The 905,663-nt window shown below is 65.3% G+C and carries 836 protein-coding genes, 8 tRNA genes and 5 pseudogenes (2 of these 849 running past the window's edge); 382 read left to right on the top strand and 467 right to left on the bottom strand.

What is annotated here, in order from left to right; genetic code table 11:
* The 10 genes from ACZK29_RS10215 to ACZK29_RS10260 all read right to left on the bottom strand — a co-directional run.
* A protein-coding gene (locus ACZK29_RS10215) for a GAD-like domain-containing protein (RefSeq protein ID WP_478447006.1) crosses the window boundary here: on the bottom strand, window positions 1-254 show its 5' portion. The gene continues 922 nt to the left of window position 1, outside the view; only the first 254 of its 1,176 coding nucleotides appear in the window; its start codon is at window positions 252-254; its stop codon lies off the left edge, out of view.
* An 86-nt stretch (window positions 255-340) separates the two neighbouring features.
* Window positions 341-886 carry an Imm26 family immunity protein gene (locus ACZK29_RS10220; RefSeq protein WP_164146402.1) on the bottom strand — a complete coding sequence of 182 codons (546 nt, stop codon included), beginning with the start codon at window positions 884-886 and terminating at the stop codon, window positions 341-343.
* 143 nt (window positions 887-1,029) lie between these two features.
* Window positions 1,030-1,536: a hypothetical protein gene (locus ACZK29_RS10225; RefSeq protein WP_164146403.1), complete on the bottom strand. Its 507-nt coding sequence runs from the start codon at window positions 1,534-1,536 to the stop codon at window positions 1,030-1,032.
* A 107-nt stretch (window positions 1,537-1,643) separates the two neighbouring features.
* Window positions 1,644-2,108 (bottom strand): hypothetical protein, encoded by a 465-nt coding sequence (locus ACZK29_RS10230; protein WP_164146404.1) that lies wholly within the window; start codon window positions 2,106-2,108, stop codon window positions 1,644-1,646.
* A 134-nt stretch (window positions 2,109-2,242) separates the two neighbouring features.
* Window positions 2,243-2,458: a hypothetical protein gene (locus ACZK29_RS10235; protein ID WP_005409586.1), complete on the bottom strand. Its 216-nt coding sequence runs from the start codon at window positions 2,456-2,458 to the stop codon at window positions 2,243-2,245.
* A 98-nt stretch (window positions 2,459-2,556) separates the two neighbouring features.
* Window positions 2,557-3,747, bottom strand: coding sequence for a methyl-accepting chemotaxis protein (locus ACZK29_RS10240; protein WP_478447007.1), 1,191 nt, complete (start codon window positions 3,745-3,747; stop codon window positions 2,557-2,559).
* A gap of 163 nt (window positions 3,748-3,910) precedes the next feature.
* On the bottom strand, window positions 3,911-4,525 hold the full coding sequence (gene hflD, locus ACZK29_RS10245; protein WP_111202652.1) for a high frequency lysogenization protein HflD: 615 nt from the start codon (window positions 4,523-4,525) through the stop codon (window positions 3,911-3,913).
* Window positions 4,522-5,664, bottom strand: coding sequence for a tRNA 2-thiouridine(34) synthase MnmA (gene mnmA / locus ACZK29_RS10250; RefSeq protein WP_111202651.1), 1,143 nt, complete (start codon window positions 5,662-5,664; stop codon window positions 4,522-4,524). The genes hflD and mnmA overlap by 4 nt, the downstream gene beginning before the upstream one ends.
* Entirely contained in the window at window positions 5,661-6,122 is a 462-nt protein-coding gene (locus tag ACZK29_RS10255; protein WP_111202650.1) for an NUDIX hydrolase, read from the bottom strand. Before ACZK29_RS10255 ends, mnmA begins: the two co-directional genes overlap by 4 nt.
* Before the next feature lies 1 nt (window position 6,123).
* The gene (locus ACZK29_RS10260; protein WP_111202649.1) at window positions 6,124-6,594 is read right to left on the bottom strand and encodes a hypothetical protein; all 471 of its coding nucleotides are present in this window, start codon (window positions 6,592-6,594) and stop codon (window positions 6,124-6,126) included.
* 112 nt (window positions 6,595-6,706) lie between these two features.
* Between ACZK29_RS10260 and clpS the strand changes: the two genes are divergently transcribed.
* Complete coding sequence (clpS, locus tag ACZK29_RS10265) at window positions 6,707-7,033, top strand: ATP-dependent Clp protease adapter ClpS (protein ID WP_005409592.1); 327 nt, start codon at window positions 6,707-6,709, stop codon at window positions 7,031-7,033.
* Window positions 7,034-7,167: 134 nt separating this feature from the next.
* On the opposite strand, the gene ACZK29_RS10270 is transcribed toward clpS, so the two are convergent.
* Window positions 7,168-7,980: an APH(6) family putative aminoglycoside O-phosphotransferase gene (locus ACZK29_RS10270; protein WP_164146406.1), complete on the bottom strand. Its 813-nt coding sequence runs from the start codon at window positions 7,978-7,980 to the stop codon at window positions 7,168-7,170.
* A 138-nt stretch (window positions 7,981-8,118) separates the two neighbouring features.
* Between ACZK29_RS10270 and clpA the strand changes: the two genes are divergently transcribed.
* On the top strand, window positions 8,119-10,404 hold the full coding sequence (gene clpA / locus ACZK29_RS10275; protein ID WP_111202647.1) for an ATP-dependent Clp protease ATP-binding subunit ClpA: 2,286 nt from the start codon (window positions 8,119-8,121) through the stop codon (window positions 10,402-10,404).
* Window positions 10,405-10,478: 74 nt separating this feature from the next.
* Here the strand turns inward: clpA and ACZK29_RS10280 are convergent, their stop codons facing one another.
* From ACZK29_RS10280 to aat, 3 genes are all read right to left on the bottom strand, one after another.
* Window positions 10,479-10,862, bottom strand: a complete 384-nt coding sequence (locus ACZK29_RS10280; protein WP_049432224.1) for a hypothetical protein — start codon at window positions 10,860-10,862, stop codon at window positions 10,479-10,481.
* A 201-nt stretch (window positions 10,863-11,063) separates the two neighbouring features.
* Window positions 11,064-11,282 carry a translation initiation factor IF-1 gene (infA, locus tag ACZK29_RS10285; protein ID WP_005409596.1) on the bottom strand — a complete coding sequence of 73 codons (219 nt, stop codon included), beginning with the start codon at window positions 11,280-11,282 and terminating at the stop codon, window positions 11,064-11,066.
* An 86-nt stretch (window positions 11,283-11,368) separates the two neighbouring features.
* The gene (aat, locus tag ACZK29_RS10290; RefSeq protein WP_164146444.1) at window positions 11,369-12,109 is read right to left on the bottom strand and encodes a leucyl/phenylalanyl-tRNA--protein transferase; all 741 of its coding nucleotides are present in this window, start codon (window positions 12,107-12,109) and stop codon (window positions 11,369-11,371) included.
* Window positions 12,110-12,180: 71 nt separating this feature from the next.
* Here aat and ACZK29_RS10295 point away from each other — a divergent pair, with 71 nt between their 5' ends.
* Entirely contained in the window at window positions 12,181-13,449 is a 1,269-nt protein-coding gene (locus ACZK29_RS10295) for a hypothetical protein (RefSeq protein WP_164146407.1), read from the top strand.
* 124 nt (window positions 13,450-13,573) lie between these two features.
* Here the strand turns inward: ACZK29_RS10295 and ACZK29_RS10300 are convergent, their stop codons facing one another.
* Complete coding sequence (locus tag ACZK29_RS10300) at window positions 13,574-14,698, bottom strand: GNAT family N-acetyltransferase (protein ID WP_111202644.1); 1,125 nt, start codon at window positions 14,696-14,698, stop codon at window positions 13,574-13,576.
* A 177-nt stretch (window positions 14,699-14,875) separates the two neighbouring features.
* Between ACZK29_RS10300 and ACZK29_RS10305 the strand changes: the two genes are divergently transcribed.
* Window positions 14,876-16,384 carry an N-acetylmuramoyl-L-alanine amidase family protein gene (locus ACZK29_RS10305; RefSeq protein WP_239503925.1) on the top strand — a complete coding sequence of 503 codons (1,509 nt, stop codon included), beginning with the start codon at window positions 14,876-14,878 and terminating at the stop codon, window positions 16,382-16,384.
* An 80-nt stretch (window positions 16,385-16,464) separates the two neighbouring features.
* On the opposite strand, the gene trxB is transcribed toward ACZK29_RS10305, so the two are convergent.
* Window positions 16,465-17,436, bottom strand: a complete 972-nt coding sequence (trxB, locus tag ACZK29_RS10310) for a thioredoxin-disulfide reductase (protein ID WP_106548561.1) — start codon at window positions 17,434-17,436, stop codon at window positions 16,465-16,467.
* A 233-nt stretch (window positions 17,437-17,669) separates the two neighbouring features.
* Between trxB and ACZK29_RS10315 the strand changes: the two genes are divergently transcribed.
* From ACZK29_RS10315 to ACZK29_RS10335, 5 genes are all read left to right on the top strand, one after another.
* Complete coding sequence (locus tag ACZK29_RS10315; RefSeq protein WP_478447009.1) at window positions 17,670-20,030, top strand: DNA translocase FtsK; 2,361 nt, start codon at window positions 17,670-17,672, stop codon at window positions 20,028-20,030.
* A gap of 39 nt (window positions 20,031-20,069) precedes the next feature.
* Window positions 20,070-22,013, top strand: a complete 1,944-nt coding sequence (locus ACZK29_RS10320) for a DUF3857 domain-containing protein (protein ID WP_111202642.1) — start codon at window positions 20,070-20,072, stop codon at window positions 22,011-22,013.
* A 111-nt stretch (window positions 22,014-22,124) separates the two neighbouring features.
* A complete protein-coding gene (lolA, locus tag ACZK29_RS10325) occupies window positions 22,125-22,763 on the top strand; it encodes an outer membrane lipoprotein periplasmic chaperone LolA (protein ID WP_106548558.1) in 639 nt (212 codons plus the stop codon).
* Window positions 22,764-22,977: 214 nt separating this feature from the next.
* Entirely contained in the window at window positions 22,978-24,255 is a 1,278-nt protein-coding gene (locus tag ACZK29_RS10330; RefSeq protein WP_227199431.1) for a replication-associated recombination protein A, read from the top strand.
* Window positions 24,256-24,443: 188 nt separating this feature from the next.
* A complete protein-coding gene (locus ACZK29_RS10335) occupies window positions 24,444-24,833 on the top strand; it encodes a DUF805 domain-containing protein (RefSeq protein WP_111202641.1) in 390 nt (129 codons plus the stop codon).
* Window positions 24,834-24,906: 73 nt separating this feature from the next.
* On the opposite strand, the gene ACZK29_RS10340 is transcribed toward ACZK29_RS10335, so the two are convergent.
* On the bottom strand, window positions 24,907-25,281 hold the full coding sequence (locus tag ACZK29_RS10340; RefSeq protein WP_111202640.1) for a hypothetical protein: 375 nt from the start codon (window positions 25,279-25,281) through the stop codon (window positions 24,907-24,909).
* A gap of 280 nt (window positions 25,282-25,561) precedes the next feature.
* Between ACZK29_RS10340 and ACZK29_RS10345 the strand changes: the two genes are divergently transcribed.
* The 9 genes from ACZK29_RS10345 to ACZK29_RS10385 all read left to right on the top strand — a co-directional run bounded on the left by ACZK29_RS10345 (window position 25,562) and on the right by ACZK29_RS10385 (window position 35,695).
* On the top strand, window positions 25,562-26,590 hold the full coding sequence (locus ACZK29_RS10345) for an alpha/beta hydrolase (RefSeq protein WP_111202639.1): 1,029 nt from the start codon (window positions 25,562-25,564) through the stop codon (window positions 26,588-26,590).
* A 122-nt stretch (window positions 26,591-26,712) separates the two neighbouring features.
* Window positions 26,713-28,089 carry a YncE family protein gene (locus ACZK29_RS10350; RefSeq protein WP_111202638.1) on the top strand — a complete coding sequence of 459 codons (1,377 nt, stop codon included), beginning with the start codon at window positions 26,713-26,715 and terminating at the stop codon, window positions 28,087-28,089.
* A 51-nt stretch (window positions 28,090-28,140) separates the two neighbouring features.
* Window positions 28,141-29,187, top strand: a complete 1,047-nt coding sequence (locus ACZK29_RS10355) for a heme/hemin ABC transporter substrate-binding protein (RefSeq protein WP_111202637.1) — start codon at window positions 28,141-28,143, stop codon at window positions 29,185-29,187.
* A complete protein-coding gene (locus tag ACZK29_RS10360) occupies window positions 29,184-30,227 on the top strand; it encodes a FecCD family ABC transporter permease (RefSeq protein WP_111202636.1) in 1,044 nt (347 codons plus the stop codon). The genes ACZK29_RS10355 and ACZK29_RS10360 overlap by 4 nt, the downstream gene beginning before the upstream one ends.
* Window positions 30,224-30,985: a heme ABC transporter ATP-binding protein gene (locus ACZK29_RS10365; RefSeq protein ID WP_111202635.1), complete on the top strand. Its 762-nt coding sequence runs from the start codon at window positions 30,224-30,226 to the stop codon at window positions 30,983-30,985. The genes ACZK29_RS10360 and ACZK29_RS10365 overlap by 4 nt, the downstream gene beginning before the upstream one ends.
* Before the next feature lie 62 nt (window positions 30,986-31,047).
* Window positions 31,048-31,797 carry a hypothetical protein gene (locus ACZK29_RS10370; RefSeq protein WP_164146408.1) on the top strand — a complete coding sequence of 250 codons (750 nt, stop codon included), beginning with the start codon at window positions 31,048-31,050 and terminating at the stop codon, window positions 31,795-31,797.
* Between the two features lie 466 nt (window positions 31,798-32,263).
* A complete protein-coding gene (gene fusA, locus ACZK29_RS10375; RefSeq protein WP_111202633.1) occupies window positions 32,264-34,300 on the top strand; it encodes an elongation factor G in 2,037 nt (678 codons plus the stop codon).
* Window positions 34,301-34,556: 256 nt separating this feature from the next.
* Entirely contained in the window at window positions 34,557-34,829 is a 273-nt protein-coding gene (locus tag ACZK29_RS10380) for a hypothetical protein (protein ID WP_005409616.1), read from the top strand.
* A gap of 110 nt (window positions 34,830-34,939) precedes the next feature.
* A complete protein-coding gene (locus tag ACZK29_RS10385) occupies window positions 34,940-35,695 on the top strand; it encodes a SapC family protein (protein ID WP_012480151.1) in 756 nt (251 codons plus the stop codon).
* On the opposite strand, the gene ACZK29_RS10390 is transcribed toward ACZK29_RS10385, so the two are convergent.
* The 12 genes from ACZK29_RS10390 to ACZK29_RS10445 all read right to left on the bottom strand — a co-directional run bounded on the left by ACZK29_RS10390 (window position 35,696) and on the right by ACZK29_RS10445 (window position 47,529).
* Entirely contained in the window at window positions 35,696-38,002 is a 2,307-nt protein-coding gene (locus ACZK29_RS10390) for an ATP-binding protein (protein WP_478448872.1), read from the bottom strand.
* 2 nt (window positions 38,003-38,004) lie between these two features.
* Entirely contained in the window at window positions 38,005-38,877 is an 873-nt protein-coding gene (locus ACZK29_RS10395) for a response regulator transcription factor (protein ID WP_478447010.1), read from the bottom strand.
* Window positions 38,878-38,892: 15 nt separating this feature from the next.
* Window positions 38,893-39,399, bottom strand: a complete 507-nt coding sequence (locus ACZK29_RS10400) for a GNAT family N-acetyltransferase (RefSeq protein WP_478447011.1) — start codon at window positions 39,397-39,399, stop codon at window positions 38,893-38,895.
* Window positions 39,400-39,495: 96 nt separating this feature from the next.
* Window positions 39,496-40,029 carry a lipocalin family protein gene (locus tag ACZK29_RS10405; RefSeq protein ID WP_478447012.1) on the bottom strand — a complete coding sequence of 178 codons (534 nt, stop codon included), beginning with the start codon at window positions 40,027-40,029 and terminating at the stop codon, window positions 39,496-39,498.
* A gap of 8 nt (window positions 40,030-40,037) precedes the next feature.
* The gene (locus tag ACZK29_RS10410) at window positions 40,038-41,111 is read right to left on the bottom strand and encodes an SAM-dependent methyltransferase (RefSeq protein ID WP_478447013.1); all 1,074 of its coding nucleotides are present in this window, start codon (window positions 41,109-41,111) and stop codon (window positions 40,038-40,040) included.
* Window positions 41,108-41,893: a DUF1295 domain-containing protein gene (locus tag ACZK29_RS10415; protein ID WP_478447014.1), complete on the bottom strand. Its 786-nt coding sequence runs from the start codon at window positions 41,891-41,893 to the stop codon at window positions 41,108-41,110. The genes ACZK29_RS10410 and ACZK29_RS10415 overlap by 4 nt, the downstream gene beginning before the upstream one ends.
* Window positions 41,890-42,429 (bottom strand): DUF2878 domain-containing protein, encoded by a 540-nt coding sequence (locus ACZK29_RS10420; RefSeq protein ID WP_164146412.1) that lies wholly within the window; start codon window positions 42,427-42,429, stop codon window positions 41,890-41,892. Before ACZK29_RS10420 ends, ACZK29_RS10415 begins: the two co-directional genes overlap by 4 nt.
* Before the next feature lies 1 nt (window position 42,430).
* Window positions 42,431-43,690, bottom strand: coding sequence for an SAM-dependent methyltransferase (locus tag ACZK29_RS10425; protein ID WP_111202628.1), 1,260 nt, complete (start codon window positions 43,688-43,690; stop codon window positions 42,431-42,433).
* Complete coding sequence (locus ACZK29_RS10430; protein ID WP_111202627.1) at window positions 43,687-44,454, bottom strand: DUF1365 domain-containing protein; 768 nt, start codon at window positions 44,452-44,454, stop codon at window positions 43,687-43,689. The genes ACZK29_RS10425 and ACZK29_RS10430 overlap by 4 nt, the downstream gene beginning before the upstream one ends.
* On the bottom strand, window positions 44,451-45,728 hold the full coding sequence (locus ACZK29_RS10435) for an NAD(P)/FAD-dependent oxidoreductase (RefSeq protein ID WP_478447015.1): 1,278 nt from the start codon (window positions 45,726-45,728) through the stop codon (window positions 44,451-44,453). Before ACZK29_RS10435 ends, ACZK29_RS10430 begins: the two co-directional genes overlap by 4 nt.
* 1 nt (window position 45,729) lies before the next feature.
* Complete coding sequence (locus ACZK29_RS10440) at window positions 45,730-46,749, bottom strand: acyl-CoA desaturase (RefSeq protein ID WP_478447080.1); 1,020 nt, start codon at window positions 46,747-46,749, stop codon at window positions 45,730-45,732.
* A gap of 12 nt (window positions 46,750-46,761) precedes the next feature.
* Complete coding sequence (locus tag ACZK29_RS10445) at window positions 46,762-47,529, bottom strand: hypothetical protein (protein WP_111202666.1); 768 nt, start codon at window positions 47,527-47,529, stop codon at window positions 46,762-46,764.
* 132 nt (window positions 47,530-47,661) lie between these two features.
* On the opposite strand from ACZK29_RS10445, the gene ACZK29_RS10450 reads away from it, so the two are divergent.
* Genes ACZK29_RS10450 through ACZK29_RS10460 form a run of 3 tightly spaced genes read left to right on the top strand, consistent with a single transcriptional unit; the run spans window position 47,662 to window position 49,660 of the window.
* Window positions 47,662-48,285, top strand: coding sequence for a sigma-70 family RNA polymerase sigma factor (locus tag ACZK29_RS10450; protein ID WP_099497862.1), 624 nt, complete (start codon window positions 47,662-47,664; stop codon window positions 48,283-48,285).
* Window positions 48,282-48,956: a ChrR family anti-sigma-E factor gene (locus tag ACZK29_RS10455; RefSeq protein ID WP_478447016.1), complete on the top strand. Its 675-nt coding sequence runs from the start codon at window positions 48,282-48,284 to the stop codon at window positions 48,954-48,956. Before ACZK29_RS10450 ends, ACZK29_RS10455 begins: the two co-directional genes overlap by 4 nt.
* A gap of 11 nt (window positions 48,957-48,967) precedes the next feature.
* The gene (locus tag ACZK29_RS10460) at window positions 48,968-49,660 is read left to right on the top strand and encodes a Rossmann-fold NAD(P)-binding domain-containing protein (RefSeq protein ID WP_099484195.1); all 693 of its coding nucleotides are present in this window, start codon (window positions 48,968-48,970) and stop codon (window positions 49,658-49,660) included.
* A gap of 2 nt (window positions 49,661-49,662) precedes the next feature.
* Here the strand turns inward: ACZK29_RS10460 and ACZK29_RS10465 are convergent, their stop codons facing one another.
* The 4 genes from ACZK29_RS10465 to ACZK29_RS10480 all read right to left on the bottom strand — a co-directional run bounded on the left by ACZK29_RS10465 (window position 49,663) and on the right by ACZK29_RS10480 (window position 55,456).
* Entirely contained in the window at window positions 49,663-52,062 is a 2,400-nt protein-coding gene (locus ACZK29_RS10465) for a response regulator (protein ID WP_478447017.1), read from the bottom strand.
* A complete protein-coding gene (locus ACZK29_RS10470) occupies window positions 52,055-52,522 on the bottom strand; it encodes a response regulator (RefSeq protein WP_111202624.1) in 468 nt (155 codons plus the stop codon). Before ACZK29_RS10470 ends, ACZK29_RS10465 begins: the two co-directional genes overlap by 8 nt.
* Window positions 52,519-54,756 carry an ATP-binding protein gene (locus ACZK29_RS10475; RefSeq protein WP_111202623.1) on the bottom strand — a complete coding sequence of 746 codons (2,238 nt, stop codon included), beginning with the start codon at window positions 54,754-54,756 and terminating at the stop codon, window positions 52,519-52,521. Before ACZK29_RS10475 ends, ACZK29_RS10470 begins: the two co-directional genes overlap by 4 nt.
* 118 nt (window positions 54,757-54,874) lie before the next feature.
* A complete protein-coding gene (locus ACZK29_RS10480) occupies window positions 54,875-55,456 on the bottom strand; it encodes a biliverdin-producing heme oxygenase (RefSeq protein ID WP_459047718.1) in 582 nt (193 codons plus the stop codon).
* A 127-nt stretch (window positions 55,457-55,583) separates the two neighbouring features.
* Here ACZK29_RS10480 and ACZK29_RS10485 point away from each other — a divergent pair, with 127 nt between their 5' ends.
* On the top strand, window positions 55,584-55,877 hold the full coding sequence (locus ACZK29_RS10485; protein WP_111202622.1) for a hypothetical protein: 294 nt from the start codon (window positions 55,584-55,586) through the stop codon (window positions 55,875-55,877).
* Window positions 55,878-55,893: 16 nt separating this feature from the next.
* On the opposite strand, the gene ACZK29_RS10490 is transcribed toward ACZK29_RS10485, so the two are convergent.
* Both ACZK29_RS10490 and ACZK29_RS10495 read right to left on the bottom strand, forming a co-directional pair.
* Window positions 55,894-56,379 (bottom strand): TspO/MBR family protein, encoded by a 486-nt coding sequence (locus tag ACZK29_RS10490; protein WP_111202664.1) that lies wholly within the window; start codon window positions 56,377-56,379, stop codon window positions 55,894-55,896.
* 72 nt (window positions 56,380-56,451) lie between these two features.
* Window positions 56,452-58,635, bottom strand: a complete 2,184-nt coding sequence (locus tag ACZK29_RS10495) for an AsmA family protein (RefSeq protein ID WP_478447018.1) — start codon at window positions 58,633-58,635, stop codon at window positions 56,452-56,454.
* A gap of 600 nt (window positions 58,636-59,235) precedes the next feature.
* On the opposite strand from ACZK29_RS10495, the gene ACZK29_RS10500 reads away from it, so the two are divergent.
* Both ACZK29_RS10500 and ACZK29_RS10505 read left to right on the top strand, forming a co-directional pair.
* Window positions 59,236-61,380, top strand: a complete 2,145-nt coding sequence (locus tag ACZK29_RS10500) for a serine/threonine-protein kinase (protein WP_099561318.1) — start codon at window positions 59,236-59,238, stop codon at window positions 61,378-61,380.
* Window positions 61,377-61,937: a hypothetical protein gene (locus tag ACZK29_RS10505; RefSeq protein ID WP_049429278.1), complete on the top strand. Its 561-nt coding sequence runs from the start codon at window positions 61,377-61,379 to the stop codon at window positions 61,935-61,937. Before ACZK29_RS10500 ends, ACZK29_RS10505 begins: the two co-directional genes overlap by 4 nt.
* A gap of 17 nt (window positions 61,938-61,954) precedes the next feature.
* Here ACZK29_RS10505 and ACZK29_RS10510 read toward each other — a convergent pair whose 3' ends face one another.
* The 3 genes from ACZK29_RS10510 to ACZK29_RS10520 form a co-directional block, all read right to left on the bottom strand.
* Window positions 61,955-62,539 carry a phage tail protein gene (locus ACZK29_RS10510; protein WP_459047720.1) on the bottom strand — a complete coding sequence of 195 codons (585 nt, stop codon included), beginning with the start codon at window positions 62,537-62,539 and terminating at the stop codon, window positions 61,955-61,957.
* Window positions 62,536-65,451 carry a hypothetical protein gene (locus ACZK29_RS10515; RefSeq protein ID WP_478447019.1) on the bottom strand — a complete coding sequence of 972 codons (2,916 nt, stop codon included), beginning with the start codon at window positions 65,449-65,451 and terminating at the stop codon, window positions 62,536-62,538. Before ACZK29_RS10515 ends, ACZK29_RS10510 begins: the two co-directional genes overlap by 4 nt.
* Before the next feature lie 336 nt (window positions 65,452-65,787).
* On the bottom strand, window positions 65,788-66,396 hold the full coding sequence (locus ACZK29_RS10520) for a hypothetical protein (RefSeq protein WP_049429274.1): 609 nt from the start codon (window positions 66,394-66,396) through the stop codon (window positions 65,788-65,790).
* Between the two features lie 280 nt (window positions 66,397-66,676).
* On the opposite strand from ACZK29_RS10520, the gene ACZK29_RS10525 reads away from it, so the two are divergent.
* The 4 genes from ACZK29_RS10525 (at window position 66,677) to ACZK29_RS10540 (ending at window position 70,654) form a co-directional block, all read left to right on the top strand.
* Window positions 66,677-68,206, top strand: a complete 1,530-nt coding sequence (locus tag ACZK29_RS10525; protein ID WP_478447020.1) for a sigma 54-interacting transcriptional regulator — start codon at window positions 66,677-66,679, stop codon at window positions 68,204-68,206.
* A gap of 118 nt (window positions 68,207-68,324) precedes the next feature.
* Window positions 68,325-69,392, top strand: a complete 1,068-nt coding sequence (locus ACZK29_RS10530; RefSeq protein ID WP_478447021.1) for a ComEC/Rec2 family competence protein — start codon at window positions 68,325-68,327, stop codon at window positions 69,390-69,392.
* A 532-nt stretch (window positions 69,393-69,924) separates the two neighbouring features.
* The gene (locus tag ACZK29_RS10535; RefSeq protein ID WP_324615445.1) at window positions 69,925-70,074 is read left to right on the top strand and encodes a hypothetical protein; all 150 of its coding nucleotides are present in this window, start codon (window positions 69,925-69,927) and stop codon (window positions 70,072-70,074) included.
* A gap of 253 nt (window positions 70,075-70,327) precedes the next feature.
* Complete coding sequence (locus ACZK29_RS10540; protein ID WP_323162603.1) at window positions 70,328-70,654, top strand: HNH endonuclease; 327 nt, start codon at window positions 70,328-70,330, stop codon at window positions 70,652-70,654.
* On the opposite strand, the gene ACZK29_RS10545 is transcribed toward ACZK29_RS10540, so the two are convergent.
* A complete protein-coding gene (locus ACZK29_RS10545) occupies window positions 70,651-71,427 on the bottom strand; it encodes a hypothetical protein (protein ID WP_032966761.1) in 777 nt (258 codons plus the stop codon). The genes ACZK29_RS10540 and ACZK29_RS10545 overlap by 4 nt on opposite strands.
* A gap of 538 nt (window positions 71,428-71,965) precedes the next feature.
* Here ACZK29_RS10545 and ACZK29_RS10550 point away from each other — a divergent pair.
* Complete coding sequence (locus ACZK29_RS10550; RefSeq protein WP_141653545.1) at window positions 71,966-72,415, top strand: hypothetical protein; 450 nt, start codon at window positions 71,966-71,968, stop codon at window positions 72,413-72,415.
* Window positions 72,416-73,311: 896 nt separating this feature from the next.
* Here the strand turns inward: ACZK29_RS10550 and ACZK29_RS10555 are convergent.
* Window positions 73,312-73,926 (bottom strand): hypothetical protein, encoded by a 615-nt coding sequence (locus ACZK29_RS10555; RefSeq protein WP_033835133.1) that lies wholly within the window; start codon window positions 73,924-73,926, stop codon window positions 73,312-73,314.
* Between the two features lie 61 nt (window positions 73,927-73,987).
* Between ACZK29_RS10555 and ACZK29_RS10560 the strand changes: the two genes are divergently transcribed.
* From ACZK29_RS10560 to ACZK29_RS10570, 3 genes are all read left to right on the top strand, one after another.
* The gene (locus ACZK29_RS10560; protein WP_049401600.1) at window positions 73,988-74,248 is read left to right on the top strand and encodes a hypothetical protein; all 261 of its coding nucleotides are present in this window, start codon (window positions 73,988-73,990) and stop codon (window positions 74,246-74,248) included.
* A gap of 436 nt (window positions 74,249-74,684) precedes the next feature.
* Complete coding sequence (locus tag ACZK29_RS10565; protein ID WP_395760189.1) at window positions 74,685-75,212, top strand: DUF6988 family protein; 528 nt, start codon at window positions 74,685-74,687, stop codon at window positions 75,210-75,212.
* A 242-nt stretch (window positions 75,213-75,454) separates the two neighbouring features.
* Window positions 75,455-76,129: a helix-turn-helix domain-containing protein gene (locus tag ACZK29_RS10570; RefSeq protein WP_277779079.1), complete on the top strand. Its 675-nt coding sequence runs from the start codon at window positions 75,455-75,457 to the stop codon at window positions 76,127-76,129.
* A 314-nt stretch (window positions 76,130-76,443) separates the two neighbouring features.
* On the opposite strand, the gene ACZK29_RS10575 is transcribed toward ACZK29_RS10570, so the two are convergent.
* The 5 genes from ACZK29_RS10575 to ACZK29_RS10595 all read right to left on the bottom strand — a co-directional run bounded on the left by ACZK29_RS10575 (window position 76,444) and on the right by ACZK29_RS10595 (window position 80,734).
* Window positions 76,444-77,073 (bottom strand): cyclin-dependent kinase inhibitor 3 family protein, encoded by a 630-nt coding sequence (locus tag ACZK29_RS10575; RefSeq protein WP_306341171.1) that lies wholly within the window; start codon window positions 77,071-77,073, stop codon window positions 76,444-76,446.
* 1,098 nt (window positions 77,074-78,171) lie between these two features.
* A complete protein-coding gene (locus ACZK29_RS10580) occupies window positions 78,172-78,603 on the bottom strand; it encodes an NIF family HAD-type phosphatase (RefSeq protein ID WP_031269101.1) in 432 nt (143 codons plus the stop codon).
* Window positions 78,604-78,691: 88 nt separating this feature from the next.
* Window positions 78,692-79,321, bottom strand: coding sequence for a hypothetical protein (locus ACZK29_RS10585; RefSeq protein WP_136191796.1), 630 nt, complete (start codon window positions 79,319-79,321; stop codon window positions 78,692-78,694).
* A gap of 175 nt (window positions 79,322-79,496) precedes the next feature.
* Window positions 79,497-80,438 carry an SseB family protein gene (locus ACZK29_RS10590; protein ID WP_049401588.1) on the bottom strand — a complete coding sequence of 314 codons (942 nt, stop codon included), beginning with the start codon at window positions 80,436-80,438 and terminating at the stop codon, window positions 79,497-79,499.
* Window positions 80,439-80,440: 2 nt separating this feature from the next.
* On the bottom strand, window positions 80,441-80,734 hold the full coding sequence (locus ACZK29_RS10595) for a BPSL0761 family protein (RefSeq protein WP_223224794.1): 294 nt from the start codon (window positions 80,732-80,734) through the stop codon (window positions 80,441-80,443).
* Window positions 80,735-81,049: 315 nt separating this feature from the next.
* Here ACZK29_RS10595 and ACZK29_RS10600 point away from each other — a divergent pair, with 315 nt between their 5' ends.
* The 5 genes from ACZK29_RS10600 to ACZK29_RS10620 all read left to right on the top strand — a co-directional run bounded on the left by ACZK29_RS10600 (window position 81,050) and on the right by ACZK29_RS10620 (window position 87,851).
* A complete protein-coding gene (locus ACZK29_RS10600) occupies window positions 81,050-81,292 on the top strand; it encodes a heavy-metal-associated domain-containing protein (RefSeq protein ID WP_224482004.1) in 243 nt (80 codons plus the stop codon).
* A 137-nt stretch (window positions 81,293-81,429) separates the two neighbouring features.
* Window positions 81,430-81,825, top strand: a complete 396-nt coding sequence (locus tag ACZK29_RS10605; RefSeq protein ID WP_005413404.1) for a hypothetical protein — start codon at window positions 81,430-81,432, stop codon at window positions 81,823-81,825.
* Window positions 81,826-81,898: 73 nt separating this feature from the next.
* On the top strand, window positions 81,899-83,203 hold the full coding sequence (locus tag ACZK29_RS10610; protein ID WP_170935783.1) for a TolC family protein: 1,305 nt from the start codon (window positions 81,899-81,901) through the stop codon (window positions 83,201-83,203).
* The gene (locus ACZK29_RS10615; protein ID WP_478447022.1) at window positions 83,200-84,714 is read left to right on the top strand and encodes an efflux RND transporter periplasmic adaptor subunit; all 1,515 of its coding nucleotides are present in this window, start codon (window positions 83,200-83,202) and stop codon (window positions 84,712-84,714) included. Before ACZK29_RS10610 ends, ACZK29_RS10615 begins: the two co-directional genes overlap by 4 nt.
* On the top strand, window positions 84,711-87,851 hold the full coding sequence (locus ACZK29_RS10620; protein ID WP_005413407.1) for an efflux RND transporter permease subunit: 3,141 nt from the start codon (window positions 84,711-84,713) through the stop codon (window positions 87,849-87,851). Before ACZK29_RS10615 ends, ACZK29_RS10620 begins: the two co-directional genes overlap by 4 nt.
* A 104-nt stretch (window positions 87,852-87,955) precedes the next feature.
* Here ACZK29_RS10620 and ACZK29_RS10625 read toward each other — a convergent pair whose 3' ends face one another.
* A complete protein-coding gene (locus tag ACZK29_RS10625) occupies window positions 87,956-88,786 on the bottom strand; it encodes a DUF4198 domain-containing protein (RefSeq protein ID WP_049452571.1) in 831 nt (276 codons plus the stop codon).
* Between the two features lie 26 nt (window positions 88,787-88,812).
* Window positions 88,813-89,115 carry a TonB-dependent receptor gene (locus tag ACZK29_RS10630; protein ID WP_223224793.1) on the bottom strand — a complete coding sequence of 101 codons (303 nt, stop codon included), beginning with the start codon at window positions 89,113-89,115 and terminating at the stop codon, window positions 88,813-88,815.
* 73 nt (window positions 89,116-89,188) lie between these two features.
* Between ACZK29_RS10630 and ACZK29_RS10635 the strand changes: the two genes are divergently transcribed.
* Window positions 89,189-89,377 carry an arginase family protein gene (locus ACZK29_RS10635; RefSeq protein ID WP_187756563.1) on the top strand — a complete coding sequence of 63 codons (189 nt, stop codon included), beginning with the start codon at window positions 89,189-89,191 and terminating at the stop codon, window positions 89,375-89,377.
* A 29-nt stretch (window positions 89,378-89,406) separates the two neighbouring features.
* On the opposite strand, the gene ACZK29_RS10640 is transcribed toward ACZK29_RS10635, so the two are convergent.
* The 13 genes from ACZK29_RS10640 to ACZK29_RS10700 form a co-directional block, all read right to left on the bottom strand.
* Window positions 89,407-89,958, bottom strand: a complete 552-nt coding sequence (locus ACZK29_RS10640; RefSeq protein WP_031269107.1) for a DUF305 domain-containing protein — start codon at window positions 89,956-89,958, stop codon at window positions 89,407-89,409.
* Window positions 89,959-90,032: 74 nt separating this feature from the next.
* Window positions 90,033-90,308, bottom strand: a complete 276-nt coding sequence (locus tag ACZK29_RS10645; RefSeq protein WP_311184594.1) for an EF-hand domain-containing protein — start codon at window positions 90,306-90,308, stop codon at window positions 90,033-90,035.
* 28 nt (window positions 90,309-90,336) lie between these two features.
* A complete protein-coding gene (locus ACZK29_RS10650) occupies window positions 90,337-92,472 on the bottom strand; it encodes a copper-transporting P-type ATPase (protein WP_024957401.1) in 2,136 nt (711 codons plus the stop codon).
* Between the two features lie 246 nt (window positions 92,473-92,718).
* On the bottom strand, window positions 92,719-93,648 hold the full coding sequence (gene copD / locus ACZK29_RS10655) for a copper homeostasis membrane protein CopD (RefSeq protein ID WP_017354978.1): 930 nt from the start codon (window positions 93,646-93,648) through the stop codon (window positions 92,719-92,721).
* Window positions 93,649-93,658: 10 nt separating this feature from the next.
* Window positions 93,659-94,042 carry a copper homeostasis periplasmic binding protein CopC gene (gene copC / locus ACZK29_RS10660; RefSeq protein WP_005413416.1) on the bottom strand — a complete coding sequence of 128 codons (384 nt, stop codon included), beginning with the start codon at window positions 94,040-94,042 and terminating at the stop codon, window positions 93,659-93,661.
* Window positions 94,043-94,220: 178 nt separating this feature from the next.
* Window positions 94,221-94,571 (bottom strand): four-helix bundle copper-binding protein, encoded by a 351-nt coding sequence (locus ACZK29_RS10665; protein WP_012480213.1) that lies wholly within the window; start codon window positions 94,569-94,571, stop codon window positions 94,221-94,223.
* Window positions 94,572-94,641: 70 nt separating this feature from the next.
* A complete protein-coding gene (locus ACZK29_RS10670; protein WP_012480214.1) occupies window positions 94,642-95,166 on the bottom strand; it encodes a DUF411 domain-containing protein in 525 nt (174 codons plus the stop codon).
* Window positions 95,167-95,180: 14 nt separating this feature from the next.
* Window positions 95,181-95,690 carry a nuclear transport factor 2 family protein gene (locus ACZK29_RS10675; RefSeq protein WP_031269112.1) on the bottom strand — a complete coding sequence of 170 codons (510 nt, stop codon included), beginning with the start codon at window positions 95,688-95,690 and terminating at the stop codon, window positions 95,181-95,183.
* Window positions 95,691-95,709: 19 nt separating this feature from the next.
* Window positions 95,710-96,480: a c-type cytochrome gene (locus ACZK29_RS10680; RefSeq protein WP_005413420.1), complete on the bottom strand. Its 771-nt coding sequence runs from the start codon at window positions 96,478-96,480 to the stop codon at window positions 95,710-95,712.
* Between the two features lie 12 nt (window positions 96,481-96,492).
* Window positions 96,493-97,761 carry a copper-binding protein CopB gene (locus tag ACZK29_RS10685; RefSeq protein WP_005413421.1) on the bottom strand — a complete coding sequence of 423 codons (1,269 nt, stop codon included), beginning with the start codon at window positions 97,759-97,761 and terminating at the stop codon, window positions 96,493-96,495.
* Window positions 97,758-99,626, bottom strand: a complete 1,869-nt coding sequence (locus ACZK29_RS10690; RefSeq protein WP_478447023.1) for a copper resistance system multicopper oxidase — start codon at window positions 99,624-99,626, stop codon at window positions 97,758-97,760. The genes ACZK29_RS10685 and ACZK29_RS10690 overlap by 4 nt, the downstream gene beginning before the upstream one ends.
* A gap of 113 nt (window positions 99,627-99,739) precedes the next feature.
* Window positions 99,740-100,159, bottom strand: coding sequence for a transcriptional regulator CopL (gene copL / locus ACZK29_RS10695; protein ID WP_012480218.1), 420 nt, complete (start codon window positions 100,157-100,159; stop codon window positions 99,740-99,742).
* A 174-nt stretch (window positions 100,160-100,333) separates the two neighbouring features.
* Window positions 100,334-100,684, bottom strand: a complete 351-nt coding sequence (locus ACZK29_RS10700) for a helix-turn-helix domain-containing protein (protein ID WP_043033515.1) — start codon at window positions 100,682-100,684, stop codon at window positions 100,334-100,336.
* Between the two features lie 127 nt (window positions 100,685-100,811).
* Between ACZK29_RS10700 and ACZK29_RS10705 the strand changes: the two genes are divergently transcribed.
* Window positions 100,812-101,570: a hypothetical protein gene (locus ACZK29_RS10705; RefSeq protein ID WP_223224790.1), complete on the top strand. Its 759-nt coding sequence runs from the start codon at window positions 100,812-100,814 to the stop codon at window positions 101,568-101,570.
* A 20-nt stretch (window positions 101,571-101,590) separates the two neighbouring features.
* On the opposite strand, the gene ACZK29_RS10710 is transcribed toward ACZK29_RS10705, so the two are convergent.
* Window positions 101,591-102,643, bottom strand: a complete 1,053-nt coding sequence (locus ACZK29_RS10710) for a DNA-binding protein (protein ID WP_478447024.1) — start codon at window positions 102,641-102,643, stop codon at window positions 101,591-101,593.
* A gap of 274 nt (window positions 102,644-102,917) precedes the next feature.
* Between ACZK29_RS10710 and ACZK29_RS10715 the strand changes: the two genes are divergently transcribed.
* Window positions 102,918-104,498 carry an ATP-dependent nuclease gene (locus ACZK29_RS10715; protein ID WP_021201904.1) on the top strand — a complete coding sequence of 527 codons (1,581 nt, stop codon included), beginning with the start codon at window positions 102,918-102,920 and terminating at the stop codon, window positions 104,496-104,498.
* Window positions 104,476-105,573 (top strand): UvrD-helicase domain-containing protein, encoded by a 1,098-nt coding sequence (locus tag ACZK29_RS10720; protein WP_012480224.1) that lies wholly within the window; start codon window positions 104,476-104,478, stop codon window positions 105,571-105,573. The genes ACZK29_RS10715 and ACZK29_RS10720 overlap by 23 nt, the downstream gene beginning before the upstream one ends.
* A 15-nt stretch (window positions 105,574-105,588) precedes the next feature.
* Here ACZK29_RS10720 and ACZK29_RS10725 read toward each other — a convergent pair whose 3' ends face one another.
* The 7 genes from ACZK29_RS10725 to ACZK29_RS10755 are packed head-to-tail and all read right to left on the bottom strand — an operon-like array spanning window position 105,589 to window position 114,294.
* Window positions 105,589-105,864, bottom strand: a complete 276-nt coding sequence (locus ACZK29_RS10725) for a hypothetical protein (protein WP_019184735.1) — start codon at window positions 105,862-105,864, stop codon at window positions 105,589-105,591.
* Window positions 105,861-109,052 (bottom strand): efflux RND transporter permease subunit, encoded by a 3,192-nt coding sequence (locus ACZK29_RS10730; protein ID WP_021201905.1) that lies wholly within the window; start codon window positions 109,050-109,052, stop codon window positions 105,861-105,863. The genes ACZK29_RS10725 and ACZK29_RS10730 overlap by 4 nt, the downstream gene beginning before the upstream one ends.
* Window positions 109,053-109,060: 8 nt before the next feature.
* Window positions 109,061-110,011: an efflux RND transporter periplasmic adaptor subunit gene (locus ACZK29_RS10735; protein ID WP_021201906.1), complete on the bottom strand. Its 951-nt coding sequence runs from the start codon at window positions 110,009-110,011 to the stop codon at window positions 109,061-109,063.
* Complete coding sequence (locus ACZK29_RS10740; RefSeq protein WP_478447025.1) at window positions 110,008-111,285, bottom strand: TolC family protein; 1,278 nt, start codon at window positions 111,283-111,285, stop codon at window positions 110,008-110,010. The genes ACZK29_RS10735 and ACZK29_RS10740 overlap by 4 nt, the downstream gene beginning before the upstream one ends.
* 55 nt (window positions 111,286-111,340) lie before the next feature.
* Complete coding sequence (locus ACZK29_RS10745) at window positions 111,341-111,697, bottom strand: hypothetical protein (RefSeq protein ID WP_012480228.1); 357 nt, start codon at window positions 111,695-111,697, stop codon at window positions 111,341-111,343.
* Window positions 111,694-112,311: a cation efflux transmembrane domain-containing protein gene (locus ACZK29_RS10750; RefSeq protein ID WP_478447026.1), complete on the bottom strand. Its 618-nt coding sequence runs from the start codon at window positions 112,309-112,311 to the stop codon at window positions 111,694-111,696. Before ACZK29_RS10750 ends, ACZK29_RS10745 begins: the two co-directional genes overlap by 4 nt.
* A 24-nt stretch (window positions 112,312-112,335) precedes the next feature.
* Window positions 112,336-114,294: an FTR1 family protein gene (locus ACZK29_RS10755; protein WP_478447027.1), complete on the bottom strand. Its 1,959-nt coding sequence runs from the start codon at window positions 114,292-114,294 to the stop codon at window positions 112,336-112,338.
* A gap of 90 nt (window positions 114,295-114,384) precedes the next feature.
* On the opposite strand from ACZK29_RS10755, the gene ACZK29_RS10760 reads away from it, so the two are divergent.
* The 3 genes and pseudogenes from ACZK29_RS10760 (at window position 114,385) to ACZK29_RS10770 (ending at window position 119,083) form a co-directional block, all read left to right on the top strand.
* Window positions 114,385-114,798 carry a MerR family transcriptional regulator gene (locus ACZK29_RS10760; protein ID WP_012480230.1) on the top strand — a complete coding sequence of 138 codons (414 nt, stop codon included), beginning with the start codon at window positions 114,385-114,387 and terminating at the stop codon, window positions 114,796-114,798.
* Window positions 114,795-116,066 (top strand): site-specific integrase, encoded by a 1,272-nt coding sequence (locus ACZK29_RS10765; protein WP_005413373.1) that lies wholly within the window; start codon window positions 114,795-114,797, stop codon window positions 116,064-116,066. Before ACZK29_RS10760 ends, ACZK29_RS10765 begins: the two co-directional genes overlap by 4 nt.
* Before the next feature lie 24 nt (window positions 116,067-116,090).
* Window positions 116,091-119,083 (top strand): annotated as a pseudogene (locus ACZK29_RS10770) (Tn3 family transposase).
* Window positions 119,084-119,178: 95 nt separating this feature from the next.
* Here ACZK29_RS10770 and ACZK29_RS10775 read toward each other — a convergent pair.
* From ACZK29_RS10775 to ACZK29_RS10785, 3 genes are all read right to left on the bottom strand, one after another.
* A complete protein-coding gene (locus ACZK29_RS10775; RefSeq protein ID WP_478447028.1) occupies window positions 119,179-119,562 on the bottom strand; it encodes a hypothetical protein in 384 nt (127 codons plus the stop codon).
* A 234-nt stretch (window positions 119,563-119,796) separates the two neighbouring features.
* On the bottom strand, window positions 119,797-120,402 hold the full coding sequence (locus tag ACZK29_RS10780) for a hypothetical protein (RefSeq protein WP_478447029.1): 606 nt from the start codon (window positions 120,400-120,402) through the stop codon (window positions 119,797-119,799).
* A gap of 149 nt (window positions 120,403-120,551) precedes the next feature.
* Window positions 120,552-121,526 carry a DNA-binding protein gene (locus ACZK29_RS10785; RefSeq protein WP_049402764.1) on the bottom strand — a complete coding sequence of 325 codons (975 nt, stop codon included), beginning with the start codon at window positions 121,524-121,526 and terminating at the stop codon, window positions 120,552-120,554.
* A 104-nt stretch (window positions 121,527-121,630) separates the two neighbouring features.
* Here ACZK29_RS10785 and ACZK29_RS10790 point away from each other — a divergent pair, with 104 nt between their 5' ends.
* Complete coding sequence (locus ACZK29_RS10790) at window positions 121,631-122,707, top strand: site-specific integrase (protein WP_049453654.1); 1,077 nt, start codon at window positions 121,631-121,633, stop codon at window positions 122,705-122,707.
* Window positions 122,708-122,808: 101 nt separating this feature from the next.
* Window positions 122,809-123,042, top strand: a complete 234-nt coding sequence (locus tag ACZK29_RS10795) for an AAA family ATPase (protein ID WP_478447030.1) — start codon at window positions 122,809-122,811, stop codon at window positions 123,040-123,042.
* A 145-nt stretch (window positions 123,043-123,187) separates the two neighbouring features.
* Here ACZK29_RS10795 and ACZK29_RS10800 read toward each other — a convergent pair whose 3' ends face one another.
* A complete protein-coding gene (locus ACZK29_RS10800) occupies window positions 123,188-123,412 on the bottom strand; it encodes a helix-turn-helix domain-containing protein (protein WP_478447031.1) in 225 nt (74 codons plus the stop codon).
* Between the two features lie 566 nt (window positions 123,413-123,978).
* Here ACZK29_RS10800 and ACZK29_RS10805 point away from each other — a divergent pair.
* The 5 genes from ACZK29_RS10805 (at window position 123,979) to ACZK29_RS10825 (ending at window position 130,503) form a co-directional block, all read left to right on the top strand.
* Window positions 123,979-125,070, top strand: a complete 1,092-nt coding sequence (locus ACZK29_RS10805; RefSeq protein WP_478447032.1) for a PA0069 family radical SAM protein — start codon at window positions 123,979-123,981, stop codon at window positions 125,068-125,070.
* Between the two features lie 716 nt (window positions 125,071-125,786).
* Window positions 125,787-126,989 (top strand): SAVED domain-containing protein, encoded by a 1,203-nt coding sequence (locus ACZK29_RS10810; RefSeq protein WP_478447033.1) that lies wholly within the window; start codon window positions 125,787-125,789, stop codon window positions 126,987-126,989.
* On the top strand, window positions 126,986-128,245 hold the full coding sequence (locus tag ACZK29_RS10815; RefSeq protein ID WP_478447034.1) for a nucleotidyltransferase domain-containing protein: 1,260 nt from the start codon (window positions 126,986-126,988) through the stop codon (window positions 128,243-128,245). The genes ACZK29_RS10810 and ACZK29_RS10815 overlap by 4 nt, the downstream gene beginning before the upstream one ends.
* A gap of 241 nt (window positions 128,246-128,486) precedes the next feature.
* Entirely contained in the window at window positions 128,487-130,001 is a 1,515-nt protein-coding gene (locus ACZK29_RS10820) for a ThiF family adenylyltransferase (RefSeq protein ID WP_478447035.1), read from the top strand.
* A gap of 76 nt (window positions 130,002-130,077) precedes the next feature.
* The gene (locus ACZK29_RS10825; protein ID WP_478448867.1) at window positions 130,078-130,503 is read left to right on the top strand and encodes a Mov34/MPN/PAD-1 family protein; all 426 of its coding nucleotides are present in this window, start codon (window positions 130,078-130,080) and stop codon (window positions 130,501-130,503) included.
* Here the strand turns inward: ACZK29_RS10825 and ACZK29_RS10830 are convergent.
* Window positions 130,483-131,034, bottom strand: a complete 552-nt coding sequence (locus tag ACZK29_RS10830) for a 3'-5' exonuclease (RefSeq protein WP_478447037.1) — start codon at window positions 131,032-131,034, stop codon at window positions 130,483-130,485. The two genes, ACZK29_RS10825 and ACZK29_RS10830, sit on opposite strands and share 21 nt — an antisense overlap.
* A 294-nt stretch (window positions 131,035-131,328) precedes the next feature.
* Here ACZK29_RS10830 and ACZK29_RS10835 point away from each other — a divergent pair.
* A pseudogene (locus tag ACZK29_RS10835) lies at window positions 131,329-131,577 on the top strand (transposase); the annotation flags it as partial.
* 3 nt (window positions 131,578-131,580) lie between these two features.
* Here the strand turns inward: ACZK29_RS10835 and ACZK29_RS10840 are convergent.
* Window positions 131,581-132,783 (bottom strand): ISL3 family transposase, encoded by a 1,203-nt coding sequence (locus ACZK29_RS10840; RefSeq protein ID WP_478447081.1) that lies wholly within the window; start codon window positions 132,781-132,783, stop codon window positions 131,581-131,583.
* Between the two features lie 102 nt (window positions 132,784-132,885).
* Here ACZK29_RS10840 and ACZK29_RS10845 point away from each other — a divergent pair.
* Both ACZK29_RS10845 and ACZK29_RS10850 read left to right on the top strand, forming a co-directional pair.
* Window positions 132,886-133,789, top strand: a pseudogene (locus ACZK29_RS10845) (IS3-like element ISStma9 family transposase); the annotation flags it as partial.
* 557 nt (window positions 133,790-134,346) lie between these two features.
* Window positions 134,347-134,802: a hypothetical protein gene (locus tag ACZK29_RS10850; RefSeq protein ID WP_032966131.1), complete on the top strand. Its 456-nt coding sequence runs from the start codon at window positions 134,347-134,349 to the stop codon at window positions 134,800-134,802.
* A gap of 495 nt (window positions 134,803-135,297) precedes the next feature.
* Here the strand turns inward: ACZK29_RS10850 and ACZK29_RS10855 are convergent, their stop codons facing one another.
* The 9 genes from ACZK29_RS10855 to ACZK29_RS10895 all read right to left on the bottom strand — a co-directional run bounded on the left by ACZK29_RS10855 (window position 135,298) and on the right by ACZK29_RS10895 (window position 146,210).
* Window positions 135,298-136,458: an IS30 family transposase gene (locus tag ACZK29_RS10855; RefSeq protein ID WP_279747852.1), complete on the bottom strand. Its 1,161-nt coding sequence runs from the start codon at window positions 136,456-136,458 to the stop codon at window positions 135,298-135,300.
* A 497-nt stretch (window positions 136,459-136,955) separates the two neighbouring features.
* Entirely contained in the window at window positions 136,956-138,290 is a 1,335-nt protein-coding gene (locus tag ACZK29_RS10860) for an MFS transporter (protein ID WP_390328774.1), read from the bottom strand.
* A 164-nt stretch (window positions 138,291-138,454) separates the two neighbouring features.
* Window positions 138,455-138,694: a hypothetical protein gene (locus ACZK29_RS10865; protein ID WP_478447038.1), complete on the bottom strand. Its 240-nt coding sequence runs from the start codon at window positions 138,692-138,694 to the stop codon at window positions 138,455-138,457.
* Window positions 138,695-138,734: 40 nt separating this feature from the next.
* Window positions 138,735-139,373, bottom strand: coding sequence for a hypothetical protein (locus ACZK29_RS10870; RefSeq protein ID WP_390328771.1), 639 nt, complete (start codon window positions 139,371-139,373; stop codon window positions 138,735-138,737).
* Window positions 139,374-139,392: 19 nt separating this feature from the next.
* Window positions 139,393-140,124, bottom strand: coding sequence for a HupE/UreJ family protein (locus tag ACZK29_RS10875; RefSeq protein ID WP_005411761.1), 732 nt, complete (start codon window positions 140,122-140,124; stop codon window positions 139,393-139,395).
* On the bottom strand, window positions 140,121-143,258 hold the full coding sequence (locus ACZK29_RS10880; RefSeq protein WP_005411762.1) for an efflux RND transporter permease subunit: 3,138 nt from the start codon (window positions 143,256-143,258) through the stop codon (window positions 140,121-140,123). Before ACZK29_RS10880 ends, ACZK29_RS10875 begins: the two co-directional genes overlap by 4 nt.
* 9 nt (window positions 143,259-143,267) lie before the next feature.
* On the bottom strand, window positions 143,268-144,503 hold the full coding sequence (locus ACZK29_RS10885; RefSeq protein WP_478447039.1) for an efflux RND transporter periplasmic adaptor subunit: 1,236 nt from the start codon (window positions 144,501-144,503) through the stop codon (window positions 143,268-143,270).
* The gene (locus ACZK29_RS10890) at window positions 144,500-145,750 is read right to left on the bottom strand and encodes a TolC family protein (RefSeq protein ID WP_478447040.1); all 1,251 of its coding nucleotides are present in this window, start codon (window positions 145,748-145,750) and stop codon (window positions 144,500-144,502) included. The genes ACZK29_RS10885 and ACZK29_RS10890 overlap by 4 nt, the downstream gene beginning before the upstream one ends.
* A 91-nt stretch (window positions 145,751-145,841) precedes the next feature.
* Window positions 145,842-146,210 carry a hypothetical protein gene (locus ACZK29_RS10895; protein ID WP_390328763.1) on the bottom strand — a complete coding sequence of 123 codons (369 nt, stop codon included), beginning with the start codon at window positions 146,208-146,210 and terminating at the stop codon, window positions 145,842-145,844.
* 602 nt (window positions 146,211-146,812) lie between these two features.
* Between ACZK29_RS10895 and ACZK29_RS10900 the strand changes: the two genes are divergently transcribed.
* Window positions 146,813-147,289, top strand: a complete 477-nt coding sequence (locus ACZK29_RS10900; protein ID WP_478447082.1) for a cyclin-dependent kinase inhibitor 3 family protein — start codon at window positions 146,813-146,815, stop codon at window positions 147,287-147,289.
* 288 nt (window positions 147,290-147,577) lie between these two features.
* Window positions 147,578-149,155, top strand: coding sequence for an ATP-dependent nuclease (locus tag ACZK29_RS10905; RefSeq protein WP_478447041.1), 1,578 nt, complete (start codon window positions 147,578-147,580; stop codon window positions 149,153-149,155).
* A 168-nt stretch (window positions 149,156-149,323) separates the two neighbouring features.
* Here the strand turns inward: ACZK29_RS10905 and ACZK29_RS10910 are convergent, their stop codons facing one another.
* On the bottom strand, window positions 149,324-150,025 hold the full coding sequence (locus ACZK29_RS10910) for an adenylate/guanylate cyclase domain-containing protein (protein WP_024956864.1): 702 nt from the start codon (window positions 150,023-150,025) through the stop codon (window positions 149,324-149,326).
* 2 nt (window positions 150,026-150,027) lie between these two features.
* Window positions 150,028-150,948 (bottom strand): TIR domain-containing protein, encoded by a 921-nt coding sequence (locus ACZK29_RS10915; RefSeq protein ID WP_095052052.1) that lies wholly within the window; start codon window positions 150,946-150,948, stop codon window positions 150,028-150,030.
* Between the two features lie 133 nt (window positions 150,949-151,081).
* Here ACZK29_RS10915 and ACZK29_RS10920 point away from each other — a divergent pair, with 133 nt between their 5' ends.
* The 9 genes from ACZK29_RS10920 to ACZK29_RS10960 all read left to right on the top strand — a co-directional run bounded on the left by ACZK29_RS10920 (window position 151,082) and on the right by ACZK29_RS10960 (window position 161,534).
* Window positions 151,082-152,614: an adenylate/guanylate cyclase domain-containing protein gene (locus ACZK29_RS10920; protein ID WP_111205582.1), complete on the top strand. Its 1,533-nt coding sequence runs from the start codon at window positions 151,082-151,084 to the stop codon at window positions 152,612-152,614.
* A gap of 92 nt (window positions 152,615-152,706) precedes the next feature.
* Complete coding sequence (locus tag ACZK29_RS10925) at window positions 152,707-153,489, top strand: E2 domain-containing protein (protein ID WP_369332838.1); 783 nt, start codon at window positions 152,707-152,709, stop codon at window positions 153,487-153,489.
* Window positions 153,434-153,958, top strand: coding sequence for a Pycsar system effector family protein (locus ACZK29_RS10930; RefSeq protein WP_474752781.1), 525 nt, complete (start codon window positions 153,434-153,436; stop codon window positions 153,956-153,958). Before ACZK29_RS10925 ends, ACZK29_RS10930 begins: the two co-directional genes overlap by 56 nt.
* A 916-nt stretch (window positions 153,959-154,874) precedes the next feature.
* A complete protein-coding gene (locus ACZK29_RS10935) occupies window positions 154,875-155,114 on the top strand; it encodes a hypothetical protein (RefSeq protein WP_126412177.1) in 240 nt (79 codons plus the stop codon).
* A 720-nt stretch (window positions 155,115-155,834) separates the two neighbouring features.
* Window positions 155,835-156,158, top strand: coding sequence for a hypothetical protein (locus ACZK29_RS10940; RefSeq protein WP_024956858.1), 324 nt, complete (start codon window positions 155,835-155,837; stop codon window positions 156,156-156,158).
* A gap of 375 nt (window positions 156,159-156,533) precedes the next feature.
* Window positions 156,534-157,250, top strand: a complete 717-nt coding sequence (locus ACZK29_RS10945; RefSeq protein ID WP_049401583.1) for a hypothetical protein — start codon at window positions 156,534-156,536, stop codon at window positions 157,248-157,250.
* Window positions 157,243-159,093, top strand: coding sequence for a hypothetical protein (locus ACZK29_RS10950; protein WP_024956856.1), 1,851 nt, complete (start codon window positions 157,243-157,245; stop codon window positions 159,091-159,093). The genes ACZK29_RS10945 and ACZK29_RS10950 overlap by 8 nt, the downstream gene beginning before the upstream one ends.
* Before the next feature lie 22 nt (window positions 159,094-159,115).
* Window positions 159,116-160,162 carry an ATP-binding protein gene (locus ACZK29_RS10955; RefSeq protein WP_164972404.1) on the top strand — a complete coding sequence of 349 codons (1,047 nt, stop codon included), beginning with the start codon at window positions 159,116-159,118 and terminating at the stop codon, window positions 160,160-160,162.
* A 679-nt stretch (window positions 160,163-160,841) separates the two neighbouring features.
* Window positions 160,842-161,534 carry a hypothetical protein gene (locus tag ACZK29_RS10960; RefSeq protein ID WP_024956854.1) on the top strand — a complete coding sequence of 231 codons (693 nt, stop codon included), beginning with the start codon at window positions 160,842-160,844 and terminating at the stop codon, window positions 161,532-161,534.
* A 594-nt stretch (window positions 161,535-162,128) separates the two neighbouring features.
* On the opposite strand, the gene ACZK29_RS10965 is transcribed toward ACZK29_RS10960, so the two are convergent.
* Entirely contained in the window at window positions 162,129-163,046 is a 918-nt protein-coding gene (locus tag ACZK29_RS10965; protein ID WP_478447042.1) for a DNA-binding protein, read from the bottom strand.
* 103 nt (window positions 163,047-163,149) lie between these two features.
* Between ACZK29_RS10965 and ACZK29_RS10970 the strand changes: the two genes are divergently transcribed.
* From ACZK29_RS10970 to ACZK29_RS10985, 4 genes are all read left to right on the top strand, one after another.
* Window positions 163,150-164,229 (top strand): site-specific integrase, encoded by a 1,080-nt coding sequence (locus ACZK29_RS10970; protein WP_478447043.1) that lies wholly within the window; start codon window positions 163,150-163,152, stop codon window positions 164,227-164,229.
* A 150-nt stretch (window positions 164,230-164,379) separates the two neighbouring features.
* Window positions 164,380-168,465 (top strand): HigA family addiction module antitoxin, encoded by a 4,086-nt coding sequence (locus ACZK29_RS10975; RefSeq protein WP_478447044.1) that lies wholly within the window; start codon window positions 164,380-164,382, stop codon window positions 168,463-168,465.
* Between the two features lie 71 nt (window positions 168,466-168,536).
* On the top strand, window positions 168,537-170,267 hold the full coding sequence (locus tag ACZK29_RS10980) for an ATP-dependent nuclease (RefSeq protein ID WP_478447045.1): 1,731 nt from the start codon (window positions 168,537-168,539) through the stop codon (window positions 170,265-170,267).
* Window positions 170,260-171,681, top strand: a complete 1,422-nt coding sequence (locus tag ACZK29_RS10985) for a UvrD-helicase domain-containing protein (RefSeq protein WP_478447046.1) — start codon at window positions 170,260-170,262, stop codon at window positions 171,679-171,681. The genes ACZK29_RS10980 and ACZK29_RS10985 overlap by 8 nt, the downstream gene beginning before the upstream one ends.
* A gap of 343 nt (window positions 171,682-172,024) precedes the next feature.
* Here ACZK29_RS10985 and ACZK29_RS10990 read toward each other — a convergent pair whose 3' ends face one another.
* Window positions 172,025-175,165: a CHAT domain-containing tetratricopeptide repeat protein gene (locus tag ACZK29_RS10990; RefSeq protein ID WP_478447047.1), complete on the bottom strand. Its 3,141-nt coding sequence runs from the start codon at window positions 175,163-175,165 to the stop codon at window positions 172,025-172,027.
* 317 nt (window positions 175,166-175,482) lie between these two features.
* Between ACZK29_RS10990 and ACZK29_RS10995 the strand changes: the two genes are divergently transcribed.
* The 3 genes from ACZK29_RS10995 to ACZK29_RS11005 all read left to right on the top strand — a co-directional run bounded on the left by ACZK29_RS10995 (window position 175,483) and on the right by ACZK29_RS11005 (window position 177,522).
* Window positions 175,483-176,238, top strand: a complete 756-nt coding sequence (locus ACZK29_RS10995; protein WP_106548505.1) for a tetratricopeptide repeat protein — start codon at window positions 175,483-175,485, stop codon at window positions 176,236-176,238.
* 456 nt (window positions 176,239-176,694) lie between these two features.
* Window positions 176,695-177,051, top strand: a complete 357-nt coding sequence (locus ACZK29_RS11000) for a hypothetical protein (RefSeq protein ID WP_478447048.1) — start codon at window positions 176,695-176,697, stop codon at window positions 177,049-177,051.
* The gene (locus tag ACZK29_RS11005) at window positions 177,052-177,522 is read left to right on the top strand and encodes a hypothetical protein (RefSeq protein ID WP_478447049.1); all 471 of its coding nucleotides are present in this window, start codon (window positions 177,052-177,054) and stop codon (window positions 177,520-177,522) included. It abuts the gene before it with no gap.
* A 17-nt stretch (window positions 177,523-177,539) separates the two neighbouring features.
* Here ACZK29_RS11005 and ACZK29_RS11010 read toward each other — a convergent pair whose 3' ends face one another.
* The 3 genes from ACZK29_RS11010 to ACZK29_RS11020 all read right to left on the bottom strand — a co-directional run bounded on the left by ACZK29_RS11010 (window position 177,540) and on the right by ACZK29_RS11020 (window position 179,192).
* Window positions 177,540-177,755 (bottom strand): hypothetical protein, encoded by a 216-nt coding sequence (locus ACZK29_RS11010; protein ID WP_478447050.1) that lies wholly within the window; start codon window positions 177,753-177,755, stop codon window positions 177,540-177,542.
* Between the two features lie 328 nt (window positions 177,756-178,083).
* Window positions 178,084-178,560 (bottom strand): nuclear transport factor 2 family protein, encoded by a 477-nt coding sequence (locus ACZK29_RS11015; RefSeq protein WP_478447051.1) that lies wholly within the window; start codon window positions 178,558-178,560, stop codon window positions 178,084-178,086.
* 62 nt (window positions 178,561-178,622) lie between these two features.
* Window positions 178,623-179,192, bottom strand: a complete 570-nt coding sequence (locus tag ACZK29_RS11020) for a TetR/AcrR family transcriptional regulator (protein ID WP_478447052.1) — start codon at window positions 179,190-179,192, stop codon at window positions 178,623-178,625.
* 168 nt (window positions 179,193-179,360) lie between these two features.
* Here ACZK29_RS11020 and ACZK29_RS11025 point away from each other — a divergent pair, with 168 nt between their 5' ends.
* Entirely contained in the window at window positions 179,361-180,314 is a 954-nt protein-coding gene (locus ACZK29_RS11025) for an alpha/beta fold hydrolase (RefSeq protein WP_478447053.1), read from the top strand.
* A 239-nt stretch (window positions 180,315-180,553) separates the two neighbouring features.
* Window positions 180,554-180,838: a hypothetical protein gene (locus tag ACZK29_RS11030; protein WP_478447054.1), complete on the top strand. Its 285-nt coding sequence runs from the start codon at window positions 180,554-180,556 to the stop codon at window positions 180,836-180,838.
* A gap of 13 nt (window positions 180,839-180,851) precedes the next feature.
* Here ACZK29_RS11030 and ACZK29_RS11035 read toward each other — a convergent pair whose 3' ends face one another.
* Together ACZK29_RS11035 and ACZK29_RS11040 are read right to left on the bottom strand one after the other, a co-directional pair.
* Window positions 180,852-181,151 (bottom strand): hypothetical protein, encoded by a 300-nt coding sequence (locus tag ACZK29_RS11035; RefSeq protein ID WP_478447055.1) that lies wholly within the window; start codon window positions 181,149-181,151, stop codon window positions 180,852-180,854.
* A 590-nt stretch (window positions 181,152-181,741) separates the two neighbouring features.
* Entirely contained in the window at window positions 181,742-181,957 is a 216-nt protein-coding gene (locus ACZK29_RS11040; protein ID WP_478447056.1) for a hypothetical protein, read from the bottom strand.
* A 96-nt stretch (window positions 181,958-182,053) separates the two neighbouring features.
* Here ACZK29_RS11040 and ACZK29_RS11045 point away from each other — a divergent pair, with 96 nt between their 5' ends.
* Window positions 182,054-182,392 carry a hypothetical protein gene (locus ACZK29_RS11045; RefSeq protein ID WP_478448635.1) on the top strand — a complete coding sequence of 113 codons (339 nt, stop codon included), beginning with the start codon at window positions 182,054-182,056 and terminating at the stop codon, window positions 182,390-182,392.
* Here the strand turns inward: ACZK29_RS11045 and ACZK29_RS11050 are convergent.
* Together ACZK29_RS11050 and ACZK29_RS11055 are read right to left on the bottom strand one after the other, a co-directional pair.
* On the bottom strand, window positions 182,389-182,709 hold the full coding sequence (locus tag ACZK29_RS11050; protein ID WP_258179404.1) for a hypothetical protein: 321 nt from the start codon (window positions 182,707-182,709) through the stop codon (window positions 182,389-182,391). The genes ACZK29_RS11045 and ACZK29_RS11050 overlap by 4 nt on opposite strands.
* Window positions 182,710-182,839: 130 nt before the next feature.
* Window positions 182,840-183,193, bottom strand: a complete 354-nt coding sequence (locus ACZK29_RS11055) for a hypothetical protein (protein WP_286075890.1) — start codon at window positions 183,191-183,193, stop codon at window positions 182,840-182,842.
* A gap of 203 nt (window positions 183,194-183,396) precedes the next feature.
* Between ACZK29_RS11055 and ACZK29_RS11060 the strand changes: the two genes are divergently transcribed.
* Window positions 183,397-183,792, top strand: a complete 396-nt coding sequence (locus ACZK29_RS11060) for a response regulator (RefSeq protein WP_111112693.1) — start codon at window positions 183,397-183,399, stop codon at window positions 183,790-183,792.
* A 97-nt stretch (window positions 183,793-183,889) separates the two neighbouring features.
* Here ACZK29_RS11060 and ACZK29_RS11065 read toward each other — a convergent pair whose 3' ends face one another.
* The 4 genes from ACZK29_RS11065 to ACZK29_RS11080 form a co-directional block, all read right to left on the bottom strand.
* Window positions 183,890-184,339 (bottom strand): GNAT family N-acetyltransferase, encoded by a 450-nt coding sequence (locus ACZK29_RS11065; protein WP_258392071.1) that lies wholly within the window; start codon window positions 184,337-184,339, stop codon window positions 183,890-183,892.
* Window positions 184,340-184,443: 104 nt separating this feature from the next.
* Window positions 184,444-184,845, bottom strand: coding sequence for a Rap1a/Tai family immunity protein (locus ACZK29_RS11070; protein WP_478447058.1), 402 nt, complete (start codon window positions 184,843-184,845; stop codon window positions 184,444-184,446).
* 46 nt (window positions 184,846-184,891) lie between these two features.
* Window positions 184,892-185,512: a hypothetical protein gene (locus ACZK29_RS11075; protein WP_258392069.1), complete on the bottom strand. Its 621-nt coding sequence runs from the start codon at window positions 185,510-185,512 to the stop codon at window positions 184,892-184,894.
* A 107-nt stretch (window positions 185,513-185,619) separates the two neighbouring features.
* A complete protein-coding gene (locus tag ACZK29_RS11080; RefSeq protein ID WP_478447059.1) occupies window positions 185,620-186,603 on the bottom strand; it encodes a LacI family DNA-binding transcriptional regulator in 984 nt (327 codons plus the stop codon).
* A gap of 156 nt (window positions 186,604-186,759) precedes the next feature.
* On the opposite strand from ACZK29_RS11080, the gene ptsP reads away from it, so the two are divergent.
* The 4 genes from ptsP (at window position 186,760) to ACZK29_RS11100 (ending at window position 193,349) form a co-directional block, all read left to right on the top strand.
* Window positions 186,760-189,270, top strand: coding sequence for a phosphoenolpyruvate--protein phosphotransferase (gene ptsP / locus ACZK29_RS11085; RefSeq protein ID WP_478447060.1), 2,511 nt, complete (start codon window positions 186,760-186,762; stop codon window positions 189,268-189,270).
* Entirely contained in the window at window positions 189,267-190,223 is a 957-nt protein-coding gene (locus ACZK29_RS11090) for a 1-phosphofructokinase family hexose kinase (protein WP_478445979.1), read from the top strand. The genes ptsP and ACZK29_RS11090 overlap by 4 nt, the downstream gene beginning before the upstream one ends.
* An 87-nt stretch (window positions 190,224-190,310) precedes the next feature.
* Window positions 190,311-192,014: a PTS fructose transporter subunit IIC gene (locus ACZK29_RS11095; RefSeq protein WP_478445980.1), complete on the top strand. Its 1,704-nt coding sequence runs from the start codon at window positions 190,311-190,313 to the stop codon at window positions 192,012-192,014.
* A gap of 81 nt (window positions 192,015-192,095) precedes the next feature.
* Entirely contained in the window at window positions 192,096-193,349 is a 1,254-nt protein-coding gene (locus ACZK29_RS11100; RefSeq protein ID WP_478445981.1) for a carbohydrate porin, read from the top strand.
* A gap of 42 nt (window positions 193,350-193,391) precedes the next feature.
* Here the strand turns inward: ACZK29_RS11100 and ACZK29_RS11105 are convergent, their stop codons facing one another.
* Window positions 193,392-194,321 (bottom strand): aromatic alcohol reductase, encoded by a 930-nt coding sequence (locus ACZK29_RS11105; protein WP_286073597.1) that lies wholly within the window; start codon window positions 194,319-194,321, stop codon window positions 193,392-193,394.
* A 95-nt stretch (window positions 194,322-194,416) separates the two neighbouring features.
* Between ACZK29_RS11105 and ACZK29_RS11110 the strand changes: the two genes are divergently transcribed.
* Both ACZK29_RS11110 and ACZK29_RS11115 read left to right on the top strand, forming a co-directional pair.
* Window positions 194,417-194,830 (top strand): winged helix-turn-helix transcriptional regulator, encoded by a 414-nt coding sequence (locus ACZK29_RS11110; protein ID WP_286073598.1) that lies wholly within the window; start codon window positions 194,417-194,419, stop codon window positions 194,828-194,830.
* 49 nt (window positions 194,831-194,879) lie between these two features.
* A complete protein-coding gene (locus ACZK29_RS11115; RefSeq protein WP_478445982.1) occupies window positions 194,880-195,479 on the top strand; it encodes a fasciclin domain-containing protein in 600 nt (199 codons plus the stop codon).
* Window positions 195,480-195,553: 74 nt separating this feature from the next.
* Here ACZK29_RS11115 and ACZK29_RS11120 read toward each other — a convergent pair whose 3' ends face one another.
* Entirely contained in the window at window positions 195,554-196,753 is a 1,200-nt protein-coding gene (locus ACZK29_RS11120) for a serine hydrolase domain-containing protein (RefSeq protein WP_478445983.1), read from the bottom strand.
* 147 nt (window positions 196,754-196,900) lie between these two features.
* Between ACZK29_RS11120 and ACZK29_RS11125 the strand changes: the two genes are divergently transcribed.
* The 3 genes from ACZK29_RS11125 to ACZK29_RS11135 all read left to right on the top strand — a co-directional run bounded on the left by ACZK29_RS11125 (window position 196,901) and on the right by ACZK29_RS11135 (window position 201,413).
* Window positions 196,901-197,026 carry a hypothetical protein gene (locus ACZK29_RS11125; protein ID WP_459041776.1) on the top strand — a complete coding sequence of 42 codons (126 nt, stop codon included), beginning with the start codon at window positions 196,901-196,903 and terminating at the stop codon, window positions 197,024-197,026.
* A gap of 145 nt (window positions 197,027-197,171) precedes the next feature.
* Entirely contained in the window at window positions 197,172-199,838 is a 2,667-nt protein-coding gene (locus ACZK29_RS11130) for a TonB-dependent receptor (protein ID WP_478445984.1), read from the top strand.
* Between the two features lie 114 nt (window positions 199,839-199,952).
* Window positions 199,953-201,413: an MFS transporter gene (locus tag ACZK29_RS11135; protein WP_478445985.1), complete on the top strand. Its 1,461-nt coding sequence runs from the start codon at window positions 199,953-199,955 to the stop codon at window positions 201,411-201,413.
* 62 nt (window positions 201,414-201,475) lie between these two features.
* Here ACZK29_RS11135 and ACZK29_RS11140 read toward each other — a convergent pair whose 3' ends face one another.
* A complete protein-coding gene (locus ACZK29_RS11140) occupies window positions 201,476-202,522 on the bottom strand; it encodes a LacI family DNA-binding transcriptional regulator (protein ID WP_478445986.1) in 1,047 nt (348 codons plus the stop codon).
* Window positions 202,523-202,738: 216 nt separating this feature from the next.
* Between ACZK29_RS11140 and ACZK29_RS11145 the strand changes: the two genes are divergently transcribed.
* Window positions 202,739-205,315 carry a glycoside hydrolase family 3 protein gene (locus ACZK29_RS11145; RefSeq protein ID WP_478445987.1) on the top strand — a complete coding sequence of 859 codons (2,577 nt, stop codon included), beginning with the start codon at window positions 202,739-202,741 and terminating at the stop codon, window positions 205,313-205,315.
* Between the two features lie 191 nt (window positions 205,316-205,506).
* Complete coding sequence (locus ACZK29_RS11150) at window positions 205,507-206,754, top strand: arsenic transporter (RefSeq protein ID WP_478445988.1); 1,248 nt, start codon at window positions 205,507-205,509, stop codon at window positions 206,752-206,754.
* A 25-nt stretch (window positions 206,755-206,779) separates the two neighbouring features.
* Here the strand turns inward: ACZK29_RS11150 and ACZK29_RS11155 are convergent, their stop codons facing one another.
* From ACZK29_RS11155 to ACZK29_RS11175, 5 genes are all read right to left on the bottom strand, one after another.
* Window positions 206,780-208,219 carry an OprO/OprP family phosphate-selective porin gene (locus ACZK29_RS11155; RefSeq protein WP_478445989.1) on the bottom strand — a complete coding sequence of 480 codons (1,440 nt, stop codon included), beginning with the start codon at window positions 208,217-208,219 and terminating at the stop codon, window positions 206,780-206,782.
* 134 nt (window positions 208,220-208,353) lie between these two features.
* The gene (locus ACZK29_RS11160; RefSeq protein ID WP_005409726.1) at window positions 208,354-209,130 is read right to left on the bottom strand and encodes an ABC transporter permease; all 777 of its coding nucleotides are present in this window, start codon (window positions 209,128-209,130) and stop codon (window positions 208,354-208,356) included.
* On the bottom strand, window positions 209,114-209,947 hold the full coding sequence (locus tag ACZK29_RS11165; RefSeq protein WP_057504056.1) for an ABC transporter ATP-binding protein: 834 nt from the start codon (window positions 209,945-209,947) through the stop codon (window positions 209,114-209,116). The genes ACZK29_RS11160 and ACZK29_RS11165 overlap by 17 nt, the downstream gene beginning before the upstream one ends.
* A gap of 14 nt (window positions 209,948-209,961) precedes the next feature.
* Complete coding sequence (locus ACZK29_RS11170) at window positions 209,962-211,020, bottom strand: ABC transporter substrate-binding protein (RefSeq protein WP_197643296.1); 1,059 nt, start codon at window positions 211,018-211,020, stop codon at window positions 209,962-209,964.
* Window positions 211,021-211,096: 76 nt separating this feature from the next.
* Window positions 211,097-212,218, bottom strand: a complete 1,122-nt coding sequence (locus ACZK29_RS11175) for a 4-oxalomesaconate tautomerase (RefSeq protein ID WP_478447083.1) — start codon at window positions 212,216-212,218, stop codon at window positions 211,097-211,099.
* Between the two features lie 109 nt (window positions 212,219-212,327).
* On the opposite strand from ACZK29_RS11175, the gene ACZK29_RS11180 reads away from it, so the two are divergent.
* Window positions 212,328-213,230 carry a LysR family transcriptional regulator gene (locus ACZK29_RS11180; protein ID WP_111111694.1) on the top strand — a complete coding sequence of 301 codons (903 nt, stop codon included), beginning with the start codon at window positions 212,328-212,330 and terminating at the stop codon, window positions 213,228-213,230.
* A gap of 65 nt (window positions 213,231-213,295) precedes the next feature.
* Here the strand turns inward: ACZK29_RS11180 and ACZK29_RS11185 are convergent, their stop codons facing one another.
* From ACZK29_RS11185 to ACZK29_RS11195, 3 genes are all read right to left on the bottom strand, one after another.
* Complete coding sequence (locus ACZK29_RS11185) at window positions 213,296-215,944, bottom strand: excinuclease ABC subunit UvrA (protein ID WP_478445990.1); 2,649 nt, start codon at window positions 215,942-215,944, stop codon at window positions 213,296-213,298.
* Between the two features lie 131 nt (window positions 215,945-216,075).
* On the bottom strand, window positions 216,076-216,594 hold the full coding sequence (locus ACZK29_RS11190; RefSeq protein ID WP_164146308.1) for a hypothetical protein: 519 nt from the start codon (window positions 216,592-216,594) through the stop codon (window positions 216,076-216,078).
* Between the two features lie 45 nt (window positions 216,595-216,639).
* Window positions 216,640-217,071 carry a BLUF domain-containing protein gene (locus ACZK29_RS11195; RefSeq protein ID WP_164146309.1) on the bottom strand — a complete coding sequence of 144 codons (432 nt, stop codon included), beginning with the start codon at window positions 217,069-217,071 and terminating at the stop codon, window positions 216,640-216,642.
* A gap of 515 nt (window positions 217,072-217,586) precedes the next feature.
* On the opposite strand from ACZK29_RS11195, the gene ACZK29_RS11200 reads away from it, so the two are divergent.
* Window positions 217,587-217,838 (top strand): hypothetical protein, encoded by a 252-nt coding sequence (locus ACZK29_RS11200; protein WP_049430784.1) that lies wholly within the window; start codon window positions 217,587-217,589, stop codon window positions 217,836-217,838.
* 56 nt (window positions 217,839-217,894) lie between these two features.
* On the opposite strand, the gene ACZK29_RS11205 is transcribed toward ACZK29_RS11200, so the two are convergent.
* Window positions 217,895-218,764, bottom strand: coding sequence for a methylenetetrahydrofolate reductase (locus ACZK29_RS11205; RefSeq protein WP_478445991.1), 870 nt, complete (start codon window positions 218,762-218,764; stop codon window positions 217,895-217,897).
* Window positions 218,764-219,678 (bottom strand): LysR family transcriptional regulator, encoded by a 915-nt coding sequence (locus ACZK29_RS11210; RefSeq protein ID WP_111113799.1) that lies wholly within the window; start codon window positions 219,676-219,678, stop codon window positions 218,764-218,766. The genes ACZK29_RS11205 and ACZK29_RS11210 overlap by 1 nt, the downstream gene beginning before the upstream one ends.
* 75 nt (window positions 219,679-219,753) lie before the next feature.
* Between ACZK29_RS11210 and msuE the strand changes: the two genes are divergently transcribed.
* Genes msuE through ACZK29_RS11225 form a run of 3 tightly spaced genes read left to right on the top strand, consistent with a single transcriptional unit; the run spans window position 219,754 to window position 222,449 of the window.
* Entirely contained in the window at window positions 219,754-220,341 is a 588-nt protein-coding gene (gene msuE, locus ACZK29_RS11215; protein ID WP_478445992.1) for an FMN reductase, read from the top strand.
* A 56-nt stretch (window positions 220,342-220,397) separates the two neighbouring features.
* On the top strand, window positions 220,398-221,375 hold the full coding sequence (locus ACZK29_RS11220) for a DUF1852 domain-containing protein (protein ID WP_478445993.1): 978 nt from the start codon (window positions 220,398-220,400) through the stop codon (window positions 221,373-221,375).
* Window positions 221,376-221,414: 39 nt separating this feature from the next.
* Window positions 221,415-222,449, top strand: coding sequence for a methionine synthase (locus tag ACZK29_RS11225; RefSeq protein WP_106548479.1), 1,035 nt, complete (start codon window positions 221,415-221,417; stop codon window positions 222,447-222,449).
* A 109-nt stretch (window positions 222,450-222,558) separates the two neighbouring features.
* On the opposite strand, the gene ACZK29_RS11230 is transcribed toward ACZK29_RS11225, so the two are convergent.
* Both ACZK29_RS11230 and ACZK29_RS11235 read right to left on the bottom strand, forming a co-directional pair.
* Window positions 222,559-223,587 (bottom strand): tetratricopeptide repeat protein, encoded by a 1,029-nt coding sequence (locus ACZK29_RS11230; RefSeq protein ID WP_111113802.1) that lies wholly within the window; start codon window positions 223,585-223,587, stop codon window positions 222,559-222,561.
* A 167-nt stretch (window positions 223,588-223,754) separates the two neighbouring features.
* On the bottom strand, window positions 223,755-224,264 hold the full coding sequence (locus tag ACZK29_RS11235; RefSeq protein ID WP_459047741.1) for a hypothetical protein: 510 nt from the start codon (window positions 224,262-224,264) through the stop codon (window positions 223,755-223,757).
* A gap of 66 nt (window positions 224,265-224,330) precedes the next feature.
* Here ACZK29_RS11235 and ACZK29_RS11240 point away from each other — a divergent pair, with 66 nt between their 5' ends.
* Entirely contained in the window at window positions 224,331-225,134 is an 804-nt protein-coding gene (locus tag ACZK29_RS11240; protein ID WP_478445994.1) for an endonuclease, read from the top strand.
* 87 nt (window positions 225,135-225,221) lie between these two features.
* Here the strand turns inward: ACZK29_RS11240 and ACZK29_RS11245 are convergent, their stop codons facing one another.
* From ACZK29_RS11245 to ACZK29_RS11275, 7 genes are all read right to left on the bottom strand, one after another.
* Window positions 225,222-227,087 carry a PepSY-associated TM helix domain-containing protein gene (locus ACZK29_RS11245; protein WP_478445995.1) on the bottom strand — a complete coding sequence of 622 codons (1,866 nt, stop codon included), beginning with the start codon at window positions 227,085-227,087 and terminating at the stop codon, window positions 225,222-225,224.
* A 70-nt stretch (window positions 227,088-227,157) separates the two neighbouring features.
* Complete coding sequence (locus tag ACZK29_RS11250) at window positions 227,158-229,614, bottom strand: TonB-dependent siderophore receptor (RefSeq protein WP_478445996.1); 2,457 nt, start codon at window positions 229,612-229,614, stop codon at window positions 227,158-227,160.
* A 108-nt stretch (window positions 229,615-229,722) separates the two neighbouring features.
* Window positions 229,723-230,760 carry a FecR family protein gene (locus ACZK29_RS11255; protein ID WP_478445997.1) on the bottom strand — a complete coding sequence of 346 codons (1,038 nt, stop codon included), beginning with the start codon at window positions 230,758-230,760 and terminating at the stop codon, window positions 229,723-229,725.
* Window positions 230,757-231,422 carry an RNA polymerase sigma factor gene (locus tag ACZK29_RS11260; protein WP_478445998.1) on the bottom strand — a complete coding sequence of 222 codons (666 nt, stop codon included), beginning with the start codon at window positions 231,420-231,422 and terminating at the stop codon, window positions 230,757-230,759. Before ACZK29_RS11260 ends, ACZK29_RS11255 begins: the two co-directional genes overlap by 4 nt.
* A 270-nt stretch (window positions 231,423-231,692) precedes the next feature.
* On the bottom strand, window positions 231,693-232,520 hold the full coding sequence (locus ACZK29_RS11265) for a S1 family peptidase (RefSeq protein ID WP_478445999.1): 828 nt from the start codon (window positions 232,518-232,520) through the stop codon (window positions 231,693-231,695).
* The gene (locus ACZK29_RS11270) at window positions 232,517-233,680 is read right to left on the bottom strand and encodes a serine hydrolase domain-containing protein (protein WP_239503916.1); all 1,164 of its coding nucleotides are present in this window, start codon (window positions 233,678-233,680) and stop codon (window positions 232,517-232,519) included. The genes ACZK29_RS11265 and ACZK29_RS11270 overlap by 4 nt, the downstream gene beginning before the upstream one ends.
* A 75-nt stretch (window positions 233,681-233,755) precedes the next feature.
* A complete protein-coding gene (locus ACZK29_RS11275; RefSeq protein ID WP_478446000.1) occupies window positions 233,756-235,585 on the bottom strand; it encodes an ABC transporter ATP-binding protein in 1,830 nt (609 codons plus the stop codon).
* Here ACZK29_RS11275 and ACZK29_RS11280 point away from each other — a divergent pair.
* The 4 genes from ACZK29_RS11280 to ACZK29_RS11295 are packed head-to-tail and all read left to right on the top strand — an operon-like array spanning window position 235,569 to window position 241,508.
* Window positions 235,569-237,959 carry a TonB-dependent receptor plug domain-containing protein gene (locus ACZK29_RS11280; protein ID WP_478446001.1) on the top strand — a complete coding sequence of 797 codons (2,391 nt, stop codon included), beginning with the start codon at window positions 235,569-235,571 and terminating at the stop codon, window positions 237,957-237,959. The genes ACZK29_RS11275 and ACZK29_RS11280 overlap by 17 nt on opposite strands.
* A gap of 7 nt (window positions 237,960-237,966) precedes the next feature.
* Complete coding sequence (locus tag ACZK29_RS11285) at window positions 237,967-239,430, top strand: DUF3526 domain-containing protein (protein ID WP_478446002.1); 1,464 nt, start codon at window positions 237,967-237,969, stop codon at window positions 239,428-239,430.
* Window positions 239,427-240,785, top strand: coding sequence for an ABC transporter permease subunit (locus ACZK29_RS11290; protein ID WP_164146320.1), 1,359 nt, complete (start codon window positions 239,427-239,429; stop codon window positions 240,783-240,785). Before ACZK29_RS11285 ends, ACZK29_RS11290 begins: the two co-directional genes overlap by 4 nt.
* Window positions 240,786-240,821: 36 nt before the next feature.
* Window positions 240,822-241,508, top strand: a complete 687-nt coding sequence (locus tag ACZK29_RS11295; protein WP_258392027.1) for an ABC transporter ATP-binding protein — start codon at window positions 240,822-240,824, stop codon at window positions 241,506-241,508.
* Here the strand turns inward: ACZK29_RS11295 and ACZK29_RS11300 are convergent.
* The 3 genes from ACZK29_RS11300 to ACZK29_RS11310 all read right to left on the bottom strand — a co-directional run bounded on the left by ACZK29_RS11300 (window position 241,505) and on the right by ACZK29_RS11310 (window position 244,299).
* Window positions 241,505-243,346: an asparagine synthase-related protein gene (locus ACZK29_RS11300; protein WP_478446003.1), complete on the bottom strand. Its 1,842-nt coding sequence runs from the start codon at window positions 243,344-243,346 to the stop codon at window positions 241,505-241,507. The genes ACZK29_RS11295 and ACZK29_RS11300 overlap by 4 nt on opposite strands.
* Before the next feature lie 13 nt (window positions 243,347-243,359).
* Window positions 243,360-244,061 carry a lasso peptide biosynthesis B2 protein gene (locus ACZK29_RS11305; protein ID WP_478446004.1) on the bottom strand — a complete coding sequence of 234 codons (702 nt, stop codon included), beginning with the start codon at window positions 244,059-244,061 and terminating at the stop codon, window positions 243,360-243,362.
* Window positions 244,062-244,137: 76 nt separating this feature from the next.
* Window positions 244,138-244,299: a hypothetical protein gene (locus ACZK29_RS11310; RefSeq protein ID WP_164146301.1), complete on the bottom strand. Its 162-nt coding sequence runs from the start codon at window positions 244,297-244,299 to the stop codon at window positions 244,138-244,140.
* 191 nt (window positions 244,300-244,490) lie between these two features.
* On the opposite strand from ACZK29_RS11310, the gene ACZK29_RS11315 reads away from it, so the two are divergent.
* The 3 genes from ACZK29_RS11315 (at window position 244,491) to ACZK29_RS11325 (ending at window position 246,614) form a co-directional block, all read left to right on the top strand.
* A complete protein-coding gene (locus ACZK29_RS11315; RefSeq protein ID WP_478446005.1) occupies window positions 244,491-245,417 on the top strand; it encodes a ParB N-terminal domain-containing protein in 927 nt (308 codons plus the stop codon).
* Between the two features lie 135 nt (window positions 245,418-245,552).
* The gene (locus ACZK29_RS11320) at window positions 245,553-245,675 is read left to right on the top strand and encodes a hypothetical protein (RefSeq protein ID WP_258392026.1); all 123 of its coding nucleotides are present in this window, start codon (window positions 245,553-245,555) and stop codon (window positions 245,673-245,675) included.
* 45 nt (window positions 245,676-245,720) lie between these two features.
* The gene (locus ACZK29_RS11325) at window positions 245,721-246,614 is read left to right on the top strand and encodes an AraC family transcriptional regulator (RefSeq protein ID WP_239503919.1); all 894 of its coding nucleotides are present in this window, start codon (window positions 245,721-245,723) and stop codon (window positions 246,612-246,614) included.
* Here ACZK29_RS11325 and ACZK29_RS11330 read toward each other — a convergent pair.
* Window positions 246,595-247,599, bottom strand: coding sequence for an extracellular catalytic domain type 1 short-chain-length polyhydroxyalkanoate depolymerase (locus ACZK29_RS11330; protein ID WP_164146324.1), 1,005 nt, complete (start codon window positions 247,597-247,599; stop codon window positions 246,595-246,597). The two genes, ACZK29_RS11325 and ACZK29_RS11330, sit on opposite strands and share 20 nt — an antisense overlap.
* Before the next feature lie 221 nt (window positions 247,600-247,820).
* Between ACZK29_RS11330 and ACZK29_RS11335 the strand changes: the two genes are divergently transcribed.
* From ACZK29_RS11335 to ACZK29_RS11350, 4 genes are read left to right on the top strand one after another with little or no spacing between them, the layout of a single operon-like run.
* Window positions 247,821-249,995, top strand: coding sequence for a TonB-dependent receptor (locus ACZK29_RS11335; RefSeq protein ID WP_478447084.1), 2,175 nt, complete (start codon window positions 247,821-247,823; stop codon window positions 249,993-249,995).
* A gap of 32 nt (window positions 249,996-250,027) precedes the next feature.
* Window positions 250,028-250,906 carry an alpha/beta fold hydrolase gene (locus tag ACZK29_RS11340; protein ID WP_478446006.1) on the top strand — a complete coding sequence of 293 codons (879 nt, stop codon included), beginning with the start codon at window positions 250,028-250,030 and terminating at the stop codon, window positions 250,904-250,906.
* Complete coding sequence (locus ACZK29_RS11345) at window positions 250,903-251,388, top strand: MaoC/PaaZ C-terminal domain-containing protein (RefSeq protein WP_111203232.1); 486 nt, start codon at window positions 250,903-250,905, stop codon at window positions 251,386-251,388. Before ACZK29_RS11340 ends, ACZK29_RS11345 begins: the two co-directional genes overlap by 4 nt.
* A gap of 35 nt (window positions 251,389-251,423) precedes the next feature.
* A complete protein-coding gene (locus tag ACZK29_RS11350; RefSeq protein ID WP_478446007.1) occupies window positions 251,424-254,756 on the top strand; it encodes a hybrid sensor histidine kinase/response regulator in 3,333 nt (1,110 codons plus the stop codon).
* Between the two features lie 4 nt (window positions 254,757-254,760).
* Here ACZK29_RS11350 and ACZK29_RS11355 read toward each other — a convergent pair whose 3' ends face one another.
* Complete coding sequence (locus tag ACZK29_RS11355; RefSeq protein ID WP_478446008.1) at window positions 254,761-255,435, bottom strand: response regulator transcription factor; 675 nt, start codon at window positions 255,433-255,435, stop codon at window positions 254,761-254,763.
* A 129-nt stretch (window positions 255,436-255,564) separates the two neighbouring features.
* Between ACZK29_RS11355 and ACZK29_RS11360 the strand changes: the two genes are divergently transcribed.
* Entirely contained in the window at window positions 255,565-257,211 is a 1,647-nt protein-coding gene (locus ACZK29_RS11360) for a fatty acid--CoA ligase (RefSeq protein WP_478446009.1), read from the top strand.
* 26 nt (window positions 257,212-257,237) lie between these two features.
* Here ACZK29_RS11360 and ACZK29_RS11365 read toward each other — a convergent pair whose 3' ends face one another.
* The 4 genes from ACZK29_RS11365 to ACZK29_RS11380 form a co-directional block, all read right to left on the bottom strand.
* Complete coding sequence (locus ACZK29_RS11365; RefSeq protein ID WP_459047761.1) at window positions 257,238-257,837, bottom strand: NADPH-dependent FMN reductase; 600 nt, start codon at window positions 257,835-257,837, stop codon at window positions 257,238-257,240.
* A gap of 216 nt (window positions 257,838-258,053) precedes the next feature.
* The gene (locus tag ACZK29_RS11370) at window positions 258,054-259,820 is read right to left on the bottom strand and encodes a wall associated protein (protein ID WP_111203227.1); all 1,767 of its coding nucleotides are present in this window, start codon (window positions 259,818-259,820) and stop codon (window positions 258,054-258,056) included.
* A 116-nt stretch (window positions 259,821-259,936) separates the two neighbouring features.
* Window positions 259,937-260,680, bottom strand: a complete 744-nt coding sequence (locus ACZK29_RS11375; protein WP_111203226.1) for a FadR/GntR family transcriptional regulator — start codon at window positions 260,678-260,680, stop codon at window positions 259,937-259,939.
* A gap of 102 nt (window positions 260,681-260,782) precedes the next feature.
* Window positions 260,783-263,674, bottom strand: a complete 2,892-nt coding sequence (locus ACZK29_RS11380; protein WP_478446010.1) for a TonB-dependent receptor — start codon at window positions 263,672-263,674, stop codon at window positions 260,783-260,785.
* A gap of 241 nt (window positions 263,675-263,915) precedes the next feature.
* Here ACZK29_RS11380 and ACZK29_RS11385 point away from each other — a divergent pair, with 241 nt between their 5' ends.
* From ACZK29_RS11385 to ACZK29_RS11410, 6 genes are read left to right on the top strand one after another with little or no spacing between them, the layout of a single operon-like run.
* A complete protein-coding gene (locus ACZK29_RS11385; RefSeq protein ID WP_478446011.1) occupies window positions 263,916-265,355 on the top strand; it encodes a polysaccharide lyase 6 family protein in 1,440 nt (479 codons plus the stop codon).
* Window positions 265,352-267,580, top strand: a complete 2,229-nt coding sequence (locus ACZK29_RS11390) for an oligoalginate lyase (protein WP_478446012.1) — start codon at window positions 265,352-265,354, stop codon at window positions 267,578-267,580. Before ACZK29_RS11385 ends, ACZK29_RS11390 begins: the two co-directional genes overlap by 4 nt.
* Window positions 267,577-268,881, top strand: a complete 1,305-nt coding sequence (locus ACZK29_RS11395; RefSeq protein WP_478446013.1) for an MFS transporter — start codon at window positions 267,577-267,579, stop codon at window positions 268,879-268,881. The genes ACZK29_RS11390 and ACZK29_RS11395 overlap by 4 nt, the downstream gene beginning before the upstream one ends.
* A 60-nt stretch (window positions 268,882-268,941) precedes the next feature.
* Window positions 268,942-269,694, top strand: coding sequence for an SDR family NAD(P)-dependent oxidoreductase (locus tag ACZK29_RS11400; RefSeq protein WP_478446014.1), 753 nt, complete (start codon window positions 268,942-268,944; stop codon window positions 269,692-269,694).
* Between the two features lie 14 nt (window positions 269,695-269,708).
* Window positions 269,709-270,896 (top strand): GDSL-type esterase/lipase family protein, encoded by a 1,188-nt coding sequence (locus ACZK29_RS11405; protein WP_478446015.1) that lies wholly within the window; start codon window positions 269,709-269,711, stop codon window positions 270,894-270,896.
* A 10-nt stretch (window positions 270,897-270,906) separates the two neighbouring features.
* On the top strand, window positions 270,907-271,926 hold the full coding sequence (locus ACZK29_RS11410) for a sugar kinase (RefSeq protein ID WP_111203219.1): 1,020 nt from the start codon (window positions 270,907-270,909) through the stop codon (window positions 271,924-271,926).
* A 24-nt stretch (window positions 271,927-271,950) separates the two neighbouring features.
* On the opposite strand, the gene ACZK29_RS11415 is transcribed toward ACZK29_RS11410, so the two are convergent.
* On the bottom strand, window positions 271,951-272,808 hold the full coding sequence (locus tag ACZK29_RS11415; RefSeq protein WP_181502559.1) for a retropepsin-like aspartic protease: 858 nt from the start codon (window positions 272,806-272,808) through the stop codon (window positions 271,951-271,953).
* 159 nt (window positions 272,809-272,967) lie between these two features.
* On the bottom strand, window positions 272,968-274,410 hold the full coding sequence (locus ACZK29_RS11420; RefSeq protein ID WP_428999890.1) for a hypothetical protein: 1,443 nt from the start codon (window positions 274,408-274,410) through the stop codon (window positions 272,968-272,970).
* 203 nt (window positions 274,411-274,613) lie between these two features.
* Here ACZK29_RS11420 and ACZK29_RS11425 point away from each other — a divergent pair, with 203 nt between their 5' ends.
* The gene (locus ACZK29_RS11425; protein ID WP_111203216.1) at window positions 274,614-274,796 is read left to right on the top strand and encodes a hypothetical protein; all 183 of its coding nucleotides are present in this window, start codon (window positions 274,614-274,616) and stop codon (window positions 274,794-274,796) included.
* 58 nt (window positions 274,797-274,854) lie between these two features.
* Here the strand turns inward: ACZK29_RS11425 and ACZK29_RS11430 are convergent, their stop codons facing one another.
* Window positions 274,855-276,429 carry a S15 peptidase family protein gene (locus ACZK29_RS11430; protein WP_111203215.1) on the bottom strand — a complete coding sequence of 525 codons (1,575 nt, stop codon included), beginning with the start codon at window positions 276,427-276,429 and terminating at the stop codon, window positions 274,855-274,857.
* Between the two features lie 798 nt (window positions 276,430-277,227).
* On the opposite strand from ACZK29_RS11430, the gene ACZK29_RS11435 reads away from it, so the two are divergent.
* Together ACZK29_RS11435 and ACZK29_RS11440 are read left to right on the top strand one after the other, a co-directional pair.
* A complete protein-coding gene (locus tag ACZK29_RS11435) occupies window positions 277,228-277,968 on the top strand; it encodes a DNA/RNA non-specific endonuclease (RefSeq protein ID WP_111203214.1) in 741 nt (246 codons plus the stop codon).
* Between the two features lie 104 nt (window positions 277,969-278,072).
* Window positions 278,073-278,768, top strand: coding sequence for an HAD family hydrolase (locus ACZK29_RS11440; RefSeq protein ID WP_478446016.1), 696 nt, complete (start codon window positions 278,073-278,075; stop codon window positions 278,766-278,768).
* Between the two features lie 6 nt (window positions 278,769-278,774).
* Here ACZK29_RS11440 and ACZK29_RS11445 read toward each other — a convergent pair whose 3' ends face one another.
* From ACZK29_RS11445 to ACZK29_RS11460, 4 genes are read right to left on the bottom strand one after another with little or no spacing between them, the layout of a single operon-like run.
* Window positions 278,775-279,005 carry a hypothetical protein gene (locus ACZK29_RS11445; RefSeq protein ID WP_111203212.1) on the bottom strand — a complete coding sequence of 77 codons (231 nt, stop codon included), beginning with the start codon at window positions 279,003-279,005 and terminating at the stop codon, window positions 278,775-278,777.
* Window positions 279,002-279,427 carry a VOC family protein gene (locus ACZK29_RS11450; RefSeq protein WP_088479268.1) on the bottom strand — a complete coding sequence of 142 codons (426 nt, stop codon included), beginning with the start codon at window positions 279,425-279,427 and terminating at the stop codon, window positions 279,002-279,004. The genes ACZK29_RS11445 and ACZK29_RS11450 overlap by 4 nt, the downstream gene beginning before the upstream one ends.
* 10 nt (window positions 279,428-279,437) lie before the next feature.
* Window positions 279,438-279,899, bottom strand: a complete 462-nt coding sequence (locus tag ACZK29_RS11455; RefSeq protein ID WP_164146332.1) for a helix-turn-helix domain-containing protein — start codon at window positions 279,897-279,899, stop codon at window positions 279,438-279,440.
* On the bottom strand, window positions 279,896-280,822 hold the full coding sequence (locus ACZK29_RS11460; RefSeq protein WP_459047770.1) for a LysR substrate-binding domain-containing protein: 927 nt from the start codon (window positions 280,820-280,822) through the stop codon (window positions 279,896-279,898). Before ACZK29_RS11460 ends, ACZK29_RS11455 begins: the two co-directional genes overlap by 4 nt.
* 91 nt (window positions 280,823-280,913) lie before the next feature.
* Between ACZK29_RS11460 and ACZK29_RS11465 the strand changes: the two genes are divergently transcribed.
* The 4 genes from ACZK29_RS11465 to ACZK29_RS11480 all read left to right on the top strand — a co-directional run bounded on the left by ACZK29_RS11465 (window position 280,914) and on the right by ACZK29_RS11480 (window position 283,738).
* Entirely contained in the window at window positions 280,914-281,954 is a 1,041-nt protein-coding gene (locus ACZK29_RS11465; protein WP_111203209.1) for a hypothetical protein, read from the top strand.
* Window positions 281,951-282,832, top strand: coding sequence for a TolB family protein (locus ACZK29_RS11470; protein WP_111203208.1), 882 nt, complete (start codon window positions 281,951-281,953; stop codon window positions 282,830-282,832). The genes ACZK29_RS11465 and ACZK29_RS11470 overlap by 4 nt, the downstream gene beginning before the upstream one ends.
* 68 nt (window positions 282,833-282,900) lie before the next feature.
* Window positions 282,901-283,437: a GFA family protein gene (locus ACZK29_RS11475; protein WP_111203207.1), complete on the top strand. Its 537-nt coding sequence runs from the start codon at window positions 282,901-282,903 to the stop codon at window positions 283,435-283,437.
* On the top strand, window positions 283,430-283,738 hold the full coding sequence (locus ACZK29_RS11480; RefSeq protein ID WP_111203206.1) for a DUF6958 family protein: 309 nt from the start codon (window positions 283,430-283,432) through the stop codon (window positions 283,736-283,738). The genes ACZK29_RS11475 and ACZK29_RS11480 overlap by 8 nt, the downstream gene beginning before the upstream one ends.
* Here ACZK29_RS11480 and ACZK29_RS11485 read toward each other — a convergent pair whose 3' ends face one another.
* Window positions 283,739-285,094 carry a sigma-54 dependent transcriptional regulator gene (locus ACZK29_RS11485; protein WP_459047773.1) on the bottom strand — a complete coding sequence of 452 codons (1,356 nt, stop codon included), beginning with the start codon at window positions 285,092-285,094 and terminating at the stop codon, window positions 283,739-283,741.
* A 396-nt stretch (window positions 285,095-285,490) separates the two neighbouring features.
* Here ACZK29_RS11485 and ACZK29_RS11490 point away from each other — a divergent pair, with 396 nt between their 5' ends.
* The 16 genes from ACZK29_RS11490 to ACZK29_RS11565 all read left to right on the top strand — a co-directional run bounded on the left by ACZK29_RS11490 (window position 285,491) and on the right by ACZK29_RS11565 (window position 300,534).
* The gene (locus tag ACZK29_RS11490; RefSeq protein ID WP_478446017.1) at window positions 285,491-286,021 is read left to right on the top strand and encodes a hypothetical protein; all 531 of its coding nucleotides are present in this window, start codon (window positions 285,491-285,493) and stop codon (window positions 286,019-286,021) included.
* Window positions 286,022-286,044: 23 nt separating this feature from the next.
* Entirely contained in the window at window positions 286,045-286,635 is a 591-nt protein-coding gene (locus ACZK29_RS11495; protein ID WP_111113842.1) for a hypothetical protein, read from the top strand.
* Between the two features lie 43 nt (window positions 286,636-286,678).
* Window positions 286,679-287,995: an adhesin gene (locus tag ACZK29_RS11500; protein WP_106548441.1), complete on the top strand. Its 1,317-nt coding sequence runs from the start codon at window positions 286,679-286,681 to the stop codon at window positions 287,993-287,995.
* A 99-nt stretch (window positions 287,996-288,094) separates the two neighbouring features.
* Complete coding sequence (locus ACZK29_RS11505) at window positions 288,095-288,799, top strand: C39 family peptidase (protein WP_111113836.1); 705 nt, start codon at window positions 288,095-288,097, stop codon at window positions 288,797-288,799.
* Between the two features lie 13 nt (window positions 288,800-288,812).
* Entirely contained in the window at window positions 288,813-289,562 is a 750-nt protein-coding gene (locus ACZK29_RS11510; protein WP_111203203.1) for a hypothetical protein, read from the top strand.
* A gap of 47 nt (window positions 289,563-289,609) precedes the next feature.
* Complete coding sequence (locus tag ACZK29_RS11515; protein ID WP_106548438.1) at window positions 289,610-290,935, top strand: transporter; 1,326 nt, start codon at window positions 289,610-289,612, stop codon at window positions 290,933-290,935.
* A 93-nt stretch (window positions 290,936-291,028) separates the two neighbouring features.
* Entirely contained in the window at window positions 291,029-291,871 is an 843-nt protein-coding gene (locus ACZK29_RS11520; protein WP_478446018.1) for an NAD(P)-dependent oxidoreductase, read from the top strand.
* Between the two features lie 101 nt (window positions 291,872-291,972).
* The gene (locus ACZK29_RS11525; RefSeq protein ID WP_478446019.1) at window positions 291,973-293,112 is read left to right on the top strand and encodes an SPFH domain-containing protein; all 1,140 of its coding nucleotides are present in this window, start codon (window positions 291,973-291,975) and stop codon (window positions 293,110-293,112) included.
* Between the two features lie 21 nt (window positions 293,113-293,133).
* Window positions 293,134-294,486, top strand: coding sequence for a hypothetical protein (locus tag ACZK29_RS11530; protein WP_106548428.1), 1,353 nt, complete (start codon window positions 293,134-293,136; stop codon window positions 294,484-294,486).
* The gene (locus ACZK29_RS11535) at window positions 294,483-294,740 is read left to right on the top strand and encodes a hypothetical protein (RefSeq protein WP_111203199.1); all 258 of its coding nucleotides are present in this window, start codon (window positions 294,483-294,485) and stop codon (window positions 294,738-294,740) included. The genes ACZK29_RS11530 and ACZK29_RS11535 overlap by 4 nt, the downstream gene beginning before the upstream one ends.
* Window positions 294,741-294,950: 210 nt before the next feature.
* Complete coding sequence (locus ACZK29_RS11540) at window positions 294,951-295,535, top strand: AprI/Inh family metalloprotease inhibitor (RefSeq protein ID WP_478446020.1); 585 nt, start codon at window positions 294,951-294,953, stop codon at window positions 295,533-295,535.
* Between the two features lie 69 nt (window positions 295,536-295,604).
* On the top strand, window positions 295,605-296,564 hold the full coding sequence (locus ACZK29_RS11545) for a cation diffusion facilitator family transporter (RefSeq protein WP_478446021.1): 960 nt from the start codon (window positions 295,605-295,607) through the stop codon (window positions 296,562-296,564).
* Window positions 296,565-296,636: 72 nt separating this feature from the next.
* Complete coding sequence (locus tag ACZK29_RS11550; protein ID WP_459047781.1) at window positions 296,637-297,272, top strand: DNA-3-methyladenine glycosylase; 636 nt, start codon at window positions 296,637-296,639, stop codon at window positions 297,270-297,272.
* On the top strand, window positions 297,272-297,466 hold the full coding sequence (locus ACZK29_RS11555; RefSeq protein WP_111203196.1) for a hypothetical protein: 195 nt from the start codon (window positions 297,272-297,274) through the stop codon (window positions 297,464-297,466). Before ACZK29_RS11550 ends, ACZK29_RS11555 begins: the two co-directional genes overlap by 1 nt.
* 120 nt (window positions 297,467-297,586) lie before the next feature.
* A complete protein-coding gene (locus tag ACZK29_RS11560) occupies window positions 297,587-299,296 on the top strand; it encodes a sensor domain-containing diguanylate cyclase (protein ID WP_111203195.1) in 1,710 nt (569 codons plus the stop codon).
* Window positions 299,297-299,373: 77 nt separating this feature from the next.
* On the top strand, window positions 299,374-300,534 hold the full coding sequence (locus tag ACZK29_RS11565; protein WP_478446022.1) for a M23 family metallopeptidase: 1,161 nt from the start codon (window positions 299,374-299,376) through the stop codon (window positions 300,532-300,534).
* 139 nt (window positions 300,535-300,673) lie between these two features.
* Here ACZK29_RS11565 and ACZK29_RS11570 read toward each other — a convergent pair whose 3' ends face one another.
* Together ACZK29_RS11570 and ACZK29_RS11575 are read right to left on the bottom strand one after the other, a co-directional pair.
* Complete coding sequence (locus ACZK29_RS11570; protein ID WP_478446023.1) at window positions 300,674-302,617, bottom strand: MacB family efflux pump subunit; 1,944 nt, start codon at window positions 302,615-302,617, stop codon at window positions 300,674-300,676.
* A 2-nt stretch (window positions 302,618-302,619) separates the two neighbouring features.
* The gene (locus tag ACZK29_RS11575) at window positions 302,620-303,801 is read right to left on the bottom strand and encodes an efflux RND transporter periplasmic adaptor subunit (protein WP_478446024.1); all 1,182 of its coding nucleotides are present in this window, start codon (window positions 303,799-303,801) and stop codon (window positions 302,620-302,622) included.
* Window positions 303,802-304,037: 236 nt separating this feature from the next.
* On the opposite strand from ACZK29_RS11575, the gene ACZK29_RS11580 reads away from it, so the two are divergent.
* The 4 genes from ACZK29_RS11580 (at window position 304,038) to ACZK29_RS11595 (ending at window position 307,536) form a co-directional block, all read left to right on the top strand.
* The gene (locus ACZK29_RS11580; RefSeq protein ID WP_478446025.1) at window positions 304,038-304,604 is read left to right on the top strand and encodes a hypothetical protein; all 567 of its coding nucleotides are present in this window, start codon (window positions 304,038-304,040) and stop codon (window positions 304,602-304,604) included.
* 53 nt (window positions 304,605-304,657) lie between these two features.
* A complete protein-coding gene (locus ACZK29_RS11585; protein ID WP_478447086.1) occupies window positions 304,658-305,374 on the top strand; it encodes a response regulator in 717 nt (238 codons plus the stop codon).
* A gap of 3 nt (window positions 305,375-305,377) precedes the next feature.
* On the top strand, window positions 305,378-306,454 hold the full coding sequence (locus ACZK29_RS11590; protein WP_164146342.1) for an ATP-binding protein: 1,077 nt from the start codon (window positions 305,378-305,380) through the stop codon (window positions 306,452-306,454).
* 155 nt (window positions 306,455-306,609) lie between these two features.
* Entirely contained in the window at window positions 306,610-307,536 is a 927-nt protein-coding gene (locus ACZK29_RS11595; protein WP_164146343.1) for an ABC transporter six-transmembrane domain-containing protein, read from the top strand.
* Window positions 307,537-307,663: 127 nt separating this feature from the next.
* On the opposite strand, the gene ACZK29_RS11600 is transcribed toward ACZK29_RS11595, so the two are convergent.
* Window positions 307,664-308,776 carry a DNA glycosylase AlkZ-like family protein gene (locus tag ACZK29_RS11600; protein WP_478446026.1) on the bottom strand — a complete coding sequence of 371 codons (1,113 nt, stop codon included), beginning with the start codon at window positions 308,774-308,776 and terminating at the stop codon, window positions 307,664-307,666.
* A gap of 53 nt (window positions 308,777-308,829) precedes the next feature.
* Window positions 308,830-309,414 carry a TetR/AcrR family transcriptional regulator gene (locus ACZK29_RS11605; protein WP_164146345.1) on the bottom strand — a complete coding sequence of 195 codons (585 nt, stop codon included), beginning with the start codon at window positions 309,412-309,414 and terminating at the stop codon, window positions 308,830-308,832.
* Window positions 309,415-309,653: 239 nt separating this feature from the next.
* On the opposite strand from ACZK29_RS11605, the gene ACZK29_RS11610 reads away from it, so the two are divergent.
* Window positions 309,654-311,849: a TonB-dependent receptor gene (locus ACZK29_RS11610; RefSeq protein WP_478446027.1), complete on the top strand. Its 2,196-nt coding sequence runs from the start codon at window positions 309,654-309,656 to the stop codon at window positions 311,847-311,849.
* A 156-nt stretch (window positions 311,850-312,005) separates the two neighbouring features.
* Here the strand turns inward: ACZK29_RS11610 and ACZK29_RS11615 are convergent, their stop codons facing one another.
* Entirely contained in the window at window positions 312,006-312,671 is a 666-nt protein-coding gene (locus ACZK29_RS11615; protein ID WP_164146347.1) for a TraX family protein, read from the bottom strand.
* A 114-nt stretch (window positions 312,672-312,785) separates the two neighbouring features.
* Here ACZK29_RS11615 and pip point away from each other — a divergent pair, with 114 nt between their 5' ends.
* The 7 genes from pip (at window position 312,786) to ACZK29_RS11650 (ending at window position 320,721) form a co-directional block, all read left to right on the top strand.
* Complete coding sequence (gene pip / locus ACZK29_RS11620; RefSeq protein ID WP_164146348.1) at window positions 312,786-313,733, top strand: prolyl aminopeptidase; 948 nt, start codon at window positions 312,786-312,788, stop codon at window positions 313,731-313,733.
* 531 nt (window positions 313,734-314,264) lie between these two features.
* Window positions 314,265-314,564: an EF-hand domain-containing protein gene (locus ACZK29_RS11625; protein WP_111203160.1), complete on the top strand. Its 300-nt coding sequence runs from the start codon at window positions 314,265-314,267 to the stop codon at window positions 314,562-314,564.
* Window positions 314,565-314,850: 286 nt separating this feature from the next.
* Window positions 314,851-315,150 (top strand): hypothetical protein, encoded by a 300-nt coding sequence (locus ACZK29_RS11630; protein WP_478446028.1) that lies wholly within the window; start codon window positions 314,851-314,853, stop codon window positions 315,148-315,150.
* A 63-nt stretch (window positions 315,151-315,213) separates the two neighbouring features.
* Window positions 315,214-317,973, top strand: coding sequence for a magnesium-translocating P-type ATPase (mgtA, locus tag ACZK29_RS11635; protein WP_478446029.1), 2,760 nt, complete (start codon window positions 315,214-315,216; stop codon window positions 317,971-317,973).
* Window positions 317,974-318,004: 31 nt separating this feature from the next.
* Window positions 318,005-318,742 (top strand): MgtC/SapB family protein, encoded by a 738-nt coding sequence (locus tag ACZK29_RS11640; RefSeq protein ID WP_478446030.1) that lies wholly within the window; start codon window positions 318,005-318,007, stop codon window positions 318,740-318,742.
* Between the two features lie 289 nt (window positions 318,743-319,031).
* Window positions 319,032-320,087: a sensor histidine kinase gene (locus ACZK29_RS11645; RefSeq protein WP_478446031.1), complete on the top strand. Its 1,056-nt coding sequence runs from the start codon at window positions 319,032-319,034 to the stop codon at window positions 320,085-320,087.
* Window positions 320,080-320,721 carry a response regulator transcription factor gene (locus ACZK29_RS11650; protein WP_111203152.1) on the top strand — a complete coding sequence of 214 codons (642 nt, stop codon included), beginning with the start codon at window positions 320,080-320,082 and terminating at the stop codon, window positions 320,719-320,721. Before ACZK29_RS11645 ends, ACZK29_RS11650 begins: the two co-directional genes overlap by 8 nt.
* A 13-nt stretch (window positions 320,722-320,734) precedes the next feature.
* Here ACZK29_RS11650 and ACZK29_RS11655 read toward each other — a convergent pair whose 3' ends face one another.
* The 4 genes from ACZK29_RS11655 to ACZK29_RS11670 form a co-directional block, all read right to left on the bottom strand.
* The gene (locus ACZK29_RS11655; protein WP_111203150.1) at window positions 320,735-321,127 is read right to left on the bottom strand and encodes a DUF3224 domain-containing protein; all 393 of its coding nucleotides are present in this window, start codon (window positions 321,125-321,127) and stop codon (window positions 320,735-320,737) included.
* A 33-nt stretch (window positions 321,128-321,160) separates the two neighbouring features.
* Complete coding sequence (locus tag ACZK29_RS11660) at window positions 321,161-321,595, bottom strand: EamA family transporter (protein ID WP_478446032.1); 435 nt, start codon at window positions 321,593-321,595, stop codon at window positions 321,161-321,163.
* Window positions 321,596-321,682: 87 nt separating this feature from the next.
* A complete protein-coding gene (locus tag ACZK29_RS11665; protein WP_459047793.1) occupies window positions 321,683-322,855 on the bottom strand; it encodes a low temperature requirement protein A in 1,173 nt (390 codons plus the stop codon).
* A 9-nt stretch (window positions 322,856-322,864) separates the two neighbouring features.
* Window positions 322,865-323,131 (bottom strand): hypothetical protein, encoded by a 267-nt coding sequence (locus tag ACZK29_RS11670; RefSeq protein WP_111203146.1) that lies wholly within the window; start codon window positions 323,129-323,131, stop codon window positions 322,865-322,867.
* A gap of 202 nt (window positions 323,132-323,333) precedes the next feature.
* On the opposite strand from ACZK29_RS11670, the gene ACZK29_RS11675 reads away from it, so the two are divergent.
* The 4 genes from ACZK29_RS11675 (at window position 323,334) to blaL1 (ending at window position 328,169) form a co-directional block, all read left to right on the top strand.
* Window positions 323,334-323,858 (top strand): RNA polymerase sigma factor, encoded by a 525-nt coding sequence (locus ACZK29_RS11675; protein WP_111203144.1) that lies wholly within the window; start codon window positions 323,334-323,336, stop codon window positions 323,856-323,858.
* Window positions 323,855-324,706, top strand: a complete 852-nt coding sequence (locus tag ACZK29_RS11680; RefSeq protein WP_478446033.1) for a FecR family protein — start codon at window positions 323,855-323,857, stop codon at window positions 324,704-324,706. The genes ACZK29_RS11675 and ACZK29_RS11680 overlap by 4 nt, the downstream gene beginning before the upstream one ends.
* Window positions 324,707-324,776: 70 nt before the next feature.
* On the top strand, window positions 324,777-327,200 hold the full coding sequence (locus tag ACZK29_RS11685; protein ID WP_478446034.1) for a TonB-dependent receptor: 2,424 nt from the start codon (window positions 324,777-324,779) through the stop codon (window positions 327,198-327,200).
* Between the two features lie 96 nt (window positions 327,201-327,296).
* Entirely contained in the window at window positions 327,297-328,169 is an 873-nt protein-coding gene (blaL1, locus tag ACZK29_RS11690) for a L1 family subclass B3 metallo-beta-lactamase (RefSeq protein WP_111203637.1), read from the top strand.
* Window positions 328,170-328,287: 118 nt separating this feature from the next.
* Here the strand turns inward: blaL1 and ACZK29_RS11695 are convergent, their stop codons facing one another.
* Window positions 328,288-328,824: a DUF411 domain-containing protein gene (locus ACZK29_RS11695; RefSeq protein ID WP_164146359.1), complete on the bottom strand. Its 537-nt coding sequence runs from the start codon at window positions 328,822-328,824 to the stop codon at window positions 328,288-328,290.
* Between the two features lie 481 nt (window positions 328,825-329,305).
* Window positions 329,306-331,591 (bottom strand): FdhF/YdeP family oxidoreductase, encoded by a 2,286-nt coding sequence (locus ACZK29_RS11700; protein ID WP_478446035.1) that lies wholly within the window; start codon window positions 331,589-331,591, stop codon window positions 329,306-329,308.
* A gap of 244 nt (window positions 331,592-331,835) precedes the next feature.
* Between ACZK29_RS11700 and fdhD the strand changes: the two genes are divergently transcribed.
* Window positions 331,836-332,675, top strand: a complete 840-nt coding sequence (fdhD, locus tag ACZK29_RS11705; protein ID WP_478446036.1) for a formate dehydrogenase accessory sulfurtransferase FdhD — start codon at window positions 331,836-331,838, stop codon at window positions 332,673-332,675.
* Between the two features lie 172 nt (window positions 332,676-332,847).
* Here fdhD and ACZK29_RS11710 read toward each other — a convergent pair whose 3' ends face one another.
* Complete coding sequence (locus ACZK29_RS11710) at window positions 332,848-333,384, bottom strand: carboxymuconolactone decarboxylase family protein (RefSeq protein WP_459047798.1); 537 nt, start codon at window positions 333,382-333,384, stop codon at window positions 332,848-332,850.
* A gap of 106 nt (window positions 333,385-333,490) precedes the next feature.
* Between ACZK29_RS11710 and ACZK29_RS11715 the strand changes: the two genes are divergently transcribed.
* Entirely contained in the window at window positions 333,491-334,372 is an 882-nt protein-coding gene (locus ACZK29_RS11715) for an AraC family transcriptional regulator (protein ID WP_164146363.1), read from the top strand.
* A gap of 93 nt (window positions 334,373-334,465) precedes the next feature.
* Here the strand turns inward: ACZK29_RS11715 and ACZK29_RS11720 are convergent, their stop codons facing one another.
* From ACZK29_RS11720 to ACZK29_RS11755, 8 genes are all read right to left on the bottom strand, one after another.
* Window positions 334,466-335,026 (bottom strand): TetR/AcrR family transcriptional regulator, encoded by a 561-nt coding sequence (locus ACZK29_RS11720; RefSeq protein WP_111203631.1) that lies wholly within the window; start codon window positions 335,024-335,026, stop codon window positions 334,466-334,468.
* Between the two features lie 4 nt (window positions 335,027-335,030).
* A complete protein-coding gene (locus ACZK29_RS11725; protein ID WP_111203630.1) occupies window positions 335,031-336,563 on the bottom strand; it encodes an MFS transporter in 1,533 nt (510 codons plus the stop codon).
* Window positions 336,564-336,747: 184 nt separating this feature from the next.
* Complete coding sequence (locus ACZK29_RS11730; protein ID WP_478446037.1) at window positions 336,748-337,494, bottom strand: hypothetical protein; 747 nt, start codon at window positions 337,492-337,494, stop codon at window positions 336,748-336,750.
* Window positions 337,494-338,114: a DUF3299 domain-containing protein gene (locus ACZK29_RS11735; RefSeq protein ID WP_459046843.1), complete on the bottom strand. Its 621-nt coding sequence runs from the start codon at window positions 338,112-338,114 to the stop codon at window positions 337,494-337,496. The genes ACZK29_RS11730 and ACZK29_RS11735 overlap by 1 nt, the downstream gene beginning before the upstream one ends.
* A complete protein-coding gene (locus ACZK29_RS11740) occupies window positions 338,104-338,655 on the bottom strand; it encodes a DUF3299 domain-containing protein (RefSeq protein ID WP_111203627.1) in 552 nt (183 codons plus the stop codon). Before ACZK29_RS11740 ends, ACZK29_RS11735 begins: the two co-directional genes overlap by 11 nt.
* A 2-nt stretch (window positions 338,656-338,657) precedes the next feature.
* Window positions 338,658-339,911 carry an ABC transporter permease gene (locus ACZK29_RS11745; protein WP_111203626.1) on the bottom strand — a complete coding sequence of 418 codons (1,254 nt, stop codon included), beginning with the start codon at window positions 339,909-339,911 and terminating at the stop codon, window positions 338,658-338,660.
* Window positions 339,904-340,599, bottom strand: coding sequence for an ATP-binding cassette domain-containing protein (locus tag ACZK29_RS11750; protein WP_459046845.1), 696 nt, complete (start codon window positions 340,597-340,599; stop codon window positions 339,904-339,906). The genes ACZK29_RS11745 and ACZK29_RS11750 overlap by 8 nt, the downstream gene beginning before the upstream one ends.
* A complete protein-coding gene (locus ACZK29_RS11755) occupies window positions 340,596-341,129 on the bottom strand; it encodes a ZrgA family zinc uptake protein (RefSeq protein WP_111203624.1) in 534 nt (177 codons plus the stop codon). Before ACZK29_RS11755 ends, ACZK29_RS11750 begins: the two co-directional genes overlap by 4 nt.
* A gap of 32 nt (window positions 341,130-341,161) precedes the next feature.
* On the opposite strand from ACZK29_RS11755, the gene ACZK29_RS11760 reads away from it, so the two are divergent.
* Entirely contained in the window at window positions 341,162-341,635 is a 474-nt protein-coding gene (locus tag ACZK29_RS11760; RefSeq protein ID WP_459046846.1) for a MerC domain-containing protein, read from the top strand.
* Window positions 341,636-341,732: 97 nt separating this feature from the next.
* Here ACZK29_RS11760 and ACZK29_RS11765 read toward each other — a convergent pair whose 3' ends face one another.
* On the bottom strand, window positions 341,733-342,635 hold the full coding sequence (locus tag ACZK29_RS11765) for a LysR substrate-binding domain-containing protein (protein WP_478446038.1): 903 nt from the start codon (window positions 342,633-342,635) through the stop codon (window positions 341,733-341,735).
* A 118-nt stretch (window positions 342,636-342,753) separates the two neighbouring features.
* Here ACZK29_RS11765 and dkgB point away from each other — a divergent pair, with 118 nt between their 5' ends.
* From dkgB to ACZK29_RS11805, 8 genes are all read left to right on the top strand, one after another.
* Window positions 342,754-343,557 carry a 2,5-didehydrogluconate reductase DkgB gene (gene dkgB / locus ACZK29_RS11770; protein WP_164146371.1) on the top strand — a complete coding sequence of 268 codons (804 nt, stop codon included), beginning with the start codon at window positions 342,754-342,756 and terminating at the stop codon, window positions 343,555-343,557.
* A gap of 11 nt (window positions 343,558-343,568) precedes the next feature.
* Complete coding sequence (locus tag ACZK29_RS11775; protein ID WP_459046849.1) at window positions 343,569-344,516, top strand: TIGR03571 family LLM class oxidoreductase; 948 nt, start codon at window positions 343,569-343,571, stop codon at window positions 344,514-344,516.
* Between the two features lie 19 nt (window positions 344,517-344,535).
* A complete protein-coding gene (locus ACZK29_RS11780) occupies window positions 344,536-345,474 on the top strand; it encodes a cyclase family protein (protein ID WP_478446039.1) in 939 nt (312 codons plus the stop codon).
* Entirely contained in the window at window positions 345,471-345,794 is a 324-nt protein-coding gene (locus tag ACZK29_RS11785; protein WP_478446040.1) for a MoaF-related domain-containing protein, read from the top strand. Before ACZK29_RS11780 ends, ACZK29_RS11785 begins: the two co-directional genes overlap by 4 nt.
* A 113-nt stretch (window positions 345,795-345,907) precedes the next feature.
* A complete protein-coding gene (gene copC, locus ACZK29_RS11790) occupies window positions 345,908-346,285 on the top strand; it encodes a copper homeostasis periplasmic binding protein CopC (protein ID WP_478446041.1) in 378 nt (125 codons plus the stop codon).
* A 10-nt stretch (window positions 346,286-346,295) separates the two neighbouring features.
* Entirely contained in the window at window positions 346,296-347,180 is an 885-nt protein-coding gene (gene copD / locus ACZK29_RS11795; protein ID WP_478446042.1) for a copper homeostasis membrane protein CopD, read from the top strand.
* Window positions 347,181-347,225: 45 nt separating this feature from the next.
* The gene (locus ACZK29_RS11800) at window positions 347,226-347,924 is read left to right on the top strand and encodes a heavy metal response regulator transcription factor (protein WP_111203615.1); all 699 of its coding nucleotides are present in this window, start codon (window positions 347,226-347,228) and stop codon (window positions 347,922-347,924) included.
* Window positions 347,921-349,288 (top strand): heavy metal sensor histidine kinase, encoded by a 1,368-nt coding sequence (locus ACZK29_RS11805; protein WP_459046853.1) that lies wholly within the window; start codon window positions 347,921-347,923, stop codon window positions 349,286-349,288. Before ACZK29_RS11800 ends, ACZK29_RS11805 begins: the two co-directional genes overlap by 4 nt.
* Window positions 349,289-349,385: 97 nt before the next feature.
* Here ACZK29_RS11805 and ACZK29_RS11810 read toward each other — a convergent pair whose 3' ends face one another.
* Window positions 349,386-350,318 carry a LysR family transcriptional regulator gene (locus tag ACZK29_RS11810; protein WP_164146376.1) on the bottom strand — a complete coding sequence of 311 codons (933 nt, stop codon included), beginning with the start codon at window positions 350,316-350,318 and terminating at the stop codon, window positions 349,386-349,388.
* A gap of 106 nt (window positions 350,319-350,424) precedes the next feature.
* Here ACZK29_RS11810 and ACZK29_RS11815 point away from each other — a divergent pair, with 106 nt between their 5' ends.
* Entirely contained in the window at window positions 350,425-351,168 is a 744-nt protein-coding gene (locus tag ACZK29_RS11815; RefSeq protein WP_459046855.1) for an SDR family oxidoreductase, read from the top strand.
* 287 nt (window positions 351,169-351,455) lie between these two features.
* Entirely contained in the window at window positions 351,456-351,770 is a 315-nt protein-coding gene (locus ACZK29_RS11820; RefSeq protein WP_164146377.1) for a hypothetical protein, read from the top strand.
* A gap of 91 nt (window positions 351,771-351,861) precedes the next feature.
* On the opposite strand, the gene ACZK29_RS11825 is transcribed toward ACZK29_RS11820, so the two are convergent.
* Genes ACZK29_RS11825 through ACZK29_RS11835 form a run of 3 tightly spaced genes read right to left on the bottom strand, consistent with a single transcriptional unit; the run spans window position 351,862 to window position 357,349 of the window.
* Window positions 351,862-354,939, bottom strand: a complete 3,078-nt coding sequence (locus ACZK29_RS11825; protein WP_111203610.1) for an efflux RND transporter permease subunit — start codon at window positions 354,937-354,939, stop codon at window positions 351,862-351,864.
* Window positions 354,936-356,105 carry an efflux RND transporter periplasmic adaptor subunit gene (locus ACZK29_RS11830; RefSeq protein WP_478446043.1) on the bottom strand — a complete coding sequence of 390 codons (1,170 nt, stop codon included), beginning with the start codon at window positions 356,103-356,105 and terminating at the stop codon, window positions 354,936-354,938. Before ACZK29_RS11830 ends, ACZK29_RS11825 begins: the two co-directional genes overlap by 4 nt.
* On the bottom strand, window positions 356,102-357,349 hold the full coding sequence (locus ACZK29_RS11835) for a TolC family protein (protein ID WP_478446044.1): 1,248 nt from the start codon (window positions 357,347-357,349) through the stop codon (window positions 356,102-356,104). Before ACZK29_RS11835 ends, ACZK29_RS11830 begins: the two co-directional genes overlap by 4 nt.
* A 62-nt stretch (window positions 357,350-357,411) precedes the next feature.
* Here ACZK29_RS11835 and ACZK29_RS11840 point away from each other — a divergent pair, with 62 nt between their 5' ends.
* Window positions 357,412-358,086 carry a response regulator gene (locus ACZK29_RS11840; protein WP_111203607.1) on the top strand — a complete coding sequence of 225 codons (675 nt, stop codon included), beginning with the start codon at window positions 357,412-357,414 and terminating at the stop codon, window positions 358,084-358,086.
* On the top strand, window positions 358,079-359,452 hold the full coding sequence (locus ACZK29_RS11845) for a sensor histidine kinase (protein ID WP_478446045.1): 1,374 nt from the start codon (window positions 358,079-358,081) through the stop codon (window positions 359,450-359,452). Before ACZK29_RS11840 ends, ACZK29_RS11845 begins: the two co-directional genes overlap by 8 nt.
* Window positions 359,453-359,595: 143 nt before the next feature.
* Here the strand turns inward: ACZK29_RS11845 and ACZK29_RS11850 are convergent, their stop codons facing one another.
* The 3 genes from ACZK29_RS11850 to ACZK29_RS11860 form a co-directional block, all read right to left on the bottom strand.
* Window positions 359,596-361,947: a GH92 family glycosyl hydrolase gene (locus ACZK29_RS11850; RefSeq protein WP_111203605.1), complete on the bottom strand. Its 2,352-nt coding sequence runs from the start codon at window positions 361,945-361,947 to the stop codon at window positions 359,596-359,598.
* 96 nt (window positions 361,948-362,043) lie between these two features.
* Window positions 362,044-362,367, bottom strand: a complete 324-nt coding sequence (locus ACZK29_RS11855; RefSeq protein WP_049469714.1) for a thioredoxin family protein — start codon at window positions 362,365-362,367, stop codon at window positions 362,044-362,046.
* A 5-nt stretch (window positions 362,368-362,372) separates the two neighbouring features.
* Window positions 362,373-362,789 carry a host attachment family protein gene (locus tag ACZK29_RS11860; protein ID WP_005409854.1) on the bottom strand — a complete coding sequence of 139 codons (417 nt, stop codon included), beginning with the start codon at window positions 362,787-362,789 and terminating at the stop codon, window positions 362,373-362,375.
* Between the two features lie 480 nt (window positions 362,790-363,269).
* On the opposite strand from ACZK29_RS11860, the gene proP reads away from it, so the two are divergent.
* Entirely contained in the window at window positions 363,270-364,757 is a 1,488-nt protein-coding gene (proP, locus tag ACZK29_RS11865) for a glycine betaine/L-proline transporter ProP (RefSeq protein WP_111203604.1), read from the top strand.
* Window positions 364,758-364,841: 84 nt separating this feature from the next.
* Here the strand turns inward: proP and ACZK29_RS11870 are convergent, their stop codons facing one another.
* The 12 genes from ACZK29_RS11870 to ACZK29_RS11925 all read right to left on the bottom strand — a co-directional run bounded on the left by ACZK29_RS11870 (window position 364,842) and on the right by ACZK29_RS11925 (window position 377,858).
* Window positions 364,842-365,456 carry a hypothetical protein gene (locus tag ACZK29_RS11870; RefSeq protein ID WP_111203603.1) on the bottom strand — a complete coding sequence of 205 codons (615 nt, stop codon included), beginning with the start codon at window positions 365,454-365,456 and terminating at the stop codon, window positions 364,842-364,844.
* Between the two features lie 105 nt (window positions 365,457-365,561).
* Window positions 365,562-366,188: an ATPase gene (locus ACZK29_RS11875; protein ID WP_024956515.1), complete on the bottom strand. Its 627-nt coding sequence runs from the start codon at window positions 366,186-366,188 to the stop codon at window positions 365,562-365,564.
* Between the two features lie 3 nt (window positions 366,189-366,191).
* On the bottom strand, window positions 366,192-366,533 hold the full coding sequence (locus ACZK29_RS11880; RefSeq protein ID WP_478446046.1) for a type II toxin-antitoxin system prevent-host-death family antitoxin: 342 nt from the start codon (window positions 366,531-366,533) through the stop codon (window positions 366,192-366,194).
* A gap of 70 nt (window positions 366,534-366,603) precedes the next feature.
* Window positions 366,604-368,199 (bottom strand): sensor histidine kinase, encoded by a 1,596-nt coding sequence (locus tag ACZK29_RS11885; RefSeq protein ID WP_111203602.1) that lies wholly within the window; start codon window positions 368,197-368,199, stop codon window positions 366,604-366,606.
* Window positions 368,200-368,208: 9 nt separating this feature from the next.
* Complete coding sequence (locus ACZK29_RS11890; protein ID WP_478447087.1) at window positions 368,209-368,613, bottom strand: response regulator; 405 nt, start codon at window positions 368,611-368,613, stop codon at window positions 368,209-368,211.
* A gap of 136 nt (window positions 368,614-368,749) precedes the next feature.
* Window positions 368,750-370,204: a surface lipoprotein assembly modifier gene (locus ACZK29_RS11895; RefSeq protein WP_478446047.1), complete on the bottom strand. Its 1,455-nt coding sequence runs from the start codon at window positions 370,202-370,204 to the stop codon at window positions 368,750-368,752.
* A gap of 90 nt (window positions 370,205-370,294) precedes the next feature.
* Complete coding sequence (locus ACZK29_RS11900) at window positions 370,295-371,059, bottom strand: Slam-dependent surface lipoprotein (RefSeq protein WP_478446048.1); 765 nt, start codon at window positions 371,057-371,059, stop codon at window positions 370,295-370,297.
* A gap of 59 nt (window positions 371,060-371,118) precedes the next feature.
* Window positions 371,119-371,874: a Slam-dependent surface lipoprotein gene (locus tag ACZK29_RS11905; protein WP_134958196.1), complete on the bottom strand. Its 756-nt coding sequence runs from the start codon at window positions 371,872-371,874 to the stop codon at window positions 371,119-371,121.
* A 27-nt stretch (window positions 371,875-371,901) separates the two neighbouring features.
* Window positions 371,902-375,021: a TonB-dependent receptor gene (locus ACZK29_RS11910; RefSeq protein WP_459046864.1), complete on the bottom strand. Its 3,120-nt coding sequence runs from the start codon at window positions 375,019-375,021 to the stop codon at window positions 371,902-371,904.
* 182 nt (window positions 375,022-375,203) lie between these two features.
* Window positions 375,204-376,160, bottom strand: coding sequence for a FecR family protein (locus tag ACZK29_RS11915; protein WP_459046865.1), 957 nt, complete (start codon window positions 376,158-376,160; stop codon window positions 375,204-375,206).
* Between the two features lie 82 nt (window positions 376,161-376,242).
* Window positions 376,243-376,746, bottom strand: coding sequence for an RNA polymerase sigma factor (locus ACZK29_RS11920; RefSeq protein WP_111203595.1), 504 nt, complete (start codon window positions 376,744-376,746; stop codon window positions 376,243-376,245).
* Between the two features lie 185 nt (window positions 376,747-376,931).
* Entirely contained in the window at window positions 376,932-377,858 is a 927-nt protein-coding gene (locus ACZK29_RS11925) for a LysR family transcriptional regulator (protein WP_478446049.1), read from the bottom strand.
* A gap of 150 nt (window positions 377,859-378,008) precedes the next feature.
* Between ACZK29_RS11925 and ACZK29_RS11930 the strand changes: the two genes are divergently transcribed.
* The 4 genes from ACZK29_RS11930 (at window position 378,009) to ACZK29_RS11945 (ending at window position 380,805) form a co-directional block, all read left to right on the top strand.
* Window positions 378,009-378,875, top strand: coding sequence for a pirin family protein (locus ACZK29_RS11930; protein WP_478446050.1), 867 nt, complete (start codon window positions 378,009-378,011; stop codon window positions 378,873-378,875).
* 72 nt (window positions 378,876-378,947) lie between these two features.
* A complete protein-coding gene (locus ACZK29_RS11935) occupies window positions 378,948-379,628 on the top strand; it encodes a hydrolase (RefSeq protein WP_459046868.1) in 681 nt (226 codons plus the stop codon).
* A 52-nt stretch (window positions 379,629-379,680) separates the two neighbouring features.
* Window positions 379,681-380,322, top strand: coding sequence for a hydrolase (locus ACZK29_RS11940; protein ID WP_478446051.1), 642 nt, complete (start codon window positions 379,681-379,683; stop codon window positions 380,320-380,322).
* Between the two features lie 84 nt (window positions 380,323-380,406).
* Complete coding sequence (locus ACZK29_RS11945; RefSeq protein ID WP_478447088.1) at window positions 380,407-380,805, top strand: OsmC family protein; 399 nt, start codon at window positions 380,407-380,409, stop codon at window positions 380,803-380,805.
* 110 nt (window positions 380,806-380,915) lie between these two features.
* Here ACZK29_RS11945 and ACZK29_RS11950 read toward each other — a convergent pair whose 3' ends face one another.
* The 6 genes from ACZK29_RS11950 to ACZK29_RS11975 all read right to left on the bottom strand — a co-directional run bounded on the left by ACZK29_RS11950 (window position 380,916) and on the right by ACZK29_RS11975 (window position 387,696).
* Entirely contained in the window at window positions 380,916-381,245 is a 330-nt protein-coding gene (locus tag ACZK29_RS11950) for a hypothetical protein (protein WP_049409507.1), read from the bottom strand.
* A gap of 97 nt (window positions 381,246-381,342) precedes the next feature.
* The gene (locus tag ACZK29_RS11955; protein ID WP_099523609.1) at window positions 381,343-383,088 is read right to left on the bottom strand and encodes a putative porin; all 1,746 of its coding nucleotides are present in this window, start codon (window positions 383,086-383,088) and stop codon (window positions 381,343-381,345) included.
* 42 nt (window positions 383,089-383,130) lie between these two features.
* Window positions 383,131-383,793, bottom strand: coding sequence for a TonB family protein (locus ACZK29_RS11960; RefSeq protein ID WP_478446052.1), 663 nt, complete (start codon window positions 383,791-383,793; stop codon window positions 383,131-383,133).
* A 39-nt stretch (window positions 383,794-383,832) separates the two neighbouring features.
* On the bottom strand, window positions 383,833-384,246 hold the full coding sequence (locus ACZK29_RS11965) for an ExbD/TolR family protein (protein ID WP_005409874.1): 414 nt from the start codon (window positions 384,244-384,246) through the stop codon (window positions 383,833-383,835).
* A 10-nt stretch (window positions 384,247-384,256) separates the two neighbouring features.
* A complete protein-coding gene (locus ACZK29_RS11970) occupies window positions 384,257-386,041 on the bottom strand; it encodes a DUF2341 domain-containing protein (protein ID WP_478446053.1) in 1,785 nt (594 codons plus the stop codon).
* Window positions 386,042-386,079: 38 nt separating this feature from the next.
* Complete coding sequence (locus ACZK29_RS11975) at window positions 386,080-387,696, bottom strand: ShlB/FhaC/HecB family hemolysin secretion/activation protein (protein WP_111203587.1); 1,617 nt, start codon at window positions 387,694-387,696, stop codon at window positions 386,080-386,082.
* A gap of 201 nt (window positions 387,697-387,897) precedes the next feature.
* On the opposite strand from ACZK29_RS11975, the gene ACZK29_RS11980 reads away from it, so the two are divergent.
* Window positions 387,898-388,233 (top strand): hypothetical protein, encoded by a 336-nt coding sequence (locus tag ACZK29_RS11980; protein ID WP_478446054.1) that lies wholly within the window; start codon window positions 387,898-387,900, stop codon window positions 388,231-388,233.
* A gap of 90 nt (window positions 388,234-388,323) precedes the next feature.
* On the opposite strand, the gene ACZK29_RS11985 is transcribed toward ACZK29_RS11980, so the two are convergent.
* The gene (locus ACZK29_RS11985; protein WP_111203640.1) at window positions 388,324-388,773 is read right to left on the bottom strand and encodes a general secretion pathway protein; all 450 of its coding nucleotides are present in this window, start codon (window positions 388,771-388,773) and stop codon (window positions 388,324-388,326) included.
* 115 nt (window positions 388,774-388,888) lie between these two features.
* Here ACZK29_RS11985 and gspH point away from each other — a divergent pair, with 115 nt between their 5' ends.
* The 3 genes from gspH to ACZK29_RS12000 are packed head-to-tail and all read left to right on the top strand — an operon-like array spanning window position 388,889 to window position 390,305.
* Window positions 388,889-389,335 carry a type II secretion system minor pseudopilin GspH gene (gene gspH / locus ACZK29_RS11990; protein ID WP_478446055.1) on the top strand — a complete coding sequence of 149 codons (447 nt, stop codon included), beginning with the start codon at window positions 388,889-388,891 and terminating at the stop codon, window positions 389,333-389,335.
* The gene (gene gspI, locus ACZK29_RS11995) at window positions 389,332-389,694 is read left to right on the top strand and encodes a type II secretion system minor pseudopilin GspI (RefSeq protein WP_111203584.1); all 363 of its coding nucleotides are present in this window, start codon (window positions 389,332-389,334) and stop codon (window positions 389,692-389,694) included. Before gspH ends, gspI begins: the two co-directional genes overlap by 4 nt.
* The gene (locus ACZK29_RS12000; RefSeq protein ID WP_111203583.1) at window positions 389,691-390,305 is read left to right on the top strand and encodes a prepilin-type N-terminal cleavage/methylation domain-containing protein; all 615 of its coding nucleotides are present in this window, start codon (window positions 389,691-389,693) and stop codon (window positions 390,303-390,305) included. The genes gspI and ACZK29_RS12000 overlap by 4 nt, the downstream gene beginning before the upstream one ends.
* A gap of 408 nt (window positions 390,306-390,713) precedes the next feature.
* Here ACZK29_RS12000 and ACZK29_RS12005 read toward each other — a convergent pair whose 3' ends face one another.
* From ACZK29_RS12005 to ACZK29_RS12075, 15 genes are all read right to left on the bottom strand, one after another.
* Window positions 390,714-403,100, bottom strand: coding sequence for a filamentous haemagglutinin family protein (locus ACZK29_RS12005; protein ID WP_478446056.1), 12,387 nt, complete (start codon window positions 403,098-403,100; stop codon window positions 390,714-390,716).
* Window positions 403,101-403,506: 406 nt separating this feature from the next.
* On the bottom strand, window positions 403,507-404,691 hold the full coding sequence (locus tag ACZK29_RS12010) for a substrate-binding domain-containing protein (RefSeq protein WP_111203581.1): 1,185 nt from the start codon (window positions 404,689-404,691) through the stop codon (window positions 403,507-403,509).
* A 521-nt stretch (window positions 404,692-405,212) separates the two neighbouring features.
* Window positions 405,213-406,412, bottom strand: a complete 1,200-nt coding sequence (gene gspF, locus ACZK29_RS12015) for a type II secretion system inner membrane protein GspF (RefSeq protein WP_478446057.1) — start codon at window positions 406,410-406,412, stop codon at window positions 405,213-405,215.
* Window positions 406,413-406,419: 7 nt separating this feature from the next.
* Window positions 406,420-407,853, bottom strand: a complete 1,434-nt coding sequence (gene gspE / locus ACZK29_RS12020; protein ID WP_111203784.1) for a type II secretion system ATPase GspE — start codon at window positions 407,851-407,853, stop codon at window positions 406,420-406,422.
* Complete coding sequence (gspD, locus tag ACZK29_RS12025) at window positions 407,850-410,231, bottom strand: type II secretion system secretin GspD (RefSeq protein ID WP_478446058.1); 2,382 nt, start codon at window positions 410,229-410,231, stop codon at window positions 407,850-407,852. The genes gspE and gspD overlap by 4 nt, the downstream gene beginning before the upstream one ends.
* Window positions 410,228-410,752 carry a type II secretion system protein GspM gene (gene gspM, locus ACZK29_RS12030; protein ID WP_164146781.1) on the bottom strand — a complete coding sequence of 175 codons (525 nt, stop codon included), beginning with the start codon at window positions 410,750-410,752 and terminating at the stop codon, window positions 410,228-410,230. The genes gspD and gspM overlap by 4 nt, the downstream gene beginning before the upstream one ends.
* On the bottom strand, window positions 410,749-411,912 hold the full coding sequence (gene gspL, locus ACZK29_RS12035) for a type II secretion system protein GspL (RefSeq protein WP_164146780.1): 1,164 nt from the start codon (window positions 411,910-411,912) through the stop codon (window positions 410,749-410,751). Before gspL ends, gspM begins: the two co-directional genes overlap by 4 nt.
* Window positions 411,909-412,814, bottom strand: coding sequence for a type II secretion system minor pseudopilin GspK (gene gspK / locus ACZK29_RS12040; RefSeq protein ID WP_478446059.1), 906 nt, complete (start codon window positions 412,812-412,814; stop codon window positions 411,909-411,911). The genes gspL and gspK overlap by 4 nt, the downstream gene beginning before the upstream one ends.
* A gap of 9 nt (window positions 412,815-412,823) precedes the next feature.
* On the bottom strand, window positions 412,824-413,261 hold the full coding sequence (gene gspG, locus ACZK29_RS12045) for a type II secretion system major pseudopilin GspG (RefSeq protein ID WP_111203788.1): 438 nt from the start codon (window positions 413,259-413,261) through the stop codon (window positions 412,824-412,826).
* Window positions 413,262-413,318: 57 nt separating this feature from the next.
* Window positions 413,319-413,876, bottom strand: coding sequence for a hypothetical protein (locus tag ACZK29_RS12050; protein WP_478446060.1), 558 nt, complete (start codon window positions 413,874-413,876; stop codon window positions 413,319-413,321).
* A gap of 144 nt (window positions 413,877-414,020) precedes the next feature.
* Complete coding sequence (locus ACZK29_RS12055; RefSeq protein WP_111203790.1) at window positions 414,021-414,572, bottom strand: hypothetical protein; 552 nt, start codon at window positions 414,570-414,572, stop codon at window positions 414,021-414,023.
* A gap of 58 nt (window positions 414,573-414,630) precedes the next feature.
* A complete protein-coding gene (locus ACZK29_RS12060; RefSeq protein ID WP_478446061.1) occupies window positions 414,631-415,611 on the bottom strand; it encodes a FecR family protein in 981 nt (326 codons plus the stop codon).
* A 69-nt stretch (window positions 415,612-415,680) separates the two neighbouring features.
* Complete coding sequence (locus tag ACZK29_RS12065) at window positions 415,681-416,211, bottom strand: RNA polymerase sigma factor (RefSeq protein WP_111111120.1); 531 nt, start codon at window positions 416,209-416,211, stop codon at window positions 415,681-415,683.
* Window positions 416,212-416,227: 16 nt separating this feature from the next.
* A complete protein-coding gene (locus ACZK29_RS12070) occupies window positions 416,228-416,908 on the bottom strand; it encodes an STN domain-containing protein (protein WP_478446062.1) in 681 nt (226 codons plus the stop codon).
* Window positions 416,909-417,386: 478 nt separating this feature from the next.
* Window positions 417,387-417,851, bottom strand: a complete 465-nt coding sequence (locus tag ACZK29_RS12075) for an Lrp/AsnC family transcriptional regulator (protein WP_111203793.1) — start codon at window positions 417,849-417,851, stop codon at window positions 417,387-417,389.
* A gap of 127 nt (window positions 417,852-417,978) precedes the next feature.
* On the opposite strand from ACZK29_RS12075, the gene ACZK29_RS12080 reads away from it, so the two are divergent.
* From ACZK29_RS12080 to ACZK29_RS12095, 4 genes are all read left to right on the top strand, one after another.
* A complete protein-coding gene (locus ACZK29_RS12080) occupies window positions 417,979-418,710 on the top strand; it encodes an AzlC family ABC transporter permease (protein WP_164146773.1) in 732 nt (243 codons plus the stop codon).
* Window positions 418,707-419,021, top strand: coding sequence for an AzlD family protein (locus ACZK29_RS12085; protein WP_005409898.1), 315 nt, complete (start codon window positions 418,707-418,709; stop codon window positions 419,019-419,021). Before ACZK29_RS12080 ends, ACZK29_RS12085 begins: the two co-directional genes overlap by 4 nt.
* Window positions 419,022-419,248: 227 nt before the next feature.
* Window positions 419,249-419,677 (top strand): PAS domain-containing protein, encoded by a 429-nt coding sequence (locus tag ACZK29_RS12090; RefSeq protein ID WP_005409905.1) that lies wholly within the window; start codon window positions 419,249-419,251, stop codon window positions 419,675-419,677.
* Window positions 419,674-421,203: a diflavin oxidoreductase gene (locus ACZK29_RS12095; RefSeq protein ID WP_478446063.1), complete on the top strand. Its 1,530-nt coding sequence runs from the start codon at window positions 419,674-419,676 to the stop codon at window positions 421,201-421,203. Before ACZK29_RS12090 ends, ACZK29_RS12095 begins: the two co-directional genes overlap by 4 nt.
* 109 nt (window positions 421,204-421,312) lie before the next feature.
* Here ACZK29_RS12095 and ACZK29_RS12100 read toward each other — a convergent pair whose 3' ends face one another.
* From ACZK29_RS12100 to moaA, 11 genes are all read right to left on the bottom strand, one after another.
* Complete coding sequence (locus tag ACZK29_RS12100; protein ID WP_111203795.1) at window positions 421,313-421,981, bottom strand: ATP-binding cassette domain-containing protein; 669 nt, start codon at window positions 421,979-421,981, stop codon at window positions 421,313-421,315.
* A complete protein-coding gene (gene modB, locus ACZK29_RS12105) occupies window positions 421,971-422,654 on the bottom strand; it encodes a molybdate ABC transporter permease subunit (RefSeq protein ID WP_019659885.1) in 684 nt (227 codons plus the stop codon). Before modB ends, ACZK29_RS12100 begins: the two co-directional genes overlap by 11 nt.
* Before the next feature lie 3 nt (window positions 422,655-422,657).
* Complete coding sequence (gene modA / locus ACZK29_RS12110) at window positions 422,658-423,401, bottom strand: molybdate ABC transporter substrate-binding protein (RefSeq protein WP_111203796.1); 744 nt, start codon at window positions 423,399-423,401, stop codon at window positions 422,658-422,660.
* A 22-nt stretch (window positions 423,402-423,423) separates the two neighbouring features.
* On the bottom strand, window positions 423,424-424,200 hold the full coding sequence (locus ACZK29_RS12115) for a helix-turn-helix domain-containing protein (RefSeq protein ID WP_111203797.1): 777 nt from the start codon (window positions 424,198-424,200) through the stop codon (window positions 423,424-423,426).
* 66 nt (window positions 424,201-424,266) lie between these two features.
* On the bottom strand, window positions 424,267-424,632 hold the full coding sequence (locus tag ACZK29_RS12120) for a hypothetical protein (protein WP_459046888.1): 366 nt from the start codon (window positions 424,630-424,632) through the stop codon (window positions 424,267-424,269).
* On the bottom strand, window positions 424,629-425,177 hold the full coding sequence (mobA, locus tag ACZK29_RS12125; protein WP_478446064.1) for a molybdenum cofactor guanylyltransferase: 549 nt from the start codon (window positions 425,175-425,177) through the stop codon (window positions 424,629-424,631). The genes ACZK29_RS12120 and mobA overlap by 4 nt, the downstream gene beginning before the upstream one ends.
* Before the next feature lie 81 nt (window positions 425,178-425,258).
* Entirely contained in the window at window positions 425,259-425,747 is a 489-nt protein-coding gene (locus ACZK29_RS12130; protein ID WP_164146767.1) for a molybdenum cofactor biosynthesis protein MoaE, read from the bottom strand.
* 3 nt (window positions 425,748-425,750) lie between these two features.
* The gene (locus ACZK29_RS12135) at window positions 425,751-426,011 is read right to left on the bottom strand and encodes a MoaD/ThiS family protein (protein ID WP_478446065.1); all 261 of its coding nucleotides are present in this window, start codon (window positions 426,009-426,011) and stop codon (window positions 425,751-425,753) included.
* Entirely contained in the window at window positions 426,011-427,264 is a 1,254-nt protein-coding gene (locus ACZK29_RS12140) for a molybdopterin molybdotransferase MoeA (protein ID WP_478446066.1), read from the bottom strand. The genes ACZK29_RS12135 and ACZK29_RS12140 overlap by 1 nt, the downstream gene beginning before the upstream one ends.
* Window positions 427,264-428,259, bottom strand: coding sequence for a bifunctional molybdenum cofactor biosynthesis protein MoaC/MoaB (gene moaCB / locus ACZK29_RS12145; RefSeq protein ID WP_478446067.1), 996 nt, complete (start codon window positions 428,257-428,259; stop codon window positions 427,264-427,266). The genes ACZK29_RS12140 and moaCB overlap by 1 nt, the downstream gene beginning before the upstream one ends.
* Window positions 428,260-428,267: 8 nt before the next feature.
* On the bottom strand, window positions 428,268-429,248 hold the full coding sequence (gene moaA, locus ACZK29_RS12150; protein WP_478446068.1) for a GTP 3',8-cyclase MoaA: 981 nt from the start codon (window positions 429,246-429,248) through the stop codon (window positions 428,268-428,270).
* Window positions 429,249-429,408: 160 nt separating this feature from the next.
* On the opposite strand from moaA, the pseudogene ACZK29_RS12155 reads away from it, so the two are divergent.
* A pseudogene (locus ACZK29_RS12155) lies at window positions 429,409-429,690 on the top strand (hypothetical protein); the annotation flags it as partial.
* Between the two features lie 45 nt (window positions 429,691-429,735).
* Here the strand turns inward: ACZK29_RS12155 and ACZK29_RS12160 are convergent.
* Window positions 429,736-430,071, bottom strand: a complete 336-nt coding sequence (locus tag ACZK29_RS12160; protein WP_478446069.1) for a DUF6984 family protein — start codon at window positions 430,069-430,071, stop codon at window positions 429,736-429,738.
* Between the two features lie 10 nt (window positions 430,072-430,081).
* Entirely contained in the window at window positions 430,082-430,471 is a 390-nt protein-coding gene (locus ACZK29_RS12165; protein WP_478446070.1) for a hypothetical protein, read from the bottom strand.
* A 1,124-nt stretch (window positions 430,472-431,595) separates the two neighbouring features.
* On the opposite strand from ACZK29_RS12165, the gene ACZK29_RS12170 reads away from it, so the two are divergent.
* Complete coding sequence (locus ACZK29_RS12170; protein WP_478446071.1) at window positions 431,596-432,417, top strand: alpha/beta fold hydrolase; 822 nt, start codon at window positions 431,596-431,598, stop codon at window positions 432,415-432,417.
* Window positions 432,418-432,452: 35 nt separating this feature from the next.
* Here the strand turns inward: ACZK29_RS12170 and ACZK29_RS12175 are convergent, their stop codons facing one another.
* A complete protein-coding gene (locus ACZK29_RS12175) occupies window positions 432,453-433,247 on the bottom strand; it encodes an AraC family transcriptional regulator (RefSeq protein WP_021204230.1) in 795 nt (264 codons plus the stop codon).
* A 166-nt stretch (window positions 433,248-433,413) separates the two neighbouring features.
* Between ACZK29_RS12175 and ACZK29_RS12180 the strand changes: the two genes are divergently transcribed.
* The 5 genes from ACZK29_RS12180 (at window position 433,414) to ACZK29_RS12200 (ending at window position 438,305) form a co-directional block, all read left to right on the top strand.
* Window positions 433,414-435,288 (top strand): FUSC family protein, encoded by a 1,875-nt coding sequence (locus ACZK29_RS12180; protein ID WP_478446072.1) that lies wholly within the window; start codon window positions 433,414-433,416, stop codon window positions 435,286-435,288.
* A gap of 4 nt (window positions 435,289-435,292) precedes the next feature.
* A complete protein-coding gene (locus ACZK29_RS12185) occupies window positions 435,293-435,502 on the top strand; it encodes a DUF1656 domain-containing protein (RefSeq protein WP_019337823.1) in 210 nt (69 codons plus the stop codon).
* A gap of 1 nt (window position 435,503) precedes the next feature.
* Entirely contained in the window at window positions 435,504-436,388 is an 885-nt protein-coding gene (locus ACZK29_RS12190) for an HlyD family secretion protein (RefSeq protein ID WP_478446073.1), read from the top strand.
* Window positions 436,385-437,821 (top strand): efflux transporter outer membrane subunit, encoded by a 1,437-nt coding sequence (locus tag ACZK29_RS12195; protein WP_478446074.1) that lies wholly within the window; start codon window positions 436,385-436,387, stop codon window positions 437,819-437,821. The genes ACZK29_RS12190 and ACZK29_RS12195 overlap by 4 nt, the downstream gene beginning before the upstream one ends.
* A 133-nt stretch (window positions 437,822-437,954) precedes the next feature.
* Complete coding sequence (locus ACZK29_RS12200; protein ID WP_478446075.1) at window positions 437,955-438,305, top strand: RcnB family protein; 351 nt, start codon at window positions 437,955-437,957, stop codon at window positions 438,303-438,305.
* A gap of 49 nt (window positions 438,306-438,354) precedes the next feature.
* On the opposite strand, the gene ACZK29_RS12205 is transcribed toward ACZK29_RS12200, so the two are convergent.
* Both ACZK29_RS12205 and ACZK29_RS12210 read right to left on the bottom strand, forming a co-directional pair.
* Window positions 438,355-438,669 (bottom strand): hypothetical protein, encoded by a 315-nt coding sequence (locus tag ACZK29_RS12205; RefSeq protein ID WP_478446076.1) that lies wholly within the window; start codon window positions 438,667-438,669, stop codon window positions 438,355-438,357.
* A gap of 17 nt (window positions 438,670-438,686) precedes the next feature.
* A complete protein-coding gene (locus tag ACZK29_RS12210) occupies window positions 438,687-439,010 on the bottom strand; it encodes a hypothetical protein (protein ID WP_478446077.1) in 324 nt (107 codons plus the stop codon).
* Window positions 439,011-439,188: 178 nt separating this feature from the next.
* Here ACZK29_RS12210 and ACZK29_RS12215 point away from each other — a divergent pair, with 178 nt between their 5' ends.
* The 7 genes from ACZK29_RS12215 to eptA all read left to right on the top strand — a co-directional run bounded on the left by ACZK29_RS12215 (window position 439,189) and on the right by eptA (window position 445,181).
* Window positions 439,189-439,770: a hypothetical protein gene (locus ACZK29_RS12215; protein ID WP_478446078.1), complete on the top strand. Its 582-nt coding sequence runs from the start codon at window positions 439,189-439,191 to the stop codon at window positions 439,768-439,770.
* Between the two features lie 32 nt (window positions 439,771-439,802).
* Window positions 439,803-440,255, top strand: a complete 453-nt coding sequence (locus tag ACZK29_RS12220) for a YbbD-related protein (RefSeq protein WP_478446079.1) — start codon at window positions 439,803-439,805, stop codon at window positions 440,253-440,255.
* Between the two features lie 35 nt (window positions 440,256-440,290).
* Entirely contained in the window at window positions 440,291-440,821 is a 531-nt protein-coding gene (locus ACZK29_RS12225) for a Cif family virulence factor (RefSeq protein ID WP_459046898.1), read from the top strand.
* A gap of 125 nt (window positions 440,822-440,946) precedes the next feature.
* Window positions 440,947-441,621 (top strand): response regulator transcription factor, encoded by a 675-nt coding sequence (locus tag ACZK29_RS12230; protein WP_111203819.1) that lies wholly within the window; start codon window positions 440,947-440,949, stop codon window positions 441,619-441,621.
* Window positions 441,618-442,850: an ATP-binding protein gene (locus tag ACZK29_RS12235; protein WP_459046899.1), complete on the top strand. Its 1,233-nt coding sequence runs from the start codon at window positions 441,618-441,620 to the stop codon at window positions 442,848-442,850. The genes ACZK29_RS12230 and ACZK29_RS12235 overlap by 4 nt, the downstream gene beginning before the upstream one ends.
* A gap of 59 nt (window positions 442,851-442,909) precedes the next feature.
* Window positions 442,910-443,296, top strand: a complete 387-nt coding sequence (locus tag ACZK29_RS12240; protein ID WP_111111375.1) for a diacylglycerol kinase — start codon at window positions 442,910-442,912, stop codon at window positions 443,294-443,296.
* Between the two features lie 73 nt (window positions 443,297-443,369).
* Window positions 443,370-445,181, top strand: coding sequence for a phosphoethanolamine transferase EptA (gene eptA / locus ACZK29_RS12245; RefSeq protein ID WP_478446080.1), 1,812 nt, complete (start codon window positions 443,370-443,372; stop codon window positions 445,179-445,181).
* Here eptA and ACZK29_RS12250 read toward each other — a convergent pair.
* On the bottom strand, window positions 445,085-446,008 hold the full coding sequence (locus ACZK29_RS12250) for a M14 family metallopeptidase (protein WP_111203822.1): 924 nt from the start codon (window positions 446,006-446,008) through the stop codon (window positions 445,085-445,087). The two genes, eptA and ACZK29_RS12250, sit on opposite strands and share 97 nt — an antisense overlap.
* Before the next feature lie 145 nt (window positions 446,009-446,153).
* Here ACZK29_RS12250 and ACZK29_RS12255 point away from each other — a divergent pair, with 145 nt between their 5' ends.
* From ACZK29_RS12255 to ACZK29_RS12280, 6 genes are all read left to right on the top strand, one after another.
* The gene (locus ACZK29_RS12255) at window positions 446,154-446,807 is read left to right on the top strand and encodes a DUF3348 family protein (RefSeq protein ID WP_111203823.1); all 654 of its coding nucleotides are present in this window, start codon (window positions 446,154-446,156) and stop codon (window positions 446,805-446,807) included.
* A gap of 10 nt (window positions 446,808-446,817) precedes the next feature.
* Entirely contained in the window at window positions 446,818-449,082 is a 2,265-nt protein-coding gene (locus ACZK29_RS12260) for a DUF802 domain-containing protein (RefSeq protein WP_111203824.1), read from the top strand.
* Window positions 449,079-449,717 (top strand): OmpA family protein, encoded by a 639-nt coding sequence (locus ACZK29_RS12265; RefSeq protein WP_478446081.1) that lies wholly within the window; start codon window positions 449,079-449,081, stop codon window positions 449,715-449,717. Before ACZK29_RS12260 ends, ACZK29_RS12265 begins: the two co-directional genes overlap by 4 nt.
* Window positions 449,641-450,090 carry a DUF2894 domain-containing protein gene (locus ACZK29_RS12270; protein WP_343126075.1) on the top strand — a complete coding sequence of 150 codons (450 nt, stop codon included), beginning with the start codon at window positions 449,641-449,643 and terminating at the stop codon, window positions 450,088-450,090. Before ACZK29_RS12265 ends, ACZK29_RS12270 begins: the two co-directional genes overlap by 77 nt.
* Before the next feature lie 210 nt (window positions 450,091-450,300).
* Window positions 450,301-452,619, top strand: a complete 2,319-nt coding sequence (locus ACZK29_RS12275; RefSeq protein ID WP_478446082.1) for a TonB-dependent receptor — start codon at window positions 450,301-450,303, stop codon at window positions 452,617-452,619.
* 21 nt (window positions 452,620-452,640) lie between these two features.
* Window positions 452,641-454,101 (top strand): esterase-like activity of phytase family protein, encoded by a 1,461-nt coding sequence (locus ACZK29_RS12280; RefSeq protein WP_478446083.1) that lies wholly within the window; start codon window positions 452,641-452,643, stop codon window positions 454,099-454,101.
* 77 nt (window positions 454,102-454,178) lie between these two features.
* Here ACZK29_RS12280 and ACZK29_RS12285 read toward each other — a convergent pair whose 3' ends face one another.
* From ACZK29_RS12285 to ACZK29_RS12330, 10 genes are all read right to left on the bottom strand, one after another.
* Window positions 454,179-454,625 (bottom strand): REP-associated tyrosine transposase, encoded by a 447-nt coding sequence (locus ACZK29_RS12285; RefSeq protein ID WP_478446084.1) that lies wholly within the window; start codon window positions 454,623-454,625, stop codon window positions 454,179-454,181.
* A 169-nt stretch (window positions 454,626-454,794) separates the two neighbouring features.
* The gene (locus tag ACZK29_RS12290) at window positions 454,795-455,553 is read right to left on the bottom strand and encodes a 2,3-dihydro-2,3-dihydroxybenzoate dehydrogenase (RefSeq protein WP_478446085.1); all 759 of its coding nucleotides are present in this window, start codon (window positions 455,551-455,553) and stop codon (window positions 454,795-454,797) included.
* Window positions 455,544-459,434: an amino acid adenylation domain-containing protein gene (locus ACZK29_RS12295; RefSeq protein ID WP_478446086.1), complete on the bottom strand. Its 3,891-nt coding sequence runs from the start codon at window positions 459,432-459,434 to the stop codon at window positions 455,544-455,546. The genes ACZK29_RS12290 and ACZK29_RS12295 overlap by 10 nt, the downstream gene beginning before the upstream one ends.
* Window positions 459,431-459,688, bottom strand: a complete 258-nt coding sequence (locus ACZK29_RS12300; RefSeq protein ID WP_164146751.1) for a phosphopantetheine-binding protein — start codon at window positions 459,686-459,688, stop codon at window positions 459,431-459,433. The genes ACZK29_RS12295 and ACZK29_RS12300 overlap by 4 nt, the downstream gene beginning before the upstream one ends.
* A complete protein-coding gene (locus ACZK29_RS12305) occupies window positions 459,688-460,320 on the bottom strand; it encodes an isochorismatase family protein (RefSeq protein ID WP_478446087.1) in 633 nt (210 codons plus the stop codon). Before ACZK29_RS12305 ends, ACZK29_RS12300 begins: the two co-directional genes overlap by 1 nt.
* Window positions 460,320-461,972: a (2,3-dihydroxybenzoyl)adenylate synthase gene (locus ACZK29_RS12310; RefSeq protein WP_478446088.1), complete on the bottom strand. Its 1,653-nt coding sequence runs from the start codon at window positions 461,970-461,972 to the stop codon at window positions 460,320-460,322. The genes ACZK29_RS12305 and ACZK29_RS12310 overlap by 1 nt, the downstream gene beginning before the upstream one ends.
* The gene (locus tag ACZK29_RS12315; protein WP_111203834.1) at window positions 461,969-463,162 is read right to left on the bottom strand and encodes an isochorismate synthase; all 1,194 of its coding nucleotides are present in this window, start codon (window positions 463,160-463,162) and stop codon (window positions 461,969-461,971) included. The genes ACZK29_RS12310 and ACZK29_RS12315 overlap by 4 nt, the downstream gene beginning before the upstream one ends.
* On the bottom strand, window positions 463,159-464,355 hold the full coding sequence (locus ACZK29_RS12320; RefSeq protein WP_478446089.1) for an MFS transporter: 1,197 nt from the start codon (window positions 464,353-464,355) through the stop codon (window positions 463,159-463,161). The genes ACZK29_RS12315 and ACZK29_RS12320 overlap by 4 nt, the downstream gene beginning before the upstream one ends.
* Before the next feature lie 153 nt (window positions 464,356-464,508).
* Complete coding sequence (locus ACZK29_RS12325) at window positions 464,509-464,820, bottom strand: DUF3817 domain-containing protein (RefSeq protein ID WP_032129991.1); 312 nt, start codon at window positions 464,818-464,820, stop codon at window positions 464,509-464,511.
* A gap of 125 nt (window positions 464,821-464,945) precedes the next feature.
* Complete coding sequence (locus ACZK29_RS12330) at window positions 464,946-465,881, bottom strand: TIGR03571 family LLM class oxidoreductase (protein ID WP_478446090.1); 936 nt, start codon at window positions 465,879-465,881, stop codon at window positions 464,946-464,948.
* A gap of 66 nt (window positions 465,882-465,947) precedes the next feature.
* On the opposite strand from ACZK29_RS12330, the gene ACZK29_RS12335 reads away from it, so the two are divergent.
* The 5 genes from ACZK29_RS12335 to ACZK29_RS12355 all read left to right on the top strand — a co-directional run bounded on the left by ACZK29_RS12335 (window position 465,948) and on the right by ACZK29_RS12355 (window position 469,865).
* The gene (locus tag ACZK29_RS12335) at window positions 465,948-466,397 is read left to right on the top strand and encodes a GNAT family N-acetyltransferase (protein ID WP_111203838.1); all 450 of its coding nucleotides are present in this window, start codon (window positions 465,948-465,950) and stop codon (window positions 466,395-466,397) included.
* A gap of 119 nt (window positions 466,398-466,516) precedes the next feature.
* Window positions 466,517-468,037 carry a thioredoxin family protein gene (locus tag ACZK29_RS12340; protein ID WP_111203839.1) on the top strand — a complete coding sequence of 507 codons (1,521 nt, stop codon included), beginning with the start codon at window positions 466,517-466,519 and terminating at the stop codon, window positions 468,035-468,037.
* Window positions 468,038-468,328: 291 nt separating this feature from the next.
* Entirely contained in the window at window positions 468,329-468,958 is a 630-nt protein-coding gene (locus ACZK29_RS12345; RefSeq protein ID WP_478446091.1) for a superoxide dismutase, read from the top strand.
* Window positions 468,955-469,530 carry a flavin reductase family protein gene (locus ACZK29_RS12350; protein ID WP_121503492.1) on the top strand — a complete coding sequence of 192 codons (576 nt, stop codon included), beginning with the start codon at window positions 468,955-468,957 and terminating at the stop codon, window positions 469,528-469,530. The genes ACZK29_RS12345 and ACZK29_RS12350 overlap by 4 nt, the downstream gene beginning before the upstream one ends.
* Entirely contained in the window at window positions 469,530-469,865 is a 336-nt protein-coding gene (locus ACZK29_RS12355) for a tetratricopeptide repeat protein (RefSeq protein WP_008267331.1), read from the top strand. Before ACZK29_RS12350 ends, ACZK29_RS12355 begins: the two co-directional genes overlap by 1 nt.
* Before the next feature lie 5 nt (window positions 469,866-469,870).
* Here ACZK29_RS12355 and ACZK29_RS12360 read toward each other — a convergent pair whose 3' ends face one another.
* Together ACZK29_RS12360 and ACZK29_RS12365 are read right to left on the bottom strand one after the other, a co-directional pair.
* Window positions 469,871-471,019 carry a fatty acid desaturase family protein gene (locus tag ACZK29_RS12360; protein ID WP_099553346.1) on the bottom strand — a complete coding sequence of 383 codons (1,149 nt, stop codon included), beginning with the start codon at window positions 471,017-471,019 and terminating at the stop codon, window positions 469,871-469,873.
* Window positions 471,020-471,030: 11 nt separating this feature from the next.
* The gene (locus ACZK29_RS12365) at window positions 471,031-472,101 is read right to left on the bottom strand and encodes a ferredoxin reductase (protein ID WP_478446092.1); all 1,071 of its coding nucleotides are present in this window, start codon (window positions 472,099-472,101) and stop codon (window positions 471,031-471,033) included.
* Window positions 472,102-472,193: 92 nt separating this feature from the next.
* Here ACZK29_RS12365 and fabR point away from each other — a divergent pair, with 92 nt between their 5' ends.
* From fabR to ACZK29_RS12390, 5 genes are all read left to right on the top strand, one after another.
* Window positions 472,194-472,850, top strand: a complete 657-nt coding sequence (fabR, locus tag ACZK29_RS12370) for an HTH-type transcriptional repressor FabR (RefSeq protein WP_005409961.1) — start codon at window positions 472,194-472,196, stop codon at window positions 472,848-472,850.
* A gap of 1,154 nt (window positions 472,851-474,004) precedes the next feature.
* Complete coding sequence (locus ACZK29_RS12375) at window positions 474,005-475,624, top strand: autotransporter family protein (protein WP_478446093.1); 1,620 nt, start codon at window positions 474,005-474,007, stop codon at window positions 475,622-475,624.
* A 193-nt stretch (window positions 475,625-475,817) separates the two neighbouring features.
* Window positions 475,818-478,187 carry an autotransporter family protein gene (locus tag ACZK29_RS12380; RefSeq protein ID WP_478446094.1) on the top strand — a complete coding sequence of 790 codons (2,370 nt, stop codon included), beginning with the start codon at window positions 475,818-475,820 and terminating at the stop codon, window positions 478,185-478,187.
* Window positions 478,188-478,447: 260 nt separating this feature from the next.
* Window positions 478,448-480,607 carry a TonB-dependent receptor plug domain-containing protein gene (locus ACZK29_RS12385; RefSeq protein WP_111203845.1) on the top strand — a complete coding sequence of 720 codons (2,160 nt, stop codon included), beginning with the start codon at window positions 478,448-478,450 and terminating at the stop codon, window positions 480,605-480,607.
* Window positions 480,597-481,145, top strand: a complete 549-nt coding sequence (locus ACZK29_RS12390) for a thioredoxin-like domain-containing protein (RefSeq protein WP_478446095.1) — start codon at window positions 480,597-480,599, stop codon at window positions 481,143-481,145. The genes ACZK29_RS12385 and ACZK29_RS12390 overlap by 11 nt, the downstream gene beginning before the upstream one ends.
* Window positions 481,146-481,259: 114 nt before the next feature.
* Here the strand turns inward: ACZK29_RS12390 and mntR are convergent, their stop codons facing one another.
* Window positions 481,260-481,730, bottom strand: a complete 471-nt coding sequence (gene mntR / locus ACZK29_RS12395; protein ID WP_014647435.1) for a manganese-binding transcriptional regulator MntR — start codon at window positions 481,728-481,730, stop codon at window positions 481,260-481,262.
* Window positions 481,731-481,847: 117 nt separating this feature from the next.
* Here mntR and ACZK29_RS12400 point away from each other — a divergent pair, with 117 nt between their 5' ends.
* On the top strand, window positions 481,848-483,179 hold the full coding sequence (locus ACZK29_RS12400) for an Nramp family divalent metal transporter (RefSeq protein ID WP_111203847.1): 1,332 nt from the start codon (window positions 481,848-481,850) through the stop codon (window positions 483,177-483,179).
* 189 nt (window positions 483,180-483,368) lie between these two features.
* Here ACZK29_RS12400 and ACZK29_RS12405 read toward each other — a convergent pair whose 3' ends face one another.
* The 4 genes from ACZK29_RS12405 to ACZK29_RS12420 form a co-directional block, all read right to left on the bottom strand.
* Window positions 483,369-483,695, bottom strand: a complete 327-nt coding sequence (locus tag ACZK29_RS12405) for a thioredoxin family protein (RefSeq protein WP_478446096.1) — start codon at window positions 483,693-483,695, stop codon at window positions 483,369-483,371.
* Window positions 483,667-484,149, bottom strand: a complete 483-nt coding sequence (locus tag ACZK29_RS12410) for a flavodoxin (protein ID WP_111203849.1) — start codon at window positions 484,147-484,149, stop codon at window positions 483,667-483,669. Before ACZK29_RS12410 ends, ACZK29_RS12405 begins: the two co-directional genes overlap by 29 nt.
* 10 nt (window positions 484,150-484,159) lie before the next feature.
* Window positions 484,160-485,200 (bottom strand): ribonucleotide-diphosphate reductase subunit beta, encoded by a 1,041-nt coding sequence (locus ACZK29_RS12415; RefSeq protein ID WP_049428423.1) that lies wholly within the window; start codon window positions 485,198-485,200, stop codon window positions 484,160-484,162.
* Between the two features lie 110 nt (window positions 485,201-485,310).
* Window positions 485,311-487,674: a ribonucleoside-diphosphate reductase subunit alpha gene (locus tag ACZK29_RS12420; RefSeq protein WP_478446097.1), complete on the bottom strand. Its 2,364-nt coding sequence runs from the start codon at window positions 487,672-487,674 to the stop codon at window positions 485,311-485,313.
* 432 nt (window positions 487,675-488,106) lie between these two features.
* Here ACZK29_RS12420 and ACZK29_RS12425 point away from each other — a divergent pair, with 432 nt between their 5' ends.
* Window positions 488,107-489,084, top strand: coding sequence for a zinc-binding dehydrogenase (locus tag ACZK29_RS12425; RefSeq protein WP_478446098.1), 978 nt, complete (start codon window positions 488,107-488,109; stop codon window positions 489,082-489,084).
* A gap of 320 nt (window positions 489,085-489,404) precedes the next feature.
* Window positions 489,405-492,032, top strand: coding sequence for a TonB-dependent receptor (locus ACZK29_RS12430; protein ID WP_478446099.1), 2,628 nt, complete (start codon window positions 489,405-489,407; stop codon window positions 492,030-492,032).
* A gap of 98 nt (window positions 492,033-492,130) precedes the next feature.
* Here the strand turns inward: ACZK29_RS12430 and betT are convergent, their stop codons facing one another.
* Together betT and ACZK29_RS12440 are read right to left on the bottom strand one after the other, a co-directional pair.
* Complete coding sequence (gene betT / locus ACZK29_RS12435; protein WP_197632245.1) at window positions 492,131-494,110, bottom strand: choline BCCT transporter BetT; 1,980 nt, start codon at window positions 494,108-494,110, stop codon at window positions 492,131-492,133.
* Between the two features lie 146 nt (window positions 494,111-494,256).
* Window positions 494,257-494,637 (bottom strand): VOC family protein, encoded by a 381-nt coding sequence (locus tag ACZK29_RS12440; protein WP_197632244.1) that lies wholly within the window; start codon window positions 494,635-494,637, stop codon window positions 494,257-494,259.
* Between the two features lie 150 nt (window positions 494,638-494,787).
* Here ACZK29_RS12440 and ACZK29_RS12445 point away from each other — a divergent pair, with 150 nt between their 5' ends.
* From ACZK29_RS12445 to ACZK29_RS12455, 3 genes are all read left to right on the top strand, one after another.
* Window positions 494,788-495,306, top strand: coding sequence for a sigma-70 family RNA polymerase sigma factor (locus tag ACZK29_RS12445; RefSeq protein WP_459046923.1), 519 nt, complete (start codon window positions 494,788-494,790; stop codon window positions 495,304-495,306).
* Entirely contained in the window at window positions 495,303-496,247 is a 945-nt protein-coding gene (locus tag ACZK29_RS12450; protein WP_478446100.1) for a FecR family protein, read from the top strand. The genes ACZK29_RS12445 and ACZK29_RS12450 overlap by 4 nt, the downstream gene beginning before the upstream one ends.
* A 69-nt stretch (window positions 496,248-496,316) precedes the next feature.
* Window positions 496,317-499,265 carry a TonB-dependent receptor domain-containing protein gene (locus tag ACZK29_RS12455; protein ID WP_478446101.1) on the top strand — a complete coding sequence of 983 codons (2,949 nt, stop codon included), beginning with the start codon at window positions 496,317-496,319 and terminating at the stop codon, window positions 499,263-499,265.
* A 127-nt stretch (window positions 499,266-499,392) separates the two neighbouring features.
* On the opposite strand, the gene ACZK29_RS12460 is transcribed toward ACZK29_RS12455, so the two are convergent.
* On the bottom strand, window positions 499,393-499,716 hold the full coding sequence (locus ACZK29_RS12460; protein WP_053494475.1) for a DMT family transporter: 324 nt from the start codon (window positions 499,714-499,716) through the stop codon (window positions 499,393-499,395).
* Complete coding sequence (locus tag ACZK29_RS12465; RefSeq protein WP_019659945.1) at window positions 499,716-500,069, bottom strand: SMR family transporter; 354 nt, start codon at window positions 500,067-500,069, stop codon at window positions 499,716-499,718. The genes ACZK29_RS12460 and ACZK29_RS12465 overlap by 1 nt, the downstream gene beginning before the upstream one ends.
* Window positions 500,070-500,229: 160 nt before the next feature.
* On the opposite strand from ACZK29_RS12465, the gene ACZK29_RS12470 reads away from it, so the two are divergent.
* Window positions 500,230-501,081, top strand: coding sequence for a LysR family transcriptional regulator (locus ACZK29_RS12470; RefSeq protein WP_459046926.1), 852 nt, complete (start codon window positions 500,230-500,232; stop codon window positions 501,079-501,081).
* Between the two features lie 102 nt (window positions 501,082-501,183).
* On the opposite strand, the gene ACZK29_RS12475 is transcribed toward ACZK29_RS12470, so the two are convergent.
* A complete protein-coding gene (locus ACZK29_RS12475) occupies window positions 501,184-502,104 on the bottom strand; it encodes a M14 family metallopeptidase (RefSeq protein ID WP_111203856.1) in 921 nt (306 codons plus the stop codon).
* Window positions 502,105-502,235: 131 nt separating this feature from the next.
* Between ACZK29_RS12475 and ACZK29_RS12480 the strand changes: the two genes are divergently transcribed.
* The 3 genes from ACZK29_RS12480 to ACZK29_RS12490 all read left to right on the top strand — a co-directional run bounded on the left by ACZK29_RS12480 (window position 502,236) and on the right by ACZK29_RS12490 (window position 506,971).
* Window positions 502,236-504,317: a TonB-dependent receptor family protein gene (locus ACZK29_RS12480; RefSeq protein ID WP_478446102.1), complete on the top strand. Its 2,082-nt coding sequence runs from the start codon at window positions 502,236-502,238 to the stop codon at window positions 504,315-504,317.
* Between the two features lie 62 nt (window positions 504,318-504,379).
* The gene (locus ACZK29_RS12485; protein WP_478446103.1) at window positions 504,380-506,152 is read left to right on the top strand and encodes a chloride channel protein; all 1,773 of its coding nucleotides are present in this window, start codon (window positions 504,380-504,382) and stop codon (window positions 506,150-506,152) included.
* A 102-nt stretch (window positions 506,153-506,254) separates the two neighbouring features.
* Window positions 506,255-506,971: an MgtC/SapB family protein gene (locus ACZK29_RS12490; RefSeq protein ID WP_049427162.1), complete on the top strand. Its 717-nt coding sequence runs from the start codon at window positions 506,255-506,257 to the stop codon at window positions 506,969-506,971.
* A gap of 73 nt (window positions 506,972-507,044) precedes the next feature.
* Here the strand turns inward: ACZK29_RS12490 and ACZK29_RS12495 are convergent, their stop codons facing one another.
* Window positions 507,045-507,449: a MerR family transcriptional regulator gene (locus tag ACZK29_RS12495; protein ID WP_164146790.1), complete on the bottom strand. Its 405-nt coding sequence runs from the start codon at window positions 507,447-507,449 to the stop codon at window positions 507,045-507,047.
* A gap of 63 nt (window positions 507,450-507,512) precedes the next feature.
* On the opposite strand from ACZK29_RS12495, the gene ACZK29_RS12500 reads away from it, so the two are divergent.
* On the top strand, window positions 507,513-508,340 hold the full coding sequence (locus ACZK29_RS12500; RefSeq protein WP_478448644.1) for a class I SAM-dependent methyltransferase: 828 nt from the start codon (window positions 507,513-507,515) through the stop codon (window positions 508,338-508,340).
* Between the two features lie 85 nt (window positions 508,341-508,425).
* Here the strand turns inward: ACZK29_RS12500 and ACZK29_RS12505 are convergent, their stop codons facing one another.
* The 4 genes from ACZK29_RS12505 to ACZK29_RS12520 form a co-directional block, all read right to left on the bottom strand.
* A complete protein-coding gene (locus tag ACZK29_RS12505) occupies window positions 508,426-508,716 on the bottom strand; it encodes a DUF6959 family protein (RefSeq protein WP_014037513.1) in 291 nt (96 codons plus the stop codon).
* 123 nt (window positions 508,717-508,839) lie between these two features.
* Window positions 508,840-509,682, bottom strand: a complete 843-nt coding sequence (locus tag ACZK29_RS12510; protein ID WP_164146792.1) for an OmpA family protein — start codon at window positions 509,680-509,682, stop codon at window positions 508,840-508,842.
* A 61-nt stretch (window positions 509,683-509,743) separates the two neighbouring features.
* Window positions 509,744-515,605 (bottom strand): ESPR-type extended signal peptide-containing protein, encoded by a 5,862-nt coding sequence (locus tag ACZK29_RS12515; RefSeq protein ID WP_478446104.1) that lies wholly within the window; start codon window positions 515,603-515,605, stop codon window positions 509,744-509,746.
* A gap of 235 nt (window positions 515,606-515,840) precedes the next feature.
* Window positions 515,841-516,821, bottom strand: coding sequence for an AraC family transcriptional regulator (locus ACZK29_RS12520; protein WP_164146808.1), 981 nt, complete (start codon window positions 516,819-516,821; stop codon window positions 515,841-515,843).
* Between the two features lie 693 nt (window positions 516,822-517,514).
* Here ACZK29_RS12520 and ACZK29_RS12525 point away from each other — a divergent pair.
* The 13 genes from ACZK29_RS12525 (at window position 517,515) to ACZK29_RS12585 (ending at window position 530,123) form a co-directional block, all read left to right on the top strand.
* Entirely contained in the window at window positions 517,515-517,718 is a 204-nt protein-coding gene (locus ACZK29_RS12525) for a Flp family type IVb pilin (protein WP_099553287.1), read from the top strand.
* Between the two features lie 89 nt (window positions 517,719-517,807).
* Complete coding sequence (locus tag ACZK29_RS12530; RefSeq protein ID WP_478446105.1) at window positions 517,808-518,353, top strand: A24 family peptidase; 546 nt, start codon at window positions 517,808-517,810, stop codon at window positions 518,351-518,353.
* The gene (locus ACZK29_RS12535) at window positions 518,350-518,826 is read left to right on the top strand and encodes a TadE/TadG family type IV pilus assembly protein (RefSeq protein ID WP_005413739.1); all 477 of its coding nucleotides are present in this window, start codon (window positions 518,350-518,352) and stop codon (window positions 518,824-518,826) included. The genes ACZK29_RS12530 and ACZK29_RS12535 overlap by 4 nt, the downstream gene beginning before the upstream one ends.
* A gap of 23 nt (window positions 518,827-518,849) precedes the next feature.
* Window positions 518,850-519,887, top strand: coding sequence for a Flp pilus assembly protein CpaB (cpaB, locus tag ACZK29_RS12540; RefSeq protein ID WP_099484277.1), 1,038 nt, complete (start codon window positions 518,850-518,852; stop codon window positions 519,885-519,887).
* Between the two features lie 18 nt (window positions 519,888-519,905).
* A complete protein-coding gene (locus ACZK29_RS12545; protein ID WP_478446106.1) occupies window positions 519,906-521,261 on the top strand; it encodes a type II and III secretion system protein family protein in 1,356 nt (451 codons plus the stop codon).
* Window positions 521,262-521,289: 28 nt separating this feature from the next.
* Window positions 521,290-522,546 (top strand): CpaE/TadZ family protein, encoded by a 1,257-nt coding sequence (locus ACZK29_RS12550; RefSeq protein ID WP_099484279.1) that lies wholly within the window; start codon window positions 521,290-521,292, stop codon window positions 522,544-522,546.
* Window positions 522,531-523,880, top strand: a complete 1,350-nt coding sequence (locus tag ACZK29_RS12555) for a TadA family conjugal transfer-associated ATPase (RefSeq protein WP_049426686.1) — start codon at window positions 522,531-522,533, stop codon at window positions 523,878-523,880. Before ACZK29_RS12550 ends, ACZK29_RS12555 begins: the two co-directional genes overlap by 16 nt.
* 2 nt (window positions 523,881-523,882) lie before the next feature.
* Entirely contained in the window at window positions 523,883-524,839 is a 957-nt protein-coding gene (locus tag ACZK29_RS12560) for a type II secretion system F family protein (RefSeq protein ID WP_111203862.1), read from the top strand.
* A 28-nt stretch (window positions 524,840-524,867) separates the two neighbouring features.
* The gene (locus tag ACZK29_RS12565; protein WP_106549493.1) at window positions 524,868-525,803 is read left to right on the top strand and encodes a type II secretion system F family protein; all 936 of its coding nucleotides are present in this window, start codon (window positions 524,868-524,870) and stop codon (window positions 525,801-525,803) included.
* Window positions 525,803-526,693: a tetratricopeptide repeat protein gene (locus ACZK29_RS12570; protein ID WP_111203863.1), complete on the top strand. Its 891-nt coding sequence runs from the start codon at window positions 525,803-525,805 to the stop codon at window positions 526,691-526,693. The genes ACZK29_RS12565 and ACZK29_RS12570 overlap by 1 nt, the downstream gene beginning before the upstream one ends.
* The gene (locus ACZK29_RS12575; RefSeq protein ID WP_111203864.1) at window positions 526,690-527,148 is read left to right on the top strand and encodes a DUF3613 domain-containing protein; all 459 of its coding nucleotides are present in this window, start codon (window positions 526,690-526,692) and stop codon (window positions 527,146-527,148) included. Before ACZK29_RS12570 ends, ACZK29_RS12575 begins: the two co-directional genes overlap by 4 nt.
* An 8-nt stretch (window positions 527,149-527,156) precedes the next feature.
* Window positions 527,157-529,310 (top strand): TadG family pilus assembly protein, encoded by a 2,154-nt coding sequence (locus ACZK29_RS12580; RefSeq protein ID WP_459046935.1) that lies wholly within the window; start codon window positions 527,157-527,159, stop codon window positions 529,308-529,310.
* 99 nt (window positions 529,311-529,409) lie between these two features.
* Window positions 529,410-530,123, top strand: coding sequence for a DUF2968 domain-containing protein (locus ACZK29_RS12585; protein ID WP_478446107.1), 714 nt, complete (start codon window positions 529,410-529,412; stop codon window positions 530,121-530,123).
* A gap of 75 nt (window positions 530,124-530,198) precedes the next feature.
* On the opposite strand, the gene ACZK29_RS12590 is transcribed toward ACZK29_RS12585, so the two are convergent.
* Window positions 530,199-530,594, bottom strand: coding sequence for a hypothetical protein (locus ACZK29_RS12590; protein ID WP_478446108.1), 396 nt, complete (start codon window positions 530,592-530,594; stop codon window positions 530,199-530,201).
* A gap of 186 nt (window positions 530,595-530,780) precedes the next feature.
* On the opposite strand from ACZK29_RS12590, the gene ACZK29_RS12595 reads away from it, so the two are divergent.
* Window positions 530,781-531,605 carry an alpha/beta fold hydrolase gene (locus ACZK29_RS12595; RefSeq protein ID WP_459046937.1) on the top strand — a complete coding sequence of 275 codons (825 nt, stop codon included), beginning with the start codon at window positions 530,781-530,783 and terminating at the stop codon, window positions 531,603-531,605.
* A 123-nt stretch (window positions 531,606-531,728) separates the two neighbouring features.
* Here ACZK29_RS12595 and ACZK29_RS12600 read toward each other — a convergent pair whose 3' ends face one another.
* The 7 genes from ACZK29_RS12600 to ACZK29_RS12630 all read right to left on the bottom strand — a co-directional run bounded on the left by ACZK29_RS12600 (window position 531,729) and on the right by ACZK29_RS12630 (window position 538,508).
* Entirely contained in the window at window positions 531,729-533,378 is a 1,650-nt protein-coding gene (locus ACZK29_RS12600; RefSeq protein WP_478446109.1) for an MFS transporter, read from the bottom strand.
* Window positions 533,372-534,655 (bottom strand): alginate export family protein, encoded by a 1,284-nt coding sequence (locus tag ACZK29_RS12605; protein WP_478446110.1) that lies wholly within the window; start codon window positions 534,653-534,655, stop codon window positions 533,372-533,374. The genes ACZK29_RS12600 and ACZK29_RS12605 overlap by 7 nt, the downstream gene beginning before the upstream one ends.
* Entirely contained in the window at window positions 534,634-536,481 is a 1,848-nt protein-coding gene (locus ACZK29_RS12610; protein WP_478447089.1) for an amidohydrolase, read from the bottom strand. The genes ACZK29_RS12605 and ACZK29_RS12610 overlap by 22 nt, the downstream gene beginning before the upstream one ends.
* Before the next feature lie 119 nt (window positions 536,482-536,600).
* Window positions 536,601-537,026: a DoxX family protein gene (locus ACZK29_RS12615; protein ID WP_111203870.1), complete on the bottom strand. Its 426-nt coding sequence runs from the start codon at window positions 537,024-537,026 to the stop codon at window positions 536,601-536,603.
* A 2-nt stretch (window positions 537,027-537,028) separates the two neighbouring features.
* Window positions 537,029-537,685: a hydrolase gene (locus ACZK29_RS12620; protein ID WP_478446111.1), complete on the bottom strand. Its 657-nt coding sequence runs from the start codon at window positions 537,683-537,685 to the stop codon at window positions 537,029-537,031.
* On the bottom strand, window positions 537,682-538,125 hold the full coding sequence (locus ACZK29_RS12625; RefSeq protein WP_111203872.1) for a helix-turn-helix transcriptional regulator: 444 nt from the start codon (window positions 538,123-538,125) through the stop codon (window positions 537,682-537,684). Before ACZK29_RS12625 ends, ACZK29_RS12620 begins: the two co-directional genes overlap by 4 nt.
* Window positions 538,126-538,175: 50 nt before the next feature.
* Entirely contained in the window at window positions 538,176-538,508 is a 333-nt protein-coding gene (locus ACZK29_RS12630) for a hypothetical protein (protein ID WP_164146799.1), read from the bottom strand.
* A 96-nt stretch (window positions 538,509-538,604) separates the two neighbouring features.
* Between ACZK29_RS12630 and ACZK29_RS12635 the strand changes: the two genes are divergently transcribed.
* Both ACZK29_RS12635 and ACZK29_RS12640 read left to right on the top strand, forming a co-directional pair.
* Window positions 538,605-541,634, top strand: coding sequence for a sensor histidine kinase (locus tag ACZK29_RS12635; protein WP_478446112.1), 3,030 nt, complete (start codon window positions 538,605-538,607; stop codon window positions 541,632-541,634).
* A complete protein-coding gene (locus ACZK29_RS12640) occupies window positions 541,627-542,280 on the top strand; it encodes a response regulator (protein WP_111203875.1) in 654 nt (217 codons plus the stop codon). The genes ACZK29_RS12635 and ACZK29_RS12640 overlap by 8 nt, the downstream gene beginning before the upstream one ends.
* Window positions 542,281-542,674: 394 nt before the next feature.
* Here the strand turns inward: ACZK29_RS12640 and ACZK29_RS12645 are convergent, their stop codons facing one another.
* Window positions 542,675-543,865 carry an MFS transporter gene (locus tag ACZK29_RS12645; protein WP_111203876.1) on the bottom strand — a complete coding sequence of 397 codons (1,191 nt, stop codon included), beginning with the start codon at window positions 543,863-543,865 and terminating at the stop codon, window positions 542,675-542,677.
* Window positions 543,866-543,958: 93 nt separating this feature from the next.
* Between ACZK29_RS12645 and ACZK29_RS12650 the strand changes: the two genes are divergently transcribed.
* Window positions 543,959-544,888 (top strand): LysR family transcriptional regulator, encoded by a 930-nt coding sequence (locus ACZK29_RS12650; RefSeq protein WP_478446113.1) that lies wholly within the window; start codon window positions 543,959-543,961, stop codon window positions 544,886-544,888.
* Between the two features lie 89 nt (window positions 544,889-544,977).
* Here the strand turns inward: ACZK29_RS12650 and ACZK29_RS12655 are convergent, their stop codons facing one another.
* Window positions 544,978-546,435: an amidohydrolase family protein gene (locus tag ACZK29_RS12655; protein ID WP_478446114.1), complete on the bottom strand. Its 1,458-nt coding sequence runs from the start codon at window positions 546,433-546,435 to the stop codon at window positions 544,978-544,980.
* Window positions 546,436-546,486: 51 nt separating this feature from the next.
* Entirely contained in the window at window positions 546,487-547,188 is a 702-nt protein-coding gene (locus ACZK29_RS12660) for an ankyrin repeat domain-containing protein (protein ID WP_459046941.1), read from the bottom strand.
* Window positions 547,189-547,310: 122 nt separating this feature from the next.
* On the opposite strand from ACZK29_RS12660, the gene ACZK29_RS12665 reads away from it, so the two are divergent.
* Both ACZK29_RS12665 and ACZK29_RS12670 read left to right on the top strand, forming a co-directional pair.
* Window positions 547,311-548,192 carry a LysR substrate-binding domain-containing protein gene (locus ACZK29_RS12665; RefSeq protein WP_111203880.1) on the top strand — a complete coding sequence of 294 codons (882 nt, stop codon included), beginning with the start codon at window positions 547,311-547,313 and terminating at the stop codon, window positions 548,190-548,192.
* A 176-nt stretch (window positions 548,193-548,368) separates the two neighbouring features.
* Window positions 548,369-548,806 (top strand): DUF3806 domain-containing protein, encoded by a 438-nt coding sequence (locus ACZK29_RS12670; RefSeq protein WP_478446115.1) that lies wholly within the window; start codon window positions 548,369-548,371, stop codon window positions 548,804-548,806.
* A 74-nt stretch (window positions 548,807-548,880) separates the two neighbouring features.
* Here ACZK29_RS12670 and ACZK29_RS12675 read toward each other — a convergent pair whose 3' ends face one another.
* Window positions 548,881-550,041: an amidohydrolase family protein gene (locus tag ACZK29_RS12675; protein WP_478446116.1), complete on the bottom strand. Its 1,161-nt coding sequence runs from the start codon at window positions 550,039-550,041 to the stop codon at window positions 548,881-548,883.
* Between the two features lie 183 nt (window positions 550,042-550,224).
* Here ACZK29_RS12675 and ACZK29_RS12680 point away from each other — a divergent pair, with 183 nt between their 5' ends.
* Window positions 550,225-550,866: a hypothetical protein gene (locus tag ACZK29_RS12680; protein ID WP_478446117.1), complete on the top strand. Its 642-nt coding sequence runs from the start codon at window positions 550,225-550,227 to the stop codon at window positions 550,864-550,866.
* An 80-nt stretch (window positions 550,867-550,946) separates the two neighbouring features.
* Here ACZK29_RS12680 and ACZK29_RS12685 read toward each other — a convergent pair whose 3' ends face one another.
* Window positions 550,947-553,673: a TonB-dependent receptor domain-containing protein gene (locus ACZK29_RS12685; RefSeq protein ID WP_459046944.1), complete on the bottom strand. Its 2,727-nt coding sequence runs from the start codon at window positions 553,671-553,673 to the stop codon at window positions 550,947-550,949.
* A gap of 217 nt (window positions 553,674-553,890) precedes the next feature.
* Here ACZK29_RS12685 and ACZK29_RS12690 point away from each other — a divergent pair, with 217 nt between their 5' ends.
* A complete protein-coding gene (locus ACZK29_RS12690) occupies window positions 553,891-554,490 on the top strand; it encodes a GNAT family N-acetyltransferase (protein WP_164146807.1) in 600 nt (199 codons plus the stop codon).
* Here the strand turns inward: ACZK29_RS12690 and ACZK29_RS12695 are convergent.
* Both ACZK29_RS12695 and ACZK29_RS12700 read right to left on the bottom strand, forming a co-directional pair.
* A complete protein-coding gene (locus tag ACZK29_RS12695) occupies window positions 554,487-555,260 on the bottom strand; it encodes a CDP-diacylglycerol diphosphatase (RefSeq protein ID WP_478446118.1) in 774 nt (257 codons plus the stop codon). The genes ACZK29_RS12690 and ACZK29_RS12695 overlap by 4 nt on opposite strands.
* Before the next feature lie 68 nt (window positions 555,261-555,328).
* Window positions 555,329-555,985, bottom strand: coding sequence for a decarboxylase (locus tag ACZK29_RS12700; RefSeq protein ID WP_111203887.1), 657 nt, complete (start codon window positions 555,983-555,985; stop codon window positions 555,329-555,331).
* Between the two features lie 170 nt (window positions 555,986-556,155).
* Between ACZK29_RS12700 and ACZK29_RS12705 the strand changes: the two genes are divergently transcribed.
* Window positions 556,156-556,452 (top strand): hypothetical protein, encoded by a 297-nt coding sequence (locus tag ACZK29_RS12705; RefSeq protein WP_111203888.1) that lies wholly within the window; start codon window positions 556,156-556,158, stop codon window positions 556,450-556,452.
* A gap of 129 nt (window positions 556,453-556,581) precedes the next feature.
* Here ACZK29_RS12705 and ACZK29_RS12710 read toward each other — a convergent pair whose 3' ends face one another.
* From ACZK29_RS12710 to ACZK29_RS12745, 8 genes are all read right to left on the bottom strand, one after another.
* Window positions 556,582-557,466, bottom strand: coding sequence for a hypothetical protein (locus ACZK29_RS12710; protein WP_478448646.1), 885 nt, complete (start codon window positions 557,464-557,466; stop codon window positions 556,582-556,584).
* A gap of 110 nt (window positions 557,467-557,576) precedes the next feature.
* A complete protein-coding gene (gene dld, locus ACZK29_RS12715) occupies window positions 557,577-559,277 on the bottom strand; it encodes a D-lactate dehydrogenase (protein WP_478446119.1) in 1,701 nt (566 codons plus the stop codon).
* On the bottom strand, window positions 559,274-560,413 hold the full coding sequence (gene lldD, locus ACZK29_RS12720; RefSeq protein WP_478446120.1) for an FMN-dependent L-lactate dehydrogenase LldD: 1,140 nt from the start codon (window positions 560,411-560,413) through the stop codon (window positions 559,274-559,276). Before lldD ends, dld begins: the two co-directional genes overlap by 4 nt.
* Before the next feature lie 4 nt (window positions 560,414-560,417).
* A complete protein-coding gene (gene lldR, locus ACZK29_RS12725; protein WP_111111910.1) occupies window positions 560,418-561,182 on the bottom strand; it encodes a transcriptional regulator LldR in 765 nt (254 codons plus the stop codon).
* Window positions 561,183-561,235: 53 nt separating this feature from the next.
* On the bottom strand, window positions 561,236-562,894 hold the full coding sequence (lldP, locus tag ACZK29_RS12730) for an L-lactate permease (RefSeq protein WP_478446121.1): 1,659 nt from the start codon (window positions 562,892-562,894) through the stop codon (window positions 561,236-561,238).
* 231 nt (window positions 562,895-563,125) lie between these two features.
* Window positions 563,126-563,578, bottom strand: a complete 453-nt coding sequence (locus tag ACZK29_RS12735) for an MgtC/SapB family protein (protein ID WP_478446122.1) — start codon at window positions 563,576-563,578, stop codon at window positions 563,126-563,128.
* A gap of 126 nt (window positions 563,579-563,704) precedes the next feature.
* The gene (locus ACZK29_RS12740; RefSeq protein WP_478446123.1) at window positions 563,705-564,463 is read right to left on the bottom strand and encodes an SDR family NAD(P)-dependent oxidoreductase; all 759 of its coding nucleotides are present in this window, start codon (window positions 564,461-564,463) and stop codon (window positions 563,705-563,707) included.
* 128 nt (window positions 564,464-564,591) lie between these two features.
* Window positions 564,592-564,864, bottom strand: a complete 273-nt coding sequence (locus ACZK29_RS12745) for a hypothetical protein (protein ID WP_459046948.1) — start codon at window positions 564,862-564,864, stop codon at window positions 564,592-564,594.
* Between the two features lie 45 nt (window positions 564,865-564,909).
* Here ACZK29_RS12745 and ACZK29_RS12750 point away from each other — a divergent pair, with 45 nt between their 5' ends.
* Window positions 564,910-565,863: a helix-turn-helix transcriptional regulator gene (locus ACZK29_RS12750; protein WP_478446124.1), complete on the top strand. Its 954-nt coding sequence runs from the start codon at window positions 564,910-564,912 to the stop codon at window positions 565,861-565,863.
* Window positions 565,864-566,087: 224 nt separating this feature from the next.
* Here the strand turns inward: ACZK29_RS12750 and ACZK29_RS12755 are convergent, their stop codons facing one another.
* The 3 genes from ACZK29_RS12755 to ACZK29_RS12765 form a co-directional block, all read right to left on the bottom strand.
* Window positions 566,088-567,998: a CocE/NonD family hydrolase gene (locus tag ACZK29_RS12755; RefSeq protein ID WP_478446125.1), complete on the bottom strand. Its 1,911-nt coding sequence runs from the start codon at window positions 567,996-567,998 to the stop codon at window positions 566,088-566,090.
* 221 nt (window positions 567,999-568,219) lie between these two features.
* A complete protein-coding gene (locus ACZK29_RS12760; protein ID WP_459046950.1) occupies window positions 568,220-568,606 on the bottom strand; it encodes a DUF4440 domain-containing protein in 387 nt (128 codons plus the stop codon).
* Window positions 568,606-569,964 (bottom strand): MFS transporter, encoded by a 1,359-nt coding sequence (locus ACZK29_RS12765; RefSeq protein ID WP_478446126.1) that lies wholly within the window; start codon window positions 569,962-569,964, stop codon window positions 568,606-568,608. Before ACZK29_RS12765 ends, ACZK29_RS12760 begins: the two co-directional genes overlap by 1 nt.
* A 105-nt stretch (window positions 569,965-570,069) precedes the next feature.
* On the opposite strand from ACZK29_RS12765, the gene ACZK29_RS12770 reads away from it, so the two are divergent.
* Window positions 570,070-570,975, top strand: coding sequence for a LysR family transcriptional regulator (locus ACZK29_RS12770; RefSeq protein ID WP_478446127.1), 906 nt, complete (start codon window positions 570,070-570,072; stop codon window positions 570,973-570,975).
* A gap of 86 nt (window positions 570,976-571,061) precedes the next feature.
* Here ACZK29_RS12770 and ACZK29_RS12775 read toward each other — a convergent pair whose 3' ends face one another.
* Window positions 571,062-573,857 carry a beta-glucosidase gene (locus ACZK29_RS12775; protein ID WP_478446128.1) on the bottom strand — a complete coding sequence of 932 codons (2,796 nt, stop codon included), beginning with the start codon at window positions 573,855-573,857 and terminating at the stop codon, window positions 571,062-571,064.
* A gap of 337 nt (window positions 573,858-574,194) precedes the next feature.
* Here ACZK29_RS12775 and ACZK29_RS12780 point away from each other — a divergent pair, with 337 nt between their 5' ends.
* Both ACZK29_RS12780 and ACZK29_RS12785 read left to right on the top strand, forming a co-directional pair.
* Window positions 574,195-574,629, top strand: a complete 435-nt coding sequence (locus ACZK29_RS12780) for a VOC family protein (protein ID WP_049429041.1) — start codon at window positions 574,195-574,197, stop codon at window positions 574,627-574,629.
* 302 nt (window positions 574,630-574,931) lie between these two features.
* Window positions 574,932-575,636, top strand: coding sequence for an AraC family transcriptional regulator (locus ACZK29_RS12785; protein WP_111111902.1), 705 nt, complete (start codon window positions 574,932-574,934; stop codon window positions 575,634-575,636).
* A 9-nt stretch (window positions 575,637-575,645) separates the two neighbouring features.
* On the opposite strand, the gene ACZK29_RS12790 is transcribed toward ACZK29_RS12785, so the two are convergent.
* Entirely contained in the window at window positions 575,646-576,536 is an 891-nt protein-coding gene (locus ACZK29_RS12790; RefSeq protein ID WP_459046954.1) for a sterol desaturase family protein, read from the bottom strand.
* A 129-nt stretch (window positions 576,537-576,665) separates the two neighbouring features.
* Here ACZK29_RS12790 and ACZK29_RS12795 point away from each other — a divergent pair, with 129 nt between their 5' ends.
* The 7 genes from ACZK29_RS12795 to ACZK29_RS12825 all read left to right on the top strand — a co-directional run bounded on the left by ACZK29_RS12795 (window position 576,666) and on the right by ACZK29_RS12825 (window position 585,430).
* Window positions 576,666-577,616, top strand: coding sequence for a LysR family transcriptional regulator (locus ACZK29_RS12795; RefSeq protein WP_459046955.1), 951 nt, complete (start codon window positions 576,666-576,668; stop codon window positions 577,614-577,616).
* Window positions 577,617-577,708: 92 nt separating this feature from the next.
* On the top strand, window positions 577,709-578,359 hold the full coding sequence (locus ACZK29_RS12800) for a DsbA family oxidoreductase (protein WP_478446129.1): 651 nt from the start codon (window positions 577,709-577,711) through the stop codon (window positions 578,357-578,359).
* Window positions 578,360-578,394: 35 nt separating this feature from the next.
* Window positions 578,395-579,402 carry a cyclase family protein gene (locus ACZK29_RS12805; protein WP_478446130.1) on the top strand — a complete coding sequence of 336 codons (1,008 nt, stop codon included), beginning with the start codon at window positions 578,395-578,397 and terminating at the stop codon, window positions 579,400-579,402.
* Window positions 579,403-579,691: 289 nt separating this feature from the next.
* Window positions 579,692-580,306: a translesion DNA synthesis-associated protein ImuA gene (gene imuA, locus ACZK29_RS12810; RefSeq protein ID WP_478446131.1), complete on the top strand. Its 615-nt coding sequence runs from the start codon at window positions 579,692-579,694 to the stop codon at window positions 580,304-580,306.
* A gap of 9 nt (window positions 580,307-580,315) precedes the next feature.
* The gene (locus ACZK29_RS12815) at window positions 580,316-581,725 is read left to right on the top strand and encodes a Y-family DNA polymerase (protein WP_478446132.1); all 1,410 of its coding nucleotides are present in this window, start codon (window positions 580,316-580,318) and stop codon (window positions 581,723-581,725) included.
* 6 nt (window positions 581,726-581,731) lie between these two features.
* On the top strand, window positions 581,732-584,842 hold the full coding sequence (locus ACZK29_RS12820) for an error-prone DNA polymerase (RefSeq protein WP_111203899.1): 3,111 nt from the start codon (window positions 581,732-581,734) through the stop codon (window positions 584,840-584,842).
* Window positions 584,843-584,923: 81 nt separating this feature from the next.
* The gene (locus ACZK29_RS12825; RefSeq protein WP_111203900.1) at window positions 584,924-585,430 is read left to right on the top strand and encodes a hypothetical protein; all 507 of its coding nucleotides are present in this window, start codon (window positions 584,924-584,926) and stop codon (window positions 585,428-585,430) included.
* Between the two features lie 102 nt (window positions 585,431-585,532).
* On the opposite strand, the gene ptsJ is transcribed toward ACZK29_RS12825, so the two are convergent.
* On the bottom strand, window positions 585,533-586,819 hold the full coding sequence (ptsJ, locus tag ACZK29_RS12830) for a MocR-like B6 salvage transcription factor PtsJ (RefSeq protein ID WP_478446133.1): 1,287 nt from the start codon (window positions 586,817-586,819) through the stop codon (window positions 585,533-585,535).
* Between the two features lie 76 nt (window positions 586,820-586,895).
* Here ptsJ and ACZK29_RS12835 point away from each other — a divergent pair, with 76 nt between their 5' ends.
* From ACZK29_RS12835 to ACZK29_RS12875, 9 genes are all read left to right on the top strand, one after another.
* The gene (locus tag ACZK29_RS12835; protein ID WP_478446134.1) at window positions 586,896-587,669 is read left to right on the top strand and encodes a YggS family pyridoxal phosphate-dependent enzyme; all 774 of its coding nucleotides are present in this window, start codon (window positions 586,896-586,898) and stop codon (window positions 587,667-587,669) included.
* Window positions 587,666-588,367 carry a glutamine amidotransferase gene (locus tag ACZK29_RS12840; RefSeq protein ID WP_111203903.1) on the top strand — a complete coding sequence of 234 codons (702 nt, stop codon included), beginning with the start codon at window positions 587,666-587,668 and terminating at the stop codon, window positions 588,365-588,367. The genes ACZK29_RS12835 and ACZK29_RS12840 overlap by 4 nt, the downstream gene beginning before the upstream one ends.
* Window positions 588,364-588,588, top strand: a complete 225-nt coding sequence (locus tag ACZK29_RS12845; RefSeq protein WP_005410058.1) for a hypothetical protein — start codon at window positions 588,364-588,366, stop codon at window positions 588,586-588,588. Before ACZK29_RS12840 ends, ACZK29_RS12845 begins: the two co-directional genes overlap by 4 nt.
* 70 nt (window positions 588,589-588,658) lie before the next feature.
* Window positions 588,659-589,165, top strand: a complete 507-nt coding sequence (locus ACZK29_RS12850; protein ID WP_111203904.1) for a hypothetical protein — start codon at window positions 588,659-588,661, stop codon at window positions 589,163-589,165.
* 122 nt (window positions 589,166-589,287) lie between these two features.
* Window positions 589,288-589,797: an RNA polymerase sigma factor gene (locus ACZK29_RS12855; RefSeq protein WP_111203905.1), complete on the top strand. Its 510-nt coding sequence runs from the start codon at window positions 589,288-589,290 to the stop codon at window positions 589,795-589,797.
* A complete protein-coding gene (locus ACZK29_RS12860; RefSeq protein ID WP_478446135.1) occupies window positions 589,794-590,720 on the top strand; it encodes a FecR family protein in 927 nt (308 codons plus the stop codon). Before ACZK29_RS12855 ends, ACZK29_RS12860 begins: the two co-directional genes overlap by 4 nt.
* Before the next feature lie 64 nt (window positions 590,721-590,784).
* A complete protein-coding gene (locus ACZK29_RS12865; protein WP_111203907.1) occupies window positions 590,785-593,256 on the top strand; it encodes a TonB-dependent receptor in 2,472 nt (823 codons plus the stop codon).
* The gene (locus tag ACZK29_RS12870) at window positions 593,243-594,043 is read left to right on the top strand and encodes a ChaN family lipoprotein (protein ID WP_111203908.1); all 801 of its coding nucleotides are present in this window, start codon (window positions 593,243-593,245) and stop codon (window positions 594,041-594,043) included. Before ACZK29_RS12865 ends, ACZK29_RS12870 begins: the two co-directional genes overlap by 14 nt.
* Window positions 594,036-594,749 (top strand): energy transducer TonB family protein, encoded by a 714-nt coding sequence (locus ACZK29_RS12875; protein ID WP_111203909.1) that lies wholly within the window; start codon window positions 594,036-594,038, stop codon window positions 594,747-594,749. Before ACZK29_RS12870 ends, ACZK29_RS12875 begins: the two co-directional genes overlap by 8 nt.
* Here ACZK29_RS12875 and ACZK29_RS12880 read toward each other — a convergent pair.
* From ACZK29_RS12880 to ACZK29_RS12915, 8 genes are all read right to left on the bottom strand, one after another.
* A complete protein-coding gene (locus ACZK29_RS12880; RefSeq protein WP_111203910.1) occupies window positions 594,746-595,180 on the bottom strand; it encodes a RidA family protein in 435 nt (144 codons plus the stop codon). The genes ACZK29_RS12875 and ACZK29_RS12880 overlap by 4 nt on opposite strands.
* 184 nt (window positions 595,181-595,364) lie before the next feature.
* Window positions 595,365-596,267: a cation diffusion facilitator family transporter gene (locus ACZK29_RS12885; protein WP_111203911.1), complete on the bottom strand. Its 903-nt coding sequence runs from the start codon at window positions 596,265-596,267 to the stop codon at window positions 595,365-595,367.
* A gap of 28 nt (window positions 596,268-596,295) precedes the next feature.
* A complete protein-coding gene (locus tag ACZK29_RS12890; RefSeq protein ID WP_111203912.1) occupies window positions 596,296-598,584 on the bottom strand; it encodes an Orn/Lys/Arg family decarboxylase in 2,289 nt (762 codons plus the stop codon).
* Between the two features lie 20 nt (window positions 598,585-598,604).
* Window positions 598,605-599,957: an arginine/agmatine antiporter gene (gene adiC, locus ACZK29_RS12895; protein WP_049430545.1), complete on the bottom strand. Its 1,353-nt coding sequence runs from the start codon at window positions 599,955-599,957 to the stop codon at window positions 598,605-598,607.
* Window positions 599,958-600,033: 76 nt separating this feature from the next.
* Window positions 600,034-601,476 (bottom strand): DcaP family trimeric outer membrane transporter, encoded by a 1,443-nt coding sequence (locus ACZK29_RS12900; RefSeq protein ID WP_111203913.1) that lies wholly within the window; start codon window positions 601,474-601,476, stop codon window positions 600,034-600,036.
* A gap of 512 nt (window positions 601,477-601,988) precedes the next feature.
* The gene (gene dsbG / locus ACZK29_RS12905; protein WP_111203914.1) at window positions 601,989-602,831 is read right to left on the bottom strand and encodes a thiol:disulfide interchange protein DsbG; all 843 of its coding nucleotides are present in this window, start codon (window positions 602,829-602,831) and stop codon (window positions 601,989-601,991) included.
* Window positions 602,832-602,861: 30 nt separating this feature from the next.
* Entirely contained in the window at window positions 602,862-603,665 is an 804-nt protein-coding gene (locus ACZK29_RS12910) for a TlpA disulfide reductase family protein (protein WP_111203915.1), read from the bottom strand.
* Between the two features lie 81 nt (window positions 603,666-603,746).
* A complete protein-coding gene (locus ACZK29_RS12915; protein ID WP_111203916.1) occupies window positions 603,747-604,814 on the bottom strand; it encodes a GlxA family transcriptional regulator in 1,068 nt (355 codons plus the stop codon).
* 187 nt (window positions 604,815-605,001) lie between these two features.
* Here ACZK29_RS12915 and ACZK29_RS12920 point away from each other — a divergent pair, with 187 nt between their 5' ends.
* From ACZK29_RS12920 to ACZK29_RS12950, 7 genes are all read left to right on the top strand, one after another.
* The gene (locus ACZK29_RS12920) at window positions 605,002-605,400 is read left to right on the top strand and encodes a heavy metal-responsive transcriptional regulator (protein ID WP_099553175.1); all 399 of its coding nucleotides are present in this window, start codon (window positions 605,002-605,004) and stop codon (window positions 605,398-605,400) included.
* A gap of 103 nt (window positions 605,401-605,503) precedes the next feature.
* Window positions 605,504-605,579 (top strand) — tRNA-Ala (locus tag ACZK29_RS12925).
* Window positions 605,580-605,633: 54 nt separating this feature from the next.
* A tRNA-Glu gene (locus tag ACZK29_RS12930) sits at window positions 605,634-605,709 on the top strand.
* Between the two features lie 183 nt (window positions 605,710-605,892).
* Window positions 605,893-605,968: transfer RNA gene (locus tag ACZK29_RS12935), tRNA-Ala, on the top strand.
* A 49-nt stretch (window positions 605,969-606,017) separates the two neighbouring features.
* Window positions 606,018-606,093, top strand: a tRNA-Glu gene (locus tag ACZK29_RS12940).
* Window positions 606,094-606,138: 45 nt separating this feature from the next.
* Window positions 606,139-606,214, top strand: a tRNA-Ala gene (locus tag ACZK29_RS12945).
* A gap of 47 nt (window positions 606,215-606,261) precedes the next feature.
* Window positions 606,262-606,337, top strand: a tRNA-Glu gene (locus ACZK29_RS12950).
* A 140-nt stretch (window positions 606,338-606,477) separates the two neighbouring features.
* On the opposite strand, the gene ACZK29_RS12955 is transcribed toward ACZK29_RS12950, so the two are convergent.
* Window positions 606,478-606,894: a GNAT family N-acetyltransferase gene (locus ACZK29_RS12955; protein WP_111203917.1), complete on the bottom strand. Its 417-nt coding sequence runs from the start codon at window positions 606,892-606,894 to the stop codon at window positions 606,478-606,480.
* A gap of 77 nt (window positions 606,895-606,971) precedes the next feature.
* Between ACZK29_RS12955 and ACZK29_RS12960 the strand changes: the two genes are divergently transcribed.
* Window positions 606,972-607,928 (top strand): SOS response-associated peptidase family protein, encoded by a 957-nt coding sequence (locus ACZK29_RS12960; protein ID WP_111203918.1) that lies wholly within the window; start codon window positions 606,972-606,974, stop codon window positions 607,926-607,928.
* Between the two features lie 10 nt (window positions 607,929-607,938).
* On the opposite strand, the gene ACZK29_RS12965 is transcribed toward ACZK29_RS12960, so the two are convergent.
* Window positions 607,939-608,319 (bottom strand): response regulator, encoded by a 381-nt coding sequence (locus ACZK29_RS12965; RefSeq protein WP_111203919.1) that lies wholly within the window; start codon window positions 608,317-608,319, stop codon window positions 607,939-607,941.
* 131 nt (window positions 608,320-608,450) lie between these two features.
* Here ACZK29_RS12965 and ACZK29_RS12970 point away from each other — a divergent pair.
* Both ACZK29_RS12970 and ACZK29_RS12975 read left to right on the top strand, forming a co-directional pair.
* A tRNA-Leu gene (locus ACZK29_RS12970) sits at window positions 608,451-608,536 on the top strand.
* Between the two features lie 200 nt (window positions 608,537-608,736).
* Window positions 608,737-610,176, top strand: coding sequence for a GGDEF domain-containing protein (locus ACZK29_RS12975; protein ID WP_111203920.1), 1,440 nt, complete (start codon window positions 608,737-608,739; stop codon window positions 610,174-610,176).
* On the opposite strand, the gene ACZK29_RS12980 is transcribed toward ACZK29_RS12975, so the two are convergent.
* Both ACZK29_RS12980 and ACZK29_RS12985 read right to left on the bottom strand, forming a co-directional pair.
* On the bottom strand, window positions 610,173-611,999 hold the full coding sequence (locus tag ACZK29_RS12980; RefSeq protein ID WP_111203921.1) for a methyl-accepting chemotaxis protein: 1,827 nt from the start codon (window positions 611,997-611,999) through the stop codon (window positions 610,173-610,175). The two genes, ACZK29_RS12975 and ACZK29_RS12980, sit on opposite strands and share 4 nt — an antisense overlap.
* Window positions 612,000-612,254: 255 nt before the next feature.
* A complete protein-coding gene (locus ACZK29_RS12985) occupies window positions 612,255-612,800 on the bottom strand; it encodes a GNAT family N-acetyltransferase (RefSeq protein WP_181502590.1) in 546 nt (181 codons plus the stop codon).
* 152 nt (window positions 612,801-612,952) lie between these two features.
* Between ACZK29_RS12985 and ACZK29_RS12990 the strand changes: the two genes are divergently transcribed.
* Both ACZK29_RS12990 and ACZK29_RS12995 read left to right on the top strand, forming a co-directional pair.
* Window positions 612,953-614,041: a DUF5694 domain-containing protein gene (locus ACZK29_RS12990; RefSeq protein ID WP_111203923.1), complete on the top strand. Its 1,089-nt coding sequence runs from the start codon at window positions 612,953-612,955 to the stop codon at window positions 614,039-614,041.
* A 61-nt stretch (window positions 614,042-614,102) separates the two neighbouring features.
* On the top strand, window positions 614,103-614,393 hold the full coding sequence (locus tag ACZK29_RS12995; protein ID WP_005410081.1) for a putative quinol monooxygenase: 291 nt from the start codon (window positions 614,103-614,105) through the stop codon (window positions 614,391-614,393).
* Here ACZK29_RS12995 and ACZK29_RS13000 read toward each other — a convergent pair.
* The 10 genes from ACZK29_RS13000 to ACZK29_RS13045 form a co-directional block, all read right to left on the bottom strand.
* On the bottom strand, window positions 614,335-614,637 hold the full coding sequence (locus tag ACZK29_RS13000; protein ID WP_106550459.1) for a hypothetical protein: 303 nt from the start codon (window positions 614,635-614,637) through the stop codon (window positions 614,335-614,337). The two genes, ACZK29_RS12995 and ACZK29_RS13000, sit on opposite strands and share 59 nt — an antisense overlap.
* A gap of 62 nt (window positions 614,638-614,699) precedes the next feature.
* Window positions 614,700-616,889, bottom strand: a complete 2,190-nt coding sequence (locus ACZK29_RS13005; RefSeq protein WP_111203924.1) for a PAS domain S-box protein — start codon at window positions 616,887-616,889, stop codon at window positions 614,700-614,702.
* Window positions 616,890-617,097: 208 nt separating this feature from the next.
* Window positions 617,098-619,485, bottom strand: a complete 2,388-nt coding sequence (locus tag ACZK29_RS13010) for a Tex family protein (protein WP_478446136.1) — start codon at window positions 619,483-619,485, stop codon at window positions 617,098-617,100.
* Window positions 619,486-619,692: 207 nt separating this feature from the next.
* Complete coding sequence (locus ACZK29_RS13015; RefSeq protein ID WP_005410085.1) at window positions 619,693-619,908, bottom strand: hypothetical protein; 216 nt, start codon at window positions 619,906-619,908, stop codon at window positions 619,693-619,695.
* 834 nt (window positions 619,909-620,742) lie between these two features.
* Window positions 620,743-621,195, bottom strand: a complete 453-nt coding sequence (locus tag ACZK29_RS13020; RefSeq protein ID WP_111203502.1) for a hypothetical protein — start codon at window positions 621,193-621,195, stop codon at window positions 620,743-620,745.
* On the bottom strand, window positions 621,192-621,395 hold the full coding sequence (locus ACZK29_RS13025) for a PspC domain-containing protein (RefSeq protein ID WP_106551363.1): 204 nt from the start codon (window positions 621,393-621,395) through the stop codon (window positions 621,192-621,194). Before ACZK29_RS13025 ends, ACZK29_RS13020 begins: the two co-directional genes overlap by 4 nt.
* A gap of 67 nt (window positions 621,396-621,462) precedes the next feature.
* Window positions 621,463-621,837, bottom strand: a complete 375-nt coding sequence (locus ACZK29_RS13030) for a YfeK family protein (protein ID WP_414487314.1) — start codon at window positions 621,835-621,837, stop codon at window positions 621,463-621,465.
* A 51-nt stretch (window positions 621,838-621,888) separates the two neighbouring features.
* A complete protein-coding gene (phaC, locus tag ACZK29_RS13035) occupies window positions 621,889-622,956 on the bottom strand; it encodes a class III poly(R)-hydroxyalkanoic acid synthase subunit PhaC (RefSeq protein ID WP_111203504.1) in 1,068 nt (355 codons plus the stop codon).
* Window positions 622,953-624,029 (bottom strand): class III poly(R)-hydroxyalkanoic acid synthase subunit PhaE, encoded by a 1,077-nt coding sequence (phaE, locus tag ACZK29_RS13040; RefSeq protein ID WP_414487316.1) that lies wholly within the window; start codon window positions 624,027-624,029, stop codon window positions 622,953-622,955. Before phaE ends, phaC begins: the two co-directional genes overlap by 4 nt.
* Before the next feature lie 22 nt (window positions 624,030-624,051).
* Window positions 624,052-624,666: a CDP-alcohol phosphatidyltransferase family protein gene (locus ACZK29_RS13045; protein WP_049429661.1), complete on the bottom strand. Its 615-nt coding sequence runs from the start codon at window positions 624,664-624,666 to the stop codon at window positions 624,052-624,054.
* A gap of 350 nt (window positions 624,667-625,016) precedes the next feature.
* On the opposite strand from ACZK29_RS13045, the gene ACZK29_RS13050 reads away from it, so the two are divergent.
* Window positions 625,017-625,661: a class I SAM-dependent methyltransferase gene (locus ACZK29_RS13050; RefSeq protein WP_239503974.1), complete on the top strand. Its 645-nt coding sequence runs from the start codon at window positions 625,017-625,019 to the stop codon at window positions 625,659-625,661.
* A gap of 135 nt (window positions 625,662-625,796) precedes the next feature.
* Here ACZK29_RS13050 and ACZK29_RS13055 read toward each other — a convergent pair whose 3' ends face one another.
* The 5 genes from ACZK29_RS13055 to ppsR all read right to left on the bottom strand — a co-directional run bounded on the left by ACZK29_RS13055 (window position 625,797) and on the right by ppsR (window position 630,122).
* Window positions 625,797-627,161 (bottom strand): MATE family efflux transporter, encoded by a 1,365-nt coding sequence (locus ACZK29_RS13055; RefSeq protein ID WP_111203507.1) that lies wholly within the window; start codon window positions 627,159-627,161, stop codon window positions 625,797-625,799.
* A 133-nt stretch (window positions 627,162-627,294) separates the two neighbouring features.
* Window positions 627,295-627,921: a DUF2239 family protein gene (locus tag ACZK29_RS13060; RefSeq protein ID WP_111203572.1), complete on the bottom strand. Its 627-nt coding sequence runs from the start codon at window positions 627,919-627,921 to the stop codon at window positions 627,295-627,297.
* Between the two features lie 143 nt (window positions 627,922-628,064).
* A complete protein-coding gene (locus ACZK29_RS13065) occupies window positions 628,065-628,553 on the bottom strand; it encodes an NUDIX hydrolase (RefSeq protein WP_111203508.1) in 489 nt (162 codons plus the stop codon).
* A 42-nt stretch (window positions 628,554-628,595) separates the two neighbouring features.
* Window positions 628,596-629,105, bottom strand: coding sequence for a DUF1249 domain-containing protein (locus ACZK29_RS13070; RefSeq protein WP_005410096.1), 510 nt, complete (start codon window positions 629,103-629,105; stop codon window positions 628,596-628,598).
* Window positions 629,106-629,300: 195 nt separating this feature from the next.
* Window positions 629,301-630,122 (bottom strand): posphoenolpyruvate synthetase regulatory kinase/phosphorylase PpsR, encoded by an 822-nt coding sequence (gene ppsR / locus ACZK29_RS13075; RefSeq protein ID WP_006452040.1) that lies wholly within the window; start codon window positions 630,120-630,122, stop codon window positions 629,301-629,303.
* Between the two features lie 144 nt (window positions 630,123-630,266).
* On the opposite strand from ppsR, the gene ppsA reads away from it, so the two are divergent.
* Together ppsA and ACZK29_RS13085 are read left to right on the top strand one after the other, a co-directional pair.
* Window positions 630,267-632,645, top strand: coding sequence for a phosphoenolpyruvate synthase (gene ppsA / locus ACZK29_RS13080; RefSeq protein WP_478446137.1), 2,379 nt, complete (start codon window positions 630,267-630,269; stop codon window positions 632,643-632,645).
* A gap of 150 nt (window positions 632,646-632,795) precedes the next feature.
* A complete protein-coding gene (locus ACZK29_RS13085; protein WP_478446138.1) occupies window positions 632,796-633,692 on the top strand; it encodes a mechanosensitive ion channel family protein in 897 nt (298 codons plus the stop codon).
* A gap of 146 nt (window positions 633,693-633,838) precedes the next feature.
* On the opposite strand, the gene ACZK29_RS13090 is transcribed toward ACZK29_RS13085, so the two are convergent.
* The 5 genes from ACZK29_RS13090 to ACZK29_RS13110 form a co-directional block, all read right to left on the bottom strand.
* A complete protein-coding gene (locus ACZK29_RS13090) occupies window positions 633,839-634,954 on the bottom strand; it encodes an alkene reductase (protein WP_478446139.1) in 1,116 nt (371 codons plus the stop codon).
* A gap of 139 nt (window positions 634,955-635,093) precedes the next feature.
* A complete protein-coding gene (locus ACZK29_RS13095) occupies window positions 635,094-635,969 on the bottom strand; it encodes an EcsC family protein (protein ID WP_459046978.1) in 876 nt (291 codons plus the stop codon).
* A 159-nt stretch (window positions 635,970-636,128) separates the two neighbouring features.
* The gene (orn, locus tag ACZK29_RS13100) at window positions 636,129-636,701 is read right to left on the bottom strand and encodes an oligoribonuclease (RefSeq protein ID WP_005413827.1); all 573 of its coding nucleotides are present in this window, start codon (window positions 636,699-636,701) and stop codon (window positions 636,129-636,131) included.
* 75 nt (window positions 636,702-636,776) lie between these two features.
* The gene (gene tadA, locus ACZK29_RS13105; protein WP_478446140.1) at window positions 636,777-637,301 is read right to left on the bottom strand and encodes a tRNA adenosine(34) deaminase TadA; all 525 of its coding nucleotides are present in this window, start codon (window positions 637,299-637,301) and stop codon (window positions 636,777-636,779) included.
* Window positions 637,302-637,376: 75 nt separating this feature from the next.
* On the bottom strand, window positions 637,377-637,736 hold the full coding sequence (locus ACZK29_RS13110; protein WP_459046979.1) for a winged helix-turn-helix transcriptional regulator: 360 nt from the start codon (window positions 637,734-637,736) through the stop codon (window positions 637,377-637,379).
* A gap of 78 nt (window positions 637,737-637,814) precedes the next feature.
* Here ACZK29_RS13110 and ACZK29_RS13115 point away from each other — a divergent pair, with 78 nt between their 5' ends.
* From ACZK29_RS13115 to ACZK29_RS13125, 3 genes are read left to right on the top strand one after another with little or no spacing between them, the layout of a single operon-like run.
* Window positions 637,815-638,645, top strand: a complete 831-nt coding sequence (locus tag ACZK29_RS13115) for an NAD(P)H-dependent oxidoreductase (protein ID WP_459046980.1) — start codon at window positions 637,815-637,817, stop codon at window positions 638,643-638,645.
* Window positions 638,646-638,649: 4 nt separating this feature from the next.
* Window positions 638,650-639,087: an acetyltransferase gene (locus tag ACZK29_RS13120; RefSeq protein WP_478446141.1), complete on the top strand. Its 438-nt coding sequence runs from the start codon at window positions 638,650-638,652 to the stop codon at window positions 639,085-639,087.
* A gap of 58 nt (window positions 639,088-639,145) precedes the next feature.
* On the top strand, window positions 639,146-639,352 hold the full coding sequence (locus tag ACZK29_RS13125; protein WP_106549104.1) for a hypothetical protein: 207 nt from the start codon (window positions 639,146-639,148) through the stop codon (window positions 639,350-639,352).
* Between the two features lie 21 nt (window positions 639,353-639,373).
* Here the strand turns inward: ACZK29_RS13125 and ACZK29_RS13130 are convergent, their stop codons facing one another.
* Window positions 639,374-639,880, bottom strand: a complete 507-nt coding sequence (locus ACZK29_RS13130; protein ID WP_111113709.1) for a GNAT family N-acetyltransferase — start codon at window positions 639,878-639,880, stop codon at window positions 639,374-639,376.
* A gap of 259 nt (window positions 639,881-640,139) precedes the next feature.
* Between ACZK29_RS13130 and ACZK29_RS13135 the strand changes: the two genes are divergently transcribed.
* From ACZK29_RS13135 to ACZK29_RS13145, 3 genes are read left to right on the top strand one after another with little or no spacing between them, the layout of a single operon-like run.
* Entirely contained in the window at window positions 640,140-640,811 is a 672-nt protein-coding gene (locus ACZK29_RS13135; RefSeq protein WP_459046984.1) for a hypothetical protein, read from the top strand.
* Between the two features lie 43 nt (window positions 640,812-640,854).
* On the top strand, window positions 640,855-641,508 hold the full coding sequence (locus ACZK29_RS13140; protein WP_111203513.1) for a hypothetical protein: 654 nt from the start codon (window positions 640,855-640,857) through the stop codon (window positions 641,506-641,508).
* Window positions 641,505-642,833: an XVIPCD domain-containing protein gene (locus tag ACZK29_RS13145; protein WP_111203514.1), complete on the top strand. Its 1,329-nt coding sequence runs from the start codon at window positions 641,505-641,507 to the stop codon at window positions 642,831-642,833. Before ACZK29_RS13140 ends, ACZK29_RS13145 begins: the two co-directional genes overlap by 4 nt.
* Window positions 642,834-642,882: 49 nt before the next feature.
* Here ACZK29_RS13145 and ACZK29_RS13150 read toward each other — a convergent pair whose 3' ends face one another.
* From ACZK29_RS13150 to ACZK29_RS13240, 19 genes are all read right to left on the bottom strand, one after another.
* Window positions 642,883-643,770, bottom strand: coding sequence for a hypothetical protein (locus ACZK29_RS13150; protein WP_111203574.1), 888 nt, complete (start codon window positions 643,768-643,770; stop codon window positions 642,883-642,885).
* Window positions 643,771-644,181: 411 nt separating this feature from the next.
* A complete protein-coding gene (locus ACZK29_RS13155) occupies window positions 644,182-645,183 on the bottom strand; it encodes an XVIPCD domain-containing protein (RefSeq protein WP_459046986.1) in 1,002 nt (333 codons plus the stop codon).
* A 57-nt stretch (window positions 645,184-645,240) separates the two neighbouring features.
* Window positions 645,241-645,777 (bottom strand): hypothetical protein, encoded by a 537-nt coding sequence (locus ACZK29_RS13160; protein ID WP_478447090.1) that lies wholly within the window; start codon window positions 645,775-645,777, stop codon window positions 645,241-645,243.
* 320 nt (window positions 645,778-646,097) lie between these two features.
* A complete protein-coding gene (locus ACZK29_RS13165; protein WP_254919432.1) occupies window positions 646,098-646,649 on the bottom strand; it encodes a DUF4189 domain-containing protein in 552 nt (183 codons plus the stop codon).
* Between the two features lie 150 nt (window positions 646,650-646,799).
* Complete coding sequence (locus ACZK29_RS13170; protein WP_111203517.1) at window positions 646,800-647,342, bottom strand: DUF4189 domain-containing protein; 543 nt, start codon at window positions 647,340-647,342, stop codon at window positions 646,800-646,802.
* Between the two features lie 32 nt (window positions 647,343-647,374).
* Window positions 647,375-647,893 carry a DUF4189 domain-containing protein gene (locus ACZK29_RS13175; RefSeq protein WP_111189448.1) on the bottom strand — a complete coding sequence of 173 codons (519 nt, stop codon included), beginning with the start codon at window positions 647,891-647,893 and terminating at the stop codon, window positions 647,375-647,377.
* 11 nt (window positions 647,894-647,904) lie between these two features.
* Window positions 647,905-649,062: a TrbL/VirB6 family protein gene (locus tag ACZK29_RS13180; protein ID WP_012480636.1), complete on the bottom strand. Its 1,158-nt coding sequence runs from the start codon at window positions 649,060-649,062 to the stop codon at window positions 647,905-647,907.
* A gap of 74 nt (window positions 649,063-649,136) precedes the next feature.
* Window positions 649,137-649,964, bottom strand: a complete 828-nt coding sequence (locus ACZK29_RS13185) for a hypothetical protein (RefSeq protein ID WP_111203518.1) — start codon at window positions 649,962-649,964, stop codon at window positions 649,137-649,139.
* Window positions 649,965-649,988: 24 nt separating this feature from the next.
* The gene (locus ACZK29_RS13190) at window positions 649,989-652,436 is read right to left on the bottom strand and encodes a VirB4 family type IV secretion/conjugal transfer ATPase (protein ID WP_049430640.1); all 2,448 of its coding nucleotides are present in this window, start codon (window positions 652,434-652,436) and stop codon (window positions 649,989-649,991) included.
* Window positions 652,437-652,520: 84 nt separating this feature from the next.
* Window positions 652,521-652,829 (bottom strand): VirB3 family type IV secretion system protein, encoded by a 309-nt coding sequence (locus tag ACZK29_RS13195; RefSeq protein WP_012480639.1) that lies wholly within the window; start codon window positions 652,827-652,829, stop codon window positions 652,521-652,523.
* A complete protein-coding gene (locus tag ACZK29_RS13200; RefSeq protein WP_033833163.1) occupies window positions 652,822-653,244 on the bottom strand; it encodes a TrbC/VirB2 family protein in 423 nt (140 codons plus the stop codon). The genes ACZK29_RS13195 and ACZK29_RS13200 overlap by 8 nt, the downstream gene beginning before the upstream one ends.
* Before the next feature lie 73 nt (window positions 653,245-653,317).
* On the bottom strand, window positions 653,318-654,271 hold the full coding sequence (locus tag ACZK29_RS13205) for a lytic transglycosylase domain-containing protein (RefSeq protein ID WP_478446144.1): 954 nt from the start codon (window positions 654,269-654,271) through the stop codon (window positions 653,318-653,320).
* Between the two features lie 3 nt (window positions 654,272-654,274).
* Window positions 654,275-655,318 (bottom strand): P-type DNA transfer ATPase VirB11, encoded by a 1,044-nt coding sequence (gene virB11, locus ACZK29_RS13210; RefSeq protein WP_033833165.1) that lies wholly within the window; start codon window positions 655,316-655,318, stop codon window positions 654,275-654,277.
* 14 nt (window positions 655,319-655,332) lie between these two features.
* Entirely contained in the window at window positions 655,333-656,586 is a 1,254-nt protein-coding gene (locus ACZK29_RS13215) for a TrbI/VirB10 family protein (RefSeq protein WP_478446145.1), read from the bottom strand.
* Window positions 656,583-657,362 (bottom strand): TrbG/VirB9 family P-type conjugative transfer protein, encoded by a 780-nt coding sequence (locus ACZK29_RS13220; protein ID WP_049402208.1) that lies wholly within the window; start codon window positions 657,360-657,362, stop codon window positions 656,583-656,585. Before ACZK29_RS13220 ends, ACZK29_RS13215 begins: the two co-directional genes overlap by 4 nt.
* Window positions 657,359-658,408 (bottom strand): VirB8 family type IV secretion system protein, encoded by a 1,050-nt coding sequence (locus tag ACZK29_RS13225; protein ID WP_111203520.1) that lies wholly within the window; start codon window positions 658,406-658,408, stop codon window positions 657,359-657,361. Before ACZK29_RS13225 ends, ACZK29_RS13220 begins: the two co-directional genes overlap by 4 nt.
* An 89-nt stretch (window positions 658,409-658,497) precedes the next feature.
* Entirely contained in the window at window positions 658,498-658,944 is a 447-nt protein-coding gene (locus tag ACZK29_RS13230; protein ID WP_012480646.1) for a hypothetical protein, read from the bottom strand.
* 424 nt (window positions 658,945-659,368) lie between these two features.
* Window positions 659,369-661,048: a type IV secretory system conjugative DNA transfer family protein gene (locus ACZK29_RS13235; protein ID WP_111203521.1), complete on the bottom strand. Its 1,680-nt coding sequence runs from the start codon at window positions 661,046-661,048 to the stop codon at window positions 659,369-659,371.
* 36 nt (window positions 661,049-661,084) lie between these two features.
* Window positions 661,085-661,342: a hypothetical protein gene (locus ACZK29_RS13240; protein WP_099550990.1), complete on the bottom strand. Its 258-nt coding sequence runs from the start codon at window positions 661,340-661,342 to the stop codon at window positions 661,085-661,087.
* Between the two features lie 236 nt (window positions 661,343-661,578).
* On the opposite strand from ACZK29_RS13240, the gene ACZK29_RS13245 reads away from it, so the two are divergent.
* On the top strand, window positions 661,579-662,787 hold the full coding sequence (locus tag ACZK29_RS13245) for an MFS transporter (RefSeq protein ID WP_478446146.1): 1,209 nt from the start codon (window positions 661,579-661,581) through the stop codon (window positions 662,785-662,787).
* A 16-nt stretch (window positions 662,788-662,803) separates the two neighbouring features.
* Here the strand turns inward: ACZK29_RS13245 and ACZK29_RS13250 are convergent, their stop codons facing one another.
* Window positions 662,804-663,283 carry a MerR family transcriptional regulator gene (locus tag ACZK29_RS13250; RefSeq protein ID WP_478446147.1) on the bottom strand — a complete coding sequence of 160 codons (480 nt, stop codon included), beginning with the start codon at window positions 663,281-663,283 and terminating at the stop codon, window positions 662,804-662,806.
* 89 nt (window positions 663,284-663,372) lie between these two features.
* On the opposite strand from ACZK29_RS13250, the gene ACZK29_RS13255 reads away from it, so the two are divergent.
* From ACZK29_RS13255 to ACZK29_RS13280, 6 genes are all read left to right on the top strand, one after another.
* Window positions 663,373-664,611, top strand: a complete 1,239-nt coding sequence (locus ACZK29_RS13255) for an NADH:flavin oxidoreductase/NADH oxidase family protein (protein ID WP_478446148.1) — start codon at window positions 663,373-663,375, stop codon at window positions 664,609-664,611.
* A gap of 94 nt (window positions 664,612-664,705) precedes the next feature.
* Complete coding sequence (locus ACZK29_RS13260; RefSeq protein ID WP_111203525.1) at window positions 664,706-665,182, top strand: hypothetical protein; 477 nt, start codon at window positions 664,706-664,708, stop codon at window positions 665,180-665,182.
* 103 nt (window positions 665,183-665,285) lie between these two features.
* Window positions 665,286-665,552, top strand: coding sequence for a hypothetical protein (locus ACZK29_RS13265; RefSeq protein WP_111203526.1), 267 nt, complete (start codon window positions 665,286-665,288; stop codon window positions 665,550-665,552).
* 125 nt (window positions 665,553-665,677) lie between these two features.
* Window positions 665,678-665,923 carry a hypothetical protein gene (locus ACZK29_RS13270; protein WP_111203527.1) on the top strand — a complete coding sequence of 82 codons (246 nt, stop codon included), beginning with the start codon at window positions 665,678-665,680 and terminating at the stop codon, window positions 665,921-665,923.
* A 97-nt stretch (window positions 665,924-666,020) separates the two neighbouring features.
* Window positions 666,021-666,269, top strand: a complete 249-nt coding sequence (locus ACZK29_RS13275; protein WP_005410137.1) for a hypothetical protein — start codon at window positions 666,021-666,023, stop codon at window positions 666,267-666,269.
* A gap of 182 nt (window positions 666,270-666,451) precedes the next feature.
* Window positions 666,452-668,155, top strand: coding sequence for a hybrid sensor histidine kinase/response regulator (locus ACZK29_RS13280; RefSeq protein WP_111203528.1), 1,704 nt, complete (start codon window positions 666,452-666,454; stop codon window positions 668,153-668,155).
* Between the two features lie 8 nt (window positions 668,156-668,163).
* On the opposite strand, the gene ACZK29_RS13285 is transcribed toward ACZK29_RS13280, so the two are convergent.
* Entirely contained in the window at window positions 668,164-669,687 is a 1,524-nt protein-coding gene (locus ACZK29_RS13285; protein WP_459046999.1) for an FAD-dependent monooxygenase, read from the bottom strand.
* 82 nt (window positions 669,688-669,769) lie between these two features.
* Here ACZK29_RS13285 and ACZK29_RS13290 point away from each other — a divergent pair, with 82 nt between their 5' ends.
* The 3 genes from ACZK29_RS13290 to ACZK29_RS13300 all read left to right on the top strand — a co-directional run bounded on the left by ACZK29_RS13290 (window position 669,770) and on the right by ACZK29_RS13300 (window position 672,990).
* On the top strand, window positions 669,770-670,414 hold the full coding sequence (locus ACZK29_RS13290) for a TetR/AcrR family transcriptional regulator (protein ID WP_478446149.1): 645 nt from the start codon (window positions 669,770-669,772) through the stop codon (window positions 670,412-670,414).
* Between the two features lie 74 nt (window positions 670,415-670,488).
* Window positions 670,489-672,630, top strand: coding sequence for a TonB-dependent siderophore receptor (locus ACZK29_RS13295; protein WP_478446150.1), 2,142 nt, complete (start codon window positions 670,489-670,491; stop codon window positions 672,628-672,630).
* Between the two features lie 162 nt (window positions 672,631-672,792).
* Window positions 672,793-672,990 carry a hypothetical protein gene (locus ACZK29_RS13300; protein WP_080355030.1) on the top strand — a complete coding sequence of 66 codons (198 nt, stop codon included), beginning with the start codon at window positions 672,793-672,795 and terminating at the stop codon, window positions 672,988-672,990.
* 110 nt (window positions 672,991-673,100) lie between these two features.
* On the opposite strand, the gene ACZK29_RS13305 is transcribed toward ACZK29_RS13300, so the two are convergent.
* The 3 genes from ACZK29_RS13305 to ACZK29_RS13315 all read right to left on the bottom strand — a co-directional run bounded on the left by ACZK29_RS13305 (window position 673,101) and on the right by ACZK29_RS13315 (window position 675,817).
* Window positions 673,101-674,423 carry a Smlt3024 family type IV secretion system effector gene (locus tag ACZK29_RS13305; protein WP_478446151.1) on the bottom strand — a complete coding sequence of 441 codons (1,323 nt, stop codon included), beginning with the start codon at window positions 674,421-674,423 and terminating at the stop codon, window positions 673,101-673,103.
* Between the two features lie 31 nt (window positions 674,424-674,454).
* The gene (locus tag ACZK29_RS13310; RefSeq protein ID WP_478446152.1) at window positions 674,455-675,318 is read right to left on the bottom strand and encodes a Smlt3025 familytype IV secretion system inhibitor; all 864 of its coding nucleotides are present in this window, start codon (window positions 675,316-675,318) and stop codon (window positions 674,455-674,457) included.
* 151 nt (window positions 675,319-675,469) lie between these two features.
* Complete coding sequence (locus tag ACZK29_RS13315; protein WP_005410145.1) at window positions 675,470-675,817, bottom strand: winged helix-turn-helix transcriptional regulator; 348 nt, start codon at window positions 675,815-675,817, stop codon at window positions 675,470-675,472.
* A 102-nt stretch (window positions 675,818-675,919) separates the two neighbouring features.
* On the opposite strand from ACZK29_RS13315, the gene acuI reads away from it, so the two are divergent.
* Both acuI and ACZK29_RS13325 read left to right on the top strand, forming a co-directional pair.
* On the top strand, window positions 675,920-676,909 hold the full coding sequence (acuI, locus tag ACZK29_RS13320) for an acrylyl-CoA reductase (NADPH) (protein WP_478446153.1): 990 nt from the start codon (window positions 675,920-675,922) through the stop codon (window positions 676,907-676,909).
* 146 nt (window positions 676,910-677,055) lie between these two features.
* On the top strand, window positions 677,056-677,376 hold the full coding sequence (locus ACZK29_RS13325) for a hypothetical protein (protein WP_478446154.1): 321 nt from the start codon (window positions 677,056-677,058) through the stop codon (window positions 677,374-677,376).
* An 88-nt stretch (window positions 677,377-677,464) separates the two neighbouring features.
* On the opposite strand, the gene ACZK29_RS13330 is transcribed toward ACZK29_RS13325, so the two are convergent.
* Window positions 677,465-677,857 (bottom strand): ankyrin repeat domain-containing protein, encoded by a 393-nt coding sequence (locus ACZK29_RS13330; RefSeq protein WP_049429710.1) that lies wholly within the window; start codon window positions 677,855-677,857, stop codon window positions 677,465-677,467.
* A gap of 296 nt (window positions 677,858-678,153) precedes the next feature.
* Here ACZK29_RS13330 and ACZK29_RS13335 point away from each other — a divergent pair, with 296 nt between their 5' ends.
* Window positions 678,154-680,907, top strand: coding sequence for a UvrD-helicase domain-containing protein (locus ACZK29_RS13335; RefSeq protein WP_478447091.1), 2,754 nt, complete (start codon window positions 678,154-678,156; stop codon window positions 680,905-680,907).
* 518 nt (window positions 680,908-681,425) lie between these two features.
* Here ACZK29_RS13335 and ACZK29_RS13340 read toward each other — a convergent pair.
* The 3 genes from ACZK29_RS13340 to ACZK29_RS13350 all read right to left on the bottom strand — a co-directional run bounded on the left by ACZK29_RS13340 (window position 681,426) and on the right by ACZK29_RS13350 (window position 687,915).
* Window positions 681,426-681,893 (bottom strand): tetratricopeptide repeat protein, encoded by a 468-nt coding sequence (locus tag ACZK29_RS13340; protein ID WP_478446155.1) that lies wholly within the window; start codon window positions 681,891-681,893, stop codon window positions 681,426-681,428.
* Window positions 681,886-685,992 carry an RHS repeat-associated core domain-containing protein gene (locus tag ACZK29_RS13345; protein WP_478446156.1) on the bottom strand — a complete coding sequence of 1,369 codons (4,107 nt, stop codon included), beginning with the start codon at window positions 685,990-685,992 and terminating at the stop codon, window positions 681,886-681,888. Before ACZK29_RS13345 ends, ACZK29_RS13340 begins: the two co-directional genes overlap by 8 nt.
* A 1,128-nt stretch (window positions 685,993-687,120) precedes the next feature.
* Entirely contained in the window at window positions 687,121-687,915 is a 795-nt protein-coding gene (locus tag ACZK29_RS13350; RefSeq protein ID WP_005410150.1) for a M15 family metallopeptidase, read from the bottom strand.
* Window positions 687,916-688,168: 253 nt separating this feature from the next.
* Between ACZK29_RS13350 and ACZK29_RS13355 the strand changes: the two genes are divergently transcribed.
* A complete protein-coding gene (locus ACZK29_RS13355; protein WP_005410151.1) occupies window positions 688,169-689,620 on the top strand; it encodes an adhesin in 1,452 nt (483 codons plus the stop codon).
* Between the two features lie 308 nt (window positions 689,621-689,928).
* A complete protein-coding gene (locus tag ACZK29_RS13360; protein ID WP_005410152.1) occupies window positions 689,929-690,105 on the top strand; it encodes a hypothetical protein in 177 nt (58 codons plus the stop codon).
* Window positions 690,106-690,219: 114 nt separating this feature from the next.
* On the opposite strand, the gene ACZK29_RS13365 is transcribed toward ACZK29_RS13360, so the two are convergent.
* A complete protein-coding gene (locus tag ACZK29_RS13365) occupies window positions 690,220-690,882 on the bottom strand; it encodes a hypothetical protein (protein ID WP_146257395.1) in 663 nt (220 codons plus the stop codon).
* A gap of 259 nt (window positions 690,883-691,141) precedes the next feature.
* Here ACZK29_RS13365 and ACZK29_RS13370 point away from each other — a divergent pair, with 259 nt between their 5' ends.
* Entirely contained in the window at window positions 691,142-691,597 is a 456-nt protein-coding gene (locus ACZK29_RS13370; protein WP_049402574.1) for a GIY-YIG nuclease family protein, read from the top strand.
* On the opposite strand, the gene mobF is transcribed toward ACZK29_RS13370, so the two are convergent.
* From mobF to ACZK29_RS13425, 11 genes are all read right to left on the bottom strand, one after another.
* Entirely contained in the window at window positions 691,587-694,421 is a 2,835-nt protein-coding gene (gene mobF, locus ACZK29_RS13375; RefSeq protein ID WP_049402575.1) for a MobF family relaxase, read from the bottom strand. The two genes, ACZK29_RS13370 and mobF, sit on opposite strands and share 11 nt — an antisense overlap.
* Window positions 694,422-694,485: 64 nt before the next feature.
* The gene (locus ACZK29_RS13380) at window positions 694,486-696,357 is read right to left on the bottom strand and encodes a helicase HerA-like domain-containing protein (protein ID WP_049402576.1); all 1,872 of its coding nucleotides are present in this window, start codon (window positions 696,355-696,357) and stop codon (window positions 694,486-694,488) included.
* Window positions 696,335-697,093, bottom strand: a complete 759-nt coding sequence (locus tag ACZK29_RS13385) for an ankyrin repeat domain-containing protein (RefSeq protein WP_228354638.1) — start codon at window positions 697,091-697,093, stop codon at window positions 696,335-696,337. The genes ACZK29_RS13380 and ACZK29_RS13385 overlap by 23 nt, the downstream gene beginning before the upstream one ends.
* A 107-nt stretch (window positions 697,094-697,200) precedes the next feature.
* Window positions 697,201-697,428 (bottom strand): hypothetical protein, encoded by a 228-nt coding sequence (locus tag ACZK29_RS13390; protein WP_005410158.1) that lies wholly within the window; start codon window positions 697,426-697,428, stop codon window positions 697,201-697,203.
* Between the two features lie 227 nt (window positions 697,429-697,655).
* A complete protein-coding gene (locus tag ACZK29_RS13395) occupies window positions 697,656-697,859 on the bottom strand; it encodes a hypothetical protein (protein ID WP_005410159.1) in 204 nt (67 codons plus the stop codon).
* Between the two features lie 137 nt (window positions 697,860-697,996).
* The gene (locus ACZK29_RS13400; protein WP_005410160.1) at window positions 697,997-698,521 is read right to left on the bottom strand and encodes a hypothetical protein; all 525 of its coding nucleotides are present in this window, start codon (window positions 698,519-698,521) and stop codon (window positions 697,997-697,999) included.
* Window positions 698,522-698,608: 87 nt separating this feature from the next.
* Window positions 698,609-701,590, bottom strand: a complete 2,982-nt coding sequence (locus tag ACZK29_RS13405) for a TraM recognition domain-containing protein (protein WP_049402578.1) — start codon at window positions 701,588-701,590, stop codon at window positions 698,609-698,611.
* Between the two features lie 21 nt (window positions 701,591-701,611).
* On the bottom strand, window positions 701,612-701,944 hold the full coding sequence (locus ACZK29_RS13410) for a hypothetical protein (protein ID WP_012480689.1): 333 nt from the start codon (window positions 701,942-701,944) through the stop codon (window positions 701,612-701,614).
* A gap of 65 nt (window positions 701,945-702,009) precedes the next feature.
* Window positions 702,010-703,068 (bottom strand): hypothetical protein, encoded by a 1,059-nt coding sequence (locus tag ACZK29_RS13415; RefSeq protein WP_076739290.1) that lies wholly within the window; start codon window positions 703,066-703,068, stop codon window positions 702,010-702,012.
* Between the two features lie 61 nt (window positions 703,069-703,129).
* Complete coding sequence (locus ACZK29_RS13420; RefSeq protein WP_049402580.1) at window positions 703,130-703,765, bottom strand: hypothetical protein; 636 nt, start codon at window positions 703,763-703,765, stop codon at window positions 703,130-703,132.
* Window positions 703,766-703,793: 28 nt separating this feature from the next.
* Window positions 703,794-704,195, bottom strand: a complete 402-nt coding sequence (locus tag ACZK29_RS13425) for a hypothetical protein (protein ID WP_049402581.1) — start codon at window positions 704,193-704,195, stop codon at window positions 703,794-703,796.
* A 769-nt stretch (window positions 704,196-704,964) separates the two neighbouring features.
* Here ACZK29_RS13425 and ACZK29_RS13430 point away from each other — a divergent pair.
* Window positions 704,965-706,032: a hypothetical protein gene (locus ACZK29_RS13430; RefSeq protein WP_099550969.1), complete on the top strand. Its 1,068-nt coding sequence runs from the start codon at window positions 704,965-704,967 to the stop codon at window positions 706,030-706,032.
* An 18-nt stretch (window positions 706,033-706,050) separates the two neighbouring features.
* Here ACZK29_RS13430 and ACZK29_RS13435 read toward each other — a convergent pair whose 3' ends face one another.
* From ACZK29_RS13435 to ACZK29_RS13450, 4 genes are all read right to left on the bottom strand, one after another.
* On the bottom strand, window positions 706,051-707,196 hold the full coding sequence (locus ACZK29_RS13435) for an AlbA family DNA-binding domain-containing protein (RefSeq protein WP_478446157.1): 1,146 nt from the start codon (window positions 707,194-707,196) through the stop codon (window positions 706,051-706,053).
* A 29-nt stretch (window positions 707,197-707,225) separates the two neighbouring features.
* On the bottom strand, window positions 707,226-707,831 hold the full coding sequence (locus ACZK29_RS13440) for a hypothetical protein (protein WP_049402584.1): 606 nt from the start codon (window positions 707,829-707,831) through the stop codon (window positions 707,226-707,228).
* Complete coding sequence (locus tag ACZK29_RS13445; RefSeq protein WP_049402585.1) at window positions 707,828-708,424, bottom strand: ParA family protein; 597 nt, start codon at window positions 708,422-708,424, stop codon at window positions 707,828-707,830. The genes ACZK29_RS13440 and ACZK29_RS13445 overlap by 4 nt, the downstream gene beginning before the upstream one ends.
* A gap of 114 nt (window positions 708,425-708,538) precedes the next feature.
* Window positions 708,539-709,003 carry a hypothetical protein gene (locus tag ACZK29_RS13450; protein WP_049402586.1) on the bottom strand — a complete coding sequence of 155 codons (465 nt, stop codon included), beginning with the start codon at window positions 709,001-709,003 and terminating at the stop codon, window positions 708,539-708,541.
* Window positions 709,004-709,332: 329 nt separating this feature from the next.
* On the opposite strand from ACZK29_RS13450, the gene ACZK29_RS13455 reads away from it, so the two are divergent.
* Entirely contained in the window at window positions 709,333-711,120 is a 1,788-nt protein-coding gene (locus tag ACZK29_RS13455; protein WP_197602926.1) for a type 4 pilus major pilin, read from the top strand.
* A 161-nt stretch (window positions 711,121-711,281) separates the two neighbouring features.
* Here the strand turns inward: ACZK29_RS13455 and ACZK29_RS13460 are convergent, their stop codons facing one another.
* The 13 genes from ACZK29_RS13460 to ACZK29_RS13520 form a co-directional block, all read right to left on the bottom strand.
* Window positions 711,282-712,043, bottom strand: coding sequence for an AbiU2 domain-containing protein (locus ACZK29_RS13460; protein WP_080355003.1), 762 nt, complete (start codon window positions 712,041-712,043; stop codon window positions 711,282-711,284).
* Entirely contained in the window at window positions 712,040-712,954 is a 915-nt protein-coding gene (locus tag ACZK29_RS13465; protein WP_049402588.1) for a hypothetical protein, read from the bottom strand. Before ACZK29_RS13465 ends, ACZK29_RS13460 begins: the two co-directional genes overlap by 4 nt.
* Window positions 712,955-713,042: 88 nt before the next feature.
* On the bottom strand, window positions 713,043-713,483 hold the full coding sequence (locus ACZK29_RS13470; RefSeq protein WP_049402589.1) for a DUF6573 family protein: 441 nt from the start codon (window positions 713,481-713,483) through the stop codon (window positions 713,043-713,045).
* Between the two features lie 260 nt (window positions 713,484-713,743).
* Window positions 713,744-714,217, bottom strand: coding sequence for a hypothetical protein (locus ACZK29_RS13475; protein WP_049402590.1), 474 nt, complete (start codon window positions 714,215-714,217; stop codon window positions 713,744-713,746).
* A gap of 59 nt (window positions 714,218-714,276) precedes the next feature.
* Entirely contained in the window at window positions 714,277-714,462 is a 186-nt protein-coding gene (locus tag ACZK29_RS13480) for a hypothetical protein (RefSeq protein ID WP_049402591.1), read from the bottom strand.
* 349 nt (window positions 714,463-714,811) lie between these two features.
* Entirely contained in the window at window positions 714,812-715,045 is a 234-nt protein-coding gene (locus ACZK29_RS13485; protein ID WP_049402593.1) for a hypothetical protein, read from the bottom strand.
* 359 nt (window positions 715,046-715,404) lie between these two features.
* On the bottom strand, window positions 715,405-715,893 hold the full coding sequence (locus ACZK29_RS13490) for a hypothetical protein (RefSeq protein WP_139338757.1): 489 nt from the start codon (window positions 715,891-715,893) through the stop codon (window positions 715,405-715,407).
* Window positions 715,886-716,245, bottom strand: coding sequence for a hypothetical protein (locus ACZK29_RS13495; protein ID WP_139338756.1), 360 nt, complete (start codon window positions 716,243-716,245; stop codon window positions 715,886-715,888). Before ACZK29_RS13495 ends, ACZK29_RS13490 begins: the two co-directional genes overlap by 8 nt.
* A gap of 13 nt (window positions 716,246-716,258) precedes the next feature.
* Window positions 716,259-716,480 (bottom strand): hypothetical protein, encoded by a 222-nt coding sequence (locus ACZK29_RS13500; RefSeq protein WP_024956690.1) that lies wholly within the window; start codon window positions 716,478-716,480, stop codon window positions 716,259-716,261.
* 38 nt (window positions 716,481-716,518) lie between these two features.
* Window positions 716,519-717,019 (bottom strand): hypothetical protein, encoded by a 501-nt coding sequence (locus ACZK29_RS13505; RefSeq protein ID WP_049402596.1) that lies wholly within the window; start codon window positions 717,017-717,019, stop codon window positions 716,519-716,521.
* Window positions 717,020-717,315: 296 nt separating this feature from the next.
* Entirely contained in the window at window positions 717,316-717,798 is a 483-nt protein-coding gene (locus tag ACZK29_RS13510) for a hypothetical protein (protein WP_049402597.1), read from the bottom strand.
* A gap of 59 nt (window positions 717,799-717,857) precedes the next feature.
* Window positions 717,858-718,220, bottom strand: a complete 363-nt coding sequence (locus tag ACZK29_RS13515) for a hypothetical protein (RefSeq protein WP_164106457.1) — start codon at window positions 718,218-718,220, stop codon at window positions 717,858-717,860.
* Window positions 718,217-719,089 carry a hypothetical protein gene (locus ACZK29_RS13520; protein WP_049402599.1) on the bottom strand — a complete coding sequence of 291 codons (873 nt, stop codon included), beginning with the start codon at window positions 719,087-719,089 and terminating at the stop codon, window positions 718,217-718,219. The genes ACZK29_RS13515 and ACZK29_RS13520 overlap by 4 nt, the downstream gene beginning before the upstream one ends.
* Before the next feature lie 230 nt (window positions 719,090-719,319).
* Here ACZK29_RS13520 and ACZK29_RS13525 point away from each other — a divergent pair, with 230 nt between their 5' ends.
* Both ACZK29_RS13525 and ACZK29_RS13530 read left to right on the top strand, forming a co-directional pair.
* A complete protein-coding gene (locus ACZK29_RS13525) occupies window positions 719,320-719,598 on the top strand; it encodes a helix-turn-helix domain-containing protein (RefSeq protein WP_478420486.1) in 279 nt (92 codons plus the stop codon).
* A gap of 96 nt (window positions 719,599-719,694) precedes the next feature.
* Complete coding sequence (locus ACZK29_RS13530) at window positions 719,695-719,991, top strand: hypothetical protein (protein ID WP_139338755.1); 297 nt, start codon at window positions 719,695-719,697, stop codon at window positions 719,989-719,991.
* On the opposite strand, the gene ACZK29_RS13535 is transcribed toward ACZK29_RS13530, so the two are convergent.
* On the bottom strand, window positions 719,988-720,776 hold the full coding sequence (locus ACZK29_RS13535) for a DUF6988 family protein (protein ID WP_049429066.1): 789 nt from the start codon (window positions 720,774-720,776) through the stop codon (window positions 719,988-719,990). The two genes, ACZK29_RS13530 and ACZK29_RS13535, sit on opposite strands and share 4 nt — an antisense overlap.
* 97 nt (window positions 720,777-720,873) lie before the next feature.
* Window positions 720,874-721,473: a uracil-DNA glycosylase family protein gene (locus tag ACZK29_RS13540; RefSeq protein WP_223224643.1), complete on the bottom strand. Its 600-nt coding sequence runs from the start codon at window positions 721,471-721,473 to the stop codon at window positions 720,874-720,876.
* A gap of 175 nt (window positions 721,474-721,648) precedes the next feature.
* Here ACZK29_RS13540 and ACZK29_RS13545 point away from each other — a divergent pair, with 175 nt between their 5' ends.
* A complete protein-coding gene (locus ACZK29_RS13545; protein ID WP_478446158.1) occupies window positions 721,649-722,761 on the top strand; it encodes a hypothetical protein in 1,113 nt (370 codons plus the stop codon).
* Window positions 722,762-722,905: 144 nt separating this feature from the next.
* Here the strand turns inward: ACZK29_RS13545 and ACZK29_RS13550 are convergent, their stop codons facing one another.
* From ACZK29_RS13550 to ACZK29_RS13565, 4 genes are all read right to left on the bottom strand, one after another.
* Window positions 722,906-723,103, bottom strand: coding sequence for a hypothetical protein (locus ACZK29_RS13550; RefSeq protein WP_046272122.1), 198 nt, complete (start codon window positions 723,101-723,103; stop codon window positions 722,906-722,908).
* A complete protein-coding gene (locus ACZK29_RS13555; RefSeq protein ID WP_152663647.1) occupies window positions 723,100-723,288 on the bottom strand; it encodes a hypothetical protein in 189 nt (62 codons plus the stop codon). Before ACZK29_RS13555 ends, ACZK29_RS13550 begins: the two co-directional genes overlap by 4 nt.
* On the bottom strand, window positions 723,269-723,637 hold the full coding sequence (locus ACZK29_RS13560) for a hypothetical protein (protein WP_046272124.1): 369 nt from the start codon (window positions 723,635-723,637) through the stop codon (window positions 723,269-723,271). The genes ACZK29_RS13555 and ACZK29_RS13560 overlap by 20 nt, the downstream gene beginning before the upstream one ends.
* A 222-nt stretch (window positions 723,638-723,859) precedes the next feature.
* A complete protein-coding gene (locus ACZK29_RS13565) occupies window positions 723,860-724,027 on the bottom strand; it encodes a hypothetical protein (RefSeq protein ID WP_153643641.1) in 168 nt (55 codons plus the stop codon).
* A 241-nt stretch (window positions 724,028-724,268) separates the two neighbouring features.
* Between ACZK29_RS13565 and ACZK29_RS13570 the strand changes: the two genes are divergently transcribed.
* Entirely contained in the window at window positions 724,269-725,714 is a 1,446-nt protein-coding gene (locus ACZK29_RS13570) for an EAL domain-containing protein (RefSeq protein ID WP_046272226.1), read from the top strand.
* A 478-nt stretch (window positions 725,715-726,192) separates the two neighbouring features.
* On the opposite strand, the gene ACZK29_RS13575 is transcribed toward ACZK29_RS13570, so the two are convergent.
* From ACZK29_RS13575 to ACZK29_RS13585, 3 genes are all read right to left on the bottom strand, one after another.
* Window positions 726,193-726,399 carry a hypothetical protein gene (locus ACZK29_RS13575; RefSeq protein ID WP_153643642.1) on the bottom strand — a complete coding sequence of 69 codons (207 nt, stop codon included), beginning with the start codon at window positions 726,397-726,399 and terminating at the stop codon, window positions 726,193-726,195.
* 564 nt (window positions 726,400-726,963) lie between these two features.
* Complete coding sequence (locus ACZK29_RS13580) at window positions 726,964-727,578, bottom strand: hypothetical protein (protein WP_032971128.1); 615 nt, start codon at window positions 727,576-727,578, stop codon at window positions 726,964-726,966.
* 48 nt (window positions 727,579-727,626) lie between these two features.
* Window positions 727,627-727,860, bottom strand: a complete 234-nt coding sequence (locus ACZK29_RS13585) for a hypothetical protein (RefSeq protein WP_106468504.1) — start codon at window positions 727,858-727,860, stop codon at window positions 727,627-727,629.
* Window positions 727,861-728,909: 1,049 nt separating this feature from the next.
* Between ACZK29_RS13585 and ACZK29_RS13590 the strand changes: the two genes are divergently transcribed.
* Window positions 728,910-729,431: a response regulator gene (locus tag ACZK29_RS13590; RefSeq protein ID WP_050559897.1), complete on the top strand. Its 522-nt coding sequence runs from the start codon at window positions 728,910-728,912 to the stop codon at window positions 729,429-729,431.
* On the opposite strand, the gene ACZK29_RS13595 is transcribed toward ACZK29_RS13590, so the two are convergent.
* Window positions 729,395-729,823, bottom strand: coding sequence for a response regulator (locus ACZK29_RS13595; RefSeq protein ID WP_065427813.1), 429 nt, complete (start codon window positions 729,821-729,823; stop codon window positions 729,395-729,397). The two genes, ACZK29_RS13590 and ACZK29_RS13595, sit on opposite strands and share 37 nt — an antisense overlap.
* Before the next feature lie 15 nt (window positions 729,824-729,838).
* Complete coding sequence (locus ACZK29_RS13600; protein ID WP_139338728.1) at window positions 729,839-730,774, bottom strand: sensor histidine kinase; 936 nt, start codon at window positions 730,772-730,774, stop codon at window positions 729,839-729,841.
* 149 nt (window positions 730,775-730,923) lie between these two features.
* Here ACZK29_RS13600 and ACZK29_RS13605 point away from each other — a divergent pair, with 149 nt between their 5' ends.
* The 4 genes from ACZK29_RS13605 to ACZK29_RS13620 all read left to right on the top strand — a co-directional run bounded on the left by ACZK29_RS13605 (window position 730,924) and on the right by ACZK29_RS13620 (window position 733,133).
* Window positions 730,924-731,418, top strand: coding sequence for an EAL domain-containing protein (locus tag ACZK29_RS13605; RefSeq protein ID WP_052727443.1), 495 nt, complete (start codon window positions 730,924-730,926; stop codon window positions 731,416-731,418).
* A 569-nt stretch (window positions 731,419-731,987) separates the two neighbouring features.
* Window positions 731,988-732,464 carry a chemotaxis protein CheW gene (locus tag ACZK29_RS13610; RefSeq protein ID WP_046272126.1) on the top strand — a complete coding sequence of 159 codons (477 nt, stop codon included), beginning with the start codon at window positions 731,988-731,990 and terminating at the stop codon, window positions 732,462-732,464.
* Between the two features lie 117 nt (window positions 732,465-732,581).
* Window positions 732,582-732,815 (top strand): hypothetical protein, encoded by a 234-nt coding sequence (locus ACZK29_RS13615; RefSeq protein ID WP_032971135.1) that lies wholly within the window; start codon window positions 732,582-732,584, stop codon window positions 732,813-732,815.
* A 39-nt stretch (window positions 732,816-732,854) separates the two neighbouring features.
* A complete protein-coding gene (locus tag ACZK29_RS13620) occupies window positions 732,855-733,133 on the top strand; it encodes a hypothetical protein (protein ID WP_125892001.1) in 279 nt (92 codons plus the stop codon).
* Between the two features lie 212 nt (window positions 733,134-733,345).
* On the opposite strand, the pseudogene ACZK29_RS13625 reads toward ACZK29_RS13620, so the two are convergent.
* A pseudogene (locus ACZK29_RS13625) lies at window positions 733,346-735,575 on the bottom strand (methyl-accepting chemotaxis protein).
* A gap of 147 nt (window positions 735,576-735,722) precedes the next feature.
* Between ACZK29_RS13625 and ACZK29_RS13630 the strand changes: the two are divergent.
* Window positions 735,723-735,932: a hypothetical protein gene (locus ACZK29_RS13630; protein ID WP_139338727.1), complete on the top strand. Its 210-nt coding sequence runs from the start codon at window positions 735,723-735,725 to the stop codon at window positions 735,930-735,932.
* A gap of 96 nt (window positions 735,933-736,028) precedes the next feature.
* Here ACZK29_RS13630 and ACZK29_RS13635 read toward each other — a convergent pair whose 3' ends face one another.
* The 6 genes from ACZK29_RS13635 to ACZK29_RS13660 form a co-directional block, all read right to left on the bottom strand.
* Window positions 736,029-736,412: a response regulator gene (locus tag ACZK29_RS13635; protein WP_032971140.1), complete on the bottom strand. Its 384-nt coding sequence runs from the start codon at window positions 736,410-736,412 to the stop codon at window positions 736,029-736,031.
* A gap of 183 nt (window positions 736,413-736,595) precedes the next feature.
* The gene (locus ACZK29_RS13640; RefSeq protein WP_006375647.1) at window positions 736,596-737,069 is read right to left on the bottom strand and encodes a BLUF domain-containing protein; all 474 of its coding nucleotides are present in this window, start codon (window positions 737,067-737,069) and stop codon (window positions 736,596-736,598) included.
* 61 nt (window positions 737,070-737,130) lie between these two features.
* Window positions 737,131-737,406 carry a hypothetical protein gene (locus ACZK29_RS13645; RefSeq protein ID WP_032971143.1) on the bottom strand — a complete coding sequence of 92 codons (276 nt, stop codon included), beginning with the start codon at window positions 737,404-737,406 and terminating at the stop codon, window positions 737,131-737,133.
* Between the two features lie 93 nt (window positions 737,407-737,499).
* Window positions 737,500-737,934 carry a BLUF domain-containing protein gene (locus ACZK29_RS13650; protein ID WP_006375649.1) on the bottom strand — a complete coding sequence of 145 codons (435 nt, stop codon included), beginning with the start codon at window positions 737,932-737,934 and terminating at the stop codon, window positions 737,500-737,502.
* A gap of 1,184 nt (window positions 737,935-739,118) precedes the next feature.
* A complete protein-coding gene (locus tag ACZK29_RS13655) occupies window positions 739,119-739,496 on the bottom strand; it encodes a hypothetical protein (protein WP_006375651.1) in 378 nt (125 codons plus the stop codon).
* A 2-nt stretch (window positions 739,497-739,498) separates the two neighbouring features.
* The gene (locus tag ACZK29_RS13660) at window positions 739,499-740,017 is read right to left on the bottom strand and encodes an H-NS family nucleoid-associated regulatory protein (RefSeq protein ID WP_032971149.1); all 519 of its coding nucleotides are present in this window, start codon (window positions 740,015-740,017) and stop codon (window positions 739,499-739,501) included.
* A gap of 222 nt (window positions 740,018-740,239) precedes the next feature.
* Here ACZK29_RS13660 and ACZK29_RS13665 point away from each other — a divergent pair, with 222 nt between their 5' ends.
* Entirely contained in the window at window positions 740,240-740,614 is a 375-nt protein-coding gene (locus tag ACZK29_RS13665) for an HNH endonuclease (protein ID WP_076739360.1), read from the top strand.
* A 276-nt stretch (window positions 740,615-740,890) separates the two neighbouring features.
* Here the strand turns inward: ACZK29_RS13665 and ACZK29_RS13670 are convergent, their stop codons facing one another.
* Window positions 740,891-741,505, bottom strand: a complete 615-nt coding sequence (locus tag ACZK29_RS13670; protein ID WP_006375655.1) for a relaxase domain-containing protein — start codon at window positions 741,503-741,505, stop codon at window positions 740,891-740,893.
* Window positions 741,506-741,515: 10 nt separating this feature from the next.
* Entirely contained in the window at window positions 741,516-742,214 is a 699-nt protein-coding gene (locus ACZK29_RS13675; protein ID WP_158229329.1) for an ankyrin repeat domain-containing protein, read from the bottom strand.
* A 183-nt stretch (window positions 742,215-742,397) separates the two neighbouring features.
* On the opposite strand from ACZK29_RS13675, the gene ACZK29_RS13680 reads away from it, so the two are divergent.
* The 3 genes from ACZK29_RS13680 (at window position 742,398) to ACZK29_RS13690 (ending at window position 743,777) form a co-directional block, all read left to right on the top strand.
* Window positions 742,398-742,679 (top strand): ankyrin repeat domain-containing protein, encoded by a 282-nt coding sequence (locus tag ACZK29_RS13680; protein ID WP_032971158.1) that lies wholly within the window; start codon window positions 742,398-742,400, stop codon window positions 742,677-742,679.
* Window positions 742,680-742,704: 25 nt separating this feature from the next.
* Window positions 742,705-743,277, top strand: a complete 573-nt coding sequence (locus tag ACZK29_RS13685) for a hypothetical protein (protein ID WP_006375657.1) — start codon at window positions 742,705-742,707, stop codon at window positions 743,275-743,277.
* A 425-nt stretch (window positions 743,278-743,702) separates the two neighbouring features.
* The gene (locus ACZK29_RS13690; RefSeq protein WP_076739362.1) at window positions 743,703-743,777 is read left to right on the top strand and encodes a hypothetical protein; all 75 of its coding nucleotides are present in this window, start codon (window positions 743,703-743,705) and stop codon (window positions 743,775-743,777) included.
* Window positions 743,778-743,783: 6 nt separating this feature from the next.
* Here the strand turns inward: ACZK29_RS13690 and ACZK29_RS13695 are convergent, their stop codons facing one another.
* The 7 genes from ACZK29_RS13695 to ACZK29_RS13725 form a co-directional block, all read right to left on the bottom strand.
* Entirely contained in the window at window positions 743,784-744,542 is a 759-nt protein-coding gene (locus tag ACZK29_RS13695) for an abortive infection family protein (protein WP_099539936.1), read from the bottom strand.
* An 86-nt stretch (window positions 744,543-744,628) separates the two neighbouring features.
* Window positions 744,629-745,699 carry a Shedu anti-phage system protein SduA domain-containing protein gene (locus ACZK29_RS13700; protein WP_076739357.1) on the bottom strand — a complete coding sequence of 357 codons (1,071 nt, stop codon included), beginning with the start codon at window positions 745,697-745,699 and terminating at the stop codon, window positions 744,629-744,631.
* A gap of 242 nt (window positions 745,700-745,941) precedes the next feature.
* Entirely contained in the window at window positions 745,942-748,116 is a 2,175-nt protein-coding gene (locus ACZK29_RS13705; protein ID WP_158229330.1) for a fimbria/pilus outer membrane usher protein, read from the bottom strand.
* Window positions 748,117-748,140: 24 nt separating this feature from the next.
* Window positions 748,141-748,800, bottom strand: a complete 660-nt coding sequence (locus ACZK29_RS13710) for a fimbrial biogenesis chaperone (protein ID WP_099539938.1) — start codon at window positions 748,798-748,800, stop codon at window positions 748,141-748,143.
* Window positions 748,801-748,929: 129 nt separating this feature from the next.
* A complete protein-coding gene (locus ACZK29_RS13715; RefSeq protein WP_076739353.1) occupies window positions 748,930-749,430 on the bottom strand; it encodes a Csu type fimbrial protein in 501 nt (166 codons plus the stop codon).
* A 470-nt stretch (window positions 749,431-749,900) separates the two neighbouring features.
* A complete protein-coding gene (locus ACZK29_RS13720; RefSeq protein ID WP_076739352.1) occupies window positions 749,901-750,401 on the bottom strand; it encodes a hypothetical protein in 501 nt (166 codons plus the stop codon).
* A 2-nt stretch (window positions 750,402-750,403) separates the two neighbouring features.
* The gene (locus ACZK29_RS13725) at window positions 750,404-750,715 is read right to left on the bottom strand and encodes a hypothetical protein (protein ID WP_076739351.1); all 312 of its coding nucleotides are present in this window, start codon (window positions 750,713-750,715) and stop codon (window positions 750,404-750,406) included.
* Between the two features lie 330 nt (window positions 750,716-751,045).
* Between ACZK29_RS13725 and ACZK29_RS13730 the strand changes: the two genes are divergently transcribed.
* Window positions 751,046-751,528: a GNAT family N-acetyltransferase gene (locus ACZK29_RS13730; RefSeq protein ID WP_076739361.1), complete on the top strand. Its 483-nt coding sequence runs from the start codon at window positions 751,046-751,048 to the stop codon at window positions 751,526-751,528.
* Between the two features lie 50 nt (window positions 751,529-751,578).
* The gene (locus ACZK29_RS13735; RefSeq protein WP_076739350.1) at window positions 751,579-752,394 is read left to right on the top strand and encodes an AbiJ-NTD4 domain-containing protein; all 816 of its coding nucleotides are present in this window, start codon (window positions 751,579-751,581) and stop codon (window positions 752,392-752,394) included.
* Window positions 752,395-752,593: 199 nt separating this feature from the next.
* Here the strand turns inward: ACZK29_RS13735 and ACZK29_RS13740 are convergent, their stop codons facing one another.
* From ACZK29_RS13740 to ACZK29_RS13800, 13 genes are all read right to left on the bottom strand, one after another.
* Window positions 752,594-752,950, bottom strand: a complete 357-nt coding sequence (locus tag ACZK29_RS13740; RefSeq protein WP_046272143.1) for a hypothetical protein — start codon at window positions 752,948-752,950, stop codon at window positions 752,594-752,596.
* Window positions 752,951-753,086: 136 nt separating this feature from the next.
* Window positions 753,087-753,563, bottom strand: a complete 477-nt coding sequence (locus ACZK29_RS13745) for a hypothetical protein (protein ID WP_076739349.1) — start codon at window positions 753,561-753,563, stop codon at window positions 753,087-753,089.
* Complete coding sequence (locus tag ACZK29_RS13750) at window positions 753,560-753,898, bottom strand: hypothetical protein (RefSeq protein WP_076739348.1); 339 nt, start codon at window positions 753,896-753,898, stop codon at window positions 753,560-753,562. The genes ACZK29_RS13745 and ACZK29_RS13750 overlap by 4 nt, the downstream gene beginning before the upstream one ends.
* A gap of 345 nt (window positions 753,899-754,243) precedes the next feature.
* Entirely contained in the window at window positions 754,244-754,807 is a 564-nt protein-coding gene (locus ACZK29_RS13755) for an outer membrane lipoprotein (RefSeq protein ID WP_076739346.1), read from the bottom strand.
* A gap of 67 nt (window positions 754,808-754,874) precedes the next feature.
* Window positions 754,875-755,903, bottom strand: a complete 1,029-nt coding sequence (locus ACZK29_RS13760; protein WP_076739345.1) for an ArdC family protein — start codon at window positions 755,901-755,903, stop codon at window positions 754,875-754,877.
* Between the two features lie 68 nt (window positions 755,904-755,971).
* On the bottom strand, window positions 755,972-756,187 hold the full coding sequence (locus ACZK29_RS13765) for a hypothetical protein (RefSeq protein WP_076739344.1): 216 nt from the start codon (window positions 756,185-756,187) through the stop codon (window positions 755,972-755,974).
* A gap of 180 nt (window positions 756,188-756,367) precedes the next feature.
* Window positions 756,368-758,050 carry a DNA primase family protein gene (locus ACZK29_RS13770; RefSeq protein ID WP_139338725.1) on the bottom strand — a complete coding sequence of 561 codons (1,683 nt, stop codon included), beginning with the start codon at window positions 758,048-758,050 and terminating at the stop codon, window positions 756,368-756,370.
* A 53-nt stretch (window positions 758,051-758,103) separates the two neighbouring features.
* Window positions 758,104-758,286 (bottom strand): ribbon-helix-helix protein, CopG family, encoded by a 183-nt coding sequence (locus ACZK29_RS13775; RefSeq protein ID WP_046272152.1) that lies wholly within the window; start codon window positions 758,284-758,286, stop codon window positions 758,104-758,106.
* A gap of 437 nt (window positions 758,287-758,723) precedes the next feature.
* A complete protein-coding gene (locus ACZK29_RS13780; protein WP_076739342.1) occupies window positions 758,724-759,383 on the bottom strand; it encodes a DNA N-6-adenine-methyltransferase in 660 nt (219 codons plus the stop codon).
* A gap of 108 nt (window positions 759,384-759,491) precedes the next feature.
* The gene (locus tag ACZK29_RS13785) at window positions 759,492-759,845 is read right to left on the bottom strand and encodes a hypothetical protein (RefSeq protein WP_005410171.1); all 354 of its coding nucleotides are present in this window, start codon (window positions 759,843-759,845) and stop codon (window positions 759,492-759,494) included.
* A 106-nt stretch (window positions 759,846-759,951) separates the two neighbouring features.
* Window positions 759,952-760,683, bottom strand: coding sequence for a hypothetical protein (locus ACZK29_RS13790; protein WP_049403081.1), 732 nt, complete (start codon window positions 760,681-760,683; stop codon window positions 759,952-759,954).
* Entirely contained in the window at window positions 760,683-762,152 is a 1,470-nt protein-coding gene (locus ACZK29_RS13795; RefSeq protein WP_065428039.1) for a site-specific integrase, read from the bottom strand. Before ACZK29_RS13795 ends, ACZK29_RS13790 begins: the two co-directional genes overlap by 1 nt.
* 137 nt (window positions 762,153-762,289) lie before the next feature.
* A tRNA-Ser gene (locus tag ACZK29_RS13800) sits at window positions 762,290-762,379 on the bottom strand.
* Window positions 762,380-762,503: 124 nt separating this feature from the next.
* On the opposite strand from ACZK29_RS13800, the gene ACZK29_RS13805 reads away from it, so the two are divergent.
* Window positions 762,504-763,574, top strand: a complete 1,071-nt coding sequence (locus ACZK29_RS13805; RefSeq protein WP_478446160.1) for a DUF4241 domain-containing protein — start codon at window positions 762,504-762,506, stop codon at window positions 763,572-763,574.
* A gap of 54 nt (window positions 763,575-763,628) precedes the next feature.
* Here the strand turns inward: ACZK29_RS13805 and ACZK29_RS13810 are convergent, their stop codons facing one another.
* Entirely contained in the window at window positions 763,629-764,621 is a 993-nt protein-coding gene (locus tag ACZK29_RS13810) for a LysR family transcriptional regulator (protein ID WP_049429058.1), read from the bottom strand.
* Window positions 764,622-764,748: 127 nt separating this feature from the next.
* Between ACZK29_RS13810 and ACZK29_RS13815 the strand changes: the two genes are divergently transcribed.
* Together ACZK29_RS13815 and ACZK29_RS13820 are read left to right on the top strand one after the other, a co-directional pair.
* Window positions 764,749-765,336: an FMN-dependent NADH-azoreductase gene (locus ACZK29_RS13815; RefSeq protein WP_111203537.1), complete on the top strand. Its 588-nt coding sequence runs from the start codon at window positions 764,749-764,751 to the stop codon at window positions 765,334-765,336.
* Between the two features lie 240 nt (window positions 765,337-765,576).
* Complete coding sequence (locus ACZK29_RS13820; RefSeq protein ID WP_111203538.1) at window positions 765,577-765,927, top strand: SH3 domain-containing protein; 351 nt, start codon at window positions 765,577-765,579, stop codon at window positions 765,925-765,927.
* A gap of 157 nt (window positions 765,928-766,084) precedes the next feature.
* Here ACZK29_RS13820 and serS read toward each other — a convergent pair whose 3' ends face one another.
* Window positions 766,085-767,365 (bottom strand): serine--tRNA ligase, encoded by a 1,281-nt coding sequence (gene serS, locus ACZK29_RS13825; RefSeq protein WP_006452392.1) that lies wholly within the window; start codon window positions 767,363-767,365, stop codon window positions 766,085-766,087.
* A gap of 113 nt (window positions 767,366-767,478) precedes the next feature.
* Here serS and ACZK29_RS13830 point away from each other — a divergent pair, with 113 nt between their 5' ends.
* Window positions 767,479-768,117, top strand: a complete 639-nt coding sequence (locus tag ACZK29_RS13830; RefSeq protein ID WP_010480562.1) for an energy transducer TonB — start codon at window positions 767,479-767,481, stop codon at window positions 768,115-768,117.
* 119 nt (window positions 768,118-768,236) lie between these two features.
* Entirely contained in the window at window positions 768,237-768,809 is a 573-nt protein-coding gene (locus tag ACZK29_RS13835) for an energy transducer TonB (RefSeq protein ID WP_111203539.1), read from the top strand.
* A 215-nt stretch (window positions 768,810-769,024) separates the two neighbouring features.
* Here the strand turns inward: ACZK29_RS13835 and aroA are convergent, their stop codons facing one another.
* The 4 genes from aroA to ACZK29_RS13855 form a co-directional block, all read right to left on the bottom strand.
* A complete protein-coding gene (gene aroA / locus ACZK29_RS13840; protein WP_111203540.1) occupies window positions 769,025-770,332 on the bottom strand; it encodes a 3-phosphoshikimate 1-carboxyvinyltransferase in 1,308 nt (435 codons plus the stop codon).
* A gap of 76 nt (window positions 770,333-770,408) precedes the next feature.
* Window positions 770,409-771,614 (bottom strand): prephenate dehydratase, encoded by a 1,206-nt coding sequence (pheA, locus tag ACZK29_RS13845; protein WP_057503311.1) that lies wholly within the window; start codon window positions 771,612-771,614, stop codon window positions 770,409-770,411.
* 51 nt (window positions 771,615-771,665) lie between these two features.
* Entirely contained in the window at window positions 771,666-772,751 is a 1,086-nt protein-coding gene (gene serC / locus ACZK29_RS13850; protein WP_111203541.1) for a 3-phosphoserine/phosphohydroxythreonine transaminase, read from the bottom strand.
* 194 nt (window positions 772,752-772,945) lie between these two features.
* A complete protein-coding gene (locus ACZK29_RS13855; RefSeq protein WP_111203542.1) occupies window positions 772,946-773,752 on the bottom strand; it encodes an FHA domain-containing protein in 807 nt (268 codons plus the stop codon).
* Between the two features lie 125 nt (window positions 773,753-773,877).
* Between ACZK29_RS13855 and ACZK29_RS13860 the strand changes: the two genes are divergently transcribed.
* The 3 genes from ACZK29_RS13860 (at window position 773,878) to ACZK29_RS13870 (ending at window position 775,976) form a co-directional block, all read left to right on the top strand.
* Window positions 773,878-774,153 (top strand): polyhydroxyalkanoic acid system family protein, encoded by a 276-nt coding sequence (locus tag ACZK29_RS13860; protein ID WP_005417302.1) that lies wholly within the window; start codon window positions 773,878-773,880, stop codon window positions 774,151-774,153.
* Between the two features lie 80 nt (window positions 774,154-774,233).
* On the top strand, window positions 774,234-774,725 hold the full coding sequence (locus tag ACZK29_RS13865) for a phasin family protein (protein ID WP_111203543.1): 492 nt from the start codon (window positions 774,234-774,236) through the stop codon (window positions 774,723-774,725).
* 237 nt (window positions 774,726-774,962) lie between these two features.
* Window positions 774,963-775,976, top strand: a complete 1,014-nt coding sequence (locus ACZK29_RS13870; protein ID WP_111203544.1) for a restriction endonuclease — start codon at window positions 774,963-774,965, stop codon at window positions 775,974-775,976.
* Window positions 775,977-776,143: 167 nt separating this feature from the next.
* On the opposite strand, the gene ACZK29_RS13875 is transcribed toward ACZK29_RS13870, so the two are convergent.
* From ACZK29_RS13875 to ACZK29_RS13890, 4 genes are all read right to left on the bottom strand, one after another.
* Entirely contained in the window at window positions 776,144-776,536 is a 393-nt protein-coding gene (locus tag ACZK29_RS13875; RefSeq protein WP_111203545.1) for a type II toxin-antitoxin system HicB family antitoxin, read from the bottom strand.
* Between the two features lie 8 nt (window positions 776,537-776,544).
* Complete coding sequence (locus ACZK29_RS13880) at window positions 776,545-776,727, bottom strand: type II toxin-antitoxin system HicA family toxin (RefSeq protein WP_111203575.1); 183 nt, start codon at window positions 776,725-776,727, stop codon at window positions 776,545-776,547.
* Window positions 776,728-776,821: 94 nt separating this feature from the next.
* A complete protein-coding gene (gene hutC / locus ACZK29_RS13885; RefSeq protein WP_459047028.1) occupies window positions 776,822-777,550 on the bottom strand; it encodes a histidine utilization repressor in 729 nt (242 codons plus the stop codon).
* 27 nt (window positions 777,551-777,577) lie between these two features.
* Window positions 777,578-778,948: a formimidoylglutamate deiminase gene (locus tag ACZK29_RS13890; RefSeq protein ID WP_478446161.1), complete on the bottom strand. Its 1,371-nt coding sequence runs from the start codon at window positions 778,946-778,948 to the stop codon at window positions 777,578-777,580.
* A gap of 67 nt (window positions 778,949-779,015) precedes the next feature.
* Here ACZK29_RS13890 and hutI point away from each other — a divergent pair, with 67 nt between their 5' ends.
* The 6 genes from hutI to ACZK29_RS13920 all read left to right on the top strand — a co-directional run bounded on the left by hutI (window position 779,016) and on the right by ACZK29_RS13920 (window position 788,199).
* Entirely contained in the window at window positions 779,016-780,239 is a 1,224-nt protein-coding gene (hutI, locus tag ACZK29_RS13895) for an imidazolonepropionase (protein ID WP_478446162.1), read from the top strand.
* On the top strand, window positions 780,236-781,777 hold the full coding sequence (gene hutH, locus ACZK29_RS13900) for a histidine ammonia-lyase (RefSeq protein WP_478446163.1): 1,542 nt from the start codon (window positions 780,236-780,238) through the stop codon (window positions 781,775-781,777). Before hutI ends, hutH begins: the two co-directional genes overlap by 4 nt.
* On the top strand, window positions 781,774-782,628 hold the full coding sequence (hutG, locus tag ACZK29_RS13905) for an N-formylglutamate deformylase (RefSeq protein ID WP_478446164.1): 855 nt from the start codon (window positions 781,774-781,776) through the stop codon (window positions 782,626-782,628). Before hutH ends, hutG begins: the two co-directional genes overlap by 4 nt.
* Entirely contained in the window at window positions 782,625-784,292 is a 1,668-nt protein-coding gene (gene hutU, locus ACZK29_RS13910) for a urocanate hydratase (protein WP_111150194.1), read from the top strand. Before hutG ends, hutU begins: the two co-directional genes overlap by 4 nt.
* Window positions 784,293-784,457: 165 nt before the next feature.
* Window positions 784,458-785,894, top strand: coding sequence for a serine hydrolase domain-containing protein (locus ACZK29_RS13915; protein ID WP_111203551.1), 1,437 nt, complete (start codon window positions 784,458-784,460; stop codon window positions 785,892-785,894).
* A 193-nt stretch (window positions 785,895-786,087) separates the two neighbouring features.
* A complete protein-coding gene (locus tag ACZK29_RS13920; RefSeq protein ID WP_111203552.1) occupies window positions 786,088-788,199 on the top strand; it encodes a TonB-dependent receptor family protein in 2,112 nt (703 codons plus the stop codon).
* On the opposite strand, the gene ACZK29_RS13925 is transcribed toward ACZK29_RS13920, so the two are convergent.
* On the bottom strand, window positions 788,169-788,765 hold the full coding sequence (locus tag ACZK29_RS13925) for a hypothetical protein (protein ID WP_478446165.1): 597 nt from the start codon (window positions 788,763-788,765) through the stop codon (window positions 788,169-788,171). The two genes, ACZK29_RS13920 and ACZK29_RS13925, sit on opposite strands and share 31 nt — an antisense overlap.
* Before the next feature lie 195 nt (window positions 788,766-788,960).
* A complete protein-coding gene (locus ACZK29_RS13930; protein WP_478446166.1) occupies window positions 788,961-789,740 on the bottom strand; it encodes a hypothetical protein in 780 nt (259 codons plus the stop codon).
* A 216-nt stretch (window positions 789,741-789,956) separates the two neighbouring features.
* Here ACZK29_RS13930 and ACZK29_RS13935 point away from each other — a divergent pair, with 216 nt between their 5' ends.
* The gene (locus ACZK29_RS13935) at window positions 789,957-790,268 is read left to right on the top strand and encodes a hypothetical protein (protein ID WP_478446167.1); all 312 of its coding nucleotides are present in this window, start codon (window positions 789,957-789,959) and stop codon (window positions 790,266-790,268) included.
* Between the two features lie 34 nt (window positions 790,269-790,302).
* Here ACZK29_RS13935 and ACZK29_RS13940 read toward each other — a convergent pair whose 3' ends face one another.
* Window positions 790,303-790,878: a TetR/AcrR family transcriptional regulator gene (locus ACZK29_RS13940; RefSeq protein WP_111203555.1), complete on the bottom strand. Its 576-nt coding sequence runs from the start codon at window positions 790,876-790,878 to the stop codon at window positions 790,303-790,305.
* Window positions 790,879-790,947: 69 nt separating this feature from the next.
* Here ACZK29_RS13940 and ACZK29_RS13945 point away from each other — a divergent pair, with 69 nt between their 5' ends.
* On the top strand, window positions 790,948-791,493 hold the full coding sequence (locus tag ACZK29_RS13945) for a thioesterase family protein (protein WP_478446168.1): 546 nt from the start codon (window positions 790,948-790,950) through the stop codon (window positions 791,491-791,493).
* Between the two features lie 6 nt (window positions 791,494-791,499).
* Here the strand turns inward: ACZK29_RS13945 and ACZK29_RS13950 are convergent, their stop codons facing one another.
* Window positions 791,500-792,630, bottom strand: a complete 1,131-nt coding sequence (locus ACZK29_RS13950; protein ID WP_111203557.1) for an agmatine deiminase family protein — start codon at window positions 792,628-792,630, stop codon at window positions 791,500-791,502.
* A gap of 105 nt (window positions 792,631-792,735) precedes the next feature.
* Between ACZK29_RS13950 and ACZK29_RS13955 the strand changes: the two genes are divergently transcribed.
* Window positions 792,736-793,620: a LysR family transcriptional regulator gene (locus ACZK29_RS13955; protein ID WP_111203558.1), complete on the top strand. Its 885-nt coding sequence runs from the start codon at window positions 792,736-792,738 to the stop codon at window positions 793,618-793,620.
* On the opposite strand, the gene ACZK29_RS13960 is transcribed toward ACZK29_RS13955, so the two are convergent.
* From ACZK29_RS13960 to ACZK29_RS13975, 4 genes are read right to left on the bottom strand one after another with little or no spacing between them, the layout of a single operon-like run.
* Window positions 793,595-794,374, bottom strand: coding sequence for an SGNH/GDSL hydrolase family protein (locus ACZK29_RS13960; RefSeq protein WP_111203559.1), 780 nt, complete (start codon window positions 794,372-794,374; stop codon window positions 793,595-793,597). The two genes, ACZK29_RS13955 and ACZK29_RS13960, sit on opposite strands and share 26 nt — an antisense overlap.
* 11 nt (window positions 794,375-794,385) lie before the next feature.
* Window positions 794,386-795,978: a hypothetical protein gene (locus tag ACZK29_RS13965; protein ID WP_478446169.1), complete on the bottom strand. Its 1,593-nt coding sequence runs from the start codon at window positions 795,976-795,978 to the stop codon at window positions 794,386-794,388.
* A complete protein-coding gene (locus tag ACZK29_RS13970) occupies window positions 795,978-796,808 on the bottom strand; it encodes a hypothetical protein (RefSeq protein WP_111203561.1) in 831 nt (276 codons plus the stop codon). Before ACZK29_RS13970 ends, ACZK29_RS13965 begins: the two co-directional genes overlap by 1 nt.
* A 53-nt stretch (window positions 796,809-796,861) precedes the next feature.
* On the bottom strand, window positions 796,862-797,827 hold the full coding sequence (locus tag ACZK29_RS13975) for a DUF2268 domain-containing putative Zn-dependent protease (RefSeq protein WP_111203562.1): 966 nt from the start codon (window positions 797,825-797,827) through the stop codon (window positions 796,862-796,864).
* A 138-nt stretch (window positions 797,828-797,965) separates the two neighbouring features.
* On the opposite strand from ACZK29_RS13975, the gene ACZK29_RS13980 reads away from it, so the two are divergent.
* Window positions 797,966-798,949: a hypothetical protein gene (locus ACZK29_RS13980; protein WP_478446170.1), complete on the top strand. Its 984-nt coding sequence runs from the start codon at window positions 797,966-797,968 to the stop codon at window positions 798,947-798,949.
* Between the two features lie 13 nt (window positions 798,950-798,962).
* Here the strand turns inward: ACZK29_RS13980 and ACZK29_RS13985 are convergent, their stop codons facing one another.
* A complete protein-coding gene (locus ACZK29_RS13985; RefSeq protein WP_111203563.1) occupies window positions 798,963-799,283 on the bottom strand; it encodes a hypothetical protein in 321 nt (106 codons plus the stop codon).
* A gap of 202 nt (window positions 799,284-799,485) precedes the next feature.
* A complete protein-coding gene (locus ACZK29_RS13990) occupies window positions 799,486-801,948 on the bottom strand; it encodes a S9 family peptidase (RefSeq protein ID WP_478446171.1) in 2,463 nt (820 codons plus the stop codon).
* A 149-nt stretch (window positions 801,949-802,097) separates the two neighbouring features.
* Between ACZK29_RS13990 and ACZK29_RS13995 the strand changes: the two genes are divergently transcribed.
* Entirely contained in the window at window positions 802,098-802,871 is a 774-nt protein-coding gene (locus ACZK29_RS13995; RefSeq protein ID WP_123958800.1) for a DUF6602 domain-containing protein, read from the top strand.
* 122 nt (window positions 802,872-802,993) lie between these two features.
* Here ACZK29_RS13995 and ACZK29_RS14000 read toward each other — a convergent pair whose 3' ends face one another.
* Window positions 802,994-803,323, bottom strand: a complete 330-nt coding sequence (locus tag ACZK29_RS14000; protein ID WP_005413891.1) for a hypothetical protein — start codon at window positions 803,321-803,323, stop codon at window positions 802,994-802,996.
* A gap of 238 nt (window positions 803,324-803,561) precedes the next feature.
* On the opposite strand from ACZK29_RS14000, the gene ACZK29_RS14005 reads away from it, so the two are divergent.
* Window positions 803,562-804,338 carry a HipA family kinase gene (locus ACZK29_RS14005; protein ID WP_049422090.1) on the top strand — a complete coding sequence of 259 codons (777 nt, stop codon included), beginning with the start codon at window positions 803,562-803,564 and terminating at the stop codon, window positions 804,336-804,338.
* Window positions 804,316-804,717: a DUF3037 domain-containing protein gene (locus tag ACZK29_RS14010; protein ID WP_266192707.1), complete on the top strand. Its 402-nt coding sequence runs from the start codon at window positions 804,316-804,318 to the stop codon at window positions 804,715-804,717. Before ACZK29_RS14005 ends, ACZK29_RS14010 begins: the two co-directional genes overlap by 23 nt.
* Window positions 804,718-804,868: 151 nt before the next feature.
* Here the strand turns inward: ACZK29_RS14010 and ACZK29_RS14015 are convergent, their stop codons facing one another.
* Window positions 804,869-805,351, bottom strand: a complete 483-nt coding sequence (locus tag ACZK29_RS14015) for an REP-associated tyrosine transposase (protein WP_478447092.1) — start codon at window positions 805,349-805,351, stop codon at window positions 804,869-804,871.
* 244 nt (window positions 805,352-805,595) lie between these two features.
* Entirely contained in the window at window positions 805,596-808,124 is a 2,529-nt protein-coding gene (locus ACZK29_RS14020) for a membrane-bound PQQ-dependent dehydrogenase, glucose/quinate/shikimate family (RefSeq protein WP_478446172.1), read from the bottom strand.
* A gap of 82 nt (window positions 808,125-808,206) precedes the next feature.
* On the opposite strand from ACZK29_RS14020, the gene ACZK29_RS14025 reads away from it, so the two are divergent.
* The gene (locus tag ACZK29_RS14025) at window positions 808,207-808,344 is read left to right on the top strand and encodes a hypothetical protein (RefSeq protein ID WP_478446173.1); all 138 of its coding nucleotides are present in this window, start codon (window positions 808,207-808,209) and stop codon (window positions 808,342-808,344) included.
* 9 nt (window positions 808,345-808,353) lie between these two features.
* On the opposite strand, the gene ACZK29_RS14030 is transcribed toward ACZK29_RS14025, so the two are convergent.
* The 8 genes from ACZK29_RS14030 to ligA all read right to left on the bottom strand — a co-directional run bounded on the left by ACZK29_RS14030 (window position 808,354) and on the right by ligA (window position 818,630).
* The gene (locus ACZK29_RS14030) at window positions 808,354-809,298 is read right to left on the bottom strand and encodes an IS481 family transposase (protein ID WP_478446174.1); all 945 of its coding nucleotides are present in this window, start codon (window positions 809,296-809,298) and stop codon (window positions 808,354-808,356) included.
* A gap of 115 nt (window positions 809,299-809,413) precedes the next feature.
* Window positions 809,414-809,704 (bottom strand): hypothetical protein, encoded by a 291-nt coding sequence (locus tag ACZK29_RS14035; RefSeq protein ID WP_478446175.1) that lies wholly within the window; start codon window positions 809,702-809,704, stop codon window positions 809,414-809,416.
* A gap of 10 nt (window positions 809,705-809,714) precedes the next feature.
* Complete coding sequence (gene gyrA, locus ACZK29_RS14040; RefSeq protein ID WP_111204540.1) at window positions 809,715-812,429, bottom strand: DNA gyrase subunit A; 2,715 nt, start codon at window positions 812,427-812,429, stop codon at window positions 809,715-809,717.
* Between the two features lie 261 nt (window positions 812,430-812,690).
* Window positions 812,691-813,755, bottom strand: coding sequence for an S-methyl-5-thioribose-1-phosphate isomerase (gene mtnA, locus ACZK29_RS14045; protein ID WP_111204541.1), 1,065 nt, complete (start codon window positions 813,753-813,755; stop codon window positions 812,691-812,693).
* A 47-nt stretch (window positions 813,756-813,802) separates the two neighbouring features.
* On the bottom strand, window positions 813,803-814,531 hold the full coding sequence (locus tag ACZK29_RS14050) for a DUF3011 domain-containing protein (protein ID WP_111204542.1): 729 nt from the start codon (window positions 814,529-814,531) through the stop codon (window positions 813,803-813,805).
* 138 nt (window positions 814,532-814,669) lie between these two features.
* On the bottom strand, window positions 814,670-815,626 hold the full coding sequence (gene epmA, locus ACZK29_RS14055) for an EF-P lysine aminoacylase EpmA (RefSeq protein WP_478446176.1): 957 nt from the start codon (window positions 815,624-815,626) through the stop codon (window positions 814,670-814,672).
* Window positions 815,623-816,108 (bottom strand): GNAT family N-acetyltransferase, encoded by a 486-nt coding sequence (locus ACZK29_RS14060; RefSeq protein WP_005413904.1) that lies wholly within the window; start codon window positions 816,106-816,108, stop codon window positions 815,623-815,625. The genes epmA and ACZK29_RS14060 overlap by 4 nt, the downstream gene beginning before the upstream one ends.
* A 50-nt stretch (window positions 816,109-816,158) precedes the next feature.
* Window positions 816,159-818,630, bottom strand: a complete 2,472-nt coding sequence (gene ligA, locus ACZK29_RS14065; RefSeq protein WP_478447093.1) for an NAD-dependent DNA ligase LigA — start codon at window positions 818,628-818,630, stop codon at window positions 816,159-816,161.
* A gap of 257 nt (window positions 818,631-818,887) precedes the next feature.
* On the opposite strand from ligA, the gene ACZK29_RS14070 reads away from it, so the two are divergent.
* A complete protein-coding gene (locus ACZK29_RS14070) occupies window positions 818,888-820,012 on the top strand; it encodes a pyridoxal phosphate-dependent aminotransferase (RefSeq protein ID WP_111204545.1) in 1,125 nt (374 codons plus the stop codon).
* A 67-nt stretch (window positions 820,013-820,079) separates the two neighbouring features.
* Here the strand turns inward: ACZK29_RS14070 and zipA are convergent, their stop codons facing one another.
* From zipA to ACZK29_RS14100, 6 genes are all read right to left on the bottom strand, one after another.
* Window positions 820,080-820,820 (bottom strand): cell division protein ZipA, encoded by a 741-nt coding sequence (gene zipA / locus ACZK29_RS14075; RefSeq protein WP_111204546.1) that lies wholly within the window; start codon window positions 820,818-820,820, stop codon window positions 820,080-820,082.
* A gap of 46 nt (window positions 820,821-820,866) precedes the next feature.
* Entirely contained in the window at window positions 820,867-824,370 is a 3,504-nt protein-coding gene (gene smc / locus ACZK29_RS14080) for a chromosome segregation protein SMC (protein ID WP_111204547.1), read from the bottom strand.
* 258 nt (window positions 824,371-824,628) lie between these two features.
* Window positions 824,629-825,078, bottom strand: coding sequence for a 50S ribosomal protein L9 (gene rplI / locus ACZK29_RS14085; RefSeq protein WP_005410227.1), 450 nt, complete (start codon window positions 825,076-825,078; stop codon window positions 824,629-824,631).
* Between the two features lie 105 nt (window positions 825,079-825,183).
* Window positions 825,184-825,414: a 30S ribosomal protein S18 gene (gene rpsR, locus ACZK29_RS14090; RefSeq protein ID WP_002804494.1), complete on the bottom strand. Its 231-nt coding sequence runs from the start codon at window positions 825,412-825,414 to the stop codon at window positions 825,184-825,186.
* Between the two features lie 11 nt (window positions 825,415-825,425).
* A complete protein-coding gene (rpsF, locus tag ACZK29_RS14095; RefSeq protein ID WP_005410228.1) occupies window positions 825,426-825,863 on the bottom strand; it encodes a 30S ribosomal protein S6 in 438 nt (145 codons plus the stop codon).
* Between the two features lie 243 nt (window positions 825,864-826,106).
* Window positions 826,107-826,445: a HesB/IscA family protein gene (locus ACZK29_RS14100; protein ID WP_006452998.1), complete on the bottom strand. Its 339-nt coding sequence runs from the start codon at window positions 826,443-826,445 to the stop codon at window positions 826,107-826,109.
* A 128-nt stretch (window positions 826,446-826,573) separates the two neighbouring features.
* Between ACZK29_RS14100 and asnS the strand changes: the two genes are divergently transcribed.
* The 11 genes from asnS to ACZK29_RS14155 all read left to right on the top strand — a co-directional run bounded on the left by asnS (window position 826,574) and on the right by ACZK29_RS14155 (window position 836,116).
* Window positions 826,574-827,968, top strand: coding sequence for an asparagine--tRNA ligase (gene asnS / locus ACZK29_RS14105; RefSeq protein WP_059034781.1), 1,395 nt, complete (start codon window positions 826,574-826,576; stop codon window positions 827,966-827,968).
* 29 nt (window positions 827,969-827,997) lie between these two features.
* Complete coding sequence (locus ACZK29_RS14110; RefSeq protein WP_005410232.1) at window positions 827,998-828,297, top strand: hypothetical protein; 300 nt, start codon at window positions 827,998-828,000, stop codon at window positions 828,295-828,297.
* 7 nt (window positions 828,298-828,304) lie between these two features.
* Entirely contained in the window at window positions 828,305-828,619 is a 315-nt protein-coding gene (locus ACZK29_RS14115; protein ID WP_006453002.1) for a hypothetical protein, read from the top strand.
* 7 nt (window positions 828,620-828,626) lie between these two features.
* Window positions 828,627-829,265 carry an FMN-binding negative transcriptional regulator gene (locus ACZK29_RS14120; protein WP_459047053.1) on the top strand — a complete coding sequence of 213 codons (639 nt, stop codon included), beginning with the start codon at window positions 828,627-828,629 and terminating at the stop codon, window positions 829,263-829,265.
* A 74-nt stretch (window positions 829,266-829,339) separates the two neighbouring features.
* A complete protein-coding gene (gene can / locus ACZK29_RS14125) occupies window positions 829,340-830,002 on the top strand; it encodes a carbonate dehydratase (protein ID WP_111204549.1) in 663 nt (220 codons plus the stop codon).
* Between the two features lie 20 nt (window positions 830,003-830,022).
* Window positions 830,023-830,544 (top strand): 3-hydroxyanthranilate 3,4-dioxygenase, encoded by a 522-nt coding sequence (locus ACZK29_RS14130; protein WP_459047054.1) that lies wholly within the window; start codon window positions 830,023-830,025, stop codon window positions 830,542-830,544.
* 169 nt (window positions 830,545-830,713) lie between these two features.
* Window positions 830,714-831,988 (top strand): kynureninase, encoded by a 1,275-nt coding sequence (kynU, locus tag ACZK29_RS14135; RefSeq protein ID WP_459047055.1) that lies wholly within the window; start codon window positions 830,714-830,716, stop codon window positions 831,986-831,988.
* Between the two features lie 31 nt (window positions 831,989-832,019).
* Window positions 832,020-833,387 carry an FAD-dependent oxidoreductase gene (locus tag ACZK29_RS14140; RefSeq protein WP_459047056.1) on the top strand — a complete coding sequence of 456 codons (1,368 nt, stop codon included), beginning with the start codon at window positions 832,020-832,022 and terminating at the stop codon, window positions 833,385-833,387.
* On the top strand, window positions 833,387-834,826 hold the full coding sequence (sbcB, locus tag ACZK29_RS14145; protein ID WP_012480766.1) for an exodeoxyribonuclease I: 1,440 nt from the start codon (window positions 833,387-833,389) through the stop codon (window positions 834,824-834,826). Before ACZK29_RS14140 ends, sbcB begins: the two co-directional genes overlap by 1 nt.
* On the top strand, window positions 834,823-835,509 hold the full coding sequence (locus tag ACZK29_RS14150; RefSeq protein WP_005410240.1) for a DUF2461 domain-containing protein: 687 nt from the start codon (window positions 834,823-834,825) through the stop codon (window positions 835,507-835,509). Before sbcB ends, ACZK29_RS14150 begins: the two co-directional genes overlap by 4 nt.
* A 55-nt stretch (window positions 835,510-835,564) precedes the next feature.
* Window positions 835,565-836,116: a DUF2939 domain-containing protein gene (locus tag ACZK29_RS14155; protein ID WP_111204551.1), complete on the top strand. Its 552-nt coding sequence runs from the start codon at window positions 835,565-835,567 to the stop codon at window positions 836,114-836,116.
* Between the two features lie 116 nt (window positions 836,117-836,232).
* Here the strand turns inward: ACZK29_RS14155 and ACZK29_RS14160 are convergent, their stop codons facing one another.
* From ACZK29_RS14160 to ACZK29_RS14170, 3 genes are all read right to left on the bottom strand, one after another.
* Complete coding sequence (locus tag ACZK29_RS14160; protein ID WP_005410242.1) at window positions 836,233-837,177, bottom strand: 5'-nucleotidase; 945 nt, start codon at window positions 837,175-837,177, stop codon at window positions 836,233-836,235.
* Window positions 837,178-837,224: 47 nt separating this feature from the next.
* Window positions 837,225-837,998, bottom strand: coding sequence for an NAD kinase (locus ACZK29_RS14165; RefSeq protein ID WP_106550255.1), 774 nt, complete (start codon window positions 837,996-837,998; stop codon window positions 837,225-837,227).
* A 295-nt stretch (window positions 837,999-838,293) separates the two neighbouring features.
* Window positions 838,294-843,270, bottom strand: a complete 4,977-nt coding sequence (locus ACZK29_RS14170; RefSeq protein WP_459047058.1) for an NAD-glutamate dehydrogenase — start codon at window positions 843,268-843,270, stop codon at window positions 838,294-838,296.
* 250 nt (window positions 843,271-843,520) lie between these two features.
* On the opposite strand from ACZK29_RS14170, the gene ACZK29_RS14175 reads away from it, so the two are divergent.
* The 3 genes from ACZK29_RS14175 to ACZK29_RS14185 are packed head-to-tail and all read left to right on the top strand — an operon-like array spanning window position 843,521 to window position 848,634.
* Window positions 843,521-844,177 carry a TetR/AcrR family transcriptional regulator gene (locus ACZK29_RS14175; RefSeq protein WP_111204553.1) on the top strand — a complete coding sequence of 219 codons (657 nt, stop codon included), beginning with the start codon at window positions 843,521-843,523 and terminating at the stop codon, window positions 844,175-844,177.
* Complete coding sequence (locus ACZK29_RS14180; protein WP_111204554.1) at window positions 844,177-845,445, top strand: efflux RND transporter periplasmic adaptor subunit; 1,269 nt, start codon at window positions 844,177-844,179, stop codon at window positions 845,443-845,445. Before ACZK29_RS14175 ends, ACZK29_RS14180 begins: the two co-directional genes overlap by 1 nt.
* A 15-nt stretch (window positions 845,446-845,460) precedes the next feature.
* The gene (locus ACZK29_RS14185; protein WP_111204555.1) at window positions 845,461-848,634 is read left to right on the top strand and encodes a multidrug efflux RND transporter permease subunit; all 3,174 of its coding nucleotides are present in this window, start codon (window positions 845,461-845,463) and stop codon (window positions 848,632-848,634) included.
* A 188-nt stretch (window positions 848,635-848,822) separates the two neighbouring features.
* Here ACZK29_RS14185 and ACZK29_RS14190 read toward each other — a convergent pair whose 3' ends face one another.
* Window positions 848,823-849,110 (bottom strand): hypothetical protein, encoded by a 288-nt coding sequence (locus tag ACZK29_RS14190; RefSeq protein ID WP_111204556.1) that lies wholly within the window; start codon window positions 849,108-849,110, stop codon window positions 848,823-848,825.
* 234 nt (window positions 849,111-849,344) lie between these two features.
* Complete coding sequence (locus tag ACZK29_RS14195) at window positions 849,345-850,493, bottom strand: acyl-CoA dehydrogenase family protein (RefSeq protein WP_111204557.1); 1,149 nt, start codon at window positions 850,491-850,493, stop codon at window positions 849,345-849,347.
* A gap of 154 nt (window positions 850,494-850,647) precedes the next feature.
* Here ACZK29_RS14195 and ACZK29_RS14200 point away from each other — a divergent pair, with 154 nt between their 5' ends.
* From ACZK29_RS14200 to ACZK29_RS14215, 4 genes are all read left to right on the top strand, one after another.
* Window positions 850,648-851,577, top strand: coding sequence for an ArsR/SmtB family transcription factor (locus tag ACZK29_RS14200; protein WP_010480432.1), 930 nt, complete (start codon window positions 850,648-850,650; stop codon window positions 851,575-851,577).
* Window positions 851,578-851,590: 13 nt separating this feature from the next.
* Window positions 851,591-852,682, top strand: a complete 1,092-nt coding sequence (locus ACZK29_RS14205) for a homocysteine S-methyltransferase family protein (protein WP_395137083.1) — start codon at window positions 851,591-851,593, stop codon at window positions 852,680-852,682.
* A 57-nt stretch (window positions 852,683-852,739) separates the two neighbouring features.
* On the top strand, window positions 852,740-855,424 hold the full coding sequence (metH, locus tag ACZK29_RS14210) for a methionine synthase (RefSeq protein ID WP_478446177.1): 2,685 nt from the start codon (window positions 852,740-852,742) through the stop codon (window positions 855,422-855,424).
* Window positions 855,425-855,502: 78 nt separating this feature from the next.
* Window positions 855,503-856,690 carry an MFS transporter gene (locus ACZK29_RS14215; protein WP_478446178.1) on the top strand — a complete coding sequence of 396 codons (1,188 nt, stop codon included), beginning with the start codon at window positions 855,503-855,505 and terminating at the stop codon, window positions 856,688-856,690.
* A gap of 48 nt (window positions 856,691-856,738) precedes the next feature.
* Here the strand turns inward: ACZK29_RS14215 and ACZK29_RS14220 are convergent, their stop codons facing one another.
* The 5 genes from ACZK29_RS14220 to ACZK29_RS14240 all read right to left on the bottom strand — a co-directional run bounded on the left by ACZK29_RS14220 (window position 856,739) and on the right by ACZK29_RS14240 (window position 860,696).
* Window positions 856,739-857,416, bottom strand: a complete 678-nt coding sequence (locus ACZK29_RS14220; RefSeq protein ID WP_111113356.1) for a DUF2058 domain-containing protein — start codon at window positions 857,414-857,416, stop codon at window positions 856,739-856,741.
* A gap of 10 nt (window positions 857,417-857,426) precedes the next feature.
* A complete protein-coding gene (locus ACZK29_RS14225; RefSeq protein ID WP_005410256.1) occupies window positions 857,427-857,669 on the bottom strand; it encodes a SlyX family protein in 243 nt (80 codons plus the stop codon).
* Entirely contained in the window at window positions 857,662-859,011 is a 1,350-nt protein-coding gene (locus ACZK29_RS14230) for a UDP-glucose dehydrogenase family protein (protein ID WP_478446179.1), read from the bottom strand. Before ACZK29_RS14230 ends, ACZK29_RS14225 begins: the two co-directional genes overlap by 8 nt.
* Before the next feature lie 23 nt (window positions 859,012-859,034).
* Complete coding sequence (locus tag ACZK29_RS14235) at window positions 859,035-860,012, bottom strand: FKBP-type peptidyl-prolyl cis-trans isomerase N-terminal domain-containing protein (protein WP_106550265.1); 978 nt, start codon at window positions 860,010-860,012, stop codon at window positions 859,035-859,037.
* A 96-nt stretch (window positions 860,013-860,108) separates the two neighbouring features.
* Entirely contained in the window at window positions 860,109-860,696 is a 588-nt protein-coding gene (locus ACZK29_RS14240) for a glutathione peroxidase (RefSeq protein ID WP_459047062.1), read from the bottom strand.
* 366 nt (window positions 860,697-861,062) lie between these two features.
* Here ACZK29_RS14240 and ACZK29_RS14245 point away from each other — a divergent pair, with 366 nt between their 5' ends.
* From ACZK29_RS14245 to ACZK29_RS14275, 7 genes are all read left to right on the top strand, one after another.
* Entirely contained in the window at window positions 861,063-861,299 is a 237-nt protein-coding gene (locus ACZK29_RS14245) for a hypothetical protein (protein ID WP_005410260.1), read from the top strand.
* 2 nt (window positions 861,300-861,301) lie between these two features.
* Complete coding sequence (locus ACZK29_RS14250; protein WP_005410261.1) at window positions 861,302-861,661, top strand: GntR family transcriptional regulator; 360 nt, start codon at window positions 861,302-861,304, stop codon at window positions 861,659-861,661.
* The gene (locus ACZK29_RS14255) at window positions 861,661-862,536 is read left to right on the top strand and encodes an ABC transporter ATP-binding protein (RefSeq protein WP_111204221.1); all 876 of its coding nucleotides are present in this window, start codon (window positions 861,661-861,663) and stop codon (window positions 862,534-862,536) included. The genes ACZK29_RS14250 and ACZK29_RS14255 overlap by 1 nt, the downstream gene beginning before the upstream one ends.
* Window positions 862,533-863,561, top strand: coding sequence for an ABC-2 transporter permease (locus ACZK29_RS14260; protein WP_106550268.1), 1,029 nt, complete (start codon window positions 862,533-862,535; stop codon window positions 863,559-863,561). The genes ACZK29_RS14255 and ACZK29_RS14260 overlap by 4 nt, the downstream gene beginning before the upstream one ends.
* Window positions 863,562-863,586: 25 nt before the next feature.
* Complete coding sequence (locus ACZK29_RS14265) at window positions 863,587-864,474, top strand: DUF4097 family beta strand repeat-containing protein (RefSeq protein WP_111204220.1); 888 nt, start codon at window positions 863,587-863,589, stop codon at window positions 864,472-864,474.
* A gap of 30 nt (window positions 864,475-864,504) precedes the next feature.
* On the top strand, window positions 864,505-865,110 hold the full coding sequence (locus ACZK29_RS14270) for a DUF2884 family protein (protein ID WP_478446180.1): 606 nt from the start codon (window positions 864,505-864,507) through the stop codon (window positions 865,108-865,110).
* 106 nt (window positions 865,111-865,216) lie between these two features.
* On the top strand, window positions 865,217-865,642 hold the full coding sequence (locus ACZK29_RS14275) for a hypothetical protein (RefSeq protein ID WP_049458788.1): 426 nt from the start codon (window positions 865,217-865,219) through the stop codon (window positions 865,640-865,642).
* A gap of 115 nt (window positions 865,643-865,757) precedes the next feature.
* On the opposite strand, the gene ACZK29_RS14280 is transcribed toward ACZK29_RS14275, so the two are convergent.
* On the bottom strand, window positions 865,758-867,197 hold the full coding sequence (locus ACZK29_RS14280; protein ID WP_106550271.1) for a class II fumarate hydratase: 1,440 nt from the start codon (window positions 867,195-867,197) through the stop codon (window positions 865,758-865,760).
* Window positions 867,198-867,491: 294 nt separating this feature from the next.
* On the opposite strand from ACZK29_RS14280, the gene purB reads away from it, so the two are divergent.
* The 6 genes from purB (at window position 867,492) to lpdA (ending at window position 877,694) form a co-directional block, all read left to right on the top strand.
* Window positions 867,492-868,859, top strand: coding sequence for an adenylosuccinate lyase (gene purB, locus ACZK29_RS14285; protein WP_478446181.1), 1,368 nt, complete (start codon window positions 867,492-867,494; stop codon window positions 868,857-868,859).
* Window positions 868,860-869,612: 753 nt separating this feature from the next.
* Entirely contained in the window at window positions 869,613-871,028 is a 1,416-nt protein-coding gene (locus ACZK29_RS14290) for a ribosomal protein uL16 3-hydroxylase (RefSeq protein WP_478446182.1), read from the top strand.
* A gap of 8 nt (window positions 871,029-871,036) precedes the next feature.
* Complete coding sequence (locus ACZK29_RS14295; protein WP_478446183.1) at window positions 871,037-871,933, top strand: GNAT family N-acetyltransferase; 897 nt, start codon at window positions 871,037-871,039, stop codon at window positions 871,931-871,933.
* A gap of 186 nt (window positions 871,934-872,119) precedes the next feature.
* Window positions 872,120-874,951: a 2-oxoglutarate dehydrogenase E1 component gene (locus ACZK29_RS14300; RefSeq protein WP_111205097.1), complete on the top strand. Its 2,832-nt coding sequence runs from the start codon at window positions 872,120-872,122 to the stop codon at window positions 874,949-874,951.
* Between the two features lie 40 nt (window positions 874,952-874,991).
* Window positions 874,992-876,194 (top strand): dihydrolipoyllysine-residue succinyltransferase, encoded by a 1,203-nt coding sequence (gene sucB / locus ACZK29_RS14305; RefSeq protein WP_005410272.1) that lies wholly within the window; start codon window positions 874,992-874,994, stop codon window positions 876,192-876,194.
* 63 nt (window positions 876,195-876,257) lie between these two features.
* A complete protein-coding gene (gene lpdA, locus ACZK29_RS14310; RefSeq protein WP_049429413.1) occupies window positions 876,258-877,694 on the top strand; it encodes a dihydrolipoyl dehydrogenase in 1,437 nt (478 codons plus the stop codon).
* Window positions 877,695-877,850: 156 nt separating this feature from the next.
* On the opposite strand, the gene ACZK29_RS14315 is transcribed toward lpdA, so the two are convergent.
* The 11 genes from ACZK29_RS14315 to ACZK29_RS14365 form a co-directional block, all read right to left on the bottom strand.
* Window positions 877,851-878,099, bottom strand: coding sequence for a hypothetical protein (locus ACZK29_RS14315; protein WP_459047066.1), 249 nt, complete (start codon window positions 878,097-878,099; stop codon window positions 877,851-877,853).
* Window positions 878,096-878,308, bottom strand: coding sequence for a hypothetical protein (locus ACZK29_RS14320; protein ID WP_010486834.1), 213 nt, complete (start codon window positions 878,306-878,308; stop codon window positions 878,096-878,098). The genes ACZK29_RS14315 and ACZK29_RS14320 overlap by 4 nt, the downstream gene beginning before the upstream one ends.
* A 167-nt stretch (window positions 878,309-878,475) precedes the next feature.
* Complete coding sequence (locus ACZK29_RS14325) at window positions 878,476-880,065, bottom strand: alkaline phosphatase D family protein (protein WP_459047067.1); 1,590 nt, start codon at window positions 880,063-880,065, stop codon at window positions 878,476-878,478.
* A complete protein-coding gene (locus ACZK29_RS14330; protein ID WP_111205093.1) occupies window positions 880,065-882,308 on the bottom strand; it encodes a TonB-dependent receptor family protein in 2,244 nt (747 codons plus the stop codon). Before ACZK29_RS14330 ends, ACZK29_RS14325 begins: the two co-directional genes overlap by 1 nt.
* A gap of 172 nt (window positions 882,309-882,480) precedes the next feature.
* Complete coding sequence (locus ACZK29_RS14335) at window positions 882,481-883,911, bottom strand: replicative DNA helicase (RefSeq protein WP_005410278.1); 1,431 nt, start codon at window positions 883,909-883,911, stop codon at window positions 882,481-882,483.
* A gap of 347 nt (window positions 883,912-884,258) precedes the next feature.
* Complete coding sequence (locus tag ACZK29_RS14340) at window positions 884,259-884,819, bottom strand: NADPH-dependent FMN reductase (protein WP_099603905.1); 561 nt, start codon at window positions 884,817-884,819, stop codon at window positions 884,259-884,261.
* A gap of 66 nt (window positions 884,820-884,885) precedes the next feature.
* A complete protein-coding gene (gene asnB / locus ACZK29_RS14345) occupies window positions 884,886-886,829 on the bottom strand; it encodes an asparagine synthase (glutamine-hydrolyzing) (protein ID WP_111205092.1) in 1,944 nt (647 codons plus the stop codon).
* Window positions 886,830-886,832: 3 nt separating this feature from the next.
* On the bottom strand, window positions 886,833-889,112 hold the full coding sequence (locus ACZK29_RS14350) for a transketolase C-terminal domain-containing protein (RefSeq protein ID WP_164147345.1): 2,280 nt from the start codon (window positions 889,110-889,112) through the stop codon (window positions 886,833-886,835).
* A 62-nt stretch (window positions 889,113-889,174) separates the two neighbouring features.
* Window positions 889,175-889,831, bottom strand: a complete 657-nt coding sequence (locus tag ACZK29_RS14355) for a glutathione S-transferase family protein (RefSeq protein WP_111205100.1) — start codon at window positions 889,829-889,831, stop codon at window positions 889,175-889,177.
* Between the two features lie 176 nt (window positions 889,832-890,007).
* Window positions 890,008-890,550 carry a GNAT family N-acetyltransferase gene (locus ACZK29_RS14360; protein ID WP_106550913.1) on the bottom strand — a complete coding sequence of 181 codons (543 nt, stop codon included), beginning with the start codon at window positions 890,548-890,550 and terminating at the stop codon, window positions 890,008-890,010.
* 124 nt (window positions 890,551-890,674) lie between these two features.
* Window positions 890,675-891,517: a glycine zipper 2TM domain-containing protein gene (locus ACZK29_RS14365; protein WP_049429434.1), complete on the bottom strand. Its 843-nt coding sequence runs from the start codon at window positions 891,515-891,517 to the stop codon at window positions 890,675-890,677.
* Between the two features lie 163 nt (window positions 891,518-891,680).
* Here ACZK29_RS14365 and ACZK29_RS14370 point away from each other — a divergent pair, with 163 nt between their 5' ends.
* Both ACZK29_RS14370 and ACZK29_RS14375 read left to right on the top strand, forming a co-directional pair.
* Entirely contained in the window at window positions 891,681-891,899 is a 219-nt protein-coding gene (locus ACZK29_RS14370; RefSeq protein WP_005410285.1) for a DUF6116 family protein, read from the top strand.
* Window positions 891,896-892,669, top strand: a complete 774-nt coding sequence (locus ACZK29_RS14375; protein WP_111205090.1) for a TatD family hydrolase — start codon at window positions 891,896-891,898, stop codon at window positions 892,667-892,669. Before ACZK29_RS14370 ends, ACZK29_RS14375 begins: the two co-directional genes overlap by 4 nt.
* Window positions 892,670-892,700: 31 nt before the next feature.
* On the opposite strand, the gene ACZK29_RS14380 is transcribed toward ACZK29_RS14375, so the two are convergent.
* Complete coding sequence (locus ACZK29_RS14380) at window positions 892,701-893,525, bottom strand: tRNA threonylcarbamoyladenosine dehydratase (protein WP_478446184.1); 825 nt, start codon at window positions 893,523-893,525, stop codon at window positions 892,701-892,703.
* A gap of 80 nt (window positions 893,526-893,605) precedes the next feature.
* Here ACZK29_RS14380 and ACZK29_RS14385 point away from each other — a divergent pair, with 80 nt between their 5' ends.
* Both ACZK29_RS14385 and ACZK29_RS14390 read left to right on the top strand, forming a co-directional pair.
* Entirely contained in the window at window positions 893,606-894,040 is a 435-nt protein-coding gene (locus ACZK29_RS14385; RefSeq protein ID WP_111205088.1) for a cytochrome c, read from the top strand.
* A gap of 136 nt (window positions 894,041-894,176) precedes the next feature.
* A complete protein-coding gene (locus ACZK29_RS14390; protein WP_005410289.1) occupies window positions 894,177-894,671 on the top strand; it encodes a glycine zipper 2TM domain-containing protein in 495 nt (164 codons plus the stop codon).
* 73 nt (window positions 894,672-894,744) lie between these two features.
* On the opposite strand, the gene ACZK29_RS14395 is transcribed toward ACZK29_RS14390, so the two are convergent.
* The gene (locus ACZK29_RS14395; protein WP_005410290.1) at window positions 894,745-894,954 is read right to left on the bottom strand and encodes a cold-shock protein; all 210 of its coding nucleotides are present in this window, start codon (window positions 894,952-894,954) and stop codon (window positions 894,745-894,747) included.
* A gap of 236 nt (window positions 894,955-895,190) precedes the next feature.
* On the opposite strand from ACZK29_RS14395, the gene ACZK29_RS14400 reads away from it, so the two are divergent.
* The 3 genes from ACZK29_RS14400 (at window position 895,191) to arsC (ending at window position 897,291) form a co-directional block, all read left to right on the top strand.
* On the top strand, window positions 895,191-895,676 hold the full coding sequence (locus ACZK29_RS14400) for a DUF456 domain-containing protein (protein WP_111205087.1): 486 nt from the start codon (window positions 895,191-895,193) through the stop codon (window positions 895,674-895,676).
* Window positions 895,677-895,795: 119 nt separating this feature from the next.
* Entirely contained in the window at window positions 895,796-896,950 is a 1,155-nt protein-coding gene (locus ACZK29_RS14405; RefSeq protein WP_005413953.1) for a phospholipase A, read from the top strand.
* Window positions 896,950-897,291 carry an arsenate reductase (glutaredoxin) gene (arsC, locus tag ACZK29_RS14410; RefSeq protein ID WP_111205086.1) on the top strand — a complete coding sequence of 114 codons (342 nt, stop codon included), beginning with the start codon at window positions 896,950-896,952 and terminating at the stop codon, window positions 897,289-897,291. Before ACZK29_RS14405 ends, arsC begins: the two co-directional genes overlap by 1 nt.
* 179 nt (window positions 897,292-897,470) lie before the next feature.
* Here arsC and ACZK29_RS14415 read toward each other — a convergent pair whose 3' ends face one another.
* From ACZK29_RS14415 to ACZK29_RS14425, 3 genes are all read right to left on the bottom strand, one after another.
* Window positions 897,471-898,106, bottom strand: a complete 636-nt coding sequence (locus tag ACZK29_RS14415) for a glutathione S-transferase family protein (protein WP_478446185.1) — start codon at window positions 898,104-898,106, stop codon at window positions 897,471-897,473.
* A gap of 58 nt (window positions 898,107-898,164) precedes the next feature.
* Window positions 898,165-898,503, bottom strand: coding sequence for a hypothetical protein (locus ACZK29_RS14420; RefSeq protein ID WP_111205085.1), 339 nt, complete (start codon window positions 898,501-898,503; stop codon window positions 898,165-898,167).
* Between the two features lie 122 nt (window positions 898,504-898,625).
* Window positions 898,626-900,143 carry a fumarate hydratase gene (locus ACZK29_RS14425; protein ID WP_010486788.1) on the bottom strand — a complete coding sequence of 506 codons (1,518 nt, stop codon included), beginning with the start codon at window positions 900,141-900,143 and terminating at the stop codon, window positions 898,626-898,628.
* Between the two features lie 147 nt (window positions 900,144-900,290).
* Here ACZK29_RS14425 and ACZK29_RS14430 point away from each other — a divergent pair, with 147 nt between their 5' ends.
* The 5 genes from ACZK29_RS14430 (at window position 900,291) to ACZK29_RS14450 (ending at window position 905,537) form a co-directional block, all read left to right on the top strand.
* Window positions 900,291-901,187, top strand: coding sequence for an RNA polymerase sigma-70 factor (locus ACZK29_RS14430; RefSeq protein ID WP_111205084.1), 897 nt, complete (start codon window positions 900,291-900,293; stop codon window positions 901,185-901,187).
* A gap of 36 nt (window positions 901,188-901,223) precedes the next feature.
* Complete coding sequence (locus ACZK29_RS14435) at window positions 901,224-901,673, top strand: carboxymuconolactone decarboxylase family protein (RefSeq protein ID WP_107379880.1); 450 nt, start codon at window positions 901,224-901,226, stop codon at window positions 901,671-901,673.
* Between the two features lie 410 nt (window positions 901,674-902,083).
* Entirely contained in the window at window positions 902,084-903,955 is a 1,872-nt protein-coding gene (locus tag ACZK29_RS14440) for an ABC transporter ATP-binding protein (RefSeq protein ID WP_164146684.1), read from the top strand.
* Window positions 903,956-904,034: 79 nt separating this feature from the next.
* Window positions 904,035-904,814 (top strand): ferredoxin--NADP reductase, encoded by a 780-nt coding sequence (locus ACZK29_RS14445; RefSeq protein WP_111205082.1) that lies wholly within the window; start codon window positions 904,035-904,037, stop codon window positions 904,812-904,814.
* Window positions 904,815-904,982: 168 nt separating this feature from the next.
* Window positions 904,983-905,537 carry a TlpA disulfide reductase family protein gene (locus ACZK29_RS14450; protein ID WP_106550985.1) on the top strand — a complete coding sequence of 185 codons (555 nt, stop codon included), beginning with the start codon at window positions 904,983-904,985 and terminating at the stop codon, window positions 905,535-905,537.
* 33 nt (window positions 905,538-905,570) lie between these two features.
* On the opposite strand, the gene ACZK29_RS14455 is transcribed toward ACZK29_RS14450, so the two are convergent.
* Window positions 905,571-905,663: the 3' end of a glutathione peroxidase gene (locus tag ACZK29_RS14455; RefSeq protein WP_106550984.1), read on the bottom strand. The gene runs 393 nt beyond the window's last position; the window shows 93 of its 486 coding nt (coding positions 394-486); its start codon lies beyond the right edge, outside the window — the gene reads right to left on this strand; its stop codon occupies window positions 905,571-905,573.

The following is a 905,663-nucleotide window of genomic DNA, read 5'->3' on the forward strand; positions in this document are numbered from 1 at the left end:
ATCTCGACAGTTGCATCGGTCACACCTGCATCAGGATCGGTCACATCTACAGGTGCGGAGTAGGGCTGTTGAAACTCGCCGAAGGACTGGAGCGCTTGGTGAAGGGCGAGCAGGGAGTCGGGATCTACGGCAAGCGGTTCTGAAGCAACCGGGAGCTGCAAAGCGAGTGAAAGGCAGAGGGCGGCGCTGGTCATCGGGCTGATCTGAACCGGAATCGGCCCTTTACGATGAAGGACCGAGCGCTCACGATCCATGCAAACAATCCGAAAATCGTGAGTCGCGGGGCATCATCCACGCATGGCAATACGGCTCTGGCCGGACCGGGCCGTGGCCAAGTTGATCAGAACTGGTGCGACCAGCTCTTGCTCCCTGAAGCCCGAAAGGCATCAAATGACAACCAGAATTTGAAGCTGGTCAATGCGATGAGAGGCTCAAGAGTCATTGCCGCCTCGTCCGGAATGGGCTGCTCATCTGACCCCATGGCGTTGATCTTTTTCCAGTTCCTCTCCCCTCCATAGCAGAAGAAGTAACTTTCAAAGCGAGATATGTCACCCGTTTCCAGTTTGCCAATGACTCGCCAGTCACCATGGTCGTCAACCTTCCGGTCAAATATCGCGTAGCTGTCAAGAATGATTGGGGGGATGCTCACCTTGGCTTGGGCTTGCTGCAGCTCGCTCTTACCTATTTCAGGCGCGTGTCTGCATACATCGAAGATCTGTACGCAGTGGCCTACAAGTGCCTTCGATATGATCTGCCCGAAGTAGAACGCCCCATCATTGCGAGTAAAGCAGAACACGTCGCCTGGTCGAATGAACCGAAGCATGGTTCGGCGCTTCCTGGTCCAGCCATTGAGCGATTCACTGGCGGTCTCACTTTCCTTCTTCATGCTCTTGCGTGCTGGCGTCGCCATGGCTTCTGCCTTGTCGTTCGGCTCCAAGGAAGTCGAGTGTTGAGGGTGGCCGTGGCAGGGTCCATGCAAACAATCCGAAAATCGTGAGTCGCGGGGCATCATCCACGCATGGCGTGGATCTACCTCGAAAATTCCGCCTTCAACTGCATGCGCAGCGTCTCGACAATGGCCGCATAGCGCCGCTTCTGCACCAGATAGCTGGCCAGGAACAGCGGCAGCACCAGCAGCATGGGCGCCACCATCGGGCGCATCGCCACCAGTGGCAACAGCAGCAGCGACAGCATCGCCACGAACCAGCTGCACAGGCCGATCACCCGCACCTCGTGCCGCCGTGCGTTGAGCACGATGCGTCCACGCATCACCGGGAAGTAGCGCAGGCCGAAGCTCGGCGCGAAGCTCTCGCGGAACGCCATGCTGCCATCGGGCAGCGCATGGAAGGCCAGCCGCAGCCACTTGTCCTGCGGCAGGTCACGCTCCAGGCTACCCAGCGAGAGCCGGGCCTGTATTGCCGGTGACGCCGCAATGCGTTCGTTGAACAGGGTGATGCCCCAGCTGAAATAGCCGGCTACCCAGGCCATCAGGAGGACGTTCTCCAACAGCAGGAGTGCGATCAGGGCGATGGCCATCGGTCTTCCATGGACGGGACCGGGCAATCATGCCATGGGCAGCCGTGGCCACCCCCGCGGGGGGCGAGTCCGTGCAGCAGGTCATGCGTTTCTCGGGTCGACTTGGGTCAATCTTCTTCGGTGAGATCGCTTAGGTCCAGGATCTGCGGATCAACGCTGCTGGCTACGATGCTCCTGATCAGCCCCGGGCGGCGGCGAAGCGAGTAGGCGCGAATCGCATGGATGGGACTGAATTCACACAAGGGGTAGCGTGAGTGCCCCATGATGACGGGCCTGTTGAAGTGGATGTCCTTAGGGTCATCAAGTGGCAGGGCCCACTTCCCGCCGTGTAGCAGCCTGACGGTCTCCCCTAGATATCGGGCGAACACGACCCTCAGGGAGTCCCGCTCGTCCTCAGATAGCGTGGCTGCCATCAAGTCATGGAGGCGTTCCAGCCTGTCGAGGCTTTCGGGGCTGCCATCCAGTTCAATGCCATGCGTTTGAGCCTGCGCGACCAGCCATTCTATCTGGCCGTCCATCAGCATAAGGAATTGCTCAAAAGCCTCGCGGGCTTCTTCCAGATTGAACGTCATGCGGAGGCCAGAGAGACAGGGGGAGTGGGCAGTGTGTCCTCGTCCCCTTCCTCAGGCTATGCAACAAATCCTAAAAGGCGACAGGCAAAGCAGAGGTGCAGATATCGCGGCGGCCATCCACGCAGGACTTGGATCTACTTCAGGGCTTCGCCATCCAGCCCGAGATCCCAGGCCAGGCCCAGCAGCGCCTCGTCCGCCCGCGACGGGGCGGGGCGCGCGTCCGCCAGCTGCTGCAGTTCGCGGATCTCTTCGCGGGCGACCTCTTCCAGCTGCTGCAGCTGCTCACGCACGCTCGCGTTGCGCGGGCGCTCGGTATCGGTGAGGGAGGGCAGGGCGCGGATCAGGGTCATGGTGCGGGTACAGGATGCATCCAACGGCGGGTCACAGGCAAAGGCCCCGGACGAACCGGGGCCTTGCGGGCTGCCGGCGAGGGCAGCGGACATCAGGATCAGAACAGCTCGACGGTGCCGGCGCCCATGTTCTGCTGGGCAACCGGCTTGTGCGGCGGGCGTTCCCACTCGCTGCGCAGTTCGCGCAGGCGGCTGCCGGTGCGCTGCAGGGCGGTGGCGATCTCTTCGTCGAATACGCCGCCATTGCGGTGCAGCAGTTCCTGCAGGGCCACCGCTTCGCGGTTGATCGCGGTCAGGCGGTCCAGGTGGGTGTGCACGCCGCCCAGCGCCTGGGTGGCGATGTCCTCGAACTGCAGGGCGCGCACGGCTTCGGCCACGCTGCCATCGATCGAACGGGCGCACTCGGACACTTCGCGCATGCCGTCACCCAGCGAGGCGTTGATCTGCGCGACGTTGTCGAGCATCGCCGCCGCTTCCTGGCGCGCTTCGCGGGAGCGGTCCATGTCACGCGAGGCCATGTGCGAGACCGTCTCGCGCACCTTGGCGATGGCGTCCTTGGAGCTGTGTGCCAGCTTGCGGATCTGCTCGTTGAAGGTGGTCGAGCGCTCGGACAGGTTGCGCACTTCGTCGGCGACCACCGCGAAGCCACGACCGGCTTCACCGGCACGTGCCGCTTCAATGGCAGCGTTCAGGGCCAGCAGGTTGGTCTGGTCGGCGATCGACTTGACGTCTTCCAGCAGCGCGAAGATGCCATCCAGGTGCTGCGCCATCTGGTCGATGTGCTGCACGGTGGTGCTGCTCTGGCCGCTCACCTGTTCCAACGCTTCGACCAGCTGTTCCATGCGGTGGCTGGCGTGCTGGGCGAAACGGGCAACGTCGAGGCCGGCATTGCCTTCGTCACCGGCGCGGTCGACGATGCGCGACAGGGCCTGGCTCTGCTGGCGCGACTTGCGGTTCATCGCATCGAAGCTGCCACCGAGGCTGGAGACGGCCTGGCGGATCAGGTCACGGGCGCGTTCCACTTCGCCGCGCGAACCCTCGATCTCGTTGCCGACGAAATTGCGCAGTTCGGTCAGCAGCTGGTCCTGCTCACGCAGGACACGGGCGTGTTCCGGGGAACGGTGTGCCTGGGCGCGGGTGGTCCACCACGCAAAGCCGAGCCAGCTCAGCGTCATCGTGGTCAGGATCGCCCAGCGCAGGGCGGCCGGCCATTCGAAACCGATGGCGAAGGGGAGCAGCAGGGTCAGAGCCAGGGGGGCGGCCAGACGGATGAAAATGCGTGAGTACATGGACGTTCTCGGGAGGTGCACGGAGGATGTATCGGCCGTACCCCCTTTCTCTTTAACGTCGATGTGCCTCGAAGTGCATTCTGAATGCGCCGGTTTTCCGGCGCCTTGGCGGCTTCGGGGTCGGAGCCCTTTCCGTGCCGGGAGGGGATCCGACCCCCGGGGCTCAGGCCAGCTGCCGGTCCACGGCCTCGATCATCGCCTTGCGGCTGAACAGGAAGTCCCAGTAGCTGCCGCCCAGCTGCCGCCACAACACCGCAGCGCGCACCGCGGCCAGCAGCAGGGCGCGGATCTCGGCCACCACGCCGGCCTGGCCCAGGTAGTGCGGGTTGCCCTGCACCATCACCCGCGGCTTGAGGTGGCTGATGGTGTCCGCGTACAGGCCGCCCAGGTTGGCCAGCACATCCGGATGGCCGCTGTCGCCCAGCTCAGTGGCCTGGCGCTGGGCGCGCTCGATGCCCGAGGCGACCTTGTTCACGGTGGCGCCGTCCTGCACGAAGCGGCGCTCCAATTGCAGCACCGACAGGGCCAGCTTGGGCAGGATCGGGTCCTGGCCCTGGCTGCGGAAGTAGTTGTGCAGCAGGCGCAGGCCAGCCTTCAGTGCATGACGGTCACCGAACACCTCCTGCGGCGAGGACGCATCGACACGGAACACGCTGTCCACGGCGGTGCGCACGGCGGCGGCGTCGGAATGGCCGGTATCGGCGATGCGGCGTACCTGCTGCAGGGCCTGGGCAATGCCGGCCAGGGCCAGGACGCGGTCGTCGACAGTGAAACTCATGCAGCGATTACCTCAAAAGGGGAAGGGGTGGTGCGCAGGCGCTGTTCCAGCGGCGCATCGGTGGCGGCGATCACCGCGCCACCCAGGCACACCTCACCGTCATACAGCACCAGTGATTGACCGGGGGTAACGGCGCGCTGCGGGCGCGCGAAGGTGACCAGCAGGCTGCCATCGTCCAGCACCTCGACCGTGCACGGCTCGTCGGGCTGGCGGTAGCGGGTCTGGGCGGTGCATTCGAAGCGCCGCGCCGGCGGCGAGCCGGCAATCCAGTGCGCGGTTTCCGAACGCAGGCGGTCGGACAGCATCCACTTGCTGTCGCGGTCCTGGTCCACATACAGCACGTTGCTGGCCACATCCTTGCCGACCACGTACCACGGTGCGGCCGGGCGGCCGCGCACGCCGCCGATGTTCAGGCCCTCGCGCTGGCCGAGGGTGAAATAGAACACGCCCGGATGTTCGGCGATGACGCTGCCGTCGGCCGGGTCGAGGATCTGGCCAGGCTTGGCCGGCAGGTAGCGGCCGAGGAACTCGCGGAAGTCGCGCTCGCCGATGAAACAGATGCCGGTGGAGTCCTTCTTGGCGTGGGTCGGCAGGCTGACATCGCGCGCGATCCGACGCAGGTCGGTCTTTTCCAGGTCGCCGATCGGGAACAGGGTCGCCGACAGCTGTTCCTGGCCCAGCTGGTGCAGGAAGTAACTCTGGTCCTTGGAGCGGTCGGCGCCGCGCAGCAGCAGCCACTGGTGGCCGCGCTGGGTCACTCGCGCGTAATGGCCGGTGGCGATGCGCTCGGCGCCCAGCTCGCGCGCGGCATCCAGGAAATGCTTGAACTTCACTTCGCGGTTGCACAGCACGTCCGGGTTCGGCGTGCGGCCGGCGGCGTACTCGGCCAGGAAGTGTTCGAACACGCCCTGCCAGTACTCGCTGGAGAAATCGCGGAAGTGGAACGGGATGCCCAGCAGGCCGCAGACGGCCACCGCATCGCGGCGGTCGTCCTCGGCGCGGCAGTCGCCGCTGCCGTCGTCGGCCCAGTTCTGCATGAACAGGCCGGCCACGGCCTCGCCCTGCTGTACCAGGCGCCAGGCGGCGACCGAGGAGTCGACACCACCAGAGACGCCCACCATCACGCGCGGAGTGCTCATGCGACCTCCCGGACCAGCGAAAGCGGGTGGCGCTGGCCACCCAGGTAATCGGCCACCACCTGCCAGACCAGCGGGCTGCGCTGGCGTTCGCCGGCGGCCCGCAGCTCGGCCGGGGTCAGCCACAGCGCGCGGTCGATGCCGGTGTCCAGCGGCTGCGCCGGGTCATGCGAGACCGGGCGCGCCGCGTAGCAGAAGCGCAGGAAGGCCGTGCCGTCGCCGGCCGTCCACTGGTAGCAGCCGATGAAATGGGTCAGCTGCACCGTCCAGCCGGTTTCCTCGCGGGTCTCGCGCAGGGCTGCCTCGGCCAGGCTTTCGCCGGGCTCGAGGTGGCCAGCCGGCTGGTTGAGCACCTGCCGGCCGTCAATGGTCTCTTCAACCAGCAGCACGCGGCCGCCGTCGACCACCACGGTGGCGACGGTGGCGTGCGGTGCCCAGCGCGGGTCCGGCGTGGCGTTCAACTCAGAAGTCGTCCTTCTTGGTCAGTTCCAGCTCCATGGCGTCGGCGGTGCGGATGGCCGCATCGATGGCGTCGCTGAGCTGGTCGGCAGTGGCATCGGCGTCGATCTTGACCACGAACATGGCGGTGGTGTCCTGCTTTACCCAGCCGCCCATCTTGGCATCCTGCGAATCTTCCAGCAGGCGGTTGGCCACGGCCACCGGGAACTGCTTGGTCTTGGTGCTGTAAGCGGGCGACCAGATCTCGCGGATGTTGTGGGTGCCGAAATCCTCCACCGCCGAACGCACATAGACCATCTGGGTGCGGTCACCCTCGACGTCGAAGACCATGCGATAGTCGCCGTCCTCATCGACTTCGTAGGTGTAGCCCAGCTTGTCCAGGTGGCGGGCCACGGCCTTGTCGGCGTCTGCTGCGGCGACGGAGCCGGATGCAGCCAGGGCGATCAGCAGGGTGGAGAGAAGGGTCCTTTTCATGAAGATCCTGTGAAACATTACTGAGAGAGGGTGCAATTGTGACGGCGGGCGTGCGTGCCGTCCAATCTGCGGCGGGCCGACGCAGGCTCGCCCGAGCCTCTATAATGGCCCGATGCCCCATGAGTCTTCCCCCGATTCCCAGCACGAGCACGGCGTCGCCGTAGAGGCCGCGCGCCCGGAAGTGGCGCCGCCGCCGTTCTACCAGGTGATGCTGCTCAACGACGACTACACCCCGATGGATTTCGTGGTGGACGTCCTGCAGCAGTTCTTCAGCATGGACCTGGACAAGGCCACGCAGGTGATGCTGCACGTCCATACCCGCGGCCGCGGCGTGTGCGGGGTGTTCACCCGCGAAGTGGCCGAGACCAAGGTCGCCCAGGTCAACGAGTACTCGCGGATGAACCAGCACCCGCTGCTGTGCACGATGGAAAAGGCCTGACCGGCTGGCGATTCTCGTCCGGGTACACCGATTCCGGAAGATTGTAGAGCCGAGCCCGCGCTCGGCTGCTGCTCACCCAGGCATCCAGATCTCTGCCAACGGCAGCCGAGCGCAGGCTCGGCTCTACAGCTGGGTCACCCCTCCGCCAACGCCTCCAGCGCCATACGCGCCACTGCCTCGTCGACCTCGGCGGGGTCGCCGTCATCCCGGAACCAGACCGCCGACAATCCCGTACTGGCCGCGATCCAGCGCAGCAGGCGCGGTCGTTCCAGCGCCGCCAGCGCACTGACCTGTTCAAGACGGGCCGCAAACCGTTCCGCGCGCGTCGCGACATGGATGCCGGGACCGCACAGGTCCGGGTTGCTGAACAGTGTGGTGTAGTCGAAGGCCCGGTCGCCCAGCAGCCGTTTCGGGTCGATCGCCAGCCAGCCGCGCGCGCCGAAATCCAGCACGTTGTCGTGGTGCAGGTCGCCGTGCAGCGGCCGGATCTCCTGTTCGTCACGCAGCAGCCCCTCCGCCAGTGATCTGCACTGTTCCAGCAGTGGCGGCAGGACAGCCCTTGGCTGCAGCAGGTCGGCGAACCATGTACGCAGGCAGACCAGTTCCCCTGGCGGCGCGCTCCGTGGCCGGTGCAGCCGCTGCAGGACCTGGCACAGGATCGCGGTGCAGGCGTCATCGTCGCCCTCGATCGAGCGTTGCCGCAGCGAGTCACCGCGGGCACGCTCGATCAGGATCGCAGGCCCCTCGTGGGCCAGCAGGCGGGCGGCGCCATCGCCGTTCCACCAGCGTAGCAGGCGATGACTGTTCTGCTCCTCGGTCTCGCTGCTGATCTTCAGCATCGCTGGCTCGCCCGCAGCGGTCAGCACCGGCCAGAGCCGGGCGTGGGGCGTACGGAGTGCCGGGCCATCACGCCGCAATCGCCAGCGGCTCAGGTAGGGTTCGCTCATGCTGGGCGGGCTGTCCTGGAGTGAATGAAGATCAAGCGATGTGTACTGCTAACGCCATCTGAACGCAGCAATCCGCTAGGGTGATGGAAAACGTGTAGTCAGGCCGCATATTGTCCCCATCTGCCGCCGGAGTAATCCATGTTCAGCAAAGACCTCGAACACACCATCGGCCAGTGCTACAAGCGCGCCCGTGAGGCCCGGCATGAGTTCATGACGGTCGAACACCTGCTGCTGGCACTGCTCGACAACCCGTCTGCCCAGGCTGTACTGAAGGCCTGTGGTGCCGACGCCGAACGCCTGCGCCAGGAGCTGGAGCAGGCCATCGAGGCCTCCGTGTCCCGCCTGGCCGAGGATGACGGCCGCGATACCCAGCCGACGCTGGGCTTCCAGCGCGTGCTGCAGCGGGCCGTGTACCACGTGCAGTCCTCGGGCAAGAAGGAGGTCACCGGCGCCAACGTGCTGGTCGCCATCTTCGGCGAAAAGGACTCCCACGCCGTCTATTACCTCAACCAGCAGGACGTGACCCGGCTGGATGTGGTCAATTACCTGTCCCATGGCATCGCCAAGCTGGGCGAGGAGGGCGAGCAGCCGTCTTCGTCCTCGGAAGGCGAGAGCCGCATGGAAGGCGGGGAGGGCGAGCCCAAGGGGGATGCCCTGACCGAGTTCGCCAGCAACCTCAACGACCAGGCCCGGGCAGGCCGCATCGACCCGCTGGTCGGCCGTGCCGACGAAATCGAGCGCACCATCCAGGTCCTGTGCCGCCGTCGCAAGAACAACCCGCTGTACGTGGGTGAGGCCGGCGTGGGCAAGACGGCCATCGCCGAAGGCCTGGCCCGTCGCATCATCGAAGGTTCGGTGCCCGACGTGCTGGCCGACGCGGTGATCTACTCGCTCGACCTGGGCGCACTGGTAGCCGGTACCAAGTACCGTGGTGACTTCGAGAAGCGCCTGAAGAGCGTGCTGACGGCACTGAAGAAGGTGCCCAACGCGGTGCTGTTCATCGACGAGATCCACACCATCATCGGTGCCGGTTCGGCGTCGGGCGGCACCATGGATGCGTCCAACCTGATCAAGCCGGCGCTGGCCTCCGGCGAGCTGCGCTGCATCGGCTCGACCACCTTCCAGGAATACCGCGGCATCTTCGAGAAGGACCGGGCACTGGCCCGCCGCTTCCAGAAGATCGACATCGTCGAGCCGACGGTGGGCGAGACCTACGAGATCCTGCAGGGCCTGAAGTCCAAGTACGAGCTGCATCACGGCGTGACCTACTCCGACGAGGCCCTGCAGGCCGCAGTGGACCTGTCGGTGAAGCACATCGGCGACCGCCTGCTGCCGGACAAGGCCATCGACGTGATCGATGAGGCCGGTGCCCGCCAGCGCCTGCTGCCCGAAGGGCAGCGCAAGGAGCTGATCGACGTCGAGGAGGTCGAGGCGATCGTGGCCAAGATGGCGCGCATCCCGGCCAAGCAGGTCAGTGCCACCGACAAGGATGTGCTGCAGCACCTGGAGCGCAACCTGAAGATGGTGATCTTCGGCCAGGACCCGGCCATCGAGACGCTGTCCTCGGCGATCAAGCTGGCCCGTTCGGGCCTGGGCAACCCGGAAAAGCCGATCGGCAACTTCCTGTTCGCCGGCCCGACCGGTGTGGGCAAGACCGAAGTGACCAAGCAGCTGGCGCTGCAGCTGGGCATCGAGCTGGTCCGCTTCGACATGTCCGAGTACATGGAGCCGCATTCGATCAGTCGCCTGATCGGTGCCCCTCCGGGCTACGTCGGCTTCGACCAGGGCGGCCTGCTGACCGAGAAGATCGTCAAGACGCCGCACTGCGTGCTGCTGCTGGACGAGATCGAGAAGGCGCACCCGGACATCTTCAACATCCTGTTGCAGGTGATGGACCGCGGCGTGCTGACCGATACCAACGGTCGTGAGGCCAACTTCAAGAACGTGGTGCTGGTGATGACCACCAATGCCGGCGCGGCGCAGGCCTCGCGGCGTTCGATCGGCTTCACCAAGCAGGACCATGCCACCGACGCGATGGAGACCATCCGCCGCAGCTTCACCCCGGAATTCCGCAACCGCCTCGATGCGGTGGTGCAGTTCCAGGCGCTGGGCTTCGAGCACATCCTGCGCGTGGTGGACAAGTTCCTGATCGAGCTGGAGATGCTGCTGCAGGAGAAGCACGTCAGCCTGTCGGCAACCCCGACCGCGCGCGACTGGCTGGCCCACCACGGTTTCGACCCGCTGATGGGTGCTCGCCCGATGGCCCGCGTCATCCAGGACAAGGTCAAGCGCCCGCTGGCCGACGAGCTGCTGTTCGGCAAGCTGGTCAACGGCGGCAAGGTCAGTATCGACGTGCGCGACGACGAGCTGGTGGTCGAGACCCAGGCCGAGCCGGAGCGCCTGTTGCCGGTGACGGTGGAGTAGCTCTACGCGGGCCTGCGCCCGATACGGGAAGGGACAAGGGCGGCTTCGGCCGCCCTTGTTGCATGTACCACAACTCAACGCCCCTGCTGTGCCAGCCGCCTGAAGGTTGCCGCGTCGATCGGCTCGATCCGGGTCACAGTGCAGTGGTTGCTGTCTGTCTTCAGCGTACTGCGGGCGTCACCGCAGATCCGTTCAGGGGTGCTGGGGGTGAAGAAGACGTAGCTGGCCGAGGCGGCAGCGCCCAGGCAGCGCTTCTGCAGATGCACCCGATAGTGGCTGTCACCGTCGCGCAGCAGCACCTCGCGTTCCGTGCTGGAAGGGCGGATATCGCGATTGGCGCCGAGAGCGATGCACTCGGATGCATTGGAGGGCTTTGTGGGTTCAGCGGCGAATGCCGCCAGGGGCAGGCTGACCAGCAGAACTGCCGGCAGCAGGACGTGCGGGAGCAGGGCGTTCATGGTCGGGCGGGGGTGGCGATCCGGACTGGATCGGATCCCACGATGCCGCGGCGGCTGCAAGCGCGAATCTGCCGCAAGCAGGGCTGACCGACGCCACGGTGAGCTCGGTCACGGTGACCTCCGGCAGGGCCGGATTCCGGACATGACAAAAGGCCAGCAACCAGGGCTGGCCTTGTCGAAATGGCGCCAGGCGCCGACCGCTTACTTCATGCGGTAGGTGATACGGCCCTTGGTCAGGTCGTACGGGGTCATTTCAACCTTGACCCGGTCACCGGTGAGGATGCGGATGTAGTTCTTGCGCATGCGGCCGGAGATATGGGCGATGATTTCGTGCCCATTTTCCAGGCGAACGCGGAAAGTGGTGTTCGGCAGCGTCTCGCTGACGGTGCCCTCGAACTCGATGGAATCGTCTTTCGACATGTAGTCCTGTGCGGTTCAGAAAACGGCCACGCTGGGCCTAAGGCGCAGTATTTTACGCGTGACGGCGCCAGCTTGCAAAGTTTGTGTTAACCCCCGGCCAAACCCCGTGCTGGCAAGCGCCCGACCGCCTGGGTCCATGGGCCTTCCCGGCCGTCACCGCGCACGGCCCGGCGCACGTGCTGCAGGAATTCCGCGCGCGGAAGGTGCTCGGCACCCATCCGCAACAGGTGCGGATTCTCCACCTGGGCATCGATCAGCTCCCAGTCCCAGCCGTTAAGCGTGGATGCCAGCGCCGCTAGCGCGATCTTGGAGCCGCCGCTGCCACCACTGAACATGCTCTCGCCAAAGAACATCGACCCGATCGCGACCCCGTAGATGCCACCAACCAGGGTCTGCCGGTCCCAGACTTCGAACGAATGGGCGAAGCCCAGGTCGTGCAGCTGGCTGTAGGCCTCGACCATCGCCGGGCTGATCCAGGTGCCGTCCTGGCCGGGCCGCGGTGCCGCCGCACAGGCACGCATCACGCGGCTGAAGGCGGTGTCGGCGGTGACCTCCCACGTACTGCTCCGCAACTGGCGGCGGAAGCGGCTGGACAGGTGCACGCCACCGGTGCGGAACACCACGCGTGGGTCCGGTGACCACCACAGGATCGGCTCGCCCTCGCTGAACCACGGAAAGATGCCACCAGCGTAGGCATTGAGCAGGCGCACCGGATGCAGGTCACCGCCGACGGCGAGCAGGCCATCAGGCTGGCGCAGCGCGGTCTCGGCCGGAGGAAAGGGGGCGTCCGGCGTATCGGCCAGGCGCCAGGGCAACTGGCGGGTCATGCCACCATTGTATTCGTCGTGGTGATCGGCGATGTCTGGCACCATCAGTTCCCGTCGGCAAGGAGCCCCGCATGAGTGAATCGATCAGTGCCATCCTCGATGTGCACGACACCCCGCGCACCCGCAACGACAGCCAGAACATGCTGCTGTCGCTGGCTGGCGAGGCGCCGGGTCAGCTGGGCGAACTGATCCGGGTTGCGCTGGCGCGGCGCTCACCGGCTTCGGCCTTTCTCGACATGGCGTTGGACCTGCTGCCCGATGAAGCGGTTGCGCCGGTCTGCGCCGAGGCCTGGCGCCGCTATCGCGACGGCGAGCGCGGTGAACTGCTGGCCAGCGTGATGGAGTTCGCCAGCTACCAGGCGCCGCAGGTGCTGCAGGATGACTGGGAGGCGTTGCTGGCGGTGGCCATTGAAGATGAGCTGCAGCTGGCCTCACAGGTATGGCGGGGCTTGCCCCCTGCCACTGCCGCGCATTGGGCACAGATCCTGGCCGAAGCCGATGATGATCGCGAAATGGCGCGGGCCAGGGCGTTGCTGTTGGCGGCACAGACCGGGAGCTACGCCACCGCGCGGGGCTACCTTGCCGACTGGGGTCGGCTGGATGCCGACGTGTGGGCGCATTGGGCCGGGGTTGCCGACGGGCCGCAGCCGCGACACCTGCATGACGAGCAGCCGCTGCATATCCGCTTCGGTCGTGAGCAGCATCGCGCGCAGCAGGCGGACGAGCCGAGGTGGCGCAAGCGTATCTGGCGCCTGCATCCAACCTGGAATGGCGGGCGGGTGCGTCACGTGGGCTGTATGGGAGGGCCGCTGGAGGCACAATGTGGCAGCTGCCATGCGCCGTTGCAGCGCCTGTTGCAGACCGATGCCGCCGCGCTGCAGCCGGGCGCAAAGGGTGAGATCACGCTGGGGCTGTGCCTGGATTGCTGTGGCTGGGAGGAGCCGCCCGTGCGTTTCTATCGCCATGACGCCGCTGGTCTGCCCGCCTGCCACCCGAGCCAGTACCGCGCAGTACCGGCCACGCCCAGCGACAGCGGTGACCTGATGCGCGCCGAAGTGGGCCTGGCCGTCATGGACAGCGCGCGCTGGCGGCAGCAGGACTGGGGGCAGTCCAATCATCGACAGAACCTGTCGCGCGTGGGTGGCGCGCCGAGCTGGGTGCAGAGTGCCTGGTACCCGGCGTGCATCGATTGCGGCGAGGAAATGCCGTTCGTGATGCAGCTGGACTCGACGCTGCCGACCACCGGTGGAGGCGCGCTGCTATGGGGTAGTGGCGGCATGCTCTACACGTTCTGGTGCGCGAAGTGCCGGGTGACCGGGCACTTCTGGCAGTGCACCTGAGCGGGGTGTCCTCACCATCGCTCTCGACTCTACGAATACGTGCGGCTCTCGCTATTGCTCTGGTAGGCGCCCACCTGGGTTGGCACGCTTTTCCCGGGGGCACCCAGGTCGCGAATGCTCGAGACTACGGCACTGCACGGAACGGCCCATGTCCCTGCAGCTCCTGCTGGTAGCGCCGCACATCGCGGCGCTCCTGCCGGCACCAGTCCTGCAGTGCTTCTGCAAAGTCCGCATCAGCCACCCAGTGCCGGCTGCGTACCAGCGTCGGCAGGAAGCCCCGCGCCAGCTTGTGCTCGCCCTGCGCGCCCGGCTCGAAACGGGTCAGCCCTTTGCGCAGGCAGTACTCGATACCCTGGTAATAACAGGCCTCGAAATGCAGGCCGGGCAGGGTGGCGCCGCCCCAGTAACGGCCATACAGCGTGTCTCCGCCACGCAGGCACAGCGCGCCGGCAATCGGTTCGCCGTCCTGTTCGGCCAGGAACAGCACCAGCCCGCGGCCCAATGAAATGGCCAGGTGGCGCAGGAAGGCCTCGGTCAGCGCGGGGGCGTTGCCGTATTCGAGGAAGGTCTGCAGATAGAAGCGGTACATCGCCTGCAGATCGGCGCGACTGGCGTCATCACCGTGCACAACGCGGAAGGTGATTCCCTGGCGGGTGACCTTGGCCCGTTCCTGGCGGATGTTCTTGCGGTGCTTGTGGTCCATCGCGCCGAGGAACTGCTCGAACGTGTACCACTCGCCCGGGTTCTGCCACTGGAACTGCACGTCTTCACGCAGCAGCCAGTCATCACCGAACAGCGCCTCGTCCACTGCGGTGTGGAAGTTGATATGGGCCGAGGACACGTCCAGCGTCGGCAGCGCATCGCGCAACGCCGACAGCAGCGCGGCGCGGTCTGAATCGTGACGGGCCAACAGCCGCGGCCCGGTGACCGGCGAGTACGGCACTGCGCCGAGCCATTTCGGGTAGTAGTCGCGGCCATGGCGCGCATAGGCGTTTGCCCAGGCGTGGTCGAACACGAACTCGCCGTGCGAGTTGGTCTTCAGGTAACCCGGAATGGCGCCCATCAGGCGGTCGCCTTCCCACAGGGTGAAGTGCCGGGGCTGCCAGCCCCAGTCCTCGCGCAGGCAGCCGTGTTGTTCCAGGCCCGAGAGGAAGGCGTGGCTGACGAAGGGGTTGCGGCCGTCGTGCAGGGCGTCCCAGTCGGTGGCGGCAATGGACTGCAGGGAGTCGAGGAAGCGGGGGGAGGGCATGGGGGAAGGATAGGGCAGGTGGAGTGCGAAAAGTATTGCCGCACTCGACTTGAGGATTATCCGAATTGGTCGAAATCGCGAGTCGGTTCAACGATGTAGCTGGGAGTTGGATAGGACATTCGATCTTCGCGCCCATCTGGCGCATACCCACATCGAAGGATTCGACATATGGAATGCATGCATGCTCTCCGTTGTTCTGCGTTTGCGCTGATCATTGCTGGCCTGGGCGCTGGGCCGGCAGCGATTGCTCGGCCCGTACAGGCGATCGAGAGTGATCCGGGGCTGGATCTGCTGCTGACGCGAGAGGCGCAGCGGATACTTGACGCACACCAGGTCCGAACGTCGCGGTCAACTCATGTGGTCGTAAATGCTTCGGTCGATCTGGAGCGTCAGCGACTGATCATTCGCTTCGGCCCCGGCATGTTGCCTGCGGAGGATGATCACTCGCTTGAGGAAATCGAGCAGTACATCCGGAGCTCGCTTGAGACTTATGCAATGAAATCCGGTGCGGGCGAGCTCCAGTCGGAGGTCCTGTACGAAGGAAGGCCCTACTGGGAGCACTTTCCAATCATGACTTCGGCACGATCTCAGTCATCGGATGCTTCGATGGCGAACTCGGTACTGGTCTCTGCAAGTCACGGTCTGGTTCGTGTACATCCTGGGTTGGAATGGGAGTTCCAGCGCCCCGCCATGAATGGCGTCCAGGAGGATCTGATCACCCCTGGCTATGCCGAAGAGCTGCAGCAGTTGATGGAAGAGCGCGGAGGACGGTTGGTCCACCGGGCGCGTCGCAATCAGGGCGACCTGCATCCAGAGTCCGGGCGGGCCTGGAGCGAAATGTCATCCAGATACCATCTCCGCGATCTGCTGCCGGATCGGCCGGATATCTGGAATCACTTTGCCAACAGCACGGCGACAGACAGGGAGGTTTCCGATGATATTCGTGCTCGGCCCTACTATGCGAATCATCTTGGTGCAGCGGGGTTGTTCAGCATTCACACGAATGCGGATGCCTCGGGTGCGGCTCGGGGAACGCGCGTCTATTACCATCCACGCAAGCCGAGTGATCAAAGGCTTGCCGACATGGTGCTCTGCTACATGCGCGAGCTCATTACGGCACAGGAGGGGTATGCAGACTTTCCTGTGGCTGCGGCTGGTGCAGCTGCCGGCCACGGCGAGAACGGTTTCGCGCAGATGCCATCCGTGGTTGTCGAAGTTGCCTTCCACACGAACCCAACCGATGCCGCAGCTTTGCTGGACCCGGCTTTTCGCACCGCCTCAATGAAGGGTGTCGAGAAAGGCTATCGGCTGTTCCGTGAAGGGGAGGGTTGCGTGCCGTTGAAGGTGGAGCCCATCCAGTCCATCGAGCTGTCCGCGGGGAGTTCGCGGCGCGTCGATGTGGTCTTTGAGGGCCACCCCCGATATCCGATTGATCTGGTCACCACCAATGTGGGCTGTCCGCCCGGATGGACCTGTACCGACGGCAAGGTCCACATCGCTGCACCGGACGAGAAGCCCAGTCAGATCATCATGAAGTGCGAGAACGCTGGCAGTGCCCCCTTGTTCTGGAACACGCAGGTGGTCGATGCCGATGGGGTGAAATCGCCGCCGGTCAGGCACAGGGTGCAGTGCATACGGCGACCGGGTGGATTGAGTGTTGCGGCGGCAGGGTTGGTTGGTCACTGAAGGCAAAAAGGCCGGCGCTTTCGCGTCGGCCTTTTGTTTGAGTCGAGCAGGGCTCGACTCTACAGAGCATGGTCAGCGTTTCAGCTGGCCTTGCCCTCGGCATCCAGGAAGCGCTCGGCGTCCAGTGCGGCCATGCAGCCGAAGCCGGCCGAGGTGATCGCCTGGCGGTAGTGCTGGTCGGCCACGTCGCCGGCGGCGAACACGCCTTCCACCGAAGTCTGGGTGGCGTTGCCGCCCAGCCCGGAGCGGATTTCCAGGTAGCCGTTGTTCATCGCCAGCTGGCCATCGAACAGGGTGGTGTTCGGGTGGTGGCCGATGGCCACGAAGAAGCCGTGGGCATCGATGTCGCGGGTGCTGCCGTCCAGGGTGGACTTCACGCGCACCCCGGTCACGCCAGCGTCGTTACCCAGCACCTCCTCCACCTGGTGGTGCCAGACGGTCTCGATCTTGCCCTCGGCCACCTTCTTGAACAGCTTGTCCTGCATGATCTTTTCCGCCTTCAGGGTGTCGCGGCGGTGGACCAGGTAGACCTTGCGGGCGATGTTGGACAGGTACAGGGCCTCTTCCACGGCGGTGTTGCCGCCACCCACCACGACCACGTCCTGGTCGCGGTAGAAGAAGCCGTCACAGGTGGCGCAGGCGGACACGCCGCGGCCCTTGAACTCGTCTTCGGTCGGAATGCCCAGGTACTTGGCGGTGGCGCCGGTGGCGATGATCAGCGCATCGCAGGTGTACTCGTGGCTGTCGCCGATCAGCTTGAACGGGCGCTGGGACACGTCAGCGGTGTGGATGTGGTCGAAGATGACCTCGGTCTCGAAGCGCTCGGCGTGGGCCTGCATGCGTGCCATCAGGTCCGGGCCCATCAGGCCGTGGGCGTCACCCGGCCAGTTGTCCACCTCGGTGGTGGTCATCAGCTGGCCGCCCTGCTGCAGGCCGGTGATGACGACCGGCTTCAGGTTGGCGCGGGCGGCGTAGACGGCGGCGGTCCAGCCGGCCGGGCCGGAACCGAGGATGACGAGACGCTGGTGGCGGGAGGGCAGGCTGGTGCTCATGTAGACTCGCGAAAAGGTAGATGGGACAAGGCGCTGGCGATGTTTGCGCAGCATCCGTGGCTGGTCATAGAGTGGCGGCTGGGGCAGGGCGATTCAAGCCGATGAACGGAACGCCGTCATCCAGCAGTGGTTTCGGCCCTCTGATTGGCCTGCCGGACGTCGCATAACTGAAAACTGACGCCGTCTCATTTATTATCAATCACTAACAGCGCATTCCAAAGGTATGGTCTAAGGTGGCGAAGCAGGTCCCCGAACGCTCCAAGTCCGACGACAGCAAGGCGTCACGTCGCACGGCCGCGGCGGCGACGACCGACAATCCACGCCGCCAACGCCTCTGGCGCGACCTTGGCCTGATCGCCATCGCGCCGGCGCTGCTGTATCTGGCGGCCAGTCTGTTCACGTATTCAGCGACCGACCCGGGCTGGTCGCATACCGGCAGCGTGGTCGCGCCGGTGCACAACCTCGGCGGCCGCGCCGGTGCCTGGATCGCCGATGTGCTGCTGCAGCTGTTCGGCTACATCGCCTTCCTGCTGCCGGTGGTGCTGGGCGCGCTGGCGTGGATCGCCATGTTCGGGCTCAAGCGCGAGAGCAAGGGCGAGAACGACCTGGACCCGGCGCTGCGCCTGGTCGGCCTGGTCGGTTTCCTGATCGCCGGTACCGGCTTCCTGCACGTGCGCCTGTTCAGTGGCGATGTCTCCAGTGCCGGCGGCATCCTCGGCAAGCTGGTGGGCAACTCGCTTACGGTGGGCTTCGGCGCGCTGGGTGCGAACCTGTTCGTGCTGGTGCTGCTGCTGGCCTCGATCACCCTGGCCACCGGGCTGTCCTGGTTCACGGTGATGGAGAAGATCGGCCGCGGGGTGATGTCACTGGCGCCGTTGCTGGCGCGCAAGAAGGAAGAAGTCACCGAGTGGCAGCAGACCCGGGTGATGCGCGAGGAGCGCCAGGAAGTGCGCAAGGCCGACGCCGAGGTGCGCGCCAAGCGCGAGCCGGTCAAGATCGAGCCACGCCCTGAACCGGTGATCGAGAAGAGCGACCGGGCCAAGCGCGACACGCAGATCCCGATGTTCCGTGGCGTCAATGGCGATGGCTCGGACCTGCCGCCGCTGGCCCTGCTGGACGATCCCAAGCCGCAGCCGGTGGGCTACGACAAGGAAACCCTGGACGCGCTGTCGCGGCAGATCGAATTCAAGCTGAAGGACTTCCGCATCGAGGCGCAGGTGGTCGGTGCCAATCCCGGCCCGGTCATCACCCGCTTCGAGATCGAGCCCGCGCCGGGCATCAAGGTCAGCCAGATCAGTTCGCTGGACAAGGACATTGCGCGCGGCCTGTCGGTGAAGTCGGTGCGCGTGGTCGACGTGATTCCGGGCAAGTCGGTGATCGGCCTGGAAATCCCCAACGTCACCCGCGAGATGATCTACCTGTCCGAGCTGCTGCGTTCGAAGGAGTACGACAAGTCGGCCAGCGTGCTGACCCTGGCGCTGGGCAAGGACATTGCCGGCCGCTCGACCGTGGCCGACCTGGCGCGCATGCCGCACCTGCTGGTGGCTGGTACCACCGGTTCGGGCAAGTCGGTGGCGGTCAACGCGATGGTGCTGAGCCTGTTGTTCAAGGCGTCGCCGAAAGACCTGCGGATGCTGATGATCGACCCGAAGATGCTCGAACTGAGCGTCTACCAGGGCATCCCGCACCTGCTGGCGCCGGTGGTCACCGACATGAAGGAGGCCGCCAACGGCCTGCGCTGGTGCGTGGCCGAGATGGAGCGCCGCTACAAGCTGATGAGCGCTGTAGGCGTGCGCAACCTGGCCGGCTTCAACAAGAAGGTGAAGGAAGCCCAGGATGCCGGCCAGCCGTTGATGGACCCGCTGTTCAAGCCGAACCCCGAGCTGGGCGAGGCGCCGCGCCCGCTGGAAACGCTGCCGTTCATCGTCATCTTCATCGACGAATTCGCCGACATGATGATGATCGTCGGCAAGAAGGTGGAAGAGCTGATCGCGCGACTGGCACAGAAGGCGCGTGCGGCCGGCATCCACCTGATCCTGGCCACGCAGCGCCCGTCGGTGGACGTGATCACCGGCCTGATCAAGGCCAACATCCCGACCCGCATCGCCTTCCAGGTCAGCTCCAAGATCGACTCGCGCACCATCCTCGACCAGTCCGGCGCGGAAACCCTGCTCGGCCACGGCGACATGCTGTACCTGCCGCCGGGCACCGCGCTGCCCGAGCGCGTGCATGGTGCGTTCGTGTCCGACGATGAAGTGCATCGCGTGGTCGAGCACCTCAAGGCGATGGGTCCGGCCGACTATGTCGACGGCGTGCTGGACGAAGTGCAGACAATGGGCGACGGCGTGGTCGTCGGCGCCACCGGGCTGCCGGAGAACAGTTCGTCCGGCGACGAGTCCGACCCGTTGTATGACGAAGCACTGCGGGTGGTGACCGAGACCCGCCGTGCCTCGATTTCCGGCGTGCAGCGCCGGCTGAAGATCGGCTACAACCGTGCAGCGCGACTGATCGAGGCCATGGAAGCGGCCGGGGTGGTCAGCCCGCCCGAGCACAACGGCGACCGCACGGTGCTGGCACCGCCGCCGCCGAAGTAAGAACCGACGTATCCCCCACGACGTCCAAGGAACCGACGCATGCTTCACCCCGTACCAAGCGCGCTGGCGCTGGCGCTGGCAGCCTTCCTGGCTGCCGGCCCGGCACTGGCAGACACCGCCACCTCCGCGCCCGCCACGGCGCCGCCTTCCACCCGCGGCGATACCGAAGCCAGCAATAATTTCAGCATTGTCCGTTACCGCGCCGACTACCAGGTGCGGCCCGATGCGGGCAATGTGCAGACCGAAACCTACGAAGTGCTGCTCAAGACCAAGGCCTCCGTCGAGCAGTTCAGCCAGGTGCGGCTGAGCTACAGCGAGAAGATGGAAACGCTGGAAGTGCTCGGCGCCTACACCATCACCGCCGACGGCCAGCGCCGCGACGTGCCGGCCGATCGCATCTACACCCAGGAGAGCTACTCCAGCGCTTCGGCGGCGATGTACGCCGATCGCAAGGTGCGGGTGATCGTGTTCCCCAACCTGGCCCCGGGCACGCGCCTGTACTACCAGGTGCGCCGCACGCAGGCCACGCCGTACTTCCCGGGCTACTTCGGCCTGTGGGAGACGTTCAATGTGTTTACCGAGTACGAGGACGCCGAGGTCACCCTGAGTGCGCCGGCCAACCTGCCCATGTTCGTCGACAGCCGTGGCGTGCAGGGCAGCGATCGCCCGACGGTGAAGAACGGCCAGGCGCAGTGGCGCTGGCGCTACCAGCGTCGCGAAGCCATGCCGGCACAGAACTGGTCGGCGGCGGGCTGGGAGTTCGGCCCGAACATCATGGCCAGTACCTATCGTGACTGGTCGCAGATGGGTCGCGCCTACCAGCTCAAGGCGGGCCCGGCGGCCGAGGTGACCCCGGCGCTGCAGGCGCTGGCTGATGAGATCACCGCTGGTATCAGCGACCGCCGCGAGCAGGCGGACGCGCTGTACCGCTGGGTTGCGCAGAACATCCGCTACGTGGCGGTATACCTGGGCAATGGCGGACTGGAGCCGAACAGCGCGCAGAGTATCCTCGACAACCACTACGGCGACTGCAAGGACCATGTGACGATCCTCGAGGCGCTGCTGGCGGCCAAGGGCATCGCCAGCTCGCCGGTGCTGATCGGTGCCGGTGGCGGCCCCACGCTGCCGAAGATCCCGGTGCTCGGCCGCTTCAACCATGCCATCACCTACATCCCCGAATTCGATCTGTACCTGGATTCGACCACCGCGTGGGCGCGCTTCGGGCAGTTGCCGGAAGGTGACCTGGGCGCCCCGGTGATGCGTACCCGTGACGCCACGCTGGCGCGCACCCCGGCCAATACGCCGGAGCGCAATGCCACCTCGATGGAAGTGCGTTTCACCTTCGACGCCAACGGCAACCTGCGCGGCGAGACCATTCCGAAGCTGGGCGAGAACGCCGAGATCGGCATGCGCGCCCAGTTCTCCCAGCTCAACGCACAGAATCGTGCGCGCGCTGAAGAGCAGATCATGGCCGCCTCCGGTTTCGACGGGCGAGGGCAGCTGCAGATCCAGGGCGTGCCGGTCGACCTGACCCGGCCGTTCGGCTACCGCATGGCGTTCCAGGCCGAGGACTACGCCGACTTCAGCGTGGCCGGCGGCATGGCCGTGCCGGACCCGCCGGGTGGCGAGTCGGTGCGCGGCCTGTACGCCACCGCCTCGGCGCCGGCCAACGAGACCCCGTTCTACTGCAATGCCAGCCTGCGCGAAGAGACCTATCGCCTGCAGTTCCCGGCCAATGCACCGATCATCGCCATCCCGGCGAGCCAGCGTTTCAGCAACGCCGCGGGTGAGTACCGGGTCGACTGGAGCCGCGAGGGCCAGGACGTGATCGTGCACCACCGCTTGCAGCAGAATGCGGTGCGTGGGCCGGAGGCGTTGTGCCAGCCGCAGGATTATCCGGCGTTCCGCGCGCTGTATCGCGAAGTGCGGCGCGGCTTCCGTGGCCAGGTGCTGTACGGCAAGCTGCCGGCATCCGGCGGCTGAATCGCCGATGGACGTTCAGGGCGGCATAATGTCGCCCTGATCGCCCATTCATCTTTCCCCGGGCACACTGGCAACCACCTTTCCTGGCGCCCGCGCCCACAGGATTTCCGCATGAACTTCCGCTTCCGCCGTTTCCTTGCCACCACTACCCTGGCCGTGGCCTGCGCCGCCGCCGGCAGCGCCTGGGCTGGCGCGCGCGATGACCTGAAGACCTTCACCAGTGGCCTGAAGGGCCTGGATGGCCAGTTCAGCCAGCAGGTGTTCGACAGCCGTGGCAAGGTGAAGGAATCGACCAGCGGCCGCGTGGCGCTGTCGGCGCCGCGCCTGTTCCGCTGGGAGTACGTGCGCCCGCATGAGCAGCTGATCGTGGCCGACGGCAAGAAGGTCTGGATGTACGAGCCGGACCTGGAGCAGGCCACCGTGCGCGAGCAGGGCAAGGAAGAGCAGAACAGCCCGCTGACCGCGCTGATCAACCCGGCGCTGCTGGAGCAGCAGTACGACGTCAGCGAAGAGGCCGCACCGCGTGACGGCCTGCAGTGGCTGTCACTGTCGCCGAAGCGCGAAACCGAAGCCAGCTTCCAGTACGCCGCGCTGGGCTTCAACGCGCAGGGCCTGGCCAGGATGGAAATTACCGACGCCGTCGGCCAGCGCACCGTGATCAGCTTCAGCGGCTGGAAGCGCAACCCGGGCTTCGCCGCCGGCACCTTCAGCTTCACCCCGCCGAAGGGAACCGACGTCATCGGTAACTGATGGGTGGCGCCGGGCATGGCCCGGCGCTCGATCCCTGTGGCCCGGTGCAACCTGCTCTGGTGGGTGTCAACCTGCACCGCCCTGGTGGGTGCCAACCTTGGTTGGCACGCTCTCGCGGTACAATGAGCAGGTGGCAAGACATCGTTCAACTTCCTTCCCTGGCCCCGATCTGCTGAGCGTCGATCGGGATCACCTGCGCCCGCTGGCCGAGCGCATGCGCCCGCGCACCCTCGACGAAATGGTCGGGCAGAAGCGCCTGCTGGCGCCGGACAGCGCGCTGCGTCGCGCGGTCGAATCCGGTCGCGTGCATTCGATGATCCTGTGGGGGCCGCCCGGCTGCGGCAAGACCACGCTGGCGCTGCTGCTGGCCGAGTACTCCGACGCTGAATTCCGTGCCATCTCCGCGGTGCTGTCCGGCCTGCCGGAAGTGCGCCAGGTGCTGGCCGAGGCCGCCCAGCGCTTCGCCGAAGGCCGTCGCACGGTGCTGTTCGTGGACGAGGTGCATCGCTTCAACAAGGCGCAGCAGGATGCGTTCCTGCCGCACATTGAACGCGGCACCATCCTGTTCGTTGGCGCCACCACCGAAAATCCATCGTTCGAACTGAACTCGGCGCTGCTGTCGCGTTGCCGCGTGCATGTGCTGGAAGCGGTCTCGCCAACGGATATCGTCGAGGCGCTGGAACGTGCACTGGGCGACCGTGAGCGCGGCCTGGGCGAAGAAGGCATCGAGGTCGCGCCCGAGCTGCTGCTGGAAATCGCCACCGCCGCCGATGGTGATGTGCGGCGTGCGCTGACCCTGCTGGAAATTGCCGCAGAGCTGGCAGGCGGGGAGGGGGGGCGTATCACGCCGCAGACCCTGACCCAGGTGCTGGCCGACCGCACCCGCCGCTTCGACAAGGGTGGCGAGCAGTTCTACGACCAGATCTCGGCACTGCACAAGTCGGTACGCAGCTCCAACCCGGATGCCGCACTGTACTGGCTGACCCGGATGCTCGATGGCGGCTGCGATCCGTCCTACCTGGCGCGCCGGCTGACCCGCATGGCCATCGAGGACATCGGCCTGGCGGATCCGCGCGCACAGAGCATGGCGCTGGAAGCCTGGGACATCTACGAGCGGCTGGGCAGCCCGGAAGGCGAGCTGGCGTTCGCGCAGCTGGTGCTTTACCTGGCCAGCACCGCCAAGTCGAACGCTGGCTATGCCGCCTTCAACCAGGCCAAGGCCGACGTGCGCGAGAGTGGTACCGAAGAGGTGCCGCTGCACCTGCGCAATGCGCCGACCAAGCTGATGAAGGAACTCGGCTACGGCGCCGAGTACCAGTACGACCACGACGCCGAAGGGGGCATCGCGCTGGACCAGACCGGTTTCCCGGATGCGATGGGCGAGCGCGTGTACTACAACCCGGTGCCGCGTGGCCTGGAAATCAAGCTGAAGGAAAAGCTGGACCGGTTGCGCGCAGAGCGCGAGGCCGCGCGAGCCGCTAAGGGCCGCTGACCCGGTTTATGTGGCGTCGAGCCATGCTCGACTTCGCTCTTGCATGGGCTTACAGGTACCTCTTGGAACAGCAGCCGAGAATGGCTCGGCTCTACAGAGGTAATGGCAGTCGAGCATGGTTCGTCGCCAATTGTCCTGCGCGCGTGCATTTGGCACACTGCGCGGCTACTTTTTCAAGGATTGATGCCGTGCAGGAAATGATTCTGCCGTTGAAGCGCTACGCCCAGTTCGAGGGCCGCGCCAACCGCCGCGAGTACTGGATGTACCAGTTGTTCCTGTTCCTCGTCGCAACGGCAGTGATCCTGCTGGCCGGTGTGCTGGCGATCCTCCTGCGCAACAGTGCTGATGCGCTGGCTGGCATCCTGATTGGCATGGTGGTGCTGCTGTGTGTGATGTGGCTGGTCACGATCGTGCCGCTGATCGCGGTGACCGTGCGCCGCCTGCATGACTGCAACCAGTCGGGCTGGCTGTTCCTGCTGGCGCTGGTGCCGGGCGGCGGGATCGTGATCATGATCTTCTCGCTGCTGCCGGGCACGCCGCAGGAGAATGCCTACGGTCCGGTGCCTGTGGGGCCGTGACGCTTCGGGAGTCGAGCATGGCTCGACTCTACAGGGGCAAACAAGAGAAGCCGGCGTTTCGCCGGCTTCGTCTTTACTTGATGCTGCAATCGCCGAAGGACAGGTAGTCCGTGCCGGAGCTGAACTGCAGCGTGCAGCTGGCGGTGAAGGTCGCGCCTTCTTCCAGTGCCGCCAGCCTGGCGGCCTGATGCTCGTCGTCGGTGGTCAGCCGGGCCAGGACATTGCCCTGGTCATCGCCTGCCTCGATCAGCGGCTCGCCCGCCAGGTTGCTGGAAACGCCCAGTGCCACGGCAGTGAATGTCACCGTCTGGTTGAGCTGGTCCATGCTCAACGTCGAGTTGCCGGCCTCTTCAAAGGCCTGGTAGAGCGTTGGCAGATCCTGCGCGGCATGGGCAGCCAGCGGTGCAAGCAGGCCGAGGGTAAGGGCGATCAATGCGGTGTGCTTCAAGGGTTCTCACAATCATGGGATCCAATCCCATGGCGGTTGTGTGCAGATGAACGCGCTCCGGATGGCGGCAAGTGCCCGCCATCCATGGCTGCGCTGGAAGCGGGGCGATCCAATGCCCCGATGGGCGGCAAAATAGGGGAATTGCTACCCCTTGCGCAACCCGGGCATGCGCGCGCGTGATACACAGCGTGACGTTTGATCGATGTGATAATCATTCGCGTTTGAGGTAGACTGCGGTCCCTTGTGAACCGGCGGCCCTGGGCCGCTTCTGCCGCCGCTGATGAAGCATTTCGTCCCGCCTACGCGCCGTGGCCCGCTGGCCTGCGGCCTGGCTGCCTTGATGATGGGTCTGCTCCTGGCTATCCCGTACGCCCATGCCCAGCAGCGCAATCCGCTGCAGAAGATCGGCCATACCGTGCTCGACGAGCCAGCGGTCAGCTACCGTTTCGAGCAGTTCGTGGTCGACAGCCCGGACCAGCAGCGCCGCTGGCGGGTGAACCTTGCCCTCCCGGCAAAGGCCAGCAAGGCCCCGTTGCCCGTGCTGTACGCCCTGGACGGCAATGCCGTGGCGATGGTGCTGGACCAGCCGCTGCTGGCCGAGCTGGCCGCGCGCAAGGTGCCGCCGGTGCTGGTGCTGATCGGCTACGACAACGACCTGCGCATCGATTCCAAAGCGCGCACCCACGACTACACCGCTTGGATTGACCGTGCCGACGATGAGAGTGGCACGACCCAGGCGGTCGGCGGTGGCGCCGCAGCCTTCCTGGATGTGATCGAACGCCGCATCAAGCCGGAAGTCGAGCGTCGTGCACGCATCGATGCGCAGCAGCAAGCGCTGTGGGGCCACTCGCTGGGCGGTTTGTTCGTGCTCAATGCGCTGTACACCCGTCCCGCCGCCTTCCAGTCCTACCTCGCGGCCAGCCCGTCGCTGTGGTGGAGCCAGGGCGCGGCGCTGGGTGATCCGGAACAGCAGTTCGTGCAGAACGTGCATGGCCAGCCGGCAAAGCTCTGGCTGATGCTGGGCGGCGCCGAGCGAGTCGGTGATCGTGGCAAGCGCGACATGAACAACCCGCGCGTGGTCGCGCACCTGCGTCGCATCGGCGGCGCCACCCCGGATGCGGCGATGCGGCTGTCCGAGCGGCTGGGCAAGGTGCCGGGCCTGAGCGTGCAGTACCGCGAGTTCCCGGGTCTGGGGCACGGCCCGATGCTGCCGGCCTCGTTCCATGCCGCGCTGCATGAACTGTACGGCGTGACCGACCGCAGCGCCGGTGACGGTGCCGCCACGGGTGGTGACAACGCCGCCGAGTGAATCCCTTCGCACGCGATGCCGTGCGACCCCACTACCCAGGCGAGGCTGCCGACGTGCAGCGGCCCAGGCAACCGATGAATCCCGCGCCACGTGGCGCGGCCTACGTGTGCAAGGAGCCTTCCATGTCGTTCCGTCCGTCTTTCCATCTCACCTCTCTCGCCGCCGGCCTGTTGCTTGCGGTGACCGCCACCGCCCAGCCCGTGTTCGACCAGCCGGCCAACGCCACCTTCAAGGGTGAGGTTGTCTCGCGCGGTGAGAATGTGGTTCCCGGCAGCACCGCCGACGTGGTCGGTCGTGGCTTCGTGCCGGGCCAGAAGGTCAGCCTGCTGCGTGGCGACAGCGTGCTCAACGCCCAGCCGGTGGTGGTCGATGCCGATGGCAACTTCAAGACCCAGCTGAGCATTCCGGCCGACGCGGTGCCGGGCACCCATCCGGTGGTGGTGCGCGCCAGCCAGCCGGCTGCGGCCACGGTGCTGAAGCTGCGCGTGTCGCCGCAGCTGCCGCTGTCCGGCCAGGCGCAGTTCGCCATCCAGTCCAACAAGCTGGTGCCGGGCCTGTACCAGTCCGCCTACAGCGCGGCCAGCAATGCCGTGTTCGTCACTTCGGCCGTGGGCCGCCCGCCGGTGACCCAGTCGCAGCTGTTGAAGCTGGACCCGAAGTCGCTGAAGGTGACCAAGGCGATCACCCCGGCGCAGGTGCCGGGCAGCACCAACGGTGCGGTGTACGCGGTCTATGGCGTGGGCGTGGATGACACCAACGGCAATGTCTGGGTGACCAATACCCGCCAGAATTCGATTGCGGTCTATCGCCAGAAGGACCTGTCGCTGGTCCACCAGTTCCCGGTCGATGCCGTGCCGCATGCGCGCGACGTGGTGGTCGACGGCACCCATGGCAAGGTGTTCGCCTCCGCCACGGGTGAGGACCACCTGTCGGTGTTCGACGCCAAGACCCTCAAGGAGCTGCCGGCGGTGACGCTGGAATCCGGCGTGGATGACGGCAAGTTCACCCCGATGAGCCTGGTGCTGGACGAGAAGGGCGGCAAGCTGTTCACCGTCAGTATCGGCACCCCGGAAGCGGCAGTGATCGATGTGGCCAGCGGCAAGGTCGACAAGGTCATCGACCTGGGCAATTCGATCAGTGCCTCGGGCGTGGCCTTCGACGCGGCACGCAACCGCCTGTACGTGGCCTCGCAGGGCACCGACAACCTGCTTATCGTCGACGTGGCTGCCGGCAAGGTGCTGCATGACGTGCCGGTCGGCGCCGGTGCGCTGAACGTCGCCTTCGATGACGCGTCCGGCCTGGCCTATGTGAGCAACCGCGGCGCCGGCACCGTCACCGTGGTGAACGGCGACGGCAAGGTGGTCGCCAACCTCGACGGCGGCACGCTGCCGAACCATGTCCGTGCCGATGGCAAGGGCAACGTGTTCGCGGTGAACAAGTCGCGCGGCGCTGAAGACCCGAAGGGTGACCGCATCACCCGCATCACCCCGAAGCAGTAAGTCACACGGCGGGGTGGCGTAAGCGTCGCCCCGCCAGCAAGGAGAATGTCCATGAACATCGCGTCCCGTCTTCGCCTGTGCGCACTTCCGTTGGCTGTTTCGCTGGCGCTGGCCGCCTGTGGCGGCTCCTCGGCCCCCTCGGATGCTCCGAAGCCTGCCGGGCCGGCGGCCGCAGCGCCGGCTGCGGAAACCGCGTTGCCGGCAGGCTGGCAGCGCGTGGCCGGCGCCGAGATGCCGGCTGTGCACGACCAGAAGGCCGTGCTGCCGGCCAAGGTGCATTCCGACGATGGCGCCGACGTCGAAGTGGCCGACACCAGCCGCATCATCGCCGGCGGTGACGATGTCATCGCGGTGATCGAGGCACTGGGCCTGGGCACGCAGGTGTTCGCGGCGCCGACCAACACCACCACCCAGGCCGGCCTGGCCGCCCCGCATCAGTTCCTGTTCAACCGCACTACCGGCGTGGAGGGCGTGCTGAGCCTGCAGGGCTCGCTGTTCCTCGGCAACAGCCTGCGCCGCCACACCGAGCTGGCCAGGAAGCTGCGCGAAGTGGGCGAGCCGGCGGTGGTCATCGATGACCTGCAGCCGGCACCGGAGAAGGTGCGCAAGGTTGCCGCCGCGCTAGGGCTGGCCGAGGCAGGGCAGGCGCTGGCCACCCAGGTGCAGCGTCAGCTCGACGAGGCTGCAGCGATTGGCAAGGGGCTGGGCCATGCGCCACGAGTGATCCACGTCTCGGCAACAGGTGCCGGTGGCTCACCGACCGTGGCGGGTGCCGACAGCGCGTCGGCGCAGCTGATTGCCCTGGCCGGCGGGGTCAACATCGGTACCGAAGCGGGAGTGAAGAACTACTCGCAGTTGAGCAATGAGGGCGTGGTCGCCTCGGCGCCGGAGGTGATCCTGGTGACGGAGCACGACCTACAACTGTTCGGCGGTGCCGAGGGCCTGTGGAAGGCGTACCCGACGCTGAAGCAGACCCCGGCCGGGCAGGCCAACCGGGTCTGGGTGATGCCCGATGTGCAGCTGAAATACACCAGTGTCGGCTCCGGTGCGGGAGCGCTGGCGCTGGCGAAGGCGTTCGCGGCGAAGCCGAAGGCATGAGTCCAGCGGATCGGCGCCGCCGTCGCGGGCGGACGATGTTGATGGTGGCGTTGCTGGCACTGCTGGGGGCAGTGCTGGCGTCGTTTGCCGTGGGGCCGCTGCGGCTGCCGCCGCTGGAGGTGATGCAGGCATTGGCGGTGAAGCTGGGCCTGCTCGATCCGCAGGCGGTCAGCAGTCGTGATCTGGCGGTGGTCTGGCAGCTGCGTATTCCGCGTGCCCTGTTGGGCGCGATGGTCGGTGCGTCGCTGGCGATGGCCGGTGCCAGCCTGCAGGGCCTGTTCGGTAACCCGCTGGCCGACCCCGGTATCGTCGGTGTCAGCCAGGGTGCGGCGCTGGGTGCGGTGGCTGCCATTGTTCTCGGCGCTGCGGGCGCAGCCGGCTGGCTGGTGCCTGTGGCGGCATTTGCCGGCGGTGCGCTGGCGATCGGCCTGACGTATGCGTTGGCCCGGCCCGGCAAGGGCACGGGTAACGCCACGCTGCTGCTGGTCGGCATCGCGATGGCCGCGTTCTGCTCCGCGCTGATCGGTTTCCTCACGTACATCGCCAGCGAAAGCGAACTGCAGTCGCTGGTGTTCTGGCAGATGGGCTCGCTGGCACGCGCCAACTGGGCCGACGTTGCGGCGGTGGTGCCGTTGTTCGCCATTGGCGTGTTCGCATTGCAGCGGCTGGCTACGCCGCTGGACATGCTGGCGCTGGGCGAACGCCAGGCACAGCACCTTGGGCTGGACGTTACCCGCACGCGTCGCCGGCTGGTGGCGTTCAGTGCGCTGCTGGTGGGGGCGGCTGTGGCCTTTGCCGGCTCGATCAGCTTCGTTGGCCTGGTGGTGCCGCACGTGGCACGCCTGCTGGTCGGCCCGGGTCATCGCTGGTTGCTGCCGTTGTCCGGCCTGCTTGGCGCGCTGCTGATCGTGGTGGCCGACACCGCAGCCCGCACGCTGGATCCGCCGGCGGAGATTCCGCTGGGCCTGTTCTCGGCTGCGCTCGGCGCACCGTTCTTCCTCTGGCTGGTGCTGCAGCAGCGCCGCAAGGCGGCGCCATGAGCGTGTTGCTGAAGCTGCACGACGTGGTGGTGCGCCGCCAGCAGCGCGAGATCCTGCATGGCATTTCGCTGGCGTTCGAGCCCGGTACGGTGACCGCATTGGTGGGCCCGAATGGTGCGGGCAAGTCCACGTTGCTGGCCGTCGCCGCCGGTGACCTGCGTGCTGACGCAGGCGAGGTAAGCCTGCTCGGCAAGCCGTTGGCCACCTACAAGGCCGGACCACTGGCGCGCGAGCGCGCGGTGATGCCGCAGGAGCACGGCGTGCGCTTTGCCTTCAGCGTCGAAGAAGTGGTGGCGATGGGGCGGTTGCCACATCCACCGGACCCGGTCACCGATGACGCCCAGGTGGAAGCTGCGATCGACGTTGCCGAACTGCAGGCGCTGCGCCTGCGCGAGGTGCAGCAGCTGTCCGGTGGCGAATCGGCTCGCACCACGTTCGCGCGCGTGCTGGCGCAGGACACGCCGCTGTTGTTGCTTGATGAGCCGACGGCCGCGCTGGATCTGCGCCACCAGGAGCGCACGCTGCGCAGTGTGCGTGCCTGTGCCGAAGCCGGTGCGTGCGTGATCGTGGTGCTGCACGACCTCAATCTGGCCGCCGGCTATGCCGATCGCATCGTGCTGCTGGAGCAGGGCAGGGTGGCGGCCGATGGCACGCCATTGCAGGTGCTGACCGAAGGCAACCTGCAGCGGGTCTACCAGCAGGATGTGGTGGTGCTGGAGCATCCGCGGCGCGGGGTACCACTGGTGGTGGTGACCTGAGCGCAGGCCGCCAGGTTGCTCCGGTATCATGGTGGCTTCGTTTTCTTCAATGGACTGATGCCATGTTCCGTGCCGTTACGCGCAGCGCGCTGCTTGCCACGATGATTGCTTCCGTTTGCGCAGCCCATGCAGCTTCGACCTCCCAGGTTTCGCTGACCGACGCGGCCGAGAACGCCTCGCTGATAGAAACCCGGCATTCCAGCGGCGAGGGCGCCGCTGTGACGTCGATGAAGACGCAGTACTTCGCCAACGAGGAAATGTCGGTGAGCTGGGACGACCAGCAGGTGCTGGTACTGTGCAGGGAGACCGCGTACCTGAAGATTCCTGCCGCCAAGCTCAAGGCCGGAGCGTTGACCGCCGAGCAGCGGCAGATGATCGTCTATCAGGCGCTGATGTCCGGCCTGGGGGCTGTCGCGGGCGTTGTCGGGCCGGCAGGGGAGAGGGTGACGGTGGCTGATGATGGCAGCGAGACCCGCAGCGTTGGCGAAAACAACTGGGCGTATGGTGTTGAGCGATACGAAGTGATCACCCAGCGGCTGCCGGACGGTGCACTTCGGGTCCGGACCCGCAAGACGGAAACCGTGAATACCACGCCTCCGGCGGGCCCGGACGATATGTTCAGCACCGAGGACGACCAGGCGGCACGCTTGTCCGAACTGGCGCCGGTGGGCAGCTGGACCGAAGTAGTGGTGCGCGGTGGCGCGCGCCAGCCGCATGTGGATCCGGCGATGTCGCTGCAGGGCTGGATCTCGATGGGCGATGACCACGCTGCGACGGTAGCCGAGGCCCGGAAGCTGCACGGCTGCAAGTGAGGGCTGCGAGGGGGCCGATCCTTTGCCATGGGCAAAGGGGTGCGACCCCGATCGCTGTCGGCCTCATCGTTCCATTTATGTGCGCAATATTCACTTGCGCGCCAGATTGGCAGGTCTAGAATGCGCCCCATGAACCGGATGCCGCTCCTGAAGTTTTTCACCCTGACCCGCGCAAGCGCGGAACGGGCGTGTCTGCCTGGAGCCCCACGAGGCCGTTGAAGCGGCTATCGCTGGACCTTCGACAGAGCGCCCTCCGGGGCGCTCTTTTCGTTTCTGCTTTCCCGGAAGTCGACTAACAGTCGACTCTACCCAGTCGACTCTCCCCGGTCGATTAACAGTCGACGCTACCCAGTACTGCAAAGGAGAAGGTGCCATGCACCAGATCGCCGAGACCGAACGCTAGCCGCGCACCCTGTCGCCAACCGGGGTGCGCGGCCCCTGAAGTTGGCTTTGCAGGAACCTCTTTATGAACACCCAGACCCTTTCCCGCCGTCGCAACCTTGGCATCATTGCCCACATCGACGCCGGCAAGACCACGCTGACCGAACGCCTGCTGTGGAAAAGCGGCGAGATCCACCGCGTCGGCGAAGTGCACGATGGCAACGCGACCACCGACTTCTCGGCGATCGAGCGCGAACGTGGCATCACCATCGGCGCGGCCGCCGTGCAGGCGCAGTGGGCGCCGCGTGACCTGCCGCCGCATCGGCTGACCCTGATCGACACCCCCGGCCACATCGACTTCGCCATCGAAGTCGAACGTTCACTGCGCGTGCTCGACGGCGCCGTGGCCGTGTTCTCGGCCGTGGACGGTGTGCAGCCGCAGTCGGAGACGGTGTGGCGCCAGGCGCGACGCCATCGCGTGCCGTTGATCGCCTTCGTCAACAAGATGGACCGCGTTGGTGCCTCGTTCGAGCGCGTGCTGGAGCAGCTGCAGGACAAACTGCAGGCGCGTCCCTGGGCGCTGGGCGTACCGCTGGGCAGCGAAAGCGCGTTCAACGGCTGGGTCGATCTGGTCGATGAGCGTGTGCTGCACTGGCAGGACGGTGCCGCGACCGCGATCACTCGCTGGGACGACACGCTGCGCGCAGCGTGGCAGTCCCGACGCGATGCGCTGGTCGAGGCTGTGGCCGATCATGACGAAGAACTGGCCGATGCCTGGCTGGAAGGTCGCGTGATCGATGCCGAGCTGCTGCGCGCGGCGATCCGCCGGGCGACGCTGGCGGGTGCGGGCGTGCCTGTGCTGGCCGGCGCTGCCTTCAAGGACAAGGGCATCGAGACGCTGCTGGACGCCGTGGTCGATTACCTGCCGTCGCCGCTGGATCGCCCTGCCGTCAGCGCTGAAAGCGATGAGGGCGAGGTGGTACTGCCGCCGGATCCGGACGGTCCGCTTGCCGGCCTGCTGTTCAAGATCACCCACCAGCAACACGGCGCACTGAGCTTCGTGCGGCTGTACTCGGGCACCTTGAAGGTGGGCGACGCGGTGGCCAGTTCGCAGCATCCGCAGGGTCGGCGCGTCAGCCGGCTGGTGCGGGTGCAGGCCGACCAGACCCACGACATCGAACAAGCCGTGGCCGGTGACATCGTCGCGGTGCTGGGCTGGAAGGATGCGGTCAGCGGTGAAACGCTGAGCGGACGTGCGCAGCCGCTGCGCCTGGAGAACATCCAGGCCCAGGCGCCGGTGCTGGCGTGGCGTCTGGAGCCGGCACGTGCGGCCGACCTGATCCGGATGGCGCAGGGCCTGGCCAGCCTGGCCCAGGAAGATCCCTCGTTCCGCGTCGAAACCGATCGCGACACGGCGGAGACCTTGGTCTGGGGCATGGGCGAACTGCACCTGGAGGTGATGGTCGAACGTCTGCGTAGCGAATGGAAGGTCGACGTAGGCGTGGGTGCGCCGCGCGTTGCCTACCAGGAGACGCCGATGCGTGCGATGACGGGCGTCGTCGGGCGGCTGGTCAAGCAGACCGGCGGCCAGGGCCAGTTCGCGCACGTGGTGCTGGATGTATCGCCGCGCGAGGACGACCAGGTGGTGTTCAACGACCGCATCGTCGGTGGCGTGGTGCCGCGCAGCTTCATCGCGGCGGTGGAAAAGGGTGTGCGTGCCGCGCTGTCGGAAGGTCCGCAGGGTCATCCGGTGGTCGGTATCGAGGTCAGTCTTGTCGATGGCCAGACCCATGCGAAGGACTCCTCTGAAATGGCGTTCCATCGCGCGGGTGCCGAGGCGATCAAGGCGGCGCTGGCCGAGGGTGGCACGCAGCTGCTGGAGCCGGTGATGGCGGTGACGGTGCATTCGCCGTCGGCGTCGGTGGGTGACGTTGTTGGCGACCTCAACCGCCGCCATGGCCGTATTGCCCGCATTGACGATCAGGATGGTCGCGCCGAGGTCAGTGGTTTTGCACCGCTGGCGCAGCTGGTGGGTTACACCACGTCGCTGCGTTCGCTCAGCCAGGGGCGGGCCAGCAGTGAGGCGCACCTGCACGGCTACGAGCCGGTGCGCGCTGCATGAAGAAGGTAAGGGGAGCCCGTTCGCGGGCTCCCTTTTTTCTGTGCGTTCGGATTTCCGTATCTACGCACGGCGTGGATCTACCGGGTCATCGGGTCGCGAGCCCTGCAGTAGATCCACGCCATGCGTGGATGAACTCGTCGCGTCGCTTTCTTTTTTGCACTGCACCGCAACAAAACTGCAGAAAAAGCTGGATTAAAGTGATGCCTCACGATAAATTGCGCACCCCTCGTTGCTCGCCGCCGCCTGCACCCCTCTCATGCGTGATGACAAAGACCCCGGAACCCTGGAGCTGACCCTGCCGCGAAAGCGCGGTCGTCCGCCCAAGTTCGGGTACGCCATGAGTGATGCGCAGCGGGCCGCACGCTATCGCGCGCGCCGGGCGGGGCAGGCCAACCACGCCGATGTGCGCTCCTGCTCGGACATGGTGCTGCTGGACAAGATCCGCGCGGCGGTCAGCGCCCGCGATACCGAACTGGCCGGTTTCCTGGTGCATGTGCTGTGGCAGCGGTACCCCCTGCAGCTGAAATAGGCCGTCGATGGGGTGGCCGTTGTCATCGAGCTTGTTGATAATGCGGGATTCAGGTTGTTCCCGCTGGCGCGCCCGGGATGGCAGGCGCGCATGATCGAACGGTTCCCAAGATGACCACCACCAGCGACACCACCACCGAAGCGGCGCCAAGCAACGCCCCCCTGTTCTACACCCGTCCGGTGCCGCTGCAGGCCGATGTACACGCCGACCTGCGCATCCTGCCGGGCAGGCTCGAGTTTGCCGCGGGCAACAACGCCATTCCGCTGGTGCTCGGCGAGTTCTCGCTGGCACTGCACCACTTCCCGATCCTGTTCGCTGGCCCGACCGCAGTGCCGATGGCCGCCGTTGGCGTGTCCGACCAGAACCTGTTCATCAAGGATGGCCTGTGGGAAGACGAGGCCTATATCCCGGCCTACCTGCGTCGCCATCCCTTCATCTTCATCGACACCGGCTCGGACAATGACTTCCTGCTGGGCATCGACGAAGAGAGCTCGCGTGTGGTCAAGGGCGGTGACGAAGGCCAGCCGCTGTTCGTCGACGGCAAGGCCACCGACATGGTGCAGCAGGCGCTGGAGTTCTGTGGCCAGTTCACCCGTGAGCACGAACAGACCCAGGCCTTCTCCAAGGCCCTGATCGACAACGGCCTGCTGGTCGAGCGCAATGCCACCGTGCGCACCCCGGATGGCCGTGAGTTCAACCTCAATGGTTTCCAGGTCGTCGACGTCGAGAAGTTCGTTGCGCTGCCGGAAGCGACCGTGGTCGAGTGGCATCGCAGCGGCTGGCTGGCGCTGATCCACCAGCACCTGATGTCGCTGGGTCGCTTCAACGACCTGACCCGTCGCCAGGTGGAGCGTCTGGCTGCCTGATCAGGCCTTGGGCATGGCTTCCGCAGTGCGGGAGCCGTGCCACTGCTGAAGGACTCGCAACAGGCGTCGCGCATCGGCCCAGTCGGGCGTGGCGTCGCGTCCCAGTGCCCACAGGTCGGTCGCCGTGTCCGCCTCAGCGGCAGCTCCGTACATCTGCAGGGCCCCTTGCAGCCGGTGCGCGTGATGGCACAGGTCAGCGGCACTGGCGTCATCCATCGCCTGTTCGATCCGCATCAGCTCGTGGCCGATGTCGGTGATGTAGGCGGGGTCACGGTTGGCGGCCGTGCCGGTTGTGATGGCCTGTCCGGTCACCGGCAGCTGCAGCGTCCGCAGCAGCGACTCAAGCTGTAATGGCTTGGCCAGGGTGGCGTCGAACCCGGCTTTCCGGCAGCGCGCCACATGCCGACGATCACGGCGTGCCGACAGCGCGATCAGTTGCAGGGGCGCGCGCGCCTGCCTGCGCAACTGCATGGCCAGTGCATAGCCATCCATATCCCCGAGCCCGATGTCGAGCAGGATCACGCTGCGCGGCCTCACCGCCTGCTCGGCAAGCGCGCTGGCGGCGTCGCCAAAGGCTTGCACATCAGCACCCAGGCGGCGCAGCTGCTCGCTGATGAACCGGCGATTGAGTGCATGGTCTTCCACCAGCAACAGCTCAATCCCGCCCAGTGGCGTTCCCGCGTCGGCGGCGGCTGACACGGCCTCGGCCTTGGCGGCGCGTACCGGCAGGCGCAAGGTGAAGCGACTGCCGCGTCCGGGGACGCTGTGCACTGACAGGTTGCCGCCCATTGCGCGGCCAAGTTCATGCGCGATCATCAGTCCCAGTCCGCTGCCCCCGCGCTTCCTGCCGTCTTCGCCCTGCTGGAATGGCTGGAACAGCACGGTGAGTTGCTCGGCAGTGATGCCGATACCGCTGTCGATCACATCCAGCATGAGCTCACGCGGGCAGTTGCCTGGCGTCAGTTGAAGGCGCAGCTCGATACCGCCAACATCGGTGAACTTGAGTGCGTTTCCCAGCAGGTTGTCGATGATCTGACGCAGCCCCTCCGGGTCGATGGCGACAATGGGGCAGGGCTCGGGGAGACAGTCGAAGCGAAGCGTCAGCCCACGCTGCCGGGCCTGGGGACGAATCGCATCCAGCGACTGGCGGCAGAGTCGTGCGATGTCGCAGGGTCGTGCACGCGGCTTGAAGGTGCCGCTGGCCAAGCGTGAGAACTCCAGTGAGCGGTTGAGCAGGCTGCGCAGCGAGGAAGCCGCGGCATGCGCAGCCGCCAGCACTTCGTGCTGCCCCTTGGGGGCCGACGGCTGGTTGAGCAGGTCGATCGAGGCCAGTACCGCCTGAGCCGAATTGCGCACCTCGTGGCTGAACATGCCAATCGCGCGGGCGCGAGCGCGGCCTTCACCACGCAGGCGCCTGTGCCAGGCAAGCCACAGGAACGGAGTGACTGCCAATGCGGCAACCAGGGCCGGCAGCCACAGCGGGGGCAGCTGGCGCATCCAGTCCAGGGCGTGCTCCACCGTGGCGGGCGCCGCCTGCTGGGCCCACAGCTGCAGCAGGCTGGCATGTTCCTCCAGCGTGATGTCGTGCAATGCCCGCTCGATGCGCTCCAGCAGCTGGCGATCTTCGCGGTGCGCAAGCAGGCGCAGGTCGGTGGAGAAATCGCTGTCGAAAGACTGCAGGTGCAGGTGCCCGGCGAAATGCCGGCGGATCAGCGGGCGCAGCGTGGTTTCCAGGCCGATTGCCAGATCGGCGGTGCCGTTCTCGACGGCTGCCAGCGTGGCGTGCCGATCGGCCAGGTGCAGCAGGCGGACGTGTGGATGGCGCGCCGCCAGCCATCCCGCATACGGCCCCCCTTCGACCACGGCCAGGACGCGATGGTCCAGCTCCGTGATGTCGCGCGGCAGGCGTTCGCCGCTGCGCGCGGCGAGCATCGTCTTGCCACCGCGGAACGTTCTGGATGCCACCAGCCCGGGGCAGGAGGGTGGCAGGTGGGTGCCAATCACCAGTACCAGGTCCGCTTCCCGCCTGCAGACGGCAGCCACTGATGCACCGGTGCTGGGATGCGGGTGCTCCTGGAACTGCAGTTGCGAACGCCGTGCAACCAGATTGGCGTAGCCGTGGGCCAGGCTTGGCAACGTCGCGCCGTCAGCGAGTGCGGCAGGTACCGGGTGCAGCGATGGCGCGGTCGCCACCCGGACTTCGCGTCCCGGCCCCCATCCAGGCGACGATGCGTCCTCGGCGGACGCGGCCGGCAGCAGGATGAGCGCCAGCAGCAGGAGGGTGGATGTGCGCAGTCGGCCGCGCATCTTCACGGCAGTTCCAGCTGCTGCCGCATGGCGTAGATCTCGGCATCGTTGCGCAGCCTGAGCTTGCGCAGGGCCGCAACCTTCTGCGTGCTGACGGTCTTGATGCTGCGATGACGCCGGAGCGCGATCTCCGAAACGGTCAGGCCGGCCAGCAGCAACTCCAGTACTTCGCGCTCGTTGCGGCTGAGCTCTTCGCAGTCTCCCGGCAGGGTGCAGTCGGGCGGCAATCGTGGGAGCCCCTGCGATACCCGCACGATCGCATCCGAAAGCATCGGCAGTGGTTCGGTCTTGCTCACCACGCCACTGATGCCGCTGGCGATGAGCTGGTTGATGTGGGTCAAGGGGGACAGGGTTGCGAAAGCGAGCAGGGGGACGCGTGGAAAGTGCTCGCGCAGCAGCGGAGTGAGCTCCGCCGCGCTGCGGTCGTCGCGGGCCAGGGTCAGATCGATGATCGCGACATCCACCCGCGTCTGCTGGAGGCTGTCGATGAGTTCGTCGCTGCGGGCATGGCTGGCGACGATATGGAAGCGGACGTCGCGAGAGAGGTGCAGGGCAGTGCCGCGACGGACGACCTCATGGTCGTCCAGTAGTGCCAGTCGCAGCGGGCGCGGGGCAGGAAGTCCATTCATGCGCAGGGAGGTGATCGGCGCCCATGGGGCGTGATGATCATTCTGGCGCTGCTGTCGCGGCGAACATCGAAATTGCTTGATTTTTGCGATTATTCCTAAGAATCGATGCGCTGTATCCATCGATTCGGGGCTATCCATTGGCGCGATGGATAGACAAGCCGGAAACAAGCCATTTCCGCAGGCGTGACGGCGCTTGCCGTGGATGTCATCGGGAAGCTTCCGGGGCGGCACGGCAGCGATCGGCACCGACCGGGGTCGACTTCAGGGCGTTCGACCCTCGTCGCGCAGGCTGCGCGCCATCTCGCTGGTTCCGGCCCAGCCAAGGTCAGCGTACAGCGGCTTCCCTTGCGCGGTGGCATGCAGGACCGCGTAGGTGGCGCCACGCTCGGCGAAGGCGTGGTCTGCCAGGGCCATCAGCTTCCGGGCGATGCCCCGGCGGCGGTACTCCGGTTCCACATACACGTTGAGGACGTAGCCGCGGCAGCCCTGTTCCGGATGGGCAGGGTGTGGTGGCCAGTCGATCAGCATCAGACCAATGCCGGCGATGGTTCTGCCGTGGTCTGCAAGAACATGGCCGAAGTACTCGCCCGAGGCCAGGCGCGGCGCCAGCCAGGCACGGAAAGGAGCCGCCATCGCCCGCAGGACCTCCTCGGTCCGCCCACTCTCGCGGAACATGGCTTCGCGGTGGGCACAGATCACATCCAGGTCGCTCGCACGGATCTGCCGCACTTCAAGCCCGTTCCATGTCGCTTCTGCGTGGCTGCCCATCGTGCTGATCCCCGGCTCAGGTCTGTCCGGCAATTCTGGCATCCTCTGCCGGGTGATGCATGACGCAGGACGCAATCGGGTCGTTGTTGCCACGCACTACCGGATGGATTGCGGCACGCGCCTCAGCCGGCGGATGTCGTAGCCCATTTCGGCGATGCGCTGCACGGCTTTCTGGTAGTCGCCGTCGGACACCTGCGGCGTACGTGCCATGTACCAGACATAGTCGCGCTTGCTGCGCGCCACGATGGTCTGGCGGTAGTCGTCATCCAGCCAGGCGATGATGTACTCGGCCTGGATCGGCCAGATGAACTGCATGCCCCAGACCGCGCCATGGCCTTCCTCTTCGACACGGCCGATGGGGTGCATCGACTTCTGCGGGGCATCGAAGCTGCCCTTCCGATAGGTGAAGGTGGTCTGGATGCGCCCGTCCGGCTTCAGGGCATAGCTTTCCACCGCATCGTAGGCCTCGCGCTCAGGCCAGGACGGAATATGGGCGATCACATACCAGTCGCCCATGAAGCGCGGCACATCCACCGAGGGCGCACGCGGAAGTGGCCGGGTGTCGCTGGACGAGCAGCCTGAGCCGAACAGGCCGACCGCGATCAGCGGAAGCAGCGGGAACATGCGCATGTCACACCTCAGCGGGGACGGAACAGGTAATGGGCCACCAGCCATTGCTGGCCGTCGTCGTAACCGAACAGCTCGGCACACGCCATCCAGAACATCCGCCAGCGCTGCCACCAGATCCGCGCGGCCGCCGGCCCATACGTCGCCGCCAGTACCGGCATCACCCGATCGCGTGCCGCGTCCTGATTGGCCAGCCAGTGCTCGGCGGTGCGCTGGTAGTGGGTGCCGTCCAGCAACCAGCGCTGATCCAGCCGCAGGTCGCGCTGGAAATGCAGCAGGGTATCGGCGGCGGGCATCAGGCCGCCGGTGAAGAAGTGGCGGCCCATCCAGTTGTCGCCGCCCCGGGTCTCAAATGGATACATCAGCGTGCGATGGGCGAAGATGTGCACGAACAGCGCACCGTCCGGCTTCAGCCACTGCGCGATGCGCGCCAGCAGGCGCTCGTAGTTGCGCACATGCTCGAACATCTCGACCGAAACGCAGCGATCAAACTGCGCCGAGGGCAGTTCCAGCTGGTTCACGTCACGGGTGAGCACCTGCACGTTGTGCAGCCCGCGGGCCTGGCACTGGGCCATGATGTGCTGGCGCTGGCTGTGCGAGTTGGACACGGCAGTGATTGCTGCGTGCGGATAGCGCTCGGCCATCCACAGCGTCAGCGAGCCCCAGCCACAGCCCAGTTCGAGGATGTGCTGACCATCGGCCAGGCCAGCGCGCTGGCCGTACAGCTCCAGCATCGCTTCTTCAGCCTGGTCCAGCGTTTCACGCCCGGTGGGGTAGTAGCAGCTGCTGTACTTCAGTCGCTTGCCCAGGCAGGCCTGGAAGAACGCCGCGGGCACTTCGTAATGCTGGCGATTGGCCGCATCGGTATGCAGGGCGAGCGGGCTGTCGGCCAGTTCGGCGATGCGGCGGCTGAAACGCGCGGACTGCGCTTCGATACCGCCTTCAGACTCTTCCTGCAGGCGCTGCGCGCACAGCCGCCGGATGCCGGCACGCAACGCGGCATCCGGCAGCAGGCCGCGTTCGGCCCAGGCGGTCAGCCCGGTTTCCGTTTCCTCGGCCGGATTCAGTGACGGTATCGCGTTCATGCGGAATGCTCCTTGGAAGGGCGGGGGAACCAGGGGAAGAACATCGATGTGCTGCGCTGGTAGGCGCGGTAGTCGTCGCCGCGGCTGCGCAGGGCCTGCTTTTCGGTGAATGGGATGCCGCTGAGATAGCGCAGGAATACATACATCAGCACGGGGCCGAGCCAGGCCAGCCACCACAGCGGTGAGCCGACGGCCAGCAGCACGTAGGAGAACCAGTGCAGCCACTCGAAGAAGTAGTTGGGGTGGCGGGAGTACCGCCAGAAGCCGTCGCGGCAGGTGCGGCCCTTGTTCGCCGGATTGGCGCGGAACCGGGCCAGCTGCCGGTCGGCCAGTGCCTCTCCGCCCACGCTGAGCAGCCAGACGAGCGCGGCTGCCAGCACCCAGCGGGTCATGCCTGCGGCCTGATTTGCGGCGACCGCGACGAAGGGCAGGGCGAACAGCACCACCAGCAATGCCTGCGCCATGAAGAACCCGAAGATCTTTCCTTGGTGTCCCTGCCAGTGCTCACGAAGGTAGCGATAGCGCCCGTCCTCTTCTTCGTGCCGGACGCGATGCCATAGATGAAGGGCCAGGCGACCGCCCCACAGACCGCCGAGCACGGCCAGCGCCACCCGTGGCGTCACCGCACCATCGCCCAGCAACGCCAGCAGCAGCGCGGCGGCGGCCACGCCTTTGGCCCAGAGCACATCCACAACGCCGATGTTGTGGCGGCGGCGCTGCCAGGCCCAGCCCCAGCTCATCACCAGCACCGCATACAGCAGCACCCAGAGCAGGTTGATCATGAGGCCGCTCCCGCAAGGGGTGGTTGTGGGACAGCGCGTCGTGCGCTGTGGCACAACAGGGAAAGTGCAATCGCCCAGCCCGTGCCCAGCATCAGGACGCCCTGCCACATCGGGCTGTTGAACTGCACGGCGCCGAACCCACGCGCGGCCGACAGGTAGGCCAGCGGCGCCAGCAGCAGGCCGAACAGAGGCGGCAACGCAGGGTGTCGCTGCAGGAAGCGCATCGAGGTGGTCAGGGTCATGGCGAATGCAGCCCACAAGGCCATGATCCAGGGCGGCGGCACCCATCCCAGCGGGGCGGCGGCGTAGCGCAGGGTTCCGCTGGCGGCCGCAGCGGCATCGACCAGCCAGGCGCAGGCCAGCGCCAGCACCAGCAGCCGCAGGTCCAGGCGTGGTTGCGCCGACGTCAGCAGCTGGCTGGCGATGTAGAGCGACGCAGCCAGCAACGCAGGCCACTGCCAGCCGCGGCCCGCGCCGGCCACCGCGCACAGCCAGACCAGCTGGTTGCCAATCAGGTTGGCCCAGAACCGGTGCATTTCAGTTGCCCTCACCAGGCGAGAATGCAGGCCGATGGCCTGGGCGTGCCAGCAGCAGATGCGAGACACCGATCGAACGCTCCAGGAAGCCGCCTTCGCAGTAGGCCAGGTAGAAATCCCACAGGCGGCAGAAGCGGGCATCGAACCCCTGCGCCTGCACCGCAGGCAACTGCGCGAGGAAGCGTTGGCGCCAGGCGCGCAGGGTCAGCGCGTAGGAGTGGCCGAAATCCTGCTGAGCGATCAGCTGCAGGTCGCTGGCGCGGGTCTTGGCCGCCATGATGGCGTTGATGGAAGGGATGAAGCTGCCGGGAAATACGTAGCGCTTGATGTAGTCGACGCTGCGCCGTGCCTGCTCGTAGCGATGGTCCTCGATGGTGATGGCCTGCAGCAGGGCAACACCATCGGGCTTCAGCAGCCGCTGCAGCGTGGCCATGTAGGTGTCCAGGTATTCGGCGCCAATCGCTTCGATCATCTCGATCGACACCAGCTTGTCGAACTGCCCCTGCAGGTCGCGGTAGTCCTGCATCAGCAGGGTGACCCGGTCCTGCAGGCCGGCGGCCCGCACGCGCTCGGCGGCCAGTGCATGCTGTTCGGCGGAGATGGTGGTGGTGGTGACGTGGCAGCCGTAGTGCTGCGCCGCGTGCACCGCGAAGCCACCCCAGCCGGTACCTATTTCCACCACGCGATCACCAGGGCTGAGTTGCAGGCGCTGGCAGATGCGGTCCAGCTTGCGGTGCGAGGCGGACTCCAGTGATTCGGATTCGCTGGCGAACAACGCCGACGAGTACATCAGGTCCGGCGACAGGAACAGGGCGAAGAAATCGTTGCCCAGGTCGTAGTGCGCGGCGATGTTGCGCCGGCTGCCCTCACGGCTGTTCCGGTGCAGCCGGTTCCAGCCGCGCAGCAGCCAGCCACCCACCCGGGCCGGGCCGCGCTCCATGCCGTCCAGCAGGTCGCGGTTGCGCACCAGCAGCTGTATCAGCGCGACCAGGTCATCACAGTGCCAGTCGCCCTGGATGTAGCTCTCGCCAGCGCCGACGCTGCCCTGCGCAGCGACCTTCCGGTAGAACGCGGGGTCATCGATGATCACCGTTACCTGCAGCCCTGCGTGGGCGTTGCCCAGCCGGACCTCGCCAAGGGCATCGCGCACGCACAGGTGGCCATCGCGCAGCGGGGCAAGCTGTGCCAGCAGGCGACGGCGCAGGAAGGCATCCAACGCACCAGGGCGCGGCAGGGTGACCGAAGGTGTCATCGAGTTCATCGCGGTTTTCCGGCAAGGGTGGGGTGGTCGTGCACGGGGTTGCGCTTCAGCCATAGCCGCAGCGCGTGCCAGTGGATGGCGGCCACCACCTGGGTGGTCATCAGTGGGTAGCCGGCGAGTACCCGCGCCAGCCCGAGGCCATCCAGGGGCCGGCGGTGCATCGTCTGGGTGGCATCGAACTGCCGGATCCCGTCGCGCCAGACCTGCATGTGCACGCGCAGGTCCTCATCGGGGCTGCTGAAGCGCCAGTCGTAGCGGCAGTCCATCGGCATGAACGGCGAAACGTGGAAGCGCTTGTCGAACTGCCACCGCAGTGAAGCGCCTTCGTTCGTGGCCGTAGCGACCGGCAGCACATAGGCGTGCCGTTCCTTCCAGGGAGTATTGGTGATCTCGGCCACGATGCAGTCCAGCGTGTTGCCGTCGGCCTGGTAGCAGTAGTAGAAGCTGACCGGGTTGAACACATGCCCGGCAAAGCGAAGGTGGGTGAGCAGGCGCACCGGCCCGGAAGGTCGATGGCCGAGCGTCTTCGCGGCATGGTCGCGCACGGCATCGCCCAAAGGCTGTGCGGGATCGCCGAAATAGTCGCTGCGCCGGAACTCGGCAAGATTGCGGCGATTGACCGACCACAGCCAGCGCCCAGCAAACACGGTCTCCAGTTCATCCAGGTCGAGCAGCAGTTGTGCAACCGGGTAACGGAACGCATGCGGATGCGGATGATGCCGGCGATGCACCACCTGCCCGAAATAGAGGGCGCTGGCGCTCATGCCGCCACCTCGCCCGGTAGCGACACCTCGCGGTGCGATGCGCAGGCCTGCAGCGCATCCACCACGCGGCGGGCGCTGCGGATGCCATCCTCATGGAAGCCCCAGCCCCAGTAGGCCCCTGCGAACCAGGTGTGGCGATGGCGCTGCAGCTCTGCCCAGCGCTGTTGGGCGCGGACCGCGGCGTGATCGTGCACCGGATGGGCATAGTGCAGCGTGCGCAGCACCCTGGCCGGATCGATGGCCCCGCTGCGATTGAGGGTGACGACCAGCGGCGTGTTGCCGGGCAGGCCTTGCAGCAGGTTCATGCAGTAGCTGACCGTGCAGGGCGCGGCTGGATCCTGCGGGACATGCGCGTTCCAGGCCGCCCAGGCCTTGCGGTTGCGGGGCAGCAAGGACGCATCCGTGTGCAGTACCGCCTCGTTGGATTGGTAGCGGATGGCACCCAGTACCTCGCGCTCGACCGGGTCGGCATCACCCAGCAGGGCCAGCGCCTGATCGCTATGGCAGGCCAGGATGACTTCGTCGAAGGCCTCGACGCCGGCGGCGCTGTGCACGCGTGCACCCCCGGGGATGCGCTCCACCCGCTGGACCGGGCACTGCAGGCGCTCATGCACCCGCCAGCGGCGGCGCAGTGCATCCACGTAACGGGCCGACCCGCCGGTAACGACCCGCCAGGACGACCGCCCGGTCATCTGCAGCATCTGGTGGTTGGCCATGAACTGGGCCAGATAGCGCGCGGGGAAGTCCCGCACGGTGGCGGTGGGCGACGACCATAGCGCCGAGGCCATCGGCAGCAGGTGCTCTTCAATGAAGGCCTCGCCATAGCGTTGGGTGCGCAGATACTCGCCCAGCGTCGGGCCTTCCTCTTCGGCGAGCAAAAGCGGCGCATCCCGGTAGAACCGGCGCAGATCGGCCAGCATGCCCCAGAAGCGCGCCGACACCAGGTTGCGACGCTGGCAGAACAGGCCATCCAGCGAGGTGGCGTTGTACTCCACGCCGCTGCGCTCGCTGTGCATGGAGAAGCTCATCGTGGTCGGCTGCGAGGCCACGCCCAGCTCATCGAACAGTGCCGTCAGCAGCGGGTAGTGCTGGGGATTGAAGACGATGAAGCCGGTGTCCACGGCCATGCGTACGCCTTCCACCTGCACCTCGTGGGTGTGGGTGTGCCCGCCCAGGTAGTCGCTTGCCTCGAACAGCGTCACGTCGTGCCGTTCCTGCAGCCACCAGGCGCTGGCCAGACCTGAGATGCCTGAACCGATGATGGCGATGCGCATGTCAGTACCTCGCCTTTGCCAGCACCCATTCGGGGATGGGCTTGAGGCCTTTGACCAGACCCAGCGCCGTCATCGCGCGCAGTCCGTACCAGGTCAGGTCAATCTCCCACCAACGGAAGCCCTGGCGCACGGTGCCGGGGAAGAAATGGTGGTTGTTGTGCCAGCCCTCCCCGAAGGTGAGCAGCGCCAGCCAGAGGTTGTTGCGGCTGTCATCGCGGGTCTCGAAGCGTCGACGGCCGAAGCGGTGGGCCAGCGAGTTGATGGTGACGGTGGCATGGAACAGCACGATGGTGGAAATGAAGAATCCCCACACCAGCAACTGGGGGCCGGAAGTGTGCAAGCCTGGCGCCCAGCGCTCCAGTGCTGCACCCAATGCATACAATCCGATGGCCAGCAGCACGGGAATGGCGGTATCGAAACGGTCCAGCCAGCGCAGTTCCGGGAAGCGCGCCAGGTCAGGCACCCGCGACAGGTCGGTGGCGAAGGCTTCGCGGGTCAGGAACCAACCCATGTGGCTGCGCCAGAAGCCGCCTTCGCGCGGCGAATGCGGGTCCAGCGGCTGGTCGGCGTGGCGGTGATGGTGGCGATGGTGGGCAGCCCACCACAGCGGACCGCGCTGTACGCTGGAGGCGCCGATCACCGCGAACACGAACTGCACGGCGCGCGGTGCCTGGAAGGTGCGATGCGAGAAGTAGCGGTGATAGAAGGCGGTGATGGCGAACATGCGCACTGCGTAAAGCGCCGCGGCCACGACCACCGCCGTCCACGACACGCCCACCCAGATCACCGCGATGCACGCCAGGTGCATCAGTGCGAACGGCACCGCACGCAGCCAATCGATGCGGCCCGGCGGTTCCGTGCCGGCGTCCGCGGCATTGCCGGTATCGACCCAGCGCTGCAGCGTGCGCAGCAGGCGCCAGCGTCGATGGGGGAGGGGCGATACAGAGGCCATGGCGGATCTCGGCGGGTGTCGTCTCTTCCTATACGCAGCAGGATGCGCAATGGATGCGGTGGGTTGCAGTGAATGTCGTTTTCACGTGTTCGTGACGGGGCAGCGGTCGGCCAGTGGCTGCGCCCATGCCTGCTGCCACTCCGATGCGGGGCGCTGCGCGGGAGGTGGGCTGAAGCGCACCGTCACCTGCGGATAGGCGCCGCGCGCGTCGCGCAGGTTGCTGGTGCCGCTGAATTCCAGCAGGCGCCGGTCGGCACTGGCATAGACCAGCGAGAGGCGAGGCGCGATGCCGCCATACCAGGTGTCCAGGCTCACTTCGATCGACTGGGCGTCGATGCCTTGCCAGCGCAGGTTGCCGGTGCGCCGGACCTGCACCGGGAAGTAGCGCTGCCGGCCGGGCACCAGGAACGGCAGCGAGACGCGTTCGCCCTGCATCAGCGCCGTCCAGTGCAGGCGGACCGCCGCATCGAATCCCGCATCGATCACCGCGTCCGCTGGCAGATCGAGCCTGCGCTGCCGTCGCGGGCTGGCGGCATCCTCCTTCCAGGCCACCGATACTGCGCCGCTGACGGCCTCGATCTCGGCTGTCTGGCCACTGCGCCGGTCCTCCAGTGAATAGCCGCGTGCCTGCGGACGGGTGCTGGCTGGCAGGTGCTTGCGGGCGAACGGCTGGCCCCCCGGGCACTGGTACAGTACCCAGCGTTCGGCACCCTCGGTCGCATCGCGGCGCCAGTGCACTTCACGGTAGAGGACCCGGCCCTGCGGGGAGGTGGCTATGCCCTCGCTCCGCAGCATGGGGGCCGCCAGTGCGGCATGGGGCAGGCACAGCAACAGCCAGGCGATGCGCATGGCGTTCATCCGTAAGGGCGTGTTGCAGGTCGTACGGCTGGTGGGGCGGATTGGATGCGCAATGCGGCTGCATCCAATTGCCATTCCTGCGCGTATAGAACACAAACCTTCACCCGCCCGCCGCGAACGCAGATGTATCCTGACGCCGCCAGCACTCTTGCCAACCTAGACAGCGCACGCATCGTGTCCAGCTCCCAGCAGGCCAGCAGTGAGCCGAAAAACTGGGCCGGCGACATGGATGGTGTCGCGCGGCTGCGCGACCGCGACTGTTTCATGCGGATCTATGACCATTTCATGCCGCGCCTGTGCGTCTATCTGCGCGGGCTGGGCGCACCCGAGGCGGTGGCCGAGGAGCTGGCGCAGGAATGCCTGCTGCGCCTGTGGCTGCGTGCGGCTGATTATGATGCCGCGCAGGGGGCCCTGAGTACGTGGCTGTACCGCATCGCCCGCAACCTGCATATCGACCGTGTGCGTCGCGAGCGCAGCTGGATGCAGGTGCAGGTGGCGGTGGAGGACGCCGCGATGATGGACGTGGTCGACCGCAGCAGCGCCGAACAGTTCGCCGACCAGGCCAGGTTGCGCCAGCGCATCAACGAGTTGCCCGCGGTGCAGGCTCGGCTGGTGCGGATGTCCTACTTCGAGGCCAAGAGCCACAGCGAGATTGCCGACGCACTGGGCATGCCGCTGGGAACGGTCAAATCACATTTGCGCCGCGCCTTTCTGCAACTGCAGGCCAAAGTGGGAGGTGCGCTGTGAACCCGCACCACCATCTGCACGAATCCACCCTGATGAGCTATGCCGCCGGCGCGCTGCCGGCGCCGTTGAGCATCGTCGCCGGTGCCCATCTGGAGCAGTGCCCGCATTGCCGTCAGCGCCTGCGCGACGCCGAAGCGATCGGCTCGGTGCTGCTGGAGCAGACCCAGCCACCTGCAGCGGAGACGCGACGCGAACAGCTGCGCGAGGCGATGCTGGTGCGGCTGGCCACGGAAGCGCCGACGGCCATGGCTGGGGTCACACGCCCCGTGCCGAAGGAGCGGCCTGAGGCCAATCCGGACCATCTGCCTGCATCGCTGCATCCGTACTTCGGCGCCTCGCTCAGCGACCTGCGCTGGCGCTGGATGGCGCCGGGCGTGCACTGCATCCGTGCAGAGCAGATGCCTTCGCTGATCATGCTGAAGATCGCCCCCGGCAAATGCCTGCCCATGCATAGCCATGGCCGGAGCGAATTGACGCAGATCCTGCGGGGTTCGTACAACGATGCGCTGGGGCTTTTCGCACCGGGCGACGTGGCGGATCTGGATGGAGACGTGGAGCATCAACCGGTGACCGCGCCGGGTGTGCCCTGCATCTGCGTATCAGCGCTGGATGCGCCGCTGGTGTTCAGTGGCTGGCTGGCGCGGATGATCCAGCGTTTCGTGAGACTCTAGCGGGGGCGACGATGGCCGGGACGGACGCATTACGGATTCTGTTGACCGGTGCCGCAGGCCTGGTCGGGCAGGGTGTGGCATTGGCCTGCCAACGCTCACCGCAGGTGTCCCGCCTGACAGCGCTGGTCCGCCACCCGGGAAGTCTGATCGGCGCCGGCAGCGAACTGATCGTTCCGGACTTCCTGCGTATCCAGGACCGGTCGGATGAACTGGCTGGGTTCGATGCCTGCTTCTACTGTGCCGGGGCGCCACCGGTCGGCACGGCAGAGGCCGAGTACCGACGCGTGACCCTGGCCACCACCTTGGCGGTGGCCCGTGGCTGGGCGGCCGCGAATCCCGAAGGGTGCTTTCTGTATGTATCCGGTGCCGGTGCGGACCCTCGGAGCCGGCTGATGCCGTTGAGGATCAAGGGCGAGACCGAGGTCGCATTGCAGGGCCTGCCGGTTCGCACCGTGATGCTGCGCCCGGGGGGCGTCAGGCCGGTCCCGGGCACCGGCACCCGTCATGCCCTGTTGAAGCCCCTGTACTGGGGCGGTGCGCCGTTGATGAAGCTGGCCGGCGCCGTTGCGCCGTCGGTGATGACCAGCAATCTGGCACTGGGTCAGGCGATGGTTGCACTGGCCGGCAGGGAGCATCCGCCGTCCACGGTGGAGTGCGCGGACATCAACCGGATCGCCGCTGGCGTACGCGACCCTGCCTCCTGAGCTCAGTGCGGCGCGGCCTCCAGCGCAGTGCGTACTGCCAGCGCCAGATCACTTCGCGTAAACGGCTTCGGCAGCAGGGCAACCGCGCGTCCTTGGCTCCCCGCCTGATCGTGGTCACGTGGATAGCCTGACGTGAACAGGACGGCCACTTCCGGCCAGCGTTCGCGGACTTGACGGACCAGCTCCCAGCCCGACATGCCGGGCATCACCACGTCCGAGAACAGCAGGTCCACCCTGGTATCGGGGCGCTCCAGCAACCGCAGTGCGGAGGGGCCGTCGTGGGCTTCCAGCACGCGGTAGCCGAGCAGCCGCAGCGAATCCACCGTGTGGGCGCGGACATCGTCGTTGTCCTCGGCCACCAGGATGGTTTCCTCGCGCGGTGAGTAGCCGGCCAGGCCGGTCTGCAGGATGTGTGCTTCGCGGGGCAGGGCCAGCGGCGAGCGCGGGAACATCATGGTGATGCTGGTGCCGCCGCCTTCCACCGAATCGATCAGCACGTGGCCCCCTGACTGCTTGACGAAGCCATGCACCATTGACAGGCCCAAGCCGGTGCCACGGCCAACCTGCTTGGTGGTGAAGAACGGTTCGAAGACCCGGCCAAGCGTCGCCGCATCCATGCCGTGGCCGTTGTCACGCACCCGCAGCATCACGTACTCGCCCGGCGTCGCATCCGGAAACAGCGCGGCGTAGTCGTGGTCGAGGTGACTGTTGTCGACCTCGATCACCAGTCGGCCGCCGTGCGGCATCGCATCGCGGGCATTCACCGCCAGGTTCAGCACGGAGGCCTCCAGCTGGCTGACGTCGATCTCGACACACCAGATGTCCTCGGCGCTGCGGATCTCCAGCTGCACCAGCTCACCCAGCGCACGCTGCAGCATGTCGTGCATGTCCAGCAGGCGCTCGTTGAGGTTGGCGGCCTGGCTGCGCAGCGGCTGGCGTCGGGCAAATGCCAGCAGGCGCTGGGTCAGGCTGGCGGCACGCCCGACACCCTTCAGCGCATTGTCCAGCGCCCGGCTGACCATCGCTCCGGCTTCGCCGGCGCGCTCGTTCAGCAGCATGGCGTGCTCGACGTTGCCGGAGATGACCGTCAGGATGTTGTTGAAATCATGCGCGATGCCGCCGGTGAGCTGCCCGACCGCCTCGATCTTCTGGGATTGGCGCAGTGCATGTTCGGCCTCGAGGCGCGCAGTGGTTTCCACGGCCTCGGAGACCACGGCGGTCACCACGCCTTCGGCATCCAGAAGCGGGCGGAACGAAAAATCGAAGCTGCGCGGCCCGGTCGGGAGCTCCAGCTCCAGTGAATGCAGCGAACTCCGGCCCTGCACGGCTGCAGCGACGGCCCGATCGATCACGGCGCCGATGCCATCGGTTGTAGCGAACCAGAGCGATTCACCGAAGCGTTGGCCAACGACGTCCTTCTTGTCCGCCAGCACTGCCGCCAGTGATGCGTCATTGGCATCAACCACGCGCCCGGACAGGTCCAGCAGCATCTGATGCTGGAAGCTGGATTCGAAAATGGCCTGCAGGCGGCGCTTGCTGGCCCTCAACTCAGCGGTGCGGGCCTGGACCTGCCGCTCCAGTTCCTGGTTATCCTCGCGCAGTGCCAGTTCGGCCTGCTTCAGCAGGGAAACGTCGCTGCCCATGCAGATGTAGCCGACCACGCTGCCGTCGGCCGCGTGCTCTGGCACGCAGTCCATCTGCACGAATCGTGACTGGCCACTGCGATGGATCAGTTCCACCTGAAAGCTGGTGCGTTCGCCCTGGAGCACGCGCTCCAGGCTTGGCAACGCGTGTTCAAAGGCTGAAATGCCGCTGACATCCCGTGCCGGCCGACCCAGCAGTTCTGCAAGGCTGGATCCATGCCAGTCCAGAAACGCCTTGTTGGCAAACCGATAGCGATGGTTCTTGTCCAGCTGGGCGATGAGCGCAGGAACGGCGTCGGTCACCTGCTGCAACTGGGCCTGGCTATCGTTCAGTGCGGCCTGCGCAATGGCCAGCTGGGTACGCTCATGCGCTTCCTGCCGTGCGCGACGGATCGCATCGGGCAAGCGTTGCAGGCGTTGCTTCACCACGTAGTCGCGGGCACCGCGCGTGAGTGCCTGCACCGCCAATTCCTCGGTCAGGGTGCCGGAAACAAAGATGAAAGGTGTCTGCGGCACGCGCTCGCGCGCGAGGGCAAGTGCCGCGTCACCATCGAAGCCTGGCAGGACATGATCGGCGAGGATCACGTCGAACGGGCGGTTTTCGATGGCTTCGATGAACGCGTTGCGGGTCCACAGGCGCTCAGCCTCGAAATCGAGGCCGGCACGCTGCAGCTGGGCGCTGATCAGCTCCGCATCAAGCGCGCTGTCCTCCAGCATGAGGATGCGCAGGCGCTCGCTGCGGCGCGATCCATCACGCATTGCGCTGCCCCGAACCGTTGGGCCGATGCGGTGGTGGCTGGTTGGTGATGCCCCAGAACATGCCCAGGCCCTGGATTGCGTCAAAGAATTCCTTGAAGTCAACCGGCTTGACCACGAATGCGTTGACGCCCAGCTCGTAGCTGCGCACCAGGTCCTGCTCTTCGCGCGAGGAGGTCAGCATCACCACCGGCGTGCTGCTCAGATTCGAATCGCCACGCACCTGTTCCAGTACTTCAAGGCCATTGACCTTGGGCAGCTTGAGGTCCAGCAGCACCACCACCGGACCGCCGTGCATGGCGCCGGCAAACTTGCCTTCGCAGCGCAGGTAGTCCAGCGCTTCGGCGCCGTCGCGTACATGGATGATATCGTTGAGCAGCTGGCAGCGCGCAAGCGCGGCCATCGTCAGCTCTGCATCCTTGGGGCTGTCCTCCACCAGGAGGATCGGCCGCAGGTCCCTCATGGGTGGTCTCCTGTGGAACGGGGTAGGGTGAAGTGAATGGTGGCGCCCTTGCCGGGCTCGCCCTCGGCCCAGGTACGGCCGCCATGGCGGCCGATGATGCGGCGCACGTTGGCCAGGCCGATGCCGGTGCCTTCGAATTCTTCGACGTGATGCAGGCGCTGGAACACGCCGAACAGCTTGTCCACGTAGCGCATGTCAAAGCCACAGCCGTTGTCACGCACGAAGAAGTGATCTTCGTCGTCGCTGCGGTCATGCCCAATCTCGATCATCGCGTGCTCGCGCTCGCGGGTGAACTTGATTGCGTTGGCCAGCAGGTTCTGCCAGACCAGGCGCAGCATCGTCGGATCGGCTTCGACCTCCGGCAGCGGTGCGAGCGTCCATTGCACGTCGCGGCCGGCGTAGTCCAGGGCCAGGCTCCGGCGCACATCCTCGGCCAGTGCGGTCATGTCCAGCCGCACACGCCCCAGCGTGGAGCGCCCCATCTGCGAGAAGCTGAGCAGGTCATCCACCAGTGTTCCGGCGGACTTGGCCGATTCCACGATCGTGTCCAGGAAGCGGCGCTCGGTCTCGTTGAGGCGTTCGCCGGCGGAGCTGCCCAGCAACTCGGAATAGCCCACGATGTGGCGGAAGGGCGCGCGCAAGTCGTGGCTGACGGAGTAGGAAAACGCTTCAAGTTCCTTGTTGCTGCGAAGCAACTGTTCGTTCAGTTCGGCCATTTCCTCGGCCTTGCGCAACACGATATCGACGATGGCCGTGCGCATCTCGTGTGCCGCGTCGCAGTCAGCGTCACTCCACGGCAGGCTGCGTTGCTGCACGGTCTCCTTCCAGGCCTCGAACGAGTTGCGCGGGGAAAGCGCCACGCCCGGTGCTGCTTCCTTGCGGGGATCGCCACCCCAACGCACGGTGCGCACCACTTCCGGGCGGAACCACATCAGGTAACTGTCATGCAGCTGCGAAATGGACACCGCCAGCAGGCCGCTGGCTACGTCGGCGAGGTGTGCGGCAGGCGACCAGTCGGCTGCCAGGTGATCGGTGCAGTAGGTTTCCTGGCCGGCCTGCTGCGTGGCCAGCCAATTCGCCAGGGCCAGCACGTCGCTGGCGGAAGGGCACTGGCCAACACGCAGGCAATCGCCTTTGTGCACGATCGCCGCGCCGGCCGCGCCTGTCAGCGACAGAAGGCTGGCCTCGTCCTGGCGCAGGGCCGCCATGAAGTCTTCGTCGCCGGCCATGCGACCCAGTAGCTTGACCAGTATGGAACGACGGGCCACGCGCTCTTCGATCGCACGCGCACGCTCCTTGAGGGCAATCTGCAGCGACAGGATCTGGCCCATGAATTCGCAGGCAGTGCGCACGTGGTAGGGCAGGCGGCGTGGCTGCACGGTGTGGCAGGACACCAGGCCCCACAGCCGGCCTTCATGCACCAGCGATACCGACATCGACGCGCCGGTCCCCATGTTGCGCATGTAGTGCAGGTGCACCGGCGAGACGCTGCGCAGCACCGCCATGCTCAGGTCGGTGGGCGGCGCGTCGCGATGCTCTTCGGCCCGCATCAACGGGGCAGGGGTGTAGTTGTTGTCCGCGATCAGGCGCACCCGGTTGCGGCGGTAGAGTTCGCGGGCCTGGGCGGGAATGTCCGATTCAGGAAAACGCAGGTCCAGGTACGAGGGCAACAGGCCATTGCCTTCCTCGGCCACCACGATGCCATTCCAGCCGGCGTCGAACTGGTAGACCAGGGTGCGGTCGAAGCCGGTGAGCCGGCGCATGTGCGCGGCGGCCAGCTGGCACAGGTCTTCCACCGTTGCGGCCGATTCGATGCCCGTCATGAGCTCTCGGATGGCCGGATACAGTTCTTCAAGAGAACCGGGCTGGCCTGCGACTGGCGCTTCCAGCTCTACAAGGAGGTCGGTGGCGGAGCGATGCACCAGCAGCTGATGCCGGCCGTGGCCATCCAGGTGAACGGCGCCCACGTGCACACTGCTGCCGATGGTGGCCTTCTGGAGCAGTACCTGGAACGGGGCCAGCACGCCGCCGAGCACCTCGCTGACGTGCTGGAGCAGCGGCTCACCGAACTGCTGCAGCACACTCGGCTGACTGATGGCACGCTCGCGCACCCGCAGTGACTGCGGCTCCAGCACAAGGAGCACACCGTAGGGCTGGATCGCGCCGGGTGTGTGGATCGGTTCGCGCGCGCAACGGGATAGCGCAAGGTCGGGCGTGGACTGGGCAGAGGGCATCAACGGCGGGACTCATGATTCATGGATGGCTGGAAGGACCCAGTGCTACATCCGGCTTGCAGGAATGGTGAAGCAAAAGCGTGCCTTCGCCTACCGCCGGGTGCGCATGAAAAGCATTTCATTCAAACCTGAATTCTTCATCTACGCAGCGACGGACGAACTGGAAGCCATCCATCGCACCGCGACAAGCCTGCGCTTGCTCGTCCTTGTTCAGTGCCGCAGCATCGATGGCTTCGCGCTGACGTCGCCAGTACTCGGCAACCCCCAGCTCGGAAGGGCGCAGGTGGCGGGCACCATGCCCGGCGTGCAGCCGCAATGCCGCCGCCGCCTTCAACAGCACCGCCGCCCCAAGGGTGGAGCCTTCTGCCACGTAGCGCCAGCCCAGAGCGGTGGCTGGAGAGGCCACCTGCAACTGCGGGTGCCACGTGTGCAGGGTTGGTGCGCACGCCCCCAGGTCCCGCAGGTCCGCCTCGATCAGCGATAATCTGGCTGCACCCCCGTCGGGGTTCTGGTAAAGCGGCGCAAGGCTCGCATGGAACTGCCACTGCACGCGCAGGAAGGCCAGATAGCGCTCGCGCGAGGCGAAGATGCGCTGTTCCAGCAAATGCTGATCGAGGCGGCCGTGAATGCTGCGGGTGTGTTCCTTCAGCATCAGGCTGAGAGGAACGGTATGAGGGCGGGTTGGGATGGGCACGGACATCGGCAGGCACCCTAGCAGAATCGTGCCCGCCGGCGTGTAGAGGTTTCGCAGCCGGTGCATATGGGCTGCACACCGGCTCGACAGGGGGTGACCTAGGGTTGGTCTACCTTCAACAGTTGCCACGCCCGTGAACCTGCAGACGCTGCCACCCCTCCCGTATCGCATGCTGCCCGACAGCTGCCAGTTTGAATTGCTGGATGTTGATGCCCTGCAGGATCCCGCCAGCGGCCGCCTGCTGCATCTGTACTCGCTGGTGGCTCGTTGCCTTTCCTGTGAGACGGTGTTCAAGGCAGAGGAAGGCCAGGGGCTGGTGAGCCATTCTTCTGCCAGAGTGGTGCGCTGCCCCACGGGCTGCGGCCAGCAGGCCTTCAAGCCGTCCCTGCTGAGGGCGTGGCGTCCGCAGGCGATTGCCCAGGCCTGATTGGCGTGCGTTGCCGTCACAGCAGCGCGGGGTTGGCCTGCCAGACTGAGTAGTTCAGCGCGCAGGCAAACGAGATCCAAGCCAGATAGGGCAGCAGCAATATCGCCGCAACGCGATTGGCGCGCGCAAACGTGACGACCGTGGCGCACACCAGTGCAATCAGTAGAAGAATGTCAGCGAACGCGACGGCGCCAAGCTTCCAGCCGAAGAACAGCCAGCTCCATAGTGCGTTGGCGGCCAGTTGCAGCAGATAGAGCAGAAGCGCCGGTTGAGCGCCGCGCCAGCCGCGCTCGCGCCATACCCGCCAGGCCGCCACCGCCATCAAGGCATAGAGCAGCGTCCACACCGGGCCGAAGACACCTGCCGGCGGTGCCCACGCGGGCAGGTCAAGCGAGGCATAGAAGGCGGCCGCCGACGAAGACGCCCACGCGCCCAGCGCGGCCGCAGCGAAAGTAATGGCCAGCCAGCCCAGAAACCCGGAAATCTGTGTGCCGCGCTTCATCCACATACCGCTCTATGCTCCGTATGCGCTGCATACGCATGAAGGCGGCAACTGGATGCAGGCGTGCCGGTTTCAGTCTGAAGACCCGCCAGTGCCCGCTGGCAGAAGGGAAGGGCGCTCGTCAAACCACTCGCGCGCCTTGGCCAGGTGCCACTGGCGCTGCCCGCCGTCCAGTTCGATGCCCGCTCCCAACAGCCCCCAGCGCAGGTAAAGGTCACCGCGCTTGCGCTGTTCCAGCAGGTCCAACCGCGCGCGCACCGACAGCCGATCATTCTCGGCCTGCAGGCCATCGATCACCAGATGGCCCGGGCGCCAGCGCAGCCTGGCCTGCGCATCCACCTGGCCTGAATCCAGAAGTGACAGGGTCCAGCGCGGATAGTCCGTGCGTTCCGCGAACAGCGCCAGCAAGGGCCGCGCATCGCTGAGTGTCAGCTCGGTGGTGGCATCCACCTGGAAGGGCGATTGCGCGTCGATGCGGCCGCGCTTGAAGGCCACGCGACCTTTCCACGCGGTCGAGCGTTGGGTGCCGGTCACCTGCACGTTGCGCAGCTCGACCGTGGTGCCGGACAGATCGAAGTGACGCTGGTTGAAGTCGCCCCGGCGCAGCGTTGCGTTCACATCCACATCGCCGCCCATGTCCAGTCCTGCGACTCTGGCGCTGGTGTTGCGCCCGTGCAGGCGGGCCGTGCCATGGCCAACGCGGCCATCGGTATCGAGCGTGGCATCACCGCTGAGTGAGCCGGTGCCGCGCAGCAGGCGCACCTGTTCTGAACCGAGATAGCGGTTGTAGGCGGACAGGTCCGGAATGGTGGCGTCGCTGAAGCTCAGGCGCGCGCGCACCCCCTTGCGCAGTTCCTGCAGGCGTCCGTCGCCGGTGAGGTCCAACGCCAGATCGCGGCCGTCGAACAGCCGAACGGCCTTGGTATCGGTGGGACGCGCGGTGAAGCGGGGCAGGCGGACGGCAAGCAGCGCCTGGCTGGGGTCGCCGCCCTTCAGTTCCCCATGCGCGCTGGCGGTACCGGCAAGCCGGACGCCGGCGACCTCGGCGACTGCTTCGGCAGAGGGAATGTCCACCGTGCTGCCTTCGCTCAGCTCGCCATTGCGCAGCCGCAGGTCGGCCTTCAGCGTGCCGCCACCGTCCAGTTGCAGCCACGGCTTGCGGACGAACAGGGCAGGGATCCAGTTGAGCGAGGTGAACGTCCATTCGCCGCGCACCGTGCCGGAACTGCGCTCCAGCAACTGCGCCGGATACTGGAAGGGAATGTCACGACCGGTGACGTGCAGGTCCGCATCCACTTCGCTGCCCGAGCCGGGTCGGGCTGGCAGGCGTGCCTGCAGGCGCAGGTCATTGGCCACATTGAGCTGAAGGGCCAGCACGCCGCGATCTGGAGCACCGTCCCCAAGATAGAGCGGCACCTGCCATAGAGCGTGGTCGCCGGGCTGCAGCTGGCCGTCGATCAGGTGTGCCGAGAGCTGCAGGTGGCCCGGCACCGGTGCGCTGGAGATCTTCGGGGTGGTGGCATCCGTATCCATGCGAAGGCCCTGGCTGCGTGCATCAACATCCAGCTGGGCATGCAGTATCTTCAGTTTGGCGAGCCCAGGCGCCTGGTCCCGGTAATGGCGCGGGTAGCTGAAGCGTGCCGCCAGGTTCATGTCACCCAGCAGCTGCACGCCATCGAAGCTGGTGTCCGCCCCCTTGAACGTGACGGTTGAATCCAGCAGTTCCGAAGGACCGCCGCGTAGCTGCTTGACGAAGCCGACCGTGCCCTGACCCTTGCCGATGATCAGCAGCTTGCCGAAACGGGCGCTGCGGATGCTGTCGCTGTGGATGGCATCGAAACGCAGCGTCCAGCCCTGGTCGCTGCGCGGGGGCGGCGGGATGGCCTCTTCAACACGGCTGATCTCGGCCGATACGCCCGTGGCCTGCAGACGCGGAACCCGCACTTCGCGCTGGAACAGCGGCAGGACTGCCAGCCTGGCGCTTGCCCGGTCGGCATGCAGCACGTAGACGGTGTGGTTGACGTGGCCGCGCATGTGCACGTTCCAGGCGATCACGTGGCCGGGCAGCAAGGTGACGGCTGGGCCGGTAGTCATCACGAACTTGTGCGGCTTGCGGTTGGTGACCTGGTCGAACAGCGGGGTGTTGAGGAAGACGTTGCCGGCCAGCAGGTAGAGAACGTACACGCCCAGCAGGATGTAGCCAGCGACGCGCCATCGGCGGAGCCGGTGCGGGATGCGCGCGGAAGTAGGGGGCATGTACTGCTCTAAGGGCCGGAATTCACTCAACTATTGCCGAACCGATGGCGGTGGCGCGTGAAGCAGCTACGGGGCAGGTGCTGGAATCTGCTAGTACCCGGCCTGGTCACGACCACAGATCTGCAGTAGACGCATGGAGATCCGGCCCGCCCGTGCAGGCGATTTCGACGTGATGTGGGGCATGCGCGACGCAGGATGTGCTGCCTTTTCAAGACGGCCTTCGCTGGCGCTTTTGAGGGCGGCACGTTTCGCACGCATTGGTTCCAGGCCCAGACACCTAATGTGGCCGCGCTGGAGGGCCGGGCTGTGGGCATGTACAAGATGGGCCCGAATTTCCCTGACCTTCGGCGCTGGGATTGGTTGATGTGTATGTGATGCGCCGGTTCCTGTAGCCCACGGTGCAGCAGGTCCCAGCGCAGAATGCTGGTGGCTTCTGCATCCAAGGTGTGCAGCAGCGCCTGTCAATTTTCTGGCAGTGTCTGCTGCGGTAGGGTGACGCACCCTGCATGTGGAGGATTGCAATCGAACACGCGTGTTCAACCCCGTGAAGTCGCGAAAAGTGACTGATCCTTCCTCCCTCTCAATCAATCAGGAGTGGGAATGGACACCGTTGTGGAGCAACCCTCTACGGGGGAGGGGCAGCAGTTCAGTCACTATCGGATTGGAGGCACGCTGGGCGAGGGGGGCTTCGGTCGGGTTCGCCTGGCCTGGGATGAGCGGCTGGCGCGCGAAGTCGCGATCAAGTTCTCGATAGGCGATGAATCCGGCCAACGGGGGCTGCGCTACGAGGCCCAGCGGCTGGCCGCGCAGGCGCACCGTGTTTTTGTAGCGGTCTATGCATTGGAGGAGCACGCCGGTCAGCTGGCGATGGTGATGGAGCGCATCCGCGGCATCACTTTGGCGCAGGCGTTGGACCGGACCGGCGCGTTGCCCGCCGAACGTGTGCTGCGTCTGGGTGCGGCGGTGGCCGAAGCCTTGGCCGTGGCCCATCGCCATGGCTGGGCGCACGGTGACCTGAAGCCCTCCAACGTGATGCTCACCGAATGCGGAGACGTGCGCATCCTGGATTTCGGTGCTGCTGCGGCCATCGACCCCGAGCAGACCGTCAGCACGGTGACTGCCCAGAGCGCGGCAGGGACGCTGGCTTACCTGGCCCCCGAACGCCTGCTGGGCGCGCGCGCGTGCGCATCCGGTGACATCTATGCGCTTGGGCTGGTGCTGCACGAGGCGCTGAAGGGCAGCCGTGATTTCGAGGCCGGCGCGGCGTGGGGCGGATTACATCGGCGCCTGCATGGTGGCGCGGCAGGGCGACGGCTGCCGCGCGGTACCGACGCCGCGCTGACCGATCTGGTCGAGCGGATGACGCGCCGGCACGCGCAGGACCGTCCACGCTCCATGTCCGATGTGCACAGGGCGCTGCTGAAGGCGCAGGAGCAGCGGCACGAGCGAAGCCGAAAGCGTGCGGAGCGGCGTGCGGTGCTGGGCTTGATCGTGTTGTTCGGCCTGCTCGCTGTGTTCATCCAGGCGCGCGACGTGCGCCTGGCGGGGGCAGAGGCTGTCGCGGAGGCCGGTGCTGCGATCGACCCGTTGGTCCGCGCGGAACGCCTGTTGGCTGACTTCGACCAGGCCGGCACTGTAGCCGAAGCGGTGGCGCTGCTGGAGCAGCGACTGGCCAGCGACCCGCACGATGCCGGTGCCGCGGCGCTGCTGGCCATCGGGTATTGCCTGAGCTACGCCGGTGATGAGCGCGATGAGGTCTGGTTGAGTCGCGCACGCGCGGCAGCCCAGCAGGCCGAGCGTGAGGAACCGCAGCAGGCCATCGTGCAGGCGGCGCGAGGCTGGGTGGAGGAGTATCTGAACAACAAGGCCGACGCAGAAGCCCACTATCTGCGGGCGCGGATGCTGGACCCGAGCGATCGCCATGCGTTGCTGGGCCTGGCGCGCCTGTACGCGCAGTCGGGCCGCGCAAGCCAGGCCCAGCAGGTGCTGGCCGACGCCATGCGGCGGCTCCCTGCCGACCGCGGCTTTGTCGACACCCAGGGGACGCTGCTCTACCAGCAGGGCGATCTCGCCGGTGCCGAGCAGGCGTTCCACCGCAGCATCCTGCTCAAGCCCAATGGCGTGCAGGCCTACGTCAGCTTGAGCGGCGTGCTGCTGCGCGCGAACCGTCTCGATGAGGCGCTTCATGTGCTGCAGCAGGGCCTTCGACAGGGCAGCAATGGCCGCCTGTATGGCAACCTCGGCACCCTGCTGTACATGCGGGGTGACTACGCTGAGGCTGCCACGGCGTTCGAGCGTGCATTGTCCGATGCGAAGGGCAGCCCCAACGACTACCTGAAATGGGCCAATCTGGGCGATACCCTGCGCTGGCTGCCTGGCCGTGAAGCGCAGGCGCGCGCGGCGCACCAGCGCGCCCTGCAGATGGTGGACACGCTGCTGCAGCGCAGCCCGGACAGCGCAACGCTGCAGAGTCGCAGCGCGCTGTACGCCGCCCGGTTGGGACAGGCTTCGCTGGCACGGCAGCGCATCGACGCCGCACTCGCTGGTGGCAATAACAATGCAGACCTGCAGTTTCGCGCAGCGCTGGTGGCCGAACTTGGCGGCCGTCGCGAGGCTGCGTTGGCTCACCTGCAGGACGCTATCGCGCGCGGCTACCCCCCGCATATGATCGCCGGGGAGCCGGATCTTCTGGCTCTACGCCGGGATCGGCGCTACCACCGCATGCTTACAGGGAAGACAGAATGAGTGTGAACATCACCCCGCCCGCGGCCGATGCCGCGATCATCCGGGTCAGCTTCGATATCGACCAGGTCAGCTCGGACCTGTTGTGGCAGGCTGCCGTCGCAAAGACGCACCGAGATCTCTATTCGCCGGTCGGCCGCTATGCCGGTGCCGTGCATTTCCGAGAAGGCGATACGGTCAGCGTGGAGGTCACCGGCTTTGGCCGCAGCGGTACGCTGCTGTCAACCAATATCCTCGATGCGATGCTGTACACGGTTCCGCACACCTCGGGCGAACGGTTCTCGGCGCCATCGCCGTTCTCAAGCGTGCGAGCCACCACGCCGATCGAGCAGTGGCAGCCGGCCCGGATCGAGCATGACCGTGAACCCGGCTTCAGTGCGTCGGTGCAGCACTCGCTGACCCCGCTGACCGTCGTGCAGGACGACGGCCGCTGGAAGCTGTCATTGATCCTGACCGTGGTGATCGAACGCCTGACCAAGGCGGGCCCGCAGCAGGAAATCCGGGTGTTCTCGTTCGACCCAGAAGCCGAGGTGGGGTCGGGCACCGAGCCGCCGGTCTAAGCTCCTGGCGGTCGCCACTACTCAACACGGATGATGTAGTGGACGGCCATGTTGCGTGGGCGTGTCTCATGCGCGCTCACGCGACCGGTGACAGGATCGGTGGTCTTCTGGGGCTTGGCTGGCAGATTCCAGGCCTGCGCTGCATCGCCGGAAACCGTATTGCCGGTGGGTTCGCTGTAGTCATGCTGATGGGCCTGCAGGGCATCCCACTGCAGCGAGCCGACACCGGAATAGTCCGGGTTGCCGTCCGGGTAACGACGCTGGTCGCGGTCTGGATCCGCGCCGGCGCCGTCGTCAACCCCGCGGACGAACATGCCGCGCAGGTCGGGCAGGTTGAAGATGCCGCGTTCGTACTGGCCGCCGTACAGGCAGCCGAGCGCGGCAAACAAGTCCGGGTAGCGGGAGATGCGCATTTCGCGGCCATCGCAGGGCATCCAACCGAGCGGTTCCAGCAAGGCGCGGAGTGGGCCATCAGTGCGGCTCGCGGCGGACGCGGCAACGGCACCGTCGCCGCTCGACCAGGCCGGATTGGGGGCCTGCGAAACCTGTGCAAGGTCGCCGAGATAGAGGCAGACGCTGCCGATGGGCTGGGCGGTGTTCATGCCTCATCCTTGAAGTCGGGCAGGGCTTCACCGTCTTGCAGGACGCTGATATCGGTGGCCACCATCAGCTCCCACGCCTCCCGCTGAGGCGCTGGGGCCGGCGTGGCCGAGATCACCTTGAGATCGTCCGCCAGGTCCAGGTAACGCAGCGTCGCAGGTTGGTTAGCGGGGGCTGCCTCCAGTGTCGCCTGGAACGTAGGCACCAGCGCGTCATCACCCAGCCACATCATGCCTGTAGCGAGGAAGTACAGCAGCGCGTTCTCATGGCCCGGCGCTACCGGCAGCAGTACCCGTGCCTGCGCGGCCTGCAGGAACGGGGGCAACCCGGCGTCATCAGGATCCGGCGCGGGTGCAGCCTCCGGATCATCGATCAGGGTATAGGTCAGCTCCGGCCACTCCAGCGCCTGGTCCAGCCATAGCTGCAGGGTGGGCGCCACCTGCTGGTCAGGCGCATCGGCACCCGTGCGCCGGCGGGACAGGCCAAGCAGCCCGCGCACTCCTGCCCGTTGCAGTTCAAGGCGGATGCTGCGCTGTTGCGCCTGCCCGTCGGGGTGGCGCCAGGGCGATGCACCGGCGGCATCGAAATAGCGGAGCAGCTCGCGCCGCCAGGCCTCGATCAGCCGATCGTAGAGTCGTGATTTCCAGGCCGCGAGCAGCTCCGGCGTGCTGGCCAGGCGTACATCGATGTTCAATCCATAGACGGGCAGCGGCGTCGCCGTCGGTGCAGGGTCGGACGCCTCCTCCGCGTCGGCAGGTGCGACCAGGACGATGCTGATGGGCAGCGCGCCGGTCTGCCCGGCCAAGGCAATGTCCGGCAGGACGGCTGATGCATTCCCCTCGGTGGTGAACCCGGCCGTGCCGATGCTGCCTCGCATGCTCCAACCCGGGCTGGCACTGGCGAGGGCGATGCTCGCCGAGACCGCCTGATAGCCCGGCGGCAGCGGCAGCTGCTGGCTCAACAAGGGTGTGCCGCTCTCGAACACCGTACAGGCATGTGCCTCGGGCGTGGGCGGAAGCTCGGTGACCTCCACGCCGTAGCGTGCCGCCAGCGCAGCGTAGTAGCAGGGGCTCTGCGGATCCAGCGAAAGATCATTGAACTGGCGCAGGCCCAGCTGTGCAGGTGCCAGCGGCTGTTCCAGCGCCTGCCCATACTGGTCACGGCGAGCGTGCACCAGCCGCTCGCCCGGCCGCGGGACACGGTATTCCAGCATCAGCCGATGGCCGACGGAGACAACCCAGCACCGGTAGCGGGCATTGAGCCAGCGGTAGACGCCACGCTGGTTGTTGGCGCGGCCGCGACGATCGAAGCACTGTGAGACTTCATTGCGGCGGGTGTGACGATGTCGCTGCAGCCGCCGCTCGCCCAGCTGGGTGGTGACCCGTTGTGCGGCACGCTGGACGATCCGCCGCGCCAGCGTCGCGCTGTCGGCCAGGCGATCACGGGTGGGCTGGGTGTCCACCGGCATCAGCGTGCAGCTTCCGTCCTGCTGGCACTGGGTGGGCGGACCGTAGGTGGTTGAATACTCGAGCTTGAACTGTTCGCGCAGCGCGTTGTGGACTTCCGACTCCAGCGTGCTGGCGAGGCCGTCGCGCAGATCCTCACGGGTATCGGCCACGCCTGTCCGAGCGCCATGCTCGCTCAGCGTGTCAGCGCGCTCATGCCGGGCGCGCACCTTGCGCTCATCGGCCATCACGCTCTCGATGTGGCTGACTTCTCCCAGCGCGTAGCCCAACAGGCGGCGCTTGACCTGCTGCAGCTCACCGATCGCATAGGGCTGGATCGGGATGCTCGACGGCTCTTCGGCCCGGGCGGGCCCGGCGGCGGGTAGCGGGAAGACGGGAGAAGGCAACAACAGGGTGGCGGCCAGGCCATTACGCAGACGTTCTGGTGGCCAACGCCCCTCGAAACCCGGTGCGGTATCGCGCGACAGGCGGCCCAGCAGTGATGCCGCCTGGAGGGTGCGGGTGAGTGCGTCGCGCTGGCGACGGTCATAGCCAAGCACACAGTTCAAGGCGAACACGTTCTGCCAGATCCGATCAAGCGTCTGCGCGAATTCCGTCGAGGCCATGGCCTCCGTGATCGCCGGCCAGGGTTGGCCCCAGAGCTGCACGATCAGATCGATCAACGCTTCGCGGCTTGGCAGCGGAATCGCTGCAGCGGACAGCGCGAAGCGCTCCAGCGCAACAGCGTCCGGCCCCAGCACGGCAATCGTGGGCACGCACTGGCCGGTGTAGGGCGCATCGCCCTGCAGGAACATCACCGCCTGCTCAAGCATCTGGCTGCGCGCACTGTCTCCCGCTGGAAGCAACGCGGCCAGCTGGCAGTACAGGCGCGGGTCGGCGGTCGTGCAGGTGCCGGAGTAAGCGATGAAGTTGTCCTCCTGGGCCCGGGTCGAAGTGCCCGGCCACGCCCGGAGCTGGATATAGGGGAACAAGTCGCCCGCCTCCTCGAGCCGCGACTGCACCACTTCGCCCTGCGCCGGTTCCGGCACCGGGGCGGGCGGCACTGCTTCGCCCAGCAGTTGCGGCGGGGCGCTTCCGCCGGGATAGCGGAGCTGGTCCAGCAGAAGTGCGGCGCGACTGGCATCGAAATGCAGCTGGCCGACGATCATCATGCCCGGCGAGGTTTCGCCGCGCGCATCGAACGCCAGTATCGGATCGTTGGATACCAGATGCTTGCGTGCGAGCAGCTGCCCCTGCCAGGACACATCCACATCGCAGGCCAGCGCATCGGCGCCGAAGGTCCAGTTGATGCGCACCGGCCCCTGCTCGAAAACCCCCGCGTTGTCAGTGCCCGGCATCGCCATGCGCGCCTCCTTCGAAGGGACCAGCAATCCTTGCGAGATCGGTAAAGCCGCCGGGATAGCCGGTGTCCACCAGCCAGACTCCGATGCAGCCGTCAGCATCGACACGACGCTCGATCCGTCCCCACAGGATCCGGTTGTTGGAATAGGGGTCCACAAGCGAGAACGTCAATCGTGGGGTGGTGCTGTCCAGAATGCTGCGGGCGATGAGGTTGACCGGGTCCATCGAGGAGATGGCCCGGTCGATCAACAGCAGGGCGACATCGAACGCACCATCCACGGGATCACTCCAGTAGATCTCGATACTGGCGCCTGGCGAGGGCGCCCAGATGTTGCTGGGCAGGGGGGGCGAGTCGGCATGGAGCGGGGGCAGCGAAGGCGCAGTGGTCATGATGGAACTCCTCGGAGTGGAGCGGGACGGGCCAGGGCCCGTCCCGCTGCGGATCAGGCCTTGGTCAGCGAGTAGCCCTTCCACTTGGACCCAGTGACGATCAGCGAATCGCCCTCGAGCACCTCGAGCTGGGTCTGGCTGATTTCTTCCTGCACCAGGCGCTGGCCCTTGTAGGTGAACTGGGAAACCACGGCGACGAACATGCTCGCGCGTACATCTTCCATGAACAGGCCGCCCGGCCAGATGACCTGCGGCTCGTAGATCGCGTCCTGGCCGCGCAGGATGGAAGCTTCCACGCCGATGCTGAAGTTGTTGACCACGCGCACCTCATTGAGCACCAGGTCGGTAAAGCTCTGGTTGATCACCGCACCATTGGAGCGGCGGTCCTGCGAGGCGACGCTGTCGATGGTGAACGCGGCGGAGGTCTCGGCGAAGGAGGCCGGCTTGGCCGAGGTGTCCAGCTGGTCGGGACGGGAAGCATCGTTCGAGTAACGCACCTGCAGGCCGAAGTCATCCGGGATCTGGATGACCGAGTTGCCACCCGGCGGCGGTGCGGCAACCTGCCAGGCGATCGTGGCCAGGGTCGGGTTGCTCACCGGCTTCTGGAACACGGCCAGTCGAACGGTTTCGCCGGTTTCGTTGATCAGAGTGATGGTCGACATGAAGGACTTCCTTGAGATTGAGGGTTGATGGGCGAGACGCAGCGTGCGCCTCGATGAGGGCGTACACACAAACCGTGCCAACTCCACCGAACCCGCCATGGCAAGGGTTCGCGCCAGCCCGGACAGGCCATGGCCAGGGCTGGCAGGTCGGCTGACATGTCGGCTGACATGCCCGGCATGCCCCTCCGCGGCCCGCGCCGACATCAGGTACGATCCGGCAACGGCCACGGAATGGGGGCAGGGACCGGTGTCGCGACGCACAGCTGACAGGGAAGCCACGTTGTCCTCGCCGATCGAGGCGCTGGCGGCACAGGCCACGGCAACGCTCGGATTGACGGTGCTCTGGCATCCGCGTCGGCGTCGCATTGGTGAGCAGGCAGCCTTGCTCCTTGAGCGTGGCGCGGCCGAATTGAACCGGAATGCGCCCGCGTTCTTCGCCGCCGCCAGTGACGTCGGCGAGGCGCTTGAACATCAGGGCGTTTCGAGGCAATCCCTGTGCTTTCGTGCAGGCGACGACGGCAGTGTGCTGCTGAGCGCCCCGGCATCGACGATGCGCGTCGAGATCGACGGTGTGCCGATCAGCGAAGACATGCGCGGGACGCCCATTGCATTCGACACGACGCGGCTTCGCCGTGGGGTGGTACTTCGATTGGGTGGCAGTGTCCTGCTGTGCCTGGGCTATATCGGTATCGGCAGCGCCGGGCAGGGCGGCAGTGCACTGGTCGGGGTGAGCCCGGCGATGACGCGGGTACGTGCAGCGATCGCCCAGGTCGCGGCAACCGACATGCCGACCCTGATCCTGGGGGAGACCGGCACCGGCAAGGAGCTCGTGGCGCAGGCCATCCATGCCGCCAGTGCGCGTTCGCACCGGATGCTGGTGAGCGTGAACATGGCCGCCTTGAACGAGTCGCTGGCGGCGGCGGATCTGTTCGGCGCGAACAAAGGGGCCTACACCGGAGCACAGGTGGCGCGCGAAGGCTATTTCGCCGAAGCCGACGGCGGAACGTTGTTCCTCGATGAGATTGGCGACACGCCTGCGGCGGTGCAGCCGATGCTGCTGCGGGCGCTGGAAACCGGCGAATACCGACCGCTTGGAAGTGCACGCAACGAGCGCGCCGACGTGCGCCTGATAGCGGCCACCGATCGGGATCTATCCACGCCAGGCTTCAACCAGCCGTTGCTACGTCGCCTTGAAGCCTTCGTGATTGCAATGCCGCCACTGCGCGAGCGTCGCCAGGACATCGGTGTTCTGATCGTGCAGCTGCTGCAACGTTGGCAGGGCAGCGACGCTGCACCGGTGGAGCTGCCTGGCTCGGTGGTGCAGGCGTTGTGCCTGTATGACTGGCCCGGCAACGTCCGCCAGCTGGCACATGTGCTGCGGCGACTGAGCCTGGCGGCACAGGTACAGGAATGGCCGGACATGCAGGCATTGCTGCCGGCTCCCGTGCCCACGCCCGTCTCCCTGTCTGCGCCTGCGATGGACGCAGGCCAGGTGGCCGCTGTGGCGCCGGCAGTGCGCTATCGCTCACCGTCGCGGGTCGGCGAGGACGATGTGATTGCTGCACTGGAAGCACACCAGTGGTGTGTGCGCAAGGCGGCCGAGCATCTCTGCGTCTCGCGTGCTTCCTTCTACGTGCTGCTGGACGCATCGCCGAGCATCCGCCGCGCCGATGACATTCCGCTGGACGAGATAAGCCGCGCGGTCGCGCAGGCCCCTGACGATCCGGGCCACTGGGCCTCGCAGCTGCGCACGCCGCGCGAATCCCTGCGCCGGCGCGTGCGCCAACTAGGCCTGGCCAAGCGCCTGTAGGCCACGCGATCGCGGTGCGAACCGGTGTGCTGCAGGCACGCCGATGACTTGGCATGGATCGTGCGTTTATCCCTCGTGACAGCCATCCGGCCTGTCTCAACCCAACGAGGGTCATCCCATGACACGCATCGACTTCGTCGGTCGCGGGCTGCTGTTGTCCGCGACTCTCACGCTGGCTGCCTGTACCACGAGCACCATCAAACCCACTCCGCCGTCGCCCATCGAGGCGCCGTACATCAATGGGGTGAACCCTGGAAAAATGATCGTGCATACCCTGCCGGTCGGGGCGGGAAACTGCCAGATTGCCCAGTGTCCTTCGGGAAATCGGTTGATCGTTATGGACTGCGGTGCCAGAGGTCGCGGCAGCCAGGGTTGGGATCGGACCAAGGTAAAAAGCTATGTTGAAACGCTGACCGACAGCAAGAGTGAGATCACAGTGAGTGTCAGCCATCCTCACGCGGACCACTACAGTTACATCACCACCGCGTTTGAGGGGCTGCCGGTCAAGTACGTGTACCTGGGCGGCAAGAGGGAGGATTACAGCCAAGCCTTCCGGGACTGGATCGTGGAAAATGAGGGAAAATATGGCACTGAGGTCAAGCAATCCGCAACATTCTATTCATCCTCTCCCTCCAAGCCCGAGCCCGGTTTGAGTTGCTGGAAGTCGCAAGGTGGGGGGAGTAGTGAAGATGTATCCGGCTACATCCTGGGTGCCGGCGCAGGTGAGAGCGGCAGCAAGGACAAGAACAAGAACGATGAGAGCATGGTGGTGGCGATGCGCTATGGGGAGTTTACGACGACGTTTACCGGTGATATGACGGGAGTGACCTGGGACGCAATACAGAAGTACTCCAAGATCAGAGACTTCAAGACCAATCTTCTGACTGGCGCGCACCACGGCTCATCCAGCGAGGGCAGCAATTCAGCGTCTTGGGCCGGTGATACCAGGCCCCAATTTTTGATTTTCAGTGCTGGTGAGCGATTCGATCACCCGCGCTGCGAAGCTGTGGATCGCTACACCACCGTACTCTCTGAGTTGCCTCTGCATGATTACTGGTGCGGTGATGGCGGAGCTGGTGAAGAACGAACGACTCAAGAGAACATCCTGGTAACCGAGTCCAATGGGTTGATCGTCATTGAGGCCGATTCCAAAGGGACAATGAAGCGGCTCCCGGTGGAGTTCTGAACCAAAGTGGCCGTAGCGGAGGGTGACTGCTCACGGGCAGTCGCCCCCGTGCTACTACTTAATAGCGCCGTGCGGCAGCCCTTAAACGAAAAACCGGCCCAAGGGCCGGTCAGTTTCCGATCACGCATGATCAGGCTCCATGCCAGAGTAGGTGCCGGGGCAGCGGCAAGAGACGTGCCAGCCACCCCAAGATGGGCGCAACATAATATACATTATGCGAAATGATGTATCTGTCCTAATCCGGTTCGTGGGCTCCGCTTGGCAATGTGATTGTCAGTTGACTGCCACAACGGAAACGCCCCAGATCCCACAGCTGTCCGCCCGTATTTCCCCACAAGGACGCCCGCGATTTCCAGATCTCCCCCAAAGATGCCCTTGATTCCTGGATCCGCACCTAAGACGCCCTCGATTTCTGGCTCCACATCCAGCTCGCCCTTGAGTTCCCAACTGCGCACCTGATCGGTCAGAGCTTGTCGCCTGCACTTCCCAGTTCCGCCAGTCGCGACATTGGTCGCAAGAACAATTAGACGAGATCTCGGGCCTGAACGTGCGAACAGTTCAGCGGGTTGAGCAGGACTACAACACCGCGACTTCCCTGGGTGACGCGCCACGCCCCGCTCCACCTGCTCAAGCGCGTCGCTCGCCCCCTGACCAAGCTTTGACCTTAACTGGGCGTCGGTGACTCCCTCCCGTTCTGGTCGGCATCTGGGCCTTGTAGCGGCTCAAGCGCTGAGCTATAACGCCTTAGCCAGTCGCTATAAAGCGCCGGTGTTGTGCCCGCATAGCCAATAGGCTCCGGGTGCCCGAGGTCCACCCAATGGGGGCACGGGAATCCTTCGATTCCGGAGCCATCCATGACCGCCAAACGCCGCAGATCCCTTCGCACTTCTGCCTTCTACGCCCAATCGGGCCGTTGCTTCTATTGCGGCCTGCCGATGTGGCTCACTGCACCCTCAGAGCTCGGGCTGAAGGCCAGTAAGGCCCGAGCCTTTCAATGCACCGCCGAGCACCTGGTGGCCCAACAGGACGGGGGCAGAGACGTGTCCGGGAACGTGGTGGCCGCGCATAGCCGGTGCAACCAGGGCAGGCACCAGCGGAAGGGACCAGCCCCTTCCGCTGAAGCGTTCCGGGCGCTGGTTCAGACGCGGCTGGCAATGGGGAGATGGTGGTCCCGACTGCCATCAGGGATTGCACGTGCTTCCGTATGGCCAATTGAATTGAATCTTTGCAAGGAATCGGCAGCTGCTTGCCTGATTCGCTAGTCCACACTAGTGGCGCCCGGTTGCGGTGCTAGAACGGCGAGTCTGCTGCGAAATGGTCGCGCATTGGGCCTAACAAGGTCTGCGACCCTGTCAACACGTCCGAGAATTCCACCTGTCGCCACCTTCTCGTTCCAATATCGTTCCATCCACTCGGCTTTATCCAGGATCTTACCCGGAGCGCCTAGCAGCCTCTTGGCGATGAAATGCCGGATGAGAGCGGCCTGGCTATCGAGAATCACGACGCCCGCCCTTGGATTAGAGTCATAAGCGCTGTACGAGATCAGATAGTGGACATAGTGGCGGTCTGGCTCTTCGTCATCCCACGTCAACAGGTTGCTTAACCCCGCAGCGCGAGCATCCGATCGCACCTCTTCGCTCACGAGCACCATGGGATTGCGTGCTTCCTTACATTCCATGCGATAGGCGTCCAGCATCGCCGGTCCGAAGATCATCTGAGAATCATGATGAATGCTTCCAACTGTGAGCCCTCCACGTATCAATATATCAACCACTAGCAGGTTCTCGGCCAACATTCTGATGCAGCTCAGGATGTCGGCAAGGCCAGCAGGAGAGCGGCTGCTTGATATGACGATGCAGTCGCTGAAGTAAGTGAACAAAAGTCCTGTTGCTGGGTTGCAGCACGCTGTGTTCTTTAGTCTGTCGATGGCCTCTGCTATTTCATCAAGCTTGCTCATGTCGGCTGCCGACTCTTGGACAAGTGCGGAGAACCCGAGCATGTCGATGAAGGCGACGTACTTATCTTGGTAGAGCATGAAGAACTCCTTAGATGGTCGTGCCCATGGTGCCGAGGGCGGTTCCATTTGACCAGCGGGTGCGGGGCACGTCATAGGCCATGGAGCAATGTCAGCGACCTGGCTCGCGCACTAGTCTCGCAGAGGCTTGTTACGGCGCATCTTCGCATCGGATAAAAGCGAGCGAACGAGAGAGTTGAAGTCCATCCTGGCCCTAAAAGTTTCCTTCACCCTTGGTTAAACGAATGTCCGCTTTCGGTCAGAAGCGGACCAAAGTAGCCGGTGCTCTTCGCAGCCCGTACGCGACTTGGAGTCATATCCTCAATCTGTATCAGGGCTCAGACCTAAGTGCCTGATGGTCCAATTCAGCGACACTATCCAGCTTCGGCGTCATCGCACACTTCGGGATACAGCCAGCGCGATCCGCTTATGGAACCAAACCGCACTGTGCCTTACTCTTAAGGAACATTGCCAACGGCAACCTTCGGCAATTGAATTTAGAGAATCCGGGCGGTTCATCCCGCGCGGCCCGTTAATGTCTACAGCTGTGGAGTTGTGAATGGCAGAAGATCAAGGTGGTGAAGAGGTAATTAGGGAGATAGGGAAGGCGCTAGCCCTTGCGTCTGAGCTTGATCCACAAATTGTTAGATCGCTTCGCTCCGCGATTGTTCAGGCGATGTCTGATTACGAGGACGACACGAATGCACAAGCTGCAGCCGCACTTGCGGCGGTTCTCGATTTTAGACCTGTGACGACCCAAGACGCCCTCTCGCAAACCTTGGGTGAGATCGGGAAGCTGGTCGAAGGTCTCACCGGACTGGAGGACGTTCATTACACTGTTGAGACACCAGAAGGTCGCCGAGTTCGCTCAATCCGGTCACATCTACCAACTGTATCACCCCAGCGTTTGACGGATCACGAGCAGGCAGATCTTGAGGCCTATATCGCTCGATATCTGCCACCGGACGACCCTCGCGAGGAACACGCGCCACGAGGACCGCGACTGTGACGATCAGTAAGTTAGCAATCCTCAACGCTGTGAAAGCAGCCATTTCGCGTGCTAAGGCGAGCGGGTCTCCCTACGCGCAAGGAAAGGCTTACGAACTTCGGGTGCTGCTTAGGCTTCTGCGAATCATCGATAGTGCGGGCTACAAGCTCACGTGTACCCCCAAGATGGCAGGCGTCCTGACTTTTGGAGGATCTCCATGCAAAGCAAACCATCCGGATCACGATTACATCAGTGGATCTACGTCTACTGAGAAGCTCGAGATTAGGATTTCAGTGCAGGTCACCACACTAAGCCATAGCTGGAAAGGCACGACGGTGGTCAAAGCGGCTGACCGTCACGAGATTGACGTCGGTGTATATCGTCCGATTAAGACCCGTCGCTATCCCGCATTTACGGAGTTACTTCTTGGGGTCTCGTGCAAGACTGGCGGCTGGAACAAGGCGTACGTCCGCGAGGCGCTAGGTATGCGTAGGGAGCTAGGATTCCTCACATCACCTAGGACGAGCTTGACGAGCTCAGCTCCGTGGTTCATCGCAACAGTTCCCTGCGATCCTCCGGTTCCCTTTGCCTTGTACGCGACCAACGCTGGGTCCGCCGTGTATGCGTCGTTGGCAGCTTTGGGGCTCTACGTCGAGCACTACAAGGGGTAGCGGAAACAGGCTTTGGAGTACGGATCAACTCAGGTGTGTCGAGAACGATGCCCGCTTTGGGTCGAAGGCGGATGCCATCACCGGGCCGGTCGCCGCCCAATGTCCGCTTCCGGCCAGAAGCGGACATCCACCCTGCCCTCGATAAACATCCCAAATCCACGGACGACCTTGGTCTGCTTTGGCCTTCTGCCTTAGGGCCAGACCTGAACTTCGATTTCAGCCCCTAGCGTATTTGACTCCCGCGACCTAGATCTCTCCTAGATCCTTGAGCAGGGCTTGCCCCTTCTGCAGAAACCCAACTAGCAGTCGACCTCCTGCTACTTTCCGGCCCAATTGCCCATTGAGGTAGCTGACCTGGAGACGCGCATGGGCCAGCAGATCCACCTGGGCCATGCTAGGGGTCGCGGCCTGGAGCGGTTCGCCCGGCGACGCCATCTGCCCCCCGATCGGCTGGACAACGCAAGGGCGCCGGCTGTCACTCTTCGCATACGCCGTGGCCATCATCCGGCCGTTCTTCAACGACCATCCACCAAGCACCAACTCGGTCCCGAGTTGCTCGATCGGCAATCCCGCTTCGCTAACCGCTTTCTCAAAGTTCGGCCAGAGTTGGTCCACCACCAGCCCTAGCTCGGCAGATAGCTGTTCTATTGTGAAATCTGCGCGGAAGCTGGCCTGCAGTGCAAGCTCGTAGATGCGGAGGAAGAATTGCGTAGACCCGCGCGCAGCAAGCACTACGTTGTGCTGAGGGATCAGCAGCAGCTTTGCCCCCGCGGAATACGCCCCTGTGAGAGCATCCTCTGCCAGGGTATCCGCTGCGACGACGAGGTGGTCACGAGTGAGGAGAACGTTGAGGATGCTCATTGCGGGATCGTCTAGACGTTTGCAGACTATCGCCTTCCCCTCCCCTCCTGTCCAGACTGCTATGGCCTCCGCGATCACACAAATTCTTGGTCGCCCCAATGCTTGCGAGAACGCACTTGAGATACGCCGCGGCTACCTCAAGGCGATGGAAGATGCGCTGCGGGTTTCGCTTCTGATCCACCAAGATCCAAGGCTTCTGTTCGACACGTGGGCCAGACTGCTCCCCTTGATCGCTCAAAGCCACGAGAGTGACGGCAGCCAGCCATTTGCGACCGGGATCGTCCGCTCGCGCGATCATGGATCCCGGCGGTTGGCTGGCTGAGCGTATGGTTGCAATATAGGAAGCAATCGCGCGCGGACCAGAACGCTGTTCATCGCAGACATTCTTAGGGTGCCATTGCAGAGATTTCAGCTTTTGAGGAATAAAATTTCAGTGCAAGACGGTCCATTGCAGAAAAATTTGACTTGCGACTGACGCAACGCAGAAATTGCTGATGCACGGATGATGCAATGCAGAGATTACCGGCTAACAGATGCTGCAGCCCAGCCGGCCAACTGAGGGCTTTGCCCGATGGACGAGCCGTTAATCTTGCCTGCAGATCACGATTCTAGGATGACTTGTGCCTCAATCGGCTGACCAGGATCGGGCGTCTGTGCTGGAGGGCTCCTTAGAGCTCTTGGGTGAAATTCGAGCCGCTTGGATGGAGATAGAGCATGGACGTGACCGAAGATCGACGGCGGTGGCGGCACTTTGCCAGATGTCCCTTGATCACGCCGTGGCAGTACAGTCCCTGATCGCTACTCTGCCCCAGTCAGCAATCTCGCTGGTCCGGCCCCAGTATGAGGCCCTCGTGCGTGCAACCTGGGCATGTTATGCAGCTACCGACACCGACATCGAGAAGCTTCTTGCGCCCCTGACTCTGGAGAGTCAGCAAGCGGCAAAGAGGCTCCCTGGCGTTCAGGACATGCTCGTAAAGCTTGAGTCCTCTGGGCCCCGAGGAGCATCACAGTTGTTGGGCAGAGCCAGACAATGCCTTTATGTCGGCTTGAACTCCTATCTCCATGCCGGGATTCACCCCTTGGCAAGGCAGTTAAATGGCTACCCGGGCGCGCTTCTGGCGGGGGTGGCCATGAACAGCAATGCGCTTGCCATGCTAACCCTTCTGAATCTGGCGCACCTGTGGCCAGGCGAACCAGTTCTGGCATGGATGAATGCACTGCATCATCAATTTGGGGGTGTTTTGCCAGAGTTGGAGCCATTGACCCCCCATCAGCCCTCGCCATAGAGCTGTCCCGGATCGCCTGCGCGTCTAGGGTGGGGTCTGTGGTGAGTGACTAGGCAGTTGGGCCTCGCCCCCCTCTGGGGGCACGGGGAGAACATCACGGGCGCATAAGCAGTTGCCCCGGATTTCTCGTTGGGGCAAGTCCTGGCAGTTGATCTGTGTCGGGGGCCTGTCGGGCGACTGTCATGTTTCCAAGTTCGGCACCCTCCTAATCTGGGCTCCCTACCCCTCCGGAGTTATCTTCTATGACCACCAAGACCCCGCCTGGCCTGCTTACCGCTGCTGAGGTTGGCGCCTGCATTCGCCAGTTCCGCCAGTTGCGTCATTGGTCGCAAGAACAATTGGCCGAGATCTCGGGCCTGAACGTGCGAACAGTTCAGCGGGTTGAGCAGGGTGACTCGGCCAGTTTCGACACCCGTCGCGCACTGGCGCGCGCCTTCGATTTCAATGACATCGATGCACTCAACAAGCCTTTCTCGCTGCCGACAGACGAGGAACTGCAGGCGGCGCAAGCGCAGTTTGAGCGCGACTACATCACCCTGGCGGTGTCCCCGCTTGCTGCTGGGCGCGAGCTGGCCAGCCTGATCGTTTCGTGCGACATGGATCTGTCCGAACCGGCTTTCGAGCTGTCGCGCGAGGCGGCGAGCGAGTTTGCTGCACTGGTCGACTACTACCGTGAGTATCGCGACTGCCAAGACCTGTATTCAGAAGTCGACAAGCTAGACATCTACGACGGGCTGCAGCAGCGCATTGAGGTCCTGCGGGAACTGGGAGTATCACTGTCGCACGGTCAGCGTAAGGTCGTCATTCGGATGGGCTCAGGTATGCCGATGGATGCCACGGTCCTGTACGTCGTGGCGTTTCGCCTCGGCCACGAGTGCAGTCAGATCGTAACTCCTAAGGCAGCACGCATCGGCTGAGTCAGCATTCATTAGATCGATAGTGGTGGCGATACATCTGACAGATGTCTATTGATCGCGCCGTCGCAGTACAGTCCCTGGAGGTTGCCCTGCCTTAGTCAGCGATAGCGCTGGTCCGGCCCCAGCACAAGACCCTGATTCGTGCGACAGCAAGGTTCTTAGCTTTCGAGGCAGCGAATTTTTGATGTGCCCTGAACCCTCGCGAAGATCCACTATGGAGACGCCGTCGATTTCTGGATCCAGACCTAAGAAGCCCTCGAGTTCTGGATCCACAGGCAACTCGTCCTTGAGTTCCTGACTGCGCACCTGAGTGGTCAAGCTCCGCCCGGGTGAAGGCTCTGCGCCCAGTACTCTAGGAACTCCTCTTGAGCAATCGTTTCGATTGCGCCTGGCCTGGCATGCCGCACCATGTGGATGGCATCCGATGCCCGCTTGGCCTCGCCAGACTGCAGCAAAAGCATGGCAGCGACCGTTCCCGCGCGTCCCAACCCCCCCTTGCAGTGGACCACGATCCTTTGACCGCTCAGCATGTCAGCGACGAGCTCAGCACTTAGCTGTAGCCAATCTTTGAGGAGTCTGTCGTCTGGTGCGGCTCCATCAGTGATTGGCAGTCCATGCCAAGAGATGCCCTTCCCCGCCACTATCGCCGGTAAGCTCTCGATTCGAAGGTCCTTGAGCTCCCAAGGCTCAAGCAAGGTGACTAGGTGAGTGGCACCCCAGTCCTGAATAGCCGAGACGTCCACATCTAGGTCTCTCGCCCATGCTCCAGTCATGGCGACTTCCTGGTACTTGCCTGGCGCAAATGTCACCCCTATGCCGCCTCCATGGGCTCCAACAGGCAACTCTGCAATCAGTAACGGGTGGCTAGCGCTGGTGCGCATCATTTCGGCTCTCCCAACATGCGGTAACGTTCTGCGTCGTGCGCCGGGGCGCTCCCCGCTCATTCGCTGCACGGCTAGGATATCGGATGTTCAGATATCGTTGAACTGGAGAGAACACCTAAGGGTCAATATCGGAAAGTCAGATAGACAGTCTGTGGGCAGGTTGATATCCTGACAACTGGTATCGCGATTTGAGGGCTGTGTGGCCTATGTCGTTAGCCAACCGACCCTCATCGCGCCCTGGCCAGAACTGGACAATTTCGTTCGTTCAATAGGTCCCTTTCTTGCGTGCGCGTGGTGCGCGCTAGAGCGCTCAAGAACGGCTAGTTCGCCGGTAGCTGCTGAGGGGTTGGCCTCGCAGGCACTTGACACGCTTGCGACGCTGCGCGTCCTCCATCGCGAACCAGTCGAATGTTCTCGGCTTGCCGCAAGATCTCTGTATGAGCCCCTGGCTTGGTCCTACAAATCTCCGTGGTCTCGCAGTGACTTGAACCTTGAGTCGGCATTGACCCGGTCGCTCACCCAGTGGGCGGCTGAGTGCACGCCCAGTGCGAGGCGGAATCTCGGAATTTCACTGGCATCCACCGAAGCTCGAGCGTACTTGGCAAACCTTCTGCGGAAGCATCGGTTGGACCCGAAGCTAGGCGACGGGCTTCAGTCGATTGGATCGCCTGAATGGAATGCGCTCAGCTTGGGGCGTAAGCGCTACGTGCTGTGGGCGAGCATGCGAAATTCTGCCTCGGAGTTCATACAAAGCGGTTTGGATGAGCATGCCGCGAGGCGAGCACTTGATCGCGAGATAAAACGCAGATGCATCTGGTTAGCTGGACGCGAGCAAGCTGGAACCCTCGCCCGGAAGGATTTTTGCTTCTTGCCTGGTCAGGGTTGGCGTCAGCCGTTGATCCTGGACGTTGCAATGGAGACTTTCCTGCCGCTGGGCATGGCGTACTGGCTGGAACCTAGCGGCAGTTGGCAGCTTTAGCTTCTAGTCTGAGTAGACCGACCAGCTGCCACGGGTCCATGAGATGGTTTGAGGGGGCTCAGGACTCTATCGCGGTAAACGCCCCCCCAGGTCTATATCGACGGTTCTCCAACGAAGCGCTGGACCTTGGTTGACCGGCGAGCCTGTGGCCCATTGGACGCTGGCCAAGAGATGGCCCTCTAGTACTCGTTCAGTCGCTTACGGATTGCCTCGATGGCATCGTCCAGTCCCGCGTCGTCCTCGGGGTAAGGAGAACAAAACAGTTGAACCGGGACCCAGCAATGTTCCTGTCCCGGTTGTACATAGGGGGCGTAATCATCTAGTAGCCATGCAGAGCCGATGGGCTGGGAAACGTTGGCAAGATCCTTCGTCGGCCCAGTCCAGTCTATGTATGGCAAGCGGGCAAACCAACCCGGGGCCGCTCCTTCGCAAGCCAATAGGTCGGCAATCTCGCGAAATCTAGGCTCCGGAACTGTGGTGAAGATGACTAGACCCTCAAAGAGCGACTTTGCCGACTCCAGAAATTCGTAGAGGCCCGGGCGCGGGATCTGGCTTACAGCGTTGGAAATCAGCGTTCCTTCTAAGTCCAAGGCGAGGATGGACGGGCGCATTGTGTAATGGTCCTCTTTGGCGGGGGTGAACGTCGGTACCGCTACCAAGCCCCGCCGGAGGGTGATCCGCCGGCGGGGCTTGGTAGCATCAGACATCTTCGAACTCGCTCGCTTGCTTGAGTTGGTTCTCAAGGAAATCAATGCGCTTCTGAAGATCGGCACTTAGATAGGCTTTGTCCGTAAAGTCCATTGCTGTCTCAGGGATCATCTCCAGCTCGACGCGTGTGGATGTAGCTTGACGAATCGCCAAGGTGGTCCAGGCCTTATCGCCCTTGACGAATCCGACAGTGAATCGAGCCGTAACATGGTGTTCGGGCTTGAGGCCTTCGATGGAACGGAAATCGCTGCGCACCTTCGACGTGGCTACAGGCTGTACATCGCCATTGATGTACAGCGCCGCATTCCAGCTCGCTTCGCTCAATGGCAGTGTTGAGCGGTTGATGATGCGGGCGGTGATGACTGGCTTGGGCCCAAAGAAGCTGTTTTCCATCCGGAACTCTGGATCAACCGCACTGACCCTCTTTAGCTCGGCGATAGTAGGAAGTTGATCGTTGGCCTCCTGTCGTAGCGCTTCTATCTCCTTGGGATTGCTATCCCTGATGTGCTTAACCTGCCCTCTCACCACCTGCCTTACGGAAGCGTTTGGGTAGGTCTGGTTCAGTTTTTCAAGAAGGTCGGCAGGGATTCGTGAGAAAAACAGCCGAATCGTCTCTAACACCATGATTCAACGAGGAAACACCCCTCGACGTCAGGCAGTTCGTGGATTACAGACCTAGGCTTGATTGAACCAGAAGCCGCGTGACACAGGCATTCCTGGAGTACTGCTCAGGCACGCGTGCCCTTCTTGAATATTGGATTCAAGAGTTTCCACGCTCCTGACCCAACGGAAACCTTCAAGAAGGCTCTGACCGTCGCCTGATCCATTGCAGTAGTTCCTCGTGCGGGATCGTACGTCCAGCGTCGACGTCGGCCATACCCTCGCGGGTCCGCCGTTCCTTCTCTTCCTCGGTCAATCCCGGAAGGAGTGCTAGTAGCTTATCTTCAGGGCTCATAGGCCGATGAGCTGTGCTCAAGTTGGCTTGATTCTCGTGAAAAAATATGGGCAGGATCTGGGGATCATCCAAGCCCGCCGGCAAAGGCAGCGATACGTCGTGGACCGCCAAGTCGATGATGACGTCCAAATCTGAGCATAAGGGCTGTATGGCGGTGGTCACCAGACGAGCCGCCCGCTCGGCGAAAGCCAGGTCCACCACCAGCCAGATCAACAGACCGGGAGGCTGTTCGACGCCCCCTGACGAGTGAGTTTCCAGGAGATAGGCCGACGAGACGAAGTCGGCGTGCTCAAGGCTGCCGCTGATGGCCGGAGCGAGCCAAGCCGGCGCGGCCTGGGCAGGTCTCACCGCGAACTCCGCCGGCGCCAGACGTTCCACCCTGGCCAGAAAGCCCGTATCCAACAATGTCGCAACCTCTTCCGGGTACAGGACAACGCCGCCGTAGTTGGGATTGAGCATCAACGTCGCGCCGCGAGTACCGGTTAGCAGCTCACGGCCTGAAACTCCCAGAATTCTGACAGCAGACGAGCTGGCCGCCTGCGCCTTGTCGAGCGAGGTAAAGAAAGGGATCGCATCGAAACCGTCAGGATGGCGGAACTGGACCAGCCGCAGTGTCTGCGCGTCGTCCGAGATGGGCGCATGCACGTACACGATCGCATCCATCAGTCGCTTGAAGAATGCGCGTTCCTCGGCCGCACTGTCGCGGGCCCGTTCAAAGGAAGCCTCCAGCGCTGTCTCCGCAGACGTAGTCCCTCTTCCACGCGGCCTGCTCGGTTGCTTCATGGTCAGATGCGATGAGGGCCAAGCGGGTACCCGGAGAACCAATCCGCCTCGATCTCGCTGCTCAGGTAGGGTCGTACGAAGGCCGACTGGGTCAGCGCTCGCAGCCGCTCTTCGTGCTCAGCAATCGCCTCGATGTCGCTGACGGTTGGATAGTGCCGCAGCAGTCGATATGCCTCTTGCCGCACCTCTTTAGGCACGGCTTGGCTGGCCGCTAGCTGCCTGAGGAACGCGCCCGCCTGCAGCACATTGCGGGTGCGCTCAGATGGCATCGTCATGACATCAAGAATGACTAGCACTAAGGAATGCTTAGCTTATCGCGTTTGTGGCCGGCCAGGGCACGGTGCAACTACAGACCTTGCGATTCCTGTATTAATGTAATATAATCAATAACTTAATTCGCATAAGTGAGCGTTATGTCCATGGAGTGAGGGCCAATAGGAACGAGCAGGTAGCCTGAGCCTTCCCATGATGGGAAGGTCAACAACGCGGGACGGATTACCACTCAACTTGCCTGTCGTTTGACCTTCCCACCGTGGGAAGGCTCATCGTCACGCCGTCGGCAAACCGCCGATGCTTTTGGAGGGTTGTCCATGAATCTCGTTGTTGAAGGTATGACCTGTGGTCACTGTGTCCGAACGGTCACCCAAGCCATTCAGGCCCTTGACCCCCACGCCCAGGTGGACGTCGATCTGGGCAGTGGCGTGGTCAAGATCGAGGGCCTGCTTGCCGTAGAACAGGCGGTTGAGGCTATCCAGCGGCAAGGCTATGTGATCGCTGCGGTGCTCCCTTCTGAGGCTGGTACGCCGGCCGCCCCGGCCGTCGCATCCTCCTGCTGCGGCGGATGCCACCGCTGAGTCCGCGCGAGGGCTTGATCCTGATCAATGACAGTCGGCCCCAAGAGGGCTAGACTGGCCATCATGAGAGCTCGCACGTCCCCTGCCCTGATCTGCCCAGCGTCCGCAGGCGCTGCTTCGGGCGTGCGGGAGCTGTCATGGTGAGGCTGCTGAGGCGATGGCGGCGACCCCGTTCTCGTGCCCGACTGGCATGGCTGGGACTGTGGGCGCTGCTGCTGCAGCAACTCGCGCTGGTGGCTTACGCCTGTCCGCTGGAATCGGTGGAAGCTGGACAAGCGACCCTGATGGTCGGTTGCGAAGAGATGTCCACGCCGGATCCCGATGCTCCGGCGTTGTGCGACCAGCATTGCCAGCGCGATCACATCGCCACGGCCGATGCGAAGGCCCCTCAAGTGCCTTACCAGCCCGCGCTGGCCGCCTTCGCGCTGGTGCAGGCTCTGTTGCCACCGGTACACGCGCAGTTGTATCGGGATGTTCCGGTGTGCGTGTCCGATCCGCCTCCCCTGCAGCGCTTCTGTAGCCTGCTGATTTAAGCCCCCTCCTGGATTGACCCGTGCTCGTGCTGCATGCGTTGCAGCGCGCTCGTTGTCGTTTCCCGGAGGTCTTATGGAGATGTCTTTCTTCTTGCGTGCAAGGCGCAAGATGGCGTGTGGGTTCGTGTTTGCCCTGGCGCTCAGTGGTCCTGTGCTGGCGGCATCGCCCGCTATCCCGATCAGCTACACAGAAGCCCTACAACGGGCGCTTGCTAACGCCCCAACCCTGCAGGTGCGCCGATCGCAGATCGATGCCAGTACCGAAGAAGCCGCGCGTGCTGGCGCGCTTCCCGACCCACGTTTGATCGTGGGGCTGGCGAACTGGCCCGTCAGCGGACCCGATGCCTTCAGCTTGCGGGCCGATGAGATGACCACCCAGCAAATCGGTCTGATGCAGGAGTTTCCTGCGCGTGCGAAACGACGTGCCGAGCACGCGTTGGCGCAAGCGACGCTGGCGCAAGCGCGCTCACTGTCGATGGCCGAACAGCAGATGGTGGCCCAAGCGGCCGCGCTGGCCTGGATCGAGCTGTGGAGTACGCAGCAAGCCGTAGATGCGTTGGAAGGTCTGCGCGAGCCGGCCCGTATAGCCGAGCGTGCGGCGCGTGCTCGCTTGGCAGGCGGCACGGCCGGGGCCAGTGATGTGCTTGCCGCCCAGGCCGCCCTACTGCAGTTGGACAATCGCCTGGAGCAGGTACATGCGGAGCACGCCGCCGCGCAGGCCGGCCTGGCGCGGTGGTTGGGTATTGCACCAGAGGCGATCTTGGCCAGTGGTGCGGCACCGGATTTTTCGCAGTTGCCATTGGAGCCCACCCAACTGCTGGCCAAACTGGACCAACACACGCCACTACTGGGCTGGGAGGCACGCGAGAGCTTAGCCCAGGCCCAGGTGGATGCGGCCGTGGCCGAAACCCGCCCGGATTGGAGTGTGGAGCTCACCTACGGACGTCGCGAGCGCGCACCCGACGGCATGGCGCGCAGCGACATGCTCATGGTGGAAGTGGGTGTGGGCCTGCCGCTGTTCCAGAAGAACCGCCAAGCACGAGGCATCGCGGCACGGCGGGCCGAGCTGGAGGCGGTGTCCGCAGAGCGCGATGAGGCCCGGCGCATCCAAGCCGAGTCGGTGCAACGCGCGATAGCGCGATGGCGCGGGTTAACCGGCCAGTTGGAGCGCCAGAACACGCAGAGCCTGCCTTTGGCGCGCGATCGTGCACGCACGGCGTTGGCCGCCTACGGCGCCGGTGCCGACCTGCAGCCGTGGCTGGAAGCGCGGCGCGATGAGATCGAATTGCACCTGGAGAACGCCCGTCTGCTGGGCGAACAGGGCCGTGCCTGGGCGGCACTGGCCTATCTGCTACCCCATGAGGAGAACACGCCATGAGCCCGACCAAGACGCGTCTCACACAGCTCGCCGTGGCCCTCGGGTTGCTGGCGCTCGGCTTTGCCGGCGGCTACGCCTGGATGACTCGAACCTCTGATACCACCCCGCCCCCCGGCACGAGCGTCGCAGATCAAGCACGCAAGGTGCTGTACTGGTACGACCCCATGGCGCCGGAGCAGCGATTCGACAAGCCGGGCAAATCTCCGTTCATGGATATGGAGTTGCTGCCCAAATACGCAGATGAGGCCATAGGGGGCGGAACGCAGATCGATCCGCGCCTGCAGCAGAACGTGGGCATACGCACTCAGGAAGTGACGGTAGAGTTACTAGGGACTGCCGTACGCGTGCCGGGCACACTGACGTGGGATCTGACCCAGGAAAGCGTGATCAGTGCGCGCATGGAAGGCTTGATCACCCACGTGCAGGTAAAGGCGCCGTTTACCGAGGTTCGTCGTGGTCAAACGCTGGCCACCGTGCAGGCCCCGGCATGGAACGCGGCCATCGCCGAAGCACATGCCCTGAGCCAAGCTCAGTCCGCGGGCGCGCGTGAGCTGCAGGGTGCGGCGCAACAACGGTTGCGTTCGTTGGGTGTTCCTTCTGGCGCCTCGGCCAGAAGTGGCGTCGTGCTTAGCGCAGACCACAGTGGTGTCGTGACCGAGATCCTGGCACGCGAGGGACAGACGGTGATGCCCGGTACGCCACTGTTCAAGATCAATGGGCTGGACACGTTGTGGCTGGAGGCCTCGGTACCCCAGGCAGCGCTGGGCACCTTGCGGCCGGGGACCTCAGTGCAGGCCACGGTCAGTGCCTGGCCGGCAGAGCGCTTTGCCGGACAGATCCAGGCGTTGCTTCCCCAGGTCGACATGGCTAGTCGCACGCAGCGGGCGCGAATTGTGCTGCGCAACCCGCAGCGTCGGCTGGTGCCGGGCATGTTCGCCGAGGTTCTGGTGCAGCCCGACGCCGAGCAGGCCCTGCCAGTCGTTCCCACGGAGGCGCTGATCGCCACCGGGCGGGACAGCCGGGTCATCGTGCAGGATCCGGACGGGAGCTTCCGGCCAGTGCGGGTGAGTGTGGGACGTAGCGTGCAAGGGCGCACGCAGATCGTGGCAGGCTTGGCCGGTGGTGAACGCGTGGTCGTCTCGGGTCAGTTCTTGCTCGACTCCGAAGCCAGTCTCTCCGGTGCGTTGGAGCGCCTGGGTGCTGCACAACCGACACGCCCTGCCAGCGCATCAGGTGTGCACGAGCGCCATGACGCCGGGCACGAACCACGCACTGTCGTGCCGTCACCGTCCAGACAGCCGGCGCCTGTCGCGCCAGACACCTCCACCTCTACGCCGCCGCGCTGCCCGGTGCAGTACTGGTATGACCCGATGGTGCCGGAGAAGCATTTCGAAAAGCCGGGCAAGTCACCGTTCATGGATATGCAGTTGGTACCCAAGTTCGGCCCCGCCGCAGCCGCTGATTGCCAGGCAAGCGAGGTCATGTCCGAAGCGATGGAGGGCACACCATGATCGCGCGCCTGATCCATGCTTGCATCGCCAATCGCGTGCTGGTGCTGGTTGCCGCCGCGCTGCTGGCGGTGGTCGGTATCTGGTCGGTAAAGAACACGCCGCTGGATGCGCTGCCGGACCTGTCCGATACCCAGGTCATCATCCGCACGCAATGGGCGGGGCAAACCCCGCGCATCATCGAAGACCAGGTCACCTACCCGTTGGCCACCACGATGTTGTCCGTGCCGGGCGTGAAGGCGGTACGCGGCTTCTCCTTCTTCGGTGATTCATTCGTCTACATCCTGTTTGACGATGCCACTGATCTTTACTGGGCGCGCTCTCGAGTGCTCGAGTACTTGAGCCAGGTACGCGATCGACTTCCGCCGAATGTGAATCCGGCGCTGGGTCCTGATGCGACAGGACTGGGCTGGATCTACCAGTACGCCTTGGTGGATCGGACAGGTCAACGTGATGTGGGGCAGCTGCGTGCGTTGCAGGACTGGTTTCTTCGTTATGAGCTAAAAACCGTGCCGGACGTGGCTGAAGTAGCCAGTGTGGGCGGTGCGGTGCGCGCCTGGCAGATCCAGCCCGATCCGCAGGCGTTGGCGGCCCGTGGACTGACGGTGGCCGAGCTCATCGAGGCGGTGGATGCGGCCAACGGCGCTACCGGGGGCTCGGTGATCGAACAAGGCGAAGCCGAACTGATGGTGCGCAGCGAAGGCTACCTGCGCACACAGGAGGCGTTCGAACAGGTGCCGGTAACCGGCAACGACGGCATCCCCGTCCTGCTCGGCGAGGTGGCCACGATCAGTCGCGGGCCGGTCTTCCGTCGTGGTATCGCAGAGTTGGATGGTCAAGGTGAGGTGGCCGGCGGCGTGATCGTCCTGCGGACCGGCAAGGATGCCTTGGGGGCCATTCGGAACGTCAAAGCGCGACTGCAGGCGTTGCAATCCAGCTTGCCCGAGGGCGTGGAAGTGGTGCCGGTGTACGACCGCTCCGAGCTGATCCAGGATGCGGTACGCAACCTCACCCACAAGCTTGGCGAAGAGTTTCTGGTCGTAGCGCTGGTATGCCTGCTGTTCCTGTGGCACCTACGCTCGGCGTTGGTGGCCGTCATCACCCTGCCTTTGGGTATCCTGGCGGCCTTCATCGTGATGCACGCCCAGGGGATCTCCGCCAACTTGCTGTCATTAGGCGGCATCGCCATCGCCATTGGTGCGATGGTCGATGCAGCGGTGGTGATGATCGAAAATGCACACAAGCATCTGGAGCACTGGCGGGAGGCGCACGGCCGGGAACCTCAGGGTGAGGAGCGCTGGCAGCTGATGGCCCGCTCGGCGGCCGAGGTCGGACCGGCCCTGTTCGCCAGCTTGCTGGTCATCACCCTGTCTTTCGTGCCGGTTTTTGCCCTGCAGGCGCAGGAAGGGCGATTGTTCTCGCCTCTGGCCTACACCAAGACCTACGCGATGGCCGCCGCAGCAGGGTTGTCGGTGACCTTGATCCCCGTCTTGATGGGCTACCTGATCCGCGGCCGCATCCGCCCGGAACAGCAGAACCCCATCAATCGCATCCTGATCGCTGGCTATCGGCCCATCCTGCTGTGGGTCCTCAAACATCCCGGTGTCACCTTGCTGCTCAGCGGCCTGCTGCTAGTGCTCACCTTGATCCCCTTTAGCCGGTTGGGCAGTGAGTTCATGCCGCCCTTGGAAGAAGGCAGCCTGTTGTACATGCCCACGGCCCTGCCCGGCCTGTCCGCCGACAAGGCCCGTCAGTTGCTCCAGCTCTCGGGCCGGATGATCAAGACCGTACCGGAGGTTGAGCACGTGTTCGGCAAGGCGGGCCGTGCCGAAAGTGCGACCGATCCGGCACCGATCGAAATGTTTGAGACCACCGTGACCTTCAAGCCGCGGGATCAATGGCGCCCGGGCATGACCCCCCAGAAGCTACGCCAGGAGTTGGACGCAGCGGTCAAGATTCCCGGTCTGACCAACCTATGGGTCCCGCCCATTCGCAATCGCATCGATATGTTGGCCACCGGCATCAAGAGCCCGATTGGGATCAAGGTCTCCGGACCCGATGTGGAGCAGATCGAGCGCCTGAGCCAGCAGATCGAGCAGGTGGCCAAGACTGTGCCCGGCGTGAGTTCGGCACTGGCCGAACGCGTCACGGGTGGGCGCTATGTCGATGTACAGGTGCGCCCGGAAATCGCTGCACGTTACGGATTCACTCAAGGCCAACTCCAGCAACTGATTGCCACGGTCGTTGGCGGTGATCCAATCGGGGAAACGATCGAGGGGCGCGAACGCTATCCCATCGTCTTGCGCTACCCCCGTGGCCAGCGTGACTCGTTGCAGGCCTTGCAGGATCTGCCGCTGATCGCGCCAGGCGGTGTGCAACTGACCTTGAGCCAGGTGGCGGAGCTGTCAATCAGCCCAGGCCCGCCGATGCTCAAGAGCGATAACGGCCGGTTGGTGGGCTACATCTACGTGGATGTGGCCGATCGCGACTTGGGATCGGTGGTCCAGGACCTGCAAGCCGCGGTGCAGACCCAGGTGAGTTTGCCTGCCGGCTATGGTCTGGCGTGGTCGGGGCAGTACGAGTATCTGCAACGGGCTTTGGCACGCCTGCAATGGGTGGTGCCCGCGGCGTTGGCGATCATCTTCCTGGTCATCTGGATGGTGTTTCGCCGGCTTAGCGATGTATCCATCATCCTGCTCAGCTTGCCCTTGGCGTTGGTGGGCGGTTTCTGGTTGATCTGGGGGCTGGGCCATGCGATTTCGGTGGCCAGCATGATCGGATTCATCGCCCTGGGCGGCGTTGCGGCTGAGTTCGGCGTCATCATGCTGCTGTACCTGCGTCATGCCTGGGAGCAGCGCTTGGCCAGCGGTGCGCCGGAAGATGTGTCTACCCTGCAAGAGGCTATCTACGAAGGCGCCGTGCAACGGGTGCGCCCGAAGGCGATGACGGTAGCCGTCATCCTGGCCGGGTTGTTTCCGCTTTTCGTCGGTGCCGGTGCCGGCTCGGAGGTCATGCAACGTATCGCCGCGCCGATGCTGGGTGGCATGCTCACCGCACCGGTGCTCTCTATGGTGGTGATTCCCGCAGCGTTCTATCTAGTGCGGCGACGTGGATTGCGCGCGGCGCGGGGCGACCAATGAGAGACAGACTGAGCACTTGAGGTAAGTCCCCACAAAAAGACGCCAGTCATGGAAGAAGTCATGACTGGCGTCAAAGGGGAGAGTACCGCCTACATGCTTACTTATCAGTGCCCGGCGTGCGGGGAAATCTCAAAGCTCAGCGACGCCCGATCCGACACAAAATCCAAACCCTTTTGTGTAGAGGGCACCATGTGATTGGTGTGGATGTACCAGGTCTTGGCGGTGGTCACCTGGAAACTGGCTTGGCCTTGGGCATCGGTGCGCAGGAGCGTAGCGCTACCGTGCCCACCCTTGACCGGTGCGTCAGCACGATGACCGACGTACACGCGTAGGTTGGGCACTGGCGTGCCCTGCTGCAGCACCTGGAACGACAGCTGTTCGCCGACCTTCACGCTTCCAGGATTGCGGGCCAAGCGGATCTCCAGCGGATAGCCCAGCGAGGCAGCGAAATCGTCGGTCAGTTTTGTGCCCACCTGTCCAATGGTACGAGCATGCTTGGTATAGCTATAGGTGACCCCTTTGGGAAACTTGCTCGCATCATAGGTGGCCAGGGTATCGGGCAAGTCTTCCAACTCCAGGTACTTGCCGAACTCGCTGGCCGTACGCGTGCTGGTGGAGGCCATCGTCGAGACCCCCAGCAGATAGGTGCCCTCGCCCGCCGGATGCACGGTGAGCTGGCTCTGCTTGCCGACCTCTTTCCAACTGGCCAAGTCCGGTGCAGCCTTAGCGCCGCCCTGACTCAGCGAAACGTCCTGTAGACGCGCTCGGGTGACTGCACCTGCACTTTCATCGAAGGTGCCATTGTTCACCAACGCTGTGTTCGCCTCGCCCGCTGCGGTGCCAGGCTTGGAGAAAGCGACAAACAGGTCGTGCGCACCGGCACTGCCGGCCACAGCGAACAGCAGTAGTGTGGCGGATAGTTGCGTGTTTCTCATGATGTGTAGCTCCTCGTGATCGTGGCTTACCAGTGGTAACCAAAGCGGACATTCCAGCGACGACCCAGCAAGTCGTACGTCATGGTGTCGGTGTCGGTGTTGGGGTTGTTCTTCACGAACGGCGCCTTCTTATCGAGCACTTTTTCAACGCCGGCGGAGATATCCCACTTCTTCTTGATGCCGTAGCTCAGTTGCAGGCTGTGGTACACCACGCTGGACACATGCGAGCCGATCGTGTCGGGCACGGCGATGATGTCGTCCGCGCTGCCGATGTACTGCGCCGAATAGACGCCGGTCCAACGGTTCTTGCCCATACGCAGTGAGCCCAAGCCACGCCACTGGGTGTAGCTACCCAAGCCGCTGGTGATCTTGCCGGCGTACTCAATGGTGGTGGCCCCGGGCGTGAGCGCCCCCAACCCACGCGGGGTGAGTCTGGAGGTCCTGGAAGCCCTGCTGGATCTGGTCATGGCCTCGGGCAAGGTACGTGTGGTCGACGTGGCGGAACTGTGTCCGCCCCTGGATCCGGATCAAGCCACCGCACGTGTGGCCGCGCGTTTGATCCACCGAATGGTCAGTGCGCAGGCTCAGTGAAGTGATATCGGCTGGCAAAAGGCAGTGAGCTAATGGGAACGCTCAGCCAGCAACTGCTTCATTTGCGCGATCTCCTGTGTCTGCGAGGTAATAATGTCCTGGCAGAGCTTCACCAACTCAGGATCCTTCAGACGATTCTCCTCACACATCAGGATGGCGCCAGCGTGGTGGGGAATCATCGAACGGATGAACTGTTTGTCAGTGACCGCTGCTTGAGTGCGAATGCCCCACCAGCAGAACAGCATGAACGCCACCGTCAGACCAGCCAGAATCAGATTGCGTCGGCGATCGGGGTACATGCTGGACATTAGCCACAGCTCGATCAGCAGCATGGGAGCGGCCATCAGGCCCGCCATGTAGAACTGGTTCACGTTGTTATAGACGTTAGCCCACTGATCGACCATTGCGTACATCAATGCGTACATGGCCACGAAAGACAGGCCCATCATCAACAACAGGCGGCCGTAATGGCCTTGATGCCCTTGTTGTGCCTGGTGGGCAGGTTGGTGTGAGGCGTGCGGTTTTGCGTGCTGGGACTGCGGGTCTTGCGCGTTTTCGTGCGTACCGTGCGAAGAGGACATAACAATCTCCGTGGGAATGGCAGAACGGCGGAAGAACCCGGGAACTGTTGGAACAGCTCCCGGGCTGAGAACACTTACATACCCTTGCCGGCAGCGAATTCCTGCGGGCTCAGCTTGCCATCTTTGTTGCTATCGAGCATGCCAAAGTGCGGCGCCAGCTTGTGCTTGGCCAGTTCTTCCTTGGACAGCGAGCCGTCCTTGTTGGCATCGAGCTTGGTGAAATCGGCATCGGCCGCCGCCGGCTTGTGCTGACCGTGGTCGGTGGTGGGCGTGGTGGTCTGGCCGCCGGCGAAGGCCGCGCCCGCCATCAGGAACAAGGCCATCATCGAGAGGGAGGCATAATGCTTCATTGCAGTACTCCTTGTGGGATATGAGCCATCAGTGACAGGAATGGCCGCGCGCAGGCTCATCGGCGCGGTCAGGGTGGGGGGTGGCAACAACGGTGGAGCCGGACAAACGCAGGGCATTGGTGACCACCGAAACCGAGCTCAGGCTCATGGCCAGGGCCGCCATCATCGGACTGAGCAAAAGGCCGAAGCTGGGATACAGCAAGCCGGCGGCGATAGGCACGCCGATGGCGTTGTAGACGAAGGCGAAGCCCAGGTTCTGCTTCATATTGGCCACCGTCAAAGACGAGATGGCACGGGCTTGCACGATGCGCCTCAAATCACCCTTGACCAGGGTGAGCTGGGCGCTGGACATGGCCACATCCGTGCCCGTCCCCATCGCGATGCCCACATCGGCTGCCGCCAGGGCCGGCGCATCGTTGATGCCATCGCCAGCCATGGCCACGCGACGACCCTGGGCTTTGAGTTGCTGGACCAGGTCGGCCTTGTCCTGCGGCTTGACGCCACCACGCACATCCTCGATGCCCAGCGTGCGCCCCACGGCCTCGGCCGTCGCCTGTGCGTCACCGGAGGCCATCACCACGTGCAGGCCATCGGCACGTAGCAGGTTCAAGGCAGGCAAGGTCGTGGCTTTGATGGGATCAGCCACCGCAATGGCGCCGGCCAACCGACCATTGACCGCCAGGAACATCACGCTAGCGCCTTCTTTCCGAAGACGCTCGGCGCTGCTTTGCAAAGGTGCTACATCGGCGCCAACCGACGCCATCAGGCTTTGGTTGCCGAGCACGACATCCTGATCGGACACGCGCCCGCGGACGCCTTGGCCGGTGAGCGAATCAAAATCTTGGGCGGCCACCAGGTTCAAGCCACGTCGCTGGGCTTCAGCCACGATGGCCTCGGCCAAGGGGTGCTCACTGCCCTGCTCCAAGCTGCCGGCCAAACAAAGGATCTGATCGGCGTCGAAGCCGGCGTTGGAGAGCGTGTCGCGAAAGGCTGGACGCCCCTCGGTCAACGTACCGGTCTTGTCCACGATCAACGTGTCGATCAGACGTAGCTGCTCGATCGCCTGAGCATCGCGGAACAGGACCCCGACCTGCGCAGCGCGGCCAGTGGCGACCATGATCGACATGGGGGTAGCCAAACCCAAGGCACACGGGCAAGCAATGATCAGAACCGATACGGCATTGAGGACGGCAAAGGTCCAGGACGGTTCGGGTCCAAACAGACCCCATCCGAAGAACGTGAGCACCGCCGTGGCCAGCACGGCCAGGACAAACCAGTACGCCACCTTGTCCGCCATACGCTGCATCGGCGCGCGGGAGCGCTGGGCTTGGGCTACCAACTGCACAATCTGCGCCAGTACCGTCCCGGATCCGACTTTGTCCGCCCGGATGACTAAGGCGCCCGTCCCGTTGAGCGTGGCGCCTATAACGTGATCACCGACAGCCTTCTCCACCGGAATGGGTTCACCGGTCAGCATCGACTCATCGACACTGGCGCGGCCTTCGATGACTTCCCCATCGACCGGCACCTTCTCGCCCGGTCGTACGCGAAGCAGATCACCCACGTGCACGTGATCCAGCGCAACGTCCTCTTCGCCCCCATCGGGTTTGACGCGGCGAGCCGTCTTGGGCGCCAATCCCAGCAGGGACTTGATGGCCGCCGAGGTTTTGGAACGCGCCCGCAGTTCCAGCAGCTGTCCGAGCAGGGTGAGCGAGACGATGACCGCTGCCGCCTCGAAGTAGACCCCTACCCGTCCATGCTCGCGGAAAGAGTCCGGAAACAGGTCCGGTGCCACGGTGGCCACCACGCTGTAGCCAAACGCGGCGGCCACGCCGATGCCGATCAGCGTCCACATGTTGGGGCTGCGATTGCCGATGGACTGTAGGCAGCGCTCAAAGAAAGGCCACCCCGCCCAGAGCACCACCGGGGCGCTCAGCACGAGCTCAATCCAGGTGCGCGCCTGCGTGGACAAGCCGGGCAGACGGTGTCCCAGCATGGCCAAGACCAGGACGATCAACGTCAAAGGCAACGTCCACCAGAACCTTCGGGTGAAATCGCGTAACTCTGGATTGTCGTCCTCCTCCAGCGAGGGCATCTCCGGCTCCAGCGCCATGCCGCAGATCGGACAGGTGCCGGGACCTGGCTGACGAATCTGCGGATGCATCGGGCAGGTGTAGACCGTGGCGTGGGTACCGCTGGGTTGGGCCACCGCTGCTGGGGCGGTCACTTCAACTTGCTGGGGAGCATCGTCCGTATAGCGGACGGGATTGGTGATGACCCGTCCATCCGCAGCCTCGACAGGGGCTGCGCCTGCAGAATGGTGATGGTCATGGGACGACGGTGAGTTCATGCCGATGCTCGCTTTAGTGGGGATGGACTGCCAAGGCAGTGTGCATTGCGGGTTACACAGCTATTCGGGGCTGAGCGTCCCGAGCACTGAAACAACAATCAGGATCAAGATGGCCAGCGCGGCCTCAGCCGTAACACTCTGCCGCAAAGCCCGCACCTCCTGCGCGGGATCTCCGCTGGTCAGCGCTCGTTCCAAGCGCGGCACCAGCGTCCATCGGTGCAGCGCTCCCAAACCCAGCATTCCAGCGAACAGGGCCAGTTTGAAAAGCAGCAACTTCCCGTAGGTGCTCTGGAACAGGGCCGAAAACGACCACGCGGTGAGATCCCCGTAGTGCGCGATGCCGGACACGATGAGCGCACCAACGAAGATCGTTCCCAGCGTCGAAAAACCATGCAGAAAGTCATGCGTTGATCGCAGACGCCCGCTGCCGTTCGTCTCTTTGCCGCGCAGCAGCATGGCAAGGAACATCAGGACCGCTGCGATCCAGCCGCCTGCCGCGAGAAGATGGACGATGCCTGCAGCAAGCCGGACCGCGCCTGCCAAGCCCTCGCCAGCGGCGGCGTGGCCGTTCCATGCCAGCGAAGCGAGTGCGCCGCCCGCCAGCATCGCCCCCAGCGGGAAGGCGGTCTCCACCTTCCCGCGGCGACGATGCCATCCGAGCACGAACATCAGGGCGACCAGCAGCGCGCCTCTCGCCATGGCTGCCCGGCCCGCGGACGTCTCGAGCAGATACCAGCCAAGCGATGCGCGATCAACCTCGGCAAGCGGCATTCCCATGATGCCCGCGGTCTTGAAGACGACATCGAGCCCGGTGAGCACGAGACCGGCTACGGCACCCGCCAATAGAACGCCCATGAGTGACCACCCGGCCAAGGCGTCGGCGAGTGCCGATCGACGCGACCCGTACCAACCGAAGAGTGGAACCCCGAAAAGAACCATGATGACAAGGTATTCCAAGAATCTCAGTGCATAAGCCGACAGGTCGAACATTCGCGACTCCTCAGCGCACCGTGAAGCTGAAGCTGCCCGGCATGGGGTGGTTGTCACCACCGACGGCGCGGTATTCCACGGTATAGACGCCCGGAGCCAGCGGTCCAGGCAACTTGGCACGCAGGGTCTTGCCGTTGTTGACGATCTCGGTCGTGAAATTCTCGATCGGCATGGTGGAACTGCCGTGCTTCATGAGCAACTTGAGACGCGACGCCCGCGGAATCAATGTCTCGTTGAACACGAGATCGATCTGGCCTGGCGAGGCCACCACCGCATTTGCCGCCGGTGTGGACTGCTGCAGCGCGGCGTGGGCGTGCGCGACCTGCAGCGAAAACTGCCCGGCCGCGATTGCGAGGACGAGCGCGAAGGAGCGAATGACGTTGGACGACTTCATATGGATAAATCCTCATTGGAATGTGATGCAAAGCCCGTTCGGGAGGGGCCGCGCTGTGTTCGATGCGACAAGCGTTAGATGTCGGACTGTCACTGAAACCACGATTTGTCGGATTTTCTTGATACTTCCGCTTTCGCGAGACGAGGATCCCACCGGCTCAGGCGGGATCCTCGACGCATTACGCTGCCATGGCGCTGCAGCTTTCCGCGCAGCGGCGACAAACTTCGGCGCAGCGCGTCATCTCAGGGTCGTTCATGGCGTCGCATGCATCGGCGCACTGGCGGCAGATCTCCGCGCAGGCACCGCAAACCACGTCGTGAACGCTGGCACCGCGCAGCATCGCGTCGGCACTGGTTGCGCAGGTATCGGCACACGTCGCCAACAGGGCGATGTGCTCCGGGGCCGCGTGAACACCTCCTTTGGTCAGGCAGTAGTTGATGGTCTCCAGGCAGATCGCATGGCATTGCGTGCAGTTGTCGATGCACTCGTTCATGGCCTGGGGCCGGTGTGCTGCGGAATGGTGAGTCATGTAGTTCTCCTTCTTCCTCGCGGGCGAGAATCGGCGCGCCCGCAACACCGTCCCCTGTTGCTGCGACGGATCAGTGCTGTGCGAACGGTTCAGTGGTTCCGTCGCGATGTATCAGCTCGACCGTGAACGGCTGCTGGCGTCCCTCCGGGACCTCCATGCCCGGAGAACCAAGCGGCATCCCTGGGAGGACCAGGCCGCGTGCGTTCGGCTTTTCTTCGAGGAGACGCTTGATGTCCGCGGCCGGAACGTGGCCTTCGATGACGTATCCGCCGATCTCGGCCGTGTGGCAGGAGCCCTTTGCATAGGGGACACCCAACCGCTCCTTGACCAGACCCAGGTCATCCATGTCGTGCACATCCACGGTGAATCCCGCCTTCTGCACGTGGTCGATCCAGACACCGCAGCACCCGCAGGTCGGGGTCTTGTGGACGGTCATGCGTGGCAGGGCTGCTGGAGTCGCGTCGGCTGATTGGACGACAACCTGTGCGGAGGGCGAGGTTGTGGGTTGCGCGGATGAAGCATCCTGGGTGCAAGCACCCAGACCAGCCACGGCAAGGACCACAAAAGTCAGACGGTGCAATGTGAGCGTAGTCATTTCAATCTCTCGACTCAGCGCTTGGTCCGCGAGGACCAGTGGATGTGGACGATCCGCCAGCCGTCCGCGGTCTCCTTCAGCACCATCGTCTCGTCGCTCTGGACGGTCAGTGGCTGGCCGTCCTTCTGGGCATGCAACTCGCTTTCGGTTCCGACCCACGCGAACTCGCCAGCGGCTCGTGCGCGCTGACGGAGCAGCTGGCGATGGGCGCCCTTGAGGAACGCCGCATCGCTGACTGCGTGATGGCCCATGTATTCCTCGCGGCTGCGTTCGGCGCCCCCGGACTCGAGGATGAGAACGTCGGCAGCGAGCAGGGCTTCGACCGTGGCCAGATCGCCGCTAGACAGGGCCCTGTTGAAACGCTCCGCTACGGCGACCGCGGCCTCTGCAGTGACTGGGACGTCGACGTCCGCAGATGCCGCGGCAGCGGGGTGATGTGCGTGCGGCTGTGTCGCCTGCGCCATTGCGGGGGACACGACGGCCAGTGCCAGTGCGAGGGTGAACGAGATTGCTGTTGCGTTCATTGCGTGGGCTCCAAGGAGATCAATGGGGGTGCGCATGGCCGTCATCGGCCACGGGCGTGTGTGGTGCAGGGTGCGACTCCACCTTGCCGTCGGGATGGCCGTGGCTCACCAACCCGACTTCCGTGTCGCTGGGTGTCGGGCCGTGGTGATCGTCGTCCACGCCCGGCGGGTGCGCATGCGGCATGGAGTTGTTGCCCGGCTCGAATAAGGCAGGGTGATCCTCGGCCTTTTCGTCGTCATGGTGGCCTTGCGTCTCGCCGCCGCCATGCGAATGGCCCTCGCTGCTGTCGACAAGTTCCTTGTACGCAGTCGCGTCCAGCGTGGGCAACTTCTGCAGGAAGGCCGACATGTTCCATATGAACTCATCGTCCATGCTGCCGCCCCAAGCGGGCATGCCGCTGGCCTTGATGCCGTGCTTGATCACCCAGAACGCCTCAGCTGGAGCGACCGGCTGTTTGCTTAGGTTCGGTGGCGCGGGGTACAGGCCCTTGCTCATCTCGGTGGCCGCCGCGTCTGGTGAAAGATGGCAGGTCACGCACATGGCGTTGTAGTTGCCCGCACCCTGGCGGATACGCTCAGGATCATCAAGGTTCGTGGGTAGCTGAAGCTTGGCGGCGCGCACCTCAATGGAACGCTCGCGCGCCGTTTCAAGTAGCGCATACACCGGGCGACTATGCGGATCGTCGGCGGCCACGTTGTACACGCCCAGAGAGAGCGTGGCGGTTGCGACCACCGCAACCAATGCCACGCCGGCACCGAGCCATACCCACATCTTTTTGTTGGATTTCATTGTCAGTTCCCCTTAGAACCAGGTACGAAGGCCGATGACCAAGCGCGTGTCTTCAAAGGACTCGCCATGCTCGCGTCGCATGTCTGCGGTATTGCCAAACGCGCGCTCGTACACCACGCCGATGTAGGGAGCGAACTTTCGGGTGAACTCATAGCGAAGTCGTAGCCCCGCCTCAGCGGCACTCAGACCCGAACCTATCCCGCGCAATGGATCGTTCTTGCCATAGGCGGTGACTTCCACCAGCGGCTGCAAGATCAGCCGGTTGGTTAGCAGCAATTCGTACTCGGCCTCGACATTGGCGGCAGTCTGGCCCCCTTCGCCGAGATAGGCTGTGGCGGACACTTCGAACTTCATCGGCGCCAAGCCCTGTACACCGATAGCGGCGAAGTTCTGCGATGCCCCAGGCTTGAAGTCATGACGCACACCGGCCACCACATCCCACCACGTGGAGATACTGCGGCCGTAAAGCACTTCCAGATCAGCCGACTCGGTCTGACCATCCGTGCGTTCGCCTTCACTGCGGAGCCAGACGCGATTGAGGTCCGTACCGATCCAGCCCTGGCCCTCCCAGCCCAGCCCGGTGCCCGGATCGGCATCCCAGGTTTCCAGGCGATTGAGCAGCACGTAGCTCTTGATCGAGTTGTCATGCACCGGATGCGCGTGTTCCGGCGCGATGGCCGCCTTGCGATCCGCGTCCGTCACCGCGGGAATCGGGGTGCGCGGCTGCGTTGGCGCTGCAGGCCCGTGTCCCATCTGACTGTGGTCCATGCCCTCCATCGATTGCATTCCCGCTTCTGGTGTAGCGGGCGCGGGCGAATCATGGCCCATCTGCGAATGGTCCATCCCCTGCATCGCAGGCGTGGCCGTGCCGGAGGTGTCGGCTGCAGCGGGCTGTGCCATCTGACTGTGATCCATGCCCTGCATCGACTGCGCCTGCGCTGTGGGCGCCGCAGGTGTGCTCGCGGGCGAGCCGTGCCCCATCTGCGAATGGTCCATGCCCTGCATGGCAGGCTCGGCTGCGTTAGCCTGCGGCTCGGCGTGGCCCATCGCCGCATGATCGATCGTCGCTTCGCTCGTCTTGGCCGGTGTTGCAGGCTTTTGGGCTGGCGCAGGTTTTGATGTCGGTGCCTGATGTGCAGAGTGATCCTGAGTCTGGGTCTGCGCGCCCTGCTCCATCTGCATGGAGCCGTGCTGCATAGATTGGGCGCTGGCCGCATTGGCCAGGGCCAGCGAGATAGCCGTCAGCGCAGTCAGGGTGGTATCGCGTCTATTGATGTTCATTCGTCGACCCTCACCGTGCGCATCATTCCGGCTTCCATGTGATAAAGCAGGTGGCAATGGAACGCCCAGCTGCCCAACGCATCGGCACGCACGCGATACGTGCGTCGGCTACCTGGCGGCATATCCACCGTGTGCTTGCGCACCATGAAGTTGCCGTTGTCGTCCTCCACGTCACTCCACATGCCGTGCAAATGGATGGGATGGGTCATCATCGTGTCGTTAACCAATACGATGCGCATACGCTCGCCGTAGTTCAGCCGCAGCGGCTCGACATCGGAAAACTTCTGACCGTTGAAGCCCCAGGAGAATTTCTCCATGTGTCCGGTCAGATGCAGCTCGATCTCGCGACCGGGGTCGCGTCCGTCAGGGTCTTCAAAGGTGCTCTTGAGCATGGAATACGTCAGCACATGACGGCCGTTATCGCGCAGGCCATTGCCCGGATCATCCAAGCGCGAACTCACGCTCATGGCTTGGTTGTCCAACAGGGGATTGTTGGTCTCGCTAGCAGGGTGTGATTGCATGCCCCCGTGCTGCATGCCTGCCATGGCACCATCGCCGGCGGCGGGCATCGCATGGCCTGCATGGGCCGAGGTCGCGTTACCGCTGACAGGTGGGGTCATGCCAGGCATGCCCATGGCCGCACCACAGCCGCCTTCCATGCCCTTGCTGCCGCCAGACATATCCATCGACCCATGATCCATGCCCATGTCTGCCATCGTCAGCAGCGGCCGGGGATCCACAGACGGAACGGGCGCGCGTAATCCTTCGCGCACAGCGAGCGTGCCGCTGATGTAGCCGGTGCGACCGGAGTCTTGGGCAAAGATGGTGAATGCGTCCTGCCCGGAGGGCTCCACGATCACATCGAAGGTTTCTGCTACCGCGATGCGGAACTCGTCGACGGAAACCGGATGGACATACAAGCCATCTGCCGCCACCACGGTCATCTTCAGCCCCGGAATACGCACATCGAAGTACGTCATGGCAGAGCCATTGATGAAACGCAGGCGCACCTTCTCGCCACTGCGGAACAAACCGGTCCAGTTGCCCAGTGAGGTCGTGCCGTTCATCAGGTAGGTGTAGGTGTTGGCGTTGACGTCGGACAGGTCCGTGGGCGTCATCCGCATCACGCCCCACATCTTGCGATCTTCCAACGTGGCCGACAGGCCGTTGCGCTTCACATCGCGCGCAAAATCGCCGACCGTGCGCTTGTAGTAATTGTCATGGCCCGGCATCTTCTTCAAACGATCGAACAGGGCCGTCGGGTCCAGGTCTGTCCAATCGCTCAGCATCACGACGTAGTCGCGATCGAAACTGAAGGGCTCCGGCTCCAATGGGTCGATGACGATCGGGCCATAGAGCCCGGCTTGTTCCTGGAACCCTGAGTGGCTGTGGTACCAGTAGGTTCCGCCCTGATGCAGGGTGAACCGGTAGTGGTAGGTCTCACCACGTCCGATACCGTCAAAGCTCAGACCCGGCACGCCGTCCATGTTGGCCGGCAAAATGATGCCGTGCCAATGGATGGAGGTGTCCGCGCCATGGATGGAGTTAGCGGGCAATGCATTAGAGACGCGCAAGTTGACCGTGGTGCCTTCCCGCCACCGCAGCAACGGCGCCGGAACGGACCCGTTGACCGTGATCGCGGTGCGGGTCTTGCCGGTGAAGTTCATCGGCGTCTCGCCAATGGTCAGGTCAAACTCAGTGCCCGATAGTACGTTGGGTTGTCCCTGCCCCTTGAGCGCCCAACTGGCTTTGGGCCAGAAACCTAATCCTGCGACTGCGCCTCCCAAGGCCAAGCCTTGGACAAATCGCCGCCGCGAAGGCAGCAGCGGTCCACCGCGTGGACCACGAAAATCATCATGCGACATGAAAATGCTCCAAGCGTCGTGTTGCCACCGGCGGGCGGTGGTACAGAGCGGGCGGCTGGCCTAAACAGGCATGCAAGCCACACCAACGGCGCCATTGCGGCGCCTAGGGACGCTTAGCCGATCGGTGGTCGGATCAGATGAGGCAAGGCAGGTGCCGCATGCCCTAGGGGCAGCGGCATGACATCCAGGCCCAAGGCCAGTTGCACCGAAACATGCAGGCGCGCAGGAAGTGCGCTCGCGCAAGCGTGTACGCAGGCGCACCGGCACGCAGAAGACTTGCAACAGTCGGGACCGGCATGGTCGCCATGCCCAGTGCCAGCCTTTTCAATCGATGTGGCATCGGGATGATGCTCAGCACTGTGATGGGCGAAGCAGTCTTCGTCGACTTGCACCGCGGCAGCCACTTCGCTGGCCTGCTCTTCCATGACCGGGTTCATACTGACGGACGCAAACGCCGACCACGCGCCGTTAAGCACGAGCATGGCGATCAGGAACAGTCGCAGTAGAAGTGAGGAGGCTGACACGGGCGACATGGTATATCACTTGAGACAAGGCGCGTGTGTATCGGTCGTGAACAAAATCTCAAGTAAGCCTGAGATGTCGCGACTTGTCAGTCGCACTAGCCGCGGACACTGCAGCTCCCTCCAGAAGCGCCCAAAGGGCGGGTTGAGGCGAAGAGTTGCCCATAGGGCGAGCGCTTGTTCGGTTTACTTCTCGGGCGTGGCCTCGATCAGCTTCACCAACTCGCGCTTCTGCTGCTTGCTTAGCGAGCCCCAGCGCAGGAGCAACTTGGCCAGCAGATCATCGTCGGTGTAAAGGAAGGCGGCGGGGATCCCCAACGCTTGGGCCAACCGCTCAGCAATCTCCAGCATGGGCTCGTGCTTGCCACGCTCGTACTGGTTGATTCGGGGGCTGGCCACGTGAGGATCCAGACCGGCCCGGATGCCCAACTCCTTCTGTGACAAACCCGTGTGCAGGCGGGCTTGTTTGAGGCGTCGAGCGAAGGTCGGTGTTGAGTCGACGGACAAAGTCACGCGCGCACCCCATGGAGACCCCATAAGGATGGCGGATGTACCCTGCCTTGCATACTAAGATATTCTTAGCTTTGAGGCAACCGGCGACACCGGTAGCGCCGCCCCCCCCCCCCCCCAGGAGCCACGCCGCTCCCTCATCCCCGGAAACCGCATGCCCGGAACCTCGTCAATGACGCCATCTGGGGTCGCCAGCATCGAGGAGTTGGGCCTTCGTGGCACCCTTTTCCTAGCCGCACTGTTAGCCGCGCAGCTACGACGCCTACCGGTGGCGCCCACACGCCGCTCCACCTTGCTGGTGCTGGACACGCTGCGAGACTTGGCCTTGATCCAAGTTCCCTGGCCAGCGGATCGATGGCAGATCCGCCCCGATGCCGAGGTCACGCCCATCGAAGATCTGCAATGGGCTTTCGCCTGGTCTACCCACGAGCGCAGGCACCTGCTCCCGGTGCTGGAAGACCAACTCGGCGATATGGCACACGATGTAGACTTGGCGGACGCGAAACTGGAGCTGTGGGATGAACTTGCACTCTGGGAGACCGAGCAGTTTCTGGAGCAGCAATTGCTCAAACATCACTTCGACCCAGGCTGGGCACGTGATGTGGGGTTCGTCTTTCAATCCGGACCGCGGGGCTTGCCGATCGCGCGGTGGCGTTACTGCTGCTGGGCGGCGGTACGCCAAGGTGCCTCGGTGGCGATGCGTCTTGGCGTGCACGACAGCGCCCATGTGCGGGAAGCCATCTTTCAGGAGGTCCAGAAGCGCCTGCGCTACCTGATGACCAGTTCGCCCGAGCAAGGCATGTTCAAGCCCTATCATTTGGCACCGGAGTCCTCAGTAGCCAAACTGTTTGTAGATTGGGTCGTCCCTATGGAATGGGCGTACTGGACAGGTGAGCGCCACCCCAGCCGCTAGCAGACAAACGAGCAGCCTCGTCAGTCGGCTCCCCCATCTTGCGCATGGCCGCGCCGAGTTTTCTTCACCGCATTTTGTGCTGGCGTCAGTTGATTCAGTAGAGGCTCTAGCGCTTCAAGACGTGCATTGGCACGCAACGCATCGGCTTCAGCGCTCTCGCGGCGCTCACGCTCCCGCGCAAGGGTGTCTTGAACTTGAGCTAGCTCGTTGCGCATGGTATCCAAGGTCTTGGCGTCAGTCTTCCAGCGCTCCTGCAGTGCCAAATAGTCCGTCGCGGTCTGGCGCAACGCCACGACCTCGCTGTGTTGGCCTTCGTGGGCCTGTCGTAGCTGGGCAAGCTCACGCTCAATCCGCCCGTGGCGCTCCAGCCATTGACCATTGTCGCGGTTCAGCACCAACAGCTCCTGATTCTTCGCGCCCAAGGCTTCATTGGCCTGACGTAAGGCTACTTGCAGCTCTTGGACCTGATGCTCGTGACGGCGAAGCTCTTGCTCACGCTGCTCTTTGGTTGAAGTGCGGTAGTGCTCAAGCGCTTCCCGGGCATGGGCATGCTTGTCCTCCAGAGAACGCGTATGCGCCTCATGATCAGCCAGCCGCACCGTCATGCCAGCGATGCGCTCGTTCAACTGGGCGATTTCCGCGATCCTGTCACCTAGATTCTGTTGAAGGAGGACGTGAGCAGCTTGCTCTTGGTGCAGGCTTGCTTCGGTGCGCTGCAGCCGACTGCTCAAGGCGGCAGCCTCCGCTTGGGCACCGGAAAGCGCCTGTTGCCGACTGTGGAGCTCAGCCTGATGGCGCTCACGCTCCTGGGTGAGGATGGCCTCTGCTTCCTCCTGGAGCCGCGAGGCCAAGCGCGCAACCAAGTCCTGCAAAGCATCACTAACGGCTACCGTCCTCGCCGGACCGCCGCCTTCCTCTCCTTCCAGTTCACGCAAGTAGCGGTGGATCGTGGTCTTGGAGCCCGTGTTGCCCAAGGCCACTCGCACCGCGTCGACTGACGGCTTCTTGCGTTGGGCCAGCAGCGCGTCGCGCGCCTTCTGGACGTCACTCTTATAGAGTCCTGCGCGCGCCATCGTGCCACCTCACTTTATTTCGTAATGTATTACATACCATGTAATTACATACTATTAAAGCAGGTAGACGACCGCTCGTCGGCGAAAATAGTTATACGGGATAATATTGAATTATCCCGCGTAAGGCGGATTCTGACCCTTCCCCGCGTCCCAAGCAGTACGAAACCGCCCAGGGCCGGCGATCGCTGGGTAGTATGGCCCAGAGCGGAAAGGAGGCCAGCCAGGGTGCAGGCAGGCTCCGCCACCGAGCCCGTTGGCCATCAAAGGACTGTGCATGCCGATCGAACGTATCGTCATCGACAACTTCAAGTCGTTTCGCCATCTGGACCTGCCCCTCAATGCCCACATGAACCTGGTGGTGGGCGACAACGAGGTCGGTAAATCCACCCTGCTGGAGGCCATCCACGCGGTGGTCACCGGCCAGCTGCATGGGCGCAATCTTGCCTACGAGCTCACGCCCTACCTGTTCCACCAGCCCATGGTGCAGGAGTACTTGGGAGCGCTTGCCACGGGCACGCCGGCCTCGCCGCCACGGATCTCCATCGAAGCCTATTTGGGCGCCGACGCCGCGCTGGCGTCGTTACGCGGCACCAACAACTCCCTGCGTCTGGATACCGCCGGCATCCGGCTGCTGGTCGAGCTCAACGACGACTACCGCGAGGAGTTCAACGCCTACCTGCAGCAGCACCAGGGCGCGGTCAGCCTGCCGGTGGAGTACTACACGGTGCGCTGGTACTCCTTCGCCAACAATGGCGTCACCGCCCGTAGTATTCCGTTCGACTCGACCATCATCGACACGCACGGCATCAAGACCTTGTCCGGTGCCGATCGCTATATCGCCGGCATCATCGAGCAGGCACTGACGCCTGCGCAGCGCGTCTCGCTGTCGCTGAGCTTCCGCCGCATGCGGCAGAGCTTTTCCGAAGAAGCGGATGTGGCAGCGATCAATGCCTACTTGACCGAGCACACCGGGGACATCAGCCACAGGGCATTGACGGTAGGCGTGGACACATCGCCGCGCTCAACGTGGGAAACCAGCCTGTCACCCTACCTGGATGAGCTCCCGTTCACCCAGGCCGGCAAGGGCGAGCAAAGCGCGGTGAAGATGAAGCTGGCGATGCACGCGGCCGGCGCGGCTCACGTGCTGCTGATCGAGGAGCCGGAGAACCATCTGTCCTATTCCAGCATGACCCAGCTGATCGACAAGATTGCGGCCCTCTCCACCGCCCAGCAGGTGATCATCGCCACCCACAGCAGCTTCGTGTTGAACAAGCTGGGCGTGGACAACGTGATCCTGTTCAGCGCGCAAGGCCAGATGAAGCTGGACCAGCTGCCCAGCGATACCCACGACTATTTCATGAAGCTGCCGGGCCACGACACGCTGCGGTTGATCCTGGCCAAGCAGGCGATCCTGGTGGAAGGCCCTTCCGACGAACTGATCGTGCAGCGTGCCTACAGTGACCATCACGGCGTGGCGCCGATGGCTCACGGCGTAGACATCATTTCGGTCAAGTCGTTGGCATTCAAACGCTTCTTGCAGATTGCCGATCGACTGAGGATTCAGGCCAAGGTGATCACCGACAACGACGGTGATATCGCAGTTGTGCAAGAGCGCTATGCCGAGCACATCAACGCGATCTATTACGATTCCGACGAGAGCGCCCCTTCGCTGGAAGAGCAGCTGATCAAAGCCAACTCGCTGGCCGAACTCAATACCGTGCTGGGCAAGGCCTTTGCCGATGAGGTGGCGCTGCTCAAGTACATGAAGGGCCATAAGACCGATACGGCCTTGGCGATTTTCAATAGCCCGCACTCGATCAGGTTCCCGGACTATGTCCAGCGTGCCATCACCTAACCGGGTCCTGCTCTCGGCAGCCGGCTCGGGCAAGACCACGTTGCTGGTCCGGCAGGCCTTGGAGCGACCTGGGCGCCGCATCGCGATTGTCACCTACACGCTGGAAAACCTGGAAGAGATCCGGCGCTCGTTTGAGGCCCACGCAGGCGCGGTCCCCGCGCATGTCACCTTGCACAGCTGGTATGGCTTTCTGCTGCGCCAGTGCATTCGCCCGTACCAAGCTGCGCTTTGCCCTGAGCCTCGCATCGAGACCATCCTGTTCGTAGAAGGTGTCACCAACAACCGCGCCCCACGCACCCAGGTGGCGCGCCACTACCTGGCGGGCAACCGGATGTATTCGGACCGAGCGGCCGATTTCGCTGTGCGCTGCGATGAGCTGACCCAAGGCCAGGTCGTGGCGCGATTGGCGGCGATGTACGACGAGCTCTACATCGACGAAGTCCAGGATCTGGCCGGCTTTGATCTGGATCTGGTCGAACGGCTGTTGAAGAGCGAGATTGCCATCACGTTGGTAGGCGATACGCGCCAAGCCACGTATGCCACCAACTATGCGCAAAGGTACAGCCAATACCGTGGTCCGAATCTGGCAGCGCTGTTTCAGATTTGGGAGGCCGACGGCTTATGCCGGCTGGATCACCGCCTCACCAGTCTGCGCTGCGTCCAGGCCCTGTGCGATATGGCTGACACGCTCTATCCGCAGATGCCGCGGACCCAATCAGGCAATGGCGAGGTCACCGGACACGATGGCATCTACCTCGTCGCTCCAGGGGATGTGGCCGCGTACATGCAGGAGTTCGCCCCCACCGTGCTCCGGCATGACCGGCGGCAGGCGTGCGACGGACTGCCGGCGGTGAACTTTGGGCAGTGCAAGGGCCGCACCTACAGTCGGGTCCTCATCTTTCCGAACGGGCCGTTGACGCAGTACCTGCGCACGGCCGATGCAGCGCGTATCACCGCGCCGCCGAAATACTACGTGGCCTTCACCCGGGCGCGGCAAAGCGTGGCCTTTGTGTATGCCGGCGCGTGCGCGTTGCCGGGTCATCAGCTCTATGCGCCTGCCAGCGCAGACGCATAGAGCCAGGGGCTGCGATCACATCTTCTTTAACGGCGCCGCGGTGGGCGGCGGCGGTACCGGGCCCGGGTCGTTGAAACACAGCATGATCTGATCGATGCCGAATTGATCGGCCAGGACCTGGGCAATCACAGCATGCACCAGGTCCAGGTCGACCGAGGGCGCCGCGACCGTGATGGTGGCCGCGATCGCACGGCCATGCTCACCGGCGACCAGGCGCAGGTCGTCCACCGCTTTCACGCCCGGGTCGGTAAACATCGCCGCACGGACCTGTTCCAGGTTGAGCTCGTTCATGGGGACTCCAAAGCAGTGCTACCGGCGCGGGGAGCTCGGTCGCGATGCAGCCAACGATAGAGCACCGGCAGCACCAACAAGGTCAATGCGGTGGATGAGACGATGCCGCCGATGACGACAGTGGCCAGCGGCCGCTGCACTTCCGAGCCAGCACCGACATTCAAGGCCATGGGTAGGAAGCCCAGCGAGGCTACCAGGGCGGTCATCAACACCGGTCGCAGGCGTCCAAGGGCGCCGTCGCGCACAGCGTCGTCTAGCGGATCGCCCTGTTCGCGCAGACGGCGGATGAAGGCGATCATGACCAGCCCGTTGAGTACGGCCACGCCCGACAGCGCGATGAAGCCCACACCGGCAGAGATCGACAACGGAATCCCGCGCAGAGCCAGTGCCAGCACACCGCCGGTCAGCGCCAGCGGCACGCCACTGAACACAATGGCCGCATCCTTGGCCGAGCCGAAGGCCATGAATAGCAGAGCGAAGATCAACGCCAGTGTCACCGGAACGACCACGCCCAGGCGTTGGGTGGCCGAGATCAGCTGCTCGAAGGTGCCGCCGTAATCGATCCAGTAGCCCTCTGGAAGCGCGGCATCCTGGCCGATGCGTGTGCGCAACTCGCCGACGAACCCGCCCAGATCGCGCTCGCGCACGTTGGCGGTGATCACCACGCGGCGCTTGCCGTTCTCGCGGTTGATCTGATTGGGCCCGCGCTCTACCTGGATCTTCGCCACTTCCCGCAGCGGCACCGTGCGAGGCCCCCCATTGGCGCCGGCGGCCAGACGGCTGGACTCATCGACACTGGTGCTTGCCGGCAGCGGAATGGGCAGATCTGCCAGCACAGCGGGGTCTTGGCGCTGCGCTTCGGGCAGGCGCACGACCAGGTCGAAGCGGCGGTCGCCCTCGATCAACTGGCCGGCAACACTGCCCCCAATGGCGGTGGCCACCGTTTCCTGCACATCGCCCGGGTTCAGGCCATACCGTGCCAATGCCGCCGGATCTGGCGTGATGGTCAGCAGCGGCAGGCCGGAGACCTGCTCGGCCTTGACGTCTTCGGCGCCGGGGACGCTACGCATGACCCGCTCGACCCGGCTGGCCAGGCGCGTCAACTGGTCAAGGTTGTCGCCGTAGACCTTGACCGCCACGTCCGAACGGACGCCGGAGATCAACTCGTTGGTGCGCATCTGGATGGGCTGGGTGAACTCGTAGTTGCTGCCCGGGATTTCCTTGGCCGCCGCCTCCAGCTCTTCCACCAGCTCGGCCTTGGGCTTGCGCGGGTCGGGCCACTGGTCGCGGGGCTTGAGCATCAGGAAGGTGTCGGCCATCGACGGCGGCATAGGATCGGTGGCCACCTCGGCGGTGCCGATCTTTGAGAAGATGTTGGCCACCTCCGGGAACTGGGCCAGGCGCTTCTCCAGCGTTTCCTGCATGGCCACCGACTGCTCCAAGCTGGTGCCGGGAATACGCATGGGCTGCAAGGTGATGTCGCCCTCATCCAGGCTCGGCACGAACTCCGAACCCAAGCGGGTGGCCAGCACGCCACAGCCCACCACCAGCACGGCCGCGCCGGCCAGCACCACCACGCGCCGACGCAGGGCCCAATCCAGCAGCGGCGTATAACGGGCACGCGACCAGCGCATCAGGCGGTTGTCGTGCTCAGCCACACGGCCGCGCAGGAAGCTGGCGATCGCCGCCGGCACGAAGGTCAGCGACAACACCATGGCGCCGGTCAGGGCCAGCACCACCGTGATCGCCATCGGGTGGAACATTTTTCCTTCTACCCCGGACAGCGCGAAGATCGGCAGGTAGACCGCGGCGATGATGCCCAGGCCAAACAAGCTGGGACGGATCACCTCGGCGGTGGCCGAGGCGGTCAGGTCATAGCGCTCTTCATCGTTGAGCTGGCGGCCCAGCGCGTGCTGCGCCTCGCCGAACCGGCGCAGACAGTTCTCGATGATGATCACCGCCCCGTCCACGATCAGGCCGAAGTCCAGCGCGCCCAGGCTCATCAGGTTGCCCGACACGCCGCCACGCACCATGCCGATGATGGTGAACAGCATCGCCAACGGGATCACCGCCGCGGTGATCAACGAGGCGCGCACATTGCCCAGCAGCAGGAACAGCACCACCACCACCAGCAGCGCGCCCTCGATCAGGTTCTTGGACACCGTGCCGATGGTGCGATCCACCAGTGCGGTGCGGTCATAGACGGCCTTGGCATGGACGCCGGCAGGCAGGCTGGCGTTGGCGGCATCCAGCTTGGCCGCGGCCGCCTGGGAGACTTCCCGGCTGTTGGCGCCGAACAACATGAAGGCGGTACCGACCACGACCTCGTGGCCATTCTGGGTGGCCGCGCCCGTGCGCAGCTCCTTGCCTTCGCCCACGCTAGCGACGTCGCGCACCCGAATGGGCACGCCATCGCGCCGGTCCAGTACGATGTTGCCGATTGCCTCCAGATTGGCTAGCTGGCCCGGCACGCGCACCAGGAACTGCTGTCCGTTGCGCTCGATGTAGCCGGCGCCGATGTTCTGGTTGTTGCGCATGACCGCGGCGACCACGTCGTTCAACGTGAAGCCCAGCGCCACCAACTGAGCTGGATCGGGAGTGATGTGGATCTGCCGCTCGAAGCCGCCGATGGTGTTGACCTCGGTGACGCCGGGCGTGGTGCGCAGCTGCGGCCGGATCACCCAGTCCTGCAGGGTGCGCAGGTCCGTGGCCGTGTACGGGGTGCCGTCGGGCTTGCGAGCGTTGGGCTCGGCCTCCACGGTGTACATGAAGATCTCGCCCAACCCGGTGGAGATCGGCCCCATTTCCGGGTCCAACCCTTCGGGAAGCTGGGAGGCGATCTGCTGCAGGCGCTCGGCGACCTGCTGGCGGGCAAAGTACAGGTCGGTGCCGTCCTTGAAGACGACGGTGACCTGCGAAAGCCCGTAGCGCGACAGCGAGCGGCTGTAGTCCAGCTTGGGCAGACCGGCCATGGCCGTTTCGATGGCAAAGGTGACCCGTTGTTCGGCCTCCAGCGGCGAGTAACCCGGGGCCTGGGTGTTGATCTGGACCTGGACGTTGGTGATGTCGGGTGTGGCGTCAATGGAAAGGTGACGGTAGCTCCACACGCCCAGCGCAACCAGCGCAGCGGTGAGCACTAGCGTCAGCCAGCGATGGCGGATGGACAGCCCAATGAGGCGTTCGAGCATGGCGGGCCTCATTCTTCTTCCACGGTGGACTTTTCGATGTCGGCCTTGATCAGGAAGCTTTGGGCCACCACCACCTGTTCACCGGCCTTGAGGCCTTCCAGCACTTCGGCGCGTTCGGCGTCGCGGCGCCCCAGCTTCACCGGCCGGGTGTGGTAGGTTTCGCCCTGCTGCACGTAGACCACGTCCTGGTCTTCTGCGGTCTGCAGCGCCGTGATCGGCACCACCAACGCTGCCGATTGGCGATCCACGGTGACCCGCGCCTTGACCGCCGACCCCGGCCGCCACAGGCCATCGGTGTTGGCCACCGTGCCGCGCGCAATGGTGCTTTGGCTGGCGGTGGCGGTGCCGGGCAGGACGCGCTCCAAGGTGGTCTGTGCGGTGACGCCATCGCTCAAGCGGGTAACCGTCACCGGCACGCCAGCACCGATGTGCTGGGCGTCGGCGCCGAAGATGTGCAGGTCCACCCACAGCGTGGACAGGTCGGCGACCTCAAACAGCGGCGCGCCCTCAGCGGCGGCCATGCCTACGGCGGCCGTGCGCGCCATGACCACGCCACTGATCGGCGCGGTGACGGTATAGGTGGTCAGGCTCAGGTTGCTCTCTACCGTGGCCAGTGCCTGGCCGGCCCGTACCTGATCACCCACGCCCGCACGCACGGAGCGGACCGGTCCGGGGAAGCGTGCCGTGACCTGCGCGATGCGACCGTCAATCGGGGTCAACAGCCCTTGCACCTCATGCTCGTCAGCAATCTCACCGGGGCCTGCCGGTGCGACCTGGATACCCGCTGCCTGCGCAGCTTTGGCGGCAATCTTGGTTTCCAGCGGCGCTTCCTCGTGCTCGCCGTGCTCTTCGCCCTCAGCGGCGGCGCCGCCTTCGGACGCTTCGTTGGGGGCCGACGCGTTGCAGGCGGCCAGCATCATCAGGGCCATGCCCAGTGCGGTCCAGGAAAAGCGATTCATGGGGTCTCTCCGGTGGAAGCAGCCGCCGGCGGCGCGACAAGCGCCTGGCCGGTCAGGCGTTGAATTTCGATCAGGGCGCGCTGCGCATCGAGCGCCACGTCCAGCTGCTGCTGGGCCATGGCCGTGCGTTCGGACTGCAGCTGTGCCCATTCCAGGTAGCTGATCGCGCCGGCGCGATAGGCGCGCTCGGCGGCCTGCTCAGCCCGGGCCAACTTCGGCAGCACCTCGCCTTGCAGCCGTGCCACCTCGGCCTGCGCCACGGTGTAGCGACCATGGGCTTCGACCAGCGTGGAATACAGCGACAGGCCCTTGGCCTCGCGCTCGACCGTCAGAACCTCCAGCTCGGCTTCGCCGGCGCGGATCTCCGGCTGCGCGCGGCTGCGGCTGCCCAGTGGCATGGACAGGCTGGCCACCAGCGCGGTGTCGTCAGTCTCCTGCAGGCGGCGCACGCCCAGCTGCCACGACAAGTCCGGCGAGGCCGCCGAACGCGCCAGCTGCAGTCGTGCCTGCGCGATCCGGCGGGCATCGGCAAACTGCGCCAACTCGGGAGTGCGCTCCAATTCCTCGGCCAGCGACTGCATGGACGCGATCGCCGGCAGGGTCATGGGATCCGCCGCGGCCACCTCGAAGCTCGGAGCACGTTCGCCCCAGAGGGCAGCAAGGTGCTGCCGGGCGGCAATGCGCTGCTGCTCGGCCCGATCACGGGTCAATTCTGCTCTCGCCAGTGCTGCTTGTGCGGTGAGCATCACCGATTCGGGAGACGCGCCAGCCTGCAGGCGCTGCCGGGCAGCGGCGACGGTCCGCTGGCGCTGGCCGACATCCATGTTCGCCAGGCTGCGTTGCCGGTCGGCACCGACAACGGCCAAATAGCGCTGCGCCGTCTCGGCGAGCAGGTCCAGCCGCCCGGTCTCGCGCTGCACGGCCAGTGCATCAATCCGGCTTTGGGCCAAGGTGCGGCGGGCGTCGAGCTTGCCGCCGCGCTCCAGGACCGAGCTCAGGCTCAAGGTCAACTCCGCGCTGTCCAGGCCACGGGCCGCGCCCGTGCCCAGCGCATTTTCAACCTCCGCCCCCAACGTCCACGGTGGCCGCTGCACGGCCTGGTCGCGCTCGGCAGCGAGCACCGTGGCTCGCGCATCGACCAGGCGCAGCTCGGGGTGGGTTTGGGCCACGCGTGCAAACGCGTCGTCCAAGGTCATCAGCTCTTCTGCTGTCGCCGGCGTTGCCGCCGCGCTCAACAGTAGCCACGCGGCCAGGGCCGCCAATCGCACATGCATGAAGTACTCCAGAATTTTCGATAGCCAACAGGGATCCGGCGCACGCCGGCGCGCATCACCCTGCGATCGGCGGCCGGAACGGCGCGAGCAGGTGCTCATGCCGATATCTGTCCGCATGGGCTGTCGCCGACGGCCAATGCCGGCCGATATGAGCAATGGCCAACACTATTTCTGGAGCCGGCGCGGCCTGGCTACAGCACAGCACCAGCTGCTGTAGCCGGTGCAGCGCGGCGTCTACGCCACGCTCGGAAGCTGGTGATGCCACTGCCGGGTCATGGTCGGCCGCGGCCAGATGGGTTTGAGCATGGAGCTCGCCAACCACTGCCAGCACCGGCTGCGTCACAAGGCCCACGGCCAAGTGCGCCAGCAGCAGCCAGCGCAGGCCACAGCTCAGCCGGCCAAGCGCTGTCATGCAGGCGTTTTGCGCGCGTCGGCACGCGCCCGGCGAGCATCACCCAAGATCTCGAAAGCCTCCTTGATCACATACAGGCCGATCAGGGCGCCGATCACGAAATCCGGGTAGGGGCTGGCCAGCCACCACACCAACAGGCCGGCCAGAATCACCCCAACGTTGGCCACCACATCGGCGCGGGTAAACAGCCAGGTCGCTCGCAGATGCACTTCGCCAGACTTCAAGGGGGCGAGCATACGGAGCACCTTCAGGTTCACGGCCAGCGAGACCAGAGCGGTACCGATCATCCAACCGCTGACCGGCTCGGCGCCGTACATCACCCGGCGGCCGACTTCGACCAGCACGCCTACGCCCAGCACCAGCAGCACGCTGCCACTGACCCACGCGGCGTTGGCCTTGAAGTGCGCCGTGCGCCCGATAGCGACCAGGCCAATGGCATAGGCGGTGGCGTCAGACAGCATGTCCAGCGCGTCAGCCAGCAGCCCGGTGGAATGGGCAATCCAGCCGGCAATGCCGCCGATCACGGCCATCGCTGCATTCAGGACCAAGGCGATCCAGAGGATGCGTCGCTCCTCCTTGTTCTTGGCTTCGTGGTGGCACCCGCAATCACTCATGTCTTGGTCCTCTGCTGTGTTGTTTCATTGCTTGTTTGCGCCTGGCTGTCTACGCACACCGGAACGGGCATTGGCGAGGAACCCCACGATGGCGGCGGTGCCTACCAATACCTGCGCCAGCAGCGACTGCCAGGTGGGATACAGGCCGATCCACTCGATGCGCGGCAACGCGAGCGGTGTTTGAGAGATCCAGCCCGCTTCCTGCAACGCGGCCACGCCTTTACCGATCAGGATGACCGCCATCACCGCGATGAGAATCGAGCTGATCGAAAAGAACCGGCCAATCGGCAGCCGCCTGCTCATGCGCAGCATCCAGTACGCCACCGCAGCCAACACCGCGATTCCCGCCACCAGGCCTGCGAGGATGGCGGTGGACGCCTGATCGCTCCACATCGCGATGTAGAACAAGATCGTCTCAAACACCTCGCGGTACACCGCGACAAAGGCCAGCATGAACAGGAAAACAGCCGAGCGCCGTGTCAGCGCAGTCGTCAGCTTGGCGTGCAGGTACTCCTGCCACCGCCCTGCAAGCCTCTTTTGGTGCATCCAGATGCCTACGCTGAGCAGGACAGCGGCAGCGAACAAGGCCGAGACGCCCTCAGTGACTTCCCGGTTCGCACCGCTGATATCAACAAAGTAAGTGGCCACTGCCCAGGTAGCTGCGCCTGCCAACAACGCGCAGATCCAACCCGCATGCACATACGGCAACACATCAGACCGCTCGGCTTTACGCAAGAACGCCACGATACCAATCACGATCAGCAGCGCTTCCAGTCCTTCGCGTACCAAGATGGTAAAGCTGCCTAGAAACGCGGTGCTGGCGCCTATTCGGGTGTCCTGCAGCGCCACGTCCGCGCGATCAAACAGCTGGGCAATTTGCGCTGCCTGCCCGGCAACGTCAGCCGCGGGCGCATGCTGATCCAGCTGCGCGCGGTAGCCTGCCATGGCCGTCTCGATCTCTCGCAGCAATGACGGATTGCGCGTGGCCAGCGTGGGTTCAAGCGGCTCTACACCATCCAGATAGGACGAGAGCGCAAGCTTTTTGGCTTGAGCCAGGTCCTCATCAGCGTAAGCGCGCTGGCTGGCGGCCAGTCGCTGCCGCGCCACCGCAAAGCGATCGGCTCCTGGTACCGCTTCGTTTACTGCCTGTGGCTGCGAACGCAGGTAGGCGATGATCGCGTTTGCCTGATCGGCGGGCATCGTGGTGGCAAGATCGGCCTCTCGCGTGCGTGTCAGCGCTTCGAGCGAGGGAATGTGCGTATGGGCCTCGGCACTGGTGCGCCATAACGCCTCACCTTGAGCCTTGGCTTGCGAGGAGTACCCCAAGCTGCCCACATAGAATGCCAACGCCCAGCGATCACTTTCTGACAGCCCAGAGAAGCTGACCATGCCGGTACCCGGCACACCCTGGGAAATGACCTCGTACAACGACAGCGGCGTTCGCTGCGCGGCGCGAGTGGCATCGGTGAACGCGATCGGCGGCGGACTTAACGCTTGCGCGGCGGGGCCATCACCGTGACCTGTGGGGCCGTGACAGGCCGCGCACTGCTGGCTGTAGATGGACGCGGCCTGGGAGGTCTTCGGCGCGCTCGCCGGAACAGCGCCGATCGGGTAGCGGGCCAACAGCGTCGTGCCGAGCCCGCGCGCCAACGTTGCCACTTGCGCCGGGTCGGCCTTCTCTGCCACCGCCTGGACCAGGCGGTCGGCCTGGGCCGTCAGCTCCTGCTGGTTCTGGCCACCGGGCAATGCTGCCAGCTGACTGCGCACGGCGCCGGCAAACTCGCTCATTTCGGCGTATTCGTTGGGGGCAATTACGCGACCGGCCTGGACCGCGCCGGGGTAGTCGACCGCGATGTAATCGAGCATCTGCCAGGTTTGGCGCAGGTCTGCTGCGGCAGGCTCCGCCTGAGCAGAAGCGGGCAGAACCCAGCCGATCAGCAAGGCAATCAGGCAGTAGCGAATCAAGGCGATGGGCAGTGGCATGGTCGTCACATGCAGCGCCGCGGCCGGAGTGGCGGCGGATACGGGTTCAGCGTAAAGTCCGTAGCTACTACGGAGTCAAGCGTACTACGAATGAAAATCAGTGAGGCTGCCGACGCCAGCGGATGCCACTTGGAGACGATTCGCTATTACGAGCGGATCGGGTTGCTGCCGCGCCCGGGGCGCACGGGCAACGGCTACCGGGTCTATGGCCCGGCCGACATCGAGCGGCTGCGCTTCATTGCGCGTGGCCGGGACCTGGGCTTCAGCCTGGAGGAGGTCCGCAGCCTGCTGCAGCTGGCCGGCGATGAGGAGCTTTCGTGCGGGGACGTGGACCGGTTGGCCCGCAGCCATCTGGCCGACGTGCGCGCCCGCATGGCCGACCTGCAGCGCATGGCCAGCGAGCTGGAACGGGTGATTGCCAGTTGCCATGGCGGGCAGCGGGCGGAATGCACCATCCTGTCGACGCTGCGCCAGACGACCTCGGTGGAGGCCACGCGCCAGTGACCGAACTGGACCGCTACCTCGATGCGGCCACGCGCCAGAACACGGTGCGCAGCTATGCGTCGGCGCTGCGGCACTTCGAGGTTGAATGGCAAGGCCACCTCCCAGCGACACCTGACAGCGTGGCCCGGTACCTGGCCGCTTATGCGCAGACCTTGGCGACCAGCACCCTCCGCCAACGTCTGGCGGCCATCGCCTCTTGGCACCGCGACCACGGCTTTGTCGACCCGACCCGATCGCCGCTGGTGCGCAAGGTGCTCAAAGGCATCCAGACCCTGCACCCGGGCCAGGTCAAGCAAGCCGCGCCGCTCCAGATTCGGCGGCTGGTCGAGCTCGATGACTGGCTGGCCGCGGCGATCGCTGCGGCACATGCCCGGGGCGATGGGCCGGCGGCGCTGCGCCATCAACGAGACCGAGCGCTGGTGCTGCTCGGGTTCTGGCGGGGATTCCGTGGCGATGAACTGCTGCGTCTGGACGTGGCCCATCTCACGCTGGTGCCGGGACAGGGGATGACCTGCTTCTTGCCACGCAGCAAGGGTGATCGCCAGGCAGCCGGCGTCACCTACAAGGTGCCGGCGCTGTCGCGGTTATGTCCGGTGGAGGCGACCCAGGCGTGGCTGCAGGCGGCCGACCTGCAAGAAGGGCCGGTGTTTCGGGCAGTCAACCAATGGGGCCAGGTGAGCGCCGAAGGCCTGCATCCCAACAGCTTGGTGCGCCTGCTGCGCGAGTTGCTGACCAGTGCCGGCTTTGCCGATGCGGGGCTCCACAGCAGCCATTCGTTGCGCCGCGGCTTTGCCAGCTGGGCCAACGACCAAGGCTGGGACATGAAGGCCTTGATGGAGTACGTGGGCTGGCGCGATGTGCAGTCGGCCATGCGTTACCTGGACGGGCGTGACCCGTTTGCCCGGGACCGCATTGAAGCAAGCCTGCCCAGTCCAACCGTGCCGGTACCGGCGATGGCACTGCCGGCGCCGGAGGGCAAATCGGCCCTGCAGCTGCGCCTGCGCATGGTGCTGACCCCGTTTGCTCGCACGGGCCGCGGCGCGGCCAAGGCCCGAGGCCGAATTGAAGAGATCTGCTTGGCCCCGTTCCAGGCTGTGCGCCTGAACACCGCCAGCAGCGAGTACCAGTTGACTGCTCCCACCGATCCCGAAAGGGATCTGGATGAAATCCTGGCCACGTTGCTCGATGACATGCACCGCATGGCCGATACGCACCAGTGCTTCCTGGAAGCGTCGCTCAGTACAGACGACGGCCGGCACTGGGACTGATCCCCCTCACACCCTCCGGATCCAATGGCTACCCTTCACGAGACCGCCTACCCGCGACTGAAGCCTGATCCCACCGCCAAGGAACTGGAGGAGATCTATACCCCGACCGCCGCTGAGATTGCATTCGCCAAGCAGCTGACCACCCAGCCGGGTCCGCAGCTGGCGGTACTGATTCATCTCAAGCTCTTCCAACGCTTGGGCTACTTCACGCTGTTGGCCGACGTACCCGAGCGGATCCGGAAGCACATCGCCAAGGCCGCCCGACTCGGGCGCGTATTGGACACCGACCAGCTCGAACGCTACGACGCTTCCGGCAGCCAGCGCCGGCATATGCCGCAGCTTCGGCAATTCATCGGGGTACGTCCCCTGGATAAATCGGGCTTGGCTTGGCTGGACACAGTGGCCACCGGAGCAGCCCAGACCAAGCACACCATCCCGGACATCGTGAACGTCCTGCTCGAAGAGCTGGTGCACCATCGCTACGAACTGCCCGGTTTCCGCACTCTGGAGCTGGCCGCCATCGGCGCCCGTGAGCGGGTCAATCTGGGCTACTACCGCAGCATCAGCCACGCGCTGACGCCTGCCACGCGCACGCTCATCGACGAACTGCTGCGCGCACCGGAAGGGTCCAGGTTCACCGGCTGGCAATCACTCAAGCGCGAGCCCGGCCGGCCCACCAACAAGGAAGTTCGGTTCTACCTGCAGCACATCCGCATGCTGCAGCAGTTGGCCGACCAGCTGCCTCCCATCGATGTGCCGGTGCCCAAGCTCAAGCAGTTCCGTGCAATGGCTCGGGCCTATGACGCCAGCGAGCTGGCCGAACTGGCTCCGGACAAGCGCTATGCGCTGGCCACCATCTTCATTCGCGCCCAGCATGCCAAGACACTGGATGATGCAGCCGAGTTGTTCATCAAGCAGGTGCGCGGGCTGGAGAACACGGCCCAGCAGAAATTGCTGGCCTACCAGCTCGAACATGCCAAACGGGCCGACTTCCTCATCGGCCAGCTCAAGGAAATCCTGCAGGCCTATCAGCTAGACGGCAGCGATAGTCAGCGCGTGGATGCCATCGACAACAGCCTGGAAGCGGAAGTGTCGACCTTGCTGGCCGAATGCGAAGAACATATGGCCTACGCCGGGAAGAACTACCTGCCTTTCATGCTGCAGCCCTATGGCGCGGTCAGGCCGCTGCTGTTCAATGGGCTGGAGCTGATGAAACTTCGGGCGACCAGCCACGACGCCGGCATGGAGCCGCTGATCGCAGCGGTGCTCTCGCTGCGCAACCAGCGCCGTGAGCTGATCGAGGTCGCCTCCCTCGGTTTGGACCCGGAAAAGGACTTTGACTGGATGTCCAAGCTCTGGTGTCAGCACGTGTTCGGCAAGCGGGCCAGTGCAGCCGGCGCCGGCTGGATGCACCGTAAGTACTTCGAGCTGGCCGTGCTGGTGCAGGTCAAGGACGAACTGAAGTCCGGAGATCTCTTCATTCCCAGCAGCGAACGGTTTGATGACTACCGTGAGCAGCTGGTCGATGAAGCCACCTTGGCCCAGGAACTGGAAGCCTACGGCCAGGTGTCAGGCCTGCCCACCGACGCCGAGTCTTTCGTGGCGGGATTACGTGCACAACTGACCTCCCTGGCCGATGAGGTCGACGCGCGTTTCCCGGAGAACGTACATGCGGACATCCTGGATGGGCGCCTGGTGCTGCGGAAGGGGCAACGCGCCGAAGTCTCCAGCGCGATTACCACGGTGGATCGCCTCATCGCCGAACGGCTTCCAGAATCCAGCATCGTCGATGTCCTGATCGATGCCAGCCAATGGCTGGATCTGCACCGTTTCTTCCGCCCGATCGCCGGCACCGAGAGCCAGGTCGAAGATCTGCCCCGACGTGTGATCACCACGCTATTCTGCTATGGCTGCAACCTGGGGCCGACGCAGACGGCGCGGTCGATCAAGGGCTTCAGCCGGCGCCAAGTCGCTTGGCTCAACCTGAAATACGTGACCGAGGATGTGCTTGAGAAGGCCATCGTGGAGGTCATCAATACCTACAACAAATTCGACCTGCCTGGCTATTGGGGCAGCGGCAGAGCGCATCAGCTGATGGCACGAAGTGGAGCGTCTACGAGGACAACCTGCTGTCGGAGTATCACATCCGCTACGGCGGCTACGGTGGCATCGGCTACTACCACGTGTCCGACAAATACGTAGCGCTGTTCAGCCACTTCATTCCCTGTGGCGTGCACGAGGGCATCTACATCCTCGACGGTCTGTTGGCCAACACTTCCGACATCCAGCCTGAGATCGTCCATGGCGACACGCAGGCCCAAAGCTATCCGGTCTTCGGCCTGGCCCACATGCTGGGCATCCAGCTGATGCCCCGGATCCGGAACATCAAGGACCTGACATTCTTTCGGCCCGAACCGGGTAGGGCTTATAAGAACATCCAGGCACTGTTCGGGGACAGCATCGACTGGCAACTGATCGCCACCCATCTCCACGACATGCTGCGGGTGGTGATCTCAATCCGATTGGGCAAGATCACCGCGTCCTCGATCCTGCGCCGGCTGGGCACCTACAGCCGGAAGAACAAGCTGTACTTCGCCTTCCGGGAACTTGGCAAGGCCGTTCGAACGCTGTTCTTGCTGCGCTACATTGATGACAATGAGATCCGCAAAACGATCCATGCTGCCACCAACAAGAGCGAGGAATACAACGGCTTCGTGAAATGGGTGTTCTTTGGCAGCCAGGGGATCATTGCTGAGAACGTCCAACACGAGCAGCGCAAGATCATCAAGTACAGCCAGCTGGTGGCCAACATGATCATCCTCCACAACGTGGAAGGCATGAGCCGGACCTTGGCCGAGATGAGGAAGGAGGGGATTGAACTGACGCCCGAGATCCTGGCCGGCCTGTCGCCTTATCGGACCAGCCACATCAATCGCTTCGGCGACTACCACCTGGATCTTGAAAGGGAAGTGGCGCCGCTGAGCTACACAGCCAAGGTGCTTGAACAGACCCCATAGATGGGGAGAACCTGATCGAGAGACGAGCAATCAACTTTGAAATTCAGTCGCTTAGGCAGCTTTTGGCCCTGTACGTAATGATTCCCTGCCGACCCTCAATCGCGCTCGCGTAAGCTCATCAGGAAGCTCGGAGCGAACAGTTGGCTACCAGGCACAACGAAATCCACCCGAGACTCGATGAGCTTGGAGCGAATGTAGGGCGAAACGCCGGAGAGCACGAGAATGACCCTCAAGCCGGCCTTTTCCGCCAATCGATGCACCTGCGCGATCAGCCGCAAAGGTGGCAACGGTTCCGTCTGCGCCGGGACGGTGGCCAGCAGCACCCTGTGGCCGAGCAGGTCATGCTCGGCCAGGCCGAATAGGGTGGCGAGGAAGTGGGGTAAGCCGCGCGTCTTGGAGCTGGGCCAGGGCTCGAGCTCACCGACCATGTCGGGTAGTAGACCCTGAAGATAGCGGGCTGCGGCGTCGAGGTCGTTCATAGCAGCGAATGTAACGGAGGTTCTTTACCGTAACAAGGCGCGGTGACAGTGAAACTGCTCTGTTACAGTCCAGTGCACCAGGCCCCTGCTACATCGCCAGGCGAGTTCCCCCGTTCAGACGCCAGCTACTCCCTCCGACTCCGCACGATTTGCCGGATAGCCCTCGGCAGTGGATTACTAGAGAGAGGTTTGTGACTATTACCGCGTAGTTGTAACGAACAGCATTTGCATGGGCTATTCATTAGGCAGCACGATTGTGTCGTAGTTGAAGTCTCGAGGCCGCTGACCGGTTGCCTTGATTGCTTCTTCGACGGCTCTATCGAGCATGAGCAGGTACTTTTTAACGATCTCGCTCCCCCGCCCCTTTTTCATCTCTTCTTTTCTCAGAAAGAGTTCCTGGATCTCCTTAAGTGCACTCACAGCCGTTGCTGATTGCTGCAGCGCAATCGCCAAGGATCGGTTCGGCACGTCAACATAGTTGACTGAATCGAAAGCCTTATGAAGCTGGGTCAGATGCGCCAAGATCAGCCGGGGGCCGCCGAATCCTTCCTCGAACTGCGCCAGCATCAGTGTCGCTGGAAATCGCGCATAGGAAATCAGCTCTATGAGGGACTGTGTGACCTCCCGTCTCCTGACTCTGGCGTGCCAAAGGGGGATCAGTCCCGCGGCGATGATGGCTGCGATGCTGCCGATCGCTTGCACCCACGCCGGCCAGTCAAGCGCTAACGTGGCGGATTTGGGACTCGGCTTGCTCATGAGTGCCCAAGTCAAGACGGCTCCTGCGGCAAAGGTCATCACAGCGACCACCGCCCAATCTCTGTCAGTTCTTCCCTGCTTCATGGCGTTCCTCCTCCGGCGTGCTGGTTTCTACCGTTCGTACGGGGCCTGTCGCGCCGTGCTCTCGGGCGCGGTCGAGGATGAACTTTGGGGGGGGGCGTGTACGTCCTCCAAGTCTTTCGGGGAAAGAAGCCTTGATCGAATGGATGGCCTCAAGTCTTAGATTTCCTGCTATTGGGTTCTTGTGTCGGCTCGCCCACTCTTCTGGGCGCGGTGCGGCGTGGCTTGCTTTGCCTGCTTGGCGTTGCCGTGTTCGCTCTCCCTTGTCGGAGTGCCTCGGTAACTTGCCGAGTGGTTTCCTTCAGTGACGTCAGCTGCGCCTCCAAGCCATCAGCCCGCGCGTTCACGCCTTCCAGTCGGCGCAATGCCTGTTGCTCGCGGTTGGCAGCAGCAATGGCTTGTTGCTCGCTCTCTCGCAATGAGGTGGCCAAGGCCATGCGCTCCCGCCCCCACTCCTGCTCGGCTGACCGCAACGCCTGGCGATGCCGGTCAACCTCCGTATGGGCACGATCCTCCACTGCCCTGACGTGCGCCTGGAGCGCCCTCCTCTCTTCTTCGTGAGCGGCCGCGGCCTCGCCCAGACTGCGGCGTACGGCATCCAGTTCCTGCTCGAGTCGCTCCGCCCGTCCATAGGCTCCATCGCGTTGGCGCAGCAGGTCTTGTACTTGTGCCGTCATCTGGGAGACCTGTGCCGCCAACTGCTCCGCGGTGGTGGCGGCGGCCTGAGTCTGGACCTGAGCCTCCCTTTCGCGCTTCTGGCTGGCCTCAATCGCCAGCGTCAGGGCCACCCGGTCCTCCTCCAGCAGGCGCTCGCGTTCCTCCAGTGCGTGCCTGGTCGACTCCAGCTGGGTCTGAGCGAGCTCGCCGGCATCCTGCAGCGCGGCCTGCCACAAACGCTGGCTCAGGTGAGCTACCCGCTCTGGGATGCCTGGAACCGCCGCCTCAATGGCGCGCTGGCGCAGGCGAAAGCCTACGGTCTGCCACCAGGTCTCCAGCCAACGCGTGACGGTGTTGGGCGAGCCGGTGCCCAAGTGGGCTCGGATTCGCTCGACGGTGGGACGTTCGCCGGCGGCGATGATGTCGTCCGCTGCCTGGTGCACATCCAGTTCGCTGATGCCCTTGGCCATTGGGTGTCCTTCTGCGGAACGGTGAGAATTGGCAGGCCATGTCTGATAAGGCATATTTATCAGATGTAGCTCAACCTAATCATAGTGCACAATACATAGTACATATGAATAATATCACTGCTGCGTCAGGGGAACTCGTTTCGGGGCTGGTTCCGGAGCGGCTGGCCACTTCCGCCGCAGAAGCGGTGCGAGACATCCTGCAGGAGGCCGAAGCGCCTAACACCATTCGCAGCTACGCCGGCGCCCTGCGCTATTGGGCGGGCTGGTTCGAAGGGCGCTATGGCAGGCCCATCGCCCTACCCGTCCCCCCGGCGGCAGTGGTTCAGTTCATCGTGGATCACATGGGGCGCTCAGGCGATTTGGGGCTTCGTTGGGATCTGCCTGCAGACTTGGATAGTGCCTTGGTGCATGCGGGCCTGAAGAAGAAGCCTGGGCCGCTGGCGTTCTCCAGCCTGGTCCACCGGGTGGCGGTCTTGTCGGCGGCCCACAAGCAGGCCCGCCAAGACAACCCTTGCGAGGATCGCGCCGTGAGGACCCTACTGTCCAAGGGGCGCAGGGCTTCTCACAAACGAGGCGAGCGCCCGGCCAAGAAGACCGCGCTGTCAGCCGCAGATCTGCGCGCAATGGCGGCCACCTGCGACACCTCGCTCAAGGGGAAGCGCGATCGCGCCCTGCTCTACTTTGCCTTTGCTAGCGGCGGGCGCCGCCGCAGCGAAGTCGCCGAGGCGACGGTGAATCACCTCACCCGACTGCCCGAAGGCGGCTACACCTATCGCTTGGATCACGGAAAAACCTTGCAGTCCGGGCCAGTGGTTGGCAGCAGCCCCGACAAGCCCATCCTGGGAGAGGCAGCCACCGCACTGCAGGACTGGCTGGACGTGGCCGAGATTACCGACGGCCCCCTGTTCCGGCGCGTCTGGCCACGGTCATTGGGCGGCGCGCTCAGCGGCAAGGCGGTCGCCGCCATCGTTAAGGACCGGGCGCGGTTGGCCGGTCTGGACGGGGACTTTGCCGGCCACAGCCTGCGCTCGGGCTTTGTTACCGAAGGTGCGCGGCGTGGGGTGGCCCTGCCGGCGCTGATGGCGATGACCGATCACCGCTCCGTGGCCAGCGTGATCGGATATTTCCAGCAGGGCGGCGTCGGCAGCAACCCCGCCGCGCGCCTGATGGATGAGGACTGAGCCTCCGGCCCGAGCGGCCAGCAGTGCGCGTTGAATGTGCCCCGCTCGGGCCCTATCCTGCACAAGACGCGCACCATCCACGGCAGGAATCAGGGGGCAGCATGAAGCTAGTCAAGGCACGGATCCGAAACTTCCGTTCTGCAGAGGATTCCGGAACGTTCGATGTCGGAGAGCTGACCTGCTTGGTCGGTAAGAACGAGGCGGGCAAGACTGCAATTCTCACGGCGTTGTTTGGTACCCGTCCCATCGCCGACCAGTTTGCTTACGACACGGTGCGCGATTACCCCCGCCGCTTCCTCACGCGGTATGAGGAACGCCGTCTGAATTTCCCATAAGTGTTCACTGAGAAAGTACTTACCAATCATCAACTTGGGAAGGAAAAAGTGAACACTCTCGGTGTCAAAGCTTCGAAAATCGGCCAAACAGCGTCATTCCGCCAGGAAAGGTCGATTGGAGACTGTGAGAGCTAGGCGAAACGTTCTAGAGACCTGCCTCTGTCAGCAACTCAGACATGGTCTTCTCAAGGCCGTTGGCCACACGTTCGATTGTGGCGAGGGTGACATTCTTCTCGCCACGCTCAATCTTGCTGTAGTAAGCCCGGTGCATCTGGATATGGTCTGCAAAGCCTTCCTGACTGAATCCAAGAGCGACGCGACTTGCCCGGATGACGTCGGCCAAGGCTGCCTGATGCGTATGTTCGACCATACGAACAAGCTTGTGGCTCCAGTACTTTAAAGACTACGCCTTTAAAGGAAGTCTACTTATAAGTACTGGCCTGTATTTTCATGAATTTCTATCTCGTGTGCCCGGAACTGGAATTCACTCTAGAGTTGCCCTTCTCTCCCCTAGGAAGGGAACAAGTGATCAGCCAGGTTCGTCGAATGCAAGAAGACGAAGGACAGTCGAGAAGCTTTGAGTACCGTCTAGCGGAGGAACTCTCGAGGCTCATCCCAGAACTCACCGACTGGGACATCAAGCCCCCGACAGGAGCGCAGATGGCATACGCAGTCTCGCTGTGTGCCCAACTGGGAATTGTGCTCCCAGCAGCTACCCGTCGATCACGGGGCCTAATGCAGACCTTCCTGGCTGAAGCCAAAGCACTTGTTGGCCAACGGGACTAATGGTTGCCCAGCCGCAACCCCCCTGTGGATAAGGTTGGGAATACAACACGTCGCGATGAAGCATGAGGCCTACAGCTAGCTGAATCCCCGCACCTTGCGGTCCCTGTGGTTAGCGATAATACTAACTGCTTACTAAGGGCAGAGGGCGGCATGGAACAGGATGCTCGAAAGGTCCAGGTACCTATCAAAGGCCGAGGCTCCGCCTCACGCGTGCCAAGCCGCTTCGATGCGACGACGACAGTCGGCGTCGATGATGGCTGGGAATCGATCTACGAAGACCTGCAGGAGTTGCCGCGGCTGAGAACTGAGGTGACCGAAGAACGCGCCCGGACTGTGATCAGCCGCAACAACTCCCCCGACGTTGGATTCGGTGCGTCGGTCAATCCCTATAGGGGATGCGAGCACGGATGCGTCTACTGCTTCGCCCGACCTTCCCACAGCTACCTCAGCCTATCGCCAGGGCTGGACTTTGAGACCAAGCTCTTTGCGAAAACCAACGCCGCAGTGCGGTTGCGCAATGAGCTCAGTCGGCCCAACTACCAATGCGCCGCCATTGCCCTGGGCATCAACACGGATGGGTACCAGCCCATCGAAAGGAGTTACCAAATTACCCGCCAATGCCTTGAGCTTCTGGCCGAAACGCGCCACCCCGTGAGCTTCGTGACCAAGAGTGCATTGATCACTCGTGACATCGATCTACTCGCGGCCATGGCTAAGGACCGCCTGGTCACGGTGTACTTCTCAGTCACCACCCTTGATCGAAAGCTATCAGCTAAGCTCAAGCCACGAGCTGCTGCTCCGCACGCACGGCTGAGGGCGATGGAGACACTACATAAGGCCGGCGTGCCTGTTGGTGTACTGGTGGCTCCTGTCATCCCCCGCATCACTGACCACGAACTCGAGGCGATCCTCGAAGAAGCGCACGGCCATGGAGCGCGGGCTGCAGGCTACGTGCTGCTGCGACTACCCAACGAGATCAAGGACATCTGGAAAGAGTGGCTGGAACTGCGCTATCCGGACCGGGCAGAACACGTTCTCAGCCTCATGCGCCAGTTGCATGGTGGCAAGGAGTACGACGCCGCATTCGGTACCAGAATGCGAGGCACAGGCCCCTTTGCAGATCTACTGGCCCAAAGGTTCAAGAAGGCGCACAGAAGCTTGGGATTCGCAAAGCTCCCTCCCCTGAACACCCAACTCTTTCAGCCCCCAAGGGAGCTGTCGCCCCAGGGCCAACTGTTCTGAGAAATAAGATGGAGCTCACTCCAAGCGCGTTGGCAAGCTGTCTCAAGCCTTGAGATAAGCAAAAGCTAGCCTTGCTGCAAACAACTGCACCGAGAGAATGGCAATGAGCTGGCTGAAGCTGATACGCCTCTACTACCCTGCTGGCTTGGTGGCGACTCTCTCCTTCGCATTCGCGATAGTCGTGCATCCCCTTGGCGACAACGCCTTGACCAAAGGCTTCTATCAAATGGCCATGTGGCTACCAATCGCGGGCCTGGCATTTGCCTTCATTCATGGTTTGTGGACATTCCATCGGACTCGCCAAGCGGAACTTGGCACAGGACCGATTTGTCCTCATTGTCGGGGGCCGCTAGGTCCCGAAAAAAGCGGCAGATACAGCACCCACAGGACTTGCATGGCATGTGGGAAGCACGCAAACGAGCGCCACTACCGCTGATCAAAATCCCTGATCGCGGCTCTATGACACACGACAGAGAGCTAACGGTGCCACAACCGAAATGAAGAGCCAAGCCAAGTTTCGAAGTCCTTGGCGCTAAGGGCATGAAAGAAGCCCCGGACTACTTGCCCTGCTGCCCGGGCTTTATGGACGGGCGTGCTGGCGTTGGCGCGTCTATAACACGGGGTGGTTCGAAAATGAAAGCGTTTACAGAGTAAATTGGGACTTGAATCACAATTAATCAGCCCAAAAGATATACATGTCATCACGGAGCGATCACATGGAAGCAACAAGTGACGAAGTGCAGGACGTATCCTCAACCGCTGCGCCGGCAGCAGGTAAAGGTGGGCGGTATCACACGTCCGAGCCAATAAAGAGGCTCGTCTGGACGAGATCGGCGGGACACTGTGAACTCTGCGGGACCGATCTGACTCGCGACTTCCGCGTCGGGGCCGACATGCAGTGGGGTGAAGTAGCCCACATCATGCCAGCCAGCCCCAAAGGTCCCCGAGCCGAATCTGGCCATGATGCCAAGGCGGCAAGTGAGCTGACCAATGACCCGGCTAACCTCATGCTGCTATGTCCCGGCTGCCATGACAAGGCTGACAGAGACGCAGAAGGCTACCCCAAGTCAGACATGACGGGGCTCCACCTTGCTTACCTCGAACGAATCCGCTTAGCCGCAACCGTCCCAGATGCGGGTAGAGCGGTCGGCCTCATTTTTCAAAGCGATCACTTCGTAACGATCAATGACATCTCCGAGCGCGACTTTGCCATGGCGATGTCCGGGGAGGGCTTGGTCGCGTTCGGGGACATCATCAAACATACGCTTAGGCCGCCAGGGGAAGAAGGCCGTAACTCGGACTACTGGCGTCAGGTTCGGGAAGACATTCGCTACAGAATCGATCGCGAACTCCGCCGCCGTGGTGGTCGTTACGGCGACATCCCCACACTCGCGGTGGTTGGCCTAGCAGACATACCCTCACTCGTCGTCCTGGGCCAGACGATCGGGGATCGATCTAACCGCGTCATCTTCTCATCCAATCGTGAGCACGGATTGAGGTGGCCGGACAGTGAGGCACTCCCCCCGGAGTACCGCTTCGTGGAGCCGCCAGCCGGAGATGGAGAGATCGCACTTGCAGTGTCCATCTCCGCGGCAATCCCCGAACGCGATGTACAGGATCGGCTGCCGCGTGCCCGTATTGCAACGTTCACGATGGATGACCCGACCTATACCGCAGTTCGCAATCGTCGCGTGATTCACGCATTCAGGGACGCCTTGCAGATCCGCTTGAGCAAGCTCGAGACCGCAACTCCTCATCCGATACATCTCTTCATAGCGGCGCCTGCCGCCTTCTGCATTGAACTCGGGGCTCTGATGACTACTGAGCACCAGCACTCCTATGTGCTCTACGACCGTGATCGGAACAACGGAGGGCGCTTTGTAGAAATATTGACCATTACACCAGGAGATCGCGCATGACCCTGCTGTCCGACTTCGAAACCAAGCGTGGAAGCTGGGAGTACTTCCTCTTGCGCGCCGCCCGCGAAATATCGTTGTCCGAGCCTCAGTACGAGAAGATCAATGCTAGGTACAAAGTGCTGGAGCGCATTCTCAACGCTGCAGACAGCCCACTGCTGCAAAGTGCCCATATCTTCGTCCAAGGCTCCATTGGCCTGCGGACTACCATCAAGCCAGTGAACGGGGCTCCGGCCGACCTGGGCACAGTTGATGCAGACGCAATCGTATGGCTGCCCAATGCCGGTGGGGCTTCGGCGCAATCAGTGCTCGATGAAATCCATAAACGAATTGAGGAAGGAACGCGGGTCGAAGCGAAAGTAGAGAAGCTCCGTCGAGGAGTCAGGATCGTCTACGCCGACGAAAGCCCGGGATTCCATATCGACATCACGCCTGCACGTGCAATCTCTGGAAACGAAGAAACGCACGGCGAAGGCAAGCTCGAAGTGCCTGATCGTGAGATTCAAGCTTGGAAGGCAAGCAGCCCGATCCCGTACCTGGGTTGGCTTCAGCAAGCGTCTGAGCAGCAGATCTCGCTGGAAAGCGTTGAGGTTCTGGCCACAAAAGCCATCGCAATGGACGAGGCGACGCTGGCCCCTCTGCCAGACTACGAAAAGTACATCGACAACGACCCGTTGCGCGCTACGATCAAGCTCCTCAAGCGGCATCGAGACGAGTGGGCGATTCGAAACGGCGACGCGTCCCATCGGCCTATCTCTGCGGTCATCACAACGCTCGCTACGCGAGCCTATGAAGAGGTGGCAGCCGATTCCAGCCGCCGCCCGCGGCGCCCGTTGGATGCGATCATCGAGATCGTGACCAACATGAGCAATCACATCCAATACGCCAGCGGTAAGTACCTTGTCTGCAACCCGAAGGACGCGGCAGAGAACTTCGCTGAAAAATGGAACAGGCCAGATGAGGGAATCCGCTACGTCAATGCATTCCGCAAGTGGCACGACGATGCCAAGCACTCGATCTCTCTTGGCTTACAAGAGTTCCCATCTGTCGAGTCCTTCAGTGAAGCGGTTAAAGAACGCTTTGCACTCAATAGCAACTTCGTGGTTTCGGTGAACAACGACGTTCCTGCCAACTGGACTCTGCCAGGACGCAAGCTTGGTCTCACTCGCAACGTATCGATGATGGGATCGGTCTTCGGCGGGGGCGTCGCAGGTCATCAGGCACAAGAAGGCGCTGGATCGCCTGAACGCCTTGGTTGAGGAGGTCACGGCCCTGGAGCGCGGAATAGCCGCGCTCCAGGCCTACCTCGGTCCAGAAGGCATTGGATTCCTGCAGCCAATGCCAATGAGACCCGGCGAGGCAGCAAGCTTTCGGCTGCCACTTCCGGTGGACTATGTGGGAGCGCAACGCTGGTTGCGGCTATCCTTCCCGATCGGATTTCCTCGCAACTCTCTGATTCTCCGCGTGGAACCTTCGCCTTGGCTCGTCTGGCCCCACGCCATGAAGACGGGGTTGTGCCTGCATGGCTTTCAGGAGAAGCCCGTCTCCGGTAGCCCGGAGGCGATCGTCACCGACACTTTGCGCCGCTTTGCAAAGATCGTTCAGCTGTCGCTGCCGACATCGAGCTCTGATGCGAGAAGCCGCGAATTCGAGCAAGAGTCCACTTCATACTGGAAGCTGCAACATCACGCATCCGCCCAGAGTGTCAACTTGGTTCAAAGACCGTCAAGCTCAGGGGCGCTCTTTGCTGTAAGTGACCCGCGCCTGGATCAGAGAATTGGCGGAGAGCCCGTCTGGTTAGCCCAAGACCCAGACGCAATCGCCAGCCATCTTGAAACAGTACTCGGACAGCGGGTCAAGATAAGAGATGCTGCGCGCGCCGGATTCTACGTCAAGCTACAAAGCTACCCCGATATCAAAGCTCCGGCACCAAGCGAGCTGTTCAAGTGGCTGCGACCTCATCTCGCAAGTGACGACTACGCGCGGTTGTTATTCTGGTTTGGTGAGACCAGTCCCATTGCCAGTCGCTGGGTTGCTCTTGAACTGCCTGGTGACGCCGGTGCACCGATCTACTGCTTGAACCTGCGGGATCGCTCACTCGCAAGAAACAAGCCAGTCAAATTAGGAGTTCGGGCGGGGCGTAGAGTGACATCAAAAGCGTCAAATCCAGACATCACTCTGAGTCACTCTGCGATCAACATTCTTGACCGCGCGGAGATCCTGTCGCGCGACCGAACCCCGAACCTTGACTCGCTCTCCAAGGCGCGCGTCATTGTAGTCGGGCAGGGTTCACTTGGAGCGCCCGTCGCGCTTCATCTGGCGAGGTCAGGTGTGGGACACCTAACGCTGATCGATCCCGATGAACTCACCGCCAGCAACCTTGGGCGGCACGTTCTCGGTGCCAGCGATCTGGGTAGGAACAAGGCAGAAGCAATGTGCGACCGCCTACGGTCAGACGTTCCGATCGTCTCTATCAAGGCAATTCCAACATACGTTGAACTGGCTCTCGTCAAGAATCACGCAGACTTCCAGAAGGCGGATCTCATCATCGTGACCAGCGCGGACTGGGAGTCAGAAGAAATGCTGTGGCGGGCTAAGAGCGTAGGAGCCCCTTGGAGGCTGATTCAGGCCTGGAGCGAGCCGCATGCTCTTGTTGGTCATGCATTAGTCGCTGCGGACGTTGAAGCCGATGCTAGGTCGCTGTTCGAGGACAACGGGAGATTCCGATACAAGTTCACCAACTGGAACGGAGGCGACAGCGTACCCCTACCTGCCTGTGGACAGAGCTTCATACCCGGCGGTGGGCTTGGAGTGAGTGCAATCGCTTCGATGGTTGCCGCCGAAGCAATAGAACAGCTGACATCCAGCTCGACCGAGCCACTTTGGATAAGCCGTATCAGCAACCCACAGAGGGCTTCAGAACTGGAGGGACAGTACGTTGGCCCCAAACTATCCAGTGGGGCGACTGAGATGACTCTGAAGCGAGCATGGCCTGGGACTGCCCCCAATGCCTGAGTCTCTATGGCAATGGGAGTGGCCTTCCGTTGATGGGGCTCTACTGGTAACTGGAAAGCTACTGAACACCCTGGCCATGCACCGGCAGCGAGCATGGCATAGCGAGCGGGGTGGACAGCTATTCGTGGATCCAAACGACGCCCGTGGTCTAGTTCTTGCCGTTGCCACGCCTCCCCACGCTGATGACCGGGCTGGTTGGACTTGGTTGGAGCTGGATACCGAGCGATGCCGCCAGGAGATCCGAGTCCAGAACGAGGCAGGACTCCGATTGGTAGGACACTGGCACACACATCCTCAAAAAGTTCCTCGGATCTCGCCTACGGATGTGAGGAGTGTCGCGCAGTTCGCAAAAAAGAATGGGCTTATCGCTAGCCCCTTGGCAGTGATTGTGGGGCAATCAAAGGAACCAGACGGAATCCAAGCCTGGATACATCGAGACGGAGTTCTGATCCAGGCAGAGAAGCGGCTGCTGAGAGGCGATTCAACTCTGGCTAGCTCTTAGCTCTTGGAGTCGAAGGAACAGTTCGGCTTGATACCGCGCATCGTCGAGGGCGTTGTGCGTCCCAGAGAGCTCTGGATGAAGTAGCTTCGCCATTTGGCTGGATTTGGTCTGGTCCCAACGGCATCCCACTACTCCCATGTAGAGCGCCTTGATGTCTAGAGCAGCAAATCCAAATGGATTGGTTCCACAGTACTTGTGGAAGTAGTAGTTAACGAAGGACCAGTCAAACGCTGCGTTAAGGCCAACGAAGACCGGCTTCTGACCTTGCGTACAGGAATCTGACAACCAATTGCCAAAGTCTTGCATGGCTGCACTTGGTTCAATGCCACTGAGTGTCAGCTCATCGATATTAAATCCTGAGACAGCAAGTGACTCCGGATCATGCCGCGTACCTTCTGGCTTAAGCTCAATGTAGAACGTCGTTTCAGGTCGATCCACAAGAACCGCACCAATAGAGAGCAGGCTGAACTCGCCGGGTATGGGTCCGGAAGCTTCAACATCAACGGAAACAAAGAGCTCAGGAATGGTCATACGGAAACTCCACGATCTACGTTGTGAGCATCAGAAGGAAAGAATCGAAAGCATGGATTGTGGGAACACTGCACCAACCGTTTAGCAACAGGCTAAGAGTAGTACTAAATGCTCAGACTCACGCCAATTGTGTGTCTATTTCCTTACAACCGCAGGAGTAGAACATGCCAAAGCAAGTCAGATCGCTATCCATCTATCGAGCCACAATTGAACGGCTACAACAGTTTCGGCTGAATCGCCCAGGGTTCCGTAGACACCTCGCAGCCATAAACTATGGCTTAGGCGGAGGCGGTTATGAGCACGAAGCGGTACACCGATGAGTTCAAGATCGAGGCGGTCCGACAGATCGTTGAGTACGGCCGTCCGGTAGCGGAGGTTGCCGAGCGACTGGGCGTGTCGATCCATAGTCTTTACGGCTGGAAGCGGCAACAAGGCAAAGGCGATGTTGGCCGGCGTGTCGAGCAGGACCAGAACGCGGAAGTGCGCCGCCTCAAGGCTGAGCTACGCAGAGTCACTGAAGAGCGAGACATCCTAAAAAAAGGTTCTTCACCCAACTCCGGGGAAGGCCGCCCGGATCTTCAGGAAGAAGTACGCGTCATCTCGGTATCCGTAGGCAACGCGCTTGATGACCTTGATCTTGTTGTTGATGCCTTCCACCAGGTTCGTCCCGAGCGGCCATCGGCAGTGGGCCAGGATGCCCGGGAGATAAGGCTGCAGACGGCGGACAAAGATGCGCAGCGGCTCCAGCCCGCTTCGCAGGGCGCGATGCTTCCATGACCGCCAGGCCTTCTCCGCCCAGCTCTGGCTTCGGTAGCGCCACAGCTGCTTCAGGTCGTCTTTGAGCAGATAAGTGGTCAGCAGGGCTTTGTTGGCGGCCAGCAGCTCCTCGAGTTGGACGCGCTGCTCGGCCGGGACGTTTTGCCGGTTGCGCAGCAGGAGCCAGCGCGAGGTCTTCACCACCCGTCGCGCGGGCTTGTCGGTGCGTAGGCGATTGGCCTCGTCCACCCGCACCCGATCAATGACTTCGCGCCCGTACTTGGCCACGACATGGAAGAGGTCGTAGACCACTTCAGCATTGGGGCACTGGGCTTTGACCTCCACATCAAAGGCCGAATTCATGTCCATTGCTACGGCTTGGATGCGTTCGCAACCGACCCTGCCGAGTAGCTCAAAGAAGGGACGGATGTCAGCGCGGCTGCGTCCTCGGCCGACCCAGAGCACGCGCTTGCGCGATGGCTCGACGACCACGGTGGCGTAGCGATGCCCCTTCTGGATCGCAAACTCGTCCATCGCGATCACGCGTACGTCCGATAGGTCCACTGGGCCCAGCGTCTGCATCAGATGCCTGAAATCAAGCGCTTTGACCGTCTTCCAGTCCAGACCATGCCACTTTGCGGTGGCATGGATCGAGGTGGTGGCGCACATGCGTGCCACGCTCTGCGCAAGCCGTTGCGTTACCCGGGCATGCCGCTCCAGCCAATCCAAATGCTCCAGTTTCGGCCCACAGCGAGGACAGGCCAGCCGCTGCCGCTGGACTTCCAACTCCACCGGCTCGTCGAACACGGGCAAGTCACGGATGCGCCGGAGCGTCTGGTCGTGGATGGCCACGACCCACTTGCCGCAGCCACTGCAGCGTCGTCGGCGGCGTGAATCAGGCAACAGCGAAAGCACCAGCCACGTGGCTCCGCCACGTGCCTCGCGGCGCCATCCATCCAGGCGATACCCCGCCCAGCCTCCCAGCAACGGCATACAATCCAGCTTGGCCACGGCCGGCCTCGGTTTGTTTTCTCGACAACTACAAATCTAGCTGGTCGGCCGTGCGCCTTCTCCCCTCAGATGGGAGAAGAACCTAAAAAAAGCCGCCGCGTACTTTGCAAAGGGGTAAGAGCAAAGTACGCCTTCATGAAGCAACACGCAGATGAGTTCGGCCTCGCGGCGATGTGTCGGATGCTTGGCGTCCATCGCAGTGGCTACTACGCCTGGCTAAAAGAGCCGGCAAGCGCTCGCGACAAGGACGATCAGCGGTTGCTCGGCCTAATCAAGCACAGCTGGCTGGAAAGCGGCTCTGTGTATGGCCACCGCAAAGTGACCACAGATCTGCGCGAGCTTGGCGAGACGTGTAGTCGTCATCGCGTGGCACGCTTGATGAAGAGCGAGGGGCTGCGGGCAATGGTCGGCTACGGTCGGCGACCACGCCCATTGAGCGGCCCTGTTGGATCAGTCGCCAAGAACGTTCTGGCTCGCGGCTTCAAAGTCAGTGAGCCAAATCGCGCGTGGGTCACGGACATCACCTACATCCGCACGTACGACAGGCTTCCTGTACTTGGCGGTAGTGCTTGATCTGTTTTCGCGTCAGGTCGTTGGATGGGCAACCCGACCAACTCAACATACGGACCTGGTTTTGCAGGCGCTATTGGCCGCAGTGTGGCGGCGCAAGCCAAGCCCCGGGCTTCTGCTTTACTCCGACCAGGGAACCCAGTTCACCAGCGAAGACTGGCAGAGCTTCCTGCGCGAGCACGACATCGTGTGCAGCATGAGTCGACGAGGAAACTGCCATGACAACGCAGCGATGGAGAGCTTCTTCCAGCTACTGAAGCGGGAGCGTATTAAGCGGAGGATCTACAGCAATCACGACGAGGCACGGGCCGACGTCTTCCAGTACATCGAGATGTTCTACAACCCAAAACGGCGGCACAGTTCCAACGACGGGCTGTCCCCGGTAGAGTTCGAGAAGCAGTACGCACTAAACGGCTGACGACTGTCTACAAAATCCTGGGCGATTCAAAGCTCGGCGTTCAGACAGACACAAGTGGCGCTAGAGCAGGAGATTCACGATGCGGAGGTCTTCCGTGTATATGACCAAATGATGCCCCCAGACCGTTTGGCAGCAACCATGTCCATACGTATCAGCTATCAGTGGAGAGCTTCAGCTGGCGATGCCTGGACTTCCGGAGAAATCGTCTTCACTCACACCGTAGTCCCACGGGACAATTACCTCGCTCCAGTCGCAAAGCGTAAGCCCAGTGCCGCGGCGCGGGAGAGAAAACTACAAGATGACCTCTATTCGGAATGGGAACACCTTAAGCTGTTGGCGCTATCGAGTCTTAGGAAGCACTTCCGAGACGGCGGGAGCGCTGCCACTGTGCCCAAGGTCTTCCCGGTGGTCTTGGACAGCTACAGCAGTCAGCTCAACAACTACAGTACTGATTTCTGGCGAAAGCATTGAGATCGGCAAGCGCAGATGAAGAACCTGTGTTCTCGCTGATACTTCCGTCAGGCCGATGCATGTACCGGCGCGCAGCCGTGGTGAACATGGACACTCTTGATCCCAAGCTACAGATTCAGTCAGATGCCGCAGCCCAACGCGAAGCACTCGCCGCAGAATGGCTCAGCGGCGCGCAGGTGAGCGCCAGGCTCGGTCTGATATCCCCTCATGGCGACAACGATGCAACTCAGCTACGTCGCCAAGGAAAACTGCTGGCCGTTTACATGGCGCAGCCGGTACCCTGCTACCGCTATCCGACCTGGCAGTTCAGAGCTGAAGGCCTGCCCATAGACGGTTTGGCTGACATCTTGAGAGTGCTGCGTAACTTGGGGTCCTTCGAGCGCGAGCCAGACGGGCTGGCTCGCACAACTGGATGGGGTGAGGTCGAGTGGTTCCTGTCCCCGCATGCCTTGCTCGACGAAAGAAGTCCGGCCGAAGAGCTGGCGATAAGTCCGGAAAGAGTCTTGCAGGCAGCTCGTACAGAGCTGGAGTGCGAAGGCTGACCACGCTGCCCGTCAGCCGTCAATGGGCCGTATCACTACTGCTGCCAATCGGACGCGAGTTGCAGAGTCTTCTGTCCACCCGCGGACACCGGTTCGTCCAGATCGCCGATTGGCGTGCATCTTGACCTCAAAGGTCTCTTAGCCGTAGTTCTCTGACAACATCAAGCGGTCGGGTGAGCGCATTGCGCCAAAACGATATCGACGGTTCTGTGTGAGCACGTGGCCGCTCTCCAAGTTGCGGACGCAGCGGTTGCTCTTGGCTGGAGTGCTGATCAGCGCCGCACCACACAACAACACAGTGCCGATCTTCGGCAGCAGGCAATCCCTCAAACGAGCTCAGGACGGTTTCCCGCCCATCAGTGGTTGCGCAATCAACTGACGTAACGGACAAGATGGCAAGTGGAGCAGCTATTGGCGCTTTCAGAGCAAACATCTGCCAGTTGGGTTCCCAGTAGGATTTGGACTTTAGGTTGATGTCCCCTTCTGGCCTTGGATTCAACCGATCGACGCAACGGTTCGTCGGTATCGCTCGACGGGTGTTTCGTAGCCTAACGTCTTGCGGGGCCGCTCGTTCAGTTGGCGGGCAACTGCATCAAGCTGAGCTTGAGAGATATTGGCAAGGCTGACGCCCTTAGGGAAGTACTGTCGCAGTAGTCCGTTGGTGTTCTCATTGGTGCCGCGTTGCCAGGGATGGTGTGGGTCGCAGAAGTAGACTTGGATGTCGGTGGCGAGCGTAAAGCGGCGATGCGCCGCCATCTCTTTGCCGCGATCCCAAGTCAGAGATCGGTACAGTTCCCGAGGCAGGCGGCGGGCACTTTTGATCAGCGCATTCACCACGGTCTCAGAGTCCTTTCCGTCAACTTTGACCAGCATGACGTAACGGGTTTTGCGCTCCACGAGCGTCGCAATCTGGCTATCGCGGTCACCAAATAGCAGGTCGCCCTCCCAGTGGCCAGGTACTGCCCGGTCCTCAACCGAAGGCGGACGCTCACTGATGGAGATCGTGTCTTTGATCCTGCCGTGATCAGCTGTTTTATGTGTGTGATGCCGTGAGCGGCGCATGGCACGAGTCCGCCGTAGGTGCGCCAACAGCTCCTGCTTCAGGGCTCCTCGGGACTGGATGTAGAGCGTTCGGTAGATTGTCTCGTGAGACACCTGGCGGCTCGTATCTTCAGGATTGGTGCGTTTCAACCAACCGGACACCTGCTGTGGTGACCATTGCTGCTTCAGCTTTGCTGCCACTCTCATCGCAAGCGCTCGATGCAAGCCGAGCTTACAGAGCTTGGGGCGTCGCGCACGCTGCCAGGCACGCTGATCAGCCAGATTCGCTCGATAGCCATTGACCCCATCGTTGCGGTGTAGCTCGCGACTTATGGTCGACGGGGCCCGTCCGAGCGAGCTCGCAATGGCACGCATGGACTTCCCAACAGCCACACCCCGGGAGATTTCTTCACGCTCCGCCAAGCTTAATACGCGCTCTGATCGGCGGCGTGGGACTGGCTGGATACCTCCGGACTCGGACAGAACCGAGCGAACCGAGCTATGGTGACGGTCAAATAGAGTTGCAATCTTGTGCAGCGATTCGCCTCGTCGCCATCGCTCCCACATCAGAGCCTTCTGGGCGTCGCTGTAGTAGATCCTTGGCCTGCGCTCCATCTGCAACACTCCTGCTGCCGGTAAGCAGTCTTCAGTGTGTTGCGTCGACCGGTTGAATCCAAGGCCGACAGCGGACTTCGCTGAGAGAAGCTAATTGGCCTGAAAAGCTGAATACGCTTCAGCTCATCTCTGCCCGGCTAGAGGTGGTGCTAGGATTCGGCCATGGACATCGGTCGGACAACCTTAACCGTCGGCGTGGCCATAGTCGCAGTTTCCTGCGGCGGGTCCCAGGGGCGCTGGACTGCTTTTGTCTATCCGCCGGACGCATCTACTCAGGAAGTCCGACACGCCGTTTATGGCGACTACGACACCTTCGAACGTTGCCAGGCAGCTGCAGTAGCTGCCCTCAGAGACAAGCCTCCAGTGCCCGGGTCGGAGGATGTAGGCTCTTACGAATGTGGGCGCGCGTGTCGATATGACGTCGACATGGACATGTACGTCTGCGATCAAACTCGCAAGTAGGTGGCTCCGTGCTCGCCGCCCGCCTGGTGCCTTGGTCAGCCTGGCCAGCGAGTGTGAAGTTGATCGATGACAAACCGGTGGCGGTGAGTGCCATCCGCGTCGCGGTGTGCCAAGAGGTGCGGGTCGTCCTCAGCAAGATGTTCGTGCTGATGCGCTATCTCCTCAGGATCGTGCGCCGGCCATCTGCGCCACGCGGCGACCAGACCGAGTGCAGCCAGAATCCCCAAGGCGGCCAAGGCAACATGCAGGCCGTAGCGGGCACCAACCCAGCCGGCCAGCGGATAGGCGATCAACCAGCAAACGTGTGATAGGGAAAATTGGGCGGCGAAGAGGAATGGCAGATCGGCGGACTCAGCCGAACGTCGCAGCAGCCGTCCGCCGGGCGTAACCAGACCGGCATACGCCATGCCCAACAGCGACCAGGTCGGAATGACCGCCGCCCATCCAACTTTTCCTTTCAGGGCAAACCAGACGCCGAGGAAGGTGATCAGGACAGCTGACATGAACAGCCCTGCAGTCAGCATCACTGTCCTGTCCGAAATGCGGTCCAGAACTCTCGGAAGAAGAAGCGCTACCAGCATGGAGCCGCCGCCGAAGGCCGCCAGCGCCCACGCAACTTGTTCCTCAGCCCCGCCCAGAACGGTACGGACCATGACCACCGTATTGACGAACACCATCGCGCCGCCAGCTGCGGCACAAAGGTTCAATGCAAGCAGGCCCTGCAATCGCGGGGTGCGAAGGTAGATTCGCATTCCATGGATGGCTCGGGCATAGGGACCGTCCTTGGAAGAGACGGAAGCGAGGGCGGGGAATGTGGTGGACGCGACGAGCACCGCCGAGAGGATGAAACCTACCGAGGTACCAGCGAACAGCCCGTGGAAGCTGATGACCGTCAGCAGTGCAGCAGCAAGCGCCGGGCTAAGCAGGCTCTCAAGGTCATATGCCAATCGGGAAAGTGAGAGCGCGCGGGTGTAATCGCGCTCTTCTTTAAGAATTTCGGGGATCGTGGATTGAAACAGCGGCGTGAAGCATGCCGACGCCGACTGCAGCACAGCGATAAGGACATACACCTGCCAGATCTCGGTGACGAAGGGCAGACAAACCGCCACAGCGGCGCGAACCAGGTCGAGTGCGATCAGCACCCGCTTGCGCAGCCGTGCCGGGACCAACGCTCCTGAAACGGGCGCCAAGGCTACGTACACGACCATCTTGATGGCCAGTGCGGTGCCCAGCACCGCGCCCGCCTCGGCGCCCGCCAGGTCATAGGCCAGGAGGGCAAGGGCGACAGTTGCCAAGCCGGTTCCGACGAGTGCGACTATCTGCGCACCAAACAGGCGGCGAAACGTTGGGTGACTCAGTACTTCGAGCATGGGATTGTCCTGATATCAACGTTCTGACCGCACCAACCCGGGTGCCCCCTCTGCCCGGTTTCAGGACAGAGGCGGCGGGCAGGCGGAGTGTACGCCCACCATTGTTCGGGTCGGGGTGACGACCCCGCCGGCATGGCGGGGTCGTTCGCTAAACGCGAATGGATTTACTTCTTTTTCGGTGTTGCCTGCGCTTCGCAACGTTCCTTCAGCGCCTTGGTCTGGGCATCATTGAGGTCCACCTTGAACTTCGAACGGTCGGCCAACTGTTCGCAGGTCGCCGGCTTGGCCTTGGGAGCAGCCGGGGTTGCCGGATCGGCATGAAGCGCCGGATCATGGGCGAACGCTGTGGTGAAAAGGGACATGCTGAGAAGCAGGCCGGCAACTACTGCGCTATGAGTCTTCATGGTGATTCTCCTAGGTTAGGATCGGCGAAGTACCGGGGTGTTACGGCTGATAGATGTCGGCTTGGTAGCCAATAAGTTCGATGCTCACGGTCACTGGCTTGTCGCCTCGGTTCTGCCAGTACCACCCATGAGTTCCCTCAAATGGCGCGACGAAGGTGCCGCGCGCCTCCCGCTGCGCACCTTCGACGGCGTAGCTGGTCCATGCGCCCTTCACGTCGGGTCGCTCGCCGTGCATATCGACTGCCACGTCCCCGGTTGCCTTCCAGCGGAACAGCATTCCGGTGCCTGCAACCATGTGGGACTTGACCTCTTTTCCCTTGCCCGGCTCCAGCGTGATCGTCATCGCGTCCTGGCGAAGCTCACCGTTGGTGAGCGATACCGCGCCTGGATCAAGCGATTGCCCTTTGTTCGCCCCGAATGCGGCCGCGGCCTTCTCCGCCAAGGCGGCCTCTGCCCCCGATGCTGTTGAGGACGTCGGCGTGGACGGGTCGATGACGGTGCTTCCGCCGTCCGCCAGGGCGGTCAAGCCCAGCGCCCGGCCGATCCCGGTGGGATCAAGGCCGTACTCCGCCGGCAGAACGGCCGTGACGAGAAGCGCGCCGGCAATGGCAGCGGCAAGAAGGGTCGACTTCAGCAGGCGGCCAGTGGTGGGAAGTGGTTGATTGGTGGTGATCGACATAATGGGTCTCGTTCAGAAATCAGGAAACGAAGTAGCCGGTGAGCTGCATGCCGATGAGCACGAAGCCGGCCATCATCAAGATGGTGTTAACGCCGTAGGCCTGACGGTTGAAGGACGGCAGTCGACGCCAGAAGCCCATCACAATCAGGATGCCGGCAAGCGCTAGCAGTTGGCCGAGCTCAACGCCCACGTTGAACGCAAGCATGTTGGGGACCAGCCCGTCCGGCGATAGCGAGAAGTCCTGAAGCTTCGTGGCCAGGCCGAAGCCGTGGAAAAAGCCGAAGACAAGGACCGCAATCTTGGTGTTGGGTTGCACGCCGAACCAGCGCTTGAACGCGCCCATGTTGTCCAAGGCCTTGTAGACCACCGACAGGCCGATGATCGCGTCGACCAGATAGGCGTTGACGTGAAAGCCGCCGAGCACGCCGAGCAGCAGCGTCGTGCTGTGACCAATGGCGAACAAGGTGACGTAGATGCTCACGTCCCGCATGCGGTAAAGGAAGAAAATCACCCCGAACAGGAACAGAAGGTGGTCGTATCCAGTCACCATGTGCTTGGCGCCGAGGTAGGTGAACGCGATCAGTTGCCTACCGGTGCTTTCTTCAAGGAAGGCCTGGTCGCCCTCGCTGACACCGTGCGCGAACGCCGCAAACGGCAGGAGGACTGCGGCAAGCATCGAAAGCCATGCAAAGAGCTTGGTGGGGGAAGTCAAAGACGAGTTCCTTGTGCGGAAAGGAGATGGATGATTCATGGGGAGCGACTTTCCAGATCAGGTTTTTCGCGGTGGATCAGTCGATACAGCGCCGGCAGCACGAGCAGTGTCAGCAGCGTTGAAGAGATGATTCCGCCGATCACCACGGTTGCGAGCGGGCGCTGAACTTCCGCGCCAGCACCGACGTTCAGAGCCATGGGAAGGAAGCCCAGGCTCGCCACCAAGGCCGTCATCAGGACCGGCCGGAGGCGGGTAAGGGCACCTTCGGTGACAGCCCTATGCAGGGGCATGCCCTCTTCTCGCAGGTTCTTGATGAAGCTGATCATTACCAGGCCGTTGAGCACGGCAACGCCCGAAAGCGCGATGAACCCCACGCCTGCGGAGATGGATAAGGGAATGCCGCGCAGCCATAGCGCCACCACGCCTCCGGTTAGCGCGAGTGGCACGCCACTGAACACGATCGCAGCATCCTTTCCTGAGCCGAATGCCATGAACAGCAATCCGAAGATCATTACCAGAACCACTGGCACGACGATGGACAGGCGCTTGCTTGCCGAGATCAACTGCTCAAAGGTGCCGCCGTACTCGATCCAGTAGCCTTCGGGCAGCTGGACTTCTTGTCCGACTTTGCTGCGCAACTCCTCGACAAAGGACCCCAGATCGCGTCCGCGCACATTGCTGGTGATCACCACCCTGCGTTTGCCATTCTCGCGGCTGATCTGGTTGGGACCGGGCGCAATCTCGACCTTGGCCAACTGCCCCAAGGGAACGAAGCTACGCTCCTGGCCGGTGCTCGCCCCTGGCGCGACGGCTACAGGTAGTGACGCCAGTGTTCCGATGTCCTGACGCAGGTTCTCCGGCAGACGAACCACGATGTCGAAGCGGCGATCGCCTTCGAACACCTGGCCGACCGATTCACCTCCCAACGCCACCGAGATGGTCTTTTGCACGTCATCGATGGCTACACCGTATCGTGCAAGTGCATCCAGGTCCGGCGTGATCGTCATCAAGGGCAGACCGGTGACCTGCTCAAGTTTCACGTCGGCCGCTCCTTGGATCCCACTGGCAACGTTCTCCACCTGACTACCGATGGCTGCCAGTTGTTCCAAGTCGTCGCCGTACAGCTTGACGGCAACCTCAGCCCGAACGCCGGCAATGAGCTCGTTCATCCGCATTTGCACGGGCTGAGTGAACTCGTAGTTGTTGCCAGGAATGGCGCGAACCACCTTCTCGAGCTCGGCAACAAGCTGCGCCTTCGGCTTGCGCGGATCAGGCCATTTGTCCCGATCTTTGAGCATGATGAAGGTGTCGGCTACGGAGGGGGGCATGGGGTCGGTCGCCACCTCGGCAGTGCCGATTTTGGCGACGACTTCGTCCACCTCGGGGAACTGCTTGATTGCCGCTTCCAGCTGACGTTGCATGCCGATGGCCTGAGTCAAGCTGGTCCCTGGAATTCGGAGCGCATGCAGTGCGATATCGCCCTCATCCAGGTTCGGAATGAACTCAGTGCCGAGACGGCTTGCAAGCAGGCCCGCCAGGACGGTGAGCACTGCGGCCGAGGCCACCACCACCTTGCGTGCGTTGACGGCTCGCTCAAGCATCGGGCCATACAGCTTGGTAACCCCGCGCATGGCCTTGGTTTCCTTCTCCGAAACCTTCCCCGTTACGAACTGAGCCACAGCGGCCGGCACGAATGTCAGGGACAGCGCCATGGCACCGGTAAGCGCGATGACCACGGTAAGCGCCATCGGGTGGAACATCTTCCCTTCCACGCCGGAGAGGGCAAAGATCGGGATGTAGACCGCCGCGATGATGAAAAGGCCGAACAGGCTTGGCTTGATCACTTCTGCACTGGCACTTGCCGCCAAGGAGAATCGTTCTTCCCGGGTCAACAGACGGCCCAGAAGATGTTGCCGCTCGCCAAAGCGGCGCAGGCAGTTCTCCACGATGATGACCGCCCCATCGACGATCAAGCCAAAATCCAGTGCGCCCAGGCTCATCAGATTCGCGGAGACACGATTCTGGACCATGCCTGTGATCGTCAGCAGCATCGTCAATGGAATGACCGCCGCAGTGATCAGCGCCGCACGAAGATTGCCCAGAAGCAGGAAGAGGACCGCGATGACGAGCAGGGCGCCTTCGAGAAGGTTCTTCTTCACCGTCTCGATGGTCCGGTCCACCAGTTCGGTTCTGTCGTAGACGGCATGCGCCCGCACGCCGTCAGGCAAGGTGGCGTCGATGTCCTTGAGCTTGGCGGCAGTTCGCTGAGCCACGTCTCGGCTGTTTTCACCGATGAGCATGAAGGCCGTGCCAAGGACTACTTCCTTGCCATCTTTGGTTGCCGCGCCTGTGCGAAGTTCGGTGCCTTCTACAACGTCCGCCAGATCGCCAACGCGCAATGGCATGCCATCACGGTTGGCCACAACGATCTTGCGCAAGCCCGCCATGTCGGCCACCTGGCCCGGCACGCGGACCAGGTACTGCTCACCGCTCTTCTCGATGTAGCCGGCGCCCACGTTGGCGTTGCTGCGTGCCACGGCTTCCAGCACGTCCTGCAACGTCAGTCCGTAGGCTTGGAGCTTCTTCGGGTCCGGCGTGATGTGGAACTGGCGAACATAGCCTCCGACGGTGTTGACCTCCGTTACGCCCTTCAAGTGGCGCATCTGCGGTCGGACCACCCAGTCCTGCAGCGTACGAAGCGCCATTGGTGTCCACGTCTCCTCAGCACCCGGCTCAGCCTCCACGGTGTACATGAAGATCTCGCCCAAGCCCGTCGCTACCGGTCCAAGGCTTGGCTTGAGTCCCTCGGGCAATTGGGATGCCGCTTGCTGAAGCCGCTCTGCGACCTGCTGACGGGCGAAGTAGATGTCCGTGCCATCTTCAAACACCACCGTGACCTGAGACAGGCCGTAGCGTGAGATGGAACGGGTGTATTCCAGCTTTGCCAACCCGGCTAACGCTGTTTCGACGGGGAACGTGACCCGTTGCTCGGCCTCCAGCGGTGAGTAGCCGGGAGCTTCGGTGTTGATCTGCACCTGGACATTGGTGATGTCAGGAACGGCGTCGATGGGAAGCTTGCTGTAGTTCCAGATCCCAAGGCCTGAGAAGGCCAGGACCAGAACGAGCACAAGCCATCTGTGCGCGATGGACGCGCGAATGATTCGCTCTAGCATGGGGCGTCCTTAGTGGTCGTGGCTTGCGCCGGACTTTTCGATGTCGGCACGAATCAGGTAGCTCTGCTCGGACACGTAACGGGTGCCTGGCTTCAGTCCTTTCAGAACCTCCACGCGCTCGCCATCGCGCCTACCCAGTTCAAGCATCCGCACCTCATAGCTGTCGCCCACCTGGGCGAACACAACGGTGAAGTCCCGGAAACGCTGAAGGCCCGATTCTTTTACCGTCAAAGGAACCTCCGTTTCCGCGATGACGACCTCGGCGGATACGGCCATTCCCGGTCGCCATCTGCCTTCACCGTTGGCAAGGGCCACGCGTGCCACCACGGTCTGGCCCGCGCTGGCCAGCGGCAGGATGCCCTGCAGCTTTCCCGTTGTTTCCAAACCACCTGTTGCCGAACGGATGGTCACCGCTTGGCCCGGGGACAGGCGCTCGGCGTCGCTTCCCAGCGCACGCAAATCCACCCAGACCTCGGAAAGGTCAGCTATCTCGAACAGCGTGTTGTCGGCAGCGACATCTCCTACCGCCGTATTGCGTGCGAGCACCACGCCACTGAAAGGCGCCGTGACGGAGTAGGTCCGCATGCTGTCATTGCCCTCCACCGTGGCCAGCGTCTGACCGGCCGAGACGCGTTGTCCCATCTCGACCGTCACACTGCGGACCACGCCCGGGAAACGTCCCTTCACCGCAGCAAAGCGACCGGTGTCGACCGCGACGTTGCCCATAAGCGAGACAGTGTCCCGGATGACCCCTGGTTCGGCGGACTCAACCACGACACCTGCGTCGGCAGCGGCTTTCGTATCTATGGTTGTGCGACCTTCGTACGAGGCGTAGGCCCAGGTGTAGTTCTTCCCACCCACCACTGCATCGGCTTTGACGTCAAAGGAGTGCGGTTCAACCACCTCCCCGTTGCCCACTAGGTAATCGTTCTCTGGAACAAAGCTGAAGTTGTTGACTTCGCCGTCCAGTCGCTTGAGTTGCATCGTCGCTTTGACTTCGCCAGGTGCCAGCGGCTTGTCGTTGCGATAGGCATACAGTCGGAACTGCGGCGGGGTATTGGTTTCGTAAACAGTTACTTCAAGGGCGAAGTCGCCGTCGCGAAGCATGCGCCCGCGATGCGGCCCTCGTTCGTAGTCGCCTGCGGCCGCAGCAGTGGCTTCAGGCTTGTCTCCCTGCGACGGTTCGTTGCCGCCACATGCAGCCAAGGCGAACGGAAGCATGATCAGGAATACGTATCGGTTCATGGGCGGATGTCCAAGGCAGAAGCGGTGAGGCGGTCGGCCTCGACCAGGAGACGGAGATAGCGCGCGGCGGATTCGACTTCCCGTTCGCGAAGGTCGAAGAGCCGCTGCTGCGCTTGGCTGAGTACCAGGAAGGAGAAGCGACCTTCCTCAAAGCCTCTGCGGCTCTGATCAAAGGCCTGCTGGGCCTTTGGCAACTGGCGCTGGCGCACCGACTCCACCTCGGACTGCGCTTGCTTGAGCTGCTGGTAGATGCCAAACAGCTCTTGACGCACCTCCAGCATCTGCGCCTCGCGCCTGTACTTGAGCGAGGTCAGCTCGTAGTCCGCTTCGGCGACGGAGAAATCCGATCGCCGCCGGCTTCCCAACGGGACAGAGATGGACATCACCAGGCCGCTGTCTTTGGTGGCTTCCAGTCGGCGAATGCCGAGGCCAACGCTGACATCCGGCTTGGCGCTGGCCCGGGCGATCTCCCTTCTTGCACCCAGAACCCCGGCCCGGGCCTCCATGGCCCGCTGCTGTGGTGTCGTGGCGAGGCGTAGGCTCAGATCATCGAAATCATCCAGAGGGGGAAGGACCCCGGTATCCCCGGCAACCGAGCCGAAGTCCGGGCTCGGCGCCCCCCACGTGGCGGCAAGTGACATCCGCGCGCCTTCCAGCGCCTGCAACGCCTGCTCCCGCTTCAGCTCGGCATCGAGCAGGGCGATCTCGGCGGCTCTCAGGTCCGAGTCCGGATTACGGGCGGCCGCTACCCAGCGGGCCACTTCACGGCGCATGGCCTGGGCCATTTTGATGCGCTCTTCGGCGTGCTCGACATGCTCTTGGGCGGCCAGCACATCGACGAAGCGCCCCGCAGCCAAGGTGGCAATGGCGATACGGGTGACGTCCGCCTCGCTTCGGGCGGCGTCCACCTCCGCGCCACCGAGCGCTTGGCGCGCTGCCCGCTTCCCACCGAGTTCCAAGACCTTGGAGATGCGGAACGTGGATTCGGCGGCGTCCAGGCCGCTCAGGCCACCTGAGCCTGCCACGTTTTCAAGCTCGCCTCCCAGCACGAGGGGCGTAGGCAACGCCTCCCGGCCCGCACGGCTTCTGACAGCTTCCAGTTGAGCAGCGTCTGCCTGCACGCTGGGATGGGTGCCCAGGGCACGGGCAACCGCATCCTCCAGGCGCAGCACTTCAGCGGCGTGGCCAGGCACGGCCACACCGCAGGCGCCGGCAATAGCCAGCGCCCACAAACTACGTAATTTCACGGAAAATCTCCGACAAATGGTCATGACGACGCGCTGCCGGCCACCATTTGGTGAACAGCGCGCTCAGGCCGCTACAGCGCGGCAGGAGTCGTCAGACGATCGGAGGTCTAAAAGGTGAGCCGTGGTGGCCCAATGGCTCATCAACGGAGCGCAGGCCGGGCAGTAAAGATGCCGGCGGTACAGTAGCCAGGTTCAGATTCGAAAACACCAGCATGCCGGCAAAGCTCACATCGGCCTGGTGAAGGACGCTGTGGACACCTGATGCATGCTTGGGATCTACGTTGTCGCCATTTCCGGGGGCGTGTGAGTGCCCGTGCTCTGCCGTTGCAGCGATGTCGTGCTCGGCAGTGTGGAGCTCGCCCTGCTGGATCACAATCGGCCGAACAACGATGCTCAACAGCATCAGCACGAAGATGCTGAGCTGGATGAGTCGACGGTGGCGGGCCGAGAAGGCGGACATGAAAGGAAGAATAGTCGTACCCGACCTGGGTTGTCGAGAGTCCTGAGTTGCGGGTCGGTGCCTGCTCCGATTACGACTTGGCTCTCGAGGGAGGGTGTCGCTTAAGCCAACTCCGATCAAATCGCCTTGCCTCAGGCGTCGCCGCGCCTGCTGCCGGTTCTGGCCGATAGCGGGTGCCCAGTGAGGATGGTGCCTGCCTCTCGCTCCCTGGGCGATTTACTAGCGGCGGCACGCGGACGTCCGATAAGCGTGCATCCCGAGACGCGGCGAGGCTGGAACTAGGCCTCACTGATCTCTGGAGCGCCGTCCCGCAGGCTCGTTCCAACGTCGAATGGGGCTTGGGTCCTCTCTCAAGCGTTGGGCGATTCCGCGCTGCTTCTGGCATTCAGTCAGACCCTAAACGCACCACTAGGCTCACAGTTGGACTTTCAGATCAAAAGGGCGCAGCGTTCGTTCTCGCCCCAAGGGGCCGTTGATTTCGGAGAGCGCAGGTGAGCAGAACAAGTATCTCCCATCCACTGCAGATTGCGACCTTGCCTGTCGGGATGAACGGCGGTGGGATCGGCGTCACCTTTGCACCGGGAAAACATCAGGACGTCGCAATGACGGGGTCTTGGGCTCGAGACTTGGACATCGAGGTAGCGTCGATAGTTGCGTGGGGAGCACAGCATCTGATCACGTTGATTGAGCCGTGGGAGTTCGAGGAGTTACGAATTACATCCTTGGCAGAATGTGCCAAAGCGCACGGCTTGAAGTGGCACGGCCTGCCGATTACGGATGGTGCGGCTCCTGATGCGCGACTGCTTGTGCCATGGCAATCCCTAGGACCTCAGCTCGCAGCCGAGCTCTTGTCCGGACGCAGGATCGTGGTGCACTGCAAAGGAGGCCTGGGCCGGGCGGGGACCGTGGCGTCGATGCTTCTCATTGACACAGGCTACGCTTCGGACGGCATCGATGCGATTGCTAAAGTGCGCTCAGTGCGGCCTGGTGCAGTGGAGACTGCGGAGCAGGAAGAATTCATCCTGAACTGGCCTGCTCGCGGAGCCTCAAGTCTGGGGGGAGCCGCAATGCCCCGCTAACCTACCCTTTACCGCCCTGGGCTGGAATACAAGAGGACGGAACTCCGCAGGTAGTTTGTAGGGAAGCCGCCGTAGGGGACGCAGTGCTGAGCACTTTTCCTCGAACACATATAGTGCTACGACGACGAACCCGCACCGGTTGCCACCCTGACCTGGGAGCTCAGCCACGAAGACCAAAAGGCGGTCGCCGACGTCCTGGGTGCCGGCGCGTTAAGTAGTACGACCGTTGACGTAACGACAGATTACAGTGGCCACAGCACTTGGAGCATTCACGTCGATCCCAACGTGGTGCGCGCGTTTCTGCTCGACCAGCACGGTGTGGCAGGCGAAGAGCGGGAGAAGTTTTCCAAGATATTGCTGGATCGACTCGTGGTCGAGATAGATGCGCACCCCGAGCCGTCTGACCAATTGCAGGCGGTCAAGCGGTCCATCAGCGGCTTCCGCAAGGGGAAACCAGTGCTGGCGGCCATCGATATCCTGCAGAAAAGGATGCCGGCGTTCTTCTATACCTCTCACTTTGATCGCATGTCCGGGGAGATATCGCTGGACAAGCTGTCTCGTGACACCCAAAGCGGCGCGACGATCTCCCCGGGTGACCAGATTTTCCTCGACTTCCTCGAGTACGCCGGGACGTCGGTCAGCGAATTGCAGTCCAGCACACGCCTGGAAGAGCTCAACGCACGTTGCCAAGCCGCCTCCAATGAAATTACCGATGAGATCTTCGAGTTTTGGAGTCAGAACGACGCGCTCAGTGTAGAGATAGCGCTTGCCCAAGGCCTCTCCGAGGATCCCGCCCCCTTCAATAGCGGGACTGTTGCCAAAATCCGCATTCGGAATGACAACCACAAGGTTTCGGTGCCCCTGTCTGAGCGCAGCGCCGGATTCGTCTGGTTCTTCTCCTTCCTGTCGCAGTTCAAGCAGATGCGAAAGAGGAACCCCGGTGCGATCATCCTTCTGGATGAGCCTGGATTGACGCTACATGGAAAGGCGCAAGCTGATCTGCTCCGCTACATCATTGAGCGTCTACTCCCCGACCACCAGGTCATCTACAGCACCCACTCGCCCTTTATGGTGCCGGCCGATCGTCTTGCGGACGTTCGCGTCGTCGAGGACGTTGTCACCTACGACCAGCGTCGCCGCCCCACCGTTAAGGGCACACAGGTCTCCGCGGACGTCCTGAGCGTCGATCAGGACACGCTGTTCCCCCTTCAGGCCCATCTCGGTTACGAGGTTACCCAAAGCCTGTTTGTGGGAGCGCATACCCTGTTGGTCGAAGGACCTTCGGATGTGCTCTATCTTCAGGCGGCATCGCACGCGCTCAAGCAACGCAAGCGCCAAGGCTTGGACAGCCGGTGGGTGATCTGCCCCACAGGCGGCATAGACAAAGTGCAATCGTTCGCCTCGCTCTTCTCTGGCAAGGGCATCCACATGGTCGCCTTGTGTGACTACGGCAATGGCGATAAAGGCAAGGTGCAGCGGCTGAGGGAGTCTCAGATCATGAAGACTTCCGGCGTCTTGGTAGCCACGGATTTCACCGGAAAGGCGGAGAGCGACATTGAGGACTTCTTCGCACCCGCCGTCTTCGCCGACATCCTCAACGGTGCCTACGGTCTGAAGGGAAAAGGGCAAATTTCCGCCCGGCAGTTCAGCCAAGACGGTGCCCTGACGCGCCAGGTCAAACAGGCCGAAGCACTGTTTAATGTCATGGGGGCTTCCGTTCCGCCCCTGGATCATTTCACTCCCGCCAACTGGCTCATCCAGAATCAGCACGTGCTGGCCGCGGAAACTACGGCCATCAATGAAACGCTGGAGCGCTTTGAGAAGGCCTTCGCTGAGATCAATGCGGCGCTAGGGGCCGGTGCGTAGATGAACCTCTGCCAGAGCTCCGCAATGGCAGCGGGTTCCTCTCCCGGCGCGCACTCATCGGAGGGCAGGACTCGGCTGCCTGACTCCCGCGCCATGAAATCGGCCTCTAACAGTGCGCCCTTTCCCTGCCATGCTGGCCCTGCGAATGCCGGGTCCGCAGAGGGCGCTTTAGACGCGCCAAGCCCAGTCTGATCCGTGAATGCGGCGACCACCCTGCCGGTTCCAGCGGAACGCCTCCCACATCAGAGTCGGCGGCGTTCCACCGTACTTCAACTCATCAGCCAACCGGATGAACACCTCATCGGTAATCCAGGTTGACGGGGCAAGGTCCAGGTCCGTGAGCTTGGCCGCATGATTGGCCGCGCGTCCAACCCAGACGATGTCGTTGCCGCCTCGAATACCCGTGCGAGCAGCTCGGATTGGGCTGCTGTCGATTCCGACGACATGCCTCACGGTACCTGTCCAGTCGGGGTACTGCTGTTTCAACGCTGGCATGACGATCATCTTGACCGCATAGTTGATTTTCAACCCGGCCTTAGCCGCCGGCGTGGCTTGCCGGTCACCCACCCAGATGCCCATGACACGATCTCCGTCGTAGGAGGTGATCTTGCCGCCCTCTTTCCTGATGATCGTCGCTGCACAGTGCAGGAACGCTTTGTAGATCTCTGCACTCAACTGCCAGGCTTCGGTGTCGACCATATTCGTTGAGCCGTTCAGGTCCGCGTACAAAACAGTGGCACGATCAAACTCCACTGCGTCATTGCCCAATCGCAGATCTTCTGGATCGGGTACAACTTGACCTCTCCGTGTAGACCATCGGGTTTGTGCTATCGCCTGCACGGCGGCCGTCATCTCTTCCAGCAGTGCCACCGTCAGTCCCTCGGCCCAGCTTCGAGAATGCGGGAGCGAATTTGTTCGCATGCCGGTGCAATCAAAGCCCGGGCGTCCGGGCCAGGGGTGTATCGGTAGGGGACGGTCGTGAGCCCCGTGAGATCACTGGGAAGCTTCAGCTTGTCTTCGCGCGGCTCCATCAAGAAGGCGCGCCGACGCCCCAGGAATCCAATGAACATACCCAGTTCAAAGACGACGTTGTCGCGCATGACAGGCCACTCGTCACCGCGGCTGATGACCATGTCATCCGCGTGGGCCACGGCAATGGCAAAGTCTGCCTGTTCCAGCTGGCGCTCGAGCTCGTCAAGTGTGTAGTTGGCGGCGCGGAACACCCCGTGGTCCCATACCACCGTCAGGAACGGGTCGTGCTCGAAGTGCTGTACCAGCAACCGCGTGACAGGGAGCGCCTCCACCGACGACATCACAAAGACCCGGACCTGTCCGCGAGGTTGGGTAATCATGTGATTGCGCTCTTTTAGACGGCGCGAAAGGGTCGCGGCCAGCCGCCGCCAGATGACGGGGTGTGAATCCGCAATCCTGCTGAAATCGATTTCCGGCACCTTTAGCACTACGGTCGGCTCGCGTGCAGTAACAGTTGCCGCCCGCAGTTGCGCCGGTTCGATGGCTGCCATTTCGCCGACGTGGTCCCCAGCCCTTCGGGTATTAACCACTTTGCCGTTGACCAGCACGTCCACGGAGCCGGAGACAATGAAGAAAACGTCGGTCTCTGGGGCGTCCTGAGTGATAAAGGCCTGCCCTGTCCCCACGTCGAGCAATTCCCCGGCCTGTGCCAGCTGGGCTGCGGCCGCGTCCAAGCCGGCCAGCAGGCGGAACTCAGCCAAGGCGGCGATCAGTCGCCTGCCATCATCCGCCGCGAGGCGCTCGACGATCCCAGTCCCCATACTGCCCCCTTGAAAGTGTGAACTGGGTCCCAATATACGCCCAAAGGAGCTGGAATGAATCCGGCTGCCAGCCACGCCGTAGGCGACGCGACCCGCCCGGCCTGGCCTCCTCTTGGGCGCAGGGAGTAGCACGATGGGACACAGCTGGAAAAAAGATCGCACCAAGAAGCGCATTGCCACCCGTTACGCCGAAGTCCGCGACGTGGACATCCGCGATTACAAGCGGGAAACCTCGCTGGTGGATATTCCAGTCAATCGCGCCTATCGCGTCCAAGGGGCGCATGTCTACATCGACATCGTCAATCTGGCGGACATGCTTAGCTGCACTGACATCGAAGGCGAAACCTGCCACAAGCGGGCCCTTCGATTCCTGAATCAGCACTACCGCGCCGTCCATCGCATCCTCGTTGAAAGTGATGCCATCCGTGTGGACTTTCACAACCAGCGGCTGCATGCGGTTGTGACCAAGCCGTACGGCGATGCCAACGAACGCGCCCGGATCGAGCGCGCGGTTGCGATCGCCCAGCTCGCCATCGATGTGCTGGCTGAAACGGGCGACTCGGACGCGCACATCCCCAATGCCCAGGTTCGTGTCGGCATTGACAGCGGGATGGCGTTGGCCGTCAACAATGGTCGTCGCGCCAGCCGAGAACCTCTTTTCTTAGGCTCCCCAGCCAATCAGGCGGCCAAGTGTGCCGGGCATGGAGGGGCTGAAGGCATCTACCTGACGCACGGCGCACGTGCCGTGCTTGAACTGCCTACCTTGACCGGCAACAAGGACCGCACCACTTCGCTGACCGATGCTCAGATTTCCGCATGCGTCGAGGCCGCTGCACTCGGCATTTCCAAGTCGCGCATCATCGAACTCTGGAAAGATGAACAGGCCGAGCTCCCTATCGGCGAATTCAAGTTCAGTCGACCGACGCCTCCGCTTTCTGATCTGGACTTCTCCCTGCTCAGCGCGGCGAACTCAAGGCGATTTGATGGCGTTTCGATCTATGCCGACATTGACGGATTCACCGACTTCGTGGACAAGCACTTAGAGGAGGATCCCGAACATCTGGTTCGAACACTGCACGTATTGCGCTCTGAGCTGGATGCGGTCGTACACGAGGATTTTGGAGGGCGTCGTGTCCGTTTTATTGGCGACTGCCTTCATGGGGTGCTGCTGGAGGGCACGTCACGGACGACAGATGCGCAGGACACGGTCAGCACCGCTGCCCAGTGCGCGGGTGCATTGCGCAGCAGTTTCTCCACTGCCCTGGAGCAACTGAGCGCCGAAGGCGCGGAAGTGGCAGAGCTGGGATTGGCCATTGGCTTCGAACTTGGCCCCCTTGCCATTTCCCGCCTGGGCATGAAGGGGAGCCTTCTGCGGTGTGCCACGGGGCGAGCGGTGTTGGAATCTGAAGCCCAACAACGACTCTGCGACGGTGTGGAGACGGCCATTGGTGAAAATGCCTACAAGGCCGCCAGCGCCGCGATACGGACCGTCTTTACCGACAAGCGAAAGGCGGCGAACCTAGACTATGCCGCAGCGGTGGAGGAACTCGCCGCATCCGGGGACCGCGTGGCGAAGGCAACACTGGAGGCACACTACGCTGAAGTGGCACCCGCAGTGGCTCCTGCGCTCGCGCAGCCGATCCGTCCTCATGTGGCCGCGACGTGACGCCAAGGCCTTTGGAGCTGCTGCAGCGCGTGGCACCGGACTGCGGTGCCACGTTGATCGTAGACCCTGTCGGGGGGCTGGTTGGGATCACAGTGGTTCGGGCCGGCGGAGCCGAGTACGCATTTAGATTGCTCGTCTCCGTTGCAGGCGAGCACGTCTCAGTGCGCGAGATCGCCGACCCCGGCATGCTGCCGGGGTTCTGTCCCGATCGGCATATCAACGGTGACCGTAGCTTCTGCCTCGGCTGGGGAGAAGACAATCCGAGCCGGATCCAAGACGAAGCAGCAGCGAGGCATTGGTGGGCCACGGTCTACCAGTACCTGACCTACCAGATCGGCGCGAACGCCCGCCGGGTCTTTCCTGGAGCGGAGAACGGCCGCGCGCACGGTCGTGCTGCGCAGCATCAGGCCAATGCTGAGCAGGCAGCCGAACGACTGGGTCCGGCATTCAAGGCAGATGTGCTCGCGGGGCAGTTCATGGTCCGCAAGGATTCGCGCCCTCAGAAGCGGAGGCTCGAGCTCTGGCACGGCAAACTACTCCTTGCTCGGGTGTCGACGCGCACTGAAACCTTGGTCGGGAGACCCCCAGTCTGCCCATGTGGCCGCGATCCTGACGGTGCGATCACTGCATGTGGCGACCACGCTGCGGCCCTGGTCACTTTCATCTTGGAACAGCACCGATGTGCGCTGGCCGACACAGCTTTCCTTGAGGATTGTGCGGCTGCAGGAGCGCGCTGCTGCGGAACGCTGGACATCTGCGGTCTTCGATCTGCCATCAAACGAACACAAACCGTATCCCTCAAGACAGAGAACTCACCCCGTGCAAGAACCTCAAAATTCTGGCGGCCACCCGCCAAATCAAAGCGACCGCGTTAGTGCCGCTTGGCAGCAGCTGAATTTGGTCTTGGGCTTCTTCTCCCGTGTAGACACAAAACTCTCGGTCGGCCTGGGTATCAACCTGGGCATGCTTGCCATGATCGCGACGCGGCTGCCGAAACTTGATGAACTAACGGCCCTGATCTCGGTTGTGGGCGTTTTGTTCCTTACACCGCTTACTGTTAGCTTCTGGCACCTGTGGTACGGATATTTTCCGGAACTGCGAGGCGGGTCAAATTCGCTCATCTTCTTTGAACGGGTGTCGAGCATGGCCGAGCACGAGTTCTTGCAGAAGTGCGCGGAGCGTACGCTGATGGAGTTCGAGGAAGACCTCCTGGGTCAATGTTGGCGCAATTCCAAGATTCTCTCGTCAAAATTCAGCTGTTTGAAGTACGCGTACATTGCCACTGTTCTGGCAATCGCCCCATGGATGGCACTCATCGTTGTGCTGCCTCCGCCGGCAAAGTGACACACAAGTGGCTTCTGCTCATCCAGTTGTTGAGCCGGAGCCCCGGGCAGCGCTGACAGGGCCGGGCCTTCCGGCCCAAGTCGGCCCAAGGTGAGAAACGGTGCTGGCTATTGCCGGAGTTTGGCCATCGGCTATCACACGCACGTCGCAGTTAGCTCCCTTTCGGAAGGGGATGCCAGCCTAGACGTGCAGCAAACTCACGACGATAGACGGTGTCAATCTGGGGCGGGGCTCGCCGGACGTACTCTTCTGCGAGCGTCGCAGTTTGCCCTGAGAGGCTTGCGAGGTAGGCAACTGCTTCTTCCACTGATGGGACGCGTTGATTTTCCCCGTTGAACTTCGGTGGCAGCGCCGTCCATAGCACAGTGGTAATCCCGCGAGCAGCGGCCCAGTCAGCGAGCCCAGGAATACTCGCCGGTGCTGGACAGCCATGTGTCCAGACCCCCAAGTGTCGCTCCATGTTCTTTGAGGGAATGGCTTCCCGCTCACGCAAGGCTCGCTTGGCGTCGCCCTCGTCGTCGGTACCAGCCTCAACCCAGAAGGAGGTGACAGCAGACGCGGCCGCATGCATGACCAACGTAAGCCGTCCATTGCCGGATTGCCTTAAAAACTCTACGCAAACCGTTGGCCCGTCTGCCAGCCACTGTCCACGAACCGGTAGACCGTCGGGTTGCCATACCAGCGACCCCCAACCAAGATAGGCAATCATCTTGAGCCTCTACTCGACTGCGACAGCCGTGCCGCCCACCACAAGCGGCTCATTTCGTAATCGGTCGAGCCTTTAGTCTCTGCGCTCACCATCCTGGATGCCTCCTCGTCTCAACAAGACTCTGTATTGATAGCGCTACCGCGCCATCTGCCGCGATGTTGCGCTGCAGGGTCCGACGCCGGGCGAGAAGAAGCGCGAAGACGGAGCATGCTGCTGATTGCGGACTACCCGCAAGAGCGGGTGACGCATGCCTGGGAGATAGTCGAACCCGCTGTCTTCAAGCTCAAGTACGAGGCGGGAGAGAACCTCATGCTGCAGGAGCAAGCGGCGTCGCGACGATGCAATCCGAACACCCCGGCACCCTGTGAAAGGAAGCACGAAATGGCTGAAGTACCAGAACAGCTCTTCGGCAATAAGCTGGATGGGACTATCCTGCCCCACCAGTAGCAGGCAATCGTGCAGTGCACGCCCCAAGGCAAAGCAGTCATGCCGTCTGCCCTGCTCATGGGCGACCCTCAACATCACCACTAGTGCCGCCAGGCTATCCAGAGTGCCCAGCCCGCACAAGCCCTCGGTGATCTCTCGTAACCGACGGTCTCGGCGGACAAACATGCCGGCTCGCAAGCTCGCTCCGCTGAACACTTCCAGTTGCACAGGTGCACTGAGCGACATGAGTATTGATTCTCCACAACCGCCAAGTGCCTCGTGGACATTCAGAGCGGCCCAGACCGGTGAACATAGAACCATGCGGGAGCCGGGATAGCGCGCCTCGGCTGCTGCCTGCGTCGCCTGGGACGGGACGTGTTCCGCATGGGCATATTTCACCCACACATTGGAGTGGCAGCCGGGACGCTCCGGGGATATCGACTGTCCGAGCGCGTATGCGCTGGATAGGCCCATTCGGCTTCGCAAGCATTCAAACCACAATCCGACACTGAGTGATCGCAGGCAGTACGGCACGGCTCGGTTGGCGGGAAGTATGCTCGTGCTTGCACGCATGCGGGCAAGTCGCGCCTCGCCGTAAAAGGGTATCTCTTTGAGCGCCATGGCCGTGCCCCTCCCCATTCACCTTTGATGGGTAACGAAACGCGAGTTTGTTACTCCTTCCACCATTCGTATTAGAGGGGCAGAATCAGGAGGACACAAGCGACGGGGTGTGACCACGCCATGACGGAGCGGACCAACGAATCAATCCTGGCCCCGGAACGCCGTGAGATCGAAAGAGAATTGACCTTTCATTTCGGGCCTCTCATCGGCTATGAAAACTTGCCGCGAGCTCTTGGCTATCGCTCCAGCCACGCGCTCCGCCAAGCAGAGGCACGCGGAACCTTGCCCGTGAAGATATTCAAAGTGCCCGGCCGCCGCGGCAAATTTGCCTTTGCGATGGACATCGCCGACTGGATGGTTGGGCTGAGGGCCGCAATCAGTCCGCCGGCAGTATCTGGCACCCCGCAAGATGAAGCGGCTGCTCTGAAGCCCAACCAGGAATGACGCCCCACAACCCAAACTCAAGGGGCCGGGCTTGTAGCGTTTCAAGAACAGACTCAAGACGTCCCCGAAGATGCGCTCGCCGAGCGCCGAGGAGAGTACCAAGAGCCGGAAACTAACATCTCCGAACCCTGGAAATGACTTGCCCCCGTTGGCGCGGGGGCAAGTGACATCTGTTGGAGCAGATGGTGGTGAAACTCAGCCTGTACCCTGAGGCTCACCCTTTTCCTTGACAAAGTCAAGCGACTTCCCGTTCGCGCGGAGGGGTGCGCCCATTTCCTCCCCATCTCATATGGCGGAGGCGAACCTGAATGGGCACCTTGTTCCAATCTCGAGACCGGGCAGACGTTCGCAAGCCGACGGCTGAGGAGCAGGATGATGACCGCAGGAAAAAGCGCGACCGCCAAACCGACGGACGAAGACCGCCGTGAGGGGCATCTGCCCCATTCCCCTCTCGAGCTAGCACGCGGCAAGCGCGACCGCCGCGAAATCTTTGTATTTCAGTCCCCGAAGAATGGGCGGACCGTAACGGTGGCCGACCTGGTCAACTTTTGCCAGGCGCTGATGCTCGAATTTGACCCCCAGGTGGAGATGTATGTTGAGAGGCCGCGTCGAATCACGGTAGGCGAGAAGCGCGACCTTGAGTTGAGCTTCTGGGTCGGGCGGAGGGATGGCACCCAGCACTACCAGTTTGTAATCCCTACAAAACGGGTGGCTTCACTGAGCGTTGGCTTAGTCAAGCTTCCCGCAGATGACGAGCTCATCCACATGGCCTTGAATCAAGGGCTCGTATTGCGACTTGTCCACGAAAACTCTCTGGCATCTCGCGCCAGCGAGGTCGCTGTTGCCTACGAACTACTTCCGCTTGTCTGGGCCAATGCAAAGATCGCGGGGGCCAGGCAGTTGGAAGTGAGGATTGAGGACATGCTCCAGAACGTTGAGCGCCTCACCATGAGCGCATTACAACTGCAGACGGGCCAGGCCCGGTTCGCAGTGGCTTGCGCAGTGGCAAGCCTCGTCTACACCGGCCGCGTACAACTCGTGGACTATCGCCCAGGGGATCCGGATGCCCTCGTGGAGGTGCGTCATGGCTAGGTACGAAATCTATGATCAGGCGACACTCGACGAGTGGTACTCCCCACATCCGGTTGATATTGCACCAGATCATCTCTCCAAGTTCCGCGTGGCCAAGGAAGCACTCACCGCCTTGCTTCTGGGCCGTTCCACCATCACCGCTATATCCCGGAGATATGGAATCTGCCACAAACGCCTGAAGCGCATGGCAATGAAAGCGCCCACGATAGCCCACGATGGCATGCCGCACGGATTTCGCGTATGCATTCCATGGGGCAGTTACTCGACTGAGCTTTCCTTCGAACCCGCGGAATTGCCGCTGGTTCCAGGAAGATTTGCGTGGCACAAAGTCTCCGAAGCTGTGCCGAGTGTTAAAGCCTTGATCGATGGCTTTGCAACCCATCTGCCGCCGGGCCGCCCTCCAAGCGCGTTCGTAAAATTGCACCAACGAGTCCTTGCGGAGCTGAAGCAGCACAACCTGGAGGACAAATTCCCCCTGAACGATCCTGGCAAGGGGAAGCGCTCGCTGCTTGCTTTGCTCAAGCGGCGGCAGTCGGCAGTAGCCGACGTGGACCTTTATGAACCTCAATCGGCATCGAACGCTCCTGTCGCTTTGGAGCAAGCAGTACGGATGGGCCTGTTCGCCAGAACGGAGTTTGACGCGCACCAAATCGATGTTGAATGCAAGATCTCCATCGATATGCCCAATGGCGCGCGTGTTACGCGCAAAGTGTCACGGCTATGGCTTCTCATCGAAATAGAGACTGAATCCAGGGCGGTAACGGGATGGCTTCTCTGTGTCGGCCAGAGCTATGACAATCTTGATGTAGCGCTCTGCTTGTCCAAGTCAATGGAACCCTGGGCTCCCAGGGACCTGACGATCCCGGACCTCTTCTACGCACCTGGCGCTGGAATGCCCGTCTATCAGGCAGCAACGCCGATAGTCACGCGCTCGGCCGCTGTCGCACTGGACAACTTCCTTGCGCACTCGGCCCATGCACTCGAAGCAGCATTCTGCAGGGCTCGGGGAGGTGTGATGATCTTCGGAAAGTCGCACACACCGCGCTCACGACCCATTGTAGAGCAATTCTTCTCGCGCTTGGAACGTGGTGCGCTGCGTAAGATCCCCGGCGGTTTTGAGCCCGCCAAACGGCTGGGGGAAAACAAGATCAGGATCAGCAACTTCTCTCCGGATGCCCATCCCATCCAGATGCACCTTCTCGAGGAGCTCCTGGACGTCATCATAGCCAACTACAACGCGACGCCTCACTCCGCACTCGGACAGATGACGCCGCTAGCGTATCTCACGAATCGCAAAGAGTCAGCGTTTGCGTTTGCGCCGGAAACCTGTGGCCTGGATGCTGCAGATATGGCTTCGACAATCGTAAGCCTGCCCGTAAAAGGCAACAAGGATAATGGGGAGTTGCCCCATGTCACCTACTTGTATGCGGACTACCGATCCCCTTCCCTTAACGATAAATGGGGACTGATTGGCACCAGGATTCTTGCGCGCGTGAATAGGCGCGATCTTCGTTCAATCGTGCTACTTCAAAGTGCCACCGTGCCATTCGGAGTGGCTACCGCGCGAGCGCCTTGGTCGCGCGCGCCGCATGACGAGAGGACGCGAAGGATCATCTGTCGTTGGTCCAAACAGCGCAGTGATTTCTCAATCGCTGGCGTGGAGTGTGCAATTGAAGCCTTCATAGCGCATCTTCGATCTACTGCAGACACGTCCCAACCCGCAGTCGACCAACTTGCGCGCTTGCAGCAGTTGCACTTCGGCCGTCTGCCCGACATTCGGTCCCAGCCAGCTCACATCCCGGTAAGAGTCCCCCGGGGAGGCAAGGTGAATCTTGATGACTAGATCGGACCTTGCGGAGGCCATCATGGCCGTCCGTCGCCTTGACCCCGACCATCCACTTTTCATTGAGTCTGGCTACCGTATCAACACGAAGCCTGTCGAACGCATGGCGGATTTCGTTCTGTACAACATTCAGCAGGGTCATCATGGATGCTCTCTTTATTCAGAGAGCGGGGTTGGCAAATCCACGGCGCAAGACTATCTAGTCGAAACCGACTGGCGCTGGCTCGTGGAGGACGGACGCCGCGCAGGTGTGGCCAGGGCAATCGTCGCAACCTCAGATGCATGCAGGAGCCCGCTGAGCTTCTGGCACGCGCTTTCACATCAACTGGGAATGCCGCGCTGGTCATCGGCCAGGCCTCACGAGCTGAGGGCACGAGTACACAATCACATGCGCGCCGCGTGTGGGCACGCCGACGTACGCAGGTACGTATTGTTCATCGACAGTGCTCAACGGCTCACCAATCTTGAGTTTCAGTGCTTAGAAGATCTTGATAACTTGATGAGCAAGGACAGGCTTACTCTCTTTTTGGTCTTTGTGTACCAAAGTGACCAGCAGGGCATCGAGCTTGGCGACATGTGGCAGCACCATCCGTCACATGTTGTTCGCCGGTGGTTTCTGGACTCAGCCCCATTTCTTCCTCTTGCGGCGCGAGATGAAGTCAGGCATGCCCTGTCGCGCTACGACGGCGCAGCATGGTGGCCGACAGAGGACATGCCATTTTCTAGATACTTCGCCACCGACGCATTTGATCGCGGATGGCGGCTGGAATCTGAAACGGAGATGATTTGCGATGCTGTGTCCGCCCTCCGGAGGGAGGTGGGACTTCCCGAACATAGTGGCTGGCCGATGTGCTCCTTCACATCGACCGTGCGGAATCTGCTAACGAACGCTTGGTTTCAGCAGAGTTTCGAACGCTTCACTCCATCTGACGTCCGTGCTGCGCTTGTGCATGTCGGGTACCTGCGAACCGAGTTCATTCGCATGCGCGAGAAGATGTCCGACAAGGCAATCGCCATCATTGAGAAGATACAGAATACGGCAAACCAGGTAGGGGGAAGCAATGAATAGCTCTCGCGCCGTAAATCCTTCTACGCCTCGGATTGTCGGCGCAGAGCATGAGTTCTATCCATACATATCGGGCTACGGCGTGCTGCAGCGGATCGTTGCACTGGGCATGCCAACAAGTGAGCAACTCATGATCATGGGGGTGAGGCGTAAGACTGGGCGCTCCATGCTCCGCCCTTTGCTTCTGCCGGGCCGGGTGCAGGATACTTTTGCGTCAGCCATCGAAGTCCGTGACGTCACAACGAAGAATCTATGGAATCCGGCCGCGTGGCTTCCAGTTCAATCACTTCGACTTCTCGCGGGTAGTGAGCTTCCATATATGCGGTGCCCCGCATGCGCACTTCACGGCTACCATTGTTCACTATTTCTCCTTCCTTCCATCTCTGCGTGCCCTTGGCATGGCGAGAAGCTCATCAGCCACTGCGAGGCATGCGGAAGGACGCTGGGCACCAGTTTTGACCACTCCGGTGGTCTCGGGACTTGTACTTGTGGATTTCAGCCAATCGACGCCCACACAGCGCTACTGGACGTCAGGCAATTTCCCGCTCGTGAAGTGTCGCAGTGGGTGGATGACTACCTTCATTGGGCATCACGCCAGCGGGCAGGCCGAGTGATTCACTTCCCCAGTGATGCGCAAAGCTGGCCTTCAGCTCTGGCGCGCCTGATTGATAGAACGACTCCTATGCCGCCCGTCCACCAGGACGATGGCAATGCTCACGTAAGGTATGAGGCTTTCCAGCCATCCGCTGACGATCCGGAGCCAGGGGCGTTCTGGGGCTGGGCAATGATTGGCGGCAACTCGGGCCTCATGTGCGCTCCGCTCCCATTGATGGCCTACGATGCTTTGACGCGGGCCACTGCAGCGGCATGCGCCAGGGTCGGACTTGAAGGCCTATCTGTCCTGAGCTTCCGCTCAACGCACTACGACACCCAAGGACCCACTGAGGTAGAGCGGCACGAGTCGTTCCTAGCTCCCTATGGTGTTTCTGCCAGCGGCGCGACTTGGCTCAATCTCTCGGTTGTCGACCCGATGGTAACGTTAGCGTGCGGCACAGCGCTGGAGCTGGCCGCTGCGGCCTTTGGTATCGCGAACGACAAGCCGGATAGGTCCCCTTCCGTAATCGTCGCTTCGGTATTGGACAGCATTAAGGGAAGATCCGCCTTGGTCGACGCGCTTGTGTGGGTTCTGGCAACCGCTTATGAGGAAGGCTTGGCGTTGACGCTTGCAAGGGTGTTCAAGCTGAATCCGAAGGATGTACTGCCTTCAGGTGGGTATCCGGTCATCGAGCTTCAGGGTTCCGCCCGTTCCTTGAGAGAAGTCCGGGTCGCCTGGGTGACACCTCGAAAAACAGCTAGAATCCAGCAGAAATCCTAAGGCAGGCAGTTCTTAGCAATTTTTGCCATCATTGGGGCAACGGCACTGTCTCGTGCCGGACTGCGAACGGCAGTAGCCTTCATGCGAGTACGCAACACAAGGGGAGGCTTTGCCGCCGCGTGGGCTAATTGGCAATTCTAATGAACCCCCGGCAGTCGTGGGCGTGTTTTATGGGCTTCCGGAACTGTTGGGCGTTATTTATGTACTTCTGGAAATGCCGGGCGTCTTTGGTGAACTTCCGGGAATATCGGGCATCTTTGGTGGACTTCCGGAAATATCGGGCATCTTTGGTGGACGGAAGCTGCCAGGAAGAGGCTAAGCTCACCCCATCCATATCTTCTAAAATCAATGCGTTAGAGGCCGGGCGTTTTCGGTGCGGCAGACATCAGTTTTCTTGGTTCTTGTCCTTTTAGCCGACCCAACTAAAGTTGTTACGCCGCTCAACGTATTAGTGCTACTTCTCAGAAGTTGGCGCCTCCATCAAGTAAGTAGCGCCATTAGTTGGCGTCCACTAGGCTCGACTGCAGTAACCGAGGTGATTCGGCTCGCCCTCTGGAGGCGAGCCTTCCAAGTAAAAGTGCTACTTCAGCGCGCTCATTGCTTCGGCCGCTTGCGTTTCGGCCTAACATCAGCAGCGATGCGAACTTCTTTGGATCGCTTGAATGCAACTTCCAGCTGAGCTGGCAAATCTCGAAGCCCTGAAAGTTGTCCCTCGAGCGCGTCACATCTGCCGCGCAGGATATCGGCAGACTGACTGGCCGTGGCGGCCGCTGCTTGGGCGGTCTGGATATCCTGGCGCAGCTGCTTCTCAAGAGCTCTGTGTTGCTCGGATGCCTTGCTTAGCTGCACCTGGAGTTCTTTCACCTCCTGTCGGGCGCGATCAACATCGCTGAGCGCCCGATTCTCGACAGATCTGGTGTACTCGGCCCAGTCCTCTCGCTCAGATTTCGCCGTTTCTAGCGCCTCATGAAGCCTGGCGTCGAGTTGCTGTCTCGATGCTTCATTTCGATCGGCTCTTCGAAGCTCGACATCCCGCTGCTCTACAAGCTCTGACATCTGCAGACGGAGCTGGTCAACCAATCGCTGTAGCTCTGCAGCTTGCGTAGCGGCAATCCTCTCTCCTGTGAGAGCATCGTCGCGCTCTGAGCGCATTTGCGTCAGCTCGTCAGCTACAAGCCGGGAATTTGCCTCCAGTGCATCACGCCGGGCGGCCAGTGACTGCTCAGCCGCTGCAAGCTCTCGATGGGCGGCCTCCCGGGCATGACTCAACGCTAGCTCCCACCATTGTCCGGCGAGTTCTGCTAACACCGCTGGTGCATCTTCCAGGTCCGGACGCGCTGGCTGCAGGCGCGTGCCAAGTCGCTTCCACCACGTCTCCAGCCAGCGGGTCACGGTGTTCGGCGAGCCTGTCCCCAGGTGAGCCCGGATCCGCTCGACGGTTGGGCGTTCGCCCTTGCCGACCAATTCGTCGGCGGCGCTATGGACGTCAGATTCAGTGATGCCCCGGGCCATGCGAAGTCTCCTCTACTGGCGCCCTACTCTGCTGGTAGCGTACACGCGATAAGTGATGATTATCGCGAGTAGGCGCCTTATGGCATAGCGTACATTACATACTATGAAACGAAATTCCACTCCATCGACCTTGCCAGCGACGGCTACCCACCTGGTCTTGCCCGAGCAACTTGCCCACCAGGCCGCCGAGGCGGTGCGCGAGCTGCTGGCCGAAGCTGCGGCGGCCAACACCACCCGCAGCTACGCTGCCGCCCTGCGCTACTGGGCTGGCTGGCACCAGGGCCGCTACGCGATCGAGCTGGCGCTGCCGGTCAGCGAGGCCGTGGTGATCCAGTTCCTGGTCGACCATATCCAGCGTAGAAGCAAGGCCGAGCTGGTCAGCGAGCTGCCGCCGGCACTGGACCAGGCCCTGGTCGCCGCGGGGCTCAAGGCCAGAATCGGGCCGCTGAAGCTGTCGACCGTGGTCCAGCGCGTGGCCGTGCTATCCACGGCGCACAAGCTCAAGCGCCTGGCCAACCCGTGCGAGCTGCCCAGTGTTCGCGCGCTCCTGAGTCGGGCCCGGCGCGCGGCGGTCAAGCGTGGCGAGCGGCCCGCCAAGAAGACCGCGATCACTAGGGCCGAGCTCGAGGCCATGCTGGCCACCTGCGATGGCAGCCTGGAGGGCCTGCGCGACCGTGCCCTGCTCTGCTTTGGGTTCGCCAGTGGCGGGCGCCGCCGCAGCGAGATCGCCGCTGCCGACATGCGCGACCTGCGCAGGGTCGGCGAGGACGGCTATATCTACCGACTGGAGTACTCGAAGACCCAGCAGGCCGGGGTGAAGGCGGATTCGACGCCGGACAAGCCGATCCTGGGGCGCAGCGCCGAGGCCTTGGCGACATGGCTCGAGGCGGCGGGGGTCCATGAGGGGGCAATCTTTAGGCGCATCTGGAAGGACCGGGTGGGCCCTGCCCTGCTCCCCGGCTCGGTGGCCACGATCGTGAAGCGCCGGGCCCGGCTGGCGGGATTGGAAGGCGACTTTGGGGCGCACAGTTTGCGATCAGGGTTCGTGACCGAGGCCGGTAAGCAAGGCGTCCCACTCCCGGCGGTCATGGCGATGACGGAGCATCGATCCGTCGCGAGTGTGATTGGGTATTTCCAGGCCGGGGCAGCGGAAGACAATCCGGCTGCCCGGCTATTGAAGTGATAACGACCCAGGGGCGGGTGCTGTTCGGCGCGATCCCGAAATGGGCGCCCTGCGGTCTTGCTGTTGGGCCTCCCAGGACAAATGTTCTTCGTTGACAAGGATGGAATGCCTGCGTAGCGTGTAACGCGACGCGCTACACAAGGGTCTCCCATGACCGCTGGCCCCCTCCTACCCGATCACATCGGCGAATACATCAAAACCCACATCCTGCCGGGAGACGTGACGATTAAGGCTGCGGCCGAGGTGCTGGGTGTTAGCCGCCCCACGCTGTCGAAGCTGCTCAACGGCAATGCCTCGCTTTCCACCGATATGGCCCTGCGCCTGCAGCGTGCGTTCGGCGCGGACAGCGAAGACCTCCTCAAGATCCAAGCCGAAATCGAGAACGCCCAATCTCGCGACCGACAGGCAGAGATGCCGGTCCGCGCCTACGCACGCAGTTTCCTGCAGATCCGTGCCCACGACATCCAAGCCTGGGCCTCGGGCAGGATCGAACCACGGCAGCAACTAGCCGCGCTGTTGCGTCGTCTGGTGAACACGACCGGCATCGATTTGAGCAAGGTTGATTTCCCCGCGTATGACGACGCCGAGCGCCGAGGCTGGGACGGTTATGTCGAAGCAGGCGCAGCCACGCCGTGGATCCCCATCGGCGTTTCCGGCTGGGAGTTCGGCTGCAATGCCGAGCCGGAGCACAAGGCCCAGTCCGACTACGACGCACGCGCGCGTCATGTTCCGGAAGAAGAACGCAAGAACACCACGTTCGTTTTCGTCACACCGCGGAAGTGGCCCGGCAAGCAGGCATGGGAAAAGGCACGGCGCGCCGAAAAGCAATTCCGCGATGTGCGCGTGTTCGATGCCGTAGATCTGGAACAGTGGTTGGAACAATCGGTCGCCACACAAACCTGGTTCGCAGAATTAATTGGCGCCAGTACCGAAGGCCTGCGTTCGCTTGATAGCTGCTGGAGCCAGTGGGCCGATCCCGCTGAGCCCCGGCTAAGCAAGGAGCTGTTTTCCGGACAGGCCGAAACGGCGAAAGGGATTCTCACAGATTGGCTGCGCGAGCCGACCAGCCGGCCGCTGGTCATCAGCGCCGAATCGAGCGAAGAAGCGCTGGCCTTTCTTCACTGTGCTGCCCAAGCCTTGGACCACGCCACGGCCAGGCTCGACAGCCGCTGCATCGTGGTGGATTCCGCCGCCGCCCTGCAGAAGGTGGTGCGCGCCTCCTCCAACTTCGTCGCGGTTGTCACCTCGCGGGAAGCCGAAGAGGCAATCGCCGGCCTGTACCGGAGCCAGCCCGTCATCCTGATCCGGCCGCGCAGTTCGTTGGACGAACGTGCCGACATCGCGCTCGATGCCTTGGACGACGACTCGTTCCGGAAGGGCATGCAAGCGATGGGCATCGACGAGCACGAGGCCGATCGGCTGGAGCGCGTCTCCGGTCAATACCCCACGATCCTTCGCCGCACGTTATCCACGATTCCTGCCATCCGCCAGCCCGGCTGGAGCCATGATCCGGCACTGGCGTCGCAGATCATTCGCCTGGGTTTGGCAGGCGCTTGGGTCACGACTAAGGCTGCTGACCGTGCGGTGCTGGCGGCACTGTTCGGCACGGACTACGAACGCGTGGAGGAAGTCCTCGCCCACCTGCGGCAGGTGCAGGGAACGCCGATCTGGGAAGCCGGCAACGTCGCCGGCGTGGTCTCGAAGGTCGACATTCTGACGGCCTGCAGTGCTGCCATCACCAAGGGCATGATCGATCGCTTCTTCGATGTCGCTAGGACGGTGCTTTCGGAAACAGATCCCGCGCTGGACTTGCCGGAAGACGAGCAGTGGGCCGCCTCTTTCTATGGCAAGTCGCGCGACCACTCCGGAACCTTGCGCGCCGGCATCTGCGAATCGCTCGTGCTCCTGGCGGTATCCGGCGACAGGCTGTTCGGGCAACGGCTCGGCATCAACTGCCGGGGCAAGGTCGATGCTCTCGTTCGCGCACTTCTGACGCCGTTCAACGAGCGTACTTGGCTCTCCCAACGCCGCGATCTGCAGCATTACGCGGAAGCCTCTCCCGAAGCTTTCCTAGACATCGTCGAGGACGACCTCGCCAGTGAGCTACCCAAGATCCACGCACTGATGGGCTCGGGTGGTAATTCCCTGTTCTCGAGTTGCCCGCGCACAGGGTTGCTGTGGGCGCTGGAGTCGCTGGCTTGGGATCCAGAACGCATGCCTCGGGTCGTGGATATCCTGGCCACGCTCTCCACCATCGAAATTACTGACAACATCAGCAACAAGCCCGAAGCAAGCCTGAAGGCCATTTTTCTCTGGTGGATGCCGCAGACCGCGGCAAACGCACAACAGCGTACTGTTGCGCTCGAGCGGTTGTGCCGCCGGAATCCGAAGATCGGCTGGCGCATATGCCTCGCGCAACTCAACACGCACCATGCCAGCGGCAGTTCGCGACCGCGGTGGCGCAGCGAAGGCATCGGCGCAGGCAGGGCCAACCAGGGAAAGGAGAATCGGGAGTTCCTGATCAAAGCCATCGACCTCGCGATCGACTGGCCGCATCACGACCACCATACGCTGGGCGACTTAGTCGAGCACGTGCACCGGTTTGATGAAGACCGCGCGGATCGATTGTGGTCGGCCATCGCCACATGGCGTGCCTCGGACCCCTCCGAGGAGGACATGGCCGCACTGCGGGAGCGCATCCGGCGTCATGTCGATACCCGTCGCGGCCGGCTGCACAAGATGTCCACTGGCAATCGAGCAAAGTCGCGGGCCGCCTATGAATCGCTCGCACCGCAGGACGTGGTGGTCCGACATCAATGGCTTTTCGCGAACCATTGGGTCGACGAATCCATCGTGGACTTGGAGGACAATAACTACGACTTCCGCAAGCGCGAGGAGCGCATCAGTGCCTTGAGGGTGGCGGCCCTGAACGAAGTATGGGACACGCAGGGATACGAAGGATTCGTTCGCCTGTGCTTTTCTGGAAACGCTGCCACCACTGCCGGATGGTACCTGTCCCACTCCATCATTGATTTCGACACGAGCCTTGAAGTCCTGCTTCGCCTGGTCAAGGACGAGGACGAACCTCATGGGCGGGCGATCGACAGCGCGATCTCGGGCGTGCTCAACGGTCGCGAACAATCCGATCTTGATGCCCTGATGGCCAACGGCATCTTCGCCCTGACCCGGGACGACGATATCGACGGCATCCTTCGCCTGCTGCTGGCCGCGCCCTTCAACGAAGCGACCTGGCGTCACGTCGACGCCCAGGATGTCCCCTTGCGCGAACGATATTGGGCCGGCGTTGTGCCCCGTTGGGAAGGACAGAGCCCCGAGGAGTTTCAGGTCGCCATCACACGGCTGATCGATGTCAAGCGGCCGCGCGCAGCGTTCGATTTCGTGTCGATAGACCTGGAAAAAATCCAACCGCAGGATCTCTACTCGCTTCTGTGGAGCGTAGCGACGATCGGCGACGAACCGGCCGGTACGCATACCCTGTCCGCGCACCGCATCGCGACAGCGATTGGCATGCTGGACGACAGCAAGCAGATCACTGAGGACGCAATGGCCTCGCTTGAGTTCACTTTCATTGACGCCATTGAGCACGCCGAGGCCAAGGCTACGAACCTGGAACGTCAACTGGCCAAGTCACCACTGCTGTACGTGCAGATCCTTTCCTATCTGTACCGGCGCGTCGACGATGGAGAGGATCCCGCCGAGTGGAAGATCCAGAACCAAGAAGTCGCTACTGCGACGGCAAACCGTGCTCATTCCCTGCTCACCCACATCCGATATCTCCCCGGTACCCGAGCGGATGGCAGCGTCGATGAGGCAGCCCTCATCGCGTGGATAGAGGAAGCCCGCCGTCTGGCGAAGGAGTTCGGTCGCCTCGAATCTGCCGACAGGATGATTGGTGAACTTCTATACAGTAAGCAGATCGGCTCCGACGGGGTCTGGCCGTCGGAGCCGATACGCGAGGCACTGGAACATGTTCGTTCCCGAGCGATGGCCGGCGGCATGTCGCTGGCCACATACAACGGTCGCGGTGTGACTTGGCGGGGCGAAGGTGGTCAGCAGGAGCGCGATCTTGCCGCCAGCTACGAACGGCATGCTTCTGCTCTCGCGTACAGCCATCCCTTCGTTTCCCAGATGCTGCAGCAGATCGCTGAATTCTATCAACGCGACGCTGTCCACGAAGATGCCTCCGCGGCCGCGAATCGACGGCTGAGGCGATGAAAGACGACAGGCCTCTGTCGATATGAAGCCTATCTGAGAGAGGCGGAGGTCAATACGGACTAGGAGGGGGAATGGTGCAGATTCGTAAGGTCGAGATCCAAAACTTCAGGTCCATCCGTTCGCTGACCTGGTATCCAGTGGCGGGACTGAACTGCCTGATTGGCCCTGGAGATAGCGGCAAGAGCACGATACTGGATGCCATCGATATCTGTCTGGGCGCCCGGAGGAGCGTGTCGTTCGGGGATACCGACTTTCATCGATTAGATGTCGCTCAGCCCATCCAGATCACGCTGACCCTTGGGGCCTTGCCCGATGCCTTGAAGGATTTGGATTCCTACGGAAACTACCTGCGGGGCTATGACGGAATCACTGGCGCCGTGGAGGAAGAGCCGCGGCAAGATGCCGAGACCGCCTTGGTACTTCGGCTTACCGTTCAGGGTGACCTTGAGCCAGTCTGGACACTTGTCTCGGCCCGTGCGCAGGTGCTGGGCCTGGAACGAAACATCGCATGGAAGGAGCGGGTCGCCTTGGCGCCGGCCCGGCTCGGCACCTACGCCAGCTCCAACTTGTCGTGGAATCGCAATTCCGTCCTCAATCGGCTATCGGAGGAACGCCCCGAGTTGACCGCGGAGCTGGCTCGGGCCGCCCGCGAAGCACGGCTTAACTTCGGCGACCAAGCTGGCGCACAGTTGGGTGATACGTTGCAGACCGTAGCCAAGACGGCGGTAAGCCTTGGTGTCCCCACCGGCGGACCGGTCCAAGCGCTGCTTGATGCCCAAGCGGTCTCGATAGGAGATGGTGCAATCTCCCTGCACGACGCGAGCGGGGTGCCACTGCGTGCTCTTGGCACAGGCTCCTCCAGGCTGTTGGTGGCCGGACTGCAGCGCCAAGCCGCCCAACGAGCATCCATCGTGTTGGTCGATGAGGTGGAGTACGGCCTTGAGCCTCACCGGCTCACGCGGCTACTGAATTCACTGGGTGCTAAGGAAACCCCAGCTCCGTTACAGGTGTTCATGACAACGCATTCGCCAGTTGCAGTGCGTGAGCTCAGTGGATACCAGATATTTGTAGTCCGAAAGTATGCCGACGAAGTGACTTACGTTCAGCAGGTCGGCGGTGGTGATGATGTTCAGAGCACCGTCCGCGTTGACCCTGAGGCATTCCTGGCGCGCAACGTCATCGTATGCGAAGGGGCAAGTGAAGTCGGACTTATACGCGGCTTGGATTGCTACTGGACTACCCACTATGGAAATTCGATGCTGGCGGCAGGCACAGCATATGTGAACGTCGGCGGTGGTGAGCCCGACCGTTGCTTCGTTCGCGGCCTGGCTCTGCGACGTCTGGGGTACCGAGTGCTGGTTCTGGTCGACGCAGATAAGGCGCCGACTGATGCAGTCGTCCAGGCTTATACGCAGCAGGGAGGTGAAACCATGACCTGGCGGCATGGGCGTGCCCTTGAAGACGAGCTATTCCTCAGTCTGCCTGATTTGGCCATTGACGCCTTGCTGCAGCGGGCCGTTGAGCTGCTCGACGAAGAACTGGTGGCCGCCCATATTCAGACGCATTCGCAAGGGGCGATCACACTGGCAGGCATTCGTGAGATGCGCGCTGCCGGCAATCCGTACACCATCGAGGTACGCCAAGCCCTTGGGTTGACGTCGCGCAATCGCAAGAACGGGTGGTTCAAGTCTCTGACCAAGTTCGAAGACCTATCCCGAGATATCGTAGGCCCGCATCTTCAGAACGTAGAAGCAGGCTTTGCCGCCCTGATCAACAGGCTGTATGGGTGGGCGTATGCCTGAACATGACCTGCTGGCCTACCGACTTGGCGCCATAACGGCGCCCGCCGGCTGCGGGAAAACACAGATCATTGCCGACACACTGGTCCGACACACGGGCCCCAAGCCCGTGCTCATCCTTACGCACACCAATGCTGGGGTGACCACGTTGCGGCTCCGCATGCAGCGCGCCCGGATCCCGTCATCGACGTATCGACTCGCCACGCTCGATGGGTTTGCCATGCGCTTGGTGAGTCTTTTCCCAGGTCGCAGCGGTATACCGCCCGAAACCCTCGAGCTGAGAAATCCCGGCGCAGACTATCCCGCCATCCGCTTGGCCGCGCACCGTTTGGCGCAAGGCGAGCACCTCAGCGACACGCTGGCAGCCACGTACAGCCACCTCATCGTCGACGAATACCAAGACTGCAATTTGGTGCAGCATGGCCTGGTCACGGCACTGGCTACCGTGCTGCCGACATGCGTGCTCGGTGACCCGATGCAGGCCATCTTTGGCTTCCGCGGCAACCAGTTGGTCGACTGGAATGCCCAGGTGCTGCAGCAATTTCCTCCAATCGGTGAACTCAACGAGCCCTGGAGGTGGATCAATGCGTGCACCCCGCAGCTCGGCCATTGGTTGCTGGACTGCAGGCGTGTTCTTCAAGCCGACGGCAATGTCGATCTGCGGACGGCGCCGCCCGAGGTCACTTGGGTTCAGTTGGAGCCCGCCATCGCCGATCGACAGCGCCTAACTGCGGCACTGACGCGCTCGGTAACGCCCGATGGCCAAGTCCTGGTCATCGGAGACAGTCGCAATCCCCGTGGACGACGGCAGATGGCCAGCCAGACCCCTGGGGCCACCGCGGTCGAGCCCGTGGATCTCGCGGACCTCACGAGCTTTGGTGTCGCCTTCACTCCGGAAGCGCCCGACGCCGTGAGGCAACTGGTGCAGTTCGCTTCAGAAACTATGACGCAGGTCGGTGCTGCCACACTCCTTCCTAGATTGGACATCCTGCGAAGGGGTGCCGCGCGTACGCCACCAACGCCGGCCGAAACAGCCCTGGCCGCCTTCGCAGCTACGCCGACCTTTCTACTGGCAGCAGACGCGTTGCGTGCATTGGCGCAGCAGGACAATGCGCGAGTGTATCGTCCGGACGTTCTGTATGGCTGCCTGCGCGCTCTGCAGATGGCCGGAGGGGGTAGTTGCGAGTTCTCGGCTGCCACCCAGCGTGAGCGAGAGCGCAACCGTCACGACAGTCGCCCCCTTCCTCGTCGTGCGATTGGCAGCACGCTGCTGCTTAAGGGACTCGAGGCAGAGGTAGCAGTGATACCGTCTCCGGAGAGCATGGATGCACGGCATCTCTACGTCGCGCTGACGCGAGGTTCGAACCGACTCGTTGTGTGCTCGGTTACGCCAGAACTTGTGCCCCAGAGAGGCTGACGCGTAGGACACGCCACAAGCTCCCTTTAAGAAGAGCCGCACTCTCATCAAACAGTTGAACACAAGGCTGCAAGGCCTTGCCCTCCCCTCACCAGCTGACGTTGCCAGATGTCCGCTCTCGACCAACACCTGCCCCCCCTTACCCCCGATAAATCTCCCTAATCCCCTGCCCTCCCCGATGTCCGCTCTCGTCCATAAGATCCGCAAGGCGCGGCCACTTGCGACCGGCACGTCCCTGGCCGGGCAAATTCGCCGGCCAGGGACGCATGCTTCGGGGAGACCAATCAGTCCGGCCGCTATGGACGCCCTCCAGCACCACCGGGTGAACTTTCAAGTCACAAGACTAGGCCCATGTCTGGCAGGGATCGCCATACAGGTTCATTGCCAAAGTCCGAGAAGGATCGCCGCTTATTTCCTTGTTCGTGTCATGGCAGGCCTGAATGGCGGTCTTGCCTGACTTCCAATGCTTCAGGAACTTCGGGGCCCAGCTAGCCGCAACCATGGCTTCAACGGGCCATGGAGAGGCGATGACCGTCGAACACCCCATGGATAGAAGCTGCTTGGCCAAACCACTGGTGGTGTTGGCGTCAGGTACCTTGTCTGAGCGGCCGCCGCTGCAAACAAACAACACTGCCACACGCGAGTTGCGGACAGCTTTTGCGACCACATCCGCCGGGACCTTCAGCGACCCCTCGTCATTCAAGGTATGGAAGTACTTGCCCTCGGGGGACACTTGTCCGTGGGCAGCGATAAACACCAGGTCCGAGCCAGCCAGCTCGGCAGGCGGTTGGTTGCTGGTATCCAATGCCACCCCGTGATCCTCAAACTCCCCCTGCAGATAGCCAAGCAGCACGTTGAGGGTCTGTGACTGATCGCCGGCGTTGGAAATCCAGGCGTTCAGACGCGGCTCGGGGCTAGAAAGTCGTTTGAACGACTCCGCGAGCCAAGCTAGGGACGGTGCCGCACCAACAGGTTGAGAGGCGCCAAAGAAGCCGTCGTCGGTCCAAAGCAGGGTGCTTGGCATCGAACGCAGCTCTGCCTCCATTACGAAAAGGGTAGCGCAAGATGGGAGAGTCTCCCATTTGCACTCGGCCAAGGACCGTTGCATCGCGTCTTCCTTCTGCCAACTCTCGCGCCCTACGTCCTTGCAGTAGTCATACGGGTACGTCCTGGACCAGTATTTGAAGCCTTCGTAGCTGAAAGCAGACTCTTCCACAAGCTTGAACTGACCTGCCTCATACCTAAGCGAGATCAGCTGACCGCGGTTGTCGAAGGCAGCCAGCACCAGAGCTATCCCGCGCTCGCGCAGGTGCTCAGCTACTTCCATAATCTCCGAAGCGGTGCCGAATGCATGAGGGGGCCTCGGATGTTGCGTCCATCCCGGGGCGGCGACGCCACTGTCAGCCAAAAGTTCAAAAGGCAGCAGAAGCTCGCTGGGCTCCACCCGATCGCGTGCGAGTGTCAACACCATCCTGGCGGAGACTATAATTTTTGCTGAATCGTAGGCGGCATCGCTAGCAAACTTTGCCGGTTCTGCTGACCGATAGAACGTCCAAAGGTTGGCAATAGGATTCCCGCTGTCCATCAACGATTCGACGAACGGCTTTGATGAGAAGGCATTGGCAGCCACAACGCTAATCGCTTGAACTGCTTCACTAGGGATGTCAACGTCGAAGGTCTTCGCGAGATTGATAAGCTGTCCAAGCAAGGTCAGCGCCTGGACCCCCTCCTCGCCTCTCTCCAGCGCCTCTTGGGCCGCGGCAGATGCACGCCGGAGAAGATCAGGGAGCTTATGAACATGCGCTTGAACATCGTGCACGAGCATTTCAAGCTCAATCGATAGCCCGATGTGGACCTGCTGATGACGATTTTTGCTGTAGGTCCCGCCAGCCTTCAAAGCGATGTTGGAGGTATCCAGCGCGTGCAGAGCGTGATCAAGAAGCCCCGACTCTCTAAGCAATCTAACCCAGAGATTGATCTCATTGAAGCTAGTCAGCGGTGTCTGCCCGATGTTAGGACCGGCGATGGCGCATACAAAAGCAACCAGACTGGTTCGACGATCCTGAAGGCGACTGTAGACATCGGCCATGGTGAACCATGCAGCTTGGGCCTTCGAACGTGATTCACCACATTGTGAGAGCATCTCATCGCAGAGATCTCGGGCGTGTTGCGGGTATCCAGCGTTGACCAACCTCGTCATTGCAACCCGGAACAACACAGTTGTGAAATCAGGCGCACTTGTGTGGGGGGCTACGCCGCAACCAATAAGAAGCCAGCTCTTCAGGTCATCGACGTCCTCGCCTGACTCAATTTCTATCTCGCCTGAATTCATCAGCTCGCATATGGATGCCATGCACACGTCTGGATCAATCGTGATCAACTCGCTCGGGAGTTTGGTCTTGCCCGGGATGCACGGCTTGCGCTCCCGTATCCATTGCATGCAGGTCTGTGGAATATTGCTTTTCATTAACGCGTCTATCGAACCAGAGGCCGGAAACATCTCTGGCCCCAGGAACAGCCCCCCTTCACCGACGAGGTCGAAGGCAACCGTCAGGATCAGTGGTAGACCAGTGTCACCACTTCGCTCAACAGACAGCAGCTCTATCAAGCCCTGTCGGACGTAGCCTCGCTCGGGTCGCACGGCCAAGTAGCCAACGATCCCCTTGATTATCGTCACAATCTTGGGCTCAACCTGGGAGAACTCAATTGATCCCCTCCTCAGCAGAAATGCGTCGAGAACTGCCAACAGTTCTCTGACTTCCTCATCCTTCTCCGATCCGACAAGGCGAAGTGCGACGTCGATCGCGGCAACGACCTCCCCTCTTGCAAGCAGATATCGAGCAATAGCGAGCGACACCAGGTTGCCCGGTGACTCGTCGGCCAGCTTTACCATTGACTCGATATCAGGTGAGTCTGCATCTGCCAGCTGCTGCAGACGGAAAAGGGTCTCACGGGAATTCATGAACTCAGGGTGGAGTGCCATCGCTGCCTCGGCGAAGCGACCCTCGGCCAACGCCCGCTGCCAGACGAGGTTCTGGACGCCAGTGTAGGAAGGGTGTTCATTAATCATGCGCGACTCGAAATGAGCCTGAAGAACCGCCGCGCCGATTCGCTCAGCGATGCGGGAAGCAATGTACAGCGAGTCCACCGGGAATGCTTCATCGACTACACGGTCCAGGAAGCTCTTCGCATCAGAATCGGCTCCAGCATCTGCACACACATGTGCCAACCGGAGCAGTGCTTCTGGATCGGGGTTAGCCGGAAGCACTAAACGCTTGGCCTCTCTGTACGCTTGCTCCGGCAAGCCGGCGGCGTGCAACATCTGGACGCCTATTATCTTTGTATCAGCCTCACTCGCGAGCCCCAAACTTTCCAAGTGAGCTATCGCCGCTCCCACTTCTCCATTGGCAAGCATTTGGTCGCACCGAGCGAGTCCCTGCTGGATTCTTGGCTCCCAATTTTCGTATGCGTTCTGCTGATTCATAGCGACCTTTCCATCCCTCTGTCCGTGATTCATACGCCATAGTTTATGGCTCCGAAGTGTCTACGGAACCCTAGGCGATTCAGATTGCAGAGATGCAAGGGGTGGGTCCATGCGACATTCCATCCAACAAGCAGGCGAATGCCCGCTTTGAGTCGGGAGCGGCCCTTACCCTACCCCGATAAACATCCCTTATCGCGAGTCGCGCGGCAGGATTTAATTCGATTAACGTGACGCGTCACGCCCATTCACCCCACCCCATTGGCGCCCCACCCCACCCCCACTATAGTTCCAGCCCTCACACGGACGAGGCGGCAAACATGCCCTATATCGGAATCGGACTCCACGTACTGGCAGCCATCTACTTCGCGGTGCACGCCATCCGCTCGGGCCAGAGCCTCTACTGGCTCATCCTGCTCTTCTCGTTCCCGCTGCTCGGCAGCGTCGTCTACTTCCTGGCGATCTACTTCCCGGAAGCCCGCAACTCGCGCGGCGCCCGTCAGGCCATCCGCTCCGCCAAGCAGCTCATGGACCCGGGTCAGGACCTGCGCAACGCTCGCGCCGAACTGGCGCGCACGCCTACCGTGCAGAACCGAGTTCGCCTGGGCATGACGCTGCTGGATGCCGGCCAGGCCGAGGAAGCCAGAACCCTGCTTGAGCAGGCGGCCAGTTCGCCACTGGGCGACGATCCCTACATCCTGACAGGCCTGGCGCGTGCCCGCCTTGATTCCGGGCAGCCCGCGCTCGCGTCTGAAACGCTGGATGGCCTGTTCGCCCGCCACCCGGATGTGCGCCGCAAGCCGGAACAGACCCTGCTTTATGCGCAGGCACTGGCGGCCACCCATGCGCCAGGCACCCGTGCCGCGTTCGAGCGCGCAGTGGAGTGCGGAAACGATGCGGCCGCCCGCTGCCTGTACGCAGAATGGCTGATGGCGCAGCCGCAGCCTGCCGACCGCGAGCAGGCCCGCAGCTTGTTCGCCAGCATCATCGACGACGCACAGCACTGGTCGCGCCACGCGCGCAGCCACAATGCCGCATGGCTGGAGCGGACCAAAGCCGCGTTGAAGGGTTACTGACGCCTGATAGCCCCTGGCAAAACTGTCGCATCCGCCTCCCTTATGGCCCCGGTGGGTGGATGCCGACAGTCCGCGGGCATCCATCGCCAACATCGCCGTTAGCGTTGCAGCGCAAGGATCCGTTCCCGTTGCGCCGAATGCAACGATTCTGAAAATGTTGAAAGTGATGTCGGCATCAGCCTTACTGCATTGGCGTCGCGCACAACCGGGCGTATTCCTTTGCGTGCCACCGGAAACGGGTGGCCGGGATTCGAAACCCCGGTGGTTCGCTGAAGTAAAACGCTTGCCAGCCGGCATCACCCTGTGTGGTGCCGGCTGGCAATCCGTCGGCCGGCTATGGCGGGCGGTGCGTGGAGGCCTTGTGCCTGCCGGTTCAGCGAACACCGGGTTTCGAACCACGCATCGTCCGCCACCTTTATCGGTGGCGGCTTCTGCCTGCACGCAAGGAGCCCAGCCATGACCAAGCCTCACTCCCCTGCCCCGCACCCCATCCACGACGCGCCCGCCAACGGCTCCACGCTGGACCCGAACACGCTCATCGCCCTGCTGCACAGCATCGGTTCCGGCGTCGGCTCCGATGGCCAGCCGTGGCCAGAGCGCCACCAGATGCCCGGCCGGCGATTGGCCCTGGCTGATACGGACTGCTCGCTGGCGGGCCTGCGCGTGGTGCTGGAGATCCTGCTGGCCGCGCAGCGCGCCCGCGAGAATGGCGAGCTAGAGCAATACGTCGGCCCACGGGTGATGGAGGGTCTGATCATGGCCGGATTAGGACTCGCCGCGCACGCCAGCGCGCGCCTGCAGCCGGAGGGCTGAGTGGCGTGGCACCGCTGGGCGGCCGTGGCACTGTGCATCGCCTCATTGGTTGCGGCACAGCGTCAGTTGTCGGCGCGCCCCATGCCCTCGCCTCTCGCGTTCAAGAGCATCTCCGGTGAGCGCTATTCGCAGCTGCGTCGCCAGGCGATCCAGTTCGTCGAGGCACGGCCGAGGCATGGCTTCCAGTTCGTCGAACGGCATGAAGACGGCGCTTTCCAGATTCTCTGCAGAGGCGTTTCGGTGCTGTGGCTGGAGAGGCGCTCTCAGCATTTGCTGATGCAGGCAACACTGGATGTGGAACAGCGAGCGCCCGAAGTTCTGCAGCTACGGGCGCTGCTGCAACGGCAGCTGCAGCCATTGGACTACCTGGAACAAGTGCTTGCTGGCGTGCCGGAGCCCGTTTTGATGGATCGGATGCTGGGGGTTCTCGCTGGTGGAGTACCTGATGGGGCGCGATGTGTGACGGAATAGCCGAGCATGGCTCGGCTCTACAAGGGCGCTACCACGTCCGGTTCGGGTTCTTGCATGGAGCCCTCAAGCAGGGCGACATAAGTGTCCAGGCGGGTGCGCAGGCCGATCAGCATCCAGCCCACCATGTTGGTGCGCAAGGTGCTGACGAACTTGAGTCGCCGCTCGCGCTCGACCCTGGGGAAGCAGCGGAGGTCAGTAATCACGACTTGCCAATGAGCGAACTCAGTGTCCATTTCCTGGGCGTGCGAGAGCCGCGGCTGGCTGAACTGGCGGATACACCCCTGTGGGCCGCAAGAAGGCCGGCCACAACGAAACTACTGAGCTCCACCACGAGGCATGCCGTGACGAACGGAGAAGTAACAGTGAGCGGAACCCATCGATTCGGCCAGCCCCTGCACACGCTGGTAAAGCCAGTGGAATGTCAGTTCTTGCGAATCGGTCTTTGCCAGCGGATCGAATCCGCCCCCTGCCTGCATGTCCATTTCACCCCTGCCCCGGCCGGCGCAGATGCCGGCCGCCCCATCGTACCTGAGCGCGCTTCGGATGGCGCCTCAGCGGGAATCACATACCCAGCTCCGACAACCCCGGGTGATCATCCGGGCGACGCCCCAGCGGCCAATGGAATTTGCGGTCGCTTTCCTTGATCGGTAAGTCGTTGATGCTCGAGAAGCGGCACTGCATCAGGCCGTCCTCTCCGAACTCCCAGTTTTCGTTGCCATAGGAACGGAACCAGTTGCCGGAGTCGTCGTGCCATTCGTACGCGTAGCGAACCGCAATACGGTTCTCGGTAAAGGCCCAGAGCTCCTTGATCAGGCGGTACTCGAGCTCCTTGTTCCATTTGCGTACCAGGAACTGCCGGGCTTCTTCCCGGCCGTTGGTGAACTCGGCACGATTACGCCACTGGGTGTCGAGCGAATAGGCAAGCGACACCTTGTCGGCATCGCGGGAATTCCAGCCATCCTCGGCAAGACGCACTTTCTGGGTGGCCGATTCAAGGGTGAACGGAGGAAGCGGCGGACGGGGTTGTTCAGCGGACACGGGGAGACCTCCAATCGAGATGGATACACGAGTTGCTTCAAACGATCTGGCGTACTCAGGCGCTAGCGCTTGGAATGTTCCAACAACAGCTTCGCGACATCCTTCGCGGTGTCTGCGGCGCTGAAATCACCCATCACGCGCGACAGGGTGATGGCGCCTTCCATCAGGACCAGCAGCTGACGGGCCAATGCCGCCGGCTGCTCCACATCAAGTTGCCCGGCAAGTTCCAGCGTGTAATCGAGCAGCTTCTGCTTGTGGTTCCGCGCGATCTCCCGGATCGGATCGGCAGGGTCGCCGACCTCGCCCGCGGTGTTGATGAACGCGCAACCGCGATAGCCCTCGGACTGGAACCAATCCCTGAGCACGGTGAACATGCCGAGGATGCGTGCTTCCGGGGTATCAGCCTTGTCGCACTCCTGCCGGAACCAGGCCAGCCAACGGACGTCGCGCGCCCTCAGCGCAGCGGCGGCCACGTCGTCCTTGTTCTCGAAGTTGCGGTAAATGCTCTTCCGCGCCACGCCAGAGGTCTTCACCAGCAGGTCCATGCCGGTGGCGTGGATCCCGTTCTGGTAGATCAGTGCCTCGGCCGTGGCCAGGATCTTCTGTTGGGTGTCGGTGGTGGCCTTGCTCATGACCACAAGGTAGAACGCTCATTCTACATCGTCAACAGGCGATGGCAGGCGATTCGTGCGCGCACATCCGTGCAAGACGATCTATCAAGAAATCCGGACGGTGCATCACCCGGACGCCTGATTACGGGCGCAAAGTACGCCTCACCACCCACCCATGAGAGTTCCCGCATGAATGCCTTCGCCCGCTCACTGGCCATTGCCACCCTCGCCCTTTCGCTCCAGGCCGGCCTGTCCGCGCAGGCCGCCGAACCGGCCAGGCCGGCGGCGGTCACCGCCATCGCGCGCACCGCCAGCTACATCACCACCGCCGACGGCGTGCAGCTCTACTACAAGGACTGGGGTCCGAAGGACGGCCCGGTCGTGACCTTCAGCCACGGCTGGCCGTTGAACTCGGACAGCTGGGAATCGCAGATGCTCTTCCTGGCCAATCATGGCTACCGCGTGATCGCGCATGACCGTCGTGGTCACGGTCGCTCCAGCCAGCCGTGGGACGGCAACGATATGGATCACTACGCCGATGACCTGGCCACGGTGATCAATACGCTGGACCTGCACGATGTCACCCTGGTGGGTTTCTCTACCGGTGGCGGCGAGGTGGCGCGCTACATCGGCCGGCATGGCACCGGGCGAGTTAAGAAGGCCGTGCTGATCAGCTCGGTGCCGCCGTTCATGCTGAAGACCGCCGACAACCCCAACGGCCTGCCGATCGAAGTGTTCGATGGCATCCGCAAGGCACAGTTGGATAACCGCGCGCAGCTCTACAAGGACATCCCGTCGGGCCCGTTCTACGGCTTCAACCGCCCGGGCGCGAAGGTGTCGCAGGGGCTGATCGATGCGTGGTGGGCGCAGGGCATGCAGGGCGGCCACAAGAACACCTACGATTCGATCGCCGCGTTCTCGGCCACCGATTTCCGCGCGGACCTGAAGAAGTTCGATGTGCCCACGCTGGTCATCCACGGTGACGACGACCAGATCGTGCCGATCGATATCTCAGGTCGCCAATCGGCAAAGCTCATCAAGGGCGCCAGGCTGATTGTCTACCCGGGTGCACCGCATGGCCTGACCGACACCCACAAGGACAGGGTCAACCAGGACCTGCTGACGTTCCTGCAGGAAAAGTGAGTGACCGGGGGGCTCCGTTGGGATGGCGGAGCCCTTCCTGCCCAGAAGCAGGGCCGGCGCCGGATGAGCTTCGGCTGCCACGTCAGTGAACGATTGCGGCCGTGGGATTTCAGGCCAACGATGGAGCGCGTTCCGCACTTTGATGAAGGGTTAACCTCCAACGGAGGACACTGCGCCCTCACGGCTCTTCTCCGGCGCAGAATCCTTTGCTCCCGTGTCCAGCCTCAGACGACACGGCCATGCATCCTCCCAATGCCTTCCGGATCCACGCTATCCTGCCCCTTCTTGCGCGCAATGGCGCAATCGTTCGCCTTGATCAGTTGCGATCAACCTGCAAGAGCTGCGGCCTGCGTTCTTCGATGACCGAGGACGCCGGCATTCAGTCGAGTCCATTGGGCACGACGCTCACCTGCCCTGCATGCGGTGCAACAGGGCTGATGGACGAGGTGGAGATATGGCACCACTGGCTTGAGCAGTGCCGCCGTGAACGGATGATGGCGCTCTTTGATCCAAAGCCAGACTGACGAGCGCCGCGCCTCAGCCTTCGCCCGGACGCCGCCCCGCCAGGCTGCCCATCGTGAAGGCGAAGCCGGCCTCTTCCAGCAGCGCTCTCATGCGCAGCTCCACGCGCCTGGGTGAAAGAAGGCTGTTGGGCGCGTACAAGGCATAGACGTACCCGGCGCCGGCGATGATTTCGCGGCGCACGGCGCAGTCGTTGGATTCAGCCGCCTCGGACCAGACAGACATCAGCCTCGCGGGGCTGATGGACTGCCCGTTGCGAAGGCGAAAGAACAGCCAGCGCACTCCCAGGGACTGGGTTGGATTCAACCTAGCCACTGCGAGCCTCCATTGCGCCGGAAGAGATCCCTGAGAACTTCAGGATCCAATCGTGGGTGCTCGTCCTTTGAAGATCGCGGAAGGTCGATGCGCGCGGCACCCTTCACCAGTGCAGGCAGATCGGACTGAAGGTCGATCCACCATCCCGCGGGCAGCCGGAGCCCCGTGCCCGTTCTATCGTAGATGCAGATCGGAAAAGTCATCGCGTTGCTCCTGAATGACTTGAGCATACGCTTGCGCGATGTCAGGTCCGGATGCGACGCCTAGGGAGATGCCGCATCGACGCGCTTTGCGCATTCGAACACGTGTGCTTCGTCCTGCTGGACCCTGCGGAATGAGTCCAGCCAGCTGAATGCTGCGCCGCGATTGTGAATCATGTCGCCGAGCCTTCCGGTCAGGCATCGTGCGCATTCCATCCCGCCAGGGCTGGGTGCGTGGCAGCAACGGCATTGCGCCATTGTCGTGGTTCTCTCCGGACGACATTGGTACATGATCTTGGTCATCAGACTGATCGCCTGGCTCTGCGATGACATGCACGCTCCCTGTCTGCAACGGAAGCAGCCGCGCGGCGCGCGGCCCCTCCCTCTTTCTCAGCGGCGTGTATCGCCGCCGAGACCGCCTTTCTTCTCATCCGCTGGCTTTGGGCTCTCGCGATCCTTGTTGTCCTGCTGCTGTTGCTGTCCCTGCTTGCCAGGCTCCTCCCCTCCGGGCTCGCCCCCCTCGACCTGCCCCTGCTGTGCGGGCTGTTCTTCTTCAGAAGAAGCATTGGAGCGGTCATTCCTGTTCTGTTCGGGGACGCTGTTCATTTCGATTCTCCGCCGCAGCAAGTCTGCTGCCGATTGACTGTGGGCGTGTCGCCGTTACGGGAACGTACGGGGAAGCGCCCCATATGAACGACTGTCATGAACAGGCTCGCAGCAACAAGTGTGTACAGTGAGGTTTCAAAAAGGGGTAACGCCATGATCCAGGGAAGAAGCAGGCACCTTGTCGACGTCGAGCGCGAGCTGGCCCACTGGAAAGTCGCGTTCAACCTGGGCGCCCTGCCCGCGATGAGCTTCCGCTACGAAGTGGCGCCGGTTATCCGGCTTGCCTGCGATATCTATGTGAGAGATCCGCACGGCACCCGGTCGGCATGGATCGACGATCTGCACGGCAGGCTTGCGAAGCGATCGAGCCTGCGCGGCCACCCTGGGGCAGCAGAGATCGCCGATCGATGCTGGTCCCTGCTTGGCTGCGCCTAGGCGCGGCCAGCCGCGTGATTCCGCTCGCGCATCAACTCATCATTCAGTACGTGGACAATGGAGATCACCGCGTCGGCAAGTCCACGGGAATCGCTGATGGATCCGTAGAAATAGATCCTGGCGCCTTCAATGCGAACATCCGCCAGCTGGAGCTGGGACGCCAGGGCTCTGCACTTGATGAGGAACATCTCTGTCCAGCGGGCGCCTGGCGCCAGATCCAGCAGCGCGGTGATGGCCTCGTCGGTGGATGCGTCTACACGCTCGTGCAGCAACGGGACATCGAAGCCGACGATTCTTGGGAGCATGGAAGCGTTCACCTGAACATCCTCTCGCTGATGGGCGCTGCGAGCACTGGCCACAATACAACGGATTGCCCCGTGGGAGTGGGCGGCCCGCTCTGCCACGGGTGACCGTCGATGCGCTACGCATGAGCGCGCCCATCTGGAATCAATGGCCAACCTGAGCGTCAACCGTGCAGGCATGCCGCGCGTCCGCCACCGGAATGCGTGAGCGCGACGTACTGACCATTGCCTGCGGCATTTCAAGCGCCTGCACCACCCGATGCTGCGCACGATGCTCGCTGCCCTCGACGCCCACGATGTAAACGAAACGTCCGTCGAACTTGGCTTGTGTGCCCTCGAAGAGATCGTCGGCCTGTAGTGCCCGCTTCAATGACTTCATCCACGCCCGTTCAGGGATGCGGTCCAGCTCTACCACGACGGCAGCGCCTCCGCAGTCCAGGGGCATGCACTCCACACGCAGTACACGTGGCGAAGCGGGGTTGGCGTGGGATCGGCGCATGGCGGACACTCCAGTGCAGGGGACGGCGGCAGTATCCATAGCGCTCGCCAAGACGCCGTCAACACATCCCGTGGCACCTTCCACACGACGTGGACGGCATCGAGAGGCGGGGCCGCTTCGACACCGGGCTGACAACCCACACGCGTCGCGTTGATGCAGCACAGGACACACTGCAGCTCCGATGGCAACGCAGGCATGTGCCAATGCAACCCGATATGAACCAGCGGAATCGATACAGTCTGCTGCTGGTGGAAGACCAACTGGACCTTGTTGCCCTCATGGAACAGGCGCTTGAAGAGGGCGGTGGCCAGGTAACACACGCCTACAGCGTGTTCGATGCATTGGGGCTGCTGGATACGCAGCGATTCGACGGTGCCGTTCTGGATGTGGAGCTTCGTGACGGTGTGGTTTTCCCCGTCGCCGATCGCCTGGCTGAACTCGGCATCCCCTATCTGTTCGTTTCTGCGGTGTACGACCAGCTGGTGCCGCTGCGCCATCGACGCGCCACCTTCGTTGCCAAGCCTTTCCATGTCGAGCGATTGCGGGAGGCCGTGCAGCGTGTGATGGGAAACGACGGCGCACCACCCATCACTCACTGATCCCCGCTAACCAGCACGGCACGCCTTCGAAGGGCGTGCTGCCTCTGCTATGGTCGCCTGAGTCCTTCGGCGATCCGAAGCGCGGCGGATACGGCAATCAAGGATGAATGGCGAAGATGAAGAAATCATCATCGCGCTGCCATCCGAGACCTTCATAGAGCGCCTGGGCAGCCGCGTTGTCCTTCGCCGTCTGCAGCTCGATGCGCGCTGCGCCGCGTCCTCGTGCCTCTTCAACGGCGTTGATCATGAGTGTGCGGGCAACACCAGTACGACGTGCTGGTCTGTCGACGTAAAGATCATAGAGTACAAAGCTTGGGCGTGCGCTGATGGAGTCGAACAGCGGGTACAGCTGGGTGAACCCGACAAGGCCGCCCCCATCTGCCTCGGCCACCAGTACAAGCGAAGAGCCTTCTGACAGGCGTGCATGCATGAATTGCCTTGCCAATGGCAGGTCTGCGGGCTGCTCGTAGAACTGGCGATACCTGTCGAACAGCATAGCGACCTGTTCAAGATCTTCCGCGCTCGCCAATCGTGTGCGTGTCTTCACTGTTTCGGCTCCAGCTTCAGGCGGAACAGAGAGGGCTCCACGAAGGGCGCGGACCTCTCCGCGGAGGAGGCCGACACACTTCGGGCATTACTGGGTCATGCCCCTCAATCACAGGGAAAGGCCGCCCTCAGGCCATCGACGACCAAGGGTGCAGCATCCTGCTGCAGTCTCCCCTGGGGCAGCTGTCGAAGATGTGAAGCGACCCGGTCAACCAACTCGTGCGGGAGAATCCGGCCTTGGCCACACCACTGGGCGTGGCTGGCATCGGCAACGCCCTGGATATAGACGCTGGCGCGAGCGCTGGACAGGCTTCGGCACTGATCGCCGTCGCAGAAGCCATCAGCGCCTTTGCCCTGCAGCAGGGTAATGAGTTCGGCTCCACTGACAAGCCAGGTGCGTGCCGGTTGCGTTGTTCCGGCAAGGGCGGATCCCGCCAGGACGCAGAGGCCCAGTGCGAGGAGCCAACGCATGCCGCGGCGCGCGTGGGGGGCGTGATGTCCTTTCATGTCGGGGTCCTTGGTGGTCGTCTCTGCGGGTTCCACGCAGCGAGGGTCAAAGTCGATCGAGCTGGTTGCGCGGATGAAACTCCGGGTCGTCCTGGTCTTCCAGCATGGCCTCCACCAATGTCTCGAAGGATGCGGTGGCGGTATCCAGGTCCGTGGAAGACAGGAAGCTGGATTCGCCGTGGCCTACCAGCGCAATCGCGGCAATGGTCTCCCGCTCATCGTCCTCGGCCCAGAGATAGTCGTGGATCAGCGCCACCCCCTGGTCACCTGCCTTCAGGAAGTCGGCGGCGCTTCGTGCCACAGCAAGAAACGCGATGAGATCGTAGAGGCTTTCCGAATAGGTCAGCGATCCTGCAACAAAGTGCGTGCTGCTGCGGTCATAGGCGGCAACCTGGATGTTCTCAGCCTGTGCAGAGGCCAGGAAAGCGTTCAATGCGGCGCGATTGTCGGGGTAGCGGGCCAGCAGCGCCTGGCAGTCCGCAAGCAGGTGATGCAACGCCTCGTCGCTTGAAGAGGCCAGGTATTCACCGTTGCCCAGCAGCCACTGCCCGGCGATGCATCGCCAGTCGGACCATCGGGATGCTGCGGGCACGGGCGCGGCCAGCCATCTGGAGAGATCTTCGGGGCACAGCTGCAGGCGGAGCAGCGCTGAATAAGGCTCTGACATAGCGATCCCCCATCGTGTCTGCGTGTACAGATGGCTTGTAACAGACAACGGTTGGCCCGCCAACACCCGAACGTCGCTCTCAGGGTTCGCCGCGATCGGGCGTCGAGCTATCGCGCAGCCGTCGACCCTCTGGCCACGCACCGGCCCGTCATCACCAGTCGGCGCACCGGCAGCTCCGGCGTGCGCAGGCGTTCAAGCAACAGCGACATCGCGGCCCGCCCCATCTCCTCGACCGGCTGCTCGATCACAGTGATGCCCGGCTCGACCAGCTCGGTCCAGCGTTCGTTGTCGAAGCCGGCCAGTGCCAACGCGTCTGGAATCGCCAGCCCTGCGCTACGGGCGGCTTTCAATGCGCCCATCAACAGCAGGCTGTTGCTGGTGACCAGGGCCTCGGGGCGTGATGGCGTGGCGAGCCATTGCTCGACCGTCGCGATGGCGGCTTCGGCCGTGGGTTCAACCTCGCGGTAGTCCGGTTCCAACCCATGCGTGCGCATCGCAGCGAGATAGCCGTCGCGACGCTCGGCCGCCGTGGTACTGGTGCTGCCGAACAATCCGCCGATACGGCGATAGCCGCGCTCGACCAGATGCTCGACCAGGCCCGCCATCGCTGCCGGGTTGTCGAGTACCACGCTGTCGATCGAACCGCCGGGCGCGGCGCGGTCCACCAGCACCGTCGGATAGTCCAGCGTGAGCCGTTCGAGCCGGCCCACCGTGGTCCGGGTCGGCGCGAAGATCAGGCCACTGATGCGCTCTTCGTGCATCAGCTGCAGATACAGTGCCTCCCGCTCCGGTTCCTCGTCGGTGTTGCAGAGGGTCACGCGCAATCCTTCGCGATAGGCCACCTCCTCCACCGCGCGGATCAGCGCCGTGAAGAAGGGATTGCGGATGTCCGCGACGATCAGACCGATGATGCCAGTGTGCCGGGAGCGCAACCGCCTGGCCTGCAGGTTGGGTCGATAGCCGGTCTGGCGGATCGCCAGCTCGACCCTGCCGCGCACGTCCTCGCTGACCGGACCGCCGCCGAGCACCCGTGACACCGTGGATTTGGATACCCCCGCCACGCGTGCGACGTCGTTGATGCTGATGCTCATTGGAAACGTTCCCGGAAACGTGCGCTGTTCATGGCCGGATGGCCGTTCAGGACAATGCTAACGCCAAAGGACTATTGGCTTTTTGTGCAGTGCACATTGAAATGCGGAGTGGGAACGTTCCCAATAAGCTTCAGCCACCCCTTCCCGGAGCCCGCCTTGTCGCCCCTGCCCCCTCCCTCCCCCGTCAGCCGGGAACTGATCCGCCTGGACGCGCGGGCACAGGACAAGACCGATGCCATTGCCCAGGTGGCCCAGATGCTGGTCGCCGCAGGCTGCGTGGCGCCGGGCTACGAGGCCAGCATGGGGCGCCGCGAAGCGCTGGCGAACACGTTCCTCGGCCATGGCGTGGCCATCCCGCATGGGCTCGGCGAGGACCGCCACCTGGTGCGCCACGACGGCATTGCGGTGCTGCAGCTGCCGGAAGGCGTGGAATGGAACCCGGGCCAGGTCACCCGCCTGGTGGTTGGCATTGCCGCCCAGTCCGATACCCACATCACCCTGCTGCGCAGGCTGACCCGTCTGATCCAGGACGAGCCGGCGCTGCAGCGGTTGTTCACCACCGCCGATGCGGGCGAGATCGTCAATGCGCTGGCCAGTGATGCGACCGTCACTGTCGCCCACCTACCGGTGACGGACCTGGCCGAGCGCTTCGAATGGTCCATCGCTTACCCCAGCGGGCTGCACGCGCGCCCGGCCACGCGCTGGGCCGAAACGGCGCGGGGCTTCACGGCCCGTGCCCAGGTACGCGCGGGCGATCAGGCAGCCGATGCCAAGAGTCTGGTAGCACTGCTGCAGCTTGGGCTTCGCGAAGGCGATGCCGTGAGTGTTTCTGCCGAAGGCGCCGATGCCCCCGCACTGCTGGCCGCACTGCGTAAGGTCATGGACGGGCTGGTGGCGCAGGAAAAGGCCGATGCGGAGCGTGCAGCACAGCGAAAGGTGGCGCCGGTCGCGGGCTGGAATCCGCCCGAAGCGCAGGCGGCAATCGCCGGCATCGGCGCCAGCCCCGGGCTGGCCATCGGCCCGGTCCATGTACTGGCCAGCGCGCAGGCCGACGTTGCCGATCGCCCTGCCCCGCTCGGCGAGGGCGGCGCACGCCTGCAGGATGCACTCGGCCGCACTCGCCAGCAGCTGGCCGCGCTGCAGGATGATACCCAGCGCCGCCTTGGCGCCTCGGATGCAGCAATCTTCAAGGCGCAGGCTGCGCTGCTTGACGACACCGACCTGATTACCCGCACCTGCCAGCTGATGGTTGAAGGCCACGGCGTTGCGTGGTCCTGGCACCAGGCCATCGAGCAGATCGCCTCCGGGCTGGCGGCGCTGGGCAACCCGGTGCTGGCCGGGCGCGCTGCAGACCTGCGCGATGTGGGCCGGCGCGTGCTGGCGCAGCTTGACCCTTCTGCGGCCGGCGGCGGCCTGGCTGATCTGCCGGCGCAGCCGTGCATCCTGCTTGCCGCCGACCTGTCGCCCTCGGATACCGCCAACCTCGACACCAACCGCGTGCTCGGCCTCGCCACCGCACTGGGCGGCCCCACTTCACACACTGCAATCCTCTCGCGCACGCTCGGCCTGCCGGCGCTGGTTGCCGGTGGTGCCGAACTACTGGCGATCCAGGCCGGCCGCGAGGCGATCATCGACGGCAGCAGCGGGCGGCTCTACCTGTCGCCCTCCGAGGCGGATCTTGCTTCGGCACGCGCCTGGATCGCCGAGCAGCAGCAGATCCGCGCGCGCGAAGCTGCACAGCGTGCGCAGCCGGCGCAGACCACCGATGGCCATCGCATCGACATCGGCGCCAACGTGAACCTGCCGGAGCAGGTGCCATTGGCGCTGGAACAGGGCGCGGAAGCTGTCGGCCTGATGCGCACCGAATTCCTGTTCCTCGAACGCGGCAGCACGCCCTGCGAGGACGAGCAGTACGCGACCTACATGGCGATGGCCAAAGCGCTGGACGGCCGTCCGCTGATCGTGCGCGCGCTCGATATCGGTGGCGACAAGCAGGTCGCCCACCTGGAGCTGCCGCGCGAGGAAAACCCGTTCCTCGGCGTACGCGGCGCGCGCCTGCTGCTGCGCCGTCCGGATCTTCTGGAACCGCAGCTGCGTGCGCTGTATCGCGCAGCCAGGGACGGTGCACGGCTGTCCATCATGTTCCCGATGATCACCTCGGTGCCTGAGCTGGTCGCTCTGCGCGCCATCTGCGAGCGCCTGCGCGCCGAATTGGACGCACCCGGCGTGCCGATCGGCATCATGATCGAAGTCCCGGCCGCCGCAGCGCAGAGTGATGCGCTGGCGCGCCACGCCGACTTCTTCTCGATCGGTACCAACGACCTGACCCAGTACGTGCTGGCCATCGACCGCCAGAACCCGGAGCTGGCCGCGGAAGCCGACAGCCTGCATCCGGCCGTGCTGCGCGCGATCCGCGCCACGGTGGAAGGTGCACGCACGCAGGGGCGCTGGGTGGGTGTCTGCGGCGGCCTGGCTGGCGATCCGTTCGGTGCGATGCTGCTGGCAGGGCTGGGCGTAGACGAACTGTCGATGACCCCGAACGACATCCCGTCGGTGAAAGCACGCCTGCGCGGCACTGCACTGGCCGATCTGCAGAGGCTGGCCAACGCCGCGCTGGACTGCGAAACCGCCGAGCAGGTGCGCGCCCTCGATGGAGCAGGTGCATGAATGCCCGCGCCGTCACCGTCACGTTGAACCCGGCAATCGACCAGACCGTGCGGCTGGCCAGCCTGCGGCCGGGCCATGTGCACCGCGCGCGCAGCAGCCGCGACGATGCGGGTGGCAAGGGCATCAATGTGGCCGCCTGCCTGGCCGACTGGGGCGTGCCGACCACGGCACTGGGCGTGCTCGGTGGCAGCAACGACGGTGTGTTCGGCACGTTGTTCTCGGCGCGCGGCATCGTGGATGGCTGCCTGCGTATTCCGGGCAGCACCCGCACCAACATCAAGCTGGTTGACGAGGAAGACGGCGAAACCACCGACATCAACCTGCCGGGCCTGGCACTCGACGGTGCCGATCTGGACGCCGTGTCGCGCCGGCTCGGTGCCTTGCTGCTGCCTGGCCTGCCGGTGGTGCTGTCCGGCAGCCTGCCGTCCGGACTGCCGGCTGATGCATGGGCGCGGCTGCAGGCGCAGGCCGGCGCCGCCGGGGCGCGCGTGCTGCTGGACACCAGTGGCGATGCGCTTGCCGCTGCCTTAAGTGGCACCGCGGGTGCACTGCCCTACGCGGTCAAGCCCAACCGCCAGGAGCTGGAGGCCTGGACCGGCACGCAGCTGCTGGATCGCAGCGCTCTGCGCGTCGCTGGCCAGGCCCTGGTCGAACGCGGGGTCGCTTTGGTAGCGATCTCGATGGGCACCGACGGCGCGCTGTTCATTGATCGCAGCGGCGCGCTGGTCGCACGACCGCCGCGACTGGCCCAGGGCAGCACGGTCGGTGCGGGCGACGCCATGGTCGCCGGCATCGCTGCCGCGATGCTGGATCCCTCCATCGATCTGGCCGGTTGCGCACGGCTGGCGACCGCGTTCTCGATGAGCCGGCTGCGAAGCGGTGACGCACGACGGCTGGACCCGGCGCAGGTACGCGCATGGGCCGGCGATGTACTGATCGAGCGGTTGGATTGACCCCTCCTGCCGGAGGCACGGCGGCTGGCTTCATGCCAACCGCAGCGCCCTCGGCAAGGACGAACCCGAAGAATTCCAGGAGTTCCCATGCACGCTTCCACCGTAGTCATCGCCGCTGGCGAGCGCAGCATCGAGGCGGTTCTTGCCGCCGAAGCGCTGCGCCGCGCCGCCCGCCAGCGCGGGCTCGAGCTGATGATCGAGATCCGCAGCGACCAGGGCGTGACCGGCGCACTGCCTGCATCGAACGCCGCCGCCGCGACGCACCTGCTGCTGGTGGGTGATGGTGAGGCGGACATCGCGCGCTTCGCCAATGCCGAGATCGCGCATGCCAGCCTGGGCGAGGTACTGGACGACCCGGTTGCGGCGCTCGCACCGCTCGCGGCCGCACTGTCGAGCGACGCCGGCACGAATGCGGGCAAGCGCATCGTTGCCGTTACCTCCTGCCCCACCGGCATCGCTCACACCTTCATGGCGGCGGAGGGGCTGCAACAGGCCGCCAAGGCGCTGGGCCATGCAATCCGGGTCGAAACCCAGGGCTCGGTCGGCGCGCAGGACGCGTTGAGCGACGAGGAAATCGCGGCCGCTGACCTCGTCCTGATCGCCGCAGACCGCGAAGTCGATCTGTCGCGCTTCGCTGGCAAGCGTCTTTTCAAGAGCGGTACCAAGCCGGCGATCAATGACGGCCAGAACCTGATCCGCAAGGCACTGGCCGAGGCCGGCGTGCAGGCAGGTACGGCAACATCAGGGCGCACGACCGAAAAGACCAAGGCCACCGGGCCCTACAAGCACCTGATGACCGGCGTGTCGTTCATGCTGCCGTTCGTCACTGCTGGCGGCCTGCTGATCGCACTGGCATTCGCGCTCGGCGGCATCTATGCCTTCGACGATGCCCACAAGGGCACGCTGGCCTGGTCGCTGTTCCAGATCGGCGCCAAGTCCGGCTTCATGTTGATGGTGCCGGCCCTGGCCGGTTACATCGCCTACTCCATCGCCGACCGCCCCGGCATTGCGCCCGGCATGATCGGCGGACTGGTAGCAGTGAACATGGATGCTGGCTTCATCGGCGGCATCCTGGCTGGCTTCATTGCCGGTTATGGCGTGCACTGGATCAACCGTGCGCTGCGCCTGCCGCGCAGCCTTGAAGGCCTCAAGCCGGTGCTGATCCTGCCGGTGCTGGGCACGCTGCTGGTCGGCCTGTTGATGATGTACGTGATCGGTACGCCCGTGGCCGGACTGCTGGCGTGGCTGACTGACTGGCTGCGCGGCATGCAGGGCAGCAGCGCGATCCTGCTTGGCCTGCTGCTGGGAGGAATGATGGCGGTGGACATGGGCGGGCCGGTCAACAAGGCGTCCTACGCCTTCTCTACCGCATTGATTTCCAGCCAGGTCTACACGCCGATGGCGGCGACGATGATCGGCGGCATGACGCCGCCGCTGGGTATCGCACTGGCCACATGGCTGTTCAGCAACCGCTTCACCGCCGAGGAGCGTGGCACGGCCGGTGCCGCCGGCGTGCTTGGCCTCAGTTTCGTGACCGAAGGCGCGATCCCCTACGCCGCGCGCGATCCGCTGCGCACCATTCCAGCGCTGATCCTTGGTTCCGCGGTGGCGGGTGCGATCTCGATGGCCGCAGGCGTCGAACTGAAGGTGCCGCACGGCGGTGTCTTCGTGCTGCCGATCCCGAATGCGGTCACCCACCTTGGCATCTACCTGCTGGCGTTGTTGGCCGGCGTGGCCGTCACTGCGGTCGCGCTGCGCATCCTCAAGAAGCCGGTCACCACGCCAGCCTGACCCTTGCCCCTCACGGTCCTTCCGCAGTCCCTGTGCATGCAGGGATCCAGCGACCTACGCCCTACACACGGAGCTCCGCCCATGACCTGCTCTTTCCACCGCCTGTTGCCGGCAGCGATCCTGCTGGCCCTGCCGTCGCTGGCCGCAGCCACCGACGCGAGCGACGTCCTCACCCCCAAGCTGTCGTACACCGGCGAAGCGGCCGCCACGCTCGACGGCGGCAAGCGCAGCGGCACGGCCTATGCCGGCCAGCTGATGTTCGGCGCCGACGTGAATCTGGACGCCGCGTTCGGCTGGCGGGGCGCGACGATCAAGGCCTACGGCATCAACCGCCACGGCACCAACCTCGCCAACAGCAGCACGGGCAACAGCACCTCGGTGCAGGAGATCTACGGTGGCCAGGGAACGCGCCTGGCCAACCTGACGCTCGAGCAGAAACTGCTCAACGACCGGCTGGTGCTGGAAGCAGGGCGAAGCGTCGCCAACATCCATCATCTCGGTTCGGAGTTGTGCCAGTACTTCCAGGGCAACTCGGCCTGCGGCAACCCGACCTACGTATTCCGTACCAGCAGCTTCACCTGGTGGCCGGTATCGAGCTGGATGGCTGATGCCACGGCATGGGTGACGCCGGATGTCTACGTACGAGTGGGCGCGTACCAGGTCGACCCGAGCCAGGCCGAAGATGGCCAGCACGGCCTGAAATGGAGCACGAACCAGGCCACCGGCTGGATCGTGCCCTACACGATCGGCTGGCGCAGCCCCGCGTCGGCGCGCTTGAAGGCCCGCTACGAACTGGGTGGCTGGCAGGACAACTCGACCTACCGCGACCCGCTGCGCGATGCCAACGGTATGCCGGCGCTGCTCAGTGGCCAGGAGTACGCGACACGTCATGGTCGCTCCGGTGCGTTCGCCCGCTTCGAGCAGCAGCTCACCAGCGATGGAAGCGGCCGCGGCCTGACCCTTTTCGGCGCCGTGCTCAAGGGTACCTCCGGCCAGTTGATAGAGGATCACTTCCTGCAGGTCGGGCTGGTGCAGAAAGGTGCGTTCGCCAGCCGGCCGCAGGACAGCATCGCCTTCGTCGTGACCCAACAGAAGTACAGCAGCATCGCGCTGGAGAACCTGCGCCTTGCCCGTGCCGCAGCGGGCGGCAGCGGCACCCCGCACGGGAGCCAGGTGATGATGGAGCTGAGCTATGGCATCCAGGTCACTCCGCAGCTTCGGGTCGCGCCGAACCTGCACTACATCGTGCATCCGGACCAGTTCAACGAACCCGCACGCCAGCATGATCTGCCGAATGCGCTGATCGCCGGCCTGCGGGTCGATTGGAGTCTGTAGGAGAATCCGTTTTCGTCCACGCGATTGCCGCTCAACGGCTCATCAAGTCTCGAAGTGGGCTTTCAGCCAGTCGTCGACACCCTCGAGTTTCACGCCAATGCTGGCATTGAACGTCCCGTCCAGGCTCCAGGAGACGCCCCTGCCCTGGGCGAAGGCAGCACGGTACTTCCTGATCATGTTTGATGGGTCACTGGCAAGCTCCTCCATCAGCTGGGGAACGCTCCACACGATCAGCTTGAAAGGAACACCGAACTTTTCCTCAAGGATGGCGGGCAGCTGCTCATAACGGACCGTGTCTCCCGCAAGATAGACGATCTCGTTTCGAAGGGGGGGCGAGTGGAAGACGATCTGTGCAGTCATTGCACCGATGTCCTCCGGTGTGGTCAGCGTAACCGCATTGGAGGCTGTGCCAAGTGCATTGACCTTTCTGCCGGGAAGATCGATGACGCCAAACTCCGGCTCGAAGAGGTAGCTGGTGAACATGCCGGTGGAAATGACCACCCAGTCCATTTCGGCCTGTGAGCGGAGATAGTCGCGTACATCCAGCTGGGCGTCGAAAAGATCCTGTGGCCCGCCGCGTCCGATGGCGTCAAAGTCGACCCCGAATTGCCAAGGGAAGTACCTGGTAATGCCCGACTTCGCGGCGGCGCGCGCTACCTTCATGGGAGTGTCGCGGCCAGCGGCGTAACCGGTGCAGCCGATGACCGTGTCATAACCGGAAAATAGATCAGCCAGCTCATCGACCGTGGCAGTGACCAGGTCGCCAGGAACAAGGGCCACTCCCAGCGAGCGGATCTGGTCAATGACCGTACGCTTGTCCGGTAGTGTGGATTCAATCGACGCAGGCCTCAGCATCACGCTGATGGTTGCGTCATGCACAACCGCGAGCTGGGCCAGGTTGCGGATGACGGGCATTCCGAGTTCGCCGGCACCCAGGACCAGGATTGAGCGGGAAACAATCGGGGGAGACATTGAAACCACCATCAGTGTGTACGATGGCGGCGATTCTGCGCCCCTCCCTAGTTGCCACGTAAGAAGGCACACCGATGATACCGACCGCACCGTTCATGAGCACCGATGAGCTTCTGCGACATTCACAATCGATATGCGACGGCATGAGTGCGGACGACGACGGTCTGCGCCGCGAGGTGCTCGCGCATGCCGGCAGCCGCTGGTCGCTGGGCATCATTCACGCCCTGGGGGTCTACGGAACACTGCGTCACGCCGATGTGGCGCGGCGGATGAAGGGAGTCACGCAGCGTATGCTGACGCGTACCCTGCGTCAGCTTGAAAGGGACGGACTGATCCATAGGCAGGATTTCCGTGAGGTTCCGCCGCGCGTGGAGTACACCATCACTCCGCTGGGCAGGGAGCTGCTGGTTCTTATGATCCCGATGTGGACCTGGGTAGTGGGACACGCCGAGGAATTCCGCCGCTGCCGGGAGAATTTCGACGCGCACCAAGGCCCTCCCCCTGACTGACCAGGCCTGCATCCGGTGCATCCAGGCGCTCCCGCCAGCCGTATGGAGGATGCCCGCGCTGTGCGGGCATCCTACCGAGGAACGCACCGTGAACGCTCTTCAGCGCATCGCCGCCGCAGTCAGCTTCGCCGTACTCGTCTCAGCCGCTTCCGCCAGCTTCGCCGCAGATACCGTGATGGTTGGCGGGGCCGAGATGTACCCGACCAGGACCATCGTTGAAAACGCTGTGAACTCCAGGGATCACACCACTCTGGTGGCAGCGGTCAAGGCCGCGGGCCTGGTCGACACGCTCAATGGCGCCGGTCCCTTTACCGTCTTCGCACCCACCAATGCCGCCTTCAACAAGCTTCCAGCAGGCACGGTCGATGCACTGGTCAAGCCTGAAAACAAGGCACAGCTCACCCGGATCCTCACCTACCACGTGGTCCCAGGACGCTTCAGTTCCGCCCAGCTCCTGGCCGATGCCAGGAAGCACGGTGGAAAAGCCACGCTGAAGACTGTGCAAGGCGAGCCGCTTACCGTGGCACTTCATGACGGCATGTTGTGGGTGATCGACGCCAAGGGCGGCAAAGCAGGTATCAGCATCGCCGACGTCAACCAATCCAACGGCGTCATCCACGTTGTTGATGCTGTGCTGATGCCGAAGTAGTGGCACGCCCTGCCACTCCGGCCAGCAGCATGACGTAGCGGACGAGGACCCGGGCACAGGCCCGGCTCCTCCCTTCACTGAAGCGCCTGGGCCAGTTTGAGTACATCCGCCGGGAACGTCGCGTAGTCATCCAATGGCGCGCGATGGGTGTCGCGTCGGTGGATGAGGCGCACGGCAACCACCCGCCATTGCGGAACGATGACCAGGTGCTGGCCAAGGTAGCCATTGGCGGCGTAGGCAACGGTTGGGCCGCGTTGGATGTCGAACATGTCGGAGAGCTTGAGTCCACGACCGGTGATCTCGCTGCCATAGTGCTGCGGCCAGTCCGCCCCAAGTCGCTCGGCCATGTACGCAATCAATGTACTCTTGCTGTCGAATGCCCTGCCCGCGGTTGCCAGCAATGCCTGCTGGACCGGGGCGCTGACTTCATGCTGCGCCAGGAAGCCGGCCATCTGGCCTTTCAGCTCATAACGCTCCCATGCTGGAATGCGCCACCACAGGAGACCAACATCCGGCGAGCGGGCACTTGCTCCAGTCAGCAGCGCCACAGACCGTTCGCTCAGCACGCGCGTACCCGCCGGGGTGACGCCGCCATCAAGCAGCATCTGTCCGATGGTCGCCAGATCGCGGGCGCTCAGCGACAATCCGGCCATGCCCAAGGGCGTGCCCGCACCGTCCTTCAACCACGTATATCGGGCAATGCCCAGCGGTTTGAACAGGCGCGCCTCAAGGTAGGCATCCATCGGTTCCCCTGCCAGGCGCTCGACAATACCGGGCAGCAGATTGGTAGCCTTGTTGTTGTAGGAGAACGTGGTGCCTGGATCGCTGCTCAGCTCTGCCGCCAGCGCAAGCTTGACCAGGTCCGGCGCAGCTTCCAGCTCTTCCCCCGCGTTGGCCACGTTCTGCAGGCCAGAGGTATGGTCCAGCAGCATGCGTACCGTGATGTCCCTTTTCCGCCCCTGCTTCCACTCCGCGAAGATGTTGCTTACCGGCTCGTCGATCGAGGCCAGTTTTCCCTCGTCCAGCAGAAGCACGATGGCCAGCGCCACCACAGACTTGGTGGCCGACATGAGGTGAATCGGCTCCTCGCCCGTTCCTGGTTGTGGCTCCAGCAGTGTTTTTCCATCCTTCCAGACAAGTACCGCGTCGGAATGCGCGGCACGGGCATTGTGTTCGATTGTCGCGACGGCGTCGGCCTTGGTGGTCGTGGTGGCCAGTACAGGGACGGCCAGCATCAAGGCCGCGAAGCTGGACAGCCATCGTGCAGTTTTCATGGGCATCTCCTACGGTGAATGCCTGTTTACATTGACTACAGGTGTAGTCACTACCGAGTGCCTGAAGTCATGCCCGACCACATGGCAGCATGATCACGGCGCCACCCGCATGGCCCCCGCAGCCCGCCAGGGGAACACGCGAAGTCGATGGCCCTTGCCGCCGGCCTGCGTTCTGATCGCTCCAATCCGGCGGGGCAGCCGTACGTCGAGCGCAACACCGCCCGATTTCGTTTCGCACTGCAGCAAATGCGGCGTGCCAAACAGCACTTCTGATCGCTCAACTGTCTGATTTCCCGAGCTTCTGGTCATCCATCGTTCATTCTGATTGACAGCGTTGTCAGGTCGCACTTACAAGAGCCCACGTCCGGCGCACGGCGCGGGAACGTCCAGACATCATCTATGGGGAGAGAGGGACCCTATGACCGGCCATTTCAGGAAGAGCACACTCGCACAGGCAGTCCTTGCCACCATCGTCACCGCCACTGCGGCGCTGCCGGTCGCGGCGCAATCAGCCAAGGAAAGCAGTTCCACCGCCACCAGCGAGGCACGGGAGGCCTCGACGTTGGACGCCGTCATCGTCACTGTCGAACGCCGGGAACAGGACCTGCAGAAATATGCAGGTACCGCCCAGGCAATTTCCGCGGACGATACGCGTGCGCTGGGCATCAACAATGAGCTGCGCAACATCCAAGCCCTGGTGCCAGGCATGAGCATGGCCAACCAGGAAGGCAACCTGGAGATCTTCATCCGCGGCGTGGGCTCTTCGAACAACACCGAGCTGGGTGATCCGGGCGCCGCGCCCCACATCAACGGTGCCTACATTGCACGACCGCGCGGTCTGGGCGGCATGTTCTACGATGTCGAGCGGGTGGAAATCAACAAGGGCCCGCAGGGCACGCTGCGCGGCCGCAATGCGCTGGCCGGCACGCTGAACATCATCACCAAGCGCCCCAACCTGGAAGCGTTCGGCGGGTACGTTCAGGCCGAGGCCGGCAATCGTGACCATCGCGGTGGCGAATTCGCCCTGAATCTTCCGATCAGCGGTGGCGCGGCCTTCCGGGTGGCGGGCTACAAGGTGGAGAAAGACTCTCCGTTCAAGAATGCTGGGCGCGCGCAGGACCTGGAACCGGCTGGCGTGCAGGACGACCGGGGCGCACGCCTCTCGTTCCTCTACCAGCCAGATGACAAGCTGTCGATCTTCGCCATGGCCGACATCGGCAAGGAAGGCGGTACGGGCTATCCAGGCGCCAACGTCTACACCGCCGCCAAGGCCGGCTACCTGCCGGACGATGTCGACCTGCGAAAGATCATCTACCGCGGCGCGCAGGGCAAGCTGGACAGCACCAACTGGGGGGCGCAGACCAGCATTTCCTATGACTTCGGCAAGGTGGCGGTGGAGTACAACGGCAGCTACCGCAACGTGGACTACCGCCAGACCAATGCGCAGAGCGAAGGCATCCTCTGGCCGGGCCGCAACATCGATCCGGTATCACCCAGCAACCCGGGCGGCATCGACTACGACAACTACTCCACGCAGTATTGGCTGACCGAGTCGGAGTCGCAGGTACATGAGCTGCGGTTCACGTCCGACCAGGACGAACGGCTGCGCTGGACCACCGGCCTGTTCCACTTCAATGAGGACCAGCGGGTGGGCTACCTTTCGCTGGTGGACAAAGGGCGCTGGTATTCGGGCACTGAATTCACCATGCCCAAGGTCAATGGCAAGTCATCCGCCGTTTTCGCCGACGGCACGTTCGACGTCAACGATCGCCTGCGCCTGAAGGGCGGCCTGCGCTACTCCGAGGAGAAGAAGTCGCGTTACGGCATTGGCGGCAACTGGTCGCTGGGCCTGCCTGGCCAGGGCGGGGACTTTGCCACGCGCCTCGGCACGCCCGGCTTCGAGCCGGCTTTCATGAGCCGTCCGAACTTTGACGTCAGCAACATCACCTCGCAGGCGGAGATGGCCCGCTTCCTGCTGCAGGGTGTGCTGCGACATGGTCGCAACGACACCTTGCTGCAGCAGATCGGCGCGGTGCCCGATGGCGGCCCATTCGGTTGCGTGGATCGCCCCGACATCGGTGGCGATACCGTCGATTGCCCGTACCAGAGCTGGGCCCAGGTCAGCGCGATTCCGGCCCAGCAGTTCGGCAAGAGCAAGTTCAGCTTTACCGACTGGCGCGCGGGTTTCGAGTACGACGTGAGCGATGACAGCCTGCTGTACGGCCTGGTGTCGACCGGCCACAAGGCGGGGGGCTTCAACGACACGTTTGATCCGAAGGAGATTCCGGAGACCTTCAAGCCCGAATCGATCATTGCCTACGAAATCGGCAGCAAGAACTCCTTCCAGATGCTGGGTCGCACCTCGACCTTCAACTTCAGCGGGTTCTATTACGACTACAGCGACCAGGTGTTCCAGGACCTGGCGGTGATCGCCACCAACCCGACCACCGGTGAAGCCACCGGCTATGCCCTGGTCAACCGCAACGTGGGCAAGTCCGCGGTGTACGGCCTGGAGGCGGAAAGCACCTTGCGCTTTCCGCACAATTTCATGGTCAACATCAACGCGCTCTGGATGGACAGCGAGATCAAGCGTGGCACCGTCGCCGATGTCCGCAGCCAGAACTACGACGCCGGTGGTGCCACCTCGCTGATCGACCTGTCCGGCAACGAACTGCCGCTGGCGTCGAAGCTTACCTTCAACGTAAGGCTGCAGCATACGACCGAGCTGCGCTTTGGCACCTTCGACTGGCAGTTGCTGGCCTCGTACCGCTCGGCCTTCTACCTCACCCAGTACAACAACCGGGACGTGGAGTTCATCCGACAGGATCCAGCCAGTGGTGAGCTGGTCCATGACCGTACCGAAAGCGCCGCTGCGGCCGGCTTCCCTGACCGCCAGAAGGGCGAGACCACCTTGAACGCGGGCATCGGCTTCACCTCACTGAGCGGCAACTGGCGCGTGGAGGCCTGGGGCAACAATCTGTTGGGCAACGACGTCTCGCAGAAGGCCCTGGTGGGTTCCGGCATCAACGTCCGCTTCCTGAACGACCCGCGCAGCTACGGCCTGCGCCTGCGTTACCAGTTCTGAGCAACGCAGCCTTGAAGGAGGGCCGGTTTCGCCGGCCCTCCGCGCGCAATCACCACGTCCTGCCCTGTGCGGCAACGCACGGGGCGTCGTCCTGCCCGTGATGACACGAGAATCATGAAACACACAACCCGCTGGTCGCAGTTCGGTGTACTCATCACCGTCTTTTTCTTCTGGGGTTTCGTCGCTGCAAGCAACGGCATCCTCATTCCGGTGTTCAAGAAAGCGTTCCATCTCAGCCAGGCCCAGAGCATGTACGTGGCGATGGCTTTCTACGTTGCCTACACCGCCGGTTCGCTGATCTACATCGCCATCTCCCGTGCCATCGGCAACGACCTGCTGCATCGGGTGGGCTATTGCAACGGCATCTGCCTTGGCCTGCTGGTGTCGGCGCTCGGTGCCCTGCTCTTCTATCCGGCGGCGAATACCGGCTCGTTTGCACTGATGCTGTCCGGCCTGTTCATCGTGGGGCTGGGCTTCTCGCTCCAGCAGATCGCAGCCAATACGCTGGCGGTGATCATGGGTGATCCGGCCACCGGATCGCAGCGCCTGACCATGGCCGGCGGTGTCAACAATCTGGGCGCAACGGTAGGCCCACTGCTGGTGAGCATTGCCATCTTTGGCAGCGTGTCAGCGGGCAACACAGAGGCGAGCATCGAGAGCGTAAAGATCCCATACCTGGTGCTGGGCGCCGCCTTCGTACTGGTCGCCGTGCTGCTGCGGTTCTCGAGCGTGCCCAATCATGTCGAGCTGCGCGCCACGGTCCCCGCAGCTGCGACCGGGACGAATCACCAGGCAGATCGCGGATCTGCGCTCTCCTACCCGCAATTGGCGATGGGCATGATCGCGATCTTCCTCTACGTCGGCGTGGAGGTGTCGACCATCGACAATCTTCCAGCCTACCTTGAGCAACCCTTGAGCAAGGGGGGGCTGGGCCTGGAAACTTCGGTGATCGCCCCGTTCGTCTCGCTGTACTGGGCCAGCCTGATGATCGGCCGCTGGGGTGGTGCCGCCGGAGCGTTCGACGTGCGCGCAGGCGCGCAGAAGCTGCTGATGCTGGTGTTGCCGTTCATTGCATTTGCCATCTACCTCGCCGTCAACGCGATCTCTGGCCACAACTCCGCACAGTTCCTCCACTACGCGCCGGTGATCGTCCTGATGATCATCGCGACCCTGGCCAGCAAGGGCAATCCATCGCGCATGCTGCTGTACTTTGCCGTGTGTGGCATTGCGGCGCAGCTGGTCGGCATGTTCACCACCGGAATGACCAGTGTGATTGCCTTCATCAGTGTCGGGCTGTTCTGCAGCACGATGTGGCCCTGCATTTTCACCCTGGCCATCACGGGCCTGGGCCGCCACACCAACCAGGCAAGCAGCCTGCTGATCATGATGATCATGGGCGGCGGCATCGTCAGTTGGGCGCAGGGGGCACTGGCCGACAAGGTCGGCGTGCACTACAGCTTCATCATTGGCGTACTGTGTTTCTGCTATCTGGCGTTCTACGCGTGGGCGGCCGGCCGTACGCTGCGTCGCCAGGGCGTAGACCTGGAGCGATTGGCCACCGAAGGCGGCCACTGAGCCGCACCCCTGCTCTGCCAGCATGGCGTGCCGGCTGCGCCGGCGCGCCATCGGACCTGCGCTCAATCGTGACGGGCCGGCCCCGTGGATCGCCGGACCTTCAGGGCGTAAGCAATATCGACCACGCCACCGCTGCCGAGCTCGCGCACTTCCTTGATCAGCTCCATGGCCGCGCGCCGGCCCATCTCGCGGGTGGGCTGGCAGACCGTGGTCAATGCCGGATAGATCTGGCGGGCGATCGGCGTGTCATCGAAACCGCAGACCGAGATATCGGCTGGCACCGACAGGCCGTGTTCAAACACCGCACAGATGACGCCTGCCGCCATATCGTCGTTGGCGGCGAAGATGGCGGTCGGTCGATCAGGCCGAGCAAGCAGCGCGTTGGCGCCGATGTAGCCGGATTCGTATGAGAACTCGCCTTCCAGGACCAGGCTGGGGTCGTAGCGCAGGCCTGCCCTGCGCAGGCCTTCGCGATAGCCTGCCAGGCGCCACATGCTTGCGCCATGCGCAGCGTGTCCCTTGATATGGGCGATACGGGTATGGCCCAGCGAAGCCAGGTGTGCGATCAGCGCTACCACCGCGCCGATTTCATCCACGACGACGCCCACGTTCCGGTTCTGTTCCTTCGCCGAAATGCTGGAATACGGGATGCCGAGGTCGACCAAGCGTTCCAGCAGGGCGGTGTCGTCTGTCAGCGGCGGCGTCAGCACCACCCCGTCGAGCTGCGACTGCATGATCAATGACTCGACCTTTTCCACGATATCGGCCGCGTCGTAGATCAGCGGAGCGAGCATCAGGTTGTAATGCTGTTCCATGCACGCGTCCAGCACCCCCATCTCGATCTCCATCAGATAGTTCGAGGAGGGGTTATCGAAGAGCATCGCAATGAGGTAGGAACGCCGGCCAGCAAGGACCCGTGCCGAGGGCAAGGGGCGGTAGCGCAGTTTTTCCACCGCCGCGTCCACCCGGGCCCGGGTGCTCTTGGAGACGTTCGGCTCGTTGTTGAGCACCCGCGAGACGGTCTTCATCGAGACACCGGCCTTTGCCGCGACGTCCTCGATCCGCACGCGTCCCGGCCTGCCTGCGAGCACCTGCTCAGCTCCCGGCATCCCCCGCCCTCTGCCCGTCATAGCCTCACCATCTTTGCCTGAATCCTGCACCACGGGATGTGGATGCAGACGCAACTTTATCCTCAAAACCCATGCCGCTGTGCAGCAAGCATTCGTCCCACGGGCTGGGTATGCTCGGTTTTGACTGACAACGCTGTCAGGTTGCTTTCCGGCCGCCGAGCCCACCCAAGCCACCCTTCCGAGATGATTGTTCCGATGAACGTCCGTCATTCCGATCGTGCGAAGCGCAACCCCGTGTTCCGTCCCCACCGCCTGATGCTGGCTGCGGCGCTTGCCATGGCACTGGTACCTGCGTCCGGTGCGGCCCCTGCCGCGGTGAACGACGCAGGTACCATCACGCCCGCGCACTGGCCCAGGGCAACCTGGCCGCTGGCCAACGATCCGGCCATGGAACGACGCATCGACGCGCTGATCGCATCAATGACGCTGGAAGAAAAGGTCGGCCAGATCGTGCAGGGTGATATCGCCAGCATCACGCCCGATGACGTGCGCAGATATCGATTGGGTTCAATACTGGCAGGCGGCGCATCCGACCCAGGTGGCCGCTACAACGCAAAACCCGCCGAATGGCTTGCGCTGGCCGACGCGTTCTGGGAAGCGTCGATGGACACGCGCAACGGTGGCAAGGCAATTCCCATCGTCTGGGGCATTGATGCGATGCATGGCCAGAGCAACGTCGTGGGTGCCACTCTGTTCCCGCACAACATCGGCCTGGGCGCAGCGCGCAACCCGGAATTGCTGCGCGAGATCGCAAGGATCACCGCGGCCGAAACCCGCGTGACCGGCATGGAATGGACCTTCGCGCCGACCGTGGCCGTCCCGCAGGATGACCGCTGGGGGCGCACGTACGAGGGCTACTCGGAAGATCCGGCACTGGTGGCCAGCTATGCAGGGGCCTTCGTCGAAGGCCTGCAGGGCAAGGCGGGGGCCGCGGACTTCCTCGACGACCACCACGTGATGACCACGGTCAAGCATTTCCTCGGCGATGGCGGCACGGGCAACGGCAAGGACCAGGGCAACACCACGGTCAGCGAGGCCGAATTGCGTGACATCCATGCCGCCGGATACCTGCCGGCGATCAATGCGGGCGCGCAGTCGGTGATGGCGTCGTTCAACAGCTTCCATGGCGAGAAGATGCACGGGCACAAGCCACTGTTGACCGATGTGCTGAAGGGGCGGATGGGCTTCGGCGGCTTCGTGGTCGGTGACTGGAACGGCCATGGCCAGATCAAGGGCTGCAGCAACACCGACTGCGCGAAGACCTACGTCGCCGGCCTGGACATGGCCATGGCACCGGACAGCTGGAAGGGGATGTATGAAAGCACGCTGGCCCACGTGAAGGACGGCAGCTTGCCGGAGGCGCGGCTGGACGATGCCGTCCGCCGCATCCTTCGGGTGAAGATGCGCATGGGCCTGTTCGACAAACCCAAGCCCTCCGAGCGCGCATTGGGCGGCAAGTTCGAGCTGCTCGGGGCGCCGGCGCATCGCCAGGTGGCGCGGCAGGCCGTGCGTGAATCGCTGGTGCTGCTCAAGAACCAGAACCAGCTGCTGCCACTCTCGCCGAAACAGCGGGTACTGGTTGCCGGCGATGGCGCCAACGACATGAGCCGTCAGGCGGGTGGCTGGACGCTCAGCTGGCAGGGCGATGGCACGCGTCGCGAGGACTTCCCGAATGCGGAAACGATCTGGGAAGGTCTGCAGGCACAGGTCAAGTCGGGCGGCGGCCAGGCCGAACTGGCCATCGATGGCCATTACCGCAATCGCCCCGATGTGGCCATCGTGGTGTTCGGCGAAGATCCCTACGCCGAATTTCAGGGCGACCTGCCCAACCTGATGTTCAAGAATGGCAAGTCCGGAGACCTGGAGCTGATACGACGCCTGAAGGCAGACGGCATTCCGGTCGTGGGGGTGTTCCTGAGCGGGCGCCCGCTGTGGCTGAACCGCGAAATCAACGCCGCCGATGCCTTCGTGGCTGCGTGGCTGCCGGGCTCGGAAGGTGGGGGCGTGGCCGATGTGCTGCTGCGCGGGGGCGATGGGCGCGTGCAACACGACTTCCGCGGAAAGCTGAGCTACTCCTGGCCACGCCGCGCCAACCAGTACGAGAACAACGTAGGGCAGAAGGACTACGACCCGCAGTTCGCCTTCGGATACGGCCTGACCTATGCCGACAAGGGAAATCTGCCTGCGCTTTCCGAGGACCCCGGCATTGATCCGGACGCCGCGGGTAGCGGCACCCTGTTCGAGCGTGGTGTGGCCGGCACCGGCCTGATGCTTCGCCTGACTGCCGCCAATGGCGAATCGACCGATGTCGTGCATCCCAATGCAACCACTGCCGACCAGTCACTGGCGATGGTCGCGATCAACACCGATGTGCAGGAGGGCGCACGCCAGTTCAGTTTCCGGGCGCCGGCCACGGTGGCGTTGCAGGCCAATACTCCGCTGGACTGGTCGCGCGAGACCAACGGCGAGCTCTCCGTGGTAGCGACCGTGCGTGTCGAACAGCTCCCGGCGGAATCCGCAGTGACACTGGGTGCCGCCTGCGGGGCGGCGTGTGCTGCCGAGGTTGCGCTGGGCCCTGCGCTGTCGGCAGCGCCGCGGAATGAGTGGGTCAGGTTGGGCGTTCCCCTCAAGTGCCTGGCCAAGGCCGGGGCAGACATGAGCCGCTTGAGCGTACCGTTCGCACTGCGCGCCGGAAAGGGCACAACGCTTGCGATTACATCGGTCGTACTGGGCACCGAGTTCGATCGCAAGGTGGAGTGCGCGACGCAGTAGGCGCCGTGTTGAATGCCTTGGCGCGGCCGTCACGGAACGCGCCGCGCCAGGGCATTCGCTGGGCAGCCGGCACGGTATGATGCCGCAACCCCGGCACTTGCACTGATCGCAGCGGGCGCCTGCACGCCGATCACGTACTCCGGAGAACCGGCGGCGGGGTCGATGGATGGCACCGCGCACGCCCCTACTCCATGCTCGCTTCCCATTCTTCGCTCATCATCTGGATTGCGGTGGCCATTGCCACTGTCGGCCTGCTGTTCCGCCCGTTCCGCATCCCGGAGTACGTGTGGGCGCTCGGCGCGGCCGCGTTGCTTCCGCTCAGCGGCACCGTGTCGTTCGGCACTACCTGGCACGCAGTCGCCGAAGGTCGCGACGTCTACCTTTTCCTGGTCGGCATGATGGTACTGGCCGAGCTCGCCCGCCGCGAAGGGCTGTTCGACTGGCTGGCGCTGTATGCGGTGCGGCATGCGGGCGGCTCTGGGCGGCGCCTGTTCGACCTGGTGTTCCTGGTCGGCACGCTGGTAACGGTGTTTCTTTCCAATGATGCGACAGCCGTGGTGTTGACCCCGGCAGTCTACGCGGCCTGCAAGGCGGCCCGCGCCAATCCCCTGCCCTACCTGTTCGTCTGTGCCTTCATCGCCAATGCGGCCAGCTTCGTGTTGCCCATCTCCAACCCGGCCAACCTGGTGGTCTACGGCCAGCACATGCCACCGCTGCTGCAGTGGCTGGCGCAGTTCGCACTGCCCTCGCTGGCGGCGATCGGTGCGACCTATCTTGTGCTGCGCTGGGTGCACCGGCGCGAGATCGCACAGCCGCTGGTGGCCGCGCCGCAGCATCGCCCGCTGACCGAGGGCGGGCGCCTGAGTGCGCTGGGTGTGCTGTTCACCGGCAGCGTGCTGCTGGTGACCTCTGCACTTGACGGACCGCTGGGCGTGGCCACGTTCTGCGCCGGTGCACTGAGCGTGGCGGCGGTGGTGGTTCGTCAGCGCCGCAGCCCGCTACCGCTGCTGCGCCACGTATCCTGGGGCGTGCTGCCGCTGGTGGCCGGGCTTTTCGTGCTGGTTGAAGCGGTAGCGCAGACCGGCGTGATCCAGAGTGCAGCCGGCGCTCTGCAGGCGCTGGCGAAGGCGTCGCCGCAGCAGGCCAGCTGGCTGGCGGGTGGTGCGGCCGCATTGCTCAGCAACCTGGCCAACAATCTGCCGGTCGGCCTGGCGGCCGGTTCGCTGGGCCAGATGGCAGAGCTGCCGGCACAGACCCGTGCCGCATTGCTGGTTGGCGTGGACCTGGGCCCGAACCTGTCGGTGACCGGCTCGTTGGCCACGATGCTGTGGCTGGTGGCGCTGCGTCGCGAGGGCGAGCATGTCAGCGCGCTCGACTTCCTGCGCGTCGGCGCGCTGGTGATGCCGCCCGCGCTGATCGGAGCGCTGCTGCTGCTCTGATCGGCGCGCGGGCGGCGTATCGGTGTCAGAACGCCAGCTGCAGGCGGGTATTGAAGGTAGTGCCTTCATCCCTGCCTGCTGCACTGCCACTACGGTGGCGGGTCTGCCAACGGACGGCTTCGAACATCACGCGGCTGAAATCGTTGAGGTACCAGTTCGCGCCCAGCGTCCACGCGTGGCCGGTGCCGCCACTGGGCAGTTCGGCATAGTCCACGTCTTCATAGCGGCCCTTCAGCTCCCATGCGCCGCGACCGCCACGCGTCACCGGGTCGGCCACCTTCACGCGTCCCCAGGTACCGGTCTTGCCCGTGTAGGACGGGCGTGCGCCAGCCAGGAACCAGCCGGCCGAGATCGCCCAGGCCTCGTGGTCACGATCATAACGGCCGCTGGCGTCGCTCCCCCGCAGGCTGCGGGTGCCCCATTCGCCAGTCGCCCACGCCTTTCCGAAGAAGCCGGCCAGTTCGGCACCGTAAGCCGTGCTGCGCTCGGCGCCCAGCAGTGTGCCCGGCGCGATCTTGACCAGATCGTTGAAATGCCCGGCGATGGCCGAACTGCGAACAACGCCGCTGGCGCCTGCGGCGATCTCCTCGTGGAACGCCCAGGCCCCCAGGTGCACCGTGACCGCGTCGCTGGCCACGGGGTTCCAGTGCACGCGCGTGGCCCAGGTCTGGCTGTCGTTGTCGGTGCCGGCGTTGTTGAGATCGTTGCCGGCCACCGACACGCTGGCATGCCACCCCTTTCCATACACGCGCTCGGTCAGCCCGACACCAAACAGGCCGCGCTGCGGCAGCATCAGCGTGCCGACCACGTTGCGCTCCTGGAATGGCGTGTTGGAGGTGCTGCTGGAGCCATCGATACCGCGATCATTCAAGCGATTGCCAACCGTGAGATCGGCCGGCAGGCCGAACAGGGTGTGGTCCAGCGTGGCATAGACCGACTTCCAGGCCACCGCATTGTCGGCGAAGTCGCCCTCCACCACCCAGCCCAGGGTTCCGTAGCGTCCCTCTGCGCCCAGGCGCACCGAACGGATCTCCGTTCCCGAAACGTTGCGGTCGGCGACCGCGGAACCGTCAGTACTGGAGGCATCGACGAACAGGCGTCCGCGGGGACGGAACACCGTATTGCCGTCGGCACTGCTGAGCTCCGGTGCGCCCTTGGCCCAGGACACCTTCGGCAGCTTGGACTGGTTGGATTCCAGTGCCGCCACCCGCGTCTCAAGCACAGGTGCGGGCGCCGGCGACGTGGGTAGTCCGGCCGCTATGCCCTGCCCGCCCTCGACGGCGCGCAGGCGCGCTTCCAATTGCTGGATCTGCAGCGCCTGCTGCTGCACCAGGCGTGACAGTTCGGCCTGGCTCAGTGGTGCGGGCGGGGGCGAAGTGGACTGGGCGCCTGCGTGACCGCTGGCCAACAGCAGGCCGAGCGCGACCGACAGCGCTGCCAGCGGCAGCACGGTGGAATGATTCATGGGCTCTCTCTCCGGCCAGCCGGCCCCCTGGCCCGGCGCTGGCCTGTTGCGGTGGTGCGGGGGAAGATCGGGGGAGGAAGTGCGCGCCGCCGGATCGGTCCGGCGGCGCGGCGGGCTGGCTCAGCGCGGCCGGTTCAGCTGGTGGCCTGTGCCTGGGCGTTGGGACGCCAGGTGATCAGCTTGTTCTCGACCACGTCCAGCAGGGCGTCGATGACCAGCACGAAGGCGGCCAGGATGATGATGCCGGCGAACACGCCCACGGCATTGAAGTTGCCCTCGGCCTGCGCGATCAGGTAACCCAGGCCCGCCGAGGCCCCGAGGTACTCACCGATGATCGCGCCGACCACCGCGAAGCCCACCGAGGTGCGCAGCGAGGACAGGATCCAGCTGGCTGCTGCGGGGAAGTAGACATGGCGCAGCAGGTCGCTGCGGCTTGCGCCCAGGATGCGGGCATTGGCCAGCACCACCGGATTCACCTCGCGTACGCCCTGCATGGCATTGAAGAACGTGGTGAAGAACACCAGGGTGACCGCCAGCGCCACCTTCGACCACAGGCCCAGCCCCAGCCACAACACGAAAATCGGCGCCAGCACTACGCGCGGAATTGCGTTGAAGCCTTTGATGAAGGGGTCGAGGATGCGCGCCGAGCGGCGGCTCAGGCCCAGCCAGACACCGCCGGCGACACCCAGACCGGTGCCGATGATGTAGCCCAGCGCGGTTTCGGTCAGGGTGATGTAGACGTGCTGGTAGAACGAGGTATCGGACAGCCAGGTCCAGGCCTGCTGCACGATCGCTGTCGGCGAAGGGAAGAAGAACGGATCGATCACGCCCAGTGCGATACCGCCTTCCCAGCCGCCGAAAACGGCGACTACCAGGGCCAGTTGGATGAATTTGTCAGTCTTGGCGTGCATAGCTCTTCTCCACTTCGCCGCGCAGGCAGGCCCAGATGTCGCGGTACAGGTCGGTGAAACGGTCATCCAGCTTGATCTCGGCCACGTTGCGCGGACGCTCCAGATCCACGTCGAAGCTGCGCACCACGCGGCTGGCTGGGCCGGAGGACAGCACCACCACGCGATCCCCCAGGGCGATCGCTTCTTCCAGATCGTGGGTGATCAGGATCACCGAGCGCCGGTCCTCCTGCCACAGACGCAGCAGCTCGTTCTGCATCAGGTGCCGGGTGTGGATGTCCAGCGCCGAGAACGGTTCATCCATCAGGATCACCTTCGGCTCGACGATCAGCGCCTGCGCCATCTGCACACGCTTGCGCTGGCCACCGGACAGCTGGTGGGGGTAGCGATGCTCGAAACCGGCCAGGCCGACCTTGGCCAGCCACGCGTTGGCCTTGGCCTTGCGTTCGGCTTCGGGCACGCCGCGGAAGCGCAGGCCGAGTTCAACATTCTGGTAAGCCGTCTTCCACGGCAGTAGCGCATCCTGCTGGAACAGGTAGCCGACCGACTCCTGCACGCCGCTGACAGTGCGGCCATCGATGGCTACTTCGCCGGAGGACGGTTTCAACAGCCCCGCCACGGAATTGAGGATGGTGCTCTTGCCGCAGCCGGTCGGCCCGACGATGGCAAGGAACTCGCCGTCACCCACCTGGATGTCGACATCACGCACGGCGGTGAATTCGCCGAAGGACATGGTCACCTTGTTGAGGGCGACCATGGTCTGTGCAGGCTCCAGCTGCGGCGCGCCGTTGAGCTGGCGCACGGTGGCATTGAGGGCCATGGGGTTACCTCCGCTTACGGTTGGGCAGCCGGCGCCGCAGCGTGGGCACGCTCGACGAAGGCATTGGTGTAGGTCCTGGACAGATCGATGTTGGCCTTGGCCACATCCGTGTTGAACTCGCGCAGCACCTTCAGTGGGGTTTCCAGGTCGGCCGGCGTGAAGTGACCGTCCCGGGTAAAGATCGCGCGGGCGTTCTCCACCGCGCGGGCATACGTGGCGCGGTCGCCGGAGACGTAGCTGTCCGGCAGCGCGGCAACGATCTCTTCGGCACTGTTGTCGGCGATGAACTTCAATGCCATCTGCTCGGCACGCGCGATCTTCTCGGCCGCTTCGGGGCGCTTGTCCAGGAAGCTCTGGTTGGCATACATCACCGAGGTCGGGTACAGGCCGCCATAGACCTGGCGGGCGCCGTCGTCGCTGCGCGCGTCGAGGAGGATCTTGCCGACCTTGCGCTCGGTGATCAGGGTGGCAGCCGGGTCGTAGTTGACCAGCAGGTCGATCTTGCCCTGCTCCAGGGCAGCAACCGCTGCGGCGCCGGAGCCGACGCCGATCAGCGAGATGCTGTCGGCCGGAATATCATGCTGGGCGAGGAAGTGACGGACGAAGAAGTCTGACGAGGAGCCCGGCGCGGTGATCCCGACCTTCTGGCCCTTGATGGTTTCCGGCCGGGCCGGATCGAAGGTGGCATCTTCGCGGCCGGCCATCACCAGCCCGGAATTGCGCGAGAGCAGCACAAAGGCAACCACGTCCTTGCCCTTGGCCTGCATCTGGATGGTGTGGTCGTAGAAGCCGACGGCCACGTCGGTGGAATTGGCCACCAGCGCCTGCAGTACCTTGGAGCCGCCCTGGGCGAAGTTCTCGGTCTTCACCTGCAGGCCGACGTCCTTGAAGTACCCCTTGGCGTCGGCGATGAAGAACGGCAGGTTGTTGAGGTTGTAAGAACCGACGCTGATGCGCACCGGTGCGTTGTCAGCGCTGCCTGTGGTCTCACCTTCGGCGCGGCCGCTGTTGCTGCACCCGGCCGCGGCCAGGCCGGCCGCGCACAGCGCGACCATCAGGAACTGCTTGTACATCATCCCTCCCAGGAGTGAAGCATCTACGTTGTGGTGGCGGGGCAGGCACGCCTGTGCCGACCCAGCCGGTTTCAGATCATGCCGCTGACGTCCATTGGCGGTCTTGGGTGGTACTGGCCGTGGCATGCGCGGGCGACGTTGCATATACCCGACCGTCGAACAGCCGGCGTGCGGTGCGGACCACGCTGGCAATCACCGGCGAATCGCCCGAGCTGCGACTGAGACCCACCTCCAGGGCCCCGCTCGGATGTTCGAGGGTAATGCTGCCGGGAACGGACAGGCATCCGACCAAAGTGTGGGCCAGCGTGCCCGGCGTGACGGCGGCGGTGGCCAGGCCGACCGCGCCGGTAATGGCCAGTGCGGTGTGGCATTGGTGCGGCATGAAATAGCGCACCTGCAGATCGCCCCCCTGTTGCGGCGCCGACAGCAGCACCGGCTTGGGAATGACCTTGTTGCCGGCGTCGGCGATGCCCATGCGGGCACCTGCCTCGATGCGCAGCGCTTCCAGCCGGCGCATGAACGCCGCGTCCGCGTTCAGTTCGGCGGGCGAAGCGTCACCACGTACGCCCAGGTCTTCGGCACGCACCAGCATCATCGGCATGGCGCAGTCCACCAGGCTGACCGGGACGCCATTGATGGTTTCCTGCGCGTGCCCGCTGGGCAGCAGCTTGCCGGTGCGGGCGCCTGCCGCATCGAGGAAGGAGAGCCTGACCGGCGAGGCCGAGCCCGGCGCGCCGGCAATGCGCGTATCACCGCGATAGACCACATTGCCGCCGGGCGTTTCCACCGTCGCGATGATCAGCTTGCCGGTGTTGACGTTGTGGATGCGCACCTCGGTCTGCGGATCCTGGGCCTGCACCAGCCCCCGCTCGATGGCATACGGGCCCACCGCCGCCAGCATGTTGCCGCAGTTGGGGGACGTGTCCACCACCTGCTGCTCCACCCTTACCTGGGCGAACAGATAGTCCACGTCGGCGTCTGCCCGGCTGGATCTGTCGATGATGGCCACCTTGCTGGTCAGCGCGTTGCCACCACCGATGCCGTCGATCTGCAGCGGATGACCCGACCCCATCACTTCCACCAGCAGGCGATCACGTTCGGCGGTGTTCGCCGGAAGGTCGCTGGCCAGGAAGAACGGGCCCTTGGAGGTGCCGCCGCGCATGAGCACGCAGGGAATGCTGAGCAGATCGTTGGACATACGTGTGCTAGATTGATGCGTATAGGGGATGAATGACCCCTCTGTGATTCGATACTGGCATGACCCCAATTGATCTGTGAATTGCTGATTTTTGGATGATTGATACCCAATGAGCATCAATTGCGAAATCCTCGATCTCCGCGCGTTCCTGCTGGTATCGGAGACGCGCAGCTTCCATCGGGCCGCAGAGATCCTGCACGTCTCCCAGCCGGCACTCAGCCGACGGATACAGAAGCTGGAGCAGGCGGTGGGTTCGCCACTGCTGGAGCGCACCACGCGCAGCGTCAGCACCACCGCCGTCGGCGAGAACCTGCTGCCGCTGGTGCGTCGCATGCTGGAGGAATTCGATGGTTCACTGTTCTCACTGCGGGGCCGGGACGATACGCGGGGTGCTACCGTCACCATCGCCTGCCTGCCCACGGCGGCGTTCTACTTCCTGCCCAGCGTGATGGCGCGCTTCCACGAAGCGCATCCCAACGTGCGCTTCCGGATCCTGGATATCCCGGCGACCGAGGGCCTGCAGGCGGTGGAACGTGGCGAAGTCGAGTTCGGCATCAACTTCATGGGCGCCAACGATCCGAATCTCGATTTCGACGTACTGGCCCAAGACCCGTTTGTGCTGGCCTGCCGCCGCGACCACCCGCTGGCCCGCAAGCGCAGGGTGGAGTGGGCCGACCTGGCAGAGCATCAGCTGATCACCGTGCATCGCACCAGCGGCAACCGCACGCTGCTGGACGGCGCCCTGGCGCGCGAGAACCTCAAACTGAGCTGGCACTACGAAGTGACCCACCTGTCGACGTCACTGGGCATGGTCGAGGCCGGCATCGGCGTGTCTGTCCTGCCGAAAATGGCTACGCCGGACGGGGATCATCCCACCCTGGTGACGCGCTCGATAGGCAACCCTGTGGTGTCGCGCACGATCGGGATCGTCCGTCGCCGAGGCGCCCTGCTCTCGCCTACCGCGGAACGCTTTCTCCAGATGTTGATGAGCCAGTGGCGCGGGGAGACCTGAGCATCGTTGGCTGGACAGGCCGACCCCAGATCTGGCCGAGGGTGGTGGCCGAGCATGGCTCGGCCCTACAGAGGAGCCAGCTCTCGCGCAAGGAAAGGCGCTGTCCTGCTTCCCCGCGCGCGCGCCACCTGTTGCGGCGTTCCCTTCGCCACGATGGTGCCACCCGCACTGCCTGCGCCCGGCCCGACGTCAATCACCCAGTCCGCCTGCGCGACGGCCCGCATGTCATGCTCGATCATCACCACCGTATTTCCTGCGTCGACCAGCCGCTGCAGCTGAACCAGCAGCCTGTCCGCATCCGACGCGTGCAGGCCGGTGGTAGGTTCGTCCAGCACGTAAAGCGTGCGTCCGCGCTGGCTGCGCTGCAGTTCGGTGGCCAGCTTGATGCGCTGGGCCTCGCCGCCTGAAAGCTCGGTGGCCGGCTGGCCCAGCCTCAGGTAACCCAGTCCGATGTCCTGCAGCAGCTGCAACGGCCGGGCAATAATCTCCTCTGCCATGAAGAATGAATGCGCCTGGTCCACCGTCATCTGCAGGACCTCGGCGATGTTGCGGTCGTTCCACAGCGCCTTCAGCGTGGCGTCGTTGTAGCGGGCGCCGTGGCAGGTGGGGCATGGGGCGTAGACGCTGGGCATGAACAGCAGTTCGACGCTCACGAAACCCTCGCCTTCGCAGGTCTCGCATCGGCCCTTGGCCACATTGAACGAGAAACGGCCCGCATCGAAGCGGCGACGACGTGCGGCGGGCGTCGCCGCGAACAGTTTGCGCACGTGATCGAACAACCCGGTATAGGTGGCCAGGTTGGAGCGTGGGGTGCGGCCGATCGGCTTCTGGTCCACCTGCACGACCCGCTGGATGGCGTCCACATCACCGGCCAACTGGCCTCGGGTGGTTTCGATCACCGGCGGCCCGTCGGTCGGCGAGGCCTCGGCACCATCGTCCGAGGGTTCATGCCCCAGGTGCAGCAGCATCAGCTCGGGCAAGGCCTGCGCCATCAGGCTGGACTTGCCCGACCCCGAAATGCCGGTCACTGCCGTCAGCAATCCCAACGGCACCTGGGCGTCCACTCCCTGCAGGTTGTGGCGATGGATGCCCTGCAGTTCCAGCCAGTGGGTGGCGGTGCGCTGCCGGCGGGTGGGCGCGGGTACCTGGCCGAACAGATACAGTGCCGTGCGCGAATCCTGCACCTGGCGCAGGCCGCCCGGCTCCCCGCTGTAAAGCACGCGCCCTCCCCGCTCACCGGCGTCCGGGCCCACATCCACCAGCCACTGCGCGCGGCGCATCAGCTCCAGATCGTGTTCCACGACGAACACCGAGTTGCCTCCATCACGCAGCCGGTCCAGCGCGTCGTACAGCGCCTGGCTGTCGGCAGGATGCAGTCCGGCCGAAGGCTCGTCGAGCACGTACAGCACACCAAACAGCAACGAGCTGAGCTGCGTGGCCAGCCGCAGGCGCTGCAGTTCGCCGGCGGACAGCGTGGGCGTGGCGCGGTCCAGCGAGAGATAGCCCAGGCCAAGCCCCCGCAGTTGCCGCACCCGCCCCATGACCCCGTCCGCCAGCCGCTGTGCAGCCAGCCGCTTCTCTTCGGACAGGGCCGAGGTCAGGCGGACATCCGGAGCCGCAGCGTGGACGGCGCGACCGCTGGCCGCTCGCTGGCTGCGGTCGCGTCGCGTGGTCGTCTTGCTGGTGCGTTCGCCCCGGCTGTGCGCGCTGAAGTCACCTCGCGCGATGGGCTCCAGCAGATCTGCCAATTGATCCAGAGGCAACCGCATGAACTCACCGATATCCACACCCGCGAAGGTGACCGAGAGCGCCTCCGGCTTCAGGCGCTTTCCGTGGCAGGCCGGGCACAGCTTGCCTTCCATGTAGCGGGAAACCCGTTTGCGCATCAGCGCGCTCTGGGTATTGGCGAAGGTATGCAGCACATAACGACGCGCGCCGGTGTACGTGCCCATGTAGCTCGGTTCGAGCTTTCGCTTGAGCGCTGCCCGGGTCTCGGCAGGCGTGAAGCCGGCATAGACCGGCACGGTGGGTGTTTCCTCGGTGAACAGGATCCAGTCTCGATCCTTCTTCGGCAGCGTCTTCCACGGCACATCGATGTCGTAGCCGAGCGTGACCAGGATGTCGCGCAGGTTCTGGCCATGCCATGCCGGCGGCCAGGAGGCGATGGCGCGCTCGCGGATGCTCAGCGACGGGTCCGGCACCATCAAGGCTTCGGTCACTTCGTAGACATGCCCCAACCCGTGGCAGGTACTGCAGGCGCCCTGCGGCGTGTTGGGCGAGAAGTCCTCCGCGTAGAGCATCGGCTGGTTGGCCGGATATGCGCCTGCACGCGAATACATCATGCGTACCAGGCTGGAGAGCGTGGTGACACTGCCCACCGATGAACGCGCATTGCTGGCGCCGCGCTGCTGCTGCAGGGCCACTGCCGGCGGCAACCCGTCGATGGCATCCACGTCGGGAACGCCTGCCTGGTCGATCAGTCGCCTTGCATAGGGAGCGACGGACTCGAAGTAGCGCCGCTGCGCCTCCGCAAAGATCGTTCCGAAGGCCAGCGATGACTTGCCGGAGCCCGAAACGCCGGAAAACACCACCAATGCGTTGCGCGGAATGGAGACGTCGACATTCTTGAGGTTGTGCTCGCGCGCGCCGCGCACCTCGACGCAACCGCTGGCAGCGGCGGCACATGACGACTCGCCAAAGGGGGTATTGGACATCTTCGCGATCCTGTTGGCAGAGGAAAGCGCGCGTGAGGCGCGCCCGATGGCGCATTCTCGCTGCTGCGGGGTGAACATGGGGGATGGCGCGGTCACGCCATGCGTGACTCCCGAACACCCATAACGGGCTGTCAGCGCCCGTCCGGCCGAACCGGCTCGCGGGCACCTGTTCTGGGAGCAAACGCCACCTTCTCTCCATTGACCAGCTCGACGACGAACTGGTTGGAGCGATTGAAGCCGATGTTGGTCACCCACGAGAGGTGCGAGACGGTGCGCCGAAGCTGCGATGTGCGCCGATACAACTGATCGAGCGTAACGGTGCGAACCAGGCGGCCGCGATTGTAGAAATGCAGCACCGGCTCGCTCAACGTCACGTCAGCCGGAACCAGGTTCATGCCTTCGTAGCCGACCACGACCGACTCCCCATCGTCCGACGGGAACAACCAGCGATGCCATCCGGGTATCAGCCAGGCATCCTGACCCGATGCCTGTGGCGTTACCCGCGTTGAATTGACGGCTGGATCGGAATCAGCACAGAGATTTCGAGTGGGGGAACATGCCGTGAACCTCTCCGGCGGCGGCAGCGGGGAGTCGGCAAGCGCCGGGCCCGAAGCCAGCAGTGCAGCGAGGAGTGTGATGAGAACCTTCATGTCACCGCACACCATGATCAAGTGAAGTGGCCGCCGAACCGGAAACTAAGCGGCGCGCACGTAGGGCGCTACCGCCACGGCAAGCACATCGATTCCCCACGCCGAGCCTGCCATCTCCTCGGGCTGGCTTCTCTTGAAGCGTGACCAGTCGGCCCTTGCAAGTCTGCCGACCAGAAGCTGATCGGCAGGAAGCTGGTGCATCGACCAATAGGGAAACTGCCGCGTGGAGACGCGCCCTCGCGCCAGCTCCACGACATCCGTATGGCTGGTCGATTGCAGCACGCGCTCATAGACGCTGGCCACGCCATCTTCCGGCCCTTCGAAGTACTGCACGAATCGCGTGCCGTCGTGCAGCAGCACGCCCGTCACGCCTGCAACCTTGTTGAACCTCGCGGCATCGGCCACGAGCGCCTCGAGGCGATCAATCGAAAGACCTTCCACTGCTTGACTTGCATATACAACGGCCCGAATGGGCATGGATTTCGCCTTGAATGTGACGCCACATCGGCACCTGCTCACACTCTAGCACCCGGCACAAGCCTGCCCCCTGGCCCTGATTCTTAACTCTTCAGAATAAGGATGGTCGATGGGTGAGCCTTACGGCACGTCAGAAGGCATGATGGGCGCCCCCCACGTTCAGGGCATTGTTCATCTTCATGCGAGACATCGGACAGTTCTATGTAATCAGCGTCGAAGGAGTGGCGCGTGAGGATGGCACCCTGCTTCAGGTCACCCGGATTGATTGCTCCTGCCTGAAATGCTCAAGGCAATTCCGGGCCATTCCTGATCATGGGCTTGTCGACCTCAACGGCGCTGCTTCGCTCAGCTGCCCGGGATGCGGCAACCACCAGTCCGTCAGCCGTGCACGGCTGGAGGAATTCACGTTGCGTACTGCCCCCTGAGTTGACCCGCACCGCTTCTCGACACCGCGCCGACGCGCCCGGCACCTCTGCATCGATATCTTCCCGTAGTAGACCCACAACGGCGTTCCAATGAGTCATACCGGCATATTCAAGATCACCGACCTCACCTACAGACCGGGCGCGGAGGGCGACCTGGCCCGGGCCCTGCAGATCGAAGCAACCTGCACGGCGTGCGGCGCAACCAGTGTCTGGGGGGAGCAGGAGATGGAGCATGTGAGAGGGGGAACGGTGCTTGCGTGCCGCGCATGCGGTACGCGCCAGGCCATCAGCAATGCCGGCCTGATCAGTTGCCCGTCCGAGATACGACACCGGCAGGGCTGACCGGGACGGGACCGGGCAACCATATGCGCTGCCCGGTAGCCGTCATCGATGGCCCGTCAGCCGCCGACTGCCGATGCCTGCGGCCGGTGCCGTTTGATCCAGTCCAGTGATTGGGCAATACCACCGAACGGAAAGAAGTGCGGGCTGACCAACCCGTGGGCGTCAGTCAAACTGCTCACCAGGTGGTCCACGAATACTTCCGGCCCTGCGGTCCCGAGCAGCCGCCCGATCGAGATGCCGTACCTTGCCAGCATGGATGCACTGGCACCCACCCCGCACATTGCGGCGTAGCGTGCCAACCGCGCGATGCTTGCCGGACCCGGCACGCCGACCAGTACCGGAACATCGATGCCACGGGCGCGCAGGGCGTCCAACCAGGCCAGAACGACGTCGGCATCGAAGGCGAACTGCGTGATGATCATCGGCGCCATGCCGCGCGCTTCGATGGCCTGGCACTTGTGTTCCAGCACCTGCCAGCACCCGACACTGCCCATGACCGGATGGCCCTCGGGGTGGCCGCCGATGGCGACGGCCTTGATGCCGGCCCTCTCCAGAAGCCCGGTCTCGATGATCGAAGCGCTATCAGCAAATGGGCCGGCGGGCGTGGCCAGATCGCCGCCGATCAACAGGCACTGGGCGACACCGGCCTCGTTGGCGGCGCGCTGCAGGAACCGTTCAAGCACCACACGCGACCCGATGCGACGGGCCGAGAGATGCGGCATTGGCTCGAATCCCAGCTCACGCACCCTGCGCGCCGCAGCCAGTCGTGCGTCGTCGTCCTCGCTGGCCAGCCAGGGAATGGAGATTGTCGTGCCGCGTGGAATGCGGGCAGCCTCCGCGTGTAGCGCGGGCATGGCTTTGGCGCTCACCTCCAGCGAAAAGGCATCAAGAAAGGCCCGCGCCCGCAGCGACGTAGGTGCGGCCATTACGTGCCCCCGCGCGCATTGCTGGCCAGCGGCGTGCTGTTCCGCGCCAGTTCGATGAAAGCCTGCAGATAGTCGATACCGGTATCCGCCTCGCGTGCACCCAGGTAGATCTGCTTGGGGATGCCCTTCGCACCCAGGCGAACGGGCACCACATCCATGCGGGTGGCGTACTCCTCCACCAGCCAGCGTGGCATGGCCGCCACGCCGCGGCCGCTGGCCACCATCTGCATCATGATGTCGGTGGTTTCAATGGCCTTGTGCCGTCGCGGCGTGATACCGGCCGGCAGCAGAAACTGGTTGTAGATGTCCAGGCGCTCGAACGGCACCGGATAGCTGATCAGCACTTCCTGGCCGAGCTGGCGCGGCTTTACGTGGTCCACCTTGGCCAGGGCGTGGTTGCTGGCCACCACCAGCACCTGTTCGTAGTCGAATACGGGAATGAATTTCAGGCCCGGCTTCAGCAGCGGGTCCGGGGTGACCAGCAGGTCGATCTCGTAGCCGAACAGTGCGCCGATGCCGCCGAACTGGAACTTCTGCTTGACGTCCACGTCCACGTCCGGCCAGGCGGCCAGGTACGGCGAGACGATCTTCAGCAGCCACTGGTAGCAGGGATGGCATTCCATGCCGATGCGCAGCGCACCCCGCTCGCCCTGTGCGAACTGGCCCAGCCGTTCCTCGGCCAGATCCAGCTGTGGCAGCACCCGGTTGGCAACCGCCAGCAGGTACTGCCCGGCCTGGGTCAGCCGCAGGCTGCGGCCTTCGCGCAGCCAGACGTCGGTGCCCAGCTGCTGCTCCAGCTTCTTCATGCTGTGGCTCAGGGCCGACTGGGTCAGGTTGAGTACGCCAGCGGCGGCGGTGAGTGAGCCCTGCTGCTCGACCTGCTGCACGATACTGAGGTGGATCCGCTCCAGCATGATGATGAATCCTGCTCATGGATTGGTGAAGTAATACCATTTTACGTCATGGAAGGGCGTGGCTAGCATCGGGTCATGCTTTCACCTACCCGCCCCCTTCGAATCGTCGCCGTTTCCGGCGGATTGCAGCGCCCCTCCAGGGCCGCCACCCTGGCCGAGCATCTGCTGGGCCTGATCGGCGAAGACATCCATAGCGAGCAGCACCTGGTCGAACTGGTCGAACTGGCCCCGCAGCTGGCCGGCGCGCTCTGGCGTTCGCAGCTGCCCGACACCGTGGAACGGCAGTTGGCCGCCGTCGAGCAGGCTGATGTGCTGGTGGTGAGCACGCCGGTCTATCGCGGCTCGTACACCGGGCTGTTCAAGCATTTCTTCGACTTCGTCCACCAGGACGCACTGGTCGACACCCCCATCCTGCTGGCCGCCACCGGTGGCAGCGAGCGCCATTCGCTGGTGATCGACCATCAGCTGCGCCCGCTCTTCAGCTTCTTCCAGGCGCGCACCCTGCCGCTGGGCGTCTACGCCACCGACCGCGATTTCGCCGACGGCCGCGTGCACAACGATGCCCTGGTCGAGCGGGCACGGCTGGCGGTGCGGCGGGCCCTGCCGCTGTTGGGCCTGCCCCGCCACCGCGCCGCCGCCCTTGAGGCCGCCGCAGCACTTTGAATGCCGGATGCCTTTGCCCGCCTCCGGATGTCACCCCGCACTACGGAACGCCACCCATGACGATCGACACCTTCACCTTCAGCATCACGCGCATCCCCTTCAACGAGGATTACCAGCCTGCTGACGGGACGCGCATCACCACCAATTTCGCCAACCTGGCCCGCGGTGCGTCCCGCCAGGAAAACCTGCGCAACACGATCAGCATGATCAACAACCGCTTCAACGATCTGGCGCACTGGGACAACCCCAGCGCGGATCGCTACGCGGTCGAGCTGGACATCATCTCGGTGGAGATGCACATCGATGGCGGTGATGGCAGCGATCCGTTCCCGCTGATCGAGGTGCTGCGTCCGACCATCGTCGACACCCGCACCGGTGCCCGTACCGAAGGCATCGTCGGCAATAATTTCTCGTCCTACGTGCGCGACTACGATTTCAGTGTGGTGCTGCCGGCCAGCAACGAAGGCAAGGCCACCTTTGGCATTCCGGAAGGCTTCGGCGACCTGCATGGCAAGCTGTTCAAGCATTTCCTGGAGTCCGAGGCCTACCGTGCCAACTTCAGCAAGGGGCCGGTGATCTGCATCAGCGTATCCAGCAGCAAGACCTACCACCGCACCGAGAACCACCACCCGATCCTGGGCGTGGAGTATCGCCAGGGCGAGTTCTCTCCCACTGACCAGTACTTCGACAAGATGGGCCTGCAGGTGCGCTACTTCATGCCGCCGGGCAGCGTGGCACCGCTGGCGTTCTACTTCCAGGGCGACCTGCTGGGCGACTACTCGAACCTGGAGCTGATCGGCACCATCAGCACGATGGAGGCCTTCCAGAAGATCTACCGCCCGGAGATCTACAACGCCAACTCCGTGGCAGGCAAGGTCTACCAGCCCAGCCTGAAGCACCAGGATTACTCCTCGACCCGCATCGTCTACGACCGCGAAGAGCGCAGCCAGCTGGCGGTCAAGCAGGGCAGGTTCACCGAAGAACACTTCATCAAGCCGTACCGCGCCGTGCTTGAGCAGTGGGCTGCCCGCTGATCCACCGATTCCCCATTCGCCCCCAGGAAACAAGACGCAATGTCGACGAAGAAACTGCTTCCCACCTCCACCGCAGGCAGCCTGCCCAAGCCCTCCTGGCTGGCCGAGCCCGAGAAGCTCTGGTCACCCTGGAAACTGCAGGACGATGGCCTGATTGAAGGCAAGCAGGATGCACTGCGCCTGTCCCTGCAGGAGCAGCAGCACGCCGGCATCGATATCGTCAGCGACGGCGAACAGACCCGGCAGCATTTCGTCACCACCTTCATCGAGCACCTCAGTGGTGTCGATTTCGAGAAGCGCGAGACCGTGCGCATCCGCAACCGCTACGATGCAAGCGTGCCGACCGTGGTTGGCGCGGTCAGCCGCCCGAAACCGGTGTTCGTGGAGGATGCGAAGTTCCTGCGCCGCCAGACCGCGCAACCCATCAAGTGGGCCCTGCCCGGCCCGATGACCATGATCGACACGCTGTACGACGCGCACTACAAGAGCCGCGAGAAACTGGCCTGGGAGTTCGCGAAGATCCTCAACGAAGAGGCAAAGGAACTGGAGGCCGCCGGCGTGGACATCATCCAGTTCGACGAGCCCGCCTTCAATGTGTTCTTCGACGAAGTGAACGACTGGGGCGTGGCTGCGCTGGAGAGGGCCGTCGAAGGCCTGAAGTGCCAGACGGCCGTGCACATCTGCTACGGCTACGGCATCAAGGCCAACACCGACTGGAAGCAGACACTGGGCTCGGAATGGCGCCAGTATGAAGAGTCGTTCCCCAAGCTGCAGACCTCCAGCATCGACATCATCTCGCTGGAATGCCAGAACTCGCACGTGCCGATCGACCTGATCGAACTGGTGCGCGGCAAAAAGGTGATGGTGGGCGCCATCGACGTGGCCTCCAATACGGTGGAGACGCCGGAAGACGTGGCCAACACGCTGCGCAAGGCGCTGCAGTTCGTGGATGCCGACAAGCTCTACCCGAGCACCAACTGCGGCATGGCACCGCTGGCGCGCGAAGTGGCGCGCGGCAAGCTGCGCGCGCTCAGTGCCGGGGCGAAGATCGTGCGTGAGGAGCTTTCGGCGTGATCAGGCACCGGTTGAGCGTAAATACCGGCCGTCCCCTGGTGTGAGGCCTTCCTGCACCCGGGCCTCTGCGTGAGGTCCGGGTGAGATGGCAGTCATTGCCCGATGGCAATCATCGCCTGCGTGCACGGCGCTCCGGGCAGTCCTTCGGATCGAACAGTTCGAGGGCGCTCATTATCTGGAGATTGGTAAACGCCCCGTCATGTCCCTGTGCGACAGCCTCGCAGTACCAGTAGATCTGCTCATCCCTGTCCTTGGGCACGCCCTGCCCGCTGGCATACAGGTTCCCGAGTTCGAACTGGGCGGGCGCGTAGCCCGCCATTGCCGCCTTGCCGAACCAGGCGGCTGATTGGATATCGTCCTTCGGCACGCCGATACCATCGGCATACATGGTCGCGAGCACGGCCTGAACCTCGGCGTCGCCACTTTTGGCAGCTGCCATCAGTTCCTCAACCGAGTTGAACCTCGGCGGGGGTTCGATCTGGTCACACCACACCTGGCCCTCCTTGCCACTCGAGCACAGCTTCTGGCGAGCATCGCTGACCAGAATTCCCTTCAGATCCTGGACGGCCGCCTTGGTGTACCAGCGCATGGCCTCGGCCCGGTCTTTGGTGAGGCCCGCGCCGCCGCGCTCATACAGGCTGCCAAGGTTGTACTGCCCCGCGGAAGCTCCTCCTTCGGCCGACCTGCGGATCCAGAAGAGGCCCTGCGCATCATCCTTTGACACGCCCAATCCCTCCAGGTACATCATCCCCAGGTCGGACTGTGCAAGACCGTTGCCTTGCTCCGCCGCCTTGCGCACCCAGAACAGTGCTTGCGCGAGATCCTTGGGAACCCCGGTTCCGTTCAGATACATCACGGCAAGGGAGGATTGGGCAGATGCATGGCCCTGCTCAGCAGCCTTGCGATACCACTCAACCGCCGTCACCGGGTTCCTGACCACACCGTTGCCTTGGTTGTAGCGATCTCCAAGATCATTCTCGGCATCTGCGCTGCCGGTCTCGGCTGCTGCCAGCACGCTCTTCAACGAGGCCGCTTCGTCATTGCCAAGCGCGTGGGCGCTGCAGGCGAAAACAAACAGGCCCGTGCACAGAACTGTGCGAACCCGGGCTCCAATCGAATCTTCCATGAACTTCTTCACTCTTCATCAATTCCAGAAAAATACCGCGTGCAAATCAAACTCAGGCTTTGCCGCCCACTATCGCCATGCGCGCTGCACCTTTCCGGGCTTCCGCAACGGAAAATATTCCTACGCGCGTGGTCACGGCATCCCCCGGAACCCCGAGCATCGAGGGTGGCGATCGATGCTCAGGGCGCGATTATAGGTGCTGGTACTGCCCTTCGCAGCGCCAGGACCTTCTTGATCCGTGCCACTTCCCCAGCTCCGGCCTCGGCCAACCGACGGGCCTGCTGCCGTTGCTGCCGCGACTGTACTGGTGACGATCTGCCCGCTTCGAGTGTGGCACCCACCAGCCTCGCCACCGCATCGCGCAGCCGCAGCTGCGGGCAGAGTCGTGCAGCGCACCAGCGCTCGGCATAGCGCTTGGCCTGCCGTGCATTCGCTGCTGCAACGATCTTTGCCCTGGGCACTCTGCGTGCTTCCAGGCACACCCGGAAGCCAAGCACTGCATGCGGCACGATGTTCGCTACGGAGCGCCCATTCCACCACAGGTCCCAACGTTCGCCGCTCTGCACCCAGCCGGAATGCCGGGGGACGGACATTGAATCTGCGATCTCAAGGCGGGAATCCATGGCCGGAAGAATACGATCGGCTGTCGCACGGATTGAGATTGCGATGGCACCGCGATCATCGACCATGAATCGTTCAAGAAGGCACCGGCTGTCCGCTGCCTGGACGCGCTACCCTGTTGCCCGATGTCTTCCATGCGCAACATCCTCCATCGCGATCTCGTGTCCAAGGCCGCATCGCTGCCCCGGTTGCCTGGGGTATACACCTTCCACGATGAGGCGGGAGCCGCGCTGTACATCGGCAAGAGCGTGGACATCCGGCGACGGGTGCTGGACCACCTTCGGGCGCCGGACGAACAACGGCTTGTCGGCAGGACCGACGGGTTTTCCTGCATCCGTACCGCCGGTGACATCGGGGCGCAGCTGCTGGAAGCGCGGCTGATCAAGCAGGCCAAGCCACTGTTCAACAGGAAGCTTCGCCGCAACAAGCGACTGTGCACGATCGTGCTGGCGGCTGACGGGGTCCGCATCGAGGATGTCCACGGCGCCGATCCTGCTCAGGCCCATGGACTGTTCCCCGGCCGTCATGCCGCCATCGCCGCACTGCAGCGCCTGGCGGACGAGCACCAGCTCTGCTACGGGCGGCTGGGGATCGAATCGGTGCGTGCCGGGGCGCCCTGCTTCCGCCACCTGCTCAGGCGCTGCGCGGGTGCCTGCAACAGCAGCGAACAGGCCTCGGCTCATGACGAACGCCTGCGAGGTGGCCTGGCCGGCTACCACCGGCGGGCATGGCCCTACGCAGGCGCGATTGGCATCGACGAGCGCTCGGAGGACATGCGGCAGATCCATGTGGTGCGTAACTGGACGTACCTGGGCTCGGCGCCAACGATCGCAGCAGCGCGAAGGCTCGATACGCCAGCAGTCGGTTTTGATCGTGATGGCTACAGCGTGCTTGCAAGTCCACTGGTCAGTGCGTCGGTGAAGATCATCGCGCTCTAGTGGAATGCTGGCCGAGGCCCCACCTGGGCCAGTGGGCGAGGCGCCTTCGCACAGCCACACGAACAGAACTGCGTTCAGCGTGACGGGTCACATTGAACCGGACCGCAGCAACGCTATGCACAACGCCATGAAGCCGCCACCCACGGCCAACGCCAGCCACGCCCTGCCCATGCTGCGGGCACTGAATACGCCCACGGCCACCGCCACCAGCAGCACGAACCCCAGCAGCGAGCTGGCCAACACGGAGACCGCCGGCCGCACATCTGTCAGCGCAGGCAGCCCCAAGGCCACTGCGGTGGCGGTTGCCGCGGTGAACGCGTAGCCGCCGGCCGAAGCGGCCAGCACGCGACCCGCCACCTGCCAGCGATAGCCGGCGCCTCGCCCTTCCACGGGCTTGGCGTTGCGTGGCGCCTCCTGCACCTGCGGCCAACGCCGCTGCAGCATCACCGCCATTCGTGCCAACACCAGGCCGAATGCCAGTGCGGTGAGCTCCACGCCGGCCTGCTGCCACGCGCCCCGCTGCAGGTACATCACCAGATGCTGGCCGGTGGTGGCCAGATTCACCAGCGGCAGCGCCAGGCACAGCACCGCGGCCAGCCACAGCTGCTCGATCCATGCCCGGCGTGGCGGGCGCCACAAGGCATGCAGCAACGAGACCGCCCAGGCCAGCAGGAATATGCGTATCTCCCAACCGCTACGGTCAGTCATTGCCAACGGCAGCAGGCGATTGGCATGGAAGTAGACAATGCTGGCCAGCGCGATGCCGGCCAACGACACCACATTGAACGCTTCCATCCATCGGTAGATGCCCGTCGTAGGCGCACCGAACTCATGCTCGCTGCGCTTGCGCCGCTTGATGGAGAACAGCAGCGTACCGATCGCGATCATCGCCGTGCCCAGCAGGCCACTGATGAAGTACAGCCACTTCATCGGCCAACCGCCGAAATCCGCTTTGTGTAGTGCTTCGATGCTCTCGTGCACCTGCGCGGCACCCACGCCATGCGGGTGCGATGCGTGCTGTTGCAGCAGTGTGCCGCTGGCAGCATCGAACGTGATCCGACTGGCCTCGGTCAGCAGGCGCCTGTCCGCGCCTTCCACCGGTTTGCGACCCACCACTTCCACCACGCTGTGCACGGTGCCGGGCGTCTGGATGATGATCTGTGCCGGCGATTGCCCGCTGATGGCCTGCGCGCGCGCCAGCAGTTGCGGCAGGTCCGGCAGTCGTGCGGTGGAAACCAGGATTGCGGGCGGAACCGGCTGTGCGGGCGCCAGTTCGGCTTCATAGCGCGCGTATGCGCCATCTGCATCGCCATAGGTCGCATGCACGGGCCACGGCAGATAGCTGCTGTAGAAGAATGCGAGCCCGGTGTAGCCGATCATGAACAGGAAAGGCAGAGTCAGCACAGCGCTCAGGTTGTGCGCATCCAGCCAGCTGCGCTGGCCCTTGCCGGGGCGGAAGGTGAAGAAATCCTTGAAGATGCGCTTGTGCACCACTACGCCGGAGACCAGCGCCAGCAGCATGCAGGCCGTGATCCAGCCGACCAGCCAGTAGCCGGCCATGCCACCGTGCAGGGTGTAGTGGAAGGACATGAAATGGCGCCCGCCCTCGGTTTCCCGTAGGCGAGGTGGAGGGTGTGGCATGCCCGTGCTGGCATCCACCCAGCGTTCGTGCGCGATGCCGTCGCCCTCCTCCCATGACAGTTCCAGCGGCCACCCCTGCTGGGCAGGCCAGCGGATCTGCCATGCCTGCGCATTGGCGGCGTGGGTGGCCAGCCATTGCTGCGCACGTGCCGCCTGCGCTCCCGAGTCCATCGCTGGCGAGGAGGCCGGCACGGGACCGGCCTCCATCCAGCGCGTGATCGGCTCACGGAACACGCTGAGCGTACCGGTCAGGAAGATCGCGCACAGCAGCCAGCCACTGGTAAGGCCACACCAGGTATGCAGCCACGACATGCTTTGGCGGAAACCTGCCTTCATGCCGTTCCCGTGGCGGGCACGCTGCCGCCCCGCCGGTTGTGGAGAATCACAGCGAGCCGCGCAGCGTCAGCGTCACGTTGCGGGGTTCACCAAAGAAGTTGCCCCGGCGTATCTGGCTGAGCATGGCGTAGTAGCGCGTATCGAACAGGTTGGCCACGTTGAGGCCAACGCTCCAGCGCGGATTGATCCGATAGCCGGCACGCAGGTCCCACACGGCGCGCCCCGCCGCCCCCATGCGCCAGTCCGGGTCGTCGTAGGCCGGATAGGAGTAGCTGCTCTGCGCCGACACGCCACCACCCACGGAGAACGCATTCCACTTGCCGGGCAGCTGGTAGGACGTCGACAGGCGCAGCAGGTGGCGGGGCGTCTCGGCGCTGATGGTCGCGCCCTCATCGTCACGGCTGGTGACGTGGGTGTAGCCGGCCATCATCTGCCAGCCCGGTGCCAGTTCGCCGCTGGCTTCCAGCTCAAAACCCTTGCTGCGCAGCTTGCCGCCATTGCGGTAGCAATCGGACGAAGCCAGCGAGCCACGGCAACTGCCCGGGTCGGACTCGTCCACCACGGCGTTGCCGGTCTTGCGGATGGAGAACACCGCAGCAGACACGTTCAGGCGCCCATCGTTCAATTCGCCCTTCACACCCAGCTCGTAGTTGGCTCCGATGGCCGGGTCCAGCACCGAGCCGGACGAAGTGACATACGAGCTCTGCGGCTGGAAGGTATCGGCGTAGCTGGCGTAGACCGACCATTGCGGCCCCAGGTCGTAGACAAGCCCGGCGTAAGGAGTGAATTCGTGCTTCTGTTCGTAGTCACGGCTCCTGGCACCGCTGAAGCCATCGCTGGACTGGTACTTCACCCAGCTCAGCCGGCCGCCCAGCGTGAGGTGCAGGGGCTCCGCCAGCTGCAGGCGCAGGTTGCTGTACACGCCGCTCTGCTGGGCGCGGGCGTTCTCCGCCCAGTCCCATGCCGGCTGGTTGGGCTGCGCGATGGCGCTGTGGTCCGGTGCGTAGACATCGATCGGCACGTCGATGGCCAGGTCCGCCGAGCTTTGACGCGTACGCTGGCGCGACCACATCGCGCCCAGCAATACCTGGTGGCTGCGGCCAAAGGCGTCGAAACTGCCGGTGGTGTGCAGGTCGATGCCATCGCTGCGCACGCGCGAGCGGTTGAAATAGATGTCGTAGAAGCGCGAACCGACGCCGGTGGCGCGGTCCACCCCGCCAAGCGGAACCGCAACGCGCTGGTCCAGGTCGGACTCGGTGCGGTTCACCGACAGGCGCGCCTTCCAGCGCTCGTTGAAGCGGTGCTCCGCCTCTGCGAAGGCTTCGTCGACGGAGCCTTCCTGCCGGTTCCAGTCCTGGATGAGCGAGGTGGAACGCTTGATGTCCAGTGCGCCGCCGTCGGTGTAGCGCGGCAGGCCGAACAGCCAGTAGCCGTCGGTGTCACTCTGCTGATGACGCAGGCCGAAGGTCAGCGTGGTGTCTGCACCCAGGTCGGCATCGATCACACCATAGGCGACCGGTGCCTTCGACGAAGTGCCCTGCTGGAAGTATCCACGGTCCTGGTAGGCCGCAACCAAACGGCCGCGCACACTCCCCGCCGCGTTGAGCGGGCCGCCGCCATCAACCTCCAGGCGGTAGTTGTCCCATGAGCCCAGGGTGGCCGCCAGATCGAGATGGGCCTGGTCGCGCGGGCGCTTGCGCACCATGTTGATCGCCCCGCTGGGGTCGGCTGCGCCCAGCATCATGCCGCCGGCACCGCGCAGCACTTCAACCCGCTCCAGTACGGCGGTGTCGATGGGCAGCCAGCCCACGGGGGCATAGACGATGCCGGCGACGCCATCGACCAGGTAGTTGTTGTCATCGACGGTGAAGCTGCGGATCGAGAACTTGTGGTTGCCGAAGTTGCGGGCGGTCTTGGTCACGCCGGTGGTCTGTGCCAGCGCCTCGTCCAGTGTGGTGAGGTTGCGGTCATCCAACTGCTGGCGGGTGATCACACTGACCGACTGCGGGGTCTGGCGGATGGTCTGGCCCAGTTTGCCCAGGCTGAGCTCGCGCACGGTATAGGCGCCATCGCTCGGGGCGTTGGCGGTCACGTTGATCGTCTGCAGCGTGGTCTGGGTGTCTTTGCCGCGGCCAGGTGATGCCGCTTCCTGCACCAGGGTGAACACGCCGGGGCGGCTGGCGTTGACACGCACCCCACTCCCCTCCAGCAGGCGCGCCAGTGCTTCCTGCGGCGTGTAACTGCCATTCAAGGCCGGGGCGCGGCGGCCGGCCACCGCTGACTCACTGAACAGCACCTGCTGTCGTGACTGCTCGGAGAAGCTGCGCAGTGCAGCATCCAGCGGTTGCGCCGGAATAGCGAACTGCATGCGCGCGGCGGGCTGTGCCTGTGCGATGGCTGGCGCTGCCAGCGCGCTGGAAATGCATAGCGCGAGCAGCGGCAGGCGCCTGGCCTGTACGCCCGTGGAAAACGCGCGGGCAACAAGTGCGCGCTTGATCTTCATGTACCCCATTACCGCTCCATCATGCTTGGCCACCACTGGCCTCACTGGGGTAAACGGAAAATGGCGGTGGAGTGGGAACCCGCGCCGGAAGAATTTTTCCTCGCGGCGTCAGCGGGTCACAGGCCGTTCGTCGATGCGATAGCCGCCCTGGGCATTGCGGGTCACCTGCACAGGCAACAGATCCGGCAACGCCTCCAGGAAGATGGCCGGGGCGTCGGTGGCTGCGTACCCGGAGACGGGCAGGAACTTCAGCCCAGGCTGGCCCAGCGTGACGGGATGGCCCAGATACTGCCCGACTTCCTGCGCTACTTCGTCCAGCGGAGTACGCCGGAACACCAGGCGCCCGTTGCGCCAGCCGCCGATGCTCTCTGCGTTTGCCGCAATGGGGCGATAGGTGGCTGTAAACGTGGCAACGGCCAGGCCCTGTTCGGCGTGCAGGCTGACCGGCGCGGTGCCCTCGGACCGATCCGGCTGTACCCGCACGTGCCCATGCAGCACCTTGACCACGACTTCGCCGGGCGCATTGCGCACGTTGAAGGCCGTGCCAATCACGGTCACCCTGCTGCGCTGCGCATCTACGGTGAAGGGCCGGTCGGCCGCCGGGGCGACCTCGAAGAACGCCTCGCCCTGGCTGAGCACGACTTCACGACGGGATCGATAGAAATGCACGGCCAGCGAGCTGCGTGCATTGAGCGAAATCCGCGAGCCATCCGGCAGTTGCAGGTCACGGATCTCGCCCGCGCCAGTGGCCACGTCCTGCACATAGCTGGGTGCGGTGTACCAACCGTAGCCGACGTAGCCCAGGGCCAGCATCGCCACCGCCGCAGCGGTCGCCGCGCGGGGCAGCTGCCAGGACCGCCCACGCCGCGCCCTCCCGTCCCGTCGCGGAGCTGCAGGTGCCGTTGGTGCGAGCGCCGCAGGCCCGTCCGAGGCCAGCATGGGGCGCGGCAGCTGGCCCAGGTCGTGCCAGGTTCTGGCCACCTCGGCGAACGCCTGCTGGTGCGCTTCGCTCTCTGCCAGCCACCGCTGCAGGCTCGCCTCATCCTCCGGCTGCCAGTCCGGATCCTGCTGGCGCACCAGCCACGCAGCAGCCGCCTCATGCAGGGCAAACGGATCGAAACCTGCGGCAGGAGGAGTGTCATTCATCGGCAGGAGAGATCAGCATCAGTGGCAGGCGCCAACACCTCGCCCGCCCCGGTTGGCCGATGCAGTGCCTGCATCTGCGCCAGGGACGCATAGCGTACCCGCACTTCGCAGTAGGCCACCGCACGCGACAGATGCTTGACCACCATGCGCCGGGAGATCTGCATGCGGGTGGCCACGTCTTCCTGGGTCAAGCCATCAAAGCGGCAGAGCACGAAGGCCTCGCGCTGACGCTCGGGCAGTTCGGAAAGCGCCTCCGCCAGGCGCTGCAGGCGCTGCCGTTGTGCAGTGACCTGCAACGGGCACTGTGATTCATCGCCGGCCATCGCGTGGCCGGCTTCCTCAGCGTCTGCCAGAGGCACGACCTGAAGGCGGCGGCCGGCATGATGTTCGCGGTATTCGTCGGCCACGGTGTTCATCACCGTCCGGCGGAGATAGGCGCCCTGCTTTTCGCAGGAATCGAGCGCCGGATGGGCCGCGATCCACTTCACCGCACCGTCGTGCAGCGCGTCCTCGCTGTCGACGACGCTGCCTCTGAAGCGGGTCAGGCTGCGCAGTATCGGCCGCCGCCAACGTTCATAGGCCTTGGCCAGGATGCCGCCAGTGGCGGTGCTGTCGGCATCCGGGCGAGCTGCCGCGACCGATGATGCGTCGGGCTCCTCCATATCCTCCGCCGTGTCGCGACCTAGCGCAGACACGGTATCCCCGTTGCAGAGATCTGCGATCGGCACAGGAGGGGCGTGAACGTCACTGGGGTAGCCGGATGTACTGCCGACGTGGGCGGCAGGCGTCAACAATGGGGAAGTGGCCGGAGTGTAATGCGAGTCATTTGCAATTGAAACACCCCCTGCCCGAGTTGAAGTCCAGCAGGACCGATGCAAGGCCTGGCAGGCAGCCACGCCAGGGTCAGTGGGCAACCCCTGCCAGCGCCGGTATCACGGCTGACGGCAGGCGCCGCCGTTGCGGCACATCACGTCCTCGATCCAGTCGATGTAGCTGGACACGCGAACGTTGTGGACCACCTGGCCATAGAAGCCCGCTTCAAGGGCATGCTCGGGAACGGCAGTGATCCAGGACCCAAGGCCAACCAGCTTCCACGCACCTTGATCCTCGATCAGCAACGGGCCACCGCTGTCGCCGTTGCCGAGCACGCCTTCAAGCGGCAGGCCCTGCGGCGGCCGATCGAACCGGTACCAGAGGTAGCGTTCGTTGCCGCCGGTGATGGCGTTGTACGCCCGGCGCAGGGTCGTGCGATGCGACCCGTTCGGCACCAGGCCCGTGGCGCCGTTGCCGGTAGCGCCCTTCCCGATCAGGGCTGCAACCTGCCCGGCCTCGCCCGTGCCCCGATAGAGCGCTACCGGTGGCACGTCGCTGGCCGGCGCTGCCAGCCTGATCAGCGCGATATCGTCCGACGTGGCCAGGAAGGCGTGGATCCTGGAGGGACTTCCCGTTGCCATGGCCTCCTTGCCCAAGGCGTCCGGCATCCGCTTGAAGCCTGGATGCAGGAAAACCCGATCAACGCCGTAGCGCTTCCCGTTGATGGCGATGGTTGCGCCCATCCCTTCCATCGGCGCTGCATGGGCCGCGGTCAGCACCCACCCGGGGGCGATGAGGACACCGTGGCCCTCGCCTGGCATGTCGGCCAGCGCCGGGAACGCGGATGCCTCGATGCGGTATCGGGCATCGTCAACATCGTCGCGGATGACCACGGCAGCCGCGGCGAACGGGAGCATCGCAAGCACCAGCAAGAGGCGGCGGATCATCGAAGCCCTCCCTTGCCATCCCGTGCCGCAATTCTTTCGACCAGCGTATCGATCGCCGTTTCCATGGCGTGTGCCGTCTGGTCGCCGCTCTGGTTGGTGATGACGAAGATGCCAAGATCGTGCTTTGGAATGATGTAGATGTAGCACTGCGAGCGCGGCACGCCACCGTGATGGGCGTAGTACACGCCTTTCCGATCGTCGCCGGAAACGATGTTCCAGAAATAGCCGATGCTGAAGTCGTCGTCGAACGTGGCCAGCGTACGGTGTGATTCCTTTACGACGGGACCGTTGGCCAGCTCGAACTGGAGATACTTCACCATGTCGGGGACGGTTGCCTTCACGTTTCCGGAAGCGCCCCATGGCAGCTGCGGCATCGGTGTGGTCGGTAGCGGATTGTCGCTGTGGTAACCGACGGCCAGCCGTGGCGTTTCGGCATCGCCCAGGTTGATCCTGACGCCCGTCATGCCGGCCGAATCACGGAAGAAGTCACGCAGCAGCAGCTCGTAGTCACGCTGATGGACCCGTTCCAGAATGTGCGCGGACAGCTGCGTGCCGGCGCTGGAGTAGGCGTACTCTTTCCCCGGCAACCGCGGGATCTGCACGGCGTGCAGGTCCTTCAGGAAATCGGCCTTGCCGTAGCCTGCGTAGATCGCGTTGAGTTCAGCCGGTGTGCGGTGGTCGGTGAAATCCTCCAGCACCGTGTTCGCACGTTCCGGCAGCATGTTCGGCAGGCCGCTGGTATGCGACAGCAGGTGGCGGACGCGGATGGGATGGCCCTGGTACTGCAGGTTCGGATAGTCGCCCTGCAGGTACATGCGGATGTCATCCTCCAGGCCCAGCCTGCCTTCCAGGACCGCGTTGGCCATCAGGGTGCCGGCCAGGGTCTTGCTCAACGAGCCGATTTCGTAAACGGTTGCGTCGGTGGGCGGCCCTGGCTTGCCGGTTTCCATGTCACCGCGATGGCGGATGAAAGTGCTACCCCGGTACACCACTCCGATGGAGGCCGCGTGCAGCAGCGGTTGCTCGATCAGGGTCTGCGCGACCTGGTCGATGTCCGCCCCCAGATCCTTCGGCGGAGCCTTCGCGGCGGAGCAGCCTGCGCCAAGCAGGGCGGCGGACAGGGCGAAGGTGTTGAGCCAACGCCGGTTTCGAACGGTCATCGAAAGGGCTTCCATGCGCTGGCGCTTGAAGGGCGATCGGGAAAGAGCGCACACGATAGCCCATTGCCAGGCCGATCACCCGGGGGCGGAACGCGCCCCTGCCCTGCCTTGGTGGCCCTCCCCGAGATCGATCAGCCGATCGGCCGCGGTCACGATGCTGCGCCGGTGGGTGATGGCCACGACGGTGACGTCACTGGCAATGGCACGGATGTGGTCCATGATCTCGCGCTCGGTGGCTTCATCCAGGGCAGAGCTTGCTTCGTCCAGGAACAGGATTGCCGGCTCACCATACAGCGCACGCGCGATTGCAATGCGCTGCCGCTCCCCGCCGGAAAGCTTCAGGCCACGCTCGCCCACTGTGGTCTCAAGCCCCTCGGGCAACGCCTCGATCAATGGCAGGATCGCGGCCCTGCGTGCGGCATGCCGCAGCCGGCCATCATGACGCGCACGCCCCAGCAGGATGTTGTCGGCCAGGCTTTCATTGAGCAGGATGACGTCCTGGGGAACCACCGCGACAGCGGAATGCCACGCAGCACGATCGATATCGGACAGCTCGACGCCATCCACGAGAATCCGGCCACGCTGGGGATCGATCGACTTCAGGGCCAGCTTGAACAGCGTCGACTTCCCCGACCCGGTGGGGCCCATCAGGAAGGTGATGCCGCCCCGCCCGGCCTGGAAACAGACATCGTCCACCCCGCGCCCGTTGCCGTAGCGATGGCTGACCCGCTGGAACTCCAGCCGGCCATTGCCTCCGGCGAAGCGCTGGGCATGGGCCACCTGCCGTTCTTCGGGCGCCGCCCACAGGGTTGAAAGCGGGCCCAGCATGCTCCAGGAGCGCGCGACGTCGTCGATGGAACGGGCAATCATCTCGAACGGCATGTTCAACTGGAGCAGCAGCAGATTGAACAGGACGATGTCGCCGACGCTGAGCGTCCCGCTCTGGTAGCGCGGCAGCAGCAGATGGAAGGTCACGATGAACTCCACTGCGAGGCCGATGCCCAGCAGGGCGATGAAGCCTATCCGCTGCAGCACGTAGGCGCGCCAGCTGTCACGCACATCCTGGGCCTTCCGCTCGAAGCGCTGCACCATCCAGGCGCTGCCGCCGAACTGGCGCAGCGTTTCCATGGCGTTCATGGCGTTGCCAACGAAACGTGCATTCTGCTGCCCGGCCTCGACGGCGGCTTCGCGATGGATGCGGACACGGCGGGTGGCGATGGCCGAGAGCGTGACGGCCACCGTGCCGTAAGCCAGCACGATCACCACCACCTGCAGGTTGATCAACGCGCCCAGCGTCACCAGGGTCAGCAGGATCTGCGACGCGCTGGGAATGAAGGCAACCAGGCCCAGCTGCACGACGATCTTCAGTGCGCCACGGCCTTTTTCCCCGGCGGATTGCAGCTCGGCGGGATTGTGGTCCAGGAAGAAGCTGTTGGTCTTCTTCAGCAGTCGGGCGAAGTAGCGGGTGCTGGTGATGAAGCCGAGATTCTCGCCACTGAGGAACGACAGGTACTGCACCGTGTTCTGCAGGGCACCGCCCACGCCCAGCACGACGGCGTAGAGCAGGAATCCCCCTGCCAGCGCGTTGACTCCATCGATGGGCAGGCGGTCGATCAGGCGCGAGAACAGGTACGGCGCTGCAACACCTGCAAGACTGGATAGCAGGACACTGCAGGCGATCAGCAGCAACAGCCGGCGATCAGCCTTCCAGTACGCCGCCAGGATTTCGGCAACTGGCGGCGGAACTGCGATCTTCGTCATCGATGTCGTTCCAGCAGACCCACGGCGTTGGCCCATCATTCGCTCAAATGATATGATATAACATCGCCATCTGGGGCGGCGCAGCCGCGTTGCAGGCCACTTTCGGATGGGATCGATGGACCGGGGAATGACGAACGTATCCACTGCTACGCCGCGTGCACGCCTGGCCCTCGGCATCGCTGCTGCATTGCTGGCCAGCCTGCCGGCGGCGGCACAGAGCACGGTCGCTGGCCGTGGTTCAAGCGCGGCAGGCCCGCTGCCCGAGTCCCCGACCGCCACCCTGGACAAGGTCCTGGTGGTGGGCAGCAACATCCGCAACGCCGTGGGGGGCGGCGCCTCCCCGGTCATCGTGATCGACCGGGAGGCCATCGACCGCACTGGCGCGGCCACCGTGCAGCAACTGTTCGAGAAACTGCCGCAGAACTTCGGCGGTGGCGCCAACGGTGCGAACGTTGCCAACCTCGGGGTCGACCGCGATACCGGCAACAACTTCGGCCAGGGCACCGCCCTCAACCTGCGCGGGCTGGGTACCGGCACCACGCTGACCCTGGTCAACGGCCACCGCGTGACCTCATCGAACCGCTACCAGTACGTCGATGTCTCGCTGATCCCGCTGAGTGCCGTCGAACGCGTGGAAATCCTTACCGATGGCGCCTCGGCCATCTACGGCACCGATGCGGTCGGGGGCGTGGTCAACATCATCCTGCGCCGCGACTTCACCGGTTACGAGACCGCTGTGCGCTACGGCACGGTGACTGCCGGCAGCATGGAGGAGTACCAGGCATCGCAGTCGGCAGGCTGGTCGTGGGAAGGTGGCCACGTGCTGGCCAGCTACGAGTTCCTGAAGCAGGGCAACCTTCCTGCGGTGGAGAAGCACTTCTCGAGAAACGTGCGGGTCAAGCCCTACGACCTCTATCCAGGATCGAAGCGGCACAGCCTGTACGTAGACGGCGTGCAGCAGCTCAGTGATGTGCTGACCCTGAACGTCACCGGCTCTTTTGCCAAGCGCGAGATGGATACCACCATTTCCGGCACGGCCGACGAAACGCGGCTGTTCCCGCACACGCGGCAGTTCGACCTGTTCGCCGGCCTCACCCTGGATCTTCCCAATGCGTGGCAGGCACGCCTGGATTCCGGGTTCGGCAGGAGCGATGTTTCCTACCAGCGCACCACCATCACCGGCAGCTCCGCCAGTACCGCACCGCCCACCAACACCAATTCCGAATCGCGCTACCTGGACGTGGTTGCCGACGGTGAACTGTTCAACCTGCCCGCCGGCGGCGTACGTGCGGCATTCGGAGCGGGCTACCGTCGTGATGGCTACGAACTGCTCGATCACCGCGGCCTGGAAAAGCCGCTCGACCTGCAGCGCACCGTCAGGTCCGCCTTTGCCGAGCTCAACGTTCCGCTGCTGAAGGACCTGCCGGGTGTGCGCAGCCTGTCCCTGACCGCAGCGGCGCGCTATGACGACTACAGCGATTTCGGTTCCACGCTGAATCCAAAATTCGGCGTGCTGTGGGAGGCGACCGAGGGATTGTCGTTCCGCGCCAGCCATGGCCGCTCCTACCGGGCGCCGGTGTACCAGGACATGCAGTTGAACAACACCGTGGTGGTGGCGAACGTGCCCAACCCGGCCGCGCCCGGCGGCAACACGATCCTCATGATGCTGTCCAACGGCAACCCGGATCTGGGCCCCGAACGCGCCAAGACCTGGACCGGCGGTTTCTCGTTCGCGCCGCCATCAGTGCCTGGCCTCAAGATCGACGCGAACTACTACCACATCGACTACGACGACCGCATCGGCAGTGGCTTCGGCGGTAGCTTTCCCTCGCTGTTCCTTCAGTCCACGGCCCCCTACGCGGACATCCTGACCACCAACCCCACGCAGCAGCAGATCCAGCAGGCACGCCAGCTGGGTGTGTCGGGGCTGGGCCTTTTCGTCTCGCGCGTGGGCCCGTATGCGCTGCCCGCCGGAACGGACGAAACCAACAGCCAGGTGATCCTCGACAACCGCTTCCGGAACAACGCCTTTACCCGGCAGCGCGGCATCGATTTCAGCACTTCCTATGGCTTCGACGCCGGCCAGACCCACATCGCCATCGACCTGGCCGGGCAGTACATCATCGATTCGAAGCGGCGCGTGACCAGCACCTCGCCCGAGGTGGATGCGGTGAACGCGGTGTACTACCCGGTGGACCTGAAGCTGCGTGGAGGCATCGCACTGAGCCGGCAGCAGGCCGCGGCTGGGCTGTTCGTCAACTACGTGGACAGCTATCGCGATCCGGCCAACCTCGCCCGCCCCCATGTCAGCTCATGGACGACCGTCGACCTCAACCTCGCCTATCACTTCGGTCCGTCTGCGGACCGGCAGCGTGGCACCTCGCTCGCGTTCAACGTGCAGAACCTGTTCGACCGGGACCCGCCGTTCATCATCAACAGCATCAATACCGGCTACGACCCCACCAACGCGACAGCGCTGGGGCGTTTCCTGTCCATGACGCTGACGCATCGCTGGTAGGCCCCGCATGCGTGCCCACTCCCCTGCCCCGTCGAGGCCCACGCTGGCCATCCAGCAGGCCTTCGCTGTCGCGTCCACCCAGCTCACGCTGATGTGGCGCGAGCGGCGCGTGCTGTGGCTCGCCGTTGCCCTGTTGCTGATTGCAGGTGCGTCGGTGCTCAGCGGTGCCGCACGCATGACCCTGCAGGCGCAGGAGCGCCACGCAGTGAGTGAGGAAGAGGCGCGGCTGTGGGACAGCCAGGGCACGATCGACCCCCACAGTGCCGCCCATGTCGGCCGTGCCATTCCTGCCCCGGTGCGGCCGCTGGCGGCGCTGGACCCCGGGCTGACGGATTTCCTGGGGACCTCGGTGTTCATCGGGGGCCATGCGCAGAACCCGGCACGGCACCGCGCCGTGGACGCCGGCACCGCGCTCAGTCGCTTCCAGGGCTTCTCCGCGGCATGGGCGCTGCAGGTCGTGGCACCGCTGCTGATCATCCTGGCCGGCTTCGCCAGCCTGTCCGGCGATGTAGCCCGGGAGACGCTGCGCCAGGAACTCGGCACCGGCGCCTCGGCCGGCGTGCTGATCAGCGGGCGATTGATTGCCCTGGCGGCCGCCTCGTTGCTGCTGGTGATGGCCATGCTGCTGATCAGCCTTCCAGGGCTGTCCATCCAGTACGGCGGCGCCGCCGATATCGCCGCCCTGCTCGCACTTGCCGCGGCCTATGTGCTCTATCTGCTGGTGTTCTGCGCGTTCACCGTGGGCGTGTCGGCACTTGCCGGCTCCGCCCGGACGTCGCTGGTGGTGCTGCTGGGCTTCTGGGTAGTGTCCACGCTGCTGGTGCCGAGGGTGGCGCCCGCCGTGGCCGAATCCCTGCATCCGACCCCTTCCGCACCCTCCTTCAGGGCCGGCGTCACCGAAGAAGCGGAGAACGGTGCGGATGGCCACGACCCGGCGGACAAGCGGTTGGATGCCTTGCGCACGGCGTTGATGGCGCGCTATCGCGTCGACAGCGTGGACGACCTGCCGGTGAACTTCCGCGGCGTGGCCCTGGAGTTTGCCGAGGCGAACTCCACCCGCGTCTACAACCGCCACTTCGACAACCTGCATGCCACCTACCAGCAGCAGGATGCCACGCAGCGGTTGTTCGCCATTGCCTCTCCAACGCTGGCGCTGCAGTCCTGGTCGCGTGGGTTCGCGGGCACGGATTTCCGGGCACATCTGGCATTCCTGCGTGGCGTGGAGGACTACCGCTACCGGTTGATCCAGGCACTCAACCAGGAAGTGAAACTGCACAAGGCGCCAGGGGGCGGGAAGCATCTGGCCGATATCGCCGGCATCACCCGCCCGGTGCAGTACCAGGCGCCGCGGCAGAGCCTGGCAGGCATCGCCGCAATCCAGGGCGTGAACCTCGCCATTCTGCTGGCCTGGCTGGTGCTCGGCCTCATGGCGGTCGTCATTTCGTCGCGGCAACTGGGCAGATCGCCATGAGCGCGGCGTCGATTGCCCGCTACGAGATCCGTCGCCTGCTGCGTGACCGGGCGCTGCCGGTGCTGCTCGTCCTCCTGCTGGGGCTGGGCGCCTACGCCGCATGGAACGGCCGCGCGTGGGTGGACCAGCGCGAGGCGGCCATCGCACTGATCAAGCAGGAAGAGCAGCAGACCCGGGATCGCAGCCGCGCGTTCGTCGGCAAGGCACCGTCGGTGCTGCCCCGCGTGCAGCCGGTGCTTGTGCCCGGTGAGATGGCATCGCTGTCGATCGGCCAGGCAGATGCCTACCCCTACACCGCCGATGTGGTCGCGTTGGGCGATCCGACCCAACTGCTCAAGCATGTCTGGGCCGACATCGGCAATCCGGCGGCACGGGCGGCAGGGCGGTTCGATCTGGCCTTCGTCATCGTCTTCCTGCTGCCGTTGGTCATTCTCGTGGCCACCCATGACCTGTGGTCGCGTGAGCGCGAGCGCGGGATCGCGGCGCTGGTGTTGTCGCAGCCGGTTTCGGCGACGCGGCTGCTCGTGGTCAAGGCCCTCGCCCGTGGCCTGATGGTGCTGCTGCCCACGCTGGCCATCATCATCGCCATGGCCGTCTGGTCAGGCGCCCGAAGCCCTGTGGGGCTGATCATGCTGGCCCTGACCGTATTCGCCTACGGTGCTTTCTGGCTGGCATTGGCGCTGCTGATCGCGTGCCTTTGCCGCCGCACCACCGAGGCGGCCATCGCCGCCGGCGCGCTGTGGCTGCTGATCGTGGTCATGGCCCCATCATTGACCCTGGCCGCGGTGAACCTGATCGCGCCGCCACCGTCGCAGATGCAGTTCGCCACGGAAGTGAAGGCGAGGCAGTCAGACATCGCCAAGCGCCAGCAGCGCGAGCACCTCGCACGACCGGCACCCCGGCATTCGTCATCACCCGTCATCCCCGATGCAGTGCGCCAGGCCTATGCAGACCGGGTTGCCGCCGATCTTGAGCTGGCGAGGCTGATCGCCTCGCATGCGCAGGCGGAGGCAGCGCATCGCCGCGTACTGGACAGGGTGCGGCTGCTGCTGCCCGCCGTGGCCACCCAGGATGCGCTCGATCGCATTGCGGGCTCGGACTCGGGGCGCGCGCTCGAGTTCCAGCGTCAGGTCCACACCTTCTGGCAGGCGCGGCGCCTGTTGCACAAGGGCTATCTGGACCGTGACCTGCCGCAGACCCTCGACGAGTACGAGGCGCTCCCCCGCTTCAAGTTCCGCGACACCGCAGGCGCTGCCCAGCGGGGTGTCCTGGCCGACCTTGCCGCACTGATCATCGCCAGCCTGATTGTCCTGCTTGCTGCCGCCACGCTGCGCGGTCGGCTGGCTACGCCCTGAGGAAACATCCACATGCTGTCTGCAAAAAGCCTGGTCATGGAACACGGCGCGCATCGGGCGCTGGACGACGTCAGCTTCGAAGTAGAGCCGGGTGAGATCTTCTGCCTGCTGGGCGCGAACGGCGCGGGCAAGTCGACGACCATCAAATTGTTCCTCGGGTTCCTGAAGCCCACCTCCGGCTCGGCCGATGTGGACGGACTCAGCGCGCATCGGCAGCCACAGGAGGTACGCCGGCGGCTGCTGTACATCCCCGAGACCGTGGCGCTGTACGACGAACTGACCGGCTATGAGAACCTGGACTATTTCGCCCGCCTGGCCGGTGTCGAGGAACGCTCACCGGCGCGCCTGAAGCAGGCGCTCAGGTCCGCCGGGCTGGCAACCGAGGCCTTTGGCCGACGCGTGGGCCTCTATTCCAAGGGCATGCGGCAGAAGGTCGGGATCGCACTGGCCATCGTCAAGGAAGCCAAGGCGCTGCTGCTGGATGAGCCGACCTCGGGCCTGGACCCCACGGCGTCCGCCGAGTTCCACGAGCTGATCGTACGGGAGCGTGATCGCGGCACGGCGATCCTGATGGCGACCCACGATCTGTTCCGGGCCCGCGAGGTGGCGACCACGATCGGCCTGATGCGCGCCGGCCGCCTGCGCAGGACGCTGGATGCCAGCACGATCACCGCAAACGATCTTGAGAGCCTCTACCTGGAAGAGATGAGCCGGAACGCCTAGACCGCGCCGGCTGCCTGCGGGCCCGCCTGGCCTGACCAGCGCCTCAGCCAGGCTTCGATGTTGATCTGCGGGCCGAAGATGCCCAGCACCTGCGACGAATGATCCGGGCTGACCCGCCGGATGCCCGCATCGGCCAGCGCGCTGTCGAGGTAGCCACGCCTGGCCAGGAACCCATCGACCAGCAGACTGCGGATGAACGGCTGGTGCCCCTGGGTGACGGCCACGGAGTGATCATCCAGGTACGACTTCACCTTTCGCGACAGCAGCGCCTCCGGCAACAGGCCTTTCAGCGCACGCCGCGCGATGGTGCGGTCCTCCGCATCCGCCATGAGCAGGTGCAGCGGTATGCGCGCGAACAACTCGACAAGCGGCTGCGCACTGATCGGTGAAACGCCATGCCAGCGTCCCGCCCCTTCGAACGGATCAAGCACACTGGTCGGGAATATCATCCGGCCGATATGGGCCAGCTTGTAGGGGGATACGTGATGCCCCTGCTCCACGGCATGCCGCAGCCAGGCCGGCTGCATGCCATCCTGCTCGGCGCGCTCCACCCGCACCCATGGGCAGGGCTTGCCCCATCGGCCGTTGATGCTGGCCGGACGCCTGAGCAGGCCATGGACGAGCGCATCCCGCAGTACGCCGTACAGCGAGTCGCCGGACTGCGCGGTTTCGAAGGCCACGCGGAAGAATCCCCGGTCGATGCCACGACGCCAGGCGTAGTCGATCGCAGCGGCGTTGCCCTTGAAGCGCAGGAACACTGCATCCCCACCGACACCCGTGAACTGCACGGTGTCGCCGTCGAAGTCCACGTCGCGGCGATGGAGGAGATAGCCGGAGCAATGCGCCGGCCGTGCTGTCCGCGGGAAGGTCATGATCTCTTCCAGCGCACAGTGCGGCTGCCGCCGATACTCGACGAATTCGCAGTGCCTGCCCGAGGATTGCCGGGCCCCTTCGACCGCCATTCGTGCGAATCGCCGCTCGTCGGCGCCAATGCCTTCGTCGTAATGATGGACACAGGTCACCTCGGGAGCTGAGGGCGCATGCAGCAGGCCCGCCAGGATGATCGAGGAGTCCAGTCCACCGGACAGCTGCAACTGGATTTTCCGGTGCTGTCCGGCCAGCGCGCCGATGCAGCCGAGCAGTGTTGAACGAGCCAGATGCACGGCCTCGTCGATGTCCTCGACAGGCTGGTCGCGGGCCAGCCGCACCACGTCCCACTGGCATTGCCGACCGACAGGCTCGCCATCGCGGATCGAGACCGCTTCGCCGGGCTCAACGGAAGTGACCTCCTCGAAGCCGGTCTGCAGGCCATCACGAAACGGGTACAGCAGGGAGTAGGACAGGAACGACCAGTCCACGCTGAAATCGCGCAGGCCCAGCCTCAGGCAGTCCTCCATGTTGGAGAAGACGACCGTCAACTGACCCGCCGTGGTCATGTAGCACGGGATCTCCGCAGTGGGATCGCGCAGGACAAACCAGCTCGCCGTCTGCGCCTGGTAGCCGAACGCTACGTACCGGCCCCAGTACTGCTCGACGATGCTGCGGCCGAGGCTGCTGCAGGCGCTGTCGGCCGAGTCCGCATCGAGGTTTACCCGCCCAGGTACGATACCTGCGCCGAAATGCTTGTGGAACAGCGTTCCGAGCACCGCCAGGGAACCGGATCGATTGCATTCGAAATAGCCGGGATTATCAGTCTGCGCGTAGATCGCAGCCCCGTTTCCGCTCATCACGCAGCTGGCACCGGGCAGCGTGGCCTCGATCCTTGCCACCGCCTGCCCTGCCTGGGCCGTTGCGGATTCGGAGAACGTGTTCCAGAGCACGGCGATGTATCGATACATGCGACGGGTTTCGTTACAGCACCAGGATGGGAACCATCCGGCGCAGGTTGAAGGGAATATCGGTCAGCACGTGGTCACCGTGCTGCAGCCAGCAGTGCGCAGCGAACGGCTGTGTCCTGACCGCGAACACCCAGGCAGGAACGATCCCGTACTTCGACAGGAATTCCCTCATCGCCAGGCAGTAGAGAAAGCACTCGTCGGTCTTCCTGAAGGCAACGGGCCGGAGCCAATCGAACACCCGGACCAGGAAGGCCAGCTCCTGGAGGCTTGCCGCTTTGCCTTGGGCGATGTCGGCGCGCCTGCGGGCCGATGACACGGTGGCGCTGAAAGGCAGGACCGCCCTGCAGCACGCGGCATGGGCAGCCGACGCCATGAACCTTCCCACGTCGCGCGCGGTGATCTTCGGGCATCCCCTCGGCTCACCCTCGCGCACCCAGTGCCGTGGCAGTTCCAGACCGGGGCAGGCGGCGGACTTGCCCTGCCGTGGATCCCGGGTGATCAGCTGGCGATCGATCAGCGACTGGAGGAGCTTCGGCATCCGTTGCCCATCGGGCGGCAAGGGCCAGTCGAGAACCAGGCCTCCCAGGCTTGCAGCACCACGCCTGTCGATGGAGAGATATTTTCCCGTGCCCTGGTCAAGGATCACCATCGCATCAGCGGTGACGCAGACATGCGCCTGCTTCGACAGGAAATAGGGGGCGGCGCCCTGCTCCATCACGTGCTCTCCTGCCCTGGGACCAAGAAGCGGTGCATGCAGGGCATGCACCGCAGTGACTGCATTGCGCGGCAGATCAGGGCGAGGTGGTCGGGAAGACGCCATCCCACAACGTGCCGTGGTTGTGCGCCTTCGTTTCCGAAACCACCGAGCCCAGCTCGATCAGTTCACCACCCACACCCTGTCCTTCAGGGTTCTGCTGTCCTGCCACTACACCCAGCTCAATCAGCTCGTTCATGAACATCTCCTCTCGTCAGTGGATGTATCCAGACGTTGCATTGGATACGGAGCAGCCAAGCCACCATCGCCACGCACGTTGCAGGGCGATTGCCGCCAAGGCATCGCAATGTTACGATATAACATATTATTTTGGCGTGACGAATGGCGCGGCCTGCTGGCCGTTGATGCAATCCCCGGGGTGGAGAATGGATGAGCAGCGAGATCACTGACGACGGCCTGGACGCGACCGTTCTACTGAAGGGACTGTTTCCGCTGCCGGCCTTCGTCCGCTTCATCAGGGAGCGCTGCCCGCCGGGATGCTTCGACGAGGCCGCGCTGGTGGCCGACTGGAGGGCCGCACGCAGCGACGTGCATCGCCTGCGCCATGACGAGGCGAATGAGGCGGACGCCATTGTTGTCCAGCCGTTGCCCGAGGAGATGATGCCGCTGGCCGATCAGGCGTTGCGGCAACCCTCGATGCACGGCATGACCAGCATGCTGCCGCGCTCCTGGCAGATGGTCGAGATCGATCGACTGGTGATCTTCCAGGAATGCATCAACCTGCGTCACATCGACCAGTTGGCAGCAGCAATGTCCGCCTCGCCCACCGCACAGGAGGTCATGCACCTCGTCTCCCGGAGCGGACGCCATGCCCACCCCGGCGTCCGGTTCACCCAGTCCGATGGCAGCTACACCTTTGCGTCCGCATCCAATGACCTGCGCTTCCTCGATGTGGCGACCCTCGATCCGTCCACCATCACCGGCTACGAGCCGTTCGGCGCGGCCAGCCACGCCGTCGTCATCTATCTCGGTTTCAGTGACAATCTGATCAGTGCCACCCGGTTCGGCAAGCGCGTGATCCTGACCAATGGCTCCCACCGCCTGTACCTGCTGCGCAAGCTCGGCTTCCGCCATGTGCCCTGCCTTGTCACAGATGCATCCGACGGCGACCTCAGCGAGGTTCTGCTGCCGGCGGCGGTCAGGCAGGATCGCGGGTTCTACCTTTCGTCGCCGCGGCCGCCCCTTTTCAAGGACTACGTTGACCCCCGCCTGACCTGTGTCGTGCCGGTCACCCGCAAGCACTACGCCCTGCGCGCAAAGCTCGACCTGCAGAGGATCACGGTTCCGGCGCTGTAGCGCATCGGGCGGAGCACTGGTCAGGGCCGCTGCACGGCAGATGGCCGGATTGCTGAATCACCTGGCGGAACTGTCGAATGACGCCCCCCGCTTCGCCCAATACGCTTCTGATCCTCGACAGAAGAGGATGCCAGCATGCGTGCAACCACACTGATTGCCGAAACCGGAAGAAAGGAGCTGCCGATCGTTCATGTCCTGATGGGATTCGTCTGTGTCTGGCACAGGCGTGAACCGCAGCAGGCGGACCATGAAGATTGACAGCGCTCACTTCCCCCTCGCCTTGCTGTGCCGGGCGATGCAGTGGTGACGTCAGCTATCGAACTGGAGGGTATCGGCGCGGACTACCCCGATCTCGTCGACAGCCCGGTCATGGTGCTGGGCGTGGACCCCATCACCGACGCCTGGGAAATGCCCTTCCATGAGCATCGGAAAGCCCAGCTCCTGGTAGCCACGAGCGGATTGATCACGCTGGAGACCCCTGCAGGCCTGTGGGTCGTCCCGCCACAGGGGGCGATCTGGATTCCCGGAGGGCTGTCCCATCGGGCCAGCAGCACGGGAAAGCCGCATGGCTTCGTTGTATTCGTGGAGCCTGGGGCCATCGCTGGATTGCCGACACACTGCCTCGCAATGGCGATCAGTCCATTCATGCGTGCCCTGCTTGAACGAACCTCACAGCTTCCCTGGCGGTACACGGCCGGCAGTGCGGACGCTCGCCTGATGGCTGTGCTTCTGGACGAACTCATCGCGGCACCGCCGGAATGGCTGCACCTGCCCATGCCCTCCGACCCAAGGCTGCGGAAGCTGGCCAATGCGATGCTGGCCGCCCCGGCCGAGCGGGCCACGCTTGAGGTGTGGGCGAGCCGGATTGGAATGAGCGAGCGCAACATGTCCCGCCTGTTCTCCGGCGAGACGGGTCTGAGCGTGAGGCGCTGGCGCAGACAGCTGCATGTGGTGGTCGCGTTGCCGATGCTGGCCAAGGGCCGTACGGTGCAAGCCATTGCCGATGACCTGGGATACGACAGTTCGGGCGCGTTCGTGACCATGTTCCGAAAGACGGTGGGCGCCCCGCCCAAGCGATTCCTTGCCGAACGGGGTGCCCGGCTGCGCGGACCAGGCGCTGAAACCCAGGCGGTGCGGGAGCCCTCGGCTCCCGCATCGTCAGTGACTGCCCTGCCCCTCAGCGCTGGTAATCCTTGAGGAACAACCAGGTGATCAACGTGGCATCCGGGCCCTTCGGGTCGGTGAACGGCAAGCCCGACTGGCTGCCACTCCACGCATGCCCCATGCCCTGTACCACATAGTGCTGTGCCAGCGTGCGACCGCCATAGGCATAGGTGTCCACCGTATAGGCACGCCCACCCGGCACCTGGCTGTGATAGGTGCTGGTCGGCACGTACTTCACCGAGTCGTTGTCCTGGCCGTCATCGGCCAGGTCGTTGGTCTGCAGGAACTGGCGCACCGCCTGCTGGCCGTTCACCGGGTTGACGGTGAGGTCGGCGCTGCCATGGAACACCAGCACCGGCAACGGGCGCGGCGACGGTGAGCCCGAGCACTGCCAGGCCAGCCGACCGTTGCTGTCCGGCGAATAGATGCTGCCGGCCAGCAACGCGTAGGCGCTGCCGGAGATGGTGGTCGCACCCTTGAACATGCCGCCGGAATGGATGGCACCCGCAGCGAACACGTCCGAATAGCAGGCCAGCATGATCGAGGTCATGGCACCGCCGGCGGAAATGCCGGTGACGTAGACCCGGTGCGGATCGACGCTGTAACCGGCCTTCACCTTGTCCACGATGCCGGCCAGGATCGACGCCTCGCCGCTGTCACGAGCCTGGTTGATCGGCAGCTGCCAGTTCCAGCAGCGCGCCGGGTTGGAGGTCACGTTCTGGCGCGGATAGACCACGATGAAACCTTCGGTGTCGGCCACATCGTTGAAGCCGGAGGCCTCGCCCATCAGGTTGGGGCCATTGACGCAGCCGTGCAGCACCAACAGCAACGGCAGCGGCTGCTGGTCGCTGTAGCCGGCCGGCACCCAGACCTGGTACTCCCGGGTGCCGAACAGGTTTCCGTACAGGCCGATGTCCCAATGCCCGGCAGAGCCCGCGGCGAGCACGGTGCCTGTCGACGCCAGCCAGCAGCACAGCGCCAGCAGTACCGCCTTGATCGAATCGATTCCGGATTTCATGGCCAGATCCTCATGCGTGAGTCGTGGATGAAGTGGTACCGGGGAGCGCGTCCGGCTGGGGGCACGCCCAGTATCCGCATCCGGCGGCCACTGCCGACTGGACCTAGGTCCACTCGCCGCTGCCGGATGACACCGCTAGCCTTCGCTGCAGGGGTGGCAATGGGCCATCTGTGAGCACTTGCCTGGGGGAGGACCGAATGAAACGGAATTGCTTGAGTCTCATGATCGGCGCACTGCTGGCCTCCGGGCCGGTACTGGCACAGGACACGCCAGAGGACGTGCCGGCGGCAGGCAGGACCGCTTCACCCACGAACCTGGACAGCATCAAGGTCACCGCACGCAAGCGCGAGGAAACGCTGCAGGAGGTGCCGGTCGCCGTCACCGCCTTCACCTCCGAGGCTCTGGACAGGATGAATGTCCAGGACATCAGCGACCTGGATGCGCAGGTGCCGAACCTGACCATCTACGCCGCCCGTGGTGCCAGCAGCACGGTTACCGCCTACATCCGCGGCATCGGCCAGTCCGATCCCACCTGGGGCGCCGACCCGGGCGTAGGCATCTATCTGGATGACGTTTACATCGCGCGACCGCAGGGGGCGCTGCTGGACGTGTTCGATGTCTCGCGCATCGAGGTGCTGCGCGGCCCGCAGGGCACGTTGTACGGCAAGAACACCATCGGTGGGGCGATCAAGTACATCTCGCGCGGCCTGCCCACCAAGACCGAGGGCTTCGCCCAGGTCACCGTGGGCAACTACAGCCAGCTGGATGCCAAGGCAGCCATCGGCGGTCCGATCGGCGGTGCCGACAGCGGCCTGCGTGCCCGCGTGGCGGTGGCCAGCATGAACCACGATGGATTTGGCGAGAACACCTTCAACGGCCAGCCGGTCAGCGACAAGCAGATCAACGCGGCGCGCGTGAACCTGGGGGCGTACGCCGGCGATGACTTCGACGTGCAGTTCGCACTGGACTGGATCGACGACCAGTCCGGCATGCGCGGCTCGAAGATGCTGGCGCCCAATCCGTTCCTGCGCGCCTACCCGCCGATGGACAGCCGTTACGACATCCGTTCGGGCATGCGCAATCTCAACAACGTGGAAACCAAGGGCGCGTCGGCCACGGTGAACTGGCGACCGGACGACGACATCGCCGTGAAGTATGTGCTGGCCAAGCGTGAGTCGGACAGCGAGGCCAACATCGACTTCGACACCACGCCGATCAAGCTGGCCGACGTGGGCGGCACCTACCACGACGAGCAGGTCAGCAACGAGGTGCAGCTGAACTACGATGCCGGCGGACGGGTGCGTGGCGTGGTCGGCCTGTACCAGTTCAGTGGCGAGGCCGGCGGCCAGATCCAGAACAACTACTTCAGCGCCCAGTTCGCCGACAACCAGGGCAAGGTATTGACCGACAGCATCGCGCTGTACGCGGATTGGACGTTCGATCTGACCAGCAGGCTCAAGCTTGATGTCGGCGCCCGCTACACCGACGAGGACAAGCGCGCGATCGTGCTGAACCGTCTCTATGCCGACCCGGGCTTCAGCCGGCCGGTGGCCGTGACGGCGGACTTCGACAAGAAGACCAACTTCAAGAACGTCTCACCCAAGGTTTCGCTGGACTACCAGATCACCCCGGACATCATGGTCTACGGGCTGGCCACGCGCGGTTTCAAGTCGGGCGGCTACAACATCCGCGCCAACGCGGTGGCGGTGCCCCGTTCGGCCGAGCCCTTCGACGATGAGACCGTGGACAGCTACGAGGTCGGCAGCAAGATGGCCTTCCTCGACCAGCGCCTGTTCCTGAACCTGTCGGCGTTCTACAACAAGTACAAGGATATCCAGCTGTCCGTATTCACCGGCCTGGACACCAATGGCGATGGCATCGACGATTCCTTCTTCGGCGACTTCACCAATGCCGGCGCCGGCACCGTCAAGGGCCTGGAAGTCGAGTACCAGTACCTGCCCAGCCAGCACTGGCTGATCTCCGGCAACCTGGCCTGGCTGGACACGAAGTACGATGAGTACATCGACCGCGGCGTCAACGTCGCCAGGCAGATGAGATTCACCAATGCGCCGGAATTCTCGGGCGCATTGAACGTGGAGTACCGCACTGACCTGGCCAACGGCAGCAACCTTTCGGCACGGGTGAGCTACAGCTACCAGAGCGAGGTCTGGCCCACCACCGACCTGAGCCCGGTGATCCGCCAGGACGGCTATGGACTGGTCAATGCCGGTGTGATCTGGCGCCTGGATGACGCCTGGACCTTCTCGCTGCAGGGCACCAACCTGACCGACAAGGAATACCGCACCACGGGTTACAACATTCCGGCGGTCGGCACGCTGATTGGCTTCTATGGCCCGCCGCGCCAATATAGCCTCAGCGTCCGTTACGACTTCTAGCGCATCCGTTACGATTTCCAGGAAGCTCCTGCATGATGCAGTCCTACGTAGATCTGTACTGGAACAGCAATGATGGCCTGCGCCTGCATGCGCGCGACCATGCACCGGGTACCGGAACGGTACCGCGCGGCACCGTGGTGTGCATTCCCGGCCTGACCCGCAATGGTGCCGATTTCGATGCGCTGGCCGATACGCTCACTGCCGAGGGCTGGCGCGTGATCGCGGTCGACCTGCGGGGGCGCGCAGGATCGGAGCGTGCGCATGACCCCACCAGCTACAACCCACGCACCTATGCCGATGACCTGGTAGCGCTGCTGCGCTCGCAGAACATCGACAAGGCGGTGTTCGTCGGCACCTCGCTGGGCGTGCTGGTGACCATCACCCTCGCCTCGCGAGCGCCCGAGCGGATTGCTGGTGCGGTCCTCAACGATGCCGGCCCCAAGGTACCGCGTGAGGCGCTGGCACGGATCGGCAGGTATGCCGGCAAACCGGTGCCACCGATGGACCTGGAACAGGCCACGGCCTATGTGGAATCCATCGGCAAGGCCGCGTTCCCGCGCTTCAGCACCGATGACTGGCGACAGATGGCAGTGCGTACCTTCCGCACGCGCGGCGATGGACTGCTGGAACTGGACTACGACCCGGCGGTGATCCGCACCACGCGACCGTGGGTGCTGTGGCTGCTGCGCCCGGCGCTGTGGCGCGCGGTGCGCGGGCTGACCTCGCGCGTGCCGGTGCTGGTGGTGCGTGGCGCCCTGTCCGACATCCTGCCGGCCGACGTTGCACGGCAGATGGCGGCGACGTCGGAGCGTGCCCGGCTGGTGGAGGTTCCGGATGTCGGCCACGCGCCCATGCTGTCCGAGCCTGAGGCGCGTGGTGCGATCCTGGCCCTGCTGGAGCGTGTGGAATGAGCCCACAGGGCACCGACGCCGCCCTGCCGGCCGCCCTGCAGGCGTTGCAGCAATGGGCGGCCAGCGAGCGGCTGAGTGGCGCCACCCGCATCGCCCAGTCGCGCATCGACGCCTTCGCCGCCGCCACCGGCGACCACAACTGGATCCATGTCGATCCGGCGCGGGCGCAGGCACAGCTGCCGGGCGGGCACACCATCGCGCATGGCTTCCTGCTGCTGTCGCTGACCGTGGAAGACGACGTGGCCGCCCTCGCCGGCTTCCCCGGCATCGCCCACGTGCTCAACTACGGCTTGAACAAGGTGCGCTTCCTGGCGCCGGTGCCGAGCGGTTCGGAGGTGCGCGTCCGCTCGCGGCTGCTCTCGCTGGAGCTGCGCCAGCCCGGGCAGTGGCTGCTGACCCAGCACAAGAGTGTCGAACGGCTTCCCGATGGTGATGTGGCACTGGTTGCCGAGCAGCTGTCACTGATCGTGATCGCAGCCTAGCGCCGCCACGCCCGGCTTCTGCCTACACTGGAGCGATGTTGACGCCCTCTTTCGTGCTGCTGGCCTGCATTGCGTGGACCGCACTGCTGTTTGGCGTGGCCCTGTGGGGCGAGCGCCGGGGGCATCGGCTTTCGAAGGCATGGCCGCTCATCTACGCGCTGTCCCTGGCGGTGCACTGCACCGCATGGACGTACTACGGCGCAGCGTCGCAGGGACTGCAATGGGGCTTCCCCATTCCACCCACCCTCGCTGGCATGGCGCTGATCTTCGCGTTCGGCCTGCCGTTCCTGCTCCGCCTGGGGCGACTGGCCAAGCAGCACAACAGTGCCACCATCGCCGACCTGGTGGTCGCACGGCTGCGTGCGGATCGCGGCCTTGGCTTCACCATCACCCTGGTCGCGCTGCTCGGCATCATTCCCTACATCGCACTTCAGCTGAGAGCGGTCAGCCAAGGGCTGGGGGCACTGTTGGGTGATCGTTTCACAGCTGCGGGCTGGCAGCTGGACATGTCGTTCTGGTTCGCATTGACGATGGCCGCCTTCACCCTGCTGTTCGGTGCGCGCAAGGCATCGGCCACCGAACCGAACCGCGGCATCGTGGTCGCTCTGGGTCTGGAATCGGTATTGAAGCTGACCGCGCTGCTGGCCATCGGCCTGTATGCCGCGCTGTCGGTGCACGCGGCCGGCACGCCGCTGCTGGAAAAGATGGCACAACTGCCGCCACCGGCCATCGTGCCGGACTATCTCACCATGGTTGCGCTGGGCGCCATCTCTGCATTCACCCTGCCGCACCAGTTCCATGTCGGCGTGGTCGAGCTTCGCCAGACCTCGGACCTGAAGACGGCACGCTGGATGTTCCCGGTCTACCTGCTGCTGATCGGGCTGCCGTCGGTGCCGATGGCATTGGCCGGTGCGGCGCAGCTGCCGGCATCGGTATCGCCCGATCTGTATGTGCTGGCCCTGCCCCAGGCCGGTGGTCATCACCTGCTGGCACTGCTGGCCTACCTGGGCAGCCTGAGCGCGGCCACCGGCATGATGATCCTCTCGGGGCTGACCCTGTCGATCATGCTTGGCAACCATGGATTCGGGTCGCACCTGCTCGGCAGCATCGGCGGTGTGGCCAATGCCGACCTGCGCCCGCGTGTCCTGGCGTTCCGACGTGCCGGCATCCTCGCCGTGTTCCTGATGGCGTGGCTGTACAGCCGCGCGATGAGCGATACCGAGGCACTCAGTGATTTCGGCCTGATGTCCTTCACCGCCCTCTCGCAGCTGGCGCCGGCGGTGCTGCTGGCCGTGTACCGCCCACGCACGCCTTCCCCGGCCATCATGGCCGGCATCGTGCTGGGTTCGCTGGCCTGGCTGTGGCTGGTATTGCTGCCGATGGTGATTCCGGCCGCGACACCGTCGACCAGTCCCGATGGACTGCACTGGCTGGCCGTGGTCTCGCTGCGCGTGCAGCCTGGCCATATCGCGATCAGCATGGGCGCCAGCCTGGCGGTCAACCTGCTGACCGTGGCGCTGGTGTCGCGGGCCGTGCGTCCGTCGTTGCCGCGGAGGCGGGATGCGGTGGCTGCGGCGTCCCTGCGCAGGACCGCCGGACGCTTCCTTGGCCAGGAGCGTGCGCGCCAGCTGCTGGAGGACCACGCCGGGCAGATGCTGGATGACGACCGGGTCACCGCCGTCGAGCGTGAGCTGACGGCCGTGGTGGGCGCAGGCATGGCACGGCTGCTGGTCGAAGCCGCACGCGAGGGCGGCGCCGCGCCGCTGGACGCGGTGACCCGCGCCGTCGGCGAAGCCACCCAGGTGCTGCGCTTCAACCAGCGCCTGCTGGAGGCCGCACTGGAGAACATGAGCCAGGGCATCAGCGTGGTGGATGCACAGCTGCAGCTGGTGGCCTGGAACAGCCGCTACGCCGCGTTGTTCAGGTTCCCGCCGGAACTGCTGCAGGTCGGGCAACCCGTGGTCAACCTCACGGCATGGGCGCTGGACCAGCTGAAGATCGGTGACGGCCCTGGTGATACACCCGACAAGGCGCTGCAGCGCCGCGTTGCCCACATGCGGCGTGGCACACCTCACCTGTCCGAGCGGGTATTTCCCGACGACACCATCGTCGAGATCCGCGGCAACCCGATGCCGGGTGGCGGCTATGTGGCTACCTTCACCGATGTCACGGCGTTCCGCCGGGCGGAAGATGCACTCAAGCGCAGCAATGAAACCCTCGAGCACCGCGTACAGGACCGCACGGCCCGGCTGGAACAGGCAGTGCAGGAGGCCGAGCGCGCCAATGCGGCGAAAACCCGCTTCCTGACTGCCGTAGGCCACGACCTGATCCAACCCCTGCATGCCGCGCAGCTGCTGACCGATGCGATGTCGCAGCACATCGAATCGGAGTTCCTCGACAGCTTCCTGCGCCAGATCCGTGGTGCACTGGATTCCACCGATGACCTGCTGTCGGGCCTGCTGGACATCTCTCGACTGGAAGCCGGTGGACTGGTGGCCGATCCTCGACCGTTCGCCGTGTCGAACGTACTGGATCCGCTTGCACAGGAGTTCGCCGTGCTCGCGGCCGCCCGCGGCCTGCAGTTCGGCTATGTACGAAGCCAGACCTGGGTTCACAGCGATCCGCTGCTGCTGCGCCGGGTGCTGCAGAACTTCCTGGCCAATGCCATCCGCTACACTCGCCGTGGCGGCGTGCTGCTGGGGGTGCGCCGCCAGGGCCAGAGGCTGTCGATTGGCGTGCATGACACCGGCCCCGGCATTGCACCGGAGCAACAGGCCGTGGTCTTCGAAGAATTCCACCGGATCGATCGCAGCAATGGCCAGGGCCTGGGGCTTGGCCTGACCATCGCACACCGTATCGCCGGTCTCCTGCATGCCCCCCTGCACCTGCGCAGCGTGCCGGATCGCGGCTCGACCTTCTCGCTCAGCGTGACACGCGCTGAGCGTCCGGAAGCGCCACGCGGCGGCCCCATGGTCAATGGCAGCACCGCCCTCAAAGGCATCCGCGTGCTGGTGGTGGACAACGACCCGGTTGCGCTGGAGGCGATGCGGCAGCTGCTGCACTCCTGGGGCTGCGATGTCATTGCGGCAACGGACGCCGATGCGATCGGAGCATCCGCACATGAGGCCGCGCTGTGGTTGTTCGACTATCACCTGGATGACGGCGATACCGGTGTCGCGTTGTGGAAGCGACTGACAGCCATGCATGGGCTGCGGCCGACGGTGATCCTCAGTGCAGACACCGGCAGCGCGACGCGCGATGCAGTTCGTGGCGCGGGGCTCTCTTTGTTGAGCAAGCCGTTCAAGCCGCTTGCACTCCGCTGGGCGATCAACCACCTGCTGGCCGCGAGCACTGCGGCCATTCCCTGATCCATCAGGGCCCGGGCGCTTCTTCGATCTGCCGGGATGGATCGGCCAGTCCCATTTCGTGCAGTACGCGGATGGCCTGCGCGCGGTTGCGTACCCCCAGCCGCTCCATGATGCGCGTCATGTGTGCCTTGACCGTGCGCAGCTGCACACCCAGCCGGTCAGCAATCTGCTTGTTGAGCAGCCCTTCGGCCACCAGGCCCAGTACCTTGTACTGGTGCGCGGAAAGGCTGGCCAGGCGCGCGGCCAGGTCGGCGTCCCTGCTGAATGGCGCCACGCGCGCCACCGGCTCACGCAGCAGGGCCGGAATCCAGCGTTCGCCCTCCAGTACCGACTGCAGCGCCGACTGCAGCTCATGCAGGCCCGAACTCTTGGGCAGATAGGCGGCCGCGCCGAGGTCGATGGCACGCCGGATCACCTGCGGCTCCTCATTGGCCGAGACGATGATGATCGCCAGCCCCGGCTGCAGCGCACGGATGGTCGCCAGGCCTGCAAGCCCGTGGTTGCCCGGCATGTGCAGGTCCAGCAGCATCAGGTCGATCGACTGGCCCTCAAGCGCATCGAGCACGCTGTCCAGCGAATCGGCTTCGTGGATCTGCAGGTCGGCGACCGCCTCTTCGGCCGCGCGATGCAGCGCCGCGCGGAACAAGGGATGGTCGTCGGCGATGAGCAGGGTCGGCATGTCCAGGCGAGATTAGCAAATCGCCCGCGGCTGGGCACAGGTACCTAGGTACGCTGGTGCAGGACGACAGGATGGCTAGTGTGGCGTAGAGACGTCCAGTGACCGACACGCCCTCCACAAGGAACCCCCATGTCATCCACCTCGACCTCCGATGCCCAGGCGTATCCACTGCTGATCAAGCAGCTGTTGCTGATGCCGCTGGCGGTAAGCCCGGAACAGGAAATCGTCCATGGCGAGCATGTCCGCTTCGACTATCGCACCCTGCAGGCACGCATCGCGCAACTGGCCGGCCTGCTGACCTCGCTGGGCGTGAAGCACGGCGATACCGTGGCGGTGATGGACTGGGACAGCAACCGCTACCTGGAGGCCTATTTCGCAGTACCGATGATCGGCGCGGTGTTGATGATGGTGAATGTACGCCTGGCGCCCGAGCAGATCGCGTATACGCTGAACCACAGCGGCGCACGGGTCATCCTGGCAAACCGGGACTTCCTGCCGTTGCTGGACGCCATCGGTGATCAGCTGCCCGACCTGCACACGCGCATCCTGCTGGATGATGCGGGTGGCGCACTGCCACCGGGCTTCGTTGGCGAGTACGAAGCAGGGTTGCGCCAGGCCATGCCGCTCAACCGCTTCCCGGACTTCGACGAGAATTCCCGTGCAACGGTGTTCTACACCACGGGAACCACCGGGCGGCCCAAGGGTGTCTATTTCACCCACCGGCAACTGGTGCTGCATTCGCTGTCGGCGATGGCCCAACTTGGCAGCGCCCCCCGCCAGGGACGCCTGCATCGCGGCGATGTCTACATGCCGATCACCCCGATGTTCCATGTGCACGCGTGGGGCCTGCCCTACGTGGCCACGCTGATGGGCATCAAACAGGTCTACCCGGGCCGCTACCTTCCCGCCAGCCTGCTGGCACTCATCGCCCGCGAGAAGGTGACCTTCTCGCACTGCGTGCCGACCATCCTGCACATGCTGCTGGAGCACCCGGACGCTGCGCGGACCGATCTGCAGGGCTGGAAGGTGATCATCGGCGGCGCCGCACTGCCCCGCGCTCTCGCGCAGCGTGCAGTGGCACGGGGCATCGACATCTTCGGCGGCTATGGCATGTCCGAGACCTGCCCGCTGCTCACCATCGCCCAGATCGATGTGGATACCGTAACCGATGCCGATGAGATGCTGTCACTGCGGACCAAGGCCGGCCTGCCGGTGCCGCTGGTGGATCTGCGCATCGTCGATCCGGACATGGCGGATGTTGCCCACGACGGCATCGCCACCGGGGAAGTCGTGGCGCGCGCACCCTGGCTCACCCAGGGCTACCTGCATGATCCGGAGGCCTCGGCGTCGCTGTGGGCCGGCGGCTATCTGCATACCGGCGACATCGGCAACATCGATGAGGGCGGCTACCTGCGCGTGACCGACCGCATCAAGGATGTGATCAAGACCGGTGGCGAGTGGATTTCCTCGCTCGCGCTGGAAGACATCATCGCGCTGCATCCAGCGGTCAGCGAGGTCGCCGTGATCGGTATCGCCGATGTGAAATGGGGTGAACGGCCGCTGCCACTGGTGGTCAGGCAGGCCGGCCGTGACGTGTCAGAAGCAGAGATCATCGAACTGGTCGCAGCGCGCAGCCGTTCCGGAGACATCTCACGCTATGCGATTCCGGAGCGCGTGAGCTTCGTGGATGCGATCGAGCGGACCAGCGTGGGCAAGATCAACAAGAAGAAGCTGCGCGCGCTGCATGACCCGGGCCCAGGCACGGGCGGGGGCTGACGCCCCTGCCGGTATCGCTCAGCCGCTCAAGCGCGCGACGCCCCGCCCTGCAGCAGGTGGACCCAACTCTGGAATCCCTCCAGGAAGCGCTGCAGGCGCTTGCGCACCGCCGCGTCGAAATCTTCCGCGTCATTGTCGTAGGCAGCCGCTGCTTCGGCCACATAGAGCTGTGGCGAGGCCATGGTCAATGCACCCATGGCCGTGAGTGTATGCCGCAGCTGCGACTGTGCCAGTTTGGTGCCCCAGCGACCCGGCGTGGCGCCGATGATCGCCACCGGCTTGGCCGAAAGGACCGTGCGGTACTCGGCATCGTCGCGGGACAGCCAATCGAGCGTGTTCTTGAGTACGCCGGGCAGTGACTGGCTGTACTCCGGCGTGGCGATCAGCACGCCGTCAGCGGCTGCAATGGCCGCGCGCAGACGCTTGACCCCGGCAGGACCGGCCGGGTCGGCGGCTTCCAGGTCTTCGTCGAACAGCGGAACATCGGCAATGGTGTCATGCACGGTCAGCAGCAGCCCCGCAGGCGCGGCGCTCGCTGCAGCCCTGACCAGGCGCCGGTTGTAACTGTTGCCGCGGAGGCTGCCGGCAAACGCCAGGATGTTCAGCGGTGGAGGGGTGTCGGACATGCGGGATTCCTCGGATGCGTCGGTGCGGGGTAACGGTACAGGGACCGACAGCGCGGGTGGGCCAGCGCCAGTCTGGATCTGCAGAGGATCACGATTCCGGCGGTGTAGTGCCTTCGTCCCTGCTGCTCCCCCCTTTCAGGGCGAACAAGGCACGGCGGGGCAATCCGGCACCTGCCACAGCCCGCGCTGCGGCCCATGTCCTGCCACACCGTACGCCTACTGCACGGGCTGGCTGGCTTCAGTGATCGACACAGGTCGTGCCATGCTGTCGAACGTATTGACCTTCCAGATGTAGCGTACGCCATCCTGCTCGATGACCTTCTGCAACAACGGTATCTGCTTGGCTGCGATGATTCCGCTTGCACGCTGATATGCCGGTCGCCCGGCCAATGCCGGATAGCTGCCGGAAGCGTCAAGCTGATAACTGAGGGTGGTGGCGCGGCCCGGCTGGACCGAGGAAAGCAGATAGCCTTCGTCCACATTGAATCGATTGCCAAAGGTGTGCCGGGTGGTGACACCCTCTGCATCCTTGACGTCCACCCACTTCGTGGCCGGCGAATTCGCCTGGCACAGTTCCTTGCTGCCGTCGGCATAGCACCCGTTGGCCGGGCCGTAGCTGTAGGCCCACGTATAGGGCTGGTCGATGCCTGGCCCGGTGACTGTCTTGGAAACCAACGACCACGTGTAGTACCTGGCGGGCGTGTATTCGATCGAGTCAAGGAACCCGCTGCCGGTGCTGTCGGGCATATTGCAGCCATAACGTGCCCACGATCGGCCATGCAGCGTAGGCTCAAAGCGATACTTCGCCACTGCACCACTGGGATGGCGGATCGAACCGGAATGGCCGTAGGTCGGCACACCCGGATTCCGGCAGAAACCCCGCTCTGCGGGAACGGCACCGGCACCCATGGTGCCTACGTTGAACCCCGTAGTCTGCCAGTAGGACTGGTCTGGGAAGGTGACCTTGTAGCCACCCACCACAGTACCGTAGGTCCACGTCCTCCCGCCCGCACGGACCGCGCTCACTTCGCTTGGCAGCGTGCTGGGCGATCCAGCCGTCCACTCGAGATCGACGATGCGGCCATCGTTGGCTGCGATGCGCAGCAACTGCCGTGGATTTGCCGGATCCCACGTGTAGGTCACCGAATTTCCAAACCGGTCTCGGGCACTGGTCGGAAGAATATGGAACTCCTGCCGGAAAAGAACGAACTCGAACTCCGTAACCGAGCCGAAGTTTCCCCGCGAGTATCCCTTCTTGACCAATGGCGGTCCGCTACCAAGACTGGCCATATGATTGAGTGTGTAGGTGATACCGGCAGGCGTCGTGACTTCGAAGCCTTCCCCCGCCCCATCGTCCATGGCGACGCAGCGGATGACATTGCCGCTCCTGGTTCGCATCGGGTAGGCATGGCCTGTACTTGGCACGGGCCATTCGTTGCTTTGCGCGAGTAGATCCTCGTCACCGGTCTCTGGCAGGTAGAGCTGCGTTCCATGCCAGAACTCGTCGGAGTTGAAGTACTCGGTGAATGTCCCCGGCCCTGTCGGCGTCTGTGCCTTTACCGTGACGATCTCGGTTGGAGGCGGGGTGAACTTCGAACAGCGGTTGAGCGGCTCGGCCACCACGTAGTTCTTCCACCCACCCTGGGTGCTGAACGTCCCATACACCCTGGGCAGGGCAAGGTCCCACACCCCGAACATGCCCAATCCCTGCCGGCCCTGCGCTCCTGCCACCAAGCGCCGCTTGATGCCCACCTCCAGCGCACTGTTGCCCGGCAGGTCGACGTCCGTCTGCAGGAATTCCACCGAACCGGTGAACAGCCCGATCCTTTCCCCGAACATATCTCCGGTATCCAACTGCAGAATCTGCCCGCGGGCATTCAGCGCCGCCGCGTAATCCTCCATCACCGTCGAGCCGCGGTTGGCGCTCGACGCAGGCAGGGCCGTCATACACAGCAGCGCAGCTGCCGCGATCCTTGCGTACATGGTGTCCCCTCGTAGACGAAGCAGAGCTTACTTCGCGCTCGCCGGCACCCGCAAGGATGACTCCCCGCACGTCACCGCGTCCTGACCCGCCACCGCGGCCCTGGAAACGCCGTCACTCAGATCCGCGTCGTGGCCATGAACCGTTCGCGGTCCTGCTGCGTGCGGCGACGGATCTCCTCCAGCGCCTGGCTTTCGGTCGCCTGCAGCATGGCTTCGAACAGGCGCTGGAAGTGATGGCGCATGGCATTGCGTGCGGCCACCGGATCACGTGCGCGCAATGCTTCGAAGATGGCCATGTGCTCGTCGGCACGGCTGGCGCCATCATCATGGCAGACCCGGGCATAGACCTCGGTCACCCGCGGCAGTTCGCTGCGCATGCGCCAGATCTGCTGCACGAAGAATTCCACCACCGGATTGCCGGAAAGCCGTGCGATGGCCAGGTGGAAACGGCGGTCGTACTCCCCGGCTTCCGCGTCGCTCAGGTCGCGACGGCACAGCGCTTCGGCCAGCGCCTGCAGCTCGGCAATGCCGGCATCATCCAGATTGCTTGCCGCCAGAGCGGCGGCCTCGGCCTCGAATACCGCGCGGGCAGCGGTGAGGTCGAAGGCGCTGACATCCGGCAGCCCGCCGGACGCCGGCGTCGGGCGCGGCTTCACATGCACACCCGAACCGATGCGGATCGCGATCCAGCCCTGTGCTTCCAGCGCAATCTCGGCTTCGCGGATCGTGACCCGGCTGACACCGAACCGTTCGGCCAGTTCGCGCTCGCCCGGCAACCGCGAGCCCGGCGGGAATTCTCCGTCCTCGATCAGCTTGCGGAGCTTGGCAGCGATGGTCTGGTAAAGGCGGTTGGCGGACATGCGGCTGACCCTTGGCGATTCCTTCCGGGTCCCTACCCTGCCACCGCGGCCGGCAAGGGTCCGGTTGGAGCGACGGCGCGACCACTGGCCGCGCCGCCCTGTTCAGAACTTGTATCGTACACCGAAATACGCACGCCGCCCGTAGGTCACCACTTCGCGGAAGTTCCCATAGAGCGGCTGGTAGGCCACGCGCGGCTCGTTGGTCAGGTTCATCAGCTCCAGCGACAGCGACAACTGCTTGTTCACCCGGTAGCGCAGGCGCAGGTCCACGCTGGTGTTGTCATCGTAGTAGCGGTTCTGCTGCGCGGTGTTGCCCGTGAAGTCCTGGTAGTAGTGCGAGCGGAACTTGCCGATGGCCTGGATGTTGAAGCGCCCGACGTCCCAGTAGATCGAGCCGGACAGGACGTGCCGCGAGAAGCCGCTGAGGCCCGCCGGCGGCACGATCGCCGGAATGATCGTGCCGTCGCTGGCCAGCTGCTCGCCCAGTCGTGAATCCTGGGTCTGGTAGTCGGCATCGGCGTAGTTGTAGCTGACCTTGAAACCCAGCCCGTCGAACGGCTTGGGCAGGTACGACAGACGATGGGTGGCGGTCAGCTCGAAGCCGGTCAGCGTGCTGTCCTCGTCGGTGGTCACCTGCTGCCGCACCGGCACGGTCACGCTCCGGCCGTCGATGGTGTAGGTCTCAGGCACCAGCGCGGTGGCGGTGCCGCCGTTGAACTGCTTCCAGTACACCGCGCCGGCCAGCATCGTGTCCGGGTTCGGGTACCACTCCAATGAAAGGTCGCCGTTCCAGGACATCAGCGGCTGTGCCGCCGGGTTGCCACTGGCGCTGATGTCATCCAGCGCGTCGGCCAGATTGCCGTAGGTGGCATCACTGCTCACGTTGATGGTGCGCCCGGCACCCAGCGCGGCGATGTCCGGTCGTGACATCGCGCGGTATGCACCCACCCGCAGCAACACGTCAGGGCGCAGTTCAAAGGCCGCGTTGAGGCTGGGCAGCAGCTTGTCGTTGCCCGCCTTGAACACCTGCGTGCTGTACTCGCCGGTGGGTTGCAGGCGGATCGTCCCGTCACCGTTGTCCTCGATACGCAGGCCGGTACGCACGCCTTCGGAGCGAACATCGGTCTTGACCCAGCGCAGGCCAAGGTTGCCGGTCACCGGCAAGCCGAACAGGCTGCTGCTGAACTCACCCATCAGATAGAGCGCGCGTGTCTTCTCGGTGATATCGACATTGTTCGGATCCTGGAAACCCGGATCCAGCCCGCTGTCGAGGCTGCCGCGGAACGACTGGTACAGGCAGTCCGGATCGAAGTACGCCCACGAGGAGATCGTGTTGCCGCTGGCGGCATCCATGAAGTCATCCTGCGGGAACGGTGCGCGGCAGGCCTGGTTGGCGGCGATGATCTTCGCCTTGTCGGCCGCCACGCGCTGGTCGTAGTCGGTGACCAGGGTGTTGTCGCGCAGACGGTAGTCGGCCTGGCTGGCGCGCACGCCGCCCTTGATGCGGGTGAAGAAACCGGACTCGGGCATGAAACTGGCATCGAAGCGGCCGGCCTTGATCCTGTGGTCGTTCTCCGTTGCGCTTGAGGTGACGCGCGCCGCGCCGGTGTAGGCGTCCCAGTTGGTGGGGTCGAAGTTGGGCGCCAGGGCAACACTGGGCACTTCGCCGTGCCAGTCCCAGTCATAGTCCACGTAGCCGGTGGCACCACTGCTGATGCCGGGCACGACGGCATTGTTGACGTCGCGCTGGTTCGCGCGCAGGCGGGTCATGCGCTCGCTGTCGAGGCGATTGGTGTGCGAGTACGAAAGATCGGTGGACAGCTCCCAGGCCGGGGTCGGTCGCAGGATCAGGTTCAGGCCGCCACCGGTGTATTCCTCACCGCGCCAGTAGCGGTTGGAGGTGGAGTCGATCGAGGTGCTGCCATGCAGGTGGCGCACGATGCCCTCTGCGCCCACGTCGCGCTGGGTGATGCCGCGGCGTGCGTTGGACAGGCTCAGATCGCTGCGGTTCTCGTACCAGTTGCGCTCGGTGTGTTCGAAGTCGAGGTTCACTTCAACCACGTCATTGGGCCGCCACTGCAGTGCGGCGAACTCGCTCTGGCGGTCGTTGCGCTCCTGCTTGAGCCGGTAGATACGGCTGCTTGGCACCAGGTAGTACGGCGCGCCGTTGGCGATGGCCTGCGCGGACACTTCATTGCAGTTGGCATTGCCCACGTTCTGCGTGCCATCGCAGGCATACCAGGTGGAACCGCTGGTGATGCTCTCTTCAGGATCAGTACCGTCCAGGCGCTGGAAACCCAGCGAAATGCCCAGCTTCTGTCCGTTGCCGAACTCGAACTGGTCGATGTAGCTGGCGGTGCCGCGGTAGCCGATGCCGTCGTCGTCGCGATACTTCTTGTCATACTCGGCCCAGCTGCCACGCAGATCGATCTGCGCCGCCCGCTTGCCGTACTCCAGTGGGTGCACTGTTTCCAGGCCGATGGTGCCGGCCACGCCGCCTTCGATGATGTCGGCGCGCTGGGTCTTGTAGATGGCGACCGTATTGATCAGCTCGGCGGGGAACATGTTGAAGTTCACCGAGCGGTCGCCGCTGCCGTTGGTGATCTCGCGGCCATTGAAGTTGGTGCTGCTGAGGAAGGCGCCCAGGCCACGGATGGAGATTTCCGAGGCCCCGGTCTTGTCGCGGGTCGAAGCGGCGCCGGTCAGGGTTTCGATCGCGTCGGCCAGCGAGGGCGCCGGCAGATCGCCGATGTCATCGGCCGAGAGCACGTCAGCAATGACCGTGTCGTCGCGCTTCTTGTTGATCGAACTCTGCATCGACTCGCGGATGCCGGTGACCTGCACCTGGTCCAGCGTGGTGGGATCCTGCCCTGCCGCGTCCCTGCTGGATTGCGCCTGGGCCGTGGGCAGGCCCGCCAGCACGGCGAGCAGCGCCACGATCAGGGGTGTGGGGGACAACGAGATGCTGTGCACTGCTCCGGCGGGTCGCCGCATGGTTTCCTCCTCCCAAAGGATCGCCTGCATACCAGGCGTGGGACGCAGCTTCGGCACGTCGACATGAAAATGTCAACCAATTGGTATGCAATCACGTAAATGCCTTTTATCCATACCAGTTGATCGCAATTTAATGTGCTTATGCAGCATGACTTTGCGCGAAAGCTGGCTTACAACAGACCCGAAAGTGGTATGCAAACCCACCCTGAAACGACGGCCGGGCCGTCCCTGGAAGGATTTCATGCGCATTCACTCGCTGGCGCGTCACCCGCCCAACAATCCATCACTGCTTTGCCTGGCCACTGGTCTGGTCATGTGCCTGACCACTTCAGCAGCAAGTGCAGCCAGCTGGCTCGTCCACGATGTCGCTGAGTTCACTACCGCCGCCTCGGCGCTGCAGCCTGGCGATGAGATCGTGTTGGCTGACGGCATCTGGACCGACGCCCGGTTGCTGCTGAAGGGCCAGGGCACGGCAGGCGCGCCGATCGTGCTGCGCGCGCAGACCGCCGGCAAGGTCGTCCTCAGCGGGCACTCGGACCTGCGCCTGGCGGGGAGCTACCTGCAGGTGTCCAACCTGGTGTTCCGCAACGGCTATACGCCGGGTGATGCGGTGGTCGCGTTCCGCGAGTCGAGCAAGGCCGTCGCCAGCAACAGTCGCGTCACCGGCCTGGTGATCGATGACTACACCAACCCGGATGCCAGCGACCAGGACTACTGGGTATCGCTGTATGGCAGCAACAACCGGTTGGATCACAGCCAGTTGCGCGGCAAGACCAACGCCGGGCCGACCGTGGTGGTGGTGCGCGATGCCACCCAGGGACTGGACAACCAGCACCGCATCGACCACAACTGGTTCGGGCCGCGCCCGTCGCTGGGTGTCAACGGTGGCGAAACAATCCGCGTCGGCACCAGCGACAGCTCACTGAGCGATTCCAACAGCACGGTGGAGAACAACTGGTTCGAAGGCTGCGACGGCGAGACCGAGATCATCAGCAACAAGTCCGGCGGCAACACCTACCGCGGCAACGTGTTCTACCGTTCGGCCGGCGCGCTGACCCTGCGCCATGGCAACGGCAACCGCGTGATCGACAACGTCTTCCTCGGCGATGACAAGGCCGGCACCGGCGGCGTACGCATCATCAACGCCGACCAGACCGTCAGCAACAACTACTTCGAACGGCTGGCCGGGTCCAGCAACCGTTCGGCACTGGCGGTGATGGATGCGCAGGCCAGTCCGCCGCTGTCCGGCTATGCGCCGGTGGTGAATGCCACGATCAGCCGCAACACCTTCGTGGACGTGGCGAAGGTCAGTTTCGGCGTCGGCCATGATGAAACCAAGGGCATCGTGATTGCCGCCAGCAACAGCCGCTTCACCGGCAACCTGATCGTCAACCGCAGCAGCAGCAACCCGCCCAATGCCGCCAGTTCGCTGGCCGGTATCGACTTCAGCGGCAACGTGCAGTCGCCGGCAGCCAGCACCGTGTTCCCGGGAGGCGTAGAGAGCCGAGCCGTCAGCCTGCAGCAGGCTGCCAGCGGATTGTGGGTGGCCACGCCTGCCCTGCCCGCCGTGGGTGCCGATCCTGCCCTCGCGATGATCGCGCGCGAAGCGACCGGCGTCGCCTGGTACCCCAAGGTGGGCGAAGTTGCCCTGTCACGCACCCGCAATGGAGTTGATCGATGAGGTTCCAGCCGCTGTTCGTTTCCCTGGCCCTGGCCGCCCCCTTCGCCCTGCTGCCGTCCGCGTCGCTGTTCGCAGCGCCCGCTGCCGCTGCGCGGCAGGCCGATGCCGTGCCGGTGCTGGTCACCGCTGCGCAGTGGCAGCAGATGGCCAACGAAGGCCGCCGCTACCCGTGGTTCGCCAAGGAGCAGGCGCGCACCGAGGCAACATTGAAGAAGATGATGAAGGCCGGCATCGACGTGCCGGCACCCAGGGACAAGGGCGGCGGCCGCACCCATGAACAGCACAAGCGCAACTACCAGGCACTGCTGGCAGCGGGCACGCTGTACCGGCTGACCGGCGACAGGGCCTACGTGGACTATGCGCGCGACATGCTGCTGCAGTATGCCCGCCTCTACCCGACGCTGGGCCCACACCCGGAAGGCCGCGGCCAGATTCCCGGCCACGTGTTCTGGCAGGTGCTCAACGATTCGGTATGGCTGGTCAACGCCATCCAGGGCTACGACGCGATCCGTGACGCACTGTCCGTCGAGGACCGCGACACCATCGAATCGAAGGTGTTCCGGCCGATGGCCGAGTTCCTCGTCAGCGAGCCGAAGAACTACGACCAGATCCACAACCACGCCACCTGGGCGGTGGCCGCCACCGGCATGACCGGCTACGTGCTGCGCGACCAGGAACTCGTGGAGAAGTCCCTGCGCGGCAGCCAGAAAGATGACCGGTTCGGCTTCCTGCGGCAGATCGACCTGCTGTTCTCGCCCGATGGTTACTACGAGGAAGGCCCCTACTACCAGCGCTACGCACTGGCGCCGTTCCTGCTTTTCGCCAATGCCATCGAACGCAACGAACCGCAGCGGAAGATATTCGCGCGCCGCGACGGCGTGCTGTTGAAGGCCGTGGATGTGCTGGTGCAGTCCAGCTACAACGGCCTGTTCTTCCCGATCAACGACGCCATCCTGGACAAGGGCATCGACACCGAGGAGCTGGTGGCCGGCATCGGCATCGCCTATGCGCGCACCGGCGATGACCGCCTGCTGTCGGTGGCCCAGCAGCAGAGACGCCTGCTGTTGTCACCCGAAGGCCTGCAGGTGGCGCAGGCACTGGCCGCGAACAAGGCCAGGCCCTTCGACTACCGGCCGATGTTGCTGCGCGATGGCCCCGACGGCGAACGCGGCGGCCTGGCGATCCTGCGCATGAACGGCGAACGCGGCCAGGCACTGGTGCAGAAGGACACGATGCAGGGCATGGGCCATGGCCACTTCGATAAGCTCAACTGGCTGTTCTACGACAACGGCAATCCGGTGGTGACCGACTACGGTGCAGCACGCTTCCTCAACGTGGAAGCCAAGCGCGGTGGCATCTACCTGGCCGAGAACCGCAGCTGGGCCAAACAGACCGTGGCCCACAACACCCTGGTGGTGGACGAGCAGAGCCACTTCAAGGGTGACTGGAAGCGCGGCGAGGAGCACGCCCCGCAGGTGCGCTTCTTCCAGGCCGATGCCGATACCCAGATTGCCTCGGCAACGATGAGCGATGCCTATCCGGGCGTGGTGTTCACCCGCACCCAAGCGCTGCTGCGCCACCCCGACCTGGGCCTGCCGGTGGTGCTGGACCTGCTGAAGGTGTACAGCGACAAGGCCGCGCGCTACGACCTGCCACTGCACTTCAACGGCCACATCGTCGCCACCGGCTTCGAGGCCGAACACTTCCCCGCCCAGCGCCCGGTACTGGGCAAGGACAACGGCTACCAGCACCTGTGGCTGGATGCACGCAGCAAACCCGGCAGCGAGCCGCGTTCGCTGGCCTGGCTGCTGGATGGGCGCTTCTACACCTACCGCTTCGGCAGCAGTGCGCCGGCACAGGCGCTGCTGGTGGAAAGCGGTGCCAACGATCCGGAGTTCAACCTGCGCCGCGAGCCGGCCCTGCTGCAACGGGTGGAAGGCCAGAAGGACGTGACCTTCTTCAGCGTGCTGGAGCCGCATGGCGAGTACAACGGCACCGCCGAGTACGTGCACGGCGCCGACAGCCGCATCAAGGACATCGTGCGCACCCGCGGCAGCGATGCCGAGGTGATCGAACTGCGCCTTGCCAGTGGAGCGCGCATCGCGCTGGGCGTGTCCGATGACAGCAGCGCCAAGGGCGAGCACAGCGTGACCGTGGACGGCCATGCCTACCGCTGGAGCGGCAGCCACGCGCGCATGGACCGCAGCAAGGGTGACGCGAAATGAACGGCCCTGCGGTGGTGAGCCAGCTGCGCAAGGTGCCGGTGCGTTCAGCAGTGCGCTGGCTGATCGTGGGCCTGATTGCCGTGGCCACGGTCATCAACTACATCGACCGCAATGCACTGGCGGTGATGTGGCCGGAAATCGCCAAGGAAGTGGGGGCGACCAAGGATGACTACGCCCTGCTGGTGACGGTGTTCATGCTGTTCTACGCCGCCGGCCAGTTCCTGTTCGGGCGGTTGTTCGACATGATCGGCACGCGCCTGGGCTTCGCGTTGTCGATCAGCGTGTGGTCGATCTCCATCGCCCTGCATTCGGTCACCCATTCGAGGCTGTCCTTCAGCCTCGTGCGGGCGATGCTCGGCATCAGCGAGGCCGGTGCCTGGCCGGGCGCCGTGAAGGCCAATGCCGAGTGGTTCCGGGCGCGCGAACGCGCATTGGCGCAGGGCGTATTCAACGCAGGCGCGTCGATCGGCGCGATCGTTTCCGCACCGGCCATCGCTGGCCTGTACCTGTGGCTGGGCTGGCGCGGCACCTTCGTGCTGGTCGGTGCGATCGGCTTCCTGTGGCTGCTGCCGTGGTTGTTTGTCTACCGCGCCGGCCCGGACAAGCATCCGTGGGTGAGCGATGCCGAGCGCCGGTTGATCCAGGAAGACCGGGCCGGGCACCAGGCAGAGGTGATGCCGAAGGCCAGCGTTGGTGAGCTGCTGGCCCACCGGCAGAGCTGGGGCATGCTCGCCTGCCGCTTCCTGCTGGACCCGATCTGGTGGCTGTTCGTGTCCTGGCTGCCGATCTACTTGGCTGAAACCTTCGGCTTCGACATCAAGCAGATCGGCCTGTTCGCCTGGGTGCCGTTTGTCGGCGCGATGCTGGGCAGCCTCAGCGGCGGCTGGCTGTCCGGGCGGATGATCCGCGCCGGGCACAGCGTGGACCGCGCCCGCAAGCTGGCCATCACGCTGGGCTGCGCGGTCATGGCCCCTGCCCTGCTGGGTGCCGTGCTGGCCAACCAGCCGCTGCTGGCGGTGCTGGCGATCGCTGCCGTGCTGTTCGGCTTCCAGGTGGCCATCGGCAACATCCAGACCCTTCCCGGCGATCTGTTCGACGGCCGCTCGGTGGGCACGCTGGCGGGCCTGGGGGGCCTGGCCGCCGTGGCCGGCACCTTGATCACCACCTGGCTGGTGCCGGTGCTGACCCGCCACTCCTACGCCCCGATCTTCATCCTCGTTGCCGCGCTGGTGCCGCTGTCGCTGGCTGCGCTGTGGTGGTGGACCGGGCCTATCCAGAAGCTCGACCGCCGCGCCGGCTGAGCCTGGGCCTCCTTCTTTTCCAAGTACATCCATTCCCCCGCAAACCAAGGAGTTTTCCGCATGTCGTTCCAGGACAAGGTGGCCATTGTCACCGGCGGTGGCCGCGATATCGGCCGCGCCGTTTCGATAAAGCTGGCTGCCGCCGGTGCACGCGTCTGCATCAACTACGCCAACGATGAAGCCAGTGCCCAGGAAACGTTGGCACAGATCCAGGCGGCCGGTGGCCAGGCCATCGTGCATCGCGCCGACGTCACCAATGCCACGGCCGTCGCCGGCCTGGTCGCTGCAGCACAGGCCGCGTTTGGTGAGCGCATCGACCTGCTGGTGAACGTGGCCGGTGGCATGGTGCAGCGTCGCCCGCTGGCCGAGATCGACCCGGCGTTCTTCCACACGGTGATGGACCTCAACATCACCTCCACCTATCTCACCACGCACGCGGTGGTGCCACATATGCGCGAAGGCGCGGCCATCGTCAATTTCGCCTCGCAGGCAGGTCGTGATGGCGGCGGCCCCGGCGCATCGATCTACGCCACTGCCAAGGCGGCGGTGATGACCTTCACGCGTGCCATGGCCAAGGAGCTGGGGCCGAAGGGTATCCGGGTGAACGCACTGTGCTGCGGCATGATCGCCACCCGCTTCCACGACGAATTCACCAAGCCGGAAGTGCGCACGGTCGTTGCCGGCGCCACCCCGTTGCGCCGCCAGGGGGCGCCGGACGAAGCCGCCGACGCTGCGGTGTTCCTGGCCTCGGATGCGGCCGCGTTCATCACCGGCGCGAATCTGGACGTCAACGGCGGCACCTACTTCTCCTGACTGGAATCCTGCCCATGCAGCGCTGGACGCTCCTGCTTTCCTTGACCATCTGTTCCGCCGCGGCCGCGCCTGCCGCTTTGGCTGCACCTGTCTGGATCACCGCCTGGACCGCCTCGCCGGCACCGGACCGCAAGGATGGCACCGCCGAGGCACCCGTACAGTTCGCCGCACAGACCGTGCGCCAGGACATGCGTATCGGCAGCCGTGGCGATGCGCTGCGGCTGCGCATCAGCAACGAACTCGGCACGGCGCCCCTTCGCGTCGAGGACCTGCGCGTGGGAGTGAAGAACAGCAAGGCCGCACCGCTGCCGGTAACGGTGGACGGCCACACGGTCATCGAGGTGCCGGTCGGGGCCGCGCTGCTGAGCGACCCGGTGCGGGTGCCGGTGGCGGCGCTGCAGGAAATCAGCGTGAGTGCCTATTTCCCGCAGCCCACCCGTCCCGCCGTGCGCCGCACCGAGCTGCGGGTAGCGGACGGCAGGCAGGCAATCGTTGCCGACAGCGTGCGGCTGAGCTACCAGCAGAACGTATTCTCGGCAGTGATGGTGCAGCGTGCTGACCGCCCCCAGGTGATCGTGGCACTCGGCGATTCCATCACGGAAGGTGCCACAGCCCGTCGCGGCACCTTCAACCAATGGCCGGAGCAGCTGGCGCAGCGCCTGCAGCAGGCCTGCCCCAACCGCTTCGTGGTGCTCAACCAGGGCATCAGCGGCAACAAGCTGCTTGACCATGGCCGCAGCCACAGTGCCCTGTCACGATTGGATCGCGATGTGATCGCGGTGGCCTATGCCGATCAGGTGATCGTGTTCGAAGGCATCAATGACATCCGCCACGGTGGTGGCGCGCAGCCGCTGCCTGGCCGCAACGCGGCGGACATGCTGCTGGGCTATCAGCAGGTTGCAGCGCGGCTGCATGCGCACGGCATCCGCGCCTGGCTGGGTACGTTGACCCCATTCGGCGGTTCCGAGCGCTACGAGCCCGTGTCCGCAGCCACCCGCATCACGATCAACCAGTGGGCACGCAGCGGCAACAGCGGCTTCGATGGCATCATCGATTTCGACGCCGCGCTGCGTGACCCGAAGGCAGCAGAAGCGTTGCCCAACGAGATCACCCGCGACCATCTGCACCCCAACGACGAAGGCTACCGGCGCATGGCCGATGCCATCGATCTGCGCATGCTGGGCTGCACCACCACCGAGTGAGAGAGAACCGATGAGCCGCGTCATTTGTTTCGGTGAGTTGCTGCTGCGTCTGGGTGCACCCGGTCGTGAACTACTGCTGCAGACGCCGCAGCTGCAGGTCCATGTCGGGGGCGCCGAGGCCAATGTGGCGGTCTCGCTGGCCTGCCTCGGCCACGATGTGCAGATGGTCAGCACGGTACCCGGCAACGCGCTGGGCCGGCATGCGGTGGCCGAGCTGCGGCGGCATGGCGTGGGCGTTGCCGGCGTGCATGAAGTGGAGGGTGACCGCATGGGCCTGTACTTCCTGGCGACCGGTGCGTTGCAGCGCGCCAGTGAAGTGGTGTACGACCGGGCAGGGTCCGCATTCGCAAACAGCAGCGCCAAGGATCATGCGTGGCCCGCCCTGCTGTCAGGCGCGCACCTGCTGCATGTCTCCGGCGTCAGCCCGGCGCTGGGCGCCAACGTGGCCGAGTCGGTGCTGGGTGCCGTGCGTGCGGCTCGCGCGGCCGGCGTGCAGGTGTCCTTCGACGGCAATTACCGTCCCTCACTGTGGCGACGCTGGGGTGGCGACGCAGCGGCGATCCTGCGTGAGATCTTCGCCGAGGCCGACATTGCGTTTGCCGATCATCGGGACATCGAACTGGTGCTGGGGCTGCACTTCCCGCAGGACAATGCGGTCGCCCGAGCCGAGGCCGCTGCGGCCGCTGCCTTTGCCGCGTTCCCGCACCTGCAGTGGCTGGCCTGCACCCAGCGCGACGTAGTGAGTGCAGACCATCACATCCTGGGCGCGCTGCTGCTGGGGCGCGATGGCACGCGGACGCAGGCACCGCCGCGCCCGCTGCCTGGCATCGTTGATCGCATCGGAGGTGGCGATGCCTTTGCCGCCGGCATCCTGCACGGATTACTGTCCGGGCGCGATGCAGAACGCACCGTGCGCTTCGGACTGGCCGCGGGCGCCTTGAAGCACGCCATTCCCGGCGACTTCAGCCCCATGGCTGAGGCGCAGGTGCTGGCCCTCCTGGGCAATGCAGACGCGGATGTCCGGCGCTGAGCGCTGTACGCGGCACGCGCGTGGTCACTCGGCCGGCGCGCTGACGAAGCGACGATTGGGGCGCAGATAGATGCTCCCGGAACGGGCATCCAGCAGGATATTGAACTGCTGCAGGACTTCGCTGCCAAGCGTCCCGTCGTCCTTGGAGCCTTCGTCATCGACTGTGATCGAGGCTTTCGGCCCTTTCAGTTGCAGGGTCGAAATGCTGGCCACGGGCACACGCACGTCCACCGCGCGGATCTTCCGGCCCGCGCTGCCGCCGAACTGTGACGTACCAAGTCGTTCCGGGAACGCCTCCTGCAGGCGATAGGCGGTGCCGAAGGCGTAGGACAGGTCGATGTTGCCGTTACTGCCCGTGTCCAGCGCAAGCCAGGGCGCGAAGGTGCTGCTGCCGTTGCCGAGCGAGACCTGGATGGCCGGGATATTGTCGATCCAGCGCACGTTGGCCCGGACATACCCGGCAAGATCGGGAACATCGTCGTGCACGCGCAGCAGGCTGCGATCGTAGTCGATTTCCAGGACCTTGCCCTGGAAGAAGGTCCAGCCCAGCACCGCATCGAAGGGGCGCCCCTGGTAATCGATCACCACCGCTCCCATCGGTCGCTGCACGCTGCCGATCCGGACCGCGTTGTGCGTGCTGTAGTCCAGAAGCGTGACCCCATCGGAACCGGTGTTCTCGCTCTGGTCGTCAATGACCAGCTTCGCGTCCTGCTGGATGTGCCTGGCAACCGCCATGGCCGACGCGCCGGTATCGACGAGAAAGCGCAGTGGCCGCGAGCCATTGATCGTACCCTCGACATAGATCCGGTGATCCTTTCCCTGCTCGAAGGGAATTTCAGTGACCGCAGCACCGGCGGCGAGAGGCACCAGCATGATCGACATCGCGCATTGAAGCGCAGGACGAGGCAGTACGCACATCCGAGAGCTCCTTCCGTCAGTAGAGTCGCAGCGGGTGCCGTGCTCATTGCGGGTTGGATGCCGCCGCCGGTGAAAAGGTTTAATGCATCCGTGCTGCGTCACCGGCAGGCCACCAGGACCGGATCATCGTCCGGAGATCCACGCTTCAAGTGCTGCGGTATCCCGCATGTCGCCGTCATAGCGACGATCAGGAACATGCGGTTCATTCGAACCGCGAACCCGGCCTCGAAAAACCTTCATCGGTACGGAGATCCTGGCCAGGCCGCTCGGGAGCCGCTCCGGCCGTACATCCATGTAGAGGCTGTCGGCCGAGGTCTCGACGCCGACCTGCACCGCGCCCAGCCGCTTCCACAGATCCAGTGCATCGAGGCAGGCCGAGCCGCAGGTCGCGTCAGCCACGACCACCACCCTGCCCTTGCGTCCGGGCCCGGCCCGCTCTGGTTGCGATAGAACGGCGGCCGGATCATTGGCGGGTTCCCGCCACAATGGCTGGCCTTGCTCCCTTGCCTGTGCCATCCCTGCGGTTACGGACTCCAGCATATGAAGCAGCGCCGGTGATGCGTCAGGTGCCTGCTTCAGCTTCTCCAGAAAGCCACGGAGCTGGGCGATGTTGGGCTCGGATGGCCGCCACTCCACCCAGCTGTCGTCACGCAATGCGTCCACAGACCTGGCCCCCCAGATCAAGCGCGCCAGCACGATGCTCCAGTGCGACGCACCGCCGCTGTTGCCGCGCACATCGAGCACGATCAGGGGCGCCTGCTGCAACGCGTCGGTCGCCGGGGTGAGTTGCTGCAGCATCCGGGTGAGCTCCCGGAAATTGGCCGCAGCGGGATCGGCGTTGAAGCTGCTGGTGGTGATCCAGTAGCCACCGCCTGGCATCGTGTGCCAGCCATTGGCTGGGCGGAAGCTGCGACGGGTATCGGCCAGGCGTTCCTTCCGGGCTGCCGGGTCCAGTGGCGTCCAGTGCAGCGCATGGCGCTGTTCTCGACCATTCATATGAAATACGCAGCTGCGCAGCGTGGGCACGAACGGATTCCCCTGCTCCAGCAGCACTTCACCGCCACCTTGGATGCGGCTGGCCTGCAGGTTCCAACGCCCGCTGAAGTCCCCCACCCGGCGCGCAGCCAGCGTCTGCGCATCGATGCCGTCACAGGACAGCAATCGAGCCCCCAGCGGCGGATGGCCCGGACCACCGTCCGCGGTCATGACCACCTGCGCATCGCCATCGAAGCCGGTCAGGAACCCGGGCCATTGCGTTGGAAGATCGGGAGCGTCGGCAAGCGTGTTGAGGCTGACGTGGCCGTCATTGAAGGAGGCCGCGTAACCCTTCATCGCCCACCAATACCCTGGGTAGCTGGCGACCCGATCCGCGCGCGAGCGTGCAAGCGCAAGGGCTTCGTCCAGCTGCGCACCGAAACCAGGATTGCGCAGGTCGACGGCGCCTGGATGGCTGCCGCGCATGGCGGCGTCGGCAGCGTCCAGATCCTTGTGCAGTAAGTCCGGCCAATCCCTCGGTTGGATCTCCGTTACGGATGTACCCAGCAGTAATGCGATCAGCATCGTCATTGCGGACATTTGCGACTCCCGTGAAACGCATCCTGCATGTTGCCCACACTACGAAAGGGATGCCAACCAATTGAATATACAAATAAATCCAGCCAGTCGGTCGCACAAAGTTAAGCTGTAGTGAAGTAGCCTTGCGACGCTCCCGCTCGGTGCGCGATAGGCGCTCAAACACTTGCGAGCACCCGCTACTTCAAGGAATCCAGATGAAAGTCACCCTCGCCGCCTCTGCTCTCGCCTGCACGCTTCTGCTTTCCGGGTGCACCACGAGCGGATGGTTGCATGCTGCCAGTGGCGTGATGGACGCCAAGGATGCATACGAAAAGCAGGAAAGACTGGATCGCATCAATCGCGCGAATGCGGCAGCAGCGCGGGTGCGTAGCCACTGATTCCTCCAGGAAGCAACCGTCGCTCGACCTGGCTTCGAGCGACGGCCAGTGCCAGGCCTCAATGCAACGGCACCTTCAACACCGAAGGCGCATTGGCCGGCGAACTGAAGGTCACCGTACCTCCCAACTGGCTGATGCCCGAATAGCGCAGATCCACCGTATCAACCACCAGGGTCAGGCGGCTGCCAGCCGGAATGTTCCAGCTGCTCGCTTCCAGGCGCAGGTCCAGTGTCTTCGGCTGGCCGGGCGTGGCGCCGCGCAGCGTGTAGGGCTTGTGGCTGATCAGCTGGCCGTTGCCCAGCACATCCTCCGCATACAGGTAGGCATACAGCGTGGTGTTGGCGCGGCTGGGCGTGACGGTCAAGCGCACCTCCGGCGCGCCGTCCAGGCGCCGTGCACTCCACTGGACCGGCCCCTGCCAGACACCGGCGGCGTTGCGGCCCACGAACGGAACATAGGCGCCTGGCGGCAGATTGATCATCTGCAGCGCGCCGGAGGCCATTGCCACGCCCGAGTTGGCAGCGGTCAGCAGGCCACTGCCGATACGGTAGTTCCAGCCGGTGCTGCTTCCGCTCTCGGCCAGGCCGCCGGTCGGCAGCAGCAGCCCTTTGGGTGCGGTCAGCGCATAGCTGATGGCGCCGGCATTGGTCGCCTGCCAGTTCGGATACGTGCTCCAGCTGCCCTTCTGCGACTTCAGCTGCACCGCAGGCTGCCGGTCGATGCCATTGGCTTCACCCTTGAGGTAGTGGTCGAACCAGTCGCCAACCGAATCGTAGACCTCGTTGGGAATGCCCAGTGCGCCGAAGGCTTCGTTGAGCGCGTGGTCGCCATGGCGCAGCTGCAGCTGCTTGGGGCCCTTCAGGCGGTTGAAGAAGTCCACCAGCTGGCCGGGCGGGAACAGGCTGTCGTTGAAGGCGTTGGCCAGGAACACCGCCGGCTGGTTGGCGTTGATCTCATCGATGCTGGCCCCGGGGCTGCGCTGCGCCGCCACCGGCAACAGTGAGTCCACCGCACCCTGGTAGTTGCCTACCAGCACATTGCGATTGATGGTGGCCAGTTCCGCTCCCGGACGGCCGGTGGCCAGGCCAGCCGCAACCAGCAGCGCGATGCCCTGTGCGCTGGGGGTGTCGTTGCTGTACAGCGAAGCCTGGAGATCGGCCCAGCCACTCAGTGCCGCCACCGCCTTGATGCGCGGGTCGCGTGCCGCGGCCAGCAGGCTGGTGCCGGCGCCGTACGAGATGCCCGAGACGCCAACACGCGTGGGATCGGCGCGGGTGTTGTCCAGCGCCCAGTCGATCAGGGCGCTGACATCCTCGACCGTGGCCGGCCCGGCGATGTCGATGCTGCCGCCCGATTCCCAGAAGCCACGCGAGCTGTAGCTGATCACCACGTAGCCACGGCGCGCCAACGACTGTGCCACCCCCACGTACTCCACGCTGGGCACCGCCCAGCTGCTGGGCATCACCAGCAGCGGGTAGCGGCCATTGCCCGCGTCCTGCGGTTCGATGACGAAGGCCCCGAGAGGCGTTCCATCCCAACTGGGAATGGTGCGATGGGTGGTCTTGACCGTCGCCGCCCAGGCGGTGGGCGCCAGCCCGGTCAGCAGGATCAACAGCAGCAGAACCTTGCGCATCGTCGTCTCTCCCCGTCGGTGGTGGTGCAACGGGATGGACCGTACCAGTGCGAATGGTGGGTGACACCTTGCGACGCAGCATGGCGCTTTCGAACCCGGCGCCCGGATGGTTCGATGCAGGATCACATTCAGGCGCGGTGGATCACCCACGCCACCAAGCCTGCAAGTGGCATCAATGCAATTGTGCCAACGACGCCCAGGCATCCGGACGCCCCGCGGTGCGGCGCGGAAGCCTGTGGATGCGATCGCAGCCAGGCGGCATGACAGGCCCTGCAGTAGAAGCGCTGCTTCCCGGCGCGCCAGGCGCCACGGGTACGTTCGTCATGGAGGGCGGCGTTGCCGCAGCGCCCACACTTGAAACTGCGATGTGGCGGGCGTCTCTGTCGACGCAGCGCAGCCACGATTGCAACCCCGATCAGGGCAGCAGCGCCCCCTGCAAGCAGTTCACTGTTGATCATTCGCCTTGCTCGATCCTGCGGTTTCCGGTCCTGCTGCGCAGGATATCGAGTCGTACACCCCCTGCGCTACGACGCCCTAGCACGCGCACATGTCACCCTGGCGCCGTGTGATCTGACACGTCTCCAGTGCTTGCGCGCTGTCACAGCTTCGCCTTTTCGTCGTTGACCGAAAGGCGACAGCTTGTGACGCTTACGACACCGCAGGGCCTGCATGGCCCCACCCGCGCGGTCACGTCCTACCGCAATCCGCAGTACCCGACTCCGCACCGTCTCCACATGACCCCGCTTCGGCACGGTCGTGGCGGACGGTTGCGCCCTGAACTTCTGCTGGAGAACCGCAATGCGCCTTGCAAGCTTCTTCCTCGCGTTCGTCCTCAGTGCCGTCGCCGGCGCTGCCCAGGCCCAGGTCGTCACCCTCAACAAGGGCGGCTTCGTGCTCACCTACGACTGCGGCATCCACAGCGCCACCCGCTACGAATACACCCTGACCGCCGACACCGGCTCGGCCGCGCGGCCGTCCAGCTTCTACAAGGACCCCGACCTGCCGGCAGGCTGCCTCGGCCAGACCAGTACCGCCTCCTACGCCAGCATCAAGTCCGGCTATGACCGGGGCCATCTGGTGACGTCCAATCACATGGACTACAACGCGACCTACATCCGCCGCGCCAACTACATGACCAACATCGTTCCGCAGGTCTCCAGCTTCAACCAGGGGATCTGGGTGAAGGCCGAGAACGTGGCCGAGTGCTATCGCGACATCGCGCCGGTGGATGTCTATGGTGGCGTGGTCTACGGCGACGCCGCCAACGACTATTTCCTTTCCAGCCACGGCATTCCGACGCCGGAGTTCTTCTGGAAGACGATCATCACCCGCGATCCGAACACCGGCACGGCCAAGGCGATCAGCTGGATCATCCCCAACGAAGCGAACCTGGGCAGCCTGGACAGCTACCTGGTCACCATCGCCGATCTGGAGGAACTGCTGGGTGCCAGCTACGTGGCGATCAACGCCCCGGCATCGCTGAAGAACATGCTGCCGGCCACCACCTGGCCGCAGCCGGCGGGGTGTGATCTGGGCTGACCGGCCTGCCGGGAATGGGTGGCACCCGGTCCGGGTGCCACGCAAGGATGGCTGTGGGAAAATGGCGGGCAATTGCACCACCGCATTGCCCCCTGGAGCTGTAGATGTCCTGTTTTCCCTTCGATGCCGTGCTGTTCGACTGCGACGGCGTATTGGTTGATTCCGAGCCGCTGGTGGCCCGCGTCCTCTCCGAGATGCTGACCGAACGCGGCTGGCCGTTGACTCCGGCGCAGGCGGGCGAAGTCTTCCTTGGCCAGTCCGTGGCCCACCTGGCCGGGCTGATCGAAGAACGCACCGGCAAGCCGTTCACCGAGGAGTGGCTGGAGGAATTCCGCCTGCAGCGCAACGTTGCGCTGGAGCGTGACCTGCAGGCGATCCAGGGCGCACCGGAGGCAGTACGGGCGATCGCAGAGGCAACCGGCGGGCGGATTGCCTGCGCGTCCGGCGCCGATCTGCACAAGGTGCAGCTGCAGCTGGGCAAGGTTGGCATCCTCGATGCCTTCGGCCAGCACGTCTACAGCGGCCAGGACATGCCGAACACCAAGCCGCATCCGGACGTCTACCTGGCGGCGGCTGCGGCACTGGGCGTGGACCCGAAGCGCTGCGCGGTCATCGAAGACACCGTGACCGGCGCAACCGCCGGTGTCGCTGCCGGTGCCACCGTGTTCGGCTTCAGCGAGGGCGGCCCCCACCACAGTACGCCCGAAGCCCTGCGCGCAGCCGGTGCAAAGGTGATTTTCCAGCGCATGGACCAGCTGCCGGCCCTGCTTGCCGCCTACGCAGTGGACGCCGTCCCCTGACCCTGCTCAGCCCGCAGCGCCCAGTGCGGCGCTGCGGCGCTTTCCGGCGTAGTGCAGCGCGAACAGGTACAGGCCGGTGAAGAGTTGCAGGAACAGTGGCGGCAGCGGCGAATAGGTGATCCACGCCGCAGGCTCGCCCTGCCCCAGCCCGCGCACCACGAAGTTGGCGATCACCGCCAGGGTGAACACGATCGAGGTCCAACGATGCACGGGCCGTGCCCAGCCACCGCGGCTCATTGCCGGCGCCTCGCTTCGGAACGGGCTTCGATCATCTTCCAGCCATTGCCCGATGGATCGCGGAATCCGGCGTCGACGGCGCCATAGCGCTCGATCGGCTCCTGGGTGAATTCAACGCCCTGTGCCAGCCATTGCGTGTAGCACGCCTGGCAGTCATCCACGGCCAGAACCAGCGGCGGCATTGCGCCTTTGGCCACCAGCTGCTGCAGTGAAAGCGCGGTAGCGGCGTCGTGGGTGGGAGGGCCTGGCACGAACAGGCCCAGCTGGAAACCGTCCTGGCCCGGGCTGCGTACCGTCAGCCATCGGTAGCTGCCATTGCGTACGTCGGTATGCACTTCGAAGCCAAGCTTGCCGACGTAGAACGCCAGCGCCTCATCCTGGTCGCGCACGTACAGGCCGACCGTGTTCACAGTGTTCGTCATGGGACCTCCCTCAGGCAGGGTCCACGTTAGCAATCGCCTCGCGGCGGCGCTTCTCCAAAACTGCGATCTTCAGGTCCGGGCGCTGCGCGGCGCGTGCATGGCATTCCGGCACGCTGGCCGACGCCTCGCGGGTTGCACGCTCACGCTCACGCACATTGCCCGGGCTGTCGCCGGTGATGTCACGGAAGATGCGGCCGAAGGTACCCAGGCTGCTCCACCCGGTCTGCGCGGCGATTTCGGTGACCGGCAGGCCGGTGTCACGCAACATCGCCACAGCCCGTTCGATGCGCCGACTGAGAAGATAGCGGTGCGGCGGCAGCCCGAAGGCCTGCTTGAACGAGCGGGCGAAGTGCGCCGGCGACACCGCACTGACCTCGGCCAGGCGCGCGACGGGCCATTCCTCATGGCTGGCCCGATCCATCCGGTCCTTGGCACGCAGCAGGCGCCGCAGCAGTTCGGGGCTCTGGCTCATGGCATTACCGCCCGGGCCAGGTAATGGCGGGCTGCGTGCCGCGCCTCGACGGCCTGCTCGACCAGCCAGTCACGGAATGCAATGACCTTGGCACTGCCACCTCGCGCCGTGGGTGCCACGAACCAGAAGCTGCGACCGTCGCTGGCCACGCCCGGATGCGCCTGCACCAACCGCCCGCTGTCCAGCTCGGCCTGGAACAGGATCGGCGAACCAATGGCGATGCCCTGCCCTGCGATCGCGGCGCCGACATCCAGATGCTCGACGGCAAAGGGCGCGACGAAACTGTCCGGTGCCGGCGGTGGAAAGTGCCCGTGCGCGGCAAACCACAGGGCCCACCAGTCCGGCCGCCCGAGCAGGGGAATTTCCAGCGCGCTGCTGCCCAGCCCACGGGCCGCTGGCAGCAGTGCCGGCGCACACAACGGTGTGAACACGCTGGGAAACAAAGGAGTTGCCTGAAGACCTGGCCATTCGCCCTGGCCATTGCGGATGGCCGCATCGAAGTGACCGGCGGCCAGATCCTGCGGCTCTGCCGACAGGTCCAGCTCCAGCACGAACTGCCGGTGGCGGGCGCGGAACGTGCCCAGTCGCGGCGTCAGCCAACTGGTGCCCAGCGTGGGCAGCACGGACAGGCGCAGTCGCGCCGCATCCATCTCAGCGGCGCGCATGAAGCTGGCGCGCAGTGCATCGAATGCCCGGGTGGCCTCCTGGGCGACGCTGGCACCCGTCGCCGTCAGTTCTACGTGCTGTGCATGGCGAAGGAACAGGCAGGTACCGGTCTGGGCCTCCAGCCGCCGCACGTGGTAGCTCACCGATGCCGCGCTGGTGTCGAGCTCCTCGGCGGCACGCGCGAAGCTGCCCAGCCGCGCCGCCGCCTCGAAGGCACGGATGGCGGCAAGCGATGGCAGCTGGCGTTGGGTCACCATAAGTGTGGCTTAGCCTGAGCCCCGATATCTGCGTGGTCAATCCCCCTCGTGCCCGCAACGATGGAGGCACCTTCGGTAGGGGATCACTCACATGGATCGACGGCAATTCCTGGCCACCCTGGCCGCTGCGGCAGCTTCCACGGCACTGCCCTCCGCGTGCGCCGTCGCCAGCCACAGCGAGGACTGGAAATGGTTGCAGGGCAACTGGCGGGTCCGGCACCAACGCCTGAAGGAGCGCTTGGCGGGCGATACCCGCTGGGAGTCTTTCACCGGCTCCAGCGCGGTATGGCTCACCCTGGGCGGACTCGGCACCATCGATGACAACGTCATGGCGCTGCCTTCGGGCCCCTACAGGGGCCTGGGCGTGCGTGCATTTGATCCGGTGTCTTCCATGTGGTCGATCTGGTGGATCGATGGCCGCAACCCTGCCCGTATCGAAGCCCCCGTGCGCGGCGTTTTCGAAGGCAACGCCGGCAGCTTCCGTGGCACCGACCGGATCGACGGGCGCCCCATCGATGTGTGGTTCCGCTGGCATGACATCCACGGCGAGGAGCCGTGGTGGGAACAGGCGTTCTCCGATGATGCCGGCGCGCACTGGGAAGTGAACTGGCGCAACTGGTTCCGCCGCACTGCTGCGGCCCCCTCTCCGCTTCCGATGCTGCCGGATGCACCGGGCGACTTTGATTTCCTGGTGGGCCATTGGAACGTGCGCCATCGTCGCCTGCGCGCTCGGCTGGCAGGCAGCGATGCGTGGGACGCGTTCAACGGCACCCTGCACAACTGGCCGGTACTGGGAGGATTCGGCAACGTGGGTGACAACCTGATGGACGTGCCTGGAGCACCGCTGCGCGGCATGGGCATCCGTGCCTGGAATGCGGCGGAGCAGCACTGGCTGAGCTGGTGGCTGGATGGCCGGGAGCCGTCCCGGGTCGGCGCGCCACTGCGCGGTGGTTTCCAGGCCGGTGTCGGCCGCTTCTTCGGCGAAGACCAGCACGACGGTCGATCAATCCAGACACGGGTGATCTGGTCACGCATTACCCCGCGTTCGGCGCGCTGGGAACAGGCGGCCTCGGCCGATGGTGGGCGCAGCTGGGAAACCAACTGGGTCAGCGACTTCGAGCGACAGGCATGAAGGCGCTGTTGGCCGTGGTGCTGCTGGTTGCTGCGTCGACTACCGCGTCTCCATCAAGGGGGCTGCAGATCGTCGGCCCGGCCGAGCGCTTTGCCCCAGGCGTTGCATCCACGCAGTACGACGAGATTCGACTGACCTTGAGCCCCGACGGAAAGACCGCGCTGTGGTTCAGCCGCAACCGGCCCGGCGGTCCGGGCGGGTATGACATCTGGGCCTCGCACCACGACGGGCAGCGTTGGCGGCCGGCGACGCCGGTCTCGTTCAACACGCCCGGGCGCGACTTCGATCCCGCCTTTTCCGCCGATGGCCGCGTGGTGTATTTCTGTTCGGATCGCGCAGGCGGCCAGGGCGGCGACGATCTGTATCGGGTCAGCATGGGGAGCGATGGTCGATTCGGGGAGCCGGTCAATCTTGGCCCGGCAGTGAACAGCGCGGCCGATGAATTCGCGCCGATGCTCTCGCCGGACGCAGCCACACTGCTGTTCTCCAGCGATCGCGCAGTCGGTGCGGGTGGCCATGACCTCTACGTCGCAGCGATGGTCCGTGGCGTCGCGCAGCCTGCACGGTCTCTGGCGGGAGACCTCAATACCGCAGCGCAGGAGTTCGATGCCACCTTCCTGGGCGACGGCCGAACGGTGGTGTTTGCCCGCGCCCAGGACTTCGGAAGTGCACCGGTGCGCCAGTTCATTGCCTACGCGCGTGGAGGCCGTTATGACGCGGGCCATGCATTGCCCTCCCCCTTGAACGAGGTCTCCGGCGACAGCTACGGCGCGATGCTGGATGGCTCGCAACCCGGCAGCTTGACCTATTCGGCGCGGCGCGCGGACGGTGCAGGGTTGGACCTGTACCGCGTCCGCTACCGGATGAAGCGCCCTTGAAGGCGGATGTTGTCGATTCCCGGCGCCCCGGTTCGTCGAGAGGATGACCACCCCAGGAGAAAACGAAGATGGCCTCACACCAGTCCCTTGCCTGCGCCTGCGGCCAGGTGCGCCTGACCGCCACGGGCCAGCCCATTGCCACCGTCGAATGCTGCTGCGACAGCTGCCGCGAGGCCGGGGCCATGCTGCAGTCGATGCCCCGAGCACCGGACGTGCTGGGCCCGCACGGCCAGACGCTCTTCGTAATGCACCGCAAGGATCGCGTCAGCATCGATGCCGGGCATGCCATGCTGCGCGCGTTGAGGTTGTCCAGCAGGGGCGGCAGCCGCCGCGTCCTGGCGGGCTGCTGCAATACGCCGCTCTTCCTGGAGTTCAGCGGCGGCCATTGGCTGAGCCTGTATGGCCTGTTGTGGCCTGCATCGACAAGACCTGCCGTGGAGATGCGGACCATGGTCAGTGATCTTCCTGATGCGTCTGTGCTTCCTGACGATGTGCCGAACCTGAAGACCCGGTCGCTGCGCTTCTATGCGCGGTTGATGAAGGCGTGGATCGCCATGGGCTTCCGCAGCCCACGCATCGAGGTCGCGGGAGATACACATGCCTGAGCCCGAACGGATCGAGATCGAAAGCATCACCACGCCCGGGCACATCCAGCGCGTGGATCGCGCCAAGTACCTCGCCATGCGTCATGCCTTGCTGCGGGCGCTGCCCGCGCAACCGCCCGGCCTGACCGTTGCGCAGGCGAAACAGGCACTGCTGCCACACCTGCCCGCCACGCTGTTCCCGGCAGGCGCGACCGCCGGCTGGTGGTTGAAGGCCGTGCAGCTGGACCTGGAAGCCAAGGGCGTGATCGAGCGCGTCGCGGGCAAACCGTTGCGCTTGTTCAAGCACCTGGCGGCTGGCTGATCAGCGCTGCGCGGGCAGCTCCAGCCGGTGCTTGCGGCAAAGCCGGTACACCGTCACCCGCGAAATCTGCATCTGGCGCGCGCATTCGGACACGTTGTAGCCGGTCTGGCGCAGGGTCTGAAGCAACACATCACGTTCGGCCTGGCCACGCGCATCGTGCAGCATCGCGCCGGGCAGGGCCGGCGCCGGCGCGCCCAGTTCCAGGTCCCGCTCGCTGATCAGCTCGCCTTCGGCCATGATCGCAGCGCGCTGCACCCGATTGAGCAGTTCGCGGACATTGCCCGGCCAGTCGAAGCGGCGCATCGCCTGGATCGCCGCCGGCGAAAAGCCGCGTGCGCGCACCGTGTGGCGCAACCGGAAGCAGCGCAGGAAGTGCTCGGCCAGCAGCTGCACATCAGCACCACGTTCGCGCAGCGGCGGCATCAGCATCCGCAGCACGTTTAGGCGGTAGTAGAGATCACTGCGGAAACGGCCATGGGCCACGGCATGCTCCAGCTCGACGTGGGTTGCGGCAAGCACCCGCACGTCGGCGCGCAACGGCTGGCTGCTGCCGACCCGCTCGAAGGTGCCCTCCTGAAGCACCCGCAGCAGGCTGGTCTGGGCCTCCGACGGCAGGTCGCCCACCTCATCGAGGAACACGGTGCCGCCCTGGGCCGTTTCAAACACGCCGATCTGGCGCTTGTCGGCACCGGTGAACGAGCCGCGCTCGTGTCCGAACAGCTCCGACTGCACGAGGTTGGCCGGGATCGCACCGCAGTTGACGGCAATGAATGGCCTACCCGCGCGCCCGGACAACGCATGCAGCGCGTGTGCGGCCAACTCCTTGCCAGTGCCGGTTTCACCGGTGACCAGCACCGGCAACTCTACCGGCGCGAACTTGTGCAGCACCGTGCGCACGGCATGCAACGCGGGGCTCTCGCCGATCAATGCGCGCGGCCCCTGCCCGTTGCACGCGCCATCAACAGAGGGTTCATCCGCATCGAACTGCCGGCGCATCGCACTGACCAGGTCCTGCAGGCCGAACGGGAGCGTGAAACGCGCCAGGCAGAACTGCAGCAGCGGCAGCCATGCCGTTGGCGTGGCCCCTGCGCCGGGCGGCAGCACTGCCAGCCAGGGCAGATGCTGGTGCTGTTCGATCCACGGCATCAGCAGCTGCAGCGCCGGACCATCCATATGGCGTAGATCGACGACTGCGAGCAGCCGATCGCGCCCACGCAGGCCAATGGCCATGCCGGGATCGGGATGGATGCTGCGTACATACCAGCCCGCGGCCGCCAGCGCGCTGCGCTCGCTCGCCAGCGGTTCGCCGAACCACAGTACACAGCGCGATGTTGAAGCCTCCGGGACCGCCGCCATGCTTCCCCCAGCATCCGGACACCGTCGGCGGACTGTCAGGCAATCACCGGCGTGCCGCCCCCCGCCGGGACTTCTTCGGCCACCGGGGCGACCTTTGATGAGCGGATCCTAGCGCTGCGCTAAACGCCAGCGCAATGAGCGGCGCGTCAAGAAATCACCGGCTGAAGCGGCACCGTTGCAGTCGGCGATGTCACCTGTAACAACAATGCGACAGTCGGGCATCCGCCTTGCCCTGTGGCAGCTGCGGGCTGCGCAATCCCAACAATTTCCCGACGCCGTTGTAACGCCCTGGCGCCACCCGGCCGCGCCGCACCCCGGCCGTCGGTTGCGGCACGGGCCTCCGGCAGTTGGCACGGTTGATGCGTGGTTCCGCCGCACCCATCGCGGGAGATCGGCATGGACGGCACCACCCTCATTCGTGGCCTGGCGGCACCCCTGGCACTGGCCCTGTTGTCGGTCGCCATGAACGCAGCCGCTTCCGGCGCGCGCCAAGCGGTGAAGGCACAACCGGGCGAAATCGTCCTGTTGCGCGATGTGTCGGCGCGCCCCGCCTACCGGATGGCGCCGCCGGGCATGGCGCTGATTGCCGATCCAAAGCCTCAGCGCGAGATCGCCGCCGCGCTTGGCACCCGCACCGGTACCGGCGCAATGGACGAGCTGAGTGACGAGGACTATGCAGGCATGGGTGCAGGGCACGCCGCTGCGGCATCGGCGCCGGGGGGGACGACGGTCGAGCGCGTCACCCAGCAGGCCCTTGGTGGCACGGCCGGCCACAGCAGCGACGGCATGGTCGGCAGCAGCCTCGGCGGCGCCATGAGCGGTCCGCTGGGCGCGGTGGGCAACAGCACACGCGGCATTGGCGATACGGTGCGCGGCGCCCTCGCCCAGTTCCCGTTGCAGGGACCGGCCCCGGCAGGTGGCAAGTGAAACGCCCTTACCTGCCGCTGCTAATGCTGGCGATGGCGCCGTCGCTTGCGCACTGCGACGAGTACAGCGGCATGCTGGCCTATCTGGATGTAGCCCGCATCGACGGCCGCGCACTGGCCGGTGCCAATGGCGCGATCGCGGTGAACCAGGCCGCCGGTGACCTCAACCAGCAGGCCAACCTGCGTGGCATCGCCACCGGCGAGCGCGCCGATGTGGCGATCAGCGCCCAGCAACTGCTGCGTGGCAACCGGGTGCTGTCGGCACCATTGCACGCACGCGCCGATATCGGCGGCGATGCACTGGCGGGCGCCAGCGGCATCGCATCCATCAACCAGGCCAGCGGCATCGCCAACACGACGCTCAACGTCGTCAGCGCGACGCTGGCCCGACAGGGCATACGCGAAACCGACGACTCGGCCTTGGCCGCCGAAGGTTCCGCGTTGGCAGGGGGGCGGGACGACGCCGGTCGCGGCGTTGCGACGGGCACCCGTAGCGTTGGTGTGGCCAGCACCGCGCTGCGGGGATTCGACGGGGTCCTGCAACTCAATCAGATAGCGGGCAGCGGCAACGACACGGCCAATGTGCTCGGCCTGGTCGTGCAGGACCGCCCGTGACAACCACCCAACCGATGCACCACCTGATGAGAGAGAGGGCACCATGAAAGCGACCGTCAAACAGACCATGCTCGCCATGGCGATTGCCACTGCCTCGACCGCCGCTGCGGCCAATGGCTGGGACAACCAGAACGCCAACGCGAACATCAACCACAACCATACCGTCAGCGAAACCCGCAACGACACGCACAACCACACCGACAACGATGTGCGCAACCGCACCGTCAACGTCAATGTGCAGAAGCACAGCAACATCCAGGCCGACGAACGCAAGGAAAAGAACAACCACGGCGTCGACGTGAACCTGGAGAAGGACCTGCGGTTGAGTACCGATATCAACTTCTCCGGCGACCCGAACATCACCGGTGACATCGACCTCGACTCGGCCGCCATCGCAGTGATCGACAACCGCCAGTCGATCAGCAACAACGCCACCAGCAACAGCCTGGTCACCAACAGCGCCTCCATCGGTGACAGCGTCGGTGCCGGTGCATCGGGCAATCTCGGCTTCAACGTGGTATCGGGCGACAACAACGCGCAGGACAACGCCGCGTCGCTGTCCGCTGCCGATGCATCCTTCAGCTTCGGCATGGCCGACGCCGAGGTGTTCGTCAACCAGGCTGGCTTCGGCAACGCCACCATGAACTCCGGCGTCACCAACGCCGCAGGCCTGGGCGGCAATGCCTTCGGCGGCGCGTCCGGCAATATCGGCGTGAACATCGCTTCGGGCAACAACAACGAGCAGAAGAACGCGCTCGCGGCCTCGGTAGCAACCACGGCGGTGGCGCAGTCGAGCATCAGTTCGAACCAGGTCTCCACCGGCAACACGGTCAGCAACGCCGGCTTCGTGCAGTCCTACACGGATACCGTGCAGGTCGGCATGCGTGGCGGTGTCAGCGGCCTGACCCTGGCCTATGGCGCGGGCACCTACCGCGGCACCGGCAACGCCTACCAGATGGCGAACTACTATCTGGACACTTGGAATGGCGAACTGCCGCACCCGGGTGGCAACAGCACCGGCCACATCGACCTGGACAACCAGATCCAGAACGCCACGATGAACCCCAACCGGCCGGGGGTGGGCGGCCTGGGCTTCGATACGCGTGAGAGTGGCACCAGCCAGTTCGTCGAACTGGGCGTGGCCGACCTGTATGCCAGCCTCAGCGGCACGGTCAGCACCACGCGCTGGGTGAACGTCAACGCCACCAACACCTCGGCATTGTCGGGCAGCGCCTTCTCCGGCGCCTCCGGCAACATCGGCGTAAACGTGGCTTCCGGCACCGGCAACCTGCAGGCCAACAGCCTTGCCCTGGCAGTCGCCCAGCCCAGCACCGGCGGTGGTGGCGGCAGCGGCGAGTAAGCGCAACACCCCGGCCGTCCGCCAATGGCCGGGTTCCCGGGAGCCCCTGTTCCTCCTCCCCCTTGGGACAGGGGCTCCCCCCTGCTGCCGGAGACCGTGATGATCCGTTGCCGTCTTTCGATGCGCCTGCTCTCGTGCCTGTTGCTGCTGGCCACTGCATCTGCGTGGGCTGGCGACGTGCGCTTCAGTGGCGTACTGCCCAATGGTGCGCTGCTACAGCAGAAGGTGGAGAGCATGCAGGAGCGGCGCTACCGCAACGTGGTACGCCAGCACACCGACTACAGCTGCGGGGCTGCGGCGCTGGCGACCATCCTGCGCCACGCCTACCACCTGGACACCGACGAGGCGACGGTCATCGAAGGGATGATGGGGGTATCCGATCCGGCGCTGGTCGCCGAACGCGGCTTTTCGCTGCTCGACATCAAGCGCTACGTGGAGTCACTGGGCATGCGTGGGCGCGGCTACCGCATCGACGAACAACGCCTGCGCACACTGCGCGTTCCCGGCCTGGTACTGATGGACGTGCGCGGCTTCCGCCATTTCGTGGTGCTCAAGCAGGTCCGTGAGGGCATCGTGGAAGTGGCAGACCCGATCCTCGGCAACCGCAGCCTGGCCCTGCCGGAGTTTCTGGCGGCCTGGCCCTCACGTGCCGTGTTCGTGGTGATCGGCAGTGATTTCGATCGCAACACGGTATTGCTGCAACCCAACGAACGGCCCAGTGCCCGCGCGCTCTTCGCGCGACAGGGGCCGATCACCGATGCCGAGCTGGTCGACTTCGGCTTCAGCCATGCCGACCTGTTCTGAAGGAGGCTTCGCCATGTTCCGCCGCCCCTTGTTGATGGTCCTGCTGCTGGCAACCCCTGCCCTGCCCCTGCTTGCAGCCGAGGGCGCGCCAGGACGCGGCCTGAAGGAAATTCCGGATCCCGAACTGAACCTGATGCGTGGCCGCTACACCGTTGGCGGAAACACCGTGGCCTGGTTCGGGGTAACCATGGTCTCGCAATGGCAGGCCGGCAACGGCGCCGCGCTGCAGGGCGCGCTGACGCTGGGCATGGACTTCCGCAGCGGTGGCCCCCCGAAGCTGAGCTTCCAGCCCAGCGTGCATGTGACCGCCGCCGACGCGCCGTTGCCGGGCACGCAGGGCCGCAGCATCGACAGCACCGGCCTGGCCAACGCCAGTGGGCTGGTGCAGAGCGTGCAGGTGGCCGGCGATGGCAACGTCGCACGCAACGCCACCACGCTGGTGGTGCGTGACGGTGCCGTGCCCGTGGCGACATCCGACGGCGCTCATGCGGCCAGCGCACAGAAGGCCGGCATCAGTGCCAGTGCCGTGCTGGACGGTAACCAGGCACGCCTGATGCTGCAGGTGGACGGCCAGGGGCTGGTGCAGCAATGGATACGCAATGGCAGCGTCGGCCAGGGCATTGCCCTGGCCGGTGACGGCCAGGCAGCCAGCAACCAGCTGCGGCTGGAACTGGTGAGGAACACCGCGGGCGGCAACCTGCCGTTGAGCCAGAACGTGGCCCAGGCAATCGCGCTGAACCGCGGCATGGGGCCGGGCCAGTAGCACGGCACGGCATTGGGGGGACGCGTTCCACAACGCAGGACACGAACATGCACACCCTTCTGAGGATCACCCCGCTGGCGCTGGCGGCGCTGGCGGGCACCGCCCTCGCCGCGCCTCCTGCGGCGGCCGACGACAATGCGGACGTACAGGCCCTGGCCAACCAGCTGGAGCAGCTCAAGAGCAACTACGCCCAGGAAGTTCGACGATTGCGCGAACTGGACATGCAGGTGCAGGCCATGCAGGCGCGACTGAGTGGCCGGGTTGGACCCATGGGTCCGGCAGTCGCGACTGCTCCGGCAACGGCAGTCGAGCATGGCTCGACACCACAGGGCGGTGCAGGTGCAGCCGTTCCACCAAGCAGCGAGGGCTACGCCAGCACGGCGGCCGAGGCGCAGCAGGCCAAGCAGGAGTCGCGACGCAGCGTGGATGATGTGAAGCAGCAGCAATCGGCCCTGTTTTCCCGCCGCTTCACCGTCGAAAACAGCCTCACCTACGCCCGCTACGACCGCAAGCAGCTCACCCTCAACGGCTTCCTCGCACTGGACGCGATCTTCCTCGGCAACATCGCCATCGAGAACGTGGAGTCCGATTCGCTCACCTACAACCTGGCTGCACGCTGGGGCGTCAGCCCGAACCTCACGCTCAACCTGGACGTGCCCTACCTGGCACGGCGCACGGTCTACCAGAAAGGTGGGGCGGGCGGCGCAGCCGCTGCCATCGCACAGGAAGAGACCAATGGCAACGGCCTGGGCGATATCGGCCTGAGCGCCAACTACCGGCTGTTCGGGGAACGTGGCTGGCGGCCCGAGACGGTACTGACGGCAGGTGTAACCGCACCAACCGGTCGCGCCCCGTACGGCCTGGACTGGAAGGTGATCGAGCGTGATGACGACGATTACATCCGCTTCGCCGTGCCGCGCGAACAGCCCACCGGCAACGGCGTATGGCAGGCCAACCTTGGTCTCTCGATGGTCAAGACCGCTGATCCGGCGATTCTGTTCGCCAACATCGGCTACGTGCACTCCATCCCGCGCGGGTTCAACGATATCGACAGCAATCCGGATACCGTGAACCCGGGTGATGTGAAGCTGGGCGGCTCGGTGTACTTCGGTGCCGGTGTTGCCTTTGCGTTCAATGAACGCACCAGCCTCAGCCTGTCCTTCAGCGACCGCATCAGCGCCCGTGCTTCGACCCGCTTCCAGGGCGGCAAGTGGACGAAGGTGATCGGCAGCGACGCCAATGCGGCGTCACTGAATCTGGGCGTGACCTACGCGCTGAACCAGCACACCACGCTGGTCACCCTGCTGGGCATCGGCCTGACCCCGGATGCGCCGGACTTCACCTTGGCCTTCAAGATTCCGTACATGCTCTAGCGGCCACTGCCCATGGCATGATGGGCGCTCTGCGGCCAGCGGACGTCCATCATGCGCATAGGATTCCTGGGACTTGGAGTGATGGGAACGCCCATGGCGGCCCATCTGGCTCGCGCAGGTTACGAGGTATGCGGCTGGTCGCGCTCCGACCGCAACCATGCGGCCGCGCGCGCCGCCGGCATCGACGTCTGCAAGGCAGTGGACGAAGTATTCGCGGCCTGCGACACCCTCATCCTGATGCTGGCCAATGACGATGCGATCGACAGTGTGCTCGATCGGCATGGCGCGGCGTTCGGTGAGCGGGTCGAGGGCCGCCTGCTGATCAACATGGGCACCAGCTCGGCAGCGTACTCGCAGGCGCTGGCCGAGCAGATCCGTGCCGCGGGCGGCCGCTACGTCGAGGCGCCGGTGTCCGGCTCACGCGTACAGGCCGAAGCGGCGCAGCTGGTGATCCTGCTGGCCGGCGCGGATGTCGACCTCGCGGCAGCCGCCCCAGTGGTTGCACCGATGGGCAGGCAAACGGTGTGCTGTGGTGCAGTGCCGTCCGCGCTGCGCATGAAACTGGCCGTGAACCTGTACCTGATCACCCTGGTCACCGGCCTGGCCGAAGCGGTGCACTTCGCCGAAGCCCACGGCATCGAGCTGGACCGCTTCGCGCAGGTGCTCAACGCAGGGCCGATGGCCAGCGAAGTATCGCGAATCAAGCTGGACAAGATGGTCCGTGGTGACTTCAGCGTGCAGGCGTCGATCACCGACGTGCGCAAGAACAGTGGGCTGGTAGCCGCTGCCGCCCATGAGGTGGGCATGCATGCGCCCTTGATCGACGCCAGCGACGCGCTGTTCGCACAGGCACTGGCGTCCGGGTCGGGGGCGCTGGACATGGCGGCCGTGCTGCAGGCTGTACGGGCCGGGCCAACCGGCCCTGGCCGGCGCTGATCCGGATTCATGTTCCGGCACTACTGCCGCCCCCTACCGCTGCTATATTCAGTCCAGCTCGGCAGGCACGGTGCCTGCCCTCGAATCACAGGGAGTTGGACATGGGTCTGGTACAGGCGGTGAAGGGTGCGGTTGGCGGTGTTCTGGCCGACCAGTGGAAGGACTTCTACACCGTGCCGGCGGGCCTGCCGTCCACGGCGGCCCTGTTCGCGGCGGTGCCGCAGGGCACCAATGCCGGCCGCGGCTCCAACACCAGCGGCTCGTCCAACATCATCACCAACGGCTCGAAGATCATCGTGCCCGAAGGCTACGGCCTGCTGCTGTTCCAGGACGGCGCGATCACTGCGTTCGTCGCCGAACCGGGTGGCTATGAGTGGCGCTCGGACGATCTGAACTCGCAGTCGATCTTTGCCGGCGACGGCCTGGTCAGCACCTTCATCAAGCAGAGCTGGGAGCGCTTCAAGTTCGGCGGCCAGCCCAGCTCGCAGCAGGCCGCCTACTTCGTCTCGCTGAAGGAACTGCCGGACAACCGCTTCGGCACCCAGTCGGAAATCTACTGGGACGACGGCTTCCTCAACACCCAGGTCGGCGCGGTCACCCGTGGCTCGTACACGCTGAAGATCGTGGACCCGATCCTGTTCGTGAAGAACTTCGTGCCGGCCAGCTATCTGCGTCCGGGTCAGGTGTTCGATTTCACCGATCTGGACAATGCCGCCGCCAGCCAGCTGTTCAATGAAGTGGTCGGCTCGCTGGCACCGGCCTTCAGCCTGTACACCAACGACCCGGGCAAGGGCAACCGCATCACCAAGCTGCAGCAGGACTCGCTGGGCTTCGCGCAGAGCCTGTCGGCCGCGGTCGAGCAGGGCTACCAGTGGAAGTCGGACCGCGGCCTGGCCATCGTCAAGACCGCCATCGTCTCCATCGAGTACGACGCCAACACCCGCGAACTGCTGAAGACCGTGCAGCGCGCCGATGCGCTGTCCGGTTCGCGCGGCAACTCCAACCTGCAGGCTAGCGTTGCCCAGGGCATCCAGTCGGCAGGCGAGAATGGCGGCGCGGCAGGCCTGGTCGGTGTCGGCATGGCATCTGGCATGTTCGGTGTCGGCGGCATGCAGCAGCCGGTGGCCCCGGCTGCGGACGACCCGGTCGCCAAGCTGAAGAAGGCCAAGGAAATGCTGGACCTGGGCCTGATCACCCAGAGTGACTACGACGCGCTCAAGGCCAAGGCACTGGGCCTGTAACCGGCAGGACGCATACACCCCATGTCCGATCCCAGAAACGGCCCACCGCCGCTGCCCGGATCCGTGCCCGCGACGCCGCCGCCCTTGCCGGCGGCGTCGTTGGATGGGCCGGGTTCGCCGCAGGACGTCCCTCCCCTGCCGGGCAGCTTCCCGCTGGACACCTCGAAGCTGCCGCAGGCGATCCGCGATGAAGTGGAAGCGCCTGATCCGGTTGCCATCGACACCTCGGCCAGCGAGCTGAAGGATGGCCTCAACCGCTGCCCGAAGTGCGGCGCCACCGACATCCGGCCCAAGGCCGGCACCGATATCCTGGTCTGCCTGTACTGCCGTCACGAATGGCATGGCGCGCGGGTCGAGGAGGAATTCGGGCTGGGCGAGGCCATCGACCAGCTGCGCGGCACCGTCATTGCCTCCGGCGCACGCGACATCGACGCCGACACTTCGGCATTGATGACGTTCAAGTGCACCGGATGCGGCGCCGAAGTCACGGTCAACACCGAAAGCACGATGACAGCGCGCTGCCACTGGTGCCGCCACGTCTTCGGCGTCAACGAGCAGATCAGCAATGGCGCGGTGCCTGATGCGGTGCTGCCCTTCCATATCAGGAAGGACGACGCAGTCGCGCGCATCCGCCAGTTCGTCGACAAGCGCCGGATGTTCGCGCTGAAGGCGTTCAAGGACCAGTTCACCCCGGAAAACGTGGTGGGCGTATTCCTGCCCTACATGATCGTCGACAGCAATGTCAGCGCGGCCGTGGCCGGCAAGGGCGAGATCAAGACGCGCGAATACACGGTGGGCAGCGAGAAGAACAAGCGCACCCTGTACGACGCCGATGTCTACCAGGTCGAGCGCCAGGTGGATTTCACCGTCGATGACCTGCCACTGGAATCCTCGGCCGAGCGCGGGAATCTCGATACCCGCGCCAACACCAACAACATCATCAACACCATCCTGCCGTTCGACACCAAGAACGCGGTGAAATGGAACGCCTCGTACCTGGCCGGCTTCACTTCGGAGAAGCGCAATCTGGACGTGGAGAAACTGCGGCCGCGACTGGAAGACCAGCTGCTGTCGATCGCCCGTTCACAGGTGGAAGGTTCGGTGAAGCGCTACAACCGTGGCGTGCGCTGGGAACAGGAACAGCTGGAGGTGCATGGTACCCGCTGGGTATCGATGTACCTGCCGGTGTGGTTGTATTCCTATCATCAGCCTGGAAAGAACGGCGGCATGCTGCATTACATCGCAGTGAATGGCCGCACCGGCGAGACCATGGGCAGCGTACCCGTGCAGCAATGGAAGATGCTGCTGGCGGCACTGGCCACCGGCACCGTCATTGAAGCCCTCGCAATAGCATTCCTGGTGGCATCGACATGAGCGACGACAGTGGCCTCTGGCTGTTGGCGGCAGGTCCGGCCGGCGCAACCGCGCTGTACTGGGCGCTGTACCGCTATTACCGCAACACCGACAAATCCCACTCCTTCGAGCATGAAACCGAGATCGAGGCAAAGCCCATCACCGGCTCGGACCAGCAGGTCGGCCGGGTCACCGGCACCGAGGAGAAGCGCATCCGTGGCGACAACGTGTACGAGTACCGGAAACGGGTGGTGCGGGTGAAGCCCGACCCGTAGGGCCAAGCCCTGCCTGGCTGCGGGTAGTGCCGGCCGCTGGCCGGCATTCCTTCGGTCTCTGGGTGCCAAAGAGGAGCCGGCCGGCGGCCGGCACTAGCCTTCAGCAGACAGCACCTAGCCTTCGCTGGGCTGCCCCAGGGCACACCCTCACACCGTCTCCCGCCCCACCGGTTCGATACTCGCGCGGTCCACCCTTCCGAGGATGCTGCAATGGCTGCCGTGCTAGCTCGCACCTGCCTGTCCGCGTTGTGCTGTCTGGCCCTGCCCGCCCTGGCCCAGGACGCCTCGTTCGGCTTCGGCGAACAGACCACCCACACCGACCAGACCACGCAATCCAGCAGCACCCAGACCCAGGGCAGTGGCGCGGTGACCACCCAGACCACCACCAGCGGCAGCTCGCAGTCCGAGTCACGCAGCGAAAGCAAAGAGATCGACGTGGGCTTCGGTTTCCACGCCGACAACGACAACTGGGGCCACGACCGCCACCGTGGCGGCCCCGATGTGCGCGACAGCGACCTGTTCGGCAGCTGGACACTGGGCCAGGAGAACGGCAGCACCTGCACCATCGAGCTGAAGAACATCGAGTGGTTCGGCGGCTACAATGCCTATGTGCCTGCCGGCTGCCCGGATGGCTTCTTCTCGGCCAACCGCTGGGTGCTGTCGGGCAACCAGCTGCAGCTGACCGACACCAGCAATACGGTGTTCGGGCGGTTCCGCGCGTCGGGAGGTGGGCGTTGGACGGGGTACCGTGAATCGGATGGGGCGCGTTTGTATCTCAATCCCAAGGGACGCTGATCGCACCGTGCACGCAGTGGGCACGCGCTGAACGGGAAGATCAGGCGTCCGCCTCGCCCCGCCGCCGAAATGTCCGCTCCCACCGGTTCCCGCCTGGTCATCTATGCCGCACTCGCCGGCAACCTCGCCATTGCCATCGCCAAGTTCATCGCTGCCGGCATCTCCGGCAGCTCGGCCATGCTCAGCGAAGGCGTGCATTCGCTGGTCGACACCCTTAATGAACTGCTGTTGCTGTATGGACTGCGCCGTGCCGGCAAGGCGCCGGACCCGGTCCATCCATTCGGCTATGGCCGCGAGCTGTACTTCTGGAGCTTCATCGTCGCCCTGCTGGTGTTCGCTGCCGGCGCCGGCGTTTCGGCCTACGAAGGTATCCAGCACATCCGCCAGCCGGAGCCGGCCACCAACCACGCGTTGAGCTACAGCGTGCTGGGCATCTCCATCCTGTTCGAAGGGGCTTCATGGTGGGTGGCGCTGCGCGAGTTCCGGCGCACCAAGGGCAAGCTCGGCTACTTCAAAGCGTTCCGCCGCAGCAAGGATCCTTCCACCTTTACCGTGCTGCTGGAGGATAGCGCCGCCCTGCTGGGCCTGGGTTTCGCACTGATCGGGCTCGTGGCCGCTCAGGTGCTGGATATGCCGGTGCTTGATGGTGTGGCGTCGCTGTGCATCGCCGGCGTGCTGGCCGCAACCGCCTTCCTCCTGGCCCGTGAAACCAAGGGCCTGCTGGTTGGAGAGCCTGCCCACCCCGCGGTGGCCGAGCGGATCATGGCGGTGGCCGAAACCGATCCGGACCTGCGCCGCGCCAATGGCGTGACCACCATGCAGATGGGCCCGGAACAGGTGGTGGCCATGCTCAGCGCCGAGTTCGAGGACGATCGGCAGACCCCACAGATTGAAGCCTGCATCACCCGCATCGAAACGGCGGTAAAGCGCGAGTATCCGGAACTGGTGGCACTGTTCATCAAACCGCAGACGCCCGAGGTCTATGCCGCCCGGCGCGCCACGCTGGCGCCGCCGCCCGCGCCGGAATGACGCTGCGTCTGCGCCCGTTTCACCAGTCCAATGCCACAGTCCCACCAACATTTGCCCGAGCCTGCTTCTACCGTGCCGGATTGGTTGCCCGCCTCTCTTCAGATCCTCCCGCGCAGCTTCTACCGGCGCCCGCCTGTCGAGGTTGCGCCCGAGCTGCTCAACAAACTTCTGGTCCGTAACGATGGCCGAACCGGTCGCATCGTTGAAGTCGAGGCCTACGCGGGCAGCGTCGATCCGGCGGCGCACTCCTATCGGGGGCAGACGCCGCGCACGGCCAGCATGTTCGGTGAGGCCGGCCACCTGTATGTCTACTTCACTTACGGCATGCACTGGGGCAGCAACGTGGTCTGCGGAGAGGTCGGTGACGGCGTGGCGGTGCTGCTTCGGGCCGTCGAGCCGCTGGCGGGCCTTGAGCGCATGCACGAGCTGCGCCCCACCGCGCGCCGGGACCGCGATCTGGCCAGCGGCCCCGGCAAGCTCTCGCAGGCATTCGGGCTGGACAGCAGTTTCGACGGCGCCGACCTGGTGACCGGCAGCCATGGCATCGTGATCGCAAGCGATGGGACCCCGCCTCCGTCCGACCCGATAGTGGGTCCACGCATCGGCATTACCCGCGCTGTCGATTTCCCTTGGCGCTGGCACATCCGTGACAATCGTCACGTATCGATCCAGCCACGTCGTACTCCCGCCCCTGCGAGGAAACGATGATGACCCCGCTCGACAAACCACTGCGTCGCGAACTGGACATCGATGGCCGGCCCTATACCCTCACCGTGGACCCCGAAGGCCTCAAGCTGGTCGAAAAGGGGCGACGCAAGGGCATCACGCTACGCTGGCAGGACTTGCTATCCGGCGATGCCGCACTGGCCACCGCCCTGCAGGCATCGCTCCAACAACACTGAGCGGGCGCGGCCACCTCACATCGGCATCACTCCGCCATGGCGATACATAACGCCGTGCGCACTAGCGTAGCGCCAGCCAGCCGCCGCAACCGCCCTCGCCACCCAGCCCTGAAAAGCGCCATGGACGAAGCCGAACGTCTGCTCGAAGTCGAACGACTGCATCTGCTGGATACGCCCCCTGAGCCGGTGTTCGATGCCATCGTCGCCGCCGCCCGCGCCGCGACCGGCATGACCATGGGACTGATCACCGTGGTGGCCGAAGACCGGCAGTGGTTCAAGGCCAATATCGGGCTGGAGGGCGTCACCGAAACGGCCCGCGAGATCTCCTTCTGCACGCATGCGATCCGTCACGACGAGCTGTTCGAGATACCCGACGCGCGCCAGGAGCCTCGGTTCTCGACCAATCCCCTGGTGACCGCCGGGCCGCGCATCCGGCACTACGCCGGCATCCCGCTGGGCTCGGCCCATGGTGCACGCATTGGCACGCTGTGCCTGCTCGACCCGATGCCCGGCGTGCTGTCTCCCTCCCAGCGCGAACTGATGGTGCATCTGGCGCGGGTCACCACCCAGGTACTGGAACAGCGCAGTACCTTGATGGCGCAGGTTGGCCAGGCGAAAGCCCTGCATCGAGAGCTGAAGCGCAGCGAGGACTTCCTGGAACGCACCAACCGCGCGGCGCGCGTGGGTGGCTGGGAAATGGACCTGGTCAGCAACGAGGTCCGCTGGACCCGCGAGACCAAGCAGATCCACGGCGTGCGCAGCAACTTCGAACCGACGCTCGAAACCGCGTTGTCCTTCTATCGCGAGGACAGCCGCAGCATCATCCGTGCGGCAGTGCAACGCTGCGTCGACGAGGGCATCTCCTGGGAACTGCAGCTGCCGATGACCACTGCCGACGGACGTGCCATCTGGACCCGCGCGGTGGGTGGACGGCAACAGGTCGATGGCCGGCCCCGGCTGGTCGGCGCCATTCAGGACATCACCGAGGAGCGCGCTGCACTGGACGCCCTGGAGGCGAGCGAAACACGCTATCGGCGCCTGTTCCACTACAGCCTTGGGCTGATCTGCACCCACACGCTGGACGGCGTGCTGACATCGGTCAACCCGGCGGCCGTGCAGTCACTGGGCTTCCATGAGAGCCAGATGATCGGGCGCAGCCTGTGCGACCTGATGCCGCCGGACAAGCGCGCCGCCTTCAAGGCCTATCTCGAGCGCATTGCGGTGAATCACACCGATGCTGGCGTCATCGAGCTGATCGCCGCGGACAGCAGCCGGCATTTCTGGGCCTATCACAATGTGCTCGACAGCGAGGCCAGTCCGCCGTACGTGCTGGGCCATGCGCAGGACGTGACGGCGCTGCGGATGCAGGAACAGCAACTGCGCGAGATGTCCTTCAAGGACCCGCTCACCCAGAGCTACAACCGGCGCTTCCTGCCTCGCCTGGACGCACTGGCTGACCAGCCATGGGCCTGCCTGATGTTCGATCTGGATCATTTCAAGCAGATCAACGACACCCAGGGCCATGCGCGGGGTGACACGGTGCTGGTCGAGTTCGTCGCTTTCCTGCGTGGCCCGCTGGGTGCGGCGGAGCATGTGGTGCGCATGGGCGGCGACGAATTCATGGTGGTGCTGACCGCGCCGGAACCGGGACGGCTGGCCGCGCTGGAACTGTGGTATGTGCAGAAGGCCGGACAGTCACCGACGCCGTTCTCGCTCGGTTCGACCCACCACACCCCGGGCGAATCGGTGGCCGATACCCTGCAGCGTGCCGACAGTCGGCTGTATCGGGAACGCGCACGCGTGCGCCAGCATCCCCGGCCGGGACCCTGATACGTCAATCTGTGTCCCCGTGCCCCCTGCGTAGCGCTATGCTCGGCAGCGGCCACTGTCGGCCTGGGGGGACACGCATGATCCGCAGCGTCTGTCTGGCTCTGCTGCTGTTGCTGCTTCCTTCCGTCACGTTGCCAGCGCCAGTGCCTGCACCGGTTGAAGCACGCGTGCCCTTCGCACCGACGCCCTTCATCGGCAGCGACGGCCTGCGCCATCTGGCCTACGAGCTGCACATCACCAACTACTACGGCGATACCGGTGTGCTGCTGCCACAATCGCTGCAGGTGTTCGGCGACGATGCCGAAACCCCGCTGCTGAGCCTGGATGGCGCTGCCCTGCGCCACTGGGTGCGGCCGTCGCCTTCGGAGGATGGCGCGGTATCCATTGCACCGGGCAAACGCCTGGTGGTGTTCCTGTGGCTGTCACTGCCCATCGCCGATCGCGTGCCACATACCCTCCGGCACCGCATGCTGCTGGGCACCGGGCACCACGGTAGCGTGGAATTGGACGGCGCCCGTGTTGCGGTCAGCGCGGCGAAGGTGATGGCGCTCGGCCCGCCCCTTCGGGGTGGCCGATGGCTCGCCCATGAAGGGCCCGGCGCGGCGCAGTCACACCATTGGGGCAGCCTTGTGGCGGTGAATGGTGACCTGACCATTCCGCAGCGCTTCGCGCTCGATCTGGTAGGCGTCGACAAACATGGGCGCGCCGTGCGCCCAACGACCAGGGATCTGCAGCACACCCGTCATTCGGATTGGGTGGGCTATGCAGCACCCGTGCTGGCCGTGGCCGATGGCATCGTGCGCGCGACACGTGATGGGCAACCCGAACATGCGCCGCTGACCGCGCAACCGGAACCCGCCTCGCTCACGGCGGATGGCTTGTTTGGCAACTACGTTGTCCTGGAAATTTCACCGGGCATCTTTGCCAGCTACGCCCATCTGCGCACCGGCAGCATCAAGGTGGAACCCGGGCAGCGCGTCCAGCGCGGGCAGGCGCTGGCCCAGCTTGGCCAGTCGGGCAACTCCGCCGCCCCGCATCTGCACTTCCAGCTCTCCAACAAGGCAACGTTCGAAGGCTCCGAGGGCATCCCCTATGTCTTCCAGGCTTTCAACGATTTCGGCCCTGAAAGCGAAGCGCAGCTGTTCGGTCAAGGGGATGCCTGGACATCCGGCGTGACCGCGCGGCATGGGAATCAACTGCCGCTGAATGACATCGTCATTGAGTTCCCGCCGCGCTGACACACCCACGCCGCCGCCGGCGCCGCTCCTGTAGAGCCGAGCCCACGCTCGGCTTGCTGCGCGCAGCGCTCATCGTGGCCTGGCAGAAGGGCAGCCGAGCGCGGGCTCGGCCCTGCTGGTTCCAGCAGCGGGCGCGACCCTATTCGGCCGCCAGCGCCTGGATCGGGTCCAGCTGCGCTGCATTGCGTGCCGGGAAGTAGCCGAAGCCCAGCCCGATTGCCGACGAGCACGCCAGCGCAGCCAACACGGGTCCTGGCGTGAACAGGAACGGCACACCCAGCGACAGCAGGCTGGACAGCGCCCCCGCGCCAAAGGCAAGCAGCACCCCCAGCACGCCGCCGAACAGGCAGATCAGCACCGCCTCAATCAGGAACTGGCGCAGGATGTCACCCTGCCGTGCGCCCACCGCCAGGCGCACGCCAATCTCGCGCACGCGTTCTTTCACCGACACCAGCATGATGTTCATCACTCCCACCCCACCCACCACCAGCGCCACGGCTGCAATGGCCGAGACCAGTGCCGCCAGGGTCTGGCTGGACTTCATCACCGCCTTGCGGATCTGGTCGGCGTTGTAGATGAAGAAATCGCGGCGACCGTGCAGCCGCTCCAGTTCGGCGCCCAGCGAGGCCTCGGCAGCATTGGTGGGTACGTTGTCGCGCACGCGTACGGTGATGCTCTCCAGGCGTTGGCTGCCCAGCAGTCGCGAAGCCGCCGAGGTGTAGGGCACGTAGACCGTAGGGGTCGCGCCGCCAGCGAATGCATTGGCCCCCACCACGCCGATCACCTCCACCGGCATGCCGCCCAGCAGCACCGTGCTGCCGATCGGGTTGCCCGTGAACAGCGCCTTGGCGGCCTTCTGGTCGACCACACCCAGCGCACGATGCTCACCCACTTCCGCGTCGGTGAAGAACCGCCCTGCCTTCAGTCGCAGTCCACGCACGCGCAGCATGTCGGCCCCCACGCCAAGCACCTGCGTGTTGGCACGACGACTGCCCTGCAGGGCCGCTACCGATCCGGTCAGGTTCGGGCTGACGCTGTCCACGTAGCTCAGCGCCGCAAGATGATCCGCATCGCCGACCACCAGTGTCTCGATCTCCGCCGAGCGTGGGTCGCCGAAATCGGCACCCGGGAAGATCTCCAGCGTACTGGCGCCGAGTTCGTTGATCTGCGACTCCACCTGCGCCTGGGCGCCCTTGCCCAGCGCCACCACGGTCACCACGGCCGCCACGCCGATGATGATGCCGAGCATGGTCAGCAGGGTACGCAGGCGATGTGCCAGCATCGAGCGCACGGCCATCCGCGCGGCCTCGCGTACTGCGTCCATGCGTGCGCGGCGCTCTGTGACCGATGACCCACCGTGTTCGGGCGCGGTTGCTACGGATGCAGAATCCGGGCCACGCTCACCGCGATCTGCCACCACGCGGCCGTCCGCGATCTCGATCACCCGCTTGGCATTGGCCGCGATCGCCGCGTCATGCGTGACCAGGATCACCGTGTGGCCCTGTGCATGCAGGCGCTTCAGCTCGGCCATCACCTGCTGGCCACTGGCGTGATCGAGCGCGCCAGTCGGCTCATCGGCCAATACGATGGCGCCGCCGTTCATCAGCGAGCGCGCAATGGACACGCGCTGCTGCTGGCCACCGGACAGCTGGCTCGGCCGGTTCGCGGTGCGCTCGCCCAGGCCGAGCGTTTCCAGCAGCCTGCGCGCGCGGGCCGTGCGTGCTTCCGCCTCCATGCCGGCATAGACCGCCGGCAGCGCTACGTTCTCGGTAGCGCTCAGGTTCTCCATCAGGTTGTAGCGCTGGAAGATGAAGCCGAAATGCACGCGGCGCAGCCGTGCAAGCGTATCCGGTGCCATCCGCTCGGTGGCCTCGCCGTTCACCCGATAGCTGCCCTCGGTCGGCCTGTCCAGGCAGCCGAGGATGTTCATCAGCGTTGACTTGCCCGAGCCCGACGGGCCGATGATGGCGATGAATTCACCGGCGTCGATGCGCAGGGAGACGTCCTTGAGCACCACAACCTCGCCAGCACCCGAGCGATAGCTGCGCGATACGCCATGCAGTTCCAGCAGTGCGTCGGCCATGTTCACATCCCAAGCAGGCTGGTCGGTTCGGATTCGCCGCCGCTGGGCGCCTGGCCGATCACCACGCTCTCACCCGCCCGCAGGCCGCTGAGTATCTGCACGGCGGTAGCGGTGCGCAGGCCGGTCGTCACTGCACGCTCGCGGACGCGGCCCTTGGCGTCGACCACGCGCACGGTGCCGCGGTTGCCATCCATGTCGTCCGATGCGACCAGCGCCGTCAACGGCACCTGCAGCGCATTGGCGGCGCGCGCGAGCTGCACGGTCACCTTCACCGTCATCGATGGTTTCAGTTTCAGGCCGGGGTTGGCCACATCGAACAGGCCGGCGTAGTACACCGCCTTGGGCGACTGCGCCGAGCCGCCTGCATTGCCGGTCGCGACGTCGGCAATGGAAGATGGCGCTGGCTCCAGCTGCTGCAGATGGGACTCATAGCGGCGACCGCTCGGCCCCAGGGTCGAGAACCACAGCGGTTGCCCCGGCGCCACCAGTTCCACATCAGCCTCGGCAATTTCGGCACGCACGGTCATCGTGTCCATCTGCGCCAGCATCACGATGGTCGGCGTGGTCTGCATCGAGTTCAGCGTCTGTCCTGCCTTGGTCACGATGGCCACGATGTAGCCGTCGCTGGGCGAGACGATGCGGGTATAGCCCAGGTTGATCCGTGCGGTTTCCACCTGGGTCACCGCCTGGTCGATCTGCGCCTGCAACGCGGCGGCCTCCGCGCGCGCCGCATCGCGCGCCACACGGGCCGCTTCGAAGCCTTCCTGCGAGACCAGCCGCGATGCCACCAGCTGCGACTGGCGCTCGTACGTGCGAAGGGCCTGGCTGTAACGCGCCTGGCTGGCCGCGTGCTGCGCACGCAGTGTGTTGGTGGCTGCTTCGGCACTGCGCAGGGCAATGCGCTGCGGCTGTGAATCCACTTCGGCAATCAGGTCGCCGGCCTGTACGTGCTGGCCCAGCACTACATGCAGGCGCTTCACCTGCCCCGAGACCTGCGCGCCCACCGCCACCAGCTCCTTCGGATTGACCCGGCCGACTGCCTGTACGGTCTTCTCCAGATCCGCCACCCTTGCCGGTGCGGTGATCAGCGCGGCATCATCATCGTCGGCAAACGTCCACCATCCAGCGCCGGCGGCCAGCGTTGCCACGGTGGCGGCAATGATCCAGGTCCTGCGGTTGCTCATCGAAACGCCCGGTTGGGTGCAGTCGCCCCGTGCGACCGCCGAAACCGCAGTCTGGAAGCCACCGATGGACGTTTCTTGGAGCCACTGTGGAGATTGCATGGAGGCGCGGCAGCCGTTCAGGCATCAGCCCCGGGCCTGAACGCGATAGCTCGCATCCACGCAATCTCGACACAATCTCGACCGAGTCTCCATCAACGGGCGCTAGCCTCGTCGGCCTTGCCGACTGCCAGCCTGCCGTGTCCCCTTCCTACCCAGACCTGCCACCCATCGATGTGCGTCGTGCCTACCTGGCATGGTGTGCGCCTTCGCCGTGGTTGATCGCACTGGTGCTGGCATCGAGCAGCACATGGATGTGGGTCGCGCCGTATCCGGTAATCCCATTGCTGGCCGGCTTCGGGGCCGCCGCGCTGGTGGGGTTCCGCAGTGATGGGCCCGGCCGCACACGCCGCGCCGGATCCCTCGCATCGCTGGCGCTGATCGGCCTGGCGGTCTGGGCGACAACGCACCCGGCGGCTAACGTCACCCTGCATCTGCTCCTTGCCCTTGCCACCGCCGTGGTCGCCGCCCTGCTGGCAGTGCGCCTGCGCACCATCGTGGGCATGGCCTCGCGGCTGCAGGCCCGGGTGAACGCCACTCCCATGGCCTCGCGCTGGGGCAAGCTGCCGCCGGCGCTGTCCCCGCTGATGCTGCAGCAGCTGCGCGGCGCGGGTGCGCTCGAGCCCAGCCTGCAGCGCACGCTGGTGCTGGCTACCCTGGCGTGGGCTGCCAACGAAGAGGCGCAGGAATTGGAACGCCGACGATGACCCTGCCCCTGATCCCGCCCCTGCCCGCCCTGGCCTCGAACCCGCAGCACGCAATGAAGCACGAACTCCGTAACCGACAGGCACCCTTGGTGCTGATTGCCGAAGATGAGGGCGAAATCGCCGATATCCTCGGCGCCTACCTGGCCCGCTCCGGGCTGCGCAGCGCCCGCGCCGCCGACGGCGAAGCGGCCCTGGCCAGCCACCGCCAGCTGCGCCCGGACCTCGTGCTGCTGGATGTGCAGATGCCCAAGCTGGACGGCTGGCAGGTGCTGAGCGAACTGCGGCGGCGCGGCAACACGCCGGTGATCATGCTCACCGCGCTCGACAAGGACGTGGACAAGCTGACCGGCCTGCGCGTGGGTGCCGACGACTATGTGGCCAAGCCATTCAACCCGGCCGAGATCGTGGCACGCATCCAGGCTGTACTGCGTCGCAGCGCCCGTACCGTGGTCGAAGAGCCCAATGGCCTGATCCGCCAGGGGCCATTCGAGATCGACCTGCGCAGCCACGAGGTGACGGTGCGCCTTGGCGAGCAGGTGCATGCCCTGAACTTCACCCTCACCGAGTTCCGCCTGCTGGTGCATATGGCGCGCGCGCCGCGCCAGGTGCATGCGCGCGTGGACCTGCTGCACGCCTGCCTGCCCGAAGGTGATGCGCAGGAACGTACCGTCGACAGCCATGTCAGCAAGCTGCGCCGCAAGCTGGAAGACGTCGGCGTGATCGGCATTCCCGCCACCATCCGCGGCGTTGGCTATCGTTTCCTGGACTGAATGATGAACCCCAAAGGCAAGAGCATCGGCCGCCAGATCACACTGTCCATCACGGTCGCCTCGTTGTGCTCGACGGTGCTGTCGATCAGCGGGTTCTACCTGTTCTACTACCTGATGGAGGTGTTCTATCCGCGCTGGTATGACGAGCCGGAAACGATCATGCCGTCCGGGCTGGAATGGTTGTGGATCGGCCTGACCGCCACCGTCGTCGTCATCTTCGCCACGCTGGTCGCCTCGCGCCTGACACGGCGCATCATCACCCCGCTGAACTCGGTGGCCGCAAGCCTGCGTCGCGTGGCCAGCGGTGACCTGGAGGCGCGCGCACGCGGCGGCGACACCTCGATGGCCGAGGCCGCCACATTGGTCAGCGACTTCAATTCCATGGCCGAGCGGCTCAGCCGGATGTCCGAGAACCGCGTGTTCTGGAATGCGGCGATCGCGCACGAACTGCGCACGCCGATGACCATCCTGCGCGGCCGCCTGCAGGGCATCGCCGAAGGCGTGTTCGAGCCGGGGCCCGAGCAGTTCAACAGCATGCTCACCCAGCTGGAGGGCCTGACCCGCATCATCGAGGACCTGCGCGTGGTCAGCCTGGCCGAGAGCGGTCACCTCGATCTGCGCCTGCAACGCAGCGACGTCAGCGTGCAGGTGGCCGCAGTAGTGGAAGCGATGTCCGAGGCGCTGACCGAGAGTGGTTTCTCGGTGACCTTGGACGCGCGTTCTTCACTGGCCGACTGCGATCCGGCCCGCATCCGCCAGGCGGTGCTGGCACTGCTGGAAAACGCCCGTCGCCATGCCATCCCCTGCCCGCTGCGGGTGCGCGTCACGCTGGCGGAGGGGCACTGCACGGTGACCGTGGAAGATGGTGGCCCCGGCGTGCCGGACGAACTGCGTGACAGCATCTTCGAGGCGTTCCAGCGCACCGATGTCTCACGCTCGCGGCAGAGCGGCGGTTCCGGGCTGGGCCTGGCGGTGGTGCGCGCGATTGCCGTTGCCCATCACGGAACGGCGCGATGCAGGGCGACCGAACGCGGCGGCAGTGCCTTCGAGATCCGCTGGCCGGTGCACGCGCGTCGTTGAGAGCCATCGCTGCCCTGGAAAGCCCGAAATGCCGGAACTGCCTGGGTAGAGTCGACTGTCAGTCGACTTGCGCGCGCAAGCGCGGGTTCTTCCACCAGTTCGCAAAGAGCAGTCGACTAACAGTCGACTCTACCCCCGACCCACCCAGGCATCCCATGAAACACCCCCACGATCCAGCGGCCGCCGCCGGCAGCATCGGGCAGCAGAATGCGGCCGCCACTCTTAAGGCGATCCTGCGCACCTATCCCTGGCAGCTCACCGGCACGTTCTCGCTGGTGGCGCTGGAGAACACCCTGCTGCTGGCCTATCCGTTGTTCGCCGGCTTCGCGGTGGACGCGATCATCAGCGGCAACATCGGCCATGCCGTTTCCTATGCCGGCGTGGTGCTGTTGTTCTGGCTGGTCGGCGCCGCCCGTCGAGCGATCGATACCCGCACCTTCACCCGCATCTATGCCGATCTGGCAGTGAGCGTGGTGCAGGCGCAGCGCCGCCTGGGCCAGGCCACGTCCACCTCGGCGGCACGCGTGGTGCTGGCCCGCGAGTTCGTCGACTTCTTTGAAAAGCACGTCCCCATCATCGCCACCGCGCTGGCATCCATGTTCGGTGCGGTGGCCATGCTGCTGGCGATCGAACCGATGGTCGGTGCCGCTGGCCTGGTCACCCTGCTCGGCGCCCTGCTGGTACTGCCGTCGTTCGCACGCCGCAACGAGCAGTTGCATGGCCGACTGAACAACCGCCTGGAACACGAGATCCGCCTGGTCGACCGGGTCGGCCCCTCGGTGCTGCGCCGCCACTACACCACGCTGTCGCGCCTGCGCATCCTGCTGTCCGACCGCGAAGCCGGCGCCTATGTGGTGATCGGGCTGGCTGCTGCGGCATTGTTCGCGCTGACCATCGGCCGCCTTGCCATCAGCGAGGGCGTCACTCCGGGCCACGTCTATGCGGTGATGACCTATCTGTGGACGTTCGTCGGCAGCCTGGATGATGCACCGTCGATGGTGGATCAGCTGGCGCGGCTGAAGGACATCGGCCGCCGCGTCAGCCCCGGCATGGAGGATGCGGAGCGCAAGGACGCCGCTTGACCGGTAGATGCCCACCTTGGCGGCACCGGTGGAAGCCAGCGCCAACCAAGGTTGGCGGCTACCGAGAATGATGAACGTTGCTTCGATTTTCTGGCCCGCGCGAAGAACAGCCGAGCATGGCTCGGCTCTACAGAAAAGCTGCCATGCGCTGCAGTTCGTCTTCAAGCGCGCCACGAAACACCTTGTCGCGGGCCAGTGACTTGCCGGCGTAGCCCACGCTGGACGCCAGTTCACCGTCGTGCACGCTGAGATTGGCCCAGCCCACCACCTGGTCATGCCACAACACCGGCAGCGCGTAGTACCCGTACTGGCGCTTAGGTGCAGGCGTGTAGGCCTCGAACTTGTACACCCATCCCCACAACAGCTCGAAGCGGCGGCGGTCCCACACCACCGGATCGAACGGCGCCAGCAGGCGCACCTGTTCGTCCGGCGCATGGCGGCGCGAGCGCGGGTTTTCGTCCACCGGCCAGTACCAGGTGGTGCCGTCCAGCGTACAGCTGGCCAGCTGTTGCTTGGCCAGCTTCAATGCCTGCCGGGTCTGCTCGGCCAGATGGGGTGCACCATAGCCCAGCAGGCGCACCAGATAGGTCAGGCTGGCCGAGGGCAGCGGTGCGTACTTGCGTACCACCAGGTCGATCAAGGCGGCGGCGCGTTCGATCTGCGCCTGCTCGCTGGCATCGGCCTCAGGATGATCGGCCACCGCGTAGATGCGGGTGCCGCTGTCGCGCCGTTGCACGCGCAGCAGGCCACGGTAGTGCATGCCGTCCAGCAGATGCGTGCTGGCGTTGCTGGTGCCGCCCCAGTAGTTGGTCACCCGCCCATGCGCGAACGCCTGGTCGACCTCGCGTGGGTGCACGCTCCCACGTTCGCGCACGAAGGCCAGCACGTCCTCCGCTCTGCGCCGGGTCTCGGCATCCCATGCGCGCCTGGAGACACGCGGATGCATCAACGCCAGATGTTCGCGTGGCAGGAAGCCGTAGTTCACCAGGCAATCCTCCTCCACCGGCAGGCGCGCATAGCGCCGCTCCAGGTCACCGGCGCGGTAGTCCTTCACCCGGTGGCGCAGGGTCAGGTCCTGTGCGCGTGCCGGTGCGCGGATCGGGTCGGCCTGCACGAAGCCCAGGCGCCGGATCGCAGTCAACAGCGTGGTGGGTTTGAACAGCGTACGCGCCACCGCATGGCGGCGCAGATCATCGAGGGTGGGCGTGGCAGGCATGGCCGCATTGTAGATCCACGCCATGCGTGGATGGGGCCGTGGCGAACCGTGCAACGGCACCCACGCATGGCGTGGATCTACCGAAGTTCCAATACCTCCAGCGAACCGATCACCAGCGCACGCATGCCCTGCTTGAACTCGGTGATCACCTGGCCCTCTTCGTCGTCCGCAATCCCGTAGACCGTGTCCGCACCGGCAATGCAGTAGAACGCGATCGTAGCCAGCAGCCAGCGCGCCTTGTCCAGCGGCAGGCCGAACACCTCGGCCACATGCGCCTGGTGCGAGGCGATCTTGTCCAGCATCGGCGCGGTCGCCACCGTGCGCCGCAACAGGTACGGGGGCAGCCCAGGATGCGCCTTCACCACCTCGCACAGTGACTCCACGAACACCATCAGGTAGGCCTCCAGCCCGCCCGGCGCATCGGCCAACGCGCGCGGAATCTGCCAGCGTTGGAACACCGCCTCGGCCACCAGCCGCTTCAATGCGTCCAGGTTGGCCACGCGCTTGTAGAGCGCGGCCTGGGTCACCGCCAGTTCGGCGGCCACGTTGGCCATGGTCAGGTTCGGCAGTCCCAGTTTGATGCCGATGTCGGCCAGGCGATCGGGGGTGATGGTGGGCGGGCGGCCACGGGCCGCCGCCAGGGTCTCAGGGTGCATGTTCATACCGTAGCGAGGGTGCCAGCAAAGGGACCCTCTTGTCCGCTTCGTATGATTTAGTTTAATTTACTCAACTAATTAGGAATGCGTGTGGTTCGCAACCCCGCCGCCGTCCGCAATCGAGCCCATGGCTCACTTCCCGCCAGGTCCCCACCCAGCCGACAACCCTGCGCTGCGCCCTCCCCCGTGCTTGCCGTCGGCAGCGCGCCAGGCGCGCTCGCACCTGCGATTCACAGGAACCTGGCATGACCGTGTACCACCTTTCCTCTCCGCTGCAGCGTGCACCGGCCGCCGCGACCCGCGTGCAGATGCATCCGCCAATGGCCCGGCGCTACCGGGTGTCGGCCTTGGCGCTGGGGCTGCTGGCCTCGTTTGCCGCGCTGGCCGACTCCGCGCCATCCACCCTGCCGTCGGTGCAGGTACAGGAACAGCGCCGGGTCACTGCAGACTATGCGGGCGGGCAAGTGGCCGCCGGCAGCCGCGTCGGCCTGCTCGGCGACAAGGACTTCATGGACACGCCGTTCAATACGGTCAGCTACACCGAGTCGTTCATCCGCGACCGCCAGGCCAAGGACCTGACCGATGTCATCGCCGCCACCGACCCCACGGTGTTCAGCAATGGCGTCACCGGTTCCTGGAGCGAGAACTACGCGATCCGCGGATTCGCCTCCAACACCAGCGACACCACTTTCAATGGCCTCAGCGGCATGGCGCCCTACTACCGCACCTCGCCGGAAATGTTCGAACGCATCGAGGTGCTGAAGGGCCCGTCCGCGCTGCTCAACGGCATGCCGCCGGGCGGCTCGGTCGGTGGCAGCGTCAACCTGGTCCCCAAGCGTGCGGGCGAGCAGCCATTGCTGCGGGTCAGTGCCAACTTCGCCTCCGACGCGCAGTTCGGCGCCCATGTGGATATGGGCCGTCGCCTCGGCGCGGGCCAGCAGTTCGGCATCCGCTTCAACGGCGCCTACCGTGATGGTGACGGCGCAGTCGGCAAGCAGCGCAAGAAAGTACAGCTCGGTTCGCTGGCACTGGACTGGCGCGGCGAACGTGCGCGGCTGTCGGCCGATCTGTACAGCGCCGACGACCGCGTCGACGGCCCGGCGCGCGGTGTTGGCCTGGCACCGGGCGTAGCGATTCCGCGGCCACCGCGTGGCGACACGCTGATCAACCCGGATTGGGCCTACGTGGACAGCCAGGACAAGGGCGCGATGCTGCGTGGCGAACTGGACATCAACGAACACCTGATGGCCTACCTCGCGTACGGCACCAGCAGGACCGACTACCGCTACAACGGCTCGATCAGCGCGCAGATTCTCAACCCGGCCGGCGACTTCAGCACCGTGATCGGCCAGCTCGCGTTCGACATCAAGAAGCAATCCGGTGACGCCGGCCTGCGCGGCAGCTTCCGTACCGGTAGCGTGGGCCACCAATGGGCCGCCAACGTGACCCACTACCAGCACACCCAGAACGACTATGGCCGCCGCAGCGTGCCCGGCTGGGACTGGACCACCAATCTGTACAACCCGGTGTGGGGCCCGGCCGCGCCGTTCGTGGCGCCGCACATCTCGCATACCGACCTGCGCCTGGACAGCCTCGGCTTCGCCGATACCCTCTCCTTCGCCGATGACCGCGTGCAGCTGACGCTGGGCGTGCGCCGCCAGCAGGTAGTCAGCGAGACCTTCAGCGTGGCCACGGGCGCACGTAGCTCACGCTACGACGAGAGCGCCACCACCCCGGCCGCGGCGCTGCTGGTGAAGGCGACCGACAGGATCTCCCTCTACACCAACTACATCGAAGGCCTCAGCCAGGGCGCCACCGCGCCGATGACTGCCGCCAATGCCGGCGATGTGTTCGCACCCTTCCGCACTAAGCAGAAGGAGCTGGGCCTGAAGCTGGACATGGGCAGCTTCGCGCACACCTTCAGCGTGTATGAGATCAAGCGCCCAAGCAGCTATATCGACCCGGTCACGAATATCTTCTCGTTCGGTGGTGAGCAACGTAATCGCGGCGTGGAATGGGGCTTCTTCGGCGCACCGCTGGACGGCGTGCGCCTGCTCGGTGGCGTGGCCTATGTGCAGCCGAAGCTGACTCGCACGGCCGGTGGCGTGAATGAAGGGCGCATCGCCACCGCCGTGGCGCAGCGGCAGGCCAAGCTGGGCGTGGAGTGGGACGTGCCGACCTTGCAGGGCCTGACCTTGACCGGCAATGCCACGGCGATGTCGAAGCAGTACATCAGTGCCGACAACAGCCTGTCGGTACCGGGGCGTACGTTGTTCGACGTGGGCGCGCGCTACAGCACGGCGCTGGCCGGGCGGCCCCTTGCGCTGCGGGCCACGGTGAACAACCTGACCAACAAGTCGTATTGGGGCATGCCGTTGTTGTCGAGCCTGGCGCTGGGTGCACCGAGGACGGTGCTGGTGTCGGCCACGATGGATTTCTGAGCCGGGCGAGAAACTGTCAACGGGTTCCACGCGTGGCGTGGATCTACCGGAAATCATGGAACCAGGCCATGCCTGGCTGGTTCCATGGTGATCCGCCAAACGCATCCACGCATGGCGTTGATTTACCGGCACAAGGCACGACCATGCATGCACTGATCACGAAAGCACGCGCGCCACCACCGCCAATACCAGCAGATGCCCCACGTAGTATCCATAGAACATCCAGCGCCAGCGCGGCAGTTGCCATTGCACCCGTGCGGCTAGCAGCACCACGGGAACGGCCAGCAGGGCCCAGCCGTTCCGATTGGCCCAGCACACCGCCGCCAAGGCAATCAGCAGCGGCCACCACGCACGATGGCGGAACGCGATCCAGGCCAGCAGGACACTGCCGACGCCGGCCCACTGGTAGTCCACCAGCATCGGCAGTACACCCGCCGCCAACAACAGCAACAGGGGCCGGTTGTTGGCCAGCGCGTGCACCGCCACGGCTGCCAGGGCAAACGTGAGCAGGATGTTGAGCGGCAGCCAGGAACCGAACGCGAGTGCGTGCAATGGCTGCGCGATCAGCCCCCACAGCGCCAGCCGACGCATCGACTTGCGAAGGTCGGCGCCCGGTTGGGCCAGGTTGCAGGCCATCACCAGCGCGAACAGCGGGAAAGCGATACGCCCCAGTTCGCTTACCACCGGCACGTAGCCGCCAAACACCATTTTGGCCACGTGATCGCCGGTCATGGCCAGCAATGCGATCCACTTCAGCAGTTCGCGGGCGCCACTGCCAAGGTTGACGCTGAACGTGGACGTCCTTGTCGTGGTCTCGTGCATCCCGGGAGCTTATGCGCATCGGCAAGCCCATTTCCAGCATCCGGCACGTGACACCCCCTGCCTTGGCCGGCGCCGGGCGCTATGCTGGCCGCCCCTGCTTGTGAGACACCCGTCATGCGCACCCTCTACCCCACCATCGAGCCGTACCGCGAGTTCACCCTGCCAGTAAGCGATCTGCACACGCTGCACATCGAAGAGTGCGGCACCCCAGAGGGCATTCCGGTGGTATACCTACACGGCGGCCCAGGCGCCGGCATTTCACCCACCCATCGCCGCTTCTTCGACCCGGCGCGCTACCGCATCGTATTGATCGACCAGCGCGGCAGCGGCCGTTCCACGCCGTTCGGCGAGCTGCGCGACAACACCACGCAGAACCTGGTGGCCGACATCGAGAAGGTGCGAGAACACCTGGGCATCGAACGCTGGCTGGTCTATGGCGGCTCCTGGGGCTCGACCCTGTCGCTGGCCTATGCACAGGCGCATCCCGAACGCGCGACCGGCCTGATCGTGCGTGGCGTGTTCCTCGGCCGCGAGATCGAGAACCGCTGGTTCGCCGAGGCCAACGGCGGTGCGCGCTGGATCTTCCCCGAGCGCTGGGACCGCTATGAGACCTACATCCCCGAAGCCGAGCGTGGCGACATGATCGCGGCGTACTGGACGCGCATGGATGGCCCGGATGAAGCGAAACGCATCGAAGCCGCGCAGGCGTGGCTGGGCTGGGAAGACAACGCCGCCACCCTGCAGCACGACGTGGATGCCGAATCCACGGATGATCCGCTGGACACGCTGGCGAAGGCCCGCATCGAAGCGCACTATTTCCGCAACGGCATCTTCCTGGAGCCCGACCAGCTGCTGCGCAACATCGATCGCATCCGCCACCTGCCCTGCGTGATCGTACAGGGGCGCTACGACATCATCTGCCCGCCGCGCAGCGCCTGGGATCTGGCCAAGGCCTGGCCGGAAGCCCGGCTGGAGATGGTGACCTCCGGCCACAGCGCGAACGAGCCGGCCACGGTGGATGCGCTGGTGCGGGCGACAGATGCCTTTGCCGACCGTTTCTAAGGAGATGGTAGTGCCGGCTGCAGGCCGGCACCCCACCGTGCGAGGGTAGAGTCGACTGTTGGTCGACTGCTCTTGGCAGGACGCTGAAAACCCCGCGCTGCGCGCGAAAGTCGACTGGCAGTCGACTCTACCGAGCCGCTTCCGTCGAGTCATCTCCGCCCAACCCCGCCCCCATACATCCGACAGATGCCTTTGCCGACCGCTTCTAAGGAGATGGGTAGTGCCGGCTGCAGGCCGGCACCCCACCGTACGAGGGTAGAGTCGACTGTTAGTCGACTGCGCTTGGCAGGACGCTGAAAACCCCGCGCTGCGCGCGAAAGTCGACTGGCAGTCGACTCTACCGAGCCGTCTCCTTCGAGCCATCACCCCCAAGGCGTCCGCGCGCAATCGCCGCTGCGCGGCCCGGTGAATGGTGGCCCACCGGCAACGGCCTGCGGCCCGCTTCTTCGCAGCCCGCTTACAGCCCCGCGCAGATGATCCGGCCGTGGCCATGCACAGCGTTGGCCTACATCCTCACTTCTGGAGCATGCCATGACCGGTTCTCGCTACCTCCCCATCATTTTCTCGCTTTGTGCGGGCCTGCTGCTGGGCGCCTGTTCCAAGCCCCAGGAGGCCAGCAAGGCCACCGCCGCCGAGGACGTGACCGAAGTGAAGCTCATCCCTGCCTACGAATCGCTGGACAAGGACAAGGACGGCATCGTCACGCTGGCCGAGGTGGATGCCGTCGCGCCGGACTGGGCAGAGCGACTGCACGCCTGCGATACCGACCGCAACAAGACGCTGAGCCGCGGCGAGTACGACGTGTGCAAGCAGACCAGCGCTTCGCATTGATCCATCACTGAACCTTGGCGCTGCGCAGGCCCGGCTATACCAAGGTATAGCCGGGCTAACCCACGAGCCTCTAGGACTGCCCCATTCAGGGGCGGACAATAGCGCCACTGGCCAGGGCAACCCTGGTCAGCCCCTCCCCTCATGGAGACGCAGATGGACCCCGACCCTGCCGGGCGCACCGCGCCCCGGATGACCGCTTGTTGCCTGTTCCTGGCGCCTGCCCGCCGGTCCCTGCCTGCCTGAGTGACGGGGGCCGCCAGGCGCCGTTTGCCTGGAGAGCACCCCCATGTCCTACAAGATCCTCTACATCACCCTGCGCCACCTGATTGGCGAGCGCGATGTTGCCGGCCTGCGCAGCCAGCTGCTGCAGCACGGCCCCGTGATGTTCGCCCGTTCGCTGTCGCTCGGTTCGCCGCGTGTGGTGGCCGATGCACTTTCGCTGCTGCCGATCAGCGAGCGCATCACGGTGCTGCGTCATCTGCCCCATCCCCTGCGTGATGCGATGAAGCCACTGTGCATCGGTGGCAGCCAGTGGCTGCACATGCAGCCATGGTCGCCGGCGGTACTGGCGATGCGCCACGCCTGACCTGTTCCAACTATCCCGTTCGTGTTCCGGCCGCGGCCGGCTCTGACATTCGAGGAGAGTCCCATGAGCCTGCTCAACGCCTGGTTCAACGCCTTCCTGCGCAGCCGTCGCGCAGGCAACCTGTTCCGCCGCCGTGCGATGCCCGAAGCCGGGTTCGGCCCGGGTAGCGCCGAAGCGGCGCCGTTCGCGCTCACCACCGGCCTGGTCACGCTCGCCCAGCAGGACGAAGCCGAGCTGCTGGCCACGCTGGAATCACATGCCGATGGCCTCAGCCCGCATGAGGCCGAGGAGCGACTGGCCACGCTCGGCCCCAACGAGGTGGATCACGAAAGGCCGCTGTCGTGGTGGCGCCACCTGTGGCAGTGCTACCGCAATCCGTTCAACCTGCTGCTGACCGTGCTGGCGGCGGTGTCCTGGCTGACCGAGGACATCAAGGCGACGATCGTGATTGGTGCGATGGTGCTGCTGTCCACGCTGATCCGCTTCGTGCAGGAGGGGCGTTCGAACCGCGCCGCCGAGCGACTGAAGGCACTGGTCGGCAATACCGCACGCGTGCTGCGCCGCAATCCGGGTACCGAGGCTGCGGATGTGGCCGACCAGTACTTCGGCGCGCACCTGCACAGCCGGCGCCCGGCGCGCCTGCTGGACCTGCCGATCCGCGAACTGGTGCCCGGCGACCACATCGTGCTGTCGGCAGGCGACATGATTCCGGCCGATTGCCGCGTGCTGACCGCCAAGGACCTGTTCGTCGCCCAGGCCGCGATGACCGGCGAATCGCTGCCGGTAGAGAAGTTCGCTAACCCGGGCGACGGCCTGGCCGGCCTGCTGGAGCAGCACAACCTGCTGTTCATGGGTACCAATGTGGTGTCCGGCACCGCCACCGCCATTGTGCTGGCCACCGGCAACCGCACCTACTTCGGCACGCTGGCCCAGCGCAGCACCGCCACCGACCGTGCGCCGACCGCGTTCCAGGCCGGCGTCAACAGTGTCAGCTGGCTGTTGATCCGCTTCGCGCTGGTGATGGTCCCGTTCGTGCTGCTGATCAACGGCTGGACCAAGGGCGACTGGACCGAGGCGTTCCTGTTCGCGCTTTCCGTGGCAGTGGGCCTGACGCCGGAAATGCTGCCGATGATCGTCACCTCCACCCTGGCCAAGGGCGCGGTGCTGCTGTCGCGGCGCAAGGTGATCGTCAAGCGCCTGGACGCCATCCAGAACTTCGGCGCCATGGAAGTGCTGTGCACCGACAAGACCGGCACCCTCACCCAGGACAGGATCGCGCTGGAGCGCCACACCGATGTGTTCGGTCACGACTCGGAAGACGTGCTGAAGTTCGCCTATCTCAACAGCCACTTCCAGACCGGCCTGATCAACCTGCTGGATCGTGCGGTACTGGAGCACGTTGAGCTGCAGAGCTCGCTGCGGCTGTCGCAGGACTACCACAAGGTGGACGAAATCCCGTTCGACTTCGAGCGCCGCCGCATGTCGGTGGTGGTCTCCGAGCGGGAGGATCACCACGAGCTGATCTGCAAGGGCGCGGTAGAAGAGATGCTGGCGGTGTGCAGCACCGTGCGCGAGAACGGCCAGGACATGCCACTGGACGAGCATCGCCTGGCCCGCGTGCGGCAGACCACCGAGGAGTTGAACGAACAGGGCCTGCGCGTGGTGGCGGTGGCGATGAAGGAGACCGCAGCCCACCAGACGGTATACACGCAGGCTGACGAGTGCGGATTGACCCTGGTCGGCTACGTGGCGTTCCTGGACCCGCCGAAGGAATCGGCAGCGCAGGCGCTGCAGGCGCTGGCCGCGCATGGCGTGGAGGTCAAGGTGTTCACCGGCGACAACGAGCTGGTCACCGCCCGTGTCTGCGCGCAGGTGGGGCTGGACGCCGACACCATCCTGACCGGCCCGCAGATCGAGCGCATGGATGACGGCGCGCTGTCGCGGGCGCTGCACCACCATCGCGTTTTCGCCCGGCTGACGCCGCTGCACAAGGAGCGCCTGGTGCGCGAGCTGCGCGCCCAGGGCAAGGTGGTCGGCTTCCTCGGCGACGGCATCAACGATGCACCGGCGCTGCGCGCAGCCGATATCGGCATCAGCGTGGACAGCGCTGTGGACATCGCCAAGGAGGCCGCCGACATCATCCTGCTGGAAAAGAACCTGATGGTGCTGGAGGAAGGCGTCATCCAGGGCCGGCGCACGTTCAACAACATGCTGAAGTACATCCGCATGACCGCCAGCTCCAACTTCGGCAATGTGTTCTCGGTGCTGGTGGCCTCGGCCTTCCTGCCGTTCCTGCCGATGCTGCCGCTGCAGCTGCTGGTGCAGAACCTGCTGTACGACATCTCGCAGATCGCCATTCCGTTCGACAACGTGGACGAGGAGCTGGTGCGCAAGCCGCTGAAGTGGAACCCGGCGGACATCGGCCGCTTCATGGTGTTCTTCGGGCCGATCAGCTCGATCTTCGACCTGACCTGTTTCGCGCTGATGTGGTACGTGTTCGATGCACGCACGCCGGCCGACCAGGGCCTGTTCCAGTCCGGCTGGTTCGTGGTCGGCCTGCTGACCCAGACCCTGATCGTGCACATGATCCGCACGCCGAAGGTGCCGTTCCTGCAGAGCATCGCCGCGCCGCCACTGCTGCTGATGACCGGCCTGATCATGGCCATCGGCGTGGCCCTGCCGATGAGCCCGCTGGCCGGCTACTTCAAATTGCAGACACTGCCGGCTGGCTACTGGCCGTTCCTGGTGGCGATCCTGTTCGGCTATGCGGTGCTGACCACAGCGCTGAAACGCTTCTACATCCGTCGCTACGGCTGGCAGTAAGCGCCCGCCGCCTGGTCCAGGGAGAAACACAATGGACATCAATCCCAACCTGCCGGCGTTCAACGCCGGCGCCACGCTCAGCTCGCTGATCAGCCTGTCGGTGGCGTTCGTGCTGGGCACGATCATCGGCCTTGAACGGCAGCTGCGGCAACGCACCGCCGGCCTGCGTACCAACACGCTGGTGGCGGTGGGTGCGGCAGTGTTCGTCGATCTGGCGGTGCGCTTCCATGACCTGTACGGCGGCCCGCCGTCACCGCTGCATGTGGTGGCCTATGTGATCTCCGGCGTCGGCTTCCTGGGCGCCGGCGCGATCATGAAGGATGGTGCGCAGGTGTCCGGCCTGAACACCGCCGCTACCCTGTGGGGCTCGGCGGCGGTGGGCGCATGCGCGGGCATCAAGCTGCTGCCGGAGGCGGTGCTGGCGGCTTTGTTCGTGCTGGCCGCCAACACCCTGCTGCGGCCGGTGGTGAACCGCATCCAGCGCCAGCCGCTGCCGGAAGCGTTCAGTGAGGCAACGTATGCGATCAACGTGGTCTGCCAGCGCAAACAGCAGGCCGAGGTTCTGGACCAGCTGTTGCTGCTGCTGGAGCAGGCGCAGTACCCGGTACGCGCAGTGGACCAGCGACCATTCGGCGAGCGTGACGTGGAGATCGAAGCGGTGCTGTACGCCACCACGGTCGATGCAGGCGAACTGGACGCCGTGCTGGCGACCCTGTCGACCACGCCGGGGGTACTGCAGGGATTCTGGAACGCCAGCCTGGAAGAGTAGTGCCGGCCGCTGGTTGCGCACATCGCACGTCGGTAGGTGCCGACCTTGGTCGGCACAGAACCTTCAGAGATCGTGCCCATCCCTGGGGTAGTGCCGGCCGCTGGCCGGCAACCTCAGTAGCTCCGGCAACACCGTGCAGCTGCCGGCCAGCGGCCGGCACTACCAGGCATCGTTTCGCCTTGTACCGACCAACGGTCGGCACCCACCCCACGAGAGCACGCCGACCAAGGTCGGCGTTCGACAGTGGCGGCTTTGCTATCCTTTCCCCCCACGCCAGGGAGCTGTCCCGATGCCATCGCTGTCGCCCCGCCGTCCCCTGGTGTTGCTTGCCCTGATCGTGGTGATGGCGGCGATCTTCCTGATCGATACCGTCACCGACTACGCCGTTGCGGCAGCGTGCTTCTACGCGGCGGTGATTCTTGCGGCGTCGCGCGTGCTCAGCGCGCGCGGACTGATCACCCTGGCCATCGCCTGCATCGCACTGACCGGGCTGAGCTTCTTCCTGACCCGCTTCGGCACCTACCGCATCGGCCTGGTCAACTCGGTCATCGGCATGCTGGTGATCGGCATCACCACCTATCTCGCCCTGAACATGGAAGCGGCCAAGGCCGCCGTGCAGGAAGCGCAGGGCCGCCTGCTGCGGGTAGCGCGCGCCTCGACCGTGGGCGAACTGACCACTTCCATCGCGCATGAAGTGAACCAGCCGCTGGCGGCCATCGCCAGCAGCGCCGAAGCCTGCCAGCGCTGGCTCGCACAGGACCCGCCGAACGTCGAGAAGGCACGACAGACCGTAGCCCGCATCCTGGCCGATGCGCACCGCGCCGGCGACGTGATAGCCCGCATCCGCGGCCTCACACAGGGCGCAGCACCGGAACGACGCGCCTTCGATCTGAACCACGCGGTGGAGGAAATGCTGGCGCTGTCACGGAGTGAACTGGACCAGCACGGCGTGGCCGTGGCCCTGCTGCTGGATGCCGACCTGCCCCCGGTGCAGGCCGATCGTGTACAGGTGCAGCAGGTGATCGGCAACCTGATTCTCAATGCGGTGGACGCAATGGAAGCCGTGCCTCCAGCCGACCGACGCCTGTCGCTGCTGACCCGACGTGACGGTCAGCGGGTCAGTCTCAGCGTGCGCGACCGCGGCGTCGGCCTGCCCGCCGATCATCCCGAGCGCGTATTCGATGCCTTCTGGACCACCAAGTCACACGGGCTGGGGCTGGGCCTCAGCCTGAGCCGTTCGATGATCGAGGCCAACGATGGCCAGATCCGCGCAGAACGACCGGCAGGCGGCGGCGCCTGCTTCATCTTCGACCTGCCCATCGCCCTGGATACCCCTCATGCGTAAGCCCCCTGCACCTGCGGCCGAACCGGCGCCGATCGTCTACGTGGTCGACGACGATCCATCGGTGCGCGCGGCGCTGGAAGACCTGCTGGCCTCGATGGGCCTGCAGGTGCGCGCCTTCGCCTCCACCCAGGCCTTCCTTGAACACGAACTGGAAGACACCCCTGCGTGCCTGGTGCTGGACGTACGCATGCCGGGCCAGAGCGGGTTGGAGTTCCAGCGCAGCATGGGCAGCCTGGGCCTGCAGCTGCCCGTGGTGTTCATCACCGGCCACGGCGACATCGCGATGGGCGTCAACGCGATCAAGGACGGCGCCATCGAGTTCCTGACCAAACCCTTCCGCGACCAGGAACTGCTCGATGCGATCCACAAGGGCATCGAGCTCGACCGCCTGCGGCGCCGCGAGGGCGAAGCACTCGGCGCGCTGCAACAGCGCTGGGACTCCCTCAATGCCGGTGAGCGCGAGGTGGTCGATGGCGTGGTGCGCGGCCGGCTCAACAAGCAGATCGCTGGCGACCTCGGGGTCAGCGAGATCACCGTGAAGGTGCGTCGCGCCCAGGTGATGCGCAAGATGGGCGCGCGCACCCTGGTCGATCTGGTGCGGATGTATGACCGCCTGCAGGCGGGCAGCGCTTGAATCCGGAAGCCGGCTATTCCGGTTCCGGCAATGCATAGGCGAACCGGTAGTCGTGGCGGCCTTCACTGATGGAGATCTCCAGTGTGCCGCTCAGACCGAGCAGCCCTTCGCTGCCCGAATCGGGCACCACCACCACGCTCAGCTCCGGCGTCCCCCGGGTCATCAGACCGTTGTGCTGCAGCGTGAAAGCGCCCTGCCGTCCGGCCAACGTGCCACTCACCCGTTCCATGGCCACGTAGCCGGCCGAGCCCTGTACCGGACTGCGGAACGCCAGCATCTGGCCGACGCTGCTGCCCTGCAGGTCACCATGGAAGACCTTGTTGATCGACATCACCCCGATCGGGCCGTCGTTGCCACCGATCGGCAGCAGGTTCACTTCAAAGGTTCCGTGCGCTTCGCCCTGCATCCTGCTCTCCCTCGTCGATGGGTTTGAACGTTGCTACTTCTTCGTCGCCAGTACGATCACCCCGGCCACCACCAGGCCGATGCCGCTCCATTCCCGCAGGGTCGGACGTTCGCCCAGCAACAGATAGGCGAGCACGATCACCAGCACCACGCTGAATTTGTCGACCACCGCCACCTTGGCCAGCTCGCCGCTCTGCAGCGCGCGGAAGTAGAACAGCCACGACGCACCCGTGGCCAGCGCCGACAGCACCAGGAACAGCTGCGTGCGCCCGGGCAGCAGCAACGGATTGGACCACTTGCCAGTGACCACCACCAGCGGCAGGATCACCGCCGCCACCACCAGGGTGCGGATGGCCACGGCCAGATCCGAGTCGACGCCCTTGACGCCCACCTTGGCGAACAGCGCGGTCAGTGCGGCGAAACAGGCTGACAAGCCGGCCCAGACCAGCCACTGCGGAACGTTCTGCATGCTGCGCCACTCCCGGTTCCCAGAGCACCCACTGCCCACGCTACTCCCATTGCCCGCCTGCGCAAGCAGTACCGGCCGCCGCGCGGATCAGGCGCGCTGCGGGCGCTGCTTCAAGCGCGTATCCATCAGCCCCACCGCCAGCAGCACCGCACTGGTCAGCCAACCGGCGGCCAGCAGATGGGTCTGCGGCAACAGCACGCCCAGCACCATCAGCGCCACGGCACCGAACAGATGCGACCAGGGCGCACGCCCATACACCACCCGCTTGTACAGGGCGCTGCCCAGCAGGTAGATCAACGGGCCCGCCACCAGCACGGTGGCGTACACCGGGGGGACCGCCGCGCCGGGATGATCCATGACCAGATCGTTGCCGACGGCCGTGGCGATGATGCCGGCGATCAGCAGTGCATGCACGTAGTGGAAGTTGGCGCCCATCCGTCCGGGGTCTTCGGCGTGGCTGATGGCCTCGGTGGCATCGTGGCTCGAGATGCCGAAGTACAGCCACCACATGGCGATGGTGCCGGCGAACGTGGCCAGCACCGCCGACACCACTTCCCCGTTCCAGTGCTCGACCTCACTTAGCACGCCGCCGGTGGCCAGCAGGGTCTCGCCCAGAGCGACGATGACGAACAGCTGGCAGCGTTCGGCCAGGTGGCCACCCTCGATGGTCCAGTCCCGGGTGTGCGAACGCCCCATGCCCGGAAATGCGAAGCCGAACATCGGCGAAATGTACTCGCAGGCCACCGCCACCGCCCACAATGCCAGCCGCAGATGACCTTCGGCCGCAGCGCCCGCCAGCCAGAAGCAGGCCGAGACGCTCACCCAGGCCAGCATGCGGCGGAAGTTCGGCGCCAACGGATGGTTGCGGCCAACTTCGAACAGCACGAAAGCCGTTCGCCCGACCTGCATCGTGGCGTAGGCACCGGCGAACATCCACGCACGATCGGCGAACGCCTCGGGAATGGACGAGGACATCAACAACGCCAGCAGCATGGTGGCGAACAACAGGCCACGGATGCGTGGCGCCTGTGGATCGAACCAGTTGCTGACCCAGCAGGCGTACTGCCAGCCCAGCCAGACCGCGAACCACAGCACCAGCGTCTGCATGACGCCGGTCAGGTCCAGGTGATGCAGCAGATGGTGGCTGAGCTGGGTAACGGCAAACACGTAGACGAGGTCGAAGAACAGCTCTTCGTAGGTCACGCGGGCGTGGTGGCCATCGCGCTGGCGCAGGGCGGGCAGCCGCAGTCGTGTGCTCATGGCCGTCCTTCAGCGCGTCAGGCGCCAGTACAGCAGACCGGCCAGCAAGGCCGGCACGGCGAACACCAGCAGCAGGATCGGCAGTTCCTCGCGGACGGCGTAGCCGGCCCTGCTCACGCCCACCCACATGTTGGCCAGCGTCACCAGCAGCCAGGTGGCGATGAAGGCGATCAGGGCCGTGGGCAGCTGTGACTGGCCTACGCTCCACAGCCGCCCGAACAGCAGGAATACCCCCAACAGCAGAACCCCACCCACCATCACCAGAAGCACGTGCATGGTCCATCTCCTTGAGCCTGCTGGCAGCCTAGCCGCGGCCGATTCTGCGCTCCAGCTGATGATCGTGGTTTCACCTTCCAGCCCTGGCGAACAATCCCGACCCGCGTGCCGCATGGCAAACGAGAACAGTTCCCATTAGTATTGCGTCATCGCGCAGGAATGCCCTCCCCGCGCCCACCCTTTGCCTCCACTGCCGGCCCGGATGTCCCGCCTTCCCTCTCCCTGCCCGACTGCGCCGCCGTTGATGTCCTCGCTGGTGCGCCATTACGAGGAACTGGTGGAGTATCTGCGCCGCCGTTTCCGCTCGCCGGGGCTGGCCCGTGAGGTGGTGCACGACGTCTGCGTGCGCCTGCTTGAGCGCCCGGTCGCGCACGACGCGCGGCAACCGGTCGCGCTGCTGCGGCGGATCGCGCACGATGCTGCGGTGGACCGCTGCCGCGCCGAGGATCTGCGCCGGCACTGGGTGGAGGCGCGTGCCGAGCTGCCCGACGACGCCTGCCCGCGCCCCGGGCCGGAGCAGCAGGCGCAGGGACAGCAGGCCATGCAGCGACTGGGCGCGACCATCGAACGCATGCCCTGCCGCCGCCAGCAGGTCTTCATCCTGCACAAGATCCATGAGCTGCCACAGGCCGAGGTCGCCCGGCGCATGGGCATCGGTCTCAAGGCGGTGGAGCGCCACCTGCGCCTGGCCATGGCCGATTGCCACCTGTCGGCTGGCCTGCGATGAGTCCACAACCGCCGCCATCCACGCCGCAACCGCCGGTCCCGCCCACTACCACCGACCAGGTGCTGGACCAGCATCGCGATGCCTTGAAGGAACGCTTCCCCATGCCCAGCGCGGATGCCCTGCAGCGTCGCCGCGGTGGGCGTGCCGCGAAGATCGTCCTGCCGCTGCTGCTGATCGCGGTCACCGGCGTGTTCATTGCCGACCCGGCATGGCAGGTGCGCGACTATCGGACGGCGGTGGGCGAACGCCGCGACGTCCGCCTGCCCGATGGCAGCCATCTGCTGCTCGACGCCGGTACCCATCTGCAGGTTCGCAGGCACGTTCGCTCGCGGCAGGTGGTGCTGGTGCAGGGCCAGGCCCGTTTCCAGGTGCAGCACTCGACCTGGCGCCCGTTCGAGGTCGAGGCCGGGCCGGTGCATGTGCGCAACTACGGCACGGTGTTCGACGTGGACCGGCAGGGCAACCTCAGTGAGGTAACCCTGTGGCGCGGCGAGGTAGGCGTGCGCGTGGAGGGCGGGGACGCCGAGCAGCGCCTGAAGCCGGGGCAGCGCGTGCTGGCCCAGCCGGGATCGTTGTCGCCACCCGAGCCGGTCAGCCCGGACCGGGCCGACTGGACCCGTGGCCGCCTGCAGTTCGATCGCCTGCCGCTGGCCGAAGTGCTGCGCATCCTGCAGCGTTATCACGACCGTCCCATCGTGCTGGATGACCCGCAGCTGGGACCGCTGCAGGTCTCGGGCGTGTTCGATGCCGATCACGCCGAAACTGCCGTTGCGTTGCTGCCGGAGATCCTGCCGGTGCAGGTGCACACGGCCAACGATGGCAGTCTGCATCTGCGCGCACGCGATTGATTGCGCCCGCGAGGGTGGGTTGCGGGTCGTCCCATCCGGCAGCTGCTTGAACCCCTCCGAAGGACCCTGCATGACCCGCCCTGTCCCGCCTGCCGCCCTGCGCCGGTTGGCCCCTGCCCTGCTCGCCACCTGCCTGTGCGCGGCCCTGCCCGCCATGGCGCAGAGCGCTGCATCCGCGCCCGTCGAGATTCACCTTCCCGCCGGCCCGCTGCATGCGTCGCTCAATGCGCTGGCGCGCCAGAGTGGCATCCAGCTGTTGTTCGCCGCCGACAGTGTGAATGGTCGCAGCGCGCCGGCGCTGAACGGCCGCTACGCACCACGCGAAGCGCTGCAACGCCTGTTGCAGGGCCACGATCTGACTTTGCAGGAGCGCTCCCCCGGGGTATTCGTGGTCAGTGCAACTGCTGCGCAGGCCAAGGCCAGGCCCAACGCAACGGCACGCCCCGCCGCGCCGGCCAATCCGACCTCGCTGGCCCGTGTCACGGTCTCGGCCTCGACCGCTCGCATGCCGCAGGGCGAGACGGCGATGCCCAACACCATCACGGTGCTGACCCGCGAGGACATCGCCCAGCAGCTGGCGTTGGGTTCGGATGTGTCGCGGGTGCTGTCGTCACAGATCCCGGCGTTTGCCCCGGCGCGCGAGAAGATGTCCAACTATGGCGAAACAATGCGTGGCCGCGGCATCCTGTACATGGTCGACGGCGTGCCACAGTCCACCCCCCTGCGTGACGGCTCACGGGATTCGCACACCATCGACCCGGCGATGATCGAGCGCATCGAGGTCATCCACGGCGCCAACGCGCTGCAGGGCATCGGCGGTACCGGTGGCATCGTCAACATCATCACCCGCAGCGCGCCCAGCGAGCCAGGTGCGTTCCTGCTCGACACCAATGTCAGCTACAGCTCGGCCCTGCCCAGCCGCCAAGATGACAACGGCCAGCGCGGCTCGGCCCTGGTGGGCGTGCGCGGCGAGCAGTTCGACCTGGTTGCCGGCCTGGCCTATGAGAAGCAGGGCCTGTACCACGACGGAGAGGGCCGATCGATCGGCACGAACGCGCAGGGCGAGCTGATGGACTCGACCTCATCGAACGTGTTCGCCAAGCTGGGCTGGGACCTTGCCGAAGGCCACCGCCTGCAGGTGATGGCCAACCGCTACGAACTGCGCGGGCTGGACAACTACTTCGCGGTGAACGGCGACTTCCGCACTGGCCGCCCGACGATTTCGGTGCGCGGTGACACGCCGCTGGACCCACCAATGAACCGTTCGCGCTCCCTGACCGTGGATTACAGCGCCGTCGACCTGCTCGGTGGCCGCTTCCAGGCGCAGGCGTTCGCGGTCGACTTCGAGGGACGCTATGGCGCCAGCCAGTGGGACCCATGGGGCAATACCGGCGCCAACGCCGCCTGGGACCAGACCCAGAACGAATCGGACAAGCGCGGCTTCAAGCTGACCCAGAGCTGGAGCCGCATCGCCGGCACCACGCTGGATGTGACCCTGGGCCTGGACGGCCTGCGTGACCGCACCCACCAGGTGCTGCTGGCCAGCGGCATGAACTGGGTACCGCTGACCACCTACCAGAGCCTGTCGCCGCTGCTGCAGCTGCACTGGTGGCCAACCGACCACCTGATGCTGTCCGGCGGCCTGCGCTACGAAAAGGGTGAGCTGGAGGTGGGCGACTACACCACCCTGCCCCGCTATGGCGCGCGCAGGGTGGCCGGCGGCAAGCCGACCATGAGCGAGACCCTGCCCAACTTCGGCGCGGTCTGGTACATCAACGATCGCCTCAACGCCTATGCCTCCTATTCGGAGGGATACACCGTGGCCGATGTCGGCCGCGTGCTGCGCGCGATCAACCGCGACGGCCAGCGCGTCGACAGCCTCATCGACCTGTCGCCGGTGGTGTCGGACAACCGCGAGATCGGGCTGGAGTACGACGATGGCCGCTTCAGCGGTGACATTGCCTACTACACCTCCGAATCCAGGCTCGGCTCGGTACTGATCTACGATCCGGGCATCGATGCCTATGCGGTGCAGCGCCAGGCCACCCGCGTGGAAGGCTTTGAAAGCAACCTGCGCCTGCGGTTGGGCGACAGCCGGCTCGGCCTGGGCTATGCGCGCGCCAACGGCCGCTACGATGCCGACATTGACGGTCGCCTCGACAGCGACCTGGCGGGTGTGAACATCGCACCGAACCGGTTGACCGCATTCTGGGAACAGGGCTGGACGCCGCAGCTGAGCACCCGCCTGCAGGCCAGCCATGCCTTCGACCGCGACTTCGACCTGCGTGGCGCGCGCGTGGCGGAGTTCAAGGGTTACACCACCGTGGATCTTGTCGCGCGCTACACGCTGGACAAGCATGCCTTCACGCTGGGCGTGCAGAACCTGGCGGACAAGCAGTACATCAGCTACTACTCGCAGACCACGCCGTCGAACCCGAGTTACTTCTCCGGCCGCGGCCGGGTGCTGACGCTGGGGTGGCAGTACCGCTACTGAGCCATCGGCGCCCTTATGGGAGCCATGAAATCTATGCGGGACGCGCTGAAGGAGGCCCATGCTAGTTTCTGGGCCTCCTTCAAACGGACGTGAATCATGCGTTTCCCTCTGCTCACCCTCACCCTTGCAGCCGTACTTCCGATCAGCCACGCCAGCGCCGCCGAAGCGCCGTTGCCGCAGCTGCGGGCCTACACGGTGGACACGTCCTGGCTGCAGCCGATGGCACCGCTGCAGATTGCTGATCACACCTGGCAGATCGGTACGCAGGACCTGACCGCTCTGCTGGTGCAGACCGCCGAGGGCGCAGTGCTGCTGGACGGCGGGATGCCACAGATGGCCGGCCACCTGCTGGACAACATGAAGTTGCGCGGCGTGGCCCCGCAGGACCTGCGATTGATCCTGCTCAGCCATGCGCATGCCGACCACGCCGGCCCGGTGGCCGAGCTCAAGCGTCGCACCGGCGCGCACGTGGTGGCTAATGCCGAATCGGCTGTGCTGCTGGCGCGCGGCGGCAGCAACGACCTGCACTTTGGCGACGGCATCACCTATCCGCCCACCAGCGCCGACCGCATCATCATGGATGGCGAAGTGGTCACGGTGGGCGGCATCGCATTCACCGCGCACTTCATGCCGGGGCACACTCCGGGAAGCACCGCGTGGACCTGGACCGATACCCGCGATGGCAAGCCGTTGCGCATCGCCTACGCCGACAGCCTGAGTGCGCCGGGCTACCAGCTCAAGGACAACCCCCGCTATCCGCGCCTGATCGAGGACTACAAGCGCAGCTTCACTACCGTGCGCGACCTGCCCTGCGATCTGCTGCTGACCCCGCACCCGGGTGCCAGCAACTGGAACTATGCCGCCGGCAGCAAGGCCAGGGCCAACGCACTGACCTGCAAGGCCTACGCGGATGGGGCCGAGAAGAAATTCGACGCGCAACTGGCCAGGGAATCCGCGGCACACCGCTGATCCTGTAGAGCCGAGCCTACGCTCGGCTTGCCCGAAGAAGACAGCCGAGCGTGGGCTCGGCTCTACACAGGACGCGTGGGAAGGTGCCGGTCAGACCGACCGGCACCACCACTGGCTGTCAGCCACCTTGCCCGTGCTGGGCAAACAGCTCGGTGCTGCCGTCGGTGCGCACCAGCTCGACGGTGTACGGCTGCACGTAGCCGTCCGGCATCTCCATGCCCGGCGAACCGGCCGGCATGCCGGGCAGCACCAGGCCACGCGCCGTGGGACGCTCCGCCAGCAGGCGCTTGATGTCTTCGGCCGGAATGTGGCCTTCGACCACATACCCGCCGATCTCGGCGGTATGGCAGGAGGCCTTGCCGACCGGCACGCCCAGGCGAACCTTGATCGGGTTCATGTCGTCGGTGTTGCGCACATCAACCTGGAAGCCAGCCGCCTTCAGGTGGTCGACCCAGATGCCGCAGCAACCGCAGCTGGCGGTCTTGTGCACGATGGCCACCGGCAAGGCCGGATCGATCTTGGCTGGGCTGGCATGGGCCGGTGCCTGTGCTTCGCTGGCGACCGGCGCCGCGGAAGATTCTTCGGCGGCACGAGCGCAGGCGGTGGTGGCCAGCACGGTGCCCAGCAGCAGGCCGAGGGAAAGAGTACGGTTCATTGAGTGTTTCCTTTGCAGAGGCGGGCAACGTAGCCCGCCCCCCGCGCATCGAAGGCGCGGGCAGAGTCGAGAAAAGTCGAGCAGCTACGGCAGGCGCTTGAGGCCTGCAGGGAATCACGCGATGGGGGGCCGCAATGGGTCCGGCATCGGCGGCGGTGCGCGTTGCCGGGTACTGGCGGCTACCGGCGCCTCGCGCCACGGCGAGGCGGGCGTACCGCTCAACATGGCCAGCATGCCAAGGCAGGCCGGCGGGCATTCACACTCACCACTCTGGCAGGCCGCCGGGGCCGCATCATCGCAGCAGCCAGCTGCCGCCATCGCGACCGGGTGCGGTGCAGCGCAGTGATCCTGTTTGGCCGACCCGCTGTACGAAGATGAGGCAAGCGCGAGCGCCGGTGCATTCAGCACCAGGGCAACGAGCAGCATCCATCGCAGCAGCAGGCCAGGCAGGTTCACCCGCCGATGATAGCCGATGCGCGCGTCACGCAATCGCCGCCACCATCGCGCTCATCCGCACCGGGATCGACTTGGCCGCTGGCGTGCCGCTGATGCGGTCGTAGTAGTCCAGCGGCAACAACGGATTCAGCTCCGGGTAGTAACCGGCCAGCGCGCCGCGCGGCATCGGGTAGTCCAGCACGGTGAGGCCCTCGATGCGCCGCTGCACGCCATCGCCGCTGATCGTCTCCAGGCTGACCAGCGCCTCCTTCTGCAGTCCGCGCGCCAGCCGGTCCTCGATGTTCATGAACAGCACCATGCGATCGTTGTACACGCCGCGATAGCGATCGTTGTAGCTGTAGATGGTGGTGTTGTACTGGTCGTGCGAGCGCACGGTGGCCAACCGCAACATGTCCGGATCGTGCACCGGATCGTCCACGTCCAGGCCGGGCATCAGCAGGATGTTGGCCTTGCCATTGGGCGTGGGCCACACGCGGCGGCGCGGCGGGATGTCCAGGTGGAAACCATGCGGCTGCTGGATGCGCTCATTGAAGCCGGTGTAGATCTCCGGGTACACGGCAGCGATCAGATCGCGGATGGGCGCATAGTCGTGCATGCAGCGCGCCCAGTCGACCTTGCTGTGCGGCAGCGCAGCCATCGCCATGCGGCAGACGATCTCGACCTCAGGCAACACGTCGGCGCTGGCAGGCTCAAGCACGCCGCGCGAGGCCGTCACATTGGACATCGCGTCTTCGATGGTGACGAACTGCTCGCCAGCCGGGGTGACGATGCGCTCCGAGCGCGCCACCACCGGCAGGATCAGCGCATCGCGGCCATGAACCAGGTGCCCACGGTTGAGCTTGGTGGCGATGCCCACGGTCAGGTCCAGCCCACGCATCGCTTCATACGCGCGAGGCGTATCGGGCACCGCGTGGATGAAGTTGCCACCCAGGCCGATGAACACCTTGGCGCTGCCGTCCAGCATCGCCTCGATGGATTCGACCACATGATGGCCATGCTCACGCGGCGGATCGAAGCCGAACACCTGCTGCACGCGGTCCAGATAGGCCGGCTTGGGCTTCTCGTCGATGCCGACGGTGCGGTCGCCCTGCACATTGGAATGCCCGCGGATCGGCCCGATGCCCGCACCGGGCTTGCCGAAGTTGCCGCGCAGCATCAGCAGGTTGGCGACCTGTTGCAGCAGGCGCGAGCCATACTGGTGCTGGGTCAGCCCCATTCCGTAACAGATCACGGTCGCGTTGGAGCGGATGTAGATCTCCGCGCATCGACGGATCTGCGCCTGCGAAATGCCGGACACCTGTACGATCTCGTCCCAGTCCTGCGCCATCACGTCTTCGCGCAGCGCCTCCAGGCCCACCGTGTGTTCTGACAGGAAATCATGGTCGAGCACGCGCTCGCCCTGTGCCTCGCGCTCGAACATCACCTTCATCATGCCCTTGATCAGGGCCAGGTCGCCGCCGATGCGGATGTGCACGAACTCGCTGGTGATCTCGGTTGAACCGAACGTGGCCATCTGCACCACGTCCTGCGGCTCGGCAAAGCGGATCAGCGCGCGCTCGGGCATCGGATTGACTGCCACGATCGGGATGCCGCGTTTGCGCGCTTCGACCAGGTTGCTCATCATCCTCGGTGAATTGGTGCCGGTGTTCTGGCCGATCACGAAAATCGCTTCGGCGTGCTCGAAATCCTGCAGCACGATCGTGCCCTTGCCCACCCCGATGGCCGGCGGCAGGCCACGGCTGGTCGGCTCGTGGCACATGTTCGAGCAGTCCGGGAAGTTGTTGGTGCCGAACTCGCGTACGAAGATCGAATAGAGGAAGGCGGCTTCGTTGGGCGTGCGCCCGGAGGTGTAGAACTCGGCCTGGTGCGGGCTGTCCAGCGCCTGCAGATGGCGGCCGATCAGCGCGAAGGCCTCGTCCCAGCTGCACGGCACATAGTGGTCGCTCGCCGCGTCGTAGCGCATCGGCTCGGTCAGCCGTCCCTGCATCTCCAACCAGTAGTCGGTCTGCGCCATCAGTTCGGTCACGGTGTGCTGTGCGAACAACTCGCGGCCGGCGCGGAACTGGGTGGCTTCCCAGGCCAGTGCCTTGGCACCGTTCTCGCAGAACTCCAGCTTCTTGCGTTCGTCGGCATCGGGGAACGCGCAGCTGGGGCATTTGAAGCCGCCGGGCTGGTTCATCGCCAGCAGCGCCTTCGAGCCTTTGCCGATCACGCTTTGCTGCAGCAGTACCTTGGCGGTGGCGCCGGCGGCACCCCACCCACCGGCGGGCTGGTTGTAGGGCTTGTAACGCGGCGGTTTCTGCTCGGACATGTTCGGGAACCTGGCGGGAGGAACGCAGCAACAATCGGCACAAAGCGGTCCGGCGGCGCGTTCGATAGCACGGCCAGCCCCACAGTCAAGCACGGCCCACGCCGCTTCGCCAGTGGGTGCACGCTGTTTTCAGCGCAGCCTGCCATGACAACGGTTACCCCTGCGTCAGCGCGTGGCCACTGCGCTATTCTCGATGCCGTGGGTGGTCCACCACCTGCGTATCTCCCTTGCCCGGACGCGCTGCATGCCTGATTCGCCCCCATCGCACACCCCGCCTGCCGGCACGGCCCAGCGGCCGTTGCAGCGCTGGCGCAGCGAGGGGCAACAGCCGCTGGTCGACGTGGTGGCCGAAGAAGTGCCGGTGGCGCTGCGTTACAACGATGCCCCCTTTGCAGTGATGATGGCTACGCCGTGCGACATGGAGGACTTCGCGCTCGGTTTTTCGCTCAGCGAAGGCCTGATCAACGCGCCCTCGCAGCTGCTGTCGATCGATATCCACCTGCAGCTGGAAGGCATCGAGCTGCAGATGACTGTGGCCGAAGATGCGCCTGGCGCAAACCTGGACCCCGCCAATGGACGCCTGCTGCCCGGCCGCGGCGGCTGTGGCCTGTGCGGTACACGCCAACTGGAAGAGGTGCTGCGGCCACTGCCCGAGGTGCGTGAGCGGCGGACCTATTCACCGGCAGCCCTGCAACGGGCGCTGGCCACGCTGGTGCAGCATCAGCCGATGAATGCGGTGAGTGGCTCGACCCATGCCGCGGCCTGGGCCGATGCCAGTGGCCGCATCGGCTGGGTGCGCGAGGATGTCGGTCGCCACAACGCGCTGGACAAGCTGATCGGCGCCCTGCATCACAACGAACACACGATCGAGGGTGGGCTGCTGGTGATTTCCAGCCGCGCCAGCTACGAAATGGTCAGCAAGGCCGTACGGGCCGGCGTCAGCGTGCTGGCTGCTGTCTCGGCACCGACCGCGCTGGCGATCGACCTGGCCTGCAGCGCCGGCCTGTGCCTGGTCGGGTTCGCACGGGAAAGCGGATTCAACGTGTATACCCATCCCGAGCGGCTGCAGGCGAACGACAAGTAGCATCGACTGGGTAGTCGTCGACTGGGTAGAGTCGACTGTCAGTCGACTGCTCTTCGTTCAGACCCCCGAAAACCCCGCGCTGCGCGCGATAGTCGACTGACAGTCGACTCTACCCGGTCGGCTCCATTCAGACCGGCCCGGGCGAACGCTGCCGCCCGGGCCGAACCGAATCTCAGCGCAGCGCCACCTTCGGGAAGTCCACCGGCACGTCGAACGCTACGTTGACGTAGTTGGTGAACAGGTTGAGCGCCACATGGGCGAGGATCTCGACGATCTGCTCATCGTCGAAGCCGGCCGTACGCAGTGCCTGCACATCGCCATCGGTGATCTGCGCACGCTGCTCGACCACCTTCAGCGCGAAGTCCAGTGCAGCTGCGGTGACTGGATCGCTGGATTGCCCGATCTGCGCGGCCGCCATCTGCTCGCTGCTGGCACCGGCCTTGCGGCCCAGCGCGGTGTGCGCTGCCAGGCAGTACTCGCAGGCATTGCGGTTGGCGATGGCCACGGCGATCTGCTCGCCCAGCAGCGGTGACAGGCGACCGCCGCCCAGCGCGCCGAACGAGCCCCACATGCTCTGCAGAGCGGCAGGGGAATTGGCAACGGCGCGGAACATGGCCGGGGTGGCGCCGAAGGCGGCGTGCACCTGGCCCAACAGGGCCTGACGGTCGGCGGTGGTGTTGGAGGCATCGATCAGGGGGACACGGGACATGGTGGATCTCCTTGGAAAAGCGCCCGGGATTGGACGACCCGTCCATCCTAGGTAGACTCGAAGGACGAATACGCAACAATCCGCCATAGATATTGTCCATACGTCCATGATCCTTCCCGCCGACGCCTCCGCGCCCGATCGCCTTTCCTCCCTGCTGGAGCGGTTCCGGGTACAAGCCGCGCTGTTCCACAGCGGACCGCTGTGCGGGCGCCACGTCTTCGAGCCACAGCCGGGCCGGGCGTTCCTGCACATCCTGCGTCAGGGCGAAATGGAAGTTCGTCATCCCGACGGTGATGCCACGCTGCCCCGGCTGAAGATCGACGCGCCCAGCCTGCTCCTGTACCCGCAGCCGCTGCACCACGTGTTCTTCAACGCACCACTGGATGGGCCGGATTTCACCTGCGCCACGCTGGATTTCGATGGTGGCGCGCGCAATCCGATCGTGCAGTCGCTGCCGCCGGTGATGGTGGTGCCGCTGGCCGCGATCGGCGAGCTGGACGACACCCTGCACCTGCTGTTCGCAGAGGCCGATCGCCGGCGTTGCGGCTCACGACTGCTGACCAACCGCCTGTTCGAGGTGGCGCTGATCCAGATCCTGCGCTGGGTGGTGGACCACCCGGATGCGGCCGGCGTCAGCCACGGGCTGATGCGTGGGCTGTCCGATGCGCGGCTGGCGCGCACGCTGGTGGCGATGCACCAGGCGCCCCAGGACGAATGGACGCTGCCGCGCATGGCCGCGACTGCCGGGATGTCGCGCAGCGCCTTCGCGGCGGTGTTCAAGGACGTGATGCAGGCGACGCCGGCCAGTTATCTGCTGGACTGGCGGCTGAGCCTGGCCTGCGCGCAGTTGAGGGCCGGCGTGGCGGTCAAGCAGGTGGCGATCGAGGTGGGATTTGCCGATACCGCATCGCTGTCGAAAGCGTTCCGCAAACGGTTGGGGGCGTCGCCGAGGGCGTGGTTGGCCGCAAGCGCAGCGCAGGCTGGGTAGATGGACGAGGGGTAGAGTCGACTGTCAGTCGACTATCGCGCGAAGCGCGGGGTTTCGTTGTCTGAGCGAAGAGCAGTCGACTAACAGTCGACTCTACAAGTGCGGTGATCCGTCAGACTTCGCCAACAACCCGGCGATGCGCTCGGCAACCCGGGCGCGCACGCCTTCGTCCAACTGCCCTTCGTACATTGCCTCGTAGATCCACAAGCCATCAGCCGCCAGGCGCGCCACGAAATTGTCGAGCGTTGTCGCATCGACATTCCCGGCCTCCGGCGCGGATGGCGCCCAGCGCTGGACCGCCGGGCCCCACGGACGCTCGCCCGCCTCCGGGTCGGCCGATTCAAGCATGAACATCAGCTCGGCACGGGTGGCGCTCTGGGCCGACACGCGCACGAAGGTCTGGTAACGCTCCAACGCAGTGGCCTGTTCGGCGGTCTTGCCCAGCAACGCTTCCATCGACGTTTCCCAGGCATGCACCAGGTGTTCGTCGATACCCCGCAGCAGCGCCTCGCGCGACGGGAAGTGGTACAGCAGACCGCCGCGGGTCAGCTTGGCCTCGGCCGCCACCGACTCGAAGGTCACCGCGCGCACGCCGTCACGATTGATCACGTTGACGGCGGCGTCGAGGATGCGATCGCGCTTGCTGGTTCTCATCGCGTCATTTTACGCGATCGGCCGCGCCCACGCGGCTGCCGACGCGGCCGCGCAGCAGGCGCGCGATGATCGCCGCGCCCGCCGCCAGCACCGCCGTGATCACCAGCAGCACGATCTGGTAGCCACGGTCATACGCGGCCGCAGCCAGCACGAACCACTCGCCCTGCCCGCTCTCGCGCGCGGCATGCAGCGCCTGGGTGAAGCCCTCGCGGGCAAGCGCGGGCATATCGGCCGAGACCGGCAGAAATGCGCTGTACATCGCCGCGCTCAGGCTGCCCAGCATCGCCACCGCCAGCAGGCCGCCGAACTCGTAGGACACCTCTTCCACCGACGAAGCCATGCCCGCGCGGTGCGCCGGCACGTTATTTAGGATGGCAGTGGACGCCACCGAGATGGCCGAACCCATGCCGAAACCGGTGATCGCCATGCCCGCCACGACCCAGCCGAGCCCGTGCGGGAAGCCGAAGGCCACCACGCCGACACCCAGCGCGCCCGCAGCCAGGCCGCCGCAGATCAGTGGGCGCAGGCCAACCCGGTGCAGGATGCTGCCGCCCAGCAGCGCACTTGGCAAGCTGCCAAGCGCCGCCACCGACACCAGCAGGCCCGCCTGCAGCGGCGTGAAACCTGCCACCAGCTGGAAGCGCTGGGTCGTGACCAGCTGCAGGCCGGCCATCGCGAACAGGGTGAACACCGCCGACAGCGTGCCGGCCAGGAACGCCGGGTTGCGGAAGATCGCGAAGTCCAACAGCGGGTACGGCAGCTGCTGCTGGCGGCGCGCGAATGCCGCACCGCTGATGACGGCCAGCAGCAGCGCGCCTGCGCCCAGCGCATACGACGGCGGCGTGGCGATCAGCGACTTGATCGCCAGCACCAGGCCGGAAAGTGCGGCCAATGCCAGCAGCGACGAAACCAGATCCCAGGGCCGCGAGATGTCACGCTGGCCTTCCGGCGCCAGCAACAGCGTGGCCACGAACGCGACCACCACCACCGGCACGTTGATCAGGAACACCGAGCCCCACCAGAAGTGCTGCAGCAGCCAGCCACCGATGATCGGGCCAAGCGCCGCACCGACGATGGCCACAGAGCCCCAGATCGCAATGGCGATGTTGCGCTCGCGCTCTTCATGGAAGCTCAGGCCGATCAGCGCCAGCGTGGCCGGCATCATCGCTGCCGCACCGACAGCGAGGAACGCGCGCGCGGCAATCAACTGCGCTGCAGTTCCAGCGAAGGCCGCCGCCAGCGAGGCAATGCCGAACACCACAAGGCCGATCAGGAACATGCGGCGGTGGCCGATGCGGTCGCCCAGCGTGCCGGCGCCCAGCAGCAGGCCGGCCATCACCAGCGGATAGGCATTGATGATCCACAGCGCCTGCCCGGCACTGGCCGAGAGTTCCTCGGTCAGCGTGGGCAGTGCGGTGTAGAGCACGGAGTTGTCCAGCGTGACCAGCAGCAGGCCGGCAGCGACGGTGAACAACAGTGCCCAGCGACGGGCACGCGACAGGGCCGGAGCACCTGCCAAGGGCTGGGACAGAGCCATGGGAGAACCTGGTGGGGTGGAGTACGGCCATAACTATACCGGACATCCTGTATAGTTATGTGCGTTCGGAGCCTGCCGATTCAGCTGTTGTAGAGCGTCGCGCCTGCTCTGATGCGCCGCCCGCCAGGCATAGCCTGGCTCTACTGGGACGGGTCAGGCGTGGCCTGGCTTTACGGGTGAACGCTTACCGGCAGTCTTCCGGCAGCGCGGCGATCGCCGAGACCACCGCGCCCTGCATGCCCTGCCCCACGGCCATGTCCAGTTCGCCGCCGATGCCACCGTGCTGGCGCCGCAGCTCGTCCTCGCACAGCCCGCGCACCCGCGCACGGGCCTGTGCGCGCAGGCTGCTGCACCGCCAATCGGTGCCGCCCAAAGGCAACACCGAGTACACCACGCTGTTGCAGGCGTTGCCGGCGCGCTGCTGCAACGACAGCCCGCCGAAATCCCGTGGCTCGCTGCTGCGCTGCGGGTCGAAGTAGCTCTCCGGGAAGGTGCGTGCGTACTGTTCGATGTCCACGGCCATGCTGCGGCCGCCAGCCAGCGGCATCTGCAGCGGCTGGCCGCATGGTGTCGCATCGGCGCGGTGCTGGATGTACTGGTAGATCGGCCGGTCCAGCGATGGATCCTGCTCGGTCACCGCGCTGACTGCCGCCAGCACCGGCAGCGATGCACGATTGGCCATGCGCGCCAGCAGTCCCGCCTGCGCCGGCTGGCAGCGGTCGCGCAGCGTCGCCGCGAGCAGGAACAGCACGTCGTTGCGAAAGGCGTGGTCGTCACCCAGGCGCTGTTCGATACGCTGGCTCGCATCGGAAGAAGGCGCCGGAGATGCGACCGCCGGCGGCGCGGTGGGGGCCGCCGGCCACTGCCACCATAGCAGCAGTGCAATCGCCGCCAGCACCGTCCCCGCGGCAATGATCCAGCGCCGGCGCATCAGTTGTGGATCGCCGTCAGCGACGCCGCCGCGGCATCGTAGGACGCGCTGGCGATATCCGCATCGAAACGCTTCACCTGCAGACGGCCGGCAAGCCGGTACGGATCCCACAGATCGCCCAGCGCGATCGGCGTCGCCAGGGTCACATGGATGATCTGGTTGGGTGGCGGCGGCGGCACGTGGATGCACGCGCCATAGAACGGTACGAACAGCAGTTCATCCACCAGGCCTGCATCGTTGGTGCCGAGCGGTACCACGTAGCCATCCAGATCCACCGCGCGACCGTCGACAGCATCGACCACGCGCGAGGAGCCGAACTGTTTGGCGCGGTCCGGGCTGGAATGGTCGATCTCCAGCCCCGGTGGCGTGCCCGAACCGGTATCGTCAATCAGGCCACCCACGCCGTCCATGCCATTGCGTGACAGGCCGATCTGCGGCGGCGGTCGCTGGTAGGTCACTTCGTCGGGCCGCAACGCGTCCCAACGGTCGATGGGGGCTTCGCCCGTGGCGGAGGGCGCCGGTTTGTCCTGCGGCGTGACCACCACGGCGTCGCTGCCCGGCGCCGTACAGCCCGCCAGCCACAGGCATCCCAGCATGAGCAGCAGGTGGCTACGGTTCATAGGGCCTCAGCTGTGCATCACGCATGGTGTAGGCCGAACCGGCCAGATCGTCATCCAACCGTTCGGCACGCAGTGTGCCGGCCAGGAAGAACGGCGAGTACATGTCCGGCATCTCGATCGGGCGCGGCAGCACCACGTGCACGATCTGGTTCGGTGGTGGTGGTGGCACGTGGATGCAGGCGCCGTAGTACGGCACGAACAGGAATTCGGTCAGCCGCCCGTCCTGCGCGTTGGCCAGCGGTACCACGTAGCCCGGCAGGCGCACTGGTCGCTGCAGCACCGTATCCACCGTACGGAACGTACCGAACTGCGGCATGCGCCGGTTGCCGTTGTGCTCGACCTCCGGGCCCTCGCCCCGCTCCAGCGCGGCCAGCTCGTCCTTGGGCATCATCTGCAGCCAGTCCAGTTCCTGCTCTGCCGCATCCGCAGGGTCAGCGCGGTCGACAACCGGCGAAGGGGGCAACGCCTGCACACCGGTATCCACCGGCCGCTCGCAGGCGGCCAGCGCCAGCACCATCGGCAATGCCCGCATCCAGCGCATGCTCAACCTCCCGGTGAAAGGCCATCGGCCAAGGTGCGCCGGTAAGCCAGCCATGCCGGCACCAGCCCGGCCACCGCGCTGATCGCCAACACGCCTGCCACCCAAGCCAACTCGCGGCCGTCCGGCCAGACATGGGTGATCGACAGGCCGAAGGTGGCCAGGGCCCAGCCGCGCCCGGCCATGCTGGCGGCGACCAGAAGCGCCAGCGCCAGCACGCAGGCCACCGCACTGGTCGCCACCGACTCGACCACCAGCAGGCCGGCGATGTAACCCGGCCGCGCACCGGTGGCACGCAGGATCGCCATCTCGCGCCGCCGCTCCTGCAGGGTCGAGACCAGCAGCGCCACCAGTGAGACCATGCCCAGCAGCACTACCATCGCGCTGATCAGCTGCAGTGCGCGCTCGGCGGTGCCCAGCGACTGCCACAGCTGCTGCAGGGTCACACCGGGCAGGATCGCCAGCATCGCCTCGTCCGGGTATTCGTTGATCCTGCGCTGCACCGAGAACGTGGCGATGCGCGAGTTCAGGCCAAGCATGAAGGCGGTGATGCTGGTCGGGGTCAGGTCCAGGTGGCGCGCCTGCTCGGCACTGACGCTCTGGCTGCGCAGCTGCACGCCCGAACGCCAGTCGACATGGATCGCTTCGATCGCCGCCAGCGAGACCAGCAGCGACGAGTCCACCGGCGTGCCGGTGCGCTGCAGGATGCCGGCAACACGGAACGGCTTGTCGGCATGCGTGGCCAGGGTCACCGCACCGGTGCCGTGCGCCAGCACGATCTCATCGCCGAGGCCGACCTTCTGCGCCCGCGCCACCTCGGCACCGATCACCACGTCATACAGGTCATCGAACGGCCCTCCGCTCGCAAACGCAAGCGCGTGCCCGGCGCCATAGCGGTAATGCTCGAAATAGCCACCGCTGGTGCCGACCACGCGGTAGCCGCGCCAGGAATCGCCCAGCGACAACGGCACCGCCCACTTCACCTGTGGCAGCGCGGACAGCTCCTGATACGACTGCCAGGACACGTTGTTGGTCGGGTCGCCGATATGGAACACCGAATACAGCAGCAGGTTCACCGGCCCCGAACGCGCACCGACAATCAGGTCGGTGCCCGACACGGTGCTGGCGAAACCCTCGTGCGCCTGCGTGCGCACACGTTCGACGCCCAGCAGCAACACCACGCTGAGGGTGATGACCAGCACGGTCAGGCCCACGCTCAACGCACGGCTGCGCAGGCTGGCCCAGGCAAGCTCAAGCATGGCCGGCACCCGCCAGGTTGATCTCGGACAGTGCAATCGTGCGGTCGAACAAGGGTTGCAGGCTGTCGTCATGACTGACCACCAGCACGGTAGTGCCGGCCGCCTGGCATTGCGCGGACATCAGCTGCAGGAAGGCGGTGGCCGCATTGCGGTCCAGTGCCGAAGTTGGTTCGTCGGCCAGCAGTAACGCCGGCCGGCCGATCAAGGCGCGTGCCGCCGCCACGCGTTGTTGTTGGCCGACACTGAGCGTGCCCGCGCGCCGCTGCATCAACGCCGGGTCCAGCTGCAGGGCTGACAACAGGCGTGCGATCTCCGCATCCAGCGGCCCACTGATGCGCGCGCTGCGCAGGTGCGAAAAGCGCAGGCCCAGCGCGATGTTGTCGCGCACAGTGAGGAACGGCAACAGATTGAACTGCTGGAAGATCACTCCCAACTGGTCGGCACGGAAACGGTCCCGCGCCGCCCCTCCCATGTCCTGCAGTGACTGGCCTGCCACCTCGACATGGCCGCTGCCGGGTAGCAGCACACCCGCCAGCAGACCCAGCAAGGTACTTTTGCCGCCGCCACTGATTCCGCGCAGCAGTACGCTGCTGCCCTGCTCGATCCACAACCGCGGGATGTCCAGCACCAGGCGCATGCCGTAGCCGAACTGCACGTCTTCCAGAGCGATCGCCGGTGCCGTGCTCACGGGGCCAGCACCACGCGCAGGTTGTCGGGCGTGAGCACGCTGCGATCCTGGCCGTTGGCGGTTGCACTGTTGACGATGACTTCATGCAGGCCGGGGAACAGGACGGGCAGGCGCACGACGATGGCGCGCAGCTCGGCAGGTTTGGTGCAGTGGTACTGCAGCGTTGCGCTGAAACCTGCATGCCGGTGCTTACCTGGCGGTGGCGCGGCGGCCGTCGCGTCGAAGCCCTCGGCATCGGCTTTACTGCTGGCCAGGCGGCACCCTGCAGCGGTGGGCAAAGTGACCCAGGTGCCACCCTTCAGCAGCGTCGTAGCGCGATCCAGCGCGGCCTGCTCGGCGGTATTGGCCGGCGGTCGCTCGTAATCGAGGATGCCGATGCCGGGGGCCTGAAGGGCGAACTCCAGCGTCTGCTGGTCAAGCGCAACATCCACTGTCGCCTGGCCATGCACGTGCGGTGCGTGCTCGCGGATGTCATGGGCCTGTGCGGCGCTGGCAGCCACCAGCAGGAAAAGAGCAGCAGGAAGCTTCATGGGGGAGACTCCAATTGTTACTATGTAACATTATGGACCATATCCCCACGACGCCCGCAAGGGCCCTGGCCCAGCCGCCACGATCGGCACGCTGGCACCCCCGCTTCGATCTTGCCGGTGCCTGGCTCTCTTTGGCCTGCGCCGCCCACTGCATCGCCCTGCCCCTGCTCCTGGCCTTCGTGCCGGCAGCGATGATGGCGCTGCGCTCGTTCCAGCACCCCGGCCACGGCGCGATGACGTTGCTGCTGGTGATGTCACGCTGGGAATGGCTGTTCGCGCTGCTGGCCTCGACGCTGGCCTTGGCGAGTACCTCGGCCGGGGTGCACCGGCACAGGCGCTGGCAGCCCCTGCGGCTGGCCTGCGCCGGCGCCACCCTGTTGCTGTCGGCCTCTCTGTATCTGCCGCTGAAGGAATCGCTGCTCTGGCATGGCGCGGCGACAGCCAGTGGTGGCGTGCTGCTGGCGTTCGCTCACATCGGCAACCGGCGGGCGCTGCGCAGACGGTAGTGCCGGCCGCTGGCCGGACGGAAAAGCACCATCCACGCATGGCGTGGATCTACTGATGCACTTCCGGCAGCCGGCCAGCGCCCGGCTCTACCGACCTCTATTCGTCGAATGGACGCTGCCCCAGCCTCTGCGTCACGTGGTCGACGAAACAGGTGATGCGTGCAGCCAGCGCGGTGTTGCGGTAGTACACCGCGTTGATCGGCTGCCGCACTTCCTGCGTCTGCTTGGCGAACAACTGCACCAGACGACCTTCACGCCGGTCCTGGCGGGTCAGGAAATCAGACAGGCAGGCAATGCCCAGCCCGGCCACCGCCATCTGCCGCAGTGTCTCGCCACTGGATGAAGCGATGGCCGGCTCGATCACGAAAGGCCCACCATCGGCATCCCGCAGCGGCCATTCGTTCAATGAACTGGGCTGGGTGAAGCCCAGGAGGTCGTGCTCGCGCAGCTGCTGCACCCGCGTGGGCGTGCCGTGGCGGTGCAGATACTCGGGGCTGGCCACCACGCGGATGCGGCTGTGGCCGATCGGCCGCGCATGCAGGGTCGAGTCGCGCAGCACACCGATGCGGAACGCCACGTCGGTGCGCTTCTCGATCAGGTCGGTGATGCCCTCATTGGAATTCAGCTCCAGCTCCACCTGCGGGTAGCGCTCACGGAACCCCTCCAGCAACGGCACGATCACGTGCAGCATGAACGGCGTGGCCGCATCCACGCGCAGGCGCCCCACCGGCTGCAGCCGCCGCGCGGCCATCTGTTCCTCGGCCTCGTCCACCGTGGCCAGGATCGTGCGCGCGTACTCCAGGAACGCCGCGCCTTCCTCGGTCAGCTCCAGCCGCCGCGTGGTCCGCCGCAGCAGCGTGGTCTGCAGCTTGTCTTCCAGCCGCGCCAGGGTGCGGCTGGTGGCGGAGATGGTCAGTTCCAGCGCCTCGGCCGCCGCCGTGATCGAACCACTGTCGACCACGGCCACGAAGGCCTTCAGCTCATCCAGGGTGGTTTTCATTTTTTACCTCGGCGCAAAAGCGTTTCCCGTATACACAGCTTAATCAACAAATGTAAAGCGCCCACACTTCGCCCTGTCCCGAGCCCACCGGCTCTCAACGAAGTCCCTGGAGTCCATCATGAGCGTTCCTTCCTTTGGCGTCGGCACCTTCCGCCTGACCGGCCAGACCGTCATCGACTCGGTGCGCAACGCCCTTGAGGTCGGCTACCGTGCAGTCGATACCGCGCAGATCTATGGCAACGAAGCCGAAGTCGGCCAGGCCATCGCCGAATCCGGCGTCCCGCGCGACCAGCTGTTCCTGACCACCAAGATCTGGGTGGACAACTACGCCGCCGACAAGCTGATCCCGAGCCTGCGCGACAGCCTGGCCAAGCTGCGCACCGACCATGTGGACCTGCTGCTGATCCACTGGCCTGCGCCGGGCAATGGTGTTGAGCTGCGCGAGTACATGACCGCGCTGGCCGAAGCCAAGGCACTGGGCCTGACCCGCCAGATCGGCGTGTCCAACTTCAACATCGAGCTGACCCGGCAGGCCATCGAGGTGGTCGGCGCCGGCGAGATCGCCACCAACCAGATCGAACTGAGCCCCTATCTGCAGAACCCGGCACTGACCGCCTTCCTGCAGGACCACGGCATCACCGTGACCTCCTACATGACCCTGGCCTACGGCAAGGTGCTGAAGGATCCGGTGCTGGCCGCCATCGCCGACAAGCACCAGGCCACCGTGGCCCAGGTCGCGCTGGCGTGGGCGCTGCAGCGGGGTTACTCGGTCATCCCGTCCTCGACCAAGCGCGAGAACCTGGCCAGCAACCTGCTCGCCCAGGACCTGCACCTGGATGCCGATGACATGGCCGCGATCGCTGCGCTTGACCGCAACGGCCGCGAAGTCGATCCGCCGGGCCTGGCCCCGGTCTGGGACTGAGCCGCCACGCCATGGGCAGTGCGATGACCCGGTTGCAGGCCGGTGGTTTCAGCATCGGCATCGAAGCACCGCTGGACAATGACTGGACGCCGCAGGGCGAACAGGCACGACGCGCCGCGCGACGCCTGCCCGGCGAACCGGACCTGCAGCGCCATGCGGAGCTGGCACGGTTGGCCGACCGCCTCGGCTTCCGAGCGCTGTGGGTGCGCGACGTACCGGTGTACGACCCGGCCTTCGGCGATGCGGCGCAGGTGTTCGAGGTATTCAGTTACCTCGGCTACCTGGCCGGCATCACCGAGAACATCCTGCTGGGTACCGGTGCGGTGGTGCTGCCGATCCGTGAGCCGTTGCTGACCCTGAAGTCGGCGCGCAGCGTGCAGCGGCTCAGCGGCGACCGCCTGCTGCTGGGCGTGGCCAGTGGCGACCGCCCGGTGGAGTACCCGCTGTTCGGCCGCGATTTCGACACCCGGGGCACCCGCTTCCGCGAGCAGATCGCACTGCTGCGCGAAGGCGCCGCCGCGCACCTGCCGCAGGGCTTGGACGTGCTGCCTGCGGATGGCCCGGCCCTGCCGCTGTTCGTGGCCGGCCTGGCCCAGCAGCAACCGGCGTGGATCGGCCAGCACATGGATGGCTGCCTGGCCTACCCGGGCACGCCGCAGGACCATGTACAACGCGTGGCGGCCTGGCGCGCCGTGGCCGGCAACAAGCCGTATGCCAGCTTCATCCACCTGGACCTCATGGCCGATGCCGATGCCCCCCTGCAGCGTTGGCGCTTCGGCCTGCGCGGCGGCCGCAACGCCCTGCTGGCCGAGCTGCACGCCATGCAGGCGGCCGGTGTCGACCACATCGGCCTGCAGTTCCGCCGCAACGAACGGCCGTTGGCCGAGACCTTCCACGAAATCGCCGAGTACGTGCTGCCGCACTTCCCGGCCCATGCCGGCGCCACCGCGACGGCCTGACAGTTACCGGAGCTTTGCCATGAAGATGAAGACCCTGGCCGCGCTTGCGCTGGCCACCCTGCCGCTGTCCTTCCAGGCCACCGCCGGGGACTGGTACCCTTCTGCCTACGGCGCCAACGACGAGATCGGCGCGGCCAACCTGCTGACTGCGGATGTGGTCAAGCACGCGGTCTCGCTGGTCAGGACCGGCAAGACCTATCCGCTGGCGGTGCCGGTGGACAAGAACCTGCCCGCGTTCCGCCACCGCAGCTTCCGCCTGTACAACGTGCAGGTCGGCCAGCAGGCGGGCACGTCGCTGGGCCCCAACAAGTTCACCTTCAACGATGAACTGGTGAACGCCTGGACCGGCGTTGGCACCCAGCTCAACGGCATCGGCCATATCGGCATCGACAACGTCTACTACAACGGCAACAAGGCCGCCGACTTCGTCACCGTGGACGGCGTGCGCAAGCTCGGCGTCGAGAAGGTGCCGCCGATGGTCACCCGCGGCGTCGTGCTGGACATGACCGCGTACTACGGCAAGGCGATCGTGCCCGGCGGTACCGAGTTCACCGTGGCCGACATCCAGGCCGTGCTGAAGAAGCAGGGCCTGAACCTGCGCAAGGGCGACGTGGTGCTGTTCAACACCGGCTGGCTGGAACTGATCGGCAAGGACGACAAACAGTTCCTGGAAGTGGAACCGGGCATTGGTATGGAGGCGGCGAAGTGGCTGGCCGATCAGGGCATCGTCGCTTTCGGTGGCGACACCTGGGCCTCGGAGGTCTACCCTAACCCGAACGGTGCCGAGGAGTTCCCGATCAACCAGTACATGCTGGCCAAGCGCGGCATCTACAACCTGGAGCTGATCGACAGCCGCGCGCTGGTGCGCGACAAGGCCTGGGAATTCCTGTTTGTGCTCGGCCAACCGCTGTATGTCGGCTCGACCCAGGTCAACATCAACCCGGTGGCGATCCGATGAACATCGCGGCTGACCTTCCCGTGTTCGCCGGCCGCCGCTTCCGCGCCAGCTATGACGGCCTGGCCGCCGACAATGTCTACAGCGCCGATGGCCGCCACGTGCAGTACGCCATCGTCTCCGGCGCCTATGCCGGTGCGCAGGGCGAAGCCGCCTGTGAGTGGCAGCGGATCAGCGACGGGGTCTATGCCATTTCGTGGCAGGAAGCCGATGGCGCTACGGTCGTGCATGTCGACGATTTCGTGGGCGGGCGTTCGCTGGCCTGGTTCACCGCCACCGATGGCAGTTTCCATCGCATGCAGGGGCCCCTGGCAGCGCTGTGATGCCGGCCAGCGGCCGGCAGAGGAAACATTACAGATCGGTAATGTAGGGGTCAGGGCAGCGAAAGGCGCTGCCCTCCACCCTGTGGGCCACGTCTTCCACAGGTGTCCCACGCATGGCCCGTCCCCTGCTACGCTCCTTCGCCCTTGTTGTCCTCGTGTCCGGCCTCGCGGTTGCGCCGCTGGCCCTGGCCCATCCCAGCCTGGTGCGCTCGACGCCGGCCGCCGACGCCACCATAGCCCCGGCGACCGAGATCACGCTGCAGTTCAGTGAGAAGGTGATGCCGCGTGCCACCCGCATCGAACTGAGCATGGACCATGGCCGCATGAAGATGGCCATGCCCACCACCGCGCAGGACCTCTCCGAAGATCGCCACACGCTGCGTGCGCGCTTCGCCAAGCCGCTGCCCGCCGGCAGTTACGCACTGCAATGGCGCGCGGTCGGCCAGGACAGCCACCCGATCACCGGCAACTACCGCTTCACCGTGAAGTAAGGCTGCCGTCGTGGCCGAGCTCTCGCCGTATGCGCTGCGGCTGGCGCTGTACCTGGTGCTGATGCTGCTGTTCGGGCGGATGCTGTTCGTCCGCCCCGAGCTGCCGCGCGGCGTCTTGCTGGCGCTGGCCCTGATCGCCCTGTTGCTGGTGGTCACCGATGCCATCACCCGCTTGTCCGGTGTGCTCGGCATCGCGCCGGCCGACATCGATACTGCAACGGCACACTGGTTCCTCACCGGCACGCCAGTGGGTGAAGCCGGTCTGCTGCGTACCGTGGCGCTGTTGGCGATGCTGCCCCTGCTGGCATCCGCCACGCCGCTGCGGGGCCTGCGCCGCCTGGCCCTGCTCGCATTGTCCGGCATGGCGTTGGTCAGCCTGTCCTGGAACGGGCATGCCGCTGCGGGCGATGGGTTCGGTGGCACGATGCGGCTGGTGGCCGGCATCGTGCACCTGTTGGCCGCCGGTGCCTGGGTCGGCGCGATCGCCGCCATTCTGCAGCTGGCGCTGCGACCGCAGGGCGTGCGCCTGCGCGAACGCACCCGCGAGCTGTGGCAGGCCGCCCACGGCTTCGCCCTGCCCGGCACCATCATCGTCGCCGCGCTGGCAATGACCGGCACCTATACCTACATCGATCTCGGTGGCTCGGTGCAGACCCTCACCGGTACTTCGCACGGGCGCTGGCTGCTGCTCAAGCTGGTCCTGGTGGGCGGCATGCTGGGGCTGGCGGCCCTGCATCGCTGGCGGCTGGTACCGGCACTGGCGGTTTCCATCCGTGGCGGCTGGCAACCACGGCCGCTGCGTTCCCTGCGCTACAGCCTGGCCTGCGAATCGTTGCTGGCGGTATTGGTGCTGGCCTGCGTCGCGATCCTCGGTACGCTGGATCCGCTGGCATGAACCGGCGCCACCGGCGCGTGCCCAAGCTGCGATGATGGGCGCACCATGAAACTGCTGATCGTCGAAGACGAACCCAAGACCGGCAACTACCTGCGCCAGGGCCTGATCGAGGCCGGCTACGTGGTCGACCTCGCCTGCAACGGCATCGACGGGCTGCACCTGGCCGGCAGTGGCGAGTACCAGCTGGTCATCCTGGACGTGATGCTGCCCGGCCTGGATGGCTGGAACGTGCTCTCGCGGCTTCGTGAGGCGGGCTGGCAGGTGCCGGTGCTGTTCCTGACCGCGCGCAGCAGCATCGCCGACCGCGTGCAGGGCCTGGAGCTGGGCGCCGACGATTACCTGGCCAAGCCGTTCGCCTTCGCCGAGCTGCTGGCGCGCGTGCGCACCCTGCTGCGTCGTGGCCAGACGCAGCCCCAGGCCGAGCGCATCGTCATCGCCGACCTGGTGGTGGACACGCTGCGCCGCCGGGTCGAACGCGGTGGCCAGCGCATCCCCCTCAGCCAGAAGGAATACACCCTGCTGGAGCTGCTGGCGCGTCGCCAGGGCGAAGTGCTGCCGCGCTCACTGATCGCCTCGCAGGTGTGGGACATGAACTTCGACAGCGACACCAACGTGATCGACGTGGCGATCCGCCGCCTGCGCGCGAAGATCGACGATGACTTCGATGCCAAGCTGATCGTCACCGTGCGCGGCATGGGCTATGTGCTGGAGGCGCCGGACGACGGCGCGGCGGGCAACGGATGAGCCTGCGCCGTTCCATCGCGGTACGGCTGACGCTGCTGTTCGCCACCGTGGCCACGCTCGTGCTGGCTGCATTGGGCGTGGCGATCTATCTCAGCGCCCGGCACGATCTGGTGGCGCAGGACTTCGTCGAACTGGAGAACAAGGTCGCGCTCATCCGCGACCTGGCCGGCAATGGACCTGCATCCGCACGCGGGCAGCGGCTGGCAGAGGCACTCGGCCACCATCCCGATATCGCCTTCCACATCGCCGATGACCGCGGCACCGTGCTGTTCTCCACCGCGCCGGCACTGCTGCGCGAGCACGCACGCAGCCAGCCCATCGACACCGGGCCACGGCGGCACGACTGGATCCTCGCCGATGGCCGCTGCATGCATGCCCTGCACCTGCGCCAGACCCTTGCCGACGGCAGCCAGCTGGTCATCCTGCTGGCCATCGACGATGCCCGCCACGCCGACTTCCTGCAGCGCTTCCGCCACCTGCTGGCGATCGCGATCATTGGCGCCGCCGTGGCCAGCAGCCTGCTCGGCGGTTATGTGGTGCGGCGCACGCTACGGCCGCTGCGTACGCTGGCCGATGAGGCCCGGCAGATCACCGCCGGCCGGCTGCAGCGCCGACTGAGTGCACGCAGTGCTCCGGCCGAACTGGAACAGCTGGCACAGACCCTCAATGGCATGCTCGCGCGGTTGCAGCAGGATTTCGCGCGGCTGACCGAGTTCTCCGGTGATCTCGCCCACGAGCTGCGCACGCCCATCACCAACATGCTGACCCAGGTGCAGGTGGTGCTCGCGCATCCGCGAAGCAACGAGGCCTACCGCGAGACACTGGCGTCGTGTGCCGAGGAACTGCAGCAGCTGGCACAGACCGTGGGTGACCTGCTGTACCTGGCCCAGGCCGAGGCACCGGGCGCCCTGCCCTCGAGCGAGCGGGTGGCGCTGGATGCCGTGGTCGATTCACTGCTGGAGTTCTACGAACTGCTGGCCGATGACCAGCAGTTGGCCCTGCGTCGCGAAGGCACCGCATGCGTCGAGGGCAACCGCTTGATGCTGCACCGGGCCATTGCCAACCTGCTCTCAAATGCGTTGAAGCACGCAGCCATGGGCAGCGAAGTGCAGGTACGGTTGATCGAGGCCGATGGCCTGTGCAGGGTGAGCGTGCACAACCTCGGCACACCGATTGCCGCCGAAGCGCTGCCGCGCCTGTTTGACCGCTTCTACCGCGGCGAGCGTGGCCGCCACGAAGGTGCCGGACTGGGCCTGGCGATCACCCGCGCGATTGCACAGGCGCACGGCGGCAACGTGAGTGTTGTTTCGGATGACACCGGCACCGTGTTCGAGCTGGTGCTGCCGGCCGCCTCAGCCCGGTAGTGCCGGCCGCCGGCCGGCACCTTTGGTACATCAAGCGCATTGCAGTTGCCGGCCAGCGGCCGGCACTACCCCCACACAGCCATTCCGTCACGGCGTTTCAGGAGCGCCGCTTCGGTAGTGCCGGCCGCTGGCCGGCAACCCCGGTCTGGTCGAACACCCCAGCCACCCAGTCGATGAACACCCGCAACCGTGGCGACGGCGTGCGGTTGCGCGGGTAGACCAGGCTCAACGGGCTCGGCGTCGGGGGCACCTCCGGCAACAGCTCAATCAGCTGCCCGCGCGCGATATACGGGTCCATCCGGTAGCGCGGTGCCTGGATGATGCCCAGGCCCGCCAGCGCGGCGCCGAGGAACGCATCCGCACCGGAAACACGCACCCGCGCAGGCAGCGGCACGTAGCGCACCTGCCCACCCTGCTGGAACTCCAGCGGAATCAGCTGGCCGGTGGCGCTGGAGCGGTAGCCGATCATCTGATGGCCTTCCTCCAGCGATTCGATGGTATCGGGCAGGCCGTGCGCCTGCACATAGTCCGGCGCGGCCACCGTGACCTCGCGCAGCATCGTCAACCGGCGCGCCGCCAGATCGCTGTCGACCAGCGTCCCCACCCGTAACGCCGCATCCACGCCTTCGCGCAGCAGGTCGACATAGCGGTCGCCTTCGCTGACCTCCAGCTCGACCTCCGGGTAGCGCTGCAGGAAGTCCGGCAGGTGCGGAAACAGCAGGTGCCGGCCCAGCGTGCCATGCACCTCGATTCGCAGCGGGCCGCGCGGGGGTACGTCACGGAACGCGGCTTCAGCGTCGTCCATATCGGCGATCAGGCGCAGGCAACGGCCATAGAAGGCCTCACCTTCCAGCGTCGGCACCACCACCCGCGTGGTCCGGTGCAACAGGCGCACGCCCAGCCGCTGTTCCAGCGCCTTGATCGCGTCGGTCACTGTGGCCCGCGGCAGGCCGAGGTCCTCGGAGGCCTGGGTGAAGCTGCGACGCTCGACGATACGGACGAAGGCGCGCATGGCCGTGAAGCGGTCCATTATTCGGATATCCGGATGATGTTGGCGGATTATGCAGGATTATCCGAAAGGACAATGTCGCGAAGATGGCCTTGCGCCACTTCGGCGCGCCCCAGTGGAAGCCACCATGACCCTCTCCCCCGCCCGCTCTGTCGCTCTGGTCACCGGCGGCTCCCGTGGCATCGGCGCGGCCATCTCCCGCCGCCTGGCCGCCGATGGCCACGCGGTCGCGATCAACTATGCGGGCCGCCGCGACGACGCCGAAGCCTTGGCGGCCGAACTCAACGCAGCCGGCGCGCAGGCCATCGCGCTGCAGGCCGATGTGGCCGATCCGCAGGCGGTCCACCAGCTGTTCAACGCCATCGAGGCCCGTTTCGGCGGCATCGACGTGGTGGTCAACAGCGCCGGCGTATTGCAGCTGGCGCCGTTGGCCGACACCGACGACGCCCTGTTCGAGCGGGTGATCGGCATCAACCTCAAGGGCGCCTTCAACGTGCTGCGCGAAAGCGCGCGACGGGTGCGCGACGATGGCCGCCTGATCACCCTCTCAACCAGCGTGGTCGGCATCAGGCTGGAGAACTACAGCGTGTACGCAGCCAGCAAGGCGGCGGTGGAGACGATGGGCGCGATCCTCAGCAAGGAGCTGCGCGGGCGCAACATCACCGTGAACGCAGTGGCACCGGGACCCACCGCCACCGACCTGTTCCTGGAAGGCAAATCGCCGGAGCTGATCGAACGGTTGGCCAAGCTGAATCCCCTGGAGCGGCTGGGTACGCCCGAGGACATCGCCGGCGCGGTCGGATTCCTGGCCAGCACCGATGGCGGGTGGATCAACGGCCAGGTGCTGCGCGCCAACGGCGGGATGGTCTAGATCGCGCGGAGGGCATCCACGCATGGCGTGGATCTACCTGGGAACCCGTGGCAGCCCATCGTATCCACGCAGCACGTAGGGCCCCTGTAGAGCCGAGCCCATGCTCGGCTGCTTCCGGCCTCCCCACGAAGAGCCGCCGAGCATGGGCTCGGCGCTACACCTGGATCAACGGCCAGGTGCTGCGCGCCAACGGCGGGATGGTGCAAGGGCGCCCTCTCTGGCTATCCTCGATCGAACGGACGGGGAGCACGCGCATGGGAAAGCCGGGCATCTGGTACTGGTCATGGATGATCACCCTCCTGCTGGGAGGCTTGTTGGCTCTGGCGACCCTGGGGCTATGGACCTGGCTGCCGGGCGATGTTCGCAATCTGGCTATGGCGCTGATCTGGGTGCTGTGGGCGCTGGCCACCGTTTCCTTCTTCCTCGGGGGCATCGCCGATGGCTTTACGATCTGGGGCGTCAACCGAGGCAGGAAAGTATGGCGCACTGAAACGCCGGGCCTTTTCTGGTTCTGCCACATCACCACGACAGTGCTGTGCGTCAGCTGTCTGGGCTTGCTGATCGTACCGATGATGATCGCCTGGCAGGGCGCGGCGTGGTGACGCAGCGCTGCTGTAGAGCCGAGCCCATGCTCGGCTGCTTCTGGTCTTCGCGCCACGAGCAGCCGAGCATGGGCTCGGCTCTACAGTGTGGTCAGGCGGTACCGGCCTCGCGGCGGCGGTGCACCCAGTAATAGAGTGTCGGCAACACCAGCAGGGTCAGCAACATCGCCGACAGCAGGCCGCCGATCACCACCACCGCCAGCGGTTTCTGGGTCTCGGCACCGATCGCGTGCGAAGTCGCCATCGGCAGCAGGCCGAACATCGCCAGCAGTGCGGTCATCAGCACCGTGCGCAGGCGCTGCAGCGAGCCCTGCACCACCGACTGCAGCAAGTCCATGCCCTGCTCGCGCAGCTGGGCGAAGCGGCTGAGCATCACCACTCCGTTCAACACTGCCTGCCCGAACAACGCAATGAAACCGATCGCCGCTGACACCGACAGCGGGATGCCGGTCAACCACAGGGCGAGGATGCCCCCGATCATCGCAAGTGGCACGTTGGCCAGGATCAGCGCGGCGCTGCTGATGTCCTTGAAGGCATCGAACAGCAGCACGAAGATGATCAGCACCGACAGCGGAATCACCCAGCCCAGCCGCTTCATCGCACGCTGCTGGTTCTCGAACTCGCCAGACCACTCCAGCCGGTAACCGTCCGGCAGCTGCACGTTGGCGTCCACGCGCTTACGCATGTCGGCCACCACGCTGCCCATGTCACGGCCGGCGATGAAGATGCTCACCGCCTTCACCCGCTGCGCGTTCTCTCGCGAGATGTTGATCGCACCGCTGGCCATGCGGAAGTCGGCCACGTCGGACAGTGTCACCGTGTGGCCATCGCCGATGCCGACCGGGACCGTGCGCAACTGTTGCAGGTCACGGTCGGCGTCGTCCAGGCGCAGCGTGATCGGGAACTTGCGGTCACCTTCCCACAGTTCACCGACCTGGCGCCCGCCCAGTGCGGTCTCGATCACCTCGTCGATGTCGCGCACGTTCAAGCCATAGCGCGCAGCACGGTCGCGATCGATGTCGATCTGCAGCTGCGGCAATGAACCGTCACGGTCGATGAAGGCACTCTCCACACCCTCCACGCCACGTACCTGGCCCAGGATCGCCTGCGCCTGCTGGTTGAGCACGTCCAGGTCCGAGCCACTCACCTTGATCACCACCTGGCCCTTGATCTGCGAGATGCTCTCAAGGATGTTGTCGCGTACCGGCTGCGAGATCGAGAACTCCGGGCCCGGAATCCGCTGCTCCAGGGTGCGCTGCAGGTCGCTCACCAGCTGCCGCTTGTCCACGCCCTTCGGCCACTCCTTCTCCGGCTTCAACGCCACCAGCGCTTCAATCTGGTTGGCGCCCTTGGCATCGGAGCCATCCTCCGGACGCCCCAGCTTGGCCACCACCGTCGACACCTGCGGGAAGGTGCCGACCAGCTCGCGGATGCGCCGCGACTGCTGCTGCGCTTCGGCCAGGCTGGTGCTGGGGTCGAGCGTGGCGGTCAGCCAGATCGAGCCTTCGTCCAGCTCGGGCAGAAACTCCGAACCCAGGCGGGTGCCCAGCGCCAGCGTGCCGACCAGCAGCGCGACTGCGGTCAGCACCACCGCACGCGGGCGGGCCAGTGCGCGCTCCAGGATCGGCTTGTACCAGCCGGTCAGGCGGTCCATCAGCGGATTGCCATCGCGCATGCGGTCGCGCCGCAGCCACCAGTAGCAGAACAGCGGCACCACGGTCAGCGCCAGGATCAGCGCACCGATCAGGGCCGAGGTCACCGAGTACGCCATAGGCGCGAACATGCGGCCTTCCTGGCGCTGCAGGGTGAAGATCGGGATATGCGCGGCGATGATGATCAGCATCGAGAAGAACGTCGGCCGCCCCACTTCGGATGCTGCCGACAGGATGGTCGAGAAGCGTGTCTTCCTGTCGGCGTTGGGCGGCAGTTTCGATAGTCGCGAAACGATGTGCTCGGTCACGATCACCGCGCCATCGATGATGATGCCGAAGTCCATTGCCCCCAGCGAGAGCAGGTTGGCCGGCACGCCCCACAGATGCAGGCCGAGGAAGGTCGACAGCAGCGCCAGCGGCATCATCGCCGCCACGATCAGCGCGGCTCGGGCGTTGTACAGGAACAGCCACAACACCAGAAACACCAGCACCGCGCCTTCCAGCAGGTTGCGGAACACGGTCTTCAGCGTGGTCGAGACCAGCCACGAGCGGTCGTAGAACGGCTCGATGCTGACCCCGGCCGGCAGCTGGTTCGCTTCAATCTCGGTGATGCGCGCATGCAGAGCATCGAGCACGTCGGACGGGTTCTCGCCCTTGCGCATCAGCACCATGCCGAACACCGCATCGTCATTGTCGTCCTGGCCGACCAGGCCCTGCCGAGGCAGGCCGGTATCGGCGATGCCGGCCAGGTCGCGCACCAGGATCGGCGTACCACTGCGCTGTCCCACCACCACGTTGCCAATGTCGGCCGGCGAACGCATCAGGCCCACCCCGCGGATCAGGAACTGCTGCTGGCCCCGTTCAACATAGCCACCGCCCGCGTTCGAACTGCCCTTTTCCAGCGCCTCGGCGAACTCACCCAGACTGATGCCACGGTCACGCAGCTTGTCCAGGTCCGGCTTTACCTGGAAGGTGCGCGCAAAGCCGCCGAAACTGATCACATCGGCCACGCCCGGCACGGTGCGCAGGCTGCGTTCCATCGTCCATTCCTGCACGGTGCGCAGCTGAGTTGGCGTCAGATGCGGGCCTTTCAGCACATAACGGTAGATCTCACCTACCGCCGAGCTCATCGCCTCCAGTTCCGGGGTCACCCCTTCCGGCAGCTCCACGCCCTGCAGGCGCTCCAGCACCTGCTGCCGCGCGAAATAGTCATCGGCCTTGTCGTCGAAGGTCAGGATGATCATCGACAGGCCGAACTGGGTGTGCGAGAACACCCGCACCGAATGCGGAATACCGGACAGTGCCACTTCCAGCGGCATCGTCACCTCGCGTTCCACCTCCTCGGCGGCACGGCCGGGGTGCAGCGACACCACCGTCACCTGGGTGTCGGACACATCCGGGAAGGCCTCCACCGGCAGCACGCGGAACGCGGCAATGCCAGCGCCGATGAACAGCAGCAACGCCAGCATCACCATCAGCGGCTGGCGCAGGCAATAGGCAATCAGGCGATCGATCATGGGGCGGCGTGCCCCGTGCCGCTGCCGGCGGCTGGTGCGCTGTCGACCAGTTGCTGCAGCAGCAGGCCACCCTCGATGACCACCCTGCTGCCCGCCGCCAGACCCTCACGCACCCACAGGCGGCCGTCACCCAGTTCTTCAGCGTGCACCGCGTGGCGCACGAAGCGGCCCTTGCCTTCCTCCACGAACACCACCTGCTTGCCGTCGATCAGCAGCACCGCCGCATCCGGAAGCGATACGCCGCCCTCGGCCGGCAACGCCACCTGCGCACGCACGTACTGGCCGGCCTTGAATGCGCGAGCCCGGTTGTCCAGTTCGGCGCGTGCCTGCACCACGCGGCGTTCGCTGTCGACGAAGTCGTCCACATGCTGCAGCGTGGCCTGCAGGTGCGTGCCGTCGGCGCCGGGCACGCTCACCTGCATGCCGGCCTTCAGGCGCCCGGCCAGGCTTTCGGGAATGTCCAGCAGCAGCCACAGGCGATCCGGGTCACCGATCACCGCCAACGGCTGCTCACTGTCCGGACTGACCGTCATGCCCGGGCTCATCCGCCGCTCCACCAGCACGCCATCAATGGGGGCGCGCAGCGGCAGGCGCTGGTCGACGCGCTGGCCATTGCCGTAGGCCCTGGCGAACGCGGTCGCGCGTGCATGATCAGCCTGGCTGCCAGCGAAGTTCGCCTCGGCTTCATCCAGCTCACGGCCCGAGGCCACGCCTGCGGCATGCAGTTCACGGGTACGGTCCAGCTCCTTGCGCGCCTGCTGCAGTTCGGCGCGACCACGCACGCCTTCGGCCTGGGCCTGGCCGAATTCCGGCGAGGTGATCCAGGCGATGACCTGGCCGGCCTTCACCTGCTGCCCCGGCTGCGCCTCGATCCGCGCCACCTGCCCCGGCAGCGGCGTACGCAGTGCACTGGAGCGGGTTTCATCCCAGACCACCCGGCCCGGCAGCTGCAGGCTGGCGCTCGCACCGGCGGTCACGGCCTCGCTGCGCAGCACATCCAGCTGGCGGCTGTCGGCCGGGAACTGGATCTGCCCGCCACTGACCTGCGGCGCATCCTCGGTGTACGAGGCCGGCTCACGACCACAGCCGCTGAGCAGGGCCAGCGCCAGCAACGGCGGCAGCACGGCATGTCGCGCCCGCAGGCGATGGGCGACAGTGGACTTCATCGGGATGCTCCTTCAGCAACGGATGTGGCCGCTTCCCAGCGCGCCAGGGCAATGGCATGGTCTGCGCGTGCTTCGATCAGCGCGCCCTCGAAGTCGCGCCAGCTACGGCGCGCATCCAGCAGGTCGGTCAGGCTGGCGGCGCCACGGCGGTACGCCAGCTCGATGCCCTCCACCGCCTTGCGCGCGGCGTCGGCGTGCAGGCCTTCATACTGGGTGCGGCGCTGCGTGGCGGCCTGCGCGCTGGCCAGCAACTGGTCCAGCTCGGCGCGCGCTTCGCGCTGCCGCACCTGCAGCTCAAGCGCCGCGCTGTCACGGTCGGCTTCGGCACGTTGGATGGCACCGCGCGCACGCGATGGGCCGCCGAGTGGAATGGTCAACGACACGCCCCAGGTGACACCGTTGATATCGGTCGGTTCCCGCTCCGCCTCCACGCCCAGCTGGATATCGCGGTGGCGCTCGCTGCGAGCCAGCGCCACGCCGGCATCGGCGGCGGCCAGGCGCGAACGCGCCGCGCGCAGATCGGCGCGCTGCTGCGGATCGAATGTCCGCATACCGGCCACACCGGCGGCGTCCGGCCACGCGTCATCGGCACTCAGCTCGCCGCTGTCATCGCGGCCGAGCAACAGGCCCAGCGTGTGCCGCGCATCGCGCAGATCCAGCGCCGCCTCGCGCGCCGCGTCGGCTACGGCAAGGTCGTCCACCGCCAGCCGCGCACGATCCACCGGCGCCATCGCTCCGGTTGCGACCTGCTTGTCGGCAGCGGCCATCTGTTCGGCCGAACTCTGGCGGTTGGCCTCGGCAATCTGCGCCCGCTCCTGTGCGCCCTTCAGGCCGAAGTAGGCTTCATGCAGCGCCACCTGCTGTCGGCGCTGGGTATCCAGCATCTCCAGCCCGGCCACCTCCAACAGCGCATCGGCTTGGCGGACGCGCAGTGCGCGCTTGCCACCGCGTTCCCAGGTCCAGCCCAGGCCCAGTGTGCTGTCCACCCGTTTGTCCTGCCAGCGTCCGGGGCCGATGCCATGCTTGGGGCTGATCTTGCTGCTGCCGATCGAAAGCTCGGCTGCGGGCCGCAGCGCGGCCGTCTGCGCATCGCCCTGCACGCCGCGCAGCTCCAGTGCCGCTGCACGCAGGTCCGGGTTGTGTGCTTCCATTGCACGCTGTGCTTCCTGCAGGGACAACGCCGAAGCCGAGGGCGCGCACCAAAGAGTGGCGAGTACGGCCACGAGACAAGAGGAGAAGTTCATGCGCGTCACGGTAAGGTGACGCACTTGCGCCAAACTTGCCCCAACCTTGCACGAAGCTTGCAATGCGAATCCTGCTGATCGAAGACGATGCCGCTCTGGCCGATGGACTGATCCGCGCCCTGCAGGGCGCCGGTCATCTATGCGACCACCTCTCGCGTGGGTTGCACGCGCCCGCAGCGTTGGCCAGCGCACCGTATGACGTGATGGTGCTGGACCTCTCGCTGCCCGACGTCGATGGCCTGGATCTGCTCTCACGGCTGCGCAACGATGGCGTCACCCTGCCGGTGCTGATCCTGACGGCACGCGACGGCGTGGAGGACCGCATCCTTGGGCTGGACCGGGGTGGCGACGATTACCTGGCCAAGCCGTTCGCACTGGGTGAGCTGGAAGCCCGCCTGCGCGCGTTGTCACGCCGGCGCAGCGACGCGCCGGCACAGAAGCGGCTCGGCCGCTTGTGCTTCGACAGCATCCGCAACGAGGTGCAGGTGGAGGGCCAGCGCGTCGAGCTGACCGCGCGCGAGCTGGCGCTGGTCGAGGCGCTGATGCAGCATCCCGGTCGCACTGTCACCAAGCAGCGCCTGTTCGATGCGTTGTACAGCTGGGACCACGAAGCCAGCCTGTCGGTGATCGAGGTGCATGTCAGCCGCCTGCGCCGCAAACTGGAACAGGCGCGCGCCGGTGTTGGCATCCGCATGCTGCGCGGCCTCGGGTATCGCCTGGAGGCCGGCGGTGACTGAGCGCGTGCACAGCCTGCGCGGCCTGCTGCTGCGTCGCCTGTGGCTGCCGCTGCTGGTACTGATGCTGTGCAGCGCGGTCGGCTCGTTCGCACTGGCCCGCTTCTATGCCGGCCAGGTCTACGACCGCTGGCTGCTGGACTCGGCGATGTCGTTGTCCGAGCTGGTGAAGGTGCAGGACGACCAGGTTTCCATCGAGATCACGCCGGCGGTCTCGCGCATGTTCACCTGGGACACCGCCGACGAAGTGCATGGCGAGGTGGTCGACGCCGCGGGCGGGCGCCTGTATGGCGATCTGCCTGAGGCACTGCCGTGCCCAACCGTCGCCGCCGAGGGCAGCGACGCGGTCTACTACGACGCACGCCTGCGCGGCCAGGCGGTGCGCATGGTGGAAGTGGTGGTCAGCGCCGGGCCAGGCCATGACATCCGCCTGCGCGTGGCCGAAACGCTGCGCAAGCGCCATCGCCTGGAACGCAAGCTGCTGATGACCAGCATCCCGTTCCAGACCGCGATCCTGGCACTGGCCGCATGGCTGGCCTGGTCGGGCACCGGCGCCGCCGCACGGCACGCCAACCAGGTCGCGCGGCGATTGGCCAGCCCGCGCCCGGATCCGCTTGCGCCCCTGGAACCGGCGCAGGAAGCGCCGCGCGAACTGTGGCCGGCGGTAGAGGCCTACAACGCGCTGCTGCAACGCCTGGACGCCATGCAGGCCGCGCAGCGGCGTTTCGTCAGCAATGCCGCGCACCAGCTGCGCACGCCCCTGGCGGCGATGCAGGTGGAACTTGAAAGCTCGTTGCGCCAGCATGATCCGCAGGCGCAGCAACTGGCGTTGTCCGGCACGCTGGCCGGGCTGGCACGGCTGCAGCACCTGGTCAACCAACTGCTGCTGCTCAGCCGCTCCGAGGAATCGCAGGGCAGCGCGCTGTCACTGCAGCCTGTGGATCTGGCCGCACTCGCCCGGAGCGTGGTCGAACGCTATGCCGACCGGGCGCTGGCCGCGGGCGCGGACCTGGGCTACGACGGCCCGGATGACGGCGTGCAGGTACAGGGTGATCCGCAGCTGCTGCGCGAGGCGTTGGGCAATCTGCTGGACAACGCCCTGCGCTACGGCGCCGTGCCCGGCGTAGTTACCCTGGGTGTGCGGCAGGATGCCCACGGTGTGCAGGTGTGGGTGGACGATGATGGCCGCGGCATCCCCGCGGCCGAACGAAGCCACGTCACCGAACGCTTCTACCGCGCCAGCAGCGAAGGCGACGGCTGTGGTTTGGGCCTGGCCATCGTGGCCGAGATCGCGCAGCGGCATGACGCGACCCTGATGATTGATACCGCCCCGATTGGTGGCGCGCGGGTGGGGTTGCGCTTCCGATGAGCGTTGTTGAACCGCCTTTGTAGAGCCGAGCCCATGCTCGGCAGCTCCTGGCACGAAGCCTGAGCCGAGCATGGGCTCGGCTCTACAGGTTCCTGGTCACCCGTGAAGCGTGCCGACCAAGGTCGGCACCTACCGAGTGCGCGTCATCGGCTCATCGAATACGGCGCCTGCGCGCCCTGCCCCGGCCAGTCCCTGTTCGGCTCGGCCTGCATGGTGAAACGCAACTCGCCACCGGCCAGGATCTCGTCGTGGCGCAGGAACGTGCGCTGCAACGGCTTGCCGTTGAGGCTCACGCTGCCTACATAGGTATGCGCGTCATCCAGCCCGTCGGCCACGATGGTGAACGTCTTGCCGTTCGGAAGGCGCATCGCGGTCTTCGGCAGGAACGGGCGGCCGAGGATGTACTCGCCCGAGCCCGGCGCCACCGGGTAGAAACCCAGCGCGGTGAACACGTACCACGCCGACATCTGGCCCACGTCGTCATTGCCGGCCAGGCCGTCGGGCCGGTCGGCGTACTGGGTATCCATGATCTGCTTCAGGCGCGCCTGCGTGCGCCACGGCTGTCCCGCGTGCGAATACAGATAGGCCACGTGGTGGCTCGGCTCGTTGCCGTGCGCATACCAGCCGATCAGGCCGGTAATGTCTTCCATGTGCGCGAAGATCGATGGATCCACCTTTGCGTTGAACACATCGTCCAACCGCGCCAACAGCTTGTCGCTGCCCCCGTGGACTGCAGCCAGCCCGGCCACGTCCTGCGGCACGTACCAGGAGTACTGCCAGGCGTTGCCTTCGGTGTAGTCGGTGCCGTAGCCGCTGGCGCTGGGATCGAACGGGGTGCGGAAACTGCCGTCGCGCTTGCGTGCGCGCATGAAGCCGGTGTCCTTGTCGAACGCATTGCGCCAGTTGGCCGCGCGCTTGTCGAAGGTCGCCGCGATATCGCCCTTGCCCATCGCCTGCGCCATGCGTGCGATGGTCCAGTCATCAAAGGCGTATTCCAGCGTCTTGCTGGCCGCTTCACCTTCCTCGTCGATCGGTACGTAGCCCAGCTCGCGGTACTGCGCGATACCGTCATAGGGGCCGTAGTTGGCGGTCTCGACCATCGCCTTCAATGCCTTGTCGGCGTCGAAGCCACGAATGCCCTTCACGTAGGCGTCGGCGATTACCGGCACGGCGTGATAGCCGATCATGCACCAGTCTTCCAGGCCATGGAACGACCACACCGGCAGCATGCCGTAGGGGCTGTGCTCATGGTGGGCCAACATCGAATTGACGAAGTCGCTGTTGCGCTTCTCCGGCTGCACCAGGGTCAGCAACGGGTGCAACGCACGGTAGGTATCCCACAGCGAGAACGTCGAATAGTTCGTGAAACCATCGGCCTTATGCACGGCATTGTCCGAACCGCGATACTGGCCATCGGCATCCATGAACAGCGTCGGCCCCAATAGTGTGTGGTACAGCGCGGTATAGGCGCTGCGGCGAGCGTGCTCGGGTGCATCGATATCGAGCACCGACAGCGCCTGCGTCCATTCCTGTTTCGCCTGCGCACGCACGCGGTCGAAATCGAAGTCGGCCACTTCCGCATCGAGGTTGGCAATGGCGCCGGCCTCGCTGACCGGCGAGATGGCAACCTTGACCACCAGCGGCGCATCCAGCTTGCCGAATGCGAAGGTACCGACCAGCTGACGGCCCTCGATCTGTGCGCGCTGGGACGGATCCTTCTCGCCCGGCGGCGGGAAGCCCTTGTAGACGACGTCCTGCTCGGTGTTGTGCAGCTCATGCCCGGCCAGCGGGCGCGAGAAGCGCATCGCGAAATACAGCTGGCGGCCCGGCGCCCAGCCGCGCGTCTCGCGGAAGCCGGTGACCGTGCCGTCGGCACGCACCCGCACCCGCGACCACAACACCTTGCCCGGGTAGTCGTACATGCTGGTGCGCATGTCCAGCAGCACCTTGGCGTCGGTGCCCTTGGGGAACGCATAGCGATGCACGCCCACGCGGGTACTGGTGGTCAGCTCGGCACGCACCTTGTAATCGTCCAACGTGACCGCGTAGTAGCCCGGCTCCGCTTTCTCGTCATCATGGCGGAAGCGCGAGGCATAGCCGCTGCGCGGCTTCTCGGGATCGCCACGCTCCAAGCCGGAACTGCCGGTGAACGGCATCAGCAGGATGTCGCCCAGATCGGAATGGCCAGTGCCGGAAAAATGGGTATGCGAGAAGCCGACGATGCTGCTGTCGTCGTAGCGGTAGCCGGCCGCCCAACCGTAGGCCTTCTCGCGCGGCTGGATACGCGTATCCGGGCTGAGCTGGACCATGCCGAACGGTACCGTCGCACCCGGATAGGTGTGACCTTCCCCACCGGTGCCGATGAACGGGTCCACCGAGGCGTAGGCCTTGTCGGCGGCGGTTCTGGCAGGCGCGGCCGAAGCCAGGCCGGAAGCGAGCATCGCCGTGGCGGCGACAGCGATCAGGAGACGACGGTCCAGCGTGGGCATCGGCATTTGGATCGATTCAGGTGATAGCCGGATGCTAGCACCGGGCCTGTCACGCCGCATGCTGCAGTGCGACTGCCCCGCGTGCCGCGCCCGGTTCACTCCTCAATCGGGAAGCGCGCCCTGCAACGACATGAGGTCCGCGCTGTCCAGCGGCCTCACTACCCGCGCGACCTCTTCTCCATCGTGCAGCAGCACCACCGTCGGCCACAGCTTCACTTTGAACGCTCGGCCCAGGGGCCTGCCCTTGCCATCCTCGATCTTCCAGTGCGGCAGATCGTTCGCTTCGACAAAGGCCTGCAACGCGGGCTGCGCGGCCTGGCAGTGGCCACACCAGGGCGCGCCAAACTCGAGAAGCAGCCAGCCGACCTGCGCCTCCACATCCAAGCGGTCGGGCTCCGCCGACAGGTGATCGCGCATGAATGGCATCCGCGCTACGCCGCCAGCGCCTTCTGGATGTCCGCCAAGGGCGCGTTGGTCAGGTCCTTGGCGATGTCGCCCAGCAGGCGGGCCTGGGTTTCCTTGTGCAGCAGCGGACGGATGCGTCCCAGCGTGGTCGGATCAGCGATCAACACCAGGTGTGCATAGCGATTCTTCAACGCATCCTCATTGAGCTGTTCCGCCACCTGCTTGGCGAACGTCGCCTCGTTGAGCTGGGATACCGACATGTCCTTCGGCACTGCACCCGCAGGCCCCTGCCCGGATACACCCTGCTCGCTGATGTCCTGCAGGCGCAGTTCGCCTTCCTGCTTCAAGGCCAGCTGGTGATCGCTGCCGACATTGGTGAATACACGGGCCGAACCGCCATCGGCGACAACCACAAGCGTACCTTCGGGAATGCGACGGGTCATGCGATGCTCCTTCTCTGTTGCGTTCGCCCACAACGTAGAGGGCGGCATGTGAGCAGCACGACCAGATTCCGTTCAACGCACGTCATCATTGCTTTGCAGATGAACAGGCATGATGGAACACAGCGTGCAGACAACTGCGCTTCGCTGCACGCTCACGCGCGTGCCGTTATGATGAACGGATGATCGACACGACCCACTACGTGACGGGCGCACCTGTTACGTGGAAAGCACTGCCGACCGGCGCTTCGCTTGCCACGCATGTTCCTGCTCCGCCCATCCATCGCCTCGCGCTGGATCCTGGCGGATGACGCCCGCAGGCACTTCGCCTGCATCCCCCGCATCGCTGTGATTCCCGGCCGCTGACCGCGCGGCCGTCGTGATCCCGTTGCCGTGCTTCCGCCGAAACGGCGGTGCCACGCCGTGCGCGTGCATCCACGCATGCCGCCGTTTTCTCCATTTCAAACCTCCCAGGGAGCCCCCATGCAGGACACGCCCGAGGCACATGCCCATTTCGGCTGGTTCAAGCGCCGCCGTCACCTGAAAGTGGACGAGATCACCGTCGTCGACAAGCCCATGCTCAAGCGCGCCGTCGGCGCTGCCGCGCTCGGCAATGCCATGGAGTGGTTCGATTTCGGTGTCTATGGCTATCTGGCCGTCACCATCGGCCAGGTGTTTTTCCCGTCCAGCAATCCCACCGCTCAGGTGATCGCTGCCTTCGCGACCTTCACCGTGGCGTTCCTGGTACGGCCGCTGGGTGGCCTGGTGTTCGGCCCGCTGGGTGATCGCTACGGCCGCCAGAAGGTGCTGGCGTTCACCATGATCCTGATGGCACTGGGCACGTTTTCCATCGGCCTGATTCCCTCGTATGAGCGCATCGGTATCTGGGCACCGGTGCTGTTGCTGCTGGCGCGCGTGGTGCAGGGCTTTTCCACCGGCGGTGAATATGGCGGCGCGGCAACCTTCATCGCCGAGTATTCCACCGACCGCAACCGCGGCCTCATGGGCAGCTGGCTGGAGTTCGGCACGCTGGGCGGCTACATCGCCGGCGCCGGTACCGTGACCGCGCTGCACATGCTGTTGAGCAGCGGGCAGATGCTCGACTGGGGCTGGCGCATTCCTTTCCTGGTGGCCGGTCCGCTGGGCCTGCTCGGCCTGTACATGCGCATGAAACTGGAGGAAACCCCGGCTTTCCGCGCCTTCGCCGAGGAAGCCGAGAAGCGCGAGCACGATCGTCCCGGGCTGGGCGCGCTGTTCCAGGTGCATGGCCGCCAGCTGCTGGTATGCATGGGCCTGGTGCTGGTGTTCAACGTCACCGACTACATGCTGCTGACCTACATGCCCAGCTACCTCAGCGTCACCATGGGCTATGCCGAGAGCAAGGGGCTGCTGCTGATCATCATCGTGATGCTGGTGATGATGCCGCTGAACATCGTCGGCGGGTTGTTCAGTGACCGGCTGGGCCGCCGACCGATGATCATTGGTGCCTGCATCGCACTGCTGGTGCTGGCGATTCCGTGCCTGCTGCTGGTCGGCAGCGGCAACGACGGGTTGATCTTCATGGGCCTGATGCTGCTGGGCCTGGCGCTGGTGTGCTTCACCAGCTCGATGCCGTCCACGCTACCCGCGCTGTTCTACACCCCGGTGCGCTACAGCGCGTTGTCGATCGCGTTCAATGTGTCGGTGTCGCTGTTTGGCGGCACCACGCCGCTGGTGACCGCGTGGCTGGTGGAGCGCACCGGCGATCCGCTGGTGCCGGCCTACTACCTGATGGGCGCGGCCGTAATCGGATTGGTGACGATGCTGTTCGTGAAGGAAACCGCCGGCCTGCCGCTGCGCGGTTCACCGCCGGCGGTCGGCAGCGACAAGGAGGCGGCCGCCCTGCTGAAGAGCGATGTACCGGTGACGGTGGACCCGACCTTGCCGTCGCTGCCGGACGTTGCCGAGCCCGAGCAGGTGAAGCCGGCCTGAGGCAGGTTGCACGACGCGATCCACACCTGGCGTGGATCTACGGGGCCAGAGGCGCCGGGTGGATACGCCCGGCGCTGCCTGGCGCTACGTCTTGATACGGGCCAGCTTCCCCGGCGTCCAACGCAGCGTCCATGTGTAGTTTCCGTCCGGCGGACAGACGTGGCGGTTCGGACTCTTCCATTCGCAGACCGTCGCCCCGGCACTGACAGTGAAATCGACAACGATGCGATCACCCTGGATGCGGATGGCACGGATGGCGCCTGGAATCTGTTCAGCCGCGTCGTCAGCATAGCCATACCTGCGGATGGCGGCATAGTCCTCTGCTTCCACCGGCGACAGGCTGTTCGGGTTCTCCTGGCCACGCGGATCGTTTGCCGTCAGCGCCGTCATCACCGCAACAACATTGCTTTGGGCGAAGCTGCCACCGGAATAGTCGGACGTGTAGAAATACACGACCTCGGCACGGCCATCGCCATCGAGATCGGCAACAGCCGTCCAAACCGGGCGGAAGTCGGATTCAATGTCGCCGCCGGGAATCAGCCGCAGGTTGGCTTCGGCGGCGTGAAAGGCCTGCACCAGGCTAGGCGGCGATGGTCGCTTGGCGGCAGGCGACGCGGCCATCGTCGGCATGCAGGACAGCGTCAGCGCGGCAAGCACCAGGCAGATGGAACTGGAGCGGAACGTCGCAGGTCCGTGCATGTCATCCTCCTTGAGTGTGCGGTCAGTCTAATCGCAGCCCCGGTGGCAGTCGTGCACGGCGCGGTTTCGCGCGATGTGTGAAAGGTATCCACGCATGGCGTGGATCTAATCCGAGGTGTTCAATTCCATCGCACGCATCACGATGGGCTTGGCCCAATCCGGCGTATGCAGCAGCTCGGCCACCGAGACCGGGTACTGCAGCTGGCCATGCGCCATCGCCAGCACCGGCAGCGGCTCGACGCAGCCGTCGGCGTCGGCGGGAGCGCTGTTGTCGTAGACATGCAGCTCGGCCAGGTGTGGCAGCAGGTCCAGCAGATTCTCGCGCGCCGAATCGAAGCGGGCGTGGATCTTCTCCACCGGAATATCGTGGCCACCGGCCGCTACCCGCGCAGCGACGCGGGCGATGTGCAGCTCGACGCTGGCCAGGCCGCAGAACCATACCGCCACATGATGCTGCTCACAGGCCTCGCGCAGCAGGCCTGGAATGGTGTTGCCGCCCAGCGTGGTCTCGAAGGCGAAGTCCGTGCCATCAGCCATGGCCTGACGCAGGCGGCGGGTGCCTTCCTGCCAGGCCTCCGCATTGGCATCGGGCAGCGGCCAGCCGGCCTCCACCAGGCGCCGGGTGAACGAATCGGGGTTGAACCAGCCCAGCCCTTCGGCTTCCAGCCAGGTACCCAGCAGCGAACTCTTGCCGGCGCCATTGACGCCGGCAAGCACCAGGATCCGCCCCATCGGTCAGAGCGGACGGCCGAGGGTGACCTTGCGACCGCGGCGGATCGGCTGGCCCAGCACCTTGCCCAGCCCCTCCCCGCGCTGCAGGCTGGCCAGGGTCTGGTCAAACTCACCGCGCAGGCGCAGCAGTTCTTCGCTGCGCTCACGGGCATCGCCGCCAGCGGCCTTGGCCAGCAGTTCCTGGTAGGTGCGGATGTCCACGATCACCGCTTCGGGGTGGTTGTGGTTGGTGATGACCAGCGCCTGCTTCTCGCGCACGGTGCGCATCAGGCTCGGCCAGCCACGGGTCTTCACCGACGACGCGGGGGCCTTTTCGAGGCCAGGCAGATCCAGCGGCAGGGTCATGGCACGGCTCCGGGTAGGGTGGATAATGGCCACTATACCCAATTTGGTCAAATTGGATATAAATGAACCTTTACCTGCCGGAGCCGTCCGCCGCAGCGCACGGCGCATCGGTCTGCAGCAGGCTGTCACGCTCGCGCAGCGGGAAGCGGATCCAGGCATCCAGTCCCTGCGGGTCGAAGCGCAGTTCACCGCTGCCGGCCAGTTCATAGGGCACGCGCTGCTCGATCAGCGCCCGGCCAAGCCCACGCTGCCGGGGCAGCTCCCAGTCTTCCACAGCGGCATGGCGTTCACACCAGTGCAGCCCCAGCCACGGCTGCCCGCCCTGCACCTGCAGGTGCCAGGTCACCTCGATCCGGCCATCCTCATGGCTCAGTGCGCCATGCCGCAGGGCGTTGGTCGCCAATTCGTGGATCGCCAGGGACAGCACTTCGGCCGCCTTCGGCGGCAGCAACACGTCCTCGCCCTGCAGGCGGTAGGCGGCCGCTGCCGGCCTCAGCGCCGCGATCTCCTCATCGATCATGCCACGCAGGCAGACCCCGGCATTGGCGCCACGGGTCAGCAGGCTCTGCGTGCGTGCCAGCGACATCAGTCGCCCGCACAACCGTTCAGCGTATTCATCCACGCTGCTGACCGACTCGCGGGTCCGCCAGGCAATGGCATGGATGGTCGACATGATGTTGCGCACCCGGTGCTGCAGTTCGGCCAGCAATACAGACTGGCGCTCGGTGGCACGCTTGAGATCGTCGATGTCCACGGCGATGGCAAATACGCCGCTGACCTCACCGTCGCCATCGCGCAGGGGCGCGGCCGCGACCCGGGTCCAGCGCGCGCGCCCATCGTCATGCAGATACTGGAACTCCAGCCCCGGCACCACGGTCTCGCCGCGCATCGCACGGGCGATGGCGAAATCCTCCGGCCCGATGGCGCTGCCGTCCGCATGCCAGCCACGCCAGCGATGCAGGTTCACCTCATCCGTGGAGGGCACCTTGCCGCTGGGCAGATAGGCACGCATCTGGTCGTTGGACAGCTGCAGGCGCCCTTCAGTGTCGACAATGCAGACGCCCACCGGCAGCACCTTGAAGGCCAATGCCAGGCGCCGGTCCGCCTCCCGCCGCTTCTGCTCTTCGCGCTCGCGTGCCGATTGGGCCACATGCGCCGCTGTGGTCTCGAACATGGTCACGAGCACGCCGTTGATGCGCCCTTCCTCGCCACGGATCGGGCTGTAGGTAATGGTGAACCAGACATCCTCCAACCGCCCGCGGCGCGCCAGGGGGTAGAGTTTGTCCTCGTAGGTGATGGTTTCGCCCTGCCAGACGCGCTGGTAGATCGGTCCATTGATATGCCAGACCTCGGGCCAGCACTCGCGGGTCGGCTGGCCGAGCCCGCCGGGATGCTTGTCGGCCAGAATCTCGGCATAGCCATCGTTGTAGAGCTGCACCAGCTGCTCACCCCACAGCACGATCATCGGGAAACCATGGGCCAGCATCAGGTCGACGGTGGCGCGCAGGTGGGGCGGCCACTGCTCGCAGGCACCCAACGGCGTGGATGCCCAGTCGTGGCGGGCGATGCGCGCGGCCATGCCATCGTGGCGCACATGCAGCTGCGGTGCAGGTGGCATCTGGCCACGCAGCTTGGCGGCGTGGATGTCTTCAGGACGGCGCGACATGCCGCGCAATCAGGCAATGCCCGCAGAGACCTGCGGCGCCGCCACCAGCGCGGCCAGCTGCTGCACCAGCGCTTCGATGTGATAAGGCTTGGTACAGCGCGGCGCGCTGGCAAAGCGGCTGGGCAGGTTGTCGTCGTAACCGGAGGTCAGCAGGAAGGGGATACCCGCCTCGGCCAGCCGATCGGCCAGCGGATAGACCTGCTCACCTCCCAGGTTGATATCCAGCAATGCCACATCGATGGGATGGATACCGACCAGCCGCCCCAGCGCCTGCAGGTCGCCGGCAGGCCCCACCACCTGTGCGCCTTTCAGCTCCAGATAGTCGACCAGAAACATCGCGATGGCGAATTCATCCTCCGCCACCAGTACACGCAGCCCTTTCAGGCCCTCTGGTTTGTTGCCCGCTTCCAGCACGACCGGCGCTCCTCGATACACGCGGCCCAGCTCTGCCGCAACGCCCGCAGGATGCGCGAACCGGGCTACAAGAGCGCGTGATGATGGATGAAGGTCGCGGCCACGGCGCGTTCACCGCGGCATTGCAACGCCGCGTTCAGAAGGCCCGTTCCCACTTCAGGCTGAGCAGGCTGCGGTCGTGGCTGTACAGCCAGCCGACGTTGCTGTCGATGCGCGCGTAGCGCAGGCTCAGGCTGGGTACCAGCCCGGCCACGGCCAAGCGCTCGCTGCGCACGATGGCGATCAGGTTCTGTTCGTCGTCCTGCCTGCGCGCCTCCAGCAACGGACTCCAGGTGTCGTAGTCGCGCTGGCGCAGCGACACGAATACGGTGGCCGTGGTGCCACTCCACTGCCGCGCGGCGCCCAGCCGCAGGCCGCGCTGGCGGTAGCCGTTGGCCGGGTCGGCTGCGCTGCTGTCGGTGACATCCAGCCCGGCGAAGACCGTCCAGCGTGGATTGAGCGCGCGGAACCAGGTGGCGTACAGCGATGCCAGCTCGCCGTCGTAGTTGCTGGCAAGGCCCTGCTGGCGATAGCGCTGGCGCTTCCAGTCAGCCTCCAGCTTGAGCAGGCTGCGTGCATCCAGGGCGTACTGCGATTCCGCGTGCACGCCGCTGCCGCCCTGCAGCGCATGGTTGCCCAGGGCCTGGTAGTCATAGCTGGGGGCGAGCATCACGGTCTGCCGTGCACTACGCCAGCTGTAACCCGCCTGCACGTTGGCATTGAGCTCGTTGTACGCACTGTGCCCGCGCCATGCCTGGCCGAAGGCGAGGCCGCGCACGTACAGCCCATGATGCCCGCCGAGCACCCAGCGCCGTTCCAGGCTGGCGTCGTAGTCGAGGCCCGCCGCGCGCTGGGCGTCCGGCAGTTTCCGTTCGATGATGCAGGCGTCGCCCACGCCGAACAGGCAGGTGCGACTGGCCGAACTGCGGTTGATGTTGTCACTCCATGCCGGGCCGGCGGACAGCGCACCTTTCCAGCGCTGGCGCGCCTGCAGGGCACCCAGGTAACCGTCCACGCGCGCGCGGACGCCGGCCGTGGCCGGATCATCGGCATTGATGCCTGCAGCGATGGCTGTGAACAGCGCGGCCGCATCGCGATCGCGCTGGTCTTCCGCATAGACACGTGCCAGCTCGAGGCGGGCCGGCAGGAAATCCGGCTGCGCCGCCAGCAGCGCTTCGTACTCCATCGCCGCGCGACGATGGTCGCCTGCCACCCGCGCCAGCGCCCCCTGCGCATAGTGGCGCAGCAGGGGGTCATGCCCCGGCAGTTCGATGTACTCCTCGAGGAACGCAGCGGCGGCCTGCCATTGCTGATGCTGCAGAGAGAGGTAAAGGGCCTGGCCAAGATCATCGACGGTGCGCTCCACGCGCAGCGTCTGGCCGTCGATGGTGATGGTCGGCCGCTCCGACTCTGCCTGCTGCAGGCGCTGCTGGTCCTCCTGCTGGTGGCGCAGTTCGGTGCGCTGTTCCAGCACACGACGGAGATCGTCCTGCTGGGCGCGCACGTCGGCGGCGGCCAACAGCAGGACGAGAAGAAAGATGGGGGGGCGCATGGTCGATCCGTGGTGGGGCGTACACCGGGCCGAAGCAGGGACTGGCGGATCGCGGCTTGTCCCTGCCCTGCCCCGTCAGGGGCGTGGCGATCAGTTCTTGCTGCCGCCGAAGGCGGTGTCGTACTGGCTGTTGCCGCTGAAGGTGGCGATACCGGCCAGGGTGGCCGCGTTGGCGCCGAAGAACTGGCCCTGGGTGGTGCCGGCAACGCTGCCGTTGGCGGTGGCGGTGCCGGCGAACGAGGCGTTGGCGCTGTTGATGTTGGCGTTGACGTTGATCGACAGGCCGCCACCGCTCAGGCCACCGAGCAGGGTGCCATTGCCGAAGTTGGCGCGGAAGGTACCCGACAGCAGGTTGCTGCCATTGAACTTGTTCAGGCCTGCCACGCTGTAGGTGACCACGCCGGCCGGCAGCGTGGTGCCGGCACGGTCACCGACGAAATAGACCTGGCGGTTGTTGAAGCCACCAGCGGCGCCATCCTTGGACCACTCGCCGAACCACACATCGCCGCTGCCGACCTTGACGAAGTTGAAGTGGCCCATGCCGGAATGGCTGCCCGGGGTACCGGTGATCGGCATGGCCAGTGTGCGTACGGTGACACCATTGACGGTGGTCGGGGCCGAGTAGGCCGCCAGGCCCTGGAAATCGACCGGCTTGGCATTGGACACAGTGCCAACGCCGATACCGGCCTTGCCGGCCGAGTGCGGGCCGCCGTTGACTTCCGACGCACCCACCTTGACGTACAGCTGCGCATCGGTCGCCGGGCTGGCAGCGCCGACGATGTCGGCCGCCTGCGCAGTGCCGGCCAGGGCCAGTGCAGCGGCGACGGCCAACAGGGAACGGTTGATCATTTTCATGGTATTGCTCCTTGGGTTGAGGGAACTACGGGTACAACACAAAAAGGAACGGCGGCGGATCAGTTGCGCTGACCGCCGAAGGACGTATCGAACTGGCTGTTGCCGGCAAAGGTTGCGATGCCGGTCACCGCACTGGCACCGGCGCCGAAGAACTGGCCGCTGCTGGTACCGATGATCGAACCATTGGCGATGGCCGAACCGCTGAACGCACCGGTGGCGCGATCCAGCGTGCCGCTCGCGGCGAGCCTGTATCCGGTCCCGACCAGGCCGGCGGTGACGGTGCCGGTATCGAAATTCGCCCGCAGTGCACCTTCCAGCACGCCGCTGCCATCAAAGCGGTTGATGCCAGCCAAGGTGTAGGTCACGATGCCTGCTGGCAGCGAAGTACCGGCACGGTCACCGACGAAGAACACCTGGCGGTGATTGAAGCCCGCCTGCGCGCCGCTGGATGACCATTCACCGAACCAGACATCTGCATTGCCCACCTGCACGAAGCTGAAGTGGCCCACGCCAGCGGTGGCGAACGGCAGGCCTGCGTCCGGGCCCAGCGTGCGGACCGTGGTTGCGCCACGCACCACCGTGGTGGCGTAGGGCGCCAGGCTGGCCACGTCCACTCGCGCCGCGTTGGCATACGGCCCCAACGAAATGCCTGCGCGACCGGAACGGTGCGGACCGGCATTGAGTGTCGATTCGCCTGCGTTGATGTAATGGACGCCGTCCTGGGCCGGGCTCTGCCCGCCAGCGATGTCGGCAGCCATGACCGGCATGGAAGCCAGCAGGCCGATCGAAAGTACAAGGGTGCGGGGCTGTTTCACGGTTGATTCTCCCTGTCGAATGCGGACTCAGAAGCGCGCGGTGATGCCAAGCTTGATCGTGCGGCCTGGTGCCGGAAGCGTTGAGCGTGTTGCCGGGTCGACGTAATAGCGGTTGCCGAGATTGCTGCCGACCAGCTCGACGCTGGCGTGCTGGTTGAAGCGCCAGCGGGCGTAGGCATCCACCGTGGTGATGTTTCCCCAGGTGAAGGGCACGTTCTGCCAGAGCAGGCTGCTGCCCCCGGCGATCAGGCGGTCGCGGTAGGCCTGCAGGTCCGGATTGTCGTGCCGCTGGTAGTGCACGATGCGGCTGCCCAGCTCCAGGCGCTCATCGAACAGGCGGGTGCCGAGTGACCAGTTCACCGACAGCTTCGGCGTGGCCTGGGTCAGCAGATAGCCGCTGACGAAGCCATCCTGGACGCAGTTGGGCACCCGCCCCTGGTCCGCATCCAGCCGTACCGCCGAGCTTTCATCGCAGACTTCGTTTTCAAGGATGCGGCTGATGCCCAGATCGGTGAAGAAGCGCCGGTTGTCGAAGCGCGCCTGCAGCTCGATGCCGCGGATGGTCTGCTTGTCGATGTTGTCGAACATGAAATACGCATCACGTTCGATGACATTGCGGGTCTTGTGCACGTAGTAGGCCAGCTTGACGTCGGCATCGGCGGTGTTGCCGAACAGCCCGGAAAGGTTGTGCACGTACCCCAGCTCGTAGTTGTAGGCATGCTCCGGCTTGAGTGGATACAGCGGATTGAGGCTGCTGGAGAACGCAATGGTGCTTTCGAACATGCTGGGGAAGCGCACCGCCTCGCTGTAGCGCAGATAGGCACGAGCGGCCGGCGAGAAACGCACCGTCGCCGAGAACGTCGGCAACCAGGCGTGATCGCGGTGCCGTTCGTTGCGCCCGGCCACCGACTGCATCGCCCCGCCCCCGATCCTGCAGCGGATGTCGGTGCCGAGGACCATCGGCAGCAACCCGGGGATGGCGGCGACCTGGCCGTTGAGGCAGGGATTGGTGGCTCGGCCGTAGTTGCCGTTTGCATCGGGCAACCAGGGAATGCCGTGCTGGACCTCCCTGGGTGTCTCGTACTTGCGCAGCAGGTCGGCCAGCGACTGATCGACGATCCAGCCCATGCCGATGCTGTCCCAGAATTCCCGCTCGCTCTCGAGTGCGTCGATCTCGCCCTGCAGGCTGTCCGGCCGCGGCGGCAGTTCATTCACCCGGTACTGCGCTTCGCGCGGCACGATCGAGGTCGTCTGCAGTTCCGGATGCGCCTGCAGGAAGTCGTCGAACGCCCAGTAGCGGCTGTAGCGCACGCCGGCGTTGAGGGTGAGGAACTCGAACGGGCGCCATTCCAGGTTGAGGTAGCCCTCGCCTTCCTGGCGGCGGCCGGCACGCGGGTACATGCGCCAACCATCGGAAGGGCCGAAATACGGGTCACGCGAACCGAGCTTCTCGTATTGCCAGTTGCCGCCCACGGTCAGGTCCAGGGTGGAATGCAGAGCGAAGCGGTTGCTCAGGGTCAGGCCGGTACGGTCGTTGCTCGCATTCGCCAACGCGGTGTTGCGCAGGATCGGGCTGGCACCGGCATTCCAGTCCGGATTGCCGGGGGCGAAGTTCGGGAAGCCGCCTGCGGTGTAGGTATCGCTTTCCGTCTCGGTGCGCCACAGGTTGGCGTAGAGGTCCAGCCAGCGGCTGCCGGCCGGCTGGAAGCGGTATTCCAGGTTCCAGGCATCGGACGCAACCCGACTGAGCGGCCACTGGATGCGCCCATAGTCCGGCGCCGAGAGGATGCGCGACGGCATGATCTCGCCGTAGTGCGACAGCGTGCGCCGCCAGGTGGCCTTCAGCTGCTGGTCGTCATTGATCTGCCAGCTGCCCTTGACCAGCCAGGACTCCTGTTCGCTGGAGGTATTGGGCACTTCATCGCCCGGCTTGAAGTAACGCGCCAGCGTGGTGATGTAGTCGATGCCCTGGTACTCGAACTGCTCACGCCGGTCCTGGTCGTAGTAGGCGCTGCCCTGGGTCCCGGAGAAATAGTTGCCGCGCTTGCGCCAGGCATAGGCTGCCATCAGGTCGACGTTGTCGCCGCGTACGCCCAGTGCCAACCGCCAGGCCTGGTCTTCGCCATCGAAGGGGTTGTTGCCGCTGCGCGACTTCACCGGCACCACCAGGGTGCGGTCGTCATAGGGCGAGTTCGGCGAGCCCTGCGGGAACCCCGGCACCGTGCGGTAATCCTCGCCGGTGTGCAGGCGTGGCAGGCGCGGCGCCACGGCATTGCTGCTGCCTTCGATCTTCAGCTCCCCGCCGAAGCGCTCGCCGGCCGCAACGATGTCATCGACATCGATGGTCTTGATCACCAGCGCGCCACCGATCCCGCTGTGCACATCGCGCACCAGCCCTGGCCCCTTGATGACCTGGATGCCACCAATCAGGTTGGGATCGATGTAGTTGCGGTTGCTCACGCCGTTGTAGCCGCGCCAGACCGTGAGCGCCTGTTCGCCGCCGTCGATGCTGACCGGCACCCGCCCCGGCCCCTGGATGCCGCGGATGTTGATGTCCAGCGCGCCGCTGTTGCGAGCATCGCCACTGAACACACCGACCAGATCCTTGACCACGTCGGCCGGGTTGGAGCCGCGATAGCGCTCCACCCGGTCGCGCCCCGAATACGCCGTGGTCAGGTCCAGCGCGAACACATCATCGTAGCCGCGCCGATCACGCGCCTCCCCCCCTTCCGACTGCAGGCGACCGGCCACGTCAAGCGTCTCGGTCACCCGCACCCCTTCCCCTTCACCCGCGTCCGCTGCGGCCCGCAGGCTCCAGGTGCCGTCCAGGCCGCGCTGTGCGCGTACGCCGCTGCCGCGCAGCAGCTGCTGCAGGGCCTGCATCTGGCTGTACTCACCACGCACTGCACTGGAGCGGCGGCCCTCCACCAGGTCGCTGCGGAACACCACCTGCACATCGGCCTGGCGGCCAAAGGTACGTACAGCATCAGCCAGTGGCTGCTCCGGAATGGCGTACTGGCGCAGCGGCGCGACGACCGCCGGTTGCGCCTGCACGGCCGGCACCCAGGCCAGCGGCAGCAATGCGGTGGAGATGGCCAGGGCCAGGACGGTGGCGCGACGATGACAGGCGGATGCCGTGGACGGCATGGACAGGAACTCCTCAAGCGTGGCGGAACCACGGGCACATCCGGTGCCGGTGGTGTGTCTGGCTTGAGGAGAAACGGTGTTTCGCTCTGGCTATACCTCTATAGACAGCGGGGCACAGCGAGTGCCCACGGTTTTTTCATTTTTTTTTCATGTGGCGAGCTGTGCGCTGCGCCGCAGGCGCCTCACCACACCAGCAACGCACCACCGGGCAAGCGCTGAACCCGCAGTCCCGCCTGCGCGGCCACGGCGTCGATGGCCGTTTCGGGCTGCTGCAGATGGAACAGGCCACTGACCCGTACGCGTGCGCCCTGTCCGCCCACCACCCAGACCGGGGCACGCCGGTAGCGGCCGAGATCGGCGATGGCCTGGGCGGCCGGCTGATCGTCGATCACTACCTCGCCACGCCGCCACGGCGCCATGGTCTCGGCATCTTCCAGCTGCATTGGCTGCAGCCAGCGACCGTCACGGAACACGCGTGACTGCCCCGCATGCAGGCGCTGCACGCTGCCATCGCCCGGACGCACGTCGACCACACCCTCGCTGACCTGGGTGGTGACCGTGGTATCCAGCATCGACACACTGAAGGCGGTACCGATGTCACGGACCAGGCCGCCCGCCGCCTCGACCTGGAACGGGCGCGCCTCGTGTGCCACCTGGAACCAGGCTTGGCCGCGCAGCAGGCGCAGGTGGCGCTGCTGGCCATCGAACTCAATCGCCAGTGCGGTGCCAGCGTCAAGTACGGCGGTGCTGCCGTCGTCCAGCTGCACCACGCGCGGTGCATCATTGCTGCGCAGGTCACTGCGCGCCAGCAACAGCGCGTGTGGCGCAGCGGCAACCATCAGCACCACTGCGGCTGCACTGGCCAACAGCCACGGCAGGCGGCGGCGCGGCGCGATCGGACGCAACCCCTGGCAATCAGCCGTCAATCCTGGCAGCGCGGCCAGCACGTCCGGCCCGGCGGCATCCAGGCCCTGCCAGAAGGCCTGCTGCTGGTGCCATGCCAGCGCATGGCGGGGATCGGCCTGCAGCCAGCGCTGCAGGGTTCGTTGCTGGCGTTCCGGCAGCGGGCCTGCGCTGCACCGGATCACCCAGCGCAACGCCTGCCTGGCCTGACGCGGCGAGGGTTCGGACGTGGTCATGGTTGTGGCCTGCCGCACCGCGAACGGGTGCGCCTTCCTGTTGTGACAACGGCGGGCGCGATCTGCCCACGGCAATCGCGGCTCATCGGCGTGTTCCCTGCTGGTGCTGCTGGATCAACAGTGCCGCGCGCAGCACATGCTTGCCGACCAGGCTCTTGGAAATACCCAGCCGGGCTGCGATCTCGCGCTCGCTCAGGCCCAGATACCGGTTGAGCACGAAGCACTCGCGTACCTGCGCCGGCAAGGCAAGGATGGTCTGGGTGATCTCGCGCAGCTGCGCCTGGTCCAGCGCCTGGGCCTCGCCATCATGGCCTGCATCGGCCATGTCGACGGCGTACTCGGCCATCGCGCGCCGCTCGCGGGCATCCGCCTGGCTGCGGTTGAGCGCGTGATGGTAGGCCATCCGGTACAGATAACCGCGCGGCTCGAGGATGGGGGGATCGCCGGGCACGCTGCTGGCCTTCAGGTACAGGTTCTGCAGCGTGTCCTCGGTACTGGCCGGGTCGAGATAGCGCGCGATGAAGCGAGACAACGCACGGCGCTCGCGGATCAGCAACTCGACCAGCGCCAGGGCATTGGGAGACATAGGTGCCAAGGCCGGACCGGGGAATGATGGGCGTGATGGCGACGGTCCGGACGTGGATTGTGGGCTGGGCGGCCGCAGGCGGCAAGCAAAGTCCCGTCGCGCGGCACCAGGATCATCCACGCATGGCGTGGATCTACCAGGCGGCTGCGGATCCAGTAGATCCACGCCATGCGTGGATGCGGAGCCTACGGTTCATCCAACGCCTCGAAACGCTCTGCAAGGTAATCGATCAATGCGCGAACCGCCGGCAGCAGCCCACGCCGCGACGGGAACACCGCGTGCACGATGCCGTGCTTGGGCACCCACTCCGGCAGCACCGGCACCAGCGCGCCACTGGCCAGCTCGTCGCTGATCATCATCCGCGGCAGCATCAGCAGGCCCACTCCGGCCACCGCGGCCGTGCGCAACGCGATCATGTCATCGCTGACCAGCCGCGGGCGATGGTGCACGCTGGCCAGCACATCGTCGGGCCCGGTGTATTCCCAGACATGCTGCTGGCTGGGCGATGCCAGATCGACGGTCGGCATCATCGCCAGGTCGGCCGGCACCTGCGGCGTGCCCAGCCGCTGCAACAACACCGGACTTGCACTGGTGCACCAGACCCGCCGCGCCAGAACGCGCACCACAAGGTCACTGTCTTCCAGTGGGGGTGGCCGCACCCGGATCGCCACGTCCACACCCTCGCCCACCACGTCGACGCGCCGGTTGGTGGCGTCCAGCTGCGCCGTCACCTGCGGGTGCAGGGCCAGGAAATCGGCCAGCATCGTGCCGATGCGCGCATGCAGGATCGCGATCGGGCACGCCAGGCGGATGGTACCGCGCGGCTCGGCGCGTGACATCGCAATCGCTTCTTCGGCCGCCTCGGCCTCGACCAGCATCGCCTTGCAATGGCGGTAGTAGTCCTGGCCGACCTCGGTGACCGAGAAGCGCCGGGTCGAACGCTGGATCAGGCGCACGCCCAACCGTTCCTCCAGCAGCGCGATGCGCCGGCTCAGTTTCGACTTCGGCATGGCCAGCGCCCGGCCGGCCTGCGAGAAGCCGCCGTGCTCGACCACCATGGCGAAGTAGAACAGGTCGTTGAGGTCACAACGGCGGATATCTGCGATGAACACGGGGCGATCTCCTGCGGCCCATGGCCTGCAACCATTGTTCACCAAACAGGACTATGACGGCAAATATTGGCGTCTACCGGCCCCATTGTCGCGGCGATATCGTCTTCGCAACGAGCAACAGCGGCCGGCGACCCCGGCCAGGAGATCGCCATGAAGCGTGTCACCGGTACCTACAGCGCCCCCCGCCCGCACTGGGTGGGCGACGGCTTCCCCGCCCGCTCGATGTTTTCCTACAACACCCACGGCCAGCACCTGAGCCCGTTCCTGCTGCTGGATTACGCCGGCCCCTACACCTTCGCGCCCAGCGATACGCCGCGCGGCGTCGGCCAGCATCCGCATCGCGGTTTCGAGACCGTCACCATCGTCTATGAGGGCGAGGTCGCACATCGCGATTCGACCGGCGCCGGCGGCACCATCGGCCCGGGTGACGTGCAGTGGATGACCGCGGCCTCCGGCATCCTCCACGAGGAATTCCACACGCCGGAATTCAGCAGGCGCGGCGGCACCCTGGACATGGTCCAGCTGTGGGTGAACCTGCCGGCACGCGACAAGATGGGTGCACCGGGCTACCAGACCCTGCTTGACGCAGAGATTCCCTCCGTGGATCTGCCCGATGGCGCCGGTCGCGTCCGTGTCATCGCTGGCCTCTTCCGCAACCACGCCGGCCCAGCGCACACCCACACGCCGTTGGATGTCTGGGACATCCGCCTGCAGCAGGGGCACCACGCCGAACTGCCGGTGGCCGAGGGCCGCACGCTGGCGCTGGTGGTGCTGAAGGGCACGGTGCGGATCAACGCGGGCCAGCCGGTTGGCGAGGCACAGCTGGTCACCTTCGACCGCAGCGGCGAGGACGTGTTCGTCGACGCCGACAGTGATGCGACCGTGCTGCTGCTCAGCGGTGAGCCGATCGACGAGCCGGTGGTGGGCTACGGCCCGTTCGTGATGAACAGCCAGGCCGAGATCGCGCAGGCCGTCAACGACTTCAACAGCGGCCGCTTCGGGCAGATCGCGCACTGAACACTTCAACGCGGCGGGCTGCGGCCCGCCACAACCATCGGGCCATCGCCCACCCTCCCCAGGAGAATGACCATGAGTACACCCGCCAACTTCAACGGTGCCCGCCCGGTGATCGATCCGGACAATGCCGCGATGCTGCTGATCGACCACCAGAGTGGCCTGTTCCAGACCATCGGTGACATGCCGTTCACCAGCGTGCGTGCCCACGCCACCGCGCTGGCGAAGATGGCCACGCTGGCAAAGATGCCGGTGATCACCACCGCCTCGGTTCCGCAGGGGCCGAACGGCCCGCTGATCCCGGAGATCCACGACGCGGCCCCGCATGCGCAGTACGTGCCGCGCAAGGGCGAGATCAACGCCTGGGACAACCCGGAGTTCGTTGCTGCGGTGAAGGCCACCGGCCGCAGGCAGCTGATCATTGCCGGCACGATCACCAGCGTGTGCATGGCCTTCCCGTCGATCGCCGCCGTCGCCGATGGCTACCAGGTGTTCGCGGTGATCGACGCGTCGGGTACCTACTCGAAGATGGCCGAGGAGATCACCCTGGCCCGCGTGGTGCAGGCCGGCGTGGTGCCGATGGACACTGCTGCAGTGGCCTCGGAGATCCAGCGCACCTGGAACCGCGACGATGCCCAGCAGTGGGCCGAGGTCTACACGAAGATCTTCCCGAACTACCAGCTGCTGATCGAAAGCTACCTGATGGCGCAGGACGTGCAGAAGAACCACGAACAGCTGGATTCGCAGCGCAGCTGAGTGGCCCCGCTGCCGGCCGAACGCCGGCACGCCCCCGAACAGGAGACCCACCGTGTCCAGTGAACCGATCCGCGACCCGGCCAGCGACCACCTGCTGACCCCGCAGAATTCCGCTTTCATCATCATCGACTACCAGCCGGTGCAGGTGAACTCCATCGCCTCGATGGACCGCCAGCTGCTGGTCAACAACATCGTCGGCACCGCCAAGGCCGCGGTGGCTTACAGGCTGCCGATCGTGCATTCGACGGTGAACGTCAAGACCGGCCTGAACAAACCGCCGATTCCGCAGCTGCGCAAAGTGCTGGGTGACTACCCCACCTACGACCGCACCACCATCAACTCCTGGGAGGACGTCGAGTTCCGCAAGGCGGTGGAAGCCACCGGACGCCGCAAGCTGATCATGACTGCGCTGTGGACCGAGGCCTGCCTGACCTTCCCGGCGCTGGATGCGTTGAAGGAAGGTTATGAGGTGTATGTGGTGGTCGACGCCGTCGGCGGTACCTCGCTGGCCGCGCACGATGCCGCGCTGCGCCGCATCGAACAGGCCGGTGGCCAGTTGATCAGCGTGCCGCAGCTGTTCTGCGAGCTGCAGCGCGACTGGGCCCGTTCGGAAATGGTGCCGGCCTTCATGAACCTTTTCATTGAAACCGGCGGTACGGCGGGCATCCAGTTCTCGTACGATCGTACCGAGTGATTGCGTGGCGGCGCCGGCCCTGGCTGGCGCCGCCCTTGGGAACGGTCGAGCATGGCTCGACGCTATAGACAGTTGGAGAACGTGATGGCCTACGCACGCATTGTTTCGACCGCCGACAACTACCTGCACCACATCAGCAACGGCACATTCGATGTGGATGCGGACGAGCCCGCCTCGTTGGGTTGCCAGGGCAAGGGCTTCGCACCGTTCGACCTTTACCTGGCCTCGCTGGCGGCCTGCACCGCCATCACCCTGCGCATGTACGCGCAGCGCAAGGGCTGGGAGCTGGGCGAGTTCCATGCCGAGCTGCGCTCTGAACGTGACGCGGATGGTCGCTTCCATGTGCACCGCGTGCTGCATGCCAGCGCCGAGCTGAGCGAGGCGCAGTGGCAGCGGTTGCTGGAGGTGGTGGAGAAGACCCCGGTTACGTTGGTGATGCGTGAGGGTGCGCGCATCACCAGTGAACGCGGGGCCGCCGCGTAACCCCATCCACGCATGGCATGGATCTACTAGCGACGCTCGCCGGGCATGGCCCGGCGCTACCGGAGCGGCGCGGGGCCATCGGGTAACGCCGGGCCATGCCCGGCGGCCACTCAGCGCCGTGAATGCAGCACGGTGCGCTGGCGCATCGCGTTGAATTCCTGCTCCACCTGTTGGATGTCCTCGGCCTGGAAACCGGCCGCATCCAGCAGCTGGTCGGCGGCGGCCGCCGCCAGCGGATCATCGTCACGCTGGCGCCAGCAGCGCGCCGGCAGGAAATAGCCCACTTCGCTGCGCCCACGCATGATCACCACCGGTCGTCCCGCATACAGCAGGAACTCCGCCAGGTGCTGGCGCAACCCCTCCACCGAGACGTAGGCCGGCCCGATGCCCAGCGACTGGCTGGACGGTTCGGGACTCTCGAACAGCTTGCGACGGCTCATCCACTCCTCCTTATGTGCAACGCGTGGTCTCCTTTCCTTAGACGGGCGCATCGCTGCGCCCCCGCCACGCACGACGTGATCCGCATCACGCCGCCACTCAGAAGCCGGTATTGAACTCCAGCTGGAACACGTCGATCGACAGCGGCGCGCCGGACACTTCCTTGGCCGCCATCCACTTGCCGCTGATCCAGCTGCGTGCATCCAGCGCGTAGGCGCCGCCCACGTAGTAGCCGCGGGCGTTGGTGCCGCCCAGGTGGAAGTTCGGATCGTTGTAGGCGTCGGGCAGCGCATCGGCCTCGATGTGCTTGTAGCCCAGCAGCGCCTGCCACTGACCCTTCTCCTTCAGCTCGGTGGCACCGAAGGTGGCCTGCACCATCCACGCGGTGTCGCCGCTACGGAAGGTATCGATGCCGACAGTATCGCCGGCGCCGTAGTTGTTGACGATGCCGTTCTGGGCGCGGCTGAACATGGCCTGCTTGTCGTAGGCCAGGTTGCGGATGTAATCGCCGTCCAGGCGCAGACCGATGCCCTGCGCCAGCTGTGTATCCCAGCGCAGGTTCAGCGTGGCCAGGCGGAAGGCCGAAGCCAGGCCGACATACTGCGGGGTCGGCGTACCGGCCGGGTCCTGCGGATTGCGCGCGATGTTCCGGATCAGCATCAGCGTGTTGCCCTTCTGCATGAACGCCGGGCGCGACCAGTCGGTGTCGCAGCCTACCGCGCCCGAATACAGCGAGCACGTTGAGGACAGCCGGCCGCTGATGTTCTTGAAGTCGTAGTAGCCCAGCGCGGCACGCACCGCGTTGTCGTCGTTGAAGCGCCAGTTCACGCCCACCTGGGCACCGGACAGCCACTTGTTCTCGTTCGGAGTCTTGACCTTGCTCTGGCTCGGCGAGCTGTCGGAGGTGTACTCCAGCGGCACCACCGCGAGGTTGCCGAACAGGTCGAGGTCGCCATCGTCGAAGTCATACTTCAGGTTCGCGGCCAGGCCATCGAAGTTGAGGTCGTTGGAGAACAGCGTGTCGCTGGTCCAGAACGGATTGCCGAAGCGGCCGCCACGCACCGTCACCCAGTCAGCCGGGCTGTAGGCCAGCCAGGCCTGGTCCAGCCACACGTCCTTCTTGCTCAGGCCGCCACCCAGCTGCTCGGTGGTCGACACCGGGCCATTGCTGCTGCCGCTGGCCAGGCGCACGCCGGCCGTGGTGTGCTGGCCAATGGTTGCCTCGATGCCCAGGCGCGCGCGGATGCGCCACAGGTTGCGGCGGTCCTGGCGGGTGTTCAGCAGTGGCGGCAGCTGCAGGTTGGTGTTGGTGTTGGTGTCGAAGCCGTTGCCGGAATTGATCGACGACCAGTTGCTCACGATGTCGCTGTTGCGTTCGGAGAAGAAGCGCGACTCGCTGCGCACGCGCATGTCACCGGTGACCTTGATTCGCTTGGTCCATTCGGCCACTTCGTTCGGTGCCGCCCAGCCTTCGGACTTGGCCTGCGCCATCACGTCCTGGCGCACTTCGTCACGAATGCCGTCGCGCACGCTCTGCGGCACGTAGGGCACGCGCACGTCGCCAGCCTCCAGGGCCACGCCACCGCTGGCGGCCGAAGGTGCGGTGGCTGCACCGCGCTGGGCGGCCGCTGCTTCAGCCTCGGCCTGCACCAGCAATGCCTGGCCGTCTTCGGGCTTCAGCGCGCCGCTGGCGATCAGGCCCTTGATCAGCTTGACCATGGTCGTTTCGGCGGCCATCGCACCGGCCGGGGCGGCCAGGCTGAGCAGCACGGCGCAGCACAGCAGCGCCCGTCGGGCCGGCCGCGGGCGGCGGGAGTCGGTTCGTGCGCGGACGTGGTCGTTCATCACGGTTCTCATCGAAAGAAGGGAAATCACGGAGGTCGGGAATCAGGCCCCGGGCCGGCGGCCCTGGATCAGCACGCGGGCGGGGAAATCAAGCGACGCTGGGGGTGCCTGGTCGACCTTGCCGATGCGACGCAGTGCATCGAGCACGGCCGCGTCGGCCTCCTCGTTGCCACTGCCACGCACCAGTTCGATCTTTTCCAGGCGGCCGTCGTTGGCCAGCCACACATTCACCTGCAGCTGGAACGCCAGGCGCTTGACCTTGTCGTCGCGCGAGATCGCCTGCTGCATCAGGTAGCCCAGGTAGCGGCCGTAGGTAGCGTTGCCGGCACCACCACGGCCAACGCCGGACGAACCGCCACCACTGCCGGACTGGATACCGAAGTTGTCACCACCGGCCTGCGCATCGGCGTTCATCGTCACCGGATCGGCATTGTCCGGCGTCGGCGTCGGCTCTTCTGCCGGCGTCGGTTGATCCAGCGGCTCCGGTTCGGGCATCGTCTCTTCTGGCGGCGTTTCCGGTTCCGGCGGCTTCTCCGGCGGCGGTGGCGGCGGAGGGGGCGGCGGCAGCGCCAGCATCGGCGGCTGCACCACCGGCCGACGGGTGCTGGCAGTGTCCTTGAACAGCATCCACCACACGGCGATGCCGAGCACCAGCAACGCGGCCAGCACCAGCGCGACGGTCACCAGCAACTGGCGACCGCGCATGCCGGGCTCCGGCCGAGGGGGTTGATGGGCCGTCATGCCTCAGCCCTGCGCCTTGCCGGTGACCAGGCCGACCTGGGCCAGCTCCAGCCGCCGCAGCAGGTCCAGCACCTCGACCACGCGGGCGTACTGCACCTGCGCATCACCGCGCACGATCACCGGGAAATCCGGCGTGGTCGCGCGTTCGGTGCGCAGGCGGTCTTCCAGTTCGGCCATCGTCACCGGGTAGGCATCCAGGAACACCTGTCCACTGGGGTCGATGGTGATCGCCTTGGTCTTCGGCTTTTCCAGGGCCACGCTGTTGCTGGCCTTCGGCAGGTTGACCTCGATGCCGGGGATGGAGGCGTTGCTGGTCAGGATGAAGATCACCAGCACCACCAGCAGCACGTCGACGAAGGGCGTCACGTTGATGCCCTTCTCGCGCTTCTTGATGCCGAACTTCGCCTTCTGGCCCATGGCGCGCCCCTCAGCCCTGGACCGCGGCCGGGCCGCGCCCGTCCTGCTCTTCGGCCAGGCGCGCGGCGAACTCGTCGATGAACACCGCCATGTCCGCGCCGATCGCTTCGGCACGCGCCCCCAGGTAGTTGTAGCCGAACAGCGCCGGGATCGCGACGCCCAGGCCGGCTGCGGTGCACAGCAGCGCCGCCGCCATGCCCGGGGCCACCGAGTTGATGTCCACCGCGCCGGCCATTGCCGCCACCACGAACACCAGCATGATGCCGATCACGGTGCCGAACAGGCCCACGTACGGCGCACCTTCGATGGTGGTCGACAGCCAGTTCATGCGCCGCGCCATCGCTTCCTGCTCGCGCACCATCACCGCATCCATCGAGGCGCGGATCGCGGCAATGGTGGCGCCACTCAGGTAGCCACTGTTGCCGTCGCGCTGGTGGCGCTGCTGCATTTCATCGATGGCCACCTGGTAGATGCGCCACAACGAGCCATCGTGCATGGCGGTCGGTGCCTTGCCCTGCCGATCCATGTCCGACAGGGTGCGCAGCGGCACACCGGATAGCTTGCCGAAGCTCTCGGTGAACACCGCATTGGCCTTGCTGGTACGGCCGAAGTGGCGGCTCTTGGCGATCATGATCGCCCACGACAGCAGCATCATCAGGCCAAGGATGGCGACCACCACCCAGGCATCGAACGGCATCGCCTTGAGGATGAAGGCGAAGTGGCTCTGGCCGGCCGACTGCTCGTCGGCACCGTAGCTGATCAGGCGTGAATCGGCGCCCTGCGCGGTGGCGTCGGCCAGCAGCAGCGCGGCAGGGCGTGCCACCCGCGAGACGCGCAGCTCATCCAGCGCACCTTCGAAGTTGGCCAGCGGCTGCGCCGCACCCGGGGCATCGGCGCCGACCACCGGCGCGGTACCCAGTGCCGGCAGCTCGCCGCTCAGCTGGGCCACCACACGGCCGTTGAGGTACAGCTGCAACGCGCCCTTCTCCGCCGTCAGCGCCACATGCGCCCACTGCCCTTCCGGAATCGGCTGCGCAGGCGTACTGCGCTGGCCATTGAGCTGCACGAACGGCACCCGGTTTTCGATACCCAGCACCAGCTCGTACGCGCCATCACGACGGGCGTAGATCGCCTGCGCGGCGTTGTTGCTGCCCGGCTTGATCCAGGCCGAGATTGTCAGCGGCGCGCCCGCTTCCTGGGCCAGCGACGCACTGGCCGGCAGCGGCAGCGAACCGGCACCCAGCTGCACGCCACGGCCGATCACCGAACCCTCGGCAGGGGGCACCACGGCACCGGCATTGTTGCCGTAGGCGGTGGTGTCGCGTGCCGGCGCATTGGCCTCGGCGAAGTGGTAGACCAGCGTGTAGTCCGGGTCGAACACCTGCTGGCCATTGCCGCTGGCCGGCGCCTTTTCGTTGCCGTAGTACATCCAGATCGTCTGCGGCGCAGCGGCACTCACCGACGGCACGTCCACCCAGACCAGGGCCAGGCCCAGCTTCGGATCGAACTGTTCGATCTGGTGGGCCAGCACGGTGCGGCCATCACCCGAGACAAAGCGCAGGTCGTTGCCCGCGTCCTGGGTGCCGTCGAAACCGAAGTTGCCGGTATGCAGGCGCAGCAACAGCGGCGTGCGTCCTGGGTCACCGGCCAGGCCCGCGCCCTGCGGGCCGGCGTCGACGGTGATCGGCTTGCGGTACTTCCATTCGGCCTGCCACCAGTTGGCGTCGGCCGCTGCGGCGGGCAACGCGACCAGCGCGGCCAGCAGCAGCAATACTCGGGAAAGCAAACGGTCCATGCGAAGGGTCTCCGGAGAACGCATGTTCAAGGAAAGGGTCAGTAGCTGGTGCTGATGTTGAAATGCAGGCGCGGGTCGTCCTTGCGCGTGACCGGGCCATCGGCGTAGGGCCAGGCGTAGTCCAGGCGCAGCTGCAGGTGTTCGCCGAGGCGCAGCTGCGCGCCCAGGCCGACCGAGGCCAGGTTGTACTTGTCACGCTGCTCGGGCAGCGGCTGGCGCAGGCGCAGATAGGCCGCATCGGCAAAGCTGTAGACACGCAGGTCGGTACCGCTCCACAGCGACCACGCCGGGGTTCGCCACTCCAGGCTGGCCAGGCCGCCGTAGTCGCCGATCGCCTCGGCCGACAGGTAGCCGCGCACGGTGTACATGCCACCGGCGGCGAACTGCTCGGCCGACACCAGCGGCGCATCGGTCATCTGCAGCGAGCCGCGCGCATACCACTGCCAGTCGCTGCCGAAGGTATGGGTGTTGGCTACGTCGGCCTTGAACGCCACGAAGCTCGGATCGGCCCAGTAGCGCTTCTGCCCGAACCCGATCGCATCGCTGCCATAGCCGAACAGCCGACGGGTGCCGGCCACCAGCTGGGTGTTGATGCTCAACTGGTCCTGCTCGCCCTGGCGCACACCGACAAATGCCAGCGTGATCGGCGCGTACTTCAGCGGCGTCTTCAGGCTGTCCTTGCCCATCTGGGTGTCTTCCTCGGTGTCCTTGAAATCCACACCAAGGCTGAGCTGGCGCCACCACTGGCTGCTGCCGGCAAGGCGATAGTTGAGCTTGAGGCCGATCGAGTGACCGTTGCCGATCACGTTGGTACCGGTGCCGGTACCCACCTGCCCACCCGCGTTCAGCACGCGGCTGTCGGATTTGTAGCCGGACGCTTCCAGGCTCCACGGCGTGCCTTCGAACGGCATCGTGTACGAGGCCGAAAACACCTTGGCCTGTTTCGTGTCTTCCGGCGCCAGGTACACGCCGATGTTGGCGCTGTGCCCACGCTTCCACAGGTTGTCGTAGGCCAGCGAGGCACTCAGGCGCAGCTTCTCGGTGTCGGCACTGTGGTCGTTGTTGAGCGCCGCACTGGCGCGCCACGGCGACTTCTCCTCGACCTGCAGGTCCACATCCATCGTGCCCGGCACCTGGCCTTCCCGCACCAAGGGCATCACCTGACGACGTCCGCCTTCATTGAGCGCGGTCAGTTCCTTCTGCGCCTGATCGAAATCAGGCACCTTGCCCTCGGCGAGCGCCGGCACGCGTTCGCGGATGCGTTCGGGCGATTCGTGGCGGGTGCCCACCACCCGCAGCTGGCCGATCGGCGTCTGCTGCACCTTCAACAGCACTACGCCGCCACTGACCTGCTGCTCGGGAAGCTCGACGTAGACCGACTGGTAGCCCGCCTGCTGGTACAACGCATGGACGGCATCGCGCGCCTTTTCGACATCGGCCAGGGTCTTGCCTAAGCCGAGGAACGGCTCCACCGCGCGTTCGATCTGGCGCGGATCGAGCACGGTGTTGCCGCGCACGATGTATTCATTGATGTTCACGCTGGGCGCAGATGCCACCTCCTGCGCGAACAATGGCAGCGGCATCGCGGCCAGGGCCAGCACCAGCGGATGCAGGCGCAGCGGAAGGCGTACGGCTCGGCACGGAACAGGAGTCATCGAAGGCATCGCGTCGTATCGAAGGGAGTGGCCAGGGAGCGGCGCGTGGGTCTACCAACAGGACGTGCACGTCGCGTCAAAACCGCCAACAGTTTTGTGACAGCACTGTCATCTTTTGACAGCGCCGGAACACTCGCGGGCGGAGACTGCCCTCGCCACACGTCTTCATTGCAGAACGTCGGTTGTCGCAGGAGATTCGAGATGAGTGAGCCGTTGAAGGCGGGCGTTCGCCCTGCCCTCGCCCTTGCCTTGTTGCTGGCGTTGCCATCGGCCTGGGCCGAAGAGGCGAAGAAGCAGGACGATGACGCGCCGTGCATCGAAGTACAGGTCAACGGGGAGCGCATCCCCGCCTGGGAGTGCCTGCAACGCAAACTGGCCCCGGCGCCGAAATCGGCGAAGTCACCGGCGCTGCCTGAAGCCGAACGCGTGATGCGGCAGCCCGGCAACCTGCTGATGCAGTACAACCTGGAGGGCACACGGCAGCGCATGGGTGATGCCTTCGGGCGTTCGGTGGTGCCGCAGCGCCCAGCGCGCTGAGCCAGCGCCTTTGTAGAGCCGAGCCCATGCTCGGCAGTCTTTGCAATCATCGGAGATACCGCGCAGGAGCAGCCGAGCGCGGGCTCGGCTCTACAAGCCGGCCGGCACGATGCCATCGCTCGGCATCGGCGGCAGCTCGGGCACCGGCAGGCTGCGCGATTGCCCGGCCTGGTTCAATTCGACCGCGCTGGCACTGATGCTGGCCAGCACCGTGCAGGGTCCGAGTCGTTGGCCGGGCGCATACGCTTCCGCCGGACGGCCATCCACCGAAAGCAGGGCCAGTGGCGCGTGGTCGCCGGCCATCACACCGAGCACGACCACGTCGGTCTGCACCGCACCCGGGGACAGCAACCGCACCAGCGGCAGGCTGGCTACCGCATCGAACAGGGGCCGTGCAGGAGCCTCTGCATGCGTTTCGCTGGCCGCCGCCGTGGGCGCCACCGCAGACAAGGTCACGCCCCAATAGGCCACCACCACCAGTAGCAGGGTTGCCGCCAGTAGCGTCAGTATGCGATTGCGATCCCAGCGCCTTCCATCCATGTTCCGCACCACCGCCACGTTCGTGTCTGCCCACGCTAGCAGCTGCCGCTGACGCTTTTGTTTCATCATGCCGGCCTACGCTGGCAGGCATCGACCCGGACAGGAGGCAACGTCGATGCAGCACGTGCCACGTGGTTTCTCCCTGCTGGAACTGATGGTGGTGCTGGTGATCATCGGCATCTGCACAGCGGGCATCGGCCTGGGCCTGGGCAGCCTGCTCGACCCCGCGCGCCAGCTGCGGCAGGAAGCTGAACGGCTGGCGCAGCGCCTGCAGGTGGCGCGCGACGAGGCTCGCATCAATGGCCGCCCTCTGCGCTGGCAGGCTGATGCCAACGGCTACCGCTTCAGCCGCCGCGAAGGCAGCCGCTGGGTGACTGTTGAACGCGATGATCTGCTACGTCCGCAGAAGTGGCAGGCAACGGGTATCGCGGTGCAGCCCGCCAACCCCATCGAGCTGAGCCCGGAGTGGATCGGTATCGCCTGGGAACTGGGATTGTCGTTGGATGGCCGCAAACTGCGTCTTCGTGATGATGGCAGCGGACAGTTGCAGGTCGTGCAGTGAAGTGGAACAGGCGCGGGTTCACCCTGATCGAAGTGCTGATCGCGCTGGCGATCGTATCGATTGCACTGGCGGCGGTGATGCGTTCAGTGGCGGTGGCGACCGATGACCAGTCGCGCCTGCGCGACCGTCGGCTGGCACTGATGTGTGCGCAGAACCGTTGGCAGGAGCTGCGCCTGGCCGGGCAACCGCCGCAGGATGCGCGGCAGCGCTGCGAGCAGGGACGCAGCAGCTTCCTGGTACTGCAGCATCTGGGCACCGGCAGCGACGGACAGCCGCAAGTGGAACTGACCGTGGTGGCCGAAGAGGCACCACGGCAGTCGCTGGCACGGATGCAGCTGCCGTGGACGGCGGCGCAATGAAGCGTGCCGCCGCAGGTTTCACCCTGATCGAGGTGATGATCGCGATCACCATCATGGGCGTACTGGCACTGATCTGCTGGCGGGCGCTCGACAGCGTGGCCAGCAGCGACCAGCGCCTGCGCCGGGCCGATGCCGAGACCACGACGGCGCTGCGCGTGCTGCAGCAGTTCCAGCGTGATATCGAAATGCGTGCAGACGACGCGCTGATGAATGGCGCGGTGCGTCCGGCGGACCGTCCGCAGCGATTGCTGCCTCCGTCGCTGTTAAGCGAGCGGCACCCGGATGGCAGCTTCGCGCTGGAGATCACCCGCAGTGTCGGCAGTGATGGGCTGCACTGGCAGCGGGTGCGCTGGTGGCAACAGGGAAGCACGCTGTGGCGGGCCAGTGGTGCGGCCACGGACCGGTATCCACTGCCCGCGCCGGATCTGTCGAAGGGCATTGCTGTGGCACGTGAGGTGCAGCGGTTCGAGGTGTGGGCGTGGCAGCCGGGCGCGGGTTGGGCGACGTTGCCCAGCGAAGGCGAGGTGCTGCCGGCCACCGGGCTGGAACTGCGGTTGGGCCTGCGCGATGGGCGTGGGCCGTTGAGGTACCGGCGGGTGCTGGAGCTTTAGGATTCTTCCCAAGCGAAGCATCCACGCATGGCGTGGATCTACTGCCGACCAAGGTCGGCATCTACCGGGACACATTCGCGTTGAGCCTGCCCTGGTGGGTGCCGACCTTGGTCGGCACTGAAGCTGGCCAAGCCATCGATGCATGCCGTGGATCTACCGACCAAGGTCGGCATCTACCGTGACACATTCGCGCGTCGCTCCTGCCGCCGGGTGCTCTCCTGCACCCGGCGGCGCCGTGTCGGTGGTCCTCACCGCTGATGGCCGCTCCCTGCCCTCCGTGCCGTCCTGGCTGGGGCCGCCACCATTCCCTGGCAGCTGGCCCGATGCTATCCGTTCTTCCTGGTCAGTCCCATCCACGCATGGCGTGGATCTACCGCCGGCCGCGATCGTGCCGACCAGGGTCGGCACCTACCTGCGCTGCGTGCCCTCGTCGCGGCTGGCCTGCGGGAACTGGAAGGCGCTGTTGGCGTCATAGCCGCTGTTGGCCGTGTTGCCACGCGCCGGCGGGTTGATGCTGCTGGTGCCGCTGCCGAAGCCGAGGATCTGCACGCTGATCACTGACGGCTGGTTGCGCCGTGCGTCGTCCTGGCTCTTGCGCATCACGTCCTGTGCGGCCTGGCTGGCACTGTTCGCTGCCGCACTGGCCGATGCCAGCGCATTGACGTTGACCGTGGCCAGCACCGGCAGGCCCTTGCTTTCGCCCTGCACCTGGATGTTGGCAGCGTTGAGCACCTGTAGTGCGGCCAGATTGATGTTGCCCGAGACACGGATGCCGGCCTCGCCCGCATCGATGGTGCCCAGCGGTGCGATCAGGTCGACGTCGCCCGGCGGGACTTCGGGAATCGGGGCCAACGTGGCGAAGCCGGCACCACTGGCCGGTGCCTGCGGCGACAGCAGCACGTTGCCCCAGTTGTCATAGAGCCTGCGCGGTGGCGTGTACAGCAGCGTGGTGCGTGACCCGCGGCCGGCATTGATGTCACCCTGCTCGGTCCAGGCCAGGATGTCACCGCCGAACGCGGTCATGACGCGCGACAGGCCGAGCAGCACGCTGTCCTGGCTGAACAGACGGATATCACCCTGGCCCTGGGTCACCAGGCCGGCGCTTGCCGGAGGCGCCTCGCCAACCACGCCCACCACGATCTGCCCACCGGGCGCCATCAGCTCGATGTTGCCACCGGCCTCGGTGCGTACGCCGGAGCCGCCATACATCACGATGTCGCCGGTGCGATCGATGCTCGCACCCTGTGCGTCCTTGTCCGGCAGCAAGGTGGCGATGGCCTCTCGACCGCGCAGGTAAGAGCCAAATCGCGGCCCGTTCCGATCGTTGTACTCGCGGCCACCTTCGCGCAGTTCGGCGTAGTAGACCTGGCGCAGGAAGATGTGCTGCTGTTCGGTCGGCAACCGGTCGAACGCGGCCAGTGCCTCGGCACCGTCCACGGCCAGGCCGAAGCGCTGCTGCAGCCACTGCTTCAGTTCCTTGTCATAGATCTTCGCCGCCTTGCCGGGCTGCGACGCCAGCGACTGCGAAGGATCGGCCAGGCTGGAGGGAGCGAGGTAACGCGCACGCACGGCGTCGAACGCGATGTGCTGGTTGCCGGCGGTCACCGCGATGCTTGCACCCGGTCGGGTATCGCCCTGGATCATGCCACCGCGGGACACGATACTTCCTCCGTCCTCCTGGCGGAGCTGACGCCCTGCACTGACGTCGACATCCCCTGGCCCGAACACGGTCAGGCTGGTGTGCACGATGTCACGGCCAGCCTGGACCACGGTCATGTCCGTACTGCCATTGTTCATCGCCATGACCGAGCTGCCGAGAATGTCCGTGCCCGCGCGCAGCTGAACCGGCGCCGACACGTCGTACCAGGTGCCGACCGTTCGGATCATGCCCGGGCTGGCACCCAACGTCCATTCGCCGCCAGTACGCAAGCCGATGATGTCGCCACTGCCGGCGTAGAAGCGGTTCGGCTGCCCGCCGCCGACACGCGGCGTACCCAGCATCGGCCGGTTCGGCCCGAACCCGAACAGCGGTGAAACGCTGTTGACCCTGACATTGAGTGGTGCAATCGCGCCGTCCTGCGACAGATTGCTGCGCAGCAGTTGATTTCGGCTACTGCCACCGAAACCGTTGAACGCGGGGTCGAAGGGCGACGGCAAGCGGGCATCCGCGCCCGAGCTGCTGATCATCGGTGCATCGGCTGCAGCCAGGATGGAATTGCCTGCCAGCAGCTGCAGCGTGCTGTTGGCCCCTGGGGCCGTCAGCAGCACCTCTCTCGAAACGGAACGCGAAAGCTTGATATCACCGCTGGCAGCGATGGCCGTCAGGCGCGAGGGATAGATCCGGTAGACGGCGCCACCCACGATGCTTTCCACTCCACCATCTGCCTCTTCCTCCGTTGTTGCCTGCCCGGCAGGCACGATGTCGCCGCCGGCGGAGAACAGACTGACGGTGGTGGAGGGGGTCCACAGCGAGAATCCGGTAGCGCCCAGCAACCGCGCTCCGTCGTCCGCCCTCGCCTCGAACGCATTGTATTGCTGGATCCGGCCGCCATCCGCGACACTGGAAAGGACGACATCCCCACGCGCCCGCAGGTCCGCGACCGCATCGCCCAGCACCAGCAGCGGGCCACCCATCGCAGCGCTGGTACTGGCGCGGAACGGATCGCCCGCGCGCAGATCAGCGCTGATGGTCCGGTAGTCATTGGCCTGCACGACACTGCCACCAATCCGCGCGGCGTCAATGCCGAGATGGCCTCGCAGATTGACCAGCGTGCCGTTGAGCTGCGGGGCCTGGCTGTTGCCGGTCTGGCTCATCGACGTTGCAGCCAGCAGCGGATTCAGCGCGCCAGCGAACCGCAGGCGCAGATCGCCGCCACCGGTCTGCACGAGGCGACCATCATCAACGCGGCCGGTGGCCCCGACTGCCGCGTTGATCGCGGTCGAGTAGCGGGTACCACCGAGGACGCCGAGCGCCTCGCCCTTGGCAGCCGTCACGCCACCGTGGCGGCCCGCCTCGACCTCCAGATTGCCGCCGCCCAGCGTGCCGAGGCCGGTGAATCCGACCATCTTTGGATTGTCCCGGACCGCAGTGGAATTGAACGCGGCGTATGTACCGAAGTTGATCCACCAACTGGTGGCTACCGGCTCGACACCCGTGGTCGTTCCAGTGCCCTGCCGCCACAGCCAGCCCCCGGTCGCGCTGCTGAAGGTTCCAGCGACGCCATTGTCGGAACCGCCAGTGGCAGAACGACTACCCCATGTTGCTCCGGTGACATCACGGCCCGCAATCACGCTCAGGTTTCCACCATGGTCCGGATACCACGCCTGGTAGGCCGCCAGCGCGGCATCATAGTCGCCGGTCGACTGCTGCAGGCCCAGCAGCATGTCACTTGCGCCCAGCGGGCTGCGCACCGACTGGAAACGGGCATCGTGACCATTGCCAAGGGAGGTGGGTGTACCCGCCGTGTACACGCCGAATACCGAACGCATCTGCATGTCCCTGGCAGCCGACAGCTGCAGGTCACCCGTGCCCGTGCGCAGCACGCTCCACATTGCTGTTCCATGCTGCGGCGGCCCCATCGTGGTGACCTCGCGCATCTCGCCCGGCATCACACAATAGCCAGCCTCGGGTGGATTGCAGATCGCCTCCTCGCTCATCCCCACCCAGGGCAGGTCACCGAAGTCCTTGACCGAGGTGCCTTCCAGGTCAGGATCGCCGGCCAGCTCCTCGGCGCCCAGCCTGGTAAACAGATAGGGCGCGTTCACGCAGCTTCCGCCAGCTGCACAGAGTACATCCTCGCTCTTGCCCAGATGCTCTGCCAGCGCCTTGGCGGTCTTGCCGATCCAGCTGCTGTCCACGTTCTCGCGCAGCGCGCCCGCAGCGGTCACCAGCCGTTCCCGTACGAACTTGTTCTGCTTCAGCGCATCACGAATCACGCCGTAGTGTGTGTCGGACAACGTCAGGTCGCCATTGGCACCAAATCGTCGTGCGCGCGGATCGGCGGACTCGGTGTCTGCACCTGCGACCAGGGAGAGATCCCATGACGTGGTGCCCTCAGGCAGCATCTGTGCCAACGCCCAGTTGCGCCCCTGCCGCCCGTCGCTGTCCGAGGGGCGCAGCTTCACCGGCGTGCCACCCGGAAGCTTGACCAGGGCCATCGACGGAATGAGTGCGCCGCGCGGCAACGGCGTACTCGCCGCCAGCCGCAGTTCCGACGGCAACGGCACTCCAGCCGGCCAGGTATGCGCTGCGACGTCGGCTGCACTGCGTAGCTGGAAGCCTGCGGCCAAACGCGAGCCGGCCGGAACCGACAGCGCCTGCGCAAGCACGGTTCCGGCCACATGCACCTGGCCATTGGCCAGCGTCACCGTCGCTGGCAGCACAGTGCCTGCGGGCAGCTGCAGGGCTTGGGTCAGGGTCATCTCGACCGGCAGCGTGGTACCCGCCGGGAGCCGGGTGCCCTGCACCTGGATGGCGTAGTTCAGCACCGATGCGGCCGGGAAGCGTGAGCCGATATCCAGCACCACGCCATCCCCCGGTACCACGATGTCACCACCGAACGGCGTGACGCCCATGGTGGGATCATTGCCCTCGAACAGCTGCCATCCTGCATCGTCCGGGCTCAAAGGCGGCGGTGCGAAGCCATCGTTGATGCTGCCATAGACATGCAGGTCACCCGCAGCACGCAGGCGCAGCGCTCCGGCCTCGCCGAAGCCACGACGTGCCGGATCGGCGCGATTGGCCTGCGGGCCATAGCGATAGCCGGACAGGTCCAGATCGCCACTGACGGTCAGGTCGCCGTCGGGGTTGGCCGCCGAGGGCACGCCAACGATTTCCACGCCCGGTCGCAGGCGCACGCTGCCCAAGGCCGCAAGGCGTGCGGACAGGTCGCCGTTACCAAGTGCGGCATTCATCCAGGCCGCGCTGTCCGGGTCGACGACGCTGTCCAGCCAGGCCTGCGTCACCATCTGCGAACGATGGCCGTTCACATCCGGGGTCGTCGCCAGCGGCGCGCCTTCATAGCGGCGTACGCCGGTCGCAAAGATGTCGCGAGCACCCAGCACCTGCAGGCCGGCCTCGCTGCGGATGGACGCATCGGCGGCGCCGATTCGCGGCATGTTCAGCACCAGCGTGCCGCGCGCGCGTCCATCGTTCTGGCCGGCACCGTTTCCAGCCGCCACATCGGTACCGCTGCGCAGATCGACCCTGGCTGTACGCCCCAATGCAAGCGTTCCGCTGCGACTCTCCAGTTCGACGATGGCGCGGTTCGGACTGTCGATGATGCTGCCGTAGCTGTCCACGCGCAGCGCCGTGCCGTGCGCGTCCAGGGTGCCATCCACCTGCAGGCCGTCCCGCGCCGCAAGGCGGATGCTGCCCACCTGCTCACCGCTGGCGTCAATGCGACCGTTTACCCGCAGCGCTCCGCCATCAACGCTGATGTCGACCTTGCGAGCCTTCACTTCATCACCGATCACCAGGTCGCCCTGCTTGATCTGGAAGCTACGCGCACCGGTCACGCCATCACGTGTCAGGCGCTGGTTCAGGCCACTGAAATCCTGCAACTGCTGTGCGCGTACCACAAGCTCGCCGCTGTCATACGGGACCACGCTGCCGCCGACGTCATGGCGCCCGCTCGCCTGCCCGAGGATCTGCCCGGCCAGATCGACACGGCCGTCGCCAGCCCCAAGCGCGGTGACCGTCAGACGCCCAGCCCGGTTGTTGCGCGCCGAAACATCGATCCGCGACGCGGCATCGGCCAGCACGCTGCCATCGGCAGCCGTCAGCTCGACATCGCCACCCCAACTGTAGTTGTCGACGTCGAACAGGCTGACCTTGCGCCCGGACAGATCCAGCTCGGCCTTGCTTCCCAGACGTACGGAATGCTCTGCGTTGGCGGTCAACCTGCCGGAAGCCAGAGCGAAACGCGTATCGAGCACGATGTCACTGGCACGCAGGTCCAGTTCGGCACCCAGCGCGTCGGCCGCCCTGCCCGCCCCCGCACCGTGCGCAGTGAGCGTACCTCCGGCCTTCACCGACAGCTTCGCGCCGGCTTCAGCAGTGATCAACGGAGCCTGGATGTCGAGATTGCCACCACTGAACGTCCAGCCCTTGCCGGCGACATAGTCCCCCTGTCGCTGGTGGACGTTCAGCGCACCATTGCCGGCAAACACCAGCTCACGCGCCGCCTGCAGGTTGACGCCGGCGAAGCCCAGCACCTGGCGCCCGGCCACCACCTCAGGCAGCGGCTGCGAGCGCGTCGAAGGTGCGAGGCGCAGTGTGTCGGTGATGATGTCCAGCTTCCCACTGCCCAACCGGCCGGCGATGGCCGGCGCCGCCGCTGGCGTCTGCGTACTGCCGAGTGCAGAAGAACTACCCAGCTGCCCTGCCCAGGTCAGGTCCGCGGCAAAGATGCGCGCCCGGTCATTGCTGTCACCATAGCCATGGATCGCGGGCGTACCGAGCACCAGGTTGCGCAGGGTGGGCCTGCCGGTCGCCGCATCGCGGGTATCCAGGTCCACACTGCCGAACACATTGATCGCCTCGCTGGCATTCAGGCGCAGCGTATCCAGCGCCGGCGCACCCGTGGCGGTGTTGCCGCGCAGCAGGTTGGCCAGTACCTGCTGGTTCAAGGTCATGCCCGGCGGCAGTGCGGCGCTGGCCGCGGCCCGCGCAATCGCTTCGGCAGACCCCAGGTTGATATTGCCCACCCCCAGCGCCAACTCGCGCGTGCCATAGGTAGCTCCCTCACGCAGCTGCAGCTGGCCATTGGTGGTCACATTGATACTGCCCTCGGACACCAGGCGGGCCTGACCGGCACAGCTCGCACCCGGACCGCATCCGCCAATGTCGATGTTCACGTTCGTGCCGCCGGTTCCGACCGCGAGCCCCAACAGCTCGGGGCGATCATTGGACACCGCCAGCAGCGCTCCACCCACCTGGTACACGTAGCCGAGGCTGGAGGGCAGTCCGGCGGTACCCAGTCCGAGCGTATCGATGGACGCCCCCGCCTCAACCACGATGCCGCTGCCGCCGCCCACCGCGCCGATCAGGACTTCCGGCGCGCGCAGGACGGCCCCGCTGCGCACCACCACATCCTGGCCAACGCCCATGACGTCGACGATCGATTGAGCCGTCGAGCGCACCCGCGTGTTGAGAGCCAGCCGTGAGGGCCGCAGAGCGTTGAGCGCATCTGCTTCGATCGTCGATCCAACAGGATCGGTATCGGCCTTGCCACCTGCAGCGATGATCTCGAGCGAGCCCAACTGGTTGACGCGCGTGACCTCCACGCTGCCACCAGTGCCTGTGCTGCCGGTGGCCGCCTGGAAGCGGGCCTCGCCTTCGACACGCAGCGCGGACGTGCCCTGGCGTCCGGCCCCGTTGCCCAGCTCAAAGCGAAGCATGCCTGCGTCGACCGTCTGCCAGCCGCGCGGCAGGCCAAGGCGCTGCGCGCTGGCGGCGGTGAACGCGTTGTAGCTGTTTTCGTTGTATCCGGAATGGCGCCGCACGGTTGCAGCCGGGGTCAGCAGCAGGTCGGTCAGCAAGGGCGAGACCGTTCCCGCCAGACTGTCGCTGCGGTGACCCGCCACGCGCCAGGAACCCGTCCCGGTCGGCAGTGCCGTAGCGGAACCGGTCGTAGAGCTCGCCCCCACCTCGACCCGGAACGCGCCGGGTTGCAGTGCGAAACTGGCCGGCAAGAGTGTGTAGGTGCCAGCGGCCAGGCCCGGCACGCCGGCGGGCACGACAATCTGCTGGCCCACACGTGGATCGGCGGTGCCGTCGGACAGGCCCTGCGGCGCAGCGTTGCCGGTGTAGCCCGGCAGGATCGCATAGACCTCACTGCCGGCCTGGCTGAAGCCATAGCGCGGATTGGCTTCGGCAAGGGTGTGGCGCAGGATGTCCACCGAACCACCACGGCCACTGACGAACGCGGCGCCGGTCAGCTCGCCGCCACCGTTCATGTCCAGCACCGCTCCGCGCGCCACGTCGGTCTGGCTGCTGACCACACCGATGCCGACCGGCAACGCGCCGCCGCCCACATTGCGTGGGGCAACGATTGAACCGTCAAGCCGCCACTGGATGCCATCCACCGTGCCGCCGTAGGGCAGGCTCAGACCCGCTCCGCTGGTCGAGGTCAGGCTGCCTGGCAGGAACGAGACCCTGGAAGCAATCGTGTTGCTCCTGTCGGTGCCACCCAGGGTAATGCTGCCCATCGGCGCGCGGACCACGCCGCCCTGCTCGACGGTCGCAGCTGCCAGCATCAGGCTGCCCATCGCCGAGAGCGGAGCTGCAGGCGATGCATCTCCAAGGCCATTGATGCGCAGAACACCGGTCGGATCGTTCCAGATCATGTCTCTGGAAAGCGTGCCGGCTGCGAAACCAGCGCCTATCCGGGCAGACGCGCCGGCGACGGGATAAAGCTGCGCGGCAGTAATTTCCAATCGTTGCGCGGCCAGCAGATCGGCATCCAGCGCACCGGTGCTGGTTGCCCCTTTCAGGAAGCGTACATCGCCGCTGCTATGCAGGGAGACGTCGTCAAATCCGTCCAACGCCACATGATCGCGGATATCGATCAGTTTCGCGCCTGCCTGCAGCCGATGTTGCCGCCCGGTCGCCAGCGGCGCTTCAGCGCTGAACTCGAGTTCGTTGCCGCTGATGGCCGCCAAAGGTGGGTTGGCCAGCTTCAGATACGGCGCGTTCAATCCGATGGTGCTGCCCGCTGCCGCGTCCGGCAGCAGACCGATCGAGCCAGACAGACGCAGGCTCTGCCCCATCCGCAGATCGATGGATTCCTCGCTGCGAACCGCAGCCAACAGTGACAGATTGCCGAACCCGCCGTCGCGGATCTGCTCCACCGACAACCGTGCCTCGCCATACTTCAGTGTGATCGGCCCGGGTGCCACATCGCGCTTCGGGCTGAGGTTGAGGAATCGGGGCACCTGGACGTCACCACTGGATCCCTTTGCATAGACGCCGCCGGTGAAGGCGATACCCAGGGTACCGCCTTGCGCACCTGCACCTCCGGCCGCAGCCTGCAGATCGCCCTGCAGGTAGAGTGCATTGGCCGAGCGCAATACGATCTGCCCACCATCGCTGTCTACCTGCCGCGTACCCTGGCCATCAATATGCAATGCCGCCGTACTGCCGTCGGCCTTCAGCTGCGCGCCCCGCTCGACCACGATGAAGGCGTCCACCGGGCGATCGCTGACGTCGCCGGCGCCTTCCCAGTCCAGGGCGCCGCCAATCTCGATGCTGCCGCCCTTGTGCACCAGACCGCGCAACCGCTGGGTTGAATCCTTCACGCTGAAGGCATCGCCACTGACATCCAGTTCCGCCCCCTTCGCGATGCGGTAGGTGCGGTTGTTGGGCTGCCCGTCAAACAGATCAGCCGCCATGCGCACGTCATCCAGCCGGATCCGTCCGCCGGCTGCGTGCAGGCGCCCTTCCACATCGATGTTGCCCGCGCCCCGCAGTTCAATGGACTGTGCCGGATCAACCTGCACGCTGGCGCCCGCACCGATGCGTAGATCACCGCCGCGGTTGCCGAATTGCGAACGCAGCAGCAGGCCTGCACCGGCCCGTTGGCTGACACGGCCACTCACTGGATCGGCGCTGTAAAGCGGCGCCAGCCACGCCTGCATGGCATCCTCGCGGGTGACTGCCTTCAGCGCGTCGCTGGCCAGGCGCAGGCCCGGCATGACCACCTCGACCTGTGCATCATCGGCAACTTCCAGCCCCTGGTGCGCATTGATATCGTACTGGCTGAAGCCACTGCCGAACAGCGCGCTGCGCAAGGTCAGCACGTCGGCAGCCTGACCGTCGCCACCGATGCGGATATGCCCGCCATCCGTCAACGACAGGCTGCCGCTGCCCTGGCCGAGCGCGCTGATGCGCACCTCCTCGGCCAACGAAAGCCGGCCAGTATCGCCCCTGCCTGTGTCCAGATTGTTGGCCTGCAGGCTGACGCTGCCGCCCTTGCCGATACGCGCCTTGCCCGCGCTGTCCACGCGACCGCCGGCGTCAACGTTCAGTTCGCTGCCACGCCCGACCACCACATCATGGCTGTTCTCCAGCTGCAGGCGACCGCCGTCGCTCCATGCCTGGCCCTGCGGCGCATTGGGGTCCAGCAGCAGATTGCTCCAGCGGCCGGCAAGGTCGATGCGCGCGCCACCGGCAATCTCCACCCGTCCACGCCCGGCCTGCAGCAACGGAACCGCCGGGCTACCCGCCACGGCCAGCAGATTGCCGGCCTGCAGCTGACCACCCGCAATGCCGATATCACCACCAAGCCGGATGTCACTGGCGGTCAGCACCAGCTGCCCGCCATCCTGAAGGCGCAGTTTCCCATCGATGGCGATGCTGCCGGCGGTGGCCAGGTCCAGGCGCCCCCACTGCTGTTCACTCAGCCGGCCCGCATCCAGCCACAGGGTGTTGCGCTGCTGCGCCGATATGGGCGCCTGCAGCGACCACTCCGCCACGGGCAACGCGCCCTCCCCGATCCGCACCTGGGTATCGAAGACCGCATTGCGTCCTGCGCTGTCGTAGCGCCCGAGCCACAGCTGGGCATTGCGTGCCACCGCTGTCTGTGCCTGCGCGTAGCCGTCCTTGCCCTGATCTGGTGCCTTGGCCTGCTGTGCGCCCTGGAACACCCGGGTGTTGATGTCACCCTGAAGCACCGCAGTCGGTGCGGAGATCATCAGGCGGCCGGCATCACGCCCAACGGTATAGCCATTGTCGACCCGTTCGCCGGGCGCCACCAACGGATTGCGGAACGCCTCGCTGACGCCCCAGCGCTGGTGATCGACCTCGAATCCCTTGTACAGGCCGACGTACTGCATCTCCGCCGGCGCATCATCCATGCGGTACAACTGCCCATCGGTGCCGCGCAGCCAGCTCTGCTTGATCACACCGGTCTGCACATCCAGGCTGCCACCGGCCAGATTGATCTTCGACCCGCCGTGGGTCACCACCTCGCTGCCGGACAGCTGCACGGTGCCGCCCTGGGCCGCCCACTCACCGATCGAGTGTCGCTGGTTGTCCAGATAGCCGCCCACCTCCAGCAAGCCACCACCGGCATACCAGCGCTCGGCGGCGTGGCCACCGGTACCTGCGGCCACACGCTGCAGTTCGCGACGATCGATCCAGACCTCGCTGCTGATCAGCGTTCCACTGTCGCGGTTGTCGGGCGAATCGCGCAGTTCGTTGCCCTGTACCTTCACCTGCACGTTGTTGCTTTCCATCGCCACGCGCACACCGACTGCGCCGGAGACATCGACCTGCGCGGCGTTGCCCACGTAGCTGCGGCGCGCCGAATCACCAACCACCTGGCCACCGGTGGCGAGGGTCAACGAGCCATCCTTGAAGTTGATGTCACCACCGGAGACGATCTCCACGCGCGACTGGTCACGGCGGTCCTGCAGCCGCGACAGGTTGTCGAACGAACCTGTGTTGCTCGCGGCGCGCAGGGCATCCTGCTCCGCCGACGCCTTGATCAACGCATCGCGCTGGGTGTCCAGCACGGTGCTCTTGCCATCGTCCTCGATCAGCACCGCCGTGGTCGCACCCGAGTCCAGGGTCACCTGTCCCTGACGGTCGCTGATCGCGTTCAGCAGATGGATGGTGCCGCGCTGGGCCAGCGTGGTCGTGGCGACAGCAACGCCGGCCTGCTCGACCCTGCGGCCGGCCAGGGTGATGTCGCCCTCGCGCGCCTGGATCAGGCCGCTGTTGCGCACATCGCCAGCGCTGCTTCCCTGCACGAAGCGCGGCGCGATCTCGTTACCGGCCGTGGTCGAGGCAGTGTTCTGCGCGGTGCCGACGCCGCGGCGGATCACGAAACTATCGCCCGCCGCCAGCTGCGTCTGGCCCTTGCGCGTCTCGATCTGCCCCGCATTCTCCACGCTGCTGCCGGCCAGCAGCACGTAGCCGCCGCCGCGGGTAGCGCTTGAAGGTTCGTGGGTGGCGATACGCGCCCCCTGCTCGACCATCACCTTGCCAAAGGCCTCGCTGAGCGCGGCGGTATTGCTGTCGGCACTGAACAGGCCGTTGTCGCGGAACTGCCCATCACTGATCCGTGCCGCCGCGGCGACAAGGTTACGGACGTTGACCTGGCTGTTGTTGCCGAACACCACGCCGTTGCGGTTGGCCACGAACACCGTGCCATTGGCCTTCAGCTGGCCAAGGATCTGGCTGGGCCGGGCGTTGGGATCGTTGACCCGGTTGAGCACCGCCCAATCCGGGTTCTGTTGGAAGCTCAGTGTGGTGTTGCCACCGATGTTGAAGGTCTCCCAGTTCAGGATCGCCTTGTCGGCAGTTTGCTCGATGCTGACCTGGATCCGCCCATCGCCGCCCTGGGACTGGATCGCATCGCGTGCATTCAACCAGCCGCGGGTCAGCGGGTTCTCATCGACGTTCAGGCCGTCCTTGCCCAGGCCATCGGCGACCACGAAGCCCGCATCGCGTCGCGCCAGCCGGGCCTGTTCCTGCAACCGTTGCTGCAATGCGATGGCCTGCGCCGCCGTACCGAGGTTGTCGATGGACTGCTGCAGCTTCTGGCGCGCGGCGTCCTGCTGCTGGGCAGGCAACTGGAACTGGATCGGCGCGCCGTTGGGCATGCGGCCACTCTGCGCCGCAGCACCCTGGGCCGCGCCGCGGTCCGCGAACCAGCCCGGGCTGAACGCCTGCTGGGCCTGGCTGGCGGGGGCGACCACCGTACCCAGCGCGACCGCGACGGCCCACGCCATCGGGTGACTGCGGCGCAACATGGACGGGCGGGAAACGGTCGTGAGCGGATGCGACATCTGGACCTCGTCAACCTGATTGGGCGGCCGCAGCCGCATCACTGTCTGATGGATGGGGCGATCGGTGCCCTGCCCCTGTTAGACGAGGCTGAAGGCGTGAAGCCGACATCAAGAAGGCGTTCGCCACAATGAAAAAGGCGCCGACAATGGCGCCGGCGCCTGTTCAACGCGTTTCGCCAACATCGCCACATCACGGTCGACCGATGCCGGCGCAGGTGCTGGGGTTGTTCAAGCCCGTCGGCACGCCCGCCACGGCGAACCGGCGACGGATGGCTTCGGCCCAGATGGAGGCCAGTGGAGCGAACCGATGCGCACTGACTGCCGCATCGTTGCTCCTGGCGTCAGGACTGGCACGCAAGAAGGCGCCGGCCTCGCGGCCGGCGCCCATTTCAGTACAACCGCTGGATCAGCGACCGACGCCGGTGGTGCAGGTGTTGGCGTTGCTCAGGCCGTTCGGGGCCGAGGCGGCCACGAGGTTGCTGGCGATCGCTTCACGCCAGACCTGGGTCAGCGGGATGAAGCCATGCGCGCGCACGGCGGCATCGTTGGTGCCGGTGGCGCCGAGGTTGTAATGCGCTTCAAGGAAGTTGCGCACGGCGGTACGCGGCAGGGCGGTGCGGTAGCACTGGCCGAACACCAGGTTGGTGTAGCCGGCGATCGGGTAGCCGGCCGACGGGTTGGTGAACACCGGGACCCACTTGGCCGGGTTGGCGATGTCGGCAGCGGTGGACGGCGGAGCGATGGTGTTGAGGGTGGCAGCAACGCTCACTTCATCCGGCGAGTAGCCCTTCAGCTTGGCAACCTTGGTCGCGTCCTTCAGATTCGGGATCACGTCCGGGCCGACATAGCCGATGCGGCCGTCAGCGGCATACACGGCATTGAACAGCGCGGTGCCACCGGTGGCCGGCGCGGCAACGAAGTTCGCCGGCACGGTGGTGAACAGGTTGGCGAAGGTCGACTGCACCGAGAACGCCGGCACGCCGTTGGTCAGCTTCAGGCTGGTGCCCGAAACGTCAGCCGCCTGACAGGCGCTGGCCAGGAAGCGGGTCAGCAGTTCGCTGGTGCCGCTGCTCTCGCCACGGTAGACAACCTGGATCGCGCCGCTGCGGCTGGCGTCAATGCTCGACCAGTCGGTGATCTTGCCCGAGAAGATGCCGCAGGCCTGCGCCACGGTCAGGTCAACAGCCGAACCGGCCTTGTTGAACGGGATGGTGACCGAGGTGGCGACCGACGGCAGCTGCAGCAGGGGGCCGAACTTGGTGGTCGAGGTCGGGGTGTTGTAGGCGGCGTTGTACGTGTCGATTTCGGTCTGGCTCAGCACCGAGTCGCTGCCGGCGAAATGGACGTTGCCGGTACCGTTCGGGATGAACAGCGCGATCTTGTTCTCCAGGAACGCCTGCTTGCCCTTGCCCGAACCGGTCACGGCGTAGCTGAAGTTCGACGGCAGGATGCTGTCGGCCTGGCCCTTGTACAGATCAGCCGGCAGCGAGGCGCCACCACCGTTGACGAGGGCCTGCTGCGCCGAAGCGGCACCGGCAGTGGCGAGCAGCGCGGTAGCAACCAGCGCGGCCAGGGTCTTGTACTTGTTCATGATCTTCTCCTGAAGGGTTTACTGCGAAGGGAAACACCAAGGGAGGAACGGTCACTACACGCCTGCTGCCGCCGAGGGCCTCCCAGCCCACTCTGCGGCGACGTGTCCATGCTGGTCCGCGCCGATGACAGGCCGCTTAAGAAACCTGTGGAAGATCGAAAAAAGGTGTGGAGGATTGTGTGGAGAATCGGCCCATTCCACCTTCCAGCGACGCCGTTCGATCGACTGGATGCGATCGATTTGATGGAATCGACTGGATCGAATCGATTTGATGGGATCGGCTGGATCGAATCGATTTGATGGGATCGGCTGGATCGAATCGATTTGATGGGATCGGCTGGATCGAATCGATTTGATGGGATCGGCTGGATCGAATCGATTTGATGGGATCGGCTGGATCGAATCGACTGGGTAGAGTCGACTGTTAGTCGACTGCTCTTCACACGCAGCAGCAGTACGAAGCACGCGCGCTGCGCGCTAGTCGACTGACAGTCGACTCTACCCGTGATGCGCGTTGCGCATCACTGCACCAACTGGTTCATTTCCATGATCGGCATCAGTACCGCCAGCACGATCGTCAGCACCACGCCGCCCATCACCAGGATCATGGTCGGTTCCAGCAGCGCGGTCAGCGCCATCGCACGACGCTCTATCTCGCGCGAGATCGTCTGCGCGGCGCGATCCAGCAGCGGCGCCAGCGAGCCGGTCTTCTCGCCGCTGGCCACGAGATGCACCAGGATCGGCGGATACACTTTCTGTACTTTCAATGCAGAACCCAACGCAGCGCCTTCGCGTACGCGCGCGGACACATCATCGGCACAGCGCGCCAGCAACGCGTTGCCCAGGGTCTGCTGCGCCGCCTCCAGTGCACGCAGCAGCGGCACGCCGGCATCGAGCAGGATTGCCAGCGTCGAGGCGAAACGCGCGCTGTTCACGCCCAGCACGAAGCGCCCGATCATCGGCAGCCGCAGCAGCATCGCGTCCCAGCGCAGGCGCAGCTCGGGCCGGCGCAGCGCCAGTCGCCAGGCCACCACCAGCGCAGTAATGCCCAGCCCCACCCACACGCCCCAACTGCGCACGAAAGCACTGGCCGCCAGCATCACCTGGGTCAGCATCGGCAGCGTCTGCCGCGCCTGCACGAACGCGGTCACCACCTGCGGCACCACGTAGCTGAGCAGGAAGATCACGATCGCCACCGACACCAGGCTGATCGCCGCCGGATAGATGAAGGCAGTCAGCACCTTGGCCTGCAGCGCATTGCGTTCTTCGATGTAGTCGGCCAGGCGCTCCATCACTCGCGCCAGGTCGCCGGAGTCTTCACCCGCCCCCACCAGTGCCCGATAGATCGGCGGGAAATCGCGAGGCCGCGCGGCGAGTGCCACGGTCAGGCGCTGGCCGGCACGTACATCCGCACGCACGGCAGTAAGCGCCTGCGCCACGTGCGGGCGCTCGGCCTGCTCGATCACCGCACTCAAGGCACCTTCCAACGGCAGGCTGGCGGCCAGCAGGCTGGCCAGCTGGCGCGTGGCCCAGGCCAGCTCACTGGCTGACAACCGGCGAGCACCCCAGCCACTGCCGGCACTGCGCGCCGCACTGACCTGCACAGGCGTCAGCCCACGCCCGCGCAGCAGCTGACGCGCACCGCGCGGGCTGTCGGCGTCCAGCTGGCCTTTCTCGATGCGGCCCTGCGCGTTGGCGGCCTGATAATCGAACAGTGCCATCGTCGTCTCAGTCGTCGCCGGTGACGCGCAGGATTTCTTCCAGCGTGGTCACCCCGCTGTCGACCCAGCGCTGGCCGTCCTGCCGCAACGTGCGCATGCCGGCGCGCCGCGCGGCCTCGCGCAGCGCGGGCTCGCCCTGCCCTTCATGGATCAATGCGCGCACGCGGTCATCGACCACGAACAGTTCGTGGATGCCGGTACGACCCCGATAGCCGCTGTTGGCGCAGGCCGCACAGCCCACCGCGCGCCACATGGTTCGGCCTTCGCCATCCACCTCGGCACGCCGGCACTGCGTGCACAGCCGGCGCACCAGCCGCTGCGCCAGTACGCCGCGCAACGACGAGGCCAGCAGGAACGGCTCCACGCCCATGTCGGCCAGGCGGGTCACCGCCGAGATCGCATCGTTGGTATGCAGCGAGGCGAGCACGCCGTGGCCGGTCAGCGACGACTGCACGGCAATCTGCGCGGTTTCCAGGTCGCGGATCTCGCCGATCATGATGGTGTCCGGGTCCTGGCGCAGGATCGCGCGCAGCGCGGTGCCGAAGCTCATGCCGATACGCGCGTTGACCTGGATCTGGCCGATGCCGGCGAAGTCGTACTCCACCGGATCTTCCACGGTGAGGATGTTGCTGGTGCTGCTGTCGAGCTGGCCCAACGCGGCGTACAGCGAGGTGGTCTTGCCGCTGCCGGTCGGCCCGGTCACCAGCACGATGCCATGCGGCTGCCGGATCAATCCGGTGAACGTGGCCAGGGTGTCATCAGCCATGCCCAGGCGCTGCAGCTGCAGACGGCCGGCATCCTTCTCCAGCAGTCGCAGCACGGCGCGCTCGCCATGCCCGGTCGGCACCGTGGAGACACGGATGTCCAACGGACGCCCACCCACGCGGATCGCGATGCGCCCGTCCTGTGGCAGGCGCTTCTCGGCAATGTCCAGGTGGGCCATGATCTTGATGCGTGATACCAGCGCCGCATGCAGTGCGCGCCGCGGCTGCACCATGTCGCGCAGCGTGCCGTCCACCCGGTAACGCACCACCGAGTGGGTCTCGAATGGTTCGATGTGCAGGTCGCTGGCCCCATCACGCGCAGCCTGTGCCAGCAGCGCGTTGATCATGCGGATCACCGGTGCATCGTCCTGCGCATCCAGCAGATCGGTGACCTCCGGCATGTCCTGCATCAGCCGGTCCAGATCGACTTCGCTTTCGGCGGCACCGACCACGGCAGCGGCATCACCGCCGTCACGGTACTGCTCGCCCAACCGCTGCTGCCAGGTCGCGGCATCCAGTGCCTGGAACGGCAGCGGTCCATGCCGGCGGCGCAGCTCGGCCACGGCCCACGCCGCGGTGTCGGCGGTGCCAAGCAGCACCGGTTCGCCGCCGGCCTCGGACAGCATCACGCCATGGCTGCGCACCCAGGCGTACGGCAGCGGCGCGGCGGCGCTCACGGCCCGATCACCAGTTCCGGCGTGTAGCCCAGCCCGCGCAGCTGCTGCAGTGCCGGGTCCAGCGTCGCCGGATCGCGCGGCAATCGCACGCGCAGGCGTTGCCCGCTCTCGCCCGGCGTCGCTTCGGCATAGGCCTGCAGGCCCAGTGCCCGCACCTGCGCCACGCCTTGGCTGGCACGCGCCGGGTCCAGTCCTTGTGCGAACTGCACCAGCTGGGCATCACCCTCACCGGCCGGATACAGCGCTGCCAGGCTGGTGTTCTGCAACGGCTGGCCCTGGCCATCGCGCGCATTGCCCTGACCGAGCACAGACAGGTCCTGCGGCGGCAGCTGCGGTGCCGACAGCGCCGGCAACGCCCAGCTCTGCACGGGTTGCGCACCGGCCTGCGCATTGCGCATGTAGTCGTAGCGGTCGCGGGTCAAACGCTGGCCGGCGGCGGGGTCGCGCACCACGTGCGGGCGCAGGAACACCATCAGGTTGGTCTTGGAGCGCTTGCGCGTATCACTGCGGAACAGCGCCCCCAGCACCGGGATCCTGCCCAGGCCCGGCACCGCATCACGGCCATGGCTGACGTTGTCCTCCAGCAGGCCACCGAGCACCATGATCTGGCCATCATCCAGCAGCACACTGGTATCCAGCGCACGCTTGTTGGTGATGATGCCGGCGGCACTGTTGGCACTCTGCGCATCGATGCTGCTGACTTCCTGGTAGATGTCCAGCTTCACCGTGCCGCCCTCGGAAATCTGCGGGCGTACGCGCAGCTTCAGGCCCACGTCCTCGCGCACGATGGTCTGGAACGGGTTGTTGCTGCCGCCACCGCCGTCGGTGACGTAGCGGCCGCTGACGAACGGCACGGTCTGACCGACCATGATGCTGGCCGCCTCGTTGTCCAGCGTCATCAGGTTCGGCGTGGACAGGATGTTGGCACCGCCCTTGCTCTGCAGCGCAGTGGCCAGCGCTTTCATGTTGAGGATCTGGCCGACACCGGGCAGGTTGATGGTGCCGTCGATCACACCGATCTTCAGGCCATCCTTGGGCAGCACGTCCAGCGTGGTGCGCGCGGTGGTGCTCAGCCCACTGCCGCCGGTGGCGCCACCGAAGTGGGTGCCGCCAAAGGTACGGCCATTGCCCAGCATCCATTGCACCCCCAGCTCTGCCGCATCGGTCTGGTTGACCTCCACGATCAGGCTTTCCACCAGCACCTGCGCACGGCGCTGGTCGAGCTGGTCGATCACACGCCGCAGGTTGCGGTACACCGGCTCCGGTGCCGAGATCAGCAGGGTGTTGGTGGCCACGTCCGCCTGCACCGAAATGCCGTTCTGGCTGAAGCCGGTGCTTCCTGCGTCGATCGGGTCACGCCGGCTCGGGTCCAGCCGCTGCGATTCCAGCGCATTGCCTCCGGTCTTGGCCTGCTGCGGCTGCGACGGCTGCGCGGGCGCGGAACGGTTGGCGTTACCCGGCAGTGGTGTGATGCCTTCATTGCTGCCCATCGCCGCTGCATCGCTCTGGCCGGCCACCACACCGCGCAGCACACCGGCCAGCTGGTTGGCCTGGGCATTGCGCAGGTAGACCACATGCAGGTTGCCGGATTCATCCTGGGCACGGTCCAGCTTCTCCACCAGCTGCCGCGCCAGGCGGGTGCGCCCGGGGCTGCTGGAACGCAGCAGCACGCTGTTGCTGCGCGGGTCAGCCATCACCACCACCTTCTGGGTGGGTTCGGCGCCCTGCGCATCCAGCAGCGGCGCGACCATCGCCGCGACGTCAACGGCAATACCCTGCTGCAGCTTCACCACATCGGTGTCCATGCCGGCCGGTGTATCGACGCTGGCGATCACCCGTGCGATGCGCTCCAGGTTGTCGGCGTAGTCAGTGATCACCAGGGTGTTGTTGCCCGGATTGGCGGTGATCGGATTGTCCGGACTGATCATCGGCCGCAGCACCGCCACCAGCGCGGCTGCGTTCTCGTAGCGCAGCGCGAAGGTGCGGGTGGTCACCTCACCGCCGGCACCACCAGTGCCGACGCGTCCTCCCAACAGCTTGGCGTCTGCCTGCGGCACCACCCGGCTGACGCCGCCGTTCTCGACCACGGCGAAGCCACGCATGCGCAGTGCACCCAGCAGCAACTGGTAGGCCTGCGTACGGCTGACCGGGCCATCGGAAACCACTGTCATCTTGCCGGTCACCCGTGGGTCGACCAGGAACTGGCGGCCGGTGAAGCGCGCGGCCATGCGCAGCACACCACCGATATCGGTGTCGACCAGGTTCAATTGCACCGGCTCATCGCGGGCGTCCTGCGCCAGTACGGGCGCAGGTGCGTGGGCCATGCACACGATCAGCGCCAATACGGTACTGCAGGCAAGGCTGCGCATCGCCCTCATGGATGGGCACCCGCAGCGTCCACCATCACGATGTTTCCGGAAATCCGTGCCGCCGGCATGTTCGCATCCCCTGTGCGTGTCAATTGCAGTTGCTGCAGCTCGATGGCCGGGTCGGCCAGCAGCGGCAGCAGCCAGTTCCAAAGTGCGTCGGCGGGCACTGCCTGCACCTGCAGGTGCCAGCGTCCGTCGCGTGCTTCGATATGCAGGCCGTCGGCAAGGCCGGCGGCCTTGATTCCATTGCGCAGCCCGGCCAGTGTCGGGTGCTGGCCCTGCGCCTGCTGCTGCTCGCGGGCGCGCAGCAGCGGTGCCAGTGCGCGGGACTGCGCCTGCAGCCGCGGTAGCTCGGCCTGCCAGTGCGTGTGTTGCTTCAGCAGGGGCTCCAGCCACAACGACCACAGACCCGCCACCAGCAGCGCCACCACCATCACCCACAGCATCAGCCGGTCGCGCGGTGGCAGGCGTTGCCAGCGTTGCTGCAGGCCTGCCAGTCCCTCGCCCAGTCGCAAGGTTCGGGGGATCACTGTCCAGCCCCGTTCACCCGCAGGCGTCCACCGGCTTCGCGCGCCAGCTGCAGGCCCTGCGCCTGCACTGCCTGCTGCCAGCGCTCAAGCCGCTGTGGATCATCGGCCAATGCCTGGGCATCGGCATCCAGCTCCATGTCCAGCTGGCCCGGTTGGTAATGCAGGCTGCGCACCTGCCCCGCCAGCTCCGGGACCGCCTGCAGCGTGCTGGCAACCTGGCGCTGCAGCGGCGGCAATGGCGGCGCCGACGGTGGCACCGCAAGTGCTCGCCTCGCCTGCAACACCGGGTCCACCACATCGGTGACTTCCGGGAAGCGTGCGCTGAACTGGCGTGCCATGTCCTGCTGCAGCGCTTCACCCTCGATCCGCCAACGCGAGACCTGCAGCTGCAGGCCGAGTGCAGCCAGCAGCACTGCCGCCAGTGCCAGGCCGATCGCCAGTCTCGGTGCTGGCCGGCCTGCGCCGGGCAGCGGCAATGACCAACCCGGCAGGGGGCCACAGGCCTGCCGTTCATGGGTGACGGCGGTAGCCGGCAGGCTGTCCGGCCACGTCGGCGGCACGCTGCCGATCCACTGCACGGCCTGCACGCCGGCCTGTTGCAGGCGCACGGCCAGCGCCTGCATCACCGCACACGCATCACGTCCGCCATGCCATTGGACAAATCCCCGATCGCGCCCGCTGCGCACCAGCAGATGCTCGCCGCTGACCTGCAGCGTGGCCTGGCCGTCCTGCCAAGGCAGCAGCAGTGGCGTCGGATACAGCGCCTGCAGCTGCAGCGCACACGAGGCCAGCAGCTGCTGCGCCTGCGCGATGGCCTGCTGGCCGAGCCAAGCCACCGGAACCGTGCCGTCTGCCGCCTGCGCACCGTGGGCCAGCGCCACCTCCTGCAGGTCGTCCAGCAGCATCGCCTCCACCTCACCCTGCAGCGCCGACTGCAGGCGGCGCCCGGACAACGGCGGCAGCTGCAGTTCCAGCAGGATCAGGTCGTTCGGATCGAGGCAGGCATGCACCGCAGCCCGCGGATGCCGCAGGCCCAGTGTCGCCAGCGTGTCGCGGCCGTGTGCCACTACCTCGCCCTTGTGCAGCTGCGCCCAGTCCACCGCGCTGTCGGCGCGCAGGTGCTCCAGCGCCGGTAGGCACACCCGAAGCTGCACGTTCATGCGCCGATCCTCGTCCACACGCGTTGCACGCGCGCCCCATCGTCGCGGTACTCGCGCCAGAGCAACGCACGGAACTCGACCGCACTGCCATCGGCCTGCACCTGGCCGACGGCCAGGAACCACTCGCTATGGATGCCCAAGGGAAGCACGGCCATCTGTTCGTTGCTCAGTTGAAGTCGATTGGCGATGTCACCGCGGTTGAGCAGCCAATGGCCGCCGTCGCGCTCACCGAGCAGCGCCTGCAGCCGTGCGGGCTCGACCGCAGGCGTCACCGCCTGCAGAACGCTCAGGTCGCTGGTATTGGCGTTGACCAGGGTCTGCGCCGGCAGCACCACGGTGCGTCGCGCCAGCGCCTGCAGTGCCACCGGATCGGCACCGGCCAGTGCCTGCGCGATCAGTGATTCGCGCGGCAGTGGGGCCTGCGCCTGGATGTCACCGTCGCGCAGGCGCGCCTGGATGTGGTCCGCCGCGGATGCGCAGGCACCCTGGCCAAGCCCCTGTGCAGCACACAACGCGATGAACGCGCGCCGCGCCTCGGGGTCCGCCCTGCCATGTGCCAGCAGGTTGCGCAGGTTGAACATCGACTGCGCATCGACCAGTTGCAGCTGCACCGGCAACGGCGCCTGCAGTTCCAACGGGCGCGCCCAGCGCCCGCCGCGCACCGTGGTCAGCTGTTCCTTTACATCCTCACGCAGCTGCTGCGCCGCACGCTCCAGCGTGGCGTCCACCGCCATGCGCACCTGCGCGCGCAACTGGTCGCCGCGCAGCGCACGCAGCTGCGCCGACTGCCGGGTCAGCAGCGCGGTGGCAATCACAGCCACCAACGCCACCACCAGCAGGGCGACGATCACCGCCATGCCATGCTGGCGGGTGCAGGAGACCGAACGCGTCCGGGCTGTCATCAGCACGCCTCACAGCTGCCAGGAGCCGATATCCGCGTTTCCGGCGTCGCCACCGGGCTGGCTGTCCGCCCCCAGCGAGAACACATCGATGTCGCCATGGGTTCCGGGAATCTGGTACTGGTACGGATGGCCCCATGGGTCATTCGGCAGGCGATCCAGGTACGGCGTCACCGGCAACCCACCGCTGCCCTGCGGCGGCTTCACCAGCGCCTGCAGGCCCTGCTCGGCACTGGGATAGCGACCGTTGTCCAGCTTGAACAGCTTCAGGGCCTGCATCAATGCGGCAATGTCCTGGCGCGCCGCCACCACGCGCGCCTGGTCCGGACGGTCCATCAACCGCGGCACGATCAGCGCGGCAAGAATGCCGATGATCACCACCACCACCATGATCTCGATCAGGCTGAAGCCCTGCTGCCGAGTCCTGCGACCACCCACGTGCCTTGCCATTGTTCCGCCCTCGTCATCCTGGAAGAGACCGCTGCACCATGGTCAGCGGCGCATGTGTCAGTACGATAAACATCCGCCTGCAATTCGCTGCGCGGGTGCCTGTGCAGGCGCATGTGCAGCCGGTACGCGCGCCGCCTCGAACAGGTGCGGCGGCACACTGGCCAGCGTTTCGTCGATGCACTCGCGCAGCAACGGATGCACGCAGGCCTGCAGCAGGCGCACGCATTGCATCGGCGACCACGCGGTGCCGTGGTCCAATCCAATGAACATCCGGTAGGCCTGGTGGTAGCGCAGGTCGTCGTAGACGCGCTGCGCGCTGTTGAGATCACGCATGATCACCAGCAGGGCCGCACGCTGCAGCAGCCGCGCATCGCCTGCGTCAAGCGGCAGCGCGCCCATAGCCGCATCGGGCCAGGGCCGCAGATTCAGGTCGAGGGCTTTTCGTAGCGCCGCCAATGGATGCGCACTGCTGTCCAGTGCCGCCCAACGCGCTGCATCCACCCAGGCATCACTGGACAGCACCCAGACCCACGAGCGCCCGTAACGCTGCACATTCAGGGGCGTGTGCCGCGCCTGCTCCAGTGACTGGCTCAGGTGGCGATCCAGCTCCAGCATGCTGATCCTGCGACTGTCTGCCATCTGCGTCGCCCGTGCTCCGCGACGCGTGGTGCGTCGTACTCTGGAGAAGACGTCAGCAAGGCAGGTGAAGCGACAGCGCGAATGCAACTCTGTGCGCTGCGTGGTGCTTCATCGGCAACGTCATCGCAGCGTCATCCGCCTGAAGGCTTCGCGCTGCAGTCGCGGTGCGTCGCCGCCGCAGCGGCGGGCCAGTACCGCCACGTCGATGCGCGCGGCGAACGCGACCAGCGCATCCGTCATCTCCACGTCATCGCACCATGACGCCATCGCAATGCGCACCGCTGGCAGCTGCCAGCCGTCCATCACGCCGCGGGCGCCCGCCACGAACCAGTGCCACAGCCGATGGTGCAGCACCTGCTCGTGCAGCTGCGCGAGATCCTCGATGCCATGCATGTCCATCAGCAACAGCGCGCGAGCAAGCGCCGCAGGCGGCAACGCACCGGTTTCAGCCAGTGGCAACACCTGCTGCTGCAGGCGCAACAGCATCGCCAGCGGGTGCGACTGCGGATCGAAGTCCAGCAGCACAGCCTGTTGCTGCCACTGCGCGTCGGACACCACACACACCCATGGCGAGCCGTAGCGGTGCACCATCAAAGGCCGTCGCTGGGTTGTTTCCAGCAACGCAGATAGATTGCGACGCAGATCCAGCACGCCGATGGTCTCGTTGCGCATCCTTGGCTTCTCCTTGCTTGCAACAGCCCTGCGCGACGCGCACGGCCAGCGTCTTCATCTATCCAAGGACGGCGATGCCACCCGGAAAGCGACGCAGATCCAGCGACATCGTCAGTCGCAGCTGCTCCAGCGCGGCGTCCGGATCATCGATGCGGAAGCGACCGCTGACCGGCGCGCGCGCCAATGCCGATTCACCCAACAGCACCTTGCCACGACGATAGCGGTTGATCTCGTCCACCACCTCGCGCAGCGGTGCGCGACGGAAGACCAGCATGCCCTCTGTCCAGGCGCTCACGTCCGAGGCCACAGCCTCGGCCACCACGCCACTGAGGCGCTCGTCGTAGTGGGTCTGCTGGCCGGCCTGCAGCTGCAACCGGCCCTGCGGGTGCTCGATGCGGGCACTGCCCTGCAGGCAGGTCACCCGCACCTGGCCCTGGGTGTTGCGCACGTCCAGGCGCACCGCACCTTCATCGGCAATCACGCAGCCCGCCCCCGCGAACAGCGCCAGGCGCAAGCCGGCCCGGGTCTCGATCGCGGCCTGCCCCTGCATCAGCTCGAAGCCTTCGCCCTGTGCGTCCGCGCGCCGACGCAGGCTGCTCTGCGTATCCAGTTCGATCTTCAGCTGCGGCAAGGGTGCAATCTGCAGCCGTTCACCGGTGCCGGTGTGGAAATCGGCCGCCATCGCCGTCATCGAGGGCCATAATCCCAGCGGCGGACGGATCGCCGCCACCACCACCAGGCTGGCCGGTGCGGCAATCGCCGCGCCCAGGAAGGCACGCCGGCTCCAGCGCTGGGCCGGCGTCGGCGCGAGCGGTTGGCGCGCGGCGGCGGGCAACTGCTCGCCCGCCAGACGGACCTGCTCCCATTGCCGGCGCGCACGGCCGAACGCCTCGCGATGACGGGTGTCTGCCTCACACCACGCGCGGAACCTGTCCCCATCGGCGGCAGTGGCTTCGCCCGAGGTCAACCGCACCACCCACGCGTGGGCCTGACGCTCGACGGCATCCAGCGGGCGTTGCGGGCGATCGTCAGGATCCATGGGGACTCATGCCGGACCCGCACGCTGCGGGGTTCTGCTCGGCGTCAAAGTGTAGACGGATGCCGCCGCTCAGAACCGCACCTGGCGCCCCTGCCCACTGCGTTCGGCCAGGTAATCCTGGGCCGCCTTCAGCTCGCGCTGCACCAGCCGCAGCGATACACCGAGGTGATCGGCCACGTCGCGCTGCTGCAGGCCGTCGACGCGGATCGCCAGCAGGATGCGGCGACGGCGCTCGGGCATGCGCTGCAGCAGCCCGACCATGTCTTCCAGCGCGAACTCCAGCTCGGCCGCCTGTGCCGGGCCCGGTGACGGATCGGCCATGTCCATCAGCGTGTCCACTTCTTCCAGGCTGAGCAACCGGTGATCGGCACGTTGGCGATCAATCACTGTGTTCATCGCCATGCGCAACAGGTAGGCCGCAGGATTCTGCACCGCATCCAGGCGGTCACGGCGCGCGCTCAGGCGCATCCAGGTGTCCTGCAGCGCATCGCCGGCCAGCTCCTCCGAGCCCAGCTTGCGCACCAGCCTGCGCTTCAGTTCGTCATAGGCGCCCAGAAGGTGATCCATCAGGTCAACTGCCCCAGCCGTACCGTTGCTCATGTTCGAATCCTTGAAGTCATGGAAGGGGCGTACGCCGGCCACAGTCGTGGTCGGTGCCGGAAGGGCGGATCTGCAGCGTCACCGGCTGCGGCAGCGCGGCGGCTTCGCCTGCCAGCGCCAAGCCCTGCAGCGCCTGCAGCAGGCGCGCATCGCGACTGGCGCTGCCACTGCCGGATAGCAGTTCGGGGTCATGCACCTGGCCGTCTCTGCCAACGCTGAAACGCAGGGTCGCGGCATAGCGACCTGGCGCCAGGTCGGGATCGTCACAGAACGCTGCGCGCAGGCGTTGCTGCAGGCCACCGTAGCGGCGGCGCCGCTCGGCATCGGGCAGTTCCGCGTCAATGCCGGGTTCGGCCTTCGAGGACGTGCGCCGACGCAGCACCACGCGCTGCTCGCCGATCACCTCGGCCTCGATGCCGGAATCCTGCAACAGAACCTGCAAGGCAGGCAGCGGCGCCAGGCTGGCGCGCAGCACATGGCTGCTGCGCCCTGCGGCAAGATCGCCCGGGTACATCACGGACCACCCACTGATGACGCTGAAGCGCTCGACCGCCTGCTCCAGCGGCTGCGCAGGGATGTCGTAGGCATGAACAGCGTCCTGTGCGGCAGCGGCAAAGGACAGCAGCAGCCATGCGGCGATGGCCACCTTCCAAGTTCTGACCGCATGGTGTCCATTCAGCCCCCTGACGTAGAACACATGACCCTCGGCAGCGACAGCAGCTGCAGTGGACGCGCACCACGACCGCAACCCCGGCCCGCGCGCGACCCGCAAGCGGACTCAAACCGTACCGGGGTCACATGTCATTGCGATGACCGCCGCCCACGGCCTGGCGTCGAGGCAGGCTCCGTGGAGCCAGTCACGCATCAGGAATCAATGAATCGAACAGACCACGCCCTCTACGCATGGGGGTCAGAGCCCGTTGCGCAGCAACGGGATCCGACCCCGACAGATCGCGGAGAACTGTCAGGCGGCGGGGCGGTGTGGCCAGGCAGGACCGTTGGCGCCATGGATGGCGCCATCGAGCCCCCAAGGAAGGGTTTACGGCGTGTCCAGCCTGGCCACACCGCCCCGCCGCCCCACGGAGCATCGCTGTTGCTGTTGCTCCTGAGGTTGCCGGCCAGCGGCCGGCACTACCCGCGGGTGCCGGGTGCAACCCGGCCACAAACCCCATCCCTCAAAGCGGCAGCTGGGTCGTCTGCTTGATCCGCTGCATCGGAATCTCGGTCTTGGTGTTCTGCACCCCGGCGATCCGGTTCAGATGCTGCATCTGGAACTGCCGGTAGGCATCAAGGTCCGCCACCGCCACCCGCAGCAGGAAATCGCAGTCGCCCGCCATCAGATGGCATTCAAGCACTTCCGGGAAAGACTTGATGCTGTTGATGAAATGGTTGGTGGTGTCCTCGTCCTGCCCCCGCAGCCACACGCGCACGAACACCGTGAAGCCACGCCCCACCTTGGCCTCGTTCAGCAGGGCGACGTAGCGGTCGATGTAGCCGCCTTCCTCCAGCAGCCGCACCCGCCGCAGGCAGGCCGAGGGCGAAAGGCCCACCTGCCGGGCCAGCTCCAGGTTCTGCAGGCGGCCGTCACGCTGCAGGGCATCAAGGATGCGGCGATCGAGATTGTCGAGCTGATACCGCATAGGATTTCACCTTTGGCGACCTTGACCGCATGGAATCTCAATATTCCCGAACTGAATGGCATCAACGCAACCCGATTTCGCGATCGGACCGCTAGCATGGGCCACCCCCATCTCGTTGTGCCGCTCCATGGACGCCCGTACCACCCTCCCCCTGCCCGATAGCTGCGATACCGCCCCGCGCGCCGAATTCCTGCGCGGCCTGCGCGCCGCCGTACCGGTGATGATCGGCTTCATTCCCTTCGCACTGGTACTCGGCGCGCAGGCGGCCCAGAAGGGCCTGAGCGCATTGGAAGTGCCGCTGATGACCGGCCTCAACTTCGCTGGCGGCTCGGAATTCGCCGCCGTCGAACTGTGGACCTCGCCACCGCACATCGCCTTGATCGTGGCGATCACCGCGCTGGTCAACAGCCGCCACCTGCTGATGGGCGCCAGCCTGGCTCCGCTGCTGCAGCATCTGCCGCGCCGCCGGGTGCTGCCGGCGCTGTTCTTCATGTGCGACGAAAGCTGGGCGATGGGCGTTGCCGATGCGCGCCGCCGTGCGCTCGGCTTCAGCCTGGCCTATTACCTGGGCGTTTCGGCCGGCCTGTACACGGTCTGGGTGGCCTGCACGGCACTGGGCGCGATCGTCGGCCCGATGTTGGGCGACATCCATGCCTACGGTTTCGACATGGCCTTCCCTGCGGTATTCCTGGTGCTGCTGCGCGGCATGTGGCAGGGCATGAAGGCGGCGCGGCCGTGGCTGGTCAGCCTGATCGTGGCCGCCGCCACCTACCTGCTGATTCCGGGCGCGTGGTACGTGGCCAGCGGCGCACTGGCCGGCCTGGCGGCCGCCTGGCTGCTGGCGGAGGACGCGGCATGATCTTCAATGGACTGATCCACTGGACCTCGGTGCTGACCATCGTGCTGATGGCGGCCGCGACCTACCTGACCCGCATCGTCGGCTTCCTCGCGCTGCGCAACCGCACGTTGAGCAAGCGCGCCGTGACGGTGATGGAAGCTGCGCCGGGCTGCGTGCTGATCTCGGTGATCGCCCCGGACTTCGTCGCCGACAAGCCCGCCGACCTCGCCGCGCTGGCGATCACCCTGCTGGCCGCCACACGCCTGTCGATGCTGCCGACAGTGCTGATCGGCGTGGTCTCCGCCGGTGTGCTGCGCTATCTGATGGGTTGAAGCCTTGCCCTTTCTGTAGAGCCGAGCCCACGCTCGGCTGCTGGCAATCCCGTTTGCCGCATAAGCCGAGCATGGGCTCGGCTCTACAGAGATGCCCCCTGCGACACCCGGTCGCAGGCCATCGCGCGCCCCACTTGACCAATGTCAAACTGCCCGCCGCCGTGCGGGCGTATTTCTATGCAGGACCCGAACACGCCGGCGTTGCCGGCATCCACAAGGACCCTGCGATGAGCTACACCCCCGACAACGCCCAGCTGCTGAACGCCATGCAGAACGTCATGGTGATCTCCACCACCGACCTGCAGGGCAACATCACCTACGCCAACGACCTGTTCTGCACCCTCACCGGCTTCGCCCGCGAGGAACTGATCGGCCAGCCGCACAGCATCGTGCGCCACCCGGATGTACCCAAGGCGGTCTACAAGGACATGTGGGACACCATCAAGGCCGGCAAGACCTGGACCGGCATCGTGCCAAACCTGGGCAAGGGCGGCGTGCTCTACGTGGTAGACACCACCGTGCAGCCCCTGTTCGACGCCGACGGCAACATCACCTCCTACATCAGCATCCGCCGCGTGGTGAACGACCTGATGCAGAACTACGACCTGGTCGAGTTCAGCAAGGAAAAGTTCGACGACTTCTACGAGGCCGCGTGAACGCTCTCCCGACCAGTACGCCCTTCAGCCGCCTGCTGGTGGGCTTTGCGTCCGAGTCGGGCAACGCCCGCGCCCTGGCCCAGCGCCTGGGCGCGGACCTGCAGCCCCACGCGCCGCAGGTGCTCCCGTTCAACGACATCGACGTGGCCAGTCTCGGCCACGGCGATGTGCTGCTGGCGATTTCCAGCTCGTTCGGCGATGGCGAACCGCCGGCCAATGGCGAGCAGTTCTTCGAAACACTGCGCCAGACCCCGACGCTGAGCGGCCTGCGCTACGCGGTGTTCGGCCTTGGTGACACCGGCTACCCCAGCTTCTGCGGCTTCACCAAGGCACTGGATGCCGCACTGAGCGAGCGCCAGGCGCAGCCGCTGCTGCACCGCGTGGATGCCGACCTGGGCTACGAGCAGTTCTTCCAGCAATGGCAGCCGGTGCTCGGCCAGGTGCTGGATGGCGACCTCAACGCTGGCCAGGACCTGCACCTGCAGGTCACTGCCTATGGGGAAGACAATGCGTTTGCCGCTCCCATTCTCGAACGCCGCCGCTTGAACAGCAGCAATCCGGCGGCCTGGCATCTGCAGCTGGACATCAGCGGTAGCGGCATGGCCTACCGTGCCGGCGACACGCTGCACGTGGTGCCGGAAAACGATCCTGCCCTGCTGCAAGCGCTGGCCACCTGGTATGGCGACAACGCCGCCGTGGCCGCCCTGCATGACCGCGCGCTGCGCCTGCTCAGCAAGGGCGTGCTGCGCGAGCTGGCCAAGCTGGGCGGCAGCGAGCTGCTGAAGGGCCTGTTGAAGGTCAGCCAGAAGCGCGAGCTGGAAGCCTACCTGCATGGCCTGGACCTGCTGGACGTGCTGCAGGACCACGCCACGCCGGACAGCGTGCCGCTGGCCCGGTTGCACGAACTGCTGTCACCGCGGCTGCCGCGCGCTTATTCCATCGCCTCGCACCCGTGCGACGACCAGTTGAGCCTGTGCGTGCGCGAAGTGCGCTACACCCTGCGCGACCGTGAGCGCTTCGGCACTGCCACAGGCAGCCTGCTGCATGGCGGCGACCATGCCCGTGTGTACTGCCGCTCCAACCCCGGATTCCATCTACCTGACACCGGCGAAGCGCCGCTGCTGCTGGTCGGCACCGGCACCGGCATCGCACCGCTGATGGGCCTGATGCAGGAGCTGCAGGCCAATGCCTGCGAACGCGAGGTGCACCTGGTGTTCGGCGAGAAGCACCGCCAGCACGATTACCTGTACCGCGAACAGCTGCAGGACTGGCACACGCGTGGCGTGCTGGCCGGCCTGCATACCGCGTTCTCGCGCGATGGTGCCGAAAAGGTCTATGTGCAGCACGTGCTGCAGCAGCGCGCCAGCGAGGTGCGCGACGTCCTGGCCCGCGGCGGGCATCTTTACCTGTGCGGCAACAAGAGTCATCTGGAGGCTGCGGTGCGCGAGGCCATCGATGCCATCGGTGGCGACGGGCATTGGGACGCGCTGCGGGGTGAAGGCCGCACGCACTGTGAGCTGTATTGATCCTTTGATCCTTTGATCCTTTGATCCTGTAGAGCCGAGCCCATGCTCGGCTGCTGTTGGCGGTGTCGCGCAGAGCAGCCGAGCATGGGCTCGGCTCTACAGGTGCAGGTCAGCCTCCGACAATGCGGCCGTCCACCACGCGCGCGACCTGCTGGCCGAACATGGCCACGTCCTGCGGGTCGTGGCTGATCAGCAACAACGGGATGCCGGTCTTGTCCAGCACGGCCTCCAGCTCCTGCCGCAGGTGCTGGCGCAGGTCATGGTCCAGCGCGGAGAACGGCTCATCCAGCAGCAACGCCTGCGGTTGTGTCACCAGCGCGCGCGCCAGTGCAGTGCGCTGACGCTGGCCACCGGAGACCTGCGCGGGCAGCAGATCGCCCACCGTGTCGATGCGGAATGCGTGCAACCACTGCTCCACCGCATCGAAGCGCTGGCCCACGCGCGGATTCAACCACCCCTTCTGCAGACCGAACGCCACGTTCTGGCGCACGCTCAGGTGCGGGAACAACGCGTAGTCCTGGAACACATAGCCCAACCGGCGGCGTTGCGGCGGCAGATCCACGCCGTTGGCCGCATCGAACAGAGTCTGCCCCTGCAGCCGTACATGACCCTGGCTCGGCCGCAGCAGCCCGGCCACCGCCTTCAGCGTCAGGCTCTTGCCCGCGCCCGAAGGCCCGAACAGCACCACCTGGCGCTGCGTGCACTGCAGCGATACGTCCAACACGAAATCCTGGCCAGCCGCCTCCAGGCGGCGCTGCACCTGCAGGTCAAGCCACATCGCGCAGCTCCCGGCGACGCCCGCCCACCAGCCGCGCGGCCAGCAACAGGATCACGATGCAGACCACCGAGGTCAGGATGACCAGCGCATTGGCCTTCCCATCCTGTCCGGCCTGCACCGCCTCGTAGATGGCGATCGACAGCGTCTGCGTGCGACCCGGAATGCTGCCGGCCACCATCAGCGTCGCACCGAACTCGCCCATCGCGCGTGCAAACGCCAGCAGCAGCCCGGCAAGAATGCCGCGCCACGCCAGCGGCAACGTGATGCGGAAGAACACCGCTGCTTCGGACACTCCAAGCGTGCGCGCGGCCTGCTCCAGCTGCCCGTCCACTTCCTCGAACGCCGCGCGCGCCGGCTTGAACACCAGCGGCAGCGAGGCCACCGCCGCCGCAATCACCGCGGCCTGCCAGGTGAACACCAGGTTGATGCCGAACCACGATTGCAGCCATGCACCGACTGGGCCGTTGCGACCGATCAGTACCAGCAGGTAGTAGCCCAGCACCGTCGGGGGCAGCACCATCGGTAGGGTCAGCAGCGAATCCAGCAGTTCACGGCCCGGAAAGCGCCGCCGCGCCAGCAGGGCGCCCAGTGCCACGCCCAGCACCAGATTGATGGCGGTGGCCCAACCGGCCACCTTCAGCGACAACCCCAGTGCGCTCCAGTCCAGATCCATGCCTCAGGGCTTGCCGAACCCGTGTTCGGCCAGGATCGCCTGGCCCTGTGCCGAACGCACGAAGGCGGTGAAACGCTTGGCTTCGGCCGGCTGCGCACTGGCCTTGGTCACCGCCAGGGGATAGGCAATGCGCCCTGCCACCGGCACCGCGAAGGCACGGCGCACGCGGTTGGGCATCGCCTGCGCATCGGTGGCATAGACGAAGCCGGCATCCACTTCACCCCGCGCGACGTAATCCAGCGACTGGCGCACGTTCTGCGTGGTGATGACCTTGCCCTGCACCGATGGCCACAGGCCCGCCGCCTCCAGCGCGCCCTTGGCATAGCGGCCGACCGGCACGCTGTCCGGGTTGCCCAATGCGATGCGCTGCACGCCAGCACCGGCCAGATCCTTCAACGTGCGCGGCACCGCCTTGGCCTGCGGCGGCACCACCACCCACAATGCGTTCACCGCGAACACCTCGCGGGCGCCCGCCGCCAGCAGATCCTGCTGCTGTGCCTGGTCCATCGTGGTTTCGTCGGCCGATGCGAACACATCCACCGGCGCACCACGGCTGATCTGCTGCAACAGCACGCCGGAGGCGGCAAAGTTGAAATCGACCTTGGTGCCCGGGTGCGCCTTCTCGTAGGCCGCGCCCAGTTCGCGGAAGCTTTCGGTCAGGCTCGACGCCGCCGACACCGTCAGGTCGGCCGCCCAGGCCGGCACCGTGGCCAGCAGTCCCAGCAACAACAGTCCCGCTCGTTTCATGGTCGGCCCCTTGGCTGTCTGGTCAGTCCGGATCGGATTCCCTGGCCACGGACAACGCCGCCAGCCGTTCGGGTTTCAGCAACAGCATCTCACGTTGGTTGACTGCAATCACACCCTCATCGCTCAGCCGGCGCAGCACCCGGCTCACCGTTTCCGGCGCCATCCGCAGGTAGTTGGCGATCTCGGTACGGGCCATGCTCAGGTTGAACCGGGTGGCCGAGAATCCGCGTCGTGCATAGCGCTCGGAAAGATCCAGCAGGAACGCCGCCATGCGCTCTTCGGTGCGATGGTTGGCGGCCAGCGTGGCGACCTTGCCGATCTCGGCACTGAGCAGGCTGAACAGCCGGGCCTGCAGCCCCGGCATGCGGGTGGCCAGCAGGCTCAGGCGCGGAAAGGAAATACGGCACAGGTAGACCGTGTCCAACGCCACGGCATTGCAGGGGAAGCGCGCGCCATGGATGGCATTGAGCCCGATCACTTCACCGGGCAGGCTGAAACCCAGCACCTGCTCGTTGCCCTGGCTGTCATCGACAAAGGTCTTGACCATGCCGGCACGCACGGCGGCGATCGAGTCGAACGGATCGCCCGCACGGAACAGGTAGTCACCAGCCTGGAACGGACCCACGTGGTCAACCAGCACGTGCAGCTCGCCCAGCGCGGTCTTGTCATAGCCCTGCGAGATGCAGGCATCGGAGAACGCGCAGGTGCTGCAGAAATGCAGCGCATCACCGTCATCGGCCGCCGCGGGATTGGGCGTGGCCGGTCGCGGCGGAGAAGGAGCAGAGGGGTTCAGGGGCATTACAGCGACGCAGGAACGAAGGCCCCCATCATACGACAGCGTGCCGCCCGCCCCTGCGCAATGCACCTACTCCGACGCAGGGGCCGAACGCCGTTGCGGGCCACGCTGCCGCACGCTGTCGCGCACATCCACGTCGAACTGGAGTTGCAGCATGCTGTCGTCATCCAATGCGATGCCGAAGCCAAGACCCTCACGGCACGGCAGGCGCGCCGCCAGTGCCTCCACTGCTTCGCGTGGCAGCACCAGCCGGCAGAACGTACCGCCATCGAGCAGCACCGCCTGATCGCCGGCATGCAGCGACAGTGCCACACCCCAGCCACCGCCGCCGCCAAAGCGTGTCAAGTTCTCCAACGACTCACCGGCCAGCAGCCGCGCCAGTTCCTCTTCATCCACGCGCAGGCGCATCGATTGCTGTTGCAGCTGGACTTTCATGGTGCGGTGGACTCCCATTCCGACGGGGTATTGCAGTTGAGCAACAACGCCTGATCCCCTGGCGCCAACGGCAACCGGGTCACGCCCAGGCGTTGCTGCAGGACGCGCAGTGAACGACGCGCGGTCGGATCTTCAATCAGCTCCTGCAGCACGCGGCGGCAATGATCATCGATCTGCAACCGCATCGGCAATGGTTCGTCGGCAAACACCGCGCAGGCGGTGTCTTCTGCCAGGCACAATCGCTGCAGCAGTACCGCGCTCAACAGTGGCGTGTCCACCGGCACCACCCAGGCCGGGCCGTCAGGCATCTGCATCGCCGCGCTGTAGAGCCCGCCCAGTGGCCCGCATCGGGGCACACGATCGGGGATGCCGCCGAAGGCCGGGTAGTTGCCGCTGACCCAGACCTCGCGCGCGCCGGCCTGCTTCAACAGGCCCCGCATGTGTTCCAGCAACGTTCGTCCCTGCCAGGGCAGCAGCGCCTTGTCGCTGCCCATCCGGCTGGACAGTCCACCGGCCAGTACGATGCCGTTGACGGTTTTATTCATGGTAGAGCCACGCCATGCGTGGCTGCATCAGCCGGGTCCGCCGGGAGAGCCCCATCCACGCATGGCGTGGATCTACTGGCGTCACGGGCTGTGGCTGTGCGCATGCGCAGGCTCATCGTCCGCATGGCAGAGGCTGCAACCCTCGCTCCACTGGCTGTCGCCGTCTTCGTAATGCTCCTGCTTCCAGATCGGGCACTGGTGCTTCACCACCTCGATCAACTGCCGGCAGGCGCGGAACGCCTCGTCACGGTGCGGGCTGCCGGCGGCGACCACCACCGCCACGTCACCAATACCGAGCCGGCCCCTGGCGTGGGCCACATACAGCTTCAGCTTCGGGCCGAACGTGGCCTCGACCTCGGCGGCCAGGCGCTTGAACTCGTTCAGCACCAGCGGCTCGAACAGGTCGTAGGTGATGCCGGTCACTGCGCGGCCGATGTTCACATCGCGCACCTTGCCGATGAACACATCGATGCCGCCAAACCCCGGATCGGATACCGCGGCGATGCCCTCGGCCGGATCGATTTCGGCATGTGCACGGTCCACCACTTTGACGATGACGTTCCCGCTCATGGTTCAACCCCCGCTTACCGGCGGCAGGATCGCCACCCGCCCATCGTCGGGCAGTGCCTCGTGGTCGCGCAGCACGCGTTGCTGGTCGGCGAACGCCGAATAGTCCAGCAGGCCCGCACGGAAATCCGGCCAACGCGTCGGCAGCAGCTCACGCAGCGCCTGGCGCAGGTCGGCCACGGTGCCACCGGCCACCTCCACGGCAATCTCGCGGCTGGCATCCAGATCGGAGAACGCGCCGAACAACTGCAGAATTACCTGTCTCATCATGACTCCTGGCTCGCCAGCTGCACCGGGTCCTGATGACCCCAGCCCTGCACGCGCACGTAGGTGCCAGCACTGGCCAGACCTCCCTCGCCTTCCAGCACCACCCAGGCGTTGGCCTGCAGCATGGACATCAAACGGAACGACTCCTGCCCGGCCAGCACGCGCGCACTCAGGCGCCCCTGTGCGTCCACCTCCACCCGCGCCCGCGCGTGGAAGCGCAGGCCGGGCGGCGTGCGCACGTCGGCCTGCAGGGGCAACGTCAGCACCGGCTCCGGTGCCAGCCCCAGCAGGCGGCGCAGCACCGGTTCGACGAAGAAGCGCTGGCCCACCGCAGCCGACACCGGGTTGCCGGGCAGGCCGAAATACAGCGCGCCATTGGGCAGCACCGCAAACAGCAGCGGCTTGCCCGGGCGGATCGCCACCTTGTGGAACACGATACGCGCACCGCGGCCGCGCAGCGCGTCGGGAATGAAATCGTAGCGGCCGGCCGACACCGCCCCGGTGCTGATCAACAGCTGCGCACCCGCGTCCAGCGCTTCATCCAGCACCGCGTTGAACGCGGCCACGTCGTCGCCCACCGTGCCCTGCCAGACCACTTCGGCACCGGCGGCCTGCAGGCGGCCTACCAGATACGGCCGGTTGCTGTCTCGGATCTGCCCGGATGCCAGCGTCTGCGCCGCCTCGGTCACCAGCTCCTTGCCGGTAGCAATCACCGCCGCCTTTGGCCGCGCCACCACCGCCACCTCGCCCACGCCGATCGCATGCAGCAGGGTGCGCGTGTTGATGTCCAGCACCTGCCCGGCCTGCAGCACGCGCTCGCCGTCGCTTACATCCTCGCCGCGCAGGCGCACGTTCTGGCCCGGCTTCACCGATGCCTTCAGGGCGATGCGGGTCGGGCGCCCCTCCTCGCTGGCGAGGATCTCCACGTTCTCGACCGGTACCACTGTGTCCAGCCCGGACGGCATGCGCGCACCGGTCATGATTTCCCAGGCACCCTCGCCGCCTTCGGCGCCGGCATCGCCGGCTGCCTGCCAGCCCTGCACCGCGAATTCGGTACCGGCCTCGAACGTCGCGCCGTTGGCACGCAGCGCGAAGCCGTCCATCGCCGAATTGTCGAACGGCGGCAACGACTGCCCGCTGTGAATGTGACTGACCAGGGTACGGCCGCCGGCTTCATGCAGCGGCACGCACTCGGCCGGCAGCGGCGTGGCCGCGTCCAGCAGGTGCTGCAAGGCTTCGCTGTAGGCAATCATCAGTGGCCACCACCATCGACCATCGCCAGGGCGTGGCCCAGTACCGGCGCCAGGATGTCCAGGCACTGCGCCGCCGCCTTCGGGCTGCCGGGCAATGCGAACACCAGCATGTTGCCCAGCTGCACCACCTCGGCGCGGCTCAGCCAGGCCATCGGCGTGTGCTGTGCACTCAGTGCCCGCACCATCTGCGCCAGGCCATGCACCGGCCGCGCGTTCAAGGAACGCAGCGCCTCCGGGGTCAGGTCACGCGGGCCCAGCCCGGTACCGCCGGTGCACAGGCACAGGCGCACGCCCTCGGCGGCCAAGGCCTGCAGGCGGCCCGCCAATGGCTCGATGCCATCGGGCAAGACCTCGGCGGCCACCACCTCGCCACCCAGCTTTTTCAGGCCGGCCACCAGGGTTGGGCCGGACACATCCTCATAGGTGCCTTCGCTGGCGCGATCACTCAGCGTGATCACCGCGCAGGCCGCGCCCTGCAGGCCCTTCGGTGCACGCGGCTTGAAACGCGCGCGCTCGGCATCGTCCATGCCGTCGGGGTGCAGCCAGACACCGCGCTTGCCGCCTTCCTTGAACAGCAGGCGGATGCCTTCGATGCGCAGCGCAGGTTCCACCGGCTTGCTCAGGTCGTACAGGGTCAGCAGCGCTGCGTTGACGCCGGCCAGTGCCTCCATCTCCACGCCGGTGCGCGCCTCGCTGGCGCACTCGCACCACACGCGGATCGCCTGCCGTTCCGGCACAGGCGCGCAGAACACCTGCACCAGTTCCAGCGGCAGCGGGTGGCACAGCGGCATCAGCATCGAGGCCATCTTCGCGCCCTGCAGGCCGGCAATCTCGGCCATCACCAGCGCATCGCCCTTGGGCAGGCGGCGCTCGACGATCAGCGGATACGCCACCGGGCCGGCATGCAGCTCGCCCACCGCCACCGCACGACGGCGGCTGATGCGCTTGTTGCGCACATCGGCCATGTGGAAGGCCGCGTTCAATTCCCCACTCATCGTGTTGCTCATCCTCCGATGGAGGCCAGGTGCGGGGTCAGCCCGGTCTGGCCCTGGTGCAGTCCATGCCCGGCCGCTTTCAGGCCAAGCTGGGTGGTGATGCGTGCCAGCAACGCGTGGTGGTCATCGTCGCGCTGCAGCAGCGGGCGCAGCGGCACACCGAACTCGCCGAACAGGCACAGCCGCAGGTCGCCCCTGGCGGTCACCCGCAGGCGGTTGCAGCCCTTGCAGAAGTCACGCGAATACGGCGCGATGATGCCGATGCTGCCGCGATGGTCGAGGTGGCCGAACTCGCGCGCCGGGCCGGCATCGGCCGCGCGCGGCCGCTCGTGCCAGCCCGCGGCGAGCAACTGCTCGATCACCACGTCGGCGCGCAGGTGGTGGCGCTGGAAATAGGCTTCGTTGTCGCCGGTGCGCATCAGCTCGATGAAGCGCACGCTGAAGGGGCGGTCACGCAGGTAGTCCATCCACTGCGGCAGCTCGTCGTCGTTCAGGCCACGCAGCAGCACCGCGTTGAGCTTGATCGCCGGCAGGCCCAACGCCTGCGCCAGGGCCAGGCCCTGCTGGATCTCCGGCAGGCGGTCGTGCCCGGTGATGGTGTGGAAACGCTCGCGTTGCAGGCTGTCCATGCTGACGTTCAGCGCGGTCAGGCCGGCCCGGTGCCAGCCGGGCAGGCGCCGCGGCAGCAGCGTGCCATTGGTGGTGATGGCCACCTTGCGGATGCCCGGCACCGCCGCCACGGTGGCGATGATCTCGTCCAGATCCTTGCGCAGGCTGGGCTCGCCACCGGTCAGGCGGATCTTGCTCATCCCCAGCGCGGCAAAGGCCCGCACCAGGCGGCCGATCTCATCCACCTGCAGGAAACGCGGGTGGCCGTCGGCTTGGTACCCGTCGGGCAGGCAGTAGCTGCACCGGAAGTTGCAGGCTTCGGTAAGCGACAAGCGCAGGTACGGAAAGCTGCGTCCGAAGCTGTCGGTGAGTTGGCTCATGGCTGTTCCACCTCCTGGTACCACCCTGCAGCCCTGCCCCTGAACGGGTTGTCGACCCCAACCCGCAGAGTGCGCTGGGGCGTTGAAAGCGTCAACCCGGGAAGTGCCAAACCTGAATTGGCACCACCTGTCGCAATAGGCCCTCCCTGCCCGTTCCGATATTGCCAACCTCAACCGCGTTGGCTGCGGTGCGGCGGCCGACGAACAGCCCTGGCCGGAGCGGCATCAGCTGCCCGGGCGCTGCCTGGCCCTGGCCCTGGCCGATGCCGATTGCGCGTTGAGCGGGTTGCGGGTGGTGCTGGAAATGCTGCTGGCGGCGGAACGCACCCGGCAGAACGGCGAACCCGGGCAGTACGTGGGCGACCGGGTGATGGAGGGATTGGTCATGGCCTGCCAGTCGTTGCGCGCGCAGGCGGTGGGGCGGTTGCAGCTCGAAGGGTGAAGGCGATGCGCTACGCCCTTCAGCGTGGACTGATTCCAGGACGCGTCATTGCTCGCTGAAAGCGCTCCTCAGATCGACGCCAATGATCGGTGAGAAGTCCACCTTGCACAGCTCCAGTTCGAAGAGCTGATCGTGGTTGTCCAGGCACAGGGTGACTCTCACCGGTACACCGTCGGCATCGGCGAGCATGGCCGTGGCAATGTCACTTCCGAAGAGCTGGGTCGTGCTGGACAGGAACACCACGCCTCCGAATCCGACGACCTCCACGTCCTCCACCTGGGCGAGCGCCAGATCCTTCAACAACCGTTCGGACAGCTCGGTCGTCTCGGGCAGCAGCCTATGGATGAGGGAGACCTCGTCGGGGGTGAGGAATCTGGGCACGGAATGTCCTTCAGAGCACCGCGTCCGCCATCGGCAGATGCTCGATCCGCCATGACTTGGCGTAGATGAGAATGACGCTTCCGGTCGAGCTGGTCTCGATACGGAAACACTTCAGACCGGACAGCGGATAGCCGACCGCCTTCCAACGATCAAGAAGATCAGCGAGTCCCGGCTCGTCATCGTCGACCTTGGCGAACTCTATTCCCTCCTCCCCCAGTACACCGAAGTTCATGAGCACCGAGCACCCGCAGGCTTCCGAGAAGCAAACGATTTCCTGCCGGCCGTCCGGCCAGCGCACCTGGACCTTTACCTCATCGCATACGCCTGGATTGCTTCTATCGATGTTGATAGCCAGCAACGTGGCGTCACACCATTCGAGCGCGTTGAAATCTCCATTCATCTACTGGAATCCGTCAGATGCATACGACGGAGGTGCGCCCCCGGTCGCCCCTTCCTCTCTCTCACCACTCCTGAAGCTCCCCAAGGTTGAGGTCCCGGGCATAGGACCGCCGACTACTGATCCGCACTTCCTTGGATGCGAACCTTCGACCGTCCCTGCATTCGACTGCGAATTGGTAGCTTCTGGGTTCCGGCCCTGCAACGACCATCATGGGGACCGAGAATGTGCTTCCAACCGGTTTCGACGAAACTACACCTTCGCCCTCCCCGAGCATGCTCAGCTCACAATCGAGAGCGCGAACGTCACCCTGACCTGGCGGCACGCTTCCCGAGACGCGCACGATCATATCGCCACCCGATGTTGCACAGCCGGCCAGAACCAGACCGGCAATGACAGCTGCGGCATACCTCACCTTCGCCCCTTCTTCGCATTGTTAATGCACCTGTTGAACGCACTGACGTTCGCATTCACCACGGTCAACAGTTGCCGGATGGTGTAGCTGGCGGTACCTGCCGAGGTGACCAGCGCGATGCGATTACCTATGACGTCATAATCTCAAGCTCCCTTGCAAAGAGGTGGTTGAGAAGGCCCGCTATTCCGGGGACCCGTCTGCAAAATGCCGCTTTCTCCTAAAGGCAACGAGAACGAAGGCTGTCGCAGCCAGGAAGGCACCAAACGCATCCCAGATTCGGCCCAGCCACAGCATCAAAGCGGAAATGGCCAGCCACATTACAGATAGTGCAAGAAACCATCCGCGCGTCAGCTTCATAGGGCTCAATACACAGTTTGAGTTCCAACCATAGCGCAGACGATAGCCAATGCAACCTAATAGATTGCCGGCATCCCTTCCTCCAAATGCTGCAACGCCGGCGACAATGGGCAAAAGCAGCGTCAGATCCGACGCACCAGATGCCGGCAAGGTCAGCCGCGTTGATAGGCGGGCGGAACAACCCGCAGCACAGGCGCAGCGACCTCATGCACCATGACTTCCCGCACAGGGATTAGGTGTTATACCTCACTACATTACCAGCACGACCTGTCGCGAGGTCGGCAGGCTGTGGCACTCCGCTGCAGACCTGACCCATCGGAAGGGCTGGCACGCGTCACGGCCCAAGGGAATGGCAATGAAGAGCAGCCGAGTGACGTTGTGGGCGCTGGCCGCCATGATGGCCGCAGTGGGCACCGCGCACGCAGGGGAAATCCAGGTGGATCGAGGCGCTTACACACTGCAGGCCGAAGATATGGGGGCCGGCCCGATCACCGTGGTCTTTGAATCCGGTTTCGGGCAGGGCGCGGGGGCCTGGAAGGAGGTGGTTGCCGGTCTGGGGCGCGACTACCACAGCATCACCTACGCCCGTGCGGGACTCGGCAAGTCCGGCAGCGACGGTCACCCCAAGCGCATCGATGCGCATCTGGCCGACCTCACGGCCGTGATCGATACGCTCGCTCCCGGTCGCCGCGTTGTGCTGGTGGGTCATTCCTATGGCGGCCTGCTGGCCACGGAGTTTGCACGCCGCCATCCGGAGCGCCTGCAGGGCCTGGTGCTGGTGGACCCGGCCACGATGGGGCAGCGCCATGCGTTCAAGGAGGCCGACAGTGCCCGCGTGCAGGCAGACGATGCCCAACTGCGGGCAATGCTGCCGCCGGCCATGGCCGCCGACTACGCCGTGCTGATCGAACAGCTGGATGCACCCGGTGCGGAGACCCCGCGCACGATGCCGGACGTACCGGTGGTGCTGCTGACTGCAACCCAGCTGGCTGCCGAACCGCTGTTCTTCGAGGAAACCGCAGCGGGCAAGGCACTCTGGAAGGCGCAGCACGCCCTGCTCTTCTCGGGGTTCACGCGCGGTACGCATCGCTACCTGGCGACCGGCCACACCCTCCAGCGCGAGGATCCTGCTGCGGTGGTGGCCGCGATTCAATCGGTCTCCGACACCTCGAAGTAGCCGTTCCGGGCAACGACTTCCCCCGTTGTTCCCCGCTACTGCCCGCGCAGCCGCACGGCAAAGTACCGCGCCGGGGAAAGGCCAAGCGCCTTCTTGAACATCGTGATGAAGGCCGTCACCGACTCATAGCCCAGCGTCTCGGAAACGCGTTGTACCGGTGCGCCCGCGGCGAGTTCACGAATGGCGATGAGCAGGTGCAGCTGCTGCCGCCAGCGTCCGAAGGACAAGCCCGTTTCTCGCTCAATCAACCGGGTCAGCGTGCGCTCGCCCAGGGCCAGGCGCACGGCCCACTGGCTGATGGTGCTGCGGTCTGCCGGATCAGCCGACAATGCCGCAGCCAATGCACGCACCTTCGGGTGATGGCTGACCGGCAACGACAGGTGCTCGGCAGGCATCTGTACCAGCTCGTCCAGCAACACCCGCGCCAGCCGGTCGGTGTGGCTGCCATGCGGATAGTCCAGCGGCGCGTCGGCCAGATGCAGGATCATCTCGCGCAGCATCGGCGAGATGGCCAGCGTCACGCACTGCGCCGGCAGGTCGACGATGCCGGGCTCGACGAACAGGTAGCACAGGCGCGCGTTGGCGGTGGCGCGGTTGCTGTGCGGCATGCCGCCCGGAATCCAGACGCCACACTGGGGCGGCACGATCCACAGCGCATTGGCCACTTCGCAGGTCACCGCCCCATGCAGCGCAAGAATGAGCTGACCCTTTCGATGCTCATGCACCGGAATTTCCGCGTCGTGCTCGGCCACCTGAAGGCGGCTGGCAACCGCCGGGCGATCGGTCTCGTCCGGGTCCAGGTCAAAGCCGGGGAGCGAAATGCGAGCCATTCTCACGTTGACCGGTTTTAGCGATTGATTGTCATTGTAGCGAAATTCGCCATGCCGGCCGATCACTAGGATGAGCCGCATGCACTCCTCCAGCCCGCTCCGCCCCCACCTGCTCCAGGCATTTGCGCGGTTTAAAAGCCCTGCCGTCAGGACCGACCAGGAGGCGGTGCTGTTCTCGCTCAAATGCCTGCTCGCCGCGTCGCTGGGGCTCTATGTCTCTCTAAGGGTCGGCCTGAACCGCCCGTTCTGGGTGATCGGCACGGTCTATCTGGTATCACAGCCTCTTTCCGGGGCAACGCTCAGCCGCGGCCTGTTCCGCCTGCTCGGTACCGTGGGCGGGGCCGTCGCCACCGTCGCGCTGGTGCCACGCTTCGCCAATGCGCCCTTGGTGCTGAGCGCCGCGCTCGCCACCTGGATGGCGCTGTGCCTGTACCTGGCGATGCTCGACCGCACGCCACGTGCGTACGCGTTCCTGCTGGCCGGCTATACCACCAGCCTGATCGGGTTTCCTGCGGTCATGGTGCCGGGAGAAGTGTTCACCATTGCCGTCACGCGGGTGCAGGAAATCGCCATCGGCATCCTGGCCGCAACGCTGGTACATGGACTGGTGCTGCCGCGCCGGGTTTCGATGCGCGTGCACGCACGGGTTGCTGCCGTGCTGGAAGATGCGGAACGATGGACACGCGACATGCGCGCCAGTGCATCGGACACGGTGCTGGCGACGGACCGCTCGAAAGTGGCCGCCGACCTGCTCGAGCTGCATGTGCTGTCGATCCACCTGCCCTTCGACAGCGCCCACGGCGTCGCCCAGGTGCAGATCCTGCGTGCCCTGCATGACCGGATGCTGGACGTCCTGATGCTGTCCAGCGCGGTGGAAGATTCCATCGACCGGCTGCGTTCACCACAGGCCGGCGCGATGGATGCAACGGGCTGGCGCGATCTGCTGCAGGCCGGCCTCGCCGTGCAACAGACCGAGCTCGACCTCGCCCACGCCGACTGCCGCGTGCTGCAGGCACAACTGCGCACTGCCCGCTCCGACTGGCGCCGGCATGTACCTGCTCGCCTTGTGCGACATGCGCAGGGTGCGGTACTTCACCGGGATCATCGGCTTGCCCTGCGTAGCGCGCTGGGCGCGTTCGTCGGCATCCTGCTGAGCTGCGTTCTATGGATCGCTACCGGCTGGTCGGAGGGCGCCACGGCGGTGTCCATCATCGGCACGGCGTGCGTGCTGTTCGGCACGATCGAAGCGCCGGCACCGCATGTCATGCGCTACCTGGTGGGATCGTGCATCGGCGTGGCCGTCGGCCTGCTCTACGGTCTGCTGATCTTCCCCGCGTTGTCCGATTTCACCGGCCTGATTGCCGCGCTCGCGCCGGTGCTGCTGCTGTGCGGATCGTTCCTTGCCCGGCCGCCCTTCATCATGGCCGCCCTGGGCGTGGTACTGACCTTCCCGCTCATCGCCGGCCTGGGCGGGACCAATGCGATCAACATCGTCGGCGCGCTCAACAACAGCGTTGCGTTGTTCGTGGGTACGACGGTAGCACTGTGCAGCATGCAGCTTCTCCAGACCGCCGATGCGGGCCGCAACCGCGCACGGCTGGAGCGCTCGATCCGCCGGGACATCGCACGACACGCCGCCGGACAAGGTGATGTGACCCGCGCTTGGCTCAGCCGAATGCTGGATCGAATCGGGCTGCTCGCTCCCAGGTTGCAGGGCCGTGCCAGCGCAGCACACGACCTGCGGGCGTTGTTTGCGGACGTTCGCGCGGCACATGCATCCAACCAGCTCCGCGCACTGGACACGCGTCTGCACGATCCACGCACGCAAGCGTTTCATGCGGCGCTGATCGAACGCATCGCCGCACATTTCAGGATCCGCGGCCATGCGCCACGCAGTGTCGACATCCATCTTCTGGAACTGCTCGACCGCATGCGCGAGGCCGCGACGGCCAGCAGCGGGGCTGATCAGAGGCATCTGTCGCACCTGCTCTGCGGGTTGCGCCGCGACCTGCTGGCATCCCCGCTCACCCATCGGCACTGACCACATGCTCTCTGATCTTTCCATTGATGGCGTGCTCATTCCCGGCCTGCTCGCCGTGGCCGCTGCCGCCTTGGCGCTGTCGATACTGACTTCACGCCTGCTCGCCAGCCTCGGCCTGTACCGGCTGTTCGCCGCGCGGCCGCTGGTGGGCCTGTCCCTGTTCGTGATCCTGGCGGAGCTGATGATCCGGCTCTCGCCCCTGCTCGAGAAATGAAATGAAACACCTGCTTGCTGTCATCGGCCGCTGGAGCGCAACACTGGCCGTGTGTGCGCTTGCCGCGACTGCCGCGCTCTCCCTCTGGAATCGTTACGAAATGCGCCCTTGGACGCGGGATGGGCGGGTGCGCGCCGATGTGGTGCGCGTTGCGTCGGACATGGGGGGACTGGTGACCCGGGTGCTGGTGCACGACAACCAGCGGGTCAGCGCCGGACAACTGCTGCTGGTGCTCGATCAACCGCGCTTCGCTGCCGCGCTTGAGAAGGCCGACGCAGCGGTCAGTAGCGCGCATGCCACGCTGGCGCTGGCCCGTCGCGAATCGACGCGGGACAACGCACTGGGCAACCTGGTCGCCTCGGAAACACGCGAACGCAATGCGGCCAAGGTCGATACCGAGCTGGCCGCCCTGGCGCAGGCACGGGCCGAACAGCGCGTCGCCCAGCTCAACGTGCAACGCACCGAGGTGCGCGCGAGTACCGATGGCATCGTCACCAACCTGGACCTGCACGCGGGCGACTACCTGCAACCCGGTGCGCAGGCGCTGGCGTTGATCGACACCCGCAGCCTGCGCATCGAGGGCTACTTCGAGGAAACCAAACTGGGCTGCATCACCGAGGGCGATGCCGCCGTGGCCCGGCTGATGGGCGACACCCGCGATGTCCGCGGACACGTTGACAGCATCGCCGCCGGCATTGCCGACGATCAGCGCTCAAGCACGCACAACCTGCTGCCCGCCGTGGCGCCGACCTATACCTGGGTGAGGCTGGCACAGCGCATCCCGGTACGCATCCGTATCGATGATGCGCCGCCGGATACGCGCCTGATCGTAGGTCGCACCGCAAATGTGACCATCACGCCCTCGGCGCCGGGAGCCTGCAAGTGAGCGTGCGGACAGTGCGTGGTGGGCTGCTTGCCCTGCTGCTGCCGATGACGGCCTGCGTGTCCGGCCCCGACTATCACCTGCCGGCGAGCGCTGTCGCAGCCTCCCCCCGAGCGGCGCGGGCGTTCGTCTCGGGCAGGGAGGCATCGTTCAGCCACGACGCGCCACCGGATCGATGGTGGCAACTGTATGGCGACCCCCAGCTTGACGCCTACGTACGCGAAGCACTGGCGGCCAATACCGACCTGCGCGCCGCCGATGCCAACCTTCGGCGCGCCAGCGCAACCGTGGCGGAGTACCGCGCGCGCAGTTCCGTGCAGGCCGACGTGGATGCATCGGGCGCGCTCACCCATGCCGGTGGTTACACCCAGGCGTCGGCCGCACCGCAATCCTATGCGCTGGGCCTTCACCTCTCCTATTCGCTGGATCTAGCAGGCGGCATCCGCCGCGGCATCGAAGCCACCAATGCGGACGCGGACGCCGTCGCTGCGGCACGGGACCAGGTCCGCGTGGTCGTCGCTGCTGCCGTCACCCGTGCCTATCTCCAGATCTGCACAAGCAATCACACGCTCGCTGCGACCCGGCAGGTGCTGGCGATACAGCGCGCCACGCTGGAGGCAACCCGTCGCCTGGCTGCGGGCGGGCGCGGAACGGACTTCGATGTCAGCCGTGCCGGAGCCGCAGTCAACCGGAGCGCGGCGGGGATACCGCACCTGGTGGCGGAACGCCAGGCCGCACTGTTCGAACTGGCCGCCCTGATGGGCAGGGTCCCGGCAGACTATCCCAGGGAGGCGGAAACCTGCCCCCAGCCCCCTGAGCTGCAGCAGGCGCTGCCGGTCGGTGACGGCTGGCAGCTGCTCCAGCGGCGCCCCGACATACGTGCCGTGGAGCGTAGCCTTGCGGCGGGCACGGCGATGATCGGCGTGGAGACCGCAGACCTCTATCCGCGGGTCACCTTGGGCGCATCCCTGGGCACAGCAGGCACGCGAGGGCAGCTGCTTTCGGCCGACAGTTTCGGGGCGAGCGTCGGGCCGCTGCTCTCATGGCACTGGCCCAACCGCCGCGTGGCCAAGGCCCGCATCGCGGCGGCCGGCGCAAATGTGGATGCCGCTCTTGCTTCCTTTGACGGCATCGTGCTGCAGGCACTGCGCCAGACCGAGACCGCGCTTTCTGCCTGCACGCAGGAGCTTGAACGCGAGCGCAGCCTGGCGCAGGCGCGTGGGGACGCGGCGCGCGCCGCCGGGCAGGCACAGCAGCTCTACCGCTTCGGCAGGATCGATTTTCTCGACGTGCTTTCGGCCCAGGCCGCGCTGGCAGATGCGGAGTCCGCACTGGCGGCCTCCCGCGCGGAGCGCATTGACCGGCAGATGGATCTTTTCCTGTCGTTGGGCGGAGGCTGGGCCGCAACGGATTCGGCCGCGGGCGGGGCCCGGTGACCCGTTCGGGGCAGCGACTGCATGCCGCGCGGTCTGTTCAGGTACGTGCCGCCCACACCCGTATTCATTCACTCGGACTACCCTATATTCACGCCACAGCGCCGCATGCTGCGGCGATGACGGAGGGCCTTCCATGACAACCATGCGTCTGCTTGCCATCGCGTTGATGACCACCGCCACTGCCCTGGCGGCGGCACCCGCCTTCGCCGATCCACCACACCACGCCCGTGGCAATGGCCCACCGCCGCACGCCGGTGGCCCGCACAACCGTGATGCACCGCCGCCGGGCTGGCAGAAGAAGGCCTGGCGTCGTGGCGATCGCCTGCCTTGGGCTGAAGTGGACCGCCGTTACTGGGTGAACGATTACGCGCGCTATAACCTGCGCGAGCCGGGCCGCGACCGGCGTTGGGTGCGCCAGTCCGACAACGAGTACCTGCTGGTGGAGATCGCCACCGGGCTGATCATCGACGCCCTGCATCGCTGAAGCGACCTGCAGCTCCCCACACGCAGCGATTTACATCGGTGCAGACACCTTACGACCGGGGCCGTCCCGGTCGGCGGTGTCTGCGCCCACGGCGCCCCGCCCGCCTCTGCGGCCCGCCATGCATGCCCTCCCGCAGCGCGATGTACCCACACATCAGCGCTGTGGCAAAGAGCCCCATCGCCACCAGTAATTCGAATCCTCGATCACCAAAAAGCAGGCGGATGGAGATCTCCAGTGAGCACAGCTTGCCGCAGCGCAGGCCCTGCTCCGTGAAGCCATGGATGAGCACCAGCACGCCCATCAACGTGCACCACGCCATCAGGGCCAGGCTTGCGATGAAGATGAAAGGACGATGGATACGCATGCGCTCGTCGCGGTCTTCTACGGTGATGTCCAGCGCGACGTTGCGAGCACGCGATCGGAAGCATCCAGCTCTACCGACCAGGCTTGGGTATCCAGGCCCAGCCGGCTCTCATACCACCATCGCTGCGCACAGCGACCGCCGCATCCACGGCTGGCATAGCGGGTAAAGGGAGCACCGGCATGCTCCACCACGTCAGGTTGCCCCAGCACCCGCAGTACCTCGGCCCTGCTCGCCCCGACCGGGACCGAGGCAAGCGCGTGGGAATGCCACGCCGAGATCGCCGAGCAACCGGCCACGTACGCCACGAACAGGCCGACCAGCCCCCACATCAGTGTCCTCATTGACAGATCCCCTCCTGCGCCGCGCGCCAGCGCATCATCCGCGCAGACTCTCTTCGACGTCAAACCTCGACACGCGGGCCTGTTGCAGCGCCCGGCATCCGTGCTAGCGTGCGCCGTCAAACTCTCCATGGGGTGCAGGATGCGCAATGGAATGGGACGGAATCTGGTGATCGCCTGCATGGCCCTGGCTGTTGCCCCAGCGGCGGCAACAGCGGCCGCACCACCGGGTGATCGTGGGCAGGATTTCGTGCAGACGCAGGCGATCGCCGCGCGCTGCCAGAAGAACCTGCCCGGCCTGGAACTGCAGTTGCAGGAGGGCCGCAAGCACTGGCTGTCGACACTCGACGCCGCGCAACTGCAGGCCGCCGAGGCCTATGCCAGCAGCAAGGAAGGCAAGACTCTGGGAAAGAGTGTGGAGCGGGATGCCTCCCGCGCCTTCGGTCGCAATACCTTGTCCGCCGCAGCGACCTGCGTTGGCCTCCTCGCCGAGTACGGCCCGGCCCACCCGCTGCCTTCCGGCACGGCAATGCCGGCCGACCGGGTGCAGCACTACATGCTGCACTTTGCACCGATGGTGCTGGCCCGGCTGCAGTGCGCGCGCCTGGACGGCATCGACGTGGTCGCCCAGCCCGATGGCTCGGAAACCTGGCAGTACCGGGCCTGTGGCCAGACCGAATCCGTGCGCATGACCCCGCTCGGGCAGAGCTGGTCGATGAGCGATGTGGACCGCAATCGCCTGTTCGACGCACTGACCCGATAGGTCGGACGGCATTCCTCGGGGTAGCAGGAACCATGTTTCCACCCACCACCTGGATCAAGTTGCGATCTGCCTTTCCATTGGCGGCCTGCACGGTGCTATGCGCCTGCGGCCTGGTGATGGACAGTTCGTTCGACACTCTGCGCGAGGCGCTTGACTCCGACATGTTGAACAAGGGATGGATTCCCGGCTGGGTGCCGCAAGCGGCGACCGACCTGCGGGAGGTACATGACCTCGACTCGAACACCAGCGCGCTGGCCTTCACCAAGCCCCCTGCGGTACTACTGCAGCTGCCTGCGGATTGCCAGGCAACGACATTCAGTAACAGCGATCCTGTTGCGTTCGATCGATACTGGTGGCCGGGCGACGGGACGCTCAAGTCGTCTTACCGCGTCTTTCGCTGCGCGCCCGAATCCGGAAAATCAGTCTTCGTCGCCATCAACAGGACCGAAGACCGCGTGCTCTTCTGGCGAACCTACGCGCGGTGATGCGCCCGCACCGCCGCCCCTCTTCTCAGGAACCCATGATGCCCAACGCACGTGCACGCTTCGCCGCCCTCGCCCTCTCTCTCGCGGCGTTCCTGCCGGCCTACGCCGCGCAGAACGCCCCCGCCGACGTCAAGGCCATCGAACAGGTGGTTGAATCGTTCCGTACTTCGCTGATCAACAAGGACAAGCCGACCTACATGGACCTGTTCTTTTCGGACAAGCCGGAAGACATCGGCTGGCAGTATGTTTCCGAGGACGCGCGCCTGCAGGACATCCGCAAGGCCAAGCCCGATGCGATCAAGGCGCGGCAGATTCCCGCCAACAACTTCATCGCGCTGATTGATGGAGCGGTGGCCTCGCCGAAGCCGAAGGAGGAGAAGTTCTCCAACACGAAGATCGAGACAGACGGCGACGTGGCCTCGGTGTCGTTCGACTACAGCTTCCACGACGATGGGGTGAAGACCAACTGGGGCAAGGAAATGTGGCAGCTGATCCGCACCGAACAGGGCTGGAAGATCTTTTCGGTGATCTATTCGATCCGTGATTCACGCAGCCCGGCCGATTGAACGTCGCTTGAGGGCGCTGAGCGCCGATTGCCGATTGCCGATTGCCGATTGCGATCCATTCAGCCAGGGCATTGGCATCCGGCAAGAGATCGGGCAGAGTTCGGCCACGCGCAAGGACGCACGCCATGACCCGCCTGCTGATCATCGAAGACAACCCCGAGCTGGTTGCCAATCTGTATGCCTTCTTTGAACCGCTGGGCTACGTACTGGACGACGCCCGCGACGGCGCCAGCGGACTGCGCCGGGCCACGCAGCACGACTACGACGCCATCCTGCTGGACTTGATGCTGCCGCGGCTGGACGGCATGACGCTGTGCCAGAAGCTGCGCCAGGAGTTCCAGAACCCGGTACCGATCCTGATGCTGACTGCGCGCGATCCGGTCGAAGACCGCGTGCAGGGCCTGGCCCTGGGCGCGGATGACTACCTGGTCAAACCGTTCTCGCTGACGGAACTGGATGCGCGGATCAAGGCCCTGGTACGACGGGCGCAGGGTCGCCAGGTCCAGAGCGTGCTGGCGTGGAAGGACCTGCAGGTGGACACGCGCTCGCCACAGGCCTGGCGGCAGGGTCGCTGCATCGCACTGACGCCTACCTCGCACAAGCTGCTGATGTGCCTGGTGCGCGCGGCGCCGGCCGTGGTACGCAAGCAGGAGATGGAATACCTGGTCTGGGGCGACGAACCACCGGACAGCGGCGCGCTGCGAACACACATCCATGAACTGCGCCTGCAGGTGGACCGCAGCTTCGATACCGCGCTGATCACCACCGTGCACAGCGTCGGCTGGCGCATGCAGACGTGAGCCCTGCCTCCCTCTACCGCCGCCTGAGCCTGCGTACCCGCATCACGATCTCGTTCGTGCTGTCGATGGCCGGCGCCATGGGTTTCATCGTTCTGGCCGAACAGGTCGACTACGATCAGGTGCGGGCTGCTGTCGTCGCGCGGACACAGCACGGCGAAGTGCAACGGCTGCAGGCCGCGCTGGTTCGCGGCCAACGCCCCGCCCTGCCACCGGGGACCCAGCTGTTCGATGCCCACGACGTGCCTGTCGTGCTGCGCCAATACGGTCCGGGCTATCACGGCGAAGAGGCCCCCAACGAGTGGCACCTGCGCGTGTTCGATAGTGGCGGCCAACGATATTACCTGCTGCAGGACGCGGCACCCTATGGCTACCTGGAACACCTGATCAATGCCTTTGCGGCACTGGTCATTTCGATCTGCGTGCTCGGCGCCTTTATGATCGGCCGCAAGGTAGCGACGCACGTCATCGCACCCATCACGCGATTGGCGGACGCGGTGCAGGACGGCCAGAAGCCTTTTCCCTACCAGGACGCGCGCGATGAGATCGGTGTACTCGCCCGCACCTTCGCCCGACACAGTGACGAGCTCGAACGGTTCCTGCATCGCGAACAGTGCTTCAGCGGCGATGCCAGCCACGAGCTGCGCACCCCGCTGGCCATCATCGGCGGCGCTGCGGAGACGCTCGCCTGCCAGCTTCCGGCCGACAGCCACCTGGTTCCCAGCGCCGAGCGCATCCTGCGCACCACCCAGGAGATGCAGCGCCAGCTGACCTGCCTGCTGCTGCTCTCACGCGACCCCAGTACCGTGCCGCACAACAAGGTGGCCCTGCGCCCGCTGATCGAATCCTGCATGGAGCGCTGCCAGCCCTGGATTTCCGGCAAGCCGGTGATCGTTGCGCTTGATGCCCGGCACGAAGCCGTGCTGGACACCAACGCCGATCTGGCGCACAGCGTGATCTGGAACCTGCTGCGCAATGCCTGCCAGTACACCGATCGGGGCGAAGTACGGATCACCCTCCACGACACCGCACTCATCATCGCCGACACGGGACCCGGCCTGCCCTCTACTATCGACCCACAGCAGTTCCAGCGTTTCCTGCCCGGCAGCCCGCACAGTGGCGAGGGACTGGGGCTGTCGATCGTACAGCGCATCGTCGGGCACCTGGGCTGGAGGATGACGGTGCATTCCTCGCAGCGGGGATGCCGGTTCAGCCTGGAGTGGCCGCTCTGACGGTTTCCTGACGCACGCGTGCACATGCTGGGGATTGCTTACTTCACGGCGGAAACGGCATGCAGCACCCCAAGGACAGCGGCAAGTACCCGCACGGCAAGACCGGTCTGAGCCGCATCTTCCACACCCTCATCCATTCGCGCGATGGTTTCATCGCCACCTTCCGCGGGGAGGCCGCCTTTCGTCAGCTGCTGCTTCTGCACGCACTGTTGATCACTGCAGCGTTCGTACTGGAAATCAGCACGGTCGAGCGCGCGATAGTGCTGGCGGTCTGCTTCATCAGCCTGCTGGTGGAACTGCTGAATTCCGCGATTGAGGCTGTGGTTGATCGCATCTCGCTGGAGCAGCACCCGCTGTCCAAGAACGCCAAGGACATGGGTAGCGCCGCGCAGACCACCGCGTTGTTGATGGTCGGCGCAGTGTGGGGCGTGATCCTGCTGGGCTAGCCCGGCAATCCTGACAACTTCCTGATAAAGCCGTTTCGATACTGCGCGCACTCCTGTTCCGCGGAACCTGCTCGTGCGTCAATGCCTCCGTTTCCCCCGGCTCCATCCGATCGTTCTGGTCTGGGCCGCCGCACTGTTCTTCACCACGATTGGAAACATCGCCCTCTGGAAGACATTGTGGGGGCTGATCGACCTCAACAGCCTGCGCGGCGTGCTGTTCCTGGCCAGCCTGCCGGTGGTGCTGTTCTGCCTGTTCAACCTGCTGCTGACGCCACTGCTGGCACTGCCGTTCCTGCGCAGGCCGCTGCTGGTGCTGCTCGTTGTCATCAGCGCCACCTGCAGCTACTTCATGCTGCACTACAACGTGCTGATCGACCGCAGCATGGTGCAGAACGTGCTCGAGACCAATCAGGCCGAACTGAACGCCTATCTGTCGCTGCCACTGCTGCTGACCCTGCTGGCGCTGGGCGTGCTGCCCGCGACCGGGCTCGTCCTGATGCGCACCGCCAGCGGGGCGGGCTCGATACGTTCGCTGCTGGTGTGGCCAGTCAACGTCCTGGTCTCCATGATGGTGCTGCTGGCGATCGGCTTTGCGTTCTACAAGGACTATTCGTCATTGCTTCGCAACAACCCCTACATCCGCGACCAGGTGCTGCCGTTGAACGTGGTGCGGCATACCCACGGTTACCTGAAGAGCCTCTACAGCACCCGCCAGCAACCGCTGCGCGCGATCGGCATGGACGCACGGCGAATGCCGGGCCCGCGCCCGAAGCTGGTGATCCTGGTCGTCGGCGAGACCGCGCGATCACAGAACTTCCAGCTCAACGGCTACCCACGCGCGACCAATCCCCGGCTCTCGCGCAAGGAAGGCGTCATCAGCTTCAATGATGTCTCCTCATGCGGAACCGCCACGGCCATCTCGGTGCCGTGCATGTTCTCGCAGATGACCCGAGGCCAGTACGACGACGTGCGCGCCGCAACCGAGGAGAACGTGCTCGACATCCTGCAGCGCACCGGCATAAGCGTGCTCTGGCGCAACAACAACAACGGCGGCTGCAAGGGCGTGTGCGAACGCGTACCGACCGAGGACATGCCTGCGCTGAAGGTGGCCGGCCAGTGCGTCAACGCCGACGGCACCTGCTACGACGACGTGCTGCTGCACCAGCTCGGCGCACGCATCGATGCCATCAACGGCGACGCCCTGATCGTGCTGCATCAGCTCGGCAGTCATGGGCCGACCTACTTTGAACGGTATCCCGCAGCGTCGCGGGCCTTCAGCCCGACCTGCGACAGCAACCAGATCCAGCATTGCAGCAACGAGGCGCTGGTCAACACCTACGACAACACTCTGGTCCACACCGACCAACTGCTGGGCAAGGCCATCGACCTGCTGCAGGGCTATGCGGACCAGCGTGATGTCGCACTGATCTATGTGTCCGACCATGGCGAGTCGCTGGGCGAACGCGGGATGTACCTGCACGGCACGCCCTACTTCATCGCCCCGCGCGAGCAGACCCAAGTGCCGATGGTGATGTGGTTCTCACCGGAATTCAGCCGCAACGCAGGCCTGGACCTGGCCTGCCTGCACCAGAATGCCCTGCACCGTGCGCACAGCCACGACAACCTCTTCCACTCGCTGCTGGGCCTGTTCGCGGTCAACAGCGGGGTGTACCAGCACGATCTGGATGTGTTTGCAGGTTGCCGCGCGTCGGCTTCGCCGGCTGTGGCCACCTCACCGGCGAAAGAAAGGCGCCGGCTGATGCCGGTCGCTGCCCGGAACGTGGCGCGCTACTGCGCCGCCAGGGCGAAATCCAGGCCCGCACACACCGCCGCCACCTGGGCGTCGTTGCATTCCTGCGGGTTGGTGCGCGGGCTGTCCGGGTAGACCTCGGTGGTGGTGGCAAAGCGCGCGTCGGTGAAGCCGGCGCAGGCGCCGATCGAACGCGATTCACCCCAGACCACGCCCGGCGACTGCAGCGGCAGGCCGACCAGGTTGCCTTCGGCATCGGCCGGGGCGATATGGGTGACCGGGGCCACGGCGGTGATCAATGCCTTCTGGAACTCGGCCTGCGGATCTTCGCTGTTGCCGATCACGTAGAAGCCATCCGGAATGGTGTCGCGCTCGAACGGCTTGCCATCGCGGGCGCAGCGGGCCGGGTCGAACTCGTGCAGGTCGCTGTCGGTGGTCTCGTGCAGGTCCAGGTGCACCAGCAGGTTCGGCCTGCGCTCGGCCACCCAGCGCATCAGCGCGGCGGCTTCTTCGATCTGGCCGCCGTCACGGAAGCTGCGGTTGGGGTCGATGGCATCCGGGTTCCAGCGCTGGATGCGCTCGTAGCCCCACGGGCTGACGCACGGCGCCACGATCAGGTTCAGCCGGCCCAGGTAGCGCTCGGCCTGCTGTTCCAGGAACTGCAGGGCGCCGTGCACGCCACTGGTCTCGTAGCCATGCACGCCACCGGTGATCAGCGCGGTCGGCAGCGCCGGGTTCCAGTCGTGGTTGACCACGGCGAACAAGGGGTAGTGGTCCGGTGCATAGTCCAGCTGGCCGTACTGGATCACGTCGAAGACGCTGTCATCCAGGCGCTCAAGCGCGGCCACCACGTCCTCCTGGTAGCTGCGCTGGCGCTGCTGGCGGGCCCGCCACTGTGCGCGTTCCGCGTCGCCCCAGGGCTGTCCGGGGGTGCCGATCGGGTAGAACTGCGCAACGGTCATTGGGGAACTCCAGGGGTCGAACGGATGGGTGCAGCCGGGCATTCTAAGCCTTGTCGCGCCTGCAGGTGCCCCACCCCGGCCCGGCCTTCATCCAGCCGGGGTCATCTGGCTGTAAAATCAACGGTTTTTGGCCCCTCACCCCTTGATGGCGAACGCAGCGCAGCCGGTCCTGGGTGGACCGGAGTTCCTCCGCCTGCTCGCCCGTCTCAGCGACGGCGCGATGCCGGCCAGCAGTCCCGCCCTGACCGATCGCCTCGGCCAGTGGGTGGACTGGAGCCGTGCCGTGGCCCTGTCCGGGGCGCTCGGCGGACGCCTGCCCGAACCGGGTGAGGCCACCGAAGCGGTCGAGGATGTACTGGCCGACTGCGTGCAGGCGCACGCCAGCCTGCTGGCCTCGATCCGCGAGGATGCCGAGGCCGAGCGCCTGCTGGACCTGGCCGAAGCCGCCGCTGCACCCAACTTTGCCTCGCTGCGCCAGCGCTATCGGGTGCTGCAGCAGGCCATCCAGACCGCCACCGGGCGCTTGCGCGGCCGCCTGCGCGACCAGCTGGTGCAGGTTTCGCCCGAGCTGGCGCGGCTGGCCGAGGTCGATGCGGTGATGGAACAGACCCTCACCCCGCGCGAGCACAGTCTGCTGGCCACTGCGCCGGCCGTGCTCGGCACCCGTTTTGAACGCGTGCACGGCCAGCCCGGCTGGCGCGCGGCCTTCCGCCATGACATGCGCACCCTGCTGCTCGCCGAGCTGCAGCTGCGCTTCCACCCGATCGAAGGGCTGCAAGACGCCCTGCGCTCCCACTGACCGGAACACCATGTCCAGAACTGCTTTCCATGTCGTTGTCTTCCTTGTCGGCCTGCTGGCCGTGTGCTGGATCGGCATTGGCTACGTTTCGGTGCATCCGCTGGGTGCAGCGGTGGCGGCGATCATCGCGGCCTGCTACATCGCCGGTGGCATGGAGCTGTACCGCTACCGCCAGGCCAGCAACGGCCTGCGCACCGCACTGAACGACCTGTCCAGCGCGAAGGAAACCCTCGCCCCCTGGCTGGAGCGCGTGCCGGTGGGCCTGCGCAACGCCGTGCGACTGCGCGTGGAAGGCGAGCGCACCGCCCTGCCCGCGCCGGTGCTGACTCCTTACCTGGTCGGCCTGCTGGTGCTGCTGGGCATGCTCGGTACCCTGCTGGGCATGATGGACACGCTGCGTGGCACCGGACTGGCCCTGCAGAGCGCGACCGACATGGCCGCCATCCGCGGCTCGCTTGCCTCGCCGGTGCAGGGCCTGGCGGTGGCATTCGGTACCTCGATCGCCGGTGTGGCCAGCTCGGCCATGCTCGGCCTGCTGGCGGCGCTGCTGCGTCGGGATCGGCTGCAGGCCCTGCAGCAGCTGGACCGGGCCATTGCAGGCGACCTGCATCCCTACTCGCAGGCCTGGCAGCGCGCCGAGTCGCTGCGCCTGCTGCAGGTGCAGTCCGCCGCCCTGCCAGCGCTGGTCGACCGCCTGCAGGTGATGACGCAGACCTTTGAGCAGCACAGCACGGCCGCCAACGAGCGCCTGCTGGCCGGCCAGGCCGAGTTCCTGACCCAGAGCCAGGCGCTGCAGGAGCGCCTGGCGGTCTCGCTGCAGCAGTCGCTGCGTGAAGGCGCCGAAGCCAGTGCCGCCGCCATCGGTGGCGCGCTTCAGCCGATGGCCGAAACCACCCTGGCCGGTCTGGCTCACCATGGCGAAGCGCTGAACGCTCGCGTCGAGCAGGCTGTGCAGCGGCAGCTGGCTGGCCTGAGCGACGGTTTCGAGCGCAGCCGCGTTGCGACCGAAGCCAGCTGGGCAAAGGTGGTGAGTGAACAGAGCCAGGCACAGCAGGCCCTGGTGGACGATCTGCGCCAGCACCTGCAGGCCTTCAGCGATGGCCAGGGCACGCAGGCCGAAGCACTCGTCGCGCGCATCGGCGAGCGCCTGCAGGCCGATGCCAACGGCAACGCCGAGGCCTGGCGCGCCGCCATCGAGCAGCAGCAGGCACTGAACAGCGCGCTGGTCGAGCGCCAGCAGCAGGCGCTGCTGGCGGCCGGCCAGCAGCTGGACGAGCATGCGCAGGCGTTGCTGCAGGCACTGGAGCAGCGCCACAGCACCAGCCAGTCGCTGCTGCAGGACCACGAACAGCAGCGCGCGCAGGATTGGCAGGCCGCGCAGGCCGCCGCCGCGACCGCACACGCCGAACTGCAGGCCAGCCTGGACCGCCGTGAACAACAGCGCCAGGCGCGCTGGGACGCGGTCAGCGCCGAGCTGCAGCAGGCCCACGCCACGCTGCAGGCGCAGCTGCAGGCCGGCGACGAACAACGCCTGCAGCGCTGGAGCGATGCCCTGCAGCACGTTTCCTCCGACCTGGCCGAGCGCCTGCAGGCCAACGGCGAACGCCTGGCTGCGCAGCAGCAGCAGGTCTGCGACACGCTGGCCGCCACCGCTCAGCAGATCGGCGAGAACGGTCGTGCGCAGGCCAGCGCCACGTTGGCCGAAGTGTCCACCCTGCTGCAGACCGCGGCGGCGGCACCAAAAGCGGCTGCCGACGTCATCAACGAACTGCGCAGCACGCTCTCTGAAAGCCTGGTGCGTGACAACGCGATGCTGGAAGAACGCGGTCGCCTGCTGGCCACCGTGCAGACCCTGCTCGATGCGATCAACCATGCCTCGCACGAACAGCGCACCGCCGTGGACGCGCTGGTTGGCGGATCGGCCGAGCTGCTGGAGCGCGTCGGCAACCGCTTCACCGACCATATCGCCGCCGAGACCGGGAAGCTGGACGGCATCGCCGCAGCGCTCAACGGCAGCGCCGGTGAAGTGGGCCAGTTGGCCAGCACCTTCGGTTCCGCTGTCGAGCAGTTCGGTACGGCCTCGGCCGAGCTGTCCGGCCGCCTGGAACAGATTGGCGGCGCACTGGATGCCTCGCTGGCCCGCAGTGATGAGCAGCTGGCCTACTACGTGGCGCAGGCGCGCGAGGTGGTCGACCTCAGCCTGCTGTCGCAGAAGCAGGTGATGGAAGAGCTGCAGCAGCTGGCCACGCGCCGCGGCAAGGCCGGCAGCGCATGAGCGACGAGCTGGAGGTCGATGGCGGCTCACACGCCCCGATCTGGGCCGCCTTCGGCGACCTGATGTCGGTGCTGCTGGGTGCGTTCGTGCTGATCCTGGTGGGTGTGGTCGCGGTGCAGCTGGAGCTGTCGCAGCGGTTGGACCAGGAAGTGAAGCAGCGCCAGGCCGAAGCCAAGCGCCTGCAGACGCTCGAACAGGCACTGGCTGGCCCGCTGGCTGCCGGTCGCGTGACGCTGGTCGACGGCCGCATCGGCATCAGCGGCAGCGTGTTGTTCGCGCTCAACTCCGACCAGCTGCAGCCGGAAGGCCAGGAGCTGCTGCGCAGCCTGGCGGCACCGCTGGCCGTCTATCTGGGCAGTCGCGAAGAAATCCTCATGGTCAGCGGCTTCACCGATGACGCGCCCGTGCGCGAAGGCAACCGCCGCTTCGCCGACAACTGGGAGCTGTCCGCGCAGCGTTCGCTGACCGTGACCCGCACCCTGATCGCCGATGGCGTACCGGCCGATGCCGTGTTCGCCGCCGCATTCGGCAGCGAGCAGCCGGTCAGCTCCAACGCCAATGAGGAAGGCCGCGCACGCAACCGTCGCGTGGAGATCGCACCGATTCCCAAGCCCAAGGCCACGGATGCCAAGTAAGCCGCCAGCACTCGAAGGCCTGCGCGCACTGGTGCGCGACCTCGATGCGGGGTCGCGGTCGCTGCCGCACTATCCGCAGGTACCGATGCTGCAGCAGGTCCAGCGCGAGTGGTCGGAGCTGCGCAGCGAACTGCAGGTACGCCGCTCGCTGCGCACCGAGGCCCCCGCCGACGGCGGCCCGCTGAACTCGGCGGTGCTGGTGCAACGCATGCTGGACACGATGCAGGCGACCAGCCCCGGCTACCTGCGCCACTTCATCGACTACGTGGACACCTTGTCCTGGCTGCAGGCGTTGCAGGATGGCGCCGCCAGCGGCGCAGATGCCGCAAAGCCGAAGCGCGCGCGCAAGCCGCGCCAGACACCGAAGGGGTAGTGCCGGCCGCTGGCCGGCAACCGATTGATGGGCTGCCGGCCAGCGGCCGGCACTACAGACATGTCACCAGACAGTCATCTGTCTAGCGCACCATTTTCACGTTGACCCGCGGCGCCTGCAGCGCCTGCGGTCGCATCGCTTGTCTCCCCTTTTCAATTCCATGAGCTCCGCGCCAGCGCGGTGGCTCGTGCCTGCCTGAGTGTCTGCAACATGACCAAGACTTTGTTGGCCGCCGCGCTGTCGATCGCGCTTGCTCCCGCGGCCTGGGCGCAGGATGCTGCCCCGACCTCCAGCACGCCCTCCGCCACCACCCTCGATGCGGTCTCGGTGATCGGCAGCGGTGAAGCGCGCCAGGTGCAGCGCATCACCCGCGAGAATCTCGACATCCTGCCGCCGGGCACCAGCCTGCAGAAGACCCTCAACCTGCTGCCGGGCGTCAACGCGCAGTCGGCCGATGCGCTGGGCACCAACGAGCAGTCAATGACGCTCAGCCTGCGCGGCTTCAACTCCACCCGCCTCGGCTACACGCTGGACGGTGTGCCGCTGGGCGATGGTGCGTACAACAACTACAACGGCCTGACCATCAACCGTGCGCTGATCAGCGAGAACATGGCAGGCGCGGAACTGGCGGTGGGCATCGGCAGCCTTGGCACGCCGTCCACCAGCAACCTCGGTGGCACCATCTCGTACACCTCCGACCGCCCGGCGCAGGAGCTCGGCGGCCGCGTGGTGCAGACCTTCGGCAGCGATGCCAACCGCCGCACCTTCGTGCGCGTGGACAGCGGCGAGTACAACGGCTTCTCCGGCTACGTCTCCGGCATGAATGCCGTCTCCGATCTGTGGAATGACCAGACCGCCTACAACAAATCCACTACCAAGCAGTTCAATGCCAAGGGCGTGTGGAACTTCGGCCGCGGCCAGATCACCGGTTTCGTCGATACCTCGCGCACCACCCAGGCGGACTACTTCTACCTGTCCAAGGACGAGATGTCGCGCGGGCTGGGCTGGGACTGGGGCGGCTATGCGCCGGACTGGAACAAGGCCGTGGCCAAGGCCTACTGCAATACCGCCAGCTTCAACGCGAAGAAGTGCGACAACAGCGGCCCGGACAAGGATGCCGACGGTGCGTTCACCGCCGGGCAGATCCTGCGCGATGACAACCTGTACTACCTGGCCGGTGACTTCTTCCTGGCCGATGGTTTCAGCCTGCGTGCCCTGGCCTACCACCACGACGACCGCGGCGAAGGCCACAACTGGAACAGCGGCGCGTGGTCGAACAAGGGCACCGCGCAGGAAATCCCGATCATCTTCCGCAACACGATCTATACCATCGACCGCGATGGCGGCACGCTGTCGTTCGATTGGGAACTGGGTGCGCACCGCATCGAGGGCGGCGTCTGGTACGAGCGCAACACCAGCAGCGCCGAGCGCTACCAGACCGCCGTGGACGGCCCGCGCGACCTGAGTGGCATGAACACCCTGCCCTCCGACGTCGGCGTGTTCGCCCAGCGCACGCGCTGGAAGACCCATCAGCTCTTCCTGAAGGACACCTGGCGCCTGCTCGACGATCGCCTCACCCTGGAGTTCGGCGCCAAGAGCCCGCATGCCACCTCCGACGCACAGGCGCTGCCGGGCGACGCGAAGACGCCGATCTCGCCGACCTCGAACAATCAGTTCGCCACCGGCTCGCTGAAGGCCAGCAAGAACTTCCTGCCAAGCGTGGGTGCCAACTTCCGCCTGGCCGAGCATCACGAAGTGTTCGCCAGCTACGCCGAGAACATCGCCATGTTCCAGGGCGGCTTCAAGCTGGGCCCGCAGGCGGTCAGCCAGGCCACCTGGAACGCACAGGGCGACCTGAAGCCGGAAGAGTCCCGTTCGCTTGAGGCCGGCTACCGCTTCGTCACCGACACCCTGCAGGCCTCGATCGCGGCCTACAGCGTGCGTTTCGACAACCGCCTGCTGCAGTACAACCCCTGCGACTCGCGGCAGCCGGTCGGCCCGACCTGCGGCAACCGCTTCTACAACGTCGGCGGCGTCGACAGCCGTGGCGCCGAGCTGACCGTGCTGTGGACCCCGAACGAGCACTTCAGCTGGTACACCTCGGCCTCGCTGAACCGCTCGACCTATGCGTCCAACTACGTGCAGGCAGGCGTCGAGCAGCAGATCAAGGGCAAGATCCAGACCGATACGCCCAAACAGCTGCTGGCCACCGAGATCACCTGGCGTGACAACGGCTGGTTCGCCAGCCTGCGTGGCAAGTACACCGGCGAGCGCTTCTACACCTACACCAACGACCAGGGGTTCGGCGGTTTCACCGTGTTCGATCTGGCCGGTGGCTATGACTTCGGCCAGGTCGGTTTCGCCAAGGGCATGCGCCTGTCGTTCAACGTGACCAACCTGACCAACAAGCGCTACGCCAGCAACCTGGATTCGAGCGTGTTCGCACCGAGCGATCCGTCCGGCAAGCTGTACGTGTTCCATGCCTCGGCACCGCGCCAGGTGTTCGGTACGATCGACCTTCGCTTCTGATTGACCGCCCGGAGTCCACCGATGCTCGCGACCGCCCTGCTGCTGGCCACCCTCTCCGCCAGCGGCTACTCCGCCCCGCATGAGGCCAGCGGTGCACCACCCCGCACGCTGGAACTGGGTGGCCGCACCTACGTGGACAAGGGGCTGGTCGCGGCCGGGCGGCTGCCGGCCGGCACGGTGGACTTCCTTGGCGACACGCTGGGCTCGTTCTCGTCGCTGGCGGTGCAGCCCGGCACCTGGAAACGGACCGCCAACGGCTACGAAGGCGTGTTGTGGACCCTGCCCGACCGTGGCCGCAACGATCCCGAAGCCGGCCTGTTCTACGACTACACCGGCCGCGTGGAGCGCATGCAGCTGCGTATCGACGTCATCCCGGGCAAGCCCGGTGCGCTGGGCACGCTGACGATGGTGCCGGACAAGGGCGTGGTTCTGAAGGACTTCAACGGCCGGCCCTTCACCGGCGCCGACCCGGGCGACCACACGATCACCCAGCGCGAGGTGGTGCTGCCCTCGCCGGCCAGCGGCGCCGGTGCGGGCAAGGTTTCGCTGGACGCGGAATCGCTGCAGTTCACCGCCGATGGCCACTTCTACATCGGCGACGAGTACACCGCCAACGTCTACTACTTCGATGCACAGGGCCAGCTGCAGGGCGTGATCGTTGCACCGCCTGCGATCCGTCCCCAGCGCGATGGCAAGCCCGCCTTCGGTTCGCTGGCGCCGCCGCAGACTGGGCGCCGCAACAACCAGGGCGTGGAAGGCATGGGCCTCTCGCCCGACGGCAGCCGCCTGTTCGTGGCCCTGCAGAGCGCGACGCTGCAGGACAGCGCACAGGGCAATGCGGCCGGTCGCATCAACACCCGTGTGCTGGTCTACGACGTGACAACCTCGCCAACGCCACAGCAGCCGATCGGCCATTACGTGATGGCGTTGCCCACCTATGCACACGACGGCAAGGGCAAACTGGACCGTACCGCCGCGCAGAGTGAGCTGCGTGCGCTGGATGCCACCCGCTTCCTGCTGCTGGCCCGCGATGGCAACGGGCTGGGCAAGGACGGCGACGACCCGATCGTCTACAAATCTGTGCTGCTGGTGGATCTGGCCGATGCCAGCAACCTGGCGGGAAGCAACCATGAGTCCGGTACGGCCTCGGTGCTGGCCGACCCGGCGGACACCGTGTTGAAGGACGGTATCGTGCCCGCACGTAGCGACGAACTGCTGAACCTGCTGGACCGCCCGCAGCTGGCCCGTGCCGGGCTGGACCTGGACACCAAGCGCGGCCCGCATGCCGGACTGCTGTCAGAGAAGTGGGAAGCCATGGACGTGCTGCCGGCGCTGGACCCGCAGCACCCGAACGACGTGCTGTTGCTGATCGGCAACGACAACGACTTCATCGCCCGGCACTGCCGCATGCAGGGCCAGGCCTGCGACAGCCCGTACGACAACGACAACCGCGTGCTGGTGTACCGCCTCACGCTACCCTGACTGCATCGGGTAGTGCCGGCCGCTGGCCGGCAACCGCTATGCTCGAAGGCACTGGTAGTGCCGGCCGCTGGCCGGCATCACCACCAGACCGACCACGCATACGGATAGTCGCCAATCTGCTCGGTAAGACCTGCGCGTACCGGATTCCCCAGGATGTACAGCGCTTGCCGCGCCAGCGACTCCTCGGCCCTCACTGCGTGATCGAAGTAGCCAGATTGCCAAACCGTACATCGACGCCCCGCCAGGCGATTCAGGGCAAGCGCGCTCGACGATTTCATCCGGCGCGCGATGTCTGGAAGGTGAGCTGCGCGCAGCTCGAACATCCAGTGGACGTGATCCGGCATGACGACCCATGCGAGTGACTGCACCAGCCCCTGCCGCTCGATGCAATGAAACTGGTCGATTACACATGCTGCCGCAGCTTCGCTTTCAAAGAGCCGGCGGCGCTGGTGTGTCGTGGTTGTCAGAACACAGGCTTGGCCGATGATCGAGTGACGGCCCAGGCGGAGGCGATGGCTGCTCATGCCCCATCGTGGAGCGATCGTTGAGCGTTGAACGTCAGGCCATGCCTCGACAGATGTTCGGAGATGTCTGAAGTTGAATGAGGTTCCCGGCCAGCGGCCGGCACTACCGGGGCTGTGGGTTGCCGGCCAGCGGCCGGCACTACCATTGCCGGCAGGCGGCCGTCGGGGCTCAGGCGCGCAGGGTGGCGCCGCCGTCGACGTACAGGTCGCTCATCGCCACATGCCCAGCCTGTTCGGACAGCAGGAACATCACCGAGTGCGCGATGTCCTCCGGGGTGGCCAGCTTGCGCAGCGGAATGCCAGCCTTGTAGGTCTCCAGGCTGCCGGCGATCACGCGTTCTGCGCCGTGCTCGTCCTGCCACATGCCGGTCTGCATCGGGGTCAGTGTTGAACCCGGGGCAACGATGTTGCAACGGATGCCCAGCGGCGCCAGCTCCAGCCCGAGGCAGCGGGTGAACATCGTGGCCGCGGCCTTGGACGCCGCATAGGCCGCCATCCCGTGCCTTGGTACACCGGCAGCATTCGAGCTGACCGTGACGATCGCGCCCTGGCGGCGCGGTGACATCACCCGTGCCAATGCCCGTCCGACGTGGAATACACCATCGGCATTGACCGCGAACACCCGACGCCAATCGGCATCTGGGGTCTCCGCAACAGCTCCCACGTGCAGAACACCCGCCACGCTGGCGGCAAGGCCAATGGGCCCGATGCCGGCTTCCACACGATCCACCAAGGCGTCCACCGCCGCGCTGTCGGTCACGTCGAGCGCAAACGCCTGCACACGCGCATCCACTACCACGGGCGCCTCACGATCGGTCGCTACCACGGTGCAGCCGGCCTCGGCCAACAGCCGTACCAGTGCCTCACCGATGCCGCCGGATGCGCCGGTGACCAGCGCTACGCGGCCTTCAAAACCGGTCAACTGCATGTTGCGATCTCCTGTTGCTCGTCCCATTGGCGCAGCCGCGCCGACAACCACGGTGCCAGCTGCGCCACCGCATCGCGGCCGGTCAGTTCGGCGTGCAGGAACGGAAGTTCCAGCGCCTGCACCTTGCGCGCATGCGTCCGCCACAACGCCGACTGCAGCTGTGGCCGTGCCTGATGATCGCGGCCAGCGCGGACGTGCGCCAGCGTGCCGTCGAACGTCTGGTGGATGTGTTCGCGGATCAGTCGATTGGTCCCGGTCACCGCACGCACCACGCCATCCAGCACCACATCCGGCAGGCTGCCGAGCGCACTGCCGCCACGACGCAGGAAGCCGAGAATGCGCTCGCGGCTGTCCAGTTCCGGATGCGCATCCGGATCATGTCCGGCAATCGCCAGCAGTGCGCGCAATGCGGCGATGGCATCGGGCTCCGGCTCGGCCCGCCAGCACTCGCTGGGATAGGCGTCCAGCAGCACCAGCTCGCCGACCTCGCGCCCGATCTCATGCAGGCGCACCGCCATCGCCTGCGCGAGGATGCCCCCCACCGACCAGCCCAGCAGGTGCACCGGCCCCTTCGGCTGTAGTGCAAGCACGCGCTGCACGTAGTCGTTGGCCATCGCCTCGATGCTGCTCGGCAGCGGCCGCCGCGCGTCCAGTGCCGGCGACTGCAGGCCATACACCTGGCGTGCCGGCTGCAGTGCCCGGGCCAGGGTGCGGTAGTTCCAGGCGATGCCACCGGCCGGGTGCAGCACGAACAGCGGCGTGGTCCCGGCCGCTTCGGCAGCGGCCAGCGCGATCACCGGCCCCAGTGCGTGATCGGCCAGCGCGGGTGGCTCGGCAATGCGAACCGCCAGCGCGGCCACGGTGGGCTGGGCAAACAAGGCCCCCAGACCCAGGTCGCAGCGCCAGCGCTGTTCGATCGCCAGCAGCAGGTGCACCGCCGACAGTGAGTCACCGCCGAGACTGAAGAAGTCCGCATCCACCGCCACCGGCGCCTCACGCCCAAGCGCCTGGGCGAACAGCACCGCCAGCTCCTGTTCCAGCGGCGTACGCGGTGCCAACCCGGCGACCTCATGCTGTGGTGGCTTCGGCAACGCGTTGCGATCGAGCTTGCCATTGGCGGTCACCGGCCAGTGATCCACACCAACAAACGCCGAGGGCACCATGTAATCCGGCACGCGCGTGGCCAGATGACTGCGCAGCAGCACAGCGTCGGCAAGCGCGGTTGGCACATAGGCCACCAGCCGGGCATCGCCGGGAACGTCCTGGCGCAGCAGCACTTCCACGCGCTCCATGCCGGGCAGTTCGCGCAGTGCCGCCTCGATCTCGCCCAGTTCAATGCGCAGGCCACGCAGTTTCACCTGATGGTCGCTGCGGCCCAGGTACTCGACCGCGCCATCGCCACGCCAGCGCGCCACATCGCCGGTACGGTAGATGCGCTCGCCCGCCAGGAACGGATCAGCCAGGAAACGTTCGGCGGTCAGGTCATCGCGGCCCAGGTAGCCACGCGCCAGCTGGACGCCCCCCAGGTACAGGTCACCGGGCACGCCCACCGGCACCGGCTGCATCCGCGCGTCCAGCACGTACAGGCGGGTATTCCAGACCGGGAACCCGATCGGCACCGGCCGCGAATGATCCTGCGCCGACGCCGGCCAGTAGCTGACGTCCACCGCAGCTTCGGTCGGGCCATACAGGTTGTGCAGTTCTGCCTGCACACGCGCGTGGAAGCGGTCGCGCAACGCAGCGTCCAGCGCTTCGCCGCTGGTGAATACCCGGCGCAGCTGCAGGCCTTCGGAGGCCGGTGCAGCAAGGAAGGCATCCAACATCGACGGCACGAAATGCACCGTGGTGATGCCATGCTCGCGGATCAGCCGCGCCAGTTCAGTGGGATCGCGGTGCGCATCGGGCCCGGCGACCACCAGCGTGGCCCCGCACAGCAGCGGCAGGAAGAATTCCCAGACCGAGACGTCGAAGGTGGCCGGGGTCTTCTGCAGCACGCGGTCATCGGCGCGGATGCCGTAGTGCTCGCGCATCCACAGCAGGCGGTTGACTATGGCACGGTGTTCGATGACCACGCCCTTCGGCTCGCCGGTCGAACCGGAGGTATAGATCACATATGCCGCATCGCTGGGCGCCGGATCGGCCCACGGCGCGGCGAAGCTCAGCGCGGTCCACTGCTCCGGCGCAAGCACCGGTACGCCAGCCATGCGCGCCGAAACCTCAGACGCAGCCAGTACGCACACAGGCTGTGCCGAGGCGAGAATACGCGCCAGCCGCTCATCGGGATGGGCAAGGTCCAGCGGAAGATAGGCCGCGCCTGCGCGCAGCACCGCGACCAGCGCGATCACCAGCTCCAGCGAGCGCGGCAATGCCACCGCCACCACGCTGCCCGGGCCGACGCCCATCGCTCGCAGCTGTGCGGCCAGTGCGAAACTGCGCGCTTCCAGTGTTGCGTAGTCCAGCGTGGAAACACCAAAGACCAGCGCGGGTGCATGCGGATCACGGTCCATGCCCTGCTGCAGCAGTTCAACCAACGTGGTCGGTGGCAGCGCGTGCTCGGTGCCATTGAAACCATGCACCACCTGCTGCGCTTCTTCGACGGTGGCCAGCGGCACGGCCGCGATGTCGTCAGCCTGCAGTGCCGCCGACACGAAATGCAGCAGCCGCGCCGCGTGCGCCTGCACATCCTCGCGACTGTACAGCGCGGGGCTGGCCTCGATCTCCAGGTCCAGCAGGTGCTTGCCGTCGCCACGGAAGCCCAGCGTCAGATCATCCACCGGCCCGGTGCACAGCACCTCCAGCGTCGCCTGCACGCCTGGCAGGGCCAGCGGCTTGTAGAACGGCTGTATATTCACCAGCGGGCCGTGCAGGCGCTGCTGCGCCCCCACCAGGCCCAGGTCCCGGCGCAGCTGCTCGCCTCGGTAACGGCCGTGCTTGCGACTCTGGCTGAGCTGCCGGCCCAACCCGCGGGTAAAGGCTTCGACACTGCCCTCGCCGGCCGCCACGCGCAGCGGCAACACATTCATCACCATCGCCGGCACCCGCGCCGACGCGTTGCCGAGCCGCCCCATGTGGGGCACCCCCAGCACCACTTCATCGGCCGCGCTCATCCGCCGCAGGTACTCGGCCGACAACGCCGCCAGAACGTCCGGCCAAGCCTGCAACCAACGTACCGATGCCTGCAGAAGCTGCTCACGGAATGCCGCATCGAGCGGCTGCACCCAGCGCAGCGCGTCGTCACTGGCCGCGAGCGTACCGGCCAGGCCCACGCCCGCCGGTGCCCCCTGCATGTGCTCGCGCCACCACTGCCCGGCCTGCGTGCGGCGCGGGTCGGCACGATAAGCAGCATCGTCGGCCAGCACCCCCGCCAGCCCCGGCAGAGGCTCACCCGTACGACCGGCATACAACGCGCACACGCGATCAGTGAACAGCGCCATGCCGTAACCATCGGCCGCCAGGTGATGCACGCGCAGGTACCAGACCCAACGCTGCCCGCCCAGTTCAAGCAGCACCTGCTGGCTGATCCGGTCGCGGGTGGGGTCGACCGGGCTCAACCGGTCAGTGCGCATCAGGCTTCGTGCGGCAGCGGCGGGATGCGCCTCGGTGGACACATCACGCACCGAAAGCAGCGGTACGTGAGCCGGCTCATGCCACTGCAGCGGCTGGCCATCGGCGCCTTCGGCAAAGCGCAGTGCGAAGGCCTCTGCCTCAACCGCGGCCTGGTCTGCCGCTGCGACAAACGCGGCCACGTCCAGCGGGCCGTCGATCCACACCGCGTGCGCGGTATTGAATGACGGGTTGTCCGGTGCCAGCCGCTGTGCGAACCACAGCCCAGCCTGGGCCTCGGTCAATGCCACCGGCGTGGCCAGCGCGACGGCGTTCATGCGTTCTGCGCGGCCTGCAGCGCCTGCACCACGTTCCACCACTGGCGCAGCGTGGTGTGTTCGGCCAATTGCGAGAACTCCAGCGGCAGGCCGGTGTTGCCCCAGGCCAGGACCAGGCCGAGCATGCGCATCGAATCCAGGTCCAGGTCGATCAGGTTGTCGTCGTCACCGATCTCTGCTGGCTCGCACTCCAGCACGCGCGCCACGTCAGCACGCATCCGCTCCAGATCCAGCACCCCACCGGTGGCAGCCATCACAGCACCTCCAGCAGCTGGTCGGTGGTCATCGGCACGCCACTGGTGCGCGCAATCCAGTGCAGCGCCTGATCGTGATCGGCACGCGAAAAGTCCGCCACTGCATCGGCGGCAATGAACGCTTCGATGTCGCGCTGGAAGGCTTCCATCACGGTCGCGGTGCAGCCGATATGCGCATACACGCCAGTGACCAGCAGCTGGTCGCGTCCCCGCACCCGCATCAGCGTCTCCAGGTTGCTGCGCTGGAACGCGCTGTAGCGGTGCTTTACCAGCACGTGCTCCCCCGGCTGCGGTGCCAGCGCCTCGATGATCGGCTCGTGGTCGGCGCTGCGGCGCATGCCCGGCCCCCACAGGTCGGCCTGCAGGCCACGGTCACGGCGGTCTTGGTCGCCATGCTGGGCGGTGTAGAACACCGGAATGCCGTGCGCGCGGCAATGCGCCAGCAGGCGTGCGATGTTGTCCACGGCCGGCCGCAGCGGCGCGTTGCCAGCGTCGAATACGGCCAGGAAGTAACGCTGCATGTCGTGCACCAGCAGCGCGACACGATCGCGCCGGGGGCGCCAGGGGCCACGCGCCTGCGGCAGTTCAGCGGCGGTTGGCAAGGGGTAATCGGTGATACGGGGCAGCGCCATCAGCGCGTTCCTCCTGTCTGTTGCAGATGACGCGCACGCAGCTGCGCGCGCAGTTCGCGGCGGCTGATCTTGCCGACCGCGGTGGTATCGAAGCTGTCGACGAACACGATCTGGTCGGGCACCTTGAATGCGGCCAGGCCGCGCCCGCGCATCCAGGACTTCAGAGCCGGTGCCTTGAACGGCTCGCCCTGCGGAATCACGAAGGCGCAGCTGCGCTCGCCCAGGTACTCGTCGGGAATGGAGACCACGGCCGCATCGAACACGCCCGGATGTGCCAGCAAGTGGTCCTCGATCTCCTCGGCGGAGATCTTCTCGCCGGCGCGGTTGATGTGGTCACCCGCACGGCCCTGTACGACCAGGTAGCCACCGGGCAGCTGCTGCACACGGTCACCGGTACGGTAGAAACCGTCGTCGGTGAACGAGCGCGCATTGGCCACCGCATCGTTGTGGTAGCCGCGGATGGTGTAAGGGCCGCGCGTCAGCAGATGCCCCACCTCGCCCTCGGCCACCGGCTGGTCATGGTCATCGACCACGCGCACTTCGTCGTCAGGACTGATCGGTCGCCCCTGGCAGGCCACGATCAGTTCTTCCGGATCGTCCAGGCGGGTGTAGTTCACCAGCCCTTCGGCCATGCCGAATACCTGCTGCAAGGTACAGCCGAGGCCGTCGATCACCCGCCGCGCGGCTTCCGGCACCAGCTTGGCGCCGCCCACCTGCATGACCTGCAGGCTGGACAGGTCATGCTTGCTGGTGGCGGCGGCCTGCGCCCACAGCAACGCCAGCGGCGGCACCAGCCCACAGCAGGTCACCCGCTCCCGTGCGATCAGCGGGAAGGCCGCATCCGGGCCGGGGCCCGGGCTGAGCACCACGCGGGCACCGGCGTACAGCGCGCCGAAGAAGCCGGGCGAGCTCATCGGGAAGTTGTGCGCAGCCGGCAGCGCGACCAGGTAGACGCTGTCGCGATCGATGCCGCAGAGGTCATTGCTGGCGCGGAACGAGTAGATGTAGTCGTCGTGGGTACGCGGAATCAGCTTGGACAGCCCGGTGCTGCCTCCGGAAATCTGCAGGAACGCCACCGACTGCGGATCCGGATCGGCCGGCAACTGGCCGCGGTCGCCCTGCAGCGTCTCCAGTGCGGTGAACTCCTGTGCATCGCCATCGATCACCACCTCACGTATCGCGGGCACTTCAGCCTGCAGCGCCCGCGCCAACGTACGGTGATCGAAGCCGTCGTGCAGTGCGCTGGTGATGTAGGCACTGGCTTCGGCCTTGCTGGCGAAGTGCACCAGCTCGGTGATGCGGTGCGCCGGCAACGCGTACACCGGCACCAGCCCGGCGCGGAACAAGCCACAGACCGAAGTGATGAACCCCGCGCTGTTGCCCAGCTGCACCAGCACCCGCTCGCCCGGCTGCAGGCCGAGTGCCAGCAGGCCCGCGCCGATGCGTCCGGCCTCATGCCACAGCTGCGCGAAGCTCAGGCGGACATCACCGGCGACCACCGCGATGTCATCCGCATAGCGTTCCGCGCGCTCGCGCAGGAATGCCGGGAAGGTCTCGCCACGCCAGTGACCGGCCTCGCGATAGCGCGCCATCAGGTCATCCGGCCACACCTGCTGCAGTGGCAGGCGGGAAGCGTCAGTGGAGGTGTTCATGCGGCAGGCTCGATGGCGGGCGCGGATTCATGGACACCCAGCGCGTTCAACAGGGCAGCGAACTTCGCTGCGGTTTCGGCAACCTCTGCCTCGGGTTGCGACTCGGCGACGATGCCTGCACCGGCGTACAGGCGCAGCTGCGCGCCCTGCAGTCGTGCACAGCGGATCGCGACGTACCAGTCGCCGTCCCCCTGTGCATCCAGCCAGCCGACCGCGCCGGCATAGAAGCCACGCGGCACCGGCTCCAGTTCCCGGATGCGCTGCAGCGCCGCCATTCGCGGCGTGCCGCAGACCGCCGGTGTGGGGTGCAGCTGTGCCAGCAGTTCGGCCGCAGGGGTTTGCGGATCCTTCAGGGTCGCGTGGATGCGGGTGCCGAGGTGCCACATGCTGGCGGTGGCGTGCAGCACCGGGCGCGGCTGTGCATCGATGTGGCTGCAGTACGGCGCCAGGCCCTCGACGATGGCCTCGACCACATGCCGGTGCTCGTCATGGTCCTTGGTCGAGGCCAGCAGCGCCTGCGCCGCACGCTCGTCCTCTGCAGCATCGGCGCTGCGCCGGGCGGAGCCCGCCAGCGGGTGCGACAACAGCTGGGCGCCGCGCTTGCGCAGCAGCAACTCCGGGGTTGCCCCCACCAGCCAGGCTGGCGCCTGACCCGGCTCTACCGGCAGCGGCACCGCGTAGGTTGCCACCGAGGGATCCGCGCCCAGGCGTGCCAGCAGCACATCCGGAGGCAGTGCCTGGCGGGTGCGGGCCAGCAGGCTGCGCGCCAGCACCACCTTGTGCAGGTTCTGCTCGGGCGCACGCAAGGCCTGCACTGCCGCAGCGACTGTAGCGGCATAGTCCTGCGGCGCAGGCTCGGCCCGCAGGGCGCCGTCCAGCGGCGGTGCGGCCTGCGGCTGCAATGGCAGAGCCGGCAGCAGGCGCTCGGGCTGGTACAGCGCATCGTCCGCACGCGGTTCGAACGGCACCGCGCCAACCAGCAGGCCCGGGCCGCCACGCTGCTGGGCAAAGAACTCCGAAACGCGTTCTGCCAATGTCGCCAGTGCACCGGCTGGCAACGTGGCGCGGCAACCGCGGGCGTGCACGTGCTGGCCGGCATGCTGCAGCAGGAACAGCGGCGCGTCGTCGGTGCTCTCCTGTGGTGCTGGCGCAGCCTCCGGCCACGTGCCCTGCATCAGGGAATCGTTCATGGGGTCTCCTTCATCCGATGCGCTGCGGCCAGCGCGCACAGCAACAGCAGCAGCGCGCCCACCAGCAGGTAAGGCAGGCTTGGCCCGCCGCGGTACAACAGCGTGCCGAGCATCGGCCCGGCCACCATGCCCAGCCCCTGCGCGGCCGCCACGGTGCCTGCGGCGGCGCCCTGCTCGTGCGCCTCCACCGCGTCGGCGGCCAGCGCCTGGAACGAGGGAAATACGAAGCCCATGCCGAACGCGGCCAGCGCATACGCCGCCGGCAACTGCCAGGCCTGCTGCACGCCTGCCACCGAGGCAAAGCCAATGCCGGAAATCAGGGCGCCGAGGACGATCCAGCGACGTGGATGTGCCTCCAGCTTCATCACCAGCGCCTGCGCCAGGATCAGGCCGACGCCGACCGCTGTGAGTGCAATGCCGGCCATGCGCGCGCCCGCTGCTGCATCCAGGCCCAGGCGATCAATCGCAAAGAAGCCCACCGTGACCTGCGCGATGGTCACCGAGACCATCGCGATGAACGCTGCCAGCTGTGGCAGGCGCAGGCGTGGGTCGAGGCGACTCATCGGCGTGCGACGCTGTGCGGACGCGCCCACCATGGGCGGTGTAGCCGGCAGGCGCCAGGCCAGCAATGCCAGTGCCAGCAACGGCAGCAGCGCGGCCACGTACAGCGCCAGCGACAGGTTCGTATAGGCCAGCCAGCCCGCGGCGGCCGGGCCGAGCACCATGCCTAGCGCGTTGGCACTGCCCAGGCGGGCGAGGAATTTTGCACGCTGTCCGGTGGGTGCCTTGTCGGCGATCAGCGCCGCTGCGGTAGGAGGCACAGCCGCGTAGAACAGGCCGATCAGGCCACGCGCACCGACCAGCACCAGCACTGACACCAGCACCGGCGGCACTGCCTGCAGGGCGACATCGATGAACACCGCCAGCGCGATATAGACCACGGTGTAGGCGCTCATCGCCAGCATCAGCACGCGTTTGCGGCCGATGCGGTCGCTGAGCTGGCCCCACGGGCGCGCAGCCAGCATCCACAACACGCCTGCAGCGGTAACCGACAGGCCGGCATGCCACTCGGACAGGCCGAGCATGCGGACCACCGGGCCGATCACCGCGACGAAGGACATCATCGCCATGGTGCCGATCAGGGCAGCCAACACCAGCGCCGGCAAGCCGGGAACGACGGGACGTGCGTGCATGAAACACCAGCCGTAACAGGAAAGGATGGCGGGGCGCACCTGCGCGCCCCACCCGGCACCGGCCCTGCTCAGGACCGGATGCCACCCTCAAATGATAACGGCTCGTATTTGCATTTGATACCCATTCTCTTGAATGAGCGCGCAACAGTGGGTTCAGCGCATTGCACGCAGGCCCAGCAGGCCGCGACGCTTGAACCACCATTCCAGTGGCAGCGTCACCAGCGGCGGGATCGCTGCCAGCAATGCCAGGGCGCTGGCCCACCACGGCCAGCGCAGGCGCACCGCGGCGAACAGGGTGACTGCCACGTACACCAGGAAGGCCACGCCGTGCAGGGGCCCGAACAGCTTCACCAGCGCCACGTTGGCCATGGGGCCGTACTTCATCCACATGCCGATGAGCAGGCCGGCCCAGGTCACGGCCTCGATGAAAGCGACCGCGGCGAACAGGCGTCCGGTCGGGTGCATGGGGGAACGTTGGGTCACGCGAAGCTCCGGCATCGGGATATCAAATGCGAATGATACGCAGATGCGAACCCCATGTAGAGTCGAGCCGTGCTCGACTGCTGGAGCGTGTCCACCAAGGTGGACACCTACCGGAGCGTGTATGGCAGAACGTGCTCCCCAATCTCACGCAGCACCGCGTCCATCGGCCTCCCGTTGTCGACCAGGTTGAACATCACGTGCCCCACGCCCTGCGCATGCACGCGCAACAGGTAGTCGCGCAGGCCGTCGCGGCCGACCTTCAGCCCCAGCGGCAACGGCTCGGGCGGCGCCTGCGGATCGGCCTGCAGATCCAGCAGCATCGACTGCACGAACGGCTTGGCTGGCCCAGCGCCTTGCGCCTGCGCCTGTTGCCACAGGCCGATGCGTCCTTCCTGCGCGGCCTCTTCGCGGTGATAGGTGGCCCAGCCTTCGGCTTCGCGTGCGATCCACTGCAGGCTCTGCCGCGCCGTGCCCACCACCAGCATCGGAATGCGCGCGGCCGGGGCCGGCAGCACGTCGAAGCCACCGGTGGCCTGCACTACCGCTGCCCTTTCTTCGGCCTCCGGTGACAACGCCGCGCGCAACAACGTCCAGCGTTCGCGGAACGTCGCCGCCCTGCCCTGCAGATCCTCGCCGAATGCGGCGAACTCTTCCGGGCGATCGCCCGAACCCAGGCCCAGCACGAAGCGGCCGTCACTGATCCGGTCCAGGCTCAAGGCCGACTTCGCCACCTGCAGCGGCTGGCGCAACGGCAGCACAATGGCCGCGCTGCCAACCACGATGCGCTCGGTCGCCGCAGCCAGCATGCCCAGCCACAGGAACGGATCGTCCAGCGCGCTGGCTGTCGCATCTGGACCCTGCGGCACCATCAACGGCACGTCGCGCGTCCACAGCGCGGCAAAGCCGAGGTCATCGGCCAGCCGAGCAATGCGCCTCGCTTCGCCCAAGTCGGCCAGCCCGTGCGCTGCCACCGGCGTCATCAGGCCCAGGCTCAGGCCCTGTTGCGGAAACAAGGCAGCGTAAGCAGGATTGAAATCACTCATGCCCGCAGCTTAGCGTGCAGGCATGGGGCAACGATGACGCGCCGCCCACCACCGGAAGAACACTGCATGCCGAAGATCCGCCCCGCACGTGTCGATGACCTGCCCGCGATCAGTGCGGTGTGCCTGGCCGCGTTCAACGCAGCGGTAGCACCGACGCTCGGCGCGGACGGCATCGCCACGTTCGCCAGTGTCGCCGCCGCCGACGCATTCGGAGTGCGCCTGCAGGGCGACAACCAGATCCTGGTCGCCGAGCAGGAGGACCGCGTCGTCGGCGTGATCGAACTGAAGGCGGGCCGGCACCTTGCGATGCTGTTCGTCGATCCCGCCTGCCAGGGCCAGGGCATCGGCCACGCCTTGTTCGAGGCGGTGCTGCCGCAGGTGCGCGAGCCGGTCCTGACCGTGCGTGCTTCCCTCAATGCAGTGCCAACCTACCTGCGCTACGGCTTCGTGCTGGACGGCGATGTCGGCGAGTTCAATGGGCTGGTGTATCAGCAGATGGTGCGGGCAGCGGCCTGAGGGCATCCGCCCGGCAATGCCTGGCGGGCGTCATGCCCTGCTGCACGCCCGTCATGAGCAAACTGAATCAGCAGGCTCCCCGGCCGTTCCTACAATGGCCTGTCACCCTGCCCTTCGAGATGCTGCCGATGCGCGTCGCGCTTTCCGTGTTGCTGCTGGCTTCGGCGCTGAGCGCCTGCACCCCGGCCCCGGTTTCCACCGCCAATTCCGCCGAAGCACCCGCACCGGCCACGGCCATCGCCTGGCGCCAGGGCGATGTGGACGATGCCTTCGCCGAGGCCGCCGACAGCGGCAAGCCGGTGCTGCTGTACTGGGGCGCGGTCTGGTGCCCGCCGTGCAACCAGCTCAAGGCCGGCCTCTTCAAGGACCCCGCCTTCATCGCGCTGACCGGCAAGTTCGTGCCGGTCTATCTGGATGGCGACGAGGAAGGTGCGCAGGCCTGGGGTGAACGCTTCGGCGTGCGCGGCTACCCGACCCTGATCGTGCTCGACCCGGAGCGCAACGAAATCACCCGTGTGGCCGGTGGCAACGATGCAGCCGAACTGACCCGCGCACTGACCGTAGCCGCCGGCCGTCGCAGCGCGGTCGCCGCTACGCTGGCCACCGCGCTTGCCACGCCGGACAGGCTGGCTACCGAGGATTGGCAGGTGCTGGGCGACTACGGCTGGGAAGTGGACGCCAATCGCCTGGCTGGTGATCACAAGAGTGCCGACGTGCTGCGCCAGCTTGCCAGGACCGCACCGGATGCCGCCCTGCAGCGCCGCTTCGCCCTGCTGGCATTGGCTACTGCGGAAAAGCCGGATGCACCGCCCACCGAAGTGCGCGAGCTGCTGCAGGCGGTGCTGGCACAGCCCGCAGAGGTTCGCCGCAACCGTGAACTGCTGGGCTATGCAGGCGCACAGCTGGTCAAGCTGGCCAGTGCTGGGCCGGCTACCAGTAATACGCTGGGGCAGCAGTTGCTGGTCGCACTGGAGCGCGCGGATGCCGAGCGCGGCGACCGCGCCGACGACGCATTGTCGCGTGCGCTGACCGAAGTATCCCTTGCCCGCCAGCAGCAGCCGAAGGGGGCACTGCCCGCCGCACTGGTTGATCGGGTCAAGCAGCGCGTGGCCGCTGCCGACGCTGCCGCCACCGATGCGCATGCGCGCCAGGCCACGATCAGCAGCGCGGTCTACGCACTGCGCCAAGTCGGCGACGACGCAGGCGCCGAGTCGTTGTTGCTGGCAGAGCTGAAGCGCAGCGAGCAGCCGTACTACTACATGCCCGAACTGGCCGACCTGGCCGAGCAGCGCGGCGACACCGCCGGTGCGCTGGAGTGGCTGAAGCGTGCCTACGATGGCGCGCAGGGCCCGGCAACCCGCGTGCAGTGGGGCGTGCTGTATGTGGAAGGCCTGCTGAAGCTGGCACCGGACGATGCACCACGCATCGAGCAGGCGACCGCCTCGCTGATCGCCGAGCTGGAGGCACAGCCGTCGGGCTACCACCAGCGCACCCGCCAACGCTTCGAGCGCCTGGCCGGGCAGTTGAAGGCGTGGAGCGGCAAGCACCAGGGCGCGGAGACGCTGGCGCGGTTGCAGCAGCGGATGCAGCAGGCGTGCGGGGACCAGGTGGATGGTGCGTGCAAGGATTGGTTGAGTTGATGATAACGCTGGCAGCGGGTTCGCCTGCCGGCGCCTTTGTTGATACGTGGGGAAGGCGCGCAGGCAGCACTTCAGCGCGCCGGTAAGGATGCGGAAAGCGGGTTCTGGTAGTGCCGGCCGCTGGCCGGCAACCCAACCTTCGCTGATTGCCGGCCAGCGGCCGGCACTACCATGCCGCTCTTGCTCCCTTTCACGCATTTCAATCCTGCCCCTTGACCTCAACCAATGTTGAGGTGCGATAACGATCTCCCCACGGCCAGCCCTCTGGCCTTCCCCACGGAGATTGCTTCGATGTCGTACTCGCTTCCCCCGCTCCCCTACGCCTACGACGCCCTTGAGCCGCATTTCGATGCGCGCACGATGGAGATCCACCACAGCAAGCACCACCAGGCCTACGTCAACAACCTCAATGCCGCCATCGAACAGGCCAGCCTCGCCGATCAGCCGGTCGAGGCATTGATCGCCCAGCTCGATACCGTGCCCGAGGCGCAGCGCGGCGCCATCCGCAACAACGGCGGCGGCCACGCCAACCACAGCCTGTTCTGGACCGTGCTCAGCGCCAGCGGTGGCGCACCCGATGATGAACTGGCAGCGGCCATCGACCGCGACCTCGGCGGTTTCGATGCCTTCAAGGACGCCTTCACCAAGGCCGCGCAGACCCGTTTCGGCAGCGGTTGGGCCTGGCTGACCAGCGATCGCGACGGCCGACTGCAGGTGGAAAGCAGCGCCAACCAGGACAGCCCGCTGATGGGTGCAGCCGTTGGCCTGTCCGGCAACACCCCGATCCTCGCACTGGATGTCTGGGAACACGCCTACTACCTGCACTACCAGAACCGCCGCCCGGACTACATCGGTGCGTTCTTCAACATCATCAACTGGGCCGAGGTCGGCCGGCGCTACCGCCAGGCCCGGGCCTCATGAGCGGAGAGACACTGCCGTACGCCGGGCCGTGGGCGGGGGTCTTCCCCGCCCCGGCGCCGGTGCCGTCGGTCGAGATGCCGCCGCGTGCACTGCGGCGGCTGCTCGGTCACTTCCCCACCGGCGTGGCCATCGTCTGCGCGCGCGATGCACAGGGCAAGCCGGTCGGCCTGACCATCAACTCGTTCGTGCCGGTGTCATTGCAGCCGCCACTGGTGCTGTGGAACCTGGCGTTGCATGCGCAGAGCCTGTCCACTTTCCAGCGCGCCACCCGCTTTGCGATCAGCGTGCTGGCGGCCGACCAGGAAGCACTGGCCCGGCGCTTTGCCGATCCGCAGGTACGCAACCGCTTCGACGGCCTGGCATTGCTGGATGACGACGAGGACGCCCCGCCACGCATCGCCGGTGCGGTAGCGCATCTCACCTGTACCCGCCACGCACAGTGGCCGGTGGGCGATCACCTGTTGCTGGCCGGCCGCATCATCGAAGTGCACGAGAACGGCGGCGCACCGCTGCTGTTCCATCGCGGCCGCTTCCAGCCGGGACCGGCCGAGCTGCTGGTGGAGGTGCGCTGATGAACATCGAGGCTCTGGAATGCATGCTGGCCAGCGGCAAGGACGGCGCACTGCTGCGCTTCGGCCTGGGCAAGGGCTGGCTGGATGCCGGCAACCCGGTGCGCGCGGCCACCCATCTGGGCCGTTGCGTGGTCCTTGATCCGCAGTATTCGGCAGCGTGGAAGCTGCTGGGCAAGGCCTGGCTGGCCAGTGGCCAGCCGCAGGCGGCGCGCGAAGCGTGGCAGCGCGGGCTGAGCGTGGCCGGCAGCAAGGGCGACCAGCAGGCACGCAAGGAAATGCAGGTGTTCCTGCGTCGCCTGGACCGCGAACAGGCGGCCCTTGCGAAGGCGGGCTGAGTCGATCAGCCCGCGTTGGCCGATGCCGGTGCGGACATGATGTCCGACATCGGCAGGCGGCGCGGCTTGCTCGGGAACGCGTGGCGCAGGATGCGCCAGACCACCTGGCCGAACTGGCGCGGCAGCGAGCCGTTGTTGTAGTGCTGGCCGTAGCGGCGGCAGATGTCCTTCACTTCCTTGGCGATGGCCGCATAGCGGTTGGCCGGCAGGTCCGGGTAGAAGTGGTGCTCGATCTGGTGGCTGAGGTTGCCCGACAGCACGTTGATCAGGAAGCCGCCGCTGATGTTGGACGAACCGCGCAGCTGGCGCAGGTACCAGTGGCCACGCGATTCATTGCGCAGGCACTCCTTCGGGAACGTTTCCGATTCGGCGGTGAAGTGGCCGCAGAAGATGATGACGTAGGTCCAGATGTTGCGCAGGCCGTTGGCCACCATGTTGCCCAGCATCACGGTGAGGAAGAACGGGCCGGCCAGCAGCGGGAAGAACACGTAGTCCTTCAGCACCTGGCGGGCCATTTTCCGCGCTACCGGGCGGGTCTGCAGCCACATCGCACGGCCGCTGATGCGGCCCTTCAGCCAGCGACCCAGGCGCAGGTCCTGCGCGGCCACGCCCCACTGGAACAGCAGCGCGAAGATCGGCGCGATGATCGGCTGCAGCAGGTAGAACGGCTTCCAGCGCTGTTCCGGGAAGATGCGCAGCAGGCCGTAGCCGATGTCATCGTCCATGCCGCGCACGTTGGTGTAGGTGTGGTGGCGGAAATTATGGGTCTTGCGCCAGTTGTCGGCGGTGGCCACGATGTCCCACTCGTAGGTGTTGCCGTTGAGCTTGGGATCGCCGGTCCAGTCGAACTGGCCGTGCATCACGTTGTGGCCCAGCTCCATGTTCTCCAGGATCTTCGACAGCGCCAGCAGCAGCGTGCCGGTGATCGCGGCCGGCCACAGCAGCGGCATCCAGAACAGTGGCGAGAACGCCGCCAGGAACAGCAGGCCACGGCCACCCACGCCGAACCAGCGCACGGCGGCGGCCACGCGGCGGATATAGCGGGTATCGGAGGCGCCGAGGCTGTCGATCACACGGTCGCGGATCGCGTCGAGTTCCTCGCCGAAGGCATGCATCTCGGCAGTACTCAAGGCACGGTCGGTAGCGCGGGTCATGGCAGGCGTCCTCAGAGATCCAGGGTCAGGTCGGTGGTCGGTGCGCTCACGCAGATCCGCACCGGCTGTGCCGATTCGGACTGCAGGTCGCCGGTGCGCAGGTGGCGGGTGGCGCCACTGACGCGATCACAGCTACAGGTATTGCAGATGCCCATGCGGCAGCCATGCTTGGGCTTGATGCCATGGGCTTCGAGGCTTTCCAGCAGCGAGCGGCCACGCGGCACGCTCAGCTGGCGGCCACTGCGCGCAAGCGTCAGCGACACCTCGCCTTCGCTGCTGGCATCGCGCAGCGGCGCCGGCGGGGTGAAGGCTTCGGCCTGGAAGCCAGCCACCTGGTGCGCCAGGCGCTCACGCGCAGCAGCAACGAAGCCGTCCGGGCCGCAGGCCAGCACATGGCGCTGCGCCAGCGGCGTGTCATCGCCGGCCACCTGTAGATCATGGGTATCGATTCGCGCGGCCGGCACCTCACCCTCGCGGGTGGCCAGCAGGTGCACGCGCAGGTTCGGATGGGCCGCGGCCAGCGCCTGCAGTTCATCACGGAACTGCAGATGGGCGGCGGTGCGCTCCCAGTAGAACAGGTCCACCGGCGCCGCCAGCGTGCGCTGGCAGGCGTCGCGCAACAGGCTGCGCATCGGCGTGATGCCACTGCCAGCCGCCAGCAGCAGCACCGGCGCCGCGGCCGGCATATGGAACTCGCCGAAGGCGGCATCGAGGCGGAACAGTTCGCCCGGCTGCGCGTGGTTGACCAGATGCTGGCTGACCCGGCCGCCGTCGATCGCCTTGACGGTGATCGCCAGCTCGCGCCGACCCAGTGCGGTGGGGCTGTAGCTGCGCTGCCACAGGCGTCCTTCAATCTCGACGCCGAGGGTGACGTGCTGGCCGGCACGCATGCCGGCCCAGTGCCGGTTGGTGCGCAGGACCAGGGTCGCCGCGCCCTCGCCGGCCGGCTCGCGCCGGACCAGGCGGGCCATCGGCTCGCGCAGGGTCCACAGGGGATTGAGCTGGCCCGCCCAGAAATCGAACAGCGACGGCGACACCCAGCGGTACGGAGAGAACAGGGACGGACGGACGACAGCGCTCATGGGCGCACTATACGGGCGCACATACACCTGTGTATACATGTGTATATTGAACCGGATTGGGTATGATTCAGCCTCGCCCCACCGGAACCCCCATGGCCGCCGCCACCGCCTTGTCGACGCCCGAAGATGCCAACAGCCCGGCCCGCCGTACGGTGAGCCGCGAGGATCTGCTGGCCGCCGCCCTGAAACTGATCGGGCCGCACCGCAGCCTGTCCACGCTCAGCCTGCGCGAAGTGGCACGTGAGGCCGGCATCGCGCCGAACAGTTTCTACCGGCAGTTCCGCGACATGGACGAACTGGCCGTGGCGCTGATCGACGCCGCCGGCCGCTCGCTGCGCACCATCATCGGCGAGGCCCGCCAGCGTGCCACCTCAACCGCCACCAGCGTGGTGCGGGTTTCGGTGGAGACCTTCATGGAACAGTTGCGCGCCGACGACAAGCTGTTGCACGTGCTGCTGCGCGAAGGCGCGGTGGGTTCGGACGACTTCAAGCACGCGGTCGAACGTGAGCTGCACTATTTCGAGGAAGAGCTGCAGCACGACCTGGTGCGCCTGGCCGCGCTGGACGGTGCCGTGCTGCATGCCCCCGAACTGGTGGCCAAGGCCATCACCCGGCTGGTGTTCGCGATGGGCGCCACCGCCATGGACCTGCCGCCGGAGAAGGATCCGGAGCTTGTTGAGCAGATCTCCACGATGATCCGCATGATCATCGTCGGCGCCCGCACCCCCGCCGCGTTCCGCCGCGGCTGATTCCCACGCCGTTGATGGGTTGCCATCGCGCGGCCCTGCCTGCGTCGCGTTCCTCACGCACGAATCACGCGGACTGCTGCACTGCGGCAGCGCGTTGCCGCGCGTCCGCATGAACTGAATCAGCCATCACATATCTACATATGTGAATAGGGCTTTGCGCAATTCCGACACGATCTTCATGACGTCATCACCTGTCGTGAACTATTCCGGCACCGCGGCCCATTCAGCTGAATACGTCAATGAACGGCGTTTGAACCCAATCGGTGTCGCTGCAGGCGTTTCAGATTAGTTGCATGGCCCAGGCAAGACCCGAACCGCACAGTGCCGCCTCCGGTCCTGCGGATGCAGGTCCCACCCAACAGCTGCAAGGAGAAACACCCATGCGCACGATGCAGTTCATGCCGAAGTTTCCTTTCACCAGGAACCAATCCGATCTAGCTCGGGCTGTTGCCACAGCATTGCTGATTGCTACTTCTGGTGCCGCCAGCGCAGCGACCGTCAATCCAGGCCAGACCGTAACGGTCACAAGCGGAAGCCCTCTTGAAGGACAGTCGTTCAATGTCAACGGCGGAACATTGATTGTGCAAGGCGCCACTACGGCCCGCATAGACGCCGTGTATTCATCTGGCCGACCTGCCCAGCTGATTCTGACGAACGCTGTACTCAATGCAGCGACCAGCCTCCCCTGGACCAGATTGCTGAACAGCTCAGCAGTGATCCGCGACTCAATCATCAATGATCGTTTCCTGCTTGCAACCGCAGTGGGTGCCAACGATCTCCCCCGCTCTCATCTGCTCGCCATCAACAGTCAGTTCGGCGTGGCAGGCTTGCTCGGTTTTGGAGCGAACGCAGGTGCAACATTGGACGCGGAAGGAAGCCGTTTTGTTGGAACCTCTGCAATTGTCATCGGTGGAGCAGTAGTAAACCTGCGGTCCGGCTCGCTGGCATCTGGGGAGACCAACGGACTCCGCATCTCATACGGAACGGGCGCTTCAGGCCAAGCCGACAATCAAAGCACGTGGGGCGTTCTGGTGGACGCGTCCCGGGTGGAAGGGGCGACAGGCGCAGCAATCTCCATCGGGCGCGCCAACATTGATGAGACCGTCCGCATCACCGCTCAGAACGGCGCTACGCTTACCGGCGGCAACGGCGTCATGATCGAAGCGCGCGACAACGCCCTGCTCGACTTCACCGCGCGCACGTCCACGCTCAAGGGTGATATCACCATCGCCGATACCGCTACAGCGAAGATCAGCCTGCTCGACGGCCTCGACCTTACCGGCCGCATCCTCGGCCCTGCCGACGTCATCGTCGACCAGGGCGGCCGCTGGACGCTGTCCGGCGACAGCAACACCGGCAACCTCACCCTGGGTGCGGGCAGCAACATCTTCCTCGGTGCCGCGGGTATGGCGGCCTATCCGCAGCTGACCGTCAACGGGAACTACACCGGCAATGGCGGCAGCCTGCACTTCAACGCCGTGCTGGCCGGCGACGACGCGGCAAGTTCGCGCATGCACGTCACTGGCGATACCAGCGGCACCACCCAGGTCACCGTCAACAACATTGCCGGTGCTGGCGCACAGACCGTCAACGGCATTCCGCTGGTGCAGGTGGACGGTGCCAGCAATGGCAGGTTCACCCTGCAGGGTCGCGCGATCGGCGGCATGTACGAGTACTTCCTGCACAAGGGATCGCCGGGTGCCACCAATGGCAACTGGTACCTGACCTCGGCCTACACCGGCAATCCGTGCGATATCAATCCATCGCTGCCGGAGTGCACGCCGGTGGACCCGGTGGATCCGGTCGATCCTGTGGACCCGGTCGATCCCACCGATCCGGTCGATCCGGTCCCCGTGCTGCGCCCGGAGCCTGGCGCGTACCTGGCCAACCAGGCCGCGGCCGTGCAGATGTTCCAGTTGCGTCGCCACGACCGCGGCGAGCCCGGTTTCGACCGCGCCCGCATCGGTACCTGGGTGCGCGCCGGACGCGACCAGCTGCAGGCAAACGTGGCCGGCCAGGTCGATGCCCGCACCCACATCAACACCCTGCAACTGGGCAGTGATGTCTGGCGCTGGGGCGATGGCCGCGGCCAGGTCGGCGTGATGCTCGGCAGCGGCGAGGCGACCACACAGGCGGTGTCGACGCTGAGCGGTTATGGCACCCGCGGCAAGGTCAAGGGCAAGTCGGCCGGTGTCTACCTGGGCTGGGTGCAGGATGCACAGAGCAGTGCCGGCCTGTATGTGGACGGCTGGCTGCAGGCGGCGCGCTTCGACAACGAGGTGCAGGGCGAAGGCATCGCCCGTGAGACCTACGACTCCAGGACCCGCAGCGCGTCGCTGGAAGCCGGCTATGCCTGGGCCATCCGCAGCAGCGAGGCCAGCACGCTGTACCTGCAGCCGCAAGCACAGCTGACCTGGACCGACTACGACGGCGACAGCCTGGTCGAGGCCAATGGCACCACGGTCGAAGACGGTCGCGGCGGCGGCCTCAACAGCCGCCTCGGCGTGCGCCTGTTTGGCCAGGGCACGCTGCAGGGCAACCGCGTGCAGCCGTTCCTGGCGGCAAACTGGCTGCGTGGCCAGCGTGACGAGTCGATGCGCTTCAACAGCGAGTCGTTGAGCGCGAAGACGCCGGAGAACCGCTACGAAGTGCAGGCCGGTGCCCAGCTGCAGCTGGGCCAGCGCTGGAGCGCATGGGGTGACCTGCGCGTGCAGCGTGGCGACAGCGGCTACCGCAACCACGGTGCCCAGGTGGGTCTGCGCGCCGCCTGGTAAGGCTCTCCCTACTCGGCGAAATGCCCGCGAGGAGCAGATTCAAAGACTGAATTCTGCTCCGCCCACTTCCCTAACGCGCCCCGCGTTCTCGATCAATTGCAATTGCATGGCCCAGGCAAGACCCGATCCGCACAGTGCCGCCTTTGGCCCTGCGGATGCGGGCCACACCCAACTGCTTCAAGGAGAAACACCCATGCGTATGACGCAGTTCACGCCGATGCTTGCTTCCACTCCCCCAGTGCGATCACGACTGGGCCTGGCCATAATCGCCTCATTGCTCTTCAGTGCCGCAGGCGCAACCGGCGCAGCAACCGTCAACCCCGGGCAGACAGTAACTGTCACGCCTGGCAGCACGCTGGAAGGTGAGACCTTCTCCGTCAATGGTGGAACGCTGATCGTCCAGAACGCCAGAACATCCACGATCACCGGTCGCTACGCGGGCAGCGCCCCTGCTTCCATCGCACTGCAGAACGCCACGGTCACCGGGGGAGGCATAAACACTCTGATCAACAGCAATGCCGTCATCCAGGACTCGAATATCGACGGCCGTATCACGCTGTCCACGACTGTGGGTGCTTCTGCGCTTCCACGCTCTCATGTGTCGTTGATTCGAAGCACCGTCGCCGGAACAGGAGGCATCTCTTTCGCCGCATCGGCTGGTGGTCGCCTCGATAGCGAAGCCACCCTGTTCAACAGCCGAATTCTCGTCACCGGCGCCACGGTCAATCTCAACGCCGGGACGTCCGTCAAAGGGGATACCAACGGCATCTCCGTCAATTACAACGGTGATACAAGATTTGCGGAGAACTTCAGCGAGTGGGGACTGACAATCGATGGATCCTCGGTCGCCGGAACCGCGGGGAGCGCAATCCTCGTCACCCGCGGTAGCGGTGACGAGACCGTACGTATCACCGCTCAGAACGGCGCCACGCTCACGGGCGGCAACAGCGTAATGATCGAAGCGCGCGACAACGCCCTGCTCGACTTCACCGCCCGCACCTCCAAGCTCAACGGCGACATCACCATCGCCGATACCGCCACCGCAAAGATCAGCCTGCTCGACGGCCTCGACCTCACCGGCCGCATCCTCGGCCCGGCCGACGTCATCGTCGATCAGGGCGGTCGCTGGACGCTGTCCGGCGACAGCAACACCGGCAACCTCACCCTGGGCGCGGGAAGTGACATTTTCCTTGGTGCTGCAAACACTGCGGCCTATCCGCAGCTGACCGTCAACGGCAACTACACCGGCAATGGCGGCACCCTGCACTTCAACACGGTGCTGGCCGGCGACGACGCAGCAAGTTCGCGCATGCACGTCACCGGCGATACCAGTGGTACCACCCAGGTCACCGTCAACAACATTGCCGGCGCCGGTGCCCAGACCGTCAACGGCATTCCGCTGGTGCAGGTGGACGGTGCCAGCAATGGCCACCTCGCGCTGCAGGGCCGCGCCATCGGTGGAATGTACGAGTATTTCCTGCGCAAGGGCACTCCGGGCGCCAACAACGGCAACTGGTACCTGACCTCGGCCTACACCGGCGATCCCTGCGACATCAATCCGTCGCTGCCGGAGTGCAAGCCCGTCGATCCGGTCGACCCTGTGGACCCGGTCGATCCCATCGATCCGGTCGATCCGGTCCCCGTGCTGCGTCCGGAGCCGGGCGCGTACCTGGCCAACCAGGCCGCGGCCGTGCAGATGTTCCAGCTGCGTCGCCACGACCGTGGCGAGCCCGGTTTCGACCGCGCCCGCAGCGGCACCTGGGTGCGCGCCGGGCGTGACCAGCTGCAGGCGAACGTGGCCGGCCAGGTCGATGCCCGCACCCACATAAACACCCTGCAACTGGGCAGCGATGTCTGGCGCTGGGCCGATGGTCGTGGCCAGGTCGGCGTGATGCTCGGCAGCGGCGAGGCGACCACGCAGGCAGTGTCGACGCTGAGCGGCTACGGCACGCGCGGCAAGGTCAAGGGCAAGTCGGCCGGTGTCTACCTGGGCTGGGTGCAGGATGCACAGAGCAGTGCTGGCCTGTACGTGGACGGCTGGCTGCAGGCGGCGCGCTTCGACAACGAGGTACAAGGCGAAGGCATCGCCCGCGAAAGCTACGACTCCAGGACCCGCAGCGCGTCGCTGGAAGCCGGCTATGCCTGGGCCATCCGCAGCAGCGAGGCCAGCACGCTGTACCTGCAGCCGCAGGCGCAGCTGACCTGGACCGACTACGACGGCGACAGCCTGGTCGAGGCCAATGGCACCACGGTCGAAGAGGGTCGCGGCGGCGGCCTCAACAGCCGCCTCGGCGTGCGCCTGTTTGGCCAGGGCACGCTGCAGGGCAACCGCGTGCAGCCGTTCCTGGCAGCGAACTGGCTGCGTGGCCAGCGCGATGAGTCGATGCGCTTCAACAGCGAGTCGTTGAGCGCGAAGACGCCGGAGAACCGCTACGAAGTGCAGGCCGGTGCCCAGCTGCAGCTGGGCCAGCGCTGGAGCGCATGGGGTGACCTGCGCGTGCAGCGTGGCGACAGCGGCTACCGCAACCACGGTGCCCAGGTGGGTCTGCGCGCCGCCTGGTAAGGCCAACGCCGCCCCGGGCCCAGGCCTGGGGCGGCGTTCCTCAACTCCTCTCGCACCCTGCCGTGCATGACATCCGGCAGGGTTCTGGCACTTATTTGTAATGTTATAACACCGTCGTCCGCGATGTTCTGATCCCGCTCTCGGCTTTGTGATTGCACCGACTTATTTATATAGCCGTTGCTATATCTATAACCCTCTGCTTTCATATGCGTCAGCCAGGTCGCCCTCGCCGCCTTTCTTCCCCCAAGGACGACGCCCCCATGCCCGTTGCCAATCCCCTCTTCCGTCGGCTGCCCTTGGCCGCCGCCATCGCCCTGACCCTGCCGCTGCCCGCACTGGCAACCACACCGAAGCCGACCGAACTGGACCGCGTGCAGGTCAAGGTCAGCACCGCCACCCGCAGCGAACGCCTGCTGTCGGATGTCCCGATCCGCACCGAAGTGCTGCGCAAGGAAGACATCGCGCTGCGCGCGGCCACCGACTTCTCGCGCGCCGCCGAGCTGATCAACGGCCTGCGCGTGGAGAGCAACTGCCAGAACTGCAACACCAGCGAAGTGCAGTTGCTGGGCCTGCCCGGCGCCTACAACCAGCTGTTGTTCGATGGCATTCCGCTGCTGTCCACGCTGGGCAGCGTCTATGGCCTGGAACAGATTCCGGCCGGCTTCGTCGACCGCATCGAAGTGGTCAAGGGCGGTGGCTCGGCGCTGTACGGCCCGGGCGCGGTGGCCGGTGTGATCAACCTGATTCCGCCGCTGCCTGCACGCAGCGGCGGCCATGTGCAGGCCGGCGTGGACGTGCTGAAGGGCACGCCGCAGAAGAATGCCGACGTGCGCCTGGACCTGGTGGCGAAAGACGCCGACGCGGGGCTTTCAGTGATTGCCCAGCGCAACTGGAACAGTGGCATCGACTACAACGGTGACGGCTATACCGAGATCACCCGCAAGAACCTCAAGGTCGGCGGGCTGCAGGCCTGGTATGCGCCCACGCCGGGCACGCGGCTGCGCCTGGACCTGCAGGTGACCGATGAAACCCGGCGTGGCGGCAACCGACTGGACCAGCCGGAATACCTGGCCAACATCGCCGAATCGCTGGATACAAAATACCGCCGCGGCAGCGTGTCGTGGGACCAGGAAATCAATGCCGACGTCGATTTCCGCCTGGCATACGCCTTCGCCGACATCGACCGCGACAGTTTCTACGGCGGTCTGGGCGACGTCGTTACCGATCCCTCAGCGCCCGGCTATGACCCGTCGCAGCTGGACCACAACGTGGCCGGCAGCGCGGCCTCGCGTTCGTGGCGCCAGTACGGTCGCACCCACAACCCGCTGCACTACATCGACAGCCAGTTGAACTGGCGGCTGGGTGCGCATGCGCTGGCCTTCGGCGTGCAGTACAAGCACGAGGCGCTGCGCGACGACAACCGCACCGGTGACGGGCAGCGTATTGCCGTGCTGGAGGATGCCACCTTCCACAACCTGGGCGCCTTCATCCAGGACGAGTGGAGCCTGCGCGACAACGTTGACCTGGTGCTGGGTGCGCGCGTGGACAAGAGCTCGGAGCTGGACAACGCGGTGTTCTCGCCGCGCATCGCGCTGGCCTGGCAGGCCACGCCAAACCTGAAGTGGCGGGCCGGTATCGCCACCGGCTTCCGCGCACCGGAGATCTTCGTCGAGGATGTGCATGTCGATACGCTGGGTGGCGAACAGGTGCGCGTGCGCAACACCGACGGTCTCAAGGAAGAGCGCGCGTTGACCACCCTGTTCGGCTTCGACTGGCGATCGGACCCGGCCAATCCGGTGTGGAGCTGGGATGCCACCGCCTCCTATGCACGAATCCGCGACACCTTCGCACTGGGCGAGATCCAGCGCGGCGATGACGGACAGTTGAGCCAGCTGCGCTACAACGCTTCCGGCTCCAACGTGCTGGGCGCGGAAACCAATCTCGGTTGGCAGCCATCGCCGCAGTGGCGCCTCACCGCGGGTGCATCGTGGTACCGCTCGCGCTTCCGCGAACCGCAGCGCATCTTCGACGACACCGGCGACGGTGGCGACACCGTCATCGAAAGCCGCGACTACCTGAAAACCCCGCGCTGGACCGGCCTGGCCCAGCTCAGCTGGATGCCCGCCGAGCCGTGGGAAACCTTCGTCGCGCTGCGCCATACCGGCCCGATGTCGGTGCTGAACAACCGGCTGGGCGAACTGCACCGCACACGTTCGTTCCTGGTCACCGATCTTGGCGCGCGCTGGCACCGGCATCTGGGCGCACAGGCACAGCAGGAAGTGTCGGTGGCCGCGGGCGTCAAGAACGTGTTCGATCAGCGCCAGAAGGATCTGGAGGTAGGCGCGCTGCGTGACAGCGACTACGTCTACGGGCCGCGTTTCGCGCGCTCGTGGTACGTCAACCTGCGTTATGCGTTCTGAGCCACTACGAGCGCTGTTGCTGGCCTGTGCCCTGCTGCTGGGCGCGCCGGCGATGGCTGCGGACCTGCACGCGCAGGTCTCGGCCTCGCTGATGCGGCCGGAACAGCGCTCGCTGCGGCCGATGCAGTGGACGCCGCCGCCGAAGCTGGTGGCACTGTACTTCGGTGCCGACTGGTGTGCACCGTGCCATGCCTTCGTACCCACGTTGCGCAGCGTACGCGACGCGCTGCGCGAGGCCGGCGCCGATACCGAAGTGGTGTACGTCAGTCTGGATGAGAGCGAGAGTGCGCTGCGCCGCTACATGCACGCGCAGGACATGCCGTGGCCGGTGCTGGACCCGCGCCGCGCCGCGCGCATGCCGGCGCTGCAGGCCCTGGCTGGGCTGGCACCACCGAACCTGGTGCTGATCGATGCCGACGGCAAGGTGCTGGCCAATGGATGGCAAGGCCGGCGCTATGAAGGCCTGCAGCCGGTATTGAAGGAATGGACGAAACAGGCGTGTGCGCAGGAACAGGCGCGATGTCCGCCTGACCTGTAGCGTCGAGCCATGCTCGACGCAATCCATCACCGTGCGAACGGCAGCCGAGCATGGCTCGGCTCTACAAAAACCGGGATCGCGCGAAAGGCCGCCGGGCATGGCCCGGTGCTACCGTTACGGCGCCTCGCCCTCGGCCTTGCGCACGAAAGCTTCAAACAACGCCAGCGTCTGCTCGCTCACATGGTGCTCGATGCCCTCGGCATCGCGCCGCGCGGTATCCGCGTCCACGCCCAGCGCCAGCAGGAAACGCTCCACGGTCTGGTGACGCTGGCGGCTGGCATGGGCCAGCGCCTCGCCTTCCGGGGTCAGAAACACACCGCGGTACGGCCGCTGCACCACCCAGCCATCACGAGCAAGGCGCCGTAGCATCTTCGCCACCGTGGGCTGGGCCACGCCCAGGCGGGTGGCGATGTCGACCTGGCGGGCCTCGCCGCCATCGGCCAGCAGGTCCGAGATCAGCTCGACATAGTCCTCCACCAGCTCCATCCGGTGCGCCTCGCGCACTTGCCGGAAGCTCTCGACCTGGCGCTCGGCCTCGATCAAGGGGGTGCTTTTCAGCGATGTCGAATCGTCGGTCTTGCCCACGCCTGCGCCTGTCCTTCCGGTCTACTCCGGGTTTGAAACTGAATTCTGGACCAGTAACGCGATAAAGACGATTGTTTCACATTGCTAATGACTATAGCAGGAGCTATATTCGGACCCATGAACACCCTGGCGCCCCGCGACCCTTCGGCCCCCACCCCGGCCAGCCTGGGCGCGCTCAATGCCTCGGTGGCGGTGCCCGACAAGGGGCACTGGTGGTTCCGCCTGCTGGCCTTCCTCGGCCCGGGCTACATGATCTCGGTCGGCTACATGGACCCGGGCAACTGGGCCACCGACCTCGCCGGCGGTTCGCGCTTCGGCTACCTGCTGCTGTCGGTCATCCTCATTTCCAACCTGATGGCGGTGATCCTGCAGGCACTGTCGGCACGGCTGGGCATCGCCACCGGAATGGACCTGGCCCAGGCCTGTCGCGCGCGCTACCCGAAGCCGGTCAATCTGGCGCTGTGGGCGCTGTGCGAGGCGGCGATCATCGCCTGCGACCTGGCCGAGGTGATCGGCACCGCGATCGCGCTGAAGCTGCTGTTCGACCTGCCCCTGCTCTGGGGCGCGGTGATCACCGCGCTGGACACGCTGCTGGTACTGCTATTGATGAACCGCGGCTTCCGCGCATTGGAAGCGTTCGTGATCGCGCTGCTGATGGTGATCTTCGGCTGCTTCATGGTGCAGATCGCACTGGCCGCGCCACCGGTGATGGAGGTGCTGGGCGGGTTCATTCCGCGCGCCCAGGTGGTGACCGATCCGCACGCGCTGTACATCGCCATCGGCATCATTGGCGCTACGGTGATGCCGCACAACCTGTACCTGCATTCGTCCATCGTGCAGACCCGCGCGTATCCGCGCACCGATGAGGGCCGTCGCAGCGCCCTGCGCTGGGCAGTGACCGACAGTACCCTCGCACTGACCCTGGCACTGTTCATCAACGCCAGCATCCTGATCCTGGCCGCAGCGGTGTTCCATGCCAACGGCCGATTTGATGTGGAAGACATCGAACAGGCCCACCAGCTGCTGGCACCGATGCTGGGCGTGGGCGCTGCAGCGACACTGTTTGCGATTGCCCTGCTGGCCTCAGGCCTGAATTCGACAGTGACCGCCACGCTGGCCGGCCAGATCGTGATGGAAGGCTTCCTGCACCTGCGCCTGCCGCCGTGGCTGCGTCGGCTGATCACGCGCGCACTGGCGATCATTCCGGTGGTGGTGGTGATCATGCTGTTCGGCGACGAGGGCGCGGTGAAGCTGCTGGTGCTGAGCCAGGTGGTGCTGTCGATGCAGCTGCCGTTCGCGATCATCCCGCTGGTGCGGATCGTGACCGACAAGGTGACGATGGGGGCGCTGGTGGCACCGCGCTGGCTGGGTGCGATTGCCTGGGTGATCGCACTGGTGATCGTGGCGTTGAACGTGAAGCTGCTGGTGGATACATTCAGCGGCAGGTGACGCCAAATGCGCGGCCCCTGCCCCGGTAGATCCACGCCATGCGTGGATGCCCTTGTAGAGTCGAGCCATGCTCGACTCATCGCGCACCGCGCGAACGGCAGCCGAGCATGGGCTCGGCTCTACAGAAATCAGGATCACACGAACGGTCGCCGGGCATGGCCCGGCGCTACCGATGCAACCACCCTGGCCTTATAGGTACAACGCGATCGCGGCCTCGATCTGCTGCGGTGACTGGAAACCGGCCAGGCGCGTGCGTTCGTCGCCGTCACGGAACAACGCCAGCGTAGGCGTCTGGAGCAGGCCCAGCTGCCTGAAGAACGCCTCGCCCAGCACCTCCAGCTGCACGCGCAGCAGGGTGGTTCCCTGCCCCGCACTGCTGGCAGCTACCCGGTGCAACGACATCTCCAGCATCCGGCAGCCGGGACACTGGTCCTTGTGGAAATCCACCAGCACCCGCGGGTGTTCGGCCAGCAGCTGCTGGAACTGCTCAGGCGTGGTGGCGTCGATGATCTGCATCGGTATTGCTCCAGTAATGGGCCAAGACCGCATCGGTCCAGGCATTGATGGCCTCGGCATGGCGAACGCCATGCGGCATCTGTTCGATCTCCAGCGGCGGATAGTCGCTGCGGAAGTAGCGGATCAGCCGGTGCACGGCGCCGCAGTAGTACTCCTGCCCCCACTGCGTCTCGCCGGTACCGAACACCGCCAGCTGCCGGGGCCGCTCGCCGCGCTCGGCAATGCCGGCCACCCACGCCTTCATCTCCGCAGGCGTACGCCCCGCGTTGTCGGTCCAGCAGCCAAGCAGCACCAGGTCGGCCTCGTCGGCCGCCAATGGCGGCGCCTGGCGCAGGTCGTCGGCCTCGTGCCAGTGCACCGCATGGCCGGCCGTACGGCAGCGCTCGGCGATCAGACGGCCCAGTTCGCGCGTGTTGCCGCTCAGCGAAGCGACCACCAGCAGGATGCGCAGCATCGCGCTCGGCTCAGAGATCGTCGAAGCCGTTGTCGACGTTGGTCTTCTTGTAGCTTGCATTGCGCATCTCGAAGAAGTCGGTCTTGGTTTCGGTGAAGTTATCGGCGTAGGCCTTGATCCACGGCATCACGTTGTCGGTGGTATCGCTGTACAGGCGCTCGATGCCGAGCATGCCGGCCATCTTGTTGGCCCGGTACTTCACGTAGCGCGTCATCTCCTCGACATCGATGCCGTCGATGCCGTCCAGCACCTCCGACGACCACTGGGTCTCCAGTTCGATGGCGTGCTCGAAGGCCTGGTGCACGTAGGCGGTCAACTCGTTGGTCTGCAGTTCCGGGTTCTCGCCGATGATGGCGCGGATCAGCTCGCTGATGAATTTGGTATGGGCCAGCTCGTCACGATTGATGAAGCTGATGATCTTGCCGGTGCCGGTCATGCGGTTCTGCCGCACCATGTTGTAGAAGTAGGCAAAACCGGAATAGAAGTTGATGCCCTCCAGGATCGAGGACTGGATCAGCGACTTCAGCAGGGTCTCGGCGGTCTTCTCGCGCATGAAATCGTCATACGCCCCCATGATCGGCGCGTTGCGCTTGATGATGGTCGGGTGGGTACGGGCGATCTCGAAGATGCGGTTCTGGTTCGGCAGGTCGGTGATCGAGGCCAGCACGTAGCTGTAGCTCTCGTTGTGGATCACCTCCTGCTGGCCGATGATCGCCGCATTGGCATGTGCAGCCGGGTCGGTGATGTACTCGGCCACGTTGTAGATGAAGCGCGTCTGTGGCGAATCCAGCGTGGCCAGCAGGCCGATGATCGAGTCGTAAGCGTTCTTCTCGCGCCCGGACAGCTCGCCGTACTGGCGCGCATCCAGCTTCATGTCCACCTCGTCGGGAATCCAGAAGTTGGTCGACAGCTCCTTGTAGGCCCGATAGAACGACGGGTACGGAATGTCGTTCCAGTTCAGGATGCCGCTGGTGCGGCCGTTGATGATGCCGGTGCTGCGGTTGGGATGGCGCGGTTCGAGGATCTTGATGCGGTCGAGGGGGGTTGCCATGGTTTTATGCCTTCGTTCTCTTTCTATCGTGTTGCCGGCCAGCGGCCGGCACTACCGAAGATCACGGGTGTTGCCGGCCAGCGGCCGGCACTACCGTGGGTCGCCGGCGATCAGCTGGCGCACCACTCGCATTCGCTGATGTCGATGTCGTTGGAGCGCACGTAGTAGGTGGTCTTCAGCCCTTCGCGCCAGGCCGTCAGATGCAGCTCCAGCAGCGTGCTGGCGCGGATGGTGCTGGGCACGTACAGGTTGAAGCTGATCGACTGGTCGACGTGGCGCTGCCGCCGCGCGTTCTGGCGCACGCTGGCAAACTGGTCGACCTTGTAGGCGCCCTTCTCGTAGTACGGCCAGGTTTCCAGCGACAGGCCCGGTGCGGCGACAGGCCGCCGGAAGTCCTTCTTTTCCTCGTAGTAGAACGCGCTGTAGATCGGGTCGATGGAGGCCGTGGAGCCGGCAATCTGCGCGGTGCTCATGTTCGGCGCCACCGCCAGCAGCCAGCCATTGCGCAGTCCGTGGGTGGCGACCTCGCGCGCCAGGCTGTCCCACGCGGCGCCACTGTAGTCGCGGTCACGGAAATAGCGACCGTTGTGCCAGTCGCTTCCGGCGAACATCGGATAGCTGCCCTTCTCCTTGGCCAGTTGTGCGCTGGCCTGGATGGTCAGGAAGTTGATGCGCTCGTACAGGCGGTCGGCCAACGCCTCGGCGTCCGGCGATTCCCACTGGATCGCCTGCTGTGCCAACAGGTGATGCCAGCCGAACGTGCCCAGGCCGATGGCCCGGTACTTGCGGTTGGTGATCGTGGCCTGCGGCACCGGCAGCGCGTTGAGGTCGATCACGTTGTCGAGCATGCGCACCTGGATCGGAATGAGCCGCTCCAGCACATCGGTAGCCAGCAGGTCATCCGGCGCACTGATCGCGCGGCCAAGGTTGATCGAGGACAGGTTGCAGACCACGAAGTCACCGGCACGGCGTGTGGTCACGATCTGGTCGCCGCTGACGATCTCCTGGATCATCCGCGTCGGGCTCATGTTCTGCAGGATCTCGGTGCACAGGTTGCTGGAATAGACCATGCCCGCGTGCTTGTTCGGGTTCCTGCGGTTGACCTCGTCACGATAGAACAGGAACGGGTTGCCGGTTTCCAGCTGGCTCAGCATGATCCGCTTGAACAGATCGATGGCTTTCACCGTACGCCGGCTGATGCGCTCGTCGGCCACCAGCTCGGCGTAGCGGTCGCGGAAGCTGCCCGATCCTCGCTTCTCATCGTAGAAGTCCTGCAGGTACCAGCCCTTGGCGCTCTTCACTTCGTGCGGGTCGAACAGATACCAGTCGGCGCGCCGCTCCACCGCCTCCATGAACAGGTCCGGCACGCACACCGAGGTGAACACATCGTGCGCGCGAAGGCGCTGGTCGCCGTTGTTCAGACGCAGATCCAGGAAGGCCTCGATATCGCGGTGCCAGATATCCAGGTACACCGCCACCGCGCCCTTGCGCTGGCCGAGCTGGTCCACCGATACGGCGGTGTTGTTGAGCTGCTTGATCCACGGCACCACGCCACCGGAGGAATTGGGCACGCCACGGATCGGCGCACCGCTGCTGCGCACATAGCCCAGGTAGGCCCCCACGCCGCCGCCATGCTTGGACACGCGGGCGATATCGGTGTTGGAGTCATAGATGCCCTGCAGGCTGTCATCCACCGTGTCGATGAAGCAGCTGGACAGCTGGCCGCCGACCTTGCCGGCGTTGGCCAGGGTCGGCGTGGCCACCGTCATGTACAGGTTGGACAGCGCCCAGTACGCCTCGCCGACCAGCTGCATGCGCCGTTCGCGTGGCTTCTCCTCCTGCATCAGGTACAGCGCAATGGTCAGCCAGCGCTCCTGCGGCAGTTCGTAGACCTCGCGGCTGCGATCGCTGGCCAGGTAGCGCGTGGCCAGCAGGTAAAGGCCGTTGTACGCGAACAGGCGGTCGCGCTCCGGGTCGATCATGTCGCCGGCCTGCTGCAGTTCTTCCTTGGAATAACAGCGCAGGATGTCGTTGCTGTAGATGCCACGATCGGCCAGGCTCTCCTGCAGGCCGACATACGAACCGTACTTCAGGCTGACATCGTAGAAGCGGTTGCGGCTGGCGCGCTTGTACAGGCGCCGCAGGTAGATGCGCGCGGCAAACTGTTCCCACTCCGGCGCGACCAGGTCCACGCGCGACTCGGCCTCGCGGATCAGCAGGTCGACCAGATCATCGGCACTGAGGCTGGGCTTGCGCTCGACCATCGCCTGCACCACGCGGCGATAGTCGCTCACATCCAGCTGCGGGAACTCGGCATGCACGGTATCGATGCTGCGTTGCAGGCGCTCGGCGTCGAACGGCAGGCGGCGGTTACCGGCCTCCTTGGTGATCCAGGTCGGCACGCGCTCGCCACCGGCGCGCAAGGCGTCGCCAGCGCCGGCCAGATCGGCCACGCGGAAAGTACTGTCGGTCATGGTGGTGGAACTCCAGGCTCGCTCGCGCGTTGGCGGTCGATGCCGTGGCGGCCCTGCACGCGATACCGGCGCACGGGGCGGTCGGGGTGGGATGCCATAGCAGGGGAACACCAGGTCGTCGGCAATTGCCTGCGCCTGCGGCCGGTATCCGGGCCGTGGGGGCGATCTGGGTCCGCGCGATGGCGGCCGCGTCGACACGGCAAGCCTCAGGGGCGGGCCGCGGGACGTTTGCTGCATGTCCGGCGGCGGCGGCTGACCGGGAGTGACGGCCACAACATAGTGGGGATATCCGAACTCGTCAACACAAGATGCGGTAATCAACACATGTCGCGACGATCAGTCGCAGGATGCCGTGTTGCAGCGGCGACGCCTTGTCGACATCCCCTGCGCCCCCAGTTCGGTACAACATCAACTTTCACCGGAACACCGCCCATGCGCGCTGCCCAGTACTCCTCCTTCGGCAACCCGGCCGACGTCCTCGCCATTGCCGATGCCACCCTGCCCGAGCCCGGCCCCGGCGAGGTGCGCATCCGCACCGTGCTGGCCTCGATCCACAACCACGACCTGCTGACCGTGCGTGGCCTGTACGGCTACAAGCCGACGCTGCCGGCGATCGGTGGCAGTGAAGCACTGGGCGTGGTCGATGCACTCGGCGATGGCGTCGACGGCCTGCAGATCGGCCAGCGGGTTGCCGCCGCCTCGGTACACGGCACCTGGGCCGAGGCGTTCATTGCACCGGCACGCATGGTGATTCCGATGCCGGAGGCGATCCCCGACGAAATGGCCGCGCAGCTGATTGCGATGCCGCTGAGTGCGCTGATGCTGCTGGAATTCCTGCATGTCGAAGCGGGGCAATGGGTCGTGCAGAACACCGCCAACGGCGCGGTCGGCAAGTCGCTGGCGATGTTGGCAAAGGCGCGTGGCGTTCATGTCGCCAACCTGGTGCGCAACGCCGCCGCCGTGGCGCAATTGCAGGCGCTCGGCATCGATCATGTATTCGACACCTCGGTAGAAGGCTGGAAGGATCGCGTGCGTGGAGCCACAGGCGAAACGCAGGCCGCAGCCGCGGTGGATTCCATCGGCGGCGACGCCAGCGCTGACCTGGTCGACCTGCTCGGCCACCACGGCACGCTGGTGTCGTTCGGCGTGATGAGCGGCGAACCCATGCGCATCCCCGCCGGCGGCCTGATCTACAAGGAAGCCACGGTGAAGGGCTTCTGGGGCAGCAAGGTCAGTCAGGCGATGGCGGTTGAGGACAAGCGCAGGCTGGTTGGCGAGCTGCTGAAGCGTGCGGCGCAGGGGGAATTGACCCTGCCGGTGGAGCAGATCTTCGCGCTGGACGATATCGCCGAGGCAGCGAAGGCCGGTGCTGGGTCGGGACGCAATGGCAAGGTGCTGCTGCGGCCGTGATGCGGCAGCAGACGGCGCTGTCCCGGTAATGGCGCTGCCCCCGGTAGAGTCGACTGTCAGTCGACTCTCGCGCGTAGCGCGGGGGGATGAGGTTTCCGGCAAGGGTACGGAAGAGCAGTCGACTAACAGTCGACTCTACCTCCTCCTCGGTCCCGGGAACGCCTGGCGCAGTTCCATCCCAGAACCCAGACGCGCACGAACGGGGTATCCCGGTCGTTAAGAACCTGTGATGTATAACTGAATGCGCTTTCGTCATTGGAAGGCGCACGCGGTCGCATGCGGTACTGACGGCTCCTCCCCCGTTCGGCGTTGTCGCTTCCATGTACCGCACCACCCTGAACCTGCTTGCCGGCGCCATCGCGCTGAGCCTCACCGCTGGCACTGCCAGCGCCGCTGAAACCACCGATACCGGCAAGGACAGCACCACCCTGGGCACCGTGCTGGTGACCGGTTCCAACATCAAGCGCAGCGACACCGCCGGGCCGAACCCGGTGCAGATCGTCAGCCGCGAACAGATCGAACAGACCGGCCGCTCAACGCTTACCGACGTGCTGCGCAACCTGTCGGCCAATGCCGGCAACAGCTTCGACGAGCAGTACACCGGCAGCTTCGCCGCGGGCTCGGCGTCGATCGGCCTGCGTGGCTTGTCGCCGAAGAACACGCTGGTGCTGGTCAATGGCTACCGCGTATCCAACTTCGGGTTCGCGCTCAACACACAGGACACTTTCGTCGACCTCAACGCACTGCCGATCAGCGCGGTCGAGCGCATCGAAGTACTCAAGGATGGTGCCTCGGCGGTGTACGGTTCCGATGCCATCGCAGGCGTCATCAACATCATCCTGCGCAGGAACTTCCAGGGCGTGGAAGTCGGCGGCGGTTTCGGTACCGCCACCCAGGGCGGCCTGGACGAGCGCAAGGCCAACCTGCTGGCCGGCTTCGGTGATCTCGAACAGCAGGGCTGGAACGTGCTGTTCGGGCTGGACCTGCTCAAGCGTGATCGCCTCGACGCCGACCAGCGTGCCTATACCCGCAGCGGCGATTTCCGCGACAAGCCCGGCGGCCGCCTGGCCGGCTGGTCCACCGCCGGTGGCAATTGGCTGTCCAACCCGCGCGCGCCGCAACCGTTCGCTAACTGCCCCGACGGCAGCCAGCTGCGTCCGTACAGCGACTTCGGCAGCACCCTGCCCGGCCAGGCCTGCGCCTTCAACGCGCAGCCATTCAAGACCCTGCAGCCCGGCGCCGAGCGCCTGCAGGCCTCGCTGAGCGCGACTTACCGCTTCAATGACAGCGTCGAGGCCTTCGCCGATGTGCTGTACAGCCACAACAAGGCCGACCAGATCTTCAGTGCGCCGCTGACCGTCGGCCCCGGGCTGCGCGCGTACAACCCGGCCACCGGCACGCTGATCGACGTGCCGGCGGTGCTGCCGGTCGGCCATCCAAACAATCCGGGCAGCACGCCGCTGCCGTTCGAGTACGCCTTCTTCGACCTCGGCCCGCGCCTGAAGGACAACACCCAGGTGTTCTACCGTGCCCTGGCCGGCGTGCGCGGCAGTGGCGAGCGCTGGGACTGGGAAGTGGCGGCGCTGACCTCGCAGAGCGCGCAGCGCGAATACGTCGACAACTTCGTCAACCGCTATGCGTTCGAGCAGATCCTGCGCGACGGCAGCTACAACTTCCTCAACCCGTCCAGCACGCCGGGCGCGCTGGATGCCCTGCGCCTGCAGACCAAGCGCCCGGGCTGGTACAAGCTGCACGCGTTGAATGTGAAGGCCTCGACTTCGCTGTGGGAGCTGCCGGCCGGTGCGGTCGGCTTCGCCTGGGGTGCCGAGTTCCGCAAGGAATCGCTGGATGCGCGCACCAGCGCGCAGGTGCTGTCGGGCACCGAACTGCGCCCGGCCATCAACGTGGTCAACGGCGAGCGCCAGGTCAGCGCCGCCTACGCCGAACTGAGCGTGCCGCTGCACCGCACACTGGAACTGCAGGTGGCCGGTCGCGGCGACCACTACGATGATTTCGGCAAGGCGTTCTCGCCGAAGGTGGCGCTGCGCTGGCAGCCGTTGGACAGCCTGCTGCTGCGCGGTTCGTTCTCGCGCGGGTTCCGCGCACCCTCGCTGCCGGAGATCGCGCCCGGCCAGACCGTCAGCTACGGCTCGGTGATCGATCCGCTCGATCCGCTGCAGCCCGGCGGCAGCCGTGGCGTGACCAACATCCGCACCGGCAACCCGGACCTGAAGGCGGAGCGCTCGCGCAACTTCAACGTGGGTGCGGTGTGGTCGCCGGATGGCGATACCAGCATCAGCCTGGACTGGTACCGCATCGAGCAGGACAACCTGGTCAAGCCAGACAGCGCGCAGTTCATCGTCGACAACCCGACGCTGTTCCCCGGCCGCGTGCAGCGTGATGCACAGGGACGCATCCAGTTCATCACCAACCAGTACGCCAACCAGGGCGAACTGACCACCTCGGGGCTGGACCTGGACGCCAGCCGTACTTTCCGCACCGAGGGCTGGGGCACCTTCACCGTGGCCGGCAGCTGGACCCACCTGCTCAGCTTCAAGCAGCCGCTGGTGGCCGGCCAGGCACCGTATGACGGCGCCGGCAACAACCGCCACGGCGCACTGCCGCGCACCCGCGGCACCACTTCACTGAACTGGGCGGCGGGCGACTGGAGCAGCACGCTGAGCCTGCAGTATGTAAGCGGCTACGATCAGCGCGTGGCGACGGCGACCAGCAACCCGGGCCTGCGCGACCGCATCAAGCCGTATCACCAGCTGGACCTGTACGTGGCGTACGAAGGCATTCCCAACACCACGCTGTCGCTGTCGGTGCTGAACCTGACCGACAAGGACCCGCCGTTCGATCCGGCCGGTGGATCCAATGGGTTCGACATCAGCCAGTACAACCTGCGCGGGCAGTTCGTCTCGCTGGGAGCGCGCTACCGGTTCTGATGCGGCAACGGGGCGGCGATGATGCGCCGCCCCATTCGTGCTGCCGGCCAGCGGCCGGCACTACCACCGACCGCCGGGCCAAGCCCGGTCGTCGTGCATCAACGGCTCAGGTGCAGGAACTGCAGGTGCCGTTCGTACTGGCTGATGATGTCGTTGATGATCTGCTTGCGGCTGTAGCCGACCAGGTCATAATCCTGGCTGCCTTCGAACAGGTGCACTTCGGCACGGTAGTAGCGCTGGTTGCGCAGCTGCTGCGCGGCGAACGACGGCGTCAGGTATCCACTCAGGATCACCCGGTACAGGAAGTCCTGCTGCTCGCCGTGGTTCACCGTCAACTCCATGTCGCCGGCCTCGAAGCGCGTGGCCACGTCCCAGCCCTGCCCGCGCAGCTGCTCGGCCACCGCCTCCATCGCCGGCTTCACCGTGTCATCCATGAAGCGGTAGACCTGGTCGCGCACCGGGAAGTGCATGGCCTGGCTCAGGCGCTGGCGCCAGCCCTGGTGGTGGCGATCGTCTCCGATCAACGGCGACGGCCGGTATTGCAGCGCGCGCCTGCGGTGCGACTCGTCACTGAAGGCGCGGGTCAGCCCCCACATCATCAACAACAGGATCGCCGAGAACGGCAACGACGCCAGCACCACCGCCGACTTCAGCGCATCGATGCTGCCGGCCAGCAGCAACCCGGCGGTCAGCACCGCGATCACCGTGCCCCAGAACACGCGCAGCCAACGCGGACCATCATCCTCGGGTGCGCCGCCATGCGAGGACAGCGTGGACAACACCACCGCCCCCGAGTCGGCCGAGGTCACGAAGAAGATGAAGCTGACCAGCACTGTCACCGTGATCACCGCGCGGCTCCAGGGGTAGCCGTCCAGCAGCGCATACAGCACGGTCGGTGGATCATCCACCGCCAGCTGCGCCAACTGTTGCTGGCCGTGGTGCAGCACCTGGTCCAGCGCGCTGTTGCCGAAGATCGACAGCCACGCCAGGGTGAAACCGAGCGGGATCAGCAGCACGCCGAACACGAATTCGCGGATGGTGCGACCGCGCGAGATGCGCGCGATGAACAAGCCCACGAACGGTGCCCAGCCGATCCACCAGGCCCAGTAGAACACCGTCCAGCCACCCAGCCATTCGGGGCGGCCGCCGTAGGCATACACATCGAAACTCTTGCCGACCACGCTGCCCAGGTAATCACCCAGGTTCTGCATCAGCGTGCTGAACAGGTACTGCGTCGGCCCGGCGAACAGCATGAACAGCACCAGCGCGATCGCCAGCAGCATGTTGATGTTGGCCATCCAGCGCACGCCCTTCTCCACGCCGGAGACGGCCACGGCCACCGCCGCGCCCATCATCGCCACCACCAGGATGATCTGCACCAGGTTGGAATGCGGGATGTTGAACAGGTGCGCCAGCCCCGCATTGAGGTGCAGCACCCCGAAGCCCATGTCGGCGCCGATGCCGAACACGGTGGCGACGATGCCCAGCGCGTCCACGGTGTAGCCGATCGGGCCGTTGATGCGCTTGCCGATCAGCGGGTACAGCGCCGAGCGCAGCGCCAGCGGCAGGTTGTGGCGGTAGGCGAAGTAGGCCATCGCCATCGCCGCCAGCGCGAACACGCCCCAGCCGTGCAGGCCCCAATGCAGGAACAGCAGCTGCATGGCCTGGCGCGCACCGGCCTCGCCCGCGGCCGGATCGCCCTGCGGCGGCTGCAGGTAGTGGGTCAGCGGTTCGGAAACGCAGAAGAAGAACAGCGTGATGCTGATGCCCGCCGCGAACAGCATGCCGGCCCAGGAGAGGTAACTGAACTCCGGTTCGTCATGGTCGGCACCGAGCTTGATGCCACCGTACTTGGACAGCGCCACGCCGACCACGAACACCAGGTACAGGGTCATCGCCAGCAGGTAGTACCAGCCGACATTCAGCGCGGCCCAGTCCTGTGCCTTCAGCAGAAGGCGGCCCGCACCGAGTGGAAACAGGCTGACGAACAGCGCGAACGCCACGACAACGATCGCCGCGAAGGCGAACACAGGCCGAAGGGTGCGCACCGGGGATTGTTGCGGCTCCAGTACATCCATGGGGCGGCGTTCTCCGGTAGATCAAGGAATTAGCCGACCGATTCTGGCTGAACCGCAGTGGACAGAGCATGAAGTTGCGGCCTGCGATCGCGGCCCGCGCGCGTGGTTTCGTGCTATCACGCGCGCGCCGCCCTGCCCGCAGTGCGTCACGACATCACATGCACCGCGCACAGCTTGTTTCCATCGGGATCGCGCAGGTAGGCCAGGAACAGCTGGCGCCCGGCCATGCTGCGGACGCCAGCCGGATCCTCGATGGCCGTACCGCCATGGGCCACGCCGGCATCCTGCCAACCGCGCACGGCCTCGGCGCTGTCGAGGGTGAAACCAATGGTGCCGCCGTTGGCATGGCATGCAGGCTGCCCATCGATGGGCGCGGTGACGATGAACATGCGGCCATCCTTGAAGTACACCAGCCGGCCCTTGTCATCGAAGACGCCGGGGCGTGCGCCCAAGGCGGTGAACAGGGCATCGTAGAAGCGATGCGCGACGTCCATGTCGTTCGTTCCAACGGTGATGTGGCTGAACATGCGGGCACTCCCTGTGGAAAGCCGCAGTGTCGGCGAGCACGCCGGGCATCGCAAATCCGGCGATCTCCCCCGCTGCGGCATGCCCAGGATTTGTCGTGCGCCGCCCGATCACTCTATAATGGGAATCATTCTCATTAATGACCGGTGCCGATGGCCGTGCCCGCCGCCTCCAGCAACGCGCTGGCGGGGTTCTACCGCGAACACCATGGCTGGCTGCTGGGCTGGCTGCGCCGCCGCACCCACAACGCCGACTGCGCCGCCGACCTGACCCAGGACACCTTCCTGCGCCTGCTCAGCCGCCGCGTCGATCCGTCCGAACTGCGCCTGCCGCGCGCCTATCTCAGCACCATCGCGCACGCCCTGCTGGTCAACCACTGGCAGCGCGCGGACCTGGAGCGCGCCTACCTGACCGCGCTGGCCGCACAACCGGAGCCGGTGCATCCCTCGGCAGAGGAGCGCACGCAGGCATTGCAGTTGCTGCATGCCATCGCCGACATGCTGTCCGGCCTGGCCGAGCGGCCACGGCGCGCGTTCCTGCTGGCGCGGCTGTCCGGCCTTGGCTATGCAGAGATCGGCGTGCAGCTGGGCGTGTCCGAGCGCATGGTCAAGAAGTACATGGCGCAGGCGATGCTGCATTGCCTGCGCCTGTCCGGCGACGCGGCGGCATGAGCGCGGCATTGGCCGGCCCGGCGCTGGAACAGGCTGCCGAATGGTTCGCGCTGCGCCAACAGGGCTGGAGCGACGGCGACCAGCAGCGCTGGCACGCCTGGCTGCAGGCCGATGCTGGTCACGCCGACGCCTGGCGACGGGTCGAGGCGGTCTGGCAATCGTTCGCCCCGCTGTCGGCTCCGGCAGCCGCAACCGCATTTGATGCTGCGCGCCTTCGCCGGCGGCGGGCGCTGCGCAGCATCGGTGGCGCCCTCGGCATCGGCGCGGTCTCCCTGCTCGGCCTGCATGGGCTTCAGGCGCAGCGCAGCCTGCAGACGCAGCGCACCGCTGCCGGGCGTACCGGTCATTGGACGTTGGCCGATGGCAGCCAGTTGTGGCTCAACGCCGGCAGCGAAGTGACCGTCGACATCGGCAACGGCCACCGCGCCCTGCATCTGCTGCGCGGCGAACTGCTGCTGCAGACCGGCCACCCCCCTGCATTCGTCGGCCTGCCCCTGACCGTGCATGTACCCGGGGCACGCCTGCAGCCGATCGGCACCCGCTTCGCGGTCGGCCGCGAAGCGCAGGACGGCCGGTTGGACGTGTTCGAGGGTGTGGTGCGGTGCCTGCCGATGTTCGGTGCGGCGCTGGATGTTCCTGCGGGAAGTGCGCTGCAGATCGGACCGATGGGGGGACTCACAACGGTCGCTGCCGATCCTCTGCGCGGCGACTGGCAGGACGGACGCCTGCAGGTGCAGGACACGCCGTTGATCCGGGTGATCGACGAACTGGCCCGTCACCATCAGGGCTATCTGGGCTGTGATCCGGCACTGTCCGCATTGAATGTCACCGCGGTATTGCCGCGCCTGGACAGCCTCCAAGCCCTGAAACTGCTGGCGCGCGCCCTGCCGATCCGCATCGAGCAGCGTTGGCCGTGGTGGACCGTTGTGCGTCCGCGTTGAAATCGCGGTTCCCTTTCTACGCGCTCGGCGGGCACTACAAGGGAACCCATTGCGGATGTTGCCGCCCCCATGAAACTACCCTGCCCCTCCCCTCGCCCGCTTGCCATCGCGCTGTGCCTGGCCCTGGCCACGCCGTGCCTGTTGCCGGCGGCCGCCTACGCACAGGATGCAGCCGCTGCCGCTCGCTGGCAGATCCCGGCCGGACCGCTCGACCAGGCCCTAACCGCGTTCGGCCAACAATCGGGCCTTTCCATCGCTGCCGATGCGCGCCTGACCCGCGGCCGCCACAGCGGTGGCGTGCAGGCCGCGCTCACTGCCGAGGCCGCGCTGGCGCAGCTGCTGGCCGGCACCGGCCTGTCGTTCCAGCGTGATGCCAGCGGCGTGATGCTGCAGGCCGCCCCCGCCACCGATGCCGGTGTGCGCCAGATCGGCACCCTGCGTGTAGCCGGCCAGGCCAGCGAAGGTGCTTCGCCGTGGGGCTTGGCCAATGCCGATGCCGTATACCGCGACAGCGGCTCGCGCGTGCATCTGGACCGCCAGCACCTTGAGCGGTTCCGCGGCCAGTCGATCGGCGATGTGCTGGCCGGCGCAGTCGGCGTGCACACCGGAGACGTACGCAATGGTGGTGCGCTGGACGTGAACATCCGCGGCCTGCAGGGCCAGAACCGGGTGCCGGTGATCATCGACGGCGGCCAGCAGGCCATCGACGTGTACCGCGGCTATGCAGGCGTGCAGCAGCGCAGCTACCTCGACCCGGACCTGATCAGCGCGATCAGCATCGAGAAGGGGCCGAGCCTGGCCGCCAACGCCGCCAGCGCGATCGGTGGTGTGGTCTACATGGAAACGCTGAACGTCGATGACATCCTCGACGACGGCCAGGCCTGGGGCCTGCGTGTGCGTGGCGGAGTGGCCGACAACAGCATCGACCGTACCCGCACGTTCAAGCAGATCGCGCGCGGCGGCGACAACCGCAACAGCCTGCGTGATCCGCGCGACTGGAACGGCAGCATGGCCTTCGCCCAGCGCGGCGATGACTGGCAGCTGGTGGCGGCCTACGCACGGCGCCGCCAGGGCAACTACTTCGCCGGCAGCAATGGCGCCCACCGCTACGACGACCAGCATCTGTCCAGCGGCGGCACCGGCATGTCCAGCCAGGCGGTCTCGGACATGTACCACCCCGGCGATGAGGTGCTGAACACGCATACCGACAACGAATCGGCGCTGCTGAAATTCACCTGGACGCCCAACCCCGACCAGCGCCTGGAGCTGAGCCACCGCTACTTCAACTCCAGCTTCGGCGAGATCATGCCGTCGGCGATCGGCCGTGTCGGTAAGTCCAACGAATGGGTGACCTACGTGGACAAGGCCAACACCATGTTCCAGTTCGAACCTGGGAAAATGCGGCTCAACGCCACCTCGCTGCGCCACCGCTACCGGCCCGAGGCACACCCATGGCTGGACCTGAGCAGCACGCTGTGGTTCACCACCGCCACCAGCCGCATGTTCAACAGCAACATCGCCAACACGCCGCTGTTCAAGGACGTGCCCCACGACCAGATGCCGGACACGCTGGGCGAGACCTATGGCCCGGGCCTCCAGTCGGACGTGAAAACCCGGCGCTGGGGCGTGGACAGCAGCAACACCACCCGCTTCAACAACAGCCTGGGCGACTGGACGCTACGCTATGGTGCTGCGTTCCAGCACGAGGACACCGCACCGAACTCGCCGGTGCTGCCGGTGGACTACAACAACAACCGCTACCTGCGCTCCGGCACGCGCCGCGAAGCCAGCGTTGTGGCGTCGCTGCAATGGCAGCCGTGGGACTGGCTGTCGTTGACCGCTGGCGGCCGCTTCATCGACTACCGCACCCGCGACCGCAATCGGGTCGCCTTCGTCAGTGAATCGCGCGACCTGCGCTACACCTTCGCGCGCCTGAGCAAGGGCGGCCAGCTGCTGCCGGGCTGGTACAAGGAGTGGTACCCGGATGCACAGGGCAACTACACCTACGACTCGCTGCGGGCCACGCCCTACGGCGACAGCACGCTGGGCCAGAGCTACGACTTTGATGGCTTCATTCCCGACCCGCGCGGCGCCAACGGCTTCTACACCAAGCAGATTCCTACCGCATGGGGCTACAAGCCGGCGATCCGCCGTTCCGGCCACGGCTTCGCACCGTATGCCGAGGCCCGCTTCAACCTCGACGAGGACATGTTCTTCTACGTGAAGTACGCGCAGGGTTGGAAAATGCCCAGCCTGTTCGAATCGACGCTAGGCAACAGCACTTCGGCACCGGTGGCCGACCTGAAGCCGGAGAAGAACCGTTCCTGGGACATCGGCTTCAGCCTGCTCAAGCAGGACCTGTGGCGCGATGGCGACCGCCTGGCATTCAAGGTGGCCTGGTTCAAGAACGATATCGACAACGCGATCACCCGTCGCTTCGACTCCAGCAACTGGGCGTTCTATGTCGACAATGTCGACAACTACACGGTATCCGGCTACGAGCTGCAGTCCGACTATGACGCCGGCATCGCCTACCTGGACCTGTCGGCCAGCTACTACCAGCGCGCGCGCACCTGCGACGCGGCCACCGCCAAGCGCCTGCGCGAAGACCCCTATGCGAAGTGGAGCAAGCTGGACACCACGCCGGATTGCGTGGATGGCGGCTTCGGTACCTCGTTCGTCAACGCACAGAATCCGCCGAAGTACTCGATCCACAGCACGCTGGGCTTCCGCCTGTTCGACAAGCGGCTCGATACCGGCATCCGTCGCACCTACAACAGCGGCCCCACCCACGAACTGGACAAGCCCTGGAATACCACCGGCTCGACCGGGTTGCAGAACATCTACCTGCCCACCGCGATCTACGACTTCTATGCGCGGTGGCAGTTCACCCCAAAGGCCGAAGTGGAACTGGTGGTCAGCAACCTGCGCAATACCTACTACATGGACACGCTGGCGATGAGCCTGATGCCCGGCCCGGGCCGTACCACGCGATTGAACTTCACCGCACGCTTCTGACCGCTGCAGAAACAGCAACGCCGCGGGGAGACCCTCCCCGGGGCGCCTGCACGAGGCGGCTCACGCTCTGGCAGGCGCCAACCTTTCAGCACTGGTAGGTGCCAACCTTGGTTGGCACAGCGAAGCGCTACTTCGCGGTACTCAGCAGCAGCACCGCAACAGTGACCAGGCCGATACCGATCCAGCCGATCGGGCGCAGGCGGTTGCCGAACAGCAGGCGGCCGCAGGTGGCGGTACCGATCACGCCGATCGCACCCCACATCGCATACGCAGTAGCCAGGTCCATGTAGCGCACCGCCTGGCCCAGCAGGGCGAAGGCGATCCAGACCATGACGATCGCGCCGACACCCCAGCGCCAGCGGCGGAAGCCTTCCGACTTGGCCACCATCATGTTGGCGGCGACGTCGATCAGCGCAGAACAGATCACGAAAAACAGGGCCAAGGTATTCATCAGTGCGCCTCCCCAAGGGTGACGCAGACGATGCCGACCACCGCCAGTACCAGGCCGGCCAGCTGCTGCAGCGACAGGCTCTCGCCGAACACGGTGAGGCCGACCACGGTCAACAGGGTCAGGCCCAGGCCTTCCCACACCGCGTAGGCCACGCCCACCGCGATGCGGCGCACCGACAGCGCCAGGAAGTAGTAGGACAGCGCCAGCGCGCCGGCCATGATGAGATATCCGGTCCAGCCGCCATCGCGGGCGGCATGGGCCATGAACGAGGTGCCGACCACTTCGGCGACGATCGCCACGGTCAGGCAGGCCCAGGCGACCAGCGCGCCACGGGCGGGAACAGTACGGGACATGTGAAGCTCCTTGCGGGACGGGGGTCGTGCCCCGCCATCAGTAGATCCACGCCATGCGTGGATGATCCGGAACACCCCGCAGACAGGGGCGACGGCGACCAGTATCATCGCCTTTTACGGTGGGACCAAAATGGACTCCATCGACAGGAGCGATGGATCAATGCCCTACTCCCCTGAATCCCTGCAGGCGTTCGTCGAAGCGGCCGCACTGGGCTCGTTCTCGGCAGCCGCGCGCCGTCTGCGCAAGACCCAATCGACGGTCAGCACCGCCATCGCCCACCTGGAGGCCGACCTGGGCGTGAGCCTGTTTGATCGCAGCGGGCGCTACCCGCAGCTGACCGAGGCCGGGCGCCAGGTACTGGGCCACGCACAGGAGATCCTTGCCGCCGATGCGCGCCTGCAGCAGTTGAGCGTTCGCCTGGCGGCGCCGACCGAGCCGCGCCTGACCGTGGTGTTTTCCGATGTCTACCAGCTTGACCCCGAGCAACGGATCCTGCAGCGCTTCGCCGAGGCGTTCCCGGAGGTCGAACTGGAATGGCTGGATGCCGAGGGTGAAGACGTGCTGGAGCTGGTCGGTAGCGGGCGCGCCGCGTTGGGCCTGCTACCACGCCAGGAACGCTACCCGGATGGACTGGTGACGCGACCCCTGGCCCATCACAGCGAACTGTCGGTGTATGTGGCGCGCGGCCATCCGCTGGCCGACGCCGGCCGCCATGCGTCAGCCCAACTGGCGCGGCATCGGCAGGTGCGCCTGAGCGCGGAAGTCGATCAGTCCCGCGTGGTCACCGGCCTGGCCTGGACCGCCACCGACTACCTGATGGTGATGGAGATGGCCGAGGACGGCATCGGCTGGGCCGAGCTGCCCCGCGCGCTGGTGCAACGCTACGACCGCGGGCAACTGGTGGAATTGACCCTGCCCGGGTGGCCGCGGCGCATCCACAGCGACCTGCTGTGGCGCCGCGATACGCCGCCGGGCCCTGCCGCCCTGTGGTGGGCCGACGCGTTGGGGTGACACGAAAAGGGGGACGGAGGGGATCAAGTCGTTTGTGGCACAAACGACTTGATCCCCTCCGTCCCCCTTTTTTGGTTGCCGGCCAGCGGCCGGCACTACCGATCAGCCAAGGGCCAGCGCGTAGTCCAGCGACGCGCACACCGCGGTGACCTGCGCGTCATTGCACTGCTGCGGGGTGGCGCGCGGGCTGTCCGGGTAGACCTCGGTGGTGGTGGTGTACTTCGCACCGGTGATGCCAGCGCACAGGCCCAGCTTCACCAGCGGGTATTCGATCACGCCGTGGGCCACCACCGGCGAACCGATGATCTCGCCCGTGTCGTCGGCCGGGGCGATATGGGTCACCTTTTCCACCGCGGCGATCACCGCCTGCTGGAACGCCGCCTGCGGGTTCTCGCTGTCATCCACCAGATAGAAGCCGTCGGGAATCAGACCCGGCTCGAACGGCTTGCCGTCACGCGCGGCCAGCGCCGGGCGGAACTCGCTCTCGTCGCTGTCGGTGGTTTCGTGCAGGTCGATATGCAGCACGAACTGACCCTTGTACGGCGCGATCAGTTCGATGACGGCGGTCGACTCGCGGGCCGGGCCATCGGCGCGGAAATTGCGGTTCGGGTCGATCGCATCGAAGTTCCAGCGGTTGATGCGCTCGAAACCCCACGGGTTCACGCACGGCGCCACCAGCAGGTTGGCCTTGCCGGCATAGTCGGCGGCGTGCTTCTCAAGGAACTCCAACGCGCCCATCACGCCGCTGGTTTCGTAGCCGTGCACGCCACCGGTGACCAGCGCGGCCGGCAGCGCCGGGTTCCAGTCGCGGCTGCGCAGGGCGAACAGGGTGTAGGTCTCGCCAGCGTAGTCGAGCTGCCCATAGGCCACCTTGTCGAAGCGCGAGGCCAGCGCCTCGATGCGCGGCAGCACCTCCTCGTCGTAGCGACGCAGGCGCTGCTGGCGACCGCGCCACGCCTCCCGTTCCGCCGCTCCCCACGGCTGGCCAGGGGTTCCGACGGGGTAGAAGGCGGCTTGGGACATGGCGGATCTCAGCGAGTCAGGAAGCAATCTCCCACTCTACCACCGGGGCATCGGCATGAACCGGAGGCACATTCCAATCGCGAATGGAATCAGCAATAATTCTCATTTACCACCTTGCGCAGCCCGCACCAATGCCCTTCCCTGCCCCGCAACCGGCCCGCCTGCCGCTGTCCGCCGCCCTCGCCCTGTGCCTGCTGCAGGCCACCACCGCCTTCGCCCAGGACAGCGCGACCACGCTGGACAGCATCCAGGTCTCCGGCAGCTGGCTGGGCACCGGCCTGCATGACAGCGTGAAGCGCTTCGCTGGCGCGCGCACCGTGGTCGACCGCCAGCGCATCGAGGCCAGCGGCGCAGCCAGCATCGGCGATGCCATGCGCCGCATCCCCGGCGTGCAGGTCACCGACAACTCCGGCACCGCCGGCAGTTCGGTGTCGCTGAACATCGGCGTGCGTGGCCTCACCGGCCGCTACTCGCCGCGCTCGACCGTGCTGCTCGATGGCGTGCCGCTGGCCGTGGCGCCGTACGGCCAGCCGCAGCTGTCGTTCGCGCCGACCAGCCTGTCCAACATCGAGTCGATCGACGTGGTGCGCGGCGGCGGCGCGGTGCGCTACGGGCCGCAGAACGTGGGCGGCATCATCAACTTCAGCACCCGCGCCATTCCCACCGAGGCCGGCCTGCACGGCGAAGCGGGCGTGCGCTACACCGCCTACGACCATGGCGGCGGTGACAGCACCCAGTACAACGCCTTCCTCGGCGGTACCGGCGACAACGGTCTGGGCGCCGCCCTGCTCTACTCCGGCCAGGATGGCCGCGGCTGGCGACAGGGCAGCGATGACCGTTTCAACGATCTCGCCCTGAAGTTCGCCTACGCCATCGACGAACAGCAGGCGCTGCGCGCCAAGCTGTCGTACTACGACGTGCGCTCGCTGACGCCGGGCGGCCTGACCCGCGCGCAGTACGAGGCCGATCCGTTCCAGAACACCCGGCCGACCGATTTCTGGAAGGGCCATCGCACCGGCATCGACCTGGGCTACACCAACACGCTGTCGGCCAACAGCGAGTTCGAGGTGCTGGCCTACTACAACGAGAGCACCCGTGCCAGCTCGCTGATCAACGCCGCCAATACCCAGTTGACCGTGCAGCCGCGCGACTACCGCGTGCTCGGCATCGAGCCGCGCTACACCCAGCGCCTGCACTGGGGCAGCACGGTGCATGACATCACCGCCGGCTACCGCTTCCTGCGCGAGCGCGGCAACGACCGCAGCTACACCGTCACCCGCCGTACCGGCGCGGCCAGTGCCACCACCCGCTTCGACAACGCCACCGATGCGCACTCCTTCTACATCGACGACCGCATCGCCATCGGCCAGTGGCGCATCACACCCGGCGTGCGCATGGAATGGATCGACATGGACCGCCGCCAGGCCGGGGGCACGGCCACCTTCAGCAGCCGCAACGACAAGGCACTGCCCTCGCTCAACGTCGCCTACCTGCTGACCCCGCAGCTGACCGTGTTCGGCAACTACACCACCTCATTCGGTCCGGTGCAGAACATCCAGCTCAATTCGCAGACCGCCAGCAATCCGCTGAACCCGGAAGTTGCCAGGACCACCGAGCTGGGCGCGCGCTGGCAGGACGGTGCACTGCGCGCGGAAGTGACCGTGTTCAAGATGCGCTTCGACAACCAGATCCTGCAGGTGCCGGGCATCACTCCGCCGACCTTCCAGAACATCGGCGCCACCGACCACAAGGGCGTGGAGAGCGCACTGGAGTACCACTTCGCCGAGGACAGCGCGCTGGCCGGGCTGGAGCTGTACGCCAACTACACCTGGACCAAGGCGATCCAGCAGTCCGGCGACAACCGCGGCCTGGACGTGCCGTTCTACTCGCGCGACACCGACAGCGTCGGCGCCCGCTACGCGCTGGCCGGCTGGACCTTCAACGTCTCCAGCACCCACCAGAGCGGTCAGTTCTCCGACGCCGCCAATACCTGGGCCGAGAGCGCCGACGCGCGCGTGGGCCGCGTGCCGGGCGTACGCCTGTGGAATGCCCAGGTGGCCTGGCAGGTGCCGGGGCTGGGTGACAGCGAGATCGCGCTAGGCGTGAACAACCTGGCCGACAAGCGCTGGTACACCCGCAACGTCGATGGCAACGCCGGCCGCATGGTGGCCGCGCCGCGCACCTTCTACGTGCAGGGCCGCTACCGCTTCTGAGCCGGTAGCCGCCCGATGCGGTGACGGTGGCGCTCACGGTGGCGGCGTATCATGCCGCCACCATGTCTTCGCCTGTTTCGCCATCGCGCCTGCATCTGGCCTTCCAGGGCCTGCGTCTGCGCCTGCGCGGCAGCGATCTGTGGTTCATCGCACTGGCGCTGCTGGTCGGTCTGATCGCCGGCTACCTGACCCTGCTGCAGTCGGGCATCGCACGTTGGTTGCAGGGCACGCTGTATGGGCTGGACGAAGGCATGCGCCTGAGCTCCCTGCCCTCGCTGACCTGGACCGCGCTGCTGGTGCTGCCACTGGGCGGGCTGCTGGTCGGCCTGGTCAGCCTTGCGGCGACCCGGCTGAAACGGCCACTGCTCGATGCGGTCGAAGCCAATGCCCTGCACGGCGGCCGCATGTCGATGCGCGACAACCTGATCGTGCTGACCCAGACCCTGCTGTCCAACGGGTGCGGCGCGTCGGTCGGCCTGGAGGCTTCGTATACGCAGATGGGCGCGGGCAGCGGCTCGCAGCTGGGCCGGGTGATGCGCCTGCGCCGCAACGACGTGCGCATCCTGGTCGGCGCCGGCGCCGCCGGTGCCATCGCCGCCGCCTTTGGTGCGCCGCTGGCCGGAGCGTTCTATGCGTTCGAGATCGTGATCGGCGCCTACACCCCGGCCGCACTGGCGCCGGTGGCGGTGGCCGCACTGGCCGGCGCGTTTGTGGCCGACCAGGCCGGCATCGAGGCCTACCTGCTGCCGGCCGCATCGACCATCGACGTGCGCGCCGCCGACTACGCCATCTACGGCCTGCTCGGCTGCTGCTGCGCGATGGTCGGCATCGCCATCATGCGCCTGATCGCCTCGATCGAAGGCACGGTCAAGCGCAGCCCGCTGCCCGCGTGGGGCCGGCCGGTGGTCGGCGGCCTGCTGCTGATTCCACTGGCACTGGCCAGCCCGCAGGTGCTGTCGTCCGGCCACGGCGCGCTGCACCTGGACCTGACCACGCACCTGCCACTGATCTGGATCGGCGGCCTGCTGACGCTGAAGTGCCTGGCATCGGGCATTTCGCTGGGCTTCGGCTTCCGTGGCGGCCTGTTCTTCGCTTCGCTGTTCATGGGCACCCTGGTTGGCGCGTTGTTCGCCGGGCTGCTGGGCATGGCCACCGGCGTTCCGGTGGTCGACGCCACCTCGGCCGCCCTGGCCGGCATGGCCGCGCTGGCCGCCGCCGTGGTCGGCGCACCGATGACGATGGCCATGCTGGTGCTGGAAGGCACCCACGACTTCCTGCTGACCAGCGTGGTGATGAGCGCGGTGCTGGTGTCCAGCACGCTGGTAAGGCAGTGGTTCGGCTACTCGTTCTCGACCTGGCGCATGCACCTGCGCGGTGAAACCATCAAGAGCGCCCGCGACGTCGGCTGGGTGCAGAACCTCAATGCCGGGCGCCTGATGCGCAAGGGCGTGGCCACCGCCCCGGCCGATCTCGATGCCGCCGCGTTCCGCCAGCGCTTCCCGCTGGGCTCGGGCACCCGGGTGATCCTGATCGACAGCGAGGGCCACTATGCCGGCATCGTGCAGATTCCACGGGTCTACGGCGATGGCGTGAAGCCGGAAACCCTGATCGGCGAACTGGCCGAGAACCGTGACGTCTCGCTGGCACCGTCCTCCGACGTGGTCAGCGTGATGCAACGCTTCGACCAGACCCAGGCCGACGAGCTGGCGGTGGTGGCTGCCGACGGCCAGGTATTGGGCGTCGTCTCCGAGGCCTTCGTGCGCAAGCGCTATGCCGAAGAACTGGACAAGCGCCAGCGCGAACTGATGGGCGAGCGCGTGGACGACACCGACTGACCCCGCAAAGAAGGGGACGGAGGGGATCAAGTCGTTTCTGGCACTTTCGAAATCCAGGCATGGCGTGGATCTACTGTCACCTCGACCGGGTAGACTCCGGCCATGCGCTTCATTGAAACCTTCCAGGCCGGTCCCTTCGCCGACACCGTGGTCAGCCTGCTGGCCGCCTTCGTCCTGGGCACGTTGATCGGTGCCGAGCGCCAATACCGGCAGCGCACCGCCGGCCTGCGCACCAACGTGCTGGTGGCCGTCGGCGCCGCCGCCTTCGTCGACCTGGGAATGCGCATCGCCGGCAGCGCCGAAGCCGTGCGGGTGATCTCCTACGTGGTCTCCGGCGTCGGCTTCCTCGGCGCCGGCGTGATCATGAAGGAAGGCATGAACGTGCGCGGCCTGAACACCGCCGCCACCCTGTGGTGCTCGGCGGCGGTGGGCAGCTGCACCGGCGCGGACATGCTGGCCGAAGGCGTGCTGTTGACCGTACTGATCATCGCCGGCAATACCCTGCTGCGGCCGCTGGTGAACGCGATCAACCGCATTCCGATCAACGAGGCCGCCACCGAAGCCACCTATGAAGTGCGACTGAGCGTGGATGCCGAAGCCGTGCCGCGGGTGCGCGAACGGCTGGTCGACGCGCTGGAAGCGGCACAGTACCCGGTAGGCGACGTGCAGGTGGTCGAGCATGCCGACGCGCCCTCCGATGTGATCGCCGTGCTGGTCAGTACCGCTGTGAGTGCCGACGAGCTGGATGTGGTGCTGGCGCGGATGGAGCACGTGCCGGGCGTGCTGCATGCCACCTGGGAAGTCAGTACCCGCGATTGATTCATCCCCGCATGGCGTGGATCTGCCGAGGTCGTGGTGCAGTAGATCCACGCCATGCGTGGATGCTCTCTTCTCACCCACCCATTCGCTGCTGCGCGCGCAACAGTTTCCGGAACGAACCGCACTTCCGGGCATCCTCTGCCTGCGGGCATGCCGCCGCCCGCTGCAGGTGCCGGCGCACCCGCTGCAGCTGCGTGATCTGCCGCTGCAGCACATCGGCCTGTGCCAGCAATGCCTCACGGTCCAGCGAGATGCATCCACGCTGCGGCGGCAGCGATGCCCCGATCTGCTGCAGTGACAGCCCAGCGGCCTGGCCCAGCCCTATCAGTGCCAGCCGTTCCAGCACCTGCTCGTCATACTGCCGTCGCAGGCCACGGCGCCCCAGCGCCTGCAGCAGACCCAACCGCTCGTAGTAGCGCAGTGTCGAGGCCGGCACGCCGCTGCGCTTCACCACCTCGCCGATATCCAGTTCACGCACGGTCTTGACCTCAAGTCGCCTTCAAGCAGCAACCTATGGGCCACTTCCGGACAAGGCAAGGCCATGGCCAGCACATCCCCCGTTGATCAGAACGCGCTCTGGAATGGCCCCGGCGGCCAGATCTGGGTCGCCCAGCAGTCCATCCTCGATGGCCTGTTCCAGCCGATGGCCGACCTGCTGGTCGCCGAGTTGCCAGAAACCGTCACGCAACTGCTCGACATCGGCTGCGGCACTGGCGCCAGCCTGCTGGCTGCTGCCACGGCGCACCCTGCGGCACACTGCACCGGCCTGGACATCTCCGCACCGATGCTGGCAACGGCGCGCGAACGCGCAGAAACGGCGGGACTGGACGCTGACTTCATCCTTGCCGACGCGCAACAGCACCCTCTGCCTTCCGCGCACTTCGACTGGATCCAGTCGCGGTTGGGGGTGATGTTCTTCGAGGATACCGGCGCTGCCTTCGCCAACCTGCTCCGTGCGGCACGGCCCGGTGCTGGACTTCGCTTCATCGCCTGGCGCGGTGCCGGGGAGAATCCGTTCATGACCACTGCCGAGCGCGCCATCGGCGATGCACTGGATCTTCCTCCCCGTGTACCCGGCGCACCGGGCCAGTTCGCCTTTGCCGATGGCGAGCGCGTGCAGCACCTGCTGCAGGCCGCCGGCTGGAATGACGTGGAGGTTGTCGCGGTGGAGGTGCCCTGCTCGATTGCGCGCGACGATCTGCCGGCCTACGTCGGCCAGCTGGGCCCGGTGGGCCAGGCGCTGCGGGCGCTGCCCGAAGCGGAGGCCGCCGGGCTGCGCGACCAGGCGCTGGCAGCATTCACGCCATTCATCGAGGGCGATCGGGTCCGCGTGGATGCTGCCTGCTGGTTGATCCGCGCACGCGCATGACACAGAAAAGGGGACGGAGGGGATTAAGTCGTCCATGCCCCTGCCGTGCCGGGAACGACGTAATCCCCTCCGCCCCCTTTTTCTTCTACAGCGCCTCGCCGGCGTCGGCCAGGCGCGATTCGATCAGCGCATACCACTGCTGCAACACGTCGATGAGCATGTCCAGCTCGGCGTCGGTGCGCTGTGCGCGGCCGCTGCGCAGGCAGGCCTGGGCTTCCTGCAACTGCGCCAGGAACCCGGCCACGGTATCGGCCTGCAGGATCAGCCCTGGCAGGCGCCGCCCGGGAATGCGCACCACGGCATGGTTGCCGAGCTGGCCATACACACTCAGTGTGGCTTCCGTCTTCATGGAAAGAGGCAGGAATTGGGCATTCATCGCGTGCACCATGGAGAAAACCTGAGCCGCCGGCAGGCGTGGTCGACGGGGGAGACGTAACCACGTCCTGCCGGCGGTCAGGGGGGACTCGGTATACCGGGACACTTCCCCGGCGTGGAACTGTCAGCGCGGCTGGGCCATCCCGGCGATCTGAACGCGCCGGTTCGGTGCCAGGCACGCGATCAGCTCGCGACGGTTGCGCTGCTCGCACTGCACGATCGGCTCGGCCGCACCCCGCCCTTCGGCACTGATGGCGGTGGCGGGCACCCCGCCCTGCACCAGGGCATTTCTTACGGCCTCGGCGCGGCGCTGCGACAGCGTCTGGTTGTAGCTGGCGCTGCCAATGCGATCGGTGAATCCGGTCACCCGGATCGACTGCACCTGCGCGGCCTCGCGCACCTGCGCCAACACCCCCTGTACCGCACGTTGGCCTTCTGCGCTGAGCACGGCGCTGTCAAAACCGAACAGCGCATCGGCAGACAGCCGCAGCGGCTGTTCCGGTAGCGGTGCCGGCGGCGGCGGCGGGGGTGCGGGTGGCCGTGGTGGCTCGAGCACGGCCGCGCACGATTCCGGCTTCCAGTAGCCGCCCTGGGCGATGCCCTTGCTGTCGAATCGCACCTGGAACTGGCAGGTGAAGTATTCGGCACCCTGCGCCGTCCTGAAGTTGAACAGGTAGTTCCACTCGCGCACGCCCCACATGCCTTCGTTGAAATGTGGCGTGCCCAACAAAGTGTAGAGCTGGCGCTTGCTCATGCCCGGCGCGAAGCGGCGCAGGTCGGCGACATCGGGATAGATGCCCTCCTTCAGCGAGGCCTTGGAGGCTTCCGGGAAGTGGACGGCGGTGGCTTCGGTCGGACCGCCGGCGGCCGGCGCATGGCTGCGGCACGCCGCCAGCAGCCCCATCCCCACGATCATGCCCAGCGTAGCGGCCAGCTGGCCGGTGCGGGCGATGCGATGCTGTTTCATGTCGTTCCCCCTGTAGACGTTTCCGCGATGCCGGGCCGCACCTGCGGCCCGGCGGCGGGGATCACCACTGGATGCCGGCACCGACGGCCACGCCGGCCTCGCCACGGCTGTTGGTGGAACCGCTGAACTTGTAGATCCAGCGACCACCTTCGGAGACACCGGAGATACCGATCGCCACGCCCGACTCACCGTTGTAGCTGCCGGCTGCGACCGAGGCCATGCTGCGGCCCGCTTCGCTGGGCTGCGGCAGGGCAGCGGTGGCCATCGCCGAAGCGATACCGGCCGAAGCGCGGTTGTCGGTCTTGCGCAGGTCGCGCTCGAAGCCGCCCATGCGCTCGTCGGTGTAGGCCTTGGACCAGTCCAGGGTCTGTGCCATGCCCGACTTCAGCTGATCCACGTTGACCGCATCGGTTCCGGCGGTGCCCGCGGCGACATTGCGCACCGTGGTCGGGCCGCTGGTGGTGCTGCCCAGGGTGACGCTGTTGTAGTTGGTCGCGCCGTTCACCGTGGTGTCGTAGCGGATCGTGCCCTGCTGCGAGGCCTGCAGCTGGCGCACGTTGACCGCATCGGTGGCCTGCGAACCATCGGCCACGTTGACCACCTGGCGTTCGGCACCGCTGGCACCGACCGATACCGTATTGGCCCGGTTCGCAACCGAACCCGCACCCAGGGCCACCGAATTGTCGGCCTGTGCCTGCGACCCATTGCCCAGCGCGGTCGAATTGGCACCGGCAGCGGTGGAGCCTGCACCACCGGCGGCCGAATTGGCACCGCTGGCGGACGGGTCGGCCAGGTTGTTGGTGTTGTTGGCGCGGAAGCTGCCGGCCACGTTGGTGATGTTCTTGATCTTCTGGTCGGTGTAGGACTTGGACTGGTCGATGGCGTAGTTCACGCCATTCTTCAGCTGGCCGACATTGGTCGCGTCATGGTCGTCGGAGCCATCGGCAACGTGGGTGATCTTGCGCTCGCTGCCGCTGCTGCCGACCGACACTTCACCAGCCGAGTTGCTGGCACCGGTCTGGCCGTAGGCGCCGGTATAGCCGCTCTGCGCACCGACGCTGGCCACCGAGCCGGCGCCCAGGGCAACGCTGTTGCCCGCGCTGGCACTGGCGCCATTGCCGACCGCCACGCTGTTGGCACCTGCGGCACTGGCCTGCGGGCCGACCGCCACCGCCTCCGCGCCAGCCGCCGTTGCAGCCCCTGCCGTCGAGTTCACCGCCAGGTAGGCACTGCCACCGCCACCATTGGTGATGCGCTGGTTGAGGACCTTCAGCGAGCCATCCACAGCGGTGAATGCGGCGGTTACGTTGTTGTAGTCACCGCTGGTGAAGGTACCATCGGTAGCGATGCTGGAGATGCTGAACTTCGGTGCGGTCCACACGTTGGTGGTGCCGTTGTAGGCGGTGCTGCCACCGAAGTAGTTGGCGATGGTGCTGTTCGTGCTGAACAGCTGGTCGCCGGTGATGGCATCACTGCTGCCGGCCAGGATGCTGCCGGCGGCGACGTTGGTGATCTTCACCGCACCGGTGCCGGTACCCTTCAGCGAGACGCTGTTGATCACGTTGCCACTGCCATCGACGTCGTACTTCACGGCCAGCTTGTCGATCTCGCCGGTCTGGTCGGCCACATTGGCCAGCGAGTTGCTGACCGCGTCGAAGGCCGTACCGACATCGTTGTAGTTCCCCTTGGTGATCGTGCCATTGGCGGCCACGTTGTTGATCGAGTAGGTCGGTGCGGTCAGCACACCGCTGGCGTTGACCGCTGCACCACCACCGAGGTGGGTGGCCACGGCCTGGTTGGCGGCGAACAGCTGGGCACCGTTGATGGCTTCACTGCTGGTGGCACTGACCTGGCCCGGACCGAGGTTGCGCAGCGTGGTGGCAGTGCTGGTCTGGCCAAGCGTGGCGCTGGCGTAGTTGACGCTGCCGTCGCCGTTGAGGTCGTAGCGCAGGGCGCCCTGCTCGGATGCCTGCAGCTGGCCCACGTTTACCGCATCGGTCGCCGCCGTACCGGCGGCCATGTTGGTGACCTGGCGCTCGGCTCCGGCCGCGCCGATGGAGACACTGTTGGCACGGTCGGCCAGGCTGCCGGCGCCCACCGCGATGCTGTTGGCGGCGGTGGCGCGGGCGTTGGTACCCACCGCGATTGAATCGGCGCCGCTGGCCACGGCCTCGGTGCCGGTGGAGTTCACCCGCAGGTACTTGGTTCCGCCATTGCGGATGTCGGTGATCTGCGTGTTGAGGTTGACCAGCGAGCCATCGACGGCCGCGAACGCATCGGTGGCGTTCTCATACAGGCCCTTGGCGATGGCACCCCCGGTGGAGATGCTGCTGATCTCGAACAGCGGTGCGGTGAAGACACCACTGGCCGGATCGAAGGCCGCGCGGCCACCGAAGAAGCTGGCGATGGCTGCATTGGTACCAGCCAGCTGGCCACCGTTGACCGCCTCCAGGCTGCCTGCGGTGATCGCGCCGCCGGCCAGGTTGCCGATGGTGGTGGTGCCGGTACCGGCGCCGAGGGTTACCCGGCGATAGTTCGGATTGCCGCCGGCATCCAGGTCGTAGGTCACCGCGGCATCGGCCACGCCGTTGATCAGGCTGATCGCACCCTTCAACTGGGCCACGTTGACCGCATCGGTGTTGACGCTGCCGGCAGCCACGTTGGTGATCTGGCGCTCGCCGCCACCGGCGGTGCCCACCGAAACTTCACCGGCCGAGACCTGCGGCGCAGTGAGGCCATACGCGGTGTAGCTGGCCTGCGCACCGCGCAGTGCGGCCGAACGGTAGCCCAGCGCCACCGAGTTGGCCTGGTTGGAGGTGGCTTCAGCACCCAGCAGGGTCTGGCCGTTGGCGGTACCCACGGCACTGTCACCGACGATCACCGAATGGCCCATGCGCGCAGCGTAGTCGGCGGTCGGCACACCGGTCGGGTTGCTCGGGTCGTTGACCCCATCACCCGGGAATGCCACGTTGGCATCAACCTTCGGCAGCTCGTGACGTGCGTTGGCACCGATCACCACTTCCTTCGAACCGTTGGCGAACGCACCGTCGCCCATCAGCACCTGGTAGTCCTGCGCGGCGTTGACCGCCCAGCACGAGATGTCAGCCAGGGCGATGTCCAGGCACTTGGCTGCCCAGGCGGGCGAATCCTTCGGCAACAGCAGGCCCAGCAGACCGCCCGGATTGCCGTTGTTGATGTTGTAGATGTAGCTGTCGGAGGTGACACCACCGATCAGGGTCAGGTGCGAGCTGCCACCGGTTGCGGCACCGCCCAGCCCGTTGAGGGTGCTGCCGACCGGCGACAGGTTCACCACCGGCAGGCCCAGCACATTGACCGTCGAGTAGGTCTGCATCACGTTGGCGTTGCTGAGCTTGAGGTTGCCGTTGCTCAGGTATCCATCGCCACCGAACAGGCTGGTGGTGGTCGGGCCGATCAGCTGGCCGACATTGCCGACCAGGCCGCCGGTGCCGATGATCAGGCCCGCATTCGGATCCGCCGCGGCAGGGGCCTTCGGGCTGGTGGGCGGAATCGCGGAGGGCTTGGTCAGGCCCAGGCCGCTCAGCGTGCCACCGACCAGGCCGCCGACCGCGCTGCCCAGATTGCCCAGGGTGCCATTGAGGTTGCCGTTGAGCAGGTTGCCCACGGCGCTGCCGACGTTGCCGAGCGTGTTGCCCAGCAGTCCACCCAGGCCAGTGCCGGAGCCAGTGGCGCCATTAAGCAGGCCGCCGACGGAACCGACCGTGTTGTTGAGCGTGCCGCCGACCGCAGTGCCGACACTGCCAACCGTGCCACCGACGGCGCCCACGGTGTTGTTGAGCGCGCCGCCCACGGCACCGCCCACGCTGCCGACGGTGCCATTGAGGGCGCCGCCGACCGCGCTGCCGACCGTACCCACAGTGCCATTCACTGCGCCACCCACGGCGCCTACGGTGTTGTTGAGCGTGCCGCCCACGGCACCGCCCACGCTGCCAACGGTGCCATTGAGGGCTCCGCCGACCGCGCCGCCGACCGTGCCCACAGCGCCGTTCAGTGCGCCACCCACGGCGCCTACGGTGTTGTTGAGCGTGCCACCCACGGCGCCGCCCACCCTGCCGACGGTGCCATTGAGGGCGCCGCCAACAGCGCCTCCGACCGCGCCAGCAGTGCCTGCCGCACCATTCAATGCGCCGCCTACGGCGCCCACAGTGTTGTTGAGCGTGCTGCCCACCGCACCGCCCACGCTGCCGACGGTGCCGTTGAGGGCGCCGCCGACCGTGCCGCCGACCGTGCCCACAGCGCCGTTCAGTGCGCCACCCACGGCGCCCACAGTGTTGTTGAGCGTGCCGCCTACGGCACCGCCCACGCTGCCAACGGTGCCATTGAGGGCTCCGCCGACCGCGCCGCCGACCGTGCCCACAGCGCCGTTCAGTGCGCCACCCACGGCGCCCACAGTGTTGTTGAGCGTGCCGCCTACGGCACCGCCCACGCTGCCGACGGTCCCGTTGAGGGCTCCACCCACCGCGCCGCCGACCGTGCCCACAGTGCCATTCAGTGCGCCACCCACGGCGCCCACAGTGTTGTTGAGCGTGCCGCCTACGGCACCGCCCACGCTGCCGACGGTGCCGTTGAGGGCTCCACCCACCGCGCCGCCGACCGTGCCCACAGTGCCATTCAGTGCGCCACCCACGGCGCCCACCGTGTTGTTGAGCGTGCCGCCTACGGCACCGCCCACACTGCCGACGGTGCCGTTGAGGGCTCCGCCGACCGCACCGCCGACGGTGCCTACGGCGCCATTCAGTGCGCCACCCACGGCGCCTACGGTGTTGTTGAGCGTGCCGCCTACGGCACCGCCCACGCTGCCGACGGTCCCGTTGAGGGCTCCACCCACCGCGCCGCCGACCGTGCCCACAGTGCCATTCAGTGCGCCACCCACGGCGCCTACCGTGTTGTTGAGCGTGCTGCCCACGGCGCCGCCCACACTGCCGACGGTGCCGTTGAGGGCTCCGCCGACCGCGCCACCGACCGTGCCGACCGTGCCGTTGAGCGCGCCACCGACGGCGTTGCCCGCGGCGCCGACCACGCCGCCCACCAGCCCCCCGACACCCAATGCGCTGTTCTGCGCCGCAACCGTTGCCTGGCCCGCCAGCTTCAGATTGCGATCGGCAACCACTTCCTGGCCATCCGGCGCCTGCACGCGCACCTTGCCGGCTGCACCGGCATCGAATGCGGCAGTGATCGCCCGATCGTGGGTTTCTCCCGGCAGTTCCTCCTTGGCGGGCAGCGTGATCGCCGCCGTCGCCTTCGCCTGGCCCTGGGCGTCGATCTGATGGCCTGCCACCTTCAGCTTCGAATCCAGCGCCCCATCAACAGAAGCCTTCAGACCCCGCAGTGCACCAGCCGGCGCGCCGCTGATGCCGGCGGCCGCTTTTGCACCGGTATCGATGGATGCCACCTGCGCACCGCCGAGGCCGATGTTGGCTTTCGCGCGGACATCCGCAGCAAGCCCCGGGACGGCGACCTGCTTCGGCGCCGTGTTCGCGGCCAGCTTCACCTGCACAGTGGCCGGCAGCACGTCACGCACCACCGGCAGCGCCGCGGTGCTCAACTGCAGGCCGACGCGCGCATCCGCGCTGATTGCCGGGCTGCTCTGGGCCTGGCTTGCGGCAGCCGCAAGGGCCACCTCCGCATCGACCTTGACCGGCATGGGCTGGGTGTACTTGGCTGCAAGTGCCTGCAGATCACGCAGCGACTGATTGGATTCGGAGGCCCCTGCGTGGCCACTGGCCAGCGCACACAGCAGGGCCAGGGCGAGCGTGGTGGGCATCAGCAGGAAGGCGCGCGGATCCCGCGCGGCACTGCCACCGCTGTCGCCGGTGGCCAGTTCGGAGGCCACGACCAGAGCATTGAGCTGGCGGTTCCATACACGCCGGTAGATGCGATTCATGAGCACTTCCCCCGTAGGCGAACAACTGGAATGTCAGTGGACTTGCCGTTTGGCAGGTGATTGACATTTCAGCGCTCGCGGCGGCGGCTGCGCACTTCATTCCGGCAGGGCAATCGCGCATTCCGGCAAATCCACGGCCGGAATCGGCAGCGGGTTATGCAGAAGCGGCAACGATATCGGCAAGCGCATGGGCAATTCCGGCAGAAACCACCCCGAAACCCTTGCGGCGCTTGATTCAGGCCGGCTGGCCGATCTGTGCGGGAGCGCGCATCAGCGTATCGCGTGGCAGTTCGCCGAAGACCTTGCGGTAATTGTCGGCAAAACGAGAGAGGTCCCAGAGGCCGCAGCTGAGGGCGATCGCCTTCACCGAACGGCGGCTGGAATCGGCCATCGACAGGCTGCGGCAGGCAGCGCACAGCCGCAGCATGGACAGATAGCGGTTGGGCGATGTTCCGAACAGATCCTCGAAGGCATAGCGCAGGCCGCGTTCGCTGACACCCGCCGCGTCGCATATCTCGTTCATGTAGATATTGCGGCGCAGGTTGAGCCGCATGAAGTTCTCCGCCCGCTGCGCGATCAGATAATGCGTGCGCCGCGCGCGGCTGCAACCAGGGCGATCGGCGGCGCCTGCACCAAGCAGGGCCTGCACGTGCTCGTGCAGCAATCGTTCGGCTTCTTCCGGCTGCAGGCCAGCACCCTGGCCGAGCTGAAGATGCAGCTGCTGATAATGATGGGCGAGTGGTGCCGAGTCGTTCGCCAGATTGAACAGTGAAAGCGCCTGGCCTGCGGGCGGCGTGCTGCGCAGGCTGAGCTCGGTCAACTTGCGTTGCACCCGTGCGGCCGGCACCAGCATCAGGGTCATGTGTGTACCGGGGCTCAGCGTGAACTCGCTGATGCCTTCGGGCATCACCGTCAGTGCCATCCCCGGTGTAAGCGGCACCCCGTGGCACCAGCTAAGTGTTTCATCGGTCGCGTGCAGATACCCCAGCATCGCCCAGTCGGGTGGCAGCATGAAGCGGCCACGGCAATGGAAGCCGCAACTGATGCTGCAGAACAGGGCTTCCTCATGCACGCGCGAAGCGAAGGCCGCCCGCGGCCCGTTGCCATCGAGCAGCAGCAGTTCGACATCGCACACACGAAGTACGCCGCTCAGCGTCGCCAGATCGATCGATCGCAGGCCGCTGTCGTCGCTGTCGTCTACCCCACCATCGACCATGACAGTGTCGTCCCCCCGTTGATCCGCAACACGCTGTGGCCCCCACTGCCTGACAGGGCCACACCATTCCTCCAGGAACCTTCGCCATTGCCGGGATCGCTGCGGCTGGTGCCGCGCGACCAACCCGGTTGAAAGCAGCAACTTGAAACCGAGTATGCCCGATAATCATCGAAGGTAAACCAGAACCCGGCATTGAAGAAAATAGATACACAGATGAAGAAAATGTGGTCGCCAGTGGCACGATTTTCGCATGCGCCATTTGCGACATCACATTATCTGCACTTCGATGAATCGTTTTGCCGGCGAACGGATATACGTCACAGAAACAGCCTGAAAGTTTAAGGGTCGGCGCGTTTCTGCCGAATTTGCATATAGGTTCCGGTTGCAGCCAACCGCCATTCAGGCAAAGTCGGTGACACGGTGATCCGGTCGCTTCAATACGACCACACCTGGGGGAGCGCATGACCACGACCGTATCGCAGAACAGTTCCGCCACCGGCGCAGCGCCGCGTGGCTGCGACGTTGCGGCCGGCATTTTCCCCGGGCCCGATTACCCAGAATGAGCACGGCGGGTCATTCCCGCCATGCCACCCCGCCAGGACGTGCGGGGCCCACGGACGATCCCGGCGGAGCCGGGCCACCGCCCAACAGGTGTCCTGCATCTGCAGACAACAAGTAGAGGGAGACAAGGCCATGAACGCATCCATCCGCAAGTTCCTGAAGGAAGAAGATGGCGTCACCGCGCTCGAGTACGGGCTGCTGGCCGCCGTCATCGCCGGCATCCTGATCGCGGTCGGCAACAAGGAGATCAAGGGGTTCTTCGAGACGCTGTTCAAGAACCTCTCCGACCTTGCCACCAAGGCTTCCGGATCGACACCTGCGACCGGCGGCGGCTGAGCCTGCGTGCATCGCACATCCCTGCAGCGGTGCTGGGATGTGCCCGGTGGCAACTGCAGACTGTCCAATGACGGACGACGGAGTGTGCAATGACATTGCTGGGACTGTTGGCCATCGGCGTGTGCCTGCGGATCGCGATCAGCGATCTTTATGCCCGCCGGGTGCCCAATGCCTGGCTGCTGTCTGCGTCCGTCATTGCCATCGCATTGATCATCGCGGGGCAGTTCAGCGCGCCGCGCCAGCCGTGGCTTGCCCACGCAGCGGGCGCGGCGCTCGGCCTGGTGGCCCTGCTGCCGTTCTATGCCATCCGCTGGATGGGCGCCGGCGACGTCAAGTTCTTCGCGGTACTGGGCCTGATGCTGGGCTGGAAAGCCCTGCTGCCGATCTGGCTGGCGGCCAGTCTCGCGGCCGGCCTGCACGCGGCAGTGATCATTGTTGGCCGCCGTTTGGGCGTGATGCTGCCCACGGGCCTCCAGATGCAGGTCAACCGCGCCAGCAGCCAATGGCAATCGCACCCCGCCCTGCGCGACATGCAGGCCGCCCGCCAGGGACGACACGGCATTCCCTATGCAGCCTACCTGGCCATCGCCGGCATCGGCTGGGTTCTGGCAAGCGTCTATGGAGGTGTGGCATGAACATCCGCAATCCACGGCGTCAACGCGGCGTGGCCAGCATCGAATTTGCCCTGATGCTGATGCTGGGCCTGCTGCCATTGCTGCTGTTCACGTTCTCCGGCGTGATGATCATGGCCGCGCAACAGACATTGGCAACGGCCTCGGCCGAGGGCGCTCGCGCTTCATTGCGCTATGGCAGCGCCAATGAACGGCGTACCGCAGCCTGCGTCGCAGCCCGCAGTTCGATGCAGTGGCTGTTGAAATTCTCTGGACAGGGTGTCGACTGCAGCAATGGCGGCAGCAACGCCATCGTGGTCTCCGCGCAGGCACCCTGCGCCGGCCTGGCCACTGCCCAGTGCATGACAGTGACGGTCAGCTATGACTACGCCAGCCATCCCTTCCTGCCGGGCACCGCCACGCTTTACAAGTGGGTGATGCAGGCTCCCATCCGTAGTGTCGCGGTCGCCCAGCTCGACCTCGGCAGCGGCAACTGACGATCGGTACAGGAGACGGTTCCATGCTCAAGTTGACCCGCATCGCTGCCGTCGCCCTGATCGGGCTGGCCGTGCTGCTGGCAGTGATCGCCCTGATGATCGGGCGCAAACCGGCCGCGCCAGCGACGGCCGCCCCCGTCGCGCACAGCGAGGCCCAGGCGATCACCGTGGTCGAAGCCGTGGCCCGGCTGCCTGCCGGTGAACCGATCACCGCCAACGGCCTGCGCCTGGCGCAGCGGACCACGGCGGTAGCCGGTGCCGCCACCAGCATCTCGGCCGTGGTCGGCAAGGTACCGGTGCAGGACATTGCCGAGGGCACCGCCATCAGCAGCAGCGCCCTGGCACAGGGATTCTCGCTGCAGCTGCGCCCGGGCGAACGCGCACTGGCCGTTCCCGTGGACGAACTGGTCGGCGCCGGAAACCGCATCCTGCCGGGTGATTTCGTCGATGTCTTCCTCAACCTGCGCAATGCCCAGCCCAACGCCAGCGGCCCGGCAGAGGCCGCGCAGACCCGCCTGCTGCTGTCACGGCTGCGCGTGCTCAGCTACGGCCAACAGGACATCGCTCCGGTCACCGGCGATGCCGTCGCCGGCAACGAAGGCGATACCCGCAACGACCCCCGCGCCGCGGACATCACAGGCAATGGCAGCAGCCATGGTTCGGGCAGCGAGGCCACCCAGCCGGCACGCAGCGCGGTGCTGGCAGTGCCGGTGGCCGATGCCAACCGGCTGCTGCTGGGGGCGCAGCAGGGAAAGCTGTTCCTGGCCCTGCGCAACCCGGCTGATACGGGGCAACCTGACCTTGCACTGTTTCCACAGGCGCGTGGCGTGATCGATCCCTTGCGTGGCCTCGATGCCGAACAGCAGCTCGCACTGCAGCGGCCGGAGAACCACGCCTTCGCCGGCATCGATGGTGATGCCCTCGCCGGCCGCGGCAACACCGCGGCCCGCAGCAGCCCGGAGGCCCCGGCGCGTGCGCCGGCGGCTCGGCGCAGCGCACCGCGTGCGTCGGGCATCGAGATCATCCGTGGCGACAGCTCCGCCCCCCGTGGTTCCCTTTGACCTGCATCGAGCGCATCCATGACCGAACGCCGCCGCCCACGCCCCTCTCCCCGCCAGCGCTGGCTGGCCCTGCTGCTGGTGCTGCTGGCTCCGGCGACAAGCGTGGCCGCCGACGATCTCGTACTGCAGGCGCGTGAACAGCGCCCATGGACCCTTCCGGCCGATCTGGAACGGGTCGCCATCGCCGACCCGGGCGTCGCCGACATCGTGATGCTGCGTGGGCAGCGCCAGGCGCTGCTGGTCGGAAAGGCGCCGGGTACGACGACGCTCCTGCTGTGGCACCGCAAGCAGGCCGAGCCGCAACGCCTGCAGGTGCGCGTACAGAGTGCCGTGCAGGGCGCCGCAGACACAGGCTCGAATGGGCTGGTGTTCACCCAGCAGGACAACCAGGGCCTGCTGCAGGGAAGCACCGACAGCGTGCTCTCGCACATGCAGGAGCAGAAGACCGCCGCCATGGCGCTGAGCAAGGACGGGCTGCTTGCCGATGCGTCGACGGTCAGCAGCGGCGGCGTGGTCCAGGTCGAGGTCAAGGTGGTCGAATTCAACAAGACCGCGTTGAAGCAGATCGGCATCAGCTTCCAGAACCGCAATGGCAACTTCGCCTACGGCTTCGCCCGCCCGGGTGGCCAGCTGCCGGGCAATACCGGCATCCTGCCGGGCATGAAGGAAGGCAACTCCGGCAATGAGGCCGAGTCGCCCATTTCTTCGGCCTTCCGCCTGGTGTTCGGCTCGACCAAGGGCCTGTGGAACGCCGATGTCGACCTGCTGCAGAGCAACGGCATGGCACGCGTGCTGGCCGAACCTACCCTGGTCGCATTGTCCGGCCAGAGCGCTAGCTTCCTGGCCGGCGGCGAACTGCCGATCCTGGAGCCGCAGGGACTGGGCACCACCACCATCACCTACAAGCCCTTCGGCATCGGCCTGACCGTGACCCCAACGGTGCTGGCCCCCAACCGCATCGCGCTGAAGGTCGCACCCGAAGCCAGTGATCTGGACTACAGCAACGCCATTGCCCTCAATGGCGTGCAGATCCCATCGATCACCACGCGTCGTGCCGACACCACGGTCGAACTGGGCGACGGCGAGAGCTTCGTGATCGGTGGCCTGGTCAGCTCCAATGTCGTCTCCAACGTCGGCAAGATCCCCCTGCTTGGCGACCTGCCGATCATCGGTTCGTTCTTCCGCAACTTCGACTACAAGCGACAGGACAAGGAGCTGGTGATCATCGTCACGCCGCGGCTGGTGCAACCGCTGGCGCGCAATACCCAGCTGCGTTTGCCTGGCGAACGCGAAGCCAAGCCGAATCTTCCCGAGTGGGGGGCCTGGCTGCTTGGCCCGATCAGTCAGGATCCGGTACCTGGCTTCTCACGCTGATTCTCATGATGCCTGCGATATCACGCCCATGCCCTACGCCACCGCCCAGCCGCTGCATCCGCAAGGACCACCGATGAATCTGGTCCTGTACGGAATGGATCGCGAACTGCTGCCCCGGCTGGCGGCGAAACTGCCGCCGACCACCACCCTGCACTGGCAGGACAGCAGCATGCCGACCTCCGCACAGGACCTGCAGCGCGGGCCACAGAGCCTGGTGCTGCTCGACTTCCGCCCGGAACACGCCGCGGCCTCCAGCCTGCTGGCGCAGCAGCTGCAGCAGACCCAGCCCGACCTGCCCCTGGTCGCGGTCGGTGCCACCAGCGCCGCCCAGGTCGAAGGCGTGGTGATCGCGCTGCGTGCCGGCCTGCGCGATGTACTGGACCTGGACAGCGACAACATCGGCATCGAGGCGGCATTGCGCCGCGCCCTGTCGCCGCGTCCAGCCGCTACCGCCCAGCATGCACACAAGGCGCGCCTGATCGTCCTGCTCGGCGTGCGTGCCGGGGTCGGCACCAGCACCCTTGCCGCGCATCTTTCGGTACTGGCCCAGCAGACCCGCGCACTGGCCCAGGGCGAGGCCCTGCAACAGGACGGCCTGTTGATGGAACTGGCGCAGCCGTCCGGCGACCTGGCGCTGTACCTCAACCTGGACAGCCGCTTCCACTACGAAGATGCGCTGCGCAACGCCAGCCGCATCGACGCCACCCTCGCACGCACCGCGATGGCTCGGCACGACACCGGCCTGGTGCTGCTCGACCGTGCCAGCGGCAATGATGCCGTGCCGCCGTCGGACCCGGGCGCACTGCTGCAGCGCCTGCGCAGCGTGTTCGCCAGCGTGCTGTGCGATGCCGGTGGCTGTCCGCTGCGGCAGCTGCCGCCCCTGCTGCTGGACCAGGCCGACGAGATCTGGCTGGTCACGGACGCTTCGATCGCCACGCTGGTTTCGCTCGACCAGGCCTTGAAGCACCTGGCCGGCCAGCGTGAACGCGAGAAGCGCCTGCAGCTGGTGATCAACCGCCACGACGACAGCAGCGGCATGAGCCCCGACCAGATCGCGCGCCGCTTCGAAGTGCCACTGCTGGCCACGCTGCCCGAACGCCCGCGCGTGCGCCTGGCCGCCAGCCAGGGGCATCTGCTGCTGCAGGACGCACCGCGCGACCCCTACCTGCGTGCCCTCGCCCCGCTCGTGCCGCGCCTGGATCCGGCTGCCTGCCCGGTCCAGGCCCATGGCCTGCGGGAAAGACTCTCCCTTGCCCTGGGTGGATCGCAATGGAAGACAAGGTAACCCCATTCCCGCATGCCGCCACCCGCCCGGTGCTGCCCGACAGCGCCCCGGGCCACCTGCCGTTCGCGCAGACCGAGCAGTACCAGAAGGTGCTGTCGGCCGCCCACGAACACCTGCTCAACAGCATCGAGGACGAGCGCATCGACATCGATTCCTGGGCGCCTGACACCATCGCCCGCTGGGTGCAGGTGCAGACGGTCGGCTTCATCCAGGAATGGCGCATTCCGATCAACGAGGAGGAGATGCAGGTGGTCGCCGAAGGCCTGGTCAAGGAGCTGACCGGCTTCGGCCCGCTCGACGACCTGCTGCACGACCCGACGATCGAAGACATCCTGATCAACGGATTCAAGGATGTGCACGTCTCGCAGGGAGGGCAGCTCAAGCGCGCCACCCAGCGATTCACCGACGACACCCACCTGCTGCGCATCCTGCGCCGCATCCTCGCGCCGCTGGGCCGCCGCCTGGACGACTCCAACCCGATGGTCGACGCGCGCCTGCCCAACGGCGGCCGCCTCAACGCGATCATCTCGCCGCTGGCGGTGGATGGGCCGATGGTCTCCATCCGCAAGTTCCGCAAGGACCCGTTCACCCCCGACGAGCTGCTGGCCAAGGGCACCTTCGATGCGCCGATGCAGGCGCTGCTGAAGGCGATGGTGCTGGGTCGCTGCAACATCCTGGTGTCCGGCGGCACCAGCTCGGGTAAAACGTCGCTGCTGAACGCCCTGGCCAGCTACGTTCCGCCCAACGAGCGCGTGATCACGGTCGAAGACACCGCCGAGCTGTCACTCAACCATCCGCACGTGGTCCGCCTGGAAAGCCGCATCGGCGGCGCTGAGGGCCATGGTGCGGTGAGCATCCGCGACCTGGTCCGCAACAGCCTGCGCATGCGCCCCGACCGCATCGTGGTCGGCGAGGTGCGTGGTGCCGAAGTACTGGAGATGCTGCAGGCCATGAACACTGGCCATGACGGATCGATGGCGACCATCCACGCCAACTCGCCCCGTGACTGCCTGTACCGCATCGAGATGCTGGCCGGTTTCGCCGGGTTCCAGGGCAGCGAGGACAGCCTGCGTCGGCAGATCGCCAGTGCCATCGACTTCATCGTGCAGATCTCGCGGCTGGGTAGCGGCCGGCGCGTGCTGGTCTCGATCACGGAAATCACCGGTGTCAGCGACAACCTGATCACGACCCAGGAAATGTTCCGTCACGAACTGCAGATCGACGGCAACGGCAAGGAAACCGATCGCTGGATCGGACTGGGCTTCCATCCGCATTCGCACAAGCTGGAACCGTTCCGCCAGCAGTTGCGCGAATCGTTGTACGGAGACTTCTGAACATGGGCACGGGCCTGCTGCTGGGTGTACTGAGCATCATCTCGGTGCTGCTGGCGCTTGCGGTGTGGCTGTGGGGCACCGCCAGCAGCCGCGAGCAGCGCCAGGCCTCGCTGCAGCATACCGAGCAGCAGCTGGCTCGCGGAGGTGCCAGCGGCGGCGCCCCGGCCGGGGCATCCGTGGCCGCCGCCAACGATCCGGCGCGTCCGGCAAGTGCCGGGCGACGGGTGCTGCCGCTGGACGGCCTGCTGCAACGTGCCGGCCTGCAGACAGGCTGGAAACTGCCCATCATGATGCTGGTGCCGGGGCTGGTGCTGTCGGTCGTGGCCATGCTCAGGCTCGGCACGGCGTGGATGTTCCCCCTGACCCTGCTGCTGTACCTGCTGGCCTGCTGGCTGTGGGTCATGCGACGGACCACGAAACTGCGTGCACAGCTGCTGCACCAGCTGCCCGACTTCCTCGACAACCTGGTGCGGCTGACCGCGCTGGGCAACAGCCTGCAGGCGGCCTTCCAGGTGGCGTCGATGCAGACCAGCGCGCCGCTGCGCGGACTGCTGGACACCACCGTGCGCTACGCACGCAGCGGCATGGACCTGGACCGTGCCCTGAGCCTGGCGGCACAACCCTACCGGATGGACGTGCTCAAGGTGCTGTCCGTGGTGATCGGTGTCAGCGTGCGCATCGGCGGACGCTCCGATCAGATCCTGCAGCGCATGGGCGATTTCATGCGCGACCTGGAGCAGGCCCAGCAGGAGCTGGCCGCGACCACGTCGGAAACCCGCATGTCGGCCTGGGTGCTGGGCCTGCTGCCACCGGCCAGCGCGGTGCTGATGGCCATATCGAGCCCTGAATTCTTCCAGCCGGTGCTGCACGATCCGCTCGGCCACAAGATCCTGTTGATCGCGCTGGGGCTGGAGCTGTTTGGCGCTTTCCTGCTCTACCGCCTGGCCAAGTCGCTATGACCCCCCGGATCCGCCATGGAGGTGCCCGATGAGTGCCAGCACCTGGTTTGCCCTGTCCCTGCTGGTTCTGGCCGCTGGTGTTGCCCTGCTGGGCATTGCCGGGTGGGTACGCAGCCATCGCGAACAGCGCACCTCGGCCACCTTGAAAACCGCACTGCAACCCCGGGACGAGGCACGCGACACGGAGGCCGCGCGCCGTGATTCGCTGGGTTGGCTGGAACGCTTCGGGCGCGCGCTCAGCGGCGGCCGCCTGGAATCTGCATTGCTGGCCAATGAAGACCGGCTGTTGCTGGACCTGGCAGGCTGGAACACACGCCGTGGCACCGCCATCTATCTTGGCCTGCGCCTGCTGCTGGGTGTGCTGGTGCTGGCGCTGGCCCTGGCGTTCAGCAGCGCCCAGGGGCTGGCCAGGATGATGGTCGTGATCGGTGCGCTCGCAGCTGGCCTGCTGCTGCCGAAGTTCATCCTCTCTTCGTGGGTGAAGCGGCGCCGGCGCGCAGTCGACAACGAGCTGCCCCTGCTGATCGACCTGCTGCGCCTGCTGCAGGGCGTGGGGTTCAGCATGGACCAGAGCCTGCAGACGCTGGGCGACAAGCTGCGCGACGCGTTGCCGGTGCTCGGCGGCGAACTGCAGGAGGCCAACGTCGCGTACACCCATGGCCGTACCCGCGCGCAGTCCCTGCGTCGCCTGAGCGAGGTCTACGCCGATGATGACCTGACCAGCCTGATGCAGTTGATCCTGCAGGTGCACGCACATGGCGGCGCGGTGCAGGAACCGCTGCGGCAGTTCAGCATCCGGTTGCGGGAACAGCGCCGCAACACCCTGAAGGAAAAGGTCGGCAAGCTCTCGGTGAAGATGACCGTGGTGATGATGCTGACCCTGCTGCCAGCGCTGATGCTGGTACTTGCCGGACCGGCGCTGGTCGCGCTGGCCACCACCATGTCCAAGATGGGATCGCCCTGATGCCTGCCCTGCGCACCTCCTGCCTGTTGCTTGCCCTCGCCGCCGTCGCCAGTGGTTGTGCGTCGACCACGCCGAAGTACCTGCGTGCCCCCAGCCTGGCCGCGCCCGAACCGGCACCGCAGGACAGCCGCAATGCCTACCTGGAACTGATCGGGCGCATGCAGCAGCAGGGTGCCTGGTATGCCTCGCTGGCCCACGTCGATGCGTTCCGCCAGCGCTATGGTGATCCGCCGGCGCTGCGCCTGCTGCAAGCCGACGCCCTGCGCGAGACCGGCCAGGCCGACGCAGCCATCGCCCTGTACCGCGAGCTCTCCAATGGCCCGCAGGCCGCTGCCGCCGCGCACGGCCTGGGCCTGATCGCTGCGCGCCGTGACGACGATGGCGGCAGCGAGGAGGCGCTGGCCCGGGCCACGCAGCTGCAGCCCCTGAACACCGACTACCTGGGCGATCTTGGCTATGCACGTCTGCGTGCAGGCCAGTTCGAGCAGGCGCGTGAACCGTTGGCCAAGGCGCTGGAGCTGTCTCCAGGCAACCCCAAGGCCACGGCCAACCTTGCCCTGTGGGCCGTGCTGCGCGGCGACGCCGCCACCGCAGAGCGCCTCGCCGAGCAGGCCAACCTCAACGAGGACACCCGCCGCAGCATCCAGCAGCAGGCCGCGCAGATCCGTGCTCGCCTGCAGCAGCGCCAGGCCGCCGCGGCGCAGGTTGCCCCTGCGTCCCCGTCCGCCCGCGCCAACCCCGGTGCCACCACCCGCGTGCAGCAAAGCACCACGCGCCTGGCCGCCGAACCACGTCGCGACATCCGTGATGCACGCGACCCACAGCGCCTGCCGCCCTCGATGCTGGAACGTTTCAGCACCTCCGATCAGCCGAACGGGAACACTCCATGAGCTCGATGCCCCTGACCCGACGCCTGTTGCCTGCACTGGCCTGCCTGCTGATGGCCGGCGGCGCGCAGGCGCAGCAGCAACCCCTGACCGGGCAGATGCTCGGCGGCAGCGCACCGGTCGCAGCGGCCCCGCAGCCGCTGCAGTCCGAGGCATTGGCCACGGTGGACCTTGCAGCCCCTGCCCCGCCGGCATCACCGGCCACCGCCCCGGCGATCATTGCCACCGACCACGTCGCACCCGCGCCCCGCCCTGCACGCACGCAGATCGGCGATACCGCGCGCGACCTGTTCCGCCTGCAGGCATCGGGACAGCAGGCAGGGCAACGCCTGCCGATCCTCGGCGACCAGGCCACGTTGAGCTACGCCCGCTACTTGAAGAGCTTCGAACACGAGATCCCGGACTTTTTCGAAACCGATGTCGCCAAGTCGAAGGGAACATCCTCATCCGGACGCTGAGGTAGGCCATGAAACGCCCACGCCAGTTCAGTTTCAGCCGCCCACGGGGCGGCATGTCGGTCACCATGATGCTGGTCATGCTGGCGCTGCTGGCCATGCTGGGCCTGATCGAGATCGGCTACCTGTTCTGGGCCAAGCGTGACGCACAGAAGGTCGCAGACCTCGCTGCACTGGCCGGTGCACAACGGCTGGAGCTGTGCACGTCTGACAACAGCGACAACAGTGCAGCACGGCAGAGCGCGGTCACCCAGAACAAGTTTGCAGGCACCCTGCAGATCCGCTGCGGCAACTGGAGCGCCGCACGCAGCACGTCGAACCGCTTCGTCACCACCGTCGATGCCAGCAACCCACGCAATGCCGTGCAGGTGGTCGCGCAGCGCAGCGTGCTGCCGTTCTTCGGCCAGAACACCCGCCTGCCCACCGTCAGCGTGGAGGCGGTGGCCCGGCGTTCCGAACCGACCGCGGTGTTCGCGGTCGGTTCGCAGCTGCTGCGCACCAATGGCGACTCGGTACTGCTGTCGACCCTGCGCCTGGTCGGCCTGGATGTCACCAATGCCACCGTGCTTTCCTATGACGGCCTGGCCCAGGCCAACATCACGCCGTCGGGCCTGCTGAAGGCGTTGAACATCCCGGTCAGCGCCAACCTCAGCGTGGCCGACTTCAACCGGCTGCTGTCGGTCAACAAGATCTCGCTGGCACAGCTGGTCGATGCCACCGCCACCGTGGTCGGCCGCGATACCACCGTGGGCGTACAGCTGCGCGCGCTGTCCGACCTGGTCGCCACCCAGCTGGACATCAACAAGCTCAACATCGTGCTGGGCAGCCAGTCCGGCGGCGGCGGCCTGTTCGCCGAAGTCGTCTCGCCGGATGGCACCGTCGGCAGCGCGCTGGAAACGAAGGTCAACGTCCTCAACCTGATCAGCACCGCCATCTCCATCGCCAATGACGGCAACGGCGTGGCGGTCAAGGGATTGGACCTGCTGGGCATCAACATCCAGGCCGGCGTGGTCGAGCCGCCCTCGATCGCCATCGGTGGTGTTGGTACCCGCGCGTACAACGCGCAGGTGCGGCTGATGGTGGACGTGGACAGCAACAACCTGTTCGCGGTGGGCCCGCTGCTGAACCTGCTCGGCACGCGACTGCACCTGCCATTGCATGTCGATGTCGCCAATGCGATGGGCACGCTGACCGGCATCCAATGCGGCGCCAGCCCACAGAAGGCCACCATCCAGGTCGATTCGTCGGTGCTGCGCGCCTGTGTCGGCAATGTCGACCCGGCGCAGCGCTTTTCCAGGAGCAATGTCTGCGACGCCACCCTGAAGAACGAGCAGCTGCTGAAACTGCTCGGGCAACCCTTGATCAATGACAAGATCACCCTGCCCGCCCTGACCAGCTCGCAGAGCCTGACCCTGGCTGCGGGCGAAACCGCTTCGACCCGGATCAATCCACTGGCAGTGGGCAACGCGGTGTCGGACCTGGTCAATGAACTGCTGCGCGTGCTGTCGGGCATGCTTAGCTCGCCCAAGCAGGGCATGAGCGCCAACGACACTGCCAAGGCACTGGCCGACCGCTACCTGCAGGCCACCTTCCCGCCGAACACCCGCTATGAGGTGGACAAGTTGATTCCACTGCTGCGCGATGGCGACGCGAGCCGGCAACTGGCCCCGCTCAACAGCTGGACCGTACCCGGAGGCCTGCCCTACGCCTGCGGCCTGCTGAACCTGGCCACCTGCCACAAGGACGGTCCGGTCTGGGATGCGTTCAAGGTGACCGTCACCGGCCAGGGACTGGGCGTGCTCGATGGGCTGCTCGGATCGCTGGTCGGCGGCCTGCTGATCAACCGCTGCGACAGCCTGCTCGGCAACCTGATCGACTACAACGGCTGCGTACGCAACAACCTCGCCTCGTACATCCAGACCGCGCCGGCCGGCTTCCTCGATGGTACCGGTGGAACCGGCGTCAGCAATCCGGATGGCAGCGTGAGCTGCAGCGGCCTGCTGTGCACGCTGCTCAAGCCGATCCTGGCCGCCCTGCGGCCGGTGCTCAACAGCGTCGGTACCCTGCTGACCAACCTGCTGGCCAGCGTGCTGGGCCTGGAACTCGGCCGCACCGACGTCAACGTGCAGTCGATCCAGTGCAGCGCGGCGCAGCTGGTCTACTGACCCGTGACGGGCGCCCTTGGCGGCGCCCGCGCCCATGCTAGACTCCCGGCGGGGAACCACCTTCATCTCAACCCACACTCATCCGTGGATGGTCTAGACATGCGAGAAACTTCAGGGGGCGCGGTCTTCGCCCGGCACGCGCGCGGCGGGGCACTGCTGGCCGTGGCCATGATGCTGGTGGCACCGGCGGCGATGGCTGCCCGTGGCGACCGTGAGGCAGCCGCAGAGCCGGCCGCACGCAGCGCGCCGGTGGTGCGCAACACCGTTGACGAGCTCAAGCAGCTGATGGATTCGCGCCAGCTGACCGAGCTGCGCACGACCTACAACGGCAACTACGGCGCCAGCCTGCTGTTCAACGCCAACACCCTGACCTACTACGTCGCCCTGTTCCAGGAGAAGAACTTCTGGCGGGTGATCAAGACCGATGCCGTCGACAACGCCGAGCGGGTCTACCGTACCTTTGCCCAGCAGTCCGAACAGCTGGCCCAGGTCTACATCGATACCACCCGCCTGGAAGCCGGCAAGCGCTACACCGAGCGCCTGGTGGCGTACAACGAGGAACGCCTGCGCACCCTGCAGCAGGAAATGGAACAGCAGCAGGCGCAGTCGGCCCAGGTCAGCGCCGCCCTGCAGCAGGCGCAGCAGCAGGCGGTCAGCCTCAGCACCGACGTGCAGAGCACCAACAGCCAGCTGGACGCCCTGCAGCGCCGCATCCAGATCCTGCAGGCCGAACAGGGCAACCCGGAACTGAGCCTGCCCAAGCCGGACAGCGTGCCTTCGCCGGCACCGGCTCCCGCCAGCGACGGTCGCTGAGGCCCGGCCATCTGCATCCACGCACAACGGCGCCACAGGGCGCCGTTGTCGCTTTCGGCCTTTCGTGAGCCACGCTCAGCGGCAGGCGTCGTACACCGCGTCGTCCAGCTGACGGCGTTGCACGAAGTCCAGGCGCTTGCTCCTGGCCAGCACCTCCCCGCGGTGCTGTCGTGCGCGCTCACAGGCCCTGGGGTCCGTACTGATGGGTATCAGCGCGGCCTGCGCCCGCCGCGAGCGCACGATGCGCGGTGGCGCCAGCACCGCGCTGCCCGCCCTGGCCGGGCTTGGCGCTGGTCCGCGCGACAGCGATTGCTCCTCCGGCACCTCCCAGCGCCATTCCGCATGTCCTTGGCAGGGTGTCTGCTGATAGACCGGATGCGGACCGTCCACGCATTTGTAGACGTTGGTCTGCGCGTGAATCGCTGCGGCCAGCAGCAGGCACAACAGTGGGCTGCATCGCATTCTCGGCATCGCGGGCTCCTCGACCAGGCTGCCGCCATCGTCGGCGCGGTGGCCGCTTCATGCCAGAGCGATACGCGTCACAGTCCGGGCAATCCAGCACAGCCGTGCAAGCCGTCCGATGTGCACTGCGATGTACTGCCGAAGGCACCGGCACCGCTGCCAGTGCCTTCCCTCCCTTCCGCCAAGGAACCCGCAATGAGCAACTACGTCACCGTCGCCGATGGCGCCCGCATTTTCTACAAGGACTGGGGTACCGGCCAGCCGGTCGTGTTCGCCCACGGCTGGCCGCTGTCGTCCGATGCCTGGGACCCGCAGATGCTGTTCATGGGCCAGAACGGTTACCGCGTGATCGCTCACGACCGCCGCAGCCACGGCCGCTCCAGCCAGACCTGGGACGGCAACAACATGGACACCTATGCCGACGATCTGGCGGCGCTGATCGAGGCGCTGGACCTGAAGGACGCGATCCTCGTCGGCCACTCAACCGGTGGTGGTGAAGTGGCGCACTACATCGGCCGCCATGGCAGCAAGCGCGTGGCCAAGGTGGTACTGGTCGGCGCCGTGCCGCCGTTGATGCTGAAGACCGCCGCCAATCCGTCCGGTACCCCGCTGGACGTCTTCGACGGCATCCGCAAGGGCACGGGCGGTGACCGCTCGCAGTTCTTCAAGGATCTGACCACACCGTTCTTCGGTGCCAACCGCGATGGCAATACCGTTACCCAGGGCATGCGTGATTCGTTCTGGCTGCAGGGCATGCTCGGTGGCGTCAAGGGCCAGTACGACTGCGTGCACGAATTCTCGGAAGTGGACTACACCGAGGACCTGAAGAAGATCGACGTGCCGGCGCTTGTGGTGCACGGCGATGACGACCAGATCGTGCCGTTCGATGCCTCGGCGAAGCTGTCCTCGCAGATCATCAAGGATGCCGAGCTGAAGGTGTACGCCGGTGCGCCGCACGGCCTGACCGTCACCCACGCCGAGCAGTTCAACGCCGACCTGCTGGCGTTCGCACGCAGCTGATGTGCCGCGGTGGCGCCGCACCGGTGCCACCGCCCCTTCGGTAGTTCCGGCCGCTGGCCGGCAACACGATCAATTCATCGCGATCTGTGCAGCCGGCCAGCGGCCGGCTCTACCAGGGGCCGCTCAGATATCGCTGTGGTGGTGCGGGACCCCAGTTCTGGGCAACGGATCGTGGCCGCCCACGAAGTGACGCACCACGGGGGCACGCTCACCGCGATGCAACTCACGCAGCACTTCCTGGATGGCCTTGTCATCAGCGGTGATGCGCTCGTGCTGGCGCAGGTGCTCCAGCCACGACGGGGTCACGAAATACTCCAGGTGGATGCCTGGACTGGCCACGTCCTCGACCACGCCCCAGACCACCGCACCATCGCGACGGCGGATCGTTCCCAACGCGCGCATCTGTGCCTGGAACGCGGCACGATCTGCATTGTCGATGCGGTACTCGATGGTGACCAGCACCGGGCCGCGATCGTTTGACACCGGCACCGACAGTTCCGGTGCCGGCCAGTGCCCGGCCGGGCGCAGATTAAGGTCTTCGGTGCCGGCGATGCGCACGCGCCACACCAGCAGCCCCCCGATCACCGCGCCTGCGGCAGCCACCAGCAATGCCAGCTCCGGCGAGGTACGCTGCGCCAGCGCGCCCCAGCTCAGGCCACCGGCCGCCATGCCGGCCGAGAACACCATGATGTACAACGCCAGCGCACGCGCACGTACCCATGCCGGCACCGCCGTCTGCGCGGCGATCTGCAGCGACGACAGCACGGTGATCCAGGCGAAGCCATTGACCAGCATCACAGCTGGAAGCACGTACCAGCTGCGGGTCAGCGCCAGCCCGACCAGGCTCAGCGCCAGCGACAACGTCGCCAGCAGCACCAGCAGGTCGCGATCCATCTGCGCGCGCAGCTTCGGCAGCAGCAAAGCGCCGCCCACTGCACCGATGCCGATGCAGCCGAGCAGCATGCCGTACTGTCCCGCCCCACCCTGCATCTGGCCGCGTACCACCACCGGCAGCAGTGCATTCATCGCCGCAGCAAAGAAGAAGAAGCCCACGGACTTGATCAGCACGGCCTGCAGGCGTCCGGCGCGGCTGGCGTAGCGCAGGCCCGCCTTCAAGCCGGCACCGAAACCCTCCGGTGGCAGGCTGGACTGCTTGGGATCACGCTTCCAGCCCCACACAACGAACAGCATCGCGGCAAAGGTGATGGCATTGAAGCCGAATGCCCATACCGCACCCAGCTGCGCCACGATCACGCCACCAATGGCCGGGCCGATCGAACGCGCGATGTTGATGCCGATCGAGTTCAGCGCCACCGCCGAGGCCAGCATCGGCTGCGGGACCAGCTCGGACACGATCGCGGCCTGCGCCGGCATTGCCATCGCTGCACCGCAACCCATGCAGAAGGTCAGCAGTACCAGCAGCTGTGGAGTCAGCATGTCCATCGCCGTCAGTGCGGCCATCACCGCAGCCACTAGCAGCATCCACCCCTGGGTCGCCAACAGGTACTTCCGGCGATCGACAATGTCGGCCAGCGTTCCGGCCGCCAGTGCCAACAGCACGATCGGCACCGTTGTGGCCGACTGCACCAGCGCCACCATCAGCGGCGAACCGGTGCGTTCGGCCATCACCCAGGCGGCGGCCACGTCATTGACCCAGGTGCCGATGTTGCTGGCCAGGATCGCCAGCCAGATCGAGCGGAACATCCGGATCTTCAGCGGGGACCAGGCGCCTGCGGCCTGCGCGGGGGGATGCGACGTGGTTGCGTTCACCATTGCCATGCTCCAACGATCGAGGCGAACAGCGTGTCCTGGCCACCGGCCTGCTTCAGTGCAGGACCGGCATCGACCCAGGCCAGCTGCAGCTGCCATTGCCAGTGTTCGCTGGCCTGCCAGCGGGTTTCGGATTTGTACTGGGTGCCGATGCGGCGCGCGCCACCGGCGCTGCCCGGCAAAGCCACCAGCGGTGCCGGCGTGGTGTAGACCGCATCGGCACGGCGATGCTTCCAGGCCATCTGTACGCCCAGCTCCGTCGTCACCGCGTCGTGCAGGCGCAGGGCCAGCGTAGGCTGCACGTCCATCAGGTTGGCGGGCGCCAACAGGCTGGCTTCGCTGAAGTAAGCCGACTTGGGGAACAACGCGTTGAAGGTGCCCAATCGCCCATCGTGCAGGTCGCCATCGCCGCTGGCGATGTCGGCCTTCAGCCCCAGGCGCGGTTGCAGCGCCACATCGCTCCAGCGCCAGCCGGTATCGGTCGCCAGCGTCCAGGCGCGGATGTCGAGGTTGCCGGCAGCGGTACGCAGTTCACCGCCCTGCACTACCAGCTCGCTGTTCCAGTCCAGCGAACCGGCCTGGCCGAACCAGCGCGCGCCGAGTGTCTGCCGCCGCTCGTTTCCGGAGCCAGCGGCGAAACGCGCGCCGTCGCGACGGTAGTCGAGCAGGTACAGGTCCCATTGCCCGGGCCAGCGGCCGCGCGCTGTGGTGGCATAGGCCCCCCACAGATGCGCCCCGGACTCACCGCGATCATCGAACGCCCCCGGGCGGTTCTCCACCGGTCGCAGGGCCATCAGGTCAAGCGTGCCGAACCGCCCCTTCCAGCCTGCCCGCGCGCCATCGAAGGCCAACCGGATGTTCGGGCCATCGCGAACCGACAACAACCGTGAGCTTCCATAGCCGGCCTCCTGCCGCCCCAGCTGCACGTGGAAACCGCCACGTTGCCAACGCCAGTACGCCTGCTGCACGTCCAGCGCACTGCGGTCGGTCCGGCCTGGGCCGCCCGCCCTGCCATTCTCGCCGTGGACACCCAGCTGCACTTTCGCCTGCCAGTCATCGCGGGCATACGTGGCCGACGCCAATGCACGCAGCAGGCCATAGCCATCCTCGCTGCCGCCAATACCGAACCGGGCCGGGTCGTAATACATCCCGCGCACGCGCAGCGACGCGTCCCACTGCAGCTGGCCGTCACCTGCGTCAGTGCAGCGGCCACCCTCGCAGGCCAGCGCCAGCGATGGCGCGGCCAGCAGCGCCAGGCTCAGAACGCGAAGCACGAGCATCCCATCGCGCCCCAGAACGCGGTCAGGTCATCGGTGGGCGCCGCATGCTGCGCGGCATGACCGTGAGCGCCATGCATACTGCAGGCCACGCCGTGATGGTGGCGATGGGCGGCGGCCAGCCCGGTGGTGGCACCGCCGACGTGGTAGCCGCCGAACCGGTTGACCGGCGACCAGTCCGGCATCGCCGGCGGCAGCTGCGGCGCCAGCCCTGCATAGTCGGCATCTGCATGCACGATGCGTCCGCCGACCACGGTCAGCACGCTGGTGATATCGGCGATCTGCGCGTCATCCACGCGAAAGAAGTCGGCTGAGAGCAGGATGAAATCAGCCAGCTGACCGGCTTTCAGCGTGCCCTTCACCGCTTCGTCGCCGGAGAACCAGGCACTACCCTGGGTCCACAGGCGCAGCGCCTGCTCGCGTTCGAGCAGGTTTTCATCGCCATACAGGGCCAGCCCGCCCACGGTGCGCCCGGTCACCAGCCAGGACAACGCCACCCACGGGTTGTAGCTGGCCACGCGGGTGGCGTCGGTACCGGCACCGACCGGCACGCCTTCGGCCAGCATGCGCTTGACCGGCGGTGTATGCCGCGCGGCCTGCACGCCATAGCGCTCGACGAAGGCTTCGCCCTGGTAGGCCATGCGGTGCTGCACGGCAATGCCGCCACCCAGCGCACGAATGCGTTCGATGTTGCGCGGGGTGATGGTCTCGGCGTGGTCGATGAACCAGTGCAGGCCATCGAACGGCACCTCACGGTTGACCTGTTCGTAGACATCGAGAATGCGGCTGATGCTCTCGTCGTAGGTGGCGTGGATGCGGAACGGCCAGCGCTTCTCGACCAGCAGCTTCACCACGTCGTGCAGTTCCGGCTCCAGTTCCGGTGGCAGCTCTGGTCGCGGCTCGTTGAACAGCTCGAAATCGGCGGCCGAGAACACCAGCATTTCCCCGGCACCATTGTGGCGCAGCAGGTCATCGCCCTGCCGCGGCTGCAGGATCTCGCTCCAGCCGCGGAAGTCGTCCACTTCCTTGCCCTTGTTCTGGGTGAACAGGTTGTAGGCAATGCGCACCGTCAGCTGATCATCGCGGTGCAGCTGCTCGATGACCTGGTAATCCTCGGGATAGTTCTGGAAGCCACCGCCGGCGTCGATCACCGAGGTGATGCCCAGCCGGTTCAGTTCGCGCATGAAGTGGCGCGTCGAGTTGGCCTGATACTCGATCGGCAGGCGCGGCCCCTTGGCCAGCGTCGCGTACAGGATCAGCGCGTTCGGCTTGGCCAGCAGCAGCCCGGTCGGGTTGCCCAGCGAGTCACGCACGATCTGCCCACCCGGCGGATCGGGAGTGTCCTTGTTGTAACCGCAGGCGCGCAGCGCGGCGCGGTTGAGCAGCGCGCGGTCGTACAGGTGCAGCAGGAACACCGGCGTATCCGGCGCGATGTCGTTGAGCTCCTGCAGCGTCGGCAGGCGCTTCTCGTTGAACTGCGCGGCGGTGAAACCCCCGACCACGCGGACCCACTGCGGCGCGGGCGTACGGTCAACCTGGGCCTTCAGCATGTCCAGGGCGTCGCCCAGCGAACGCAGGCCGTCCCAGCGCAGTTCCAGGTTGTAGTTCAGGCCACCGCGGATCAGGTGGGTATGGCTGTCGTTGAGGCCGGGCAGCAGGCGCCGGCCCTGCGCGTCGATCAGCGTCGCTTCATTTCCCCAGCCACGCATGATCGCCTCGTCGCTGCCGACGGCGACGATGCGGCCCTCCTGTACAGCCAACGCCTGCGCGTGCGGCTGCTGCGGGTCGAGGGTGGTAATGCGGGCATTGCGGATGACCAGCGTGCTCATGCGACGCTCCTTGGAAGTGGAATCAAGTGCGGCACCGGCGCGACCGGCCAAGCCGAGCGCAACAGCGGCGCCGCTGGCCAGCATCACGTTGCGGCGACCGTGGTCGAGTGGATCGTGACTCATGCGATATCTCCCGGAAGGCGTTGGCCGTCCAGCGCCCAGGCACCGGGACCGGCCAGCGCGAGGACCAGCAGCACCGTGGTCCACATCAACGGGTACTCGCTGCCCCCGCGCATCCAGAACCAGCCCTTGGGCAGGGCCAACAGTACGGTGAAGGCGATGAAGGCCGCTGCCACGAGCGCGGCGATGCGGGTCTGCCAGCCGAGCAGCACTGCCAGGCCGGACGCCACCTGTGTCAACGCCAGCAGCAGCGGCAACGGCACTGCCGACGGCAACCCGAAGCCGCGCAACTCGGTGGCGAACCCGGACAGCCCCGGGCCGCCGAACCAGCCGAACAGCTTGCCCAGCGCGTGTGGCAGCAGGAAACCCCCGGCGGTCACACGCAGCATCAACAGGGCCAGGTCGAGGCCATGGCCAGCCAGCATGCTCAGTGCCCGCCTTCCTGCGCGCCGAACATGCGCTTGGCGTACTGGATACCGATGCCGTAACCACCGGCGTGATCGCGTGCGATGCCGGTGGTCAGGTCGTAGGTTTCACCGCGTGCCCAGTCGCGCTGCAGCTCCAGCAGGTACTGCACGCTGGTCATCGGCACCGCACCGGCCTGCACCATGCGGGTGATCGCACGCTCGTGCGCTTCTTCGCTGACATCGCCACAGGCATCGGTGATCACATACACCTCGAAGCCCTGCGCCAGCGCCGACAGTGCCGGGCCGACGATGCAGACGCTGGTCCACAGGCCGGCAACAACCAGCCGGCGCTTGCCGATGCGGTTGATCTCATCGATCACCGGCTGGTCCTCCCAGGTGTTCATCGAGGTGCGGTCGAACACCGGCTGGTCCGGGAAAATCGCCGGCAGCTCCGGGAACATCGGGCCGGAGAACGAGGCTTCCGCCACCGTGGTCAGCAGCACCGGCACGTTGAAGCCCTTGGCGCCCTTGCCGATCAGGGACACGTTGTTGCGCAGCGCGGAGATGTCGATGGTCTGGGTGGCAAACGCCATCTGCGACTGGAAGTCGATCAGCACCAGCGCATGGTCGGTCGGTGACAGCAGGGTCGGGGCGGGCGTGGCGGTGGCAAGGTTCATGCGTGGACTCCGTTGGAATCAAGGTCTGGGGGAAGCAGGAGGGCAGCATCACCGGCCAGGTACTGGCCGGGACTGCAGCCCGTCTCTGCGCGGAAGCTGCGGACGAAATGGCTCTGGTCAAAGAAGCCGAGCTGCTGCGCCAGGCAGGACATCGGCAGATGCTGGGCCGACAACAGCTGGCGCGCACGTTCGATACGGCGGCGGCGTACATAGCGCAGCGGGCTGGCACCAGTGCCGCTGCGGAACAGGCGCACCAGATGGAAGCGACTGACGCAGGCGACGGCCGCCAGTTCGGTGACCCGCAGCGGCTGTGACAGGTGTTCATCGACATAGCGCAATGCACGCTGCAATGCTGCGACCTGCTGTGGTGCCAGCGAAGCAGCGGGGGATTCCTGTGGAGTAACGGTGGCCATCGAGGTCGCCGCGAGGGGGTGGCCCATGGTGCGGGGCGCGTGCGCGATGCCCTACCCCCGTCGGTCGAGGCCAGCACCTACCCGAATGGGGGAGGCCGGCGGCCGATCACGCGGCGACCGAACAGCCGTGCGTCCAGCGAATATGCGCCCGGCCCCAGCACCAGCAGGGCTAGAGGCAGCAGCGCCAGTGGCCAAGGCCCGGGCAGCGTGGACAGACCCACGGCCGCCATCACTGCCGCCAGTGGTGTCAGCACACCAAGTGCGAGCATCGCTACGGCCAGCAGGCACAAGGCCGACAACCAGCCGCCTGGCATACCGGGCCCGCAAAGAGCGGCCGCAACGCACAGCCGCAGCCACAGCAGGCCGAGGCCCGGGCCACGGTCGGGAAACATCACGAACAGGCGCTGCATGACCGGGCTCCACGGGGCATGCCGGCGTGATATCGGAACGGACCGCGTGCCGCCTACCCCGTTCGGGTCACCCTGGCCTGCCCCGCACCTGCCAGAATGCGCACCATGCGTGGCCGCCCCTTCCCGTTCCTGCGTCGCCTGCCGGCGCTGCTGACGTGCCTGCTGTTGATGACCGCCCTGCCCGCGCTCGCCGTGCAGCGTCCCGCCCTGAGCAGCGGACTGCCCGGCTACGAGCACACCGCATGGCGGGTCGGCCAGGGTGCGCCTGGCGATATATGGGACATTGCGCAGGACCGTGATGGACTGCTGTGGCTGGCGACCGGTTCTGGCCTGTACCGCTTCGACGGCCGCCGTTTTGAACGCCAGGCGCCACCACCGGGCAGCAGCTTCCCGTCCACCAACATGGTCACCCTGGCAGTCGGTCGCGATGACGCAATGTGGATCGGCTACTTCCAGGCCGGCATCAGCCAACTCGCACGCGGCCAACTGCACAACTACGGTCGGCAACAGGGCGTACCGGTCGGCGTGGTGCCGCACTTCAGCCAGGATCGCGAGGGCCGCCTCTGGGCAGCGATCAATGGTGGGCTGCGCTGGTTCGATGGCCGGCGCTGGCAACCCCCGCCGGCCTCCGCCGGGCTGCCGGAACACCGCGTGCAATGGGTGTTGCATGACAGCCGTGGCACGTTCTGGGTACTGGCCGATCTGAAGATGTGGATGCGCGGACCCCACCAGGCGGCCTTCATTGATACCGGCATCGCCGTCTCGCAGATGGCAACACTGGTGGAGAACCCGCAGGGTGAGGTGTGGCTGGCCGACCGCGTCCGTGGCGCCTCGCCACTGGCAAACGCACATGGTCTGCTGACTGGGCCCGAACGTGAGGCGCGGCGCCTGCCCGACCTGGTCGCTGCCCGCATGCAGTTCACCACCGACGGCGCGCTGTGGGCGACGATGAGCCCGCATGGAGGCGTCGCCCGGGTCACGTTCGACGGCACCCGAGCCGTGCGCATGGAGCGCTTCGATTCACCGCATGGCCTGACGGCCACCTCGGCGGTGCCGATCATCGCCGACCGCGAAGGCAACCTCTGGGTAGGTACCAATCTTGGCCTCAACCGCTTCCGCGCGCGCAGCGTGCACACCCTGGCGGTCGGCCCCAGTGATCCCTACCGCTCGCTGGTGCGCACCACTGACGGACGGGTGTACGGCTACGGTGAAGACCTCAAGCCCTACGACCTGCGGCGGTCCCTGCTGGAAGGCAGCGCCGCACAGCTGCAGGCCGCGGCGCGGCAGGCACCTGCGCCGATCTGGCAGTTCGATTGGGTCAATCTGGCGCGCACTGTCGAAGGCCGTACCGCGCTGATTCCGCTGCCCGCGCCGTTCACCGGGCAGCCGCTGCACGCCCTGCTGTTCCCCGACGAGACGCAGGCCTGGGTATGCACGGGCGAACGCGGTGTGCTGCATTACCGGGACGAGCAATGGCAGCGGGCGAGTCGCCTGCCCGAGCAGGCCTGCTCCTCCCTGGCGCTGGACGCCCATGGCCAGCTGCTGCTCGGCTACGCCGATGGTCGCGTGCGCCGGATGGGCACCACGACCATCGATGCCTTCGGCGCAGCGCAGGGCCTTTCGGTAGGGCCGGTGACCGCCCTGCTGCAGCATCAGGACCTGCTGCTGGTAGCCGGCGAAGCCGGACTCGCCGCACGCATCGGCGAGGGGCCCTTCGTTGCAGTGCGCACCGACATGGCCGGCGTCCTCGAAGGCATCACCGGCATGGTCGCCGATGCGGGCGGGCATCTGTGGCTCAATGGCAGCCGTGGCCTGGTGCGTCTTGAGAGCAGCCTGTTGCGCCGAGCACTGCAGGCAGGGCAGCAGGTGACGCCCCGCCTGTTCGATGCGGTGGATGGCATGCCCGGCATTGCCCTGCAGAGCGGGCCGATCGCCACCGCCACGCTGGCCGACGACGGTCTTCTGTGGCTGGCGACCAACCAAGGCCTGGCCTGGCTGGACACCAAGCGTTCGCACGTCAACACACTGGCACCCAGCGTTCGCATCGGCGACGTGCTGTATGGCAGCGAACAGCAACCATTGCGGGACGGCCTGCGCCTGCCGGCCGGCACCAGCCAGCTGCAGATCGACTACGTGGCCCTTTCACTGGCCCGTCCGGAGCGCAACCGCTATCGCTATCGCTTGTCCGGCGTCGATGACGGTTGGCAGGACGCAGGCAGCAGCACCCGCGCCTATTACACCAACCTGGCGCCGGGAAGCTATCGCTTCGACGTGGAAGCCGCCAATGAGGACGGCATCTGGAGCACGGTACCGGCCAGCCGCAGCTTCCGCATCGCGCCCACCTTCATCCAGACCGTGTGGTTCAAGCTGCTGTGCGTGGCCGCCGTGCTGGCGCTGCTCGTACTGGCCGTGCGCATCCGAAGTGGCCAGCTCGCCGCGCTGTTCCGCGCCCGCCTGCAGGAGCGCAATGGCGAACGTGAACGCATTGCGCGTGACCTGCACGACACCCTTCTGCAGGGCAGCCAGGGCCTGATCCTGCGCCTGCATGCAATCAGCCAGTCCGCGCAGACGCCAGACGCAGTGCGCGGCCAGCTGGAGTCGGCGATGCAGCTGGCCGAGCGCAATCTGGCCGAGGGCCGCGAACGCGTCAACGCATTGCGCGACGGCCCTTTCGCCGGCCGCGACCTGGCTTCGGCATTGGCCGATGTGCATGCCGAGTACGCGGGGCATGGCACCAATCCACTGCGCCTTACCGTTGAAGGCGCGACGCCACCACTGCAGGCCGATGCCGCGGAGGAAGTGTTCCTGATTGGTCGCGAGGCCATCCGCAACGCATTGCGCCACGCCAATGCCAGTGCCATTGAAGTGGAACTGTCCTATGGCACACGCTGCTTCCTGTTGCACGTACGGGATGACGGTGTCGGCATCGCCGATGAAGACGCTGGACACGGCCATTGGGGGCTGCAGGGGATGCGTGAGCGTGCACAGCGGCTCGGGGCCGAGCTGCAGCTGTGGACCCGCCCCGGCCTGGGTACCGAAGTAGCGCTGGCGGTTCCCGCACGGCGCCTGTATCACCGCCGCGCGCCACGGTGGCGCTGGCCCTGGAGCAGACCCGAGCATGACTGAATTCCCTTCCCCGATCGGCGTACTGGTGGTCGACGACCATCCCCTGCTGCGCGACGGACTGGCGGCACTGCTGGGCGCGCAGGCCGATCTGCGCCTGCTTGGGGAGGCCGCCGACGGCGAGGAAGCCATCGCGCGTTACCAGCAGCTGCAGCCGGACGTGGTGCTGATGGATCTGCAGATGCCGCGCCTGGATGGCGTGGAGGCGATCGTGCGGATCCGTGCACTCGACCCGCGCGCGCGCATCATCGTGCTGACCACCTACCGCGGCGATGTGCGCGCAGTGCGGGCCCTGCAGGCGGGTGCCAGTGCTTACCTGCTGAAGGACATGCTGCGTCATGAACTGGTCGACACCATCCGCATGGTGGCCGGAGGCCGCCGCGCACCGATTCCCCCGGCGGTGGCGGCCAGCATCGCCGCGCATGTGATCGAAGACCGCCTGTCACCGCGCGAGACCGAGGTGCTGCGGCACGTGGCCGGTGGCCTGTCCAACAAGCGCATCGGTGAGCGCATGCAGATTTCCGAGCAGACGGTGAAGGCACACATGAAAAGCCTGATGGACAAGCTGGGCGTGGGCGATCGCACGCATGCGGTCACCCAGGCGCTGCGGCGCGGCATCATCAGTCTGGACGACAGCGGTCACGATTAGGGGGTTGTTCGGCAGGGCTTGCAGCCCTGCACCCGCGGTAGTGCCGGCCGCTGGCCGGCAACCTCAACAGCAAAATCAAAAGCGGGCTCTCCGTGGGGTGGCGCGGCGGTGTCGGAATGCGGGGACGCTGCAAGTACGTCCCTGTAAGCTTGGCAGCCGCATCCATGCGGCTGACACCCCGCACTCCGACACCGCCCCACCTCTGACAGATTCCGATGGCGGTTGGTAGGTGTCGACCTTGGTCGACACTTCTGTCAGATATCGAAATCAATCTGACCCCAAGAGCCGTTCCAACACACCGCAGGAAACTGTCGAACCCCGCCGTTGCTGTTGCCGTTGCTGTTGCCGTTGCCTCCAGCAGGTGCAGGGCTGCAAGCCCTGCCGAACACCACCCCTACTTCAAACGCAGCAGCAGGCTGCCGCCCGCACACACCACCGCCAGCCAGGCCACGCCGTGCCACCCCCACTGCGCCAGCGCCAGGCTGCCCAGCGCACCACCGGCCGCCATGCCGATGAACATGCCGGTGAACAGCAACGCATTGAGGCGGCTGCGGGCGGGCGGCACCAGGCCATAGACCAGCGTCTGGTGCGCCACCAGCGCCGACTGGAAGCCGAAGTCGAACAGCAGCGCACTCACCACCAGCAGCGGCAGCAGCGCGACGGCCGGCAGCCAGGACTCGGTCAGCAGCAGGCCGAAGCCCAGCAGCGCCACCGCGATCGCCAGCCGCGCCACTGCGTGGCACCCCAAGCGATCGGCGAATCGACCCGCAAGCGGTGCAGCCAGTGCACCAGCCGCACCCGCAATACCGAACGCACCCGCCGCCGCACTGCCCAGGCCCAGGCGGGCATGCAGCATCAGCGCCAACGTCGACCAGAACGCGCTGAAGCCGACCGCCAGCAGCGACTGGCTCGCCACAGCACGGCGCAGCTGCGGCTGCTCGCGCCACAGCGCCAGCAACGAGCCCAGCAGTGCGGGATAGCGCAGCGTGCTGGTCGGCGTGAAGCGCGGCAGTGCGCGTGCCATGACCGTACCCATCGCCGCCACCGATACCGAGGCCAGTACGAACTGGGTGCGCCAGCCCCATGCCTCGGCCACTACGCCACTGACCACGCGCGACAACAGGATGCCGAGCAGCAGGCCGGTCATCACCCGACCGACGATCTGGCCGCGCTGTGCATCCGGCGCCAGCACCGCAGCGGCCGGCACGATGTCCTGTGCCAGCGTGGCCATCAGCCCGACCAGAAGGCTGGCCATCAGCAGGCCTGGCAGGTGCCCGGCCATTGCTGCGGCGCCCAGTGCCAGCGCCAGCAACGCGGACTTCAACAGGATCAGGTTGCGGCGATCGAACCGGTCGCCCAACGGTGCCAGCAGCAGAATGCCAAGCGCATACCCAAGCTGGGTCAAGGTCGGCACCAGGCCGGCGGCGCGCTCGCCGGCGCCGAGATCCTGGGCGATCAGGCCCAGCATCGGCTGGCTGTAGTACAGCGAGGCGACCGAGAAGCCGGCGCCGGCCGCCATCGCCATCACCAGCGGGGTGGAGGGTGCGGTCGCGGGTGCGGCGACGGACAGCGAGGGGGTAGACATGGGGAAGTCCGGTGGAGGAAGTGGGCGTATCCTGCCCGTATTCGCCCGGCGTCTGTAGTAGGCTCCTGCACATACACTTCATACGTAGAACGCATGAATGACCTCGCCACCGGCGCCGATCGCCTCGATCTGCTGCGCACCTTCCTGCGCATTGTCGATGCCGGCAGCTTGTCTGCTGCGGCCGTGCAGCTGGGCACCACCCAGCCGACAGTCAGCCGACGCCTGCAGGCACTGGAGCGGCAGCTCGGCCTGCGCCTGCTGCAGCGCTCCACCCACGGCCTGCAACTGACCGAAGATGGCCTGCGCTGCCAACGCCATGCGCAGCGCGTGGTCGACGAATGGGAGTCGCTGCAGGCCGAACTGCACGGCGAGCCAGAGACTCTGCGCGGACGCCTGCGGGTGATGGTGCCGCACGCCTTTGGCCAGGCGCAGCTGCTGCCGACCATGCTGTCGTTCCTGACCCAGCATCCGCAGCTGAGCCTGGAGTGGATCCTTGAAGATCGTCGCCCGGACTTCATTGCCGAGGGCATCGATTGTGCGGTGCGGGTGGGCCCCGTGGACGAGCCGCGCATGGTCGCACTGCCGCTGGCCGAGGTGCCGCGCATCGTCGTGGCGGCGCCGTCGCTGGTGGATGCCAAGTCGATCAGCACGCCAGAGCAAGCACAGTCACTGCCCTGGATCTCGCTGGTGACCTATTACCGCGAACGCCTGCTGCTGCATGACGCGCAGGGCCGCGCGCATATGTTGTCAATCAGCCCGCGCCTGCTCAGCGACAACCTGTTCGTGGTACAGCAGGCTGCTCGCGCCGGGTTGGGAGCCGCCGTAGTCTCGGCCTGGCTGGTGGCCGACGACCTCGCACAAGGGCGTCTGGTGCAGCTGCTGCCGGACTGGCAGGCGCCGGCACTGCCGGTGCATGTCGTGTTTCCTGCTGCGCGCCAGCAGCCGCCGCGGCTGCGCGCCTTCATCGATGCGATGAAGGCCGCACTGCCGCAGCTGCACGGAATGCGGCCGGCACCGCGTTAGGTCATCGGCCGCATCATCCACGCATGGCGTGGATCTACTGAGGGTACGGGTAGATCAACGCCGTGCGTGGATTCCGTCCAACCCCGCAATCAGTTGGCCTTCGCTGCCTCGGCATTCCACGCTGCGACCTTGGCCTTGGTCTCGGCCAGCATCTTGTCCAGCGCGGCGCGGTCATACACGTTGCCTCGCAGGATCACGCTGTCGATCTTTTCGGTGGCGGCAATGTCCTGCAACGGGTTGGCGGTCAGCAGTACCAGATCGGCCGCCTTGCCCTGCGCGACGCCGCCGTAGCGATCCATCTGGCCGAACCAGGCCGGTCCGGAACGGGTTGCGGCCGACAGCGCCTGCGGCGCGCTCAGCCCTTCCTTCACGAACAACTGCAGTTCCTGGTGCAGCGCGATGCCCGGGAAGTTGAACGAATTGAGGAAGCCCGCATCGGTGCCGGCAATGATCGTCACACCCGCTTCCTGCAGCAGCGGCAGCACGGCCGCCACCTGGTGGTACTGCGCGTGGCGCGCTTCGATCTGTGCCGGCGTGGCCTTCGCCGCACGGTCCACGCGCCACTGATAGGTCGCGCGCAGGCCCGGGCCGATGTACGCCAGATAGGGATCGTTGGCGTGGTCGTCCTGGTCGAGGAAGTCGAGGATGCGGCCGCCGTTGAGGGTCGGCGTCACGAACACGCCGCGCTTGGCGAAGTCGCGGTAGGCGTGCATCGCGGTATCGCGGTCGAAGCTGGCGTCGAGGCGGCGGTTGGCTTCGGCGCGGTCGATGCGGCCGGCACCGAAGTCGGCGGCGATCTGCGCCTCGTCCTTGCTGCCGGCCTTGAACGCGTAGTCCAGGTGCTCGATCGAAGCCAGGCCGGCATCGACTGCCTGTTCCACCGTCAGCGCCATCGGAATATGGCCCGAGGCCTTGAAGCCGGCCTTGCGCGCCGCGCTGGCCGAGTACAGGAACAGCTCCGGCTTCAGCGTGCTGTCGGTGATCTTCACGAAATCGACCTTGTCGTGCTGCAGTCGGGTGATGGCCCTGTCGACATCCGCCTGACTGCCCACCTCGATGGTGCCCTTCCAGACCGGCTTGATGCCTTCGATCTTCGCGCCCGAACTGAGCAGGCGTGGGCCGAACAGGGTGCCCTTTGCGATCTCGCCGCGCCACTGAAGCACCTGCTCGGGCAGATCACCGGAACAGTCACGCACCGTGGTGATGCCATGCGCGATGTACAGCGGCAGCAGCGCCTTGTTCTCTTCGATCAGCGCCGGGCCACCACCGAAGTGCACGTGCATGTCCCACAGGCCCGGGATCAGGTACTTGCCCTTGGCATCGATCTGGCGGGCTGCGCTCCACTGGCTGCGCAGCTGCGCATCCGAGCCGACGGCGACGATGTCCTCGCCACGGATCACCACGCTCTGCCCGACCAGGGTACTGGCGTGCTCGACATCGACCACGGTGGCGTTGCGGATCAGCAGGTCGGCGCGCTCGGCAGCAGACGCCGACAGCGGTGCCACCGCAAGAAGGATGGCGAAGGACAACGGACGGGAACGGAACATGGACAGCATCCTGGTGGGCACGCCCAGCGTGCGGGTGGAAGGGGTTTGCATTCAGCGCACCGCGCCGTGCTGGCGCAGCAGGGTTTCAATTCCGGAATAGCCGCGCTGGCGCGCGTGCGCCAGCGGCGTCACACCGTCGCCGTCAGCCAGCTCCGGGTCGGCACCGGCCTCCAGCAGCAGCTGCACGATCTGCACGTGGCGCGCACCGCCATCGCCGAGCAGGATCGCTTCCAGCAGCGCGGTCCAGTGCAGCCGGTTGACATGGTCCACCGCAACGCCGGCCCGCAGCAGCGTGCGCACGGTGGCGACATGGCCGCGCTCGGCGGCGGGAATCAACGCGGTTCCGCCATAGCGGTTGGTGCTGTGAAGATCCGCACCATGCGCCAGGGTCATCGCCAGGATCTCATCAAGGCCACGCGCGCCTGCGTACAGGTAGGCGCTGTCCTGCAACGCATCCTTGGCGTTGACGTCGGCACCGGCCTCGATCAACTCGCGCGCGGCATCCACGTTGTTGCCATGCGTGGCCAACAGCAGCGCAGTGCGGCCCTGGCCGTCGCGCGCCTCCAGCGTGGCGCCATCCTCGATCGCCCGTCGCACCGCATCGGCGTCGCCGCAGCTGGCGGCATCACGCAGGCGGCCATCGACGTCGGCTTTGGACGTTGCGGTGCAAGCCGGGGTGACCATGGCCAGCAGGCACAACAGCAGCACGCGCGCAAACGGTGCAGGCCAGCCAGCGGAATGATGGAAGCGCATCGCAGTGTCTCCTCATGTCCGTCGCCACGGAACGCCGCGTGACGGTAGCAACAGCCGGGCATTGCCGGCCCCTGCGCTGCATGGTAGAAGTCGACCCGGGTATCCAGAAGTGAAATGTTCAAATGCAAGACAGTGCCAAATCGAATAGAACCCTGTTCGAACTGGACCTGCTTCGGGCGCTGGTGATGGTGGCCGACTGCGGCAGCTTCACCACGGCGGCTACGCGCCTGCATTCAACCCAGTCCACGGTCAGCCAGAAGGTGCGACGGCTGGAAGAGCTGGCCGGGCACCGACTGCTCGAACGCGGCCACCGCGACGTGCACCCCACGGATGCCGGCCATACCCTGCTCGGTTACGCGCGGCGCATGCTCGATCTGAACGAGGAAATGGCCCAGGCGTTGGCCGGGGCCACGGTGGAAACCGCCGTGCGCATCGGCGTGCCGGAGGACTTCGTCAACGCACAGACCACACGCATGCTGGCTGCCTTCAGCCGTCGCCACCCGCAGGTGAAGCTGGAGATCAGCAGCGGCCTCAGCCGCGACCTGGCGCAGGGCTTCGACCACGGCGAGCTGGACCTGGTGCTGGTCAAGCAGCGCCGCAACAGCCGCCAGGCGGTGCATTGCCGGCGCGAGCCGATGCACTGGATCGACAGCCTGCGGAGCAGCTGCCTGCAGCAGGACCCGCTGCCGCTGGTCACCTTCCCGCCGCGCGGGCTGTACCGCGACGAGATGATCCACGCCGTGGAAGCGCTGGGCCTACGCTGGCGCATCGCCTTCACCAGCTCATCGCTCAGTGGCATCCAGGGTGCGGTGGCCGATGGCATCGGCATCAGCCTGCTGCCGCGCCGCGCGGTCAGCCGCGAACACCGCATCATCGATGGCGAGCGCGACCTGCCGATGATCGACAACTACGAGATCGGCCTGCTGCATCGCCCGGACGCTGATGATGCCGTGCGTGCGCTGGCCAGCGAGCTGTGGCGGCAGGTACAACGCGAACCGGATTGACCATCGCACCTGAGGTGGTGCCGGCCGCTGGCCGGCAACCTCGACAGCCGCATTGTCTGACCCCGACGTGCGTGGATCTCGCGCATTGATCATCGATATCTGATCAATCTTGCCGCACGGCAGGCATGATCGCCTCTTACAGTGCCCATTGTCTCCGTGCCGCACGGCACCTTGCCATGTCCGACGAAACCCCGACCCGCTTCGATCCCCTGCCCGCCGCGCTGCAGGTCCATCTTCAGCACCAGCGTTCGCTGATCGCCGCGCGCGTGGCGGCCGGCTTTCCCACGCTGCCCGTGCAATGGCCACTGGCGGCCACCACGCTGCAACGGGTGATCGACGCCGAGCTGATCGATCGTGACGACTGTGGCGGCTGGGAAGCCCTGGGCGTCGCGTTCGGTGACACTCTGGCGCACCGCGTGCCTGGCCTGGCCTGGGTGCAGGTCACCGATGCCTGGGGCATCGATGCAGTGCTGCGCTATGCCGACAGCAGCCTGCAGATCGGCGCCAGCACACTGCTGCTCAAGCGCGTGGAGCAGGGCGAGGTCATCGACATCGCACATCTGCTGGTATGGCTGGAAGAATTCGTCGCCACCCGCGCTGACGATTACGCCTGAAAAGCCGCCGAGCATGGCTCGGCGCTGCAAGGGATTGGCGCGGCGTGATGGGTAGATCCACGCCATGCGTGGATCTACAGCCAGCGACCATCAACCACCACGCGGCGCTCCACCGGCACCGCAGCCACCGCGGCCGGGCCGTGGTCGGCGCGCACCGCCACGAAAGTGGCCGGCAGGCCTTCAGCAATACCGTAGCGCGGTAGACCGATTACCTGCGCGGCATGGGTGGTGACCATGTCCAGCGCCAGCATCAGGTCGGCATCGGTGTAGAAGCCCGACCGATAGCCGAGCAGCATCGCCCGCTGCAGCAGGTCGCCATTGCCATATGGCCACCACCAGTCGCGGATGTTGTCGTTTCCTGCGAACACGCGCACGCCGGCATCATGCAGCGCGCGGAGCGGCGGGAATGGGTGATCGCCGGGTGCATTGCTCATGATCGCCACACCGGCCGTGGCCAGCGCATCCCCCACCTGCAGCGCGCGCGCCAGCGGCACCTCGCCCAGCGAATAGGCATGGCTGACCGCAACGCGCCCCTGCAGACCAGCGGCCCGGGTGCGCGTGGCAATGCGCAGCAGCTGGGCCAGACCGGTCTCGCCCGGCTCATGCAGATGGATATCCAATTGCACGCCATAGCGCTCGGCCAGGCCGAACAGCACTGCCAACTGGCCTTCGGCATCGCCATCGAGGGTGGTCGGGTCGATCCCCCCCAGCACTTCCACGCCAGCGGCAATGGCCTGCTCCAGTACTGCGGCCGTCCCTGCACAGGACATCACGCCTGCCTGCGGGAACGCCACCAACTGGATGCGCATGATGTCGGCACAACGCAGCGCAGCCTCGCGTACCGCTTCAAGGTGGCGCAGGCCGGTGCTGCCATCGATATCGACATGGCAGCGCATCGCCACCGTGCCGAAGCCGCTGCACTGGCGGATCAGGGCCTCGGCGCGATCCACCATCGGCGCTGCGCCGGCCACCGCCGCCTTTTCTACCGCCAGCCGTTCACGCAGGCTGTTCACGGGCTGGTGTGGGTGCCACTGGTCACCGACGAAGCTCTTGTCCAGGTGGATATGGCCATCCACCAGGCCGGGCAGCACCGCGAGACCCTCCAGGTCGATGCAATCCGCCCCATCAGCAGGCCTGGCATCTCCATTGAGGCCGCTGATGCGGCCATCACGGATATGGAAATGCAGTGGCGCACCGTTGCGGTCCACACCGCCATGGACGAACTGGAGGGTCATCGGGAACTCCCGGAAAGCCAAGAATGGCGCCATCGTGCGCCTCGGCACAGTCATCGGCCAACGAAATATCTGGATGGCACACATTCACCAGAACGATGATTACACCTGCGACAACCGGTCGCAGCCACGCCGTGCACACCCCTGAACGGGTAACATGGGCGCCTGTTTCCGCTGTGATGCCGCATGGGCCCGTCCGACCGCCACGATCGTCTCCGCCGCTGGCAGGCCGCGTCCCTGCTTGCCGCCGCCCCGATCGCCAGCCTGTCCGCCACCGATGCAGCGGCTGCCGCGCCGCTGCAGTCACCGCCGGGCCAGCAGCGCATCGCCCCGGCAGCGCTGGTCGAGCGCCTGCACCAGCGCGTGCTGTCCGGGCAGAGCGCCACCGCCACGCTGGAACACTGGTGCGCCGAGCACGGCCTGGCCGAACAGGCCCGTGTACGCGCGGTGCGCATACACGGCCACGACAAGCCGGCCCCGGCCGACGTGCTGCAGGCACTGGGTGCGAAACCCGGCACCGAGCTGCGCTACCGCCGCGTGCAGCTGGTCTGTGGCAGCCGCGTGCTGTCCGAGGCCGACAACTGGTACCTGCCCGGCCACCTCAGCCCGGCCATGAACCAGGTACTGGACAGCACCGATGAACCGTTCGGTCGCGTGGTCGGCCCACTCGGTTTCCAGCGCCAGACCCTGGCCGACCAGACGTTCTGGCCGCCGCGGGGCGAAGGCGATCACGGCGTGATCCTGGAAGTGCGCGCCCTGCTGCGCGACCGCCAGCAGCAGCCCTTCAGCTACGTCATCGAGTCGTACCTGCAGCAGGCACTGCCCTAGGCGACCGGCGCGCGCCATCACGGCGGATATCGACACAGCAGAAGGCCCGGCATTGCCGGGCCTTCTGTTTGCCAGCCGGATCAGCGGAACCGGTAGTCCAGCTGCAGCCAGTACTGGCGACCATACGGGTCGTAATTGCCGACCGGGTAGAACGGCCACCCGCCTCCGTTCCTGTCCGCCGGCGGGCGGCTGTCACGCAGGTTGTTGACGATCACGCCCACCGACAGGTTCTCGCCGAACTGGCGGAAGACACTGGCGTTGTAGGTCATGTACGGCGCGATGCGGCCGCTGCCATCGGTCTTCGGCAGTGAACCGTAACGGTTGCCGTACAGCGTGGTGGTCCAGTTTCCCTGGTTCCAGGTGATGCTGCCATTGGCCTTGCTGCGCCACTGGTAGTCATCCAGCGAATTGCGGATGTCACGCTCCGGATCATCGGAGAACTGCCGGTACGTGTGCTCCAGTACCACGGTGTAGGCCAGGCGCGTGGTGAAGCGGCCATAGCGGCCGGCATCGAAGCGCCAGTTGCCCTTCAGGTCCAGCCCGCGCACCGATTCGGAGGCCGCGTTGATCGGGTTGATCAGCACGCGGGTCACCTGGTCCGGCTGCACCGTGGCATTGGACGGATTGCGGATCACCCGCGACAGCGCGTCCTGGCACAGCGGTGAGCCGATGTCACGCGCCTCGCCACCCAGCGTTTTTCCCAACCGGCAATCGGCCTCGTCACGCAGGATGCGGCTGGTATCGAGGCTGGTCACCTCGTTGTCGATGCGGATGTCGTAGTAGTCGGCGCTGAAATCCAGGCCAGCCAGCGGCGACCAGACCACGCCGAAACCATACGACTTGGCCGATTCCGGCTGCAGCTGCGGGTTGGCACGGTTGCTGTAGTCGATCGACAGGCCGTTGTAGTCACAGTTGTCGTACGACTGGCCCGCCGTCCGGCAGCGCCAGTAGTCGGTCATGCCCGGGTTGTAGCCGCGGGTCTCGGTCGCGAACACGTAGTTCATGTCCGGCGCCCGGAAACTGGTCGCCGCCGTACCACGGATCAACAGGCTCTCGATCGGGCGGAACTCGACGCCGAAACTCCAGGTCGCCTTGCCGATGTGCTCACCGCCGGCACGGTACTGGTCATAGCGACCGGCCAGGGTGGTGGTCAGCGACTGCAGCAATGGCAGCTGCAGCTCCACGCCGGCGGCATAGCGGTCGCGCTCGCCACCTGCACCGATGCCGGCGCTTGTGTTCCAGAACTCGCCGGTGCCCAGGCGCGGGTCCGGGCGATTGCGGTAGCCCTGGCTGCCGGCCTCGACGACTGCCGCCAGCGCGGCATCGCCACCGGGCAGCGCAAACAGGCGGCCGTTGACGCTGGCGCTGAAGGTCTGCAACCACGCCGCATTGCGGCTCTCCTGGTAGCCGGACAGGCCCTGGTACTCGTTCGGGCTCAGCGGCTGGAACAGGCGCGCCGGGTCCGGCGCATAGACCTCCACGCCATTGCGCACGCCCAGCTTCGGGCCGAGCAGGTATTCATTGATGCCGGCCAGCAGCACCGGGCGACGGGTGCGGTTCTCGTAGCGTGAGCGGCTGTAGACCGCTTCATAATCCCAGCCACTGTCACCGATCTGGCCACGCGCGCCGACGTTGAACGACCAGGAATTTTCCAGGAAACGGTTGGCATTGCGCGGCAGGCCTCCGATTTCCTCGGGTGCAAAGCGGCGGTACCAGCTTTCCAGGTTGCCGGTGGTCTGGTTGTAGAAGTAATTGCGGGCCGAGGTCCAGGTGGGCGCACGGGTGTTGTTGGTGATGCGTGCGCTGCCCACGGCCAGATCGGCGAACAGATCGGTGGTCTCGTTGACGTGGAAGGTCAGCAGGCCGTAGCCGTTGAGGTTGCGCTTCTCGGTCTGCACCGTCCAGTAGCTGGCGGCGGCCTCGTTGCTGCCGCAGTACCAGCCCTGGCGCGGGTTGAAGGCGCGGAACACGCTGCCGCCATAGATGTCCGACGCCGCGTCGCAGCCATTCACGCCCGGATCGATGTTGCGGCCGGTGGCGGCGTTGCGGCGATACGCGATCGCGGTCGCCTGCGGCGCCTTGCCGGTCGGATCGTCCTCCAGCGAATCCATGAAGTCGCGCTGGCGCGCATGGATCGCCTTGCGCACGTCGAACTCGAAGCCGAACAAGGCATCCCAGCGCTCGCCGGAACTGCCACCGACCACCTGCGCGCGCTGGTTGTCGCCACCACCCTGCTGGGTGCCGCCGGCGCGCACGTTCACGTCCACACCTTCAAAGCGATCCTTGAGGATGATGTTGACCACGCCGGCAATGGCATCCGAGCCGTACACCGCCGACGCGCCGGCAGCCAGCACCTCGATGCGCTCGATCAGGGCACTGGGAATGTTGGCCAGGTTGACCACGTTCACCGACCCTTCGTAGGCCAGCGGGTAGTCGGCCTGGCGGCGTCCGTTGACCAGCACCAGCGTGCGGTTCGGGCCAAGGCCACGCAGGTTGATGGTGTTGGCCGCCGGAGTGAAGGTGTTGCCGAAGTCCTCGCCCTGCACATTGCCGGTGTTTTCGGTCAGGGCGCTCAGCGCGTCGAACGCATTGCGGTAGCCCTGCGCGTCGATCTGCTCGCGGCTGATCACCGTCACCGGGGACGGCCCCTCGACGCTGGCGCGCGGAATGCGCGAGCCGGTGACCTTCACTTCCTGTAACGAGGTGGGTGCGCTTTCCTGCGCGAAGGCCGGCAACGAGACCAGCAACAGGGACGACAGCGCGAGCACCAGCGGACGCGGGCGCAGCGCCTTGTGAGAGGCGGACATGGGCTTCCTGGGGGAGTTGGGCGGGTGGTACGGGACCGGAGGCCTGCGCGACACATAACGATCCCGTAACGAAAGTGTCCTGAATGGGTGGTTTCAACGGAAATGACCAGCCCTGATGGACTTATGCCTGAACCGAATCAGGCCCCGCCCGGCGATCGTCGCGTTTTTGCAATCTTTTGAATGGTCTGGCGGACCGGGCATTGCCATCGTTCCGGGGATGATGACTCCGTACCCCACATCCCTCCTTCCCCCCTTGCGCCCTGTATCGCGCCGCCACCTGCTGCAGCTGCAGGTGGCCCCGGTCACCCTGCGCCCGTTCCAGCGGGCAGACCTGCCGGCCTGGCGCCTGTTCGACAACCGACGCCGGCGCGGTCGGCATCTTCACCCTGGCATCGACGAAGAAGCACGCTTCCTCGCCCACATGCACCGCTCGCGCCTTGAGCAGGACAACGACCAGTTGATGCTGGGTGTCTTCGATGACCAGCACGGTACCGTGCTGGACCAGTTGCACGTCCGCCTGCATTCGCTGCACTCGCGCTGCGCCGAGCTGCTCTCGCTGCAGCATTGGCATGCGCACACCGATGCGATGCTGCAGGCCCTGTGCCCGTTCCTGTTCGAGGATGTCGGCCTGCATCGCCTGTTCGTGATGCTGCCGCCGGACTGCAGCGCGCCCTTCACCCAGGCACTGCGAACGCGTGGCTTCGAGCAGGAAGGCGTACTGCGCGATCAGCACCTTGGGCTGGATGGCTGGCAGGACCGCCAGCTGCTGGCGCTGACTGCACCGGTCTGGCGCAGCCGCCAGCAGCCACCGGGTTAGCGGACCCGCTCCAACGTTCCTGCGCCGGTCAACACCGAGCAGGCGTGGTCCTGCAGTTCTTCGGCGCTGGCCTCGTTGCCGGTGCCGGCGTCCACCCGGGTCGCCAGCAGGATGAAGCCCGGGCCAGCCTGCACGTTGTCCCGGCCAGCCACCACCAGGCTCCATTGGCCGACATCGCCCACGCCACTCAGGTCATAGGCGAGCAGGTTGAGCGGATTGGCTGTCAACTCCGCACCCGGCAGCAGCCGGGCCTGGTACTGATGGCCGCGCAGCAGCACCGGCAGTGGCGTCCACCGGGTGCCCAGGGCACTGGCATGTGCATCCAGGGCCTGCAGCACATCGGCGCGCAGGCAGTCCACATGGATATGCAGCTGGTGCTGCGAGCGGCCATGGGGTGAATTCAGCGCCAGGCTGGCGACGTTGCGCGGCAGCGGTTGGCCCAGGGCACGTTCGGTATGACTGCGGGCCTGCCAGGCTGCGGCAAAGTAATTCGGCGCACCGCGCTGGTACAGGGCGATGTTCTCGATCCCGCTGACCTTGTCCAGCGGCATCAGCAGGAACTGGTAGTCGCCGTGCGCGTCCTTGACCAGCACATCGCGGCGGTCCGCTGCTGCTTCCACGCGCAGGCAATCACCCCGCGGGCCTCCAGCGCCACGGCAGTCACGCTCGATCAATCGCCACAGCGCATCGGAATGGGCCGGCGGCGGAGGCGCACTGGCACAGGCGGACAACAGCAGCAGGGACGACAGCAGGAAGGGGCGCAGGGACACGGCAGCAACTCACGGAGCAGACACGGCAGACAGCGCCGCGCTGCATTCTAGCCAGTGCGAAGCTGCAATCAGTAGGTGCCGAACGGCACTTCAACCACGATCGGTGCCACGCCCTCGCCGGCCTGCAGGCTGTAGCGGTCCAGCGCCCCATCGTCATCGGCGTGCGGCTGGCGCTGGAAATGCAGCGGGTAGCGGGTGTCCCCCAGGCGCACGGCGCCGCCGTCGGCCTCCAGCGCGGCACCTTCCGGAATCAGCAGTCCGCCCAGGTCGCTGTAGGCGCCAGGCACATCGGCGAAGCTGTAGTCAGACAGCTCGTCCACCCGCTGCATCGCATAGACGTGCGGCACATAGGGACGTGCGGGGCTGCGGCCATTGCTCAGGTCAGTCACCCAGGCCTGCGGCAGGTGGTACTGCTCGCGCAGCGCGGCCACGCCCAGCGAGGGGCTGGCCACCTGCAGGCAGCACACCGTGCGCTTGCCTTCGCGGTCAAGAATGGCGAAACGGTCACCGCGGGTGGCCGCCTGCGGCAGCATGGCGAAGGCCAGGTTACGCTGGGCCGGCGCGTAGCCGGATTCGGTCTGCAGGTTGCGCCAGGCGCCGAATACCGGGGTTTCGACCGGCGCGGGTTCCGGATCGGCAGCGGAGGCGGCAAACGCCACGCCCAGCAACGACAACACCAGAGCCGTCATCGTCCTGTCCTTGCCGCGGAAACTGCCTGCCGTCATACCGTATCCAACACCTGCGCCGGAAAGGCCCGGCCTGCCCGCTGGCGTACTGCCAGCCATTGCTCACACTATGCAATGACCACGCTGTGCCGGCAATGACCGGGGCGCTGACGCCTTTCGCGCGCTCGGTGCTATCGTTCCCGCATCTCCCCCTGCGCAGGAGCGCTCGCATGTCCACCTTCCGTCTGTTCCTGTTGCTGCCCGGCTCGGCCCTGCTGCTGTCGGCCTGCGTCAGCACGCCCGGCCCGCAGGTCAAGGGCAGCGGCCACTGCGATGCCAGCCAGCTGGGCTGGGCAATCGGCCAGCCGGCCAACGAACCCAACATCCGCCGCCTGTCTGCCGAAAGCGGTGCCGGCCTGGTCAACCCGATCGGCCCCAGCACCATCACCACCAAGGACATCCGCCAGGACCGCCTACGCGTGTTCGTGGACAAGGACAACATCATCACCGCCACCCGCTGCGAGTAAGCGCCGCAGCAGGTTTCCGTAGAGCCGAGCCCATGCTCGGCTGCGCTTCCGTGACCGCCGAGCGCAGGCTCGGCTCTGCAGAAAACGCGGAGCGAGCATGGCTCGACTCTGCAACCCAGGGTTGAGGGTTCAGGGTTCGGTATAGCCGGCGCAGTCCGGCAATGCCTGGTCCGGTTGGAACATGCCCCCGTGGAAACGGAACAGCCGCGTATAGGTGCATGCCGGATCCTGCTCGGTGCGCAGGTCCTTCTTCTTCAGCGGCCCCTTGGCCAGCGAATCCTCGAAACGTGAAACGCCGGCCGGGAACCGGGTCGCCACCGTCTGGTAGCGCAGCACCGGCATCCCCTGCTCTGCAACGTCCAGCGCCAGCTTCGCCGAAAAGCCGTACTCGTCGTGGCAGGCACCTGCGCGCTGTTTGCTGTCCTGTTCGCTGAAGCAGGCACGGATCATCGCGTTGCCCCGCCATGGCAGGGTCAGCACGTCATCGTCCACCTGGATGTCGTCCTGCAGATGGCGCACCCGTGCCAGTTGCAGCGTGGACGCATCGGCACCGCCACCGGAGTACATGGCGCTGAACGTGACGATGCCACCCACCAGCACGTTCTGGCGGGCGCGCTGCTGCGGGTCGGTCACCGGTTCATCGCTGCCGACACCCGGGGCCAGGCGCACGATCCAGGGCCAGAGTTTCAGCTCGCTTTCCTGCGGCACATCGATGCTGACGTGATAGCTGTGGGGCTTGCCTTGGCCCTGCACCTTTTCCAGCACTTCAAGCATGGTGGGCCGGTCCCCTTCCTCGGAGACCGGCTGCACGCGCACGCACCAGTTGCCGTCCCGGGTGCAGTCATAAAGCCCCGACGGTCCAGTCTCACTCGCGATCAGCACCTGCCCCAGCGGCTCCATCACGTTGCCGGCGGCATCGCGCTGCTGCGGCAGGATCGCGCCCTGGGCCAGCGCCAGCAGCGGGGTCGCCAGCAATGCAGTGCACAGGGTGGCGCGGGCGGCAGCGGTGGGCATGGACGGCTCCTGCGTATGGGCTTCCGATGGTAACCGTTGACCGGACGGCGTCGAGCCTGCTCGACTGCTTCTCACCACAAACACCAGCTGAGCGCCGGCTCGGCTCTACATCATCCGCAGTCGCAGCCACCCCACCCTTTCTTCTTCGAGGTCTGGCCGATACCCGGATTGAACGTATTGCTCGGGTCCAGCTGCCGGTAGAACCCGGCCAACGCCGGCTTGGCCGGATACAGGTGGCCCACGTTGTGCTCGGCCGGGTACTCGGCACCACGCTGGTCCAGCAATGCCCACATTGCGTGCTCGATCGCCATCGGGTCTTCCCCCTTGCGGGCGATGTAGTCCTGGTGGAACACGTGGCACAGGAAGTGGCCGTAGTACAGCTTGTGCAGCAGGCGGCCATCGATCTCCGGCGGCAGCTGTTCGAACCAGTCGGCATCATCGCGGCGCAGGGCGATGTCCAGCGCGACGATGTCCTGCACCTGGTCACGATGCACTTCACGGTAGCGCACTGCAGCACCGGCCACGGCAAAGCGATGCAGGAACGCCTTGCGTCCCTCCTCCGCAGTGCAGTGGAAATAGCCGCCTTCGTGGCCGGCAAAGAAGTCGCGCAGCCAGGCTTCGGTTTGCGCTGCGTCCTGTGCGGACACCTTCAGCAGCAGGTGATGCTCATAGCGCTGGCGGAACTCGCCCATGCGCTTGGGCAGGTGCGAAGGCAGCAGTCCCGTCAGCACCTGCATCACCCGATCGGTCACGCCGCGCAGGCCCAACCGCTCGAACCAGCCATCGACGCGGCTCTTCAGCGCAAATGCGGCCGGCACGCGCGCGGTGCCAAGGCGGTCGATCAGCAGGAAGCTGTCCTTGCCGTAGCGCTCGCCGATGTCATAGGCATCGCGGTGGATGTACTCACCGGCAATCGGCAGGCGCTCGAAGCCGGTCAGCAGCTGGCGCCGGATCGCAGTGAGGCTGTCGGTGCGGTTGCTGCCGATGTAGAAGACCTCGGCGGCCTCCTTTTCGAAGGTATCCAGGCGCACCGCGAACACCGCCAGCTTGCCGGCCGAACCCGCTGCTTCGTAGTGGCGACTGGGATCGGCGTTGAAACGTGCGGGGGTATCGGCATCGACCTTGCGTACTTCCTCGGCATAGCGTGGATCGGAAGCCGCGCGGCCGTCGCCATTGCCCACGTCGGCGGCCGTGTAGTCACCGGCCTGCAGGCGCTGCAGGATCTGCTCGGGCGTATCACCCAGCGCGATACCCAGATGGTTGACCAGCTGCAGCTGGCCCTGCGCGTCGACCTGCGCGTACAGCGCCAGTTCGGTATAGGCCGGGCCACGGCGCACCAGCGCGCCGCCGGAGTTGTTGCAGATGCCGCCGAGTACCGACGCACCGATACAGGACGAGCCGATCACCGAATGCGGTTCGCGGCCGAGCGGCGCCAGGGTCTGCTCCAGCCGGTCCAGCGTCGCGCCGGGCAGGCACAGCACCTGGCGCCCTTCGTTCAACAGCTGGATGCCGGTCAGGCGCAGCGTGCTGACCAGCACGATCGGGCGACCGTAGTCGTTGCCATCCGGGGTCGAACCGCCGGTCAGGCCGGTGTTGGCCGCCTGCAGGATGATCGCCGCCCCACCCTGCACCGCCGCCTGCAGCACGCGCCACAGTTCCAGCAGCGTGCCCGGGCGCACCACCGCCAGCACCGGGCCATCGCCGAAGCGATAGCCGCGACGGAAGCGCCGCGTGGCCTTGTCGCCGGTCAGCACATGGCGGCTGCCGACCACGTCGCGCAACTGCGCCAGCACCGCATCGTGGCCACTCACGGCAGGCTGACCAACGAGTCGCGGCCGATGTCGGCAATGCGGTGCGCGCCGGTCAGCGTCATCGCCACGCGCATTTCCTTGGCGATCAGGTCCAGCAGATTGGCCACGCCGGCCTCGCCCTGTGCCGCAAGCGCATAGACGAACGCGCGGCCGAGCAGCACGGTGTCGGCACCCAGCGCCAGCATGCGCACCACGTCCAACCCGGTACGGATGCCCGAATCGGCGAGGATCTTCAGATCGCCCTGCACCGCGTCGGCAATGGCCGGCAATGCGCGGGCGGTGGACAGCACGCCGTCGAGCTGGCGGCCACCGTGGTTGGAGACCACGATGCCATCGGCACCGAACTTCACCGCGTCACGCGCATCATCCGGGTCGAGGATGCCCTTGATCACCATCGGGCCCTTCCAGAACTCGCGGATCCACTCCAGGTCCTTCCACGAAATGGACGGATCGAAGTTGCTGCCCAGCCAGCCGATGTAGTCCTCCAGCCCGGTCGGGTTGCCGCGGTAGGTGGAAATGTTGCCCAGATCATGCGGGCGGCCGAACAGGCCCACGTCCCACGCCCAGTGCGGATGGGTGATGGCCTGGCCGATGCGGCGCAGCGAGGCATTCGGACCGCTCATGCCCGAGTGCTCGTCACGGTAGCGCGCTCCCGGCACTGGCATGTCCACGGTGAACACCAGGGTGGTCACGCCTGCCGCCTGCGCCCGCTCCAGCGCGTTGCGCATGAAGCCACGGTCGCGCAGCACGTACAGCTGGAACCACATCGGCCGCTGGATGGCCGGTGCCACTTCCTCGATCGGGCACACCGATACGGTGGACAGGGTGAACGGGATACCGCGGCTGTCGGCCGCGCGCGCCGCCTGTACCTCGCCGCGCCGGGCATACATACCGGTCAGGCCGACCGGCGCCAGCGCCACCGGCATCGCCAGTTTCTCGCCGAACAGCTCGGTTTCCAGGCTCAGGTCGGACATGTTGCGCAGGATGCGCTGGCGCAGCGCGATGTCGGACAGGTCGGAAACGTTGCGCTTCAGCGTGTGCTCGGCATACGCGCCGCCATCGATGTAGTGGAACAGGAACGGCGGCAGCCGGCGTTGCGCTGCGGCACGGTAATCGGTGGAGGCGGAGATGATCATGGGGTCAACCGTGTGGGGAAGGCAGGCGCGAGGCCCGCGCACGCCGGGCTTCGTTGTCATCGAGGGTGCGCAGCGTGGTGTGCACGAACTCGAGGTGGGCATGCGCGGCGGCGCGCGCGCGTTCCGGGTCGCCGGCCAGCACCGCATCCATCATCTCGCGGTGCTGGTCGGACAGCGGCGAGAAGGTCCTCGCCGAGGTGTAGAGCTTCTCGCGGCTCTGCGAGATGTTGGTCTGCAGCAGTTCGAACAGGCCACGCATCACCTGCAGCAGCACCAGGTTGTGCGAGGCCTCGGCGATGGACAGGTGGAAGGCCGCGTCGGCCTCGGCCTCGCCGGTGGGGTCATCCTTGCCGTGCGCATCCATCATGGTCTGGAACGCCTGCGCGATGCGCGCGCGGTCCTCGTCGGTGGCGCGCAATGCAGCATGCCAGGCGGTGGCGCCTTCCAGTGCGTGGCGGATCTCCAGCACGTCGAAGCGGTATTCCGGGTCGCCCTGGAACAGCGGCAGGTACGGCGCCAGCGGTTCGTCCAGCGCCTGCCGCGCACGCGCCGCGGGTTCGGCCACGTAGGTGCCGCCACCGACCCGTGCGCTCAGCAGGCCCTGGCTGGCCAGCTGCGCGATGGCCTCGCGCAGCGCGGTGCGCGAGACCCCCAGCTGCACCGCCAGGGTGCGCTCGGCCGGCAGCCGGTCACCCGGCTGCAGCCGCTGTTCCTGCACCAGGCCGCGCAGCTGTGCGGCCACCTTGTCCGAAATACGTTGCGTGCTCATGGCGCCATTGTGGCCCGAAGCATGCAACGAAGGGGCAGTCGGCCTGGCATGGCTCAGGGAATCATCCAGGTCAGCCAGTAGGCCTGGGCCAGGGTGATCAGGCCGACCATCGTGGTGAAGACCAGGCTGTGCTTGACCGTGAAGCGGAACAGGTCCGATTCCTTGCCGGCCAGGCCGACCGCCGCACAGGCAATGGCGATCGACTGCGGCGAGATCATCTTGCCGGTGACACCGCCGGTGGTGTTGGCCGCCACCAGCAGCACGTCGGACACGCCGATCTGCTGTGCGGTGGTGGCCTGCAGTGCCGAGAACAGCGCATTGGACGAGGTATCCGAACCGGTCAGGAACACGCCCAGCCAGCCCAGGAACGGCGAGAAGAACGGGAACGCATCGCCGGTGTGTGCCAATGCCAGCGCCAGTGTCGCCGACAGGCCCGAGTAGTTGGCGATGAAGGCGAAGGCCAGCACCATGCCGATCGAGTAGATCGGCATGCGCAGCTCTCGCACGGTTTCGCCAAAGGTCTGCAGCGCCGAACGGGCCGGCATGCGCAGGGCGATGATGGCGATCACCGCGGCGAGGATGATCGAGGTACCGGTGGCCGAGAACCAGTCGAATTTGTAGATTGCCTCGTAGCTGAGCGGCGCATCCACGATCGGCGGCATCTTCTGCACCATCTGGTCCAGCCCCGGCACTGGAATCTTCAGCACCCAGCTTTCCAGCGGGCCGCCGGCCGCGAACAGCGACTTGAACGGCTTGATGCTCCACAGGGTGACCATTGCAGTGAGGATCAGGAACGGCGACCACGCCTTGGCGATCTGGCCAACGCTGTAGCGCGGCGCTTCCAGTGCCTGGGCGGCCGCCTCGGCGCTGGTTTCCGTGTCGAAGCGGAAGATCCGCACCGGCTTCCAGCGGCGCAGGAACAGGGTCAGGCACACCAGCGACGCCAGCGACGCGGTGATATCCGGCAGTTCCGGGCCGATGAAATTGGAGGTCAGGTACTGGGCGATGGCGAACGAGCCACCCGCAACCAGCACCGCCGGCCAGGTTTCCTTGATACCGCGCCAGCCATCCATGATCGCCATGATCCAGAACAGCACGATGATGGTCAGGAACGGCAGCTGGCGGCCGGCCATCTGGCCGATCTCGAATGCATCCAGGCCGGTGACCTGCCCGGCCACGATGATCGGAATGCCCATTGCACCGAACGCCACCGGCGCGGTGTTGACGATCAGGCACAGTCCGGCGGCATACAGCGGCTTGAAGCCCAGCCCGACCAGCAGCGCCGCGGTGATCGCCACCGGCGCACCGAAACCGGCCGCGCCTTCGAGGAAGGCACCGAAGGCGAAGCCGACCATCAGCATCTGCAGGCGCTGGTCTTCGGTCACCGACAGGATCGAAGCGCGGATGATGTCGAACTGACCGGTCTTGACCGAGACCTTGTAGAGAAACACCGCGCCGATGATGATCCAGGCAATCGGCCACAACCCATAGACGAAGCCGAAGCCGGCGGCACCCAGCGCCTGGGTCAGCGGCATGCGGTAGAACAGCAGCGCCACGCCGAGCGCGATGGCCAGGGTGATGGTGCCGGCCAACCAGCCCTTCATGCGCAGCACAGCGAGGGCAACGAAGAAGAACGCGATCGGCAGCAGCGCGATCAGGCTCGACAACCACAGGTTGCCGGCGGGGTCGTACAGGTGTTGCCAGGGCTGCATGGAAGCTCTCGACTGGGGGCGGTATGTGCTCCACCGCAGGCGGTGGGTCGCCGTGCCTGTCGATTATTGGTATTACCAATATCGATCTGAATCAGGCCACGTGGAGCGGATTTAACCGCCACGCTGACGAAGCGCCTATTAGACCATAGGGCTAGAGCGGATATTGGTCGTACCATTGTATTGCCAGCGGTAGTGCCGGCCGCTGGCCGGCAACCTCGTCTGCCCCCTCCCCTACGAGATCCTCTTCTCCAACCTCCGAATCACCGCCAGCACCAGCACACACAGCACGCTCACTCCGATGGCGATCACGTACTTGCTGATCCCCACCGCAATCCCGATGGCCGCCGCCATGATCAGCGAGCTGGCCGTGGTCAGGCCGCTGACCTGGTCCTCGCGTGACCCGCGCAGGATGGTGCCAGCGGCAACAAAGCCGACACAGGCCACCACCGCTTCGATCAGGCGCACCGGATCAACCTGCAGCAGGTCGCGGTAGCGCTCCTGCTGGAAATGCTCGGCCACCGAGTCGCCAAGGCCGACGATCAACGCGGCGGCCCCTGCGATCAGCATGTGCGTACGCAGGCCAGCGGCGTGCTTGCCCATTTCGCGCTCGACACCGAGCACACCACCGAACAGCATCGCTGCGGCAACGCGCAGCAGAATCGAGACATCCTGGGTAAGTTCCATGGGAAAGCTCCGGAATTTTCCCGGAGCGTCGCGCGGCGATCGTGGGTCGGCGGTGAAGGCGATGGCACGCCTTCTTCACCGAACGCCTTCATCCACGCATGGCGTGGATCTACTGACCGCATCCGCTCACTGCGCCAGGTAGCCACCGTCGATGGCGTAGTACGCGCCGGTCGCGAACGAGGCATCGTCGCTGGCCAGCCAGGCCACCAGCGCCGCTACTTCTTCGACCGTACCCAGCCGCTTCAGCGCATGGCGCCCTTCCAGCGTCGCGCGCACCTTCGGGTCCATCTTGTCCAGCAGCGGCGTGCTGATGAAGCCCGGGCCAACCGCGTTGACACGGATGCCATCTGCAGCATGCTCCCAGGCTGCGGTCTGGGTCAGGCCAACCACGCCGTGCTTGGCTGCAACATACGCGGTGGAACCGGCATAGCCCACCTGGCCCAGGATCGAGGCCATGTTGATGATGCTGCCACCCGTGCCGGCCGCGCGCATGGCCTGGATCTGCGAACGCTGGCACAGGAACACGCTTGTGAGGTTGACGTCGATCACGCGCTGCCATCCTTCCACCGGATAGTCACCACTGCTGGCCGCCGGCCCACTGATGCCCGCGTTGTTGACCGCGACATGCACGCCGCCCAGTTCCTTTACCGTGCGCTGCACCGCCGCCTCGACGGCGGCATCGTCAGTCACGTCCAGCGCGATGCCGATGGCCTGTGCACCGGCATCGCGCAACTGCGCCACGGTGGCATCCACCGCATCCTGCTTCAGGTCCCAGACCGAGATCCGCGCGCCGGACGCCGCCAGGGTCTGCGCCACGGCCAGACCAATGCCGGACACACCGCCGGTCACGATCGCGGTCTTGCCGGTGAGCTGGTAATCGATCATCTGCATTCTCCATCTGTGGGGGTATCGATGCGGCGTGTCGCCGCGCCCCCCTCACGCTACCCCTTCATCCGTGATGACCCGGCAGACAGCCCGCCCACGGGTTATCGTTCCACCCATAAAACCTCAACTCAAGTTGATGTATGGAACTGCGTACGGATATGCGTGCAAAACGCCGCCGTATGTTTCACGGAAAATTCAACTTGGCCATATTGATCAATCGTTTTGACCATCTCGAAATCAAATGCTGGTGAATCAAGGCGACAATGGGAAACGTTTCCAGTTTCTTCGACACACTCATTCCAATCTGGCGTTTCCCCAGCCATCCAGCGTGCCATCGCCACCGCATCGCAGCGGGTCCGCACAGGCCACGAATGGAACTGCATCTGCAATGCAGAGCGCATGGGCGAGGTACTGCCAGCGTCCAACTCCTGCGCACGTGCCGAGCAATGTCCCGATACTTCACTTTTGCCGATTACCGCCGCTTCGGCCACCGCCACGGCTTTGATTACCGCGCCGACCCGGAGCACCTGCGCGACGACCAGTGGGCGGGCCATGGCGAGGTCAACGAGCAGTTCCTGCGCGGCGGCATGAGCCTGATCGCCTCCGACGTCCACAATCGCTTTCCATACGTCGCCACTGCCCAGCAGAGTCCCGGCCTGGCCATCCGCGTGATGCTGCAGGGCCAGGTCGATGTGCGCATTCCGCAACGCGGTGGTTTCACCCTGCGCGCTGGCACGGCGATGACCGCGCACCACCGCGAGCAGGTCGAGATGACCGGTGCGCATCCCGGCGAAACGCGCATGCGCGGCGTCAGCGTCATGGTACCCGGCCAGATTGATCCGGACCTGTTCCATCTGCCGCAGCTGGAGACCGCGCTCAACAGCCACCTGGAATGCCGCCACTGGGCGATTCCGCATACCCTGCTGCCGGTGCTGGGCCAGTTGTTCGACAGCCCATGGGAAGATGGCATCGACGCCTTGTGGCGCGAAGGCGTCGCGCTGCAGCTGCTGGCCGTTGGCCTGAAGGCCGAGGATCTGCAGACCGACCATGTGCGTACGCTACGTGCCGGCCAGCGCGAACGGCTGGAGCGGGTGCGCGCCTACCTGCATGATGACCCCAGCCATGCCCACAGCCTGGTCGAACTGGCGCAGCTGGCCTGCATGAGCCCCAGCTCGCTGCGTCGTCATTTCGCCCAGCAGTATGGGAGCTCGGTGTTCGACTACCTGCACGAACAGCGCATGCGCCACGCCGAGCAGGGCCTGCGCGAAGATGGCTGGACGGTCGAGCAGGCCGCTGCCGCCAGTGGTTACCGCCACCCCAGCAACTTCGCCGCTGCATTCCGCAAGCGCTTCGGCCTGGTGCCCAGCCGCTGGCGCACCGGTCCTTCGAAGGTGGGCTGAAGGCATCTGCCCTGGTAGGTGTCGACCTTGGTCGGCATACTCTCGCGCCATCGCGGATGCCGGCCAGCGGCCGGCACTACCACACCCGCCTGAATCGACGTGCCATGGCCCAGCCTTGGTAGGTGTCGACCTTGGTCGACACGCTCCTGCGCCATCCCAGATGCCGGCCAACGGACGGCACTACCACGTGCTGCCGGGCATGGCCCGGCGTCATCATGAGAGCCTCAGTACACCGGCAGATCGATGTAGCTGGCCTGCGCCTCACTGTGCCAGACCCGCTGCGTGGCCTTCTGGTAATCCCCCGGTTTGGCCAGATAGATGTTCGGCACGTAGGTCTGCGGGTTGCGGTCGTACAGCGGGAACAGGCTGGACTGCACCTGGACCATCACCCGGTGACCTTTCTGGAAGGTGTGGTTGGCGTTGGGCAGGTCGAAGCGGTATGGCAGCACCTGGTTGGCCGCCAGCGGCTTCGGATCGCTGAAGCTCTCGCGGTAGCGGCCGCGGAAGATCGCCAGTGACACCGGCAGCTCATAGCCGCCCATCTCCGGCGCCGAGGCCTCCTGGTCCGGATACACATCGATCAGCTTTACCACCCAGTCGCTGTCGGTGCCGCTGGTCGAAGCTTGCAGGTGCACTACCGGCGCGCCGCCGATGCGCAGTGGCGCGGTCAACGGTTCGGTGATGAACGTCAGCACGTCCGGGCGGCCATCGACGAAGCGCTGATCCTTGACCAGCCAGGTCGTCCACATGTCACGGTCACCGAAGCGCACCGGGCGCGGCACGAAGGGCACCGGCTTGGCCGGGTCGGACACGTACTCCTCGAAGTCACCCTCGCCCGCCGCCGGCGCCTGGAAGGCCAGCTTGCCGCCGGCCCTCAGGTACAGCGGTCTGCTGCTCGCTGTACAGCCCCTGTCACAGCTGCGCGGCCAGCCCTTCAGGCGATCCCAGTGGTTTTCGCCGGTGTTGTAGATCAGCACCGGCGGCGTGTCGGCCTTCGGCGCACCGTCCACCAGGTACTGGTCGAAGAACGGCTTGAGCACATCGCGACGGAACTGCAGCGCGGTGTCGCCGTCGAACTTCAGTGCGCCCAGTTCGCTGCCACTGTAATTCACCTGGCTGTGCCGCCAAGGGCCCATCACCAGGTAGTTGCGGTTATTGCCGCTGTCGCGCCCTTCCATCGCCTGGTAGGCATGGTTGGCACCCCACATGTCCTCCTGGTCCCACAGGCCCTGCAGCCACATGGTCGGCACCTTCAACGGCGTTTTCGCCATCACCGCGTCCAGCGCCTGGCCCTGCCAGAAGGTGTCGTAGGCCGGGTGCTCGGCCAGCTTCTTCCACCAGGTCAGCTGATCCACGCCGGTGAAACGCGCGTAGTCGCCAGCCGAACCGATGCGCAGGAAGGTGCTGTAGTCGTCGTAACCGAGGTTGGGCAGTGGCGTACCCTTGCCGCGCTTCTCGGTCTGCATCGCAAAGTAGTTGAAGTTGACCTGGCGGAACGCACCGTAGTTGAGCCAGTCGTCACCCATCCAGCCGTCGACCATCGGGCTCTGCGGCGCGGCCACCTTCAACGCCGGATGCGGGTCGGTCAACGCCATCACCACGGTGAAACCTTCATAGGACGAGCCGAGCATGCCGACCTTGCCATTGCTCTCCGGCACGTTCTTCACCAGCCAGTCGATGGTGTCCCAGGCGTCGGTGGAGTGATCCAACCTGGTGTTGTTCAACGGCCCGCGGAGCGGCCGGGTCATCACGTAATCGCCTTCGGAGCCGTACTTGCCACGAATGTCCTGGAACACGCGGATGTAACCGCCGTCGACGAACACCTCGTCCCCCTGCGGCAGCAGATCGCGCATGCGCGGCGAATCACTGCGGTTGGCGCGACCGGCAGCGTCGTAAGGCGTGCGGGTCAGCAGGATCGGTGCATTGCGGGCACCCTTGGGCACCACGATCACCGTATACAACCTGGTGCCATCACGCATCGGCACCATCACCACGCGCTTGTCATAGTCGCGGCCGACATCCGGCGCAACGAAGGGTTTGCCGCTGATGTCCGGTGTCATCGGCGGGGTATCGGCGGCCAGCACGCTGCTGGACAGGCAAAGGGCGATGGCTACTGCAACGGTACGCACACGCATGGACAACCCCTTCCGGCAGGAAAGCGTCAAGCCTACTCCCGCCGGGTGCCACGGAGTGTGGGTGGGCTTTGCATTCTGCGGCGGATGCGGGCAGGACTGATGGCACATGTGCCCCCGGTGCCGCTGCGCATGCCGACGACCGGTAGTGCCGGCCGCTGGCCGGCAACTTCATGATCCTTGGGCGCGTTACGCGGTTGCCGGCCAGCGGCCGGCACTACCGGTCAGGACACCGTCACCTCGTGCAGCGCCAGCCAGCGCCAACGGCCCTGCTCGTGGCGCAGCACCGCCAACGACTCCCGCCACGCAGGTATGCCGCCATCGATCGAATGGCCTTCGCAATAACGCAGCACCGCCAACGGTGACGGCGCGTCCACGGCCTGCAACGCCTCGATGCTGATCTGCAACCCGGCGCGCGCGCCATGGCCACCCACGAACAGTGCCTTCACGGCATCGCGATCCAGCCGCCTCCCCGCGATGCCGACCATGCTGAAGTCCGCACTGAAGTGCGCCATCAGATCCTCCAGCGCATCGACGCCGACGTCGGCACGGAACCAGGCCTGCAGCTTGTCGTGCAGGTGGTGGACTTCATGTTCTGCGGTGATATCCATCAGGCATTCTCGGGTTGCGAAGGGGAAACAGAGTGTGAGCGGCGCAACAGCGCCATCGGCAACAGTGTCATTACGGCGGCCAGACCCAGCGCCACGCTGCTGGCGCGTGCCGGCAGCCACTGCATGGCCAGCGCCAGCAGCAGCGCGATGGCGGCGGTACCCAGGCAGAAGCTGAGCTGGCGGTTGAGGTTCCAGAGTGCACTTGCATCGCCCAGCGCCTCACCTTCCACACCTTGGAAGGCCAGCGTCTGCGCCGTGCTGCTGCACAGGCTGCCACCCGCCCCCATCAGCGCGAACAACAGCCCAGCCAGCGCAAAGACCGGCTGCGGCAGCAGTGCCATCAACAGCAGGCCGCTGGCCTGAAGCAGCATGCCCACGCGGAGTACCGTGGCCGGGCCGAAACGGGCCAGCAGGCGCTTGCTGGCCGTGATCGCGATGGCCGAGGCCAATGCCCACGGCAGCATCAGTGCGCCGATGCGCGCGGCGCTGTAACCGGCGTGGTGCAACTGCAGGGTACTGACCAGCTGGCTGCCGATGAACACGCCCGGCACTGCCAGATACACCAGCATTGCCAGCCGCAGCCCGCGATGGGACAGCAGCGACCAGCGCAGCAACGGATGCGCCTGCTGCCGTGCATGCCGCAGGTGAACCGCCGCCAGCAGCAATGCAATCAGCAGCAGTACAGCACCGGCGGCCCGATGGCCGGGCTCGCCCAACCAGGTCAGTGCCAGCAGCAGCGCACCCAGCGCCAGCATCGCAGTGGTCAGCGCATAGGCCTGCAGCCGCGGCGCACCTCGTGTGCCATCGGTCGGCATCCAGGCCAGCACCAGCCCGATCGCCACCACCGCCAACGGCAGGCTGGCCCAGAGCACACCGCGCCAGGACAGCCACTGCACCAGCAACCCGCCCAGCGCTGGCGCCAGTGCCGGCACCAGCAACGCCACCAGCAGGATGCGCCGGGTCAGTGCACCCCGCTGATCCGCCGTGCATTGCCGGTAAGCCGCGGCCTGCGCCACCGGAATCAGCAGACCACCGGCCAGCCCCTGCAGCAGGCGCCATTCCAGCAGCCAGCCGATGCCCGGCGCAGTACCGGCCAGCATGGCGGCGACGGCGAACACCAGCAGCGCCACCAGCAGCAAGCGACGCTCGCCGCAGCGCGCGGCCAGCCACGGCGCCAGCGGAATCACCACGCTCAGGCCCAGCATGTAGGAGGTTCCAACCCAGGCCAGGCTGCCGATGTCGGCGTGCAGGTCCGCTGCCAGCGCCGGATAGGCCACCGTCGCGATGAACATGTTGACCAGGTCCAGTGCGAACACCAGCAGGAAGATCGCCTCATGGCGCAGGCGGGGGGACGGCATCGGCGGCGCTCCAGCAGAGAAGCCGCCAGCATGCCGCGCGGGCCGTGTTGGATAAACACGACGACAGCTGCAACACTGTCAAACCTTTTTTGACAATGGGTCGCCATGGTCAGCCTCGATCGCTTCGACATCTTCCGCGCCGTGGTCGAGGCCGGAAGCCTGACTGCCGCGGCCGATCGCCTCGGCCTCAGCCGCGCGGTGGTCAGCTTCAACCTGAAGCGGCTGGAACAGGAGCTGGGTGTGACCCTGCTGCTGCGCAGTACCCGGCACCTCGCACTGACCGAAGCCGGCGAACAGTTCCTGCAGCACTGCGTGCAGGCGCTGGATGCCGCACAGGCAGCGATTGATGCGGCGCGCCGCGACCAGCACCAGCTGCAGGGCGCGCTGCGCCTGACCACCACGCCGGAGTATGCTCAGCTACGCTTGATTCCCGCGTTGGAGGCGTTCCGTGCGCGGCACCCGGCCCTGCAGCTGCATCTGTCGACCTCACCCGCACCGGCCGACCTGATTCCCGAACGCTTCGACCTGGCGATCCGCCTCGGCCGCCTGCTGGACTCGGGCCTGCACGCCAATGAGCTGGAGCGCCACCCGCTGTGCGCGGTGGCGGCTCCGTCGCTGCTGGCGCGCCTGCCCTCTGCCGAGGCTGCCGATGATCCTGTACAGCTGGGAACCCTGCCCCGCCTCGGCTATCCGCGCCTGGCCGACGTGCCGGTGGTCGCACCGGATGGCAGCGATGCCCTGTTCGCCACCAACCCCGGCAATGCAGTCGTGCGCGTGGATGGCGCCAGCAGCCTGCGCGCGTTCGCAGTGGCCGGCGCCGGGGTTACCGTGCTGCCCCGCTGGCTGATCGAGGACGACCTGGCCCACGACCGCCTGCGACAAGTGCTGCGCCATCATCGCTTCCCGCAGCAGAGCGTGTACGCGGTCTATCCGCACAGCACGCAGCCGTCACCGAAGGTGCGGCAGCTGATCGATTTCCTGCGCGGGTGGTCTGGCAGCGCGCCGGTGTGACTTCCGCGCTCGCCAGGCACGCCCGGCGAGCGCAGCGGTACCCCACAAACAAACACGGCCCCTTGCGGGGCCGTGTCTTCAAGGCATCAGCGCAGCACCTGCTCCACCAGCTGCACGTCCACCGTCTGCAGCGGCTCGGCGGCATTGCGCGACAGCTGCACCTGGTAGGTGCCGCCGTCGATCTTCCACTGGCGGGCCTGCGCATCGTAGTGCGCCAGGGTCTTCGGCTCGGCTTCGATGCGGATGCGGCGCTGTTCGCCCGGCTGCAGGTTCACCTTGTCGTAGCCGATCAGGCGGATCGGCGTGGTGCTGCCAACCGGCAGCTTCAGGTACAGCTGGGCCACGTCGGCGCCGGCGCGCTCGCCGGTGTTGCGGATGTCGACGCTGGCCACCAGGCGCGAACCTTCCACGCTCACCTTCAGGTTTTCATAGGCGAACGAGGTGTAGGACAGGCCGTGACCGAACGCGAAGGTCGGGGTCAGGCCCTTGGCCGCCATCCACTTGTAGCCGACGTTGGCGCCTTCGATATCGAAATCGAACACATCACCGAACGGCTTGGCCGGCTTGAAGCCGAGACCGTCGATGTGCGGGCGCGGCAGCTGCGATTCGTCCACCACCCAGGTCACCGGCAGGCGGCCGGACGGATTGACCTGGCCGGTCAACAGCGCGGCAATGCCTTCGCCACCGCGGATGCCCGGGTACCAGGCCTGCAGCATCGCCGGCACCTGCGCCAGCCACGGCGTGCGCACCGGGCCATTGGTTTCCAGCACCAGCACCGTCTTCGGGTTGGCCTTGGCCACCGCCGAGATCAGCGCGTCCTGGTTGTCCGGCAGCTGCATGTCCGGCAGGTCCACCGACTCTGCGGCCCACTGGGTAGCGAACACGATGGCCACATCGGCCTGCGCGGCGGCCTTGGCCGCTGCGGCGGTATTGGTGCCGTCCACGTACTCGATGGTCGCGTCCGGGCGCGCCGTACGCAGCGATTCCAGCGGCGAGGACGGGTGGAAGATCACCGGGCCCGGCCAGGTGGTCGGCAGCACGCCCGGCACCGCATTGGTGCCCTTGGCGGTCACGCCCACCATCGACGAGCCACCGCCACCGATCACGCCCTTGTCGGCGTGGCCACCGATGATGACGATGCGCTTCACGCTGTCAGCCAGCGGCAGCAGGTTGCCTTCATTGCGCAGCAGCACGCTGCCCTCTTCCACGGTGCGCTGGGCCACGGCGAAACCGGCCTCGGCATCGACCTTCTGGTGCTGCGGCGGGTTGTCGAAGTTGCCGTGCAGGAACATCGTGCGCAGGATGCGCGCCACCATGTCGTTCAGGCGCGCCTGTGGCACCACGCCGCCGTGCACGGCCAGGCGCAGCGGCTCATCGAAGAACACCGCCGCATCGAACACTTCACCGGCCGACTGCTGGTCCAGGCCGGCCAGCGCCGCCTTCGAACCACTGTGCACGCCACCCCAGTCGGACATCACGAAACCGGGGAACTTCCATTCCTGCTTCAGCACCTGGTTCATCAGGTAGCCGTTCTCGCAGCCGTAGGTGCCGTTGATCTTGTTGTACGAGCACATTGCCACGCCCGGGCGACCGGCTTCCAGCGCGATCTCGAACGCCAGCAGGTCCGACTCGTGCATGGCCTGTTCGCCGATGCGCACGTCGTGGAAGTTGCGGCGGGTCTCCATGTCGTTCAGCGCGAAGTGCTTCATCGAGGAGATCACGTGCTGGCTCTGCACACCCTGGATCAGCGCGCCCACCATCGAACCGGCCAGCAGCGGATCTTCACCGGCGTATTCGAAATTGCGGCCGTTGCGCGGGTCGCGCTGCAGGTTGACGCTGCCCGACAGCAGGATGTTGAAGCGCTGCTGCCACGCCTCGCGGCCCATCGTGGCGCCACCGGCGAAGGCCACTTCGCGGTTCCAGCTGGAGGCGGTGGACGGGCCCGACGGCATCGCGGTGGCGAAGTCGCCCGGACGGATGCCACCGGGATTGGTCACGCCGACGCCGGCATCGGCCGACTGCTGCGACGGGATGCCCAGGCGCGGCACCGCCGGGACGAAGCCGGCCGAACCGACCGCGCCTTCCGGCAACGGGCCACCGTCCTTGCCCAGCCCGAAGTAGCTGTGCAGCATCTGGAACTTCTCGTCCTCGGTCATCGCCTTCAGCAGCAGCGCCGCGCGCGCATCGGCGTTGAGGGTGGTGTCCATCCACGGCGTGTCGCCATGTTTGTCGGCGGCATAAGCCAGGGTCAGCAGGGTGGCACGCAGGCTGCTGCCTTCCACTTTGAACGGTGCACTGCTGGCGGCCTGGAAGCCATCGCTGAAGTAGCTGGCATCGGCTTCCAGCGCGACACGCGCCGGATCGAAGCCAGCGGCCTTGGCCGATTCACCGGCCACCGCGCCGAGCAGCACCGCCGGTGCACCCAACCGCGAACGGGTGACCAGTGCCGGCAACCGGGCGGCGCCCGCGCCGGCGTCGGTATAGACCGCGACGGTGTGGCGGCCATCGTCCAGGCGCAGGTAGTTCAAACCCGGCTGGTCCGGACCGGACTCGGCGGCGATCGGCAGCCGGGTCAGCACGGCCTGGCCGCGCTGGGTCTGGCCATCGTCCTTGCCGGCGGCGATGAAGCGGTACTCATAGCCCAGGCCATCGGCCAGCACCTGCAGCGGGTCGACCTGGCCGATGCCGCGCTGCACCTGGCGCACACTCACCGCGTCCACCTTCAGGCTCTTCAGCTGCGCGGCCAATGCCGGCATCGCTTCGGCGTTGGGTGCCTGTTCCAGGGTCAAGACAGTGAAGGCCGCGGGATCGGCCCAGGCCGGGGCGGCGAGCGCAGCAGACAGGGCGAGGGAGAGGGCAAGCGGCTTTGTAAACGTTTTCATCGGCAGGCGTAATTCCGTTGCCAAGGCAATCGGTCCAGGGAAAGTGCCGCCGAAGGGTGCAGCGTTCATGCCGTGCAGGGGTTGCCAGGCAACGTCCCGCAGGCCGAAGGACGGGCCGGTCTGCGCGCGGGACCCTCCTCCCGGCCTGACAACCTGCCTGCCCGGGCCGCGCAGGGCGACCCAATCCTGTGAAGATTGTGCGAGGGCGTTCACGCCTGTCAACAGGACCTAAGTCACAGGGGCAACCCGGCCAGCGGTTATCAGGCCATCACCGGCGGTCATCAGTGGGCCGCGCGGGGCTGCCGATAATGAGGGTCCCTGGCCACGAACCGAGCCCATGACCGTCCATCGCGACTTCGACCATCTCTGGCGCGACCGCTGTGATACCTCCAGCCAGCGTGCGCCGCGCGTGCTGATCCGGGTGTTCGTGGCCCCGGGTGAACTGGAGCGCAGCGTGGCCTTCTACGAGCAGTTGCAGGGCGTGGTGGCCGATGCGGGCTTCCCGTTCCCGGAGGCAGGGCTGCGTCTGGCGATGGTCGGCGCCTTCCTGCTGATCGAGGGCAGCGAGGCGGCGCTGGCGCCGTTCACTTCAACCACCGGAACACTGCTGGTCGATGACGTTCGGCCCTATCACGACAAACTGGTCGCGGCCGGTGCCGAGATCATCTTCCCGTTGCAGGTGGTGCCGACCGGGGCGGCGTTCAATGCGGTGCATCCCGATGGCACGGTGGTCGAGTACGTGCATCACCGGCCGGATCCGCAGGGGCGGTGAGGTCGCGGCCGGGCGGCGCCCGGCACCCGGCACCCGCGGTAGTGCCGGCCGCTGGCCGGCAACCTCAAAAGCAAAGGCGGCTATCCGAGGGATGGCGGGACGCTGTAGGTTCGCGGGGACGCCGTGAACCCGTCCCTGGGGGCTTGGTCGCCGCATCCATGCGGCTCACACCCCGCAAACCCACAGCGCCCCGCCTTCGACAGTTTTCTGCAATCTGCCCGCTCTTCTGCAGAGCCGGGCCATGCTCGGCTCATGTGTCTCGGATCTCGGAATATTCGACTTCGATGCAGATTCATCCACGCATTGCGTGGATCTACAATCCCTCCATGTCCTCTCCCGCCCTGCCCTGGAATGGCACGTTGCTGCTGGATGCTCACGTGGCCGTGCTGCAGGGCCATGCCGGTGACAGCGATGTACATGCGCACTACGCCCACCAGCTGCTGTTGAGCGAGGATGTTCCCTGGCAGGTCGAAATCGACGGTGTGCGCCAGCAGGGCCAGCGGCTGTGGCTGCCTTCGTTCCAGCCGCACGCAATCCTGTCGGCGCCGGAGGCGGGCTGCACGGTGTTCCTTGAGCCGGCGCATGCCGACCTCGAACAGATCCAGCAGCACCTGCACGCGCTGCCCGGCACTGCGATGGAACTGCAGGACTGGTTGCCGCGATTGAGCCGCGCGCAGCCATTGGACCGGCGGGTGCAGGCAGCGCTGGCCCGCATCGCCCAGCACCTTCCGGGCCCGGTGCCGGCCGCCGACATCGCCGAGGCGGCGCATCTGTCCACCAGCCAGCTGCACCGGCGTTTCCAGGCCGATCTGGCAGTGACCCTGCGCGGCTGGGTGCTGTGGCGGCGCTTGCGTGCCGCGCTCGCGCACCACCTGCAGGGGCACAGCCTGACCGACAGTGCACATGCCGCCGGCTTCGCCGACCTGGCCCATCTCTCGCGCAGCCTGCGCCGCATGTTCGGCATCGGTGCCGCACAGCTGCAGGGCCTGCAGCTTCACGCGGCCTGACATGTTCGATCATTCGCGCCTGCGCAGGCCTTCGGGCAGCTCCGGCACCTCGCCATGCGGCAGTTCGCGGAACGGCGCCAGCAGCTGCCCGGGGTAATCGCGCGGATAGTCCGGCTGACTGCCGATGCCGAGGTCGTGCTGCCGCAGCCGATAGCCCGGCGCATCGAAGGCGGTCCCCAGCAGGTGATCCCAGACGGTGAGGAACAGGCCGAAGTTGACGTCGCCGGCGGTGCCGTAACGCATGTGATGGAAACGGTGCAGTGGCGCCCACGCCATCACCCGGCCCAGTACGCCGGGGCGCATGTCCACGTTGGAGTGCTGCAGCAGCAGCTGGATGGCGATGGCGAACGCCAGCACCGCCGCCACCGGCATCGGCAGGCCCAGCACCAGCAGCGGCAGCACACCGCCCACCGCTTCGGCCGCCTGGTGCAGTGGGTGTTTCATCAGCCCGTTGAAACCGTACATGCGGGTCACGCTGTGATGCACGGCATGCAGGCGCCACAACCAGCCAATGCGATGGCTGGCGTAGTGCACCAGGGTGATGCCGAGATCGGCAGCGATGATGGCAACCAGTACCTGCACCGCGAACGGCCATTGCACCGGCCAGACCTGCCACGGAATGATCGCCGCAAGCAACGGCACGGTGGCGATCGACAGCAGGTTCAGGGCTTCGTTGACCAGCGCATGCAAGGTGTCACGCACACGATCGCCGTGGTCGTGGTTGAACGCAGGGTCATACGGCCAGGCACGTTCGGCGATGAACGAAACCGCAATGGCGACCGCCAGCAAAGCCAGAAGCCACAGTGGGTCACCGTGGCGGCGCCCTACCCAGACGATGGCGGCAGAGACGAAACCCAGCAGGAACAACGGGGCATACAGGCGCAGTATCCAGTGCTTCATGGGCAACCCGGAAAGTGAGGGGCCTGCATGCTGGCGCGGCGTGTGGGTTGATGGCTTGAACAAACGGCGCAAGCGCGTGCCGAGGGTGGATGCCGGGCTTGGTCGGCGCCGTGTTTCCTGCATCCACGCATGGCGTGGATCTACAATGGCGTTCTCATCGCGCCCGGGACCGGCATGGATTCCTTCAACCTGATGCGCGCCTTCCGCCGCATCGTCGAACGCGGCGGGCTGGCCCGAGCTGCCGAAGACCTGGGCATGTCGCCGGCCGGGCTGAGCAAGCAGCTGCGCACGCTGGAAACCCATCTGGGCGTGGTGCTGCTGCAGCGGACCACGCGACGCATGAGCCTGACCGAGACCGGCCATGCCTATTACCGCGAATGCTGCCGCCTGCTCGACGAACTGGATGCATTGGAACGCGGCATCGCCGAACAGCGCGGTGAGGTGGCCGGGCGCCTGCGCGTCAATGCGCCGCAGTCGTTCGCGCTGAGCACGCTGTCGCCGTTGCTGCCACGCTTCCTGCAGCAGCACCCGCAGCTGTCGCTGGACCTGGTGATGGAAGACCGCCTGCTTGATGCGGTTGGCGAAGGTTTCGATGTGTCGCTGCGGCTGCGTGCCGAGCTGGATGATTCGCGCCTGGTGGCACGCCGCCTGGCCTCGCTGCAGCAGGTGCTGTGCGCGGCCCCGTGCTACCTGCAGCAGCATCCGGCACCACAGGCGGTGGACGATCTGCAGGTGCACAGCGTGCTGGCCTACAGCCTGTCCGACTCGCCCGGCAGCTGGCCGCTGCTCGGCCCCGATGGGCAGGTGACGATCACCCTGCCGGCGCGCGTGACCGTCAACAACAGCCTGCTGCTGCGCGACCTGCTGGTGGCCGGCATGGGCATCGGCGCGCTACCTTCGTTCCTGGCCGCTCCGGCACTGGCAAGCGGCGCCCTGCAGCAGGTGCTGCCCGACCACCACTATCCACCGCGCTTCGTGCATGCGGTCTACCCCACCTCGCGCCACCTGCAGCCCAAGGTGCGCGCCTTCATCGATTTCCTGCACGCCGAGCTGCCCGCCTGCGCCGGCCTGGATTCGTAACCGCCAGCGAAAACTGAGCTGCCCGCGGCGCGCTGTTTCAGCCCTGCCGCGCTGCCTAACCTGCCGCCTCCCCTCTCACCGATGGCAGGCAGATGTCTTCCGTTCCGTCCCCCACCACCGCCGCGCCGGTGGTCGATTTCTTCCACGACGTGGTCTGCGGCTGGTGCTTCGTGCTGGCCCCACGCCTGCAGCAGGTCTCGGCCGAACTCGGCATCCAGGTGCGCCACCGCAGTTTCGTGCTGCAGGACTCGCGCGCGCAGATGGTCGAGGTGTTCGGCTCGATGGAGCGCGCCAAGGCGATCATCCTGCGCCACTGGACCGACTGTGCGGCGCATGAAGACACCGCGCGCATCGATATCGAAGGCATGCGCGCACAGGATTTCGAATATCCCTCCGGCTGGCTCGGCGCACTGGCCTGCCAGGCCGCCGGGCTGATGGGCGGCAACGATGCCCATGGCGCGATGTTCGATGCCGTGCAGTGGGCGCACCTGCACCAGCACCGCAACATCGGTGATGCCGAAGTACTGCTGGATATCGCCGAATCGCTGGGCCACCCACGTGGCGCTTTCGCTGACCACATGCATAGCGACGCCGTGCGCCAGCGCGTGCAGACCGATCGTGCCGAAGCCGCTGCCCTCGGCATCCGTTCCATACCCACCGTGATCGGCGGCAACGGCCTGCGCCTGCAGACCCTGCCGCTACCACACCTGCGCCAGGCCCTGGCGCCCCTGGTCGCGGCCTGAGCCGCACCCTCCCCCACCCTGCAAGGAGATTTCCCATGACCCCACGTACCCTGGCCACCGTGCTGGCTCTGCTGCTGGCCGGCACCGCCGCTTCCACCACCGTGTCCGCACACGAACGCGTTCCCTCCGGCCAGCAGGTCGGTACCAGTCCCTGGGGGCCGAAGGATGAGATCGGCCGCCTCAACCTGATCACCGAAGCCTCGCGCGCGGAGATCCTGTCGCGGGTCAGCGGCGGCAAGGCCTATGACCTGGCCACCGAGTACTACGTCGGCATGCCCAGCTGGCAGGACGCCGGCGACCCGCACTACCAGTTCTGGATGACCCACACCCCGCGCGGCACCGTGATGGACGATCCGATGGGCGTGGGCGAAACCATGAACCTCACCCGCAGCTACACCGGCACCGCGTTCTCGATGTACAGCCACACCGGCACCCACATCGATGCACTGAACCACTTCGGCATCCATGGAAAGATCTGGAACGGCTTCGAGGCCGACAAGCACCTCGGCGACCGCGGTTGGAATGTCACCGGCATCGAGAAATTCCCGCCGCTGATCGCGCGTGGCGTGCTGATCGACGTGGCCGGCGCCAAGGGCGTGGACATGCTGCCGGACAGCTACCGCGTCACCCGCCAGGACCTGAAGGATGCGCTGGCACGCCAGAAGGTGAAACTGCAGCAGGGTGACGTGGTGCTGATCCGCACCGGCCGCATGCGCCTGTTCGAGCAGCCCAGGGCGTACATGGCCAACCCGCCGGGCATGGGCCTGGACGCGGCGCGCTTCCTGGTCGAGGACAGCGGCGCGATGATCGTCGGTGCCGACAACCTCAGCTTCGAGACCTTCCCCTCGGAGGTGTCCGACGACTACGTGCCGCTGCATACCTACCTGCTGGCCCAGCAGGGCGCGCCGATCATCGAGCTGGTGGCGCTGGACGAACTGGCCCGCGACAAGGTCTACGAGTTCGCCTTCATCGGCGGCCCGCTGAAGATCCGCGGCGGCGATGCCGCACCACTGCGCCCGGTGGCGTTGCCGGTCCGCCCGTAACCGGAGCCTGTGGGTGCCGACCTTGGTCGGCACCGCGCTTTACCGCTATCCACGCATGGCGTGGATCTACCTATCAGCCCGGTAGATCCACGCCGTGCGTGGATGCTTTACCCGTTCAGCAACCTGAAACCCGACCCGCCGATTTCATTAGTAATTCTACTTACAACGCGAGTAGCATGTCTGGTCTCAGCCCGTGATACCGGCCCGTCGATACTCGCTCCATGTCCGCCGTTTCCGCCCGTTCCTGCCGCTTCCAGCCTGCCCGGCGCCTCCTCTGGAGGATCGGCTGATGGGTGCGGTCGTCGCCCTCGACCGGCTGCTGGACGGGCGCCAGCTGTGGCGCGGCCCGGCCCGCCAGGGGCCGGCCAGCGACCATCTGGCCAGCGGCCACCCGGCACTGGATGCGCGCCTGCCCGGCAGCGGCTGGCCGGCCAGCGGGCTGTGCGAGGTACTGCAGGCCGCGCCCGGGGTGGGCGAGCTGGCGCTGGTCTGGCCGGCACTGGCGAAACTGAGCCTTCGCGACCGCCCGATCGTGCTGGTCGCCCCACCCTACCGCCCGCATGCCCCGGCCTGGGCCGCCGCCGGGCTGGACCTGGCCCAGCTGCAGATCATCCATGCCGCACCGAAACAGGCGCTGTGGGCCGCTGAACAGTGCCTGCGCTCGGCCGCCTGCGCGGCGGTGCTGTGCTGGCCGCAGCAGGCCGACGATCGCGCGCTGCGCCGGCTGCAGGTGGCCGCCGACAGCGGCCAGTGCCTGAGCTTCGTGTTCCGCGAGGCGCAGGCAGCGCGCAATCCCTCCCCGGCCAGCCTGCGCCTGCAGCTCGACCACGGCCAGGTGCGGGTGCTGAAGTGCCGTGGCGGCCTGCCGCCGGCGCAGCCGTTGCCGCTGGCCATCGCCCACTGAGGCCGCGCCATGCACTGGGCCTGCCTGTTGTTGCCGCAGCTGGCGCTGGACAGCGTGCTGCGCCTGCAGCCGGACCCGCAGCGGCCACTGGTGCTGCTGCAGGGGCCGGCACAGCGTCGCGTGCTGCGCGCGGTCAGCCCGGCCGCCCGCGCAGCGGGGCTGCGCCCGGGCATGCTGCTGTCGGCCGCGCAGGTGCAGGTGCAGGACATGCACCTGCACGATTACGACCCGAACGCCGAACAGCACACCCGGCAGCTGCTGGCCAGCTGGGCCTACGCCTACAGCTCGCAGGTCAGCCTCGATTTCCCGCATGCGCTGGTGCTGGAGATCGGCGCCAGCCGCGCCCTGTTCGGCGACTGGCTGACAATCGAAAAGCGCCTGCGCAACGAACTGCATGAACTCGGTTTCCGCCATCGCCTGGTGGCTGCACCCACCGCGCATGCTGCACGCGTGCTGGCCAACGTCCACGACGGCCTCGGCATCGATGCGCAGCAGCTGCCGGCGGCGCTGGCACAACTGCCATTGCCGCGCTGCGGCCTGCCCAGCGAAGCGGTGACCGTACTGGGCCGCTCCGGACTGCGCACGCTGGGTGCGGTGCTCGAACTGCCGCGCGACAGCCTGGCCCGGCGCTTCGCCCCCGAGGTACTGCAGCAGCTGGATGCATTGCGTGGGCTGCCCACCGCGCCACTGCGCTACTACCAGCCACCGGACCGGTTCGATGCGCGCATCGAATTCGAATACGAGATCGAATCCAGCCAGGCCCTGTTGTTCCCGCTGCGTCGCCTGCTGCTGGACCTGGCCGCCTTCCTGTGCTCGCGCGATGGCGGCGTGCAACGCTTCGACCTGCATTTCGAGCATGACCTGCTGCCGGCCAGCGTGCTGACCATCGGCCTGCTGGCACCCGAACGCGATCCCACGCTGCTGTTCGAGATCGCGCGCAATCGCATGGAGGCCTTCGCCCTGCCCGCTGGCAGCCGCGCACTGCGCCTGCAGGCCGAGCAGCTGCCGCCGTTCGTGCCCGCCGCACGCGACCTGTTCGATACCCGGCCGGCGCAGGCGATGCCCTGGAGCCAGCTGCGTGAGCGCCTGCGCGCACGGCTGGGCGATGACGCCGTGCAGCCGCTGGCAGTACAGGCCGACCATCGCCCTGAACGCGCCAGTGGTATCCAGCCCCCGACCAAACCGCCCGCTTACTGGCCACTGCGCCCAGGCTGGCTGCTGGACACCCCGCAACCACTGCGTGATCCGCGCCTGCGCATCATCGCCGGGCCGGAGCGGATCGAATCGGGCTGGTGGGACCAGGCCGACGCGCGCCGCGACTATTACGTGGTGGAAACCGCGCACGGCCAGCGTGGCTGGGCGTTCCGCACACGCAATGACCCGTATGCGCCGTGGATGCTGCATGGCTGGTTCGGCTGAGCCGCGATGCACAGCGAACTGCCCGGCTACGCCGAACTGCACTGCCTGTCGGCCTTCAGCTTCCAGCGCGGCGCCTCGATCGCCGAAGAACTGTTCGCGCGCGCCGCCGGCCAGGGCTACCGCGCGTTGGCGATTACCGACGAATGTTCGCTGGCCGGCATCGTGCGCGCCTGGCAGGCGGCGAAGACGCATGGCGTGGCGCTGATCATCGGCGCCGAATTCCAGGTTGAGGACGGGCCGAAGCTGGCCCTGCTGTGCACCGACCAGGCCGCCTATGCGGGGCTCTGCCAGCTGATCACCACCTGCCGACGGCGTGCGGCCAAGGGCGAGTACCGCTGCCTGCGCGAGGATCTGCTCGGCCTGCCCCGGAGCCTGCTGTGCCTGTGGCTGGACCGGCAACCGGCCGCTACTGACCTGGAACTGCTGCGTGCCGGCTTCGATGATCGCCTGTGGCTGGCGGTGGAGCTGCATCACGAACACGACGATGCACGCCGCCTGCAGCAGCTGCAGTCCTTCGGCGAACGCCATCGCCTGCCGCTGGTCGCCAGTGGCGATGTGCACATGCACGTGCGACGCCGTCGTGCCCTGCAGGACACGCTGACCGCGATCCGCCACCGTTGCAGCGTGGCTGAAGCCGGCTGGCGCCTGTTTCCCAATGGCGAGCGCCACCTGCGCCCGCGCACCGCACTGGCCCAGCTGTATCCCGCCGAACTGCTGGCCGAGACCCTGCGCATCGCCGAGCGCTGCCACTTCACCCTCGAGCAGCTGCAGTACACCTACCCGCGCGAACTGGTGCCGGAGGGCCACGACCCGGACAGCTGGCTGCGCGTGCTGGTCGAGCGCGGCATCCCGTGGCGCTGGAAAGACGGCATCAAACCGGCACAACGCACGCAGATAGAACACGAACTGGCGCTGATCAAGCAGAAGAACTACGCCTCCTATTTCCTCACCGTGCAGGACATCGTGCGCTTCGCCCGCAGCCAGGACATCCTCTGCCAGGGCCGCGGCTCGGCGGCCAACTCGGCGGTGTGCTTCGTGCTGGGCGTGACCGAGATCGACCCGGCGCGCAGCAACCTGCTGTTCGAGCGCTTCATCTCCGCCGAGCGCGACGAGCCGCCGGATATCGACATCGACTTTGAGCACGAGCGCCGCGAAGAAGTGCTGCAGTACGTGTTCAAGCGCTATGGCCGCGAGCGCGCGGCATTGACTGCAGTGGCAATCAGCTACCGTGGCCGCAGCGCGATCCGCGACGTGGCCCGCGCGCTTGGCCTGCCGATGGACCAGGTCAACGAACTGGGGGCGGCGATGGACCATTGGGGCGGTCATGTACCGCTGCCTGAGACCCTGCGCGAGCGCGGCTTCGATCCAGACACGCCGTTGATGCAGCGCCTGCTGGCACTGACCACCGAACTGATCGACTTCCCGCGCCACCTGTCGCAGCACCCGGGCGGTTTCGTGATCTCCGAGCACCCGCTGTCGACCCTGGTGCCGGTGGAAAACGCGGCGATGGCCGACCGCACCGTCGTCCAGTGGGACAAAGACGATCTGGATGCCACCGGCCTGATGAAGGTCGACTGCCTGGCGCTGGGCATGCTAACCGCCATCCGCAAGTGCCTGGCGATGCTGCAGCAGCACGGCCTGCACAGTGGACGCATGGATGCGATCCCTGCCAAGGATACGAAGACCTACGACATGATCTGCGCCGCCGACACCATCGGCGTGTTCCAGATCGAATCGCGTGCGCAGATGGCGATGCTGCCACGCCTGCAGCCGCGCTGCTTCTACGATCTGGTGATCGAAGTGGCGATCGTGCGCCCCGGCCCGATCCAGGGTGACATGGTGCATCCCTATCTGGAACGACGGAGGATCCTGCGCGAGCAGGGTCCTGACGCGTTGAACGATCCAGACAATCCACTCTATCCAGCGCGGCTGGAACGCGTGTTCGCGCGCACCCTCGGCGTGCCACTGTTCCAGGAACAGGTCATGCAGTTGGCGGTGGAAGCGGCCGGCTACACGCCGGGCCAGGCCGATGCCCTGCGCCGCTCGATGGCGGCATGGAAGCGCCGTGGCGGCCTGGAACCGCATCGCGAGAAGCTGCTGGCCGGCATGCTCAAGAACGGCTTCAGCCGCGAGTACGGCGAGCACCTGTTCGAACAGATCAAGGGCTTCGGTGACTACGGTTTTCCGGAAAGTCACGCCGCCAGCTTCGCCCTGCTGACCTATAACAGTTGCTGGCTGAAGTGCCATCACCCGGCCGCGTTCACTGCCAGCCTGATCAACAGCCAGCCGCTGGGGTTCTACAGCCCCGACCAGCTGCTGCAGGATGCACGCCGCCATGGCATCCGCGTGCTGCCGGTGGACGTGCGCCACAGCGACTGGGACTGCACGCTGGATTTCAGCAAGGGACCGGCGGCGATCCGGCTCGGCCTGCGCCTGATCGACGGCTGCAACGAAGCGGCCGTGCAGGCCATCATGCATGAGCGTGCACGGCGACCGTTCGACGATGTCGGTGACCTGTGCCAGCGCACCGCCCTGGACCGCCGCCATCAGGGCCTGCTGGCCGATGCCGGTGCGCTGCGTGGGCTCAGCGGCCATCGCCATCGCGCACGCTGGGATATCTCCGGTGTAGAGAACCGGTTGCCACTGTTCGACAAGGCCCCCGCCACCGCCGAGGCCCACGTGCCGTTGCCACTGCCCAGCGCATGGGACGACATGCAGGCCGACTACCGCAGTACCGGCACCACCCTTGGCCGCCACCCGATCTCGTTCCTGCGTGCACAACTGCGCAACCGTGGCTGCCTGGATGCCGCACAACTGGCCGGGCACGGCCACGGCCGCCGCGTGCGCATCGCCGGCCTGGTACGCATGCGCCAGCGCCCGCAGACCGCCAGCGGCGTGACCTTCCTCACCCTCGAAGACGAGACCGGCATGGTCAATGCGGTGGTCTGGCGGCACCTGGCCGACCGCCAGCACCGGGTGCTGGTCGACACCCAGCTGATGCAGATCGATGGCCGCCTGGAGCGCGTTGATGGCGTGCAGCATGTCATCGTGCAGCGCATGCACTGCCTGGATGAACTGCTGCAGGGACTGCGCAGCCATAGCCGCGATTTCCACTGACGATACACAACGTCACACAACGAACTGGCCATTGCCGGTCCGCATCCGCTATCGTCGGCACATCCAAGGAAGGACGACCCGATGCCCCGTGTGCTGCTGCTGACCACCCTGGTGGTCTCGACCCTTGCCCTGCTCGTTTCCGGCTGGACCGCCTGGAGCCTGCATCGCAGCCAATCGCCAGAGCGGATCATCGAAGCGCGCGGCCTGGTCATCCACGATGCAGGCGGCCAGCCGCGGGTGATCCTCGGCGCACCGGTTCCCGACCCGCTCAGCCAAGGCCGCCCTCAAGGACCGCGTGCCACGGCACTGTCCGGCCTGATCCTGCTTGGCCCCGATGGTTCCGAGCGCGGTGGCTATGGCACCAGCGACCGCGGCGGCGAAGCCCTGCTCACTCTGGACGATGCCACCGGCACCACCGAAGTCTTCAAGGTCGTCGCCAACCCGGACCGTGGCGCCAGCCTGATGGTCAAGCACCAGAACAACACCGGCGCCATGCTCACGTCCTGGCAGGGCAAGCCGGAGCTGATGTTCGTCGATGACAGTGGCCAGTCCTACTACGTGCGCCCGGGTGCGATCGCCGCGCCCTGATCTGCTTGTGTAGCGTCGAGCCATGCTCGACTGCATCTACCAACAGCAGCCGAGCATGGCTCGGCTCTACAAAGGCGAAGCAAAGTCGAGCATGGCCCAGCGCTACGCCCCACACACCGCCGCCAGGTCATCGGCCAGCTGCCGCAGCTGCCCCGCGCCCAGCGCCGCGCAGGTGATGCGCAGGCCATGCCCCGGTGCTGCCACCGCGAACACTTCGCCCGCGCGCACATGCCATCCGCGCGAAGCCAGCGCCAGCACCTGCGGATGGCTGTCGGCCTGCAGCGGCAGCCACAGGTTCAATCCTTCCATCGGTTGTGGCGTCGGCACGCCACGCGCACGCAGCAGTTCCTGCAGCGACTGCAGGCGTTGCTGGTAACGCTCCCCCGCCGAGTCGATCTTCGCCCGCTGCGATGCCGACTCCAGCACCGACGTTGCCGCATCCTGCAGCAGGTGACTGACCCAGCCGGTACCGGACGCCAACCGCAACCGCAGCCGCATCGCGGTCTCTTCATCGCAGGCCAGCCAGGCCAGCCGCAGGTCCGGGCCCAGCGGTTTGGACAACGAACGCAGCAGCGCCCAGCGCCGGCCATCCAGCGGCAGCACCGAGTGATAGTCCTGCTGCGAGAGCAGCGCGTAGTGATCGTCGATCAACACCGCAACCTGCGGATAGGCGGCCAGCAGCTGCCGCAACGCGCGTGCCCGCTTCGCATCCAGGCTGGCCCCGGTCGGGTTGTGTGCCCGCGGGGTCAGCAACACCGCGCGTGCACCGGCCTCCAGCGCCTGCCGCAGCGAATCGACCTGCATGCCATGCGCGTCCACCGCCACCGGCAACGGCGCGTGACCCACAGCGTTGAGCACGTTGAGGCTGCCGAGGAAGCACGGATCCTCCACCGCGATGCGATCCCCCGGCAGCAACCACGCCGCCAGCAGGCGTTCGATGCCATCGACCGCGCCATGGGTCAGCTCCAGCGCATAGCCCTCCGGGCAGTCCGCATCCAGCGAGGTGCGCGCCAAGGCCTGCAGCCGCGGGTCGACCGTGCCCACGCCATACAGACGTGGCGCCGCCGGGGCCAGGCGCAGGCTCGGCAGCAGCCGCGGATCCGGATTGCCACCCGCCAGGTCATGCAACGCCAGCCCCGGCGTACTGCCCTCGCGTGCCATCGTCGGCGGCAGGCCACGCACCACCGTGCCGCGCCGGCCTGCGGTGCTGGCCAGGCCCGCCGCGTCCAATCGCTTGTAGGCGGCGGCCACGGTGTTGCGATTGACCCCCAGCTGATCGGCCAGATCGCGCACCGGTGGCAGCACGCTGCCGGCCGGCAGACGGCCCTTGCCGATGCCATCGCGGATGCTGTCGAAGATCGACTCGGCGCTATGCCCGGTGATTTTCATTTTGTCCTATGCCAAAATATCTCTTGTCCTGTGCCAGTGTATCCCACCCTGGCTGACCCGCATTGGAGGTGCCCGCATGCCCCTTGCCGCCCCTGACTGGCCCGTCGCCCAGTCCGTTGAACAGATCGCCGCCAACCTGGTCACGGTGCGCCAACGCATCGCCGATGCCTGTGCCCGCGTGGGCCGGGACCCGGCCAGCGTGCGCCTGCTGCCGGTCAGCAAGACCGTGGATGACACCCGCATCCGCATGGCGGTGGCCGCAGGCTGCCACGAACTGGGCGAGAACAAGGTGCAGGAGGCACAGCGCAAGGCCGAGGCAATGGCCGACCTGGGCGTGCACTGGTCGGTGATCGGGCACCTGCAGACCAACAAGGCACGCTACGTCGCGCGCTTTGCCAGCGAATTCCAGGCGCTGGACAGCCTGCGCGTGGCCGAAGCACTGCAGCAGCGACTGCAGCTGGAAGACCGCACTCTGGATGTGTTCGTGCAGGTCAATACCTCGGCCGAACCGAGCAAGTACGGACTGGACCCCGACGCGGTCGAGGCCTTCGTGCAGCAGCTGCCGGCCTTCGATCGCCTGCACGTACGCGGCCTGATGACCCTGGCCATCTTCACCCCCGAGGTCGAGCGCGTGCGCGCCTGCTTCGTGCGCCTGCGTGAACTACGCGATCAGCTGCAACGCAGCGCCCCACCCGGCCTCGACCTGTCGCAGCTGTCGATGGGCATGTCCGGCGATTTGGAAGTGGCCATCGAGGAAGGCGCCACCGTAGTCCGCGTCGGCCAGGCCATCTTTGGCGCCCGCGCCACGCCGGATAGCTTCTACTGGCCGAATAACGGAGCCCCCGCATGAAGAACGCGGTTGTCCTGCAACACGTTGCCTTTGAAGACCTCGGCACCCTGAAACCGTTGCTGCTGGCGCAGGGCTGGCAGCTGCACGTGCTGCAGGCCGGCGTCGATGTGCTCGATGGCGCCGAAACCGCCGATCTGCTGGTCGTGCTGGGCGGTCCGATCAGCGTCAACGACGTAGATCCCTATCCCTTCCTCAACGACAGCATCGCGCTGCTGCAACGTCGGCTGCAGCAGCAGCGACCCACACTGGGCATCTGCCTCGGCGCACAGCTGATGGCGCGTGCACTCGGTGCCGACGTCGTCGCCAGTGGCGGCAAGGAGATCGGCTTTGCGCCGCTGCTGCTCACCGATGACGGCCAGCGCTCGCCACTGCAGGCACTGCAGGGCATTCCGGTACTGCATTGGCATGGCGAGGCGTTCGAACTTCCGGCCGGTGCACGCCGCCTGGCCAGCACGCCGGCCTGCCGCCACCAGGCCTTCGCCATCGGCAGCCATGCGCTGGCACTGCAATGCCATCCGGAGCTGGACGCACGCCAGTTCGAGCGCTGGCTGATCGGCCACACCCTGGAACTGGCACAGGCCGGCATCGATCCGAATGATCTTCGCGCACAGGCACGTCGCTATGGCGCGCCACTGGCCGCGGCTGCCACCGCGATGTTCGACCACTGGCTGCAGGACCTGTCGGAGACACCGCGATGAACTACCGACTGCAGATCCACCGCGACGGCGCCCACTGGGGCCACTTCGACTGCAGCGGCCCCGATGCCCTGCAACGCATGGACGCCATCGCCGCACAGCTGCCTGCCGATCAGGGCTTCCAGCTGAAACGGCAGAAGGGCGTTGGTGAAGAGCGCATCCTGTCCAGCAATGCCGATGGCCTGCGCGTACTGGCTTCGCAGATCCAGTACCGCGACATCTGACCCGACGATGGTAGTACCGGCCGCTGGCCGGCACTACCCCGGATGTTCGCCCGCATGCGAAGCTTCACCCATGTTGACCCTGCAACGCAGCAGCCACCACGGACTGCTCATCGCACCGCGCTGGCCCTCCACCCGCATCCAACTGGAAGAAGAGGTACTGCTGCGCCTGTGCGACGCACAAGCACTGCTGCCTGCCGGGCTCCGACTGCTGGTCACGCGCGGCTTCGAACCCAGCCAGAGTCGCCTCGGCAGCTTCCGTCGCGGCGTGCGTTGGCTCGGTATCGCGGTGTTCCGGGCCTGCTATCCGCAACGCCATGATGAGGTCGATGCCATCTTCGGCGCCAACGGCCACGACATCGATGGCCGTCATATCGATGTCTCGCTGGTACTGCACGGCAAGCGGCTGCGGCTGCTGCCACTGGGCGTGTTCACCCCGCCGCGCTGGCAGGATCGTCGCGTCGCCCGGTATTCCGAAACCGTCGCGCAGGTGAAGCGCAGCCTGCAGCAGTGCGGCTTCGAGCTGCATCACAACCCCACCGAAGCCCTGCAGATCCACTGCGACTATCGCCCGCGCTGACCGCGCGGTCGGCCATGCGTGTTGCGACCACCCATAGATGCAAATGATTCTCTTTTGCTGTAAGGTGCAGCCGCTGCCCTTGCCGCCGCGGGCTGTTCCCTTTCCCAGTTGTCGCCCGCCCCGTGTCCACGCCTGTCGAACCGACGGATGTCGCGCAGCTGTGCGCGGCCCATTACCGGCCGCTGCACGCCCATGTCCGCCGCAAACTCCCGCAACGCAGCGACGCCGATGACGTCGTCCAGGAAACCTGGCTGCGCGTCGTCAAAGTCGCCGCCAGTGGCCTGCTGAGCAACGGCCGCGCCTACCTGTACCGCGTCGCCCACAATCTGATCGCCGATCATTACCGGCAGCGCCAACGCCGGCGCGAAGAGACGCTGGATGACGCGCAGCTGCTGGCCATCGCCGATCCTGCGCCCCTGCCGGAGCAGCGCCTGCTCGACAGCGAGCAGCTGCGCCACCTCGACGCGGTCATTGCCGCGCTGCCTCCCCGTTCGCGCCAGGTGTTCCTGCTGGCACGGGTGGAGCAGATGGCACTGGCCGAGATCGGCCGCCAGCTGGGTATCAGCCGGCAGACCGCGCACGGCCATCTGCTGCGTGCGCTGGTGGCGCTGCAGCAGGTACCCGGCGCATGAGCCAGGAGGCGATCGCGCGCGAGGCCGCACGTTGGTGGCTGGATGGCCACGACGGCGGCCGCGACGAACGTGCGTTCAACCAGTGGTATCACGCCGATGCGCGCCACGCCGCGCAGTACCAGCACCTGCAGGCGCTCTGGCAGGCCGGTGATGCGATGCCCAGCCTGCAGCGGCACCAGCTCAGGCGGCAGCACCGGCGCCTGCGCGACGCCGGTACTGCCGTGCTGCTGCTCTGCGCATTGGGCCTGTATACCCGCCAGGCCGCGCCACCGGCCGCGCAAGTGATGCGCACGGCGGCAGGCGAGATCCGTGAAGAAGTACTGACGGATGGCTCGCATGTGCTGCTCTCCCCAGGCAGCGAAGTCCATGTCCGCATCGATGCACAGCGCCGCCAGCTGCAGCTGCAGCACGGCCAGGCCTGGTTCAAGGTAGCCACCGATGCGCAGCATCCGTTCCAGGTGCATACGACGCACGGCACGGTCACCGCGCTCGGCACGGCCTTCGACCTTGCTGTGCAGGACAATGACAGCGTGGTCACCGTCACCGAGCATCGCGTCCGCGTCGACAGCGGCACCCGCAGTGAGCAGGCCATCGAAGGACAGCAGCTGCGCTTCGATGGACAGGCACCGATCATGGGCCTGGCTGCCAACCACAGTGCGCTGGCCTGGCGCGAACGTCGCCTGCATTGGGTCTCCACGCCCTTGGCCGAGGTCACCCAGGATCTGGATCGCTGGCATGGCGGCCATACCTGGATCATCGGCGCACACCTGCGCCAGCAGCCGGTCACCCTGCTCGGCGGCGCTGACGGTGCGGCGCGCAGCCGCGACCAGCTGGCCACGCAGCTGCATGTGCGCGTGCTCCGCCTGGGCGCGGGGGTGCAGGTCTGGCTGCCGCCACGCAGGGGACATCGCGATGCACCCTGACATCGGCCGTTCCACTGCGTCTACCCAGGATGACGACGCGCTGCGTCAGCCCCTGGAGCCTCCGATGCTGTTTCACCGCCCCCTTGTCCTCGCCCTGTCACTGGCCTGCGCCAGTCCGCTTCCGTTGTTGCCTGCCAGCGCATACGCGCAGGCCGCCACGCGCCACTTCGATCTTCCTGCACAACCGCTGGCCAGTGCGCTGGATGCATACAGCCAGCTGACCGGTGTCGATCTGGTAATCGGGGCAGCATTGCCGGGCGGCCAGACCGCACCGGCGCTGCGCGGACAGTTCGACGATGCGCAGGCCCTGTCGCGCCTGCTGGTCGGCAGCGGCCTGCGCCCGCGCTTCATCGACGCACGCCGCGCCACGCTGGAACCGGCACCGGCCGACCCCTCAGATGGCAGCCGTCGAACCGGCCCCCTGCGCGTACAGGGTGATACCGCGCAGGGTCACTCTCCCGGTGCAGGGGCCAGCCAGTATGTGCCGGCCACCCGCGACGGCTTTGCGCCAGCAGTCGGCAGCGAGCGCGTGGCGATGGCCGAACGCCAGGACGGCAACAGCCTGCTGCGCTCGATGCCCGGCACCCACAGCTTCCATTCGCGCAGCCAGCCTGGGCTGCAGGTCAACATCCGCGGCATGACCGGCGCCGGCCGGGTCAACACCATGATCGATGGTGTCACCCAGACGTTCCGCAACAACGCGGGCCATGGCTCAGGGGGGCCGTTCGCCTATGTCGATCCGTTCCTGCTGGCCGGCGTGGACGTGCAGCGCGGCGCGGTCGCCGGTGGTGATGGCGCCGGCACGCTGGCCGGCAGTGCCAATTTCCGCACGCTCGACATCGACGATCTGCTTGGCGAAGGTCGTGACTGGGGCCTGCGCGCAGGCTACCGTCATGGCAACAACGGCTACGGCAATGGCCGTACCTTTGCCGGTGCCTGGCGCCACAGCGAAGATGGCGGCGACCGCCAGTTCGGTCTGCTGGCCGCTGCCAGCAGCAGCCGCAGCAGCGAATACGCAACCGCGCGCGGGCAGAAGAACACCGCCGACCCGGGCAGCCAGCAGCCCAGCAGCTGGCTGCTCAAGGCCCGCCTGCAGCCCAGCGACCAGCATCGGCTCGACCTGAGCCACATGCGTTACGAAAACGACTTCTACCACAACTACCCGTGGCAGATTTCCGCACGCAACCAGCGCGCCAGCTACCACTACACGCCCTATTCGCCGTGGATCGACCTGCGCGCGACCTTCGCCGGCAACAAGACCCGGCTGTTCTATCCGCCCGTGGAGGATTCCAGCTACATCGGTCGCCGCACCCACAGCAGCCTGAGCAGTTGGACCCTCGACAACACCAGCCGCTTCGATATCGGCGCGCTGCAGGCGCGCTGGAACACTGGCATCAAGCACCAGTCGGACATCTATGTAGCCGACACCCCCACCCTGCGCGGCGCCAACCCCCAGGGCCGCAGCCAGCTGGACAGTGTATTCAGCACGCTGGAACTGCAGTACGACGTCTACGCGCTGACTGCAGGCCTGCGCCAGGATCGCTATGGCATCCGTGGCCATGTGCCGGTGTGCTCGGATGTCCCCGGCCAGTGTGCCGAGATCAACGGCGGCGGCATCGATGTGCGCCGCACCCAGCGCGCACTCAGCCCCAGCCTGGCGGTTTCGTGGCAGGCCACCGACTGGCTGCAGCTGTTCGCCGAAGTCTCCCGTACCTCCCGCCCGCCGCGTGTGCAGGAGATGTTCTTCGAGAAGATCCCGCTGGAGGGCATGAGCGATGCCGATGGCGTCGGCGCCAACCCGTTCCTGCGTCGCGAACGCTCGCGCAACCTCCAGTTCGGCGCCAACCTCAGCGCCTCCTCTCTGCTGACCGACGGTGACCTGGCGCAGCTGCGCGTCACCCGCTTCGACAATCGCATCCGCGACTACATCAAGCCGCAGTACCTGCTGATCGTGCACCCGCCGGAGGTGGAGCCTTTCGTGGTACCGATCGACAGCGATCCGCAGCTCACTGCCTGGACCGATGCGCTGGACGTGGACGACTTCAGCACCACCACGCGCTGGATGAACCACCCGGGCGTGGTACGCATGCGCGGCATCGAGCTGGAAGCACACTACGCCAGCGAGCACTACCACGCCACGCTCAGCTGGACCCGCTCGCGCACCAGCGCACCGGCCATCGAGTTCGTCAACCTGGAAGACATCACCGCCCTGCCCGACCGCTACTGGACCCTGGACGTGGGCGGCCGCTGGTGGCAGCAGCGCGTACAGGCCGGCCTGCGCGCCGAGTATTCCGGCCCCACCGAGGAAGGCTACGACTTCTTCCAGACCCGCAAGACCGGCGGCACCGGCGTGCTGCTGGACTTCTACGCCAGCTTCAAGCCACAGGCCAATACCACGCTGTGGCTGAACATCGAAAACCTGCAGAACAAGTCCTATGACAACAATGCCTCGATCGACAGCATCTTCAGCCCGATCCTGGACCGCGGCAACGGCCGTGGCCGCACCGTCTCGATGGGCGTCAATGTGGCCTTCTAGCCGTCGCTGGCTGCCCGTGTGCCTGCTCGCGCTGGCGGGCGTGGCTGGCGCGCAGCCGATGCCCGGCACGGTGACCGACCTGGCCAACGGCCAGCATCTGGACGAGGCCGCATTCGTGCAGCGTGCGGCCAATGCGCAGCGGCTGCTGCTGGGTGAACGCCATGACCTCGCGGGCGACCATGCGGCCCAGCGCTGGCTGCTGCACGCCCTGCAACAGGTGCGCCCGCAGGGCGCGCTGGTGATGGAGATGATCGCCAGCGAGCGCCAGCCACGCCTGCAACGGGTGCAGCGCTGGCTGGCCAAGGACAACCATGCCGAGGGGGCTCGCCTGCAGGAACTGCTGGACTGGGATGCGCGCTGGCCGTGGATGGCCTATGGCGGACTGGTGCAGGATGCAACTGATGCGGGGGTTCCACTGTTCGGTGGCAACCTGTCGCGCACTGAGGTCAACGCGTTGCTGGCCTCTACCGGAACCGTTCAGTTCCCGGTGGCCTCTGCAAAGCAACGCCTGTCTGCAGTGGTGCTGACCCAGCACGCAGACACCGCGCCGATGCTGGACGGCATGCTGGCCGTGCAGCAGGCCCGCGACAGGCGCATGGCGCAGGTCCTTGCCGATGCACCCGCGCCGGCATTGCTGCTGGCCGGCCGCTGGCACGTGCTGCGGGGCACCGGCGTGCCGGGCTACCTGCCGGCAGATGCTCCGGCGCTGGTGATCGTGCTGTCCTCGCCCGGCGAAGTCGTTGATGCGTCCGACGCCGATCTGCTGTGGGTGCTAGGCGATGAGTGAGCGCGGCCAACACTGGCGGGCGGTCGTGATCAGCGTCGGTCTGCACCTGCTGCCCCTGCTGCTGTTGCTGCACTGGGTCGCCGCGCCGCCGTCACTGCCGCCGCCAGAACAGGATGTGCGCATCAGCCTGCGCCTGCTGGCACCGGCCACGCCGCCACAGCCGGTGGAGGAACGCCAGGCCGATACCGCCAGCCAGGCGCAGCAGGCGCGTGCATCGCAACCGATGAAGTCGCCACCGCCACCGACGCCCACCGCAGCGCGCGAGGGCGAGTTGGCCGCCAGCGAGACGGGGCGGACGGGCCGAAAACCGTTGCCGGTCGCCCCGCCTGCGGCCGCGACCGATGCAAGTCCCGCGCCGGCATCGATCACGGCCGCGCCGCCCGCTCCGGACGCGCCACCGGCGAACTTCCAGGCCGGCGCCGCCAGCGACCAGTGGGAAGCCCGCCTGATGGCGCGGCTGGAACGTTACCGCTATTACCCCGCCGCCGCGCGCTCGCGCCGGCAGCAGGGCACTGCCTGGGTCAGGGCCAGCATCGACCGCGAAGGTCGCCTGCTGGCCCTGCGGCTGGAGCAGTCCAGTGGCCAGCCGATGCTCGATGACGCAGCCCTGCAGACCTTCCGTCGCGCGCAGCCGCTACCGCCCATTCCCGATGAACTGAAGGCACCACAGGAACTGGTGGTGCCGGTGGAGTACTACCTGCGCTAGGCGGCATAGGCCTCCGCCTCGATCTCGAACAGCATGCCGTCCAGCGCCAGCCGCGGCACCGGGATCAGCGTGCAGGTGGGCGCGGCGCGATTCGGCCAGCGCCGCCGCACCTGATGGGCGATGATGCCCAGCCGGTCCTCGTCGTGGTCGACCACGAGGATGCGCAACCGTGCGACATCGGCCAGGCTGGCCTGCGCCGAGCGCAGCGCGATCTCCAGGTTGTCCAGCGCCTGCCCGACCTGGTCTTCGAAGCTGGGCGAGAGACGGCCCTGCGCATCTTCACCGCCCTGCCCGGCCACGTGGATCACCCGTGCCGGCAGACGCACCATCGCCACATGTGAGTAGCCGTTGGCCGAAGGATCGTAGAGGCCCGATGGATTGAACAGCTCCAGCAGGCCATGGCTGAGGTCCGATGTGGTCAGCAGGTTCATGCCGCGCGCCTCGTGGGGGTTGCCGGCAGTCTGTGACCTCAACCCGGGTTGAGGTCAAACGGATCCGGTGCAACAGACCGGTCTGCCATGCGCAACGATCACGCCGACGTGTAGAGCCGAGCCCGTGCTCGGCTGCGCTGCGCGAATGGCAGCCGAGCATGGGCTCGGCTCCACCGTTCCCCGCTCACGTCCACGCCGGGTCTGCCGTGAAATCGATGGTCAGCCAGAACGTGCTGCCGCGCGCATCCAGCCGCACCGCGATCTCATCGCGCATCGCATCAACCTCGCCCACCGACCCCAGCGGCGTACCCGGGTCGGCCAGCACATGGATCTCGATGAACCGCATGCGCCCCATCTTCGCCACATGGCTGGTGAATCCGGCATAGCCGTGCTCGGCCACGAACGCCTGCATCACCTGCTGCACGCGCCGGTCCAGATCGTCCGGGGCCACCTGCAGCACCTCGCGCATGGCTTTCCAGGCGCTGCGCGCCGGCACCGGCAGCACCGCCAGGCTGATCAATGCCAGCACGATCGAATCAAGGTACGGCACCCAGTGGTGCCACTCGCCACCGTGCAACGCCAGTGCCAGCACGAAGGCCAGCACCACCGCCAGGCTCATCAGCCCGCCCAGCAACCAGCCACGCACGTCCAGCCACAGCAACGCCGAGCGCAGGCGCCGCGCACGCTGCGCGACGAACGCGGCCATCGCCAGGTTGCTGGCACTCAGCAATGCCGCCCACCACAGCGCAGGCCCGAACTTCACTTCGTGCCCACCCGTGGTCAAACCGATCACCGCGTTGGCCAGCGCATAGACGCAGGCCAACGACAGGATCACCCCGCCGAGTGCCTCGACCATCGGCTCCAGGTGCCAGTAACCGTACTGGAAGCGCGGGCTCTGTTCCCGCGCCACCAGCCGCAGCACCGACAATGACACCAGGGTCAGGGCAACGTCGACCAGGCTGTACACGCCGTCGAACAGGATGGCCTGCGATCCCACCAGCAGGCCACCGCTGAAGCCGACCGCGCTGACCGCGATGGTGACCCCGATCGAGAACTTCAGGATGCGTTGCTCGCGCGCGGTATCCATCGTTCGCCGAAGGGCCGACCGTCGCCGGTCAGGCCTTCAGCACCTCCACCTTGTACGAGGTCACATCGCCGTCCTGCTCGATGATCAGCCCGTGCACGTCCGACTCGAAGCCCGGGAAGCGGGCATTCTGCTCGCGGGCAATGCGCAGCGACTGGATGATCGGCTCGTCGCTGTCGCCGAAACGCTCGCCGGGCATGATGGTCGGAATGCCCGGCGGGTACGGAACCAGCATGGTCGCCGCGACGCGGCCACTGAGCTGCTCGATGTCGACCCGCTCGATCTCGCCCTTGACCAGGTGGTTGTAGGCATCGGCCGGGGTCATCACCGGCGTCGGCAGGTCCACGTACATCTCGCGCATCACCTTGGCCACCGAGAATTCCTGGTTGAACGCATGCAGCGCGTCGCACAGGTCACGCAGGCCCCAGCCGGCGTAGGCATTGGGATAGTCGGCTGCCAGCGACGGCAGTGCCTGGCTCAGCGGCGCATTGCGGTCGTACAGTTCCTTGAATGCCATCAGTTCGGTGACCAGCGTGCTCCACTTGCCCTTGGTGATGCCCATCGAGAACAGGAACAGCACCGAGTACAGGTTGGTCTTCTCCACGGTGATGCCGCGGCCCCACAGGAACTTGCTCAGTACCGCTGCCGGGATGCCCAGCGTGCCCATGCTGCCGTCCATCGCCAGGCCCGGGGTCAGCAGGGTCACCTTGATCGGGTCGATCAGCACATAGTCGTCGACCAGGTTCTCGAAGCCATGCCAGTGCGCATCCGGCTGCAGGTACCACTCATCGCGCTTGGCCACCAGCGGTGCCGGCGTATCGCCCTTGTCCAGGCTGCGCTCGACCTTGGTGGGCTGCCACACGCTGAACCACCAGTCGTCGCGGCCGAGGTCGTCACGCACGTGCAGCATCGCGCGGCGGAACGCGATCGCCTCGTCATGCATCTCCTGTACCAGCGAACGACCGGCGTCGCCTTCCATCATCTTCGACGCCACATCACAGGCCGCGATCACCCCGTAATGCGGGCTGGTCGAGGTGTGCATCATGAACGATTCGTTGAAGCGCTCGGCATCCAGGTCACGCTGCGCCGAGTTGCGCACGTGGATCATCGACGCCTGCGAGAACGCGGCCAGCAGCTTGTGGGTGGAATGCGTGGTGAAGATGATCGCATCCTGCTCGCGCGGCTTGCCCTTGGCCATGCCGTAGTGGTTCTCGTAGAACGGATGGAACGCGGCATAGGCGTACCAGGCTTCATCGAAGTGCAGGAAGTCGACGGCGCTGCCGATCTCGTCGGCGATCTTCTCGGCGTTGTAGCACAGGCCGTCATAAGTCGAATTGGTGACCACCGCGATGCGCGGCTTGGAGCCGGCCTGGTAGGCCTTGCTGGCCAGCGGGTTGGCGGCGATGCGCTGCTGCAGCGATTCCGGCGTGAACTGATCCAGGCTGATCGGGCCGATGATGCCGTGTGCGTTGCGGCTGGGGGTAAAGTACACCGGCACCGCACCGGTCATGATCAGCGCGTGCAGCAGCGACTTGTGGCAGTTGCGGTCGACGAACACCACGTCGCCGCGCGCCACTGTGCCGTGCCAGACGATCTTGTTGGCGGTGGAGGTGCCGTTGGTGACGAAGAAGGTATGGTCGGCACCGAAGTTGCGCGCCGCTTCTTCCTCGGCATCCTTGATCGGGCCGGTATGGTCGAGCAGCGAGCCCAGCTCCGGCACCGAGATCGACAGGTCGCTGCGCAGGGTGTTTTCGCCATAGAACTGGTGGAATGCACGACCGACCGGCGACTTGGTGAATGCCACGCCGCCGGCATGGCCCGGCGTGTGCCAGGAATAGTTCGACTCAGCCGCATGATGGATCAGCGCCTTGAAGAACGGCGGCAGCAGGTTCTTCATGTAGTCTTCGGCCGCGCGCATCACCTGCCGCGAGATGAAGCTCTTGGTGTCTTCGAACAGGAAGATGAAGCCGTGGATGTACTTGAGCAGCTTGCTCGGCACCTTCTCGATGGTGCGGCGCTCGCCGTACAGGAACACCGGCAGGTTCGCGCGGCGGGCGCTCTGCTCGCGCAGGAAGGCGGTCAGCCGCTGGAACTCGCCATCCACTTCTTCACTGCCGTCGATCGAGATCAGCACCGCCGAGGCCGCCACGTAGGTGCGGGCACCGGCACGGGCGTCATCCAGGTTCAGGCCGCACAGCACGCGCTGGTCGTTGCCGCGCAGCTCTTCCACCAGAGCGCGGATCAGGATGCCGCCGATGCGCGGCGACTCGTAGTCGTTGTCGATGACAATGACCGGATAGTCCAGGGACTTGAAGTACACGTTGATTCTCCTTGTCTAACTCAGGAACGCTGGGCGCCGGCGCTGATCGCCGAAGCCTCGCGGGCGCGCTGCCGCTGCTGGCGGCGCTCCTCGCTGAAGAAGGGATAGAACACGGTGATGAACAGCACGAACAGGAACGCGTACTGCACGATGGTTCCCGACGAGCCGTAGATCGCCCACAGGCAGTACACGACAGTCAGGCTGGTCAGGGTCCAGAACGCACCGGTATGGATGATCGTGTGCGAGCGTTCGACCACGAAGTAGCAGGCCACGCACGAGTAGATGTAGGGCAGCAGGGTCAGCACCACCGCCGCCGACGTGATCACGTCGAACTGGGCCGACGCGGTTTCCGACGTGGAGGTGACCAGCACCGCCAGCGTCATCAGCACGGCCACGATCAGCACGCCCTTGACCGGCACGTCGTCCTTGTTGGTCTTGCTGAAGATGCTCGGGAACAGGCCATCATCGGAGGCTGCCTTGGCGCTCTGTGCGGTCAGCAGGATCCAGCCGCCCAGCGAACCGGCCGCACCGATGAAGGCACACAGGCTGACCAGCGCACCGCCCCAGCCACCGACGGCCTTGGCGGCAGCCAGTGCGAACGGCGCATCGGAGGTCTGCAGTTCGCCATTGGGCACCATGCCCATGATCACCGAGGAGCTGGCGATATAGGCGATCGCGGCCAGGAACACGCCGGCCAGGGTGGCACGGGCCACGTTCTTTTCCGGGTTCTCGACCACACCAGCGGTGACCGAGGCCGACTCGACACCGATGAAGGCCCACAGCGTCAGTGCCGCGGCGCTGGAGATCGCGCCGAAGTTGGATTCACCCGACACGTTGTAGGCGCCCTTGAAGATGTCGGCATCGAAGAAGAACCAGCCGAAGATGGCGATGCCCAGGATCGGCACCAGCGCGAAACTGGTGGTGACGGTCTGCACCCGGCTGACGAAGGCCGGGCCGATCACGTTGGCGAAGCTCAGCGCCCACACCAGGATCAGCACCGCGATGCAGCGCACCAGCGGCTCGGACAGGATCGGGAAGAAGTAGCTGAAGTAGCCGACCGCCGCGATCGGGATGGCAACGTTGCCGATCCAGTTGGCGAACCAGTAGATGGTATTGGTCTGGAAGCCCATGTAAGGCCCGAACCAGTCGCGCGCATAGGCGTAGGGTCCGCCCGCCTTGGGTGCCAGCTTGCCCAGTTTGGCGAACACGAAGGCCAGCAGCAGCGCCCCCGCGGTAGTGATCAGCCAGCCCCAGATCGAGGCGGTGCCAATCTTGGCCAGGCTGGAGGGCAGCAGGAACACGCCTGAGCCCATCATGTTGCCGGCGACGAGGAAGGTGGCTCCGACCACCCCGATTTTCTTTGCTTCTGCCATGACAATCTCCTGTACTGGCATGGGCCCGGTGCGGCCGGGCGTGGGGACGGTTGCGCTGGCGTAACGCCGCTGGCGCTTACTTGATGAAGTTGTATTGCAGGCTGCCCTGCACCCGGACCGTGTCGCCGCGCGCGCCGCCCTGCTGTTCCAGGCGGCCGTACAGCAGCTCCATGCCCATCGTCCACGACGGTGCCGGGCTCCAGATCAGGTTGAACACGCCGTAGCGGCTCCGCCGGAATGCGTCGGCGGCCAATGCGGCGTTACGCTCCAGGGTCAGCTGGCCGAAGATCAGGTTCGATCGCCACAACCCGGACCAGTAATGGGTGTAGCCAACGAAGCCGCCGTGCAGGTCCAGCGCGTCGAGACGGCCATCGGCACCGACCACCGCGTCCAGCCCGGAGCCGGTCAGGTCGGCGGTGTAGCGGCTGAGGCCGCGCCCACCGAGTGCACCAAACAGCAACAGGTCGCGTTCGCCCACCGAGGCCGAGCCGCTCAGCTGCAGGCCGCCGGCCATGCGCCGGTCGCGCTCGCCCTCGCCGTCATAGGCCAGGCTGCGCGCCACCGCGCCCAGCTGCAGGTGGCCCCAGTCGCGCTCCATGCGCGCAGTCACCGTCACATCGGGCAGCCGGTTCACTGCGGCCCGCTCATCACTGGCACCGGCCAGTTCGGTCTTCGGGTCTTCAGCGGCGACGGTCAGCGTGTTGCCCTTGCCCATCGCGAAGCTGTGGTGAATGCCGGCCACCAGCAGATAGCCGGCGCCGCCCGGCCCGGCGAAGTCCAGCGTGTCGGGCAGGCTGTCCGGGTCCATGAAGCTGGAGTAGCCATAGCCGGCATAGGTATTGCCGAGCTGGCCATAGGCATGACGCAGGCGGAACTCGTAGCCGTCGCTGCTGCCGAAGAAGTCGTTCTCCAGGTAGAAGCGCAGGTTGCCGTGCGTGGTCGGGCGCCGCGCCTCGAAGCTGAAGCGGGTCTGCTTGGCGTGGATGTTGAAGTTGGAAACGTCGCGGTGGCTGCCGCCCACCGGCATCGACGAGGGAATGAACTGGTCCTCGTCGCCGGCCGCGCGCGAATCGGCGATGGCATCCAGCTTGGCGTAGCCGCCGATGCGGATCACCGTATCGGTGCCGGGGATGGCGAAGAAGCCCTTCAGGTCGGGATCGGTCGGGCCCGCGGCACTGTCCGGACGCGATGCCGCTGTGGATGGATCGGCCACGGAGTCGCGTTGTGGTAACACCGGCTGTGCGACACCCGGCACCTGCGTGCGATGAATCACATCGGAAGGGACAGGTGTCGAGGCCAAAGGCGTCGTTGCAGGCGCTGCCGTCGTCCGTGCCTGCACAGGCGCATCATCGCGCCGCTCCAGCCGATCCAGCCGTTGCTGCATGCCTTCCAGCGCCTGACGCATGGCGGCAATCTCACGCCGCAATGCCTGCGCATCCTCCGCATCGCCCTGTTGCGCATACGCTGGCGAGATCGCCAGTGCACCCATACACGCCAGACTCAGTACCGCCAAACGCATTGCATCCTCCCCGGACGAACACTCGCATCACGGTCCTGGAGCGCACGCATGCGCCGCCCTGGCTTCGCGTTGCCGTTGCTGGAAATGCGGGTACTGCGTCGACGACACCGGTCAGCCTGCGCGCGGCAGGCAACAGGACGATGACACTGCCCTGCCTGCACCCATGTCGCTTCCATCAAGGCCGCGCTGCCAGAGAGGTGGCGACCGCAGCGGTCTGGGTAACAATCAGGAAGTGAGAATGTCGTGAATGGCTGTGCCGACCGCCCCGTTTCAGGGCATGTCAGGTGCGGCATCCATGGCGCGTTGACGCTGTATTCCATGCGTCAAAGGCTAGTCCACCTGTCGTTTTTGGCCTTGATTGGAATCAAGGCGCGATGCTTGATCTCAGTCACGATTCAGACGTGACCTCGAACAGGTCATGCGCAAGCGGTTGTGTTCGCCTGGGCACAGAACGCAACAGGCCCGCATGTCGCCATGCGGGCCTGTGGGCTACGTCATCAAGCCGGTACGGATCAACGCGGGCCGAGCACCGTCGTCAGGTCGTCGCCCTGCGGCAGTCCGGCGCGGCGCTGCACCTGGCCCTGCGCATCCTGGAACAGGATACCCGGCGTACCCTGGAAGCCCATCTCCAGCATCAGGACCTGGTTGGCATCAAGCTTGCCCGCGATCTCGCGGCTGATGCTCGGCAGCGCCTTGATACCGCCACGGTCGAACTGGTGCTCATTCTCCAGCAGCGCCGCGCTCGGATCACGCGCGGCGAGGATGGCGGCGGCCTTGGCCGGACTGTCCTCGCGGATCACACCCACCATGATGTGGCGCAGCTGCACCTTGCCGGCGTCGACCCACGGACGGGCCGCCTCCCAGAACTTGTGGCAATACGGGCAATTGGCATCGCTGAAGGTATAGACCACGCGCGGCGCGTCGGCCTTGCCGTCACGCACCCAGGCGCTGGCTTCGAGCTTGGTCCACATCTTGGCCGACATTGGCGCGGACACCAGCTTCTCCACCGCCTCGGCCGCCACGTCGTTGCCCTCGGCATCGAACAGGCTGCCGACCAGCACGTTCTTGCCATCGGCCGTGACATAGGCTGCGGCCGGCTGCTGACCGCCCACCACACCGGCGAAGCCACGCAGGCCACCCGGCGCATCGAATTCGGCGACAACCTCGAAGCCGTGCTTCTCGATGCCCTTCAACACCGCGGGGCGATCGCCCTTGGTAGCAGTGGCCGGCGCGCTTGCCGCCGGTGCGGCGGCAGTCTTGCCCGGCGGCGTCTGCGCCTGACTGCAGGCGGCCAATGCCAGCATGACCGGCAGCAGGAGCACCGCCGGGGCGGTGCGCAGGGAAGTCGACAACATGGGAACTCCGTAGTGAGATGCCCGCGCAGGCTACCGCAGCCGGCGCAGTTTGTGTTCAAGACCTGCCGCGGTCAGCTCGCCCAGGTGCAGCTCATGCAGGCGTCCATCGGCATCGAAGAAGAGTGTTGAAGGATAGGCCTGTACACCCAGCACTGTTGAAGCAGCCGCCTCATCATCCAGCAACACGTTGCCCAGCATCAGTCGCTCACCGGCAAGAAAACCCTGGACCTCTTCCAGGGTTTCGCCCTGATTGAGGAAGACGAACTGCACGTTGCCATGTGCCTGCTGTGCCGCTGCAAGCACCGGCATCTCCCGCCGGCAGGGGCCGCACCATGTGGCCCACAGGTTCAGTACCACCGGCTTGCCGCGGAACTGCTGCAGATCAACCGTTCCGCCCTGCAGGTCCCCGACCTGCAGCGTCGGCAATGGCATCTGCCGCTCCTGCCAGGCCGACAGCAGCTGACCACCAGCGGCCCAGAGCAGCACACCCACCAGTGCGCTTGTCAGTACCGGTGCACGCAACTGACGCCACGGCCGCAGACGCCATGATCCCCACGCCAGCCCGGCCACCATCACCACCATCAGGTGATAGCCACCATCGGTGACCTGCAGAATGCTCCAGGGCTCCGATCGATAGAGCGCGAAATTCAGCACCACAAAACTGATACGACCACACAGCAGGCCGATCAGCAGCATGTCCAGCACCATGCTTGCCGCCGACGGCAGCGGCATTCCTACTGCCCTGCGCGGCCAAAGACGGGCAACGATCATGGCCAGCAACGTGCACATGAGGATCAACACCACCGGCATCGGTACCGGTCCAACACTCGACATCAGCCCACCTGTTCAAGTTCCACTTGCCTGCATGGTCAAAGCGTCACGCCCAGGTTGCAAGCGCTCGCCCGCCACCTGCCATCAGGCCGCACTCCGCCCCAACTGCATGCCGGGGGGCGTCTGCAGGCCACGCAGACTTCCGGCCACCGACGGCATCAATGGCCGCTCCCGTCGCTTGCAGTTGACGTGGCGACGATAGTTGGCCGGTGTCATGCCCACGATGCGGAGGAACAGACGCCGGAACGCGCTCTGATCAGCGTAGCCCACACCCCAGGCCACCTCTTCGATGCCTGCGCCCTGCTGCAGCAGGGTCTGGGCCTTGGCAATGCGCAGCCGTTGGCAGTATTCGATCGGCCGCAGACCGGTCGCCCGGAGGAAGCGCCGCTGCAAGGTGCGCGGTTCCAATCCAGAAACCTCGCAGATTGCGGCCAGAGTGGCCCCTCGTGCCGCAGTGGTATGCAGCCAGCGCTGGGCCTTCAGTACATCGCGATCACCGTGGGCGAAGTTGGCACTGAAACGCTCAAGATCCTGCTGGATCCCTGCGGGCACGACGATCCCGAGCTGTTGCGCAACCGCGCTCGCCACACCCTGCCCGTGCAGCCGGTACAGCAAGCGCAGCCCGAGGAAACGCCAGGCCTGCGATCCGCCAACGGTCAGCAGGTCACCATCGTCGACCAGCGCCCGCTCACTCGGGACCCAGCTCACCGCCTGTGCCTGCAACCCTGGATGTCGCCCCAGATCGGGGCCGCTCACCGTTCTTCCGGCCAGCAGTCCCGCACGGGCCAGCACACTGACCCCATCGCTGGCGGCAGCCAGCAGGCTGCCCCCGTCATAGTGGGCCCGCAACCAGTCCAACAGGACCTCCTCGGCACGCAGGCAGGCTCCAGGGCTGATCTGGCCGGGAACCGCGATTACCGCAGGAATGGCGGCGTCAAGCATTTCAGCACCCGCGATGCGATGTACACCGGTCTGGCTGGCGGGCACGATCCAGCGCGTGACAAGCACACGCTTGAACGGTCGGCGCTGCTGTTGGGCCAGGCGGTTGGCGACGTGGGCCATTTCGGCCAGCACCGAGGCGGCGGAGGGGTCCCCTCCCGGATATTCGACCACCGCAACCTCGACGAATGCTTCGTTCCTGACTCCCTCCACAGACCACCTCCTCGGTTCGTTGCAGGCCATCGAACGGCCGGTTCAGGCGAAGGGTAGGAACAGGCCCATCTGCGGGGCTATGAAGAAAGTTGCAAAGTGGGCTGAATGCGCGCGCCGGGCTGAAGCCTTGACTCTAGACCAGACTCCAGGCTTCACAATGATCGGCAGGATCCGTAGGAAAACTGCCATGAACATTGGACAACTGGCCCGCCAGGCGGGCGTGCCGATCGACACGGTCCGCTATTACGAGCGGCAGCAGCTGCTGCCGACAGCGGCGCGCTCGGCTGGCGGCTACCGCATCTTCGGCGAGCCGGACCTGCGTCGGTTGCGCTTCATCCGCCGCGCCAAAGCGCTGGGCTTCAGCCTCGAGGAAATCGGCGAACTGCTGGCGCTCAGCGATCACCACCGGCAGGACATGGGAAGCGTGCGCGACACCGCCCAGGCCCGCCTGCAGGACATTGCACAACGGATGGCCGAACTGCAGCGCATGCATACCGCGCTTTCGCAGCTGGTCGATGCATGCCCCGGTCACGGCACCCTCGACCAATGCCCGATCCTGGCAGCGCTGACCGACGACAACGCATAGACATCCCTGGCGCAGATCGGCATTGCAACGCATGTGAAGAAAAGTGCAACAAATGCTTGCCAACCCCCTGGGGCAGGGCTATTATTTCGCTCCTCAGCGACGTGGGGCCATAGCTCAGCTGGGAGAGCGCCTGCATGGCATGCAGGAGGTCAGCGGTTCGATCCCGCTTGGCTCCACCAATCTTTCGGCATTAGGCCGTCGAAAGGTCGCTAAAGAACATTGATGAGAATTGCGTCCCCATCGTCTAGAGGCCTAGGACATCACCCTTTCACGGTGGCGACCGGGGTTCGAATCCCCGTGGGGACGCCACTCATCACGAACAACGAGGACCCGGCCGATAACCGGGTCTTTTTTGTTCACCGCCTACCTGCATTCAGGTTGTGGCGTTGCGGTTCCCTGCCCTTGTGGCGACGGTTGAACCGGAACGAAAAAAGTTGAAAAAAAGCTTCCACAAACGTGAACACGCAGGTATGATAGGCGGCTCGGTAACACGGGGCCATAGCTCAGCTGGGAGAGCGCCTGCATGGCATGCAGGAGGTCAGCGGTTCGATCCCGCTTGGCTCCACCACTTTCGACATTAGGCCGTCGAAGGTTCTACAACTTGAAGTTTTTCGTGCGTCCCCATCGTCTAGAGGCCTAGGACATCACCCTTTCACGGTGGCGACCGGGGTTCGAATCCCCGTGGGGACGCCAGTTTCAAAACGGACTCTGCTCCCGGCAGATCATCCGGAGCTTCATGGGGCCATAGCTCAGCTGGGAGAGCGCCTGCATGGCATGCAGGAGGTCAGCGGTTCGATCCCGCTTGGCTCCACCACTTCGACATTAGGCCGTCGAAGGATCTACAACTTGAAGTTTTCGTGCGTCCCCATCGTCTAGAGGCCTAGGACATCACCCTTTCACGGTGGCGACCGGGGTTCGAATCCCCGTGGGGACGCCAATTCTTGAAAACCCCGACTCCGGTCGGGGTTTTTCTTTGCCTGTGATTCCTGGGAAGGCCCTATCCACGCATGGCGTGGATCTACTGCAGGGCCCGGGTAGATCCACGCCATGCGTGGATGGCCTCACTCCGCTCACGGCTCAGAACCGCCGATACATCCCGATCGATGCCGGCGCCGTCGGCGCGAAACCAAACTGTGCGTACAACCGATGCGCCTCGCCATCCGCCAGCAGGCTGACATACGCCGACGGTGGCAGGTTGGCCTGCATCCAGCCGTCAAGGCGCCGCATCACCTCCTTGCCCAGGCCCTGCCCCTGCAACCGTGGCAGCACCGCGATGTCGCAGACCTGCAGGTGGCAGCCGCCATCGCCGACGATACGCCCCATCGCCACAAGTTCTGCACCCTGGTAGGCACACACGCCGAACAACGTATTGGGCAGCGCGCGCGTCGCCGCCTCCTGGCTCTTGGCACTGAGGCCGGCCAGCACGCGCAGCCGGCAGTAGTCTTCAACCGTGGGCACAGCCTCGCGGAACTGGCAGCTGACGGAATCATTCATGCGGTATCTCCCTGTAGGTCGGGCTATCCTGCCCCATCCACGTCGCAGCGACTGCGACCTAGGCCTGCAGAGTTCCCATGTGCTATTCCGCCCTGATCCGTGCCGACTACGCCACGCTGGTCCGCGAGTTCGGTGCCATCCTGTCGCTGGAGGAGTTCGCCGAACTGTACGCGCACGACCCCGGCAAGAAGCGACCGAAAACCCCCAAGGCCATGGACGACGGTTTTGCCGGCGCGCGCACCGAGCAGGGCCGTGACATCGTCGCGAAGATCCAGCACTGGCATGCACTGGAACGCCAGGACCTGGAGGCGGAGCTGGCCCGCCAACGCGAGCGCCGCGATATCGCTCACGCAACGCTGGCCACCCGCCCCACCCAGAAGGCACGCAACGACCTGCGCGTGGCCGGCAACCGCATCGAGCGCGCCCAGGCCCGGCTCGAAGACCTCCACCGGGTCCAACTACTGCCGCGCGACAACCGCATTTTCCCCGGCACCTACGCGCCGGTGATGGTCAGCGAGAACGGCCGCCGGGTGATCAGGCCGATGCGCTACCAGTGCCGGCTGCCCGACAAACCGGCACGCAACGATGTGCTCTACCCCGGCACCTACAACGCACGACGCGACAGCCTGGAAGGCTATTGGCGCGGCGCATTCGGCCTTCGCCACGGCGTTGTCGTGGTGCGGGCGTTCTATGAGCACGTGCCACGCCACGCCATCGCAGGGCGCGCGCTTGGCGCCGCGGAAAAGGAACAGGATGTGGTGTTGGAGTTTCGCCCCGACCCGCCCCGCGACCTGCTTCTGGCCTGCCTTTGGGCAGAATGGGAGGGGCCGGAAGGACGCCTGCTCTCGTTCGCCACGATCACCGATACCCCGCCACGCGATGTCGCCGCCGCAGGTCACGATCGCGGCGTGATACCGATCCGCAGGGAGCATCTCGATGCGTGGCTCAATCCCGATCCGGACAACCTGGCCGGGCAGTACCGCATCCTCGACGACCGCGAGGACATCCGCTACGTGTACGAGGAGGCCGGCTGAAGCGCCGTTCTCACGCCGTTGCGCTGGAACGGCCCACCGCACGGGTCAGCGCCCGGATCAGATCCGCCGACAGATACGGCTTGACCAGCAGTATTCCGGCCAGCATCGACTCGGGCAGCTGCTCAGCCAGCATTCCGGTGGCGAGCACGAACGGTATGCCACGCGCCGACAATGCTGCCGCCACTGGCTCGCTGGTCTCGTTGCGGGCCAGGCGATAGTCCAGCAGGACCACATCCGGGGCCGAGTCTTCCAGCATGCGTAATGCTTCAGCCACGCTCGCCGCCAACCCGACCACGGTCGCGCCGGCATGCACCAGCTGCATCTGCAGCAGGGCCGCGCTCATCTCGTCGTTCTCGACCACCAGCACCCTCAGGTCCTGCAACACGGTCATCGGCTATGGCTCCTGGAGGCATTCAAGCCGGCGCAGTATAGCCATCACAGAGCAGATGCCGACAGGAAACGCCCCGATCGCCTTGCCTCTATGAAAGCCCTGCCCTCCTCGGTTACACTCACACGCTGCCTGCCGGTGTGGCGGAATGGTATACGCAGCTGACTCAAAATCAGCCGGGGGTGACCCCATGAAGGTTCGAGTCCTTTCACCGGCACCACAGCATCAAAGGCCAGGTCCATGACCTGGCCTTTTGCTTTTCAGGCGATGGAGGCCCACATGGCCGTTCCGGTGTCACTGCGCTGACGCATAACTGCGACCGCTGGCAGCATTACTGCTAGACGCAGCGCACACTTTTCTTGCCAGCCTCACGTACATCTGCCTATCGTGATCCCGCCGGATCCGGAGGTGGGGGAATGCATGACGCTGCGTGCTGCACTGTTTTTTCTGGTCACGCACGCACTCGTCATTGCCTTGGTCGGCCCGCAGGACCCTGTCGGCTCCTACCTGTTGCTGATCACCGCCCCCCTGCTGGCCGCACTGGCCTGCGTGCGGCGTGCACGTGCCAGCCAGGCGGCCTGCAAGTGGCGGCTGCTCGGCGCGGCCGTCGGCCTGTTCTCTCTCGCCCTGCTGGCCCTGCTGTACCGCAATGTGGCCGGCCTCGCCCCTGCGCAGATGACCGCCTCAACACTGATCCTGTACGTGTTCTACCGGATCCCCCTGACCTACGTAGCTGCAAGCCCGGGCGGCGGGAACCGCCTCATCCATGCGGTGGACCTTGCGATCATTGCCCTGCTTTGGCTGCTGTACTACCTGCATACGCGGGCCATGGCGCCTCTCAACACCGCGCTGTGGACGCAGTGCCTGAACACCATGAGCAGCGTACAGAACAGCCTGGTGTTCTGCTTCGCGCTGGTCCGATTCCTGGCCGAGGACAATCCCGACCGCCGCGATTTCTTCCGCACACTTGCGATCTACGCGCTGGGCTACTTCCTGCTGGCGCTCTACATCAACACCTACCAGCCGCAGACACCTGACGGCAGCTGGGGCGACCTGCTGATCAGCGGGCTGTTCGTGCTGCTGGCCGTCCTGGCCGGCAGCCACCGCCGCTACCCGGCAGTGGAGGTATCCCGCAGCCTGCGGCGCATCGTCGATGCCGGCGTACCACTGATGCTGCCCTTGCTGCTGATGATGGTGGCGCTGCTGGTCGCGCGCCTGCAGCCAAGCCTGGCCACCGTAGGTTTCATCGGTGCGATGCTGGGTTACGCCCTGCGCAGCGTGCTGAGCCAGATCGAGATCCAGCGCCAGCGCGATGAACTGGAAACGCTGGCGCGGCGCGATCCGCTGACCGGGCTGGGTAACCGGCGCAGTTTTGATGAATCGCTGGATGGGGCCCACCGCCGCGCGCGCCGCCAAGGCCAGGGCCTGGCGGTACTGATGATCGACATCGACCACTTCAAGCGGCTGAACGACACCTACGGGCACCCGGAAGGTGATCGGCGCCTGCGTGCCGTCGCCGGCATCCTCGACGGCTGCCTGCAGCGCGGTGACGACCTGCTGGCCCGCTACGGCGGCGAGGAGTTCATTGCAGCCCTGCCATCGCCCGAGGCGATGCACGCGCTGCATCTGGGCGAACGCCTGCGTGCCGCGGTCGAAAGCGCCGCACTGCCCGCTGCCGAGGGCCATGTGACCATCAGCGTGGGCGTGGCCTGGCAGTCCGCCAGCGATGAGTATGCGCCCGGAGACCTGGTCGGCCGTGCCGACCAGGCCCTGTACCGGGCCAAGCATGCCGGGCGCAACCGTGTGCACCTTGCCTCGGCCATGCAGGCCTCTGGCGAACCTGTCGGCCCGCGCGCCTAGACGACCCGCAGGGCTGCCCCTCCATGCAGATGCCCTGCCCCGTCCTGCACCCGGAAACCAGCGACGGTCTGCAGCAGCTGTGCCGACTGCTCTTCCATGCTGCGCGCCGCCGCCGACGCCTCCTCGACCAGGGCAGCGTTCTGCTGCGTGCCCTGGTCGATCAGGTCGACCGCATGGTTCATCTGCTGGATGTCGTCGCTCTGCTGCTGGGAGGCCGTGCTGATCTCGGTCATCAGATCGCTGACCCGGCGGACGTTGGTCACGATCTCGTCCATGGTGCGGCCCGCGCTTTCCACCTGGGCGGTACCGGCCCCGACGTTGGCCACCGACTCATCGATCAGATGCTTGATCTCCTTGGCGGCACTGGCCGAGCGCTGGGACAGCTCGCGGATCTCGGTGGCGACCACGGCAAATCCTCGACCGTGTTCACCCGCGCGTGCGGCTTCCACCGCTGCGTTCAACGCCAGGATATTGGTCTGGAAAGCGATGCCATCGATCACCCCGATGATATCGACGATGCGCCGCGAGGAGGCATTGATCACCGCCATCGTCTCGACCACTTCATGCACCACGCTGCCGCCGCGCGCAGCGACATCGGCGGCTCCGCCGGCCAGCTGGCTCGCCTGGCGCGCGTTGGTGGCGGTGCGCTGCACGGTCTCGGCCAACCCCTTCATCGACACCGCGGTTTCCTCCAGCGAGGCCGCCTGCTGCTCGGTGCGCTGCGACAGGTCGCTGTTGCCTTGCGCGATCTCGGTCGCACCCACCGCAATGGTGTCGGCAGCGAACTTGATCTGGCCGATGATCGCGGCCATCGCCTCGACCAGCGAATTCACGCCCTCGCACAGTTCGGCGATGGAACCCTGCTTGTCGGCCATCGCCACGCGCCGGGTCAGATCACCCTGCTTCGCGGCGGCCACCACCTCGCGGGTCTGCGCCACGGCACGCTGCATCGCCTGGTTCTCATGCACCTGCGCGGTGATGTCGGTTGCGTACTTGACGACCTTGAACGGCTTGCCGTTGAGGTCGAGGATGGGGTTGTAGGAGGCCTGGATCCAGACCTCACGCCCGCCTTTGCCCAGCCGCCGGTATTGCCCGGCATCGTATTCGCCGCGCCCGAGCTTTTCCCAGAACTGGCGATACTCGGCACTGCTGCGATGCTCGGGCTCGACGAACAGCGAGTGATGCTGCCCGCGTACTTCATCGAGGCTGTAGCCGGTGGTGGCGAGGAAATTGTCATTGGCCGAGAGAATGCGTCCTTCCATGCTGAATTCGATCACTGCCTGCGACTTGCCGATCGCTGCCAGCTGCCCGGCCGAATCGGCCGCCTGCAGCTTCTGCGCGGTGATGTCGGTGGCGAACTTGACCACCTTGTACGGCCGTCCCTGCCGATCCAGTACCGGGTTGTACGAGGCCTGGATCCAGATCTCGCGCTGGCCCTTGCCGAAGCGGCGGTACTGCCCGGCGTCATACTCGCCACGTCCCAGGCGCGCCCAGAAGTCGCGGTACTCGGCGCTGCGCGCATGCTCCGGATCGACGAACAGAGCGTGGTGCTTGCCCTGGATTTCCTCCAGCCGATAGCCCATCGCCTGCAGGAAATTGTCGTTGGCCTGCAGGATGGTGCCGTCGAGCGCGAACTCGATGACGGCCTGCACGCGGTGCAGCGCCGCGACCTGCGCCTCGAGTTCGGCACGGTCGGTCGCTGCCGGTTCGGTACCGGTGCGGTGCTGCGGGGCCAGCACGCCCAGCAGGGCACGCCACGGCGACCAACGGGTATGCAGCTCGGCCGGCGCCTGCGCGCCCGCCGTGAAGCCTGGAATGAGCATTGTCTGATCCTCGGTGTCCGACAAAGGGTTGCGACCCGACGGGCGGGATGCCCGGCGGCAACTTCAGTTGCTAAGGACTACAGGTGCCGGCAGGCACCTCTCGAGCGGCTGGCAAGAACGTCTGGTGCGGGTGCGATCGGCATCTGGGAGCGGCGGAACACACAGCGCGGGCCGCCCATCGGGGGCAGCCTGGGGTCCTGCAGCGGGCGACTGGAGCGGGATCCAGAGGGGATATCGGCGATGCGGTCGGCCGCTTTAGCGGGATTCCGCGACGTCCGTCGCAACTCCGTGCATTGCAGCAGGAAGGCGATAGATGATCGTCGTGTACTTCACGCCCTGCTCACGTGCTACAGGCTGTCCACCGAGGGACTCAGCAAGCGAACGGCTGGACCGGTTCTGCTCGGCCACCGGATAGCGGAACGCCGCGCATGACAGCCGCTGCGACGCCGAAGACCACACCGCCGCCACCGCTTCCCGCCCATAGCCATGGCCATGCATTGCTTCAGCGATCCAGATACCCAGTTCGGGCTCTGCATCACCGGTGCGATGCAGGCCGGCCAGTCCCAGGAACACGCCATCCTCGCGCCTGCGGATCACGAACGTAATGTCGGTCCCATCGGCGATGGTGGGCAGCCACGTTCGCCAGACAGCAGCAAACGCCTCGTTCGACGGCGGCGGCTCGAAGGACATGTAGCGGGTCAGCCCGGGGGTGATTCCCGCAAATGCTTCGTCGGCGTCACCGGGCGTGAATGGCCGGAGGTGCAGCCGCGGACTGTCGATGGTCCAGTCGTCGGATGTCATGTTCTGCATTGCCTGAGCGCTGGGTACAGCATCGCTCAGCAGAAGGATGCAGCTCAAGGCAAAAAGGTTTACATGACCAATGCGGGATTCCGCGGCAGGAGAATATGACCAGCATGAAGGTCCCGCAGGATGCTCATCGACATGGAGATCGCATGTTCCCTCGCTTTGCCAGCCTTCTCTTCCTGGCCGTGTGCAGCAGCAGCGCGCTGGCCAACGACACCGCCTATCGACCCGCCTTCCACCCGGACCAGCTGAAGGGACCGCCCGCAGGGCGCCCGAACGAAGTGCTGGTGCTGGGCAGCCCGCACCTGTCCAGCCTGCCGGAGACCTTCACGCCGGCGATGCTGGAACCTCTGCTGCAGCGTCTGGAAGCCTGGCGGCCCACCGCGATCGCAGTGGAGAACCTGTCCGGCCTGCAGTGTGACTTCATGCGCCGCAATCCGGCCCGCTACGCCGAGAGCGTAGCGGACTACTGCGTCGATCCGGCACCGGCGCAGGCCGCCACCGGTCTGGACGTGCCCGGCGCCAACGTGGAGATGGAACGCCTGCTTGCGGATTGGCCGAAGGCGCCAACCGCTGCCCAGCGACGCCGATTGGCCGCAGTGTTCCTGGCTGCGGGCGAGAGCAGCTCGGCAGTCGTCCAATGGCTGCGGCTGCCCAGGGAAGAGCGACGTGCCTCGGACAGCCTGACACCGGAGCTGGTGCAGTTCCTCGACACGCGCATGGCACGCCGCAACGAGGCCGGCCTGGTGGCCGGCGTCCTCGCCGCGCGCCTGGGGCTGGAGCGGCTGTGGGCGGTCGACGACCACACTGCGGATTCGCCTACACCGGAATCGCAGCAGAAGGCCTACGCTGCCGCCATACGCGGTGCCTGGGACAATTCCTTCGTCAAAGCGCGCAGGGCGGCCGATGAACGACTGGAAGCCAATCTTGCTCAACCGGATGGGTTGCTCGCGATGTATCGCGCCTACAACGCACCCGAGGCCGCGATGCTGGCCTTCAACAGCGATTTCGGCGCGACGCTCGTCGAACCCTCGCCGGAAGGCTTCGGCCGCAACTACGTGGGCTACTGGGAAACCCGCAACCTGCGCATGGTCGCCAACATGCGCGACGTGCTCGGCCAGCACCCGGGCACCCGCATGCTGACCATCGTCGGTGCCTCGCACAAGGGCTACTACGAGGCCTACCTCAACCAGATGCACGATGTGCAGCTGGTCAGTGCGGACGCAGTATTGCGTTGACGGGATGGGTGCCGGCCACCCGCCGGCACTATCCTGCAGGGCCCCATCCACAGGTGCCTGCATGCTCAAGGTCATCGCCGAAGACTTCATCCATCCCGATGCCGTGGACACCGTGCTTCCGCTGTACCGGGAACTGGTCGCGTGCACGCAGCGCGAGCCGCTCTGCCTTGGCTATGAACTGTTCGTGGACCAGAAGGATCCCGGGCATTTCGTCTTCATCGAGCAATGGCCGGACCGCGCCGCCCTGGACATCCACTGCGCCAGCGAGCATTTCCAGCGGCTGGTGCCGCAGATCAATGCCTTCCAGCGCGCGCCATGCCGGTTCCTGCTGATGGATGCTGCGCCTCTGTAGTGCCGGCATCGCCGCGACCGCGCTCCCGGCGACCGTGCCGCCACAGCACCAGGCTGGCCGCCATCGTGCACGCCAGGGTCAGGGCCAGCAGCGCCACCACGCTTCCCTGCAGCACTGGCAACATTGCCTGGGCCAGACGATCCTCGCGCACCTCCTCCAGCCGCAGCCAAGCGGCCAGGGTCAGGCACCAACCGACCATGGCCGGGGCGAAGGTACGCACCGTCACCGGGTTGCAGACATTCATGGGATCACCCGTACGAGAGGAGGTGCGCGGAGTATTCGCGCACGCCCTCTCACAGGCTGAGATCAGCCCTCGGCGGCTTCGGAATCATCGCCTGGCAGCTCGCTGGCCTCGCCCTGTACCTGCACGTTGTTGCGGCCCATCGCCTTGGCCCGGTAACACTGGGCATCGGCCGCGGCCACCGCCTGGTCCACGCTCATCCCCCCGGCCAGCGGCGCGATGCCGATGCTGGCCCCTACCCGCAACCGGTTCTGGTCCCAGGGAATCGACAGCGACGCCAGGGTGTGCAGCAGTTCACCGCCAATGCGGGCTGCACGGCGCGGCGTACAGCCGGACAGGATCACCGCGAACTCATCGCCGCCCAGCCGCGCCACCACATCCGAATCGCGCACCCCGTGCCGCAGAACGCTGGCCACCGCCCACAGCACCGCATCGCCAGCCAGATGGCCCCAGGTATCGTTGATCGGCTTGAACCGGTCCAGATCGATGTACATCAGCGACGCGGCCTGGCCGGTACGTTCAACGCGGGTGATCGCCTGCTGAAGATGCACGTCGAAGCCACGGCGGTTGCTCAGTTCGGTCAGCGGATCGATCTCGGCCAGATGACGTGCCTCGCGCTGGCGGGCACGCTGCTGGGTATCGTCGCGCAGCACCCAGACCGCGCCGCGAACGTGGCCCTCGTCATCGCGCAACCAGGCGCGGGTCAGGTCCACCGGCACCGTGGCGGTCCCCAGGCGCAGCAGCAGGTCGGCATGCAGGTCCACCGCGTTGCTTTCCGGATCCAGCAGTACCGACACGTCCAGCACCGAACCCGGTGCGTACTCGGTGGTCAGCGCCAGCACATCCTGCACCTTGTGTCCGGCCAGCGACAACGCGCCATCGCCGGCCAACATGCGTACTGCAGCGGCGTTGGCGTAATCGATACGGCCATCAAGGCTGACGCTCAGCACCAGGTCGGCCACGGCATCCAGGGTGATGCGGCTGCGCTGTTCGCTTTCGAACAGCCGCTGCTCGCTGCTGCGCTGGGCGGTGATGTCCTGGATCTGCGACACGAAATGCAACGGCTCGCCATGCTCGTTGCGCACCAGCGAGACCGACAACCGGGCCCAGATCACCTTGCCATCGCGATCGAGATAGCGTTTCTCCAGGTGGTAGTGGCTACGCCGCCCGGCCAGCAGGTCCTGCACCAGGGCCAGGTCGGTCTGCAGGTCATCGGGATGGGTCAGGCGCTGGAAATCCACCTGCAGCAGCTCTTCCCGCGGATAGCCGAGGATCCGGCACAGCGCGTCGTTGACGTCCAGCCATCGCCCTTCCAGCGATACCAGCGCCATGCCCAGCGCAGCCGAGGTGAACGCACCGGCGAACTTCTCCGCGGACAAGCGTGCCTCGGCCCTCGCCTGCAGGATCTCGGTGATGTCGATGGCCATGCCGACATAGCCGATGCGTGCGCCGTCGGCACCGTCCATGCGGCTGATCGACAGGCGTACCTGGCGTGGCTGGCCGTCCTTGCGCAGCAGCGTCCATTGCCGGGAATAGGTCTGGCCATCGGCACGCGCACTGAGTGCCTCGAACACGCCTGGCAGATGGCCATCGGCATCGGCCAGCGGTCGCAGCCAGGCGTTCAATTCCTGCGGATCGTGGAAGGCATCCAGCCGGCGCTGGCCAACCACCTCGGCCGCGCTGTAGCCCAGCAGGCGTTGCGCGCCGGTATTGAACAGGGTGATGGTGCCATCGGTATCAGTGGCGATCACCGCCACCTCATCGGAGGCATCGACCACGGCCTGCAGGCGTTGACGGGTCTCGGCCGCATCATGGCGGGCCTGCTGCAGTTCGGTCACGTCGGCATGCGCGCCGGCCATCCACAGCGGCCGGCCCTGCCCGTCCCATTCGAAGACGCGGCCACGGTCCTGGATCCATATCCACTGGCCGTTCTTGTGACGCATCCGCAGCAGGCACGCATAGTTGTCGGTGCGTCCCTCGAAATGCTCGTCCAGTGCCGCGTCGGACAGCGCTATGTCATCGGGATGGACCAGCTTGAGGAAGGTCTTCTGGCAGATCGGCTCCAGCTCTTCCAGGCGGTAACCGACAATCTCGGCCCAGCGCGCATTGACCCGCATCTCACCGGTCTGCACGTTCCATTCCCAGGTGCCCGCGGCGGTGCCATCGATGATCATCGCCAGCCGCCGACGCTCTTCGGCCAGCTCCTGCAGGCGACGCTCCAGCAACCCGTTGCCGTTGGTACCCTGGCCCGCCATCAACGCTCCCTCCGGCCCGCGCGGGCAGGCGTTGGCCGCAGCAATGCGCTGCAGCGTGCAACGAAGACGACGGGTCGTGCTGGCGTCATGGCCCTCCCCAGCGACAGCGGGGGGGCCGAACGCCTCCCCTCCAGCGCAAGTGTGCGCAATCACGGGGAAAACCGACAAGTCCCCCACCGCGGAGCAACCGTGACGGGGGGCACGAACCTCAGCTGCGCTTGGCCCGGGCGAAGGCCTCGGCCAAGGCGTTGTTGGCCGGCGGCGCCGAGTGGGCAGGCCGACCGCTGTTGCCCTGACCCCGGTTCGGCCCGCGGTTCTGCCCGCCTGCGTCGCGGCGTGGCCCCTGGCCCTGGCCGCGCTCCTCGCGCTGGCCCGGTCGGCTGGTGGCCTGCCCCGGGGTGTCGTCCAGGCGCCGGGTCAGCGCGATGCGCTTGCGCGGCACATCCACTTCCAGCACCTTCACCTTGACGATGTCGCCGGCCTTGACCACGTCGCGCGGGTCCTTCACGAAGGTGTCGGACAGCGCCGAAATGTGGATCAGGCCGTCCTGGTGCACGCCGATATCGACGAAAGCACCGAAGGCCGCCACGTTGCTGACCACGCCTTCCAGCACCATGCCCTCGCGCAGGTCCTTGATGCACTCCACGCCTTCGGCGAAGCGCGCGGCCTTGAATTCCGGACGCGGGTCGCGGCCCGGCTTCTCCAGTTCCTTCAGGATGTCGCGCACGGTCGGCACGCCGAAGGTGTCATCGGTGAACTGCTCGGCCTTCAAGCCACGCAGGAAGCTGCCATCGCCGATCAGCGCCTTGATCGGGCGCGCGGTGCTGGCGACGATGCGCTCGACCACCGGATAGGCTTCCGGGTGCACCGCCGAGGCATCCAGCGGCTGGTCACCGTCAGCGATGCGCAGGAAGCCGGCGCATTGCTCGAAGGTCTTCTCGCCCAGGCGCGCGACCTTCAGCAGGTCCTTGCGGCGCTTGAACGGGCCGTTGTCGTCACGATGCCGCACGATGTTCTCGGCCACCGTGGCCGACAGGCCGGACACGCGCGACAGCAGCGCGGCCGAGGCGGTGTTCACGTACACGCCCACGGCATTCACGCAGTCCTCCACGCGTGCATCCAGCGCCCGCGCCAGGCGGTACTGGTCCACATCATGCTGGTACTGGCCCACGCCAATCGCCTTCGGCTCGATCTTGACCAGCTCGGCCAGCGGATCCTGCAGGCGGCGGGCGATCGAAACGGCGCCTCGCAGCGACACGTCCAGACCCGGGAACTCCTTGGCCGCGAACTCGGAGGCCGAGTACACCGAGGCACCGGCCTCGCTGACCACCACCTTCTGCAGTTTCGGGTTGCCAGCGGCCTTGATCGCTTCACCGGCCAGCTTGTCGGTCTCGCGGCTGGCGGTGCCGTTGCCGATCGCGATCAGTTCAACGTTGTGCTTGGCGCACAGCTGCTTGATCGTCTGCAGCGACTGGTCCCACTGGCGGCGTGGCTCGTGCGGGTAGATGGTGTCGGTGGCCACCAGCTTGCCCGTGGCATCGACCACAGCGATCTTGCAGCCGGTGCGGATGCCCGGGTCCAGCCCGAGCACGGTCTTCGGGCCCGCCGGTGCGGCCAGCAGCAGGTCCTTCAGGTTATCGCCGAACACCGCGATGGCTTCGGCCTCGGCCTTTTCGCGGGCCTGGTTGAACAGGTCCAGCAGCAGATGGGTGTGCAGCTTGGCGCGCCAGGTCAGGCGACAGGCATCCAGCAGCCAGCGGTCGGCGGCGCGGCCCTGGTCGGCGATGCCGGCCTTGCGCGCCACCCGACCCTCGGCGTACTGGTGGCCTGCCTCGGCATCGCTGCCCGGGTCCAGTTCCAGGAACAGGATCTCCTCGCGGCGCGCGCGGAACAGCGCCAGCAAGCGGTGCGAGGGAATCTTCGCCAGCGATTCGGCATGTTCGAAATAGTCGCGGTACTTGGCGCCTTCGGTTTCCTTGCCCTCGGCCACGCGCGCTCGGATCACGCCGGTCTCGCCCAGCCAGGTGCGCAGCTCGCCAACCAGCGCGGCATCTTCGCCCCAGCGCTCCATCAGGATCGCGCGCGCGCCTTCCAGCGCGGCCTTGGTGTCGGCCACGCCCTTGTCGGTGTCGACGAACCCGGCGGCAAAGACCTGCGGATCCTGCGTCGGGTCGGCCAGCAGGCCGTTGGCCAGCGGCTCCAGACCGGCCTCGCGGGCGATCTGGGCGCGGGTCCGGCGCTTGGGCTTGTACGGCAGGTACAGGTCTTCCAGCCGGCTCTTGGTATCGGCAGCCAGGATGTCGTTGCGCAGTTCGTCGCTGAGCTTGCCCTGCTCGCCGATGCTGGCCAGCACCGCCGCGCGACGGTCTTCCAGTTCGCGCAGGTAAGTCAGCCGAGTTTCCAGGTTGCGCAGCTGGGTGTCGTCCAGGCCACCCGTCACTTCCTTGCGGTAGCGCGCGATGAACGGAACGCTGGCGCCCTCGTCGAGCAGGCCAACGGCGGCGCGCACCTGGGCGGACTGGGCACCGATCTCGTCGGCGATGGTCTGGGCGATCTGCTGGGCGAGCGCGCTCTGGGCGTTCTTGGCGTCGTGCATTGCTTCAGGTCTGTGCCGCGTTTCGGGAAGACCCCATTCTGGCAATCCACGACGGAGCCGGACAAGGCATTGACAGGGGGCGAGGTTCAGCGGCGAAGCCGGATTGGACGCCGGCATCCTGGCGAAGAGCGGGCTCGGACTGGCCCGGGGCTGGGATGCCGGCGCGGGCGCACGATGGTGGGCGCGCCCTGCCGCGTGTTGCGAAGGTCAGCGGTAGTGGCGGGCGGCGCGCTGCATGACGATCTCGTCACGCATGCCTTCCAGGGCCATCAGGCGGACCTTGCCGACACCCTGCAGTTCCATGAACCGCTCCGTGTAGAACTCCGGCCCCAGCGCGGTGTCGGCGCGGGATTTGCTGAAGCCGTAGGGCACCACGCCCTTCTCGCCATCCTTGCTACCACCGACATAAAGAACGATTGCCATGTGATGTATTCCTCCAAATTGCTACTGCGTACTGCACTCGACGAGCGATGCTGCGAGCTCATCGAGGGAGAGCTTACCGCGTCGAACCTGACTGGAACGTCACGAAGGCTAATGACGATCGGTTGCATGCAGATGACTGCGGGATCGCAGCAGAATGCTTACGGATCTTTAACTTCCGGCTAACGAATCGCGGGAATTCCAGCCAACGGCGCGGCCCCTCGTGGGTGGTTTGGTTGGTCGCGGAAAGCCGGTTTCCTGGGGGCTGGCCGGGAAGGTGGGTAGGCCGGGGACGCCGTGAACCCGTCCCTGGGGGCTTGGCCGCGGCATCCATGCCGCGGACACCCCGCCCTACCCACCCTCCCGGCCGCTGACACGCTCCTGGTGCCTGCCGCCACCCACGGAGAAGAAAAAAGAAGATCAAAAGCAGAAGCAGCCGGGCTGGCCGCTTTTTGTGGAGCCGAAGGCAGCGGCAGGAGCCGCTGCCAACGTCGCGCATGGCGACGGCCCGAAGGGTGCCGGTCAGGACGACCGGCATAGCCCACGCTCGGCTGCTTTCTGGCCCGGTCGCGAAGCCGAGCGCAGGCTCGGCTCTACACGAGCAAGCGCAGCGCGCGACCCGCTTCTGCTGTTCTTTTCTCTTCCGTGGCTGGACGCGGCCGGGAACTGTCAGGGGTCGGGCGGGGTGGGTTCGCGGGACCGTTGGCGCCATGGATGGCGCCATCGAGCCCCCAGGGACGGGTTTACGGCGTGTCCCGCGAACCCACCCCGCCCGACCCGATCACATGAAACGCATTCCGCGACCAAGCCACGAGGGGCTGCGCCGTTGGCCGGAAACTACGGCCACCAGCCGTGCCCGAACCGGGCGTAATGATCCGCCGCACGCTCGAACGGGTTGCGCGCGCTCACCCCGCCACACAGCAGGTACACCGGCAGGTACAGCGGCCCCAGCACCATGTACTGGTAGACGTGTGCACGTTCGTGGTCATCCAGCCGGATCAACGGCTCCACGCCCCATCCCGCCTGATGCGCATAGGTCCGGCAGCAAATGCCCAGGTCGTGCCCGGTGTGCAGGATCACATTGCCCAGCGTGATCGCCCCGCCCGGCCCCCATGGCCAGCGGTCGAACACCAGTGCGCGGTCGCGTCCGCTCCAGCGCAGTGTCGCGCCCCCCAGCATCCCGGTCAGGCCGCCGATCAGGCCGATCAGGGAATTGGGTGATGTCCACACGGCGCCCAGTATCTGCAACGCGCACAGCCAGATCGGCCGGGGTTCCGAGGCCGTCTTCAATCGGCCTCGTTCGGCATCAGCAGCCACAGAATCAGGTAGACCAGGATGCCGGGAAAAGCTGCAGAGGCGAGCGACAGCAGCACGTAGATCACCCGCAGCAGCGTGGCATTCCAGCCGAAGCGATGGGCGATGCCACCCATCACGCCGGCAATCATGCGGTCGTTCAATGAACGCGACAGCGTCTTGGGCGTGGTGTTCATGGCGGTGTCTCCTCAGCTTGCGGGCAGAACCAGTCGAGCATGGCTCGACTCTACACCGCCCCCATGTCTACGGCGTGCGGTGACGCAGCGCCTGCAGGCGCGTACCGAACCAGGCGGCTGCGGTCTGTTCAGGCTGCCCCGGGCATTGGATGCGATAGGGTTTGCCGCTCATGCTGCTCTGGCTGGCGGCACGTTCGATGAACTGCTCGGCGCTGTCCACCATGTCCTTCTTCAGCAGATAGTCGTACTTGCGCTGCAGATGCGCGCGCGCATCGTTGCCGTCGTACCAGCTGCCATTGCGCTGGAACCGGCACTGGGAGCCGTCCAGGCTGGAGATCAGCTGGGCGATCTCCCGCCGTGCATCCGCACTGGGTGCGGCCTGGGCCACAGGGGCTGCCAGCAGCAGTGCGGCAAGCAGCATCGAAATCCGTTGCGACATCATCATTCTCCATGCAGTCGAGCATGGCTCGACGCTGCAAAAACGAAGCAGGCGTTACGCGTCGCGCGCCTTCAGCCAACCATCGATCGTCGCCGGCACCTCGCGCTGCGCGCGGCCGGACACGTAGATACCGATGTGGCCACCGCGGAAACTGGATTCGGTGTAGTCGGTCGTGCCCAGCCGGCCACGCATCGCACGCGAAGCATCCGGCGGCACCAGATGGTCCTGTTCTGCATAGATGTTCAGCACCGGCAGGGTCACCTGCGACAGATCCACCGCTTCCTCGCCGATCCGCACCGTGCCGTTCACCAACCCGTTGCCCTGGTAGAACTGCTTGATGAAGTCACGGAACGCCTCACCCGCCAGGTCCGGCGAGTCGAAGATCCACTTCTCCATGCGCAGGAAATCCTCCAGCGCTGCCTTGTCATCGAGAATGTCGAGCAGGCCGACATACTTCTGCACGTTCAGGCGGAATGGCTTGAGCATCAGGTAGCTGGCATTCATCAGGTCGGCCGGAATGTTGCCCAGCGTATCCACCAGCAGGTCCACATCCACCTGCCGCGCCCAGTGCGAGAGCATGTTGTCGGCCGTCTGGAAATCGACCGGTGTGACCATGGTAATCAGCTTGCCCAGCTTCTGCCGGCGCAGCGCGGCATAGCACAGCGCGAACACACCGCCCTGGCAGATACCCAGCAGATCGACCGGGCCACCACTACGCACACGCAGCGCATCCACGGCGCCGTCGATGTAGCGCAGCAGGTAGTCCTCCAGGGTCTGGAAGCGCTCCGAGCGATCCGGGTAGCCCCAGTCCAGCACGTAGACGTCCTGGCCCAGCGCCAACAGCTTCTGCACCAGCGAACGATCGGCCTGCAGGTCGACCATGTACGGCCGGTTGACCAGCGCGTAGACGATAAGCAACGGCGTGCGGCGGGTGGGTGCCTGCTCGCCGACGAAGCGGTACAGCACCACCTTGCCGTCGCGCCAGACTTCCTCGCGGGCGGTCACGCCATAGTCCACGTCTTCCACCTGCGGCAGCAGCTTCAGGCCTTCCATCAGCTTGCGCTGCATGGCCAGGGTCTCCTGCATCAGGTCATCGGCGTTGAAGCCCAGCGGTCCTTTCATCGGTCACGCGTCCGCATGGAAGTACGGGGCGCTTCCTTTGGTGCAGCCTTCTTCGCAGGCGCCTTTTTCGCAGCCGCCTTCTTTGCCGGCGCGGCCTTCTTCGCAGCCTTGCGCGCGACCGGCTTCACCTTCGCCGGCGCCGGCTGTGCCACCGGATCGACCTCGCCCGTACCGGCCATGGCCACCACCTGTGCCTGCAGGCGACGCAGGCTGCGCTCCAGCTCGGCGATGCGGCGGTGCGCGGCGTCCATCTCGCTGCGGGTCGGCAGGCCGATCCGTTCACTCATCTGTTCCACCTCGCGCTGCAGGCCGGCGCGCAGGCGCATCTGAGCGTTGCCCAGCGCGGCATACACCTGCTGGAACGGTTCGGACATGGCGACCTTGGCGTAGGCTTCCTCCGCCACCTCAATCCACAGGTCGAACATCGCGCGGGCGCTGGTCAGCTGGCTGCCCGGTTGTTCGTGCTCCGCGAGGCGCTGCTCGAACAACGCGAAGGCTTCGTCCAGCGCCTGCTTGATCTGCTCGACGTAGGCACGTGAATGCTGCTGGTACTCCTCCTGCGCACGCAGCAGGGCCTGCCAGCGTGCCTGGTGCTCGCGGCCGGGGCCGAACGCCGGGCTCTGCAGCCACGGCCCCGCATGAAGCTGGAACTGCTGCAGCCACGCAGCGAATTCGGGCACGGTGGCGCCGGCGTGGGTGCTGCCACGGGCGCCCTGCAGCATCCATTGCAGCATGCCATCACCCTGCCCCTGCACCGCCTCGCGCCAGGCCTGTGCCACTTCGGTGCTGCTGGCGTCGCGGCCGGCAAACCGTGCGGCGACCTCCTGCATCGTGCCGTACCAGCTGCCCGCCTGTTCGCGGAACCGGCGCACGGCATCTTCCGGCGCCCCGGGCGCCTGTTCGGGCAACAGCTGGCCCCACCAGTCGAACAACCGCTGCCAGCTGCCTGGGTCGTCACCAGCCGATGCACCAGGCGTGCCCGCATGGCGCAGAGCATCACCCCAAGCGCCGAAGTACTGCCGGGCAAGGGTCTCGAAATCGCTGCTGCCGGCGTCGTGGGCCGAGCTGGTCATCGCAGGCCTCCGCAGGGCTGGCTCATGGCTTGGGAATGCGCAGGGTCTTGCTGATCATCAGCGACCCGGACAGGGCGAACAGCAGCACCATCGGGTGCAGCTGCCAAGGGCCGATCTGCCACTGGCCAAACCAGAGGTCCTGGCCGATGGCATCGGTACCGGCGGCGATCGCCAGCACGATCACCAGCACCAGGCTGGTCGGAATCGGGGTGCCCTCGAAATACTTGACCTTGCCCTCGTCGCCTGCAAGCGCCTCGGCAGTGACGTTGTAGCGGGCCAGGCGGCTGACGCCGCAGCAGACGAAGTAGCTCAGCACCAGCCAGTCCCAGCCGCCCTGCATGCCGCACGCATAGGCCAGCGCCGCCGGCGCCACGCCGAAGGAGATCACGTCCGACAGCGAGTCCAGCTCGCGACCGAGGGTGGAGCTGGATTTGCGCCAGCGCGCGATGCGCCCGTCAAGGGCGTCGAAAATGAAGGCCAGCGGGATCAGCGCCATGCCGAACAGCAGGTAGCCGCGCTCGCCGTCCTGCAGGAAACGCATCGCGGCGAACACCGCGCCGGTGCCGCAGAAAGCATTGGCCAGGGTGAACCAGTCGGCCAGCTGGAATTCGCGCAGCATCGAGAAGTGACGTTTCATGGGGTCTCACGGAGCATCAAGGCCCACAGGTTACCGCGAGCGCCGCCATGGGTGACAGCGCCTGCCAGGCCGATCCTTCACCACGCCCTCACCCATCCTCACCAGCGGTGAATTTTTCGCCACCCATCTTGACAGCCTAGGGGGGTGGAGCCTGTCGCGGCTTATCCACAAAGTTGCCCACGCGTAATCCACACCCCCTGTGGACAACCAGATCTCACCGACCGCGACGCTGGACATTTCCTCATCACCCTGCAGCGGGGTTTCCGTACTTCCCAAGCCGCAAGGTCAGCGCTATGGTCACCGGCGGACCCGCCGCCGCCACGTCCGAATCTCTTCGATGGACGACGACGATGCAGGATGCTTCCACCCTGGCCGCCCAGCTGCGGCGGCCCCATGGCGACGCCGCGCTGGCGGTGGCCGACTCGATGAACCGCAGCAACAGCGCCCTGAACCTGGCCGCGATCGGGCTGCTGACGGTGGCGGCCGGCGAACGCATCCTGGAGATCGGCCCCGGCAATGCGGCCTTCGCGCCCCAGCTGTTGCAGGCGCCGGGCAGCCAGTATCTGGGCGTTGAACTGTCCGCCGCCATGGTCGAGGCCGGCAACCGGCGGCTGGCCAGTGCCGGCCTGGGCGACCGGGCCGCGATGCGGCTTGGCGATGCCCATGCGCTGCCGGTGGACGAGGCATCCGTGGATGCCGCATTGGCGGTCAACACCCTGTACTTCTGGCCCAACCTGGCCCCGGTGCTGGACGAGCTTGCGCGCGTACTGCGCCGGGGAGGGCGGCTGTGCCTGGCGTTCGGCGATGCGGCCTTCATGCGCAGCCTGCCGTTTGCCGCCGATTTCCAGCTGCACGAACTGGACGCAGTTGAGCTGGCGATGCGCGTGTCGGGATTCAACATCTCGGCCTGGCGCAGCCATCGCGAAACCGCTGCCGGCAATGACGGGCAGACGCGGGAGAAGCATTTCCACCTGCTGCTGGCGCATCGGCGCTGATTGCCGCCGGGCATGGCCCGGCGCTACCCGACCCGCATCGGCGTGGATTTTCGCCGGATGCGATCCGACCGAGCGGTGGAGCCGGCCGCTGGCCGGCTGCCCCGGCCGTTCCGGTTTGCCGGCCAGCGGCCGGCACTACCCACCTTGCGTCCGGCTGCGCCACCTCGCGAAACACATCATCTGCAACACCAGCATCGCCACCAGTCCCAGCGGCCACGCCCACCACAGGCCGGTCAGCCCGTGCCGCGCCTGCAGCCACATCGCCAGTGGCAGCTCCAGCAGCAACACCGCTGTCATGCCCAGCAACGCCGGCAGCAGCACAGTCCCGCTGCCGCGCATCACGCCGACCAGCACCGTGGTGCCGCCCATCGCCAGCACGCCCCACACCACCGTGCGCAGCTGAAGTGCGGCCAGTTCGCGCACCTCCGGCGCCGCCAGGATCAGGCCGGTCAGCCACGGCGCCAGCGCCATCACCAGCAGCACCACGACCGTCAGCATCGCCAGGCCCAGCAGCACCCCGGTGCGGGCAATGGCGGGCAATCGTGCCGCACGTCCTGCCCCCATCGCATGTGCGGCGAGGATGGTGGCGGTGATGCCCAGCGACATGGCCGGCAGCTGCACCCAGCTCATCAACTGGTTGACCGCACCGTAGGCCGCCGTGGCGGTGTAGCCATAGCGGTTGATCCAGCCGAGCAACACGATCTCGGCAATGGCCAGGCTGAGCATCTGCAGCGAGGACGGCACGCCGATGCGCAGCATCGAACGAATGATCGCGCCATCGAAACGGATGGCCCGCAGCAGCTCATGGCCGGGTGCCAGCGGATGCCCCAGGCGATGCCAGCTCCACAGCAACCAGACCAACGCCAGCAGCGAGGCAAATGCTGCCGACACCGCGGCACTGGCCGCGCCCAGCTGCGGCAGGCCGCCCCAGCCGAGGATCAGCAGTGGCGTGCACAGCAGGCCGAGCACGGTCGCCAGCAGCAGCGCGTGCAGCGGCGTCTTTGCATCACCCACCGCGCGGCTCACGGCCGTCGCCAGCCACAGCAGGAAGAACACCGGCGCACTCAGCAGCAGCACCCGCGCATAGACGATGGCCTCGCCGAGGACCGGCGCCGGCGTCCCCAGTGCCGCCAGCATCTGCGGCGCGAACACGCCGCCCACGCCCATCACCAGCAGCGACAACAGCAGGGCAAGCGCCACCGCGCTGCCGGCCACGGCGCGTGCCCGCTGCGGTTGGCCAGCGCCCCAGGCCTGGCCGATCAGCACCATTGCGCCCGTCGCCAGGCCCATCACCAGGGCCATCAGCAGGAAGAACACCGGGAAGAACGCAGCGGCGGCAGCCACCGCCTGCGTGCCAAGCAGATGGCCGAGGTAGACGTTGTCCAGCGTGCCGGCGGCCAGCTGCAGTGCATTGGTCATCAGCATGGGCAGCAGCAGGGCCAGGTAGGTGCGCGACAGCGGCGGCGCAACCGGAGGTGTCGCGTGTGCGGAAAGGCTCATGGGGTTTCTCTGGGCAAGGCGCTGCCCTGCCCGGCGTTTCCGCCAGCAAAGCAAGCACGAGGGAAGCGGGCAGTCGCCCGCGATCAAGCGGCGCCGTCGTTCATCCACGGCGCCCTGGGTCGGTCGTCAGTACTTAGAAAGGTGGGGCATCAAAGGCCAGCCGCAGGGCGTGATCGCGCACGTCCCCGGGCCAGCGGTGCAACGCCGCTTCCAGGCCCGCGCGGTCATGCGCGAACAGGAGGCGGATGGCTTCCTCGAAGCCGGGCAGGTCACCGGCAATGGCCTGCAGGAAATGATAGGCACGCTCGGTATCGCGGCGCTGCCGGTCCTTGTCGGCACCCGCACGGCTGGCCGCTTCGACCAACCTGCGCAGGGCGACGGAGGCCCCACCCGGCTGTTCGGCCAGCCACGCCCAATGGCGCGGCAGCAACGTCACTTCGCGCGCAACCACGCCCAGCTTCGGGCGACCGCGGCCACGTGGGGGTGAGGGTGCATCTCCGGCATCATCGGCGTGGGTTTCAACGTCCGTCTGCAGCGGCGCCGGAAACGCTTCGGCGACCCGCGCCACAAGTTCCGCGTCGCTGCCGCGCGTATCGAAATCACGGGTGCGGCCGGTGGCATTGTCGAACACCAGCAATGGACCAGAGGCGTTGTCGGCGCGCAGCTGTTTGAGGGCCAGCGCGGCCACTTCCGGCGTACCGGAAACGACCAGGCGAGGGCCGTCGAAGCAGCTGAAGGGGGGCAGTCGGGACGCGGGCATGGCAATGGCATCAGGGGCGATGCGCAAATATTGCCCGGGTAATTTACGCCCGTCAATATCACCCGGGTATTAATAAAGCAGAAGAGCGTGCCAACCAAGGTTGGCACCCACCGGAATGGTTGGCACCAACCCGATTCCCTGGTTCACAGGCGGCTGAAGGACCAGCTCACCATGCGGCCGTCCTTGTACGGCATCACCCCGTGGAACGGGCGCGGGTCGGCGTCGAATACCAGCGGCAGGAAGTTGCGGTCGCCCTCCCACATCGGCAGCGTGTCCAGCTTGTCCAGGTCCACCCACTCCAGCGTGCCCTCATGGTTGCCGTCGTGCGGGGTGCCTTCGAAACTGTCGATGACGAACACGAAGCCCAGCCAGTCCTCGCCATGCTTGCCGAAGCCCGGCCAGCTGAGAGTGCCGCGCAGGCGCATGCCGGTGCAGTCGATGCCGGCTTCCTCGGCGATTTCGCGGCGCATGCCAGCTGCGACGTCTTCGGTCGGTTCGATCTTGCCGCCCAGCCCGTTGTACTTGCCCAGGTGGTGGTCACCGGGCCGGGTGTTGCGATGGATCATCAGCACCTGGCGACGATCGGGCGACAGCACGTAGCCCAGGGTGGCGACGATCGGGGTATACGGCATGGGGCAGCATCCAGCGGCAGGTCAGCCGTGGATTATGGCCGATCAGCGCACCAGCGACAGGCGGCGTTCGGCAGCCGCAGTGGCCCCATCAGGATCGCGGCGCAGGGTGGCCACGCCGTGGCCGCGCTCGGCCAGGTATTCCAGCCACTTGCCGAGGAAGGTGTTCATCCGCATGCGGTGGCTGATCAGCTCCGCCGGCGGCGGGTACAGGCCCATGGTGTCCTGCCAGCGGCGACCGACGTAGCAATGAGTGGTCTCGGCCTGGCGCGCGTCACGGTACAGGCGCACATAGGCCGACGGATCGGGCTCGCCGGTGACCGGATCGGCCAGGTCGTAGGTCAGGCGCAGCTCCACCGTGTAGCGGTGGCACTCGATCACGTCCAGGCGCACGTCCAGGCCGTCGCCGATCGAGGAGATGTAGCTGCCCGCCGCCAGTCCGGCCGGTTCGAACAGGCGCACCAGATGGCGGTAGTTTTCCGCGTACAGCCCCATGAGCCAGCTCAACCGGCTCAGGCGGGGAATGCGTTCGGTACGGGGCAAGGCTCGGGCCATGGGTCGATCCTACACGTTGGTGCTTCAACGTGGGGGCGCGCATGCGCAAGCCAACCCCGGGGGTAGTGCCGGCCGCTGGCCGGCAACACTGCGTCGTGGCCGAGGGTTCATCGATCAGCCGGCCAGCGGCCGGCACTACAGGGCGCAGCATCCACTGGTAGCGCCGGGCCATGCCCGGCGAACGTGGCGCGCGCCTCAATACAGTTCGCGCTGCAGCCCCAGCGTGGCCAGCACCTTGCTGGAAATCTCCTCGATCGAGGTATGGGTGGTGCTCAGGGTCGGGATCCGCTCCATCTGGAACATCACCTCGGCCGCGGCCACCTCGCGCTTGCACGTGTCCAGGTTGGCGTAGCGCGAGTTCGGGCGGCGCTCCTGGCGGATCTGCTGCAGGCGGTCCGGGTCGATGGTCAGGCCAAACAGCTTGCGCCGGTAGTTGCGCAGGCGCGGCGGCAGGCGATCGCTTTCCAGGTCCTCGTCGGTCAGCGGGTAGTTGGCCGCGCGTACCCCGTAATGCAGGGCCAGGTAGATGCAGGTGGGCGTCTTGCCGGCGCGCGACACCGCCACCAGGATCACGTCGGCATCGTCGTAGTTCACCGCGATGCCGTCATCGTGGGTCAGCGCGAAGTTCATCGCGTTGATGCGGCGGTGGTAGGTGTCGAAATCGACCATGCCGTGGGCCTGGCCGACCCGGGCCAGGCGCGGGCTGGCCAGTTCGCGCTCCAGCGGCTCGATGAACGGTGCGAACACATCCAGCATCAGTGCCCCGCTGTCGGCCAGGATCAGGCTCAGGCTCTGGTCCACGCAGGAGTTCACTACGATCGGCCGGACCTGGTACCGCTCCCCCGCCGCCTGGATCCGGGCACAGGCTTCACGCGCTTTTTCGGGGTCGTCGACGAACGACATCCGGTCGGTAATGAAGCTGAACCCGGAGAACTGGGTCAGCAGGCTATGCCCAATGGTTTCAGCGGTGATACCGGTTCCATCGGAAACGTAGAACACCGGACGGATGGTCGACATGCGCGCTTTTACCCCCTACGAAGCTTAAAAAGGCCGTCAGCACAAGCTTGTGCCGACGGTGCTCTGCCCGGCATCATATCGGCTTCTTCCTACGGACGCGGCCACTCAGCCCGCCTCGGGCGATGGCCAAACGGAGCATCGCGCTTGAACGAGAACATCCTGTGGTTGCACGAACTGCGTCTGGCCGATCTGGCCCGCGTAGGCGGCAAGAATTCGTCGCTGGGCGAGATGATCGGCAACCTGGCCGGTCTGGGCGTTTCGGTGCCGGGCGGTTATGCCACCACCGCTGAAGCCTTCAAGGACTTCATCGCGCACAACGATCTGTCCAAGCGCATCTTCGACAAGCTGGCCACGCTGGACGTCGAGGACGTCAACGCGCTGACCGCGGCCGGCAAGGAAATCCGCACCTGGGTGATCGATGCCCCGCTGCAGCCACAGCTGGACCAGGACATCCGCACCGCCTACGCCAAGCTGAGCGCCGACAACGGCGGTGGCGACGTGGCCGTTGCCGTGCGTTCGTCGGCCACCGCCGAGGACCTGCCGGATGCGTCCTTCGCCGGCCAGCAGGAAACCTTCCTCAACGTCACCGGTGCCGACGACGTCGTGCACAAGGTCAAGGAAGTGTTCGCCTCGCTGTACAACGACCGCGCCATCGCCTACCGCGTGCACCACGGCTTCAAGCACGAGGACGTGTTCCTGTCCGCCGGCGTGCAGCTGATGGTGCGTTCGGGCGTCGGTTCCTCCGGCGTGCTGTTCACCCTGGACACCGAATCCGGCTTCCGCGACGTGGTGTTCGTCACCTCCTCGTTCGGCCTGGGCGAAATGGTCGTGCAGGGTGCGGTGAACCCGGACGAGTACTACGTCTACAAGCCCACCCTGCAGGCCGGCAAGCCGGCGATCCTGCGCCGCTCGCTCGGCAGCAAGGCGATCCGCATGGTGTATTCGGATGTTCCGGGTGAGCGCGTCCGTATCGAAGACACGCCGGCCGAACTGCGCAACACCTTCTCGATCAGCGACGAGGACGTGCAGGAACTGTCCAAGCAGGCGCTGGTCATCGAAAAGCACTACGGCCGCCCGATGGACATCGAGTGGGCCAAGGACGGTGTCAGCGGCAAGCTGTTCATCGTGCAGGCGCGCCCGGAAACGGTGAAGTCGCGCAGCCACGCCACCCAGATCGAGCGCTTCGCGCTGACCGAAAAGGGCGGCAACGTGCTGGCCGAAGGCCGTGCCGTCGGCGCCAAGATCGGTTCGGGCGTGGCCCGCGTGGTGAAGACGCTGGATGACATGAACCGCGTGCAGCCGGGCGACGTGCTGATCGCCGACATGACCGACCCGGACTGGGAACCGGTGATGAAGCGCGCTTCGGCCATCGTCACCAACCGCGGTGGCCGTACCTGCCACGCCGCGATCATCGCGCGCGAGCTGGGCGTGCCGGCCGTGGTCGGTTCGGGCAACGCCACCAAGGTCATCGAAGATGGCCAGCTGGTCACCGTCAGCTGCGCTGAAGGCGATACCGGCTTCATCTACGAAGGCAAGCTCGGCTTCGAGCGCACCACCACCGATCTGGGCAACATGCCGCCGGCACCGCTGAAGATCATGATGAACGTGGCCAACCCGGAGCGTGCCTTCGACTTCGGCCAGCTGCCGAACGCCGGCATCGGCCTGGCCCGCCTGGAAATGATCATCGCCAGCCACATCGGCATCCACCCGAACGCGCTGCTGGAATACGACCGCCAGGATGCGGCGACCAAGAAGAAGATCGACGAGAAGATCGCCGGCTACGGCGATCCGGTCAGCTTCTACGTGGACCGCCTGGCTGAAGGCATCGCCACCCTCACCGCCTCGGTTGCACCGAACGCCGTGATCGTGCGCCTGTCGGACTTCAAGTCCAATGAGTACGCCAACCTGATCGGCGGCAGCAACTACGAGCCGCACGAAGAGAACCCGATGATCGGCTTCCGCGGCGCCAGCCGTTACGTCGACCCGAGCTTCTCGGCCGCCTTCGCGCTGGAGTGCAAGGCCGTGCTGCGCGTGCGCAACGAAATGGGCCTGGACAACCTGTGGGTCATGATTCCGTTCGTACGCACTCTGGAAGAAGGCCGCAAGGTCATCGAGGTGCTGGAACAGAACGGCCTGAAACAGGGCGAGAACGGCCTGAAGATCATCATGATGTGCGAGGTGCCGTCCAACGCACTGCTCGCCGATGAGTTCCTGGAGATCTTCGACGGCTTCTCGATCGGCTCCAACGACCTGACCCAGCTGACCCTGGGCCTGGACCGCGACTCGTCGATCGTTGCGCACCTGTTCGACGAACGGAACCCGGCAGTGAAGAAGCTGCTGTCGATGGCGATCAAGGCCGCGCGCGCCAAGGGCAAGTACGTTGGCATCTGCGGACAGGGCCCGTCCGATCACCCGGATCTGGCCGAATGGCTGATGCAGGAAGGCATCGAGTCGGTGTCGCTGAACCCGGACACCGTGGTCGATACCTGGCTGCGCCTGGCCAAGCTGAAGGCCAACGGCTGAGGCCGTGATGGCCACAGGCTGACGTCGTGTTCATCGGCGTCGGCCGATACTGCTGCTGCACGCAAGCCCCGCCTCTGCGGGGCTTCGTGTTTCTGGCGTGCACGCACGTCCTGCCCCACGCAGACACCGTTTCTCACAAAGGACTTCCGCATGATCGCCGCAGCAGCACCCGCCGCCCCCGCCGCAACGCCCTGGTTCCACTCGCTCGACTGGGAACGCCTGCTGGAGACCTACGGTGTGCCGCTGCTGGCCGCCATCGTGGTACTGCTGGTCGGCATGTGGGTGGCACGACGCCTGTCCAATGCGATGCCGCGCGCTACTGCGCGCATGGGCGTGGACCCGATGCTCGGCAGCTTTCTGCGCAACGTGGTGTATGCCGCATCGCTTGTGATCGTAGTGGTTCTGGCGATCGGCACGTTGGGCGTGCAGATCACCCCGCTGCTGGCCGTGCTCGGCACCGCTGGCCTCGCCGTAGGCTTGGCCCTGAAGGATTCGCTGTCCAACATCGCCTCGGGCGTGATGCTGGTGACGCTGCGACCGTTCCGTGTCGGCGATGTGGTCACCGTGGCCGGCCAGACCGGCACCGTGCGCGAAGTGCGCATCTTCCAGACCGTGCTAACCGGCGCCGACAACCAGCACACCACCATTCCGAACACGCTGATCACCGCCGCGCCGATCATCAACCTCACCGCCGAACCGACCCGCCGCGTCGAGCTGGTCATCGGCATCGGCTACGAAGACAACATCCAGCTGGCACGCGATACCGCATTGGCGCTGATGAAGGCCGACCCGCGCGTGCTGCAGACACCGGCCCCGGACGTGGTGGTGTACGAACTGGGCGCACACGCCATCAACCTGGGCATCCGGTGCTACGTGAAGTCGGCCGACTGGTTCGGCACCAAGGTCACGTTGCTGGAACAGCTGAAGCTGGGCTATGACAAGGCCGGCATCAACATTCCGTACCCGCAGCAGGACATGCACCTGTACCTGCATGGCAAGGATGGCGGCGTGGTCGAAGCGGACGCGCTGGTGCGCGACAAGCCCTGACCCACCCATCGGCGATACGACATTGAAATGCCGGCCAGCGGCCGGCACTACCCTGCCCCGCGCCCCCTGGTAGTGCCGGCCGCTGGCCGGCACCCACCCATCGCCATGCACCGGTAGTGCCGGCCGCTGGCCGGCAGCCTTCAGGATCAGGCCGCGACGCTCTCTTCCAGCGCCGGGTAATCGGTGAAACCCTTCGCACCACCACCGAAAAATGTGGCACGATCCGGCGGATTCAGTTCCGCACCCAGGCGCAGGCGCTCGGGCAGATCCGGGTTGGCGATGAACGGCCGGCCGAAGCCGATCAGGTCGGCCCAGCCTTCGGCCAGCGCGTGCTCGGCGCGCTCGGCGCTGTACTTGCCGGCATAGATCAGCGTGCCCGGGTAGACCATGCGCAGCGCCTGCTTGAACGCCACCGGCATCACAGGCGCATCCTCCCAATCGGCTTCGGCAATGTGCAGGTAACCCACGCCCAGCTCGCCGAGCAGGTGTGCAGCCGCCAGATATGTCGCCTGCGGCGTATCGTCCACTGCGCCCTGCAGCGTGGTCAGCGGCGCCAGGCGCACGCCAACGCGATCACCGCCGGCCGCTGCCACTACCCCCTGCACCACCTCGCGCAGGAAACGCAGCCGGTTCTGCAGCGAACCGCCATAGCCATCGGTACGCTGGTTGGCCTGCGAGTCGATGAACTGGTTGATCAGGTAGCCATTGGCGCCATGCAGTTCGACGCCATCGAAGCCCGCCTCCAGCGCATTGCGGGCGGCCTGCGCGTAATCGGCGACGATGCCCGGAATCTCGTCTTCGCGCAGCGCACGCGGCATCGAGTGCTGGATCATTTCGCCCACGCCCGCTTCCGGGCCTGCGCCCGTGGGGTCTACAAACACTTTCACCCCTTCGGCCAGCAACGCCGACGACGACACCGGCGCTGCGCCATCGGGCTGCAGGGCCACATGCGAGACGCGGCCGACGTGCCACAGCTGCGCGTAGATGCGGCCACCGGCAGCGTGCACCGCATCGGTCACCTGCCGCCAGCCCTGCACCTGTTCGGGGCTGTGGATGCCCGGCGTCCAGGCATAGCCTTGGCCCTGCGGGCTGATCTGGGTGCCTTCGCTGACGATCAGGCCGGCACCGGCACGCTGCGCGTAATAGGTCGCCATCTCGGCCGTAGCAACGTTGCCGGCAGCCGCACGCGAGCGGGTCATCGGCGGCATCACGATGCGGTTGGGCAGGGTCAGCGGGCCCAGACGGTGGGAGGTGAACAACATGACGGACATCTCTTGCAGGGGGAATGCCAACAAGAATGGGGACCACCTGCGAAAGGCAACAGGCCTGTTGTGGCAAAACAGTTGTGCCCGGCAGGCAAGGATGGCCTTGCATGAAGGCTCATCCACGCACGGCGTGAATCTACTGCAGGCTGGGCTCGATCCTGATCGCGCCGTGCGCCACCCGGTCATAGCAGGTGCGCACCACATCTTCCCCGTACTTCAGCTCCAGCCGGCGCACGATGAAGTGGCCACGCGCCATGTCCTGGTAGTAGTCGGTGAACATGGTATTGAGCGTTGCACCGGCAGCGGCGCCGACAATCGGCACCGCCTGCGCGGCGAACTTCTCGGTGACCACCACGCCGAAACGCGCCGCCACCTTCTCCACCATCTTCGCCAGCAGCTTGCCGGCCTCCTTCGGCGCCACGCCCAGGGTCAGGTCACGACCGGTCACCACGCGCCCAGCCAGTTCGGCCGAAAGATGCCGCATCACGTCAGTGGTGAAGCCGCGGGCCAGGTAGTAGCCGGTCTCGCTGGCGTCATCGCGCGGCGAGTTGCCACCCAGCGCGAATACCTCCAAGCATGCCTGGCGGGTACTGAACTCGGACAGGTCGAAGCCCTCGCTGCGGGCCACGTCGGCTACCGCGCGCATCATGATGGTGGTCGACACCGGCAGCTCAATGAACAAGGCCGCAAAGCCGAACGCGCCGCCGACCGCGCCGGAGGTGGCTGCCGCCAGCTTGTGCCAACGGGTGGAGGCCCCTTTGCCCGGGGTGTTGTCCATGCTCCACAGCGCGGCCTGCGCGGACTTGGACAGTGCCGCCTGCACGGCGCCATGGATGCGATTGGAGACCGAGCTGGGCAGCGCCTTCACCGCGAACTCCAGCGGCGTGCCGACCAGGTTGGCCATGCGCGCGGTCAGGGTCGGCGCTTCCAGCAGCGCCACCGCCCGCTGCAGGTCGGACCAGTCGCGGGCGTCGTGGGCGATGTCGCGGGGGAGCAGGATAGGCTCGTTCATGGCGCCGATCTTAGCGTCAGGGAGTTGAACGGAGGGTAGTGCCGGCCGCTGGCCGGCAACCCGATACACCTCACGAAAGCCGCCGGATTGCCGGCCAGCGGCCGGCACTACCAGTTCGCGTGTCACCCGGTCGCGCCGGGCCTTGCCCGGCGTTGTTGTTCAGGCCGTGGGCAAGCCCGAAAGCGCGCCCATGAACTGGCGGTAATGGCGCAGCTCGGCGATCGAGTCGTGCACGTCGCTCAGCGCGGTGTGGTTGCTGTTCTTGCCGACGCCGGCGGCCACGCTCGGCGCCCAGCGCTTGGCCAGTTCCTTCACTGTGGACACGTCCAGGTTGCGGTAATGGAAGTACTTCTCCAGGCGCGGCATCTGGCGGTGCAGGAAGCGGCGATCCTGGCAGATCGAGTTGCCGCACATCGGCGAAAGGCCGGCCGGGATCCACTGCGCCAGGAAGTTTACCGTCTGCGCCTCGGCCTGGCCGAGGGTGGTGGTGCTGTCCACCACGCGCTGCCACAGGCCCGAACGACGATGCTGGTTGCGGTTCCACTCGTCCATCGCCTCCAGCGTTTCCAGCGGATGATGGATGGCGAATTCCGGACCTTCGGCCAGTACGTTCAGCTGGGCGTCGGTGACCACGGTGGCGATCTCGATGATCGAATCGTTGTCGGTGTCCAACCCGGTCATTTCCAGGTCGATCCAGATCAGTCGTTCGTTGGCCGCGCCGGTGTCCGCCATTGTGTCGCCTCGTTGCTGGGCAGGCGCGCGGCCTACCGGTGAAGGAAAGAGGCGCCCATCATACCCGTTCGCCCCTCAGCCCTCGCCGACGTGGTCTTCCAGCAGCAGCGGCGGCTTGCCACGCTTGGCGCGGAAATAATTGGTCAGGCGCGTACTGGCTTCCTTGGCCAGCACCCCGCCGTGGATCTCGACCCGGTGGTTGTGGCGGGCATCGCCGAGCAGGTCGAACACGCTGCCGCACGCACCGGTCTTGGGGTCGCTGGCGCCGTAGACCAGGCGCGAAACGCGCGCATGCACGATCGCCATCGCGCACATCGCGCACGGCTCCAAGGTCACGTACAGCGTGCTGCCAAGCAGGCGATGGTTGGCCAGCAGCTTTCCACCGGCCCGCATGGCCACGATCTCGGCATGCGCACTGGGGTCATGCGAGGCAATGTTGAGGTTCCAGCCCTCGCCCAGCAGTTGGCCGTCGGCGCCCACCAGCACCGCCCCGACCGGAATCTCGTCGAACTCACGCTGCGCGCGCTCGGCCAGGGCCAGTGCATGGCGCATCCAGTGTTCATCGGCGTCGTGCACCGGTACACCCAGGACATCGGACATGGCGGTTCTCGCTTTTCAACTGGGCCAGGATGGCCGCCGGGGGCGCATTGTACGCCCGGGGCCGTGCAGGCGCCGCTAGCGCGCGTCGAAGCGCTCGCGGGCCGCATCGAGCGCTGGGAAGTTGTGCTCGGCCCACCGGTCCAGGGCAGCCAGCGTGTCAACCAGGCCGCGCGCAACCTCGGTCAGGCGGTACTCCACATGCAGTGGTTTGCTGCCGCGGTCATACCGCTCGACCAGCCCATTGCGCTCCAGCTGGCGCAGGGTCTGGGTCAACACCTTCTGCGAGATGCCTTCGATCTTCCGCAGCAACGCGCCGTTGCGAAGCGGGCCCTGCGCCAATGCCGGCAACAGCAGCATCACCCACTTGCCTGAAATCAGCGCAAGCGCATCGCGTGCCGAACAGTCGGCGGCATAGACATCCCCGGGAAAGGCCATGGTTACCTCAAGGTGCGTAATTGCCGGCGCATGCCGGCACCGCGAGGATGGTCGCACACTCCTTGAGCACCTCGCCCCATGCGCGCCCTGATCCTGCTTGCCCACCCCGAGCCCCGCTCCTTCAATGCACATCTGGCCGCTCAGGCCGCCGAGCAGCTGCGGCATGACGCGCTGCAGGTGGACGTGGTCGACCTGTATGCGGAGGGCTTCGATCCGCTGGAAGCGGCTGACCACCATCCGCATCGCCTGCATCCCGGCCACTTCGACGCCCAACGCGAACAGCGGCACAGCGCCGAGCAGGGCCAGCTGCCCGTCGATGTGCAACGTCACCTGCAACTGCTGCGGGCCGCAGACCTGCTGATCCTGCAGTTCCCGCTGTGGTGGTTCGCGGCTCCGGCCATGCTGAAGGGCTGGCTGGACCGCGTGCTCGTCTACGGGCCGATGTACAACAGCCGGCAGCGCCACGAGCACGGCGTGATGCAGGGCAAGCGCGCATTGCTGAGCGTCACCACCGGCTCGTCGGCGCGGGCATGCGCGGTGGACGGCCGCGAGGGCGACACCCGGTTGCTGCTGTGGCCGTTGATGTACAGCCTGCGCTACGTCGGCTTCGAGGTGATGGAACCGTTCGTGGTGCATGGCGTGCGTTCCGGGCTGCCAGCGGATCGTGTGCAGGCGCACGACAAAGCACTGGCGGCGGCCACCAGCGACTACCGCGAGCGGCTGGCACGCTGGCAACAATGGCCGATCGTGCCCTTCAACGACAGCGATGACTTCGAGGATGGGGTGGTGCTGCGCGCCGACGCAGCTGCGCACAGCCCCTTCATCCGCCACCCGACGCGGGATGAATCTTCGCCTGCAGGCGTTACCGGAAAGCCTCATACTTCGCACTCTTCCGAAGCACCTTGGTGAACCCATGCCCACCCTCCGCCCCTCGCGCGCCGACGAAGGCGCCGCCCTCGTCGACCTCTGGCGTCGCGCCGTGGACGCCACCCACGACTTCCTCAGTGCCGAAGACCGCCAGGCCATCGATGCCGAAGTGGCCGGTTTCCTGCCGCAGGCGCCGATGACCGTTGCTGTCGACGCACAGGATCGCCCCCTCGGATTCATGCTGATCGACGGCACCCACATGGAAGCGCTGTTCATTGACCCGGACGTGCGTGGCACCGGGGTTGGTCGCCAACTGTTGCAGCACGCGTTGACCCTGTGCCCACAGCTGAGCACCGACGTCAACGCACAGAACGCGCAGGCCGTGGGCTTCTATCTGCGCATGGGCTTCGTCGAAACCGGACGTTCACCGCTCGATTCGCAGGGGCGTGCGTATCCACTGATCCATCTTCGGCATAACGGCTGACATCTGTCGGCCGCAACCGCGTGCTAGCGTGGCTGCCTTCGATCAAGGAACGCCGTGCATGGATGGTGCAAAAGCCCTGTTGACCCTGTTTGCGCTGGGCATCAGCCTGGTCTGGATCCTGGTGCCATTTGCCATCTTCGCCGTGCGCAGCCTGCTGCGTGAGGTACTGGCGGAACAACGTCGCACCAATGAACTGCTTGAACACATCGGCGGTTATCGCATTCCAAAGCCACAACCCGAACCGACCGTCTGGCGCGCGCCCTGACGGGCACGCGCTCGCCGTGGATCAGGCCGTCGCCTCGAAGGCCGGCGAATACTGCACCTCGCCCTGCGCCAGCGGAGGCTGCAGGCAGAGCGCCTGGAAGTACTCCGCAGGCACACCCGGCAGCACCAGGCCTGGCTCGGCACGGAAGCCGAAGCGGCCGTAATACGCCGGCTCGCCCAGCAGCACGCAACCCTGTGCGCCCAGTCCACGCAGCGCGTCGAGTGCCGCGCGCATCAGCGCCGCGCCAATGCCCTGCCCCTGCCACGCGGGCAGCACCGAGATCGGGCCCAGGCCGAACCAGCCTGTGCTTCCATCGCTGATGGTGACCGGCGACAGCGCAATGTGTCCGACCACCTGGCCTTGGGCTTCGGCGACCAGCGAAATGCTCAGTTCCCCACGCGAACGCAGCGCATCGACGATGAACTGCTCGGTGTGGCTGCTGTGCGGGGCTTGGCGGAAGGCAGCTTCAGTGAGCGCATGGATGACGGCGTGGTCAGCAGAGGATTCGGGGCGGATCGTGTAGTTCATGGTGGAAGACTTCGCTTGGTGATGATCGCGTGAATTAATGATCGATGTCACAGATCGGCGGCTGAATATCGAATTCAGTGCGCGGTCGTTCCGAAGTCGGCAAATCGACTGTGCCGCAAGCACTTCCGCGACACCGCCCAATCCTGAATGCGTCAAATTTCTGGCACTCATGCTCGCTCGCGGGTGGCGCCGGGTTTCCCGGGCACCCCATAATCGGGAAACCTGTCACCAGGGAAGGATATATGGACATGGATGCACGATGCAGGAACACGCCTTGAGCACGGCAGCGCCATCGCGCAATGCACGATGCTGGCTGTCGGCGACCCTCTTGCTGGCACTGGCGGCGTGCTCGCCTTACGCAGACGCAGAGCGCGATGTCGCCGCGGGCGGACGCGGCCTGGCCAAGCTCAATCCCGCACCGAAGCAGGCCTATGAGCTGGTGCTGACACTGAAGGACGCGCCGGGCCCGTTCGCGATCGTTGAGGGCGTGGCCCAGTACGACGTCAGCAATTACGCAGGTTGTGGTCGGATCCTGCCTGCGACAGGTACCGCAGGCCGCATCACCAGCCAGGAGCCCGTCACGCTGCACAGGGTCGGCGAAAACGAATACCGCGGCACGTTCTACCTCGACCGTATGAAGGACGAGGACTACTACGGGCGTGGCGCCTGCCATTGGACGCTGACGGGTGTCGGTGCGATGTTGCGCGCAACGAACGGCGAGGCGGATACGCGATTCCTGACGTTCGTCGACAACAAGCGCATGGAGAACGACTCACCTCTGACGCTTTACTACCCGAAACTTATCTATCCGCGCGCCGACAATGTCGCCAACTTTGGCGCCAGTGGCGAGGAGGATCCGTCGGGGTACAGCGAAGATCTACGCGACACGCTGTTCTCAACCACCACCACTGTGCAGAAGCTCGCGCCATGAACTGCCAGGGTCACATTCACCTCTACCCCCAAGGAGGCCGACATTGCGCCACAAGATGATTCCGTGCCTTGCTCTGCTTCTGTTGACCGCCTGCAACCCGGAGACCGCCATGAACCAGGAACGTGCCGCTGCCGAAGCCGATGTCGCCCAGGGTGGGCGCGGCCTCGCCAAGCTCAACCCCAGCCCGCGCAAGGCCTATGAACTGGTACTGCGCCTGAAGGACGCCCCCGGCGATTTCGCGGTGGTCGAAGGTGTAGCGCAGTACGACGTCACCAACGAAGACCAGTGCGGCCACATCGAACCCGCCACCGGCACTGCCGCCCGCATTACCAGCCAGGAACCGGTGGAGCTGCGCAAGGTCGCTGAGGGCGAGTATCGCGGCACCGTGTACCTCGACCGGATGCTGGATGAGGACTACTACGGTCGTGGCGTCTGCAAGTGGGAATTCAGCGGCGCCGGCGCGATGCTGAAAGCCACCGGCGCCGAGGGTGAAACCCGCTTCCTGTCGTTCATTGAGGCAGCGCCCTTCGTCAAAGGCGAGACCGAGACTCGCCACTATCCTCGCGCAGACTATCCGCGCGTAAATGAGATTCCTGATTACGGCGCAAGCGGCCAGGAAGATCCCACCAAGTTCCGCCCGGAACTGCGGAATGCGCTGTTCTCCACGTCGCTTGAAGCCAGCGAGGTCCGCCAATGAGCCTCAACAGCCAAGACTATGCTGCGCTATCCGAAGATGCATACAAGGATTATGCGGTCGGTCGTCGTGCACCTGGTCAAGAAGAGATCGTCCCGATCAACGGGCACAAGTACAGGATTCTCGAGCACGTTGATAATCGACTGAACGGTTATCAGGGAACGATCTACCAGCGAGTCGACACCAATGAAATTGTCGTCGCACATCGCGGAACCGAACAGATCGCACGCGATGCGATTCTGACCGATGGTGGCATGGTCGTTGCCCGCACCAATGTGCAGGCTCCGGATGCCATCGCGCTGACTCAACGCGCCATCGCTTACGCCAAGAAGGAGGGGCAGGATCTCGGGCAGCGTCCACCAGAAGTCACCGTCACCGGCCACTCCCTCGGCGGCGCCCTGGCCCAGATCACCTCGCACCATTTCAACGTCAAGGGCGAGACCTTCAACGCCTATGGCGCGGTCAGCCTCAGCTACCGCATCCCCGAAGGCGGCAACACCATGATCAACCACGTCATGGCCTCCGATCCGGTCAGCGCCGCGTCGCCGCATTTCGGCCAGGTCCGCATCTATGCGAAGCCGGATGAAATCAAGACACTCGCCGCAAACGGCTTCAGCAACCATCCGATGCGCGCCCTGATCCCGGACAGCCCGCTCATTGCAGCTGGCAGCTCGTTCGGTGCGCACAAGCTGGGCAACTTCCTCAACGAAGGCTCGGTGCTGAAGCACCCGGAAACGCAGAAGCTGGCGAAAGACAACGCCAAGATGATCGAGGAGTATCGCGACGACGTCGAGTCACTGCGTCGCGGCGTCACCCGCGCTGCACGCGGCATCCCGGGCGGCGCCATCGATCTGTACGACCACATCCGCGGCCCGCTGCAGCCCGGTGAACCGGCACGCCGCGAAGCGGAGAAGAATGGCCATCACACCAGCATGCTGCGCATGGACGATGCCAACCACCTGGGCAACCCGTTGTTCAACGACGCGATCCGCGGCGTGCATGCGCAGGACGTGCGGGTCGGACGCGTGCCGGACGTGATGAGCACACAGCTGGCTGGCAGCCTCGCCGCCGAGATGCATGCCGCTGGCGGCAAGCGGATCGACGAGGTGGTGATGAACGCGGATGCCTCGCGCAGCTTCGCCGTGCAGGGTCAGGGCGGTGACCCCGCCCACCTTCGCGTGTCGGTAGATACGGCAGTGGCGATGAACACGCCGCTGGAACAGAGCAGCCAGCGCATCGACCAGCAGGCTGCAGGCCAGCGCCTTGCGCTGGAGCGCGACCAACAGCTGGAACAGCAGCAGCATCAGACCCGCAGCCTGCAGGCCTGATGGACAGCGCGGGAGCCGGTCATTCCGGCTCCCGCTTCCGCACTGCGCCTCAGGGGCTGGTGGTCGCGACCGGCGCAGATGCACTGGCGGTCACGAACAGATCCGGCCCGGAATCCGGGAAGCCGCCGCAGGCGCGATCGCCCGGCGCGACCGGATCACACGGCCACTGGCTGCGCGGGACCTTGTCGCGCAACTCGAAGCGATCGCCGGTCCAGACCACGAAGGCGAGATGCTCGCGGTTCCAGTCGCCGTAGGCGCGCGGACCGCCCTTCTGCGCAGACTCCGGGTACTGCACGAACCAGCGCATGGCCGGGCCGTACTGCAACTTGCTATGGTCCAGGCTGATCCGTCCCTCACGCGAGCGCTGGCGCGCACGATCAGCTTCCGCCTGCTGCGGCATGGCCGGCATGGCTTCGGCGGTCACATCCCTCGGCGCAACGTCCCCGCGGACCTGGTACACACGCTGGCTGACATAGGCCTCGCGGCAATCACCGGCCGGCACGCGGACCGGCTCCGCGCCGTACTCGTCGCGGTTGGCGACCCGGTCGCTGCAGGTGAACGGCGCCGACACCAGGTAGAACGTGCTGTCGGCGTCGCGCCCTTCCAGCGAACGCACCCAGATGTCGCCCATCCGCACGATGAAGTCCGGGCGCTGGCCGTAGCCCGGCACCGCCTTGAACCAGGCCTTCTGCTGCACCTCACGCTCGCGCCAGCTGCGTGGCAGGTGGATATCCTGCGCGGGCAGCGCGACCAGCAGCGCGGCCAGATGCGCCGGCATCGTGCCCTGGCAGGCGCCAATCAGCAGGTCGCCCTGGGTCGCGAGTCGCCCGGCCAGGTCCACAGGGCAGCGGGCGCCAAGCGCGCGCTCGGTCGCCTGCTCGGGCGGCAACGGCACGATGGCGAGTGCGGGAGGCGCCGGCGGGTTGGGCGCGCCCACCACGACTGGTGACTCGGACGCCGCGGACGCGGGCGCTGCCGCTTGGGCCTGGATGGGCTCGGATGCAGGGGCCGGCTCCTGCGCCGCAGCGGGTGCAGGAGAGCGCACCGTCGACTCCTGAGCCACCGGAGCCGGTGCTTCCGGCACTCCGGCGGCATCAACCACTGAAGGTGCGGCCAGCGCAGGCGCTTCCTGGGCCTGCGCCAATGCAGCCACCAGACTCAATGACAGGAGCCAGACCGGTGACAGGTTCGGCCGAACAGACGTGAAGCTGGCAACGGTGTGCCGGAACGTTGGAAGAACGATTCGCATGTGGTGTCCTTACGTTGGGTTTCCATGTCGGCGCCGGAGGGCGCCACGCGTCGTGCGTCCAGCACCTGCGGGCCTCCGCCCCGCAAGCGCCCCGATGGATCAGATCGAACGTGAATGTCCCTGCTCGCGGGCAACCGAAGCTGCCTGATCCTGTTGCAAAGCAGCTGCCGCCAGCTGCTGACTACTCTGCGCCAGTGGCTGCTGTGCGGCCTGCTCCCGGTCTACGGACGCACGCAGCATGGCTGGATCGCCCAGCGTGCCCTGCACCGCAAACAGCGTGCGGCCGTCGTTGCCGGCCAGCAGATGATCGATGCGCGACAACCCCGCCTTCTGCGCACCCAATGCCAATGCGCCAGCGGTATTGTGGAGTTCCTGTGCACTGCGCAGCCCACTCTGCGGTCCCAGCTGCAGCAGATGCCGGCGCGCATCCTCGAACAACGCATTGCCGGGCTCACCGGCATGTGACATGTCGCGTGCAACGGTCTGCGCCGGCGCACCGACTTCGCCGCGATCCAGTCGCGCCATCACGTCCGGCGTCAACTTCTGCTGCCAGACCTCGAATCGTTGCCGGCGCGCCTCGATGCCATTGAGCGCACCGTTGAGCGCATAAGTTGCTTCGCGCACATCATGGCGCGCCCCCTCCGGCACCCGTGTCTGCCACTGCCATACGGCAATACGGCCTGCGTGCTCGGGCTGCGCTGCCAGCTCCGGGTGATTCACCAGGTCCAGATCCAGCGCCTTGCCGGCACGCTCGTAATTCTCCTTGCCGACCAATGGCAGATAGCCGCGGCCGTGGTACTTCAGCGCGTCACCAGGCGCGTCGTTGCCCATGCGCCCGCCGTACATCAGCTCAGCCAGGTTTTCCGGGCGACCACGCAGCGCCTCCTGGCGGGCGCTCTCCAACGCAGCGTTGCCATTGCGCCACGCAGCCTCCACCGGGATCTGCGAGATTCCCCGGGTGAAGTTGAAGCTCTCGTTGAGCCGGCTCAAGCCGCGCGACTCGTGCCCTGCCTGGGCCATGAAATTGGCCAGTTCAAGCGGGGAATCGATGCCGGCTTTGGTCGCCTGTCGCAACAGTTGCGACTCTCTATCGGTCGACACAGTGCAACTCCTGAATCTTCATCAGCGCGGATTCCCTTCCGCCGGTTGGAGCTTGGCTCATGGAAGCGACACCTCGGCGACACTGGACGGGTCGAAGTCCTCGAACCTCACCCTGCCCAGCTCCGCCGCCGAGTAATCCCGGATGTTGGTCGCTTCGGTCTCGATATCCACGACCTTGCGTCTCACCCCGTCCACCCAGCAGGCCTTGTCCGCGGGCGCATAGCGGAACCGATAGGTGCTGCTCCAGCGCTCGCGGCTACCGCCGTTGGTGATCACGCTGAAAGCACCATCCTCGATCGTCACGTAGGCGAAGGGATCGCCTGCAATGCCGCCACGGGTGGAGCACGGCACCAGCTTGTCGTTGCGCGCGGCCAGCTGCCAGCGCCCGCGCCCGTCACCGCGCAGCAACAGCAGCACCCGGTTTGGTCCGTGCTGGCCGGGCACCAGCCCTTCCGGCGTCGGCTGGTCGATGACCAGCAACTGATACTCGATGCCATCGCCGTTGAGCTCGCCCCTGACGGCTTCCAGCAGGTTCGCACCGGACGGAACAAATGCCAGGGCATCGTCCATGTGTGCACCAACCCTGTCTTCCATCCCCTCCCACTCCTTCAATGTGGTCATGCCGATGCCCGCCTCCCTGCCCAGCCGGAATGCGGTACTCCGGCTTATCCGCGATCGCGCGGACAGGGATCATAGCCTTGCGTACGGCAAGACCGCGATGATGGCGAGCGTTACCCGATGCAGGGGCTGACAGCGTCCTCATTGGACGGAAGAACTCCTGCATTCGGCGGCACTGGCGCGTCATTTTCATGACGCGCGAGGAGCTTACCGCGAGGCGTACTGCCGCGTCGAAGTGCGAGGAAATCGAAAAGCGGAACTGATCACAGAAAACGGGGCTTAGCGTGAATGGCGCCTTACCTGATGAACAGATCCGCCGTGCAGGCCGTTCTGGCGATCCCGCATTGTCCCTGCGGCAGCTGCTTCCATGCCGCCTTCGCGTTGCATTGCTGCATCGCGACAATGACCGCCCCCTGTTCGGACATGGCGGTGGCAACACTGGTGGTTTCAGTGCCCAGGCCCGCGTGGGCGACCGCCACGCATTGCGCCTGGAACAAGGTCGCCAATGTGCATTCGCCCTTCCCGAACTCCTTGCACTCCTTCATGGATGCACGCTTGGCCTTGCCCCGCGAGCGCATCGAGTTGCTGATGAAGGTGTCGCCGCGGGCATCCATCGCCACGCCACGCACGGTCTGCGCCCAGTTGGGGCGATTGTTGTACGGGGAGCCTGAGCTGCTCACCGGAATGGGCGCACAGCCCTGTACACCCTGGCCACCGATGGGATACATGCCCTGCGGGCAGTTGCCTTCGGCAAGCGCAGTGAACGGCAGTAGGCCTGCAATCAACAGACACGGAAGAAAAGCGAGGTGGATCCGTTTCATGGGGAGACTCATTCCTTTGCTGCCCATTGTGAGAGGTGGGACGGCCTGAGCAGACGATCATTGCCCACAGCCGATGCTGGAACCAAGAGAACAAACGGAGCTGCACCCAAACACATGAAGCTCTTCGCCGCCATCTCGAGTTGCACTGGCTGCCAGTCCGACAATCCGATCAACGGGTCAGAATGACTCATAGACCGGCTTCGTACAGTCCTCGTATGCAACCTGACACGCCTTTCCATCGGTGTCGACGCACGACTGCTGGGCAAACTTCCGCGCTTCGGCGGAGTCCTTGGCGCTGGCAAGACCGGCGCGGGAAGCCCCGCCCTGGCTATTGGGAACCAACCATGCAACGCACTGGTTTCTATACGTGTAGATGACTCGGCAATCGGAAGCACCGCGCCTACCGCAGTCTGCCAGAGCAAACTGCTCCGCGTTCTCCTTGCTCGGCCGGCCCGTTGCAACACCCGCATCTGCGGTCGCGTCGGACGACGCAATCGCCCCCCACGTCTTATGCCACTGACCCGCGGGCCCGGGTTCGCGGGCAGTCGCCCCTGCCCCAGGAATCGGGGCACACCCACCAACCCCTTGATCGCCGATGGGGTACTGGCCGGAAGGGCATCGGCCCTCGGCACTGGCGTTGCTGGCAACAAGTAATGCAGCGAACAGCAGAGCAGAAATCACGAAAGCTGAATCACCACGCAGAGATTTGAAGTCGGCCATTGCCTTGAATCTCCGTGTGATGTCACAACCGATCAGTCTTGCTGGAAGAACGGCTTGGTACAGTCAGAATGGAAAACGGAGCAAGCCTGACTTCCCAAATCCTTGCAGTCCTTGGTTGCCCGCTCCTGCGCCTGTTCTTTCGTCGCCCCGGTGTTGAATCTCATGCCATTGTCCGGTCGTGCAGCCCGGACAACCGCATAGCACTGGTTGTAGTAGGTAAAAACGACTGTGCAGTCGGTAGCTCCGCCCTGCCGGCACCGCTCGACGGCTTGGCGCTCTGCCGAAGCCTTGGCCTGATGCCCAGTGGCAGAACCTGCATCTCCTCCAGGCGAGCTGGCGACAGCACCCCATGTCTTGACCCAGTACCCGGGATTCTCCTGCGGGGCGCTCTGAGCCGCGCCGGGTATGGGTGCGCAGCCACCAACGCCTTGGTCGCCAATCGGGTACTGACCGGGAGGGCAGCGCCCTTCAGCGAACGCCGAGCTGACGTGCACAGAGCCCAGTAGGATCAGGGACAAGCACAGATGCTTTAGAGAGGCGCTTACGTTCATCAACTGAATCTCTAGTTTCCATGACTCGGATTTGCCGCACCACGCTGACCGGGAACCGCTGAACCGGGGCCTCCGGTTCCATCAAACATCTTCCCCATCGCCGACTGCTGACCATGGGAGTTTGAGCCAGAAGACGACTCTGGAGCCGCCGGCGGCGGAGCCGACATGCCCGGCGGACGACCATCGGCACTCGGCGAGGCACTTGCGCCACCACCTATCTGCGAATATGCCATGAAGGTGCCCAGGGTACCCTGGAAGAACATCGCTGCCATTGGGGGTGTAGTCAGGATCAACGCGGTGAGGATCAGGCCCATGCCTCCCTGCTGCATCGCCTGGCTGGTCATGCCGTCGGACATGCTTTCCTTGAGGATGAACTCCTGCACCAGCGCCGTGGTCCAGAAAGTGGCCGCTACACGTACCACCATGTCCAGTGCAATGGAGACCATCGCTGCAAGTACGGCCATGGAGAACATCGTGCCGATGCCGTAGAACAGCCAGCGTTGGAACAACTGCTTGGTCTGGTCGAACAACAGGCAGAGGATGAACAGGGGGCCAAAGCCGATGAACAGCGCCATGGCGATTTCATACAGCATCAGCATCGCACCAGCGGTGATGGCTGGACCTGCGGTGCCCATGCCGATGAAGAACAGTGCCCGCTTCTTGTCCTCCAGCAGCTCCCCGTCATTCATGATCTGGATGGCGTCGATACTGGAAAGCGCCACCTGCATCCATGCCAGGCTCTTGTCGATCTGGGCTTCGGGTGATTCGTTCGAGCCCGTCACGACCTTCGTGATTTCTGCCTTGACATCGTGGGTGAGGAAGCTCTGCAGGTTGGTGCCGAAAGCGCCCATCGTGGTAGCCGCGCTGACGATCAACGCCGCACGCGCCATATTGGTCACCAATACCATCATTGAGTCCCGGCTGCGGCCTGTCACGATGCGGAAGCCCTGCACCAGCACCCACAGGGTCATGAGCGTGAGGGCGATGCCGCCGACCCACTGCATCATTTCCCCCATCATGTCGATGCCGAACTTGTTTATCTTGCTTCGCAGGAAGTCGAAGATGAACTTGAAGAACACGAAATCCCCGATCGACTGGACACGTGCAACGTGCCCCATCAAATCCTGGAATCCGCCATTGAAATCAAAATTGGCAATCGACCTGATCATTTCCGCAATCCCTTGATGTATCCCTACCGGACAACCTCATGGAGCGGGTGCCTATGCACCTGCCCCAAGCGGCGTCAGTCGACGTGCAAAGCGCGTTCCAATGCAGCCGTCTTGACCAGCTGCGAGATGACGCCCGGCTTGCCCTTCAATGCCACGCGCGCCAGCACGCGCTGATTGGCCATCATTGACTCCTGATAGGCGTCGTAGGACCGCATGCGCGCCTCCCACTCCTGCTGCAGCTTGGAAATATCGTTTGCCGTACGCAGGGAGTCACTGTTCACGGCCGAAAGAGTTCCCGCAAGATTGCCATCGGCGCCGCCTCGCCAGCCCATGATCTCAGACAACGACGCGTTGATACTGGGAATGGTCTTCTCGATGAAATCCACCGTCTCGTTGCGCTTCCGGTTTTCCATCATCTGGATGTTGACGCACAGCTGCTGCTGCTGCGCGTAGAGATCACCGGAGGTATCCAGCACAAACTTCTTCAGCAAGCTGCCAGCGCTGAAGCCCGCAGATGTACGGCAGAGGTCGGCGACCATATAGTCGTCTGGAACCCGCTCCAATGTGGCGCCTGGCGGCAAGCCGAAGTTGTTGATCATGCCCTGGATCTGGACAAGCGCGTTCCGGTACTCCTGGAACGTCCTGTTCCACCGAGTTACCTGAGCCGCGTACTCCAGCCCGTCAGCCTTCATTTGCGCCTTCCCTTGGGCAAAGTCCTTCAGCGCCTGCATGAGATTGCTGAGGTCGAATACAGGGTAACCACCGGCCGAAACCGACGTGGTGGAGAACATGACCATGCTCCCCAGCAGGATGGCTGCCAGGCGCTTCTGACGCAGAGCGCGTTGGCGCTTGTGATTTCGGGATGTCATGCTCATGTTCTTCTCCAAGGGAATGGATTTCATTCGGCGCTGTTTGATCCAAGGCTTTCAAGCCGCATCGGTTTCGGCAGAGACCTTGGCTTTACCAGAGCCCTTTCGGTTCTTGTAGAAGTCCTCCAGCCACTGTTCCGGCGTGAGTTCATCCACGGTGATCCGATTGCGGACTGCAGCCGTCTGCAGCACCCGATGCATGATGTCGATGTTGTCGGTCGAGGCCGAGATCACCGACAGGATGTCGTCCATGCCACGCAGGTTGAGCTGGCAGACGCTGGAAGCATGGCCCTGCTTGACCAGGAAGCAGCGCGAGCGCTCGTCCAGTGCCGTGACCACCTTGAACTCCGCCTCGGTCAACTTCAGGCCATCCATGTAGTCGCTCTTGCTGGCGTTCGGGTTCGGCAGCAGGATGAGCGTGGCAGTCTGCTCGATCAGGGCAGCGGAGATATCACTCTTCAGCGCGTCTTCCGGGCTCTGCGTGGCGAAGATGCCCAGGCCGTTCTGCTTACGGATGGTCTTCTGCTTGTTCTTCGCGAACTCTTTCAGGCCACCCTCGCCGTCCAGGATCTTCCAGAATTCGTCCATTACATAGATCAGCGGTCGACCGTCGATCAGCGATTCCAGGCGGTGCAGCAGGTAATTGATCACCGGCACGCGCACTTCGGGATTGTCGATGATGTCGGTGTAGTCAAAGCCGATGATGTTGGCCTTGCTCAGATCCACAGTATCGATCGGATTGTCGAAGACCCAACCCAGCGAATTGCCCGAGGTCCAACGACGCATGCGCGCATAGAGGCCGTCGTCGCCCATGTTGGGCAGGCTCTTCTGGAAGTTGGTCATGCTGCGCAGGTGCATCGGCGTATCGAGCATGCTCTCCACTGCGCGGTAGATATCCTCTTCCTCGCGCGCGCTGTATTCGCGCTTGCCGGCCAGCACCTTGATCAGGTCGGCCAGGAACTGCACGTTGGCTTCGTTGTTCTCGCACTGGAACGGGTTGAAGCCGGTCGGCGCACCGTTCTCCAGCGCGAGGTAATTGCCACCACAGGCGCGCACGAAGATCTCCGCGCCGCGGTCCTTGTCAAAGAAGAAGATGGTCGGCGACGGCTCGTACTTCTGCACCTGGCTGAGCAGGAAGTTGATCAGCGCGGTCTTGCCGGTACCGGACTTGCCGATCACCATGGTATTGGCGATCGCCTTCTCACCGAGCGAATTCTCGGATGGATGGGTGGCATGGAAGTTGAAGTAGTACGGCTGGCCGTTGGTGGTCTGCAGCGTGGTCACGCAGTCGCCCCACGGGTTGTTGTGCTGCTTGCCGGTGGCGAAGTTGTGCAGCGGCGACAGGCCAAGGAAGTTCAGCGAGCTGACGTTGGCCAGCCGCGTGCGGAAGCGCCAGTTGGCCGGCAGCTGCGAATAGAACGACGAGGTGACTGCCAGATCCTCCTTGGTCGACACGAAACCGGCGTTGGACAGCTCGGCACGGGTCGAGGCCACGTTCTGCGACAGCTTCGCCTGGCTGTCGCCATACACCGCGATGATGAAGTGGTATTCGCCCAGCACGAAGTTGCCTGACGACAGATGATCCATCGCCTGGTCGAGTTCGACGATCTGACTGACCGCCTTGTCGCCCGAGGAGATCATCATGCCCTTGGTCCGGTCCAGCACCTTCAATGCGTCCTGGCGCCCCATCGGGCTGAACGAATGGGTGATGACGTACTCATAGTCCAGATATTTCAGACCATTGAGGATGCCCGGATAGGTCCCCTCGGCATACTCCTTGATATTCAGGATCGCGCCGAAATGATTGACGCCATTGGGCGTATTGATCACGAAATCGCCGGTCTTGGCCGAGAACATGTGCCGGCTGACCGGAAGATAGTCTTTCACTGGCGCCGACAGTACCGGCACAGGCTCATCGATGCGGTTGATCAGGTAGCCGAACAGCTCCAGCGTTTCGGAAAACACCACGCCGTTCTTGGCTTCGTACATGCCGAGCCGGTACGGCGCGTAGTCGCGGATTACCGCCTCGACGTTGCCGGCCAGCTCCATCAGCTTCTCGACGGCCTGCTCCTGCTCGGCGCGCAGCTTGTCCACGTTCGCGGACTTCTCCACGAAGCGCTTTCCCGCCACCACCGGGCGATAGATCATCGTCAGGTACAGCTCGTTCTGCATGATGCGCTGGGAGGACAGCATGCCCATGTACTGGTCGGACACATCCTGGTTGAAGCGCTGCTTGTAGTAGCTCTTTCCCTTCAGCGTGCGACGGCGCCGGATGTCATGCACCCAGAAGGCAACGTTGACGAAATCCGGCGCGCGCAGCGTCTGCAGCAACCGGTTGAACGTGTTGTGCCGATGCTCAAGCTCCCATTCTTCGCGCCCCACGAACGGCAGCCCTTCCAGGTGCCACGTCAACAGGTAGTCGCCGCCCGTGGTCTTCACCACATTCGGAGCCACGTGCGACGACAAGGGGATGAATTCGCTGATGGAGGTATCTGGGTTGAACATACGACTGCTTCCAAAAGGTACTGCCGACAAAGATGCGGAGTTGGTCAAGCGGGCGTTCAACGCCCGCCTGGCCGGATCCAGCCCTCAATCCCTGGGGGCTGGCTTGTTGCGGTAGTGATTCGGGTTGAACACCCACATGCCATCATGCTCCTGCACGTTGCGCACCTTGAGCTTGAACATCAGGCGCAGGCCCAGCAGGCGGAAGATCATCTCGTCACGCTTGGCCATCTGCCGCATGATGAAGATGGCCACCGGGATGGTCAGCAGAAACCAGAAGTTCGTGTACATGCTCAGCAGCAACAACCCGCCCGCCACCATGAAGAATGGCAGGTAGGGAACGCCCAGGAACATCGCTGGGCGCGTGCATCCCCGGAACAGGACGTTCTTATGCACTGTAGTACTGGACGGCGTGCTTGATCATTTCAAACGCCATGCCAGCGCCGTCGCCACCACCGACCTTATCGCAGCTGCCAGCCTCCTTGCCGAGCAGCATGCGCGCGATCTGGCCTGCCGCGCCGATCAGCACACCGCCGATCAGGATCGGGGCCACGTCACCGATGCGCTTGTGGGCAAACGCGATCTGGTAACCGGCGAAGATCACGGCGATCGTGACCACGGCGATAGAGGCCATGTTCAGCAGGCCGTTGATGTTGGAGAAGAAGCCGCAGACCTTGCCATCGGTGCCGCCGAAGTCGGTACCGCCTGCCAGGGCCTGGGGAGCGAACACAGCACCTGCGAATGCGACGGCCATCAGCATGGTCTTCAGCGTGCGCTGGGCCTGGACGAGGTCGAGATTGAATCGCTTCATGGATTGATTTCCTTGTTGATGGACTAACACAACTGAATCGACCAGCCGGGGGACCGGTCGCACCACGACTTCGTCAGAACACGAAGGCCGCATCCCCTGCGGGAATCTGCTGCACCGGCGCACGGGGTGCCGGTGTGTTGTAGAAATTCTGGGTGTCCGCTGCCGGCGCGTTGCGCTCGTTCCAGGGGCGCAGCATCACCGGCGCATTCGCGCCAGCAGCCATCCCGGGCAGCTGTTGCGGCATGGCTGCCCCACCCTGAGCCGCACCAGGCTGCTGATACTGCTGCGGCATGTCGTTTCCGCCCTGCGCCTGTGGCTGCATCATTCGATCGACCGAACCCAGCACCACGCGCGATACCGCCTGGTCGGCGATGTTCAGCAGGCTGCCGCGGGCCATCGCACCGGTCGATGGGTAGACGGTGTAGGCCCGGGCCGGGTCATTGGACGGTTCGTACACCGGCGCACTGCCCTGGGCGACGATGCGCGCCTGGGCCGGCGAGACTGTCTGCGGATGATGTTCGACCCTGACCACCCGACGCTCGCCACGGCTGACCACGTCAATCGGCGCGACGCCGTTGCTGGCGACCTGCTGACCGCGGCGGATCGAGTCGTAGATCTTCTGCACGTACCCGTGACGGAAACCGGTCTCGAAGTTGCCCGAGTAGTAGCAGCTGAACGACTTGCCCCAGTCACCACCGGAGCGCTTGTAGCAGTCGGCGAGGATGCGCGAACCAGCCTGCAGGTTCGGGCACTGTTGGAAGGCCTTCTCGTAGGAATCCAGCCCGTACTTGCCCAGGTTGTAGCGGTTGACCTGGGCCAGACCGATGGAGAAGTTGTAGCCCTTCTCCTCCAGCATGCGAACGGTGGCCAGCGCCTCGTCGAGGGCCTTGGGCTGGCGCACCAGGGCGCCGCCGACCACACCGATGGCATAGGGGTTGCGCGACGATTCCACGTTGATGACGTGCTGCATCACGTCCATCGAGACGGCCATTTCCGGGCACGCCATCATTTCCAGTCCTGGCAGCATTGGTCAGCCCTCCTGCCCCTGGGCACGCCCAGGATTGAAGTCGATGCCGGTGATGTAGCGCGAGCCGGCATGCGCCTTGATATGCACGACGATGTCGATGGTCATCATCAACAGTCGCTTGATGACGTTGAACTCCAGGCCAGAACCCTCGGCCGAGGCCTTCACCATCAGCGCCAGCTGGTCCCAGGTCTGCTCCGGGCTACCGGCATGGCAACTGGTGATCGAGCCCGGGTGGCCCGATGCGCAGTTGCGGATGAAGTAGAACGCCTCGTCACCGCGCAGCTCGGCCAGGATGATGCGCTCGGGCTTCATGCGCAGGCAGGCTTCCATGCAACTCTTTGCGCTGACATTGCTGGTGCTCTGCCCACCCTTGGAGTACAGCAGGTGCACCACATTGGGTTGGGTCAGAAACAGTTCGCGCGCGTCCTCGATCGTGACCAGGCGTTCGTTGTCCGGGATATGATTGACCAGCGCTTTCATGAAGGTGGTCTTGCCGCTACCGGTCGCACCGGAGACCACGATGTTCTTGCGGTACATCACCGCACGACGGAAGAACTCTGCGTACTCGCGCTGCTGGCGCAGTTCCAGCAGCTCGCGGTCCTGCTCGCTCAGACTGCCATCCTGTTCCAGGATCTGGTTGAAGAAGCCATCCTCGTGGTACTGGGTGAGCGACTTGGTGTGCTTGGACGGCAGGCGGATCGTGATCGAGACCTTGCCGGCATCACAGGCAGGTGGAATCACGAACTGCGCACGTTGCCCGGTCGGGAAGGTGAGCGAGACGACCGGATCGGCATCGGTGATGCGCTGGCCGGTGTTGCTTTCGTTCACCACGGCGGTGCAGAACTGCCGGGCCCGCTCGAACGTCAGGCCCGGCACCTCCACCCGCTGCCACCCCGCCCGGGTCTCCAGGTACAGCTCACCGGGACGGTTGATGCAGATTTCCGTCACTTCCGGGGATGTCATGTACTCGGCGATGCCCAGCACTTCGTACTGATAGCGCAGGAAGTCGCTGGAAACGAGGGCGAGGGGTGACACTTCGGCGTCCATGGTTGTTCTTCGGGTTACCGGCGCGGGTTGAGCACGTTGGTGAAGTCGACGTCCTTTGCGACGTAGACGTTCACGACGGTGCCCTGGTTGATGGTGACAGTCGGCGGGCGATTCGAACTGGTCAGGGCTTCGTTGGCGAGACGCTCCATCGTGCGCGCGGTGGCGCTTTCATAGGGCGAACGAACGGCAAAACCATTACTGGAAACCGTCGTCGACTCCGGGCCATGCTCGGCTGCGGCGTACTTGAAGGCGTCGGCGATCAGGCTGATCATCAGCGCCGATGCAATGCGACTGCCCCAGTGCGCGCTGTACTGGCCAGGATGACCGGCACCACCCAGCTGATCCACGCCCGGGCTGGACATGGCCACGTCGATGCCATTGGGCGTGGTGATGCGATCCCAGATCACTTCCACGCGCTTGCCCTTGGGACCACCACCGTACGCACCGTAGATCTTGGACCCCTTGGGCAGCAGCAGGCTGCGGCCGTTGATCGAGTACACCGGCTCGGTCAACAGGCACGACGTATAACCTGCAAGATCGGTGATGATGCGGGTCTCGAGAACACAACGCAGATAAGTGCCACGCACAAGCAGTGCATCGGGACTGCGGATGTAGGAAGCATTGGACACATCCTCCACGTCAGGCCCGCGGCGCACCTTGGCCGGCGGAGCATTGCCGTTCTGCGCCTGCAGCGCAGCCAACGTGGCCTGCATGTAGGGATCGTCGTTGTCCCCTGCTGCGGCCTGGCCGCCAGCATCGTCCGTGCCCACGCCTGCGCCACCACTACCGGCAATGCGGCGATCCAGCAGACTCGGGCCACGCTCGACCTCGCGCTCGGGTTCGGCACGAGGAATGAACGTCGGGCCCATCGTTTCCTGCGGCGGTGGCGGCAGCATCGGAATGGGTTCGGCGGCTTCCCGGGCGGCCTCGCGAATCGCGGAGGGTGCAATGATCGGCAGGTCGGGGGTGCTCGAACGTGCAACCTGCGGCGGCGCCTTGACTTCTTCAGCGTCTTCCTTGCCCTTGCTCAGCAGCAGGAAGCCCATGGCCAGCAACAACACCAGGATGCCGCCGAGGAACAACAGCGCCTTGCGGTTCAAGCGCTGCTCTTCCGCAGAGCGAAGCTGCGGGGCACTTGCATCCAGGTCCGGGGTTGCCTCGGCCTGCGCATGCCCATAATACGGGTTCGTCGGTGGCTCCTGAGCCGCAGGGCCCTGCCCGTACGGAGACGGATTTGGATCGTTGCCGGGAGTGTTCTGCTGGCTCATTTCTTCACGTTCCTTCGCAGGCCGACGACGAAGTCGCCGTGGCGGATGACCAAGTACGGGTAGGTCCCGTGCACGATCAGCGTATTGCCCTCAACCGTGGTGTTGACCACGAAATCCTCGCCGTACTCCTTCTCGCGACCGAACACGGCCGGGAAGATGCCGGTCTTGTATTCGGGCGAGTTGGGCAGTTTCAGATAGGTGAAACGGCCATCGTCGTAGGCGTTGACCGGGATCAGCCACCCCATCTTCTTCGCCTTGCTGGTCGAATAGGAGTAGTTGAAGTTGTATTGGCGGTCCTTGGCCAGCTCGGTGCTCAGCAGCGGCTGCGCCTCTTCCTCGACCGCTGCCTGGGCAGGCCCGAACACAGTGTCATTCGGATAGACGAAAGCAATCTTGTACTGCACGCCGGCGCGACGGGCCTGCTCAAGCTGGCGCCAGTCGGTGGCAACGACCTTCAGCTCGAAAATGTACGAATGGGTTTCGGTACGCACCATCATGTTGGTGTCGACGTCGACGTTCTTCGGCTTGAGATAGAACACGTTCTCGCGACGGGTGAGTTCCCAGCCGCTGCTGAAGCCGGTGCTGTAGTCGAGGATCTTCTCGTTCGGGCTCAGCTCGATCTGGGTGGTCAGGCCCAGGCCGGTGCGAACCGGGTAGATGCGGTCCTTCTCATACTCGTAGTGGTCAACTGCCTGTGCCATCGCCGCGCTGGAAAACACCAGCGACAGCAACGACAGCAGCGCCCACGCGCTTCCCCTGACTTTTCGACTACTCATCGGTTGCTTGCTCCATCAGCATTTCCGGTGGAATGGTTCGTTGCCGGCTGCCCCGGCGCGCCCTGCCCCGGCATCGGCTGCCCCGGCATCGGCTGCCCCTGGACCGGCTGCCCCTGCATGGGCGCACCCTGCATCGGCTGCATCTGCCCATTGGCTGGCACTGCGACAGGCTGACCGGTGGCGGGGTCGATCATGGTGGCGGCGGCCGGATTGTTCGGGCCGTACATGCCCTGCGCCTGCTGCGCAGCGAGTTGTGCCTGCTGCGCAGCATCCTGGGCCTGCTGCTGCATGGCACCGTCATCCGGCACGGGCACGCCGCGCGCATAGTCGTTGTCGACACGGTACTCCGTGACCTGGAACGCCAATGGATTGAGCACCCGGTCCTGTTCGGACAGCGCGAGATTCTGGTTGTATTGGAAGCGCATGGTGACCAGCTGGTTGTCCAGATAGGTCGATGCACCGCTGCGCTTGTCGAGCAGGCTGCGCTGGATGCGCACGGACGCGCCACGGAAGCTGCCGTTCGCCTGCACGCCCAGCGGGGTAATGCTGAGGATCTTGACCCTGATCGCCTTGCCCCGGCCGTACATCACGAACGGATTCTGCGGATTGTTGCTGGCATAGCGCTGCTTCATGCTTGCGGCGACGGCATCACTGGACATGACGAACACCAGCTCCCAGTCACGCAACCCCATCACCGCGGAGTCGTACGACTCGCGCGCCAGCACGTACTGGGCGACATTGCTGCGGTTGACCGCCTCATTGGTGGTGATCGTCTCGCCCTGGAACGTACCCCTCAGGCGCGCCACCGTAGCGGTACCCGTGTAGGCATCGGCCATCACCAGAAAGGGCACCTTCTCCTTCAGCGGCAGCATGTAGTAGTAGCCGCCAGCCAGTGCCAGCGACATCAGCAATGAGCCGGTGGCGACCCACCAGGCACGGCGCTCACTGCGACGCGCCATGTCGGCCACGGTGATCTCGTAGCTGACCGCCTTGGCGACCGACTGCTCGACCTTGGGACTATTGCCGGGATCCTTCTTGCGGAACATGGATTCTTCCGTACTGCTGAAACATCAATGGGCGTGGCACCCCTGCGACAGGCGCGGGGAGCGGCACGTTCGATGATTTCGAGGTGGACTCAGGTGCCGCTGTTGGAATCAGCGCCCTGTGCCGACGCGGTCGGCGTCGAGCCAGCGCTCTGCACAACGATCTGGTTGCCAACGATGGAGACGGAGATGCCCTGCGCTGCATAGGCCGCCGTCAGATCGATCACGGCCTGCTGAGCGTTGGTGGTGTCGATGTTGGAGACCGCGCCGTACAGGGTGAAGTCCGAGCTCAGGCGGTAGTCCAGCGTGCGCCCGGAATCCTTGGCCCAGCGCTCGAGCATGGCTTTGAGTGTGCCATCCATCGGCGAGGCCTGGTAGACGTAGCTGGAGTACAGCGGGATCTCGGTGGTTGCCGCAGCAAAGCGGTTCACCGGCTTCCAGCGGCCTCCGAAATCGGGAGCGGACTTGGTGGCGCAACCGGCCACCATCAACGCCGCCACTGCGGCGATGGACATTTTCGCGATAAACGCCTGATTCATACGGGCTTCACTTTGACGTACGAAAAAGCAGTCCCGAGCATTGGTCCCCTGGTCGTCCGGCGCTGCGTCGCGCACGCCGGAATCGGAGCGACGCACTGACTGGCAGCACACCCACTCCGGCTCCCCTGCAGCCAACGGCTGCCAACCAAGTCGCGGGGCCGCCAGACACTCCCGGCGACACACCCGCATACCTCACCAACGTCGAAACCATCCATGTTTCATGGCACAAACTCCTGGCCACCCTGCTCTACAACATCTGCCATCCATCACACATTTCTGAACGGCATGCACAGGGTCGCACAACCACGCGTCAATTCCATGTCAGACAAGTCTGAAAATCCATGAACAAATGCCGAATTCTTGACTCAACTCACGTTTTCACGTCAATGAATGCGAATTTACGTCACAAATTTAGCGACGTGAATTAGACGTTAAGCATGGGAACGTCGACTTTCGGCAACAGCCTCGACGTGAAGTAGCGGTCCTTGTAGTAGCGGATCTTGTCGCATTTCACCGGATGCGGTATGCCCTCGTAGAGGAACACTTCCTTGTCCGGCCCCATCGCCTTCAGCTCCTGCGGCAGCATCAGTGCACGCCGTTCTTCGGTGAAGCTGTGGGTCTTCTCGCGGGCGTGGGTGACGTTCTTCTTGCGGATGGTGGTGTAGCCCAGCATGTCCGAATAGTCGTTGGCGTCCTGCTGCTCGCGCGGCGCGTACAGGATCTGCAGCGCGTGGTTGGTGATGATCGTGCGCGAGACTTCCCGGCCATAGGTGGCATCAAGCTGGGACATGCTCTGGATGATCGGCAGCAGGCGGATGTTGTAGCCGGCCATGTAGGACACCGCCGAGGCGATGATCTCGACCTTGCCGATCGAGGTGAACTCGTCCATCAGCAGCAGGCACTGGTACTTCAGGTCCGGGTTGGACTTGGGCAGTTCCTTGGTGTTGAGGTTGATCAGCTGGCTGAAGAACAGGTTGATGATCAGGCGGCTCTCGGCCAGCTTGTTCGGCTGGATGCCGATGTAGATGGTCATCTTCTTCTTGCGGACGTCGGTCAGCAGGAAGTCGTTGCTGCTGGTGGCCTTGTCCAGCACCGGGTTGATCCAGGGGTTGAGCGGTTCCTTGAAGGTGCCCAGGATCGAGGCGAAGGTCTCGTCGGCCTGGGACAGCATGTTGGCGAACGCCGAGCGCGCGTTGGCGCTGAGGAACGAACGCTCCGACAAGGCCTTGAGGTACTTCTTCAGATCGGTGCCGTCGCCGGATGACAACCGGTAGACAGAACCCAGCGTCGGCGTGCCCGAGCCGCCCGGGAAGCCGCTGCTGCGCTCGTCGTCCCAGTTCTCGAACAGGTACAGGGTGAAGGCCATGAACGCGTTGCGCGCCTGGCTGACCCAGAACTTCTGGTCCTCGGCGCCGTCGGGATACAGCATCGCCGCGATGCTCATCAGGTCCGACACGCGGAACGCCGGGTCATCGGAGACATAGCTGAGCGGGTTCCAGCGATGCGTGCGCCGATCCTCGGCAAAGGGATTGAACAGGTAGATCTCCTGGCCCTGGCTGGCGCGCCAGCCGCTGGTCAGGTCGAAGTTCTCCTGCTTGATGTCCAGCACCACCAGTGATTCGCCGTACTCGAGCAGGTTCGGGATGACCACGCCCACGCCCTTGCCCGAGCGGGTGGGCGCGGCCAGGATCACGAACTGCTGGCCGTCCAGCCGGACCAGCTTGCCACCGTGGCTGCCGACCACGATGCTCTGGCCGGTCTTCTTGAACATGCCGTGCTTGGACAGGTCGGCGCCGGTGGCAAAGCGCGCGTCGCCATGCAACGAGCGCTTGTCCTTCTTCAAAAGCAGCACCAGGCCGGTCACCAGCAGGACCAGCAGCGGCAGGCCGAAGCCCACGTAGCCGGCCCACTTGATCTTGCCCACGAACGGCACAACCTGCGGCTGGCCAATGGCGTGGTAGTACTGGTAGTACGTGTTCCAGGTGAACAGCTTGGTGTCCAACCCCAGGAAAAGAAGGGTCAGGTAGCCGGAAAACACGAAACCAAGCAGCAGGGTCGCCAGCGTGATGATGGCGATGAGCGAATACTTCTTACTGGGCAACACCCGGATCCTCCATGATGCGCACGAGGGCGCGACGGCCTAGCGGCGGCGCCAGCGCGACGCCTTCTTCCGCAGGTGGTTTTCGTTCTCCAGCCCGGGCTCCTCACCCTCTTCACGCACCCGCTGCAACAGCAGCTGGCGCGCTTCGGCCAGTGATACAAGGTCGGTCAGACGATCCCCATCGTCGGCGACGACCGCATGGCCGACCACATCGCCCGGAGCGTACACCGGCTCGTAGGACACCGCTACCAGCTGATAGCGACCACGCGTCTCCAGCACATGCCTGAATTCCTGCATCGATTTCCTCCTTGTCCAAGCGCTCCACGATCCCCTGCGTGCACCATCATGCCGCTGGGCATGTCGTCGTCACATGCAGGACGCCAGCCTCAGTGCGCCACGCCTCCTGCAGCGCCGAGCCCACGCTCGGCTGGCCACAATCCCATCGATCAAACGCTGATTTGCCCTCCGGCATGGCTGCTCCTGCTGCGGTGCAGCAGTACAATGACCGGCTCCCCGCCCCCATCGCGCCCCGCATGAGCCCCAACTCTTCCCTGGCTGCGCGGCTGACGCCCCGTCAGCGCACCCTGATCATCCTCGCCCTGTCACTGGGCGGCTTTGCCATCGGCACCAGCGAATTCGCCAGCATGGGCCTGATGCTGGAGATCAGCCGTGGCCTGTCGATCTCCGAAACCCAGGTCGGCCACCTCATCAGCGCCTATGCCATCGGCGTGGTCGTCGGTGCGCCCATCCTCGCCTTCGTCGGTGCCAGCTTCCCGCGCCGCAAGCTGCTGCTGGCGCTGATGGGCTTCTATGCCATCGGCAACCTCGCCAGTGCGCTGGCACCGAACTACGGCACAATGCTCATTGCGCGCTTCGTCGCCGGCCTGCCGCACGGTGCCTACTTCGGCGTGGCGATGCTGGTGGCGGCGGCGATCAGCCCGGCCGGCCAGCGCGGCCAAGCGATGTCGCGGGTACTGCTGGGCCTGTCGATTGCGATCCTGGTCGGCAATCCGCTGACCACCTGGCTGGGCCAGCAGCTGAGCTGGCGCACCGCCTTCGCCCTGGTCAGCGTGCTGGCCGTCGCCACCGTGGCGATGATCGCGCGCTTCCTGCTGCCGGATCCGGATGAAGTGCGCACCTCGCCGATGCGCGAACTGCGCGCCTTCAATACCACGCAGGTGTGGCTGGCGCTGGCCATCGGCGCGGTCGGTTTCGCAGGCATGTTCTGCGTGTTCACCTATCTGGCACCCACCCTGGTGCAGGTCACCGGTGTAGCCGAATCCTGGATGCCACTGGCGGTGGGCGTGTTCGGCGTCGGCGCGATCATCGGCAACATCGCCGGTGGATGGCTGGTCGACAAGTTCCACTTCAAGGCCGCCGCCGTGGTGCTGCTGTGGTCCATCGTGATGCTGCTGCTGTACCCGCTGGCCGCACAGTCGGTGTGGACGATCGGCCCGATGATCATCACCGTCGGCACCATGGGCGCACTGGCGGCGGTACTGCAGACGCGCCTGATGGACGTGGCCGGCGAAGCGCAGACGCTGGCCGCCGCCTCCAACCATGCCGCCTTCAATACCGCCAATGCGCTCGGCCCGTGGCTGGGCGGCATGGCAATCAGCGCTGGCTTCAGCCCGGCCAGCACCGGCTATGTCGGTGCCGCCACCGCCATCGGCGGCCTGTTGCTGTGGTGCGTGGCGGTGATGCTGGACAGGAAGCGCAAGGCCACCGCCGGCAGCCACTGAACACGGCGCCGGGTCGTCAGTCGCTGCCCATGCGCCGGCGGCGCTCTGGCCGCAGCATTGCCACGTCGCCGGCAGCCAGCGTCGGGCGCGCCAGCTCGCCACGGTTCACCCGGTCCAATACCCGCCGCGAGTTGGCCGCGCAATCAATCCCGTCCGGCCGCGCCTGGATGTCCTCGATCAGGGCAACCAGGTGCGCCCGGCTCTGTGCCAGCCGCGACTGCAGCGCTTCGATGTCGGCCACCTTCTGCTGCAGCATCGTGATCAGCGCATCGTGCTGCCACCGGCCCATGTCTGGCGGCAGCAAGGCGCGTATCTCCTCCAGGCTGAAACCGGCACGCTGCGCACCGGTAATCAGCTCCAGCAGCAGCACCGCCTGCTCTGGATAGTCGCGGTAGCCATTTGGCTGCCGCGGCACCTGCAGCAACCCCGCATCCTCGTAGAAGCGGATGCGTGACGCTGCCAGGCCCGTGCGCCGGGCCAGCTCACCGATTTTCATCTGCCTGAATCCTCGACATCGCGGCCCGTTGACCTTCAATCAAACTTGAAGGTTAGCGTAGCGCCATTCCCCTGTCCTGGAGCTGTCCGATGTCGCTGTTCTCGCCCTTGGCACTGCCTTCCCGTGCCGTCATCCGCAACCGCATCGCCAAGGCGGCGATGGAGGAAAACATGGCCGACGCCAACCATGCACCCTCCGCCGCACTGCTGGAGCTGTACCAGCAGTGGGCCGACGGCGGCGCCGGGCTGGTCATCACCGGCAACGTGATGGTTGATGGCCGCGCCATGACCGGCCCCGGCGGCGTGGTGCTGGAGGATGATCGCCATCTCGACCGCTTCAGCGCCTGGGCGGAGACAGCACGCTCGCGGGGTGCGCAGATGTGGATGCAGATCAACCATCCCGGTCGGCAGATGCCGGCCGCGCTCGGCCAACCGGCGCTGGCACCTTCGGCGGTGCCACTGGACATGGGCGCGCTGTCCAAGCAGTTCGCGCCACCAAAGGCGATGAGCGAAGCCGACATTAAAGAAGTGATCGCCCGCTTCATCCGTAGTGCCGAGCTGGCCGAACGCGCCGGTTTCAGCGGCGTGGAGATCCATGCCGCGCACGGGTACCTGCTCAGCCAGTTCCTGTCGCCGCTGTCGAACCGTCGCGAGGATCGCTGGGGCGGCAGCCTGGACAACCGTGCGCGCCTGCTGCTGGAGATCGTGCAGGGCGTACGCGCCAGCGTGGGGCCTACGTTCGCAGTGGCGGTGAAGCTCAACTCCGCCGACTTCCAGCGCGGCGGTTTCTCGCCCGAGGACGCGCGCGCCGTGGTGGAGATGCTGGCGCCCCTCGGCGTGGATCTGGTCGAACTGTCCGGCGGCAGCTATGAAGCACCGGCCATGACCGGCGCCGCACGCGACGAACGCAGCATGGCCCGGGAAGCGTACTTCCTCGAATTCGCGCGCGAGATCGCCACGGTGGCAACGATGCCGCTGATGGTCACCGGCGGCATCCGCCGCCGCGAAGTGGCAGAGCAGGTGCTGGCCAGCGGCGTGGCCATGGTCGGCATCGCCACAGCGCTGGCGATCGAGCCGGATCTGCCGCAGCAGTGGCAGCAGGGCCGCGACCCGGTGCCGGCGTTGCGCAACATCAACTGGCGCAGCAAGCCGCTGTCGGCCAGCGCGCACATGGCCGTAGTGAAGTATCAGCTGGGCCGGTTGAGTCGGCGCCGCCCCACCGCACCCACGGTCTCACCGGTATGGGCACTGCTGCTGGCACAGGCGGCCGCAAAGTGTCGGACCCGCCGCTACCGGCGCTGGATCGGCGCCCGCGCCATCGCACGTTGAGCCGCGCGGCCTTCTCATCGCCGCAGCGATGCTCCACCATCTGCAGGATCGGCGGCAGTTCCGCCGCCGGTCGCAGCATGGAGATGGAACCCACGTGGCAGCAGGACCAACCAGGAACCGCGAGAAGCTGCTCGACGACCTGCTCTCGCTGGGCCGCAACTGGGCACTCGCCATCGCCATCGCCGGTGCCGGGGCGGCTGTCCACTACAACGAATCGGTCTACGAGGCCGGGCTCTGGCGCGGCCTGCTGCCCACGCTCTGCTTCCTGGTCGCGATCATCTGGATCGTGCTCAGCATCATCCGCTTCGACCTGACCATCCAGCAGCACTTCGAGCGCAAGCTGTCACGCTGGCTCAGCCGCCTGCTCTATGTCGTGCTGCTCGGTACCGGCATCACCGCCGTGTTCTTCGTGACCGAACTGGCGTCCAACAACCACATCGCAAGAATGTGCGACGCCGTGGCCAACGAACCGGCCAGCCGTATCCACAGGTCCGCCGAGTGCCAGCGCCTGTATCAGCATCGGGCGGCTTACAGGCAACGGCTGGAATCGGCCGAGGGTGAGTTCGACTGAGGCCAGCGCGGGCAACGCCACGCGGGCACGAAAAACACATGACGTGGATATGCGCTCGGGCACAGTACCTGCGCTGCCCTTCCAACGATGGAGTCCGGCCAACATGCACCGCCCCGCCGCTGCCCGCCACGATGCCATTGCCCTGCAGGCGGGCGTGCTTGGCAGCGTGCTGGGCGTGGCACTGTCAAAGGCGATCGCGCTGTCAGTGCTGGCAACGGGATCATTGATGGTGATCGGGCTGTGGCTGCTGGCCTGCGCGCTGCTGGCTGCCTGGGCACTGGCCGCCTGCCTGGCCTGCCTTGCGCTGAGCCGGCGCGTATTCGTGCTGATGCTGGCGCTGAGCATGATCCTGATGATCTGCGTCGCCTGACAACAGCAGGCGCCGGACTATCGCGCATCTGTTACATAATAACAAGTGCGATTGGACGGATTGCTCGTGCCCGGGGTCACGGATTTGAATTCCATGGCCAGCCCGGCACCACCCGAGACCTCCCCATGACCCTGCAGCCCCTGCTTCGCGTCTCCCTCACCGCCATTGCCCTGGTCACGCTCAGCGCCTGCGCCACATATGACGACAGCAACATGCACCAGGCCTGCCAGGAGTCGCCGCATCTGAAGGACCTACCGCCTGAAGTGGCTGCCCGCGAGAGCCGCTGCAACAAGAGCATGGAAGTGTGGTCGAGCGAGCGCAAGGGCAGTGACAGGCCGATCGACCTGAGCGGCAAGAAGAAGGATCTCTGAGCCGCCGGGCATCTTGATCGCTCCAATGCATGCGGATGACCAGCCCGTCACGATCGGGGGGGCAGGATAAGGCCTCCCCATCACGACGACTTTCCCGATGCCGGCCACTGGTCACCCTGTCATCCATGCCTTTGAAGCTGTGTTCGACCTGTCTGGCGGGGTGGAGCGCATTACGGCGCTCACTGTCATCTGCCGGCATTGCTCTGAAACCCGCTCGGCCAGCGAAGACAATCTGGTCCAGCTGCCGGGTGGCGCCTTGTTCCGCTGCGACGGATGCGGCAGTCATCAGGCGGTGAGCCATGCGCGGGTTGCCGATTGGCAGGTGAATTCGCTTCTGGGTGTCTGAGGCTGCAATACGACGGTGCCACGACGCAGGCTGTTGGCGCAGGGATGGTGATGCAGTCAGAGCGCGCCCCGTGAGCCACCTCGTCCGCCGCGAGGGACCGATGAGGGCCAGGGCAAAGGAGCTGTGCAGGGCGCAATGACATCACCTCGGCTAAGCTGCGGCACCTTTATTCGCGCACGGCCATGCATCCCTTCCCCCTTCCTGTCTCGGCACCCGATCAACTCGCCTACCGACTGCTGCAGGACAGCGACTGGGCCCGTTCCGCCGACGCCACCAATGCCCCTCCCGAACTCCGCGCTCTGCTGGCGATGATCCTGGATTCTCCGGAGCCGCTGTGGATCGCATGGGGCCGCGACAACAAGGCGTTCTTCTTCAACGATGCCTACCTGCCGATGCTGGGCGGCAAGCTGCACGGCGCCATGGGCAGCCGATTGGAAGACGTCTGGGCGGACGTCTGGGCCGACGTCGTGGATGCTGTCAACGACGCCTTCGGCGGCACAAGCCGCAGTTTCAAGAACATGCCGTTGATGATGGACCGTGATGGCACGTTGCGCGAGACATTCTGGACGTTCTCCTACTCGCCGCTGCGTGCCGGTTGCGGAGGCGTGGCCGGCATAATCTGCGTCGTCAGCGAGCAGACCGAGCGGGTGATCGAGCGCGACCGGCACACGCGCCAGGTGGCGGCCATCACCGAGCAGGCACGCGAGGCCCACCTTGAACTGGTACGCGCCCGCGAACAGCTGCGGCAGTCGCAGAAGCTGGAGGCCATCGGCCAGCTGACCGGCGGCGTTGCCCACGACTTCAACAATCTGCTGCAGGTGATCACCGGTTCCGTGGACATGCTGCTGCATACGTGGCCAGCCGGAGATGCGCGCCTGCGCTATGTACAGGCCATCGAAACCGCCGCTGACCGCGCCACTCGCCTGACCGCCCAGCTTCTGGCGTTCTCGCGTAGACAGAGCCTGTCGCCGCAGGTGTTCGACCTCTGCGAGAGCGTACGCGCGCTTTCGGACATCATCACCACAGTGCTGGGTGCACGCATCTCCGTGTCGGTGAACCTGCCCGACGCCCCGTTGCCGGTGCTGCTGGACCGGACCCAGCTCGACACCGCACTGATCAACATCGCGGTGAACGCGCGCGATGCCATTGACGGCCACGGCAACGTGACGATCGATGTGGAACAGCTGACATCGGTGCCTTCCGTCCGGTTCGCGGCGCCGATGAAAGGCGACTTTGCTGCGATCAGCGTCAGCGACACCGGCGCCGGTATCGATCCTTCCGTGGTGGATCGGATCTTTGAGCCATTTTTCACCACCAAGGGAGTGGGCGCGGGCACAGGGCTTGGCCTCAGCCAGGTGTTCGGCTTCGTCAAACAGTCCGAGGGCGAAGTGGACGTACAGAGCCAGGCAGGTGTCGGTACGCGCTTCACGTTGTATCTGCCGCTGGCGCAGGAAAACGCCACCATCGAGCTGCCGACCGCGCAACAGGGGCTGCTGCATGGCCACGGATTGTGCGTACTGGTGGTGGAAGACAACGTGGATGTGGCCGAGTTTGCAGTCGGGGCGCTGCGCGAGCTTGAGTACAACGTCGTACTCGCGCGCAATGCCGACGAGGCACTGGCGGAGCTCGAGCGCGACGCTGCGCGTTTCCACGTGGTGTTCAGCGACGTGGTCATGCCCGGGACCAATGGGCTGGATCTCGCCCGCACCATCCGCAGCCGCCTGCCCGATCTTCCGATCATTCTCACCAGTGGCTACAGCGAACTGCTGGCCCGCGATCCAGGCCACGGTTTCACGCTGCTGCGCAAGCCCTACTCCCTGAAGCAGCTGGCCTCGGTGATGACCGAGGCCAGTTGCCGCTCACAGGCGATGGTGACTGCGCCTTAGCCGGCAGATCACCGCGTCGAACCGGGCCAGGAAGCAAGCACTGAATCGATGCCGGACATATCCGCCCCTGCGCCGCAGGCCCAGGCGACGATGCCATCCGGGCGCACCAGCACTGCTCCCAGGCCCGATGCCACATCTCCAGTATTTGCGGCGCAGGCGATGGGAGGCAGCCAGCGTTGGGCAAACTGCGATAGCGAAGATGCCTGGTCGAAGACAAGCAGCGCCCCCTGCCCCGTTCTCAGCAATTCGCCCAAGCGGCGGCCATCGGCCAACCGGAAGTCAGGCGCGCTCCTGCCGACAAGCGGGTGCTCTCCGGCAAGATCCAGCCGCTGCGAAACACCCCAGATCCGCTCGGCCAGATACGTGGCCCCATCGCGGGTGCCAGCCAGGTCGGCCATGATCGCTGCCAGCGCGCGCGAACCGGCCCCGGGACGCATCACCGCAACCTGTGCGCGTGACCAGTCCAGTACTTTGGCGCCCACTGGATGGCGCTCAGCCTGATAGCTGTCCAGCAGCGCCTCATCGGCCTTGCCCCGCGCCACGGCGGCCAGCTTCCAGCCGAGGTTCATCGCATCGCCAATGCCCAGGTTCAGGCCCTGTCCGCCCAGTGGCGAATGCACATGCGCAGCGTCGCCCGCCAACACGACACGCCCCTTGCGATAGGCGCTGGCCTGGCGTGCGCCATCGGTCCAGGTGCTGTGCAGATGCAGGGCCTTGATCGTTGCATCGCGACCGGACACGCGCCGCAGCAAAGCCTGCGCAGCGTCCAGATCGAGGGGCGCGCGATGGCCAGCCCCTCCGTCGAAATCGGCCAGCGCCAGCACGCCCGGCAGATTGAAATTGCACATGCCCTGCGCGGTGTACTGCCGCCCCGGCGTCAGCACCGAAGGATCTTCCAGCTCAACCAGCAACGAATGCCCGGTGAACTCCGGATCGGTGCCGACGAAGCTGAAGCCGCACTGCTTCCGCACGGTGCTGCGGCCACCGTCGCAGCCGACCAGCCAACGACCGCGCACGACTCCGTCAGCAGTCTCAATGACCACCTCCGTCTCGCCAGCCTGTACGGCCTGTACCGCGCGCCCGCGTTCGATGCAGACGCCCAGCGCGTTCGCACGTTCGGCGAGGACCCTTTCCAGCACCTGCAGCTCCACCGCCATCTGGGTGCTGACCGGCGTCGGCAGGCGCCAGTTCCAGCGCTCGGTCTCCACGCTGTCCAGTGCGAACGGAATACCCGCGAAGTGCCCACCCAGCGCCCGCGGTTGCGCCAGCCAATGGGCGGTGCCGGGCGGCGGCGCGCCCTTGTCGGGCTTGAGCACCTGCGCCGTGGCGACCGCGTCCAACAGGCCACGCCGATCCAGTGCTTCCAGCGTGGGGGTGTTCAGGCCGCGCAGCCCGAATGGCAGGCGCTTCAACGGCGAGTCGGCGGACCCGGCCTGTTCCAGCACAAGCACCGAACACCCGGCATGGGCCAGTTCGCAGGACAGGAACAAGCCAACCGGGCCAGCACCGGCAATGACGACGTCGTACAGCATGGGGATTCCTCGTGAGCGCCGGGCCGGCGCTCTGGCCAGTCAAATGTTACACTCGGTGTACGTTTTCACAAGCAAACCGCCCATGACCCCGCTCCCAGGCCGCCGCGAGCAGCGCAAAGCCGAGACCCGACAAGCGATTTCCGACGTCGCCACCGGGCTGATCATCGCGCGCGGCTTCGAGGCCGTGTCCATGTCCGAGATCGCCGAGGCTGCGGGGGTATCACGCAAGACGGTCTTCAATTACTTCGCCAGCAAGGAAGACCTGGTCTTCGACCGCGACGAGGAAGCACGTGCGCTGCTGCGCGAGGGCATGGCGGCGCGCACCGGCATGACCCCGCTGGCGGCCTTCCAGTCACTCGTGCGCGAGTTGCTGGAGGCGGGCCATCCGCTGCTGCGCATCAATGCTGGCGCCGCTGCATTCTGGGCAACCGTCGCTGACAGCCCGGTACTGACCGCGCATGCCCGGCGGCTGCAGGCGCAGCTGACGGACGATCTGGCGAAATGGATGGCCGGGGCGATCGGGCGACCGGAGAGCGACGCCGAAGCGCGCCTGGGCGCCGCCATGCTGCTGGCCTCGATAGTGGCGGCCTATGAGAAAGGACTGGCGAGCCAGCTGCAGGGCGAAGACCCGCGCGAGGCCATGCTTCAGCTGATCGTGCGCGGTGGCACCGGAGTACTGGTGGCCTTGGCAGGCAGCCCCTATACCGATCCCGGCGCGCGTCCATAACGCATTCGGGGGATAGGTCACGAAGTGTTGCAAATGCTAATCTTTCTCATTTGCAGACACGTGAACCTCCGCCCATGCCCCTCCCCACGACCCAGAAACGCACCCTGTGCCTGGCACTGACCCTGCACGTGGCGACCCTTGCGCATGCAGCTGAGTCCTCCGCTGCCGCACCCAAGGATCTGGACAAGGTCGAAGTCCGCGGACGCGCACAGACACTGTATCGGGTAGACGATGCCGCGGTCGGCACCCGCACCGATACACCCCTGGAGCTGGTCCCACAGTCGATCCAGGTCATCCCGCGTGAACTGATCGACGACCAGGCCGCGCGCCAGGTGACCGACCTCTATCGCAGCATCAGCGGCATCAGCTATTTCAGCTATGCCGGGGTGACCCTGCGCGGCTTTCGCCAGGAGAACGTGCTGTATGACGGCCTGCGCGGCGACCCGTACGCAGGATTTTCGGTGCCGCAGCTGTTCAACATCGAGCGCGTGGAAGTGCTGAAGGGGCCGGCAGGCGCGCTGTATGGCGGGGGTGATGCGGGCGGTGTCATCAACTACGTGACCCGCAAGCCCCAAGCCGCTGCCGAGCGCCGCATCGAGGTCCAGCTGGGCGACAAGGACTTCCGTGCCGGATCGATCGAGGGTACCGGGCCGTTGAATGCCGCCGGCAGCGTGCGCTATCGCGCCGGGCTCTATGCCGACAATGAAAAGGGCGTGCGCTGGAACACCGACAGCGAGAGCGTTATCGGCGATGCCTCGCTGGCCTTCGACGTTGGCCAGACCGGCGAGCTGGTGCTGCAGTTCACCGACATCACCCAGAACCTTGGCGGCAACCGCCTGCGTGGCGTGCCGGTCAACGATGCAGGCACGTTCCTGACCGACCGCCGCTGGAACCACAACGAGGCCAGCGACTTCCTCGACATGCGCGCCAAGGTGGCACTGGCACAGTATCGCTTCGCGCCGCTCGATACCCTGGACGTGGACTTCGCCGCTCGCTGGTTCAGCAACACCGAACACCAGATGTACCACGAGCCGATGGGCCTGATCGATCGCGACCGCGATGGCGTGGCCGAATGGATGACCCGCCAGCTGCGCAACCAGATCCGTGACAACGAGGCCTTCACTGCCAACGGCAATGCAGTCTGGCGGGTGACCACCGGCGCGGTGGCGCACAAGGTGCTGTTCGGCGCCGACGTATACCAGCTGGATGCGGATTTCACTGCACAGACCGCCAACAGCGCTGACCTTGCACGTGGCGCCGGGCCGGTGCGCGGCATCGACCTGTTCAATCCCGTGTACGGCGCCAGTACCTGGCACGACTACAACCTGGCGGCCCTGCCCTGGCGCAGCACATCCACCCGCAGCAAGCGCCATGGCGGCTACCTGCAGGACGAACTGGCACTGGGCCCGCGCTGGCATGTGCTGGCCGGGGTGCGCTGGGATGGCTTCAAGGATGAGGATCGCATCACTGGCAACAGTGTGGATGGCAACGATCTCAGCTGGCGGCTGGGCAGCACGTTCACCGTGCGCGAGGGCCTGAACGTCTACGCCAACGTCGCCAGTGGTTTCGTGCCGCAGAGTGCGGCGAACCAGAATCCGGCCGCTGGCGGACCGTTCGATGCCGAGCGCAGCAAGCAGTGGGAAGTGGGCATGAAGTCCCTGCTGGCCGAGCGCGTGACGTTGAACATGGCGGCCTACCGGATTGACCGCAGCAACATCGTGCAGGCCACCGGCGAAGTGATCGGTGGCGTGAACCAGCTGGCCGCGCTGGGCCTGGTGCGCAGTACCGGGATGGAGCTGGACCTGTTGGCCGACCTTACCGAGCGCTGGGTGCTGAACCTGACCTACGCCTACAACGATGCGCGGGTGAAGGACGCCGGCCCGAACGGCATCACCAACGCCTCCGGCGACCGCTTCGCGAATGCGCCCCGCAACAAGCTGGGCCTGTGGACCCGCTACGACCTGCCGGCAATCAACTCCGCCATCGGCTTCGGGGCAGACCATGTTGGCGAGCGTGTCAGCCTGGATGGGCAGACGGTGAAGGCCTACACGGTGTTCGACATGAGCTGGAAGACGACGTGGAAGCAGTGGCAGTTCCAGGCCAACGTGAAGAACCTGTTCGACAAGGTGTATGCGGCCAGTGGCTTCATCGAACGCAACGGGCATTTCCCCGGCGAGCCACGACGGGTGTATGTGCAGGCGGCCTACAGCTTCTGACCGGAAGCATTTGTAGCGCTGAATCCACTGTCGGCAAGCAGATCGTTGCCTGGCACTGGTTCACGCGTATCCGAAACCATCGGCACTTCCAGTCACTTGTGCACGATCACCTCCGCCTGTAGCGTTGCCGTTGCCCAAGGAGGGCTATCAACGGAGTGAAGCATGAAGATTGGATTCAAGCTGTCTGTTGCTATTGCGGCTGCTGCACTGACCCTGGGAATCGGTAGTGCCTCCGCGCAGTCCCGCTGTACCCCGTGCTACACCGCCTACGATGCTTGTCTGGCGGCGGGCAATGGTGAGAACGTCTGCTACCCGGCGTTTGCTCGTTGCCTGCGGAACAGCGGCTGCACCATCCCGTAAGCCACGCACTGCCGTGATGCGTGCCGGCCCCCATTTCGGGGGCTGGCATTGGCTGGCAGGCGCTGCGCCTTACTACTGAAAAGGTTCCATACGCGACTGGCGGTGTGATTTCATCCCATCCGCATCGCATGGTTCTCGCGCGCCTGCACATCAATTTCCTGCTGGCGTTGCCCGGCAGTCTGCTGGCGATCCAGGTCGATCGCATTCATCTGCTGCAACGACTGCGCAACCGGCGTCTGTACTGCTATATCCGTGGGCATTGAAACGCGCAGGTGGGCGGGGTCGGTCATCTCGCCCTGCACCACGAACACGTTCCGCCCTGCGGCAGCGTCGGCCGTCTGGGCGCTCAGCAGCACGTGATCGGCGCGTTCAAGCTGGTTGCGGCGGGCCAAGGCCATCACGCTCGCCACAAGACGCTCGCTGTTCTCATCGTGGGTATGTCCCGCGCTGGCATCGATCGCGGCCACGCCTTCGCGCACCTGCTGCAGCAATGTGTACTCACGGTGGCCAGGACCAATGTCGGCCAGACGGGTCGGCGCCTGTGAGGGATCCGGCACGTCGTCCACCGCTGCGGTAAGCGGGCTGCGGGTAATGGTCCGATATGGGTCGTCCGGGTGGAACTGGGTTCGCTTCTCCAGGCGCTCCAGACGAACCTCGCGCGCGTCGTTGAGTTCGGCGATACGTGAGGGATCGGTGATCTCGCGCAGCGACATGTGACCGCCGCCCGCACTGATGCTGGCCCATTTCCTGTCCGCCTCGAAGTACATCGCGTAGTAGCTGTTGCCACCGATGACGTTCGGATCGACCGTCGAGCGCCCTTCCAGGGCCTGGGTGGCTTCCAGCACGCTCAACCGGGTGAGGTACTGGCCGCCTTTCGTCCATCCCATCTGGCTGATGGCATCGACGCTGGTGTTGCCTACACGCGGGCCTCCGGCGTAGTCATTGTTGAGCATGTTGGTCCAGATCTGTTCCAGCTTCGCGGGACCGCTCTTCTGCTCAGCCGCCTGCAGCAATACGCGCGGCGTCCAGCAGTTGGGATCGAGTTCATGCCGTTCAAATGCCCGATCGTGAGCCAGCATTACATCCTTGCCGGGAAGATTCAGTGCCAGGTCTGGGCGGCGCTCGTTCATCCACTGCTGCCGCAACTCAAGATCTCTTTCGAGCAGGGTCTGCCCAAAGGACTCCCATTGCCGTTCGGTCAACTGTGCATTTGGAAACCGGGATCCCTCTTCCTGCTGGCTCTTCGCGTAGTCCTGTGCATAGGTGTTCGCGACGCGTCCCGGCAGGCTGTCATTGCGTACAACACCCAGTGCCAGTGTCCCATACCCATCGGCTCCCGGCAGTTGCGACAAGTAGTTCCAGTAAAGCTCGCGGTTGCCGTCTCTGGCATAGCTGCCAAGGATGCTGAGATCGTGCTCGGTCAATCCACTCATACCCTTCCTCTCCTCTTCCTTGAATCACCGATCACTTGGACCGGGTGCGCGCGATGACGTCCTTGACGGCCTCTTCCATGCGCTTCCAGTCCTTCAGAAACGCTCTCTTGTAGTCCAGGCTGACGGACAGCTTGTTGTCGATGTCCACGAAGTAATGAACGCAGCCCGCTGCCACTTCCCCGGGCTCACTGATCACCTCGCGCCCCTCCAGCCGCACGCCGTCGCGTCGGAATTCCTCGCCGTCACATTTGATGAACGAGCTGATCCGACCATCGCCCTGGCGTGCGATGTACCAGTCTCTCTCGTAGGCGGGATTGCGGACAGGCGGCTTCCCGTACCGCGCCTCATACTTCTTCGCGTACACCACCATCTTCGCTTCGTCGATTGCATAGGGCGTCAGGCCCAAGGTCTGCGGCTTTGCAACGCGTTGATCGAGACGGTCCCTGGGATCCTCCCTTTCCACAGAGCCTTCCTCCGTGATGGCTTCATTTGACGACAGCCTTGAAAGCAGTGTTTCGACGGGAACGCGATCGACGTAGTTGATCCGGATGGGAATCTCCTTCCGGAAATCATTCGTACGCGGATTCGCCCGCGCACCCGGCGCCGTCGGCTTCATGTCCGGCCACTCGATGACCAGCGTCACGCCCTCGCCCGGCCACGGTGCGATCTGGCTGTCCAGGTAGTTGGCTGGAATGCGGAAGGTATTCGGCCCGAGCTTCACGTCCACGGGCGCATCGGTATAGGTGTGGCCGTTGATCGTGCGGCCGGTCTGGGTTGCGCCGGACATGGCGGGATTCCTTTCGTGTTCGTTGGACGGTGGCCGCGCACAGGCGCCGGCACTCACTGCAACGGCAAGTGCAAGCGTCAGACACCGGCTGGGGGACATCACGTGCATGGGCATTCCATTGCAGGGTTCCAGCGCCACTATAGGCAACCGGCCGTCCACGGAACAGGAACCGCATCGCAGCCCTTCATGAAACCAGGCGGCGCGCCACATACGCTGCCTGCAGTACTGCGGATACTCCTTCGGCACTCCACTCCAGGTCTCAGCCGTTGCTGTCCGTGCCTTTATGGCCCCGATAGGTTTCACCCCACTCGCGCATGGCAAGCAGCACCGGCACCAGCGTGCGACCGAATTCGGAAAGCTCGTACTCCACCTTCGGCGGCACTTCCGGGTACACGTGGCGGATCACCACGCCGTCAGCCTCCAGTTCCCGCAGCTGGCTGGTCAGCATGGACTGGGTGGCGTTGGGCACACGCCGCGTCAGCTCCATGAAGCGTCGCTTGCCTGTCATCAGGTGAAACAGAATGATCGGCTTCCACACGCCGCCCATCACCGACAGCGTGACTTCCACCGCGCAACCGCTCTTGCCGTCCCAACGCCTGCTACGCATGCATACTCCGGAAAACCATAGTACCTACGGAAATTCATCGTTCTTGTTGCGATAACGGTGCGAGCCTAGCATGGGCTCATCCACTGAACGTGAGACCGCACCATGAGCTTCAAAGCACTGCTGACCCGCAAGACCAACGACGGCGTTTCCACGGAGCTGGTCGATTTCGACGAGGCCAACCTGACGGATGGCGACGTGCTGGTGCAGGTCGAGTACTCCACGCTGAACTACAAGGACGCGCTGGCCCTCACCGGCACGCGCCCGGTGATCCGGACGTTCCCGTTGATCCCTGGCATCGACCTGGCTGGCGTGGTGCTGGACTCCAGCAGCGTCGACTTCAAGCCCGGCGACCGCGTTGTGCTCAATGGCTGGGATCTCAGCATGGGCCACCACGGCGGCCTCGCTCAGCGCGCCCGTGTTCGCGGTGAATGGCTCAACAGGATTCCCGGCAACCTGAGCACCCGCGATGCCATGGCCATCGGCACCGCCGGCTACACCGCCATGCTGTGCGTGCTGGCACTGGAAGATGCTGGCGTGACGCCCGGGAAGGGCGATGTACTGGTCACCGGCGCCAACGGCGGCGTCGGCTCGATTGCGGTGGCGATCCTGTCCAAGCTTGGCTATCGCGTGGTGGCCGCCACCGGGCGACCTGAACACGCCGGGTATCTGCACAGCCTGGGCGCCGCCGAGATCATCGACCGCGCGCAGCTTTCAGAACCGCGTGAGCGGCCGGTGAGTGCCGAACGCTGGGCCGGCGTGGTCGATGTGGCGGGCGGTCCCACCCTCGTCAACGCCATTGCCGAGACGAAATACCGCGGCGCCGTGGCCGCCTGCGGGCTGGCTCAGAGTGATGAGCTGCATGGCTCGGTGCTGCCCTTCATTCTCCGCAACGTGACGCTTGCCGGCGTGGATTCGGTGAATGCGCCGCAGGACGTCCGCCAGCGCGCGTGGGACCGACTTGCCGCCGACCTGGACCCGCAGAAGCTGGAAAGCACCGTGCAGCTGATCGGGCTTGCCGATGTGCTGAAGGTCTATGACCAGATCATTCCCGGCAAGGTGCGTGGACGCATTGTCGTGGATGTGAATGCGTGAGCGGATCATCAGGATCAACTGCCGCTCAAACAGCTCCCATGCTGTGGCGAATGGTGAACATGCGGTAAAACGACGCGGGCGGCGGTGGCCTCAAGCCAACGCCGCTCGCATACGCTCGGGTTCCCATCGCCGCCTGGACACCTGACATGCCAATGACCACATTCGCGCTTGCCGCTGCGCTTTCGGGCCTGCCCGACATCACCTGGGAGCGCGAGCGCGCCGAGGATGCGCACCAGCTCACGCTGTGCCAGATCCATCGTGATGCATTGAAGCAGAACGAGGGCAAGGACGATGCCTATTCGCGCGCCAAGGCGGTCTGCGATCTACTGGCACGCGAGTACAAGGACAAGTGGGATTTCGATGCGCAGGATGCCCTGGCCGCTTCGGCGGTGGATCTGGATGAGCTGATCCGGCGCGGTAATGTGGTCGAAGTCCCGCCGACGAAGCAGGATCGCGCCTACGAGTGATGGCACGCGATCCTAGCACCGTGATCTTCTCGGCCTGCCCCAGGTTGCGGAGCCACGAGCGCGCTCCAACGCCCACACCTCGCCCGCCTCAAACCGCCCCCGGGAGCTCGCTCTCGATCTGCTCAACCAACTGATTGAAGACGGGTCTCCTCTTCATGATCTCCAGCACCGAATCGCCCACTTCATCCAGGATCATGGGGTCCGCACCACAGGAGAGAAGGTAGACAACGGCCTCGAGGCTTTCACTAATCACCGCGTTCGCCATCGGGGTCAATCCAATATCCCCGAGTACGTCGATATTGGTGACGAACGGCATCAACTCTTTGAGTAGATCCACTTCGTTATTGAACGCCGCTATATGCAGTGGCGTATCGTCGTCGATCCCATGGCTTTCCGGACTGGTCAACTGGCAGCCTTCGAAGGTGTGGCACTCATCGAACCTTGCCAGCAACCTCTTCAATTCCGGATCCACTGCATTCATCGGGGCATTCCCTCCCAAGCCCTTCTCCAAGCACCGCTTCCACTACATGCAGTGAGCCGCCGGATCGTGGCACACCACTGCACAGGTGCATAGTGGCACGTACGGAGCGCACATCCGGGACGCACGCGATAAGCGCGACACCCCGCGACTCCACAGACCACTTCCTGCGTATGCGAAGCCCTTACCGAGGTCAATCCGCGAGCTGACGACCACAGGCGGCTTCCAAGCCCCTTATCATGTGGGCTTAGGGGCTCAATAAGCCCTATTGACGCTTGCAAGGCAATATCTGGATGTCTATGGAATGGTGCTCCTCGGGCTGGGGCCGGCGTGTGACCCGTTCACCCCATTGGTCGCTGCGGCTTGATGGCGAATACGTTGAACTCAGTGTCTCCGGCCAGCAGTACCGGCTGCGCGTGGATGATGATCAGAAGGTGCAGGTCCAGCGAGGGGTCTTCTGGTCACGGGTCGAGCTCCAGACCGGCGATGCTTCTGGGCTGTGCGTAGACGGGCTCCCCAACGGACAAGCGTCGCGGCTTGCGGCTGCGCTGCAACACGTCCTCTTTGCGCGAACCACGCGTAGGCGCAAGGCCCTGTTCGACAACGTTCTGCAACAGATCCAGTCGTGGTTGAACGACGCGGACGCCCTCATCGACCGGGGCAATGCCGGTCGCCGCTGGATCACCCACGAGCAGCAGCAGGCGCTGCTGGCGAAGCGCTCCGCCCTGTCCCTGCATCCGCCGGAGCTGGAGCAGCTGTTCCGCGATGAAGACGTGCATGAAGACCTGCACGCGGACAGCCATCGCGCAGCGCTGGACGTCCTGCGCGACTGGAACCTGGATTGGTCCGCTGCCTGGGCCGAAGCCAACGAGGCCATGACCCGGCGTGAGCTGGTGTTGGCCAAGGACTTCCTGGACCGGGTCGAGAGCAAGCCGCTGACCGAGGAACAGGCCCGCGCCGTCATTTGCTTCGACAATCGGGTCCAGGTCGTGGCCGCGGCCGGTTCCGGCAAGACCTCCACCATGGTCGCCAAGGCCGCTTATGCCATCGATCGCGGCTTTGTCGAACCCGAACGGATCGTGATGCTCGCCTTCAACAAGGATGCCGCCAAGGAACTGGAGGAACGTGCGCAGCGAACCTTCGATCGACTCGGCATGGGCAACACCGTGGTTGAGGCCCGAACCTTCCACGCCCTGGGCCTGGCCATCATCGCCAAAGCCACGGGGCGCAAGCCCGATATCCCGGAATGGGCCACTGACGCCACATTGGGCTTCAACAAGCTGGCCGAACTGGTGGACGACCTGAAGGACCGCTCGACCCACTTCCGCACCCAATGGGACATGTTCCGCCTGGTGTTCGGGCGCGACCTGCCGCCATTCGGTGCGGAAATGGAGGCCGACGGCTACGACCGCGATGGCACGCCCTACATCCGCGCCCTGCAGGGTGAGCGGGTGAAGAGCCTGGAAGAGTGCGTCATCGCCGACTGGCTCTTCTACAACGGCGTGACGTACGACTACGAGCGGCGCTACGAATTCGATACGGCCACCGACACCCATCGCCAGTATCGCCCCAAATTCTATTACCCGGATGCCGGGCTGTATCACGAACACTTTGCGCTGGATGCCGATGGCCAACCGCCGGCGCACTTCGCCCATTACGCCGAAGGTATGCACAGGAAGCGCCAGCAGCACGCGGCACGCGGCACCGCCCTTGTCGAGACCACCTCGTTCGGTCTTCGCAGTGGACATGCCCTGCAGGATCTTGCGGAGAGGCTTGACGGGTCCGGTGTCGAACTCGACCCCAACCCCGACCGCGAGCTACCCGAGCAGGGCGCAAAGCCCATGCCGGACGCGGACCTGATCGGGCTGATGCGCACATTCATTGCCCACGCAAAGAGCAATTGCCTGACGCTGGATGACATGGCCGAGCGCCTGCGGCAGATGCCCGAAGACCAGTTCAAGGAACGGCATCGGCGCTTCCTGGAAATCGCCAGCCCTGTTTTCCAGGCCTGGGACAACGCACTGGCTGACGAGCACGGCATCGATTTCGAAGACATGCTCAACATGGCGGCCGGACTGCTGGAACAGGGCCGCTATGAATCGCCCTACGAACTGGTGATGGCCGACGAATTCCAGGATGCCTCGCGCGCCCGCGCCCGGCTCTGCCGTGCCTTGGTCAGCCGCCCCGGCCGCTATCTGTTTGCGGTGGGCGATGACTGGCAATCGATCAATCGCTTCGCCGGTGCCGACGTTTCGGTGATGACCGGATTCCGCGAGTGGATGGGTCATGGCCAGGTGCTGAAACTGGAGCAGACATTCCGCTGCCCGCAGGCGCTCTGCGATGCGTCCAGCCGCTTCATCAGCCGGAATCCAGCGCAGATTGCCAAGGCGGTTCGTTCTGCCGCACCGGCAATGGGGCCAGTGCTGCAAGCGTTCCAGATGAATCGTCGCGAGGAGCTGCAGGATGGCATTCGCCAGTACCTCGCCAAGCTGCATAAGCAGTTGCTGTCCGGGGCAGTGCCGCAAGGGCGCAAGGGACGCGTGACGGTCTTCATCCTGGGCCGCTACCGCGCGGACCGCAGCGCGATGCCTTCGGATTGGAAGACAGTCTTCGGCAGCACGATGGACGTGGAGTTCCTCACGGTCCATCGGTCGAAGGGACGCGAGGCGGACTATGTTGTTCTGCCAGGCATGGTCAACCGCAGCTTCCCGAGCCTGCGCTCGGATGACCCGGTGCTTTCCCTGGCAATGCCGGAGGGTGATACCTACCCGCTGAGCGAAGAGCGGCGGTTGTTCTATGTCGCGCTGACGCGTGCGCGACGCTCGGTGGCCATGTTCACCCTACAGGGGAAGCGTTCGCCGTTCCTGGATGAGCTGGTGAAGGACGGAGCAGTGGAAGTGACCGCGATTTCAGGCGCGGCCATCCACGAAGAGCGCTGTCCGGTGTGCAAGGTCGGCGTGTTCGTGGACCGCAATGGGCCGCATGGGGCGTTCCGGTCGTGCTCCAGTTACCCGTTGTGCCATAACAAACCGAAGGGTGGGCAGCGGAGATGAGTGCGTACGCACACCACGCACTTCGCGACGTTTAGCTCGGCGCGGGCTAGGGTGCCCCCGAGATGGAACAGGACGCCGCTACATCAACAGTCCAACGAAGTAAAAGAAATTCTGCAGAAATGAAGAATACACGCGCTGCCACAATCGAGATGTGTAGCTGCACCTGATTCAGCCTGTCAAGTTCAACCAGAACGCCCACATTGGGAGATTCAAAGTGCCATCGTCGCGACGCCTCTCTCAATACGACTTTGGCGCTCTCAATCTTCCCGAACAACCAATTTGACTGAACCCAATCTCCATTGCATCGCCCCTCCAAGATCACGAAATTTGCGCAAAAGAAAATAATTCACGCAACAATCAACCACCCTCTTCAGATTTCCGCCTCTTGACCACCCGCCTCGTGGCGCACACCAAGCCGAGTTACCCGCAAATACGAGCTTCCGACATCGAGCCGATAGCCAAAAATATGTGAAATCATCCATCAATAAACAGCGAGTATCGACAAATAAAAAAAACCTTTATGCAATACCGGCCAAGAATTCAACTGCGGCAGCATCTCCTTCCTCAGCTGATCGCCTGATCCAGCGCATACCCTCCGCGGGTTCACGCTCAGCGCCTTCACCATGAAGGAGCGCCAATCCATACTCATACATTGCTGGAGGAAAGCCGGTTATCGCAGATTTCCTGAATAGATCCACCGCCATCACAACATCCTTGTCAAGAAAGTCTCCAAACCGCAGATAGCAACCAAGTCTAAATTGTGCAGGCGCATATCCCAATGAGGCAGATTTACAAACCTGCTCCAGACTACGCTTCTCGAAGTCCGACAAGGGCTCGGCAGAGCTGCTTATGGTCGAAGAAAGAAACAGCGCCTCTGCCAGCCCCGCCCTCACCCCCTCAGCAATAGCCAATGCAGCCCCAGCCAGATCACCAATCTCAACCAGTGAATCAAACTCGGTCGTCAGCAAAGTCGGCAAATTAGCCATGCGGAATAATCCTATCTCCAGTTGGGCTTACACATCTACATTGAACATGGTGAGTCGATTTTGCCCCAAGATTGTCCTTCGCATCTTTTTCAGCCATCCTTTTCGCCTCAGATACGCTCCTCCCAAAACCGTACCCAAACGCGAACTCTTTGTCATCAATTGAGCAATTGCCCTCACTACGCCCATCCCTATTCGCGCGACAGACGCAAGCATACCCCCCTCTTTTTCTTTCTGGCCAAGGGACCGAACGCCCGTCTGTGGATGACGAGGAGAAGGCCTGATTAAGAAGCGCGCCCGCGACAGCTTGATTAACGCCATTAGGGTTCACCCAACCAGCGGGATTTGCCAACTGCCCCATTCCCGCCAACGTACTCAACGTGTCAGACGTCGATGCCCCACCAGGCGAGTAGTATCCACCCTGAAATTCGTTGCCAGCAAACCCTGAAGCTCCGTTCGCGTGGTAGTTGCCCAGCGCCCTAACCCGTTGCTGACCAAATCTATCGATGAACGACGTCGGCGCTCCACCAACATAGCCGTATGTGGAAACGCCCCCAGCAAGCCCAATCGGATCGCTTTGGGAGTAGCGCCCCACTGCTGGGTCATACTCACGTTGATAGTTGTAGAACAAGCCGGTCGCTTCCGTCGCCTGCTGCCCGGGGAAACGAAGTGGAAGGTCGAATGCCACGCCGTCTCCATCTGGATCCATATTCGGCATCTGATTGCCGAATACTTCGCTCTTGCTGCTCCATTCCCATATGGCAGTGTTGCGGACAGGATCGACCACGACGCGCGGCGTTCCGAGGTGATCGGGCTGGATGTAGACCAACTCCGGAGAACCAGCGTCTGCAGAGCTGATCAATGCCACTGGATAGTCATCAAGCCAGATCGCCTGCTGCGACCGACCTGATTCAAAGTGGTCGCCCAGCCATTGCCCGGCTTCGTCATAGAGGGTGATCTGCTTATCACCGCCGAACGGAACGCGAAGAATGCGTTCCCCTAGGTGATTGTATGCGTAGCCCTCAAGCACATTCCCGTCCTGCTTCACCGCTGCCATGCGATTGGCGTCGTTGTACACGTATTCCTTGCCTTCCACGCGAACGGTGTTGCCGGAGGCATCATGATCGCGCCCCACACCATCCACAGCCGTCAGGTGATGGCTCGTCGCGGGATAGGTGTAGAGCGAGGTGCCACCCGCGGTCTTCAGCGACGTGCGGTTACCAGTGGAATCGTATGCATAGGTTTCGATGGGCGTTGCGGTGAGCCCATCCTGAGTCTGCGTGAGGCGCCCCAAGGCATCATAGGCATAGCGGGCCATCACCTGCGAGCCACTGCCATTCTTCAGCGCAACGATGGAGCCAACGGGATCGTAGCTGTAGCTCTGGGAGAGCCCCCCGGGAGTCGGATCATTCACAGCCTGTGCGCGATAGTCGAGATCCAGAGAACGATCCAGCCGCCGACCATTGCCATACGTCCAGCCGATCGCCGGACCGAAGGCGGCGTAGGCTACGTCCTTCACCACGACCTGCCGGGCCTGACCAAGCCGGGTCAGGCCAATTTGATTCACACGATCAAAGCCATCCCGGACGTAGTCGACAATGCTCCCGTCCGGGTACACCAATGTCGCAAGGTTTCCGGATGGACTGTAGGAGTATCGCACTGTCCGTGTCAGACCATTGATCGTCTGCACCTTCCGGGTGATCTGGCCAAGCCGACCGTAGCAATACAGCGTGCTGCCGCCAGCATGCTGCACCTCGCCGAGCCTCCCCTTTGCAAACCGCTCGTCGGCAGGGCACGACTCTGGCGCCAGGTCATAGCTGTAGCTCACGTCAAGACTGGTATCCGGGTAGGCAATTCCAATCACCCGATCCAGAGCATCGTACCGATACGAAGCAGTAACACCACGGGCATCGGTGAACGTCCGACGGTTACCACCGGAGTCAACCGTGTACAGACTGGCACCGCTGTCTGGACTGACTTGCCCAGTCAGGTCGCCGAAGCCGTTGTAGGAATAGGTTGTAGACAGCCCCTTGGGATCAGTTACCCGGGTCACCTGATCCATGGCGTTGTAGTGCGTACGGACTTCCACATTCAAACCACCGACATCCTGAAGGGACAGCACAAGGCGATTCAATGGATCGTATTGCTGTCGGTTCTTGCGGCCCAGAGCATCGGTCGTGGAAGCGATGTTACCGTTGGCATCGTAGGAGAAATCAGTGGGATTGGCGCCGGCATCCGCCTCTGTCGTCAATTGCCCGAACTGGTTGTAGATCCGGCTGAGCGCTCGCTTCAGTTCGCCATTTACATCCCGCGTCTCTTCCGCGACGCGATTCCCCGCATTGTCCAGGATGAAGGTGATTGAGTTTCCTTGGCTATCGGAAATCGCCGTCAATCGGTGAGCTACGTCGTAGGAGTAGGAAATAGAGGATCCATCTGGCTGCGTTACCCGCTTGACGAGGCCTGTGGGCCAGTAGTCGAGGCGGGTGGTGCGTGCGTCGGCGCCGGACGCGGAATCAAATCTGAAGATGGTTGGCCAACCACGCGGATGATAAGCAACCTCGGTAACGACGCCATTGGGGTCTTTGACAGATGTCGGCCGCCCGACCCCGTCATAGGCAAGCACCTCGGAGATGTGACCCGCTGCGTTGACTACTTTCCACAGGTCGCCTTTCCTGTAGAGGCATGAGCCGGAGCCCGCAGCGCAGCCCGCATCGCTGCTGGGATAGTAGACATAGGAGGTCGTGTCAGTGACATCCAATCGGGGTCCGTCGACCTGAGTAAGCAGACCAAGCAATGGGCACCGCCCTGCCGCCACATCATCCGCTTCGCAGTAGGTGCTCGTCGTGGTTCGCGTCTCGCCCGTCGCCGGATCGATCTGCGTGGCAGCCAGCGCTTGCCCGCGTGCGTTATAGGTCCAGGTGGACCTGGATACCAATACGTTCGCCGCATCAAGAATGCGGCGCTCGACCGGCACCCTCAAACTGGGATGCCAGTCGGTCTGCACGGTTCGCCGCAGACCCGTTGCATCGTTGGCAGCTTCGACACGCTGGACCTCGAGCAGCCGCGCGTTGTGACTGAATGTTGTCTCGTTACCGGCAAAGTCCACCGATGACTGCACCATGCCATTTCCATCATAGGTCTTGGCCCTGGCGGTGTTACTGCACCCCAGACACAGCTCATCGAGGGACGCGAGCCGGGCGACACGATGTTTCACATCGAAGCCATAGTGGCGCACCTTCCCCAAGCTGTCGGTGACAGTCGTCGTGCCATCGTCATTGAACGCCAGCAAGGTTCTATCGACGGTACCCGTCGCGTAGTCACCGTGGACACTCAAAACACCACGCCGATAGCCATCGTAACCCCAGCTCGCGTAGCGCTGACCACTTTCATCGGTGATGCCCGTCAACGTGTGGGGCTGGGAAACACCAGTCGTCTGATCCAATTCGTTGTAGTGGTAGCGACGGACGGACTCACCGGCTGGCGCTTCCGGATAGGAAACGCTGACCAGATCCCCATCGGCGTAGCCATATCGGATAACACGCCCGGTTGGCAACGTGACCGATGCGACCATTCGATCCTTGTACGAGAAGACCAGACTTCGCCCTTCGGGGTCAGTTACCTTCTCCAGTCGCTTGATCCCATCCGCATAGGTATTGGACAGTACCTGTCGATGACCGCCAAGATCGGTGATCGAGGTGAGCAGACCATCACGATCATAGGTTTCTACAGCGCCATCGCCGCGCGAATAGGTGAACGAGCTGAGTGCCCCTCCACTCATGAAAACACTGATCCTACCTGCAACATCTGCATCGCTCAGCCACTCATCGCCAACGCGGGTGAAGCTCTGCCGCGCTCCATTTGAGCGCCGCGCGATGATTCGATACATCACATAGTTGCCATCCGTCACCGGGTAGAGGCGTGCTGAATAGCTATGTGACCAGCCTACCCCAATCGGAAACGGATCGCCCTCAACCGCCCAGCCACTGTTGTAAGTCCTCTCCAGATTCAGAGGAAAGACACCCGCGCCTACAAAGTCGACTTCGTGCTGGCGCTTGTTGCCGGTGGCGCTGTCAATGGGATTGCTTCCGTTAGCTCCCGCCACAGGACAATTGCTGTCGCACTTCGGCGATCCATACTCACCTGTATCAGGATCCTCAAGATCGGCGAGTGGGTACTCTGGCGGACCATCCTTTCGAATGCACCTGCCGGTCAGCCTGCTCCACTTCTGCCCGGAAGGACATCCAAATTCCCAAGCCGCCACGTGGAGTCGCGACTGCCCCACTGGGCGCATGAAAACATGCGGAGCAGGCGGAGTTCCGTACCAACCGACCCCATATCCAGGTGCGCAATAGTTGTGCCCAGCGTATGCAGGCAGTGTTGCTTGGCATGTAGCCATTGCCTGCTGCATAGACGTGTATGCACGCGCTGCAGGGGACATCGCACAGCCCACCACAATGAGAAGCGTAATCATCAGCCGAGCGGCAAGCCAGCTGATACCTGCTTCAGAAAGAAATGTACCCGGACTTCCCCGTCGGATCTTCCTCATGACCTTATCTCTTCCTTGAAATTGCCGATCGAACTTGCCTAGCAACAGCATTTCGCTGCGGGTACGGGGGCTTCGACATGTACATAGGACCATATCGATGCAGCGCTGCCCGTTCCTCCGATCCAACTGTGCTGCTATCCCTTGCCAACCATCAGCCGATGCCTCCAGTCGGCAGGCGGGGCAACAAGCACTTTGAGGAAGCTACACGATGCCCGCATCAATGACATTGCCCATAAGCGTCAAATGAGACAATTAGCAGCGAATCTGGGCATAGCCGAACGAGATCGACCCACCAGTTTCGTGCTGCAACATCCGGCACAACCGGAGTCAGACTGATGACACGAGCCCTCAACTGACGGCATTCGCCCGAGGAATTCCTCTCGCACTGCTCGGAAAAACAAAAAAGCCCCTGTTTCCAGGGGCTCTTTGAAACAACTGGCGGAGAGAGTGGGACTTCCTTGAGAAGTGCCCTCCCCCCTTGGGCGGCTTGGGTTTCACCAATCTGGGAGGTGCCCTGGAATGTGCCCGCCACGAGCATACCCCTTGCGGTGCAACGGATCCAGCCGTTTTTGCCGCCCTTGGGAGCGTCAATCTCGATCCCCTCCGAACCTGCGCGATCAGGGCAGATGACCCGCTCGCCCTCACTCTCCGCCGAAAAGGGAAGCAATCCGGTGGACCGCTTCCTCATGTGTGCCTCAGGGCAATTGGGGCCATGGGACAGGACGCCTCAGCAAACGGTTCTGGACGGAGTCCTTTCAACGGCGGCCTTACGCCATAGCTCCAGGCCCGGCTCACAGTCGCCCAAGACACACTGCAAAGAACTGACTCGCAGGCCCAGTCCGGCGCCAGCTCAGAATCAACACTCCAAGCCCATCGAGGTGCCTTCGGTGCGTCAGAGACTGACTCCGCCTTGGCAATCACTGTTTGCATTGATCGGCGGGGGGCAGATCCGCCACGAATGGCCACCAGGCACTCGCTGCGCATCTCGACGTGGGGCATGTCCTTGAAGTCTTTCCAAGCGCCGCCCCACCTCAACCCCGCCTGCTGGGCCAACTCCCCGTAGCGCTGGTAGCCCTGCCGCACTTGTTCGTCCTTTAGGTCCCAGGATGGACGGCCGCGCCTGTAGATAACCATATCCGCCGCCCAGCCGTGGTTGTGGCAGCTGCTGCCTGGCCCCACCTGGGTCACGCCCTTTTGGCTAGCGAGCAGCGCGGCCTGGCGCTTTTCAGACCGGTAGCCCTCCATCAGCCGCAGGTCGTAGCCCTCGCCCTTCATCTGCAAGGCGATCCGTTCCAGCGTTGAGCGAAGCTCGGGCTGGACACCGTCCCACTGCGGGGCGTCTTTGTGGCGGTGGAACAGGCGTTTGAAAAACCCTGGCTTCTTCCCGTGGACCTCAACGGAATCGGTGGCTGGCGCGTGGGCGTGAACCATGATGGGAGCGCTGGCCAGTGCCAGCGCAAGCAACAAGCGTTGAATCATGAGTAGGCCTCCTTACTCACATGAGCGATACATCCATGCAAGCGGAGAATCGAAAACGCGCAAGGGGGCTTGTGGAATTTTTTCCCTGTCGTAGAAGAACAGGGGTGGGGAAAAGTCGGCCCCACCGCTTCCCGGCGCAACGGCCCCTCCTGCCGTTGCGCCGGGAAGTTTCGTTGGGGGGCTTGCGCATTCCAGGATCTGATCTATTCGTGAGTGCACACGCTCACTCATTTCAGACCCAGGAGGCCACCCCATGAAACGCTCCCTCATCCACTGCGCTTTGCTGGCAGGCCTTGTTGCTGGCACGGCGCAAGCCCAGGTTCAAGTGGGCAACGGTGCAGATGCGAGTGAGTTAGGTGCCACGGCAGTGGGCGATCTGGCCGGTGCAAAAGGAGGCGGCAACACCGCGCTTGGCTACTCCGCAGATGCGGATGGTGGGCCCACCCCTACTGGCCACTGCATTGGTGCGACCGCAGCGGGTGCTTACGCCTCTGCACAAGGGTGCAATACCTCTTCTTTTGGGGCTTTTAGTCGTGCGACGGTGGGGAACTCCACGGCCGCGGGAGCGTATGCCGAAGCAACCGCGAGCGACGCTGCGGCTTTTGGTCAGTATGCGAAAGCAACGGCACTCAGCACCTTGGCGGTTGGTGGACACGCCCTTGCTGCTGAAATTGGAGGCACCGCCGTAGGCCCCGGCAGTCAAGCCAACGCAGAAAATGCCGCAGCCTTTGGGCTCAGCGCGAAAGCCAACGCCAAAGGCTGCGTCGCCTTGGGCACGGGCACGACCTGCGAACAAGAGAACACGGTTGCTGTAGGTAACCGACGCTTGACGCAAGTTGCCCTGGGGCAGGCGAACAACGACGCCGTGGTCGTCAGCCAACTGCGGACCGCCGTGGAAACCTTGGGCGCTGGCGCTACCGTAGTAACCGGTGTGATCGTGGCTCCGAATTACCAGCTGATCAGCGGGAAACATTACAGCACCGTTGCCGGCGCCATCTACGATCTCGATGGGCGCGTTCACCAACTGGAGCAGAACCCTGGCAGCGGTGGTGGCGGCACCGGTCCACAGGGACCCGCCGGTCCGCAAGGCCCAGCAGGCCAGGACGGTAAGGACGGAGGAAGCAGCACCACGGTGGCCGGGGCAAACATCGAGGTCACGGACAACGGGGACGGCACCCAAACCGTTGCCTTGAAAGACACCATTGAGCTTTCCGAGCAGGGCTCGGTCCAAGTGGCCAAGGCCATCCACAACAGCGACGGCTTCACCGTCCAGGGCGGCCCATCGGTCACCCGATCCGGGATCAACGCCGGCAACCAGCGGGTAACCGGGGTGGCTGCAGGAGCGATCGCTCCAGGGTCCACGGACGCGATCAACGGTGGCCAATTGTGGGATTACCAGCGGGAGCAAGACGACCGCTGGAACCTGACGGACCGCCGTTTTCGCCAGCTCGGCAAGCGGGTGAGCGGTGTGTGCGCCATGGCCCAAGCCAACGCCCAGATGGCCACCTCGACGTCGGCTATCCACGGAGAAAACCGAAACCGCCTGGCCGTGGGCGTCGGTGGCTGCAGCGGCCAAGCCGCCATTTCCATCGGCTACACCCGCGACGTGACCACCCCACGCGGATCCCCATCGGCTTTCTCGATCGGGGTTTCCCGCAGCGGGCAGGACACGGCCGTGGGCGCAGCCTGGGCCATTGGCTGGTAACGAATCAAAGAATGTCAGCGGCGAAAGGAGGTGATCGTATCTCGGCAAGGGCCCTTCGGGGCCCTTGTTCGCGAACTCCAAGCACAAAAACAATTCAAATACAATTGTTTTCGTTGAAAAGCTTCCTCTTTCGCCGTATAATCGCCTCATCCGAATTTGTGGACAGTTCCGGGTGCGAGTCCTGGGTTGTCGCAATGGTCGTAACGTCGTTTGCCATCGCTCTGAAAGCCCTCAGACGATGGGTGGTTAACCTAAAGGCAAAGGAAGAAGTCAAATGTGTTGATAAAAACAATTACAAGGAACCAAAAATGAAAAAGAAGAATGTTGTAAGAAAGACAATTGAACGCTTCAAGAGCACGATTTATCGCTTAAAGAAGCATCCGCTTGGTGTCGCTATCGGCGTGGCACACGAAGTGGTGTATCAGACGACCATTGCGGTAGCGGCTAGCCAGCTGCCCACCGCACACCCGGTGAACGCGCGTTGAGCCACGCTCCCCGTTGACCGATATGAAAAGCCCGGGCCCAGCCCGGGCTTTTTCTTTGGAACGCTGCTGCTATCCGCAGCGCCTCCGCTCCGGAAGAGCCAAAACCGCCCAAACCTAGCCCCGTCTTTTCTCCGTTGCCACGAACGCACCATCGGAATGAAGGACCGCGAACGTATTCCCCTGGACGTGCTCTGGCCAAACCTGTCCCGGCAGGCCCACGAACTCCAGCGGGAGGTTCGCCTCTTGGTCTGGTTCGAACCCAGCGAACGGGTCAAAGCTCTGCGGCTGCCAGTCCTCGAACTGAAAGTCCCTGTTCCAGACCATTGCAAAGGCCAGCGGATAGGCCTTCAGGACATAGATCGCCGAACTGCCTTTCCCGCCCAAGATGCCCAGTCCGAAGTCTCGAAGAACCGTTCGACCGCTGTAGGGATACACCCAGTAGTGAAGCCGAACCTGGCGTAGAAGATCTGACCGGTCATCGAACAGGTGCTGGCTGTGGCGTTCGTCGTAGCGATTCAAGCCCACCGATGACATGTGGCCCAGAACTCCCCTTGCCACAAGCTGCGGCCGGATACGGATGCTCTGGTAGTAGGTGACCTTGCTTCGATCACGCAAGATCTCCGTCACCTGCCGGCTCATCGATACAAGCGCCTTGTCGTAACGAGAAAGCACCGAGCCGTTGCAGGTCCTGCAGATGCTCCTGAAGCAAACACCATTGGGCATCTTGTGGGACCGCGGCTTCTTCTCTCCACTGATTGCATCGGCGACGCTGGACACCCTCAGAGCGATGCCTTGAGCCCACGCCTTAGGCGGCACGTGATTTTCGGTCAGGTCGGTTTCCTGCCCGCATATGTTGCAACGCCCTTTGGAAGGTCCAACCGGGAACTTAAAGGTCACTCGCCAGCCCCATGCTCGCCATGAACTGCGAAGAGATTACACGCAAGTGACGTGTGGCCTCTCACGTCCTTCGCAGCAGGCTTGCCAACTCCAGATTCTGATCTATTCGTGAGTGGGTCGTTTTACTCACGGAGAGACCATGACCCATCGCCACAACCTGGGACGCAGCGAGAAGTATCACGCCCTGCCCCGCACCCTTTACGCCCTATTGTTCGACGACGGGGGATGCTACGTTGGCCAAAGCTCGAACCCGCAGCAGCGCGAGAAGCAGCACCGCTCCCCCAAAGGCGGCTGGCACCGTCCCTTCCGGTTCCATGCGCTGGAAGTGGTGACCGCCACCCGGGCGGAAGCCGAAGCGTATGAGCAGGCATGGCGGGTGAAGGCCTCCCGGGAGGGGTGGCGCATCTACGCCAAGCCGCCGGGGATTGTGGTCAACCCCCACCGTCGGGCCACGGCCCACGTGCGCGGGTTGGCCCACCAACGGCGGTGGCAACTGGGAACACCGGTGAAAGCCCCCTCCGAACGCGTGGGGTGGTGGCCATGGGCAGCGGTGGTGATCAGCGTGTTGGCGCTGGCCCGATGCGTCACCGGGTAAGCCTCATCTCGCGCAATTCCGCGTTTGTGATTGGCACCCGGGGTTGCGGTTTCAATCCTGCCAGCAGCTCTTCCACGTCCTGGACCAGGTTGCGCACCGGAGCAGCCTGGGTCTCGGACAAGCCGACGCTCAGCGCCATTTCTTTGTGTCGCTCGGTGCCCAAGCGTTCGGCCATGCGCTCCATCACGTCGTCCGTCGTATACATGCGGTAGCTGCCCTTGGTGAGGCGGGTGAACGCCACCAAGGCCGACTGCTGGTCGAGCATGCCCATGTTCGTGGCCAAGTGGTAAACCTCGGATTTCCCTTGTCCTTGCGCCTTGTGGACGGTCATGGCATACCGGTGGGCCAAGGCGTTGTGCTCGCTCGTGTTGAATTGCACGATGCGCCCATTCTCCTTCGGATTCGAGCCCTGGATGCGCACCACCACGTCGTAGCCGCCGGACTTGTCCTTCCTAATGCTCTCCACCGTGCCCTCGGTGCCGTTGATGACACCCAAGTCGTTGTTGGTCGCCGTGAACATCACACGGTCGCGGCGTGAGAGCGTCAGATCCTCCCACTGCCCTTTCACGATCGAGCGGAAGGTGAATTCCTCTCTGTCCAGCACGCCTTGCTCCTGGAGCCCCTTTCGGATGCCCGTGGTGAGGGCTTTGACTTCAGAGCGCGTGTGGGCCAAGACCAGCTTCTCGTCCATCGGCGTTTCGTCTTTCAGGTAATCGTCCACAAGCGCCTTGATGGCCTGTCTTTCCGTTCCGAAGTCGTCGATGCAGTTGCGCTGCTTGAGGTTGTTCAGGATTTCTGTGCCCATATCAAAGGTGTCTCGGCGGCTGCGGTGCCCGCGGCGCATGTCCTTGACCTTCCCCTGCTGGTCCCGCTCGTAGAAGCTGTTGGCAGTGATCAGGTCACCGGCGTTCTTCTGCCGGCGGATCTCGGTCAGCTTCGTGTCGCCCAGGGCCATCTTCGCCAGTTCAAAGCCGTTGCCCGCGGCGATGGGCTGAAGCTGGTCACTGTCCCCTTGCAAGATCAGCTTGGCGCCCACCCCTTGGCAGTAGGTCATCAACTTCAAGGTATCGCCGGTGGCAATCATCCCGGCTTCATCGAGCACCACCACAACGTTCTTCGTCAGTGCAACCTTGCCCTGCCGGAGCTGGGAAAAGAACTTTGCAACCGACATGCAGGGCATGCCGGACTCTTCTTCCAGCTTAGCCGCGGCTTTACCCGACACGGCCAAGCCCATCAACTGCTTTCCTTCGGCTTCGAAGCACTGCTTGTAAACCTCGGCCACGGTGGTCTTGCCGGTGCCGGCCAACCCCGACATGACCCCCACGCCGGCCGTGCCGTGGGTGAGGTGACCGATGGCGGCGTTCTGCTCCTCTGTGAGGGTGAACCCCTTTCGCTTCTCATACGCGGCGATCACCCGGTCTACTGTGGAGCGGAACAGCTTGAGATCCGTCTCGTTCTCCCGCTCCTTCGAGCGGCGGATGATCTCGGCCTCCCATTCGACCATCCAGGTGGCGCAGAAGCGATCCTCCCGGTGCTTGCGCGCCAACCGAACGCCCCGGTCGTCTTCGTGGAGGTATTCGGCTTTCACGCGCACCAGATCGTCCTGCTCGGTGAACTCATTCACCATCCTGAGGATTTCTTCTGAATTTTTTTGTCCTGCGAACTCCATCCCCAACTCCCGGACCAGGTCATGCTCGCAGAACATCGCCTCGTTTTCGTGCATGCGCTGCAAAACCTCGTCAAACGTATGCGGGTCCAGGTGTTGGCCTTTCGTCTGCTTGAGCGACTGGGTGGTGGGAACCAGCTCCGGGTGCTCTTTAGCGATGTTGGCGAAGGTTTGCTGCCAGTCCTTGACCACCTGCTCGAAGGGCGGTTCTTCCTTTTTTTTGCGGGTGGCCTTGCAGGCCTCGTCGTGGCTGGCGTTGGGGTGTTCCTTGACGTAGTCCAGGATTTCTTGGCGGCGGGTCTTCGTCTGAAGCACCAGCTCCCGGTCGATGCCGGCAATCGTGGTGAGAGTCTGGCCCGTTTCGTGCCCCATCACGTCCACCTCGCGTTCCCGCTGAATCCCATAGCCCAGCGCTTTCATCGCGGCGTAGAGCTCGACTTTGTAAAGGTGATCCGCGGCGTGCCGGTGACGGTAGATTTCGATGGCGTCGAAGGTGCCCCACTGACCGTCCTCGCCCATCGAGATCCCGTAGACCAGGTGATGGGTGTGCAGGTCGGGTTCCACGTTCCGGTTGCTGACATGATCGGCGGCTGTCCATACCAATCCCGCCGTGCCTATAACGTCTACGCCTCCTTGTCCGCGCCGGGTCTCCACTTTGCTTTCGATGTAGCGCATGGCCACGGCGCAGGCCTGGCGGTGGGCCTCCAGGATGGCCAGCTTCTCGCGATCATCCGCCAGCGCAAACGCCACGCTCACGTCCCCCGGGGCGGAGATGGTCAGATCAAACCCGACCCGATGGCCGCCCTCCCACTTCTCCATTGGCTTGCCATCGTCGTCCAGTCGCACGTTGCCCATGCGATCCGTCTTGATGACCAATTGGGGCTCCTCTCCCGCGTTTTTGCACAACGGCCTTCCGGTGGGTGAAAAGCCCTTGCCCAGCAACTCCATCACCCTGCGGGTGACCGGTTGATCTTCCAGGTCGAGTTCGGCGGCGAGCTTGCCGCCCCAATTGAGCGTCTGCCGCGGATCGGGACCGCTGCCGGCGTAATAGGCCACGGCGCTGTCGATGGCCAGGCGCTCGGTGGCCAGCATGTAGTCGAACATGTTTCCGTTGTTCTTGTTGTGGCCGCGGGCATCGATGCGGGTGCAATTGATCATGGGGCTCCCTTAAAGAACGTTGACTGTTCCAAGGTCCCAGAAAACGGAGAGTTGGCAAGGCCGATCACCGCTTGAAAAGCGCGTCGATTTCCTCGGGTGTCATGGTCAGCACCCGCTGGACCGTGTCGATGCCTTCTGCGGTGGTTGGGAAGGCCAACGCGTCACCGGTCAAAGGGGGCAATTCAGCTTCTCCCACCACACCGGCCGGCTTGGTGGTCCACGCGGCGGCCACCTGCCCTTCGCGAACCGTTGGATGGCTCCTGCCGGGCCACGTCAGCAACAGCACGTCCCCGCCCATTTGGACGATCGCCTCGATGCCCCACTTCTCGGAACCGTAGCGATTGCCTTTGCGGAAACCCAACCGGTCGGTGAGCTCACCGCTGGAAACCAACGCGCGGCTCTCTTCGTGAATCTGGGCCTTGTCTTCGTGCCCACGCCAGGCGATTTTCCGCTTGCCGAGCTGGCTGGCCAGCTTGTCCCGGGTCGCCCCCATCTGCACTTGGCACACCACGTGGGTGCCCACCAGCGATGAGAAGGCCTGGGCGGTCTTGTCCCCATAAACCAGCTCAATCTGGGAGTGATCCTGGACCGCCATGATGGCCACCACGCCTTTGCTGCGTCCCAACGCCAACAAGGGATCGATGTTCAAGCGCCCGGCGCTGGTCAGCTCGTCGAACACGAAGTAGAGCCCACGCCCGCCCTCGTTGTCCGGCAAACCTGGCCCAATGAGATCTGGCACGGCCACGTTGATCATGGCGGCGATGTAGGCCTTCGTCAGGGTTGGGTCGGGTCCGGATTGAACGATGACCTGCTTGCGCCCGGTGTAGTCGTCCCGTATCCACTCGGTCATCGAGAAACGGCGCTTGCCAACCTTGGGCCATGCGGTGGCCAGGTCGTCGATGAGGCGGGTGAAGCCCCCGAGGGAAGACAGCACGCTGGACGTGGTTTGGCTCTCCGGATCACGCACCAGTGCGGCGCCGCGGGGGTAATGCGGGCGCATGCCTGCGGCCATCTCTGCAGCCGGGCGGCGCACCAAGGCCGCCAGATCGGGCCACCCCCACTGGCCAGGCCGGGTGTTTTGGAGCTCGCGCACGCACCCAATCAACAAGTCCTGGGCGGCCATGCTCCAGAACTTGGCGTTCCCATCGCCCTCCGGAATGATTGAGGCAGCGAACGCCGCCGCATGGGTGGGGGTCCGCACGTCAGCGGCAACGTCCCACACGTGGGACCGCGCATCGAAGGGCGACACGATGATAGGCCTTTTGAAAATCGACGTGAAATCACCCTTGATGTCGTAAAGGAACAGCTTTGCGCCCCTCTTTCGCGTCAGTTGTTCCAGGATGTGCTTGAGGATGACGCTCTTGCCCGACCCCACCGAACCGGTGATCAAGACGTGGCGCGCCCAATGTTTTTTTGGCAACAAAAGATCGGGGTGGAGGGACAGGGCAAAGGGATCCGCCTCTGCTTCCTTGGGTGTCATCGAGCGGTGCCGGGCTTCGTCAACGGCCTCTTTTCTTTCCAGCAACCGCGATCCGGACAGGTGCCAGGTGTTGCTCACCGGCTCGGCTGCCTTAAAGAACATGCGAAGGCCAAGGCCCGTCGCCAGCAGAAGCGACACCCCTATCCGGATCCACGTCTCCGCGGGGTGGTGGTAGGACACCAGTTCGATGAACTCCCGTGCCGGAGCACGTGCCGAGATGCCAGCGGTCAGGAAGTGAAAAGCGGTCACCAGACCACCGTTCAAGGCATCTGTGAAGCGGATGAGCGAGCCATCGGGATTCGGGACGAGCCAGGCAACACCCATGCTCCCCACGTAGGCCAAGCCAAAAACGAATCCGCCGACAAGAACGGCGCGGTGCCAGTAACGGACCGGCTGGGAAGGCGCAACGCTGCCGGGCACGTCACCCAGCGCATCAAAGGGCTTGGATTTGCCCATGTCGGTGCATGCGCGTTGGGGTCCGCCCTCGCCACCCTGGCTGATCAGGATTGGCGCCGTGGGCCATCAGGTGGAGGCAGACCCGGGCGTGCCTGTGAAGCGCGGCAAGGTGGAGCGGTGCCCACCCGAGGGCGTTGAGGGCCGCCACGTCGGCGCCGGCTTCGACCAGCGGGGTGACCAGCGAGGCATGGCCAAACCGGGCCGCATGATGCAGTGGCGTGTTACCGCTGGCATCGGGCAGCCGGGCGTCCGCGCCCATGCCGATGCAGGCCAGCAGTGCCGCTTCCTCGCCCGCCCGGGACGCCCCCACGAGCCAGGCCTGCCACGGTGCGTTCTCCCGCAACCGGTTTGCATCCGACCGCCGAGCCCGCGCCTCCTCTACCGCCATCGCCATGCCTTGGAACAGCGAGGCGTGCTCTGCCATGGACAACCCAGCCACCCTCTCTGCCAGGGTGCTGTAAACCATCGGCTCGTCACGGTCTGCCAAGCGCCTCTCGTAAGCACGCACCAGGTCCCGTGTGGACGCCCGCATGGGCGCGTCGAACCCCAGGCGATGCAAGCCCCAGCGCAGGTCCACTTGCGGTGCCCCATCCTGCTCCCGCTGGCGCACCTGCCAAACCAGATCGCCCAACCGACCCTCAACAGGGGCAACGCTCAGTGCGTGGGCGCGCGCCAACACTTGCGAATCGTGAAAGCCTTTGGATGCGCCGGCTTCGCGAGCGAGTGCGGCCGCCAAGGCCTCCGCTCGTTGGAGGCCCAGGGGACGCAAGAGGCACAACAGAGATTCTTGGATGTCCATCTCTATTGTTGTAAAGCCGAATCCGCGATCGTCAAGAGAACATGTTAGCTGTTGAGGCGAGTAGCCACCGCAACACTGAAATGCCGAAGAATCTCAGTGTCATGCCAGAGCTTCTGCCCTGGGCTACTGCTGTCCAGTTCCTGAAGCACATTGTCCAAGCTTCTTCCAGCCAAGACCTGGGAATCCACATACCCGCCGACCAAGGCGAAAGAACTCAAATGCTCGGGAGCAACGTCGGGAAAACGGTGGAAGTTGGTGTTGTTAATATTCATCTGGTCCTCCTGCAGTGGTAAGCCGATGTGCCTCATCGGAAAGGTCCAGCTCGATCGCTGGTAAACTAACGGGCTAACGCGCTAAACGCTGTCGGGTGGGCCAAGGACGATCCAGCCCAACATGCAGAAAATCAGTGCGGGATAGAACCAGAAATCAAACCCCTCCCAGTCAAACCGGCGCCAACGCTTCCTGCACCTTGCACGCAGCTTGAGCCAGCGCCGGCTGCTCACCGGAAGGAACTCTGGACCACCACCCCGATGGTCACAAAGCCCGCCACCGCCATGGCCACCACTTTGAGCAGAACCGGAACGGCCGGGGGGTAGACGAGAACAGCCGCTGCGAAGGCCGCGGTCAGCAGGAACAAGCTGGTCAGCAGTGGAACCGCGTTTTCGAAAGCGAAGTCTTTGAGGGCATTGAACAACGTGGACATGGTGGCTCTCCTTTTGGCTTTATGAGTAGGTCTACCTACTCTTTACAAAACCAGTAAAGCACCATCAAACTGGACGTCAAGACGCAAAAATGCCCGATTTTGCGCAGAACCGGGCAGATTTGAACATCGATGAAAAGTTACTGTCGGAAGACGTTCGGTTGGGCCTGCTTCTGGTGCTTCTCCCAATCGTAATTGGCAGCGTAGTCCTTCATGAAAGCCGCCTCCTTCAACGAACTGCGGGCGTAATCGGCGTATCCCAGGCGCCCAGGTCCGTTCTCCATCCGCTGCTCACGGGTCAACATGGGAGGGGTCTCCTCCCGCTGGGCCCCGCGTTGCTGCCGCCACTGCGCAACGGTCGCATGAACCACCTGCTCGTGCTTGTCGTCCGGCTTTGCATCACGAACGGCTTTGTCGGCCTCCTGGATCTTTGCCTGGAGCGCGGCGATCTGATCGGGCGAGGCCTTCTCTGCCCAATCCAGAACGCGCTGTCGGCGTTGCTCGATGGCGTCTTGGTCTTGGACCACGTTCTGCTCGAAGTCCGCCCGTGCCGCGCTGTCCTTCTGGGGCGGTGGGCGATCGCCCAGAAGCCGCTCGTTGCGCTGCGCCTGGAGTGCTCGCAGCTCGGTCATTTCTTCGATGGGTTGGGAAAGGGTGTCGCTCATGTTTGTTTCCTCCGCTGGGGTGAATGGGTTCATCGTTGATCAATCCGTGGGTTTGGCAAGGGGGGCGAGCCCCCTTGCCTATCCGCATCAATCCGCATCGGGCAGCAGCTCCGCCAAGTCGATTCGCTTGATGCCGGCACGGTTCAGCGCCACGATGGCGTGACCACGGGGCTCGAGAAGGGCGGAGTATTCTTCCTGCAGGAAGAGCGGCTGCACCTCGCGCTTGCCCCCGGTGGGCATGTCAATGTCGCGCGCGATCTCGTCTTGGCCCAGCGTGTCCTCCGATCCAATCCGCCAGCGGCGGCCCGTCACGGCGTCGATGCGCGAGGCCGTCAATCGCCCGGCCCCTTCCATGCGCATCTTGTCGTAGGCGGACGCGTAGGCATGGTCCGGGTCGTTGAGCACAGAGTGGCGCCAATTGTTCATGCCGCCTTGGTAGTCGATGCCCCGGGTGCGCTGCTTGAATGTGGTCAACGTTGCCTGTCCGAACCGCTTTTCCAGGTATTCGTGGGTATTGTGCGAGCACTTCAGCGCGATCACCGACTGCATCGTATTGGCCATCAGCTCAGCCTCGTTGACCGACCCAAAGGCGTTGACCAAGCTCTCAAACCCTTGCGTTGCAAGCACGGGCATCAACCCCATCAAGCGCGAAACGGAGAACAGGTTGATGTCATCGGCCGTCAACAGCAGGTGGGCCTCGTCCATCATCAACATCACTTCAGTTTGCCCAGGCAACACTTCGCGCCACTTGTCGCCGAATGCACCACGCGCTTTGATTCCGTTCATGACCCGCTGTTTGAGCAGGCGCATCATCATTTCACCCGCTTCACCGAATTGGGTCGGGGGCAAGAAGAGGCCTACCATGGCTCCATAGAGCGCGTCGGACACATCCACCTCGCCCGTCTCAATCGAATGCCAAGGCATGTCCGTCTTGCTGTCACGCAGCTTTTCGCCTCGCAAGAGCTTCTCCAGCAGCCCTCGTGAGTTGAGCGTGAAGGATTGCCTCTGTTCCGGATGCATCGCGGGAATCTCCAGGAACGCCCATTCCAGCGAGCTCTGCAGCTGAGACATGGGACGGAAGAGATCCGGGTGGATGGTCTGCGGAGCGGTCTCTTGACGAAGGCGGTGCTGTTGCAGGTAGGCCGCGTAGGCCAGCCGCCCTTCTTCGTCATGGCTCGTGTCCGCCTCTTCCAGGCCCAAGTATTTCACCACCTCCATCAGCTTTGCATTGGCACGAGGCGCGGGGCTGGCGGGAATCACGCGTTCCACAATGGACAACAACTTGGCGTGGTGGAATGGCGTGTATTGCCATTGCCTGTCGTCGCTCACAGGGATTCGATGGATGGCGATCTGTTCGGCGATCCGCTCGAGCAATGCCTCAGTCTCGGCCACGTCCTCGTCCAGCTTGCGCTGTTTGACCAGCTCAAGCTCCGCATCCAACTGTGCACGCTCCAGCCCTTCCAGCTTGGCCGAACACCAAGACCTGTAAGCCATCTCGTGATCCACGAGCGCACGAAGGATGATGCCGGTGTGGTAGAGAAACGCGTCACCGCCGTCCGTCCAAAGCTTGGATTTCTCGTCCACTCGCCCACCGGCTGCACCGCGCAATGCCCGGACGATCTGATCGGGCGCCAACCCTTCGTATGGCGCCACCCGCATCCCGGGTTTGACGACGATATCGAACAATCCTTCCAAGTCCGAGATGATCGCCCCGTCCTTGCCGTCGGCGATGAGCGCGCCACCGCCGGCAAGCTTCTGCTGCTTCAAGCGCTCCCTTGCATCTGCGTGGCCTGGCGCCGCACATGCCATCGCCAAAGCGGCTCTACGGAACCGACGAGCGATGGGTCTGAGCGCGGCGAAGGATTTGCCAGATCCGATGGCTCCGAACACGAGCAGGCCCTGCTGACAATCCCTCCACGAGAACATCATCACGGTGCCCAGGTCGGGCGAGTAGCCATAGCCCTTGTCGGAAAGGTGTCCCGTCGCGCGCCCAATGGTGATCAGCGGGGTCTTGTCCCGCAGTGCCGCCTCAGCTTGCTGTTCACGCGCCTTGACGTGCGCGTTGATCAGCGCCCCCTGGGTGGCCAGGTTGTTGTCGTTGTTCTGCAGGTAAAGCCGGGCGGCGTTTTGGACAAAGTTGCCTTCGGCGTATTGCATCGCATACATGCATGCCAGCACGTAAGGCGCCGCCTCGCCCAAGCCAAATGGCAGGACCTTGCCGACCACCAGTGTGGCAAAGATGAGCCCCACCCACTTCATCGCTTGAATGAAGCGCGCGGCTGTCCCGCCAATGACGCCCCGGTGCGGGTGCGAGGCCGCCGCCACAAAGCAAACCACAAACAGGATGCCGACCAAGCCAAAGGCCCACCACAGGTAGGTCCTGGCGATCTGGGCATACACAGCCATGCCGCCGGCTTGCATTGCCACCTCGGTGCCGCCCTTGCTGTCCCCAACCACGAACTGAAGCGCCATCGGAACCCATTGCAGCAGCACCAGGGCTTTCAGGGCCTCCTTCATGCCCTCGCCTTGCTTGAGAGCAATGAAATAGGGAATGGTCAGCAGCAGAGCGGCCCAGCCTGCCCAGCCGATGAGGCTCACCAGGAAGGTCGCCAGAACGCCGATCACGGGGAAGGCGAGATACATCAAGGGAGTGGCCAGGCTGTCGCCGCCCTGCCCCATGTCGTTGCCCTGCAGGAAGCCCTCGGCACGCCGTCCAAGCTTCGTCGTGATGATCCGCGATTGGGTGTCGCGCAGATCCTCCGGAACCTTTGGCCACCACTCCTGGAATTCGTCCTCGCTGCGTCCGTCGGGCACCTTGAACACCTGGGCGTTCTCGTCCCAGACGGCGCCGCACTCCAGCGCGAAATCCCGGTCAGCCTCCGGCACATCGAGCTCTCGACTGCGAACGCGATCGGTCACGTCAAAGCGCCCCACCAGGTTTTCATACTCCTCGGCGGATTTGACGATGATTTCTTCCTTCACGCCCGAAGGCTCGCCGCTCTTCCGGCGGAACTTGCGCCCCAGGCCGCTCGTCCAGTCCAGAACGTTGAACAAACTGATTGCTGCCATCTCTGTTCCCCCCCTGTTAAATCAACGAAGCCAATGCGCCAAGACGGCAAGCACCAAGCAAAGCGGCGCGCACGCCAGAAAGCCCGCTTTGGCCACCCAGCGCTCTGCGACCTGCTCAACCTTGCTCGCGTAGAGCCGATCCTTGGTCCATGCGTCATACGCGGCGTCGTCTCTGACCGGCGGTCTGCGATCGGCGCGCAAGTAGTAGAAAGTGCGGCGGACGCCTTCGCTCAGGTGGCCCATGCCAAACGATTCAGGGCTGCCAAGGAACAAGCGTCCGTGCAGGTTCAGCCACTTTGAGCCGAAATGAAGTTTTCCGGGTTCCCGGTATTGCGTGAACAGCCACTTGAACATGATTCCCCCTTATTCGTGAGTAGGTCACTTCTTTCTAGATCGAATCCGCGAATGCGCAAGGGGGATCATTCGATGCCTGACTTCTTCGCCCAGGCGTCCAGGTCTGCGTCGGCTTTTTGCTGCCAGTCGTTCCTTGGGTCGGCGGCTGGTGCGGAGGTCATCCTCGGCAAGGGGGCGGTCGCACGTTTCTGCGCAGGCTTGGGCTGGGTCGCAATCGGCGCTGACGCTTTCACATGGAGAGTGGCGTCCGGTTCTGGCTTCTCTATCGCAGGTTCTGGCTCGGCCTGCTCTGGAAGCACTGCTGGAGCAGGCGCAACCACGGGGGCTTCCACCACCTCGGGCAACTGCTCGGGAGCGGCTGGAGTGGCTACCGGTGCCACGGGCTGCGGTGTGCTCGGTGGCACCTGATCGCCTTTCCCATGTAAGAAGTAGATCGTCCCCCCGACCAATGCCACCGCCACCACGCCGGCCACAACCAAGGGCCAGCGAGAGCGGGGAATGGAATGCAATGTCGCTCGCGCTGCCTCTGAAGCCTTGGCGTCGGGTGAGGGGCCAAGCTCCTCTGCGGCAATGGCGGCCAACTCTCCCTGTCCTGTCGAAATGTCATCGGTCACCTGCAGCTCATTGACAGCATCTGCTGGCTGATACGATGGGGCGTCCGCCTCCGGTGCAAATCTGGGCGCTTCCACGACAGGCGATTGTTCCCTCACTCTTGGCTCAAGATTCGCTTCGCTCACGTCAACCGCTTCTGCTTCGACAGCAATTGCCGCTGGCTCCCGGGCGGACAACGCACCGACCAGGTCCTCGGCTTCCGTCGGCTGGACGGTGGGGCCAGACTCGGCTTCTGTTGCCTGAACTCTTCCCTCTGCGCTTCTTGCCCGCTTGGCGTCTACGGTCGCCTTGACCTCCTTCGCCTTCTCGGCACCGGCAGCAACGCCCTTCTGGGTCAACTCGGCAGTGCGTTTGCTGATCACCCCCGCCCAGTGACTGGCAGCTTTCAGGTTCTCTTTCATGCCGTCGGAGATCAGCCGCTCTTCCTGCGTGGGCGAAGCGGTCGGGGTTGCTTTGGCACGCTTCAGCCACTCGTCCCGCTTGCGCTTCTGGATTTTTTCTTCTGGGGTCATGTGGGCTCCTGGGAATGGGGGAGGGAAGCCCGGGCTTCGCAAGACACCCGGGCGATTGGCGTCAGCGGACGTCCGGCACCGGGGTCACGACGATCACGGGCTCACCGCTGCCGCAGCGGTCGTCCACCGTGACCTTGGACAGCGCGCCACGCTTGGCCAGCTCCACGATGGGCACTTGGCAGGCGGCCTTGTCGGCTCCTTGGAACACCACCGTCAAACCGTTGCTGGACTTGTTCAAAAGACCCGCGAACTTGTCGAGGAAGGCCCGTGTATCGCTGTCCAACCGCTTCATGTCGGTGGGGTTGTAGTTCAAGCGCAACGAATCCAGGACGGCTTCCTGCTTGCCCTCCACGGTTTCGGTCTTGGTGACCACTTCGGCCTTCATGCCAGCCGCACGGGCGGCCTCGGCGGCCTGCTCGGCGTGCTCCCGCTGCTGCTTCACGTAGGACGCGGAAGCCCCCACGGCAGCACCCGCGGCGCAAGCACCCAGGGCTTTGTCTTTCTTGCCCGTGAGCAAGGCGATGGCTCCGCCGGCCACGCAACCGATGCCACCGGCTTTGAACAGGCGCTTCTTATCGGCCTTGGGCTTGCCATCGTCCGCCGCGGCATGCACCGCATCAGGGGTGGCCTGGGCGGAAACCTGGAGCGGCATGCAAGCCACCAGGCAGAGAGTGAGAGGAAGGGAAAAACGTTTCATGGGATGGATCTCCTGCTGTGGGGGAAAGTTAGGTGCGTGGAGCAGTCATGGGTCCGGCTGCGGGCACCTTGGCCGCACCAGAACCTTTGGGAGAGGGTTGCGAGAGGGCCGCCGTCACCACCTTGCGAAGCGCTTCTTCGTAGCGCTGGATGGCGCTGTCCTGCGCCGCCTTCGTTTCGTCTCGCAGCCGCCGCAGGTCCTCCTGGAGCGCACTCCGGAACAGCGCGTTCTCTTCCCGCAGCTCGTCGATGAGCTGCTCCAAGTGAGCGCTGGAGTTCTCCAACACGCTCACCACTGACGTGGCGGTGTTGTGTCGCTCCAGCGCCTCTCGCACGTAAGCGCTGAACCCACTGCCCGATTCACGGGCAAGCCGCTGAGCAAGTTTCAGCTGCCCACGGTCGAGGTTTACGTTTTGACGAACGAACGCCATTGGTCGAGTAACTCCGTTTCGGGATTACTCCACCGATACCGCGAATCTCGGAGTTGGCAAGGCCCCACGTCATGAGCCTGAAAAACATGGGCCAAACGAGCTAACAAGCACTGACACTGTCTCCATTCGGTGGTGACATGGCCAGGCCTTGATTGCATTGAGGTTTCGGCAGGCGTTACAGCGATTCTTGGGCGAAAAACGCACTCCCACTTCAGTGCGTCATGTGTATGACGAGTCCAGGACACCCTCCAGGCTTCTGCTTCGGTGCCTGGGCCGACACCGCTTCAACCGACGAGGAGCTGTTGCCGTTGCTTTTCGCCACCCCTTGCGGTTCGCCATTGCAGAGGTATTGGTAGTGCATCCCCCAACCGATTCATCTCTCCCCACGTTCAAGCCATGCCTTCCACCTCTCCGCGCTCCCCTACCCCTCTCGCCCTCCGTCGCCCCTCGCACGGACAGACAGTTGCGTTCGCTCGGCCACCCGATGCCTCTTGCTGGCCAACCCTCTCCAATGGCGTTCACAACCCTTCGGTGTTGAACGAGGAAACCGGTGAGGCAATCGTTTTAGTCAAACCAGAAGGGAGCTGCCTGATGCACCGAGGGGATCGCTTTAGTCACACGGGAACAGTCACCCTTACAAACCGAAACGTGGTTAGGAAGTCCGCGCGCCTTATCGTTTTAGTCAATCCAGTGAGGGGGTTTGTTCGTCGCCTTACACCCGCTAACCGTCGTGGTGTTCTCCGCACTACCGTTCACCGGAGACCCGCCCATGAGCATTGACGAATTCGGTTCATTCGCTTCCCGCGTTTTGGCGAAGCACCGCGCCCGTGCCGCTGATACCCCCCGGTGGGCGCTCGACCTGCTGCGGCGACAAGACAACCCGACTTGTGCGTTCTGCTGCTCGCCCATCGACCTGAGCCGGCGGCAGTCGTGGGTGCTTTCACCCCTCGTTCCGTTCAACCAGGGCGGCCCCGTCGAACCGTCAAACCTGCGGATGGCCTGCAAGGCGTGTGCGGTCGAACGTGGCGCTCGTGACCTGCTGGCCTGGGAAGAGCTGGCAGGGCGGGTGCCCGCGACACAACTCGACGCACTGAAGGAAGAACGCCTCAAGGTGCTCAAACGCTCGGACAACCACCTGACCTCCGCAGGCCACTACGCTAAGCCTTCAACCGTCCTCGCCCACCTTCAGGAGCGCTGGAAGCACCCCCGGTTCCTCGCTTACGTAGAACGCCATGGGGGCGGATGGTTCGTGGGCTGGCCGCTGGCCCAACGCGATCAACCCTCACGCAACGGTGCTGCCGTTCTGCTGCGCCAGGTCCACCGGGCCCGGTGGCTGGAACACAAAGAGGTGGTTGGGTTCGACGTGTCGGAGGAAGTTTTTCAGACTGCCGTCTGGCAGCTCATCGACCATAATGGGTTGGTCGTAGACCTGGCCGAAGGCAGCGCCGCCGACGGCGATCGAACATGGCAGGACAGCTGGCGGGTGCGCTACCCCAGCTTCCATCAAGTGCGCCGCCGGCGGACTTTCCCGCATGAGAAACCTTGGCCCTCCCATCGGGAAGGCAGCCCCTTGGCATTCAGCACCAAGGCCAGCGCGGTTCGGATGCGAGCCAAGCGCCAGGCCGCCCGGGAGGAGGAAACGAAACAGCGGTGGCTGGACGCCCGCCGTCGGTTGGCAAGGCGAGACGAGGACGTGGACGCTGGCCGGTTGCGGCCTTACTTGCCAGGGGAGCGCGACGCTCTTCAGGCGGACGTGGACGAGCTGGCAGGGCGTTGGGTGGCGGCGCGGAAGCCCTTTACCTCCTTGGGCGCCGAAGGGCCGCCCATACAGGCCTGACGATACGACCACACGGCGCTAGTCGCCGTCGCTCTGCTCTTCGTCGTCATCCAGGCGCTCCAACAACTCCTCAATGCTCAGATGCTGGCATTCGCCATCAACCGTCAGCACACGTTCGCTCGTGCCGGGCTGGGAAATTTCGTTCGCCAACACCCTGACCTTCATGGTGTATGCACCGGGCTTCATCGGAAGGAATGCCAGGTCTTCCCCCACACGCCGCGTCTCACCCGGGCGGACAGTTCCCAGCAGTGACAGATAGAGCGGCTCGGGTCCTTCCTCGTCCACTTCGGTTCGGTTGTCGCCAGAGAACGAGGGCCGGATGTTCCATTCCTCGGCCGGCAGATCCGTCAAGTCGTCGGCGGTCAACATCTTGAACGGCTGCCCCCCGTCGTTGGTCCAGGTGACTTCGAGTTTGGCGTCGGTCAGGGCGAAAGTGGAGCGATTGGTCAGGGCCAGTCGAATGCGGATGAGGCAGTTCTTCGATTGAAGGTAGTCCGCTCCTTCCCTCCAGTAGTGGCGATTTTCCCGGTTGAAGTTGGGAGCCGCCATGAACGCCGAAGGTTGCTCCCGCCGGTAATCCGGCAGTTCGTCGAAGGTCAGGAACGCCCGTTCAAAGTGATCGCCCAGTGGGCGGTTGTCCTGGTCAAGCACCAGCAGGTCGAACAGCGCCTCGCCTTTCGATTGATCGGCAACCCCCATCCGGTAGATCTCGCGCGGGGTGGCAATTCCGGTCGAGCTGCCGCGACGCAGGTAGACCGTGTTGGCTTCTACCTTGCCGTAGGTCTTGGTGACGTAGAACGGCCGTGACTGCTTGGGGATGGTGATGACCGCGATGTGCTTGCCGTCGAAGAGTTGCTCCCCATACTGAAAGCTGAGCTTGCTCTCCAGCTTCTCGTTGACGAACTGCTGGACCCGTGAATCGTCGATCGCGCCATTGGCGGGCAACCCCACCACTTCTGCTGGATAAGGTGGATTCTCCTTGAACCCCAGCAAGATGTAAGCCTCTCCGCCACGTTGAGCGTTGGCCATCGCCAGGATGTCTTTCAACATCTCGGACTTTTCGTCCTCCGAAGCTTTCGCAAACTTGTAGCGCTCGGCCTTGTAGTCCAGGGTCGAACCCTCCCCGGCGCTCCGAAGCTCCTCCAGAAGTGAATCGGGAAGCATGCGTGTCCCCCTCTCGGCCGGAGCAAGAGTCAGTAGATCTTTCCGTTCGTGGCCTTACCACGATTCCGCACTGCCACTCGGGCAGCCTTCCGCTCCTCCGCATGCTCATCTGCCGGCGAACTCACTACCAACAGGGTCTTCTCTTTGATGAGCGTCGCAGCGGCATAGTCCGCCAGGGCGACCATCGCGGTGGTCAGGGCCATTTCCCGGCCCGCGTCCTCGGAATCCTCGTAGCCGAACAGCTTGGCGATGTTCTCGCGCAGCTTCGGAGGGATGGTCACCATGGCCCGGTGGTGACGCAGTCCATCTTCCCGCCGCCGGTAATCGTGCAGGGTGACCGACCGGGGCATAACCATGTGGACCCGCTTGCCACCCACCGTGCCCGCCCGCTGGCTGTCGTCGTAGTCAAAGTAGGACTTTCGCTCTGGGTAGTCCCCGGGCCCAAGCATGATGTGCTCGGGGATGCGTCCGATCGCCGGCTCGGCCTTTGTGCTGCTGCGCGACGCCTTGGCATGGGTGACGTTCTTGACGTCGTCCAGCGTGCGCTTTGGGGCCTTCTTGGCCGCGGCCTTCTTGACAGGTTTGCGAGTGGCCATGGGTAAGTCAGCCAAGGGAATGAGTGGAAGCTCCATCATGCCGCAGCCCTCCGGCCTGCACCAGCGGCCAAGGTATCGCGCACCCGGACAGCCAGGGCGTGGATCTCCTCCTGCGCCACCCGGGCCCAGCGGCCGTTGGCGTCGAACACGGTTTTTCCCTCCTCGTAGCAGTCCGCAAACAACGCACGATCCCGCACCAGGATGGCACCCGACATCTTGGGGTGCTCCAGGCGGCGTCGATGGGCTGCCCGCTTCTCGTTGGCCCGGTTGGCGATGGGCAGGTAGCGCTTTCCCTTCTTTTCAAGAACATCCACGGTTCGCAGAAAGATGAGAAAGCTGGCCCCATCGAGCAACGTGGGCACCAGGTAGAGATCGGCCTCGGGGATCACTTCGTTGTCCGGCAGGCGTGGTGGAGTGTCGGTGATCTCCACATCGAAGCCAGGGGAGCGCGAGCGCCCAACACTGAACGGTGTTTCGTCCGACAGTGAGGCAAACGCACAGGCTCCGCCTTGGGGGTCCCGGTCGTTGACCAACACACGCAGGCTGGGGTCACGGGCATAGCACCCGGCAAGATTCAGGGCCAGCGTCGTGCGGCCGACACCACCCTTGAGTGAGAAGTTGCACAAGCGCATACGGCATCCTTTCGTGAGTAGATAGGGGTTGCTCCTGACTCTACCCCGACGCCACCGCTGCGCAAGTGCATGTTTTTGCAACCCTTTCGGGCCGTTCAGGCCTTGGATTCTTTTCTATTCTTCCAGCGAGGCGACTGGACGACGGCAGTCCCACCGCAGCGTGTGGGCGACGTTTGAAGGCGAGCAATGCAAATCGAACGGCTGGGAGGCCATCCATGCCTTTACAGACGGTGGCGTGGCGCCATGCAGTGCTTCAATGATCGTCCAGCGTTGCTTTGTCGGACCAAACTCCGCGAACACGTCCGCCCCGGCTTCGGCCAGGATTCCGGCCATTTTGTCGTAGCACTGCCGTTTGTGTGGGTGGTCCTGGTTCACGTGCCACGCCATGCAGGCGACGTGGAAAACGGTAATCCCGTTGGGTCCCACCGGATGGTCCAAGGAAGGGAAGGCCGATAGGCCCCTCCAAGCCTCCAGGCGCGCCTCGCGGACAGCCGCGATGGCTTCTTTCAGCGCCCAAGGGTTGCAGTGCTCGATGGCCTGTAACAGTCGTTCTGCAAGCCGGTGGGCGGTCAATTCCATTTCAGCTCCTTCCGCAGTTGGCGTTCGAAGTGGCGTTGTTGGCGGGCCAGACGGGCTTGCCGGCGAAGCTTGCCTTCGGGCAGGAACGCGGGAGCCGTGGGTGGGATGTGCACGAAGGGAAGGCCAGCAATGGGGCGGGCCGAGCGGGTGGGGCTTTCAATCATGGCGGCGGTCTCTTGGGTTATTTAGAACGGCTTTCGTGAGTAGGTCACCCCACTCCCTTAACCCCATGCAACTAGACCGCCAAGCAATGTCAAGATGAAAAATCCAACTTTTTTTGACTAAAAACAGGGACTTGCGGAATCCAAGGTGCATCGCATGCTGAATGCATGACGCACACAACCCGCCCCCGCTGTTCGCTCACCCTCACCCGCCTTTCAAAAGGCGTGCGCAGCGCGCTGGGCTTCACCCTCACCGAGGCCTTGCTGGCGCTGGGCGTTGTGACCGCCGCCACGGGCGCGATGTTCCTGTTCTTCGGGCAGGTCGATGCAAAGGCCAAGGTGGCCAGTGAGACGCGCAACCTGCGCGAGCTGTCCCGTCGTGTTGAAAGCAGTTTTGGGATGGTGGGGACGTTCCGCGTGGTGAGCACCACGGCCGTGGTGGTCGATGGCTTGGCCCCTGAATCCCAACTCGGCGTCGGGGAAAGCGTCTTGACCAACGCGTGGGGCGGCGCGGTGAACATCCAGCCTTACACCGTCGAACGCTTCGGGGATTCGTTCTCCGTCAGCTACGCCGGCCTTGATCGTCAAGCGTGCGTGGCCCTGGTCGCGGCCAACGCGAGCGGGGTGTGGGACGCGCAGGTGTCGGACGTGTCGGTGATTCGAAACACCGGCGGCCAGCTCGACGTCGGATTGCTGAGCCGCACGTGTGCGGACAAATCGCGCGTGGTCTTCGTCTACCACAGCGGATTGTTGGGAGGCGAGTGGACCGGATCGCCTCTAGTATTGCCGCCAGCAACACCTCCGGCCACTCCACCCGGCTCTCCGCCCGTGGGATTCCCGGTGGGGCCCGTGGGGCCGGTGCCACCTTCCACGCCGGTGTCGCCTCCATCCGCCCCGCCGCCTAGCGCCCCACCCGCTACACCCCCACCGACCACTCCGCCCGCTCCCCCTGTGAGCGTGACGCCTCCGGCCCCGCCCACTTCACCGCCGGTCACGCCGCCGCCGACAAGCACGGTGCCGCCGTGTCAGGAGTGGAGCGAGAACCGAACCATCAACTGCCCATTGGGCCAAGTGGGCCAGGTGTTCCAGAGCCGCCGTCACCACTGCGGAACCGATCCGAGCGTTTACGAGGCGTGGGCTGGCTCCACGACGGCCGGCAGTTGGACCACGACCAACAGCACCTGCACGCCGTGCCCTGCTCCCGAAACGCGCAACGTTGGATGCCCTGCCGGTCAGTTTGGCGCGATCGGCCAGCAGCGGATCTTCTCATGCACGGGCACCGGCTCGTGGAACGCCTGGACGCAAACCAATACCACCTGCACGGCTTGCCCAGCGCCTTTCCCACAAGCCGAAACCCAGTGGGTCACCACGGCAGCCGCTTGCCCGGCGGGCCAGAGTGGATCGCACACATGGCAGACCGAACAGCGGCGGACGAGGACCGGGTCATACAACTGCCCGGCCACCACGTGGTCGCTGCCCAGCCCGACGTTCACCACTTGGACAAATTGGGCGGAGACTGGGGTTCGTCGCAACGAGGCCATTACATGCCCCCCCAACGCACCACCGCCGACGTTTCCCGAATACACCGGGCGATCTTGGCATTCGTGGGGAGACGGAGGGCACTACGGCTGGGCGATCTTCTGCAACGCTCCCCGGACCCTGGCCGAGCTTCAAGCCACCTCGTTGGCCTGCACTTGGCAATACGAAACGAACGACACCCCCACGTTTACGCCAGAGCCACCTGGCGTGACCCGCCCAACACCGGCTTTGGAAGCCTGTGTCTACGCGCTGCGCGCCAACTTGACTCCGATGCCAGGTTACGGCTTCGTCAACCACCCAGGCACCGCGGTTTGGCCGGCGGCTTGCTCGTGCAGCGTCGTGGGTCCAGGCGCGCGGTTCTACTGGCAAGACCTGGGAGCGAGCGACTGGGTGGGCTTTGAATTCAAGTGCCCTTGACGGCAAAGAAGGCGGGGGCATCCCTCACGTTGGAAGTGGCAAAGCTTCGGATTTCCAAAACCGACCGGAGGCGATGCCCTCGCACCAAGCGTGCTTTCCAGAAGGCAGGTGGCTTGGCCACCTGCGGCGGCTTCTGGGCTCTTCGCTGTTGTGCCTCGAAGTCAAACCCCAGCCAAGGTTTTCCACATCGCCTTGCCCTGGGCTTCGTGAACCGATGCGTATTGCTGTGGATCCCAGCTGGTCCCGGTCAGCAGCAGCCCCAGCTCTGCCACGATGGCCTGACAGCGATCGCCAAAAGCCAAGACCTCATTGAAGGTCAACCCAAGCGTGTTGATGTCAAACGCGCCAGGCTCCTCGTCCAGCTTGCGCATTTCCAGGTGGGCATGGTGCTTGTCCCGGAGGGTCTTGATTTTCGCTGCTACGGGATCAGCCGAAAGGATCACCATTTCATTGGAGACCCTTTCCCAGCCACTATCGAAGCGCGAGTAGTTCTCGTCCCGATCGTTCTGTCTGAACTTCTCCTGGAAAACAGCCGAGCTTTCGGGCGGCAGGTCACTGATCGGTTCGTCGTGGAAGTGATCGAAGATGCGACCGTAGCGCTCCCGGTAGTGCTCCCTGATCGCGGGATCTGCTTGAAGCTTTCGCCAGAGGTTGGTCAGGCTACCGGACCGCCAATGGTTGTCGAGGAAAAGCCGAGACTGATCGCGCACCAGGTCTTGCCCAAGAAGCGGAGCCAAGTGGTTCCACGCATTGGCGCCGGGGGTCTTATCCAGTTTGGCTTTGAGCCCTGCCTGGATCGCGGGGTCTTGAATGAGTGGGGACAAAATGTGCCGGCGCTCGTCGAGGATGTGGCACTCCTGCGTGAGCACCCGAACGAATCCATCGATTTGGCGAATACGTTGTTCCAGTTCCTCAGGCTTCATTCTTGCTCCGCCTCCAGCGGCACCTGCTGGAAACGCACCTGCAGCCGCTTGATGAGCGCACGGGTTTCCGCGTTCGGAGCGCGCGTGGACACCAGCACCGCCTCCCCGTTGGGCACGTGGCGGATGGCCTTCTGCTCGGCCCGGAGAACGGCGCGGTATTTCACCGCTTGGTATACGCCTCGCTGGAGTTCGTCTTCGCTGCACCGGCTGGTCTTCACCTCAACGGCTAGACGGTGCTTGCCGTTGTCGAAGTGGGCATCCAACCGATCACCGGAGCTCAAGAGCTTCTCGTTCGTGCCCGCGGTGAAGTCGCCGTAGTCCATGAACTCTTCCGGATGGTTGGCCACCCAGCGCTTGAGGGCTTGATGTTTGGCGCTCTCTGGGCCGCCTCCCTGCTGGACCTTGGGGAGCGGGATGACGCGCTGCGCCTCGTTCTGAGGCTTCTCTCCAGCATCAGGCTCCACAACGGGGGCGCCCAAGGCGCGGGCAACCCTGTCCCAGTGTGGGTAAGTGAAGACATCCTGCTTGGCTTCTTCAAACTGCGCCTTGCGATCTTCTTCGGTCGCCATGGGCTTGCCATCGAAATACGCCGGAACGATGGTCACCGCCCCATCGCCCGGAACTCCCTTGTTCTTGTTGATCACGATGGCATGCAAGGGAGGAATGGGCTCCCCCCATTGCTTGCTCAACCATTCGATGGCTTGCGCCACCCCACCTGCCACCCGCCCGTAGTTCAGGACGTGCTTGATGGAATGGCCGTTGCGGTCGTGGAGCTCACGCGCCAGATCGGTGTAGGTGTGGTCATCGCCTTCCTTGGCCCATCGCAGCAGGATAGGAAGTGCGTCAGGCACCAGCGGTCCCAGCTTCTCGCTCTGCGCCAACGGAATCAATTTCCAGCTGAACTTCTCCATCCCCTACCCCTCCCCTGTCATCCCACCATGGTAGCGGCGGGACCAGCACGGGAAAACGATGAGGGCCGGTGTCCTGCCCCCTCCCTTCTCAATCCTCGTTGGGCAGCATGATGCTGACCACCGGTTCCAAGGCGTCCCCGGGCCCGCACAGCGCTTTCAAGGTGATCTGGCGATGGGTCGACCGCGTCAGGCCCGACCCGGTCGCCGGGTGGGCTTCGTTCGACAACCAGTCGCCGGCGTCGGGCAGAGCCACGTGGAGCTGGTAGTGGATCTCCGAACCGTTGCCCTGCTGCCGCTTGATGGCCACGTGGAGCATGAAAAGCACGTCCCAGAGCCGGCCGTCCACCGACTGGCCGCGCAGTTCCAACCCTCTGGGCACTTCCACGTAGCGAGACCACGCAGCGCGGGTGATGGTCACGGGAAGCTTGAAGCCGGCTTCTTTGGCCACATCGGACACGTCCACCAGGACGCCGTCCTCGATTGCCTGGGCGCGGGTGTAAGAATGGATGAGGTCGGAAGGCTCGAACATGTTGTTCCTCGCTTGGTAAGTGATGGCCCGCCCAGGGCATCCGGTCGGGATGTCCTGGAATGGGAAACCCACCGCCCCACCGCTCGGCGCGGTCAAGGGAGGAAATGGAAGGGCTGGCGCGGCCCGCAGCGCAGCGAGGACACGGGCCCTGGAATGGCCCTTGACCGGAGGAGCCGGGAGATGGGGCCGCGCGGAGCGCATGAAGCTTGATGACGTGCCGTGAACGGCACACCGATTCAGGGTTGAACTTGGGAATGCCGTCAGGCCTGGGTGCAGGCCACAGGGACCCGGTCCATCCACGCGCTCTGGCCTGCCGATGCTTGAGCGGTGAGCGGGCCCAAACCTCGGATGAAGCGAAGAGACGCAAGTTGGACATCGTCTTGGGGCCAGTAGGGACCATCCGGCGAAAACACGAAGTGGTCCCCTTGAAGGGCCCCGCAGGTGGTGCAATGGTGGGCCAAGTAGGTTTGCCCTGACGTCCGGGTGGCGTCGAAGCGAAGCCAGGCCGCGTGGCCCGCCACGAAAGCGGCAGTGTTCTCGTCCAAACGCTCGATGTAGCGCAACAAGGCACCGTCCCCCTGATCTGCCATACCTTCGTCGTCGTGCTCCTCGAACGAGGGCACCCAGACCGCGGCGGTGGGGGTCGAGGCGTGGCAGAAATGGCACTCGGTCCGGCCGAGCAGCAGGCCGTAGGCCGGGGCGTGGAGGATGGATGGAGGGGCTTCATGGGTCATGGAGCCATTTTGCCCTTCCGCTGTGTCAGACGGTGAGACGTATTCCGGTCTGCTTGGCATTAGAGGCGCACACGCGACTGAGGGAACTGCACACCCTCTGAAAGCACTTCATCCAGGCGAGCTTGATGTGCTCGACGAGCGGCCTCCTCTGTGAAGGCGCGGATATCACACGAGTAGTCACTCTTGACTTCATGCACGACTGAATCCTTCAAGTTCCAGCCGATGTCATGGACGAATTCAGCCATCGCTTTGCCTTAGCGTGAACGAGGGCCTTGGTAGCGATAGTCGGCGAAGTGGCTCGCACGGACTTCAAACGTCTTTGCGTATCGGTGACTGGCTCGCCCCAACCTTTCCTCAAACTCCCACGCATTGGATAGAGAGAGATAGCCGGTCTTAAGGAGCTCCTTGAGCACCTCCTCTCCTCTCGACAAGTCAAAACGAATGAGGGAAAGGAAGACTGGAATACCGCGATCCTCGCACATCGCCCTTACTTCAGCGATAGCGAAGACTTGATTTCCATCTGTGGCAATGTGAAGAATTTTCATAGGGTCCAGATTGTAAATGGGGGAGTAAATTCGCCGCGCAGCTGAGTGTCTAAGCAACATCAGCTTGCCTGACCATCGGACGGTTCGCGCCCAGCCATGCCAACTGTTTGTATTCGTCGCTGCTGAGCAACTTGGACACCCCTAGCCACTGCACCAGGTGGTAGTGCGCGATCGTTCGTGGGTAGCGCTGAATTCCCTCGTGCAACAGTTTTGGCAGGTAACACACAGAGCCATCGCGGCGCTCGTATGCGTAATAGCGGTGGCGGGCGGCACGCGAGCTCATGGCGTTTTCCTCAGTGCGCCCAGAGGGCGCGGTCGATACAGCTTTCAAGGCGCTGTGCCAACCAAACGCTAAGTGGAAGGGCGATGGGGGCGGCGATGGCGAGAAGAGAAAGGGTCATGTCGGCGGTTCCAGTCGGTGGAAAAAGCGTTGCGTTCTTCCTGATCCCAAGGTAGATCGCCCTAGAGATTTGTCCACGGTTGCAGTGGACAAAATCTTGACTAATTTCTAGAACTGCGGAGCTAAGACCGCAGTTATTCCTAACATCACTTCTCGCGCCGAAGGCGTCACCTGCTCTTTTCCACCCCTGCTTTTACAGAAACCGGCGCGCAGCGACCGGTGGCGGCGCTGGGCCGTTGGCTCTACAGCCTTGCCCGCTTTGCACCGACACTTCCCCGGGCTGCCCACGCCTGTTCCAGGTGGATCGCGCGTTGTTCGGCTTCCACCCTGGCCACCACGTGCGGCATCGCCGCCTTCAGCGATGGCGTGTTCCAGAACGGGCTGCCTCGGTGAGGGTTGCCGCCCAGCCGCAACAGCAGCAACGCCGTCTGCTCAAATCGGCTGCGCTCGTCGGGGTCGTCGCTCAACTGGTAGTCCGCCGCCAGCTTTTCCAACGGGCGCTCGCACCAGTGGTTCCTCTCTTGAGGGTGCGCCCCAGCTTGCAGGAGGGCTTCGACGATGCGGGGCCAGGCAAGTGCGGAATGGAGCGCGGGGCCTTCGTTGAGACGCCACGCGTTGGCGTTGGCGCCCTGCCGCAGGGCCTGTAGAACGCCCAAAAGGCTTCCTTCGACGCACGCGTGAATCAGCTCAGCGCTCGGGCTTCCAGCCGGTGGTGGGCGGCGGTCAGCCATGGTGGCTGCCCCGAACGTGGTTCCGTATCAGCTGTCCTTCGACGTAGTCACGGATGATCTGGCGCACCGCTTCTGCGGTGGAAATGCCCGCGTTCACCGCGCCGTGCTCCACCGCCTCCAAGACGCTGCGCTGCAGCGGAAGGTAGGCCAGCCGCACGTCCCGTTCCCCACCCAGCCGACGCTTGCTCAGTGGGTAAGGTTTGGCGGCATACATGGCGAGGACTTGGCGCACGGCTTCGTTGCGCGTGACCTGCGCGCGTGCGGCGGCCGCCTGCAAGCGCTCCAAATCACGGGAGTAGCCACGGGAGGACGGAAGGGTGACAAGTTTTGGGGAAGGGACAGGTTGAAGCACGTCGCGCTCCGGCTTAGGACGCCGCGTCCAACGGCTTGGCGGCCGCCTCTCGAACCACCGCGATGGCACGCCAACGGTTGATCGCAGCGCCGGCGAAATACAAGGCGTCCACCAGTTCTTGCGCGGCCCCCTTCTCAAGCAGGGCCCGGTTGCAGGAGGCGAACCCTGCAAGGATTCCGTAACGGTCCGCGTCGTCTTTGGCTTTGTTCATGGCTTCCGCAATTTGAACGTTCATGTCGAATCTCCTGATTTTTGCTGGTGGGTGATCGGCGGTTACAGGCGCACGCGCTGACGGGGAGCTTCGAGAACAGCCGCCGGAGCTTCGCTGTGCGCCTCTTGCCGTGGGTTCCAGACCTGCCCACCGATGACCATGCTCGGACCGCCTGCAGCAGGAAGGACCTGCGAAAGCCTGGCCTGCTTCGCCGCGGCGTTGATCGCACGCACGGTGCCCTCTTCCATGCCTTTGGCTTCGTAGATCACCTGCCCCTCCAGGTGATCCCGCGCTTCGTCCACAAGGGCGGCAAGGGTTCGACCGAACTTTGACTTTGGCCCCTGGTTGCGAGCATCGACGTCCCAACGCTCGATCACTTCGAACGACTTCTCATGACGGTGGCCAGACCTGTTGAGCTCGCCAAGCGCCGCTTCAGCATCTTTCACGTTGAAGCGAATGGCGGAGAGCTTCACCGGGTGCATGTAGTGCCCACCCCCACTCGACGCAGCTTCAGTGATAGCGACCGCTTGGTTTCCATCGCTAACGAGGTGATGGATTTTCATGTTGATTTCCTTGATGGTTTTCGGAAGGCGCGATTGCCTATCCACAAATTCAAGGTAGATCGCCCTGTAAATTTGTCCACGGTTGTAGCGGACAAAATCTTGACTAAAAGTAAAAACTGCGGGGCTAAGGCCGCAGTTTTTCCTAACATCACTTCTCGCGCCGAAGGCGTCATCTGCTCTTTTCCCACCACCGCTTTTACAGAAGCCGGCGCGAAGCGACCGGCGGTGGCTCTGGGCTTTGCTCTTTGCACAAAAAAGGCCCCCTCGCGGGGGCCCCAAAGGACATGGATTTGATCTTACAGGCTGGTGGAGCGCCACAGCTTGCCTGCGATGCCACCCACGATCAGCGCCACGGGCATGAGCGCCGTCAGAGCCATCGGGGGCACGGAGGTGAAGAAGTTTCGCTCGCCCTCTTCCAGGCCCGGGTAGAGCAAGCCGATCGCGACGCTGACCAACTGCAGGGCAACGACGAAGAGCAATCCCACCAGGGCTCCCTTTCCAAAGCCACCTTTGCGTGGCGAAACCAGGAGCCCGCTGGCCCTTGCCGCGCGCACACGGGCCGCTCGCCAGTTCAACACGTAGAGCAAGGCCAGCAGGAGCAGCACGGCCGCCCCACCCGCAGCAACCAACCCGGCCTGCCAGCCGTAGCCCACGTTCTGGCCGATCTCTTGGGCCCCGGCAAGAAACAGCAGGCCCGCGCCCCCAAGGATGACGGTGGCCGGTGCCAGCAAGCCCCACTGCATGTGACCGCCCGGGGTGTGGTGAGCGTTGTAAGACATGGGACCTCCTTAGATGGGTGTTCCCTCAATGCATAACGCGATTCCTAGCCTTGGCAAGGTCAGCCCTTCTTCTGGGCTCCGGCCGGCACCCAGCCGGTGGGTTGCTTCTCGAAGATGAAGTCGTAGGCCGAAGGCACGGGAACGGGATCGGGCTTCAACTGCTGCCCGCCCTGGAACCCGACCACGTCCAACGGTCCACCGGTCACGCACGTGGCCCGCTGGGGGCCGCTGGGCGTGCAATCCGCGGTGAGGTCTTTCCAACCCCGAACCTCGATTCGTTGGCCCATTTCGCTGGAGAGGTTGGCATTGGCATGCGCCTCGTAAGCTTGGGCGACCTGTTCGATGGTGGGCAAATCCGCCTTGCTGCTACAGGCGGCCAACCCTGCGGTGATCAGGGCGAAGGAAACGAGGGATGCTTTCATGCCGGAGCTCCTTGCGTATGGGTCAAATCAACGTCGATGGTTTCGTCGCGGTATCCGAGCCGAACCTTCTCTATCGTCACGTCCATCTTCGGCACCGTGCCCTCCACCCAGACCCGGTTGACGGAGAACACCACCAGATCGTCTCGGTAGCTGCGACCTTGTCGTGCGAGATTGGCGGCCTCTTGGGTGTCCATTCGGACCAGCAGGTGGAAGCGGCCGGCGTTGGGTGGGCTGCCCCCCCCCGTGGAGGTGCGGTGAACCCACGGCACAAAGCCCTTGCCGGTGACGCTTTGTCCCGCCGCGGACACCTGAGGCATCGGGATGAACCCTTCCAGCACGCCACGGTCGGCCCGATAGGTGACATCGCCCAGGGCTTGGAACGTGGGACGAAGGGCGAACCGCCGGATGCCCTTGAAGCGCTGCAGGCGCGCGTCGAAAGCCGGCCCATAACGGCGCTCGATGGCGGCCGGATCATTGCCCGAGACGCCGTTGGCGCCCTGGGCCTTCGTGTCCATCAGCCACCACTGCCTCAGGCACCATTGGCGTTTGTCGGCGTCGATGCGATAGGTCGAATGGGCCATGGCGAGCAACTGCATGTCGCAGGTGTCCACGCCCCCACCCCCGACAGCCGTCACCCCGGCCCGCAGGTGCTGAATCCCTTCCAAGCCATCCTGGTCCAGATCCCAGTAAGTCCCGGCCGGCTCGAGGTAAGGGCTCCGCGTCCTATCGCCGACCACCTTGGGCGAGCCTTGGATGGCTCGGCCGATCTGGCGAAGCAGATCCGATCCGGCCCCCGATTGCGCCTGCGCTCCAGCCGCCGCAGTCAGGGCAAACGCCCCGGTCAGCACGGCCCTTCTAACTCCCTTCATGGAACCCCCTGTTCCCACCGATTGATTTGGGACCTTGCAGCCAACTTACGTGCCACGTAGAGTCTACCCGGGGCGTAGCCTCTGGGTCATCCTGTCCGCATGCCTGCATTGCATCCGTTCAGCCAGTGACCTCTGCCCCGCCCGCTCCCCGAGCCGTGGTGGCCGCGCGTTTGCGCCAAGCCCGCGTCCTGCGGGGCCTTAGCCAACGCGAGGTCGGAGTGCGGATGGGGATGGACAAGGACGCAGCGTCGGCCCGCATCTCTCGGTATGAATCCGAGGGCATGTCGATCAGCCTGGAAGCCCTCTTCGAGCTGGCCCAGGCCTTGGAAGTGCCCCCGGCCTATCTCTTGGCGACCAGCCCGGCGATGGCCGATGCGATCTTGGCTTTGGGGGAGCAGAGCGCGGCTCAGCAGGAACGTTTTGCCGAACTGCTGGGCGCTTTGGGTGAGCTGCCGTCGAAGAAGCGCAACGCACTCATCGAACAAGTGTTGTCGCCCACCAAGGACTAGGACATCGGCGAACAAGGACGAATCGACCCCATGTGGACATGGATCACCCACCTCTGCCGCCGCAATAGGACGGAGCCCACCCGGTCCGCCATTGCCATGGCCGCGCTGATCGAACTGAACATGCTGGAGCTCAACGCAGCGGAGGCCCGCAACCGCGTTGAACTGGACCCACCGGGGCATGAAGCAGCACTTCTTGAGAGATTCAAGGCATCGGCCCAGCTGATCCTCAACGAAAAGCCTCCATTCGACGCCGCAGACTCAACCTGGGAATCCCTTGGACAGAAGGCACGCCGCCTAAACCGAGGATTCGCAGACCTCCGATTGCAACTCTCCCTGCCAGCGATCGTTGGTGGGGATACAGAGCGGCGCGACAATACGCGTCCGGTCCTTTAAGGCGGCCAGGCCAGCTCTTCCATGCGGGCTTTCCTCCGTTGCATGTAGTGCAACATCCCGCTGGCGCACTGCTCAACAACGGGGCTTTCCTCAAAGGCCCCAACCCCAACCGCCGTCAGTGCTGCAATGACGCACAAGTTGGTGGTGGCCACCGCGTTGACGGTGGTCTGAAACAGAATGGCCGCCGGCACGTGCGCTCCGATCTGTCCATTGGGATCTTGATACATCACGCGAATGGCCTTCCCGCCATGGACCAGCCCGCAAAGAGGGTCCCACGAATTGGTCACCGTCCGAGCCAGCTTCTGAGGCTCATCGTCCTGCCCGATGCGTGCAATGGCCTGCTCCACGTCCGCGGCCAGGTCTTTGAGGGCAATAGCCACCCACTTTCCTTTCTCGTTTTTCCTTCGAGGGCCCCGATCTTCCTGGAGAAAGTCCGCCAGCTGTTCGTCGTCGGCAAGGAACTGGACAAACACCGCGCGCAGGAATTGCTCAATCTGGGAGCGGTGCATTGCCAAGGCCACCGCTGGAAGATCGATGGGATGGGTTTCCAACAGGAACAGCAACGCACGCCCGTAGTCCATCGAGGCCCTCAACAGTTGGAAAGCCACCCGGTGACGCTCGCTGCCGGCGGGAACAGTGATGCGGGCCATGCAGGACATGTTCGATTCCAGGCTGGCCTTGGCCTCTCTGGCCTCCTGTGCGATGTCCAACGCCGTGGGCTGCCGCGTGGCAGCACGCGGCTCCAGCGCATCGCGGATCGCATCCTTCAACGAATTGTGCGTCATATCCTTTGCCCTTCATTCGCGTATTTCAAAAGATGCCTCAGAGCTGCGGCACGATCTTCCCAGCAATCTACGTTCCAAGATGGATGGTAGACCCAAGTCATCCACGCCCCCCGTTGCCATAATCGAGAGACCATACGTGGCGCTCCTCCAGATAGCGCCGCCTCCTGCCCTCTGAGTTCGCATGGCGAGCATGGAAGGTAGGCTGGTCCGACCGCTTCCCGTGATCGAACATTCGCCAAGCGGTGCGGCCGAGCACCAGGATCACCTCTGGCCGGAGCAGAGGGAGGATCACCTCTACCAACCACTTCCCGCCTTGACTGAAGTCGGTTCCTGACGGACGGTGTCCAGCTCTCGTGCCGGCAAAGCGCTGGGACAAGTTGCAAAATGCAACGTGCTGCCAGGCGTGGGCGGCATCCACAACATTTGGGCTGCTTTGATCAGTCAGCAGGCGATCCAGCTCATCAAAGAACTTGCCACCGCCTTTCCTGTTGCAAGTCTGCATGTCGCCAAACGTTTCACGGGTGAAAGGACGAGTGACGACGGGATCGTCGGTCCACCCAGCCTCCCGGTAGTGGGACTCGCCCAGTAGCAAGACGCGGCGCCCTTCAACTCCCTTCCAGTAGCCGCGGCCGACGTAGGGCACGAAGGCCACCTCAGCCGGCCACGCTTCCATGTTCAACTCAGCCGGATCATCCATGCCATTGACCTTCGTATGATGGTGTCAGGCTACTCCACACCGTGCTGCCATGCAGCTATTGCACGCCATCCCATGCCATCCCATTTTTCCGCCACATTTAGCCGACAGAAAGCTCTTGCATACCGCTCGCACGTGCTTTAACTGTATGGGCCTTCAAGGATCATGCGGAGGCCCCATGACAACTCACCACGGCTGGCAGGCGTGCCGCGCATGCCATGCACCAGGACTTGATGTGCGTGTAGAGGGAGGCTGGCACCTCCGTGCCAATCCCGGCTACTGGGGAACCAGCGTCCCTAAAGCCTTGGTCCTGGGGTTTTCCAAGGGGGCCACCCAAATTGCCGCCGCCCAACACGGGAGCTTCGATGGGGTCGCATTCGCGGGTGCTATGCGCCCTCGCCTCGCAGCCGTGTTGCACGAGCTTGGGATCGATCTGGGTGGGCAAACGATCAACGACGCCCTGACCGCCGAAAGCCGCCACATGGGCGCCGCCTCCTTGGTACGCTGCGGGTTGTCGGTGATGGACAACGGCAAGCTGGTCAGCAGTGGCACCATCATGCCCAAGGCCATTCGTTCGTCGTTGCCTTTGGAAGCCATGAAAACATGCGTGGCACGCCACCTGGACCCGTTGCCTGACAGTGTGGAGCGCGTGGTCTTGTTGGGGACCACCGATGCCTACATGAAGGGGGTCAAGGCGCTCATGCGCCAGCAATTCAACGACTTCCGAGAAATCAACGAGGTAGCCTTCAGCGCCCAACGCCGGACATGGGTGTTTGCGTCGCACCCCAGCCCGGCCAACGGGACCTTTCAAGCCTGGATCGACGGTGACACCGCCACCGAACCGGGCCGCAAGAAGCAGCTGGCGCGCCAAGCGTTGGGTCACAAGGCCCCAGCGCAGCCCCTCTCAGCTCCGCCTCGCCCGGCACCGGCACCGGCACCGGCACCGGCACCGGCACCGATCCAGCGTGCCACGCCGCCTGACCCGATTTCACCAGCTAGGGCGTCCAACGGCGACCGTTTTGCCCGAGCCTTCCACCTGGTTCGCCACGATGGAAGGGTGATCGTCCCGGTGCGGATGAGGGACCGAGACACGGGAAACGTGGCGTTCCGGGTGGCCAAAATGGGCAACACCAAGGATGGCCAGCGCGAGATCCACGACGAAGCTGAGCTGTTGCGCTTGTGCGAGAGCGGGCAATACCAAGTGCGCGCCCAACCGTTGGACAAGTCCACACCGGCCAACTTTATTCGGCCGCTGCGAAACCACCGGATCGTGAAGACCCCTGCCCGTTGATCGCCGCACGGCGCGCCAATCCCTCACAAAGCAACAAGCGAACCATCTCGCTGACATGCAGCCCCTCCCGGGCTGCCGCCTGTTCCAGCCGGTCTTTCAGCTCCTGTGGCACGCGAACGGCCATCTGCACGTAAGGTGGCCGGCTCACGTGGACAGCCTCGCCAGGGTGAGCACCCACGCCAGCACTAGCCCAGCCAGGATTTGGGCACGCAAGCGGTAACGCACACGAAGCGCCCCGCTGGCGTGCCGTGCATTGACCCAGAAGATGCCAGCCAGGCCCAACACGGTGGCCAGGAACGCTGCAGCCAGGACGGCGGCCAACACCGCGCCCACGGTGGTCATGCCAGCGCCCCTGCCATGGTGGCCAGGACGAACCACTGTCCAGCGATGAGGCCGTAGCCGATGAGCAATCCCTCCAAGCCCGCCCAGCGTTGGCCGGGGGTGCGCAGCAGCGCCGCGCTGTCGTTGAGCAAGGACCACCCGGAGAGGATGGACAGCCACTCAAAATCAATGGTCATAGCGGTCATAGATCGAGCCCTCCCCTCCAGCGGAATTGATGGTGGAGGGCAACATGACCTCCTCGTTTTTCACGCGTCCGAACACGCTGGCAAACACGTCCATCAGCGAGGTGCTTTGGGCCGCGTCCCGTTCGGCCTGGCGCGCATACTCGTCCAACCCAGACGGGACAACCTGGCGTGCGCCGTTGACGGCGCCGCGCAACCCGCTGGCGTTGGGCATGCTCGCCCCAAAGGTGCGGTTCCACGTGTCGGAAAACCGGTCCAAGCCGTCCATGCCCATAAACAGCAATCGCGCCAGCACCAGGACAACCACGGCGTTGACGACAAGCCGCGTCGTCAGTCTGAATCCAATGAACATCTTCCCCCCTTTCGTTTCGTTGGTCGGTGTCAGACGCACGCATCGCGAACGCCATACGTTTGGGATACACCGGCACGCGAAACCCACAAGGGGGTTATTTTGACTAAAGCTAAAAATTGGGAGAAAAGCCCAATCACGCTGCAGGCGCGGCTGCACTTGCCCGTCAGCCGGCGCTCGACTGGGGCATTGCGTTGAACGGTCCGAGTGACCAAATTGGCAGGGCTAAATCGGGCCCAAGTCTTTGACCACCGCCTGGCCAGGCTTCAAAAAGCCCAATAGCAACCGTCCGCCGGCGACGGTCCGCCCCATGCTGGCGTTGAGGTATCGAGCCTGGAGCTGCGCTGCCACCAGCAGGTCCTGGGTGGCCATGCTGGCGATCGCCGGGCTCACGGCCTGCTGCTGTACAGTTCAGACGCAGATGCATGGTTGTTCGATCAAGGCTTGCAAGCCAGTGGAGCTGGGGCTGAAGTTCATGGAAAGCTTGCCGATAAACCTGTAACAAGGTAAATGAGGCGAGAAGCCAAGCGAAGCGATGGCGCGTTTCAGATCGGGGGTTGCTTTGAGCGTTCGAGAAAATCGGCTTCGCTACGTCTTGACCGTAATAGGAGCCACGGCGGCGTGCGTCTTGGCGATGCTCGCGGTCGCCCAAGCCATCCTCTACGTGCGTGACAAGGAAGGGGCGGAGGCAGTGGCGGAAGCCGCGGTGACGCGCTCGGAGGCTTTATCCCTTGCAAGGCGCGTCGCGGCCGAACAAGCCTCTCGCATTGGACAGCCGCCTTGCTCCGCCACCGACATTGACTCACTGAAAGAGATCGCGTTCCGCTCCAGCTACATGAACGACATCGGTCGCATCCGAGACGGACGCCTTGTCTGCAGCGCTCTCTGGGGGCGCTCGCGCCCCTACACCCTCCCCGCCCCACGCTTCTCCAGCGGCGCTGTCCGGCTTTGGCACGCATCGGATCTCGTTGGCTCCCCCTACACCGGGTCCAATCTGATCGCCCAAGGCGACACATTCACCGTGTCCTCCCCGTCTGCCTTCGAGAGCTTGGACCCTGCGCGCAGCAGCTCCATCAGCATCGAAACGAAGGACCGATCGTTTACATTCCGCACCTTGTCCCCGACCAGCCGCGTCGGCACCCCGTCTCTCGTCCAAGCTCAACATTGCAGCCGGGTGGCCGACGTTTGCGCGTTCGTTACCAGCCCTAGGCACGTGGTGTCCGAACTGCCCTCGGCGTTGCTCACCACCATCCTGTCAGCGGGTGCCTCGGTAGGGCTTTTGCTCGCGTTCTTGCTGATCAAACACCAAATCACGGCTCGGCAAACCATCCAGCAACGGTTGGTGCTTGCACTGAAGCGCAGCGAGATCGAACTGGCCTACCAGCCACTGCGTCGAATTGGCACGCGGGAGCTCGTGGGATTTGAAGCGCTCAGCCGCTGGCGCCCGCCGGGAGACGATGAAATCCCGCCGGCCATCTTCGTGCCCATCGCCCACCGATTCGGCCTGAGTCCTGATCTTTTTCGATACGTGCTGGCCCGTGCCATGAATGATCTCGCCCCCGCGCTGAGGGAGCATAGGAACCTCTACGTAAGCATCAATGCCGAGCCCGTGGACATGGCCCAAGAGTGCGTCGTTCGCTACATCGGCAGCGTCACCAACGATTTTGGCGTGTTGCCAGAGCAAATTCGCATCGAGATCACCGAGCGGGAAGAACTCGTGTCCGCTGCCGCAAAGAGCAACATGCAGGCCCTCTCAGTTCTGGGATACCGGTTCTTGATCGACGACTTCGGGACCGGCAGCGCCAACTTCTCCCGCCTCGCCCAATCGCCGTTTCGAGGAATCAAGATCGATCGCATGTTCGTGGCCGCTATCAACGAGGACTCCCCCCTGCGGCCCGTTTTGCCAGGGATGTATCGCATCGCACGTGAGCTTGGGCTGGATGTCATCGCAGAAGGCGTCGAATCAGAGGCGCAAGATTTGCTGCTCTACCGGATTGCTCCAGAGGCTATTGGCCAAGGGTGGCACTATGGCTGCCCTCTCTCAACCAAAGACGCGCTTGCCGCCATCCAAGTTGGGTAGCCCTCGCGCACGGGTCGACCCGAGCGCGTTCACTGGCGCTTGACGTTCGCCCTAGCAAGATGTCCGTGCGTCCGATGGACGCGACAATCGTGAAAATCTCCGCTATGGCGCTGACCCCAGTTGGCGCCGCCGAACCCAACGGGGTGACTCCCCCTCCCCTAGGTGACGCCCCGGCAGTTCAGGGCATCGTCGTGATCGGCCCCCCTAGCAGGCGGCCTCTTTAGGGCAACGCGCGACACACACCCTCAGCAGTGGTCCGCAACCGACTGGCCGCCGGTCTGGCCTTTTGCTGGTTAACGAACTGGCTCAGCGCTTTCCAACAGCGCCGCTCGGTTACTTCCCTGTGCCTAAGGCTGTCGCCGTGCAGCCCGCCTCTTTATCATGCTCCTGCGACGGCAATAGAGGGATCGGACAGCGGTATCTGGCGTGCGGACTGCGCGGACGACCCCGTAGATGAATTCTTCAGAATCCAATTGTCTCATCTGGTTCCGGTGGGGTTGTCGCGGTGCATCATATGCATTCCGCTCTGTTCAGCTTTTTGTTCATCTTCATGCCCAACATTGGACGTTTCTTCATCGATCAGGTTGAGGGTGTGCGGCGGGCCGACGGCTCGCTCTTGCAGGTCACGCGGATCAGTTGCGCTTGTCTGGAATGCGGCCGCCAACTGCGATTGGTTCCAGGGCATGGCCTGCTGGACTTGGACGGCGCCGCCGTGCTCACTTGCCCGCTCTGTGACAACCGCTAGGCGGTGGCACGCGCGAGGTTGGAAAAGCTTTGCCCCCAACCTAACCACCCGCGCATGGCGAGTCTTGATTGAAGAGTGGACCGCTGTGTGCTGGCCCGAAAGGGCCGATTGACGGTGCAGTCAAGCGGAACGCTCACCGGTTTCCAACGCTTGAGCTTGGGGCCACCCTGCTGCCAGACCGCGATTCGGTGGCCAGCCAATGGAGGAGGGGTATGCACAAGGCTGAGACGGAGGCGTTGGTCAAGTTGGAGCTCCGCCTGAGCGAGTGCGAGAGGCGCCTGCCCAACGCTGAGGGCGAAACCAATGCCTTGGAGTATGCGGTCAGGGCTTTGGTGGCCAGTTCTGCCAATCCCACCGCGGTGCGCCTTGCATGGGCCCACCTGATGCCCATGATCGTCGACATCCATGTGCCTCCCCAGCCAACGCTCCAATGCGGACTTTCTGCTTGGCTTGCGTCATGGACTGAGGTCCGTGGCCGAGCAAATCGACGCTTTGCCCTGCCCCCTAGAGACCTCCCAGATCGAGAACGGTTGCTTGGCCCTTTGAGAGAATTGCTGCCAACAGACGACCGCCCGCTAATGGCCGCTCGCTGTCGCCGTTGAGGTAAGCGGCTTGCAAGCGTCCTGCTGCCATCAACTCCGCCCGTCCCATGCCTGCTGGCTGATTCCGCAAGGGCTCTCCTGGCGACGCCAAGCCTCCCACCAGCGCTTGGACCACGGCGGGACGGCCATCTTCGGACTTTGCATAAGCGGTGGCAACCATGCGCTGGGCGTGCGCCGACCAGCCGCCCAAAACCAACTCGGTGTGCATAGCGCTGATGGGTATGCCAGCGGCTGCCGCCGCGCTCACGTAGTTTGGCCAGAGGCGATCAATCACGCCGCCAAGCTCGCCGGACAGCCGCTCTATCGTGAAGTCTGCTCGAAAACTGGCTTGGAGACAGAGCTCGTAGATTCTTAGGAAGAACTGGGCCGACCCACGCGTGGCCAAGACGGCGTTGTGCTGAGGCAGCAGAAGCAACTTGGCGCCCTCTGAGTGCGCCCCGGTTTGAGCATCTTGCGCAAGGGTATCGACGGTCACAGCCAAGTGATCGGCACTCAGCAACACGTTCAAAATGCTCATCTGCCGTCCTTGGGATCCATTCCGTCGATTGAACCTTCCAACGCCAATTCAGCCATAGGGGTTGTTGAGAATCTCAGACGCAATCCGCTCTCCCGCGTCCAACGCATGGAGGCACGACGACGCTTTGATGCTCAAATCCGAGCGCCCTCCCACGCCGTGGACCTCGACAGCGAGAAGAACCCAACGGCTTTCACTGAGCCGCCAGATCTCGGAGGTGTAAACGTGCTCTCCCACCGACAAGGTGACCCGTTCTAAATCTTTGCCCGGCTTGGAAGTACCCATGGCCCTCGAACCCTGACTGTTCAAAAGCAGTGTGCACGCGAACGCCGCTGGCCTCAACTGATCGCCTTCCTGCGACGCGGGGAGTCACACTCAAGCGAAATGCCCCCCGATGGATCAGACCCAGTCCTCATTGGATGCCGGCGATGTGACCGTGACCTGCCCAACCTGGGGTGGCCGTCATGGCGTTGAAAGGGCGGGACATAGTGAGGGGGCCGCGCCCACCGCGTTCGGGGCATCTCCGGCCGACTCCACCGCTGAAATGGGCCCGATCTGCAGCAGAGCCAAGGCCGCCAAGCACGCCTGCCGACTGGCGAACGTCTCCCGGGGAGCCATCAAAACATGCCCGCGTGGCGCCACCAGCCGCCAGCGCCAACCTTCCGCCCCGGTGATCCCGGCCCAAAATCCCACCCGGTGGTATACCTCAACGTACATAGCTGCCTTGCGTGATCAATCTGCGATGCTAGCGCGATCGAACCGAGCTCGGCCTATCTTCCGGCCGGGCGTTTAACTCGTCTTTTGAACAACGCGCTCAGGCGTGCGTCGCTAGAGCCTGCTCCGGCCCCGGGACGCCCCGGCTCACAGGCTCATCCAGCAGGTTTGAGCCCCCAGGACGTCCGGGAAGAGACCGCAACAATTGACTCACCCTGTGGACGCTTCCTCCCCTACCCCCCTCCGCACCCAGCACGTAGAGAACCCGCCCCTCAAACTGGGCGGATACCAGCTCAAGCCCCTCCACGTCTGCCAACTTCTTCGTCAGAAGAGCTCGCCACGACGCGGGCGGTTCGGATTCAAATTCGACGATCACCGCGGTATCACCGCACTCCAGCGGCATGATTTCGACGCGAAGGGCGTGGGGCGACGCTGCCGGCAAATCGGGGGCGGATCGGGCCATAGTGGGAGTGTCCAGGCGGGAGGGGTGGGGATTGAGTATCCAGCCCTCGCGGCAAAACCGCGTCAAGGCGCGACGGCGCCCTCGCCTTCCCGTGATTGCCGTCATCACAGGGATGCACCAGCGCTTTACTCCCAGTCCTGCATGATTCCTCGAATTTTTGATCAACCAGGTTTGCTATGACTGCCTCTCGTACCCTCGCATCCTTCTTGTAGAGCACGACGTCGCCATCCGCGAATCGATGCAGGACGTTCTCAAAGACAGCGGCTATGACATCACTGCGGTCGGAGACGCTGAAGCGGCTGTGGAGCGCTTGGCGCAGCAACCCGCCTTCGATCTCCTCATCTCCGACGTGGGCCTGCCGGGGATGAACGGGCACGATCTCGCCAAGCACGCCATGGCACGCCACCCTTCCGTGACGGTCCTGCTGGTCACCGGTCACGGGGGCGTTCCCGGCGCAGACCCACACTTCCTCGAAAACGACGTTATGCTGCTCAAGGAGCTTTCACGCTGCTGGAGTTGCTGGGAACGGTTCGTTCGACGCTTTGACGGCTTCCAGCAACAACTCGGTCACTCTTCTTTCCAACTCCCCCGCGGCGAACGGCTTGGTGAGTATCTCCATGCCAGACTCAAGCTGGCCGGCTCCTACCGCGACGCTTGCTGCATAGCCGGTGATGAATAACACCGGCGTGTCGGACGGCGCTGCCGGCCCGCGTCCGCCACCTGCCGCCCATTGAGCGAGCCCGTCAGGCCCACGTCCGTAATCAGCAAATCAAAGTGCTTTTCGCTGGCATGCACAGTGAGGGCGTCGCTGCCGTTTGCAGCCGCCTTCACGCGGTGGCCCAAACTGCTCAGCACCTCTTTCACCAGCGTGCGCATGGCGGTCTCGTCTTCTACCAGAAGGACCGAGCGACCAGGCGACGTGGCTGGGGGAAGCGCGGGCGTTTCCTGGATTCGGTCATCGGTATCAGCCGTGCTTTGCGGCAAATAAAGGTGCATCGTGGTTCCCACCCCAGGGATGGAGTCAACCGCCACCTGACCGCCGGATTGGCGCGTGAATACGTAGATCGGCAAGCCCCACCCCGTGCCCTACCCGATCGGCTTGGTCGTGAAGAAGGGCTCGAACACCTTTTCAACAACGCTCGCGTCCATGCCGGTTCCCGTGTCTCGGACCGACAAGCGAACATAGGGTCCAGGCGTCAGCACCAAACGCTCCGCCAGTCCGCCATCGACGTGTGAGAGCTCGGCCTCAATCGAGATGCGCCCTCCATCCGGCGTCGCATCGCGCTCGTTGATGCAAAGGTTGAGAAGGGCGTTTTCCAGCTGCGGAGCATCCACCCGCACGACGTCCTCCACTTGATCCGACCGCGTCTCGATCTCAATGGAGGGCCCGATGGAGCGGGCCAGGATGTGGAGCGTCCTGTTCACCATGGCCGACACGTGGATGGCCGACGGTGCCAACGTCTGCCGGCGAAAGAACGCCAACAGTCGTTGGGTTAACGCTGCAGCTCGGTCGGCCCCCGTTCGAGCCATCTCCACGTAGCGACCCAGGTCCTCCAAACGGCCTTGGCCAACGCGCATCTCCAACAGCTCCAAGCCCATGGAGACCCCGGTGAGCATGTTGTTGAAGTCGTGGGCAATGCCGCTGGCCAGTTGGCCGGGGGACTCCATCTTCTGGCCCTGTCTCAGCCGTTCCTCCATCGCCATCAGTTCGTCAGTGCCGGCCTGCACCCGCTCTTCAAGCGTTGCGGTCAACTGCTGCAAACGCTCTTGAGCCACGCGGCGATCGGTGATGCCGGAGGCTGCACCGAACCACTCGCTCACGTTGCCTTCGCTGTCCATCAACGGGACTGCCCGCAACTGTATCCAGCGGACGGAGCCGTCTGGCAACAAGGCGCGGTGTTCTACCTCCAACGGCGACGCCAACTCCGCGGCATGAGCAATGGCCAATTCCACCGCGGGCCTGTCCTCGGGGTGGATCAGCTGTTGACGCCAGTTGCCCCCAGTGGCCTTGAGCTCGGCCATGTCCCCTTGGCGATAAATCTGCTCCTGCTGCCAATCGGGGGAGATTGAGTAACGCGACTGGGTGGCCGCGGCCACAAATGCCCCCAGGGGCCGCTCGCTTGCGCCTAGGATTGGCACAATTGGCGCAATGGAAGCGTGCTGGCCTTGCGTTGAGCCTTTCCATCAACCTCTCCGCTCGGAATGTCGCGCGGCAAGGAATGGCCGATGAACTCGTGGCCAAAATCCACGCGCAGGGGTTGGATTGCCAGGACGTGGAGGTCGAGATCACCGAGGGAGAATGGCTGCGGGTCAACTCGCTGCCGGGCGAGCAACTCAAGCGGATGGCCTCGTCAGGCATTCGGCTCGGGGTGGATGACTTCGGCAGCGGCTACAGCAATTTCGGGTACCTGACCGAGTTGCCCATTCACACGCTCAAGCTCGACAAGTCGCTGATAGACGATATTTCCGAAGACCAACGCGCATTGCTCAAGGTCCAAGCGATCGTCGGTCTGGCCCATGATCTGGGCTACTCGACCGTCGCTGAAGGAGCCGAGACGAACGGTCAGGTCGCCAAGCTCCAAGGCCTTGGGTGTGACGAAATTCAAGGTTTCGCGCTTTCCAGACCCATCAGCGCCATTGAGTTGGCCGAGCTCCTTGCGCCCTGACCCGAGGGAGTTTGATACTCGGTCTTCCAGCCGACGAACCGTCCCGGATGGAAGCACGCGGAAGGATCCTGCAGCGTGCGTATCGCTTTCAGGAAGTCTGCGAGATCGCTGAGGCCGCTGACTGCCTCTGGCCTATTTCAGGACCCTACCCGTGGCTAATACCGGCTTTTATTTTGCTTCGCTTTGTCAATGGAGAACTGACCTCCGACGGCGCTCTGGCGCGTCTGCATGCTGTTGAGGCCACTTGTAGCAGCTGTGGTCTCACCTCGCTGCTAGCACCGGGCGAGGGCCTGACGGACTTGGAAGGCGCCGGTGTGATGGTGTGCCCACACTGCCAGAACCACCAAGCGGTGAGCCGGATGAGGTTGGAAGAGTTCATGAAGCGAATGGCCGGCACGAACGCTACAGCCACCGCTAACCCATCGTCTTCGGACGACGGGCAGGTCTTGTCAGAGTGAGGCCCTTGGCCTGCCAATCTGAACGCCTCGGATTTCTTAGGGCATGAATTGCCACGGTGGACACATTAAGGGCATGATGCGATCGCCCTTTGGTCTTTGCCCACAGAAACCATGACCGTTCCCCTGCCTTATGATCCATTTCTGCAGGCCTCATCAGAGCCATTGCTGGAGCTGGTGATTGTGCGTGTGGGCTGCGATTTGTTCGGTGTGGATGTCGAGTCGGCCGTGGAAATACGCGGACCAGAGACGCTGACCCGAACCCGGGACCGCCAGTTTGTAGTCTCGATCAGAGGGCAAGACGTCCCTGTGGTTGATCTGGGCTTGATCACCGGAGGCGATGCAGTCGGGACGGGTTGTCCAGCAATGCTGTTGGTTCAATCCGCGGTTCAGCTGTTCGCCCTTGCAGTGGACGAAGTCTTGGTCATCGAGAGCCTGTCTGCCTGGCGTGCCGAGCCTGCCGCTCACAGCGACCGATTCGCTGAGCTCTGCCCGCAGGGCGTGCAGCTGGGAAACGGCAAACGCGTCGCCGTCATTGACCCTGGTCGTGCCCTATCCATTCAGCAACGGCTGGAGATCGATTCAGGTTGATTGCCCAATGCTGCACGGTGCTGCCGCTTTCAGTTGCAACCGATTCGCGCGCGTTCCAAGTTCCACGCTTTGCGGTAATCTCTGGCTGACACCGCGATTCCGTGCATGAGGCGCTCGATGGAGAAATTCGACGGAGCAACGTGGTTCCCACTGGACAGGTTTGAAGTCGGCATTGACGCCGAAACAGCAGTGGTTGCACTCGGGCTTTACCAAGTTCGCAACGCGGCCGGTGACTCGACCATGTGCGGCTCGACGATGACTCCGACGCAAGCGGAGCGAACTGGCAATGCCCTTTTGATCGCCGCCAACCGTGCTCGCCTGACGATCCCGGGCTCAAGCAGCAGCCACTGATCCTCTTCTGTGTTGATGTGCCTGCTCGCGGAGGGCTTGGTGAACGACGAGGTCAGGGACGCATTTTTGCGTCTTCAAGAAGCAATGAATCGCATGCATATACGTGTTGCGGCGCTGGAAGCGGCCACAGTGCTCCTGCTTCGCACGAACGCCGGCAACGCCAACGTCGCAGACGAGTTTGAGCGCAGCATTCGGCACTACCTCCAAGGGATGGACCAGCACCGGGACCATGTCTTCGCGTTCGAGGAGATCGTCGAGCCATGGCTGGGCATCCTGAGGGAACCATTGGCTGGCATTCCCCCGTCTCCGAGCCGCTGAACTGCCAAAGCGGAGCGGCCATCGGGCGGCCGTAACCTCGGCCAATGCCATTGCCGCCTCGCCGCCTCACGGCGCAAGGCGCCGAGCTTTCGGCGCGCTTGCGGGTCTGAGGCCGCCATCCAGGCGGCCTCACCCACGGTGACTTCAGCGGCAACTTCGGTCAACCATGCCCTGCGAGCGACCATGCGTTCGCACTGGCCTTGGAAGGGCGGTTAGAACTCCTGCCAGTGCGCTGCGTCCGCAGATACCTGCCGTGCGGGACGAGCTGGCAATGCCTTCGGCGGGGTTGGCTTGCCCGCGTAGGCGGTTTGAGAAAGGCGGGAGCCGTCCACAGCACCTGGCTTGGTCAAGCTTGCACTGGCCGTGGCTGGCGTCTTTCCCTGCGCGCGTTCATTCACCTTGAAGACCGCGACGGCGGTTGCCAGCTGTACCGACTGGTCTTCCATGGATCGGGCAGCGGCGGTCGCTTCTTCCACCAACGCGGCGTTCTGCTGGGTCGTTTCGTCCATCTGAGAAACAGCCTGGTTCACTTGCTCGATGCCCGACGCCTGCTCCTGAGAGGCGGCAGATATCTCACCAATGACGTTGGACACGCGCTCAACCGAGCTGACAATCTCAGACATCGTCTGGCCAGCCTGGTCAACCAGCGCCGATCCTTGAGCGACCTTGGCCACAGAGTCCTCGATTAGCCCCTTGATCTCCTTGGCTGCAGAGGCAGAGCACTGTGCCAACGTGCGCACCTCGGAGGCCACCACGGCGAACCCTCGACCCTGGTCCCCGGCTCGAGCCGCCTCCACGGCCGCATTGAGTGCGAGGATGTTGGTCTGGAAAGCAATGCCATCGATCACGGAGATGATGTCCCCGATGCGGCGCGACGAGGCTTCGATACCCCCCATCGTCTCCACTACTTTCCCGACCACTCCACCGCCCTGCCCGGCCACGCGCGAGGCCCCACTCTGGCCAACTCGCTGGCCTGGCGTGCATGCTCGGCGTTTTGGCGCACGGTGGAGGTAAGCTCCTCCATGGACGCCGCCGTCTCTTCCAAGTTGGCCGCTTGTTGTTCGGTGCGTCGCGACAAGTCGCCATTGCCCGCGGCAATTTCCGTCGACGCGGTATTGATTGCCGTGGATGCCTGCTGGATGCGGGAGACGATATCGGTCAGCTGAGCCACGGTCGCGTTAGCGTCTTCGCTCATCGTCGCAAAGACGCCGCGGAAGTCGCCTTCCATGCGGTGGGTCAAGTCGCCAGAGGCAATGGCCTGAAGCAAGGTGGAGACGGCGCTGAGGCTGTGGTCAGCTGTCTCCATCAGACGGTTGAGGTCCGAAACCATCAATTCAAAGTCGTGCTGGAACGCAGACGTGTTACCGCGGGCGGAGAAGTCGCCGTCGGCAGCCGACACTGCCAACCGCTTGATCTCCGTGTTGATCGCCAGCAGACTTGCTTTGGCAGCGTCCATCGATTCGTGGAGCACGCCCGGGAGCCGGGCAGGCGTCGCGCGTCACGCCGCAGGTCACCGGCCGCATACTCGTTGAGCACTTGGATGGCATCCAGGATGGCCTCAAGGTGCTCGAACACCATTGTGTTCATGCCCTTGGCCAGCTCGCCGTAGACACCGGGCAGGTCCTCCGGAATCCGGTGCGAGATGTCTTCGGCCTCGTGAAGCTTGACCATGACCTTGGTGTCGTTCGAAAAACGCTCCAAGGTGGCAACCATTTGACGGAGGGAGAGCAGCATCTGGCGCGCCTCATCGCGGCTCTGGTAGTCGGTTCGCACGTTGAGGTCGCCATTGGCCACGCTGCGGATAGCGGGCAACGCCTCACCAATGGGCCGGGTGACCGAACGGCTGATCGCCCACCCCAGCACGCTTGCGACCAAGTACAGCACCGCCAAGACCAAGCCTGTGATCGACATCAGGTTGTTGAGGCTTGCTGCGTTGGTTGCGAGTTCAGCCTTCATGCCGCGAAGGTTGTATTCGCTGACTTTCTCCATGGCGTCGAACAGCGCCACGCGCTTTGCCCTGGATTCTGTCACCGAGATCGTCTGCGCGGCCTCGGCATCGCCAGCGAGGAGCGCAGCGTGAAGCTGATCGTGGATGACAAAGTAATCGCTCAACGCAGCGCTGACCGGCTTGAACAACGCGGCATCTTCGCCATCGGCGAAGGACCGCAGGTATTGCTTCACCAGCTCGTTGATCTTGGCCTTGCCCGCCACGATCCGCTGTTCGTATTGCTTGACGGCCTCAGCGGAAGTGGCTTCGCTGACCTGGGAGGTTTCGTAGATGCGGAGATCGCCGAACTGCGCACGCATCTCTCCGATGGCATAGCTGCCAGGCGCCCAGACGGACTCAATCCTGGACAACTCCTGCTTCGAATGTGACGCGCGGACAATAGTGAAGATGCCCAACGCCAAGGTCATGCTGGTCGTTATGGCGAATGCCAGCATCAGTTTTTTGGAGATGCTTCCGACGTGGCTTCTTCGGCGCACAGGAAGAACACGGCGTCGCCGTGGCTTGAAGCACTCAACGCGCTATGAATGGAGATAAGCGCGGCGAAAGGAGACCTGACGAAGGCCTCCTGGTAACTGTGGCCTTTGATCTCGCTCGCCGTGGCCAACAGCGCGCTTGGCCTGCTCCGCTCGATCAGAAAGCGGCCGATTGCTGGAGTCGGGAAATCCAATGGCGAACGACGTATTCAGGAGCCAGTTCTTGAACGCTGTCTGCAGGACAACGATCTGGTCGCCGTCTTGAAAGTGACGGTGCTGAACGACAGTGCTTCTGATGATGCAAGTAGCGCGCATTGATGGGCAGCAGCGACGTTCGCTTCCAGCGTATCCACTGTAAAGAGGAAGGCTTGCGGTCCAATGCACTCCAAAGGGCGGATGCATGTTGCCAGTCAGCTAGCGCACGTGCGCGCCTGCCGGTTCGCCTCTGCAATCTTTGCCAAGCGCCTCGATCCAGGAAGCGATCTGTTTGACGCCGTAGGGCTTGGACAAAACACCCCGATCCCGGTGCCGGCTGATCACATCGTTCGGATGAAGCGTGGAGGTAAAGAAGACAGCGATGCCATCGCGCCGAAGTTCGTCTGCCAACTTGTATGCACTGCGCCGGGCGTCAGGGCTGGCGGGCACATCCAGAATGACGACGTCGACGTGCCCCGCTTGCGCTGCGCGCAAGGCTCCTGAGCTGAATTCCAAGCATTCGACGTCATAGCCGAGCTCTCTTAGTTCGACTCCAACCACCTCACAGATGGAGGTTTCAATGTCCACGAAGAGAACGTTCATGTGGATTGCCGTTCCACAAGGTCGGGTCAAATTTTCCACACGGTCAGCAGCTGGTTCAAGCTAGTTGGGACGACTTCTGCTTTCGGCAGACGGAATCTGCTCAGCTTTGCCAACGCTTCATCGGGAGCGCGAGAGGAGCTCCCAGCATCCTTCCGCCGGGTGACAGACCAGTCGCCACGATGTTCATTTCGCCTCCCCTTCGCTGAGTGGTTTCGAGAGGGGCCCCACGTAGACTGAGGCAGACGGCCCTCCCGTGAAGCGCACAAGGAGATCCATCGCCGTTGCATTCATTGCGTCCGCATCGCCCCGCTGAGAGAAGCTGGCCCAGTCTGCCATCGCGATGCTCTGCAGCTGGCCCTCCTTGGCCAAAAACAGCCGCATAGGCCACCGCGGCAGCCGACGTTGCGAGACACGCCCGCGTGCCAACTCGATGAAGTTCAGGTGGCTGCGCGCTTCGGATGCCCTGGCGTAGGCAACGCGAAGGCCATCCGGTGGACCCTCCAGGTAGGACAGGAACCGGGCCCCGTCGTACAAGGTCACCCCGGTCACGCCGGCCTGTCTGTTGAACCGCTCCGCGTCGGCTATCAACTCAACCAGCCGCCCAAGGCTAAGGTAGGGGCTGGCCTCACTCACAAAAACCACCGCACGGTTTGGCATGACACGCTCCTAAGATTGCTTCAGACCCAACAACCTGACGGGTCGGGAAGAGCAACAAGTGCTACACGGCAACCTTTGATTTTGCCTTCCAGGCGCCTGTTTCCAGATCCTTCCGCAGCACCCAGTCCTTCGCCGGAATCTTTGCCCCACGGGCGGTCAGGTAGTCCGGCATGAATAGCATGATCTCCCCCCCTTGAATCAGACAGCTGGTCGAGAGGACCACGCCGTCACTGAGCTCGACCAAGCAGGTGGCTCTCTCGCCCAGTTCAGCCTGCTCGCCTGTCAGGGACGCGGTGGCCCCTGGGTAGATGTGGCTGTGAGTAAATTCCAACCGCATGGCATGCCCCTGTCGAATGCCTCAAATTCATGACTCCCCTGCTTCCACTGTGCAACGTGAATCGGGCGGCCTACAGAGGAAATCCGTTACCCATCACTGCGGAACGTCATCGAGACGATTGCCGACCAATGCGGCAAGCCGCTCCATCCCCGTTTCTGGGATGAATTTCCCTCCGAAGCGTTGGGAGAAATTCACCCAGTTCGACCTCATCAGTGCTTTGAGCTCGGCTTCTGAAATCCGCAGGAAGAGCAATGCATGCGCAGGGAACCGCAACTGCTGGATGGATCCCCGCGCCAGCTCAACGATTTCGGTATGCAGGGTGAAGGACTGGGTGTAAACGGAGCTCGCAGCCACCGCACTCGCTGTGCCTTCCAAATATGTTAAAAACCTGCTGCCGTCGAAGCATACAACTGCACGCGAGCCGCACTTGGCATTGAACTCTCGGCCTGCACGCATGACTTCGGGCAAGCGCTCCTCACCGATCTCTTCCACAGCCGCGCTTACGAACACCACCGCACACTTAGACATTACGGGCTACCTTTCACTCGGCACCAGTGCAAGCCGGCCAACGTGGATCAGCTGTGTACAAAACGCAGGCCAGCTTGAATTTCAGTTTTCAGTTGCGCTATTCCTGAACCTTTAAGAGTGCACCATGGCTAGCCCCGTCCCCGACTCAAGTTGGCTGCAAGAGCGATGACCTCGCTAGGGATCACGGCCCCGAGGTGCGCGAGAACCGCGGCTTGGACGACCTCTGTGTTGCAGAGGAAGAATATCCCGTCTCGCGGCCCAGCCGACGTCAGAGACCGGTTGACACTGATCACCGAAGCTGGCACATCGCTCACGAACACTTCGTGAAACTTCGACCCCGCAAAGCGCGCTTCGAGGGCTCTCCGACTTGCTTTCGTGTCCTGCCGTAGCGCCACACCGTATTTTCCAGACAATCCGATGCCACTGGCGGTAAATACGTAATGATCTTTAAACGAGGTCAACCACACCAGAATCGGTCCGCCCTCGGCGAGAACGCGTCTGTGAGCAAGCTTGCTACGTATCATCGGGCTGCTCGTTGTTGGCCTGATTGATCGATTCGCCCCTCTTGTGGCTCCGTGGGCGGCGCGAATTGCGAGCTACGAACGATGGACAGGATCAGTATCCGACAGCGGCAGAGGTGAGGGCAACGCCTGCGCGCCGCCCTTCATTTCGGCCGTCCGGGTAGATGGGCTCACCGCACCACAAACGGCCGATCTGTAAGCGAAACAAACCGAGCGGGCTGTGTAGGGCTTAAATCCTTTGGCGGCCCGCCAGGCTCAGCCGAAGCGCTCATTGCTCCGCCGATTCATCCCCCCCCGGTGCACGCGAGACAAACGCCATCCACGTGCGACCTGAAATAGCCGGTGTCGCCCGTCAACGAATAGCGGACTCCGGCCCAAATCGATGTCGCTGTGGGGCTGTGCCAAGCGCGAGTCCTCTGGCAGGCGTGGCGAAACGAACGTATCATTTCGCTCTCCTGCGGCGCAACCATTCCCGGCAGGACAGCGCCTTGAAGAGCGCGATTACAAGTTGGAGCAGCGCCAGACCAGTTGCGCAGGCCAAGATAACCATAGCAAGAGGCAAAAGTAGCTCCATGATGGGATCCTACAGGCCCGCGGGTTGGCAGCAAGTCAAGGCGCCCGGGCCATTGGCGCTCAGCAATCTCCTGTTCGCTTGGGGTGAGATCACCACAACCGCGTGACAGTGGCGTGAAAGTCGTGTGGCGATCGCAAGTAGCTGGCGCATAGCGAGCTGCCGTCCGAACGCAGGTTGGCTCCCGTGTGCGCCGCCATGACGGCAGCCCCCAACAGGTGCACCTGGGTGCGCCCGTTGTCCTGCCACCCTTTGGGCAGCGATTCAATGGCCGCCAAGGCTTCTTGCCCTGACAGGCATTGGATGCAGGTCAGGTAGGACCATTGAAGGCCCACTTCCTCGCGCAAGCGCCTGCCGGCGGCCTTCTCGTCCAATCGGCCCTCGGCACTGTCCAGCAGCACGTGGGCGGCCGCAATGGCTTTGCCTTGGGGCGAGAGCCGGCTCTTCTTCTTGGGGAACAGGCCGCGCATGATCAGGCCTTCTTGCTGGCCTTCTTGGCGACGGCATTCTTCGCAAGTTTCTTGACGGCCTTCTGGGCGGCCTTCTTCACCGGCTTGCCCGTCTTCTTGGCCACCCTGGCGGGAGCTTTCTTCACCGTCCCATCAGCCGACGGGAACTTCGCTCCGGGGTTGGCCTGAGCCCACGCCTTGCCCTCGGTGGACTTGGCCCACGCGGTGAAGACCTTGGGGGCCAAACCCCGACCGGCCCACGTCTCACCGGTTGGGAGGCGATACTTCGGCGCCACCTTGCCAAGCTTGCGGCCCTTTCGGGGTCCCGGGGCAGCCTTGGCGGCACGCGCCGGCTTGGCGTCGATCGTTTCCCCGATGAGCTTGGCCACCTGCCGCCGCTGGGCCGGACTGAGGACCTTCGCATACTTCTGCAGGACCGCCAGGGCTTTGGGCACCTCGCCGTCGCGCTTCTCCACCAGCTTCTTCTGGGCTTCGAGCTGTTTGATTTCGGCGTTAAGGGATTTCAGGGTAGTCAGGGCCAAAGGAGCACTCCGGTCGGGAATCCAACGGTTATAGCCCATCGCTCCGGGCATGGCCACCCGAATGGGCCCCATCTTGACACCCACCAGCCTGGGGCGCGATAACTCCCTTGCCGCGAGGGGAAATGCCCCCGGCGTATTGCCTGCTTAGCTCAAGGCAACAGGTCCCGATTCGATCGCACAAGCGACGACGGGATGGTTTTTCCTGTCTTTTGAGATCTAAGCATGCCCAACCTCCAACGGTTGAGAACCGAGGCTTTCCTCGCCCAGAAGGGCCGGTGCTGCTATTGCAGCGTGCCGATGTGGAACGCCTCTCCCGATGAACTAAAGCCGTTCGGCCTGCGCGCCAAAACGGCCACGCCGCTTCGCTGCACCGCCGAGCACCTGGTGGCCCAGCAAGAGGGCGGAAAGGACGTGGCCGGCAACATTGCTGCCGCCTGCTGGCTCTGCAACACACGCCGGCACAAACGCAAATCGCCGCCCTCCCCCGAGGCTTACCGCGCCTTCGTGCAGAATCGCCTGGCGAAGGGGAAGTGGCACCCGCCGAGCGTGGCCAAGTTGCGCCTCAGAACGTGTGGAACGCAACCACCCGACGGATGAGTTCCGCCACGCTCACATGCTGCCGCTGCGCCTCGTGGCGGGCGCGGTCGGCCAGGTCTCGGGAAGCCCGGATAGGCGGCAAGCGGTCGTCCCTGCGGCCGGCAACGGGAGAGCGCAGCAGCGGGGGGCGCGCAAGGTAGGCGGTGAGCCATTGGCGCACGGCTTCGCTCTCGCTCACCCCGGCTGCTCTAGCGCGTGCGGCCAATGCCTGGCGCAAGGTTGAAGAAAGGGACACTTTCGGCAGCACGGCCGTCAAGGGAGGCTTGGACGTCAGCGTCACAGCCTCTGCCTCAGTCGGCCCACGGGGGCTGGGCGGAAGAAGCGCTCCAATCGTTTGGTCTCCAGCAACGCTTCCATGAAGGCCCCCATGGCGTGGGTATAAGCGTCCTCGCTGGCCGCCAACCGCAAGCTCAGCGCAAGCCGTTCCCACTTTCCGTTCGGTGCGCATGCGATGGCGAACAACCAGTGGTGCGTCCAGTCATCCTCCAACCGATCGGATGCAACGAAGAGCACCCGGTGATCACGCTGGAACGGCAGGGACGACAGCGCCTGGTCAACCGCATGGCGGTGGGCAGCCTGTAGCCGTGCCCTCTCCTCGCCGTCGGTATCCAGCAGCGCGGCGAACCCTTTTGGCAGGCGCAACGAAACGCGGTAGCCCGCCGCCCGGGCGTGGTGGCCCTCGCCTTCCCACAACCGCGGCTGCCCATCGAAATCCTGGCCCATAGCGAAGCGCCGCATGGCCTCCTCGGTCACTGGCCCACCGGGCTTCAACTGGGTCAACCACGCACCACCCCAGCGCAACGCGGCCAAGGGCGCCTCCAGCAGTTCTGCGAAGGCGAACCCATCGGCGAACACGTCCTCCCGGCAGAGGCAGGTGAGTTGCAGGTTCATGGGATCACCCTCATAACCGTGCCCTACTATTCGGAACGGCTTTCGTTGCGCCAGGGAGAGTCGCATCCAAACGCAGGGCCTCTTGTTCCGTTTCCCATCTCCATAGGCGATCGCGTATTTGCGGACGTTGCTGTTCGAGCCACGCATCGGGACGTGGCTCTGCATTGACAAACTGCAACCAAGCCTTCGAACGCGGATTGGCCCCTGCCTGCAACAACAGGTCGAGCAGCTCCACGTTGCCCGCCAGATAGGCGAAATAGATTGGTGACCGCCTTATCTCGCCACAGTCGTAATCCGCGTCCGGATCTGCGCCAGCTTCGAGCAGCACGCGACAAACCTCGAGCCACCTTCGCCCATTTTCTTCCCATGGACTGTCCTGCATAACAGCAAAAATAAGTGGCGTTTTTCCATCTTTTCGCTCCCGAGCGTTCACATCAGCGCCATCTGCAATCAACTGCTCAAGCTCCCTCAGCTGGAACCCTCCTTCGCGCTCGAATAGCTGAAAGATGGGTGGCATCCGGCGATGTCTCCTCCATTTACCCATGCGTTTCTCAATGACATAGCGGGGGATCAGGATTGGAGACAGCAGCGTCAATACAAGGAACTCCACGCGAACCTTCCAGATCGGCTCTTGAAATAGATTTGGTGGGTCACGCAAATTCTTTAACCATCCCCGCACACCCTTTTTGATACTTGCCACGAAATTCATGTCAGCCCCCATGGAATACATTTGTATCCCTTCAGATCCATGCAAGCAGAAAGGGACATTCTGTCCAGAGGGCTTTACTGACTAAAGCGAAAAAATGCTGGGGTTGCACGACAGTTTGCCAAACTGTCACCCTCCCCTTGCGCGTTTCCGCTACAGCGGAAAATCAGTGGGTCAGGAGGACGCATGGCCAACACCGACTTACTCGCTGCAATTCGACAGCGCAACCCCGCCCAGGTGGACCTGGCGATCGGGCGCGGGGCCCAACCCAACGCGCACGACGCCCGTGGCTACTCGCCGTTCCACGTCGCCCTGCTGACCGCTGACGCACCAACGGTTCGGGCGTTGCTGGACAGCGGAGCTGATCGGTTGGTGAGCACGAAGTTGGCCCAGGCCCGGAACATGGGCGCCAAGACCTTGGTCGCGTATCGTCACGTGCAAGCGCGGCCGCGGGAGGCTGCGTGGTAGCAGGAAGCTGGACTAAGATGAGTCCATGCCCGTATCACCCGACAAAGCCTATCGGCTATTGAAAGCCTTCGGAATGCTTGAGTTCCAGCTTAAGCAGACTAGCGAATTCTTTCAGACCAAGACCCCAAAACCGCCCATCTGGAAGGTGTTCAAGATCGGCTCATTCGAGATCGATGTGCGTCTCAGCGCCTTGCCAGCACCTGCCCCCGTTCCCGTGGTAGACGTGGACTGGAACAAGGTGGATCGAGCGGTGGCGCGCTTGGGGCAAGCATTCGTCGCACTCGTTCCCCTTCCCACTCAGAGAAAGCTGCTTGCTCCACCACGCAATCGGCCGAAAAGGGAGCGCATTGAGTTTGACCAGACGGGCCGACCACGGGCGACCTACCAGCCCGTCAACCTGCCCCATAACGACGCCGAAGCCTTGGTCGTTGCGATGCGACGCGTTAGAAACAACCTTTTCCATGGCGGCAAGGAAGACCCGCTGGAGGAGACGTATTTCGGAGAAGACAACGATTGGGCGGTGGCCGCCGCAGATGTTGCGGATGCTCTGTTGGATCTTCTCGACCGCCAGTTGCTCCGACCCGTTCAAGCGCCCTGACCCACTTCAGTCTTCCTTGGTCGGCGGGCAACGTGGGAACCGACTGCAGGAGTGGAACACCTCCTTTGTCGCACGATAGACGCGCTCCACCAGCACACCTTGACCACACACCTGCAGGCTTAGCGGCTTCCCATCGTTGGCCTCCGGCGGCTTGTCGTAGAGAGACTGGATGTAGAAGTTCAGGCATCAGGGAATAACCTCGACCGTTGGCAGTACCACCACTCTCGCCCTCGGCCTCGATAATGAGTTACTCCCTCACTCACGTCGACTTTCATCAAGGGAACCTGCTCGCTGGCATCGACTTGCGCGCTCAGGCGCTCATGGGGGTCATGGACCGGGCAAATGGGAAGTCTGCGCGGGGCCCATAGGCATGGCCTCGGCTGCACGCCGGATGCGCGGGGGTGTTGCACTACCCCAACTGGGCCATGAACCAGAAAAATTCGTCTCCCGCCTATGCCACCCGGTGGAATCATGTGGTGCGGGCACAATGGCAAGCCTGAAGGCAATTAAAACGGGATGTCAGTATCCTCGGGGAGAACCGTTTCTTGCCGCCGCGCCAGCTGCCATCGTTCCTCACACGCCTTGATGAATCGCACAGTGCTGGCAACGTTGCTAGCGATCAGCAGCGCCTCGTCGTAGGCGAGCACTGGATTGTCGTGAGCCATCGTGTGATTGTTCCGAACGTAGTCGTATTGGCCGAATATCGAAGTCGCGCCATTTAGGATGTGCTCCGCCATCTTGGATTTGAGGAGACCTTCCTCCTTGACGCGCTTCACGTATCCACCCATCAGACCGCCCAACGGCACCGAACGGTCCCTAGGTATGCCGTGCTCCTCGCATAGCTTCCGAAGAAACTTGACCAGAAACGTATGTAACCGGTCCAGGCCTTGTTCGGGCTCGTTTCGCTCAAAGCACTCCCTTGCGGCCTTAGCCACCTTCTGGAAGTCCTCCGAGTCGCCTTCGATGGCCTCTATATCCGCCACTGCCTTCGCTTGCGCCAGACGTGTCCCTATAGCTTCGCACTCCTTGAACAGAGCCTGCCGCTCTAAGGCGGGGTGACCGGTGTCCCCGCAATGCTCTAGCAACCCCAGAATTACCCGACCTACCAGGAAATCGTCTTCCTTGGTCCAAAAGCTGCGCAGATGGTTGGCTTTCGACGAGCCATATTCGCTGTACTTCCCTCCGTAGATGTCCAGATAAACCACTTCTTCAAAGAACCGAGCAAATGTGCTGTTCGAAAAGTCGAGAACGTAACCACTGCTCATTCCGAACAGATCTTCAAGTTTTCGTTTTTCCCGGGGAGCTAACGTAGACATAGCGGCCAGACTATTGGTGTGAGGGGTGGGACTACTTACCAAGGAATGTCGTCATCGTCAGCTGATGTCTCAGCATCTTCATCCCCATCGCTAGGGCTCATCATCTCAATCAGGCGCTCTCCTTGAGCCAGCAGGTGATCGTAGGTCATCACGGATATCCCGTGCATGCGCTGATTGAGGCCGTGGAGCGCACGCTGTTGCTCATCGGACCACTCATTGGACCGCCCGATGACGATGGTGGCCCGCGGGTGGTAGGCGACTACTTCTTTGTGGTCCAGCAAACCGTGCCTGGCTGCCTCATGAAGGAGGTCCAGGTAGCGATGACATTGCCCGATGGCACGGGATACGTCCGCTGAGAAGTAGTGGTTCTTGTGGGCTGCATCGTAGAGCAGCACATCCTTGTCCGGTCGCTTGAGCTCGACGATGTCCCGATAGCCGGCAATGACATTGGGCAACATCAGATCGAGATTGTCACCGGTGGTAATGCCCCTAACCTCATCCCGGACCACGTAGGCGCTGCCAAAGGCCCAGCAGTGCTTTTCGCACCAGGCCTGGTAAGTCTGTTCAACCGCCTCTCCCCGGGTGAGGTTGGAGCGCAGTTCGGCCACCGCTGATCGCATCTCGCTCAAGCGGATTGACCCACGCAGCGCCGTGCTTAGCTCATGCGTGAGTTCAGTGCTGGACAAATGACCCAGCAACTCTGACTGCGATAGAACCTTTGTCAGGGCACCCACCAGTTCTTGAGGATCATGGCCCGTCAGGTTGGCCTCGCCGTTGGCCACCCGAATCAAGATGAACTCCCCCGTTTCCGACTGAGCGGCAAGGGGCAGATGTGTCTGTAGGTATTTAAGTAGCTGGAGGGACGAAGTTTCCGACAACGTCAGGGTCTTGGTCTTGTCCTCGATAAAGGGCTGGCCTTTCGACTTCACCAAGCCTTCTAGCTTCAGCGAGAAAGTGGTTCGACCATCGCTATGGGGGATGAACCAAGCTAACGCTTGCAGCTTGCTTTTGCTGGTCTCGTTGAGAACCACGGGTGGTGCGTAGTCCACCTTGCCACTGCTGGCCGTCTTTCTGACGACTTTCTGGACTTCCCTTGGCTTTTCCATGTCTGTTCCCCGTCTATGTCCCGATCGCCGCCTTCCATTGCTCGGTGCCGCTATTTCCCGCCTCTTGCTTTAACACAGCCATCCGGTGGATTCCGCAGCCCTTGCCCTTGGTCGCCCGGAGATCGTCCACGATCCACTTATCCGCCCTGTATCTGTCCCAAGTATCGTTCAGCCCCATGGTAGAGGGCCACTTTCGCAGCACCTGCGACATAGCAAGCCTCTGTTTCCAAAGATTCTCCCCATCAGCGGCAAGCCACCTCGGCCACCGTTTGCGCAGCCCCAAGGTCCGCAGGCAGCTGGGCCTTGCAGACCCCTTCCACGTCCACCGTCTGGCCGGGGCGCGGCTGCTCCAGGTAGAGCACCCCGTCATAGCCCACCTGGGTGGTCTCGGTCGCTGTCTTGGCCACCGTGCCCGCTTCGATGGCCGGGCCCGTGAGGCGGAAGGTGCGTGCGGTCTCGGTCAGGACCGGGAAGGTGAGGTGCATGCCGGCTTGGCGGCCCGCGGTGGCGGTTTGCTCGATCTCGGCCAACTGGGTGCCCAGTGGCAGCGCCCGATCGTCTACGCGGACCTCGGTGGGCACCATTGGGGTCACCTCGCCCACCACCAGGCGGCCCTGGGCGTTGGTCTTCCCCACCAATCGGCCGCCCACCCTCACCGGCACCCCGGCTTGGCCGGGCACGTCCACCACGGCGAAGGATTCGGCCGGACCTAGGAACGTCACGCCCTGGCGGTCCAGGTGAACGGCACCGGCCATCGAACCGGAAGTCCAGGTGCCGCTGGGCCCGTGCTCGGCGTTGATCTGAGCCCACCCTGCCCGGGTGGTCCAGTTGGCGTTGGCCCGGGCCGTCTGGCCAGCCGCTCCCTCGTCTACCGACAAGGACAAGCCCACCGGGGTTCCAAAGACCGTGGGGCGGGCGCGTCCTTGGACGGCCCAGGCCGTGGCATCCGGGGCTTGCCGGGCCCTAACGCTCACGCCCTTGCCCCGGCCGAAATCGTAGCTGTAGCCCACCTCCACCCGGGTTTCCTTGCGCTCCAGATCGCGCAACGCGGAGACGGCCACGGTGTGCCCGTCGCCACGCCAGGTCAGCCCGGCGTCGGCGTAGGCGGTGCGAAAGCGTGGCGTGCGCACGTTCGAATAGCTGGCCCGAAGGGACCACTGGGGCGTGGGCCGCCAGAAGACCGAGCCCCGGGTGCGCTGTTCCACGTCCAGCGCACCGGGCGCGCGCAGGCGCCAGTAGTCCTGTTGGCGCTCGTGCTCCAGGCGCACGCCAAACCTCGGGCCGCGGTAGTCGTAGGCCAAGGCCTGGCGTTGGCCGCCTTGCGTGGAGGTGCCTAGTTCCATGTCCAGCGTGCCGTAGGTCCCAAGCACCGTCGTGGCCCCCAACGCCACGCTGGCCTTCCCGTCCGCTGAGGTTTGGGCGGTGCCGTGCAGGGTCCACCGGTCGTTGAGGCCCCAAGCCACCGACCCGGTCGCGCCCAAGGTCCCGTAATCGCTCTCCCCTTGGCGCACCCGGCCGGCCGCGACCTCCCAGGTGGTGAGCCCTTGGCGGAGCAACGTGGGGGCGACGTAGAAGCGCTGATCGTTCACCACGGTTTCGCGGCCGTAAGGGTCTCGCACCACCACTTGGGTTTGCTGCGCACCGGTGCCCAAGGCGCTGCCATCGGCCGTGAACGGCCCTCTCCCCACCCGGCCTTGCAGCACGCGGGCGCGGTTGGCCAGGACTTCGACCGTGGCCGGATCGAGCGCCACGCCGCCGAGCATCGGGACCGGATACGTGGGCGTCAACGGGTCCAACGCCCGCGGGTCCTTGGCCACGCGCACCCCTCCCAGGTTGACCGGAGAGGACGAGGGACCGGCGAACACATCGCCGGCCTGGTAAGTCACCAAGCGGTTGGGATCGTCTTTCTGCCAGCGCGTCACGCCGCGAACGTAGCCGGTGCCCGACGCGTCGGTGTTGACCTGCCCGCTGGTGCTGATCACGCCCCAACGCCCCGCCTTGCGGACCTCGTGGCCCAACGAGAGCGCCTGCTGTTGCTCGGAGGCCATGCCGGCCACGCTGTAGTTCACCAGCACCCCGGGAGCGGGTGGCGCGATGGGTCCGCGCTCGGTGCGATCACGGGCCACGCGTTGGGCCTTGAGCCGATCGGCCGGCAGCTCCAGGGCTACCGTCGCGGTGGCCTCGTCCACAGCAAAGCCCACACCCAACGCTTGGGCGCTCATCGCCTCCGTTTGACCCGGGGGAAGTTGGAGCCCGACCTCGCGCCACGTGGCCGGCTCGGCGAACCACTGACCGCCTTGCTGCCAGAACGTGAGCGGATCCGCCTTGGCCTTGCCGCCGATGACCGGCACCAGGAACGCGGGGGCCACGCCGTCGGGCACCGCAGCGCTGGCCGACGATGCAGCCAGCAACAACACGGCCAAGGCCCGGCCACGCATGGATCACCGCCCCACGGGGACCGTGACGGGCTGGTTGTTGACGGTGATCGAAAGCACCTCGGCGCGCTGGTCGGGTTGGGTCTCGTAAGTCATCGAGGCCCCCGGCAGTGTCCAGCCCAATGCACCCTCGCGCCACGGCTTCCCACCGGTAGGGCCGATGGACGACACGCGGGCCGCGGTCTGCCCGTGATTCGTCAAGCGGTATCCATTGGGCACCGCGTGGACGGTCACCTGGGGGACGGGCGCGTTGGCAGCTTCAAAGGCCACAGGCAGGTCCTGGTTGACCAGCAACTGGACGCCCTGGGCGTTGGGGTCTTTGAGCTGCATCAGCAGCACGCGGTAGTAGCGCCGCTCGCCCAGTGCGCCCACCCGCATCAATCGGGCGGTGCGCTTGGATTGGGGTGGCACGTCCACGAAGGTGGGCGCCCCCACGATCTCCGTGGTGGGTGAAAACACGTTCTGCCCTGTGGCCTGATCCCACCCCACGGCTTTCACCTGGTAACGCACCGACGCGTCGCCGCTGTTGTGCAGCGTCACGGCGACGTGCTTGGCCGAGGTATCGGCCATCAGGGTGGTGGGGCCGACGGAGATGGAACCGGCGGACGCCGAAAAGGACAGCAAGGACGCAGCGACCGCGGCCAGGGAGCGTTGGGAATGGGTCATGGGATCTCCTTTGGGGGGTCTCCTTTCAAGCTAGATCGGAATGCTATTACGTCAACCCATACCTACTCATCTTTTCGACAACAAAAAGCCCCCAGCGCGAACCGGGGGCTTCGGGACAACCGATGGGGATCAGTTGTAAGTGGCGGTGACGGTGACCGTATCGGTGTAGTTGCCACCCACGGCCTGCTTGAGGGCGAAGAACTTCAACGCGAATTCGTGGGTTTGCACAGCACCGTTACCCGTGCCCGCGAACGCATCGGCATCATCGCCCCATGCCTGGGTGCCGGGAATGTCCTTGAACAACCCATACGGAATGAAGGCACCCGAACCGTTGCTCACGGCGCGGTAGGTCTCGTAACCCGCCAACGCTCCGAAGTTCTGTCCCTGTCCTGGGGAAATGGAGTAAGTGGTTCCCTGGTTGCACACGATGCTCAACGCAGAGGTTCGGGTGGAGTTGTCAGAAGTGCCCGACCAATCCATGTCCGTGACCGGAGAAACGGACAGGTTGCAGGTGTTGGTCAGGGTGCCCTGAATCGTCAGGTCTGCGGTGGTGTCGGCGGCGAAGGCGGGCACCGCCAGCGAGGCCAGGGCGATGGGCAGCAGGGCGCGAAAGAAGGTCTTGCGTGTCATGGGTATCGTTTCCTTGCGAGGGATTGAGTGGGGATGAGTAGCCCTTAATGGGCCATCCCCTTACCGATACCTCGAATCTAAAAACGCGCAAGGGGGCCCCTTGCTACCTGGCCGCCTTTGTCTCGTTAGTCTTCGGTGATAGAAGGACTTTTATCTGACGCGCCTCGCTCATCTAGGAATGCCCTCCACTCGTCGGTCTTAACGACTTTCGCTACCGCCTCTTTAGTAGCGGCTTCCCAGTCGACTCCAGACCCAATACGAAAGGGCCTCATAAAGGAGCGTATCCAAGAATGACCGGCTGAAAACTCCCCATCCTTTTGTTGAACGTTGTGACAATTTTTCATGGCTTGTCTCCTCTTGATTGACCAGCGGACCTCGCCGGATACGGGTTCGGGTGGACTGCCCCCGAACTGGGCTGGGTAGATCCGGATGGGCTAAAGTGGGCCAGGTAAGGCCCATTGAGCCAGCGGTCAGAGCCTGGGACGTTTGCCACCTGCGGTGGCTGACTGTTGCCATGCCCCATCCAACTCACGCGCACGGTGCTGAGCCATTGCCTCCTGAATCATGCGCTGAAGGACGAACGCAAAAGCGTCGGTCACAAAAACGCCCACGCCGATCCCGCAATCATCCGGCAAGCTGGAAATCTGTTTTATCGATGGCTGGTGAATGACCTCGTCGAGCTCAGGGGGCAACGGGTCCACGAACGTGTCAATGAACGCGCTCACCTCTGTTTCGGCTGCCTTGCAGAGGTCGGCGTCAGCGAGCAGCACCCGCAAGTCGGCCAGCGTGGGAAGCCACACCGTGTTGAATAGCGGGCCACCCACCGAGGGACTGATGAAATGGATGCCGTGAAGCACGGTTGCCCTCTCACTCTTTCCGAGCTCTCCCTCCCCCCAATGTCCGTTCATCCGGGGGATCGAGTCACCCATCACAACCGGCGCATCTTTGGCCTGGGTGAGAAAAGGAGCCAAGGTCAGTGCCCTCCCCGCGCTTTCCAGTAAGCCAGTTCTGCGCGCCGACCCTGCTCCTCTCGCCAGCACCTGAGCAAATGCTTGTAGCCGGGCTTGGCTTGGGTGACGTGGAAGGATCGGCCGTTAACGTAGACCTTCCCGCCGTTGTGGAGCTCGACGGCATGAACCGCACTCCAAGTGGTCGCCCAGCCCAGGCGGTCCTCTTCTTCAAAGCTCACGGGCTCCAAGGAGACCGCTGCATAATCTTCAATCAAACCGGGGTTCAACCCCAACTCGGTCATCGCGGCTTCGTTGGTTGTGACGGCTGTGCTCATGTGACACCTCTTGGCTTGGTCGGCGGTATTGCCTACCTATAGATTCAAGGTAGATCGCCACGGCATTTTGTCCACACCACGAGTGGACAATAATTTGACTAGACACAAAAAGTGCGAAGCGAAGGCCGCAGTTTTCCACCTCATCGTTTTTCGCGCCGAAGGCGTTTGTGCTTTCCATCCATGCGGATGCTTCTTCATATGCCGGCGCGCAGCGACCGGCGGCGGCTTCCGGCACTGGCCTTTGCTCCCAAGTGGGCCAGCCATCGGGAACTTGAGAGCTTCGGTCGGAACAGCGACGATGGGACGACCTGTCCTCTCACGAAGGCCCCTATGTCCAACATGGCCGATCCCAATCAAGCCCTAATCTCTTTCCAAGAAGCCCTGGCTGCGGGCGGCCTTCGGCTGGAGCGGGGCCGCATCGATCCAACGGTCTACCTGCACGTGGATCACCTCCAAGGCAAGCCGCGATTCACTTACGTTCAGATGGACGGGAAGACCGTCACGGCTTTTGCCAATTTCGTTCCCAATGGAACCTTTGAAGGCCATGCAAACCTAGCGGTTGGCTACGCGGTTCCCGAGCGTTATCAAAACCAGGGGCGCGCCAAAGCCATCCTTGCGGCGGGCATTGCAGAGCTCCAAAACGGCTTTCGCGGGCATCCGCCCTTCTACATCGAAGCGGTGGTGAGCGTGAACAACCCCGCTTCGCAGAACGTGGCCCAAGAGGTTCTGGGCGGCGAACCTGAGCCAATCGTGGATAACCATTCGGACGAGCCCGCTCTTCGCTACGCAAAACTGTTCCCAACCGGCAAGTAGACGGCGACGGCCGCGCCTACTTTGGACCCTACATACAGCAAGGAACGCACATGAGCACGTTCTCAGAACGCCACAACTACAGCTCGCCCGATGCAGACATCACCATTCGTGAAGATGCGCCCGAGGTGTTGCGCGGAGCCGTTGTTGCCATCGCTGGCAAAGCGGGGATTGGATACGAAACCCTGCGCAAGGAAGTCTGCGGTGCGCTTGGCGTGGCACCAGACACCCGGGGCAACTGGAGCGAACCCAACGTGATCGCGGAGGTGCAGCATCACCTGGAAGAGTGCGAATGGTTTGAGGTGTATGACGTCATCGAAAGCATAGCAGCGTCCCTTCAAGGTCGCCCACCTGCCTATGGGCAGCCCAAAGCACCTTCGGACGTCTTCTCGGACGGAATCAACAAGGTCTTTCGGAAGAACGGAATCGGTTGGCAGCTGTTGGGCAACCGCATTGAGTTTCGCGGCTCAGAGGCGTTTGAAGTTGCTATAAGGAAGGGCACCAACGAGTTGCGCAGCGCAGGGAAGAACACGACGGCCAATGAACTCCACGAGGCATTGCGCGATCTGTCTCGTCGCCCCAACCCCGAGCTCACCGGCGCCATTCAACACGGGATGGCTGCCTTGGAATGCTTGTCGCGGGACGTCACTGGATCGAAAGACACCTTGGGGAAATTGCTCGGAAGAAACCCCAACCTGTTTCCAGCGCCACTCGGAGACGCAACGGAAATGATTTATGGCTTTGCTTCCAACAATGGCCGCCACCTTAAAGAAGGCGGCGATCCGACGTTGGAAGAGGCGGAACTTATCGTTGGACTGTCAGGCGTGCTGTGTCGCTACCTGGGCCGCAAGCATTCCCCGAGCAGGTAATTGCGCGCCCCGTGCAACATGGCCTGAGTGGCCGCCATGAGCTTGGCGGCCACCGGGCACTACTTACAGACCAAACGAGGCTTCACGGACAGCGACTTGCATGCCGGACAGAAGAGGCCCAAGTTGATCTCCCGCTGGAAATGGTGATTGCATTTCCTGCAGGCAAAGAGATAGGGAGCGCCCGGCACGAAGGCGACCATCACCTCCCCTCCTTTCGCCGAAATTTCGCCTCCCCCTTGGAACTAAAGTCCACGTCGTAATCCTTGTGAATCGCCAAGATCAACGCGATGCCCAAACTGGCTGCGGTGATAATTGCCGCTATTTCCAGCCCGGTGACTGTGGCTACCGCCGCCAGCCCCAGCGTGCTGAGCCCTCCGGTAACCGGAGCCAAGCCAACGGCAGCGGCGATTGCCGCAACGCCCACAGCCCCGAGTGTTGCAAACTTGCGCGTCTTCTTGAGGTCGTCAGCCAACTTTCCCACAGCGACAATCTCGTGGGCCTTTGCGTTCTTGGCCACTTCCAGCTCATCCCGTGTCCTTACGATCACACTTTCCATATCGCCCCCTGTTGTTAGCAAAACCACTGATGGATACCCTCGATAGGATAGCCGAGGGCTGAATCACGGCAACGATGTCGCCTGGGCAGCAATGATCGCACTGGACTGTCTCTCTAGTTGAGACGCGGCGCGCTCATCACATCCGCTGCCGCGGGACGTCTTTGGGCGCCTCCACCAGAGCCTCCACAACGTCGTCTGACGCACGCCACACCTTCCCTTCGCGCACCATGGCGGGGGCCCTGGAAAGTGCGATGGCGACCTCTTTGGCGGTTGGTGGGTTCCATGACCGGTGTTCGTCCAGGTAGCGCTCCAGGGACGGCCTCAACGGCCGACCGATGTTGGGCAAGGGCAATGCCCGATCATGGCGTTCGTCTTGCTCACGCGCATAGGCGACTTGCTCGGGCTCCCCAAGCGCCTCCCGGTGGGCATCGAGCAAGCGATCAACCGCGTCCACGTCCCCGCGGGCATGGAGCGATTCGGTGTAAAGCGCTTGAAGCAACGAATCACGCTCTTGATGAGCTTCCTCGCCCGTGCCTTCGCCCTGAAAAAGCCCATCGTGGCGAGGGCGGGCGTCGACGGCGTCTGGGCGGAACCGCCCGTGACTGGTCCTCATGCTCGCCTCCGGGCCAGCCCGCTGCCCTGAAGCAGCCCACACGTCATCGAATAGACGACAAGCGCCAGCGTGGATGACAGGTATAGGTTGGAAGGATCCAACCAGACTTGGCTCACCACATGCTGTAGCTGGTAAGCCAGCAGTGCCAGGCACGCGTAGAACACGGCCAAATGCCACACCAACGCAACCACGGATGGGACGTCTTCCCGGCCGGCTTGGAACGCCTCCCAGCCCCTGCGTGCGCTGCGGGCTTTGGAGGCGCACAGCCACGCGACCCCGAAAGTGACCGCGGAGAGGACGAGCTCAGACAGCACGACCACCAGAAAAAGGGTCATGGCGTCCTCCTCTGGTTGGGGAGCAGGCCATGGGCCTGCAGGTAAGCGTGGACCGCCTGCCGGGTCACGCCCAGGCGCTTGGCAATTGCAGGGCCGTTGTTCCCCTGCTCCAGGAGGCGCACCACCAGGGCGTGCTGGTCAGCTAGTGGGCGCCTGGGCTTTTGCCGCAACCCCAGGTGAGCCAGGTCGGCGCTCACCACGGGCGACGGAACGCCCAGGGCTTGGGCGATGGCCGCCCGGCGGTGCCCCTCTCGGAACATCCGGGCGACTTCAGAGCGGCGGTGGGCAACGGATGGCCGCTTCATGCGCCCAACCACCAGCCAGCGAACAAGGAAATCCATTTCATCAGCGCATCTCATCCGCCAAACCAATGGCACCGCAGGCGCGCTCGTTGCATGACGATGCGTTCTCACCACCTCCCCACGGCGAAACATCCATCCGCGCAATCGGCACAACCCGGGTCTTGCTTCCCTTCCCTACCAGAAACACCCGATCGCCTTGGCGGACGTCCACGTCCGCGTCTTGGACTACCGCGATGACGCGCTGGCGCCTGTCGCTCAGGTCGCGCACGTAGATCTCCACCGCGCGCCGGCCGCTCAGGCCCTTCTGGACGGCGGTTCCAGCAACCGCACCGATGACGCCACCGGCCACGCGGGCAGCATTGCGGTAGTCCCGGTTCTTGACTTGGTTAGCAGCCCCATAACCAACGGCCGCCCCAATGGCAGAACCAGCGTTGAGCCGCTGGTCGGACTTCAGTTGAACCGTGCGAACCATCAGGACCTCGCCCAGTCGGGCGTCCTGGACGAACAAGGCTTCGGACGAACCGTAACGGCGAGCGGAGGTGGAATCGGCGGCAAAGGCAGCTGGAGCAGACAACGCCAATGCAAGGGCCAGGACGATGGGTTTCAAGGTGCACCTCCATTTCGTGAGTAGGTTCACCTATGCATAGACCGATTCTGGAAATGCGCAAGAGGGTTCAGGCCACCATAACGTGGCTCATCTTTCTGGTCTTCTCACGCGCTTTCGTGCGGGCCTTCGTGCCGTTGGTTTTTTCAAGCTCCTGCAAATTGGTCGCCACTGACTGTCGCTCCTGCTCAACCTTCGGGAGCGGCTCCCGAACCAACTCGGGCACCTTCAGGAACTCCACCACCCGCTCGGCCGCCGCGGCGGCACGGAAGAGTTCCCGGGGATCGTCCCGGAGGATTTGGATCCAGGACTTCACGTAAGCCGCGTGCTGGGTTGGATCGTGGCCAATGCCCAGGCGTTCGCCCATCAGCATGGACGACACCTCCGCGACCAGTTCTTCCTTGGCGTAGTCGATGCTCCCAAAGGCCCCCTTCTGATCGCGGTGGAGGCGGGTGGGAAAGCCGGTCCAGTGGCCCAGCTCGTGCAGCGCGGTGGCGTAGTAGCCACTGGCCGAGTGAAAGGTGTTGCGATGGGGCAAATGGATGCTGTCGTTCATCGGACGGTAGAACGCCTGGTTGCCCCCGTCGTGGTGGATCTCGGCCCCGCTGCCCTTGAGCACCGCTTCGCAGGCCTGATGGATATCGGGCTCTCGACGCGGGGGTGGCAGGACCAGTGCCGGCAACCCATCGATCTGCATCGCGTTGAACACCCGGGGGAAGAAGACCTTGGGGTGGGCCTTGGCGATGAGATCGGGATCCCCGCTCTTCTTGGCCTCCTCCACCGGCGACCAATCCCAATACTCAATCACGCTGGCCTTCTCACCTTTTCGCACCTGAGCGCCCACGGCCGCGGCTTGCTTGTAAGTCATCCACCGGTTGTCCTGGGTGTCCCAGGCGCTCTGCAGGGCCCACAGGTGGAGAAGGTTTCCGCCCCGGTAGCTCTTGCCCGTCGTGGCGTTCATCGGCAACCCGAGGTCCACGCGGGCGTCCCATGGTTTGAGGAAGGGACCGGTGCCCTCCTCCATTTGGCGGATCAGGCGTTCGACGACGTCGCGGGAGTGGCGCTGAAGGAAGCTTTCGTTGGGGGTTGCATCGGACACGGACAGGCTCTCCTGGAAGGCAAGGAAAGGCGCCTGTCGGCAACGCCAAGGGGGCTAGGCTGGAAACTTCAATCGTGAATGGTGACGACGCGTCCCTGCTCCAACAGGTTCTCCAGCAACGCCAAGGCCCGATCGATGGTCAAACCTGTGCCGGGGTCTCCGTCGCCCTCCTGGAGCTGCACACGGACGCCATCCGGGGTTCGTTGCACGGTGAAACGGGTGGAGGCCGCCAGGGCGTCTTGGCGGTTTATGCTGTCATCCACGAAGGCTTCCGAAGGGGTCATGGCCCCAGCATGCGACAGCATTGGGATTTGGCAAGCCCCCGCCACGATTGCACCTGATGACAGGGGGGCCTCTAGGGCCTGGATTTGAGATTGGACCACTGCTTCCTCCCGCGGTTGACGGCATTGGGTCCCAGCCTCTCTGCAAGCCAGCGAACCGCAAACGGTTGTTGTGGAACTGGCTCAAACAGGCGTTTCCATATCTGCCATGTCCCGCAGTGGTTTGATCCCCGCAATTCGAATCTCGGCCACGCGAGGCTTCTTGCCCCCATGGGAGATCTGGTAGATGCCGGCCTCGGGGAACTTCTCGCGAACGCGCTTCCAGAAGTCCTCCGCGTTGACGGGCTTCTTGCCCAGCTCTTCCAACACGTATTGGCGGTAGTCCGCGTAGATGGCCGTCTTGTCGGTGCAAACACCACTGTCGTAGGAGGCGTCTCGGTCCGCCATGTAGGCCATGGTCGTGTCCGATTCCATTCGATTCTGCTCGGCCAGCGCGAGCACGGCGTCGGGTAGCTTCTCGGAAAACCCGCCACGCTCCATAAGGCGCAGCGCGCCTTCCAGCACCCAGTCCAGCATCTGGGCCATCTCCTCCTCGCTTTCGGTGATCTGAAGGTGGAAGTCAGGCTCACGCTTCTTTCCATTTCCACCCTTCGCGTCCTCATGGGTCTTCTCACCCATCCGAACATTGAAGGGGATGGCCAGGACCTTTCGCCAGAACCCGTGCTCATGTCCGGAAACCGTGAACCAGGCGTTGACGCTGGCGAATAGGGTGCCGATTGGGAGCGTGGTGTATGCGTCTTTGCGCTTGGCCTCGACTTGGATCGGGTCACGGGAAATGAGCGCTTTCAGGACTTCCTGGATGGATGCGGCAAGGACCTTTGGCGTCTCCGTGACAATGTAGGCGCTCTTGCCCACCAACGGGGCCATAGCGAAGGTTCCGTCCAACTTCTCCAGACGCAGCGACACATTGCGGGGGTGAAGGGCGCGCAGGATGTGGAGGAACGTGGATTTGCCATTGCTGCCCGACCCAACCAGGAAGAAGGCCTTCTCAAAGCAGATCGACATCAACGAGCTGGCCACCGCCTCCTGAAGGAGTGCACGCACCTCCAGGTCGGGCTGAAAGAGATCCAGGTATTGACCGAACTTCGAGTTGGTGTCCAGCGGCTTGGGAGTGTAATAGCCATCGCCGTCAACCTGTTCCAGCCGCAGCTTGGCAGGGACCTGGTAAGTGATTCCATGCTCCTTGGTGGCCGCCAGCACCCGAATTCGCGTCCTAGACGGCGCCTCGTCGGTTTGAAACAGGAGCCCTTGCCGCAGGCCCAAACTCTGTCCATACGTCGGAGAGAAAACGTCCTGGTCAATGACTTCTTCTCCATCCGCCGCCGCGGGAGCACAACGCGGTTCGTCAGGCTTGACGATCTCAAGGTAGCCACCCTTGAGGGGAACGATGGCCCTGCGATCGGACTTCTTGGGCAACCAGCATTTCCGATCTCCCATCAGCTCAAGCACCGCCGTGTTGATGCAGCTGGTTGCATGACCTGCGTTCGCCTTCTCCTTGCGCTCCAATCGCAGCCAGGAAAGCGCCTTGGCGGCCATGTCCTTCTCGGAGCACCGATCCCAATAGCCTTGCTCAGGAAGCCAACGGAAGAAGCTGCAATCGTCATCCCCATCCGGAAGCTTTCCGCCGATCGCATACTCCTCGGTTGCCTTCAGGTGATCGGCAAAATCGGCCTCGAATGCTTGATCGCTCAAGGTTGCCTTGGGCGCTGGCGCTCCGAAAGCTGCTTTGGGGGCCGCATTCCCACGGAAGGAAAGGACATTGTTGGGGCGCCCATTGACACCCGAAGTTGGTGTTGTATCGTTCATGTGTGTGTTTTCCGTTTTTTTGAACCCCGGTTGGCGCCGGGGTTTTTTGTTGATTACGCGGCCTGCTGGACGCGACTCATCCATTCCACCAGTGCTTGACGCATGGCTTCCGATGAAGTTTTGCCCTGGGCATCAGCCGCCGCTTGAAGCCGCCGCTTGAACGCTCGACTCACCCGCGCCTTCAGCATTTCGTCTCGCGGTTGCGTCGCCTTCTTCGATGTGGGGGAGTTCGTCATTGCTCGTTTCCTAGGTGATGTGGTCCCGTTGTGGCCACAACCCCATCCAAACAGAGCTCACGAACTTGTCCAGATCGACTTCTTGACTAAAACCAATATCTGTTGCCTCAACAGCATTTTTTTCATAAACGAGAGGCAATTCACGCTTTTCAGCCAAGGTGTAACAGGTGCTTGTTACACCCCTTGTTACGGCTGGAACCCTGACCAGACAAGGTTTGTCATGGGTGTAACAGGTGTAACAAGTAGATCCATTGATCTGAAAAAGTGATTGGCCATTGAAGCCAAAATCTCTGATGCAGCTGCAAGTAATACCTACCCACCCGTTACACCCGTTACACGCGCCTTGGCCCCTGCAAAGCCATTGAATCCATTGGACAAACTTCCGTAACAAGCACCTGTGACGGGTGTAACGGGTGCTTGTTCCGTCCCCGAGAAGATCATTCTTCGTTCGCACTCCCCTGGTTCGCACTGGCCACCTGCACTACCCGCTCGATGGCAAAGAACTTCCCGCGCAGCACACCACTTGCTTGCGCTTGCTGAAGGTGACCGGCTGCGCGCCTGCCGTAAGCGACCACCACCGATCCCGACGGCGCTGCCGTGCCGGTGGTCCCGTCGGGACGCACAAACTTCAGCCGCCCGCGGGTGAACAGAATCGCCGTCGCGTTGGGGTGGGAAAGCACGCAGTCGTGCATCCATCCCGTCTCCATGTTGACCGGCACGAGAGCCATACCGCCGCCGGGGTGGTTGGCCAGCTTGCTCAGCCACTTCTCCATCCCTTTTCCGTAAGGCGGGTTCATCCACACGAATGCCTGCATGGGCCACGGCGTTGCCAAGCCGTCCTGGCTCGGCGGGATCATTCGGCGGGCCGTGGGCGCCGGCAGCCGCGACGGGTCTTCGGGCGTGCAAGGATCGAGGTCAAAGCCGCGCCTTCCCCCCAGCGCCCTGACGATGGCATGCGGGGTATACCAATCGACGCTCGTGTGGGCCTTGTCGCTTGCCTTGTAGCAAACGGAGGTGAGCCGGGTGGGTTTAGCCGCTGCGAGGCGGTTGGGGCGGTTGGCAGTCTTGAACGGCACAACATTGGTTTTGGGTTGCATGAGAAATCTCCAGGCAAATCTCCGCCAGCACGGCTGTGTTGCCGCGTTGAAGGAATGGGTTTTGGGAGTTGGGCTTGAACCAGCCCGAGAGGCGCTGCTGGCGGCGGGTTACCACCAAGAGTTGTAGAACACGTCCCAACCGCCGTTGATCAATGCGCGGGCCTGCGCAATGAAGTCCAGATCTTCTTTAGCTCGATCGGGATCCGATTCACCGAAGAAGAAGCCCACCGTGTGGGGCAGCCGCTCATCGAGGACAGCCTGCTCCAATGCGTCGAGGTCTGCCGCTCCGAGAAACACGCGAACCATGTTGAACTCAAACGGGTCAGAGCACCCCGTCCGGGCACTGTGCAGCCCGAACATCCAGCCGTGGAGGTTGGGATGGCATCGCCACTGAAAGAACACCTGTCCCTCGCACGACGTCTCCTCCTTGCGGATCTTCCCCCCATACATATCAAGGCCCATCTTGTTGCTCCATCGCTCCGACCACCGGGGCGTTGGAGCAATCATCCGAATTCAACGCCACCCAAAATACGGATATTGGAGGCCTCCAATGCGATTCAGGCACTGCTTAGACGCGTTTCTTCTTGAGTTCTGGCGTGTGCTGGGTGGTTTGGTTTAAACGCTCGTCGAGCGCTTGTTCGATTACCCTAGCTCGCGAGGCGTCTAACTGGTGAGCGAGATCACGCAGGCGTTTGGCCTGGGCTTGGGCTGCCTCGTTGAATGCGTCCACCCACTGACGCTTGACGTCAGGGTTTTGCCAAGGCTGGGCGAATGCCTCGGTCAGCGTGCAGACCCGAATCCCAAGCCCGATCTGCGCGCCCAATGCTTGGAGCCGGCGAATTAGCGCATCGGTGATCGGTTGGTCAGTCAGTGGCTCCAGGAAGAGCTGCTTAGCCTTGGGCCCTTTGGCCACCAGAAAAGGCAGTTCTGCAGTTAGGAGGGTGTTGATCGCAACGCCCCGTTCGCTCAACGGCTTCCAAAGGCCCTTAGCCTTGAGCTCGGCTGCCCAGGCCATCAACGGGACAAGGGTGGTCGAGCGCTTGCGAGTTCCCTTCACCGTGAACAGCGTCCCCGTTGGGGAGTGTTCCTTCAAGAGGTGTTGCAACTGGGCCGTGCTGATCGCCAACACCCCAGCGGCCTCATTGAAGCTCAGCTCCACGTCCACCGTGGAGCGCAACTTCGCTAGGCGCAGATGGTCTGCAACCTTCTTCTCCATCTGGCCCACGGTTTCGGAGCCAGAGAGTTTGCCGAGAAAGCGGTCGATGGCTCGTCGGTAGGCATCGGCGGCAGTGAGGGCCATTAGTTCGGCTCGCTCCCCTTACGGCCGACCTTTGAAGAGCGCGCGGCAGCATTGCTGCTGCGCCGCCCGACCTTGCGCGCCGGCAGGGTGCGCAGCGCCTCCAGGTCGATTCCGTAATCTAGGACACCCAAAGCTGGCGTTCCTCCGGCACCGTTGAGCTTCTCACTCACCGTAAAGGGCCTGCTGTAAGTCGCGTGGTGTTCGTCGTCCAATTCGTGGCCGACGATTTGGGCTCGCATCTCAGAGGCCACACCGCTGCCCTGCATCTCCTGAATCACGGTCTTTCGGAGACTATGGAAACCACGCTTCGCTTTCGGCCACCCACCACTGTGCTTTTGGAGGTAGTAGCTGAACGCCTTCGATATCCAGTTCCCCGCACCATTCTTCGCCTTACTGTCAGCCTGCGGAAACAATCGCCAGTCCCCGCTCTCCCTTCGTTCGGCGACGTAGTCCAAGAAACCGAGCTTGATCAGGTCGGGATGCAACGGGACGACCCGATTGGAAACATCGGTCTTCAACCGCTGATCCTCCCCCTCATCGGTAAACCGTATGCACGGGATCCCCTCCTCCTCCTTGACGTCGAGGGTGAACAGCTGCCCCACCTCACCCGCCCGGGCTCCCGTATACAGGCCCAACAAAGCCGCCCAGCGCGCTCCCGTTGAAAGCTGCCTGAAGCTATCGGGTGCGAAGAGTTGATGGACCTGGTCCAAGGTAAAGGCCTGGAAGCCAAATTTTCTACGCTTACGCTTCTCAGCCATCGAAACGCTGACGTGACCTGCGGCGACATTGTCTCCCTTTAGCACATAGCCTGAAGCCATTGCCCAAGTGAAGAATCCTCTCTTTCCTGCGAGGTAGCTCTGGCGATTGTTGAGCGTAGAACGCGTTAACCCGCGCTTGGCCAAATGGTCGTAGAAGCGGGCCATCTCAGGCCGCGTGATGGTATGCAGCTCGCGCTCGGCGCCCAAGAACTCGATCAGCTCTGTCACGGGAAGCAGTTTGATGCCGACCGTTTTGACCTCGATGTCCTCGGCGGCGACTTTGTCCTGCCAGATTCGCTTCGCATCGATGAGGCTGATCGTCTCAGCTGGCAGGGGCTGCGCCGCCGCTGATTCCAACGGGTTTGGCCCAGCCGCCGCCGGAACTGCACCCGCATCACGGAAGTGGAACTTGCCGATTTCTTCCAGCGCCTCCATTGCTCGAGCATGGTCCGCCGCATCCGTGGTCCGAAGACGGAAGCCCGGCAAGTCAATTTCATAACGTCTGGAGCCGTTCTCCGCGACGCTGCGGAGAACATCCTGAACCGTGAGTCCCTTCTTGGTCATGCACCCATCCCTGATGGCATCGAATGCTTGAGCATAACGCTGCGCGATGGCCAAGGCAGCCACTCTTGCGCTATGCAGGTGGATGCCCAAGGGATGCTTGACGAAAGGTTTGCCGACGATGCCGCGCATGTCCGTCGGAACGCGCATGCGAAACTGGTAACGACCAGTGGAAGAGCGAGTGAGATAGCTTGGTAATCGCATCGGAGTTGTGCCCCGATTTGTGCCCCAAGCCGCCCTTCAAGACCCTAAAAAATGTCGTTTAAAAACAAACACTTATTCAGGATTGGCGGAGAGAGTGGGATTCGAACCCACGGAAGGTTTGACCCTTCGCCGGTTTTCAAGACCGGTGCCTTAAACCGCTCGGCCATCTCTCCAATCGGGTCCCGGTCGCCCGGGCAGCGCCGTATTCTCGCACGTGAAGGCCATTTGCCCAAGACCACCCTTGCCCCCGCCCTTCGCATCCGGCACGGTGGGGCCTCCACTGCAATCGGATCCCCCATGGCCCACCTCGATCTGGCCAACCTGCGCACCACCCTGCTGGACGACACCCAGCTGGCCGCAGTGGCCCTGCACCGCACCTTCGCCGGCCACCTGCCGGTCAGCAGCGGGCATCTGGTGGTCTGCGATCCGCTGGTCCAGTCCGAGGCGCCCGCGCTGGCCGACTACACCGCTCCGGTGGGTCGGCATCCAGTGGAGATCATCGTGCACAGCGGCCGCCCGGCGCTGGCCGTGGTCTGGTTCAAGCCGCGCCAGGCACTCACCGCGTCCGCACTGCACTGGCAGATGGCACGCTGGACCACGCAGGACCTGACCGGCCTGGATGAGGACAGCTTCATCGGCTATCCGGTCGACGCCGGCATCGGCTGTTTCATGGACACCGACACCCAGCAGGCACTGCTGGCCCTGATCGAACAGGCCGATGGCGACGAAGACAATGCGTGGTCGGATGCCCTGATCGACCACGACGGCCTGGATGAAGGCGCCGAGTACCGCCCTTGGGGCGAGGACTCGCCACACGGCCTGGTCGTATTCACCAGCGGCTGGGGCGACGGTGTGTATCCGAGCTACTGGGCGCTGGATACGTCCGGCATTCCGGTAGCACTGGTCACCGATTTCCTGTGCATCCAGGGTGGTGACGGGCGCGACGAGCGCGAGATCGCCGACCAGGCCTATCGCGACAGCCTGCCCGCGGCGGAATCCGAGGCACTGGCACGACTGGTGGCCGCGGTGGAGCGCGACGACGCGGATGCGCTGCGCGACCTGTTGAAGGATGCGCCGCAGCGCGCCAATCAGATCGAACCGGGCTGCGGCGGCACCGCGGTGTTCGAGGCGATCCGGCTGGACCGCCCAGAGGCGTTGCGCGTGCTGCTGCAGGGCGGCGCGTTGCCAGCGATGCCGGAGCGCCTGCACATGAGCAAAGTGACCAGCTACCTGGACTACGCGCGCTTCCTGAAGAGGCCACGCAGCGCGGAACTTATGGCGGTACTGGAAGCACCGGTCATTGCCGAGCCCAGACCGGCCGCACCGCCGCAGCGCAGCTTCTGGGACCGGTTGTTCGGGCGGAAGTGATCGACCCCGGAAACAGCAACGCCGGGCATGGCCCGGCGCTACCGTTCAGCTCTCTCAGCCCGCATCCACCGCCAGCGCGCCCAGAGCACTGGCCTTGATGCGCTCCTTGGCCTTCTCGCAGGCACCATCGCAATGCAGGCGCGAGGCCTCCAGCTGCGGCGGCAGGTGCTCGGCCAGGAAGTCGATGAACACGCGCACCGCCGGCAACAGGCCACGGCGCGAAGCGAACACGGCATGGCACACGCCCTGCGGCAGCGACCAGTCCGGCAGCACCACTTCCAGCTCGCCATTGCGCACGGCATCGGCGCACACGGTTTCCGGCAGCATGGTGATGCCGAAGCCGTCCTTCACCATGCTCTGCAGCAGCGGGAAGTCGAAGCCGGCCACGCGCGGCTGCAGGTCGACCCGGCGCACTTCGCCTTCCGGCCCATGCAGTTCCCAGCGCTGGCGTGCTTCGTCTTCGCTGATGCTGAGGGTAACGTGCTGGGTCAGTTCTTCCGGGTCCTTGGGGCGGCCGGCGCGGTCCAGGTACTTCGGGCTGGCCACCAGCAGTTCCTGCACCTGGCCGAAGCTGCGCATCACCAGGCTGCCGTCGTCGTCCAGGCGCGAACGCACGCGCAGGGCCACGTCGTAGCCTTCATTGATGATGTCCACGCGGCGGTTGCTGATGTTCAGCTGCAGGCGCACCTTCGGGTACTGCTCGAGGAACTTGGGCAGCAGCTTGGGCAGCTGCATCTGCGCCAGCGACACCGGCACGCTGGCGCGCACCACGCCGCGCGGTTCCGCGCTGAGGCGGTCGACCACTTCGCGGGCGGCCTGCGCCTCGGCCAGCATCGTCTGGGCGTGGCGGTGCACGCTGGTGCCGACGTCGGTGACCGCGAAGCGGCGCGTGGAGCGCTGCAGCAGGCGCACGCCCAGGTCGGTCTCCAGCTGGCTGATGCGGCGGCTCAGGCGCGACTTGGGGATGCCCAGCGCGCGCTCGGCGGCGGCAAATCCACCGTGGTCGACCACCATCGCAAAGTAGTACAGATCATTCAGGTCATGCATGCCCGAGTTCCATATCTAGAACAATACGTGGCATTCAATCACCTTTATCCCGCCTTTGCAACAACCTATCGTTCTCTCCGTCGGCGGGGCCTACCCGCTTCTTCCTTCCAGAACATAGGTGACTGCCATGAAGCTTCTGCATCTCGACGCCAGCGTGCTTGGCGAGAACTCCGTCTCCCGCCACCTGACCGCCGCCGTGGTGGCCCGGTTCAAGCAGCAGGTCGACGGCCTGCAGGTCGATTATCGCGATCTTGACGCCAATCCGGTACCGCATCTGCGCAGCAGCTCGCTGGCCAAGGCCGACGCGGCCGAAGCCGCCGATGCTGAACAGGTGCTGGAGCAGTTCCTTGCTGCGGACATCGTGGTGATCGGCGCGCCGATGTACAACTTCAGCATTCCGTCCACCCTGAAGGCCTGGATCGACCGCGTGGCCGTGGCCGGGCGCACCTTCAAGTACACCGAGAATGGCCCGATCGGCCTGGCCGGCGGCAAGCGCGTGATCGTGGTCAGCAGCCGCGGCGGCATCTACACCGATTCGCCGGCCGACTTCCAGGAGCCGTTCCTGCGCCAGACGTTCGCCTTCTGGGGCATCAACGACATCGAGTTCGTGCGTGCCGAGGGCATCGCCTACTCGCCGCAGCACCGTGAAGACGCCATCGCCGGCGCGCTGGCGGCCCTGCCGTCGCACGAAGCGGCTGAAGCCTCCGCTGCATAAGCGTTCCAGCGTTCGGCGCCGCTCTCTCCTCGTCGAGGCGCTGAACGCGGGCCGGGATCCCCTCCCCCATCCCGGCCCACCCTGGCGGCCCCGCTGTGCGGGGCCGTTTTTTTGTGGTGCCAGGCCTGAGGGCCTGCGCTATCCACGCACGGCGTGGATCTACTGATGCGCGCGGTAGATCCACGCCATGCGTGGATGCGGCGCCGTGCGCGGGGTTCTACAGGGCGTTAGGCTGGGGCCATGAACTACATCGTGACGACTGCGCACCGCAGCGAATTTCCGCACCCGATCACCCTGCGCCGTGGCCAGGCGCTGGTGGTGGGCGAACGTTATGAAGGCCCGGAGGGTTGGGAAGACTGGTTCCTGTGCGAGTCCGAGGGGCAACAGCCCGGATTCGTGCCCGCACCGGTGATTGGTCGCGATGCGCAGGGTGGCGCGTTTGCCACGGAGGATTACTGCGCGCGGGAGCTGGATGTGGATCCCGGCCAGCTGCTGCGTGGGCAGCGCACGCTCAATGGCTGGGCGTGGTGCGTGCCGGAGGCCGGCGACCCGGGATGGGTGCCGTTGGAGAAGGTGCGGGTTGTGGAGTGATCGTGGGGTTCATCCACGCATGGCGTGGATCTACTGGGGCATCGGTGAAATCATGCCGAGCGCCTGCAACATCCTCCAGTAGATCCACGCCATGCGTGGATTCGGTGCCATGCAAGCATGGCACCCACCGGAGCCGCAGCACCGCCCGATCAGGGAATCAGGCGATGGTTTCCAGTCCGCCCATGTACGGGCGCAGGGCTTCCGGCACGGTGATGCTGCCGTCGGCGTTCTGGTAGTTCTCCATCACCGCGATCATCGCGCGGCCGACCGCCACGCCCGAGCCGTTCAGCGTATGCGCCAGCTCCGGCTTGCCGGTGGCCGGGTTGCGCCAGCGGGCCTGCATGCGGCGGGCCTGGAAGTCACCACAGTTCGAGCACGAGGAGATTTCGCGGTAGGTCTCCTGCGACGGCAGCCAGACTTCCAGGTCGTAGGTCTTGATGGCCGAGAAGCCCATGTCGCCGGTGCACAGCAGCACCTTGCGGTACGGCAGGCCCAGTTTCTCCAGCACCACTTCGGCACAGCGGGTCATGCGCTGGTGCTCGGCATCGCTGTCTTCCGGGCGGCTGATCGAGACCAGTTCGACCTTCTCGAACTGATGCTGGCGGATCATGCCGCGCACGTCGCGGCCGCCGCTGCCGGCCTCGGCGCGGAAGCACATCGAGTGGGCGGTCATGCGCAGCGGCAGGCGCTCGGCGTCGACGATCTCATCGCGCACGATGTTGGTCAGCGGCACTTCCGAGGTCGGGATCAGGTACCGCGTGGAGTCGCCCACGGCGGTCTTGAACAGGTCGTCCTCGAACTTCGGCAGCTGGCTGGTGCCACGCAGCGAATCGGCGTTGACCAGCAGCGGCACGTTGGTTTCCTCGTAGCCGTGCTCACCGGTGTGCAGGTCGACCATGAACTGGGCCAGCGCACGGTGCAGGCGCGCGATCGGGCCGCGCAGCACGGTGAAGCGCGAGCCGGACAGCTTGGCCGCGGTCTCGCCGTCCAGCCAGCCGTTGCGGGCGCCCAGTTCGACGTGGTCAAGCACCTTGAAATCGAACTGGCGCGGGGTGCCCCAGCGCGCCTGCTCAACGTTGTCGTTCTCGTCGGCACCGGCCGGCACGTCATCGGCCGGCAGGTTCGGAATGCCCATCGAGATCGCTTCGATCTTCTCGCGCAGCTCGTCCAGCGCCACTTCCGAGGCCTTCAGCTCGTCGGCGAAGGCGGCAACCTCGGCCATGATGGCCGAAACGTCCTCGCCCTTGGCTTTGGCCTGGCCGATGGCCTTGGAACGGCTGTTGCGCAGGCTCTGCAGCTCCTGGGTCCGCACCTGGATGCGCTTGCGATCGGCCTCCAGGGACTCCAGGGCAGACACGTCGAGCTCGAAGCCGCGGCTGGTGCGCAGGCGTTCGGCGAGGTCGGCGGGCTGGTGGCGGAGCAGGGCTGGATCAAGCATGGCAGGTGTCGTGGTGGGTATCAGGGATGGGATTATCGCTTGTTATACGGATTTCTGCCGCCCGGTTCATTCCCGCCGTGGCAGAATCGAGCCACTCCGTACTGGTCCGGTCCATGTCTGCACCCCGCTCGTCGTCCGCCAAGTCGTTCACTGTGCATATCCCGCGCAATGCCCTGAAGATCGCCGGTATCGCCTTCGGCGTGGGCGTGCTGCTGTTTGTGCTGGTCTGGCTGACAGGTCGCGACAAGGAGTTCTTCCGCGCCGATCCTGCCGCGCAGACCCCGCAGGAAACCGCCCAGATCGAGCCCCTGCCGGAGCCGTTGGCCGCTGCGGCCGGTTCCAGCGACATGCCCGATGCCAAGCCGGCCCCGGTAGAGGAAGAAGCACCAAAGCTGGTCGAAACGGCCCCACCGCCGCCTGCCCCCATCGCTGAAGCAGCCCCGGCCGCACCAGGCCCTGCGCCGGCGGCCACCGGCAACAGCCAGCCGATGCCGATTGCCGGCCAGTCGCCGCCACCCGCCTACCCGGCTGCCGCGCTGCGCGCTGGCGAGACCGGCACCGTGGTGGTGCGGGTGGACGTGGACGCCACCGGCTATCCAAACAACGCCACGGTGATCCAGCGCAGCGGTTCACGCGAGCTCGACCGTGCCGCCACAGACGCCGTGCGCCGCTGGCGCTTCACACCGGCGCAGAGCAACGGCCAGGCCGTCCCCGGCAGCATTGAAGTGCCATTCGACTTCAAGACGCAGTAACTGAACGCTTCCCGGCAGGCAAACTGAACCCTGCCGGTGGCCTTGACGCAACGCTGACACTTCTCGCCCGTGGCTCGCGCAACACTTCCCACGTCGTCCAATGACGGAAGGAGTTAGCGATGGCTGCCACCACCCACGAAGACCTTCATTCGCCGCATCTGCAGGAAGATTCCAGCCTGCAGCACAAACCTACGTCACCCTGGATGTGGATCGCGCTGATCGTGGCGATGTTTGCTGCCGCCCTGCTCTGGCTGCGTCATTCGAACCAGGAAGACGTGGCACCGGCACCGGTCGGGGAGCGCATGCTTCCCGCCCCCGAGCAGGCAGTGGTGACGGATGCAACGGCCCCTGCCGCGCGCCAGGCGGTCCCGGCTACCGCTTCGCGGAAGGCCACGCCGGTAGTGCGCAATCGTGAGGCCCGCCCGCTGGCCAGCAACCGCATGCCCACCTACCCCGCCGCTGCGCTGCGTAGTGGCGTGCAGGGCAGCGTGATCGCCAGCCTGAGTGTCGATACCCGCGGCAACGTCGCCAATGCCGCGATCGTTTCGCGCAGCGGCGAGCGCAGTCGCGATCTGGACCGCGCAGTGCTGAGCACTGTGCAGAACTGGAAGTTCCAGCCGGCGATGCACGAAGGCCGTGCCATCGCCAGCGTGGTGCGGGTCCCGGTGGATTTCCGTACCGAGCAGCGTTGATCGCGGACGAGGGGTTCGTGATGTTTAGACGGAGGCTTCGGCCTCCGTCCTTTTATGCGGAAAAGCGTGCCGACCAAGGTCGGCACCTACCGGGCGATGTGAACGTGCCGACCAAGGTCGGCAGCTACCGCGGAATGCGATCCGCCGGGCATGGCCCGGCGCTATCCACACCGTGTCCGGCGGCGCCGGGCCACGCCCGGCGGTTGCGGCGCCGATCAGACCAGGTTGAACCCGGCGCTGCGCGCAAGGCCGTCGAAATCCGGGAAGGACGTGGCGACGTTGGCGATATCGTTGATGCGCACTTCGCCGTCACTGATCTGGCCGGCAATGGCGAACGCCATGGCAATGCGATGGTCGCCGTGGCTTTCGATGGTGCCGCTGCCCAGGCGCACGCCACCGTGCAGGGTGGCACCGTCTTCGGTTTCGTCCACCTGCATGCCCAGCGCGCGCAGGCCAGTGGCCATCGCAGCGAGACGATCGGATTCCTTCACCCGCAGCTCGGCCGCACCGCTCACCACGGTCTGGCCTTCTGCGGCCGCAGCCGCCACGAACAGCGCCGGGAACTCGTCGATCATGTCCGGCACCAGCGCTTCCGGAATGCGCGCACCCTTCAACTGAGCGTAGCGCACCACCAGATCAGCGACGGGCTCACCGCCCTGCTCGGCCGGATTCTCTTCGGTGATGTCCGCGCCCATCAGGCGCAGCGCGTGCAGCAGGCCGGTGCGACGCGGGTTCAGGCCGACCTGCTTCAGGCGCAGCTCGGAACCGGGAATGATGGTGGCGGCCACCAGGTAGAACGCCGCAGACGAGAAGTCGGCCGGCACCACGATGTCCGTGGCGCGCAGGCGCTGGCCGCCCCGCAGGCGCGCCTTGCCCGGTGAAAACTCGATGTCCACGCCGAACGCCGACAGCATGCGCTCGGTGTAGTCACGGGTCGGATGCGGTTCGGTCACCCGGGTTTCGCCCTGCGCGTACAGGCCGGCCAACAGCACCGCCGACTTGATCTGTGCGCTGGCCACCGGCGAGGCGAAGTCGATGCCGTGCAGCGACTGGCCGCCATGCACGTGCAGCGGCGGCGTGCCGTCGTCCTGGGTGTCGATCTTCGCGCCCATCTGCGACAGCGGGCCGGTGACACGGCGCATCGGGCGGCCCGACAACGACTCATCGCCGATCAGCGTGCAGTCGAAGGCCTGGCCTGCCAGCAGGCCGGCCAGCAGGCGCATGCCGGTACCTGCATTGCCGCAGTCCAGCGGTGCGCTGGGTGCCTGCAGGCCGTCGATGCCGACGCCGTGCACGATGCGCTGCGACGCGCTGGGCGTTTCGATGCGCACGCCGAGTTGGCTGAAGATGCGCGCAGTGGCGCGGGTGTCTTCGCCTTCCAGGAAACCTTCGATATGCGAGGTGCCATCGGCCAGCGCGGCGAACATCACCGAGCGGTGCGAGACCGACTTGTCGCCGGGAATGGTCAGGCTGCCCTGCAGCGGCTGGCCCTTGCGGGCAATCCAGTGTTGCGCGTTGCTCATCGTTCGATCATTCCGTAAACGCCGGCAGCGCCGGCGATGCATCAGGGAGCGGCGGCCAGGGCCGCCGCAGCAGCACTCAGGGCACGGCCACCGGGTAGGAGCCAAGCACCTTGATCTGCGCCGAGTGCGCTTCCAGTTCGGCCAGGGCAGCCTGCATCGGCGCGTCGTCGATGTGGCCGGCCAGGTCGATGAAGAAGCCGTACTCCCACTTGCCGTGGTGCGACGGGCGCGACTCGATGCGGTTCATGCTGATGCCGTGGCGGGCGAACGGGCTGAGCACGTCGAACAGCGCACCGGGCTTGTCATGGATGAACACCAGCACCGAGGTGCGGTCGTGGCCTGAGGTCGGGAAGATATTGCGGCCCACCACCAGGAAGCGGGTGGTGTTGTCGGCATCGTTCTGGATCGGCTTGGTGACCACCTTCTTCAGGCCGTACACGTGGCCGGCACTCTCGCCGCCGATGGCAGCCGCGTCGTCGGCGTTGCGCGCACGGCGCGCACCTTCGGCGTTGCTGGATACCGGAATCTTCTCGGCCTTCGGCAGGTTGGCGCGCAGCCACGCCGAGGTCTGCATGAACGACTGCGGGTGTGCGTAGATGCGCTCGATGTCCTCGATGCGGCCGCTGCGCGACATCAGGTACTGCTGCACGCGCAGTTCGACTTCGCCACAGATCTTCAGATTCGAGGTCAGGAACATGTCCAGGGTGATCTGGATGGTGCCCTGCCCCGAATTCTCCACCGGCACCACGCCGAAATCGGCGTTGCCCGCTTCCACTTCCTGGAACACTTCCTCGATGCTGGCCATCGGCAGGCCCAGCGCGGAGCGGCCGAAGTGCTTGAGCACGGCCTGCTGGCTGAAGGTGCCTTCCGGGCCGAGGTAGCCGATCTTCAGCGGCTCCTGCTGCGCCAGGCAGGCCGACATGATCTCGCGGTAGACGTGCACCAGCAGCTCGTCGCTGAGCGGGCCTTCGTTGCGGTCCACCACCATGCGCAGCACCTGCGCTTCGCGTTCGGGGCGGTAGTAGTCCACGGCGGCGGCCAGCTTGCCCTTGGCCTTGCCGACCTGGTGGGCGAAACGCGCGCGCTCGGCGATCAGGTTCTGGATGTCGCGGTCGATCTGGTCGATCTTCGAGCGCACATCGGCCAGCGCCAGCGGCGCCAGGGTGGGCGCCGGGTTCGACGCGGCCTTGGACGTGCTCTTGCCCTTGGCCTTGGTGGAGGCGCTGTCCTTGGCCGGTTCGGCCTTCTTCGGCGCCTTCTTGCTGGATTTGCTGCTTGCCATCGGAATTCCCTGTTGCGGGGCACGCACCTGACGGTGCGCGCCATTCATTGCTCAACCGTGACGCTGCTGGAAATCGGCCATGAAGGCGACCAGCGCCTCGGCCCCGGCCAGCGGCATGGCGTTGTACAGCGAGGCCCGGATACCGCCGACCACCTTGTGGCCCTTCAGCGCCAGCAGACCGGCGGCCTTGGCCTCGGCGACGAAACGGGCGTCGAGATCGGCATCGGGCAGGAAGAAGGGGATGTTCATCCGCGAACGGGCCGCATGTGCGACCTCATTGCGGTAGAAGCCGCCGGAGCCGTCGATGGCGCCGTACACCAGCGCGGCCTTGGCGGCATTGCGCTTGGCGAACTCGGTCACGCCGCCCTCGGCCAGCATCCACTTGAACACCAGGCCGGCCAGATACCAGTTCCAGGTCGGCGGCGTGTTGAGCATCGAATCGCGGGCGACGTGCGAGCGGTAATCGAAGATGTCCGCGCGCGGCTGGCCACTGCGCTCGAGCAGGTCGCGGCGGATGATCATCACCGCGATGCCGACCGGACCGAGGTTCTTCTGCGCGCCGGCGTAGATCACACCATAGCGGCGCACATCCAGCGGCTCACTGGCGATGGACGAGCTGAAGTCGGCGATCAGCGGGACGTTGCCGGTATCGGGCACATCACGGAATTCGACGCCGTGGATGGTCTCGTTGGCGGTGATGTGCACGTAGGCGGCATCACGCGACAGCTGCCAGTCGGCACGCGCCGGCAGCTCGCGGTAGCCGTTGGTCTCGCTGCTGGCGGCGATGTTGACGTCGACGTAGACCCCGGCCTGCTTGACCGCCGTCTTGCCCCAGTGGCCACTGACCACGTAATCGGCACGCTGGCCCGGGGCGGCGAAGTTGAGCGGGATCAGCGCCTGCTGGGTGGTGGCGCCACCGGACAGGAACAGCACCGCATAGTCGTCGGGGATGTCGAGCAGGCGACGCAGGTCGGCCTCGGCTTCGGCGGCCACGGACATGAATTCCGCGCCGCGATGGCTCATTTCCACGATCGAAGCGCCGGACCCGTGCCAGTCCAGCATTTCCGCCTGCGCCTGGCGCAGGACCGATTCCGGCAAGGTCGCAGGGCCGGCACTGAAGTTGAACGCGCGCGTCATGTCACACCTGTGGGGCAAGACCCCTAGTATGCCGCAGTGCACCAGCCTTGCGGCCTTGTGGCGCAAGGGAAATTTGGTTTCATTGGAATCCATTGGCGACGCGACCGGGTAGTGCCGGCCGCTGGCCGGCAACCTCATGGATTCGGGGCGGCGGTTGCCGGCCAGCGGCCGGCACTACCGTCACCGCGCGACCGTCAGCGCGCGCCGAACCAGAGCAGCAGGCTGAGCACTGCCGCCAGCAACAAGGCGCTGGCCAGCAGCCACGGCCAGCGCCGGACCTTGCGCGGCACGGCCGGCAGCACCGGCGCCTGCTCGGCGTCCTGGCTGGACTCGTCTTCATCCGGCAGCGGGCGACGGCGCGGGTCATGCGGCACTTCCAGCACGAACCGGTGCTGGCCATCGAACACCACCTGGTCGCCGGCCTGCAGCCAGCAGTGGCGCACGGCCACGCCGTTGACCCGGGTACCGTCGGCACTGCCGAGGTCCCGCAGCAGCACACGATCACCGTGCACTTCCACGCGGGCGTGCTGTTCGGCGAAGGCCGGATCGTCGATGGCGATGTCGGCCTCACTGCCGCGACCGACCAGGCGGGCCCGCGACAGGGTGAAGCTGCGGCCATGATGCAGGCCACCAACGCCACGCAGCAGGCGCTGCTGCTCGTCGCTGCCGTCATCATTCTTCGGTGCGGGGGCCTGCAGCAGGCTCTCGACCTCGCCCTGCAGCACCATCTCCACACCGTCCACATACACCGCATCGCCCGCACGCAGCAGGGCCATGCGGCGCACCGGTCGACCATTCACGTGGATGCCACGGATACCGTTGCCGACCTGCAGCCACAGGCCGCGATCGTCCATGCAGAACTGCGCCAGCAGCAGCGCGCCGTGGCCGGCGTCGCCGAGCCGCACACTGCCGTTGGCCTGGCGCACGATGCGTTGCACCCCGGGCCGCAGCGGCTGGTCGGGCTGTTGTTGTTGACTGAAGTGAACAAGCAGGTTCTGCACGCGGCGCAGCCTAGCAGGTTGGCCGCCAACGAAGAAGAACCTGCGATGAGTGCTTGGCGCGACGGCCCTCGATGCGCACAATGCTCGCCCTCATTGATCATCCCCGCCCTGCGCCAGGAGCCTGCATGTCCACCATCGATGTCCGCCACGCCCACGCCCTGCCCGACGCACAGGCACGCGCCGCGATCGAACAGGTCGCCGCCAAGCTGTCCGAGCGCTTCGGCCTGAAGTCGTCCTGGACCGCCGACGTGCTGAACTTTTCCGGCAGCGGCGTGGATGGTGCGATCGAGCTGCAGCCGGGCGCCGTGCGCGTGACCGCCAAGCTGGGCTTCCTGCTGTCAGCGATGAAAGGCATGGTGGAAGGCGAGATCCAGCGCGTGCTGAAGGAAAAGCTGGGCTGAACCCCGGCGCCGGCCGTCACGGCCGTGCAACGCCAACGCGCGCTACTCTCGGGCCAGGCCCAACTCCCACGGGAAGTGCGATGAACCAGTACGAAAACGATGACCGCCGCAACGACGAAGCCTCGTTCGGTGACCAGGCCGAGCGCTTCTCGCGCAAGCTCAGCGACTCGGCCCAGCAGGTCTGGCTGGCTGGCCTGGGGGCCTTGGGCCGCGCACAGGCCGAGGGCAGCCGCTTCTTCGATGGCCTGGTGAAGGAAGGCGAAGCCTGGGAAGCCCGCCGCCGTGAGCGCAATGGCGAACAGGGTCCGGGCTGGCGCGACAACGTGGAAACCTCACTGGATGAGGCCCGCGAGAAGGCCTCCGGCACCTGGAACAAGGTCGAAAAGGCCTTCGACGACCAGGTGCAGGGCGTACTCAAGCGCCTGCACGTGCCCACTGCCGACGAGGTGACCGCGCTGGAAGCCCGTATCGACGCCCTGCACGCGCGGCTGGCCAAGCTGGAAAACCGTGCGGCCTCGGGCGCCGATGCCCCCGCACCGGGCAGCCATCAGTCGCCGGACAGCGTGCCCTGAACATCGATTGTTGCAATGCAATAAATTTTGATTGACAATCGCGAGCAACCCGCCAATCGCTTCGGCTGCCGTTTGTTCCCTCCCCTCACGGCTTCAGGATTGGCGGGTTTTTCGTGTCTGCCGTATGCCGATCTGAGCGTTCCATCACGCTTCCTGTCAGGAACGTCCTGACCCAGCCGGATAGTGCGACCTTTACACTGTCGTCTTCCGCATTCGCCCCTTCCGCGCACCTCCTGCATGCTCCCTTGGATCCTGGCCCTGCTGTCGGCCCTGCTTACCTGTTCCCTGGCCGTTGTCTATCTGTGGTGGATCAAGCGGCGGCAGAAGGAGATGCAACTGGGCCTGCAGGCGCTGGCCGGCATGCATTGGCGCGAGTTCTCGGTGCTGGTAAAGCGCATGCTGCGCGAACAGCGCGGCCTGCGTGAACTCAGCGATGCCACGGAAGAATCACGCGAGCCCAGCAGCGACTTCCTGCTCAGCGATGGCCCCAACACCTGGCTGGTGGCGTGCAAGCATGGCCTGGCCTATCGCATTGGTACCGCCGCGGTGAACGAACTGGGCGCCGCCGCGCGCCTGGCCGGCGCCAAGGGTGGCGTGCTGCTGACCGAAGGCCGGATCGAACGCGATGGCCGCAGCGCTGCCGAGAAGCAGGCGGTGGAAGTCCTTGATGGGCCCCGCCTGTGGCCGTTGCTGCAACCCTACCTGCCGGCGGACATCGAATCGCGCGTGCGCACCCGTGCCCGGCATGAAGCGCTGCGCCGCATCGCTATCGCCGCGCTGGGTTCGGTGACGCTGGGCCTGCTGGTCGGGCTCGGCGTGCAGGGCCTGCATATGGAGGACACCGCGCCCGTTGCTGCAGCGCCAGTGGAGACTGCCCCGTCGCCAGCGGACGCCCCCGCAGCCCACGCAGCACCCGAAGCGAGCGAGGCTGCACCGCCCATCACTACGGCGCCCTCGCCGACGGCGGCGGCCACCGATGAGCGCAGCAATCCCAATCCGGACGCGGCCACCCTGGAGCGCTTCCAGGCCGATCTGTCCCGCGCCCTGGCCGGCAAGCCCGGTATCGCCAGCGGTGTCTGGCTGACCCGGCAGACCCTGGCGATCAACCGCACCGGTGAACTGGAAGCCGTGTGGCCACGCGTGTGCGAGGAAGTGCTGCGCTATCCCGCGCTGCGCAACGTGCGCATCCAGCTCAATGCCCGCCCGGGCGTGAATGAGCCGGTACGCTGGCGGCAATGCGCCACGTATTGATTGGGACCAACATCCACGCATGGCGTGGATCTACTGAATCCCGATGCACGAGTCTTTGGTAGATCCACGCCATGCGTGGATGCCTTTGCAGAGTCGAGCCACGCTCGACTCATCGCGCATCGCGCGAACAGCAGCCGAGCATGGGCTCGGCTCTACATGGCGCCTGCTCAGCCCAAAGCCGCGAGATGGGCGATGTAACTGGAGCGGGATTCGCCGGCCGCTCTGGCCTGCGCATCCAGCCTCGCCAGGATGCGACGCGGCAGGCTGATGTTGACCCGCTCGATGGTGTCGTCCAGCAGAGACGGATCAATGCAGATGTAGGCAAGAATCCAGGCCGTACCACTGGGAGCCTCGGCGACGATCTTCTGTGGCGCAGAAGGATTCGGAATCGAGCGCCCCTCATCCAGGGCCGCATCGATCCAGGCAAGCGCAGATTCCTCGGCCGCACTGAGTGCATTGTCAAGCGTGTCGGCCGCCGAGAAGCACCCCTGCAGATCGGGAACGATGACACCCCACGCGGTGCGTTCATCGCCCGCCTCAATCAAGACTGGATAGCGCATGGGACCTCCTACGTCAGTCCTGCCAGCTTCCGCAGCGCCAGCACCAGCCCCTTGCCCAGATCCTTTTTGGGGTGAGGCACGGTGATGATGTGAGGCCGCTGCGGGTGCACGAATACATGATGGGATCCGCGGATCCTGCAACAGGTCCAACCCGCCGCCTCCAGATCCCGGATGAGGTCCCTGCTCTTCATGCAGGGACGATACACATCGTACACACGCGCCGACAGAGTTCAAGGCGACAGTCGTTCCGGACCAGTAGATCCACGCCATGCGTGGATGGAATCCCTATCGCGCGCCCGGCGCGAAGCGCGCCACCAGGTCCCAGGCATCCCCCAGGAATACCTGCCGCACGCGGGTGATCGGCTGTTCACCGCGCCAGGTCAGGCGCTCGATCACCAGGCAGGCGGTGCCGGGCTTCACGTCCAGCAGCTTCGCCGTGGCGGTATCCGCGCCCCAGGCACTGATGCGGTGCTGCGCGCGCGTCCACGACACGTTCTGCAGCAGCCAGCTGCCCGGCGCGGTGGTGTTGAAATCAACGTCCAGCACCTCGGGCACGCCCACCGGACTGATCAGTCGATGTTCCAGCGCCAACGGACGGCCATCGGCCAGATGCAGGCAGCGCATCGCCAGCAGCTGCTGCTGGCCGGCCAGCTCCACCTCGCCGGCATTGCTGCTTTCGGCCAGGCGCAGCTCGCGCAGCAGCAGCCGGTAGCCGTACAGGTGGCCGCGTGAGCCGACCTCCATGGCGATATCCGGAATTTCCAGCGCAACCTGCTCCAGGTGCGGCGGCTGCCGCGCTACGAACGAACCCGCACGACGGCGGCGCTCGATCATGCCGCTCTCGGCCAGCGCGGTCAGCACCTTGTTCACCGTCATCCGCGAGCAGCCGTACTGTTCCATCAGCTCGTGCTCGTAGGGAATACGGAAGCCCGGCGCCCACTCTCCGCTGAGGATGCGGCTTTCCAGATCGCTGCGGATACGCTGGTTGAGCGTGGCGGACTTGCTGGCCTTCACGTAATGGGGTCCCGGTGGCGGAGGCGATCAGCCCAGCACGCCCTTCAGGGCGGCGGCGAAGGCGGTGGTGATCGCCTCGCGCTGCAGGTGGCGGCCCTCGGCCACGCACTGGCGGCCATGGCGCCAGACCGATCGCAGCGCGCCATTACGTGCGGCGAACACCCAGCTGTCAAGCCATGCGTCATCCTGCCGCGCCTGCAACGCCGGGTGTGCAGCATCCAGTTCGACCAGATCGGCGCTGGCGCCGACCTGCAGGCCAGCGGCCACGCCCAGCGCCTGTGCGCCACCGTGCAGTGCGCCTTCGAACAGGAAGCGACCGGTGCTGCGGGTGGCGTCCGGCGCCAGCACATTGCGCCCGCGCAACGTAAGGCGCTGGCCGTATTCGAGCAGGCGCAGTTCTTCGGCGGCATCGATCAGCACGTTGGAATCGGAGCCGACGCCGAAGCGCCCGCCCTCGCGCGCAAAGGCCTGCATCGGGAACAGGCCGTCGCCCAGGTTCGCCTCGGTGATCGGGCACAGCCCGGCCACGGCACCGCTGGCCACGATAGCCGCGCGCTCGTCATCGGTGATATGGGTGGCATGCACCAGGCACCAGCGCGCATCCACCGGCGCGTGGTCGTACAGCCACTGCACCGGACGCTGGCCGCTCCAGGCCAGGCAGGCCTCCACTTCACGCACCTGCTCGGCGATATGGATGTGCACCGGGCCGTCGGTCAGTGGCAGCAATGCACTCAATTCCTCGCCGGTGACTGCCCGCAGGCTGTGCGGCGCGATGCCGAGCACCGCGTCAGGCAGCGCGGCCAACGCTGGCTTGGCCGCGTCCAGCAGCTGCGCGAAGCCCTCGACATCATGGATCAGGCGGCGCTGCGCCGGATTCGGCGGCGCGCCACCGAAATCGGCGTGGGCGTAGAACACCGGCAGCAGGGTCAGGCCGATGCCGGTCTGCGCGGCGGCGGCAGCGATCCGCGCGCTCATCTCGGCGCGATCGGCAAACGGCTGGCCGTCGGCATCGTGATGCAGGTAGTGGAACTCGCCGACGCGGGTGAAGCCGCTTTCCAGCATTTCCATGTAGGCCTGGGCGGCGATGGCCTGCACCGCGTCGGGGCGCAGATGGGCGAGGAAGCGGTACATCAGCTCGCGCCAGCTCCAGAAGCTGTCACCGTCGCCGCCGCCGATCTCGGTCAGGCCGGCCATGCCGCGCTGGAACGCGTGGCTGTGCAGGTTGGGGAGGCCCGGCACCAGGATGCCGACCCGGGTGTCGCCGTGCTGGGCGCCCTGCCCCACGCTGATCGCCGAGATGCGGCCCTCCTGCACCTGCAGGCGGACATCACGGGCCCAGCCGTCAGCCAGCAGGGCGTGGGCGGCATGGAAACAGTGCGGGGAACGCGAATCGGACATGGCTGGACAACCCGAAATGGACACCTATATTGTATAGACATATAAGCACAGCCGCGTTGTGGATGCCATGCACGTCGATACCCTCTGGTCCAACGTCCACCTGATCACCCTCGACGTCGAGGGGCTGGGTGTCATCCGCGATGGCGTGCTGGCCTGCGCCGGCGGCCGCATCGCCCATGTCGGCCCGGCGGGCAGCGACGCCCACCTGCAGCCAACCACCCGCATCGACGGCGAAGGCCGCTGGATCTCGCCGGGCCTGATCGACTGCCACACCCACCTGGTCTACGCCGGCAACCGCGCCAACGAATTCGAGCAGCGCCTGCAGGGCGTCAGCTATGCCGAGATCGCCCGTGCCGGCGGCGGCATCGTCTCCACCGTGCGCGCCACTCGTGCTGCGACGCCGGAACAGCTGGCCAGCGAAAGCCGGCCGCGCCTGCTGGCAATGCGCGCCGAGGGCGTGACCACCCTCGAGATCAAGTCCGGCTACGGCCTGAACCTGCCCGACGAGCGCAAGCAGCTGCAGGTCGCACGCGCACTGGGCGAGGAATGCCGGGTCAACGTGGTGACCACCTTCCTCGGTGCACACGCGATTCCGCCGGGCCGCGAAGCACAGGAGTACACCGACGAGGTGTGCGAGGTGATGATTCCGGCCATCGCCGCCGAAGGCCTGGCCGAAGCGGTGGATGTGTTCTGCGAGAACATCGCCTTCTCGCCGGCGCAGGCGCGCCAGGTCTTCGAAGCGGCGCGCGCCAACGGGCTGGCGGTGAAGATCCACGCCGAGCAGCTGAGCAACCAGCATGGCGCCGAACTGGCGGCCAGCTTCGATGCACTGTCGGCCGACCATATTGAACATCTGGATGACGACGGCATCGCCGCGATGGCCGCCGCTGGCACCGTCGCCGTGCTGCTGCCCGGCGCCTTCTATTTCACCCGCGATACCACCCTGCCGCCGATCGCTGCGCTGCGTGCGGCCGGCGTGCCGCTGGCGCTGGCCACCGACAGCAACCCGGGCACCTCGCCGCTGACCAGCCCGCTGCTGGCCATGAACATGGGCGCCACCCTGTTCCGCCTGACCGTGGACGAGTGCATCGCCGGCTTCACCCGTGAAGCGGCGCGCGCGCTGGGCCACGGCGAGCGCATCGGCCGCCTGGCCGTGGGCATGGACTGCGACCTGGCGATCTGGGACATCGATGCCCCCGCCGACCTGGTCTATCGCATTGGATTCAACCCGCTGCACGCGCGCGTGGTGCGCGGACAGCCCGACCTGCCTGCCTCCTGGAGCAACACATGAGCAACACCCTGGTTCTTCGCCCCGGCCATGTCACTCTCGCCCAGTGGCGGCAGGTCTATCGCGGTGCACCGCTTGCACTGGACCCGGCCGCGCTGCCGGTGGTGCGCGCCAGTGCTGCAGCGGTGGCCGCCATCGTCGCCAAGGGCGCGCCGGTGTATGGCATCAACACCGGCTTCGGCAAGCTGGCCAGCGTGCGCATCGAGCGCGAGGACCTGGCCACCCTGCAGCGGAACATCGTGCTCTCGCATGCCGCCGGCGTGGGCGAGCCGATGCCGGCCAGCGTGGTGCGCCTGATGATGGCGCTGAAGCTGGTCAGCCTGGCGCAGGGGGCTTCGGGCATCCGCGAGGAAACGCTGCTGCTGCTGGAAGCGATGCTGGTCAAGGGCGTGCTGCCGGTGGTACCCGCGCAGGGCTCGGTGGGTGCCTCGGGCGATCTGGCACCGCTCTCGCACCTGGCCAGCGTGATGCTGGGCGTGGGCGAAGCGTTCATTGGTGACGAGCGCCTGCCTGCGGTCGATGCACTGGCACGTGTCGGCCTGCAGCCGATCGAGCTGGGCGCAAAAGAAGGCCTGGCGCTGCTCAACGGCACCCAGTTCTCCACCGCCTATGCGCTGGCGGGCCTGTTCGAGATCGAGACCGTGTTCCAGGCCGCGCTGGTCACCGGTGCGCTGTCGGTGGAAGCAGCCAAGGGTTCTGACACACCGTTCGACCCGCGCATCCACGCCATCCGCGGCCAGCGCGGGCAGATCGCAACCGCGGCCACCCTGCGCACGCTGATGCAGGGCTCGGACATCCGCGAATCGCACCGTGACAACGACGTACGCGTACAGGACCCGTACTGCCTGCGCTGCCAGCCGCAGGTGATGGGCGCAGCGCTGGACATCCTGCGCCAGGCGGCGACGACCCTGGAAATCGAAGCCAACGGCGTGTCCGACAATCCGCTGGTATTCACCGATACCGGCGAGGCGCTGTCCGGCGGCAACTTCCACGCCGAGCCGGTCGCCTTCGCCGCCGACATGCTGGCGATGGCGGTCTGCGAGATCGGCTCGATCAGCGAGCGCCGCCTGGCAATGCTGGTGGACCCGGCGCTGTCCGGCCTGCCGGCGTTCCTGACCCCGCGCCCGGGCCTGAATTCCGGCTTCATGATTCCGCAGGTGACCGCCGCCGCGCTGGTTTCGGAAAACAAGCAGCGCGCCTACCCGGCCAGCGTCGATTCGATCCCGACCTCGGCCAACCAGGAAGACCACGTGTCGATGGCCGCGCACGGCGCACGCCGCTTGATGCAGATGGCCGAGAACGCCGCCAACGTGATCGGCATCGAGCTGCTGGCCGCCGCGCAGGGCTGTGATTTCCATTCCCCGCTGCGTTCCAGCGCCGCGCTGGAAACCGTGCGCGCCACCCTGCGTGCCCAGGTGCCGACGCTGGAAGAAGACCGCTACTTCCACCCGGACATGGTGACCGCCACCAACCTGGTGCGCAGCGGCGCGCTGGCACGTGGCCTGACCGACCTGTTGCCGACCGTGGAACCGCAGGCATGAACGCCCATCCCGAATGGTTGACGGTGCACGAGGGCGACGCCCCGTTGATCGTCAGCTTCCCGCATACCGGCAGCGAACTGCCGCATGACCTGATCGGCGACTACCACTCGCCGTGGCTGGCGCGCCGCGATGCCGACTGGTGGGTGCACGAGCTGTACGACTTCGTGCGTGGCATGGGCGCGACCACGGTGCGCTCGGCGATCTCGCGTTCGGTGATCGACCTCAACCGTGACCCCAGCGGGGTCTCGCTGTACCCGGGCCAGAACACCACCGGCCTGTGCCCGCTGACCACCTTCGACAACCAGCCGCTCTATCACGCTGGGCGCGAGCCGGATGACGCCGAGATCGCCCGGCGCCGCGACACGTATTTCCTGCCCTACCACGATGCGCTGGCCGCACAGATCACCCGCCTGCGTGCACGACACGGCACCGTGGTGGTGTACGACGCGCATTCGATCCGCTCGCACATCCCGCACCTGTTCGACGGCGAACTGCCGCAGTTCAACCTCGGTACCGCCGGCCCGTCCGGCGCACCAGACACCTCCTGCGACAACGCCTTGAGCGACGTGGTGGAGAACCTGCTGAAGATCAGCGGGATGAGCCAGGTGCGCAACGGCCGTTTCAAGGGAGGCTGGATCACCCGCCACTACAGCAACGTCGCCGGCGGCGTGCACAGCCTGCAGATGGAGCTGGCCTGCCGCGGCTACATGCACGAACCGTTGCCCGACCAGGTGGACGAGCACAGCTGGCCCACCCCGCTCGACCCCGACCACGCCGCACCGCTGCGCCACACCCTGGCGCAGGTGCTCAATGCCTGCCTTGAATTCGCTACGAACCGGAGCGCCGCATGACCCGCAACGACCCGTCCCGCACCATCGCCGCGCCGACCGGCACCACGCTCAACGCCAAGAGCTGGCTGACCGAAGCGCCGCTGCGCATGCTGATGAACAACCTGCACCCGGATGTGGCCGAGCGGCCGCAGGAACTGGTGGTGTACGGCGGCATCGGCCGCGCCGCGCGTGACTGGGAGAGCTTCGATGCGATCGTCGAAACGCTCAAGCGCCTGGACGATGACCAGACCCTGCTGGTGCAGTCCGGCAAGCCGGTGGGCGTGTTCCGCACCCACGCCGATGCACCGCGCGTGCTGATCGCCAATTCCAACCTGGTGCCGCGCTGGGCCAACTGGGACCACTTCAACGAGCTGGATAAGAAGGGCCTGGCCATGTACGGCCAGATGACCGCCGGCAGCTGGATCTATATCGGCGCGCAGGGCATCGTGCAGGGCACCTACGAGACCTTCGTGGAAATGGGGCGCCAGCATTTCGGTGGCGACCTGACCGGGAAGTGGCTGTTCACCGGTGGCCTGGGCGGCATGGGTGGCGCACAGCCGCTGGCTGCCGTGATGGCCGGCGCCTCCTGCCTGGCCGTGGAGTGCCGCAAGAGCAGCATCGACATGCGTCTGCGCACCGGCTACCTGGACACCTGGACCGACAATCTGGACGAAGCGCTGCGCCTGATCGACGAGTCGTGCAAGGCCGGTACGCCGAAGTCGGTGGGCCTGCTCGGCAACGTCGCCGACGTGCTGGCTGAACTGCTCAAGCGCGGCGTGAAGCCGGACCTGCTGACCGACCAGACCTCCGCGCATGACCCGGTGAACGGCTACCTGCCGCAGGGCTGGACGGTCGAGCAGTGGGATGAAAAGCGTGTCTCCGCCCCCAAGGAAGTGGAAAAGGCTGCGCGTGCCTCGATGGCCAACCACATCCGCGCCATGCTCGGCTTCCACGCGCTGGGCGTGCCGACCGTGGACTACGGCAACAACCTGCGGCAGATGGCGCTGGAAGAAGGCGTGGCCAATGCCTTCGATTTCCCGGGTTTCGTGCCGGCGTATATCCGCCCGCTGTTCTGCCGTGGCATCGGCCCGTTCCGCTGGGCGGCGCTGAGTGGTGACCCGGAAGACATCGCCAAGACCGATGCCAAGGTGAAGGAACTGATTCCGGACAACCCGCACCTGCACCGCTGGCTGGATATGGCCGCCGAGAAGATCAAGTTCCAGGGCCTGCCGGCACGCATCTGCTGGGTCGGCCTGGGTGATCGTGATCGACTGGGCCTGGCCTTCAACGAGATGGTCGCCAACGGTGAACTGAAGGCGCCGGTGGTGATCGGCCGTGACCATCTGGACAGCGGCAGTGTGGCCTCGCCGAACCGCGAAACCGAGGCGATGGCCGATGGTTCCGACGCGGTCTCCGACTGGCCGCTGCTGAACGCCCTGCTCAACACCGCCAGCGGCGCGACCTGGGTGTCGCTGCACCACGGTGGCGGCGTCGGCATGGGCTTCTCGCAGCACGCCGGCATGGTGATCGTCTGCGACGGCACCGAGGCAGCGGCCAAGCGGATTGGCCGTGTGCTGTGGAACGACCCGGCGACCGGCGTGATGCGCCATGCCGATGCGGGTTATGAGATCGCGATCGACTGCGCGAAGGAAAAGGGACTGGATCTGCCGGGAATCCTCGGCTGATCACAGGGGTGCCGGCCAGCAGCCGGCACTGCCGCAAGGCACCTGTAGAGCCGAGCCATGCTCGGCTCATTTTTTCCGGCTGCATGATGCCTGGCCCGAAGGCAGCCGAGCATGGGCTCGGTTCTACATGCCAAGATGCGCCATCACCGCTGACGGACCATTGCGATGCATCGCGCTCTTGCCGTTGCACTTTCCTGCCTCCTGATGGCCACCCTGCCCGTTTCGGCGCGCGGTGCTCCCGACAACCTCTCGTCCCAGCTGGACGCCCAGCTGGAGACCAACCGCGAGCGCTACGGCATCGCCGGCCAGGCAGTGCTGGTCGCACACAACGGCCAGGTGCTCTACCAGGGCGCCAGCGGCGAACGCGATCCCGCTGCCCATGCACCGGCCACTGTCGATACCATCTTCGCCGCGCAGTCGATGGCCAAGCTGCTGACCAGCACGCTGGTGATGCAATTGGTGGATCAAGGCAAGGTGGATCTGGACGCGCCGGCCAGCCGCTATGTGCCGGACCTGCCATCAGCATGGCAGACCATTCACGTACGCGATTTCCTCAACCACAGCTCGGGTATCGGCGAGTACTACGACGGGGTGGACAACCGCTGGGTGAGCAAGGGCTACTCCGGTGTGGCGCCTGACCTTGGCGCTGCACTGAAGGTGGCCGGCGCGGCACCGATGCAGTTCGCCACCGGCAGCCGCGTGCAGTACACCCAGGCCAACTATCTGGTGCTGACGGCGTTGCTGGAAGCACACTACCGCAAGCCCTACCCGACCATCGCGCACGAACGCATCCTGCAGCCGCTGAAGATGACGAGCAGCTCGTGGGGCATCACCAGCGTGCCGGCGCAGCGCGCGGCGGTGCCGTACATTGGCAAGGACGGCCAGCTGCAGCCAGCGAACGAAGACCCCTGGCCGGACTACGGTTGGGGCCATGCCGACCTGCAGACCACCGTGGGCGACATGAACCGTTTCCTGCAGGCGCTGGCGACCGGGAAGCTGCTGCGCACGTCCACGCTGGAAACGCTCTGGCAGCCACAGAAGCTGAGCGGCGGCGGCAGCAACTTCTTCTCCACGGGCTGGGACACCACCCGCAGCGACGGCTACACCCAGGTCGGCCACGATGGCGGCACCCGCGTGCGTGCGCGGTTGGCCTACAAGGGCAGCCTGGCCAACGGTTGCTGGGTGTTCGTGTACCTGACCAACGGCAGCGCGCGCAACGTGTGGTCGAGCACACTGGTGGAAAGCACGATGGCGGTGGCCGCACCGGAGGAGTTTCCGCATGCGGTGCTGTCCGAACGCTTGATTGCCTATGCGCTGGATGATGACGCAGGCGCTGCACCGGCCCTGCGCACATGGTTGCGCGACAGCAGCGGCATCGCGGCCAAGGAACTGGAACGCGCGATCAACACCGATGGCTACGCCATCTTCGCGAACCTCGGTGCGCGCAGCGCGTTGAAGATATTCGCCCTCAACACCGAGCTGTATCCGCAATCCGCCAACGTCTGGGACAGCCTGGCGGAGTGCCATGCAGCGTTGGGTGATGCGGAGACTGCCAAGGCGCTGTACGCGAAGGCCAAGGCGCTGGCGACGCCCTCGCCCTAAACCCTGCTGTAGAGCCGAGCCCATGCTCGGCTGCTCTTCGTTGCGATCTCAGGAGACCCCCGTTGCGCGCGATAGCCGAGCATGGGCTCGGCTCTACACGGATGTTGCGGGCGGCCATACGCGAGCGACGGGTGACGTGACGCCGCCGACCTGTTAACTTTCGCGCCACTTTCGTGGTTTACAGCATTCCCGCATGTCGCTCTCGTCGTACCGCCCCACCCCGTCGCAGTTGTTCCTGGCCGTTTCCCTCGGCCTTTCCTCCACCGCCGCCGCAGCCCCGCAGGCCACCACGCTGGATGCCGTGCAGGTCACCGCTGCCGCCGATGCCAGTGCGCAGGCGCGCGAGGCGCTGAAGCGCGTGCCCGGCGCCAGCAACGTCATCGACGTGGCCAAGGCCGGCAGCCGCCTGTCCAGCAGCGCCGATGTGCTGGCCTACCAGCCCGGTATCAGCGCGCAGTCGCCGGGCAACGAGGGCACCAAGGTGTCCATCCGCGGCTCGGGCATCAATCGCGGGCCGGGCGCGCATGCCTCGGGCATCGCCGTGTCGATCGACGGTCTGCCGCTGACCGGACCCGGCGGCACGCCCTACGAACTGCTGGAACCGCTGTGGCTGTCGCGCGTGGAGGTGCTGCGCGGGGCCAATGGTTTCGAACGTGGCGCGCTGGCACTCGGCGGTGCCATCGATTACGTCAGCCGCAACGGCCGTGATTCTGCCGGCGTGCAATTGCATTACGAGGCCGGCAGCCGTGGCTACCAGAAGCGCGGTCTCAGCTGGGGCGGCGTCAGCGGCGACGTCGATTACTTCCTGGCCTACACCGATACCGAATTCGACGGCTACCAGCGCCATGCGCGCGGCGACGGTAAAGGCGCGATGGCGAACATCGGCTGGCAGATCACGCCCGACCTGCAGACGCGCTTCTTCGTGCGCTATCGCGAAACCAACCACGAAACACCCGGACGCCTGACCCGCGACCAGATCCGCAATGACCCGCACGCGGCGAACGCAGCCAACCTGGCCATCGATGCGCGCCGCCCGCAACCCGGCAGCACCTGGGTGGGCAATGTCACCACGCTGCAGATCGATGAGGACTCCTCATTGCAGGCCGGGCTGGTCTATCACAAGTACCCGATGGACTTGAACGAGAGCCTGTACCGCCAGCAACTGGACTACGCCAACCTCAACGCCACGCTGGACTATCGCCACCGCCACCGGCTGTTCGGGCTGGACAGTGAAACCACGGTCGGCCTGCGCGTCACCCACGACCTGGACGCCGACGTGCGCGAGTCGCTGCGCTTTGCCAGCAACGGCTATGCCGCCGGCACGCGCACGCGTGATTTCCGCCACCACGGCACCGACAGCACGCTGCACGTCAGCAATACCCTCACCTTCAACGACCGCCTGCGCATGCAGACCGGGCTGGCGCTGATCAACACCCGCCGCGACGTGCAGGTGACCTGGCCAAACAGCGGCGGTCGACTGCGCGATCATGACTGGGACTACGCGCCGCGGCTGGGCTTCACCTGGCAGCACAGCGCTCAGACGCAGTGGTTCGGCAACCTCAGCCGCTCGGTGGAAGCACCGCATCCGTGGTCGATGATCTGGGGTTCCAACCAGTACTTCGGGCCGGGCAATGGCCCCTCCACCGGCCGCCAGCGCGCGCCGGTACCGATGCAGAACCAGACCGCCACCACGCTGGAACTGGGTGCGCGCGGCGACGCTGTGCTGGGGCGCTGGGAACTGACCGGCTACTACGCGCACATCAACCACGAGCTGCTGAGCGTGGAGCTGCAACCGGTACCGAACCTGTTCATCGCAGAGAACAACGCCAGCCCCACCGTGCACCGTGGCATCGAAGCCGGCTTGGACAGCACGCTGTGGCAGGCCGCGCCGGGGCGCCTGTCCTTGCGCCAGGCGTACACCTTCAGTGATTTCCGTTACCGCCACGACGCGCGCTTCGGCAGCAACCGCCTGCCGGGCCTGCCGCGCCACAGCTACCAGGCCGAGCTGCGCTTTGATCATGCCTCCGGCCTGTACGCCGCGCTGAACACCGAATACGCCTCGCGCATCGCAGTGGACTACGCCAACAGCTACTGGGCCGACAGCCATGTGATCCTCGGCAGCCGCATCGGCTACGACGCACCCGGTGGCCGCTGGCAGGCGTGGGCGGAGATGCGCAACATCGGCAACCGCCACTACGCCGCCACGGTCACGCCGGGCTACGACGACGCCGGCAGGGATGTCGCGCGCTCGACGCCAGGCGAAGGCCGTGGCGTCTATGCCGGCGTGCGCTGGCGCTTTGACTGATCGCCTGAGGCGGCGCCGGATGTGAGCCGGCGCCGTGATTCCAGCGTCAGCCGATACGCCAGGCCGGCAGGCGTTCGCTGCGCTTCCAGATGGAGGGCGCGAAACCAATCAACACCAGCGCCGCCAGCCACTTCGGTGAGGTAGTGAGCAGTGTCGAGGTGAGCGAGCCATCGACGGGGGGCGGCCATTTCCTGCCACGGGTTGTAGCCCAGGTAGACGACGCTGCCAGCCCACCACAGCAACGCCACACCGACACCCACCAGCAGCAGGGACAGCGTGCGGCAGGTCCAGCGTTGCGAGGTGGTGCCCCATTCCCGCGACGCCGCGATCAGCAGGCCCACCACCAGCAGCGACACCAGTGCAACCAGCCCGATATCGACCTTGTGCCCGATACGCTCATAACTGCAGGCGCGGCATTGCGCCTCTTCCGCGGCAGTGGCGGCTTCGGCGCCATCGGCCTGCCCGGCTGCGGGCTGTGCCAGCGCTGCAAACGGCATCAATACTGCCAGCAGCGTCACCATGATCCAACGAAACAACGTCCTGTTCCTGCGTGCAGCGACATCCATGCGCTCTTCCTCGTCAGTGGTTGTGTGTCTCAGCGGGCGTTCGGCTATTCAGCGCCCCTGTTCCCGATGCAGTACGACAAGCTCCCGATAGGTGACACCGCCGGGGCACGAATCCCGGCCGACCGCGATCATAGCCCACTGTTCATGGCGGCTGAAAACGGGTCGGGACCAGGCGATATGAAGGAGCCCACCGCACTACACCCCCTGGATGACCTGCAGCAGATGGCTCGCACCCGGCACAAGTTCCTGCGCAAGCCAACCCAGCACGGCAAAGAACAGCAGCAGGCCGAGCAGCGGCCAGATCGTGTGCGTCACGCATACCCGCCACCATCCCTGTTCCTGCATGCCCTGCATGCGCCGGTACAGGCCTCCGGCGATGGCCGCGTCCACCAGCAGTTCGGCCATCAGTACCGGCGCCGACCACACCACCCACACGCTGGCCATCAGGACCGCGGCCACCAGCGCGACGATGCCGAGTAGGGCCAGCAATGGCAGACCGGCTTCGTCTTCGGCCAGCCCGGCCAACGGTACTTCGCTCACCTCGACATCGCTCGGCGGTGCCGACTCATTCCACGAGGCAGACGCACCACCACCGCCGGAACGACCACCGACGCCGCTCCACGGTGAATCGGCGACGCCGCCATGTGCCGATGGGGTGCCTCCATCCACCTCCGACGACAGGCCATCCAGCAGGTTGTCCCAGCGCCAACGGATCCAGATCCACATCAGCAGCAGGAACACGCCGTAGGCCAGCAGTACCGCCATCGGGTAGCGAAGCAGCATCGCGTCGACGCCAGCCAGCCGCAGCAGATGCGAGGCAAGGAACCCGGCGGCTCCCGTCACGGCAACGATCAAGGCCATCTGCAGGCGCGGCCAGCCACGTTGCTGCAGGTGCCGCCGCGCACGCACGACTTCACTGCCACGGCTCCGGGGCAGCTTCAATGCACTGATGGAAAAATGGCGCGAGTTCTTCATGCAGCCACCCGTAGGCGGGAGGCATCGCGGCCAGGGAGCTCAGAAACCTGATACTGCATGCGGACATCCTTGCCGGGCACGCGTAGGCAGTGGTGGGTGGATTCTAGCGCGACGGGGCCGCGGGTCCATCACTCACGGGCCGGACTGGCGCCGGCCTTGTACTCGCGCGCTGGCGGCTGGACTATGATTCTCCACTAGGAAAATATTCGCGACGGCATGCAGGCCTCCCAGTTCACCCGCGCCACCGCGCTCGTGATGGTCGTTCCAATGATTGGCCTCGCCGCTTGGGGTTCGTGGTTTGGTAGCCGCTGCTTCAGCGATGGCTGTCTCGGCGTCCTGGTGGCCTGGCTTGCCGCCGTGGTCACCTTTGCGGTGCAGGCGTTGCTGGTGCTCCCGGCGAATGCCTGGGCCCTCAAGCGGCAGGGAGCGCCCGCCTCCCGCAGCTACCTTCGTTGGTTGGGCGCGTCGGCCGTCGCAGCCTTCCTGCCCATCGTGCTCGGCTGGGGCTACCTGGTGATCTTCAGATGACCTGCCGCGCGTCTCCCGCACACGAATAGCCGGATCAAGGCGGCGCGGTCGCCTTCAGCAACTGCGCGGCCACCTGGTCGAACGGGGCGATGTCCTGCAGCGCGCGGCACATCGCCACCGCACCTTCCACACTGGCAATCACCAGATTGGCCAGCCCACCCGCGGCGACCGGATCGTGGCCGTCGGCGATGAACGCTGCGGCCAGATGGGCCTGCCAACGTGCGAACACTTCAGCAGCTGCTGCACGGGGCTGGCTCGGCACTGCCTCCACCGGCTCCTCCACGGCAGCGGCCAGTACCGGGCAGCCCGCCCGGAACCCGGAGCGCAGAAGGCGCTCGCGCCACATTGCCAGGAACTGCTGCAGGCCCTGCACCGCCCCGCCCTTCAGCAGCTCCACCAGCAGCGCTTCCACCTTGTCGCCAGCCATGTGGGTGGCACGCGCCAGCAGCTCCTGCTTGCCGCCGGGAAAATGGTGGTAGGTGGAGCCCAGCGGCGCCTCGGCCAGCTTGGTCACCTCACGAATGCTGGTGGCATTGAGGCCTACCCGCGCCAGCATCTGTGCTGCGGCATCAATCACCCGTTGCGGGGCATCAGAGGGTCGTGGGCTCACGGCGATCGCCTTGCTAAGACAGTCGTCATAGATTAGCGTACCGGCCGTTCTATAACAGTCGTCATAGCCATGAATCTCTGGTTCCGCCTGCTCCATCTGCTGCTTTGCAGCCTGTTCCGGCCGAAGCTGGACGCCCCGTTGGGGGTTTCGCGGCTGCAGTTCCGGGTACTGCCCAACGACCTGGACAGCAACCTGCACATGACCAACGGCCGCTACTGGAACATCTTCGACCTGGGCCGGCTGGACCTGATCCTGCGCATGGGCCTGGGCCGGGTGGCGCTGCGCGAGAAGTGGGCTCCGATCGTCGGTGCCGGCACCATCCAGTTCCGTCGCGAGCTGAAGCCGTTCCAGCGCTTCACCCTGGAAACGCGCCTGGTGGGCTGGGTCGGCTCGCGCGGCATCATGGAGCAGCGCGTGCTGATCGGACCCGAGCAGAAGATCGCCACCCGTGCGCTGCTGGTCACCGGCATCTACGATCGCCGCGCGCGGCAGTTCCTGGGCATGCCGAAGATGATGGAAGCGATCGGTGTGGTAGCCCCACCGTCGCCGCCGCTCAGTGCGGCCGCCGAGGCGTTGCTGGCGGCCGATGCCGCTCTGAAGCTGGACGATGCCTGAGACGCATCAGACCCTGGGCATGTTCTTGGTCACGCAATGGATGCCACCACCGCCGCCGGCAATCGCGTCGATCTCCACCTGCTCGATTTCCCGGCCGGGGTACAGATCCTCCAGCAGTTCACGGCAGTAGCCATCGGCTGCGTCGTCACCGAACTGCGGCGCGACCACTGCACCATTGATCGGCAGGTAGTTGATGTAGCCCATCGCCAGGTCGTCGTTGTCGCGGGTATGCACGTTGTCGCGCCCGTCCAGCGGCGGCGGCAGCGTGTGCACCTGCAGGCGACGGCCATCGGCATCGGTGGCCTCGCGCAGGATCTGTAGATGTTCGCGGGTCAGGTCGTAATCGTAGGACTCCGGATCATTGTCCAGGTTGGCGATCACCACGCCCGGACGCACGAAGCGCGCATAGAAATCCACGTGTGCGTCGGTGATGTCCTCGCCGGCGATGCCGGGGAGCCAGATCACCTTGCGCAGGCCGAGGTGGTGCTTCAGCTCGGCCTCGATATCCGCGCGCGACCAGTCAGGATTGCGATTGCGGTTCACCCAGCAGCTTTCGGTGAGGATGGCCGTGCCATGGCCATCGACTTCGATGCCGCCCCCCTCACCCACCAGATCGCTTTCCAGCAGCGTCGCACCGGTCAGCTGCGCCAGCCACGGCGCCACCGCGCCATCGTTGCATGCACTCTGCTTGCCGCCCCAACCGTTGAAGTTGAAGTCGACCAGGCCCAGCCCGCCCTGGCCATTGGTGACGAAGCACCCGCCGTAGTCGCGCACCCAGATGTCATCCAGCGGCACCTCGAGGAACTCGATGTTGTCGTGGCCGCAGCGGTCCTGCGCCGGCTTCCGCTGCGCCGGGCCGCACAGCACGCTGACCGGCTGGTGGCGGGCGATGGTACGGGCCAGCCGCGCCACGGCGGTGTTCACCGCATCGGCCTGCGCGCCCCAGACCCGTGGCTGCGCGGCGAAGGCCAGAAAAACGCGCTCCTGCGGGCCGTGCTCGTCGGGCATCCGCCAGATACCCGCGCCCGGCCCCGCCGCAGCCACCCGGCCCGGCAGCCCTGCCAGGCCCAGCGCGGCCAGGCCGCCAAGACCAGCGGCGCCGGCCAGTTGGGTGAGGAAGTGACGACGGCTGTTCATGACGGGCTCCAGGGCCGGTGTTGGATGAAAGCTATGCTGCGCTTGCCTATGGATAAGAACAAACGATAGATTCAGCCAACAATTGAACAGCTCTACTTATCAGCAATGCTCAAGCACTGGCCACCGCTCAACGCCCTGCGGGGTTTCGAGGCCGCCGCACGGCTGGGCAGCTTCCACCGCGCGGCCGAGGAACTGCACCTGACCCAGTCGGCCATCAGCCAGCAGATCCGGGGCCTGGAGGCCTCGTTGCAGCAGCCGTTGTTTTTCCGGCAGGGCCGCAGCGTCACCCTCACCGACGCCGGTATCGACCTGCTGGAAACCACGCAGGCACTGCTGCGGCAGCTGGCCAGTGGTATCCGCCGGCTCGATCAGTACCGCAAGCCGAATCAACTGATCGTCAACACCAGCCCGGCCTTTGCGCGCCATTGGCTGGTGCCACGCCTGGCCGGGTTCCATCGCCTGCATCCCGATGCCGACCTGTGGCTGCTGACCAGCGAGGACGCACCGGACATGACCACGCAGACGCTGGACGTGGCGGTACGCGACGACCTGGACTCTCAGGCCCAGTGCCAGCACCGCGTGCTGCTGCAGGATCGCCTCTTTCCGGCCTGCCATCCCGACCTGCTGGCCACGCCCACGCATGAACGCCTGACCCTGCATGGCGAGCGCGAGATGGATTGGAGCCAATGGCAGGTCCAAGGCGGTGCGGATGTCGGCCAGCGCCGCGAGGGCATGAATTTCTCCGAGCCCGGGCAGCTGCTGGATGCCGCATGCCAAGGGCTGGGCATCGCGCTGGTCAGTGAGCTGCTGGCGGCACGCGCCTGCGAGCAAGGGCTGCTGCTGCCGTTGGATGAGGCGCGCGTACGCGGCCCGCGCTGGAGCTGGCTGCTGCATGAGGACAGCGCAGCCGATTCGCTGGTGATCGGCTTCTGCGATTGGCTGCTGGCGAACCTGCCCGCTGACGCTACTTCTGCAGCAGCGCGCGCTTGACCGCCGCCTCGGCCAGCGGCGCCATCACCGCATAGCCCTTTGCGGTGGGATGCACGCCATCATCGGCCAACTGCGGATCGAGTCCACCGGCGGCATTGGCCATCGGCGTGTAGTAATCCAGATAGACCAGCTGCTTCGCGTCAGCGTAGTGCTTCAACGCCGTATTCAATGCGCGCACCTTGGGCGCAGGCGTGATGCCCGGCATCCACGGGTACTCGCTCACCGGCAGCACAGAGGCCAGCACCACGGCGATGCCATGTGCAAGGGCCAGGTCCACCATCGCGTGCAGGTTGTCTTCGATCATCGCCTGCGTGGAGGGGCCGGTGTTGCCGGCGATGTCGTTGGTGCCGGCCAGGATCACCACCACCTGCGGCCTCAACGCCAGTACATCCTGCGGGAAGCGCACCAGCATCTGCGCAGTGGTCTGGCCGCTGATGCCACGATTGAGCCACCCCTTGCCGGGGAAGAATCCAGGGCTGCCTTCCCTGCCCCAGCCTTCGGTGATGGAATCGCCGAAGAACACTACGCGAGCCTGCCCGGGTACTGCGACAGGCAACTGTGCGTTGGCATCGCGATAGCGCTGCAGCTGCCCGAAATCAGCAACGGTTCGCTGCAGGTACTGCAGTTCATCCTTCCTGAGTTGCCCGACGGGCGTGGCCAGCAGTCCCGATACCGCTGGAACCTCACCCGCCTCCACACTTGTGCAGACAACAAGCAAGCCGAACAGAAGGCTGCAACGCGTTGCACTTCGCATGCTTTTTTCCTTCAAAGTAGTGGCGGTCGGATCGGCAGGGGAACACGCCCGAGGCCCGCCCGCCCTGTATCCCGGCCGGACAGACCGACCCGGTGGGGAAACGCATTTTCGGTATCCGTCTTCAATCCACCCCGGACGATGATCAGATCGAACGTCTCGGGGCCGGAGGCGAACTGCAGCTTACCGCCTCGCTGACCCGGGGAGGTGCCATTGACACTGAAATCCGTCACCGGCCCAGTCCTGAGAATCAAGCGGGGCCGGCCGTTGGCGGCTTCGCGCCTCAGTATGCGATGGAGCAGGATCAGCAGGAACCTGTTCAGCGCGTATGCCTTGCTGAAGTGCCCCGAATGGGTGACCAGCATCACCTCGTCAACATCCTTGCGCAGCATCTTCAGTACGGCCTTGCTTACAGCCGAACCGACCTTCCCTGAATTCAGAAGTTTCCTGGCGACAAGGGCAAAGCGCCTGTCCAGACGTTTGTAGATCGTTGGCGAGGAACTCCAGGTGGCTGCCATCGTCGCGTGCATGTCCGCCGTTGCCAGCTCGCGCAATGCCTGGCTGATCTCGACGGACCCGGCCACCTTCGACTTCGCAATGACACGGTTCCAAGCCTCAAGCGGATGAGCAACCTTCAACAGGCAGCGTAGTGCATCCTGCAGAGCACCGTCGCCGGACCCCAGGATGGCCACACGTGGACGCCAATGCTTGTCCCCCGGGGGAGGCTTGAACCCCAGACGAGGCTTCATGACCTCGTCGCAGTCCCAGAATCCCGTGTTCGAGTAGGCCGATGGGCACTCCAGGCCCTCGGCATACTGGTTCTTCTCTTTCGCGTAGCCCATGGCGTAAATCACGAAGCGGAAGTGGTGCGCCTCGGTGTTCGATGCGGCGGTGATGTACAGGGCAGGCAACGGGCGCGCTTTCAGTGGAATCGCATGAACACTCGCCGGCCCGATTGTCATCTGCTTCAAACGTTCCTTGGACCGCTGCTCAAGCGTTGCTCCCCTGATGAAACAGGAATCACTCCGGATGTGAGATTGCGAACCCCAGTTCTCCGCATGCTGGATCCAGCCAGCCACCTCGGTTGCGTAGGCAGCATCGAGCACGCCACCCACCACTGCCGCCGGCAACGGCTTAGTCATATGAAGCTGCAGCCCCACACTCGCAGCGCCAAACGCGGCCGACCGCAGCGGGTAACGGTGGTCGGCATGATTGCTGTGCGGCCATTCGTACATGGCCGCACTGACATATCTGGCGGCGGGTGAACGCAGTACTCCGCCCACGCCAGCCTGTGAGTCGGTGTCCATGAGAACGAAGCGCAACTTGAGACGGTCGGCCTCAAGAGCCGCGGCCAGGCCCGCTGCCCCGGCACCGCAGATGAGCAGGTCGAAGGACGGGCCGGGATCTGTCTTCACTGCATCGGCGCCGACCGCACCCAGGGCGTGAAGCTGCTGGATCAGCATCTGTGCCCGCACGATCTGGTCACGGATGCTGATGTTGGAGAACCGATAGCTCAGGTCGAACTGTCGCGGCGCGATCTTCAGCGCAAGCAGGGTCAGCACATCCAGTGCGTCGTCAGGTGCGGAAACAGGGATGACGGCGCTCATCACAGGTTCTCCAGAATATCGGCCAACAACTGCGGATCGGCTGAAAACAGAACCGGGTGATCAAGCACCTCCATCACGCCACCGCGCCCCGGCCCTGGTCCATCGCGATCATCAGGGCCATCTGGTCCTTCACCGTCTCCCCCGCCTCCGGAACCGCCACCGGAATCTCCGCGGTCGCGCCGGCCATCTGCGTTGGTTCGCGGAGGATCATACGAATAGGGCGACAAGGCGCCGCCCTCCCGAGCGTCGGCATCGTCCCAATAGGCGCGCCTCGCCGCAGGGCCATCGAGCGGAGGAACACGTCCTTCTGGGTCCACGATTGAATCCATTGCACCGTGCATCCACGCACCGAGGGGCCACAGGTACGGTCCGGGATCAACGTCACCATCGGGATCGTTGTCGCCAAACAACTCACTGACGCCGCGGACAAGCACCTCTCGCCGGCCGTTGAAGAGCTCGGTCACGCCGTTGAAGCCCACATGCACCAGAATCACTCGCGCATCATCCGGCACACGATCAGACCTCTGTTCACGGCGTATCGACCCGAGCATCTGCCGCAGCACACCGTCTTCGCCATCCAGCACCACACGGACACTGCAGCGCACGGGGCCGTTACCCCGTACATGCGGGTTTTCCAGGTAGCCGCCCTGATCCACGCCGTACAAGCGCGACAGGAAAATCCGTGCAAGCGCACGGAACTGGCCAGGAGAGAATCGGCCCTCCACTGGACCTGAAGGGTGCCACCAATAGGGGAGTCGGCGCACCGGCGGGCCCAGCAGGTACAGCAGGTCTTCCACAAACGGATTTTCGTTTGGATCAAAACGGTACATTGCCAGTGCCCTCACGCGTTCCTGCGATCATGGTTTCACTCCTGTGGAACAGCTCAGCGTGCCGCCGTACGCGCCGCCACACCGGTCACCTTCGCCGGCATCCACATGCCCGGCGTCCAGCCACTGGCGGCCAGGATCGTCTTCGGATTGTCCTGCTGGATCAGCGCACGCACCGCATCGCGCTTGTCCTTGGCCTGCAGGTAGTAGGCCTTGGCGATGCGGTAACCGACCCAGTAGCCCAGGTCGTATGGATCCTGCGAGCCCGGCTTGTAGTTGTACAGCCACGGAGACAGATCGGTGCTGTCCAGATCCAGCGCGAATGCGCTTTCGATATGCACTTCCCGGCCACGTGTCCACGCCGCATGGCGTCCATTGCCGACGTTGCCGGAAATCAGTTCGGTGATGAATTCGGCGATGCCTTCGCCCAACGACACGCGCAGCACTGTCGCGCGCGGGTCACCCGGCTCGAAGTCGGTCAGGCCGGTCTGCTGGATGTGCACGTATTCGTGTGCGATCACATGCACGAAGCGATCCTGCACATTGGCATTCATGAAGTCGGCCGCGCACAACGCTTCCAGGCCGATGATCACCCCGCTCTTCGAAGTCAGCCCCACTGGGCGGCCGCGGCCCACCGCGATGGTCACCGGCGGGAACCGGGTCTGCGGGTAGATCGCCTGCAGGTTGGCGAACACCTGTACCAGCCGTTGCTTCACCGCCGGCAGCTCGGCCAGGCAGCTTCGCCCCTGTGCATACAGCTCGGGTTGACTGGCGATGGACTCGGCAATGCGCTCCGCGGTGACCCGGCGCGCCTTGGCCAGCTCCCCCAGACCAGCCGAGCCCCCGGCCATGTATCCACGCAACTGCGCAACACTGGGTTTACCGCCGGCGCTGTCGTAAAGCGCATAGAAACGACTGACATCCTCGGTGAGGATCTGCGGCCCTGCCGGTACCGCTGCGGTGGCCACGCCTACCGCCCCGGCACAGGCCAGGGCCAACAGGCCGCGCAGGATCATGAACATCGCTCCGTCCTTGGTGGAGTGCATGCGAAGCGCGCAATCTATCACTCCGCCCGGCCCACTGCAGCAGGCGGATGCGGGCGCCCCGGCGCTGTGCCAGACTCGCTTCGGCACCTGCCATGGAAGATGGAGCACCGCACGATGATGATCGTTCCCGCGTACTGGGCCGAAGCCCGCCTGCAGGCCCGTTTCCGTGGCCGGCCGGTGGTCGTGCGCCGCTTCGGCTGGTCGGACGAAAGCCCTGCCGAGGCCCAGGGTCACGCCGACCGCCGTGCCAACGAAGCACTCAATGCCATCCTTGCCGGGCAGGCGCTGCCGCGACGCGAAGTACGCAGCAATTACGGCGTGGAAGGCGTACCGATCCGCGAGCAGATCGTGCAGCGCGACGGCGATGTCATCATCACCCGCAACAGCTACGGTGCGCTGTGCCTGAACACACCGGACGTGCTGTTCGCCGACATCGACCATGCGCAGCCACCGGCGGGTTGCGTGATGCCTGCAATCATCGCGGCAGTACTGCTGTTCGCCGGCGCCATCATCGGCACCCTGCTCTGGCACTGGCTGGTGGGACTGGTACTGGGGGTGGCAGCGGTACTGCTGGTCAACACCGCGATGCTGATGCAGCGCAAGCGGCGCCTGGCCGCGGCCGGTGGCGCCGAAGGCGTGGCCCTGCAGCGGGTTGCGGCCTTCAGCGAACAGCATCCGGACTGGCATCTGCGCGCCTACCGCACGCCGGCCGGACTGCGCGTGCTGGCCATGCATGCCACGTTTCCGCCCGAGGACGAGCAGCTGCAGGCGTTCTTCAAGGCACTGGGCACCGACGCCCTGTACGCGCGCATGTGCCGGTTGCAGCACTGCTTCCGTGCGCGGCTGACACCGAAGCCGTGGCGTGTCGGCCTGAGGTACCGCATCCGTCCGCCGGTGGCGGCGTGGTCAGCCGAGCAGGCCAACAACCCGGATCGCCTGGCCTGGATTGCCGAGTACGAAAAGAAGAGTGCTGGCTTTGCCGCGTGCGCCTATCTGCGCAGTTTCGGTGATACCACACGCATCCATGCCAAGGCCGAGCACGTGCGCGAACTGCACGACCGGCTGGCGCACGCGCAGGACCGCCTGCCGCTAGCGTGAGGGAGGCAGACCTTCAGTCAGCGCCCTGCACGAACGGCTGCCCTGCCAGGGTAGTGCCCAGCCGCACGGCAACCTGCTGTTCGCCCTTCTCGAAGGTCGTCGCGCACTGCTTCCCGCCCTTCTGGCACCCAACTTCCGGAAAGCCCTCCAGTGATTCCGGTGCACCCTCCACCGGCTTCACCTGCCAACCGGCCGCGTCCAGCAGGCGCTTGGCCTTGACGTAAGGCATGCCGGCGATGATCCCCAGCTGCGCCAGTTCGGCGGGCAGCGACTGGGCGCCCGCGGTTGAGACCAGGAACAACGACAACGTTGCAGCAAGAAGGATGGCTTTCATTGCACCGACCCGGGACGGACTTACAGGTTCAGCCTAGACCATTTGCATGGCATGCGAATGTGCCGGTAACACGTCGTTACCGAGTCTCCACAGTTGATTGCAGAGCACTTGCAGCTGTTTGCAGGCGAACGGGCAGCCGAGCGTGGGCTCGGCGCTACAGCAGGATGCAGGAAGGCCACCCGGAGGTGGCCTTCCTGTTCCCTTACTTGGCGTTCTTCACATAGGTGTCGAACCAGTTCAGCATCTCCGACACCAGCTGCTCGTTCGACTCCAGCGCGGTGTACCAGTGCGGCTCGTTCGGCAGCATCACCAGGCGAGTGGTACCACCATTGCCGCGGATCGCCTGGTACAGCTTGCGCGACTGGAACGGCTCAGTGCCTGGATTGGCGTCGTCCTCACCGTGGACCAGCAGCAGCGGCAGCTTGATCTTGTCGGCGTAGAAGAACGGCGACGCCTTCAGGTACACGTCCTGCGCCTGCCACACCGAGCGGCGTTCGTTCTGGAAGCCGAACGGGGTGAAGGTCTTGTTGTACGAACCGCTGGTTGCCACGCCGGCCTTGAACAGATTGGTGTGCGCGATCAGGTTGGCGGTCATCAGGCCGCCGTGGCTGTGGCCTGTCACGCCGATGCGGTTGCGGTCGACCACGCCCATGTCGACGGCCTTGTCCACTGCAGCCTTGGCGTCAGCTTCCAGCTGCTCCAGGTAGGTGTCATAGGCGTTCTTCGGGTCGCCCACGATCGGGAACGAGGCGTTGTCGATGATCGCGTAACCGGCCAGCAGCATCAGGCGATACGGCTGCAGGCGCGTGAAGGTCTGCTGCGAACCCGATACCTGGCCCGCCTGTGCGGCGTTGGCGAAGTCGGCCGGGTACGCATACAGGATCGCCGGCACGCGCTGGCCTTCCTTGTAGCCCGGCGGCGTGTACAGGGTGAAGGACAGATCCACGCCGTCGGCGCGCTTGTAGGTCACCAGCTGCTTCTTGATCTGGCGCACTTCCGGGGTCGGGTCGACCAGCCGGGTCAGCGCGGTCGCGGTGGAGGCGAACTGCGCCTCGCCGGTCCTGGCGTCGGCCACCGCCTCACCCTGCTGGCGGATGAAGGCGTTCGGCGGATCGATCACCGACTGGTGCCAGGTCAGGTAACGGCCCGGCGTGTTGCTGAAGCCGAGGAACTGTTCGTAGGCATCGGCGCTGCTGCGGAACAGGCGCTCGCTCTTCAGCGAGCCCAGGTCCAGGCGGTCCAGGAACGGGCGGTCGCCCTGCGGCGAGGCGCCACGGCCGCTGAGGAACACGTGGTTGCCATCGCGACGCACCACCTGCGCACCATTGGGCAGGCGGGTGAAGACCAGGTTGCCGGGGTTGCCGTACAGCTCGTCGCTGGACATGTCCCACAGCAGGCGGCCTTCCTTCTTCGGCTGGTCGACATCGACCACGCGGGTCTGCATCCAGTGGCGGTTCTCGTCGTTTTCGAACTGGAACGCCACGGCCGGATCGGCGGTCCACGCGAAGCCTTCAAAACGCTGCGCGGTACGGGTGACTTCGGTCGGCTTGCCGTTGAACGGCGCCTTCAGCATCAGCACGCGGTCGCGATGCGGCACGTTGACCTTCCAGTCTCCCTTGTCCAGTGCTTCGGCATAGACCAGGGTGGCCGGATCGGTGGCACGCCAGTCGAAACCACGCGGGCCTTCCGGCACGCCATGCACCGGCACGCGGTCGGCCAGCGGCAGGCTGGCGATCGGCGTGGACTTGCCGCTGGCGATATCCAGCACGGCCACGTCGTTGGCGAAGCGCTGGTAGGTCACCGCATGCGAATACGGTGCCTTGATCGACTCGGTCAGCACATGCACGCCATCGGGCGCGGCGCTGACATCGTTGAACAACGCCGGCTGCCCTACCGGGCGCACGCTGCCGGCGGCGGTGTCGACCACGGCCAGCTGCGAGGCGCCGTAGTAAGCGAACAGCTTCTCGTCATGCACGCTGGTCAGCGTGTCGCGCGCCTCATAGGTGCTGCTTTCGCCACTGCTGCCCAGCGACTCCTGCGCATCCGGGCCGGTCGGCACGCCACCGTCGGACGGCGCCGGGCCCTGGTTGGCCGGCACCAGCTTCACCAGCAGCTTCTGGCTGCCGCCCAGCCACTGCACGGTGTTGCCAAAGATCGGGTTCAGCTGCACGTTCGGGATCTGCTTCACCTGCCCGGTGGCGGCGTCGCCCACCCACAGCTGCACGCTGGTATCGACTGCGTTCTGGAAGGCGAAGTGGCTGCCATCGGCCGACCACAGCGCGCCGGTCGCGCAACCCTGCGGCAGGTTGACCTTGGTCTCCTTGGCGCTGGCGATATCGACCAGAGTGAAGTCGGCCACGCAGGCCGGAATGCCGTAGCCACCGGGTGTGTCATGGCGGCTGCGGTTCTTCGGCTCCAGGCGCACGCCGGCCAGCTTCAGGTACGGCTGGGCAACGCGGCTGATCGACGGATAGGTCTGCGCGGTGGTCAGCAGCAGGCGCTGGCCGCCCGGGGCCACGTTCGGCGCCGGCGGCGGCGGTGCCTTCAGTACCTTGAGCAGGTGTTCCGGCGGCTTCGCGTAGTCGGCAAGCGCCGGGCCAGCGGCCAGCAGGCCGACGGTGGCAACGGCAACGGCCGCCGCCAGAGAGGTTCGACGGATGAGCATCCTTATCCCCTGGAGTGTGAATGGGTACCCGGAATCGGGCATGGACCCGAATCTAGCACCGCAGGGGTTGTCGTGAATGGGCCGGAAGGGCTAGTGGCCGGATGGGGCAAAGTGGAGGCCGCCACGCCATCACTTGGCGCTCAACTATCATGAACTCCCTCCATCCGGCGCTTGACATGGGAACCTCCAAAGCCCCCCCCTATCTTCAATACTGCCGAAGCGCCCTCAAATCACTAGTCTCTCAATACGAGATGAGCAAAGTGATCGGGCACTCTGCCACTGCGGGAACCGTTCGCGAAAGACTGATTCATGACTTTCTCGAATCACACATCCCTGAAATGACCAGTGCTGTGAGCGGCGTCATCATTGACTCGCAAGGAAGACGGTCACGCCAGCAAGATATCGTTCTGATGCTGAAGTCCATGCCGAGGCTTCGCTTCAACAGCGGCCACGACCTAATTTTTCACGAGGGAGTCGTTGCGACGATCGAAGTGAAAACAAGTGTAACCACGTCCGTTCTACTTGGAATCTCAGAGAACATCGCAAGCGTCAAGTGCTTGGAGCCGACAAGCTTCGGGGGCACGAAGTTGGGTGTACTGGACTGGCCCATGCATCGAATCCTGCACTGCGTCGTAGGCTACGGTGGATCGAGTCTTCACGACATATCAAATGCTCTCACCAGTTTTCCTGAAGCGAAGAAGCCGGACATCTATCTAGACCTAACCAAGGGTATGCTTCTTCGGAATGAAGGCATCTTTTCAGAAAGAACTCTTGGCGATGACTATCTAATATTTGATGATCCTGGTGAGGGTCTCGCTAGATTCCTGTCAGCCATGACGGTCGTTACATCTTCATACTCAGTTCGAGATGTGAAGTGGGAGCAGTACCTATTGGACTCCTCTGTGGAGGAGCGAGACCCTTAAGACCAGCCGCGTAATGACTATCCTGAATGGGCCGAAATCATTAGCAGGATAACTTGGCAAAGTGTCGCACTGGCAGCTGCCGCCGCGAAGAGCGGCCGGCCTCTTCCAGGCGTGGTCTGTCATCACTGCTGCGCGTGCAGGTCCCAGGTGGCCAGATAGTCGGGGTCGACCACGATCATGCCACTGGTGCGCATGCGGTACTCCCCGGGCTCGGCTGGCTGGTACTGGTCCAGCATCGGCGGCAGGTAGCGCTCGTGGCCATCATTCTCGTCGGCCAGCACCACGCCCTCGTCGGCGCTGATGCGCAGCACCGTGCCGGCATACTGCTCCAGCCCCTTTACCTGGCCGTCGCCGCCATAGCGGGTGACCCCGACCAGGACGACCTTACCGATCATTTCTTCCGCCTTGGCATCGTCCAAGGTCGGCAGAATGGGAGTGAATTCGTCGCTCATCGGTGCACCTCCGTAGCCTGCAGGACATCGTGGATGAGGTTTCCGCTTCGCAGTGCGCGTCGCTGGCAGTCGAGCAGGGCCCGGCCTGAAGCCTCTGCATCGAGAGTGCCAGTACGCTCATGAACCCAAGGGTTCCTGTAGCAGGATGCTGCCATCGCAGGCGGAAGGGACAGGTGAAGGCCGAAATCGGTCCCCGCCGGTCAGAGGGTTGCACCTGCACCCACGCTAGAATGCACGCATGCGCACCGTACATGCCCTCCGCTACATCACGCCCTTGCGGGAAGGTGGCTCCCTGCCGGCCGTGGTCGAGACCGACGACGACGGCATGGCCGTGCTGAAGTTCCGTGGCGCCGGCCAAGGCCCGAAGGCGCTGATCGCCGAGCTGATCGCCGGCGAGATGGCACGCACGCTGGGCCTGCCGATTCCGGAAATCCTGTTCGTCGAGCTGGACCGCGAGTTCGCCCGCACCGAGCCCGACCCGGAAATCCAGGAGCTGATCCGCGCCAGCGAAGGCCTGAACCTGGGCCTGGACTACCTGCCCGGTGCGATCAATTACGATCCGGCGGCAATGCCGGTGGATGCAGACCTGGCCTCGCGCATCGTCTGGTTCGATGCGTTCACCAGCAATGTCGATCGCACCACGCGCAACCCGAACCTGATGGTGTGGCATCGAAAGCTGTACCTGATCGATCACGGTGCGGCCATGTACTTCCATCACGACTGGGCCAACGCCGGCGATGCGTGCGAAAAGCCGTTCGTGCTGATCCGCGACCATGTGCTGCTGTCGTTCGCCAGTCGCATCGCCGAGGTGGATGCCGAGCTGGCCGCGCGCCTGACCGATGCCGAGATCGAGCGCATCGTCGGCCTGGTGCCGGACAGCTGGCTGGTGGACGAACCGGCGTTCGACAGCCCGCAGGCCTACCGGCAGGGCTATATCAATTACCTCAAGCACCGCCTGAAGGTGCGTGCGGTGTTCGTGCAGGAGGCCATCCGTGCCCACGCTGCACACGTATGACTATGCGGTCATCCGCGTGGTACCGCGGGTGGAACGCGAGGAATTCATCAACGTCGGGGTGATCGTCTCCTGCCCTGGCGCGCGCCATCTGGAAGCGGCCATCGAGATCGATCCGACACGCCTGCACGCGTTCGCGCCGGCGCTGGACCAGGAGGCGCTTCAACCGTGGCTGGATGCGATCGTGGCCATCTGCCGCGGTGATGCCAGCGCCGGGCCGATCGCGCAACTGCCCGCGCGTGCCCGCTTCCACTTCCTTACCGCCAAGCGCAGCTCGGTGGTGCAGATGTCGAGCACGCATGTGGGCCGCACGGCCGACCCTGCGGGTGTGGTGGAACACTTGATGACGAAGATGGTGCGGGTGCCGGCACCTAACGCGTAGCGGCGACTGGTAGAGTCGACTGTTAGTCGATTAACGCACGCAGTGCGGGCTCTTCGGCGGCATTGATTAAGGCAGTCGACTAACAGTCGACTCTACCGGGTCGACTCTACCCGGTCGACTCTGCCCGGCCGACTCTGCCCGGTCGGTTCCATCACCAAGCACGTTCGCCTGCCGACTCAAGCTCGCTCAACGGCCAGCGGCACCATCCGTACGGATGGTCACCGATCTGCGCGGCAAGACCGGCTCGAACGGGATTTGCCAGAATGTAGCAAGAGTGCCTGTGCAGCGACGCGTCACTGCGGATCGCATGATCGTGATAACCCGCCTGCCATATTGCACCCTGGCTCCCTCGCCGCCGGTTGATCAGAAAACTGCTGCGCGCCTTGAAGCGCTGCACGCAGTAGCCCAGCGAATGGCCACGTAGTTGAGCCAGCCAGTGGATATGATCCGGCATGATGACCCAGGCAAGCGACGCAGTCAGGCCTTCCCGGTCCATCGATTCGAGGAGCTGCATGGCAAGGTCGGCATTGGCAGGGCAATCGAAGACGCGATGGCGGTTCCGGCACACCATGGTGATGGTGTAGACGTTGCCGACGATGGATCGCCGGCCGGCAAGCAGTTGAGGGCTGGGCATGAGTTCGAGAATGCTCGCCAGGATGGATGCTCGACATCGGTTCACTGCCAACGTCAGGATCAGGGATCATCTTGATGCAGCGTCCGGGGATGTGGAGTCGCCTGGGTAGAGTCGACTGTTAGTCGACTATCGCGCGAAGCGCGGGCTTTCCAGCATGGGAGAGAAGAGCAGTCGACTAACAGTCGACTCTACCCAGTCGGCTCTATCCAGTCGGCTCTACCCAGCCGGTTCTACCCCGTCGGCCCTACCTGGGCAACGCAAACGCAATCACGTAATCGCCGTTCGGGGTTTCCATGAAATGGTGGCCGCCGGCCATGATCACCACGTACTGGCGCCCGCCCTGCTCGTACACCATCGGGTTGGCCTGGCCGCCGGCAGGCAGCTTGGCATGCCAAAGCTCCTTGCCGGTCTTCAGGTCGATGGCGCGCAGCAGATCATCGGTGGCGGCGGCGATGAAGATCAGCCCGCTGGCGGTTACCACCGAACCGCCGTTGTTCGGCGTGCCGATCTCGATCGGCAGGCCGGAACGGATGCCGAACGGCCCATTGCCGCGCGCACTGCCAAACGGACGATCCCACAACAGCTTGCCGGTGCGCAGGTCGATGGCACGGATGCCGCCGTAGGGAGGCTGCTTGCACAGCAGACCCGTGAACGGCAGCCGCCAGCCAGCGTTGACCTGGATGCCATACGGCGTTCCCACCTGCGGATCGCCGGCCCCCTCGCCACCACCCCTGTCGGCACGGATCTTCTCGCGCGGCAGCCAGCCCAGGCGGTCGGCTTCGGCACGTGGCACCAGCCGGTTGTAGTTGGGCATGTCGTTGTAGTTGGCCACGATCACGCCGCGGCGCGTATCGATGGACACACTGCCCCAATCCGAACCGCCGTTGTAGCCGGGGTATTCGATGGAATGGCGATCACTGCTCGGCGGCGTGTAGAAGCCTTCGTAATAGGCCTTGCGGAACTGGATGCGGCAGATCAGCTGGTCGATCGGGGTGATGCCCCACATGTCGCGCTCGGTCAGGTCATGCTCGCGGCGCAGCGTGTGGTACAGCGAGAACAGCTGCGTAGGTGAGCGCTGCTCGGGCTCGACACCGCCCACAGGCACCTTGCGTTCCTCGGCGGCGCTCAGCAGCTGGCCATTGCGGCGGTCGAGAATGTACAGGTCGCCCTGCTTGGTCGGCAGCAGGATCGCCGGTATCTTGCCCGCCGCGGTCGGGTAGTCGATCAGGCTGGCCTGTGAACCCAGGTCGTAATCCCACACATCCTTGCGCACGGCCTGGAAGTGCCAGGCCGGTTTGCCGGTGGCCACGTCGATCGCCACCAGCGAGGTCGAATAGCGGTTCTGGTTTTCGGTGCGCGAGCCGCTCCAGTAATCGCCGGCGGAGTTGCCCAGCGGCAGGTAGACCAGGCCCAGCGCTTCATCGCCGGTGGCCGTGGTCCACATGTTCGGGGTGCCACGCGTGTAGGTCTGTTCGCGCGGCGGCAGGCCGTTGCGCTCGGGCTGGTCCATGTCCCATGCCCAGCGCAGCTTGCCGGTGATGGCATCGTAGGCCTGGATCACGCCCGAGGGCGCATCGCGGCGCTGTCCGTCGAGCACCTGATGACCGGTCACGATCACGCCGCGCACGATGGCCGGCGGCGAGGTGATCGACACATAGCCCGGCGGCACTTCGCCCATGCCCAGGGTGATGTCGACCTGACCGTTGTTGCCGAAATTCGCGCACGGGCGGCCACTGTCCGCATCCACCGCGATGATGCGGCCGTCCAGCGTGCCTTCGATGATTCGCGCCCAGCAGGCCGGACGGTTGCCCGGCGCGGCGCTGCGGGTGACCGTGGGCGGTGGCTCGGGCAGGGCCAGGTCGGCAGCAACATCGGCCAGCACCGCATCGGCCACAGTCGGCGCGCTCGATTGTTCGTAGTAGCTCACGCCACGACAGGCAGCGGTATAGGGAATCGAAGCGTCCTTCACCTTCGGATCAAACCTCCACAGCTCCCTGCCGCTGCTGGCGTCCAGTGCGATCAAGCGGTTGCGCGCGGTGCACAGGTACAGCCGGTCGCCGATCTTCAGCGGCGTGGTTTCCGCGCCCCAGCGCTTCTTCGGCAGGTCGCCTGTTCGGAACTGCCAGGCCAGCTGCAGCGTGGCCACATTTGCCGGGGTGATCTGCTGCAGGGGCGAATAGCGGGTGGCGGCATTGCTGCGGCCCCACGCGGGCCAGTCGCCGTCGGCAGGCTGGTCGGCTGGCTGCAGGCCGGTGGTATCACGCGTCGGGGCCAGGCCGGCACTGACCACCGCTTCCGGGAACGGCTGGTGCCCGTCCACTTCGCCATGCGGCGCGAACGCGAGGCCGAACGCGGCAACGAACACCAGCATCAGCAGGCCAGCCACGCTGCACGAGAGGCGTTTGGACACCGGTTCGCGCAGGGTCGGTGCCAACAGCGCCAGCACGATGCCGAGGGCCGTAACCAGGCCCAGCCGCGGCACCCAGCGCCAGTAGTCGCTGCCCGACTCCCACCAGGTCCACAGCAGTGTGCCGATGAACACCAGCGCGTACAGCAGCGCGCCGCTGCGACGGTTGCCAAACAACAGGATGCCGCTGGCCAGCAGGCCGAATCCTGCGATGGCGTAGTACGCCGAACCCCCAAGGCTGAGCAGCCATGCGCCGAGCCCGCCGATGACCAGGCCGAGCACGACCAGCAACAGCGACAGCACGGTCACCAGCGGATGGCGCGGGGTGCGGACAGGAGCAGGATCGGACTGCGGCGTGGCGGACATCGTCGATCTCCGGGGGCAGCATGCGCCCTTATCCCACCGCACATGTGAAGCGCGCGCGTATTTTCTGGGTGGACCTGACGGGGTGATCTTCGGCTTGGGGATCTTCGACTGGGTGATCGTCGACTGGGTGATCTTCGACTGGGTGATCGTCGACTGGGTGATCGTCGACTGGGTGATCGTCGACTGGGTGATCTTCGACTGGGTAGAGTCGGCTGGGTAGAGTCGACTGTTAGTTGTGTAAACCCACCACGTTGTTCAGCGGGATTCTGGAAATAGGCGGTTGGCTGCCGATCCCCATGTGGGGTCGGTGCCAGTTGTAGTGGTGCAGCCATTCAGGCAGCACGGCGTCGCGCTGCTCTGACGAAGCGTACTCGCAGGCGTAGGCCCATTCGCGCAAGCTGGTCTGGATGAAGCGCTCGGCCTTACCGTTGGTTCGCGGGGTGTAGGGCTTGGTCCGATAGTGCTTCATGCCCAACGAGGCGACGAGTCGAGCGAAGACGCCGGAGCGATAGCAGGCGCCGTTGTCAGTCAGGACACGCTGGAAGGTGACTCCCAGCGTCCTGTAGTACGCCACGGCGGCCAGCAGCGCTTGGCAGGCCGTTGAGCCCTTCTCATCGGTGTGAACGCTACTGAAAGCGACTCGGGAGTGGTCATCAATGGCCACATGGACATAGCCCCAGCCACCGCCGCCAGCGTTGCCACGCCGATTCGGATCGACCCGGTGCCCGGGCCGGCGGAAGTTGCCGAGTTTCTTGATATCCAAGTGCAGCAAGCCGCCCGGGCTGTCGTACTCATACCGGACCGCCTTCTTCGGTGGGTCCAGAAGGCACAGGCGATTGAGTCCTCTTCGACGCATCAGTCGTGAAATGGTGCTGTGAGCCACGCCCAGTGCCTTGGAAATGGTCAGGTAGGTTTGCCGTTGACGTCGACGCTGGACGATCTGCTCAACGAGCGCCTCGGGGGTGCTATGGGGGCTGCGGCCGGGCCGGGAGCTGCGGTTCTGCAGCCCACTCAAGCCCTCGGCTCGATACCGGGCCAGCCACTTGTAAGCCGTGCGCACACTCACCCCGCAAGCCTGGGCGGCCTCTTCGGGCCGAAGGCCTTGCTCAGTGATGCGGCGGACAAGAAGTTCTCGACTAAACGGCGTCAAACGGGCATTTTTATGGTGGTTCATCCGGGCTCTTTGGGGGCTGGAACGGTGTGGTAACCACCATTTTCCAAAGATGCCCCGGATGAACAACCTACCGAGAGATCACAGTTAGTCGACTGTCGCGCGCAGCGCGGGCTTTTCATCGCCATGTGCAGAGCAGTCGACTAACAGTCGACTCTACCGCCGCGGCCGGATGGTCCGCCGCGATCGGATGGCCCTCAGGGATCGGATGGTTCGCCGCGATCGGATGGTCCGCCGCGATCGGATGGTCCGCAGCGATCGGATGGTTCGCCGCGATCGGATGGCCCTCAGCGATCGGATGGTCCGCAGCGCTCGGAGAATCCAGCACGTCCGGAAGATCCGCCACGACCGGAAGATCCGCAGAAACGACGACGCCGGCCCAGGGCCGGCGTCGTCGGGTACTTCTCATCGCGGCGGGATCACTCCTGCGCGGCGTCGTCGCTGCTGGCAGCAGCCGGTGCGCCATCGGTCGTGGCCGGGGCGGCGGCAGCCACCTCGTCCTCGTCCTCGTCGATCGAGGCATCCATGCGCTCCACCGCCTGCAGCTTCTCGTCCTTGGAGAGGCGGATCAGGGTCACGCCCTGGGTGTTGCGGCCGACGCGGCTGATTTCCGAGCCACGCGTACGCACCAGGGTGCCACCATCGGAGATCAGCAGGACTTCGTCGCTGGAGCCCATCAGCACCGCGGCGACCAGCTTGCCATTGCGCTCGGTGGTCTGGATGCCGATCACGCCCTGCGTGCCACGGCCCTTGCGCGGGTAGTCCGGCAGCGGGGTGCGCTTGCCGTAGCCGTTCTCGGTCGCGGTGAGGATGTACTGCACGCTGGCGTCGTCGGCGCCGTCGATCACCGCATCGCCATTGGCGGCGGCTTCTTCGACACCGTTGTCGTCCTCGTTCTCGTCCTCGATGCCACCAGCACTTTCGGCCACGATCAGGCTGACCACTTCCTCGCCGGCTGGCATCTTGATGCCACGCACGCCGGTCGCGGTACGACCCATCGAGCGGACCTTGTCCTCACCGAAGCGCACGGTCTTGCCGTTGGAGGCGAACAGCAGGATGTCGCGCTCACCGTCGGTCAGGCCGACGCCGACCAGCGCATCGCCCTCGTCGAGGTTGATCGCGATCTTGCCGCGGGCCAGACGGAAGGCGAACTCGCCCAGCGGGGTCTTCTTGACCGTACCGTTCTTGGTGGCGAAGAACACGAACTGGCCATCGGCGTACTCGCGCACCGGCAGCACGGCCTGCACGCGTTCGCCCGGTTCCAGCGGAATCCAGTTGATGATCGGGCGGCCACGGGCGTTGGAACCGGCTTCGGGCAGCTGGTAGACCGGCAGCCAGAACACCTTGCCCGAACTGGTGAAGGTCAGCAGCGTGTCATGCGTGTTGACCAGCCACAGCTGTTCGATGAAATCCTCTTCCTTGGTCGCCGCCGCACTGCGGCCACGGCCGCCACGGCGCTGTGCGCGGTACACGCTCACCGGCTGGCGCTTCACGTAACCGGCATGCGAAACGGTGACCACCACGTCTTCCGGCGCGATCAGGTCGAGGATGTCCAGGTCTTCTTCGCTGTGGCGGATCTCGGTACGACGCTCGTCGCCGAACTCGGCCTTGACGCTGACCAGTTCCTCGCGGATCACCTGCAGCAGGCGGTCGGGGTCTTCCAGGATGTGGATCAGCCCGGCGATCACTTCCAGCAGCTGCTTGTACTCGTCGGTCAGGCGGTCCTGCTCCAGCCCGGTCAGGCGGTGCAGGCGCATTTCCAGGATCTGGGTGGCCTGAATCTCGGTCAGCTGGTAGCCGCCCTCGATCAGGCCCACGCCCTTGGGCAGGTCTTCCGGACGCGAGGCTTCGGCACCGGCGGCGCCCAGCATCGCACCGACCAGGCCCGGCTCCCACACGCGTGCCAGCATGCGCTCGCGGGCTTCGTTCGGGTTCGGCGAGGTCTTGATCAGTTCGATCATCTCGTCGATGTTGGCCAGCGCGACAGTCAGGCCTTCCAGCACGTGGGCACGGGCGCGCGCCTTGCGCAGCTCGAACACGGTGCGGCGGGTGACCACTTCGCGACGGTGGCGGACGAACGCCTCGAGCATCTGCTTGAGGTTCATCAGCTGCGGGCGGCCGTCGACCAGCGCCACCATGTTGATGCCGAACACCGATTCCATCTGCGTCTGCTGGTACAGGTTGTTCAGCACAACCTCGGCAGATTCACCGCGCTTGATCTCGATGTAGATACGCATGCCGTCCTTGTCGGACTCATCGCGCAGCTCGCTGATGCCTTCGATCTTCTTTTCCTTGACCAGCTCGGCGATCTTCTCGATCAGACGCGCCTTGTTCACCTGGTAAGGAATTTCAGTGACGATGATCGATTCGCGGCCGTTGTCGGCCACCTCGATATCGGCCTTGGCACGGATGCGCACGCGGCCACGGCCGGTACGGTAGCCGGCGACGATGCCGGCGGTGCCATTGATGATGCCGGCGGTCGGGAAATCCGGGCCCGGGATGTACTCCATCAGGCCGTCGACGTCGATTTCCGGGTTGTCGATCAGCGCGATGCAGGCGTTGATCGATTCGCTCAGGTTGTGCGGCGGGATGTTGGTCGCCATGCCCACCGCGATACCGGCCGAACCATTGACCAGCAGGTTCGGGAACCGGGTCGGCATGACCGTCGGCTCCAGTTCCTTTTCGTCGTAGTTGGGCTGGAAGTCGACGGTTTCCTTGTCGATGTCGGCCATCAGCTCATGCGCGAGGCGCGACATGCGCGCTTCGGTGTATCGCATTGCCGCAGCGGAGTCGCCATCGATGGAGCCGAAGTTGCCCTGGCCATCGACCAGCATGTAGCGCAGCGAGAACGGCTGCGCCAGGCGTACCAGCGTGTCGTACACCGACTGATCGCCATGCGGGTGGTACTTACCGATGACGTCACCGACGATACGCGCCGACTTGAAGTAGGGCTTGTTGCTGTGCGCGTTCAGTTCATTCATCGCGAACAGCACGCGGCGATGCACCGGCTTGAGGCCGTCGCGCGCATCCGGCAGCGCACGGCCCACGATCACGCTCATGGCGTAATCGAGGTAGCTCTTGCGCATCTCGTCTTCCAGGTTGACCTGGATGATTTCCTTGGCGGTTTCTGCCATTCGGGTTCCGTTGTCTGGTAGCGGTCCAGTCCGGCGCAGCCCTCTGCGGGAGGGGGTCGTGCCGGAACCTCGATTCAACCTATGGATACTACCACAACAGGCCGTTTTCCGCCTCCCTTTACGGGGATTTTACCGGCACAAATCAGGAACTTAGGGCCCCATACCGCCCCTGTAGAGCCGAGCCCATGCTCGGCTGCGGCGGATTCGCTGGCTGAGCCGAGCGTGGGCTCGGCTCTACAGACATCCGCGACCCTGCCCGCATCAGCCGCCGAAGGCGGCGCGCATGTTCTCGGTGGTCGGGTTCAGGATCACGCCGCGCTCGGTCACGATGGCGTCGATCAGCTCGCCCGGGGTGACGTCGAACACCGGGTTCCAGGCAGCGATGCCCTCTGCCACCGTGCGGGTGCCGCCCACGCCGTACAGCTCGCCCGGATCGCGCTGCTCGATCTCGATCTGGCTGCCGTCCACGGTCTCCATGTCCACCGTCGAGGACGGCGCCACGACCATGAACTTCACGCCGTGATGGCGGGCGGCGATGGCCAGCTGGTAGGTCCCGATCTTGTTGGCGGTATCGCCGTTGGCGCAGATACGGTCGGCACCCACGATCACCCACTGCACGGCACCGGTCTTCATCAGGTGCGAGGCGGCCGAATCGGCGATCAGGGTGGCGTCGATACCATCCTGCTGCAGCTCCCACACGGTCAGGCGCGCGCCCTGCAGCCACGGCCGGGTCTCGCCAGCGAACACGCGGGCAATGCGGTGCTGGGCCATACCGGCGCGGATCACGCCCAGCGCGGTGCCGAAGCCGGCGGTGGCCAGCGAGCCGGTGTTGCAGTGGGTCAACACGCCGCTACCGGCTTCGATCAGGCCAGCACCCAGCGCGCCCATGTGGCGGTTGGCGGCCAGGTCCTCCTCGGCGATGGCCTGCGCTTCCGCCTCCAGCTTCGCCTTCCAGTCAGCACCGGCGGCGCTCAGGCAACGGCGCATGCGCGCCAGCGCCCAGGCCAGGTTGACGGCGGTCGGACGCGAGGCGTTCAGACGCTGCAGCGACGGTTCCAGCTGCTGCAGCGCGTGCGCACCGTCTGCGGCCTGCACGTCACGTGCGGCCAGCACCACGCCCCAGGCGGCGGCGATGCCGATGGCCGGCGCACCGCGCACGGTCAACGCGTGGATGGCCGCAGCCACTTCGTCACTGTCATGGCAGACCACATGCTCGACCACGAACGGCAGCTTTCGCTGGTCCAGCAGTTGCAGGGCATCGCCGGTCCACAGGATCGGGCGGATGTGGTCGTAACGGGCGTAGTCGATGTCGGAGGCAGTGTTCATGAACCCATTGTAGGGCCACGCCCCCCGGGGTTGGAGCCCGCCCGGGCTCAATTCACCGAGAATTCGGCGCGGCAGCCGCCGTCCACCCAGATGCCGTTGCGACTCCAGCCCCAGGTGCTGCCTTCCTCGCACGGCGTGCTGGACAGTTGCTCGAAGACAGCGGCACCGACCGAGATGCTGGCACCGCAGAAACGGCGCTTCTTCGACTTGGATTCACAGGTCAGCCGGCGTGGTACGTCAACGAATCGACCGTCCTCGTCAGCCACTTCGAAGTCCCCCTGGCAACCGCGGCTGGTCCAGACTTCATTGCGCTTGTATCCCCAGCCCTGCCCTTCGCGGCATGGCAGCGCCGACAGCTGGCGCAGCAGGCGCACTGGCGCGCCATCCAGGCGCACCGGGCAGCTCTGCGGGCGGCCATTGGACTCACAACGCACCACGCGACGGACCAGGCGCTTACCCTCGCTGGCTGCTGGCGGCGCACCCGCAGCGCGGCGTGCGCGGAACTCGGCGCGGCAGCCCAGCGTGACCCACACGCCACTGCGGTCGGTGCCCCATTCGCTGCCACGGATGCAGCTGCTGTTGGAAAGCTGGCGCACCAGGTCGATGCCGTTGCTGACATCGATATCGCAATGCACCCAGCCCATGTCGCGTGATTCACAGGTCACCACTTCACCGTCGTAGCCGGCCTGTTGGGCAGATGCCGATGACGGCAGCCAGGCACCCCAGAGCGCGATGGAGTACACCGGTGCAGCAACAACCGCAAACCACTTGACCAAAGCCTTCCCCAGCAGGAATGGATGAACTGCGTGCCAGTGTCCGGCATCTGCCGTGATAAGAGCATCATCCTGCTTACCGAAGCAAGCGCGGAAACGCGGAATTCCGTTCAGCCTTCGATGTTCAGGAACGCATGTCGCTCATGCGTGGGCAAAGTCGTAGGCCAGCACGTCGGCGATGCGCGGCGTGCGGTTCATCGCCATCAGCAGGCGATCCACACCCACCGCTACGCCCGCGCATGCCGGCATCGATGGCAGCGCAGCCAGCAGCGCCTCGTCCAGCGCCGGCCGCACCTGGCCACGTTCATGGCGCCGCTGCAGGTCACGCTGGAAGCGCGCGCGCTGCTCGTGGGCGTCGTTCAGTTCGTGATAGCCGTTGGCCAGCTCCACCACGCCCAGGTACAACTCGAAACGCTCGGCCAGAGGCGGTGTACCGGCACGGATGCGCGCAAGCGCCGCCTGGCTGGCCGGCCAGTCATGGACCACGGTCATCACTGCGTCATCGAAGTGCGGCTGGATGCGATGGGTCATCAACAGGTCCAGCCAGTCGTCGCGGGTCAACCCGACCGGATCGATGTGCACATCACCCAGCGCGGCCCGCAATGCAGCCTCATCGGCCTCGAACGGGTTCACGCCCACGTACTGCTGGAACAGCTCGCGGTAGCTCAGCACGCGCAGGCTTGCGCTGCGCCCCACCAGGGCCAGCGCCTGGGCGACCAGCTCGGCGGTTTCCTGCACCAGGCGATGATGATCCCAGCCAACCCGGTACCACTCCAGCATGGTGAATTCCGGATTGTGGCGGCCACCGGCCTCGCCGTTGCGGAACACCCGACCCAGTTCGTAGCAGTCGCCGACGCCGGCGGCCAGCAGGCGCTTGAGCGGATACTCCGGCGAGGTACGCAGCCAACGGCGACGGCCACCGGCATCGACATGCCCGCTGAAATCGGTATGGAAGCTGTCGATGTTCGGCTCGGTATTGCCGGCCACCGACAGGATCGGCGTTTCCACTTCCAGCACATCGCGTTCGGCGAAGAAGCGGCGGACCAGCGCATTGAGCGCGGCGCGCTGCTGCAGCGCGCGCAGCAGGGCCTCGCTCACAGGATGCCCTCCGGGCGAGGGTGGTCCAACGGCAGGGTCAGCAGATCGCGGGTGTCATCGATGTAACCGCTCGCCAGATAGAGGCGACGGGCCAGCTCGTTGTGGTGGTTCACTTCCAGGCGCAGGCGGCTTACACCGCGGCCCCGTGCCCGCTGTTCGCAGATGGCCAGCGCCTGCTTGCCGCGGCCGCGACCACGCGCACGATGGCTCAGGTACAGCTCGTCCAGCAGCATGAAGTGGCCGCCCTGCTCCAGGCTGAAGCCCATCGCGATCACTGCGTAACCGACCACCTCGGCCGCCTCGTCCAGCCACAGCAGTACTTCGCCGTTGCGTGGGTCGGCCAGCAGCGCATCCACGCCGCGACGCACGCGCGCGTCGTCGAAGTCGATCCTGTCTTCGGCGTAGAACTCGCGCATCAACGCGATCAGCAGCTCCTCGTCAGCACGGGTGGCCAGGCGGAAATCCAGCGGGGCGGTCTGCATCGGTGTTCCTTTGTGTTTCATGCCGGGTGCAGGGGCACCCGGCGGGGTCATCATTCGTGTTCGGCAAGATAGGCCAGCAGGCGGTCCTCATCCCACACCGGCACGCCCAGCGACTTTGCCTTGTCCAGCTTGGAGCCTGCCTCGGTGCCGGCCACCACGAAACTGGTCTTTTTCGACACACTGCCGGAGACCTTGGCACCCAGCGCTTCCAGGCGTTCCTTGGCGGCATCGCGGGTGAGCTGGGCCAGGGTGCCGGTCAGCACCACGGTCTGCCCATCCAGCGGACCGGCCACGATCTCGGCCAGCGCCGGCGCCTTGGCCAGGATCTCCCGCATCGCGTTCTCGGCGGCCAACAGCATCGCACCATGGCCATCGGCGTCCAGCCACTCGGCCAGACCACGCGCCGTGTCATCGGGCAGCCCGGCGTTGGCGAACTGGCCATGCTCGGCGTCGAGCACCGCCTGTGCACCGGGCAACGCGGCGACCAGTTTTTCCGCGCGCAGGCGGGTAATGCCGGGGATCTCCGACTCAACCAGCAGCTGCGCCAGATCCAGGCCCTCGCGCAGCTTCGCGCTGGGCGCGTGCACATCACTGATGCGCACCTGGCCGACCTGCAACAGGTCATCGATGGCCTGCTGGTTGCCCTGCTGTTCGAAGAAGTGGCCGAGCGAGCGCGCCACTTCGCCACCGATGTCCGGCACGCGCTTGAACAGCGGCCACGGCAGATGGCGAATCAGTTCCAGGTCACCGAACCACTGCGCCAGTGCCTTGGCGGTGCTTTCACCCACATGCTCGATGCCGAGTGCGAACAGAAGCCGTTCGAGCGTGGCGGCTCGGCTGGCGTCGATCGCTGCGATCAGGTTGTCGGCCCACTTGGTGGCGATCTTCTTCGTGTTCCATTCGAAGCTGGCCGGCTGCGCCAGCGCCTGCGCGCGCCAGCCCGGATCGTTGCCGTCCAGCTTGAGCACCGCATTGAGCACCGCACCACTGCCCTCGGCGGGCAGGTGCAGTTTCAGCGCCGCCGCCAGTGCCGACGGATTCTCTGCATCCAGCACCAGCTTCAGGTGCAGCAGCGTATCGCGGTTGAGCCGGTACAGGTCGGCCACGCTCTTGACGATACCGGCATCGACCAGGGTCTCAATGTACTTGTCGCCCAGGCCGTCGATGTCCATTGCGCGGCGCGAGGCGAAATGGGCAATGGCTTCCTTGCGCTGCGCCGGGCAGGACAGTTCGCCCGAGCAGCGCCATGCGGCTGCCCCTTCCTCGCGCACGATTTCCGAGCCGCACACCGGGCAGCGCGTCGGCATCTGCCACGGCGTGGTGCCCGGCGGGCGGCGATCGAGGATGACGCTGACCACTTCCGGAATCACATCACCGGCGCGGCGCACGATCACGCTGTCACCCACGCGCACATCCAGGCGCGCGATCTGGTCGGCATTGTGCAACGTGGCGTTGGACACGATCACGCCGGCCACCGCCACCGGCGCCAGGCGCGCGACCGGCGTGGCCGCACCGGTACGGCCGATCTGGATCTCGATGGCCTCCACGGTAGTGCTCTGTTCCTGCGCCGGGAACTTGTGCGCGATGGCCCAGCGCGGCGCGCGCGAGACGAAGCCCATTGCCTGCTGGCCGGCGCGGTCATCCAGCTTGTAGACCACACCATCGATGTCGAACGGCAGGCCGTCGCGGCGCTTGCCGATATCGCGGTAGTAGCCCAGCAGACCATCGACGCCTTCCACCACCTTGCACAGCTCACTGACCGGGAAGCCCCAGGCGCCGAGCTGGGCCAGGGTGCCCGAATGGGTATCGGGCAGCTCACCGCCCTGCACTTCGCCGGTACCGTAGGCGAAGAAACTCAATCTGCGCTGCGCACTGATCTTCGGGTCGAGCTGACGCAGCGAACCGGCGGCGGCGTTGCGCGGATTGGCCAGCACCTTGCCGCCCTGCAGCCGCGCACGCTCGTTGTAGGCTTCGAAGTCGGCACGCGCCATGTAGACCTCGCCGCGCACCTCCAGCACATCCGGCCAGTCCTTGCCGTGCAGGCGCTTGGGAATATCGCTGATCTCGCGCAGGTTGGCGGTCACGTCCTCGCCGGTACTGCCATCGCCACGGGTCGCGCCCAACACGAAATGCCCGTCTTCGTAGCGCAGGCTGATCGCCAGGCCGTCCATCTTCGGCTCGGCCGAGAACCGCAGGCTGCGACGGCCCAGGCGCTCATCGATGCGGCGCACGAAATCGGCCACCTCCTCATCGCTGAAAGCATTGGACAGCGACAGCATCGGCACCGCGTGGCGCACTTCCGGGAAGCGGCCGGAGGGGCGCGCACCGACCTGCTGGGTCGGGCTGTCGGCACGGGCCAGTTCCGGGTGCTCGCGCTCCAGCGCTTCCAGCTCGCGCACCACGCGGTCGTAGTCGACGTCGGGGATCTCCGGCGCGTCCAGCTCGTGATAGGCGCGGTTGGCCTGGGCGATCTGCCGGCGAAGGTCTTCGGCGCGTTCGGCGGGGCTGGGGCTCATCGGAATCCGGTGGTTCTGGGATGGCCGGGGATTCTACCGCGCCCGCCTGTCAGGCCCTGTAACGCCGCCGCCTTTTGTAGAGTCGAGCCAAGCTGGACTGGTCCTCCCTCGCTCAGGCAGGCACCAACCACTCCCCCGCTCTGGTAGGTGCCAACCTTGGTTGGCACATCTGCAGTCAAGCATGGTTCGACTCCACAAAAAGCAGCTTGCCGCACATGCCCACCGGCGCTAGCGTTCGACGGTCCCCCTTCGGAATCCTGCCCGTGACCCTGCCCGCTTCCCGTCGACGCTTCCTGCAACTGGCCGGTGCCGGCCTCGCCGTCGCCGGCAGCGGGCTGCCGCAGCTTGTCCATGCCCAACCCGCGACGGCCGCCGCTCCTGCCCCCGCTGAAGGTGCGGTGCTGCTGAATTTCAACGAATGCCCCTACGGCCCCTCGCCCGCAGCCCAGCAGGCGGCACGCGACAGCATCGCCGGTTGCGGCCGCTACCGTTTCGCACTGGCCGGTCAGGTGCGCGACACCTTCATCGAACAGGCAGGACTGCCGGCCGACCATGTGCGCCTCTATCCCGGCTCCAGTGAACCGTTGAATCGCGCCGCCACCGTGTGGACCGGCCCGCAGGCGGGACTGGTAGTGGCCGACCCGACATTCGAGACGCTGGGCGAGGTCGCTGCCGCACACGGTGCGCACGTGCAGAAAGTGCCATTGCGCGAGGACGGTGCACACGACCTGCGTGCGATGGCCGCCGCCGCACACGCACGCCCGACCGGGCTGCTGTATGTGTGCAACCCCAACAACCCGACCGGTTCGATCAGCCCGCCGGATGAGCTCGCCTGGCTGCTGGCCCACAAACCCGCTTCCACCCGCGTACTGGTCGACGAGGCCTACCTGCAGTACAGCGAGCAACCCAGCCTGATCACGCAGGTGGCGCAGCGCGATGACCTGATCGTGCTGCGCACGTTCTCCAAGCTTTATGGCATGGCCGGCCTGCGCCTGGGCGTGGCGGCCGCGCATCCCGACCGCCTGCGCGAACTGGCCAGCCTGGGCGACAACCCGCTACCCGTGCCAGCACTGGCCGCGGCACTGGCCAGCCTGCAGGATCCTCAGTTGATCGCGCAGCGGCGCCTGCAGAATGCCAAGGTGCGGCAGGCCACCATCGCGTGGCTGGGCAAGCGTGGTTTCAGCTGCGTTCCGTCGGAAGCGAACTGCTTCGTGGTGGATGTGCAGCGCGACGGCAGTGCGTTCGCCAAGGCGATGGCAGACAACGGCGTGGTGATCGGACGCAGCTGGCCGATCTGGCCGCAGCGCGTGCGCGTGACCGTGGGAACCGAGGAAGAGATGGCGGCATTCCGCCGCGCATTCGCCAAGGTGGCCGGCGTCCCGGCGTAGACCGCATCCACGCATGGCGTGGATCTACCGGGGGTGGGTGCCGACCGTTGGTCGGCACATGAATCCATTACCAGCGCGGTGTCTTGGTCAGCGGCGGCGCCTGGTGCTGGCGATCATAGGCGCGCAGCTCGTCACGGATGTGCGCGATGCGCTGGCGACCCAGAGCGTTGCGGCTGTCATCCAGCACAACGCCATCCAGCAGCTCGGCCATGCGCTGCACCGTCGGCAGCATCTTCTCCCAGGCGTCCAGCGCGGTCAGCGGCGCCGGCAATGTCAGGAAGAAAGCGATGGCCGGGGTTTCCATCGCGCGGATGTTGGCCATGTCGAAGCTGCCCGGCTTCATGATGCTGGCCATCGAGAAGATCGGGCCGCGCTCGGGGTGGCCTTCCACCAGGCGGTGGAACACGTTCATGTGGCCGAACACCAGGCCGGTCTTCTCCGCCGCCACCACGATGTCTTCACCACGCAGCTGTTCGCCGGCGCGAGCGGCCACGAACAGCGACACGATCTTGTCGAAGTCCTGGGTGGCGCGCTTGCCAAGGTCGCTGGCCGCGCCGGCGTCGGTGTCGGCCAGGCCAAGCTCGGCCTGCTCGCCTTCCGAGCCCATGCCCGGCTCTACGCGGCCATCGGCCACAGTGATGCCATCATCGCCCAGCACCGGCTCGCGACGCTCGCCGCCGGTCGGTTCCGCGCTTTCCACGCGACGCCCCTGGGGCTTCTTTTTCGGACGGCCAAACAGGAAGATCGCGGCGATCAACAGCAGGCCGGCGGCCAGGATGCCGATGCGCAACAGTGCCGTGTCGGACATTCGATAGGTTCTCCGGCTAGTTCATTCAGGTAACTAGGATGGCACGTCAGGCCGCGCCCGCCAATCGCGCGGCTTCTTCCAGGTCCACGCTGACCAAGCGGCTGACGCCCGGCTCGCGCATGGTCACGCCCGACAGCTGGTGCGCGGCCTCCATCGTCGCTTTGTTGTGGCTGACGAACAGGAACTGCACCTTTTCGCTCATTTCCTTGACCATGTTGGCCAGGCGACCGACGTTGGCCTCGTCCAGCGGCGCGTCCACCTCGTCCAGCAGGCAGAACGGGGCGGGGTTCAGCTGGAAGATGGCGAACACCAGCGCCACCGCGGTCATCGCCTTCTCGCCGCCGGACAGCAGCGAGATGCTGGACACGCGCTTGCCCGGCGGACGCGCCATGATGGTCACACCGGTGTCGAGCAGGTCTTCACCGGTCAGTTCCAGGTAGGCGTGGCCGCCACCGAACAGGCGCGGGTACAGCGCCTGCACGCCAGCGTTGACACGATCGAAGGTGTCCTTGAAACGACCGCGGGTCTCGCGGTCGATCTTGCGGATCGCATCTTCCAGGGTTTCCAGCGCAGTGGTCAGGTCGGCGTGCTGCGAATCCAGGTAGTCCGAGCGCTGCGAGGCCTCGCCATACTCGTGAATCGCAGCCAGGTTGACCGGCTCCAGCCGGCGCATGCGGCCATCGATCTGGTGCACGGCCTGCTCCCAGTCGCCCAGGCGGGCGTCCTCGGGCAGTGCATTGAGCACGTCCTGCAGCACGAAACCGGCCTTTTCCACCGCCGCCTGCAGGGTATCCGCGCTGAGCACCAGCGCCTGCTGGTCAAGCTTGCGCTGCGAAATACGCTCACGCTGGGCCAATGCCTGTTCGTCGCGCTGGTGGCGGGTCTGTTCGTAGTTGCGCAGCTCGGCGTCGATGCCGTCCAGCAGCGTGCGCGCCTCGGTCAGCACGCGATCGGCCCGCACGCGCTCTTCCAGTGCGTTCTGGTGCTCGGCCTGCAGCGCTTCGACCGGCGAATCACCTTCGTCCAGCTGCGAATGCAGCTCGCCCAGTCGCGAATCCAGCTGGCCGCGCTGGGTGCCCATGCGCTCCAGCGCCTGGCTCAACGAGGCCAGCTGCGCACGCTGCGATTCCAGGGTCAGCGCCAGCGAGTGCGCGCGCTCGCGTACCGCACGGGCGGCGTCGCGAGCCAGGTCGCGCGCCTCGGTCAACTGGCGACGCTCACCCTCCAGCCGCTGCCGGGTCGATTCCAGGTCGCCCATGCTGCTGACCGCGTTCTCCAACCGCGAACGCGCTTCACGCGCCTGCTCGTTGTTGGCTTCCAGCGTTTCCTGCAGCTGCTTCAGTTCACCTTCGATGCGGTCGATGCGCGTGCGCGCCGCCTCCACCTTGCCCTGCTGTCCCTGCAATTGGCCAGCCAGTTCAGAGACCGCACGATGGGCCTGGTACAGCGCACGCTGCGCGTCTTCGCGCTGCTGCTCGGCGGCCTGCAACTGCTCACGGAAACCACTCAGCTGTTCTTCCAGCTCGGCCTCGCGATCCTGCAGTTGCTCGATCTGCTCGCGCAGTTCGTTGATCTCACGTTCGCGCAGCAGCGCGCCCTGCTGGGCCGCGCCGGAACGCGACACACGCAACCAGCCCTCGCCCAGGCGCTCACCGCCCTGGGTGATGATCGAATCGCCTTCCGGCAGGCTGGCCTGCAGCGCCTTGGCTTCGGCCAGATCCCTGGCACCGTGCAGGTGCGCCAGCAGGCGCCGGATCGCTGCCGGGCCACGCACACGTGCAGCCAGCGAGGTCGGCGCGACCTTCAGGTCCGCGCCATCGTTGGCGACCAGTGCAATGTGGCCCTCGCCCAGTTCGCCCAGCGCGTCGACCAGGCTGGCCGGGTCATCTACCAGCACGCCTTCGATCAACTGGCCAAGCGCGCTTTCCACCGCGTTTTCCCAACCGGCATCGACATCCAGGCGTTCGCCGACACGCGCCGCCGAATCCAGCCCACGCGCCTTCAGCCAGGCCACGGCGGCGCCCTGCTCCTGGCCCAGCGCAGCCTGCTGCAGGGTTTCCAGCGAAGCCAGGCGACCGCGCAGGCCATTGGCCTGCTTGCGCAGTTCGGCCAGTTCGTTCTGGCCATTGCGCTGCTGTTCCTGCACCGCCGCCACGCCCTGCTTGCGCAGCTCGACGTCTTCGCTCAGTTCATCCAGCGCGGTCTTCTGCGTGTCGTGCTGCAGGTGCAGCTGCTCGAAGGCTTCTTCCAGCGCGTCCACGTCCAGCCCGGCGCGCTCGGCGGCCAGGGCTTCACGACGCCGGTCGGCATCGAGGATCTGCTTGTCCAGGTAGTCCACGCGCGTGCGCTCGACGTCGCCGGCGCGCGAGGCTTCCGAACTCTGCGAGGTGTGCTGTTCCCAGCGCTGCTGCCAGCTGGCCAGCCGGTCTTCAGCCTCGCGCAGGCTTTCCTGCTTTATCTCGTTTTCTTCCTGCAGTTCTTCCAGCTGCGGGGTGGCGGCCTCTACCGCCTCCCGCAGCACCCTCAGCTTGGCCTCGTCGCCACTGATGTGCTGCCCCAGTTCGGCCAGGGCCTGCTGGGTTTCGTCGCGCGCCTTGTGCAGGCGCTGCGACAGCTCGCGCTGGTGCTGGATCTGCTGCTCCAGGCGGGCCAGGGTGCTGCCGACCTGATAGACCGCCGCCTGCGCGGTGTTGAGCGCATCGGCGGCCTCTTCGCGACGCACTCGCGAGGTTTCGATGCGGGCCTCTGCGTCGCGCTGATCGGCGATCAGCTGCTGCAGCTTGGTCTCTTCCTGCGACAGGCCTTCGCGCAGCTTCGACAGGCGCCCATCGAGGCCACGGAATTCCAGCGCCTTCCACTCGGCATCCTTGATCCGGCGCTCTTCCTGCAGGGCCTGGTACTGCTCGGCCTGCTTGGCCTGGCGCTTGAGGTGTTCGAGCTGCTTGCTGATCTCGTCGCGCAGGTCACCCAGACGGTCCAGGTTTTCGCGGGTGTGGCGGATGCGGGTCTCGGTCTCCTTGCGGCGCTCCTTGTACTTGGAGATGCCGGCTGCCTCTTCCAGATACACGCGCAGGTCTTCCGGGCGCGCCTCGATGATCTGGCTGATCATGCCCTGCTCGATGATCGAGTAGCTGCGCGGGCCCAGGCCGGTGCCGAGGAACAGGTCGGTGATGTCGCGGCGACGGCACTTGGTGCCGTTGAGGTAATAGTTGCTGGTGCCGTCGCGGCTGACCGTGCGCTTGACCGAGATCTCGTTGAACGAGGCGTACTCGCCGGAAATCGTGTGGTCGGAGTTGTCGAAGATCAGCTCGACCGTGGCCTGCGACACCGGCTTGCGGGCATTGGACCCGGAGAAGATCACGTCGGTCAGCGAGTCGCCACGCAGGCGGCTGGCCGAACTCTCGCCCATGACCCAGCGCACGGCGTCGATGATGTTCGACTTGCCGCAGCCATTGGGCCCCACCACGCCGGTCATGTTGGTCGGCAGGTGCAGGGTGGTCGGATCGACGAACGACTTGAAGCCGGACAGCTTGATCGTGGAAAGACGCATAGGGGTTCCGGACTGGGGCCGACAAGCGGCCTGCGTTTACCCTCCAAGCCATTGATCCTGTTGGGATCGATGCCCGTGGAACGGGTGTGACGCCCTGAGTATACCGATGTGGACGTGTTCTACGAATGGGCGTGGAACATTGCCCACCACCACCCCGTCGGACGGACCTGGCCCGACACCGCGGAACGGCGCCAAAAACAAAACGGGCACCCTTGCGGGCGCCCGTTCTGCGGTGATGCCAGGCCTTGCGGCGCGGGATCAGGCTTCGGCGACGACGACGACCTTGACGGTGGTCTCGACGTCGGCGTGCAGGTGGACCAGCACGTCGTATTCGCCGATGTTGCGGAAGGCGCCTTCGCCCAGGATGACTTCGCTCTTTTCCAGCGGCAGGCCGGCGGCGGTGAAGGCCTCGGCGATGTCGCGCGGGCCAACCGAGCCGTACAGCTTGCCTTCGGTCGAAGCGTTGGCGGCGATGGTCACGCTCGCGCCTTCCAGCTTGGCCTTGCGGCCTTCAGCGTCGGCGTGGATGGCCTGGGCCTTGGCTTCGTATTCGGCGCGCTTGGCTTCGAACTCGGCCTTGTTGCTCTCGGTGGCCGGCACGGCCTTGCCCTGCGGCACGAGGAAGTTGCGGCCGTAGCCCGGCTTCACATCAACCAGGTCGCCCAGGTTGCCGAGGTTGGTGACTTTCTGCAGGAGGATCAGCTGCATGGTATTGCTCCAGATGAGTTATTCGTTAGCGAGGCCATGCCCCGCAACAAAGGCTGTCCGAATAGCTGGCACAGCGGGGGCGGCACCGGGCCGCCCCGCCGGGCATCAGACGTCGTGGTTGTCGGTGTACGGGATCAGGGCCAGGAAGCGAGCGCGCTTGACGGCGGTCGCCAGCTGGCGCTGGTACTTCGACTTGGTACCGGTGACGCGGCTCGGCACGATCTTGCCGTTCTCGGTCAGGTACTGGCGCAGGGTGTTGAGATCCTTGTAGTCGATCTCCTTCACACCTTCAGCAGTGAACTTGCAGAACTTGCGGCGACGGAAGAACTTGGACATGGGAAGGCTCCTTAGGCGGCGGAAGCGGCGTCGTCGCCGGCTTCGTTGTCAGCGGTGTTGTTGGACTCGCCTTCTTCGTCGTCACGACGACGGCGCTCACCGCGCTCCGGCTTGTCACCCTTCTCGTCCTTGCTCTTCATGATCAGCGACTGCTCGGTGTCAGCCTCGTCACGCTTGATGACCAGGTTGCGCAGCACGGCGTCGTTGAAGCGGAAGCTCTCGGTCAGTTCGTTCAGAACGGCCTGGTCGGCTTCGATGTTCATCAGCACGTAGTGGGCCTTCACCAGGTTCTGGATCGGGTACGCCAGCTGGCGGCGGCCCCAGTCTTCCAGACGGTGGATGGTGCCGTTGCCGTTCTCGACCAGCGACTTGTAGCGCTCGATCATGGCCGGGACCTGCTCGCTCTGGTCCGGGTGGACCATGAACACGATTTCGTAATGACGACTCATGTTTTTTCTACCTTTCGGATGTGGCCTTGCGGCCGGACAGCCCCCCGCCGTTGAGACCGCGGTGGGGCAAGGATTCCCGCCAGGGAGGCAGGAAGCCGCGCATTATGGCCCAGATGGGGAGGATGGGCAACCGGGGGGCACCCGACATGCTGAACCGGGGTGCCCTGCCCCGGTGCCGATCAAGGTCGGCACCCACCAGGCGGGTAGCGCCGGGCCATGCCCGGCGGGCGCCAAAGCCGCGCGTCAGGCTTTGTCGGCGTCGGTGGTGAAGCTCTCGCCGCAGCCACACTCGGCGGTGGCATTGGGGTTGCTGAACGTGAAGGTCTCGCTCAGGCCGTGCTTGCCGAAGTCGATCACGGTGCCGTCCACCAGTGCCAGGCTCTTGGCGTCGACATAGATCTTCACACCATCCTGGTCGAACACGGTGTCGCCCTCGCGCTCGTCGCGGGCCAGGTCGGTCACGTGGCCCCAGCCGGAGCAACCGGTCTTGGTCACGCCGAAACGCAGGCCCAGCGCGCCGGGGGTCTGGGCGACAAAGCGCTGCACGCGCTCGAAGGCAATGGGGGTCAGGCTGACGGCCATGGGGCTACTCCAGAGGTACGGGGACATTATAAGGAGCCGTTGCCACGAAAAATGCCTCGCAAGCGGAACGCTGCAACCGGTAAACTCCCGTGTTCACAGATCGAGTCGATCAGCAGAGGATTCAAGTCATGACGGTGGTCAGCGTTGAACATGCGCTTGCCGGGAAGATCCCGGAAGGCGGCGAAGTCACGGTACGCGGATGGGTGCGCACGGTGCGCGGTTCAGCGAATCTGGCCTTCGTGAATGTGAGCGACGGCTCCTGCTTCGCCCCGATCCAGGTGGTGGCCGGCGACAGCCTGGCCAACTTCGACGAGATCAAGCGCCTGACCAGCGGCTGCTCGGTCATCGCCACCGGCACCCTGGTGAAGTCGCAGGGCAAGGGCCAGTCGTTCGAGATCCAGGCCAGCGCGCTGGAGGTGGTCGGCTGGGTCGAAGACCCGCTCACCTATCCGATCCAGCCCAAGCCGATGTCGCCGGAGTTCCTGCGCGAAGTGGCGCACCTGCGCCCGCGCACCAACCTGTTCGGTGCGGTCACCCGCATCCGCAACTGCCTGGCCCAGGCCGTGCACCGCTTCTTCCACGAGAACGGCTTCAACTGGATCAGCACTCCGATCATCACCACCTCCGACGCCGAAGGCGCCGGCCAGATGTTCCGCGTGTCCACCCTGGACATGGTGAACCTGCCGCGCGACGAGAAGGGCGCGATCGATTTCAGCCGCGACTTCTTCGGCAAGGAAACCTTCCTGACCGTGTCCGGCCAGCTGAACGTCGAGGCTTACTGCCTGGCGCTGAGCAAGGTCTACACCTTCGGCCCGACCTTCCGCGCCGAGAACAGCCACACCACCCGCCACCTGGCGGAATTCTGGATGATCGAACCGGAAATCGCCTTCGCCGACCTGGCCGAAGACGCACGCCTGGCCGAAGAGTTCCTGAAGTACCTGTTCCGCGCGGTGCTGAACGAGCGCAGCGACGACCTGGCCTTCATCGCCGAGCGCGTGGACAAGAACGCGATCACCAAGCTGGAAGACTTCATCAACGCACCGTTCGAGCGCATCGACTACACCGACGCGGTCAGCCTGCTGCAGAAATCCGGCAGGAAGTTCGACTTCCCGGTCGAATGGGGCCTGGACCTGCAGACCGAGCACGAGCGCTGGCTGACCGAGGAACACGTCGGCCGCCCGGTGGTGGTGACCAACTATCCGGAGCACATCAAGGCCTTCTACATGCGCCTGAACGACGACGGCAAGACCGTTGCCGCGATGGACGTGCTGGCCCCGGGCATCGGTGAGATCATCGGCGGCAGCCAGCGCGAAGAGCGCCTGGACGTGCTGGACGCGCGCATGGCCCAGTTCGGCCTGGATCGCGAGCACTACAGCTGGTACCGCGATTTCCGCCGCTACGGTTCGGTGCCGCACGCCGGCTTCGGCCTGGGCTTCGAGCGCCTGGTGGTGTACGTCTGCGGGCTGTCCAACATCCGCGATGCGATCCCCTACCCGCGCGCCCCGGGCAGCGCGGACTTTTAAGCCCCATACGACCACGGAGGTACTGCCCCATGACCCTGTTCTTCGCCCTCTGTTTCGTCGGCGTCGCAGTGGCCGGGTTCAGTGCCTTCGTGATCTTCTGGCCGCTGACCCTGGTGCACGTGCGCGACCGCCATCCGGCGCTCGCCGCGCGCTTCGGCAGCGGCGCCTTCCTCAAGCCCGATGCCCTGGCCTGGCTGCTGCGACGCGACTATCGGCAGCAACCGGACCGCTCGCTGTCCGGGCTGGCGACACCGGCCTGGGTATCGCTGCTGACCCTGCTGGCCGGACTGGGCATGGCCGCCCTGCTCTGGCTGGCCTCGCTCTGGTAATACGCTCATGAATGACATCACCGCCTCGCGCGACAGCTGGTGGCTGGCCAGCCTCGGCAACACCCTGATCTGGGCGCGCCTGCGCGTTCGCCCTGCCGGCACCGCCGAAGTGCTCGACAGCGATGGCAACACGCTGAGCTATGACAGCGAGGACACCGCGCGTTCGCAGCTGTTCGACGCCGAATTCGTCGAGTACGACGGCCTGGACGAGGAAGATGCGCTGGTGCGCGGCTTCAGCCTGCACGAAGTGCAGCCGCCGCAGGCCGACAGCGACGAGGGCCTGCGTGGCCGCATGATCCAGTCGCTGGGCGGGCGCGCCTGACCTTCGCATGTTCACCCCTCGCGCCTTCGCCGAGACCGACCTGCGCTGGCTGGACCGCCTGCTGGCGCGCGACCCGTTTGTCACCGTGCTTACCCCCGGTAGCGATGGCCTGCCGGAGTTGACCCGGGTGCCGGTGCTGTACCGGCGTGACGGTGATCGCATCGAACTGTGTGGGCATTGGGCCCGCGCCAACCCGCAGTCGCGCCACAGCGGCGCGGCCAAGGTGCTGGTCGACGGCCCGCATGGCTACGTCTCGGCCAGCTGGTATCCGGACAAGGAGCCTGCCGCGCGCGTACCCACCTGGAACTACGCCGCCGCCGAGCTGCGTGGCCAGCTGCAGACCTTCGACGACACCGATTCGCTGGCCGGACTGGTCGGCGCGATCAGCGACCGCTTCGAAGCCATCGTCGGCCAGGCCTGGCGGTTCGATCCCGCGCGCGCCGAACACGGCCCTGAGCTGCGCGCCATCGTCGGCTTCCGCTTCCACGTCGAACACGTACAGCTGAAGCTGAAACTCAGCCAGAACCATCCCGACGCCAACCAGCAGGCGGTGATCACCGCGCTGGACGCACTGGGCACCCCTTCTTCCCATGAGCTGGCGCAGTGGATGCGCTGGCACCGTGAACAGTCCGCCTCCAGCGGCTGATCACCCCAGCTTCCCGCGACGGCGCGACCAGAGCGGCCGCGCCTTGCCCCCACCCGACGCCAGGGATACCGCACATGAAAGACATCCACCGCCTGCTGCAGAACAACCGCGACTGGGCCGACCGCATCGCCAAGGAAGACCCCGAGTTCTTCCAGCAGCTGTCCAAGCAGCAGCATCCGGAATACCTGTGGATCGGCTGCTCCGACTCGCGGGTGCCGGCCAACCAGATCATCGGCATGGCCCCGGGTGAAGTGTTCGTGCACCGCAACGTCGCCAACGTGGTCGCGCACACCGACCTGAACTGCCTGAGCGTGGTGCAGTACGCGGTGGACCAGTTGAAGGTGAAGCACATCCTGATCGTCGGCCACTACGGCTGCGGCGGCGTGCACGCCTGCCTGCACAATACCCGCGTCGGCCTGGCCGACAACTGGCTGCGCCATGTCGGCGACGTGGTGCAGAAGCACCAGGGCATCCTTGATGCGATCGAGGATGACGAGCTGAAGCACGCGCGCCTGTGCGAACTGAACGTGATCGAGCAGGTTGCCAACCTGTGCCGTTCGACCATCGTCGAGGACGCCTGGGCGCGTGGCCAGAAGCTGATGGTGCACGGCTGGGTCTACAGCCTGAAGAACGGCCGGGTCAGCGAAATGGGCATCGACGTCGGTGCGCCGGAAGAGCTGAAGCCTGCCTATGAAAAGGCGCTGTCCTATGTGCCCCGCCAGGGCCGGCGCGACTGACCTCACCACGGACCACGACCATGCTCGCCTCGCCGATCAACCTGCACGCCTGGATCGAAGAACATCGCCACCTGCTGAAGCCGCCGGTGGGCAACAAGATGATCGACAACGGCGACTTCATCGTGATGGTGGTGGGCGGGCCGAACTCGCGCACCGACTACCACTACGACGAAGGCCCGGAGTGGTTTTACCAGCTCGAGGGCGAGATGGTGCTGAAGGTGCAGGAGGACGGCGCGGTGCGCGACATCCCGATCCGTGCCGGCGAGATCTTCCTACTGCCGGCCAGGGTGCCGCACTCGCCGCGGCGCCCGCCCGGTGGTATCGGCCTGGTAGTCGAGCGCAAGCGCCTGCCGCACGAGATGGACGGCGTGATCTGGCACTGCGAGCGCTGCAACCACAAGCTGCACGAAGAGTTCTTCGCGCTGCAGAACATCGAGACCGACCTGCCGAAGGTGTTCGCGCGTTACCACGCCAGCCTGGAACTGCGTACCTGCAGCGAATGCGGGCACGTGGACCCGTTGCCGGTGCCGGCGGCGGGTTGAAAGGCCGGTGGGCATGGCGATTGCTGTTACCTCCGCCGGGCATGGCCCGGCGCTACCGATGCGCGTGATCCCCAGGTAGCGCCGGGCCATGCCCGGCGAGCGCGCCGCGCGGCATCACGCCGGCCCCAGGCGCTACACTGGCAGCCCCGTTGCAGCCTGTTGCCCGACCATGTCCGACCTGCTCAGCCGCACCCACGCCATTGCCCTGGACGCCGCCGATCCGCTGCGTCCGATGCGTAACGAATTCCTGATTCCGCGCCATGGCGGCGGCGAGCAGACCTACTTCGTCGGCAACTCGCTGGGCCTGCAGCCGCGTGGCGCTCAGGCTGCGGTGCAGGAAGTGATGAAGCAGTGGGGCGAGCTGGCGGTGGAAGGCCACTTCACCGGCCCTACCCAGTGGCTGTCCTACCACCGCCTGGTGAGTGCGCAGCTGGCCCGCGTGGTCGGCGCACTGCCCAGCGAAGTGGTGGCGATGAACACGCTGAGCGTGAACCTGCACCTGATGATGGTCAGCTTCTACCGGCCGACCGCGCAGCGCCCGGTGATCCTGATGGAAGCCGGTGCGTTCCCGACCGACCGCCACGCGGTGGAAGCGCAGATCCGTTTCCATGGGTTCGACCCCGCCGAGTGCCTGGTGGAAGTGCAACCGGACGAAGCCAACGGAACGATCTCGCTCACCGCGATCGAGCGCGCCATCGCCGAACACGGTCCGCGCCTTGCACTGGTGCTGTGGCCCGGCGTGCAGTACCGCACCGGCCAGGCCTTCGACCTCGATGCAATCACCCGTGCTGCCCGCCTGCAGGGCGCGCGCATCGGCTTCGACCTGGCGCACTCGGTCGGCAACCTGCCGCTGCGCCTGCATGACGTCGCACCCGATTTCGCCGTGTGGTGCCACTACAAATACCTCAACAGCGGCCCGGGTGCGGTGGCCGGCGCGTTCGTGCACGAGCGCCATCACCGCGACACCACGCTGCCGCGCTTTGCCGGCTGGTGGGGCCATGAGGAAGCCACCCGCTTCCAGATGGCACCGCAGTTCACCCCCGCCATCGGTGCCGAAGGCTGGCAGCTCAGCAATCCGCCGATCCTCGGCCTGGCGCCGCTGCGCGCGTCGCTGGACCTGTTCGAGCGCGCCGGCATGGAGGCACTGCGCAACAAGTCGCTGGCGTTGACCGGCATGCTCGAAGCGCTTGTACGTGCACGCCTTTCCGGCGTGCTCGACATCATCACCCCGGCCGAGCCACAGCGCCGTGGCTGCCAGCTGTCATTGCGCGTGATCGGTGGCCGCGAGCGCGGCCGTGCGCTGTTCGAGCACCTGCGCGGCATCGGCGTGCTCGGCGACTGGCGCGAGCCGGACGTGATCCGCATCTCGCCCACCCCGCTCTACAACCGCTATCTGGACGTGCACCACTTCGTCGAGGAAGTGGAAGCCTGGGCCGGCCTCTGAGCCGGTCCCTCCCCAACTGCTGGACAGTTCGTTGATCGCACATGCTTCCCGCTCGTTGAGCATTATCGGTGCCGGCCTCGCCGGGTCGCTGCTGGCCATCCTGCTGTCACGCCAGGGCTGGCGCATCACCCTGTACGAACGCCGTGGCGATCCACGCGTGGCCGACTACGAGAGCGGCCGCTCGATCAACCTGGCGCTGGCCGAGCGTGGGCGCAATGCGCTGCGCCAGGCCGGTGTGGAAGACGAGGTCATGGCGCGCGCCGTGATGATGCGCGGACGCATGGTGCATCCGCGCGAAGGCGAACCGCAGCTGCAGCGCTATGGCCGCGACGACAGCGAAGTGATCTGGTCGATCCATCGCAGCGACCTCAACACCACGCTGCTGGAACTGGCCGAACAGGCTGGCGCGACCGTACACTTCCACCGCCGCCTGCACACCGTCGATTTCGATGCCGGCTACGCACGCTTCATTGATGACCGCGACGACAGCCCGCACGACATCCGCTTTGACACCCTGATCGGCGCCGATGGTGCAGGCTCGGCGCTGCGCGCGGCGATGAACCGGCGGGCGCCGCTAGGTGAGGACATCGCGTTCCTCGATCACTCCTACAAGGAGCTGGAAATTCCGCCGGCCGACGATGGCAGCTTCCGCATCGAGCGCAACGCGCTGCATATCTGGCCGCGCGGCCATTACATGTGCATCGCCCTGCCCAATCACGAAGGCACCTTCACCGTCACTTTGTTCCTGCCCAACCAGGGCGATCCCAGCTTCGCCACGATCAATACCGGCGCGCAGGCCGAGGCGCTGTTCGCGCGCGAGTTCGCCGACACCCTGCCGCTGATCCCGAACCTGCGCGCAGACTGGGAACAGCACCCGCCGGGCCTGCTTGGCACGCTGACGCTCGATCGCTGGCACCAGCAGGGCCGTGCCGTGCTGATCGGCGACGCCGCGCATGCGATGGTGCCGTTCCACGGCCAGGGCATGAACTGCGCGTTCGAGGATTGCGTGGCATTGGCCCGCCACCTGATGGAAGCGGACGACCTGGAAGGCGCATTCGTCGCATTCGAGGCCGAGCGCAAGCCGAACGCACGCGCGATCCAGCAGATGGCACTGGAGAACTACCTGGAAATGCGCGACCGCGTGGCCGATCCCGCCTTCCTGCTGCAGCGTGAGCTGGAACAGGAACTTCAGCGGCGCTGGCCGACCCGGTTCGTACCGCATTACACGATGGTCACCTTCCTGCACACGCCGTACGCGGAGGCCCTGCGCCGCACCGAGCTTCAGCGCGACATGCTGGTGGCGGCCACGGCCGGCCACGATTCACTGGACAACATCGACTGGGCCGCACTGGAAGCGCAGATCCATGCGCAGCTGCCGGTCCTGGAGGGCGCGCACTGATGGCTGACAGCTTCCTGTTCTACGACCTGGAAACCTTCGGCCAGGACCCGCGGCGCACGCGCATCTCGCAGTTCGCCGCCATCCGCACCGACGCCGATCTCAACGAAATCGACACCCCGGTCAGCTTCTTCGTGCGCCCGGCCGATGACCTGCTGCCCTCGCCGATGGCCACCCTGGTTACCGGCATCACCCCGCAGCAGGCACTGGCCGAGGGCATCAGCGAGGCCGAGGCCTTCGACCGCATCAACGAGCAGCTGTCGCGCCCCGGCACCTGCGCGCTGGGCTACAACACGCTGCGCTTCGACGATGAGTTCGTCCGCTACGGGCTGTTCCGCAACTTCCACGACCCGTACGAACGCGAGTGGCGCAACGGCAATTCGCGCTGGGACCTGCTGGACATGCTGCGGCTGATGCGCGCGATGCGCCCGGACGGCATCCAGTGGCCGCTGCGCGAGGATGGCGCCACCTCGTTCAAGCTTGAGCACCTGGCCGAGGCCAACCACGTGCGCGAAGGCGATGCACACGAAGCACTGTCCGACGTGCGCGCCACCATCGGCATGGCGCGGCTGTTCAAGCAGTCGCAACCACGCCTGTGGGACTACGCCCTGAAGCTGCGCGACAAGCGCTTCGTCGGCGGCCTGCTGGACGTGGCCGCGATGAAGCCGGTGCTGCACATTTCCATGCGCTACCCGGCCAGCCGCCTGTGCGCGGCACCGGTGCTGCCGTTGGCCGTGCACCCGACCATCAACAACCGGGTGATCGTGTTCGACCTGGAAGGCGAGATCGACGACCTGCTGGAACTGCCGGCCGAGGTGATCGCACAGCGCCTGTACATGCGCGCCAGCGAGCTGCCCGAAGGCGTGGCACGGGTACCGCTGAAGGAAGTGCATCTGAACAAGGTGCCGGCGCTGATCGCCTGGAACCACCTGCGCGCCGATGACCACGCGCGCCTCGGCCTGGATGTGGCTGCGATCGAAGCCAAGGTGGAACGCCTGCGCGCGTTCGCCCCGCAGCTGGCCGAGAAGGCCCGGCAGGTCTACAACCAGCCCCGCGCCGCCACCGTGGCCGACGTCGATGCCTCGCTGTACGACGGCTTCCTCGGCAACGGTGACAAGCCGCTGCTTGCGCTTGCACGCACCACTGCGCCCGAGCAGCTGGCCGCGCTGGAAGGTCGCTTCCGCGACCCGCGCCTGCCGGAGCTGCTGTTCCGCTACCGCGCGCGCAATCATCCCGACAGCCTCGCGCCGCCTGAACGCCAGCGCTGGCAGGATTACCGCCGCCAGCGCCTGCTCGGAGACGGCGGCCTGGGCGAACTCAACCTGCCCCAGTACCAGCAGCAGCTGGATGCACTGGCCGCCGAAGCGCCCGATGACACCCGGCGCCAGGCCCTGCTGCAATCGCTGCGCGACTGGGGCCAGCACCTGCAGGAGACGCTGTGAGCACTTATTTCTCGGACGCCAGCTTCAAGTTCCTGCGCAGCCTTGCGCGGCACAACGACAAGGCCTGGTTCAACGATCACCGCCAGCAGTACGAAGACCACGTGCGGCAGCCGTTCCTGCGCCTGCTGGGCGACCTGCAGCCGGCGCTGGCCGAGGTCAGCGAGCACTTCCGCGCCGATACCCGTGGCGTCGGTGGCTCGCTGTTCCGCATCCATCGTGACGCGCGTTTTTCCAACGACAAGTCGCCGTACAAGACCTGGCAGGGTGCACGCCTGTTCCATGAGCGCCGCCGCGAAGTGGCCGCGCCCTCGTTCTACGTGCACCTGCAGCCGGGCGAGAGCTTCGTCGGCGCCGGCCTGTGGCATCCGGAACCGGAAACCCAGCGCCGCGTACGCCACTTCATCCTCGACAATCCGGGCAGCTGGAAGGCCGCCGCGCATGCACCGGCCCTGCGCAAACGCTTCGATTTCGAGGAGAGCGAAAAGCTGGTGCGGCCCCCGCGTGGCTTCCCGGCCGACTTCGAGTTCATCGACGACCTCAAGCACCGCAACTGGGTGATGTGGCGCTCGCTGGACGATGCCACCATGACCGGCCCACGCCTGCTGTCCACGCTGGGCAAGGACCTGGCTGGGCTCGGCCCGTTCGTTGACTACCTGTGCGCGGCGCTGGACCTGGAGTTCTGAGCCGCATCACCTGCCGTTCACCACTGGCTGCCTCACTTGCGGCAGTCTGGACAGCATGAAGAAGCTCACTGCACTGGCTGTGCTGCTGGTCCTGGCCTTGGCTGCGTGGTGGTTCGGCGGCCCGTACATGGCCGTGCACGGCCTGTCCAAGGCCATCGAAGAACGCGACACGGCGCGACTGGAACGCTATGTCGATTTCCCTCGCGTGCGCAGCAGCCTGCGCGCCCAGCTCAACGACTATCTGGTACGCCAGGCCGGCCCGGATGTAGCGGCCAGCCCGTTCGGCGCCCTGCTGTACGGCCTCGGCGACCAGATCGGCGGTGCAGCGGTGGAGACCATGGTGACCCCGACCGGCATCGGCGCAATGCTGCAGGGCCACGTGCTGTGGAAGCGCGGCCGCAATGAACTGCAGGGCGGCGATGCCTTCGGCGCGACCGAACCGGCGCGCCCTTTGAAGAACGCCGAGCATCACTTTGAAGCGCTGGACCGCTTCGTGATCGACGTCGATCGCGGCCCCGGCCAGCCGCCATTGAAGGTGGTGCTGGAACCGCAGGGCCTGCGCTGGAAGGTGGTCGATCTGCAGTTGGGGATGTCGGCCACCCCGTGAGCGTGTCGGTAGAGTCGACTGTTAGTCGACTGCTCTTCAGCCCCCCCCAAAAAATTACGCGCTGGCGCGCCAGTCGACTAACAGTCGACTCTACCCCGCCGGATTTCCCCGTTGGATCAACCCTCGTTGGCGACGCCATGCGGCACGTGGCCGGCGGCCACGTGTTCGCGCGCACTGTCGATGTTGTGCTGCGAATCGTCAAAGAAGATGTCGGCTCCGAAGGCCTGCAGGAAGGGGCCCTTGTGGCGCCCACCAAGGAACAGCGCTTCGTCCAGGCGCACGCCCCATTCGCGCAGGGTGCGGATCACCCGCTCGTGCGCCGGCGCCGAGCGCGCGGTCACCAATGCGGTGCGGATCGGCGCGCTTTCGCCGGCCGGGAATACTTCCTGCAGTGTATGCAGGGCCGACAGGAAGCCGCGGAACGGCCCGCCACTGAGCGGCTCGCGGGCGCGTTCGCGCTCGTGCCGGCCAAACGCCTCCACGCCCTGCTCGCGCGAGATGCGCTCGCTCTCGTCACCGAAGATCACCGCGTCACCGTCGAAGGCGATGCGCAGCTGCCCGGCCGGGCGGCCGGTATCGATCTGGTCGGCCGCGGCGGCTGCAGTCTCGCCAGGCGGCTTGGGCAGGATGGTGGCCGCGGCAATGCCATGGCGCAGCGCGCTGCGCACCGATTCCGGGTTGGCCGACAGGAACAGGTCGGTGCCGAACGGCTTCACGTACGGCCAGGTCGGTTCACCGGCAGTGAACGTGGCGCGGATGATGCCCAGGCCGTAGTGCTGGATCGAATTGAAGATGCGCAGGCCGGTATCGGCCGAGTTGCGCGACAGCAGGATGACCTCGACCCGCGGGTTCTCCGGGCTGGCGCCCTGGTTCAGCGCCAGCAGCTTGCGTACCACCGGGAAGGCCACGCCAGGGCCGAGGATGTCGTCCTCGTGCTGGCGCTGGAATTCGGCGTACGCCGCCACGCCATCGCTCTCGAACAGCGCGTGGCTTTCCTCGAGGTCGAACAGGGCGCGCGAGGTCACCGCGACAGTCAGCAAACGGGGGGAGTTGTCGCCCATCGGTGGGGGTCCTTCAAGCGGTCGGCACGGCCGGCCGCCCATTGTCCTCAAAAAACGAACTGTTCGCTCAGGATCCGGTCTTCCAGGTTGTGCTCCGGGTCGAACAGCAGGGTCACGCGGCGGTCCTTCGACTCGCGGATGGTCACCTCGACCACATCGCGGGTCTCGTGCGAATCGGCGGTCACGCTGACCGGGCGCTTGTACGGATCGAGAACCCGGAAGCGCACCTCGGTATCGGCCTTCAGGATCGCGCCGCGCCAGCGCCGCGGCCGGTACGGGGCCAACGGCGTCAGCGCGATGGTGTGCGAGCCCAGCGGCAGCACCGGGCCATGCGCGGAATAGTTGTAGGCGGTGCTGCCGGCCGGGGTGGCCACCAGCACGCCGTCACCGATCAGTTCGGCCACGCGCTCCTGGCCGTTCAGGTCGATGCCGATATGCGCGGCCTGCCGGGTCTGGCGCAGCAACGAAACATCGTTGTAGGCCAGCGAACCGGTACTGGTGCCGGACTCGGTCAGCGCCACCATTTCCAGCGGGCGCAGATGGGCCGGCTCGGCGCGGGCGATGCGGGCATGCACGTCTTCGTCGCCACGGTACTGGTTCATCAGGAAACCGACCGTGCCCAGCTTCATGCCGAACACCGGCTTGCCCAGGTGCCCATGCCGGTGCAGGGTCTGCAGCATGAAGCCATCACCGCCCAGCGGGCACAGCACGTCGGCCTGCTCGGGCACGAAGTCGCCATAGCGCGAGACCATGGCCGCCCGGGCCATCTGCGCGGGCTCGGTGCTGCTGGCCAGGAAAGCGATGCGGGGGGTGTCGCTCATCGGTGGATCCGGGGGGAAGGCATGAGGGAGAGCATAACCGAGCGCCGGGGGTTGGACCCCGTTGGGCGGATGACCGGCCCGTCCGCCGGGACACGCCGTAAACCCATCCATGGGGGCTCGGTCGCGCCATCCATGGCGCTCACGGTCCCGGCGGACGGGCCGGTCATCCACCTGACAGGTTGCCGGCCGGCGTCGGGTCAGTGATCGCAGAAAAAGAAAGCAAAAACAGAACGGCCCCGCTTTCGCGGGGCCGTTCCGGTTCACGCATGCCAGGCGTGGCCCGGCACTACATCACTTACGCGCCGTGTGCCGCCAGCTGGCCCAGGCGCTGCACCGCGACCGAGACGGTCGGGTAGTCCAGGGTCTTCTGCTCGGCCAGTTCGGCCAGCATCGCCAGGGTGAAGCGCAGGCTGTTGTCGTCACGACCCATCCAGGCTGCGACCTTGGCCTCCGCGCTGCTGCCCTTGGTGCCCAGCACCTGGCCGGCCAGGTTGCGGTGGTTGGCCGCCAGTTCGTCACGCAGCACGCCACGTGCCACGGCATGCCAACGACCGTTGACCTCCAGCGCGTCGACCTGCTCGAACAGCCACGGCAGCTGCAGGGCATCGCCCAGGCGGAAGTGGACCTTGGACACGTCCACCGGCTTCAGCTTGCGGGTGCGAGCCAGTTCGATGATGTCGAACGCCGGCTCCAGGAAGTGCAGTTCGGCCAGCTGCTGCGCCAGCGCGGACGGCAGGCCCTTTTCCTTCCACTCGGCCACCAGGGCTTCATAGGTCGGACGCTGCGAATCCGGCAGCACACCCGAGGCGACGCGGATGTCGTTGAACGGACCCTGGTAGCGGTTGACCGCTTCGGTGATGCCCGGCATCGCACCCGGACGCGACAGCAGCCAGCGCACGAACGAACGCTGCAGCTTCCAGATAACTTCCAGTGCATCGATCTGCACCGACTCCGGCACCTTGCCGTCGAGCGCATCGATCTGCGCCCACAGCGCGCGTGCATCCAGCGTTTCGCGGCTGATGGTGTAGGCCTTGGCGACCTCGGCGATGGAACGGCCGGTGTCTTCCTGCATGCGCATCAGGAAGGTGGCGCCCATGCGGTTGATGGTCTGGTTGGTCACGGCCGTGGCGATGATTTCGCGCTTCAGGCGGTGACGCTCCATCGCGTCGGCGTACTTCTTCTGCAGCGGGGTCGGGAAGTAGCGCTGCAGTTCCTTGGACAGGTACGGATCTTCCGGGATGTCCGAATCCAGCAGCTGGGCAAACGCCACCAGCTTGGAGTAGGACAGCAACACCGACAGTTCCGGACGGGTCAGGCCCTGGCCGCGTGCCTTGCGCTGCGACAGCTCGGCGTCGGACGGCAGGAACTCGATCTGGCGATCGAGCAGACCCTGCTGTTCCAGGGTGCGGATGAAGTGCTGCTTGGAACCCAGGCGCTTGACCGCCATCCGCTCCATCAGGCTAAGCGCCTGGTTCTGGCGGTAGTTGTCGTTGAGCACCAGCTCGGCGACTTCATCGGTCATCGAGGCCAGCAGCTTGTTGCGCTGCTCGACGGTCAGCTTCTTGGCCCGCACCACATCGTTGAGCAGGATCTTGATGTTGACTTCGTGGTCGGAGGTGTCCACACCGGCCGAGTTGTCGATGAAGTCGGTGTTGAGCAGCACGCCGGCCTGGGCGGCTTCGATGCGGCCCAGCTGGGTCATGCCCAGGTTGCCGCCCTCGCCCACCACCTTGCAGCGCAGCTCGCCACCGTTCACGCGCAGGGCGTTGTTGGCGCGGTCGCCGACATCGCTGTGCTGCTCGCTGGCGGCCTTCACGTAGGTACCGATGCCGCCGTTCCACAGCAGGTCGACCGGTGCCTTCAGGATCGCGCTCATCAGATCGTTCGGCGACAGCGCCTTGACGTTGTCGTCCAGGCCCAGCGCTTCACGCACCTGCGGGGTGATCTCGATCGACTTCAGGCTGCGCGGGTACACGCCGCCGCCCTTGCTGATCAGCTTGGCATCGTAGTCCGCCCAGCTCGAACGCGGCACGGTGAACAGGCGCTCACGTTCAACGAACGTGGTGGCCGCATCCGGGTTCGGGTCCAGGAAGATGTGGCGGTGGTCGAAGGCTGCGACCAGGCGGATGTGGCGCGACAGCAGCATGCCGTTTCCGAACACGTCGCCGGACATGTCGCCGACGCCGACCGCAGTGAAGTCCTGGGTCTGGCTGTCACGGCCCAGCGCACGGAAGTGGCGCTTGACCGATTCCCACGCACCGCGCGCGGTGATGCCCATGCCCTTGTGGTCGTAACCGACCGAACCACCGGAGGCGAACGCATCGCCCATCCAGAAGCCGTGCGCGATGGCCAGGCCGTTGGCGATGTCGGAGAAGGTCGCGGTGCCCTTGTCGGCCGCCACCACCAGGTACGGATCGTCCATGTCGTGGCGCACGACATCCACCGGCGGCACGATCTTGTTGTTGACGATGTTGTCGGTGATGTCCAGCAGGCCCTGGATGAACAGCTTGTAGCAGGCCACGCCGTTGGCGAAGATCGCATCGCGGTCGCCGTTCACCGGCGGGGTCTTGGCGAAGAAGCCGCCCTTCGCGCCGACCGGCACGATCACGGTGTTCTTGACCATCTGTGCCTTGACCAGGCCCAGCACTTCGGTACGGAAGTCTTCACGACGATCCGACCAGCGCAGGCCGCCACGGGCCACGGCACCGAAGCGCAGGTGGGTACCTTCCACGCGCGGGCCGTAGACGAAGATCTCGCGGTACGGGCGCGGCTTCGGCAGGTCCGGCACCAGCGCCGAATCAAACTTGAAGCTGATGACATGGCCGTGCTGGCCGTTGGCATCGGTCTGGTAGTAGCTGGTACGCAGGGTCGCGTCGATCACGCCCATGAACGAGCGCAGGATGCGGTCCTCGTCCAGGCTGGACACGCGGTCCATCAGCTTCAGCAGCGCATCGCGCGCGGCCTGCATCTGCGCGTCGCGGTCACCCTTGCGGGCGTCGACCACGGTCTTGAGCACCTTCAGGGTGGCGTCGTCGCCGGCAGCCAGCACATCGAAGTGGGCCTTCAGCTGGGCCTGGCCGGCGGTGATGTCGTCCTTGCTCTCGTGGCCGGTAGCCGGATCGAAGCGCGCTTCGAACAGCTCGACCAGCAGTCGGGCCAGCAGCGGGTAGCGCGCGAAGGTGCCTTCCACGTAGGCCTGCGAGAACGGTACGCCGGTCTGCAGCAGGTACTTGCAGTAGCCACGCAGCATGGCGACCTGGCGCCAGTGCAGGCCGGCAGCCAGTACCAGGCGGTTGAAGCCGTCGTTCTCGGCATCGCCGTGCCAGACGCGGGCGAAGGTCTCGCCGAAGGCTTCATCGACGCTGGCGGCATCGATCGCACCGGCGGTCGATTCGACCTCGAAGTCCTGCACATACACCGGCGCGTTGTCGACCGACAGGCGGTACGGACGCTCGGCGATCACGCGCAGGCCCATGTTTTCCATCATCGGCAGCGCATCCGAGAGCGGAATATCGTCCAGCTGGCGGTACAACTTCAGGCGCAGGCCATCACCGCTTTCGCGCGGCACGGCCTGCAGGCTCAGGCGCAGGTCGTCCGGGCCGGTCAGCGCGTCGAGCTGGCTGACATCGTTGGCGGCAACGGCGGTGCTGTTGTCTTCGATGTAACCAGCCGGCAGGGCCTTGCCGATGCGGGCAGCAATGCGCAGGCCTTCGGTCTCGCCGTGGCGGGACACCAGCGCTTCGCGCAGGTCGTCCTGCCAGTTGCGCAGCACCTGAGCCAGCTTCTGCTCCAGTTCGGCGGTATCGACGTCGAGCATTTCACCCGGCTTCGGGCGCACGATCAGGTGCACCTGGGCCAGCGGCGATTCGCCCAGCACCACCGAGCTGTCCACGTACTCACCGTGCAGCGCGTCCTTCAGCATCGCCTCGATGCGCAGGCGCACGTCGGTGTTGAAGCGCTCGCGCGGCAGGTAGACCAGCGCGGAAATGAAACGGCTGTACTTGTCGCGGCGCAGGAACAGGCGGCTGCGCACGCGTTCCTGCAGACCCAGCACGCCCATCGCGGTGCGGAACAGTTCGTCCTCGCTGGACTGGAACAGTTCTTCGCGCGGCAGGGTTTCCAGGATGTGGCGAAGGGCCTTGCCGCTGTGGCTGGCCGGAGCCAGGCCCGACTGCTTCATCACGTGCTCGTGGCGCTGGCGCACCAGCGGGATCTCCCACGGGCGACGGTTGTAGGCGCTGGAGGTGAACAGGCCAAGGAAGCGCTGCTCGCCGATGATCTTGCCCTTGGCGTCGAATTCCAGCACGCCGATGTAGTCCATGTAGCCGGCGCGGTGCACGCGCGAACGGGCATTGGTCTTGGTCAGGATCAGCGCGTCCTTCAGGCCGGACGTGGCGTTCAGGCCCTGCGCGGCCAGGGTCTTGACCGGACGGGCGGCGGACTTGTCCTTGCCGCGCATCAGGCCCAGGCCGGTGTCGTTCAGCGGCGCCAGTACGTCTTCCTTGCCCTGCTTCTCGACGCGGTACTCGCGGTAGCCGAAGAAAGTGAAGTGGTTGTCGGCGGCCCAGCGCAGGAACTCCTGTGCTTCCTTGCGCGATGCGTCGTCGACCGGCAGCTGGCGCTTGCCCAGGTCGTCGGCCAGCGCCAGTGCCTTGTCCTTCATCGGCTGCCAGTCGCGCACGATCGCGCGCACTTCGTCCAGCGCCTTGTTGATGGCCTGTTCGATGGCGGCCATGGCTTCGGCCGGCTGGCGGTCGATCTCCAGCAGCATCACCGACTCGGCATCACCCTCGCCGACCTTGACCAGCTTGCCGGCCTTGTCGCGGGTGAAGCGCAGCACCGGGTGGCCCAGCACGTGGACGCCCACACCCTGCTCGGCCAGCGACATGGTGACCGTATCGACGAGGAACGGCATGTCATCGTTGACGATCTGCAGCACGGTGTGCGGCGATTCCCAACCGTTGGCCTTCGCGCTCGGATTGAACACGCGGACGTTGGCCTTGCCGGCCTTGCGGGCACGCGCGAATTCCAGCGTCTCAGCCGCGAGAGCGGCCCACTCTTCAGCGCTGTGGTGCGGGAACTCGTCCGACTCCATGCGCTTGTAGAAGTCAGTGGCAAAGGCCACTGCTTCGGCCTGTGCGGCCGCGGGGTAGCGCTTGCGCAAGGCCGTGTACACCGGCTCCAGGGAGAAACCAGCGGTCACTGCGACCTCCGACTCTGCTGGTTTCGTCTTGTTCTTCACGGTCTTGGCTGCGGTTTTTTGCGGTTTCATGGCAGAGCGATGCGCTTGCTCAGTTGGGAAAATGAAATTGTAGCCCTACCGCGCGAAAAGGCCTTGCTGCAGGACGGAATAAGCAGATTCGGGTTTGCTGCGGTTTAAACGCCTATTCAGTTCGCACCGGTATGGTGCTGGCGCCTGTTTCAGCACTGCCGACAGGATCGGCAAAACGTGTTACCGGAAGACACACGCGGCGACGCCGATGCGATTCCACAATCCTGAACTGGACGGTATAGTCCACCGCGTGAACCCGGCCTACCTCCCCGTTGCCCTCGATGCACGCGATGAGCGTGTGTTCGACGCCGTACGCGAACTGCTGGCCCAGCAGGGCATGCAGATGAGCATGGAGGCGGTGGCCCAGCACGCCGGCTGCTCCAAGCAGACCCTGTACTCGCGCTACGGCAGCAAGCAGGGACTGCTGCGCCGGGTGATGCAGCGCCACGTCGGCCACGCTACCGGCGCCATGGTTCGTGCACTCCGCACTGACGACCTGCGTGCCAGCCTGCTCCAGTTCGCCACCGACTTCCTGGAGCACTTCAACCAACCGCACGTGGGCCAGGCCTGCCGGCTGATCGCCGCCGACGCGGCCCAGTTTCCCGAAGAGGCGCGTACGCTGTACCGGCATGGGGCCGGCGCGCTGACGCTTCATCTTGCTGAATGGATTGAAACCGTTTGCATGCGTGGCCAGCTCCGGCATGACGACCCGCACTTCATGGCCGAACTGCTGCTGAGCATGATCGCCGGTCAGGATTTCGACAAACAGCGTTTCCATACCCCCCATCGTGATGACGCGCGGCTGCGTCGGCGCTGGGCAGAGTTCTCCGTCGACAGCTTCCTGCGCGCCTTCGCGCCTCAGCCGTCGCCGGCCCCGTCTTCAAACCAACCCCGGAGTTCCTCCTGATGACCGCCCCACTCCGCACCCTTGCCTTGACGTGCGCCGTTGCTGTCGCGCTGGCTGCCTGCAAGAAGCCGGAACAGCAGACGCCCCCGCCGCCGGAGGTGGGCGTGATCGACGCCAAGCCGCAGACCCTGCCGCTGCAGCGCGAGCTGGTCGGTCGCCTGTCGCCGTTCCGCAGCGCCGACGTGCGTGCGCGCGTGCCGGGCGTGCTGCTCAAGCGCGTCTACCAGGAAGGCTCGCAGGTCAAGCAGGGCCAGACCCTGTTCCTGATCGACCCGGCGCCGCTGCGCGCCTCGCTCAACGCCTCCGAGGCACAGCTGGCCTCGGCCCGCGCGACCTACGCCAACGCCAAGGTAGCCGCCGATCGTGCACGTTCGCTGGCGCCGCAGCAGTTCGTCTCCAAGTCCGACCTGGACAACGCTGAATCGGCAGAACGTACCGCGCTGGCGGCGGTCAAGCAGGCCGAAGCAGCGGTGACTTCCTCGCGCATCAGCCTGGGCTACACCGAAGTAACCGCACCGATCAGCGGCGTGGCCAACAAGCAGCAGGTCACCGAAGGCGCGCTGGTCGGCCAGGGCGATGTGACCCTGCTGACCACCGTCGACCAGCTTGACCCGCTGTACGTGAACTTCTCGCTGAGCGTGGACGAGCTGACCCAGCTGCGCGCGCAGCAGGCCAAGGGCGCGCTGGCGCTGTCCGGCGATGGCAAGGCCACGGTCAACGTCAAGCTGGCCGATGGCAGCACCTACAGCGAGCCGGGCACCCTGGACTTCTCCTCGACCACGGTCGACCCGGCCACCGGTGCGGTGTCGCTGCGTGCGTTGCTGCCGAACCCGCAGCAGATCCTGCTGCCGGGCGCCTTCGTCAGCTTCCAGGCCAACCTGGGCGAACGCAACAACGCCTTCCTGGTACCGCAGCAGGCCCTGCTGCGCGACACCACCGGCGGCTACGTGATGGTGGTCGGCGCCGACGGCAAGGTCGCGCGCAAGAACGTGAAGACCGATGGCGCGCAGAACGGCAACTGGCTGGTCAGCGACGGCCTGGCCGCCGGTGACAAGGTGATTGTGGCCGGCGTGCAGAAGGTCAAGGAAGGCGCACCGGCGGTGGCCAAGCCTTGGACCCCGGGCCAGGACGCCAACGGCAAGCCGGCCGCAGGCGGCGCCGCTCCGGCGAGCACTGCACCGGCTGCTGGCAAGGCACCGGCCGACGCGGCCAAGCCCGAGCAGGCCGATGCGGCCAAGCCGGCCGCCACCGATTCGAACAAGCAGTAACGGGAACCTTCCGTCATGCCTAAATTTTTCATCGAACATCCAGTCTTCGCCTGGGTGGTTGCGATCCTGATCTCGCTCAGCGGCGTGATCGCGATCCTCAACCTGGGCGTGGAGTCCTATCCCAACATCGCCCCGCCACAGGTGACCGTCTCGGCCACCTACCCGGGCGCCAGTGCGGACACCACCGAGAAATCGGTCACCCAGGTGATCGAGCAGCAGCTGACCGGTATCGATCACCTGCTGTATTTCAGTTCCTCGTCCGCCTCCAACGGCCGTGCGCAGATCACCCTGACCTTCGAGACCGGTACCGATCCGGACATCGCCCAGGTGCAGGTGCAGAACAAGGTCTCGCTGGCCACGCCCCGACTGCCATCGGAAGTGACCCAGCAGGGCGTGGTGGTGGCCAAGGCCAACGCCGGCTTCCTGATGGTGATCGCGCTGCAGTCCGATACGCCGGCCATCAACCGTGACGCCCTGAACGACATCGTCGGTTCGCGCGTGCTCGACCAGGTCTCGCGTATCCCCGGCGTAGGCAGCACCCAGCAGTTCGGTTCCGAGTACGCCATGAACATCTGGCTCAACCCGGAAAAGATGCAGGGCTACGGCCTGTCGGCCAGCCAGGTGCTGGCGGCGGTGCGTGCGCAGAACGTGCAGTTCGCTGCCGGTGCGCTGGGCTCGGACCCGTCGCCGGAAGGCCAGCACTTCACCGCCACGGTCTCGGCCGAGGGCCGCTTCAGCTCGCCGCAGGAGTTCGAGAACATCATCCTGCGCGCAAACGCTGATGGCTCGCGCGTGCTGCTGAAAGACATCGCCCGCGTTGCCTTCGGTGCCAACAACTACGGCTTCGATACCCAGTACAACGGCAAGCCGACCGGTGCCTTCGCCATCCAGCTGCTGCCGGGCGCCAACGCCCTGAACGTGGCCGATGCGGTGCGCGCCAAGATGGACGAACTGCAGCCGAGCTTCCCGGCCGGCGTCACCTGGTTCTCGCCGTACGACAGCACCACCTTCGTCAAGATCTCGATCCAGGAAGTGGTCAAGACGCTGTTCGAGGCGGTGTTCCTCGTGTTCCTGGTGATGCTGATCTTCCTGCAGAATTTCCGCGCCACCCTCATCCCGACCCTGGTCATCCCGGTGGCCCTGCTCGGTACCTTCCTGGGCATGTGGATGATCGGCTTCACGATCAACCAGCTGACCCTGTTCGCGATGGTGCTGGCAATCGGCATCGTGGTCGATGACGCGATCGTGGTGATCGAGAACGTCGAACGCATCATGACCGAGGAGGGCCTGGCGCCGAAGCCGGCCACGCAGAAGGCGATGACCCAGATCACCGGCGCGGTGGTGGCGATCACCGTCGTGCTGGCCGCGGTGTTCATTCCGTCCGCCCTGCAGGGCGGCGCGGCCGGTGAGATCTACAAGCAGTTCGCGCTGACCATCGCTATTTCGATGGCATTCTCGGCGTTCCTGGCGCTGGGCTTCACCCCGGCGCTGTGCGCGACCTTCCTGAAACCGACGCACAACGACAACCCGAACATTGTCTACCGCACCTTCAACAAGTACTACGACAAGATCAGCCACACCTATGTGGGCCACATCACCTCGGCGGTGCGCCATGCGCCGCGCTGGATGATCCTGTTCGTGGTGCTGACCGCACTGTGCGGCTTCCTGTTCACCCGCATGCCGGGCAGCTTCCTGCCGGAAGAAGACCAGGGCTATGCGCTGGCGATCGTGCAGCTGCCGCCGGGCTCGACCAAGGGCCAGACCAACGAAGTCTTCGCGCAGATGCGTGGCATCCTTGAAAAGCAGGATGGCTATGAAGGCATGCTGCAGGTCGCCGGTTTCAGCTTCGTCGGTTCCGGCGAGAACGTGGGCATGGGCTTCATCCGCCTGAAGCCGTGGGAGGAACGCAAGTTCACCGCGCCGGAGTTCATCCAGAACATGAACGGCGCGTTCTACGGCATCAAGGAAGCGCAGATCTTCGTGGTCAACCTGCCCACCGTGCAGGGCCTTGGCCAGTTCGGTGGTTTCGACATGTGGCTGCAGGACCGTAGCGGTGCCGGTTACGAGCAGCTGACCCAGGCCCGCAACATCCTGCTTGGCCAGGCCGCGCAGAAACCGGACCACCTGGTCGGCGTGCGCCCGAACGGCCTGGAAAACGCGCCGCAGCTGCAGCTGCATGTAGACCGCGTGCAGGCGCAGTCGATGGGCATGTCGGTGTCGGACGTGTACAGCACCATCCAGCTGATGCTGGCCCCGGTGTACGTCAACGACTTCTTCTACGAAGGCCGCATCAAGCGTGTGACCATGCAGGCCGATGGTCCGTACCGCACCGGCCAGGAGTCGCTGAAGAGCTTCTACAGCCCGTCCAGCCTGACCACCAATGCCGACGGCACCAACGCGATGATCCCGCTCAACACGGTGGTCAAGTCCGAATGGGTATCCGCGCCGCCGTCGCTGAGCCGCTACAACGGCTACTCGGCGATCAACATCGTCGGTTCGCAGGCCCCGGGCACCAGCTCGGGTGAGGCGATGCAGACCATGGAGAGCATCGTCAACGACGATCTGCCGGCCGGCTTCGGCTACGACTGGTCGGGCATGTCCTACCAGGAAATCCTGGCTGGCAACGCGGCGACGCTGCTGCTGGTGCTGTCGATCGTGGTGGTGTTCCTGTGCCTGGCCGCGCTGTATGAAAGCTGGTCGATCCCGGTCGCGGTGCTGCTGGTGGTGCCGCTGGGCGTGCTGGGTGCACTCGGCCTGTCGATGCTGCGCGGCCTGCCCAACGATCTGTTCTTCAAGATCGGCCTGATCACCGTGATCGGCCTGGCGGCGAAGAACGCGATCCTGATCGTGGAGTTCGCGGTGGAGCAGCGTGCAGCCGGCAAGAACCTGCGCGATGCCACCATCGAGGCGGCCCGCCTGCGTTTCCGCCCGATCCTGATGACCTCGTTCGCGTTCATCATGGGCGTGATCCCGATGGCGATCTCCACCGGCGCCGGCGCCAACTCCCGCCACGCCATCGGTACCGGCGTGATCGGCGGCATGCTGTTCGCCACCCTGCTCGGCCTGCTGATGATCCCGGTGTTCTTCGTGGTCGTGCGCCGCATGCTGGGCGACAAGCTGGATGAGCCGTCCAAGGAGTTCATGGAACGCCAGCGTGACGCGGATGCCGCACACCGTCCGGATCGTTGATCTGGTGGTGAGCTGAAACGAGAAAGGCCCCGGAGCGATCCGGGGCCTTTTTTCTTGCCGCTTTTGAATCCATGCCAACCAAGGTTGGCATCTACCAGAGCAAGGACATGCCCGAAGGTTGGCATCCACCAGAGCAACTGCATGCCCGGTAGCCGCCAACCTCGGTTGGCGCTCTCCAGGGCAACGTCTCAGCGCAGCAGCGCAACCACTATGCACACTGCCACCAGAGCCAGTGCGGCCCACTGCATCGGCACGAAGAAGAAATGATGGGGCGCGGCTTCGCTCTTCTCTCGCGGAACTCGATTGAGCCACAGGCCCAGCAGCACGTTCACTACCGCGCCAACACCTCCACCCAAGAGAACCTGCTGCAACGGAATGTTGCCTTTGGGGCCATCATGCGGAAAAAAGTACGCCAGCAGCAGAATTGCTGCGATCGGCGTCACCAGCGTCATGAAGCCCCAACCGCGATAGATCATCGTGCAGACCCTTGAAAAAACGGCCTGCATTGTAGCGGGGCTTTGGAAGGACCCCGGAGAATGAAATTGATGGCGGTGCGCGGGTTGCCGCTCTGTAGAGCCGAGCCCATGCTCGGCTGCTTGTTTCGGAGCCGAGCATGGGCTCGGCTCTACAGACGGCCAGAGAACAGCGCATCCACGCATGGCGTGAATCTACTGGCCGCGCCGCCGTTGCAGCGGCGCGACCCTTGCCACTCAGCGCAGCCCGGTCTCGTTGCGGGCGATCACCAGGCGCTGGATTTCCGAAGTGCCTTCATAGATCTCGGTGATCTTGGCATCACGGAAGTAGCGCTCCAGCGGCATTTCCTTTGAATAGCCCATGCCGCCATGGATCTGCACCGCCTGGTGCGTGATCCACATCGCGGCTTCAGAAGCGGTCAGCTTGGCCACCGCCGCTTCGGTGCTGAAGCGCTTGCCCTGGCCCTTCACCCACGCCGCGCGCAGGGTCAGCAGCAGCGCTGCATCCAGCTTGCACTTCATGTCGGCAATCTTGGCCTGGGTCATCTGGAAGGTACCGATGGCCGCACCGAACGCCTTGCGCTCCTTCACGTACTCCAGGGTCGCTTCATAGGCGGCACGGGCGATGCCGATGGCCTGCGAGGCGATGCCGATACGGCCAGCATCAAGCACGCTCATGGCGATCTTGAAGCCCTCGCCTTCCTGGCCCAGCACATCCTCAGGCTGTGCCACGTAGTCGTTGAACTCGATCTCGCAGGTGGCCGAGGCGCGGATGCCCAGCTTTGGCTCGGTCTTGCCGCGACCGAAGCCGGCCTTGTCGGTGTCGATCAGGAAGGCGGTGATGCCGCGCGCGCCCTTGTCCGGCTCGCTCATCGCGAACAGCACGATGTACTTGGCCACCGGGCCGGAGGTGATCCAACTCTTCTTGCCGTTGATCACGAAGGTGCCATCGGCCTGCTTCACCGCGCGGCAGCGCATGGCGGTAGCGTCCGAACCCGACTGCGGCTCGGTCAGCGCGAACGCACCGATGGCCTCGCCCTCGGCGATCGCACGCACGTAGGTCTGCTTCTGCGCCTCGGTACCGTGGGTGAGGATGCCGTTGCAGAACAGCGAATTGTTGACCGACATGATGGTCGAATGGGCTGCGTCGGCGGCGGCGACCTCCACCATCGCCAGCACGTACGCAACCGGATCCATGCCCGCACCACCGTATTCGGTGGGCACTTCGATACCCATCAGGCCGTTCTCGCCCAGCAGGCGGATGTTGTCCAGCGGGAACTCGCCGGTACGGTCATGGTGCTCCGCACTGGGGGCGATCTTGTCCTGCGCGATGCGCCGCGCCACGTCCTGCAGCATCAACTGCTCTTCGGTAAAGCTGAAATCCACAACACCCTCCCGGGTACATGAAGTTATGGGCCGCATACGGCGCGCCCAGGTGCCTCCGATTGTACCGGGGGCCGGCTGTTTCCGTACGCTGGCGACTTGACCGCGACAGGCCTTCTGGGCGAATATATCTCTATATCGCGATAGGTAGATATTTATGGATCTGGAAGACTGGTCGACCCGCCTGAAGGTGTTCGCCGATGCCACCCGTGTGCGCCTGCTGGCGCTGCTGGAGCAGGAGGAACTTACCGTGGCCGAACTGTCGGCGATCACCCGGCTGGCGCAGCCGCGCGTGTCCACCCACCTGGCACGCCTGAAGGAAGCCGGCCTGGTCCGCGACCGCCGCGCCGGCGTGTCGGCCTACTACCGCTTCGACGAAGCCCAGCTGGACCCGGCGCAACGTGCATTGTGGCATGCCTTGAGCAACGGAAGCGACGATCCCCTGCTGCGTCAGGATGCCGAGCGCGTGGCCGCGGTGCTGGCCCACCGTGCCTCCGACCAGAACTGGGCCGACAGCGTGGCCGGCGACATGGAACGCCACTACTCTCCCGGACGGACCTGGGAGGCGCTGGCGCGTACCGCGCTGCCGCTGCTGGAAACCGGCGACGTGCTGGACATCGCCTCCGGCGACGGCGTGCTGGCCGAACTGGTGGCCCCGCATGCCAAGCGCTACATCTGCATCGACACCAGCGCGCGCGTGGTCGCGGCGGCCAGCGAGCGGCTGCGTCGCCTGCCCAACGTCGAAGTCCGCGAAGGTGACATGCATGCCCTTCCGTTCAAGGACGGCAGCTTCGACCTGGTGGTGCTGATGCACGCGCTGACCTATGCCAGCAAACCGGCGCAGGCCGTGACCGAAGCCGCGCGCGTGCTGCGCCCGGGCGGCCGCCTGCTGCTGTGCAGCCTGGCCCGTCATGAGCACAAGGCGGCGGTAGAGGCCTATGGCCACGTCAACCTCGGCTTCAGCGACAAGGAACTGCGCAGGTTCGTCGACAAGGCCGGCCTGCAGGTCTCGAGCCTGGAGACGGTCACCCGCGAAAAGCGCCCGCCACACTTCGAAGTGATTTCGCTGATCGCCAACAAGCCCTGAGCCGGAAACCGCCATGCCCGCCCTGCCCTGGTTGCATCCTGATCGTGCCAACGCCCTGCTCGACGCCCTGCGCGAGCGGATCCTGATCATCGACGGTGCGATGGGTACGATGATCCAGCGCCACGGCCTGCAGGAAGACGACTACCGCGGCGAGCGCTTCGCCGGTGGCTACGACCACGCGCACAGCCCTGGCTGTGACCATGCAGCGCCGGAAGGCCATGACCTGAAGGGCAACAACGATCTGCTGCTGCTGACCCGGCCGCAGATCGTCGCCGACATCCACACCGCCTACCTGGAAGCGGGCGCGGATCTGGTCGAGACCAACACCTTCAACGCCACTTCGGTCAGCCAGGCCGACTACCACCTCGAGCACCTGGTGTACGAGTTGAACAAGGCCGGTGCTGCTGTCGCGCGAACCTGCTGTGATGCAGTGGCTGCGACCACGCCGGGCAAGCCGCGCTTCGTGATCGGGGTGATCGGGCCGACCAGCCGCACCGCCTCGATCAGCCCCGATGTCAACGACCCGGGCTTCCGCAACACCAGCTTCGACGAGCTGCGCGACACCTACCGCGAAGCCATCGAAGGCCTGATCGATGGCGGCGCCGACACCATCATGGTCGAGACCATCTTCGACACGCTCAACGCCAAGGCGGCGCTGTATGCGCTGGAGGAAGCGTTCGATGCGCGCGGCGCGCGCTTGCCGGTGATGATCTCCGGCACCATCACCGACGCGTCCGGACGCACCCTGTCCGGGCAGACTGCGGAAGCCTTCCATGCCTCGCTAGCGCATGCACGGCCGCTGTCGATCGGACTGAACTGCGCGCTGGGCGCCGATGCGATGCGCCCGCACGTGGAAACCCTTGCACAGGTCGCCGACTGTTACGTCAGCGCACACCCCAATGCCGGCCTGCCCAATGCCTTCGGCGAGTACGACGAAACGCCGGAGGACATGGCCAGCACCCTGCGGGGCTTCGCCGCAGATGGCCTGTTGAACCTGGTTGGCGGCTGCTGCGGCTCCACCCCCGACCATATCCGTGCGATTGCCAATGCCGTGGCCGGGCTGTCGCCGCGCGCGCTGCCCGGCACCCGGGAGCAGGCCGCATGAACGTTGCCGCCACCGTCCCGCACTTCCCGCCCTACTGCTGTTGAGCCGACGCCTGCCATGACGCCTGTCCGCCCTACCCGCCTGTCCGGCCTGGAACCCCTGGTCATCACCCCGGACCTGCTGTTCATCAACGTCGGCGAACGCACCAACGTCACCGGCAGCGCGCAGTTCCGCAAGCTGATCAAGGAAGGCCGCTACGAGGAGGCGGTGGACGTGGCCCGCCAGCAGGTGGCCAGCGGCGCGCAGATCCTCGACGTCAACATGGACGAGGGCCTGATCGATTCGGAAGCGGCGATGACCCGCTACCTCAACCTGATCATGTCCGAGCCGGACATCGCGCGCATCCCGGTGATGGTCGACTCCTCGAAGTGGAGCGTGATCGAGGCCGGCCTGAAATGCCTTCAGGGCAAGAGCGTGGTCAACTCGATCTCGCTGAAGGAAGGCGAGGCGCTGTTCCGCGAGCATGCACGCAAGGTGCTGCGCTATGGCGCCGCTGCGGTGGTGATGGCCTTCGATGAAAGCGGCCAGGCCGATACCTGCGCGCGCAAGGTCGAAATCTGCACCCGCGCCTACCGCATCCTGGTCGACGAGATCGGCTTCCCGCCGCAGGACATCATCTTCGATCCGAACATCTTCGCGGTCGCCACCGGCATCGAAGAGCACGACAACTATGCGGTGGACTTCATCGAAGCCACCCGCATCATCAAGCAGACGCTGCCGCACTGCCACGTATCTGGTGGCGTCTCCAACGTATCCTTCTCGTTCCGTGGCAACGAGACCGTGCGCCAGGCCATCCATTCGGTGTTCCTGTACCACGCGATCGCCGCCGGCATGGACATGGGCATCGTCAACGCCGGCGCCATGCCGATCTACGACGAGCTGGAGCCGGAGCTGCGCGAGCGCGTGGAGGATGTGATCCTCAACCGCCGCCGCGACGCCACCGAGCGCCTGCTGGAGATCGCCGAGCGCTACAAGGGCAAGAAGGGCGCGGCCAAGACCGAAGACCTGGCCTGGCGCGAGAAGCCGGTGGCGCAGCGCCTGGCGCATGCACTGGTGCACGGCCTGGATGCCTACGTCGAAGAAGACACCGAACTGGCCCGGCAAGCCTCCAGCCGCCCGCTGGACGTGATCGAAGGCCCGCTGATGGATGGCATGAACATCGTCGGCGACCTGTTCGGCGCCGGCAAGATGTTCCTGCCGCAGGTGGTGAAATCCGCGCGCGTGATGAAGAAGGCCGTGGCCTACCTGCTGCCGTACATCGAGGCGGAGAAAGCGCGCAGCGGCGACACCGCCAAGAGCAACGGCAAGATCATCATGGCCACGGTGAAGGGCGATGTGCATGACATCGGCAAGAACATCGTCGGCGTGGTCCTGGCCTGCAACAACTTTGAAGTAGTCGACCTTGGCGTGATGGTGCCGGCACAGAAGATCCTCGATGCCGCGCGCGAACACAACGCCGACCTGATCGGTCTGTCCGGACTGATCACCCCGTCGCTGGAGGAGATGAGCCACGTCGCCCGCGAGATGGAGCGCCAGGGCTTCGACCTGCCGCTGCTGATCGGGGGCGCGACCACCTCGCGCGCGCATACCGCGCTGAAGATCGACCCGCATTACAAGGCGCCCACGGTGTGGGTGAAGGATGCCTCGCGCGCGGTCGGCGTGGCCCAGTCGCTGATCTCGCGCGACCTGCGCGAGGCCTTCGTCGCGGCCAACGAAGCCGACTATGCCGAAATCCGCGCCCGCCATCGCAACCGTGGCGACGCCAAGCGCCTTGTGACGCTGGAACATGCGCGCGGGCAGAAATTCCAGGGCGGCTGGGACAGCTACACGCCACCGGCACCGAACCAGCCGGGCCTGCATGTATTCGACGATTACCCGCTGGACGAACTGGTCGAGTACATCGACTGGACGCCGTTCTTCCAGGCCTGGGAGCTGGCGGGCAAGTTCCCGGCCATCCTCACCGACGAAATCGTCGGCACCCAGGCCAGCGATCTGTACAAGGATGCCCGCGCGATGCTCGACCGCATCGTCGGTGAGAAGTGGCTGACCGCCAAGGCGGTGTTCGGCCTGTGGCCGGCCAACAGCATCGGCGACGACGTGCGCGTGCAGCACCCGCAGGGCGAAACCACGCTGCACTTCCTGCGCCAGCAGGTGGACAAGCCGGCCGAGCGCCCGGATTTCTGCCTGGCCGATTTCATTGCGCCAGCCGACAGCGGAAAACAGGATTGGATCGGCGCGTTCGCGGTCACCGCCGGCATCGGCATCGACGCGCATGTCGCGCGTTTCGAAGCCGAGCATGACGACTACAACGCGATCCTGCTGAAGGCCCTGGCCGATCGCTTCGCCGAAGCGCTGGCCGAGCGCCTGCACCAGCGCGTGCGCACCGGATTCTGGGGCTACGACCACGCCGAGACACTGGACAACGAGGCCCTGATCGATGAGCAGTACCGTGGCATCCGCCCGGCCCCCGGCTATCCAGCATGCCCCGAGCACAGCGAGAAACGCCGGTTGTTCGACCTGCTGCAGGCCGAAACCAACGCCAGCATGGAACTGACCGAGAGCTTCGCGATGCTGCCGACCGCCGCAGTGTCGGGCTACTACTTCAGCCATCCGCAAAGCCAGTACTTCGTGGTCGGCCGCCTCAGCCGCGAGCAGGTCAGCGACTACGCCCGGCGCAAGGGCGTGGACCGCGCCCAGGCCGAGCGCTGGCTGGCTTCCAACCTCGACTACGATCCCGAATGACACGGCAGCGCTGGGCCATGCCCGGCGTCACCCCTCTCCGCCGGGCGTGGCCCGGCGCTACCCTGCGTTGTTCTCGCGATGACCGTTCCTGCTGCCCGCCTCTCCAGCTTCTATCTTTTCTACTACGCGGCACTCGGTGCGTTCACTCCGTACTGGAGCCTGTTCCTCACTGCACGCGGGATGAGCGTGACCGCCATCAGCGTGATGATGGGACTGTGGTATGCCACCCGCGTGTTCGCACCCAGTGCCTGGACCTCGCTGGCGGCCACCTCACCGCGGCCGATCCGCCTGTTGCGCATCGGCTGCGTGCTGACCCTGATCAGCTTCGCCGCATTCCTGCTGCCCCTGCCGCAGCCGTGGATGTATCCAGCGATGATCGTGTTCTGCTTCTTCTACAACGCGGTCATGCCGCAGTTCGAGTCGATCACCCTCACCCATCTCGGCAGCGACAGCCATCGCTACGGCCTGATCCGGGTCTGGGGTTCGCTCGGCTTCATCGCCATCGTCACCCTGTTCGGCTGGCTGATCGAAGGTGACGGCACTGCCAGCCGCGCGGGGCTGCTGCCGTGGATGATGCTGCCGCTGTTCGTCCTGCTGGTTGCCTCGGCCTTCAGCAACCACTACGCACGCGACATCGGCAGGACCGGCGGCGATGCCAGCGGCTTCTGGCAGGTCGTGCGGCGTCCGCCGGTGCTGGCGTTCTTCCTCGCCGCTTTCATGGAGCAGCTCTCGTTCGGCCCGTACTACACCTTCTTCTCGGTCTACATGGACCACCACGGCTATCGCACGTCCACGCTCGGCCTGCTCTGGACCATCGGCGTGGTGTTCGAAGTGGGCGTGTTCTTCACCATCGGCCGTTTCTTCCGCCGCTATGACGCCAGCTGGATGCTGCTGATCGCCCTGGTCAGCTCCTGCCTGCGCTGGGCGGTGACCGCGCTGTTCCCGGAAAACCTGCCGGTGATGCTGCTTGCGCAGACCGCGCACGCGCTGGGCTTTGCCGCGTTCTTCGCGGCGGCGATGCAGATGCTGGCGACCTACTTCCCGGGTCGCCTCAACGGCCATGGCCAGGGCCTGCTGTACGGTTTCTCGTCCGGTGTCGGCGGCGTGCTGGGCGCGCTCATCGCCGGCCAATTGTGGAAGATCGACGAGGGACGCACGGCCTTCCTCGCCGGTAGCGGGTTCGCTCTGGTCGGCGCCCTGCTGTGCTTCTTCGCGCTGAGCCTGCCGTTGATCCGTGCACGCCGCAGTGCTGCGCGCGCCCGGTAACGAAAACGCCGGGCAATGCCCGGCGTTTTCATCGTGCAGCAGGTGCAGTTACCAGACCAGGTCGTCCGGTACCTGGTACTGCGGATCCGCGTAGGGATCCTCCTCGGCCGGTGCGTTCGGGTCGACCTTCAGTGCCACCGATGCGGCAAACACCGCTTCGGACTGTGCCAGCACTTCGGCGGTCACCAGCAGGTAACGGCCATTGAGCTGGACCACGCCCAGTTCACCGGCATTGAGCGCGGTCAGCTGTTCGGCGGTCACGTAGATGCGCTTGATCTTGCCGCCATACGGGAAGTGGCGGGCAATGTCTGCCGCCTCGGCATTGAGGCTCTTGTCCTTCAGCAGTTCTTCCAGCTTGGCCTTCGCCTCGCGGCGCACGCGTGCCTCTTCCTGCTTCAGGCGCTCGGTCTCGATGCGCTCTTCCTTCTCGCGCTGCGCACGGATGGCATAGGCCTTGGCCAGGTCCATCTCTTCGGCGCTGCGCGGCTTGCGCGGGCCATGCGGGCCCTGGCCACGCGCCGGGCCACCGGGCTTGCCCGGACCGCCCGGCCCACGGCGCTCGCCAGGCTTGTGCTCGCCCCGGCCTGCGCCCTGCGGCTTTCCATTGCCATTGCCACCCTTGCCCTGCGGGCGGCCATCACGGCGGGGGCCATCATTCTTGCGCTCGGGCTTGGGCGCCGGCTTGAAGCCCAGGCCCATCAGCTGGTCGCGGAGGGTATCGCTCATAGGATTCGGATCAGTAGTGCGGCGGCGGCGGTTCGCTCGCCGGATCGGAAGAATTCAGTGCGTTGCGGACCTTGCCCAGGTCCTCCAGCAGCACGCGCAGCACGTCGGCGTTGCGCATGCCCTGCATGCGGGCATCGGCCAGCGCATCGCTCAATTCGGCAAGCGCCTGTTCCTGGAAGGACACGCGCATTTCCAGTTCGACCAGGCGCGCTTCCAGCGCCTGCTCGCGTTCGGTCGGCAGCAGGTCAGACATGCAGCGAACGCCCCCGGCCAATGCCGTAGTACGCCAGGCCAGCAGCCTCCACTTCGGCCGGATCGTACAGATTGCGCCCGTCGAACACTGCCGCGTCCTTCAGCTGCTCACGCAGCTTCTGGAAATCGGGGCTGCGGAACTGCTTCCACTCGGTGACCACCACCAGCGCGTCGGCCCCTTCGAGGGCTTCATCGGCACTGCTGCAGAACACCAGGTCATCGCGCTCGCCGAAGATGCGCTGCGATTCATGCATCGCTTCCGGGTCGTAGGCACGCACCGTGGCACCGCCTTCCCACAGCTGCGCCAGCAGGCGACGGCTGGAGGCTTCACGCATGTCGTCGGTGTTCGGCTTGAATGCCAGGCCCCACACGGCAAACGTCCTGCCACGCACACCTTCGTCCTCGCCCTTGTCGTAATGACGCTGGATAAGGGCGAACAGGTGGCCCTTCTGCGCATCATTGACCGCTTCCACCGCGTTCAGCAGTTTCGGCTCAAGACCATGCTGCTGCGCGGTGCGGGCCAGCGCCTGCACGTCCTTGGGGAAGCAGGAGCCACCGTAACCGGCGCCCGGGTAGATGAAGTGCCAGCCGATGCGCGGGTCCGAGCCGATACCCTGGCGGACCTGCTCGACGTCGGCACCGACACGCTCGGCGATGTTGGCGATTTCGTTCATGAACGAAATCTTGGTCGCCAGCATCGCGTTCGCCGCGTACTTGGTCAGCTCGGCCGAGCGCACGTCCATTTCCACCACGCGATCGTGGTTGCGGTTGAACGGCGCATACAGACGGCGCATCACCGCCACCGACTCCTCGCTGGTCGCACCGATGATGATGCGGTCCGGGCGCATGCAGTCGGCGACCGCGTCGCCTTCCTTCAGGAATTCCGGGTTGGACACCACGTCGAAGGTGATGTCCGCGCCACGCGCGGCAAGTTCTTCGGCAATGGCCGCAAGCACCTTGTCGGCGGTGCCGACCGGCACCGTCGACTTGTTGACCACCACGGTCGGCACGCTCATGTGCCGGCCAATGGTACGGGCCACGGCCAGTACGTACTGCAGGTCAGCGCTGCCGTCCTCGTCCGGCGGGGTACCGACGGCGATGAACACCACCTGGCCATGCGCGATCGCGGACGCGGCGTCGGTGGTGAATGCCAGTCGCGACGCGGCGTGGTTGGCCTTCACCATCGGCTCCAGGCCGGGCTCATAGATCGGGATGATGCCCTGGTTGAGGCCATCCACCTTGGCCTGGTCGATATCGACGCAGACCACCTGATGACCGACATCGGCCAGGCAGGTACCGGTCACCAGACCTACATAACCGGTACCGAAAATCGAAACGCGCATGTCCGTGCAGGCTCCGTGGTGGCTTACGGCAGGACGCCCAGCAGCTCGACGTCGAACGTCAGAGTCGCGTTCGGGCCGATCGGGCCACCCGGGGTGCCATTCTCGCCATAAGCCAGATTGCCCGGGATCCAGAAGCGGTACTTCGAACCGACCGGCATCAGCGCAACGCCCTCGGTCCAGCCCTTGATCACCTGGTCCAGGCCGAACTCGGCCGGCTGACGACCATAGGAGCTGTCGAACACGGTGCCGTTGAGCAGCTTGCCTTCATAGTTCACGCGCACCTTGCTGCTCGGCAGCGGGCGCTCGCCGCTACCCGGGCGGATGATCTGGTACTGCAGGCCCGAGGCCGTCGTCACGACGCCCGGCTGGGTCTTGTTCTTGGCCAGGAAGGCATTGCCTTCTTCGCGGTTGGTCTGTGCAGCAGCGGCAGCCTTGGCCTGCATTTCAGCCTGCTTGCTGCCCATGAAGGCCTGGATGGTGGCGGTCGCGTCAGCTTCCGTCATCTTCGGCTGACCCTTGGTCAGGCCGGTGCTGATCGCGTCAAACAGCGAGGCAACATCGATGTCGTCCTTCAGCTGCGCCAGCGACGGGCCCACAGAATAGGAACCGATCATCTGCGACACCTTGACGCGGTCGACCTTCGGCGGCTGCGAACCCGGCGCCATGCCCGGCACCTGCTGGCCGCTGCGGGCCATCACGACCTGGCGCAGGGCCGCGTCGGTGGCCTTGGCCTGTTCCTGGGTGATCTGCGGCTGCAGGCCTTCGAACGAACGCTCCACGGCGGTGCGCAGCGCGGCCACGTCGATCTCATCGGCGATCGGGGTGAACGACTTGGCCACGTCCAGGCCGATGGCGTAGCCGAGCTTCTGCTTGGGGGAATTCAAGGTTGCGGTCTCCTTGGCGGCTGCGGGGGCAGCCGGTTGTTGCGACAGAGCGACACCCGAAGTGCCCATCGCCAGAATCAGAACCGACGCCGCGGCGCCGCGCATTCCCATCTTCATTCGCTGCATTCCTGGAAGTGTCTGGGCGCCGACGTCGGCGCGAAAAGAAGCATTGTCGCACGCATGCCGTCGATGTCGAGGCATCCGTGCCGGATATCAATGTGCGGCAGCTGCAGCCAGCGCCTTGTCGATGGCCGCGGTCAGCTGCGGATCATCCGGCGTCACCTTGCTGGCGAACTGGGCGATGACCTTGCCATCGCGGCCGACCAGGTACTTGTGGAAATTCCAGCCCGGTGCCACGCCGGTGGCCGCGGTCAACCGTTGATAGAGCGGCGTCGCCTCCGCACCGACCACGTGCACCTTCTCGAACATCGGGAACTTGACCCCGTAGGTGAGTGTGCAGAAATCCTGGATCTGCTTCTCGTCACCAGGCTCCTGGCCCTTGAAATCGTTGGACGGGAAGCCGAGCACGGCAAAGCCGCGGCCGGCATAGCGCTTCTGCAGCGCCTCCAGGCCTTCGTACTGCGGGGTATAGCCGCACTTGCTTGCGGTATTGACCACCAGCAGCACCTGTCCTTGGTAGCGCTGCTGCAGGTTGACCTGCTGCTTGCTGGCCAGCGGCCGGTAGTCCAGGTCGAGCAGGTCGGCGGCCAGGGCGCTGGCGGAACCGGCGACACCGGCCACCATCAGGGCCAGCAGGGACAGGCCGCGCAGGCGGCGCGGAGTAACGATCGACAGGGGCATCAGGAGCGGTCCGCGGTAGCCAGTCACAGGGCCCGGCCAGCAGCGGCCGGGTATCGGCCGAACTATAGCACCGGGCTTCGGTGGCCCAGATGGCGGGGGCGGCCCAGGCTTTGCGCGGCGTGGCGGCTACGCCCCTCGTCGATCTTTGATGGCGAAGTAATGACAAGGTATGGATATCGCTGAATGGAAGGTCGGCCTGATTCCGCCCATGCGACGATTTTATTTCCATTTAAAATCAACTGCATAAGGTGATATTTCAACGATCTGACCGCCCCTGCCATCAGTTGGGGCCGGCAGGGGGTTGCACACGGGCGTGCCGGTGTTATAGTTGCATACAACACCAGTCACCTGAGACAGGGGGAAGCCATGAACGCCCGGATCCGTCGCAACCTCACCGCACCCGCGGCCGCTGCTGTTTCGACCCTGATCGTGCTGGCCTGGCTGGCCACGCCCACCGCCCCCGCCTCCCCCGACAGTGCGCAGGATGCAATCGCTACACCGGCCGGGAATGCCGATTCCTCCCCCCCTCCCCCGCGTCGGCTGCACAGCTCCCTGTCCATGCCGTATTTCTCGTTCGCCCAGCCGCTGACCCCACGGAGCTGAATATGAGCGACATCCAGTGGAGCGACGGCGCTCCCATCTACCGTCAGTTGAAGGAGCGCGTGATCGCCATGATGCTCGACGGAATCCTCAAGCCGGGCGATGCCCTGCCTTCGGTGCGCCAGGTGGCCGCAGATTACCAACTGAACCCCATCACCGTTTCGCGCGCTTACCAGGAACTGGCCGACGAAGGCCTGGTCGAGAAGCGCCGCGGGCTGGGCATGTTCATGACCGAGCAGGCCGCCACGCAGCTGCGCAGCAGCGAGCGCGAGCGCTTTCTCAATGAAGAATGGCCGGCCGTGCTGGAGCGCATCCAGCGCCTGGGCCTGAGCCTCGACGAATTGCTGCCCCAGGGGAAAGTCTGATGAATAGCACCGCAAGCGAACCGGTCATCACCGCCCGCGGCCTGCGCAAGGCCTACAAGTCCACCGTTGCCCTCGACAATGCCAGCTTCAGCATTCCGAGCGGGCGCATCGTCGGTCTGATCGGCCCCAACGGTGCCGGCAAGACCACGGCACTGAAGGCGCTGCTCGGCCTGACCTCGGTGGAAGGTGAGCTGAGCGTGCTTGGCCGCGATCCACGGCTGCACCGCGACGAGCTGATGAACGACATCTGCTTCATCGCCGATGTCGCCGTGCTGCCGCGCTGGCTGAAGGTGCGCGAGGCGATCGATTTCGTCGCCGGCGTGCATCCGCGCTTCGACCGCGCCCGCTGCGAACGCTTCCTCGCCAATACCAAGCTGCAGCCGAAGCAGCGCGTGCGCGAACTGTCCAAGGGCATGATCGTGCAGCTGCACCTGGCGCTGGTGATGGCCATCGATGCCCGCGTCCTGGTACTGGACGAGCCCACCCTGGGCCTGGACATCCTGTACCGCAAGGAGTTCTACCAGCGCCTGCTGGAAGACTACTTCGACGAGCAGAAGACCATCATCGTCACCACCCACCAGGTGGAAGAGATCGAGCACATCCTCAGCGACGTCATGTTCATCCGCGACGGCCGCATCGTGCTCGATGCGGAAATGGACGAAGTCGGCCAGCGCTACACCGAACTGCTGGTCAACGCCGACCAGCTGGAGACCGCACGCGCCCTGAAGCCGATCGACGAACGCAGCCTGGCGTTCGGCAAGACCGTGATGCTGTTCGACGGCGTACCGCGCGCCCAGCTTTCCACTCTTGGCGAGACCCGCAGCCCGGGCCTGGCCGACCTGTTCGTCGCCGTCATGAAGGGGACCTACGCATGAATGCCGTCAACCACCCCGTCAGCCCCCTCGGCACCCTGCGCTGGCTGCTCAAGCGCGAGTACTGGGAAAACCGCGGCGGTTTCCTGTATGCCCCGCTGATCGCCGGCCTGATCTCGCTGGTGATGAGCACCGTCGGCATCGCCTTCGGCCTGTTCGCTCTGAACCGCGCGGCGCGCAACGGCGCACTGCATGTCGATGGCGAAAGCGTCAACGTCAACGGCCTGGACCTGGCCCTGCTGACCCGCAACATCAACGGCAAGGACCTGGCCGACCTGGGCAACGGGCTCGACCTGACCCTGGTGCTCAGCTCGGCATGGCCGTTCCTGGTGCTGGCCTTCGTGGTGTTCTTCTACTGCCTGGGCGCCCTGTACGACGACCGTCGCGACCGCAGCATCCTGTTCTGGAAGTCGTTGCCGCTGTCGGACACCCAGACCGTGTTGTCCAAGGTGATCAGCGCGCTGATCGTTGCGCCGCTGATCGCGGTGGTCGCCGGCATCATCACCATGTTCGGCTTCATGCTGATCATCAGCATCGTCGCGCTGATGCACGGTGGCAGCCCGATGGCGCTGATCTGGGGCCCGGCCAGCCCGTTGACCCTGGCCGCTGGCCACCTGAGCTGGATTCCGGTCTACGCGCTGTGGGCCCTGCCCACCGCCGGCTGGCTGCTGCTGTGCTCGGCCTGGGCCAAGAGCAAGCCGTTCCTGTGGGCGGTGATGCTGCCGCTGTTTGCCGGCGTCATCGTCAGCACCACCAAGATCATGCCGCTGTTCGGCCTGACCACCGGCTGGTTCTGGCAGAACATCGTCGGCCGCCTGCTGCTGGGCGGCGTACCCGGCATGGACCTGCTGTATCGCCTCGGCGCAGGTGAAGGGTCGCGCCGCGACCTGGACTCGGTGGTCAGCCTGATGTCCCCTGCCTCGCAGCTGAAGTCGCTGGCGATGCCGGAACTGTGGATCGGTGCGGCCGTCGGTGCAGTGTTCATCTTCCTCGCCATCCGCCTGCGCAAGCGCGCCGGCGAGATCTGATTCCATCCACCCGGAGGCACCACCCATGCGTTCCCTGCTCGCCTGTTCCGCGTTGTTGCTGTTGCCGCTGTCGGCACTCGCTGCCGATGCCCCGAACTGCAAGTTCACTGCTGCGCGCACGTTGAAGCTGGATACGGCCGGTGCCAAGGCGGTGGTGATCGAGGTGAACCAGCACGACCTGAAGGTCGTCGCCAGCAAGGGCGGTGGTCAGCTGGATGGCCGCGCCTGCGCCTCCAGCCAGGAATGGCTGGACCAGCTGGTGCTGGACCAGCGGAAGGTCGGCGACAAGCTGGTGGTGAGCCTGCGTCGCGACGGCCGCCACAGTGGCATCAGCCTGGGCAACAGCTACGCCTGGCTGGACATCCACGGCAGCGTGCCGGACAACCTGCCGCTGCAGCTCAAGGTCGGCTCCGGCGATGCCAGCGTAGAGAACGCACAGTCGCTGAGCGTGGATGTCGGCTCCGGTGATGCGGTCGCCCGCGGTACGCGCGGCAGCATCCACGCCGCGGTGGGCTCGGGCGACCTGAACATCGACGGTGGCAGTTCGCTGAACCTGCTGTCGCTGGGTTCGGGTGACGTCAATGCCCGCAACATCGGCGGCGACGCGGTCACCGGCACGGTCGGTTCGGGTGACCTGAAGATCACCGATGTGCGTGGCAACGCACGTCTGGATACGGTCGGCTCGGGCGATATCGAGTTCAAGCGCGTGCAGGGCAGCGTCGAAGTCGGCGTGGTCGGCTCCGGCGGCGTCGACCTGGCCGATATCGGCGGCAACGTGCATGTGCGCAGCCACGGCTCGGGCGACATCCAGGTGGACGGCGTACGCGGCAGCCTGACCGTCGATCACAGCGGCAGCGGCGATGTCGAACACCGCAACGTCAGCGGCCGGGTCACCCTGCCGCGCAGCAAGTAATTCTCTTCCAGACACGTCCAGGGGAACATCATGAATCTGTTGCGCCTGCTGCCTGCCACCCTGCTGTGCCTGCCGCTGATCGCCTGCGGCGGCACGTCCTCCGCCCCCGACAAGACCGTCGGCAAGAGCGTCGCCGAAGCCACCAGCGGCGTCGGCCAGACCGTCAAGGAAGCCATGGACGATGCCCGCAAGGACATCGCCCAGGGCAACATCAAGATCTCCGCTGACAAGCAGCCGCGTGCGGAGATCACGCCCGACGGCCGCCTGCTGATCGCCGGCAAGGAGGTCGCGGCCAACGACACCCAGCGCCGCCACCTGCAGGAGTACCGCGGCCACGTGGTCGCCGTTGCGATGGCGGGCATGGATGTCGGGCTGGCCGGCGCCAAGCTCGGCGCCAACGCCGCCGGTGAAGCGCTGAAGGGCATCTTCAGCGGCGACAGCGAAGGGGTGGAGAAGCGCATCAACGCCGAAGCCGCCAAGATCGAGGCCCAGGCCAAGCGCATCTGCGATCGCCTGCCGGCGATGCTGGCCAGCCAGCAGGCGCTGGCGCGCGAGCTGCCTGCGTTCAAGCCCTACGCAACGATGGACCAGAGCGACGTGGACGACTGCGGCAAGGACACCGTGGTCCTGCGCTAGGCCTGTGACAGATCAGCGCACCCGGCCGGCAGTGGTATCCCGCTGCCGGCCGCGCTGCGACGACCCGCTTACAATGGCAGCCCCGGACACCCCCGAACCGAACGCCATGAAGAAGTTGTTCCTGCTGCTGGCCGCCCTGCTCTGCCTGGGCCTGGCCGGCTGTGACAAGGATTACCGCAACCACCGCGCCGAGCGCGGCAAGCCCAAGATTTCCGTCAGCGAAGGCATGGTGACCGTGCGCCGCCCGCCGGCACCGAACATCATCATCCTCGGCGATGGCACGATGAAGGTGGACGAGATCCAGATTCCGCTGGACGACGGACAGAAGCAGATGCTGCAGACGATGTTCGGCAAGCTGCAGGTGCTGCGCCAGAACACGCTGGTGGCTGCGCCGGCCGACCCGAACATGCAGCCGGTGAAGATCCAGCCGCCGGAGGGCATGGAGGTGATCCCGGCCGACCTCATCCAGCGCATCCCCGAGTTCAAGGATTACACCGACACCTTCGGCAACATCGTCGCCGACCGTCGCTGAAGCAGAAACGCCGCCCAAGGGCGGCGTTTCCTTTTGTAGAGCCGAGCCCATGCTCGGCTACTGACTGGAACCTGAGCCGAGCATGGGCTCGGCTCTACAGATTACAGAATCCGGATCAACCGCCGGCGCCACCACCGCCAGCCTGGATGCCGCCAGCGGTCAGCGCGGTCGGGTCCAGCAGGCGACGCAGCTCGGCCTCGTCAAGCCCGCTGTCTTCCAGTGCCACATCCAACACCGGGCGCTGTTCCTTGTAGGCACGCTTGGCGATGGCCGCGGCCTTCTCGTAGCCGATGATCGGGTTCAGCGCGGTGACCAGGATCGGGTTGCGCGCCAGCGCCTCGGCCACGCGGTCTTCGCGCACCTTCAGCCCGGCGATGGCACTGTCGGCCAGCAGGGTGGACACATTGGCCAGCAGGCCGATGCCATCGAGCAGGTTCACCGCGATCAGCGGCAGGGTGACATTGAGCTGGAAGTTACCGGTCTGACCGGCCACGGTGATCGCGGTGTGGTGGCCGATCACCTGCGCACAGGCCATCACGGTTGCCTCCGGAATCACCGGGTTGACCTTGCCCGGCATGATCGAGCTGCCCGGCTGCAGTGCCGGCAGTTCGATCTCGCCCAGCCCGGCCAGCGGACCGGCATTCATCCAGCGAAGATCATTCGCAATCTTGATCAGGGCTACGGCCAGTGCATTGAGCTGGCCGGACAGTTCCACTGCGTCATCCTGCGCCGCCAGGCCTTCGAACTTGTTCTCGGCACTGTCGAACTTGATCGAGGTCTGCTGCTTGAGCGCCTTGGCGACCTGCGCGCCGAAACGCGGGTCGGCATTGATGCCGGTGCCGATCGCGGTGCCGCCCAGCGGCAGCCGGCGCACGCGCTTGAGGCTGTCCTCGATGCGCTCCTGGGCCGAGGCCAGCTGCGCCGACCATGCGCCGAATTCCTGCTCGAAGGTCAGCGGCATCGCATCCATCAGGTGGGTGCGGCCGGTCTTGACCACCTTGCGCAGGCTGCGGCCCTTCTTGTCCAGGGTCTTGCGCAGGTGCACCAGCGCCGGCAGCAGCTGTTCGTGCGTGGCCAGCACCGCCGACACGCGCAGCGCGGTCGGGATCACGTCGTTGGAGCTCTGCCCCTGGTTGACGTGGTCGTTGGGGTGCACCACGGTCTTGCCGGCCTTGCCGGCACGGTTGGCCAGGGTGGCGATGACCTCGTTGGCATTCATGTTCGACGACGTGCCCGAGCCGGTCTGGTAGACGTCGATCGGGAAATGCGCGTCCCAGTCACCGGCAGCCACTTCGGCTGCGGCGGTCTGGATGGCCTTGGCCACGGTCTTGGGCAGGTGGCCCAGCTCGGCATTGACGCCGGCAGCGGCGCCCTTGACCAGGCCCAGCGCACGGATGAAACCGCGCGGCATGCGCTGGCCCGAGACCGGGAAATTCTGCACGGCACGCTGGGTCTGCGCGCCCCACAAGGCATCGGCAGGCACCTGCAGCTCGCCCATGCTGTCGTGTTCGATCCGGAACCCGGTGGTTCCACCCTTGCTTGCAGCTTTGCTCATTGCATCGACTCCGCACTACTTCAGTTGGGGAAAGGGAAGCGGCGGCTGGCAGGGTGTCGCTTCCCGGGCTGGCGGCTGCGCCAACGATACTCCCTTGCCCTCGGCGTGGGATGACGAGGACGGGCCAGATCGTTTCATCCGCAGGGCCGATCTGCACGCGCAAGGGGTAGTGCCGGCCGCTGGCCGGCAATCCATGGAATCGTGGGCCGGGCGTAGTTGCCGGCCAGCGGCCGGCACTACCTCACCGGCACGTCGTAGAATATGGCCCCCGCCGCTCGTCCCCGCCCTGCCGACATGTCCGATTCCGCCCTGCTCGCCCTGTCCCCGCTCGATGGCCGCTACGCCGGCAAGGTCGACGCCCTGCGCCCGATCTTCTCCGAATACGGCCTGATCAAGGCCCGCATCGTGGTCGAGGTGGAATGGCTGCTGGCCCTGGCCACCGAACCGGGCATCGTCGAGCTGGCGCCGTTCTCGGACGCCGCCATCGCCCGCCTGCGCGCCCTGGCCGCCAACTTCAGCCCGGCCCAGGCCGCCCGCGTGAAGGAGATCGAGCGCACCACCAACCATGACGTCAAGGCGGTGGAGTACTTCATCAAGGAACAGCTGAAGGACGACGCCGAGCTGGCACCGGCGCTGGAATTCGTGCATTTCGCCTGCACCAGCGAAGACATCAACAACCTCAGCTATGGCCTGATGCTTGAACAGGCCCGCCGCGAGGTGCTGCTGCCGACCCTGGATGGCATCGCCACCACCCTGCGCACCCTGGCCCACGCCCAGGCCGGCCAGCCGATGCTCTCGCGCACCCACGGCCAGACCGCCTCGCCGACCACCCTGGGCAAGGAGCTGGCCAACGTGGTCGCCCGTCTGGAGCGCCAGCGCAGGCAGATCGCCGCCGTCGAGCTGACCGGCAAGATCAACGGTGCGGTCGGCAACTACAACGCCCACATCGCCAGCTACCCGGACGTGGACTGGCCGGCCTTCGCCGAGCGCTTCGTGACCGGCCTGGGCCTGGTGTTCAACCCGTACACCACCCAGATCGAGCCGCACGACAACATCGCCGAGATCGGCGATGCCGCGCGCCGCGCCAACATCATCCTGATCGACCTGGCCCGCGATATCTGGGGCTACATCTCGCTGGGCTACTTCAAGCAGCGCCTGAAGGAAGGCGAAGTCGGCTCGTCGACGATGCCGCACAAGGTCAATCCGATCGATTTCGAGAATGCCGAAGGCAACTTCGGCATCGCCAATGCGCTGTTCGAGCACTTCAGCGCGAAGCTGCCGATCAGCCGCTGGCAGCGTGACCTGACCGATTCCACCGTGCTGCGCGCACTGGGCACCGCGTTCGGCCACAGCCAGGTGGCGCTGGATTCGCTGGCCAAGGGCCTGGGCAAGCTGGAAGTGAACCCGCAGCGCCTGGATGCCGATCTGGACGCAGCCTGGGAAGTGCTGGCCGAAGCCGTGCAGACGGTGATGCGCCGCCATGGCCTGCCGAATCCGTACGAGCAGCTGAAGGCGCTGACCCGTGGCCAGGGCATTACTGCGGAGTCGATGCGTGCGTTCGTGCAGGGGCTGGAGCTGCCGGCGGATGCGAAGCAGCGCCTGCTGGAGATGACCCCGGGCAGCTACACCGGCCTGGCCGAGTCGCTGGCGAAGAAGATCTAAGGGGTTTCCTTTGCGGCGGCGGCCGCGGGCGCTGCCTGCGGCAGGCAACGGCAACGGTAACGTCAAAGGCGGCTCTGGGTTTTTGCCGTGTTTGGCGGGGCGGGTTGGATTCGCGGGGGACGCCGTGAATCCGTCCGTGGAGGCTTGGCAGCCGCATCCATGCGGCTGACATCCCCGCGAACCCAACCCGCCCCACCTCTGACAGATTCCAGTGACGGATGAGTAGATCCACGCCATGCGTGGATGACGTTATCGGGGCGGAATTGAGAGGGACGCGGCTTCGCCGCGTCCCTCTTTGTTTTGGGGGTTTTGTAGAGCCAAGCCCATGCTCGGCTGCTTGTTCCAACAGCAAGCCGAGCATGGGCTCGGCTCTACAGATGCACAAGCAAGCGCAGCGCGCGACCCGCTTTTGCCTTTGATTTTCTTCTTCCATTCCGTGGCGGGCCGCGCAGGAAACTGTCAGGGGCCGGGCGGGTGGGCTGCGCGGGGGCGTGAGCCGCATGGATGCGGCGATCGAGCTTACATGGACGTACTTGCAGCGTCCCCCGCGCAGCCCACCCGCCCGGCCCTCCTCAGCAGGCCAGTCGACTAACAGTCGACTCTACCCAGCCCCCGCCACGAGGGGCTCCGCCGTTGGCCGGACACCCCGCGACAAACCCGCGCACGTGCGCAATCCCCACGAACGTCGGACAATGGAGACCTTGGCGGCCCGCCGCGCCGCCCCTCCCGCTTTCCGTTGCAAGGATTCCCCCCATGGCCGCCCACAAGTCCTCCGCCCCCCTGATCGAAGTCACCGCCCGTCCCGGCCAGCCGCTGGGCATGGCGCCGGCCACCTTTCTGCGTGACTTCTGGCAGAAGCGCCCGCTGCTGATCCGTAACGCCTTCCCGGACTTCCAGACCCCGGTGCAGCCGGAAGACCTGGCCGGGCTGGCCTGCGAGGAAGGCGTGCTGGCGCGCCTGATCGAGCACGACAAGGCCCAGGATGGCTGGCGCGTGCGCAGCGGCCCGTTCCAGGAAGACGTGTTCCCCGCTCTGCCTGACCACGACTGGACCCTGCTGGTGCAGGACGTGGACAAGTGGGACCCGGACGTGCGCGCCCTGATCGAGCACTTCAGCTTCCTGCCGCGCTGGCGCATGGATGATGTGATGATCAGCTTCGCCGCCACCGGCGGCTCGGTCGGCGCCCACGTCGACCAGTACGACGTGTTCCTGCTGCAGGCCCATGGCCACCGCCGCTGGCAGATCGATGCCAGCGAATCGATCAAGGGCAAGCAGCCGCCGCTGGGCTTCCGCCCGGACGTGGAACTGAAGCTGCTCAAGGTGTTCAAGCCCACCCACGACTGGGTGCTGGCGCCGGGCGACATGCTGTACCTGCCCCCGAACGTGCCGCACCACGGTGTCGCCGAAGATCCGTGCCTGACCTTCTCGTTCGGCATGCGCGCACCGGCCTCGGCCGAACTGATCAGCGACTACCTGGACACCCTGATCGCCGATGCCGACGAGAACATCCGCTACCAGGATGCCGACCTGAAGGTGCCGGCCGACCCGAACGAAATCGACACGGTGGCGATGGCGCGGGTGATCACCGCGCTCAACGCCATCCGCATGAACGACCCGGACAAGCTGGGCGACTGGTTCGGCCGCTTCATCACCACCTACCGCGCCGCGGGCGAAGTGATGGCCCACCAGGCCGCACCGTCACCGGAAGAAGTGGTCCAGGCGCTGGCCTCGGGCCTGCTGCTGCAGCGCCACCCGTGGGCGCGACTGGCCTGGCGCCGGGCCAAGCGCGGCGCGAGCCTGTATGTCAGCGGCCAGGATTTCGCGCTGCCGGTGAAGGACGCACAGCGCCTGGCCGGTGCCGAGCAGCTCGACGCCGCCGCCTATCGCGGCCTGTCCGACAAGGGCCGCGCAGTGGTCCAGCAGCTGCTGGTCGGTGGCGTGTTCCAGCTGATCGATCCGAACGAGGTGTATGACGCTGATGACGAGGACGACAGCGAGGACGCCGTAGTGCTCGGCGAAGTGGTCGAAGGCCGTGACCGTGTCGACGCGATCGACGCCGACGCAGTGTCCGACGATGTCCACACCGTGACCGTGCACGACGACGGTATCGAGGTCATCGTCAACTTCGACGATCACGACGAAGACGACAGCGACGACGGTCGCGCCTGAGCCCTGCCATGGTCCGGGTCCAGCAGGTCAGCCACGCCGACGCCCACGTCGCCATCCACGACGTGCGGCAGCGGGTGTTCGTGCAGGAACAGGGCATCGCCGCCGAACTGGAGCGCGACGCGCTGGACCCGGTCAGCGCCCATGTACTGGCGCTGGACGCCGACGGCGAACCGGTCGGCACCGGCCGGCTGGCCCCGGATGGACGCATCGGCCGCATGGCGGTGCTGGCCAGCCATCGCAACCAGGGCGTCGGCGAGGCCCTGCTGGCGGCGCTGGTCGAGGCCGGGCGCCGGCTCGGCCTGGCCGAGCTGCATCTGCACGCGCAGCTGCCGGCCCGTGACTTCTATGCCCGCCAGGGCTTCCTGCCCGAGGGCGAGGTGTTCGAGGAGGCCAGCATCGGCCACCAGCAGATGCGCCGCCGGCTGGGCGCGGCCAGCGCCATCGACGGCCGCGAGCAGGCGGTGGCGATCACCACCGCCATCATCCACCGCGCCCGTCGCCAGCTGTGGCTGCACAGCCGCCAGCTGGACCCCGGCCTGCTGGACGCGCCGCCGGTACAGGCCGCCCTGCGCCGCTTCGTCACCGCCCGCCACGACAAGCAGCTGCGGGTGATCGTGCACGACGCGGCGGCGATCGCCTCGGCCGGTGCGCCGCTGCTGGCCTTGGCCCAGCGCCTGCCCAGTGTGATCCAGTTCCGCGAGGTCACCGACCCGGTCGACCGTGCGCTGGCCTCGGCCTGCCTGCTCAACGATGCAGGCGACTTCTACTTTCGTCTGATCGGTCATCGCCTCGACGGCGAGGCCGGCATCGCGCTGCCTGCACGTTCGCAGCCGTTCGAGCAGCAATTGCAGCGTGTCTGGGACCGTTCGCGCGATTGCAGCGAACTGCGTGCGCTCGGCCTCTGAGCGGCCACCGCCCACTCAACCTGTCTGGAAGCGGCACCGGGGGACCCGGGATGCCTGTGGTGGTGCCCCTTCGTGTCCGGATGGGGGTACAATTTGGCTGTTTGAACGCGCCCGCGCAGGGCTATTCATCTTCCTGCCGGGTCCTTCTGAAGCCATACCCCACAAAGCGAATCAACACCCTCCATCGTGGACAATCAACTGAAGCAGTTTGCGCAATCTTCGCAGCTCGCCGGCGGCAACGCCTCCTATGTCGAGGACCTGTACGAGCAGTATCTGGTCTCCCCGGACAGTGTCGATCCCAAATGGAAGACCTACTTCGACGGCTTCAAGGGCCGCGAAGCAGGCGACATTCCGCACTCGGCCGTCATCTCCCACATTGCGGACGCGGCCAAGGAAGCGCTGAAGGCCGGCACCGGCAACGGTGCGGGCGACGAGCGTGAACGCAATGTCGGTCGTCTGATCACCGCCTACCGCTCGCGCGGCCACCTGGATGCCCGCCTCGATCCGCTGGGCCTGGCCGCGCCGGTCAACACCCCGGACCTGGGCCTGCCGTTCCACAGCCTGTCCGATGCCGACCTCAACAGCGAGTTCAGCACCGGCGGCGTCGGTGGCCAGCCGCGCATGAAGCTGCGCGACCTGCTGGCACGCCTGAAGGCAACCTACACCGGCTCGATCGGTGCGGAGTTCATGCACATCTCCGAGGTCGAGCAGCGCCAGTGGATCTACAAGAAGCTGGAAGCAGCCGGTGGCAACTACCAGCTGGACGCTGATACCCAGCGCCGCACCCTGGAGCGCCTGACCGCGGCCGAAGGCCTGGAGCGCTACCTGCACACCAAGTACGTCGGCCAGAAGCGTTTCTCGCTGGAAGGCGGCGACTCGCTGATCCCAATGATGGACACCATCATCCGCAGCGCCGGCAAGGATGGCGTCAAGGACGTGGTGATCGGCATGGCCCACCGCGGCCGCCTGAACGTGCTGGTCAACACCCTGGGCAAGAACCCGCGCAAGCTGTTCGACGAGTTCGAAGGCAAGTTCGAGCACGACGAGCACGCTTCTGCCGGCGACGTGAAGTACCACATGGGCTTCTCCGCCGACGTGGCTACCGACGGCGGCCCGGTGCACCTGGCGCTGGCGTTCAACCCGTCGCACCTGGAAATCGCCGACCCGGTCGTGGCCGGTTCCGTGCGTTCGCGCCAGGAGCGCCGCAAGGACACCGCACGCAAGCAGGTCATGCCGATCCTGATCCACGGTGACGCCGCCTTCTCCGGCCAGGGCGTGGTCATGGAGCTGTTCCAGATGTCGCAGGCCCGCGGCTTCGCCGTCGGCGGCACCGTGCACATCGTGGTCAACAACCAGGTCGGTTTCACCACCTCCAACCCGCTGGATACGCGCTCCACGCGCTATGCCACCGACGTGGCGAAGATGATCGCCGCCCCGGTACTGCACGTGAACGGCGATGATCCGGAAGCCGTCGTGTTCGCCGCGCAGCTGGCCTTCGAGTTCCGCCAGAAGTTCGCCAAGGACGTGGTCATCGACCTGATGTGCTACCGCCGTTGGGGCCACAACGAGGCCGACGAACCGGCGATCACCCAGCCGCTGATGTACCAGGTGATCCGCAAGCACGCCACCACCCGCGAGATGTACGCCGAGCAGCTGGAAAAGGCTGGCGTGATCGCCGCCGGCGCCGGCAAGGCGATGGTCGATGCCTACCGCGAGAAGCTGGATGCCGGTGAAGTGACCACCGAGCTGGCCAAGGTCGAGAAGACCCCGCCGACGAGCCCGCTGTTCGTCGATTGGCCGAAGCTGCTGGAAGGCAAGCTGTCCGATCCGATCTCGACCAAGGTCGAGAAGAACAAGCTGGTCGAGCTGGCCAAGCTGATCAACACCATTCCCGAAGACGTGCAGCTGCACTCGCGCGTGGCCAAGGTCTACGACGACCGCCGCAAGATGGCTGCCGGCGAGATCCCGGGCGACTGGGGCTTTGCCGAGAACCTGGCCTACGCCACCCTGCTCGACGAAGGCAATGCACTGCGCCTGGTCGGCCAGGACGTGGGCCGCGGTACGTTCACCCACCGCCACGCGATCCTGCACGACCAGAAGACCGACAACTACTACATGCCGCTGCGGCAGCTGGTGGATTCGCCGGAGAAGGCGACCGTCATCGATTCGCTGCTGAGCGAAGAAGCGGTGATGGCCTACGAGTACGGTTTCTCCACCACCGATCCGAACACGCTGTGCATCTGGGAAGGCCAGTTCGGCGACTTCGCCAACGGCGCCCAGGTGGTGATCGACCAGTTCATCGCCGCCGGTGAAGCCAAGTGGGGCCGCATTTCCGGCCTGACCCTGCTGCTGCCGCATGGCTATGAAGGGCAAGGCCCGGAACACAGCTCCGCGCGCCTGGAGCGCTTCCTGCAGCTGTGCGCGCTGGAGAACATGCTGGTTGTCGTGCCGTCGACCCCGGCGCAGGCCTTCCACATGCTGCGTCGCCAGCTGCACATGACCACCCGCAAGCCGCTGGTGGTGATGTCGCCGAAGTCGCTGCTGCGCCACAAGCTGGCCGTGTCGACCCTGGACGAGCTGGCCAATGGCGAGTTCCAGCACCTGATCGGCGACGCCAACGCGGACGCCAAGAAGGTCAAGCGCGTGGTGCTGTGCTCGGGCAAGGTCTACTACGACCTGCTGGAAGACCAGACCAAGCGTGGCCAGGACGACGTGGCGATCATCCGCGTGGAGCAGCTGTATCCGTTCCCGCGTGCGCTGCTGGCTGCCGAGCTGAAGAAGTACGGCAAGGCCACCGACGTGGTGTGGACGCAGGAAGAACCGCAGAACCAGGGTGCGTGGTACCAGATCCGCCACCACCTGCAGTTCTGCCTGGCCGATGGCCAGAACCTGCACTACGCCGGTCGCGCACGTTCGGCTTCGCCGGCTGCCGGTCACATGGCTGACCACGTCCGCGAACAGCAGCAGCTGGTCGCCGACGCACTGGTCAACCCGTTCAACGACACGTTCGCTGAATAATCCTCCCCCTATTTAGAAGACAAACCAGGAAGCTCCCGCAATGGCCACCGAAGTCAAAGCCCCGGTACTGCCCGAATCCGTCGCCGACGGCACCATCGCCACCTGGCACAAGAAGGTGGGCGACGCCGTCAAGCGCGACGAAAACCTGCTTGACCTGGAAACCGACAAGGTCGTCCTGGAAGTGCCGTCGCCGGTCGACGGCGTGCTCAAGGAAATCAAGTTCGCCGAAGGCTCGACCGTGACCTCCAGCCAGGTCGTGGCGATCATCGAAGAAGGCGCCGTGGCTGCTGCCCCGGCTCCGGCTGCTGAAGCCGCTCCGGCAGCAGCCGCTGCCCCGGCCGCTGCTGCTCCGGCGGCAGCCGCCGCCCCGGCCCCGGCTGCCAAGTCGGCTGCCGATGCCCTGCCGCCGGGCGCCCGTTTCACCGCCATCACCGAAGGCGTGAACCCGGCCGACGTCGACGGCACCGGCCGTCGCGGCGCGGTCACCAAGGAAGACATCGTCAACTTCGCCCGCAACGGCGGCGCCGGCAAGGCCGGTGGCGCACGTCCGGAAGAACGCGTGCCGATGACCCGCATCCGCAAGCGCATCGCCGAGCGCCTGATGGAGTCGAAGAACTCCACCGCCATGCTGACCACCTTCAACGAAGTCGACCTGTCCAAGGTGTCGGCGGCGCGCAAGGAACTGCAGGACGAGTTCGTCAAGGCCCACGGCATCAAGCTGGGCTTCATGAGCTTCTTCGTGAAGGCCGCGGCCAACGCGCTGCAGCGCTTCCCGCTGGTCAACGCCTCGATCGATGGCGACGACATCATCTACCACGGCTACTCGGACATCTCGATCGCCGTGTCGACCGAGAAGGGCCTGGTCACCCCGGTCCTGCGCAACGTCGAGCGCATGTCGTTCGCCGACATCGAGAAGACCATCGCCGACTACGCCAAGAAGGCGCGTGACGGCAAGCTGGGCCTGGATGAACTGCAGGGCGGCACCTTCACCGTGACCAACGGCGGCACCTTCGGTTCGCTGCTGTCGACCCCGATCATCAACCCGCCGCAGAGCGCCATCCTGGGCATGCACGCCATCAAGGAGCGTCCGATCGCCCAGAACGGCCAGGTCGTGATCGCGCCGATGATGTACCTGGCGCTGTCGTACGACCACCGCATCATCGACGGCAAGGATTCGGTGCAGTTCCTGGTGGACATCAAGAACCAGCTGGAAAACCCGGGCCGCATGCTGTTCGGCCTGTAAGAAACCTCCCGCCCCTCCGCGCCTGCGCGGAGGGGTTCTGGTAATGCATCAAGGAATAATTCAATGGCTGAACAATTCGACGTCGTCGTCATCGGTGCCGGCCCGGCCGGTTACCACGCTGCCATCCGCGCGGCCCAGCTGGGCCTGAAGACCGCCTGCATCGACGCAGCGCTGGGCAAGGACGGCAAGCCGGCCCTCGGCGGCACCTGCCTGCGCGTGGGCTGCATCCCGTCCAAGGCGCTGCTGGATTCCTCGCGCCAGTTCTGGAACATGGGCCACATCTTTGGCGACCACGGCATCAGCTTCAAGGATGCCAAGATCGACGTCGAGGCGATGGTTGGCCGCAAGGACAAGATCGTCAAGCAGTTCACCGGCGGCATCGGCATGCTGTTCAAGGCCAACAAGGTCGCCGCCTATTACGGCTTCGGCGAACTGCAGCCGGGCAACGTGGTCAAGGTCACCCAGCATGACGGTTCCGTCGTCGAGCTGAAGGGCACCAACGTCATCATCGCGGCCGGTTCGGATTCGATCGAACTGCCGTTTGCCAAGTTCGACGGCGAGACCATCGTCGACAACGTCGGCGGCCTGGACTTCACCGAAGTGCCGAACCGCCTGGCGGTGATCGGCGCCGGCGTGATCGGCCTGGAACTGGGCAGCGTGTGGAAGCGCCTGGGTGCTGAAGTCACCATCCTCGAAGCCATGCCGGAGTTCCTGGCGGCTGCCGACACCGAAGTGGCCAAGGCCGCTGCCAAGGAATTCAAGAAGCAGGGCCTGGACATCAAGCTCAACGCCAAGGTCTCCAAGACCGAGATCACCGGCAAGGGCAAGAAGAAGGAAGTCATCGTCACCTACACCGACGCTGAAGGCGAAAAGACCCTGACCGTGGACAAGCTGCTGGTGGCCGTCGGCCGTCGCGCCGCCACCAAGGGCCTGCTGGCCGAAGGCACCGGCGTCAAGATCAACGAGCGCGGCCAGATCGAAGTCGACGCGCACTGCCACACCGGCGTCAACGGCGTGTGGGCAGTCGGCGACTGCGTGCGCGGCCCGATGCTGGCGCACAAGGGCTTCGAGGAAGGCATCGCGGTGGCTGAGCTAATCGCCGGCCTGCCGGGCCACGTCAACTTCGACACCATCCCGTGGGTCATCTACACCGAGCCGGAACTGGCCTGGGTCGGCAAGACCGAAGCCCAGCTGAAGGCCGAAGGCATTCCGTACAAGGCCGGCAGCTTCCCGTTCGCCGCCAACGGCCGTGCCGTGGCGATGATCGAACCGGCTGGCTTCGTGAAGATCCTGGCCCACGCCGAAACCGATCGCATCCTCGGCATGCACCTGGTCGGCGCCAACGTCTCCGAGCTGGTGCACGAAGGCGTGCTGACCATGGAGTTCAGCGGCTCGGCCGATGACCTGGCCCGCATCTGCCATGCCCACCCGTCGCTGTCGGAAGTGATCCACGACGCGGCGATGGCGGTCAGCAAGCGCGCCATCCACAAGGCGAACTGATCGTTCGCCGGTAGTGCCGGCCGCTGGCCGGCATGGCTGAAAACAAAAGCCCCGCCTCGGCGGGGTTTTTTGTTGCCCTTCTTCATGTAGAGCCGAGCCTACGCTCGGCTGCGCACTTGGCGGTCCGTGAAGGCACAGCCGAGCATGGGCTCGGCGCTACACCTTTCCAGCCGGCTTCTTCGGTGGATCCTCACAAACTCTGTGCTGCACCACCGTCTCGCCAACCTTCCATTCCTTCGTGACCCGGCAGCGCTCCTTGGCTTTCGGTACGGACACCGCCGCAGCATTCGCCTCATCGGCGGCGGCGGTCTGCTGCCGTTCCAGCCACACCGAGGGCGGTGCTGGAGGTGTGGCCAGTACCGGGCCCGCAAGCAGGACCAGACCCACCAGCAGCACCATCCTCATGCGGCCACCGCCCGGCCACCCAGCAACCGCGCGGGCAGCATGAACAGCGCGCGCAGGAACGCGAACAGTGCCGAGAAAGTGATGCCGACCAGGCGGAACGGCAGGCTCAGCAGCCAGACGAACGGCCAGGCGATCAGGGCGAGGATCGCCAGCGGCCAGCACAGCACGAACAGCAGGCACCACACACCGAGCGCGAACAGGGTCTTCATCACGGTCTCCTTGGGCGGCACCCTGCCGCCTGCGGACACCATGGCGCCCTGCCCCGGCGACCGCAAACGGATTGCGACGAAACCGGGCTGGGGGCGATGAAACCGGTGGTGGGGGAAACCGGAGATTCAGGAGGTTGCCGGCCAGTGGCCGGCACTACCGAACGGATTCACACCGGTACGGCCCCCGGGCGGCCGTGGGTGACCTGGAAGCGGGCCGCGGTACGCACCGGCGCATCCGCGCGCAGCACGCTGTCGGCGAAGCGCAGCTCGGCGTCCACGGTCTGCCGGTTCAGCTGCAGCTTCCACCAGCCGCGGCGGTCTCCGTCGAAGTAACGGATGTGCGGGTTCTGCGGTATCGATGGCCTGTAATACGGTCCATACGGTGTGTCGTCGCCGCCGCTGCTGATCGCCGGAGCGATGAATTCGGTGGCCACGACCGGCGCACTGGCGGCATCGAAGTCCAGCTTCAGGTCGTTGACGAAGGTGGAATGCCAGTCGCCACCGAGCACGATGGCGTTGCCCTGCCCGCCCGCCTGCATCGCCTGCAGCAGGCGGTTGCGTGCCGCCGGATAACCGTCCCAGGCATCGTTCCAGAAGCGTTCGCGCGGCGTGCCGCCGTCCAGCCGCAGCTGCGCCATCAGCAGCTGCTGCACCACCACGTTCCAGCGCGTGCCGCGTGCGGCCGCCATCGACTGCGCGAACCAGGCTTCCTGGCCCACGCCCAGCATGCTCATGCGCGGGTCCAGCGCGGCTTCGCAGCGCGGCGACTCGCCCACCCCGCAGGGGTTGGCCGGACGGAACTGGCGGCAGTCGAGCAGGGTCAGCTGTGCCAGATCGCCGTAACGCAGGCGCCGATGCACGCGCAGGCCACCATTGCCCGCAAGCGTGCTGCGCATCGGCAGGTGCTCGTAGAACGCGCGGTAGGCTGCCGCGCGGCGAACGATGAAGTCCTCCGTCGAGACGCCAGGCTTCTCCGGATGGATCCCGGAGTAATCGTTCTGCACTTCGTGATCGTCCCAGATCACCGCGAACGCGTGTGCGGCGTGCGCGGCCTGCAGATCGGGATCGAGCTTGTACAGCGCATACTGGTCGCGATAGCGCTCCAGGCCGACGGTCTCGCCGCTGAAGCGCCCGGCATCCAGCGTGCGTCCGCGCGCGTTCTGCAGCGGGCTGTACTCGTACAGGTAGTCACCGGCATGCAGCACCAGGTCGACGTCACTCTGCGCGATGTCACGCAGCACCGGGTAGTAGCCGCTGTTCCAGGCCTGGCAGGTGCACAGCGCCAGCCGCAGCTGCTGCAGCTGCGTGTCCAGCAGCGGCGCGGTGCGGAAATGACCGACTGCGCTTTCCTCATCGCCATCGCAGGCGAAACGATAGTAGTAGTCACGGCCCGGGCGCAGGCCGTTGACTTCCACATGTACCGAATGCGCCAGCTCAGGCAGCGCCGCAGCGACGCCACGCTGCACCAGCCGGCGCATGCCCGGGTCTTCGGCCACGAACCAGCGCACCGGCACCGCCCGCGACGGCATGCCGCCGCCGTTGAGCGGGTCCGGCGCCAGCCGCGTCCACAGCACCGCGCCCTGCGGATCCGGATCGCCGGCGGCGACACCGAGGGTGAACGGATCACGTCCCAACCGCGGGCGTGGGCCGGCCGTGGCCAGCCCCGGCACCGCCGCCAGTGCGATCGCTGCCCCCGTGCCCTGCCATGCCATGCGCAACAGGCGACGACGGCTTTCCGGATCAACAGGCCCGCGCATCAGAAGTGCACGGTGGCGGTGGCCATCACCTGCCGCGGCGCACCGACCTGCATGGTCGCCAGGCTGCGGGTCGGGTCTGCGGCGTAGGTGCCGTTGGTGTTGATCGAGGACAGGTAACGCTTGTCGGTCAGGTTGGTCAGGTTCAGCGCCACGGTCAGGTTCTGTGCCGGGCCGAGCTTGCCGAAGTCATAGGCCACCGAAGCGTTGACCAGCCAGTAGCTGGGCACCGACACATCGTTGGTATAGGTCACGTAACGCTTGCCGACATGGTTGGCGGCCAGGCGCAGGTCCCACGGGCCCGGCGTCCAGGCCAGGGTGCTGGCGAACATCCATTCCGGGGTGTCGACGGTCTTCTTGCCGCGAGTCGGCACCACACCGTTGTTCACGTAGTCGTTGTCGTAGGTGCTGTCATTCCACGACAGCGCATTGGACCAGGTCAGGTCCTGCATCGGCTTCAGCTGCAGGGTCGCCTCGGCGCCGCGGCTGGTCACCGAACCGACGTTGGAGAACAGCGCCGGGCAACCGAGGATGCCCACGCACTGGGCGATGGCCAGCAGACGGTTGTCGAACTTGACGTCGTACACCGCCACCGAGGCTTCATAGCCCTGGCCGTAGCCGCGCCAGCCCAGCTCGATGGTGCGCGACTGTTCCGGCTTCAGGTTCTTCGCGCTGGCATCGAATGCGGCCTGCGGCACGTTGAACGGGCTGCCCACGCCCAGTGCATAGGCCGCGATGTTCTTGGCGAACGAACCGAAGATCTCGTTGCCTTCGTTGAGCTTGAAGTTGAAGCCGGCCTGCGGCAGGAACCCCTTCTTCGAGGTCAGGCTGCTGTTGTTGGCGTAGCTGCCCAGCGGCGTGCGCACGCTGGTGCGGGTGTTCGGCGACTTTGCACCGATGTCGATGGTCAGGCGGTCATCGAACAGGCGGAAGCGGTCCTGCACGTAGAACTGGCGGGTGATGGTGGTGTAGCGCTGGTGCCACACGCGCTGGTCCGGATTGCGCAGGAAGAAATCGTCGGTGATCGGGCCGTCGATGTAATAGAAGTTGCGCTGCACGCTATGGCCGTTGTCTTCGTACCACAGGCCTGCTTCCAGTTCGTGGCCACCGACGTTCCAGGTGAACGCCGAGGTCACGCCCGTGCGGTCGATCGCATACTCGGTGGTGCGGATCGAGATCGGGATCTCGCGGCTGGTGCCCGGGTTGGACGGATTGGACGGGCTGAACCAGTGGCCCTGGCCACGGTTGCTGTGGTTGTAGACGTTCACCTTCAGGCGCATCGACTCGTTCAGGCCGAAATCGCCGGCAATGCTGGACAGGTCGTCATTGCGCAGGCCGTGACCGGAGTAATACGCGTCCCACGGGCTGTTGACGCCGCCGCTGAACTTGCCGCGTGCGGCAGCTACCGCTCGATCCCAATCCGGGGCGTAGTTGTCCCAGTCCCAGCCCAGGCGATCGATCATCTCCAGCGACAGGTCCTGGTAGTCGGCCTCGACGCGGCGCGATGCGTTGAACAGTGCGGTGATCCTGCTGTCCGCGCCGAAGTTGTAGGTGGCCTTGCCGTTGAACTGCTTCAGTTCCTGCGAGCCCTTGCCCTTCCACTTGTCGCCTTCGGAATACACGCCGGACAGGTAGGCGGCGAAACCCTGGTGTTCACCGGTCTCCAGGCGCGCATAGCTGCGGCGCGCACTGTCGCTGCCGAAGCTCTGTGCCAGCACCACGCCATACTCGGTGGACGGATCGATCGAATAGAACTGGAACACACCGCCGAGGTTGCTGGTGGACGGCGTACCCAGCGCACCGATGCCGGTGGAGACTTCGGCACCACCGAGGTCTTCGCTGATCACCGCGCGGCTGATGTGCAGGCCATTGCTGTTGCCGTAGGCCATGTTGCCCAGCGGAATGCCATCGAGCGTGTAGCCCAGGCGGTTCTGGTTGAAGCCGCGCAGGCTGATGGTGGTGGACCACTCGTAGGCACCGGTGGCGTCGGCCGATTCGAAATGCACGCCCGGCTTGGTCGCCAGCAGCTTCAGCGGGTTGGCACCGGGCGGCAGCGCCTTCATGTCCTCGGCGGTCACGCGCTGGACCTGGCGCGCTTCGCCGCGGCCGATCACCGAGATCGAATCGAGCGTGGTGGCCGACGGTGCGTCGGTGGCGGGGGCGACTTCAGCGGCGGCAAGCGACGGCAGCGAAGCACAGACCAGCAAGGCCAGCAGATTGCGGCGGAGCGGAGCGTGGGACGGCATGGGGGCGGATTCCTTGGGCACGCTGGACGCCGAAGGGCGACGTCGAAGGGCAGCAGCGGCGGAATCGTAGAAGCGTCGCGTTACATGTCATTTACACGCCACATACGGAACACTGGCGTTTCGAATGGTTGGCCGGCCGGGAGATGGTGCCGGCCGGCGACCGGCACCATCGCTACTCGAACGAACCGACCGAGTCGTGGGCCAGGTTGTCGAAGCGGGTGTATTCGCCGAAGAACTTCAGCTTGCACGAACCGGTCGGGCCACCACGGTGCTTGCCGATGATGATCTCGGCCAGGCCCTTGTCCGGCGAATTTTCCTTGTTGTAGTAATCGTCGCGGTAGATGAACACGATCATGTCCGCATCCTGCTCGATTGCGCCCGATTCGCGAAGGTCGGCCATCACCGGGCGCTTGTCGGTACGTGTTTCCAGCGAGCGGTTGAGCTGGGACAGCGCGATTACCGGCACGTGCAGTTCCTTGGCCAGGCCCTTCAGCGAACGCGAGATTTCCGAGATTTCGGTCGCGCGGTTCTCGCTGTTGCCCGGCACGCTCATCAGCTGCAGGTAGTCGATCACCACCAGGCCCAGATCGTGCTCGCGCTTGAGGCGGCGGCACTTGGAACGCAGCACTTCCGGCGACACGCCCGGCGTATCGTCGATGAAGATCTTGGTTTCCTTCAGCATCTTGATCGCGCTGGTGACGCGGCTCCAGTCCTCGTCTTCCAGCTGGCCGGTACGCAGGCGCTGCGCGTTGATGCGGCCGTTGGAGGAGATCAGGCGCATCGCCAGCTGCGAGGCCGACATTTCCATCGAGAACACCGCCACGCCCTTCTTCGACTTGATCGCCGCGTACTCGGCGATGTTCAGTGCGAACGTGGTCTTGCCCATGGCCGGGCGCGCGGCGAGGATGATCAGGTCGGTCGGCTGCAGGCCGGCGGTCATCGCATCGAAGTCGTTGTAGCCGGTCGGCAGGCCGGTGATGTTGCCGCCGTTCTCGAAGCGGTTGCGCAGCTCCTCGAAGGCATCCTTCAGCGCACCAGGCATGGCCACGAAGTCGGTACGTCCGCGTGCCCCCTGCTCGGCGATGGCGAACACGCTCTTTTCCGCCGATGCCAGAAGCTCGCTGCTGTCACGGCCTTCGGGCTGGAAGCCATCGTTGACGATGTCGGTGCCGACCTGGATCAGCTGCCGCAGCACCGCCTTGTCACGCACGATCTCGGCATAGGCCACGATGTTGGCCGCCGATGGCGTGGTGCTCGCCAGCTCGATCAGGTAGGCGCCATCGCCCACCAGCTCCAGCTTGCCCTGCGATTCGAACCACTCGCCCAGCGTCACCGCGTCGAACGGCCGCTCACGCTCGGACAGCTCGCGGATCGCGCGGTAGATCATCTGGTGGTCGCGGCGGTAGAAATCGCCCTCGGTCAGCTGGTCGTTGACCCGGTCATAGGCCTCCGGCGCCAGCATCAGGCCACCCAGCACCGCCTGCTCGGCTTCCACCGAATGCGGGGGCACGCGCAGCTGGTCGATACGCGATTCGTCGCGATCGCGATCGAAGCCATCACCGCGCTCTCTGCGGTTGGAACGGAAGCCGGAACGAGCGGACATGCTGCGGTGTTTCCTGCAAAAGTGGGCCGGACGAGTGTAGGCATGCGCCGACCCCGGCAGCCATGGACAAGCCTGTGGATAAGCCGTGGAGAAACGGGGGATATCCGCCAGTGCCTGGCCACTCTGGCGCGGGGGCGTCGCAGTGCCTGCGACGGGCGCCGTTGCGACGCCCGAGTGGGGCATTATCGCAGATCACGCGGCCAGGGTCGGATTCCGTGCAGCGCACGCGCTCTGGCCCGCTCAGCGGGACGTGGGGTCAGGGCCCATCGCTGCGCGCCGGGATCCGACCCCGGGCGTGGTTGGGGTCGGATCCCTCTGCAACGCAGAGGGCTGTGGCCCCATCGGTCTCAATCGCCCTTCACGTGCACCGCGATCAGTGCCAGGAACCGGTCCACGTAGCCCTGCAGGAACTTCTGCGTGCCCTCGTTGTGGATCGTGCCGTCGGCATCGATCAGGCCGTCCTTGAAGTGGATGAACGCTTCGGGCTGGCCGAGCACGTGCATGTCCAGGAAGGCCAGGCTGATGCGCAGGTGCTGCTGGGCCACGGCGGTGCCGATCTGGCCGATGGAGGCGCCGATCACCGCCGCCGGCTTGCCGGCAAACGCGCTGTCACCGTAGGGGCGCGAGCCGATGTCGATGGCGTTCTTCAGCACGCCCGGCACCGACCGGTTGTATTCGGGGGTCACGAACAGCACCGCGTCGGCGGCACGCACCTGATCCTTCAGCCGGGTGCCCTGCGGCGGGTACTGGCCATCGAAATCCTGGTCGTACAGCGGCAGATCACCGATCTGCACGTACTGGAAGCGCGCGCGGTCGCCAGCGATCTTCTCCAGCGCATGGGCCAGCTTGCGGTTGCAGGAATCCTTGCGCAGGCTGCCGACGAACACGGCGATGGTGGGGACGGACATCGGGACATACTCCTCACGGTGCGGGAGGCCCAGCGTAGACGCCGGGCCCGTGCCGTCCGGTGAAGATCAGCCGCCGGTCGCGCCGGCCCGCACCTGCCGCCAATGCGCCTGCCAGGCCTGGAACATCAGCACGTTCCACAGGTGGGTATGCCACTTGCGCTGGCCCCCCAGGAACTGCTGCCACAGCGGCTGCACCGCCGACGCCGACAGCACTCCCTCGCGCTCCAGGCGTGCCGGCTGCAGCAGGTCTTCGGCCCACGGCCGCAGGTCGCCCTTCAGCCAATCGCTGACCGGCGCACCGAACCCGCGCTTGGGCCGGTGCACCATGGACTGGGGCACGTAGCGGCCAAGCACGCGCTTGAGCAGCACCTTGCTGGTGGTTTCGCTGCGCTTGAAGCCCAGCGGCAGCGACCAGGCGAACTCGGCCACGCGCCAGTCCAGCAGCGGCGCGCGTGCCTCCAGGCTGACTGCCATCGAGGTGCGGTCGACCTTGCACAGCAGGTCATCCGGCAGGTAGGTCACGTAATCGGCCAGCATCATCGCGTCGGCCGGTGTGCCGGCGCCGTGCAACGGATCGGCCAGGTCGTAGAAGCTGCCGGCAGCCTGCGCGCCCGGCACTGCCGCCGCCGGATCGCGCCAGCGCGAGATGCGGTTGCGGTACACGTCGCCGATGCCACGCGCGCCGGATTCGGCCAGCAGCGCGGCCAGTCCGCCGGTCCGCGAGGCCTCGCCCTGCTGCTGCGCGCGCGCGCCCATCCAGCGCCGAAGCGGGCCCGGCACGCGGCCCAGCATCTGCCAGTTGCGCAGCGCGCGCACATAGCGGGTGTAGCCGAAGAACAGCTCATCACCGCCGTCACCCGACAACGCCACAGTCACGCCCTGCCGCGCCAGGCGCGCGACCAGCGCGGTCGGCACCTGCGAAGCGTCGGCGAAAGGTTCGTCGAACATTGCCGGCAGCTGAGGCACGACTGCCAGTGCATCCGCGCCGCTGACGTAGAGCTCGGTGTGGTCGCAACCCAGATGCGTGGCCAGTTCCCTGGCCAGCGGTGCCTCGTCGTGGCCCGAATCGGTGAAGCCGATGCTGAAGCTGTGCACCGGCTGCCCGCTCTGCGCCTGCATCAGCGCCGCCACCAGCGACGAATCGGTACCGCCGGACAGGAACACGCCCACCGGCACGTCGGCCACCATGCGCAGCGCGACCGCATCGCGCAGCAGCGTGTCCAGCTGTTCCTCGGCCTCCTCGATGCGACCCTGGAACGGAGCCGCCAGCGCGGCCTGCATGCGCGCGCGCGCATCCCAGTAGGGGCGCTGTGCCTGCTCCGGGCGGTGCGCGGCCGCACCCGCCGCTACGGCTTCGGCGTCCAGCCGCAGCACGCGCCCGGGCATCAGCTTGTAGCAGCGCTGGTGGATGCTGTGCGGTGCAGGAATGTAGTCCAGCCGCAGCAGCAGGGTCAGTGCATCCCGGTCGATGTCGTTGTCGAACGCCGGGTGCTGCCACAGCGCCTTCAGTTCAGAGCCGAACACCAGCGTGTCACCGGCCCAGCCGTAGTACAGCGGCTTCTTGCCGACGCGGTCGCGGGCCAGCCACAGGCACTGCTGCTGGCGGTCCCACAGGGCAATGGCGAACATGCCGTTGCAGCGCTGCAGGGTGTCCTCGATACCCCACTGCAGGATCGCTGCCAGCAGCACCTCGGTATCCGAATGGCCACGGAAGGTGTGCCCCAGCGGCTCCAGTTCGGCACGCAGGGCAGCGAAGTTGTAGACCTCGCCGTTGTAGGCCATCACGTAACGGCCATCGGCCGAGGCCATCGGCTGGTGCCCCAGCGGCGACAGGTCGAGGATGCTCAGGCGGCGATGCGCCAGCGCGATGCCGGCCGTGGCGTCGACCCAGCTGCCGCCATCATCCGGCCCGCGGTGGTGCAGTGCCTCGCCCATGGCCAGGACCTGCGCCTGCAGCACCTCGTCCGACGCCAACGGCGCCGGCAACAACATTCCCGCCAATCCACACATGCATCAGGGTTCCTGCGCCAGTTCAAGGGCGGCGCCAATCACTGCATTGTCGCTTGGAAGCCCGAACATTGCTGCCCCCGCCAGCGGGGTATAGGTATCGGCACCGCAGACCCGGCGCAGCGGCAGGTGGCCGAAACCGGCCTCGACCAGCGCGGTGACCACCCCCTCGCCGACTCCGCCGCTGTGGCGTCCTTCGTCCAGTACCAGCACACGCCGCGCACTGGCGGCCTGGGCGGCAATGAAGCCGGCATCCAGCGGCACCAGCCAGCGCAGGTCCACCACCCGCACCTGCCAGCCCAGCTGCTGCTCGATGGCCGGCGCCGCGCGCAGCGCCATCGGCACGCCGTTGCCGTAGGTGTAGACCACCAGATCGCCGGCCTCCGGCCCGTAGACACGTCCTTCGCCCTGTACCAGCGCCTGCCCCTGGGCCGGGTAGTCGAACAGCCATTGGCCATCGCCGGGTGCGTGCAGGTCCTTGCTCATGTACAGCGCGATCGGCTCCAGGAACACGGCCACCCGCCCATCCACCCGGGCCAGCGCCGCCAACGTGCGCAGCATCATCACGGCATCGTCGCCGCGCGATGGACAGCCGACCACCAGCCCGGGGATGTCGCGCAGCGCGGTGATCGAGTTGTCGTTGTGGAAATGGCCGCCGAAACCCTTCTGGTAGCCCAGCCCCGCCACCCGCACCAGCATCGGGTTGCGGTACTGGTCGTTGGAGAAGAACTGCAGCGAACAGGCCTCGCCACGCAGCTGGTCGATGGCGTTGTGCAGGTAGGCCAGGTACTGGATTTCCGGAATCGGCAGCATGCCCATGTTGGCCAGGCCCTGTGCCATGCCCAGGATCATGGTCTCGTCCAGCAGGGTGTTGAACACCCGGCGCGGCCCGAAGCGGCGCAGCAGATCCTTGGTGACGGTGTAGACACCGCCCTTCTGCGCCACGTCCTCGCCGAACAACAGGCTTTGCGGATACTTGGCCAGCAGTTCCTGCAGGCCATGGTTGATCTGGATCGCCAGATGCCGCGGCGCCTGTCGTTCGGGCAATGCCTCGGCACCACCATAGAGTGCCTCGCGCGCTTCGGCAGCGACCTCGCGCTGCGCTTCGGCCTGCACCGCTGCGGGCGTGTAGGGTGCCAGCGGCGCCATCACCTCCCGCAGCGACTGCAGCTTCGCACTGCCTTCGGCATCGGCGGCGGCGGCCATGCAGCGCGCGCGCATCGTCTCGTAGGCCACTTCGATGGCGGCCGCATCCATCCAGCCTGACTCAAGTGCGATCTGCGCCGAACGCAGCAGCGGGTCCTGGGCTTCGGCTGCACACAGCTCCGGCAGCGCGCGCCATTCCACTTCGAAGTCGGTACCGGCATGACCCATCAGGCGCGTGGTGCGCAGATGCAGGAAGGTCGGCCGCCGGGTGCGCCGGCAGTGCTCCACCGCCGCCTGTACCTGCGCGTGGCCGATGGCCAGATCCAGGCCATCGGCAAAGAAATAGTCCAGCCCCGGCTGATGGCTGAAGCGCTCGGCGATCCAGCCGTCGGGGGTCTTCACCGAGATGCCCAGGCCGTTGTCCTCGCAGACGAACAGGATCGGCGCCGGCAGCTTCTGGTAGGCCGACCACATCGCGGTATTGAAGGCGGTCTGCGCGCTGGCGTGGTTGGCCGAAGCATCGCCGAACGAGCACAGCACGATGCTGTCGGGCGGAACCGGCAGCGCCTGCCCCAAGCGCTTGCCACTCTCGATGGCCAGCGCGGTGCCCAGCGCCTTGGGCAGGTGCGAGGCGATGGTCGAGGTCTGTGGCAGCACCCACAACGGCTTGCTGCCCCACACCTTGTGGCGGCCACCGCTGGCCGGATCCTCGGCACTGGCAGCGAACGAGAGCGCGGCATCGCGCAGCGGGTCGATGCCCGGCACCTGCCGCGAACGCTCGGCCATGAAGGCGCCGGAACGATAGTGCAGGAACGCCGGATCGGTGTGCCTGCAGGCCCGCGCCAGCAGCGCGTTGCCTTCATGGCCGGAAGAACCGATGGTGTAGAAGACCTTGTTCTGCACGCGCAGGACGCGTGCCATCAGGTCCAGCTGGCGGCTGGCCAGCTGCGAATCGAACAGTTCATCGAACGCAGCGGCGGTGAGCGTACTGCCCGGCAGGATCGGCGCATCCGGCGCAGGTCGCGTGCCTGGCGTGCCCCGCCACCCGCGCACTGCCTCAAGGAAATTGGCGTCGCACACCTCGGCGCGGTTGAGCACGCGCATGCGTGCGGGAATCGGATCGGGAACCACTGCGAACATCGAACACCCTCCGTGTCGTTGTTGCATTCCGCCGGGCGTGGCCCGGCGCTACCCTCCGGGCGTTACGCGGCCTCGAAACGCGCCTGCACCTCGGCGGTCACCGCCGGCATCGGCATGAACCGCGGTTGCGCGCGCACCCGCTGCAGCCAGGCGCGAACCTCCGGGAACGGCTCCAGGCAGATTCCGCCCTGGCCCGCCACGTCGGTATAGGCAAACAGGGCGATATCGGCGATGCCGTATCCGCTGCCGGTGAACCACTGTGCTTCGCGCAGGTGCTGCTCCATCACCGCCAACGCGGTGGCGGCACGCTCGTGCAGGCGTGGCAGTTCGGCACGGCGTGGCGAGTCGGGCGCCGTCCAGCCGCGGATGAAGCGCGCCACCGCCACGCACGGCTCATGCGTGTACTGCTCGAAGAACATCCAGCTCAATGCCTGCGCGCGTTCCCAGCCATCGCTGGGCAGGTAAGGCGTGCCTTCTGCCAGCCAGAACAGGATCGCGTTGGATTCGGTCAGCACGCGGCCGTCGTCGCGGACGATCAGCGGCACCTTGGCATTCGGGTTGAGCGCCAGGAATTCGGGCGTGTGGGTCTGGCCATGGGCACTGTCCACCTCCACCCAGCGGTAACGGCTGCCGAGCTGCTCAAGCAGCAGCCGGACCTTGTGGCAATTGCCCGAGACCGACATGCCATGCACCGTCAGTGGGACGCGCTCTTCCACCATTGCCTGCTCCATCGAATCCGGCCGGCGGCCGGCTGCGTGCAGTCTGGCAAGTGCGCCAGGGAATGCCAAGCGCGGGTGCAGCATGGCAACACGGTAGTGCCGGCCGCTGGCCGGCAATCGCACGAATCCTGCTGCAACAAGGTTGCCGGCCAGCGGCCGGCACTACCGGGCAGCGCTCAGCGCGCGCGCTGCCGCCACTGTTCGCGCGACTGGCCCCAGATCTGCATCGGCTTGTCGTTGTACGGTGGTGGAAGTTCGCCCATCCGCAACAACGTGCTGCCCAGCTTGCGCGCGACCGCCCGCGAGTTGTCGTTGTTCTCGGCGATGGTATGGATCACCTCGTCCCAACCCAGCGTATCGAAGGCCCAGTCGATCGCCGCGACGGCCGCTTCCGGCGCATAGCCCCGGCCCCAGCTGGCATGGCGGATGCCCCAGCCGACCTCGGTACCCGGCCAGTCCTGCGGTTGCCAGGGGCCCATCCGCCCGATCCATTCCCCGCTGGATTTTTCGATCACGCTGAACATCGAGAAGCCGAACAGCTGCCAGGCGCCGGCCAGGCTGCAGAAACCGCGCCATGCCACCGACGCCGGTTGCACGCCACCCAGGGTGCGCATCGTTTCCTCGTCGGCGCAGAACGCCAGGTAAGGTTCGTAGTCCTCGCGCAGCAGCGGGCGCAGGATCAGGCGCTCTGTTTCGATGCGCAGGTCGAAGATGCTCATGCCGACTCCATGTCGAAGGGGCCACCATGATGGTGGATTCCGCGTCCACACGGATGAATGCCCGCGCTCACAAAAGAACGGGCCGGCATGAGCCGGCCCGTCGGGTACAGCAGGGTGTTCTGGATTACTGGCGCGTAGCCGCAGTGGCGCCGGCAGCAGCGGTCTGCGTGACCAGCTGGCCATCGACCACCGGCAGGCGATCGCTGGCCGGCTTGTTGTCCATGCGCACGGTCTTCTCGGCGCCATCGTAGCGGTAGGTCACGTTGTAGCCCTTCACCACGTCATTGGTGCCCATGGCGATGCGGTTGCCCGGCTTGCTGGCCATGCGCATGGTGCCGGTGGTGCCGTCCTCGTTGCGGTAGGTCACGTTGTAGCCGGTAACACGGCTCGACTCGGAGGTCGCGGTCTCGGTGTGGCACTGGCGCTCGGTGCGGTTGACCACGCGGCCACCCACGTGGCGCTTGTCGATCTGGTTGCCGATGAAGCCACCGGCCACGGCACCAGCTGCGGTCGCGGCCTTCTTGCCGTTGCCACCGCCAACCTGGTTACCGAGCAGGCCGCCGACCACCGCGCCGACCACGGTGCCGCCGACGTTGCCGTCACGCTCCGGCAGGCGCTCCTGCACGGTCACGTCCTGGCAGACCTCGTGCGGGGTCTGGGTGGTGGAAGTCTCGCGCACGGCATCGGTGCCGATCACGGTGGCGTAGGCCTTCTGCTTCTCGGTGATCGGGTCGACCTTCAGCACGTCGGCATATTCCAGCCCGCGCGGCGCAGACGGATCGAGCTTGTCACCACGTGCGCCATCGTCAACGGCGTTGCCGTCAACCAGGCGTGATTCACCGTTGGGGGTTCCGGCGCTGATGGAATCAGGCGACTTGTCGCCGCTCTTCATGAAGGCGGCGGTGGCGATGCCACCGACCAGCAGCGCGCCCGCTGCGACCAGGACAGTTGTAGTTGTGCTTTTCATGACCTGCTCCTTGCGGACCATCCGCAACGTTCTCGGGTCAGATTGCAGCATGCGCTGCCTGAACGGAATCTCCACATTTCCTGCTCATTCCGATAACCCATTCAGCATCGGGAAATGCTGGGCCCGTGGTAGCGTTTGCATATTCCCCACGAGGATTCCCGCCATGGCCAACCCGATGCTGCTGCCGGTACTGCAATGGGCCCGCCGGCTGCGCTACCCCACCCTGTTCAAGCTCACCGCCGGCCTGTTCGTGCTGACCCTGTTCATCCCCGACCCGATCCCGTTCGTCGACGAGCTGGTACTGGGCTTCGGTACCCTGCTGCTGGCCAACTGGAAGAGCCGCAATACAGTCCCTGCCCCGCCGCCGCTGGAACAGCGTTGAGCCCGCTGGTCGACAGCCACTGCCATCTGGATGCCAGTGAATTCGATGCTGACCGCACGGCGGTGATCGAGCGCGCAGGCGCCGCAGACGTGCGCGAGCAGGTGGTCCCGGCCGTCACCGCCGCCAGCTGGCCGAAGCTGCGCGAGGTCTGCCGGCAGGCACCGGGGCTGTACCCGGCCTACGGCCTGCATCCGATGTTCCTGGCCGAGCACCGGCCCGACCATCTGCCGCTGCTGCGCGAGTGGATCGAGCGCGAACGACCGTGTGCGATCGGCGAATGCGGGCTGGATTTCTTCGTCGAGGGATTGGACGCAGAGGCACAACAGGCGTACTTCATCGGCCAGCTGGAACTGGCCCGCGAGTTCGAGCTGCCAGTGATCGTGCATGCGCGACGCGCGGTGGATGCCGTCATTGCCGCGATCCGTCGCATCGGCGGCCTGCGTGGCGTGGTGCACAGCTTTTCCGGCAGCCCGGAACAGGCCGCGCAGCTGCATCGGCAAGGCTTCCTGCTTGGTCTTGGCGGTCCACTGACCTACGAACGCGCGCAACGGCTGCAGCGCCTGGTGCGCGGGATGCCGCTGGAACAACTACTGCTGGAAACCGATGCACCGGATCAGCCCGATGCCGGCATCCGCGGCCAGCGCAACGAACCGGCGCGGTTGGCGGTCATCGCCCGTCACGTGGCCGCACTGCGCGGAATGGACGTTGAAGCCGTGGCACATGCCACGACGGAGAACGCGCGCCGATTGTTCGGCCTGCCAGCCATCTGACGGTCGTGCCGACCTCGGTCGGCACGATCCATCAGACCTCGCCGGCCTCAGCCACCGCGGCCTTCACCTTCTTCGGCTCCAGCAGCATTTCCAGCGCCTTGCCCACCGCAGCGAACGCGAACGCGCCGGTGATGTGCGTTGCCGCACCGAGGCCTGCGCCGCAGTCCAGTTTCAGTGCCGCATCCGCACCCAGGTTCGGGCGGATGCCGCAGACGCTGCCATCGGCCTGCGGATACTTCACGTTTTCCAGCGAGTAAACCGCCGGAACGCCAAAATAGCGCTTGGCGTTCTTCGGGAAATTGAACTCGCTGCGCAGCTTCTTGCGGATCAGCGCCAGCATGGCGTCATGCTCGGTGCGCGAGACATCGCGGATCCGCACCAGGGTCGGATCGGTGCGACCACCAGCAGCCCCCACGGTCAGCAGCGGCAGCTTGCGGCGACGACACCAGGCGATCGTCTCGACCTTGACCCGGAAGCTGTCGCAGGCATCGATCACCAGGTCGAATCCACGGTCCAGCAGCTCGGCCATGTTGGACACGGTCAGGAACGCCTGCACGGCATCGACCTCGATGTCCGGGTTGATCGCGCGGCAGCGCTCTGCCATTGCCTCTGCCTTGTTGCGGCCGTAGTTGCCCTCCATCGCCGGCAGCTGCCGGTTGGTGTTGGACACGCAGATGTCATCGGCGTCGATCAGGGTCAGGTGGCCGACCGCCGAACGCGCCAGCGCTTCCACCACCCACGAGCCGACCCCGCCCATGCCCACCACCGCCACGCGGCTGCCCTGCAGGCGCTCAAGCGCACCTACGCCATACAGCCGTTCGATGCCGGCGAAGCGTTGTTTGACCTGTTCGTTCATCCGGCTATTTTAACGTGCAGGCGCCAGCGCCTACAGCGCGCCGGCATCGAACCCACCGTTGCACGCCCGGAGAGCCCGCCATGAACGCCAGCCCGCCCCGCCGCCCGTCCACTGCCCATCGCTACCTGTTCGTGCTGTGCCTGGGCCTGCTGATCGGCCTGGTTGCCACGGTCATGGTCGGCCGCGCCCTGCAGGCCCGCCGCGACCCGTTCCCGGACAGCCTGATGCAGGTGATGCAGCGGCAATCGCAGCTGCTGCAGCAGGCCCAGCAGCAGAACCGCTGCAGCTTGGCCGACAGCGTGCCGCGGCTGCAGGCCCTGCGCCTTCTGTCCAACGACCTCGACCTGGCCTTTCCCGGGCTGAAGGACAATAGCCGGTTCCAGCAGCACGCCAGCCAGCTGCGCGGCAACCTCAACGCCGCACTGGCGGCGCCGCCCAGTGACTGCGCCGCCTTGGCCAAGGTGGTGGAAACCGTGCTGGCCGACTGCCGGGCCTGCCACCAGGACTTCCGCTGACGCGCATTCATCCTGTAGCCGGGCAAGGCACGCCTGGTTGGCACCTTGTTCACGTTCGAAAGGAGAGGATTCGTCCACCCTGCTGCATGACGCAGTACCACCCAACGCACCCGCCTTCACGGCCAGGAGACGCTCCATGAAGATCCAGCTCATTGCCGCCAGCGCCATCGCTACCCTCGCCCTGGCTGGCTGTGCCACCTCGCCCGGCTACGGTGGCGGTGGTTACAACAACGGCTACAACAATGGTGGCTACGGCAACAACGGCGGTTACAACCAGGGCCGTTGCGCCGACTGCGGCATCGTCACCCGCATCAACACCGTGCCCTCGGGCCGCACCGCGCCCAGCGCGACCGGCGCCATCCTCGGCGGCATCGTCGGTGCCGTGGCCGGCCATGAGATCTCCGATCACACCGGTGGCAGCCGTGGCAACAAGAACATCGCTGCGGCCGCAGGCGCGGTCGGTGGCGCGCTGGCCGGCAACCAGATCCAGAAGAACGTTACCAGTGATACCTACGACATCAGCGTGCGCATGGATGATGGCCGCACCATCGTGGTCAACCAGCGCGACCTCGGCGGCATCCGCGAAAACACCTATGTGCGCGTAGTCAACGGCAAGGTCATCCTGCGCTGACCTGCACCGGGCCGACGGCAAAGAAAAAGGCCCGCTTGCGCGGGCCTTTTTCATGTGACGGCTTGCAGCGCGATCAGGTCGGCTGCACGGCGTCGGCCTGCAGGCCCTTCTGGCCCTGCACGACGGTGAAGGTGACCTTCTGGCCTTCCTTCAGGCTCTTGAAGCCCTGGGTCTGGATGGCACGGAAGTGCACGAACACGTCTTCGCCGTTTTCACGGCTGATGAAGCCGAAGCCCTTTGCATCGTTGAACCACTTGACGGTACCGGTCTCGCGATCAGACATCTCACTAACTCCCTGGTGACTCTCTCTTGTTGTTGGAAACGCCTGGTGGGCGGCTGACAAGCAAGGGGGAAGCGAGGTGCATCGATGCAGCGGATCGGGAAGATCTTGCTTCATCAGGCCACGATCCACGGTGACCTTGCCAAGCTCAGCGACTGCAACTTAACCCGCCCAAAACGAAAAAGCAACTGGCAAAATCTTTCACTGTCAACCCCAAAACGGCGACCATACGGGACAGCATGGAACTCTCATTCATCTTATATCTGCTAGCGGTCATTTTTGTCCTTGTCGGCATCGCCGGAATCATCCTGCCGGCCCTGCCCGGCATCCCGCTGGTGTTCATCGGACTGCTGCTGGCGGCCTGGGCGGACGGCTTCACCCACGTCGGCTGGCCGACCCTGGTCGCGCTGGGCGTACTGACCGTCCTCTCGCTGCTGGTGGACGTGCTGGCCACGGTGGTGGGTGCGCAGCGGGTCGGTGCCAGCCGCAAGGCACTGTGGGGTACGTTCGTCGGCAGCATCGTCGGCTTGTTCTTCATGCCGATCGGCCTCTTTGCAGGCCCCCTGATCGGCGCCCTGGCCGGCGAGTACTGGCACACCCGCGAACTGGGGCGCTCGACCAAGGTGGGCCTGGCCACCTGGCTCGGTATCCTGCTCGGCCTGGCGTTGAAACTGGCCGTGGTGATCGCGATGCTCGGCCTGTTCGCCTTCGCCTGGTTCCTGTAACCCGCACTGCCTTCACGCCGCGCGCACGCGGTGCCCGTGCATAAACCGTGGGGGCTGGCCGTGAACCGGTGCAGCCGCCACACTGTGCGATTCCCGTATTCACCTAAGGGCCTGCTGCAATGACCCTGTCTCCGCTGCTTCCCCGTCTCGCGCCGCTGGCGCTGGCCCTAGCCAGTGCGCCGCTGGCCGCGCAGGAGTTCGCGCCCAGTGCCGAAGCCTCGCCGGCCGCGTGCGCGGCAATTACCACCGATGCTGCCCGCCTGGCCTGTTATGACCGCCAGTTCGGGCGTACCCCGCAGGCCACCGCCGAGGCCGACGCTGCGGCCGAGGCAGCCGCGCAGGCCCGTCGCGAAGAACGCCAGACTGCACGCGTCAGCCAGGGCGAAGAGAAACTGCGCGAGCGGGTCAGTGACCTGTTCCGTCCAGCGGCCCCTGACAGCGCACTGGCCAATGCCGGCCGAGGCTCGCTGCTGGACAGCCGCTGGGAGCTGGCCGAAGACTCCAAGCTCGGCCCGTTCCAGCTGCGCGCCTACAAGCCGGTGTACCTGCTGCCGGCGTTCTGGACCAGCGACCGCAACACCACGCCGCACTCGCCGAACCCGGCCAACACGGTCACCACGCCGCAGGTGCTGGACAGTGCCGAACTGAAGTTCCAGATCAGCTTCAAGACCAAGATCGCCGAGAACCTGTTCGGCGACAACGGCGACATCTGGGCCGGCTACACCCAGAGCTCGCGCTGGCAGGCCTACAACGGCGAGGATTCGCGCCCGTTCCGCGAAACCAACTACGAGCCGGAAGTGATGATGGTGTTCCGCAACGGCTACTCGATCGGTGGCTGGCGCGGGCGCATGACCGGCATCGCGTTGAACCACCAGTCCAACGGCCGCGCCGACCCGCTGTCGCGCAGCTGGAACCGGGTGATGCTCAACATCGGCCTGGACCGCGAGAACTGGGCGCTGGTGCTGCGCCCCTGGTACCGCATTCCCGAGACCCGCAGCGACGACAACAACCCGGACATCGAGGATTACATGGGCCGCGGTGATGCGACCCTGACCTGGAACCGCAACGGTCACGAGGTCTCGCTGATGGCGCGCCACTCGCTGCGCACCGGCAGCCGCTCGCACGGTGCCCTGCAGCTGGATTACGGCTTCCCGATCAGCAACCTGCTGCGCGGCCATGTACAGGTGTTCGACGGCTACGGCGAAAGCCTGATCGACTACAACCACAAGGCCACCTACGTGGGCGTGGGCGTGTCCCTGCTGGAGTGGTTCTGATGCACGTGACGATCTGGCACAACCCGGCCTGCAGCAACTCGCGCGGCGCATTGAAGCTGATACGTGATGCTGGCTTCGAGCCGGTGGTGGTCGACTACCTGGACAGCCCGCCGGACGTCGCCGTGCTGCGCCAGGTGCTGGCCGAATCCGGGCTGGACGCGCAGGCGCTGGTGCGCAGCAAGGAAGCGCAGTTCACCGAACTGGGCCTGGAAGGTGCGGACGAGGCCACGCTGCTGGCGGCGATGGCCGAACACCCGCGGCTGATCAACCGCCCCGTGGTGCGCACCTCCAAGGGCACACGCCTGTGCCGTCCACCGGAAACAGTGCTGGAGATCCTGTAACCCGCCTCGCCGCCGCGTAGCGGAGCGTGTTGGTAGAGTCGACTGTTGGTAGAGTCGACTGTTAGTCGACTCCCTCCCCATCCTTCATATGCATCCGCGGAAACGCCCGCACTGCGTGCGATAGTCGACTGACAGTCGACTCTACCCAAACGGGGTCCTAGCCCTCCTCCCCGGCTGGCTTACAGCCAGTCGGTGATGCCTTCGCGGCGGTACACCTCGGCGAACGCCGGGCGCGCCTTCATCGACGCGGCGTGCGCCTTCAGTACTTGCCAGGTGTCGCTGGGTTTGGGCATGTTGCGCGACCAGCGCATCAGCATCACCAGCATGTAATCGACCACGCAGGGCGTGGCGCCCAGCAGGTACGGACCATGAGACTGCAGGTGCGTGGCGACATGCTGCCAGGCCGCTTCAAGGCGCTGACGTGCCATCTCGCGGCTGGCCTCGACGTTCGCCTCGCCCGCCACCTCGTTCGGATAGAACCAGGCACGGTAGGCCGGCTGCAGCGTATTGGCGCACCAGAACATCCAACGATAGGCATCGGCGCGCTGTGGTGTACCTACCGCGGGCAGCAGGCCGGCGTCCGGATGGCGATCGGCCAGGTACAGCGCGATGGCCGCCGCTTCAGTCAGTACCAGGCCATCGATCAGCAGTGTCGGCACCACACCGGCCGGATTGAGCGCCAGGTACTGCGCCGACTTGTGCTCGCGCGTGTCGAAATCCAGCAGCACCAGTTCATGCTCGATGCCCAGCTCGATCAGCAGCCAATGCACGACCAGGGCGGCGGTACTGGTCGAACCATACAGCGTGGTGCTCATGCGGAAGATCCTGTGCAGGTGGATCCGCCGATTATGCGCCCACGCGCGCGATCGTTGCTCAGCCGCAGCTGCTCATGCAGGAATCCCGGCGTTCGCCACAGGACATCATCGGTGCGCGCATCGTGCAGTCATGCGCCTTCAGTTCGCAGGCACGGCGCAGGTCCGGGTTGTCCACGTCCTTGCAGCGCTTGTCCGGCGCCGGCACCACCTGCTGCTCGCAATTGCTCTGGCGGCTGCCGAGGGAGTCATTCTGCGCCACGCAGCTGCGATAGCCGGCCTGGCACTGCACGCGGCATTGCGCTGATGCGGGGAAATCCGCGCCTTCGTACGACGCAGGGGTGCTGCAGCCGGCCAGGGCCAGCAGCACGCCTACCACGATGAATCGATGCAGGGCCATGGACACGTCCTGTGCGAGGGTGTGCCGACCGTAGCAGAGCAAGGGCTACAGGCGCGTTAATCCTTCTGCCCACACAACAACGGCGCCACGCGGGCGCCGTTGTCTGGTCCGGGGTGGAAGGCTTACTCCACCACCACCGGAATCTTGCCGATGCGGGCCTGCCATTCGCGCGGACCGGTCTTGTGCACCGACTCGCCGGTGGAATCGACCGCCACGGTCACCGGCATGTCCTGCACGGTGAACTCGTAGATCGCTTCCATGCCCAGGTCGGCGAAACCGACCACCTTGGCGGCCTTGATCGCCTTGGACACCAGGTAGGCCGAGCCACCGACGGCCATCAGGTAGGCCGACTTGTGCTTCTTGATCGCCTCGATGGCGGCCGGGCCGCGCTCGGCCTTGCCGACCATGCCCAGCAGGCCGGTCTGCGCCAGCACCTGCTCGGTGAACTTGTCCATGCGGGTGGCGGTGGTCGGGCCGGCCGGGCCCACCACTTCGTCGCGCACCGGATCGACCGGGCCGACGTAGTAGATGAAGCGACCCTTCAGGTCGACCGGCAGTTCCTCGCCCTTGTTGAGCATGTCGACCATGCGCTTGTGCGCGGCGTCGCGGCCGGTCAGCAGCTTGCCGTTGAGCAGCAGGGTCTGGCCGGGCTTCCAGCTGGCCACGTCTTCCGGGGTGATCGTGTCCAGGTCCACGCGGGTGCCCTTGGACGCGTCGTAGGTCAGCTTCGGCCAGTCTTCCAGCGACGGCGGGTCCAGCATCACCGGGCCGCTGCCATCCAGCGTGAAATGCGCATGGCGGGTCGCAGCGCAGTTCGGAATCATCGCCACCGGCAGGTTGGCCGCATGGGTCGGGTAATCGTTGATCTTGATGTCGAGCACGGTGGTCAGGCCGCCCAGGCCCTGTGCGCCGATGCCCAGCGCGTTGACCTTCTCGTACAGCTCCAGGCGCAGCTCTTCGATGCGGTTGGAGGCACCACGGGCCTGCAGCTCGGTGATGTCGATCGGCTCCATCAGCGCTTCCTTGGCCAGCAGCATCGCCTTCTCGGCGGTGCCACCGATGCCGATGCCAAGCATGCCCGGCGGGCACCAGCCGGCGCCCATGGTCGGCACGGTCTTCAACACCCAGTCGACGATCGAGTCGGACGGGTTGAGCATGGCGAACTTGGTCTTCGCTTCCGAGCCACCGCCCTTGGCGGCGACGATCACGTCGACCGTGTTGCCCGGCACAACCTTGACGTTGACCACGCCCGGGGTGTTGTCCCTGGTGTTGATGCGCTTGCCGGCCGGATCGGCCAGCACCGAGGCGCGCAGCTTGTTGTCCGGGTGCATGTAGGCGCGGCGAACGCCTTCATTGGCCATGTCTTCCACGCCCATGGTGGCGTCGTCCCAGCGCACGTCCATGCCGATTTCCAGGAACACGGTGACGATGCCGGTGTCCTGGCAGATCGGACGGTGGCCTTCGGCGCACATCCGCGAATTGATCAGGATCTGGGCCATCGCTTCCTTCGCGGCCGGCGACTCCTCGCGCTCGTAGGCGGCGGCAAGGTTCTTGATGTAGTCGACCGGGTGGTAGTACGAGATGTACTGCAGCGCGTCGGCGATGGACTGGATGAGGTCTTCCTGCTTGATCGATGTCACGACTTGCTCGCTTGCTGGAGGCTGGCGGGGGTAATCCGCCCATTTTACCCCCTCCCCCGGCCGCCGGGTGGCAGTGCCGGCCGCTGGCCGGCAATATCCGCGCAAGCCCTCTGTCACGCCACGCGCCACTGCGGCGTCCTTGCCCACATGAACGCCGAAACCGCTTTCCAGACCCACCGCCCGCGCCTGATGGCGCTGGCCTACCGCCTGCTCGGCAGCCGCGCCGATGCCGAAGACGTGGTCCAGGATGCCTGGCTGCGCTGGTCCGGCGCCGATCCGGCCGGGGTTCGCGATGCCGAGGCCTGGCTGGTCACCACCACCACACGACTCGGCCTGGACCGTTTGCGAGCGGCCAAGCGCGAGCGTGTCCACTATGTCGGCCCCTGGCTGGCCGAACCGCTGGCGGTCACCCTGGAGCCTGACCCCTCGCCCGGCCCGGCCCAGCTGCATGCGCTGGCCGACGAGGTCTCGGTCGCCTTCCTGACCCTGCTCGAACAGCTCGGCCCCGAAGAACGCGCCGCCTTCCTGCTGAAGGAGGCCTTCGACCACGACTACCGCGAGATTGCCGAGCTGATCGGCCACAGCGAGGCCAACTGCCGGCAGCTGGTGCACCGCGCCCGGCAGCGCCTGCAGGCCGGACGGCCGCGCTTCAACGCCGATGCCAGCCAGCACCGGCAGCTGCTCACACGCTTCATGGATGCCTCGCAGCGCGGCGACAGCGAGGCGATCCAGGCCCTGCTGCACACCAACGCGTTGCTGGTGTCCGACGGCGGCGGCGTGGTTACCGCAGCGATCCGCCCGCTGCTGGGTGCCGAGCGCATCGGCCGCCTGTTCTGGGCCATCGCCCGCCGTGGCGCGGTGCATCCGGCCCAGCTGGGTTACGTCAACGGCGAGCCGGCGATCCTGCGCTTTGTCGGTGATCGCTTGCACTCGGTCACCACCATCGAGGTGGTCGATGGCCGCATCGCCAACGTGTACAGCGTGTTGAATCCGGAAAAGCTGCCGGGGGTTGTCACGCGCGGCGACGCTGCGGCGTCCTGGTAGTGAAAGGCGGCCATCGTGGCCGCCGTGGAGCCCCCGATGTCCAATCACACTTCTCCCCGCGTCCCCTACACCCGCCTGGCCGCCGAGGCCTTCAAGGGCCTGCTGGCCACCAGCCAGGCCGTGCATGACAGCTCGATCGACCCGACCCTGATGGAACTGGTGTTCCTGCGCGTGTCGCAGCTCAACGGCTGTGGCTACTGCATGGACATGCACGGTACGGCGCTGCGCAAGGGCGGCATCGAGCCGCGCAAGCTGGACACGCTGCCGGCCTGGCATGAAAGCCGCTTCTTCGATGCACGCGAGCGCGCGGCGCTGGGCTGGGCCGAGGCACTGACCCGGCTGACCGACGGCGCGCCGTCGCAGGCGGCGTTCGATGCACTGGCGCCGCACTTCGATGAGAAGGGCATCAGCGACCTGAGCATGGGCATCGCCGTGATCAATGCCTGGAACCGGCTGGGTGCGGGGCTGCTGCCGCCGCTGCCGTAAAGGGGGGCTGGCCGGGCTGCCGCCCGGCACCCGCAGAGGCAACAGCCGAAACAACAGCAACGTCAGAAGCTGGTTTCCTGAGGGATGGCGAGGTGGATCCGGTTACGGGAGACGCCGTAAACCCGTCCTTGGGGGCTTGGCAGCCGCATCCATGCGGCTGACACTCCCGCAACCGGACCCACCCCGCCCTCCACGGACTTCTACTGCTGCTGGTAGGTGTCGACCCTGGTCGACACGGTAGATCCACGCCATGCGTGGATGCGGGAGAGTCGGATCCCTTCGCTTCGCGAAGGGCTCTGACCCGCTGTGGGTCGCTGGGGTCAGAGCCCGCGCAAAGGGATCTGACCCCGGTGCCGGCCACACGCCTGCACTGACCCCCTCTGCACGTATCAGGCGCGCACAATACGCGCATGCCTGCTACCCCCACCGCTGGCGCTGACGCCGCGAAGAAACCCAGCCTGCGCCAGCGCTTCAGGGCCATGCGCAACCTGCCGCCGTTCCTGCGCATGGTCTGGAAGACCAGTCCCGCGCTCACCCTGGCCAGCCTGGGGCTGCGCCTGATCCGCGCGCTGCTGCCGGTGGCGATGCTCTACGTCGGCAAGCTGATCATCGACAGCGCGCTGCACCTGAGCCAGCACGATGCCGGCTTCCCGCCGCTGGGCGAAGCGTTGTCCAGCGGCCTGCTCAATCCGCTGCTGGGCCTGCTGGTGCTGGAGTTCGGCCTGGCCATCGCCTCGGACCTGCTGGGCCGCCTGGTCAGCTACGCCGATGCCCTGCTCTCGGAGTTGTTCGCCAACGTCACCAGCATCCGGCTGATGGAACACGCGGCGACGCTGGATCTGGAGGACTTCGAGGACCCGGACCTGCAGGACAAGCTGGACCGTGCGCGGCGCCAGACCATGGGCCGTATGAACCTGATGAGCCAGCTGTTCGGCCAAGTGCAGGATGCGATCACCGTGGCCAGCCTCGCCGTCGGCCTGCTGGTGTACGCGCCGTGGCTGATCCTGCTGCTGGCGCTGGCACTGGTGCCCGCCTTCATCGGCGAATCGCACTTCAATGCGGCCGGCTACAGCCTCAATTTCCAGTGGACGCCTGAGCGCCGCCAGCTCGACTACCTGCGCCAGCTCGGTGCCAGCGTGGAAACGGCCAAGGAAGTGAAGATCTACAACCTGCACCGCTTCCTGGTGGAGCGCTACCGGCGGCTGTCGGTGGCGCTGTTCCAGGCCAACCGGGCGCTGGCCCGGCGCCGCGCGTTCTGGGGCACGCTGCTGGCTGCGCTGGGCACACTGGGGTACTACACCGCCTACGCCTACATCGCCTGGCGCACGGTGCGCGGCGACTTCTCGATCGGCGACCTGACTTTCCTCGCCGGCAGCTTCCTGCGCCTGCGCCAGCTGCTGGAAGGCCTGCTGATCGGCTTTTCGCAGGTGGCCAGCCAGGCACTGTACCTGGACGACCTGTTCTCGTTCTTCCAGATCCAGCCGGAAATCCATTCGCGCGAAGGAGCCGTCCGCGTGCCGCAGCCCATCCAGCAGGGCTTCGTGTTCGAGAACGTCGGATTCCGTTACCCCGATGCCGAGCAATGGGCGGTGCGCCACCTCGATTTCCAGCTGCAGGCCGGCGAGGTGCTGGCCCTGGTCGGCGAGAACGGCGCCGGCAAGACCACGCTGGTGAAGCTGCTGGCGCGCCTGTACGAGCCGGACGAAGGCCGCATCCTGCTCGATGGCCGCGACCTGCGCGACTACGACCTGGACGACCTGCGCGCCAACCTCGGGGTGATCTTCCAGGACTTCGTGCGCTACAACCTCAGCGCCGGCGAGAACATCGGCGTCGGCCAGGTCGAGGCGATGGATGATCAGGCGCGCATCGCCGATGCCGCGCGGCGAGGCATGGCCGAGGAAGTGATCGACGACCTGCCCGGCGGCTACAACCAGCTGATCGGCCGCCGCTTCAAGCAGGGCGTGGACCTGTCCGGTGGCCAGTGGCAGAAGATCGCCATTGCCCGCGCGTGGATGCGCAATGCGCAGGTGATGATCCTGGATGAGCCAACCGCAGCGCTCGATGCACGCAGTGAGTTCGAAGTGTTCCAGCGGTTCAGGGAGCTGGCGGATAATCGTACGGCAGTGCTGATTTCCCACCGTTTCTCTTCGGTACGCATGGCCGATCGCATCCTGGTGCTGGCCGATGGCCGCATCGAGGCCAGCGGCACCCATGAGCAGCTGATGGCCCAGGGAGGACGGTACGCCGAGCTTTTCGAGCTGCAGGCAGCGGGTTACCGCTGAGAACGCCTCTCGTTTCCACTAATGAGAACCTGTCTCATTTGAGATAGAATCACCCCGACGACTTTCGATAGATACGCCCATGTCCTCCGCTTTCGGCGCCGAAACGGTGCTTGAGGTCCGCCACTGGACCGACGCCTACTTCAGCTTCACCCTTACCCGCGACAGCGGTTTCCGCTTCGAGAACGGCCAGTTCGTGATGATCGGCCTGGAAACCGAGGCGCGGCCGCTGCTGCGCGCCTATTCCATCGCCAGCGCCAACTGGGAAGAGCATCTGGAGTTCTTCAGCATCAAGGTGCAGGACGGCCCGCTGACTTCGCGCCTGCAGCACATCAAGCCGGGCGACAAGGTGCTGGTTGGCAAGAAGCCCACCGGCACCCTGCTGATCAGCGACCTGCACCCGGGCAAGAACCTGTACCTGCTGGGCACCGGTACCGGCATGGCGCCGTGGCTGTCGGTGATCAAGGACCCGGAAACCTACGAGCGTTTCGAGAAGGTGATCCTCTGCCACGGCGTGCGCTACGAAAAGGACCTGGCCTACCGCGATTATTTCGAGAGGGAGCTGCGTGAGCACGAGTTCCTCGGCGAGATGATCGGCGACAAGCTGCTGTACTACCCGGCCGTCACCCGCGAGCCGTTCGCCAACCAGGGCCGCCTGACCTCGCTGATGGAAAGCGGTGAAATGCAGCGCACCCTCGGCCTGCCGGAACTGAGCCCGGAGAACGACCGCGCGATGATCTGCGGCAGCCCGCAGATGCTGGCCGACCTGCGCAGCGTGCTTGATGCGCGCGGCTTCCAGGTCTCGCCGCGCATCGGCCAGCCGGGCCACTACGTGTTCGAGCGCGCGTTCGTCGAGAAGTAACGCGTTGCATCCGTAGAGCCGAGCCCACGCTCGGCTTGAATGGCGCCGGGCCTGCGCCCGGCCCACCCGGGCGTGGCCATCGCGGGGCCGAAGGGATTCGCCTGCTTCCCGCAATTGCGTATGCTCCGAGCTCGGCGGGCAGTGAGCCCGCCCCTACCTGGAACAGCGATGATCAGGACGCTTCGTCGTGTATTGGTATTGGCCGCCGCACTGCTGGCGGCAAGTGGTGTCGCCACCGCCGCGCCCGTCGACCCGGCTTCGCGCCCGCGCCCGAACGAGGTACCACCGCAGATCCTGGGCAAGGATCGCGACGGCAACCTGGTCGATCTCGGCACCCAGCGAGGCAAAGTGGTCATCGTGACATTCTGGGCGTCCTGGTGTGGCCCGTGCCGCAAGGAACTGCCCATGCTGGGCAACCTGCAGCGAGTGGTCGGGCGCGACGCCCTGCAGGTGTATGCGGTCAACTTCAAGGAACCGCGTCGCGACTTCATCAGCGTGATACGCAACCGAAATGCGCCGGTGCTGGACTACATTCACGACGCCAAGGGCGAGGTCAGCGACCAGTACGGCATCCAGACCATCCCGCACATGTTCATCATCGGGCAGGACGGCCGGATTGCCCATATCCACCGCGGCTACTCCGAAGAAAGCCTGCCCAAGGTGATTGACGCCATCCTGGCCCAGCTCCCTGAAGAGGTGCGCAACCGTCCGCCGCAGGGCTGATCCGTCCTCCGGCAGGAGAACGCGCACGCATGCTCAGGACTGCAACGCCTTCTCGACATCCCCGCGCAGGCTTTCCGGCTTGTCGGTGGGTGCATAGCGCCCCAGCACCTGCCCCTGACGTCCGAT

The organism is Stenotrophomonas sp. 89682_Sma, from assembly GCF_056481405.1.

Excerpts from the sequence above, each read along its gene's own strand:
- ACZK29_RS14130 (WP_459047054.1), top strand. The coding sequence starts at position 830,023 with ATGCTCGCCTCGCCGATCAACCTGCACGCCTGGATCGAAGAACATCGC.
- ACZK29_RS11440 (WP_478446016.1), top strand. The coding sequence starts at position 278,073 with ATGTCCTGTTTTCCCTTCGATGCCGTGCTGTTCGACTGCGACGGCGTA.
- ACZK29_RS14235 (WP_106550265.1), bottom strand. The coding sequence starts at position 860,012 with ATGAAGATGGGAATGCGCGGCGCCGCGGCGTCGGTTCTGATTCTGGCG.
- ACZK29_RS10530 (WP_478447021.1), top strand. The coding sequence starts at position 68,325 with ATGACACGCATCGACTTCGTCGGTCGCGGGCTGCTGTTGTCCGCGACT.
- ACZK29_RS10220 (WP_164146402.1), bottom strand. The coding sequence starts at position 886 with ATGAAGAAGGAAAGTGAGACCGCCAGTGAATCGCTCAATGGCTGGACC.
- ACZK29_RS11485 (WP_459047773.1), bottom strand. The coding sequence starts at position 285,094 with ATGGCGGCGGTCCCGGAGGCTTCAACATCGCGCTGTGTACTGTGGTTC.
- ACZK29_RS11340 (WP_478446006.1), top strand. The coding sequence starts at position 250,028 with ATGATGCAGTCCTACGTAGATCTGTACTGGAACAGCAATGATGGCCTG.
- ACZK29_RS13745 (WP_076739349.1), bottom strand. The coding sequence starts at position 753,563 with ATGAGGACCAGTCACGGGCGGTTCCGCCCAGACGCCGTCGACGCCCGC.
- ACZK29_RS11670 (WP_111203146.1), bottom strand. The coding sequence starts at position 323,131 with ATGCACGTGCTTCTGGTGATGGTGGGTGGGGTTCTGCTGTTGGGGGTA.
- ACZK29_RS12735 (WP_478446122.1), bottom strand. The coding sequence starts at position 563,578 with ATGGAACTTACCCAGGATGTCTCGATTCTGCTGCGCGTTGCCGCAGCG.
- ACZK29_RS12515 (WP_478446104.1), bottom strand. The coding sequence starts at position 515,605 with ATGAATCGCATCTACCGGCGTGTATGGAACCGCCAGCTCAATGCTCTG.
- ACZK29_RS11610 (WP_478446027.1), top strand. The coding sequence starts at position 309,654 with ATGACCGTGTACCACCTTTCCTCTCCGCTGCAGCGTGCACCGGCCGCC.
- ACZK29_RS12585 (WP_478446107.1), top strand. The coding sequence starts at position 529,410 with ATGCGAGAAACTTCAGGGGGCGCGGTCTTCGCCCGGCACGCGCGCGGC.
- ACZK29_RS11140 (WP_478445986.1), bottom strand. The coding sequence starts at position 202,522 with ATGCCGGGAGCTGAGCAGGTGCTCGCAGGCAGGCCGGGACGCGTGCGG.
- ACZK29_RS11010 (WP_478447050.1), bottom strand. The coding sequence starts at position 177,755 with ATGGACACTGAGTTCGCTCATTGGCAAGTCGTGATTACTGACCTCCGC.
- ACZK29_RS12765 (WP_478446126.1), bottom strand. The coding sequence starts at position 569,964 with ATGCCGTCCCCCCGCCTGCGCCATGAGGCGATCTTCCTGCTGGTGTTC.
- ACZK29_RS11145 (WP_478445987.1), top strand. The coding sequence starts at position 202,739 with ATGAACGTCCGTCATTCCGATCGTGCGAAGCGCAACCCCGTGTTCCGT.
- aroA (WP_111203540.1), bottom strand. The coding sequence starts at position 770,332 with ATGAGCAACGCGCAACACTGGATTGCCCGCAAGGGCCAGCCGCTGCAG.
- ACZK29_RS13340 (WP_478446155.1), bottom strand. The coding sequence starts at position 681,893 with ATGGCTAATTTGCCGACTTTGCTGACGACCGAGTTTGATTCACTGGTT.
- ACZK29_RS11920 (WP_111203595.1), bottom strand. The coding sequence starts at position 376,746 with ATGTCTCCCAATGCCCTGGCGCTGGTCGAGTTGCTGATCCGCGAGCGC.
- ACZK29_RS11175 (WP_478447083.1), bottom strand. The coding sequence starts at position 212,218 with ATGTCCAACGATCTGCTCAGCATTCCCTGCGTGCTCATGCGCGGCGGC.
- ACZK29_RS10580 (WP_031269101.1), bottom strand. The coding sequence starts at position 78,603 with ATGCGCCCGTCCATCCTCGCCTTGGACTTAGAAGGAACGCTGATTTCC.
- ACZK29_RS14035 (WP_478446175.1), bottom strand. The coding sequence starts at position 809,704 with ATGAGAAGTACCCGACGACGCCGGCCCTGGGCCGGCGTCGTCGTTTCT.
- ACZK29_RS13005 (WP_111203924.1), bottom strand. The coding sequence starts at position 616,889 with ATGGCGGGCCAGGGTACCAACGGCAACGGGTTGCTGGAGCGTCGCCTG.
- ACZK29_RS12980 (WP_111203921.1), bottom strand. The coding sequence starts at position 611,999 with ATGCTCATTCCAGGCTTCACGGCGGGCGCGCAGGCGCCGGCCGAGCTG.
- ACZK29_RS11975 (WP_111203587.1), bottom strand. The coding sequence starts at position 387,696 with ATGACTCCTGTTCCGTGCCGAGCCGTACGCCTTCCGCTGCGCCTGCAT.
- hutH (WP_478446163.1), top strand. The coding sequence starts at position 780,236 with ATGAGCAACACCCTGGTTCTTCGCCCCGGCCATGTCACTCTCGCCCAG.
- ACZK29_RS10955 (WP_164972404.1), top strand. The coding sequence starts at position 159,116 with ATGGCCGTCCGTCGCCTTGACCCCGACCATCCACTTTTCATTGAGTCT.
- ACZK29_RS10775 (WP_478447028.1), bottom strand. The coding sequence starts at position 119,562 with ATGAACGACCTCGACGCCGCAGCCCGCTATCTTCAGGGTCTACTACCC.
- ACZK29_RS10780 (WP_478447029.1), bottom strand. The coding sequence starts at position 120,402 with ATGAAGCAGGGAAGAACTGACAGAGATTGGGCGGTGGTCGCTGTGATG.
- ACZK29_RS10700 (WP_043033515.1), bottom strand. The coding sequence starts at position 100,684 with ATGGGGTCTCCATGGGGTGCGCGCGTGACTTTGTCCGTCGACTCAACA.
- ACZK29_RS13215 (WP_478446145.1), bottom strand. The coding sequence starts at position 656,586 with ATGAGCCAGCAGAACACTCCCGGCAACGATCCAAATCCGTCTCCGTAC.
- ACZK29_RS11740 (WP_111203627.1), bottom strand. The coding sequence starts at position 338,655 with ATGCGCTGGATGCGGGCATTGCCGATGGTGCTGGCGCTGGCCGCCTGC.
- ACZK29_RS10760 (WP_012480230.1), top strand. The coding sequence starts at position 114,385 with ATGAAAATCAGTGAGGCTGCCGACGCCAGCGGATGCCACTTGGAGACG.
- ACZK29_RS10545 (WP_032966761.1), bottom strand. The coding sequence starts at position 71,427 with ATGCTCTACCAAGATAAGTACGTCGCCTTCATCGACATGCTCGGGTTC.
- ACZK29_RS12880 (WP_111203910.1), bottom strand. The coding sequence starts at position 595,180 with ATGAACCTGCTGACCACATCGGACCTCAGCCATGGCCTGCTGGAGCTG.
- ACZK29_RS14340 (WP_099603905.1), bottom strand. The coding sequence starts at position 884,819 with ATGTCCGTCCCCACCATCGCCGTGTTCGTCGGCAGCCTGCGCAAGGAT.
- ACZK29_RS11130 (WP_478445984.1), top strand. The coding sequence starts at position 197,172 with ATGACCGGCCATTTCAGGAAGAGCACACTCGCACAGGCAGTCCTTGCC.
- ACZK29_RS14015 (WP_478447092.1), bottom strand. The coding sequence starts at position 805,351 with ATGCCCAGCCCTCAACTGCTTGCCGGCCGGCGATCCATCGTCGGCAAC.
- ACZK29_RS11040 (WP_478447056.1), bottom strand. The coding sequence starts at position 181,957 with ATGAACAGCGTCCCCGAACAGAACAGGAATGACCGCTCCAATGCTTCT.
- ACZK29_RS14445 (WP_111205082.1), top strand. The coding sequence starts at position 904,035 with ATGTCCTCCGCTTTCGGCGCCGAAACGGTGCTTGAGGTCCGCCACTGG.
- ACZK29_RS12755 (WP_478446125.1), bottom strand. The coding sequence starts at position 567,998 with ATGCGTGTGCGTACCGTTGCAGTAGCCATCGCCCTTTGCCTGTCCAGC.
- ACZK29_RS12820 (WP_111203899.1), top strand. The coding sequence starts at position 581,732 with ATGCACAGCGAACTGCCCGGCTACGCCGAACTGCACTGCCTGTCGGCC.
- ACZK29_RS14380 (WP_478446184.1), bottom strand. The coding sequence starts at position 893,525 with ATGAACGAACAGGTCAAACAACGCTTCGCCGGCATCGAACGGCTGTAT.
- ACZK29_RS11355 (WP_478446008.1), bottom strand. The coding sequence starts at position 255,435 with ATGCCGACCCTGCTCATCGCCGACGACCATCCCTTGTTCCGCGCGGCG.
- ACZK29_RS13990 (WP_478446171.1), bottom strand. The coding sequence starts at position 801,948 with ATGCTCATCCGTCGAACCTCTCTGGCGGCGGCCGTTGCCGTTGCCACC.
- ACZK29_RS11950 (WP_049409507.1), bottom strand. The coding sequence starts at position 381,245 with ATGAGCCGTCGCAAGCTGTTCGAGAGTCCCGAACCGTCCAGCCAGTCG.
- blaL1 (WP_111203637.1), top strand. The coding sequence starts at position 327,297 with ATGCGTTTCCCTCTGCTCACCCTCACCCTTGCAGCCGTACTTCCGATC.
- ACZK29_RS10820 (WP_478447035.1), top strand. The coding sequence starts at position 128,487 with ATGAAGACGGGGTTGTGCCTGCATGGCTTTCAGGAGAAGCCCGTCTCC.
- modA (WP_111203796.1), bottom strand. The coding sequence starts at position 423,401 with ATGAAACGAGCGGGACTGTTGTTGCTGGGACTGCTGGCCACGGTGCCG.
- ACZK29_RS12065 (WP_111111120.1), bottom strand. The coding sequence starts at position 416,211 with ATGAGCAACGGTACGGCTGGGGCAGTTGACCTGATGGATCACCTTCTG.
- ACZK29_RS10680 (WP_005413420.1), bottom strand. The coding sequence starts at position 96,480 with ATGAAATCCAACAAAAAGATGTGGGTATGGCTCGGTGCCGGCGTGGCA.
- ACZK29_RS12530 (WP_478446105.1), top strand. The coding sequence starts at position 517,808 with ATGACATTGCTGGGACTGTTGGCCATCGGCGTGTGCCTGCGGATCGCG.
- mobA (WP_478446064.1), bottom strand. The coding sequence starts at position 425,177 with ATGAATAAAACCGTCAACGGCATCGTACTGGCCGGTGGACTGTCCAGC.
- ACZK29_RS11775 (WP_459046849.1), top strand. The coding sequence starts at position 343,569 with ATGGGCAGTGCGATGACCCGGTTGCAGGCCGGTGGTTTCAGCATCGGC.
- ACZK29_RS13785 (WP_005410171.1), bottom strand. The coding sequence starts at position 759,845 with ATGGGCCTTGATATGTATGGGGGGAAGATCCGCAAGGAGGAGACGTCG.
- ACZK29_RS11935 (WP_459046868.1), top strand. The coding sequence starts at position 378,948 with ATGAGTACACCCGCCAACTTCAACGGTGCCCGCCCGGTGATCGATCCG.
- ACZK29_RS10870 (WP_390328771.1), bottom strand. The coding sequence starts at position 139,373 with ATGTCGATCACCACCAATCAACCACTTCCCACCACTGGCCGCCTGCTG.
- ACZK29_RS10810 (WP_478447033.1), top strand. The coding sequence starts at position 125,787 with ATGGAAGCAACAAGTGACGAAGTGCAGGACGTATCCTCAACCGCTGCG.
- ACZK29_RS10240 (WP_478447007.1), bottom strand. The coding sequence starts at position 3,747 with ATGTACTCACGCATTTTCATCCGTCTGGCCGCCCCCCTGGCTCTGACC.
- ACZK29_RS11265 (WP_478445999.1), bottom strand. The coding sequence starts at position 232,520 with ATGATCCGCCGCCTCTTGCTGGTGCTTGCGATGCTCCCGTTCGCCGCG.
- fabR (WP_005409961.1), top strand. The coding sequence starts at position 472,194 with ATGGCCGCCGCCACCGCCTTGTCGACGCCCGAAGATGCCAACAGCCCG.
- ACZK29_RS10965 (WP_478447042.1), bottom strand. The coding sequence starts at position 163,046 with ATGGCCCGGGGCATCACTGAATCTGACGTCCATAGCGCCGCCGACGAA.
- rpsR (WP_002804494.1), bottom strand. The coding sequence starts at position 825,414 with ATGTCCAAGTTCTTCCGTCGCCGCAAGTTCTGCAAGTTCACTGCTGAA.
- ACZK29_RS14320 (WP_010486834.1), bottom strand. The coding sequence starts at position 878,308 with ATGAAGACCCTGTTCGCGCTCGGTGTGTGGTGCCTGCTGTTCGTGCTG.
- hflD (WP_111202652.1), bottom strand. The coding sequence starts at position 4,525 with ATGAGTTTCACTGTCGACGACCGCGTCCTGGCCCTGGCCGGCATTGCC.
- ACZK29_RS13180 (WP_012480636.1), bottom strand. The coding sequence starts at position 649,062 with ATGATCAGGTCGATTGCCAATTTTGATTTCAATGGCGGATTCCAGGAT.
- ACZK29_RS13095 (WP_459046978.1), bottom strand. The coding sequence starts at position 635,969 with ATGAACGAGCCTATCCTGCTCCCCCGCGACATCGCCCACGACGCCCGC.
- ACZK29_RS12380 (WP_478446094.1), top strand. The coding sequence starts at position 475,818 with ATGCGTATGACGCAGTTCACGCCGATGCTTGCTTCCACTCCCCCAGTG.
- ACZK29_RS13965 (WP_478446169.1), bottom strand. The coding sequence starts at position 795,978 with ATGAGCGCCGTCATCCCTGTTTCCGCACCTGACGACGCACTGGATGTG.
- ACZK29_RS13835 (WP_111203539.1), top strand. The coding sequence starts at position 768,237 with ATGGCTGCCACCACCCACGAAGACCTTCATTCGCCGCATCTGCAGGAA.
- lldR (WP_111111910.1), bottom strand. The coding sequence starts at position 561,182 with ATGAGCACGCAACGTATTTCGGACAAGGTGGCCGCACAGCTGCGCGGC.
- ACZK29_RS12255 (WP_111203823.1), top strand. The coding sequence starts at position 446,154 with ATGGCGAACGCAGCGCAGCCGGTCCTGGGTGGACCGGAGTTCCTCCGC.
- ACZK29_RS12600 (WP_478446109.1), bottom strand. The coding sequence starts at position 533,378 with ATGGTGAACGCAACCACGTCGCATCCCCCCGCGCAGGCCGCAGGCGCC.
- ACZK29_RS11420 (WP_428999890.1), bottom strand. The coding sequence starts at position 274,410 with ATGACGATGCTGATCGCATTACTGCTGGGTACATCCGTAACGGAGATC.
- ACZK29_RS11390 (WP_478446012.1), top strand. The coding sequence starts at position 265,352 with ATGAGGTTCCAGCCGCTGTTCGTTTCCCTGGCCCTGGCCGCCCCCTTC.
- ACZK29_RS13525 (WP_478420486.1), top strand. The coding sequence starts at position 719,320 with ATGGACAAGGACGCAGCGTCGGCCCGCATCTCTCGGTATGAATCCGAG.
- ACZK29_RS11195 (WP_164146309.1), bottom strand. The coding sequence starts at position 217,071 with ATGCCCATTCGGGCCGTTGTATATGCAAGTCAAGCAGTGGAAGGTCTT.
- hutG (WP_478446164.1), top strand. The coding sequence starts at position 781,774 with ATGAACGCCCATCCCGAATGGTTGACGGTGCACGAGGGCGACGCCCCG.
- ACZK29_RS12220 (WP_478446079.1), top strand. The coding sequence starts at position 439,803 with ATGTTTCCACCCACCACCTGGATCAAGTTGCGATCTGCCTTTCCATTG.
- ACZK29_RS11640 (WP_478446030.1), top strand. The coding sequence starts at position 318,005 with ATGGACATCAATCCCAACCTGCCGGCGTTCAACGCCGGCGCCACGCTC.
- ACZK29_RS12175 (WP_021204230.1), bottom strand. The coding sequence starts at position 433,247 with ATGGCTCGCATTTCGCTCCCCGGCTTTGACCTGGACCCGGACGAGACC.
- ACZK29_RS11115 (WP_478445982.1), top strand. The coding sequence starts at position 194,880 with ATGCCCGCGCTGTGCGGGCATCCTACCGAGGAACGCACCGTGAACGCT.
- ACZK29_RS13425 (WP_049402581.1), bottom strand. The coding sequence starts at position 704,195 with ATGGCGTTCGTTCGTCAAAACGTAAACCTCGACCGTGGGCAGCTGAAA.
- ACZK29_RS10570 (WP_277779079.1), top strand. The coding sequence starts at position 75,455 with ATGACCACCAAGACCCCGCCTGGCCTGCTTACCGCTGCTGAGGTTGGC.
- ACZK29_RS12510 (WP_164146792.1), bottom strand. The coding sequence starts at position 509,682 with ATGAAACAGCATCGCATCGCCCGCACCGGCCAGCTGGCCGCTACGCTG.
- ACZK29_RS10830 (WP_478447037.1), bottom strand. The coding sequence starts at position 131,034 with ATGACCATTCCTGAGCTCTTTGTTTCCGTTGATGTTGAAGCTTCCGGA.
- ACZK29_RS12285 (WP_478446084.1), bottom strand. The coding sequence starts at position 454,625 with ATGAGCAGCCATCGCCTCCGCCTGGGCCGTCACTCGATCATCGGCCAA.
- ACZK29_RS11260 (WP_478445998.1), bottom strand. The coding sequence starts at position 231,422 with ATGGAGGAGCCCGACGCATCATCGGTCGCGGCAGCTCGCCCGGATGCC.
- ACZK29_RS11495 (WP_111113842.1), top strand. The coding sequence starts at position 286,045 with ATGCTGGCGATGGCGCCGTCGCTTGCGCACTGCGACGAGTACAGCGGC.
- ACZK29_RS13955 (WP_111203558.1), top strand. The coding sequence starts at position 792,736 with ATGCTCAAGCACTGGCCACCGCTCAACGCCCTGCGGGGTTTCGAGGCC.
- ACZK29_RS10305 (WP_239503925.1), top strand. The coding sequence starts at position 14,876 with ATGCATGCTCTCCGTTGTTCTGCGTTTGCGCTGATCATTGCTGGCCTG.
- ACZK29_RS11110 (WP_286073598.1), top strand. The coding sequence starts at position 194,417 with ATGAGCACCGATGAGCTTCTGCGACATTCACAATCGATATGCGACGGC.
- ACZK29_RS13680 (WP_032971158.1), top strand. The coding sequence starts at position 742,398 with ATGGCCAACACCGACTTACTCGCTGCAATTCGACAGCGCAACCCCGCC.
- ACZK29_RS14170 (WP_459047058.1), bottom strand. The coding sequence starts at position 843,270 with ATGAAACCGCAAAAAACCGCAGCCAAGACCGTGAAGAACAAGACGAAA.
- ACZK29_RS13715 (WP_076739353.1), bottom strand. The coding sequence starts at position 749,430 with ATGACACGCAAGACCTTCTTTCGCGCCCTGCTGCCCATCGCCCTGGCC.
- metH (WP_478446177.1), top strand. The coding sequence starts at position 852,740 with ATGACGCCTGTCCGCCCTACCCGCCTGTCCGGCCTGGAACCCCTGGTC.
- ACZK29_RS10565 (WP_395760189.1), top strand. The coding sequence starts at position 74,685 with ATGTCCCTTGATCACGCCGTGGCAGTACAGTCCCTGATCGCTACTCTG.
- ACZK29_RS11560 (WP_111203195.1), top strand. The coding sequence starts at position 297,587 with ATGGACGAAGCCGAACGTCTGCTCGAAGTCGAACGACTGCATCTGCTG.
- ACZK29_RS11205 (WP_478445991.1), bottom strand. The coding sequence starts at position 218,764 with ATGGCCGCACCTACGTCGCTGCGGGCGCGGGCCTTTCTTGATGCCTTT.
- ACZK29_RS13460 (WP_080355003.1), bottom strand. The coding sequence starts at position 712,043 with ATGAAGCCTGAGGAACTGGAACAACGTATTCGCCAAATCGATGGATTC.
- ACZK29_RS13860 (WP_005417302.1), top strand. The coding sequence starts at position 773,878 with ATGTCCACCATCGATGTCCGCCACGCCCACGCCCTGCCCGACGCACAG.
- ACZK29_RS10895 (WP_390328763.1), bottom strand. The coding sequence starts at position 146,210 with ATGTCCGCCTTCTCGGCCCGCCACCGTCGACTCATCCAGCTCAGCATC.
- ACZK29_RS11685 (WP_478446034.1), top strand. The coding sequence starts at position 324,777 with ATGACCCGCCCTGTCCCGCCTGCCGCCCTGCGCCGGTTGGCCCCTGCC.
- ACZK29_RS13535 (WP_049429066.1), bottom strand. The coding sequence starts at position 720,776 with ATGACGCACAATTCGTTGAAGGATGCGATCCGCGATGCGCTGGAGCCG.
- ACZK29_RS12305 (WP_478446087.1), bottom strand. The coding sequence starts at position 460,320 with ATGGCGCTGCCCCGTATCACCGATTACCCCTTGCCAACCGCCGCTGAA.
- ACZK29_RS10500 (WP_099561318.1), top strand. The coding sequence starts at position 59,236 with ATGGACACCGTTGTGGAGCAACCCTCTACGGGGGAGGGGCAGCAGTTC.
- ACZK29_RS13220 (WP_049402208.1), bottom strand. The coding sequence starts at position 657,362 with ATGAGTAGTCGAAAAGTCAGGGGAAGCGCGTGGGCGCTGCTGTCGTTG.
- ACZK29_RS10705 (WP_223224790.1), top strand. The coding sequence starts at position 100,812 with ATGCCCGGAACCTCGTCAATGACGCCATCTGGGGTCGCCAGCATCGAG.
- ACZK29_RS14450 (WP_106550985.1), top strand. The coding sequence starts at position 904,983 with ATGATCAGGACGCTTCGTCGTGTATTGGTATTGGCCGCCGCACTGCTG.
- ACZK29_RS10840 (WP_478447081.1), bottom strand. The coding sequence starts at position 132,783 with ATGCCGTTGCTGGGAGGCTGGGCGGGGTATCGCCTGGATGGATGGCGC.
- ACZK29_RS12415 (WP_049428423.1), bottom strand. The coding sequence starts at position 485,200 with ATGGCAACCCCCCTCGACCGCATCAAGATCCTCGAACCGCGCCATCCC.
- ACZK29_RS12290 (WP_478446085.1), bottom strand. The coding sequence starts at position 455,553 with ATGCAGTTGACCGGTTTTGAAGGCCGCGTAGCGCTGGTCACCGGCGCA.
- ACZK29_RS12260 (WP_111203824.1), top strand. The coding sequence starts at position 446,818 with ATGTCCAGAACTGCTTTCCATGTCGTTGTCTTCCTTGTCGGCCTGCTG.
- ACZK29_RS11320 (WP_258392026.1), top strand. The coding sequence starts at position 245,553 with ATGCGTGCAACCACACTGATTGCCGAAACCGGAAGAAAGGAGCTGCCG.
- ACZK29_RS13330 (WP_049429710.1), bottom strand. The coding sequence starts at position 677,857 with ATGAATGCAGTGGATCCGGAATTGAAGAGGTTGCTGGCAAGGTTCGAT.
- ACZK29_RS13770 (WP_139338725.1), bottom strand. The coding sequence starts at position 758,050 with ATGAACGATACAACACCAACTTCGGGTGTCAATGGGCGCCCCAACAAT.
- phaE (WP_414487316.1), bottom strand. The coding sequence starts at position 624,029 with ATGACCAGCTCGGCCCACGACGCCGGCAGCAGCGATTTCGAGACCCTT.
- ACZK29_RS12360 (WP_099553346.1), bottom strand. The coding sequence starts at position 471,019 with ATGACCCGCGCTACCGACCGTGCCTTGAGTACTGCCGAGATGCATGCC.
- ACZK29_RS13115 (WP_459046980.1), top strand. The coding sequence starts at position 637,815 with ATGCGCGCCCTGATCCTGCTTGCCCACCCCGAGCCCCGCTCCTTCAAT.
- ACZK29_RS11315 (WP_478446005.1), top strand. The coding sequence starts at position 244,491 with ATGAGCAGCGAGATCACTGACGACGGCCTGGACGCGACCGTTCTACTG.
- ACZK29_RS11410 (WP_111203219.1), top strand. The coding sequence starts at position 270,907 with ATGAGCCGCGTCATTTGTTTCGGTGAGTTGCTGCTGCGTCTGGGTGCA.
- ACZK29_RS11985 (WP_111203640.1), bottom strand. The coding sequence starts at position 388,773 with ATGGATGGAAGGCGCTGGGATCGCAATCGCATACTGACGCTACTGGCG.
- ACZK29_RS10995 (WP_106548505.1), top strand. The coding sequence starts at position 175,483 with ATGCCCTATATCGGAATCGGACTCCACGTACTGGCAGCCATCTACTTC.
- ACZK29_RS11535 (WP_111203199.1), top strand. The coding sequence starts at position 294,483 with ATGAGCGACGACAGTGGCCTCTGGCTGTTGGCGGCAGGTCCGGCCGGC.
- ACZK29_RS11630 (WP_478446028.1), top strand. The coding sequence starts at position 314,851 with ATGTCCTACAAGATCCTCTACATCACCCTGCGCCACCTGATTGGCGAG.
- ACZK29_RS10685 (WP_005413421.1), bottom strand. The coding sequence starts at position 97,761 with ATGAACATCAATAGACGCGATACCACCCTGACTGCGCTGACGGCTATC.
- ACZK29_RS11980 (WP_478446054.1), top strand. The coding sequence starts at position 387,898 with ATGAGTGAGCCGTTGAAGGCGGGCGTTCGCCCTGCCCTCGCCCTTGCC.
- ACZK29_RS11840 (WP_111203607.1), top strand. The coding sequence starts at position 357,412 with ATGCGAATCCTGCTGATCGAAGACGATGCCGCTCTGGCCGATGGACTG.
- ACZK29_RS12460 (WP_053494475.1), bottom strand. The coding sequence starts at position 499,716 with ATGAATACCTTGGCCCTGTTTTTCGTGATCTGTTCTGCGCTGATCGAC.
- ACZK29_RS12470 (WP_459046926.1), top strand. The coding sequence starts at position 500,230 with ATGCCCTACTCCCCTGAATCCCTGCAGGCGTTCGTCGAAGCGGCCGCA.
- betT (WP_197632245.1), bottom strand. The coding sequence starts at position 494,110 with ATGGATGTACTGGAGCCGCAACAATCCCCGGTGCGCACCCTTCGGCCT.
- ACZK29_RS14355 (WP_111205100.1), bottom strand. The coding sequence starts at position 889,831 with ATGGTGGAAGAGCGCGTCCCACTGACGGTGCATGGCATGTCGGTCTCG.
- ACZK29_RS13975 (WP_111203562.1), bottom strand. The coding sequence starts at position 797,827 with ATGTTCATGATCCTGCGCGGCCTGTTGGCCCTGGCCTGTGCCGGGGCG.
- ACZK29_RS10300 (WP_111202644.1), bottom strand. The coding sequence starts at position 14,698 with ATGCCCTCCCCCCGCTTCCTCGACTCCCTGCAGTCCATTGCCGCCACC.
- ACZK29_RS11030 (WP_478447054.1), top strand. The coding sequence starts at position 180,554 with ATGCATCCTCCCAATGCCTTCCGGATCCACGCTATCCTGCCCCTTCTT.
- ACZK29_RS12990 (WP_111203923.1), top strand. The coding sequence starts at position 612,953 with ATGTTCCCTCGCTTTGCCAGCCTTCTCTTCCTGGCCGTGTGCAGCAGC.
- ACZK29_RS13350 (WP_005410150.1), bottom strand. The coding sequence starts at position 687,915 with ATGATTCAACGCTTGTTGCTTGCGCTGGCACTGGCCAGCGCTCCCATC.
- ACZK29_RS11590 (WP_164146342.1), top strand. The coding sequence starts at position 305,378 with ATGAACCCCAAAGGCAAGAGCATCGGCCGCCAGATCACACTGTCCATC.
- ACZK29_RS13170 (WP_111203517.1), bottom strand. The coding sequence starts at position 647,342 with ATGGCCGACTTCAAATCTCTGCGTGGTGATTCAGCTTTCGTGATTTCT.
- ACZK29_RS11660 (WP_478446032.1), bottom strand. The coding sequence starts at position 321,595 with ATGCAGAACGTTCCGCAGTGGCTGGTCTGGGCCGGCTTGTCAGCCTGT.
- cpaB (WP_099484277.1), top strand. The coding sequence starts at position 518,850 with ATGCTCAAGTTGACCCGCATCGCTGCCGTCGCCCTGATCGGGCTGGCC.
- ACZK29_RS13730 (WP_076739361.1), top strand. The coding sequence starts at position 751,046 with ATGTCCAACATGGCCGATCCCAATCAAGCCCTAATCTCTTTCCAAGAA.
- ACZK29_RS13655 (WP_006375651.1), bottom strand. The coding sequence starts at position 739,496 with ATGCGCGGCCTGTTCCCCAAGAAGAAGAGCCGGCTCTCGCCCCAAGGC.
- ACZK29_RS13420 (WP_049402580.1), bottom strand. The coding sequence starts at position 703,765 with ATGAAACGTTTTTCCCTTCCTCTCACTCTCTGCCTGGTGGCTTGCATG.
- ACZK29_RS13190 (WP_049430640.1), bottom strand. The coding sequence starts at position 652,436 with ATGTTCAACCCAGATACCTCCATCAGCGAATTCATCCCCTTGTCGTCG.
- ACZK29_RS14215 (WP_478446178.1), top strand. The coding sequence starts at position 855,503 with ATGACCGTTCCTGCTGCCCGCCTCTCCAGCTTCTATCTTTTCTACTAC.
- ACZK29_RS10740 (WP_478447025.1), bottom strand. The coding sequence starts at position 111,285 with ATGCATGTGCGATTGGCGGCCCTGGCCGCGTGGCTACTGTTGAGCGCG.
- ACZK29_RS10985 (WP_478447046.1), top strand. The coding sequence starts at position 170,260 with ATGCCTGAACATGACCTGCTGGCCTACCGACTTGGCGCCATAACGGCG.
- ACZK29_RS10960 (WP_024956854.1), top strand. The coding sequence starts at position 160,842 with ATGCCGCCCGTCCACCAGGACGATGGCAATGCTCACGTAAGGTATGAG.
- ACZK29_RS11700 (WP_478446035.1), bottom strand. The coding sequence starts at position 331,591 with ATGTCCGAGCAGAAACCGCCGCGTTACAAGCCCTACAACCAGCCCGCC.
- ACZK29_RS12295 (WP_478446086.1), bottom strand. The coding sequence starts at position 459,434 with ATGAACGCCGTCGCGCTGGCCACGCCGGTGGCATTGACCGAGGCCCAG.
- ACZK29_RS11000 (WP_478447048.1), top strand. The coding sequence starts at position 176,695 with ATGACCAAGCCTCACTCCCCTGCCCCGCACCCCATCCACGACGCGCCC.
- ACZK29_RS10320 (WP_111202642.1), top strand. The coding sequence starts at position 20,070 with ATGCTTCACCCCGTACCAAGCGCGCTGGCGCTGGCGCTGGCAGCCTTC.
- ACZK29_RS13045 (WP_049429661.1), bottom strand. The coding sequence starts at position 624,666 with ATGAAACGTCACTTCTCGATGCTGCGCGAATTCCAGCTGGCCGACTGG.
- ACZK29_RS14295 (WP_478446183.1), top strand. The coding sequence starts at position 871,037 with ATGGTCCGGGTCCAGCAGGTCAGCCACGCCGACGCCCACGTCGCCATC.
- ACZK29_RS12795 (WP_459046955.1), top strand. The coding sequence starts at position 576,666 with ATGGCGTGGATCTACAATGGCGTTCTCATCGCGCCCGGGACCGGCATG.
- lolA (WP_106548558.1), top strand. The coding sequence starts at position 22,125 with ATGAACTTCCGCTTCCGCCGTTTCCTTGCCACCACTACCCTGGCCGTG.
- dsbG (WP_111203914.1), bottom strand. The coding sequence starts at position 602,831 with ATGTTGTCGACTTCCCTGCGCACCGCCCCGGCGGTGCTCCTGCTGCCG.
- ACZK29_RS10345 (WP_111202639.1), top strand. The coding sequence starts at position 25,562 with ATGAAGCATTTCGTCCCGCCTACGCGCCGTGGCCCGCTGGCCTGCGGC.
- ACZK29_RS10600 (WP_224482004.1), top strand. The coding sequence starts at position 81,050 with ATGACCTGTGGTCACTGTGTCCGAACGGTCACCCAAGCCATTCAGGCC.
- ACZK29_RS14330 (WP_111205093.1), bottom strand. The coding sequence starts at position 882,308 with ATGCCGTCCCACGCTCCGCTCCGCCGCAATCTGCTGGCCTTGCTGGTC.
- ACZK29_RS12825 (WP_111203900.1), top strand. The coding sequence starts at position 584,924 with ATGCCCCGTGTGCTGCTGCTGACCACCCTGGTGGTCTCGACCCTTGCC.
- ACZK29_RS10625 (WP_049452571.1), bottom strand. The coding sequence starts at position 88,786 with ATGAGAAACACGCAACTATCCGCCACACTACTGCTGTTCGCTGTGGCC.
- ACZK29_RS12500 (WP_478448644.1), top strand. The coding sequence starts at position 507,513 with ATGGCCAGCACATCCCCCGTTGATCAGAACGCGCTCTGGAATGGCCCC.
- mtnA (WP_111204541.1), bottom strand. The coding sequence starts at position 813,755 with ATGAACACTGCCTCCGACATCGACTACGCCCGTTACGACCACATCCGC.
- ACZK29_RS14405 (WP_005413953.1), top strand. The coding sequence starts at position 895,796 with ATGACCCTGTCTCCGCTGCTTCCCCGTCTCGCGCCGCTGGCGCTGGCC.
- ACZK29_RS11405 (WP_478446015.1), top strand. The coding sequence starts at position 269,709 with ATGCAGCGCTGGACGCTCCTGCTTTCCTTGACCATCTGTTCCGCCGCG.
- ACZK29_RS10875 (WP_005411761.1), bottom strand. The coding sequence starts at position 140,124 with ATGAATCATCCATCTCCTTTCCGCACAAGGAACTCGTCTTTGACTTCC.
- zipA (WP_111204546.1), bottom strand. The coding sequence starts at position 820,820 with ATGTCCGACACGGCACTGTTGCGCATCGGCATCCTGGCCGCCGGCCTG.
- smc (WP_111204547.1), bottom strand. The coding sequence starts at position 824,370 with ATGCGTCTTTCCACGATCAAGCTGTCCGGCTTCAAGTCGTTCGTCGAT.
- ACZK29_RS11200 (WP_049430784.1), top strand. The coding sequence starts at position 217,587 with ATGAGTCATACCGGCATATTCAAGATCACCGACCTCACCTACAGACCG.
- ACZK29_RS14110 (WP_005410232.1), top strand. The coding sequence starts at position 827,998 with ATGACCCTGTTCTTCGCCCTCTGTTTCGTCGGCGTCGCAGTGGCCGGG.
- ACZK29_RS12570 (WP_111203863.1), top strand. The coding sequence starts at position 525,803 with ATGCCTGCCCTGCGCACCTCCTGCCTGTTGCTTGCCCTCGCCGCCGTC.
- ACZK29_RS13980 (WP_478446170.1), top strand. The coding sequence starts at position 797,966 with ATGATGATCGTTCCCGCGTACTGGGCCGAAGCCCGCCTGCAGGCCCGT.
- ACZK29_RS12865 (WP_111203907.1), top strand. The coding sequence starts at position 590,785 with ATGCTGTTTCACCGCCCCCTTGTCCTCGCCCTGTCACTGGCCTGCGCC.
- ACZK29_RS10225 (WP_164146403.1), bottom strand. The coding sequence starts at position 1,536 with ATGGCCATCGCCCTGATCGCACTCCTGCTGTTGGAGAACGTCCTCCTG.
- infA (WP_005409596.1), bottom strand. The coding sequence starts at position 11,282 with ATGTCGAAAGACGATTCCATCGAGTTCGAGGGCACCGTCAGCGAGACG.
- gyrA (WP_111204540.1), bottom strand. The coding sequence starts at position 812,429 with ATGGCAGAAACCGCCAAGGAAATCATCCAGGTCAACCTGGAAGACGAG.
- ACZK29_RS13315 (WP_005410145.1), bottom strand. The coding sequence starts at position 675,817 with ATGCGTAGCAGGCGTTGGGACGGCAAGAGCGGTTGCGCGGTGGAAGTC.
- ACZK29_RS10715 (WP_021201904.1), top strand. The coding sequence starts at position 102,918 with ATGCCGATCGAACGTATCGTCATCGACAACTTCAAGTCGTTTCGCCAT.
- ACZK29_RS14430 (WP_111205084.1), top strand. The coding sequence starts at position 900,291 with ATGAACGCCGAAACCGCTTTCCAGACCCACCGCCCGCGCCTGATGGCG.
- ACZK29_RS12085 (WP_005409898.1), top strand. The coding sequence starts at position 418,707 with ATGATCTTCAATGGACTGATCCACTGGACCTCGGTGCTGACCATCGTG.
- ACZK29_RS13695 (WP_099539936.1), bottom strand. The coding sequence starts at position 744,542 with ATGAGCAGTGGTTACGTTCTCGACTTTTCGAACAGCACATTTGCTCGG.
- ACZK29_RS11455 (WP_164146332.1), bottom strand. The coding sequence starts at position 279,899 with ATGAGCCAGAGCCCCGAACTGCTGCGGCGCCTGCTGCGTGCCAAGGAC.
- ACZK29_RS12605 (WP_478446110.1), bottom strand. The coding sequence starts at position 534,655 with ATGCTCGTGCTTCGCGTTCTGAGCCTGGCGCTGCTGGCCGCGCCATCG.
- ACZK29_RS10400 (WP_478447011.1), bottom strand. The coding sequence starts at position 39,399 with ATGGGCAGCCACGCAGAAGCGACATGGAACGGGCTTGAAGTGCGGCAG.
- ACZK29_RS12760 (WP_459046950.1), bottom strand. The coding sequence starts at position 568,606 with ATGGATATCACCGCAGAACATGAAGTCCACCACCTGCACGACAAGCTG.
- ACZK29_RS10435 (WP_478447015.1), bottom strand. The coding sequence starts at position 45,728 with ATGCGCATCGCCATCATCGGTTCAGGCATCTCAGGTCTGGCCAGCGCC.
- ACZK29_RS10735 (WP_021201906.1), bottom strand. The coding sequence starts at position 110,011 with ATGAATCGCTTTTCCTGGACCGCACTGGGCATGGCCCTGATGATGCTG.
- ACZK29_RS12135 (WP_478446065.1), bottom strand. The coding sequence starts at position 426,011 with ATGAGACAGGTAATTCTGCAGTTGTTCGGCGCGTTCTCCGATCTGGAT.
- lpdA (WP_049429413.1), top strand. The coding sequence starts at position 876,258 with ATGGCTGAACAATTCGACGTCGTCGTCATCGGTGCCGGCCCGGCCGGT.
- ACZK29_RS11680 (WP_478446033.1), top strand. The coding sequence starts at position 323,855 with ATGAGTCCACAACCGCCGCCATCCACGCCGCAACCGCCGGTCCCGCCC.
- ACZK29_RS11430 (WP_111203215.1), bottom strand. The coding sequence starts at position 276,429 with ATGCGCAAGGTTCTGCTGCTGTTGATCCTGCTGACCGGGCTGGCGCCC.
- ACZK29_RS11615 (WP_164146347.1), bottom strand. The coding sequence starts at position 312,671 with ATGCACGAGACCACGACAAGGACGTCCACGTTCAGCGTCAACCTTGGC.
- ACZK29_RS13450 (WP_049402586.1), bottom strand. The coding sequence starts at position 709,003 with ATGGAATTGACCGCCCACCGGCTTGCAGAACGACTGTTACAGGCCATC.
- ACZK29_RS14200 (WP_010480432.1), top strand. The coding sequence starts at position 850,648 with ATGGATCTGGAAGACTGGTCGACCCGCCTGAAGGTGTTCGCCGATGCC.
- ACZK29_RS10710 (WP_478447024.1), bottom strand. The coding sequence starts at position 102,643 with ATGGCGCGCGCAGGACTCTATAAGAGTGACGTCCAGAAGGCGCGCGAC.
- ACZK29_RS11295 (WP_258392027.1), top strand. The coding sequence starts at position 240,822 with ATGGAACACGGCGCGCATCGGGCGCTGGACGACGTCAGCTTCGAAGTA.
- ACZK29_RS11765 (WP_478446038.1), bottom strand. The coding sequence starts at position 342,635 with ATGAAAACCACCCTGGATGAGCTGAAGGCCTTCGTGGCCGTGGTCGAC.
- ppsR (WP_006452040.1), bottom strand. The coding sequence starts at position 630,122 with ATGTCGACCATCCGTCCGGTGTTCTACGTTTCCGATGGAACCGGTATC.
- asnB (WP_111205092.1), bottom strand. The coding sequence starts at position 886,829 with ATGTGTGGATTGGCGGGAATGTTGTTGCCGGCGCCGTTGGCGTCGGAC.
- ACZK29_RS14220 (WP_111113356.1), bottom strand. The coding sequence starts at position 857,416 with ATGAGCGATACCCTCCGCGACCAGCTGATGGGCCTGGGCTTCAAGCCG.
- ACZK29_RS12995 (WP_005410081.1), top strand. The coding sequence starts at position 614,103 with ATGCTCAAGGTCATCGCCGAAGACTTCATCCATCCCGATGCCGTGGAC.
- ACZK29_RS12885 (WP_111203911.1), bottom strand. The coding sequence starts at position 596,267 with ATGGATACCGCGCGCGAGCAACGCATCCTGAAGTTCTCGATCGGGGTC.
- ACZK29_RS13445 (WP_049402585.1), bottom strand. The coding sequence starts at position 708,424 with ATGCGCTTGTGCAACTTCTCACTCAAGGGTGGTGTCGGCCGCACGACG.
- ACZK29_RS13010 (WP_478446136.1), bottom strand. The coding sequence starts at position 619,485 with ATGCACGACGCCAAGAACGCCCAGAGCGCGCTCGCCCAGCAGATCGCC.
- msuE (WP_478445992.1), top strand. The coding sequence starts at position 219,754 with ATGCTTTCACCTACCCGCCCCCTTCGAATCGTCGCCGTTTCCGGCGGA.
- ACZK29_RS13570 (WP_046272226.1), top strand. The coding sequence starts at position 724,269 with ATGCTCGCGGTCGCCCAAGCCATCCTCTACGTGCGTGACAAGGAAGGG.
- adiC (WP_049430545.1), bottom strand. The coding sequence starts at position 599,957 with ATGGCAGAAGCAAAGAAAATCGGGGTGGTCGGAGCCACCTTCCTCGTC.
- ACZK29_RS11255 (WP_478445997.1), bottom strand. The coding sequence starts at position 230,760 with ATGAATGACACTCCTCCTGCCGCAGGTTTCGATCCGTTTGCCCTGCAT.
- ACZK29_RS11435 (WP_111203214.1), top strand. The coding sequence starts at position 277,228 with ATGCGCCTTGCAAGCTTCTTCCTCGCGTTCGTCCTCAGTGCCGTCGCC.
- ACZK29_RS14225 (WP_005410256.1), bottom strand. The coding sequence starts at position 857,669 with ATGTCTGACCTGCTGCCGACCGAACGCGAGCAGGCGCTGGAAGCGCGC.
- sucB (WP_005410272.1), top strand. The coding sequence starts at position 874,992 with ATGGCCACCGAAGTCAAAGCCCCGGTACTGCCCGAATCCGTCGCCGAC.
- ACZK29_RS13290 (WP_478446149.1), top strand. The coding sequence starts at position 669,770 with ATGACCCCGCTCCCAGGCCGCCGCGAGCAGCGCAAAGCCGAGACCCGA.
- ACZK29_RS12310 (WP_478446088.1), bottom strand. The coding sequence starts at position 461,972 with ATGAACACCTCCACTGACGCTTCCCGCCTGCCACTGCAGCAGGTGTGG.
- ACZK29_RS12580 (WP_459046935.1), top strand. The coding sequence starts at position 527,157 with ATGAAACGCCCACGCCAGTTCAGTTTCAGCCGCCCACGGGGCGGCATG.
- ACZK29_RS11300 (WP_478446003.1), bottom strand. The coding sequence starts at position 243,346 with ATGTATCGATACATCGCCGTGCTCTGGAACACGTTCTCCGAATCCGCA.
- ACZK29_RS13640 (WP_006375647.1), bottom strand. The coding sequence starts at position 737,069 with ATGCCAAACCGTGCGGTGGTTTTTGTGAGTGAGGCCAGCCCCTACCTT.
- ACZK29_RS11160 (WP_005409726.1), bottom strand. The coding sequence starts at position 209,130 with ATGCACGCCAAGACTGACAAATTCATCCAACTGGCCCTGGTAGTCGCC.
- ACZK29_RS13520 (WP_049402599.1), bottom strand. The coding sequence starts at position 719,089 with ATGAAGGGAGTTAGAAGGGCCGTGCTGACCGGGGCGTTTGCCCTGACT.
- ACZK29_RS13265 (WP_111203526.1), top strand. The coding sequence starts at position 665,286 with ATGCACCGCCCCGCCGCTGCCCGCCACGATGCCATTGCCCTGCAGGCG.
- ACZK29_RS11330 (WP_164146324.1), bottom strand. The coding sequence starts at position 247,599 with ATGAAATCCGGAATCGATTCGATCAAGGCGGTACTGCTGGCGCTGTGC.
- ACZK29_RS11785 (WP_478446040.1), top strand. The coding sequence starts at position 345,471 with ATGAACATCGCGGCTGACCTTCCCGTGTTCGCCGGCCGCCGCTTCCGC.
- ACZK29_RS14420 (WP_111205085.1), bottom strand. The coding sequence starts at position 898,503 with ATGGCCCTGCATCGATTCATCGTGGTAGGCGTGCTGCTGGCCCTGGCC.
- ACZK29_RS13030 (WP_414487314.1), bottom strand. The coding sequence starts at position 621,837 with ATGATGTCGCAACGGATTTCGATGCTGCTTGCCGCACTGCTGCTGGCA.
- gspF (WP_478446057.1), bottom strand. The coding sequence starts at position 406,412 with ATGGCACTGTTCGATTATCAGGCCGCCAACGCGCAGGGCCGCATCGAG.
- ACZK29_RS13545 (WP_478446158.1), top strand. The coding sequence starts at position 721,649 with ATGACAACTCACCACGGCTGGCAGGCGTGCCGCGCATGCCATGCACCA.
- ACZK29_RS11815 (WP_459046855.1), top strand. The coding sequence starts at position 350,425 with ATGACCCTCTCCCCCGCCCGCTCTGTCGCTCTGGTCACCGGCGGCTCC.
- ACZK29_RS13285 (WP_459046999.1), bottom strand. The coding sequence starts at position 669,687 with ATGCTGTACGACGTCGTCATTGCCGGTGCTGGCCCGGTTGGCTTGTTC.
- ACZK29_RS12610 (WP_478447089.1), bottom strand. The coding sequence starts at position 536,481 with ATGAGCACGCTGGTCATCCGCAATGCCCGCATTACCACCCTCGACCCG.
- ACZK29_RS13920 (WP_111203552.1), top strand. The coding sequence starts at position 786,088 with ATGTCGCTCTCGTCGTACCGCCCCACCCCGTCGCAGTTGTTCCTGGCC.
- hutI (WP_478446162.1), top strand. The coding sequence starts at position 779,016 with ATGCACGTCGATACCCTCTGGTCCAACGTCCACCTGATCACCCTCGAC.
- ACZK29_RS11425 (WP_111203216.1), top strand. The coding sequence starts at position 274,614 with ATGAAAGTCACCCTCGCCGCCTCTGCTCTCGCCTGCACGCTTCTGCTT.
- moaA (WP_478446068.1), bottom strand. The coding sequence starts at position 429,248 with ATGAGCCAACTCACCGACAGCTTCGGACGCAGCTTTCCGTACCTGCGC.
- ACZK29_RS11380 (WP_478446010.1), bottom strand. The coding sequence starts at position 263,674 with ATGCGGCGACCCGCCGGAGCAGTGCACAGCATCTCGTTGTCCCCCACA.
- ACZK29_RS13090 (WP_478446139.1), bottom strand. The coding sequence starts at position 634,954 with ATGTTGTTCACCTCCCACCGTCTGGGCCCGCTGACCCTGCCCAACCGC.
- ACZK29_RS12740 (WP_478446123.1), bottom strand. The coding sequence starts at position 564,463 with ATGATCGATTACCAGCTCACCGGCAAGACCGCGATCGTGACCGGCGGT.
- ACZK29_RS14190 (WP_111204556.1), bottom strand. The coding sequence starts at position 849,110 with ATGATCTATCGCGGTTGGGGCTTCATGACGCTGGTGACGCCGATCGCA.
- ACZK29_RS11730 (WP_478446037.1), bottom strand. The coding sequence starts at position 337,494 with ATGCGCCGGCGCTGGATCATTGCCGCGGGGACGGTGCTGGCGGCGATT.
- ACZK29_RS14030 (WP_478446174.1), bottom strand. The coding sequence starts at position 809,298 with ATGAACCACCATAAAAATGCCCGTTTGACGCCGTTTAGTCGAGAACTT.
- ACZK29_RS14265 (WP_111204220.1), top strand. The coding sequence starts at position 863,587 with ATGCGTTCCCTGCTCGCCTGTTCCGCGTTGTTGCTGTTGCCGCTGTCG.
- ACZK29_RS14435 (WP_107379880.1), top strand. The coding sequence starts at position 901,224 with ATGTCCAATCACACTTCTCCCCGCGTCCCCTACACCCGCCTGGCCGCC.
- ACZK29_RS13245 (WP_478446146.1), top strand. The coding sequence starts at position 661,579 with ATGAGCCCCAACTCTTCCCTGGCTGCGCGGCTGACGCCCCGTCAGCGC.
- ACZK29_RS11530 (WP_106548428.1), top strand. The coding sequence starts at position 293,134 with ATGTCCGATCCCAGAAACGGCCCACCGCCGCTGCCCGGATCCGTGCCC.
- ACZK29_RS12080 (WP_164146773.1), top strand. The coding sequence starts at position 417,979 with ATGGACGCCCGTACCACCCTCCCCCTGCCCGATAGCTGCGATACCGCC.
- ACZK29_RS13440 (WP_049402584.1), bottom strand. The coding sequence starts at position 707,831 with ATGATGGAGCTTCCACTCATTCCCTTGGCTGACTTACCCATGGCCACT.
- ACZK29_RS13305 (WP_478446151.1), bottom strand. The coding sequence starts at position 674,423 with ATGAGTGGATTGACCGAGCACGATCTCAGCATCCTTGGCAGCTATGCC.
- ACZK29_RS13575 (WP_153643642.1), bottom strand. The coding sequence starts at position 726,399 with ATGCCCTGGAACCAATCGCAGTTGGCGGCCGCATTCCAGACAAGCGCA.
- ACZK29_RS13480 (WP_049402591.1), bottom strand. The coding sequence starts at position 714,462 with ATGGCTGAATTCGTCCATGACATCGGCTGGAACTTGAAGGATTCAGTC.
- ACZK29_RS13510 (WP_049402597.1), bottom strand. The coding sequence starts at position 717,798 with ATGTCTTACAACGCTCACCACACCCCGGGCGGTCACATGCAGTGGGGC.
- ACZK29_RS13935 (WP_478446167.1), top strand. The coding sequence starts at position 789,957 with ATGCAGGCCTCCCAGTTCACCCGCGCCACCGCGCTCGTGATGGTCGTT.
- ACZK29_RS13325 (WP_478446154.1), top strand. The coding sequence starts at position 677,056 with ATGCCAATGACCACATTCGCGCTTGCCGCTGCGCTTTCGGGCCTGCCC.
- ACZK29_RS12455 (WP_478446101.1), top strand. The coding sequence starts at position 496,317 with ATGAAACTACCCTGCCCCTCCCCTCGCCCGCTTGCCATCGCGCTGTGC.
- ACZK29_RS14245 (WP_005410260.1), top strand. The coding sequence starts at position 861,063 with ATGAACGCCCGGATCCGTCGCAACCTCACCGCACCCGCGGCCGCTGCT.
- ACZK29_RS13120 (WP_478446141.1), top strand. The coding sequence starts at position 638,650 with ATGCCCACCCTCCGCCCCTCGCGCGCCGACGAAGGCGCCGCCCTCGTC.
- ACZK29_RS12960 (WP_111203918.1), top strand. The coding sequence starts at position 606,972 with ATGTGCTATTCCGCCCTGATCCGTGCCGACTACGCCACGCTGGTCCGC.
- ACZK29_RS11235 (WP_459047741.1), bottom strand. The coding sequence starts at position 224,264 with ATGGTCGATGATCGCGGTGCCATCGCAATCTCAATCCGTGCGACAGCC.
- ACZK29_RS12230 (WP_111203819.1), top strand. The coding sequence starts at position 440,947 with ATGACCCGCCTGCTGATCATCGAAGACAACCCCGAGCTGGTTGCCAAT.
- ACZK29_RS10350 (WP_111202638.1), top strand. The coding sequence starts at position 26,713 with ATGTCGTTCCGTCCGTCTTTCCATCTCACCTCTCTCGCCGCCGGCCTG.
- ACZK29_RS12985 (WP_181502590.1), bottom strand. The coding sequence starts at position 612,800 with ATGACATCCGACGACTGGACCATCGACAGTCCGCGGCTGCACCTCCGG.
- ACZK29_RS12805 (WP_478446130.1), top strand. The coding sequence starts at position 578,395 with ATGACCCCACGTACCCTGGCCACCGTGCTGGCTCTGCTGCTGGCCGGC.
- ACZK29_RS10970 (WP_478447043.1), top strand. The coding sequence starts at position 163,150 with ATGAAACGAAATTCCACTCCATCGACCTTGCCAGCGACGGCTACCCAC.
- ACZK29_RS14360 (WP_106550913.1), bottom strand. The coding sequence starts at position 890,550 with ATGAGCATCTTCGACCTGCGCATCGAAACAGAGCGCCTGATCCTGCGC.
- ACZK29_RS13925 (WP_478446165.1), bottom strand. The coding sequence starts at position 788,765 with ATGGATGTCGCTGCACGCAGGAACAGGACGTTGTTTCGTTGGATCATG.
- ACZK29_RS10720 (WP_012480224.1), top strand. The coding sequence starts at position 104,476 with ATGTCCAGCGTGCCATCACCTAACCGGGTCCTGCTCTCGGCAGCCGGC.
- ACZK29_RS12750 (WP_478446124.1), top strand. The coding sequence starts at position 564,910 with ATGTCCCGATACTTCACTTTTGCCGATTACCGCCGCTTCGGCCACCGC.
- ACZK29_RS12005 (WP_478446056.1), bottom strand. The coding sequence starts at position 403,100 with ATGTCGCATCCGCTCACGACCGTTTCCCGCCCGTCCATGTTGCGCCGC.
- ACZK29_RS11720 (WP_111203631.1), bottom strand. The coding sequence starts at position 335,026 with ATGAGAACCAGCAAGCGCGATCGCATCCTCGACGCCGCCGTCAACGTG.
- ACZK29_RS11125 (WP_459041776.1), top strand. The coding sequence starts at position 196,901 with ATGGCCCTTGCCGCCGGCCTGCGTTCTGATCGCTCCAATCCGGCGGGG.
- ACZK29_RS13335 (WP_478447091.1), top strand. The coding sequence starts at position 678,154 with ATGGAATGGTGCTCCTCGGGCTGGGGCCGGCGTGTGACCCGTTCACCC.
- ACZK29_RS14020 (WP_478446172.1), bottom strand. The coding sequence starts at position 808,124 with ATGTCCGCCACGCCGCAGTCCGATCCTGCTCCTGTCCGCACCCCGCGC.
- ACZK29_RS13470 (WP_049402589.1), bottom strand. The coding sequence starts at position 713,483 with ATGTTCGAGCCTTCCGACCTCATCCATTCTTACACCCGCGCCCAGGCA.
- ACZK29_RS13270 (WP_111203527.1), top strand. The coding sequence starts at position 665,678 with ATGACCCTGCAGCCCCTGCTTCGCGTCTCCCTCACCGCCATTGCCCTG.
- ACZK29_RS12660 (WP_459046941.1), bottom strand. The coding sequence starts at position 547,188 with ATGCGCTTCCATCATTCCGCTGGCTGGCCTGCACCGTTTGCGCGCGTG.
- ACZK29_RS13250 (WP_478446147.1), bottom strand. The coding sequence starts at position 663,283 with ATGAAAATCGGTGAGCTGGCCCGGCGCACGGGCCTGGCAGCGTCACGC.
- ACZK29_RS14280 (WP_106550271.1), bottom strand. The coding sequence starts at position 867,197 with ATGAGCAAAGCTGCAAGCAAGGGTGGAACCACCGGGTTCCGGATCGAA.
- ACZK29_RS13165 (WP_254919432.1), bottom strand. The coding sequence starts at position 646,649 with ATGGGCAGCAAAGGAATGAGTCTCCCCATGAAACGGATCCACCTCGCT.
- ACZK29_RS13070 (WP_005410096.1), bottom strand. The coding sequence starts at position 629,105 with ATGGCCCGAGCCTTGCCCCGTACCGAACGCATTCCCCGCCTGAGCCGG.
- ACZK29_RS12640 (WP_111203875.1), top strand. The coding sequence starts at position 541,627 with ATGACTGAATTCCCTTCCCCGATCGGCGTACTGGTGGTCGACGACCAT.
- ACZK29_RS11500 (WP_106548441.1), top strand. The coding sequence starts at position 286,679 with ATGAAAGCGACCGTCAAACAGACCATGCTCGCCATGGCGATTGCCACT.
- ACZK29_RS11970 (WP_478446053.1), bottom strand. The coding sequence starts at position 386,041 with ATGGACCGTTTGCTTTCCCGAGTATTGCTGCTGCTGGCCGCGCTGGTC.
- ACZK29_RS11350 (WP_478446007.1), top strand. The coding sequence starts at position 251,424 with ATGTTGACGCCCTCTTTCGTGCTGCTGGCCTGCATTGCGTGGACCGCA.
- ACZK29_RS12690 (WP_164146807.1), top strand. The coding sequence starts at position 553,891 with ATGATGACTCCGTACCCCACATCCCTCCTTCCCCCCTTGCGCCCTGTA.
- ACZK29_RS13065 (WP_111203508.1), bottom strand. The coding sequence starts at position 628,553 with ATGCCGTATACCCCGATCGTCGCCACCCTGGGCTACGTGCTGTCGCCC.
- can (WP_111204549.1), top strand. The coding sequence starts at position 829,340 with ATGAAAGACATCCACCGCCTGCTGCAGAACAACCGCGACTGGGCCGAC.
- ACZK29_RS12505 (WP_014037513.1), bottom strand. The coding sequence starts at position 508,716 with ATGAATGCCCAATTCCTGCCTCTTTCCATGAAGACGGAAGCCACACTG.
- ACZK29_RS11395 (WP_478446013.1), top strand. The coding sequence starts at position 267,577 with ATGAACGGCCCTGCGGTGGTGAGCCAGCTGCGCAAGGTGCCGGTGCGT.
- ACZK29_RS12350 (WP_121503492.1), top strand. The coding sequence starts at position 468,955 with ATGAGCGGAGAGACACTGCCGTACGCCGGGCCGTGGGCGGGGGTCTTC.
- ACZK29_RS12210 (WP_478446077.1), bottom strand. The coding sequence starts at position 439,010 with ATGAGGACACTGATGTGGGGGCTGGTCGGCCTGTTCGTGGCGTACGTG.
- ACZK29_RS12445 (WP_459046923.1), top strand. The coding sequence starts at position 494,788 with ATGGCCGTGCCCGCCGCCTCCAGCAACGCGCTGGCGGGGTTCTACCGC.
- ACZK29_RS14350 (WP_164147345.1), bottom strand. The coding sequence starts at position 889,112 with ATGTTCGCAGTGGTTCCCGATCCGATTCCCGCACGCATGCGCGTGCTC.
- ACZK29_RS12140 (WP_478446066.1), bottom strand. The coding sequence starts at position 427,264 with ATGATTGCCTACAGCGAAGCCTTGCAGCACCTGCTGGACGCGGCCACG.
- ACZK29_RS13890 (WP_478446161.1), bottom strand. The coding sequence starts at position 778,948 with ATGTCCGATTCGCGTTCCCCGCACTGTTTCCATGCCGCCCACGCCCTG.
- pheA (WP_057503311.1), bottom strand. The coding sequence starts at position 771,614 with ATGGCAAGCAGCAAATCCAGCAAGAAGGCGCCGAAGAAGGCCGAACCG.
- ACZK29_RS11060 (WP_111112693.1), top strand. The coding sequence starts at position 183,397 with ATGCAACCCGATATGAACCAGCGGAATCGATACAGTCTGCTGCTGGTG.
- asnS (WP_059034781.1), top strand. The coding sequence starts at position 826,574 with ATGACGGTGGTCAGCGTTGAACATGCGCTTGCCGGGAAGATCCCGGAA.
- ACZK29_RS11900 (WP_478446048.1), bottom strand. The coding sequence starts at position 371,059 with ATGAAAATGATCAACCGTTCCCTGTTGGCCGTCGCCGCTGCACTGGCC.
- ACZK29_RS13635 (WP_032971140.1), bottom strand. The coding sequence starts at position 736,412 with ATGAACGTTCTCTTCGTGGACATTGAAACCTCCATCTGTGAGGTGGTT.
- ACZK29_RS10725 (WP_019184735.1), bottom strand. The coding sequence starts at position 105,864 with ATGAACGAGCTCAACCTGGAACAGGTCCGTGCGGCGATGTTTACCGAC.
- gspG (WP_111203788.1), bottom strand. The coding sequence starts at position 413,261 with ATGGCAAGGCACGTGGGTGGTCGCAGGACTCGGCAGCAGGGCTTCAGC.
- ACZK29_RS12835 (WP_478446134.1), top strand. The coding sequence starts at position 586,896 with ATGCCCCTTGCCGCCCCTGACTGGCCCGTCGCCCAGTCCGTTGAACAG.
- ACZK29_RS11270 (WP_239503916.1), bottom strand. The coding sequence starts at position 233,680 with ATGACCGTTCGAAACCGGCGTTGGCTCAACACCTTCGCCCTGTCCGCC.
- ACZK29_RS13580 (WP_032971128.1), bottom strand. The coding sequence starts at position 727,578 with ATGAGCATTTTGAACGTGTTGCTGAGTGCCGATCACTTGGCTGTGACC.
- ACZK29_RS12060 (WP_478446061.1), bottom strand. The coding sequence starts at position 415,611 with ATGGATCCTGACGATCGCCCGCAACGCCCGCTGGATGCCGTCGAGCGT.
- ACZK29_RS11180 (WP_111111694.1), top strand. The coding sequence starts at position 212,328 with ATGAGCATCAATTGCGAAATCCTCGATCTCCGCGCGTTCCTGCTGGTA.
- clpA (WP_111202647.1), top strand. The coding sequence starts at position 8,119 with ATGTTCAGCAAAGACCTCGAACACACCATCGGCCAGTGCTACAAGCGC.
- ACZK29_RS13185 (WP_111203518.1), bottom strand. The coding sequence starts at position 649,964 with ATGAAATCCATTCCCTTGGAGAAGAACATGAGCATGACATCCCGAAAT.
- proP (WP_111203604.1), top strand. The coding sequence starts at position 363,270 with ATGCAGGACACGCCCGAGGCACATGCCCATTTCGGCTGGTTCAAGCGC.
- ACZK29_RS12320 (WP_478446089.1), bottom strand. The coding sequence starts at position 464,355 with ATGCACGCACGTCCCGTCGTTCCCGGCTTGCCGGCGCTGGTGTTGGCT.
- ACZK29_RS13465 (WP_049402588.1), bottom strand. The coding sequence starts at position 712,954 with ATGGAGAAGTTCAGCTGGAAATTGATTCCGTTGGCGCAGAGCGAGAAG.
- ACZK29_RS13205 (WP_478446144.1), bottom strand. The coding sequence starts at position 654,271 with ATGCTGCCAGGACTGGAAATGATGGCGTGCCCGGAAATGGCCGTCTCG.
- ACZK29_RS13405 (WP_049402578.1), bottom strand. The coding sequence starts at position 701,590 with ATGGCAGCAATCAGTTTGTTCAACGTTCTGGACTGGACGAGCGGCCTG.
- ACZK29_RS11955 (WP_099523609.1), bottom strand. The coding sequence starts at position 383,088 with ATGAACGACCACGTCCGCGCACGAACCGACTCCCGCCGCCCGCGGCCG.
- ACZK29_RS10470 (WP_111202624.1), bottom strand. The coding sequence starts at position 52,522 with ATGAGGGACCTGCGGCCGATCCTCCTGGTGGAGGACAGCCCCAAGGAT.
- ACZK29_RS13600 (WP_139338728.1), bottom strand. The coding sequence starts at position 730,774 with ATGGCCGAGCTCAAGGCCACTGGGGGCAACTGGCGTCAACAGCTGATC.
- ACZK29_RS11105 (WP_286073597.1), bottom strand. The coding sequence starts at position 194,321 with ATGTCTCCCCCGATTGTTTCCCGCTCAATCCTGGTCCTGGGTGCCGGC.
- phaC (WP_111203504.1), bottom strand. The coding sequence starts at position 622,956 with ATGAAAGGACCGCTGGGCTTCAACGCCGATGACCTGATGCAGGAGACC.
- ACZK29_RS12055 (WP_111203790.1), bottom strand. The coding sequence starts at position 414,572 with ATGCGCAACGAGACCATCGGCGTGCTGGATCTGCGTCGCAATCTATCT.
- ACZK29_RS11370 (WP_111203227.1), bottom strand. The coding sequence starts at position 259,820 with ATGTACGCAAGGATCGCGGCAGCTGCGCTGCTGTGTATGACGGCCCTG.
- ACZK29_RS13135 (WP_459046984.1), top strand. The coding sequence starts at position 640,140 with ATGCAGGAACACGCCTTGAGCACGGCAGCGCCATCGCGCAATGCACGA.
- ACZK29_RS10800 (WP_478447031.1), bottom strand. The coding sequence starts at position 123,412 with ATGGTCGAACATACGCATCAGGCAGCCTTGGCCGACGTCATCCGGGCA.
- ACZK29_RS12910 (WP_111203915.1), bottom strand. The coding sequence starts at position 603,665 with ATGTCGAGTGTTGGACCGGTACCGATGCCGGTGGTGTTGATCCTCATG.
- ACZK29_RS12770 (WP_478446127.1), top strand. The coding sequence starts at position 570,070 with ATGGTCAGCCTCGATCGCTTCGACATCTTCCGCGCCGTGGTCGAGGCC.
- ACZK29_RS10365 (WP_111202635.1), top strand. The coding sequence starts at position 30,224 with ATGAGCGTGTTGCTGAAGCTGCACGACGTGGTGGTGCGCCGCCAGCAG.
- ACZK29_RS10430 (WP_111202627.1), bottom strand. The coding sequence starts at position 44,454 with ATGAGCGCCAGCGCCCTCTATTTCGGGCAGGTGGTGCATCGCCGGCAT.
- ACZK29_RS13175 (WP_111189448.1), bottom strand. The coding sequence starts at position 647,893 with ATGAACGTAAGCGCCTCTCTAAAGCATCTGTGCTTGTCCCTGATCCTA.
- ACZK29_RS10540 (WP_323162603.1), top strand. The coding sequence starts at position 70,328 with ATGTGGCTCACTGCACCCTCAGAGCTCGGGCTGAAGGCCAGTAAGGCC.
- ACZK29_RS10450 (WP_099497862.1), top strand. The coding sequence starts at position 47,662 with ATGTATCCTGACGCCGCCAGCACTCTTGCCAACCTAGACAGCGCACGC.
- ACZK29_RS13740 (WP_046272143.1), bottom strand. The coding sequence starts at position 752,950 with ATGGAAAGTGTGATCGTAAGGACACGGGATGAGCTGGAAGTGGCCAAG.
- ACZK29_RS10915 (WP_095052052.1), bottom strand. The coding sequence starts at position 150,948 with ATGGGGACTGGGATCGTCGAGCGCCTCGCGGCGGATGATGGCAGGCGA.
- ACZK29_RS12485 (WP_478446103.1), top strand. The coding sequence starts at position 504,380 with ATGTCTTCGCCTGTTTCGCCATCGCGCCTGCATCTGGCCTTCCAGGGC.
- ACZK29_RS11830 (WP_478446043.1), bottom strand. The coding sequence starts at position 356,105 with ATGAAGTCCACTGTCGCCCATCGCCTGCGGGCGCGACATGCCGTGCTG.
- ACZK29_RS11305 (WP_478446004.1), bottom strand. The coding sequence starts at position 244,061 with ATGGAGCAGGGCGCCGCCCCCTATTTCCTGTCGAAGCAGGCGCATGTC.
- ACZK29_RS11780 (WP_478446039.1), top strand. The coding sequence starts at position 344,536 with ATGAAGATGAAGACCCTGGCCGCGCTTGCGCTGGCCACCCTGCCGCTG.
- ACZK29_RS11470 (WP_111203208.1), top strand. The coding sequence starts at position 281,951 with ATGAAGGCGCTGTTGGCCGTGGTGCTGCTGGTTGCTGCGTCGACTACC.
- ACZK29_RS12170 (WP_478446071.1), top strand. The coding sequence starts at position 431,596 with ATGAAGAGCAGCCGAGTGACGTTGTGGGCGCTGGCCGCCATGATGGCC.
- mobF (WP_049402575.1), bottom strand. The coding sequence starts at position 694,421 with ATGATCAATTGCACCCGCATCGATGCCCGCGGCCACAACAAGAACAAC.
- ACZK29_RS11335 (WP_478447084.1), top strand. The coding sequence starts at position 247,821 with ATGATCGGCGCACTGCTGGCCTCCGGGCCGGTACTGGCACAGGACACG.
- ACZK29_RS12225 (WP_459046898.1), top strand. The coding sequence starts at position 440,291 with ATGATGCCCAACGCACGTGCACGCTTCGCCGCCCTCGCCCTCTCTCTC.
- ACZK29_RS11655 (WP_111203150.1), bottom strand. The coding sequence starts at position 321,127 with ATGCAGGGCGAAGCGCACGGAACCTTTGAAGTGAACCTGCTGCCGATC.
- ACZK29_RS11280 (WP_478446001.1), top strand. The coding sequence starts at position 235,569 with ATGACGAACGTATCCACTGCTACGCCGCGTGCACGCCTGGCCCTCGGC.
- ACZK29_RS14440 (WP_164146684.1), top strand. The coding sequence starts at position 902,084 with ATGCCTGCTACCCCCACCGCTGGCGCTGACGCCGCGAAGAAACCCAGC.
- ACZK29_RS11090 (WP_478445979.1), top strand. The coding sequence starts at position 189,267 with ATGAATGCCCGCGCCGTCACCGTCACGTTGAACCCGGCAATCGACCAG.
- ACZK29_RS11800 (WP_111203615.1), top strand. The coding sequence starts at position 347,226 with ATGAAACTGCTGATCGTCGAAGACGAACCCAAGACCGGCAACTACCTG.
- ACZK29_RS12860 (WP_478446135.1), top strand. The coding sequence starts at position 589,794 with ATGAGCCAGGAGGCGATCGCGCGCGAGGCCGCACGTTGGTGGCTGGAT.
- ACZK29_RS11540 (WP_478446020.1), top strand. The coding sequence starts at position 294,951 with ATGGCTGCCGTGCTAGCTCGCACCTGCCTGTCCGCGTTGTGCTGTCTG.
- ACZK29_RS11170 (WP_197643296.1), bottom strand. The coding sequence starts at position 211,020 with ATGTACAAGCAGTTCCTGATGGTCGCGCTGTGCGCGGCCGGCCTGGCC.
- trxB (WP_106548561.1), bottom strand. The coding sequence starts at position 17,436 with ATGAGCACCAGCCTGCCCTCCCGCCACCAGCGTCTCGTCATCCTCGGT.
- ACZK29_RS11465 (WP_111203209.1), top strand. The coding sequence starts at position 280,914 with ATGGATCGACGGCAATTCCTGGCCACCCTGGCCGCTGCGGCAGCTTCC.
- ACZK29_RS11100 (WP_478445981.1), top strand. The coding sequence starts at position 192,096 with ATGACCTGCTCTTTCCACCGCCTGTTGCCGGCAGCGATCCTGCTGGCC.
- ACZK29_RS12665 (WP_111203880.1), top strand. The coding sequence starts at position 547,311 with ATGCAAGACAGTGCCAAATCGAATAGAACCCTGTTCGAACTGGACCTG.
- ACZK29_RS11450 (WP_088479268.1), bottom strand. The coding sequence starts at position 279,427 with ATGACGAACACTGTGAACACGGTCGGCCTGTACGTGCGCGACCAGGAT.
- ACZK29_RS12465 (WP_019659945.1), bottom strand. The coding sequence starts at position 500,069 with ATGTCCCGTACTGTTCCCGCCCGTGGCGCGCTGGTCGCCTGGGCCTGC.
- ACZK29_RS12275 (WP_478446082.1), top strand. The coding sequence starts at position 450,301 with ATGACCAAGACTTTGTTGGCCGCCGCGCTGTCGATCGCGCTTGCTCCC.
- ACZK29_RS11460 (WP_459047770.1), bottom strand. The coding sequence starts at position 280,822 with ATGGTGACCCAACGCCAGCTGCCATCGCTTGCCGCCATCCGTGCCTTC.
- ACZK29_RS13415 (WP_076739290.1), bottom strand. The coding sequence starts at position 703,068 with ATGACCCCAGAAGAAAAAATCCAGAAGCGCAAGCGGGACGAGTGGCTG.
- ACZK29_RS12780 (WP_049429041.1), top strand. The coding sequence starts at position 574,195 with ATGACCGTCCATCGCGACTTCGACCATCTCTGGCGCGACCGCTGTGAT.
- ACZK29_RS14005 (WP_049422090.1), top strand. The coding sequence starts at position 803,562 with ATGCGCACCGTACATGCCCTCCGCTACATCACGCCCTTGCGGGAAGGT.
- ACZK29_RS13200 (WP_033833163.1), bottom strand. The coding sequence starts at position 653,244 with ATGAAGCGATTCAATCTCGACCTCGTCCAGGCCCAGCGCACGCTGAAG.
- ACZK29_RS11710 (WP_459047798.1), bottom strand. The coding sequence starts at position 333,384 with ATGTCCCGTGTCCCCCTGATCGATGCCTCCAACACCACCGCCGACCGT.
- ACZK29_RS13765 (WP_076739344.1), bottom strand. The coding sequence starts at position 756,187 with ATGACCCCTTCGGAAGCCTTCGTGGATGACAGCATAAACCGCCAAGAC.
- ACZK29_RS12430 (WP_478446099.1), top strand. The coding sequence starts at position 489,405 with ATGTACCGCACCACCCTGAACCTGCTTGCCGGCGCCATCGCGCTGAGC.
- ACZK29_RS11755 (WP_111203624.1), bottom strand. The coding sequence starts at position 341,129 with ATGAAGCTTCCTGCTGCTCTTTTCCTGCTGGTGGCTGCCAGCGCCGCA.
- ACZK29_RS11055 (WP_286075890.1), bottom strand. The coding sequence starts at position 183,193 with ATGCGCCGATCCCACGCCAACCCCGCTTCGCCACGTGTACTGCGTGTG.
- ACZK29_RS11650 (WP_111203152.1), top strand. The coding sequence starts at position 320,080 with ATGCGTAAGCCCCCTGCACCTGCGGCCGAACCGGCGCCGATCGTCTAC.
- ACZK29_RS10355 (WP_111202637.1), top strand. The coding sequence starts at position 28,141 with ATGAACATCGCGTCCCGTCTTCGCCTGTGCGCACTTCCGTTGGCTGTT.
- ACZK29_RS11545 (WP_478446021.1), top strand. The coding sequence starts at position 295,605 with ATGTCCGCTCCCACCGGTTCCCGCCTGGTCATCTATGCCGCACTCGCC.
- modB (WP_019659885.1), bottom strand. The coding sequence starts at position 422,654 with ATGGATCTGGACTGGAGCGCACTGGGGTTGTCGCTGAAGGTGGCCGGT.
- clpS (WP_005409592.1), top strand. The coding sequence starts at position 6,707 with ATGCCCCATGAGTCTTCCCCCGATTCCCAGCACGAGCACGGCGTCGCC.
- ACZK29_RS10270 (WP_164146406.1), bottom strand. The coding sequence starts at position 7,980 with ATGAGCGAACCCTACCTGAGCCGCTGGCGATTGCGGCGTGATGGCCCG.
- ACZK29_RS10665 (WP_012480213.1), bottom strand. The coding sequence starts at position 94,571 with ATGACTCACCATTCCGCAGCACACCGGCCCCAGGCCATGAACGAGTGC.
- ACZK29_RS13110 (WP_459046979.1), bottom strand. The coding sequence starts at position 637,736 with ATGGCCTTTCCCGGGGATGTCTATGCCGCCGACTGTTCGGCACGCGAT.
- ACZK29_RS11045 (WP_478448635.1), top strand. The coding sequence starts at position 182,054 with ATGAACAGGCTCGCAGCAACAAGTGTGTACAGTGAGGTTTCAAAAAGG.
- ACZK29_RS12675 (WP_478446116.1), bottom strand. The coding sequence starts at position 550,041 with ATGACCCTCCAGTTCGTCCATGGCGGTGTGGACCGCAACGGTGCGCCA.
- ACZK29_RS10550 (WP_141653545.1), top strand. The coding sequence starts at position 71,966 with ATGGCAGAAGATCAAGGTGGTGAAGAGGTAATTAGGGAGATAGGGAAG.
- ACZK29_RS12560 (WP_111203862.1), top strand. The coding sequence starts at position 523,883 with ATGGGCACGGGCCTGCTGCTGGGTGTACTGAGCATCATCTCGGTGCTG.
- ACZK29_RS12480 (WP_478446102.1), top strand. The coding sequence starts at position 502,236 with ATGCCCTTCCCTGCCCCGCAACCGGCCCGCCTGCCGCTGTCCGCCGCC.
- ACZK29_RS14230 (WP_478446179.1), bottom strand. The coding sequence starts at position 859,011 with ATGCGCGTTTCGATTTTCGGTACCGGTTATGTAGGTCTGGTGACCGGT.
- ACZK29_RS12920 (WP_099553175.1), top strand. The coding sequence starts at position 605,002 with ATGAACATTGGACAACTGGCCCGCCAGGCGGGCGTGCCGATCGACACG.
- ACZK29_RS11245 (WP_478445995.1), bottom strand. The coding sequence starts at position 227,087 with ATGTCGTGGCTGCATACCTGGTGTGGCCTTACCAGTGGCTGGCTGCTG.
- ACZK29_RS11080 (WP_478447059.1), bottom strand. The coding sequence starts at position 186,603 with ATGAGCATCAGCATCAACGACGTCGCACGCGTGGCGGGGGTATCCAAA.
- ACZK29_RS13435 (WP_478446157.1), bottom strand. The coding sequence starts at position 707,196 with ATGCTTCCCGATTCACTTCTGGAGGAGCTTCGGAGCGCCGGGGAGGGT.
- ACZK29_RS12265 (WP_478446081.1), top strand. The coding sequence starts at position 449,079 with ATGAGCGACGAGCTGGAGGTCGATGGCGGCTCACACGCCCCGATCTGG.
- ACZK29_RS12365 (WP_478446092.1), bottom strand. The coding sequence starts at position 472,101 with ATGAGCGCTGTCGTCCGTCCGTCCCTGTTCTCTCCGTACCGCTGGGTG.
- ACZK29_RS10420 (WP_164146412.1), bottom strand. The coding sequence starts at position 42,429 with ATGCACCGGTTCTGGGCCAACCTGATTGGCAACCAGCTGGTCTGGCTG.
- ACZK29_RS10295 (WP_164146407.1), top strand. The coding sequence starts at position 12,181 with ATGAGTGAATCGATCAGTGCCATCCTCGATGTGCACGACACCCCGCGC.
- ACZK29_RS13665 (WP_076739360.1), top strand. The coding sequence starts at position 740,240 with ATGCCCAACCTCCAACGGTTGAGAACCGAGGCTTTCCTCGCCCAGAAG.
- ACZK29_RS10610 (WP_170935783.1), top strand. The coding sequence starts at position 81,899 with ATGGAGATGTCTTTCTTCTTGCGTGCAAGGCGCAAGATGGCGTGTGGG.
- lldD (WP_478446120.1), bottom strand. The coding sequence starts at position 560,413 with ATGATCATCTCCGCCTCCACCGATTACCGTGCCGCAGCGCAACGCCGG.
- ACZK29_RS13125 (WP_106549104.1), top strand. The coding sequence starts at position 639,146 with ATGGATGGTGCAAAAGCCCTGTTGACCCTGTTTGCGCTGGGCATCAGC.
- ACZK29_RS14180 (WP_111204554.1), top strand. The coding sequence starts at position 844,177 with ATGACCGCCCCACTCCGCACCCTTGCCTTGACGTGCGCCGTTGCTGTC.
- ACZK29_RS12270 (WP_343126075.1), top strand. The coding sequence starts at position 449,641 with ATGAGGAAGGCCGCGCACGCAACCGTCGCGTGGAGATCGCACCGATTC.
- ACZK29_RS13360 (WP_005410152.1), top strand. The coding sequence starts at position 689,929 with ATGAAAAAGAAGAATGTTGTAAGAAAGACAATTGAACGCTTCAAGAGC.
- copD (WP_017354978.1), bottom strand. The coding sequence starts at position 93,648 with ATGTTCGACCTGTCGGCTTATGCACTGAGATTCTTGGAATACCTTGTC.
- ACZK29_RS13810 (WP_049429058.1), bottom strand. The coding sequence starts at position 764,621 with ATGCATGACCTGAATGATCTGTACTACTTTGCGATGGTGGTCGACCAC.
- ACZK29_RS14335 (WP_005410278.1), bottom strand. The coding sequence starts at position 883,911 with ATGTCCGCTCGTTCCGGCTTCCGTTCCAACCGCAGAGAGCGCGGTGAT.
- ACZK29_RS14250 (WP_005410261.1), top strand. The coding sequence starts at position 861,302 with ATGAGCGACATCCAGTGGAGCGACGGCGCTCCCATCTACCGTCAGTTG.
- ACZK29_RS11600 (WP_478446026.1), bottom strand. The coding sequence starts at position 308,776 with ATGGCGTGGATCTACAATGCGGCCATGCCTGCCACGCCCACCCTCGAT.
- ACZK29_RS13710 (WP_099539938.1), bottom strand. The coding sequence starts at position 748,800 with ATGACCCATTCCCAACGCTCCCTGGCCGCGGTCGCTGCGTCCTTGCTG.
- ACZK29_RS12050 (WP_478446060.1), bottom strand. The coding sequence starts at position 413,876 with ATGCTGGAGCTGGATCGCCACCTGAGCCAGTCACTGGAGCAGGCGCGG.
- ACZK29_RS13585 (WP_106468504.1), bottom strand. The coding sequence starts at position 727,860 with ATGGGTACTTCCAAGCCGGGCAAAGATTTAGAACGGGTCACCTTGTCG.
- ACZK29_RS11480 (WP_111203206.1), top strand. The coding sequence starts at position 283,430 with ATGCCTGAGCCCGAACGGATCGAGATCGAAAGCATCACCACGCCCGGG.
- ACZK29_RS13505 (WP_049402596.1), bottom strand. The coding sequence starts at position 717,019 with ATGAAAATCCATCACCTCGTTAGCGATGGAAACCAAGCGGTCGCTATC.
- ACZK29_RS13225 (WP_111203520.1), bottom strand. The coding sequence starts at position 658,408 with ATGTTCCGCAAGAAGGATCCCGGCAATAGTCCCAAGGTCGAGCAGTCG.
- ACZK29_RS10230 (WP_164146404.1), bottom strand. The coding sequence starts at position 2,108 with ATGACGTTCAATCTGGAAGAAGCCCGCGAGGCTTTTGAGCAATTCCTT.
- ACZK29_RS12525 (WP_099553287.1), top strand. The coding sequence starts at position 517,515 with ATGAACGCATCCATCCGCAAGTTCCTGAAGGAAGAAGATGGCGTCACC.
- ACZK29_RS12680 (WP_478446117.1), top strand. The coding sequence starts at position 550,225 with ATGGGCCCGTCCGACCGCCACGATCGTCTCCGCCGCTGGCAGGCCGCG.
- ACZK29_RS13240 (WP_099550990.1), bottom strand. The coding sequence starts at position 661,342 with ATGCAGGAATTCAGGCATGTGCTGGAGACGCGTGGTCGCTATCAGCTG.
- ACZK29_RS13280 (WP_111203528.1), top strand. The coding sequence starts at position 666,452 with ATGCATCCCTTCCCCCTTCCTGTCTCGGCACCCGATCAACTCGCCTAC.
- ACZK29_RS10880 (WP_005411762.1), bottom strand. The coding sequence starts at position 143,258 with ATGCTAGAGCGAATCATTCGCGCGTCCATCGCGCACAGATGGCTTGTG.
- ACZK29_RS13875 (WP_111203545.1), bottom strand. The coding sequence starts at position 776,536 with ATGCGCTATCCAGTCTTGATTGAGGCGGGCGATGAACGCACCGCGTGG.
- ACZK29_RS13500 (WP_024956690.1), bottom strand. The coding sequence starts at position 716,480 with ATGAACGTTCAAATTGCGGAAGCCATGAACAAAGCCAAAGACGACGCG.
- ACZK29_RS11715 (WP_164146363.1), top strand. The coding sequence starts at position 333,491 with ATGATCCTTCCCGCCGACGCCTCCGCGCCCGATCGCCTTTCCTCCCTG.
- ACZK29_RS11510 (WP_111203203.1), top strand. The coding sequence starts at position 288,813 with ATGTTCCGCCGCCCCTTGTTGATGGTCCTGCTGCTGGCAACCCCTGCC.
- ACZK29_RS13945 (WP_478446168.1), top strand. The coding sequence starts at position 790,948 with ATGAATCTCTGGTTCCGCCTGCTCCATCTGCTGCTTTGCAGCCTGTTC.
- ACZK29_RS10560 (WP_049401600.1), top strand. The coding sequence starts at position 73,988 with ATGGCCTCCGCGATCACACAAATTCTTGGTCGCCCCAATGCTTGCGAG.
- ACZK29_RS12335 (WP_111203838.1), top strand. The coding sequence starts at position 465,948 with ATGCCGAAGATCCGCCCCGCACGTGTCGATGACCTGCCCGCGATCAGT.
- ACZK29_RS11835 (WP_478446044.1), bottom strand. The coding sequence starts at position 357,349 with ATGAACTTCTCCTCTTGTCTCGTGGCCGTACTCGCCACTCTTTGGTGC.
- ACZK29_RS13610 (WP_046272126.1), top strand. The coding sequence starts at position 731,988 with ATGACCGTTCCCCTGCCTTATGATCCATTTCTGCAGGCCTCATCAGAG.
- ACZK29_RS13615 (WP_032971135.1), top strand. The coding sequence starts at position 732,582 with ATGGAGAAATTCGACGGAGCAACGTGGTTCCCACTGGACAGGTTTGAA.
- ACZK29_RS14100 (WP_006452998.1), bottom strand. The coding sequence starts at position 826,445 with ATGGCCGTCAGCCTGACCCCCATTGCCTTCGAGCGCGTGCAGCGCTTT.
- ACZK29_RS10260 (WP_111202649.1), bottom strand. The coding sequence starts at position 6,594 with ATGAAAAGGACCCTTCTCTCCACCCTGCTGATCGCCCTGGCTGCATCC.
- ACZK29_RS10490 (WP_111202664.1), bottom strand. The coding sequence starts at position 56,379 with ATGAAGCGCGGCACACAGATTTCCGGGTTTCTGGGCTGGCTGGCCATT.
- ACZK29_RS10865 (WP_478447038.1), bottom strand. The coding sequence starts at position 138,694 with ATGAAGACTCATAGCGCAGTAGTTGCCGGCCTGCTTCTCAGCATGTCC.
- ACZK29_RS12745 (WP_459046948.1), bottom strand. The coding sequence starts at position 564,864 with ATGCGCTCTGCATTGCAGATGCAGTTCCATTCGTGGCCTGTGCGGACC.
- ACZK29_RS10620 (WP_005413407.1), top strand. The coding sequence starts at position 84,711 with ATGATCGCGCGCCTGATCCATGCTTGCATCGCCAATCGCGTGCTGGTG.
- ACZK29_RS13870 (WP_111203544.1), top strand. The coding sequence starts at position 774,963 with ATGCTCCCTTGGATCCTGGCCCTGCTGTCGGCCCTGCTTACCTGTTCC.
- ACZK29_RS14185 (WP_111204555.1), top strand. The coding sequence starts at position 845,461 with ATGCCTAAATTTTTCATCGAACATCCAGTCTTCGCCTGGGTGGTTGCG.
- pip (WP_164146348.1), top strand. The coding sequence starts at position 312,786 with ATGCGCACCCTCTACCCCACCATCGAGCCGTACCGCGAGTTCACCCTG.
- ACZK29_RS13750 (WP_076739348.1), bottom strand. The coding sequence starts at position 753,898 with ATGACCCTTTTTCTGGTGGTCGTGCTGTCTGAGCTCGTCCTCTCCGCG.
- ACZK29_RS12870 (WP_111203908.1), top strand. The coding sequence starts at position 593,243 with ATGTGGCCTTCTAGCCGTCGCTGGCTGCCCGTGTGCCTGCTCGCGCTG.
- ACZK29_RS13390 (WP_005410158.1), bottom strand. The coding sequence starts at position 697,428 with ATGAATATTAACAACACCAACTTCCACCGTTTTCCCGACGTTGCTCCC.
- ACZK29_RS11240 (WP_478445994.1), top strand. The coding sequence starts at position 224,331 with ATGCGCAACATCCTCCATCGCGATCTCGTGTCCAAGGCCGCATCGCTG.
- ACZK29_RS10385 (WP_012480151.1), top strand. The coding sequence starts at position 34,940 with ATGACCACCACCAGCGACACCACCACCGAAGCGGCGCCAAGCAACGCC.
- gspH (WP_478446055.1), top strand. The coding sequence starts at position 388,889 with ATGCAGCACGTGCCACGTGGTTTCTCCCTGCTGGAACTGATGGTGGTG.
- ACZK29_RS14390 (WP_005410289.1), top strand. The coding sequence starts at position 894,177 with ATGAAGATCCAGCTCATTGCCGCCAGCGCCATCGCTACCCTCGCCCTG.
- ACZK29_RS12655 (WP_478446114.1), bottom strand. The coding sequence starts at position 546,435 with ATGTTCCGTTCCCGTCCGTTGTCCTTCGCCATCCTTCTTGCGGTGGCA.
- ACZK29_RS13735 (WP_076739350.1), top strand. The coding sequence starts at position 751,579 with ATGAGCACGTTCTCAGAACGCCACAACTACAGCTCGCCCGATGCAGAC.
- ACZK29_RS13555 (WP_152663647.1), bottom strand. The coding sequence starts at position 723,288 with ATGACCGCTATGACCATTGATTTTGAGTGGCTGTCCATCCTCTCCGGG.
- ACZK29_RS12850 (WP_111203904.1), top strand. The coding sequence starts at position 588,659 with ATGTTGACCCTGCAACGCAGCAGCCACCACGGACTGCTCATCGCACCG.
- ACZK29_RS14205 (WP_395137083.1), top strand. The coding sequence starts at position 851,591 with ATGCCCGCCCTGCCCTGGTTGCATCCTGATCGTGCCAACGCCCTGCTC.
- ACZK29_RS11020 (WP_478447052.1), bottom strand. The coding sequence starts at position 179,192 with ATGAGCAAGGCCACCACCGACACCCAACAGAAGATCCTGGCCACGGCC.
- ACZK29_RS11595 (WP_164146343.1), top strand. The coding sequence starts at position 306,610 with ATGAAACACCCCCACGATCCAGCGGCCGCCGCCGGCAGCATCGGGCAG.
- ACZK29_RS10390 (WP_478448872.1), bottom strand. The coding sequence starts at position 38,002 with ATGCGCGGCCGACTGCGCACATCCACCCTCCTGCTGCTGGCGCTCATC.
- ACZK29_RS11855 (WP_049469714.1), bottom strand. The coding sequence starts at position 362,367 with ATGCCATTCATGCGCGATCACCTGTCGGCGGAGCCCGACCGCTTGGAT.
- aat (WP_164146444.1), bottom strand. The coding sequence starts at position 12,109 with ATGACCCGCCAGTTGCCCTGGCGCCTGGCCGATACGCCGGACGCCCCC.
- ACZK29_RS13950 (WP_111203557.1), bottom strand. The coding sequence starts at position 792,630 with ATGAACAGCCGTCGTCACTTCCTCACCCAACTGGCCGGCGCCGCTGGT.
- ACZK29_RS11165 (WP_057504056.1), bottom strand. The coding sequence starts at position 209,947 with ATGGCCCTCAATGCCACCGTGCGCCAGCTCAACGGCGCGCCGCAGCTG.
- ACZK29_RS11725 (WP_111203630.1), bottom strand. The coding sequence starts at position 336,563 with ATGGCTCTGTCCCAGCCCTTGGCAGGTGCTCCGGCCCTGTCGCGTGCC.
- ACZK29_RS10945 (WP_049401583.1), top strand. The coding sequence starts at position 156,534 with ATGACCGCAGGAAAAAGCGCGACCGCCAAACCGACGGACGAAGACCGC.
- ACZK29_RS13560 (WP_046272124.1), bottom strand. The coding sequence starts at position 723,637 with ATGTTCATTGGATTCAGACTGACGACGCGGCTTGTCGTCAACGCCGTG.
- ACZK29_RS11555 (WP_111203196.1), top strand. The coding sequence starts at position 297,272 with ATGACCCCGCTCGACAAACCACTGCGTCGCGAACTGGACATCGATGGC.
- ACZK29_RS10935 (WP_126412177.1), top strand. The coding sequence starts at position 154,875 with ATGCTGCTGATTGCGGACTACCCGCAAGAGCGGGTGACGCATGCCTGG.
- ACZK29_RS11515 (WP_106548438.1), top strand. The coding sequence starts at position 289,610 with ATGCACACCCTTCTGAGGATCACCCCGCTGGCGCTGGCGGCGCTGGCG.
- ACZK29_RS11675 (WP_111203144.1), top strand. The coding sequence starts at position 323,334 with ATGTCCCGCCTTCCCTCTCCCTGCCCGACTGCGCCGCCGTTGATGTCC.
- ACZK29_RS11645 (WP_478446031.1), top strand. The coding sequence starts at position 319,032 with ATGCCATCGCTGTCGCCCCGCCGTCCCCTGGTGTTGCTTGCCCTGATC.
- ACZK29_RS12190 (WP_478446073.1), top strand. The coding sequence starts at position 435,504 with ATGAAACACCTGCTTGCTGTCATCGGCCGCTGGAGCGCAACACTGGCC.
- ACZK29_RS14415 (WP_478446185.1), bottom strand. The coding sequence starts at position 898,106 with ATGAGCACCACGCTGTATGGTTCGACCAGTACCGCCGCCCTGGTCGTG.
- dkgB (WP_164146371.1), top strand. The coding sequence starts at position 342,754 with ATGAGCGTTCCTTCCTTTGGCGTCGGCACCTTCCGCCTGACCGGCCAG.
- ACZK29_RS12340 (WP_111203839.1), top strand. The coding sequence starts at position 466,517 with ATGCTGCCGATGCGCGTCGCGCTTTCCGTGTTGCTGCTGGCTTCGGCG.
- ACZK29_RS10590 (WP_049401588.1), bottom strand. The coding sequence starts at position 80,438 with ATGAAGCAACCGAGCAGGCCGCGTGGAAGAGGGACTACGTCTGCGGAG.
- lldP (WP_478446121.1), bottom strand. The coding sequence starts at position 562,894 with ATGCAGCCCTGGCAACACCTGTACGACCCCGCCGGCAACCTGTGGTTG.
- ACZK29_RS11365 (WP_459047761.1), bottom strand. The coding sequence starts at position 257,837 with ATGTCCGACACCCCTCCACCGCTGAACATCCTGGCGTTTGCCGGCAGC.
- ACZK29_RS10675 (WP_031269112.1), bottom strand. The coding sequence starts at position 95,690 with ATGAACGCAACAGCAATCTCGTTCACCCTCGCACTGGCACTGGCCGTC.
- moaCB (WP_478446067.1), bottom strand. The coding sequence starts at position 428,259 with ATGAGTGGGGAATTGAACGCGGCCTTCCACATGGCCGATGTGCGCAAC.
- ACZK29_RS13970 (WP_111203561.1), bottom strand. The coding sequence starts at position 796,808 with ATGTACCGTTTTGATCCAAACGAAAATCCGTTTGTGGAAGACCTGCTG.
- ACZK29_RS11585 (WP_478447086.1), top strand. The coding sequence starts at position 304,658 with ATGAAGCACGAACTCCGTAACCGACAGGCACCCTTGGTGCTGATTGCC.
- ACZK29_RS13790 (WP_049403081.1), bottom strand. The coding sequence starts at position 760,683 with ATGGCCCTCACTGCCGCCGATGCCTACCGACGAGCCATCGACCGCTTT.
- ACZK29_RS11345 (WP_111203232.1), top strand. The coding sequence starts at position 250,903 with ATGAGCCCACAGGGCACCGACGCCGCCCTGCCGGCCGCCCTGCAGGCG.
- ACZK29_RS13645 (WP_032971143.1), bottom strand. The coding sequence starts at position 737,406 with ATGCGGTTGGAATTTACTCACAGCCACATCTACCCAGGGGCCACCGCG.
- ACZK29_RS10650 (WP_024957401.1), bottom strand. The coding sequence starts at position 92,472 with ATGCATCCGCAGATTCGTCAGCCAGGTCCCGGCACCTGTCCGATCTGC.
- ACZK29_RS12635 (WP_478446112.1), top strand. The coding sequence starts at position 538,605 with ATGCGCACCATGCGTGGCCGCCCCTTCCCGTTCCTGCGTCGCCTGCCG.
- ACZK29_RS11025 (WP_478447053.1), top strand. The coding sequence starts at position 179,361 with ATGAATGCCTTCGCCCGCTCACTGGCCATTGCCACCCTCGCCCTTTCG.
- ACZK29_RS10690 (WP_478447023.1), bottom strand. The coding sequence starts at position 99,626 with ATGTCGCATGATGATTTTCGTGGTCCACGCGGTGGACCGCTGCTGCCT.
- ACZK29_RS11875 (WP_024956515.1), bottom strand. The coding sequence starts at position 366,188 with ATGGGGCGGATCCTGGTGCTTGCCGGCGTCAATGGCGCCGGCAAGAGT.
- ACZK29_RS13310 (WP_478446152.1), bottom strand. The coding sequence starts at position 675,318 with ATGCACGTGATGTCCCCCAGCCGGTGTCTGACGCTTGCACTTGCCGTT.
- fusA (WP_111202633.1), top strand. The coding sequence starts at position 32,264 with ATGAACACCCAGACCCTTTCCCGCCGTCGCAACCTTGGCATCATTGCC.
- ACZK29_RS10445 (WP_111202666.1), bottom strand. The coding sequence starts at position 47,529 with ATGCGCATCGCCTGGCTGTTGCTGTGCCTGCCCCATGCCGCACTGGCG.
- ACZK29_RS13055 (WP_111203507.1), bottom strand. The coding sequence starts at position 627,161 with ATGAGCCTTTCCGCACACGCGACACCTCCGGTTGCGCCGCCGCTGTCG.
- ACZK29_RS11505 (WP_111113836.1), top strand. The coding sequence starts at position 288,095 with ATGATCCGTTGCCGTCTTTCGATGCGCCTGCTCTCGTGCCTGTTGCTG.
- ACZK29_RS12385 (WP_111203845.1), top strand. The coding sequence starts at position 478,448 with ATGCCCGTTGCCAATCCCCTCTTCCGTCGGCTGCCCTTGGCCGCCGCC.
- ACZK29_RS13490 (WP_139338757.1), bottom strand. The coding sequence starts at position 715,893 with ATGGCTGACCGCCGCCCACCACCGGCTGGAAGCCCGAGCGCTGAGCTG.
- ACZK29_RS13050 (WP_239503974.1), top strand. The coding sequence starts at position 625,017 with ATGCAGGATGCTTCCACCCTGGCCGCCCAGCTGCGGCGGCCCCATGGC.
- ACZK29_RS13830 (WP_010480562.1), top strand. The coding sequence starts at position 767,479 with ATGTCTGCACCCCGCTCGTCGTCCGCCAAGTCGTTCACTGTGCATATC.
- ACZK29_RS10855 (WP_279747852.1), bottom strand. The coding sequence starts at position 136,458 with ATGGAGCGCAGGCCAAGGATCTACTACAGCGACGCCCAGAAGGCTCTG.
- ACZK29_RS11605 (WP_164146345.1), bottom strand. The coding sequence starts at position 309,414 with ATGAACATGCACCCTGAGACCCTGGCGGCGGCCCGTGGCCGCCCGCCC.
- ACZK29_RS12595 (WP_459046937.1), top strand. The coding sequence starts at position 530,781 with ATGAGCAACTACGTCACCGTCGCCGATGGCGCCCGCATTTTCTACAAG.
- ACZK29_RS11375 (WP_111203226.1), bottom strand. The coding sequence starts at position 260,680 with ATGTCCGCCAACCGCCTTTACCAGACCATCGCTGCCAAGCTCCGCAAG.
- ACZK29_RS13255 (WP_478446148.1), top strand. The coding sequence starts at position 663,373 with ATGTCGCTGTTCTCGCCCTTGGCACTGCCTTCCCGTGCCGTCATCCGC.
- ACZK29_RS14260 (WP_106550268.1), top strand. The coding sequence starts at position 862,533 with ATGAATGCCGTCAACCACCCCGTCAGCCCCCTCGGCACCCTGCGCTGG.
- ACZK29_RS13025 (WP_106551363.1), bottom strand. The coding sequence starts at position 621,395 with ATGAACACCACGCCCAAGACGCTGTCGCGTTCATTGAACGACCGCATG.
- ACZK29_RS10670 (WP_012480214.1), bottom strand. The coding sequence starts at position 95,166 with ATGACTACGCTCACATTGCACCGTCTGACTTTTGTGGTCCTTGCCGTG.
- ACZK29_RS13085 (WP_478446138.1), top strand. The coding sequence starts at position 632,796 with ATGATCGCCGCAGCAGCACCCGCCGCCCCCGCCGCAACGCCCTGGTTC.
- ACZK29_RS10475 (WP_111202623.1), bottom strand. The coding sequence starts at position 54,756 with ATGCCCTCTGCCCAGTCCACGCCCGACCTTGCGCTATCCCGTTGCGCG.
- ACZK29_RS10640 (WP_031269107.1), bottom strand. The coding sequence starts at position 89,958 with ATGTCCTCTTCGCACGGTACGCACGAAAACGCGCAAGACCCGCAGTCC.
- ACZK29_RS11490 (WP_478446017.1), top strand. The coding sequence starts at position 285,491 with ATGGACGGCACCACCCTCATTCGTGGCCTGGCGGCACCCCTGGCACTG.
- ACZK29_RS13540 (WP_223224643.1), bottom strand. The coding sequence starts at position 721,473 with ATGGATGATCCGGCTGAGTTGAACATGGAAGCGTGGCCGGCTGAGGTG.
- ACZK29_RS12845 (WP_005410058.1), top strand. The coding sequence starts at position 588,364 with ATGAACTACCGACTGCAGATCCACCGCGACGGCGCCCACTGGGGCCAC.
- ACZK29_RS12315 (WP_111203834.1), bottom strand. The coding sequence starts at position 463,162 with ATGAACGATTCCCTGATGCAGGGCACGTGGCCGGAGGCTGCGCCAGCA.
- ACZK29_RS11220 (WP_478445993.1), top strand. The coding sequence starts at position 220,398 with ATGACGATCGACACCTTCACCTTCAGCATCACGCGCATCCCCTTCAAC.
- ACZK29_RS11400 (WP_478446014.1), top strand. The coding sequence starts at position 268,942 with ATGTCGTTCCAGGACAAGGTGGCCATTGTCACCGGCGGTGGCCGCGAT.
- ACZK29_RS13550 (WP_046272122.1), bottom strand. The coding sequence starts at position 723,103 with ATGACCACCGTGGGCGCGGTGTTGGCCGCCGTCCTGGCTGCAGCGTTC.
- ACZK29_RS13160 (WP_478447090.1), bottom strand. The coding sequence starts at position 645,777 with ATGGAAGACAGGGTTGGTGCACACATGGACGATGCCCTGGCATTTGTT.
- ACZK29_RS11860 (WP_005409854.1), bottom strand. The coding sequence starts at position 362,789 with ATGACCCGTCGCATTCCCGAAGGTACGCTTGTGGTTGTCGCCGATGGC.
- ACZK29_RS14365 (WP_049429434.1), bottom strand. The coding sequence starts at position 891,517 with ATGAAAAGCACAACTACAACTGTCCTGGTCGCAGCGGGCGCGCTGCTG.
- ACZK29_RS13015 (WP_005410085.1), bottom strand. The coding sequence starts at position 619,908 with ATGGCAATCGTTCTTTATGTCGGTGGTAGCAAGGATGGCGAGAAGGGC.
- ACZK29_RS11895 (WP_478446047.1), bottom strand. The coding sequence starts at position 370,204 with ATGCGCCCCCCCATCTTTCTTCTCGTCCTGCTGTTGGCCGCCGCCGAC.
- ACZK29_RS10980 (WP_478447045.1), top strand. The coding sequence starts at position 168,537 with ATGGTGCAGATTCGTAAGGTCGAGATCCAAAACTTCAGGTCCATCCGT.
- ACZK29_RS10425 (WP_111202628.1), bottom strand. The coding sequence starts at position 43,690 with ATGAACTCGATGACACCTTCGGTCACCCTGCCGCGCCCTGGTGCGTTG.
- ACZK29_RS13485 (WP_049402593.1), bottom strand. The coding sequence starts at position 715,045 with ATGAGCTCGCGTGCCGCCCGCCACCGCTATTACGCATACGAGCGCCGC.
- ACZK29_RS12545 (WP_478446106.1), top strand. The coding sequence starts at position 519,906 with ATGACCGAACGCCGCCGCCCACGCCCCTCTCCCCGCCAGCGCTGGCTG.
- ACZK29_RS13820 (WP_111203538.1), top strand. The coding sequence starts at position 765,577 with ATGAACTACATCGTGACGACTGCGCACCGCAGCGAATTTCCGCACCCG.
- ACZK29_RS11415 (WP_181502559.1), bottom strand. The coding sequence starts at position 272,808 with ATGTCGATCATGCTGGTGCCTCTCGCCGCCGGTGCTGCGGTCACTGAA.
- ACZK29_RS13370 (WP_049402574.1), top strand. The coding sequence starts at position 691,142 with ATGACCCATCGCCACAACCTGGGACGCAGCGAGAAGTATCACGCCCTG.
- ACZK29_RS11520 (WP_478446018.1), top strand. The coding sequence starts at position 291,029 with ATGGCGGCCCATCTGGCTCGCGCAGGTTACGAGGTATGCGGCTGGTCG.
- ACZK29_RS11385 (WP_478446011.1), top strand. The coding sequence starts at position 263,916 with ATGCGCATTCACTCGCTGGCGCGTCACCCGCCCAACAATCCATCACTG.
- ACZK29_RS14160 (WP_005410242.1), bottom strand. The coding sequence starts at position 837,177 with ATGGGCGACAACTCCCCCCGTTTGCTGACTGTCGCGGTGACCTCGCGC.
- ACZK29_RS13430 (WP_099550969.1), top strand. The coding sequence starts at position 704,965 with ATGAGCATTGACGAATTCGGTTCATTCGCTTCCCGCGTTTTGGCGAAG.
- ACZK29_RS10730 (WP_021201905.1), bottom strand. The coding sequence starts at position 109,052 with ATGCTCGAACGCCTCATTGGGCTGTCCATCCGCCATCGCTGGCTGACG.
- ACZK29_RS10605 (WP_005413404.1), top strand. The coding sequence starts at position 81,430 with ATGGTGAGGCTGCTGAGGCGATGGCGGCGACCCCGTTCTCGTGCCCGA.
- ACZK29_RS10785 (WP_049402764.1), bottom strand. The coding sequence starts at position 121,526 with ATGGCCAAGGGCATCAGCGAACTGGATGTGCACCAGGCAGCGGACGAC.
- ACZK29_RS13725 (WP_076739351.1), bottom strand. The coding sequence starts at position 750,715 with ATGAGCACAGCCGTCACAACCAACGAAGCCGCGATGACCGAGTTGGGG.
- ACZK29_RS14290 (WP_478446182.1), top strand. The coding sequence starts at position 869,613 with ATGGCCGCCCACAAGTCCTCCGCCCCCCTGATCGAAGTCACCGCCCGT.
- ACZK29_RS12775 (WP_478446128.1), bottom strand. The coding sequence starts at position 573,857 with ATGAAAACGTTTACAAAGCCGCTTGCCCTCTCCCTCGCCCTGTCTGCT.
- ACZK29_RS11745 (WP_111203626.1), bottom strand. The coding sequence starts at position 339,911 with ATGCTTGAGCTTGCCTGGGCCAGCCTGCGCAGCCGTGCGTTGAGCGTG.
- imuA (WP_478446131.1), top strand. The coding sequence starts at position 579,692 with ATGGGTGCGGTCGTCGCCCTCGACCGGCTGCTGGACGGGCGCCAGCTG.
- ACZK29_RS11965 (WP_005409874.1), bottom strand. The coding sequence starts at position 384,246 with ATGGGCCAGAAGGCGAAGTTCGGCATCAAGAAGCGCGAGAAGGGCATC.
- ACZK29_RS12240 (WP_111111375.1), top strand. The coding sequence starts at position 442,910 with ATGCAGCACCCCAAGGACAGCGGCAAGTACCCGCACGGCAAGACCGGT.
- ACZK29_RS12955 (WP_111203917.1), bottom strand. The coding sequence starts at position 606,894 with ATGAATGATTCCGTCAGCTGCCAGTTCCGCGAGGCTGTGCCCACGGTT.
- ACZK29_RS12000 (WP_111203583.1), top strand. The coding sequence starts at position 389,691 with ATGAAGCGTGCCGCCGCAGGTTTCACCCTGATCGAGGTGATGATCGCG.
- ACZK29_RS12250 (WP_111203822.1), bottom strand. The coding sequence starts at position 446,008 with ATGACCGTTGCGCAGTTCTACCCGATCGGCACCCCCGGACAGCCCTGG.
- ACZK29_RS13395 (WP_005410159.1), bottom strand. The coding sequence starts at position 697,859 with ATGTCCACGTTGTTCAATGCCCTCAAAGACTTCGCTTTCGAAAACGCG.
- ACZK29_RS14165 (WP_106550255.1), bottom strand. The coding sequence starts at position 837,998 with ATGAGCGACACCCCCCGCATCGCTTTCCTGGCCAGCAGCACCGAGCCC.
- ACZK29_RS13780 (WP_076739342.1), bottom strand. The coding sequence starts at position 759,383 with ATGCAACCCAAAACCAATGTTGTGCCGTTCAAGACTGCCAACCGCCCC.
- ACZK29_RS10360 (WP_111202636.1), top strand. The coding sequence starts at position 29,184 with ATGAGTCCAGCGGATCGGCGCCGCCGTCGCGGGCGGACGATGTTGATG.
- ACZK29_RS14325 (WP_459047067.1), bottom strand. The coding sequence starts at position 880,065 with ATGCGCGGGCCTGTTGATCCGGAAAGCCGTCGTCGCCTGTTGCGCATG.
- ACZK29_RS10750 (WP_478447026.1), bottom strand. The coding sequence starts at position 112,311 with ATGAGTGATTGCGGGTGCCACCACGAAGCCAAGAACAAGGAGGAGCGA.
- ACZK29_RS12390 (WP_478446095.1), top strand. The coding sequence starts at position 480,597 with ATGCGTTCTGAGCCACTACGAGCGCTGTTGCTGGCCTGTGCCCTGCTG.
- ACZK29_RS10990 (WP_478447047.1), bottom strand. The coding sequence starts at position 175,165 with ATGAATCAGCAGAACGCATACGAAAATTGGGAGCCAAGAATCCAGCAG.
- mnmA (WP_111202651.1), bottom strand. The coding sequence starts at position 5,664 with ATGAGCACTCCGCGCGTGATGGTGGGCGTCTCTGGTGGTGTCGACTCC.
- ACZK29_RS10405 (WP_478447012.1), bottom strand. The coding sequence starts at position 40,029 with ATGCGCATGTTCCCGCTGCTTCCGCTGATCGCGGTCGGCCTGTTCGGC.
- ACZK29_RS12420 (WP_478446097.1), bottom strand. The coding sequence starts at position 487,674 with ATGACCGACAGTACTTTCCGCGTGGCCGATCTGGCCGGCGCTGGCGAC.
- ACZK29_RS13410 (WP_012480689.1), bottom strand. The coding sequence starts at position 701,944 with ATGTTCAAGTGGCTGTTCACGCAATACCGGGAACCCGGAAAACTTCAT.
- ACZK29_RS11250 (WP_478445996.1), bottom strand. The coding sequence starts at position 229,614 with ATGAAGATCAAGCGCGCACTTGTTGCCCGCGCGTTTTCCACGGGCGTA.
- copC (WP_478446041.1), top strand. The coding sequence starts at position 345,908 with ATGGCCCGTCCCCTGCTACGCTCCTTCGCCCTTGTTGTCCTCGTGTCC.
- ACZK29_RS13685 (WP_006375657.1), top strand. The coding sequence starts at position 742,705 with ATGCCCGTATCACCCGACAAAGCCTATCGGCTATTGAAAGCCTTCGGA.
- ACZK29_RS13295 (WP_478446150.1), top strand. The coding sequence starts at position 670,489 with ATGCCCCTCCCCACGACCCAGAAACGCACCCTGTGCCTGGCACTGACC.
- ACZK29_RS11185 (WP_478445990.1), bottom strand. The coding sequence starts at position 215,944 with ATGTCCAATACCCCCTTTGGCGAGTCGTCATGTGCCGCCGCTGCCAGC.
- ACZK29_RS13815 (WP_111203537.1), top strand. The coding sequence starts at position 764,749 with ATGAAGCTTCTGCATCTCGACGCCAGCGTGCTTGGCGAGAACTCCGTC.
- ACZK29_RS13060 (WP_111203572.1), bottom strand. The coding sequence starts at position 627,921 with ATGCCCGCGTCCCGACTGCCCCCCTTCAGCTGCTTCGACGGCCCTCGC.
- ACZK29_RS11910 (WP_459046864.1), bottom strand. The coding sequence starts at position 375,021 with ATGCCGTCCACGGCATCCGCCTGTCATCGTCGCGCCACCGTCCTGGCC.
- mgtA (WP_478446029.1), top strand. The coding sequence starts at position 315,214 with ATGAGCCTGCTCAACGCCTGGTTCAACGCCTTCCTGCGCAGCCGTCGC.
- ACZK29_RS13355 (WP_005410151.1), top strand. The coding sequence starts at position 688,169 with ATGAAACGCTCCCTCATCCACTGCGCTTTGCTGGCAGGCCTTGTTGCT.
- ACZK29_RS11525 (WP_478446019.1), top strand. The coding sequence starts at position 291,973 with ATGGGTCTGGTACAGGCGGTGAAGGGTGCGGTTGGCGGTGTTCTGGCC.
- ACZK29_RS13930 (WP_478446166.1), bottom strand. The coding sequence starts at position 789,740 with ATGAAGAACTCGCGCCATTTTTCCATCAGTGCATTGAAGCTGCCCCGG.
- ptsJ (WP_478446133.1), bottom strand. The coding sequence starts at position 586,819 with ATGAAAATCACCGGGCATAGCGCCGAGTCGATCTTCGACAGCATCCGC.
- ACZK29_RS11070 (WP_478447058.1), bottom strand. The coding sequence starts at position 184,845 with ATGAAAGGACATCACGCCCCCCACGCGCGCCGCGGCATGCGTTGGCTC.
- ACZK29_RS14395 (WP_005410290.1), bottom strand. The coding sequence starts at position 894,954 with ATGTCTGATCGCGAGACCGGTACCGTCAAGTGGTTCAACGATGCAAAG.
- serC (WP_111203541.1), bottom strand. The coding sequence starts at position 772,751 with ATGACGCGCGCGTTCAACTTCAGTGCCGGCCCTGCGACCTTGCCGGAA.
- ACZK29_RS13985 (WP_111203563.1), bottom strand. The coding sequence starts at position 799,283 with ATGAAAGCCATCCTTCTTGCTGCAACGTTGTCGTTGTTCCTGGTCTCA.
- ACZK29_RS12010 (WP_111203581.1), bottom strand. The coding sequence starts at position 404,691 with ATGAACAAGTACAAGACCCTGGCCGCGCTGGTTGCTACCGCGCTGCTC.
- ACZK29_RS12550 (WP_099484279.1), top strand. The coding sequence starts at position 521,290 with ATGCCCTACGCCACCGCCCAGCCGCTGCATCCGCAAGGACCACCGATG.
- ACZK29_RS14370 (WP_005410285.1), top strand. The coding sequence starts at position 891,681 with ATGGCCAACCCGATGCTGCTGCCGGTACTGCAATGGGCCCGCCGGCTG.
- ACZK29_RS12815 (WP_478446132.1), top strand. The coding sequence starts at position 580,316 with ATGCACTGGGCCTGCCTGTTGTTGCCGCAGCTGGCGCTGGACAGCGTG.
- ACZK29_RS13145 (WP_111203514.1), top strand. The coding sequence starts at position 641,505 with ATGAGCCTCAACAGCCAAGACTATGCTGCGCTATCCGAAGATGCATAC.
- ACZK29_RS13805 (WP_478446160.1), top strand. The coding sequence starts at position 762,504 with ATGGCCCACCTCGATCTGGCCAACCTGCGCACCACCCTGCTGGACGAC.
- ACZK29_RS12325 (WP_032129991.1), bottom strand. The coding sequence starts at position 464,820 with ATGCACCCGACCGGACGCCTGTTCGCCGCGGTCGCTTTCATCGAGGCC.
- ACZK29_RS10885 (WP_478447039.1), bottom strand. The coding sequence starts at position 144,503 with ATGAACCGATACGTATTCCTGATCATGCTTCCGTTCGCCTTGGCTGCA.
- ACZK29_RS12410 (WP_111203849.1), bottom strand. The coding sequence starts at position 484,149 with ATGCTGCGCATCCTGCTGGTGGTCGCTTCGCTGAGCGGCAACACGCGC.
- ACZK29_RS11190 (WP_164146308.1), bottom strand. The coding sequence starts at position 216,594 with ATGAAGGTTCTCATCACACTCCTCGCTGCACTGCTGGCTTCGGGCCCG.
- virB11 (WP_033833165.1), bottom strand. The coding sequence starts at position 655,318 with ATGGACGCCGAAGTGTCACCCCTCGCCCTCGTTTCCAGCGACTTCCTG.
- ACZK29_RS11290 (WP_164146320.1), top strand. The coding sequence starts at position 239,427 with ATGAGCGCGGCGTCGATTGCCCGCTACGAGATCCGTCGCCTGCTGCGT.
- ACZK29_RS11735 (WP_459046843.1), bottom strand. The coding sequence starts at position 338,114 with ATGAACCGTAGCCACCTGCTGCTCATGCTGGGATGCCTGTGGCTGGCG.
- ACZK29_RS12400 (WP_111203847.1), top strand. The coding sequence starts at position 481,848 with ATGAACACCCTGGCGCCCCGCGACCCTTCGGCCCCCACCCCGGCCAGC.
- ACZK29_RS12670 (WP_478446115.1), top strand. The coding sequence starts at position 548,369 with ATGTCCGACGAAACCCCGACCCGCTTCGATCCCCTGCCCGCCGCGCTG.
- ACZK29_RS14240 (WP_459047062.1), bottom strand. The coding sequence starts at position 860,696 with ATGCCCCTGTCGATCGTTACTCCGCGCCGCCTGCGCGGCCTGTCCCTG.
- ACZK29_RS11075 (WP_258392069.1), bottom strand. The coding sequence starts at position 185,512 with ATGTCAGAGCCTTATTCAGCGCTGCTCCGCCTGCAGCTGTGCCCCGAA.
- ACZK29_RS10615 (WP_478447022.1), top strand. The coding sequence starts at position 83,200 with ATGAGCCCGACCAAGACGCGTCTCACACAGCTCGCCGTGGCCCTCGGG.
- ACZK29_RS12405 (WP_478446096.1), bottom strand. The coding sequence starts at position 483,695 with ATGCAGATCATCGACGCCACCACGCCTGAGCAGTTCCAGCAGCTGCTG.
- ACZK29_RS12615 (WP_111203870.1), bottom strand. The coding sequence starts at position 537,026 with ATGCTGGCTGGCCATGGCCTCGACCTGGCCCTGTTGATGCTGCGTGTG.
- gspL (WP_164146780.1), bottom strand. The coding sequence starts at position 411,912 with ATGAACGTGCAGCTTCGGGTGTGCCTACCGGCGCTGGAGCACCTGCGC.
- ACZK29_RS12520 (WP_164146808.1), bottom strand. The coding sequence starts at position 516,821 with ATGGTCGATGGTGGGGTAGACGACAGCGACGACAGCGGCCTGCGATCG.
- ACZK29_RS11150 (WP_478445988.1), top strand. The coding sequence starts at position 205,507 with ATGCTCGCTTCCCATTCTTCGCTCATCATCTGGATTGCGGTGGCCATT.
- ACZK29_RS11695 (WP_164146359.1), bottom strand. The coding sequence starts at position 328,824 with ATGAACCGTACTCTTTCCCTCGGCCTGCTGCTGGGCACCGTGCTGGCC.
- ACZK29_RS13650 (WP_006375649.1), bottom strand. The coding sequence starts at position 737,934 with ATGTCTAAGTGTGCGGTGGTGTTCGTAAGCGCGGCTGTGGAAGAGATC.
- ACZK29_RS10940 (WP_024956858.1), top strand. The coding sequence starts at position 155,835 with ATGACGGAGCGGACCAACGAATCAATCCTGGCCCCGGAACGCCGTGAG.
- rpsF (WP_005410228.1), bottom strand. The coding sequence starts at position 825,863 with ATGAGTCGTCATTACGAAATCGTGTTCATGGTCCACCCGGACCAGAGC.
- ACZK29_RS13915 (WP_111203551.1), top strand. The coding sequence starts at position 784,458 with ATGCATCGCGCTCTTGCCGTTGCACTTTCCTGCCTCCTGATGGCCACC.
- ACZK29_RS13670 (WP_006375655.1), bottom strand. The coding sequence starts at position 741,505 with ATGAACCTGCAACTCACCTGCCTCTGCCGGGAGGACGTGTTCGCCGAT.
- ACZK29_RS14270 (WP_478446180.1), top strand. The coding sequence starts at position 864,505 with ATGAATCTGTTGCGCCTGCTGCCTGCCACCCTGCTGTGCCTGCCGCTG.
- ACZK29_RS12705 (WP_111203888.1), top strand. The coding sequence starts at position 556,156 with ATGTCCACCTTCCGTCTGTTCCTGTTGCTGCCCGGCTCGGCCCTGCTG.
- ACZK29_RS10235 (WP_005409586.1), bottom strand. The coding sequence starts at position 2,458 with ATGACCCTGATCCGCGCCCTGCCCTCCCTCACCGATACCGAGCGCCCG.
- ACZK29_RS10900 (WP_478447082.1), top strand. The coding sequence starts at position 146,813 with ATGACGGGGTCTTGGGCTCGAGACTTGGACATCGAGGTAGCGTCGATA.
- ACZK29_RS14385 (WP_111205088.1), top strand. The coding sequence starts at position 893,606 with ATGAACGCCAGCCCGCCCCGCCGCCCGTCCACTGCCCATCGCTACCTG.
- ACZK29_RS13300 (WP_080355030.1), top strand. The coding sequence starts at position 672,793 with ATGAAGATTGGATTCAAGCTGTCTGTTGCTATTGCGGCTGCTGCACTG.
- ACZK29_RS10825 (WP_478448867.1), top strand. The coding sequence starts at position 130,078 with ATGCACCGGCAGCGAGCATGGCATAGCGAGCGGGGTGGACAGCTATTC.
- ACZK29_RS13455 (WP_197602926.1), top strand. The coding sequence starts at position 709,333 with ATGACGCACACAACCCGCCCCCGCTGTTCGCTCACCCTCACCCGCCTT.
- ACZK29_RS10460 (WP_099484195.1), top strand. The coding sequence starts at position 48,968 with ATGGCCGGGACGGACGCATTACGGATTCTGTTGACCGGTGCCGCAGGC.
- ACZK29_RS12625 (WP_111203872.1), bottom strand. The coding sequence starts at position 538,125 with ATGGGCCACCCCCTCGCGGCGACCTCGATGGCCACCGTTACTCCACAG.
- ACZK29_RS13795 (WP_065428039.1), bottom strand. The coding sequence starts at position 762,152 with ATGCGCGTTCCGACGGACATGCGCGGCATCGTCGGCAAACCTTTCGTC.
- ACZK29_RS12450 (WP_478446100.1), top strand. The coding sequence starts at position 495,303 with ATGAGCGCGGCATTGGCCGGCCCGGCGCTGGAACAGGCTGCCGAATGG.
- ACZK29_RS12565 (WP_106549493.1), top strand. The coding sequence starts at position 524,868 with ATGAGTGCCAGCACCTGGTTTGCCCTGTCCCTGCTGGTTCTGGCCGCT.
- ACZK29_RS10805 (WP_478447032.1), top strand. The coding sequence starts at position 123,979 with ATGGAACAGGATGCTCGAAAGGTCCAGGTACCTATCAAAGGCCGAGGC.
- ACZK29_RS12115 (WP_111203797.1), bottom strand. The coding sequence starts at position 424,200 with ATGCCCCTGAACCCCTCTGCTCCTTCTCCGCCGCGACCGGCCACGCCC.
- ACZK29_RS12555 (WP_049426686.1), top strand. The coding sequence starts at position 522,531 with ATGGAAGACAAGGTAACCCCATTCCCGCATGCCGCCACCCGCCCGGTG.
- ACZK29_RS14115 (WP_006453002.1), top strand. The coding sequence starts at position 828,305 with ATGAATGACATCACCGCCTCGCGCGACAGCTGGTGGCTGGCCAGCCTC.
- gspK (WP_478446059.1), bottom strand. The coding sequence starts at position 412,814 with ATGACAGCCCGGACGCGTTCGGTCTCCTGCACCCGCCAGCATGGCATG.
- ACZK29_RS13380 (WP_049402576.1), bottom strand. The coding sequence starts at position 696,357 with ATGGGCAAATCCAAGCCCTTTGATGCGCTGGGTGACGTGCCCGGCAGC.
- ACZK29_RS14400 (WP_111205087.1), top strand. The coding sequence starts at position 895,191 with ATGGAACTCTCATTCATCTTATATCTGCTAGCGGTCATTTTTGTCCTT.
- ACZK29_RS12205 (WP_478446076.1), bottom strand. The coding sequence starts at position 438,669 with ATGCGTATCCATCGTCCTTTCATCTTCATCGCAAGCCTGGCCCTGATG.
- ACZK29_RS10505 (WP_049429278.1), top strand. The coding sequence starts at position 61,377 with ATGAGTGTGAACATCACCCCGCCCGCGGCCGATGCCGCGATCATCCGG.
- ACZK29_RS14275 (WP_049458788.1), top strand. The coding sequence starts at position 865,217 with ATGAAGAAGTTGTTCCTGCTGCTGGCCGCCCTGCTCTGCCTGGGCCTG.
- ACZK29_RS14000 (WP_005413891.1), bottom strand. The coding sequence starts at position 803,323 with ATGAGCGACGAATTCACTCCCATTCTGCCGACCTTGGACGATGCCAAG.
- purB (WP_478446181.1), top strand. The coding sequence starts at position 867,492 with ATGTCCGATTCCGCCCTGCTCGCCCTGTCCCCGCTCGATGGCCGCTAC.
- ACZK29_RS11570 (WP_478446023.1), bottom strand. The coding sequence starts at position 302,617 with ATGGCCGACGCACTGCTGGAACTGCATGGCGTATCGCGCAGCTATCGC.
- rplI (WP_005410227.1), bottom strand. The coding sequence starts at position 825,078 with ATGCAGCTGATCCTCCTGCAGAAAGTCACCAACCTCGGCAACCTGGGC.
- ACZK29_RS11360 (WP_478446009.1), top strand. The coding sequence starts at position 255,565 with ATGTCATCCACCTCGACCTCCGATGCCCAGGCGTATCCACTGCTGATC.
- ACZK29_RS13130 (WP_111113709.1), bottom strand. The coding sequence starts at position 639,880 with ATGAACTACACGATCCGCCCCGAATCCTCTGCTGACCACGCCGTCATC.
- ACZK29_RS13000 (WP_106550459.1), bottom strand. The coding sequence starts at position 614,637 with ATGAATGTCTGCAACCCGGTGACGGTGCGTACCTTCGCCCCGGCCATG.
- ACZK29_RS11760 (WP_459046846.1), top strand. The coding sequence starts at position 341,162 with ATGGACCATATCCCCACGACGCCCGCAAGGGCCCTGGCCCAGCCGCCA.
- ACZK29_RS10480 (WP_459047718.1), bottom strand. The coding sequence starts at position 55,456 with ATGTCCGTGCCCATCCCAACCCGCCCTCATACCGTTCCTCTCAGCCTG.
- ACZK29_RS11120 (WP_478445983.1), bottom strand. The coding sequence starts at position 196,753 with ATGAAAACTGCACGATGGCTGTCCAGCTTCGCGGCCTTGATGCTGGCC.
- ACZK29_RS11310 (WP_164146301.1), bottom strand. The coding sequence starts at position 244,299 with ATGAACGAGCTGATTGAGCTGGGTGTAGTGGCAGGACAGCAGAACCCT.
- ACZK29_RS10510 (WP_459047720.1), bottom strand. The coding sequence starts at position 62,539 with ATGAACACCGCCCAGCCCATCGGCAGCGTCTGCCTCTATCTCGGCGAC.
- ACZK29_RS10795 (WP_478447030.1), top strand. The coding sequence starts at position 122,809 with ATGAAGCTAGTCAAGGCACGGATCCGAAACTTCCGTTCTGCAGAGGAT.
- ACZK29_RS11915 (WP_459046865.1), bottom strand. The coding sequence starts at position 376,160 with ATGACCACGTCCGAACCCTCGCCGCGTCAGGCCAGGCAGGCGTTGCGC.
- ACZK29_RS13880 (WP_111203575.1), bottom strand. The coding sequence starts at position 776,727 with ATGAAGAGCAGGGACCTCATCCGGGATCTGGAGGCGGCGGGTTGGACC.
- ACZK29_RS14315 (WP_459047066.1), bottom strand. The coding sequence starts at position 878,099 with ATGAGGATGGTGCTGCTGGTGGGTCTGGTCCTGCTTGCGGGCCCGGTA.
- ACZK29_RS11665 (WP_459047793.1), bottom strand. The coding sequence starts at position 322,855 with ATGAGCACACGACTGCGGCTGCCCGCCCTGCGCCAGCGCGATGGCCAC.
- ACZK29_RS10755 (WP_478447027.1), bottom strand. The coding sequence starts at position 114,294 with ATGCCACTGCCCATCGCCTTGATTCGCTACTGCCTGATTGCCTTGCTG.
- ACZK29_RS13515 (WP_164106457.1), bottom strand. The coding sequence starts at position 718,220 with ATGAAAGCATCCCTCGTTTCCTTCGCCCTGATCACCGCAGGGTTGGCC.
- ACZK29_RS12185 (WP_019337823.1), top strand. The coding sequence starts at position 435,293 with ATGCTCTCTGATCTTTCCATTGATGGCGTGCTCATTCCCGGCCTGCTC.
- ACZK29_RS12620 (WP_478446111.1), bottom strand. The coding sequence starts at position 537,685 with ATGAACCTTGCCACCGCCACGCCCGCCCCGACCCTGCTGTCACCGACC.
- ACZK29_RS13275 (WP_005410137.1), top strand. The coding sequence starts at position 666,021 with ATGCCGGCCACTGGTCACCCTGTCATCCATGCCTTTGAAGCTGTGTTC.
- ACZK29_RS12345 (WP_478446091.1), top strand. The coding sequence starts at position 468,329 with ATGTCGTACTCGCTTCCCCCGCTCCCCTACGCCTACGACGCCCTTGAG.
- ACZK29_RS10790 (WP_049453654.1), top strand. The coding sequence starts at position 121,631 with ATGAATAATATCACTGCTGCGTCAGGGGAACTCGTTTCGGGGCTGGTT.
- ACZK29_RS13995 (WP_123958800.1), top strand. The coding sequence starts at position 802,098 with ATGAACTCCCTCCATCCGGCGCTTGACATGGGAACCTCCAAAGCCCCC.
- ACZK29_RS10465 (WP_478447017.1), bottom strand. The coding sequence starts at position 52,062 with ATGCGTGATGGATCGCGCCGCAGCGAGCGCCTGCGCATCCTCATGCTG.
- ACZK29_RS10815 (WP_478447034.1), top strand. The coding sequence starts at position 126,986 with ATGACCCTGCTGTCCGACTTCGAAACCAAGCGTGGAAGCTGGGAGTAC.
- ACZK29_RS10850 (WP_032966131.1), top strand. The coding sequence starts at position 134,347 with ATGGACACTCTTGATCCCAAGCTACAGATTCAGTCAGATGCCGCAGCC.
- ACZK29_RS13400 (WP_005410160.1), bottom strand. The coding sequence starts at position 698,521 with ATGAGCGACACCCTTTCCCAACCCATCGAAGAAATGACCGAGCTGCGA.
- ACZK29_RS12375 (WP_478446093.1), top strand. The coding sequence starts at position 474,005 with ATGATCGAAGCGCGCGACAACGCCCTGCTCGACTTCACCGCGCGCACG.
- ACZK29_RS11960 (WP_478446052.1), bottom strand. The coding sequence starts at position 383,793 with ATGCGCGGTCGCCAGTTGCTGGTGACCGTCGCGCTGGTGCTGGCCGCG.
- ACZK29_RS11475 (WP_111203207.1), top strand. The coding sequence starts at position 282,901 with ATGGCCTCACACCAGTCCCTTGCCTGCGCCTGCGGCCAGGTGCGCCTG.
- ACZK29_RS12975 (WP_111203920.1), top strand. The coding sequence starts at position 608,737 with ATGACGCTGCGTGCTGCACTGTTTTTTCTGGTCACGCACGCACTCGTC.
- ACZK29_RS13775 (WP_046272152.1), bottom strand. The coding sequence starts at position 758,286 with ATGACGAACTCCCCCACATCGAAGAAGGCGACGCAACCGCGAGACGAA.
- ACZK29_RS14155 (WP_111204551.1), top strand. The coding sequence starts at position 835,565 with ATGAAGAAGCTCACTGCACTGGCTGTGCTGCTGGTCCTGGCCTTGGCT.
- ACZK29_RS12700 (WP_111203887.1), bottom strand. The coding sequence starts at position 555,985 with ATGACGGCAGGCAGTTTCCGCGGCAAGGACAGGACGATGACGGCTCTG.
- ACZK29_RS13230 (WP_012480646.1), bottom strand. The coding sequence starts at position 658,944 with ATGAATCAGGCGTTTATCGCGAAAATGTCCATCGCCGCAGTGGCGGCG.
- ACZK29_RS11850 (WP_111203605.1), bottom strand. The coding sequence starts at position 361,947 with ATGCCGATGCCCACGCTGGACCGTCGTCTCCTGATCGCTGTCGCCGCC.
- ACZK29_RS11135 (WP_478445985.1), top strand. The coding sequence starts at position 199,953 with ATGAAACACACAACCCGCTGGTCGCAGTTCGGTGTACTCATCACCGTC.
- ACZK29_RS11880 (WP_478446046.1), bottom strand. The coding sequence starts at position 366,533 with ATGACCCTGCCGCTGGATCTGCCTGGCCTCGAAAAGGCCCCCGCGTCG.
- ACZK29_RS14060 (WP_005413904.1), bottom strand. The coding sequence starts at position 816,108 with ATGCAGACCGCCCCGCTGGATTTCCGCCTGGCCACCCGTGCTGACGAG.
- fdhD (WP_478446036.1), top strand. The coding sequence starts at position 331,836 with ATGCCTGATTCGCCCCCATCGCACACCCCGCCTGCCGGCACGGCCCAG.
- ACZK29_RS13675 (WP_158229329.1), bottom strand. The coding sequence starts at position 742,214 with ATGAATTTCGTGGCAAGTATCAAAAAGGGTGTGCGGGGATGGTTAAAG.
- ACZK29_RS12685 (WP_459046944.1), bottom strand. The coding sequence starts at position 553,673 with ATGTCCGCCTCTCACAAGGCGCTGCGCCCGCGTCCGCTGGTGCTCGCG.
- ACZK29_RS10280 (WP_049432224.1), bottom strand. The coding sequence starts at position 10,862 with ATGAACGCCCTGCTCCCGCACGTCCTGCTGCCGGCAGTTCTGCTGGTC.
- ACZK29_RS12280 (WP_478446083.1), top strand. The coding sequence starts at position 452,641 with ATGCTCGCGACCGCCCTGCTGCTGGCCACCCTCTCCGCCAGCGGCTAC.
- ACZK29_RS11930 (WP_478446050.1), top strand. The coding sequence starts at position 378,009 with ATGAAGCGTGTCACCGGTACCTACAGCGCCCCCCGCCCGCACTGGGTG.
- ACZK29_RS11885 (WP_111203602.1), bottom strand. The coding sequence starts at position 368,199 with ATGTCGCGCCGTCCTGAAGACATCCACGCCGCCAAGCTGCGTGGCCAG.
- ACZK29_RS12475 (WP_111203856.1), bottom strand. The coding sequence starts at position 502,104 with ATGTCCCAAGCCGCCTTCTACCCCGTCGGAACCCCTGGCCAGCCGTGG.
- ACZK29_RS12215 (WP_478446078.1), top strand. The coding sequence starts at position 439,189 with ATGGCCCTGGCTGTTGCCCCAGCGGCGGCAACAGCGGCCGCACCACCG.
- ACZK29_RS11945 (WP_478447088.1), top strand. The coding sequence starts at position 380,407 with ATGGCCTACGCACGCATTGTTTCGACCGCCGACAACTACCTGCACCAC.
- ACZK29_RS11805 (WP_459046853.1), top strand. The coding sequence starts at position 347,921 with ATGAGCCTGCGCCGTTCCATCGCGGTACGGCTGACGCTGCTGTTCGCC.
- ACZK29_RS13960 (WP_111203559.1), bottom strand. The coding sequence starts at position 794,374 with ATGCGAAGTGCAACGCGTTGCAGCCTTCTGTTCGGCTTGCTTGTTGTC.
- ACZK29_RS11625 (WP_111203160.1), top strand. The coding sequence starts at position 314,265 with ATGACCGGTTCTCGCTACCTCCCCATCATTTTCTCGCTTTGTGCGGGC.
- ACZK29_RS10555 (WP_033835133.1), bottom strand. The coding sequence starts at position 73,926 with ATGAGCATCCTCAACGTTCTCCTCACTCGTGACCACCTCGTCGTCGCA.
- serS (WP_006452392.1), bottom strand. The coding sequence starts at position 767,365 with ATGCTTGATCCAGCCCTGCTCCGCCACCAGCCCGCCGACCTCGCCGAA.
- ACZK29_RS12800 (WP_478446129.1), top strand. The coding sequence starts at position 577,709 with ATGTCTTCCGTTCCGTCCCCCACCACCGCCGCGCCGGTGGTCGATTTC.
- hutU (WP_111150194.1), top strand. The coding sequence starts at position 782,625 with ATGACCCGCAACGACCCGTCCCGCACCATCGCCGCGCCGACCGGCACC.
- acuI (WP_478446153.1), top strand. The coding sequence starts at position 675,920 with ATGAGCTTCAAAGCACTGCTGACCCGCAAGACCAACGACGGCGTTTCC.
- ACZK29_RS12630 (WP_164146799.1), bottom strand. The coding sequence starts at position 538,508 with ATGCAGCGCCTGTTCGTGATGTTTCCCGACCGTGGCCCGGGCCTCGGC.
- ACZK29_RS12075 (WP_111203793.1), bottom strand. The coding sequence starts at position 417,851 with ATGCGGTATCAGCTCGACAATCTCGATCGCCGCATCCTTGATGCCCTG.
- ACZK29_RS12875 (WP_111203909.1), top strand. The coding sequence starts at position 594,036 with ATGAGTGAGCGCGGCCAACACTGGCGGGCGGTCGTGATCAGCGTCGGT.
- ACZK29_RS12650 (WP_478446113.1), top strand. The coding sequence starts at position 543,959 with ATGAATGACCTCGCCACCGGCGCCGATCGCCTCGATCTGCTGCGCACC.
- sbcB (WP_012480766.1), top strand. The coding sequence starts at position 833,387 with ATGGCTGACAGCTTCCTGTTCTACGACCTGGAAACCTTCGGCCAGGAC.
- ACZK29_RS12200 (WP_478446075.1), top strand. The coding sequence starts at position 437,955 with ATGACAACCATGCGTCTGCTTGCCATCGCGTTGATGACCACCGCCACT.
- ACZK29_RS12100 (WP_111203795.1), bottom strand. The coding sequence starts at position 421,981 with ATGTGGCTTGACCTGCAGGTGCAGCGCCGCCTGGAGGCGGCTGGCCAG.
- ACZK29_RS11225 (WP_106548479.1), top strand. The coding sequence starts at position 221,415 with ATGTCGACGAAGAAACTGCTTCCCACCTCCACCGCAGGCAGCCTGCCC.
- ACZK29_RS10495 (WP_478447018.1), bottom strand. The coding sequence starts at position 58,635 with ATGCCCCCTACTTCCGCGCGCATCCCGCACCGGCTCCGCCGATGGCGC.
- ACZK29_RS13865 (WP_111203543.1), top strand. The coding sequence starts at position 774,234 with ATGAACCAGTACGAAAACGATGACCGCCGCAACGACGAAGCCTCGTTC.
- ACZK29_RS12790 (WP_459046954.1), bottom strand. The coding sequence starts at position 576,536 with ATGAAGCACTGGATACTGCGCCTGTATGCCCCGTTGTTCCTGCTGGGT.
- ACZK29_RS13700 (WP_076739357.1), bottom strand. The coding sequence starts at position 745,699 with ATGGAAAAGCCAAGGGAAGTCCAGAAAGTCGTCAGAAAGACGGCCAGC.
- ACZK29_RS10575 (WP_306341171.1), bottom strand. The coding sequence starts at position 77,073 with ATGAGCGGGGAGCGCCCCGGCGCACGACGCAGAACGTTACCGCATGTT.
- ACZK29_RS12440 (WP_197632244.1), bottom strand. The coding sequence starts at position 494,637 with ATGTTCAGCCACATCACCGTTGGAACGAACGACATGGACGTCGCGCAT.
- ACZK29_RS10520 (WP_049429274.1), bottom strand. The coding sequence starts at position 66,396 with ATGTCGACCATCACTCTGATCAACGAAACCGGCGAAACCGTTCGACTG.
- ACZK29_RS10415 (WP_478447014.1), bottom strand. The coding sequence starts at position 41,893 with ATGATCAACCTGCTCTGGGTGCTGCTGTATGCGGTGCTGGTGATGAGC.
- tadA (WP_478446140.1), bottom strand. The coding sequence starts at position 637,301 with ATGTCCGATGTCCTGGGTGTACCGGTGCACGACGCCGATGAACACTGG.
- ACZK29_RS11825 (WP_111203610.1), bottom strand. The coding sequence starts at position 354,939 with ATGATCGATCGCCTGATTGCCTATTGCCTGCGCCAGCCGCTGATGGTG.
- copC (WP_005413416.1), bottom strand. The coding sequence starts at position 94,042 with ATGAAGTCGTCCAACGTCATTCGCTCCTTCGCGCTCGTCCTCGCAATC.
- ACZK29_RS12535 (WP_005413739.1), top strand. The coding sequence starts at position 518,350 with ATGAACATCCGCAATCCACGGCGTCAACGCGGCGTGGCCAGCATCGAA.
- ACZK29_RS10370 (WP_164146408.1), top strand. The coding sequence starts at position 31,048 with ATGTTCCGTGCCGTTACGCGCAGCGCGCTGCTTGCCACGATGATTGCT.
- ACZK29_RS10920 (WP_111205582.1), top strand. The coding sequence starts at position 151,082 with ATGGGACACAGCTGGAAAAAAGATCGCACCAAGAAGCGCATTGCCACC.
- ACZK29_RS12330 (WP_478446090.1), bottom strand. The coding sequence starts at position 465,881 with ATGAGTGATTTCAATCCTGCTTACGCTGCCTTGTTTCCGCAACAGGGC.
- ACZK29_RS14255 (WP_111204221.1), top strand. The coding sequence starts at position 861,661 with ATGAATAGCACCGCAAGCGAACCGGTCATCACCGCCCGCGGCCTGCGC.
- ACZK29_RS11445 (WP_111203212.1), bottom strand. The coding sequence starts at position 279,005 with ATGAGCCGCGGTGGCTGGGCACGGCCCGTGCATCGTTGGACCTCGATC.
- ACZK29_RS10745 (WP_012480228.1), bottom strand. The coding sequence starts at position 111,697 with ATGACAGCGCTTGGCCGGCTGAGCTGTGGCCTGCGCTGGCTGCTGCTG.
- ACZK29_RS12130 (WP_164146767.1), bottom strand. The coding sequence starts at position 425,747 with ATGAGCGGGAACGTCATCGTCAAAGTGGTGGACCGTGCACATGCCGAA.
- orn (WP_005413827.1), bottom strand. The coding sequence starts at position 636,701 with ATGGCGGACACCGGCGCGGCCAACGAACGACTGATCTGGATCGACCTG.
- ACZK29_RS14120 (WP_459047053.1), top strand. The coding sequence starts at position 828,627 with ATGTTCACCCCTCGCGCCTTCGCCGAGACCGACCTGCGCTGGCTGGAC.
- ACZK29_RS12575 (WP_111203864.1), top strand. The coding sequence starts at position 526,690 with ATGAGCTCGATGCCCCTGACCCGACGCCTGTTGCCTGCACTGGCCTGC.
- ACZK29_RS12300 (WP_164146751.1), bottom strand. The coding sequence starts at position 459,688 with ATGGCTGCCACCGGTGGGGTGCTGGATCTGGAGCGGATGCGTGCTGAC.
- kynU (WP_459047055.1), top strand. The coding sequence starts at position 830,714 with ATGTCCGACCTGCTCAGCCGCACCCACGCCATTGCCCTGGACGCCGCC.
- ACZK29_RS11095 (WP_478445980.1), top strand. The coding sequence starts at position 190,311 with ATGCACGCTTCCACCGTAGTCATCGCCGCTGGCGAGCGCAGCATCGAG.
- ACZK29_RS10975 (WP_478447044.1), top strand. The coding sequence starts at position 164,380 with ATGACCGCTGGCCCCCTCCTACCCGATCACATCGGCGAATACATCAAA.
- ACZK29_RS12165 (WP_478446070.1), bottom strand. The coding sequence starts at position 430,471 with ATGAATGGAGATTTCAACGCGCTCGAATGGTGTGACGCCACGTTGCTG.
- ACZK29_RS12425 (WP_478446098.1), top strand. The coding sequence starts at position 488,107 with ATGCGCGCTGCCCAGTACTCCTCCTTCGGCAACCCGGCCGACGTCCTC.
- copL (WP_012480218.1), bottom strand. The coding sequence starts at position 100,159 with ATGTCGCCCGTGTCAGCCTCCTCACTTCTACTGCGACTGTTCCTGATC.
- ACZK29_RS12645 (WP_111203876.1), bottom strand. The coding sequence starts at position 543,865 with ATGTCTACCCCCTCGCTGTCCGTCGCCGCACCCGCGACCGCACCCTCC.
- gspD (WP_478446058.1), bottom strand. The coding sequence starts at position 410,231 with ATGAGGGCGATGCGCAGCCTTGCCTGCAGTACCGTATTGGCGCTGATC.
- ACZK29_RS11210 (WP_111113799.1), bottom strand. The coding sequence starts at position 219,678 with ATGCTGGAGCGGATCCACCTCAGTATCGTGCAGCAGGTCGAGCAGCAG.
- ACZK29_RS10410 (WP_478447013.1), bottom strand. The coding sequence starts at position 41,111 with ATGAACGCGATACCGTCACTGAATCCGGCCGAGGAAACGGAAACCGGG.
- ACZK29_RS12590 (WP_478446108.1), bottom strand. The coding sequence starts at position 530,594 with ATGCCGAGAATGCGATGCAGCCCACTGTTGTGCCTGCTGCTGGCCGCA.
- ACZK29_RS11810 (WP_164146376.1), bottom strand. The coding sequence starts at position 350,318 with ATGGACCGCTTCACGGCCATGCGCGCCTTCGTCCGTATCGTCGAGCGT.
- ACZK29_RS12355 (WP_008267331.1), top strand. The coding sequence starts at position 469,530 with ATGAACATCGAGGCTCTGGAATGCATGCTGGCCAGCGGCAAGGACGGC.
- ACZK29_RS12965 (WP_111203919.1), bottom strand. The coding sequence starts at position 608,319 with ATGACCGTGTTGCAGGACCTGAGGGTGCTGGTGGTCGAGAACGACGAG.
- ACZK29_RS13530 (WP_139338755.1), top strand. The coding sequence starts at position 719,695 with ATGGCCGCGCTGATCGAACTGAACATGCTGGAGCTCAACGCAGCGGAG.
- ACZK29_RS11285 (WP_478446002.1), top strand. The coding sequence starts at position 237,967 with ATGCGTGCCCACTCCCCTGCCCCGTCGAGGCCCACGCTGGCCATCCAG.
- ACZK29_RS10380 (WP_005409616.1), top strand. The coding sequence starts at position 34,557 with ATGCGTGATGACAAAGACCCCGGAACCCTGGAGCTGACCCTGCCGCGA.
- ACZK29_RS12840 (WP_111203903.1), top strand. The coding sequence starts at position 587,666 with ATGAAGAACGCGGTTGTCCTGCAACACGTTGCCTTTGAAGACCTCGGC.
- ACZK29_RS11870 (WP_111203603.1), bottom strand. The coding sequence starts at position 365,456 with ATGCACGGACCTGCGACGTTCCGCTCCAGTTCCATCTGCCTGGTGCTT.
- ACZK29_RS12900 (WP_111203913.1), bottom strand. The coding sequence starts at position 601,476 with ATGCGTTTGGCGGTACTGAGTCTGGCGTGTATGGGTGCACTGGCGATC.
- ACZK29_RS10860 (WP_390328774.1), bottom strand. The coding sequence starts at position 138,290 with ATGCTCGAAGTACTGAGTCACCCAACGTTTCGCCGCCTGTTTGGTGCG.
- ACZK29_RS12090 (WP_005409905.1), top strand. The coding sequence starts at position 419,249 with ATGAGCTACACCCCCGACAACGCCCAGCTGCTGAACGCCATGCAGAAC.
- ACZK29_RS12490 (WP_049427162.1), top strand. The coding sequence starts at position 506,255 with ATGCGCTTCATTGAAACCTTCCAGGCCGGTCCCTTCGCCGACACCGTG.
- ACZK29_RS13475 (WP_049402590.1), bottom strand. The coding sequence starts at position 714,217 with ATGACCCATGAAGCCCCTCCATCCATCCTCCACGCCCCGGCCTACGGC.
- arsC (WP_111205086.1), top strand. The coding sequence starts at position 896,950 with ATGCACGTGACGATCTGGCACAACCCGGCCTGCAGCAACTCGCGCGGC.
- ACZK29_RS10950 (WP_024956856.1), top strand. The coding sequence starts at position 157,243 with ATGGCTAGGTACGAAATCTATGATCAGGCGACACTCGACGAGTGGTAC.
- ACZK29_RS11575 (WP_478446024.1), bottom strand. The coding sequence starts at position 303,801 with ATGAGCAACCGCAGGACCTGGATCATTGCCGCCACCGTGGCAACGCTG.
- ACZK29_RS11565 (WP_478446022.1), top strand. The coding sequence starts at position 299,374 with ATGATCCGCAGCGTCTGTCTGGCTCTGCTGCTGTTGCTGCTTCCTTCC.
- ACZK29_RS10645 (WP_311184594.1), bottom strand. The coding sequence starts at position 90,308 with ATGAAGCATTATGCCTCCCTCTCGATGATGGCCTTGTTCCTGATGGCG.
- ACZK29_RS11155 (WP_478445989.1), bottom strand. The coding sequence starts at position 208,219 with ATGAATCATTCCACCGTGCTGCCGCTGGCAGCGCTGTCGGTCGCGCTC.
- ACZK29_RS10330 (WP_227199431.1), top strand. The coding sequence starts at position 22,978 with ATGCGCCCGCGCACCCTCGACGAAATGGTCGGGCAGAAGCGCCTGCTG.
- ACZK29_RS11820 (WP_164146377.1), top strand. The coding sequence starts at position 351,456 with ATGATCACCCTCCTGCTGGGAGGCTTGTTGGCTCTGGCGACCCTGGGG.
- ACZK29_RS12710 (WP_478448646.1), bottom strand. The coding sequence starts at position 557,466 with ATGCCCACCGCTGCCGCCCGCGCCACCCTGTGCACTGCATTGCTGGCG.
- ACZK29_RS12120 (WP_459046888.1), bottom strand. The coding sequence starts at position 424,632 with ATGAAAGTCCAGCTGCAACAGCAATCGATGCGCCTGCGCGTGGATGAA.